Consider the following 904,647-nt stretch of genomic DNA (forward strand, 5'->3'; position numbering starts at 1 on the left):
GGCCGTGCTGTCCGCCGAGGACCGCACGTTCTTCTCCAACCCCGGCTTCGACATCACCGGCATCGCGCGGGCGGTGATCAACCAGCTCTCCGGCGGGATCGGCGGCGGCTCGACGATCACCCAGCAGTACATCAAGGTGACCACCGGCAACGACCAGTACTCGCTGTTCCGCAAGTTCCGCGAGGTCGTGCTGGCCGCGAAGATGTCCAAGGAGATGACCAAGGAGCAGATCCTCGGCAACTACCTGAACGCGATCTACCTGGGTCGCGGCGCCTACGGCATCCAGGCTGCCAGCCAGGCGTACTTCGGGAAGAACGTCCAGGACCTGAACGCCTCCGAGGGCGCGATGATCGCCGGCCTGATCCAGTCGCCGTCGCGCTGGGACCCGGCGAAGAACCTCGAGATGTCCCAGCAGCGGTGGAACTTCGTGCTCGACGGCATGGTCGCCCAGGGCTGGATGACGCAGGCCGACCGGGCGCAGCAGAGGTTCCCGCAGTGGCGCGAGGCCTCCGCGGCCGAGGGGGGTGGCATCCCCGGCGACGACAAGGGCCACATCTACAACGCGGCCCGCGCCGAGCTGGAGAAGCTCGGGATCTCCGAGACCGAGATCAACACCCAGGGTCTGACGGTCACCACGACGATCGACCCGAAGGCCCAGGAGGACGCGGCGACGGCCGTCAAGAAGGTCATGGACGGCCAGCCCGGCAACCTGCGGTCCTCGCTGGTGTCGGTGAACCCGAAGACCGGGGCGGTCATCGCCTACTTCGGCGGTGAGAACGGTGTCGGCCTCGACTACGCCTCGGTGCTCAAGCAGCCCGGCTCGTCGTTCAAGCCGTTCGTGCTCGCGGCGGCGCTGCAGGCGAACCCGCCGGTCGGTCTCGGCACGATCTACGACGGTTCCTCCCCCCAGGAGCTCGCCGGCACCACGGTCACCAACTCCGAGGGCGTCAGCTGCGGCCAGTGCTCGGTGAAGGAGGCCATGACCAAGTCGATCAACACGGTCTTCTACCGGATGGGCCTCGACGTCGGCCCGCAGCGGGTCGCCGACGCCGCGCACCAGGCCGGTATCCCCGCCGACCTGCTGCCGAACCCCACCGGCGGCATCTCGCTGGGTGACCGCGAGGTCCACCCCGAGGACATGGCCGCCGCCTACGGCACGTTCGCGGCCGACGGCATGAAGCGCGACCCGTTCCTGATCGCGAAGGTCACCGCCAGCGACGGCCGGGTCATCTACGACCGCGGCAGTACCGACAACGGCCAGCAGGTCATGCCGGCCGAGGTGGCCCGCAACGTCACCGAGTCCATGACCGACGTCGCGAGCTCGTCGCGGATCGGGCTGGACGGGCGTCCGGTCGCCGCGAAGACCGGCACCGTGCAGAGCAGCGTCCAGGGCCAGAACAACGACGCCTGGACCGTCGGCTACACCCCGTCGGTGTCCACCGCGGTGTGGGTCGGCACCGACGACAACACCCCGATCAAGAACTCCGCGGGCCGCCCGATCTACGGGCGGATGCTGCCCGGCTCGATCTGGCAGTCGTTCATGAACGACGTGCTGCAGGGGACGCCGGTGGAGCAGTTCTCCGACTTCGAGCCGATCGGCCAGGCCCCGGCCCGGGCCGTCTCGAACGACTCCGGGCAGGGCGACGACCAGCAGGCGACCACCACCCAGGAGCCCGGCGACAGTCGCGACAACCGCGACAACGCCGACAACGGCGACCGGGGTGACCGCGGGAACCGCGGCGACCGGGGTGACTCCTCGGGCGACGGCGCCGGTGACGGGTCCGGCGACGGCAGCAGCGGCGACCCCGGCAGCGACGGCAACAGCGACGGCCCGCCCGGCTCCGACGCGGGCCGGGACCGTCCGGGCCGCGGGGGCGACAACTGACCGCAGGCGGCCGGCCCGGAGCCGCACCACCCGCCCCCCGCGACGCGCCGGGGGCGGGCGTCCGGGACCGGGAGATCCCGACCTGGACCGAGCCGCTGGCGCGCGCCGCGAGCCGGGTCGTCGGAGGCCCGATGGGCCGGCACGCACTCGTCGGACGGTCGCGCTGGTGGACCCCGCTGCGGGTGGTGCTGCTGCTCGCGGTCGTCGTGCTGGCGCTGGGCTGGCTGGGCAAGGCGGCCTGTCTGCAGCAGTACCGCACCCCCGACGGTGCGCTCGCGCTGGACTGGCGCAACGACCGTCAGTACGTCGCGATGTGCTACTCCGACACCGTCCCGCTCTACGGGCTGGAAGGTCTCGCCGACGACGCCGTCCCCTACCGCGACGCCTGGCTCGAGACCGCCGCCGACGGCTCCCGCACCGCCCGGTACATGGAGTACCCGGTCGTCACCGGGATGTTCCAGTACCTCAATGCGCAGCTGACCGACGGCTGGCAGTGGCTGGCCGAGCGGCTGCCGCTGCCGACGGCGCTCGACGTCGTCGTCTACTTCGACGTCACCGCGATCTGGCTGGCCATGGCCTGGCTGGTGGTGGTGTGGGCGGTGCTGATGCTCCGCCCGGAACGTCCGTGGGACGCCGCGTTGGTCGCGCTGTCCCCGCTGGTGGCGGTGCACGCGTTCACCAACTTCGACACGCTCACCGTCGCGCTCGCGACCGGGGCACTGCTCGCGCTGCGCCGGGACCGGCCGGTCTGGGCCGGGGTGCTGCTCGGGATCGGCGGCGCGGCCAAGCTCTACCCGCTGCTGTTCCTGCTACCGGTGCTGCTCGTCGGCTGGCGACGCCGCGCCGACGGCGGCCTCCCGCGTGCCGCGTGGACGATCGGTGCCGCGGTCCTCGCCTGGGTGGCGGTGAACCTCCCGGTCGCGCTGGCCTGGCCGCGCGGCTGGGTCGAGTTCTTCCTGCTCAACCGCACGCGCCCGGCCGACCCGGACTCGATCTGGTACTCGCTGTACTGGTTCACCGGCTGGTCCGGCTTCGACGGCCCGCTCGGCGACGGGCAGTCCCCCACCGTGCTCAACACCGTCACCGCGGTGCTCATGGTGCTGGCGTTCGCCGCGATCGCCTGGCTCGCGCTGCGCGCGCCGCGCCCGCCCGCGGTCGCCGAGCTGGCGTTCCTGACGGTCTCGGCGTTCCTGCTGGTCAACAAGGTGTGGAGCCCGCAGTACTCGCTGTGGCTGGTCCCGCTCGCGGTGCTCGCCCTGCCCCGCTGGCGGCTGCTGCTGGCGTGGATGGTCGTCGACGCGCTGGTCTGGGTGCCACGGATGTTCCAGTACCTCGGCGTCGCGAACAAGGGGCTGCCGCCGGAGCCGTTCCTGGTGACCGTGCTGGTCCGCGACGCCGTGGTGGTCGCGCTGTGCGTGCTCGTCGTCCGGCAGATCCTGCGGCCCGGCACCGACCCCGCCCGGGAACCGGAGCCCGTGTGGCCGGTCGGCCCGCGGGTCTCCCGGTCCGGCGTGCCCGCCGTGACCGCCTCCGCGTCGGCCGTGCCCGCACGGGGCGGGCGACGGCGGAGGGACGGCGATGGCCCCGGCCCCACCGGTTCCGTCGGGACGTCCCGGTCCGGGGGCGCGGCCGGTTCCGCGGGTTCCGGTCGCGCCGATCGCGCGGCCGCACCCGAACCGTGGCCGTCCCGGGCGGCCCGCCCCCGGCGCGACCCCGCGGACTGAACTGCGGCCGCCCCTCGCGTCGTCGCACGTGCCCTGCCGTTCGCTGCGCTCCCGGACGGCTGCCGTCCCCCGGCGGTCGTCGCACCCCTGGTGACGTCGTTGCACCCCCCCGTGCACCCGCCGCCCGCGGTGCCCGCCGACGGTCGCGCCCGGGCGCCGCCGCCCGCAGGGCCGGACGCCGACAGCCTGGCGCCGGTCACCGGTCGCCCTGCGCCACGAGCCGGGCGCCGCACAGGGGGTGTGGTGGCGCCGCACAGGATGTGACGTGTGCGGCGGCGACGGAGCCTGTGCGGCGCCCGGGCGGGTGCGACGATCAGGGCATGGCCGACGACGTGGTGGTCCCGGAACCGGTGCAGCGCCAGCTGCGGGAGCGTGTCGAGGCGGCGCTGACGACGCTCCCCCCGGCCGAGCGACGGGCCGCGTCGGAGGCGGACCGGGCGGGGAGGCGGGCCGCCGCCGTCACCCTGACGCTGCTGCCGGTCCCCGGTGCCACCGGCGACGGCCGTCTCGCCGACGAGGTCGCGTTCGTCCTGACCCGGCGCACCCGGTCGCTGCGGGCGCACTCCGGGCAGTGGGCCCTTCCGGGCGGGCGGCTCGACCCGGGTGAGACCGCCGAGCAGGCGGGACGCCGCGAGGTGTCCGAGGAGATCGGGCTCGAGCTCGGCCCGGACCGCGTGCTCGGTCTGCTCGACGACTACCCGACCCGTTCCGGCTACGTCATCACCCCGGTCGTGCTGTGGGCCGGCGGCGCGGGCGAGCCGACGCCCAACCCGGACGAGGTCGCCGAGCTGCACCGCCCGCCGCTGGCCGAGATCGACCACGAGCCCCGGTTCCTCACCATCCCCGAGTCCGACGCCCCGGTGATCCAGGTGCCGCTGTTCGACCGCTACGTCCACGCCCCCACCGGCGCGGTGCTCCACCAGTTCCGCGAGGTCGTCCTGCACGGGCGCGCGACCCGGGTCGCGCACCTGGAGCAGCCGGTCTTCGCCTGGCGCTGAGGAATCCCGGGACCGGGTCTCAGGCGCGGACGGGCCCGCCGAACACGCCCTCCGGGTCGACGCGGCGCTTCAGCGCGGCCAGCCGGAGCCGGGTGTCGTCGTCCCAGTACCCGGCGACGGTGTCCGGCGCCGCCTGACCGGCCAGGTTGACCAGACCGCCGCGGGTCCACGGGGCGACGGCGTCGAGCAGTGCGGCGGCCCGGGCCGGGACCTGCACGGCGGCCTCCGGACCCGCGGGCACGCCGAGGCAGTACAGGGAGACGGCGCCGTGCCGCCCGGCGACCGCGTTCGGCACCGCCGCCGGCCGGGAGAGCGCCCCGCCGAGCAGCCGCAGCTCCACCAGGACCAGCGGCGACGAGCTGTCCGGTCCCGCCTCGGCGAGGACAGCGTCGACCGCGTCCGCGGGCAGCGATCCCAGGACGGCTCCGCGGTCCCAGACCGGCATCGGGTCGGTCGGGTCGGAGTGGACGGCGTCGACGGCCGCATACGGCAGCTCCCCGACGCCGTCGAGCAGCGGGGCGGCGACCGCCCGCATCGGCGCGAGCAGCGCCTCGCCCTCGTCGACCGAGCCGAGGTGGGTGAACCGCAGGTGCACGACGAACCGGCCCCGCAGCTCCGTCGGCAACGCCGGGTCCGGCGGGAGCGCGAGCAGCGCGACCGAGGTCGACGTGTCCTCCCCCAGCCCCGGCGCCCACTTCCGCCAGGCGTGCAGCAGCCGGGGTGCGTCGTCGCCGTCGAAGAAGATCCCGCCGCCGTGGAACCGCGGCTGCTCGACCAGCTCGAACTCCATCCACGTGACGACGCCGAAGCTCTCCCGGCCGCCGCGGACCGCCCAGAACAGGTCGGGGCCCGATCCGGCGTCGACGGTCCGGGCGACGCCGTCGGCGGTCACGATGCCGAACCGGGTCACGTGGTCGGCGGCGAACCCGTGCCGACGGCCGAGCGGCCCGAGGCCCCCGCCGGTGGTGTAGCCGACGACCCCGACGCCCGAGCTCGACCCGCAGAGCGGGGCGAGGCCGTGCGGGGCGGCGGCGTCGAGCACCGCGCGCCAGCGCACGCCGGCGCCCACCCGGGCCCGCCGGGCGACCGGGTCGACGGCGAGTTCGGTCATGCGGCGGGTGGAGACCAGCACGACGTCGTCGAGGTCGCCGGTCAGCCCGTGCCCGGTGGCCTGCACGGCCACCCGCATCCCCTGCGCGGCGGCCCACCGGACGGCGGCCGCGACGTCGTGCTCCCCGGTGGCGCCGACCACGACCGCCGGTGTCGGGACGTGCGCGAGGTTGAACCCGCCGACCTCCTGCGCCCAGCCGGGGTCGGACGGGCCGAGCACCGGCCCGGCGACGGCGGCCGCGAGCTCGGCGAGGGGACGGGCGAGGGAGGAGGAGGTCATGACCGGGGCTCCGTTCATCAGGGTCGTTCGGTACGACCGACCCTCCGCCCCACGGCGCCGCCGGCCCATCCCCCGGGGCTGGGCGACCGACACCCCAGAAACCTGGGACACCCGTTCCGAGCAGCACGGATGTCGCCACCTCCCCAGTTCTGACGATGGAGATCATCGACGGGGCTCCGGACACTCGGGAGGTGCCCGCTGCCGCCCCGGCGCGCGTCCGTGAACGCCTCACCGCCCTCGCGGCGGCCGGCCTGGACGCGCCCACCTTCGGACTGACCGCACTGGACCTGCTGCGGTCCTCGCTGCCGTTCTCGGCGGCCTGTCTGGCCACCGTCGACCCGGCGACCGAGCTCGTCACCGGCGTGGTCAAGGCCGACCTCACCGACGAGCACGACGACCTCTGGGCCCGCCACGAGTACGAGGTCGTCGACCTCTACAACTCCTTCGACGTGTTCCGCAGGCCCGGCGGAGTGACCACGGCGCTCGCCGAGACCGACGGGGACCTGAGCCGGCTGCGTCGCTTCGACGAGTTCTTCTCCCCCGTCTACGGCTTCGGTGACGAGCTGCGCTTCACCGCGGCCGCCGACGGCGCACACTGGGGCTTCGTCGCCCTGTTCCGCGACGACGGGCGCGGCTTCAGCCCCGCCGAGCAGGAGTACGCCGCCGACGTCGGACGGCTGTTCGGCCGCGGGATGCGGGCCGGGCTCGTCGCGGGTGCGGTCGCCGACGGCCCCGGCGGCGCGGACGGCCCGGCGGTGCTCGTCGTCGGGCGGGACGGCGCGGTCACCCACGGCGGAGCCGGCGTCGCCGAGCGGCTGGCCGACCTCGGCGGGGACACCGACGGGGCGCTCCCGTTCCCGCTGCTCGGGCTGATCCGGGCGGCCCGCCGCTACGCCGCCGGGCACCTGGTGCAGCTGCCGCGGACCCGGCTGCGAACACGCTCCGGGCACTGGGTGGTGGCGCACGCGTCGCCGCTGGCCGGGCCGGACGGGGCCTCGGGGCAGGTCGTCGTGACGATCGAGGAGGCCCGCCCGCCGGAGATCGTCCCGCTGGTCACCGCGGCGTTCGGGCTGACCCCGCGTGAGCGCGACGTCGTCGGCCTGGTGCTGCGCGGCGCGGACACCGCGGAGATCGCCCGCGTCCTGCACCTGTCCGCGTGGACCGTGCAGGACCACCTCAAGTCGGTGTTCGCGAAGGTCGGGGTCCGCAGCAGGCGCGAGCTCACCGCCCGGGTCTACTTCGACCAGTACGCCCCGCGGCTGCAGGTCGGGGCGGGGCTCACGCCCTCCGGCTGGTTCGCCGGTACCGCCTGAGGCCGCCTCAGGTGTGCTCGCGCAGGAACGCGATGTCGCGGGCCTGTCCCTCGGCCGGGGTCTCGACAACGACCGGTGCCCCCGCCGCCGCGACGACGGCGGCCAGCTCGTCCGGCGGGATCGTCCCGTCGTCGATGTTGGCGTGCCGGTCGCGGGCGGAGTCGAACGCGTCGCGCGAGTTGTTCAGGTGGATCAGGTCGATCCGCCCGGTGATCCCCCGGACCCGCTCGACGATCCCGGCCAGCTCCTCGCCGCCGGCGAAGGCGTGGCAGGTGTCCAGGCAGAACCCGACGCCGAACTCGCCCACCGCGTCCCACAGCCGGCCCAGCGCGTCGAAGCGGCGGGCCATGGCGTTGTCCCCGCCCGCGGTGTTCTCGATCAGGACGGGCACGTCGAAGCCGTGCTCCCCGGCCTGGCGCTCGACGAACTTGCGCCAGTTGTCGATCCCGACGGCCGGGTCGTCGTCCTTCGTGACGTGGCCGCCGTGCACGACCAGGCCGAACGCGCCGACCTCGGCGGCCCCGGCCAGGTGCTGCTGCACGATCTTGCGGCTCGGGATGCGGATCCGGTTGTTCGTGGACGCGACGTTCGCGGTGTAGGGCGCGTGCACCACCACCGCGACGTCCGACGCGGCCAGCTCCGCCGCCCGTGGGTGCGGCGGCGGCTTCTTCCAGCCCTGCGGGTCGGACAGGAACAGCTGGATCACCTCGGCGCCGACCTCGGCGGCCGCGGCCAGAGGGTCCTCGGCGTCGCGGACGTGTGCTCCGATCTGCATACGGGCACGGTAGCGAGGACCCCCGACAGCCGTGGGCCGCCGGTCGGCCGTCGGTGACGGCGTCGAGCGGCTCGCCGAGGACGGGGCCGGTGTCGGCGACGAACGACAGCCGTCCGTCGGCCGGCGTCTCCGCGGGCACGGCCCGAACCCGTCCCGGCGATCCGGGGAACCGCGTACCCGCAGGTCGGGGCCGGAACGGCCGTTGCTAGCCTGTACCGGCATCCCCGCAGCTCCCGCGCATCCGCCGGAAACTGTCGGGGTGCACTGAGAACCTCCTGTCACGGCCGTCCGGGCCGTGACCGTTTCGAGTCCATAGGAGGTGAGTGGTTCTCATGCGTCATTACGAGGTCATGGTCATCCTCGACGGCGGCCTGGACGAGCGCACTGTGCAGCCGTCCCTGGAGCAGTTCCTCACCGTCGTGAAGAACGACGGCGGATCGGTCGAGAAGATCGAGGTCTGGGGCAAGCGCCGCCTGGCCTACGAGATCAAGAAGCAGGGCGAGGCCATCTACGCGGTCCTCGACATCACCGCTGAGCCGGCCACCGTCACCGAGCTGGACCGCCAGCTGGGTCTGAACGAGTCCGTGCTGCGCACCAAGGTCCTGCGCAAGGACGTCACCCGCACGCCGGCGCCCGCCGCCGGCTGATTGGAGCCGTCATGGCCGGCGAGACCGTCATCACCGTCGTGGGCAACCTGACGGCGGATCCCGAGCTGCGGTTCACCCCGTCCGGCGCCGCGGTCGCCAACTTCACCGTGGCGTCCACCCCGCGCACCTTCGACCGCCAGTCCGGCGAGTGGAAGGACGGCGAGGCGCTCTTCCTGCGCTGCAACATCTGGCGCCAGGCGGCGGAGAACGTCGCCGAGTCCCTGACCCGCGGCGCGCGCGTCGTGGTCCAGGGTCGCCTGCGCCAGCGGTCGTTCGAGACCAAGGAAGGCGAGAAGCGCACCGTCGTGGAGATGGAGGTCGACGAGGTCGGCCCGTCCCTGCGCTACGCGACCGCCAAGGTCAACAAGGTCAACCGGGGCGGAGGTTCCGGTGGCTTCGGTGGCGGCGGCGGTGGCTACGACGGCGGCGGTGGCGGTGGCGCCCGACAGGGCGGCGGTTCCGGCGGTGGAGGCAACTCCGGCGGCGGCTATGACGACCCCTGGGGTTCGGCCCCGCCCGCGGGCAGTGGCGCCGCGTCCGACGACGAGCCCCCCTTCTGATCCACGTACCTCTCCGCCCGTGACGGGCGGAGGACGATCTCCAGGAGCACCACCATGGCCAAGGCCATCGTGCGCAAGCCGAAGAAGAAGGTCTGCGCTTTCTGCAAGGACAAGGCCCAGCTGATCGACTACAAGGACACCGGTCTGCTGCGGAAGTTCATCTCCGACCGCGGCAAGATCCGTGCCCGTCGGGTCTCCGGCAACTGCCGGCAGCACCAGCGGGACGTCGCCGTCGCGGTGAAGAACTCCCGTGAGGTCGCCCTGCTGCCGTACACCTCGACCGCTCGCTGAGGAAGGGGAGACACATGAAGCTCATCCTCAACGCCGACGTCCCGAACCTGGGTGCCCCGGGTGACATCGTCGAGGTCAAGGACGGCTACGGCCGCAACTACCTGCTGCCGCGCAAGCTCGCGGTCGTCGCCACCCGTGGCGCGGAGAAGCAGGTCGAGCAGATCCGCCGGGCCCAGAAGTCCCGCGAGATCCGCGACCTGGGCCACGCCCAGCAGGTCGACTCGCAGCTGCGCAACATCAACGTGACCGTCCCGGCCAAGGCCGGCGACACCGGCCGTCTGTTCGGCTCGATCACGCCGGCCCAGGTCGTCGACGCCGTCAAGGCGGCCGGCGGCCCGCTGCTGGACAAGCGCAGCATCGACGTCCCGGGTCACCTCAAGACCCTGGGCAAGCACCAGGTGCAGGTCCGCCTGCACCCGGAGGTCACCACCGAGCTGCCGATCGCGGTCGTCGCGAGCTGAGCGGCCCGGTGGTCGTTCGACCACCGAGCGTGAACAGGGCGGTGTCCGGAGCCATGTGCTCCGGACACCGCCCTTTCGCGTGTCCGGGCCGGGCCGGCCGGGCGTCGTGCACACGGTGCGCAGTCCCGGATGGACGATCGACACCGATCGGACGACCCCGCACCGGATGTCTTGTCACGCAGCCGACACGCCGTGCGGTGACGATCCACTCGTCGGGCGGGCCTGTGGACGCGCCGGGCGGCGAGCGGTCCGCCGGGCGCTCCGACACGCCCGTACGCGGTGTGCGACGACACGCCAGAGCAAAGTTGTCCACAGCTGTGAGTATGGCTCTGACCTGCGCAGACGGTCCGTTCCGCTCCCTTGTCCCCAGGTTGTCCCCAGCACGGTCCCGGGACGGGCGGCATCCGTGCACAGTTCATCCCCAGTTCGATCACCAGGCCGGTTCGCCACGGGCCCGCGGCCGACCTACTGTCGGCCGTACCGGTACGCGAGCGCCTTGCTCCCCGGGCCGCGCCCGCCGCGGTCCGTCGGGCACCGCGCCGGCCGGCAGATCACCGACGACGGTCGCGGGTGGCAGCACGTACCACTCGCGCGTCGAACGTGCGTTCGGTACTGTGTCCACCGGGGGTGACGCTGCGTATGGCTCTGACGGACGATCGTCCCGGCAACAAGCCCCGTGCGGTCCGTGACGGCGAGAAGGCCTCCGGACCCGGTGAGGGCGCCACGTTCGACCGTCAGCCCCCGCAGGACCTCACGGCCGAGCAGTCGGTGCTCGGCGGCATGCTGCTGAGCAAGGACGCGATCGCCGACGTCGTGGAGGTCCTGCAGCCGGAGGACTTCTACCGGCCCGCCCACCAGACCGTCTACGAGACGATCCTGGACCTCTACAGCCGTGGCGAGCCCGCGGACGCGGTGACCGTCTCGGCGGAGCTGCAGCGGCGCGGTGAGCTCGTCCGCCTCGGCGGCGCGCCCTACCTGCACACCCTCATCGCGACCGTGCCCACCGCGGCGAACGCGGCGTACTACGCCGAGATCGTCGGCGAGAAGGCGGTCCTGCGGCGGCTGGTCGAGGCCGGCACCCGGATCGTGCAGCTCGGCTACCACGGTGCCGACGGCGGCGACGTCGACGACGCGGTGGACCGGGCCCAGGCCGCGGTCTACGAGGTCACCGAGCGCACCACCACCGAGGACTACACGGTGCTGGAGGAGCTCCTCCAGCCCACGATGGACGAGATCGACGCGATCGCCTCCCGGGGCGGCCAGTCCACGGGTGTGCCGACCGGCTTCGCCGACCTCGACCAGGTCACCAACGGTCTGCACCCGGGCCAGATGGTCGTCGTCGCGGCCCGGCCGGGTCTGGGCAAGTCGACCCTGGGTCTGGACTTCGCCCGCTCCTGCTCCATCAAGAACGGCATGACCAGCGCGTTCTTCTCGCTGGAGATGAGCAAGTCCGAGATCGTCATGCGTCTGCTGTCCGCGGAGGCCCGGATCCGGCTGGCCGACATGCGCGCCGGCCGGATGTCGGACGAGGACTGGACGCGGATGGCGCGGCGGATGTCGGAGATCTCCGAGGCGCCGCTCTACATCGACGACTCGCCGAACCTGACGCTGATGGAGATCCGGGCCAAGGCGCGCCGGATGAAGCAGCGCTACGACCTGAAGCTGATCATCCTGGACTACCTGCAGCTGATGACCTCGGGCCGCAAGGTCGAGTCCCGTCAGCAGGAGGTCTCGGAGTTCTCCCGGCAGATCAAGCTGCTGGCCAAGGAACTCGAGGTCCCTGTGGTGGCGATGAGCCAGCTGAACCGTGGTCCCGAGCAGCGCACCGACAAGCGGCCGATGCTGTCCGACCTGCGTGAGTCCGGCTCGATCGAGCAGGACGCGGACATGGTGGTGCTGCTGCACCGCCCCGACGCGTTCGAGCAGGACGACCCGCGCGCTGGTGAGGCCGACCTGATCCTGGCCAAGCACCGTAACGGCCCGACCACGACGATCACCGTCGCCCACCAGCTGCACTACAGCCGGTTCTCCGACCTCGCCCACGGCTGAGGCCGCCGGTCGCGCGCCACGGCCACGCCGTCCGTCCGGGGCGGCACCGGTCGCTGTGCGGCGCCGGTCCGGGGCGGCACCGCGCGGTGCGGGGTGCCGGGTCAGGCGATTCCGGGGTGCGCCTGCGGTCCGGTGGTGGCCGCGACGGCCAGGGCGAGTCCGGCGACGAGGATCCCCGCGACGACGATCGGCACGCTCACCAGTACGGCACCGAGCAGCAGCACGACCAGTGCGGTCCCCAGCAGTACCGTCGGGAACGGGCCGGAGCCGTGCACGGTGCGCCGGTCGCGGGCGAACCCGGCGAGCAGCCGTCCGCCGTGGCGGGCCGGGGCGTGCAGTGCGGCGTTCAGTGCGGAGAACCGGCGGACCAGTCGCGGGTCGGTCAGCCGCAGCTGCACCTCGATCTCGTGCAGTCGACGGTTCTCGCGCTCGCTCAGCACCTCGGCAACCCCTCGTGTCCACGTCCCGGCGGACACGGTCGTGCCGCCGTCCGGCGCGGGGCGTCGTCGGTCCGGCCTGGTACCGACGTTACGTGACCGATTCGTGATCTGGCCGACCGGGCCGACCGGCTCACATGCGCCCGTCCTCACACCGGGGACGGCGCCCGGGGTCACCAGAGGGAGACGCGGTCCCGGCGGGGGCCCGCGGGGGCCCCGAGGCGGGCGGTCAGCGCGGCCCAGGAGCGTGCCGTGCCCGGTGTCCGGGCCGGCCGGGGGCGGAGCCAGCGGACCGCGAGGTCCGGGTCGTCCGGGTGGACGTCGAAGCGTTCCCGGCGCGGGAGCCGGGTGGCGCTGCGCAGCTCGACGACGGTCCCGCTCGCGACGGACTGGACGCCGTAGAGGCAGCCCGGCGGGACGAGCAGTCGCTGCGGGCCCTCGAGCAGCGCGACGGCGAGCCGGCCGAAGGTGTCGGCGTCCGGCCGGGCGTCGATGACGACGGCGTAACCGCTGCCGCGGGGGACGCCGAGCAGCACCGCGTCGCCGGGATGGCCGAACAGGCCGAGCACGGCGTCGCGGGCCGGGCGGCGCCGTCGTCGCACGGTGAAGGCGGTGAGGTCCGGGCCGGACGTGTCGGCGACGGTCGGGTCGAGCAGCAGCGCGCCGGGCACCACGGTCCGTACGACGTCCACTCGACCTCCCTCGGGTCCGGTCACCGCGTGCGACGGGCGCGCGGTGGGCTGCGGTTGGGGTACCGGAGACGACAACGAGCGGCCCCGGTCCTGGTGACGCTGCGCGAGCCCACGTTGCTCCGATCGGGCTCACAGCGGGCTTTCAGCCCCCGTATCTACTATCCGACCTAGTACTGATGCGACGAAGGGGTGGCGCATGACCGACGACCCGACGCCGGGTACCCGGTGCCGTTCCTGTGGCGGTGCCGCGGGCACGGTCGTGCTCGACCTGGGCGAGCAGCCGCCGTGGGACCGGATGCCCGCGCGGGACGCCCCGCTGCCCGACGCGGCGGCCCCGCTGCGCATGTGGTTGTGCGCCGGCTGCGGTCTCGCCCAGCTGCAGACCGATGCCGCGGTGGCCGAGGAGCTGCACGGTGTCGAACCGCGGGCGATGGCCGACCAGAGCGACCGCTCGGTCGGCCGGCTCGCCCGCGCCGGGCTGGTCCGCCCGGGCGGCCGGGTCGCGGAGTTCGGCAGCCCGCACGGCGGCTCGTGGCTCCCGCGGCTGACCGGGCGCGGCATGACCGCGCTCGACACGGACACGGTGTCCGCGGCCGGGCGGGCCGACCTCGTCGTCGACTTCTACGGGCTGCTGCACGAGCCCGACCAGGCCGATGCGCTCGCCCGGCGGGTCGCGCTGCTCGCACCCGGCGGCACGCTCGCGCTCCAGCTGCTGTCGCTGGGCACCGTGCTGCGTGACGGCCAGTGGTTCGACCTGCGCCACGGCCACTACGGCTACTGGTCGCTGCCCGCCCTGGACACCGCACTGCGCCGGCACGGACTGGGCGTGCACCGGGCGTGGTGGTACCCGCTGTCCGGCGGGACCGTGCTGGTCACCGCCCGGGCCGGCGCCGAGCCCGACGCCGGGACCCGCCGCCTCGTCGACGAGGAACGCGCCCTCGCCGTCACCGAGCCGTCCGGGTTCGCCCGGCTGCAGGCGGCCGCCGACGACACCCACCTGCTGCGCGACTGGCTGGTCGCCGAGCGGGCGGCGGGACGCACCGTCGCCGCCTACGGCGCGGCATCCCGCGCGGTGCCCCTGGTGTGCCGCGCCGGGCTGGACGCGTCGCTGCTGGCCGCCGTCGGGGACGCCTCGCCGGCCAAGCAGGGCCACCGGATGCCGGGCAGCGACGTGCCCGTCGTGTCCCCCGACGAGCTCGTCGGCCTGCGCCCGGACCGTGTCCTGCTGTTCCTTCCCGAGCTCCTCGACGAGGTCCGCGCCGCGCTGCCCCGGGTGGAGGCCGCGGGTGGGCGCTGGGTGGTGCTCGGCCCGGGACCGCGTGCGGTGGAGCCCGTGCACGCACTGTCCGGCTGCTGATCCGACGGCCCACCGACCGGGGGAGCATGGGGGGTTGCGGTTACCCTCGGGTCCGGGAGGCAACATGCGTGGTCGACTCGGCGAGCTCGAGGCCGCCGTGATGGACGTGCTGTGGGGCGACGCGGGTCCGTGCCGGGTGCGTGACGTCCGCGCCCGCCTGGCCCCGGCCCGTCCGCTGGCGTACACGACCGTCATGACGGTGCTCGACAACCTGCACCGCAAGGGCTGGGTGCAGCGCGAGCTGGACGGTCGCGCCTACCTCTACACGCCGGCCGCGAGCCGCGAGGAGGAGACCGCGCGCGCCCTGCGCGACCTGCTCGACGGCCCCGGCGACACCGAGGCCGTGCTCCTGCACTTCGCGCGCTCGGTGTCCGAGCGCGAGTCCGCCGTGCTGCTCGCCGCCCTCTCGGGCCCCGACCGCGGCTGACGCCGCCGCCCGGGCCACCGTGGTCGGGGAGCGCCGACCCGGAGGCGGTCAGGCCGCCCGGTCGCGGTGCGACCGGGACCGCAGCCATGCCGGACGCCGGCTCGCCGGGGCGGGGACGTCGCCGTCGCGCTCGGCGGTGCGGGTGATGTTGCGGACCATCCCGCCGAAGACGATCCCGTGGAACGGCGCGACCGACCACCAGTACAGGTAGCCGGGGAGGCCGTGCGGGATGAACACCGCCCGCTGGTGGTAGGTCGACCCGCCCGGACGCGGGCGCACCGACATCTCCAGCCAGGCCCGGCCGGGCACCTTCATCTCCGCGCGCAGCCGCAGCAGCCCCTCCTCGGGGTCGCGGTCGCTGCCGGCCGGGCGGGCCCCGCCGGGCTCGACCATCCGCTCCACCCGCCACCAGTCCAGCGCGTCGCCGGTGCGCAGGTCGTGCGGGTCGCGACGGCCGCGGGACAGCCCGACGCCGCCGACCGCGCGGTCCATCCAGCCGCGCACCGACCAGGCCAGCGGGAACGAGTACCAGCCACGCTCCCCGCCGATGCCCTCGACGACCGTCCACAGCCGTTCGGGGGTGGCGGCGCAGGCCTGCTCGCGCTCGTCGAGGTAGACGTCGCCGCCGGCCCACTCCGGATCGCTGGGCAGCGGGTCGGACGGCACGTTCGCCACGGTCGCGCCCGACCAGCGGGTCTCGACCTCGCCGTCGGTGATGCGGGACAGGGCCAGCTCGACGGCGCGGTCGTAGCCGATCAGCCCGCCCGGCGGGTCGGGGATGCGGTCCTTGATGTCGTCCTCGGAGCAGACGACCTCGTGCACCAGGGACTCGATCAGCGGCTTCGCGATCGACTTCGGGACGGGCGTGACGACATTGATCCAGTGCGCGGACAGCGACGGCGACAGCACCGGCACCGGCAGCACCCGGCGCCGGGACAGGCCGGCGACGCGGGCGTAGCGCTGCATCATCTCGTAGTAGGTGAGGACCTCGGGGCCGCCGATGTCGAAGGTCCGGTTCAGCTCGGCGGCCGGCGCGTCGATCTCCGCGACCCGGATCAGGTAGCGCAGCACGTCGCGCACCGCGATCGGCTGGATCCGGTTGTGCACCCAGCGCGGGGTGACCATCAGCGGGAGCCGCTGGGTCAGGTAGCGCAGCATCTCGAAGCTGGCCGAGCCGGAGCCGAGGATCACCGCGGCCTGCAGCACGACCGTCGGCACCCCGGAGCGCAGCAGGGTCTCCCCCACCTCCACCCGCGACGCCAGGTGGGCCGAGAGCTTCCCCGCTCCGGTGTCCGGGTGCAGACCACCCAGGTAGACGATCCGCTTCACCCCGGCCGCGCGCGCCGCCTCCCCGAGGATCAGCGCGGCCCGCCGGTCGGTGGCGGCGAAGTCGGAGTCCGACAGCGAGTGCACGAGGAAGTAGACGACGTCGACGTCCTCGCAGGCCGCGCGGACGCTGTCCGGGTCCAGCAGGTCGCCCTGCACGATCTCGGCGTCGGCGGCCCACGGCACGTCGGCGAGCTTGTCCGGGTTGCGGACCAGGCAGCGCACGTGGACCGGGCCCGTGGACGGGTCCGGGACGAGGTCGGGCTCGGGACCGTGGCCCAGCAGCCGGGGCGCGAGCCGCCCACCGATGTAGCCGGTCGCACCCGTCACGAGATAACGCACGGCGCGATCGTCCCACCGCAGGCACCGCGCGGCAGGGCGTGCGCTCAGCCCGGCAGGGCGGGCGGCGGGTTCGCCTCGCGCGGGCGCAGCGGGTCCACCGCCCGCGGCGCGACCTCGCGCGACGCGACCAGGGACCGCACCGCGGCGGTCAGTACGGCCAGCAGCGGGACGGCGAGCAGCGCGCCGGCGATCCCGGCGAGGACCACCCCGACCGCGACGCCGAGCGCGACCGCCAGCGGGTGCAGCCGGACGGCCCGGCCCATCAGCACCGGCTGGAGCACGTGGCTCTCCAGCTGCTGCACCGCCAGGACGACCCCGAGCACGATCAGCGCGGTCACCGGTCCCTCGGTGGCCAGCGCGACCAGCACCGCGACGGCGCCGGTCAGCACCGCCCCGATGATCGGCACGAACGCACCGAGGAACACCAGCGCGGCCAGCGGCAGCACGAACGGCACCCCTGTCGCCCACAGGCCCAGGCCGATCCCGAGGGCGTCGACGATCGCGACCAGCACCGTCGCCCGTACGTAGCCGACGAGCGAGGCGAACGCCCGGCGGGCGGCGACGTCGACCCGCGAGCGCCGGGCCCGCGGGGCGAGCAGCCGGACGAACCCCCAGATGCGGCGGCCGTCGTGGAGCATGAAGATCAACGCGAACAGGCAGAGCGCGAACCCGGCGAGGATCTCCCCGACGGTCGCGGCGGTCGTCACCGCGCCGGAGGTCAGCGTCTGCTGGTTGTCGCGCACCGCCTGCAGCACCTGGTCGCCGAGCACGCCGACGTCGATCCGGAACGGCGTCGCGTCGGCGAGCCCCTGCAGCGAGCCGACGTTGTCGGTGACCTCCGCGACCACCTGGGACGTGCCGTCGACCAGGGTGCCGACGACGGCGGTCAGCAGCCCCCCGAGCGCGGCCAGACCGCCGACCATCACCAGCGCCGTCGCGATGCCGCGGGGCACCCGCCGCTCGTGCAGCCACCGGACCAGCGGGGCGAGCAGCGCGGACAGCAGCACCGCGATCGCCACCGGAACGACCACGACCCGCAGCTCGATCACGAGGAAGACGAGCAGCGCGAACCCGGCGGCGAGGACGAGCATCCGGGCGCAGGCCTCGGAGGCGATCCGCAGCGGGCGCGGGATCTCCGCCCGCGGCGACGGACGGGGACGCGCCCCGGCGGCCCGCGCCACGGGGTCCGCGACGTGCGGCCCGGTCCGCCCGCCGGAGGTGGCGGCGCGGTGGTGGGGGTCGGCGGTGTCGTCGAGGGCCGTGGCGTCGTCGTGCGGGGCGGGAACGGCCCGGTGGGCGCCGGCCGCGGGATCGGCGTGCCGTGGCGCGACCACACCTGCGTGCCCGGCGCCGTCGTCCTCGTCCGCGGCGTGCGCCGGTCCGGCCCGGTGTCCGTCCGCGGGTGCGCGCCCGCGAGGAGCAGGGTCGTCGTCGTGCCGTGGGCGCGGGATGCCGCTCCCGGCAGGAGCGGCGGGCCGCCCGGTCCGCTCCGTCATGAGACGACGGTACGGCGGATCGGTCGGGGTGGCGCGGTGCACGCGACGGTGACGGCCCGGCCCCGAGCACTGCACCCCGGACGGCCCAGCGCCGGAACGGACGGAGCAGTCCCGACGGGTGTTCGTGACGCTCCGTCGAACTACACCCGTGTAGTGGACACCCCGCGGGCCGGACCGGCACGAAGGGGTGGCGATGCGATCACGCACCGCCGCATGATGGCCGCGACGTGCCGGATCGTGATCGCCGGAGCCGATGCGAGGGCCTGACACCGAGGGTCCCCGAGGGGTCGGACTCCGGACCGACGTCACCGACTGCTCCAGGAGGAGTCCGGATGACGACTCTCCGTAGACAACACGGAGAGTCCCGGACCGGTCACGCCACTCGTACGAGGGGACCTCGGAACCAGAACTGTCACCCCCGTTTCCCCTCTCGGGTGTCACCCGTTGACCGGGTGAGTGGGCCGAACGGCGGTACGAGATGTACGCGATACGGACCAGGCCGTGGGTCCCCACATGTCAGGCGAGCAGGAGGTACGGCGGGTGTACGAGTTCGACAGCGCTGCGGGTGGCCTCGAGTCGTCGATCCGGGCGCGACGCGCCGCGCAGGAGAGCTGGCCGTTCCCCGGCCGGCACGAGTCGCACGACGAGATCCAGGAGGAGACCCCGATCTTCCACGCCCTCACCGTCGGGGGCTGGCGGGACGGCCGGCGGAGCGGGAGCGCCGGCAACGCCGTGCGCCGCGTCCACCGCGGCACCGTCCGCACGACCCGCCGTGGTGGCGGGGTTCGGCCGACCGGGGACACGGTCGCCGCGTTCCACGCCGAGGCCGCGCCGGTCCCGGCGCAGCCGCTCGGCCACACGCCGCAGGAGCAGGACGACGGCGCCTGGAACGCACCGGGCGACGCCGCCATGGTGATGCTGCGCCGCCGTCGCGACGCCGAGCGCGCCGCGGACCGGGCCGCGATCGCCCACCTGCTGGGCGGTGCCGGGCGGCACCGGCTGACCCGCACGGCCTGATCGGCGTCCGGGCGATCGGACGGGCATCCGGCCCGGTCATTCCGCCGGCACGGGCAGCGCCGGTACGGCCGTTCGGCACCCTTTCGGGACCGGATCGGTACGCGAGGCAACCACGACACCCCCGGAGCGTCCCGGGGAGTAGCCGCACGCCACGGGCGTTCGGCCGCACGGCAGGACCGGTGGGGACCGGGAGCGCCGAGGACGCACCAGGACATCCCGCGGACACACCTTGGGACCGCGGGATGAGGTGACGACCGGCTGGGGAGCTGGGTCGTCAGCACGCAAGGCGAGGGCCGGGGCGATGGTCGGAGGGAGCCGACCACCGCACCCGGCCCTCGCGCGTGCGGAGGCCACCGGCGTGGCGCGCGCGACGCCGGTGACGTCGTCGGAGCCGACCGGAGCCGTGGGGAGCGCGGTTCCGGGCAGTACGACGGGGCCGAGTACGGGACACCCTCGTCCCGGACTCGCGTGGCGACATGATCGCCACGGAGTGTGACCGTATCGGGCGGCCGTCCGGGTCACAAGAGGGCATTCGCCGCAGCTTCTGCCGTCCCGTCCGGCACACCCGTCACCACGTTCACCGCCGTCCCACCGGACGGCCGTACGACGCGCCGCGACGCGTGCTCGAATCGTTCCGCACGGTGACCCCCGGCGTTCTACCCTGCGAGGGATGAGCACCGATCCCGCCGCGACCGGCCCCCGGCGCACCGACCGCCCGCTCGACGAGGCCGGCGTCGTGACGGCCGTGCGACGGGCCGCGGAACGGGGCGCCACCGTCCGCCCCACCGGCGCCGGTGGCCGCGCCCCGGGACCCCTCGCCCGGACCGAGGACGTGCTGCTCGACGTGTCCGCGCTGACCGGCGTCGTCGAGATCGGCGAGGACACCGTGCGGGTGCGGGCCGGAGAGACGGTCGCCGACCTCTGCGTCGCCCTCGCCGCCGCCGGCCGGGCGCTGGCCACCGTGCCCGACGCGCCCCGCGCCACCATCGGCGGCGCCACCGGGCTGGGCATGTACGGCGGCGCCCCCGCGGAGGGCTCGCTGTCCGACCAGGTCCGTGCCGTCCGGCTGGTCGACGGTCGCGGCACCGTCCGCGACGTCACCGGACCCGACCTCGACGCCGCGCGCTGCGGGCTCGGCGCACTGGGCATCGCGACCGCGCTGGAGCTCCGCACCGTCCCGCTCACGCGGCTACGGGTGCACGAGCGCGCCGTCGGCATCGACGAGGTGCTCGGCGAGGACCTGCTCGGCGAGCACGCCTGGACCGAGTGCGACGTCGCGATCAGCCCGTCGGTGCACGCCGGGTCCGCGGTGCTGCGCTGGGCCGAGCCGGAGCCCGAGGCGACCGGTCCGGTCGAGCGCGCCGGCTGGGGGCAGGCGGTGTCGCGGCTGGCGTCGTCGTGGTGGTCCTCCGGGGTGGGACTGCGGTCCGGCTGGCCGCCGCCACAGCGCTGGGCGCCCGGCACGGCCGGGCCGCCGCACGAGGTCCTGCCGGACCCGCAGCCGTGGGACCCGGACCTGTCCGAGTGGGCCGTGCCGCGTGCCGCGCTCGGGACGGTCCTGCGCGAGCTGGGGGCCGCCGTCGCCGCGCGGGGGCGGGAGCTGCGTCCCGTGCGGGTGCGCACCGGACGGGCCGAGACCGGTCTGCTGCACCCGGCGTCCGGCCGCGACACCGCCTACCTGCGGCTGCGGACCCGCGGACCGGCGGAGGAGCCGGTCCGCCGGCTCGCGGGCGCGGTCTGCGAGGACGCCGACGGGCGGCCCTGCTGGACCACCCGGCACGCCTGGGGGCCGGACGAGCTCGCCGTCGCCTACCCGGGGTGGGAGGCGTTCCGCGCCGTCCGCGACCGGTTCGACCCCGACCGCCGCTTCACCGACCCGCACCTCGCGGCCGTACTCGGCCGCTGACGGGCGCGGGACCGCTCAGACCTGCCCGCGCAGCCGCGCCGAGATCGACCGCACCGCGGCGAGCGACGCCCGGCGGTCGGCCCGGGTCGGCTCACCGGCGTCGATGACCTGCTCGCCGCCCACCCACACGTCGTGGACCAGGCGGGAGCCGCCCGCCCACACCAGGTTCGACACGAGCTGCGCGTCGTCCGACGGTGCGACGAACGCGGAGTCGTCGGTGTCGACGTGCACCACGTCCGCCCGCCGCCCGGCCTCCAGCGCGCCGAGGTCGTCGCGGCCGATCGCGTGCGCGGCGTCCGCGGTGCCCATGAGCAGCACGTCGGCGGCGGTGAGGGCGGCGGCGTCGTCGGCCCCGACCCGCGCCATCAGCCCGGCGAGCCGCGCCTGGTGCCAGAGGTCCAGGTCGTCGCAGGAGGCGGGACCGTCGGTGCCCAGCCCCACCCGGACCCCGGCCCGGCGCAGATCCAGCAGCCGGGCGGTGCCCGCCGCGAGCTTCGCGTTCGAGCCGGGACAGTGCGCGACGGCGACGCCGTGCCGGGCGTAGACGGCGATGTCGTCGTCGGACAGGTGCACCGAGTGCGCGGCCAGCACCCGCCCGCCGAGCGCGCCGCCGGCGTCGAGCATCGCCGGGACCGAGCCGTGGGCCTCGCGCACGTGGGCGTCCTCGCCGCGGGACTCCGCGACGTGGGTGTGCACCAGCGCGCCGCGCTCGCGGGCGGCCGCGGCGACCGACTCCAGGGCGCCGGGCGGCAGCGTGTAGGCCGAGTGCGGGCCGTAGCCGAGCTCGATCCGGCCGTCGTCGTCGGGGATCACGCCGCGGGCGTCGATCCGGGCGGAGACGTCGTCGCGCATCTGCTCCCAGGTCCCGAGCCGGTCCCAGCCGGGCGCGGCGATGATCCCCGGGGTGAGCACGGCCCGCGAGCCCGCGGTGCGGACGGCGTCGGTCAGGGCGTCGGTGAAGAAGTACATCTCGACGCTGGTGGTGCAGCCGGTCCGCAGCAGGTCCAGGCAGCCGGCGATCATCCCGGCGTGCACGTCCTGTTCGGTCAGCAGGCCCTCCGCGGGCCACATGACCTCGGTCAGCCACGGCATCAGCGGCAGGTCGCCGCCCATCCCGCGCAGCAGCGACATGGGGGTGTGGCAGTGCGTGTTGACCATGCCGGGCATGAGCAGCCCGGGCAGCGGTCGCACCACGGCGTCGGTCGCCGGCGCGTCGGAGGCAGTGCCGAAGAACGCGATCCGGCCGGTGTCGTCGACGTCGAGGACCGCGTCGCGCACGACCGGGAAGCCGGGCGTGCAGGGCAGTGCGACCGGGGCGGTGAGCCGCTGGAGGACCGCCATGTCAGCGGCGGTCGAGCAGCGAGCGCAGCGACCGGAACGGCGGCAGCCAGGCGCCCTCGTCGGGCAGGGTCTCCAGCGAGACGCGCGGCAGCGGCTCGCGGAACACCCCGTCGATGTCCTCGAGGTCGAGGAACGACAGCGTCTCCGAGGCCAGCGCGAACCCGGCGTACTCGCGGAAGCCGATCACCGTGACGTCGGTGCCGACCTCGATGAGCTTCTCCAGCGGCTCCCGGAACGCCCGCCCGTCCCCCGAGGCGACGACGACGTGGCGCAGCCTGCCCTCGGCCGAGCGCATGCCGATGTGGGCGAGCATGTCGTCGTCGACGTCGGAGTCGTCGCTGGTCTTCGGCTTGGCGAAGACGGCGAAACCCACGTTGCGCAGGGCCTCGACCCAGGGCCGGACGATGTCGATGCTGCCCGGGGCGACGTTGGTGAACACGCACGCCTCGGCCTCGGCCTCGGGGCCGGCGAGGTCGAGCAGCCAGCGGCCGACGGCGTCGAACCGCGGACGGTAGGCCGAGGTGGGGCGGGCGCCGAGCAGCGAACCGAGGCTCATGTCCATGTTGGGCGCGTCCCACACCAGCAGCACGCGCTCCTGCGGGCCCGTCGGAACGCCGCGTCCGTGTTGCCCCGTCCCGCTGCTCATGCCGGGGAGCCTAGCCGCCGTCGCCCCGCCCGCCCGGCCCGGCGCCCACGCGGGTGAGACTGTCCCCATGGAGAACCCACCGACCGGGCCGGAGCAGCTCGCCACCCGGACCGCCGCGATCATGCGCGACGGCGACCGGGCGAGCCGTGCAGCCGGCGTCGACGTCGTCGCGGTCACCCCCGGACGGGCGACGGCGACCATGACCGTCCGTCCCGACCAGGTCAACGGGCACGGGGTCTGCCACGGCGGCTACCTGTTCCTGTTCGCCGACACCGCAATGGCCTACGCCAGCAACTCCCACGGCGTCTCCGCCCTGGCCAGCGGCGCGGACATCGCGTTCCTGCGCCCGGCCCGCGAGGGCGACGTCCTCACCGCCGAGGCGGTCGAACGGGCCGCGAGCGGCCGGTCCGGGCTCTACGACGTGACCGTCCGCGCCGCCGACGGGACGGTCGTCGCCGAGTTCCGGGGCCGTACCCGGCAGGTGCCGGGCCTGAGCCCGGTCACCGCCCGGCCCTGACCGGCCCTCAGCCCTGGTCGTCGCGGGGCCGCAGCCCGTGCGGCTCCAGGAACGCCGGCCGCAGACCAGGGTCGGGCTCGTCGTAGTAGCGGTGGAAGACCGGGGTCTGCGAGCCCGACATCGGGGGCACGATCCAGCTCCAGTCGGCCGGGCAGCGCCGTCCCGCGGCCTCCTCCTTCGCCAGGAAGGTCATGAACCGCTCGGCCTCGCTGTGGTGGTCGGCCATGGTGACGCCGTCGGCGTCGAAGGAGTAGGTGACCGCGCGGACCAGCTCGACCATCGCCCGGTCCCGCCACATCGTGCGCACCGACCGGGTGTCGAGCCCGAGCCGCTTCGCGATCTCCGGCAGCAGGTCGTAGCGGTCGGTGTCGGCGAGGTTGCGGGCGCCGACCTCGGTGTCGAGGTACCAGCCGTTGAACGGGGCGGCCGGGTACACGACCCCGCCGATCTCCAGCGGCATGTTGCTGATGGCGGGCACCGAGTGCCAGCGCAGCCCGAGCCGGGCGAACCAGGGGTGCTCGGGGTGGCGCAGCGGGACCTCGTGCACGGCGTCCGGCGGGACGTCGAACAGCCGGGACCGCCCGTCCGGGCCGGTGATCAGCAGCGGCAGCACGTCGAACCGGCCCGCCGGCTGCGGTCGCGGCCACCCCATCCCGACGACGTGGTCGGTGAAGTCGGCCTGACCCGGGTCCCCGGTGACGGTGCCGTCGGGGTTGCGGTGCCCGGCGTAGCGGACGAGCTGGTCGTTGCGGATCCGCGGACCGGGCCGCCCCGGGGCGTCCGGCGCGAACACCGTCATCGTCGAACGGATCTTCCCGCCGCGGGTGGCGGCGCGCAGGTGCCCGACGCTCTCCTGCGCGACGTCGGCCGGGTCGTGCAGGTGGCGCAGGTCGCGGACCTGCAGCGACTGCCAGTACAGGCGCCCGATGCAGCGCGCGGAGTTCCGCCAGGCCACCCGGGTGCCGAAGACCAGCTCGTGCGTGGTGTGGGTGTAGGTGCCGACCCGGTCGATCTCGGCGCGGACCTGGCGCAGCCGCTCCGGCAGCGGGACGCCCGGCTCGGTCTCGGCGTACACCTGGCGCAGGAACTCCTCGGCCACGGCCGGGTCGACCGGGGCGGGGTCCCGCTCGTCGGCGACGCCGGGCGGCGGCGGGTGTCCGCCGGAGCGTCCGTGCCCGGTGACCGGGCAGCCACCGGTGGCCTGGGTCGGGGGCGCGACACGGCTCCCGACCGACGGCGCGCCACGGCCCTCCACCGGCGGTGCGGTGCGGTTCTCCACCGGTGGTGCGGTGCGGTTCTCCGCCGGGGGTGCGACGCGGACGACCGCGGTCGCGGCGCCCGGGCCGTCGACCCGGTTGAGGACGTGCTCGCGGCTGCCCGCAGCCGGGCGCTGCGATCCCGGGGCCGGGGTGGTGCCGGAGCCGGGGGTGCTCCCGGGGGCCTGGGCCGTTCCCGGGACCGGGGTCGCGACGGTCGCGCGCTCCGGCAGCGGCGTCGCGACCGTGGCCCGCTCGGCCGGGGCCTGCTGGTCCCGCAGCGGCCCGGACCCGCCCGGTCCCTGCTCCCGTGGCGGAGCCTGCCGCACCCGCGACCGGTCGACGACGGTCGTCGTCTCCACCCCGGGCCGCGCCACGGCGGTGGTGGCCTGCACGGGGCCCTCGACCGGACCGACCAGCGGGACCATCGACACCGACCGGCCGGACCGCTCCGCGCCGGACTCCCCGGACACCGGGCCGGGCCCCTGACCCGGACCCGGCGGGGCGCCCGGCGGCGGGCCCGTCATCGGGCGGGGCGTCGGGCTCGGCCGGAAGCCGGGCGGTCGGTCGACCGTCCGCTTCGGTGCCGCGGGAGCGGGGTGCGAGTTCTTGCCGTGCTCCACCGTCGTCACGGGCGTCCTTCGGGGGTCACTCGGGTGGGGATCCGGGTCGGGGGTGCTCCCGACCGTAGTCGGTCACTCTCCGTGTGTCACCGGTGCCGGGTGCGTGGTCGGCGACGTACAGCAGGTCACGAACCGGTCGTCCCTCGAGCCGGGCCCGGTCCTCGAACTTGGTGACCGGACGCCACGACGGACGGTCCTGCCAGCCGTCCGGACGGAGCGGGAAGCGGTCGTCCGGGCGCAGCGACGGCTCCGCGGAGACCACCCGGCGCATCTGCTCGGCGTAGTGCGGCCAGTCGGTGGCCAGGTGCAGCAGCCCGCCCGGACGCAGCCGTGACGCCGCCAGCGCGGCGAACTCCGGCTGGATCAACCGGCGCTTGTGGTGGCGCCGCTTGGGCCACGGGTCGGGGAAGAAGATCCGCAGCCCGTCCAGCGACGCCGGCGGGACGACCCGGGTCAGGAGCTCCACGGCGTCGCCGCGCAGCAGCCGCTGGTTGGTCAGGCCGCCCTGCTCGATCCGCATGAGCAGCTGGGCCAGTCCGGGCTCGAAGACCTCCACGGCCACGTGGTCGATCCCCGGCTCGGCCGTCGCGAGCGCCGCCGTCGTCTCGCCCATGCCGGAGCCGATCTCCAGCACGAGCGGCGCGGTCCGGCCGAACGTCGCCGCCGGGTCCCACACCCCGGACGCCACGACGTCGTCGACCTCGGAACCCCACGTCGACCACAGCCGGTCCCAGGCGGACTGCTGGCCCTCGGAGAGCCGGACGCGCTGGTGGACGTAGGAGCGGATCCGGGTGTCGTGCGGGTGCGGGGCCTCCGGGGCGGTGGCCCGGTCAGGCACCGGTGTTCCGGCCCGCGGGCAGCCGCACGTGGGCGGTCGCGCCGGGCAGCCGGCCGCGGACGTAGCCGGCAGCGGTGACGCCGAAGCAGGCGACGATCGCGGCGGCGGAGGCGGCGTTGCGCTCCTTCGCCTCGCGGATCACGCCCGCGGGCAGCACCTTCATCGTGTAGCTGCTCTCGGTGGACAGCGAGTCCCCGGTCCCGACGACCTTGGACACGGCGGCCTTGGAGATGCCCTCGGCCCAGCCGCGGCGCAGCAGGTAGCGCCAGGAGACGCGGTCGTCGGACACCCGGTGGTCGACGGCGGCGCGCGGCTCGAACAGGATGCGCGGGTTCCGGCCGTCGGCGACGTAGGCCTGCCGGGCCCGGATGCAGAGCTCGGTCTCCTCGCAGCCCAGCGGGTTCTTGCCGATCCGGCCCATGTCCTCGGCGAACCCGCCGACGCGGGTGAACACCTCGGCGCGCAGGGACATGTTGCAGCCCATGAGGTTGCGCATCTCGGCGCGCTCGGTGGGCTGGCCGGTGTAGGTGCAGCCGACGACCCAGTCGAGCTCACCGGTGGCGTTCGGGTCCCCGGGGGCGGCACCGGGCAGCGTCCGCGGACGCCCGTCGGGCCACTTCGGGTGCGCGACCCCGCCGACGCCGATGACGTCCGGGTCCTCGTACGGGGCGAGGAGTGCGTGCAGCCAGCCGGGGCGGGCCGCGGCGTCGTCGTCGAGGAAGACGACGACCTCACCGGAGGCCAGCTCGACCGCGGTGTTGCGGGCGCCCGACAGGCCCTGCTTCTTGTCGTTCGCGACGACGACCACCCCGAGCGGCCCGAACTCGCGTTCGGCCCGCTCGCGCAGGCGCTCGTTGTGGTCGACGACGACGATCGTCTCCAGCGGGGTCACGTCCTGGTCGAGGACCGAGTCGACGGCGGCCTTGATGTCGAACCAGCGCTTCTCGGTGTAGACGCAGACGACCACGGTGGCGGTCGGCAGGGCGCTCACGGCGTTCGGGCTCCTCATGCTGCGGGATCCGGCGGGGGCGGCCGGAGCGGGCGGCGCCGTGGGGCCTAGCGGGCGTATCCCGAGGCCTTGCGACGCTGCTCCATGCGACGGTGCTCGGCCATCAGGGTACGCAGCACGCGCGTGCCGTCGGCGAAGGTCCGCAGGTTGGTCTCGCCGAACATGCGCTCGCGCTCGACCGACGGCACCTCGGTGATCGTCAGGTCGGCGGCCGCGACGCGGCAGTTGAGCACGGTCTCGATCTCGAAACCGTCGCCCCAGAGCATCGAGCCGTCCTCGGGCTGCGGCGCGGCCGGGTCCGGGAGCTCGAGCTGCGGGAGCAGGTCGGCCCAGAAGGCGTTGTAGCCGTAGCAGAGGTCGGAGTACCGCGTGCCGAACAGCCGGTTCGCGACGGTGTTCAGGCCGGCGTTGCCGGACTTGCGCAGCAGCGTGATGTCGTCCGAGCCGCCGCCCTTGCAGAACCGGCTGCCCTTGGCGAAGTCGGCGCCCTTGACCAGCGCGTTCACGAAGGCCGGGATCTCGTTCGGGTCGGCCGAGCCGTCGGCGTCGAACATGACGATGACGTCGCCGGTCGCGGCGGTGAAGCCGCAGGCCATCGCGTTGCCCTTGCCCTTGCGGGTCTGGGTGATGACGCGCGCCCAGGGCAGCGTGCGCCGCGCGACGGCGACCGTGTTGTCGGTCGAGTTGCCGTCGACGACGATGACCTCGTGCACGGCCGGCCGCACCGCGGCGATGGCCGGCAGCACGATCTCCAGGTTCCGGGCCTCGTTGCGGGTCGGCACGATCACCGACACCGCCGGGTTCGCGCTGCGGCGCGGAGCCGGGCGGGGCCGCGGGCGACGGAAGCCCTCGGGTCCCTCCGGCTGCGGCGCCAGCGGAGCGCGCCCGCCGGGTCGGGCAGGGCTCGCCGGGAACGGCGACTGTCCGGCACCGGCACCGTTCTGACGCCCGGGACGCGCGGGGGCGCTCGCATCGGGCGTGACGGTCGGGCGGGCGGGCGTAACGGCGCTCACACTTCCTCCATACAGGTCCGCTTACTCGTCCAACGACGCGATCACGGTCCGGTTGCGGTTCTGGTGTCGGGCGTCTTCGGTATTGCCCGATCAGTGGACGTCCCTGGAGCCCGTGGGGTTGCCCCGGTCGGCTGATTCGTCCGTGTCCACGCTGCGGTTCAGCCTTGCCCATGAGAGGGGACGAGGATCACCCGGGTCTGCTGCGCAGTCCTACGGATCCACCCGGGAACGGTCCCCCCGACACTGTCCGGCATGGACCGGGAACCGCTGTCGGGCAGCATCGGACCGCCGCTGCGCACCGCGCTCGACCAGGCCCGCGCCGATCTTCTCGCGACGTTGTCGGTGCAGGTCGACGGCCTGGCGGCGGACGCGGCCCGGCGCCCGGGGCGGGCCGGCGACGTCCGGTGGTGGACGGCCGCGCTCGACGGTCCCGCCCGCACCCTCGACGACGCCTGGGCGCGCCGCAGCGGACCGGTCCTGCGCCGCCGTGCGGCCGCAGTCGCACTGCGACATCAGGGCGCCCACGTGACGCATGTCACTCACGTTCCGTCACCATCGTGTGGCGGGGCTCTCGTCGCCGCGGCGGGCCGGGCGCTCGCCGTCGCACCGGGCCGGGAACGCGGGGCGTGGTCCGGGGCGGTCCTGTCCGGATCGGTGGTGTGGGTGGCGTCGGTCCTCGCGGCCGGCGCGCGGGTGCTCCCGGCCGGGGGGCCCGGGGTGCTGCCCGCCCTCGCCGGGCTCGTCCTGCTGGTGGGTGCGCTCGTCGCGGCCCGGGTGCGGGCGGTCCGCTCCGCCCGGGACCGTGCGCTGGCCCGGCGGGTGCGCGACGCGGTGCTGCTCGCCGCGGACCACGAGTTGCTGCGCCGGATCTCCGTCGCCGACCGTGGGCTGCCGGAGCCGTCCCGTGCGTGCTGAGCCGCCGGTGCCGGCCGGGAGCACGGTCCTGGCGGGCGCGGTGGTCGCGGCGGCGCTGCCCGTCCCCTGGTGGGTGCGGGTGCCGCGGGCCCGGTCCGGCGTCGCTGGATCGGTCCCGGTGTCCGGGCCCGCCGCCCGCGACGCCGACGGCGACGGCGTCGCGGAGACGCTCGTCGTCGACACGGGACGGGGTCCGGAGTTCTGGACCGACCTCGACGGCGACGGTCTCGCCGACGCGGTGACCGGCCTGCCCGGAGACCCCGGCTGAGCCCGGGGTCAGTCCTCCGGCTGGTCGGCGGGGGTGCGGCCCTCGCTGTCGGTGTTCGCTCCGCGCCGGAACCGGCCGACGCCGCGGCGCTGCTCGGCGATGGAGCGGTCGATGTCCGCGGACACCTTCTGCTGGCGGCGCCGCTCGCGGATGCGCAGCAGCACGAGCATCGAGACGCCGTAGGCGATCCCGACGATCAGCAGCACGGCGCCGATCTTGAACACGATCTGCTGCACGCCGGTGATGCTGTCGATGTCGATCACCGAGATCATGCCGAGGACGCCGAGGGTCAGCAGGTGGAACAGCACCACCAGTAGCCGGTTGATGGAGTGCGACGTCTCCTTGTTCTGGAAGACGTCCTCCAGGAACGGCTGTCCGGTGCGCAGCAGGATCTGGCCCACGACGACCGTGATCGCCACTCCGACCACGACCAGTGCGAGATAGCCGCCGGTTCCCTCCACAGTGGGCCCCTCCCCGTGCGTGTGCAGGGTTGGAGACTACCCCGCGCGACCGGTTCGACGCGCTCTGCGCGCAAGGTGTTCATCCGTTTCAGGAACGGGCGGCGAGCAGCTCCCGCAGTGTGTCGAGCAGCTCGTCGGTCGACACCCCGCCGGTGAGCGGCGCGCCGGTCAGGGTGCGCAGGTAGAGGCCGTCCCCGACGAGCTGCACCAGCCAGGCCACGACCGGGTCGTGGATCTCCTCGCCGAGTGCGGCGAGCCCGTCGGCGTCGACGTCGGCCAGCGCGCTCCGGGCGGCCTCCCCGGAGGTGGTGCCGTCGGCGATGCGCAGGGTGGCGAGGTAGGTGCGGGTCAGCCCGACCGGCGAGGTGTTGCCCGGCATCGAGGTGCGCAGGTAGTAGGCCACGGTGCCCGCCGTGTCCGAGCGCATCAGCTCGGCGTCCCGGGCGCTGCGTTCGCGCAGCCGCTCCAGCAGGCCGCCGACCAGCGACTCCTTGGAGTTGAAGTGGTAGAGCAGCCCGCCCTTGGACACCTCGGCGGCCGCCGCCACCGCGTCGAGGGTGGCGCCACCGGGCCCCTGCTCGATCAGCAGCGTCTCGTACGCGTCGAGGACCCGGTCGCGGGCCGAGCCCGGTCCCCGTGTCCCCGCGTTCCGTCGTTCGGAGTGGGACGCCATGGGCGAAGCCTAGTGCCCGTGCCCCGCCTCACAGTCCCGGCCGGGAATGGACTGTACCGTCTGGACGGTATAAAGATGTACCGTCCGGACGGTAAAGCTGCGTCCGGATACGGGCACCACGGGACGACGAGCACGAGGGAGAACGGCGATGTCACGGCCGGAGGTCGGCGCAGGGGGCGCGGCGATGGACAGGGGCGGGCCGGACGTGGCGCCGCGGCCCGGGCCGCGCGCCTGGCTCGCGCTCGCGGTGCTCGCCATCCCCACGCTGCTGGTGTCGATCGACAACACGGTGCTCGGCGTGGCGCTGCCGGAGCTCTCGGCCGCGCTCCGCCCGGACGCGGCGACGTTGCTGTGGGTCGTCGACATCTACCCGCTGGTGCTCGCCGGGCTGCTGGTCACCATGGGCACCCTCGGCGACCGGATCGGCCGCCGCAGACTGCTGATGATCGGTGTCGCCGGCTTCGGTGCGGTCTCGCTGCTCGCCGCGTTCGCCACCTCGGCCGCCCAGCTCGTCGCGGCGCGCGCCCTGCTCGGCGTGTTCGGCGCGATGCTGATGCCCTCCACGCTGGCCCTGCTGCGATCGGTGTTCCTCGACCGGACCCACCGCCGGCTCGCGCTGGCGATCTGGGCGACCGGGTTCGCCGCGGGCGCGGCGCTCGGCCCGATCGTCGGCGGGCTGCTGCTCGAGCACTTCTGGTGGGGCTCGATCTTCGTGATGAGCGTGCCGCCGATGGCGCTGCTGCTCGTCGTCGCGCCGCTGGTGGTGCCCGAGTCGCGGGAGACCGAGCCGGGCCGGCTCGACCTGGTCGGCGTGGTGCTGTCGCTGCTGACGATGGGACCGCTGGTCCTGGCCCTCAAGCTGGCCGGGTCCGCGGGCGGGGTGACCCCCGCCGTCGTCGCGTCGGTGCTGGTGGGTGTCGGCTCCGGGGCCGCGTTCGTCGCCCACTACCGGCGACGCGTGCGGCGCGGCCTGGACCCGCTGATCGACCTGGAGCTGTTCGCCCGCCCCGTGCTCCGGCACAGCGCGCTGGCCAACGCCACCACCATGTTCGGGCTCACCGGGCTGCTGTTCTTCTCCGCGCAGTACCTCCAGCTGGTCGTCGGGTACTCGCCGCTGCAGGCGGGCCTGCTCCTGCTGCCGGGCTTCGTCGTGACGGTCGTGGCCGGTCTCGCCGCCGCGCGGCTGGCCCGCCGGTTCGCGCTGCACCAGCTCGTCGCGACCGGGCTCGCGCTCGTCCTGACCGGCTACGTGGTCTGCCTGTTCCTGCAGGTGGACTCGGCCGTCGTGCTGCTGATGACGGCCGCGGTGCTGATCGGCGCGGGTATCGGGCTGTCCGAGACCGTCACCAACGACGCGATCCTCGCCGCCGCCCCGCCGGAGAAGGCCGGCGCCGCGGCCGCGGTCTCCGAGACCGCCTACGAGGTCGGTGCGGTGCTCGGCACCGCGCTGGTCGGCGGGGTGCTGTCCGCGGTGTACCGGGCGGGTGTCGTGCTCCCCGACGGGACGCCGTCCTCGGCCGGGGAGACCCTCGGCGGGGCGGCGGACGTCGCGACGACGATGCCCGCCGACACCGCGGCGGCCCTGCTGGCCTCCGCGCGGGCCGCGTTCGTGCACGGGGTGGACGTCGCGTCCGGGGTGGCGGCGGTCGCCGTCGCGATGGTGCTGGTGGCCGCCGGGCTCGGCCTGCGCCGCGCGCACCGGGACGTCCTGGCGGCCGGCGCCTCCGCAGTGGACGCCGACGCCGGACACGCGGTCGCCCGCCGCTGACCGCTCGTCGCGGGGTGTGAGCACCGAGTGACCACCCGTGACGGTCACGGGTGACCGTCCGGCCGCCCGGACGGGTGGTTCCGGCGACGCGCGGCCCCGTCGGACGCTCGTTCGGCGGATCCGGTGTGCCCCGGCTGGTTCACTACGGCTCGTCCGCGGCGACCGGTGCCGGTCGCCGGTGCCGACTCCACACGGGAGACAGCCGTGCCGTACGAGGTGGTCAGCGCCTACACCCTGGTGCTCGGGGAGCACCCCGGTGACTCCGTGGACCGCGCCGGGGATCCCGGCACCGAGGACCACGACGTCGTCCCGGGCCGCCCGGAGGTCTCGGTCCACACCACCGCCGAGGACGCCTGGCGCGCGCTCGACGCCGGCGTCCGTGAGCGCTGCGGGATGCGACCCCGGCCGCGCCGGCGGATCGACCCGGACGCCGTCGTCCGGCTCGCCGACGCCTGGCGGGCCGGTGACCCCGGCACGCGCTACTGGCAGGTGACCGCGCACCGGCTGCCGATCATGGTTCCGGAGCTGGCGCGCGCCGTCGCCGCCGTGCGCTGACCGCTTCCGTTCCTGAAAGCCCTAAGTGGGCTCCGAGAATGCGTTGAAACGGTCGCTTCCGGCCTGCGGGTGAATTTCCGCGACGCTTCTCCCGGAATGTGCGTGCCGATGTCACGGATCGTCGCCGAATCGGTCACCGGGAACAGGTTGCGTTCGTGTGACATGCCTGTCACCTGGGCGGACATCGCCGTCGTCCGTCGGCTACTGGATCGATTTACATGATCGGTGCTGTGCCTGACCTCTCAACTCCACCCATGGGTGGCGCACTATTTCGCAGGTAGCCTCGGAAACCACCTTTTCCCGTCTGGGCCCGTCACCGACTCCGGTCGCGGGCCCGTCGTAGTTCCCCCGGTGACGGGCCGGGGCCGGCGAGGAGAACAGGACGACATGACTGCAGCGACCGTTCCGGGCACCGACAAGGCACCGACCACCAACCAGGGCGTCGCGGCCTGGGTCCAGGAGATCGCCGAGCTGACCGCCCCGGACCGCGTCGTGTGGTGCGACGGTTCGGACGAGGAGTGGACCCGGCTCACCGACCAGCTGGTCGAGCAGGGCACCATCGTGCGGCTCGACCCGGAGAAGAAGCCGAACTCCTTCTACGCCGCCTCCGACGCCGGCGACGTCGCCCGCGTCGAGGAGCGGACCTTCATCTGTACCGAGACCGAGCGCGGTGCCGGGCCGACCAACAACTGGGTCGCGCCCGCCGAGATGAAGCGGACGATGACCGAGCTGTACCGCGGCAGCATGAAGGGCCGGACCCTCTACGTGGTCCCGTTCTGCATGGGCCCGACCGACGCCGAGGACCCGAAGCTGGGCGTCGAGATCACCGACTCCGAGTACGTCGTGATCTCCATGAAGATCATGACCCGGATGGGTGCGCACATCCTGCCGCTGCTCGACGAGGCCGGTGACCGCTGGGTCAAGGCCCTGCACTCGATCGGCGCCCCCCTGGCCGAGGGGCAGGCGGACGTCCCGTGGCCGCACAACGAGGACAAGTACATCAGCCACTTCCCGGAGACCCGGGAGATCTGGAGCTACGGCTCCGGCTACGGCGGCAACGCCCTGCTGGGCAAGAAGTGCTACGCGCTGCGCATCGCCTCGGCCATGGCGCACGACGAGGGCTGGCTCGCCGAGCACATGCTGATCCTCAAGCTGATCAGCCCGGAGGAGAAGGCCTACTACGTCGCCGCCGCCTTCCCGAGCGCCTGCGGCAAGACGAACCTCGCGATGCTGCAGCCGACCGTGCCCGGCTGGCGCGCCGAGACCGTCGGCGACGACATCGCCTGGATGAAGTTCGGCGAGGACGGCCGGCTCTACGCCACCAACCCCGAGTTCGGGTTCTTCGGCGTCGCGCCGGGCACCAACTGGAAGACCAACCCGAACGCCATGCGCACCATCGAGGCCGGGAACGCGCTGTTCACCAACGTCGCGCTGACCGACGACGGCGACGTGTGGTGGGAGGACCTCGAGGGCGACCCCCAGCACCTGACGGACTGGAAGGGCAACGACTGGACGCCCGACTCGGGCGTCAAGGCCGCACACCCCAACTCCCGTTACACCGTGCCGATCGACCAGTGCCCGGTCGTCGCGCCGGAGTGGAACGACCCCAAGGGCGTGCCGATCTCGGCGATCCTGTTCGGTGGCCGTCGCAAGACCACCGTCCCGCTGGTCACCGAGGCCCGCAGCTGGCAGCACGGCACCTTCATGGGCGCGACCATGTCCTCGGAGAAGACCGCGGCCGCGGCCGGCACGGTCGGTGAGGTCCGCCGCGACCCGATGGCGATGCTGCCGTTCCTCGGCTACAACGTCGGCGACTACTTCGCCCACTGGGTCGCCACCGGCAAGGGCGCGGACGCGGACAAGCTGCCGAAGATCTTCTACGTCAACTGGTTCCGCCGCGGCGAGGACGGTCGCTTCCTGTGGCCCGGATTCGGCGAGAACAGCCGCGTCCTGAAGTGGTGCATCGAGCGCCTGGAGGGCAAGGCCGCCGCCGTCGACACCCCCATCGGGTTCGTGCCGACCGCCGACCAGCTCGACCTCGACGGCGTCGACGCCGAGCGCTCCGACGTCGAGGCCTCGCTGGCCGTCGACGTCGAGGAGTGGAAGGCCGAGATCCCGCTGATCGAGGAGTGGTTCGCCACGATCGGCGAGGACAACCTCCCGACCTCGATCCGCGACGAGTTCGAGGCCCTGAAGCAGCGCCTCGGCGCCTGACCCACCGCGGCCCCGGCCGCGCGGGACCCACGGAGCCCCCGCACACCGCCCGGTGTGCGGGGGCTCCGTGCTGCGTGCCGACCACACCGGAGTCGTCCCGTCCGCCGCCCCCGCGGACGGGACCCGGGTCGAGACTCGGTAACGGCGGTCCCACGACCGGTGACAGCGAACGTTGCTCGACGTAACGTGCCCGACCGGGTCGACTCCACGACGGCGTCGGTCGCGCACGGTGCACGAGCAGGGGGCGGCATGGTCACGACGGAGCGACCGGGAGATCCACGGGGCGGGGGGACGGGCACGGCCCGTCGTCGTGACCCGAAGCAGATCGCGATCTGGGTCGCGGTGGCGGTGGTGGGGGCGATCGCCTGGTCGATCGTCGCGTTCACCCGCGGCGAGGAGATCTCCGCGGCCTGGCTGGTGTTCGCCGCGGTCGCCTCCTACGCGATCGCCTACCGCTTCTACTCCCGCTTCATCGCCCACCGCGCGCTGCGCGTGGACGACACCCGTGCCACCCCGGCCGAGCGCCTCGACGACGGGCAGGACTTCCAGCCCACCGACCGCCGGGTGCTGTTCGGCCACCACTTCGCGGCCATCGCCGGTGCGGGCCCGCTGGTCGGTCCGGTGCTCGCGGCGCAGATGGGCTACCTGCCCGGCACGATCTGGATCATCGTCGGCGTCGTGTTCGCGGGCGCGGTCCAGGACATGGTCACGCTGTTCTTCTCCACCCGTCGCAGCGGGCGCAGCCTCGGCCAGATGGCCCGCGAGGAGATCGGGCCGGTCGGCGGGACGGCGGCCATCGTCGCCGTCCTCGCGATCATGGTGATCCTGCTGGCGGTGCTGGCGCTGGTCGTCGTGCAGGCCCTGGCCGACTCGCCGTGGGGCACGTTCTCGCTCGCGATGACGATCCCGATCGCCCTGTTCATGGGCTTCTACCTGCGCTACCTGCGACCGGGAAAGATCATCGAGGTCTCGGTGGTCGGCGTCGCGCTGATGCTGCTGGCCATCGTCGGCGGCGGCTGGGTGCAGAACTCGTCCTGGGGCGAGGTCTTCCACCTGACCGCGAACCAGCTGACCCTCGCGCTGGTGGTCTACGGCTTCGCCGCCTCGGTGCTGCCGGTCTGGATGCTGCTCGCGCCGCGCGACTACCTGTCGTCGTTCATGAAGGTCGGCGTGGTCGTCCTGCTCGCGGCCTCGATCCTGCTGGCCTGGCCGTCGCTGCAGATGGACGCGCTGACCCGGTTCGCCTCCGACGGGCAGGGCCCGGTCGCGGCGGGCTCGCTGTTCCCGTTCGTCTTCATCACCATCGCCTGCGGTGCGCTGTCCGGGTTCCACGCCCTGGTCGCCTCGGGCACGACGCCGAAGCTGATCCAGAAGGAGTCCCAGATCCGGGTCATCGGCTACGGCGCGATGCTCACCGAGTCCTTCGTCGCGATCATGGCGCTGGCCGCGGCCTGCATCCTCGACCCCGGCCTCTACTTCGCGATGAACATGCCCGCGACGGTGCTCGGGCCGACCGTCGAGACCGCCTCCGCCGCGGTGCAGCAGATCGGGTTCACCATCTCCCCCGCCGACCTGACCGCGGCCGCGCAGGCCGTGGAGGAACAGACCCTGGTCGGTCGCTCCGGCGGGGCGCCGACGCTGGCCGTCGGGCTGTCGACGGTCTTCTCCCAGGTCTTCGGCGGCGACGCGATGCGGGCCTTCTGGTACCACTTCGCGATCATGTTCGAGGCGCTGTTCATCCTCACCACGGTGGACGCCGGCACCCGCGTCGGGCGCTTCATCCTGCAGGACACGGTCGGCAACGTCTGGCCGCGCTTCCGCGACACGGGCTGGCGCCCGGGGGCCTGGATCTGCAGCGCGGTCATCGTCGGGGCCTGGGGCTACCTGCTCTACGCCGGCGTCAACGACCCGCTGGGCGGGATCTACCAGCTCTTCCCGCTGTTCGGCATCGCGAACCAGCTGCTCGCGGCGGTCGCGCTGGCCGTCTGCACGACGCTGCTGATCCGCACCGGCCGGGCCCGCTACGCACCGATCACGCTCGTGCCGCTGGTGTTCGACGCCGTCGTCACGCTGACCGCGAGCTACCAGAAGATCTTCTCCGACAACCCCAAGCTCGGGTTCTGGGCCCAGCGTGACCAGTACCAGGCCGCGCTCGACGCCGGGAAGACCGGCCTGGGCACCGCCAAGACCGTCGAGGCGATGCAGAAGGTCGTCGTGAACACGACCGTCGACACCGTGCTCACCGCCCTGTTCGCGGTGCTCATCGTGATCGTGCTGGCCGACTCGGTCCGGGTGTGGGTCGCCGCGCTGCGCGGACGCCCGCTGCCCGGCGGCTCCGAGGACCCGTACGTCGAGTCCCGGATCCAGGCGCCGGCCGGACTCGTCGCCACCCGCGAGGAGCGCGAGCTCGCGCGGGCCGGGGGCTCCGGATGAGCCGGGTCCGGGCGTTCTGGACGTTCCTGCGCGAGCTCGCCGGGGAGCGCGACTACGAGCGGTACCTCGCCCATCGGGCGGCCCACCATCCGGGTGCCCCGGTGCTGGGCGAGCGCGAGTTCTGGCGGGAGCGGACCGACCGTCAGGACCGCGTCCCGTCCGCCCGCTGCTGCTGACCGGGTATTTCACTCCGATGGAGCAGTGCCCGGACGGGCTCGGTCACCCACTGTGGACGGCGGAGGGTGCTGAAGGGGGCGTCGTTGCACGGTATCGACGAGATCGGCCCAGCGTGGCGCCCCAGCAGGTAGCCTCGCGCGGGGAACCGGGGACGTCCGAGTGGACGAACCCGCACCCGCCGTGTGCCCCGAAAGGGACCCGGCTCCGTCGCTTGTCGTGACGGTGGCCGACCGGTCCCGGCCGGAAAGTCGCGGCGGAGGCGGAACACCGGGCCGTCCACGGCGATACACACCGTGAACGTCGTCCCCGGGGCGACGACACAGGTACGGCGGAGGTGTGAGGCGAGATGCTGGACGTCCGGGTGTCCGAGGACACGGACATCGACGCGCTCGTCGCGTTCGTCGAACGGCTGGCGTCGGCCGGCCGCGGCGGAGCGGCACCGCGGACGGCGGCGGCGCGGATCACCGGCGACGTGCGCGCCGGCCGGGTGCCCGCCGGTCTGCGGACCCTGTCGACCGCGCTGGGGGCCGCGGCCCCGCCGCGCCCCGAGGAGGACCCCGCCCACCCGTCGACGTTGCTCGGCGTGGTGGCCGAGGAGCCGCTCGTCGTGCTCTCCGACACCAGCCCCGGCGAGCTCGCCAGGGCGCTGGCCGAGCTGACCGGCTACGGCATGCGCGTCCTGCTGACCGGTGCGCCCGCCGAGCGCGTCGCCGCGGTGCACGACGCGCTGCCGGCGAGCGTCGCGGGCCGCGTCGCCACGTCGTTCCCGGAGCTGCCGGTCCCCGAGCTGCAGCGGCTGCGCCGCCTGCTCGCCCGGGTCGGCGCCGACCGCACCGCCCGGCGCGGCCAGCAGCTCCCCGACGCCGACGGCATGCCCGACCCGGCCGACGTCGCGGGCTGCTGCGAGCGGGCCGGACGGGTCGTGGCCGGGGCCGAGACCGGTGAGGCCCGGATCGTCCCCGGCCTGCTGCGCGACCTCGACGCCGACCGGCGCGGGGCCGTCACCCAGGTCGCCCGCTGCGTGCTGCGCTCGCTGGAGACCATCGCCGCGGCCCCGGACGCCGACCGGTTGCGCGAGGTCGTCGGCCGCCTGGTCCACCAGGGCCTGCGCGCCGAGTTCGAGGCGCTCCAGGGCCACTCCGCCCGCCAGCGCGACGACCGCGCCCGCTACGCCGCCGGCCCCGCGATCGAGATCGTGGAGCCGCTGCCCCAGGGCGGCGCCGACGTGATCCGCCGCTACCTGGACTTCCTCGACTCCGGCGGCCGGACCCGGTCCTACTTCCGCCCGCAGGAGCAGAAGGACGCCGAACCGTACCTGCGCCGCTTCCGTGTCGCCGGTGAGGCCCCGCAGAACCACGACCACGTGGTCGCGATCGTCCACCACCTCGACCTGACCCGCCGCGACGACGAGATCGCGCGGCTGTGCTCGGTGCTGGGGCTGCCGATCCCGCGGGACCCCTCCGAGCTGCCCGCGCTCACCGACACCCTGGACCGGGTGGCGGCGACCGCACGGTCGGTCGGCGCGCTCCGCCACGACGTGCTGTTCCTGCAGCAGGACTCCCCGGTCTCGGTGCCGGACCTGGCCGCCGCGGAGCGGGTCGCCCGCGCGATCGTCGACTACGACGAGCACGGCGACCCCGCCGAGGCGGCCGACGAGCTGGAGCGCCTGGCCGCCGCGTGCGCCGACCGGGTGCCCGACGGGGCACGCGCCCCGGAGCACGAGGCCGTCGTCGCGGCGCTGCGGGCGCACGACCCGCAGGCCTACACCGAGGCGTGCGAGGAGCTCGACCGCGCCCGGCGCGAGGTCGCCGACCGGGACGAGCTGGACCGGCTGCTCGGCGAGCTCGCCGGGACCCACCCGCAGCTCGCCGAGACCTGGGCGGCCGACGCCGGCCGCGGGGTCCCGGGCTTCGGCCTGGTCGTCTCCGAACCCGTCGACGACGTCCTCGGCACGCTGCCCCCGGCGGACACCGCCGACCTGGTGGTCGTGCTGGGAGCGGGTGCGATGCAGGCCGACGGGCTGCTGCTGAGCGCGGCGGCGCCGCGGATGCTCGCCGTCGTCGGGGACGAGCCGCGGGCCGCCTCGTCCGGGACGACCCTGCTCGAGGTGCTGAACCAGGCCTCGGCGCGGTTCCTGCGCGGCACCGGGGACCGCACCGCCGCCGTGCGGCCGGCCCCCGTGGTCCCGGTCGTCCCGCCGCTGTCGTCGGTGCCCGCCGCCCGTACGGCCGCGGAGGCACCGGAGGTCCCGGTCGCCGTCCCGGCGCAGGCCGGACCGGTCACCGCCCACGAGGCGGTCGAGACGCCGGTGCCCGCACCGCGCCCGGCCCCGCGCGGGTCGGACACGGCACCGCGCGACGACGAGCCGTCCCGCCCGTCGACGCCGTCGGCGATGGCCCCGGGCCCGCGCCCGGCCGTCACGGGCGGCCGGGAGGACTGAGCGTCAGCTGCTCGCGCGGATCCCGTCGGCGACCTGCGCGAGCAGCACGAACGGGTCGGTGTCCGGCGGCCCCGCCGGCTGCCAGCGCTGCCCCGAGCCGGGGTCGGCGACGCGGTACAGCGTCCAGCTGCCCGGCCCGGGGTCGTCGGCCCGCAGCTGCGCCAGCGCCGTCGACGACCACGCCGCACCCAGTTCCGGGAACGCGGGCGGCCGCCGGTCGAGGATCGTGACGGTGCTGCCGGCCGTGGTGTAGGCGATCCGGCGCCGGTCGCTCTCACCGTCGGGTACCTGCTCGGTGCACCAGGTCGCGAGCTGCGTGCGGACCTGCTCCGGGACTCCCATGGCGCGACATGGTCCCCGATCGGACCTCGCGCGGGGAAGGGCGGTCTCCGTCGGAGGTCGTAGGCCGCGGTGCCGACCTGTGCCCGATGTGCCGGGGGCCCGTCCCGGCGAGGCTCGACGGCATGATCACCGCACGCCGGACCGGCGGCCCGCCCCGCCGCGGCCCCGCCGCCATCGCCCTGCTCGTCGTGCTGGTCGCGGCCCTGGTCGGCGGCTGCGCGGCCCCGGCCGCGCCGGCCCCCGACCCGGCCCCGCGGGCGGCCGTCCCGACCGCCCCGCTCGGCCCGGCCGACGTCGGCGCCTGGCTGGACGGCCTCGTCCCCGCCGCACTCGACCGGACCGGCATCGCCGGGGCCGCGGTCACCGTCGTCCGCGACGGGCAGGTCCTCGCCACCCGCGGCTACGGCTCGGCCGGGCCGGGCAGGCCGGTCGACCCCGATCGGACGCTGTTCCGGGTCGGGTCGGTGTCGAAGGTGGCCACCGCGGTCGCCGTACTGCAGCTCGCCGACCGCGGCCTGGTCGACCTCGACGCCGACGTCCGCCGCTACCTCGACATCGACGTGCCGATGCCCCGGGGCCCGGTGACCCTGCGGAACCTGCTGAGCCACACCGCGGGCTTCGAGGAGCAGATCCGCGGCCTCATCCGCACCGCGCCGGGCGGCCCGTCGCTGCGGGAGTTTCTCGCCACCGACCCACCCGAGCAGGTCGGCACCCCCGGCACCGTGCCGTCGTACTCCAACTACGGCTACGGCCTGGCCGGGTACGTCGTCGAGCGGGTCACCGGGGAGCCCTTCGAGCGCTACGTGCAGCGCGAGGTGCTCGACCGTGCCGGCATGACGACCGCGACCTTCGACCAGCCGCTGCCCGCGGCCGCCGCCGGGGCGATGTCGGAGGGCTACACCAGCGTCGACGCCCCGCCGGCACCGTTCGAGTTCGTCAGCCCGGCCCCGGCCGGGTCGCTCAGCGCGTCGGCCACCGACATGGGCCGGTTCGCCTCGGCCCTGCTCGGCGCGCCCGGTTCGACCCCACTGCTCTCCCCCGCCGCGTGGGCGCTGATGCAGCGCCCGGCGCTGGGCCCGGACACCCTCGGCGCGCTCGCCGACGGCCCGCGGATGGCACCCGGCCTGTTCGACGAGAGCCGCAACGGCCACCTGATCCTCGGCCACGGCGGCGACACCCAGTGGTTCCACTCGCACCTGCAGCTGTACCCGGCCGAGCGGATCGGCGTGTTCGTCACGACGAACAGCAGCGGCCGCGGCGGCGCGGACACCCTGGAGCTGCGGCGCGCGGTGACCGAGGGGTTCACCGACCGCTACCTGCCCGGCACGGCGGGCCCGGCACCCGCCCCGGACGCCGGCACCCCGGCCCGGGCCGCCGCGATCGCGGGGACCTACGAGTCGGCGCGTCGGTCGGCGAGCACCTTCATGGGCGCGATGAACCTGATGGGGCAGATGCGGGTTGCGGCCCGCCCGGACGGCACGCTGCTGGTCTCCCCCGCCCCGAACGACGTCCGCCCGGCCGCCTACGCCGAGGTCCGGCCCGGTCTGTGGCGCGAGGTCGGCGGGCAGCGGCTGCTGACCGTGCGCACCGACGCCGACGGCCGGGTCACCGCGCTGGGCCACGACGCGGCGTTCACCGAGCTGCCGGTCGGCCCGCTGCGCGACGCGGCGCTGCTCGGCACGGTGCTGGCCGGCTCGGTCGTGGTGCTGCTCGGCGCGCTGGTCGCCCGGCCCGCGGGGGCGCTGTGGCGGCGCCGGTACGGCGTGGTCGTCGCGGCCCGGCCGCGGACCGACCGGGTCCTGCACGGCCTCACCCGGGCGGCGGCGGTGGCCGCGCTCGTCGCGCTCACGGGCTGGGTGGTCTCGGTGCTCACGATCGCGTCGCTGGTCGACGTGCCGCTCCCGGTGCTGCGCGGGCTCCAGGTGCTCCAGTGGATCGGGCTGGCGGGCGTGCCCGTGGCGGCGGCCGGGGTGGTCACCGCGCTGCGCTCCCGGGCCGGCGGGTGGCCGGTGATTGGCCGGGTGCTGCTGCTGGTCGCGCTGGCCGGCGTCGCGGTGGTGGCGGTCGTGGCGGGCCTGCTGCTGCCGAGCCTCACCTACTGAGCCCTACGATCACCCCACCCGAGGCCGGAGACCCCATGCACCCGCATCCCGAACCGCCGCCCCGCACGGGCGCGGACCGGCTCGACGCCCGGCTCACCGCGCTCGGCCTGGCCGGACCTCGACGCCGCGACGCCGCGCTGGCGGTGCTCGTCGCGGCCGGGACGCTCGCGGTGGTCACCCCGGTGGTGCTGGCACCGGGTCCGGCCGCGGAGCTGGGCCTGGCGCCGGGCACGGCGGCGCTGGCCCTGGGGGTGGTGACCGCGGCGAACCTGCTGCTGGCGCTGCGCCGCACCGCCCCGGCCGTCTGCCTGGCGCTGACGGTCGGGCTGGAGCTGGTGAACGTCGTCCTGCTGCCGGTGGGCGCGGCCCTGCGCGGCCCGGCGACGGCGGTCGCGGCCGGCACCTGCGGGTCCCGGCTCCCGACGCGACGGGCCGGTGGCCTGGTCGGCGCGGCGGCGGTCGTCGAGACCACCGTGGTGCTCACCGGGATCGCGGTGCGACCGGCCGACGGTGCGCTGCTCGGCGCGGCCGGGCTGGTCGTCGCCCAGGTGCTGTCGGCGGTCCTGGTCTACGGCGGCCCGCTGCTGCTGGGCGTGTACCTGCGGACCCGGCGTCGCTACGCCGAGCTCGACCGGGTGCACACCGCCGGTGTCGTCGCGGCGTACCGGGAACGGGCGGACGCCGCCGTCGCCCGGGAGCGGGCGCGGATGGCCCGCGAGCTGCACGACGTCGCCGCGCACCACCTGTCGGCGATGGTGGTGCAGGCCGCGGTGGTCGAGCGGCTGGTGGACCGGGACCCGGACGAGGCGCGCCGGACGGCGTCCCGGCTGCGGGAACAGGGTCGCCGAACCCTGCACGACCTGCGTCTGGTCGTCGGGGCGCTGCGGGAGCCGGGTGCGGGCGGTGCCGAGGCCGACGCCCCGGTCCCCGGCCTCGCCGAGCTCGACGGGCTCGTGGAACAGGCCCGGGAGCTGGGCGGGCGGGTCGAGCTGGTCCGGCGCGGGGACCCGGACGAGCCGTCCCCGGTCGCCGACGTCACCTGCTACCGGGTGGTGCAGGAGGCACTGGCCAACGCCCGTGAGCACGCCGCCGGCGCCCCGGTCCGGGTGACCGTGACCCACGCCGACGGCCGGGTCGCCGTCGAGGTGGTGAACGGGCCCGCGCGCGGCACCCCGCCGGAGTCCGGCAGCGCGCCGGGCACCCGTGGGTTCGGGCTGGCCGGGATGCGCGAGCGGGCGCAGCTGGTCGGGGGTGAGTTCGAGGCGGGCCGGACCGGGGACGACGGCTGGCGGGTCCGCCTGGTCGTCCCGCACGATCCCGGCCCCGAGACCGGAGGGGGACGCGCGTGATCAGGGTGGTGCTGGCCGACGACCAGGCCGTGGTCCGGGCCGGGTTCCGGATGTTCCTGGAGCTGGCCGGTGACGTCGAGGTCGTCGGCGAGGCGTCGAGCGGGCCGGAGGCCGTCGCGCTGGTGCGCGCACACCGGCCCGACGTCGTCTGCATGGATGTCCGGATGCCCGGCGGCAACGGCCTCGTCGCGACCCGGGAGATCACCGGCCTCGACGACCCGGTCCCGGCGGTCCTCGTCGTCACCACCTTCGACCTCGACGACTACGTGTTCGGCGCGCTGGAGGCGGGTGCGAGCGGGTTCGTCCTGAAGGACACCCACCCCGACGAGCTCGTCGACGCCGTCCGCCGCCTCGCCCGCGGTGACGGGCTGATCGACCAGACCGTCACCCGCCGGGTGATCGCCGAGTTCGCACGTCGCCGCCCGGCCCCGGACGCCGCGCCCGACGGCGGGGTCGCCCCGCTGACCCCGCGCGAGACCGAGATCGTGCGGATGCTGGCCCGCGGGCTGTCCAACGCCGAGATCGCCGACGAGCTGGTCGTCGAGACGTCCACGGTGAAGTCGCACCTGGGGCGGGCGATGGCGAAGATCGGGACCCGGGACCGGCTGCAGACCGTGGTGTGGGCCTACCGGACCGGCGTCGCCGCTCCCGGCTGACGGCCCGGACGGCTAGCGTCCGCGTCATGGCACAGCACGAGGTGAGCAGGTTCGGGCACGTCGATCCCGACGGGCTCCCGCCGGACCTGGCGGAGCGGATCGGCGCGATCGCGGAGCGGTCGGGGTTCGTCCCGAACGTGTTCCGCGCACTGGGGCGGCGCCCGCGGGAGCTGCGGGCGTTCCTGGACTACCACGACGCGCTGATGGACTCCGACGACGGACTGTCCAAGGCCGAGCGCGAGCTGGTCGTCGTCGCCACCTCGGGGGCGAACAACTGCACCTACTGCGTCGTCGCGCACGGCGCGATCCTCCGGGTCCGCTACAAGGACCCGGAGATCGCCGACCGCGTCGCGACCAACCCCTACGCCGTCGAGCTGTCGGAGCGCGAGCGCGCGATCGTCGACCTGGCGCTCCTGGTCGCCCGGAACTCCGAGGCTCTCACCGAGGCCGACCTCGACGACGCCCGCGCCGCGGGGCTGTCCGAGGACGAGATCTGGGACGTCGGCGCGATCACCGCACTGTTCGCGATGTCGAACCGGCTCGCGCACCTGACCGCGCTGCGCCCCAACCCGGAGTTCTTCCTGATGGGGCGCATCCCCCGCGGTTAGAGCACCTTCGACAGGAACGCCCGGGTGCGTTCCTCCTGCGGGTCGGAGAGCACCGCGCGCGGGTCGCCCGACTCGACGATCCGGCCGTCGTCCATGAACACCAGCGCGTCGCCGACCTCGCGGGCGAAACCCATCTCGTGGGTCACGACGATCATCGTCATGCCCTCGCGGGCCAGCTCGCGCATCACGTCGAGCACCTCGCCGACCAGCTCCGGGTCGAGCGCCGAGGTCGGCTCGTCGAACAGCATCAGCTTCGGCTGCATGGCCAGCGCCCTGGCGATCGCCACGCGCTGCTGCTGTCCGCCGGACAGCTGCGCCGGGTAGGCGTCGGCCCGGTCGGCGAGCCCGACCCGGCCGAGCAGCTCCACGGCCCGCTTCCGTGCGGTCGCGCGGGACTCCCGGCGGACGACGACCGGCGCCTCCATCACGTTCTCCGCCGCGGTGCGGTGCGGGAACAGGTTGAAGCGCTGGAACACCATGCCGATCTCGCGGCGCTGCCTGCCGAGCGCGGAGTCGCGCAGCCGGTACAACCTCCCGTTCTCCTCGCGCAGCCCCATGAGCTCGCCGCCCACCCACAGCCGCCCGGTGTCGATCGTCTCGAGGTGGTTGATGCAGCGCAGCAGCGTGGACTTGCCCGAGCCGGACGGCCCGATCACGCAGCAGACCTGCCCGGGCTCGACGACGAGATCGACGCCGCGGAGCACCTCGACGTCGCCGAAGCTCTTGCCGACCGTCTCGGCGCGGACCATCGGGGTCACGAGGTCTTCCCTCCCGTCCGGAACGAGAACAGCCGCACCAGCGGGGTCGCCTCGGTGACGGCACCGGCGACTCCGCGGCCGTAGCGGCGTTCGACGACCCGCTGGCCTGCGGTGAGCAGCGAGGTCAGCAGCAGGTACCAGGCCGCGGCCACGATCAGCAGCGGGATGGTCTGGAAGTTCGTCGAGTAGATCCGCTGCACCGAGGTGAGCAGCTCGGTGTAGCCGATCACGACGACCAGCGACGTCGTCTTCAGCATGCCGATGGTCTCGTTGCCGGTCGGCGGGATGATCACCCGCATCGCCTGCGGGAGCACCACCCGGCGCAGCGTCTGGGCGCGGGTCATGCCGAGCGCCCCGGCGGCCTCGCTCTGGCCCTGGTCGACCGACTGGATGCCGCCGCGCACGATCTCGGCCATGTAGGCGGCCTCGTTCAGCCCGAGGCCCAGCAGGCACGCCAGGAACGGTGTGATCAGCGAGTTCGTGTCGAACACGACGAACTCCGGGCCGAACGGGATGCCCAGCGACAGGTTCGGGTAGAGCGCCGACAGGAAGCTCCAGAACAGCAGCTGTGCGATCAGCGGGGTGCCGCGGAACAGCCACAGGTACACCCCGGCCACCCCGGACAGCACCGGGTTCGGCGACAGCCGCATGACGGCCAGCCCGACGCCGCCGACGATGCCGATCAGCATCGACAGCACGGTGAGCACGAGGGTGTTCGCCAAGCCGTTCAGCACCGGCGCGGAGAACAGGTACTGGGCGACGATCGGCCACCCGAAGTTCTCGTTGGTCAGCAGGGTGTTGACCAGCATCGCGCCCAGGACCGCGAGCACCGCGATCGCGACCCACCGTCCGGGGTGCCGGACGGCGACCGCGTCGCGGGGCTCGGGGCGGGCGCCGGTGGTCGCCGGCTCAGCCACCGTTGATCGAGGACGTGGCGATGGCGCCGTTGGCGACGTTCCACTTGTCGAGGATCTTCGTGTAGGTGCCGTCGTCGATCAGCGACTGGACGGCGCCCTGCACGGCCTGGGCGTACTGGCCGTCGTTCTTCTTCAGCGCGACGCCGTACGGGGCGGTGTCATAGGGCTGCCCGACGACCTCGACGGCGCCGTTCGTGGTGGTCTGCGCGTAGGCCGCGACCGGGGAGTCGGCGAGCATCGCGACGATCCGGTTCGAGTTCAGCGCGAGCGTCACGTCGGTCTGGGCCTGCAGCTCGGTGACCTGGATGGCCGGTCTGCCCTCGTCGGTGCACTTCGTGGTGCGGGCCTGCACGTCCTCGACCTGCACTGTGCCCTGCTGGACGCCGACGGCCTTGCCGCAGAGGTCGTTCGGGTCGATCCCGTCCGGGTTGCCCTTGCGGGTGGCGAGGCTGGTGCCCGCGGAGAAGTAGCCGACCATGTCGAGCACCGTGGTGCGCTCGTCGTTGATGGTGAACGACGAGATGCCGGCCTCGTAGCGGCCGCCGGTGATGCCCGGGATGATCCCGGAGAACTGGCTCTGCTCGAACTTCGCGGTCAGACCCAGCTTCTGGGCGATGGCGTTGCCGAGGTCGACCTCCATCCCGATGATCGTGGTGCCGTCGGGCGCGGTGAACTCGTTCGGCGGGTAGGTCGGGTCGGTGCCGACGACCCACGTGCCGTCCTGCCGCACCTCGGCAGGCACCATCGCCGCGAGCCGGTCGTCCTCGGCGACGGCCGGGATCGGCGCATCGGTGCCGGTGGCCTCGGCGGAGCCACCTCCCCCGCTGCCGTCGCCGCCGGCACCACAGCCGGTCAGGACCAGTGCGGTCAGTGCGGACAGCGCGATCCCGGTCAGGGAACGGACACTGCGGGTCCTCGCAGTCGTCATGCGGTTGCCTTCCAGGTGAGGCGGGGTCGAACGGCGGGGATCCTGCCACTTGCCGACGGGTCACCGCCGCCCGCACGGTCGATCCGTTACGTGCTCGTCGTACGCCGGTGGAACGCCGCGCCGGTCCGTGCCCGTTCGCCTACTGTTGGTGCGACGACCGAGCGCCGCGGGATCGACGCGGTGCCGCACCGTCACGGAGGTCCTCCACGATGTCGCTGTTCCGCAGACTCACCGTTCTGGCAGGAGCGGTCGAGGCCGCCCGCCGCTACGCCCGGTCCAACCCGGACAAGGCGGGCAAGGCCCTCGACTCCGCCGCCCAGTTCGTCGACAAGCAGACCAAGGGCAAGTACACGAACCAGATCGCCGGGGCCGCGCGCAAGGCGAAGGACGCGGCGGGCATCCCGCAGCCCGGCTACGGCTACGGCGCGCCGGGCACCACCCCGCCCGCCCCGGGCCGCCCGGCCGCCGGGAACCCGCCGTACCCGGCGGGCGGTGCGGACGCGCCGACGCAGCGCACCCCGCAGCAGCCCCCGGCGTTCCCGCCGCCGGACCCGGAGCGCCCGCACGGCGCCTGACCCGCTCCCGCGACGGTCCCGGCCGGGTGCCGGGACCGTCGTCTGTGGACGTCCGACGATCCGTCGTCCACCCGTCGACCTGCGCGGCACCGGTTCTCCTCGGGGCCGGTGACGTGCCAGGATCGGCGGTGACGCCCCTGCGCGTCCCGGGGCCCGCACCACCCGCACGGGCCCGGAGCCGACGCTCCCGGGCGTGATCCCGCCCGGTGCGACCGAGGAGGTCTGCCGTGGACGTACCCCAGGCGTGGATACCGACCGATCCGCGATCCCGGCCCAGCCACGACCAGGTCGTCGCCGGGCTGAAGGGCGTCGACGAGGGCGGGCCGGAGCTCGTCCAGCTGCTCACCCCCGAGGGCGAGCGGGTGCCCGACGAGCGCTTCGACCGCTACGCCGCCGACATCACCGCCGGGGACCTGCAGTCGCTCTACCGCGACCTCGTCCTGGTCCGGCGGGCCGACCGCGAGGGCAACTCCCTGCAGCGCCAGGGCGAGCTCGGCCTCTGGGTGCCGCTGCTCGGCCAGGAGGCCGCGCAGGTCGGCTCCGGCCGCGCGCTCGCACCCGAGGACATGTGCTTCCCCAGCTACCGCGAGCACGGCGTCGCCTGGTGCCGCGGGGTCGACCCGACCGAGCTGCTCGGCATCTTCCGCGGCACCGACCACGGCACCTGGGACCCGGTCGCGACCCGGTTCCACCCGTACACGATCGTCATCGGCAACCAGTGCCTCAACGCCGCCGGCTACGCGATGGGCCAGCGCTTCGAGTCGAAGGTCGGCGACCGGGACACCGGAGAGGCCACCATCTGCTACTTCGGCGACGGCGCCACCAGCCAGGGCGACGTCCACGAGGGCTTCGTCTGGGCCGCCGCTTACGACGCGCCGCTGGTCTTCTTCTGCCAGAACAACCAGTGGGCGATCTCGGTGCCGGCCGAGCGTCAGACCCGGGTGCCGCTCTACCAGCGCGCCCGCGGCTACGGCTTCCCCGGCGTCCGGGTGGACGGCAACGACGTCCTCGCCTGCCTCGCCGTCACCCGCTGGGCGCTCGACGAGTGCCGCACCGGCAACGGCCCGGTGCTGATCGAGGCGTTCACCTACCGGATGGACTCCCACACCACCTCCGACGACGCGACCCGCTACCGGCTCGCCGACGAGGTCGAGCTGTGGAAGCTCAAGGACCCGATCGAGCGGGTCCGGGTGCACCTGACCCGCCGGCACGGCGTCGGCGCCGACTTCTTCGACGCCGTCGAGGCCGAGGCCGACGAGCTCGGCGAGCGGATGCGGGCGTTCTGCCGGGCGATGGCCCAGCCCGGTCCGGAGCGGATGTTCTCCCAGGTCTACGCCGAGGCGTCGCCGACGGTGGAGCGCCAGCGCGAGGAGTTCCTGGCCTACCACGCGTCGTTCGCGGACCAGGAGGACTGAGCCGTGCCGACCACGATGGCGAAGGCGCTCAACGACGGCCTGCGTGCCGCGATGGAGCGCGACCCCAAGGTGCTGGTCATGGGTGAGGACGTCGGCCGGCTCGGCGGCGTCTTCCGCATCACCGACGGGCTGCAGAAGGACTTCGGCGAGCAGCGCGTGCTCGACACCCCGCTGTCGGAGTCCGGGATCATCGGCGCCGCGATCGGGCTCGCGGTGCGCGGCTTCCGGCCGGTCTGCGAGATCCAGTTCGACGGGTTCGTCTTCCCCGGCTACGACCAGATCGTGTCCCAGCTGGCGAAGCTGCGGTACCGGACCCAGGGCCGGGTGCCGGTGCCGGTCGTCGTCCGGATCCCCTACGGCGGCGGGATCGGTGCCGTCGAGCACCACTCCGAGTCGCCCGAGTCGCTGTTCGCACACGTCGCGGGCCTGAAAGTGGTCACGTGCTCGACCCCGTCGGACGCGCACTGGATGATCCAGCAGGCCATCCTCTCGGACGACCCGGTGATCTTCTTCGAGCCGAAGCGCCGGTACTGGGAGAAGGGCGGGCTCGACGGCGCCGACCTGGCGTCGGCGTACCCGCTGCACGCGTCGCGGGTGGTGCGGCCGGGCTCGACGCTGACCGTCGCCACCTACGGGCCGATGGTGAGGACCTGCCTCGACGCGGCCGCCGCGGCCGCCGAGGAGGGCCGCGAGCTCGAGGTGGTCGACCTGCGGTCGCTGTCCCCGCTCGACCTCGGGCCGGTCGCGGACTCGGTGCGCCGCACCGGACGGCTGGTCGTGGTGTCCGAGGCGCCCGCGGAGTCGTCGGTGACCTCCGAGGTCGCCGCCCGGATCCAGCAGGAGTGCTTCTTCTCGCTGGAGGCACCGGTGCTCCGCGTGACCGGTTTCGACACGCCCTACCCGCCGTCGCGGCTGGAGGACGAGTACCTGCCGGACCTGGACCGGGTGCTCGATGCCGTCGACCGTTCCCTGGCCTGGTGAGGAGGAGCACATGCGTGAGCACTTCAAACTGCCCGACGTCGGCGAGGGCCTGACCGAGGCCGAGATCGTCGCCTGGCGGGTGGCGCCCGGGGACACGGTCGCGGTGAACGACGTGATCGTGGAGATCGAGACGGCGAAGGCGGCCGTGGAGCTTCCCTCGCCGTGGGCCGGGACGGTCGGGGAACTGCTGGCCGAGCCGGGCGCGACCGTCGCGGTGGGGACGCCGATCATCGCGATCGAGACCGGTGGGTCCGCGCCCGACGCCGGCGCCGACACCGGTGCGAAGATCGGTGAGGCGGGCAGGGACGGACGGATCGCGACGCTCGTCGGGTACGGGCCGCGGCAGGGCTCCGCCCGGCGACGGCCCCGGCGCGAGCCCACCGCCTCCGCTGCGCCGGCCGGGTCCGTCGCCGCGGGGGCCCCCGTCGCCGCCGGGGTCCCGGACGCCCCGGGGCCGGGCGCGGCCCCCGTCCCGTCGCCCCAGCAGTCGCTCGGGTCGCCCGAGCAGGCCGCTCCCGGGACGTCCACCGGAGCCGACCCGGGAGCCGGGGGCTCCGACGGACGGGCCGGGGGCTCCGACGGCCGGGCCGGGGGCGACGCGGTCGGACCGCGTGCCGCCCGGGTCCCGCTCGCTCCGCCGCCGGTCCGGCTGCTCGCACGGGAGCTCGGCGTCGACCTGCGGGCGGTGACGGGGACCGGGCGGGACGGCCGGGTCACCCGGGAGGACGTGCACGCCGCCGCGTCGGGGGCCGGGCTCACGGGTGCCGGGAACGGCGCTGCGGGCGACGACCGGGGCGCCGGAGCGGGCGCTGCCGGCACGTCCGCCGGGTCGCCGGTCGCCGGGGGCCTCGCCGCGGCAGGTGCCGCTGCCGGTGGTCCCGCCGCGGGGGGCGCCGCTGCCGGGTATCTCGCCGGCGCCGCGACCTCCGGTGCCGCGCCGGACGGCTCGGGCCCCGGCGACCCGGGACTCGCCGCCGGGCCGGGCACCGCCGCCGGGCCGGGCACCGCCGCCGGGCCGGGCACGACCATCGCCCGGCCCACCGAGGACCGGCGTGAGCCCATCCGCGGCGTCCGGAAGGCCACCGCCGCGGCGATGGTCGCGAGCGCGTTCACCGCGCCGCACGTCACCGAGTTCCTCGACGTCGACGTCACCGAGATGATGGCCCTGCGCGACCGGCTGCGGGCCTCGCGCGAGTTCGCCGGGGTCAAGCTGACCCCGCTGGCGTTCGTCGCGAAGGCGGCCTGCCTCGCCGCCGCGCGGACCCCGGCGGTCAACGCCGGCTGGGACGAGCGCGCCGGCGAGATCGTCTACTACGCCCGCGTCCAGCTCGGCATCGCCGCCGCGACGCCGCGTGGGCTCGTCGTCCCCAAGATCCGCGACGCGGACACGCTCACCCTGCGCGGCATGGCCGACGCGCTCACGACGCTCACCGACACCGCCCGTGCGGGCCGGACCGCCCCGGCCGACCTGGTCGGGGGCACGTTCACGATCACCAACGTCGGCGTGCTCGGCGTCGACACCGGGACGCCGATCATCAACCCCGGCGAGGCCGCGATCCTCGCGGTGGGGTCGATCAAGCCCGCCCCCTGGGTCGTCGACGGCGAGCTGGCCGTGCGCACCGTGTGCCGGCTGGCGCTCTCGTTCGACCACCGCCTCGTCGACGGGGCCGAGGGCTCGCGGTTCCTCGCCGACGTCGGCGCGCTGCTGCACGACCCCGGGGTCGCCTTCACCTGGTGACCTGGGGAGATCATCCGAGGATCCCGGGGGACCGATCCGGGGAATTCGGGCGATCCGGGAGCAGAACGGCATGCCCGTGCGTTGTACGGGCATGCCGTTCGTGCTGCTCTACGTCGTGCTCGAGATCGTCGCGCTCGCCGGGCTGATCGCGTGGATCGGACTGGGCTGGACCCTGCTGGTCCTGCTCGCCGGGTCCGTGATCGGGCTCCTGCTCGCCCGCCGGGAGGGCGTCCGCGCCGCCCGCGCGCTCGCCACCGCTGTGCAGCGCGGGAAGCTGGCGCACGAGGAGGCGACCGACGGGCTGCTCGTCGCCGCCGGTGGCATCCTCATCTTCCTGCCGGGCCTGATCACCGACGTGCTCGGTCTCGCCCTGGTGTTCCCCCCGACGCGGGCCCTGGTCCGGCGTCGCATGGTGAACGCCGCCGAGCGGGCCGCACCGAGTCTGCGCACCGCGCGGATCCGCTACGGCGCGACCGTGGTCGAGGGGGAGACCGTCACCGAGCCGCGCTCGGCGCGCGCGTACCCGCGCATCACCGGCCCCGCCGCGGGCACCGGACCGGTCGTCGACGGCGAGGTCGTGGACGGTCCCGGCCGCACCTGACCCGTCACGGGGACTCGCGACGCGTGGTCGCCCGGCGCACCCCGCACGCGGTCTCCGCACCCCGTGCGGAGGGTGTGACGGCGGCACCGGGGGTGCGACGGCCGGGCGCGGCAGGTCCGGGTCGGGGTGGTGGACGGCGGGGGCGTTCGGGGGTCGCCCCCGCCGTCCTTCTCACCAGCCGGGGCGCGCTCCTGCGAGCAGGCTGCGCAGGCTCTCCAGCCGTCGGCGACGCAGCGTGATCGGCTTCATCCGCAGCGTCGAGTGATGCATCCGGTCGGCGCGGTGCCGTCCGCGGTGTCGGCCCACAGCGCTCTCCTCCCGGGCGTAGTCACGTGCGACAGGGTGGTGCACGCCTCAGAGTGTTGCTGGTCAACCGCGGTCGCGGAAGGTCGCCGGGCGCGGGCCACCGGATCGTGAGGACAACGTCGGCATTCATCGGCCCCGCTCGCACGGTGCGTTCGCGGCGGACCGCACGGGCGATGCCGGAGCCGGCCCGGACGGGCATCGTGACCACGCTGTGTGACCGAGGTCGTCGCTGGGCCGCCCGGGTGGCGGGGCCGCGACACGCCGTCGTCGTCTACGGAATTCCGAAGAGCGACGGATACCGTCCTCGCATGGACCCGGTGCGCAACCCGTTCGCCCCCGGCGCCGGGCAGCGCCCGCCGGAGCTGGCCGGCCGGGACCGAGAGGTGGACGCCTTCGAGATCGTCCTGGAGCGGGTCGCCCGCGGTCGCCCGGAGCGGAGCCTGGTGCTCACCGGGCTGCGCGGCGTCGGCAAGACGGTGCTGCTCGGCGAGCTGCGCTCGATGGCGATGCACGCCGGCTGGGGCGCCGGGAAGATCGAGGCCCGCCCGGACGCCGACCTGCGCCGTCCGCTGTCCGCGGCGCTGCACCGCGCGATCCGCGACCTCGCCGTCCGGCACCGGGCCCCCGAGCGCATCGACGAGGTACTGGGCGTGCTCAAGGCGTTCGCGCTGCGGTCGTCGCCCGAGGGCACGAAGCTGCGGGAGCGCTGGCAGCCCGGCATCGACGTCCCGGTGAAGAACGGGCGCGCGGACTCCGGGGACATCGAGATCGACCTCGTCGAGCTGTTCACCGAGGTCGCGGAGCTGGCCCAGGACGTCGGCTCCGGCATCGCGCTGCTGATCGACGAGATGCAGGACCTGCGGCCCGAGGACGTCTCCGCGCTCTGCGCCGCCTGCCACGAGCTGTCCCAGGCCCGGGTGCCGCTCGTCGTCGTCGGGGCGGGGCTGCCGCACCTGCCCGCGGTGCTGTCGGCGTCGAAGTCCTACTCGGAGCGGCTGTTCAAGTACTCGCGGATCGACCGGCTGGACCGCTCCGACGCCGACTTCGCGCTGATCGCCCCGGCCGAGCGCGAGGAGGCGACCTTCGACCAGGAGGCCCTCGACGACCTCTACGTCCGCTCGGGCGGCTACCCCTACTTCGTGCAGGCCTACGGCAAGGCCGCCTGGGACGCCGCACCGACCAGCCCGATCGGCGTGAAGGACGTCGAGATGGCCGCCCCCGAGGCCGAGGCCGAGCTCGCGGTCGGCTTCTTCGGCTCGCGCTTCGAGCGGGCGACGCCCGCGGAGCGCGAGTACCTGCGGGCGATGGCCGAGCTGACCGACGGGGAGGACCACCCCGTCGAGACGTCGCTGGTGGCCAAGCACCTGGACCGGCGCGCGTCGTCGCTGTCCCCGGCGCGCGACAGCCTGCTCAAGAAGGGTCTGGTGTTCTCCGCCCAGCGCGGCCAGATCGCCTTCACCGTGCCGCACTTCGGGCGGTACCTGCTCGCCAACACCTGAGCCCCGCTGCTCCGGACGAGTGAAAACTGTTTGCGGTGTAACAGATCGTCGTATCGGTGCGAAACCCCTGCTGAGCCCCGCGGCGCCACCCGACCCCCGACTCGGTAGCGCCGCGGGGCGTTCCACGTTCGGGGCATGCTCTCGCTTGTGCCGGGCGCCGCCGGGGGCGTCAGGGGTCACCCGTAGCATCGGCCCGGTGGCCGAGCCCAAACTCGAGATCCAGATGCTCCATGACCGGGTCATGATCAAGAGGGTCGAGGGTTCCGGCGAGCGACGGAGCTCGGCCGGAATCGTGATCCCGGCAACCGCACAGGTCGCCAAGCGTCTGGTCTGGGGAGAGGTGGTCGGGGTGGGACAGCACGTGCGCACGGTGAAGGCCGGCGACCGCGTCCTGCTCGCCCCGGAGGACCAGTACGAAGTCGAGATCGCCGGCGTCGGGCACCTGGTCATGCGCGAGCGGGACCTGCACGCGGTGGCCTCCGAGGCCACCCAGCACGGGACCGGTCTCTACCTCTGACCCCCCGGGTCGCGCCGGTCCGCACGGACCCGCGGCCCACCCGGTTCGACAGCGGTGTCGACGCAGTCGACGACGCCGGTCGCGATGACAGAGTCGATGGCAGTGCGGAAAGGAAGTCCCACGTCATGCCCGAGCGCCCTCCCTCGTCCGACGACGCGGACGAGCGGCCGGTGACGTCCGCGCCGGAGCCGGGAGACCCGCAGAGCGGTGACGCCGCCGGTGCCGGTCGCCCCGTGATGCCCGCCCGCCGTCCCGCGCCAGGTCCCGCTGCCCCCGCCTCGCCGCAGGCGCCGCAGGGCGCCCCCGCGCCGCAGGGCGCCACCGAGGTCCCGGCCGCCGACGTGTCCGGTCCCGCCGACCCGGCCGAGGCCGCTGAGCAGGCGCCGCCGGAGTCCCCCGCGGCCCGCACCGTCGTCGGGCAGGCGACCACCGCGGACGGCCCGGCCGCCCCGTCGCCCGCTCCGCACCAGCAGGCCCCCGCGCCGCAGCGCCCGGAGTCCGGCCCGGTCGCCCCGCAGCCGTCCGGCGGCGCCCCGGCCCCCGCGGGCTCCGCCGCGCCGCAGCCCGGCCCCCGGGCGGCCGGTGCGCCGGACGCGACCCGCCCGGTCCCCCCCACCCCCGAGGGGCAGGACCAGGACACCGTCCGCGTCGCTCCGCTCAGCGAGCAGCGCACCCAGGTCCTGCCCCGGGTCACCCCGGCCGCGGCCGCGATGCCGCCCGCGGGCGACGCCGCGGAGCAGACCGCCCGCATCCACACCGGCGGCCCGGGCGCGGGCACCGCGGTCGTCGGTGCCGGCGCGACCGGCCCCGCGGGCGCGACCGGTCCGGGTGGGCCGGGAGGCCCCGGTGGTCCCGGCGGCCCCGGTGGTGGCGACGGGCACGGCGACGGCGAGGGCGGTGACGGCCCGCAGCGCAAGCGCCCGGTCGGCCTGATCGTCGCGGCCGCCGCGCTCGGCGTGCTCGTCCTCGGCTACGTCGGCGACCTCGCGCTGAGCTCCGGCAGCGTGCCGCGTGGCGTCGTCGTCGCCGGTCAGCAGATCGGCGGCATGTCGCGCGCCCAGGCCACGGAGACGCTGCAGGCCGCGATCGAGCCCCGCTCCTCCGCGCCGGTGCCGGTCCAGGCCGGTGAGGTCCGCTCCGAGATCGACCCGAAGGCAGCGGGCCTGCAGGTCGACTACGCGCGCACCCTCGACGAGGCGGGCGAGCAGCCGCTGAACCCGATCACCCGGATCTCCTCGTTCTTCACCACCCGTGAGGTCGGGGTGGTCAACTCCGCCGACGACCGCGCCGTGCGCACCGCGCTGGAGCAGATGGCCCCGCTGGTCATGAAGGAGCCCAAGGAGGGCTCGGTCCAGTGGCAGGGCGTCACCCCGACCCCGGTCGCGCCGGAGCCCGGCCAGCAGCTCGACGTCGACGCGGCCGTCGGCGTCGTCGAGGAGCAGTGGGCCTCCGGCGAGCCGGTGCAGCTCCCGCTGATCGTCGAGCAGGCCGTCACGACCCCGGCCGACGTGCAGAAGGCGATCGACGAGGTCGCCAAGCCCGCCGTCGCCGGCCCGCTGACGATCACCGGTGAGGGCGCGAACGCGACCATCACCCCGGAGGACATCACGACCGCGCTCAGCTTCACCGCGGACCCGGAGGGGCCCGTGAAGCTGAAGCCGGTGATCGCGAACAAGACCCTCGAGGACATCGCGCAGCCGCAGCTGGCGAGCACCGAGAAGCCCGGCGTCGACGCCCAGCTCGACTTCGCCGCGACCCCGCCGCGGGTCGTCCCGTCGCAGGACGGGCGCGGCGTCGACTACGACGCCACCTTCGCGAACGTGCTGCCGATCCTCACCGGCCAGGGCGAGCGCACCGTCGCGGCGGTCTACGCGAACAAGCCGGCCGAGATCACCACGGCCGACCTGGAGTCGCTGGGCAACGCCACCGAGATCTCGACGTTCACCACCGGCGGGTTCGCCGCCGACTCGGGGCAGAACATCAAGCGCGCGGCCGAGGCCATCAACGGCCAGATCGTGCAGCCCGGCGAGACGTTCAGCCTCAACGGCGTCAGCAACCCCCGCAACGCCGCCAACGGCTACGTCGAGGCCGGCATCATCGAGGACGGCCACCCGGCGCGCGGCGTCGGTGGTGGTGTCTCCCAGCTCGCGACGACGCTGTACAACGCGTCGTACTTCGCCGGTATGACCGACGTCGAGCACAAGGAGCACAGCTACTACATCAGTCGTTACCCGGTGGCCCGCGAGGCGACGGTCTTCAACGACCTCATCGACGTCAAGTTCCGCAACGACGGCCCGACCCCGGTGCTGATCCGCACGGCGTGGACGCCCAGCAACGTCACCGTCTCGTTCATCGGGCAGAAGATGTACGAGGTCACCTCGGCGACCGGGCCGCGGACGAACCCGACCCAGCCGCAGGTCGTCAACATCCCGGCCGGTCAGCCGTGCAGCGCCAGCAAGGGCTCGCCCGGCTTCACCGCGACCGACACCCGGACCATGCGCAATGTGCAGACCGGGGAGACGACCAGCAAGACGCGGACGGTCAAGTACAACCCTCAGCCGATCGTGCAGTGCGGCGGCTGATCCGGTGATCGTCCCCGTCAGGGGATGACGAGACCCAGGTCACATTCGTACCCTGATCCCTCCAGTCGTCGGACAGCGAGGGATCGGGGTACCCCATGCGCATCGCGGACGTTCTGAGGAACAAGGGCAGCGCGGTCAGCACCGTGGCGCCGGAGGACTCGATGGGCGAGGTGCTGCGCGCGATCGCCGAGCGGAACCTCGGCGCACTGCCCGTCGTCGACGGGGACCGTCTGGTCGGCATCGTCTCCGAGCGGGACGTGGTGCGTCGGCTGCACAGCCACGGTGCCGCGCTGCTCGACGCGCGGGTGGCCGAGGTGATGACCACCGAGGTGGTCACCTGCTCGCCCGACGACGGCGTCGGCGACCTCGCCCGGATCATGACCGACCGCCGGGTGCGGCACCTGCCGGTGATCGTCGACGGGGCGCTGGCCGGGATCGTGTCCATCGGCGACCTGGTCAAGGCCCGGATGGACATGCTGGAGCAGGAGCGCGAGCAGCTGGAGAGCTACATCGCGCAGTAGGGGCACGACGAGGAAGGGCCCCGGGCGGGGAGTCCGCGCCCGGGGCCCTTCGTCATCGGGGCCGGATCAGAACGAGGCCTCGTCGAGCTCCATGAGCTCGTTGTCGGCGTTCGCGATGATCGCCTTGTCCGAGGTCAGGCGGGGCAGCACGGACTTCGCGAAGAAGGTCGCGACGCCGACCTTGCCCTCGTAGAAGGCCCGGTCCTTCGCGGAGACGCCGTCGGTGCCCAGCGCGGCGAGCGCGACGGTGGCCTGGCGCAGCAGCAGCCAGCCGACGAGCAGGTCGCCGACCGCCATCAGCAGCCGCACGGTGTGCTGGCCGACCTTGTACAGCTCGGTGACGTCCTTGGTGGAGCCGTAGAGGTAGCCGGTCAGCGTGCCGAGCATCCCCTGCACGTCGGTCAGCGCGGTACGCAGGAGCTCGCGCTCCTCCTTGAGCCGGCCGTTGCCCGCGTCGGAGTCGATGAACGCCTGGACCTCGCCCGCGACGTGCGCGAGCGCCTGGCCGTTGTCCCGGACGATCTTGCGGAACAGGAAGTCCTGGGACTGGATCGCGGTGGTGCCCTCGTAGAGGGAGTCGATCTTGGCGTCCCGGATGTACTGCTCGATCGGGTAGTCCTGCAGGAAGCCCGACCCGCCCAGGGTCTGCAGCGACTGCACGAGCTGCTCGGTGGCGCGCTCGGAGCCGACGCCCTTGACGATCGGCAGGAGCAGGTCGTTGACCTTCTCCGCGAGCGCGGCGTCCTCGCCACCGAGGCGCACCGTGTCCTGGAACGTCGCGGTGTAGATGTAGACGGCCCGCATGCCCTCGGCGTAGGCCTTCTGCAGCATCAGGCTGCGACGGACGTCCGGGTGGTGGGTGATCGTGACCCGCGGCGCGGTCTTGTCGGTCATCGTCGTCAGGTCCGCGCCCTGGACGCGCTCCTTGGCGAACTCGAGCGCGTTGAGGTAGCCGGTCGACAGGGTGCCGATGGCCTTGGTGCCGACCATCATCCGGGCGTACTCGATGACCTGGAACATCTGGGCGATGCCGTCGTGCACGTCGCCCAGCAGCCAGCCGACGGCCGGGGTGCCGTGGGCACCGAAGGTCAGCTCGCAGGTCGTGGAGGCCTTGAGGCCCATCTTGTGCTCGACGTTGGTCACGAAGGCGCCGTTGCGCTCGCCCGGCTCGCCGGTCTCGGTGTCGAAGTGGAACTTCGGCACCAGGAACAGCGACAGGCCCTTGGTGCCCGGCTTTCCGCCCTCGGGGCGGGCCAGCACCAGGTGCATGATGTTCTCGGTGAAGTCCTGCTCGGCCGAGGTGATGAAGCGCTTCACGCCCTCGATGTGCCAGGTGCCGTCGTCCTGCTGGATCGCCTTGGTGCGGCCGGCGCCGACGTCGGAGCCCGCGTCCGGCTCGGTCAGCACCATGGTGGCGCCCCAGCCGCGGTCGATCATCAGCTGGGCCCAGCGCTTCTGCTCCTCGTTGCCGTTCTTGTAGAGGATCGAGGCGAAGTTCGGGCCGGCCATGTACATGAAGATGGCCGGGTTGGAGCCGCACATCAGCTCGGCGGCGGCCCACTGCACGGACGGCGGGATGCCCATGCCGCCCAGCTCGTTCGGCAGGCCGAGGCGCCACCACTCGCCGTCCCAGAGGACCTTGTAGGCGTCCTTGAGCTCCTGCGGGGTGGTGACCGTGTGGTCCTCGGGGTGGAAGACCGGCGGGTTGCGGTCGATCGTGGCGTAGTGCTCGGCGAGCGGGCCGGTGCAGACGGTCGACAGCTCCGACAGCACGCCCTTGGCGGTGTCGACGTCGACGTCCTCGAAGGGTCCCGTCCCGAGGTGGTCCTGTACCTCGAACACCTCGAAGAGGTTGAACTCGAGGTCGCGCACGTTGCTCTTGTAGTGGCCCATCCGTCCTTCACCGCCGTTCGTGCCAGGGCCGATCGACTTACCGGCCGGTAACTGACTCCAGAGTATTACTGACCGGTAACAAGAGCAAGGTGCAGCTGCGTCGTCAGGGACCGCCCACCCGTGTGACGCGCTCGACCGGCGCGCCCGCGCCGTCCTTTTCGCGTGAACCGAGAGAATGCGGAGTCGCACGGGACGTATGTGGCGTGTGTGACGGAGGCGGTGCCGGCGGCGCCGCCGAAGGGGGCAGCAGCGATGGGCGAGCCGGGACAGAGCTGGAGCCGCCGCGGGCTGCTGGTCGGGGGTGCGGTCGCCGGCGCGGGCCTGGTCCTGCCCGGCCGGGCGTTCGCCGGGCCACCGCCGACCACCGACCCCGCTCCGCCCGCCACGGGTCCGGTGCCCGGCCCGTCGGCCGTCCCGGGGCCGGACGGCATGCCCGGCCCGGCCGGTGCCGGTCCGCTCGCCGAGGGCGTGCCGGTCCCCTACATCGCGCGCTGCCTCGAGTGGGGCGCGCGCAAGCCGAAGTTCCCGCCGAAGATCTGGGACCGGCGCCCGATCCGGATCCTGGTTCACCACACGGCCGGGGCGAACACGAACGACTACAGCGTCGGCGCCGCGCACCGGATGGCCAGGGCGATCCAGAACCACCACATGGACCGCAACGGCTGGCTCGACTCGGGGCAGCACTTCACCATCTCGCGCGGCGGGCACGTGATGGAGGGCAGGCTCTGGAGCCTCGGCGAGCTGAACGGGGGCCGCCGCGTCGTCGAGGGGGCGCACTCGCCCGGCCAGAACGTCATCGCGATCGGCATCGAGAACGAGGGCACCTACATGGGGGTCGACCCGACCCCGGCGCTGTGGAACTCGCTGCGCGTCACCTGCGCCTACATCTGCCTGCGCTACGGCATCGCCCCGACCGAGCTCTACGGCCACCGCGACTACCGCAACACCCTCTGCCCGGGTGACCGTCTCTACGCCGCGCTGCCCCGGCTGCGCCGCGAGGTGGCGGGGCTGCTGGGCAGGCGGCTCTCGCGCACCCAGTCGACCAAGGCGAGCTGGCCGCTGCTGCGCACCGGCGATCGCGGCCCGATGGTCGAGGCGGCCCAGTACCTGCTGCGCGACGCCGGGTCGCTGACCGGGAAGCCCGACGGCCGGTTCGACGACCGCACCGCGGCCGCGGTGAGTGAGTTCCAGCGCGCGCACCGCGCCGACGACGTCAACGGCCTGCTCGGCGGGGAGACCTGGCCGGAGCTGGCCCGCACGGTGCGCGCGGGCACCGAGGACGACGCCGCCCGTGCCGTCGAGGTGCTCGCGGCGGCACGACGGGTGGAGAGCGTGCCCGACGTCGTCGACCACCCGCAGTGGCAGAAGCTGCTCGGGACCTCCGGCAGCGCCGTCCCGGACGCGCAGGACCCGCAGGGCGTGTTGAACCGCTGAGGGCCCGGCCCCGGGCGGAGCGCGCGCACGGACGGGTGACGGCCTGCCGCTAGTCTCGCCCGGTGCTGAACCGCTGCCCCGCGTGCGACGCGCCCGCGAGCGACCCGTTCTTCTCCGCGACCGGGCTGCCGGTGCACGGCACCGCGGTGCTTCCCGACCCGGTCTCGGCGCGTTCCGTGGCCACCGGTGACCAGGTGCTCGTGCTGTGCGAGCGCTGCGGGCTGGTGTTCAACCGCGACTTCGACCCGGGGTTGCTCGACTACACCGGCGACCACGAGGAGTCCCAGCACCACTCACCCCGCTTCGCCGCCTACGCCGCGGAGGTCACCGCGGACTGGGTGGCGCGGTTCGGGCTGGCCGGGCGGCACGTCGTCGAGGTGGGGTGCGGATCCGGTGACTTCGCCGCCGAGCTGCTCGGCGCCGGCGTCGGCCGGGTGACCGGGATCGACCCGCACTTCGTGCCGCAGCGGGTCCGCCCGGAGCTGGCGGACCGGCTCACCGCCGTCCCCGCGGAGTTCGCCCGTGACCAGGTCGAGCCGGACACCGCCGCACTGGTCTGCCGGCACACCCTGGAGCACATCCCCGACCTCGCCGTCTTCGGCGCGGAGCTGTACGCCGGGCTGCGTCGCGGCGGCGGCCGGGCGCTGCTCGCCGAGGTGCCCGACCTGGGCCGGATCCTCGACGAGGGTGCCTTCTGGGATCTGCAGTACGAGCACTGCTCCTACTTCACCCCGGCGACGATGCGGACGTTCCTGACCGGGGTCGGCTTCTCCGACCCGCAGGTGCGGCTGACCTACGCCGACCAGTACGTCGTGGCCGAGGCGGGGCCGGAGGGGACGCCGGGCGCGCCCGAGCTGGAGCCGCACCTGCGCGAGGCGCTGCGCGGCGCCTGCCGGGACTTCGCGACCCGGGTGTCGGACCAGGTCGGACGGTGGCGGGAGTGGCTCGGCGACCGGGCCGCGACCGGCGACGAGGTGGTCGTCTGGGGTGGCGGGGCGAAGGGGCTGACCTTCCTCAACGTCGTCGAGGGCGGGGCGGAGGGGACCGGCGCGGTCGGCGCGGTCGTCGACATCAACCCCGGCCTGCAGGGGCGGTTCATGGGCGGGCTCGGGCTGCCGATCCGCGCCCCGAAGGACCTGCTGGACTCGCCCCCGCGGTCGGTACTGCTGATGAACCCGGTCTACACCGGCGAGGTGCGTGCCACGCTCGACGAGCTGGGGCTCACCTCGACCGAGCTGCTGGCGGTGTAGCCAGGCGTCGCACGACGGCCAGGTCCTCCGGGCTTGCGACGTGCAGGTTCGCCGGGTCCCCCGGCACCGTCACCACGCGGTGGCCGAGCGCGGCGAGCATCCCGGAGTTCTCCACCGGCCGGGGCGCGTCGGCGTGCGCGGCACGCAGCACGTCCGCGCGGAACGCCTGCGGCGACTGCGTGACCACCGCGTCCTGCTTGGGGAGGGTGTCGACGACGACGCCGTCGCGCACCCGCTGCACCACCTCCAGCAGCGGGACGACCGGCACCGCCCCGTCGGCGCCCGCCCGCACGGCCTCGACCACCTCGGTGAAGATCCGGTCGGCGGCGAGCGGGTGCGCCGGGTCGGCGAGAACCAGGACCCCCGCCTCGACGGGCACGACGGCCAGCCCGGCCCGCAGGGACTCCGACTGGTGGTCCCCGCCGACGGCGAGCGCGTCGACCGGCTCGCCGTCCCAGTCCACCCCGGACGGCAGCACCAGCGCGACCCGGTCACAGGTGCGCCGGGCGGCGGCGACGGTGTGGTCGACCAGCCGGGACCCGGCCAGCTCGTCGAGCTGCTTCAGCCGGCCGTAACGGAGCCCCCGGCCGCCCGCCAGCACGATCGCCCACACGTGGTCACGCACTCCGGTGATCCTGCCGGGTCCGGCGGAGGAACCGGACACCGCACCCGATAGCCTCGGCCGTCCCCGATCGGGCGACCCGATCGGGCGGCGGGAGGGGCGGACGAGGATGGCGGCACCGACGACGTCCCCCACGCCCGCCGCGTCGACCGGCCCGCTCGCCGGGGCCCCCGCCGCGGTCGCGCTGGTCCGGGCCGTCGCCGAGGACCCGGACGCACCGCGCCTGGTGGCCGTCACCGGCCCCGCCGGTGCGGGCAAGTCGACCGTGCTGCGCGAGCTGGTCCGGGTGTGGACCGAGGCCGGCGCCGGGCAGGACGTCACGGTCGTCGACGACGCCCACGAGCTCGGCGACGACGAGCTCGCCGACCTGCGCGGGCGTGCGGGCCGTCCGGGCGCCCGGCTGGTCGTCGCGTTCCGTCCGTGGCCGCGCAGCCGCGCGCTGGCCCGGCTCGGCGCGACGCTGGCCGCCGCCGCGCCGCCGCTGGTCCTGGGCGCGCTCGACGCCGCCGGGATCGCCGCCCGGGCCGCCCGCGTCGCCGGGGTCCGGATCTCCGACGAGGCCGTCCGGGTCGTCGCCGAGCGCACCGCCGGGGCTCCAGTGCTGGTCGACCGGCTGCTCGCCCACGGACGGGTCGGCGGTCCGGTGCCGCCGCAGCTCGCCGAGCAGATCGGCTACGCCGTCGACGCCGAGGACCCGCGGGTGGTCGAGCTGGTCACCGCGCTCGCGCTCGGCGCCCCCGTCGACGGCGAGGTGCTCGTCCCGCTGCTCGGGATCTCCGACGCGGCCGGCATCGGCGTCGGCGCCGAGATCGCCGAGCTCGACGAGCTGTCCGGCCGGGCCGTCGCCGCCGGGCTCTGCACCCCCGACGGGCGGGTCGTGCCGCTGGTCGCCGAGGCGATCCGCACCCGGGTCGCGCCGGCCCGGCGGGCCGAGCTGCGCCGCCACCTCGCCGAGATCGAGCTCGACCGTGGCGGGAGCGTGCTCGCCGTCGCCCGCACCCTGCGCGGGTCCGGGGCCACCGGGGAGCGCGCGGCCGCGGTGTTCCGGGCCGCCGCGGCCGAGGCGGCCCGCGCGGAGAGCCCGGACGCGGCCCGGTTCTACGCCGAGGCCGTCGCCGCGGGGGCGCCCCCGCTGACCGTCGCCGCGCACCGCGCGCAGGCCCACCTGGTCGCGGGGGACCTCGACGGCGCGCTCGGGCACGCGGACTCGGTGCTGTCCGCGACCGACGCCGTCGAGGCCGAGGACGCCGTCCGCGCCGGGTCGGTCGCGGCCGCCGTCCTCGCCCGGCGGGGCCTGCTGGCACGCAGCGCCGAGCTGTACCGGTGGACCGCGGCGGTGTCCGGGGAGCGCCCGCCCGCGGCGGCCGTGCCCGTGCTGATCGGGACCGGGGCGCTGGAGGAGGCCCGCGCCGTCGTCGGGGTCGACGGCTCCGGGTTCGTCGCCGGACGCGCGCCCACCCTCGTCGACGGCGCCGACGCCCTCACCGCCCGCGGCATGCTCGACTCGGTCGAGGGCTCCCCGACCGCCGCGCTGTCCGGCCTGGCCCGCGCCGCCGGTCTGCTGGAGACCGCGCACGGCGCCGCCCTGCTGCCCGACACCCCGGCCGCGCTGGCCGCGCTGGTGGCGGTGCACACCGGGGAGTTCGACGTCGCCGCGTCCGTGCTGGACCGCGCCCTGCGGACCGGGCTCGGCGGGGCACCCGCCCGGGCCCGGCACCGGCTGCTGCTCGGCTGGATCGCGCTGCTGCGCGGCGCGACCGGGCCGGCGTCGGAGCGGCTCGCCGCCGTCGACGCGGGCGACGACCCTCTCGAGCCGCGTGACGAGTTCCTCGCCGCCGCGCTGCAGGTCGCGATCGCCCGTCGCCAGTCCGACCTCGGTGCGCTGATGCGGTCCTGGACCCGGGCCCGGCAGGCGATCGTCCGCCACCCGGTCGACCTCTACGTGCTGCAGCCGCTCGGGGAGCTGGTGACCGCGGCGTCGCGGCTGCGGGAGGAGAGCTGGGTGGCCCCGCACCTCGCCGAGGCCGACGCGCTGCTCGACCGGCTCGGCCGCCCCGCGCTGTGGGCCGCCCCGCTGCACTGGGCGCGGCTGCAGGCCGCGGTGCTCACCGACGACGTCGAGACCGCCCGCGCCCGCTCCGACGAGCTGCAGAGCGCCGCCTGCGGCAGCCGCTTCGCCCACGCCATGGCGACGGCGGCCCCGCACTGGGTGGGCGTGCTGGAGGACCGGGTCGACGCGGCCGAGGTCGAGGCCGCCGCCCGCGGGCTGCACGCCGTCGGCCTGTCCTTCGACGGCGGCCGCCTCGCCGGGCAGGCGGCACTGCGCACCGGGGACCGGCGTGCGGTGTCGGCCCTGCTGGCCTGCGCGCGGGCGCTGCAGGCGGCGGGGACGGACCTGCGCCAGGGGACCGTCCCGCCGCCGGCGGAGGAGCCCGGCCCGGTCGCGGAGGGACCCGCCGTCGCGACCCCGGCGCCCGTCGAGGCCGCCCCGGAACCGTCCGGGTCGGGTCTGCTGTCCGAGCGCGAGCTGGAGGTCGCCGAGCTCGTCGTGCAGGGGCGCACCCAGCGCGAGATCGGTGAGGCGCTGTTCATCTCGGCGAAGACCGTCGAGCACCACGTGGCCCGGATGCGTCAGCGTCTCGGCGTGGGCGGCCGCAGCGAGCTGCTCGACGAGCTCCGCCGGATCCTGGGCGACCGCGGCTGACCCCGCCCGGTCAGGGCAGGATCGAGTCGACGTAGCCGCCGTCCACGCGGACCGCGGCCCCGGTCGTGGCCGAGGCCAGCGGCGACGCCAGGTAGGTCACCATGTGGGCGATCTCCTCGGGCTCGATCAGCCGCTGGATCAGCGACTGGGGCCGGTGGGCGCGCATGAACTCGCGCTGCGCCTCGTCCCAGGGCAGGGCCGGGTCCACCAGCTGGTACACGAAGTCCTCGACGCCCGCGGTGTGCGTCGGCCCGGCGATCACCGAGTTGACGGTGACCCCGCTGCTGGCCGCCTCCTTGGCGAACCCGCGGGACAGCGCGAGCAGCGCCGTCTTGGACACGCCGTAGTGGATCATCTCGGCCGGGATGACGACCGCGGAGTCGCTGGCGATGTTCTGGATGCGGCCCCAGCCGCGGTCGCGCATGCCGGGCAGGTAGGTCCGGATGAGGCGGGCCGCGGTGAGGACGTTGACCTCGAAGTAGCGGCGCCAGTCGTCGTCGGTGATGGTGAGGGCTTCCTGGGCACCGAAGACGCCCAGGTTGTTGACCAGGACGTCGACCTCGGGCAGCTCCGTCGCCAGGGTCGCGGTGCCGTCGTCGGTGGTGACGTCGGCCGCCACGCCGACGACCTCTCCGCCGGACTCGTCGCGCACCCGGGCGACGGCCGCGTCGACCCGTTTCGCGGTCCGGCCGTTGACCGCGACCCGGGCGCCCGTGCGGGCGAGGTCGACGGCGATGGCGAGTCCGATGCCCTGGGTGGAGCCGGTGACGAGGGCGGTCCGGCCGGTGAGGTCGAGGTGCATGGCTGTCTCTTTCCAGGAGTCGGGGTGGCCGTCTCGTATCGTGGTGTCGGCACGTGCAACAGTCGGCGCACGCCGGTAGTTGCACACGCTGGTTATTGCCGACGCCGACAACGTAGCACCGTGACCCGGGCCGAAGGGGAGGCACACCATGTCGCTCGACGACGACGCGGTCGAGACGCGGGCGCGGGGGTGGCGCACCCTGGCCGCCCTGCACGCCCGGCTGGAGGACGACCTGGGGCGGGCGTTGCAGCGCTCCTACGGGCTGTCGGTGGTGGAGTACACCGTGCTCGACGCGCTGGCCCGCCAGGACGGCTTCCACCTGCGGATGGCCCAGCTCTCGTCGGTGGTCGTCCTCAGCCAGTCGGCGACGACCCGGCTGGTCGGCAGGCTGGAGGACCGGGGGCTGCTGCAGCGGTACCTGTGCCCCACCGACCGCCGCGGGATCTACACCGAGCTCACCGAGCAGGGGCGCCGGCTCCTGGAGAGCGCCCGTCCGGGCCACGACCGGGCGTTGGAGCAGGCGCTGGCCGATGCGGCGACGCGCCCCGAGCTGGCCCTGCTGGTCGCGGCGCTGCACGCCCTCGACGCGACGCCCTGATCCCTCGGCCCTGATCCCTCAGTGGTGCGCGTGCGGGCGGGACGCCTCGGCGAGCAGCCCCTCGCAGGACCGCACCACGATCCGCGCGGCCTCCGCCGACGCCCGCCCGGTCAGCGGACTCTCCGCCCGCCGCCTCCAGCGGCGCAGCGCCTCGGAGGCGGCGTCGTGGACCTCGCGCGGACCCGCGGCACCGTCGAGCCCGAGCCGGGCCGCCGCCGAGCCGCCCTCGCCGCCGAGCAGCCGTTCGGCGTCGGCGAGCGCCTCGGGCGGGAACACGATCTTGCCGGCGCGCAGGTCGGCCAGCGCCCGCAGCTCGACGAACTCGTGCGCCCCGGCCAGGATCCGCTCCACCTCGGCACGCAGGGCGGCCGTCGCCGGGCGGGGTTCGCGGGTCAGCACGAGGTCGACGGCGAGCAGCGCGGAGCGGGCCTTGAGCAGGTCGCGGCGCTCGGAGAACTGGGTGTCGAGCACCGAGCGCAGCTCGTCGAGACCGGAGCGGCGCACCAGGTCGTCGGCCAGCGCGGTCGGGTCCTTCACGCCCTGCCGGATCAGCGTCGTCCCGAGCCGGACCCCGAAGAGGCCGAACCGCTCCAGCAGCGCGATCCGGGTGGCGGCGTCGGGCCGGTCGAGATCGGTGCGCCCGAACCGGTCGGCCGACAGCAGCAGCGCCTCGACATCGGCCCGCGGCAGCGCCGCCAGCTCGGTCAGCGCGACGTACTCGTCCTGGCGCATCGTGCGGGCGGTCTCGGCGAGCAGCCCGGCGACGGCGACGACGGTCTGGCACAGCCCGCGCAGCTTGTCGTCGCCGCGGTAGCGTCGCGCGATCCGGCGGGCCGACACGAGCGCGTCGAGCCGGCCGACGCCGATCTCGTCGGCGCGGGAGAGCACCGCGATGGTGTTCACCGGGGTCGCGCGGGCGACGCCGCGGTCGTGGAAGGCCTCCAGGAACCGCACGTCACCGGCGTGCAGGTGACGCATCAGGTAGACGACGGCGTCGGCGGGCGACGGCGTGTCCTCCGGCGTCAGGAACTCCCCGGCCCGGCCGGCCGCATCGGCGGTCAGCGACCCGATGCCGGGGGTGTCGATGAGATTGGTGCGCCGCAGGTGCTGCGACGGCCAGTCGACGTGCAGCCGGTCGACGTCCTCCACCCGGGCGCCCTGCAGGTCGATCTGCAGCGCGCCGTCGCGCCGGGCCAGGGTGAGGGGGTGGTCCGCGCCGGAGCGCAGGTGCATCCGTACGCCCGGGGCGGGCGCGTCGGCGTACCAGGTGACGATCCGGGTGCACTCGCCCGCGTCGGTGGGGGCGATCCGCTCCCCCACCAGTGCGTTGAGCAGCGTGGACTTGCCTGCCTTGACCTTGCCCGCGATCGCGACGCGCAGCGGCTCGTCGAACCGCTCCAGGTGGTGGCGCAGCCACCCGGCGGCCTGCGGCGAGTCCCCGTAGGCGTCCAGGGTGCGGCGCAGCAGCGCGCGGGTCTGGTCGGTCAGCGCGCTCACGCGGACGCCTCCGCCCCGGCCGCCGCGGCCAGCGCGCGGGCCCGCTCGGCGAGGCCGGAGACCCGCTTCAGCTCGGCCTCCAGGTCCGCGACGCGCTTCTGCCGCGAGGCGTCGTCCTTCAGGGCGGTCTGGGCGGCCGAGACCGACTCCTTCAGCGCGTCGGACAGCTCGTCGGCGACGGTGGTGAAGTGGTCGCGCAGGTCGCGCTGGATCCGGCGCAGGTTGTCCCGCGAGTCCTTGCCGACCTGGAAGGTGACCTCGTCGATGTGGCGGCGCACCGCGTTCTTCGACTCGGCCTGGCGGCGCTGCTTCATGCGCTTCTTCTCGTCGCGCACGGTCTTGGCACCGAACAGCAGTCCCGCGCCGACCGAGACCGGATTGAGCAGAGCGAACCCGGCGACGGTCGAGGCCAGGCCGAGCATCAGCATGCCGCCGTAGCCACCGCGGGCGCCGACGAAGAGCTTCTGGCCGACGCCGAACTTCTCGTCCGCGGGCATGTCCAGCGGGTCCACCAGACCGGCCACCGACCCGCCGGCCACGCGGAGTTCGGGCAGCGTGACGTCGACGGCCTCCGCGAAGTGGTCGGCGACCTGCTCGGCGAGCCAGCGGGCCCGCTCGGTGGTCCACACGAAGTTCTGCGCGACGGCGTGGGCGACCTGCTTGTGGAACCACTCGGCGAACTGTTCCCAGATGTCGGCCGGGTCGGCGTCCTCGAGCAGCTGCTCCGCGTCGCGCGAGACGGCCCGCAGCCGGTCGCGCAGGTCGTAGTCGATGTCGGCGATGAGGTCGGCGACGCCGTCGTTCAGCGTGGTCTGCCAGCGCGCGGACCGCTGTCGCAGGCCGTCGACGCGCGACCGGGCCGACTCCAGCTCACGGGCGAGCTGCCCGGCCTTCTCGGGGTCGTTCTGCGACATGAGTTCGGCACGCATCGTCGACTCCAGCGCCTGGCAGGTGACCAGTACGTCCTGGCTGGTCGAGCGGCGGTCCAGGTCGTCGGCGGCGGAGACGACCTTGCGCAGCAGGAAGCTGGTGAGCGCCTGGAAGCCGGACTCCGCGATGAGGTCGAGGTCCTGGGTACGGGCCGCGTGCAGCCGCAGTGCGGAGGAGACCGGCAGCAGCCGGGCGTCGATCCCGGCGGTCCGCAGGTGACCCTCGTCCAGCTCCACGATGCGGCGCCAGTGCGGGTAGAGGTCGGTCTTGGTGACGACGCAGGCGACGTTGGGGCACAGCTTGCGCGCCGCCTGCAGGAACTCCAACTCCGGAGCGGTGTACTCCTGGCTGGCGTCGGAGACCAGCAGCACGGCGTCCGCCGTGGGCAGGGCCGACATCGTGGCCGCACCGTGGGCCGACCCGAGCCCACCGACCCCGGGGGTGTCCACGAGTGCGAGCCCGCTCTGCAGGAGCTTGCGGGGTAGCGTCACCTCGGCGCGGGTCAGGCCGGCGCGGTTGCCCGGGTTGCCGCCCTCGGACACGTGGTCCGCGAGTTCGTCCAACCCGACGACCGTCCGCTCGGCCTTCTCGGCCACGGCCCCGTCGGTACCGGCGATCTCACGGACCAGCGTCACCGACGTCTCCTCGCCGAAGCGGACGAGGGTCGGCACGGCGGTGGCGATGTCGTCGTCGACGGGACAGACGGCGGCGTTCACGAGGGCGTTCACCAGCTGGCTCTTGCCCTGCTTGAACTCGCCCACCACGAGGACCCGGACCACCGGGTCCGACAGCCTGGTCCTGGTCTGGCGCAGCCGGGGAGCGAGGTCGGGACGGTCGTAGGCCGTGACCGCCTTGAGGGCGAGGTCGACCAGCGCGACCGCCTCCGGTACCGCCACGTGCGTTGCGCCCCCCATCGCTCCGGAGCGGTGCGGTCACCGCTCGTCGCGTCGCTGTCATGGATACACCAACGTCATCGGCCCCGGTCACCCACGTGAGGGTGGCCGGGGCCGATGGGCCGTGCAGTCGATCCTACTGCTCGCGGACGGAGCAGGGACGATTTCTCGTCAGGGTGTCGAGGATCAGAGCAGCGAGGCGTTGACGTCGAGGTCGGCGTCGTTGAGCACGTTGACGTTGCCGCTGTCCTCGGTGACGGTCGAGGTCGAGCTGTCGACGTCGGTGTTGAACGAGTCCTCGAACGACGTGGTGGTCTCGTCGGTGGTGGTGGTCTCCGACGAGTTGTAGGAGTCGTTCACCGAGTCGTCACCGTCGGCGTCGCCGCCGCCGATGGCGACGGCGCCGCCGTCGTCGGCGGTGATGTCGCCGTAGGAGTCGGCCGAGGAGCCGTCGCCGAAGGCGAGCTGGTTGTCGTCGCCGTTGACGACGGCGTTGCCGTCGCCGACCGCGTTGCCGTCACCGGTGGTGATGGTCGAGTCGCGGATGTCGTCGCCGGCGGCCACCGCACCGTCGCCGGACGCGACGACGGAGTTGGTGTCGATGTCCTGGCGGAAGTCGCCGCCGCCGGTGTCGATGTTCTGGTTGATCGAGTTGTCGACGATGGTGTCGCGGTCGTCGACGTTGTAGGTGTAGTGGTTGTTGGTCACGTACTTGTCGATGTACTTGACCGGGTCCTCGCCGTGGTGCACGGGCGGCGGCGGCGGGGTGTGGTGGTGGCCGCCGCCGTGGCCGCCGTGGCCGCCGCCGGTGTTGTAGTCGCGGTCGAAGGAGACCTCGTCGTTGTCCTGGGCCAGGACGATCGCGTCGCGGACGTCCTCGGCGGAGACGTCGGACAGGCCGCACTGGGCGAGCAGGCCCTGGGGGTCGTCCTTGAACTCGGCCAGGAGCTTCGGGTCCTTCAGCAGGTCCAGGATGAACTGGATCAGGGTCTTCTCGGCGGACATGGCGTTCTCCTCAGGGGGTGCCGTCGCGCTCGGGCGGGCGACGGAAGACGGTGGTGGCGGGGTGAGCGGGCCGGAGCCGGTGTCCGGCCCGCTCGGTCACTACGGGAGTCGGATCAGGCGATGTCGAGGTCGACGTTCGCCTCGAGGCCGTTGCCGATGTTGATGTTGCCGCTGTCGGTGGTGGTGTTCTCCACCGAGTCGTCGATGGTGGTGTTGAACGAGTCCTCGAAGCTGGTCTCGTTCGTCGTCGTGGTCGTGGTGGTCTCCTCGTTGAAGGAGTCGTTCACCGAGTTGTCGCCGTCGGCGTCGCCGCCGCCGATGGCGACGGCGCCGCCGTCGTCGGCGGTGATGTCGCCGTAGGAGTCGGCCGAGGAGCCGTCGCCGAAGGCGACCTGGTTGTCGTCGCCGTTGACGACGGCGTTGCCGTTGCCGACCGCGTTGCCGTCACCGGTGGTGATGGTCGAGTCCTCGATGTCGCGGCCGGCGGCCACGGCGCCGTCGCCGGAGGCGGTCACCGAGTTGGTCTCGATCGTCTGGCGGAAGTCGCCGCCGTCGGTGTCGACGTTCTGGTTGATCGAGTTGTCGACGACGGTGTCCCGGTCGTCGACGTCGTAGGAGTAGAAGTTGTCCTTGACGTGGACCTTCTCGTGCTCCGCGCCGTGCTTGTGGCCGCCCTCGTGGTGGCCCTCCGAGCCGGCCTTCCAGGCCCAGCCGGCGTTGCCGTGGTCCCAGTCGAAGCCGGTGTCGTAGCTGCGGTCGAACGACACGGTGTCGTTGTCCTGGAGGAGGACAGCGGCGTCACGGACGTCCTCGGCGGTCAGGTTGCCGAGACCGTGGTACTCGAGCGCGGCGTCGGGGTCCTTCAGGAACCAGTCGCGCAGCTCGATGTTCTCGTCCTTGTCCGGGCCGAGCCCGAGGATGATCTTGACGAACTCGACGAGCGAGAGATCGCGGCCGGCCATGGTTGCCTCCGGGGCTGTCAGGTGGGTACCGGTCGCGGTGTCGGCCGGTGATGACGAGAAAGCTAGGGGCGCCGCCGGATCCGGCCATCGGGGATCGCTCCGGGTCCGTGGGGGGGCCGTTAGGGGATCGGTCCCCAACCTCGAACTGCTGCGCCGCACGGGCTAACACCGGGGCGGCCCCCGTCGATGGGTCTGGCGAGAGGACCACGCCGGCGTGCCGGTTCGACGAGGGGGGAGCAGTGATGTCGTACCTGCTCGGGATCGACCTGGGGGCGACCTCGGTGACCGCTGCCGTGCTGCGCACCGGCGGCGCCGCGGAGCCCGTGCGGCTGGGGGGCCGCGACGGGGCCGACGTGCTCCCCGCGGTGCTCGTCGCGACGCCCGGTGGCGACCTGCTGTGCGGCGAGCCCGCGCGGCGGCGTGCCCCGACCGAGCCGGACCGCGTCGCGCGCGGCTTCCTCGACCGGGTCGGCGACCCGACCCCGCTGTCCCTGGGCGGCTTCGCCTACGCCGCCGAGGACCTGTGCGCCCGGCTGGTGCGTGTCCTGGTCGACGAGGTGTCCACCCGGCACGGCGGCCCGCCGTCGCGGATCGGGGTCACCTGCCCGGTGGGCTGGGGCCGCCACAAGCGCGACCTGCTGGCCGCCGCACTGCGCCGCCGCGGGCTGACCGTCTCCCTGGTGACCGCGCCGCAGGCCGTCGCGCTCGCCCACCGCGCCGTCGTGCCGGCCGGGGGGCCGCTCGCCGTCGTCGACCTGGGGGGCAACGGGACCACCGCGACCGTGCTGGCCGCGGCCGCACCCGGGGTGCTGCCCGACGCCGTCGGCCGCACGCTGGGCTGCCGGACCGGTGGCGCCGACGTCGACGACGCGGTGTTCGCCTTCGTCCGGTCCTCCTCCCCGGCCACGGCCGCCGCGTTCGACGCGCTCGACCCCGACGACCCTCGGACCGTCGCCGCTCTGACCGCCCTGCGCGACGAGTGCCGCGCCGCCAAGCAGCTGCTGTCCCGGGACACCGTCGCGACCGTCCGGGTGGAGATGCCCGGCCTGCGGACCGCGGTGAGGATCCACCGCTCCGACCTCGACGAGCTCACCCGCCCGCTGCTCGAGCCGGTCGCCGACCTGGTGCAGGACGTCGTCGCCGCCGCCCCCGACGCCGAGGTGCTGCTCGCCGGCGGTGCCGCGCGGATGCCGGTCGTGGTGCAGGCGGTCTCGGTGGCACTGGGCCGACCGGTCGCCGTCGTCGCGGACCCGGTGGCCGACGCCGCCCGCGGTGCCGCACTGGCCGTCGCACCGGGGGCCGGGACCTCCTGGCCCGGTGTGCGGATGGCACCGCTGACCGGTGTCCCCGCGCCCCGCGAGCCCGTCGACCCGGCCGGGCGCAGCCCCTGGGACCGGCCCGGGCCGGAGGCCACCGAGCGCACCGACCGCACCGGCACGACCGATCGCACCGCGCCGGCGTGGCCGACCCGCGGCGAGCGGGAGCGGACCGAGCGGACCGAGCGGCCCGGCGCGGCCGCCACGGCCGTCGCCCTGCTCGACCCGGAGCCGCCGACCGGCCCGCTGACCGCGGTCCCCCGCCCCCGTACGGCGCAGCCCCCCGCCCCCGCACGGACCTCGGTCCTGGGGGCCGGACAGCCGTCCGCGCCGTCCGCCGTCCGCCCGGAGCGGCCCGCCCCGGACACCCTCGTCACCCGGGACGCCCCGGCCACCGCCCGTCGCGCCACGGTCACCCGGCAGCGCCTGGTGGTCGGAGCCGGTGGTCTCGCCGGTGCCGCCGCCATCGCGGGTGCGCTGCTGTTCTGGCCCACGACGAGCCCCGGGATCGGTGAGCTGAGCGCGGCCCCCGTTCTGAGCTCACCGGCCGTCGCGCCGACCCCGGTCGCGCCGGGGGCCGCCCCGGCCGCCGACGTCGTCGCCGGTCCGGCCGCGGGTGCCCCCGTGGGCGGGGGGGACGCCGCCGCCGGTGGTGCCGGTGCCCCGGGTGGCGCGGCCACCGGGGGTGCGGCGGCCCGCCCCGCCGCCGGTGCCGCCGCTCCGGTCGCGGCCGTCGCCCCGGCTCCCGCTCCGGTGGCTCCGGGCCCGGCCGCGCCCCCCGCCCCCGTGGTGTCGACCCCTCCGGTCACGACGCCGCCGGCGACGAGCCAGGGTCCGAGCACCCCGACGGAGGGCACGACCGACCCGACCACGCCGCCGGTCACCACCCCGCCCGCCACCGACCCGACCACCCCGGTCCCGGATCCGACGACCACGGCCCCCGCGCCGACGTCGACCACCCCGGCCGCGGGTGCGGCTGCGTGATCATCCTGTCGGACAGGGAATCCACCGCCGATCACCCTCTGCGCTGCGACGACAGCGCCGAGTGACCCCCACCCCGTCCCGCCCGGACCCCGGGGCGGGATGATTCGGACCGCCGGGCCGGCGTGGACACGGGAGCCCCCACGCCGGCCCGGCCCCACACACCATGCGATGGGGCCGTGCTCGAAGGTGTGACCGCCACCGCGTCGCGTTGCCGGTGTACACCCCCTCCCAGGTGGTAAAACACTGCTCGTCACGGTTGGGGCACGGTGTGAGAGGGGCGCGTGGTGACGCGGTTGGCGGGGGCGGTCATCGGCATGGCGGCGGGTGCGTTGGTGCTCGCGTATGTCGTGGTGGGCTGGCCCATCCTGGTGGTCGGAGGGCCGCTGCTGGTGGGGGTGGCCCTGACGGTCGGCATCCTGGTCCTCACCGAGCGCCCGCGGGCCCTGCTGGCGCAGCGCCGGGCGGCACAGGGCGGCACGTCCCCCTGGCAGGCCGCCGCCGGTACACGTGACGAGCAGCCCGGCAGCGGGCTGATGAGCGGCTTCTTCGAGATGCCCGCGGCGCTGCCCGAGCAGCGGCCCGCCCCGTCGGACGCCCGCCCGGCCGGCACCCGGTAGCGGTACGTCACAATCGGCCGGTGCCGATCATTCCGCGTGCCGCCTATGCACTGACCCGGGCCCGCCCGTGCTGATCGGCATGCTCTTCGCGGTGTTCGCGATGCTCTGCAGCACCGTCGCCGCCATCCTCCAGGCCGACGCGGCCAACCAGGGCGGGCGCACCAGCGCCGTCCTGGCCCGACCCCGGTTCCTCGGCGGGATCGCGATGGACATCGTCACCTGGCTCTGCATGGTCGTCGCGCTGCAGTTCATCCCCATCTTCGCGGTGCAGGCGACGCTCGCCGGGGCCATCGCGATGACCGCCCTGTACGCCCGCTACTTCCGCGGCGAGTGGTTGCGGCCGGTGCACCGGCTCGCCATCGGCGCCAGCATGCTCGGGCTCGCGTTCGTCGCCGGCAGCGCGGGGACGGAGCGCAAGCAGGCCCTGACCGGCCACGGCACGACCGTCGCCGTCCTGATCGCGGCGCTCGTCGTGATCATGGGGGTGACGCTGGCGATCACGAACTCGACCAAGCCGTGGCCGTCTGCGGTGCTCGCCGGGCTCGGGCTGGGCGGCGGTTCGGTCTGCATCCGCGCGATGCACGTGTCCGAGGGCGTCGACCTGACCGGCCTGCTGCGCGAGCCGCTGGTCTACATCCTGGTCGGCATGGCACTGGCCGGCCTGTACAACTACGCCCGCGCGCTGCAGCTCGGCGACGTCTCCACGGTGACCGCGCTCTACATGGTCACCCAGGTCGTCGTGCCCGGTCTGGTCGGCATCACCCTGCTCGACGACACCGTCCGCCCCGGGCTGTGGTGGCTGCTGCTGCTCGGGCTGGCGCTCGTCGTCTACGGCACCTCGATCCTGGCGCGGCGCCGTCCGGAGAAGCGGACCCCCCCGCGGGTGGCCTAGCTTCGGGCCATGCCCTCCTTCGAGCGCCCCGGTGTGACCCTGCACTACGAGGAGCACGGCACGGGGTTCCCGGTCCTGCTGCTGGCCCCGGGCGGCATGAACTCGACGATCGCGGCCTGGGGCAACGCCCCCTGGGACCCGGTCACCCACCTCGCGCAGCGGTACCGCGTCATCGCGATGGACCAGCGCAACGCCGGGTCCTCGGTCGCCGAGGTCCACGGCGGCGACGGCTGGGACACCTACACCGCCGACCAGCTCGCCCTGCTCGACCACCTCGGCGTCGACGAGTGCGCGGTGCTCGGCATGTGCATCGGTGGCGCCTTCATCGCGAACCTGCTGGCCACCGCGCCGCAACGCGTCCGGGCCGCGGTCGCGCTGCAGCCCATCGGCCGCGCCGACAACCAGCACCTGTTCGAGGAGAAGTTCGACGAGTGGCGCGCCGGGATCGAGGCCGACCATCCCGGGGTCCCCGACGACGACTGGGCCGCGTTCCGCACGAACATGTGGGGCGGCGGCGGGATGCTGTACTCCGTCCCCGACGAGGCGCTCGCCCACGTCGCGACGCCGTGGCTGGTGCTGATGGGGATCGACGCCTTCCACCCGGAGCCCGTGTCGCGCCGCCTCGCCGGGCTCGCGCCGGGCGCGGAGCTGGTCGAGCAGTGGAAGAGCGAGCCGCACGTGTCCGACGGCCGCGCCGCCGTCGACCGGTTCCTCGCGGCCCACCTGGTCTGATTCCTCCACGACGGGGAGCGCCCGCCGCGGGCACCATGGCCCCATGCCGAGCTGGGGCGACGTGGTGCGGATCGGGTCCGGGCTGCCGGGGGTCGAGGAGTCGACCTGGTACCGGACGCCGTCGCTGAAGGTCCGTGGAAAGGGCTTCGCCCGGCTGCGCACCGAGGCCGAGGGCGCGCTGGTGCTGATGTGCTCGCTCGAGGAGAAGGAGGCGCTGCTCGCGTCGGGCGACCCGGCGTACTTCACGACCCCGCACTACGACGGCCACGGCGTGATCCTCGTCGACCTCGACCGGGTCGACGCGGGGCAGCTCGCGGAGCTCGTCGAGGAGGCCTGGCGGCGGAAGGCCCCGGCGACGGTCGTGCGCCGTCGCGACGGCTGAGCCACCATCGTCGTCGTGCGCCATGTGGTGATCGGGGCAGGGGCCGTCGGCGGGACGATCGCGGCGCGGCTGCACGCGGCCGGGCGGGAGGTCGTGGTCGTCGCCCGGGGCGCGCACCTCGGCGCGATCCGCGAACGCGGGCTGCGCCTCGACACCCCGGACGGGTCGACCACCCACTCGGTCGAGGCCGTCGGCACGGTCGGCGAGGCCCGGCCCACCCCCGACGACGTCGCGATCCTCGCCGTCAAGTCGCAGGACACCCCGCCGCCGCTGGCCGCGCTGCTCACGGCGGCCCCCGGGATCACCGTGGCGTGCGCGCAGAACGGCGTCGCCAACGAGCGGCTCGCCGCGCGCCGCACCGACCGGGTGCAGGCGATGCTGGTGATCCTGCCCGCCGAGCACTACGAGCCGGGAGTGGTCGTCGCGTCGTCGTCGCCGGTCCCGGGCGTGCTCGACGTCGGCCGCTTCCCCTCCGGTGTCGACGCCACCACCGAGGCGGTCGTCGCCGACCTCACCGCGGCCGGGTTCTCCTCCCGCGCCGACCCGGACGTGATGGCCGCGAAGTACGGCAAGCTGCTCACCAACCTGGCCAACGCCGTCGACGCGATCTGCGGGCTCGACGACCCGGACGCTCCCCGCCTCGTCGAGGCCGTGACCGCGGAGGGGCGCGCCGTCCTGGACGCGGCCGGGATCACCGCCCGGACCGGCGACGACGACCGCGTCCGCCGGGAGGGCATCATCACCGAGCGGCCGGTCGCGGGCGCGACGCGGCGCGGCTCCTCGTCGTGGCAGAGCCTGCAGCGCGGCACCGGCTCCATCGAGGCCCGCTACCTCAACGGCGAGATCGTGGCCCTGGGCGCGGCGCACCGGATCGCGACCCCGGTCAACACCGAGCTGATGCGGGTGGCCGAGGAGATGGCCGCGGCCGGGGACCAACCGGCGTCGCGGTCGGGTGCGGACATGCTGTGACGGCCTACCCGCTCGACGTGGCGCGCCCGGCGTTCCTCGACGCGCTCGACGGGCTGTCCGCGTTGCTCGACACGTCGACGACACCGACCTGCACGCCCGCAGCCGCTGTCACGGCTGGATCGCCGCGGACGTCCTCGCACACCTGCACCTGGGCCTGGTCGAGATGCTCGCCGGGTTCCCCGCCCGCACCCCCGGCTGGCCGGCCCCGACGTCGTCGTGGGGTGGGGGGACGACACCGCCCTCGCGCTCGCCGCCACCGGGCGGGAGCCGGGGACGGCGGGCACCCGGTGCGCCCGCGACGCCCTCCTGTCGGGCCGGTGGGCTGCTCCGTTTCGCCCCGTCATCACAAGAGATGAAGTGCGCCGTCCGGACCAAGATCATCGATAACGACAGGGTGTCGCGTGCGATGAGCAGGCAACACGGTCGGACGGATCCGGCCGTCGTCGTCGGGGAGGGTCGTCATGGTGGAGCGGTGCCGGTGCGGGGCGGAGCTGCTGGGCTCGCTGCACTTCTGCGTGGGGTGCGGACGGCCGCGGGCGCAGGCCGTCGTCCCCCGGCCGCGGACCGGGGCGGTGCAGGTCGGCGCCGGGGCCCCGGCGCCGCAGGGGCGTACCGCCGTGCAGCACCCGTCGGCCGCGCAGTACCGCCCCGCCGACCGGTACCGCCCCGCCGCGCCGGCGTCGGCCCCGTCGGCCTGGGCCGGCCCGCAGCCGACCGGCTACGCGCCGGGCTGGGACGCCCCGGCCGGGTGGGGTCCGGTGGCGCCCGCCCCGTCGCGGACGCCGTGGGTCGTCGCCTCGCTGGTGCTGGTGACGCTGCTGCTGGCGGGGGCGGCACTCCTCGTCCTGCGCCCCGACCTGCTCCCCGGCACCGCGCCCACCGTGACCCCGGCGGCCGCGCCGGTGCCGGTGGTGGTCGCCCCGGCCGCGGCGCCGGTCGTGATCCCGCCGACCACCTACGTGCCGGGCTACACCCCGTCGCCGACGACGTCGCTCACCGAGCAGGCCGCCGCCGACAGCCCGCGCGTCGCCGCGACGGCCGGCTACTGGGTCCCGCAGCTGTCCTCCAAGCGCGCCGGCACCAGCGACGGCGGCATCACCTACGACGAGCAGGGCATCCTCGACCACTACCGCGGCCTCGCCGCGCAGTACCCGGGCGCCGCGCTGGTCTGGTCCGGCGACTGGCCGGTCTTCCGCAACAGCGACTACTGGGTCGTGGTCGTCGCCCAGCCCTTCACCACAGCGGCCGGCGCGAACGCCTGGTGCGACGCCCAGGGCTTCGGCTCCGACGACTGCTTCGCCAAGAAGATCTCCTGGAGCGACGGCCCGCAGGGATCGACGGTGCACCGGTGAGCGCGCCGTACGGGCCGTGTCCGCGGACGCCGCTGCCGGACGTGTCCGTGCTGTTCCCGTGGCGGGGGTGGACGCCGCCCGTCCTCGGACGCCCGTGACCGGAATCCACTCGGCCCCGCCCGCGTCCGCGCCTACCGTTGGCCCATGACCTCCGACGCGCACGGCACCGAGATCCGTACCCTCGCCGAGCTGCAGGGGATCACCGGGCAGCCCATCGCGCCCGCGCTGGCGAAGGAGCGCGACCACCTCGTGGACGTGCACCGCGCCTGGCTGGCGGCGTCCCGGTTCCTGCTGCTGGCGACGTCGGGCCGCGACGGCACCTGCGACGTCTCGCCGAAGGGTGACCCGGCCGGTTTCGTGCACGTCGTCGACGACCGCACGGTCGCGATCCCCGAGCGTCCCGGCAACGGCCGCGTCGACGGCTGGCGCAACGTCCTGGAGAACCCGCACGTCGGCGTGATCCTGCTGGTACCGGGCCGCAACGACACGCTGCGCATCAACGGCCGGGCCCGGCTCGTCCGGGACGCGCCGTACTTCGACGAGCTCGCCGTGAAGGGCCGCCGGCCGCTGCTCGCCTGCGAGGTCGCGATCGACCAGATCTACTTCCACTGCCCCAAGGCGTTCCTGCGCTCCGAGCTGTGGGCGACGACGAGCTGGCCCGCGCCGGACGCGCTGCCCTCCACCGCGCAGCTCGCCAAGCGGCTCGCCCGTCCCGACGAGCCACTGGAGAGGATCGAGGAGTACTACGGTGCCGGCTACGCGGCCCGGCTCTACTGAGGGTCGCGCAGGTTACATCGAAACCGCAGGTCAGACCCTGCACAATGGGGAGACGTGACACCCCCCGTCCCGCCGCTTCGGCGGTCCCTGCGCGCCCTGCTGTCCGCCGTCCTCACCGCGCTCGCGATCCCGGTCGTGCTCGCGGCGGGTGCCGCGCTGCCGCCGGCCGCGGTGGTCGTGGGGATCGTGCTGGCGGTGGTCGTCGCCGGGGTGGCCCGCACCCTGTCCTGGGTGGCCGGGGAACCGGTCGGCGAGCGGGCGACGGCGCTGGCCGTGGCCAGCGGCCTCGGCGCGGGGACCGCGGCGATCGCGCTGGGCGTGGTCGCGGTGTTCGCCGGCCCCGCGGTGCTGGTGCTCGTCCCGTTGTTCACCGGGGCCGGGGTCGCGACCTGGTGGGTCGGCCGCCGGGACGTACCGCCCGCGCTCTGACTCCGTGATCACCGTTTGTGGAGTCCGGAGTGCACCCCACGACCCTCTGCGCTCCACAACCGGTGATCATGAGGCCGCACGGCGAGCGCCACACGCCACCGGTCGCGGGGCGTCGTCGCACGGGAATGGCGCGAGGGACCGTTCCCCGGAGACGACGAAGGCCCAGGCGCAGCGGTGAACCTGCCGCTGACCTGGGCCTTCGTGCTCTGAGCGGATGACGGGAATCGAACCCGCGTATTCAGCTTGGGAAGCTGATGTTCTACCATTGAACTACATCCGCACGGCGTGAGATCACCCTAGCACCACGGTCCGCGTACCTGTCACGGACCTCCCCTGCCCGGTCGTCGCACGATCCGACCACCGGGCGCGCGTGTCTCGACCCGGCCGCCCGCTCCGCGCACACTCGTCACCGTCGGTCAGACCTCGGCCGGAAGGCGACTGCGATGACGGTGTTCGACCCGACGTCGGGCGACGTGTCCGGGTTCCCCCCGGACCACGAGCACGACGTCCTGCTCATCGCCGGCAGCCGTCCCGAGGTCGCCCGGCTCGCTCCGGTCGCCGGTGCCGTCGCGGCGGCGGACCGCATCCGCGGGATCACCGTCGCCACCGGGCCGGACCCGATGTCCGTCCACGAGGCGTTCGAGGCCCTCGGTGTCCCCACCGACATCACGATCCTGCTGCCGCTGGAGACCGGGCCCGGCATGGCCGACGTCGCCGCGGCGCTGTTCACCCGGCTCGACCAGCTGCTCGTCGACCAGGACCCGTCCGCGGTGCTGGTGCACGGTGGTGGGCTGGCGGCCGAGGTCGCGGCGACGGTCGCGTTCTGGCGGCGGATCCCGATCGTGCACATGCAGGCCGGCATGGGTACCGACGACCTGCTGTGCCCGTTCCCGCAGGAGGCGCACCGGCGGGTCATCGGCCAGCTCGCGTCGCTGTTCCTCACCACCAGCGGCTCCGCGCTGGGCAGTCCGCTCGGCCCGAACGTGCTGACGATCGGCGACACGATCAACTCGCTGCCCGGCCCGCAGCACCAGGGCTGTGTCGACGCGCTGGAGCGGGTGCACGACCAGCACCGCAGGCTGATCGTCGTCGACCTGGCGAGGTCCTCGTCGTCGCCGGTGCTGCGCGGGATCGCGGACCTGCTGGAGCGGTATCCGCGGATCGAGATCGTGCTGTTCGGTGCGCTCGCCGCCGGGGAGACGGCGCAGTCGCTCGGGACCCACCCGCGGGTGACGGTCGTGGCCGAGCCGGCGCTGCCCGACCAGCTGGCCGTGCTCACCGCGGCGACCGTCCTGGTCAGCGACGACCACGAGCTCGTCGTCGACGCACCCGGTCTCGGCACCCTCGCGGTCCTGGTCGACGGGCCGAACGTGCCGCAGCCCGGTGACTCGATCCGCAGCATCGCCGCGCACGACGCGGCCGCCGCCGTCGCGCAGGTGCTCGACGGCGACCACGGGCGCCGCGCCGCCGCGTCGGACGGCTTCGAGGCCGCCCGCGCCGAGCAGGCCGTCGCCTGGATGTTCGGGCTGACCCGCTCGCCGCAGCTGCCCGACGACCTCGGCGGCGGCGGCCGGCACAGCCCCGGCGGGGTGGAGTCGGACTCCGAGGAGTCCTCCGAGGCGTGACCGCGGGCCCTGGATAGGGTGTCGGCGTGCTGCTCTCCGACGGTGACCTGCGCAAGGACATCGAGTCCGGCCGGCTCGTGCTCGACCCGTGGGACGTCGAGATGCTCCAGCCGTCCAGTGTCGACGTCCGGCTGGACCGGTACTTCCGCGTCTTCCAGAACTCGCGCTACACCCACATCGACCCCGCCCAGCAGCAGGACGAGCTGACGATCCCGGTGGAGACGCCGGACGGCGAGTCGTTCGTGCTGCACCCCGGCGAGTTCGTGCTGGGCTCCACGTTCGAGCGGGTCGGGCTGCCCGACGACCTGGCCGGTCGCCTGGAGGGCAAGAGCTCGCTCGGCCGTCTGGGTCTGCTGACCCACTCCACGGCCGGGTTCATCGACCCGGGCTTCACCGGGCACATCACGCTCGAGCTGTCCAACGTGGCGAACCTGCCGATCACGCTGTGGCCGGGGATGAAGATCGGGCAGCTGTGCCTGTTCCGGCTGTCCAGCCCGGCCGAACGGCCCTACGGCACCGAGGGCGTCGGGTCGCGCTACCAGGGGCAGCGGGGCCCGACGCCGTCGCGCGCGTTCCGCAACTTCCACCGCACCGACACCCGGCGGGCCTGAACTCACCCGGCGACAACGGCCGCCACGAGCCCGGGGAACCTCGCGTCGAGGTCGACGCGCCGCAGCCGGGTGCGCAGCACCCTGCCGTCGCGGCGCTGCTCGATCACGCCCGATTCCCGCAGCGTCCGCCAGTGGTGACTCGCGCTGCTCTTGGTCATGTCCGGCAGGATCTCCTGGCAGGTGAGCGTCTCGTCCTCGCCGAGTGCGGCGAGTGTGCGGACGACGCGCATCCGCACGGGGTGGTCGAGTGCTGCGATCACGGTCTCGATGCGCAGCTCGTCGGTGGCCGGGGGCGGGTTCTCCTGCACGGCCCCATAGTACGACTACAGTCGAACTGATGTGGCGGCCGTCATCTGGTGGCGGCCGCTCGACTCTCTTACAGTTCGAATAGAGTCGAACTATTGGAGGAGTCATGGACATCCGTCGGCGCATCGCGACCGAGTTCCACACCGCCCTCACCACCGGGGACCGCGACCGGCTGCGGGCGATCCTCGATCCGGAGGTCTCCTGGACCCTGCCGGGCGACAACGCGGTCTCGGGTCGGGTCGACGGCGCCGACGCGGTGCTCGAACGTGCGGCGCTGATCGCGTCCTACGGGGTGGACTTCGCGCTCGAGCACATCCTGGTGAGCGCCGAACACGTCGCGCTCGGGCTGCACAACACGGCCCGCCGCGGGGACCGGGTGCTCGACGAGCACCTCGCCACCGTGTGCCGGATCGGGGGCGACCGGATCGTCGAGATCGAGACCTTCCTGTCCGACGAGCCGGGGATGAACGCGTTCTTCGCCGCCTGAGCGTGCCCGCGGGGGCGTGCACCGCCGCTACGCTGGGCGGTGATGGACGCCGACCGCAGCTCCCCGGACCCGTGGGCCACCGGCCGCCGTCGGAGTGGTCGCCCCGACCGCGGCGTCCGCCGCGCCACCCCGCCCCGGTACGACGCCGGTCCCGGCCCGACCGGGCGTGGCGCCCCCGCCTCCGGCACACCCGCGCCCGGCGGCGCCGGGGAGAACGCGGCCGGTGAGGGCACGGCCCGTTCCGAGCCCGCCACCCCGCCGGACCCCGGCACCGAGCTCGTCGTGTCCCCCGTGGTCCCCCCGGAGCCCGACCCCGGCTCACGCGCCCTCACCGGCCGGGCCGCACCCGCCCCCGCGGACCCGCCACGGGCGGACCGCGGGACGGAGGACCGGGACCCCTGGGCCCCGTGGCGCCGCCTGCGCCCCCGCACCGTCCGCGGTGCCACCGCGCTCGGTCTCGCGGGTGCCGCGGTCCTGCTCCTGCCCTTCCTCGACGACCCGGGCCGCTGGTGGGTCCCGGTCGGCCTCGGGTTCGGCACCCTGGTCCTGCTGGCCCTGCTGCGGCTGGACCGGCTGCTCCAGGGGTGGGCACCGCACGTCGCCGGGGTCGTGCTCGTCGCGGCCCTGGTGAACGGGACGCGGGAGAACCCGTGGGCGTGGGCACTGGCCCTGTCGGTGGGGGTGATCGTCGCCGGGGCGCTGCTGCTGCCGCGCTGGACGGTGCTCGCCGCCGGCGTGGTGCTGCTGGTGGTGTCCGGGGTCGGCTACTCGTTCCGCTCGGCCGAGATCCGGCAGGACCAGGCCCGCGTCGACGCGCAGGCCGGCGCACAGTTCCGCAGCGACCTCGGCGTCGCCCGTCCGCAGCTCGCGCTCGTCTCGCTGGACACCGGGGTCGCCTCGCCGAACCCGGCCCGGGTCTGCCGGCTCGTCCAGCCCGCCGCGCTCGACCAGCTCCGTGCCGCGACCGGCGCGGCGGCCTGCGAGGACGCCGTGGCCGTCCTGCACGGGCGGATGCCCGCCGGGGCACAGGTCACCGTCCCGGACCGGCGTCCGGACCCGGAGGTGGCGGTCGGCGCCACCACCGCCGTCGACGCCTGCGGCTCGGCGTGGGGCGCGGCCGCACCGCAGCTCGGCCGCGTCGTCCTCACCCGCACCACCCCGGCGACGTTCCAGGTCAGCTCCTTCACCCCCTGCTGACCCGCACACGACGACGGCCGGGCACCCCCTGCGGGGTACCCGGCCGTCGTCGGTGGTGGGTCAGTTCTCGTTCGAGCGCTCCGGCGTCGCCTCCTCCGGCGACGACCCGTTGCTCGACCCGTTCGTCGTGCCGTTCCCCGACGACGCCGGGGTGCCGGTGCTCGAGGCGCCGTCCGAACCGGCCGGGGTCGGGTCCTGCTTCGCGGCCTCGTCGGCCACCTCGGCGGCCGGGGTGGCGGTCCCCGGGGCGTCGGTGGTCGGCGCGCTCTGGCCCTCGGTCTCCGGCTGCGGCTCCGGCGCGGTGTCGGCAGGGGCGTCGCCCCGCTTCACCGCGGCGAGCAGCATCTGCGAGACGTCCTGGACCTGCACGGCCTCACCGGCGGTCTGGTTCACGCCGTCGGTCATCATCGTGCGGCAGAACGGGCAGCCGACCGCGAGCGTGCCGGACGGCTCCGAGCCGCCACCGGCCTTCGTGAGGGTCTCGGCGGCCTCCTCGGCGCGGGTGAAGTTGATGCGCTTGCCGATGCGCTCCTCCATCCACATCCGGGCGCCACCGGCACCGCAGCACATCGACCGGTCGCCGTGCCGCGGCATCTCGGTCAGCGTGGTCGTCCCGGCCGCTCCGGTCGCGTTGATCAGCGCGCGGGGCTCCTCGTAGACCTCGTTGTGCCGCCCGAGGTAGCAGGGGTCGTGGTAGGTGACCGGGCCGGTCTCCTCGCCCGCCGGGGCCGACACCGGGACCAGCTTCTTGTCCCGCACCAGCTTGTTGAGCAGCTGGGTGTGGTGCACGACCTCGTAGTGCCCGTCGAGCTGGGGGTACTCCCGGCCCAGGGTGTTGAGGCAGTGCGGGCAGGTCGTGACGATCTTGCGGGTGCCGGCCTCGCGGCCCTCGAACACGGTGTTGAGGGTCTCGACGTTCTGCTGGGCGAGCATCTGGAACACGAACTCGTTGCCCGAGCGGCGCGCCGGGTCACCGGTGCAGGTCTCCCCCGAGCCCAGTACGGCGAAGTTCACCCCGGCGCGGTGCAGCAGCTCCGCGGTGGCCCGGATGGTCTTCTTCTGGCCGTCGTCGAACGCGCCGGCGCAGCCGACCCAGAACAGGTACTCGGTCTCGGCGTCGAGCTCGCTCTCGACGACCGGGACCTCGAAGTCGAGGCCCTTGGTCCACTCGAGGCGGTCCTTGGCGTTCTGGCCCCAGGGGTTGCCCTTGTTCTCCAGGTTCTTGAACAGCGAGTTGAGCTCGGTGGGGAACTCGGTCTCGATGAGGACCTGGTAGCGGCGCATGTCGATGATGTGGTCGACGTGCTCGATGTCGACCGGGCACTGCTCGACGCACGCGCCGCAGGTGGTGCAGGACCACAGGATGTCGGGGTCGATGACGCCGAGGACGTCCTCACCGCCGACCAGCGGGCGGCCCGCGGCCTCCAGGGCGTCGACCGGGATGGCCTTGAGCCGCTCCTCGGCGCCCTCGCCGGTGATGCCGACCTCGTCGCCCGCCATGTCGCGGCTGCCGCCGGCGAGCAGGTAGGGGGCCTTCTCGTAGGCGTGGTCGCGCAGGGCGTTGACCAGCAGCTTCGGCGACAGCGGCTTCTCGGTGTTCCACGCGGGGCACTGCGACTGGCAGCGGCCGCACTCGGTGCAGGTGGTGAAGTCGAGCAGGCCCTTCCAGGTGAAGTCCTCGACCTTGCCGACGCCGAAGGTGTCGGTGTCGGGGTCGGCCTCCTCCAGGTCCAGCGGCTTGCCGTTCGACATCATCGGCCGGGTCGCGCCGAGGGCCTTGTAGCCGTCGTCGTTGCGCTTGAAGTAGATGTTCGGGAACGCGGTGAACCGGTGCCAGGCCACACCCATCGTCGGGGTGAGCGCGATGACGATCAGCCAGACCGTCGCGGACAGCACCTTCACCGCGGCGAAGACGGTGACCAGCGTGGTCGAGGCGGGCAGGACCGCGGACAGCGCGTAGGAGACCGGGGCGGACCAGACCGGCACGTCGAACGCGCCCAGGGAGATCTTCGCCCCGCGCACCACCAGGATGCCCAGGCCCTCGAGGAACACGATCGCCTCGACGAAGTAGGCGCGGCCCATGTTCGAGCCGTAGAACCGCGACATCCGGCCCTGCCGGTTCGGGTTGTTCGCCTGGCGGATGACGATCAGCGCGGCGATGCCGACGACCGTGCCGACGCCGAGGATCTCGACGAACAGCGAGTACACCGACCACTGCCCGATCAGCGGCAGGTGGAAGGTCGGGTTCCAGACCTCGACGAAGGCCTCGACCAGCGCCAGGAACAGGCCGCCGAATCCGACCATGACCAGCCAGTGGACGATGCCCACCTTGGTCCACTTGAGCATCCTGGTGTGACCCAGGGTCTCCTTGAGCATCGTCGCGAACCGCGGCCCGAACGGGCCGGTGCGCGTCGGGTCGGACTCACCGAGCCGGATGATCTTCACCATCCGGGTCACGGTCATCGCGACGAGGGCCACGGCGACGATCGCCGACAGCACGGTGACGATGCCGAGCGTGTACTGCACCCAGGTCATCTGGAGGAACCTCCCTGTTGAACACCCAGCGGTCCCTGCCGGAGCGTGGTGCTGCCGTGACGGATCGGGACGGGAAACGATGAACCGGTCCGGTGGCGCGCGTCGGCGAGGGCGCGGTCGGGGGCGCACGGAGTACCGTGCCGCCGGGACCGGGCGGGCCTCTCCATCGCAGTGCCTCCTCGGACCTCGTCGCCGCACTGGTGTGGTGGGGTGCGACGACGGTCGGGCGAAGGGTAGTGCGCCCGGCCTGGGGTCGCCCGACCCCGTCATGGTCGGGTCGTGCTTGTTACCGAACAGTAGCCAAGGACGACCATGACATCTCGGACCGGGGCCGGTCCCGCGGGGAGACACGAGTCACGCCCGATCGGCGCTGGTCCGACCGTGTCGACCCGATCGCGCAGCGTGGCGCACCGGTGGGCCGGGTGGCTCAGCCCCTAGGATCCCGTACAGGTCTCGTGGTCTACTCGCCTGCGGGAGCGACCGGGACAAGTGGACTGCCGCAAGGAGGAGCTGTGAAGACCTCGTACGAGGCGATCCAGCTGGTACTCGCCCAGGGCGGACAGCTGACCACGGTCAACCTCCGCGACTGGATCACGAACAACATCGTGCCGCTGATCCTGCTCGCGATCGCCGTCATCCTGCTGTGGATCGGTGGTCGTGGCGACAACGCCGGCGTGGCCCGGCGCAGCATCGGACTGCTGGTGGGTCTGATCGCACTGGGCATCGCCGTGACCGGCAGCGGTCCGGCCATCGGACAGGCGCTGGCCAACCTGCTCGTGACCCCGGGCTGATCCGTGCTCGTTCGCACGGACGACGAGGTCTACCGCGTCGACGCCGTCTGGCTCGGGCCGCCACGGGCCACCTTCCCCTGGCGCGCCCGCTACGTCAGCTACGGCGTCGGACTCCTCGTCATGATGCTGATCATGTTCGTCCAGCGCCGGCTCGGTATCGGCCTGGACTTCTTCTCCGTGGCCTGGGCGCTCGTCGGCACCGTCGCGATCACCCGCCTGCTCGGCAAGAAGATCGACTACGAGCGGCCGCTGGGCCAGGTCCTCGGCCAGTTCTGGGCCGAGGTGACCGGGCCGCGGGCCGGTCGGAAGGCCGCGGGCGGCTCGGTCCGCGCGGGGCACGTCCGCGTCCACACCACCCGTGCCCACCCCGGCGTCCCGTCGGCCGGTGGCCGGACCCCCGAGCTGTCCACCGCGCAGCGCACCCGGATCGACGCCGCGGGGACGCGGCCGCCGGTCACCGTGGACGCCGTCGTGGACACGCCCGCCACCACCGCTCCGGTGGCCCCGGGGCTCGAGGCGCCGGTGGCCGCACCCGCGCGCGTGGTCCCGCCACTGCCGGAGCCGGGCAGCGCGCCGCGCCGGAGCCGTTTCCGCCGGGCCCGCGGCGGTGGCAGCGGTCGCGGCGCGAGCGTGCCCGCGCGCACCCCCCGTCCCGACCCGTGGCGCCGGAGTGGCCACCGTGGCCGCACCTGAGCGGACCCCCCGGCCGAAGGCCCGGCGCGGCCGGGCCCGTGCCGGCGAGGGCGGTTCGGACTACACCCCGTCGATCGCGCTGCGCTCGATCGACGGGCACATCACGCGTACCAACGGGCAGGTCATGGCCTGGTACCGGCTCGCGGCGCAGGCGTGGAGCTTCCGCAGCGACAACCAGCGCGAGGTCCTGATCCGCCAGATCGCCGCGCAGCTCGGCGAGCTCCAGGGGCGCTGGCTGCACCTGCGCGTCACGACCCGGCCCTACCCGGTGCACATGTGGGCGGAGTCGTTCGACCAGAACGCGATCGGCCGTATGCCCGACGTGCCCGGCGCCCTGGGCTGGGACGGGTTCCTGGAGGGCGAGCAGCGCCACCTGATGGGGCTGTCGATGGCGGACAAGGAGGTCTTCCTCGGCATCGAGGTCTCCGGCCGCGGGCTGATCGACCGCTGGGTGGAGCGCGCCGCGCCCGTCCTGGACCGGCTCGTGCCGTCCGCGGTCAAGGCCGAGCTCGCCGCGCTGGAGACCGAGATCAACCACCTGGACGTGCTCGTCGCCGGGTCCGGTCTCGACGCCGTCCCCGCGAGCGCGGAGGACATGGCCTGGCTGATGCACCGCTCGGTCGCCCTCGGGCTGCCCGCCCCGCGCGGGCTGTCCTCGGTGCCGCGCGGGGTGTCGACCTGGGAGCCGGAGGACCTCGCAGCGTTCACCGAGGGCGTCGACCTGCACCAGGAGCCCTACGCGCCGACGGTGCAGGTCGTCGGGCGGATGCGCAGCCAGACCGTCACCCGCAACGTCGCGGTGCTGAGCGTCGGGCTGATGGAGGGTCTGCGGATCCCCGAGATCGACGACCCGTGGATGCAGCACTCCGACCGGCTGCCGTTCCCGGTGGAGTGGTCCGCGCGCATCTACGTGCGCCGCCCGGAGGACGTCACCGGCGAGCTGCAGCGCCAGATGGGCAAGGTGCGCAGCCAGATCCGGCACTACACCCACGACCACGACCTCGACCCGCCCATGTCGCTCGCGCGGCAGGCCGACCGGGTCCTGGAGGTCGAGGACGAGCTCACCACCGGGCTCACCCAGCTCAACACCCGTCTCTACGGCTGGTGGCGGATCGCCGTCTCGGGCCGCGACGAGGCCGAGGCGACCACCCGCGCCCAGCAGGTCGTCGACCTGTACCGGCCCAAGGTGCAGATCGAGCACCCCGAGGCGCAGTACCGCTACGCCCGCGAGTTCATCCCCGGCGAGCCGCTGGCCGCGACGGCCTACCGGCGACGCGGGTCGGTCACCTGGGCGGCCGCCGCGGTCCCGGCCGCGACGGCCAGTGTCGGCGACCGCCGCGGGATCATGCTCGGCGAGACCTGCACCGCGACCCGCCGCCCGGTCGCCTGGGACCCGTGGCTGGCCCAGGAGGTCCGACGCGCGTCCGGCCTCACCGCGATCGTCGGCGGCCTGGGCTCGGGCAAGTCGTTCCTCACCGGGCTGGTCGTCTACAAGACGCTGCGCGCCGGGGCCCGCTGGACGGTGCTCGACCCGTCCGGCCCGCTGGCCGAGCTGACCCGGCTGCCCGAGCTGGCGCCGTTCTCCCGGCACATCAACCTGCTCCGCGCCGACCCCGGCATCCTCAACCCGTACCGGGTGGTCGCCGAGCCGCGGCCGGACCACTTCCTCGACGACGAGGACCCGGAGCGCGCCTGGAAGCGGGAGCGCTCGCTGGCCGCGGCCACCCGCCGCCGGCTGGTGCTCGACGTGCTGTCCGGGCTGCTGCCCTACGAGATCGCCCGCCAGCCACACACCCGGATCGTGCTGCTCCGCGCGGTCCGCGAGGTCGGCGGCTCGCCCGACCGGCACCCGGGCATGGTCATCGACGCGCTGCGCCGGCACGCCGGTGAGGGCGAGGACCACGCCGGCGTCGTCGCGGACTTCCTCGACGAGCGGCGCGAGCTTCCGCAGGCCGCGCTGCTGTTCCCCGACGAGACCCGGGCCGACCCCTGGCAGGCCGACCGCGACTACCGGCTCACCGTGCTGACGATGCAGGGACTGTCGCTGCCGCGCCCGGGCAGCCCGCGCGAGGAGTGGACCGACAACGAGTCGCTCGGCGTCGAGCTGCTGAACCTGGCGTCCTGGCTGACCCAGCGCACGATCTACGACGCCGACCGCAACCTGCGCAAGGGCGTCGCGCTCGACGAGACGCACTTCCTGTCCCAGGTGCCCACCGGCAAGGTGCTCATCGACCGCCTCGCCCGCGACTCCCGCAAGTTCAACGTGCGCGCCCTGTTCGCCTCCCAGCTGGCCGGTGACCTGCTGCGGGTCTCGGGCTTCGCGTCGCTGGTCAACGCCGTGTTCGTCGGCCGGACCGACGACGAGGAGGCCCAGTCCGAGGCACTGCGGCTGCTGCGCGTGCCCACCGACGTCGGCTACGAGGAGATGCTCGGGACGCTGTCCCCGCGCCCCCGCCACGACGACCGGCCCGACGACGCGCCCCGCCAGTTCGTCTTCGCCGACGGCCACGGCGGCGTGGAGAAGGTCCGCATCGACCTGGAGGCGCCGCACCTGGAGCACGTCCGCGAGGCGCTCGACACCAACCCCGACGCCGCCCGCGTCGTCGCCCCGCGCCCGCCGGGTGGCCCGGCGATCACCGCGCCGGGGCATCCCGAGATGACCGCACCCGACGAGCCGAGCCCGCTGCCCGCCCGGCGCGCCCCGGCCCCCGTGGTGCTGCCCGACCTCGACGGCGACGAGATCGACCTGCGTACCGACACCCGGATCGGCCCCGGTGACGACGACCCGGTCCTGGCCGGCGGGATCCGTGCCGGTGGGGTGCAGGTCGTGTCGGTCGCCGCGACCGACGCCGCCGTCGGCCGCGCGGAGCTCTACGACGACGAGCAGCTCGACCTGCTCGACGAGCTCGACGACGACTGGGTGGTCGACGAGCCCGCCCCCGCGGACGGCACTGCCCCCACGGACGGCACCGCCCCCACGAACGGCACCGGCCCGTCGAACGGGACGGCGGCCACGAACGGCCACCCCGCGGCCGCTCCCCCCGACGGGGACGGACGGTGACGGCGGGCCTCGACCCGTCCGGCGGCGCAGGCGTCTGGGTCGTCCTGGGCGTGCTGCTCGCGGCCGTCGTCGTGTCGGTGCGGAGGACCCGCCGCCGTACGCCGCAGACGCCCGGGGTGACCCGCCGTCGTCGTCGCCGGACGGCGGTCCTGGTGGTCACCGCGATCGCCGGCGGCACGCTGCTGCTCGGCTCGCCGGCCATGGCGCAGGCGCTGGACTGCAAGTCCCCGCCGGAACCGGACCGCCCCGGCACCGGGCTGGTCGGTTCGCTGGACCGGCCCTCGGCGCTGCACGGGGAGGCCGGCAGCGTCTACGAGGAGGTCGGCTACGCCGGTCTCGTCTGGCACAACTACGACCTGGGCTGCGCCACGTCGGGGGTGCTGAACCCGTCGGTCACCACCGACACGTGGCTGGGCAACCAGGTCTTCAACCTGGCGAAGCTGACCGTCGGTGGGGTGAACTGGGCGCACTACCTCATCGCCGACGGCGGGTCGCTGTTCGCGCCGCTCGACCAGGTCATCACCACCGCGACCCGGGCGATGTACGAGACCGTGTTCACCACCTGGGTGGGCCTCGGCCTGCTCGGCTTCGCGATCATCGTGCTGCTGCTGGCGATGCGCGGGGAGCTCGCGCGGCAGGCCCAGCGCACCGGCATCGCCGTACTCGCGCTGATGCTCGGCTCCGCCGCCTACCTCGCACCGGTCGACTGGTCCCGCGCCGCGGACAACCTACTGCTCGACGGCGTCACGCAGATGCAGGAGGGCTTCCTCGGCCAGGTCGGGCTCGGCACCCGCGACACCCTCCCGACGGTGCTCGTCGACCAGGTCGCCTACCAGAACTGGCTGCGCGGGACGTTCGGCGCGCCGGACGTCCCGCAGGCCCAGGAGCTGGGCCGGGACCTGCTGCGGGCGCAGGCGTTCACCATCGACGAGATCGACCAGGGCCAGGACACGTCCGAGACGGCGGAGCGCAAGAAGGGCGAGTACGCCGCGCTCGCCGACCGCATGGGGGACCGCTACCCGTACTTCACCGGGGCCTCCGGCAGCCGGATCGGGGCCGGGACGCTCGCGCTGATCCAGGCCGCGTGCATCGCGCTGTTCCAGCTGCTGTCCAAGGTCCTGGTGCTGGTCGCACTGCTGATCATCCGGCTGATGGTGGTGACGGCGCCGGCGATCGCCGTCGTCGCGCTGCTGAAACCGGACGTCATCCCGGCGATCCTGCGCATCGGCGGCGCCGCGATCGTGAACACGCTCGTCGTCGGGGCGCTGGCCGGGCTGCACGCGCTGCTGGTCGTGTCGCTGTTCGCCCCCGGGTCCGGGGTCGACCTGTGGCTCGCGCTGCTGGTCACCGGCGTGGTCACGCTCGTGCTGTGGGCGGTCGCGCGGCCGTTCCGGCGGCTGGTGTCGATGGTGACACTGACCCGCGAGCAGTTCGGCGGGATCGTCCCCGGCATCAACGGCGGCCCGGTGTCGCGGGTGTGGAACCGGGTGCGCGGCCCGAACGACGCCGACGAGCGCCAGTCCCGCTGGTGGTCCGAGCGCGGCGGCCCCGGCGGGTCCGGCGACCCGGGTGCGGCGCGACCGGAGGCCGAGACCGCGGCCGGGCCGGGGGCCCGGGTCCGTCGTCGCGCGGCACCGGACATGTCCTCGCCCCAGGCGGCCCGGATCGCCGAGCCGCGCCGCGGGGCGCTGCCGGTCGGGGCGTCCGGGCGGCCCGACACCGGGTTCGCCACGCGGGTCGACCCCGGCGAGGTCGACGACCGCTCCATCTACCGCCGGGACGACGCGGGGCCCCGCCGCCCCGGCGACCCGACCCCGGTGAGCCCGGAGCTCGTCGACGGCGTGCCCGTCTACAAGATCTACCGCCCGCGGGCGGCCCGCACCGGCGGCGACCGTGCCGATTAGGTCCTCCCGCGGCCGCGCCGGCGCCTACCGCGCGGTGTGGCAGTGGCCGCTGCGCTCCCCCGCCCGGCTCGCCGTGACGGTGGTGGTCCTGGGCGGGCTCGTGTTCGGGCTGGTCTCGCTCGGCGGGTCCGGCGGGGCGGCGTCCGGCGGCCTGATCGCCGGGGGCGGGTCCGGCGGCAACCGGTGGGACAGCGGATCGTCCGGCGTCTCCGCGACGCCCACCCCGACGCTGCTGCCGCCGGTGCCCGAGCTGACTCCCGAGGCTCTGCCGGTGTCGCAGGCCCCGCGGCAGGCGCTGGAGACGGCGCGGGTGTGGGCGGCGGCCTGGGTGAACCATCCCGACGGGATGACCTCCCAGCAGTGGGTCGCCGGGCTGCGGCCGTACACGACCGACGAGTTCCTCGGCGTGCTCGCGGGCGTCGACCCGTCGAACGTGCCCGCCTCCCGGGTCACCGGGCCCGCGACCCCGACCCGGGTCGCGCCGAGGAGCATCGAGGTCACCGTGCCGACCGACACGCTGACCCTGCGGATCCTGGTCGTCGACACCGAGGCGGGCTGGAAGGTGTCCCGCTACGACCGGGCATGAGCACCCCGCTGACGCGTGCGCTGCGGCCGCTGCGGCTGCTGCTGCCGTTCCTCGCGATCGGGATGGCGCTGGTGCTGTTCCTGACCGTCGGCTTCCTCGCGTTCAGCCCCAACCTCGGCGGTGGCCGGTCGAACGCGGCCTGGTGCGACACCGGGATCTCGACCGCGACGGTCGGCCGTGGCGGCGGCGGAGCCACCTTCGAGACGCTGTCCGACGAGCAGAGGCAGAACGCCGCCGCGATCATCTCGGTCGCCAAGGACATGCAGCTCCCGCCGAAGGCGTGGCTGATCGCGCTGGCCACGGCGATGCAGGAGTCGACGCTCCGCAACATCGACTACGGCGACCGGGACTCGCTCGGGCTGTTCCAGCAGCGGCCGTCGCAGGGGTGGGGCACCCCCGCGCAGGTCACCGACCCCGCCTACAGCAGCCGGATCTTCTACGAACGGCTGATGGAGGTGCCGGGCTGGGACTCGATGCCGGTCACCAAGGCCGCGCAGACCGTGCAGCGCTCGGCCTTCCCCGACGCCTACGCCAAGTGGGAGGGCCTGGCCGCGTCGCTGGTCGAGAACATCGGCGACGTCGCCAACCCGACGGGCTGCGCCCCCGGTACGACCGGCGCGCTGCCCCCGGGTGTCGCCGGGGCCGCGATCGGCTTCGCGCTCGGCGAGCTCGGCAAGCCCTACGTGTGGGGCGCGACCGGACCGGACTCCTGGGACTGCTCCAGCCTGCTGCAGGCGTCGTACCGGGCGGCCGGCGTCACGATCCCGCGGGTGTCGCGCGACCAGTACAACTCCGGCGGCCACCTGCCGGTCCGGGACATGCAGCCGGGCGACTTCCTCTTCTACGCCCACGACACCTCGGACCCGACCACGATCTACCACGTGATGATGTACCTGGGCGACGGCAAGATGGTCGAGGCACCGAACCGCAACTTCCCCGTCCGCGTGCAGCCGGTGTCGTGGGAGTTCTCCGACCTCGTCCCGCTCGCCACCCGGCCGGGGACCACGCCGAACCCCGCCTGAGCGGGCTCGAGGCGCCATCATGGGCGGCATGCGCTCCCCGCCCTCGGACTATCTCGACTCCGCGGCGCCCGGTGCCTGCACGGACCACCTCGTCGTGCCGCGGTCACTGGCCCAGTCGATGCCGCTGCGCTGGCAGCAGGTCTTCGTCGGTCTCCTCACCGACCTGCACGACGCCTACCCCGGCGTCGACTGGCCGGAGTACGCCGTGTCCGCGGTGCGGGCCGAACCGTTGACCGAGCTCGACGACGCCCAGCTCGCCACACACGGCTACGTCACCGAGCTGGGGCCCGACGGCGACCTCGAGTACCGCGACGCCGACGACCGCGTCGTCCCGGGGTCGCTCCCCGTCCGGGTGGAGGTGCCGGACACGGTGCCGCCGGCGTCGGCGGGGCAGGTGCCGCGGGGGACCGTCGTCCTGCGCTGACCGCGCCCGCGCCCCGCGCGCGGGGGCGTCGCCGAGATGCACCTCAGCGGGAATCGTCGATCTCCACGGCCCGCTGGACTGCATCCCGGCGTGCGGCAGGGACACCTCCCCTGCGGAATCCGCTTACCCGGTAAGCGAGTTCCCGGCCCCTCACCAGGCCCGGTGCGTCCCGACCGGCGCGCGACGGCGCTGCGCCGCGTCGGCGAGCCGGTCCAGCTCACGGACCAGGCACGCGGCGTCGGCCGGACCGGCGTGCACGACGGCGTCGTCGGGGAGCGGGCCGCCGACGACGTCCGGGGTCGGGCGCCGCTGGACGTAGCAGCCGTCCGTGGTGGCGTGCACCAGCAGGACGCCCGGCGCGCGGCACGGGTCGGGTCCCTTCCGGCCGGCGCCGAGCTGGGCGACGCCCTCGACCTCCCCCATCCGTCGCAGCATCTCGGCCTCGGCCCCGCTGCAGCCCCGCCGCAGGAGCTCGTGGACGAGGCGGTCGGCATCGCCGTCGGCGCGCTCGGCGGCCTCGCCCAGCACCGCGACGGGGATCCGCACCCCGGCCCCGGGGCCGGGCACGACCTCGCCGAGCAGCTCGACCAGGAGGGCCGACGCGTCGTCGGGCGGGACGCGGACCAGCGCGACGTCGTCGCCGATCCGGGTGGCCAGCACCGCGTGCCCGGCCCGCCGCGCGACCAGCGCCCGCTGCCACGACGGCGGTGCGACCACGAGGTCGTGCTGGAACTCCGGTGCGACGACCGTGTGCAGGTCGCCGACCAGGTGCGGCTCGAACGTGGTGCCGGTGAACAGGCCGCGCGCGGCGAGGGTGTCGAGACACCCCCGCACGACACGGGCCCGCTCGACGTCGGTGAACCCGGGGCTGAGCAGCTCCAGGACCGCGGGGTTGCGACCGAGGTCGAGCAGGTCCCGGGCGACGTCGAACTCGGCGGCGGTGAGGACGGTGGCGCGGTTCCATTCGATCATCGGTGGGGCTCCTCGGGGGCCAGGACGGCGTCGGTCGCGGCGATCTCGATGTCGAACACCTCGTCGGTGGGGACGACGTAGCGGTTGCGGTGGTCCCGGGTGTCGCGGCTGCCCGCGCCGCCGGCCATCGGGCCGTAGCCGCCGGGGGCGCCGCCGCGTCCGGTGGTCTCGCCGGGGCGGGCGGACCAGGCCGGCTCGGCGGTCCGGGCGCCGGGACCGAACTGCTCGTGCGGCCGCCCGCCACCGGGTCCCGTGCCGCCGGGGAGACGGTCGCCGTACCCGGGACCACGGGCCGACGGCGGGAGGAGCGGTAGGGCCCGGGTCCGTTCGCCGAACCGGTGTCCGAGTTCGACGCGGGTGGCGAGCGGGTCGGGGCCCGGTGTCGTCGTGGGGTACGGGCCCGGGGGTGCCGCCGGTCGGTACGGGTCCGGGGCGGGCGTGGCCGTCGGGTCGAGGTGCTGGGGTGCGACGACGTCGACCGGCCCGGGGAGCCCGGTGCCCCGGTCCCGGTCGGCCACGCCGCCGCCGGTGGTCCCGGCGGCACCGGGCCCCGCGGTTCTCCCGACGTCCGGCGTGCCGGGGCCCGATCCGACCAACCCCGATCCCTCGGTCCCCGGCCCGTCGGTCCCCGGCCTGTCGGGAGCTCCGACGCCGTCCGGTCCGGGGCGGGACCCGCCGCCCGGCTGCCCCGGGACGCCGGTCGCCGGACCGCCTCCGCCGGGAGGGGTGGCTCCGCCGCCGGCCCCGACACCGGCCGGGCCGGGACCGCCGGCCCCGGCCGAGCCGGGTGCCGGACCTCCCGCACCGGTGGGCGTCGCGGCCGACCCCGGGTCGACGGTGCGGAAGCGGTCGTCGATCGCCGACGCCGTGTCGAGATGCTCCTGGAGGGCGCGGTCGGCCTCCTCGCTGTGCCGCTGGTCGCGTTCGAGCGAGGTGACGTAGTCGGCGACGGTGGCGCTCAGCCCGGTCAACGGGGTGCTCGCCAGCAGGTGGAGGCTGCGGACGCCGCTGGTGAAGATGCCCGGCGGGGTGGGGTCCAGGGCGGCGATGGCGGCCTGGGTGCGGTCGAAGGACTGCCCGTAGGCGTCCAGCTGGGTCGCGCCGTTCGCGGTGACGGGGGCGGTGCACATCATCGAGGTGGTGATGCCGTCGAGGGACTGCTGGGCGGCGGCCGCGGCGGGGCCCTGCCAGGAGATGCCCAGCTCGGCCATGCGTTTCCGGGCCTCGTCCGATGCGGAGCGCAGCTCGGCGTCCGCGGTGCGGAGTGCGGCTGCGGCGTCGGCGACCGCTGTCGAGCCGGGTTTCCCGACCACCCAGGCGTACTTCTCCTGGAGGGTCCTGGCAGCGAAGTTGAAGCCCTGTGAGAACGCCATCGTCCGTCCCGGAGTGCCGCGGGTCTCAGATCGTGAACGAACGAGCGATGGCGTCCTCGCCGAGCTCGAAGACGACCGCCGTCGCTCGGAGTCGTCGGACCGTTTCCTCCAACTCGGTCTGATGCTGCGCGTGCGTCGCGATCGTCCGCTCGAACCTGTCCTGGAACGCCGGTGTCGCGACTCCCGAGATCGGATCGTCTCCGCAGGGACCGACCCGCGTCCTCTGCGCGCTGCGGAGAGATTCGCGAATGGCGACGATCTGGGCGGACAGGACGCGACCGACCTCGAGCACGTTGTCCGGCGAGATCTGGCTCATCAAGGCGTCCGACGAGCCGCCCACGGTTCCTCGCTGGGTCTGTTCCACGGCCGGAACGTAGGCGCGCCAGCGCCCGGAGACGGCGGTTTCCGCAGCTCCCGTCGCGATTGCGAAGTCGCGGAGTCGGATCAGCGACGCAGGAGCGAGGGCAGAGCGGCAGCGGCCACGGCCCGGGCCCTCGTGCACAGGTCGCGGTCGGTGGTTCCGGAACGCTGGAGGTTCGACGACGTCGCCATGGCCTGCGCTCGCAACGACGTCGCATCGTCGATGTCGACACCCACCTCGCACGAGGGGTACGAGTTGGACGGATACACGGTCTCGGCGGCGCGGTATCCCGACACATCGACCGGTGCCGTTCCCGGAACGGACAGGAGCTGAGACGTCGGAACCGGGATGAACTGCAGGTTGACGTCGACCGCCGCCGGGCCTGTGCCCAGATAGCCGCAGGTCGGGGCAGGACGACCTCCGATCGTCGCGTCGTCGACCTTGCCGGCCCCCAGATCGAGTCCTGAGCGCTGTTCGGGGTCGAGCAGCTCGCACGGATGGCGTCCGCTCACATCGATGGCGGCCGGGCGCGCGAGCGCGGTGGGGTCCGCTGCGAGACCTGGCGGCTGTGGCATGCAGGAGGTGAGCCCGACGATCACAGCGGCGCCCACGACGCCGAGGGCCGTGCGACGCGCAGCCGGTACGAGCACGGTGATCCTCCGTCGACGATCGAGCGGCCCACAGGCTAGCCCGCCCCACCCCCGTCGACGGCCGTTCGGACCACCCGCGAACGTCGTGGATAAAAGTTGAGTCCCCCGGGAACAAGTCTTCCGGGTCGCCCGTTGACCCCCATGAGAGCAAGTTGAGCAGGACCCACTCAAGGGCGATGCACGAGGCGCTCCCCGGCCTGGTACAACTTGAGCCGGACGCACTCACACCCCACACATCTCGGAGGCAGTCACCATGGCTCGTACGGTCGGTATCGACCTCGGGACCACCAACTCCGTCGTCGCCGTCCTCGAGGGTGGCGAGCCGACGGTGATCGCGAACTCGGAGGGTGCCCGCACCACTCCGTCGATCGTCGCGTTCGCGCGCAACGGCGAGGTCCTCACCGGTCAGTCGGCGAAGAACCAGGCGGTCACCAACTCCGACCGCACGTTCCGCTCGGTCAAGCGTCACATCGGCACCGACTGGAAGACGCCGGAGATCGACGGGAAGACCTTCGCGGCGCAGGAGATCAGTGCCCGCGTCCTGCAGAAGCTGAAGCGGGACGCCGAGGCCTACCTGGGCGACGAGGTCACCGACGCCGTCATCACGGTGCCCGCGTACTTCGAGGACGCGCAGCGCCAGGCGACGAAAGAGGCCGGCCAGATCGCCGGTCTGAACGTGCTCCGCATCGTCAACGAGCCGACCGCGGCCGCGCTGGCCTACGGGCTCGACAAGGGCGACAAGGAGCAGACCATCCTGGTCTTCGACCTGGGTGGCGGCACGTTCGACGTGTCCCTGCTGGAGATCGCCGAGGGCGTCGTCGAGGTCAAGGCGACCAACGGGGACAACCACCTCGGTGGTGACGACTGGGACGAGCGGATCGTCACCTGGCTCGTCGACAAGTTCAAGTCCTCCCAGGGCATCGACCTGACCAAGGACAAGATGGCGATGCAGCGGCTCCGCGAGGCCGCGGAGAAGGCGAAGATCGAGCTGTCGAGCTCGTCGTCGACCAGCATCAACCTGCCCTACATCACGGTCGACTCGGACAAGAACCCGCTGTTCCTCGACGAGACGCTGTCCCGTGCGGAGTTCCAGCGGATCACCCAGGACCTCCTGGACCGCACCCGTAACCCGTTCAACCAGGTCATCAAGGACGCCGGCATCTCGGTGAACCAGATCGACCACGTCGTGCTCGTCGGTGGCTCCACCCGGATGCCCGCCGTCACCGAGCTCGTCAAGGAGCTGACCGGCGGCAAGGAGCCCAACAAGGGCGTCAACCCGGACGAGGTCGTCGCCGCGGGCGCCGCCCTGCAGGCCGGTGTGCTGCGCGGTGAGGTCAAGGACGTCCTGCTGCTCGACGTCACCCCGCTGTCCCTGGGCATCGAGACCAAGGGCGGCGTCATGACCAAGCTGATCGAGAAGAACACCACGATCCCGACCAAGCGCTCGGAGATCTTCTCCACCGCGGACGACAACCAGCCGTCGGTGCAGATCCAGGTCTTCCAGGGCGAGCGCGAGATCGCCGCGTACAACAAGAAGCTCGGCATGTTCGAGCTGACCGGCATCGCGCCGGCCCCGCGCGGCGTCCCGCAGATCGAGGTCTCCTTCGACATCGACGCCAACGGCATCGTCAACGTGTCCGCCAAGGACATGGGCACCGGCAAGAGCCAGGAGATGACGATCACCGGCGGCTCGGCGCTGTCCAAGGACGACATCGACCGCATGGTCAAGGAGGCCGAGGCGCACGCCGAGGAGGACGCCAAGCGTCGCGAGGAGGCCGAGACCCGCAACCAGGCGGAGACCCTCGTCTACCAGACGGAGAAGTTCGTCAAGGAGAACGACGAGAAGCTGCCGTCCGAGGTCAAGGACTCGGTGAACGCCGCGCTGGGTGAGACCCAGGAGGCGCTGAAGGGCACCGACCACGAGGCGATCAAGTCCTCGATGGAGAAGCTCGCCACCGAGTCCCAGAAGATGGGGTCCGCCCTCTACTCGCAGCCCGGTGCCGAGGGTGCCGCGGGTGCGGGTGCCGCGGGTGGTGCCGGTGAGGCCGGTGGCTCCGACGCGCAGGACGACGTCGTCGACGCCGAGATCGTGGACGACGACAAGGACGCCAAGGGCGACAAGTGACGGCCGGCGGCCATCCACGGGACGACAGGACGGTCGACATGGCAGACGAACAGAAGCAGGAGGAGCCGGTGACGTTCCGGGACCGCCGCAAGGTGGACCCGGAGACCGGCGAGGTCCGTCCCGACGCCGACACGACCGGGGCCGCCGACACGGCGGCCCCGGCCGGGGACGACGAGCAGGTCGCGGGCCCGGCCGACGGGGAGGACCCGGAGGTCGAGAAGCTGCGGGCCGAGGTCGCCGAGCGCACCGCGGACCTGCAGCGGGTCAGCGCCGAGTACGCCAACTACCGGCGTCGGGCCGACCGGGACCGCGAGCAGACCAAGGTGGACGCGAAGGTCTCCTTCGCGAGCGACCTGCTGGTCGTGCTCGACGACTTCGAGCGCGCCGCGCAGCACGGCGACCTCACGGGCCCGTTCAAGGCTGCGGCCGACAAGGTCACCGCCGTGCTGACGAAGATCGGCCTCGAGCCCTTCGGGACGGAGGGCGAGTCCTTCGACCCGCAGCTCCACGAGGCCGTGCAGCACGAGCCGGCCGAGGGCTCCGGCCCCACGGTCACCGTGTTGTCGGCGGTGCTGCGCCGCGGCTACCGCATCTCCGACCGGGTCCTCCGGCCGGCGATGGTGACCGTGCAGGACCGCCCCGAGGCCGAGGTGCCGGCCGAGGCACGGGCGGAGGCCGCCGAAGGCGGTGCGGACGCCGGCGACGGCGAACCGCAGAACCCGGCCTGACCGGGACGGGAAGGGACGTGACCGCGCGGTGCGGTGGGAGGCGACCGGCCTCCCGCCGCACCGCCGGTCTGATCGGGAAGGAGGCGGAGTGACCCAGCGCGACTGGATCGAGAAGGACTTCTACCGCGAGCTGGGCGTCTCCTCGACGGCGTCCCAGGACGAGATCAAGAAGGCGTACCGCAAGCTCGCCCGCGAGCTCCACCCGGACGCGAACCCCGGCGACGAGAAGGCCGAGGCCCGCTTCAAGTCGGTCTCCGAGGCCTACGGCGTCCTGGGCGACGAGTCCAAGCGCAAGGAGTACGACGAGACCCGCGCGATGTTCGCGGGCGGCGGCGGCTTCGGCGGGTTCGGCGGCGGCGGGGGCTTCCCCGGCGGTGCACGCCCCGGCGGCGCCGGCCAGGGCGGCTTCGACATCAACGACCTGTTCGGCCAGGCCGGTCGCTCCGGCGGCGCCGGGAGCGGCGACTTCAGCGACATCCTCGGCGACATCTTCGGCCGGACCGCGCGCAACAACGCGGGCGGCGCGGGCGGGTTCGGCACGGCCGGAGCCCGCCGCGGCCAGGACGTCGAGAGCAGCCTGACGATCTCCTTCGACGACGCCGTGCGCGGCGCGACGGTGCCGATCAAGCTGTCCTCGCCCGGGCGGTGCGAGCGCTGCGGCGGCACCGGGTCCCGGCCCGGCAGCACCCCGCGCACCTGCCCGACCTGTTCCGGTCAGGGCCTGGTGAACCGCAGCCAGGGCGCGTTCTCGTTCTCCGAGCCGTGCCGCGACTGCCGCGGGACCGGCCGCATCATCGACGACCCGTGCCCCGAGTGCCACGGCGACGGCGTGTCCACCCGGACCCGGTCGCTGTCCATCCGGGTGCCCGCGGGCGTCGACGACGGACAGAAGATCCGTCTCGCCGGACAGGGTGAGCCCGGGCGTGGTGGCGCCCCGGCCGGGGACCTGTACGTGACCGTCAGCGTGACCCCGCACCGGATCTTCGGTCGGTCGTCGAAGAACGCCGACGATCTCACCCTCACCGTGCCGGTGACCTTCCCCGAGCTGGTCCTGGGTGCGACCCTGACGGTGCCGACGCTCGACAGCACCGTCTCGCTGCGGATCCCGCCGGGGACCGCCAGCGGCCGGACGTTCCGGGTGTCGGGGCGTGGGGTCGAGCGCAAGAACGGGAAGAAGGGCAATCTGCTGGTCACCGTCGAGGTGGCGGTGCCGCAGAAGCTGGACGAGGCGGCCACCAGTGCGCTGGAGGCCTACGCCGAGGCGACGTCGTCGTTCGACCCGCGGGCCGATCTGCTCGGTAGCACCAGGAGGTGATGGCGGTGGCCGGACGACGCACCCCCCGGGACGGGGAGGAACCGCTGACCGTCGACGTGGCACACGACAGCCCGGTCTTCGTCATCTCGGTCGCTGCGCAGCTGTCCGGTCTGCACGCCCAGACCCTGCGCAGCTACGACCGGATCGGCCTGGTCAGTCCGGGCCGGTCCGCGGGCGGCGGGCGTCGCTACTCCCAGCGCGACATCGCGCTGCTGCGCGAGGTACAGCGGCTCTCCCAGGAGGAGGGCGTGAACCTCGCGGGCGTCAAGCGGATCATCGAGCTGGAGCAGATGGTCGACGAGCTCTCGGCACGCCTCGAGGAGGCCACCGCCGAGCTCGACGCGGTCCGTGCCGCCGCCGCGCAGGCCACGGCGGCGGTGCACCGCTCCTACCGGCGCGACCTCGTGCCGGTGGACCGTCGCCAGGCCGTCGTACGCTGGCGCCCCGCAGACGACGGCTGAGCCCCCCGGCCGGGCGGCTCAGGCCGCCGTCAGGACCCCGCGGCGGGCCAGCAGCCCGAGCACCACGGCGCCCAGCAGCGGGACCGCGGCCAGCACCGCGAACGGCAGCGCCGGCGGGAACGCCGGGTCCAGCAGCGCGCCGACGCCCGTCGAGCCGACGAGCACCATCAGGCCGCCGAACGAGGCCAGCACCCCGAAGTGGGCGCCCAGCCTGCGCTCCCCGGCGAGCCGGGGCACCAGGTCCTGCGCGACCGGCACGGCGAACATCTCGCCGAAGGTCAGCAGCAGCACCATCAGCACCGCGGGCGCGAGTGCCCACCACCCCGGCAGGCCCGGCAGCAGCCGCGCCACCGCGACGACGGTGAACGACGCGGCCATCAGGCAGAACCCGAGCACCACCGAGCGGCCGGCCCCGATCCGGCGGCCCCACGTCGTCACCCTCATCTGCAGGGTGATCACCAGCACCGACATCAGCACGAACAGGAAGCCCAGTGCCGCCGTGCGGCCGATGCGCTCCAGCTCGTCGGGCAGCGCCAGGTACAGCTGGTTGTAGGACAGCAGCCAGCCCGAGTAGCCGGCCGCGAACAGCATGAAGCGACGGTTGCCCAGCACCTCGCCCCAGCCCGCGAGCATCGGCCGTCCGGCCTGCTCGGCCTCCCGCCACGGCAGCCACCGCCAGTGCGCCAGCCCCACCAGCACGAAGCCGGCGGCGGCGACCAGGCAGGCCAGCTGGAAGTCGACCAGCATGAGCGCGGTGCCGACCAGCGGCCCGGTGACCGTCCCGACCTGGCCGGCGACGGCGAACATCGCGAACACCTCGGTCCGCGGCGGGCCCTCCCCGGCGCGTTCCCGTTCCCCGGCCTCCCGCGCCAGTGACGACTCGACGGCGGGCGAGAACAGGGCGGCCGCGAACCCGGTCAGCAGTGCCCCGCCGATGACCGCGGGCAGCGTGCCGGCGGCTCCGAGGAGGATGAATCCGGTCACGCGCAGCGCACACCCGGCGAGCACGACCGGCTTCGCACCGAACCGATCGGTCAGGGTCCCGCCGATCACGAACAGCCCCTGCTGGCTGAACGTCCGCAGCCCCAGCACGAGCCCGACGGCCGCCGCGGCGAGCCCGAGGTCCTCGGCCAGGTGCGTGGCCAGGTAGGGCAGCACCATGTAGAAGCCCACGTTGAAGGCCAGCTGGGTGCTGATCAGCAGTTTCATGACCGGCGGGAGCCCGCTGAAGTGCGCCCATCGACCGCCGCGGAGCGGAGCCGCGGGACGCGGGTCCGACTCGGGATCGGCGGGGCGGCGGAGCAGACTACGGAGCACCACGAAGTGGTACCAGGTCGCCCTCTGCAGTCGCGACTCGATGGCAGTAACGACATATGCGCATGCATGAAGATACTTGACCGTGTGTACAGGCTTACCGAAGATCTTCCGGGCGCCGGGTGACACACGGTCGAGGGGCGCCGGAGAGGACAGGTCGCAATGCCCGCCGCGCGCGCCGTCGTAGCACCCCGTCGTTCCCGGTTACGGGTCGCCGTCGCCGTGGCGCTGAGCGCCGCGGTCCTCACCGCCTGCGGTGGCAGCGGCGGCGGGAGCGGCCGGGTCGTCCCGGACGGGCAGGCCACGATCGCGATGGCCTTCGGCCCGTCGGCCGGCTACGGGGTGGACACCGACGACGCGTTCGTCGTCTCCCAGCTGGGTGTGACCGAGTCCCTGGTGGCGTCCGGGCCGGACGGCCGGCCGCGACCCGCACTGGCGACGGCGTGGGCCCAGCAGTCCGACCCACGGACCTGGCGGTTCGAGCTGCGCCCCGGCGTGACCTTCCAGAACGGCGAGCCGCTCACCGGGCAGGCCGCCGCGACCGCCCTGAACTGGGTGGCCGGCGTCGCCGCGCCGCCGCGCGCGGTGCGCGGGATCGGCATGCAGGCCGCCGCGGACGGCGCGGACGCCGTGCGCGTCACGACGACGAAGCCCGACCCGATCCTGCCGCTGCGGCTGTCCAGCGCGAACACCGCGATCCTGGCGCCGTCGGCGTACCGGGCCACCCCGCCGTCGGTCCAGCAGACCGGCACCGGCCCGATGACGATCACCCAGGCGAACGGCACCCAGTCGGTGACCCTCGTCCGCAACGACCGCTACTGGGGCGAGCGCCCGCAGCTGGCCGGTGTCACCGCGAACTTCGTGCCCGACCCGGCCGCCCGCGCCCTGGCGCTGCGGGCCGGCGACGCCGACATCGCCCAGGAGCTCCCCGAGGCCAGCGCCCTGGAGTTCACCGGTGACGAGTACGTGAACCAGACCGTCGCCGCGCCCCGGACGGCGTCGCTGATCCTCAACCAGTCCCGCAAGCCCTTCGCCGACATCCGGGTGCGTCAGGCCGTCGCCGCCGCGGTGGACCGCACCGCGCTCGGTGAGCAGGCCCTCGCCGGGTCGGCGGTCCCGGCCTCGGAGCTGTTCGGCCCGGCGGTGGCATGGGGCTCGCAGGACGCCCCGCCGCCCGCCGACCCCGCGCGCGCCCGGCAGCTGCTGACCGAGGCCGGCTACGGCCCGGACAATCCGCTGCGGATCGAGCTGGGTGCCTACGGCGCCCGCCCCGAGCTCCCGACCCTGGCCACCGCCGTCCAGGAGATGCTCCGCGGGGCCGGCATCGAGGCCACGGTCCGCATCGGCGACTACGACGCCCGCGAGCCGCAGCTGCTCGCCGGTGACTTCGACATGTACCTGCTCTCGCGCAGCTACCTGCTCGACGTGCCGGACGCCGGCGCCACGCTGACCACCGACTACACCTGCCAGGGCTCCTACAACCTCAATCACTACTGCTCGCCGGAGTTCGACGCTCTGCTCGCCCCGCTGGCCACCGAGACCGACCCGGCCGCACGGCAGAAGGTCTTCACCGAGGCCGCGGCGAAGCTGAACGCCGACGTCGTCGGGGTCCCGCTGGTGCACACCAACGCGAACGGCGTCGGGCACCGGGTCACCGGATACACCGTCGACCCGCTGGCCAGGTCGCTCGTCGTCCCCGGGCTGGCGACGACGGAGTGACCGCACTCGTCGCGCGCAGGCTGCTGGCGCTACCGCTGGTCGCCGTGGCCGCGGCGGTGCTGGTGTTCCTGCTCCCGCGGTTCTCCGGCCAGGACACCGCGCTCGCGATCCTGCGCAGCCGGACCGGGGAGTCCGACCCGGACCCGGCGGTGCTGGCCGCGCTGCGGGAGCAGTACGGCCTCGACGGCTCCTGGTGGGACCAGTTCACCGGCTGGGCCGGTGCGCTGCTGCGCGGCGACCTCGGGATCTCCTGGACCAGCCGTACTCCCGTCTCGGGCCTGCTCTGGCCCGCGCTCGGGGTGTCGCTGACCCTCGCCCTCGCCGCGCTGGTGCTGGCGGCCCTGGTGGGCATCCCGCTCGGGGTGCGCGCCGCGCGCCGTCCCGGCGGCCGGCTCGACCGGGTCCTGACCACCGGCTCGGTGCTGGGTGTCGCGATCCCCGAGTTCGTGCTCGGGACGGCGCTGGTGCTCGCCTTCGCCGTCACCGTGCCGGTGCTGCCCGCGACCGGCTGGGGCGGGGTCGACCAGGCCGTGCTGCCGGTGGTCACGCTCGCCGCGTTCCCGGCTGCGCTCGCCGCCCAGCTCGTGCGCGCCGAGACCGTCGACGCACTGGCCCGCCCGCACGTCGCCGTCGCCCGGTCCAAGGGCATCAGCGACGGACGGGTGCTGTGGCGCCACGGCGGCCGCTTGGCCCTGACCTCGGTGACCTCGCTGTCCGGGCTGTTCCTCGGCGGGTTGCTCGGCGGCTCGGTCGTGGTCGAGGTGCTGTTCGCGATCCCCGGCCTGGGCCGCCTGCTCTACGACGCCGTGCTGGGCCAGGACCTGCCGGTCGTGCAGGCCGGGCTGCTCGCGATCGTGCTGGTCGCCGCCGTCGCCGGGATCCTCGCCGAGCTGCTCGCGCTCGCGCTGGACCCGGTCGCCCGGAGCGCCGTCCGGTGACCGCCTCGGCACTGGCCCGCCCGGCGGGCGCACGCGCGCGCGTCGCGCGGCACTCGACGTGGTGGCAGGCGGGGGCGCTGGTCCTGCTCGGGGTGCTCGTCGTGGTCGCCCTGCTGCCGCTCGACCCGGTCGCCAACGACCTGTCCCACCGCTTCGCCGGGCCGTCGGCCGCGCACCCGCTCGGCACCGACCAGCTCGGCCGCGACGTGCTCGCCCGGCTCGCCGTCGGCGCCCGGCTCTCGGTCGGGTTCACCCTGGTCGCACTCGCGCTGTGCGCGGGGATCGGGACGGTGCTGGGCGTGCTCGCGGCCTGGTGCGGACGGGCGGTCGGGCAGCTGTTCCAGCGCACCATCGACGTGCTCGTCGCGATCCCGGCGGTGCTGATCGGACTCGTGGTGGTCGCCGCGTCCGGTGGGGCGCCGGGCGTGTGGTCGCTGCTGGTGGCGATCGTCGTCGCCGGGTGGACGCCGTTCGCCCGGCTCACCTACCAGCTCGTGGTCCGCGAACGCGCCCGCGAGTACGTCGAGGGCGCCGTCGCCGTCGGCGCCGGGCCGCTGCGGATCGCGTTCCGGCACGTCCTGCCGAACCTCGCCCGGCCGCTGCTGTCGCACCTGTGCCTGCGGTTCGCGAACGTCCTGCTGACCGTGGCCGGGCTGTCGTTCCTCGGGCTCGGTCCGCAGCCGCCCACCCCGGAGTGGGGGGCGATGCTCGCCGACGGGCGGCAGTTCCTGTTCAACGCCCCGCAGCTCGTCCTGCTGCCCGCGCTGGCCGTCGTCGGGACGGCGCTGCTCGTCACCTCGCTGGGCCGCGGGCTGGAACGCCGGTGGACGACCGGTCCGACCGGACAGTTCTGACATCGCTTCGTTCCTGCCAGACTGCTGCGAGTACGGATGAACGGCAGGAGGTACGTCGTGGCGATGACCGGAACCGACGGACGGCGCAGGGGCGAGGCGCGACCGGAGCTCAAGAGCCTGGTGGACGAGACCGGGGTCGTGCCCCGCGCGGCAGCGCTCGGCGAGGCCCGGGAGGTGCTGGCCCGCGACGGCGTCGTCCGGATCCCCGGCGCGGGCCCGGACCCGGAGGCGATGGTCGTCGCCGCAGCCACCCTGCTCGGCGGGCGGCTGCGCGAGCTGTTCGGCATCCGGCCACAGGGCGGGACCGACTCGCCGGTCCTCGGCCTGCACAACGACGGCGCGTTCCTCGAGGCCGACGTGCACGGCCGCACCGTACGGCTGCGCGACCCCGACGAGGACTTCCTGTTCATGCACTGCACCTCCCCGGCGCCGTCCGGGGGCGACTCGGTGCTCGTCGACGGCTATGCGCTCGCCGAGCGGATCGCCGCGGAGCACCCGTCGCTGCACGGGTTCCTGACCGGCTGCGACGTGGACTTCTTCGGCAGTCGGACGAACCCGCCGCGCGGTGTGCCGTCGACCCCGCTGCTGCGCCGGATGATCGAGCACACCCGTGGTGGCCGGCGTGCGGTCCGAGCGAGCGACTACGCGCTGCCGGTGCCGCGCGAGCCGTACTGGGACACCCACCTCGCGCACATCGAGTCCTACGCCGACGTGCTCGCCACCGCGTTCGAGGCCGCACCACGGTTCCGGCTGGAGAGCGGGGACCTGCTGGTCCTCGACAACTACCGCTTCCTGCACGGGCGCGACGCGTTCACCGGCAGCCGGGAGCTGCACGTGCTGTCGGTGCGTACCACCGAGGCCTTCTGACCGGGCCCCGCGACGACGACGGCCGCCCTCCCGGCGCGGGAGGGCGGCCGTCGTGGCGTACGGGCCTGCTCAGTCCATCGTGAACGGGTCGTAGGTGATGCGGTCGAGCGGCGTGCCCGCGACCAGCATCCGCGACACCGTGGAGCGGATCATCGACGGCGACCCGCAGACCAGGACGTCGTGGTCGCTCCAGGCGCCGAACCGGGTCACGACGTCGGCCAGGGTGCCGGTCTCGGCCCCGGACGGCTCGTCCTCGTACTCGACGACCGGGATGACGTCGAGCCACGGGTAGTTGTAGGACAGCTTGCGCAGCGAGGTGAAGTCGTACAGGTCGTCCCATGTGCGGCCGCCGACGAACACCTGGGTGCGCGGCGGCTGGGGGCGCCGGCCGACCTCGTCGAGCAGCGCCTTCATCGGGGCGACGCCGGTGCCGCCGGCCACCATCAGCAGCTCGCGACGGGTGTTCTGCGGGACGGCCATCCGGCCCATGGGCGGGCCGATCCGCCAGGTCTCGCCGACCCGGCTGTGCGCGACGATCGCGCGGCTGACCCAGCCGCCCTCGACCGCGCGGACGTGGAACTGGATCGTCCCGTCGCGACGCGGCGCGTTGGCCGGGGACAGGTAGCGCCACAGCCGCGGTCGGTGCGGTGTCTCCACCGAGACGTACTGGCCGGCCTGGTAGGGCACCGGCTGGTCGGTCGCGACGGTGACCACGGCCAGGTCCCAGCCGATCCGGCGGTGCTCCACGACCCGGCCCAGCCAGGACGCGGGCCCGCGCTCGGCCGCGGCGGCCTGCTGCATCGCGTCCGCGACGATCCCGTACGCGCCGGTCCAGGCCTTCTCGATCTCCGGGGTCCAGTTCTCGCCCGCGAACGTGGCGATCGCCGAGAGCAGGGCGGCGCCGACCGCGTCGTAGTGCTGGGACAGCACGCCGAACTTGCGGTGGTCGCGACCGAGCTGCTGCAGGAACGGGACGAGGTCGTCGGGCTGGTCGACCATCTGCACCACGTGCACGAGGGCGCGCAGCAGCCGGCTGCGCTGCACCTCCATGTTCACGGGGAACAGGTCACGCGTCTCGGGCGCATGGCTGAACAGCGTGGCGTAGAAGTGCTTGCCGATGTCCTCGGCCTGCGGCTCGACGAGGGCGAAGCTGGTCCGGATGAGCTCGACGGTGCGCTCCGCCTCCGAGGCGGGGCGTCGCGGCGGGGCGACGTCGCCGGCGATCAGCTGGTCAGCAGTCATGCCTGGCGGACACTCTCCTCGGTCGTGCTCCGTGCCGCGGTGACACCGGGCGTTGCCGCCCGCGTTCCGCCGGTTAGGGTACGCGAGAGACTCCATCCGCCGGAACGGCGTACGCCGACCGACTCACCAGTGTGTGGTGAGCGGGTACGCATTGTCACTCATCATCCGTTCGGGGACGGCGGTCACTCGTCATGGCGTGGGTGGCGCCGTGGTCAGGATAGCGCCCATCGCGCGGAATGCCGACGTGGCGGTGTCCCGGGCCGGTCGGAGCCGTGATCGTTTGGTCCTGGCCGCGCCGGATGGCACGGTTGTCCTGTGCCGTTGCGAATCCCCGCCGTCGTCCTGCCCGGACGGGACCGTCCGGCCACGCCGCCGGAGGTCGTCCCCGCGACCCCGGAGCGCGGCGTGCCCGACGCCCCGGAGGTCACCGACGGTCCGCACCGGCCCGGCTCCGCGGGTGAGCACGCGTTGCAGGCCGAGGTGGGGAGCTCCGCCCGCGCCGGCCGGTTCTACGACGACCAGCTCCGCGACCGGCTGCTGCCGCGGATGATCGAGTTCGTCGGTCGGATGGAGATGGCCTTCGTCGCGACCTCCGACGCGCACGGCGAGTGCGACAGCTCGCTGCGGGCCGGTCCGCCCGGGTTCCTGCACGTGCTGGACCCGCACACGCTGGCCTACCCCGAGTACCGGGGCAACGGCGTGTACGCCAGCCTCGGCAACCTGGTGGAGAACCCGCACGTCGGGATGCTGATGGTCGACTTCACCGACTCGCTGATCGGCCTGCACGTCAACGGCCGCGCCCGGATCATGGACGACGACGCCTTCCGCACCGTCTACCCCGGGCACGCGCGCGACCACGCCGCGGGCCGCCGCGCCGAGCGCTGGGTGGTGGTGGACGTGGAGGAGGCCTACATCCACTGCCGCAAGCACATCCCGCGGATGGAGCGGGTGACGCAGCGGCGCGCCTGGGGGACCGACGACCCGGCCCGCAAGGGCGGCGACTTCTTCGGCGCCAAGGGGACCGAGCCGCGGGTGCCGCGGCCCTCGCGTCGCCGGTTCCCGAGCACGACGCACCTCGGCGCGGGGGCCTCGCGGACGCTCCGGCGCCGCCCGCACGGCCGCTGACCTGGGGCGACGGTTGCGCACCAGAGGATACTCCGATCGAGTGAACCGAGCGCCGTGACCCCGGTCGATGCCGGTCGTTGACAGCAGCAGACCGTCACCGACCGAGCACGCTCGGTCGAACCCCCGGGCGGTCGGACGGCAGGCGACACCCACGGGCTCCGGGTGCCGTTCGCGTCGTCCTGTATCGGATACACCACAGGAGAAGTCAGACATGCTGTCGAAGAAGAAGCTCGGCCTCGTCGTCGCCGGTACCGCCGCCACGCTGGCCGCGGCCGCGCCGTTCGCCTTCGCGGGCGACTACGGCCACGACAAGGGCGAGCACCACGGCGCCCCGACGAAGGCCTGCGCCTTCGAGGGTGGCGACGCCGACGCCAAGGGCAAGATCGTCACCGAGGGCTCGCTCAACGCCCTGGCGCAGGCCCCGGTCGCCGGCTCGAACATCGGCCAGGCCGGCAACTGCAGCGACTTCCTGAACGACAACGTCCGGGACAACGCGAACGACAACTTCAGCGACAACGACAACCGCGTCACGGTGATCGACAACAGCGAGCGCTGATCGTCGCACCCGTTCCACCCGCGGCCCGTCCGGAACCCTCCGGGCGGGCCGCGGTCGTTCCCGGAACTTCTCGGTGTTGAGCGGAATGGACTCAACTTTTCTGCGGTTGACCCTGTCGAGAGGTGCACCGGCCGGGCAGACTGTGGAGCAGCGGCCCGGGGTGCCGCTCCCCATCCACAGACCATCGACCTCAGAAGGACCGGGAGGAACGCGGAGCATGGACTCCTTCAACCCCACCACCCGTACCCAGCAGGCCATCTCCGCCGCCGTCCAGGCCGCGACGCTGGCCGGGAACCCCGATGTCGGGCCCACCCACCTGCTGGGCGCCCTGCTGGCCCAGGGCGACGGCATCGCCGCGCCGCTGCTGGCCGCCGTCGGGGCGGACGCGGCCGCCGTCCGATCCGAGCTGACCGCGCTGGGCAACCGGCTGCCGTCGGCGTCGGGGTCGTCGGTGAGCGCGCCGCAGCTGTCCCGGGACGCACTGGCCGCGATCACCGCGGCGCAGCAGCTCGCCACCGAGATGGGCGACGAGTACGTCTCCACCGAGCACCTGCTCGTCGGCCTCGCGCGCTCCGGGGGCCCGGTCGCCCAGCTGCTGGGGCGTCACGGCGCCACGCCGGACGCGCTGCGCGAGGCGTTCGGCAAGGTCCGCGGCTCGGCCCGGGTGACCAGCCCGGACCCCGAGGGCAGCTACCAGGCCCTGGAGAAGTACGGCCAGGACCTGACCGCCCGGGCGCGCGAGGGCGAGCTCGACCCGGTCATCGGCCGGGACACCGAGATCCGCCGCGTCGTCCAGGTGCTGTCGCGGCGCACCAAGAACAACCCGGTGCTGATCGGGGAGCCGGGCGTCGGCAAGACCGCGATCGTCGAGGGCCTGGCCCAGCGCATCGTGGCCGGTGACGTCCCCGAGTCGCTGCGCGGCAAGCGCGTCGTCTCCCTCGACCTGGGGTCGATGGTGGCCGGTGCGAAGTACCGCGGCGAGTTCGAGGAGCGTCTGAAGGCCGTCCTGAAGGAGATCACCGACTCCGCGGGCGAGGTCGTCACCTTCATCGACGAGCTGCACACGATCGTCGGTGCGGGCGCGTCCGGCGAGGGCGCGATGGACGCCGGCAACATGATCAAGCCGATGCTCGCCCGCGGTGAGCTGCGGATGGTCGGCGCGACCACGCTCGACGAGTACCGCCAGCACATCGAGAAGGACCCGGCGCTGGAGCGTCGCTTCCAGCAGGTGCTGGTCGGCGAGCCGTCCGTCGAGGACACCGTCGGCATCCTGCGCGGGCTCAAGGAGCGCTACGAGGTGCACCACGGCGTCCGCATCACCGACGCCGCCCTGGTCGCCGCGGCCGCCCTGTCGGACCGCTACATCACCGCCCGGTTCCTCCCGGACAAGGCCATCGACCTCGTCGACGAGGCCGCCTCCCGGCTCCGGATGGAGATCGACTCGCGCCCGGTGGAGATCGACACCGTGGAGCGGGCCGTCCGCCGCCTGGAGATCGAGGAGATGGCGCTCGACAAGGAGGTCGACGCGGCGTCGAAGGACCGGCTGGTGGCCCTGCGCGCCGAGCTGGCCGAGAAGCGCGAGGAGCTGGCCGCGCTGACCGCGCGCTGGCAGAACGAGAAGAGCGCCATCGACGTCACCCGCGAGCTCAAGGAGCAGCTGGAGCAGCTGCGCGGCGAGTCCGAGCGGGCCGAGCGCGACGGCGACCTGGGCCGGGCCGCGGAGCTGCGCTACGGGCGCATCCCGCAGCTGGAGAAGGAGCTCGCCGCCGCCACCGAGACGGTCGAGCGCGCCGAGGACGTGATGCTCAAGGAGGAGGTCGGCCCGGACGACGTCGCCGACGTCGTCAGCTCGTGGACCGGCGTGCCCGCCGGCCGGATGCTGGAGGGTGAGACCGCCAAGCTCCTGCGCATGGAGGACGAGCTCGGCCATCGGGTCGTCGGCCAGTCCGAGGCCGTGCGCGTGGTGTCCGACGCGGTGCGCCGGACGCGTGCCGGCGTCGCGGACGAGAACCGGCCGACCGGCTCGTTCCTGTTCCTCGGGCCCACCGGCGTCGGCAAGACCGAGCTGGCCAAGGCGCTCGCGGAGTTCCTGTTCGACGACGAGCGGGCGATGATCCGCATCGACATGAGCGAGTACTCCGAGAAGCACTCGGTGGCCCGCCTCGTCGGTGCCCCTCCCGGCTACGTCGGCTACGACCAGGGTGGTCAGCTCACCGAGGCGGTGCGGCGGCGGCCCTACAGCGTCGTGCTGCTCGACGAGGTCGAGAAGGCCCACCCGGACGTCTTCGACACACTCCTGCAGGTGCTCGACGACGGCCGTCTCACCGACGGCCAGGGCCGCACGGTGGACTTCCGCAGCACGATCCTGGTGCTGACGTCCAACCTGGGCAGCCAGGCCATCGCCGACCCGTCCCTGGACGAGAAGGGGCGCACGGACGCCGTCATGGCGGTCGTCCGGTCGCACTTCAAGCCGGAGTTCCTCAACCGGCTCGACGACGTCGTGGTGTTCCACGCGCTGTCGACCGAGGAGCTGACCCACATCGTCGACATCCAGGTCGGGGTGCTGGGGCGCCGGCTGGCCAAGCGGCGGCTGTCGCTGGAGGTCTCCGACGCGGCCCGCGAGTGGCTCGCCATGAACGGGTTCGACCCGGTCTACGGCGCGCGTCCGCTGCGCAGGCTGGTGCAGTCCGCGATCGGCGACCAGCTCGCCCGCGAGCTGCTGTCCGGCGGCGTCCGCGAGGGCGACACGGTCCGGGTCGACCTGGACCCGTCGGCCGACGGCGGGACCGGCGGCCTGGTCGTGGGCAAGGCGGTCGGGGCGGCCGACCCGGCGGTCGCGATCGCGAACTGATCCACCGGTTCGCCCGTGGGCCCCGGCGGTGCACGTCATCGTCGGGGCCCATGGAGCACTTCACCGCCGAGCAGCCGCACGCCGGACGGACCTGGCTGGACGAGTACCGCACCCGCATCGAGTCGATCCGGGTCCGGGCCGAGCAGGCCCGGGACCGGGTCGCGACGGTGACCGCGACCGCACGCACCCGCGACGGTGCGGTCGTGGTCACCGTCGACCCGTCGGGGAGCCTCACGGACCTGCAGCTCGGCGTGCGCGCCGAGGAGATGCCGCGGGCCCGGCTCGCCGAGACGGTGCTGCGGCTGAGCCGGGAGGCCGCGGCGGACGCGGCGGCGCAGGTGGAGGCGATCATGGCACCGCTGACGGGGGCCGGGCGGTGACGGACACCGGCGGTTTCTCCGTCGACCCGACGAGACTGTCCGACCACTCGCGCCGGGTGTCCGCGCTGGCCGAGGCGACGGCGGCCGCGGTGCCACGCTGGACGGACCTCTCCCCGGACGCCTACGGCGTGCTCGGCACGGTCCTGACGGGTGCGCTGCTGGCGCCGACCACGATCGGTGCACGGCAGGTGGCCCGAGGGGCCGAGGCACTCGCGACGGTGGCGGGCGACCTCGCCGAGTCCGCCGCGTCGTACCGGACCTTCGACGCCGACCTGACCGCCGAGGTCTGCGCAGTCGACGTCGGTCCGTCACCCGCCCGGAGCTGATCGTGAGCGCGCCGACCCCGCACCTGTTCGACGCGCCGCCGCCCACCGCCGGGGACCTCGTCGACGACCGGTTCGAGGGCGCGGGCATCGCCTCGTCCTTCCACGACACGGGCAAGGCCGTCGACGGGCAGGACGGCCTCGGCGTCGTCTCGGCCGGAGCCGCGCTGGCACTGGACTACGTCAGCGTCGTCCAGGACCCGGTAGCCACCCTGGGCTCGGCGGTCGCCGGCTGGGCGATGGAGCACATCGAGGTCCTGCGTGAGGTGCTCGACGTCCTGTGCGGCGACGGGAAGCAGATCGGGGAACGGGCCGACGGCTGGGCCCGGTTGTCCCGCCACCTCGAGGGCCGGGCCGAGGAGCTGGACCGGGCGATCACCGACGTCCCGGCCGTCTGGACCGGTGCCGCGGCCGGGGCCTATCTCGCCGCCGCCACCCGGCAGGTGACGACCCTGCGGGAGCTGGCCGGTGACACCCGGGAGCTGGCCGGGCTGGTCCTGGACTCGGGGGTCCTCGTCGGGACCGAGCGGGCACTGATCCGCGACGCCATCGCGGACTTCCTGGGTTCCATCCTGTCCAGGATCGTCCTGGCCACCGCGGTCACCGTCGCCACGGCCGGCGCCGGGGCGGTGACGGTCCCCGCCGTCGTCCTCGAGATCGTGCAGTTCGCCCGCACGCTGGTCGCCCGGCTCGAGGAGATCCTCCGGATGCTGGAGGACGCCGCGGGCACCGCCACCCGGATCGGACAGAGCCTGCAGACGCGTTCGCCGTCGAACGCGGCCCGTGCCTCGCGTGCGGAGTCCGCAGGCGCCGTCGCCCTCGACGCCGTCGTCGAGAGCCAGAAACAGCAGGCGTCCGCCCGCGAGACCGTTGCGGAGTGGGACGGGCCCGTCCCGACGGCGCCGGCCGGCTGATCCACGACGAACGTGCACGTCCGGAGCCGTGGCGCTACCACTCCACGGGGCCCGTCGGGACTACGCTGCCCGGCATGTCGGTCTGGTTCGTCATCGCCCTCGTCGCGATCGTCGTCGGTGTCGGTCTGCTGCTGTTCGACCGGTTCCGCGGGGGCGCGACGCGGGACCGCCGCCGCTGGGCGTCGATGCGGGAGTGGGAGTACCTCGAGTCCGATCCCGTCCTGCCCAGCCGCTGGCGCTACGGGACGATCCACCAGGGCGGCCCCGGTGTGGCCCGCAACCTGGTCTCGGGCGACGTCCCCACCCCGGACGGCCCGCGCAAGGCCTACGCGTTCGACCACGAGCAGGCCGGCCGCATCAGCTCGGTGCTCTGCGCGGTGCAGGTGCACGAGTCGCTGCCCGCCGCCGTCGAGCTGCGGCTTCCCTCGGCCCCGCTGCCCGACGACGCCGGTCTGGACCTGCTCGAGCCGGTCGGTGAGCGCTACGCCTTCGTCAGCGACGCCGACGCCGTCCGCCCACTGCTGACCCCGCGCGTCGCCGACGCCAGCGACGCGGTCGGCGAGGACGTCGAGCTCCTCTGGGCCGAGGACGCCTGGGTGCTGGCCGCCGCGCCCGTCGGCATCTCCGCCGATCGGATGCAGGACCTGCTCGCCGATCTGGCCGAGGTCGCCACCGCTCTGGAGGAGGGGCTGCACGCCCGTCGTCCCGCGATCGAGTCCTGATCTGCAGCTATCTACGCAGCGTTGATCCACCGCAACGCCATGTGACCACCCGAACGCGTTAAGCCGAACGGGTACCGCTAGCCTGATCGTGTGGCTATGGCTCTCATCACCGGCGGCGGTACGGGTCTCGGCGCGGCTCTGGCCGACCGACTGGCCGCGCGCGGACACGACCTCCTGCTCGTCACCCGCGACCCCGAGCGGGTCGCCCCCACCGCCCGGGAGCTCGCCGCCCGGTACGGGATCCGCGCCGACGTCCTCCTCGCGGACCTCGGCACCCGGCACGGCCTGTTCCGGCTCGAGGCCTTCCTCGCCGGACCGGAGGCCCCGGCCGTCGACGTCCTCGTGCACGACGCGCTCGCCGACGCGGCCGGCGCCGCACCGGACGCCGGGCGGGCGAGCGTCGACCTCGGCATGACGGCGACGATGCGCCTCACCCACGCCGCGCTGCCCGGCATGCTGCGTCGCGGCACCGGTGGGATCGTCGCGATCGGCGGGGACGAGCGGTCGGCCGCGTGGGCGGTCTCGTTCGTGACCTCGCTCGCCCCGACCCTGACCGGCGACGTGCACGTCGTCGCCGTTCGCGGCGACGACCGGCCGGACTGGACCGCCGACGCCGCCGACGCGGTGCTCGACGACCTCGACGCCGGCCTCGTCGTGAGCGCTCCGCAGAGCGGCCCGGCCCGCCCGGGCCCGGCCCGGCGCGCCGTCGCCGCGGGCGTCCGTGCGGCCCGGCGCGGCGCCGAGCTGTTCGCCGACGCGACCTGGGAGCCCACCGGCGCTGCGGCCGTCGCCACCCCGGCCGCGGCGGCCCCGGCCGCCCCGTCCGCCACGCCCGAGGAGCTGCTCGGCGGTGCCGGGCACCGGGAGCCGTCCCGGCTGCCGGACCTGCCCTCCCGCCCGGGCGCGGGACGCGCCGTCGTCGCCGCCGGGGACTGCGGGCGGCACTGGGCCGCCGGTCCGGTGCGCACCGCCGCGCAGCGCGCCCGCGCGAGCGCCGCGGCCCGCGACCGCTCCCGTGGCCACCAGGTCTCGGCCTACATGACGTCGACGGTCACCAGCTCCTGACCGCGCGGGGCGGCACGGGATGATGTCCCGGTGACGACCACCGGGACCCCGCCGCTGCCGAAGGCCGAGCTGCACCTGCACATCGAGGGCACGCTCGAACCCGAGACCGTGTTCGAGCTGGCCCGGCGGCACGACGTCGCGCTGCCGCACGCCTCGGTGGAGGAGCTGCGGGCGGTCTACGACTTCACCGACCTGCAGTCGTTCCTGGACGTCTACTACGCCAACATGGCCGTCCTGCGGACCCGCGACGACTTCGCCGCGCTCGCGTCGGCGTACCTGCGGACCTGCCCGGAGCAGGGGGTCCGGCACGTCGAGATGTTCTTCGACCCGCAGGCGCACACCGCCCGCGGCGTCGCGATCGGCGACGTGATCGGCGGGCTCACCGACGCGATCGAGCACCACGCCGACGACGTCTCCGCCGGGCTGATCCTCTGTTTCCTGCGCGACCGGTCGGCCGCCGAGGCGGAGGAGACCCTGCGGGCGGCGGAGCCGTACCTGGACCGGATCGTCGGGGTCGGGCTCGACTCGGCCGAGGTCGGGCACCCGCCGTCGAAGTTCACCTCGGTGTTCGAGCGGGCCCGCGGGCTGGGGCTCAAGCCGGTCGCGCACGCGGGGGAGGAGGGCCCGGCGGGCTACGTGACCGAGGCCCTCGACGAGCTGGGCGTGCTGCGCGTCGACCACGGCATCCGCGCGATCGAGGACGACGCCCTCGTCGCCCGCCTGGTCCGTGACCGCACCCCGCTGACGGTCTGCCCGCTGTCCAACGTCCGGCTCGCCTGCGTCCCGGGCATCGGGCTGCACCCGCTGCCGGAGATGCTGGCGGCGGGGCTGAACGTGTCGGTGCACTCCGACGACCCCGCCTACTTCGGCGGCTACGCCGACGCGAACTACGCCGCGGTCCGCGAGGGCCTCGGCTTCACCGACGACCAGCTCCGCACACTGGCCGCCAACTCGTTCACCTCGTCGTTCCTCGACGACGAGGCCGTGCAGCGCCTGCTCGGCGAGGTCGCCGACTGGGGGGCCGCGGCCGGCGGGTGAGTCAGGCCGTCGCGGCGAGCCGGACCGGGCGCAACGGGTGCAGCGGGCGCCCGGCACCGGTCCGGCCCCGCTCGACGTCGAACGGCGACAGCCGGAACCGGCGGGTCCGCAGCTGGTACTCCGCGGTGTTGGCCGGCCACATGACGACGTTGACGCCCTCGTCGTTCTGGTAGTAGCTCGCGCAGCCGCCGGTCTCGTACACGGTGCGGGCCGAGCGGCGCCGGATCCGCCGCGTCCAGCGCTCCTCGACGGCGGGCTTCACGTCGAGCGCGCGGATGCCCTCGGCCGCCATCCGGCACACGGCGTCGGCGACGTAGCGGGCCTGGGCCTCGGAGAACAGCAGCGTCGAGCTGGCCCCGCTGGTCGCGTTCGGACCCTGCATGAGGAACAGGTTCGGGAAGCCGGGGTAGCTCATCCCCAGGTAGGCGCGCGGGTAGGCGCCCCAGTGGTCGTGCAGCGTCCTGCCGTGGGCGTCGTGGATGCGGCGCGCGATCGGGGCGGTCGCGCCGACCTCGAACCCGGTGGTCAGCACGATCGCGTCGACCTCCGCGCGGCTTCCGTCGCCGGAGACGACGGTCCGCCCCTCGACCCGGGCGAGCCCACCGGTGTGCAGCGTCGTGTTCGGCGCGCTCATCGCGGGCAGGTAGTCGTTCGAGACCAGCGGCCGCTTGCAGGCGTAGTCGAAGTCGGGGGTCAGCCGCGCGCGCAGACGCGGGTCGGGCGTCTGGGCGGCGAGATGCCTGCGGCCGACCCGGGTGAGTGCCTCGCGCAGCAGCCGCGAGCGACGGGTCGCGGCGAGCAGCTCGGCGCCGACGTAGATGACGTCGAACTGCATCCGGCACAGCAGCGGGTTCGCCGCCAGCGCGCGACGGGTGCGCTCGCCGACGGGCCGCTCGGGCTTGGGCAGGATCCAGGCCGGGGTGCGCTGCAGGACGTGCAGCTCGGTGACGCGCGGCTGCAGCTCGGGGACGAGCTGGATCGCCGTCGCCCCCGTCCCGACGACCGCGACGCGCGAGCCGGTGAGGTCGGTCCCGTGGTCCCAGCGGGCCGAGTGGAACACCGGGCCCGGGAAGTCGGCGAGGCCCTCGACGTCGGGCAGCTTCGGGTCCGCGACCAGACCGGCCGCGCTGACCAGCACGTTCGCGGTGAACTCCCCGGACGGCGTCGCGATCCGCCAGCGGGCGTCCGCGGGGTCCCAGCGGGCGGAGAGCACGTCGGCGTCGAAGCGGACGTGGTCGAGCAGGCCGGTCGAGCGGGCCAGGCGCCGGGCGTAGTCCTGCACCTCGTGGCCGGGCGCGTAGAGGTCGCTCCAGTCCGGGTTGGTCATGGCGCGCAGCTGGTACAGCGGCGACGGCGTGTCGACGCCGACACCGGGGTAGGTGTTGTCGCGCCACACCCCGCCGACGTCGTCCGCCCGCTCCAGCAGGACGAAGTCGTGCACACCCCGCCGTAGCAGGGCCAGGCCCACGGCGAGTCCGGTGAACCCCGCCCCCACGACGGCGACCCTCGAATGACGGGGCGACGGGCCGCTCGGCACGTCGGTGGTGCCGGGGGAAGCGGGATCGACCGGCCGCTGGATCGGCAGCGCCTCGGACGTCATGGTCTCGACGGTAAAGGCTTCATGGTGCACCGGCACGCGAGAGCGGCCCGTCTCACGAGGTCGTCGCACACCCCTGTCGCACGGGTCACACCCGACCCGTCGGTAACCGTCGCGCCTGCGCCGGTCGGGTGCGGACGCACTACGCTCCCCGCGTGCCCTCCGTCATGATCACGGGCGCGTCGTCGGGGATCGGGGCCGCGTTCGCCGATCGGCTCGCCGCCGACGGCCGCGACCTCGTGCTCGTGGCGCGCGACGCCGACCGCCTCCGGACCGCCGCGCAGCGCTACCGCGACCTCGGTGTCGCCGTCGAGGTGCTGCCCGCCGACCTGTCGGACCCGGACCAGCGGGCCCGGGTCGTGCGCCGCCTCGCCGACCCCGACGTCGCGCCGGTCGACCTGCTCGTCAACAACGCCGGGCTCGCGCTGGGCGCCTCCTTCCTGGAGAACGACGCCGCCGACCTGGCCCGCCAGCTGCAGGTGAACGTGGCCGCCGTGCTGGAGCTGACCCGGGCCGCGCTGCCCGGGATGGTCGACCGCGGCACCGGCGCGGTGCTGAACGTCGCGAGCGTCGCGGGCTTCCTGGCCGGGCGCGGCTCCACCTACCCGGCCGACAAGGCGTGGGTCATCTCCTTCACCGAGGGTGTCGCGGCGTCGCTGCAGGGCACCGGGGTGCGCGCGATGGTGCTGTGCCCCGGCTACGTGCGCACCGAGTTCCACGAGCGGGCCGGCATCGACGTCGGCGCCCGCCGCGGCCCGCTGTGGCTGGAGGCCTCCCGGGTCGTCGACGAGGCCCTCACCGACCTCGACCGGGGCCGGGTCGTCTCCGTGCCCTCCAGGCAGTACAAGGCGATCGTGGGGGTGACCGGGGTGCTGCCCCGGGGCCTGCTGCGACGCATCACGGCGACGTTCGACAGGGACCGCACATGAGCTCCGCACACACCGACCGCTCCCGCCTCGCCGCGCTGGTCCGGGAGATCGCCGTCGTCCACGAGCGGGTCACGCTCTCCTCCGGCGCGGAGGCCGACTACTACATCGACCTGCGCCGCGTCACACTGCACCACGAGGCGTCCCCGCTGATCGGACGGCTGCTGCGCGAGCTCACCGCGGACTGGACCTACCGGTCGGTCGGCGGGCTGACGCTCGGCGCGGACCCGATCGCGACGGCGGTGCTGCACGCGGCGGCGGCCGAGCCGGACACCGACCCGGTCGACGCCTTCGTCGTCCGCAAGGAGACCAAGAAGCACGGCATGCAGCGGCTCATCGAGGGCCCGGACATCACCGGCCGTCCGGTGCTGGTCGTCGAGGACACCTCCACCACCGGCGGCTCGGTCCTGACCGCGGTCCGGTCGGTGCTCCAGGCCGGCGCCGACGTCGTCGGGGTGTGCACGGTCGTCGACCGCGACACCGGCGCCCGGCAGGCCGTCGAGGCCGAGGGCGTGCCGTACCGCGCGCTGCTGGGGCTGGCGGACCTGCAGCTGGGATGAGCGAGCCCGGGCCCAGCGAGTGGTCGGTCCCCGGCCAGGTCGGGGTCGGCCCGTGGGCCGGGCCGTGGCCGCAGGGCGACCGGTGGGACCCGGAACTGCTGGAGCAGGGGGACCGGCGCAACGTCGTCGACCGCTACCGCTACTGGCGCCGCGAGGCCGTCGCGGCGGATCTCGCGCGGCGGGCGCACCCGTTCCACGTGGCGATCGAGAACCTCGGCCACGACCACAACATCGGCACGGTGGTGCGCACGGCGAACGCCTTCGGCGTCGCCGGCGTGCACATCGTCGGGCGACGCCGGTGGAACCGTCGCGGGGCGATGGTCACCGACCGGTACCTGCGGCTGCACCACCACGCCGAGGCCGGCGGGCTCGTCGCCTTCGCCCGGGAGCACGGCCTGGCCGTGGTCGCGGTGGACAACGTCGCGGGCGCGGCCCGGCTGGAGGCCACGTCGCTGCCGCGGGACTGTGTGCTCGTGTTCGGCGCCGAGGGCCCCGGGCTGTCACCGGAGCTGTGCGACGCCGCGGACCTGGTCGTGTCGATCGCCCAGTTCGGCTCGACGCGCTCGGTCAACGCCGGCGTCGCGTCCGGCATCGTGATGCACAGCTGGATCCGCGAGCACGCGGACCTGTCCGACGCCTGGTGATCAGTTGCCGTGCCGGGGCGGCATGGCGGGGCGGCCGGTGGTGTGGCGGTACGGCGGCTCCACGGCGCCGGGCTGCGGGCGCCCGGGTACGGCGCCGTCGGGGCCGTACCCGCCCGGCTGCGGGCCGGGACCGGCGTAGGGCGACCGCGGGGCGCGACCCGGCTGCGGGCCGGGCTGCGCGGAGGGCGGACCCTGCGGGACCGGGCCGCCACCGACGGCGGGCATCCGCATGGTGACGGCGGCCGGGTCGTCCTCGCGCTCCGGTGCGGTCCCACCGACGGTCGCCACGGCCGCACCGGTCGCGGCGCCCGCGACGCCGTCGACCGGGCCGGCGGGGCCCCCGCGCCTGGACGCGGCCCGCGCCCGCAGCGCCTCGAACACGATCGGCAGCACGGAGATCAGCACGATCGCGATGAGGATCAGGTCGATGTGCTCGCGGACGAACGCGAACTGGCCGAGGAAGTAGCCCAGCACCGTCACGCCGGCCGCCCACGCGACGCCGCCGATCAGCGAGTACGTCAGGTAGCGCTTCGGGTCCATCCGCGCGACGCCGGCGCTCACGGTGATGAAGGTCCGCACGATCGGCACGAAGCGGCCGAGGACGATGGCCCGGTTGCCGTACTTCTCGAAGAACTCGTGGGTCTTCTCGACGTGCTCGGGGTTGAACAGCTTCGACTTCGGCTTGTCGAAGATCGCCGGGCCGGCGCGGTAGCCGATGCCGTAGCCGACGGCGTTGCCGGCGAAGGCGGACACCACCAGCACCAGGCAGACCAGCCACAGCGGCACGTCGATCGCGCCCTGCGCGACGAACAGGCCCGCGGTGAACAGCAGCGAGTCGCCCGGGAGGAAGAACCCGAGCAGCAGCCCGCACTCCGCGAAGATGATCGCAGCGACGCCCACCAGGGCCCACGGGCCCAGGGACTCGATGATCACCGCCGGGTCGAGCCAGTCGGGACCGAGGGCGAGCGTCTGCGTCGCGGCGAGAACCGTCACGTCGGGAAACGGTACCGGCCGGGTGATGTGGATCGACGTGGCCGTCGCTGTGGGGGTGCTGTGAGCGGCTCAGCCGAGGGCGGGCAGCGCACCCGGCAGGAGCACCGACACCAGCGCGAGACCCCCGCCGAGCAGGGCACCGAGGAGCAGCGCGATCACCGCGGCCCAGACGATCTGGCCGGTCGCCGAACGGGCGGGCTCCGGCGCCGGGGCCTGCTGCGGCCGGCGCTGCGGGGGCGGACCGGGACGCGGGACCGGCGGCGGGAGCCGGCCGGGGACGCGCGGCGGCACGGGGGCCGGGCCCGCCGCGGGGCGCTGCGGCATCGGGCGCCCGCGGGCCTGCGCCTGCAGCGCCTCGCCGATCCGGCGGGCGGCGTCGTCGCGGCCGGGCTGCGGCGGCTGGGGGCCGGTCATCGCAGCTCTCCCGGACGCCGGACGGCCTCGGTCCCGGCCCGCTCGGCCATGATCCGGGCGACGGCGTCGAGCGCGCGGCTGGCGGTCGACTTCACCGTGCCCCGGCTCATCCCGGCGGCCTCGGAGATCTCGGACTCGGTGAGCCCGCCGTAGTAGCGCAGGACGAGGACCTCGCGCTGGCGCGGCGGGAGCTGGCCCAGCGCGTCGACGACCGACTGGTGCTCGGCCGACAGCATGGCCAGCGACTCCGCGGAGCGGGCGTTCGCCGCGTGCGGCGGCACGTACTCGCGTGCCGTGCGACGGCGCCGCAGCACCGACCGGGACCCGTTCACCACGGCCGCACGCAGGTAGGCGACGGCGGCCGTCTCGTCCCGCAGGCCGGTCCAGTGCCGGTGCAGGCCGGTGAACGCCTCCTGCACCACGTCCTCCGCGGTGGCCGGGATGTCCACCAGCAGCATCGCGAGGCGCATGAGCCGCAGGCGGTGGTCGCGGTAGAGGTCGGCCAGCGTCAGGGGCGTCTCCGGGCCCTGCCGGGCCCCGGAACCACCCGGCCCGTCGACCGGGGCCGCCGCCGTGCCCGGGGCGAACGGGTGCGGCCCGGTGCCCGCGGGCGCCGGTCGGCTGTCGATGGCGCGCAACCGGCCCAGCGTCCGGTCGACGGCGTTCTCGGCGCGCTCCTCCTCCACGCCCACCACACTAGCGACCACCACCGACAGGCTCCGCAGCATTACCCGGTGCAGCGGTCGACGGCGTCGCCCGTGGTGAGACCAGGCCCATGGCAGACGATGGCTCCCCCTTCCCCGCGGGTACGTGATACTCACCCGGAGACAAGGAGCGCTGCGCGGAGCAGCGACCGCCGACGACGAGGAGGCAGGCCCCGTGCCCATCGCCACGCCCGAGATCTACAACCAGATGCTGGACAACGCCAAGAGCGGCGAGTTCGCCTACCCGGCGATCAACGTGACCAGCACCGAGACCCTCAACGCGGCGCTGCGCGGGTTCGCGGAGGCAGGCTCCGACGGCATCGTGCAGGTCTCGACCGGTGGCGCGGAGTTCCTGTCCGGCACCCGGGTGAAGGACATGGTCACCGGCTCGGTCGGCCTCGCCGAGTTCGCGCACGTCGTCGCGGACAAGTACCCGGTCAACATCGCGCTGCACACCGACCACTGCCCCAAGGACAAGCTGGACTCGTTCGTGCGTCCGCTGATCGCGATCAGCCAGGAGCGCGTGGACAAGGGGCAGAACCCGCTGTTCCAGTCGCACATGTGGGACGGCTCCGCGGTCGAGCTCGAGGAGAACCTGAAGATCGCGGCCGAGCTGCTGGAGCAGGCGGCCAAGGCGAAGATCATCCTCGAGGTCGAGATCGGCGTCGTCGGCGGCGAGGAGGACGGTGTCGCGAACGACATCAACGACAAGCTCTACACCGCCCCCGGCGACTACGAGCGCACCGTCGAGGTCCTCGGCTCCGGCGACAAGGGCCGCTACCTGCTGGCCGCGACCTTCGGCAACGTGCACGGCGTCTACAAGCCGGGCAACGTCAAGCTCCGCCCGGAGATCCTCAAGCAGGGCCAGGAGGTGGCCGTGCAGAAGCTGGGGCTCGACGCCGGCGCCAAGCCGTTCGACCTGGTCTTCCACGGCGGGTCCGGCTCGCTGCTCGAGGAGATCCACGAGGCGCTGGGCTACGGCGTCGTGAAGATGAACGTCGACACCGACACCCAGTACGCCTTCACCCGGCCGATCGTGTCGCACATGTTCGCCAACTACGACGGCGTGCTCAAGATCGACGGCGAGGTCGGCAACAAGAAGGTCTACGACCCGCGCTCGTACCTGAAGAAGGCCGAGGTCGGGATGAGCGAGCGCGTCATCGAGGCGTGCGAGTCGCTGAAGTCCGCCGGCAAGGCCCTCTGAGTCCTCCTCCGGATCCTCGTCGTGTGCCCACCGGTTGGCGACGACCGGTGGGCGCGCGCCAGGATGGCGGCATGAGTCTGCACGGCAACCTGCTCGAGCCCGACGACACGCGCCTCCCGGTCGACCCCGCTGCGGCGGACCTGACCGCGGGCAAGGACCCGTCGGAGGTGGCGGCGGGGTCGCCGTCGTCGTCGATCGCCTGGGCGGTGCTCGCCGAGCGTGCCCTCGACGCCGGGGAGGCCGTCGCCGCCTACGCCTACGCCCGCACCGGCTACCACCGCGGCCTGGACCAGCTGCGCCGCAACGGCTGGAAGGGCTTCGGTCCGGTGCCGTGGTCGCACGAGCCGAACCAGGGCTTCCTGCGGTCGTGCGGCGCTCTGCTGCGCGCCGCCACGGCGATCGGGGAGGCCCCCGAGGTCGAGCGCCTGCGCACCCTGATCAACGACTCGGACCCGGAGGCGCTCGCCGCCCTCGGCGTGTCCTGACGCCGGTGGCCGCGTGGGACCGGGTCCGCTCACGCGGCCGGGCCGGTGCCCGGCGCGTCCGCGCGTCGTGGCTGCCGATCCTGCAGTGCTCCATGGCCGCCGGCCTCGCCCTCTGGGTGGCCGGTGACCTGGTCGGTCACACGCGGCCGTTCTTCGCGCCGATCGCGGCGGTGCTCAGCCTGGGCATGTCGCTGAACTCGCGGCTGCGCCGCACGGCCGAGCTCGTCGTCGGGGTGAGCATCGGCGTCCTGGTCGGCGACCTGCTGATCGCGCAGATCGGCGGCGGACTCTGGCAGCTGGTGCTCGTCGTCGCGCTCGCGCTGGTCATCGCGGTGTTCACCGACGGCGGGACCCTGTTCGTCAACCAGGCCGCGGTGTCCGCGGTGCTGGTGACGACGCTGCTCCCGCCCACCGAGACCGGTGGGATCGACCGCTGCATCGACGCCCTGATCGGCGGACTCGCCGGGATCCTGGTCGCCGCGGTCATCCCCGCGCATCCGGTGCGGATCGTGCGCCGGGTCGCCCGCCGGGTGCTCGACGACCTCGTCACCGTGCTCACCGAGATCGCGACGGCGCTGCGCGAGGGCGACCGGGAGAGCGCGTCGCGGGCGCTGGCCCGGGCCCGCGACACCCAGGCCGTCATCGACGAGCTGCGCACGGCGGTCAGCTCCGCGGGCGAGGTCGTGACGGTCTCACCGATGCACCGGCCGCGCCGGGCCATGCTGCGCCGCTACCGGACGCTCGCCGAGCGGGCCGACTACGCCCACCGCAACGCCCGGGTGCTCGCCCGGCGCGCGATGACCGCGATCGAGGACGGCGAACCGGTCCCGCCCGGTCTGCCGGACGCGATCACCGAGCTCGCCGCCTCCGTCGAGGCGCTGATCGGGGAGCTCGGGCAGGACGGCGACCGCGAGAAGGCGCGCGGCCCGATCCTGGAGGCCGTGCAGCACGCACCGGTCCTCGCCGACCCCGGTGCGGTCGTCGCCCGGCCGGCGGAGGGGCAGCCCGCCGCGGCGCCCGCGGTCTCGGCGCCCGTGCTGGTCGCCCAGGTCCGCTCGATCGCCGTCGACCTGCTGCAGGCGACCGGGATGACCCGCAGCGAGGCGCTGCGTGCGTTGCGCGGGCAGCTCACCGATCCTCACGGGGACTGAACGGGCGGAAGGGCTTCCGTCACGGGCCGGTCACGGAGCAGAATCGGGCCTCGTTCGGCGCCGGGACGTCGGTCCCCCCTGCACGGAGTTGTGGACGTCGCTCACTGATCGGGGTTCACGGTGCAGCTGTTCATCCGCTACGTCCTCGCGCCACTCGTCCGGCTCGTCTGGCGGCCCCGCGTGCGCGGCGCGGACCGCATCCCGGCCACCGGACCGGTGATCCTCGCGGCGAACCACCGCGCGGCCGTCGACACGGCGTTCATCCCGCTCGTCGCCCCGCGCAAGGTCGCCTTCCTCGGCAAGGCCGAGTACTTCACCGGCCGCGGTCTGCGCGGACGCCTGATGGCCGCCTTCCTCGGCGCCCTCGGCTACATCCCGGTCGACCGGTCCAACGCCCGCGCCGGCCTCGCCGCGCTCGCCGCGGGACGCAAGGTCCTGGATCGCGGCGGTGCGTTCGGCATCTACCCGGAGGGCACCCGCTCCCTCGACGGCAAGCTTCACCGCGGCCACACCGGCGTCGCCTCGCTGGCGCTGTCGACGGGGGCGGTCGTCGTGCCGGTCGGCCTGATCGGGACCGAGCGCGTGCAGCCGATCGGACGGCTGTTCCCGCGCCTGGCCCGGGTCGAGATCCGCTTCGGGCGGCCGCTGGAGTTCAGCCGCTACGAGGGACTGGAGGGCGCTCCGGCGATCCGGCGCGCGGTCACCGACGAGATCATGGACGCCATCGCGGACCTGTCCGGGCAGACCTATGTGGACAGCTATCACCGGCGCCCGGACGACTCGGCCGCCGCGGCCTGACCGGAACGGGCCCGGTGGCGACGGTGGCGGGCTAGCCTGCTGCGGTCCTGTTCCTGTCCGGGGGAGCGTCGCCGGTGGTCCGACTCGTTGTCGTCCTGCTGTTCGTGTGCGGGGTGGTCGTGGGGTGTGGGGCTGCGGAGCCGGAGGGGCCGTTTCCGCCGCGGCCGGCGGAGATCGACGTGGCGAACGTCGACCCGTGTGTGGCGATGACCCCTGAGCTGCGCCAGCAATGGGAGGTCGAAGGGGACGAGCCCTCGGTCGTCACGCTCGCTGACGGTCCTAGTCGTGTGTGCGGGTGGGGCAACAACGACACCGTCGAGAACTACTCCGTGCAGACGATCCAGACGCCTGCTGTAAGAGTCGCGACCGCGCGAGGCGCCACAGTCACCGTCATCGATGGGTTCGGAGCTGTCCGGATGGTCGAGAGCGAGAATTCGGCGCCGTTGTGCACGTTGTATCTCGACGCAGCCGAGGTTGCCAGCGTGCGGGTTCAGGTCCAGGACTTCGGATATGACGAGTTGACGCGCGGATCGCCGGATGAGGTGTGTGGACGGGCCGAGCTGCTCGCGCGGAGCTACCTGACGAAGGCTCGTCCGCAGTGATCGTGTTCGCAGCCGCGAACACGAGCAGTCAATCTGGCGTCGTAGTCCGCCGATCGACATAGCCTCGTCGAGATGCGGATGCTTGCCCACGAGCCACGAGGCTCGGCCAGCGATTCACTCATGACCCAGGTGGATGTCGGAAACGTGATGGCCGTCTACCAGCGACTTGACGAGCAGGTTCAAGCAGTGAGAACGAGGCGACATGGGGCGCTGAATCTGAAGAACGTTCCTCCTTGCGGAGACGATCCGGTGTCGATAGACGCGGTCACCGTCTTCCAGCCGAAGATCGATTCTATTACGAAGACACACGATGACTATGTCGCCGAGGTGGCAGAGGCGCGTGACCGATTGAAACAAGCGGCGCAGGAGTACGGGCTGATCGAGGACGAGAACGCGGCAACCCTGACGCCCACGACTCCGCCGTACAACGGCCCGCTGCTCGAGCGTTAGGGATCCGAGCATGCCCCTCCCCCGCTGCTACAACTACGAAGCGTTCGACATCGCGACCAAGGCTGCTTGGATCCTCGGCAAACCCGGCGCCGAGGCCACCCGGCAGACCTCCGACGGTCTCCGCAGGCTCGTCGACGACATGGCGACCACCAAGCAGACCCTCGACCGCGGCATGGCCGATCTCGGCATCTCGTGGCAGGGCCCCGCGGCCCGGGCCGCCCAGGAGTCCCTGGACCGCACCGCCACCGGCGTCGACGGCACCGCGAACGTCGCCCGGAACGGCGCCGACCGCATGCTCGACCACGGCAGCGCGTTCGAGCGCATGCGCGGTCAGGTCCGCTTCATGGACCCGGCCGAGTTCTCCTGGATCCAGCGCGCGGGCGACAACATCAGCGAGGCCTGGCAGTCCCTCCGGGGCAGGGGCGCCGACCACGTCACCATCGCCGAGCACAACCAGATCAACGACGAGGTCGCGAACCGCGCGCTCCAGAGGTACGAGTCCGAGACCTCCGCGATCGACGACCGCTTCACCATCGAGGCGGCCGCCGCGCCCCCGCCCGCGACCTCTCCGGGCGTGACGCCGGGGCCCGGCGGTCCGCCGGGACCGCAGCCCGGCGTCTCCGTCGCTCCGGGTGGAGGCGGACTCCCCGGCCCGACACCGGGGCCGGCCGGCGTCGGGCTCCCCCCGGTCGGGTCGGCCTCGCAGCCGGTGCCGGCGCCCCCCGGCCCGTCGGGCGGCGTCGGTGCGGGCGGCGGCCCCGGTGGTGGCGCGGGTGCCGGTGCCGGAGGCGGTGGCGGGCCCTCGCCCGTCGTCCCGCTGCCGAGCGGACCGGCATCCTCGGGCGCCGGTGGAGGCGGTGCCGGGGCGCCGGGCTCCCGCATCCCGCCCGCTCCGGACCGCATTCGGACCCCGATCCCGGCCCCGACGCCGGACGCCGCCCGTACCCGCGAGGACCTCGCACGCCGCTTCGGCGACCAGGCACGTCGGCAGCAGCTCGTCCGCCCCGTCACGGAGACCGGCCCCGCCCCGCAGACCCGCTCCGGCAGCGGGACCGGGCCGTACGGAGCCGGTTCCGCAGCGGGCCGCGGCGCCCTCGGCTCCCCGTTCGCCGAGTCCCGCGGCACCGCGCGGCTGCCGGGCGCGGCGACCGAACCGTACGGACCCGGCGGTCGCGGCGGGGCCGGGACGGCGTGGGGCACCGAGCCCCGCACACCCGGGCCACGGAGCGGCGGCGCGCCCGAGCCGTGGACCGGCGCCAAGGCGGCGGAGGCTCGCGGCGGGGCCGGCTACGGCCCGATGGCCGGCGGCGTCCCGGGCGGTCGCGGCGAGGGCCGGGACCACCGCAACCGCTACGTCGTCCCCACCGACGAGGTGTTCGACGTCGGGATCACCGCGACCGACGCCGTGCTCGCCCCCGAGGACCCCGGGCGCTGATCAGCCCGGCAGCACCGGCCGCCACGGCTCGGTGTGCCGGTACCAGGCCCACCGCTTGATCTCCCGCGGGTGCGCGACGCCGTCGCGGACGGGCGTCGCACCGGTCGTCCCGATCTGGATCGCCCGCCCGGTCGTGCCGGTCACCCCGCGGCCCGCCCGCACGTGCACGCCCTCGGGCCCCGCGTCGACGACGAGCATCCTCACGCGGCCGTGCAGCACGCGCGTCGCGTCGCAGTAGGCCTCGCCGTAGAGGTCGGGGATCTCCCCGCGGCCGGCGAGGACGCCGCCGTTGTCGTCGCGCACCAGCGGCATCTCGCGCGCGGTACCGGACCGGGCGAGGGCGACGGCGTCGTCGAACCGGGTCGGGACGCCCCAGTTCGCGGCGGCCCGCGACCGTCGGGACACCGGCAGGTAGGCGACCTCGGTCGCCAGCGCGTCCCGCCGGAGCAGCCGGAGGAGCACGGCGGCGAGGTCGGCGTCGTCGCCGTGCACGATCAGGCGCGGGACGGGGAGCAGACCGTCGATCTCGGCCTTGCCGGGGCGCGGACCCACGGTGACCGAACGCACCGCGGGATCGGACACCAGCGACGACGGTGGGCGTTCCCGCCGCGCGCCGGGCCGGATACCGTGGAAGGGAAGCCGGTGACGCCGCTGCGGCAGGCAGTCGAGGAGAACCGCTTCGGGATCGGTCGGAACCACTGATCGAGTACCCTCCTCGCCGCGGAAACCGGAAATCACGCCCGGTCCCGCGACCGTGACGAGCGTGTGTGAACTGGAGTCTCTTACATGCCCGCAATCGTGTTGATCGGCGCCCAGTGGGGCGACGAGGGCAAGGGCAAGGCGACCGACCTGCTGGGCGGGCAGTTCGGCTGGGTCGTCCGCTACCAGGGCGGCAACAACGCCGGGCACACCGTCGTCACGCCGGACGGTCGCGACTTCGCGCTGAAGCTCATCCCGTCCGGGATCCTGTCCCCGGGCGTGAAGAACGTGATCGGCAACGGGGTCGTCGTGAACCCCGAGGCGCTGATCGAGGAGAAGGCCGGGCTGGAGCGGCGCGGCGTCGACACCTCCGGCCTGCTGATCTCGGCCGACTCACACCTGATCATGCCGTACCACGTGGCGATCGACCGGGTCACCGAGCGCTACCTGGGCAAGGCCAAGATCGGCACGACCGGTCGCGGCATCGGCCCGGCCTACCAGGACAAGGTCGCCCGCGTCGGCGTCCGCGCCGCGGACCTGCTCGACGAGAAGATCCTGCACCAGAAGGTGGAGGCGGCCCTCGAGCTGAAGAACCAGATCCTGGTCAAGGTCTACAACCGGCGCGCGCTGGACTTCAACGAGGTCGTCGACACCGTGCTGGAGCAGTCGAGGGAGTTCGCCGACAAGATCGTCGACACCCGGCTGCTGCTGAACGAGGCCCTGGAGCGCGGTGAGACGCTGCTGCTGGAGGGCTCGCAGGGCACCCTGCTCGACGTCGACCACGGAACCTATCCCTTCGTGACCAGCTCGAACCCGACCGCGGGCGGCGCGTCGGTCGGTTCCGGCATCGGCCCGAACAAGATCACCCGCGTGATCGGGATCCTGAAGGCCTACACGACCCGCGTCGGCTCCGGTCCGTTCCCGACCGAGCTGCACGACGAGATGGGCGAGTTCCTGCGCAAGACCGGCGGCGAGGTCGGTGTGAACACCGGCCGTGCGCGGCGCTGCGGCTGGTTCGACGCCGTCATCGGGCGTTACGCGGTGCGGGTCAACGGCATCACCGACCTCTTCCTGACCAAGCTGGACGTGCTGTCCGGGCTGGAGTCGGTGCCGATCTGCGTCGGCTACGAGGTCGACGGCCACCGCGTCGACGAGATGCCGATGACCCAGACCGGCTTCCACCACGCCGTCCCGGTCTACGAGGAGATGCCCGGCTGGGTCGAGGACCTCTCCGGTGCCCGCACCTGGGAGGACCTGCCTCCCGCCGCGCAGGCCTACGTGCAGCGGATCGAGGAGCTCACCGGCGCGCCGGTGTCCGCGATCGGCGTCGGCCCCGGGCGGGACCAGACGATCACCCGCTGACCTGCCGCGCCAGCAGCCCGAGCGCGTCGCGGTCCGGGCTGCCGGCCGGTGCGGTCAGCACCAGCACCGTGCGGTCGGGCGAGCGGCCGACGTCGAGCACCTGGTGGTCGAGGGTCAGCTCGCCGACCAGCGGGTGGCGCAGCGTGTGCCGTTCCTGCGCGCACGGGTGCGCGCGGTGGTCGGCCCACAGCCGGGCGAACTCGTCGCTGCGCACGGACAGGTCGCCGACCAGCGCGGACAGCCGGGTGTCGTCGGGAAGGCGCCCGGCCGCCAGGCGCAGGGCGGCCACCAGGGCGCGGGTGCGGGCGGCCGGGTCGGCGTAGAGCGCCCGCACGTGCGGGTCCAGCACCGCCATCGCGACCAGGTTCGGGCGGTGCCGCGGGCAGGCGGGCGAGAGCGGGTCCAGGTGCGCCGCGAGCAGCGCGTGCCCGATCGGGTTCCAGGCCAGGACGTCCGCGGACCGGCCGAGGACGAGCGCCGGCGCGTCCGGCATCGCGGCCAGCAGGTCGGCGGTACCTGCGTCGATGAGCTCGGGCGGCGCGCTGCGCAGCGGCACGGGGCGGGCCGCCGTCGCCGCGATCCGGTGCAGGTGGGCCCGCTCGCCCTCGTCGAGGGCCAGCACCCGGGCGATGGCGTCGAGCACCGCGGGGGAGGCTCCGCGGGAGTGCCCCTGTTCGAGCCGCGTGTAGTACGACGGGCTGACCCCCGCGAGACCCGCCAGCTCCTCCCGGCGGAGCCCGGGGACCCGCCGCGCGCCGGTCGTCGGCAGCCCGAACGCGCCGGGGTCGAGCCGGGCCCGTCGCGCCGCCAGGAACTCGCCGAGAGCCGTCACGACCCCCATTGTCCGCACCGGACGGTCCCGAGCCATCCCCTGCGCGGGACACCCCGGGCCGGGGACTCCCGCGTCGCGCCGGAGGCACCGACGACCACGGCGTGACCATCCAGCTGCGCGGACCGGTGACGGTCGAGCGGATCACCGAGCTCGACGACTGGCCCTTCGACGTCCGCGAGATGTTCCCGGCCCACCCCTCGGACGGGCCGATCTCCCTGGAGATCGCCACCCACCTGGTCCGCACCCCGGACCTGACCGTCCTGGTCGACGCCGGCAACGGCGACGGGAGGCAGCGCCCCGGCCTACCTGCACACCACCTGCTCGACGCCGGGTACGCGGCGCGGCTCGCCACCCGGGTCGCGCCCGCGGAGATCGACGTCGTCGTCTGCTCGCACCTGCACCCGGACCACTGCGGTGGGCTGACCACCGCCGACGGCCGCCCGGCCTTCCCGGGGGCGCGGCACCTGGTGTCCCGGGCCGAGCTGGCGTGGCTGGGTGCGGTGCACCGCTCGGCGCCCCGCTCCGGCGTCGCCGAGGGACTGGCCCGGACCTGGGAGGACAGCGTCGCGCCGGTCCTGGACGCAGGTCTGGTCGACCCGGTCGACGACGGCGTCGACGTCGACCTCGGTCACGGGGTGCGGCTGCGTGCCGCGCCCGGGCACACCCTCGGCCACCTGGTCGTCGAGATCGGGCCGCCTGACGCGCCGGACGCGGTGATCAGCGGTGACGTCCTGCACCACCCGCTGCAGTTCGGCGATCTCACGCTCGCCCAGGCGGGCGACGCCGACCCGACCCGCGCCGCCCGTACCCGTGCCGACCTGTGCGACCGGCTCGCGCGCTCCGGTGGCCTGCTGCTGCCGTCGCACTTCGCCCCGGGACGCGTCCGGCGGATCGGCCGGGGGTTCGCTCACGAGCCGTCCGGCTGACGCGCACGCTCGGCGCGCACCGGGGTCACGAGGATCGCGGCCAGCGGTGCCGCGGCGGCGATCGCGAACGCCGCCGCGTAGCCGGTCGCGCCGACCAGGGCGCCGAGCGCGGCCGGGACCACCGATGCGACGGCGTTCTGGCCGGTGTTCTGCACCCCCAGCGCCCGCCCGGACCAGGCGGGACCGGCGATCTCGGCGGTGCTGGTGAACGCCAGCCCGTTCGGGGCGACCGTCACCACCGCCCCGACGGCGAGCATCGTGACCGCCAGCCATCCGGCGACGGCGTCGCCGAGCGCGAACAGCAGCAGCACCGCGGCCGCGGCGGCCGCGACCTGGCGCATCGGGCGCAGCCGGGACCCGACCCGGTCCGACCAGACCCCGGTCGCGATCCGGCCGACCGCCCCGGCGATCTGCCCACCGGCGACGAACGCGCCCGCCGCCGCCACGTGCCACCCCTGCTCGCGGACCAGGTACTCGGTCGCGAACGACGCCACCGCGAACTGCGAGACCACCAGCAGGGCGCTCGCGCCGTGCACCCGCCACAGCACCGACGTCCCGTAGGGGGAGCGCTCCGGCGCGGCCCCCGCGGGCCGCGGCGCCCGGGGCGGGTCCGGCGCCAGCGTCGCGACCAGCACCGACGCGACGACGCACAGCACCGCGGGCAGCAGCAGCGCCCGGAACGGCCCGGCGGCTGCGGCCAGGGTCGGCAGCGTCAGCCCGGCCACGGCGACGCCCAGCGGCTGGGACGTCTGCCGGATCCCCATCGCGGTGCCGCGCTCGTGCGCGGCGAACCAGCCCATCACCATCCGGCCGCTGGCGGCGAACACCGACGCCGCGCCCGCGCCGCCCAGGCCGAGCAGCACCAGCAGCAGCGGGCCGGGCCCGATCGGCAGCAGCGCCGCACCCGCGACGGCCGCCGCGCACAGCGCGAGCCCGACCGTCATCACCCCGCGTTCGCCGGACCGGTCGGCGGCGGCGCCCCACAGCACCAGCGTGCACAGCAGACCGACCGTCGGAGCGCCGACGTAGGCGCCGACCTGGGCCAGCGAGAGCCCCTCCGTGTCACGCAGCAGCGGCACCACGAACGGCAGCCCGTAGACGAACGAGCAGGCCGCGGTCTGGGCGAACACCCCGACGGCCAGCACCAGCCAGCGACGGCGGGTACGGGTCACGTCGACGGAGGTCATGTACCCACGCTAAGCATCTGTCCCACGATCCGGCCATTCGTTCCCGGATCGTGGGACAGGATGCGGTGGGTCAGGAGGCGCAGTTCCCGGTGTCGGCGGGTGACGACGCGCCGCTCGCGGCCACGTTCAGCGCCTGCCCGACCTGCTCGGCCGTCAGCACGAAACCGGTCTCGGTGTCGTCCAGCGCGGCGCCGAAGACGACGCCGACCACCCGCCCGTCGGGGGCGATCATCGGGCCGCCGGAGTTGCCGGAGCGCACCACCGCGCGGACGGTGTAGACGTCGCGCAGCACGCTGCCCTGCTCGTAGATGTCCGGGCCGCGCAGCCGGATCCGCTCGCGGACCTTGCCCGGGGTGACCGTGTACGGGCCGTCCAGCGGGTAGCCCAGGATGATCACGTCGTCGCCGACGCGGGCCGGGTCCGGGCTGAACTGCAGCGGCTGCTCCTCGAGGTCGGGCACGTCGAGCACGGCCACGTCGACCTCGGGGTCGTAGTAGACGACCTGGGCGTCGAGCTGGCGGGCCCGGCCGCTGGACGTCGTCACCTCGACGGTGGTGCTCGACGTCCCGGCGACGACGTGGGCGTTGGTCATCACCCGCTGCGGGGCGACGACGAACCCGGTCCCCTCCAGGGCGCGACGGCAGGACGGGGCGCGCCCGCGGACCTTCAGCACCCGGTCGCGGACCTCGGTGACCACCGGGGACTGCGCGAGCGCGGAGTCCGGCGGGCCGACCGCGGCGACCGGCGTCCGCGAGAACGGGCTGACGACGTCGGGGAAGCCGGAGTCGTCGAGGAGCTGGCGCAGCTCGGCGGGGAGCTTGCGCGCCGCGTCCGGCATCACGTCGTCCACGCCGGCGAGCACCCGCGAGTCGCGCAGGCCGCTGGTCAGGGTGGAGAAGCTCGTCGAGGACAGCGGCAGCGCGATCAGCCAGGCCGCCACCACCACCGCGACCGCCTGCACGCCGGCACCCAGCGTCGAGTCGACCTTGAGGGTGCCCTCGCCGCGGATCCGGTCGCGGATGAACCGTCCGAGGTAGACGCCCGTCGCCTCACCGAGCGCGACGAGCAGCACCACCACGCCGATCCCGAGCAGCACCTTCCCCTGTTGGGACTCCACCTGCCCGGCCAGCAACGGGGCGAGCCGCAGCCCGAGCACCGCGCCGGTCAGTACGCCGGCGAACGACAGCAGCGCCACCGCGACCCCGTGCCGCCAGCCGGACGCCGCGGCCAGCAGGGCGAGGATCACGACGACGACGTCGACCCAGCTGATGCTCACCGGTCCACCACGCCGTGGTCGTCCACCCGGTCTCCTTCCGGTTCGTTCCGCCGGGCGCGGGCCCAGGCGTCGTCGAGATCGAGGACCCGGCCGGCGTCCCAGGGACGCTCCCAGCCGGAACGCTGCAGCAGTGCGGACAGCAGGCCCGCGGTGAAACCCCAGACCATCAGGCCCGCGGCGTCGAAGGCGGGGCCGGTGTGGCCACTGGGGCCACGCACGGTGAACCGGTTCGCCGGGTCGGTCAGGACCGCCACCGGGACCCGGACGACCCGGGCGACCTCGGCGGTGTCGACCACCCGTACCGGCGACGGCGACGCCCAGTGCGCCAGCACCGGGGTCACCAGGAACCCGGTGGGCGGGATGAACAGGTCCGGCAGGAGGGCCAGCGGTACCACCCCGGACGGGTCGAGCCCGGTCTCCTCCCGGGCCTCCCGCAGCGCGGCGTGCACCGGGCCGGTGTCGGTCGGGTCGAGCCGCCCACCGGGGAAGGCGACCTGCCCGGCGTGCGAGCGCAGCGTCGCCGCGCGCTCGGTGAGCAGCACGTCCGGCCCGCCGGATTCCCCGTCGGTGAACAGCATCAGCACCGAGGCCCGGCGCGGCTCGCCGTTGTCGGGCTGCAGGCGTCGCCAGCCGAACCAGGCCGGGTCCAGGCCCAGCGCCCCGTCGACGAGCGGGCGCAGCGACGCCGGCGCCGCCGCGGGGTCGGGGTCGGGCACCTGCGGCACGCCGGCCTGCGCGGTCACCGGAACCGCTCCACGGCGGCCGCGACGTCGTCGGCGGTACGGAACGGGACGGGCGGGTCCACCATCGCGACGCCACCGTCCGCGCGGGTCACGTAGCTGACCGGGAGCAGCGGCGGGGTGTCCAGCGCGCGGCGCACGGCCCGCTGCGGGTCGGTCACGGCCGGCAGGGTGACCCCCAGCTGCGCGGACAGGGCCAGCGCGGCCACCGGGTCGTCCTGCACGTCGACGGTGAGCACCGGCAGTGCGCCGGGGCGCTGTGCGTAGGCCTGCAGCGCGGGCAGCTCGTCGCGGCACGGCACGCACCACGACGCCCAGAAGTTGACCAGCGTCGGACGCCCGGTCAGGGCCGCTCCCAGGTCGGTACGGCCGTCGGCGCCCAGGCACGGCACGGTGATCCCGGCGAGCGGACCGGCCGGGGTGCTGCCGGACGGGGCGGGGCACGGTGCCAGCCGGGCCGAGGCCCGTGCGGCGGCCAGTGCCTGCGGGTCCGCGGCGGCGAGGTCGGTCTCGGGCCGGTCGGCCGGGGCGGCGCTCGCCGCGGGACCGGCGCCGCCGCTCCCGCCGGAGGTGGGGCCCGAGGGCCACAGCGCCCAGACCGCGATCGCGACCAGGACGACGACGACCACGGTCGAGACGATCTCGGAGCGGGAGGCGCCTGTCCGGGTCACCGGCCGTCCCCGGGCGGCCCCGCGATCCCCGCGAGGGCGAGCAGGTGGTCCCGCTCCGGGCCCTTGACCAGCGCCGCGGCCTCGCCCGGGTCGGTGGGGCCGAGCCCGAAGCCGGGACAGTCCGCCGCGAGCGTGCAGGCGCCGCACGCCGGCTTGCGCGCATGGCAGACCCGGCGCCCGTGGAAGATCACATGGTGGGACACGATCGTCCAGTCCCGCCGCGGGACGAGCTCGCCGATCGCGTGCTCGACCTTGACCGGGTCCTCCTCGGTCGTCCAGCCCCAGCGGCGCACCAGACGTCCGAAGTGGGTGTCGACGGTGATCCCGGGGACGCCGAACGCGTTGCCGAGGATGACGTTCGCGGTCTTGCGGCCGATGCCGGGCAGCTTCACCAGCTCGTCCAGCGTCGACGGCAGCTCCCCGCCGTGCCGCTCGACGACGGCGGCGCCCAGCCCGGTCAGCGACGTCGCCTTGTTCCGGTAGAAGCCGGTGGAGCGGATCAGCTCCTCGAGCTCGGTCCGGTCGGCGCCCGCGTAGTCCGCGGCGGTGGGGTACCGGGCGAACAGCGCGGGAGTGACCTGGTTGACCCGCTCGTCGGTGCACTGCGCGGACAGGATCGTCGCGACGGCGAGGTCCAGCGGGGTGGTGAAGTCCAGCTCGCAGTGCGCGTGCGGATAGGCCTCCGCCAGCGACCGGAGGATGCGGTTGACCCGGCGCGCTCGCCCGATCGGGCTCTCCCCGGCCGCGACGCGCGCGGCCAGACCGGTGGCGGCGCGGGGGGTGGGCCGCGACGCCCGCGACGGCCGTCCGGCGGAGGTGCTCACGTGACCGAGCGTACGGGTGGGCACCGACAGTCGTGTCACGGTGTCGCGCCGTGCACCGCTCGTCGCCGGGCGCGGTCCCGTCCGCGCCGGGGGGCGTTCGACCGGCCGGCGCGGCGACGCGTCCGACGAGCGGTGCGCGCACCCGTCCGGGCGTGCGCCGAACGGGCTACGAGGTCACGGTCGCGTCACGAAGACGCCGACGCGGCCACCCCCGACCGGCCGGGCTGCGAACCCGTACGGGAGGATCGGAGTTGCCATGACTGCCTGGTTGAGCGTTCTCGTCCCGCTGCTCGTGATGTTCTTCGCGCTCGGTATGGAGCGTGTGGAGTCCCGCATGCGGGAGTCCACCGTGCGCCAGGACGAGCTGGACGAGATGCTCGAACAGCCGCGTCCGGACGAGGTCCGTGCCCTGTTCCGGTCCGGCACGGGCCGCGCGCTGGAGCTGTTCCGGCTGCGCAACCGGCGCCGCCGGGGGGCTCGTCGGAGCCAGGTCCCGTCGGCCTGACAAGATCGCGTACGGGTGCCTGACAGCGCCCCGCGACGAATCGGACCCGATCGGATGTCAATCCGATCGGGCCAGTGGTGCGCACGTGTGTGGCGAAGACCTCTACACTGACGCGCCGACGACCCGCCGTGACGACACGGCCGGTGAACGAGGAGCATTGCAGTGGACGAGGTTCTGATCCGGGCAGGGATCTTCCAAGGTGTGGAGCCCCAGGCCGCCGAGGCGCTGGCCGAAGCTCTGGAGACTGCCGAGTTCTCCCGCGGGCAGGTCATCTTCTCCGAAGGTGAGCCCGGTGACCGCCTCTACATCGTGTCGGGCGGGAAGGTGAAGCTCGGCCGGAAGTCCCCCGACGGCCGGGAGAACCTACTCATGGTGGCCGGCCCGTCGGACATGTTCGGCGAGCTGTCGATCTTCGATCCGGGCCCGCGCACGTCGTCGGCGACCGCGGTCACCGAGGTGCGCTGCTACACCATGGACCGCAGTGCGCTGCGGGAGTGGATCGGCAAGCGTCCGGAGATCGCCGAGCAGCTGCTGCGCGTGCTGGCCCGCCGCCTGCGCCGCACCAACAACATGCTCGCCGACCTGATCTTCACCGACGTGCCGGGCCGGGTGGCGAAGTCGCTCCTGCAGCTCGCGCGCCAGTTCGGCTCCCAGGAGTCGGGTCTGCTGCGGGTCACCCACGACCTCACGCAGGAGGAGATCGCCCAGCTCGTCGGCGCGTCCCGCGAGACCGTGAACAAGGCGCTCGCCGACTTCGCGCACCGGGGCTGGCTGCGTCTGGAGGGCAAGAGCGTGCTGATCCTGGAGCCGGAGCGGCTCGCGCGACGCGCGCGCTGAATTCTCTGGTACGGGCGTCCCAGATCATGTGATGCTGGGGTGTGCCCGCCGCTCTCTCCGACTACCGCGCCGCCCTGGGCACCCCCGGGGCGGCCGCGCCGGTCTGTGCCTCCGTCCTCGGGCGGTTCCCGATCGCGATGCACAGTCTCGCCACGCTGCTCTACGTCCGTGAGGTCCACGGCTCCTACGCCGTCGCCGGATCGCTCTCCGCGGCGCTGCTGGTCGGGACCGCGGTCGGCACGGTCGTCCAGGGGCGGGTGCTGGACCGGCTGGGCCCGACCCGGCCGATGCTGGTGCTCGTCGCGGTCTACCTGCTGTGCGTCACCGGGCTGGTGCTGAGCATCGAGTACCGGGCGGCGCTGCCGCTCACCGTCGCGGTCGCAGTCGTCACCGGGCTCGCGACGCCGGCGTTCGAGGGGTCGTCGCGGGCGCTGTGGTCGGACCTGACCCCGCCCGGGCCGCGCCGCGAGGCCGCCTACACCTACGAGGCGATCAGCCTCGAGATCTTCTTCATCATGGGTCCCGCGCTGGCCGCGGTGCTGGTGGTGGCGACGCCGTGGCCGGGCACCGCGCTCGTCGTCGCGGCGACCGCGGAGGTCGTCGGCACCACCTGGTTCGCGCTGACCGCCGCCGTACGACGCCGCTCGGCCCGCATCCGCGCCGAGCGCGCCGACGGGTCGCTGCCGGTCGAGGCCGGGCTGCTCGGGGTGTTCCGGCGCCCCGGGCTGCGGACGGTGGCGCTGGCGTCGCTCGGGTTCGGGCTGGTGGCGGGGACCGCCGAGGTCGGCGTGATCGCCGCGACCGCGTTCGCCGGCTCGCCCGCCGCCGGCGGGGTCCTGCTCTCGCTCTGGTCGGTGGTCTCGGTGCTGACCGGGGTGCTCTACGGGATGCGGCCCTGGCCGCGGCCGTTGCATCTGCGGCTGCCGGTCCTGCTCGCCGGCTTCGCCGTCCTGGTGACGGCGATGGGGCTCGTCTCCCCGCTCGGCTCGCTGGTGCTGCTGGCCGTGGTGATGATGGCCGCCGGCGCGCTGATCACCCCGCAGGTCACCGGGCACTCCCTCGGCGTCGAGCAGACCGCTCCGGCGGGGTCGGCGACCGAGGCGTTCAACTGGATGGTGATGGCCGCGGTGCTCGGGGTCTCGGTCGGGCAGGCCCTGTCCGGCGTCATGATCGACCTCGTCGGGCCGGGCGGGTACGCGGCGGGCGGCGCCCTGGGGCTGCTGGTCGCGGGGCTGCTGTGGCTGCGCCGGGGCTCGGTCGCCGACACCGAGCCCCGTGTCGTCGCGGCCGGGAGCCCGGCGTGAGCGGCGCCGGGGAGCTGCGGCGGCTGCGCGACGTCGTCGCCGGTGACATGGCCGGCGCGGACGTCGCGCACGACCTCGGGCACCTCGACCGGGTCGCCGGGCTGTCGGCCCGGCTCGCGGTGCGGGAGGGTCTGGACGGGTTCGTCGCCGCCGTCGCCGCCTATGTGCACGACCACCACCGGGCCGCCGAGGCCCGGCTCGGCCGCGTCGTCGCCCCCGCGGAGGTCCGCGACGACGCCCGGGACGCACTGCGTCGCGGCGGGGTCGCCGAGCAGCTGTGGGACCCGGTGCTCGACGCCGTCGAGGCCACCGGCCGGTACTCGTTCTCCGAGGCGGCGTCGGCGCCCACGGCGGACCGGATCGCGGCCTGCCTGCACGACGCCGACATGCTCGACGCGATGGGCGCCACCGGCATCGCCCGCGCGTTCGCCTACGGCGGCGCGATCGGCGAGCCCCTGTGGGACCCGGCCGCAGGCGTCGCGACCGGCCGCTACCGGTCCGGGCCGACCGGCTCGGTCGTCGCCCACTTCCACGAGAAGCTGCTGCGGCTGCGCGGCGAGCTGCGCACCGCCGCCGGCCGCGAGATGGGCGAGCGGCGGCACGCGGCCCTGGAGGAGTTCCTGCGCCGGTTCCGCGAGGAGTGGGTCGATGCCCACGGCGACTCCGCCGGCGCCCCGCCCGGGGTCTAGATCGGGTCGAGGATCCGCTTCAGGAACTGCCGGGTGCGGGGCTGTTCCGGCTCGACCAGCACCCGCGACGGCGGACCGGACTCGGCGACCACCCCGCCGTCGACGAAGAGGACCTGGTCGGCGACCTGCTGGGCGAAGCGGATCTCGTGGGTGACGATGACCATCGTCCGGCCCGCCGTCGCCAGGTCCTTGATGACCCGCAGGACGTCGCCGACGAGCTCGGGGTCCAGCGCCGATGTGGGCTCGTCGAACAGCATCAGCTGCGGGTCGAGGGCCAGCGCGCGGGCGATCCCGACGCGCTGCTGCTGGCCGCCGGAGAGCTGGTACGGGTACTGGTCGGCCTTCTCGGCCAGCCCCACCTGGTCCAGCAGCCGCCGGGCGTCGGCGGTCGCGTCGGCCCGGGGGCGCCGCTGCACGATCACCGGGCCCTCGATGACGTTCTCCAGCACGGTGCGGTGCGGGAACAGGTTGTGCGACTGGAACACCATCGCGGTCCGGGACCGGAACCGGGCCAGCGTGGACCGGTCGACGGGGGCGCCGAAGTCGACGGCCAGGTCGCCGATGGTGATCACCCCGGCGTCGGCCCGGTCCAGCGCGTTCAGGGCACGCAGCACCGTCGTCTTGCCCGACCCGGACGGCCCGATCACCGCGGTGACGGTCCCGGCCGGGACGTCGAACCCGATGTCGCGCAGGACCTCCAGCGTCCCGAAGGATTTCCGCAGGCCCCGGACGGTCAGCAGGTCGCTCATCGCGCCACGTACCTCTCCAGCCGCGTCTCCACCCGTACCTGCACGGACGAGAGGATCAGGCAGACGATCCAGTAGTACACCGCGGCCACGCCGTAGAGGGCGAAGAAGTCGAACGTCGGCGCCGCGGCCAGCTGGGCGACCCGCAGCAGCTCGGTCACCAGGATGGTCGAGGCCAGCGAGGTGTCCTTGACCAGCGAGATCAGCGTGTTCGACAGCGGGGGGACGGCGGTGCGCGCGGCCTGCGGGAGGATGACCCGGCGCAGGGTGGTCGGGTACCCCATGCCGATGGTCTGCGCGGCCTCCCACTGGCCCTTCGGGATGGACAGGATCGCCGCCCGGATGACCTCGGCCGCGTAGCCGCCGACGTTGAGGCTGAACGCGATCACCGCGGACGGGAACGGGTCGATCACCAGCCCGAGCTGCGGGAGCGCGTAGAACACGATGAACAGCTGGACCAGCAGCGGCGTGCCGCGGACCACCGAGATGTAGGCGCGGGCCAGCCAGGACAGCGGTCTGATCGAGGAGATCCGGGCCAGCGCCAGCAGCAGGGCCAGGACCAGCCCGATGACGAAGCTGATCGCCGTCAGCGGGATGGTCATCGTGACCGTCGCCCTCAGCATCGGCCACAGGTTGCGGCCGATCAGCTCCCAGGTGGCGGGATCCATCTACTTCCCGCTGACGTCGCTGCCGAAGTACTTCTCGGACAGCTGCCGCAGCGTGCCGTCGGCCCGCAGCTCGGCCAGCGCCCGGTCCACGTCGGGCATCAGGCCGCTGTCCTTGCGGGCGGCGAAGGCCTGCTCGCTGGTGTCCCCGGTGGTGCCGGCGACCTTGACGCCCTTGTCCCCGGTCGACTTCTCGTACTCGCCGACGGCGAGGGTGTCGTTGACGGTCGCGTCGATCCGGCCGTCCTTGAGCAGCTGGACGGCCTGGACGAAGCCCTCGACGGCCTCGACGTTCGCGCCGGCGCCGCGGGCGACCTCGGCCCAGTTGCTGGTCGCGGACTGGGCGGTGGTGCGGCCCCGCAGGTCGGCCAGGCTCCGGATCGTGGTGTCGTCGGCGCGGGTGACGATCACGCCCTCGGACACGGTGTAGGGCGTGGAGAGGTCGTACCTGGCCTTCCGCTCGTCGTTGACCGTGACCTGGTTGGCGACCAGGTCGATCCGCTTCGACTCGAGCGCGGCGAAGATCGAGTCCCACGGGGTCTGGACGAACTCGACCTCCCTGCCCAGCTTGGCGCCGACCGCACGGGCGACCTCGACGTCGTAGCCGGTCAGCTGCCCGTCGGGGCCCTGGAAGCTGAAGGGGCTGTAGGTCCCCTCGGTGCCGACGCGCAGCGTGTCGGATCCGCCGCTGCTGCAGCCGACGAGGGTGGTGAGGGCCAGCAGCGCGGCGGCCAGGGCCAGGATCGTGCGACGCACGGGGTCTCCTTCGAGCGGAACGGGGCCGACGGATGGCGATGCCCCGTCGAGATGCGGGGACCCTAGGCCGGTCGGTCGTCTCGGTTCAACGCTCCGTGCGGTCCCGTTCATCCACGCAGGTGATCCAGCTGTGCGCGCACGGACAGCTCGGCGGCGTCCCACAGCGAGGTGTCGACGTCGGCGTAGACGATCTCGACGACGTCGCGTGCCGAGGCGTCGGGCCCGAGCCGCTCCAGCGCGGCCCGCACCTGCTCCAGCCGCTGCTCGCGGTGGGCGAGGTAGTGCCGCGCGGTCTCGGCGGCGTCCGGGAGCTCCGGACCGTGCCCGGGGAGGACCGGGGTGCCCGCGGGCAGCTCCGCGATCCGGCGCAGCGAGTCCAGGTAGGGCCCGAGGGTGCCGTCGGGGTGGGCGATGACGGTGGTGCCGCGGCCGAGCACGGTGTCGCCGGAGAGCAGCGCGACGCCGTCGGAGCCGGGGCCGCGCAGCAGCAGCGACACCGAGTCCGAGGTGTGGCCGGGTGTGGTCAGCACCTCCAGCTCGACCCCGCCACCGGCGACGACGGCAGCGTCGACCAGCGGGGTGGTCCCCGACGCCAGCGACGGGTCCGCGGCGAACACGGGTGCCCCGGTCAGCTCGACGAACCGGCCGATCCCGCCGGCGTGGTCGTGGTGGCGGTGGGTCAGGACGACCGCGGTCACCGGCGGGCCGTCGGCCAGCGCCTCCAGGTGCGTGCCGTCGTCCTCACCCGGGTCGACGACGATCCGGTCCCGGGCGTCCGGCGCGGCCAGCACCCAGGTGTTGGTGCCCTCCAGCGTCATCGGGCCGGGGTTGTCCTGCAGCAGCACCGACGCCAGCGGGTGCGCGGCGCGCAGGGCGCCGTAGAGCGGGTGGCTCACCGGGTGGCCTCCTCGTAGATCCAGTCGGGGTCGCCGGGCAGGGTGATCGTGACGACCCTGCCCTCGCGCCGCACCTCGGGCGTGATCGGCTCGATGTCGCGCGCCGCCGCCGCGGTCAGGACCTCGGCCGCGGTGGCGTGGCGGCCCAGCTCCTGCAGGGTCCGCAGGGTGGGCGGCATCAGCTGGAGGTCGCCGTCGTCGTAGCCGGCCAGCGCCTCGGCCGGGGTCCACCAGCGCGCCTCGACGGCCTCGGTGGTGGCGTCGTCGGCGACCTGGCCGTCCGGCACGCGGGCGACGAGGAACGCGGTGTCGTAGCGCTTCGGGTTGCGCGGCGGGGTGATCCAGCGGGCCCAGGGGACGAGCAGGTCCGCGCGCAGCTCCAGGTCGTGGGCCGCCAGGATCGCGGGCAGCGTGGTGCGGTGCGCGACGAGGTCGTCCCGCCAGGCCGCGGCGGCGTCGAGCGGGCCGGGGTCGGTGCCGGCGGGGGCGGCCAGCAGCACGCCGCACTCCTCGAACGTCTCGCGGACGGCGGCGGTCACCAGCGCGGCCGCGAGGTCCGCGGGCTGGGCCAGCCGGGTGCCGAACCGCTCGGGCTCCGGGCCGCGCCAGCGGGCGGGGTCCGGTTCGTCGCCGGCGGAGACGCCGCCGCCGGGGAACACGGTCATGCCGCCGGCGAACGCCATCCCGGCCACCCGGCGCTGCAGGAAGACCTGCAGGCCGCCACCGCCCGGCTCGTCGCGCACCAGCAGGACGGTCGCGGCGGCCTTCGGCTCGACCGGCTGCGTCGCCGGATCATCGCTCATGGCCGCCGACCCTAGGTCATGATCGGGGCCGGTCGGCGGTGAGAATGCCCGCATGCGTATCGGACTGCTCGGCGCCGGACCGTGGGCGCGCCAGGTACACGCCCCCGCCATCGCGGCGCATCCGCGCTGGTCGGCGGCCGGGGTGTGGGCACGACGGCCGGAGGCGGCCGCCGAGGTCGCCGCCGTCTCCGGCGGCCCGGTCCACGCCTCCGTCGACGAGCTGCTCGACGCGTGCGACGCCGTCGCGTTCGCCGTCCCGCCCGCGGTGCAGGCCGAGCTGCTGGAGCGGGTGGTGGGCGCCGGGAAGCACGTCGTGCTGGAGAAGCCGCTGGCAGCGGACCTGCCCGCCGCGGAACGGGCCGCCGCCGCGGTCGCGGCCTCCGGCGTCCGGTCGGCGACGATGCTGACCCTGCGGTTCGACCCGGCGATCCGGGCCTGGCTCGACGCGGTCCCGGCCGGCGCCGGCGGACCGGGGACGGCCGCGACCGCCCGCTGGCTGTCCGGGGCGCTGCTCGGCGGGCCGTTCGCGGCGTCGTCGTGGCGGGCGGAGCACGGGGCGCTGCTCGACGTCGGCCCGCACGTCGTCGACCTGCTGGACGCGGCCCTGGGGCCGGTCGTCGACGTCGACCACGCCCACCGCGACGAGCCCGACCTGTGGCGGATCGGCCTCGTCCACGACGGCGGCGCCCGCAGCTCGGTCGTGCTGTCGCTGCGTGTCCCGGTGGACCCGACCGAGTTCGAGGTGGCGCTGGTCGGCGGGCTCGGGGAGGACGGCCGCGGCCGGTACGTGCTCGACCGTCGCCCGGCCGACGCGGTCGCCTGCTTCGGCGCGCTGCTCGACGACCTCGCCGACGCGATCGGCTCCGGCGCCGACCTCCCGGTGGACGCCGCACGGGCGCTGCACCTGCAGCGGGTGATCGACCGGATCGTGCGCGCGGTCGGCTGATCCCCCGCACCGGCCGCCGGCCCGGCCGGGCTCAGCCCCGGTCGGTGCGGGCGGTGCCGTTGCGCGGGGTCGGTTCGCCGCCGTTCTCGCGGGCCGCGAGCTCTTCGTGGAGGCGCTGCAGCAGGTCCTGTTCGGTGGGGGTGAGCCGGTCGGCCAGGCCCCCGGCGGGGCGCGGTCGCGGCCGCGGCCTCGGCGCGGGTTCGTCCGCGGGCCCCGTCGTGGGTTCCTCCGCCGGACCCGGTGCGGGGTGCTCCGTCGCCCGTGCGGGGCGCTCCGTTGCGGGGGCGACGACGTCGGCCGGTTCCGTGGGGTCCTCCACGGTGCCGTCCCACCCGGTGCCGTCCCGCTCTGTGGCATCCCGCTCGTCCGGCTCGTCGTCGGTGAGCAGGAGGTGCCGGGGGCGGCGCTCCCCGTCGGCCGGGGCCGGGGGTGTCGGGGCGCGCAGGATCGGGACGCCCGGAGGTGGGGTGGGCGCCTCGTCGACGGGGTCGGCCTCGTCGGTCGGGGGCCGGGGGCCGGTCGTCCCGGTTCCGACCGGTCCGGTGCCCGCGGGGCGGTCGAGTCCGGCCCGGACGTCCGGAGCCGGTCCGGCGTGGGCCGGGTCCGCCGGGGCGTCCTCCGGGGCCGGTGCGGCTCCGTTCGCCGCGGCTCCGGCGGGGGACGTGCCGACGTGTATCCGGTCGGGTCCGGGACCCGGGTGCGCCGGCCCGGAGGTGGGGCGGGCCGGGTCGTCGCCGGTGGTCACACGGTGGGCGGGATGCGCCGGTCCGGCGCGGCGGTCGTCGTCGACGCCGGCGGTCGCGGCGGGGACGACGTGCGGCGTGCCCGGGACGGTCTCCTCGACGCCGCTCCGGTCGGTCCGCGCCGCGGTCTCCGGCGGCGGGATCTCCCCGGCCCAGGCACCGGAGGCCCAGTCCGCGAGCCAGGACGCCTCGTCGGGCCCCGGTGCCGCGGGCGGCCCGACGGGCGGACGCCCGGCGACCGGACCGGGCCCGCCGCCCGCGGGCGCGCGGCCCTCCCCGGCCCGCCTGCGGAGCGGCACGCCGAGGTCGCGCGGGGCCGCCCGGGGGCCGGTCGCGGCCGGGTCCGCGGGGACGACCGGGGGGACGGACGCGACCGGGGACCCCGCGGCCGCGGGCGGTGAGGAGGCGGCCGGGGGTGCCGGGAGCCCGGGAGGTGCGGGGGTGACCGGCGGTGGGGGCGGTTCGTCGGAAGGGGCCGACGGCCGCCCGGCCGGCGTCGCGGCGGGCCCGACCGGACGCCGCTCCGGCGGGCCCGCCACCGGCCCGCGGCCCGCGGTCGTGGGGTACGCGCCGTTCGCGTCGGGGAGGTGGCCGTTGCCGGCGGTTCCGGGGTCGGCGACGAACCGGTGCCGGGGGACCTCGCCGACCCCGCGCGGCGGGGTCGGGTCCGGGCCGTCGCCCTCCGGGGGAGAGTCGAACCAGTCGCCCGCGGAGGCCTCCCGCAGCGCCCGGATCGGCGGCGACGGCCGCGGCGCCGGTTGCGCCGTGTCCTCCCCCTCGGCGGGTGCCGCGGCGCGTCGGGCCGCGGAGTCGCGTGGCCCGGCCGGGCCGGGACGGGCCCCGTCGGGCGTGCCGGTCCCCGGGACCGGAGCGGCCCTGCCGGACGTGTCGGTGCCCGGACGGGACGTGGTCGGATCGGAGGTTCCGGTCCCCCGGGCGGGAGTGGCCCGGTCGGGGGTGCCGGTCTCCGGGGTGGGAGTGGCCGGATCGGCGGTTCCGGTCCACGCGCCGGGAGCGGCGTCGTCGGACATGCCGGTCTCGGGCGACGACGCGGTCGCGTCGGACGCGCTCGCCGGGGAGCCGGACCCGGTGGCGTCCTCGCCCGGGGCGTGGCCGGTTCCGGTGGACGAGGCCTCCGCGGCCGGGACCGGGTCCGCCCCGGCGCCGGACGTGGCTGCGTCCGGGGCCCGGTCCGGCCCGGTGTCGGGTCCGGCTGCTCCCGGCGACGGGGCTGCCGCGGCGAACCCCTCCGTCGTCGGCTCCGGGTCGGCCCGGCCGAGCCGGTCCTCCGGGTCCGGGGGCGTCGCCGAGGACAGGAGCCCGACCCGGTCGGAGGGCCGGTCGTCGGGAACCCGGTGGGCCGGCGGGCCGGACGTGTCGCCGTCCGCGACCCCGCCCCCGTCCCCGTCCCCGGGTTCCGCCAGGGGGGATCGGGAGGTGTGGGGGGTGGGCCGTGGTGCGTCGCCGGGGAGGGGCGCCGACACGTCCTGCAGGGACGGAGCGGCGGCGTCGTCGCGGGACGGAGCGGCGGCGTCGGAAACCGGAGTGGCGGGGAGCGGACGCGCGGCCTCCCGGGCGGCGCGGTGATAGCCGGGGTCCGGGCCGTCGTCGCCGACCTCGACCGACACGACCAGTCCGGCCCGGGCCAGCGCCGACTGGGCCTGGTAGGTCAGGACCTCGGGTGCGCCGTGCGACCCGGTGCGGGCCAGCAGCACCGGCTGCGGCAGCGGGCCGGGGGCGGCACCGGCGGGCGTCGTGCGCCAGGCCAGCGTCCAGCCCGACTCCGGGACCGGGACGCCGGCCAGCGCGGCCGCGACCGCCTCCGCGGCACCGGGCGGGCCGTCGCCGTCGAACCGGTGCGGACCGGCGGCGACGTCCGCGGCGGGCGGCAGGCAGGCGTCGGCGTCGGGCTGCACCCGGCGGGCTGCGGCCTCGGCGACCAGCTCGGAGCGCACCGCGTGCGGCAGCACCGCCCGTCCCGCGACGAGCTCGGCGACCAGCAGCTCCAGCGCGTGCCCCTCCTCGCCGACGGCGACGAGCTCGCGTCCGGTGGCGAGCAGGTCGTCGTCCACCCGGCCGGCCAGTTCCCGCAGCAGCCGGTACGTGGGGTCGGACATGGGGCCTCCTTCGCGGTCCCGCGTCAGCCGGTGGGGACCGGCTCGCGGCTCCACAACGACGCCGCCGCGGTGCACGCGGCCTCGTGGTACTCGGTCGGGGCGTCGCCGGTGAGGGCCTCGACGCGCGGGACACGGTCACCGTGGACGCGCAGCAGCCGCGCGACCGCGGCGGCGAGCAGGTGCGGCCGCTGCGCGTCACGCACGAGCAGCACGCGCGCGCCGTCGTCGCGCACGGCCAGCAGCAGCGCGGACGCCTCGTCGCGCACGACCGACAGCGCCGACCACGCGGCCAGGTCCGGCTCGCCCGCCGTGAACGCGGGCGGAGCGGGCGGCGTGCCGGGCAGCACCGCCTCGACCAGGCGCCGCGACGGCGCGTCCGGCCCGACGATCTCGGCGAGCAGCGTGCGCTCGTGCCCGGTCAGCCCGATCCGGTGCCGCAGCAGCGTGCGCGGCAGGACCGCGCCCAGCGCCGCGGTGTCCCCGGCGGCCAGCCAGTCGCGCAGCCGCCAGAGCAGCTCGTCGGGGAACCGGCCGGCCAGCCGCAGCAGCAGCTCGTGACCGGCCGGGACCCCGGCGAGCCGATCCATGTCAGCTGCCGACCTCGACCGTCAGCTCCACCTCGACCGGCACGTCCAGCGGCAGCACCGCGACGCCGACGGCCGACCGGGCGTGCGCCCCTGCCTCGCCGAACACCTCGCCGAGCAGGTCCGACGCGCCGTTGATCACGCCGGGCTGGCCGGAGAACGACGGGTCCGACGCGACGAACCCGACGACCTTCACGACGCCGGTGACGCTGTCGAGGCCGACCAGACCGTCGATCGCGGCGAGCGCGTTCAGCGTGCAGATCCGGGCCAGGTCGTACGCCTGCTCGGCGGTGACCGTGGCCCCGACCTTGCCGGTCGCGGCGACCTTCCCGTCCACGAACGGGACCTGCCCGGCGGTGAACACGAGGTTCCCGCTGCGCCGGGCCGGGATGTAGGCGCCCGCCGGCGCGGCCACCGCGGGCAGGGCCAGCCCCAGCTCCGTCAGCCGGGCGAGTGCGCTCACTGCTGCACCGGCCGCTTGAAGAACGCCACCAGCTGCTCGGCGTTCGCGCCGCTCGTCACCGTGACCAGTTCCCAGCCGTCCTGGCCGAAGTTGTCCAGGATCGCCTTGGTGTTGTGGATCAGCAGGGGGGCGGTCAGGTATTCCCACTTCACGACCGGGGAGCTCATGGGCGGGACTGTAACCCGGGCACCCGACACCGAACCGCCGTGGCGCGACGGGTGGCCGTCCCCCTGCGACGGACGCCCACCGCAGGAGCGCGGGACGCGCCCCGTCCGTTGTGGGACGCACCTCGCCGACGGGCCGCTGTCGGTGGGCGCTCGTACGCTGGATCCGTGACCACGACCGTCCGGCCCGAGCCCGGAACCCGCCCCGACCCGTGGCCCGACGCGCTCTCCCGCGCGCGGTTCCACGTGGTGTCCGGCAAGGGGGGCACCGGCAAGACCACCGTGGCCGCCGCCCTCGCGCTGGCCCTCGCCGGCGGCGGGAAGCGGGTGCTGCTCGTCGAGGTGGAGGGCCGCCAGGGCATCGCCCAGGTCTTCGACACCGCCCCGCTGCCGTACGAGGAGCGCCGGATCGCGGTCGCGCCCGGTGGGGGCGAGGTGCGGGCGCTGGCCGTCGACGCCGAGGCCGCCCTGCTGGAGTACTTCGAGATGTTCTACCGGCTGGGCGTGGCCGGGCGGACGCTGCGCCGGATGGGCGCGATCGAGTTCGCGACGACGCTCGCCCCCGGCCTGCGCGACGTGCTGCTCACCGGCAAGGCCAAGGAGTGCGTCACCCGCACGGAGTCCGACGGTCTCCCCGCCTACGACGCGGTGGTCCTCGACGCGCCGCCCACCGGCCGTCTCGTGTCGTTCCTCGACGTCACCAGGGCGATGGCCGACCTGGCCAAGGTCGGGCCCATCCACGGGCAGGCCAAGGGCGTCGAGGCGCTGATCCACTCCCCGCTCACCGCGGTGCACCTGGTCACACTTCTGTCGGACCTGCCGGTCACCGAGACGCTCGACGCTGCCGCCGAGCTCGACGCCGCCGGGATCCCGCTGGGCTCGGTCGTGGTGAACCGGATGCGCGAGCAGTGGCTGCCCGACCGCTCGGTCACCGCCGCCGCGGGCGGGCGGGTCGACGCGACCCGGATCCGCAACGGCCTGCAGAGCGCCGGGATCGAGCTGGCCCCCACCGAGATCGACGGCCTGGTCGCCGAGACCGTGGAGCACGCCGTCGCCGTCGAGGGGGAGACCGCCGCGCTGCGCCGCCTGGAGACCGAGCCGACCCCGCCGCTGCCGCGGCTCACGCTGCCCGCCCTGCTCGGCGGGGTGGACCTCGGCTCGCTCTACGAGCTGGCCGAGTCGATGACCGCGCAGGGTGTGCACCTGGAGGCCCGCCGATGACCGCCCCGCTGGACGTGGACGCCCTGATCGACGACCCGGGCACCCGGGTCATCGTGTGCTGCGGCTCGGGCGGCGTCGGCAAGACGACCACCTCCGCCGCGCTCGCGGTGCGCGCCGCCGAGCGCGGGCGTCAGGTCGTCGTGCTCACCATCGACCCGGCGCGCCGCCTGGCCCAGGCCCTTGGGGTGAGCGAGCTGTCCAACGACCCCGCCCCGGTCGGGACCGTCGACGGCGAGCTCGCCGCGATGATGCTGGACATGCGTCGCACCTTCGACGAGATGGTGGAGTCGCACGCCCCGCCCGAGCGGGCGCAGAAGATCATCGAGAACCCCTTCTACCAGACGATCTCCTCCTCGTTCTCCGGGACGCAGGAGTACATGGCGATGGAGAAGCTGGGCCAGCTGGCCGGTGCCGGGACGTGGGACCTCGTCGTCGTCGACACGCCGCCGTCGCGCTCGGCGCTGGACTTCCTCGACGCCCCGCAGCGCATGTCCCGCTTCCTCGACGGCCGCATGATCCGGCTGCTCGCCGCGCCCGCCCGGGCCGGTGGCCGCGGGCTGCGCCGGATCGTCGAAGCCGGGTTCGGGCTGTTCGCCAAGGCCGTCGGGTCGATCATCGGCGGGCAGATGCTGCAGGACGCGTCGGCGTTCGTGCAGGCCTTCGACACCCTGTTCGGCGGGTTCGCCGAGCGGGCCGAGAAGACCTACGCGCTGCTGCGCTCGGAGGGGACGGCGTTCCTCGTCGTCGCCGCGCCGGAGCCGGACGCGCTGCGCGAGGCGGCGTACTTCACCGAGCGGCTGTCGTCGGAGCACATGCCGCTGGCCGGGCTCGTGCTGAACCGGACCCACCCGGTGCTCGCGCCGGTCTCCGCGGCGCGTGCGCGGGCCGTGGCCGAGCAGGTCGGCGGGCCGGGGTCGCAGATCGCGGCCGCGGTGCTGCGGCTGCACGCCGACCGCGTCGACCTGCACGAACGGGAGGAGCACCTGCTCACCCGGTTCTCAGCCGCGCACCCCGGCGTGTCGGTGACGCGGGTCCCCGCGCTGGCCGGCGACATCGCCGACCTCGACGGGCTGCGCCGGGTCGGCGGGCTGCTGGCCGGCGAGTCCGAGACCGGCGCCGCGGCGACGGCGGGCTGAGGCTCAGGACACGCCGAGCGCCGCCCGCAGCCGGGCCGGGCCGCGGTCGCGCGTGCCCGCGGGCGGCTCGACGCACGCCTGGCCACCTCCTGTCCGCTGGACCGTAGGGAGGCAGACCGGTTCGCCATCGTCCCCGACGGTCTCGTCGAGGGCCTGCGCGATCCCGGGCGCTGATCTCAGGGCATCGAGAAGAAGATCATGGGGTTGCGTGAGGTCCCGCGTACGCCGGTGATCCCCAGCTCGGCCCGGACGGCGTCGAGCGCGCGCAGGTTCCGCGGCGCCGCCGCGCGCGAGGAGGTGAACCAGCCGGTGCCGCTGCGCTCCAGGTGCCGCAGCACCTCGGACCCCTCGGTGAACGGGCGTGCCCGGGGCAGGTGGAACACGTCGTGCACGCTGGTCGGGGTGCCCGTCGCGATCCGCCCGAACAGGTGCTCCAGGTACCAGCGGGCGAAGCGGCGCCCGTGGTCGGCGTCGACGAACAGGTAGCCCGTGTCGGCCGGGACCTTCTCGACGGTCTCGCGCAGGTCCCCGCGGTGGAATGTCCAGCGCCCGGTCGACAGCTCCTCGGGCACGGTGCCGCACACGTGGTCGACCAGGTCGAACGACTGCAGGTGACCGGATCCGTTGTCGCGCAGCGCGGACAGGATCCAGGTGGTGGACCAGCCGTAGTAGGTGCCGACCTCCACCACCTGCGACGGCCGGTGATGGCGCAGCAGCAGGTAGGTCAGCTCGGCCTCGACGTCGTCGAGCTGCGGGGTGATCGTGCCGTCGGCGAGGAGCTCCCGCTGCCCGTCGATCACCGTGGCGAGGTCGTCGGCGTGCGTCCGGTAGAGGCCGGCCAGGAAATCGAGCACGCGCCTGACGCTATCGGGTCAGGCGCTCCTGCTGCGTCCGGAGTAGTGGTCGGAGCGCGCACGTCCGAGCAGCGCGGCCCAGTCGCGCACGTCCGGGCGCCGGCGCAGGAGCGCGCGGCGCTCCCGCTCGGTCATCCCGCCCCACACACCGAACTCGACCCGGTGGTCCAGGGCGTGTGCCAGGCACTCGGTGCGGACCGGGCAGGACAGGCAGAAGTCGCGGGCCTCGCGCTGGTCGGCACCGGTGACGAACAGGTTCTCGGCGTCGGAGGTGCGGCAGCGTGCGGCCGAACGCCAGTTCCATACCGCGGTGCAGGTGCGGACGACGACGGCGGGGCGCAGGCGGGGCCTGCCGGTGACGGGACGCAGGGTGTCGAGCATCGGGTCGCCTCTCGGGCCGGGGCGGGCCCGGTGGCCCGCGACGTGATGCCTCGATCCTGGGACGCGGAGGGGCCCCGGGTCAGCGCGCAAAACTACGCAACCGGGGACACGAGCCTGACCGTGTCCTGACCTCCCGGCCCGTAGGCTTGTCCCTGTGAGGTTCCCCCGGCGTCTGCTCCGCCCGCTCGGCGTCCTCGCCGGCCTGTGCATCCTGCTCGGTGTGGTCACGGCGGGCATGGCCTTCCCGCTGGTCGGCGGCCTCGGCGTGCTGTCCAACGAGGCGGGTGACAGCGTCACGTCGAGCTCGGCGGACCTGGTCGGCACCCGCCCGCCGCTGACGACGACGCTCACCGACTCCGACGGCCGCCCGATCGCCTACCTGTTCGATCAGAACCGCACCGAGGTCACGAACGACCAGATCTCGACCGCGATGAAGGGCGCGATGCTGGCGATCGAGGACCGCCGGTTCTACGAGCACGACGGCGTCGACTGGCAGGGCACGCTGCGCGCGGTCGTCGCGAACTCGGCGTCCGGGGACGTCGTCCAGGGGGCGTCGACGATCACCCAGCAGTACGTCAAGAACTACATGCTCTACGTCGACGCGACGAGCGAGGCCGAGCGGCTCAAGGCCACCGAGCAGACCCCGGCCCGCAAGCTCAAGGAGGCGCGGATCGCCCTGCAGCTGGAGCGCCAGCTGTCCAAGGACGAGATCCTCAACCGCTACCTCAACATCGTCTTCCTGGGCAACGGGTCCTACGGCGTCGCTGCGGGGGCGCGCACCTACTTCAACACCACGCCGGACAAGCTGACCGTCCCGCAGGCCGCGATGCTGGCCGGGATGGTCCGCTCGACCACCCAGTTCGACCCGGTGCAGAACCCGCAGACCGCGCTGCAGCGGCGCAACGTCGTCATCGACCAGATGCGCCAGCAGCAGATGATCGACGACGCCCAGGCGAAGCAGGCCATGGCCGCTCCGCTCGGCGTCGCGAACCCGCTGGTCCGCGTGCCGAACGGGTGTATCGGCGCCGGCGACATGGGCTTCTTCTGCAAGTACGTGACGCAGTACCTCACCGAGGCCGGCTTCACCGAGGAGCAGATCCAGCGCGGCGGCTACACCATCCGCACCACCCTGGACCGCCGCGCGATGACCGAGGTCAAGCGCTCCCTCGACAAGGAGGTGCCGCCGGACACCCCCAACGTCGCGAACGTGATGTCGCTGGTCCAGCCCGGCCAGGACAAGCACCGTGTGCTCGCGATGGGGTCGAGCCGCACGTTCGGACTGAACGCCGACGCCGAGGAGACCAGCTACGGCCTGCCGTACCAGCCGGTCAACCTCGGTGCCGGGTCCACGTACAAGATCTTCACCGCGGCCACCGCGCTGGAGAAGGGCCTCGGCATCAACTACTCGATGCAGGTGCCGCCCTCGGGCTACGCCTCCCCGATCTACGTCGACGGCAGCGGCCGCCCGATCCCGGTCGGGAACGCGAGCGAGGGCCTGCCGGCGCGGATGAGCATGACCGACGCGCTGGCCCAGTCGCCGAACACCGCGTTCATCAAGCTCGAGGAGTTCACCGGGGTGCCGGACGTGGTCGACATGGCCGTCCGCCTCGGCATGAAGTCCCTGGCCACGACGCCGTTCGTCGACCCGGGCACCGGTAAGCGCACCGACCGCTCGATCGCCGAGGTGATCAAGGACCAGCGGCTCGCGTCGTTCACGCTCGGCGTCACCCCGACCTCGGTGCTGGAGTTGGCCAACGTCGGCGCCACCCTGTTCTCCCAGGGCAGATGGTGCCCGCCGACGCCGATCGACTCGATCACCGATGCCGAGGGCGAGCCCGTCCCGATCACCGAGGAGCCCTGCCAGCAGGCCGTCGAGCCCGCCCTGGCGAACACCCTGGTCACCGGCCTGAGCAAGGACGACATCGCCGGCACCTCCGCAGCCGCCGCGAAGGCCGCCGGCTGGACCCGGCCGATGGCCGGCAAGACCGGGACGACCCAGCAGCACAAGTCGGCCGCGTTCATGGGCGCGATCCCGGAGATGGCCGGAGCGGTCATCACCTTCGACAACTCCAACCGCCCGCGACCCCTCTGCGACGGCGGCGGCGCCCCCTTCGCCTGTGGGAACGGCAACATCTTCGGCGGCAAGACCCCGGCCCGGACGTGGTACGGCGCGGTGACCCCGCTGGTGGCGAACACCCCGCCGACGCCGCTGCCCGCGACCGACCCCCGCTACCTCGACGGCGGGGCCGAGTCCCGCATCCCGGACGTGGTCGGCCGGTCGGCCGGCGCCGCCCGCGGCGAGCTGGAGGGTGCCGGATGGCAGGTCACCACCCGCACCGTCGACAACAACGCTCCGGAGGGGACGGTCGTCGGGCAGGAGCCCCGGGGCGCCGCGCTCCCGGGTGAGCAGGTGACCCTGCAGGTCAGCAGCGGGTCGGTGCCGGCCCCGCCGCCGCCCCCGGGCACCCCGACGCCCGGCCCGGCCCCGGGGCAGGACGGCGGCCCGCCGGCGGACCGTCCCGACGGGAACCGGCCGCCCGACGGCGGGTGACGCTCCGTCCGGCCGGGTCACCCGGCCGGGCGGCACCGCGCGCCATACCCCGTCGGAACGAGGCATCACCGCTGGTCGCGGCCTAGCATGCCGTCATGGCCGTGCGGTGGAGGAGCAGGCGTCCCGCGCCGGCGCCCGCCGACGACGGGCGCTGGGGCGTGGCGCGGCTGGTCGCCGAGCGCGAGGCGGACCGGCTCGCCCGGGAGCGGGGTGACCGCCCCGCGGGTTCCGCCGTGTCACGACCCGTGTCCGACGGGATCCGGCCCGCGTCCGGCGTGGAGCGGGGGTCCGGTGCTCCGGCTGCCCGACCGGCCGCTGTGGACGGCACCGGCGTCCCCGAGCGGGTCGCCCCCGTGGAGGCCCCCGATCCCGACCCGTCGGCGGAGGAGGAGCACGCTGCGCGCGAGCCCGACATCGACGGCCCCACCCAGCGGACCCTGACCGCGGTCCGGCGCCGCAGGCCCGGCCCCGCCGCCGTCCCCACCCCGGACGACGGCGCGGGCGACCCGGTCCCCGGCCCCCGCCGCCCGGTGACGCCCACCCCGTCGTCGCCGGTCCCGGCCCCGCCCCGGCGGTCGCCGACCGGCCCGGTTCCCCGGCTGCCCGCCCCGCGTCGCCCCCGCGCGGACGGCGACGAGCCCGTCGGCACGGTCTACCGGCCGCCCGCGGTGTCCGCCCGGCCCCCGGTCGACCTCGACAACGGCCTGCTCGGCTTCTCCCGGCTGACCCGCGGCCGGGTCGGGGCCCGGGTGTTCACGATCGCCTTCGTCCTGATCTACCTGGTGATCCTCGTCCAGACGCTGTCCACCATCGTCTGAGGCAGCGCGTCCGCTGTCGGTGGCCCGGTCTAGCCTGAAGATCCGCACGCCGTGCCGGGTGAGGAGGAGGTGAGCCGCGATCACGACCTCGTCGTCGACGTCGCACCGCCTGACGTCGGTCCTCGCGATCCCCGCCTTCCGCAGGCTCTGGTCGGTCACCGCGGTCACCGCGACCGGCGAGTGGCTGGCGCTGCTGGCGCTCACGTCGCTGGCCACCCACCTCACCGCGGGCGCCGGGTTCACCGCGCAGAGCTTCGCGCTCGGGGGCGTCGTCGCGACCAAGCTCGTGCCGTCGCTGCTGTTCGGGCCGCTCGCCGGGGTGCTCGCCGACCGCTTCGACCGGCGCAAGGTCATGGTGACCTGCGACCTCACGAAGTTCGTGCTGCTGCTGTCGATCCCGTTCGTCGGGCAGCTGTGGTGGCTGCTTGTCGTGACCCTGCTCCTCGAGCTGTGCACCATGTTCTGGATCCCGGCGAAGGACGCGGCGGTCCCGAACCTGCTGCGCAGCCCGGCCCAGATGGAGAGCGCGGCGCAGCTGAGCCTGCTGGTGACCTACGGCGTCGCCGTGGTCGGGGGCGCCGGGCTCTTCGCGCTGGTCAGCAAGGTCGGTCCGCTGTTCGGCGCGGACCAGGCGGCCACCGTCCACGCGGCGCTGTGCGTCAACGCGTTCGCCTTCCTGGGCTCGGCGCTGGTCGTGTACCTCGCGATCCCGGAGATCTCCGGCCGGGCCACCGAGGCCGAGCGGCGGCACGCCCCGCCGTCGATGCTGTTCCTGCTGCGCGACGGCTACACCTTCGTCGTCCGCACCCCGCTCGTGCGCGGGCTGGTCGTCGGGATCGTCGGCGCATTCACCGCGGGCGGCGCCGTGATCGCGACGGCCAAGCTCTACGCGTCGAGCCTCGGCGGCGGGGACGCGGCGTACTCGATCCTGTTCGCGTCGGTGTTCGCCGGTCTCGCGGCGGGCATGGCCGCCGGTCCGGTGCTGGCCCGGCAGGTGCCGCACCGGCGCCTGTTCGGCAGCGCGATCGTCGGGGCCGGGGTGTCGCTCGTCGTCGTGGCGGTGGCGGTGCACCTGTTCATGGCGATCGCCGCGGTGCTGTTCGTCGGCGCGTTCGCCGGGGTCGCGTTCCTGACCGGGCTCACGATCATCGGCACCGAGGTCGCCGACGGGATCCGCGGCCGGGTCAACGCGTTCGTCCAGTCCCTGGTGCGGCTGGTGCTGCTGGGGGCGATGTCGGTGGTGCCGATCGTCGTCGGCGTCGTGGCGACGCGGACGGTGACCGTGGGCGACACCGCGCTGCTGGTCGACGGCACACGGTTCGTCCTCGCCGGCGGGGGCGTCCTGGCGGCAGTGGTCGGCGTCGTCGCACGCCGGCAGATGACGGAGGAGGGATCGTCGTGAGCGTGTGGGACGACGTGGTGGGCCAGCCCGCCGCCGTCGCCGAGCTGGACGGGGCGGCGTCGGACCCGACGGCGATGACCCACGCCTGGCTGTTCACCGGCCCGCCCGGCTCCGGCCGGTCGAACGCCGCACGCGCCTTCGCGGCCGCCCTGCAGTGCCGCTACCACGGCTGCGGCGAGTGCGCGGCCTGCCGGACCGTCATGGCGGGCACCCACTCCGACGTCCGGGAGATCGTCCCGGAGGGACTGTCCATCTCGGTCGCCGAGATGCGCTCGCTCGTCCAGCTCGCCGCCCGGAGGCCCGCCACCGGGACCTGGCAGATCGTGATCATCGCCGACGCCGACCGGCTCACCGAGGGCGCGTCGAACGCGCTGCTCAAGGCGGTCGAGGAGCCCGCACCGGAGACGGTGTTCCTGCTCTGCGCGCCGTCGGACCACCCCGACGACGTGCCCGTCACCATCCGTTCGCGCTGCCGGATGGTGCACCTGCGCAGTCCGTCGCCCGAGGCCGTCGCCGGGGTGCTGCGCGACCGCGACGGGATCGACCCCGACCAGGCGCAGTGGGCCGCATCGGTGTGCGGCGGCCACGTCGGCCGTGCGCGGCGCCTCGCCCGCGACCCGCAGGCCCGTGCCCGGCGCGAGGAGATCCTCGGCGTGCCGACGAAGCTCCGTCGCCTCGGCGACGCGTTCTTCCACGCCGACGTGCTGATCCGCGCGGCCGAGGCGGAGGCCGACGAGCTGCGGTCCTCCCGCGACGAGTCCGAGCGTGAGGAGCTCGCCGTCGCGATGGGCGCCGGCGGCACGGGCAAGGGCGCCGCGTCGGCGGCCCGCTCGGCGAAGGCGGCCGAGCGGGACCTGGAGAAGCGGCAGAAGAGCCGCGCCACCCGGACCCAGCGGGACGCGCTCGACCGCGCCCTGGTCGACCTCGCCGGCTTCTACCGGGACACGATCGTCGCCGCGACCGGCGCGACGGTGCCGCTGACCAACCCGGACCGCGACCGCGAGATCCGGGTGGCTGCCGCCGAGTGGGGCCCGGAGTCGAGCCTGCGTCGCCTGGAGGCGGTGCTCGCCTGCCGCGACGCGCTGGAGCAGAACGTGAAGCCGCGGATCGCCGTCGAGGCCATGATGACGGCCCTGCACCGTGGATGACCGGCCGCTGATCCTCACGGCCCGGCTCGACGACGCCACGCAGGCCCGGTTCGACGACCTGCGCGAGCGGCACTTCCCGGCAGGGCGCAACCACCTCGCCGCGCACCTGACCCTGTTCCACGCCCTGCCCGGCGACGCCGCCGCCGAGCTCGCCGCCGACCTGACCACCGCGACCGACCGTGTCCCGATGACCGCCCGCGTCACCGGCCTGCGGCTGCTCGGCCGCGGGGTCGCCTTCACCCTCGACTGCCCCGGGCTGACGGCCCTGCGCCGCGGCGTCGCCGACCGGTGGCGGTCCCGCCTCACCCGGCAGGACGCCGGGAGGACCGACCTGCACGTGACCGTCCAGAACAAGGTCACCCCGGCCGTGGCCCGGGCGCTGCACGACGACCTGGCCGCCGGGTTCGCCCCGTGGGACGCCGGCGTCCCCGGCCTGGCGTTGTGGCGCTACGACGGTGGGCCGTGGGAGCCGGGACCGCGGTTCCCGTTCACCGGATGACGGGTGGGGGCTTGTGAAGGCGGCGGAGCCCGGTCGCTACACTGGTTTCGCACCACGCCGCCTTAGCTCAGTCGGTTAGAGCGACGCACTCGTAATGCGTAGGTCTGGGGTTCGACTCCCCAAGGCGGCTCCGCAGTTCAGAGGCCCTGGCCGGGCCTCTGACACCCCGTCTGAATCCGTCCCGTGGCCTCCCGGTCGTTCTAGCTTCGGGGAGTGCCTCCCTCGAAGCGCCCACGCCCACGCCGGGTCACCGCCGAGACTCTGGACATCCTCTACGCCCGGATGCGCCGTCGCCGGGATCATTGGGTCGGTACGTCGTAACGCCCAGCACCGGACGACGCGCGAGCACGCCTGCGACGAGCACTCCCCTCGCCGGCAGTGCCGGAAGGAGGGCTGCACACCATGGAACCGGCGTCTGCGCGAACCGGGAGCTCAGTGCGCGATGTGACGGTCAGGGCCAGACCGGCATACCCGTAGGTCATCGGTTCGACCCCCGAAGGGTCGAGGCGAGCGTGGTAGTACCGAGGAACCCGGCCGGCGTGCACTGCGCGACGGCGCTCACCTGTCCTTTGTGGCGGATTTCCGTCTGGTTTTCCGTCACCCGCGACGACGCGTCGTGCGGTCGCACGTCCTTAGTCTTCCCTGATGGCTCGGGAGACGGACGACCTCGCCCACCAACAGACCTCGCGGTACGCCAATCGCCCCAAACCGAAGACACCCTGGCAGATACCGGTCTCGGTCGGCTCCTGGGTGCTCTACGCCCTGCTGCTCCTCAGCGCGGTCGGCTCCCGGTCGGAGGAATCCCCGGATGACGCCACCGTCTCGCAGATCCAAAGCCAGCTCGGTGACTCCGCCGTCGCCCAGCACGAGTCGACAGGGATCCCGGGACTGGTCTTCGTCCTGCTCGCCGGGACGCTGCTGGTGGGGGCACTCGCGGTCGTGGGGCGTCAGGCGAAGCTGATCATCCCGCTCGTCGCCCTGGGCGCCCTCGGAGTCGTGCTGTTGGCGTCGAACGGGGAGTGGACCACTGTGCCGGCCATCGTCCTCCTGATCGTCGGCTCGTCGCTGCTCCTCTTCGGCCGAGCCCACGCCTGGCTCGCCGGTACGAGCCGGTAGACAGCGCCGGTCGGCGGGAGCTGCACCCTCCCGTCGGCCCGCGTCCCCGTGTCATCTGGTCATCAGCAGGAAGACGCAGAACGAGGTGACGAAGGCGATCGCGAGCAGCGCGACGATCATCTGCTGAGGCTCCAGCTGGATCATGCGACCGCCCTCGCGCCGTTCCAGCTCGGCCAGCGTCGAGTCCGTGTCGGGTGGCCCCAGGAAGTCCGACGTCCGGAACCGGTGCTCGAAGGTCTCGGAGTCGGTGATCCCGTTCAGCAGCTGGGCCGGAGTGCCGGTAGCGGCGATGTGTCCGTTGCAGAGGATCGCGACGGTGTCGCCCAGCTCGCGGGCCAGATCGATGTCGTGCGTCGTGATCAGGACCGTCGCGCCGGTGCGCTCGTGCTGCTCGCGCACCGCGCCGATGACGGCAGACGCGTGAACCGAGTCCAGTCCGACCTCGAGCTCGTCGAGCACGAGAAGCGGGGCCTCGACCGCCAGGGTGCGGGCGATCGCGAGTCTCTTGCGGCCGTGCGCGGCGAGCTCGGACGGCATCGCCGACGCCCGGTCGTGCAGGCGCATCTCGCGGAGCCGGTACCTCGTGATGCGGGCGACGCTGTCGTCGTCCATCCCACGGCTCTGTAGCGCGAACGCGATGTTGTCGTACACGCTCAACGAGCCGAACAGCCCGGCCTCGAACACGGAAGGCCCGCCGAAGAGCACGCTCAAGTCCTGCCGGATGCTGCGGAGCCCGGCCTCGTCCGCAGTCCAGACGTCACGGCCGTCGACGGTGACGGACCCTCGTCCCGGCCGGGTCAGGCCGGCGAGGTGCCGTACGAGTGTGGTCTTTCCGGCTCCGGACGGGCCCATCACGACGGTGACGTGCCCCGGTTCGAGCCGGAGCCCCAGCCGGTAGAGCACAGGGGACTCGTCGAGCATCGTCGTGATGCCCGTGAACTCCACGGCAGGGCCGGGCGCCCCCGTTGTCCGGGAGCGGCTTCGTTCCGGCTGCTTCGACATCACGTCAGTGGAACAGGTGCGGGTCAGAGGGCAAGTCGCTCGATCGGGTGCGTTCCCGCGCAGGTCGAGCCGGGTACGTGACCATTGCGGCGCCCGTTCGCGTCATCGAGCGATAGTGACCGCGAACACGATCTCGGTGCGCCGAGGACGTCGTCGCATCCGGACGAATGTCCGCCTCCGTTTGGTCTGCTGATGCGGACCTCACCGCCGCTCCCGGCTGCGACTCTCCCTACATCCGGGAACCCCGGATGCGTTCTGATCGGGTCCCGCCGCCGTGACACCGACGCTGGCAGGCCACCGACAGCCACACGCTCGATCAGCACGACCGTCGAGCAGCACGCGGACATGCAGACGGACTTCCCCACTGTCTGTGGAGATCACAGCCCCCGACGTGATCTCCGTGTCCCCACTTCCGGAGCCCGGGCTCCGGACGTGTGACCCGTGCCCCGCGGGGGCCTGTCAGCTTGGAGTATCAGTGATGTCAACACGTGCGGTCAGCACGCGGCGGAGCTCCCCACCGCCGCGCGGGGCCGGCCAGGTAGCCGCTGGGAGTGCGGGCTCGCCGTCTGTCCTCCGGGCCGGTTCGGCCGGCTTCACCGTCTTCGTCCTCGGGATGCTGGCCACGCCGGTCGTCGGGATGGTCGTCCCGGCCATCGCCTCCGCGTGGCCGTGGGCCGTCTCCGTCGGAGCCTTCGCCCTTGCCGGCCTGCGTGCGCGACCCGCGGGCCCGGCATATCGGGCAGGCGCGGCCGCCGCGCTGGTCACGCTGGCCCTCGGGCTCCCGCTGCTGCTCCTCTTCCCGATCGTCCCGGTCCGGTGGACGGATCTGATCGGTCTCGCTGTGTCCGCCGTACTCGTCGGCGCCATCTCGGGCGTCGTCGGTCGGAAATCGTCGAGGACGGGGAGCAACTCATGACGACGACCACCGAAGGAACGCCCAGCACCGCGGTCGGGAGGAAGCCCGGGTTCGGTGGCAAGTACCTGGACGGCATCACGAAGCCGCTGGTCACGGCCGGCGAGATCATCGCCTATATGGGGCACGTGCTCTGGAGCGCGATCAGCAGGCCCGTCGGCTATTGGGCCGACACGCGGGACCAGATGTACGACACTCTCCGGCTCTGCTGGATCCCGGTGGTCGTGTCCTGCGTGGCGTTCGGTTTCGGTGCCCCCGGTCTGCAGGGCGGCAACATCTACCTGCTGTTCGGCATCCCCGACCGGCTCGGGTCCTTCTTCCTCATGGCATCGGTCCGTGAGTTCGCGCCCTGGATCAACGCCATGATCGTGGCCGGCGTGATGGGGACGGCCATGACCGCCGACCTCGGGGCCCGGCGCATCCGTGAAGAGATCGACGCGATGGAGGTCCTCGGCGTCGATCCGATCCGGACACTCATCATCCCGCGTGTCATCGCGGTGACCGTCATGACGGCGCTGCTCGACATCCTGGCGCTGCTCTGCGGCGTGATCGGCGGTTTCATCGCCTCGGTGTACCTCGGGGCGAACCCGGCCGCGTACGTGAGCAACTTCTTCGCCAACGCGACCACGCCCGACATCTGGGGCAGCGTCCTCAAGTCGGTCTTCTTCGGACTGATCATCGGAATCGTCTGCAGCTTCATGGGTCTGCGCGCCAAGGGCGGCCCCGCCGGCGTGGGCAAGGCGGTGAACGTGTCCGTCGTCACGGCGTTCGCCTGCATCTGGGTCTTCAACTACGTCTACACGGCGCTGCTTCTCGGTCTGAACCCCGAGATGCAGGTCTTCAAGTAAAGAGGCGGAGCTCATGAGCGTCGACGTTTCCAAGAAGCCGGCCGATGACGAGCCGGACAGCCGTGACTCCGTCGAAGTGTCTCCGCGGGTCGCGGTCGACAAGTTCCGCGAGAGCGTGTCGACCTTCGGGCTGATCGCGAAGTTCTCCACCCGGACGATCAGGAACTTCCCCGATCTCCGGCACTACGTCGGTGAGGTGTTCCATCAGGCAGGTGTGTTGATCCTGTCGAGCGGGCTCATCGTCTGGTTCATGCAGTTCATGGTCGGGACGATGTGCGCGACCGAGGCCAGCTACACCCTGAAGCAGGTCGGTGCGCCGCTGTACTCGGCGATCTTCACCGACTACTGCGGCCTGCGGGAGATGTCGCCGTACATGTGGGCGTACATCTTCGCGGCCAAGGTCGGATGCGGCCTCGTCGCAGAGATCGGGTCCATGCGGATCGCCGACGAGATCGACGCCATGGAGGTCATGGGGGTCAAGTCCCTCAGCTACCTGGTCGGCACCCGGATCCTGGCGGCCTGGTTGGCCATGCCCTTCCTTTTCATCGTCGGGCTCGGAATGAGCTACATCGCCATGTATCTCGTGGTGGTGGTGCAGCTCGGCGAGGTCTCGTCCGGTGGTTATCTCTACATCTTCTGGCTGTACCAGAACCCGCTCGACATCATCTACGCCACGTTGAAGGTCATCGCGATGGGCACGTGCGTGATCTTCGTCGGATGCTATTACGGATACAACGCTTCGGGCGGTCCTGTCGGCGTCGGTCAGGCGACGGCCAAATCCATGATGGTGAACATGGTGCTCGTGCACATCATCAGCACGCTCGGGACTCAGCTGTTCTGGGGGCTCGCCCCGAACGCCCCCATTGCCAACTAGCGATTCCCGAATTCATCGAGGAGCTCCCCACTCATGCGATACGACGACGACATGGACATGACGCGTCCCATCCCCATCCCGGCCGGCGTCGGCGCCCCCCACGGTCAGGGGCACCGGGCCCCCGAGGTCGGGCAGCAGAGAGGTGCGGCACCCGGTACGAACCAGCCGCACTCGATGCAGGTCCGCGGTGTCTACAAGTCCTTCGGCAGCAGCCACATCCTCCAGGGCATGAACCTGGACTTCGCCGACAACGCGATCACGACGATTCTCGGGCCGTCAGGTACCGGTAAGAGCGTTCTGATCAAGCACCTCGTGGGCTTGCTCGCTCCCGACGCCGGTGACGTCCTGATCTTCGGGCAGGACATCTGGAAGATCAGCGAGGCCGAGCGGTACGAGCTGCGGAAGCGGTTCGGCGTCCTCTTCCAGGACGGTGCCCTCTTCGGATCCATGAACATCTTCGACAACACCGCCTTTCCGCTGAGGAAGCACAGCAACCTCTCGGAGAAGGAGGTGAAGGAGATCGTGATGGAGCGGCTCAAGGAGGTCGGCCTCGAGCGCGCCGTCAAGAAGCGTCCGAATGAGGTTTCCGGTGGCATGCGCAAGCGCGCGGGATTCGCCCGCGCGCTCGTGCTGAATCCCGACATCGTCATGTTCGACGAGCCCGACTCCGGTCTCGATCCGGTGCGGACGAGCCTGCTGAACGACCTCATCCTGCAGATGCATGCGGAGCACAAGGGGACCTACATGCTGGTCACCCACGACATCCGTACAGCCCGCAAGGTCAGCGACTACGTCGGGCTGATCTGGAAGGGCAAGGTCGTGCACTACGGCGAGGCCGATGCGGCCTTCGCGTCGCAGGACCCCTTCGTCCGCCAGTTCCTGAGCGGCGAGTCCGCCGGGCCGCTGGGAATGGACTGACGGCGATGACGAACAAGTTCCTCGGGCTGTGGGCCGTTCCGATCGTGTGCCTGATGGTGCTCGCGACCGGAGGCTGGGCCCTCATCGACAGCATCCCCTACCGGGTCAGTGTCGTGCTCCCCACCGCGCCGAACGTCATCGAGGGCGGCAAGGTCCTGATCAATGGCTTCGAGGCAGGCCAGGTCGACAAGGTCCGGTCGGAGGACGGCAAGGCCGTCCTCGAGATGAACCTCGAGAAGGACTTCGCGCCGCTGCACGACGGCGCGGAGGTCAGCGTCGCCTGGCGGGCCGTGCTCGGCGAGCGACAGGTCGTCGTCAAGGACGGGCCGGCGACCGCGCCCGAGATCCCGGACGGCGGCCGGATCTCCGGCGCCATGCCGGAGCCGATCGAGGTCGACCGCGTGCTCTCCGCACTGGACCCGGAGACCCGCACGCGGCTGGCCGGCACGCTGCAGGGCCTCGACCGGACACTCACCGGGAGTGAGCAGGACGTCAACGCGACCATCCGGTCGGCCGGTCCTGCGCTCGGTGCGCTCGGTGACGTCCTGCGCGGGCTCGGCAACGACGGTCCGGCGATCAAGGAGCTGATCGGGCACACCTCGACCGTGGTCGACACCCTGGTCAAGCGGGACGGCGACATCCGCTCGATCGTCGGTGACCTCAGCACCAGCGCCGCGGCCACCGCCCGGCAGCGCCAGCAGCTCGACGCGGCGCTGACGAAGCTCCCCGGGACCCTGAACACGGCGAGGACCACCCTCGACCAGGTCCCCGAGACGGTCGACAAGACCCTTCCCCTGCTGGAGAAGCTCCAGCCGGTCGCCGCGAAGCTGCCGGAGTTCTCCCGCAACCTGAGCCCGGTGCTGCAGGAACTACGCCCCACGGTCGGCGAGCTGCGTCCGACGCTCGACTCGGCGTCGACGCTCCTCAACCACACGCCCGCGCTGCTCGACAGCGCACACGCCACGGTCCCCGGGGTCGACTCGCTCGTCCGGGACGTCACGCCTGCTCTGACCTACCTGCGCCCGTACACCCCGGAGCTCCTCGGGTGGATGTCGAACTGGGGGTCCGCAACAGCCAACTACGACGCGAACGGCCACTACATGCGCTCGACCATCAACGAGGGGGCGAGCTCCCTGAACGTCAACCCGGGCGTCATGCCCCCCGGGATCGAGAAGGACCCGCACCCGGTTCCCGGCGCCATCGAGGGCCAGCCGTGGACCGACGCGTACGGGGGAGGTGCGCGATGACCACGTCGCCTCGACGCACCGCGACCACGGTCGCGAGGGTCGCCGTACTCGCCGTCGCCGCAGCTGCTGTCGTCGGTGCCGCAGCGACGCCCAGCGCCTTCCTCGACGACGAGCCGCAGCGGGTGACCGCGATGTTCGCCGACGCCAGCCCGATCCTGGAGGGCAACGACGTCCTGATGGACGGCGTGCCGGTCGGCAAGGTCGAGTCGATGCGGGTGGTCGGCGACCAGTCCGCCGTGACCGTCACTCTCGACCCCGAGGCGATGCCGGTGCATCGCGATGCGCGGATGACGATCAAGCCGGTCAGCCTCCTCGGTGAGCGGTTCATCGAGTACGACCGTGGCAGCCCGGAGTCGCCACTCCTGGGGCCGAACGAGCCGCTCCCGGTCGAGCAGACCGGGCGGCCGTCCGATCTCGACCAGCTGCTGAACGCGATCGACGACCCGACGGGCAAGGCGCTCGCCGGGCTGGTGACCACCCTCGGCGACGGCATGCGGGACAACGGCCCGAACGCCGACGCGGCGGTGAAGGCCCTCGCCCCGGCGATGGTCGACACCGAGAACCTGGTGCGTGTCCTCGATGAGCAGAGCGCGACGCTGCAGCAGCTCGTCGACAACACCGAGCCGGTCGCCGGCGCCCTGGCTGCCGACGACGGCAAGCGGCTCGACGGACTCGTGAACGCCGCGAACCAGCTGCTCGGTACGACCGCTGACCGGCAGCAGGCGCTGAACGAGACGCTGCTGCGTGCGCCGGACACCCTCGCCCAGACCCGCGGAGCGCTCGAAGACCTCGCCGGTGTCACCCGCAGCGCGACGCCGACGCTGCAGTCCATGCGGCCGACCACGGACAACCTCGTCGCGATCAGCGAGGAGCTCCAGCGCTTCGCCGACTCGGCGGACCCGGCCCTGGCCAGCTCGAAGCCGGTCCTCGACCGGGCCCGCGAGCTGCTCGTCGAGGCGCGGCCGGTGGTCGCCGACCTCAAGCCGGCAGGTGCGGACCTGCGCGGTACCGCGGCGGGGCTCGACCCGCTGGCGAACGAGTTCACCAACCGCCTCCCGGGCTTCTGGAACTTCATCCAGGGCTGGGCCCTGACCACCAACGGGTACGACGGTCTCTCGCACTACTTCCGCGCGATGGTCACGGTCAACACCGACCAGATCACGCACGCCCTGCCTCCGGCGGCACCGCTGCTCGACGGCAACCCACCGCCCGACGCCGCCCTCCCCGCCCCCGAGCACGCTCCGGTCCCGCAGATTCCGGGTGTGTCGCCCGACGGTGCGCCGCTCCCGGGGCTCCTCGAGCCCGGCCCCTCGCCCGACGGCGGTGCGACCGGCCTCGCGGAGGAGCAGGAGTCCGGCGCTCTCGACTACCTGCTCGGAGGCAGCTGATGGCCGGCCCCAAGTCCACGAAGGGACGCTCCCTCCTGATCGGGACCGTCGCACTGGTCTGCTTCGTCGCCGCGGTCTACGTCGGTGTGAACGCCCACAAGGGCCTTCCCGGTGCTCAGCTGACGACGTTCGCCGCCGCGTTCGAGGACACCGGTGGCCTGCGGGCGGGTGACGACGTCCGTATCGCCCGGGTCCGAGCCGGCCGGGTCGACAAGGTCGAGATCAAGGACGGCACCGCCGTCGCGACCCTGTCGCTCGACGGCGACCGCGACCTCTACAAGAACGCCACGGCGTCGATCGACAGCCGATCCGGCCTCGGCCAGAAGATCGTGAACGTCGACCCGGGCACCCCGGACGCCGGCGAGCTCCCCGAGAACTCGACGCTGCCGAAGGAGCAGACCGTCGAGTCGGAGAACCTCTCGGACCTGCTCGGGGTGTTCGACGAGCCGACCCGCGCCTCGCTGACCAGCACGCTCACCCAGACCGGGCAGGGCATCGGCGGACACGGCCAGGACATCCAGGACGTCGTCCGCAACGCGCCGCAGATCCTGCCGGACCTCGGCACGGTGTCCCGCTCGCTGACCGAGGACAACGGCCAGGACCTCAGTGAGCTCCTGCAGGCCGCGAACTCGCTGTCCGGCCGGTTCGCCGGCAGGCAGGACCAGATCGCCGCCCTGACCGGTGATCTCGGGACCACGCTGAACGCGATCGCCGCGGACCGATCGGTGCCGCTGCGGGACACGCTCGACAAGGCTCCGGACACGCTGTCGGCGGCGCGCGAGGCGATGACGGCGCTGCAGCCGCCGCTGTCCGACCTGGACAGCGCAACGGCTCGGCTCCAGCCCGGCGCCCGTGGCCTGGGCGACGCCACCCCCGACCTTCGTGGTGTGCTCCGCGAGGCGGTCCCGCCGCTGGACGGCGTCCCGAACGTGTCCGAGCAGGCGCAGCCGGCTCTGGGCGAGCTGACGGAGACGATGACCGACGCGCGGCCCTTCGCCCCGCGGGCGGCCGCCGCACTCTCCGACACCAACCCGGTGCTCACGACCCTCTCGCCGTACGCCCCCGAGGTCATGTTGTTCTTCGAGAACTTCGCGGATGCCCTCTCCAACGGGCAGGCGGGCAAGGGCGACCCGAACAACCGGCACCTGCGGGTGACGCTGATGCTCCACACCCAGTCGGTCGACGGCCAGCTCGGGATCAAGGACCCGTTCGTCGCCCGCAACCCCTACCCCGCCCCCGGTGCAGCCGGGCAGGACAGCACGGGCTCGCTGCCCCTGCCGACCACCGGAGGTGAGTGATGAACGTGCTGTCGCATGAACCGCCGGCGGAAGCAGCGGAGAAGCCCAGGAAGCGTACCTTCGGGTGGCTGAAGTCCCCCTTCGCCATCGGCGTGGTCGCGATCGTGCTGACCTCGCTCGTCGGATACGCCATGTTCCAGAAGGACATGCTGCTGACGACTCTCGTCCCGGGTGACGAGGTGAAGATCAATTTTGCGCAGGACTACCGCCTCCGCGAGTACGTCACGCCGGTCAAGATCGGTGGCGTGAAGGTCGGGAAGGTCTCCGACGTCGAGCGCCTCGACAACGGAACCGCCCTGGTCACGGTGAAGCTGGACAACGGCACCGCCAAGAAGATCGGCTCCGAGCCGGGCGCCGCCATCCGGCCGACGATCCTGCTCGGGGGCAACTACTACCTCGAGCTGATCCCGGGTGGGGCGCACGACGACCAGGAGTACAGCGAGGTCATCCCGCCGGAGCGCACCTCGGTCCCGGTCGAGCTGGACCAGATCGCCTCGGTGCTCCAGCCCGACGCGATCACCGGCGCCCGCAGCGCCTCGCGGCAGCTGGACGCCACGCTGGCCGGCGACGGCCGCAGCGCGATCCAGGACATCGCCCGCACGGCGCCGGCGGCGCTGGCGCCCGGTGCGGAGGTGCTGCGGGGTCTGTCGGGGACGCGGGCGGACGACCTGACCAAGGTCGTCGCCGGGCTGGACGCCACCTCCCGGACGCTGACCGCCCAGGACGGGCAGCTCGACAGCATCGTCGCGAACCTGGCGACCACCAGCCGGGTGTTCGGTGCACGAAGCCAGGACACGGCAGATCTCCTCGCCGACCTGCCGGAGACCCTCGACACCGCCGACGCCGGTCTCCGGCGCCTGGACACGACGCTGGCCAAGCTGCGGGAGACCGCGGGCCCGGCCGAACCGATCGTGGAGGAGCTCGGTCCTCTGGTCGACCGTGCCACTCCCGTCCTGTCCCGTGCACTTCCTGTCGTGCGTGACCTTCGCGGTGTCCTGAGCGACACCCGCCCGATCGTCGACGACCTGGTCCCGGCCAGCCAGACCGGCACGGCGGCGCTCGACGACCTGAAGGGTCCGGTCCTGGACCGGCTCAACGGCCCGGTGCTCGACACGGTGATGAACCCGTACCTCGGCGCGGGGACCTACGCCGGCACCGGCGACGGGGAGACGCCCTTCTACGAGGAGCTCGGCTACATGGTCTCCAACATCGACCGTGCGTCGAAGCTGACGGACGCGAACGGTGCCAACGTGGGCTTCCAGCCCGGGTTCGGGGCGGGCTCGGTCGAGGGCGTGCCGATCAACATCGAGTCGCTCTGGAAGAACCTCGCCAATCTCGAGAACCCGGACGGCCCGGGCACCGGGGGGAACTGATGAGTCCGCGTGCGAATGCGATCAAGCGCACCTACGAACAGGCGCGCAACGAGCCCGGCCTGATCCGCAACATCCTGGTCGTGGCCGGACTCGTCGGCCTCGCCGTCGTGGTCGGCGGCTACATCTTCAGCCAGGCCCGTGCCAACTGGCCGTGGGAGCAGGAGTTCCGTTTCACGGCGACCTTCGACACGGCCCCCGCCGTGAGCCCCGGTAACGGGCAGGAGGTCCGCATCGCCGGCGTCAAGGTCGGCGAGATCCGGGACGCCGACGTGAACGAGCGGGGCCAGTCCGAGCTGGCGATCACGATCGACCCGAACTACAAGGTCTACGAGGACGCGAAACTGGTCCTCCGCCCGAAGAGCCCGCTGAACGAGATGTACATCGAGTTCTCCCCGGGTACGCCGCAGGCGCGTGAGCTGCAGGAGGGTGACATCCTCCCCGCCACCGCCTCGGTGGCACCGGTCCAGGTGGACGAGGTCTTCGGCAACCTCGACGCGAACACACAGGACGCGCTCGGCACCCTGCTCGCTCAGTCCGACGCGGCGATGGCGAGCTTCCCGGAGGCGCTTCCCCCGGGGGTCCGGGCGACCGACGCCATGCTGCAGCGGATGCAGCCGCTGGCGGAGGCGCTCCAGACCCGCCGGGACCTGATCGCGCGTTTGGTGACCTCGCTCGGGACGATCTCGGAGACCGTCGGCGAGAACGACAAGCGGTTGGCGGATCTGGCGACGTCGATGCAGAAGACGCTGCAGACCACCGGCGACAACAGCGAGGCCGTCGACGCCATCCTCCGCGAGCTGCCGCAGGTCACCGATCGCCTCCGTGAGGCGACCGGGGGCGTCCAGGGACTGTCCGACCAGCTCGACCCGACGCTGGACAACCTGCGCGAGGCCAGTGCCACGCTCCCGGGGGCGCTGGACCGCATGACCACCACCGTGGACACCGCGGGCGAGGTCGTCGACAAGGCTGCCCCGGTCCTGGCCGAGGCACGACCGGTCGTCGCCGACCTCCGGCCGCTCGTCAGCGATCTGAACGCATCGCTGCCGAACCTCAAGTCCGCCTCCGGCCGGCTCGACGAGTTGACGGGGAACTCTCTTCCGTACCTCGACGACCTGCAGGCCTTCGTGTTCAACACGAACTCGGCGTACAGCCTGAAGGACGCCAACGGGGGGATCCTGCGCGGGATGCAGCAGTACGCCCCCGAGTCGGTGACGGGTCTGCTCGGGCTGACCCAGAGCCACCCGCAGCTCTTCCAGGATCCGTCCGGCGCCGGCGTCCCGCCGGGGGCCGATCCCCGGCCGCTCCTGCCCGAACTGCCCCTCGGATCCGAGAACTAGGCGGACGACATGCGTGTTCCAACCACCGTACTGCCGCACGCGCGGCTACTGGTCCTGGCCGGTTTCGCTGCCGCCTGCGCTGCACTCTTCGGCTACCTCTGGGTGAACTCGGGCGGGCGCATCCCGCTGGTGTCCCAGGTCGGCTACCGGGTGAGTCTCGAGGTGCCGGCCGTGTCGAACCTGGTCTACGACTCCGACGTCATGGTCGCCGGCGTCAACGTCGGCAAGATCGTCGACATCGAGGCCGTCGGAGACATGGCGTCGGTCGAGGTCGAGATGCACGACAACTTCCCGCTGCACGAAGGCGTCAGCGCGGAGATCCGGAACAAGACCCTGATCCAGGAGTCGTACCTCGACTTCACCGACGGCACGGGAGGCGAGATCCCGGACGGGACGAAGCTCCCTCCGGGGACCGGCAAGCCGGGTGTCGAGCTCGACGACGTCTACCGGTCTCTCGACCAGCCGACGCGTGACTCGATCGGCCAGATCGTCCGGTCGTCGGGTCTGGCCACGAACGACAGTGCCGCGGCACTGACCGATGCGGTCGCCGGACTCGGGAAGGTCGGCCGGGAGGGCGGCACGGTCACGGATGCACTCGCCGCCCAGTCCGAGGACCTGAAGACCCTGACGGGGCAGACCGCGACCCTGCTGGCCGCGCTCGACACCAGGGACGGGCAGATCGCCCAGCTGGTCAGCGACTCCCAGGCGGTCTTCTCCGCCACGGCGGAGAACGACAAGAAGCTGACCGAGACCATGCAGACGCTTCCCCCGCTGCTGGACTCCGTGCGCGGGGCGAGCGACGACCTGACCACGCTGTCCGGGGCGCTGGCCCCGGTCGCGCGGGATCTCGACACGGCCGCACCGGATCTGTCGGCGGCGCTCACCCAGCTCCCGGGCACGTCCACGGACCTGCGTGGAATGCTCCCCTCCCTCCAGGGAGTGGTCGACCGTGCCCCCGACACCCTGACCCGGGTCCCGGCGGTCGCGGACGATGCGAGCTCGCTGGTCGGAACGCTGAACGTGGCGATGTCCGACGTCAACCCGATGCTCGCCTACCTGCAGCCCTATGACCGTGATGTGGCCGCCTTCTTCACGAACTTCGGCCAGGCCCTGAACCGGGGTGACATCAACGGGAAGACCCTGCGGATCTTCATGGTCTACAACGAGCAGACCGTCAAGGGTGTCCCGGTCGACTTCAACCAGTCGCCGCTGCTGGCGAAGTCGAACGCCTACCCGGCGGCGGGTGGATCCGCCAACCCGGGACCGTTCACGGGTCAGTACCCGCGGATCCAGCAGGACCCGCCGCGATGACCCGCCGCGACCACGCCCTCGCCCGGGCCGTCCGCCGACCGTTCGCGGCGGCGGCGGCCCTGGGCCGGAACGGAATGACCAGGGCGGCGACGAGCTGCTCCCGTTCCACCGAACGGGAGGGCAGCCGCGACCCGGCCGCCCCCGGTGCGCCGCTCCGGCGCCGGCTCGGCGCGGTCGTGGGTGTGGTCGTGGCCCTCGCCCTCCTCGTCGGAGGGATGGTGCGGGTCGAGGTCGCCACGGGTGTGGACTCGTTCCTGCCGGCGAACGACCCCGCGGTCGATGCACTGCACGACTACGCAGGGACGTTCGGTTCGGATGCCACGGTCGTCCTCCTGGAATCCGCGGAACCGACGTCGCTTCTCGCGGAGGAACAGCTCCAGTCCCTGCTCCGCCTCGAGGGAGAGCTGGCGAGGTTGCCGGACGTGTCGGCGGTGTACGGACCGGCGACCGTCCTGAACCAGGTCGCCGGCCGGGCACAGGACCTGCTCGCCGAGCTCGTCGGCCGGCGGGACGGCGTGCGCGGAACCGCCGAGGCACAGGCCGCGGCGAGCGGTGCCTCCCCGGAGGAGGCCGCGAGAGAAGCGGACCGTGCCAGCGCGGAGTTCGACCGCCGCTACGGGACCCTGCTCGCGCGTGGGCTTCCTTCCGGCCTGCCGACGATCCGCAACCAGGCGTTCGTCGAGAACGCGATCTACGACGACCAGGGTAGGCCGCGGCCGCAATGGCGCTTCGTCGCTCCGTCCGACCGGTCGGTCGCGTTGCTCGTCCGCCCTCGCCAGGAACTCGATCAGGGTAGTACCGAGGTACTGGTCGACCGCGTCCGCGAAGCGGTCGCCGGAGCAGGGCTGAACACGACCCGGACGACGGTGTCGGGTGTCCCCGCCGTGGTCGCCGGTCTCGGCCACCAGGTCAGGCAGGAGATCCCGCTGCTGGGTGGGCTGGCGATCATCGGCGTCGCCGTCTGCCTCCTCGCCACACCGTGGGCGTCGGGCCGCCGACGGCGGCTCATGCCGCTGGCGGTCACGTTGCTGGCGACGGCGACGACGATGGCCGTGTACGGATGGGTGGGTCGTCCCCTCTCCTTGGGGGTGGTGGCCTTCCTGCCCGTCCTGCTCGGTGTCGGGAGCTATTACCCGATCTACTGGGCGCAACGCGCCGAGCGCCGGGTGGTGGTGACCGTCGCGGTCGCCACCGCCGTCAGCTTCGGCGCACTCGCCTTGTCGCCGATGCCGTTCGTCCGCGACCTCGGCCTGTCTCTGGCGCTGGGGGTTCTGGCCTCCTGCGGCATCGCAGCGGTGATGACGAGGAAGTGGCGCGCGGCGGAGCCGTCGGCGGAGGAAGCCCCCGGCACGCCGGAGACACGGCCCGAGCCGGCCTCTCCCACCCCCCACTCCGTCGACAGCGCGGTCTCGGGACGGCCGATCTCCACGCGGATCGCGGCGGTGGTCGTGGCAGGTCTGATCGCTGTCGCCGGGTGGGTGTCCTTGCCGTCCATCCCGCTGACGGCCGACTTCACCAGCTTCACCCAGGGCCTGGCCGTCGGCGACGACGTCGAGCACCTCCAGCGTTCGCTGGGCACCTCCGGCGAGGTGGACGTGGTGCTGCGCGGGCCGGACGTCACCTCGCCCGAGGCACTGGCGTGGATGAGCACCGCCGAGCAGACCATCGTGAGCGGGCACGGCGACGTGTTGCGACCGGTGACCTCGGTGCCGCAGATGACGCGCTTCCTGGGGAACGAGCCGACCCCGGAACAGATCTCCGCGGCGCTCCGGCTGCTACCTCCGTACCTGCTGGGCGCGGTCGTCGGTCCGGACCATGACGTCGCGAGCCTCGCCTTCGGCAGCACCCAGCAGGACGTCGTCGAGCTCACGAAGCTCCGCGACACCGTCCTCGGCGACCTGCCGGCGCCCCCGCCGGGCTACGAGGTCGAGGTGACAGGGCTGCCGATGCTGGCTGCACACGGCTACGACCTGATCGATGGCGAGCGCTACCTCGCGAACGGTGTGGGCGTGCTCGCGGCCGGCGCGGTCCTCCTCATCGGCCTCGGCCGCCGTCGGATGGATGCCGTTCGCGCCGTGCTCGCAGCCACGATCGCGACCGGTCTCGGACTGTCGCTCATGTGGCTGTTCGGCATCGCGCTGAACCCGGTCACGGTCGCGCTCGGCGCGCTGACCGCGGCGGTCGGCTGTGAGTTCAGCGTGATGATCTCCGAGGCCGCTCGCAGCGGCCGGATCCGGCTCCGGCGCTCGGTCGCCCTCGCGGCGGCCACCTCGGGCGTCGGATACCTCGTTCTCGCGGTCTCCGGCCTGCAGGCGATCCGCGAGTTCGGACTGTTGCTCGCGGTGTCGGTGCTCCTCGCCCTGGGGACCGCGCGGCTCGTGGTCTGGGCATGGCCGCCCGGGCCTGCGACCCGTCCGTCGGTCACCTCGCCGGAGCACGACCCGCGGTCCCACGAGTTGACGGGAGTATCGGCATGAAGTTCAGCCTGCCGAAGGAGCGGCTGGGTGGAGCGCTCGGCGCGCTGGCCAGGCTGCCCGGCACGGTCAGGGACGGGTTCGTCGCCAGTGGACGACGGACGAAGGTCCTGATCTCGGCCGGCCTGGTGGTCGTGCTCGCCCTGGCGGTCGGAGGGGTCACCTGGTGGCGTATCGAGGCGCTGCCGGGCGACGCCGCCTTCCGCCTCGCGGGCCGGGTCGTCACGACCGACGAACTCGACCGCCAGGTGGACACGCTGCGCGCCCTCTACGGCGTCACCCCGCCGACCGAGCCGGCCGAGCTCGATGCGTTCCGGCGTGACGCGGCCAAGTCCTACGCGGTGGCGATCGTCCTGGACGACGCAGCGGTGGAGGAGGGGGTCGTCGTCGCGGACAAGGCCGCGAACGACTCCCTGTCCCGGTTCGTCGCTCAGCAGCTCGGTGAGGGACCGCGGGCCCGTCAGCAGTTCGTCGAGGCCCTCGGCAACTCGGGAACGTCCGAGCAGGCGGTACTGGACGAGGTCAAGCGGCAGATGACCGTCTCGCAGCTCATGGACAAGGTCACCGGCTCGATCACGGTCACCGACGACGAGGTGCAGCAGGCGTTCGACGAGCGGCACGACCAGCTCGGCACGCCCGAGAAGCGACAGCTCTCCAACATCGTCGTCGCGGATCGGGCGGCCGCCGAACAGGCAGCAGGCCGGATCCGTGGCGGCGAGCCGTTCGCGGAGGTGGCCCGGGCGGTGAGCCAGGACCAGTCGACCCGTGACAAGGGCGGGGACCTCGGTCAGGTCGCTGCCGCGCAGCTCGAACCCGCCTACGGGCAGGCCGCGTTCGCCGCCGGTCCCGGATCGGTCTTCGGTCCGGTCCAGACCCAGCACGGATGGAACGTGGGTCAGGTCGGGCAGACCACCGCACCGGTGCCGGCGACGTTCGAGGGCATCAAGGACGCCCTCAAGGCGAAGCTCGAACTGGAGAAGGCGACCACGGCGTGGCGGGACTGGATCGCCGCCCGTATCGCGAACGCCGACGTCGAGTACGCCGACGAGTACCGGCCGGCCGATCCTGACGCCCCGCCCGGTGTCGCCGAGCCGGCTCCCGCTCCTGCACCGGAAGCCGAGGGGGCCGAACCCGCAGCTCCCGGAGCTGCGACACCGGGGGAACCCGCGCAGCAGCCGTCGGCTCCGGAGCCTCCCCGATGACCTCCGAGGGCCTCGCCACCGCCGGGATCCTGCTCGCCATGGCGGTCGCGCTGGCGACCCTGGGGTTGTGGGCCCGCGGGAACGTCCAGGACCTCGTGCCCTCACAGATGTCCGGTGAGCAGCGGGACCAGCGGATCCGGGTCCTCCGCCGCGGCGGGGCGACCTGCCTGGTGGTCGCGGCCGTGTTCGTCGTGGTGGCGGTCGCAATCGCGATCTGAGCTGAAAACGAGGCTCGGCGCCGACCGTGTCGGTCAACGACTGAGCAGTTGACGAGTAAGTAGCTTAGAACTATTCTAATCCGGCAGATGCACCGTTCTCCACCGCCCGAGCCCACGCTCGGGCCGGACAGTGCCCGAGCCGGCCCGCGGGCCCGGAGCGCCGGGTTCCGCATTACCTGTCCACGGAAAGTCTCCCGAGAGCGACGTCGACGTCGCCCGACCACTGGAGAGTCAGAATGAGCAAGCGGATCGGCATCATCGGCGCCGGAACGGCGGGTCTGCAGCTGGGCCTCTTCCTGCGCCAGCACGACATCGAGGTCACGATCTACACCGACCGCCGTCCCGAGGAGTACGCGGCCGGTCGACTCCCGAACACCGTCGCGCACCACGCGGTGACGATCGAGCGGGAGCGCGCGCTCGGGATCGACCACTGGGACGTGAACGAGGTCGGCTACTTCGGACATCACTACTTCCTCGGTGGCCCCAACCCGCTCCGGTTCTACGGCGACTACCACGCCCCGAGCCGCGGCATCGACTACCGGATCTACCACCCGCAGCTGATGGAGGACTTCACCGCCCGTGGCGGGAAGATGGAGTACCGCACCCTCGGCGAGGAGGACGTGTCGGCCCTGGAGGCGCAGCACGATCTTCTCGTGGTGTGCACCGGTAAGGGCACCTTCGGCAAGCTGTTCCCGCGCGACCCGGAGCACTCGCCGCACGAGACGCCGCAGCGGGCTCTCTGCGTCGGTGTCTTCAAGGGCATCGACCAGCTGGACCAGCGCTCCGTCGTGTGGGGCGCGTCCCCGGGGCACGGCGAGATGATCGAGATCCCGTACCTGACCTTCGGTGGGATGGCGTCCGCCCTGGTGTGGGAGAACCACATCGGTGGTGACCTCGAGATCCTCCGTCACACCAAGTACGAGGACGACCCCGCGGCATTCCGGAAGCTGATGCTGGAGAAGCTCCGCACGCACTACCCGATGACCTACGAGCGCGTCGACGAGAAGGAGTTCGACGTCGCCAACAGCCCGCTGGACCTCCTGCAGGGCGGCGTCGTCCCGATCGTCCGGAAGACCTCGACCGTGCTGCCCGACGGGACGACCGCGCTGGCGCTCGGCGACGTCAACGCGACGGTCGACCCGGTCCTGGGTCAGGGTGGCAACATGGCGTCGCATGCCGCGTGGGTGCTCGGTGAGGAGATCGTCGCGCAGGACGTCTTCGACGCCCGCTTCGTCGAGGTCGTCGACGCGCGCCGCCGTGACCGCGTCCTCGCCGCGACCCGGTGGACGAACTTCATGCTGGGTGCCCTCGACACCCTGCCGCCTGAGTTCCAGGCGTTCATCGGTGCGCTGGCCGGGGATCGTCGTCTGGCCGACGAGTTCACCGACAACTTCAACTTCCCCGAGCGGCAGTGGGACGTCTTCGCACACCCGGACCGGATCGGTGCGTGGCTGACGAAGGACCGCTCGGCCATGGAGCTGGTCGGCGCCGGAGCCTGATCCATCCTTGCCGGCCGGCGGACACGCCGGCCGGCCCTCGGGAGCCGAGTGCTCCACGGAGCCGGGTGGGCAGCCAGAGGGAGCGGCTGTCCACCCGGCTCTTGGCGCGTCCTGCCACGGATCGCCGATCTCGATCATCTAACGAGAGGATCCCCATGTCCCGTAGTTCGATCGGGAGCGGCTTGTCCGGTCCGGAGCCGTCGGTCACTGCGGATCCGTCAGGACCGGGTACGGGTCACGGCGAACGGTTCCCGCATCCGAGGGTGGAGTTGCAGGTCGTCGACGGCGGCGAGGAGGTCGAGTACGACCGGGTCGACCTCGTCGAGCAGAGCTGGCGCCATGAGCGGCCGGACATCGACGTCAGCTCGTTCGGCATCGTGACGCGGATCTGGCGGATCGGCCGGCATCTCGACGACAAGCGCAAGCAGCTGCTCACGGCGATGTCGACCGATCGCGGCTCGATGGACGTCCTCGCGATGCTCCGGCGTTCCGGTCGTCCCTACCGGCAGAGCGCCGGGCAGCTGACGCGCTCCGCGCTCATCACCTCGGGCGGGGTCTCCCAGCGCCTGGACAAGCTGGAACGCGCCGGGCTGGTGATGCGCAGTGTCGACCCCGACGACCGGCGCCGGGTCGACGTCCAGCTCACCGACGAGGGGGTCGAGCTCGTCGATGCCGTACTGGCCGAGCTGACCGCTCAGGACCACCACACTCTCGCGGCGGCATTGGAGCCACACGAGCAGGAGATGCTGCGGTCGCTGCTGCGCAAGCTCCTGATGTCTCTCGAGCCCGAGCACGACGACTGAGGACGGCCCCGGCCGGCCGATCGGACCGCGCCCGGCCGGGCCGGTCAGGCGTGACGCGAGCCCAGCTTCTGCTGGAGCGAGTTCAGCTTCATGGCCAGCCGCAGGTTGAACGTGACCTCGGGGTCCCGGAGGTCGACCCCGAGCACCTCCTCGATGCGCTTGCACCGGTACTTCAGCGTCGAGATGTGGATGAACAGGGCGTTCGCCGCGGCGTTGAGTGTCGAGTGTCCGAGGACGGCTTCCGCGGTGCGGAGGAACTCGGAGTTCGCGTTGCCGTCGTGCTCGTACAGCGGTCCCAGCCAGCGCGAGACGAAGCTGTCGAGGCGCTTGCGGTCGCAGTCGGAGTAGAGGAACCCGAGCAGACCGAGGTCCTCGTAGAAGGTGACAGCATCGCGGCGATCGTGGTCCCGGAGGATGTCGGCCGCCCGGACCGCCTGATGCTGACCCTCGGCGAGTTCCTCCGGGCCGGAACCGCAGGGCCCGATTCCGCAGACGAACTGCAGCCCCTCCCGCCGCAGAGAGGTGAGGCAGAGTCGCGCGTCCGTCTCGGAGTCCCGACTCCCCGCATCGGGGATCAGTGCGATGACGTGGCGCCCCATCGTCGTGACCAGAGGGTCCGAGCCGGCGCCGTTGCGTCCCCCGCGGAACCGCTCCGTGAGGATCTGCTCCGCTCGGCGGAGGTCCGGATCGGACGAGCCTCGTGCGGCTGTGAATGCGAGTGCCCGGTGCGGCGCGTTGATGTCGTGTCCGAGGACGGCAGCACGAGCGGGAATGCTGGAGAGGTCGTCGGCGCGCATCAGGTCGGCCACGATGGCCGAGCGCCGGAGCGCGATGTCGTCGGTGGCGTCCTGCTGCATCCTGAGGAGCCAGGACAGGATGCCCGCCGCTTGACGGAGGACGGCGATGCCCCATGCGCTTCGCCGATCGACCTCGGCGACCAGAAGGTGCGGTTGTCCGCCGCCGACGCCGACCCTGGTCACCGCCCGCGTGAGACCGCCAGATCGTCCTGCCGTGAACACCGGCGTGTTCGACCGGGCCGCTCGGGCGACGGCGTCGCTGTCGCGGTGGCTCGCCATGTTCAGGGCGACGTGGTCCGCCTGTCCGGCAGCTGCGATGACCACGCCCCTCGTGGTCTGCACGGCGACCGCGCTGCCGAGCGCTCGGGCCACGCGCTGGAGCAGGCAGCCGACCGTGGGCTGACCACCCGATCCGGCATCGAAGAGCTCGATGAGCGTCTCCTGCGCTGCCGGATCGAGCCGTAGCCCGGTCTCGGCGGTGGCCGAGGTGTCGCTCGACTCCGCATCGACGTCGAGTGCGGCCTCCTGGACTGCCACCGCGACGATGCGGGACAACGCCGCCACGTCCGGAGCGCAACTCGCGACGAACTGGACCCTGCCCATCGTGCGCGTGCCGCGCGAGATCACGGCCGTGGCGACGAAGTGGGTGGTCCCGGACGAGTCGGCGTGTGCCTCGACGCTGAAACCGCCGTGATGACCGGACGTGCTCAGCCGTCCGAAGATCGCCGGAAGCTCCTGGTCGTGCAGCGCGCACAGTCGTGCGGGAGGACACCCGATCGACGCGTAGCAGCAGCCGAGCACGCCCGGGAACCGGAGGTGGATGGCTTCGTGGACACGCTCGATGGTGCGCAGCTCCCACGGCGTCAGCTGCGTGGCCGACGGCTCGTGGTCGGGATCGGTCGAGACGATCGGGGCATCGTCGACAGCGACAGCGTTCATCGGTCGCTTCTCCTTCGCGCGGCGGGACTCACTGCTCTCGCGGCGTGCAGCCCGAGGGGAGTGCCGGAGTTGGCCGGCCGGGGGCGTCGGCGGCAGCGCCTCCGGCCGGACGGGGAACGGAGGTCTGCACTGTGGGGTGCAGGGCTGCCGTTCGGGATCGTGTCGTCGAGTTGTCGGGTCGACCAGCTCCTCGGAGAGACGGCGACGACGCGACCGGCGACCGAGGTGCGGCTGCACCGTGGCACGTCGTCGTGTCTGAAAGTGCGACGTGAATCACGATAGCAGTCGGTTACCTAGTGGTCCAAAACTTACTACTGAGAGATTCGGTCAGGGGGTGATCACGTGGAGCACTCCCGCGCCGATCGCGACGCCGGCCAGGAGCCACAGGAGCGCGACGCCGGAGTGGAACCTGAAGCGCGTCTCCACGGGTGGGGGGACACGGAGCGGACAGCTCACGCCATGGGTGTTCCCGCGGCCCCGGCGTGGTCGTCGGTGTGCGGGGGTGGGGCGGGCGTGCAGCATCGGACACCTCGCGAAGGTCGGACAGGACTTCAGGCGGACTGAAGCGTCGGCACGGGAAGGTCGAAGGGACGGAGACGCGGCGCGAACCCTGTCCGCAGGACGTCGGACGCGATGCTCTGCGCAGGGGAGGCCCCGGCGGCGACGAACCGATCGGCGAAGCGTCGTACGGCGGCTCGTCGCTCCGGGACGGCGGTCGTCACGGAGAGGTGCCCCTCGACCTCGTCGAACAGGAGGGTCGCCGCCTGTCGGAGAGTCGGGTGGGCGAGACCTGAACGGGCTGCGTCGAGCCACAGGTGCTCGGTGCGGGGGAGGCCTGCGAGCAGCGAGTCCATGACGGCGTCGACGGTCAGTGCGGTCGCAGTCACCAGGGTCGCCACTTCGAGCAGCGCCGAGGGGAGTGCGTCGATCATCCGGAGCTCGAGCCAGCCTCGGGCGCGGATCGGGGGGAAGAGCGTCGTGAGGTGATAGGTGAAGTCGTCCGCTGTGGGCCATCCCGCCTCGTGGCCGTGGTCCATCCACTGCTCGAAGCTGAAGCCCGGGAGCTGGGAGTGCGCCGTGTCGCCGTCGCCGCGCACCAGCATGACGTCGGCGGCCAACGCGTACTCGAGCCAGGCCTCCGCCGCCGGCCGGACCGTGCACGGCGGCCGGGTGCGTGTCGGGGCGATCGACCACCAGATCGCCTGGCGGAGTGACTCCCAGCGCGTCCCGTCGGAGTCGAGTCCGGGCGAGTTGGCGAACGCTGCGACGAGAACCGGGCCGAGCTGGTGGGCCAGGCGCCAGCGATCGGCGGGCCGGTCCGGGTGGTGGCTGATGTTGAGCTGGGTCGATGCCGTGTTGCACATCATCCAGGTCCCTGCCTCGCCATGAGCGGCGAAGTACTCTTCCATCGCTGCGTATCGCCCGGCCGTCAGGATGCGGTGGGGGTGGCGCGAGACGTCGACTGCGACATCGTGCACGGTCAGTCCGCTGCGCCTGAGTCGGTCACCGAGCTCCGCGGTGTCGAGGTGGAGGGCGTCCAACGCCCGGTCGACCGACGACGCCGGCTGGGTGGAGAGCTCGATCTGGCCGCCCGGCTCGATCGTCGGGCGACCCGCCGCAGGGAGCGGGGTGTCGCAGATGCGCTGGAGCGTAGGGAGGTCCGCCCGGTCCGCCGGGGACGACACCGGGCGTAGCGGCCACTCGCGTTCGATGCCGATCAGCTCTCGGCCGTCTCCCCGTGTCGTCACCTCGGTCAGTGACGCGGCGAGTGCGCGGGTGAGGGTGCGGCTGGGGGAGGGCACGGGTCTACCACCTCGATGGCGTTCGACGGTGAACGACTGGAAGGTAGCAGCAGAGCTTCTTGGTGAGAAGTAATTGACCGCTAAGAAGTTTGCTACTACGGTTCCGCCCCGAACCCCATCACACAACGACGAGGTGAGCGATGAGTGGTCCTCTCGACGGGATCCGGGTCGTCGATCTGTCAGCGATGCTGTCCGGCCCGTGGGCCGCGGACATCCTGGGCGACCAGGGGGCCGACGTCATCAAGGTCGAAGCCCCCGGCACCGGCGATCACGTCCGGGCACTGCGTAATCAGGTCGAAGGTCTGGCCTCGATGTTCGTCAACGTCAATCGCTCGAAGCGATCGCTGACGCTGAACCTGAAGGATGCCGAGGGCGTCCGCGTCCTGAAGCAGCTGGTTGCCGAGGCTGACGTTCTCGTTCAGAACTTCCGGCCCGGTGTCGTGGAACGGCTCGGGATCGGCTACGACGACCTGGCCGAGGTCAACCCCGGTCTCGTCTACCTGTCGATCAGTGGTTTCGGAGAGCACGGCCCGTACGCGAAGAAGCGGGTGTACGACCCGATCGTCCAGGCGCTGTCGGGTCTCACCACGATCCAGGCCGGGTCGGACGAGGAGCGGCCGAGGCTGATCCGGACCGTCCTCCCCGACAAGCTGACCGCCGTCACCGGAGCGCAGGCGATCTGCGCGGCGTTGGTCGCCCGCGGTCGCACCGGCAAGGGTCAGCACATCCGGTTGTCGATGCTCGACACGGTGATGGCCTTCCTCTGGGCGAGCGACATGAACGCCTACACGTTCGTGAACCAGCCCGTCGCTCCCGAGAAGGCGGCCAGCTTCATCGACCTCATCTACGAGACCGCCGACGGCTACATCACGGTGTCGACGATGAGCAACCGGGAGTGGGAAGCCTTCTGCCGGGCTGCCGACCGCGAGGACCTGCTCGTGGACGAACGCTTCGACACTCCGTCCAAGCGTGAGGAGAACGTCGACGAGCGGCTCTCCGAGATCCAGAAGGTCCTGCTGCAGAAGCCCGGATCCGAGTGGATCGAGATCCTCGAGCGGCACGACGTTCCGTGCGCACCTGCTCTGCGGCGGTTCGAGCTTCTGGAGAACCCGCAGGTGATCGCCTCCGGGAGCATCATCGAGACCGAGCACCCGGTCGCCGGGCCGATCCGTCAGGCGCGGGTCGCGGCGCGCTTCGAGGGCACGGCCACCGAACCCCCGCGTGGTGCGCCCCGGCTCGGCGAACACAGCCGGGAGGTGCTCGGCCAGCTCGGGCTGAGCGCTCACGAGATCGAGCGGCTCGTCGAAGCCGGCGTCGTGGGCGCCGAGCACGGCGAGCCGACCCCCGAACCGGACGACGCCGACGTCGTCCAGACACGAGGAGCCTGACATGGCGACCAAGCTGATCATCGGAGCGGACCGGGGTATCGCCAATGCGATGTCGCGCCTTCTGCACGACCGTGGCGACGACGTCGTCGCCGCCTGCTTCGGTGACGGGGCCGATCTGGCCGGCCTCGGCATCGCCGTGGAGCAGGGTGTCGACGTCACCAGCGACGAGGCGGTCAGCGGTCTCGCGAAGCGCCTCGAGCAGCAGGGCAGGCGCCTCGAGTGGCTGGTGAACGTCGCCGGCATCATGCATCTCGACACCCTCGAGACGGTCGACTACGACGACGTCCGGAAGCAGTTCGAGATCAACACGCTGGGCCCCCTCCGCGTGGTCCGTGAGCTCCGCGGCCTGATCGACGACGGCGCCAAGGTGGGCGTCCTGACCAGCCGTATCGGGTCCCTCGAGGAGAACGGCAGCGGTGGGGACTACGCCTACCGCATCTCCAAGGCCGCCGCGAACATGGTCACCCTCAACCTGCACCACGACCTGAAGCAGCGCGGTATCGCGGTACAGGCCCTGCACCCGGGCATGGTGCTCACCAACCTGCTGGACGTCGTCGATCCCGAGCTGATGTCCAAGTACGCCTCCGCGTACTCCCCGCCGGACAAGGCCGCCCAGCAGCTCGTCGACGTGCTCGACGCACTCACGGTCGAGACCGCCGGCAAGTTCCAGCACGCCAACGGGGAGATCCTCCCCTGGTGATCGACGGGTCCCCGTCACCCCCTTCATCGACATCCGAGCCAAAGGAGTCTGGAATGATCGAGATCTACGGGTTCGTCCCCTCCTGGGGACTGCCTGACATCAGCCCGTTCGTCACCAAGGTCGTCAACTACGCGACGATGGCGGACATCCCGTTCGAGTACAAGATCCAGCCGCTGGACAGCCTCGCGAGCAAGTCGCCGACGGCGAAGCTCCCCTACATCCTCGACGAGGGCAGCCAGGTCAACGACTCGACGGCGATCGTCCACCACCTCAAGAAGCGGTTCGGCGACAAGCTGGACTCCCACCTGAGTGCGAGTGACCACGCGGTGGGCCTGGCGTTCCAGCGACTGGTCGAGGAGAACCTGTACTGGTCGGGCGTCATCTACGCCCGGTGGCGCAACGACGAGGTGTTCTCCGTCTACCTGCCGTCGTTCGTGCCGCCCGGCGAGGAGCCGGCGCCCGAGCTCGTCGAGGCGATGGGTGCCTACCGCCAGAAGATCTGGGGTGCCGCGTCCGGTCACGGCATGGGTCTCCGTGCCGACGACGACGTGCTGACGAACTTCGAGGCCGACATCGACGCGCTGTCCGACTTCCTCGCCGACAAGCCCTTCCTGCTCGGGTCGGAGCCGACGTCCTACGACGCGACGGTCTACTCGACCTACCGCCACATCGCGGACGTGCCGTGGGACTGGGCCGGTCGCGACTACGCCCGTTCGAAGTCCAACCTCGCCGGGTACGCGACGCGGATGCAGGACCGCTTCGGCGTCTGATCGCACGGCGGCCACCGGAGACATCATGATCGACCTCTTCTACTTCGTCAGCCCGAACGCCCGGAAGATCCACATGGCGCTCGAGGAACTCGGCCTCCCCTACGAAGTCCGCTGGACGGACATCTCCCAGGGTGACCAGTTCGACCCGGGCTACCTCCGGGTCAATCCGAACGGGAAGATCCCCGCGATCGTCGATCACGACGGCCCCGGTGGCCGCCCGATCGCGTTGTTCGAATCCGCCGCGATCCTCATGTACCTCGCGGAGAAGACCGGGCGTCTGCTGCCTGCCGACCCCGTGGCTCGCTGGGACGCCATCTGCTGGACCGTGTGGCAGGTGGCGAACCAGGGGCCCGGCCTCGGACAGGCCACGCACTTCACGACCTACGCCCCCCAGAACGGCCATGTCGTGGAGTACGCGCAGGAGCGTTTCGGGAACGAGGCCAAGCGGGTGTACGCGATCCTCGAGGAGCGTCTCGCCGACCGCGAGTACATCGTCGGCGAGTTCTCGATCGCCGACATCGCGAGCTTCCCGTGGACCCGGCTGGGCAAGGGGCACGGGATCGACCTGGACGAGTACCCGGCCGTTCGGGCCTGGTCCGACCGGATCTCCGAGCGGCCGTCGGCGAAGGCGAAGCTCGAGGACCAGCGTTCCGAGGATGCGAAGAACTTCCGCTACACCCCCGAGCAGTACCGACAGCTGTTCGGCGTCGACCCGCGCCCGACGAACTCGGCCGACGGCGCTCCGGCCGAGCAGCCGGCGTCCACCCACTGAGAGATAGGTAGCGCACGCTCATGGTGACTCCCACACTCACGATCCCCCAGCTGACGATCGGTGGCCGCGCGGTCGCCGGCGCCGGCACCCTGCCGGTGATCGACCCCTCGACCGGCGAGCCGTTCATCGAGGTCCCGGCAGCCTCCACCGCTCAGCTCGACGAGGCTGTCGAGGCGGCCAACCGCGCGCTTCCGGCCTGGAAGGCGACCCCCCTCGAGAAGCGCCAGCAGGTCGTCCGCGACATCGCCGAGGTCATCAAGGCGAACATCGACGAGCTCGCCCTCCTCGTGACGATGGAGCAGGGGAAGCCGCTCGCGAACGCTCGTGGGGAGATCGGCGCGAGTCTCAGGCAGGTGGACTTCTTCGGCTCGATCTCGCTCGACCCGGAGATCATCAAGGACGATGAGACCGGCCGGGTGGAGGTCCGGCGGGACCCGATCGGCGTCGTCGGCGCGATCACCGTCTGGAACTACCCGATCCTCGCCGCCATGTTCAAGCTGATCCCCGGGCTGGTCGCCGGCAACGTGGTGATCGTCAAGCCGTCGCCGTACACCCCGGTTGCCACGCTGCGCCTCGGCGAGCTCATCCAGGACGTGGTGCCCGCCGGCGTGGTGCAGGTCGTCGCAGGGACCGACGAGCTGGGTCCAGCACTGACCGGCCACCCCGGGGTCCACAAGATCTCTTTCACCGGATCCGTTCCCACGGGCAAGCACGTCATGAGCGCCTCGGCGAGCTCGCTCAAGCGGGTCACGCTGGAGCTGGGCGGGAACGACGCCGGCATCGTGCTCGACGACGTCGACCCGGCCGCCTTCGGCAAGGACCTGTTCTGGGCCGCCTTCTCGAACTCCGGCCAGGTCTGCGCGGCACTCAAGCGGCTCTACGTCCCCGAGTCGAAGCTCGACGCGATCTCGGAGGCCCTGGCGGCCGAGGCGGCGACCGTCGTCGTCGGTCCGGGGCTGCAGGAAGGGGTCAACGCAGGCCCCGTCCAGAACAAGCCCCAGCTGGACCGTGTCCGGCAGTTGACCGAGAGCGCTCTGGCCGCCGGCGGCGAGGCGTTCTTCACCGGCGAGGTTCCCGACGGTCCCGGTTACTGGTTCCCCACGACGATCGTCCGAGGCGTGGAGGAGGGCAACCCGCTGGTCGACGAGGAGCCGTTCGGTCCCGTCCTGCCGATCCTCACCTACACCGACCTGGACGACGCGGTCGCGCGGGCCAACAACACCGACTACGGCCTGGGCGCCTCGGTCTGGTCCCCTGACCTCGACCGCGCCACGGCTGTGGCCGAGCGTCTCGAGGCCGGCTCGGTGTGGGTGAACCAGCACCCTGTGGTCACCGCGACCGTCCCGTTCGGCGGTGCCAAGCAGTCCGGGATCGGCGTCGAGGGCTCCCTCAACGGCCTGCTCGCCTACACCAACATCAAGGTCCTCAGCGTCAAGCGCTGATCGACGATGATCGCGTCACCGGACCGCAGCACGCTCGCCGGCAGCCTCGGCGAGCCAGCCGAAGGCTGGCTGCGGTCCGGTGAGCTGTTCCGGGTGCCACTGCACTCCGAGGAGATCGCGCCCCGGGTGCTCCACGGCTTCCACCACCCCGTCGAGAGCCCTCGCCGAGACCACGAGCCCCTCTCCGACGCGGTCCACGGACTGGTGGTGGAGGCTGTTGACCGTGGTCGTCGGGCCGTAGAGCCTGCCGAGCAGGCTCGCCGGCTCGATCAGGATCTCGTGATCGTCCCCGACCCTGTGGTCGGGCAGGTCGTCGTGCAACGTGCCGCCGAGGAAGACGTTGACGAGCTGCAGGCCACGGCAGATGGCCAGGAGCGGTATCCCGAGCTCGAGCGCCTCCTCCAGGAGCCCCAGCTCCGTGGCGTCGCGGCGCCGGTCGACCGGCTGGGTCGTGGGCCCGGCTGTCCGGCCGTACATCTGCGGGTCGATGTCCACGCCTCCGGTGAGCACGAGGCCGTCGAGACGCCCCAGAGCGGGGCGCACCGACGGGTCCGTCGGCAGGTGCAGTGCGATGCCGCCGGCGTCCTGGACGTGGTTCGCGTAGCCGGTGAAGTAGAAGTCGACGTCCAGGACGTCGAGCTGGGCCGGCCCGGTGTGGACACCACCGGCAGGCCGCCGTCGACCCGTGACCGCGATCAGCGGCGTCGTCCTGGCTGCGTTCGACATTCCGGCTCCTCGACCCGTTCTCCCACGATCCTGTCAGAAGTAAGGTTTTCACGACTGAGCTTTCAGGTGGAGCTCGTGGAGATCTCGACCACCCGTCGTCAGTGAGCGAAGGAGACACCGATGTCCGTCGCACAGTCCCGCCCTCGCCTGGACCTGCTGTTCATCATCGATCCGGTCGAGACGCTGACAGCGGGTCACGACACGAGCGTCGCGATGATGGAGTCCGCGCAGGCCCGTGGGCACCGCATTCTGATCACGACGATGCGTGACCTCCGGATCTCCGGCGGTCGCGCGGTCGCCGAGTGCATCCCGCTCTCGCTGCGCCCGGCCGAGCTCAGGGACGGTCGGTGGTACGCCCCGGACGACTGGTACTCCGCGGGCCCGGTCGAGCGGTGGGACCTGAGCGAGATGGACGCCGTCTTCGTGCGGACCGATCCGCCCGTGGACGCCGCGTACATGCGCGGTACCTACATCCTCGACTACGTGGACGAGCGCCGGACGCTCGTCGTGAACCGGCCTGCCGGTCTGCGCAACGCCAACGAGAAGTTCTTCCCGTTGCGCTGGCCGGATCTCTGCCCCGACACCGTCTTCACCTCGTCGGCCGATGAGGTGCTCGAACTGGCACGTAGCTGGGGGACGGCCGTCATCAAGCCGACCGACGGCATGGCGGGCCGGGGCGTGATGCTGCTCCGTGACGGCGACCCCAACCTCCGGTCGATCGTGGAGGCCGTCTCGAGCCGGGGCAGGGACCAGGTCGTGGTCCAGCGCTACATCGATCGGTGCGACGAGGGTGACCGCCGGGTGATCGTCCTCGACGGCGCGCCCATCGGCGTGGTCCGCCGTATCGCCTCCGGGGCCGAGTTCCGCTGCAACATGGCGGCAGGCGCCAGCGTCGTGGCGGACACGATCACGCCGAGGGACAAGGAGATCTGTCACCGCATCGCGCCGACGCTCGCCGAGCACGGCCTCTACTTCGTCGGCATCGACGTCATCGGAGACCAGCTGACCGAGATCAACGTGACGAGCCCGACCGGCGTTCGCGAGATCGACGCCTTCGCCGGCACCAGGCTGTCCGAGAACGTCCTCTGTTGGGTCGAGAACCGCGTGCGCCGCCTTCACACGCCTGCCTGACATGCAGCCCAGCCGCTTGCGACGACCGTCGCGGCCACGACCTCCACCGCGCATGCCGGTGCCGGTGAAACCGAGGAGACCGATGCACGTCCTCACCGTCGCCTACGGGCGACCGACGGATCCCCACGCCTTCGACACCTACTACGCGGAGTCCCACCTCCCGCTGGCCCGCAGGATCCCCGGGCTGGTGGAGATCACCGCGCGGCACTGCGCCTCGCTCGACGGCAGCGAGCCGCCGTACTACCTCCTGGCGCAGCTCGCGTTCGCGTCGGAGGCCGACCTGCAGGCCGGAATGGGGTCGGACGAGGGCAAGGCGGCCGCCGCCGATCTGGAGAACTTCGCCGACGGCGGCGCCGGCCTCTTCGTCCAGCACGAACGTGAGCCCATTGCTTCTAAGTAGTTTAGTGCTGTGTTAAAGTCGTCTCACCTGTAACGCGAATCACGGGCCTGTCGCCGACGTCGGGCCCGTCGGCGGTCGCCCGACGCGCACGGACCGCCCGGAACTGAGCGGCGCACCGCGTCGCGGGTCATGGGAGTGCTCAACGTGGAGAAACGAATCGGCATCATCGGCGCCGGGACGGCGGGCCTGCAGCTCGGCCTCTACCTGCAGCGTCACGATGTGGACGTCACGATCATCGCCGACCGCGGACCGGACGAGATCCGGTCCACCGGCCTCACCAACACGGTGGCGCACCACGCGGTGACCCTCGAGCGCGAGCGTGAGCTGGGAGTCGACCACTGGTCGACCGACGACTACGGCTACTTCGGCCACGAGTACCACGTGGGTGGGGACGATCCGCTCAGGTTCCGGGGCGGCTACCACGCTCCGAGTCGCGCCGTCGACTACCGGATCTATCACGCTCAGCTCCTCGAGGACTACCTCGAGCGAGGTGGCCGTGTCGAGCAGCGCCAGGTCCGGCACGACGACATCGCGGAGATCTCCTCGCGTTTCGACCTGGTCGTGGTCAGTACCGGCAAGGGGCCCTTCGGCCAGATGTTCGGCCGGGTGGCCGCGGAGTGCCCCTACGACACCCCTCAGCGAGCGCTGTGCGTCGGCGTGTTCAACGGCGTCGACCAGCAGGACGTCCGGTCGGTCGTCTGGTCGGCCGCACCCGGTGCCGGTGAGCTGATCGAGATCCCGTTCCTGTCGTTCGACGGCCTGCAGACCGCACTGGTCTTCGAGAACCACATCGGTGGGGAGCTCGAGAGCCTGTCCCGGCTGTCCTACGACGACGACCCGAAGGCTTTCCGGTCGCAGGTGCTCGACGCGTTGCGCGCGCACCACCCGGCGACCGCTGAGCGCGTCGACCCGCGCAGCTTCGATCTGGCCCGCGGCAGCATCGACCTCCTGCAGGGTGCTGTCACGCCGGCCGTGCGCCGGTCGTCGGTCCTCCTGGACGACGGGACCCTGGCGCTGTCGCTCGGCGACGTGAAGTCGACGGTCGACCCGGTCCTGGGACAGGGCGGCAACATGGCGTCCCACGCCGCATGGGTCCTCGGCGCGGAGATCGTCGAGCAGGACATCTTCGACCACCGGTTCGTCGAGCAGCTCGAGCGCAAGCGGGACGATCGGGTGCTCGCCGCCAGTCGCTGGACCAACTTCATGCTCGAGGCGCTCCGGACCCGGCCCGACGAGTTCGGACAAGTACTGCAGGCGCTGCACGACAGCCCGTCGATGGCCGACGAGTTCACCGACGGCTTCAACTTCCCGGAGCGACAGTGGGACCGGTTCGCCACTCCCGAGCGCATCGCCGCGTGGGTCGGGCGTCATGTCGACTCCGCCTCGCTCCCCGAGCCTGCGCTCGTCGGCTGAGACCTACAGACCGTTCGAACCCCGAGGACGTGAAACGATCATGCTGACCACCGACATCCAGCAGGAGTTCCGCCGGACCGTCGGCCTTTTCGCGACCGGCGTCGCCGTCATCAGCTGCACCGATCCGGACGTGGACTGCACCGACGTCGGGTTCGCCGTGCACGGCGCGACGGTGAACAGCTTCACCTCGGTCAGTCTGAAGCCTCCGACGGTGATGGTGTCGCTCATGAAGGGCCGGGCCCACCAGTTCATCACCGGGAACGGCCATTTCGGAGCCAGCGTCCTCAACGAGGAGCAGCAGCACGCTTCGAACCACTTCGCCGGCAAGCCGTCCGACGAGCCGCCCCGGTTCACGATCCGGGACCGGGTCCCCACCCTGGCGGACTGCCTGGCCTGGTTCGAGTGCGAGGTGATCCAGCGATTCGACGTGCACGATCACACGGTGTTCGTCGCTCGTGTCCTGTCCTGCGGGTCGAACGGCGGAGCCCCGCTCATGTTCTTCGGCAGCCGCTACCACACGCCTGGTCTCGCCCTTCCCCGCTGACCAGCGCATTCGGAACGTGTTGCGACACGGTGTCTTCTTCTCGCTGCTAAGACGTTCAGCGCTGCGATAGTGTGGAAGCATGGACAGCAGTGTTCGGCTCCGGGCGAGGAGGTCACCCTAGGTGTCCGCAGCCATGGACGGTGGGACGGCCGAGGTTCAGCCGGAGTCGACCGATGGGTTCGATGCCATCGATCGGGTCGAGCAGGACTGGCGGCGAGAACGCCCTGACATCGATGTCAGCCCGATGGGCATCGTCAGTCGTATCTGGCGTATCGGCCGGCACCTCGAGCAGCATCGCAAGAGCCAACTCCTCGCGTTCGGGAGCGACCGTGGCACGATCGACGTGCTCGGCATGCTCCGGCGCTCCGGCCCGCCCTACCGGCGATCGGCCGGTGAACTGACACGTTCCTCGTTGATCACGTCCGGCGGCGTCTCGCAGCGGCTCGACAAGCTCGAGAAGGCCGGGTTCGTGACCCGGCACGTCGATGTCAACGACCGGCGGCGCGTCGATGTCGAGCTGACACCGGTAGGGGTCGAGCTGGTCGACGGGCTTCTCTCCGGCCTGATGGATCGGGATGCGCAGGTGCTCGCCCAGGGCCTGACTCCGGCAGAACAGCGGCGGCTGCGGGCCCTGCTCCGGAAGCTGCTGCTCTCGCTCGAACCGCACGACAGCGAAGGCTGACGGGGGAGAGATCTCGTGGAACGACCCGGTCGGGAGCGTGGCGGTCGCTCCCGACCGGGTCGGTCAACGACGCGGGACGTGTTCCGTCCGGGCGGTCACAGCCGCCGTCCGCCGTCCGCGTAGATCGTCTGACCGGTGACGAACGCGGCGTCGTCGCCGGCGAGGAAGGCGATCACGGCGGCGATGTCCTCGGGCGCTCCGGCCCGGCGGACCGGGGTGATCGCGGCGCGTTCCTCGGTGAACGCCTCCAGGCTGGTGCCCAGTCGCTCGGCGAGCTGCGCCGTCATCTCCGTGACGACGAACCCTGGAGCGACGGCGTTCGCGGTGATGCCGAACGGACCGAGCTCGATGGCGAGTGTGCGCGTGGCGCCCTGGATCCCGGCCTTCACCGCCGAGTAGTTCACCTGCCCGCGTGTCCCGAGCGCGGAGACGCTGGACAAGCTGACGATGCGCCCCCACTTCGCGGGCACCATGTGCCGCTGTGCCGCACGGCTCGCGAGGAAGAAGCCGCGGAGGTGGACCGCGACGACGGTGTCCCAGTCGTCGTCGCTCATCCTGAAGAGCAGGTTGTCCCGGGTCACCCCCGCGTTGTTGATCAGGATCCCGAGCGAGCCGAGTTCCTCGGCGACGCGGTCGACGGACGCGTCGATCTGGTCGGCGTCGGTCACGTTCGCGGCGAGGCCGATCGCGCGCCGTCCGGTGGCGGCGGCGATGTCGTCAGCCGTGGCACGCGCCGCCGATTCGTCGAGGTCGAGGATCGCGACGTCGGCACCGTCGTGCGCCAATCGGCGAGCCGTTGCTGCACCGATACCGCGCGCGCCGCCGGTGATCAGCGCGACCCGCCCCTGCAACCTGCTCACGACTCCTCCTTCTTCGCGACGAGGGTGAGCACGTCGTAGCGGGCGACGGACTCGCCGTCCTGCCGCGTGACGTCGGCGTCCCAGCGGACCTCGCCGTAGCCGGTGGACTCGCGCGGGGTGAGCTGCTTGCAGGTCAGGGTCACGGTGAGCTCGTCGTCGAAGCGGACCGGGGTGAGGAACCGCAGCCCGTCGACGCCGAAGTTGGCGAGCACCGGACCGGGGTCGGGGTCGACGAACAGGCCCGCGGCCAGCGAGACGACCAGGTAGCCGTGGGCGACGCGCTGCCCGAACAGCGGGTTCGCCGCCGCCGCGGCCTCGTCCATGTGTGCGTAGAAGGTGTCGCCGGTGAACTCGGCGAAGTGCTCCACGTCGGCCTGGGTGACCCGGCGCGGGCCGGCGACCAGGCAGTCGCCGGGCCGGAGTTCCTCGAGGTGCTTGCGGAACGGGTGCACATCGCAGGTGTGGCGCTGCGCGCCGGTGACCCAGCGGCCGGTGATCGCGGCGAGCGAGTCGGGGTCGGCCTGCACGGCGGTGCGCTGCATGTGGTGGAACACCCCGCGCACGCCGCCCATCTCCTCACCGCCGCCGGCGCGGCCGGGGCCGCCGTGGACGAGCTGGGGCAGCGGGGAGCCGTGCCCGGTGGACTCGCCGGCGTCGCGGGCGTTGAGCACGTGCACGCGGCCGTGGAACGGCGCGACACCGAGCACGACCTCGCGGACGAACCCGGGGTCGGCGGAGACGACCGAGCCGGCGAGCGAGCCCTGACCGCGGGCGGCGTAGTCGATCAGCTGCGCAGGAGTGTCGTAGGGCAGCACGGTCGACACCGGGCCGAACGCCTCGACCTCGTGCGGCTCGGCGCGGTCGGGGTCACCGACGAGCAGCAGCGGGGACACGAACGCGCCACGGTCGGCGTCGGCGCCGGTCACCTCGACGTGGTCGGGGTCGCCGAACACGATCCGGCCGGCGTCGCGCAAGGCCTTGACGCTGCGGCGGACCTCCTCGCGCTGGTCGAGGCTGGCGAGTGCGCCCATCCGGACGCCGTCGGCGTCCGGGGCCCCGACGACGACCTTCGCCAGCCGCGCGGTGACGGCCTCGACGACGGCGTCGACGTGTGCACGGGGGACGAACGCGCGCCGGATCGCGGTGCACTTCTGCCCGGCCTTGACCGTCATCTCGGTGGTCAGGGCCTTCACGAACAGGTCGAACTCCTCGGTGCCGGGGCCCGCGTCGGGGCCGAGCGCGGCCAGGTTCAGCGAGTCGGCCTCGGCGGAGAACCGCACGGAGTTCCGGACGATCCCGGGGTGGCTGCGCAGGGTCTGCGCGGTCGACGCCGAGCCGGTGAAGCTCACCAGGTCCTGCCCGGTGAGGTGGTCGAAGGTGTCGCCCAGCGAGCCGGCGACGAACTGCACCGACCCCTCGGGCAGCAGGCCGGAGCCGATGATCAGCTCGGCGAGCTCCGCGGTGAGGAACGCCGTCGGCGATGCGGGCTTGATCAGCGTCGGGACGCCCGCGAGGAAGGCCGGGGCGAGCTTCTCCAGCGGGCCCCAGACGGGGAAGTTGAAGGCGTTGACCTGCACCGCGACCCCGTGCAACGGGGTGAGCACGTGCTGGCCGAGGAACGTCCCGCCCCGGCCGAGCGGCTCGAGGCCGCCCTCGACGTGGATCGTGTCGTTGGGCAGTTCGCGCTTCGCCTTCGAGGCGTAGGCGAGCAGGACGCCGATGCCGCCGTCGACGTCGAACCTCGAGTCGCCGAGGGTGGCACCGGTCCGCGCGGAGACCGCGTAGAGCTGCTCGCGGTGCTCGCGCAGGTGCTGCCCGAGCGCCTTGAGCAGGGCGGCACGCTGGTGGAAGGTCAGCTCGCGCAGCGCCGGCCCGCCGGTCCGGCGGCCGAAGTCGAGTGCGGCACCGAAGTCGAGGCCGCTGGAGGAGATGCGTGCGACCTCCTCGCCGGTCACCGCGTCGTACAGCGGGCGGCCCTCGTCCTGTGCGGTGTACCAGTCGCCGGATACATGGCTGCGCAGTAGTGCAGTGGTCATCGGTGTCGTGTCTCCGTGGTCGTACGGTCAGACGGTCTCGATCAACAGCGCGGCGCCCTGGCCGACGCCGACACACATCGACGCGAGGCCGCGCCGGCCGCCCTCTCGGCGGAGGCGATGGGCCAGGGTGACGGTGATCCGAGCGCCGGAGCACCCGAGCGGATGGCCGAGCGCGATCGCGCCGCCGTCGGCGTTCACGGTGTCGGGGTCGAGTCCGAGCCTGCGCACGGAGGCGAGTGACTGGGTTGCGAACGCTTCGTTGAGCTCGACGGCGTCGAGATCGGCGGCAGTCCATCCGGCCCGGTCGAGAGCCTTCGCAGTCGCGGGCACCGGGCCCAGTCCCATCACGTGCGGCGCGACACCGGCGCTCGTGCCGGTCACGATGCGGGCTATCGGCAGGAGCCCCTGCTCGCGCACAGCCCGACCGCTGGCGATCACGACAGCAGCGGCACCGTCGGAGAGAGGGGAGGAGTTTCCCGCTGTCACCACCCCGTCCTTGCGGAACACCGGCCTGAGCCGGCCGAGCGACTCGGCCGACGCGTCCGGGCGAGGGCCCTCGTCGGCTGTGACCACGACGGGGTCACCCTTACGCTGGGGGACGGGTACGGGGACGATCTCGTCGTCGAACCTGCCGTCCTTGGACGCTGCGACGGCGCGCTCGTGGCTCCGCAATGCGAACGCGTCGCACTCCTCCCGCGTGATGCCGTCCAGGAGGGCGACCTCCTCGGCGGTCTCGCCCATCGACAACGTCGCCGGGCCGTCGTGCTCGGTGTGCACCGCCGGAGCGCTCTCGTCCATCGACCGGAAGCGCGGGTTGGTGAACCGCCAGCCGAGCGCGGTGTCCGCGACCTCGCCGGGCTTGGCCCACGGAGTCCCCGGCTTGGCCATCACCCACGGCGCACGGGTCATCGACTCCACGCCGCCTGCGACGACCAGGTCCGCTTCACCGGAGGCGATCGACTGTGCCGCGGAGGTGATGGCGGTCAGGCCGCTGGCACACAGCCTGTTCACGGTGTAGCCCGGGACGGAGTGGGGCAGTCCGGCGAGCAGCGCCGCCATGCGTGCGACGTTGCGGTTGTCCTCGCCGGCCTGGTTCGCGGCACCGAGGACGACCTCGTCGATCCGGTCCGGAGCTGCGCCGGCGCGTCTCACCACCTCGCCCACGACGAGAGCGGCGAGGTCGTCAGGACGTACCGCGGCCAGCGCACCGCCGTACTTCCCCTGGGGCGTGCGAGCACCCGCGACGAGATAGACGTCATCCATGGGCCGCAGCCCTCCTCCGGCATCGTCGACGAACGACCATTCGGTCGCCGAGGGAAAGCTAGCATTGGACGGCTGGCTCCAGAAGGACTACTCCGCCTCGGCAGAACATCTGCGTGACGCGACGGCGGTCGACGATCGCCACCGACGTGCTCGCCGGCGGACGGCTTTCGGCGATTCTGACCAGCTGAAACTGCAGTTCGAGTCGAGGAGGGGGCGGTTGCGACAGCCACCCGGCCGTGTGATCCCCGACGCGTCGGGTCGTCTCCAGGGCCTGTCGCACGTCCTCGGTCGCGGCTGCGCGAGCCGGTACGGAGAGAAGCGAGAGCCCTCCATGAACGATCATTCGGTAACCTTGACGCGCCGGAATGGGAGTTGCTGATGGAGCCGACCGAGACCGCTCCGCCACGTCGGCAGGGTCGTGGCTCCCCCGGAGGACGACGGCCCACCTACGACTTCGAGTCCCTGCTGCCGATCGCGGTGGCGGAGTTCAACACGCGTGGCTACGACGCGACCAGCATGGATCATCTGGCGCGGACCGCGGGTATCACGAAGTCCTCCTTCTACAACCACGTGGAGGGCAAGGAAGGGCTGCTCCGTGCGGCGCTGGAGCGCGCCCTGGATCAGTTGTTCGGCATTCTGGAGGAACCCACGGCGCAGGAGGGGAGTGCTCTCGAGCGCTTGCGGCACATCATCAAGCGGCAGGTCGAGGTGCTCATGGCCGAGCTCCCGTACGTGACGCTGCTCCTCCGGGTGCGTGGCAACACCGACGTCGAGCGCTGGGCGCTCGCCCGGCGGAAGGCGTTCGACGCCACCATCGCCTCGCTCGTCGCCGACGCCGTCGCCGACGGCGAGATGGGCGACGACGTCGACCCCTGGCTGGCGGCGCGCGTCCTCTCGGGGACGGTCAACTCGCTCATCGAGTGGTACCGGCCGGGACGGGCCGACGCGCTACAACTCCCCGACCGGATCGTCGATCTCGTTTCCAGCGGAATCATCCGCCCCGCCTGATCCGATGATGCGCTTGCGCGCGGAGGGGCGCTGCGCCATCATTGGCCGAACGAACATTCGGTAGTAGAGGCGAGGCTGATGACGGCGACCGACGAACGCACTCCTACAGATCTCGAGCAGCGGTTCGACGCGACGATCGCGGCGGACCAGCGGATCGAGCCGCGGGACTGGATGCCCGAGGCCTATCGCAGGACGTTGGTCCGCCAGATCGCCCAGCACGCGCACTCGGAGATCATCGGGATGCAGCCGGAGGGCAACTGGCTGTTGCGTGCGCCGTCGCTGCGGCGACGGGCGATCCTGCTGGCCAAGGTGCAGGACGAGGCCGGCCACGGTATGTACCTTTATGCGGCCGCGGAGACTCTCGGTGTCGACCGCGAGGAGCTCACCGAGAAGCTGATCGACTCCAAGCAGAAGTACAGCTCGATCTTCAACTATCCGACGTTGTCCTGGGCCGACATCGGCGTCATCGGGTGGCTGGTCGACGGCGCGGCGATCGCGAACCAGGTCCCGCTGTGCCGCTGTTCCTACGGGCCCTACGCCCGGGCGATGATCCGCATCTGCAAGGAGGAGTCGTTCCACCAGCGTCAGGGCTATGAGTCGCTGCTCGCGCTGACCGCGGGGACCGAGGCGCAGAAGCGCATGGTGCAGGAGTCGGTGGACCGCTGGTGGTGGCCGTCGCTGATGATGTTCGGCCCGGCCGACGGCGACTCGCCCAACACCCACCAGTCGATGGCGTGGGGTATCAAGCGCCACACCAACGACGAGCTGCGCCAGCGGTTCGTGGACATGACCGTCCCGCAGGCGGCGGTGCTGGGTGTCACGTTGCCCGACCCGGACCTGCGCTGGAACTCCGAGCGGCAGGCGCACGACTTCGGTGAGCCGGACTGGTCGGAGTTCACCGCCGTGGTCTCCGGGGCGGGGCCGGCGAACCGGCAGCGGCTGGACCACCGGCGCCGTGCCCACGAGGGCGGCGCGTGGGTGCGTGAGGCGGCCCGCGCCTACGCCGACAAGGAGGCTGCGCGGGCGATGAGCACCCGGCCGGGCGCGGGAGCGAGTGCAGGCACGAGCACCGAGGGGGGCCGGGCGTGATCCCGAGCGAGGACAGCACCGACATCACCGAGGTGACCGCGGAGGGCGGCCACGGCGCCGTGCCGACGACGGGTGTCGAGACCGGGCAGGGCGAGCGGCCGAGCCGTCGCGCGTGGCCGCTCTACGAGGTGTTCGTGCGCGGCAAGCGCGGGCTCAACCACGTCCACGTCGGGTCGCTGCACGCCGCGGACGACGAGATGGCCCTGCACAACGCCCGCGACGTCTACACCCGCCGCAACGAGGGCGTGAGCATCTGGGTGGTGCGCGCCGAGGCGATCACCGCGTCCAGCCCGGACGAGAAGGACCCGTTCTTCGCCCCGAGCGGGGACAAGGTCTACCGGCACCCGACGTTCTACGCGATCCCCGAGGAGGTGCCGCACCTGTGAGCGGTTCGGTCTATGACGGCCTCACCACCGACGGCGACGACCCGCGGTGGGCGTTCGGGTCGGGGTTCGAGGACAGCGAGGCGGACATCGTCGCGCCGGTTCCCACGGGCACCGATCCGGCGGACCTCGCGCAGTACTGCCTGATGCTCGGTGACGACGCTCTGGTCCTGTCCCACCGGCTGACCGAGTGGGTCTCCAACGCCCCGGAGCTGGAGGAGGAGGTCGCGCTCGCCAACACCGCGCTCGACCTGCTCGGCCAGGCCCGGGTGCTGCTGTCGCGCGCCGGGCACCTGACCGGCCGCGACGAGGACGCGCTGGCCTACTGGCGCGAGGTGTCGGAGTTCCGCTGCGTCGGGCTCGTCGAGCCGTCCGACGACCTGGACTTCGCCCGCGCGATCGCCCGGCTGCTGGTGTTCTCCACCTGGCGCCTGGCACTGCTGTACCGGCTGCAGGGCTCGGCCGACCCGGTGGTCGCCGCCGTCGCCGCGAAGGGGGTCAAGGAGGTCACCTACCACCGCGACCACGCCGCGCGGTGGACGCTGCGCCTCGGCGACGGCACGCCGGAGTCGCACGAGCGGATGCAGGAGGCGCTGGAGTGGGTGTGGCCGCACCTCGGCGAGCTGTTCCGCACCACCGACACCGAGCGACGCCTGGTCGACGCCGGTGTCGCCGTCGACCCGGCGGACACCCGTGAGGAGGTCGACGCCGTCCTCGCGCAGGTGATCGGGCGCGCCACGCTGACCGTGCCGCAAATCCCGCCCACCGGCACGATCGGGGGCCGCGGCGGCCGCCAGGGCGTGCACACCGAGGCCCTCGAGCACGTTCTTGCGGTCCTGCAGAGCCTCGCTCGCAAGCACCCTGCGGCAACGTGGTGACGGTCATGACCCTCCCGGATCTGGGTGCCCGCGACGTCGTCGCCGGAGTGCTCGACCCCGAGATGCCGATGCTGACACTCGACGACCTCGGGGTGATCCGGTCGGTGTCCGAGCGTGACGGCCATGTCGTGGTCACCATCACCCCGACCTACTCCGGCTGTCCGGCGATCGAGGAGATGCGGGCGGACATCGCGCGTGCCCTCACCGACGCCGGCTACAGCGGTGTCGAGGTGCGTACGGTCCTCGCGCCCGCCTGGAGCACCGACTGGATCAGCGAGACAGGGCGGCGCAAGCTCGCCGAGGCCGGCGTCGCACCGCCCGGCCGGGCCACACCGCACGCTCCGGGGCCGGTCCCGCTGACGCTGGACCCGCCGTCGGCCGTCGTGTGCTGCCCGCAGTGCGGGTCACCGGCCACCGAGGAGTTCTCCCGTTTCGGACCGACCGCGTGCACCGCCCTGCGCCGGTGCACCGCCTGCCGGGAGCCGTTCGAGCACATGAAGGAGATCTGAGGTGCGGCCCCATCCGATCGACTCGACGATGCCGCTGCGCCGGAGGACGCCATGACTGTCACCGATCTTTCCCACTCGGAACCCGGAACCGGATTGCCCGAGGGCTTCCACCACCTGGCCGTGAGCAGCGTCGAGCGGCTGTGCGACGACGCGGTCGCGGTCAGCTTCGAGGTGCCGGAGGAGTTGCGGACCCACTACGACTTTCGCCCGGGCCAGTACCTCACCCTGCGGAAGAGCGTCGACGGCAGTGAGGAGCGCCGGTCCTACTCGATCTGTTCGTCGGCCGGAACCGCACCGCGGGTCGGTGTCCGCAGGGTCGACGGCGGCCTGTTCTCCGAGTGGCTCGTGGACGCGGTGGCCGCCGGGGACCAGATCGAGGTCGGGCCGCCGAGCGGATCGTTCACGCCTGAGCTGCGGGCCGGTGCCCACTACGGGCTCGTCGCCGCAGGATCCGGCATCACCCCGATGCTGTCGATCGCGGGATCCGTGCTGGCGGCACACGCCGACACCCGGGTCACCCTCGTCTACGGCAACAGGCGCACCGACACGGTGATGTTCACCGAGGAGCTCGCCGACCTCAAGAACGCCTACGGTCCGCGTCTTCACCTGCTCACCGTGCTCTCGCGGGAACCCACCGAGGCCGAGATCCTCAACGGGCGTCTCGACGCCGAGCGGTTGCGCATCCTGCTGACCGCCCTCGTCGATGTCGACGGCGTGGACGAGTGGTGGCTGTGCGGCCCGCTGGGGATGACCGACGACGCCGGCACGGTTCTGGGGGAACTCGGAGTAGACGGGAAGAGGATCCACCGCGAGCTCTTCTACGTCGGTGAGCCGCCGCCGGAACTGCGCCGCGACGACGAGGAGGAACCGGCCGACGGCACCGGTAGTGACGTCACCGTCGTCCTCAACGGACGGTCGACCACGCTGTCGCTGCCGCGCAACGAGTTCGTCCTCGATGCCGCGCAGAAGGTCCGCGGGGACCTCCCGTTCGCGTGCAAGGGTGGGGTCTGCGGCACATGCCGGGCGAGGGTCGTCGACGGTGAGATCGAGATGCGCCGAAACTTCGCTCTCGAGGACGACGAGGTGGCCGCGGGGTTCGTGCTCACCTGCCAGACGCGGCCGGTGTCGGACACCGTGACGATCGACTTCGATGCCTGAACTCGTCCGGGTCGCGGACCTCGCCGGTGTCCGCACGCTCACACTCGACGATCCTCGTCGGCGCAACGCCCTCTCGGCCGCACTCCGCCGTGAGCTGCGGGATGCGGTCGTCGACGCGATGGCCGACGACGAGGTCCGTGTCATCGTGCTCGCCGGTGCCGGAGGGTTCTTCTGCTCGGGCGGCGACATCTCGGCCATGCTGGACGACGAGCAGCCCACGGTGCACCGGCTGCAGGTGCTGGCCGATCTCGTCGAGGCCGTCGTCGCCGGACCGCTTCCCGTGGTGGCCGCCGTCGAGGGCGGGGCCTACGGGGCCGGCCTCTCCCTGGCAGCTGCGTGCGACCACGTCGTCGCGGCCCGGGACGCCCGGCTGTGTGCTTCCTTCGGCGCTGTCGGCCTCGCGGGTGACGGCGGCATCTTCTGGAGCCTTCCGCAGCGTGTCGGTAGCGGCCGCGCCAGGGAGATGCTGCTGTTCGGCAACGTGGTCGGGGCCGAGCGCGCGGAAGACATCGGCCTCGTCGACCACGTCGTCGACCCGGGCACCGCGCTGGAGATCGCGCAGGGCCGGGCCGCCGCACTCGCGGCACGCTCGCGGCCGGCCCTGTCCACGGTCAAGTCGGCGTTCGTCGAGACCGGCGAGTCCCTTCACGGAGCGCTGGCCCGGGAGTCGAGGGGCCAGCGCTCGTTGTTCGACGGGCCGGACCTCCGTGAAGGTGTCGCTGCGTTCCAGGAGAAGCGCACGCCGACCTTCCGCGCCTGACCGGGTCGAATACCATAGAACTAAGTAGTTAATAACTAAGTAGTCTCTGGTAGTGTGAGCGCGTGCGTCACCACGATTTGGCCGTCATCGGGGCCGGTTCCGGAAGCTCGATCATCGACAGCAGGTTCGACCATCTCGACGTAGCCGTCGTCGAGCACGGGCGCTTCGGCGGGACCTGTCTGAACGTCGGTTGCATCCCCACCAAGATGTACGTGCACGCTGCGCACGTCGCGGACACCGTCCGCGAGGCGCACCGGTACGGCATCGACGCCACCGTGGACAAGGTGCGGTGGGCAGACATCCGGGAGCGGATCTTCGGTCGGATCGACCCCATCTCCGAGGGGGTCCGTGAGTACCGGAACGATCCGGTCCGGACGCCCAACGTCACCACCTACGAGGGCAGCGCGCACTTCACCGGCCCGCATGCGGTCCGGGTCGACCTGCCCGGGGGAGCCACCGACGAGTTCACGGCGGACCGGATCCTCATCGCCGCGGGCGCCAGGCCCGACGTGCCGGAGGTCGTCGCGGAGTCCGGCGTGCCGTTCGAGACCTCCGACACCGTCATGCGCCTGTCCGAGGTACCAGGGCGGCTCGTCGTTCTCGGTGGGGGCTTCATCGGTGCGGAGTTCGCACACGTCTTCTCCGCACTCGGCTCGGCCGTGACCGTTGTCAGCCAGGGCCCCGCGCTGCTGCGCCGCGAGGACGAGGACGTGTCCGCAGCCTTCACGCGGATGGCCCAGGAACGGTGGGACGTCAGGCTCGGCGCCCGGGTCACCGCGCTGACCGGTACGCCCGGCGACATCCGGGTCGAGCTGTCCGACGGCTCGGTGGTGGAGGCGGACACCTTGCTCGTCGCGACCGGCCGGCGTCCGAACGGCGATCTGCTCGAGGTCGAGAACGCCGGGATCCCACTGCATCCGGACGGCCGCGTCGTGGTCGACGAGTACCAGCGGACCCCGGTCGACGGGATCTTCGCGATCGGCGATGTCAGCTCGCCGTTCCAGCTCAAGCACGTCGCCAACCACGAGAAGAGGGTCGTCGCCCACAACCTGCTCCACCCCGACGACCTGCGCCGTACCGATCACCGGTTCGTGCCGTCGGCGGTGTTCACCACCCCTCCGATCGCGAGCGTCGGAATGACCGAGCGCCAGTGCAAGGACCTGGGCCTGGACCACGCCGTCGCGATCCAGCGCTTCGCCGATGTCGCGTACGGCTGGGCGCTGGAGGACACGACGGGCTTCGTCAAGCTCATTGCCGACCGCACCAGCGGACTGTTGCTGGGGGCCCACATCATCGGTCCCGAGGCATCGACGCTGATCCAGCTGCTGATCCAGGCCATGGCCTACGAGCAGGACGTTCGCGAGCTCGTCCGTCGGCAGTACTGGATCCACCCGGCCCTGCCCGAGGTCGTCGAGAACGCCCTCCTGGGACTCGAGTTCTGAACAGATGACGGACAGGGAGAGTGGGATGTCCGCAGACATCGCTGTGAACAGGAACGGCGCCGAAGACCGCTTCGAGATCACCGTCGACGGGCACTCGGCGGGTCGGCTCCTGTACATCGACCGCGGAGGACGGCGAATCCTGCACCACACCGAGATCGACAGTGCCTACGGGGGGCGCGGCCTGGCGGGGACGCTCGTCGCCTCGGCGGTCGAGGAGTCACGGCGAGACGGATGGCGCATCGTTCCCGTGTGTGAGTACGTCCAGCGTTGGCTCGGCAGGCACCGGGAGTTCGAGGACGTCGTCGATCCCGTGACCACGGACGCGATCCAGGCGGCCGAGGGCGCTCAGGGCTGAGGCCGCGCGGCGGGCCGGACGGCAGCGTCGAGCAGCCACCCGGATCTCCCGGGACGAGACGCCAGGTGCGACACCGACAGCGCGCCGCCTCGCCGGTATCGACCGATCACAGGTAGGCCCCGGTTCCGACGGAACCGGGGCCTACCTGTGATCCGGGGTGCTCCGACCGGCGCTCTCAGTCGGCGACGGAGAGCAGAGCGATGGTGCGAAGCGACGCCACGGTGTGCGTGAGCAGACCCTTGACGACGAGCTCTCCGCCGAGGATCTGCCCCAGGACCTTCGCCCCACGCCTGGTGAAGAACCCGACGGGTGCGAGGCCGCCTGCCTTCATCCTGAGCTGGGACACGTCGAGGATCTGGTCGACGGTGGCGTGCACAGCCACGCTGGGATCGCCGTGGACACCGTTCCGGAGGGTCACGCCGTGGTGCGAGAACTCGACGGTCGCCTGGGTCCCGGTGTCCGTGCTGATCACGGCCACCGGCCGGGACATGCTTCGGGCGACGCGGACCAGTTCGGGCTTGGCGGCGAAGTTCTGTGCGAGCAGCATGCTCAGGATGTTGGCGACGCCATTGGCCTCGTCGCCGTCGTGGCACGTGACGGTGTACGTCTGCGTGTCATCGGCCATGTCTGGATCCGATCTAGGAGACGACGCGGTGCGCCGTCCGGGCAACAGCGGGACTGCCGAGGCGGGCGGGCGTGGTGATCGTGAGCCGTCGCCCGCGATCGACGTGTCACGCCAGGGGAATCAGACGTCCCAGTCGGTGTCGATCTGACCGAACGTCCGCAGGAAGTGGTTGAAGGCCTCGGCGTTGCGGATGGCGAGCTGAACGTTGCCCTCCACCAGCTTCAGCTGGCCGCCCATGAGTAGCTTCCCCGCCTCCGACCTCCCCTCGGCGGCCTCGCGGTAGTACTCGACCTTCGACACCAGGCCGAAGTCGACCGTGCCGGTGGACGGCGTGTTGCTCCACTCGGTGAGCTTGCCGCCCTTGAAGGTGAAGTACGTCGTGACGTCCTTGTCCTGCAGCCCGAGGAACATCGGGTGATCGAAACTTTCGGGGTCCTGGAACCCGTCGTACACGGCCTGGTTGGCGTTGATGGCCTCCATAGCGGCGGCGCACCACTCGTCGGACAGGAACGTGAGTGCCATGCGGTTTGCTCCTCTTGACATCGTCGTACCGAGGTTGCCGGTGTGATCCCGCGATGGGAGCGGGGAGAGCCGCCGGCTACGTCGCATTCTGGGGACTCCGGCAGATGCAACCTCCGTCGACAACGGCTCAAACCGGTCGGTCCTCTCCTCGTTCGGAGTGGTTGACGTGATCGACCACTGGTCGGTGCTCTCCTGTCGCGGGGTCTGACTCGGGCGGTGGGCGCGTGTGTCGACCCGACGGCGGAGGATCAGGCTTTCGTCGGTGTGGGCCGAGACGGACCGTGCGCGGACACACGATGCACCGGGGACCGCCAGGGCGGTGCTGACGGTCGTGGAGGAGGACACGGCGAGGGACCGGGAGACGGCGGGCCCGGCACAATCGGGCCCGGGGTGCCCGGGCCTCCGGGCGTGCGATCTATCGTCGAGATGGTGAGCATCGACGGCAACTCCCCCCGGCCCCGCCGGGGCCGGCCCCGCGACCGCTCCAAGGATGTCGCGGTGCTCGACGCGACGGTTCGGCTGCTCGCCGTCGCCGGCATCGCCGGCACCTCCATGGACCGGGTCGCGGCCGATGCGGGCGTGTCCAAGGTGACCGTCTACACCAGGTGGGCGAGCAAGTCCGAGCTGATCGGCGCAGCGCTCAACCGGCTGCAGGTCGAGCACGTCCCCGACCCGATCGGTGTCGTGCGCGACGACCTCGTCGCCCACCTCGACGCGATGTGCCGCCAGTACGACGAGGTCGGCGGAATGGCGATCATCGGCAACTGTCTGGCCGAGGAACCCCGTTCCGGGGAGCTGCTCGCCACGATCCGGGCCAGTACCCTGCTGCCTCGCCGGTCGCTGCTGGCCGCGGTGCTGCGCGCCGGTGTCGAGCGGGGCGAGCTCGACGCCGGCCTCGACGTCGAGCGCGTCGTGAGCATGCTGCTCGGGAGCCTCTACGCCGACCACCTCGCGGGGCGCCCGGTGGGGCCCGGGTGGGCGGCCGGCGTCATCGACGAGTTCTTGCGCCCGCACCGCGCCGCGCCGCCGGGCTGACCCGGACGATTCGGACCGATCGCCTCTGTATCGGCCCGTCCGAACCTCTCATCGCAGGTCACGACACGGCCCGGATCGCACCGGCGGCGGCCGGGCGTTGACGCGCACGCATCCGGGGTGCATTCCTGTACTACGCAGTTCAGCTATTGCGTGGACGAGGAGGTCCGTGGCGTCATGCAGTTCCTGCGCAACACCTGGTACCTGGTGGCCTGGTCGGGCGACCTGAAGCCGGGCGACATGCTCGCCCGCACGGTCCTCGAACGGCCGTTGCTGCTGATCCGCGATGCCGAGGGGGCGGTGAGTGCCCTGGACGACCGGTGCCCGCACCGGTTCGCCCCGCTGTCGCGGGGCCGGTTCGACGGTTCGACGATCGCGTGCGGCTACCACGGTCTGGAGTTCGACACCGGCGGGGCGTGCGTGCGCAACCCGCACGGCGACGGCAGCGTCCCGGCCGCCGCGGCGGTCCGGGCGCACACCGTCGTCGAGCGGCACGGGGGAATCTGGTGGTGGGCCGGGGACCGCGCGCCGGACGAGCGGCTGCTGCCCGACTTCGGCAATCTGGACGCCGAGGACGCGAACACCCGCCGCGACCACCTGGTGATGGACGCGCCGTTCGACCTGATCATCGACAACCTGCTCGACTGCAGCCACACGAGCTTCCTGCACGACGGCATCCTGGGGAACGCCGAGATGCTGGGCGTGCAGACCACCGTCCGCCAGGACGGGGACACGATCAACGTCGTGCGGGAGGCGGGTCCGGTACCACCGCCGGGGATGTTCGACATGCTGTTCCGCGCCGACGGCGAGCCCGTCGACACCTGGACCGACTTCCGCTGGAATCCGCCGTCGCACCTGCTGCTCGACGTCGGTGTCACCGCGCCGGGACGTCCGCGGGACGAGGGTGCGGGCTACCTGGGGACCCACATCCTGACCCCGGAGACGGCGACGAGCACGCACTACTTCACGACGGCGTCGCGCTGGGGCATCCGGCCCGGGACCGAGACCGAGCAGATGCGGCTGCAGATCTCGGACATGCGCCGGTTCGCCTTCGAGGAGCAGGACGAACCGATGGTGCGGGCCCAGCACGCGACGATCGAGGCGTTCACCCGGGCCGACGGCGACCTGCCGAGGCCCCTGATGCTGGAGACCGACGCCGGCGTGGTGCGCTGGCACCGGATCATGGACCGGCTGCTGGACGCCGACACCGCACCGCAGGATCGCGTCGACGCCACGCCCGCGACCGTCGGGCGCGGGTTCGTCGCCGCCGAGGTCGTCGAGATCACCGACGAGGCCGTCGGCGTCCGGGGTCTGCGCCTGCGCCGCCGCGACGGCGGGTCGTGGCCCGCCGTGGAGCCCGGCAGCCATGTCGACCTCCGCCTCCCCGGCGGTCTCGTACGCCAGTACTCGCTGACCGACGACGCCGCCACCGGTACCTACGCCCTCGCCGTCCAGCGCGAACCGCACTCGCGCGGCGGTTCCGCGGCGGTCCACGCCCTCGCCGTCGGTGACACCGTGGAGGTCGCGGGCCCGCGCAACGACTTCCCACTACGGCCTGCGTCGCGCCACCTTCTCGTCGCCGGCGGAATCGGCATCACCCCGATCCTGGCGATGCTGCGCCGCCTGCACGCGACCGGTGCCGACGTCGAGCTGCACTACTTCGCCCGCTCCGTCGAGCGTGCCGCCTTCCACGGCCTTCTCATGACCGGACCGTTCGCCGCGCACACCCGGACCCACCTCGGACTGGATCCGGCCGGGACGACGGCCGTCCTCGACGACCTGCTGGGCCGCCCCGGTGACGACGAGCGGGTCCACGTGTGCGGCCCGGCCGGGCTGATCGACGCCGTGCACGCGGCGGCGCGCCGCCACGGCCGGCCTCCCGGGTCCGTCCACGACGAGCGCTTCGTCGCCGAGCCGGCCGTGCCCGCGGGCGCCACCGGGTTCGACGTCGTGCTCGCCCGCTCCGGCGCCACCGTCGCGGTCGGGACGGACGAGTCGGTGCTCGACGCCCTGGACCGGGCGGGGATCGATGCGGACCGTTCCTGCGAGCAGGGCGTCTGCGGCACCTGTGTGACCGGGGTCCTCGGCGGCGACATCGAGCACCGCGACTCGTACCTGACCCCCGAGGAGCGGCGGGCCGGCGACCGGATGGCGCTGTGCGTGTCGCGCTGCGCCGGTCCGGAACTGCACCTCGACCTCTGAGCTCCGCCCGCCGACGAGGCGGCCCCCTGAACCATCCCCGGCCGGGACGTCCCCGGCCGGGCGATCCCCCGCCCTCATGGAGGACACCGATGTCCGACTCCCTGCTGCCCCACGACCCCACCACCGCCGAGTCTGCCGTCGCGTCGGCACCGACCGCGCCGCCCCCGACGGACCGGGCGCGCCGTCGCGCCGTCACGGCGGTCGCGATCGGCAACCTGCTCGAGTGGTACGACTTCGCCGTCTACGCCGGGCTCGCTGCGGTGCTCGCGACGCTGTTCTTCCCCGCCGGCGACCCGCTGGTCTCGTTGCTCGCGTCGTTCTCCGTGTTCGCGGTCGGGTTCGCCTCCCGCCCGGTCGGCGCGATCGTGTTCGGCCGCATGGCGGACCGGCACGGGCGCCGCCCGACCCTGCTGGTCGTCATCACGCTCATGGGCGTGGCGACCGTCCTCATCGGCGTCATGCCCACCTACGCGACCGCGGGGATCTGGGCGGCGCTGCTGCTGACCCTCGCCCGCACTGCGCAGGGTCTTTCCGTCGGCGGGGAGTTCAGCTCCTCGACCGCGTTCCTCGTCGAGTTCGCCCCCGCCGGGCGACGCGGCCTCTACGGCTCGATCGCCTACCTCACTGCGTGCCTCGGGTCCTTCGTCGGTCTCGCCGTCGTCTTCGTCGTCCGGATGTTGTCGACCCCGGAGTTCCTCGCGACCTGGGGCTGGCGGATCCCGTTCCTGCTGAGCTTCCCGCTGCTGGCGATCGGTCTCTACATCCGGCTGCGGGTCCACGAGTCGCCCGCGTTCACCGGCACGGCGGCCGCGCCGGACGCCGGTCCGCTCACGACGAGCCTGCGTACCCAGCGTCGCGGCCTGCTGTCGCTGTTCGGGATCACGATCGGTTTCGCGGTCTGCTCGTACACCGTCCTGGCGTTCGTGGTCAGCTACCTGACCACCGTCCTGGCTCTCCCGGCGTCGACCGCGTTCCCCGCGATCCTCCTCGCGACGTTCGTGGGCTCGCTGGCCATCCCGCTGTTCGGGGCGCTGTCCGACCGCGTCGGTCGCCGGCCGGTGATCGTCGCGGGCTCGATCGGCACCGCGTGCGCCGCCGTCCCCGCCTATCTGCTGCTGGGCACCGGGACCTTCGGCGGGATCGTCGCCGGACAGCTGCTGGTCTGGCTGTTCGTGGCGATGCTGTGCGGGGCGTGCCCGGCCGCGTTCGCCGAGATGTTCCCGACCCGCCTGCGGACGACGGCCGTCGGGGTGTCCTACTCGCTGGCTCTCGCCCTGTTCGGCGGGACCACCCCGTTCGTCTCGGCCTGGCTGATCGGGGCGACCGGTTCGCCGATCGCCCCGGCCGCCTTCGTCGTGGTGACCGCGTTGATCAGCACGGTCGCTGCACTGCGGATGCGGGAGACCGTCGGCCGCGGGCTGCCGACCTGACCCCGCGGACGCGCGGAGCTGGAGCGCACTGTGACCACGGAGCAGCTGCCGTTCTGGCCGCGGCGGAACCACGGTGATCGCCGTGCGAGCCCGCCTCGTGCTTCCCACGGTCCGCGGTCCATCACTCGATAGGGTGACGGACGGCGTGGGTGGTGTGTCGTTGGTGGTTCAGGTGCGCCGGTACGACGCCCGTTCCGAGCCCGATCTCGGTGGCACGGCCCCGGACCCGGTCGTCCCGTCGGGCCGACACGAGGAGTTCTCGTGTTCCACGGATTCAGCAAGAAGTTCCTGAACGACTCCATCGAGCGCAGCACCGACAACGCGATGGACCGCCGGCGGTTCCTGCGCGTGGCGGGTCCGACCGGAGCGGGGTGGCCGGCCTCGTGCTGAACTTCGCCCTCAACCTCGAGTACCTGGAGGCCGAGTTCTACCTGCGCGCCCTCACGGGAAACGGTCTGAAGGACTCCCAGATCGACGGGAAGGGCGACCTGGGCGGCGTCACCGGGGGCTACATGGTCTCGTTCGAGACCAAGCTCGGCCGCCAGCACGCCGAGGAGATCGCCCGGGAGGACGGCTGCGGCGGCATTCCCGACGCCGAGCTCCTGCGGATCTTCGAGGTCGGGTTCCGCGGAACCGGCGCCCGCACGCCCACCGACCGGGCCTGGGCGGGACTGGGTCTCGCCGTCGCCCGTGGTCTCGTGCACGCCCAGGGCGGCACGCTCTCGATCGTCGACCACGGACCCGGCTGCCGGGCCGAGATCCGGCTGCCCCCACCCGACGCACACCCCGGTCCGCGGCCGGCGACCCCGGGGCACACCGGCGACCCCACCTGGGCGCACCGTCGGCGACGGGCCCCGGACGGATCGGGCGGGACCGCTCCGCCCACGGACCTTCCGCCCCTCGGAGCGGTCGACGGGGAGGTCCGTTCGCCCGTACCGGCGGTCCGCGAGCGCAGGTCGACGACCCACTGACCGGCCGTGATGCGCCGGCGCAGCTCGGCCGGGTCGTCCGGCTCCGGCGCGGAGAGGTCGACCGGGGCCGGACCGGCGACGGTGGCCGGACCCCTGTGGACGTAGTACGCCGGGTAGGCGCCCGGGCCGACGGTCGAGGCGTCGCCGGAGGTCGGGGTGGCCGAGCAGAAGCTGCCGAAGCCGTGGGTCGGCAGGACGGAGGCGTCGGCGGGCAGTTCGGCGACCAGGTGCCGGACCGGGTGGTACCGCGCGTGGGTCAGGTCGACCGTGTCCTCGGCGGAGGTCGGGCCGGTCCGGCCGGTGGACCCGTGGAGCGTCGAGCCGCCGGTGAACACCGCGCCCGTGGCGCCGGTGGCGCCGGCCGGCGCGTAGGACAGGTGGTGGTGGGCCCGGCCGGGGTCAGGCGAGCGACAGGAACAGGCGCTCCATCTCGGCCATGTCGACCGACTGCTCGCCCTCGGCGCTCTCGGTCACGCACTGCCGGAGCCCGGTGGCGATGATCTTGAAGCCTGCCTTGTCGAGGGCGCGGGACGCCGCCGCCAGCTGGGTCACGACGTCCTTGCAGTCGCGGCCGTCCTCGATCATGCGGATCACGCCGGCGATCTGACCCTCCACGCGACGCAGGCGGCTGACCACGTCGGTGAGTTCTGTGGCTTCGACCTGCATGGAGGCTCCCTCGTCTCGTACCGGCCCGCGGGCGGCGCGGTCCCTGTGTGGCAAGGTACCCCCCGGGGTACCCTGCGGGTGCGACGTCGGCACAGGTGCTCAGTGCAGCAGCGTGAGCAGCCCTTCGAGTCCGCGGTGGAACGCGTCGCCGACGTGGGCCGCCCCGTCGATGTCGGCGCCGGACATCGCCCCGTCGCGCATCATCAGGAAGTGCTGGGCGGCGTGGTCCGGCCGCCCGCGTCGCGGCGAGGAGCCGAAGACCTGCGCGAACAGGTCGGTGAGGGTGGCGACGTACCAGGCGCGGTGCTCGGCGACGACCCGGCGGACGGGGTCCTCGGGATCGGGGAACTCGGCGGCGGCCTTCAGGAACGCGCATCCCCGGAACTCCGGCCGGGACAGGTCGTCGACCAGGGCGGTGCCGATCGCGCGGACGGCGCCGTCCGGGGTGGCCGCGGACCCGGCGGTCTCCTGCAGGGCGGCGCGGGTGTGGGCGTCGACGCCGCGCAGGTAGGCGACGACGAGCGACTCCTTCGACGGGAAGTGCCGGTAGAACGTGGCGCGTGTCGTCGGGGTCTCGGCGACGATCCGCTCGACCCCGACCGCCCGGATGCCCTCGCGGTAGAACAGCCCGCCGGCCGTCGCGAGCAGCCGCTCGCGCGCCTCGGAGCGTCCCGGCCCGGTCGACGCCGGGGTGGTGCCGGTGCTGTCCGCGGTGGCGTCGGACGTCGTGCGGATCACCCGAGCAGGCTAGCAGAAAGAACGATCGGTCTTGCGCATCGTGACGGCCGCTGCCATGCTCGCCGCAGCAAGGAAGAACGGTCTTTCTACCTGGAGGCGTCATGGCGAGCACCCACACCACCGACCGGACGGCGAACGGCCCGTCCTCCGCGCAGGGCGACGCGCCCGCCCTGCGGCGGCTCTACCTGGTGCGTTCCGGGTTCGCGGTGGTCTGGGCGGTCCTGCTGTTCCTGAACGCGTCGGACATCGGCCCGTCGACCGCGGCGCTGCTCGTGCTCTACCCGCTGTTCGACGTGGCCGCCGCCGTGGTCGACGCCCGCTCGTCACGGGCGACCGGAGCGGCCCCGGGCCTGTACGTCAACGTCGTCCTGAGTGCGCTCGCCGCGGTCGGGCTCGCCGTCGCCCTCGCCTCGGGCGTGCCGGCGGTGCTGCGGGTGTGGGGCGCCTGGGCGGTCGTCGCGGGGATCGTGCAGCTCGTCGTCGCGCTGCGGCGCCGGCGGCTGGGCGGGCAGGGCGCGATGATCGCCAGCGGGTCCCTGTCGGTGGTCGCGGGCACCTCGTTCGTCGTCATGGCGTCGGGTGCGGGGGCGTCGCTGTCGGGCGTCGCCGGCTACGCCCTGCTCGGCGGCGTCTTCTTCCTCGCCTCGGCGCTCCGGCTCGGCCGCGTGGTGGGAAGCCGCTGACCGGGTCCCCGGCGACCACGACGTCGAGCGGGCCGGAGCCGACGAGGAGAACCGTCGGTGCGTCCTCGGTATCGCGCCGGCGGTGCAGATGGGTGTGCCGACCGGTCCGTGGCTGGTGGTCTCGCTGTTCCTGACCGTCGCCGCCCTGGTGCCGACGATCGTCCGCTCCGGCTCGACGACGGGGGTCTGAGGGTGTCCGGCCCCGCGGACCGCCGTCGGCTCGCCCTGGCGTCGACGTCATCGCGCTGCTGCGCACCCTGTTCCAGTCCTCCCTCGGCGAGGTGGGCTCCGCCGTGGAGATCCGTCCCGCGACGGACCGGGAGGGCGCGACCGGATGACCGGCCCCTCCGTGCGGGGAGACTGACCCCCATGGGGACGGTCGCGCTGGCGGTGGAGGAGTTCGTCGCCGCCGAGGAGACCAACGCGGCGGGCGGGGCCGGCGGCAGGCCGGTGGACCTTCGTGCACACCGACAGGAACGAGGGCGGCGGCGAGTCCCGGCCGCGGATCCGGCTGGGCGAGCGGCCCGCGACCCGGCTCGCCACGGCCGCGGGACCGGTCATGCGGGCGGCCGACGCTGGTTCCTGGCGCGGCGCGAGCTTCGGCTCGATGGACGACAGCGAGGGACGGTCGTGGATACGCGCATGTGACACGGGGTGGAACGGAGGCGTCAGGCCTCGTGTCACTGCGTCTGCATTGAGTGACATGTGCAGACATGAACCCTGGCTTCCTCGCATACCCCGCTGTGAGGAGTACCGCTCGATGGCGATTCCACCTCCCGACGCCGTGCCGACTGGGAGAAGCGCGCCTTCTCCGGGTTCGCGCAGAGCGCCCGCGCCGGGCTGTTCAACGTGGACCAGTTCCGGCACGGCATCGAGAAGATGGACCCTGCCGAGTACCTGATCTCGAACTACTACGAGCACGGGGTCCACACGGTCGAGCACTACGCCGAGGCCGCGGGCGTGCCGGACCCGGCCGAGCTGGAGGCGCGGACCTGGCACTACCTGGAGAACCCCGACGCCCCGAGCGCGCGGGTGTGGACCCACGGGGTCCGGGTAGGCCGGGGTCCGACGGCTTCAACCCCGCAGGCCGTGTCCACGATCCCCGGAGGGGGTCGCACCCCACAGCCCACGAGGTGGCACCCGTGTTCCTGCACGTCCAGCGACTGTTGAACGAGATCGTCCCCGACGAGCCCGACCCCGCCGCGGCGAACGCGCTGCAGGAGGGGCTGGGCGGCCAGTTCGGCGAGATGCGCACGATGATGCAGTACCTGTTCCAGAGCTTCAACTTCCGCGGTCCGGACGGGAAGCCCTTCCGTGACCTGCTCTACGGCGTCGGCACCGAGGAGATCGGGCACGTCGAGCTGATCGCCACCACGATCGCCCGGCTCACCGACGGCTCGCCCCGCTACCAGGGCAGCGCGACCGACGACCTGGACACGCCCGGCGCAGGCGGGGCGACCCCGCTGAGCGCGGCCCTGACCGAGGGCAACATCCACCACTACCTGGTGGGGGCCCAGGGGGCACTGCCGGTCGACGCGCAGGGTGACCCGTGGACGGGCAAGTACGTCTACGACAGCGGCAACCTGCCGCTCAACCTGCTCTACAACCTCATGCTCGAGTCGACCGGCCGGCTGCAGAAGTGCCGGCTCTACGAGATGACGGCGAACAAGACGGCGCGCTCGACGATCGCGTACCTGATCGTGCGCGACCAGGCCCATGAGAACGCCTACGCCAAGGCGCTCGAGGCGCTCGGGGTCAACTGGAACACGTTGCTGCCGATCCCGAAGACGAACGCCGAGAAGTTCCCCGAGGTGGCGACGCTGCTGGAGCAGGGTCTGCAGAGCAAGCAGTACACGTTCAGCCTCGACCAGCTCTCCGAGGCCGGGAAGCTCTACCGCGGTCCGTCGCCGTCGAACGACGGGACGACGCTGTCGACCGCACAGGCGCCCGACGGCGTCCCGATGGACATCGCCGTCGAACGGCCCGAGGAGTTCGGACCGGGACTCGACCCGGAGCTGCTGGCGATGGTCCAGGCCGTCGCCGAGATGGAGGCCGACGAGCCCGCAGGACAGTGGGGTCGCGTCGGCTGACGCACGTCCGGGCGGACGGGGCGGGACCGGGCGCGGTTCCGCCCCGTCGTCGTGCAGAACCGCCGACTCGGCGACGACACCATATCGTGTGAATATCTGACGCTCGGTGATTGTTCCCCACGATGGTGTTCTGAGCTTGATGGGCACCTTTCCCGCCATTACGGTTCTTCTCAGCCGGTCCGGGCTCCCCCCTTTGTCGTCGGGCCGGCACGTGCCCGGATCCGAATGGATCCGTGACTCACCAGGAGAAGACTGTGCAGAAGAAGAAGGCCGGTTTCGTCGCCGCCGTGTCCGCCGTCGCCCTGATCGGCCTGTCGCCGCTGGCGTTCGCCGGCTCGGACAGCGTCATCGACAAGGACGCCAAGGGCCTCGTCGCGGGTGCCAACGGCAACAACGCCCAGGTCCCGGTCCAGGCGTGCAACAACAACGTGCCGGTCAACGTCCTGGGTGTCCAGGTTCCGGTCGAGGACGCCGCTGCGGGCAACGGCCTGACCGGTGCCGCCGGCATCGCGGGCAAGGGCAAGGCCGTGTCGGGCGACTCCGCCACCGACCAGTCCGACACCTGCGGCCAGGAGGCCGGCGCGGGCGACTCGGTCAACTGACCGACTCCTCGTCGCTGACGTGCCCCGGGACCCTCGCGGTCCCGGGGCACGTCCGTGTCCGGGGCAGGGTTGCGTGACCACCCGCCGTGGTCGTCGTCGCCGGTCCCGGTGCCGATGCGGGCAGTTCGCCCGATCGCATTCGACCCGATCGTGGGAGTATCCGAACGGAAAGTAATTCGACCACCCGATGGTGGTAGAAGAATTGTTCGGGCTCTCCCGCGCAGCTAGATTCGCAGCCAGTCGGCACGGGCTCCCCCTTTTTTGTCAGCGTGCCGTCATGGAACGGGGCCTTCACCACGGCCCTGAGACCTCATCAGGAGAAGAACTGTGCTGAAGAAGGCCGGAATCATCGTCGCGGCGTCCGCCGCGTCCCTGCTCGCCGTCTCCCCGCTGGCCTTCGCCGGCGACTACGCGGGCGACTCCGCCAAGGACGGCAAGCACCACGGCTCGCACGAGTCGGGCCACATCGACAAGGACGCCAAGGGCCTCGTCTCCGGCCTGAACGGCAACAACGTCAACGTGCCGATCCAGGTCTGCAACAACAACATCCCGGTCAACGTGCTGGGCGTGCAGGTCCCGGTCGAGGACGCGAACCTGCTGAGCGGCGTCACCGGCGCCCTCGGCCTCGGTGGCAAGGCCAAGGCGGTCTCCGGCGACTCGGTCACCGACCAGTCCGACAGCTGCGGCCAGACCTCCGGCGCGGGCGACTCGGTCAACTGACCTTCCCGTACCCCGACGTGCCCCGGGACCGTGTGGTCCCGGGGCACCGTCGTGTCCGGGGTCAGCCGCCGGCCCGGCGTGCCTCGCGACGCCGGCGCGCCCCGTCCCGGCGGCAGCGCTCGATGTCGGTCGACGGGACCGGGACCGGACACCGGTGCTCGTCCATCGCGACCTGGTCGAGCAGCTTCAGGATCGCACCGCCGTGGACGTTGCCGGAGAAGTTCGCCATGTCCGGCGTCATCAGCACGGTCATCGTGAGCTGATGGCGGGGCAGGCCGCCGGGCGCGGTCACGTCGCCACCGCCAGGATCTCCCGGGTCACCGTCTCCCAGGCCGCCGACAGCGGGTCCACCACCGCGAAGTGGTCGCAGCCGGGCAGCTCGACCAGCCGCACCGACGGGTGCCGGCCGGCGTAGGAGCGGGAGACGGCCGGCGGGACGCGGTCGTCGGCGTCGCCGTGCACGATCGTCACCGGCCCCGGCGGGGGCGGGCCCGCCGCCGGGTCCAGGTCGGTGCGCCCGGCCGCCGGGCCACCGAGGTAGGCGCGGACCGCGCCGTCGCCGAGGTCCTCCGCGTCGGCCAGCGCCAGGTCCGCGACCGGGGCGAGCGGCACCGTCGCCCGCACCAGCGACGGCTCGACGGCCGCGGCGTGCAGCACCAGGTGCCCGCCCGCGGAGTGTCCCACCGCGACGACCGGTCCCGCGACGGCGCGGGCGGCCCGCAGACCGGCGAGCACGTCGGCGACCGTCGCGTCCGGGTCGCCGGGCACCCGGCGGTACTCCAGCGAGGCCACCGGCAGCCCCAGCGCGTTCAGGGCGGCCGCCATGGGTCGCAGGTGCACCCGGTCGAACCGGGGCCGCCAGAACCCGCCGTGCACCAGCACGACCAGCGGACGCCCGGGCGCGCCGTCCGGCCACAGCTCCATGACCTGGTCGGGATCGTCGCCGACGGCGACGGTGCGGGGCGGCTCGGGGGCCGGGCGGGACAGGACCGATCCGTTCACGACCGGTGGTCTAGCACGGATCACGCCGCCGGGCGTGCCGTGGCGGCCCGCCGCCGGCCGGCCTTGCGCAGCTCGAGCACCGCGACCGCGGCCACCGGCACCAGCACCGCCGCCGCCCACTGCGGACCGGTCAGCAGGGTCAGCCGCAGCGTCTCCCGCAGCACCGGCACCGTCATGACCACCCACACCGCCACGGCGGTCACCACCGTCCACCAGGGCAGGAACCGGTTCGCGAACAGCCCCGCCCGCAGCACCGGTGTCCGCTCGGTGCGCATCACCCAGGCCAGCGCCAGGTGCCCGGACAGCCAGGCCACGAACGCGACCGTCTGCGAGGCGGTCAGCAGGTACAGCCCGCCGACGGCGACGAACAGCGCCGCCGCCCCCGCGGCGAGGTCGCCGAGCAGGGCCCGGTCCAGGAAGCGTGCACCCGGGTCGCGTGGTGGGCGGGTCATGGCGTCGCGCTCGGCGGGTTCCGCGGCGAAGGTCGCGCTCCCCGCGATGTCCATGAACATCTCCAGCACCACGATCTGGATCGGGGTGAACGGTACGGCCATCCCGCTGAGCACCCCTGCGGCGACGGTCGCGACCAGCGCGGCCTTGCAGGCCAGGTAGTAGGCGACGCCCTTGCGCAGGTTCCCGTGCAGCGTGCGGCCCTCGTGCAGGGCCCGGGTGAGGGTGGAGACGTCGTCGTCGGCCAGGACCAGCCCGGCCGCCTCGCGCGCCACGTCGGTGCCCGACGAGCCCATGGCCACGCCGACGTCGGCCCGGGCGAGCGCGGGGGCGTCGTTCACGCCGTCCCCGGTCACCGCCACCACCTCCCCGCCGGCCTGCAGCGCCGTGACCAGGCGCAGCTTGTGCGCGGGCGAGACCCGGGCGAACACCGGCGTCGACGCGGCGGCGGCGGCCAGCGTCGCGTCGTCGAGACCGTCGAGGTCGCGGCCGGTCAGCACCGGGTCCGGGTCGATCCCGACCTCCGCGGCGACGGCCCGGGCGCAGGCGGGGTGGTCGCCGGTCACCATCACCACCCGCACCCCGGCCCGCCGCGCGGCGGCGACGGCCTCGGCGGCGCCCGGGCGCGGCGGGTCGGACAGCGCCACGAGCCCGGCGAGGACGAGGTCGCGCTCGGCGTCGCCGACCGTCGCCGGGACCTGCGCCGCCGGCCTGCTCGCCACCGCGATCACCCGCAGGCCGCGGGCGGCGAGCGCTGCCACCCGGCCCGCGGTCCCCGGCGACGGCGCCGCGCAGCGGGCCAGCACCGACTCCGGCGAGCCGGTGGTCACCACCGTGGCGGTGCCGGACGCGCCGGCGGGCAGGACGACCGTCATCGTCTCCCGGCCGGGGTCGAACGGGAACCGGGCGACGGGTTCGGCGGGTGTCGGCAGGCCCCGGTCGCGGGCCGCGACGAGGAACGCGACGTCGGTCGGGTCACCGGACCAGCCGCCGTCGGGCTCGGGGGCGGTCTCGGTGCAGGCCGCGCCGAGGCCGAGCAGGGTGTCCTCGTCGACGCCCGGGGCCGGTTCGACCCGCGTGACGGCCATCCGGTTGCGGGTGAGCGTGCCGGTCTTGTCGGTGGCGAGCACCGTCACCAGCCCGAGGGCCTCCGCCGCGCGCAGCCGCCGGACCAGCCCGCGCCGCCGCGACAGCCGGTGCGCGCCGAGCCCGAGCACCAGGCTGACGATGATCGGCAGCTCCTCCGGGACCGTTGCGAAGGCCAGGGTGAGCCCGGTCAGCACCATCTCCCGCCACGGCCGCCCGCTCAGCACGCCGATCAGCGGGACGAGCACGCTGAACGCGATCGCCAGTGTCGCGAGGCTGCCGGCGAGCTCGCGCATGGCCTGCTGCAGCGCGGTCCGGGGCGGCCGCGCGGCGACGACGAGCCCGGTCAGCGTGCCCAGCTCGGTGGCCGTCCCCGTCGCGACGACGACGCCGCGGGCCCGCCCGGCGACGACCGTCGTCCCGGCGAACACCAGGTTCGCCCGCTCGGCCAGCGCGGTCTCGCCGGAGAGCACCCGGGCGGCGTCCTTGGGGGCGGCGACGGGCTCCCCGGTGAGGGTCGACTCGTCGACGCGCAGCCCCCAGGTCTCGACCAGACGCAGGTCGGCGGGCACCCGCGAGCCCGCGGCCAGCGGCACGAGGTCGCCGGGGACGATGTCGTCGACCCCGACCGAGAGGGTGCTGCCGTCACGCACCACCGGCGTCGTCGGGGCGGTGAGCTCGCCGAGCGAGGCGATGACCGACTTCGCGCGGAACTCGGCGAACACCTCGACCCCGACGACCGCCGCGATGATCACGACGACGGCGACGGTGTCGTCGAACCGCCCCCAGACGCCGTAGAGCACCGCGATCGCCGCGAGCAGCAGCATCATCGGCTCGGTGACCTCGTCGGCGAGCACCCGCAGGAAGGTGACCCGACGCGGGACGACCCACCGGTTGGGGCCGTGCCGCCCCCTCCGCGCCGCGGCCTCGGCGCCGGTGAGGCCCCGCAGCGCGTCCGTACCGAGGTCGTCGACCACGGCCGCACCGGTCGCGGCGTGCGCCCCGCTGCTCACGGGCTCAGTCCGTACGCGGTGGCAGGTCGGGGGCCACGCCCTCGGCGCGGTAGACGGCGGCGGTGAACGCGTCGAGCGCGCGCCGGCAGCGGTCCAGGAGGGCCTCGGCGTCCTTGCCGCGCTCGTCGGGGAAGAAGTCCCGGGACGAGATCGTGGCCAGCCAGCGGGTGAGCCGCTCCAGGTCCTGCTCGTTCTCCTCCAGCTCGGCGAAGGAGTAGTTGTCCCGGGAGGACTCCTTCTCCAGCTCCGCCAGCAGTGCGTCGCCGCGCTCGGTGAACTCGGCGAACTCCTTGCCGCGCTCGGCGCGGATCCGGGCGACGATGCCGTCGTCGCTGCTTCCGGCGGCGACGTCGAGCGCGTATGCGGTCCCGCCGGACTCGCGGACGTAGGCCGCGAGCCCCTCCAGGAACGTGCGGTGCTCGCCGGTCGCCGGCAGCACCCAGGCGCCGTTCTGCAGGCCGACCGCGCCCGCGGCGCGGGCCCGGCGCCACAGTGTGACCCGGGGGCTCGAGGGGGAGGCGGGCAGTTGCGCGAGCAGCAGGACCCAGCCACCGGGCGGCGCATCGGTCATGCCCGGGGACGGTACCGGCCGGCACCGGTGTGCAACAGGTGTTTCGTCGGGTGCGGCGCCGCCGTCGGGTGCGGCAGGCTGGGGCCATGCCCGCCCCCGCCCACCGTCTCGGCCTCGGCCTGGCCGCGATCGCCCGCCCCGCCTACATCACCTCCGGCCGCGCCGACGAGCTCGGCGACGACCGCGACGTCGCCACCCTGCGCGACCGCTCCCGCGCCCTGCTCGACGCCGCGTACGCCGCGGGCGTCCGCTACCTCGACGTCGCCCGCTCCTACGGCCGCGCCGAGGAGTTCCTCGCCGGCTGGCTCGCCGACCGGCCCGAGGCCACCGGCGGTGGGGACCCCGTCGAGATCGGCTCGAAGTGGGGCTACCGCTACGTGGGCGGGTGGCGGACCGACGCCGACACCCACGAGGTCAAGGACCACTCGCTCGACGCCTTCACCGAGCAGTACGCGCTGAGCCACGAGCTGCTCGGCGACCACCTCGGGACCTACCACGTGCACTCCGCGACGCTCGACACCGGCGTCCTCGACGACGGGCGCGTCCACCGCGCGATGGCCCACCTGCGCGACCGGGGGATCCGGGTCGGCATCTCCACCTCCGGCCCCGCCCAGGGCGACGCGGTGCGCCGGGCGCTGGACGTCCGGGTGGACGGCGAGCCGCTGTTCACCTCGTTCCAGAGCACCTGGAACCCGCTCGAACCCTCGGTGGGCCCGGCGCTGGCCGAGGCCGCCGACGCCGGGGCCCGGGTGATCGTGAAGGAGGTCTTCGCGAACGGCAGGCTCGCCCCGGGCGGTGAGGACGGCACCGAGGGCGCCCGCGCGGCCGCGGCGCTCGCCGCGCGGACCGGGATCGGGCTGGACCGGATCGCCGTCGCCGCGGCGCTGGCGAACCCGTGGGCGTGGCGGGTGCTGCTCGGCCCGGTCGGGACCGACCAGCTCGCCTCGAACCTCGCGGGCGCGGAGCTCACGCTGCCCGCGGACGCGGCCGAGGAGCTCGCCGCGCTGGCCGAACCGGCCGAGCACTACTGGGCCACCCGCTCCGCGCGCCCCTGGAGCTGACCCCGCGTTTCCCGGCGGACATACGCTCGTTTACCTTCCAGCCACCTTGCGGTCGGAGTCGGCGTCGTCCGCCGATGCCGCCCGGCCGCGTGGTGAGGAGGAGGGGACATGACCGCCCAGGACCATCTCGCACGGGGCCGCGGCGCCCAGGGACGCGGCGCGCACAGCGCCGACGACGACCCGGCCACGGTCGTCATCCCGCGCTGCACCGAGGACGCCGGGACCGGTCCGCGGCCCGCGGCGGCGCCCGGGGCCGCGAGCCCGGCCCGCGCGGAGCCGTCGCCCGAGGCCCAGGCCGCCGCGCCGGGCGCACCACACCTGGCGCTGCTGCGTCGCGGGCCGGTCGTCGGCACCGCCGCCGCGATCGTCGCCGTGCTGGCGCTGGCCCACTACGGCGCCGCCGTCTACGGCATCGGGCGGCCCGGCTTCGAGATCCCCGCCCCGATCCGGCTGGGCACCGAGCTGAACATCTCGACCTGGTTCAGCTCGGCGATGCACCTGACCAACGCGGCGCTGCTCGCGCTGATCGCGGCGAACTCGGTGCGTCGCGAGCGGTGGCGCTGGATCCTGCTCAGCCTGTCCTGCGCGGTCGTCGCGATGGACGAGACCGCGGCCAACCACGAACAGGTCGGCTGGATCATCCACACCACGCTCGGCACGAGCGGCTTCCTGACCTACGCCTGGATCATCCCGGCCGCGGTGCTCGTCGCCGTCGTCGCGGCGCTGTGCCTGCCGATGGTGCTGCGCCGGCCGGGGGCCTGGCTCGTCGTCGCCGGGGCGGCGGTGTTCCTGCTCGGCGCGGTCGGGCTGGAGTCGGCCGGTGGGGCCCTGTTCGAGCAGACCGGTGACGTTCAGTCCTTCACCTACAACGTCCTGGCCGGCACCGAGGAGACCTTCGAGATGGCCGGTCTGGTCATCGCGATGGCGGGGCTGCTCCGCATGGCGGGCGGCAGCGGCCTGCGGATCGCCGGCGCCGGGTTCGTCGACCGGTCCCGCTGACCCACCCGCACACGACGACGGGCCCCGGTGATCCGGGGCCCCGTCGGCGTGTGTGCGTGCGGTGCTCAGCCCACCCGCGAGTGCTCCTTCGCCTCGGCCAGGCGCAGCACCAGGTCGGCGCGTCCGGACTCGATGTCCAGTGCGGACCGCAACCGCGGCAGCGCGTGGTCGGTGATCCGGGTGCGCAGCGCAGCGAGGTCGGCACCGTCGTCCGCGGTCACCTCCAGGTGGATCTCCGGACGGCGGCGGTCGCCGACGAGCGCGGCGGCGGCCCGCTGGACGCCGTCGTAGTTCTCGATGTCGGCGGCCAGTGCATCCGCGGCGTGGTCGGAGTGGATCCGGGTCGTCCCGGCGTCGCGGCCCGCCACCTGTGCGGACGGCAGTGTCCACGCCGAGGTGCGCGGCCTGCGCCGGGCCTGGGCGAGCAGCCAGCGCAGCGCCAGCAGCCCGACCACGACGGCGACGGCGAGCGTCACCCACGGCGCCCACTCGGGCAGCGTGAGATCGGCGGGCAGCAGCGGGACCGACGGGTCGATCCCGGGGAGCACCTGGCGCAGGACGCCGGTGCCGAACAGCAGCCCGAACACGCCCGCGGCGAGCAGGACGAGGCCGATCAGGAACAGCAGGGTCCGGTTGAGCCGGGCCGGTGGGGTCGCGCTGGCCATCACGCCTCCTTCTGCTTCGTGCCGGTCACGGACACCGTGACCCTGGGGCTGCGTGCCGGTCCGACGGCGTCGAGCCGCTGCGCGACCGCACTGCGGACCCGGTCACGCAGGTCCGCACGCTCGCCGAACGCGGCGTGCGCGGTGACGGCGGCGCGGCGCCCGGTGCTCTTCACCGACGCCTTGGTGACGCCGTCGACGCCGGTGGCGGCGTCGGCCAGCGCCCGGTTGAGGCTGCGCCGGGTGATCCCGGAGTCGAGGTGCTCGGCTCCGCCCGCCGAGGTCAGCGGGAACACGGTCGGGGTGCCCGGCCGCAGTGCGACCACGACGAGCACCAGCCCGACCAGCGCCACCAGACCGGACACGACGAGCACGGGCACGTCGGCTCCGGTGAACCCGGCGACGGTGGACCCCAGCACGCCGAAGTCGACGATCGGCTGCTGCCCGAGGAGCAGCTGTACGACCGCGACGGCGACGACGACGCAGAGCGCGAGCAGGACCAGCGCCACGATGCCCGCGGCGAGGGACTTGCGGGGGCGGCGGATCATTCGAGCTCCCTCGCGGCCGGCCGGGCGGCGCCCGGGACGGTGAGCGCGGTGACGACGATGTCGACCCGCGCGACGGACAACCCGGTCAGCGCCTCGACCTGCCGCACGACGTGCGCGCGGGCGCGGTCGCAGACCGCGGCCACCGGGGACGGGTAGGCGACCGAGATCCGCGCGTCGATCCGGGTCGACTGCCCGGAGACGGTCGCCTCGACGCGGGGGTGGCCGCCGGAGTCGTCACGGCCGAGCATCCGCCCGACCGTGCCGGTGGTGCCACCGACCCCCTCGGTCTCCTCCAGGGCCCCGAGCGCGATCTTCTGCACGACCTGGTCGGCGACGTCGATCCGGCCGCGCTCCTCCGGGGCCGTGCCGCCGGAGCCGTCGGCACCCGCGGAGCCGGTGCCGGTGTCGATCGTGCGGGTCGGGGTGTCGTCCGGCGGGGGAGGAGCGAGGCGGGTGGCCCGGATCGTGTCCGGGTCCCCGGTCGCCGTCCCCGTCGGCTCGACGGTGCTCACCGGCTTCACCGGACCTTGTCGCGGCCGCGCCCGGACAGCCCCGACCGCTCGGAGAGCTCGGACAGGTCGAGGTCGCCGTCGAGCCAGCGGCCGACGGCGAGGCCGATCGCGCCGAGGATCAGGGCGAGGACGAACCCGCCGAAGCCGCCGACGATGCCGGCGATGGCCAGGAGGAGACCGGCGATCAGGCCGATCTGCGTGTTGGTGGACAGGGACATCACAGTCACGTCCTTCGAGACGAGGAGGTACCGGACGTCCGGGGATGTGGGCGGGCGTCCGGGCGGGTCAGGAGGTGGCCGCGGGAGGGACCGGGAGCTCGCCGGTGGCGGGTGCCGAGTCCGACGGCCGGATCGGCGTCGACTCGGTGGGGCCGGCGTAGTCGCCGACCACCACGTCCACCCGCGCGCCCCCGACGACCGGGAGCAGCGCGGTGCGGACCTGGCGGTCGATCTCGGCCACGGAGGCCGGGTAGCGGCCGACCACGTGCACCTCGACGGCCGGGGCCGTGGGGTCCACGCGGATGCCGCTCACCCGGCGTCCGGGCAGGTAGGTGGCGATCTCACCGAACCGGCCGCCGTGCAGCTGTGCGACGCCGGGGCAACCCAGCACCGCGTCGGCGATCCGGTCGGTGTCGACCGCACCCGTGGCGACGATCCCGTCGCCGTCCGCGGCGACGCGGGCGCTCACGCCACCCGCGAGGTGGACTCGATCTTCTTCGGCTCCTCGTCCTTGCCGTCGTCCTCGGACGGCAGGTGGACGTCGTCGACCGAGATGTTGACCTCGACGACCTCGAGCCCGGTCATCCGCTCCAGGGCGGAGATGACGTTGCGGCGCACGGCCTTCGCCAGGTCGGCGATGGAGACGCCGTACTCGACGACGACGTTGATGTCGACGGCGGCCTGCTTCTCGCCGACCTCGACCGACACACCCTGCGAGGCGTTGGTGGTGCCACCCGGGATGCGCTCGCGCAGCGCGCCGAACGCGCGGGCCGCGCCGCCGCCGAGGGCGTAGATGCCGCTGACCTCGCGGGCCGCCAGACCGGCGATCTTCGAGACGACCGTCTCGGCGATGCGGGTGCTGCCGTGCTCGGACTGCAGGGCGGACGGGGTGCCGGTGACGGCGGGGGCCTTGGTCTCGGTGGTGCTCATGTGCGCCTCCAGGTCGTGGCCCGGTATCGGGCCTCACAGTGGTCCGGATCGGGGGGCCGGTTCGTTCCGGTTGTGCCCCGTCGATCCGCTCGACACACATAGGAGGTCCGGGGGTGGCGCATCCTCACGCACGACTTCGCGTGGTCGTCGTCACACTGCGGTCGGAGCTGCGAGCCGCTGACCTGCGCAGAAACCCTGTGACCTGCGACGGGAGGTCCGCGCAGGGGGTCCCGGCCCGCTGGTTTGCGATCACCCGATCAGATGATCATCGGACGTGGCACTCAGCCGGGCGGGAGGCCGATCGTCCAGCCGGTGACGTCGCGCAGTGCCACCTGCCAGCAGGCCGGCTCGACGTAGTTCGGCCCGCCGGCGGCGGTCGGGACCACGAGTGCGTCGGTGAAGTAGATCCAGTGGATGTCCTTCACCGGGATGTCCCGGCCGGGGCGCTCGTCGCCGCGGCCGTCGGCCATGTCGTCGAACATGTCGGCCATCGACGCCGCGGACTCGTTGCCCGGGTCGCCCGCGGTGAGCCGGCGCAGCTGGTCCCCGAGTCCGCGCAGCCAGGCCGAGGGGTGCACGGCGTTGCCGAACACGAGCCCGGCCGGTGTGGCGACGGTGAGCGGGACGCTGTTGCGCTCGTCGCGGTAGGCGATCGACAGCACCGCCTGCAGGTAGCTCGGTGCGCTCAGCTCGGGGATCGTGACCACGCGCTGCGCGTCGGCCATTCCGGCGGGTCCGTCGGCTTCGACCGTCATGGCTCCGGACGGTAACCAGGAACCGCCCGATCACGACAGGTCCACGTCGACCTGACGAGAACGGCTGGACGGTCCAGCGGGCGCACCGCCACCCGGCCCAGTCGACCCCTCAGGAACGGCGTGCGCGCGCTGCGACCCCCGGCTCCGGGCGGCGCGGGGACGGCACCGCGACCTCGGGGCGGACCACGACGTCGAACCGGGCCCCGGCGCCGTCGGGGCCGACGCCGTCGACGGTCTCGTGCGCCCGGACCGTCAGCTCGCGGGCGGCCGCCGCGGCGGCGAGCGCCTCGTGCACCCGGTCGGCCGTCCCGGCCTGCCCGAACGCCCCGCGGTAGTGGTAGGCGAGCAGCATCCCGCCCGGCCGCAGGCGGTCCAGCAGGGCGGCCAGGCCGACCTGCAGCGTGACCGTCTCCCAGTAGTAGAGGACGTCGGAGCAGACGATCAGGTCGAAGTCGCCCTCGGGCATCTCGTGCGGGAGCGTGCGGCGGACGAAGGTCCCCGACGGCACCCGGGCGGCGGCCCGCTGGACCGCGGCGGAGCAGATGTCGACCCCGAGCAGCGCCGCGGTGTGCCCGGCGAGGCGGACCGACAGGTCACCCTCGCCGCAGCCGACCTCCAGCACCCGGTCGAAGCGGCGTCCGGCGAGCGCATCCATGACGGTGCCGTACTTCTGCTGCTCGTAGGCCGACAGCCCGATCGAGTACGGGTCCGGGCTGCGGTAGAGCCGGTCGTGCGTGCGCCGGCCCCAGCCCGGCTGCCACAGCCAGGTCTGGCCGGTCCAGCGCGGGTCGTGCTCGGCGCGGCCGAGCCGGGCCAGGCCGCGCACCGGGACCGCGGCGGCACGCGCGCCGCCGCTCAGGGAGAGCCGCGCGATCCGCCGGGCGTGGTCGATCGGCGTGCGACGGGCGGGTCGGCTCTCGGCCATCGGGCGCTCCCGGGGACGGACGGGTGAGTCGTCCGGTGTGTCGCCGGACGACCACCTCCGCGTTACGCCGGACGCCCGAGCAACCCCCGATGCGGTGACGCTGTGATCACTTCCCGTTGCGCGCCGCAGTCTCCTCGGAGGCCTTCACGACCTGCACCTGGTCGCCGATCTGCAGGTAGTCGAAGTACGCCTTGGCCTCGTCCGGCGGGACGTGGATGCAGCCGGCCGAGGAGCGGTTCGGGTCGCCGTTCGGCAGCCGCGACTCCTCGCTCTTGTGGGTCGCGTCCTTGCGGTAGACGCGCAGCGAGTGGCCGACCGGGGTCTCCTGGCCGTTGCCGCCCGAGGAGATGCCGATCGGGCCCCGGATGACCTTGCCGTCCTGGATGAGCCAGGACCTCTGCGAGTCCAGGTCGACGCAGGCCTTGGCGGTGATCGAGCACGGGGTGCCCGGGACGAGCGGCTGTGCGCGGGCCTGCTCGGCGGCGGGGGATCCGGCCAGTGCCGTCCCGGCGACGGCGACACCCGCGATGGTGGCCAGTCCGAGGCCCAGTGCGACGAGGCGGCGGGGCCGCTGCCGGACGGTGTCCATGGGGTGCTCCTGTTCGTCCGCGTCGCCCGGGGCGGCGACGCCACGTGATCGTTCCGTCACCGTGGGAGACGCGCGGGGAGCGCCCAGGTTGCGTGACGAAAAGATCTGCCGTGCGCAGCCAGTCTGCACCCCGGCCCGGACCGGCCCGGACGCGGTGCGCTCCCGTCCCGATCACCCGGAAGGACCGTCTCGGTTCCGATGTCCGGTCCGCCCGGCTCCGTCCGTCCGGCGCAGCCGGGACACCTGCTCACGGCACCGGTGGACGCGACGATGCCGGCGACCCGTGGGGTCGCCGGCATCGTCGGGAGGGAGGGGGATCAGTGCGGGGTGACCTCGCCCATCTCGACCCAGGCGTCCTTGCCGTCCTCGCTCTGGAAGTTGATGAGCGGCTTCTCCGGCACGACCGAGCCCATGAAGTCGAAGAACTTCTGCGCGTGGTCGGTCTTGACGTGCGCGTCGCCGGCCGCGCTGTCCTTGAAGACCTCCACGATCACGAACTCGTTCTGCTTCTCGTAGTTCTCGTGGTAGTCGAAGGAGATGTTGCCCGGCTCCGAGTTCACGTCCTTCTTGTACTGCGAGATGCCGGACAGCCACTCCTCGCGCTTGTCCGGGCGGATCTGGGCCTTGAGCACGATGAGGATCACGTGAGCCTCCGGTTCACTTCTGGTCGGCAACGTCGCCGGGGATCGTTCCACGGATCGCCGCACCGCGGGCGTCTCGAAGTGCGACGCCGAGGGGCTTGACGAACCCTCAGGCGAAGGTCGCGGTGTCGATCACGAAGCGGTAGCGCACGTCGCCCCGCACGACCCGCTCCCAGGCCTCGTCGACCTGGTCGCAGGAGATCGTCTCGATGTCGGCGCCGAGGCCGTGCTCGGCGCAGAAGTCCAGCATCTCCTGGGTCTCGCGGATGCCACCGATCTTCGAGCCGGACAGGCTCTTGCGGCCTGCGACCAGCGAGAACCCGTGGTAGGACAGCTTCTCCTCGGGCACGCCGACGTTGACCATCGAGCCGTCGAGCTTCAGCAGCCCGAGGTAGTCGTCGACCGGGATCACCGCGGCGACGGTGTTGACGATCAGGTCGAAGGATCCGGCCAGCTCGGTGAAGGTGGACTCGTCCTCGGTCGCGTAGTAGTGCGCGGCCCCGAGCCGCTTGCCGTCCTGCTCCTTGGACAGCGTGCGGGAGAGCACCGTGACCTCGGCGCCCATCGCCGCGGCGATCTTCACGCCCATGTGGCCGAGACCGCCCATGCCGACGATCGCCACCTTCTTCCCGGGGCCCGCGCCCCAGTGGTGGAGCGGGGAGTAGAGCGTGATGCCGGCACAGAGCAGCGGCGCGGCGACGTCGAGCTCGACGCCGTCCGGGATGCGCAGCACGTAGTTCTCGTCGACGACGATCTGCGTGGAGTAGCCGCCGTAGGTGGGCTCGCCGTCGTACTCCTTCGCGTTGTAGGTCTGCACCTCGCCCTTGAGGCAGTACTGCTCCTCGCCGGCCCTGCAGTTCTCGCACTCGCGGCAGGAGTCGACGAAGCAGCCGACGCCGACGGTGTCGCCCACGGCGTAGCGGGTCACGTCGTCGCCGACCGCGGAGACGACGCCGGCGATCTCGTGGCCGGGGACCATCGGGTAGATGCCCTCGCCCCACTCGTCGCGGGCCTGGTGGATGTCGGAGTGGCAGATCCCGGCGTACCGGATGTCGATGACGACGTCGTGCGGCTTCGGGTCGCGGCGGGTCACGGTCCCGCGCTCGAACGGCTTGTTCGGGCCGGCGGTGGTCATGGCGGGCACGGTCGTGGGCACGTTTCCTCCTGGTCGGCGTCGCGTGTGGACGTCGTGTCTGGGGTGGCCGGGCTCCGGTGCCGCGGCGGGGGCGGGCGGCCGTCGTACTGCCGCATCGCCATGTGGCTACCCGTCGATGGTTGTGCACAATGCATCGGCGGGCTGTGGTTCACGTCTCCCACCCGCGGAGGAGCGCAGGATCCGTCGGAGGAGGGATCCGCGACCGCGCCACCGTCCCTACCGTCGTGTCATGACCGGGACGAGGGGGGACGCCGCGATGCGGCGGGAGGACGATGTGGACGGTGCCGCCGCGGCGACGGCGGTGCCGACGACGCCGCGGCCGTGGTGGAGCCGGGTGGGCTGGGTGCTGCACGCGCTGCTGCGGTTCGTCCTGATCCTGCTCATGCAGGCCTACGTCTGGTCCAAGCTGAACCTGTCCCAGATGGGCCGGGCCGACTACTCCGACGCGCTGACCATGACCGGTGAGAAGAGTCCGATGGGCCTGCTGTGGGGGCTCATGGCCTACTCCCCGGTGATCCAGTTCCTCGCCGGGTTCGCCGAGCTCGTCGTCGTGCTGCTGCTGGTGTTCCGGCGTACGGCGTGGATCGGCGGCCTGCTCGGGACCGTCGCGCTCGGCACCGTCTTCCTGCTGAACATGACCTACGACGTGCCGGTCAAGCAGTTCGCCCTCGCCCTGACGGTCGGGTTCGCGCTCGTCGCGGTCCCCGAGCTGCCGCGCGTGGTCCGGTTCCTGGCCGGGCGTCCGACGGCGGCGACCGAGGGGTCCCCGCGGCTGCTGCCGTGGCCGCGGGTCCGCCGGGTCACCCGGTGGCTCGTCCCGGTGCTCGGGCTGGCCCTGGTCGCCGCGCAGGGCGTGCTGTTCCAGCAGTTCCAGCCCGCACTCCAGCGCAGTGACCTCGCGCTCGCCGGGGTGTACCGGGTGGTGGAGGACCCGACGCCCCCGGCCGCGCGGCTCGCCGACGACCGGCGCTGGCAGCACGTCGCCGTCGGGCAGTGGACCTACGTCGGCCCGTCGATCCCGATCCCCGGCTACCCGCAGTCCGGGTCCGCCGGGATCTCGCTCCGGCTCGCCGACAGCACCTTCGTCCGGGGGACGTGGCGGCCCGTGGGGGACCGGACGATCCGGGTCGAGTGGAACCCGCCGCAGTCCGGGGCCGCCCCGATGTTCGAGCCCGCCGCCCGGACTGTCGAACTCACCTGGGCGGTCCGGCCCGACGGCCGGGTCGAGCTGGCCGGGGACGGGCAGCGGCTCGTGCTGGAGAGCGATCCGGAGCTGCGCTTCCTCTACGACCGCGGCTTCTCCTGGGCGGAGGGCAACGGGGCGGCCGTCAACCGCTGAGGCCCTACGCTGGCCCGATGCTTCCGCGGCTGGGACTCGCCGAATGGGTGGTGCTGGCCGTGGCCGGCGAGCGTCCGGTGCACGGTTTCGCCGTCGCCGCGCTCACCGCCGCCGACGGCGAGCTGGGCCGGGTGTGGCAGATCCCGCGCCCGGTCGTGTACCGGGCCATCGGCAGGCTGGTCGACGCCGGCCTGATCACCGCCGAGGCCGTCGAGACGAAGGGCGGTCCGCCCCGCACCCTCTACGCCGCGACCCCCACCGGCCGCGGCCACGTCGACGCCTGGCTGGGCACCCCGGTCCCGCACGTGCGGGACCTGCGCTCGGAGTTCCTGTTGAAGCTGGCGGTGCTGCACCGGCACGGCCGGGATGCGACCGCGCTGGTCGACGCCCAGCGTCGCGAGCTGGCCCCGATCGTCGCGGCGCTGCGGGCCGAGCAGGACCGGGCCGGACGGGCGGGGGACGGCGGCGCCGACGAGTTCGACCGGATGCTGGCCGCCTGGCGGCGCACCTCGGCGGAGGCGGCGCTCGCCTTCCTCGACGAGCTCTGACTTGTGCTCCCGGCACGGATAGCGGATAGTCTCGATATCCGATCAGGAGGTGGTCATGATGGACGTACGCATCGGTGACGCCGAGCGGGAGCGCGCACTGGAACGGCTCGGCAGGCACGTGGGGGACGGGCGGCTCGACCTCGCCGAGTTCTCCACCCGCAGCGAGCAGGTGACCGCGGCGCGCACGGCGTCGGAGCTCGCCGCGGTCGAGGCGGACCTGCCCCGGCTGCCGCGACCCGCCGACCCGGAGCGTGAGCGCCGGGTCCGCCGGACCGTCCTGGCTGCGACCTGGGGGCCGTGGGCACTGACCGCGGTGGTCGTCCTGACGGTCTGGGCCGCCGTCGCGCTCGGCGGGGGCGGGGGCTACTTCTGGCCGATCTGGGTGATCGGGCCGTGGGGTGCGGTGCTCACGCTCGGCACGCTCACCGGTCGCTCGGTCGCCGGTCCGTGCGGGCGGGCGAGAACCGGCGCGGAACGGGTACACCGGGTACATGCCCCGTCGTGACCTGACCTGGATCCCCCGCCTGCTGGGCGCCGCCACCGCCGCCTACGGCGCGGCCGTCGCCGCGAAGCCGGACGTGCTGCTGTCGCCGACGAAGCTGTCCGGTGGCGGCCGGACCCCGTCCGCGGGGACCACGCTGCTCGCGCGGGCGGTCGGCGGACGGGACCTCGCGTCCGGCCTGGCCATGGCGCTGGCTCCGGCCGGCCCCCCGCTCAAGGCCGCCATCGCGGTGCGGGTCGGCGCCGACATCGTCGACCTCGTGGTGCTGGGCTCGCAGCTCCCCGACCGCGACGCCCGGGAGAAGGCGACCATGGTCGCCGCCGGCTGGGGCGCGCTGTGCGCGCTCTCGCTGCTCGCCGCCGACCCGCCGCGCCGGGGGTTGCTCGGGCGCGCATGACAGCCCGCGGGCCGTCCACCATGATCGGGCGATGGCCACGAGCACCGGGGGCGACCCCCACCTGGAACGCGCCTACTCACTGAGCGGCCCGGCCGACGCCCGGGCCCTCTACGACGAGTGGGCCCCCACCTACGACGCCGACCTCACCGGCGAGGCCCAGGGCTACGTCGCGCCCGCGGTCACCGCGGACGCCGTCGTCGCGGCCGCGGGCCCCGGCGGGGAGATCCTCGACGCCGGGTGCGGCACCGGGCTGGTCGGCGTCGCGCTCCGCGAGCGCGGCGCGACCACCGTCGACGGGATCGACCTGTCGGCCGGGATGCTGGAGCGGGCCCGCGCCACCGGCGCCTACCGGGACCTGCGCGAGGCCGACCTCACCGCCGCGCTGGAGTTGCCCGACGACTCCTACGACGTCGTCGTCTGCGTCGGGACGCTCACCCACGCCCACGTCGGGCCCTCGGCGCTGGCGGAGTTCACGCGGGTCGTGCGGCCGGGCGGCTACCTGGTCGCGACCGTCCTCGACGACGTGTGGGAGTCCGGTGGCTACCGTGCCGAGGTCGACCGGCTCGCCGCCGCCGACGTGTTCGAGGCCGTCTCGATCGAGGTCGCGCCCTACCGGTCCGGGCAGCAGGTCGACTGCCGCCTCCTGGTGCTGCGGGTGCGGTAGGCGAGGATGGACCCATGAGCGACGACCGCGGCCCGGTGACCGGGCGCCGGATCCTGACCGTGCTGCTGGTGCTCTCGGCCGCCGTGCACGTCCGGCTCGCGTTCGGCGCCACGGGGCCGGTCCTGGCCGGGCTGGACGGGCTCGTCGCCGCGGCCGCCGTCGTGTCGCTGCTCCTGCTGCTGCGCCGGGCCGACGGCGCGGCGCTGCTCGCCTGTGCCGTCGCCGGCGGGCTCGGTGTCGCGCTGTTCCTCGTGCCCGGGCTCCTCGCCGTCGCGCAGGGGAGGAACTGGACCGCCTGGCTCGATGCGTGGGCGTTCGGCGGTCTGCTGCTCGACGCGATGGTCGTGCGGATCGCGGTGTTCACCCTGCGCCGGGCCGAGGGCGCGCCGCGCCGCTGATGCCGGTGGAACATCTCCGGATCGAAAGCATCGGCCTGCTCGCTGTCGGTTCCGTGATCGTGAGAATGCGCTTCTGAGCTGCGACGACGTATCCCGTCGTTATCTCCGTGTGATACGTCACCGGTCGTCCGCTTGACCTGATCTCGGCCGGTCGGCGACCTTCGTGGTCGCTCCGGTCCACACGGGCCGGGGCATGCACCGAAGTGCCGGAACCGCCACGCCACCACGGCCCCGTCCCGCGGTCCCCGGCCAGTCGACCTGCACGGACCGAGACGGGGCCGCGGGCCGCGAGTCCCCTCGCGACGACACCGGCACAGCGCTCCCCGCGCGACCGGCCCGCCCGGAAAGCCGTGGGTCCGGACCTCAGGTGATCACACAATGAGCAGCACGCGCATGTCCATCCGTGGGCGTTTCGTCGGAACTCTCGTCGCCGGTGTCCTGGCGTTCGGCGCTCCGCTCGCCCTCGCCGGGCCCGCGACGGCCGCCCCCGAGACCTCCGCCGCGGTCGCCCCCGCCGCCGTCGCGGTCCCCACGCAGTCCGTCGCGACCTCGACGTGGGACAAGCTCGCCCAGTGCGAGTCCAGCGGGAACTGGAACACCAACACCGGCAACGGCTTCTCCGGCGGCCTGCAGTTCACGCCGTCCACCTGGAAGGCCTTCGGTGGGTCGGGCAAGGCGCACAAGGCCAGCAAGTCCGAGCAGATCCGCGTCGCCGAGAACGTCCTGGACGCCCAGGGCTGGAAGGCGTGGCCGGCCTGCTCCAAGAAGCTGGGTCTGCGGTAGTCCGCGGCACGTACGGCGGCCGGTGACCCGGGCGGGTCACCGGCCGCCGTCGTGTGTCAGTAGCTGCGGGGCAGCCCGAGCACGTGCTCGGCGACGTGGTTGAGCACCATCTCCTGCGGCAGCGGTGCCAGGCGCATCAGGCGGGCCTCGGTGAAGTAGCGGCTCACGTCGTACTCGGTGGCGTAGCCGAACCCGCCGAGGGTCTGCACCGCCCGGTCCGCGGCGAAGAACGCGGCCTCGGCGGCCAGGAACTTCGCGGTGTTGGCCTGCTCGCCGCACGGCTCGCCCGCGTCGTAGCGGGCCGCGGCGTCGGCGATCACCAGCGACGCCGCCCGGAGCCGCATGTGCGCCTCGGCCAGCGGGAACGCGATGCCCTGGTTCTGGCCGATCGGCCGCCCGAACACGGTGCGCTCCTTCGCGTAGGCGACGGCGGCGGCCAGCGCGGCCCGCCCGGTGCCCAGCGCCTCGGCGGCGATCAGGATCCGTTCCGGGTTGAGCCCGTCGAGGACCAGCCGGAAGCCGCGGCCCTCCTCGCCGACCAGGTCGGCGGCGTCGACGGGCAGGTCGTCGTAGACGACCTCGCAGGACACCACCGCGTTGCGGCCCAGCTTGTCGATCGGGGTGATCGTGACCTCGGGGCGCTGCAGGTCGGCGAGCAGCAGCGACAGCCCGTCGGTCCGCTTCGTCACCTCGGCGCGCGGGGTGGTGCGCACCAGCAGCAGGACCTTGTCGCAGAACGGCGCCTTCGACGTCCACACCTTGCGCCCGCGGACCAGGTACCGGTCGCCGTCGCGGCGGGCGGTCGTGGTGATCGCGGTGGTGTCGAGTCCCGCGTCGGGCTCGGTGACGCCGAACGCGACCTGCAGCGACCCGTCGGCGACCCGGGGCAGGTAGCGCCGCCGCATCTCCTCCGAGCCGTGCCGGACGACCGGGTTCATCCCGAAGACCGACAGGTGGATCGCCGACGCCCCGTTCATCGCCGCCCCGGACGCGGCGACCTCCTCCATCACCGCGGCGGCCTCGGAGATCCCGGCGCCCCCGCCGCCGTAGGCCTCGGGGACGGCGATGCCGATCCAGCCGCCGGCGGCCATCGCGTCGTGGAACTCCTGCGGGAACCGGTGCTCGCGGTCGCAGGTGCGCCAGTACTCCGCCCCGAAGCCGGAGCAGACCGCGCGGACCCCCTCCCGGATCTCCGGATGCGTGCTCACGCCGCGCGCAGCCGGGTGGCGACGTCGAGCACCAGGGCGGGGTCGGCGTCGTAGGGGGTGTTGAGCGAGACCCGGTCGACGAGGCCGCGGTAGCGGTCCGCGATCCCGGACGCCACCCCGGCCGGGTCGCCCGCGACGGCGAACAGGGCCAGCAGGTCGTCGTCGACCAGGCCGGTCATCTCGTCCCAGGCCTGCCGGCGCGACAGTCCGTTGAGCTCGTCGGCGAGCGCGCCACGGCCGTGGTGCTCCAGCACCGGCCTGTACGGCGGGGTGGAGGCGTAGAAGGCGATCTGGCGTCGCACCCCGGCCTCGGCGACGGCCCGGGCCCCGGCGTCGGCGCCCAGGACCGCGAAGACCGGCAGGCACACGTCGAAGCCGGTGAGGTCGTCGCGGCCGCGTCCCCGGCGCAGCGCGGGCAGCGTCACCTCCGCCAGGTACGACGGCGAGGTCAGCGAGTGCGCCAGCAGGCCGTCGGTGACCCGGCCCGCGACCTCGGTCATCCGCTCGCCGACCGCGGCCAGCATCACCGGCGGGATCCCGTGCGGGTTCGGCCCCGGTGAGAAGAACTCGGTCATCAGGGTGTGGGAGTAGAACTCGCCGCGGTGATGCAGCCGGTCCCCGGTGGCCCAGGCGTCGAAGATCGCCCGCAGGGCGGAGACGAAGTCCTCCATCCGGGCCGCGGGGCGGCTCCACGGCATCCCGAACCGGCGCTCGATGTGCGGGCGGACCTGCGAGCCGAGCCCCAGGTCGAACCGGCCGCCGGAGAGCAGCTGCACGTCGTTGGCCTGGTAGGCCAGCGTCATCGGGTTGCGGGCGAAGGCGACCGCGATCGCCGACTGCAGCCGGATCCGGCTGGTCGCCCGGGCGGCCAGCGCCAACGACACGAACGCGTCGTGCGAGGTCTCGGGGACCGACAGGGCGTCGTAGCCCTCGGCCTCCGCGGCGACGGCCGCCGCCTCGGTCTCGAGCGGGGAGGCGGAGAAGCCGCCGGTGGTGTCGACGCGCACCTCAGGCGCCCCGCTGCTCGGGGACGACACGGTCGAGCCAGGACAGCAGGTCCGCGACGATCTCCTCGCGGTTGGTCTCGTTGAACACCTCGTGCCGGGCACCCGGCCAGACCTTCAGCGTGACGTCGTGCAGCCCGGCCTCGGCGTAGCGCTCGGTCAGCGGCCGCACCAGGGCCAGCCCGGCGTTGACCGGGTCCTCGTCCCCGACGACGACGTACACCGGCAGTCCGCCCGCGATCCGCTTCAGCGTGGCGACCTCGCCGAGCGGCCGGGCGGCGGCGAACATCGCCTGCGTGCCGGGCAGGTCCAGGCCGAAGCCGCAGCGGGCGTCGGCGACGTAGGCGTCGACCTGCGCGGGGTCGCGGCTGAGCCACTCGAAACCGGTGCGCTGCTCGAACGGCGCATTGAACGACGACAGGTCCAGCGGCGCGGACAGGTCCAGGCCCTGCTCCATCAGATCGAGCAATGCGGTGCCGGACAGCACGACCGCGTCCGGCGGCGTCCCGTCGGCGACGAGGGACTGCTGCACGGCGAACGAGCCCATGCTGTGACCGAGCAGCACCAGCGGGGCGCCCGGGTGCTCGGCGCGGGCGTGCGCGGACAGCAGCCCGATGTCGCCGACCAGCTGCTCCCAGCCGTCGTCGCCGAGGACGCCGAAGTTCTCGGGCCCGCCCGCGGTGGCGCCGTGACCGCGGTGGTCCTGGGCGTAGACGGCGAAGCCGCGGGCGGTCAGCGCGTCGGCGAGGGCGACGTAGCGCAGGGCGTGCTCGCCCATGCCGTGGGTGATCTGGACGATCCCGCGCACCGGGTCGCCCGCGGCGGCGGGGAGCCAGCGGTAGGCGGTGACGGCGGCGCCGTCGCGGCCGGAGAAGGTGAACGTGTCGGACATGCGTGGGCACCGCCAGTGGTGGGGGGTCGATCTCGGTCGGATCGTGCGCCACCGGGCCGAGGGGGTCAATGCCCGGGTTCGATCTCCGGTTCGATCTCGGTCAGGTCGGCGACCATCGCGGCGAGTACCCGCAGCGTCGCGTCGACGTCGGCGGGGTCGAGCTGTCCGGCGACCGCGCGCAGCCGCGCGTGCTCCCGCCCGACGACCTCGTCGATCACCGCGCGCCCGGCCGGCGTCGGCACGATCAGGGGGGACCGCCGGTGCCGCGGGTTGTCCGCCCGCTCGACGAGCCCGGCGGCCAGCGCGTCGTCGACCATCCGCTGCACGAACTGCCGGCTGAGCGACTGCGACCGCCCGATCCCGGGCACGGTCATCGGGCCGTGCCGTCGGAGCTGGTCGAGCACCGCGCGCACGCCCGCCGAGACCCGGTTGTCCGGCGCGGACTCCTCGACCTCGCGCAGCACCCGCCGGTAGAGGGGGCCCACGAGTACGTAGACCTCGGCCAGCTTCTCGGCGGTGTCGTCGATGTCGGGCACGATCCGAGTATGACACCTGGGTTGTCATGGTGCACGAATGATGACACCTTGGTTGTCATGACACTCGCCCTCGCCCAGGTCACCGTCCCGACGTTCCTGCCCGTGGAGGACGGCCGGATCGCCTACCGCGACACCGGCCCGCACCCGGACGGGCGCCCGCCGCTGGTGCTGCTGCACGGGGGCGCCGTCGACGGACGGATGTGGTCGCGTCAGATCGGTCCGCTGTCCGCCCGGCACCGGGTCGTGGTGCCGGACGCCCGCGGGCACGGCGCGTCGTCGACGCCCGGCCCGCAGGGCTACCGGCCGCACGCCGACCTCGCCGCGCTGCTGGAGCACCTCGACGCCGGGCCGGTCGCGCTCGTCGGACTGTCGATGGGGGCGCGGGTCGCGTTCGACACCGCGCTGGAACGCCCGGACCTCGTCGACCGGGTCGTGCTGTGCGGCGCCGGCGCGGGCGAGCCGGTGTGGACCGACCCGTGGACGGTCGACACCATGGCGCGCTGGGAGCAGGCGCGCCTGGACCTCGACGCCGAGCGCTGGGTCCGGGTGTTCCTGGAGTTCGTGCCCGGCCCGTTCCGCACGGAGGCCGACGTGGACCCGGCCGTCCTCGCCGAGATCCGGCTGATGGCGGTCGACCTGCTGTCCCACCACCTGCCCGCGGACCCGGCCGCGCCCCCGGGCCCGATCGGCTTCCTCGACGACGCCGCCGAGCGCGCCGGCGCGTTCCCGGTGCCGCTGCTCGGTCTCGTCGGCGCCCTCGATTCCGACGACCACCGGCGGATCGTCGCCGACGCGGTCGCCGCCGTCCCGGACGGCCGCTCCGGCGAGATCGGTGGGACCGCGCACTACCCGAACATGGAGCGTCCGCGGGAGTTCGACCGGGCGGTGCTGGACTTCGTCAGCCGGTAGGGGTGCGGGCCCACACCGCGTACAGCGGATCCCCGGGCGCGCCGCAGTCACGGGCCACCGGGGTGTCGAATGCGCCGCTGCGCCGGAAGTACTCCCCGACGATCGCGACCCGCGTCCTGTCGTCGGAGGCGAGCCACCCGCGGACCGCCTTGGTCGGGAAGCAGCGGTTCGAGAACGTGGCGGCGAACACCCCGCCCGGCACCAGTACCCGTCCCACCTCGGCGAACACCGCGACCGGGTCGGTCAGGTAGTCGACCGAGACGGTGCAGACGCAGGCGTCGAACGCGGCGTCGGCGAAGGGGAGCACCGGGTCGGCGTTGAGGTCGTGGCGGACGGCCTCGTGGGCCATCTCGTTGGCGGCGAGCTCGGCCCGGTTCATGCCCAGCACGGTCAGGTGCTCCGGGCGGTGCGGCAGGTGCGACACCCACGACGACATCAGGTCCAGCACCCGGCCGGTGGTGCCGATCTCGCCGTAGAACGCCGACGCGGCGGCGATGGCGCCCTCGTCGATGTGCTGGACGAAGCGCGGGGGCAGATAGAACTCGCGGTCGTCGGCCGGGTCGGCGCGGTCGAAGAAGCCGTCGGGGAAATCGCTCATCGTCGTGGGAGTCTGCCGTCATGACGACGTTCGTGCTGGTCCACGGCGCCTGGGGCGGCGCCCACTCCTTCCACCTGGTGCGCCCGCTGCTGCGCGCGGCCGGGCACGAGGTGGTGACGCCCGCGCTCACCGGCATCGGGGAGCGCTCGCACCTGGCCGGGCCGTGGATCGACCTGTCCGTCCACGTGCGCGACGTGGTCGCCGCCGTGCTCTACGAGGACCTGCGCGACATCGTGCTGCTCGGGTTCTCCTACGGCGGCATGGTCGTCACCGGGGCGCTCGACGAGATCGGCGACCGGGTCCGCGAGCTGGTCTACCTCGACGCGTTCGTCCCCGCCGACGGCGAGTCCGCGCTGGACCTGGCGCCCGGCCTCGCCGGTGCGGTGCCGGCGCCGGGCGCACCGGGACTGGGGTCGTCGTGGCTGGTCCCGGGCCCGGAGCGGCACTACGACGACCCGGCCGAGGCCGCGTGGTCGGCGCCGCGGCGCTCCCCGCAGCCGGTCCGCACGCTCACCGAGCCGGTGCGGCTGTCCCGGCCGCTGGAGCAGTGGCCGTGCGGCCGGACGTTCGTGCGGGCCACCCGGGAGGACGTCGCGGGCGGGGCGTTCACCGCGGCCGCCGACCGCGCCCGGACCTCCGACGCCTGGCGCCACGCCGAGATCGACACCCACCACCTGGTGCCGCAGAACCGGCCCCGCGAGCTGGCCGCGCTGCTGCTGGACCTGGCCGGGTGATCAGCTACCGAGCGCGCCGCGCAGCCAGGCGACCGAGCGCCCGGTGAAGTCGTCGGCGATCGCGACGCCCTTGCCCCAGCCGTCGAAGCCGTGCGGGGCGCCGGGGACGACGTCGAGCTCGACCGGCACCCCGGCCTCGCGCAGCCGCCGCGCGTAGGTGATGTCCTCGTCGTGGAACAGGTCGACGTCGCCGACGCCGATCCACGCGGGCGGCAGCCCGGACAGGTCGGCGCGACGGGCGGGCACCGCGTACGGGGCGGGCTCGCCGGTCCCGGGCGGGCGCCCCAGGTAGGCGCGCCAGCCGACCTCGTTGTTGCGGTTGTTCCACACCCGGTGCGGGGGCCGGTCGAGCTCGCGACGGGCGGCGGTGCGGTCGTCGAGCATCGGGTAGACCAGCCACTGCGCGACCGGCTGCGGTCCGCCCTCGTCGTGCAGGCGCTGGACCAGCGCGGCGGCCAGGCAGCCCCCGGCGCTCGCCCCGCCGACGGCGATCCGCGCCGGGTCGACCTCCAGCCGGCCGGCGGCGTCCCGCAGCCAGGTCCAGCCGGCGTGGCAGTCGTCGAGCGCGGCCGGGAACGGGTCACCGGGCGCGAGCCGGTAGTCCACCGAGACGACGACGATCCCCAGGTCCGCGGCGAGCTCGCCGCACCGCACGTCGTCGATCATGGGGGAGCCCAGGACGAGTCCGCCGCCGTGGAACCACAGCAGCGCCGCGGGGGTCGTGCGGTGGTCGGGGACGTGCACGCGCAGCAGCGGCGGGCCCGGGTGGGTGGTGGACCGGACCCCGTCCACGGCGGCGGGCCTGCCGCGCCGGGACAGCCGCTGCAGCAGGCGCAGCAGCCGGGGGCGGTGCAGCGGGATCGGTGGGACCCACCGCAGGGGGCGACGCAGCTCGGCGGCGATCCGGTCGGTGCTCACGACCCGATCCTGCCGGTGCGGGCCGGCCTCGCACACCTCGAGGACCTCGCACCGTCTGCAGGGGCGGCGAGGTGCGAGGTCGTGCGGTCCGTGGCGGACGGGGCACCGCCGGTCGCGCCGCCGGTCGCGGTGCCGCGGCCCGGTGCCGGGTGGGGACCGCGGGGCGGCACCGGCGGTCGCCCGGGCGGTGTGGTGGCGCGACGCCCGGTCAGCGCGACAGCGCCGCGGCGAGGCGGCGGGTCAGCGGGTCCGGAGCCACCCACGCGGCGACGGTGTGGCCGCCGTCGTCGACCCGGCGCACCCACTGCACCCCGCGTAGCGCGTTGACCAGCAGGAACCCGTCGGCCCCGGTGAGCGCGGCCAGGGGCAGCGGGGCGATCCGCACGGTGCCGGGGCCCAGCAGGTCGAGCAGCGCGCGGCGGCCGGTGCCGGGCAGGATGCGGCCGTCGAGCGGGGGGACCCACAGCCGCCCCCGGTGCACGGCGGCGACGGCGGAACGCGTCGTCTCCAGCACCAGGCCCGCCGGGTCGCACAGCAGCGGCGAACCGTCCCCGACGTCGGCCTCGTGGGCGTCGAGCCAGCGGCGGTCGACGAACTTGTGGGACTCGCCGTCGGTGCCGCGCCGGACGACGGCGACCACCCCGCCCTGTGCGTCGAGCGGGACCGGTCCGGGCCAGGGGACCGCGCGCACGGTGACCCGCGACGGGTCGTCCGGCGTCGCCTCGACCCGGACCCGGTGGTGCCCGGCCGCCCCCGCGACGGCCGCGGCGACCTCGGCCTCGACCCGCGCGTCGAGGGCGCGGCCGGTGACCGCGAGGTAGGAGCGGCGCAGCCGGGCGGCGTGCTCGCCGACCCGGCGGGCCCGCCCGTCGACGCAGGCGAGCGTCTCGAACAGGCCCGCGGCCCGGTCGGCGGGCCGGGCGACGGGCGGCCGGGCCGGCCGGGGCGGGCCGTCCAGCGCGGCCAGGACCGGGGCGGCCTTGGTCAGGACCTCGCCGAACTCCTCCGCCGGGTCGGAGTCGACCGTGATGCCCCCGCCGACGCCGAGCCGGCCGCTGCGGCTGCCGTCGGGCCCGGCGGGGCCGAGGTCGAGGGTGCGGATCGCGACGTTCAGCTCCAGTCCGGCCAGCGGGCTCACCCCGCCGACGGCGCCGGTGAACAGCCCGCGGTCCCCGTCCTCGCAGTCGGCGATCACCTCGCAGGCCCGGATCTTCGGCGCGCCGGTGACCGAGCCCGGCGGGAACGTGGCGATGAGCAGGTCGGCGTCGGTGACGTCGTCGCGCAGCGTCGCGTGCACCCGCGACACCAGGTGCCACACCCCCGGATGCGGTTCGACGGCGAGCAGCCGCCCCGGCCGCACCCCGCCGGGCCGTGCGACCCGGGCCAGGTCGTTGCGCATCAGGTCGACGATCATCACGTTCTCGGCCGCGTCCTTCACCGAGGCGCCGAGCCGCGCGCATTCGACGTCGTCGGCGGCGCCACCGGTGCGCGGCCGGGTGCCCTTGATCGGCGCGGTGGTGACCCGGTCCCCGGCACGGTGCAGGAACAGCTCCGGGCTCGCGCCCACCGCGGCCCGCTCCGGCGTCACGACGAGTGCGGCGCGAGCCGGCGCGACCGGCTCGACCAGCCGGGCCCACGCCTCGTGCGGGTCGCCGTCGAGCCGCACCTCCAGCCGCGTGGCGATGTTGGCCTGGAAGATCTCGCCGCGGCGGATCTCGGTGACGCACCGCTCGACCGCGGCCAGGTGCGCGTCGCGGTCGGGCCACCGGGTGACCGCGATCCGGGCCGTCCGGTCCGGCGCCGGGCGGGCGAGGTCGGCGCACAGCTGCGTGTACCGGCGCTCGGCCGAGCCGGTGTCGGGGTGCACCGCACCGGGGTGGTCCGGCAGGCCCGGCAGCGGGGCGCCGCCGTCGACCAGCGCCTCGAACCACCAGCGCTCGCCGTCGTGCCGCAGCACGTCGCGGTACCAGGACAGCGCCGCCGTCGGCCGCACACCGGGCGGGGCGTGGTCCAGGAGCCCGAACCAGCCGCCTCCGACGGCCCCGACGGCCCCGGCGCCCGGGCTCGCCGCCGGGCCCGCGGACCGTGGCGGCGCGTCCAGCACGGCGAACGGGTCGGCCCCGTCCGGTGCGGTGAGCACCGGGTCGGTGGCGACCAGTGCCCCCCACGACCAGCTCCCGGCGAAGGCGACCAGCCGCGGCCGGTGGGCGAGCAGGCGCACCGCCGCCGCCACCCCGGACGGTGCGACACCGTCCGGGACCGGGACACGGTGCAGTCCGGTCCGGGCCGGGGCGGTCGAGGTCACCGGGAGAGCATGCTGATCCGGCCCCGCGCGGGGAAGGCGCCGTGACCCGGCGCACGCCTCACTCCCAGCTCTCCGGGCGCCGGGCGACGGCGTGGATCCGCTCCACCTCCCGCGGGCCGAGCACCGGGGTCAGCCCGCGCAGGGCGTACACCAGCGCGCCCTCGGTGGCGACCACGACGTCGTCGGGCCAGCGGCGTACCCGGAGCGGGGCCCCGACCAGCGCGATCACCGGGCGGACCGGCGTCGACGCGGCGGCGGCCCCGAGCCGGGGGAGCAGCAGCTCGCGGACCCGCTGCGCCTCGGCCCGGGCCCGCGGCACCGCGTCCGTGGCCGTCCCCGCGACGACCAGCCGATCGCCGTCGAGGAGCAGGGAGCGGCCGCGGTGGTGGCGGGTGTCGACGACGCAGATGCCGGGTGGCCCGATCAGGACGTGGTCGAGGTCGGCGGCGCCGCCGTCGAGCGGGACCGAGTGCAGGACCTGCCATGCCGGGGGCCTGCCGAGCAGCCGGTCCCGGCGGGTCCGCCCGGTGAGCGCGGTCAGCAGGTGCGCGGTGCGCTGCTCGCCGTCGGCGCCGAGGCGCCAGTTGCGGTCGGGGAACCCCGCCCTCCGCTGCTGCGCGGCGACGTGCCCCACGCGCCGGCCGGGGTAGTGGCGCGCCAGGTCCAGTGCGCGGGAACGGTCGGTGGTGGGGGTCGCGGGTGTCGTCGTCATGGCGCGGAGTGTGCACCCGACCACCGACAGGAAACGGTGCTCGCCGGTAACCTCGCGACGGGGTGGTGCAGCCATGAACGGTGTGGACCCGCGGTTCGAGTCACCGGTCGACCGGACGATCCGGGAGGCCGTCGAGCGGGGCGACTTCGACGACCTGCCCGGCAAGGGCAAGCCGTTGCCCGGGGCGGGACGGATCGGCCCGGTCGAGGAGAACTGGTGGATCCGCGGCTACCTGGAGCGGGAGGGCGTCCCGGGCGACGCGATGCTGCCGCCGTCGATCCAGCTGCGCAAGGAGCTGGACCGGATCGACGAGACCGTCACCCGCTTCGTCGACGAGCGCCGCGTGCGTGAGCACGTCGAGGAGGTCAACTCCCGGGTCGTCGACCACATGCGCCACCCGATGGGCCCGCGCGTGCCGATCCGCAGGCTCGACGCCGACGAGGTCGTCGCGCGCTGGCACGCGGCCCGGGAGCGGCGGCGGGCCGCCGCCCGGCCCGCCGCGCCGCCGCCCGCCACCGCGGAGACCGCGCCGGGGTCCCGCCGTGGCTGGTGGGCACGCCTGTTCGGCCGCTGAGAGCCGTCGGGCCCCTCGGCCCGGAGGCCACCGGGGCGACAGGTCCGCGCGGACTCACCGGGCGGGCGTCGCCGGTGTCCGTGGCGCGAAGTGACCGGGGGAGGCCAGCGGCCGGTCGGTCTCCAGCAGTGTCTTGAGCGCGGACAGGATCGCGGGCCAGCCCTCGCCCACGTCGCGGGCGTCCTGCGCGCCCTGCTCGTCGTCGGTGAAACCGGTGTGGACGACCTGCAGCTCCACCGCCTCCTCGCCGAACGGGGAGAGCGTGAACTCGACGACGGTCGGCGGCCGTCCCGCGGCCTGTTCCGCCTGCCCGGTGAAGGTGTAGGACAACCGGTGCGGCGGCTCGACGGCGAGGATCTCGCCGATGAAGTCGTCGCGGTCGGGGTGGACCGCCTCCAGCGGGCTGCCCACCCGCCAGTCCGAGGTCAGCTCCGCGCCGCCCCAGTACTGCATGGTGAACTCCGGCGTGGTCAGCGCCCGGAACACCTGCTCGGCGGTGCTGCGGATGTAGGTCGTGTAGACGAACCTGCGCTCACTGCTCATCGTGCTCCTCCAGTGCCGCGCGCAGGGCGGTGACCGCCTGCACCCGGCTGCGCTCGAACTTCCCGATCCACCGGTCGTGGATCTGCTGGATGGGGACCGGGTCGAGGTGGTGGAGCTTCTCCCGGCCGCGACGCAGCGTGGTCACCAGCCCGGCGGACTCCAGCTGCGCGAGGTGCTTGGAGACGGCCTGCCGGCTCATGTCCAGCCCCTCGCACAGTGCGCCGAGCGTCGACTCGCCCTGCTCGTGCAACCGGTCGAGGATGCGCCGCCGCGTCGGGTCCGCGAGTGCGCGGAAGACGGCGTCCACGTCGGTCACGCCGCCAATTATGCAACCATTCGGTTGCCTGTCAACCGCTGCCGGGACAGCCGTCCGCCGGGCTTCTCCACCGACAGCACCGTCGCGCCCAGCAGCATCACCTGGTGCAGCACCGACGCCGCGACCAGCAGCGGCAGGACCGACCGGTCCCCGGCCGCGGCGGCGTCGACCCACCCGGTGGTGAGCGCGACCGACGAGACGATCACCGCCAGCGCCAGCACGGTCTTCGCGACGACCCAGCGGTACCGGAACAGCCCCCACGCCGTTCCGAGGCCGAGGGCCGCCCCGCTGAGGACGGTGCCGACGGCGAGGAACGGGATCATCCCGTTCCCGACGGTGCCCATCACCGCGACGGCGAACCCGGCGTCGCCACCCCGCAGCAGCACCGCCACGGGCAGCACCAGCATCACCAGCGACGCGCCGGTCCAGGCCACCGCGAGCAGCACGTGCACCGTCCGCAGCGCCCGCGGGCGGCGGGCGAGCCGCCGCGGTGCGGTCCGTCCGGCCCGCTCGGCGACGGCGGTCACCGCAGCTCCTCGGGCAGCTCCTCGTCCGGCGACGCCTCGCGCTCGGCCCGCCGGGAGTGCACGAACAGGATCAGGCCCAGCCAGAACGCCGGCCCGATCGGGACGAACAGCGGCGCCGGGCCGAGCACGGCGCCCAGGACCAGCAGGAGCAGCACGGCGACGGTCACCCCGGCGTGGATCCGCAGGTTGCGCTGCGCGCGGGGGGTGAGCGGACCGCGCCGGGCGCGACGCGGCCGCGGCGGGCGGGGCAGCCCGACGAGCAGCGGGACGAGCTCGTCGCGGGTGCGGGCGGCGTAGGCGGCGGCCTGCCGCTCGTCGGACTCGGCGAGGGTCAGGCGCCCCTCGGCGGCGGCCGTCCGCAGCCGGGCGGTGACGTGCTCGCGCTCGGCGTCCGAGGCGAGCACGGCGTCGGACCGGGGCGGGAGACCGCCCGCGGTCGTCGCCGTGGGCGCGGTCGCGGCCGGGACCGCGTCGGCCGGGGGCGGGGTGACGGGGGACGGTGCGGCCGGTGCCGGGGCGGTGGCCGGTCCGGGTGCGGGACGGGTGTCCGGAGTCGCTGTCATGACGGCCAGCGTCGCGGTGCCGGGGGGTCGCGCGCGTCCGTCCGCGGTCGCCGATCCCGCTGCCGCCCCCGGGGAAGGAGCGGCCGCCCGTGTACTCCCGCGGGTGTACGGCACCGGTCACCGTCCGGACGACGACCGCTGTCGGTGCCCCGGTCTACGGTGTCCCGCGTGCCCGCCGACCGACGTCCGAGGTGGGGCGGGATCGCGCGGATCCTCGTCCCCGCGCTGGTCGTCGGCCTGTTCACCGTGGGCGGGACGGCGTTCCACGCCGTCCGCAGCGCGCAGTACCCGGACCCGGACGCGACGGCACTCCCGCTCGACGGGCTCGCCGTCGCACTGCTCGCGGTGGGGCCGGTCGCGCTGTTGTTCCGGCACCTGAACCGGGTCGTGGCGCTCGCGGTGTGCGCAGCCGCGGTCGTCGTCTACCTGGGCCTGGGGTACCCGCCGATCGGGCCGCTCGGGTTCGCGTTCGCCGTGGCGCTGGTGTCGGCGGTCGCCGCGGGGCGCCACCACCGCGCGCTCGCGGTGGTGGCCGTCGCGCCGGCCGTGCTGAGCGGGTGGCTGCTCGTGACCGGGCGGCCGATCCCGTGGCCGGCGACCGCGCCGGTCCTGGCCTGGCTGGCGGCGCTCGTCGCGGGCGGCGCCCTCTGGCGGGTCCGGCGCGAGCGCACGGCGCAGGCCCGGCGGGCCGCCGAGGCCGAGCGTCGGCGCAGCGCCGACGCCGAGCGGCTGCGCATCGCCCAGGAGCTGCACGACGTGCTGGGCCACCACGTCTCCCTGATCAACGTGCAGGCCGGGGTCGCGCTCTACCTGATGGACGACGACCCGGAGCAGGCCCGCACCGCGCTCACCGAGATCAAGCGGGCCAGCCGCGACCTGCTGCGCGAGATGCGCTCCACCCTCGGCGTGCTGCGTGGGGTCGACGAGCAGGCCCCGCGTGCGCCCACCCCCGGCCTGGACCGGCTCGACGCGCTGCTCGACGAGGTGCGCGCCGCGGGGCTGCCGGTGCGCCGCGGCACCGGGGGGACCCCGCGACCGCTGCCGACCGGGGTCGACCTGGCGGCGTACCGGATCGTGCAGGAGTCGCTGACCAACACGCGTCGGCACGCCGGGGCCGGTGGCGCGGTGGTCACCCTGCGGTTCGGCGACGACGCGCTGGACCTGACCGTCGACGACGACGGTGCCGGCCCGGCGCCCGGCGCGGTGGACGGCACGGGGCTGACCGGCATGCGTGAGCGTGCGCGCTCGGTCGGCGGGACCCTGGAGGCGGGGCCGGGCCCGGAGCGCGGCTTCCGGGTGCGCGCCCACCTGCCCGCGCCCCCGGCCGACCCCGCCGCCCCGGGCTCCGCCCCGGCCGGGCGTTCCCCCGCGGAACCCGCTCCGGCCGACCCGACCGGACGGGCCGGGGCCGCCGGGGCGACCGACCGCCCCGGGCGGGCCCACGTCCCCGACCGCCCCGCGACCCCGGGAGCCGACAGGTGATCCGCGTCCTGCTCGCCGACGACCAGGCGCTCGTCCGCTCCGGGTTCCGCGCCCTGCTCGGCTCCCAGCCCGACCTGGACGTGGTCGCCGAGGCCGCCGACGGCGCACAGGCCGTCACCGCGGCCCGCGAGCACCACCCGGACGTCGTCCTCATGGACATCCGCATGCCCGGCACCGACGGCATCACCGCGACCCGGGAGATCACCGGCGACCCGGAGCTCGCCGGCACCCGGGTGGTCGTCCTGACCACCTTCACCGACGACTCCTACGTCTTCGACGCGATCCGCGGCGGCGCCAGCGGGTTCCTGGTCAAGGACTCCGAACCGGCTGACCTCATCCACGCCATCCGCGTCGTCCACGGCGGGGAGGCCCTGCTCGCCCCGGCGGTCACCCGCACCCTGATCGCCGAGTTCGCGGCGCGCTCCCGGGGCTGCCCCGACGGCGCGGTCCGGCTCGGCGAGCTCACCGACCGCGAGCGGGAGGTCCTCGCCGAGGTCGCGGCCGGGCTGTCCAACGACGAGATCGCCGCCCGCCTGCACATGAGCCCGACGACGGCGAAGACCCACGTCAGCCGCACGATGACCAAGCTCGGTGCCCGGGACCGCGCGCAGCTGGTCGTGCTGGCCTACGAGTCGGGCCTGGTCCGCCCCGGCTGGCGCGGCTGAGAGGATCGCGGGCGTGACCACCGTCTTCGTGTTCAACGGCCCGAACCTCAACCTGCTCGGGACCCGCAAGCCGGAGGTGTACGGGACCACCGTGCTCACCGACGTCGAGGCGCTGTGCCGGGAGTCGGCCGCCGCGCACCACCTCGAGCTGGACTTCCGTCAGACCAGCCACGAGGGCGTCCTCGTCGACTGGATCCACGAGGCCGGCGCCGCCGTGAAGCGTGGCGACGCGGTCGGCCTGGTCCTCAACGCCGCCGCCTACACCCACACCTCGGTCGCGCTGCACGACGCGATCGAGGGCGCCGAGCTCCCCACGGTCGAGGTGCACATCTCCAACGTGCACGGCCGCGAGACCTTCCGGCACCACTCGTTCGTCTCGCCGGTGGCGGCCGGGATCGTCGTCGGGTTCGGCGTCGACGGCTACGCGCTCGCCATCGACGGGCTGGTCCGCAAGGTGCGCCCGCTGCGCGCCGTCTGAACCCGCGCCGCCCGTCGCGGCTGCGCTGCCCGGCCGGTGGGCCGCCGGATCCTGCGCCGTCCGACGGGCGCCGACCGGGCCGGCGCCGATCGGCCCGGTCCGTCGCCGCACCCCTCGGACGGCGGCGACGGACCGGGCGGGGATCACTCCCCGGCGACGGCCGACGGGTCCATCCACACGAACTCGAGGTGGTGGCCGTCCGGGTCGTCGATGCCGCGGCCGTACATGAAGCCGTGGTCCTCGGTCTTGCCGGACAGCGCCCCGCCCGCGGCCAGGCCGGCGTCGATCAGCCGGTCGACGTCGTCGCGGCTCTCGACGCCGAAGGCGTTGATGACCTCGCGGGCGGTCCGCGGGTCGGCGACACCGGGCTGCTCGGTGAACTCCCGGAACCGGTCCTGCGCCATCACCATGACCACGATGGCGTCGCTGACGACGAACGAGGCGGTGCGCTCGTCGGAGAACTGCTCGTTCAGGGTGAAGCCGACCGCGGAGTAGAACGCCTTCGCGGCGTCCAGGTCGCTGACCGGCAGATTCACGAAGATCATGTTCGGCATCGGGGGCTCCTGTGGACGGTGGCGCCGGGGTCCCGGTGCCGTTCGAAGGGGTGGACCGTGGGCGGTGACCGGACTCATCGGTCGTGCGCCGGGAACTTCGACCGGGCTCCGGGCAGGATCGGGGCATGACCGTGAAGTGGGGAATCATCGGGCCCGGCCGCATCGCCGACGCCGTCGCACCGGACTTCGCGCACGTGCCCGGCGCCGAGCTCGTCGCCGTCGCGTCGCGTTCCGCGGAACGCGGTGCCGACTTCGCCCGCCGGCACGGCGTCGACCGGGTGCACACCGGCTACCGCGCGATCCTCGACGACCCGGACGTCGACGTCCTCTACGTCGCCACCCCGCACCCGCAGCACCGCGCGATCGCGCTGGCCGCGATCGAGGCGGGCAAGGCCCTGATGATCGAGAAGGCGTTCACGGTCAGCTCCGTCGCGACCCGCGAGATCGCCGCCGCCGCCCGCAACCGCGGCGTGTTCGTGATGGAGGCGATGTGGACGCGGTTCTTCCCGGCCGTCGTCCGGCTGCGCGAGCTCGTCGCCGAGGGCGCGATCGGGGAGGTCCGCTCGGTGCAGGCCGACCTCGGCGTGCGCAACCGCACCGCGGACGACGACCGCTTCTTCTCCCCGGAGCTCGGCGGCGGCGCCCTGTTCGACCTCGGCGTCTACGTGGTCTCGTTCGCCCAGATGCTGCTCGGCAGCCCGGGCACGGTCGCCGCGAGCGGTGCGCTGACGCCGTCCGGTGTGGACCTGGAGGAGTCGATCCTGCTCGGTTGGCCCGACGGCCGCAGCGCCGCACTGCAGGTCAGCCTGCAGTGCGCGATGCCCGGCTCGGCCCGGGTGATCGGCACCGAGGGCTGGATCGAGGTGCCGCCGCGCTTCCACCACCCGGACCGGATCGTGGTGCACCGGCACGGCGCCGACCCGGAGGAGATCGTGCTGCCGGCCACCGGGCGCGGTTACAGCCACGAGATCGAGGAGGTGACCCGCCGGGTCGCGGCCGGGGAGACCGAGAGCCCGGTCATGCCGCTCGCGGACACCGTCGCCGTCCAGGACGTCATGGCCGCCGTCGCCGACCGGGTCGGGATGGTCCCGGAGGAGGGACCGGCGGAGCTCGGATGATCCGCTGACCAGCATGCGGACGGGATCCTGTCGGTCCATTCACGGTGACATCGATGTCATTCAATAGAAAGACACAGATTCATTCGATGGCGTCCCAGCGGGTCTCGTGATTGCGGGTCGACATGGTGGGCCCCTAGCGTCGGGGGCGAGTCGTCGTCGAGGTGAAAGTGGTTGCCATGGCTCCCGTCCATTTCTTCCTTGCATTTGACTCGTCGTGCGGTCGCTGCGCCAGTATCAGTGAAGTAGTCTCGAACGAGATTGCGTCAGAGATCGAAGTCGTGCCGCTCGCGGATCCGATGGTCAAGGACCTGCGAAGCGCGTTCTACGGCAAGAATCCCCCATGGAGACCGACTCTCATCCAGGTCGATGAAGAAGGGGTTCGGTGTCATATCGGCGCCGGGATGGTGGCGACTCTGACTCGTCTTCTTGGATTTCGTCGTGCCGGGCGAGTTGTTCTTGCCCTCGGTGAGCGAACGAGTCGCCGCTCTGATCAGGCCGGCCTGTCCAGAGCAGGCTTCCTCAGGGCCGCCTGTGTAGGCGGAGCGGTAGCGGTGACGGCCGTGGCCTCGCCGAGACTGATCAACTCGACGGCGGGTGCTCCTGTTCGCCGACTTGCAGCCGGAACCACCGCTCTGCACTCCGCCGGATACCACGATCTCCCGTCCGGCTACCTCTCCGGTGCAATGGATCGCCTCGCGGTCGATTCCGACTTCCGACTGCTGATGACGCGCGCTGGAATGGACTCGTTCACCTTTCAGCCCGTGGCGGTGCAGGGAGCACGTCATAGGCTCCGAGGCGGTGGAGAGATGACGGTGACTGCGCTCGCGGCGGACGACGCCCGTGTGCTAGTGGCGCGAGAATTCTCAGGAGTTCAGGGTGCGGGGCATCGAGATTATGCGATGTGGCAGAAGCAGGGCAATGACGTCCTCGTGATGAAAGCGATGGCGGTGAGCGGGGCTGGGCTCGTTGAACTGCATCCGGCAGAAGTGCAGGGAAAGTGTGGAACGTGTAGTACGACAACGATGTACGACGGGCCCGGGTGTGGTGCGATCGACCTCAAGGTGTGTGCGGGGTGCGCCAGCTGTGCCTCGTGCAAGAATGCAAAAGGAAAAGCAGGCTATATCGCCTGTGCGGCGTGCATCGCGGGCTGCGCCGCAACAGTCGACGGCTGTTGCACGAAGCCGATCACGGTCTGCATGCCGTGCAAGGCTGTGCCATGACCGGGTAGTCCGCCGGCGGCGTACCGCGGCGGTGGTAGGGGACCCCGGGTCGCTGTGAGGCATCAGTCGGGTGTTCGATCTTTACCTGATGAAACTCCGAGGGTAGACCGGGCGGGTGTCCGACACCACGACCAACCCTCAGCGCCGGGAGAGGACCTTTCTCGGTCACCCCGTTCAGCTCGCGACGCTCTTCGGCGTCGAGATGTTCGAGCGGTTCTCCTTCTACGGCATGCAGGCGATCCTGCTGTACTACATGTATTACGAGGTCACCGCCGGTGGCCTCGGCTACGACCAGGGAGTCGCGGCCGGAGTCGTCGGAGCCTACGGCGGAACCGTCTACCTCTCGACGATCCTCGCCGCGTGGCTCGGCGATCGGCTGTTCGGTCCGGAGCATGTCCTCTTCGGCAGCGCGGTGGCGGTCATGGCCGGGCACATCGCGCTGGCGCTCCTGCCGGGCGGAGCAGGGCTGGCCTGTGGTCTCGTCCTCGTCGCGCTCGGCAGCGGCGGGATCAAGGCGAACGCGTCGACGATCGTCGCGATGCTCTACGGCGAGGGTGACGACCGCCGCGACGCCGGGTTCTCGATCTTCTATCTGGGCGTCAACATCGGCGCTCTGCTCGGACAGATCCTCACCCCGGTCGTGCAGACCCGGGCGGAGAGCTTCCACATCGGGTTCGGTCTCGCCGCGCTCGGCATGGCGATCGGTCTGGCCCAGTACGCGTTCTTCCGCCGGAGCCTTCCGGCGGAGGGCAAGCTCCCGCCCAACCCGCTCCCGGCCTCGCAGCGGACCCGCGCCGGGCTGATCGGCGCGGCCGTCGTCGTCGTGCTGCTGGTCCTCACGGTCACCGGGGTGATCACGGCGGGTCGCCTGGACTACATCGTCACCGGGGTCGTCGCGGTCGCCACGATCGCCTACTTCTCCGTGATGCTGACCAGCTCCAGGGTGAACCGGGTCGAGCGCCGCCGTGTGCTGGCCTTCCTGCCGATGTGGATCGCCAGCGCTGTCTTCTGGGCGATCTTCCAGCAGATCTTCACCGTACTGACGATCTACGCGGACGAACGACTGAACCGCTCGGTATTCGGTCTGTTCGAGATCCCGGCCGGCTCCGTCCAGGCGATCGAACCACTGTTCGTCGTGCTGCTGGCCGGAGTGTTCGCCGCGGTGTGGACCAAGCTCGGCCCGCGTCAGCCGGCGTCGCCGGCGAAGATGGCGCTCGGCACGATCATCATCGGTGTCGGCTTCCTGTTGTTCGTGCCACTGGCCGGTACCGGGGCCAACGGCACCCCGATGCTGGCCGTCGCCGGGATCCTGCTGGTGTTCTGCATCGGAGAGCTCTTCACCTCTCCAGTCGGTCAATCGCTGTCGACGAAGCTGGCTCCGGCCGCGTTCCGCACCCAGATGGTGGCCCTGTTCTTCCTGTCGGTCTCGATGGGATCGGTGCTCGCCGGAGTCCTGGCCGACTTCTACAGCGAGGAGAACGAAGCCGCGTACTTCGGCATCACCGGGGCCGCTGCGATCGTCGTCGGCATCGTGGTGCTCGTGCTCGTGCCGAAGCTGAAGGTCCTGATGGAGGGCGTCCGCTAGGCCCTGGTCGAACACCGGTTCGATCCGTCCCCAGCTGTGCACACACCTGTGGACAACTCCGGTGGATCACCGACGACGGGTGCGCCGGATCGTCGGTGAGTCCATCGTGTCGCCGGCCATCTCCCGGGCGATCCGCACCACGTGTGCGCGGACGTCCGGGGGCTGGTCGGCGATCCGCATCGCCAGCATCTCCAGCACCGAGGCCAGCCCGAACGCGATCTCGGGGCGGCTGAGCCCGGCGTAGCGCGCCTGCACGGCCTCGTGCCGCAGCGCGGCCGCGGCGGCGAGCACCGTCTCGCGGTCGGTGCGCAGGGCGGCCAGTCGCCGTCGTTCGTGGGTGTTCATGCTCCCCCGGTCGTCGCTGCGGAGCCGTCGCGGGCGACGGCCGGTCCGCACCCGGGGGAGCGGGCGCGGCGACCAGCGTGCCCCGCCCGCCCAGGCAGGCGCCAGGCGGGTCCCCGAGATGTCGCACACACGTTCGACTCAGAGCAGCAGCAGGACCACGCCGAGTGCCGAGAACGCCCCCCGGAGGTGGTTCGCGACGCTCCACCGCGAAGCGAACGCGGCCCAGTCGCCGTCGCGCTCCAGGGCGTTGTTGAGCGGGATGTTCACCGCGGCGGTCACGGCGAAGCCGGCCAGCACCGCGACCCCGCCCGCGATCCGCAGCGGCTGCCCGCCGAGCGCCCCGGCCACCGTCACCGCGCCGGCGAGCAGTGCGGTGCCGGCGAACAGTGTCCCGAACACCGGGTTCACGATCACCCGGTTCACCCCGCGCATCACCGCGACCGCCTCCGCGGCGGGGCGACGACGCAGGGCGGGGAGCACCGCGACCGAGAACGCCAGGTAGACCCCGCCGAGCAGGCCCGCCCCGGTGAGAGCGGCTCCGTCGAGGACGCCGGTCATCCCGCCACCCCCGCCGCCCACTCCTCGACGGTCAGCACGCCGTCGGCGGCGCCCCGCGGGCCGTGCGCCCGGACCCGGCCCTCGTTGAACGCCCGGTTCATCGCGACGTGCAGCCGAGCCCCGTCGGCGGACAGTCCGGCCCCGCGCAGCAGCCGCTCCATCTCCCCGTCCGGGACGCGCACGTAGGCCAGGTCCGGCAGGCCCAGCGCGGGCCCGAGCGCGGCGACGACGTCGGGCACCGTCCGGTCCGCCGCGCCCTGAACCTCCACGACGTCCGGTGCGTCCGGGTCGAGCAGGGCCGCGGCGGCGGCCCGGCCGACGTCGCGGGTGGCGACCATCGGCAGCGCGACGTCCGGGTCGACCGAGTCGGCGTGCACCCCGTACGCCCGCATGGCGTCGGCCGACCACAGGAACGACTCCAGGAACAGGCCCGGCCGGACCCGGGTGACGTGCGCGTCGAGCGTCGCCAGCCGGGCCTCCTGGTCGTGCAGGCTGCCCAGGTACCCGGTCGCGGCGAGTCCGGGGCCGCCCGGGACCTCCGCCCCGAGCGAGCTCAGCGCGACGACCCGGGACACGGCCGCGTCCCGCAGCGCGGCGACGACCGACTCCCCGAGCCGGGCCTGGTGGGCGGCGTGGTCGGGCCCGGTGACGTCGAACGGCAGCAGGACGAACGCGGCGGTCGCGCCGTCGAACGCCCGGCGCAGGAACGCCCGGTCGCCCAGGTCGCCGGGCCACGGCCGCACCCCCGGCGCGGCGACGGCCGGGCGGCGCGCGACGGCGCGGACGTCCACCCCGGCCGCGGTCAGCTCCCGGACGACCTGCGATCCCACGTTCCCGGTCGCACCCAGCACGGTGATCATGTCGAACCCCTCTCGTCGGTGTCCGTCCACGATCACCGCCATCGGCCGGACGCAGAATGGCTGTGGATCCACAACTGATGCTCATCCGTCCACAGGTGGGGATGAGCTGTGGACGGACTGTCATGCTGTGCACCGTGTCCACCGCCCCGCCGTTCCCGGCCGCCGACCCGCTCGGGGAGGCGCTGCACGTGCTGCGGATGGACGGCCTCTTCTACTGCCGCTCCGAGCTCGGCGAGCCGTGGGGGATGACGTTGCCGCCGACGCCGGGCTGCCTCTGGTTCCACGTCGTCACCTCCGGCGGGTGCCGGCTCACCGTCGACGGCGCCGGCGGCCGGGACGGGGCCGACCGCGAGCTGCGCCCCGGCGAGCTCGTCGTCGTGCCGCGGGGGACCGGGCACGTGCTGCGCAGTGCGCCCGGTGTGTCCGCCCCGGACATCCGGTCGATCCCGCACCCGATGCTCGACGGGCGCTACGCCCTGCTCCGGCACGGCGGCGACGGTCCGGTGACCCGGATGGTGTGCGGCGCGGTCCGGTTCTCCCACCCCGCCGCGGGCGACCTCGTCACGAGCCTGCCCGACCTCGTCCGGGTCGAGCCGTCGCCGATCGGGGACCGGGTGCAGGACACGCTGCGGCTGCTGGCCGCGGAGGTCGAGCACGGCGGCGCCGGCAGCGACGCGGTGATCACCCGGCTGGCCGACGTGCTGGTCCTGCAGGCGGTGCGCGGCCGGCTGCAGGCCGACGCGGCCACCCGTACCGGCTGGCTCGGGGCGCTCGCCGACGACCGGATCGGCCGCGCGCTCGCCGCGGTGCACCGTGAGCCGGAGCGGGACTGGACCGTCGCCGCGCTCGCCGCGACGGCGGCCATGTCGCGGTCGGCGTTCTCCGCCCGGTTCACCGAGCTCGTCGGCGAGTCCGCGATGGGCTACGTGACCCGGTGGCGGATGCACGCCGCCGCCGAGTTCCTGTCAGGGGGGAGTGGGACGGTGGCGCAGGCGGCCCACCGGTTCGGTTACCGGTCCGAGGCGGCGTTCGCACGGGCCTTCTCGCGGGTCGTCGGGGAGCCCGCCGGACGGGTGCGCCGGCACGGACTCGCGGGCACGGCCGACGCCCTCGCCGCCTTCCGGAGCTGACTCCGGGCCCTCGCACACACGTTCGACACAGGGCTGCTACGCTGCGACGACGCCACCGGGAGAGGAGCAGCGCATCAGGTCGATCGTCCCGTATCCGGATCTCTCGCGACCGCTCTAGACGGCGGTAGACGACGGCATGCTCGTGTGTCGATGCCGTCGTATGACGCTGTCTAGCGCTCGTGCGAGGAAGCGGTACAGAACCGGATCGACGATCGATGTAGTCGTCTGCGCTTCTCTCGGCGGAAGTCGAGACAGGGCTAGAGATCGCTACGTCCCGCCCGGTGCTCGGGTCTTCTGTTGCTTTCTAGCGTGTCCGCGAGACGGTCGGAGAAAGCCCGAGGTGCAGCGGCCCGTCCCGGGCGGGGGCTACCGGCCCGAGGCCGTGCGGTCGGCGTCCACGGCCTGCCGGAGCGCCTCGACCGCCGGTGAGGTGTCGTCGAGGCGGCTGCACAGGGAGATGGGGCACGGATGTGCGTCCACGACCGGCAGGAACACGATCCCCGGATGGCGGTGGCTGCCGCCCACGTAGCCGCCGGTGATGGCGATCGCCACGCCCGAGGCCACGACCTCCAGCATCTCGTCGACCGTGTGCGCGGACGCGCCGTAGCGGACGGGACGACCGCTGGGCCGTGGGTCGTGCGCCCACCAGCGGACCCACCGCGGGTCGGCCCGGTCGTCGGTGATGTGGACCTCGTCGTCGAGATCGGCGAGTCCGACCGAGGAACGGTGGGCGAGGCGGTGACCGGCCGACAGCGCCACCACCAGCGTCTCGTGTCGCACGAGATCGAGCCGCACACCGGCGGCGTCCAGTATCGGGGGACCGACGAGACAGGCGTCGACCGTCCGGTCGCGGACCGCGTCGGCCTGGGCCGACCAGGGCAGGTGGACGAGCTGGACCGAGACGTCGGGGACCTCCTGCCGCATCCGCTCCAGGATCCTGCGGGTGTGTGCGCCGGTCGTCGCGGTCATGAACCCCAGGCGCAGCACCCCGGCGCCGGCGCGGCGGTGGGCCGCGACCGCGGCGAGGGCGCGGTCGGCCGCCGCCAGTGCCTCGCGGGCCTCGGCCAGGAAGAGCCGGCCCGCCTCGGTGGGGACCACGGGATGCGCGCTGCGGTCGACGAGCTCGACCCCCAGCTTGTCCTCGAGCGTGCGGACCTGCTTGCTCAGCGCCGACCCGGACACGTGCAGCCTCCGCGCCGCCCGACCGAAGTGACCCTCGTCGACGACGGTGGCCAGGTAGTGCGCGAGGTGCAGGTTCAACGTCGCGCCCACCGGTTCCTCCTGCCTCTGAACTGCGGTGACAACCATACGGTTCACGGAGCGGGGAAAGATGCCCTGGACGGTGGGTGCCCCGTCGTCGGAGGGTCGGCGCAGAGCCCGACCGACGGAGGAGGCGCGATGAGCGTGGAACTGGTGCATCCCGAGGGGGTCCACCGGGTCGATGTCCACCACCAGGTGGCCGACACCCGGGGGACACGCACGGTGTACCTGGCGGGACAGGTGTCCTGGGATCTCGAGGGGAACCTGGTCGGCCGCGGCGACGTCGCCGCGCAGGCCGAGCGGTGCTACCTCAACGTCGTCGCCGCGCTCGACGCCGTCGGTGCCACGGCGGCCGACCTGGCCAAGGTGGTCGTGTACATCGTCGACCTCGACGAGACCCGGGCGGAGCAGTTCGTCGCCGGGCGCACCCGTGCGGCGGCGGCGCTCGGGGTGGAGTTCCGGCAGCCGAGCACCTGGATCGGGGTCACCGCGCTGGCCGCGCCCGGCTACCTCGTCGAGGTCGACGCCGTGGCGGTGCTGTCCTGATGCGGATCGCGTCGTGACCCCGCGAGCCGGGTCCGGATCGCAGACGTCCGCGGCCGACCTGCGACGCAACACGGACACCGTCCGGGCGTTCTACGACCTGATGTTCAACGGGTGCCGCCCGGCCGAGGCCCTCGAGCGCTACGCCGGGGACACCTACACCCAGCACAACGTGCACGTCGCCGACGGCAAGGAGGCCTTCGTCGCGTACTTCGAGCGGATGGCCGCCGAGTACCCGGGCAAGCACGTGCGGTTCGTCCGGACGATCGCCGAGGGCGACCTGGTCGTCCTGCACTGCCACCAGACCTGGCCGGGCGGCGACGACTACGCCGGCATCGACATCTTCCGGGTCGACGACCACGGCCGGGTCGTCGAGCACTGGGACGTCCTGCAGGTCGTGCCCGCGACCTCGGCCAACGACAACGGCATGTTCTGACCGCACGGTCGTGTCGTCCCGCCCGTCGCCCGCGCCGGTCGGACGCTCACAGGTGGGCGAGCTTCTCCGGGTTGCGCACCGCGTAGACCGCTGTCGGGATACCGACACCGCACGGGGCCGCCCGCGTGACGATCTGTGTCCGGGGTCACGGACGGCGCGTGGCAGGGTGGGCCCATGAGCGGTGTGGCGGTGGTGACCGGGGCGGGGTCGGGCATCGGCGAGGCGGTGACCCGCGGCCTGCTCGACGCCGGCTGGCGGGTCGCACTGGCCGGGCGCCGGCGCGAGCCCCTGACCGGGGCCGCGGCGGGCCGCGACGGGACGCTCGCCGTCCCCACCGACGTCACCGACCCCAGGTCGGTCGACGCCCTGTTCGCCGCGGTGCACGAGCGCTGGGGCCGGGTCGACCTGCTGGTCAACAACGCCGGCACGTTCGGCGCGGGCGGCACCGTCGACGAGATCTCCGTCGAGGACTGGAACGCGGCCGTCGCGGTCAACCTCACCGGCTCGTTCCTCTGCGCCCGCGCCGCGTTCGCGGCGATGCGCCACCAGGACCCGCAGGGCGGGCGGATCATCAACAACGGCTCGATCTCCGCGCACGTCCCGCGGCCGGGCAGCGCGCCCTACACCGCCACCAAGCACGCGATCACCGGGCTGACCAAGTCGCTCTCGCTCGACGGCCGCGGGTTCGGCATCGCCTGCGGCCAGATCGACATCGGCAACGCCGCCACCGAGATGACCGCGGGCATCGCGACCGGCGCGAGGCAGGCCGACGGGTCGGTGCGCCCGGAGGCCACCTTCGACGTCCGGCACGTCGCCGACGCCGTCGTCTACATGGCCGGGCTGCCGCCGGAGGCGAACGTGCAGTTCCTGACCGTCGCGGCGACGACGATGCCCTGGCTCGCCCGGGGCTGAGGGCCGTCTCTTTCTGAGACTTCCGTCACCTGCCGTCGCGGGGGACACTGGGCCGATGACTCGGAGGATGCACGTCCTTCGCCTGATCGTGCATGCCCGGTCACGCCAGCCGGTGCTGCTGCTCGGCGAGGCCGACGGCGACCGCTGCGTGCCGGTGTTCCTGCGGCCGCCGCAGGCCGAGGTCATCGCCGTGGGCCCGCGCGACGACGAGGGCACCCCGCTCACCCAGGACGTGCTGCTCCCGGTGGTGGAGGCGCTGGGCCGGACCCTGGAGCAGGTCGAGATCTCCGACCTCGTCGACGGCGTCTACACCGCCGAGCTGGTCTTCGACGGCGGCACCCGGCTGGCCGTACGCCCGTCGGACGCGTTGTCGCTGGCCGTCCGGGAGGGGCTGCCGATCGGGATGGCCGAGCACGTGCTCGACGAGGTCGGCCAGGCCGTCGACGACGTCCTGCCCCCCGACGGCGACGACACCACCGGCGCCGCCGCGCAGGCCCGCGCGGCCACCGCCGGCCCGGCGGACGTCCCGCCGGAGCAGCAGATGCAGGAGTTCCGCGAGTTCATCGACGAGGTGTCGCCGGAGGACTTCCGCTAGGCCGCGGCCGGCGCCCCGGCCCACAGCTCGGCGTAGCGCCCGCCCCGGGCCAGCAGCCCGGCGTGGTCCCCGCGCTCGACGATCCGGCCCTGTTCGAGCACGAGGATCTCGTCGGCGTGGCGGACGGTGGACAGCCGGTGCGCGATGACGAGCGCGGTCCGCCCGTCCAGCGCCTCGGCCAGCGCCGCCTGCACCGCGGCCTCCGAGGTGGTGTCCAGGCTGGCCGTGGCCTCGTCCAGGACCACGACCCGCGGCCGGGCCAGCAGTACCCGCGCGATCGTCATCCGCTGGCGCTCCCCGCCGGACAGCCGGTACCCCCGCTCCCCGACGACGGTCGCGAGCCCGTCCGGCAGTGCCGCCACCAGGCCGTCGAGCCGGGCCCGGCGCAGCGCCGCCCACAGCTCGGCGTCCGTGGCCTCCGGTGCCCCGATCCGCAGGTTCGCCGCCACCGTGTCGTGCAGCAGGTGCCCGTCCTGGGTCACGAACCCGACCGCGCGGTGCACCGAGGCGGTCGTCAGCTCGCGTACGTCCACCCCGCCGATCCGGACCGCGCCGTCTCCGACGTCGTAGAGCCGGGCGAGCAGCTGCGCGACCGTGGACTTCCCGGCCCCCGACGACCCGACGACCGCCACCACGGCGCCGGGCGGGGCGCTGAACGACACGTCGTGCAGAACCTGCTCCCCGCCGCGGGTGTCGAGCGTCGCCACCTCCTCCAGCGACGCCAGCGACACCTGCTCGGCGGTGGGGTAGGCGAACGAGACCCGGTCGAACTCGACGCCGACCGGCCCGTCGGGCACCGGGCGCGCCCCCGGGGCATCGGTGATCATCGGCTCCAGGTCGAGGACCTCGAGCACCCGCTCGAAGCTGACCAGCACGGTCATGATCTCCATCCGGGCGCCGGCCAACGCGGTCAGCGGCTGGTAGAGCCGGGTGAGCAGCAGCGCGAGCGCCACGACGTTCCCCGCCGACAGCGCCCCGGCCAGCGCGAAGCCGCCCCCGACCCCGTAGACGACGGCGACGGCCAGCGACGACGCGAGCGTCAGCGCCGTCACGAACGTCCACTGCAGCATCGCCGATCGCACCCCGATCGCGCGGACCCGGTCGGCCCGCTCGGCGAACTCCGCGGACTCGCGCTCCGGGCGGCCGAACAGCGTGATCAGGGTGGCGCCGGGCGCGGAGAACCGTTCGGTCATCCGGGTGCTCATCGCCGCGTTGTGGTCCGCGGCCGCCCGCTCCAGCGCGGCCAGCCGCCGCCCCATCAGCCGGGCCGGGACCAGGAACGCCGGCAGCAGCAGCGTCACCAGCAGGGTCACCGGCCAGGAGATCACCAGCATCGCGGCGAGGGTCAGCACCAGTACGACGACGTTGGACACCACTCCGGCGAGGGTGTCGGAGAACGCCCGCTGTGCCCCGAGCACGTCGGAGTTCAGCCGCGACACCAGGGCGCCGGTGCGGGTGCGGGTGAAGAACGCGACCGGCATCCGCTGCACGTGGTCGAACACGGTGGTCCGGAGCTGGTGGATCAGGCTCTCGCCGAGGTTCGCCGAGTACCAGCGGGTCAGCATCGACAGCGCCGCCTCGACCAGCGCGACGGCGGCCATCAGCCCGGCGAGCACCGCGAGAACCGACAGCCGCTCGCCGCGGGTCACCGCGTCGGTGGCCCGCCCGGCCAGCAGCGGCACCGCCACCGTCAGCACGGCGGCGGCGGTGCTCACGGCGAGGAACGCCGCGATCCGCCGCCGGTGCGGCCGGGCGAAGGCCAGGATCCGGCGGGCCGTCTCCCCGGCCGGGCGGGTGCGCCTGCCGGGCTCGGTGCTCGCGTTGCGCAGTGCCGTCCAGGTGCTCGCGTCCATGGTGGGTGACGCTAGGACGTGAAGCTGACTTCAGGTCAAACGCGCGCCCTCACGCAGTCGCGAGCTCGGGCTCCTCGTTCAGGTCCGGCAGCGTCCACGGCCGCGCGACGGCGACCAGCGCGATCCCGGCGAGCGCGATCGCGCCGAACATGGCGGTGCCCATCGCGGCCGCGTCGTTGCCGAGCAGTCCGACCACGGGCGAGGTCGCGGCGCCGATCCCGAACTGCAGCGACCCCAGCAGCGCCGACGCCGTCCCGGCGGACTCGCCGTGCCGGGCCAGGGCCAGCGCGGGCGCGTTCGGCAGGACGAAGCCACAGGCCAGCAGCAGTGCCCACACCCCGGCGAGCACGGCGGGCAGGCCGCCGGTGCCGGTCGCGGTGAGCACGGCCAGCACGAGCCCGACGAGCACCCCGGCGGCGACGGCGGTCGACATCACCTGGCGGGGCTCGAAGCGGCGCAGCACCACCGGGTTGAGCTGGGTGCCGACGACCAGCCAGATCGCGCCGGCGCCGAAGGCGATGCCGAACGTCTGCTGGTCCATCCCGAACTGCTGCTGGTAGACGTACGCGGCGCCGGAGACGTAGCTGAACAGCGCGCCCATCGCGAGCCCGGCGACGAGCACCAGGCCGACGAAGGTCCGGTCGCGCAGCAGTCCGCCGTAGGTCCGCAGGGTGGGGCCGAACCGGGCCGACCGGCGTCGGGAGACGGGGAGGGTCTCGGGCAGCCCCGAGGTGACCACGGCCAGCATGACGAGGCCGTAGCCGGCCAGGAACAGGAAGACCCCGCGCCAGGAGACCCAGTTGAGCAGGGCGGCGCCGAGGGTCGGGGCGAGCACCGGGAAGGCGCCCATCACCAGGATCAGCCGCGAGAGCATGGTCGCCGCGGCCCGGCCGGTGAACAGGTCGCGGACCACGGCGAGGCCGATCACCGCGCCCGCCGCGGCGCCGACGCCCTGCAGCACCCGCAGCACCGCCAGCACCTCGATGCTCGGGGCGACCGCGACCAGCGCGGAGGCCAGCACGTGCACGGCGGTGCCGGCGAGCAGGAGCCTGCGACGGCCGTAGGCGTCGGACAGCGGGCCGATCACCAGCTGGCCGAGCGCGAGACCGGCGAGTGTGCCGGTCAGCGTCAGCTGCACGACCGGTTCGGACGCGACGAGGTCGCGCCCGACGTCCGGCAGCGCGGGCAGGTAGGTGTCGATCGTCAGTGGACCGAGCGCGATCAGCGCGCCCAGGATCAGCGCGATCCGTAGCCGGCTCGGCGCGGTGACTGCAGTGGTGGTCACTCGGACGTCCCCCCTCGTGTGGCCGAACGGTGCAACCTCACGAGGGGTGACGCCGATTCCGCCCGGACATCACCGGACGGGTGAGCGCGCTCACACGTCGATCACCGGGTGGCGGGCTCCAGCCGGACCTGCACCCACTTCGAGGTCGGGCAGCGCGAGGACTCCGCGTACGACTCGAGCGGGATCAGCGGGTTCGTCTCCGGGTAGTACGCGGCGATGCAGCCCTTCGGCGTCGAGTACGACACCAGCCGGAAGTCGTCCGCGCGCCGCTCGCTGCCGTCGGTCCACTCGCTGACCAGGTTCACCCGGTCGCCGTCGGCGAAGCCCAGTTCGCGCAGGTCGGCGTCGGAGATGAACACGACCCGGCGGCCGGAGTGGATGCCGCGGTAGCGGTCGTCCAGGCCGTAGATCGTGGTGTTGAACTGGTCGTGGCTGCGCAGGCTCTGCAGGACCAGCCGGCCCTCCGGGAGCGTCAGCACCTCCAGCGGGCTGACGGTGAACTCCGCCTTGCCCGACGCCGTCGGGAAGGTGCGGCTGTCCCTCGGCGGGTGGGCGAGGGTGAAGCCGCCGGAGCGGGCGACCTTCTCGGTGTAGGCCTCGCAGCCCGGGACGACCCGGCCGATCCGGTCGCGGATGCGGTCGTAGTCGGCCGCGAACTCGGCCCACGGGACGAGGTGGTCCGCGCCGAGGGTGGCCCGCGCGATCCCGCACAGGATGTCGACCTCGGAACGCAGCAGCTCACCGGCCGGCTCGGAGCGGCCGTGCGAGGCGTGCACCGCCGACATCGAGTCCTCGACGGTGACCCGCTGCGCCCGGCCGCCGGTCAGGTCCTTCTCGGTGCGGCCCAGCGCGGGCAGGATCAGCGCGTCGGTCCCGGCGACGACGTGCGACCGGTTCAGCTTGGTCGAGATCTGCACGGTCAGCGCGCAGCGCTCCAGCGCCTGCTCGGTGACACCGGTGTCCGACATCGCCTGGGAGAAGTTGCCGCCCAGGCCGACGAACACGCTCGCCCGCCCGTCGGCCATCGCCTGCACGGCCGCGACCGAGTCGTGGCCGTGCTCGCGGGGCGGCTCGAAGCCGAACTCGTCGCGGATCGCGTCGAGGAAGCTGTCCGCGACCCGCTCCCAGATGCCCATCGTGCGGTCGCCCTGCACGTTCGAGTGGCCCCGGACCGGGCACAGGCCCGCGCCCGGCTTGCCGATCATGCCCTGGAGCAGGGCGACGTTCACCATCTCCTTGATGGTGGCGACGGCGTTGCGGTGCTGGGTGATGCCCATCGCCCAGCAGTTCACGATCCGCTTCGAGGTCGCGAGCATCTCCGCGGCCTTCTCGATCTCGCCCCAGGTGAGCCCGGTCGCGGCGACGACGGCGTCGCGGTCCAGGTCCTTCACGTGCGCGGCGTAGGCCTCGAAGCCGTTCGTGTGCCGCTCGATGAAGTCGCGGTCCAGGACGCTGCCCGGGTTGCGGTCCTCGGCGGCGAGCAGCAGGTGCCCGAACGCCTGCCACAGCGCGAGGTCGCCGCCCGAGCGGATCTGCAGGAACTCGTCGGCCAGATGGGTGCCGATGCCGGACATGCCGCGCGGGGTCTGCGGGTTGTCGAACTTGAACAGCCCGGCCTCGGGCAGCGGGTTGACCGCGAGGATCCGCGCGCCGTTCTTCTTGGCCGTCTCCAGCGCCGACAGCATGCGCGGGTGGTTGGTGCCCGGGTTCTGTCCGGAGATGACGATCAGGTCGGCGTCGTGCAGGTCCTGCAGCGAGACCGAGCCCTTGCCGACGCCGATCGCCTCGGCCAGGCCGACCGAGGTCGACTCGTGGCACATGTTGGAGCAGTCGGGCAGGTTGTTCGTGCCGTAGGCGCGGGCGAACAGCTGGTAGACGAACGCGGCCTCGTTCGAGGCCCGGCCGGAGGTGTAGAACAGCGCCTCGTCCGGGCTCGACAGGGCGCGCAGGTGGGTCCCGACCAGGTCGAACGCGTCGTCCCACGAGATGGGCTCGTAGTGCGTGCCGCCGGCCCGGCGGACCATCGGGTGGGTGAGCCTGCCCTGGCTCTCCAGCCAGTGCGCGCTGCGGCCCCGCAGGTCGGCGATGGAGTGCTCGGCGAAGAACTCCGGGGTGACCCGGCGGCGGTCGCCCTCCCAGGACACGGCCTTCGCGCCGTTCTCGCAGAACTCGGCGGTGTGCCGCTCGCCCGGGGCCGGGTCCGGCCAGGCACAGCTCATGCAGTCGAAGCCGTCGACCTGGTTCATCGTGAGCAGGTTCTTGGCGGTCTTCACCACGCCCTGTTCGGCGAGGGAGCGCTTCATGGAGATCGCAACGGCCTTCGCCCCGGCGGCGGAGGTCTTCCGCTCCGAGACGCGCAGATCGGACTCCTCGGTGTCGACCGGGGGGTGGATCGGAGCGCTGTTGACCGGGGTGGGGGACACGGGCACCTCATCTGGAACACGACGACGGCGGAACGGGGCGGATTACCCACGCGGGCGGGGCACGGAAACGATGTTGCCCCAGCGTGGGACGCCGTGCCCAGCCGGTCCGCGGATGCGCGGGGAAGGTCACGGACGTCCCGCGGCCGCGGCGCGCCGGTGGCTCCCCGCGACCTGCCGGGTGGCGACGCTGACCCGGTTCCAGGCGTTGATGGTCGCGACGGTGAGGACGAGCTGCATCAGCGCCTTCTCGTCGAAGACGGCGGCGGCCTCCTCCCACACCGGGTCCGGCACCGCGTCGGTCCGGTCGGCGAGCCGGGTGAGCTCCTCGGTCAACGCGAGCGCGGCGCGCTCGGAGCGGGTGAACCACGGGGCCTCCCGCCAGGCGGACACGGCGAGCAGGCGCTCGATGCTCTCCCCGGCCTCCAGCGCGTCGTGGGAGTGCATGTCCACGCAGAACCCGCAGCCGTTGACCTGCGAGGCGCGCAGTCGTACGAGCTCCTGCACGGCGCGGGGGAGGACGGCGTCGTCGCGGGTGGAGGCCTCCAGCGCGAGCAGCGCGCGGTAGCCGTCCGGGACGTGGCGGTAGGGCCGGGTGATGCGCGGTTCCATGACGGTCCCCTTCGGGTCGGTGGCGTTCGTGGACGGTGTCGTGGGTGGTGCGATCACGGTGCGAGTGCGGCCCGGACGCGCTGCGGTGCGTCCGGGGCGGTGCGGACGACGTCCGCGGCGACCTCGGCGAGCGAGCGGCCGGCCAGCTCGCGTCGCCAGGCGAGCTCGGCCGAGCGCATGGACAGCGAGATCGCGCAGTGGCCGGAGTAGTCGAGCGACGGGTCCCCGCCCGGCGCCGCACCGAGGATCGAGGTGCAGCGGAACGCGTCCTCCGGTCCCTCGACCGCGACGACGACGTCGAGCAGGGACACCTCGTCCGCGGGCCGGGCGAGCCGGAACCCGCCCCGTGGGCCGGGCACGGACTCGCACACCCCGGCCCGGACCAGGGCCTGGAGCTGCTTGTTGAGGTACGCGGGCGGGAGGTCGTAGAACCCGGCGAGCCGGGCGCCTGGGACGGCGTCGCCGACCCAGGCCAGGTTCAGGCAGCAGTGCAGCGCCCACTCGACGCCCTGTCCCATCCGCATGAAGTGGACACTACATATCCAGGATATTCGTTGTCCAGGTTTCGCGGGTGACCACCGTCTCCGTCGATGTGTCCGACAGGTGACGGCACACGCATCGATGTAAGCGGTCGGTTACAGGTACTGCCGGAACCTGGAAATCGGACGCTCCGGTCTTCCACCCTCGGGGCGTACGAAAGCTCCCCCGAAGGAAGGAACCGTCATGGACAAGCGCCGTATCGCCGGTCTGGCCGCTGCCGCCGTCGCCGCACCGCTCGTGATGCTGGGTGCCACCGGCACCGCCAACGCCGCGGAGATCACGCCGATCGCCGAGTACGTGGACGACACCGTCGCCGACCTCTCGTCGACGATCGGCGCCGTGGTCGACGCGCTGGGGTTCGAGGCCTGACCCGCCTCTGAGACAGACGACCGACGGCCGGCCCCGGGAGCTCCGGGGCCGGCCGTCGGTCGTGCGGGGTGGTCGCGGCTCAGCCGGTCTCGACCTGGTCGGTGAGCGGCTCGGCCGGACGGCCGGGGGCCGGGGCCCACGCCTCGTCGTCGAGCATCGGGCAGGCCAGCCACTCGTCCGGGACGCCGAAGCCGTCGACCAGGGTCCGGGCGTGCGGACGCAGCTCGGCGCACAGCCCGTTGACCAGCGGCCGGATCGAGCGGGACTCGGCCGCGGTGAGCCGGCCGGTCTCCAGGTACCAGGCCCGCTCGCGGTCGATCACGGTGAGCACGTGCAGGTCGTAGACGCGCTCCAGCAGCGCGCGCACCGCCGGGTCGTCGACGGTCACGAGCTTGTCCGCGAACGACGCCTCCACCAGCGTGTCCACGTGCGCGCGGGCCGCGGTGAGCAGCAGGTCCTGGGCGGAGTTGAAGACGGCGAACTCGTCGTTGCCCTTGCGCATGGCCGGAGCCAGGTTGCGGATCGCGGCGGCCAGGGTGTCCTCGCGACGGACGGCCAGCAGCTCCCGGCGGCGCGTGCGGTCGGTCAGGTCGATCCCGCGGAACGGGAGTCGCCGGGTCAGCGACGCGGCCCCGGTCCGCTCGGCCAGCACCCCGGCGAGCTGACGGCCGAGCAGCGGCGCGATCTCGAGCGGGTTGCCCTTCTTGATCGTGCGGCCGTAGTCCGACAGCAGCTCCTTGGCCAGCAGCTGGAGCAGGACCGTGTTGTCGCCCTCGAACGTGGTGAACACGTCGGTGTCCGCCTTGAGGGCGGGCAGCAGGTTCTCCTCCAGGTAGCCCGCGCCGCCGCAGGCCTCCCGGCAGGTCTGGATGGTGTGCGTGGCGTGCCAGGTCGCGATCGCCTTGATCCCGGCGGCGGACTGCTCCAGCGTGCGCTGCTCGCGTGCGCCGACCGGTCCGGCGCCCGGGGCCTGGATGTCGTGCATCCGCTGGACCAGGTCGTCCTGGGTGAAGTGCAGGGCGAACGTCGTCGCCAGCGCGGGCAGCAGCTTCTGCTGGTGGGCGAGGTAGTCGAGGACCGCGATCTCCTCGCCGGTCGCCGGGTTGGCGAACTGGCGACGGCGCTCGCCGAAGCGCACGGCCAGGGTGAGCGCCTTCTCGGTCGCCGCGCCGGCACCGCCCGCCACCGAGATGCGGCCGCGGACCAGCGTGCCGAGCATGGAGAAGAACCGCGCCGTCTCGTTCTCGATCGACGACGAGTACGTCCCGTCCGGGGCGACGTCGGCGAAGCGGTTGAGGAGGTTCTCGCGCGGGATGCGGACGTGGTCGAAGGCCAGCCGTCCGTTGTCGACGCCGTTGAGGCCGGCCTTGCGGCCGTCGTCGCCGATCTGCACGCCGGGCAGGGTCCTGCCGTCGCTGTCGCGCAGCGGCACGAGGAAGGCGTGCACGCCGGGCTTCTCGTCGCCGGTGATCAGCTGGGCGAACACGACCGCCATCCGGCCGTCCCGCGCGGCGTTGCCGATGTACTCCTTGCGGGCCTGCGGGTACGGGGTGTGGACGACGAACTCGCCCGCCTCCCGGTCGTAGGTCGCCGTGGTGTGCAGGTGCTGCACGTCGGAGCCGTGCCCGGTCTCGGTCATCGCGAAGCAGCCGAGCAGCTCGCCGTCGATGATCTTGCGGAGGTACTGCTCGTGGTGCCGCTCGGTGCCGAGTACCTGGACCGCGCCGCCGAACAGGCCCCACTGCACGCCGGCCTTGACCAGCAGCGACAGGTCTCCGTAGGCCAGCATCGCGAACGCGGCGACGACCCCGCCGACGTCGCCCTGGCCGCCGACCGACGGATCGAACCCGGTGTGCGGGCGGCCCGAGGAGGTCAGGAACTTCAGCGAGTCGGTGATCCACTCGCGGTACTGCGCCGAGCTCAGGTCGGGGTCCGCGCGCATCTCGGCGTTGGCCGCCAGCTGTTCGCGGGTCTCCTGCCGGGCCCGGGCCCAGCGCCCGTCGACGACGGTGCGGAGCGCCTCGGCGGGGACGGCGTCGGGGCTCGGAAGGGTGCTGCGGGTCATGACTGAACCTCCTGCTGCACGTGCGATGCCAGGCCGGACAGTCCGGACCAGGCCAGGTCGGTGAGATGGGCGGCGATCCGCTCGCGGGGGGTGCCGTCGGGGCGGGCGAGCCAGTCGTCGGCCGCCCCCCGGACGAGGCCGACGATCGCGTGGCCCCAGATGCGGGCGGCGGCCCGCGGGTCGGTGCCGGTCCCCGTCGCGGTGCCGAGGTTGCCGGCGATGACCACGGCCACCTCGTCGCCGATCACGGTCACGAGGTCGTTGACCGGGTCGCTCGTCTCGGTGCGGCCGGTGTCGGCGGTGGGGGCGCGCCGGGTGGTGCCCTGGGTGAGCAGCGGTCGCTGTACCACGAACCGGTACAGCTCCGGGTCGATCTCGATCAGCCTGAGGTAGGCGTCGATGCCGGCCGCGACGGCCGCCCGCGGCCCGCGGCCCGCGTCGGACAGGGCCTCGGCGGTGGCTCGCCGGACCTCGGCCAGCAGGACGCCGGCCACCGACTCGCAGATCGCGGTGTAGAGGCCGGCCCGGTCGCCGAAGTGCCGGTAGATCACGGTCTTGCTGGTTCCGGCGGACGCGGCGATCTCGTCCATCCCGATGCCGGCGCCGTGCCGGCGGATGGCCCCGATCGCGGACCCGACGAGCGCCGCCCGCCGCTGCTCGCGGTGGGCGTCCCATCGGCTGTCGCGTCTGTCCCGTCCGGCCTTCACGAAACCCATAGTACCGTGTACCTTGAGTACCGGCTACCCCGTGGTAACGACGAACCACGAGCTGATGCTCCGCCCGCCCGGAGCCGCGTGCAGCGCGGTGACCCGATCGGGTGGGGCGGGACCCGATCCAGGAGGGACGACCCCCATGCCAGCCAGCACCCGGCGCGCCGCCGTCATCGGCGGCAACCGCATCCCGTTCGCGCGGGCCAACGGTGCCTACGCCTCCGCCTCGAACCTCGACATGCTCACCACGACGCTCGACGGTCTGGTGGCCCGCTTCGGGCTGGCCGGCGAGCGCCTGGGTGAGGTCGTGGCCGGCGCCGTGCTCAAGCACTCCCGCGACTTCAACCTGACCCGCGAGGCGGTCCTCGGCTCCCGGCTGAACCCCGCCACCGCGGCCTACGACGTGCAGCAGGCCTGCGGCACCGGCCTGGAGGCGACGATCGCCGTCGCCAACAAGATCGCGCTCGGCCAGATCGAGTCCGGCGTCGCCGGCGGTGTGGACACCGCGTCCGACGCCCCGATCGCGCTGAACGACGACCTGCGTCGCGTGCTGGTCAGGCTCAACGCCGCGAAGACGGCGGTGGACCGGCTCAAGCTGGTCGGGCAGCTGCGGCCGGGCCAGATCGTCCCGGACATCCCGGAGAACTCCGAGCCGCGCACCGGCCTGTCGATGGGCGAGCACGCGGCGCGCACCGCGCTGGAGTGGGGCATCGGCCGCACCGAGCAGGACGAGCTGACCGCGCGCAGCCACCACAACCTGGCCGCCGCCTACGACCGCGGCTTCTTCGACGACCTCGTCACGCCCTACCTGAAGCTGACCCGCGACAACAACCTGCGCGCGGACTCCTCGGTGGAGAAGCTCGCGAAGCTCAAGCCGGTCTTCGGGAAGGGCCCGGACGCCACGATGACGGCGGGCAACTCGACCCCGCTGACCGACGGCGCCGCGCTCGTCCTGCTCGGCTCCGACGAGTGGGCCGCCGAGCACAAGCTGCCGGTGCTGGCCCACGTCGTCGACGCCGAGACCTCGGCCGTGGACTACGTGCACGGCCCGGACGGGCTGCTCACCGCGCCGGTGTTCGCCGTCCCGCGGATGCTCGAGCGCAACGGTCTCTCCCTGCAGGACTTCGACCTGTACGAGATCCACGAGGCGTTCGCCTCGGTCGTGCTCGTGCAGCGCAAGGCCTGGGAGGACCCGCGCTTCTGCAAGGAGCGCCTGGGCCTCGACGCGCCACTGGGCACCGTCGACGACGCGAAGCTCAACGTCGCGGGCTCCTCGCTCGCCGCGGGGCACCCGTTCGCCGCGACCGGCGGGCGGATCGTCGCCACCCTGGCCAAGCTCCTGCGGGAGAAGGCCGACACGGAGAAGAAGGACCAGCGCGGCCTGATCTCGATCTGCGCCGCGGGCGGCCAGGGCGTCGTCGCGATCCTGGAGGCGAAGAAGGCATGAGCGACCTGCTCGCGACCCTGTCCAACACCGGCATCGCCAAGCAGCTGGGGCTGCCCACGGTGCCGACGCTGCGCCGGCACCGCCCCGGGGACCCGCTGCTGGCCGGCCCGGTGCTCGTCGCGTCGGTCGGCGGGTCGCGCTTCGCCGAGGCCGTCACCGCGTTCGTCGAGGAGCAGGGTGTCCCCGCGCTCACGGCGGTCGGTGATGACCGGCTGCACGGCGTCGTCGTCGACCTGTCGGGAGCGCGGACCCTGGCCGACCTCGCCGCCGCCCAGCAGATCCTCACCCCCGCGGTGAAGCGGCTCGGGCCCTCGGGCCGGGTGCTGCTGATCGGCGCCGAGCCCGCCGAGGCGTCCGGGGCCGAGGCGGCCGCCGTCGCCCAGTCGCTCGACGGCCTGGTCCGCTCGATCGGCAAGGAGCTGCGGTTCGGCGCGACGGCGAACCTGCTCGTGGTGACCTCCGACGTGACCCCCGCGGCGATCGACTCGTCGGTCCGGTTCTTCCTGTCGGCCCGCTCCGCCTACGTCGACGGCCAGGTCGCGCACGTCGCCGCACCGGTCGGGAACCCGCGGGAGCCGGCCGAGGTCGACGACCCGCGCGCCGAGGAGCAGCCGCTCGCCGGGCGCATCGCGGTGGTCACCGGGGCGGCCCGGGGCATCGGCGCAGCCATCGCCGACACCCTGGCCCGCGACGGCGCGACGATCGTCGCCGTCGACATCCCGGCGGCCGGCGAGGGCCTGGCCCGCACCGCGAACCGCACCGGCGGCACCGCGCTGCAGCTGGACATCACCGCGTCGGACGCGGCGGACCGGCTGCTCTCGCACCTCGCCGACCGGCACGACGGCGTCGACATCGTGGTGCACAACGCGGGCATCACCCGCGACAAGCTGCTCGCGAACATGACCGAGGACCGGTGGAACTCGGTGCTCGCGGTCAACCTGGGCGCCCAGCTGACGATCAACGAGGCGCTGCTGGCGAAGGGCTCCCCGCTGCACGAGGCGGGCCGCGTGGTCTGCGTGTCGTCGCAGTCGGGCATCGCGGGCAACCGCGGCCAGACCAACTACGCCGCCTCGAAGGCCGGTGTGATCGGGATGGTCCGGGCGCTCGCCCCGCGGTTCGCCGAGCGCGGTGCGACGATCAACGCCGTCGCGCCCGGGTTCATCGAGACCGACATGACCGCGACGATGCCCGTCGCCACCCGCGAGGGCGGCCGCCGGATCAACTCGCTCAAGCAGGGCGGGCTGCCGGTCGACGTCGCCGAGGCCATCGGCTGGTTCGGCCGCGCCGAGTCCGGCGGGCTCAACGGGCAGGTCGTGCGGGTCTGCGGCCAGTCGATGCTGGGGGCCTGATGACCGTGGCCGAGGACCGGAAGGTCACCGAGCTGCCCGGCCCGCCGTCGCTGGGGCAGTACTACGCATCCGCGGCCGCCCGGGCGGCGCTGCCCGGCGGCTCCGGCCGGTCGCTCCCCGCGACCGAGCTGGTCCGCCGCGGCGTCACCGTCGAGCAGGGGCACCTCGCCGACTACGCCCGGGTCTGCGGGTTCCGGGTCGGCAACGCCCTGCCGGTGACCTACCCGCACATGCTCACCTTCGGGCTGCAGGTCGTGCTGATGGCCGGCCGGTCGTTCCCGCTGCCGCTGCCCGGACTGGTGCACATCGCCAACCGGATCACCGTGCACCGGGCGATCACCCCGACCGAGACGCTCGACGTCCGGGTGTGGGCCGAGCGGTTCACCCGCCACCCCAAGGGGGCGCAGGTGGATCTGATCGGCGAGGTCTCCGCGGGCGGGGAGACCGTCTGGGAGGGGCGCAGCACCTACCTGGCCCGCGGGGCGACGGCCCCGGACGGCCCGGTGGGCGGCGACGGCACGGCCGACATCGCCGAGCCGCCGGTGCCCACCGGGCCGGCGAACGCGCTGTGGCGGGTCCCGGGCGACATCGGGCGCCGCTACGCGGCCGTCTCCGGTGACGTGAACCCGATCCACCTGCACCCGCTCACCGCGAAGGCGATGGGCTTCCCGCGGGCGATCGCGCACGGCATGTGGACCGCGGCGCACGCCGCCGCGGCGCTGGAGGGCCGGGTCCCCGACGCCTGCACCTACGAGGTCGTGTTCCGCAGGCCGGTGCTGCTCCCGGCGAAGGCCGAGCTCGTGACCGAGCAGGCCGCAGGCGGGGCGTGGGGACTGGCCCTGCGCAGCGCCAAGGACGCGCAAAAGCTCCACCTGGTCGGCCGCATCGGCGGGTAGACCCGACGCATGGACGAGGAACGACCCCGACCGGGTGGGCAGGTCTGCTCACCCGGTCGGGTGATTCTGGATCGGTCCACAGGCCGGTACAGCAACGTTTTCCCGATGACGGACGTCTTCCTCTGTGTCCATCATTCGTCATCCGACATCCGTGAGGAGGCCATGCGATGAACGAGGACATCTCGATCGAGACCGACGAGCAGCACGACGACGAGTCCCACATCGTCCGCGGACTCGACTAGGTCGGGCGGAGGAGCTCGTCCCGGCGCGGTGGAACCCACCGGCGTCCGCGGACCGGCACGGGTTCGCGCAGAACCTCGATCAGGAGCTGCGCCACCCGCCCACCCGGATAGTGTCGGGCCCATGCTGGTCGAGCGCATGCGCCCGTTCACCTCGACGATCTTCACCGAGATCTCCCGCCTCGCGGTCGAGACCGGTGCGATCAACCTCGGCCAGGGCTTCCCGGACACCGACGGTCCGGCCTCCCTGCTCGCCGACGCCGCCGCCAACATCACCGAGCGCGGCCTGAACCAGTACCCGCCCGGCCCGGGCGTACCCGCGCTGCGCGAGGCCGTCGCCGCGCACCAGCAGCGCTGGTACGGCCTCGACGTCGACCCGGCCGACGTCGTCGTCACCACGGGGGCGACCGAGGCGATCGCCGCGTCCCTGCTCGGGCTCTGCGGCCCCGGCGACGAGGTCGTCGCCTTCGAGCCCGCCTACGACTCCTACGCCGCCGCCGTCGCGCTGGCCGGCGCCACGCTGCGGACCGTGCCGCTGCTCCCGCCCGACTTCGGCTTCGACGACGTCGCGCTGGCCGGCGCGTTCTCCGACCGCACCCGGGTGGTGCTGGTCAACACCCCGCACAACCCGACCGGCGCCGTGCTCACCCGCGACCAGCTGACCCGGGTCGGGGAGCTCGCCGTCGCGCACGACGCGGTCGTCGTCACCGACGAGGTGTACGAGCACATGGTCTTCGACGACGCCCGGCACGTGCCGATGGCGTCGCTTCCCGGACTCGCCGACCGCACCCTCACGATCTCCTCGGCGGGCAAGACGTTCTCGGTGACCGGCTGGAAGGTCGGCTGGGTGCACGGCCCGCCGGAGCTCGTCGCCGCGCCGCGGGCGGTCAAGCAGTTCCTCACCTTCCACGGCGGCGCCCCGCTGCAGCCCGCCGTCGCGCACGCGCTGGCCCTGGGCGACGACTTCTACACCGGCCTCACCGCGGACCTGGCCCGCAAGCGGGACCTGCTGTCCGCCGGGCTGCGGGCGGCCGGGTTCGACGTGCTCACCCCGCGCGGGACGTACTTCGTGGTCGCCGACCCGCGCCCCCTCGGGTTCGACGACGGCGTCGACCTGGCCTGGAAGCTGCCCGGGCTGTGCGGGGTCGCCGCCGTCCCCGTGTCGGTGTTCTGCCCGTCGCCCGACGCGGCGCGGGCGTACCGGCCGTTCGTGCGGTTCGCGTTCTGCAAGCGCGACGACGTGCTGGAGAAGGCGGCCGGGCGGCTCGCGGGGCTGCGGGCGTGACCGCGGTGCCGGGTCCGGGAGCGAGCCGGGTGCCGGTCGTCGTCGGCGCCGACCGGGAGCGGCTGCGAGACCCGCTGGAGGTCACCGGCCCGCCCGCGCCGCCCGCTTGACGCTGACGACCAGCAGCGCCGACATCGCCGCCCACACCACGATCGACTGCACCGACAGGATCGGCAGCGCCACCACCGGGGCCAGCGTGTAGGCCAGGGTGATCCGCAGCGCCGCCTCCAGCGCCATCACCAGCGCCGCGACGCCCGTCGCGCGGCGCAGCGTCCGCCGGAACACCGGGTTGGCCGCCCACTGGCGCTCCATCAGCTCCGGCAGGTCGGGGCGCCGGGCACTGCCGAAGAACCGGCACACGTGGAACACCAGCGGTCGGCGCCCGACCACCAGCGACCCGGCGAGCAGCAGCCCGAACGCGACGCTCTGGATCGCGTCGCGGGCCACGGCGAAGCGGGCGTCGCCGCTGAGCAGCGACGTCGCCAGCCCGGCGGCGAGGGTGACCAGCACGATCATCCCGACCGGGTTGAGCCTGCGGTGCCGCACCGCCTGCACCAGCACGTTCAGCGCGGGCGGCAGCGCGGACCAGGCCAGCGCCGCGACGTCGGACATGCCCTGCCCGGTCAGCACGACGTAGACGAGGTAGGGCAGCGCCGCGTCCACCAGCAGCGAGCCCACGGTCTGCCGCAGCACGGCGCCGCGGCCCGCGGGGGCGGTGGCCGACGGTGTGGCCCTCGGGGTGGTGGTCGGGGTCATCGGTGCCTCCGGAGCACGGCGGATCGGTCCCGACGACGGTCCCGCGCGCGGACCCCCTCCCGGATCCACCCGGGGGCCGACCCCGGGTGGAGATCGGTTCTCCACCCACCGGTCCCGATCTCCGGCGGCCCAGCTCACTCGATCGGCCTAGACTCCGGCCCATGGATGCGCAGCGACCCGCGACGCGGCCGGGCCGCCAGGTCGTCGGGCTGCCGGTACGGGCCCTGCTCGCCCTCGTCGTGGCGTCGGCGAACGTCATCGGCGGCGGTGTGGTGCTGGTCATCGCGGCCTTCGTGCTGCCCCGCGAGCAGCTGCTCGACGCCGTCGAGATCCGGCTGGTCAACCTCGTCGTGTTCGGGATCTACCTGCTCGTCGCGGTCCCGGTCGGGATCTGGTTCGGCCGCCGGAAGCTGACCCTGCGCCGCTCCTCACGCGACCCGCAGGCCGACGAGCGGGCGCTGGTCCTGCGGGCGCCCGCCCGCATCTCGTCGATGGTCGCGCTGCTGTGGATGGTGGCCGCGGTCCTGTTCTGCTTCCTGAACCTGCGCTACTCCGGCCGGCTGGGTTTCTCGGTCACCGCCACCGTGCTGATCGGCGGCGTGACCACGTCGTCGCTGTCCTACCTGCTGGTCGAGCGGATGCTGCGCCGTGCCGCGGCCCGGGTGCTGTCCGGACGGCCGCCGAAGCGGCGTCGCCTGGTCACCGGGGTGATGCTGCGCTCGGTCGGGTTCTGGGCGCTCGGCACCGCGGTCCCGATCTCCGGGATCATGCTGGCCGGGCTCGTCGCGCTGGTGTTCGGCGACTCCTCGCCCACCCAGCTCGCGGTCACCATGCTCGCGCTGGGCGGCACGGCGATCGGGGTCGGGCTGATCACGACGCTCGGGGCCGCCCGCGCCATCGCCGACCCCGTGCTGGCCGTGCGCCGTGCGCTGGCCCGGGTGCAGGACGGCGACCTCGACGTGAGCCTGCCCGTCTACGACAACACCGAGCTCGGCCAGCTCCAGGCCGGGACGAACAGCATGGTCGAGGGCCTGCGCGAGCGGGAGCGGATCCGCGACCTGTTCGGCCGCCACGTCGGTCGCGACGTCGCCGAGGCGGCCTCGGCGCGCGGCGACGGCATCCGGCTCGGCGGCGAGGTGCGCCCGGTCGCCGTGCTGTTCGTCGACCTCGTCGGCTCGACGGCGATGGCCGCCCGCCGCCCGCCCGAGGAGGTCGTGGCGGTGCTGAACCGCTTCTTCGGGGTGGTCGTCGAGTGCGTGGAGCAGGCCGGCGGGTGGATCAACAAGTTCGAGGGCGACGCCGCGCTCGCGGTCTTCGGTGCCCCGCTCGACCTCGACGACGCCCCCGGCGCCGCGCTGAGCGCCGCCCGCTGCCTGGGCGCCCGCCTGGCCGAGGAGATGCCCGAGGTCGAGGCCGGGATCGGCGTGTCCGCGGGCGACGCCGTGGCCGGCAACATCGGGGACCCGCGCCGCTACGAGTACACCGTGATCGGCGACCCGGTGAACGAGGCCGCCCGGCTCACCGAGCTGGCGAAGTCCGTGCCGGGGATGGTCGTCGCGTCCGCGCGGGCCGTCGACGCCGCCGGTGCGGAGGCCGCGCGGTGGCGGGCCGGGGAGTCGGTGACGCTGCGCGGACGGGACGAGCCGACCGGGGTCTGCGTGCCGGCCGAGGACGCCCAGGACACCGCCGCGCCCGTCGGGTCCGGGGAGAACAGTCGTACGTGACTGTCGGGGTGTCCTCGGGCAGGATGCCGCCATGGGCAACGGCGCTACCGGGTTCAGTGAGCAGACCGCCGCGGCGATCCGGCGGGTGCGACGGCACTCGCTCGGTGACCTCCTGCACCGCACGGCCGTCCGGTACCCGGGCAAGACCGCGGTCGTCGACGGCGACACCCGCTGGACGTTCGCCGAGTTCGACGCGGCGGTGAACCGGTGCGCCGCCGCCCTGGCGGAGCAGGGGCTGGCCAAGGGCGACCGGCTCGCGCTGCTGTCGCACAACTGCCGCCAGTTCGCGGTGCTCGTCTACGCCACCGCGCGGCTCGGCGTCGTGCTCGTGCCGATCAACTTCATGCTGAACGCCGAGGAGATCGCGTTCATCCTCGACCACTCCGGGGCGACGGCGTTCGTCGTCGAGGACGCGCTGGCCGCCACCGGGGAGAAGGCGCTCGCGCAGTCGTCGGAGCCGGCGTCGGTCCGGGCCTGGATCGGGCTGTCCGGGCAGGCGCCGACCGGCGACTGGGCCGACCTGGACGCCTGGATCGACGGCGACGGCGACCCCGGTGAGCCCGACGTGCACATCGCCGACGACGACCCGCTGCGCCTCATGTACACCTCCGGCACCGAGTCGCGGCCCAAGGGCGTCATGCTGGCGAGCCGGTCGCTGATCACCCAGTACGTGTCGTGCGTCGTCGACGGCGGGATGGAGCACGACGACGTCGAGCTGCACTCGCTGCCGCTCTACCACTGCGCGCAGCTGGACTGCTTCCTGTCCGTCGACGTCTACCTGGGCGCGACCAGTATCATCCTCCCGGCGCCGGACCCGGCCCGGCTGCTGGAGACCATCGAACGGGAGAGGGTCACCAAGCTCTTCTGCCCGCCGACGGTGTGGATCTCGCTGCTGCGCCACCCGGACTTCGACACCCGGGACCTGTCGAGCCTGCGCAAGGGCTACTACGGCGCCGCGGCCATGCCGGTCGAGGTGCTGCAGGAGCTGTCCCGGCGGTTGCCCGACGTGCGGCTGTGGAACTTCTACGGCCAGACCGAGACCTCGCCGCTGGCGACCCTGCTGGGCCCGGACGAGCAGCTCAGCCACGCCGGGTCGGCCGGGCGGGCGTCGCTGAACGTCGAGACGCGCGTCGTCGACGACGCCGGGAACGAGGTCCCGCCGGGTGAGGTCGGTGAGATCGTGCACCGCAGCCCGCACGTGACGCTGGGGTACTACGAGAACGAGGAGAAGACCGCCGAGGCGTTCGCCGGCGGCTGGTTCCACTCCGGCGACCTGGGTGTGATGACGGCCGACGGGTACCTGTCCGTCGTCGACCGCAAGAAGGACATGATCAAGACCGGTGGGGAGAACGTGGCCTCCCGCGAGGTGGAGGAGGCGCTCTACCTGCTCGACGGCGTCGCCGAGGTCGCCGTGTTCGGCGTCAGCCACCCGCACTGGATCGAGGCCGTCACCGCGGTCGTCGTCCCGAAGCAGGGGGTGACGCTGACCCGCGAGCAGGTCGACGCGCACGCGAAGGACAAGCTCGCCGGCTACAAGCGGCCCAAGTACGTCGTGTTCGCCGACGCCCTCCCCAAGAACCCCAGCGGCAAGATCCTCAAGCGGGAGCTGCGCACCGAGCACGGCGGGATCGCCGCCCGGGAGGGCTGAGCCCGCCCCGGGTGTCAGCAGCCCGGCCGGACCACGAACTCGGCCTCCACCTCGGCCCGGACGGTGATGTCGTCCGGGGCGAGCAGCGTCCCGAGCCCGCCGTCGGCGGACTCGGCGCCCCGACCGCCGGGCGCGCTGACGGCCCGGGCGCTCATCGCGACCGCCCGGCCGCCGAGCATCCCGGTGTCGGCGACCGAGCGCGGGGCGACGGTGCCCAGGTCCAGGGCGTCGGCGTAGTCCTGGGCGCGTTCGACGGCCTGGCGCAGCGCGTCCTGCCGGGCCGCGCGCTCGACCTCGCGGCGGTGGTCGCGGGCCAGGTCCCAGGTGATCCCCTGGACCTGCGCACCGGTGAACCGGTCCACACCGGACAGCCACGCGCCGAGCCGGGCGACGTCGTCGAACTCCACCGACACCGACACCGACGCGTGGTGCACCGGCGGCTGCGGGCGCCCCTCGAAGGAGGGCTGCTCGACCCAGCTGCGGGCCTGGTCGACGACGTAGCGCCGGACCGGCCCGGCGTCGGGGTCGTGCAGGCCGCGCACGTCGGCGACGAGCGCCGCGGTGCCGCGCTCGACCTCCGCCCGCACCGGGGCGGCCTCGGGGCCCTGCGCCCGGACGACGACGAGCGCGGTGCCGCGCTCGGCCGGCACCTGCCGCTCGTGCTCGCCCCGCACCCTGATCACGACGTCGCTCATGCCAGCTTCTCCCACAGGAATCCGTAGGCCAGTGCGGCCATCCTGGCGGCCTGCGCGTTGTCCGCGGCGCCGCCGTGCCCGCCCTCGATGTTCTCGTAGTAGGTCACGTCGTGGCCGGCGGCCTCCAGCGCGGCGGTGAACTTGCGGGCGTGGCCGGGGTGCACCCGGTCGTCGCGGGTGGAGGTCAGCAGGATCGTCGGCGGGTAGTCGGCCGCGTCGTCGATCAGGTGGTACGGCGAGAAGGTCCGGATGAACTCCCAGTCGTCGGTGTCCGGGTCGCCGTACTCGGCCATCCAGGAGGCACCGGCGAGCAGGTGGCTGTAGCGCTTCATGTCCAGCAGCGGCACCTGGATGACCACCGCGCCGAACAGCTCCGGGTAGCGGACCAGCATGTTCCCGGCCATCAGGCCGCCGTTGCTGCCGCCCTGCACGGCGAGGTGAGCCCGCGAGGTGACGCCGCGGTCGATCAGGTCCCGGGCGACGGCGGCCATGTCCTCGTAGGCCCGCGGCCGCTTCTCGCGCAGCGCCGCCCGGTGCCAGCGCGGTCCGTACTCGCCGCCGCCGCGCAGGTTCGCGACCGCGTACACCCCGCCGCGCTCCAGCCAGGACCGGCCCGTGCCACCGGAGTAGCCGGGGGTCATGGGGATCTCGAAGCCGCCGTAGCCGTAGAGCAGGGTGGGAGCGGAGCCGTCGAAGGGCAGGTCGTTGCGCCGGACCAGGAAGTACGGGACCCGGGTGCCGTCGTCGCTGGTCACGAAGTGCTGCTCGATGACGTGGCGGGACGCGTCGAAGAACGCGGGCGCGCTGCGCAGCGGACGGGGCTGCTCGCCGACCGTCGCGATCGACAGCGTCGACGGGGTCAGGTAGTCGGTGACGATCAGCCAGACGTCGTCGCTCTCGTCGGCGTCGACCGCGGCGACGGTGACGCTGCCGAACTCCGGTGCCCCGGTGAACGGCGCGCGGGTCCAGCCCTGCTCGCCCGGGGTGAGCACGACGAGCCGGTCGACGACGTGTTCCAGCACGTCGAGCACGAGGTGGTGGCGGGTCCAGGCGTACCCGGCGAGCGAGGAGGAGTCGGTGGGCTCGAACAGCACCTCCCACGAGGGGGCGCCGGCCAGGACGTCGTCGAAACGGGCGGCGAGCAGGGAGCCCGCGGTGAACGAGCCCCAGTCCTCGCGCAGCTCGACGGTGCACCACTCGCGGTGCACGTCGGTCATCGCGGAGTCCGGGACGTCGATCTTGGTGAGGGTTCCGTCCGCGCCGATGAGGTACAGCTCGTCGGCGTAGAAGGCCAGCGCCCGGCGCAGGAAGTCCCGCTCGAAGCCCGGGGTGTGGTCGCGGAACGCCGAGATGCTGAGGTCGGTCTCCTCGCCGGCGTAGACCAGCTCGGCGGACTCCAGGGCCTCGCCGCGGCGCAGCCGCCGCACCGTGCGGGGGTAGCCCGATGTCGTCATGGTGCCCGGGCCGAGGTCGGTGGACAGGTAGACGGTGTCGCGGTCGATCCAGCTCATCCCGCCCTTCGCCTCGGGCCGGGAGAACCCGCCGTCGACGAAGCTGCGGCTCGGGAGGTCGAACTCGCGCGTGACGTCGGCGTCGGCGCCGCCGCGGGACAGGTCGACCAGCGCGCGGTCGAGGTCCGGGCGCAGGAACCGGGCACCGTGCCAGACCCAGTTCTCGCCCTCGGCCGCGTTGAGCGCGTCGACGTCGAGCAGCACCTCCCACTCGGTGTCGGCGCTCCGGTAGGACTCCGGGGTGGTGCGCCGCCACAGGCCGCGCGGGTGCTGCTCGTCGGTCCAGAAGTTGTAGTAGTGCCCGCCGCGGGCGGTGACGAACGGGATCCGGTCGCGGGAGTCGAGGACCTCGCGGATCCCCGACTCCAGCTCGGCGAACAGCGGGGTGCCGGTCAGCCGCGCCTCGGTGCGGGCGTTGCGCTGCGACACCCATTCCAGGGCCTCGGTGCCGGTGACGTCCTCGAGCCAGGCGTGCGGGTCGTTCGTCATGACCCGATCATCGCTCACACGAACGGCGCGACGGTGATCCCGGCCCGGGCGAGCTCGTCACGGACCCGTCGGGCGGTCGCGACGGCGCCGGGGGAGTCGCCGTGCAGGCAGGCGGACTCGGCACGGACCGCGACGTCGCTGCCGTCGACCGCGCGCACCGTCCCCGTCCCGACCACGCGGACCAGCCGTTCGGCCGCCTCCGCGGGGTCGTCGAGCAGTGCACCCGGTTCGCCGCGCGGCACGAGCCCGCCCTCACCGGTGTAGCCGCGGTCGACGAAGAACTCGCCCACCGCGCGCAGCCCGGCCCGCTCGGCCTCCGCGAGCAGCTCGGACCCGGGCAGCCCGAGCACCGGCAGCGACGGGTCGTACGCCCGCACCGCCCGGACCACCGCGCGCGCCTGCGCGGTGTGCGTCCGTGTGGCGTTGTAGAGCGCGCCGTGCGGCTTGACGTAGCGGACCCGGGTACCCGCGGCCCGGCACAGGGCCTCGAGGCCGCCGATCTGGTAGAGCACGTCGTCGGTCAGCGCGTCGGGCTCGATGTCGAGGAACCGGCGCCCGAACCCGCGCAGGTCCGGGTACGACACCTGCGCCCCGACGACGACCTCCGCCCCGGCCGCCCCGGTGGTCGTGACCCGCAGCGTCGAGGGGTCCCCGGCGTGGAACCCGCACGCGACGTTCGCCGAGGTGACGAGCCCGAGCATCGCCTCGTCGTCGCCGAGGGTCCAGCGGCCCCAGGACTCACCGAGGTCGGCGTTCAGGTCGATCGTGCTCACGGGCGTGTCCTCGGGGTCGGAGTCGCGGTCCAGGGGGCGGTCCGGGGGCCAGTGTGACCGGTACCCGCTCGCCCGGATCCCCGGAGGTCGCCATCCGACGATCCGCCCGGGATCGGGCCGTTGCGTCCGGACGGGCCTTCGGCATGGGTGCTTGTCCTCTGAATCCGCTTACCCGGTAAGCGGATTCACAGAAGAGGGGTGTCCGGAGACCGGCCCGTGCCGGCGTGGAGGTGCGTCGGCCCGCCGGCACACCCCTGTTCTGCGAGACACAGTTCTTCCCGTGAACGGTTCTGCGGGGATCGGGTCTCTCCGGAACCGAGGGGCCCGGCCTGGCCCGGCTCGGCGCGAGGGTGGAGGACAGCCCTGCCCCGGTCAGCCCTCCTGCAACGCGCCCGCCCGCACCAGGACGGCGGCCCGGTGCCCCGCGCGGACCCGTTCGAGGGGCCGGGCCCCGCCCGGCAGCGGCACCGTCCGCCCGCGCCCGACGGCCACGACCACGGCGTCCGGGCGGAGCGCGGTCGCGACCGCGCGCAGGAACTCGACCCCGGGGTCCTCGTCGTCGGCGGCGGCGGCCCAGGTCGTCCGGTGCCCGTGCGGCAGGTCGGCCAGGACGAGGTCCGGGCCGGTCCCGTACGGACCCGCCCCGGCCAGTGCGCTGCGGACGGCGGCGGTGTCGCGGGCGTCGGCGGGGGTGACCGACCAGGCCGGGGCACTCGCCGGGACCAGGGTCCGGACGGCGGTCGCGGCCTCGGCGTAGGACGGCTTGTCGTGCCGGGCCGCGAGGGCCTCGAGGTCCGCGGCGCGGGCGGTGAGGCCGCCCGGGTCGAGCAGGGCGAGGTTGCGCCGGGCCAGGTCGAGCGGCCCGGGGTCGGCGTCGGTGCCCACCAACCGTGCGAGGCCGGGCACGAGCAGGCCCAGCACGGTGAGCGTCGCCCCGGCGCCGCAGCACGGGTCCCACACGGTGAGCGGGGCGTCGGCGGGCAGGTGGACGCGGGCGCGGCCGGCGAGCTCGACGGTCAGTCGTACCGGGAGGGTCGGGCGGCCCGGCGCCGACGCCAGCACCGCGTCGAGCGCCGCGTGGTTCGCGGCCGGGGCGTGGCGGTACTGCACCCGGGCAGTCCAGCAGCCCACGCCCGCACCGGTTCCGGCGGGTGGCCGGTCAGCGGGTGCGGCGGTGCAGCCAGAACGCCACGCCGCCGACCAGCAGCGCGACGACCACCAGCGCGCCGACGATCTGCGGGCCCGCGGTCCCGGCCAGGTAGCTGAGCGGGAGCCCGGCCAGCGCGATGATCAGCACCCAGGCGACCACCCGGCGGGTCGCGGGGCCCTCCGGGCCGGGTGTGTTCCGATCGTGCTCCATGTCCGGAACGTACCGGTCGGGCGCCGCGGTGGTGCCGCCCCGGGTCCGGTCCCGCGTCCGGCCCGGCCCGGGTGCCGGTGCTCAGCCGGTGTTCTTCATCCCGGCAGCGATCCCGTTGATCGTCAGCAGCAGGGCGCGCTCCAGGTCGGGATCCGGGTCGTCGCCCGCGGCCCGGCGCTGGGCGAGCAGCTCGACCTGCAGGTGGTGCAGCGGCTCGAGGTAGGTGTCGCGCACCGACAGCGTGCCCCGCAGCACCGGGTGCCGGGCGAGCAGCTGGTCCTCCCCGGTCACCGCGAGCAGCTCGCGGCGGGTCAGCTCGTGCTCGGCCCGGATCTGCGCGAACAGTCCCTGCTGCTCCGGCTGCACCAGGGTCGCGACGTAGTTCGACGCGATCCGCAGGTCGGTCTTCGCCAGCGTCATCTCGACGTTGCCGATCAGGTTCCGGAAGAACGCCCACTCCCGCATCTCGGCGAGCTCGTCGGCGTAGCCGGCCTCGCGGGCGGCCTTCAGCCCCGAGCCCAGGCCGTACCAGCCGGGCACGACCATCCGGGTCTGCGTCCAGCCGAACACCCACGGGATCGCCCGCAGGTCGTCGAGCGTCGGCTCGCCCTGCCCCGGTCGCTTCGACGGCCGCGACCCGACGTTGAGCCGCCCCAGCTCCTCCACCGGCGTCGCCGCGGTGAAGAACAGCGGCAGGCCCGGGTCGTCGACGAGCGTCCGGTAGGTCGCGGTGGCCGCCTCGGACACACAGTCCATGACCTCGTCCCACCGCGTCAGGGTCTCGGCCGGCCAGCGCGACGCCTGGTGCAGCAGCGACGCGTCCAGCATCGACGCCAGCAGGATCTCCAGGTTGTCGTGCGCCAGGCTGGGCAGCGAGTACTTGTCGGAGATGACCTCGCCCTGCTCGGTGAGCTTCATCGTGGCGTCGACCGACCCGAACGGGGCCGACGCGATGGCCTCACCGGCCGGACCGCCACCGCGCCCGACCGACCCGCCGCGACCGTGGAACAGTCGCAGCCGCACCCCGTGCTCGGCGGCCACGTCGCGCAGCTGGCGCTGCGCCCGGTGGATCTGCCACTGCGACGCGGTGATCCCTGCGCCCTTGTTGGAGTCGGAGTACCCCAGCATGATCTCCTGCAGGTCACCGCGGTTGCGGACCTGCTGCCGGTACCCCGGGTCCGACAACAGCCCCTCCAGCAGCTCCCCCGCCCGGGACAGCTCCTCCACGGTCTCGAACAGCGGCACGAGGTCGATCGAGGAGCGCGGGTCGTCGCCGATCTCGACCATGTACGCCTCGCGGGCCAGCACGGCGACGGCGAGCAGGTCGTCGACGTCGCGGGCCATCGAGACGATGTAGGTCCGCACGACCTCGTCGCCGAACTCGTGCTGCAGCGCGTGCACCGTGTCGAACAGGTCCAGCACCGGCGCGGCGGCCTCCGGCACGCCGTAGTGGCGGCGGAACAGCGGCCGCTTGCTGCGCAGCTCCGCCGACAGCAGCTCCCGGCGCTCGTCGCGGGTCAGTTCGGCGTAGGGCTTCTCCAGCTCGCCGAGCCCGTCGAACACCGCGCCGAGCGCGTCGTGGTGCTTCTGCGAGTGCTCGCGCACGTCCATCTCGACCAGGTGCAGGCCCAGCGCGCGGGCCGAGCGGATCGCCCGGGCCAGGGTGCCGCCGGCGATCCGGGCGCCGTGGTGGCCGCGCAGCGACCGGTCGACGACCAGCAGGTCCTCCAGGTAGCCGGCCGACCCCAGGTAGTCGACGCCCGGTTCGTGCGCGGCGCCGGCCGCGATCCGCCGGCGGGTGTTCTCCAGCCGGGCCGCGACGTAGGACAGCTTGAGCCGGTACGGCTCGTGCGCGTTGAGCCGGATGTAGCGGTCGTGCACCGCGGGCAGTGCGCGGCGGTCCCGGGCCAGCGAGCCGCGCAGCTCCTCCGACACCCCCATCACCCGCGTCGACACCGACAGCTCGAAGACCAGCTTCTCCACCAGCGCGGTGTGGATCCGGATCGCCCGGTCGGCGTTGAGCTCCAGCACCTCGCGGGTCACCGCGGGGGTGACGTTGGGGTTGCCGTCGCGGTCGCCGCCGACCCACGACCCCAGTACGAGCGGACGCGCGTCGTCGGGGATCTCCAGTCCGGCCTCGGCGGCCTCCCGGGCGAACTCGCCCAGCAGGTCGGGGACGGTCCGTTCGCCGAGCCGGGCCGCGAACCAGGCGACGTTGCGGGCCTCGTCGATCACCATCGGCTTGCCGGGGCGGATGTCGTCGGTCTGCCAGAGCAGGTCGACCAGCGCGGCGAGCTCCTCGTCGGGCGCCCGGGCGTCGAGGGCGTCGACGATCCGGCGCAGGATGCCCAGCACCGACTGCCGGGTCGACTCGGTCGGGTGCGCGGTGAACACCGGGCGCAGCTCGGCCCGGGCCAGCACGTCGGCGACCTCGTCCGGGTCGGCCTCGGTGGCCAGGCGGCGCAGCACCGTCCGCAGCGGTCGTGCGTCGACCGGGCGTAGTTCCCGCAGCTCACGGGACCGGTGCAGCTGCTCGGCGACGTTGGCCAGCTGGAAGTACTGGGAGAACGCCCGCGCCAGCAGTACCGCGGTGCCGGTGTCGATCCCGTCGAGCAGGGCCGCGACGACGTCCGGCCCGGCCTCGCCGCGTGCCGAGTCCCGGGCCGCCCGGCGCACCTGCTCGACCAGCTCCAGGACCTCGGGGCCGGACTCGTCGGACAGCGTCCGACCGAGCATCGTCGACAACCGCCGGATGTCGGCGCGCAGCGCCTTCTGCTCGCTCTCGCTGACGACGCCCGAGTGCGCGGTCAGCGAGTCGGGGGCGAGTGCGGTGGTCTCCGAGGGGCTCACGCAGGCTCTCCGGTTCTCCGCGCGGTGGCGCGGGTCGGGACGGGCCGCTCGCGTCGTCGGGAACGGGGTTCGGGCAGCGGCATCGTCCCCCGCCGGCGCGGGGCGGGGCCATCGCTGGCGCCGCCCGTAACCCCGGGGAAACCTCATCCGCACGAACTCGGACACATCCGCACGACATCGCACATCATCGCGGGCCACACTGGGCGCATGACCCGCTGGCTGCGTCGCACCCCCGGTGCCTCCCGTCCCCGCATCGAGTTCGGGGCCGACTACAACCCCGAGCAGTGGCCGCGCGCGGTGTGGGAGTCCGACGTCGCGCTCATGCGCGAGGCAGGCGTGACGGTCGCGACCGTCGGCGTCTTCTCCTGGGCGCTGCTCCAGCCCGCGCCGGACCGCTGGGACCTCGGGTGGCTCGACGACGTGCTGGACCTGCTGCACGCGGGCGGGATCGCCGTCGACCTCGCGACGGGCACGGCGTCACCCCCGCCGTGGCTGCATCACCGGCACCCGGAGATCCTCGCCGTCGACGCCGACGGCCGGACCCTGGCGCCGGGCGGGCGCCAGCACCACCGCCCGACCTCCCCGGTGTTCCGCCGCCACGCCCTCGCCCTGGTCGAGCGGCTCGCCCGCCGCTACGGCGACCACCCCGCGCTCGCCGCCTGGCACGTGTCCAACGAGCTGGGCTGCCACGACGTCCACGACCACTCCGACGACGCCCGGGTCGCGTTCCGGGCCTGGCTGCAGCGCCGCTACGGCGACCTCGACCGGCTCAACCACGCCTGGGGCACCGCGTTCTGGTCCCAGCACTACGGCGACTGGGACGAGATCGGCACCCCGCGCCGCACCGGCCCGGGCACCCACCCGAACCCGACCCAGCAGCTCGACTTCGCCCGCTTCTCCTCCGACGCCCTGCTCGACCACCTGCGCGCGGAGCGGGACCTGCTGCGCGCGCTCACCCCGGACGTGCCCGTGACCACCAACTTCATGGTGATGGGCGAGACCAGCGGCATGGACTACGCGACCTGGGCGCCCGAGGTCGACGTCGTCGCCAACGACCACTACGTGTTCCCCGGCCCGGACGCCCGCGACGAGCTGTCGTTCTCGGCCAACCTCACCGGCAACCTCGCCGGCGGGCACCCGTGGTGGCTGATGGAACACTCGACGTCGGCGGTGAACTGGCAGCCGGTCAACCGCGCCAAGCGCCCCGGGGAGCTCGCCCGCGACGCGCTCACCCACCTCGCGCACGGCGCCGACGCGCTCTGCTTCTTCCAGTGGCGCCAGTCCGCGGCGGGCGCGGAGAAGTTCCACTCGGCGATGGTGCCGCACGCCGGGCCGGCCTCGGCGCTGTTCCGCGACGTCACCGCGCTCGGGGCGACTCTGCGCGACCTGGCCCCGGTCGCCGGGGCGCGACGGGTCCCCGCGCCGGCCGCGGTGCTGTGGGACTGGCCGTCGTGGTGGGCGGCCGAGCAGCCGTTCACCCCGACCACCGAGCTGCGCTACAAGGCCGAGGCACTCGGCTGGTACCGGGCGTTCCTCGACGCCGGGGTGCGGGCCGACGTCACGTCCGCCGACGCGGACCTGTCCGGCTACGGGCTGGTCGTCGCCCCGGTGCTGCACGTGGTCGGCCCGGACCGGGCGGCCGCGCTGACCGCCTACGTCGGGGCCGGTGGGCACCTGGTCACCACCTACTTCTCCGGCACCGTCGACGACGACGCGCACGCCGTCCTCGGCGGCTACCCGGGCGCGCTGCGCGACCTGCTGGGCATCCGGGTCGAGGAGTTCGCGCCGCTCGACCCGGGCGCCGTCGTCGAGCTCGACGACGGCTCCACCGGTGACCTGTGGAGCGAGGCCGTGCAGGTGGTGGACCCGGCCGTCGAGGTGCTCGCCCGCTGGACCGGCGGCGGTACCGACCCGGCCGCGGGAGACCTCGCCGGGCTGCCCGCGGTGACCCGCCGCCCGGTCGGGGACGGGTCGGCGACCTACGTCCCGACCCGCCTCGCCGACCGCGCCCCGCTGCTGCGACGCCTGCTGGCCGCCGCCGGGATCGCCCCCGAGCTGCCCGGCGAGCTGGTGGGCCGGGTGGAGCTGGTCCGCCGCGACGGCTTCCGGTTCGTCGTCAACCGGACCGACGCCCCCGTCGACCTGGGGCCGCTCGGCGCGACGGAGGTGCTCGCCGGCCCGGCAGGCACCCTGCCCCCGCGCGGGGTGGCCGTCCTGCGGGACTGAGCTGCGGGATCTCGGCAGCGGCGGCGGGACCGGGGTGCGGACGGCCGGACGCCCCGCCGCGCGGGAGGCGCGGCGGGGCGTCGGGGTCGTACCGGGTGACGCGGGGTCAGCTCGCGTCGAGGTCCTGCTCCAGCAGCTCGGCCAGGGCCGCGACGGCGGCCTCGCCCTGCTCGTCGTCGGAGGAGGTCAGCACGACCTCCTCGCCGGACTTCACTCCCAGGCCCATCACCGACAGGATCGAGGCGGCGTCGACCGGACCACGCTCGCCGTCGGCGGTCCCGATCCTCACCTTGACCCCCTGCTCCTTGGCAGCGGTCACGAACAGGTTGGCGGGGCGGGCGTGCAGCCCGACCGACGAACCGACCTTCACACGGCGCTCGGCCATGGTGGGTGCTCCTTCTCTCGGGTGGGTCAGCCCGCGACCGGCGCGGCGGCCGGGGCGGTGGCGGTCTGCTCGGCGGCGGCCGGGGCCGGGGTGCGGCGGGCCGACTTCAGGCCGACGACCAGGGCGGCGGAGACCAGGGTGCCCGCGATGATCGCCAGCAGGTAGGCGAACGGGTTGCCGATCAGCGGGACCACGAAGATGCCGCCGTGCGGGGCCCGCAGGGTCGCGCCGAAGGCCATCGACAGCGAGCCGGCGACCGCGGACCCGGCCATCAGCGACGGGATGACCCGCAGCGGGTCGGCCGCGGCGAACGGGATCGCGCCCTCGGTGATGAAGGAGGCACCCAGCAGCCAGGCGGCGCGCCCGTTCTCCTGCTCGGCCTTGGTGAACAGGTTCTTGCGGACGGCGGTGGCCAGTGCCAGCGCCAGCGGCGGGGTCATGCCGGCGGCCATGACCGCGGCCATGATCATCAGCGCGGTCTCGGAGCCGGTGGACAGCCCGGCGACGGCGAAGGCGTAGGCGGCCTTGTTGACCGGGCCGCCCATGTCGAAGGCCATCATCAGGCCGAGCAGGGCGCCGAGCAGGATCGCGTTGGTGCCCGAGAGGCCGTTGAGCCAGTTGGTCAGGCCGGTCGTGGCGGCCGCGAGCGGTGTGCCGACGACCAGGAACATGATCGCCCCGACGACGGCGGTACCGATCAGCGGCAGCACCAGCACCGGCATGATCCCGGCCAGGGCGCGGGGCGGCTGCCACAGCTTGAGGCCGTAGACGACCGCACCGGCGAGCAGACCGGCGACCAGGCCGCCGAGGAACCCGGCGTGGGTCTGGACGGCGATCATGCCGCCGACGAATCCGGGCACCAGGGCCGGGCGGTCGGCGATGGCGTAGGCGATGAAGCCGGCCAGGACCGGGACCAGGAAGCCGAACGCGAGGCCACCGACCTGGAAGAACAGCGCGGCCCAGGACTGCATGGCACCCGGGTCGAACACGACCGAGGCGACGCCGTCGTCACCGAAGGAGACGACGTCGGGCGCCTCGGTGATCTGGTAGCCGCCCAGGGCGAAGCCCAGCGCGATCAGCAGACCGCCGGCGGCGACGAACGGGATGACGTAGGAGACGCCGGTCATCAGCCAGCCGCGCAGCTTCGAGCCGAAGCCGGCTCCGAAGTTCTTGGTGTCCAGGTCGGACCCGTCGCGCTGGGCCGGGACGGCGGCCGCGGCGGAGCCCTTCGGCTGGGCGGTGGCCTTCGCGACGGCCTGCTCGATCAGGCCCGGCGCGCCGCCGATGGCCTTCTTGACCGGGGAGGTGACGGTCGGCAGGTGCGCGAAGCGCTCCTTGTCCCGCACCTCGACGTCGGCGGCGAGGATGATCGCCTCGGCCTCGTCGAGCTGGGTCTGGGTGAAGGGCGTCGAGCCCGCGGAGCCCTGGGTCTCGACGACGATCTCGTGACCCGCCTCCTCGGCGGCGACCTCGAGGGCCTCGGCGGCCATGTAGGTGTGGGCGATGCCCGTCGGGCATGCGGTGACGGCGAGGAGCTTCACGCTCCCACCTCCTGCTGGATGAAGGTCGCGACGGCGGCCGGGTCGGTGGCGTTGCGGAGCTCGTTCTTGAACGAGGCACGGACCAGGCGACGGGCCAGCGCAGCGAGCACCGTCATGTGGTCGGTGTTCCCGCCCTCGGGGGCGGCGATCATGAAGATGAGGTCGGCGGGGCCGTCCTCGGCGCCGAAGTCGACACCCGACGGCGCCCGGCCGAAGGCCAGGGTCGGCTCGGTGACGGCCGCGGAACGGCAGTGCGGGATGCCGATGCCGCCCTCCAGGCCGGTCGGCATCTGGGCCTCGCGGGCCTCGATGTCGGCGAGGAACCGGTCGAGATCGGTGACCCGGCCGGCCTTCACCAGGCGCTCGGCGAGCGCGGTGACGGCGGTCTTCCGGTCGGCCGACGGCACGTCGAGGTCGACCAGATCAGCGGTGATCAGGGCAGTCATGCGGCATCTCCGGTGAGGGCGAGGGTGACGTCCGGCGTGGGGGCCAGTTCGACGTCGTCGATTCGGATGTCGGCCGGACCCGGCGTGGCGGAGCCGGGCAGCCGGCAGGCGGCGGCGCCGTAGGCCACGGCCTGCCGCAGGGCGTCGGGTCCCTCCCCACCCGCGGCCAGGAACCCGGCCAGGGTGGAGTCACCGGCGCCCACCGTGCTGAGCACGGTGATCGGAGGGGTCCGGGCGTGGTACTCGCCGGACCGGTCGACCAGCAGGGCGCCACCGGCACCCAGGCTGACCAGGACCGCGCCGATCCCGCGGGCACGCAGCTCGCGGGCGGCCAGCAGCACGTCGCCGAGGCTGCCCAGGGGGCGCCCGACGAGCTCGGCCAGCTCGGCGTGGTTGGGCTTCACGAGGTCGGGGGCCGCCGCGACGGCGTGGTGCAGCGGCGCGTCCGAGGTGTCGATCGCGACCTTCAGGCCGGGACGGCGGCAGCGCCGGGTCAGCTCGGCGTGGAAGTCGTCGCCGACCCCCGGGGGGAGCGACCCGCAGCTGACCAGCCAGGTGGCGCCCGCGCCGAGGGCGCAGGCGCGCTGGAACAACGCCTCGACCTCGTCGGCGGACAGCCGCGGGCCCGGCTCGTTGATCTTGGTGGTGACGCCGTCCGGCTCGACCAGGGTGATGTTGACCCGGGTGGCCTCGGCGACGGGGACGGCGACGGTCGTGACGTCGGTCGGCTCCAGCAGCGCCGCGAGGCGCTCACCGGGGGTGGCGCCCGACGGCATCAGGGCCACCGCCCGGTGCCCGGCCGAGGCCAGCGCACGGGCGACGTTGACGCCCTTGCCGCCGGGGTCGACCCGGACGGACCCGGCGCGGTGCACCTCGCCGCGCACCAGGTGCGGCAGCGCGATCGTCCGGTCCAGGCTCGGGTTCGGGGTGACCGTCACGAACATGGGCGGGGTCGGGAGCGTGCGGGGGGTCATGCGCGTACCACCTTCGGGCCGGCGGCCTCCAACTCGGCGGCGTCCGCCGGGTCGAGGCCGGTGTCGGTGATCAGCGTGTCGACCTCGGCCAGCGTGCCGAAGCGGACGAACTGGTCGGAGCCGAACTTGCTGGCGTCGGCGAGGACGACGGTGCGGCGGGCGGCGCGCAGCATCGCCCGCTTGGTCGCGCCCTCGCCGGTGTCCGGTGTGGTGAGGCCGCGCGCCACGGAGAAGCCGTTGGTCCCGATGAAGGCGACGTCGATCGTGAGACCGGCCAGCACCTCGGTGCCCCAGTCGTCGACGGTGGCCAGCGTCGTCCCGCGGACCCGGCCGCCGAGCAGCCGCAGGTCCACGTTCGGGCGCCCGGCCAGCGAGGACGCGATCGGCAGCGAGTTGGTGACGACGGTGACGTCGCGCTCGCGGGGCAGGGTGCTCGCGAGCCGGGAGGTCGTGGTCCCGGCGTCGAGCAGGACGGTCGCGGCGGTGCCCAGCTCGGCGAGGGCGGCCTTGGCGATCCGCTCCTTCTCCGCGCCGAACTGGCTGTCGCGCTGGCCGACCCCGGGCTCGAAGTTCAGCAGGTCCGACGGGATCGCCCCGCCGTGCACCCGCCGGACGAGGGCCTGGCGCTCCAGGGCCCCGAGGTCCCGTCGGATGGTCTCGGGGGTGACATCGAGCTCCTCGGCGACAGCGGCCACGTCGACCCGGCCCCGGTCCCGGGTCCGGTCGAGCAGCCACTGCTGACGCTCCGCTGCGTACATCTTTGTTCGCTCCCGCTTCGATGCTTGCTTGTGTCTGAGTATGTGGGTTTTACTGTGTTTGTCAACGGGTCACGTCGAAGTAACCCCGGGAGCCACTCATGCCGAGCACGACCGCCCTCACCGGAATCCCCGCCAGCCCCGGCCGCGCCGGCGGCCGCGTCGTCCGCGTCGCCGAGCCGCCGGGCGAGCCGGCCGCCGGCCCCGCCCCGGCCGACGCCGCCGCCGAGGCCGCGCGGATCGCGCCGGCCGTCGAGCTGGTGTCGCAGCGCCTGACCGCGCGCGCCGCGACCGTCACCGGCGACGCGCGCGAGGTGCTGGAGGCGACCGTGACGATGGTCGGCGACCCGGCGCTGCTGGAGAGCGCGCAGGCGCTGGTCACCGAGCAGGGGCGGCCCGCCGCGCGCGCGGTGTGGGAGGCCGCGAACTCGTTCGCCGAGATGCTGTCGTCGATGGGCGGCTACATGGCCGAGCGCGCCCGCGACATCCACGACGTGCGCGACCGGATCGTCGCGGAGCTGCTGGGGCTGCCCGCGCCGGGCGTCGCCGACCTGGACGCGCCCGCCGTGCTCGTCGCGACCGACCTGGCCCCGGCCGACACCGCCGGGCTGAAGCCGGGCGTCGCGCTCGCCCTGGTCACCGAGCAGGGCGGCCCGACCAGCCACACCGCGATCCTCGCGCGTTCGCTGGGGATCCCCGCGGTCGTCGGCTGCGCGGGCGCGACCCGGATCGCCGAGGGCGCCGCGCTGACCGTCGACGGCGGCACCGGTGAGGTCGTCGAGGTCGCCACCCTCGACGAGGCCACCGCGTTCGCCGCCGCCGCCTCGGTCACCGCCGAGTGGGACGGTGCCGGCCGCACCGCCGACGGCCGTGTCGTGCCGGTCCTGGCCAATGTCGGCGACGGCCCCGGCGCGGCGAAGGCCGCGGAGGCCCGGGCCGAGGGCGTCGGCCTGTTCCGCACCGAGCTCGCGTTCCTCTCCGCGGCCGAGGAGCCGTCCGAGGCCACCCAGCGCGAGGTCTACACCGCGGTGCTGTCCGCGTTCGCCGGCAAGCCGGTCACCGCCCGCACCCTCGACGCCGGCGCGGACAAGCCGCTGCCGTTCCTGTCGCTCGACGGCGAGCCCAACCCGGCGCTGGGCGTGCGCGGCCTGCGGATCGCCCGCGTCCCCGGCAACGGCGACGGCGTGCTGGAGCGCCAGCTCGCCGCGCTCGCCGCCGCGGCGAAGGAGACCGGCGTCGCGCTCAAGGTGATGGCGCCGATGGTCGCCACCGCCGAGGAGGCGCGCTGGTTCGTGCAGCGCTGCCGGGCGCACGGCATCTCCCAGGCCGGCGTGATGATCGAGATCCCGGCCGCGGTGCTCACCGCCGACGAGATCATGGCCGAGGTCGACTTCGTCTCGGTCGGCACCAACGACCTGGCCCAGTACCTGTTCGCCGCGGACCGCCAGTCCGGGCCGGTGGCCGCGCTCAACGACCCGTGGCAGCCGGCGCTGCTGCGGCTGATCGGGCTGCTCGGCGAGGCGTCGGCGCGCACCGGCACCCCGGTCGGGGTCTGCGGTGAGGCCGCGGCCGACCCGGGGCTCGCCGCGGTGCTGGTGGGGCTCGGCGTCGCGAGCCTGTCGATGGGCTCGGGTGCGCTCGCCGCGGTCGGGGCGAACCTGGCCGGGCTGACGGTGGAGCAGTGCCGGGAGCGGGCCCGCGCGGCCTGCGCCGCGGCCGACCCGATCGCGGCCCGCCGCGCCGTCGCCGCTCTCGACGGCTGAGCGCCGTTCGTCGCGTTCGTCCTCCCGCTCGGCTGCGCGATGGACGGACCGGCGGTCGTCACACCGCTGGTCGCAGTGACCTGTGGTCCCACCGGACGTACCCGGCCACCGGTTGCCCCCGGCGACCCGCGGTTGTTGGGTCGACACACGGCGTGATCCCGTGTCGCGAACCGGGCGCCGTCCGACGACCGGAGGTCACCCATGTCCGAGGGACCGCTTGCCCACGCCGTCCGGGTGGCCTCGGAGCAGGCCTACGTCGACGGGTTGTCCGAGGGCCGCCGCGAGGCCTGGGAGCGGGCCTCGGGCGCGCGCCCGGAGCCGGCGTCGAAGCGGCTGCTCGTGCACCTGTCGCACTCCATCGAGCGCGCGGTGATGTCCGGGCCGCGGGAGGACCCGACGGTCGTCGTCGCGCTGTTCCAGCAGCTGCGCTTCTTCGACCGCGAGCGCGAGGTCTACGCGCGGATGGCCCAGGCCGGGATGCACGTCGTCGTCGCGTTCGCCGACGGCGGGGTGCACGACGTGCCGGACGGCGTCCACCTCGTGGTGCTGGACCCGGACGAGCCGCTGGCGTCGGAGTGGAGCGTGGTCGCGCTCGGGCCCGGGGCGGGTGCGTTCCTGGTCGCGACCGACCAGTACACCCGCGACCCGCGCGAGCAGGGCGAGGCCGGGCGGGTGTTCCTCGGCCGCTGGGGCTACGCCCGCGCCCAGGCCGGGACCGAGCTCGCGCGGCTGCGGTTCGCGCTGGGGGACCGGCTGCCGGCCTCGGTACGGCGCACGGTCGACGAGCTGCTCGGCTCCTCGATGCCGACCGGCGGCGACCCGGCGGCCTCGGCGGGTACCACCGGCGAGGCCTGGGCGACGACCTCGCTCAACCACATGATCGACCGGCTGCTGTCGGCCCGGGCCGGCACGCGTGAGCTGCGGTCCCAGCTGGCCGACGCCCAGCGCGCCGCGGCCGCTCGTGCCGCCGCCGCGGTCGACCCGGCGAGCGGTCTGCCCACCGCCGAGGCCCTGGACCGCTTCGCCGGTCCGGCGGGGCCGGAGACCCTGCCCGTCGGCGTCGCGTTGTTCGACCTGCCCGGCCTCGACGGCTCCCTCGTGCACGACGACGACCGCGCCGCCTGGTTCGCCGCCCACCAGGTCGCGGCGGCGATGACCCAGCCGCTCGGCCCGGTCGACGCGGCCCTGCGGCTGTCCGAGCGCGAGTTCGCGCTGGTCGTGCCCGGTGCCTCGGACCGGCATCTGGCCGGGCTCTGCGACCGGGTCGGCGAGCGCCTGGCGCTGGCCTCGCAGGGCTGGCCGGGCATCGCGCTGGCCGGGCGGGTCGCGTTCGCGGTCACGAGGACCCGGCCGCTGCCGCTGGCGGATCTGCGCGCGGCGCTGGCCCACCTGCCCGAGGAGCCGGGCGACGCCGGCCCGGTCGACGCCGGCCGGAACCCGGCCGGGGACCGCATCGTCGTCGCCGCGACCGGGCGGGAGGGCGTCGGGCCGCGGCCGTCCCCGGAGCCGTCGGCCGCGGCCCGGCACCGCGGTCCCGACGAGGTGACGCCGCGCCCGCGCCCGGCCGGGAACGGTGGCGGGATCGACGACCCGGTCGCGCCCCCGCCCGACGCGCACGCCCCGCCGCCGCGGCCCGCGCCGGCCCCGCCGCCGTCGCGGCCCCGGCCCTACCTCGACGCGTCCTCGACCGGCCCGCAGCCGGTCACCGGCGAGGCGGCCGCCGACCCGCGGGCCGCGGCGCAGGAGGCGCTGCGCCGCCTGGTCCAGGGAGACCAGGGTGCCGGCTACGACGTGTTCGCCGACCGACACCCGGGCGGCGGTCGCCCCGGCTGACCGGCGCGTTCGCCCTGGGCGGAGCTGCCCAGGGCAGAACCGGGCGCGGACCGGGCCGTCCCCCGGCCACGGTGGCGTCATGAGCGACTCACCGCGCACCCCGCGCTTCGACGACCGCGCCCGCCGCGACCTCTACGACCAGCGCGTCGTGGTGCTCGACGGCCCCCTCGACGACGACAACGGCACCCTGCTCGCCACCCAGGTCGTGGCACTGGCCGCCCGTGACCCGGACGCCGACATCGCCTTCTGGATCCACTCGCCCGGCGGGTCGGTGCCGGCGATGCTGGCGCTGCGGGACCTGTTCCGGCTGGTGCCCTGCGACGTCTCGACGCTCGTGCTCGGCATCGCCTACAGCGCCGGGCAGTTCCTGCTCTCGGCGGGCACCCCGGGCAAGCGCCGCGCGCTTCCGCACTCGCGGGTGCTGATGCACCAGGGCTCGTCGGGGATCGGCGGGACGGCCGTCGACATCGAGCTGCAGGCCGACGACCTGCGTCACACCCGCGACACCGTGCTCGGCCTGATCGCCCGGGACACCGGGCAGCCGGTGGACCGGATCTTCACCGACTCGCTGCACGACCGCTGGTACTCCGCGGCCGAGGCGCTCGACTACGGCTTCGTCGACGCCGTCGTCGACTCCTTCGACCAGGTGGTGCCGCGCCGCGGTGCCGTCCCGACCGGCTTCGGCGTGGGTCGGTGACGGCGGTGAGCACCTACACGATCCCGAACGTCATCGCCCGCACCCCGGGCGGCGAGCGGGTCCTCGACGTCTACTCCCACCTGCTCACCGAGCGGGTCGTCTACCTGGGCACCGAGATCGACGCGGGCGTGGCGAACGCGTTGATCGCCCAGCTGCTGTTCCTGGAGGCCGACGACCCCGACCGCGAGGTGCAGCTCTACGTCAACTGCGGGGGCGGCGACCCCAGCGCGATGCTCGGCATCTACGACACGCTGCGCCACGTCCGCTGCCCGGTCGCGACGACGTGTGTCGGCCAGGCCGTCTCGGTGGGTGCGGTGCTGCTCGCCGCCGGGACCGAGGGCCGTCGCGGCGCGCTGCCGCACGCCCGGGTCGTGCTGCACCAGCCGGCGGCGCAGGGCCGCGGGTCCATCCCGGACCTGATCCTGCAGGCCGACGAGCTGGTCCGGATCCGCGCCGACATCGAGGAGATCCTGGCCCGGCACACCGGGCAGACGGTCGAGCGGTTGCGCGCCGACACCGACCACGACCGTGTGTTCACCGCGTCCGCGGCCCGGGACTACGGCCTGCTCGACACCGTGCTCGAACCGCAGCCGCCGCGCACCCGCGAGCGTCGCTGAGCGGCGCCGGGTCAGGCCGCCAGCGCGTAGGCGCACTGCGGCCCGCGTGCCCGCGGCGCCGTCGCGAGACCGTCGGCGACGCCACGGGTCAGCGCGGCCAGGTCGGTCCCGAGCGCCCCGGCGACGGCGGCGATCATCTCGCTGGAGGGCTCCTTGCGGCCCCGCTCCACCTCCGAGAGGTACTGCGGGGACACCCCGGCGCGCCCGGCCGTCGCGTGCAGGGTCTCACCGCGGGCGTGCCGGCGTCGTCGCAGCTCACGACCGAGTGCGTGCCGCCAGAGGGGTTCGCTCATGGGGGCACGGTAGGGCCGGACGGCGGCCGCGGTCCCCGGGTTCCGCCCACAGCGGAACCCGGGGTGGGCGCTCAGGCCTTCAGGAAGTCGAGCAGCGCGGCGTTGAACTCGTCGGGGTGGGTCGCGTTGAGACCGTGCGGGCCTCCCTCGACGAGCACGAGCTGCGCGCCCTCGATCGCCTCGTGCGAGCGCTTGCCGGAGACCTCGAATGGGACGATCGCGTCGGCGTCGCCGTGGATGACCAGGGTCGGGACGCCGGCGTCGGAGACCTTCTGCACGTCGTCGCGGAAGTCGGTGCGTCCGAACGCGGTGATGCAGTCCAGGGTGCCCTTCGGCGACGCGAACTCGGCGATCGCGCGGTGGTAGGCGCGGTTCGGCTCGCTGATCAGGTCGGTCCGGTCGCCCGCGGCGAAGAAGTTCGACGTGAACTCCTCCAGGAAGGCGATCCGGTCACCGGTGACGCCGCCCTGGAACTGCTCGATGGTGGCGTCGTCGAGACCGCCGTCGGGGTTGTCGTCGGACCGGTAGAGGTACGGCGGCACGGCGGCGGCCAGCACGGCGCGGGCGACCCGGTCGGTGCCGTGCTTCGCGATGTAGCGGACGACCTCGCCGCCGCCCATCGAGAACCCGACGAGGGTGGCCTCGCGCAGGTCGAGGTGCACGAGCAGGGCGTGCAGGTCGTCCGCGAAGGTGTCGTAGTCGTAGCCGTCCCAGGGCTGGGACGACTGGCCGAAGCCGCGACGGTCGTAGGTCACGACCCGGTGGCCGGCGTCGACCAGCGCGGGGACCTGCTTCTCCCAGGACCTCCCCGACAGCGGCCAGCCGTGGATCAGCACGACGGGGGCGCCGGAGCCCTGGTCGGTGTAGTGCAGCTCGACCGGGCTGCCGTTCTCGGTACCGATGCTGAGCTGGGGCATGGGGGTGCACTCCTCCGGGAAGATCGGTTGTGTCCTCCCGATCCGCGTACCCGCCCCGCCGCGGACCTACCCGTCGACGACCGTGCCCTGCCCGAGCATCCGCTCCAGCACGGCGCGGACGGTCGCGTCCTCCACGGTGTAGTACACGTAGGTCCCCTCGCGCCGGTTCTCGACCAGACCGGACAGCCGCAGCTTCGACAGGTGCTGGCTCACCGCGGTGGGGGCGGCGCCGACCAGGTCGGCGAGGCACGCCACCGAGGACTCGCCCTGCATCAGCGCCCAGAGGATCTTGACCCGGGTCGGGTCGGAGAGCATGCGCATCGCGTCCGCCACCCGGCGGACCTCGTCCTCGGGCGGCATCGCGAAGCCGTGGATGGACTCGTGCACGACGCCGAGGATACCTGCGTGACTGCGCGGATGGTCCCCCGTCTCACCATGTGGATGACTGACTGCGTATCTTCGTGCATGCGCAGGTACGGTCCCACGCATGCGATCCGCTCTGACCCTGCCCGAGGTCCGCTGGGCCGGGGCCTCCCTGCTGGCCTTCCTGGCGGCCCTCGGGGCCGACCTGCTCGGCGCGCCGTCCGCGGTGGTCGTCGGCCTGTACCTGGCCTGCTACGTCCTCGGCGGCTGGGAACCCGCGCTCGAGGGCCTGCGTGCGCTCGGGGAGAAGCGGCTCGACGTCGACCTGCTGATGATCGTCGCCGCGGTGGCCGCGGCCGCGATCGGGCAGTGGTTCGACGGCGGCCTGCTCATCGTCATCTTCGCGACCTCCGGGGCGTTGGAATCGGTCATGACCGCCCGCACCCGGGCCAGCATCGACGCCCTGCTGGACCTCGCCCCGGAGACCGCCACCGTCGTGGACGAGGACGGCACCGAGCGTGTCGTCCCCGCCGCCGGGCTCGTCGCGGGACAGGCGGTGCTGGTGCGTCCGGGTGAGCGGGTCCCCGGCGACGGCACCGTGCTCGGCGGGGTCTCGGAGGTCGACACCTCCGCGCTGACCGGTGAGCCGGTCCCGGCCCGTACCGGACCGGGCGACCCGGTCCTCGCGGGCACCGTCAACGGCACCGGGGTGCTGCGGGTCCGGGTCTCGCGCGACGCCGCGGACACCGTCGTCGCGGGGGTCGCCGCGCAGGTCGAGCGGGCCGCCGAGACCAAGGCGGGCCGCCAGCTGTTCATCGAGCGCGTCGAGCAGCGCTACTCGGTGCTGGTCGTCGCGGGGACGGTGCTGCTGCTCGCGGTACCGCTGCTGCTCGGTGCCCCGTTCACCGAGACGCTGCTGCGCGCGATCGTCTTCATGATCGTGGCCTCGCCGTGCGCGATCGTGCTCGCGACGATGCCGCCGCTGCTCGCCGCGGTCGCGGTGTCCGGCCGGCGCGGGACGCTGGTCAAGGACGTCACCGTGCTGGAGGCGCTCGCCGAGGTCGACACCGTGGTCCTGGACAAGACCGGCACGCTGACCTCCGGTCGCCCGCAGGTGGTGTCGGTGACCCCGCTCGGGTCCCGTCGCGCCGACGAGCTGCTCGCCCTGGCCGGGGCCGCCGAGGCCGGCAGCGAGCACGTACTGGGCCGGGCGGTGCGCGCGCACGCCCTGGAGCGCGGCCTGCACCTGCCCCACGCCGAGGGGTTCACCGCCGTCCCGGGCGAGGGTGTGCGGGCGGTCGTCGGCGGGCGGACCGTCGCCGTCGGGCGCCCGGAGCTCGCCGGTGACGTGGAGGTCCCCGGGGTCGCCGCGCTGCAGGAGGCGGGGCGCACCGCCGTCGTCGTGCTGGTGGACGGCGAGCCCGCCGGGGTGGTCGGGCTGTCCGACGAGCCGCGTCCGGGTGCCGCGACCGCGCTGGCCGCGCTGCGCCGCGAGGTCGGCGGCGACCCGCAGGTCCTCACCGGCGACGCCGAGCGCCCGGCCCGGGTGCTCGCCGACCGGCTCGGCCTGACCCGGGTGCGGGCCGGGCTGCTGCCCGACGGCAAGGTCGAGGTCGTCCGCGCCGAGCAGGCCCGGGGCCGCCGGGTGCTCGCCGCGGGCGACGGCATCAACGACGCGCCGCTGCTCGCGTCGGCCGACGTCGGCCTCGTGGTCTCCGAGGGGGCGGGGGCGCTGTCCCTGGAGGCCGCCGACGGCGTGCTCACCCGTGACCCGCTCGGCTCGCTGGCCCCGCTGGTCGTGCTGGCCCGGCGGGCTCGGCGGATCGCGCGGGCGAACCTGGCCTTCGCCGCCACGGTGATCGTGGTCCTGGTCGGGTGGGACCTGATCGGGACGTTGCCGCTGGTCGTCGGCGTCGCCGGGCACGAGCTGTCCACGGTGCTGGTGTGCCTGAACGGGCTGCGGCTGCTCGTCGTCGCGCGCCGGGAGGACCGGCGGGCCCGGGCCGCCGTCGCGCCGGTCGCCGTGGATCCCGAACGGGAGCCCGTCGGGGCCTGACGGGTGCTCCGGCCGGTGCTGCTCAGGCCGGGGCGACCGCCAGCGCGGCCAGCGCCATCCGGCGCAGCACCGCGGCCCTGGCGTCCGCCCCGCGCGGGGACGGCTGCTCGGCCCGCGGTGCGTACGGCGTGGAGTTGAGCAGGCCGAACACCCCGTGGGCGACGGTGCGGGCCTCGGCCGGGGCGACGTCGGGGTGTGCCCGGCGCAGCGTGTCCACCCACAGCTCGACGTAGGTGCGCTGCAGCCGCCGCACGGTGCGGCGCGGCTCCTCGGGCAGGTTCGCCAGGTCCCGGTCCTGCACGACGATCAGCTCCGGCTCGCGGGTCGCGAACGCGACGTGGAAGTCGACGAGGTCGGCCAGCGCGGCACGGGGGTCGTCGTGGTGCACGCGGGCGCGGCCGCCGTCGAGCAGGCGCTCGGAGATGTCGATGAGCAGCTCGGCGAGCAGCGCCTCCTTGCCGGGGAAGTGCCGGTAGAGGGCGGGGCCGCTGACGCCGACCGCAGCGCCCAGGTCGGCGATGCTCACCCCGTGGAAGCCGTGCCGGGCGAACAGCCGGGCCGCCTCGGTGAGGATCTGCTCGCGCCGCGACGGGGCCTCCGTGCGCGCGCCCGCGCCGTCCGCGGGGGAGGGTCCTGCTGCGACCATCGGTCGATCGTAGCGTCGCCGGTTAACGGTTGTTAACGCGCCGTGCGGTCCGTCTCAGGCTCCGCACAGGTCGGCGGCGATACCCTCGTGAGCGTGATGAGGACCCTGCGCCGGATGCGCGAGCGTCTCGGCGTGCGCGCCGCGTCCGCCCTCGCGGCGGCGACGGCGGTCGCGATGGTGCTCGTCGTCGCCGGTGTGTCGCTGGTGCTGGTCCTCGAGAGCCAGCTGAAGCGCAACACCGAGGAGGCGCTCCTGGCCAACGCCCAGCAGGTGGCCGAGCGTATCCAGGCCAACTTCGCCGACTACCGCCCCGGCGACCCGGCCAAGGAGAACGCGGTGGTGACCACCGCCCGCCGCACCGACCTGGTGCAGGTCGTCACGGCCTGGAGCGACCGGACGGGGGCGCCGGACGACCGGGTCGGGTCGAACGGCGAGGGCCGCAACATCGAGGTGTTCGCCTCGTCCGAGCCGCTGGACGGGCAGCCGAAGCTGGTGGACTGGGTCCTCGCCCCGCACGAGACGCGCTCCCAGATGGACGTGCCGGTCACCTTCCACGACGCGGGCGGCCCGGAACCGGAGCCCGGCCCGCTCGAGACCGAGAACATGATGGTCGTCGGGCTCGGTGTGCGGGCCTTCGACCGGCCGATCACCATCTACTCCGCGCAGCCGACCGACCAGATGCACCGCGCCGTCGACCTCGTCACCTGGCTCGTCACGGGCGGGGTCCCGCTGCTGGTACTGGTCGCGGGCGGCTTCACCTACCTGTTCGCCGGCCGCGCGCTGCGCCCGGTGGAGGACATGCGGTCCCGGGTCGCCGGGATGGGGGACAAGGACCTCTCCCAGCGCGTCGACGAGCCGGTCGCCCGCGACGAGGTCGGCCGTCTCGCTCGCACCATGAACCAGATGCTCGGGCGGATCGAGTCCTCCCAGGCGACCCAGCGCCGCTTCGTCGCCGACGCCAGTCACGAGCTGCGCAGCCCGCTCGCGACCGTGTCGACCGGTCTGGAGCTGCTCGGCTCGGGCATGCCGGAGGCGTCCGCGGACCGGGCCACCGTCGACGTCCTGCGCGGGGAGGCCTCCCGGCTGACCGGCCTGGTCGAGAACCTGCTGTTCCTCGCCCGCGCCGACGAGCGCGGCATCGCGCCGCGCCGCGAGGAGGTCGACCTCGACGAGATCGCCGACGCCGAGCGGGAGCGTCCGTCGGCCGAGACCGCCGTCGCGGTCCGGGTGACGAGTGAGCCCGTCCGGGTGGTCGGCGACCGCGGGCAGCTGGTCCGGGTGCTGCGCAACCTGGTCGACAACGCCAAGCGGCACGCGTCGTCGACGGTCGCGGTGTCGGTCCGGGCCGAGGGCGACCTCGCGGTGATCGAGGTCGACGACGACGGCAACGGTGTCCCCGAGGCCGACCGCGCCCGGGTCTTCGAGCGCTTCGTGCGGCTCGACGAGGCCCGCTCCCGCGGTGACGGTGGCTCCGGGCTCGGCCTGGCGATCGTCGCCGAGCTGGTCGCGGCGCACGGCGGGGCCGTCGAGGCGACCTCGTCGCCCGAGCTGGGCGGGGCCCGGTTCCGGGTCACCGTGCCCGCCGTGACGGCGCCGCTGCCCGAGGAGGAGACCTCCGGACCGGTGGACGCCGGTGCCGGGCTCGACGGCGAGCCGGCCGCGGAGCTGTGCGACGACCGGCCCTCCGGTCCGATCCGGCGGGTGACGACGCGGTCGCCGTGGACACGGGCCGAGGAGCCTGCCGGCTTCGGCCCGGACGCGTGGCTGGGACAGAACGGCACGGCGCAGAACGGCACGGCGCAGAACGGCACGGCGCAGAACGGCACGGCGCAGGACGGCACGGCGCAGGACGGCACGGCGCAGGACGGCACGGCGCAGAACGGCGCGTCCTCGGGCGGCACCGCTCCGGTCCGCCCGGTCATGGGCTCCGCGGTTGCTCCGGAGGCCCCGGCCCGCCCGGTGTCCCCGGGCCCCGCGGGGGCGGGCGCGTCGGCGCGCAGGACCGCCGCTCCGGATGGCATGATGCGCACGCCCGGTGACCCGGCCGTCACCCACGGCGCGGGCACGGACGGTCGGACCCCGGACAGCGGTCCGGAGACGACCCCGCCCGACCCGGAGGACGACGTGTCCGCACCACCCGCCCACAGTCGCCTCGACCCGCCGACCGGCCCGCTGCCGATCCGGCCGAACACCGTCGGCAGCCCGTTCGACGAGAACGCCACCCGGCCGTTGCCGGTCGTCACGCCGCGCGGGCAGCGGGACGTGGCGGCACCGCCGTCGCCAGCCGGGAGACGTCCCGCGACACCCGGGACGCCGGGCGCGAGCCCGCCCGGGCCGAGCGGGAGCCGGTCGGGGCGCCGTCCCCGCGGCGGCCGTTCGACCGTCGTCGCTGAGCAGGTCCCCGCGGGTCAGCGGGGCGGCGCGGGCGCGGGCTCGGACATCCGGTAGCCGACGCCGCGCAGCGTCTCGATGCTGTGCGTCCCGAACGGTGCGTCGATCTTGCGGCGGAGGTAGCCGACGTAGACCTCGACGACGTTGACCTCGCCGTCGTAGTGGGCGTCCCAGACCGAGCGCAGGATGTCGGTCTTGGTCACGACCTGCCCGGTGTTCTGCATCAGGTGCTCGAGCACGCCGAACTCGCGCGGGGTCAGCGGGATCTCGGTCTCGCCGCGGTGCACCCGGTGCGTGCCCGGGTCGAGGCTGAGGTCCCCGACCCGCAGCACGGTCGGTGCGGCCTCCCCGGCCCGGCGCAGCAGCGCACGCAGCCGCGCCTGCAGCACGACGAACGAGAACGGCTTGGTCAGGTAGTCGTCCGCGCCGAGGTCGAAGGCGTCGGCCTCGTCGTACTCGCCGTCCTTGGCGGTCAGCATGAGCACCGGCGTCCACACGCCGCGGTCGCGCAGGTGCTGCAGGATCCGGTAGCCCGACAGGCCCGGCAGCATGATGTCGAGGATGACCACGTCGTGCCGGCCGGTCAGTGCGAGCTGCAGCCCGGTGGGGCCGTCGTGTGCGACCTCCACCTCGTGCCCCTCCCCGGCGAGGCCGCGGCGGACCAACTCGGCGAGCGGCTTCTCGTCCTCGACCAGCAGCAGGCGCACGCACCCCAGCGTAGTCCGCGGGATGCCCGCTCTGGACGCCACGTGTTAACAACCGCTAACCTGTTAACGGTCATTAACAGGCAGCGTTCCCCGGGAGGACCGATGACGGCACCGCAGGCCCCACCCGCGCCGGCCCCGGAGGCCCCGCGGCTCGGCACCGCGGTGGACCCGGCCGAGCCGCGCGCCGCGGAGAACGACGCCGCGCACCGCGCCCTGGTCGCCGACCTGCGCGACCGGCTGGAGCGGACCCGGCTCGGCGGGCCGGAGCGTTCGCGGGCCCGGCACGTCGAGCGCGGGAAGCTGCTGCCGCGCGACCGGGTGGATGCGCTGGTGGACCCGTCGTCGCCGTTCCTGGAGCTGTCCCCGCTGGCCGCGAACGGCATGTACGACGACCAGGCCCCCGGCGCCGGGATGATCACCGGGGTCGGGCGGGTCGCCGGCCGGGAGGTCGTGGTCGTGGCCAACGACGCGACCGTCAAGGGCGGCACCTACTACCCGATGACGGTCAAGAAGCACCTGCGCGCGCAGGAGGTGGCGCTGCACAACCGGCTGCCGTGTGTGTACCTGGTGGACTCCGGGGGCGCGTACCTGCCCGAGCAGGACGACGTGTTCCCCGACCGCGAGCACTTCGGCCGGATCTTCTACAACCAGGCGCAGATGTCCGGGCAGGGCATCCCGCAGATCGCCGCCGTCCTCGGCTCCTGCACCGCGGGTGGCGCCTACGTCCCCGCGATGAGCGACGAGGCCGTCATCGTCCGCAACCAGGGCACGATCTTCCTGGGCGGCCCGCCGTTGGTGAAGGCCGCGACCGGCGAGGTCGTCACCGCCGAGGAGCTGGGCGGCGGGGACCTGCACGCGAAGGTCTCCGGCGTCACCGACCACCTCGCCGTCGACGACGCCGATGCGCTCGCCCGGGTCCGCGCGATCGTCGCGACGCTCGGCCCGCGTGCCCCGCGGCCGTGGGAGGTGCGCCCCACCGAGGAGCCCGCCGTCGACCCCGCCGGGCTCTACGCCGCGGTGCCCACCGACACCCGCACCCCCTACGACGTGCGTGAGGTCATCGCCCGCGTCGTCGACGGCTCGCGGTTCGCCGAGTTCAAGTCCGAGTACGGCACCACCCTGGTCACCGGGTTCGCCCGGATCCACGGCCACCCCGTCGGGATCGTCGCCAACAACGGGATCCTGTTCTCCGAGTCCGCGACCAAGGGCGCACACTTCGTCGAGCTGTGCGACCAGCGCGGCATCCCGCTGGTGTTCCTGCAGAACATCTCCGGGTTCATGGTCGGTCGCGAGTACGAGGCGGGCGGCATCGCCCGCAACGGCGCGAAGATGGTCACCGCCGTCGCCTCCACCCGGGTGCCGAAGCTGACCGTCGTCATCGGCGGGTCCTTCGGCGCCGGCAACTACGCCATGTGCGGGCGGGCGTACTCGCCCCGGTTCCTGTTCATGTGGCCCAATGCCCGCATCTCGGTCATGGGCGGCGAGCAGGCGGCCACCGTGCTCGGCACCGTCGGCAACGCCGACCCGGACGCGATCCGCGCCCAGTACGAGGAGCAGGGACACCCCTACTACTCCACCGCCCGGCTGTGGGACGACGGCGTCATCGACCCCGCCGACACCCGCACCGTCCTCGGGCTGTCCCTGTCCGTCGCCGCCAACGCGCCCCTGGCCGACCCGGCCTTCGGCGTCTTCCGGATGTGAGGGCCCCCATGGGATCGGCACTGTTCGACACCGTCCTGGTCGCGAACCGCGGCGAGATCGCGGTCCGCGTCATCCGCACCCTGCGCTCGCTGGGCGTCCGGTCGGTCGCCGTGTACTCCGACGCCGACGCCGCGGCCCCGCACGTCCGCGCCGCCGACGAGGCCGTCCGGATCGGCCCGGCCGCCGCCGGCGAGTCCTACCTGTCGGTGGAGAACGTGATCGCCGCCGCCCGGGCGACCGGTGCGCGGGCGATCCACCCCGGCTACGGCTTCCTGTCCGAGAACACCGCGTTCGCCGCCGCCTGCGAACAGGCGGGGATCGCCTTCGTCGGGCCGCCGTCGTCGGCGATCGAGGCGATGGGAGACAAGATCCGCGCCAAGCAGACCGTCGCCAAGGCCGGGGTCCCGGTCGTGCCCGGCTCCGACGGCTCCGGCCTCACCGACGGCGACCTGGCCTCCGTCGTCGCCGACATCGGCTACCCGGTGCTGCTCAAGCCGTCCGCGGGCGGCGGGGGCAAGGGCATGCGCGAGGTGCACTCCCCGGAGCAGCTGGCCGACGCGATCGCCGGTGCGCGCCGCGAGGCCCGGGGCTCCTTCGGCGACGACACCCTGCTCGTCGAGCGGCTGGTCACCACGCCGCGGCACATCGAGATCCAGGTGATGGCCGACGCGCACGGCGCCGTCGTGCACCTCGGCGAGCGCGAGTGCTCGCTGCAGCGCCGCCACCAGAAGATCATCGAGGAGGCGCCGTCGGCTCTGCTCACCCCCGCGCAGCGCGACGAGATGGGCCGCGCCGCCTGCGAGGCCGCCCGCAGCGTCGGTTACACCGGCGCCGGGACCGTCGAGTTCATCGTGAGCTCGGACCGTCCCGACGAGTTCTTCTTCCTCGAGATGAACACCCGCCTGCAGGTCGAGCACCCGGTCACCGAGGAGGTCACCGGTCTGGACCTGGTCGAGCTGCAGCTGCGCGTCGCCGCGGGGGAGCCGCTGCCGATCACCCAGGACGACGTGGTGCTCACCGGGCACGCGATGGAGGCCCGGGTGTACGCCGAGGCCGCCGCGGTGTCCGGCGACGCGCTCACCTTCCTCCCCTCCGGCGGGCCGGTGCTGGACTGGACGCCGCCGCCCGGGGTGCGGGTCGACGCCGGGATCGAGACCGGCACCGTCGTCGGGTCCGACTACGACCCGATGCTGGCCAAGGTCATCGCCCACGGCGCCACCCGCGACGAGGCGCTGCGCCGGCTCGACGCCGCGCTGCGCGACACGGTGCTGCTCGGGCTCGACTCCAACATCGGGTTCCTCCGGGCCCTGCTCGCCGACGACGACGTCCGCACCGGTGACCTCGACACCGGGCTGATCGCCCGGCGCGGTGCCGCGCTCGTCGACGACGCCGTGCCCGCCGACGTCCTCGGTGCGGTCGCGGGTCTCGGGCTGCTGCGCCGGGAGCCGGCCGGTCCCGTGGTGGACCCCTTCGACGTCCCCGGTGGGTGGCGGGTCGGGGAGCCCGCCTGGACGGTGAGCCGCCTGGTCACCGGGGGCGTCGACGGCGCCGTGGAGGTTCGCGCCCGCGGCCGGGCCGCCGGGTTCGACCTGGCGCTGCCCGCCGCCGGTGGAGCGGCGGACGGGGACGCGGGGGACACCGCCGTCCCGGCGTCGGCGACACCCGCCGCGGCCACCGTCCGGTGCCGCACCGCCGCCGTCGCACCGGGGGTCGTGGAGCACACCCAGGACGGCCGCACCCGCCGGTTCGCCGTCGCCGAGGGAGCCGACGGGGTCGTCTGGATCGGCCGTGACGGGCGGGCCTGGGGCGTGCGCGAGCAGGCGCCGACGGAGGCCGCCGCGGCCGCCGGCGGTGCGGGCGGGCCGGTCGTCTCGCCGATGCCGGGGACGGTGACGGTCGTCGAGGTCGCCGACGGGGACGCCGTCGTCGCAGGTCAGAAGCTTGTCGTCGTCGAGGCCATGAAGATGGAACACGTGCTCACCGCCCCCGTCGACGGGACGGTGCGCGAGCTGAGGGCCCGGGCCGGAGCCACCGTCGCGAAGGACGCGGTGCTGCTCGTGGTCGAGCCCGCCACGCAGGAGGAGCAGGCATGACCACCGCCCAGGACGTCACCACCGCCGAGGAGTACGAGGCGCTGCGCGCCTCGGTCGAGGAGTTCGCGCGCAAGGAGGTCGCGCCCGTCATCGGCGACCTCTACATCCGCGAGGAGTTCCCCTACGACATCACCGCCAAGATGGGCGAGATGGGGTTGTTCGGCCTGCCCGTCCCCGAGTCCTACGGCGGCATGGGCGGCGACTACCACGCCCTCTGCCTGGCCCTGGAGGAGCTCGCCCGGGTCGACTCCTCGGTCGCGATCACCGTGGAGGCCGGCGTCGGGCTCGGTGCCATGCCGATCCTGCGCTTCGGCACCGACGAGCAGAAGGCGCGCTGGCTGCCCGACCTGGCCGCGGGCCGCACGCTCGGCGCGTTCGGCCTCACCGAGCCCGGCGGCGGCTCCGACGCCGGCGCCACCCGCACCACCGCCCGGCTCGACGGGGACGAGTGGGTGATCAACGGGTCGAAGTGCTTCATCACCAACTCCGGCACCGACATCACCTCGGTCGTCACCGTCACCGCCGTCACCGGCGAGAAGCCGGACGGCCGCAAGGAGATCTCGGCGATCCTCGTCCCGGCGGGCACGCCCGGGTTCACGGTGAGCGAGAAGTACTCCAAGGTCGGCTGGAACTGTTCCGACACCCGCGAGCTCTTCTTCGACGACGTCCGCGTCCCCGAGGCGAACCTGCTCGGCGAGCGCGGCCGCGGCTACGCCCAGTTCCTGTCCATCCTCGACGAGGGCCGGGTCGCGATCGCGGCGCTGGCGACCGGGCTGGCCCAGGGCTGCGTCGACGAGTCCGTCCGCTACGCCGGTGAGCGCGAGGCGTTCGGGAACACCATCGGCAGCTACCAGGCGATCCAGTTCAAGATCGCCGACATGGAGGCCCGCGCGCACACCGCGCGGCTGGCCTGGCAGCACGCCGCGCGGCTGCTCGTCGCGGGGGAGCCGTTCAAGAAGGAGGCGGCGATCGCCAAGCTCGTCTCGTCGAACGCCGCGATGGACAACGCGCGCGACGCCACCCAGATCTTCGGCGGCTACGGCTTCATGAACGAGTACCCGGTCGGGCGGTTCTACCGCGACGCCAAGATCCTCGAGGTCGGCGAGGGCACCTCCGAGGTGCAGAAGATGCTGATCGCGCGGCACCTGGGCCTGTAGCGACGATCCGTTCGGTCCCCGAACGACATTCCCGTCACGCGCGTGACGACCGTGATGCGGTGCCGCGCGCGTGACGGGGGTAGACCGGTGTCATGAGCAACGAGGTCAACCACCAGGTACGGCTCGCCGCACGCCCGCAGGGCACCCCCGGCCCGGAGGTGTGGGAGCACACCACCGAGCCGGTGCCCGAGCCCGGCGAGGGCCGCATCGTCGTCCGGGTCAGCCACATCTCGCTGGACCCGGCGATGCGCGGCTGGATGAACGAGGGGCGTTCGTACGCGCCCCCGGTCGGGATCGGCGAGGTGATGCGCGCGCTCGGCCTCGGTGAGGTCGTCGCCTCCAGGAACACGGACTTCGCCGTCGGCGACACCGTCACCGGTGTGCTCGGCGTGCAGGAGTACGTGGAGAGCGACGGCCGCGGCCTCCAGAAGGTCTCCCCGACCGCGGACGTGCCGCCGGAACGCTACCTCGCGCTGCTCGGCATGACCGGCATGACCGCCTACTTCGGGCTGTTCGACGTCGGTGCGCTGAAGGAGGGCGACACGGTCGTCGTCTCCGGTGCGGCCGGGGCCGTCGGGTCGGTGGTCGGGCAGCTCGCGAAGGTCAAGGGCGCCCGGGTCGTCGGCATCGCGGGCGGCCCCGAGAAGTGCGCGTGGATCACCGGCGAACTCGGGTTCGACGCCGCGATCGACTACCGCTCCGAGAACGTGTCGCAGCGCCTGAAGGAGCTCGCCCCCGAGGGCGTGGACGTGTACTTCGACAACGTCGGCGGGGACATCCTCGACGCCGTGCTCGGCAGGCTCGCGATGCACGCCCGCGTCGTCATCTGCGGTGCGATCAGCCAGTACAACGCCGAGGGCGGCATGACCGGCCCGAAGAACTACATGAACCTGCTGGTCAACCGGGCCCGCATGGAGGGTTTCCTGGTCGGCGACTACCTCCCCCGCTGGGGCGAGGCGGGCACGGAGCTCGCCGGCTGGCTCGCCGAGGGCCGCCTGCGCAGCCGTGAGGACGTCGTCGACGGCACCGTCGCGGACTTCCCGGAGGTCTTCCTCAAGCTCTTCCGCGGCGAGAACACCGGCAAGCTCGTGCTCCGGCTGAACCGGGCCTGACCCCGGCGGGCACCATGGCGGGGTGCGCCCCGCCATGGCCCGGACCGCCGTCGTCGTCTCGGGGGCGGCGATCCTCGTCGTCGAGACCCTCGCGACCCGGCTCGTCGCGCCCTACGTCGGACTGACGCTCGAGTCGACCACCGCCGTGATCGGGGTGGCCCTCGCCGGGATCGCGGCGGGCGCCTCGCTGGGTGGGCGGTGGGCCGACGAACGCGACCCGGTGGCGGTCGCCGCGTTGATGATGGTCGTCGGCGGGCTGGGCACGCTGGCCGTGCGGCCGGTGGTCCGGCTGCTCGGGCCGCTGCTCGGGGCCGGGCCGTACGCCGCCGTGGTGCTCGTCGCCGCGTCCACACTGGTCTCGGTGACGGCGCTCGCCGCGGTCACCCCGGCCGTCACCAAGGCCCGGCTGACCGGGCTGGACCGCTCCGGCGAGGTCGTCGGCGGGCTGTCCGCGGCGGGCACCCTCGGGTCGCTCGCCGGGACCTTCCTCACCGGGTTCGTGCTGGTCGCGCTGCTGCCGGTGAGCGCGATCCTGCTGGTCACCGCGGCCGCCTGCCTCGTACTCGGGCTCGTCCTGGCGCCCCGGCGCCGGCGCTCGGACATCGCGAAGGGTGGTGCCGCGGCACTGCTGCTGGCCGTCGCGCTCGTCGCGCTGCCGGGGCGCTGCGACGCCGACACCACCTACTACTGCGCCGCCGTCCGGACCGACCCCGCGGACCCGGCCGGTCGTTACCTGGTGCTCGACGACCTGCGCCACTCCTACGTCCGCCTCGGCGACCCCGCGCACCTGGAGTTCGCCTACACCACGCGGTTCGCCGCGGCCGTCGACACCGCGTTCGGGCAGGGGCGCCCGGTCGACGCGGTGCACATCGGCGGCGGCGCGCTGACCATGCCGCGCTGGCTCGCCGCGACCCGCCCCGGCAGCACCTCGACCGTGCTGGAGCTGGACCCGGGCGTGATCGACCTCGGCGTCCGCTCCCTGGACGCGGGCGGGATCCCCGGCACCACCGTGCGCACCGGCGACGCCCGGGTGAACCTCGCCGCGCTGCCCGACGACTCCGCCGACCTCGTCGTCGGCGACGCCTTCGGTGCCCGCTCGGTGCCCTGGCACCTGTCCACCGCGGAGTTCCTCGACGAGGTGGCGCGGGTGCTGCGCCCGGGCGGGCTCTACGTCCTCAACGTGATCGACCGGTACCCGCTCGACCTGGTGAAGGCCGCCACCGCGACCGTCGACTCCCGGTTCGCGACGACGATGCTCCTCGCCCTCCCCGACGAGTTCGCCCCCGGCGGGGGCGGGAACGTCGTGGTCGTCGCCTCGGACCGGCCGCTCGACCCGGCCGCCCTCGGCGCCGCCGTCGCCCGTTCCGAGCCGGCCGGCACGGTCCTCGACCCGGCCCGCACCGCCGCGTTCACCGCGGGGACGCCGGTCCTGACCGACGACCGCGCCCCGGTGGACCAGCTGATCACCACCGGTCCGGCGGGGTAGGGCGCCGCCCCCTCCGCGCCCCGGGGTGCCGTGCCCGGCTCGCCCTGCCCTCGCCTCGCTCGTCCCGTCCCGCTGCGTCGAGATGCAGCTCAGCGGGAATTGTGGATCTCCGGCGCCCGCTGAGCTGCATCTCGGCGATTCCGGTCCGGGCGCGGACGGCTCGGGACGTCGCCTCGCGGGAGGCGGGCGCACCGGGAGGCGAGGCCCGGCCGCGCGGGGTCCGGACCACGCTAGGGTCGGTGACGGGGTCCGGTGGGCCCCGTCGGACGATCGAGGGGGAGACGGGCGTGGCGACCTGGGAGGACCTGAAGGCCTACGTCGTGGTCCGGTACGAGATCGTCCGCCAGGGTGCGGACGAGCTGCGGTTCCGGCTGCCGACGACCGAGGACCGGGACCAGCTCGTCGTCGTGAAGCGGGTGCGGGAGGGTGCGGGCCGCCCCGGCGTCGAGGTCACCGACGCGGCGGCCGCGGTCGCCGACCCGGACCAGGAGTGGGTGCAGATCGAGTCCCCGGTCGCGCGGCTCGGCGAGGTCGACCTCGGCCGCGCCCTGGAGCTCGCGGGGCCGTCGGTGGTCGGTGGGCTGGCCGCGGAGGAGGGCGTCGTGGTGTTCCGGCACTCGATCCCGCTCGGGCCGGCCGCGCTGGACGGGTTCGAGTTCCCGTTCCGCCAGGTCGTCCACCTCGCCGACGAGCTGGAGCACGCGCTCACCGGGCGCGACGACCACTGAGGTCGGCCGTGCGGCCGCCGTCACACTTGACCTGAAGTCCGGTTCAGCTATCAGGCTGCGGGCATGGCCGAGTACACGCTTCCGGATCTGCCCTACGACTACTCCGCGCTCGCCCCGCACATCGCGCCCGAGATCATGGAGCTGCACCACTCCCAGCACCACAACACCTACGTCCAGGGCCTCAACACCACCCTCGACAAGCTCGCCGACGCCCGCGAGCGCGACGACTTCGGCGCGATCGTCGGCCTGGAGAAGACCCTCGCGTTCAACCTCGGCGGCCACGTCAACCACTCCGCCTTCTGGAACAACCTCTCCCCCGACGGCGGCGACAAGCCCACCGGCGACCTGGCCGCCGCGATCGAGAAGGACTTCGGCTCCTTCGACGCGTTCCGGGCCCACTTCACCGCCGCCGCCACCACCATCCAGGGCTCCGGCTGGGCCATCCTCGGCCACGACCGGCTCGGCGACCGCCTGCTCATCCACCAGCTCTACGACCAGCAGTCCCAGCTCCCCGCCGGCCAGACCCCCATCGTCCTGCTCGACATGTGGGAGCACGCCTTCTACCTGCAGTACAAGAACGTCAAGCCCGACTACGTCAAGGCCTGGTGGAACGTCGTCGACTGGGCCGACGCCGCCGAGCGGTTCGCCCGGGCGCGGGCGTGACGGTCGCCGATCCGGCCGGGGGCCTGCGGACGGCGTTCCGCGGGCACCCCGCCGGGGTCGCCGTGCTCACCGCGACCGGGCCCGACGGGCCGGTCGGGATGACGGCGTCGTCGGTCGCCTCGGTCGGGGTGGACCCGCCCGCGGTGTCGTTCTCGACCGCCCGTGACTCTCGGCTGGCCGGTGCGCTCGCCGGGGGCGGGACGGTCGTCGTGCACCTGCTCGACGACACCGACACCGGTCTCGCGACGGCGTTCGCGGTCCCGGGCGCGGAACGGTTCGGAGCCGGTGTCCGGTGGATGGCCCTGCCGACCGGGGAGCCGTGGCTGGTCGACGTGGGCACCGCGCTGCGCTGCCGGGTCCTGTCGGTCACCGAGGTCGGCGCGTCGCTGCTGATCGCGGCCGAGGTCGTCGAGTTGCTCGGGCTGCGCCGTCGCGGCCGACCCCTGGTGTGGGTCGGACGGGCCTACCGCGGCGTCCCCGTCGAGGACGAGGACGCGGTCACAGCGGCTGCGGATGCACGTCCAGCGCCTGGTCGATCACCGTACGCAGACGGTTGAGCAGCTCGTCGGCCTCGCTCCAGGTGACCGCGCCGGTCGCGACGCCGTGGCGCAGCTCCTCGGCGATGGTGCGGGCGAATCCGGTGGACCAGGTGTGACGGGGGTCGATGCTCCGCATGGACGAATATTGCCCTACGCGACCTGCGGTGTTCACCCCGGGTGCTCGTTTCGTTCACAGCGCGTGTGCGACAGGGTGGGCGAAACCGGTGACGTCCGGCGATGCACACCGCGGGGACGCGGGGCGGTCCGCGGGCCGGCCGGTGACGCACCGGCGACGACGATGGTCCGATCGGCGGGACCCGGCGCACCCGCGGGTGGTCCCGCGGCGTCGTCCCCGGGGGGTCGGATCGACGATTCGCCCGGTGTGCGTCACGATGATCGCCCGGCCCCCGGGCGAATCGATCCAGACGGAGTGTGCGCGTGACCACCTCGGAGTACAGCAGCATCACGCCCGGGGACCTGGCCATCGACACGCTCGGCCCGGCCCGCATCACCTCGCCGCTGGCGCCGCTGCTCGACGCCCGCCGCACCACCGAGCACTACGTCGACGCCGGTGACCGGGTCCTGCTCGACGACACCGCCGCCGGGATCCGCGCCCGCGGCGTCGAACCGGAGGAGCTGCCGGGCCTGGAGCCGTGCGGGCCGCGCCGGCAGATCTACTTCGACCCGTCGAAGACCCGCGCCGGGATCGTCACCTGCGGCGGACTGTGCCCGGGGCTCAACGACGTCATCTCCGGCCTGGTCCGCACCCTGACCTACCACTACGGCGTGCGCCGGGTCGTCGGGTTCCGCAACGGCTACCGCGGCTTCGTCTCCTCCTACGGCCACGACGTCGTCGAGCTGAGCCCGGAGTCGGTGCGCGACATCCCGGTCGACGGCGGCACCTTCCTCGGCACCTCGCGCGGCCCGCAGGACCCCGAGGAGATCGTCGACTGCCTCGAGCAGATGCACCTCAACGTGCTGTTCGTGATCGGCGGCGACGGCACCATGCGCGGCGCGATGGAGATCGCCAGGGTGGTGGGGGAGCGGGGGCTGCGGATCGCCGTCGTCGGGATCCCGAAGACGATCGACAACGACATCCCGTTCATCGACCAGTCCTTCGGCTTCCAGACGGCGTTCTCCCAGGCCAGCGAGGCCATCCGGTCGGTCACGGTGGAGGCCAAGTCCACCCCCGGCGGCGTCGGCCTGGTCAAGCTGATGGGCCGGCACTCCGGCTTCATCGCCTGCTACGCCTCGCTCGTGCGGTCCGACGCCGACGCCGTCCTGATCCCCGAGGTGCCCTTCGAGCTGGACGGCGAGACCGGTCTGCTGAACCACCTGCGACGACGGGTGTCCCAGCGCGGGCACGCGGTCGTCGTCGTCGCGGAGGGGGCGGGGCAGGAGATGCTGCCGCCGGTCGGGCGCACCGACGCCTCCGGCAACGCGAAGCTCTCCGACGTCGGCCCCTGGCTCAAGGAGCGCATCGCCGACTCCTTCGCCGACGCCGGGATGGAGACCACCGTCCGCTACGTCGACCCGAGCTACATCATCCGCAGCGTCCCCGCGAACCCCTACGACAGCGTCTACACCGTCCGGCTGTCCCAGGCCGCGGTGCACGCCGCCATGTCCGGGCGCACCGCGATGGTGGTCGGACGGGTGCGGCGCCGGTTCGTGCACATCCCGATGAGCCTGGCGGTCAGCCGTCGCAACCAGGTCGACCCGCACGGCGACCTGTGGATGGCCGTGCTGGAGTCGACCGGGCAGCCGTGGCGCTTCGGCGAGGACTCCGGAGCACCGACCCGGGCCCCGCACACCTGACCGGCGTCCTAGTTGAGGTGGGCCCGGTGCTTCATCGCCTCGGTGCGCACCTGGTCCAGCACGTCGGCGCCCGAGCGCGATCCGCGCCCCGGACCGTCCACCCAGGACTCCATCAGCCGGGCCGCCTCGTCCCAGCGGGCCTGCGCGGCGAGCACCTCGCCGAGCTCGCGGATGAGCTCCGGGCCCTGGTGACGCAGGCCCAGCCGCATCCGGAGCACCCACTCCAGGCCGTCGTGGTCGCGGGAGCGGCCGTAGGTCGCACGCAGGTTCTCCAGCATCCGGGCGAGGATCTGGCGGGTCGAGGTCCGCGGCAGCATGCCCGGGTCGAAGGGCACCTCCGGGCCGGCGCCCGTCGTCGCGCGGAAGAGCTCCTCGCAGCCCGCCGGGTCGAGCCGCCTGCCGCCGTCGAAGGCGTCGACGAGGCGCTGGGTGCCGGGCACCCGCACCAGGAAGTGCCCGGGCATGCCGACGCCCTCCAGCGGCACCCCGGCCCGGCGGCCCACCTCGATCGCGACGACCGACAGGGTGATCGGGATGCCGGTGCGGCGTTCGAGGACGTCGGGCAGGAAGGAGTTGCGCGGGTCGGCGTAGTCGGCGGAGTTGCCGCGGAACCCGGCCTCGGTGAACAACCGGTGCAGCAGCGACTCGAAGCCGGTGACACCGTCGGCGAGCTCGTCGAGCGTGGCGCGGGCCCGTGCGGTGGACACCGCCGCGACCTCCGGGTCCGGGGCGGCGCCGGCGGCGATCGCCAGTGCGGCCTCGTCGAGCGGCGGTTCGGGCCCGGTCACCATCCGCAGGAAGCGGGTCACCGGGTCGGCGCGGTCGTGCCGGGTCACCCCGGGACCGTACCGGGATTCACGGGGGCGACATCGTGACGCGCACGACCGTGCCCGTCACCTGACCGGGGTCGTCCTCCGCGGTCCACACCTGCAGCACGTCCGACAGCTCCGAGGCCAGCCACATCCCCCGGCCGCGGTTCCCGGCGACCGGTGGCGCGGCGAGCCCGGGGAACGCGAGCCGGCACGTCGCGGCGTCGCTCATCTCCGAGACCAGCCCCGCCTCGGTGCGCCACATCCGCAGGACCGGGTGACCCGACCCGTGCTCGACGCCGTTGCTGATCAGCTCGTTGACCGCCAGCACGAGGTCGGAGATCCGGCTGGGCCCCAGCCCGGACAGCTCGGCCTGCCGCTCGACGACGCGCCGCATCGACCCGAGGTCGTCCAGGGTCACCGGCAGCGTCACGATCGCCGGCCCCAGCTCGTCCGGCGGGCACTGCGGGTTCTCGGCCAGCAGCTCGTGGTCGTCGCGCCGGCAGCCGCTCGGGACCGGGGCGCCGTCCACGAGGAACTCGTCGTGCAGGGCCCCGGCGTGCGCGCGGTCGGCCTCGACGTCGGGGAAGCAGCACAGCAGCTCGACGGGCAGCGCGCGCAGGGCGTGCGAGAGGGCGAGGTCGAGGCGGGTCCAGTAGGCGGCGTCCGCGCCGGGCAGCTCGACCGGCTGGCCGACCGTGCACACCCCGGACGCGCCGTCGGCCAGCACTTCGCGCACCGCGCGGCTCCAGCGCCCCGCGACCGTGAACGGCGGGGCCGAGTGCATCCGGTCCGGCGTGCGGAACTCCACCCCGGCGTCGTGGCCGAGGGAGCGACGCAGCACCGCGGCACACCGCGGGTCGACGACCACGAGCGCGCGACGGCCCGACTCCAGCGCCTCGGTCACCGGTGCGGTGAGGGCGGTGGCCTGGTGCTCGGGATCCCGGTACGGCACGGCCCGGTGGACGAGGCCGTCCGGGTCGGGACGCGGGGTGGTGGTGGTCATCGGCGGTCGGGGGCGGTCGGGGTCATGGGGCGTAGGCCTTCCACGTCGAAGCTGTGCCCATCTGCTCAAGGCGGCTCCTGACGGGGTGACCATAACGAAGCCGCACCGGTCGTGTGGTGCGGGGCGTGTGTGTTCGACGACGTCGCACCCCCCGGCGGCCCGCGGTGCGGTAGGGAAGGCTGGAAACGGATCACCCATCACGCACCACGAACGGAGTGACAGATGCGCGTCTTCGACGGAGTGGACGAGCTGCGGGCGGCCAAGGGGACCGAGATCGGGACCTCGCCCTGGCTGACCGTCACGCAGGAGCGGATCGACGGTTTCGCCGACGCCACCGACGACCACCAGTGGATCCACGTCGACGCCGAGCGGGCCGCGTCCGGACCGTTCGGCGCCACGATCGCCCACGGCTTCCTGTCGCTGTCGCTGCTGCCCAAGCTGGTCCAGTCCGTCTACAAGGTGGACGGGGTCAAGATGGGCGTGAACTACGGCCTCAACAAGGTCCGGTTCACCAGCCCGCTGCCGGTGGGCAGCCGGATCCGCGGCCGGGTCGAGCTGACCGACGTCAGCGACGTCTCCGGCGGCGTCCAGCTCACCATCGGCGTGACCGTCGAGATCGAGGGATCCGAGAAGCCCGCCCTGGTCGCCGAATGGCTGACCCGGCAGTTCGTCTAGGAGGAGAGAACCCATGCGTGATGCGGTGATCTGCGAGCCGCTGCGGACCCCGGTCGGCGGGTTCGGGGGGTCGCTGCGCGACGTCCCTGCCCACACCCTCGCCGCGACCGTGATCCGCGCCCTGATGGAGCGGACCGGGCTGGACCCCGACGTCGTCGAGGATGTCGTGCTGGGCCACTGCTACCCGACGATGGACGCTCCGGCGATCGGCCGGGTCGCCGCGCTCGACGCCGGCCTGCCGGTGACCGCGGGCGGCATCCAGATCGACCGCCGCTGCGGCTCGGGCCTGCAGGCCGTGCTCTACGCGGCCGGCCAGGTCCGGACGGGCGCGGCGGAGGTCGTGCTGGCCGGCGGCGCCGAGTCGATGTCGGGCGCGTCGTTCTACTCCACCGGGATGCGCTGGGGGGTCAAGGGCGGCCCCGGCGTGATGCTGAACGACTCGCTGGCCCGCGGCCGCGTCACCGCTGGCGGGAAGAACTTCCCGGTGCCGGGCGGGATGCTGGAGACCGCGGAGAACCTGCGCCGCGACTACGCCATTCCGCGCGCCGAGCAGGACGAGTACGCCGTCCGCTCGCACCACCGGGCGGCGGCCGCGCAGGAGTCCGGGGTGTTCGCCGAGGAGATCGTCCCGGTGACCGTGCCCGGCCGGAAGGGCGACACCGTCGTCGAGCGCGACGAGCACGTCCGCCCCGACTCGACGGTCGAGAAGCTGGCGACGCTGCGCCCGATCCTGGGCAAGGACGACCCGGACGCCACCGTGACCGCGGGCAACGCGTCGGGCCAGAACGACGGCGCCGCGATCTGCGTGGTGACCAGCCCGGAGTCCGCCGCCGAGCTCGGACTGCGCCCGCTGGCGAAGGTCGTGTCCTGGGGCCTGGGCGGGGTCCCGCCCAAGACGATGGGCATCGGCCCGGTCCCGGCGACGGCCAAGGCACTGGACGCGGCCGGGCTGACCCTGGCCGACATCGACCTGATCGAGCTGAACGAGGCGTTCGCGGCGCAGGTCCTGGCCTGCACGCGGGAGTGGAAGTTCACCGACGCCGACTTCGAGCGCACCAACGTGCACGGCTCGGGGATCTCGATGGGGCACCCGGTCGGCGCCACCGGCGGCCGCATCCTGGCCACGCTCACCCGGGAGATGGTGCGTCGCGACGCCCGCTACGGGTTGGAGACGATGTGCATCGGCGGCGGCCAGGGGCTCGCCGCGGTGTTCGAGAAGGTGTGACCCGTACCCGGGGCGGCCGTGTACGGCCGCCCCGGCGACCGGTCAGTGCCCGGCGTTCTTCGCGCGCTCGTAGGACGCCTTGATCTCGCGCTCGGCGTCGGCCCGGCCGACCCAGGACGCGCCCTCGACGCTCTTGCCCGGCTCGAGGGTCTTGTAGATCTCGAAGAAGTGCTGGATCTCCGCCCGGTCGAACTCGGCCAGGTGGTGGATGTCGCGCAGGTGCTCCTGGCGGGGGTCGTCCGAGGGGACGCAGAGGACCTTGTCGTCGCCGCCCTTCTCGTCCTTCATCCGGAACATGCCGATCGCGCGGGAGCGGATGACGCACCCGGGGAAGGTCGGCTCCTGCACCAGGACCAGGGCGTCCAGCGGGTCCCCGTCCTCGCCCAGGGTGTCGTCGATGAACCCGTAGTCGGCGGGGTACTGGGTGGCGGTGAACAGGGTGCGGTCGAGCCGGATACGTCCGGTCTCGTGATCGACCTCGTACTTGTTCCGGCCGCCCTTGGGGATTTCGATGGTGACGTCGAAGTCCACGGTTCGTTGCTCCTTGAAGAGGGTCAGCGGTCTTGTGTCACGGCTCCACCGGATCCGGGGCGGGGCCGCTGGCCCGCCCGCTCCGGCGGTGTCGGTGCTGCCCCCTAGTGTGAGGGACCGGGTGGGCACGGGTGCACGCCGGTGAGGGCGGATCGGGCCGATGTGGCCCGCGTCGCACCACCGTGCGGGCAGGTCGGCCGCCGGACGAGCAGGTACAGGAGGGTCCGTGGGACGCAGGCATCGCCGGCCGGAGCGCAGCTACCGGCGGTTCGCCGTGGTCGCGGTCGCGGTGATGGCACTGGCCTCGCTGTTCGGCGCCGTCGCCCTGGCCGGGCCGGACGCCCGCAGCTCGTTCGGGCTCGGCACCACCGCCACCCAGTACCCGCCGGTCCCGATGCCCGCGCTGCGCCCGCTCACACCGACGGCGCCGGTGCCGAGCGCCGCCGGGATCACCCAGGCCCTGTCCTCCCAGCTCGACGCGCCCGAGCTCGGCGAGGTCACCGGGGTCGTCATGGACTCCGCGGCCCCGCGCGGGGTCAAGCCGATCTGGGAGCGCGACGGCGACCGCGGCATGGTCCCCGGCTCCACGACGAAGCTGCTCACCGCCGCGGCCGCGCTGCTGTCGCTGAACCCGACCGACCGGCTCGCGACCCGGGTCGTGCCCGGTCCGTCCCCGGACTCGGTCGTCCTCGTCGGGTCCGGCGACCCGTCGCTGACCGCGCTGCCCGACGGGCAGGACGGGCTCTACCCGGAGCCCGCGCGGATCGCCGACCTCGCCGAGCAGGTGAAGAAGGCCGTCGGCCGCCCGATCACGACGGTCTACACCGACGCGAGCCTCTGGAAGGGCCCGGCCGAGTCCCCGGGCTGGGGGCCCACCGACGTCGCGGACGGCTACGTCGCCCCGATGTCGGCGCTGATGCTCGACGGCGGGCGCACCGACCCGCTGCAGCAGGACGGCCCGCGCAGCACCGACCCCGCCGCGGCCGCCGGGAAGGCGCTGGCCCGCGCGCTCGGCGCCTCCGACGTCCGCGAGGGCGTCGCCGCCGCGAACGCGCCGGTACTGGGCAGCGTGTCCTCCCCGCCGATCGCGAGCCTCATCGAGTACATGCTCACCGCCTCGGACAACGTCACGGCCGAGGCGATGGCCCGCCAGGTCGCGGTCTCCAAGGACGGCGAGGCCTCGTTCGACGGCGCCTCGAAGGCCGTCACCGAGGCGCTGGTCCAGGCCGGCTACGACGTGTCCGGGCTGCAGCTCGCCGACGGCAGCGGCCTGTCCCGGGACAACCTGATCCCGGCCCGGCTGCTCGGCGCGGTGCTGTCCTCGGCCGCCGCCCAGTCCGACAGCCCGACCGACGTGCAGTTCCTGCGCCCGATCCTCACCGGGCTCCCGGTCGCCGGCGGTGGCGGGACGCTCGCCGACCGGTTCGGCGACCCGCGGTCGGTCGCCGGGCGCGGTGTCGTGCGCGCCAAGACCGGCACGCTGTCCGGCGCCTCCAGCCTCGCCGGGGTCGTCACCGACGTCGACGGCAGGCTGCTGGTGTTCGCGCTGCTGTCCAACGGCACCTCGCCCGCCGACGCCCGGCCCGCGCTGGACCGCATCGCGGCGACGCTGTCGCGCTGCGGCTGCCGCGGCTGACCCGGACTCGCGCCCCCGTCGTCGCGGGTAGCGTGGGACGCATGGAGACCGACACGACCGGCCCGGTCACCGGCCGCCCCCGGCCCGACCGCACCGCCGCCGGACTGCCGGTGAACTGGTCCCTGGCCGCGTCGACGGCGGCATCGTTGATGCCCGCCGGGCCCCGCACCACCCCCGCGGTGGCGGGCGCGCTGGTGGAGCGCCTGCGCACCGACTCCGCCCGCGCCGAGGGACACGTCCGCGAGGTCACCGGCCTCGGGGCGGACCTGCCGCTGCTGCCCGCCGACGTACTGGACCGGCCCGCCTGGGCGCGTGCCGCCGTCGGGGGGATGGAGGCGCTGACCTCCGGCGCCCGGCTGCCCGACTCGCCGTGGCCGCTGCGCACGGTCACCGCGGCCGGCTCGGGGGTGCAGCTCGGCGCGCTGCTCGCCTACATGGGTGCCCGCGTGCTCGGCCAGTACGACCCGTTCGGCGGGCCCGGCGGGGCGGGGCGGCTCATCGTCGTCGCCCCGAACGTCTACGCCGCCTCGCGCTCGCTGGACGTCGACGGCGACCAGTTCGGCCTCTGGGTCTGCCTGCACGAGGCCACCCACCGGCTCCAGTTCACCGCGGTGTCGTGGCTGCGCGACCACTTCTCCGGGCTGGTCACCGAGCTGCTGTCGCTGCAGGAACCGGACACCGCGCGGCTCGCCCGGCTGCCCGACGCGATCCGCGCGCTGCGCGGCGAGGACGGCCGCAAGGCCGACGTGCTCGCGCTCGTCGAGCTGCTGCAGGGCCCCGAGCAGCGGGCCGTGCTCGACCGGCTGCTCGCCCTGTCGACCCTGCTGGAGGGGCACGCCGACCACGTCATGGACGCCGTCGGGCCGGACGTGGTCCCCGACGTCGCGCTCATCCGGCGCCGGTTCACCGAGCGCCGCCGCGGCGGCGGGCTGATCGACCGGATCCTGCGCGCGCTCCTCGGGGTCGAGGCGAAGATGCGCCAGTACGCCGTCGGCGCCGCGTTCTGCCGGGCCGTCGAGCGCGAGGCCGGGATGGCCGGGATCAACCGGGTCTGGGAGTCGCCGGAGACGCTGCCGACCCGCGCCGAGCTGGACGACCCCGCCGCGTGGCTGCGCCGCGTCGCCTGACGGTTCACGGGCCCACCGCGGCGGGCCGGGTCCGGCGCGCCGTGCGGGCCGCACTGGACCGGTTGCCCGCCGGCGCGGCCGCCGCCCCGCCGCTGGTCGCCTGCTCGGGCGGGGCCGACTCCACCGCGCTGGTGCTCGCCGTCCGGGAGGCGGTCGAGGGGCCGGTGCACGCCGCCGTCGTCGACCACGGGCTGCAGGACGGGTCCGCGGAGCGCTCGGCGGAGCTCGCCACGGTGCTGCGCGGGCTCGGGGTGACGGCGACGGTGCACCCGGTCGTCGTCGGCGCCGCGGGCGGCCCCGAGGGCGCGGCCCGGGCCGCCCGGTACGGGGCGCTGCGGGCGGCGCGGCCGACGCCGTCGTCGCCGGTGCTGCTCGGGCACACCCTCGACGACCAGGCCGAGACCGTCCTGCTGGGCCTCGGCCGGGGCTCCGGGGCCCGCTCGCTGTCCGGGATGCGTGAGTGGACCGAGCCGTGGCTGCGCCCGTTACTCGGGGTGCGCCGGGCCGACACCGTCGCCGCCTGCGCGGCCGCCGGCGTCGCGGTCTGGGCCGACCCGCACAACGCCGACCCCCGCTTCGCCCGCTCCCGGCTGCGCCACGAGGTGCTGCCGCTGCTGGAGGACGTCCTGGGCGGCGGGGTCGCGGCCGCGCTCGCCCGCACCGCGGACCAGCTCCACGACGACGACGCCGCCCTCTCCGTCGCCGCGGCCCGGCTGCTGTCCGCGGCCCGCGTGGCCACGGACGGTGAGCGGGACGCACCGGCGGGGGAGACCGGGCCGGGTGATTCCGGCGACAACGGCTCACCACCGGGTACCGCCGTGAACGACCCGGCCGGGGGTGCGGCGGGGGTCGCGGAGGCCGTCGGTGCCGCGCTCGACACCGGGGTCCTGGCGGCTGCCGAGCCCGCCGTACGACGCCGGGTCCTGCGGGAATGGCTCGCCGGAGCGGGCGCGCGGGCCCTCACCGATGCGCAGCTGCGGGCCGCCGACGACCTCGTCGGGGCCTGGCGCGGGCAGGGCGGACCGGCGCTGGGCGGCGGCTTGGTGCTGACCCGCGCCCGTGGCAGGCTCGTGCTGCGCCGCCGCAGCCGGCCGCGTGACCGGGCGTGACCGCGGGTCCGGTGGAGGCGTCGACCGGGCCGTCACACGGTCCGTGCGAGGGGGGTCGGGTGTACGACGGGGACATCTCCTCGGTGCTGGTCACCGAGGAGCAGGTGCGCGAGAAGACCGCGGAGCTGGCGCAGCAGGTCGCCGGTGACTACACCGGCCTCGTGCGCGACGGCCGCGAGTCCGACCTCGTGCTGATCGGCGTCCTCAAGGGCGCCGTCATGTTCATGACCGACTTCGCCCGCGCGCTGCCCATCCCGGCCCAGCTGGAGTTCATGGCGGTCAGCTCCTACGGCTCGTCGACCTCGTCGTCGGGCGTCGTGCGGATCCTCAAGGACCTCGACCGCGACATCGCCGGGCGGCACGTGCTGATCGTCGAGGACATCATCGACTCGGGGCTCACCCTGAACTGGCTGCTGGGCAACCTGCAGACCCGCTCGCCCGCGTCGCTGGAGGTCGTGACGCTGCTCCGCAAGCCGGACGCGGTGAAGGTCGACGTCCCGGTCCGCTACGTCGGCTTCGACATCCCGAACGAGTTCGTCGTCGGCTACGGCCTCGACTACGCCGAGCGCTACCGCGACCTGCCCTACATCGGCACGCTCGACCCGTCGGTCTACGCCTGAGCGCGGCTCAGCCGAGCCCGGGCCCGGCGGGTGTGGCCAGCGCGCGCGGGTCCACCCCGGCCGGGGCCGCGGTGAACGCGGGCCCGCCGGCGAGTGCCAGACCGGCCGGACCGTCGGTGCGGGCGGCGTAGTCCAACGCCCTCGCCAGGTCGGTGTACTCGATGCTGGGCAGGTCGTCGGTGGTGGTGAGGCTCGACAGCACGCCGATCGCGCGGCCCTGTGCGTCGAGCAGCGGGCTGCCCGACTCCCCGGCGACGCCGTCCTGCACGGCGAACACCGCGTGTCCCCAGCCGCCACCGACCTCGGCGGCGGCCGCACCGGCGCGCACCCCGACCGTGCGGACGCCGCCGGCGCCCGGCGGGTTGGTCAGGCCGTAGACCGGGGTGCCGGCGGGCAGCGGCGCGGTGCGGACCGCGCCGGGACCGCCGAAGAACGGCACCGCGGCGCCCACCGAGGGGCGGGCGCCCGCGGGCAGCTCGACGAGCGCGAGGTCGTTGTAGGCGCAGACGTCGGGGTCGCGCTCCCCGCGGGCCTGCATGGTGTTCCACGAGCTCCACGCCAGCGTCCCGGTGACCGTGCCGTCGCGGCCGTGCACCAGCACCGGGGTGCCCAGCGGCACCGCGTCGGAGGTGCAGCCGTCGGTCTCGGTCTCGTCGCCGGTGCCGCCGCAGTGCGCGGCCTGCCCGAGGAAGGTGCGCTCGCCCGCGGTGAACACGAACCCGGCCGTGCACAGGCCCGCGCCGGTGGTCTCGGTGACGGTCCCCGGGCCGATCGACCCCGGCCCCGCGACGACGGCCGGGTGCGGCACGAGGTCGCTCGCCTCGGCCCGGGCGGTGGTCGCCGGCGGCGCGGTCACGACCGGCGGCGTCGGTGCGGCGGCCGCGGGCGGCGGGATCACGGGCACGGCGGCGGCCGTCCCCACCGGCACGGTGAACACCGCCAGTGCCGCCGCGGCGGCGAGACCGGCGGCGAGCACCGACACCGTCCGCCGGGGTCCGGCCACCGCGTGCAGCGCCATCCGATCGTCCCTCCCGACCCGCAGACCATCGCCGCTGGACCGGACGGAGCAGGGCGCCGCTGCCCTCCGCCGCCGTCCCGGTACCGAGCGTGCTGCACAGTTGTCCCACACCACGGTGTCGACGTGTGCGTCGGGACACCCCTGTGGGGGAACCGGGCAGGTCGCCGGTTCGTTCACCGATCGGCCGCCCGCTCACCGGGCGGTCCGGCCAGGTCCGTCCGGAGCACGCCACCCACCGTGGGGCTATCCTGGCGGGTCAGGGCCCTCCGGCGGGGCGGTACACCGTCCGCCGCCGCTGCCGAGAACCACTCCCGGGAAGGTGAAGGCCACCCAGGCCGACGTTGCATGGACCGCAAGCGCCTGCTCCGCAACCCGCTGATCTGGATCCTCGTCGCACTCCTGATCTATCTCGGGTTCAGCCAGCTGTTCGACGACACCCGCGGATACACCGAGGTCACGACGTCGGTCGCGCTCTCCCAGGTGCAGTCGGGGAACGTCAAGGACGCCCTCGTCGAGGACCGTGAGCAGCAACTCCGCCTCACGCTGGACCGCCCGATCGAGGTCAACGGCAACGAGACGACCCAGATCCTCACCCAGTACCCGGCGCAGATCTCCGGTCAGATCTTCGACCAGGTCCGCCAGGTCCCCGGGATCGCCGAGTACGACACCGTCGTCCGCCAGGACTCCTTCCTCTCCACGCTGCTGATCACGATGATCCCGCTGGCGCTGGTCCTGATCCTGCTGTTCTGGTTCCTGAACAACGCCCAGGGCGGCGGGAACCGGGTCATGAGCTTCGGCAAGTCCAAGGCCAAGCAGTTGAACAAGGACATGCCGAAGAACACGTTCGCGGACGTGGCGGGCGCCGACGAGGCGGTCGAGGAGCTCTACGAGATCAAGGACTTCCTGCAGAACCCTGGCCGCTACCAGGCCCTGGGCGCGAAGATCCCCAAGGGCGTGCTGCTCTACGGCCCGCCCGGCACCGGCAAGACGCTGCTGGCCCGTGCGGTCGCCGGTGAGGCGGGCGTGCCGTTCTACACGATCTCCGGGTCCGACTTCGTCGAGATGTTCGTCGGTGTCGGTGCCTCCCGGGTGCGCGACCTGTTCGAGCAGGCCAAGCAGAACGCGCCCTGCATCATCTTCGTCGACGAGATCGACGCGGTCGGCCGCCAGCGCGGAGCCGGCCTCGGCGGCGGGCACGACGAGCGCGAGCAGACCCTGAACCAGCTGCTCGTCGAGATGGACGGCTTCGACGCCCGCGGCGGCATCATCCTGATCGCCGCGACGAACCGGCCGGACATCCTGGACCCGGCGCTGCTGCGCCCGGGCCGGTTCGACCGGCAGATCCCGGTCGGCGCCCCCGACCTGGCGGGCCGTCGCGCGATCCTGAAGGTGCACTCCAAGGGCAAGCCCTTCGCCGACGACGTCGACCTCGAGTCGCTGGCCAAGCGCACCGTGGGCATGTCCGGTGCCGACCTGGCCAACGTGATCAACGAGGCCGCGCTGCTGACCGCCCGCGAGCACGGGACTCTCATCAACGGCGCCGCGCTGGAGGAGTCGGTCGACCGGGTCGTCGGTGGTCCGAAGCGCAAGTCGAAGATCGTTTCCGAGCGCGAGAGGAAGATCACCGCCTACCACGAGGGCGGGCACGCGCTGGCCGCGTGGGCGATGCCGGACCTGGAGCCGGTCTACAAGCTCACGATCCTGCCGCGCGGGCGCACCGGCGGGCACGCGCTCGTCGTCCCGGAGGACGACAAGGGCCTCATGACCCGCGCCGAGATGATCGCGCGGCTGGTGTTCGCGATGGGTGGGCGCTCGGCCGAGGAGCTCGTCTTCCACGAGCCCACGACCGGCGCGTCCTCCGACATCGACCAGGCCACCAAGATCGCCCGCGCGATGGTCACCGAGTACGGCATGAGCGCCAAGCTCGGCGCCGTCCGCTACGGCCGCGAGCAGGGCGACCCGTTCCTCGGCCGCTCGATGGGCAACCAGGCGGACTACTCGCTCGAGGTCGCCCACGAGATCGACGAGGAGGTGCGCAAGCTCATCGAGGCCGCGCACACCGAGGCGTGGGAGATCCTCAACACCTACCGCGACGTGCTCGACGACCTGGTGCTGGAGCTCCTGGACAAGGAGACCCTGAACCGCAAGGACCTCGAGCGGATCTTCGGGTCGGTGGAGAAGCGGCCGCGGATCACCGCGTTCGACGACTTCGGCGTGCGCACGCCGTCGGAGAAGCCGCCGATCAAGACCCGGCGCGAGCTGGCGCACGAGCGCGGTGAGGTCCTGCCGCCCGAGGAGGACGAGCGCACCCCGGTCGAGGTCGGCTCGGGCTCCGCCAACGGCTACGGCGACGCGCCCGGCACCCCCGGCGCCTCCCCGTTCCCGGCGGGCGGCTCGGCCCCGAGCCGCCCGGACGCCCCGAACGACGGCGGCTACGGCCCCGGCGACGGCGGCCAGGGGCACGGCGGCGGCAACGGGAACGGGAACGGCTACGGCGCGCCCGGCAACGGGCACGGCGCCCCGGCCCACGGCTACGGCCGGGCCGGGTCCTACGGCGGACCGGGACAGCCCCCGGCGCCCGCCGTCGCCCCGAACTACGGCGCCCCGCCGGACTGGCGGCCCGCGACCACCCCGCAGGGGCAGAGCTGGCCGCCGCCGAACTGGGCGCAGCCGCAGCCGCAGCAGCAGGGCGGGCCGCAGGGCCCCGCCCAAGGCGGTCCCTGGTCCGGTCCCGGAGCGGGCGACGGCGGCAACGGCAACGGCGCGCACGGCAACGGCGCGCCGGGTGGTGCGAACGATCCCGGCGCCGGCGAGCAGCGACGCGGACACGACCCGGAGGCAGGACACTGAGCACGTCGACGACGGACGGACGCTCCGGACCGGTGGAGTCCGCCGCGGTGGCGCCCGGGGTGACCCGGGCCGTACCCGGCGGGGTCGACCTGGACCGTGCGGAGCGCGCCGTCCGCGAGCTGCTGATCGCGGTCGGGGAGAACCCGGACCGCGAGGGCCTCAAGGAGACCCCGGCCCGGGTCGCGCGCGCCTACGGCGAGATCTTCGCCGGCCTGTTCGTCGACCCGGACACGGTGCTGGAGAAGACCTTCGACGAGGGCCACGGCGAGCTCGTGCTGGTCAAGGACATCCCGATGTTCTCCACCTGCGAGCACCACCTCGTGCCCTTCCACGGGGTGGCCCACGTCGGCTACATCCCGGCCGTCGACGGCCAGGTCACCGGCCTGTCCAAGCTGGCCCGGGTGGTCGACCTGTACGCCAAGCGCCCGCAGGTCCAGGAGCGGCTGACTGCGCAGATCGCCGACGCCCTGGTGCGCAAGCTGAACCCGCGCGCGGTGATCGTCGTACTGGAGGCCGAGCACCTGTGCATGGCCATGCGCGGCATCCGCAAGCCGGGGTCGCGCACCACCACCTCGGCGGTGCGCGGGCTGTTCAAGAGCTCGGCGACCTCCCGCGCGGAGGCGCTCTCGCTGATCAGGGGGCGCTGACATGGTCGCCCCCGGCGGGGCGTTGCCGGAGCTCGGCCGCTGCGCGGTCATGGGGATCCTGAACGTCACCCCCGACTCGTTCTCCGACGGCGGCCGCTACGTCGACCGGTCGCACGCCGTCGCACACGGCGTCGCGATGCGCGACGCCGGGGCCGACCTCGTCGACGTCGGCGGGGAGTCGACCCGGCCCGGGGCGCAGCGGATCGACGCCGCGACCGAGCGGGACCGCGTCCTGCCGGTCGTGCGCGAGCTCGTCGCCGCGGGCGTGCGGGTCAGCGTCGACACGACCCGGTCCGAGGTCGCGCAGGCCTGCGTCGAGGCCGGTGCGGCGATGGTCAACGACGTCTCCGGCGGCCTGGCCGACCCGCGGATGGCCGCGGTCGTCGCCGAGTCGCGGACGCCCTGGGTGATCATGCACTGGCGCGGGCACAGCGCCGGCATGCAGCAGCTCGCGGGCTACGAGGACGTGATCGGCGAGGTCCGGTCCGAGCTCGTCGCCCGGGTCGACCACGCCGTGATGGCCGGGGTCGACCCCGGCCGCATCGTGCTCGACCCCGGTCTCGGGTTCGCCAAGAACGCCGCGCACAACTGGGCGCTGCTGCGCCGGCTCGACGTGTTCGTCGACCTGGGCTTCCCGGTGCTGGTCGGGGCCTCGCGCAAGCGGTTCCTCGGCGAGCTCCTGGCCTCGGCCGAGGGCGAGCCGCGCACCCCGCCGGGCCGCGACATCGCGACCGCCGCGGTCAGCGCGCTCGCCGCCAACGCGGGCGCCTGGGGCGTGCGGGTGCACGATGTCGAGTCCACGATGGACGCCATCGCGGTCGCCGCCGCCTGCCGGCTCGGCGCCTCGCGCGCCCGCACCCCGCGGGAGACCGGGCGGTGAGCGACCGGATCGAGCTCCGGGGGCTGCGGGTCCGCGGGAACCACGGCGTGTTCGACCACGAGCGTCGCGACGGCCAGGAGTTCGTCGTCGACCTGGTGGTGCACGCCGACCTCGCGCCCGCCGCCGCCTCGGACGACCTGGCCGACACGCTGCACTACGGCGAGCTCGCCGAGCTGGCCGCGGGCATCGTCGGCGGTCCGGCCCGGGACCTCGTCGAGGCCGTCGCCGGGGAGATCGCGCAGGCCGTACTGGACCACGACGCCCGGGTCGCCGCCGTCGAGGTGACGCTGCACAAGCCGTCGGCGCCGATCCCCCTGACCTTCGACGACGTCGCGGTCGTCCTGACCCGGAGCCGGGCGTGACCCGCGCGGTCCTGTCCCTCGGCTCCAACCTGGGCGACCGGGCCGCGCACCTGCGCACGGTCGTCGCGGACCTGGGGACGGCCGTCGTGGCGGTGTCGCCGGTGTTCGAGACGGCGCCGTGGGGCGTGACCGACCAGCCGGACTTCCTCAACGCGGTGCTGGTCGCGGACGACCCGGGACTCGATGCGTGGGGCTGGCTGCGCCGTGGACAGGCACTCGAGGACGCCTCGGGCCGGGTCCGCGAGCAGCGGTGGGGGCCGCGCACCCTCGACGTCGACGTCGTCCAGGTGACCGACGACGGCGCCCCGGTCACCTCGGACGACCCGGAGCTGCTCCTGCCGCACCCGGGCACCCCCGACCGGGCCACCGTGCTGCTGCCCTGGCTGCTCGCCGAGCCCGGCGCCGTCCTGCACGGGCACGGGCCGGTCGCCGACCTGCTGGACCGGCTCGGCCCGGACGGCCGTGCCGGTGTGCACCGCCGCGACGACGTCGTCCTGCGGGACCCGGCATGACCGCGCCCGGACCGGGCGGACGGCGCCCCGGCCGCGGCCCGGACGGCGACCCGCGCCCGACCGTGCGCCCGACCCGGGTCCGCGACGTCGCCGCGATCACCGTGGTCGCGGCCCTGCTCGGCAACATTCTCGTCCAGCTGACCTACGGGTCGCTGCCGACGCTGCCGGTCGCCGCGGCGGTCGTCGTCACGGTCCTCGCCGCCGCCGAGGCCGCGGGCGGGGTCGTGCTGCGGCGCCGGATCGAGCGGCGGAACGGGGCCGTCCCGGTACCGCCGCTCGTCGCGGCCCGGGCGGTGCTGCTCGCCAAGGCCTCCGCGGTCGGCGGCGCGGTGGTCGCCGGGCTGTGGGTGGGCGTGCTGATGCACACGCTGCCGCGGGCCGCGGTCGTGGTGGCCGCGTTCCGGGACAGCGTCGTCGCCGGGATCGGCGTGGTCAGCGCGCTGCTGCTGATCGGCGCCGCGTTCTGGCTGGAGTACTGCTGCCGTGCCCCCGACGACCCGGACGACACCGACGGTGGGATCCGCTCGACCTGAGGCGCGTCCCCCCGCGCGGGCGGGGCCGGTTCTCTACGCTGGACGGTCATGACGTCCCCGACGCTCGGCCGCCCGTACACACCGGTGCCGGCGCCGTCGGCCAAGCGACGGGGCGTGCTGCTGCCGGTCGTCGGCCTGGTGGTGCTGGCCCTGCTCGCGGTGATCACGATCGGGGTGCTGCAACGCGCGATCGGGACACCGGGGGTGATCGTCGGGACCCTGGCCGCGCTGCTGCCGGTCGTGCCGGTGGTGGCGGCGTTCCTCTGGGTGGACCGCTGGGAGCCCGAGCCGCCGCGGATGCTGATGGGCGCGTTCCTCTGGGGCGCCGGGTTCGCCGCGCTGGTCGCCCTGCTGATCAACACGAGTGCCTCGGCGGTGCTCGACGCGGCCGCCGGGCGCGGCGCGGGCGACCTGTTCGGCCCGGTCGTGGTCGCCCCGGTCGTCGAGGAGTTCACCAAGGGCATGTTCCTGGTCGGGCTGCTGCTGTTCCGGCGCCGCGAGTTCGACGGGATCGTCGACGGCGTCGTCTACGCCGGGATCGTCGCCGCCGGGTTCGCGTTCAGCGAGAACATCCTCTACCTCGGCCGCGCGGTGTCCGAGCCGGAGTCGGCCGGCGTGCTCGCGACGCTGTTCGTCCGCGGTGTCGCCTCGCCGTTCGCGCACCCGCTGTTCACCTGCATGATCGGCATCGCCGCCGGGATCGCGGTGGCCAGCCGCAGCATCGGGGTGCGGGTGCTGGCGATGATCGCCGGCTACGTCGCCGCGGTGGTGCTGCACGCGCTGTGGAACGGCGCGTCGGTGCTGGCCGCGACGCCCGGCGGCTTCTTCCAGATCTACCTGTTCGTGATGGTCCCGATCTTCGTCGGGCTGATCCTGCTCGTGGTGTTCGCCCGTCGCCGCGAGGCGCGGATCGTCGCCGCGCAGCTGCCCGGCTTCGCCGCCGCGGGCTGGATCGCGCCGAGCGAGGTGACCCTGCTGGCCCGGCTGTCCCGGCGGAAGGGCTGGCGCACGCTGGTGCGGCGCCGCTCCGGCCCGGCCGCGGCGAAGGCCGTCGCCGAGTACCAGTCCGCGGTCACCGAGCTGGCGTTCATGCGGAACCGGATCGCGCGCGGCGCGGTGAAGGAGAGCGCCCACGCCCTGCACGACGAGAAGCTGGCCGCGGTGCTGCGGGCCCGCGCCGTCGCCGTCGGGGTGCCGGAGGCGCTGGTCGCGGCCTGGGCGCGGAAGCGTCCGTCGGACTGGGAGCCGCCGCCCCCGGCCGCGCCGGACGGCAGCTTCTCCGGCCAGTTCCGGATCCCGACCTTCCCCGACGGCGGCGGCGCGTCCGCCTCCGCGGGGCCCGCCGTGCCGCCGCTCCCGCCCGGCCCGGACACGCTCATGACCGCCGCGCCCTGGGGGCGACCCGAGGGACCGCGGGTCGCTCCGTGGTCGGGCGCGCCGCGGACACCGGCCCCGTACACCCCGGGACCGCCCGGCGGCGCCCGTCCGGCCGGCCCGCGCGGTCCGGGGTCGGCCGATCCCGAGGCCCGCTCCGACGGCCCGGGCGTGCCCGGCCGTCCGCAGGAGCCGGCCCGACGTCCGGGCCAGCCGGGTGCCGGGCCCGGTCCGGTCCCCGGCGGCCGGGGAGCGGGCTCGCCGTCACCCGGACACCAGCCGCCCGGTTCCCCGGTGTCCGGTCCGGCACCGTCCGCCTCGCCGGCGCCGGGCCCCGCGGTCCCCGGCGCCGCCGGACCCGCCCCGGGGGGAGGCGACGAGCACCTCACCCGGGCCGTCCGCCGTCCGGAACCACCCGCCGCCGAGCCCCGGGGCCGCCACCACGACAACCCGTCCGACCCCGGCCCCACCCGCCCGATGCTCCGCCCCGACGACGACCCGGACCGTCCCGCCGCCCGTTGACCCGGGCCGATCGGGGCCGATCGGGGCCGATCCGGGGCGCCGGGGACCGCCCGCCCGCCCCCACCCCGTTCCATGATCACCGGTTGTGGAGCGGAGCGTTCGCGAGGCGGGCGCTGATCTCCACAACCGTCGATCACCGGCGGGGCCGGGGGTGAGGCCGGTCTCAGGAGCACGCCCCGCCACCCGGCGCCCGTCTACCCTCGCGTCCGGCGCGCGGCCACCGGAGGTCGCGCCACCCGCGGATTGCCCGACCGGTACCCCACCAGGACCGGAACGGGAGGAAACGGATTCTCGTGATGGACTCTGCGATCGACGGCGGTCGCCCCGCGCGGCTCGCGGTCGGGGTGGTCTCGGCCGGTCGGGTCGGTGCGGTGCTGGGCGCCGCGCTCGCCCGCGCGGGCCACCACGTCGTCGCCGCCTCCGGGGTCTCGCAGGCCTCGGTGCGCCGGGCGGAGACCCTGCTGCCCGACGTCCCCCTGCTCCCGCCGGACGAGGTCTGCTCGCGCGCCGACCTGGTCCTGCTCGCCGTCCCCGACGACGTGCTGCCCGGCCTGGTCCGTGGCCTCGCCGCCGCCGGATGTTTCCGGCCGGGCCAGATCGCCGTCCACACGGCGGGGTCGCGCGGCGTCGCGGTGCTGGACCCGGCGACGGAGCGGGGTGTGCTGCCGCTCGCGCTGCACCCGGCGATGACGGTGACCGGCCGCTCCGAGGACGTCGACCGGCTCGCCGCCTGCTGCATCGGCGTCACCGCCCCCGGCGACCCGGAGCACGGCGACCCGCGCGACGCCGTCGGCTGGAGCGTCGCCGAGGCACTCGTGCTGGAGATGTCGGCCGAGCCCGTCCGCATCCCCGAGGCGATGCGCCCGCTCTACCACGCCGCGCTCGCCCACGGCGCCAACCACCTCACCACCCTGGTCGGGGACTGCGTGCAGCTGCTGGAGACCGCCGGCATCCGGCCCGCGGAGCGGCTCGTCGCGCCGCTGCTGTCGGCCGCGCTGGACAACGCGCTGCGCCACGGCGACCGCGCGCTGACCGGACCGGTCGCCCGCGGCGACGCCGGCACCGTCCGGACCCACCTGGAGCACATCGGCGACGCCGACGCCGACCTGGCCGCCGTCTACCGGGCGCTGGCCGGGCGCACCGCCCACCGGGCCGCCGCCGCCGGGCTCCTCGGCCCCGACGGCGTCCGCGACATCGAGACCGCACTGGAGGAGAAGTGAGCACCCCCGGCTCCACCCGGAACGGCTACGGCACCGGCCGGCTGACCGTGCACGCCGATCCGGCGAAGCTCGCCGCGGTCACCCGCGCGCTGCGCGGTGCGGGCCGCAAGGTCGTCCTCATCCCCACGATGGGTGCCCTGCACGAGGGCCACCGCGAGCTGATCCGGCACGCGAAGCGGATCCCCGGCGCCGTCGTCCCGGTCGTGTCGATCTTCGTGAACCCGCTGCAGTTCGGCGCGGGCGAGGACCTCGACCGCTATCCGCGCCCGATCGAGGCCGACCTGGACGCCTGCCGCGACGAGGGCGTCGAGCTGGTGTTCACCCCGCAGGTCGAGCACATGTACCCGCCGGGCTCGCAGACCCGCGTCACCGCCGGGCCGCTCGGCGACGAGCTGGAGGGTGCCTCCCGGAAGGGCCACTTCGACGGCGTCCTGACCGTCGTGTCCAAGCTGTTCCACATCGTCGGCCCGGACGTCGCGCTGTTCGGCGAGAAGGACTACCAGCAGCTGACACTGATCCGCCGGATGGTGCGCGACCTGGACTTCCCGACCCGGGTCGTGGGCGTCCCGACCGTCCGCGAGGACGACGGCCTGGCCCTGTCCTCGCGCAACGTCTACCTCGACCCCGGGCAGCGCCGCGCCGCCGCCGTGCTGTCGCGCGCGCTCGCGGCCGGGGCCGCGGTGTCGGTCCGCGGGCACGACGCCGTGCTGGACGCCGCCCGCGCCGAGCTGGCGACCGAGCCGGAGGTCGACGTCGACTACCTCGAGCTGCGCGACACCGACCTCGGACCGGCCCCCGCCCCGGGCGCCGGGGACGGCCGCCTGCTCGTCGCCGCCCGGGTCGGCGCCACCCGCCTGATCGACAACGCCCCCATCGCGTTCTGACCGCGTCCCGAGGAGAACCGCCGTGAACCGCACGATGATGAAGTCCAAGATCCACCGCGCCACCGTGACGCAGGCCGACCTGCACTACGTCGGCTCGGTCACCGTCGACGCCGACCTCATGGCGGCCGCCGACCTGCTCGAGGGCGAGCAGGTCAGCATCGTCGACATCACCAACGGTGCCCGCCTGGAGACCTACGTGATCACCGGCGAGCCCGGCTCCGGGGTGATCGGCATCAACGGCGCCGCCGCGCACCTGGTGCACCCCGGTGACCTGGTCATCCTGATCTCCTACGGCTCCTACGACGAGGCCGAGCTGCGCGGCTACAGCCCGCGCGTCGTCTTCGTCGACGCCGACAACCGGATCGCCGACCTGGGCGCCGACCCGGGACACGCCCCGGAGGGCTCGGGCCTGCTGACCAGCGCGGCCCGCTGAGGACGACACGGTGCTGCTCTGCATCGACGTCGGGAACACCCACGTCTCGCTGGGGCTCTACCCCGACACCGGGACGGGTGCGGAGGCGCTCGACCCGGAGCCGGAGCGGCGCTGGCGGCTGCGCACCGACACGAGTGCCACCGCCGACGAGCTGGACCTGACCGTCACCGGGATGCTCGGCGCGCACTTCCCCGAGGTCACCGCGGTCGCCGCGCTGTCCACGGTGCCCGGGCCGTCGCGGGAGCTGCGCACGCTGCTCTCGCGCTGGTCGGACCGGATGCGCACGCTCGTCGTCGGGCCGGGGGTGCGGACGGGCGTGCCGCTGCTGGTGGACCACCCGCGCGAGGTGGGCGCGGACCGGGTCGTGAACTCGCTCGCCGCGCACCACCTGTTCGGCACCACCTGCATCTGCGTCGACCTCGGGACCTGCACGAACATCGACGTGGTCACCGCGAAGGGCGAGTTCCTCGGCGGGGCGCTGGCCCCGGGCATCGACATCGCGATGCAGGCGCTGGCCGAGCGGGCGTCGTCGCTGCGGCCGGTGGACCTGGTCGAGCCGCGCTCGGTGATCGGCCGGACGACGGTCGAGGCCGTCCAGGCCGGGGTGCTCTACGGCGCCGCCGGGCAGGTCGACGGGCTGGTCCGCCGCATCCTCGCCGAGCTGGGCCCGGACGCGCTGCCGGTCACCGTGATCGTCACCGGCGGGCTCGCGGAGCTCGTCCACGGCCGTGCCGACACCGTCACCCACCACGTCCCGGACCTGACGCTGCACGGGCTGCGGCTGACCCACCTGCGCCACCACCGGCCCCGCTGACCGGCCCCGTGACCGCGCCCGCCGGCCGGGCTCAGAGCCTGCGGGACCGCCGCACGATCGTGCGCATCGGCATGGTGAAGCGGCCGTCGGGGCCGGCGACCCGCCCGGTCAGGAACTCCCGGGCGGCGGCGAACACCGCGTCCCGGTCCTGCGGGGTGCTCAGCAGCGCCCAGGAGTGCGTGGCGATGTCGGCGAGGTGCTCGTCGACGGTGGTCGGGCGGCCCCAGGTGACGCGCTCCTCCCCGTCGTCGACGAACCAGGGGGAGCCCGGGTGCGGCGTCGCGTCGCCGCCACCGGCCGGGTCGCCGGGCACACGCCGCCCGCGCACGGTGAGCTCGCCGAACTCGCGGATCCAGGCGACGTCGTCGTCCCCGCCGTTCCACAGCCCGGCCAGCACCCCGCCGGGCCGCAGCACCCGCGCCATCTCCGGGGCGGCCCGGCCGAGGTCGAACCAGTGCAGCGCCTGGCCCACCAGCACGGCGTCGACGTGGCCGTCGGGCAGCGGGATGCCCTCCGCGGACCCGGTCCGGGCCTCGACGCCGGGGGAGCGCTCCCGCAGGACGGCGAGCATCGCCGGGTCCGGCTCCACCGCGACGACGTCGAGCCCGCGCGCGGTCAGGACGCGGGTCAGCGTGCCGGTCCCCGCTCCCAGGTCGAGCACGCGGGGCCGCTCCGCGGTCCCGGCCAGCGCCGCGTCGACGGCGGCGCCGGGGTAGGCGGGGCGGTGGTCGTCGTAGGCGCGGGCGACGGCACCGAACGTGCGGCCGCGGTCCACCTCGTCGTCGGGCACCTCCGCACGGTAGGCCGGTGGCCGACCACCGCGCGATGCCTCGGCGCGGAGGTGGGGGGTGACGACGGGCGCTCCCGGGTACCGCCGATAGCCTGACCTGCCGTGAACACTCCCGGCACACCGTCCGACCCGGCGACCGAGGCCGACCTCCCCGAGCAGATGCGGGTGCGCCGGGCCAAGCGCGCGGAGCTGATCGCCGCGGGCACCGACCCGTACCCCGTCGAGGTCCCCCGCACGCACTCGCTGCGCCAGGTCCGCGACGCCCATCCGGACCTGCCCGCGGACACCGCGACGGGCGAGACCGTCGCCGTCGCCGGCCGGGTGATCTTCGTGCGGAACACCGGCAAGCTGTGCTTCGCGACGCTGCGCGAGGGCGACGGCACCGAGCTGCAGGCCATGCTCTCGCTCGACCGGGTCGGGGCCGAGGCGCTGGCGGGCTGGAAGGCCGTCGTCGACATGGGTGACTTCGTCGCGGTGCGCGGTGAGGTCATCACCTCGCGACGGGGGGAGCTCTCGGTGATGGTCGACGAGTGGTCGGTCGCCGCGAAGTCGGTCCGGCCGCTGCCGACCGCGCACAAGGAGCTCTCCGAGGAGAACCGGGTCCGGCAGCGCTACGTCGACCTCATCCTGCGCCCGCAGGCCCGCGAGACCGTGCGCGCGCGGTCCACCGTGCTGCGGACCGTCCGCGAGTCGCTCACCGGCCGCGACTTCATCGAGGTCGAGACGCCGATGCTGCAGAACCTGCACGGCGGTGCCACCGCACGTCCGTTCGTGACGCACGCGAACGCACTCGACTCCGATCTGTATCTGCGGATCGCGCCGGAGCTGTTCCTGAAGCGTTGCGTGGTCGGTGGTATCGAGCGCGTCTTCGAGCTGAACCGGGTGTTCCGGAACGAGGGCATCGACTCCACGCATTCCCCGGAGTTCGCGATGCTGGAGGCCTACCAGGCCTACGCGACCTACGACGACATGGCGGTCCTGACCCGGGAGCTGATCCAGTCCTCGGCGCAGGCGCTGTTCGGTTCCACCACGGTGCGCCACCACGACGGCACCGAGCACGATCTCGGTGGCGAGTGGCGATCGGTGACCATCTACGGATCGGTGTCCGAGGCCGTCGGGCGGGACGTGACGCCGGACACGGAACTGTCGGAACTGCAGCGCATCGCGCACGCCCACGACGTCGACATCACCGATTATCCGACGGCCGCACAGATCGTGCTCGAGTTGTTCGAGAAGCTGGTCGAGCACACCCTGCACGAGCCGACCTTCGTGCGCGACTTCCCGGTCGAGGTGCGGCCGCTGACCCGTGCGCACCGCGACGACCCACGGCTGTCGGAGTCCTGGGACCTCATCGTCTTCGGCGTGGAGCTGGCCACGGCCTACTCCGAGCTGGTGGACCCGGTGGAGCAGCGGGAACGCCTGCACGCCCAGTCGCTCAAGGCCGCGGCGGGCGACCCGGAGGCCATGCAGCTCGACGAGGACTTCCTGCGCGCCATGGAGTACGGCATGCCGCCCACCGGTGGGATGGGAATGGGTATCGACCGCCTCCTGATGACGCTGACCGGCCTCGGAATCCGCGAGACGATCCTGTTCCCGCTGGTCCGCGGCGAGTCCTGAACCGGTTCCGAACGCACATCCGACGACGTCCCCGGCCGCGAGGAGCGACCGGGGACGCCGTGTTTGTCGGACCCGTACGAGTGGTGTCGAACGCGTTTCGCCGCATTCTCCGTACCCAGGTCGACGACACGAACATTTCTCGGATACTCTCTGATTCGAGTCGGAACCGGTACCCGGTGGCCTCATATTGCGTCCTGCTATTGCATCGCGCAGTCGCCGATGTCCGCCCCGGTCCCTCATCATGAACGTGTTCGGCCATTCAGGGAGGCTGCGGAGATGGCGCAGATCAAGGAAGTCCGGCTCGTCGACGATCTGACCGGCGACGCGGCGGACGAGACGATCGAGTTCGGTCTCGACGGACGCAACTACGAGATCGACCTGTCCGACGGGAATGCGAAGAAGCTGCGCGACGTGCTCGCCGACTACGTCGCGGCCGCCCGTCGTGCCGGTGGCGCGGCCCGCCGGCGCAGCGGCGGCTCGTCGGGCGGGGCGGCCCGCCGCCCGTCGGTCGACCGCGAGCAGAACCAGGCGATCCGCGAGTGGGCCCGCAACCGCGGGATGAAGGTCTCGGACCGCGGCCGCATCCCGGCCGAGGTTCTCGAGGCCTACCACCAGGAGAACTAAGGTCTGCCTTACCCAGCGGGGCGGGGGAGGGGTACCGTCGCGACGGCCCCTTCCCCTCTCGTCGTTGGGAGGCAGCCTGATGGCCCGCCCCGTCACCGATCTCCGGGTGCTCCGCACCGAACGCCTGAGCCCGCACATGGTGCGCGTCGTCGCCGGTGGCGACGGCCTGGCCGCGTTCCCCGTCACGGAGTACACCGACCGCTACGTCAAGATCCTCTTCCCGCTCCCCGGCGTCGAGTACCCCGAGCCGCTCGACATGGACCGGGTGCACGCCGAGCTGCCGCGCGACCGGTGGCCCGCCCAGCGGACCTACACCGTCCGCTCGCTCGACCACGCCGCGGGCGAGCTCGTCATCGACTTCGTCCACCACGGCGACACCGGCCTCGCCGGCCCGTGGGCGGCCGCCGCCCGCCCGGGCGACCGGCTGCGGATGCTCGGCCCGGGCGGCGCCTACGCACCGGACCCGGACGCCGACTGGCACCTGCTCGTCGGCGACGAGGCCGCGCTGCCCGCGATCTGCGCCGCGCTCGAGCGGATCCCGGCCGGGCGGCCGGTCGTCGCCGTCCTGCAGGTGGACGCTCCCGGCGACGAGATCGACGTGCCCACGGGCCCCGGGGTGGACGTGCGGTGGCTGTACCGCACCGACGCCGGGGGCGACCCGGACTCGGAGCAGCTGCCCGCCGTCGTCGCGGATCTGGAGTTCCTCCCCGGGCGCGTGCACGCCTTCGTGCACGGTGAGGCGATCGCCGTGCGCGAACTCCGCAGGCACCTCACCCGCGAGCGCGGCGTCGCCAAGGACGACCTGTCGATCTCCGGGTACTGGCGCCGCGGGCGCGACGAGGAGGGGTTCCGGCAGTTCAAGGCGGCCGAGCGGGAGCGCGAGGAGGCCGCCGCCACGACCGGCTGACGGCCGCCGGGAACACGGCAGGTGTCACCCGTGTTACTGCGGGCACGTACCCCGGTGCACGTCAGGTGGAGGCGCCGGGGCCCCTTCGACCGATACAGTGGTATGAGGTCTCCCGCGAGGGTGGCCTGGCGCGGTGTCACGCGAGGGCGCAGTGTCGGTTCGGGCGAGCCCGGACCGTACGGAGATGCTGGTCGCGCCGTCAGTGAGGCGCAGCAGGCAAGGAGTGCGAATTGTTCGAGAGGTTCACCGACCGAGCGCGACGTGTTGTCGTCCTGGCCCAGGAAGAGGCCCGGATGCTCAACCACAACTACATCGGGACCGAGCACATCCTCCTTGGCCTGATCCACGAGGGAGAGGGCGTCGCCGCGAAGGCGCTCGAGTCCCTCGGTATCGCTCTGGAGGGCGTGCGACAGCAGGTCGAGGAGATCATCGGCCAGGGGCAGCAGGCCCCGTCCGGGCACATCCCCTTCACCCCCCGGGCGAAGAAGGTGCTGGAGCTGTCGCTGCGCGAGGCGCTGCAGCTCGGCCACAACTACATCGGGACCGAGCACATCCTGCTCGGTCTCATCCGCGAGGGCGAGGGCGTCGCGGCCCAGGTGCTGGTCAAGCTGGGCGCCGACCTCAACCGTGTCCGTCAGCAGGTGCTCCAGCTGCTGTCCGGCTACCAGGGCAAGGAGCCGCAGGAGAGCGGCACCGGTGGCCGTGGCGAGGGCACCCCGTCCTCGTCGCTGGTGCTCGACCAGTTCGGTCGCAACCTCACCCAGCAGGCCCGTGAGGGCAAGCTGGACCCGGTCATCGGCCGGGAGAAGGAGATCGAGCGGATCATGCAGGTCCTCTCGCGGAGGACCAAGAACAACCCGGTGCTGATCGGTGAGGCCGGCGTCGGCAAGACCGCCGCCGTCGAGGGCCTCGGCCAGGCGATCGTCAAGGGCGAGGTCCCGGAGACGCTGAAGGACAAGCAGCTCTACACCCTCGACCTGGGCTCGCTGGTCGCCGGTTCCCGCTACCGCGGTGACTTCGAGGAGCGCCTCAAGAAGGTGCTCAAGGAGATCCGCACCCGCGGCGACATCATCCTGTTCATCGACGAGATCCACACCCTGGTGGGTGCGGGTGCCGCCGAGGGCGCGATCGACGCCGCCTCGATCCTCAAGCCGATGCTGGCCCGCGGCGAGCTGCAGACCATCGGTGCGACGACGCTCGACGAGTACCGCAAGTACGTCGAGAAGGACCCCGCGCTGGAGCGCCGCTTCCAGCCGATCCAGGTGTCCGAGCCGTCGGTCGAGCACACGATCGAGATCCTTCGTGGTCTGCGTGACCGGTACGAGGCGCACCACCGCGTCACGATCACCGACGACGCACTGGCCTCGGCCGCGACGCTGGCCGACCGCTACATCAACGACCGCTTCCTGCCGGACAAGGCGATCGACCTGATCGACGAGGCCGGCGCCCGGATGCGCATCCGCCGGATGACGGCTCCGCCGGACCTGCGGGAGTTCGACGAGAAGATCGCGAACGTCCGCCGGGACAAGGAGTCGGCGATCGACGCGCAGGACTTCGAGCGGGCCGCGCACCTGCGCGACCAGGAGAAGACCCTGCTCGGCGAGAAGGCCGAGCGCGAGAAGCAGTGGAAGTCGGGCGACCTCGACGTCGTCGCGGAGGTCGACGGCGAGCAGATCGCCGAGGTGCTGGGGAACTGGACCGGCATCCCGGTGTTCAAGCTGACCGAGGAGGAGACGACCCGTCTGCTCAAGATGGAGGACGAGGTCCACAAGCGGATCATCGGCCAGGAGGACGCCGTCCGCTCCGTCTCGCAGGCGATCCGTCGTACCCGCGCCGGTCTGAAGGACCCGAAGCGCCCGTCCGGCTCGTTCATCTTCGCCGGCCCGTCCGGTGTCGGTAAGACCGAGCTGTCCAAGGCGCTCGCGAACTTCCTGTTCGGCGAGGACGACGCCCTCATCCAGATCGACATGGGTGAGTTCCACGACCGCTACACCGCCTCGCGGCTGTTCGGTGCCCCTCCCGGGTACGTCGGCTACGAGGAGGGCGGCCAGCTCACCGAGAAGGTGCGGCGCAAGCCGTTCTCGGTGGTGCTGTTCGACGAGATCGAGAAGGCGCACCAGGAGATCTACAACACGCTCCTGCAGGTGCTCGAGGACGGCCGTCTCACCGACGGTCAGGGCCGCACGGTCGACTTCAAGAACACCGTGCTGATCTTCACCTCGAACCTGGGAACCCAGGACATCTCGAAGGCCGTGGGACTGGGCTTCTCCTCCGGTGGCGACGAGAAGTCGAACTACGAGCGGATGAAGACGAAGGTCAACGACGAGCTGAAGAAGCACTTCAGGCCGGAGTTCCTCAACCGCATCGACGACATCATCGTCTTCCACCAGCTCAACCAGGAACAGATCATCCAGATGGTCGACCTGATGATCGGGCGGGTGGAGAAGCAGCTGGCGAACAAGGACATGGGCATCGAGCTCACCGACAACGCCAAGAAGCTGCTGGCCCACCGCGGGTTCGACCCGGTCCTGGGCGCCCGGCCGCTGCGCCGGACGATCCAGCGGGAGATCGAGGACCAGCTGTCGGAGAAGATCCTGTTCGGCGAGATCGAGGCCGGGCAGATCGTCATCGTCGACGTCGAGGGCCTCGACACCTCCGCGGAGGAGGGCTCCAACGCCTGGTCGGACAAGGCCAAGTTCACCTTCCGTGGTGAGCGCAAGCCGTCCGAGCCGGTGCCGGACTCCCCGCCCACCGCGCTGGCCGGCGAGGAGTGAGACAGACCCACGCATGACGACGGCGGGCCGTCCCGGGAGTTCCCGGGGCGGCCCGCCGTCGTGTGCGGGTCCTACGCCGGGGGCAGCGCGACGACCAGGTCGGCCCGGTCCCGCGAGGCCTCGACGAGCCGGGCGTTCGGCTCGTCGGTCCGTTCCACCCAGGCCCGGGCGGCCTCGGGCGTCTTGCCGAAATGCACGTGCCGCGCGACGAGGCGCTCCAGCCGGAGCGCCTCGTCGGTCTCGTGGAACCACACGGCGTCGAACCCGGCCCGCACCGCCCGCCAGCGGGGGGTGCCGAGGAGCAGGTAGTTGCCCTCGCTGACCACGAGCCGGCACTCCGGGTGCACCGGGACCGACCCGGCGACGGGCTGCTCGAGCTCCCGGTCGAACGCCGGGGCGTACACCGGGCCCGCACCGTCGTCGGGGGTGAGCCGCAGCCGGGCGAGCAGCGCGGCGTAGCCGTCGGCGTCGAAGGTGTCCGGGGCGCCCTTGCGATGACGGCGGCCCAGCCGTTCCAGCTCGACGTCGGCGAGGTGGAAGCCGTCCATCGGGACGTGGGCGACCCAGCCCGGGCCGAGCCCGTCCGGGGGCGTGGCGGCGAGCGCCCGGACCAGGGCCAGCGCGACGGTCGTCTTCCCGGCCCCGGGGGCGCCCGCGATGCCGAGCACCGCCCGTCGCCGTCCGGTCGCGAGCGCCCGCGCGCGCTCCACCAGCTCGTCGAAGCGGTCGGTCCGTGCCGGGGTGTCCACGAGCGTCATTCTCGCCCGCCTGCGGCTAGGTTCTGCGCATGAGCTCGGTGCGCCCGGTCCCCGAGACCCGGCTGATGACCGGTGAGGAGCTCTCCGCCGACGACGCCGCCCACACGCTGCGCCGCTACGGCCTCGGGCACCTGCTGTCCGCGGGTTTCCTGCGCTTCCGCTACGGCGACGGCTTCTCCCACGCCCGCGCGTTCGGCCTGCAGCTGGCGCTCGCCGCCGTCCCGCTGATCATCGCCGGGGTCGGGCTGTCCGCCGCGGCGGGCGCCGAGGGTGCCTCGGAGGTCGTCGCCCGCACGGTGCTGGCGCTGTCCCCCGGGACCAGCGACGAGCTGGTCGCCGAGGCCGTCCGCGGTGCCGGGGCGGGGGAGGCCGACCCGGACGACCCCGGTGAGCCCGCCGAGCGGGACGACACCCCCACCGGGGAACGCGGTGAGCTGGTCCTCGCGCTCGGCCTGCTCACCGCGTTCGCCGCGGCGACCTCGGCGTTCGCGCAGCTGGAGCGGGGCGCGAACCGGATCTACGGCACCGAGCGGGACCGGCCCGCGCTCGCCAAGTACGCGCGTGCCGCGGCGCTCACCGCCACCGCGGGCGTCGCGATGGCGACCGGGCTGCTGCTGATCGTGGCGGGGGAGCCGTTCGGGGACGCGGTGCGCGAGGTGTACCGGTGGGGCGCGGTCGCCGAGACGGTGTGGGACGTCGTGCGCTGGCCGGTCGGGCTGGCGCTGCTCGTCGTCGCGGTGACGGTGCTGCTGCGGTTCGCGCCGCGTCGTCGCCAGCCGGGGCTGTCCTGGCTGGGGGCCGGCGCCGCGGTCACGGTGCTGCTGTGGCTGGTCGCGTCCGGGCTGCTGGGTCTCTACGTCGCCGTCGCGGACACCTTCGGTGAGACCTACGGTCCGCTGACGGCGGTGATGGCCCTGCTGATCTGGGCGAACATCACCGGGGTCGCGTTGCTGGCCGGGGTGGCGCTGTCCGCACAGCTGGAGGCGGTGCGGGCCGGTGAGGAGGACCCGCGGCTGCCCGACTCCGACGACGACGGCATCCCCGACCACACCGACCCGGACTGAGCGCTCAGCCGAGCTCGTCGCGCCGCGGGTCCGACGACGGCAGCAGCGCCCGCAGCCGGTGGCGCAGCTCCTCGTCGTCGGTGCCGTCGCCCCGGCCGGCCCGGACCAGGGTCCACAGCGCGTCCGGGTCGTCGGCCCGCAGCAGCGCCGACCGGACGGCGACGGCGAGCTGCTCGCGGGCCCGGCGGACCTCCGGTGCGTCGGAGGTCGGCAGCAGCGGCCCTCGGGCGGCCTCGGCCGCGGCGTCGCGGATCCGGCCCTCCCGCAGCGCCGCGCGCAGCCGCAGGAAGTCGGCGTCGACGTCGGCGACGAGCCGGTAGGGCTGGGTCCGCACGGTGTCCTCGCCGACGGCGCGGCGCAGCCGGTGCACCTCGGCGCGCACGGTGATGGCGCGGCCGCCGTCGCCGTAGAGGGCGGCGGCGAGCTGGTCGGCGGTCAGCCCCTCCGGGTGCAGCGCCAGCAGTGCGAGGACCTCGGCGTGCCGCAGGCCCAGGCGCACCGGGCGCCCGTCCCGGCGGGCGACGACGGGGGTACGCGCCCCGAGCAGCGGCAGCGTCAGGACCGTCCGGACGGGACCGCCCGCGGGCAGCCGCAGCAGCCAGCCCTCGCCCAGAGGCTCCAGCACGCCCGCGACGGGCCCGCCGCCCAGCGGCACGCCGCCGACCGCGACGCCGTCGACGACGACCCGGTCCCCGCCCTCGGGCAGGGCGATCCGCTCCGGGAACTCGCTGCCCGGCGACGCGGCCAGCACCCGCCCGTGCGCGGACAACAGCGCGCCCGGGGTGCCGCCGAGCCGGGTCAGGTGCGGCCAGTACTCCTCGCGCAGCCGCCGGTCGTGGGCCTCGGCGATGGCCAGCAGCCGGTGCTCGGCCAGCCGCGCGGCCGCGGTGACCAGCGCCAGCGTCGTCGGGTGGAATCCCTCCTCCGGCCCGGTGACGTCGACGGTGCCCACCACCCGTCCGGTCGCCGGGTCGCGCACCGGGGCGGCCGCGCAGGTCCACGGGTGGTAGGCGCTGACCAGGTGCTCGGCGGAGTGGATGCGGACCGGCGCGGCGCCGGCCAGCGCGGTGCCCATCGCGTTGGTCCCGACGGCGTCCTCGCTCCACCGGGTGCCCTCCACCAGGTCGACCCGCTCGGCCCGGGTCAGCACCGCGCGGGCGCCCTCGCGCCAGAGGATCCGCCCCTGCCCGTCGGTCACGATCATCATGTGCCGCGCCTGTTCGGCGGCGTCGGTGAGCGTGTCGCGCAGCACCGGCAGCACGGACGCGAGGGGGTGCGCCGCCCGCCGGTCGGTGAGCTCGGCGCGGTCGTAGTCGTGCGGGGGACGGGAGCGTTCCGGGTCGACCGCCGCGGCCAGCGAGCGGGCCCAGGAGGCGCGGACCTCCGGCCGGACCCCGGCGCCGCGCGCACCGGGGGAGCCGCCGAGCACGGCGTCGCGCGCCCGCTCGTACACCCGGCGATCCGCGTGCTGCGCTGCCACGTCCTCACCTTACGGTCAGCTTTGCCTTACCTGAATCGAATCCGCGTCGTCGGTACTCACCGGAGGGTCAGGTTCCGCATCTGCGTGCAACTTCCGTGCAACCCCCACCTTCCTAGTGTCGGCGGTCACGCGCAACGTGCGTTCCGCACCGCGCCCTCGGTTCGACGAAGCACCTCAGGGAAGGAACATTCATGGCCGTCTACGCCAACCCCGGTCAGCCGGGCAGCGTCGTCTCCTTCAAGCCGCGCTACGAGCACTTCATCGGCGGCGAGTACGTCGCTCCGGTGAAGGGCCAGTACTTCGAGAACCCGACCCCGATCACCGGTGAGAACTTCACCGAGGTCGCCCGGGGCACCGCGGAGGACGTCGAGAAGGCGCTCGACGCCGCGCACGCCGCCGCCCCGGCGTGGGGGAAGACCTCCGCCGGCGAGCGCGCGAACATCCTGAACAAGATCGCCGACCGGGTCGAGGCCAACCTCGAGCTGATCGCCATCGCCGAGTCCTGGGACAACGGCAAGGCCTGCCGCGAGACCCTCGCCGCCGACATCCCGCTCGCCGTCGACCACCTGCGCTACTTCGCCGGTGCGATCCGGGCGCAGGAGGGCACGTCGTCGGAGATCGACGCCGACACCATCGCCTACCACTTCCACGAGCCGCTGGGCGTCGTCGGCCAGATCATCCCGTGGAACTTCCCGATCCTGATGGCGATCTGGAAGCTGGCCCCGGCCCTGGCCGCCGGCAACGCGATCGTCCTCAAGCCGGCCGAGCAGACCCCGGTCTCGATCCACGTGCTGCTCGAGCTGGTCGCCGACCTGCTCCCGCCGGGCGTGCTGAACGTCGTCAACGGCTTCGGCGTCGAGGCCGGCAAGCCGCTGGCGTCGAACAAGCGCATCCGCAAGATCGCCTTCACCGGTGAGACCACCACCGGCCGGCTGATCATGCAGTACGCCTCGGAGAACCTGATCCCGGTCACCCTGGAGCTGGGCGGCAAGAGCCCGAACATCTTCTTCGACGACGTCGCCTCGCAGCAGGACGCCTTCTACGACAAGGCGCTCGAGGGCTTCGCGATGTTCGCCCTCAACCAGGGCGAGGTCTGCACCTGCCCGTCGCGCGCGCTCATCCAGGGCGGCATCTACGACGAGTTCATCGAGCAGGCCGTCAAGCGCGTCGAGCAGATCAAGCAGGGCAACCCGCTCGACACCGACGTCATGATGGGTGCGCAGGCCTCGAACGACCAGTTCGAGAAGATCCTCTCCTACATCGACATCGGCCGGCAGGAGGGCGCCAAGGTCCTCGCCGGTGGCGAGAAGGCCGAGCTGGGCGGCGACCTCGCGGGCGGCTACTACATCAAGCCGACCGTGTTCGAGGGCAACAACCAGATGCGGATCTTCCAGGAGGAGATCTTCGGCCCGGTCGTGTCGGTCGCGCGCTTCAGCGACTACGACGACGCCATGAAGATCGCCAACGACACGCTCTACGGTCTCGGCGCCGGCGTGTGGAGCCGCGACGCGAACACCACCTACCGCGCGGGCCGCGAGATCCAGGCCGGCCGGGTGTGGGTGAACAACTACCACGCCTACCCGGCGCACGCGGCCTTCGGTGGCTACAAGCAGTCCGGTATCGGGCGCGAGAACCACAAGATGATGCTGGACCACTACCAGCAGACGAAGAACATCCTGCAGAGCTACTCGCCGAACGCGCTGGGCTTCTTCTGATGGGTGAGCCGGACGTCGGCGTCACCCCGACCGAGCGGGTGACGCTGACGCCGGCCGCCGCCGATCTGCTCGTGAAACTCACCGACCTGCACGGCCCGCTGATGTTCCACCAGTCCGGTGGGTGCTGCGACGGCAGCGCCCCCATGTGCTACCCGGACGGGGACTTCCGGACGGGTGGGTCGGACGTCCACCTCGGCGACCTGGTCGTCGAGGGTGTGGACCGGCCGATCGGTTTCTGGATGTCGGCGTCGCAGTACGAGTACTGGAAGCACACGCATCTCACGGTCGATGTCGTCAAGGGGCGCGGCAGCGGGTTCTCGGTCGAGGCGCCGGAGGGCGTCCGGTTCCTGATCCGCTCGCGGCTGTTCACCGACGACGAGTACCGGGCGATGCAGGACTGACCACCCCCACCACGGCCCGGGACGACCGTCCCGGGCCGTGGTGGTCCCCGGCCGAGGAGCACCGATGACGCACACCCTGCGCGGACTGATGGGCCTGCCGGCGGAACCGGCCCCGCTGTCCCGCTCCGCACTCATCATGATCGACCTGCAGAACACCTACACCGAGGGCGTGATGCGGCTGGAGAACGTCGAGCCGGCCCTCGGCGAGGCGGCCGAGCTGCTCGACCGCGCCCGCTCCGCCGGGTCCCGGATCATCCACATCCGGCACGACGCGGGCGAGGGCAGCCCGTACGACGTCACCGCGCCGATCGGCGCCATCCACGACTCGGTCGCCCCGCGTGACGGCGAGGCCGTGGTGACCAAGAACTTCCCCAGCGCGTTCGTCCACACCGGACTCGCGGAGCTGCTGGAGGGCTACCAGGACCTGGTGCTCGCCGGGTTCATGACGCACATGTGCGTGAACTCCACCGCGCGCAGCGCGTTCTCCGGCGGCTACGTGCCGACCGTCGTCGCGGCGGCCACGGCCACCCGGGCCCTGCCCGGCGTGCACGGCACCGTCCCGGCGTCCGAGGTCCACGACGCGGCGCTGGCCGGCCTCGCCGACCTGCCCGCGATCGTCGTCCCGGACCAGAAGGCCGTCCCCTCCTGAGCCCTGCCCCCGCCCCGCGGCACGCAGGTGCGCGGGGCGGGTGGGTCAGAGGGCGGCGTCGATCGCGGCGAGGGTCGCGGCCGCGGGGGCCGCGATGCCGACGCCGCGGCCGTGGCGCACCTGCGGCTCGCGGACGTTGATCCGCACCAGCGCGCCGGTCGCGGCCGAGGCGAGCTCCGAGCGGCGACGCACCGTGGGCAGCGCACCGCCCGCCCCCAGCTCGACGACGACCACCCCGGTCCGGTGCGCCGCCAGCCAGTCCACGTGCCGCTGCAGCGCCGTCGCGGCGTGCGCGTCGTCCCAGCCGCCGTCGCCGAACATCAGGATCGCCGGACGGGCGATGCCGCCGCAGCCCGGGCAGCGGGGCAGCTCGCCGACGGCACGCATGGTGACCTCGTCGACCGGCACCTCGACGCCGTCGGCGGGCCACACGCCGTGACCGCAGAGCCGCAGGCACTGCAGGTGGTGGATGGAGCCGTGCACCTCGGCGACGTCGTCCGGGGCGAAGCCGGCCCGCTGGAACTGGCCGTCGACGTTCGAGGTGAACACGTTCGAGGGCACCCGGCCGGCCCAGCGGCGCAGCACCGCGAACCCCGGGTGCGGCACGGTGTCCCGGTAGAGGTGCAGGCGGTGGCCGTAGAAGCCCCAGGCCAGCGCCGGGTCGTCGGCGAAGTGCGCGGGATCGGCCAGCTCCTCGAAGCGCAGGCCGAGGCGGGCGTAGGGCGGGTAGGCCCGCCAGAAGCCCTCGCCGCCGCGGAAGTCCGGCAGCCCGGAGTCGACGCCCATCCCGGCGCCCGCGGTGACCAGCAGGGCGTCCGCGTCGCGGACCAGGCGGGCCGCCGCGGCGATCTCGTCGGAGAAGGCCGCGGCGACCTCGCGGGCGTCGATCAGGACCCCGCCGCGATCTGCTGCAGGTCGACGACCTCGAACTCCAGCAGCGACGCGCCCTTGGCGACCGGCTGCGGCGAGCGCTGGCCGGCGTGCGCCTCGGCGGCCGGGCCCTCGCGCCACGCCTGGAAGTCGGCCTCGGTCTCCCAGCGGGTCACGACGAAGTACCGGTCGTCGCCGGAGACGGGGCGCAGCAGCTCGAACCCGAGGAAGCCGGGCTGCCCGTCGACGGCGTGCAGGCGGTTCGCGAACCGCTTCTCCAGCTCGGGGCCCGCGTTCTCCGGGACCTCGATCGCGTTGATCTTCACAATGGCCATGTCCGCCACGTTATCCCCGCCCGGCCTCGTCGACGCGCATGTGCCACGCGTCACCGACCAGCTCGGCCAGCCGGTCGTCGTCCACCTGGTCCAGGCGGACGAGCACCAGGGGCCACGGCGCGTGCCCGGCGTCGGTGAAGAACAGGTCGGGCTCGCCGAGCAGCAGGGCCTGCTTCTCCGCCTCGTCGCCGACGTACAGCACGGCGACGTCGGTCCTGATCACCCGTCGTCTCCCGGGCACCCGCTCCGGCCAGGACCACACGAAGCCCTTGCCGCGCACCCGGAAGTCGAACCCCTCACTCGGGTTCTCGACGACGCCGTCGAGGGCGAGCGCGATCCGCCGCACGTCCTGTTCGTCCGCCACGGGGCGAGCCTAGGGGCGGCGAGCACCACAGGGGACGGTGCGCCGTCCGCGGCGACGACGGCGGGAGCGGCGACACCTCGTCGAGCTGCAGGAAGTTGTGGATCATCCCCGCCTCGCGGCGCAGGGTCGTGGGCACGCCCGCCGCGGCGAGCCGCCGGGCGTAGGTCTCGGCGGTCCCGCAGGGTCGCGACGGTCCCTGGCCCGCGCCGGTCGACGCCGCCTCCGCGACCTTCTTGCTCCGGCCCCGGCCGGTACAGTGTGCGATCCCGGCCGACCGCCGCGGGCCGCTCACCCCCATGGTGGAGGCGCTGGTCGAGCAGGCCCTCGCGGGGCTCAGCCCGCGCTGAGGGCCACCGTCTCCCCGGTGCGCGAGTCGTGCAGCTCGACGGCGGTGATCCGCGCCCGCACCGGCTCGACCGGGTGCAGCAGCGCGAACGCCTCGGCGGGTCGCCCGGTGGCGAGCACCACGTGCGGCAGCCAGGAACCCGGCAGGTGCGCGGCGTGCGCGCCCCGCACCCGCCCGGCCAGCGCGTCGTGCACCGCCGTGTGCACGGCCAGCACCTCGGGGTCGGTGACGGCGGTCAGCGCCAGCGCGTCCGGCGCGTCCGGGCCGACCGAGCCGAGACCGGCCAGCCACAGCACCGGCAGCGCGACCACGCGCAGCTGGGCGGTCAGCCCCCGCACGGCGGGCGGCGGGACCGTGCCCGCCGCGGCGACGGTGACGTGCGGCGTGCCGGCCGCGACCGGGATCCCGGCCGCGGCGAGCCGGTCGCGCAGCGCGGTGAGCGCGGCGGCGCCGTCGTCGTCGAGCCGGAAGCGGACGGTGCTGGGCATCGGTCCCCCGCTCAGACGGGGAGGGCGAAGCGGCCGTCGTCGGTCTGCTCGGCCAGGCCGTCGACCAGCAGCGAGTGCAGGCACCGGTCGCGCTGGCCCGCGTCGGACCAGACGGCGTCCAGCGCGGCCCGCTCGACCGGCCCGTGCGCGGTGCGCAGCACGTCCATGAGCTTGCCGCGCACCTGCCGGTCGGTGCCGGCGAAGCCCTGGACCGGCTTGCGCGGGCCGTCGTAGGCGGGCCTGCCGGCCGCCACCCAGGCGCAGCGGGCCGCGACCGGGCAGTCCGCGCAGCGCGGCGAGCGGGCGGTGCAGACGACCGCGCCCAGCTCCATCAGCCCGGCCGAGACGACGGCGGCCTCGGCGTCGTCGTCGGGCAGCAGTGCGTCCACGTCGGCCAGGTCGGCCCGGGTGCGGGCCGGTCCGGCGTCGCCCTGACCGTGCACCGCGCGGGCCACGACCCGGCGGACGTTGGTGTCGACGACGGCGGCGCGCAGCCCGAAGCCGAACGCCGCCACCGCCCGCGCCGTGTAGGAGCCGACACCGGGCAGGGCCTCGAGCGCCTCGACGTCGGAGGGGACGGCGTCGCCGTGCTGGGCGGCGATCGCCGCGGCCGCGTCGTGCAGCCGGATCGCGCGGCGCGGGTAGCCGAGCTTGCCCCAGGCCCGCAGCACGTCCGCGCGCGGCGCGGCGGCCAGCGACGACGGCGCCGGCCAACGCTCCATCCAGTCCCGCCAGACCGGTTCGACCCGGGCGACCGGGGTCTGCTGGAGCATGAACTCGCTGACCAGCACTCCCCACGGCGTGGTCTCCGGGCGCCGCCACGGCAGGTCGCGGGCGTGCGCCCGGAACCACGGGGAGATCAGATCGGCCACCACCGTCCCAGTGTCGCGCGCCCCGGGCCGGGCCCCGGCGACGGCCCCGCCGTGATCGCGGACCGGGCGCCGTCGGCGTCGCCCGGCGACCGTCCCGGGTGCCGGCGCGTGGATCACGGTCCCTACCGCGCCCGCCACCGGGGCGCGCGCCACGACCGGGGCGGTTCCCGTCCGCGGGTGCCGGGCGGGGCCCCGTCGTCGGACGGCGCCGGTCACCCCGGGTCGGTGCGCCACCCGCACGGGGGTCGGGCGATCCGGGGCGCGGACCCCGTCCGGGCCGGTCCGGGGGGCACGCGGGCGGCCGTTCCGCCACCGCGCTCACCCGGTCGGGAGGCGAGGGTCGCCCCGCCGGGTGGACCTCGCCGGACATGTCCGGTCCCGGCGCGGCGGCGGCGACTTCGTGTAACCGGAGATCTACCGTCGGTGACATGCACCCGGTGGGTCCCCTGCCGGCGTCGGTCTACTGGCGCCGGCGCGCGTGCGCGGTCGGCGTCGCGCTGCTCGCGCTCTTCGCGCTGCTGTGGCTCACCACCTGGCTGCTGATCCCGCGGGGCTCCGACGAGCCCGCCGGGACGGCCGCACGGACGACCCCCCAGTCGTCGCAGACCACACCGGACACGGGGACGGCCGCACCCGCGTCGCCCCCGGGGTCCCCGTCCCCGGCATCCCCAGCCCCGGGGACGGGGGCACCCACGTCCGTTCCGCTCCCCGACCCCGCCGCGCCCGGACCCCCACCGGCCGCCGCGGCGGGGACGTCCGCCGGGCCCGCGACCCCGAACGCGGGCCCGGCGGACGAGACGGTCCGCCCCGACGACACACCACGCCCGTCCGTGCAGGTGCCGCAGGCCGCACCCTCCCCGCCGACCGGTCCGGTGCCCTGCACCGACGCGATGATCGAGGTGCGTGCCGAGACCGGGCAGCCGACCTACCCCTCCGGCGCGCGGCCCGAGCTGCGGCTGGTCGTCACCAACGTCTCCGGCCAGCCCTGCGTGCGCGACCTCGACGGCGCCCAGCAGGAGATCGCCGTCTGGAGCGGCGACGGGGCGACCAAGCTCTGGTCGTCCAACGACTGCTCCAACCCGTCGTCGGACGACCTGCGCACCCTGGTGCCCGGCCAGCCGGTGGCCTTCGCCGTGACGTGGACCGGGCTCGCCTCCGAGCCCGGCTGTGCGGGCGAGCGCACCCGGGTGGGCCCGGGCGGCTACCGGGTGCTGGCCCGGCTCGACCGGGTCGTGAGCGAGCCCGCCCCGCTGCTCATGAGCTGAGGCTCAGCGGATGCGGGCCATGATCTCGCGCAGCGACGACGCCTCGGTGATCTGCATCCCGGTCCGCCCGACCTCGGCCCCGGTGGGGACGATCGCCCGGGTGAAGCCCAGCCGTGCGGCCTCCGCGAGGCGCCGGTCCACCCCGTGCACCCGGCGCAGCTCGCCGGCCAGCCCGAGCTCGCCCAGCACGACGAGGTCCGCGGGCAGCGCCGCGTCCCGCTTCGCCGAGACGACCGCCAACGCGATCGCGAGGTCGGCCGCCGGCTCGGTGATCCGCATCCCGCCGACGGTGGCGGTGTAGACCTCGGCGTCGTGCAGCTTGAGCCCGCCCCGCCGTTCGACGACGGCGAGCAGCATCGGCACCCGCGACGAGTCCAGCCCGGTCACCGCCCGGCGCGGGCTCGGGATGTTCGCCCCCGCAACGAGCGCCTGCACCTCGGCCAGCAGCGGCCGTCGCCCGTCCATCACGACGGTCACCGCGGTCCCCGGCTGCACCGCGTCGGCGCCCTGGCCGAACCGGCCGAGGAACAGCCCCGAGGGGTCGGCGAGACCGACGATGCCGGAGTCGCGCAGCTCGAAGCAGCCGACCTCGTCGGCCGGACCGAACCGGTTCTTCACGCCGCGGACCATCCGCAGCGCCGAGTGCTTGTCGCCCTCGAAGTGCAGCACCACGTCGACCAGGTGCTCCAGCACCCGCGGACCCGCGATGCCGCCGTCCTTGGTGACGTGGCCGACGAGCAGCACGGCCAGGCCGCGTTCCTTCGCCAGCGCGGTCAGCCCCACGGTGACGGCGCGGGTCTGGGTCACCCCGCCGGGGCTGCCGTCGACCGAGGCGGTGGACATGGTCTGGATGGAGTCCACCACCAGCAGCGACGGCCGCAGCGCGTCGACGTGGCCGAGCACCGACTCGAGGTCGGACTCGGCGGCGAGGTAGAGCTCGTCGTGGACGCCGCCGGTGCGCTCGGCGCGCAACCGGACCTGGCCCGCGGACTCCTCACCGGAGACGTAGAGGACCCGGGACCGGGCCGCGGCCTGTGCGGCGACCTCCAGGAGCAGCGTGGACTTCCCGACGCCCGGCTCGCCGGCCAGCAGCACCACGGCGCCCGGGACGAGCCCGCCACCGAGGACCCGGTCCAGTTCGTCGACCCCGGTCGGCCGGGCCCGGGCGGAGTCCAGCTCCACCTCGGCGATCCGCCGGGCCGGGGTGCTGGGCGCCCCCGCGACGACGGTCCGGCCGCCCCCGCCGGTGCGCACCGGCTCGACCTGCTCGAGCGACCCCCAGGCCTGGCAGCCCGGACAGCGCCCCACCCACTGCGCCGTGCGGTGGTCGCACTCCGTGCAGCGGTAGCCGCCCGAGCGGGCGGCGCGGGACCGGGGGGTCAGTTGCCGGCGGCGCCGCCGGCGCCGCTGCCCTCGTTGCCGGGCGCGACGGGGGCGCCCTCACCGGCCGGGACCGGGTTCGGCTGGTCCACCGACGGGGCCTCGGCCTGGCCACCGGTCTCGGAGTTGACGCCGGTCTCGGCGCCGTTGGCGCCCTCCTCGCCGTCGGCGAACGACGCGCGCTCCGGGGCGTGGCCGGGGGAACCCTCGACGGTCGGCACGCCGGTCGGGACGGTGAGGGTCACCGAGCCGGCCTTCTCGAACACGAACGTCATCGGGAGCTGCGCGCCGGAGGGGACCGGACGGGTCAGACCCTCGGCGACGAGCTGCACGCGCTTGGCGTTGGTGGGGGCCAGCTGCAGGTTGCCCGGCGAGACCAGCGCGATGTCCTGCGGCATGGTCGCGTCGCCCTGGATCTGCACCGACGCGGCGGCGGGCGAGGTGACCGAGACCAGGCGGTCGGCGACCGATCCGGTGTTGACCAGGGTGGCGACGAGCGGTGCGGCGCCGCCCTGGCGGTAGAGCGCGTCCGGGCCCGCGGGCGTGGTCGGGTAGGCGACCTGGACGTCACGCAGGTCGACCGAGCCGACCGAGGCGTTGGCGCCGTTGACGGCGGCGACCTGCTCTGCGGTCTGCGCGATCTGCCCGGCTCCACAGCCGCTGATCAGCAGGCCGGTCAGGGCGACGGCGCCGGCGACCCCGGCCAGGGTCCGGGCGGAACGGCGGGTGCGGCTCACGGTCGTCGTGTCCTTCCTTGCCGGTGCCCCGAAGTGCCCCCGGCGCACATGCTGGGTCTGTCGGGAGGCAGCCTAGTCGCGCGCTCCGGCGCGTTGCGCGGTCGGGCACCCGGGTGTGACGACCGCGTCCCCGCCGGACGGCGGGGCGGCAGACCCGGTGGTCCGGGACGTGCCGCGGCGGCGACCGGCACGCGGCCGGGCCGGTCCGGATGGGCGCCACGCCCGCGGGGAACACGTTCCTCCGCCGTTGTCAACCCCCTGACCTGCGACGACGGTGAAAGCCGGTCACCGTCCCGCCCGGGCGACGTGTTAATCTGGACCCAGCGAAAGGGGCCAGAGGACACATGGTTTTCAAGGTCGGAGAGACCGTCGTCTACCCGCACCACGGTGCCGCGCTCATCGAGGCGATCGAGACCCGGACGATCAAGGGCGAGGAAGTGCAGTACCTCGTCCTGAAGGTCCAGCAGGGCGATCTGACGGTGCGCATCCCCGCCGACAACGTCGAGGTGGTCGGTGTTCGTGACGTCGTGGGCCAGGAGGGGCTGGATCGGGTCTTCGAGGTGTTGCGCGCGCCGCACACCGAGGAGCCCACGAACTGGTCGCGCCGGTACAAGGCGAACTGGGAGAAGCTCACGTCCGGTGACGTGAACAAGGTCGCCGAGGTCGTCCGCGACCTCTGGCGGCGGGAGAAGGACCGGGGCCTGTCCGCCGGTGAGAAGCGGATGCTGGCCAAGGCGAGGCAGATACTGGTCAGTGAGCTCGCGCTGGCCGAGGGCACCGACGAGGAGCGGGCCGAGGTCCTGCTCGACGAGGTGCTCGCCACCGCGAACGCCTGACCGGCGTGCACGGACCGTCCTCCGGGGCGGGTGTCGTCGTGGTGCTTCCCGCGGCCGGTTCCGGGGTGCGTCTGGGCGCAGGTGTGCCCAAGGCGTTCGTCGGACTGGCCGGGGTTCCCATGCTGGTGCGCGCGGTCGACGGCCTTCTCGCGTCCGACGTCGTCGGGCACGTGGTGGTCGTCGTCCCCGCGGACCAGGTGGACGCCGCCGCCGCGATGCTGCCCGGACGCCCGGCGACCGTCGTCGCCGGCGGTGCCGACCGCACCGCCTCCGTCGCGGCGGGTCTCGCTGCGACCGGGACGGACGCCGAGGTCGTGCTGGTGCACGACGCCGCGCGCCCGCTCACACCACCCGACGTCGTCCGCCGGGTGGTCGACGCCGTGCGCGCGGGCGCGCCCGCGGTCATCCCGGTGCTCCCCGTGGCCGACACGGTCAAGCGGGTCGACGGCGCCGGGACCGTCGTGTCCACCGTGGACCGCTCCGAGCTGCGTGCGGTGCAGACACCGCAGGGGTTCCGCGCGGCCGACCTGCGTCGCGCCCACGCGGGCACACCCGACCCCCGCACCGACGACGCCGGGCTGGTCGAGGCGCTCGGCGACCCGGTCACCACCGTCGCCGGGGACCCGCTCGCGTTCAAGGTCACCACCGCGTGGGACCTGCGCATCGCCGAACTGCTGCTCGCCGGGGCGGGCCGCGTCACCGAGCACGAGGAACACACATGAGGGTCGGGATCGGTACCGACGTGCACCCGGTCGAGCCGGGCCGCGACTGCTGGGTCGCGGGTCTGCTGTGGCCCGGGACCGACGGCTGCGCCGGGCACTCCGACGGCGACGTCGCCGCACACGCCCTGTGCGACGCCCTGCTGTCCGCGGCGGGGCTGGGCGACCTGGGCGCGGTGTTCGGCACCGGCCGTCCGGAGTGGACGGGTGCGAGCGGGGCGACCCTGCTCGCCGAGGTCCGTCGCCTGCTCGCCCGCGACGGCTGGACCGTCGGCAACGCCGCCGTCCAGGTGGTCGGGAACGACCCCAAGATCGGGAAGCGTCGGGCCGAGGCCGAACGGGTGCTCTCGGAGGTGGTCGGCGGCCCGGTGTCGGTGTCCGGCACGACGACCGACGGGCTGGGGCTGACCGGGCGCGGCGAGGGCCGCGCCGCCGTCGCGACGGCGCTGCTGCTGCCCGCGGGCTAGAGACGCCCGGTCCGCTCCTGGATCTGTTCCGGGGTGAGGTCGTCGGCGTGGGCCGCCACCATCCAGGCGTGGCCGAACGGGTCGGCGAGCCGGCCGCCGCGCTGCCCGTAGTCGTGGTCGGTCACCGGGAACAGCACCCGGCCGCCGTGGTCCACCATCGCCGCGGCGACCGCATCCGGGTCGTCGACCTCCAGCGCCAGGATCACCGCGCCGGGGCCGTCCGGGGCCGGGTCGGTGGCGTCGCCGTCCTTGACGGCCCACTCCGCGCCGCCGGCCCGCAGCAGGGCGTGCACCACGGCGCCGGAGCCGTCGGTGTAGCGCTCCACGAGCTGCGCGCCGAACGCGGCGCGGTAGAAGTCGATCGCGGCGTCGGCGTCGTGCACGACCAGCCGCGGGTACATCCGCTGAACAGCCATGGCCGACACCTTGCCCCGTCCGCACCGCCCGTGTAGTGGACGAATCGGAGGCCCGTACCCTGGTGACGTGAGCCTCAGACTTCTCGACTCAGCGACCAGGGAGCAGCGCGCGTTCACGCCGCTGCGGACCGGAGCCGTGTCGATGTACGTCTGTGGGGCGACGGTGCAGGGCCTCCCGCACATCGGTCACGTGCGCTCGGGCCTGAACTACGACGTGCTGCGCCGCTGGCTGGCCCGGTCCGGGTACGACGTCACGCTGGTGCGCAACGTCACCGACATCGACGACAAGATCCTGCGCAAGGCCCAGGCCGCGGGCCGTCCGTGGTGGGAGTGGGCGGCCACGCACGAGCGGGCCTTCACCGCCGCCTACGACGCGCTGGGCTGCCTGCCGCCGTCGGTGGAGCCCCGGGCGACCGGGCACATCACGCAGATGGTCGAGCTGATCGAGCGCCTGATCGAGCGCGGCCACGCCTACGCCGCCGGCGGCGACGTCTACTTCGCGGTGCGCACGATGCCCGACTACGGGTCGCTGTCCGGCCAGCGCGTCGACGACGTGCACCAGGGCGAGGGCGACAGCGGGCACAAGCGCGACGCGCTGGACTTCACGCTGTGGAAGGCCGCCAAGCCCGGCGAGCCGAGCTGGCCCACCCCCTGGGGGAACGGGCGGCCCGGCTGGCACCTGGAGTGCTCGGCGATGGCGACCGCCTACCTCGGCCCGGAGTTCGACATCCACGGCGGCGGCCTGGACCTGGTGTTCCCGCACCACGAGAACGAGCGCGCCCAGAGCCACGCGGCCGGGGACGGGTTCGCCCGGTTCTGGCTGCACAACGCCTGGGTGACCATGGGCGGGGAGAAGATGTCGAAGTCGCTGGGGAACACCCTGGCGATCGAGAACCTGCTCGAGCGGGTCCGCCCGGCCGAGCTGCGCTACTACCTGGTCGGCCCGCACTACCGGTCGGCGATCGAGTACTCCGACGCCGCGCTGGACGAGGCCGTCGCCGCGTACCGGCGGATCGAGTCGTTCGTGCACCGCGTGGGCGAGCGGCACGGCCTGCCCGAGGTCGCCGCCGAGCTGCCCGGCGCGTTCACCGCCGCACTCGACGACGACCTGGGCACCCCGCTCGCGCTCGGCACCGTGCACACCCTGGTGCGCGAGGGCAACACCGCCCTCGACGCCGGGGACGTCACCGGCGCGCTGCGGGCCGCGTCCGCGGTCCGCGCGACGACCGAGGTGCTCGGCCTGGACCCGCTGGCAGCCGGCGGCGTGGCCGAGGAGTCGGGCGACGCCGCCCGTCAGGCACTGGGCACCCTGGTGGAGACGATGCTCGAGCGCCGCCGGGCCGCGCGCGCCGAGCGCGACTTCGCCACCGCGGACCGGCTCCGCGACGAGCTGCTCGCCGCCGGGATCGCCGTCGAGGACGGCGCCGACGGCTCCACCTGGACTCTCAAAGACAACTAGGACTCGTAGAACTCATGGCAGGCAATTCCAAGCGCCGCGGTGCGATCCGTAAGGAAGGCACCAAGAAGGGCATGGTCGTCGGATCCGGCGGCCAGCCCCGGCGCGCACTGAAGGGCAAGGGCCCGACCCCGCCCGGCGAGATGCGACCCGGCCACCCGAAGGCGAGGGCGGCCGCGCGCCGCGCAGCCCAGGACCAGCAGCAGCGCCGACGCCCGGTCGCGGGCCGTCGCGGTGACGGGGAGACCCCGGAGACCGTGCTCGGCCGCAACCCGGTCGTCGAGTGCCTGCGGGCCGGCGTCCCGGCGACGGCGCTGCAGGTGGCCACCGGCATGTCCGCCGACGACCGCGTCACCGAGGCCGTCGCGCTGGCTGCGGAGCGGGGCATCTCCATCCTGGAGGTGCCGCGCAACGACCTCGACCGGATCAGCGGGGGAGCGCTGCACCAGGGCCTCGCCCTGCAGGTGCCGCCGTACGCCTACGCCCACCCCGACGAGGTGCTGGAGGCCGCGTCGCACTCCGGGCGCCCGGCACTGGCCGTCGCCCTGGACGGGGTGACCGACCCGCGCAACCTGGGTGCGGTCGTCCGGTCGGTGGGTGCGTTCGGCGGCCACGGCGTCGTCGTGCCGCAGCGGCGCGCCGCGGGCATGACCGCGGTGGCCTGGCGGACCTCGGCGGGCACCGCGGCCCGGGTCCCGGTCGCGCGCGCGACGAACCTGACCCGCACGCTGCAGGAGTACGCCTCCGCCGGGCTGATGGTCGCCGGTCTGGCCGCCGACGGCGACGTCTCCCTCGACGACTTCGACCTGGCCTCCGGGCCGCTGGTGATCGTCACCGGGTCGGAGGGCAAGGGCCTGTCCCGGCTGGTCCGCGAGACCTGCGACGTGACCGTCTCGATCCCCCTGGCCGGCCGCGTGGAGTCCTTGAACGCCTCGGTCGCCACCGGCGTCGTTCTGGCCGAGGTGGCCCGCCGCCGTCGCGTCGGCCGCTGAGCGGACCCCCTCCCTGCACGAACCGGCCCCTCGTACGAACCTTTCGTACGAGGGGCCCGTTCGTGCGACCGGGGGGTCAGGCGCGGACCGGTCCGCGGCCGCGGAGGCGGCCCACCAGCCGGCACAGCAGGTAGGCGACGAACCCGATGGTCGCCACGTAGGCCGAGATCGGCAGCCCCGGCGCCAGCGACAGGATCGTCCCGCCGACCAGCGCGACCTCCGCGATGACGATCGCGAGGACGGTCGCCAGCAACGGGTTCGCGGTGACCCGGTTCGCCGCGGCGCCGGGCACGATCAGCACCGACAGCACCAGGATCGCCCCGACGATCGGCACGGCCAGTGCCGTCACCAGGCCGATCAGCACGCCGAACACCAGGGTCAGCGCGCGGACGGGCACGCCGCGCGCCAGCGCGACGTCGGGGTCGGTGCTGGCGAACAGCAGCGGCCGGTAGAGCAGCGCCAGGGTCGCGAGAACGACGACGGCGACGACCCCCAGCACCCACAGGTTCTGCTGGTCGACCGACACGATGGAGCCGGTCAGCAGGCCGAACCGGTTGGAGGAGCGGCCGTCGTAGAGGGCCAGGAACAGCACGCCCAGGCCGAGCCCGAACGCCATCACCACGCCGATCGCGGAGTCCCGCTCGCGTTGGCGCAGGCCCAGCACACCGAAGATCACCGCGGCGACGACGGCGCCCACCACCGCCCCCACCCCGACGGCGACGCCGAGCAGCAGCCCGGCCGCGGCCCCGGTGAAGGCCAGCTCGGCGGTGCCGTGCACGGCGAAGGCCATCCCGCGGCTGACGATCAGCGGGGCGAGCAGCCCGGCGACCAGCCCGAGCACCGCGCAGGCGATGAGCGCGTTGCGGACGAACGGGTAGCCCAGCAGCGTGCCGGTGCCGGACAGGTCGAGGATCCGGGCCAGGAACTCGGTCACGCGCCACCCCCGACCGCGACGCCGTGCTCGGCGTGCTCGTCCCGGGTGACCGGGGAGTCCTCGGCCCCGACGACGACCAGCCGGTCGCGGACCCGCAGCACGTCGACGTCGGTGCGGTAGAGCCGCGACAGCGTCTCCGAGGTCATGACCTCGTCGGTGGTGCCGATCGAGAACCGGCCGTCGACGAGGTAGAGGACCCGGTCCACCAGCGGCAGCACCGGGTTGATCTCGTGGGTCACGAACAGCACCGCGGTACCCGCGGCGCGGCGGCGCTCGTCGATCAGCCGGGTCACGATCCGCTGGTGGGACAGGTCCAGGCTGAGCAGGGGCTCGTCGCACAGCAGCACCGCCGGGTCCCCGACGAGTGCCTGCGCGACCCGCAGCCGCTGCTGCTCGCCGCCGGACAGCCGCCCGACGGGGGCGTCGGCGTGCCCGGTGCCGCCGACCTGGGCCAGCGCGCGGTCGACGCGCTCGCGCCGCTCGCGTCGCCGGCCCAGGCCGGGACCGAAGCGGTGCCCGTCGAGCCCGAGGCCGACGAGGTCGCGCCCGCGCAGCGGCAGGTCCGGGTCGAGCGGCTGCTGCTGCGGGACGTAGCCGATCTCGGGGCTGCCGCGCCGCGGAGTGTGTCCGCCGACGGTCACGGTGCCGTCGGAGAGCGGGAGCAGCCCCAGCAGGACGCGCATCAGCGTCGTCTTGCCGGAGCCGTTCGGGCCGAGGACGGCGACGAACTCGCCGGGTGCGACGTCCAGGTCGAGGCCGGACCACAGGGTCCGGTCCCCGAACCGGAGGCCCGCCCCGCGCAGCGACAGCGCGGACTGTTGCGAGGAACCCATGTCAGCGGTTCAGCGCCGCGGAGAGCTCGTCCAGGTTGGCGTTCATCCACTGCACCCAGTCGGTGGTGCCCGCGGGCAGCGTCTCCGACATCTGGACCACCGGGACGCCTGCCTTCTGGGCGGCGTCGCGGACCTGGTCGGTGGTCGGCGAGGTCGTCTGGCTGTTGAGGACCAGCGCGTCGACCGGCGGCTGCGCGGTGAACAGCCCCAGCATCTGCGCGACGACGGCGGCCGGCGGGTCGGTGCCCTCCTCGACGGCCGAGGAGAACTCCTGCGGGGTCGCGTTCGCGATTCCGGCGGCCTGCAGCAGGTAGGCGGGCACCGGCTCGGTGACGGCGACCCGGGCCCCCGGGTGCGCGCGGCCGATCTCGGTGGCCTTCGACGTCAGCTGGGCGACGCCGCCCTCGAGGGTCTGGGCGTTGGTGCGGAAGTACTCCGCGGCGCTCGGGTCGATGCGGCCGAGCTGGTCGGCGAGCTGCTCGGCGACGCGGCCGACCGCGGCCGGGTTGTACCAGACGTGCTCGTTGAACGAGCCGTGCTCGTGCTCGTGCTCGTGGTCCGCCTCGCCCGCGGGCTCGGGGGTGGCCCCGGCGGCGTGGTCGTGGCCGTGGTCGTCGGCGGCGGCCTCCTGGGCCCCCTCGATGCCGGAGACCTCGACGGCGTCCACCAGCGGGGCCTTGTTGCCGGACGCGGCGACGAGGTCGGTCATGAACGCGTCGTAGCCGCCGCCGTTCATGATCAGCAGCTGGGCCTCGCCGACGGTCGCCGCGTTCTGCGGGGTCGGCTCGTAGCCGTGCGGGTCGACGTCGGGGGAGCTGATGACCGACTCGACCCTGGCGTAGTTGCCGCCCACGGCGCGGGCGACCGCGCCCCAGGCGTCGGTGGAGGCGACGATCTTCACCTGCGGGGTGTCGGCGCTGGTGGGGGCGTCGACCTGGCCGGAGCCGCAGGCGGTCAGACCCAGGGCGAGTGCGGCCAGCCCGGCCACGAGCGCGGCCGGGCGGAGCGGGGATCGGGACACGGACGGAACTCCCATCAACATATCGGCATAGATTTATTGGAAATCGTTCTCAGATTCACTCTACCGCTGTACGGGGAGCCGGGAACGCGCGTGGCGTGTGATCCCGTCGTGGCCGGTCGGGGCGGACTTTCACGTGCGTGACCGCGCCGCTACCGTTCGGGGAATGACCGGCCCCCAGCACCCGCGGCGCCCGGCGACGCTCGCGTCGCTGGCCGCCGAGCTCGGGGTCTCCCGGACGACCGTGTCGAATGCCTACAACCGCCCCGACCAGCTGTCCGCGCCGCTGCGCGAGCGCGTCCTGGAGGCGGCCCGGCGGCTCGGCTACCCGGGCCCGGACCCGGTCGCCCGCTCGCTGCGCACCCGGCGTGCCGGAGCGGTGGGCCTGCTGCTGACCGAGGCGCTCAGCTACGCCTTCCGCGACCCGGGCGCCACCGGCTTCCTGGAGGGGCTCGCGCTGGCCTGCGAGAAGGCGGGCACCGGCCTGCTGCTGATCCCGGTCAGCCCCGAGCACTCCGACGTCGACTCCGTCTACCAGGCCGGGGTCGACGGCTTCGTCGTCTACTCGGTCAGCGAGGACGACCCGCACTTCCGGGCCGTCCTGCAGCGCCCGGTGCCGACGGTCGTCTGCGACCAGCCCACCGGGATCACCGGGGTGGACCGCGTCGGCGTCGACGACCGCGCCGGGACCCTCGCGCTCGGGCGGCACCTCGTCGAGCTCGGCCACCGCCGCGTCGGTGTGCTCTGCATGCGCCTGTCCTCGCACCGGCACGACGGCCGGGCCGACGTCGCCCGGCAGGAGGGCAGCTCCTACGCCGTGCAGCGCGAGCGCCTCGCCGGGCTGCGCGCGGCGCTCGCCGAGGCCGGTGTCGACTGGGCCGACGTCCCGGTCATCGAGCGGTTCGAGCACTCCCTCGACGCCGGCGCGGACGGCGCCGCCACCCTGCTGGACTCCCATCCCGGGATCACCGCGCTGGTGTGCACCTCCGACATCCTCGCCCTCGGCGCGCTGCGCGAGGCCCGCGACCGCGGCCTGCGGGTGCCCGAGGACCTCTCGGTCGCCGGGTTCGACGGCGTTCCTGAGGCCGAGCGCGTCGGCCTGACCACGGTCCGCCAGCCGTTCCGGGAGAAGGGCCTCGAGGCCGGACGGCTGCTGCTCGAACGCGGCGACCGCCACGTCCCCGAGCACGTCACGCTCCCGACCGAGCTGATCGTCGGTACGACCACCCGCGGGCTGCGCCAGTCCGGGGAGTTCTTCTCCGGATGGTGAGCCTGACGGGGCTGCGCCGCTACCCGGTCAAGTCCTGCCGGGGCGCGGACGTCGCCCGCGCCGTCGTCGAACGGGCCGGTCTCGCCGGGGACCGGCGCTGGATGCTGGTCCGCGACGACGGCGCCGTGGTCACCGCGCGCACCCACCCGCGGCTCGTGCTCGTCGCGCCCACCCCCGCCGCCGACGGGCTCCGCCTGACCGGACCGGGGCTGCCGCCGCTCACCGTCCCCGTGCCCGACGGCGAGCCGGTGCCGGCCCGCGTGCACCGCTGGGACACCGCGGGCGTCCCGGCCGGCCCGGCGGCCGACGCGTGGTTCTCCGAGCTGCTCGGCGACCCGGTGCGGCTGATCCACCTCGACGACCCGGCCCGGCGCCGTCCCGACCCCGGCTTCTCCCACGACGACGACCGCGTCTCCTACGCCGACGGCTACCCGCTGCTGCTCGCCTCCACCGCCTCGCTGCACGCGCTGGACGCGCTGGTCGCCGACGGCCCGAACGCGGCCGAGGCGCCGCTGCCGATGACCCGGTTCCGGCCGAACGCCGTCGTCGACGGCGCACCGGCCTGGGCCGAGGACGGCTGGCGGCGCATCCGGATCGGCGCCGCGGAGTTCCGGGTGGCCAAGGGCTGCGCGCGCTGCGTGCTCACCACCGTCGACCCGGACACGGCCGTCAAGGGCCGCGAGCCGATGGCGACCCTGGCCCGGCACCGGCGGTTCGACGGCAAGGTGTGGTTCGGGGTCAACCTGATCCCGGACGACCCGGGCGCCGAGATCGCCGTCGGCGACGCGGTCGAGGTGCTCGACGCCGTCGACCCGGCCTGCGGCCCGCCGCGCTGACCCGGACCGGCCACGGTTCCTCCCGCCCCGTCGGTATCGTCGGGTTCGGGTCGCCCGTCCGGGTGGCCGGACCGGGGCGAGGGGGAGGTTGCGCTGAACGACGAGCGCGACCCACGTCGCCGTCCGCCACCACCGCCCCCGGGCCCCGCCGGGCGGCGCCCCCCGATGCCGCCTCCCGCGTCGCGTCCCGGGGCCGGGCCGCCACGTGTCGTGCCGCCCCCGCCTCCCGGACGTCCGCCGGCGGGCGGGCGGCCGGCCCGCGCCGTGCCACCCCCGCCGGCCCCGCGGCCCTCCGCGCCGCCCGACCGCCCCGACGGCCTGCGTCGAGCCCCGCGCCCCGCACCGTCCGACTCCCCGGACGCCCGGCGCCCGATCCCGCGCCCCGTGGCGTCCGACCGCCCGGACGTGCTCCACCCGGCCCAGCGGCCACTGCCCACGCGTCGCGGCGCCCGCCGGACCGGCCCGCCCCCACGCCGAGGTGCGGGCGCGGTACCCCGCCCGGAGTCCGGGCCCGCTCCGCGCCGCCCGATCGGGCCGCAGCTCGCGGCGCTGCGGGACCGGCTGCGCCGGCTGCGGCCGCAGCGGCCCCCGGGGACCCCGCCGCCGTCGACCCGGGCCCGGCTGCGCAGGCTGCTGCGCTGGGCCCTGGTCGCCCAGGCCGTCCCGCTGGTCCTGGTGCTGCTGTTCACCCTGGTCAACCCGCCGTACACGATGTTCCGGCTGTGGAACTTCGGGCCGACCGTGGCGCAGTGGACCGACGCCGAGCACGTGTCGCGCAACTTCCTGATCGTGGTGATGGGGCAGGAGGACCAGCAGTTCCCGGAGCGCACCCTCGCCGTCGACTACGGGATGCAGTGGGCGCGCGTGCAGGCGTACATGGACGGCACCGACGACCCGTCCGGGTCGACGATCACCCAGCAGACGTCGAAGAACCTGTTCCTGTGGGCCGGGCGCTACCCGCCGCTGGAACCGGTGCGCAAGGCTCTGGAGATCCCGCCGGCGGAGACGATGGAGCTCGTCATGTCGAAGCGCCGGATCCTGGAGATCTACGTCAACGTCGCGCAGTTCGCGCCGCGCGTCTACGGCGTCTGCGCCGCCTCCTGGTACTACTTCGGCAAGTCCAGCCGCTCGCTCAGCGTGGACGAGTCCGCCCAGCTCATCGGACTGCTGCCGTCCCCGCTGCACGTCGAACGCGCCCCCGGCGGCGGCATGCGCTTCCTCGGCGACGCCAACGGCAACGGCGTCGCCGACCCCGGCGAACGCGGCTGGATCAGCGCGAAGGGCTACTGGCACGCCCGCGAGCGCGCCCCGCGCTGGTACACCCAGATGGGCGGGCTCGCCGCCACCGAGGGCCTCGGGATCCCCGGCAACGCCTCCGACCTGCCCGCCGCCGACGACCCGTGCCGCGAGCCCCCGGCCGCGCTGGCCGACCTCGACTGAGCTGCCGCGACCCGGTCAGGACCCGGTCAGGACCCACAGCGCAGCGCGGCCAGCCGTTCCAGGACCCCGGCCATCTCCTGCGGGTCGGCGACCCGGAAGCGGGCCGCGGTGGCGCCGTCGCCGACCTTGATGCCGACGTCGCCGTCGCCCAGCACCCGGAACGCGGTCTCGTCGGTGACGTCGTCCCCGGCGAACAGCACCGCGTCCGCGTGCAGGGCCGACCGCAGCGCCTCCACCGCGGAGCCCTTGGTGGTCTCGACGACGGCCAGGTCCAGCACGTCCTTGCCCGCGACGGCGTCGACGCCGTCACCGGCCCACTCGGCGCGGACCCGCTCCAGCAGCGCCGCCCCGGCGGCCGGGTCCATGCCGCGCACGTGCACCGCTCCGCCCGCGGGCTTGGTCTCCAGCCGCGCCCCGGGGGCCCCGTCGACCAGGGTGCGCAGGCCGTCGAGCAGCGCGGTCCGCCTGCGCTCCTGCTCAGGCGTCAGCAGGCCGCCGCGCCCGAGCAGGGCGGCGAGCCCGTCGTCGTACTCGGCGCCGTGGCTGCCCACCAGCCCGACCGGCGGGACGAACCCGGAGACGGTCGCGAGGTCGTCGCGGCCCCGGCCGGACAGCATCACGACGGTCGTCGCGTCGTGCGCCGCGAGGCGCCGGACGGCGTCGGCGGAGGCGGGCAGCGGCCGCGACGCCGACGGGTCGTCGACCAGCGGGGCCAGCACGCCGTCGAAGTCGAGGGCGACGAGCAGCCGCCCCACGCCGGCGAGCTGCTCCAGGGCGGCGTCGGGGCTCACTGCTCGACCCGGATGCCGAGCGCCTCCAGGAACCCGGTGGCCCAGCGGTCGACGTCGTGGTCGAGGACCTGGCGGCGCAGCGTGCGCATCCGCTTGCGCCCCTCCTCGGCGTTCATGGTCAGCGCCGCGTAGAGCGCCTCCTTCACGCCGTCGGTGTCGTGCGGGTTGACCAGCAGGGCGCTGGTCAGCTCGATCGCGGCACCGGCGAACTCGGACAGCACGAGACAGCCGCCGTCGTCGGGGCGGCAGGCGACGTACTCCTTGGCGACGAGGTTCATGCCGTCGCGCAGCGGGGTCACGAGCATGACGTCGGCGGCGAGGAAGAACGCGGCGAGCTCCTCGCGCGGCAGCGACCGGTGCAGGTAGTGCACCGCCGGGTGCCCGACGCGGGCGAACTCGCCGTTGATCCGGCCGACGGCCTGCTCGATGTCGGCGCGCATCTGCTGGTAGTGCTCGACCCGCTCCCGCGACGGCGTCGCCAGCTGGATCATCACCGCGTCGTCGACGGACACCCGCTCCTCCTCGAGGAGCTCGTGGAACGCGCGGAGCCGGACGTCGATGCCCTTGGTGTAGTCGAGCCGGTCGACCCCCAGCACGATCTTCTCCGGGCTCCCGAGCTCCGTCCGGATCTCGGCGGCGCGCTTCTCGACCTCGGGGGTGCGGGCCAGCTCGTCGAGCCGGTGCGAGTCGATCGAGATCGGGAAAGCGCCGAGCCGGATCCGCCGTCCGCCGTGGTGGAGCACCTCGGGGTCGCGGTCGGGGGAGGCCCCGGCGAGCTCCTGGGCGAGCCAGTGGAAGTTGCGGACGCCGCCGTCGGTGTGGAAGCCGACGAGGTCCGCGCCGAGCAGGCCCTCCATGATCCGGGTCCGCCACGGGAGCTGGCGGAACAGCTCCACCGGCGGGAACGGGATGTGCAGGAAGAAGCCGATCCGCAGGTCCGGGCGCAGCTCGCGCAGCTTCCCCGGGACGAGCTGGAGCTGGTAGTCCTGCACCCAGACCGTCGCGCCCTGGGCGGCGACCTTCGCGACCTCCTCGGCGAAGCGCTGGTTCACCGCGGTGTAGGCGCGCCACCAGTGCCGGTGGAACTGCGGCGGCGCGACGACGTCGTGGTAGAGCGGCCAGAGCGTGCCGTTGGAGAAGCCCTCGTAGTAGTCGGTGACCTCCTGCGCGGTCAGCGTCACCGGGAACAGCGACAGGCCGTCCTCGGCGAAGGGCTCGACCTCGGCGTCGGGGACGCCGGGCCAGCCGACCCAGGCACCCTCCCGGGCCCGCAGGGTCGGCTCCAGCGCCGTGACCAGGCCGCCCGGGCTGCGACGCCAGGTGGTGCTGCCGTCCGGATGCCGCTCCAGGTCCACGGGGAGCCTGTTGGCCACCACCACCAGATCCGCTGCGGTCACCGGTTCCCCTGTGGACACATGCCCTCCTCGACGCTCGCCCCGCGGCCGACCCTACTTCGGATCGGCCCCGTCGGCCGTGGTGTCCGACACCGGGGAACCGACGGCCGCGCCGCCGGTGGGCGAGTTCTCCGCTCCGCCCGGCCGGTCCTCCGGCCGGCGCCGGGGGCTGGCCACGAACTGCCCGAGGGCGACACCCGCCGCCAGCGCGAGCCCGACGGCCAGCGCGATCGTGATCGTCACGAGCCCTTCGGAGGGGCCCTCGATCGCCAGCTGGTAGAAGCCGCGGTAGGCGGCGAGACCGGGCAGCAGCGGGGTGACCCCGGCCAGCGTGACGACCATCGGCGGGGTCTGGGTGCCCCGGCGCAGCAGGCCCGCCGCCAGGCCGACGACGAGTGCCGCGGCTCCGGTCGCGGGCACCTGTCCGAGCCCGGCGTTCTGCGTGAGCAGGCCGTAGACCAGCCAGCTCGACGCGCCGACCGCACCCGCGATCGGCAGTGACCGCAGTGGCGCGTACCCGGCGAGCGCGTAGAACGCGGCCGCCAGCGCACCCGAGACCAGCGACAGCCCGAACTGGCCCGGCCCGGACGGCAGGTCCCCGGACACCTCGATCTGGGTGCCCATCGCGAGCCCGAGCTGCAGCCCGAGCACGACGCCGGTCAGCAGCCCCGCCGACAGCAGCGAGATCTCGACCATGCGGGCGGCCGCGGTCAGGTAGTAGCCGGTCAGGGCGTCCTGCACGGTGGAGACCACGCTCAGCCCGGACAGCAGCACCGTGATGCCCGCCGCGACGACGTAGGACGCCCGGGTGCCCGGCGGGAACACCTCCAGCTGCACCAGCGCGACCGTCGAGGCGGTGACGAGGAAGCCGCCGACCACCTGCTGGAAGAACGCCGCGACCCCGCGCCGGGCCAGCAGCCGGCCGATCCGGTCGATGATCGCGGTCGTGACGAACGCCGTCGTCGCCGTCAGCGGACCGCCACCGAGCAGCAGGGCGATCGACGCGGCCAGCGCGGCCCAGCCGAACGTCGCCACCCAGCGGGGGTAGGGGTGCGGGTGCCGCACGACCTCCGACACCTTCGACGACGCCGCCCGCACGTCGAGCCGGCCCGCCTCGACGTCGCGGATGATCTCCTCGGTCTCGGCCAGCCGGGACAGGTCGAGCGTGCGGTAGCGGACCAGTCGCATCGTCGTCACCGGCTGCGCGGCGTTGCCCCGGTGGCAGCACATGGTGATCGAGGTGAACGTGATGTCCACGTCGACGGCGGGCAGACCCGCCAGGTTGGCCAGCCGCAGCATCGTCGCCGTGACCTCGTCGACCGACTCGCCGGAGGACAGCTCGATCTCACCGATCCGCATGCAGAGGTCCAGGACCTCCTGCACACGGGCGTCGTCGGGGACCTGCGGGCCGAGCATGAGCATCGGCACCGTCGACGGACCCGGGGTGAGCAGCCGTTTCGCGTCACGCCGCAGCGCGCCGCGCAGTCGCCGTGCGAACCGGTCGGCCGTCGGCGTCTCCTCGGCCACGATCCCTCCATTCCGTCGTGCGGGTCCGGTGTCGCCCACCAGGCTAGGGGCGGGCCGCCGGCCGGCGTCGGGGCGTCGGCCGACCTCACACCGTCCGACGGCCGGGCGGGGTGAGCGGTTGCGACGGAGGGGCGGGTTAGGCTGGGGACGCCCGCCGGTGTAGCTCAGTGGTAGAGCAACCGCCTTGTAAGCGGTAGGTCGTCGGTTCGATCCCGACCTCCGGCTCCACGCTCGACCTGCGGTTACTCCCGGACCGTCTCCGGTGGGACCGCTCGCATGACCCCTTTTGTGACCCACGTGAGCACCTACCGTGACCACATGGCCCCTCGTGACCAGCGCAGACGGAGCCCACGGGGCGCGATCGACGTCCTTCCCAGCGGCGCCCGCCGGGTGCGCGTGCACGCCGGGACCGATCCGGTCACGAAGAAGAAGCACCGGCTGGTCGAGGTCGTGCCGGCGGGGCCGGACGTCGAGGCCAGGGCCGAGGCGGTCCGCGCCCGACTGGTCCAGGAGGTCGCGGAGCGCCGGAACCCGCGGACAGCGGCGACGATCGAGCAACTCCTCGACCGCTACCTCGAGCAGTTCGGCGGCGCGGCGAGCACCCGGACGCTCTACCGCGGTTACGTGCGCAACCACGTCCTGCCGCTGCTGGGGACGGTCAAGGTGGCGCAGCTCGACCCCGAGACCCTGGACTCCTACTACGCCGAACTCCGCCGGTGTCGGGACCACTGTGACGGGTCCCGTCGGACCGACCACCGGACGAGGGGTCCGCACGACTGCGACGACCGGTGCGGACCGCACCGGTGCTGCCCGCTGTCCGCGTCGACGGTCCGGCACATCCACTTCATCCTGTCCGGCGCGTTCCGCAAGGCCGTCCGGTGGCGCTGGATCGCGACGAGCCCGATCGGCCAGGCGGAGCCACCGCCCGCGTCCAAGCCGAACCCGCAGCCACCCACCGCGGCCCAGGCCGCCGCGATCGTCTCCGCGGCCTGGGAGGACCCGGACTGGGGCGCGCTGGTCTGGACGGCGATGACGACAGGCGCCCGGCGTGGGGAGCTGTGCGCCGTGCGGTGGTCCACGGTCGTGCTCGACGAGGGGCGGGAGACCCTGTGGCTCCGCCGAGCGATCGCAAAAGGCGAGCACGGCCGGCCCGTCGAGGGCGCTCTCAAGACGCAGCAGCAGCGCCGAATCGCGCTCGACCAGGAGACCGCGACGGTCCTCCGGGAGCACCGCCGCCGCTACGAACGCCAGGCCGAGTCACTAGGGCTGGCCCCGAACCCCGATGGCTTCGTGTTCGGCCGTTCGCCGGACGGCGCGGACTTCGTCCTGCCAGACAGCGTGACGCAACGCTACGAGCGCCTGGCGAAGCGGCTGGGCATCGGGACGACGTTCCACAAGCTCCGGCACTACTCCGCGACCGAGCTGATTGTCGCGGGCGTCGACCTGCGGACGGTCGCCGGACGCCTCGGCCACGGCAGCGGCGGAGTGACGACGCTCCGGACGTACACGGCGTGGGTCTCCGAGGCCGACCAGCGGGCGGCCGTCGGAATCGGGGCCGGGATGCCGGCGCGACCGGTCGAGGGCGAGCCGGTAGTGCGTGCGCCGCGGCATCCCTACAAGCTCGTCGCCGCTGCGGTAGCGCGGCGGATCGAGGCTGGCGAGCTGGCCGCGAGAGAGCCGATCCCGACCGCCGAGGCGCTCGCGGCGGAACACGCGGTGTCGCTCTCGACCGCGCGGCGCGCGGTGGGCGTGCTGCGGGCCACCGGGTACATCGTCGAGGGGGCCGGCCGACCCCTGGTCGCAGCTCGCGCGCCGCACGCGCCACAGCAGCCGGAACTTGAGCCGTCGCCTGCTGTCTCTCCTGCACCGCTGGCGACCGCGTACTGGACGCTCACGGCCCGCGGGCCGGACGGTGTCCGATACCCGCCGCGAGTCGTGGCGGGCAGCCTGGCCGACCTCGACGGGTTCCGCGGCCACCTGCTCGGCATCGCCAGGATCGAGGACCCCGGCAACACCGACACCGGGGAGTCCTGGATCGGGCGCTACGAGCTGGAAGTCGCACCGGTGGACCCGGCGTCGCCGCTCGCTCCCATGACGCTGCGGTGGTAGCTGCTCACTACGGTTGGGCCGTGGCCGGTGCACCCAGCTCCCCGACCTTCGGGCGCGACTCGACGCTGCCTGTCCTGCGCGAGGCGTGTTGTCGGGCCGGCCTGCAGTCAGACGGGGCCGAGCTGCTCCGGCTCGGTGAGAACGCGATCTACCGCCTCGCCGGTGTGCCCGTAGTCGTCCGGCTCGCGCGGTCGGCGCAGCGGTGGCCCGATGCGGTGAAGGAAGTCCGGATGTCACGGTGGCTCTCAGAGCAGGGCGTCCGCGTCGTCCGGCTCGCGGGCGTTGAGGACCAGCCGTTCGACGTCGGTGAACACCCGGTGACGTTCTGGGAGCACATCGACGGTCGGCGGGGGCGGCCGAGCGACGTCGGGGACCTCGCCCGCATCCTGCGGTCCATCCACCAGTTGCCTGTCGACCAAGCGCCGGAGCTGCCGACGTTCGACCCGTTCGCCCGGGTCGTGCACCGCATCGAGCAGTCACCCATCCCGGACGACGACCGGGCGGTCCTCGCACAGATCCTGGACGAGGTTCGGGTTCAGCTCGGTGACTTGGAGTTCCCGCTTGCCCCTGCAGTGCTGCACGGAGACGCACACGTGCAGAACCTGATGGTTCCGGCTGATGGCCGGCCGGTTGTCATCGACCTGGAGAACATGGCGCTCGGGCAGCCGGAGTGGGATCTGAACGTCACGGCTGCCGAGTACCTGACAGCAGGCTTCTGGACCGCCAAGCAGTACAGGGAGTTCGTGGATGCCTACGGGTTCGATGTCACCAGCTGGTCGGGCTTCAAGATCCTTCGGCCAGTGCAGGCGATCGAGATGACGACGTGGCTGATGCAGAACATCGATGAAGCACCGAAGATCAGGGCCGAGTACGAGCGGAGAATCCGGACTATTCGGACTGGGAGAGACGAGCGAGACTGGAGTCCGTTCTAGACGTTCATCCAGGTCAGGGGTGGTACGGAACGAGCTGACGCGGTGGCGTCCCTCAAGGTTGAGGTCTGAGGGGCGCCACCCGGGTCACCGGAGGCGACGGCTCGTAGCCTCGGCTTCTGTGCAGCTCGGCGAGGAACCGGCCATGGAGGCCGGGGGCGACGAAGTACGGGAGACCTCGGTCGTCGAAGGCGGCGAGCACCGCGACCGGGCCCTGGACGCCGGGCGGTCCGAGGATGACCTCGCGGCCACGGTGGCCCGGGCGCAGGCGGCGCTCGCAGAGATCGCCGCACGAGAGGTCGAGGACGCCAGAGCGGAGCAGGACCCGGATCACGCGCAGCGGCGCGAGCAGCTCGCCCAGTGGGCCGCGGCCGACGAGGTTGAGCGAGCCGCCATCGACGGGCGGGCCTGCGGGGACGAGCCTTTCATCGCATAACCCTGTCCGGGGGACTGGTGATCACCGGCTGTATCGCGCTGGGATATCTCAAACACGCTCCCGCCACACGAGGTGCTCCATGGACCAGGATGACCCGGACGCCACCGAGCGCTTCCGTCCCATCCCGAGGCATCAGCCGCCGCCGGGCGCTCCTGGGCGCGTCCACGCGGCAGGACGGGACCTGTGGGCCCGTTCCGTGCGCTGCCCTGGGTACGGCAGAAGCAGATCGCGGCGATCGCCGTGGTTGCGGCTCTCGCGCTCGTCGGCTCGGTCCACACCGTCGCGAAGGGCGTGGGCGACGGACCCGGGAGCTCCGGCTCGGTGTCATCGGGCACGACCCCGCTGGGATGCACGGCCCAGCCCGGCACCATCGTCTACGAGGACACGTGTGCCGGGCGGCAGGTGATGCGCCGGCTCTGTGGCTTCACCACCGACGATGTATCTCAGACCGGCATCCGCAGCGCCACGACGACGCTCGTGGCCCGGGACTTCGGGTCCGGCGGGACGCCGCTCGGGTCGTTGCAGTTCAACTTCAGCGAGTCCGGCGTGTTCGATCACGTCAAGGCGTACTGCCTGATCACCCGAAGGCCGGGCGTTGTCAACGCCCACATCTCCGCAGCGATGTGGATGACCATGACGAGCCCTGGCTCGTCTGACCTTCTTCCCGTCGAGCTCCGCTGACGAGAAGCGGCGCCTCGGTGCAGGCCAGACGAATCTCAGCTACGCCCGGTTCGGTGGGCGTCCACGTCATGTCGCCGAGTACGAGCCTGGACCGCGGGGAGGTCCACGGCCTGCCTCCGGCAGGACCTCCGGTCGGGGCCTCGGTTCTGGACAGAAGGGGCGCCCCTGACCATCACGACGGCATCCGGAGGACAGCACGCCCACCGCGGGACCCGCAAGCCTGGGCAGGTCGGCGGCGGCTGCACGGGGTGGTTGCGGGCCCCACGGCGGCCATGCTCGCGCTGCGCGTGCCGACGTGACGGACAGGGGCTCAGCAGGGTTCACACCGCGGGCCGCGGACGGTCACTGCAGCTTCGTCCAGGTGCAGCCGCCGTTGAACTTGATGAACTCACCGTCCGCGACGGTCACCGAGGACGGACCGTCGGTCAGGTCGTTCGAGAGGATCGACGATGAGTCACCCGAGTCGTCGCTGAGCCGCGCCTGGTAGCAGCTCCGGACGCCCGGAACCGGGCCCGTCGTCTTGTACCGGCCAGCCTCGAGGTCGACTCCCACCTCGTAGGTGCCGTCCGACGCGGAGGTCGCCGGACCGGCCGGCACGGACGCGGACGAGCTGCCTGCCTGGACCGGTGCGGCAGACGAGACCAGCGGGAACGTGTACTGCGGGCACAGGTTCTGGTGGGCGGCGTCGATCATTACGCCCGCGACCTGGGGGCCGAACTTCGTCGCTCCGAACTCCGCGACCAGGTCGTCGCGGCTGTACGACTGGTACGCCATCACCTCGCAGGCGCCCCGCCCGATCGCGATGGTGTCCTGGTCGCTCATGGAGCTGGTCAGGCCCGGGGTGTCGAGGATGTCTGCGAGGTAGGCCTGCTCCGGCGTCGCCGCAGGGGCGGCCGCCGCGGGCTCGGCGACCGCGGTGTCGCTCGGAGCGCTGGTGGCGGACAGGGCGACACCAGTGATCGCAGCGAGGGCGAGCACCGAGGTCACAGCGACCCACGGCCAGATGCGGCGGTTCTTCGACCGGGCGGGGGCCGCACCGGCCGGGGCCGGGGTCCTCGGCGCGGGGATATGGGCTGGCGTGGTGGCGCGCTGCTGCTGCGACTGCCACTGCTGGAAGCGGGCCCACTCCGCCTGCTGCTCCGGCGTCATCGTCGCCCACGTCTGCCGATCCATGTCCCCGACCTCCGCTAACCGGACGAGCCGTTGTTGACCCGTTCAGCCGCTGCTTCGAAAGCGATCATGAGGGCGTTTCGACGCCTCATCACTCTTGATGACCGCCCCTCACCAACGAGCTGACGCACGGGGCACGGGCCAGACCGACCATGACGCGACGGCCCTCGCCGGCCGGTAGAGTCCCCACCTGGTCGCGCTTCCCCCGCAGCCGTCATCGATCCACGACGTGCACGGGGGGAGTCCATGACCGACACACGCGAGCCGATGCCGCTGCACCGCGCCCAAGCAATCCTGCGAGGCAACGCGGGAGTGACGACCCCCGAAGACCGGCGGACCGCCGCGCTCGTCGTCCTGCGGGCGATGGAGCAGCTCCAGCTGGTGGAGGTACTTGCCCGGCGGTTCGTCGACGCCACCGACGGCGACACCCGCGACCGCGCCCTACGGCGACTCCGCGAGACCTTCGAGCGGCGCTGAGTTCGGAGCTTCGCTCGTCGTGGACGCAGGTCACGCCACTGAGACGGGCGGCTCTGCGTCCCACGGCGCAGGTATGTTTTCCAGCTCCTCGCTGAGAGCCAGGATCCGAGCGCGCTTCGCGGACCACGCCCACACCGCCGCGGCGGCCAGGACAACGAAGACGCGGCTCAGCGAGATTGGGGACCGGCGTCAGTAGCTCCAGCGCTTCGTGGTGACGGAGTAGGCTGACTGGCCGAGCACCTTCGCGTAGCAGGTGTCCGGTGTGAATCCCCTCTGTCGGCACCATCTGTTTACCCTGTCAGGTGAGGAAGTCGCTTGGGACGGGACGACCGTCACCCAGAACGTGCCCGGCGCGGTGAAGGTGGCGTAGTCGTCGCTGTTGAGAAGTACCGCGTCGTACCGGCTCCGTAAGCCGCTGTGATCGCGCCAGATGTCGGTTTCCCCGTAAACGATCCCGTCGGCGTACATGCCGACGCTCTTGGAGCTGATCTGTGGCACCCACGAACCTTCAGGCACGGAGCTGCGAATCGTCGCCTCGTCGCTCGCAGCCTGTTGAGCGAGCTGGGTACCGGGATCTGCAAGCGTCGTGGAGGGCGAGTTTGGCGGGTAGTGGGGTGACACGTTGCCCTGCTGCGGGACGGCTGGACTGACTTGGCCCTGGGGACCGGCTTCCGACACACCGGATCCGGGTAGGACAACCAGGAGCACGGTTCCGACACTAAGGATCAGCACTAGTGCGATGGCACCGACGACGAGCAGCGCTAAGCCCATTGACGAACGGGTGGTCGGCGGAGCTGGTGGTGGCATCCACTGCTCCGGCTCGGCGGTCGGCTGCGGTCGGTCTTCCGGTGGCAGGGCGAAGCCAGCCCAAGACGTCGACCCGGCAGATGCGGCGGTAACCGAGCCGTACGTTGAGGTGTGGGGTCCTGAGTGAGCAGCCCCGAACACTGTCTCGGGTAATGGCGGCACAGGCGGTCTGTAGAGCTCCGGGGGACGGAACTCGGTGGGTGGCGGGACATCAGCCCCTGCATAGCCCGGCATAGGGGGCGGCTCCGGGAACATCGACCCGTTGTAGTCCGACACTGACTCCCCTTCTGCTCGGCTCGGGCGAAGCGCCCGGTTCCGATTGTCGAGTCGTCCGTGCGGCAAGCGACGCTACGGGTCCAAGCGTTCTGGATGTCACAGACGTAGCGAGATCCCCAGAATTGGGGATCCTCCGTGCAGGGACAGGCTGTAGGCCGAATGGGCGGGTACGGGTTCGTAACACCGGGCGACCAGCTGCCGACCACTGCAGTCAGATGCGCCGTCGGTTTCGCCAGCGGCTAGAGTCGTGCAAGGGAGTGTGCGTGACTGTCCCGAGGTTGAACCCGCCGGACCTGCCCGACGAACGAGCCAGCCAGATGGACCGCCTTCGCGAGACGACGCGTGCGCGGACCACGATGCCCGCAGACGACCCGAAGGGTGATCTGGCGGTGCGCCTGTTCCGGGCGCCGGAACGGTGGGGCTGGGAGTACGTGGAGCCGGCGGCGATCACGCCTTACCCATATCTCGACCAGGTCCCGGAATGGGCCGAGCCGCTGCCGCCAGATCTCAGCGCAGAACACTATGCTCTCGCCCACGCTCGCGCCCAGCTCCGCAGGCGGCTCGGCATTGCTGGGGGGCTCGCGCTGGTTGGTCTTCTGATCATCGATGCCTCGACGGTGCCGGTGGCGCGGATGTTCGGGGTGCTCCTGTTGTCTGGCGGCATCGGGATAGGGGCGTGGGCGGGATGGGCCGTCGTGGCCCCGAAGCGGCGAATGCGGAAGCTAGAGCAGCAGGCGTATGCCTACCGGGAGGCCGTGGTCCAGAACTACCGGGAGGTGCGGGCGCGGTGGGGCGAGCAGATTGCGCGGCACGACGCGAGTGAGCGGGAGCGGGTCGCCACCGCCCCGTTGCTGTTCCCGATCGTCCCTCAGGCGGCCGCCCGGGTCGACGTAGTCGGCGGCACCGCCAAGGGTTGGGCTGCGCTGCTATCGACGATGGGAAGCTCAGTGCTCGCGCAGGGCAGCACCGTGCTCGTGCTCGACCTCAGCGGGCAGGATGTCGCTGCGCCGCTGGTCGATCTCGCTGCACAGATCGGCGGGGCGACTCAGACGGCGCTCGTTCCAGCAGACTTGGACCGGCCGTGGCTGCTCGGCGGCCTGGAGGCGCGTGAGTTCGCGGACGTCCTCGCCGGGGCCATGGACTCCCAGCGTGGCCGAGGTGGTGCCGTCGATCTCAAGGCGATGGACGTCGAGCTGATCCAGACAGTCGTCCGCTGCCTGTGCGGTCCAATCACGTTCGAGAGGCTCGCCGCCGGCCTGCGAGTGCTGCGTACGACCGCAGAGGACGGCGAGACGGCCCTGACCAGGACCGAGGTTGCCGCGCTTACCGAGCGGATCGACTTGATCGACCGCAGCGAGCGGATGCGCGACGAGATGAGGTTCGTCGAGTCCCAGCTCAAGGTTCTGGCCGACAGCGAGCAGAACGCCGAGAGCAAGGGCGGCTCGGCGACGGCACTGTGGCCGGACAGCGGGCTCGCCCTAGTACGCAGCGACGAGCACGACACTTCGCGGAAGACATTCGTGGACCGCGTGCTGTTCGGCGCAGTCGCCCACCACCTCGCGACGACGCGGCCTTCCTGTAACGACCCGATGCTGGTCGTCGCCGGTGCCGACGAGATTGGCCGGGACGGCCTGGAGAATATGGCGCGCAAGGCATCGCGGGTCGGGGTGCGGCTGGTCTACCTGTTCGAGCACCTGCGCGACGACGCCGAACAGCTACTCGGTGGCGGCGACAGCGTCGCGGTCCTGATGCGATTGGGCAACGGACGGGAGGCTGCCACGGCAGCCGAGTTCGTCGGGCGCGGCTTCTCGTTCCAGCTCAGCCAGCTCTCGCGCCAGCACGGACGCAACGAGACGACCGGCACGAACAGCAGCACCACACACACGACGGGTGGATCGGAGTCGGTCACCGAGGGCGGCTCGCAGACGGCCGGACGGTCTGGCCGCAACTGGTCGGAAAGCGCGTCCGAGTCCTGGAGCAAGACAGTGACTGACACCTGGAGCGCTGCGCAGAGCACCGGGAAGAGCTTCTCACAGGGTTGGTCGGAGACTGATGGATCGGTAGTGCAACGGTCCTACGAGTTCCGGGTGGAGCCCACCCAGATCCAGACGCTGGAACCGACTACGTTCCTCGTCGTCGACTCGGGGCCGGAGGGCAGGCGAGTGAGGATGGCGGACTGCTTCCCCGGCGCGGTGTTCGTGCCCCGGATCAGCTCGTGGTCGCGGTGACCGTGCAGGACATCGACCTTTTCCGCCTCCTCGTTACGCCGCGCCCACCGCGCCCCGGGGACGGCGACGATCCGACGCCCGTGCACCTGTCGGCCGCAATGACGGCGACACATGCTGCGTTCGGCTCAACACAGGACGCGCTCGTCGTCGCCGGTCGTCTGCGTGCGCCAGGGCAGCCGGACGTTCAGATTGTTCTGGGCGGGCGGCCATGGTTCCCACCCGCCGTGGGGACGGACGCGGCTAGGGACACCAGCGACGTTCCGGTGCTCTGCCCGCCCGGCGCGCGCGGGGTTCCGCTCGCGTCGGGTGCACTTGAGGAGATGACCAGCCTGCTCGGTTGCTGGGTCGCGTGCACTGGGCAGGACGACCCGCTCTGGCTCCCAAACGATGCCGGCCCGCCGGCGTCCGACACGCGAGGGTCGTTCGACGACTACGTCGCACACCTGCACGGCGGGTTCGGCTGGATCGTGCTGGCCGAGCCGGTCCCGGCGACCGAGCTGGAGGACGAGCTGACGGTCCTCGCGGCCGAGGTGCCGCAGATGCGAAAACGGGAGAACTCGGAGCGGCATCGCGTCGAACTCGCCAGGGCCGAGTCGCGCTACCGCGAGCTGTCCCGCGCGCGGGTGACCGGGATGTGGCGGGTCCGTGTGCTAGTCGGCGGGGAGACAACTGCAGAGGCCCGTACGGCCGCAGCGCTCCTGTGCAGCGCGGGGGAGCTGGAGCGGCTGCCTTACGTTCTGGTGCCCGGCACCGACGTGCTGGGTTTCAGCGACGCCGCGGGGAAGTCCGTCGAGTCCGGCGCGGCGCGGTCGCCGTTCCTCGCCTCGTCGGAGCTCGTCGCGGCACTCGCCCGACCACCCGCGCGCGAGCTGCCGGGAATCCGGCTGGCCGACCGGCCGACGTTTGACGTGACCCCGGAGCTGCCAGGCAGCGGCGTGCCGCTGGGACGCGTACTTGATGGGGCAGGACGGCCCGCGGGCGAGTTCACGGTGCCGACAGACACGCTGAACCGGCACGCGTTCGTCTGCGGCGCGACCGGGTCAGGCAAGTCGCAGACGATGCGCGCGCTGCTCGAAGGCCTGACCCGACAGGCGAGCATCCCGTGGCTAGTTATCGAGCCAGCCAAGGCGGAGTACGCACGGATGGCCGGGCGGATCGCCGGCGTCAACACGGTCACGGTGATCCGTCCCGGGGCACCGGACGTCCCACCCGCGTCGCTGAACCCGCTCGAACCGGAACCCGGGTTCCCGCTGCAAAGCCACGCCGATCTTGTCCGCGCACTGTTCCTTGCGTCATTCGACGCGCACGAGCCGTTCCCACAAGTGCTGTCACGGGCACTGTCCGAAGTTTACGCCGAGTCCGGTTGGAACCTCGTCACGGATGAGCCGCGTCCGCGGTACAAGCCTAAGCTTCGTCGTTCCGATCCAGATGTGGAAGCGACTCCCCGCTACCCGACGCTTGGCATGCTCCAGACTGCCGCGTCCCGGGTTGTAGCTGGGATCGGCTACGGCAAAGAGATCACCGCCGATGTTCGTGGCTTTGTCGACGTTCGGATGGGAAGCCTTCGTGAGGGGCGACCCGGCCGGTTCTTCGAGGGTGGTCATCCGCTCGATGTCGAGAAACTGTTGGACGGCAATGTCGTGCTCGAACTCGAAGACATCACAAACGACCAGGACAAGGCCTTCCTGATCGGTGCGGTCCTGATCCGCGTCGTCGAGCATCTCCGTGTACGCGGCCCGCGCACCGGTCTGCAGCACGTGACAGTAGTCGAAGAAGCACACCGGCTACTGCGCAACGCGTCCGACGGTCCTGCAGCGGCCGCCGTCGAGCTGTTCGCCTCCTTACTGGCCGAGATCAGGGCGTATGGCGAGGGTGTCGTCGTGGTGGAGCAGATCCCGTCGAAGATCGTTCCCGATGTCGTCAAGAACTCCGCGCTCAAGGTCCTGCACCGATTGCCATCAGCCGACGACCGCGACGTTGTCGGGTCCACGATGAACCTCCAGCCTGAGCAGTCCGAGCAGGTCGTGGCCTTCGCCCCGGGCGTCGCCGCAGTCACCGTTGACGGGATGGACAGGCCGGTGATGCTGCGCGTGCCGCCTGGCGAGGGCGTGGAGAGTGCCGACGGAGCGGTGCGTGTCGCGCCGCTGGCTGGCACGCGCAGCCCGCTGTGCGGTGACGCGTGCCGTTCCTCACCATGCACCCTTCGCGCCATATCCGACGACGCCGACGTGGCGGCGGCGCCTGGTCCTGTCATGTGGGTCGAGCTGGTGACGCTGTCGGTGCTGACTGGCGAACCCCCTCCGCGCCCGGCGCCGTCCGTGCGCGCCGCGCTCGTCGACGACGGAGAGCGCCGGCGACGCTGCCGACTCGTGGGCGCTGTAGAACGCAGCATCGGGTCCCGCAGTCCCGAACTCCGCGACTGGGTCGACCTCGATGATCTCCGTGAGTATCTCTTGTCCACGATGGACGCGCTGCTGGATGGTGCGACGCTGCCCGGCGACTGGCTGCGGTTTACAGCAGGCTTCTTTCGATGGGACGTCGTCCGCGAGGCTCTGCGTTCGAATGGTGACTGGCCTGTGCATCCGCACACCGAGGCGTGGGCGGACCTCGGAATCGTTCTTCCCGGCCCGACCCGCGCGGAGCAGCTCGCCCAGCTCAAGGCGCATCCGAGCTATCGCGACGGCGCGGAGCAGGTCGTACTCGGTGACCCGGCACGCTCGGGTCTGACTGAGGCTCTGCGGGTGTCGTCCGGCGGCGACGATGAGAACGCGGTTCGTCGCGCGGTGTGGTTGTGGTGCGGGTCTGCTGTCTCGGCGACGTTTCCTCGGCTGGTGGCCGATCTGCTCGACGAGCGACGGAAGGTGAACTGACATGCCCACAGATGCTCAGACGGCGGCGGCGAAACCACCGGACCCGCCTCCACCATCGCCTCCACCGGAAGAGTCGCGCAACCAGGGCCGGGCTGACCGGGACAGCCTGCAACCAACGCCGGAGCTCCAGAAGGGCCTCGACGACTTCTCAGCTCGTAAAGAGGTCGGCCAAGCATCGGGGGAGCTGGTGAACCCGGCGAACCGGCCGACGGACAGGGGTCATGAACCGAAGGAGGGCTTCCAGAGGGGTCTGGAAGATTTCCGCGCGCGTAAGCAGGAGGGGCAGGAGTCCGGGCACCTGGTCGACTTCTCGAAGCCGCAGCAGGCGGAACAGCAACCACAGCAGCGGGACCAGCAGCCTGATCAGCCGTCGCAGCAGGCGTCCGCTGGGCAGGAACCGGTAGGACCGTCGGACGAACGCGACATCCGACCGGAGACCGACCGCTTCGTTCCGGATCGGCCCAGCCCGAATGATCTCGTCGAAGATGAAGGTCAGGACCACCTCCTGACCACCGATCCTGATGAGTCCGACGGATCGTCCTTGGCCGACCGCCTCGAGGTGCCTGACGTTCCTGAGCCACCTGACCGGCCAGACGCCCCCGACGCCGCTAGGACGATGGATGTCTCCGAACCGCCGCACGAGTCGTTCCCGCCCGAGCAACGGAGCCAACCGGACTCGCCTGAGCTGCCGGACGGCACCGAGCACCTCGTGACCCGTGATGGGGCGGAGAGCCCGGCCGGCGAGCCCCCGAACGTTGGTCCGGACGCGGCGGATCTAGGCAACTCGGTCCCGCCGGAGCAGCTCGACGCCCCCAACGAGCCAAGTGTCCTGGAAGTGGTGGACGGCCACGGTCCTCCGGGGACCGAGGACGATCACGACGTTCCGGCCACGGAGGAGATGCCATCGGCTGAGATGGTCGAGAAGTACGTTGACCCACTGGGGGACCGGCCCGAGCCCGACCCTGACCGACAGGCGGCTGCCCGCGAGGCTGACCCGTTCTACCGCGAGGTCATGTTGACGAAGAGCGATGTCAGAGAAATTGAGGAGGACGTCGACGACCGCATCACGGCAGGAGAGGCCCGTCCGGAGGATCGGGACCGCCTCGTCATGGAGGGTCGTAATGCGCGGTTCGAAGAGAAAGCACGGTATGGCGAGTTCTTCTCGCCGGACATCCAGGGACGTCGGGAAGCGACAGACCGCAACGCCACGTCCCCTCAGTGGTACGAGGACTTCGCGGAGAGTCAACTGTTCGAGGTGCGACCGACACCGGGAACGACATACTACGGCGGCCGGGCTGCGCCGCAGGGACCTGCACAGGGGGTCGGAGCGGATCTTATGGGCGGCGGCGACCAAGTCTTCATCCCGCGGGGCGGAGACCGAGAGAACTGGAGCGTTCGCCCGGTAGCGCGCGACGCCGCCGAGGCTGAGCGTCTGGGTGACGACTGCGTAATCGGATACGACGAGAGCGGTGAGCTGCGCGAACCCTCGCCTAACGCGCACCAGGATGATGATCACGTCCGAGACCACCACGCTTGGGAGGGTGACCCGTTCGGTGAGGACGGTCCGGACCAGGAAGGACAGCGTACGGTCGAGAAATTCGCAGGCTCGCTGTACGAGCGGAGGACGGCCTCCGACGACGCGCCGACGTCATTGCAGCCCGGGTCGGGCAACGGCGGCGGCTCGGATCAGGACAGGGGGTCGCACCGTGCCGGCGACGGCTCCGCAAAAGCTGGCCCCCCGGGTGACGACGCCGACTCGTCGCGGGACGGGACGAAAGAGAAGCTGAGCCCGACCGACAACGGACGGACGGTCGAACGCGGTAGCAAGTCGCCGTCCGAATCCACCGACAGCACTGACTCCGGCGATGGGCTGCAAGACAGATTGGGCGGCCTACGGAGGGCCGTTGACAGGGCTAAGGCCTATGCCAAGGAAGGATCCAAGGAGGTCTTGCCCGAAGTGATCAGCGATGCTCTCAATCTTGGCCTACCCCCCGGTCCCGGCCGCGACGCTGCCGTCGCGACGGTGCAGGACATCAGCTACCTCCGTTACTGGATTCCCAACAACGCCCGTCGTATCCGTGGGCACTTCGATGACTGACCTCGACCAAATGTCCCGAATGCGTGTCCCCTAACCCGCCTGAACGGGGCTATGTGATGATCAGTAGGTGTGGCGCCGTACGGTTCTGACCGATGACAGCTAGGCCCGAATCGAGCTGTTGCAGCCCTCGTCGGGCGGAAAGCCGAGGCGGCCGCTCGCCGAGCACCTCAAGGTGTCATCGCTCAGGCGACCCACCCTGACCTCCCACTCCTCTAGATTCGTCACAACCGTATGACGCTCTTAGTGCTGGGCGCGATGTCCGAGTGAATGCTGGAAAAGACATCCTCCACACTGAGACCCGGATCAAGGGCGGCGCTCTTGGCGGACTGGCCAAGCTTCTTGATTTCGAGTGGATCTACCACACGAAAACTGAGCCAGTTCCGCATCCGGCCAGTAGCCCGCCTGAGGACAAGTCGAACACTGATCAAAGCGAGCAGGGCGGAGCCCATAGCGAGAAGCCTAACGACGGTCAGTAGCGGCCCTCAGACCTAGTCAAGTTTAGGTACGGGGCTTCCCGCTCCAACCCCGGTCTCTCTACGCTGCACGAGCATGACAGCGGTGTCGTCCTTTGGTTCTGGTTCCGAGTACCTGGTGCTTATCATCAACAGTCGAGAGAGCGCTGCGGCAATCTCTATCGGGGGCTCTGCTGGTGCTGTGATCCAGCGGCGACAACTGGAGAAGATCGGCCTAGAGGTGAAGGGCCACTGGCTCGTTCTCGGTCGCTACGACATTGCAATGCATGTCGCTGGCTCCGAGCACGCAGTACTGGCGTTCCAACTATCGGCTCAGACATCCGGGCAGCGAGTTGACATTCTGCCGCTCCTGCAAACCAGCGCTAGTGACGGCGCCAATGCACTCATCGACGCAGCAGGGGTTGACGTCGAATGACATCGCCCGAACGTCTGGCAATGGTTGACGCACTGGCATGGCTTGCCCAGCAGCGGGCGGATCGTGCGGCCGCCCAAGCAGCACAGATCCAACCCAAACCGGTCGTCGACGTAACAGATCTTCTCGCTGCGAAGCAAGGTGCGACCCCCAGCTGGACGCCGCCGCCACCGCCATCTCCGCCGACCGTGTACGGAGGAGGCCCTACTGGGAAGGACGCTTCTGGCAGCAAGGGCTATGGCGTCTACGACGGCGGCCTATGGGCTGATGTCTTAGGAAGTGCATTTAGCGCTGAGTCCGCTCGCCAGTACGTGGAGAGCTGGGAGTTCCCTGACATCATCAGAACGTACGATGCGGCGCTGCACTACGCAAAGCAGCGTCAAAACTCGACGTTTCTGGCGTTGGAGAAAAAGTTCTGGGGCATTGTTTGGGCGGGAGTTCTATCCCGCAAAACCAAGGCGCAGACTGGGATTTCGTTCGACTAGCTAAAACAACGTCAACGTTTCGCCCACATCGACCTCTCGAGTCTGCTCGGCCCCTGCCTCAACGATGGCCCCGGGTGGTGCGGATCAGGTCGTTGCGGACCTCGACCGGCTTATCGGTTGGTGCGGCCTGCCATGCGGCGTGAGCCTGCTCGTAGCGCTCTCGCCGTCCGTGGCTACAACCTCGCTCGATCAGCTCGAAGTACCGATCCCACGGCAACATCGCTCGATCGCCACGGTGGAGCCCCTTCGCCCCAGCTTGGCCCCACGATCCGGGACGGACTTCCAAGAGCTTCTTCGCTGCCTGCTGGTCGCAACCGGGCAGGAAGTCTCGTAGATGCAGGCCTTGGAGCGCTCCGAGCACCAGGGCGGCATCGTCGACCGACACACAGATGTCATAGCCACCTCCCGGGACTGCTGCGGGAACGTGTCGAGTGCCGGCGAGGTAGCCGGGACGATGCGTGAGGACTGGCCCTCCACGCTCGAGCCAGCCGTCGGGATACATGCTGTTGACGATCGTCAACCACTTCGCCAGCGCTCCCTTGGCCGCCTTGCTGGTCCCCCCACCGCCCAGATTCGGCTTACGTGAGACGGTCGGGAGCAAGCGCCAGCCGGGGAACGAGTGATCGTGTGCTAGCTCGACGGCGAGGCTTTCGGAGTCGACGACATCGCCCCGGTGGTCGCAGCAGAGGCAAGCGGCTCGCCATGCTGGCCCCGGACCGCACTGCGCCGTTGGCCGGCAAGTCTCGGTGGGCTCGGCGAGGTGGGTCGTTCCTCCTGCAAAGCCTCGACCGTGGTGAAAGAAGCCCCCGGAGGTCGAGCACTCGTCGCCAGGCGCGGCGTCGCATCGCTGGCACGGCCAGACAGAACGATCCCCGGGTAGCTCCTCGACGGTGCCGAGCCAATCGGCCATGCGTTGAAGGCGGCGAGCGTCCTCCTGGAGGTCGCGGCGCCTATCGATGCTGAGCAGCTCCGTTGCGTGGTCTCGGAGGATGCCGGCTAGGCGAACGAAGGCGATGTTGTGTTCGGAGCGGAACTGGGGACCCGGGGCGTCCCTCGGTCTGCTGTCAGGCCTGGGGGACCCAGGCGCCCTCGACGTCCCAGATGCCGAACCGGTTGTCGCCGTTGCTGTAGCCGGGGTGGAACCGCAGGCTCGCTGTCCAGTGGCCGTCGTCGTAGACGCAGTGCGCGGCGGTGGCGAGGACGCTGCCCGAGGTCGAGGAGACGAGGGTGGCCGTGCAGGCCTTCTCGTCGTTCATGAGGATCCCGACGGTCGATGGGGCGGGGCCAGCACCGTCGGAGTAGCGGGCGCGTTCAGCGGGATCGAGGCGGACCGCAGCCGACGGTGTCGCGCCGGAGCCGCGGGAGTCCGCGGCGAGCGACCAGCCCGCCAGGCCTGCCGTCCAGCCCAACAGCAGTACGACGCTCGCGATGACGACGATCTTGCGTCTCGTCATCGGTGAACCGGTGATCTGCAACGCTTCGCCCTCCGGTACCGCCCACACTCGTGCGCGGGACGGATCACGGATCCCAGCAGATCGGCTCGATCGGGGAGACCGATCGAGCGAGTTCGTTCCCGCCCGTGAACGGCAGGCCTCCCGAGTGGCGTCGTTAGATAGTTCCGGCCAGGGGCCTTCAACAGCGTCTGCCCACACTCACGAGGCCGGTGGCTCCGGCATCTGGTTCGACGTCGTCGACGAGGGCGGGCTCGACGGCGGGCTGGACGGAGGCGTGGACGGCCAGGGGGGCATCGGTTCCGACGACGGTGCCGGCGGCGGGGTGGTCGGTACCGGCGTTGGGGCAGTCCCGGTCCGCTCACACAGGTACTTCGAGGTCGTCCCGATCTGCGTGCAGGTGAGCACGACCCCGCCGGTGGGAGGTGCCCCCGGCGCCGTCGGAAACGTCGGGACGCTGGGTGGAGCCGGAATCGTGATGGAGGGCAGGGGCGGGACCGTCGGCCGGGGCGGACTCGCCGAAGCCTCCTGACAGCCGGTGGCGACAGCAAAGACGGCCATGACGGCGGCGGCGACGCCACCGGCTCGACCGATGCGAGCGGAGAGCGGGGACTGCATGCACCGTGGACGCTCCGCGCCCGGTCGGGTTCCTGGCGGATCGGAGTAATCCGGACGAACGGTCCGTTGCGGCGTCTGGCGACGCTAACGCCGGCAGACCGTTTCGGCGGCGTCGTCGAGGAGCTGTCCGGCCTGCTCGGCGGTCACCGGGTAGCTGCCGGTCCCGAACGCTGGACCGCGGTGTCGATCAGCTGCCCGCGAGGGAGGCCGTCGTGGATGCCGTTGCAGGAGTTGACGGCGTCGTCGGCGAGGTCGTCCGGGTCGTCGGGGTGGCCGGGGACGATGTCGGCGGCCGCGCGAAGAAGGCGGACTCCGCGGCGTCAAGGCCGTCACCGGCCGCGCCGGTAGCGGCCGTCGGCGCACCTCCTCCGCATCAGGCGAGTGAGCGCGCCGAGCAGGAGGAGGACAGCGAGGCGGGGAGCGGTCACACCCGGGACAACGACCGCCGGCCGATACGGTGGCTGCTCCGGTCGGCGACTCGTCGGGTCGGTTGATGGATCGCGTGACCCCCCGCGTGACCCGCGGACGCTGCGTACGGTGGTCCGTGATGTGGACCGTGGTACGACACGTGAGGATGAATCGCCAGGTCAGAGCACAGTGTGACCGATGCCCACGGACTTGTAAGCGGTAGGTCGTCGGTTCGATCCCGACCTCCGGCTCCACGTCCGACCAGCGGTCCTCTCCGGAACGTCTCCGGCGGGACCGCACGCACGACTCCCCGTGGTCGAGGCCGGGCCGCCCGGCCGACGGCGTGACGCAGGGCCTCGGACGATTCGCGAGACGCCGGATGGCGGGACGACCCTCCACACCCGCCGGCACCGATCTCCCCCGGTCCCGAGGACCGACCGCTCGGCGATGGTCCACATCACAGCACCGCCGCGTGAGGATCCTGCCCCGATCGTGTCCCACGGCTGTGGAGCGGAACGAGGCCTTCCGGGAACGGTGGCCTCGTCCGCCGCAGAGGTCCCGGCACACCAGGCGGCCGGGCCCGCAGCACGAAGGGAGACAGGACATGACCATCCCGAACACCCCCACGGCGACGACCCCGAGCCCGGCCGCGTCGGGCGCGCTGTCCTCCGGCCGGGACAGCCCCCGGATCGCCGAGGCCGTCGTCGCCGGGATCGCAGGTCCGGCCGCCCGCGAGGTCCGCGGCGGGTACGCCCTCGGCGGCGGAGCGGCCCGCATCGCGTGAGGTCCACACCGGGCCGGCCCTCGCTCCGACCGCGCCCCGGGCGCTGAGCTGCGCAGCCGGAGGGAATCCGCACCCGGGCCCTGCGGCGGGGTCGACGGCCACCTTCCCCGGCCGTCGGACGGGCGGCCTGCGCGCCCGACGGGATCGCCGCCCTGGTCCGTGCATCCGTTGCCTCCGCCGGACGGGCGGCCGAGATCGTCGTCGTGATCGAGGGCTGCAGGTGCTCGCCGCGGCGCCGCACCGACCGGCACCGCTCGTCCGCGTCGAGCTCGTGGTGGATCTGCGGGCGATGCGCCCGGCCGCGGTCGGCCCACCCCGACGGACCCGGCATCACCCGATCACCGACGACGAGGTCGAGGAGGACCGAATGAACGGGCATCATGCCGCCGACGTGCTGGTGGACAGGCCGGGCCCGGGCATCGTGGTGCTGCGGATCGTCGGCGAGGTCGACGCCGCACGCGTACCGGAGCTGCGGCGCACGGTCATCGCGCTCGTACCGGACCCGGCACTGACCCGGTTGTGCGTGGACCTGACCGCGGTGGGCTACCTGGACTCCCATGGTGTGGACCTGCTGGTGCGGACCCACCGGCTCGCTCGTGCCCACGGGATCGACATGCGCGTGGTCGTGTCCGGGAACCGTGCACTCGAACGTCTCGTCGTGGTCAGCGGCGTCGAGCGCGTGCTGCATCTCGCCGACGACGTCACGCAGGCGATCGCACCCGGCACGGAGCCGGACGCGCCCGACCGGGCGCCCACCCCCCACACCACCTGGACGGCTCGCGACGACGAGAGAGGAGAGGGCACATGACCGACCCCCGACCAGAACATCCCGACCACCTCAGCGTCCCACTCGCCGACGCGGTACGGAGCTGTCCGGGCGTCGTCGATCTCCACGGCGGGCCCTTCGGCACCGTGGCCACCCATCTGCCGGGACGGCGAGTCGTGGGTGTCCGCCTCGGCGTCGACCCGGGGAGCGCCGGGCGGACGGGCGGGGAGGCTCGACGCTCCACGCATGTCGACGTCCACGTCGTCGGTCGCCACCCCCATCCGATCGCCGAGATCGCCGACCAGGTCAGGGCCGCCGTCCGCGGGGTCGTCCCCGACGCGGGGATCACCGTGACCGTCGAGGACTACCGGTGACCCGGCCGGTGCGCGCCTGAGCGCACCGCTCCGCCGGGCGGGTTGTCCGTGTGTACGCAACGATCGTCCCCATGTCCGTCGCCCCTGTCGCCGGCTCGGGGGCGTCGGCGCTCTCGGCACCGCAACAACGAGTTCCCGAGCCCGACAGGTCGACGTCGACCGTCCAGCCGGAGGTACGGACCCACGTGGCGCACGACGACAGCCGGCCCGGCCCCGTCCCGGCGCGGCGCGGGCACCGTCCCGAGCGGCTCGACCACCAGGCCGACGACTGGCTCGTCGGCAAGGCCCAGGAGGGTTCGCTCGACGCCTACGAGGCGCTCGTGCGGCGCCACCGCGACCGCATCTACCGGATCGCCCTGCGCATGCTCGGCAACCCCGACGACGCCGAGGACTTGGCCCAGGAGGTCGTCATCCAGCTGTGGACGGCGCTGGCCGGGTTCGCGGGCAAGAGCCTGTTCACCACGTGGCTCTACCGCATCGTGGTGAACCGTTGTCTGGGCACGATCAGGCGTCGCCGTGACGACACACCCCTGACCGACCCCGACATCGTCAGTTCGCCGGGTGCCGATGTCCAGGTGATGGCCCGGAACAGGCTCTCGGCGATGCTGGCGGCGGTCACCGACCTGCCACCCGAGCAGCGGGCCCCCGTCGTGCTGGTGGACATCGAGCAGCTGGGCTACGACGAGGCCGCCGCCATCCTCGGCGTCTCCGAACCGACCTTGCGCGGCCGTCTGTACCGAGCCCGCCGCCGGCTCGCCGACACCATGCGGGAGTGGGCATGACCGAGCACGACCAGCCCGACCACACCGACCGTCGGGACCGGGACACCCTCCCCTGCGGCAGGGCGGTCGACGTGCTGCTCACCCAGGTCGCCGACGGTCGCGGTGCCGACCGTGACGTGCACCAGCAGGGATGCGTGCACTGCCAGGCGGCCCTCGCGGAGTACGACAGGCTCCTGTCACCCCTGCGGGACCTGGCCGCCGAGCAGGTGATCGCGCCCGAGGGGCCGATGGAGGAGGCGCTCGCGCGCATCCGCAGCGCGATCGACGACAGCGACTACGCCACCGTCCGTACCGCCGACGGGGTCACCCGCGTCGCCGCGCGGGTGGTCGTCGCCGCCGCGCGGCACTCCGCCGAAGGTGTTCCCGGTGTCCGCGTCGCACTGAGCCGTGACCTGTCCGGCCACCGCGACTCGGACTCCGAGATCACCGCAGGCGTCGCCGGGGCGAGCACGGCCCTGGAGATCACCCTCGCCGCGGACTTCGGGCGCCCGCTGCACCAGCTCGCCGACGACGTCCGCCGCGCCGTGGTCGCCACGGTCCGTCACCTCACGGACCTCGAACCCGTCCAGGTCACCGTGCTCATCGACGACGTCTTCACCGAACCCTGAGGATCGCGGTGACGTACGCCTCCCGGCGAGCGGGTGAGGACGGCGCGTCCGGGACGTCACACGGGACGACAGGTGACGCGGAAGTGCGGACACCCTGACGATCGGAGTTCCCCATGTGGGTCTTCCTGTCCCGCCGGATCCGGATCTGGCTGCTGTTCGCCGTGGGGGTCCCGCTCCTGAGCCGGCTGCTCGGCGCGCTCGGTGCCGCCGTCGAACGCCGCCGTGGACCGTCGACGGTCACCCGGCTCCTGACCGCGGCCCGGCGGTGGTTGGACAGGCGTGCCCGCGGGCCGTGGGGCCGGGACCGGCGAGCCGGGACCGACCACCGCCACAGCGCGTCGATGCACACGTCCTGACACGCCGCTGTCCCCGGGCGGCACGCGCCGCCCGCCCGATCGCGAGATCCCCGGTGAGCTGTCGACCGGGAGCGGACGGTCGTGTCGTCGTCGCAGGTTCTGTTCACGGGGGTACGGGTTCGAGCGAACGGCCCAGCCGAGGAGATACCCCCTCCCACACAGGGGGGCCAGCCGGACTGTGCCGACGCCGGTCACTCGATGTAGTGGACCCATGACAACAGTCGACGCGGCCCCCGCCCCCACGAGGAGCGGGCCCCTACCCGTCCTGGACGGGAAGCGCCCGCCGGGAGAGATGTTCCTGGTGGGGCTGTTCGTCGTCCTGCCGACCCTGGCGCTGCTCGCGGCCGTCCCCCTCGCCTGGAGCGTGGGCTTCCTCGGCTGGACCGACGTCGTGCTGGCGTTCGTCCTCTACTACGTGAGCTGCCTCGGCGTCACGGTCGGGTTCCACCGGTACTTCACCCACGGCGCGTTCAAGGCGAAACGCCCGCTGCGGATCGCGCTGGCGATCGCGGGCAGCCTGTCGCTGCAGGGCAGCGTGCTCGACTGGGTCGGTGACCACCGCCGGCACCACGCGTTCTCTGACAAGGAGGGCGACCCGCACTCGCCGTGGCTCTACGGCACCGGCCCGATGGCGCTGGTCAAGGGCTTCTGGCACGCCCACCTGGGCTGGCTGTTCCAGCGCGACCTGACCAACATGAAGCGGTTCGCCCCGGACCTGCTGGAGGACCGCGACATCGCCCGCGTCGACAAGGCGTTCCCGCTGATCGTCGTCGCGAGCCTGCTCGGCCCGGCACTGCTCGGCGGTCTGATCACGATGTCCTGGTGGGGTGCGCTGACCGCGCTGTTCTGGGCGGGCTTCGTCCGCGTCGCGGTGCTGCACCACGTCACCTGGTCGATCAACTCGATCTGTCACATCTGGGGCGAGCGCCCGTTCGCGGCGCGTGACCGGTCCGCCAACGTCTGGTGGCTGGCCCTGCTGTCCTGTGGCGAGTCCTGGCACAACCTGCACCACGCCGACCCGACCTGCGCCCGGCACGGCGTGAAGAAGGGGCAGATCGACATCTCCGCCGTGGTCATCCGCGGTTTCGAGAAGGCGGGCTGGGCGACGAACGTCCGCTGGCCCACCACCCGTCGCCTGGAGCGCCTCGCGGCGAAGTGACGACCGGCGGTGACGCCGACGGTGGTCCCGTCGGCGTCGTCGCGTGCGAGGATCGCGGTGTGGCCACGACCTTCGCACTGATCTACACCTACACCGACGACACGGAGCTCCGGGACGCCACGCGTCCGGCCCACCGTGACTACCTGCGCCCCTTCGCCGAGGACGGGACGATGCTCGTCGCCGGCGCCTGGGCCCCGGGTGAGGCCCCGGGCGGCCTGCTGATCTTCCGCGTCGAGGACCGGGCCGCGGTGCAGGCGATCGTCGACGCGGACCCGTTCTCCACGGCCGGCGTCGTCGCCCGCGCCGAGATCCGCGAGTGGGCGCCGCCGCTGGGCCCGCTGGCCGGGGCGCTGACCGGGCAGGCGTAGGCGCCCTTTCCCCGCACCACGACGGCGGACGGCCCGGGACCACCCTCCCGGGCCGTCCGCCGTCGGCGTTCCCCACCCCGGTCGGGCAGCAAATCTTGACAACTGTCCAGATTCCCGCCACGGTCGTCGCTGTCCGCAACGGTGCAGATCCGGGGAGCCGCGATGTCGCTGACCTTCTACCTCGACAAGGGCGCCTCCCTCGATCCCGCGGCCCCCTGCCTGACCCTCGACGGCACGACGCTGTCCTACGGCGACGTCGTCGATCTCTCGCACGCCGTCGCGCGGGCGCTGCGACGCTCCGGCGTCGCGCCGGGGGACAAGGTCGGCATCCTCTCGGCGAACGACCCGACGGCGTTCTCCTGCGTGTTCGGCATCGCCCGCGCCGGCGCGGTGTGGTGCCCGATCAACCCGCGGAACGCGGCGGGCGAGACCGCCGAGCTGCTCGACCTGTTCGACTGCACCACGCTGATCTACCAGCCCTCCTTCGACGGCCTGGTCGCCGAGATCGCCCCGGACCTCCCGCAGCTGACCACCCTGGTGCGCCTCGGTGACTCCGGCCCGGACGGCCGGGCCGAGGCCTTCGACGCCTGGCTCGACGCCGCCCGCGACGACCCCTCCGCCGAGGCGGCACCGCCCGACGAGATCGTGGCGCTGGTCGGCACCGGCGGCACCACCGGGCGTCCCAAGGGCGTGCTGCTGACCGACCGCAACGTCGAGACGATGTCGGCGATCACGCTGATGAGCTACCCGTTCGACGAGCGGCCGGTCTATCTGGCGCTGGCGCCGCTGACCCACGCCGCGGGCGTCCTGTGCTTCCCGGTGATGGCCCGCGGCGGCGAGGTCGTGATCATGGCGAAGCCCGACGTCGGCCGGTTCCTGGAGCTGATCGAGGCGCACCGGGTGACGCACACGTTCCTGCCGCCGACGCTGATCTACATGGTCCTCGGCCACGAGGCGCTCGACGCGACGGACCTGTCGTCGCTGCAGTGCTTCTGGTACGGCGCGGCCCCGATGTCGGTGGCCCGGCTGACCGAGGCGCTGGACCGGATCGGGCCGATGGCGCAGCTGTTCGGCCAGTCCGAGGCCCCCATGATGATCTCGACGATGTCGCCCGCCGAGCACCGTCGCGCCGACGGGAGCGTCGCCACCGAACGGCTGGCCTCGGCCGGGCGGCCGTCGCCGCTGGTCACCGTCGCGATCCTGGACCAGCAGGGGAGCCCGGTCCCGCGGGGTGGGCGCGGCGAGATCTGCGTCCGCGGCTCGCTGGTGATGGCCGGCTACCACCGCAACCCCGAGGCCACCGCGGAGGTGTCCGCGCACGGCTGGCATCACACCGGCGACATCGGCCTGCTCGACGACGACGGCTTCCTGCACATCGTCGACCGCGCCAAGGACATGGTCATCTCCGGCGGCTTCAACGTGTACTCCGCCGAGGTGGAGCAGGCCCTGATGGCGCACGACGCCGTCCGGGACTGCGCGGTGGTCGGCCTGCCCGACGAGAAGTGGGGCGAACGGGTGACCGCGGTGGTCCAGCCCCAGCCCGGTGCCGAGATCGACACCGAGGAACTGGTCGCGTTCGTCAAGGCGCGCATCGGTTCCGTGAAGGCCCCCAAGCAGGTCGAGCTCTGGGCCGATCTTCCGCGCTCGACTGTGGGTAAAGTTCTGAAGAACGAGATCAGGGTCACACTCTCCCGTTAGCGACACTGTCATGCCGCAAGGAGGCAGCATCACATGAAGCTCGCTCTGTACCTCCCCAACTTCCGCGACCTCGTCACGGTCAAGGAGCTGGAGGACCTCACCGCGCTCGCCGAGGACCTCGACTTCGACTCGGTCTGGACGCTCGACCGGATCGTCGTCCCGGAGAAGTCCGACCGCCAGGAGCTGCAGTACTCCTTCGGCATGATGGACGGTCTGCCGAACGCCCTGCCGGTGTCCTCGCGCGGCAAGTGGTTCCAGGGCTACCCGCTGATCCCGTGGCTCGCCGCCAAGACCACCAAGGTCCGCATCGGGATGAGCATCATCGACACGCCGTTCCGCTCGCCCGGCGTCCTCGCCGCGGAGCTGGCGACCATCGACCACCTCTCCGGTGGCCGGCTCAACGTCGGCGTCGGCTCCGGCTGGATGCCCGAGGAGTTCGCCGCGGCGAGCGCCGCGCACATCTTCCCGAAGCGCCACAAGCACGTGCGCGAGTCGATCGAGATCATGCAGGGCGTCTGGGACAAGGGCGCCGACCACTACGAGTTCCACGGCGAGTTCGCCGACTTCGAGGCGTGCGGCTTCGGGCACAAGCCGCTGCAGGACCCGCGCCCGCCGATCTTCATGAGCGGCCTCAAGGACCCGCTGCGCTCGGCGCGCCGGATCACCAAGTACGACCTCGACGGCTGGATCGGCATCCAGGACTCGCCCGAGGGCCTCGCCAAGTGGATCACCGCCATCGACGAGCAGTTCGAGGAGATCGGCAGCCCGAAGCGGGCCAAGGACCTCGAGATCTGCTCGATGATCTGGACGGTCATCACCGACGAGGAGGTCGACCAGACCGTCAACGGCGTCGCGTCGAACCTGCTGGTGGGCACCGAGAAGCAGCTCACCGACCGGCTCAAGGCGTACAAGGAGGCGGGCATGACCATGCCGCTGATCTGGCCGCCGTTCGCCGACGTCCCGGTGTCGAAGACGCTCGACGACCTCAAGCGGATCAAGAACGACATCATGCCGAAGGTGCTCGCCTCCTGACACGGACGAGCCGGTGGCGGGCCCGGCCCCCGGTGGGCGGGCCCGCCACCGCACGGCACGAGAGGTGACCGGCATGGCCGACGACGTCCTCTGGACCCCGCCCGCGGAACGCGTCGAGCGGTCCGCGCTGCGCGCCTACCTCGACTGGCTGGCCGAGCGGGAGGGCCGTCCGTTCGAGGACCACGACGCCCTGCACGCGTGGTCGGTCGCCGACGTCGACCGGTTCTGGCGCTCGGTCGTCGACCACTACGACGTCGCGTTCTCGACGCCGTGGGAGCAGGTCCGCACCGCGGACGCCATGCCGCACACCCGGTGGTTCACCGGGGCCCGGCTGAACTGGGCCGAGCACGCGCTGCGCCGCGGCGCCGACGACGATCCCGCCCTGGTGTGCGTGCGGGAGGGCGGTGCGCCCGCCCGGGAGATCACCCGCGGCGGGCTCCGCCGGTCGGTCGCGGCCGCCGCCGGCTGGCTCCGCCGGGCCGGGGTGCGCCCCGGGGACCGGGTCTGCGCCTACCTGCCCAATACCGAGCACGCCGTGATCGGGCTGCTGGCCGCGGCCGCGGTCGGCGCGGTCTGGTCGTGCTGCTCACCGGACTTCGGCGCCGAGGGCACCATCGGCCGGCTCGCCCAGCTCGAACCGACCGTGCTCGTCGTCGCCGACGGCTACCACTGGAACGGCCGCGAGGTCGACCGCGCCGACGTCGTCGCGCGGCTGCGGGCCGAGCTGCCGACCGTGCGCCACGTCGTGCACGTCCCCTACGTGTTCGACCGGCCCGCCCCCGAGGGCACGACGCCGTGGGACGAGCTGCTCGCCGTCGACGCCGAGCCGGAGTTCGCGCAGGTCGAGTTCTCGCACCCGCTGTGGGTGCTGTTCACCTCCGGCACCACCGGCCTGCCCAAGGGTCTCGTGCACGGCCACGGCGGCATCACCCTCGAGGGCCTGAAGTGGTCCGGGCTGTACTGCGGCCTGCGGCCCGGCGAGCGCATGTTCACCTACACCTCCACCGGCTGGGCGCTGTGGAACATGCAGCTCGGGGCGCTCACCCAGGGCGCGAGCATCGTGCTCTACGAGGGCAGCCCCGGCCACCCGCCGGGCGCGGTCTGGGAGGTCGCCGCCCGGACCGGCGCCGACGTCGTCCTGATGGGGGCGGCGGTCGTCACCGCGACGGCGAACACCGGGGTGTCCCCGCGCGCCGAGCACGACCTGTCCCGGCTGCGGCACGTCATGGTCAGCGGCTCGGCGCTGCCGCCCGCCGGCTACGACTGGCTGTACTCCCACGTCAGCCCGGACATGCGGATCGACTCGACTAGCGGCGGCACCGACGTCTCCGGCTCGTTCGTCGGGGCGAACGAGTACTCCCCGGTCCGGGCCGGGCGGATCGGCGGCCGGCTCGCGGGCGTGGACTGTGCCGCCTGGGACTCCGACGGCAACCCCGTCGTCGACGAGGTCGGCGACCTGGTGGTCCTCCAGCCGATGCCGTCGATGCCGGTGCACCTGTGGAACGACCCGGACGCCGAGCGCTACACCGACTCCTACTTCGACACCTGGCCCGGCGTGTGGCGGCACGGGGACTGGGTGACCCTGCACGCCGACGGCAGCGTCTCCATCCACGGCCGCTCGGACTCCACGCTCAACCGGCAGGGCGTCCGGCTGGGCAGCGGCGACTTCTACGACGTCCTCGAGACGATGGAGGAGATCGACGAGGCGCTGGTCGTCGGCGTCGACCTCCCCGACGACGAGTACTGGCTGGGCCTGTTCGTCGTCCCCGCGCAGGGTCACACCCTCGACGACGGCCTGCGGGCCACGATCGTGTCCACCCTGCGGTCCCGGCTGACGCCGCGGCACGTCCCGGACGAGATCGTCGAGGCGCCCGCGGTGCCGCACACGCTGAGCGGGAAGCGGCTGGAGGTCCCGATCAAGAAGCTGATGGCGGGCCGTCCGCTGGAGAAGGCTGCGAACATCGCCTCGGTCGACGACCCGGACGCGCTGCGCTGGTACGCCCGGTTCGCCGCGGACCGGCGGGCGTAGCGGTGCGGCTGGGCGCGACGCTCGCGCACCTGTCCGACGCGCCGCCGTACCCGGTCGCCGGGTGGGCCCGGCGACTCGCCGGTGCCGGTTTCGCGCACCTGTGGGCGCCGGAGATCATCGGCCGTGGACGGCTGGTGCCCGACCCGTTCGTCGCACTGGCCGTCGCGGCCGGGGCCACCGACGGCGTCGGCCTGTCGACGGGCACGGTGCAGGTCCCGCTGCACCACCCGGCCGAACTGGCCCACCGGATGCTGTCGCTGCAGGCGGTCTGCGGGGACCGGCTCGCGCTCGGGGTGAGCCCCGGCTCGACCCGCGACGACTACGCCGCCCTCGACCGGGACCACCGAACCCGTTTCCGGACCTTCGACGAGAACGTGGTCCGGCTGCGTGAGCTGCTGGAACGCGGCGGCGACGCCGACGCCCGGCTCGCGGACACCCCCACCGCCCGGCCGCCGCTGCTGCTGGGGTCGTGGGGCGCGAACGTCGAGAAGGCCGCCCGGTCCTTCGACGGCTGGCTCGCCTCCGGCTACCGCACCACGCCGGACGAGATGGTGGACGCGCTCGGCCGCTACCGGGCGGCCGGGGGTGGGGGCGGTCGCGCGGTCGCCTACGCCCTCCCGGTGCCCGCGGGCGCCGACCTCGGCCGCCTGCGGGACGACCTGGCCCGCTACGCCGACGCGGGCTTCGACGACGCCGTCGTGGTCATCGGGCCGGGCGGCCCGGACCCCGACAGGGTCCGGGCGCTGCTGCCGTAGCCCGGTCTCAGCCGCGCTCGACGTGGGCGCGCACCGAGCCGCCGTCGTCGGAGAGCCAGCCCCTGCCGCGGGCGTAGCGGAGCATGCCCGCGAGGTCGTCCTCCCAGCCGGGGCCGACCCGGCCCGCCGCCAGCCTGCGGACCGCGTCGACGCGCACCAGCACGTGTCCGCCGCCGTCGGCGACCTCGCCGAGCCCGGTGCTGCGCACGGTGTCGGCGAGCGTGTCCTCGGTCAGGTCCGCGGGGGCGAGGACGTGGAAGGCCCGCACGTCCTCCGGGTCGACGAGCTCGACGTCGCCGGGGGTGATCCGGAAGTACATGCGCCGAGGCTAGCCCGCGGTGTGGCGCGGTGGACGGTGTCGCGTCGCCGGATCCGGCTCAGCCCGCGAGCTTCCCTGCGACCGTCACCACGCGGGTGGCGAGGTGGTCCAGTGCCGCGTTGTCGGCCTCACCGAGCGGGGCGTCGTTGTCCGCCCCGGTCACGTGCGAGGCGCCGTAGGGGTTGCCGTCGACGAACTTGGTCGGGTCGGTGTACCCGGGCGCGACGACGATCCCGCCGAAGTGGTGGATCGTGTTGTACAGCGCGAGCAGCGTGGACTCCTGGCCGCCGTGCAGGGTCTGGCTGGCGGTGAACCCGGCGTAGACCTTGTCGGCGAGCAGGCCCTGGCCCCACTGCGGGCCGAGCGAGTCGATGAAGGTCTTCAGCTGCCCGGCGATGTTGCCGTAGCGGGTGGGCGAGCCGAACAGGACCGCGTCGGCCCACACGATGTCGTCGGCGGTCGCGGCGGTGACCTCCGGGGCGGCCTCGGCGTGCGCGGCCTGCGCGTCGGTGGCCTCGCGCTCGCCGGTGGTCGCCTCGCGGGCGACGCGGCGCAGGCGCACCTCGGCGCCGGCCTTCTCGCCGGCCTGCGCGGCCCGGTGGGCCATCGCGTCGACGGTGCCGGTGGCGGAGTAGTAGACGATCGCGAGCTTGACGGTGCTCATGGTTCCTCCGGTGGACGTGCGGGGAGGAGCCCGGTACGGCGCTGGACCCGGCTCGGTACCTCCGTCGCGTTCCCGGTGGGGGCGACCGGCATGCGTCCCGGTCGCCCCCGTCACTCCGTCGCCGGACTCAGCCCTTGGAGCCGCCGAACGCGTCCTTCACGTTGCCCGCGGCGTCCTTCAGCTTCTCGCCGGCGTCCTTCAGCGACGCCTTCGACTGCTCGGCCTTGCCCTCGGCCTGGAGCTCCCGGTCGCCGGTGGCCGCGCCGGCCTTCTCCTTGGCGACGCCCACGGCGTTCTCGGCCTTGTTCTTGACCTTGTCGGTGAACGACACGACTGCCTCCTCGATCGACTGGTCGTTGGAGGATGCGTGCCCCGCCGTCCTCACGCGGACGTGACACACGTCACTCAGGACGCGATGCGGTCCACCCGGCCGGGCACCGGGCCGATCCGGCCCCGTCCGTCGGTCCGGTGCAGCGCGGCGACGGCGGAGAGGTCGGCCTCGTCGAGGGTGAACCCGGCGAGATCGCGGTTGGCGGCGATGCGCCCCGCGTCGTCGGACTTCGGGACGGCGACGGTGCCCTGCTGCAGGTGCCAGCGCAGGACCACCTGAGCGGGGGTGACGCCGTGCCGGTCGGCGATCCGGGCCAGGACCGGCTCGCCGAGGACCGCGCCGCGGCCCAGCGGGCTCCAGGCGCCGGTGACGATGCCCAGCGAGGCGTGCACCGCGCGCAGCTCAGGCTGCTGGTGGTGCGGGTGCAGCTCGACCTGGTTGAGCGCCGGGAGCCGACCGCCGAGCGAGCGGAGCCTGCGCAGGTGCGACGGCCGGAAGTTCGACACCCCGACCGCGCGGGTGCGGCCGTCGGCGAGCAGCTGCTCCATCGCCTCCCAGGTCGACAGGCAGTGCCCGAGGTCGTCGTTGGGCCAGTGCACGAGCAGGAGGTCGACGTGGTCGAGCCCCAGCCGGTCCAGGCTGCGCCGTGCCGCGCCCAGCGCGTCGGGGCGGCCGCCGTCGACGTTCCAGACCTTGGTGGTCACGAACAGCTCGGAGCGGGGCAGGCCGGACCCGGCCAGCGCGGCGCCGACGCCGGTCTCGTTCTCGTAGACGGCGGCGGTGTCGATGCTGCGGTAGCCCTGCGCGAGCGCCTCGGCGACGGCGGCCCGGGCGTCGCGGGACTCGGACACGCCGAACCCGAGACGGGGCATGGCGACGCCCCCGTCCAGGAGCACGGTGTCGTCGGGGTGGGTCACCGGGAGGGTCCTCTCGACTGCGGGTGGCGACGGCGGCGTCGGAGGTGGTCACCCCGTCCAGCGTCCGGCCCGGCGCCGGTGTTCCCCGCGGTGGGCGGCCTCACGGCCCGTCCGGGGCCGCCACGCGCTCGTCGATCCGGGCCTGGATGCCCGCGTCGGAGCAGAACCCGCGACCGTGCCGCTTGAGGCAGAGCAGCCCGAGCAGCCGGCCGGCGTCGTCGACGACGGCGACCCGCCGCCGCCCGGCGTCGGCCATCGCCGCCCAGGTCGACGCCAGTTCGTCGCCGGCGTGGGCCACCCGCCCGACGAGCGTCCCCAGGGGCGCGGCGGGCTCGTCCGGTCCGGCCCCGGTCAGGTCGGCCCGGTCGACCACGGCGAGCAGCCGCCCCGCGTCGAGGACCAGCAGTGAGTGCACCTTGGGCCGCTCGAACGCCGCCCACGCCTGCGCGACGGTCGTCGCCGGTCCACAGGTCTTGGGGAAGGTGTGCATGGCCGTGGCCACGCGCACCCCGTCCGGTGCGGTGCTCGGTGCGGTGCTCATCGCGTCCCTCCCCTCTCCATGCGGGTTACCCGGCCTCACTCCGGTCGGAACACGGCGAGTGCCGTGGCCAGCATCGAGTAGTACCCGGTCAGCCACACCAGCGCCGCGAGGGTGTCCCGGCCCAGCGCCCGCAGCGCGGTGGCGTAGGCGCCGTCGCCCAGGTCGTGCCGGGTGAGCAGGGCCCGCACGGTGGTCAGCGCGACCCGCTCGGCCTCGTCGAGGCCGTCGGGGACGCCGCCGTCGAGCAGGGCCTGCAGCTGCGCCCCGGACAGCCCGGTGTCGCGGGCGAGGCCCTCGTGCGCGGACCACTCGAAGGCCGACCCGTGGTGCACGGCGACGGCGAGAACGGCCAGCTCGCGCAGCCGGGGCGGGAGGTCGTCGTCGGTGCGCAGGGCCGCGCCGACCTGCTGCACGGCGTCGCCGATGCGCGGGGAGAACAGCATCGTCGCGAACGGGCCGAGCAGGCGGCCGGCGTCGTCGACCAGCGGGACCCGGGCCTGCGCTCCGCGCGGGCCGGTCGCGATGCGGGCGTGCAGCGCGGCGCGCACGGGGTCCAGCCCGGCCGGGTCCGACGGCGCGGTCCGCGGGTGGACCGGCGGTCGGGGCCTGCCGCGCAGGTCGGCGTGCGTCGTGGCGTCGCTGGTCGTCACCGGTCCAGGTTACGGACGCGCGCCGCGGGCCCCGGGAGTGACGCCGATCTCCTGGACGATCCGTCCAGGTGGACCGGCACCACGGCCGGGTGATCTGCCGCCGGTGTGCAGCTCCTGATGGGCCGGTTGCGCAGATGCCGGGATCGACGGTGTCCTCGCTGCACACCAGCGAGGCGATGGAGGCGCGGGATGGCTCTGCCCGAGTGGGACGGCGAACTGACCTCGGTCCGGTACGACCGGGGGACGGGCGCGTGGTTCGTGATCGGGGTGCACTCGACCCGTCTCGGCCCGGCGTCGGGCGGGACCCGCGCGATGGTCTACCCCTCGCCCGACGACGCCGTCGCCGACGCCCGCCGCCTCGCCGGGGCGATGACGCTGAAGATGGCCGTCGCGGGCCTGCCGATGGGCGGCGGCAAGTCGGTGATCGCGCTCCCGGCGCCGCGCGCCGAGCTCGGCGAGGCGACCTGGCGCCGCATCCTCGAGATCCACGCGGCCAACCTGGAGCTGCTCGGCGGGAACTACACCACCGGCCCGGATGTCGGGACCTGCTCGGCCGACATGGACGTGCTCGCCGCCCTGACCCCGCACGTGTTCGGCCGCTCGGTCGCGGCGGGCGGGCCCGGCTCGTCCGGCCCGATGACCGCCCTCGGGGTGTTCGCCGCGATCCGCGCGGGAGTCGCGGAGGCCGGGTTCGACGGCGTCGACGGGCTGCGGGTGCTGGTCCAGGGGCTCGGCGCGGTCGGCGCCGACGTCGCCCGGCTCGCCGCCGACGCCGGGGCCAAGCTGATCGTCACCGACGTCGACCCGGCCCGCTGCGCCGCGGTCGCCGACGAGCTGGGCGCCGAGGTGGTCGACACCGGCGCGGTGACCACCCGCGAGTGCGACGTGCTGGTCCCGTGCGCCACCGGTGGTCTGATCACCGCCGAGGTCGCCGAGACCCTCCCCACCGCGGTCGTCGCGGGTGCGGCGAACAACCTGCTCGCCGACCCGTACGCGGCCGAGGTCCTGCGCCGGCGCGGCATCGTCCACGCCCCGGACTTCGTCGCCAACGCCGGCGGCGCCATCCACCTGGTCGGCCGCGAGGTCCTCGGCTGGAGCGCCGACGCCGTCGCCGACCGGACCCGCGCGATCGGCGACACCCTGACCGGCGTCTTCGCCGCCGCCCGCACGCACGGCACCACCACGGTCACCGCGGCGCAGGACCTGGCCGCCCGCACGCTGACGGGAGAGCACTGATGGACATCCTCACCGACTCCGAGAAGCTCGCCGACCTCGACGCCGCCGCCCTGCGACGCCTGGTCGGCCTCGTCGACCACGACGACTCCGCCGACCCGTTCCCGGTCACCGGCTGGGACGCCGTGGTGTGGGCGGTCGGCAACGCCACCCAGGCCGCGCAGCTCTACCAGGTCGTCTACGGCATGGAGCTCGTCGCGTACTCCGGGCCGGAGACCGGCAACCGCGACCACCACTCCTACGTGCTGCGCTCGGGCGCGGTCCGGTTCGAGCTGCGTGGCGCCGTCGACCCGGACAGCCCGGTCGCCGACCACCACCGCCGGCACGGCGACGGCATCGTCGACATCGCCCTCGAGGTCCCCGACGTCGACCGCTGCATCGCCCACGCCCGCGCCCAGGGGGCCACCGTGCTGGTCGAGCCGCACGACACGACCGACGAGCACGGCACGGTGCGCTCCGCCGCGATCGCCACCTACGGCGACACCCGGCACACCCTGGTCGACCGGTCCCGCTACACCGGCCCGTACCTGCCCGGCCACGTCGCCCGCAGCTCCTCGGTGGACCGGCCCGCGGACGCGCCGCGCCGGCTGTTCCAGGCGCTCGACCACGTCGTCGGCAACGTCGAGTACGGGCGCATGGACTCCTGGGTGGACTTCTACCACCGGATCATGGGCTTCACGAACATGGCCGAGTTCATCGGCGACGACATCGCCACCGACTACTCGGCGCTGATGAGCAAGGTCGTCGCGTCGGGCAACCACCGGGTGAAGTTCCCGCTGAACGAGCCCAGCCCCGGCCGTCGGAAGTCCCAGATCGACGAGTACCTGGACTTCCACCGCGGCCCCGGTGCCCAGCACCTCGCGCTGGCGACGAACGACATCCTCACCACCGTCGACGTGCTGCGTTCGCGCGGCGTGGAGTTCCTCGACACCCCGGACGCCTACTACTCCGACCCGGAGCTGCGGGCCCGGATCGGGTCGGTGCGGGTGCCGATCGCCGAGCTGGCGTCCCGCGGGATCCTCGTCGACCGCGACGAGGACGGCTACCTGCTGCAGATCTTCACCAAGCCGGTCGGGGACCGGCCCACGGTGTTCTTCGAGCTCATCGAGCGGCACGGCTCGCTCGGCTTCGGCAAGGGCAACTTCAAGGCGCTGTTCGAGGCGATCGAGCGGGAGCAGGAGCGCCGCGGCAACGCCTGAGCGGTGCGTGTCCGGGCCGGGTCAGTCCCGGATCCGCCGCCAGGGGCGGTCGGCCTCGATCGCGTACGCCAGCTCCAGCAGCGTCCGTTCGTCGCCGACCGTGCCCTCCAGGTGCACCCCCACCGGCAGCCCGCCGGTCGTCGCCCCGGCGGGCAGCGCGACGGCGGGCGCCCCGGCGACGTTGGCCAGCGGGGTGAACGCCACGTAGTCGAGCAGCCGGGCGGTGAGCTGCTCGATCGGCACCGTCGGCGCGAGCCACCCGATCTCCGGCGGGGTGTGCGCGAGCACGGGGGAGAGCAGCACGTCGTGCCGGGTGAACAGCTCGGCGTGGGTGGCCGCGACCCGGCGCAGGCGGTGCAGGAACACCGGGGTGCGGGCCAGCGCGCGACGGTAGTGGTCGGCCAGGCCGTGGGTCAGGCCGTCGAGGCGGTGCGGGTCGAAGGTGCGCCCGTGCAGCAGCCGGCCGCCGGTGACCACGGAGAACGCCAGCAGCCCCCAGTAGTCGAGGAAGTCGTCGACGAACCGGGTCCCCACCCCGGTGACGGCCTCGGACACCTCGTGGCCCTGCTTGGCGAGCAGCTCCGCGAGGGCGGTGACGGTCTCGCGGGTGTCGGCGTCGACGGCGGCGCCGGTGGGGGACTCCAGCAGCAGCCCGACCCGCAGACGTCGCCGGGCGGGGCCCTCGACCAGGCCCAGCGGTGGCAGCGCCGGGTTGCGGCGCCCGCGGTCGGCGGCGCCGAGGAACACCGCGGTGTCGCGGACCGAGCGGGACACCACGCCGTCGGCGACGAGGTCGATCGGCATCCGGGCGCCGGTCGCGTTCGGCGCGAGCCGCCCGCGCGACGGCTTGAGCCCGACCAGACCGCAGGCCGCGGCCGGGATGCGGATCGAGCCGCCGCCGTCGTTGGCGTGGGCCAGCGGCACCACGCCGGCGGCCACGAGCGCGGCCGCCCCACCCGACGACGCGCCGGCGGAGAAGCGCGGGTCCCACGGGTTGCGGGTCGGCTCGGCGTCGGCGAACTCGGTGGAGGCGTTCAGCCCGTACTCCGGCATCCGGGTCGTGCCCACCAGGTCCAGCCCGGCCGCGAGCAGCTGCCGGGTCACCTCGGCGTGCTCGCGTGACGGGGCGGGGACGAACGCCCGGGTGCCGTGGCCCGCGGGCCAGCCCCGCACCTCGACGTTGTCCTTGACCAGCGTCGGCACCCCGGCGAGCGGGCCGCCGGCGTCCCCGGTGACGGGGTCGGCGGTGCGGTCCAGGGCGAGGCCGTGCAGGTGCGGCTCGACCCGGGCGGCGCGCGCGGCGACGGCGGCGCGCAGCTCGGCGGGCGCGACCTCACGGCGGCGCAGCCGCTCGGCGAGGGCGACGGCGTCGTCGTCGCCCAGGGCGTCGTCGGTGAACGCGTGTACGCGTCGGTCCATGTCGGACGATCCTGCACCCCGCCCGCCCGCGCACGACCGGGGACCCGGCCGGGCGCGGGTAGTGTCGCCTCCGTCACCACGGTCACGGAAGGTGTGCGCCATGGGTTTCGACGGAGCCGTCGGCCGATCCGACCCGGGGGGCGTGCGCGAGCACATCGCCTCGTCCTGGCGGCGTGCGCGGCTGGCGGGCATCGACCCCGACGGCGTCGACCGGCCGGAGATCGCGGAGGTCGACCGGGTCGGCCGGCTCGCAGTCGCCGCGGAGCCGGTGCTGCGGGCGCTGGCTGCCGAGCTCGCCGGTGAGCCGTTCTCGGTGCAGCTCGCCGACCGGGACTGCCGGATCCTCGACATCTGGTGCGACGACCGCACCCTCGACTCGGCCTTCGACGACATCGGCCTGGTGGTCGGGGCGGCCGCCGACGAGCAGGTGCTGGGGACCAACGGGATCGGCACGGCCGCCGAGACCGGCCGCGGCATCGCGGTCCACGGCGAGGAGCACTTCCTGGCCGGGCTCAAGGGCGTCAGCTGCTTCGGCCACCCGATCCGGCACCCGCTGCGCGGCCGTACCGAGGGCGTCCTCGACATCACGGTCGCCGGTGGGCGCGCCCACCCGCTGTTCGCGCCGCTGCTGTCGCGTGCCGCCCGGGACATCGAGGAGCGGATCGTCGAGACCGCCCGCGACGGCGACCGCAGGCTGTTCCTCGCCTTCCAGGAGGCCACCCGGCGGCGCTCGTCGCCGATCGCGGTCCTCGGTTCGGACGTGGTGCTGACCAACCGCAGCGCCGTCACCGTGCTGGGCGAGGGCGGGATGGACCTGCTCGCGACGCTGCGGACCGAGGTCGTCGAGAACGGCCCGCTGACCCGGGTGCTGGAGGCGCCCGACGGCGCCGGGATCCGGGTGCGGGCCGAGACCGTCGCGGACACGGCGGACGGGGTGCTGTTCCACCTCGTCCCGGTCCGTGCGGCGCCGCGCGAGCCGGTCCGCCGCACCGCGCGGCGGGTTCCCTCCGGGCGCTCGGTGCTGGTCGCGGGTGAGCCCGGGACCGGGCGCAGCACCGAGGCGGCCCGGCTGCTCGGCACCGCCGACCCGGTCGTGCTGGCGGCCACCGACGCCCTCACCGGACCGTCCCGGGACTGGGCGGCCCGGCTGTCCGCGCTGGTCGGGGAGGGGGTGCCCGCGGTCGTCGTCGACGACGTGGACGTCCTGCCCGAGGAGCTCTGCACCGTGCTCCGCCCGCTGCTCGACGCCGGCCCGACCCGTCTCGTGCTCACCTGCGGCCCGGTCGAGGAGCTGTCCGTCCCGGCGGCGCGGCTGGTCGCCCGGTGCGCGAGCCGCGTCGAGCTCGCGCCGCTGCGCGAACGCCGCGACGAGCTGCCCGGGCTGGTCGCCGACATCGCCGCACGGGTCCGGCCGGGCCGGGAGCTGATCCTGACCCGGTCCGCGATCGCGGCGCTGTCCGCGTACGCCTGGCCGGGCAACCTGACCGAGCTGACCCGGGTCGTGACCGAACTGGCGCACCTGCCCGGGACCCGCCGGATCGACGTCGAGGACCTGCCGGAGCACCTGCGGCCCGGCCCGCGGATCACCCGGCTCGGCGGCCGGGAGCGCGCCGAACGGGTCGCGATCCAGCACGCCCTGACGGTCGCGGGCGGCAACAAGCGCGAGGCCGCACGGGCGCTCGGGATCAGCCGCACCACCCTGTACCGCCGGATGCGCGCGCTCGACGTGGCGGAGACGTAGCCCGCCCGGTATGAGGCAGTGCGCACGTGTCCACATGTGGAACACGCCACACCCCCGGGGTGGGACAGGATCCGGGTCGACACCGACGTCCCCAGCGCAGAGGAGCGTGCCCGTGAAGACCAAGGCAGCAGTCGTCTACGAGGCCGGCAAGCCGATCGAGATCGAGGAGCTCGAGCTCGACGGGCCGCAGCAGGGTGAGGTCCTCATCCGCTACACCCACGCCGGGCTGTGCCACTCCGACGTCCACATCGCGCACGGCGACCTCGAGGCACGCCTGCCGATGGTCCTCGGGCACGAGGGCGCCGGGATCATCGAGGACGTCGGCCCGGGTGTCACCCGGGTGAAGCCGGGCGACCACGTCGTCTGCTCGTTCATCCCCAACTGCGGGGTCTGCCGCTGGTGCGCGACCGGGCAGCAGGCCATCTGCGACATGGGCGCGACGATCCTCGAGGGCTACCTGCCGGGCGAGCGCTTCCCCTTCACCGGGCCGAAGGGCCAGTACGGCGCGATGTGCATGCTGGGCACGTTCTCCCAGTACTCCACGATCCACCAGAACTCGGTGGTCAAGGTCGACGACGACCTCCCGCTGGACAAGGCCGTGCTCGTCGGCTGCGGCGTGCCCACCGGGTGGGGCTCCGCGGTCAACGCGGCGAAGGTCGAGCCGGGCGACACGGTGATCGTCGCCGGCGTCGGCGGCATCGGCATCAACGCCGTCCAGGGCGCCCGCTACGCCGGCGCGAAGAACCTCATCGCCGTCGACCCGCTGGCCAACAAGCGCGAGAAGGCGATGGAGCTCGGCGCCACGCACGCCGTCGCCACCGCCGCCGAGGCCGGTGACCTGGCCCGCGCCATGACCAACGGCAACGGCGCGGACAAGACGATCGTCACCGCGGGCATCGTGACCGAGGAGATCGTCACCGGCGCGTTCGAGAACACCGGCAAGGGCGGCACCGTCGTGCTGACCGGCCTGAACAAGCTCTCGACGACCAACGTCGCGCTGCCGGGCTCGATCCTCACCCTGTTCAAGAAGACGGTGAAGGGCTCGCTGTTCGGCGACTGCAACCCGACCGTCGACATCCCCAAGATCCTCGGCCTCTACCAGAGCGGGGACCTGAAGCTCGACGAGATCATCACGCGGACCTACACCCTCGAGCAGGTCAACGAGGGCTACGACGACCTGCTCGCGGGCAAGAACGTCCGCGGCGTCCTCGTCCACGAGCACTGATGGGGTCTGTCACGAACCCCGCGGGAAAGGCTGCGGCCGGTCCCGCGGGGACCCCCGTCGTCGGCCGCGGCCGGGAGGTCGAACTCCTCGTCGCGGCGCTGGAGGCCGGCGCCCACGTCGTCCTGGAGGGCCCGCCGGGCACCGGGAAGACGACGCTGCTGCGGTCGGTGGCCGAGGAGGCCGAGCTCCCGTTCGTGTTCGTCGAGGGCAACGCCGAGCTCACCCCGGCCCGGCTGGTCGGGCACTTCGACCCGGCCCAGGTCCTGGAGCGGGGCTACAACCCCGAGACCTTCGTCGACGGCCCGCTGGCCGAGGCGCTGCGCTCCGGGGCGCTGCTCTACGTCGAGGAGATCAACCGGATCCCGGAGGAGACCCTCAACGTCCTCATCACCGTGATGAGCGAGGGCGAGCTGCACGTGCCCCGGCTGGGCCGGATCACCGCGCACGAGGGATTCCGGCTGGTCGCCGCGATGAACCCGTTCGACGCCGTCGGCACCGCCCGGATCTCCTCCGCCGTCTACGACCGGGTCTGCCGGATCGCGATGGGCTACCAGACCGCCGGGGACGAGACCGCGGTCGTCGCGCTGCGCGGCCCCGAGGTCGACGAGCAGTGGCGGGCCAAGGTCGTCTCCCTGGTCCGCCGGACCCGGGAGCACCCGGACGTGCACGTGGGCTCGTCGGTGCGCGGGGCGATCGACATCGTCCGTATCGCCGCGGCGCTGGCGGCCCGGCGCGGCCGGGAGACCACCGACTGGCGGGCCGGGCTGGACGCGGCGCTGGTCGCGCTGTCCGGCCGCATCCGGCTCGCCGAGTCCGGCTCCCGCAGCGCCGAGGACATCGTCCGCGAGCTGTACACGGCCGAGTTCGGCCGGGAACCCGCCGACGACGCCGACGGGGCCGCGGACGGCGGTGATGCGTCGGGGGGAGCCTGAGCCCGCCACCGGCGGGCGGTCCCCGGCCCGCGGACGGCTCCACCCGTCCGTCCCGGCCGCGTGCGCGCCCGGAGGACCGCACGGTGGCCCGCAGCTCCCTGGCGGGCCACCCCGGGTTCACCGAGATCTCGCCCGAGGTCGGGGTGCTCGACCCCGACGCGTTCGACGCCGCGCTCGCCGAGCGTCCCGACGAGACGCTGACGCTGCTCGTCGACATGGGCAAGGCCACCGACGAGAAGCTGCGGGCGGCGGCCCGCAGGCTCGCCGGCCGGGTCGTGCTGGAGATCGGCCGGTCCGGCCGGGTCACCCGGCGCGGGATCGGCAGGCTGCGTACGGTCCCGGCCGACCGCGGCGGTGACCTGGACCTGGACGCCTCGCTGGGCGCGGTCGCCGAGGCCCGCGCGGCGCGGCGCCCGGTCGGGCTCGACGAGCTGACCGCGCGCACCTGGGCGCGGCCCGCGCTCGCGTTGTGCCTGGTGGTGGACGCGTCCGGGTCGATGGGCGGGGACCGGCTCGCCGCGGCGGCGCTGACCGCCGCGGCCTGCGCGTTCCGGGCACCCGGTGACCACGCGGTGCTGTCGTTCGCCGCCGAGACCCGGGTCCTGCGCGACATCGGGTCCACCCGTCCGCCGTCGGCGGTCGTCGACCGGGTGCTGGGCCTGCGCGGGCACGGGGTGACCGCGCTGTCGGGTGCGTTGCGGGCGGCCACCGCGCAGCTGGAACGGACGCGCGCGGAGCGGCGGATCGTCGTGCTGCTCTCGGACTGCCGGGCCACCGACGACCACGACCCGGTCCCGGCGGCGCGGCAGGTCCCGGAGCTGCTGATCCTGGCCCCGGAGTCCGACCACGAGCAGGCGGCCGAGCTGGCCGCGCGCAGCAACGCGCGGTGGGCGCCGGTCGCCGGCCCGTCGGACGCACCGGGGGTGCTGCGGTCCCTCCTGGGTGGCTGAGCCCCGCCCGGGACTCAGCCGCCCGGCACGTTCCCGGCCCGGGAGACGACGAGCGCGGTCGTCACCAGCGACACCAGCGCCTGGACGAGCATCAGCATCGTCGCCCACCGGCTCAGCGGCATCACGTCGGTGGGGTTGAACGCGGTGGCGTCGGTGAACGACAGGTACAGGTAGCCGGCGGAGCGGGGCTCCCCGCCGGCGTCGTGCGGGTCGGTGCTCTGCATCTGCACGAACAGGAGGTCCGCGGTGGGACGGCGGCCGTGCGCCCGTGCCGCCGTCCCGCCGCGGTCGAGCTGCCGGTACCAGACCGCGAACGCGATGATGTCGGTCAGCCAGATCGCCGCCCCGCCGGCCGGCAGGGGGGCGGCCGAACCGCCGGAGGAGCCGTCGAGGATCGCGGTGACCAGCAGTCCCGCGGACACCGCGTTCGCGAGGCTCAGCAGCCCGACCAGGGTCGGGAACCGCACCGACAGGCCCGGGCCGTCGGGGACGTTCGGCGCGAGGGGATCGACCCGGTCAGGACCGGGCGTCGGCGCGACGTCGCGAGCCGGTGGCCCGCACGATCGCGGTGCGCCCGAGGACCAGGGTCAGCCCGACGGCGATCCCGCCGACGACGAGCAGCCAGGGCCGCGACTCCAGGTCGGTGGCGAGCCGGTCACCGGCCGCGTAGCCGATCCCGACGAGCACCGCGGCGCGCACCGCGGTGGTGGGGATGATCCAGGCCAGGAAGCGGCGGTAGCCGACCTTGGACAGCCCGGCGGCCAGGTAGGCCGGGATCGCGCCGATGTCGACGAGCTTGGCGCCGATGACGATCCGCGGCAGGTGCGTGTGGACCTCGCGGGTCAGCACCTCGCGGCGCTCCTCGGTCAGGCCCAGCCGGTTCAGCACGCGGGCGACGGCCGGCCGGTCGCCGTTGCGGCCCAGCGCGTAGAGCGCGGTGTCCCCGACGACGTCGGCGACCAGCGCGGCCAGCCACACCCCCCACCAGGGGAGCTGCCCGGCCCCGGCGAGCGCGGCGGCGGCGACCGTGACGATCGGACCCTCGAGGAACGCCCCGACCCCGATCACGAGGAGCGACCGGACGGGCGCAGCAGGGATCGCGGCCAGCAGTGCGGCCACGGTGTCCGCGAGTCCGAACACGAACGCCTCCCATCAGCTCCTACACCGAATGGTGCCCTGTGTGCCGCACCGGGCGGCGGGCGGCCCGTCGTCGTCGCACGACGCGGGGTCCTCGTCACCGGGTGTGACGGCGTCGTCGGGTGGCGGTGTCGAGTCCCGTGGCCGGGCCGGCCGCCGGGTCTCCCGGGGCGTCGTCGCCCGGCACATCGATCGTCCCACCGTCGACCGGGATCGGCAGGTCCGGAGGTCCCGCCACGGCCGTGAGCACGGCCACCGGTAGCACCGGTCCGGTGAGCGCGTCCCCCGTCCGGGTGGGCAGGTCGGGGCGGACGGCGGGTGGGCATCCGCTCGTCCGGCCGGGGGTCAGGTACCTCCGGGGCCCGTCGGATCCGGTGTGCTGTCGGTGAGACCGGTGCCGGGACCCGGGAGGAGCCGCTGCGGGCCGACGGAGAAGCCGACCGCGGCGCCGCCGCCGGGGCCGCGGTCGGCGACCGTCACGGTCCCGCCCCGCCCCGCCACCTCGACGACGTGGTCGGGGTCGGCGTCGAACGTCGCCGCGTTCTCCGGTCGTCGGCGTCCGCGTCGTGGCCCGTGACCCGGTCGGGGGTCTCGACGCGGGCGGTCGGCATGAGAACCGGTGCGCGGTCGCCGTCGGCGCGCAGCACGCGGCACACGCCGAGGCCGTCGAGGGCGGGCATCATCACGTCCAGGACGAGGGCGTCGACCGGACCGCGGCGCACCCGGGTGAGCACCTCGACGCCGTCGGCGACGAGGACCGTCTGCGGCACGGAACCGATGATGCCGCAACGGTCTCACCGGGAGGTCGTGATCCCGTAGCGCTGCACCCGCCGGTACGCCGTCGCGCGGCTGATGCCGAGCGTCTCCGCGGCCCGGGTGACGCTCATGCCGTGCTCGGTGAGGCAGCGGACCAGCTCGTCGCGCTCCAGCGACTCGATCCGGGTCAGCGCTCCGGATCGGGTGGCGAGCAGCTCCGGGGGCAGGTGCCGCACGTCGACGAGGCTGCTGCGGGCGGCGGCGTCGCGCACGGTGCGGCGCAGCTGCTCGACGTTTCCCGGCCAGGAGTAGGTGCGCAGCGCGCGGGCGGCGGTGTCGGTGAAGGTGACGCCGTCGCGGGCGAAGTGCGCGGCGAGCACCGGCACGTCCTCGGGACGGTGGCGCAGCGCCGGCACCTCGACGACGACGTCGAGCAGCCGTGACAGCGCGTCCGGTATCCCGTCGACATCGCCCGCGGTGACGCTCAGCGACGCCCGCGGCAGCGACCGGACCAGCGCCGCCAGCCGGGTCGCGACGGGCGCGGGCAGCTCGTGCACCCGTCCCGCGATGACCGCGGTGTCGTCCTTGCCCAGCTCCGGGGACCACAGCGACAGCCAGGACACCGCGTCCTCGGCGGCCGGCGGGCGGGCGTGCAGCACCCGGTGCCGCGGGCGGACGGTGCGCAGGGCCGCGGCGAGCAGCGCGGACTTGCCGGCGCCGGGCTCGCCGACCACCCCGACCCGGGCGCCGTCGCGCAGCGCGTCGCGGACCTCGTCGAGCGCGGCGGCCCAGGCCGGGCCGAGCGCCGCGGTCCCGCCGACGGGCTGCGGGGCGACCCGGAAGACCTCGCCGCGCGGCGCGCGCCGGGGACTCGCGCCGCGTCCGTGCGCGAGCATCAGCGCCGAGGTCTGCCCGGCGGCGGTGCGCGCCAGCGCGAGCAGCAGACCGTCGGAGCGCTGCGACCAGGTGGTGAGGTTGATGCTGCCGAGCAGCGACCCGTCGACGGGGTCGAGCACGGGGGCCGCCGCGCAGGTGTAGCCCCACAACCCGGTGCAGTAGTGCTCGTCGCCGCGGACCAGCGACGGGACCCGGTCGGCCAGGGCCAGGCCGAGCCCGGTGGTCCCCGCCTCCCGCTCGCCGAAGGCGAACCCGGGCGCGAGGTAGGTGCGGTCCAGCGCGTCGAGCAGGGCGCGCTCGTCGCAGAGCCGGGAGACGACGATGCCGTCGGCGTCGGTCAGCATCAGTGAGATCGGCTCGCCCGGCAGGCCCTCGTGCAGCCCGGCGAGCACCTCGCCGCCGCACCGGGCGAACAACGAGCCGTCGTCGACGGCGCCGGTGAACGCCGGGTCGACGGCCTCGGTGGGGGCGCCGTAGGTCTCGCTGCGCGCCCAGGACGCCGAGATCCGGGCCGGAGCCAGTGACTGCCCCATCGCGCGTACCTCCTCGTACCTGCTACCCACGACCGTGTCACATCGGCGACGCCGTCGCGACGCCGTCTCGTCTCAGGTTGAGACGGTGATCACGACCGCCGGGGTGCCGCCGTTCCTACCTTCGGCCCTCGACGCGGGATCCCCCACCGGCCCGCGCAGTCGCGGGGTGCCCACCACCTCGCCGCGACCTGAGAGGGACGACGATGTACTCGAAGAACGGTGAGTCCTACTTCATCGTGGACGCCCACGTGGCGCTCTGGGACGCACGCCCGGAGAACCAGCGCAACATCCACGGCAAGCAGTTCATCGACTGCTTCTACGACTACCACCGCAACCTGAGCCCCGAGTCCGAGGTCTGGTCCTACGAGGACTACCTCTACCAGGGCGGCGAGCGGCTGATGAAGGACCTGTTCACCGACGGCCACGTCGACCACGCGGTGTTCCAGCCCGCCTACCTGGGCGAGTTCTACGACAACGGGTTCGGCCAGACCGAGGAGGCCTTCGCCCTCGCCCAGGCCCACCCGGACAAGCTGACCTACAACCACCACTGGGACCCGCGCAACGGCGAGCAGGGCCTGCGGCAGCTGCGCGAGGACGCGAAGCGCTTCGGCCTGAAGGGCGCGAAGCTCTACACCGCGGAGTGGCACGGCGAGTCCCGCGGCTGGAAGCTCGACGACCACTGGTCCTACAAGTACCTCGAGGCGGCCCAGGAGCTGGGCATCCGCAACATCCACATCCACAAGGGCCCCACCATCCGCCCGCTGGACCGCGACGCGTTCGACGTCGCCGACGTGGACAAGGTCGCCACCGACTTCACCGACCTGAACTTCGTCGTCGAGCACTGCGGCCTGCCCCGCCTCGAGGACTTCTGCTGGATCGCCACCCAGGAGCCGAACGTGCACGCCGGCCTGGCCGTCGCGATGCCGTTCATCCACACCCGGCCCAAGTACTTCGGCCAGATCATCGGCGAGCTCCTGTACTGGCTGGGCGAGGACCGCATCCAGTTCTCCAGCGACTACGCGATCTGGACCCCGCGCTGGCTGGTCGAGCGCTTCGTCGACTTCGAGATCCCGGACGAGCTGTCCGAGTACGCGCCGCTGACCACCGCCCAGAAGAAGAAGATCCTGGGTCTCAACGCCGCGGCGATGTACGACATCGAGGTCCCCGCCGAGCTGCAGCTGCGCGACGAGACGCCGACCGAGGTCCCGGTGGCGTCGTGAGCGCCCCCGCCCTCGCCCGCACCTCGCGCACGGACCAGGCGTTCCGGGCGCTCGACGCCGTCGTCGACCCCGAGCTGGACGAGCCGATCACCGACCTGGAGTTCGTCCGTTCCCTCGACGTCGACGGCGACCGGGTCACCCTGCACCTGCGCCTGCCCACCGCGTTCTGCGCGCCGAACTTCGCCTACCTGATGTGCTCGGACGCGAAGGACGTGCTCACCGCACTGGACTGGACCGGCGAGGTCGTGGTGGAGCTCGACGACCACCACGACTCCGACCTCATCAACGCCGGGCTGGCCGCCGACGCCGGCTACAAGGGCACCTTCCGGCACGAGGCCGAGTCCGACCTCGACGAGCTGCGCGAGACCTTCCGGCGCAAGGCGCACACCGCCGCGATGGAGCGCTCGCTGACCGGGCTGCTGCGGGTCGACCCGGACCGGACGCCCGAGTCGCTGCACGGCGTCACGCTGGCCGACCTGCCCGCGGGCCCGGCCACCGACGCCCTGCTGCGCCGCCGCGCGGCGATCGGCCTGCCCACCGGCGGCGACCGGCCGGTCCTGGTCGGCCACGACGGCGTCCCGTACCCGGCCGAGCAGGTTCCGCTGAAGCTGCGGATGGCCCGCTCGGTGCGGATCTCCATCGAGGGCAACGCCCACTTCTGCCGCGGGCTCCTGAAGACCCGCTACCCCGAGTCCGTGAAGGGATCCGTGTCGTGAGAGCAGTACAGGTGGTCGGCTACCACCGGCCGATGGAGCTGACCGAGGTCCCGAAGCCGGAGGTCGTCGACCCGTTCGACGTCGTCGTCCGGATCGGCGGGGCCGGGGTCTGCCGCACCGACCTGCACGTCCTCGAGGGGCAGTGGGCGGAGAAGTCGCAGGTCGCGCTGCCCTACACGATCGGCCACGAGAACGCGGGCTGGGTCGAGTCCGTGGGGTCGGCCGTGACCCACGTCCGTGAGGGCGACGGCGTCATCCTGCATCCGCTCGCCACCTGCGGCCTGTGCCGCGCCTGCCGCTCCGGCGACGACGTGCACTGCACCGCCTCGGCGTTCCCGGGCATCGACACCCACGGCGGCTACGCCGAGTACCTGCGCACCTCGGCGCGCAGCGTGGTCAAGCTGGACCCGTCGCTGCAGCCCGCCGACGTCGCCGCCCTCGCCGACGCCGGCCTCACCGCCTACCACGCCGCGGCCAAGGCCGCACGCCGGCTGGGACCGCGCGACACCTGCGTCGTCATCGGGGCGGGCGGGCTCGGCCACATCGGCATCCAGGTGCTGAAGGCGCTGACCCCGGCCCGGCTGGTCGTGCTCGACCGCAACCCGGACGCGGTGAAGCTGGCGCTGGAGATCGGCGCCGACGACGGGATCGTCGCCGACGGCGGGCAGGTCGACGAGGTCCTGTCGCTCACCGGCGGGAACGGCGCCGAGGCCGTGATCGACTTCGTCGGCGAGGGCGGCTCCACCGCCCAGGGCCTGGCGATGACCCGGCGTGCGGGGGACTACCACGTGGTCGGCTACGGGGAGAACGTCGACGTCCCGACGATCGACCTGATCTCGGCCGAGGTGAACGTGGTCGGCAACCTGGTCGGGTCCTACAACGATCTCTGCGACCTGATGGAGCTGGCCGCCCGCGGCCGGGTCACCCTGCACACCAGCACCTACGCCCTGGACGACTTCCAGTCCGCGCTCGACGACCTCGACGCCGGGAAGGTCAGGGGCCGCGCCATCCTGGTGCCCTGACCTGCTGTTCCGATCGCGGTCCCGCTCACGACGGCCCGTACCGGCGACGCCCGGTGCGGGCCGTCGCGCGTTCCGCGGAACGCGGTCAGCGGGGGGCGCGGCCGTCGAGCCGGGCCTGCACGGCGGCGGTGATCCGGGTCAGCGCGGCCACGTCGTCGTCGGAGAGGGCGTCGAAGACCAGCTCCCGCACGGTCTCCACGTGCCCCGGCGCCGCGGCCTCGATCGCCGCCCGGCCCGCCGCGGTGAGCACGACGTAGTTGCCGCGGCCGTCGTCGTCGCACTCCTCGCGGGCGACCAGGCCGCGCTTCTGCATCCGGGCCAGGTGGTGGGAGAGCCTGCTCTTCTCCCACTCCAGCAGCGTCGCCAGCTCCAGCACCCGGCACCGCCCGTCGGGCCGGTCGGTCAGGGCCACCAGCACGTCGAAGTCGGTGAGCGAGAGCCCCGACCCGGTCTGCAGCCGCCGGTGCAGCTCGCCCTGCAGGCGGGCCTGCATCCGGAGCAGCCCTCGCCAGGCCACCTGCTCGCGCTCGTCCAGCCACCGTGTCACGGCACCATCGTAGCGGAATAGTTGACGCATCACCTATGTTGCTGCAGGATGTAGATGACGGATCAACCAACGGTCCGTCGACGAGCAGAGGAGGAAGCCGTGCAGTTCGGAGTCTTCACGGTCAGCGACGTCACGCCGGACCCGACGACCGGCCGCACGCCGACCGAGGCCCAGCGGATCCAGGACGTCCTGACCATCGCGAAGCACGCGGAGCAGGTCGGGCTCGACGTCTTCGCGATCGGCGAGCACCACAACCCGCCGTTCTTCTCCTCGTCGCCGACCACCACGCTCGGCTACCTCGCCGGCGTCACCGAGACCCTGCAGCTGTCCACCTCGACCACGCTGATCACCACGAACGACCCGGTGAAGATCGCCGAGGACTTCGCGATGCTGCAGCACGTGGCGGGCGGCCGCGTCGACCTCATGCTCGGCCGCGGCAACACCGGCCCGGTCTACCCGTGGTTCGGCCAGGACATCCGCCAGGGCCTGAACCTGGCGGTCGAGAACTACGCGCTGCTGCGCAAGCTGTGGGACACCGAGGTCGTCGACTGGGAGGGGCACTTCCGCACCCCGCTGCAGGGCTTCACCTCGACCCCGCGCCCGCTCGACGGCGTCGCGCCGTTCGTGTGGCACGGCTCGATCCGCAGCCCCGAGATCGCCGAGCAGGCCGCCTACTACGGCGACGGCTTCTTCCACAACCACATCTTCTGGCCGGCGTCGCACACGAAGCGGATGGTCGAGTTCTACCGCACGCGCTGGGAGCACCACGGTCACGGACCGGCCGACCGCGCGATCGTCGGCCTCGGTGGCCAGGTGTTCATGCGCCGCAACAGCCAGGACGCGGTGCGCGAGTTCCGGCCGTACTTCGACAACGCCCCGGTCTACGGGCACGGGCCCTCGCTGGAGGACTTCACCCGCGAGACCCCGCTGACCGTCGGCAGCCCGCAGCAGGTCATCGAGCGGACGCTCGGCTTCCGCGACTACGTCGGCGACTACCAGCGTCAGCTGTTCCTCATCGACCACGCGGGCCTGCCGCTGAAGACCGTGCTGGAGCAGCTCGACCTGCTGGGCGAGGAGGTCGTGCCGGTGCTGCGCCGCGAGTTCGCCGCGCTGCGCGCGCCGGGCGTCCCGGACGCGCCGACCCACGCCTCGCTGGTCGCCGCCCGCGACGCCGCGGGCACCGGCAGCACCGACAGCACCGGGACGCAGGAGAAGGAGGTCGCGTGATGACCACCCGCAGGATCGTCGTGCTCAGCGCCGGGCTGTCGACGCCGTCGTCGACCCGGCTGCTGGCCGACCGTCTCGCCGCCGCGGTCACGGCCGCACTGGCCGACCGGGGTGAGCGGGCCGAGGTGCAGGTCGTGGAGCTGCGCGAGCACGCCCGCGACCTGGCCGACCACCTGGTCGCCGGCTTCCCGAACACCGCGCTGGCGCCGGTGCTGGAGTCGGTGGCCGCCGCGGACGCCGTCGTCGCCGTGACGCCGATCTTCTCGGCGTCCTACAGCGGGCTGTTCAAGACCTTCGTCGACGTCCTGGACCGCGACGCGCTCACCGGCACCCCGGTGCTGCTCGCCGCGACCGGCGGCACGGCGCGGCACTCGCTGGCCCTGGAGCACGCGATGCGCCCGCTGTTCGCGTACCTGCGGGCCGCGACGGTCCCGACCGCGGTGTTCGCCGCGCCCGAGGACTGGGGCGCGACCGAGGTGGGCACCACACTGGAGGGCCGTGTCGGGCGCGCCGCGGGCGAGCTGGCCGACGCCGTCGCCGCCCGGCCGCCGGCCACCCGCACCGACCTGTTCGCCGACGTCCCCGACTTCACCGCACTGCTGAAGGGCTGACCACCATGACCGACACCGGCACCCCCACCGACACCGCCGCCCTCGACGCCGCCCGCGACCGGATCCGTTCCGCCCACCTGAAGCCGGCGGGGGAGCGGCCGGCCTCGACCGCCCGCGGCCTGCACCACACCGCCCTGGTGAGCTCGGACGTCGAGCGGACCGTGCGCTTCTACCAGGACGTGCTGGGCTTCCCGCTCACCGAGCTGATCGAGAACCGGGACTACCCGGGGTCCTCGCACTTCTTCTTCGACATCGGCAACGGGAACCTGCTCGCGTTCTTCGACTTCCCGGGCCTCGACGTCGGCCCCTACGCCGAGGTCCTCGGCGGGCTGCACCACATGGCGATCAGCGTCGAGCCGCAGCGGTGGGACGAGCTCGTCGCGCGGCTCACCGAGGCCGGGGTGGAGCACGAGGTGCACTCCGGTGTCTCGGTCTACTTCCGCGACCCCGACGGCGCCCGCATCGAGCTCATCGCCGACCCGCTGGGGGAGATGTACGGCCAGCACGTGCTGTGAGCGGGGTGTTCACCGGCGGACGCTGACGTGGACGTGGTCGAAGTGCCCGCCGGTGGCGTCCTCGGGGTCGTAGACGCCGCCGCCGTCGTAGGGCCGGCCCCAGTTCTCCCGGCCCTCCCCGGAGTCCCCGGTGCCGCGGTACCAGATCCGGCCCTGCCAGATCACGTAGCGGACCCGCAGCTCGGAGGCGTTGTCGCGCGCCCAGTTCGCGACCGCCCAGCCGTCCTCCAGGTCCTGCCCGGCGGGGAACTCGCCGTAGCGGGCGGGGAACGCGTCGCACGCCCGGCCCGCGGGGTGGTCGCTCGACGGGTTCCACGCGTGCTCCGACCAGCACGTGATCGCCCGCACCGGCGCCCCCGGGCCCGGCTCGCCGAACCGCCCGACGAGGGCGTCGTGCAGGCGCAGCGCGGACGGGGTGAGGCAGCCCGACGTCGTCGGGTCCGGCTGGTCGCACTGCTCCGGCGGGGGTGGGTCGACCAGGTCGCGCAGGTCGTCGGGGGTGAACCCGCGGCTTCCGGCGAACCAGGCCAGACCACCGACGAGCAGGGCCAGCACGAGGAGCACGCCCAGCACCGGGGCGACGCGGGTCTTCACGGGGTCTTCGTCCGTTCTGTCGGAGTGCCTCCCACGGTACGGCGATGAGTCCGGTGCCCGCCGACGGTCGACACCACGACACCGTTCGCGAGGAGGCACCCATGACCGTCGTGACCACGGATCTGCTCGACCGCCCGGACGCCCGCATCACCTTCGACGTCCGCGGCACCGGCCCGCTGCTGGTGCTCGTCGGCTCGCCGATGGGTGCCGAGGGCTTCGGCCCGCTCGCCGACGCGATGGCCGCCGACCACACCGTCGTCACGTTCGACCCGCGCGGCACCGGCCGCAGCCCCGCCGCCGACCCGGACGCCGACTCCACCGTCGCGGTGCGGGCGGCCGACCTCGCCGCGCTGCTCGAGCGCGTCGGCGGCGCCCCGGCCACCCTGTTCGGCTCCAGCGGCGGGGCGGTGGTGTCGCTGGCGCTGGCACAGGCGCGCCCCGAGCTGGTGGGGGTCGTCGTCGCACACGAACCGCCGCTGGAGGAGTTGCTGCCCGACGCGGCGGAGCACCGCGCGGCGACCGAGCAGATCATCGGCACCTACCGGGAGCAGGGCGCCGCCGCGGCCTGGGCGCTGTTCCTGGCGTCGGCCGGGCTGCCGGGCGCGGCACCCGGCGACGCCGCGCAGAACGCGGCCGACGGTGCCGGGCTCCCCGCGACCGACGGCGCCGCGACCGCGCAGCAGGCCGCCGACGAACGGCACTTCTTCCTGCACGAGATGCGCGAGACGGTCCGGTGGCGTCCGGACCCGCAGCGGCTGCGCGGGCGGCGGGTCGTCGTCGGCATCGGGTCCGCCTCGGCCGGGCAGATCTGCGACCGGACCTCCCGGGCGCTGGCCGCGGAGCTGGACCGGGACCCGGAGCCGTTCCCCGGCGGGCACGTCGGGTGGCTGGAGGACCCGGCCAGTTTCGTCGCCCGGCTGCGGGAGGTGCTGGCGCGCACCTGACAGCGGCCGCGCGGTTCGGCAGGATGGCGCGGTGATCAGCACGACCGCTGCGGGCGACGCCGTCCGCGCCCGGCCCGACACCGAGCGTCGCCGCCGGGCCCGGGCCGCCCTGCACGACCTGCTCCCGCAGCTGTCCCGGGAGGCGGTCGCCGCGCTCGGCGCGGTCGAGGCGGCGGGGTTCCTCGCCCGCACCGAGCGCTGGTACGCCGACGCGCACCTGCCGCTGGACGCCCTCTACGGCGCCGTCGCCGACCCGGGCGGGCTGACCGCCCGGCTGGTGCGCGCCGCGCTGGCCGCCGCGGCCGCCCGCCCGCAGGCGCTGCGCGAGCTCGACCGCCGCCGCGAGGTCGACGGCGACTGGTTCCAGGACCCCCGCACCGTCGGCTACGTCGCCTACACCGACCGCTTCGCGGGCACCCTGCGCGGCATCCGCACCCGCCTGGACCACCTGTCCGACCTGGGCGTGCGGTACCTGCACCTGATGCCACTGCTCAAGCCGCGCGACGGCGAGAACGACGGCGGCTACGCCGTCGCCGACTACACCGCCGTCGACCCGCGGCTGGGCACGATGGACGACCTGGAGTCCCTCGCCGGGGCGCTGCGCGAGCGCGGGATGAGCCTGTGCGTGGACCTCGTCCTCAACCACACCGCCGCCGAGCACCCGTGGGCGCGCGGCTGGCTCGCCGGCGACCCGCGCTACGCCGGCTTCTACACCGCCTACCCGGACCGGGAGATGCCCGACGCCTGGGAGGCGACGATCCCCGACGTCTTCCCCGACCGCGCGCCCGGATCGTTCAGCTGGGTGCCCGGGGCGGGCGGCGGCGACGGCGGCTGGGTGTGGACGACGTTCTGGGACTACCAGTGGGACCTCGACTGGACCTGCCCCGAGGTGTTCGCCGCGATGCTCGGCACCGTGTTCACCCTGGCCGGGCGCGGGGTCGAGGTCCTGCGGATGGACGCGGCGCCGTTCCTCGGCAAGCGGCTCGGCACGAACTGCCAGAACCAGCCCGAGGCCCACGACGTGCTGCAGGCGCTGCACGCGCTCACCCGGATCGCGGCCCCGGCGGTGGTCTTCAAGGCGGAGGCGATCGTCGCGCCCGACGACCTCGTCGGCTACCTCGGCGCGCACGACCGCTACCGCCCCGAGTGCGAGCTGGCCTACCACAACCAGCTCATGGTGATGCTGTGGTCGAGCCTGGCCACCCGCGACGCCCGCCTCGCCGCGCACGCGCTGCGGCGCATGACCCCCGCCCCGTCGACGACGGCGTGGGCGACCTACGTCCGCTGCCACGACGACATCGGCTGGGCCGTCTCCGACGTCGACGCCGCCGCCGTCGGCTGGGACGGCCCGTCGCACCGGCGGTTCCTCAACGACTTCTTCGCCGGACGCTTCCCGGGCAGCTTCGCCCGCGGCGCACTGTTCCAGGAGGACCCGGACACCGGGGACGCCCGCATCTCCGGCAGCGCCGCCGCGCTCTGCGGCATCGACGACGCCCGCGCCCGCCACGACCCCGCCGCCCTCGACGCGGGTGTGCGACGCCTGCTGCTCGCGCACGCCGTCGTCTACGGCTGGGGCGGCATCCCCCTGCTCTACATGGGCGACGAGCTGGCCCTGGCCAACGACACCGGCTACCGCGCCGACCCCGAGCGCGCCGCGGACAACCGCTGGATGCACCGGCCCCCGATGGACGAGGCCGCGTTCGCCCGCCGCTACGACCCGGACACCGTCGAGGGGCGGGTGTTCGGGGCGCTGGCCGGGTTCGCCGCGGTGCGGGCCGAGCTGCCCGCGCTGCACGCGTCGGCGCCGGTGGAGGTGCCCGTGCTCGACGACCCGGCGGTGCTCGGGTGGACGCGGCGGCACCCGCGCGGCGGCCGCTTCGTCGGGCTGGTCAACGTGTCCGACCGGCCCGCCTCGGTCGACGCCGCCCTGGTCACCGGCCTGGACACGGTGCTGTCCTCCGACGGCCCGGTCCGCACCGAGGGCGGGCGGGCCCACCTCCCGCCGCTGTCCTGGGCGTGGCTCGCGGAGCCGTGAGCCACGCCCGGCGCCCTCAGTAGCTCCCGAACGGCGTGCCGCCCCCGAACAGCGGTGACGTGCCCAGCGCCGAGCGGAACTCCAGGTACACCACGAGCCCGTAGACCACCCCGGCCAGGAAGACCAGGCAGGACAGCGACACCAGCACGTAGGTGAGGACCCGCAGCACGGTCAGCGCGGTCGGGTCCTTCGCGACCCGCACCGGCGCGGCGGCCGTGGCGGGGGCGGCCGGGGCCGCCGCGGCCGCGCGTGGCGTCGTGGTCACCGGCCCGGTCGCCTCGACGGCCGGTGCGGCCGCCGCCGTGTCGGCGGACCGTCCGGTCGCGCCGAACCGGGCCGCGGCGGCCTCGGCCACCGTCGCCGGGCGACGGCCGCCGGACTCCGACGGCGGACGCGGCGCGGGCACCGCCCCGGCGCCGGTCCCGACGGCGGAGCGCTCGGCGACCGCGGTCCCGCCGCTCTCGCCGTGCCCGGGCCGTCCGTGCCCGGCGCGGTCGTACCCGGCCCGGTCGTCGCCGGAGTCGCGGCCGGACGTGGCGGCGGCGATCGGCCCGTCCCCGACGACCTCGTCCCGGGGCAGGTCCTCGTGGTCCGCGACGCGGTCCGGGTCGTCGTACTGCACGGCCGGGCGGACCGGCTCGTCCTCCTCCGGGGTCCGCGCGCGCCCGTACCCGGATCCGGTGGGGCCGGGGTAGGGCGGCCCGCCGTCGATCGCGGTCCCGCCACGGGACCCGGGGTCGCCGTACTCGCCGTAGGCGGCCCGGGTCGGGGTGACCGGCTCCTCGGGCTGGCGGTGCGCGGCCCGGCCGTACGGGCCGTACCCGCCGTCGTCGGGGTCGTCGCCGCCCGGCTGCGACCCGCCCGCCGGCACGGGGGCGCCGTAGCCCTCGTAGCGCATCGGTGCGGCGTACCCGCCCCGCCCGACGGTCGGCTGCGGACCGGTCCCGCCGTACAGCTCGCCGAAGCCCTCCGGGTCGGTGGGCGTCGCCCGCTCCACCGGCCGCGAGGACCGCAGGTCCGGGTAGCCGCCCTGGTAGGAGTCCTCGGGGAACTCGTGGTCGTCGAACCCGTGCCGCGGTCGCGGCGACGGCCGTGCGCGGTCGGCGTCGGCACCGCGCGGGCCGGGGCTGGGTCGGTGCTGCGGGCCGGTCATGGCAGGACCTCCGGGGTACGGCGTCACGGTCGGCGACACGTGCTGTGTCACCTCTACCGCCGGTCGTACCCACGGCGTTAGCCCTGACGACCTACAGTCACCCGGTCCGGCGAGGTGAAATCACCGGGTGTACACCCCGGTCGGGGAATCGTGGTACCCCTTCGCCCCGACGGCGTCGGCCAGCGGGCTGCGCGGCGGCCCGCCGTCACGCACCCGCGCGACGACGGCGTCGACGTCCCAGACCGGGGTCCAGCCGAGCTCGGCGACCGCCCGGTCCGGGCAGTACACCCGGTCCACCGGCGGGACCGGCCCGCCGCGCCCGGCCAGCAGCGCGGCCAGCGCCGGGGCCCGCCGCTCCAGCACCGCGCCCGGGTCGCGGCCCAGCTCGGCGAGGTCGGACCGGTGGAACGGAGGCGGTGCGCTGACCACGTAGCGGGCGAACCCGAGCTCGGGCGCCCGCCGGGCCGCGGCCAGGTGCGCGGACACGACGTCGGCGACGTCGACCCGCCGGTGGCAGAACTCCACCAGTTTGAGCGTGGTGTCGTCGTGGACGGCGCGGACCTCGTCGCGGTCGTCGGCCTCGGGGAAGAACCGCGAGGTCCGCAGCACCACCACCGGCAGCCCCGGGTCCAGCGCGGCCAGCTCGCACAGGTCCTCGGCGGCGGTCTTCGTGGCGCCGTAGACGTTGCGCACCCGCGGCACCACGGTCTCGTCGATCCAGGTCGCGGGCCCGCCCGGCGCCGGGGTCAGCGCGCGGCCGAACGCGCTGGTCGAGGACGTGAACACCACGCCCCGCACCCCCGCGGCGGCGGACTCCTCCAGCACCGCGAGGGTGCCCGACACGTTCGTGTCCACGAAGTCCTGCCTGCTGTGCGAGCCGACGTGCGGCTTGTGCAGCGTCGCGGTGTGCAGCACGTGGCTGACCCCGCGCAGCGCCGACCGCAGGGCGTCGCGGTCGGTCAGCGACGCGACGACCGCCGTCCACGGCGAGGGCCGCCGGTCCAGGCCGACGACGGGCACCCCGTCGCCGGCCAGTGTGCGGACCAGCGCCTCACCGAGGTGGCCGGAACTGCCGGTGACGAGGAAGCGCTCCACCCCACCAGTGAACCCGCTCAGGCAAGCAGGTTCCGCAGCTCGGTCACCGCCGTCCGCAGCTCCCGGGCGAAGGCGTGCATCCCCTCGGCCTGGTCGGCCGGGGTGGACAGGTGCACGTGGAAGCGGTCGGGCAGCAGCACGCAGGCCACCCCGATGCAGCGCGAGCTGGTCGAGCCGAACCCGAAGTACCGGATGTTGTCCGACGGCGCGGAGCTGGTCGACAGCCAGTCGTCGCGCATGATCGTCCAGCCGGGGGAGTCGAACACCGCGAGCGGCTCGGTGACGCCCAGCTCCGCCCCGCGACGGCGCCGGATCCAGTCCAGCTCCCACAGGTGCTGCTCGGGCGCGTCGCCCTGCTGGCACTGCTTCGCGCGGGCGCCGTGCGCCGCGGCGGCGGCCCGGAAGGTGTCGACCCTGTCGGCGTCGGAGGCCTGCGGGTCCCCCATGGTGTCGACGAAGGTCACCATCTCCGGTGTGATCACCCGCATCGCCTCGGTGCGGCCGCGCCGGAACTGCCGGGTCGCGATCGACTCGTAGGTGGCCCCGGTGACGCCCTTGGCCCGCCGGTGCGCGACCTGGTAGCAGGCCTGCACGAAGGCGTCCGGGGAGCACTTCAGGGCCTTGGCGTCGCGCGCGCCGAAGTCGTCGAAGGCGACGAGCTCGGTGGCGGTGGCGTCGAGGAACGCGGCGAACTCGTCGTGTGCGCGCGCGACGGTGGCGCGCAGGTCGTCGTCGAGGACGAACCGCAGCTCGCCGTGCGGCGGGGTGCCCTGGGGGCGGGTCCCGATGCGCTCGGCGTGGGTCTCGACCGGGTCGGCGAACATGGCGTCGACCAGGGTGAGGACGGTGGTGCCGTCGAGCTCGCAGTGCTCGATGTTGACCCCGGCGGTGCCGTCGGCGAGCACGACGATCGACAGCGCCTTGTCGAACCAGCGGTCACCGGCGTCCCCGGCGAGCAGGGTCCGCGCGGCGGACTCCTCGTCGGCGGGGTCGGTCTCGTCGAGACAGATCGCGAGCAGCGCCCGTTCCACGAGGTCGACGGCCTCGGCGTTGGCCGGGTCGAGCCCGGTCAGCCGGTCCCGCACCGTGGCCCACTCGGCGCGGGCCAGGGTGGTCAGCGCGCCGACCGCGTCACCGGTGGCGGCCCGCTCGGGGTGTGCGTCCCGGATCTCCCGCAGGGCGCCGGCGATCTCCTCGGCGGTGTGCGCGGCGCCGTCGGCGCCGACCACGTCGAGGCGGTGGATCCGGCCGCGGTGCAGTACCACGACGTGCCGCTCGGTGGACGGGCCCGGCCAGTCGTCGCTGTAGGGGGTGCGGACGGTGTCCTGGGGGTCACCCGGGATGCGGGTGGTGGAGAAGATGTGGCGGCTCTGGTCCATCGACTGCGGCACGTCGCGGTTGACCAGCGGCGGGAACGTCCCGGCGTCGAGATCGGCCTTGTGCCCGAGGGCGGCGACGGTGAGCTGCGCGGCCCGCTCGCACGGGTCCGTGGTCGATCCCGGCCCGAACAGGAAGAAGAAGTTCGCGTTCAGCGCGATCCGGTCGCGCCGGCCCAGGTAGCGCGACGGCCAGAACGCGTCCAGCCAGCTGTGGGCGCCGGCGTCGAAGCGCTCGAGGTCGGCCTGGAGCACCGACGCGGGGCCGCCCTCGGCGAGCAGCTCGCGCGCGGCGGACTCGGTGCGGGCGTACTCGTCGGGGGTGAGCAGCGGGGCGCACCACTCGAGGAAGCGGTCGACCGAGGCGGACAGGGTCGGGAGCGGCACCTTCGGCAGGTCGTCGTCGGCCGCGAACGTGGTGGTCACGGGCATCAGTCCAGCAGCCCGTCGACGCGCACGGCGCGCGACCCCCCGTGTTCGGACAGTGTCCGCCCGAACAGCTGGCGGGTGCGGACCGCGCTGCCGACCACCCCGGGTCGGGTGCTGTAGGAGAAGATCGCCGTGTGTCGGGCGACGTCGCCGCGCACCTCGGTCACCCGGTGCAGCGAGTACCGGCCGCGGAACAGCTGCAGATCACCGGGACGCAGCACCAGCCGCCGGACGCGGTCGCCGCCCCTGCCGTGCAGGACCTCGGCGACGTCGGCGGTGTTCTCCGAGGAGGTGCTGCGGATGTCCGGGCAGTACTCGAAGACCCCGCCGGCCTCCGGCGCGCGGGTGAGCAGGCTGATCGCGATCTCGTTGGTGTCGAAGTGCCAGGGGTGCGACCGGCCGTCGCCGACGACGTTCAGGCACAGCCCGGCCAGCGGGTCGGCCAGCTCGTGCAGCTCGGGCACGCCGGTGCAGGCGGCGAGGAAGGCGCGGAAGGCGGGCTGCGGGTACAGGCGGTGGACCACCGCTGCGGCCGGGATCCGGTCGCGGGCGACGAAGGCGTTGCCCCGCTCCATCGGCACCCCCGCCGGGTGGTCGGCGGGCAGCGAGGGGTCGGGGTCGGTGTTGTAGACGTTGACCACGGCGGTCTCGTAGTGCGCCAGCGGGGCGACCGCCTCGCCCTCGGTCCGCAGCCGGTCCCGCCACGACGCCCGGACGAACCCGGGGAGCACCGCGCAGCCGTCGGCGGCGAGCTGGGCGCGGGCCCGGCGGACCGCGTCCTCCCACCCGGACGAGCCCGGTTCGTGCACCGGGTAGCGGGCCAGGTCGACCGGGTCGAGCTCCTGCGGGGCCGCGAGTGCGGTCGGCTGCACGGATCAGCTCCTTCGTCCCCGGGCAGCGCCGGTGCCGCCCACGGTGTCACCGTCATCCAAACCCGTCCGACGTCGCCGGATCAACGGTGAGTGACCGAGCGATCAGTTTCCGTGCGCCATGGGAGGCTGTTCTTGCGGGAGAGAACCCCGGCGGAGGATGGTTCGTTGATCCCGTCGGCGAGCGAGGAGGCTGTCATGGGAGCTATGAGCCCCACCCACTGGTTGATCGTGCTGGTCGTGCTGGTCCTGCTGTTCGGCGCGAAGAAGCTGCCGGAGATGGCGCGGTCGGTCGGTCGGTCCAGCCGCATCCTGAAGAGCGAGATGCGCGGCCTGCGCGACGACGAACGCCCCGGCGAGATCGGACCCGGCGGCGCGCCCCGTGCCGACACCGAGGTCCGTGACCCCGGTACCCGGCAGCCGGGGACGCCGGAGGGCACCGCCCGTCCGGAGCCCGGTCCCGAGGCCCACCGGGCCTGACACCGCAGGACGGACGACGCATGACGGTGCTCGTGACGGGGGCCAGCCGCGGGGTCGGCGCGGCCACCGCCCGGCTGCTGGCCGCCCGCGGCCAGGACGTCCTCGTCGGGCACCGGGCCTCACCGGAGGACGCCGCGGCCGTCGTCGCGGAGTGCCGGGCGGCCGGGGTGCACGCCGACGCCGTCGCAGCGGACGTCACCCGCACCGAGGGTGTCGAGCGCCTGTTCGACGCCGCGTCGGCCATGCCCTCACCGCTGACCGGCGTGGTCGCGAACGCCGGCGGAGCTCCCTCGCGGCAGCGTCTCGAGGACATGAGCGACGCCCGGATCGACGAGGTCGTCGCGCTCAACCTGCGCGCGGCCCTGCTCTGCTCACGCGAGGCGGTACACCGCATGTCGACCCGCTACGGCGGGGCGGGTGGTGTGCTCGTGCACGTCAGCTCCCGCGCGGCGGTGCTCGGCTCGCCCGACGAGTGGAACGACTACGCGGCCGCGAAGGCCGGGGTCGAGGCGCTCGTCGTCGGGCTCGCGAAGGAGGTCGCCGCGGACGGGATCCGGGTGGCGGCCGTACGACCGGGCCTGCTCGACACCGACTTCCACGCCCGGGCCGGTGAGCCGGGGCGGATCGAGCGGATGGCGCCGTCGATCCCGATGGGCCGTGCCGGCCACCCCGACGAGGTGGCGACGGCGATCGCCTGGCTCCTGTCGGACGAGGCCAGCTACGTCACCGGCGCCGTGCTGGACGTGTCCGGCGGGCGCTGATCCGTCGGCGGGACCGGACCGGTGGCGGGTGAGGGAGCCACCGGCACGGGTCGGGGCCCGGCCGGCGGTGGGGAACGGACCGGCTGTGTGGTCGGCGGTCGGCGGCGACGCTCAGGAGGCGGCGCGGGCCGAACGCCCGAAACCGATCCGTCCGCGGCGGCGGGCGCGGCGCCCGGCCCCGGAGGTCTCGGCGCACAGCAGGCAGCCGTCCCCGGGCGGGGAGGCCAGCGACGCCGGCAGCACCACGTGCCCGCAGAGCGCGGTGCAGTGTCCGGTTCCGGCGGCGAGCGAGTCGGCCAGCACCGCCTGCGCCACGACGTGGCTGCGGCTGTCGCGGGCGCAGGTGACCGTGACGGTCTGCTCCTCGTCCGGCGCGGTCACCACGGCCACGGGGCGCGTACTGGCGGGTGTCACCGACACGGCAGCTCCTCCGGGCACGATTCGACGGAGTATCCATCGTCACCCCGCAGCGGTGCAGATGCAAGTGCATCCGCACGATTGGCCGAACGTGCGGCCGGGTGGTCGCGGAGCGTGGCGAGGGCCACGTCCGGGTCCGTGGCTGCGCCGGACAGGCCCCGTCGGGGTCACCGAGCTGTTCGGCGATCACGGTGTCTTCCTGGGCGGACACCCGGTCGCTATGTCACGGGCCGCTCTGTGTCGCCGGTCACGTCGATCAGGGCGCACGGGGTCGGTGCCGGTCGTCAGCGGCTGCGACCTGCGCCGGACGGCACTAACCTCACCCGTCATGACCGCTCCCGAACAGGCTCCTCCTCGGGCGTCCACGGCTCCGGACGGGGACGCCGCGACCGGCGCACCCGCCCCGGCGGCCGACGCCGACGGCGACCATTCGTACGAGATCGGTTCCCCGGTCCCGGCCGACGGGGTGGACATGTGGCGGCTGGCGGTGGAGGCGCGGACGCTGGACGCGAACTCCCGCTACGCCTACGTCCTGTGGTGCCGCGACTTCGCGCGCACCTCGGTCGTCGCCCGGCGCGACGACGGCCGCGCCGTCGGCTACGTGACCGGCTACCTGCGCCCCGAGAACGGCGCCCTGCTCATCTGGCAGGTGTGCGTCGATCCGGTGGCACGCGGTGCGGGCCTCGCCGGCCGGATGCTGGACGCCGTCTGGGACCAGGCGGGCGCCGAGCGGATGGAGACCACCATCACGCCGGACAACGCCTCCTCGATCCGTCTGTTCACGAAGTTCGCGGAGCGCCACGACACGACGATCGAGCGGGAGGACCTGTTCGGTCCAGACCTGCTCGGTGACGAGCACGAGCCGGAGAACCTCTATCTCATCGGCCCGATCGCAGCAGACAAGGGTGGGAACACATGACCGTTTTCGAGGATCTCGAGTCCCAGGTCCGGAGCTACTGCCGTAACTGGCCCGTCGTCTTCGACACGGCGAAGGGCAGCCGTCTGACCGACGTCGACGGCCACTCCTACCTCGACTTCTTCGGGGGTGCGGGCGCCCTGAACTACGGGCACAACCCCGAGGTGCTCAAGAAGCCGCTGATCGAGTACCTGACCCGTGACGGCATCACCCACGGGCTGGACATGTACACCTCGGCCAAGGGCGAGTTCCTCCAGACCTTCGAGGACGTCATCCTCAAGCCGCGCGACCTGCAGTACAAGGTGCAGTTCCCCGGCCCGACCGGCGCCAACGCCGTCGAGTCCGCGCTGAAGCTCGCGCGCAAGATCAGCGGCCGGGAGGCGCTGATCAACTTCACGAACGCCTTCCACGGGATGACGCTGGGCGCGCTGTCGGTGACCGGCAACTCGATGAAGCGCGGTGGCGCCGGTATCCCGCTGGTCCACTCGACGCCGATGCCGTTCGACAACTACTTCGACGGCAAGATGCCCGACTTCCTGTGGTTCGAGAAGGTTCTCGACGACACCGGGTCCAGCCTCAACGAGCCGGCCGCGGTCATCGTCGAGACCGTGCAGGGCGAGGGCGGGCTCAACCCGGCGCGCATCGAGTGGCTGCAGGGTCTGCGGGACCTGTGCACCCGCAAGGGCATCCTCATGATCGTCGACGACGTCCAGATGGGCTGCGGCCGTACCGGCCCGTTCTTCTCCTTCGAGATCGCGGGCATCCAGCCCGACATCGTCACGATCTCGAAGTCCATCTCCGGCTACGGCCTCCCGATGGCGCTCGTGCTGATCAAGCCCGAGTACGACCAGTGGGGCCCGGGCGAGCACAACGGCACCTTCCGCGGCAACAACCCCGCATTCGTCACCGCCACGCACACGCTGCGCAACTGGTGGACCGACGACACGCTGGAGAAGGAGACGCTGCGCAAGGGTGAGAAGGTCGAGGAGGCCTTCAACAAGATCATCGGTGACAACCAGGGCACCGAGATGTTCACCAAGGGCCGTGGGATGGCGCGGGGTATCCAGTTCGAGGGCGAGGGGCTCGCCGAGAAGGTGGCCTCGAAGGCCTTCGAGCACCGCCTGCTGCTGGAGACCGCCGGTCCGAACGACGAGGTCCTCAAGCTGCTGGCGCCCCTCACGACCACCGACGACGAGCTCGACGAGGGTCTTGGGATCATCGCCGAGTCCGTCCGCACCGTCATCGGGAGCTGATACCCACATGATCGTCCGCACCATCGACGAGATCACCGGAACCGAGCGGGACGTCGAGTCCGAGAACGGCCAGTGGCGCAGCAAGCGGATCGTGCTCGCCAACGACAAGGTCGGCTTCTCGGTCCACGAGACCACCCTGCAGGCCGGGACGATCAACGACTTCTGGTACGCGAACCACATCGAGGCCGTCTTCATCACCGAGGGCGAGGGCGAGCTCTACGACAAGGACAACGACGTCACGTACCAGCTCAAGCCGGGCTCGATCTACGTGCTGAGCGGCAACGAGAAGCACCAGCTCCGCCCGAAGACAACCATCAAGTGCGTGTGTGTCTTCAACCCGCCGGTCACCGGCCGGGAGGTGCACGACGAGAACGGCGTGTACCCGCTGATCACGGAGGACTGAACCTCCGTCCCGAGATCGACATCGCGAGGGGTGTTTCCGCTGCGTGACAGCGGGAACGCCCCTCGCGGTCGTTCACACGACGTCCATCCGAAGGGACACCGAACCCACAGCGACTCACAGGAGGGTCCATGACCGCACTGGTCGGCAACGACGAACCGCGTCTCGTGCGTGGAGCCGGGGACCGCTACCCCACGCGCGTCTCGAACACCCCCGCCTTCATCGACCGCGCCGAGCCCACCGTGTGGGGCGACCGGGCGAGCGCCGGCATGTTCGGCGCCCAGGAGCTCGAGGCGCACGAGCGCGACGGCTTCGTGCAGGTGCCGGGCCTGCTGACGGCCGACGAGATCGTGGAGTACCAGGCCGAGCTGGACCGGCTCGCCCACGACCCCGAGGTCCGCGCCGACGAGCGCTGCATCGTCGAGAAGTCCTCCGACGAGGTCCGCTCGATCTTCGAGGTCCATCGGATCTCCGAGGCGATCGGCCGGCTGGTGCGCGACGAGCGGGTGCTGTCGCGGGCCCGTCAGATCCTCGGCTCCGACGTGTACGTCCACCAGAGCCGCATCAACTACAAGCCCGGGCTCGGCGGCGGGGGCTTCTTCTGGCACTCCGACTTCGAGACCTGGCACGCCGAGGACGGCATGCCCGGCCCGCGCGCGGTGAGCTGCTCGATCTCGCTGACCGACAACCACGCGTTCAACGGCTGCCTGATGATCATGCCGGGGTCGCACCGGACCTTCGTGTCCTGCGTCGGTGAGACGCCGGAGGACTACCACCTGACGTCGCTGACGGAGCAGGAGATCGGCACCCCCGACCCGGAGTCCATCTCGAAGCTGGCCCAGCGGCACGGCATCGCGATGATGACCGGCGACGCGGGCTGCGCCACGTTCTTCGACTCCAACTGCATGCACGGGTCGGGGGACAACATCACCCCGTACCCGCGCTCGAACATCTTCCTGGTGTTCAACAGCGTCGAGAACGCCTGCGTGGCGCCGTTCTCCGCGCCGCGGCCGCGGCCGTCGCACATCGCCGCCCGGGACCACTCACCGGTCCGCTGAGCGGCTCGCGCTCAGGCGTCCTGAAGGGGTGAGAGTTCCGGACGCTTGGGCCGGTACCCGTCCCACGTGTGCCCTCCGCGCAGCCGCTTGCGCAGGTACGGCATCACGTGGTGGGTGACCCACCGCAGGTCCTCGGCCTGGCGCGCGGTCCAGGGGGTCGGTCCGCCCTCGGGCTCCGGCCACGGCCCGCGCCAGTCCGGGGCCTGCTCACCGAGGGTCTCCAGCACCCGCCAGGCGACCCGCTCGTGCGCGTGCGGGACCAGGTGCAGCCGGTCCGGCCCCCAGGCCCGCGGGTCGGCGAGGCAGTCCATCGCCCACAGGTCGACGACGCGGCAGCCGTGCCGTTCGGCGGCGGCCCGCATGTCCTCGTTGTAGCAGGCGATCCGGCCGCGCAGCCTGCGGATGAACGGGTGCATCCGGCGCAGGTCGAAGCCGGTGAAGATCAGCACCTCGGCGCCGGTCGCGACCAGCCGGCCGAGCGCGGCGTCGAAGCGGGCGGCGAGGTCGTCGACGTCGCAGGACCAGCCGATGATGTCGTTGCCGCCCGCGCAGAAGGTGATCAGGTCGGGGCGCATCCGTTCGGCGACGGGGAGCTGCTCGGCGACGATCTCGTCGAGGACCTTCCCGCGCACGGCGAGGTTGGCGTAGCCGAAGCCCGGGCGGCGGTGGGCGAGGGTCTCGGCGACGCGGTCGGCCCAGCCGCGGGCCCGGCCGTCGGGGGTGAGATCGTCGAGCCCCTCGGTGAAACTGTCGCCGATCGCGACATAGCTCCGGTGCTGTGCGTGCGTCTGCCGGTGCATCGGCACGGCCCCCTCTCGTCCCCGGTCCTCCGCGTGCCTTGTCTGTTGTTCACCGCAACGATGTCCGGTGTTACGCCGATGATCACCCTGTTCCGCGCTGTCCGCCAATCCGATCCCGTCGACCCGGCGCGCGGGATAGGGCACCCTTAGCGGGGTGACGTCCGATCGCGCTCCGCACACCGCATCCCGGGAGGACCCGAGGCTCGCCGAACTGCTCGGTGGCCGGGCCGGTGCCGTGGACGCCTCGATCCCGGTGGTCGCGTTCGTGCTCGCCTGGGTGGTGGCGGGGGCGGCGGGGTCGGCGTTCCCGATCAACTGGGGGGCCGGTGCGGCGATCGTCGCGGGGGCCGCGGTGGCAGGGTGGCGGCTGTACCGCGGCCGGCGGCCGCGGGCGGTGCTGTTCGGGCTGGCCGGGGTCGTCGTCGCGGCCGGGATCGCGCTGGTGACCGGGCGGGCGTCGGACTTCTTCCTGGTCCAGATCGTGTCCAACGTCGGCAGCGCGCTGGCCTGGGCGATCTCGGTCGTCGTGCGGTGGCCGCTGCTGGGGGTCGTCGTCGGCGGGCTGCTGGGACAGCGCACGAGGTGGCGGCGCGACCCGGACCTGCTCCGCGGGTACCAGCGGGCGTCCTGGGCGTGGGTGGCGCAGTACGTCCTGCGGCTGTCGGTGTTCCTCCCGTTGTGGGCGGCCGACCAGGTCGTGCTCCTGGGTGTCGCGCGGACCGTGCTGAGCCCGGTGCTGGTGGGGCTGAGCGTGCTCGTGTCGTGGCCGTTGCTGCGTACGGCGCTGCCGGCCGATCACCCGGGCATTCGTCACCCCCGGTGACAGGCGCTGACACCTCGTAGCGCTAGAATCGTGATCTTCCCGTGACCTTCGGCGGGTCGTGTGAAGGTCACCACTTCGGGTGATCGTCCGGCGCAATCGTGGCCGCCCGGACGTTCCCCCGGGGCGAGCCGCCGCACCGACGATCACTGCAAGGAGCCATGCCACACCAGCGCCCCCCGGAGCCCGGCTTCGGCGACGCCCCCCGTGGCGTCCCCGGCCCGGCCCGTCCCCCCGCCCAGCCGTCCGCTCCCCGACCAGGCACCGGTCGCCCGGTGGCCGCCCCCGACGCCCCGCGGCTGCCCCGTCAGCGCACCGCACATCCGCCCCGCACGCACGGCGGCCGGGTCCCGCAGCAGCCGTCGGGCACCGTCCGCGGCCGGACGACGCAGACCCCGCCCGGTGGCCGTCCGGTGAGCCCCGTCGTGCCCGGTCCGGGCGTGCCGGACGGGACCCCGCCCGGCGGGCGTCCGCGCACCCGGGTGCTGCCGCCCGCGTCGGACACGACCCGCGCGGCCGGTCCCGGCGGTCCGGTGGGCCCGGTCGGCGGTGGACCGAAGGGACCCGGCGGGTCCGGGGGCTCGGGCGGGTCCGGTGACAGCTCCGGCGACGCCTCGTCGGACACCACGAAGGCGAGCGGCCTCAAGGCCGACCTCAGCCCGACGAAGATCGCAGCCGGCGCCGGCGCGGCGATCGTCACGGCGGTGCTCGGCTCGTTCCTCGGCGCGGTCGGCACGGTGATCGGCGCGGCGCTCGGCTCGATCATCTCGACGCTGGCCACCACGCTGTTCACCCGCTCGCTCGAGGTCAGCAAGGACAAGGCACTCGAGCTGAAGGACAGGGCGACCCGGCGCGGCAAGGGCGTCGCCGAGGGCACCGCGGTCGCCGCGCAGAACGGTGCCGGCCACGGTCTCGCCGGGCCCACCGGCGAGGAGACGGTGCTGCTGGACCCGTGGCAGACACCCGGCGGCACCACCCGCGCCGCCGGAGCGGGCCACAGCCGGTTCCGCCGGGTCCGGGTCACCCGCAAGACGGTCATCGTGTCCGCGGTGCTCGGCGTCGTCACCTTCGCGGTGTCGATGTTCCTGATCTCGGGCATCGAGTTCGTGAAGGGCTCGTCGCTGTCCGGCTCGTCCGGGACCTCGGTGAGCAACGTCGTCCGCGGCGGTGCTCCCCCCACCCAGCAGGAGAACGACCGGGGCGAGGGCTCCGGGGGCGACTCGTCGACGTCGTCGTCGAGCTCGACCTCCACCGAGGAGTCGGGCACCAGCACGTCGGAGTCGTCGACCGGCACCCGTGACCGGGACTCCGGTCAGGACGGCTCGGACTCGTCGAACCCGCTGCAGGACGGGCTGAACCGGGTCCTGCCGACCCAGCAGCCGGGCTCCGGCCAGTCGGGTCAGGACTCGGGCGGGCAGAGCTCCGGCGGCCAGGGCTCGGGCAACCAGGGTTCCGGCACGCAGAACTGATCCGCGGCGCCGGATCCCGGCGCCGCGGGGCCGGTTCGAGCGCGGCCGGGCCCGGCGCAGGCGGGCTCAGTGCAGGCGGGCCCGCAGCGCCGCCGCGGCCGCGCGCGGGTCCTCGGCCTCGGTGATCGCCCGGACGACGACGATCCGGTCCGCACCGGCGTCGAGGACCTCGTCCAGGCGGTCGCCGTCGATGCCCCCGATCGCGAACCACGGCCGCGCCGGGGCCCGTCCGGCGACCGTGCGCACCAGGTCCAGGCCGGGTGCCGGACGTCCCGGCTTGGTCGGGGTCGGCCAGCACGGGCCGACGCAGAAGTAGTCCACGCCGTCCTCGTCGGCGGCGGTCAGGGTCTCGGCGGGGCTGTGCGAGGACCGGCCGATGAGCACGTCGTCGCCGACGACCCGGCGCGCCCACGCCACCGGCAGGTCGTCCTGGCCGAGGTGCAGCACGTCGGCGCCCGCGGCGAGCGCGACGTCGGCGCGGTCGTTCACCGCGAGCAGCGCGCCGTGCCGGCGGCAGGCGTCGGCGAGCACCTCCAGTGCGGCGAGCTCCGCGCTCGCCTCCAGCGGCCCGCCGGGCCCGCCCTTGTCCCGCAGCTGGACGATGTCGACCCCGCCGGCGAGCGCGGCGTCGGCGAACTCCGCCAGGTCACCGCGCGCGGTGCGGGCGTCGGTGCACAGGTAGAGACGGGCGTCGGTGAGGCCGTCGAGCCGGGCGCGACGGGTGTCGCCGGTGCCGGGACGGGTATCGGTGTCGGACACGGCTCGCAGGCTACGGCGTAGCCTGGGCCCCGGACGACGACGAACCACGGGAGCCCGGGCAGCGGGCTGAGAGGGGACCCGCGACGCGGTCCCGACCGTCGAACCTGATCCGGGTCATGCCGGCGCAGGGAGTGAGGTGGATCCGATGAGCGCGAGTGCCGGACGGCTGGTCGTCGCGGGTGCGGGGGCCGTCGGCCTGTCCGTCGCCCGCGCGGCGGCCCGCGACGGCTGGTCGGTGACGGTGTTCGACCCGGCCCCCGGCCGCGGCGCGTCCTGGGTGGCCGGCGGGATGCTCGCCCCGGTCACCGAGGCCTGGCCCGGCGAGGAGGACCTCCTCGCCCTCGGGCTGGACTCGGTCGCGCGCTGGCCGGAGTTCGCCGCGGCCCTGTCCGCCGACGCCGGCACCGACGCCGGGCTGCACCCGGAGGGCACCGTCGTCGCCGCGACCGGGTCCGGGGACCGCGCCGAGCTGACCGCACTCGCGGACTACCTGGAGTCCCTCGGCCGCGACGTGCACCGGCTGACCGGTCGCGAGCTGCGCCGGCTCGAACCCGCGCTGGGCCCGGAGGTCCGTGGCGGCCTCTCGGTGCCCGACGACCCGTCGGTGGACAACCGGCGGCTGCTCGCCGCCCTGGCGACCGCAGCCGGGCGGGCCGGGGTCGTCGTCTCCGACCGCGGGGTCGCGCGCGTCCTCGACGACGGCGCCCGTGTCACCGGCGTGCGGCTCGCGGACGGGACCGAGGTCGCGGCGGACGCGGTCGTCGTCGCGGCGGGGGCGCACTCGTCGTCGCTGCACCCGGTGCTCGACGGGCTGGTCCGCCCGGTGAAGGGCGAGATCCTGCGGCTGACCCGCCGCGCCGGTGCCCTGCCGCCGCCGTCGCGGACGGTGCGGGCGCTCGTCGACGGGCGCCCGGTCTACGCCGTGCCGCGGACGCTGCCCGGGTACGGCGACCTCGTGATCGGCGCGACGACGGCGGAGAACGGCTTCGACACCGACGTCACCGTCGGTGGGGTGCGCGACCTGCTGCGCGACGCGGAGCGGATCCTGCCCGGCATCGCCGAGTACGCCCTGACCGAGACCGCCGCCGGACTGCGGCCGGGCAGCCGGGACAACCTGCCGCTGATCGGGCGCACCGGGCCCGACGGGCTGGTCGCGGCCACCGGGCACGGCCGCAACGGGATGCTGCTGGTACCGGTGACCGCGGCGGCCGTCGCGGCGGTGCTGCGCGGCGACGACGTACCGGAACCGGTCCGCGCGGCGGATCCGCGACGGTTCGCCCCGGCCGCCGCCGGGGCACGCGAGGAGGGGAACCATTGATGCGGATCGTGCTGAACGGCGAGCACCGCGACGTCGACGACGGCGCCGACCTCGCCCGGATCCTGGCCGAGGCCGGGCTGCCGGAGCGGGGGATCGCCGTCGCCGTGGACGGGGAGGTCGTACCGCGCACCTCGTGGGCCGGGCACCGCCCCGCCGACGGCGCGCGGGTCGAGGTCCTGACCGCGGTACAGGGAGGATGAGCATGGCTGTGCAGACCGACAAGCTCGCGTTCGGCGACCACCTGTTCGACTCGCGGCTGGTGATGGGCACCGGTGGTGCCGCGAACCTGGAGATCCTGGAGCGGGCGCTGGTCGCGTCCGGCACCGAGCTGACGACGGTGGCGCTGCGCCGTGTCGACGTCGCGGGCGGGACCGGGCTGCTGGACCTGCTGCGCCGCCTCGGGATCGCCGTGCTGCCCAACACCGCGGGCTGCCGGACCGCCGCCGAGGCGGTGCTCACGGCGCGGATGGCGCGCGAGGCGATGGAGACCGACCTGGTGAAGCTGGAGGTCGTCGCCGACGAGACGACGCTGCTGCCCGACCCGGTCGAGCTCCTCGACGCCGCCGAGCAGCTCGTCGACGACGGCTTCACCGTGCTGCCCTACACCAACGACGACCCGATCCTCGCCCGTCGCCTGGAGCAGGTCGGATGCGCCGCGGTCATGCCGCTCGGCTCGCCGATCGGTACCGGGCTGGGCATCCGCAACCCGCACAACATCGAGATGATCGTGGCCGCAGCGGGCGTGCCGGTCGTGCTCGACGCCGGGATCGGCACCGCCTCGGAGGCGGCGCTGGCGATGGAGCTGGGCTGCGACGCGGTCCTGCTCGCCACCGCCGTGACCCGTGCCGCCGACCCGGAGCGGATGGCCCGCGCGATGCGTCGCGGGGTGGAGGCGGGCTGGGACGCCCGGCACGCCGGTCGGATCCCGCGCCGCTACCGGGCACAGGCGAGCTCGCCCGACCGCGAGGACTGAGGACCGATGTCCCGGTGCGTCCCGCGGAACGCACCGGACCGTATCGGGAGGGCTCAGGCGGGGGCGACGCCGTCGGCGTGCCGCCGGGCCAGGGCGCGGTAGAAGTCCGGGTTGGTCCGCACCCACCAGCGGGCCTGCTCGGTCAGCTCGCCGCGTTCCTTCGCCGCGGAGCCGAGCATCAGCCGGTCGGCAGCCAGCTCGGAGTTCGGCGCGACCGTCGACCCGGCGGCGACCATCGCGCCCTCGCCGATCCGGGCACCGTCCTGCACGGTGCTGCCGTTCCCGACGACCGCGCGCGCCCCGATCACGGCGCCGTGCACCACGCACAGGTGCCCGATCGTGGCGCCCTCGCCGATCTCGGTGACCGGGTCGTCGCCGCCGTGCAGCACCGACCCGTCCTGCACGTTGGCGCCGGCACGTACGACGATCGGCCCCAGGTCGGCGCGGAGCACGGCGTTGTACCAGATCGAGGCGCCCTCCTCGACGCGTACGTCCCCGACGAGGGTCGCGGTCGGAGCGACGAAGGCGTCCGGGTGCACGGTGGGGGAGAGGCCCTCCAGGGCGAACAGCGGCATGGCCGACAGCTTCGCACCCGCCGCGGTGCCCGTCGGCGACGAGACCGCGTCGTCGCCCGCTCGCCCCCGTGCCGCCCGGTCGTCGCTCAGTCGTGCGGGTGTGCGTGCAGACCCAGGTCGGACAGCTCCAGCGCGGCCAGCGCCGCGACGACGGCGGGGTCCCCGGACCGCCACGCCGCCGCCGGGTCCGGCGCGACCCGGACCAGCCGCGACACCGGCACCCGGGACAGCGCCCGCACGGCCAGCAGGTCCGGCGCGGCGGTCCGCGCCGCGACGGCGGCACCGGCCCGCCGGGCGTAGCGCAGCCGCAGCGGCAGCCAGCCGAGCAGCACCGGCAGCAGCATCACCAGCGGGACGACGACCAGCGCCCCCGTCGCGAGGGTGCCGACGGCGTCGCCGAACTCCCGCCCCGCCGCGACGAGCTCGGTGCCCGCCCCCGTGGCCGGATCCAGCGCGCGGGCCAGGTCGGACCCGATGAACGGGATCGAACCGACCGCCCCGGCGACCCCGGTGAAGGTGTCGGAGACCCGTCCGCCCGCGGCGACCAGCGAGTCTCCGGGCCCGCGCAGGGCGGCCAGCCCGTCGTGCACGGTGACCCCGGCGGCGACGGCGACGACCGTCCACAGCACCGCGACGACGTCGGCGACGACCTGGCGGGCGATCCGGTCGGGGCGTTCGGCGTACCAGCGCATCGGTCCTGTCTACCGGGACCGGAAACCGGTCGTCCCCGCGGCCCGCCCGTGCTCTGCTGGGCGGGTGGACCGCTCGCTCTCCCTCCACCGCGCCTCCTGGGACGACCGCGCCCCACTGCACGCGCAGAGCCCCGACCACGGCGTGGACGCGCTCGTCGCCGATCCCGCGCGGCTGTCCGGGGTGGTCCGCTTCGACGCCGACCGGCTCGGCCCGGTCGCCGGTCTGCGCGTCGTACACCTGCAGTGCCACATCGGCACCGACACGCTGTCGCTGCACCGGCTCGGCGCCCGGGTCACCGGCCTGGACTTCTCCCCGGCCTCGCTGGAGCAGGCCCGCGCCCTCGCGGCCCGTGCCGGAGCAGACATCGACTACGTCGAGTCCGACGTCCTGCGCGCCGACGAGGTCCTGCCGCACCACGGCTTCGACGTGGTCTACACCGGCATCGGCGCACTCTGCCGGCTGGCTGACCGGCCCGGCCACGGATGCGCCGACCCGGTCCGGGCGTCGAGGATCGGCTCGGGGTCGAGCCGGTCGCCGTACCAGTCCGGGGTGAGGGTGCTGCGATCGATCCGCAGCCGGGCCCGCGTGCTCCGTTCGACGAGGGACTCGGCGCTGCCGTCCAGCGGTCTGCCCGTGGCCTCGACGGGAGTGCCGTCGGGCCGGTGGAACAGCCAGTCCTCGCCGGGTGGGCGCAGGACCGGACCCCGACGCCGCACCAGCCGCCGCGGTCGTCGAACTCGGCGAGCAGGCGCAGGAGGCGGCACTCGGCGGCGGCGATGTCGCCGGCGAGACCGAGGAGCCCGGACTCGAGATCCGGCAGGCTCAGCTCACCGGCGGGCGTGTTCGTGGGGGTGGAGGTCGGCACGGCGCTCTCCTTCGTCGAACGTGTGTTCGACAGAAGGGTGCCGGGCGGGTCCGACAGTTCCGGTCCACGACGACGGTGGGGACCGGTGCGGACCGGGGCGATCGCGTTCCGCGGAACGCGGCCGCCCGGTTGCGCGGTCGCCGACGTCCGCAGGTCGGAGAGACGGACGGGGGGTCCGCCGGACCCCTCCGACCCGCCGCCCGGTGGGCATCCGGGCCCGGGGTCGCGTTCCGGAACGCGATCCGGAATCAGCGACGACGCTCCTCGGCTCGCGCGCACGCCCTCACGCCGTGCCGCCGTGCCGGGCGGAGAGGCGTGGCCGGGGACGTCGAGGTCAGAGGAGGCCGAGCTTGGTGGCCGCGTAGACCGCCTCGGCACGACGCGACACCATCAGCTTGCGCATCAGGTTGCCGACGTGGAACTTGACCGTCGTCTCGGAGATGAACAGCTCGGCGCCGATCGCGCGGTTGGACAGCCCCCGGGCCAGCAGGCGGAGCACGTCCAGCTCACGGTCGGTCAGCCGTTCCCGGTCGGGCATCCCGCCGGACAGCGACCGCACCATCGCCGACGCCGACCGGGCGTCGAACGCGCTCTCCCCGCGGGACACCGCGCGGATGGCACGGACGAGCTCGGTGGTGTCGACGTCCTTCACCACGTAGCCGCGGGCGCCGGCCTGCACCGACTCGACGACGAGGCGGTCCTCGGCGAAGGTCGTCAGGACCAGCACCCCGATGCCGGGGTGGTCGGCGCACAGCTTCCGGCAGACCTCGAGACCGTCGGTCTGCGGGCCGGACGCCAGCTTGAGGTCGAGCAGCACCACCTGCGGCCGGCCGGTCGCGACGGCGGCGAACGCCTCCGGTGCGCTGCCCGCCTCGCCCACGATGCGCAGGTCGTCCTCGCGCTCCAGTACCGCGCGCAGCCCCTGGCGCATGATCGAGTGGTCGTCGACCAGCACGATCCGGATCGGCCGCGCCGCGACGCCCGCGGGACCGGGACCGCTGCGGGTCGCGGCGGTCCCGCCGGACCCGTGCATCCCGCCGCCCGGCGCGTTCCCGCCGCCCTGCCCGGGGCCCGCCTGACCGGGGATGCCGTGACCACCGCCGTGACCGCCGCCGTGGCCGGGGCCGCGCGCGCCGACACCGGCTCCGCCGCGGGCATCCGGTCCGCCGCCGCTGCGGGCGTCCGTGACGGCGCGGCCCCGGGCGGGGCCGCCGGTGACGTGCCCGGGACCGCCCGGGGCGGTCCGTGTGCCGCTGCTCATCCGAGCTCCTTCCCCGGCGTCCCGATCGGGACGTCCACCTGCACCTGCAGCCCACCGATCCGCGAGCGGCGGAACCGCAGGGCCCCGCCCATCTCGCGGGCGCGGGCGTCCATGTTCACGAGGCCGCGGTGCTCCCCGGAGGGGCCGCGGACCGACGCCGCACGCAGCGTGCGGCGGATCTGCTCGGGGGAGGCGCCGCCGTCGTCGGAGATCGACAGGCGGACGCGGCCGTCGGCGTAGGCCAGTCGCACCACCGCCCGCGAGGCCGACGCGTGCATCGCCGTGTTGAACAACGCCTCGCCGGCGATCCGGAACAGCGACTGCTCGTGCTCGTGCGGCAGTGGCACCGGGGCCCCGCCGATCGTCACCTCGACCCGCAGCTCGTCGGGCATGTGCACGGTGGACAGCTGCCGCAGCATCGAGGGCAGGTCCTTGTCGGCGTGGTCGTCGTCGTTGAGCGCGTAGATCGCCGACCGCAGCTGCTCGACGGCCCGCCGGGTCAGGTCCTTGGCCGTGTCGAGGTGCTGGAGCAGGACCGGCTCGGTGATCTCCGACCGGCACAGCTCGATGTGCATCCCGGCCGACAGGGCGTACTGGGTGACGCTGTCGTGCAGCTCGCGGGCGATGCGGTGCCGCTCGTTGTCGAGGACCTCCCGCTGGCGGGCCGCCCCGAGTGCCTGCTGGGTGAGCATCAGCTCGTCGTTGCGGACGCGCAGGTCCTCGGCCTGGGCCGCGGTGCGCGCGTGCAGCCGCTCGGCGCGCTCGAGCAGCGCGCAGTTCTGCAGTGCCGACGCCGTCTGACCGGCCAGGATGCGCAGCACCGAGTGGTCGGTGTCGTCGATGTGCCGTTCCGGCGGCGTCCACGCGACGAACCCGCCGACGGTGCGTCCGTCGAGCCGGATCGGGACGTGCAGGTGCCGGGGGCGCGGGTCGTCCTCGTGGTGGTGGTGATGGCCGTCGCCGGCGTGCAGCCGTTCCACGTGCCGGCGCACGCGCTCGGGCACCGACCCCAGGTCGGCCCACTCGACTCCGTCCGGGCCGAGGACCACGTGCCGCGGCGCGGCGTCGGGCAGCTCGCCGTCGACGAGCCCGAGCACCACCCAGTCCGCCGACAGGTGGTCGGCGGCCGCGTCGGCGACGGCGCGGACCAGCGCCTCGGAGCCCTCCATCGTGCGGACCAGCGCGGCCGAGATCCGGTCCAGCGCGAGGATGACCCGGCGCAGTCGTTCGGCCCCCTCGCGGTACTCCGGGTAGAACGACGGCTTGCCCGTCCGCAGGCCGGTGAGCTGGTCGAGGTCGGGGCGGGCCCGGCCCCCGGCGGCCGGCGACGAGGGCGGTGCGGGAGTGCGGCGGCGCGGGAAGCGGGCTGCGGCGGTCACCGCGAGGGCCTCCGTGCGGGCGTCACAGCGCTTCCCGGAACAGGTTCTCGATCTGCTCCACGCTCGCCGTGCGCGGGTTGGTGGTCAGGCAGGCGTCGCCGAGGGTGAGCCGGGACAGCCGCGGGACGTCGGCCTCGCGCACCCCGATCGCGGCGAGCCCGGTCGGGACGCCGACCTCGTCGGCCAGCTTGCGGACCTCGGTCGCGACCATGTCCACGGCCTCGTCGCCGGGCATCCCCGGCCGGGCGGGCAGCCCCATGGCCTGGGCGATCGGGACGAAGCGCGCCGCGTCGGCGTCGGAGGCCGAACCGTTGAACCGGATCACGTGCGGCAGCAGCACCCCGTTGATCAGGCCGTGCGGCAGGTCGAGCATGCCGCCGACCTGGTGGCTCATGGCGTGGGTGGCGCCGAGGATCGCGTTCGTGAACGCCAGGCCCGCCTCGAGCGCGGCCTGCGCCATCGCGGTGCGGGGGCCGTCGTCGTGGCGGCGGATCATCGTGGTCGGCAGGTTGGCGTGGACGAGTGCGACCGCGTGCAGCGCATGGGTGTCGGTCAGCGGGCCGTGGGCCAGCGACACGAACGCCTCGATGCCGTGGGTGAGCGCGTCCAGGCCGGTCGCGGCATTGAGCCAGTCCGGCATGGTGACGAGCAGCCGCGGGTCGATCACCGAGACGTCCGGGACCAGGGCCCGGCCCATGATGGTGATCTTGGTGAGGCGGGCCGTGTCGGTGATGATGCAGAACTGGGAGACGTCGGCGCCGGTGCCCGAGGTCGACGGCACCATCACCAGCGGCGGGATCGGGTTGGCGATGCGGTCGATGCCCTCGTAGTCGAGGATCGTGCCGCCGTTGGCCGCGAGCAGGGCGACGCCCTTCGCGGCGTCGATCACCGACCCGCCGCCGACGCCGATCACCACGTCGCAGCCGGAGCTCTCGTAGCGCTCGAACCCGGCCTGGATCTCGTGGTCCTTCGGGTTCGGGGTGATCTCGTTCCACAGCTGCGGGCGCAGGCCCGCGGCGCGCAGGTGGCGCAGCAGCTCGGCGGGCCATCCGGCCTCGGTCACCCCCGGGTCGGTGACGACGAACGGCCGGCGCGCACCGAGCCGCAGTGCGGCGTGCGCGGTCTCCGGCAGCGAGTCCGGCCCGAAGACGATCTCCGGGGCGTGGAACTTGGACAGCCGCGGCCGCTCCCGTGGGCGGTGCGCCGCGCGGACGGTGTAACCCTCGTCGGCGCCGGACGTGCCGGTCTCCCCGTCGAGCACGAGAACGGTCTCCCGTCGCACGGTCCCGCGATGCCCGTGGTCAGGGGCGACGGGACCGGCCGAACCGGTGAGGACCACGTTGCCCTCCTCCTGCTGCTGCGCGTTGTCGACTCACCACTCGACGACGGCGAGCGGATCTGTCACGAGCGTGTGGCCCACGGTACAGGGACACCCTGTCCCTCGACCCCCTCGATCGGCGGACGGCACGCCGATCAGCAGGTCGGAGCCGGATCGTCGACCGGCTCCGGCCTGGCCGAAAGCGGAGGAGGTCAGGACGCGTGGATGGGCCCCTCGCGTTCGGCCAGCCGGACGCCCTCGCCGCCCCAGTGCTGGGCGATCATCTCCGCGGCGATTGACACCGCGGTCTCCTCCGGGGTGCGGGCGCCCAGGTCCAGCCCGATCGGCGACGACATCTTCGCGATCTCGGCCTCGGTCACGCCCCGCTCGCGCAGACGCTCGAGCCGGTCGTCGTGGGTGCGTCGCGAGCCCATCGCCCCGATGTAGCCGACCTCGGGCAGCCGCAGCGCGACCTCCAGCAGCGGCACGTCGAACTTCGGGTCGTGGGTGAGCACGCACAGCGCGGTGCGCTGGTCGATTCGGCCCGCGTCGGCCTCGGCCTGCAGGTACCGGTGCGGCCACTCGACCACGACCTCGTTGGCCCCGGGGAAGCGGCTCGCGGTCGCGAACACCGGACGGGCGTCGCAGACGGTCACCCGGAAGCCGAGGAAGGTGCCCATCCGGGCCACCGCGGCGGCGAAGTCGATCGCCCCGAACACGATCATGCGGGGCGGCGGCGCGAACGACTCGACGAAGATCTGCAGGCCCTCCCCGCGTCGCTCGCCGTGGACGCCGTAGGTCAGCGTCGCGTTGCGGCCGGAGTCGAGCAGACCGCGGACGTCGTCGCGCACGGCGTCGTCGATCCGGTCCAAACCGGTGCCGCCCTCGGTCCGGTCCGGCCAGACGATCAGGCGCCTGCCGAGCAGCTCCGAGGGGCCCGCGACGACCGTGGCCACCGCGACCGGGTCCTCGTCGCGGATCGCCTCGGCGATCCGGCCGAGCTGTAAGTAGGTCTCCGGGGTCACCTTCTCCACGAAGATGTCGAGGATGCCGCCGCAGGTCAGGCCGACGGCGAACGCGTCGTCGTCGGACACCCCGTAGCGCTGCAGCACCGGCCGTTCCTCGGACAGCACCTGCTGTCCGAGCTCGTAGACCGCGCCCTCGACGCAGCCGCCCGAGACCGAGCCGACGGCCTCGCCCGCCGGGCCGACGAGCATCGATGCCCCCGGCTGGCGCGGTGCGGACCGGAAGGTCCCGACCACCGTCGCGAGCGCGGCCGGCTCACCGTTCTTCCACCAGCCTTCGAGCTGGTCGATCACGTCACGCATTGCGCACCACCTCGAGCAGTTTCTCCAGCGTGTCCAGGCTGTGCCCGGCCAGCAGGTCGTCCAAGTGCGGAAGGGCCGCGACTATTCCCCCCTGGACCGGGGCGTAGCCGTCCTTGCCCGCGTGCGGGTTGACCCAGATCAGCCGGTGGGCCAGCCGGGACAGCTGCTCGGCCTGGGAACCGAGCAGCTCGGTGCCGCCGCGCTCCCAGCCGTCGGAGAAGACGACCACGACCGCCCGCCGGGCCGCACCGCGGCGTCCCCAGCGGTCGACGAAGGCCTGCAGCACCTCGCCCAGCCGGGTGCCGCCCGACCAGTCCGGGATCGCCCTGCCCGCGGCGCGCAGCGCGTGCTCGGGGTCGCGCAGCCGCAGCTCACGGGTGATGCGGGTGAGCCGGGTGCCCAGGGTGAACGCCTCGACCGAACGCGGCGAGCGACGGACGACGACGTGGGCGAAGCGCATCAGCGCGTCCGCGTAGGGCTCCATCGACCCCGAGACGTCGATCAGCAGCACGACCTTGCGCGGCCGGCGCGAGGTGTCGCGCCGGGCCAGCCGGAAGATCTCGCCCTGGTTGCGCAGCGCCGCGCGCAACGTGCGCTGCGGGTCGGCCTCGCCGTGCCGGTTGCGCCTGCGACGCCGCGACGCCCGGGTCGGTGGCTCCGGCTTCAGCAGGGTCATCAGCCGGCGCAGGTGCTCGCGCTCGGCGGGGGAGAGCTCCCCGAGGTCGCGGTTGCGCAGGATCTCCGCGCCGGTCGCGGCGGCCTTGATCTGCGGGCCGTCGGTGTCGTCGGAGTCGTCCTCCCCGCCCTCGCTTCCGGGCAGCAGCGCGGCCAGCTTCGGTGGTGCGGGCGGGCGGTCGTCACGGTTGCTCGACGGGCGGTTGCTGGTCGGCTCGAACCAGGACGGGAACGCCAGGTCGTACCGGACGATGTCGTCGGGGTCGGTGCACAGCGTCAGCCGGCCGGCCCAGTACGCCTGGTCCCGGTCGGTGACCTCCAGGGTGTCGAGCGCCTGCAGGTAGGCGGTCACCCGGTCCTGGGTGACCGGGACCCCTGCCGCGCGCAGGACCTCGGTGAACCCGACGAATCCGGTGAGCAGCTCGTCGGTGGTGCCGGTGGGCTCCGCCGCGGGCGGCCGTGGCGGGGCCGCCGGGGACGGGCTCGGGGGGACGGTCATCGCGGCCGGGTCAGGACGCCAGCAGGGTGTCGAGCTGCTTGTGGACCCGGTCGGCGTCCTCCCGGTACTTGAGGACGGCCCCGAGGGTGCGCGCCGCCGACTCCGGATCCAGGTGCCGGGCACCGATCAGCTGCAACGCCCGGGCCCAGTCCAGGGTCTCCGCGACGCCCGGGGGCTTGATCAGGTCGGCGTGGCGCAGCTTCTGCACGGCCCGCGCGACCGACGCGGCGAGGCGCTCGGGCACCTCGGGCAGCCTGCTGTGCAGGATCTCGATCTCGCGCTCGATGTTCGGGTGCTCCAGCCAGAGATAGAGGCAGCGCCGCTTGAGCGCGTCGTGGACCTCGCGCGTCCGGTTCGAGGTGAGGACGACGACCGGCGGCGTCGCGGCGCGCACCTCCCCGAGCTCGGGGATGGTCACCGCGTGCTCGGTGAGGACCTCCAGCAGGAAGGCCTCGAACTCGTCGTCGGCACGGTCGATCTCGTCGATGAGCAGCACCGACGGGCTGGTGCGCAGCGCCTGCAGGATCGGGCGGGCCAGCAGGAAGCGCTCGTCGTAGAGGCCGGCCTCGACGCTGTCCGGGTCGAACCCGTCGCGCCCGCTCGCGGCCTCCAGGGTGCGCAGGTGCAGCAGCTGGCGGGGGAAGTCCCAGTCGTAGAGGGCCTGACCGGCGTCGATGCCGTCGTGACACTGCAGGCGGATGAGCGGTGCGTCCAGTGTGGCGGCCAGTGCCTGGGCCAGTGCGGTCTTGCCGGTCCCCGGCTCGCCCTCGCAGAAGAGCGGACGGTTCATGCGCAGGGCGAGGAAGGCCGCCGTCGCGAGACCGTCGTCGGCGAGGTAGCCGGTCGCGCGCAGCGCGTCGGCGAGCTCGGCCGGGCTCCCGGGGCCGGGTGCGGGTTCGTTCACCGAACCAGCATGCAGGACGAGCGGTGAACGCGGCCACAGCAGGAGGGTCCCTCCTCACCGCGCGGGCGGGTCCGGGACCTCCCCGTGAGGACGAACGAGGCCCTCGGAAGGTTCGACTTGCTTCCGGATCAAAAATGTTCACGACCGCGTGATAGGTCCGTGATGTGACGTCGTTGACCAGTGCGTTTAGGGAGAATCTGATAATTACATCGTTGTTACAGTGATTCCGCTCACGGGCCCCTTCATTGACGAATTCTTTCCGTGCATTCACCTTTCTCGTCGGCCGGTCCACCGGAGCGGCCGCCTGAACGAGTCACACATCCGGACCCGCCGCGCCGAACCACCCCCGTCCCGCGGCTGTCCGGTCCGTCGAGGAAACGGAACGGGACGGGGACGAGAGAGACCACCTCCGCGGGCGTCATGGACGTCGCTCCCCGGTCCCGATCGACGCACCCGCGACGACACGGTGGGCACACCTGTGCCCTGGGGACCTCCTGCGCGGAGTGTGCGTGTCCTCGGGACGGCGCGGTGGGAGCGAAACGATGACCAAGGGACCCAAGGGCCGAAGTCTCCTGCGCATGGCTGCGGCGGGTGTCGTCGCGGTCGGCGCGACGGCTGCGATCGCCGGTACCGCCAACGCCGCCCCGGACGAGGTCTGGGACCAGCTCGCCCAGTGCGAGAGCGGCGGCAACTGGTCGATCAACACGGGTAACGGGTTCTCGGGTGGGCTGCAGTTCACGCCGTCCACCTGGAAGGCCTTCGGTGGCACCGGCTCGGCGCAGAACGCGAGCCGCGCCGAGCAGATCGCCGTCGCCGAGAGGGTGCTGGCCGCCCAGGGCTGGGGCGCCTGGCCGTCCTGCTCGAAGAAGCTGGGCATCACCGGCCACTCGGCCGACACCGGCAAGCGTGTGAAGGCGTCGGCCCCGGCCGCCTCCGCGCCGAAGAAGAAGGCGGCCGCCCCGGCCGCCGGCGGCTACACGGTGAAGTCGGGCGACACCCTCGGGAAGATCGCCGCCGCGCACGGCACCTCCGTCGCCGCGCTGGCCGCCGCGAACGGCATCGGCAACGTGAACGTGATCAGCGTCGGCCAGGTCCTGAACCTCGGCTGATCCCGCCGACCGTTCCCGGACCGCCATCCGGGACGGGCGGCACGGGGTGCGCGGTGTCCCCAGCACCCGCCCCGGCGGACGACGGCCCGGGTCCGCCTTCCCTCGCGGGGAGGCGGACCCGGGCCGTTCCGTCGTTCCGGGGCGCGCGGCCGGGCTCAGGTCGAGTTGACCCACTCGTCGGAGCCGTCGGCGAACCGCTGGTGCTTCCAGACCGGCAGCAGCCGCTTCACCTCGTCGACGAGCTCGGCGCAGGCGGTGAACGCCTCCCGGCGGTGCTCGGCGGCGACGGCGCAGGCGAGGGCGACCTCGCCGATGTCGAGCGGGCCGACCCGGTGGCTGACCGCGAGCGCCCGGACGCCGGGGGAGCGTGCGGCCACCTGCTCGGCGACCTCGGCGACGATCCGGGCGGCCGTCGGGTGCGCGCTGTACTCCAGCCCGTGCACCGACTTCCCGCCGTCGTGGTCGCGCACGACGCCGGCGAAGGTGACGACCGCGCCGGCCGCGGCGTGCTCGACCAGACGGGCGTGCTCGTCGACGTCGAGCGGCTCCTCGCCGACGGCCGCACGCAGGACCGTCGCGGTCCGCGTGGTCGCGGGATCGGTCATCGGTGGTCTCCTCCGTGCAGCTGGTCGACCGCGTGGTCGAGGACCCCGGCGAGCACGCCGAGGCCGTCCTTCACCCCGCCCGGGGAGCCGGGCAGGTTGACGATCAGGGTGCGGCCCGCGACCCCGGCCAGACCGCGGGAGAGCACCGCGGTGGGCACCTTCTCCTCCCCGGCGCGGCGGATCGCGTCGGCCAGGCCCGGGATCTCGTGGTCGAGCACGGCCCGGGTGACCTCGGGGGTGGCGTCGGTGGGGGAGATGCCGGTGCCCCCGGTGGTGACGACGACCGCCACCCCGTCGGCGACGGCCGCCCGCAGCGCCTGCCCGACCGGCTCGCCGTCCGGCACGACGACCGGGTCCGGGGTGTCGTAGCCGCGCTCGCGCAGCCAGGCGACGATCGGCGGCCCGCCGCGGTCGGTGTAGACGCCCGCCGCGGCGCGGTTGGAGGCGGTGACGACCCGGGCGGTGCGCGCGGCGGTCATGCCCCGCGCTCCCACAGCCCGGTCTTGCCGCCCTCCTTGCGCTCGACGCGCACGGCGTCGAGCACGGCGGCCGGGTCCACGGCCTTGATCATGTCGTGCAGGGTGAGCCCGGCGACGGCGACCGCGGTCAGCGCCTCCATCTCCACCCCGGTGCGGTCGGTGGTGCGGACCTCGGCGCGGATGGCGACCCGGCCGGCGTCGCCGTCGGTGGCCGGGGTCAGGTCCAGCGTCACCCCGCTGATCGCGATCGGGTGGCAGAGCGGGACGAGGTCCGGGGTGCGCTTGGCGCCCATGATCCCGGCGATGCGGGCGGTGGCGAGCGCGTCGCCCTTGGGGAGGCCGTCGGTCTCCAGCAGGTGCACGACCTCGGCCGTGGTGTGCACGGTCCCGGTCGCGACGGCGGCGCGACGGCCGGGCTGCTTGTCGGAGACGTCGACCATCCGGGCCGCCCCGGCGTCGTCGACGTGGCTGAGCGCGGGGCCGGGCCGGTTGTGCTCGGTGGTCACGACCCCGACAGTACGGGGGGCGTCGGAAGGGTGGTCCCTGCCACTCCGTGTGCACGGGCCGGGCCCCCCGGATGGCCCAGTGACTGTGATCTGTATCACGTTTGTGGAACCGATCGCACTGTTTGCACGAACGTTTCTCGTTCGTGATCGGGGCTCGTCACCTGCGCAAACGCAAGCCCCGAACATCATGTGTCCGGTACGTCCGACGCCACGCCGTGTCGCCGTCGACTTTCGCGTCGTCCTGACGTGACCTACCTTCGGTCCCGGCTCGGCCGACTCCCCCATGCGGCCGGGCTCCGGTGCCGCAACGCTCCCTGTCCGGCGGTCCACCGGCCCCCGAGGTATCGGTGTGGGACAGGGCCGATCGTCAGACGGATCGGTGGCCGCTCCCCCGGCCGCCGGACCGGGCACCCACTCCCCGGGTGCGGTTCGGGTCGCGTCACGCGGGAGACCTGCCATGCCTCGTTACCGTGGGAAACACCGTAAACCGAGCACCGCCGGCCGCACGATCGTCCGGACCGCCGTCGCCGGTGCCGTCCTCGGCGCCCCGATGCTGGCCGTCGTGGGTACCGCGAACGCCGCCACCGACTCCACCTGGGACTCGCTCGCGCACTGCGAGAGCACCGGGAACTGGGCCGCGAACACCGGCAACGGCTACTACGGCGGCCTGCAGTTCAGCCCGAGCACCTGGAAGGCCTACGGCGGCGGCGAGTACGCCACGTCGGCGCACCAGGCCACCCGGGCCCAGCAGATCGCCGTCGCCGAGAAGGTCCTGGCCGCACAGGGCTGGAACGCCTGGCCGTCGTGCTCGTCCAAGACCGGCGCGTCCGGGTCCGCCACGCCGCGGACCCTGGAGACCGACTCCGGCACCCGGGCCCCGGAGCGCGTGAAGGCCAGCGCCCCCGCGGCGTCGTCCGGCGGCACCTACACGGTGAAGTCCGGCGACACCCTGGGACAGATCGCGGCCGCGCACGGCATCGCGAACTGGAAGGACCTGCTGTCCAAGAACCCGGGCCTCGGCGCCGGGCACCTGATCACCCCCGGCCAGGTCATCAACACCTGATCCCGGCACGACGGCGCCCCGGTCCCTCGGCGAGGGACCGGGGCGCGCGTGTGTCGGGACCGTTGCGGTGGTTCAGGTACCGGCGAGGCGGCGCAGCTGCCCTGGGGTGTCGACGTCGTCCGGGACGGCGACGTCGCCGCACTCGACCAGCTCCACGTCGGAGCGGCCGGCCAGATAGTCACGGGCGCCGGAGTCCCCGGAGGACAGCGCGACGACCCCGGACCAGTGGTCCCGGCCGAGCAGGACCGGGTGCCCGGGGACGCCGTCGAACGCGGCGCGCCGCAGCGACGACGGCCCGGCGCCGTCGACGACCCGGCGGATCGCCTCCGGTCCGATGCCCGGCAGGTCGACCAGGTGCACCAGCGCCGCGCCGGTGCCGGGCAGGTGGGTCAGCGATCCGAGCCCGCGCCGCAGCGACGCGCCCATGCCCTCGTCCCAGTCCTCGGCGACCACGACACCGACGTCACTGCCGTCGGTGCCGAGGCCGGCGCCGCGCAGCACGTCGGCGACGTCGTCGGCGCGGGCGCCGAGCACGACGGTGACCGGGCCGCACCCACCCGCCTGCAGTGCCTTCACCGCCCGCACCGCGAGCGGCTCACCGTGCAGTCGGACCAGCGCCTTCGGGGTGCCCATGCGGCGCCCGGCGCCGCCCGCGAGCAACAGGCCGGCGACCACGGTCAGCGGTTGATCTCGGTGACCGGGTGCTCGTAGGGCACGCTGGCGACCGGGAACTCGATGTCGCCGAACGGCGACATGTTTCCCTGGACGCTGCCCAGGAGCTCGGTGACCGGGTGGTCGCCGTCGTCGGAGTGCGGCCACTCCGGGTGGATCCGGTCCTGCTTCGCGGGCTTGGCGGCCATCGCGTCCTCCAGCGTCGTCGTCCGGTCCCGGGCGGGACCGCGGCAGTCTCCTGTGCCCAGTATCGCGGACGCGGGCGCGGCTGTCCGCTCCGGTGCGCCCGCGATCGTCCGACTACCCTGGCGATGATGCAGACGTCCCTGGTCGAGTGGTTGCGCGGGCAGGACGACGGGTTCCTCGCCGCGCTGCTGCGCGCGCGTCCGGACCTCGCCGTCCCGCCCCCCGGCGACCTCACCGTGCTCGCGACCCGCGCCTCGATCCGGGCCTCGGTGCAGCGCGCCTGTGAGGACCTGGGCACCGTCGCGCTGACCGTCCTGGACGCGCTGGTGCTGGCGACGGCGTGGCGGACCCCGGCCGACGCGACGACGCCCGGCGCGGGACTGCGCGGCTGGCTCGGCGCCGACGTCGACGCGGCCACCGTCGCCGAGGGACTCGCCGCGCTGCGCGACCGCGCGCTGGCCTGGGGCCCGGACGAGGCGGTGTCGCTGGTCCCCGCGGCCGCCGACGTCGTCGGGCCGTGGCCCGCCGGGCTCGGTGCCCCCGCCACCGGTGCGGCGGCGGGCCCCGAGCTCGACACGCTGCTCGCCGGGGTGGGCGACGACGAGCGCAAGGTCCTCGACGTGCTCGCCCAGGGCCCGCCGGTCGGCCGCTCCCGCAACGCGACCGGGTCGACCGGGCCGGTCGGGTCCCTCGTCGACAAGGGACTGCTCGTGCGCCGCGACGCCGACACCGTCGAGCTGCCCCGCCAGGTCGCGCTCGCCCTGCGCGGCGACCGTCCGATGGGGTCGCTGGACCTGTCCCGGCCGGACGTCCCGCTGCGCGTGCGGGAGACCCCGCTGGTCGACGGCACCGGCGCGGGGGCCGCGCTGGAGTTCCTGCGTCGCACCGACCTGCTCCTGGAGTGGTTGGCGCGGGAGTCCGTGCCGGTGCTGCGCTCGGGCGGGTTCGGCGTCCGCGAGCTCAAGCGTGCGGCGAAGGCGGCCGACACCGACGAGCCGACCGCCGCGCTGGTCCTGGAGATCCTGCACGCCGCGGACCTGGTCGGGGCGACCGAGTCGGTGACACCGGAGTGGCTGCCGACCACCACGTGGGACGTGTGGGGGACCGGTCCCGAGGAGTCCCGCTGGGCGGTGCTGGCCCAGGCCTGGCTGGAGCTGCCGCGGCTGCCCGGGCTCGTGGGGCGCCGCGACGAGACCGGCAAGCCGATCACTGCGCTGTCCGACGGGCCGCGTCGTCCGCCGGCCGCGCGGGACCGCCGCAGAGTCCTGGATGCACTCGCCGACCTCGCGCCCGGGACCTCGGTGGGGTCGCCGGAGGACCTGGCGCGGCTGCTGGCCTGGCACGCCCCGCGCCGCGGCGGGCGGCTGCGCGACGAGACGGTCGGCTGGACCGTCGCCGAGGCCACCGCGATCGGCGTGGTCGCCCTCGACGCGCTCACCACGGCCGGGCGGGTGCTGCTCGACCCGGCCCTGCGCCCGGACCCGGCGCACCCCACCCGGCACCCCACCGAGCTGGCCGCGGCGCTGCACGCGGCGCTGCCCGCCCCGGTGGAGGAGATCCTGCTCCAGGCCGACCTGACCGCCGTCGCACCCGGGCGGCTGTCGGCGGACCTCGCGCACGAGCTCGCGATCCTGGCCGAGGTCGAGTCCGCGGGCGGAGCCACGGTCTACCGCTTCACCGAGCGCAGCCTGCGCCGGGCGCTGGACACCGGCCGCACCGCCGACGACGTCCGCGCGATCCTCGAGGCCCGTTCCCGCACCCCGGTCCCGCAGACCCTGACCTACCTCGTGGACGACGTCGCCCGCCGGCACGGCAGGCTGCGCGGCGGTGCGGTCAGCTGCTTCCTGCGCTCCGACGACGAGGTGCTCCTGTCCGAGGTGCTCGCGCACTCCGCGGCCGAGGAGCTGGGGCTGCGCCGGATCGCCCCGACCGTCGTGGTCAGCTCGCTGCCGCTGGCCGAGGTGCTCGACGGGCTGCGGGCGGCCGGCTTCAGCCCGGCCGCGGAGGACGCGGTCGGCGCCGTCGTCGACCTCGGGCCGAGGGGGCGGCGCACCGAGCCGCGGCTGCGGCGCGGCACCCGGGACGCCGGCCGGGTCGTCGACCGGTCCCCGACGAACCGGGCCGAGGAACTCGTCGAGCGGCTGCGGGCGGGGGACCGCCTGGCCGGGGTACGCGACAGCGTCGCCGGGCGGCGTGAACTCACCGGCGCGACCGGGAACCTGGCCTCGTTGCAGGAGGCGGTGCGCGAGGGCCGGACCGTGTGGATCGGCTACGTCGACGCGCACGGCGTCGCCGGGGACCGGGTGCTCGCGCCGGTCTCGGTGGGCGGCGGGTACGTCGAGGGCCGTGACGCGCTCGACGGCGAGCTGCGCCGCATCCAGCTGCACCGCATCACCTCGATCGCGCCGGTGGACGCCGGATCGGAGCAACCGGCCGGACGCGACTAGCCCCGGACGCGGTACCGCGGCGGCGCCGGCACACGATGTGCCTGCGCCGCCGCGGTGTCCGGGTCGGCCGGGTACGGGTCAGCGCGCGCCGGCGGCCATCCGCTGGTGCATCGCGTGCTGCACCAGCGCGATCAGGGTCTCCTTGGTCGACTGCCGGTGCCGGGCGTCGCACACGACCATCGGGACGGCCGGGTCGATCGACATCGCCTCGCGCACGTCGTCGAGGGTGTGCTGCAGCTGCCCGTCGAAGGCGTTGACCCCGACGACGTAGGGCAGGCCACGGTCCTCGAAGAAGTCGATCGCGGCGAAGGAGTCGGCCAGGCGCCGGGTGTCGACGAGGACGACGGCGCCGATCGCGCCGCGGACCAGGTCGTCCCACATGAACCAGAACCGCTGCTGGCCCGGCGTCCCGAACAGGTAGAGCACCAGGTCGGCGTCCAGGGAGACGCGACCGAAGTCCATCGCGACGGTCGTGGACCGCTTGTTGGGGGTGGCGGAGAGGTCGTCGTGCGACGCGCTCGCCTCGGTCATCACCGCCTCGGTGGTCAGCGGCATGATCTCCGAGACCGATCCGACGAAGGTGGTCTTCCCGACGCCGAACCCACCGGCCACCACGATCTTGGCCGACATCGTCGCGGCACGGGCCATCCCGGCCGCGGGCTGGGGCGGCTGTGGCCTAGAGCCGACGGAGTCCACTCAACACCCTTTCCATCAGCGCGAGGTCCGGCGCGTTGCCGGGGGTGCTCGCGGTCTGGTGAACGGTCACCGTGCCGTTCGAGGCCATGTCCCCGAGCAGCACCCGGGCCACGCCCAGGGGGAGCGACAGCAGCGCCGCGACCTCGGCCACCGAGCGGGTCTGCTCGAGCAGCAGGTCGGCGACGGAGCGGTGCTCCATCGGCAGCCGTTCCAGCTGGCTGCGGGCCCGGTTGCTGACCGAGACCAGGGTCTCGACGGCCAGCTCGTAGCCCGACTTGGTCCGTCCCCGCGTCCAGGCGTAAGGCCGGACGAAGGCGGCGCCACCCGCGGACGGGGGCACCGGCGGCGGCGCTGCCACTGGGTCGTGCGCGGGGCCGGGCCCCGTGTTCTGTGCCGGGTACGGCGACGGCGACGGCCGGTCCGGCCGGTCACCGGTCCGCTGGGCCTCCAGCTCGGCCGGGGTGGGCGGCAGCCCGTAGGCCGCCGACCCGCCGATGGGGCCGGTCACCTCGGCCGGGTCCGGCGCCGGGACCGGGCGCCCGGGGGCGGCGACCTCCGGCTCGACGTCGTCCTCCGGACGGTTGCGCCCCCATCGGCGCTTCTTCGGCTTGCGCTTGGAGTCCAGGCTGAACCCGTTCATGACGTCGGCGAACGTCGGCTCGGGGCCGTGTCCGCCCGGGTCCTGGGTCATCGGATCTCACCCGCTCTGGTCGATCCTGGGATGGGGTGCATGACGGTAACGCGTCCTGGGGGTCCGGAGTCGCGGCCTCAGGGCCCGAACGAACCCTGCAGCTCCGCGCGCAGCTCCGGGGTGAGCAGCTGGCCGACCCGGTCGACCAGCAGCGTCATCTCGTAGCCGACGAGGCCGATGTCGCAGCTCGGCGAGGCGAGCACGGCCAGGCAGGAGCCGTCGCTGATCGACATCAGCAGCACGATCCCGCGGTCCATCTCGACGACGGTCTGCACGACGCCACCGGCGTCGAAGCAGCGCGCGGCGCCCTGGGTCAGGCTGACCAGACCGGATGCGACGGCGGCGAGCTGGTCGGCCCGGTCGCGCGGCAGCCGGTCGGACGCGGTCAGCAGCAGCCCGTCGGTCGACACCACGATGGCGTGCGCGACACCCGGGACGCGCTCCGCGAAGTTGGTGACCAGCCAGCCGAAACGGCTCTGGCTCGGCTGTGCCTGCGGTGCCCTCACTGGTTCTCCTCGGGGTCGGACGAGTTCGGTCGGTCCGCGGCGGGCTCGGGGGTGCCGGTCGCGGTGGTGTCCTGCGGGGCACGGGTGCCCTGCCGGTCGTGCTGGTCCTGCGGGTCGTGCTGCTCGGAGTCGCCGTCGACCGTGTCCGTCGTGCCGGCCAGTGCGTTGCGACGGACACCGGAGGCGCTCTCCCGGCCCTGACGCACGCCCTGCTGGTAGCTGGCGAGACGGCCACGGACGCTCTCGGCGTCCCTCGGCTCCGCCGGAGCGGGGCTGAGCACGGTCGATCCTGCCGCACTGCCCGGGAGCAGTCGCGCCCGCGGGCGTCGCTTGGGCAGTCCGGCGGTCGTCAGGTCGTCACCGGCGGTCTCCGACTCGTCGCCGTCGGTGGCCTCGCGGGCCTGCCGCCAGACGTCGTCGGCGGGGGAGGCGAAGCCCGACGGGGGCGCCGGGGCGTCGGACGCGGCGGGGGCCGGGGCTCCGCCGTCCGGGCCGGCTCCGTCCTGCCAGCGGACCGGCACCGAGCGGTTCGAGCGGAACCAGGCCGAGGCGATGTTGTCGAAGATCGGGGTGGTCTGACCCATGTCGAACCCGGTCTGGGCCCGGGCCGACTCGACCGCCCCGGGGCGCCGGAGCTGACCCCGGTCGCCCTCGACGGGCACCTTCGGTGCGAACAGCTCGTCCTGCGAGGCACCGGCGGCGTTCGCGGTCAGGCCCGCCGGGCCCGCGGCCCGGCCGCCCTCCCGCTTCGGCAGCGGTGCGGGCGCCTGCCGGCCCGGCGCCTGCTGCACCGGACGCTCCTGCGGTGCCTCCGGGTGCTGCGCCTGCTGGACCTGCTGCGCCTGCTGGGGGGCGGGCTGCTGCGGTCCGCGGGCCGGTGCCGGGGACGGGACCTGGCGGCCGGGCCCACGGGTCGGCAGCGCCGGTCCGGCGCCGCGGGCCGGCATGACCGGGCGTCGCGAGGGGGAGGGACGGGACCCGTTGGCGCGGGCCGGGAGCGGCCCGCCCATCGGCGTACGGCCGGACGGGCGGATCGTCGGGAGTGCCGCGGTCTCGGGGTCGGTACCGGCGGAGCGGCCGTCCCCGGATCCGGTCTCCCGGGAACCGCCGTCCACGGACGCGCCGTCCCCGGATGCGGTGTCCGCGGGACGGTCGCCGTCGGCGCCGGTCCCGGGGCCGTCCGTGGACGCGGCCGCGCCGGTGGTGTCGTCCTCGTCGGGATCGGGCCCGGTGTGGCCGGCGCCGGTGGTGCCGGCCCCGGTGGTGCCGGCCCCGGTGGTGTCGGCGGTGTCGTCGACATCGGTGTCGTCGGACGGGGTCCTCACATCGGTGCCGGCCGCGTCCGCGGCCCCGGTCCCGTCGTGCGCGTGACCGGCGGTCGTGCGGGCGTCGGTGCGGTCCCCGGGGGCCGGAGGGAACGGCGCGATGCCGTTCGTCCGGGTCGCGAGCGGTGTCTCCTCCGGTGCGGTGCCCTCGGTGTCCCGGTCGGTGTCCCCGTCGGTGGCGCGGGAGTCCACGGAGCCGTCGGTGTCCGGGTCGGTCCCGTCCGGACCGGCGTCGGTGACGGCGTCGGTCTCCCCGGCGTCCTCGTCGTCGGCCGGGGTCCGCCCGTGGTCCTCGGGACCGTCACCGATCGCCCGGTCCAGGACGACGGTGTCGTCCATGTCGCGGTCGGCGCGGGCCCGGGCCGCGGCGGCCGCCGCAGCGGCACCCGCCAGCCCGAGCGCGGCGGCGGCCGACGGTGCCGCGGTGCCACCGGAGCGGTCCGCATCGCCGTCGGTGTCGGTGTGGTCGGTGCCGTCGCCGGGGACCGCGGCCTCGGTGTCCTCGGTGTCGGTGACGGACCCGGCGCCGGTGCCCGCGTCGCCGGACGGACCGTCACCGTCGCCGGACGGGGCCGGGCCGGTGCCCCGGAACGCCTCGGCGCCGCGCGGGGCGTCGCCGTCGGCGGGACCGGAGCCGGCCTCGTCGGCCGGGGTGAAGACGTCGGCCGGGGTCCGCCCGTCGCGTGCGCCGTCCTGCGACGGCGCGAAGGCCGACAGACCCTGCGGGGCGGACCCGTTCAGCGTCGGGGCCGACCCGTCGGCGGTCTGCCCGCCGGCGTCGCCGGGGGCCGCGTTCTTCGTCAGCGACGACCCCGGACGGCGTGTCGGCAGGCTCGAGCCCGAGCCGTTGCGCGCCGTCGTGGACGAGGGCGTGCCGGTCTCGAAGGTCGGGGTCATCGGGCCGTCGGAGCCCGCGACCATCGACGGCAGCGACCCACCGCGACCGTTCCCGTTCACCGCGACCGGGGAGTCCGGCCGGGGTCCGTCGGGTGCTCCGCCGCCGGTCAGCGCCGGGGCCGGCAGCTGCGGGGCCTGCTGCTCGCCACCCGGCGGCACGCCGCCCCAGCCTCCCGGGTCGCCGTCGCGGCGCTGCTCGGGCAGCTGCGCGGAGGGCACCAGCTGCGGCGGGACGGTCACCGAGGCGCTCAGCCCACCCGAGCCGCCGCCGACGGCGGCCGAGGCGAGCCGGACGCCGACGCGGTGCCGTGCGGCCAGCCGGCCGACCACGAACAGGCCCATCCGCCGCGAGGCCGACACGTCGACCTCGGCCGGGCCGGACAGCCGCTGGTTGGCGTCGACCAGCTCGGAGTCGGTCATGCCGACACCGCGGTCGGAGATCTCGACCAGCAGCGACTCGTCGGCGGTGCGGGTCGTCGACATGACGACCTGCGAGTCCGGCGGCGAGAAGTTCGTCGCGTTGTCCAGCAGCTCGGCGAGCAGGTGGACGAGGTCGTTCGCGGCGCGACCGGCGATCGTCGCGTTCGGCGGGGTCTGCACGACGACCCGCTGGTACTGCTCGACCTCCGACACCGCGGCCCGCAGGACGTCGACGACCTGCACCGGCGCCACGTTCCGCTTCGCCAGGTCGGTGCCCGCGAGGACCAGCAGGTTCTCGCTGTTGCGGCGCATACGGGTCGCGAGGTGGTCCAGCTGGAACAGGTTCGACAGCTGGTCCGGGTCCTGCTCGTTGCTCTCCAGCTGCTCGATCAGCTGCAGCTGGCGCTCGACGAGCGCCTGCGAACGGCGGGAGAGGTTGACGAACATCGAGTTGACGTTCTGCTGCAGCGCGGCCTGGTCGGCGGCGAGGCGGATCGCCTGGCCGTGCACGGCGTCGAAGGCCCGCGCCACCTGGCCGATCTCGTCGCGGCTGTCCAGCGGGACCGGCTCGACGAGTGCGTTCGGTGCCTGCCCGGACCGCATGCTCTGCACCGCCGCGGGCAGCTTCTGCTCCGCGACCTCGAGCGCCGAGCTGCGCAGCAGGCGCAGCGAACGGACCATCTGACGGCCCAGCAGCAGGATGATGCCCGCGGTCAGCAGGATCGTGAGCATCAGCAGCACGGAGTTGAGGCCCGCGGTGTTGCCCGCCTGCTCGGCGGCCGCGGCCCGGCCGTCGACGAAGGCCTGCTCGGCGGCGGCGGTGGACTGGTCCACCGCGGCGACGGACCGGTCGACGGCGGCGTTCCACGCGTTCGGGTCGACCGGCGGTGCGACCCCCGGTGGGACCGAGAGTGCCTGGTCACGCAGCGCGTTGCGCTCGCCGTTCGCCTGGCCCGCACCGAAGTTCCCGAAGGACTCGGCCTGCTCCGGCGTCAGCGACGACTGGAAGTCACCGGCCGCGGCCTGGAACGAGGCCTCGGCCCCGGTGGCCTGTGCGCGCTGCTGCTCCTCCAGCGTCCCCGCGGCGAGCGCGGCACCGATCACGGTGCGCTCGAGCTGCAGGGCCTCGCGGGCGCTCGACCCGGCGGCGATCGCCGTGGTCAGGCCGGCGGTGTCGGCGGTCTGCAGCCGCCCCACCAGCGCCCGGTCCAGCCCCAGCGTGCGCTGGACGACCGCGGTGTAGCGGCCGGTGAGGTCGGCGGCCGCGGTCGGCCCCTCGGCGACCTGCGACCGGATGACCGGCAGCTGGCCCAGCGTGGTGTCCGCCTGCCGGCGGGCCGTGGCCAGGTCGGGGGCCTGCTGCTCGGCGGTGTCGAGCCCCGCCGTGGTGGCCTGCATCGCCTGGTCGGTCGCGGCCTGCGCCCGGTCGACGGCGGCCCGGTCGCCGAGCCGGTTGCCCGCCACGAAGCGGACCGCGGCGTCGCGCTCGGTCTGCAGTGCGCCGGTCAGCGTCTCGATCTGGCGGTGCACGTCGACCAGGCCGCTGCCGCGGCCGAGCTCCTCGGCCACGTTGGCCTGGTCGACGACGCGGACGGCGCCGATGGACAGGGCGAGGACCGTGGGCACCAGACCGACGACCGCCAGCTTGGCGACCAGGCTCCAGTTCCGCGGGTCGAGTCGCTCCGACCACGTGCTCGGGCGTTCCGTGCTGGTCACGGTGGTCACGGCGAGATCTCCCTGTCGGTCTCCGGTCCGGGGACGGGCGGCGCGGCGGGCACGAGGTCGGGGAGCATCAGCTGGTCCGGTGCGCCTTTCGGGGTCACGACGGGAACCGCTCGACCACACCACGACCGACACGGGGCGGCGGTTGCCGCGTCCCGGGGGAGTCGGACGGATATGATCGTGCCGGGTCCCGTCTGTGCGTGACGGACGGCTGCCGAGTCTAGCCCCCGGAACCCTCGTCTCCCGAGTGGCGTAGGGCCGGTTGCCTCATGGTCACGTGACGTGACACACGCCGACCGCTCGTCTCCGCTCGGCGTCCGGCGGACCCGTACAGCTCCGTTCCCCGGCCTCGAGAGGATTCGTTCCGTGACCGACGGCCCCCTGATCGTCCAGTCCGACAAGACGCTGCTGCTCGAGGTGGACCACCCCGACTCCGCGGCGGCCCGTGCGGCCATCGCGCCCTTCGCCGAGCTGGAGCGGGCACCCGAGCACGTCCACACCTACCGGGTCACGCCGCTGGCTCTCTGGAACGCGCGCGCGGCCGGGCACGACGCCGAGCAGGTCGTCGACGCGCTGGTCCGCTGGGCCCGCTACCCGGTCCCGCAGCCGCTCCTGGTCGACGTCGTCGACACGATGGGCCGCTACGGCCGGCTGCAGCTGTCCAACCACCCCGCGCACGGCCTCGTCCTCACCGCGCTGGACCGGGCCGTGCTGGAGGAGATCCTCCGGCAGAAGAAGATCAGCCCGATGCTGGGCGCGCGGCTCGACGACGACACCGTCGTCGTGCACCCGTCCGAGCGCGGGCACCTCAAGCAGGCGCTGCTGAAGGTCGGCTGGCCCGCCGAGGACCTCGCGGGCTACGTCGACGGCGAGGCCCACCCCATCGAGCTGGAGCAGGACGGCTGGACGCTGCGGGACTACCAGCAGCAGGCAGTCGACGGGTTCTGGGAGGGCGGTTCCGGGGTGGTCGTGCTGCCCTGCGGCGCGGGCAAGACCCTGGTCGGTGCGGCCGCGATGGCCAAGGCGGGCGCGACGACCCTGATCCTGGTGACCAACACCGTCTCCGGGCGGCAGTGGAAGCGCGAGCTGATCGCGCGGACGTCGCTGACCGAGGAGGAGATCGGCGAGTACTCGGGCGAGAAGAAGGAGATCCGCCCGGTCACCATCGCCACGTACCAGGTCGTCACCCGCAAGACCAAGGGCGAGTACAAGCACCTGGAGCTGTTCGACTCCCGCGACTGGGGCCTGGTCGTCTACGACGAGGTGCACCTCCTCCCGGCGCCGGTCTTCCGGATGACGGCGGACCTGCAGTCCCGCCGCAGGCTCGGCCTCACCGCGACCCTGGTCCGCGAGGACGGCCGCGAGGGCGACGTGTTCTCCCTGATCGGCCCGAAGCGTTACGACGCCCCGTGGCGCGACATCGAGGCGCAGGGCTGGATCGCGCCCGCGGAGTGCATCGAGGTGCGGGTCACGCTGACCGACGCCGAGCGCATGTCCTACGCGACGGCGGACTCCGAGGAGCGCTACCGGACGGCGTCGACGGCGGACACCAAGCTCAACGTCGTGCAGGCGATCCTGGACCGGCACAAGGGCGAGCAGACGCTGGTCATCGGGGCCTACCTGGAGCAGCTCGACGCGCTGGGGGAGAAGCTCGGTGCCCCGGTGATCCAGGGCTCGACCCGGAACAAGGAGCGGGAGAAGCTGTTCGACGCGTTCCGCCGCGGCGAGATCGACACCCTCGTGGTCTCCAAGGTCGCGAACTTCTCCATCGACCTGCCCGAGGCGACGATCGCGGTGCAGGTCAGCGGCACGTTCGGGTCCCGGCAGGAGGAGGCCCAGCGGCTCGGGCGCCTGCTGCGCCCGAAGAACGACGGCCGCCAGGCGCACTTCTACTCGGTGGTGTCCCGCGACACCGTGGACACCGACTACGCCGCGCACCGGCAGCGCTTCCTCGCCGAGCAGGGCTACGCCTACCGGATCGTCGACGCCGACGACCTCCTCGGCCCGGCCCTGCCCGACGCAGGCTGAGCCCGCTGCCCCCGGATCGGGGGCCTCCGTACGGCGCCGATCACGGGCACACTGGTGCGGTCCGCGACGGCCGGGGAGGGCACATGTCGACCGCCCTGTGGATCCTCGTCGGGATCGGGGCGTGGCTGGTCCTGTCGGTCGTCGTCGCGCTGGTGCTCGGCCGGGTGGTGCGCATGCGGGACCGGCAGGTGCCCGACCCGCCGCACCGGCCGGGCCCGCCGTCCGCGGCCCCGCCGGAGCAGCGCGGCCCGGTCGAGCCGCCGCCCGGCCACCCCCCGCCCGGTTCCCGCCCGCCGGGCTGAGCGGCACCGCGACCCCGGGGCGCGCGGGGCCGTGCCCCTGAGACGGGGCGGTCCCGGTTCCGGGTCGGTCTCCGGGCTCGTCCCGAGTCCCGGCGCGCGCCGGGGCGACAGCCTGGAGCCATGGAGAACAACGCGAGCACGACCGGTACGGCACCCACCGGGACCGACGTCCACGACGCCTCGACCGGGGCCGGCGACGCCGCGGTGACCGACCGGGTGCCGGTCGCCGCGGCGGCCACCGGCTCCGACGTGACCGACCCCGGACCGCTCGGCGCCGGCACCCCCGGCATGCCGGAGGGCGCCGGTACCGCGGGTGCCGGCACCCCGGGACCCGAGGTCCCGCCCACCGGCACCGGTCCCTCCGACGCGGGCCCGGCCGCCGCTGCGGACCCCGGGGCAGCCCACCCCGGTCCGGGCACCGGGGCGCCCTACCCGACGGGGGCGCCGTACACCGCGGGCACGCCGTACGGCGGCGCCGGGACCCGGACGACGGCGCAGGGGATCGGCGACCGCGTCGCCGCGTTCCGGCTCCGGCGCAGCAGCACCGACCGGATGCTCGGCGGTGTCTGCGGCGGTCTCGCCGCCGACCTGGGTGCGGACGCCGCGCTGCTGCGCATCGCGGTCCTCGTCCTGACCCTGGTCACCGGTGGCGCGGCGGCACTGGTCTACCTCGCCGCCTGGCTGATCGCGCCGGCCGCCTGAGCCGGTGGGGTGGGCGGGGGCTCCGGCGTCGCGGCTCACGAGGGGGAGCCACGACACCGGAGCCCGTCGGTCCGCCCGGCCCGTCAGCCCACCCAGCCCGTCGACACCCGGCCCGACCAGTTCGCCAGCCGCTCGGTCGGCCCCGCCTCCGGGCGGTGCTCCACGACCGGGCCGAACGGCACCGGGCCGCCACGCCGCTCGGCGGGCAGGTACGCGTGGGCGGTGGCGAGCGCCGTCGTCGCCAGCTCCCGGTCGGCCTCCGGGTCCTGCCCGGTGGCGACGGCCAGGTCCCAGCCGTGCACCAGCGTCTCGTTCAGGTACACGGCCAGCGCGGCCCGCGCCGGGACCTCGCCGAACGGCAGCCGCGCGACCCGGTCGAGCAGCGCCTCGCCGTCCGGGCCGGACCAGACGGCCTGCAGCGCCGCCGCCTCCTCGACGTAGGCCGACACCGGGTCGTCGAGGACGTCGTCGCTGACCAGCGGGGCGGCCATCGGATCGGTCCCGGCGGCGAGCGCCGCCGGTCTGCGCAGTGTCGTGACCAGGTGCGCGAGCAGGGTGCGGACGTCGAAGTCGTCGCAGGGCGTGGGGTCGGCCATCCGGTCGGCGGGCACGGCCCGGGCGAGGCCGGCGACCCAGTCGAGGGCGGCCAGGTAGGCGGGGCGGGGATCGGTGGCGAGCGTCGGGTTCGTCATGGGCGCCAGCGTGCCCGCGATACCCGACACCTCCTGTCGTGATTCCGTGCCATTCTCCGGGACGTGCGCGCCGACCGGCTCCTGTCCCTCGTGCTCCTGCTGCGCCACCGCGGCCGGACCACCGCCGCCGTGCTCGCGCGTGAGCTGGAGGTCTCCGAGCGCACCGTGCTGCGCGACGTCGAGGCGCTGTCGGCCGCGGGCATCCCGGTCTACGCCGAACGCGGCAGGCACGGCGGCTTCGCACTGCTGCCGGGCTTCACCACCGACCTCACCGGCCTGACCCCGGGGGAGGCGGTCGCGCTGCTCGGCTCCGGCGCGACGTCGACGCCCGGCGCGCTCGGGCTGGGGCCGGAGTTCGCCTCGGCCATGCGCAAGATCGTCGCCGCGCTGCCGGACGCCGCCCGGGAACAGGCCACCGACGCCGCCGGACGGGTGCTGGTCCGGCGCGGTGGCTGGCTGCGCGACACCGACGACGGCGCGACCACCGACGTGCTCACCGCCGTCCAGCGCGCGGTGTTCGGCGGGGTCCGGCTCCGCATCCGCTACCGGACCGGGACCCGGCCGGGCGCGGAGCCCGGGCCCGCCGCCGAACGCGTCGTCGACCCGGTCGGGCTGGTCCAGGCGTCGGGGCGCTGGTACCTGCTGGCGCTGCGCGACGGGGAGGACCGCACCTACCGGGTGTCGCGTATCGAGGAGGCCGAGCCGCTGGCCGAGCCCGCGCACCGGCCCGAGGGCGTCGACCTGGAGGAGCTGTGGCTGCGCCGCCGTGAGGACTTCCGGGCGCGGCGGCCCGGGGTCCGGGTCCGCCTCGCGCTGCCCGCCGACCGCCGCGACGCGCTGTCGGTCGTCACCGTGGACGAGGAGCGGACGCGGGACGGGACGACCGAGGTCGTCGCCGCGTTCGGGGACCTCGTCCACGCCGGGCGGGCGCTGTGGCCGCTGCTGCCGGACGTGCGGGTGCTGGACCCGCCGGAGCTGGTGACCGCGCTGCGGGAGCGGGCCCGCGCGGCCGTCGTCGCCCTGGGGTGACCGCGGCCCCCCGGACGCGCCGCGGGGGCGGCACCGGCGAACCGGTACCGCCCCCGCGGGGTGGTGCTGTGTGCCTGGTGAGGCAGGACCGATCAGAAGTCCATGCCGCCCATGCCACCGGTCGGGTCGGCGGGGGCGCCGCCGCCCTTCTCCGGCTTGTCGGCGATGACCGCCTCGGTGGTGAGGAACAGGGCCGCGATCGAGGCCGCGTTCTGCAGCGCCGAGCGGGTCACCTTGGCGGGGTCGATGATCCCGGCCTTGATGAGGTCCTTGTACTCGCCGGTGGCGGCGTCGAGGCCCTCACCGGTGGGCAGGTTGCGGACCTTCTCCGCGACGACGCCGCCCTCGAGGCCGGCGTTGACCGCGATCTGCTTGAGCGGGGCCTCCAGCGCGACCTTGACGATGTTCGCGCCGGTGGCCTCGTCACCGTCCAGGCCGAGGCCCTCGAACAGGCCGGCACCGGCCTGGATGAGCGCCACGCCGCCGCCGGCGACGATGCCCTCCTCGACGGCCGCCTTCGCGTTGCGGACGGCGTCCTCGATGCGGTGCTTGCGCTCCTTGAGCTCGACCTCGGTCGCCGCGCCGGCCTTGATGACGGCGACGCCGCCGGCCAGCTTGGCGAGGCGCTCCTGGAGCTTCTCGCGGTCGTAGTCGGAGTCGGTGCGGTCGATCTCGGCGCGGATCTGGTTGACCCGGCCGGCGATCTGGTCGGCGTCACCGGCGCCGTCGACGATGGTGGTCTCGTCCTTGGTCACGACGACCTTGCGGGCGGTGCCCAGCAGGGACAGGTCGGCGGTGTCGAGCTTGAGGCCGACCTTCTCCGAGATGACCTCGCCACCGGTCAGGATGGCCATGTCGGCCAGCATCGCCTCGCGGCGGTCACCGAAGCCCGGGGCCTTGACGGCGACGGACTTGAAGGTGCCGCGGATCTTGTTGACGACCAGGGTGGCCAGGGCCTCGCCCTCGACGTCCTCGGCGATGATCGCCAGCGGCTTGCCCGACTGCATGACCTTCTCCAGCAGCGGGAGCAGGTCCTTGACGGTCGAGATCTTGGAGGAGACGAGGAGGACGTACGGGTCCTCGAGCTCGACCTCCATGCGCTCGGCGTCGGTCACGAAGTAGGGCGAGATGTAGCCCTTGTCGAAGCGCATGCCCTCGGTGAGCTCGAGCTCGAGCCCGAAGGTCTGCGACTCCTCGACCGTGATGACGCCTTCCTTGCCGACCTTGTCCATCGCCTCGGCGATGAGCTCGCCGATCTGCGGGTCGGCGGCGGAGATGGAGGCCGTGGCAGCGATCTGCTCCTTGGTCTCGATCTCCTTGGCGGACTTCAGCAGCGCCTGGGAGACGGCCTCGGTGGCCTTCTCGATTCCGCGCTTGAGCGACATCGGGTTCGCACCGGCGGCCACGTTGCGCAGGCCCTCGCGGACCAGCGCCTGCGCCAGCACGGTGGCGGTGGTGGTGCCGTCACCGGCGATGTCGTCGGTCTTCTTGGCGACCTCCTTCACCAGCTCGGCGCCGATCTTCTCCCAGGAGTCCTCGAGCTCGATCTCCTTGGCGATCGACACACCATCGTTGGTGATGGTCGGCGCGCCCCACTTCTTCTCGAGCACGACGTTGCGGCCCTTGGGGCCCAGCGTCACCTTGACGGCGTCGGCGAGGGTGTTCATTCCCCGCTCGAGGCCCCGACGGGCCTCCTCGTCGAACGCGATCTGCTTCGCCATGGGGGTGTTGCCCTCCGATAGAGGTGAGTCGAGTGATCGGATGCGGTGCCCGCGACGGACGCCCGGCAACCCTGCGCCGGACTCACCGACCCGACCTTGGCACTCCACGGACACGAGTGCCAGTGGATGCTGAGCCCGTTTCTAGCACTCGCCCGTGGTGAGTGCAAGCGGACCCCGCCGGGCTGCGGGCCGTCCGCGACGGCGGGCAGGATGGGGCCATGAGCACCTGGTCGCAGGCTGGTCCGCGCACCGTCTCCGAGCACGCCGCGGCGGTCGCGGCCCTGCTGTCGCCGACCGGGACCGAGCCGGTCGCGCTGGCCGCCGCGAGCGGCCGGGTGCTGGCCGAGGACCTGACGGCGGGCGTCGCGCTGCCGCCCTTCGACAACTCCGCGATGGACGGTTACGCGGTCCGTGCGGCCGACCTCGCCGGCGCCTCGGCTGCCTCGCCGGTGGAGCTCCCGGTCGCGGCCGACATCCCGGCCGGGCGCACCGACGTCCCCGCGCTGGCGCCGGGCACGGTGGCCAGGATCATGACGGGCGCCCCCGTGCCCGAGGGCGCGGACGCGATCGTGCCGGTCGAGCAGACCGACGCCGGTCCCGGTGGCGGGCTCGACCGCGTCCGGATCCACGAGGCCCCGCAGCCGGGCGCGTTCGTCCGCCGGGCCGGTGAGGACGCCGCGTCGGGCGCCGTCGTGCTGCGGGCCGGGACGGTGCTGGCCGCGCCCCAGATCGGGCTCGCCGCCGCCGTGGGCCGGGCGGAGCTGCCGGTCCGCCGTCGCCCGCACGTGCTCGTGCTGTCCACCGGCTCGGAGCTCGTCGCCCCGGGCGGCACGCTGGAGCCCGGGCAGATCTACGAGTCCAACGGCACGATGCTCGCCGTCGCGGTCCGGGAGGCCGGGGCGACGGCCGAGCAGCTGTCCTTCGTCCCCGACGACGTCGAGCGGTTCCGCGCGGTGCTCGCGGAGAAGGTCGGCGACGGCGTGGACCTCGTCCTCACCTCCGGCGGCGTGAGCGCCGGCGCCTACGAGGTCGTCAAGGACGCCATGACCGGCCACGGCGTGGAGTTCGGCAAGGTCGCGATGCAGCCCGGCGGTCCGCAGGGCTGCGGCCGGCTCGAGCTGGGCGGGACCGAGGTCGCCACCGTCACCCTGCCCGGGAACCCGGTGAGCTCCCAGGTCTCGTTCGAGGTGTTCGTCCGGCCCGCGCTCCGGGCGGCGGCCGGGCACCCCGCGCCGGCGCGGCCGGTGGTGACCGCCCGGCTGTCCGGGGCGCTGGCCTCGCCCGCGGGGCGCCGCCAGTTCCGGCGCGGCCTGCTCGACGCCGCCGCCGGGACGGTGTCCGAGGTGGGGTCCACCGGGTCGCACCTGATCGCGGCGCTCGCCCGGGCCGACTGCCTGATCGACCTGCCCGCCGACACCACCTCCGTCGCCGACGGCGAGCAGGTCGCGGTCTGGTTGCTCGACGCCCCGTGATCCGGCGTCCGGTGGCCGCGGCCCGGCGCGCCGGGCGGCGACACGCGGAGCCGGGCGGACCGGAACGGGCGTCCGGGTGCCGCGGGCAGGATCGCGCTCTGCGACCGGCCCACCACTCGCGCGGACGTGGGGCTGCGCCGAAAGTGTGAGCTGTGTCATCGGCCGTCGGGGCAACGATCTCACCGCGGGCGACGTCCTAGGGGGTGTCCGTTCGGCCGAAAGAGGTAGATCACGGCGGACATCCGTCGTGATCTGGACTGCCGGTCGTCGGAGAGGAATACTTTCTGGTGTGAAGGGGTAGACCCTTTACAGCACAAGACCCACCGCCCGTCGCTGGGGAGCGGACGAGCGGTTCCAAGGCCGGGGTCGTCGTCTCGGGGGACGACGGCCCCGGCCCTTTTACTGCCCCCGACCGGCCCGCGGGGTCGCGCACCGCGTGCGGACGGCGCCGGGCACGAACCGACGATCCTGCCACCGGTTCCGTCCCGGCGCGGGGACCCCCGGATCCTCGGCGTGTCCCGGTCGTCCCGCCGGACAGCCGTCCGCGGCGCCCGCGTAGCGTTGGTGATCCCCCACCGGAGCATCAGGAGCCGACGACCCACCATGGCCGAAGGAACCGGGACCTCCCCGACCCACATCGCCCGACTGGTCCGGGACGCGATCCCCCCGATGCACCCGGGCGGGCGTCCGATCGTCGCCGGTGTGGCGCTCGCCGCGGCGGGGGTGCGCGCCCTCACCGGCCGCGGCACCCTGCCGGGCCTGCTCGCCACCGCGGCCACCGCGCTGTTCTTCCGCGACCCCGTCCGGACCCCGCCGCTGCGCACCGACGCGGTGCTGGCCCCCGCCGACGGCGCGGTCGCCACCGTGACCGAGACGGTCCCGCCTGCCGAGCTCGACCTGCCGCGCGTCCCGCACACCCGGGTCTCGATCTTCCTGACCGTGCTGGACGTGCACGTCCAGTGGGTCCCGGTGCACGGCCGCGTCGCGCGGGTCCGGTACTCGCCCGGCACGTTCCTGTCCGCGGACCTGGACAAGGCGAGCGAGGACAACGAGCGCAACGCGATCACCGTGGTCCACGCCGACGGCGTCGGCGTCGGCGTCGTGCAGATCGCCGGCCTTCTGGCCCGCCGGATCGTCTGCGCCCTGCGCGACGGCGACGAGGTCGCCGCGGGCGAGCGGTTCGGCCTCATCCGGTTCGGCTCACGCGTGGACACCTACCTCCCGCCCGGGACGACCGCGCTGGTCCGACCCGGCCAGCGGACCGTGGGCGGGGAGACCGTGCTCGGCCTGGTGGCCGGGCCGGCGGAGCGCTGAGGTCGTGGGGATGTCCCGCCCCGCCGGCGGTTATCCCGCCGGCGTGCGGCTGCTGCCGAACGCGGTCACCGTCCTCAACCTCTGCGCGGGCCTGACCGCGGTCTACTTCGCGCTCCAGTCGCGCTTCGACTTCGCGATCATCGCCGTCCTGGTGGCCGCGCTCTGCGACGCCCTCGACGGGGGCCTGGCCCGGCTGCTCGACGCCTCCAGCCGGATCGGCGCCGAGCTCGACTCGCTGGCCGACCTGGTGTCCTTCGGTGTCGCCCCCGCCCTGGTCATCTACATCTGGGCTTTCGAGGGCACCCGGGCCGGCTGGATGGTGGCCCTGGTGTTCGCGGTGTGCATGGCGCTGCGCCTGGCACGCTTCAACACCCTGATCGACGACGACAGCGCCCCGCCGTTCGCCCGGGAGTTCTTCGTCGGCGTCCCGGCACCCGCGGCCGCGCTGACCGCGGGCATCCCGATCTACCTGTGGCTGCACTTAGGTCAGGGCTGGTGGTCGGAGCGGCCGCTGGTCGCGGTGTGGGCGCTGGTCACGGCCGGGCTCATGGTCAGCCGCATCCCGACGCTGTCGCTCAAGACGGTCCGGGTCTCCCCGCGCACCACCCGGTGGCTGCTCGTCGGGGTGGCGGCGGTCGTCGCGATCCTGATCACGATCCCGTTCCTCGGGATCGCCGTCGCCGGGCTCGTCTACCTGCTGCTCCTGCCCTGGACGGCCTACCGCTACCGCTGGCTGGCGCGCCATCCCGAGGCGTGGGACGTGCCGACCCGCCAGCGCCGCGCCGTCGCCCGCGCGGCCCGGTCCGCCCGTCGGCTGGGTCTGCGCCCGCCGCTGCGCCGCCGGGTCGCCGGCCGTGCCGGTGCGGTGGCCCGCGGTGTCCGGCGCCGGCTCGACCCGGAGGGCGAGGCCCGCCGGGACGGCATGCGCGAGACCGGTGCGATCCGCGACCCGCGCGGTCCGGGCGTCGCCGCCGCGCCCCGCGGTTCCGGCCGCCGCCTCGGCCTGCGCCGTCGCTGACCCGATCCCCCGGAGGACCGCCCGTGCTGGAGCTCGTCGCCCGACTGGCCCCCGCGGCCGCCGACGCCCGCCGCGGCGTCGTCCGGCTGCACCCCGAGGTGCTCGCCGCGCTCGGCCTGCGCTCCTGGGACGCGGTGACGCTCACCGGGGCCCGGGTCACCGCGGCGCTCGCCGTCGCCGGTGAGCCGGGCGACCCGCACGGTCAGGCCCGCTTCGACGACGTCACCCTGTCCAACGCCGGGCTGACCGACGGCGCGACCGTCGTCGTCGCGCCGGCGTCGGTCACCGCGGCCCGCGAGGTGCGCCTGGTCGGGTCCGCGCTGACCACCGCGACGGTCGCCCCGGCGACACTGCGGCTCGCCCTGACGGGCAAGGTCCTGGTCCGCGGCGACGCCGTGTCCCTGCTCCCGCAGGACATCGCCCCGGCGGCCGGGGCCGACGTCCGCTCGGTGCGCCGCGCGCTGGCCGCGGCCGTCGGCGGGACGTGGACCTCGGAGCTGCTGACCGTCGCGGTCGCCGACCCGGCGGGGCCGGTCGTGGTGACGCCGTCGACGGTCGTGGGCTGGCAGGGCGGCCGCGACACCGGCGACCCCGCCCCGGCCACAGCCGGCGCGCTCCGCATCCCCGGTTCCGGCGTCCCCGGGAACGGCGGCCCGGCCCCCGCGGGACCGGCGGCTCCCGGGCCCGGTGTCCCCGGCCCGGGCGGGGCCGGGCGCGGCTCCACCGCCCCCTCCGCCGTGCGGGCCACGGGAGCCGCGGCCGGGGCCGACGCGCCGGCCGGACCCGCCGAGCCCGTGCTGCCGCTGGAGGACCTCGCCGCGAACGAGGCCGTCGCCCGCCGCCTGCTGGACTGGTTCGAGCTGATGTTCCGCCGCCCGGAGCTGCTGACCCGGCTCGGCGGCGACGCCCGGCTCGGCGTGCTCGTCTCCGGGCCGGAGGGCGCGGGCAAGGCGACACTGGTCCGCAGCGCGGCCGCGGCGGCGGGCGCCCGGTGCGTCGAGCTCGTGGCCCCGGCGGTCGCCGCCGTCGAGCCGGCCGCCGCGGTCGAGCGGGTCCGGGCGGCGATCGCGCAGGCCCGCACCGGCGCACCCGCGGTGCTGCTCGTGCACGACGCGCACGCCCTGCTCCCCGCCGCCGCCCCGCCGCCGCTGGCCGCCCTGGTGCTCGACGAGCTGCGCGCGGCGACCGCGCCGGGCGGGCCCGCGCTCGTCGTCACCAGTGCCGAGCCGGAGTCCCTGGACCCGCGGCTGCGGGCGCCGGACCTGGTGGACCGCGAGCTGTCGGTCGGTCTGCCCGACGCCGCGACCCGGCGTGCGCTGCTGGAGCGGCTGCTGGCCGACGTACCCCGGGCCGACGACGTCGACCTGGGCGCGGTCGCCGCCCGCACACCGGGGTTCGTCGTCGCCGACCTCGCGGCTGTCCGCCGGGAGGCCGCGGTGGGCGCTGCGCTGCGCGGTACCGGCTCCGACCCCACCGAGCAGGTCCGTCAGTCCGACCTGCTCGACGCCGTCGGCTCGGTCCGCCCGATCTCGCTGTCCGGTGGCGGCACGCTGGGCAGCGGCGGCCTCACCCTCGACGACGTCGGTGACATGACCGAGGTCAAGGCGGCCCTCACCGAGGCCGTGCTGTGGCCGCTGCGCCACCCGGACTCCTTCGCCCGGCTCGGGGTCGACGCCCCGCGCGGGGTGCTGCTCTACGGCCCGCCGGGTGGTGGCAAGACCTTCCTGCTGCGTGCGCTCGCCGGCTCCGGTGACCTCAACGTGTTCGCGGTGAAGGGCGCCGAGCTGCTCGACAAGTACGTCGGCGAGTCCGAGCGCGCGGTCCGCGAGCTGTTCCGCCGGGCGGCCGAGGCCGCCCCCGCACTGATCTTCCTCGACGAGGTCGACGCGCTCGCCCCGCGTCGCGGCGGCTCCACCGACGCCGGGGTGGCCGACCGCGTCGTCGCCGCGCTGCTGACCGAGCTGGACGGCGCGACACCGCTGCGCGAGGTCGTCGTGGTCGGGGCGACGAACCGGCCCGAGCTGATCGACCCGGCGATGCTGCGGCCGGGCCGGCTGGAGCGGCTGGTGTTCGTGCCGCCGCCGGACGCCGACGCGCGGGCGGACATCCTGCGCGCGGCGGGCCGCGACGTGCCGCTGGCCGACGACGTGGACCTCGACGCACTCGCGTCCGAACTGGACGGTTACTCGGCCGCGGACTGCGCGGCGCTGCTGCGCGAGTCCGCGCTGACCGCGATGCGCGAGTCCCTCGACGCGGGCGAGGTGACCGCCGCGCACCTGGCGACGGCGCGCCGCACGGTCCGGGCGTCGCTGGACCCGGCGCAGGTCGCCGAGCTGGAGGCCTACGCCCGCCGCCGCAGCGACGGCTGAGTCCCGGCACACGGACGGGCCCGGAACGCCGACGGCCCCGGACGCGGAGGCGTCCGGGGCCGTCGTGCGTGTGGAGCGTCAGGCGGCGGAGAAGTCCCGCGTCACGATGACGATGACGCCGGGCGTCGCGTCCTGGATGCCGTCGAAGCGGGGCTCGGAACGGATGCCGAACTTCTTCGCGATCTCCTCGGCGGCGGCCTTCTCGCCGGTGCCCTGCCGGTAGTAGACGGTCGTGGTCGGGATGACGCCCTGGGAGTAGTTCTGCACCTGGGACACGGTCCAGCCGTTGGTACGGAACTCCCCGGCCGCCTTCTCGGCGAGACCGCGGATGGTCGAGTTGTTGTAGATCCGCACGACCGGGCGGGCCGCGACGGCGGAGCCCTCACCGGCGGCGGAGCCGGAGCCGCCCTGGCCCGCGGAGCCGGAGCCCGCGGCGGGCGGCGCGGCGACGGCCGGGCCCGCGCCGTCGTACCCCGGGGAGCCCGGCGTGCCGGGCGCTCCGGGGGTGAACGGCGAGGTCTCCCCGGGGGTGCCCGGGGCGGGGGTGCCACCGGTGCCGGGCGCGGCGCCGTCGCCGGTGCCGTCCCCCGGAGCGGGGGCCGGGGCCGGGGCGGGCTCGGCCGACGCCGACGGGGGCGCGGCCTGGTTGCCGCCGTCCTCACCGCCGCCGGTGAGGCCGATCAGGCCGACGACAGCGGCGACCACACCGACGCCGATCAGCGCGATACCGGCGATCTTCAGCGGTGACTGCCCGCCGGACGCGGGTGCGGTCATCGTGACCTCCTGGCTGTCAGGGCTCGAGGCCGAGGCGACGGGCGGCGCGGGTGCGCTGCCTGCTGGAACGCAGCCGGCGCAGACGCTTGACCAGCAGCGGGTCCACCGCCAGCGCCTCGGGCTTGTCGACCAGGGCGTTCAGCACCTGGTAGTAGCGGGTGGCCGACATGTCGAACAGCTCGCGGATCGCCTGTTCCTTGGCACCCGCGTACTTCCACCACTGGGCCTCGAACGCGAGGATCTCGCGTTCGCGACGGTCGAGCTCGCGGGGGGACGCGGCAGCGGTGCGCCGGTGCGCTCCGCGGCGTTCCGGCAGGGACCCGGCGGACTCCATCACGCTCCTCGAGCGGACGACGATCTCGTGCTGCGGCGGCCCCGCCCGGGCGCCGCGACGACGAACGACACGTCTGTCATTCGCGGTGCGGATTCAACCACAGGGGACCGACGGTCCCGGGCTGCGACGCGCCTGGAGGGCGGGTCGGACGACACCGAAACCGCCCGGCCGGGTCACGCCCGGCGGCGACCGTAGGCTGCTCCGGTGACGGTTCTGCGCATCCGCATGGTCGGCGACCCCGTGCTCCACACCCCCACCCGCCCCGTCGGCACGGTCGACGACACGGTTCGGACGCTGGTCGAGGACATGTTCGAGACGATGGCCGCGGCGAACGGCGTCGGGCTCGCGGCCAACCAGGTGGGAGTGGACCTGCGGCTGTTCGTCTTCGACTGCCCCGACGAGGAGACGCGCACGATGCGGCGCGGTGTCGTGGTCGACCCGGTGCTGGAGACCGACGGGATCCCGGAGGTCATGCCCGACCCGGACGACGACCAGGAGGGCTGCCTGTCGGTGCCCGGCGAGAACTTCGCGACCGGCCGGGCGGAGTGGGCCCGGGTCACCGGCACCGACCTCGACGGTGAGCCGGTCTCCTACGAGGGGCGCGGGTTCTTCGCCCGGTGCCTGCAGCACGAGACCGACCACCTCGACGGTCACCTGTACCTGGACCGGCTGATGGGCCGCCACCGGCGCGCGGCGAAGAAGATGCTCAAGCGCAACGGCTGGGGCTCGCCGTCGGACTCGTGGGACCCGTCGGCCGTCGAGGCCGAGGACGTCCCCCGGGGATGACCCCGGGTCCGACCCCGGGAGTCATACCCCGGTACTAGGGGTCGGCCCGGGAGACCGGCCCCGCGGCCGATGTGGCGGGGTGCCCCCGGCGGGCACCGTGGTCCCCATGCTGCTCTCGATCCTCGCCGTCGCCCCCGTCCTCGCGGTGCTGCTGGTCATGGCCGCGCAGCCGCTGTTCGAGCTGTGGGACGCCCGTTCCTCCGACCACGACCGCGCCCGCTCCGCCGGTGCCGTGCTCGACTCCGACGTCCCCGCGCTGCCGGTCGCGCCGGTCGCCTACCCGGAGGCGCTCGGCGACGTCGCCGCATCGCTGCGGATCCCCGCGCCGCGTGGCCCGCTCGCCCCGGTCGGCCGGAGCGCGGCCCGGGCCTGAGGGGTCCGGCCCTACTCGACGAGCCGGTTCTCCCAGGCCCACGCCGCGATCTCCACCCGGTTGCGGGCGTCCAGCTTGGACCCGATGTTGGCGATGTGGGTCTTCACCGTGGACAGCGAGACGAACAGGTCCCCGGCGATCTCGGAGTTCGTCCGGCCCCGGGCGACCGCCTTCACCACCTCCAGCTCGCGCGGGGACAGCGTGGCCCGGACCTCGGCACGGGCCGGCTCCGGCTCGGTCAGCCGCTCCAGCAGCCGCACGGTGACCGACGGCGACACGAGAGCGTCGCCCGCCGCGGCGGCCCGGACCGCCTCGACGAGCAGCCGCGGGCCCGCCGTCTTCAGCAGGAACCCGCAGGCCCCCGAGCGCAGCGCGCCGTAGACGTACTCGTCGAGATCGAAGGTCGTCACCACGACGATCCGCGGGGGGAACGGGTCCGCGCTCAGCGCGCGGGTCGCGGTGATCCCGTCCATCCCCGGCATCCGAACGTCCATGAGCACGACGTCCGGGCGCAGCTCGCGGGCCATGGCGACGGCGTCGGTGCCGGTCGCGGCCTCGCCGACGACCTCGATGCCGTCCTCGGCGGACAGGATCAGCCCGAAGCCGGTGCGCACCATCTCCTGGTCGTCGGCGAGCAGGACGCGGACGGCGGTCACCGGCCCGCCCCGGCGGGCACCTCGGCGACGACGATCCACCGGCCGGGCCCGTCCGGCCCGGCGTGCAGCGAGCCGTCGAGGGCCTCCACCCGCTCACGCATCCCGGCCAGCCCGAACCCGCCCGGGTCGCGCAGCGGGTTCTCGGTCCCGGTCCCGTCGTTGTGCACCACGGTCACCAGTCTCCCGGCCTGCAGGTGCACGCCGACCGACACCGTCGTCGCGCCGGGGGCGTGCCGGTGCACGTTGGTCAGGGCCTCGCGCACCACCCGGAACGCGGTCGCCGCGACCGCGGGCCCGAGCACGGCGGTCCGCACCTCGGGGGCGATCTCCAGCCGGGTGCGGGTGCGGTCGGGGTCGAACCGCGCGACGACGTCCTCGACGTCGGCGATGTCGTGGCCGGGGGCGCGGTCGGCTCCGCCGTCGGCACCGGCGCGCAGCACCCCGACCATGCGGCGCATCCCGTCGAGGGCCTCGGCGCCGGCCCGCTCGATGGACTCCAGCGCCCGGCCGGCTTCCTCCGGGCGGCTCCCCGCGACGACGACCCCGGCCTGCGCGGCCACCACGATCGCGGTCACGTGGTGGGCGACGGTGTCGTGCAGCTCGCGGGCCAGCTCCAGGCGCTCGTCGTTGCGGGCCTGGGCGAGCCGGGCCGAGCGGCGCTGCCACAGCTCGCGCGCCGCGGTCGCGACGACCATCGTCCCGGCCCAGCCGACCACGGTCAGGCTGGCGAACACCTCGCGGTCGATGTCCGGCACGCGCAGCAGCGGCATGCCCACGATGAGGCACAGCGACACCACCGCCGTCGCGAGCACGACCCGGACCGGTGCGGTCCGCACGACCGACACCGTGACCACGGCCAGCGCGAACAGCTCGGTCAGCGACACGAACGGGATCCCGCCGGTCACCACCCCCGCGACCGAGCCGGCTGCGGACAGTCCGTAGGCGACCACCGCCACGGGGAGCGCCGTGCTGCCCGTCCGGTACCGGAGGAGCACCACGCCTGCCACGAGCAGGCCGTACACCGCTCCGCTCGGCACCCAGAAGCCCACGTAGTTCATCGCCAGGACGGCGTCGCACCCCGCCCAGAACAGGTAGGCGAGCAGCTCGAGCCCGGCCAGGAACGGGCGGCCGCGGCGTGGTGCGGTGCTCATGGGACACACCGTAGGGCGGGCGGCGACCCTCCGACCTCGGTCGGAAGTACGACGACCCGGCCGGGCAACGCCCTACCACGGGCCGATGCCCCGGACCCCCGTCGAGCGGCAGCCTCGTCGTCATGATCGAGGGGTTGAGGAATCCGGCCGACGTGCCGTCGCAGGTCGCCGCGGCGACGGTGAACCTGGTGCGCACCTACGGGCGGGGGCGCGCCACGGTCCGCGCCCTCGACGGCGTCACCCTGTGGCTGCCCGCGGGGCGGTTCACCGCGGTGATGGGCCCGAGCGGATCGGGCAAGTCGACACTGCTGCACTGCCTGGCCGGGCTGGACCGGCCCACGTCCGGGCAGGTGCTGCTGGGCGGGACCGACCTCGGGAGCCTCGACGACACCGCGCTGACCCGCGTCCGGCGCGACCGGATGGGCTTCGTCTTCCAGGACGGCAACCTGCTGCCGAACCTCACCGCGGGCGAGAACATCGACCTGGCCGCCTCCCTGGCCGGGCGCAGGCCGAACCACGCCTGGCGGGCCGAGCTCGTCGAACGGCTCGGCATCGCCGACCGGCTCACCCACCTGCCCTCGGAGCTGTCCGGCGGGCAGCGTCAGCGCGTCGCGGTGGCCAGGGCGCTGCTCGGCCGCCCGGAGATCGTCGTCGCCGACGAGCCGACCGGCGCGCTCGACACGCGTTCCGGGCGCGAACTGCTGGGTCTGCTGCGGGCCTGCGTCGACGACTACGGCCAGACCGTCGTCATGGTCACCCACGACCCGATCGCCGCCTCCGCGTCGGACCAGGTCCTGCTGCTGCGCGACGGCCGTGCCGCCGGCCGGTTGGGCCGGCCCACCCCGGACCGGGTGCTGTCCGCGATGGGCGCGCTGACCGGCGCCGACGACCCCGCCCTGTCCGACGTGACGGCCACCGGGCCGGTGACCCGGTGAACCCCGCGACCCGCGCCGCGGTCGCCGGTGCCCGGCGCAGCCCGCGCCGGCTGCTGCTGACCGGACTGGCCGTGCTGGTGGCGACGGTGTTCGCCGCCGGTGCGGTGCTGCTGACCGCGAGCCTGCGCGCCGACCTCGTCGGGAGCACGTCCTCGGTGCCCGCGGGCGCGACGTTCGCCGTGGAGACCGACACCTCCGACGGGGCCGCCACCACGGAGCTGGAGGACCGGCTGCGCGCGGTGCCCGGGGTGACCGGGGTGTCGACCGCCCGGTCGGGGCCGGCCGCCGTCGTCGCGGGTGGTGCGAGCGGCAGCTGGCTGCTGAGCACCGATCCGATGACCGGGCCGCTGCAGGGGCTGGAGCCGGTGACGGCCGGTCGCCTGCCGTCCGGGCCGGGGGAGGCGCTGATCGGGGCGGTCACCGCGGAGCGCACCGGGCTCGCCCCCGGCGCCACCGTCGGCCTCGGCGACCGCACGCTGACCGTCACCGGCGTGGTGCCGGTCCGTTCCGGGTACGGCGACGTGCTCGTCGTGCGCGACGACGACCCGGCCGCCGCCGGTCTGTCCGGCCACCGGACCGCCGTCGCGGGTGACCCGGACCCGGCCGCGCTCGCCGCCGTCCCGGGCGTCACCGGTGTCCGGACCGCCGACGACCAGCGCACCGAGGACCTGGCGTCGGCCTCGGCGTCGGCGGACGCGCTGCTCGCCGGGCTGTCGGTGTTCGTCGGGCTGGCGCTGGTCGCCGCGGCCGTGGTGGTCGCCTCGACGTTCCGGATCGTCCTGGCCCGCCGTACCCGTGAGCTGGCGCTGCTGCGCTGCGTCGGCGCGGGCCGCGGGCAGGTGACGCGGTCGGTGCTGGTCGAGGCGGCGCTCACCGGGCTGGTCGCGGGGGTCGCCGGGGCGCTCGTGGCCGTCGCGGGCGGGTGGGCCGCTCTCGCGGCGGCGGGCGCGGCCGGGCTGGACGCCCCGGCGCTCGTGGTGCCGTGGGGGCGGCTCGCGGGGTGCGTACTGCTGGCGGTCCTCGTGACGGTGGCGGCCGCGCTGGCCCCGGCGCTCGCCGCCGGGCGGACCCCGCCGGTGGTGGCGCTCGGCGCGGCGGACGCGAGCGGGGCCCGTGCACCGCGGGCCCGGGTACGGCTGCCGCTCGCCGCGGTCGCGCTCGTCCCGGCCGTGGTCCTCGCCGTCGCCGGGGTGGGCATGGGGAGCCCGCTGGCGGGGACGGCGCTGGCCGCGCTGTCCGGGATGCTGGTGTTCGCGGCGCTCGTGGTGACCGGGCCGTTCGTGGTGTCCGGGGCGGCGGCGCTGGTGGCGCCGGTCGTCGCACGCTGGGCACCGGGCCGGATCGCGGTGGGCAACGCGCGGCGGATGTCGCGGCGCACCGCGGCGATGACGACGGTGCTGTCACTGGGCGTGGGCCTGACCGCGGCGCTGCTGGTGGCCGTGGCCGGCGCCTCGGCCGACGCGACGGCGTCGATCGAACGGAACTACCCGGCCGACATCGTCGTGTTCGCCGGCGACGACGCCGAGGCCGCGACGCTCGTGGCCCGCCTCGACGCCGAGCCCGCGCTGACCGCCAGGGTGTCCGACGGCACGGTGCTCGTCGACCCGGCGCCGGGGGCCGACCCGGTCGCGGTGCGTACGGCGGTGGTGCGGGCCGCGGGCGAGGCGCCCGTCACGTTCACCGCGGAGCTGCGGGAGCAGACCGAGTCCGCGGTCGGGGCGGTCCGCGGGATCGGGCTGGGGCTGGTCGGGATCACGCTGCTCGTCGCCGTCGTGGGGGTCGGGGTGACCCTCGCGCTGTCGGTCAGCGAGCGGACCCGGGAGATCGCACTGCTGCGCACGCTCGGTCTGTCGCGGGCCGCGGCCCGGCGGGCGGTGGCGTTCGAGGCGGCACTCGCCGGTGCGGTCGCGGCGGTGCTCGGCGTCGTGCTGGGCGGTGTCTACGGCCTGCTGGCGCTGCGGGCGACCGGCATCGGCTCGGTCACGGCGCTGCCGCTGGGCCAGCTCGGCGGGCTGGCCGCGGTGGTGGTCGCCGTCGCCGTGGTCGCCTCGGTGGGGCCGATGCGCCGCGCCGGACGGGTCGAGCCCGCGCACGGCGTCGCCGCGGCCTGAGGGACCGCCCGCGCGCCCGGTGCGGACCGGGAGCGCGGGCGCCGGGCTCAGCTCGCGGGCTCCAGCACGAACACCGGGATGACCCGGGAGGTCTTCTCCTGGTACTCGGCGTAGGGCGGGTAGGCGTCGACGGAGCGGTCCCACCACTCCTGGCGCTCGTCCCCGGTGACCTCGCGGGCGACGAAGGTGCCGGTCTGCGTGCCGTCCTGCACCTGGACCTGCGGGTTCGCGACGACGTTGTGGTACCAGGCCGGGTGCTCCGGGGTGCCGCCCTTGGACGCGATCATCGCGTAGGAGCCGCCGTGCTCGACGCGCATCACCGGCACGTAGCGCTGCTTGCCGGACTTCGCGCCGGTCGTCGTGACCAGGATGATCGGACGGTCCATGACCGTGACGCCCTCGGTGGTGCCGTTCTCGAGGATCTTCTCGGTCTGCTCGCGGACCCAGTCGGTCGGGGAGAGCTCAGCGTTCTGCGTCATAACGGTGGAGAACCCGATACCTCCTGTGATCATTCCTCGCAGCCGGGTGAGGGGCTGGTGCGCGTCGCCGGACGGTGCCTACGGTGCGGGTGCACGACCAACTGAACACGCGGGAGCTCCGTCGCGCGGGGCTGAGAGGGCGACTCGCCGGTCGCCGACCGCAGAACCGGCCGGGTAATGCCGGCCAGGGAGGACTGTCATGACAACGGCACCAGTGCGCCCGCAGCAGGTCACCACCGGCCCGATCCAGGGGTCGGCCAAGGCCTGGATCCCCGGACCCGACGGCATCACCGTCCCGGTCCGGCGGATCTCGCTCTCCAACGGCGAGCACCACGACGTCTACGACACCTCCGGCCCGTACACCGACTCCGACGCGACCGTCGACCTGCACGCCGGGCTGCCCCGGCTGCGGGAGCCGTGGGTCGGGTCGCGGGAGCCGGGGACCCAGATGTCCTGGGCGCGGGCCGGGATCGTCACCCCCGAGATGGCCTACATCGCCGTCCGCGAGCGGTGCGACGCGGAGCTCGTCCGCGCCGAGGTCGCCCGCGGCCGGGCCGTGATCCCGGCCAACCGCAACCACCCCGAGTGCGAGCCGATGATCATCGGCAAGCGGTTCCTCACCAAGGTCAACGCCAACATCGGCAACTCCGCGGTGACCTCCTCGATCGCCGAGGAGGTGGAGAAGATGGTGTGGGCGACGCGGTGGGGTGCCGACACCGTGATGGACCTGTCGACGGGCCGGGACATCCACGAGACCCGCGAATGGATCCTGCGCAACTCGCCGGTCCCCATCGGCACCGTCCCGATCTACCAGGCCCTCGAGAAGGTGAACGGTGACCCGGCCGCCCTGAGCTGGGAGGTCTACCGCGACACCGTGCTCGAGCAGTGCGAGCAGGGCGTGGACTACATGACCGTGCACGCCGGCGTGCTGCTGCGCCACGTGCCGCTCACCGCGAAGCGGGTCACCGGGATCGTCTCCCGCGGCGGGTCGATCATGGCCGCGTGGTGCCTGGCGCACCACGCCGAGTCGTTCCTCTACACCCACTTCGACGAGCTGTGCGAGATCCTGCGCCGCTACGACGTCACGTTCTCCCTCGGCGACGGCCTGCGCCCCGGCTCGATCGCCGACGCGAACGACGAGGCCCAGCTCGCCGAGCTCGCCACCCTCGGCGAGCTGACGAGGATCGCCCGCGGCCACGACGTGCAGGTCATGATCGAGGGCCCCGGCCACGTCCCGATGGACAAGATCGTCGAGAACGTGCGGCTGGAGGAGGAGTGGTGCGACGAGGCGCCGTTCTACACCCTCGGCCCGCTGGCCACCGACATCGCGCCCGGCTACGACCACATCACCTCCGCGATCGGCGCAGCCCGCATCGCCGAGGCCGGGACCGCGATGCTCTGCTACGTCACCCCGAAGGAGCACCTGGGCCTGCCGAACCGCGACGACGTCAAGGTCGGGGTGATCAGCTACAAGATCGCCGCGCACGCCGCGGACCTGGCCAAGGGCCACCCGCACGCCCAGGCCCGCGACGACGCGCTCTCGCAGGCCCGGTTCGAGTTCCGCTGGCGTGACCAGTTCGCGCTCTCGCTCGACCCGGACACCGCGACCGCCTACCACGACGAGACGTTGCCGGCCGAGCCCGCGAAGACGGCGCACTTCTGCTCGATGTGCGGGCCGAAGTTCTGCTCGATGAAGATCACCCAGGACGTCCGGGACTACGCCGAGGCGCACGGGCTGACCAGCGTGGAGGCGATCGAGGCCGGGATGGCGGAGAAGTCCGGGGAGTTCCGGGACGAGGGCGGCCGGGTCTACCTGCCGATCTCCGCCACGGACTGAGGCCCGGACCGGGACGTGCACCGCCGGGGCCGCGGGGATCCCCCCCCCGCGGCCCCGGCACCGTCTACCGTCGTCGGCGACCACGCACGACGCGGGAGCTCGCGGAGCAGGCGGGCTGAGAGGGCGGCCGGGTCCCACCGGACCGGCGTCGCCGACCGCGTACCGGCCGGGTAATGCCGGCCAGGGAGGACACGTCCATGGAACCCACCGTCGGCACCACACCCCCGCGGGTCATGACGATCGCCGGGACCGACTCCGGCGGCGGCGCGGGCATCGCCGCGGACCTGCGCACCTTCGCCGCCTGCGGGGTGCACGGCTGCCTCGCCGTCTGCGCGGTGACCGTGCAGAACTCGGTGGGCGTCACCGGCGTGCACACGATCCCGGTCGACACGATCGCCGAGCAGATCTCCACGGTCGCCTCCGACATCGGGCTGCAGGCCGCGAAGACCGGGATGCTCGCGAACGCCGAGATCATCGAGGCCGTCGCGCGGGCCTGCGACGGATGCGGCATCGGCGCCGGTCTGGCCACGCCGTTCGTCGTCGACCCGGTCGCGGCCTCGATGCACGGGGACCCGCTGCTGGCCGCCGAGGCGCTGGACGCCTACCGGCACACGCTGTTCCCGCGGGCCACGCTGGTCACCCCGAACCTCGACGAGATCCGGCTGCTCGTCGAGCACGACGTCCACGACCGCGCGGGCCAGTACGCCGCGGCGAAGGCGCTGCACGCGCTCGGCCCGCGCGCGGTCCTGGTGAAGGGCGGCCACCTCGCCGAGGACACCGACGGCTGCCTGGACCTGCTCTACGACGGCGAGACCGCCGTCGAGCTGCCCGGCCCGCGCTTCGACACCGGCCACACCCACGGCGGCGGGGACTCCCTGGCCGCCGCGATCGCGTCCGGGCTCGCCCGCGGGATGGAGCTGGAGGCGGCGGTCCGGTTCGGGAAGCGCTACATCGTCGAGGCGGTCCGCCACGCCTACCCACTGGGCGCCGGGCACGGCCCGGTCTCGGCGCTGTGGGCCGTACGGCCGTGGTGGGACGAACGCGACTGACCCTCGCCGGTCCTTGGATACGAGATGGATGCGATCTCAACAGATCCGAGGTCGGGGCCGACCGGCCCCCGGCGTGCCGCAGATGCGGTGATCCGCCCGCGCGTCGCTCCGCGAAGGGTGCCCTGACCTGGGGATCGGGCGCTGTGGTCTGCATCGCACAGGCCCGTCGAGATGTATACGCTCGCGTCCGATGAGCATCTTGGGCACCCGCGTCGTCCGCACCGAGGATCCGGTCTTCCTCACGCGCGGCGCGACCTACACCGACGACCTGACCGAGGAGCGGCTGACCGGGGCGTTGCACCTGACGCTCGTCCGCTCCCCGCTCGCCCACGCGACGATCACGTCGATCGACACCTCGGCGGCGCTCGCGTCGCCCGGCGTCGTCGCCGTCGTCACCGGGGCCGACCTCGACATCACACCGGCACTGCTGTTCCCGGGCGCGAACAAGGCCATGACCCGACCGTTCCTCGCGACCGACCGCGTGCGGTTCGTCGGCGAGCCGGTCGCCGCGGTCCTCACCGAGGAGTTCTACCAGGGTGAGGACGCGGCCGAGCTGGTCGACGTCGAGTACGAGCCCCTGGACGTGGTGATCGACCCGCTGGCCGCCGCCCGCGACGAGACGCTGCTGTTCCCGGAGGCCGGGACCAACACCGCGGCCGCCTACGGGCACGACGAGGAGCAGGACGCCTCGTTCTTCGACGGCTGCGAGGTCGTCGTCACCCGGGACCTGGTGAACCAGCGCCTGGCCGCGGCCCCGCTGGAGACCCGCGCCGCGAGCGCCTTCTGGGAGGGCGACCGCGTCACCGTCTACATGTCCAACCAGAACGCCCAGGGCGGCCGCGACGAGATCGCCGGCTGGCTGGGCCTGGACAAGGAGAAGGTGCGGGTCGTCCTGCCGGACGTCGGCGGCGGCTTCGGCGCGAAGATCGGGTCCGACCCCGAGTTCGCCCTCGTCGCGTGGCTCGCCCGGCAGCAGGGCCGTCCGGTCCGCTGGAACGAGTCCCGCTCCGAGAACATGACCGGAATGGTGCAGGGCCGCGCCCAGCGCCAGACCGTCACGATCGGCGGCACTCGCGCGGGCAAGGTCACCCACTACCGGCTCGACGTCGTGCAGGACCTCGGCGCCTACCCGCGCCTGGGCACCTTCCTGCCGATGTTCACGCGGATGATGGCGCCCGGCACCTACGACATCGAGCACGTCGACTCCCGCGCGAAGGCCGTCGTCACCAACACGACCTCGGTCGCCGCCTACCGCGGCGCCGGCCGCCCCGAGGCGACCGCCGCGATCGAGCGTGCGATGGACCTGTTCGCGGCCGAGATCGGCAAGGACCCGGCCGAGGTCCGCAAGCTCAACGTCGTCGCCCCGGACCGGTTCCCGTTCCAGACCAAGGGCGGGGTGGAGTACGACTCCGGCGAGTACGCCAAGGCGATCGACCTCGCCCTGGAGAACGCCGGCTACGACCGGCTGCGCGCCGAGCAGAAGGCCCGCCGCGAGTCCGGCGACGCCCGCCAGATCGGCATCGGCGTGTCCTCCTACGTCGAGATCACCGGCGGTGGCGCGTTCGCCGAGGACGCCTCGGTCGAGGTCCACCCCGACGGCTCGGTGACGGTGCTGACCGGCACCTCCCCGCACGGCCAGGGGCACGCGACGGCGTGGGCGATGCTCGCGTCCGACCAGCTCGGCGTCCCGATCGAGAAGATCACCGTCAAGCACGGCGACACCGACCTCGTCCCGCGCGGCGGCGGCACCATGGGGTCGCGGTCGCTGCAGACCGGCGGCGTCGCGGTGCACCAGGCCTCGGCCGAGCTGATCGACCTGGCCAAGCAGCGCGCGGCCGACCTGCTCGAGGCGAGCGTCGAGGACCTGGAGCTCGACCCGGCGAACGCCGCGATCACCGTCAAGGGCGTCCCCGGCGCGAAGTCGGTGACGCTGGCGGAGCTGGCCGCCGCCGAGCAGCTCAAGGTCGACACCACCTGGGACGGCAAGAAGCCGACCTTCCCGTTCGGTGCGCACGTCTGCGTCGTCGAGGTCGACACCGAGTCCGGCAAGGTGACGGTCGAGAAGATCATCGCCGTCGACGACGCGGGTCCCATCCTCAACCCGCTGCTCTGCGACGGGCAGCGGCACGGCGGGATCGCCCAGGGCATCGCGCAGGCGCTGCTCGAGGAGGTCATGTACGACGAGGAGGGCCAGCCGCTCACCGGGACCTTCGCCGACTACGGCATCCCGTCGGCGGCCGAGCTGCCCAGCTTCGACCTGGTCGAGATGACGACCCCGACGCCGGTCAACCCGATGGGCTACAAGGGCATCGGCGAGGCCGGGACGATCGGCTCCACCCCCGCCACCCAGAGCGCGGTCATCGACGCCCTGTCCCACCTCGGCGTCACGCACATCGACATGCCCCTGACCCCGATGCGGGTCTGGGAAGCCATCAACGCTGCCCAGGAGGCGTCCGAGTGAAGGTCGAGATCACCGTCAACGGTGAGCCCACCAGCGCCGACGTGGAGCCCCGCCAGCTGCTCGCGCACTACCTGCGGGAGACCGTCGGGCTGAAGGCCACCAACATCGGCTGCGACACCACGTCCTGCGGTGCGTGCACCGTGCTGCTCGACGGCGACGCGGTCAAGTCGTGCACCGTGCTGTCGGTGCAGGCCGACCAGCAGTCGGTCACCACCATGGAGGGGCTCGACGGCGCGTCCGAGGGCCGCCCCGAGCACCCGGTCACCGCGGCGTTCCGGTCCGAGCACGGGCTGCAGTGCGGCTTCTGCACCCCGGGCATGGTCATGTCCGCGGTGTCGTTGATCAGCCACGACGACGACCTGGACGAGCGGAAGGTCCGTGAGGGCCTGGAGGGCAACCTCTGCCGCTGCACCGGTTACCACAACATCGTGCGCGCCGTGCTCGTCGCCGCGGGCAAGGACCCGGACGCCGCGCAGAAGGCCGAGGCCGAGTCCGACGCGCTGCGCACCGCGCCCGCCTTCTCCCGTGGGGAGGCCGGCGCATGATCCCCCTCGCGTTCGACTACGCCCGCCCCGACACCCTCGACGACGCCATCGCGCTGCTCGCCGAGAAGGGCGAGGACGCCAGCGTCCTGGCCGGCGGCCACTCCCTGATCCCGGTCATGAAGGTGCGCCTCGGCGCGCCGGAGTTCCTGATCGACATCGGCCGGCTGCCGGAGCTGAGCTACATCCGCGTCGAGGGCGACGAGCTCGCCGTCGGTGCGGCGACCAAGCACCGCGACGTGGTCGACTCGGCCGAGGTCGCGAAGGAGGTCCCGCTGCTCGGGGCCGTCGCCCGCACCGTCGGCGACCCGCAGATCCGGGCCCGGGGCACGCTGGGCGGCACCGTCGCCCACGCCGACCCGGCCGCGGACCTGCCCGCCGCGCTGCTCGCGCTGGACGCCACCGTCGTCCTGCAGGGGCCGCGCGGGAAGCGGACCGTGCCGATCGGCGAGTTCTACACCGGCGTGTTCACCACGGTCCGCGAGCCCGACGAGCTGATCGTCGAGATCCGGATCCCGCGCTGCGGGGACAAGGGCTGGGCGTACGAGAAGTTCACCCGTCGCAGCAACGACTGGGCGATCGTCGCCGTCGCCGTGTCCGACGACCGCATCGGCCTGGTCAACATGGGCTCGACCGCGCTGCGGGCGTCCGCCACCGAGCGGGCGCTGGCGGAGGGGAAGAGCATCGCCGAGGCGGCCGCGCTGGCCGCCGAGGGTGCCGAGCCGCCCGCCGACACCCACGGGTCGGTCGCCTACCGCACCCACCTGGTGCAGGTGCTGACCCGCCGCGCCCTGGAGACCGCGCACGGCGCGCGCTGACCCGCGCACCCACGGCCCGCGTCCCTCCCCGGGGCGCGGGCCGTGGTCGTGTCAGGGCCCGGGACGGACCAGCCCCGCCTCCTGCGCGGCGATCGCGGCCTGGGTGCGGGAGCGCAGGCCCAGCTTCGCCAGGACGCGCGAGACGTGCGTCTTCGTCGTCCCCTCCGAGATCATCAGCTCCGCGGACAGCTCCGCGTTCGACAGCCCGCGGCCCAGCCCGGCGAGCACGTCGGTCTCGCGTGCGGTGAGCCTCTCCAGCCCCGGCACCGACGACGGCCGCGGCGCCCCCGCGTAGCGGCGGATCACCCGCCGGGTCACCTCCGGCGCCAGCACGCCCTCGCCGCGGGCGACGGCCCGGACCCCGTCGGTGAGCCGGGCCGCGTCGACCGACTTGAGCAGGAACCCGCCGGCACCCGCCGCGAGCGCGCCGTCGACGAGCTCGTCGAGGTCGAACGTGGTCAGGACCAGGACCTGCGTGGACCCCGCCGCGGTGCCGGCGCCCGTTCCGGTGGGCCTGCTCCCGGTGATCCGCCGGGTGGCCTCGATGCCGTCGATGCCGGGCATCCGGATGTCCATCAGCACCACGTCGGGCCGGTGCTCGGCGGCGGCCCGCACCGCGGCGAGCCCGTCGGCGACCTCGGCGACGACGTCGATGTCCGGTGCCGAGCCGAGGATCAGCACCAGCCCGGTGCGGACGGCCTCCTGGTCGTCGGCGACGACCACCCGGATGGTCACCGCCCCACCTCCGCCGGGCCCAGGGGCAGGTCGGCCCGGACGAGCCAGCCGTCGTCGTCGGGGCCCGCGTCCAGGGTGCCTCCGACGGCCCGGGCGCGCTCGCGCAGGCCGTCGAGCCCGGTGCCGCCGTGCAGCCCGGGGCCCGCCGCAGGGCGCCGGCCGGGGCCGTTGCGCACCTCGACGAGCAGTCGGCTCGTCGAGTGCGGGGTGTCGGGGGTGTCGGTGAGGCGCACCGTCACGTCCGAGCCGGGCGCGTGCTTCGCCGCGTTGGTCAGCGACTCCTGCACGATCCGGTACCCGGCGAGGTCGACCGGGGCGGGCAGCGGGGCCGCACCGCGCCCGTCGCACAGGACGGGGGACAGACCGGCGGCGCGGGCCTCGCCGAGCAGGGTGTCGACCTCGGACAGCCGGGCGGGAGCCCCGGGCGGGTCGGCGGTGTCGCCGTCGCGCAGCAGCCCGATCATCGTGCGCATCTCCCCGAGCGCGGCGACGCCGGAGGACCGCACCGTCCCCAGCACCCGCCGGACCAGCGCGGGGTCGGCGCCGGGCTGCAGCGCCGCCTCGGACTGCAGCGCGATCGCCGACAGCCGTCCGGCCACGACGTCGTGCAGGTCGCGGGCCATCCGGGCACGTTCCGCGGCGACGGCGGCGTCCCGCTCCCGGGCCGCCGTCCGCTCCGCCGCGACGGCCCGTTCCCGCTCGACGGCCGCCAGGTCCCGGAACCGGCGCACCTCCAGCCCCCAGACCAGCGGGAGCCCGACCACCAGCGTCAGGTTGAGCACGGCGTAGGTGCCGGTGCGGGTGCCCGCCACGAGCAGCGCGGCGACACCGAGGACGGTGGCGACCCCACCGGCGGCGACGGCCACCGCACGCGCGGTGCGCCGTGGCGGGAACACCACGGCGCAGTAGAGCAGGTCGGTGAACACGAGCACCGTCCCGATCTCGGTGCGGCCGCCCAGTACGGGACCCGCGACCAGGGCCGCCGTGCCGACCAGCAGGCCGGCGGGCACCCCGATCCGGCGCACCGCCGACGCGGCGCAGCCCAGCCCCATGACCAGCAGCGACGTCGTCGTCGCCCCGGTGTCCGCGCCCCACCAGGCGATCCCCGCGTCGGGCAGTGCCCAGATCAGCAGCAGCCCGACCACGAACCACACCACGCCGGTACCGGCGTCCCGCAGCACCGAGGGTGCGCCGCCGTCGCGGTTCACCAGGTACGTGATCACACCCCATCCCAGCACGCCCGGCGCCCGCGCGGCGTCCGTCGAAGGTGGTACGCGCGGATCGGTCGCACGCCGGACGCGTCGCCGCGGCCGGGTCGGCACGATCACCGGCCATGGGGGAGTCCTTGTTCGCCGAGCCGCTGCTGTGGCTGATCGTCGGTGCCGAGATCGGGTTCTGGGTGTTCCTGCTGGCCGGGCTGGGCGCGCGCTACGTGCTGCGCCGCCGGAGCCTGGGGGCGGTGCTGCTGCTGGGGGTGCCGCTGATGGACCTCGTGCTGGTCACCGCCTCGACGGTGGACCTGGCGACCGGCGGCGCGCCGTCGCGGGTGCACGGGCTGGCCGCGCTCTACCTCGGGGTCACCGTCGCGTTCGGGCACTCTCTGGTGCGGTGGGCCGACGTCCGGGTCGCCCACCGCTTCGCGGGCGGCCCGGCACCGGTGCGACCGCCCCGGGGCGGGGTCGCCCGGACGCGGTACGAGTGGCGCGAGTACGGCAAGGTCGTCGCCGCCTGGGTCGTCACGGCGGCGGTGCTGGTCCTGCTGTCGGTGGCCGGCGGCCGCGCGTTCCCGGCGCCGGGCGCCTGGCCGGAGGACCCGATGTGGTCCTGGCTCGCGACGGCGTCGCTGGTCGCCGGGATCTGGTTCGTCGTGGGGCCGCTGTGGGCGACCGTCTTCCCCGGCAGCGGGGACCGGGAGCGCACCGGTGTCCGGTGACCGCCTCACCGCCCCGGACGTGCTCCGTGGCCTCGCGATCGCCGGGACCTTCGCGACGAACGTCTGGGTGTTCGCCGACCCGCGCGGGCCGGGCGCGGTGTTCGCCGGCTTCGCCGGGGGCTGGTGGCTCGACACCGTGCTCCGCGCCGTCGCGAACGGGAAGTTCCTCGCGCTGCTCACTCTGCTGTTCGGGATCGGGATGGAGCTGCAGTACCGCTCCGCGGTGCGTCGCGGCCTGCGGTGGCCGGGCCGCCACCTCGTCCGCGCCGCGATCCTGTTCACCGAGGGACTGCTGCACTACGTGCTGGTCTTCGAGTTCGACGTGCTGATGGGCTACGCGATCGCCTCGGTGCTCGTCGCGTGGCTGGTGGGGCGGTCGGCGCGGGTGCGGGTGGCGGCCGCCTGCGTCGCCGGGGCGGTCACGGTGCTGCTGGTGGGTGGTGCGACCGCCGCGACGGCCGAGAGCACCGGCGCCGACGTGCCGCTCCCGCCGTACCCGGCGACCTGGACCGGGCAGGTGGCCGCACGGCTGGCCGACCCGCTGCTGTACCGGGTCGAGCTCGTGCTGATCGTCCCGTCGGCGGTGGTGCTGTTCCTGACCGGGTCCGCGCTGCTGCGCGCCGGGCTGTTCGACGCCGGTGCGACCACCCTGCGCCGACGGCTGATCGGCACCGGCGTCGCCGGGGCGCTGCTCACGGTGTTCACCACGCTCGGCGGTGACCCGTGGTTCCTCGTCGAGCGCTACCTGGTCGCCCCGCTGGTCGCGCTGGGGCTGCTCGGCCTGGTCCCGGAGGTCCTGGCCCGGCTGCGCGGCCCGGCCGGTCCGGTGCGGCGCGGGCTCATCGCGCTCGGCCGGACCGCGATGAGCTGCTACGTCGGCCAGAACGTCGTATCCGCGGTGCTGTTCGGCGCCTGGGGGCTCGGCGTGGCCGGGGCGCTCGCCGGTGTCGCGGCGCCGCTGCGGACCGGGGCGGTGGTCGGGGTGTGGGTCCTCGTCGTCGCCGGGTCGGCCGCGACGGCGGGGTGGTGGCTGCGCCGCCACGACCGCGGGCCGCTGGAGGCGCTCACCCACGCCCTGCTCAGAGGTCGATCACCAGCCAGCCGCCGTGGTGCTCGGACACCGTGAACGGATGGCCGGTGCGCTCCCCGATCCGGGTCAGGACGCGCTCGTCGAAGACCCGGACGTGACCCCAGGCGGGGTTCGGCTCGTCCTCGAACGGGACGGCGACGACCACCCGTCGCCGGGCCAGGCGCAGCATCTCGCCGACGACCTCGTCGCCGTCGGACTCGGACAGGTGCTCGACGAGGTGCACGGCGAACACGGTGTCCGCGCAGCCGTCGGGCAGGGCGACGGCACGCGCGTCGGCGACGTGGGTGTCGACGTCGGCGCCGAGCTGCGGCGCCATCCGGGTCAGCAGGTCGACGGTGCCGCCGGTCAGGTCGGTGGCGGTGACGCGGTGGCCGTCGCGGGCCAGCTGCAGCGACAGGAAGCCGAAGCAGCAGCCGAGCTCCAGCACCTCCTCGCCCAGCACGAGGGAGCGGGCGCGGGCGTGCACCGGGGCCATCTCGGCGTTGGTGCCGCCGGGCTCGGGCTCACCGGCCAGCGCGTCGAGGGTGTTGCGGTAGAAGGCGAGCCACGCGTCGTCCGGGAGGTCGGGGTCCTTCGCGGCGCTCGCGACGCAGGCGACGAACGCCTCCTCGAAACGCTCGGCCGGCAGGATCCCGGGCTGCACCAGGGTGCGGTCCAGCCAGCCGGCGAGGTCGTTGGAGAGCCGGTCGGTTCCGATCATGGATCGCTCCTGTGCGTGCGGGGGCCCGCTCCACGCTAGGCGGTCGCGGGCACGCCGCACCACGTCCGACGGCCGGGTCCCTCCCCGTCCGGACGGTGGGGGTGCGCCCCGGTGCCGGTCGGGATGCTCAGGCGCCCTGGGCGGCGAGCAGCCGGGCCTTCAGCGCGGCGTCCTTGTTGACCGGGTCGTGGGCGCCGTCCGGGACGGTCCCCGCGGCGACGGCGATCGCGTTCATGGTGCCGACCATCCGGCACAGGTGGGCGATGCGGCGCTCGTCGGCGTCGACGGGCGGGGCGCCGTCGAGCAGGGCCAGGGTGCGGTCCACCCAGATCACCTCGGCGTGCATCCCGGCCTCCTCGAGCACACCGCGCAGCCGTAGCCCGATCTCGCGGCGGGACAGCCCGCTCCAGCTCTCGAGGGTGCGGGCGTCGAGCGGGAACAGCAGGTCCCGGTCGCGCAGGTGGATCAGTTCCAGGGCGTGCGCACGACCGTAGGCGCAGTACGTGCACCCGTTCACCAGGGAGATCGTGAGCCCGGCGAGGTGGGTGCGCACGGGGCCCAGCACGCGCAGGGTGACCAGGAAGCGCGGGAAGTTGGCCGCGAACCAGCGCAGCGCGGGCCCGCTGCCCATCGTGGCGACCATCGCCGGGATCACGCCCGGCGTGTAGCCCCACAGCGCGGTGCACACGCGACCGACGATCCGGAGGACCGCTCCGCCACTGTCCGACATCCGGCCCTCCTTCCCGAAGGGGACGCCCGATCGTACTCCGGGCGGCCCCTGCGGCGGCACGAAATCGGCCGATCGGCCCAGCCGGGGTCATCGGTGCGGCGGGCGGCGGCCCGGTGGGGCGGATAGCGTCCGGTCATGGCTTCCGCACCCGCCGTCGTGGCGCCCCGACCGCTGCCCGTCGACGACCCCGAGTGCCTCGTCGACGCCGAGATCGAGGTCGGTACGCCCGGCCCGCACGACCTGCTCGTCGACGTCCGCGCCGTCTCGGTGAACCCGGTGGACGGCAAGGTCCGCTCGTCGTTCGACGCGGCCGACGGGCCGAAGGTCCTCGGCTTCGACGCCGCGGGCGTCGTCGTCGGGGTGGGCGAGCGGGTGCAGGGGTACGTCCCCGGCGACGAGGTCTACTACGCCGGCGCCATCGACCGGCCCGGCAGCAACGCCCACCGCCAGCTCGTCGACTCCCGCATCGTCGGGCGCAAGCCGTCGACCCTGGACTTCGCCGCCGCGGCCGCGCTGCCGCTGACCTCGATCACCGCGTGGGAGTGCCTGCACGACCACCTGCGCGTCACCGCCGACACCACCGGGACACTGCTCGTCGTGTCCGCCGCGGGCGGGGTCGGGTCGATGGTCCTGCAGCTCGGCCGGCGCACCGGGCTGACGCTGGTCGGCACCGCCTCCCGCACGGAGTCCGCGGACTGGGCGCGGCAGATGGGTGCGCACGCGGTCGCCGACCACCACGACCTCGTCGGCACGGTGCGCGAGGTCGCCCCGGACGGCGTGCAGTACGTGTTCTCGCCGGTGTCGGCGGGCAACGTCGAGGCCTACGCGGAGCTGATGACCCCGCGCGGGATCGTCGTCGCCATCGACGAGCCGGAGGGCCTGGACACCCTCCCTCTGAAGACGAAGTCGCAGGCCTGGCACTGGGAACTGATGTTCACCCGGCCGCTGTCGGAACCGGGCTCGACGGTGCAGCGGGAGATCCTGGACGAGGTGTCCCGGCTCGTGGACGCCGGGGAGCTGCGGACCACCGAGACGCGGCGCCTGCAGGGGCTGACCGCGGCGTCGCTGCGGGAGGCGCACCGGCTCATCGAGTCCGGCGGCACCGTCGGCAAGATCGTGGTCGAACGCTGAGGGGTGGGAGGGGTCAGATACCGGGCGTTGCCAGCGCGACCGCCAGCTCACCGGCCCGGACGATCGCGTCCGTGCTGCGCTCGGCCTTGGAGCCGGCCAGGCCGCCGTCGTAGACGAGCTGGATCCGCGCGGCGGTCTCGTCGGGATCGGTGTGGCCGAGCTGGGTCAGCGCGGCGCGGAAGGCCGCCCGCTGACGGAACCGGTGCTCCTCGACGACGGCGGTGACGGGGGAGTCCCGGCCCGGGAACTCGGTGGCCGCGTTGAGGTAGCGGCAGCCGCGGTACCCGCGGCGCCGCGCGCCGGCCGCGGCCAGGTCGAACGCGGCCCGGATGCGACCCAGCGGGTCCTCGGCCAGCCCGCGTACGGCGCGGCCGTAGCGGTCGCGGTCCTGGGCGTCGGCCCGCACCAGATAGGCCGTGACGAGTGCGTCCTTGGAGCCGTAGTGGGTGTACAGGCTGGCCCGCGCGACTCCGGCCTCGGCGATGACCCGGTCGATGCCGACGGCCCGGATGCCCTCCCGGTCGAACAGACGCGCGGCCGCGTCGAGCAGGCGCTCCGCGGGACCGGCGGCGGTGGTGATCGGCACGGAGACCATCGTAACGCGGATCTATACAGATAGACCGATCTGTCTGCTACGGTCGCTGTCGTGAGGACGTTCCGGCTGGTGAAGCGCCGCCACGTCGACCTGCTCCGGGTCGTCGCCGCGGCCTGTCCGGCGTCCTCCCCGCGGGTCTGACCCCGCCCTCGTACAGCGCCGTCGCGCCGGTCGCGGCCCCGCTCACATCCTTCAGCGCCACCCGTCCCCGTCGTGCCCCCGCGCACGCGGCCCAGGGGTGGCGCCCCCTACCGGAGGTGCCGACGTGCCCCTGTTCCTCTTCGAATTCCTGCCCGCCACCGCCGACCGGGATGCGGTCACCGCGCTGCTCGGTGATGTCGACCGGATCGCCGCCGGATCCGGCGCCACACTGGTGGAGTCCCAGGTCACCGGGGCCCTGGACCACGTGTTCACGGTCGTCGAGGCCCCGTCCGCGGACGCCCTCGACACCTGCTTCGACGGGCTGGCCGGGATCACCTCGGCCACCGGCCCCGATGAGGTGCGCCTGGTCGGGGCCGATCTGGAGACGCTGAAGGCGGCCCGCCCGTCGGCCGGGTTCCTCGTCGAGTGGGACCTCCCCGACGGCTTGGACATGGACACCTACCTGGCCCGGAAGAAGGCGAAGGCACCGCGCTACGCCGACGTCCCCGAGGTCGCGTTCCTGCGGACCTACGTCCGCGAGGACATGGCCAAGTGCCTGTGCTTCTACGACGCGCAGGGGGGCGAGGAGGACGTGGTCCGTGGCCGCAAGGCCGTCGACACCCCCATCGACCGTCTGCACACCCTGGCCGGGGACGGCCGGTGACCGCGACGACCACCGCAGCCGACGTCGCCGGCTTCTTCGCCGACGCCGCCGGCCCGGTGGACCGCGGCGAGGACGACGTCCGCACCGGACTGCGGCACCTCGGTGCGCTGGACCTGGTCGCCCCGCCCGGCTCCGGCGCCGCGCACGCCGTGACGCTCGTGGAGCGGATCGCCGGGGAGTGCCTGAGCTCGGCGTTCGCGACCTGGGCGCAACGCATGACGTTCGAGTACCTGACCCGGGCCGGGCATCCTGACGAGGCACTGACCGACCGGGTACGTCGGGTCGGCGTCGTCGGCGCCACCGCGATGGCCCCCGCCCTGCGCGACCTCGCCGGCCTCGAACCGGTGCCGGTCGTCGCCGTCCCGGCTCCGGACGGCGGGCTGGTGCTGGACGGGCCGATCCGCTGGGCGTCCAACCTGTTCGACGGTGCCGTCGTCGTGCTGCCGGTCCGGCTCGGCGACGACGAGGGGGACCGGGCCGTCGTACGCATCACCACCGACGATCCGGGTGTGCACCGAGCTCCGTCGCCCGGCCTGCTCGCCCTCAACGGCACGGGGTCGACCTCGGTGCACCTGGACGGCGTCCGGGTGCCGCCGCAGGCCGTGCTGTCGCGCGACCTGCGCGGATTCGTCGGCCGGATCCGGCCCACGTTCCTCCTGGTCCAGAGCGCGTTCTGCAGCGGACTCGCCCGGCGCTCCGCGGCGGAGTCACTCGCCGGGGCGACCGGCGTCGCCGCTCCGCTGGGCCCGGACGCCCGCGCCGTCGCCGCCCGCGCCGCCGACGTCCACGACCGGCTGCACACCCTCGCCGCCGACCCCGCCGCGGCCCGCCCGGCCGACCTGCTCCGGCTCCGCCTGGACGCGGCCGGGGTGGCGACCGACGCCACCCGCGTCGAGTCCGCCGTCCGCGGCGGCGCCGGGTACGTCGCGGGAAGCGACGTCGCCCGACGCCTGCGCGAGGGCGCGTTCCTGCCCGTCCAGGCGCCCACGGAAGGACATCTGCGGTGGGAACTGTCGCGATCGAGCTGACCGGTGGTGCCCGCCGCTACGGCACACATACCGTCCTGGACGGGGTCGACCTGCGCGTCGCGCGGGGCGACCGGCACGTCGTCCTCGGCCCGACCGGCAGCGGCAAGTCCACGCTGCTGCGCGTGCTCGCGGGCCTCGAACCGCTCGACGGGGGTGTGGTGACGCGTGACGGCGTCGCGGCCACGGTGTTCCAGGAACCGCTGCTGCTGCCGTGGCTGACCGTGCGCGAGAACGTCCGCCTCGCCGGGCGTTACCGCGCCAACGCCGGCCGCTTCGACGCCGCGCACGCCGAGGCGCTGCTGGAGCGGTTCGGGATGTCCGGGCACGCCGACGCCCGGCCCGCGACCTTGTCCGGCGGGCAGGCCCAGCGGGTCGCGATCGCCCGCGGGATGGCGGTGCGTCCCGACGTGCTGCTGCTCGACGAGCCGTTCGGCGCGCTGGACCCGGCGACCCGCGCCGGGCTGCAGAGCTGGCTGCGCGACCTCGCCGAGACGGAGCGGATCACCCTGGTGCTCGTCACCCACGACGTGGACGAGGCCCTCTACCTGGGCACCCACGTCACAGCGCTGGACGGTGCGGGTGGGGTGGGCGGGCGCTGGACGCCCGACCGCACCGATGCCCCCGGCGGGCACCCGCTGCGCGACGAGGTCCTGGCCGGGTACCGGTCGCAGGTGGCGGGGGCCCGGTGAGCCGCCTCGACCGCCGCACGCTCCTGCGGGCGGCCGCAGGAGCCGGTGCGCTGGCCGCGGTCGGCGGTGGGATCGCCGGAGCCGCGGACCTCGCGACGGCCGGGCGCAGCACCGCGCGCTCAGGCCGGGGTCTGCGCGTCGGCTACCTGCCGATCACCGACGCGTCGCCACTGCTGGTCGCGCACGCGCAGGGCCGCTTCGAGGCGGCCGGCGTCGCGGTGCAGCGCCCGGTGCTGTTCCGCGGCTGGGAGTCGCTCGCGCAGGCGTTCCTGGCCGACGAGGTCGACGTCGTCCACCTGCTCATGCCGTTCGCGGTGCAGCTGCGTCACGCCCTCGGTGCGCGGATCCGGATGATCGCGTGGAGCCATACCAACGGCTCCGCGCTGACCGTCGCCCCGGGCGTCCGGGACCTCGCCGGGCTCGCGGGCCGGCAGGTCGCGATCCCGTTCTGGTGGTCGATCCACAACGTGATGCTGCAGCGGATGCTGCGCGGGGCGGGGTTGCGCCCTGTCGTGCGTGAGCAGCCGTCGCGACGGGACGGGACGGTCGGGCTGGTGGTGCTCAGCCCGGCCGACATGCTCCCCGCCCTCGACACCGGCCGGGTCGGCGGCTACATCGTCGCCGACCCGTTCAACGCGGCCGCGGAGATCAGGAAGGTGGGCCGGATCGCCCGTTTCGTCGGCGACGCGTGGCGCCAGCACGCCTGCTGCGTGGTCGTCGTCCGGCAGGAGCTCGTCGACACCGACCCGGCCGCGGTGCAGGCCGTCACCGACGCCGTCACCGGTGCCCAGCAGTGGATCTCCGCGAGCCGCGCCGACGCCGCCGCGGTGCTGTCGACGGGTCGCTACCTGCCGCAGCCGCTGCCCGCGATCACCCGCGCCCTGAATCAGCCGCCCCGCGACCCGCAGCGGCCCGGCTGGTACGGGGAGCGGATCGGGTTCGCGCCGTTCCCGTTCCCCGGCTACACCCGCACCCTGGTCGAGGCGATGCGCGACACCGTCGTCGACGGCGACACGTCGTTCCTCGACGGCCTCGACCCGGCCGCGGTGCATGCCGATCTCACGGACGACCGCTTCGTCCGCCGCAGCATCGCCCTGCACGGCGGCCCGGCCGCGTTCGGCCTGCCCGACTCGCTCACCCGCACCGAGGACGTGACCGTATGAGCACCCTCGCCCCTTCTCCGCGCTCGACCCGCTCAGCCCCGGCCGCCCGCACCGCATCCCTGCTCGCCCCCGTCATCGGGACGCTCCTCGCGGCCGCGCTGTGGTGGCTGGTCACGACGGTCCTCGCCGGCCCGGAGAGCATGGTGCGCGCGTTCGCGCCGCAGCACGCGGTCCCGGCGATCGGTGCGCTCGCCGCCGACGGTGTCCTGCTCGACGACGTCGTCACCAGCCTGTGGCGGCTGCTGCTCGGGTTGCTCGTCGCGGGCGTGCTCGGTGTCGCGACGGGGCTGGCCGTCGGCGCGTCGTCGCTGCTGGAGCAGAGCACCCGTCCGGTGTTCCAGTTCCTGCGGATGGTGTCCCCGCTGGCGTGGGCCCCGGTCGCGATCGGGGTGTTCGGCATCGGCCACCGGCCCGTCGTGTTCCTGGTCGCGGCGGCCGCGGTCTGGCCGATCGTGCTGAACGTCGTCGCCGGGGTGCGGGCCGTCGACCCGAAGCTGACCCTGGTCGCCCGCTCGCTCGGCGCGACCCGGACCGAGGTGCTGACCTCGGTGGTGTTGCCGACCGTCCGCCCGCACCTGCTCACCGGGATCCGGCTGGCGCTGGGGATCGGCTGGGTGGTGCTGGTACCCGCGGAGATGCTCGGGGTGACCTCGGGGCTGGGCTACGAGATCCTCAACTCCCGCGACCAGCTCGCCTACGACAAGGTCATGGCCGTGATCCTGGTGATCGGCGCGCTGGGACATGCCCTCGACGCACTCGCCCGTCGGGTCCTGGGCGCCCCCGCGGCCGCCTGACCCCGCCCCCGTCGCGCGGACGGCCCGTTCGTGCGACGGGGGCGGGAGGCGGTCAGCGGCCGATCAGCTCGCCCGCCATCTCGTTGGTCGTCGCCTCGAAACCGGACAGGTCCCGCACGACACGGACCCGGTCGCAGTACTCGGCGTAGGCGGGCAGGTCGCAGCGACCCAGCCCCCACGAGTACCGCGGCTCCGGGGTCAGCCAGATCGTCTCCCGGGCCCGCCGGGTGATCTCGACGAACGCCTCCATGTTGGGGTCGTTGCCGTTCCCGCGGCCGTCGCCGAGCACCAGCACCGTCGTCCGGCGGGTGACCGCCGAGCCGTGGTCCTCCAGGAACTGGCCGAAGGCCAGGCCGTAGTTGGAGTTGGCGTCGACGTCGAGCTGGTCGCCCCCGAAGATCAGCCCGAGGGCGTGCTCGACGGGGTGGTCGGCGAACAGGTCGGTCACCTCGACCAGGTCGGCCACGAACGCGAACGAGCGCACCTGGCCGAACAGGTCCTGCAGACCGTGCACCAGGTGCAGGGTGAACCGCGCGGTGGCCCGGACCGACAGCGACACGTCGGCCAGCACCACCAGACGCGGCTTGTCCTCCTGGCGCTGCACGGTGACCGGGGAGAAGGGGACACCGTCGTAGCGCATGTTCTTGCGCATGGTGCGGGCCGAGTCGATCCGGCCCCGCGGCGAGACCCGTCTGCGGTGGGTCAGCGCGCCGTGCAGCGACTTCGCGAGCCGCCGCAACGAGTCCTCCAGCTGCATGCGCTCGGTCTCGCTGGCCCGGTCGACCTCGGCGACCCGTTCCGCGTCGTCGTGGCCCTCGACGATGCGCTGTTCGATCGCGAGCAGCTTCTCCAGGTGCGCCTTGAGCAGCTCCGGGAGGTTGTCGAGCACCCCGGCCAGGCGCCGGCGCAGCGCGGCGGCGTCGTCCTCGGTGCCCTGCTCCTCGTCGGAGAGCCGGTCCTCCTCGGAGTTCAGCCAGCCCAGCAGCGCGTCCTGCTGGGCGACCGAGAGGTCGGCGTCGACCTTGGTGCCCTGCTGCTGGGAGATGTCACCGGGTTGACCGCCGCCGGAGAACCGGTCGGTCTCGATCTGGACGCGCTGGCCGTCGGTGATGTCGTTGGCCTGCTCCTTGGACAGCACGATCTCGTCCGTCATCGAGGCCATGTCGATCTTGTTGGCCTCCTGGTGCAGGTTGTACTGCTCGGCCAGGTCCTCCGGGTCGAAGAACTCCTTGATGTCGACCGGGGCGCCGTGGTCGTGACCCTCCTGAGGGGTCTCCGACGGCTCCTCGGACAGCGTGAAGTTCTCCAGCGGGGTGTCGTCGGACAGATCGCCGTGGCCGTGGCCGTGCCCGTGGCCGGTGTCCGCCTCGCCCACCCTGACCAGGGCGAAGAACAGGTCGAAGACCTCGTCGAAGGTCGCCTCGTCACGCCGGTCCTTGATCAGCGCGATGCGCAGCGCCTCCTTGAGCACCGCCTTGTCGGACAGCACCCCGGGCTGGGCGGCGCAGGCCATCGCGTCGAGCGCCTCGGACACCGAGATGCGCACCGACCGGATCCGCAGCAGCCGGACGAAACGGTGGATGCTCGCTTCCACTCCGGGCCCCGATCAGACCGGGCGCTTGCGGGAGCCGCCGAAGGAACGGGTGCCCTGGCCGGGCGAGACCTTCCGGATCGCCGACGGCGGCGGCGCGACCCCGCCGGGCAGGCCGCCGTAGATGCCGCCGTGCCGTCCCGCCTGGTCCTTCGCGGCCCGCTTGGCGCGGCCGTCGACGTCGCCGTCGTCGTGGTCGTCGTCCACGCGGGCGGCCGGAGCACTCGGGGTCCGGGCCGAGGGCTCGCCGTGGTCGTGGTCCCCGTCGTGGCCGTGCCCGTGTCCGTGCCCGTGTCCGTGGCCGTGCTCGGGGACCACGGCGTTCGGGTCGACCAGCCGCGGCAGCGCGTCCAGGGCCTTCTTGACGTCCTTGTCGTACTTGACGACGACCGAGACGGTGTCGGACAGGATCTGTGAGCTGAGCTCGTCGACGCCGAGGACGGCCAGCGTGCGCGCCCAGTCGATGGTCTCCGAGATCGACGGCGACTTGCGCAGCTCCAGCTCGCGCAGCCCGCGCACGACGTTGACGAGCTCCTCGGCCAGCTGGTCCGACAGCCCGGTCTTCTTCGACTTGACGATCTCCAGCTCGCGGGAGGCCGACGGGTAGTCGAGGAACAGGTGCAGGCAGCGGCGCTTGAGCGCGGCGGCGAGGTCGCGGGTGTTGTTCGAGGTCAGCAGCACGTACGGGCGCTGCTCGGCGACGAAGGTGCCGATCTCGGGCACGGAGATCTGGAACTCGCCCAGGGTCTCCAGCAGGACGGCCTCCAGGGCCTCGTCGGCGCGGTCGACCTCGTCGATCAGCAGCACGACGGGCTGTTCGGAGCGGATGGCCTCCAGCAGCGGGCGCGGCGCGAGGAAGCGCTCGGAGAAGAACACGCTCTCCTGGGACCCGATGCGGTCGACCGCGGAGGCGAGGTCGGGGGCGTCCTCGACGAGCTGCCCGATCTTCTCGCGGAGGATCTGGGTGTACATGAGCTGCTTGCCGTAGTCCCACTCGTACAGGGCCTTGGTCTCGTCCTGGCCCTCGTAGCACTGCAGGCGCAGCAGCCGGCGCCCGGTGGCGACGGCGAGCATCTTCGCCAGCTCGGTCTTGCCGACCCCGGCGGGCCCCTCCAGCAGCAGCGGCTTGTCCAGCCGGGTCAGCAGGAACACCGTCGTGGCCAGGCGGGTGTCGGCGATGTAGCCCTGCTCCCGCAGGGTCTCGATCACCTGGTCGACGGACTCGAACGGACCGGTCGAGGCGACGGCGTCCGCCGCCTCGGTCACAGTGGGGACGACAGCCTCGGACACGCGGATATCTCCTTCGCGGGCCGCACCGGCTCTGGTGCGGAGAAGAGCGGGGCGCAGCCAGCGGGCCCACCCACCCGAGTATCACCTCGGATGGCTGGGCCCGCTGGTGCGACGGTGGACGTACTGACCTGCGGATCAGGTCAGCAGGTCGTCCAGGTCACCGTTGATGGAGTGGTCGACGACCGGGCGGACGGTCTCGAACGTGCACTCCTTCGGGTTGCCCGGGGTGCAGGCGTCGCCGAGGACGTGGTTGGTGATCCGGTCGACGTCGGCCGCGTCACCGACGATGGTCGGCGCGTTCTCGTAGAACTTGGTCGGGCCGATGCCCAGCCGGTTCTTCGAGTAGGTGTCCTGCTTGACGTCGGCGAACTTCTCCGGGATGCCCACGTCGCGCAGCAGCCGGATGGAGGCGGCGAGCGCGGCGTCGGCGGCCTGCGGCTTGGTCATGCCGCGGGTGTCGACCCCCATCGCCTCGGCGATGTCGGCGAAGCGCTCGTACACGACGGGCATGTTGAACGCCCACACGCGGGGCAGCGCGATGGCGTTGTTCAGGCCGTGGTGGGTGTCGTAGAACGCCGACACCGCGTGGCTGATCGAGTGGATGATGCCGAGACCACCGGAGTTGAACGCCTGGGCGGCGATGTACTGCGCGTACATCATGCCCTCGCGGCCGGAGAGCTCCTGGCCGTTCCAGACGGCCTTGCGCAGGTTCTGCGAGGTCAGCTTGATCGCGTGCAGCGCGTTGCCCAGCGACGGCTGGAAGTCCAGCCGCGAGACGTAGGGCTCCGAGGCGTGCGCGAGCACGTCGAACCCGCACTGCGCGGTGTAGTCGATCGGGCAGTCGTAGTAGAGCACCGGGTCGTCGATCGCCAGGGTGGTGACCGAGGCGTCGTCGAACGCGACGTACTTGTGCGGGTTGTCGGGGTCGGTCGTGGTGTCGGTGATGACGTAGGCCCACGAGGTCTCCGAGCCGGTGCCGGCCGTGGTGGAGACCGCGATGTGCGGCGGGTTGGCCGGGTTCTCGGACTTGTTGAAGCCCTCGAACTCGTTGACGTTGCGGCCGTCGTGCGCGACCGAGATGCGCGCGCCCTTGCAGGCGTCGTGCGAGGAGCCGCCGCCGATGGAGACGAACGAGTCGCAGTTGTTCTGCTGGTAGAGGCCCACAGCGTCCATGACGTTGTAGTCCTTGGGGTTCGACTCGACCTTGTCGTACAGCACGACCTCGAGGCCGTGGTACTTCATCGACTCGACGATCTTGTGGACGATGTCGGTGCCCCGCAGGCCCGACGTCATGACCAGGGTCTTCTTGAAGCCCAGCTTCAGGGCCTCCGGGCCGATGAGCTCGTGCGACCCCGGACCCATGAGCGCACGGGGGAACGGGTGGAACTCCTTGATGGGGAACGGCTTGAGCAGCTCGTCTACCTGCATGTCAGCCCTTTCTGAGGCAGGTGGATGGGTCGAGACCGCACGCTATGACCCCTGTGGCCGCGGGCACAGGGGTGATCGCCATTACCCCTCGGGAGACCGGGCAGGTTCCCCCTCCGAACGGAGGGGCGCAGGGTGAGGTCGCCCTCGACCCGGCCGCCGGGGAGGGTGTGACAGTAATGCCAATGTATGGCAACAGGGATCGCTCGGCAACAGTCTGTCCGGCCGGTCCGGGGTACTGTCGGCTCGCCGACGGTTCGTGCCGGCCCGACGACGGGGCGTCACGAGGCAAGAGGGAACCCGGTGGGAATCCGGGACTGCCCCGCAGCGGTGAACGGGAACGACCGCCGTCAACAGCACTGGGAGTGATCCCGGGAAGCGACGGCCAGTAGGTGTGCGCAGTGCGCCCGTGAGTCCGAAGACCTGCCGCCGGTGCGTGCGCCGTCCGGCGTGCGCGGATCCGTGGCCTCGCGGGAGGGCCGGGCGGACGACCGGGCACCGTCGTGCCCGGCGGTCGCAGGCGCCCCGTGCCGGCGACGGGTCCTCCACCGCACTCGCGAGGAGAGAGGGCCGTGAGCATTCCTTCCAGCAGCACCATCGGCAGCACCGTCCTGGGGTACCCCCGGATCGGACCGGACCGGGAGCTCAAGCGGGCGACCGAGGCGTACTGGGCCGGGCGGACCGACGCGTCCGCACTGCACGACGTCGCCGCCGGGCTGCGCCGCGACACCTGGACCGGGCTGCGTGACGCCGGGCTCGGCTCGGTGCCGGGCAACACGTTCTCGTTCTACGACCACGTCGGAGACACCGCGCTGGCGGTCGGGGCGGTGCCGGAGCGCTTCGCCGGCGTCACCGACCCGCTGGAGCGGCTGTTCGCGATGGCCCGCGGCCGCACCGGCGCCCCGGCCTGCGAGATGACCAAGTGGTTCGACACGAACTACCACTACCTGGTCCCCGAGGTCGGCCCGGACACCCGGCTCGCGCCGGGCAGCCGCAAGGCCCTCGACGAGTTCCGCGAGGCCCTGCGCAGCGGCGTCACCACCCGTCCGGTGCTGGTCGGGCCGGTGACCTTCCTGCTGCTGTCCAAGCCGACCGACGGCGCCCCGGCGGGCTTCCGCCCGCTGGACCTGCTCGGACCGCTGGTCGAGGTCTACCGCGACCTGCTCGCCGAGCTCGCCGAGGCGGGTGCGGAGTGGGTGCAGCTCGACGAGCCCGCCTTCGCCGCCGACCGGACGCCGGAGGAGGTCGCGGCGCTGCGCCGGGCCTACGACCGGCTCGCCTCGGCGACCCGGCGGCCCAAGATCCTCGTCGCGTCGTACTTCGGTGAGCTGGGACCCGCCCTGCCCGCGCTCGCCGCCACGGCCGTCGAGGGGCTGGCGCTCGACCTCGTCGCGGGGGCCGCCGACCTCGCCGCCCTCGACTCCGGAGGCCCGGCGGTCCCGGGGCTGGACCGGAAGGTGGTGCTGGCCGGCGTCGTCGACGGGCGCAACGTGTGGCGCACCGACCTGGACCGGGCGCTGGCGACGGCGCAGCGGCTGGTCGGCGTCGCGGGGCGGGTCGAGGTCTCGACCTCGTGCTCGCTGCTGCACGTCCCCTACGACCTGACCGCCGAGACGGCCCTGCCCGGCGACGTCGTCGACATGCTGGCGTTCGCCCGGCAGAAGGTCACCGAGGTCGTGCTGCTCGGGCGCGCCCTGCACGAGGGGCCCGACGCGGTCGCGGCGGAGCTCGACGCCGCACGGGCCACCCGGGAGCGGGTCGCCGCCACCGCGCGCCGCGACGAGCGGGTGCGGTCCCGGCTCGACGCGCTCGGCCCCGACCACTACCGGCGCAGTCACGGCGACGTCCGGGCGACGGTCCAGCGCGCGGCGCTCGGCCTGCCCGTCGTTCCCACGACGACGATCGGTTCTTTCCCGCAGACCGCGCAGATCCGGCGCGACCGGGCCGCGCACCGCTCCGGTGTGATCGACACCGGCACCTACGCCGAGCGGATGCGCCAGGAGATCGTCCGCGTGGTGCGGCTGCAGGAGGACATCGGGCTCGACGTCCTGGTGCACGGTGAGCCCGAGCGCAACGACATGGTCCAGTACTTCGCCGAGCACCTCGACGGCTTCGCCACCACCGAGCACGGCTGGGTGCAGTCCTACGGCTCGCGGTGCGTACGCCCGCCGATCCTGCACTCGGACGTGTCCCGGCCCCGGCCGATCACGGTGGAGTGGGCGCGGTTCGCCCAGTCGCTGTCCGACGCGCCGGTCAAGGGGATGCTGACCGGCCCGGTGACGATCCTGGCCTGGTCGTTCGTGCGTGACGACCAGCCGCTGGGTGACACCGCCCGGCAGGTGGGGCTGGCCCTGCGCGACGAGGTAGGAGACCTGGAGGCCGCCGGGATCCGGATCATCCAGGTCGACGAGCCCGCGCTGCGCGAGCTGCTGCCCCTGCACGAGCGGGACCGGCCCGGGTACCTGGACTGGGCGGTGGACGCGTTCCGGCTGGCCGGCGGGGCCGTCGCCGACGCCACCCAGATCCACACCCACCTCTGCTACTCCGAGTTCGGCGAGGTGGTGGGGGCGATCGACGGGCTCGACGCCGACGTCACCACCGTCGAGGCGGCCCGGTCGCGGATGGAGGTGCTGGCCGACCTCGGACCGGGGGTCCCGCGCGGGCTCGGCCCGGGCGTCTACGACGTCCACTCGCCCGAGGTGCCCGGCACCGACGAGCTGGTCGACCAGCTCGGTGCGGCGCTGCGCCACATCGGACCGGACCGGCTGTGGGCCAACCCGGACTGTGGGCTGAAGACCCGCGGTGAGGCGGAGACGGTGGCGGCCCTGACCAACCTGGTCGCCGCGGCCCGCCGGGTCCGGGACTCGGCGACGACCGGCTGACCCCGTGTCGCGACGCCCCGCGGCTCCCCGGCCGCGGGGCGTTGCTCACGCCGCCATTGATTGAACAGATGGTCAGATGTAGTCATATGGGGTGATCGCACGAAAGATGGCCGCGCTGCTCGCGGCCGCCGCCCTGGTGCTGACCGGCTGTGGCGCCGGCACCGGCGCCGGCGGCACCGGGACCCCCGACCCGGCCGGTGAGCTGACCGTGGCCCTGCAGTTCCCGCCGCGCGCCGACTACGCCTTCGACGCCGACGACGGCGCCCGGCTGCAGTCCCTCGGCGTCGCCGAGACCCTGACCACGGTCGACGCCGACGCCCGCCCGGCGCCGATGCTCGCGACGGCCTGGGAGCAGCAGGGCAACGCCTGGCGGGTCACCCTGCGCCAGGACGTGCGGTTCCACGACGGCACCCCGCTCACCCCGGACGCCGTCGTCACGGCGCTGCGCTACGTCGCGGGCGTCGAGGCCCCGCCGCGGGCGATCCGGGGCATCGGCTTCGCCGTCACCCCCGACGGCGCCGACGCCGTGCGGATCACCACCACCGAGTTCGACCCGGTGATGCCGCTGCGCCTGTCCAGCGGCAACCTCGGCATCCTCGCGCCCGCCGCCTACGCCGGCGGCGGGGCGCCGGCCTACCTGCGCACCGCGACCGGCCCGTTCGTGCTGGACTCGGTCAGCGGCGCCGACTCCGCGCAGCTGGTCCGCAACGACGACTACTGGGGCGAGCCGGCGGGTGCCGCCCGGGTCACCGTCCGCTACGTCGAGGACCCGCAGGCCCGCGCGCTGGCGATCCAGGCCGGCGACGTCCAGTTCGCCGAGGGGCTGCCGCAGGCCCAGCTGGCGCAGGTCCGCGCCGCCGGCGCCGAGGTCGTCGAGTACCCCAACGCGCGCACCGTGCCGCTGCAGCTCAACCAGTCCGCGACGCCGTTCTCGGACCTGCGGGTCCGCCGGGCCGTCACCGCGGCGCTCGACCGCCCGGTGCTGGCCCAGCAGGTCCTCGCCGGTGGGGCCGCACCCGCGGCCGACCTGTTCGGCGCGGCCGTGCCCTGGGGCGAGACCGCGCCGCCGCCCGGGGCCGACGTCGCCCGCGCCCGGCAGCTGCTCGCCGAGGCCGGCTACACCGAGCAGAACCCGCTGACGGTGCGGCTGTGGACCTTCCCGAACCGGCCCGAGCTGCCCGCGCTGGCGAACGCGATCCAGGCGATGCTCGGTGCCGCCGGGGTGAAGGTCGACATCACCGTCGGGAACTACGAGGCCCAGGAGCCGAAGGTCCTCGCCGGTGACTACGACATGTTCCTCAACTCGCGCAGCTACCTGTCCGACTTCCCGGACGCGGCGAGCACGCTGACCTCGGACTACACCTGCGACGGCAGCTACGCCATCGACCAGTACTGCAACCCCGCCTACGACGCGCTGGTCGACCGGCTCAACTCCACCGAGGACCCGGCGGCCCGCCAGCAGCTGTTCGGAGAGGCCGCCGCGATGCTGACCCGCGACGCCGTCGGCGTCATGGTCGTGCACCCGCGCAACACCGCCGTGCTGCGCGGCGCCACGGGCTTCGTCCCCGACCCGCTGCAGATCCGCCCGGTGCTGCCGCAGCTCTCCCCGACCACGGGGTGATCGGGCTCCTGCTGCGCCGGCTCGCCGTCGTCGGGCCGGTGCTGCTGGCCGCGTCGGTGCTGGTGTTCGCGCTGCCGCGGCTGGTCGGCGTCGACCCGGCGCGGGCGGTCCTGCGGGCCCGCAGCGCCGAGGCGGTGCCGGACCCGGCGACCGAGGCGCGGCTGCGGTCCTCGCTGGGACTGGACGCGCCGGTCACCGAGCAGTACCTGCGCTGGCTGGGCGGGGTCCTGCGCGGCGACCTCGGCCACGGCTACGTCGCCCGGACCCCGGTCGCCGGGCAGATCGCCGACGCCGCGGCGGTCTCCGGGCTGCTCGCGGTGCTCGCGCTCGCCCTCGCGGCGGTCGTCGGCATCCCCGCCGGGGCCTACGCGGCACGCCGGCCCGGCGGACTGCTCGACCGGTTCCTCGGGCTGGGCACGGTCGCCGGGGTCGCGGTGCCGGAGTTCGTGCTCGCCCCCTGGCTGGTGCTGGTGTTCGCGGTGTGGGCCGGGGCGCTGCCCGCGCTCGGCTGGGGCGACCCCGCCCACCTGGTCCTGCCGGTGCTGACCCTCGCCGCCTACCCGGGGGCGCTCGCCGCCCAGCTCGTCCGGGCCGAGACCGCCGGGGTGCTGACCCGCCCGCACGTGCTCGTCGCCCGGGCCAAGGGCCTCGGTGCGCACCGGGTCCTGTGGCGGCACGGCGCCCGGCTCGCGACGACGTCGGTGACCGCACTGGCCGGGATGTTCGTCGCCGGGCTGCTGGGCGGCTCGGTCGTGGTCGAGGTCGTGTTCGGCATCCCCGGGCTGGGTCGGCTCCTGCACCGGGCCGTCGTCGCGCAGGACCTGCCGGTGGTGCAGGCGGGCACGCTGCTCGTCGTCGCGGTCGCGGTGGTCGCGGGGGGGCTGGTGGAGGTGCTGGCGACGGCGCTGGACCCGGTACTGCGCTCGGCGGGGTCACGGTGAGGCCCCGGGTGCGGACGGGGTGGTGGGTCGCGGCCGGGGTGGCCGCCCTGGCCCTGGCCGCGCCGGCATTCCTGCCCCACCCCGACGCCGTCGACTTCGCCGGGATGCTCGCCGGGCCGTCCGCGGCGCACCCGCTGGGCACCGACCAGCTGGGCCGCGACCTGCTCGCCCGCACCGTCCACGGCGGACGCCTGACGGTCGGGCTGGCGCTGTCCGCGGTGCTGGTCACCGGGGTGGTCGGGGTGGCCGTCGGGTCGCTCGCCGCCGTCGCGGGCCCGTTCGGACGGGCGGTCATGCGGGTCGTCGACGTGCTGGCGGCGATCCCGGTGGTGCTGTTCGGGCTGCTCGCCGCGGTCGCGCTGGGTCCCGGTGTCGGGTCGCTGCTGGTGGCGGTCACGGTGATCGCCTGGACCCCGTTCGCCCGGCAGGCCTACCTGCTCGCGCTCGCCGAGCGGCAGCGGGAGTACGTGACGGCGGCGGTCGCCCTCGGCGCGGGGCCCGGGCGGGTCCTGACCCGCCACATCGCGCGAAACCTCGTCCCGCCGCTGGCCGCGCACGCCTGCGTCCGGTTCGCGAGCACGCTGCTCACCGTCTCCGGGCTGTCCTTCCTCGGGCTCGGCGTCCAGCCGCCGACCGCGGAGTGGGGCGCGATGGTGGCCGAGGGCCGCGAGTACCTGTTCGGCGCGCCGCAGGTGGTGCTCGTGCCCTCGCTGGCGGTCGTGCTGACGGCCGGGACGGCCCTGTGGTGGGGACGCCGGTGGGAACGGGTGGGTGCCCGGTGAGCTCAGGCCGCGTGGACCTGCCCGCCCGCGGGGTCGAGGGGCCTGCCCAGCTCGGGGAACCAGCGGAACGCCTCCGGCCTGCCCTCCCAGTCGCAGCCGGCGCACTCCGGGCCGTCGTGCGGGTGCTCGTCCACGATGCCTCCCGATCGTTGTTGCCATCATTGTGCAACAGGGCGTGTCGGGGTGTGAACCCTCCGGTCGGAGGGGCAGGGTGAGGGACGTGGGCGACGGGGACGACGTGGACGACGTGGCCGGGCTGCTGAGCGCGTACCTGGCCGACCCGTACGCGGGCTGGAGCATGGGTGCGCCCGGCGCGATCGCGGAGTTCGTGCGGACCCCCGACGAGCCGGTCGGGTCGTCCGGGCGGGGCACGGTCGTCACCGCGCGCGGCGGGATCCGGATCGAGCCGCACCCGTCGACCCGGCCGCTGGCCTACCGGACGCCCGTCGGCCCGCACGAGCACTGGAACCACGCGGTCGCGCTCTGCCTGCCCGCGACCGCGGCCCGCGGGGCCGCGCGGACCGCCGTCACCGTGCTCGGGCCCGACCACTCCGCGCTGCGGCGGGCCGACCGCGACGCCGTGCTCGTCGACCTCGGGCTGGGCACGACCACGGTGGACGCCTGCGTGCGCACGGCCGACCCCGACCTGCTCGGGCTGCTGCACCGTGCCGCGGGCGGCCCGCTCGACGGCGCGCTGACCGCCGCGCTGGTCGCGGCGGGCCCGCACCGCGTGTTCACCACCGCGCTCGGCCGGGTCGAGGTGTACGCCGCGATCCCGCCGCCGGAGGGGCGCTCCCCGGACGGGCCGCACACCCACCTGCTCCCGCACGTGCTGCGCGAGGGCCGCACGCACGCGGCGACCGTGCCCGTTCCCGCCGGTCACCTGCCCTGCGCGCACCTCTACCCGGCACACCCGCTGACCGACCTCACCGGGCGTCCGATCCCGTTCGACCCGACCCGGGCGGCCGCCTTCGACGGCCTGCTGGAGCGGTTCGGCGACCCGGACCAGTGGGCGGTGACCGCCGGGGTGGTCCGGGCGGTTGCGGCGGGGGAGGCGCCCGGGCCGCGTCCGGCGACGGCGCCCGGCCGGGCCGCGCAGGCGGTCGCGCTGCGGGTACTCGCCGTCGCCGGTGGGGCGGACCCGGCCGTGCTCGACGCCTGGCGCGGCCGGACCGGCGTGGACGGGCTCCTCGACCCGAGCGGCGACCGCAACGCCGGCTGACGGCCCTCAGGCCTCCGCGGCCGGTTCGGGCGCACCGGTGGCGGACCACCGCTGCTCGACCCGTCCCCGGGAGGTCAGGTCCGCGGGCCGGGCCGGTCACCCGGCCCGGCCCACCCCCTCAGTCCCAGTCCAGCGACCCACCCGTCCGGTACTCGGTCACCCGCGTCTCGAAGAAGTTCTTCTCCTTGCGCAGGTCCATGGCCTCGCTCATCCACGGGAACGGGTTCTCCGGCTCCCCGAACAGCGGGGCGAGCCCGATCTGCTCGGCCCGCCGGTCGGTGATGAACCGCAGGTAGCGCTCACAGGACTCGGCGGTCAGGCCGAGCATCCCGCGGGGCATGGTGTCGCGGGCGTAGGCGACCTCCAGCTCGCACGCCTCGTGCAGCATCGCCCGGATCTCGGCGGCGAAGTCGGCCGTCCAGAGGTGCGGGTTCTCGATCTTGATCTGGTTGATGCAGTCGATGCCGAAGTTCAGGTGGATCGACTCGTCCCGCAGGATGTACTGGTACTGCTCGGCGATGCCCACCATCTTGTTGCGCCGGCCGAGCGAGAGGATCTGCGCGAACCCGGTGTAGAACCACATGCCCTCGAACACCACGTAGAACGCGACGAGGTCACGCAGGAACGCGCGGTCGTTCTCCGGGGTGCCGGTCCGGAAGTCCGGGTCGGACAGGGCCCGGGTCCAGCGCAGCGCCCAGGCGTCCTTCTCGGTGATCGAGGGGACCTCGCGGTACGCGTTGAACAGCGCGCCCTCGTCGAGCCCGAGCGACTCGCACACGTACTGGAACGTGTGGGTGTGCACGGCCTCCTCGAACGACTGCCGCAGCAGGTACTGGCGGCACTCGGGGTTGGTGAGGTGGCGGTACACCGCGAGCACGATGTTGTTCGCGACCAGCGACTCCGCGGTGGCGAAGAACCCGAGGTTGCGGGTGAGCATGAGGCGCTCGTCGTCGGTGAGCCCGCCGGGGGAGCGCCACAGCGCGATGTCGGCCTGCATGGCGACCTCGGTCGGCATCCAGTGGTTGGCGCAGCCGGCCAGGTACTTCTCCCAGGCCCAGGTGTACTTCAGCGGCAGGAGTTGGTTGACGTCGGCGCGCGCGTTGATCATGCGCTTGTCGTCGGCGTCGATCGGGGCGGCGCCGCGGGCGATCTCGCCCAGGCCGCTGGCGTTCTCGGTGCTTCCGGTGGGCTGCAGAGTGGTCACTGGCAGGCCTCGCAGTCGGGGTCGTCGACCGAGCAGGCACGGCCCGGATCGAGGTCGGGGGCGGTGGCGGGCACGGCGGTGGCCGGGACCGCGGGCACCCCGGCCGTGGGCGACGCGGCGGGGGCGGCGGCCGGGGTGCTCGGCACGCCGGTCAGCCGGCCGTCGGTGCCGGCGAGGGTGGACTTCTCCACCGACGTCGCCGCGCGGGTGCGCAGGTAGTAGGTGGTCTTGAGCCCGGAGCGCCAGGCGAGGCGGTAGAGCTCGTCGAGCGCCCGGCCGCTGGGGGCGGCGAGGTAGAGGTTCAGCGACTGCGCCTGGTCCAGCCACTTCTGCCGGCGCGAGGCGGCGGCCACGAGCCAGCGCGGCTCGATCTCGAACGCGGTCGCGTAGAGCTCCTTCAGGTCGGCGGGGACCCGGTCGATCTCGGCCAGCGACCCGTCGAAGTACTTGAGGTCGGCGACCATCACCTCGTCCCACAGCCCGCGGTCCTTGAGGTCGCGGACCAGGTGCGGGTTGATCACCGTGAAGTCGCCGGACATGTTGGACTTCACGTACAGGTTGAGGTGGATCGGCTCGATCGACTGCCCGACCCCGCAGATGTTCGAGATCGTCGCAGTGGGTGCGATCGCGAGGACGTTGGAGTTGCGCATCCCCTGTGCGACGACCTTCTCCCGCAGCGACGCCCAGTCCAGCGTGGACGACCGGTCGACGTCGAGCTCGCCGTCGCCGCGGGCCGCGGCCAGCAGCTCGAGCGAGTCCAGCGGCAGGATCCCGCGGCTCCACAGCGACCCGTCGAAGCTGGCGTAGCGGCCGCGCTCGACCGCCAGGTCCGACGAGGCGGTGATCGCGTGGAACGACAGCGCCTCCGCGCTGCGGTCGGCGAACTGCACCGCCGCGTCGCTGCCGGGCGCGATGCGCTGGGTGAACAGCGCGTCGGAGAAGCCCATGAGGCCCAGGCCGACCGGGCGGTGACGCAGGTTGGACCGGCGGGCCTCGGGAATCGTGTAGAAGTTGATGTCCACGACGTTGTCGAGCATCCGCACCGCGGTGGTCACCGTGCGGCGCAGCCTGTCGGCGTCGAGCCCGTCCGCGGTGACGTGCGCGGCGAGGTTCACCGAGCCCAGGTTGCAGACCGCGACCTCGCCCTCGTCGCCGGCGCGGGTGTTGAGGGTGATCTCGGTGCACAGGTTCGACGAGTGCACCACCCCGGCGTGCTGCTGCGGGCTGCGCAGGTTGCACGGGTCCTTGAACGTGATCCACGGGTGCCCGGTCTCGAACAGCATGGTCAGCATCCGGCGCCACAGCTCGACCGCGCGCACCGTGCGGTGCACCCGGATCTCCCCGCGCGCCGCGGCCGCCTCGTACTCGCGGTACCGCTGCGCGAACGCGGTGCCGTAGAGGTCGTGCAGGTCGGGCACCTCGTCCGGGGAGAACAGCGTCCACTGCGCGTCGGCCTGCACCCGGCGCAGGAACTCGTCGGGCACCCAGTTCGCGGTGTTCATGTCGTGGGTGCGGCGGCGGTCGTCGCCGGTGTTCTTGCGCAGGTCGAGGAACTCCTCGATGTCGACGTGCCAGGTCTCCAGGTAGGCGCACGCCGCGCCCTTGCGCTTGCCGCCCTGGTTCACCGCGACGGCGGTGTCCCCCGCGATCTTGAGGAACGGCACCACGCCCTGGGAGACGCCGTTCGTGCCCCGGATGTGCGCGCCGAGCCCCCGGACCGGGGTCCAGTCGTTGCCCAGCCCGCCGGAGTACTTCGCCAGCAGCGCGTTGTTGCGGTAGCCGCCGAAGATCGACTCCAGGTCGTCGTCGACGGTGGTGAGGAAGCACGACGACAGCTGGGGGCGGGTGGTGCCCGAGTTGAACAGCGTCGGGGTCGAGGCCATGAAGTCGAAGCTCGACAGGAGCTCGTAGAACTCGACCGCCCGCGCCTCGCGGTCGACCTCGCGGACCGCCAGCCCCATCGCGACCCGCAGGAAGAACGCCTGCGGCAGCTCGAAGCGCACGCCGCGCTCGTGCAGGAAGTAGCGGTCGTAGAGGGTCTGCAGGCCGAGGAAGCCGATCTGCAGGTCGCGCTCGGGGCGGATCGCGGCGGTGACCCGGTCCAGGTCGAAGGTCGCGAGCTCGGGGTCGACCAGACCGATCGCGATGGCGTGGCGCAGGTAGTCCTTCGTGTAGGCCGCGTACCGCTCGGCCATCGTCGCGTGGTCCGGGGTCTCCCGGGTGTCCGACAGGTGCGACACGGCCTCGGCGCGCAGCCGGTCCAGCAGCAGTCGCGAGGCCACCAGGGAGTACGCGGGCTCGCGCTCGACCAGGGTGCGGGCGGCCAGGACCAGTGCCTGGGCCAGCTCGTCGGCGGTGATGCCGTCGTAGATCGTGCGGTCCAGCTCGGCGAGCACCCTGTCCGGGGTCACGTCCTCGATGCCGGCGCAGGCCTCGTCGAGCACCGCGGCGACGCGGACCCGGTCCAGCGGGGCCCGGCTGCCGTCGGGATGGGTGACGTGCACGACCGGGGCGTCCGCGGCGGCGGTGTCCCCGCCGTCGTGCGCCCGGGCCCTGGCCTGCTGCTCGCGGTAGAGCACGTAGGAGCGGGCGACCTTGTGGTGGCCTCCGCGCATCAGGGCGAGCTCGACCTGGTCCTGGATCTGCTCGACGTGCACGGCGCGCGCCGGGTGCCGGGTCAGCGCCGCGACGACCTGGTCGGTCAGTCCGGCGACGAGGTGGTGCAGCCGCGACGACGCCGCGCCCGAGTCCCCCTCGACCGCCAGGAACGCCTTGGTCGTCGCCACCGAGATCTTCGTGGCGTCGAATCCGGTCTCGGACCCGTCGCGCCGGATGACGCGCAGGGCCGGTGGTGCTGCTGCCGGTGCAGCGGTGGAAGCCGTCACGGGCTCTCTCCTCGCGAGTCGCCGTCCCTCCGGGGGCGGGCGCGGTACGAGGAGGCGGTGGGTCGGCGTGTCGTCGGCGGCCCACCGCACCCTGGCGCCGTCCCACGAGGCCCCGGAGCAGCGCGCACCGGTCGGCACGCGCACCGGTGGCAGGTCTTCGGACTCACGGGCGCACTGCGCACACCTACTGGCCGTCGCTTCCCGGGATCACTCCCAGTGCTGTTGACGGCGGTCGTTCCCGTTCACCGCTGCGGGGCAGTCCCGGATTCCCACCGGGTTCCCTCTTGCCTCACCGGCCCGTGCGGACCGGTGAACCACCAGCGCCCCGGACACTACATCTGGGGTCTGGACACGATCGACCCCCCTATCGGTTCCGGTTTCGACGACCATCGAGTCACGCACGGTGAACGTCGCCGGTCACGGGCCCGGCGGTCCCTTCCGTTCGACGGGTCCGCGCGGATACCGTCGGCCGCACTGTTGCCACCGTTGTGCAGGAGAGTGCGATGACCACCGGAACGGACCTCGACGCCGAGCACTGGCTGCGCCGGTGGGACGCCCAGCAGGAGCGCTACATCCCCGACCGGGAAGAACTGTTCGCGCTGGCGCTCGACGTCGTCGACCGGCTCGCCGGCACCCCCGCCCGGCTGCTCGACCTCGCCTGTGGGCCCGGGTCGTTCGCGGCCCGCGCGGCGGCGCGCTGGACCGGGGCCGAGGTGGTCGGCGTCGACGTCGACCCGGTCATGCTGGAGCTGGCCCGGCGGACCACCGGCGAGCGCGTCCACTGGGTCGACGCCGACCTCTCGCGTCCCGGGTGGACCGACGCCGTCGGCGGCGGGCCGTTCGACGCGGCCGTCTCGGCCACCGCCCTGCACTGGCTGCCCGAGCACGCGCTGCCCGGGCTCGCGCAGCGCCTCGCGTCCGTGCTGCGCCCCGGCGGGGTGTTCGTGGACGTCGACACCCTGCTCGCCGACCCCGCCCGGCCACGCCTGGCCGAGCTGACCCGCACCCTGCGGGTCGAGCGCACCGACCGGGGACTGGCGACCGGCGAGGACTTCCGGGCCTGGTGGGACGCGCTCGCCGACGAGCCCGCCCTGGCCGACGGGTTCGCCGAGCGGGAGCGCCGCTTCGCCGGCCGGGTCACCGGCGGGTCGTCGCTACCGGCCTGGGAGCAGGCGCTGTCCGGCGCCGGGTTCACCGAGGTCGGGACGCTCACCCAGACCTTCGACCGGCGGACCCTGGTCGCGATCCGCTGATCACCCGAGCCGGGCGCGCGCGAAGTTCGCCCAGGCGAACGTGTTCGGCCGGGCCGCCTCCAGCCCGGTGAGCCCGGCCGCCACGCCGACGTTCCAGTCCCGCACACCCCACACCAGGGCGCCCGACTCGGTGCGCAGCAGACCGAGGATCCGGGCGAACGCGTCGGTGCGCGCGGCGTCGTCGGTGGTGGCGACGGCGGCGTAGTAGAGGCGGTCGATCTCCGGGCTGCGGTAGCCGGTGAAGTCGTAGGTCGGGGTGCTGGTCAGCATCCGGCGTCCGATGTAGTCCGGGATCGGCAGCGAGCCGGTGCTGTTCTGGGAGAACACGCCCTGCTGCCGGATGGCCCGGAAGTAGCCCGACGACGGCAGCGGCCGCGCGGTGACCCGCAACCCGACCTCGCCGAGCTGGCGCGCGACGAGTGCGGTGGCGGCGTCGAAGGTCGGGTCGGCGCCGCTGGTCTGCAGCTCGATCGCCGCCCCCTGCGCCCCGGCCTCGGTGACGAGCGCGCGGGCCCGCGCGACGTCCCGTGCCACCGGGCCCACCCCCGCCGGGTGGTAGCGCAGTCCCTGGCCGAACATGTCGTCGCCGACCCGGCCGCGCCCGAGCAGCACGACCCGCACGAGCTCCTCGCGGTCGATGCCCAGCCGCACCGCCTCGCGCAGCCGCGGGTCGGAGAACGGTGCCCGGTTCACCCGCATCACCAGGAACTGGCTCGCCGAGGCCGGCGCGGACAGCGCCGAGGCGCGCTGCTCGCCCCCCAGCCGGGCGGCGCCGGTGGGGGTGAGGTCGTGGGCGTAGTGCACCTGGCCGGACAGCAGGGCGCCGATCCGGGCGGCCTCGTCGTCGACGGGCAGGAACTCCAGCTCACGTACGCCGGGCGCGCCGTCCCAGTGATCCTCCGACGCGGTGTAGACGGTGGACCCGCCCGGGGTGAACGACGCGAGCCGGAACGGCCCGGTCCCGTTCGGACGGTCGAACGACGTCGTCCCGGCCTTGACGATCTCGGTACCGGGCGCGCCCCAGGCCAGCGGGAACAGCGTGTTCGGCCGGGTCAGCACCAGCTCGACCTCGCTCGGCGACACCGCCCGCGAGGCGGCCGCGTCGAGGTCGCGGAACAGGGTCGCGGCGATCGCGGTGGTCGCCGGGTCGGTGATGCGGGCCAGGGTGGCGAGCACGTCGTCGGCGGTGAGCGGGGAGCCGTCGTGGAAGCGGGCCGCGCGCAGCCGGATCCGCCACCGCCGCCCGGTCGCGTCGCTCTCCCAGGACTCGGCCAGCCGCGGCTCGGGGGTCATGTCCTGCGACCACCCGGTGAGGGTGTCGAAGCACGCCTTGGCCCGGGCCTGGTCGACGTAGAGCGGCAGGACGTGCGGGTCCAGCGACTCGCGCGAGCCGCCGGTCGCGAAGGCGACCCGCAGCCGCTCCTCGCCTGTCCCGCCGCCGGAGCAGCCGGTGAGGGCGAGCGCGGCGACGCCGAGCGCGCCGGTCAGCACCCGGCGCCGGGACAGCTCGGGCGGGGTCATCCGGCGGCCCGCCCGGTGTCCGAGGCGCGCAGGCCGGGGGTGAACACGTGCCCGTCGAGGACGGCCGGGCGGGGCGCCGTACCCGGTCCGCCCGCGCGGATCCAGTCGGCGACGGCGTCGGTCGTCGCAGCGTCCAGGACCGCACGCAGCCACACGGGCCGCGCACCGGCCCGTCGCGCGGCCGGGGTGGGTCCGACCACGACGACGTCGGAGTCGGCGCACGGGCCGAGGCACTCGCTGGTCCGCAGCCGCGCGTGGCCCTCGATGCCCCGGGTGAGCCGGTCGAGCAGCCCGTCGTGGTGGGGCCGGTCCAGGCCCGGGTGCTTGCGACCGGAGCCGCAGCAGCATCCCCGGCAGACGGTGACGGCGGACAGCGCAGACATGGTCCGACCCTACGTGACATATGACGGATTGTTCAGACGTCGAGGGTGACAATCCGGTGAGTGCGGCCACCGCCACGCGGGAACCCTCCGGTCCCACACCCCGGACACCAGGAGATCCCCATGAGCCACCACGTCCTCGAGGCCGCCGGCGTCAGCACCCCGGCCACCGTCGTCGAGAAGCTGCACGACGCCGCCCGCGCGAGCACCGCCTGCGCCTCGGCCATGGTCGCCTCCGGCGGCATGGAGACCGAGGTGCTCCTCGCCCTCGACGCCGCCGACCTCTGTACCGCGGCCGCGAGCGTGCTCGGCCGCCGGACCGGGGACAAGGCGGTCGGCGAGGCCGCCGCGTCGGCGGCCGCGCTCGCCTGCGAGGCCAGCTCGGCCGCCTGCGGCGCGCACGCCGACCACCACGAGCACTGCCGGCTGCACGCCGAGGTCACCCGGGAGACCGCGCAGCTGCTGCGCGAGCACGCGGGCGCCTGAACGCTCCGGCTCAGCCGGCCGGGACCGGCTGCGGTGCCGCGGCCACCCGGCCGTCGACGAGGGTCACGACCCGGTCCGCCGACGCGACGGCGACCGGGTCGTGGCTGATCAGCAGCACCGCGGTGCCGTCCTCCCGGCAGACGCGCCGCAGCTCGGCGAGCAGCAGCGCGCGGTGCCCGCCGTCCAGCGCCGAGGTGGCCTCGTCGGCCACCAGTACCGCGGGCCCGGCGAGCAGGGCCCTCGCCACCGAGGCGCGCTGGAGCTGACCGCCGGACAGCCCGCCCGGGCGGCGCGCGGCCGTCGCGGCGGGGACCCCGAGCCGCTCCAGCAGCGCGACGGCGGCGGCGCGGGCGTCGGCCGGGGACCGCCCGCGCAGCAGCACGGCCGGCCGGGCGACCTGGTCGAGGACCGGGCGGTGGTCGAGGAACGCGGACCGGCAGTCCTGGTGGACGTACTGCACGGCGCGCCGGTCGCCCGCCGGGTCCCGGCCGCCGACGCGGACGGTCCCCGAGCAGGGGGTCAGCCCGGCCAGGGCCCGGCCGAGCGTCGTCTTGCCCGCCCCCGAGGGCCCGGTCAGCGCGACGAACCCGCCCCGCCCGACGGCGAGGTCCACCCCGGACAGCAGCTGCGCCCCGCCCGCGGCCCGGACCCCCAGATCCGTCACCTCGAGCATCGCCCCGACCGCCGCCGGTGGTGGCCGGGACGCGGTCGGGGCGGGTGCACCGAGCAGCGCGGCGGCCGGGCCGGTGCGCACGACCCGGCCCGCGGCGAGCTCCAGCAGCGTCACCGGGACGGCGGCGGCGAGCCTGCGGACGGCGTCGAGGTCGTGGGTGAGCAGCACGAGCGCCGTGGAGCCGGCGGCCAGCACGGCGAGCCGGTCGAGCACCGCGTCGGTGGTGACCGGGTCCAGTCCGGTGGTCGGCTCGTCGAGGACGACGACGGCCGGCCCGGGCACCAGCGTCTGGGCCAGCGCGACCCGCTGCTGCTGTCCGCCGGAGAGCCGGTGCGGGTGGCGGCGGAGCAGGTGCGGCTCGGCTCCGAGGCCGGCCCGCTCGCAGGCCTCGGTGACCGCCCGGGCCCGGGCGGTCCGGTGCCGTCGACCGCGACCGTGCACGGTCGCGGCGAGCTCGTCGAGGACCGGCCCGACCCGACGCACCGGGTCCAGGACCCGGCCCGGGTGCTGCGGGAGGTGCCCGACCCGCCCGGCGCGGCGCGTCCGCAGCTCCCGCGGGGCGACGCCGAGCAGCTCGGCGGGCCCGATCCGCACCGACCCGTCGAGCGCCACCCCGGTGGCGGCCTCGCCGAGTAACGCCAGCCCGAGCGTCGACTTCCCCGCCCCGGACGGCCCGATGACGGCGAGCACCGCACCGGGCGCGAGATCGAGGTCGACGCCGTCGAGGAGCACCGTCCCGTCGACGGTGCGTGCGGTCAGCCCGCGGACCGACAGCGCGCTCACACGACCGCCCCCGTCCGGTCCGCGAGCCGGTCCACCAGCACGTTCGTCCCCGCGGCGAGCGCGACGAGCAGACCCGCCGGCACCAGCAGCGCGTACGGGGCGAGGAACAGCGACGCCGCGTTCTGCTCGATCACCACCGCCCAGTCGACGGTGTCCGGTGGCAGCCCGACCCCGAGGAAGCTCGCGCTGGTCAGCACGGTCAGCACGAGCACGCCGCGCGTCCCGGCGTCGACGAGCACCGGCCCGGCGACGAACCGCCCGGTCTCGACGACGTGGATCCGCCACCACCGCTCGCCGTTCTGCGTCATCGTCTCCAGCGCCACCCGCCGCGCGGGGGCCCCGGCGGCCCCCCGGACCACCCGGACGACCGCGGGCAGCTGCAGCAGCGCGGTGGCGACCAGCAGCCAGCCGACACCGCGCCGTCCGGTGCCGGCGAGCACCAGCAGCACCAGCAACGACGGCAGGACCAGCAGTACGTCCAGCGTCCGCTGGGTGAGCAGCACCGCCCACCGGCGCCCGGCCGCGGCGAGCACCAGTCCCAGCGGGACCCCGGCCGCGTAGGCCAGCACCAGTGTGCCGACGACGAGCGTGACGACGGTGGTGCCACCGGTGAGCGCCAACGTCAGCACGTCGCGGCCCAGCGCGTCGGTGCCCAGCGGGTGCCCCGGCCCGGGCGGGAGCAGCGCGCCGGACCCGCCCGGGACCGGGAGCAGCGGCGCGAGGACGGGCCCGGCGACGGCGCACAGCAGCGGCACCCCGGCGAGCAGCGCGGCGACCGCGGTCGTCACCGGCACCCGGCTCACGGCTCGTCCTCCCGTACCGGGCTCAGCCGTGCGGTCGCCGCGTCGGCCACCAGGTTGACCGTGATGGTGACGAGGGCGGCGAGCAGCGCGTAGCCCTGGATCAGCGGGATGTCGCGGTTCTGCACCGCGTCGACCACCCCGGCCCCCACCCCGGGCAGCGCGAACAGCGCCTCGACGACGACGACCCCGCCGAGCGTGCCCTCGACGATCCGGGCGAGCTGCTGCACCGACGGCGCGAGCCCGCCGGGGAGCACGTGGCGCAGCAGCACGTCGCGCTCGGGCAGGCCCAGCCGGCGCAGGTGGGTGACGTGCGGTGCCCGATCGGTCTGCAGCACGCCCTGGCGGATCTGGCGTGACAGCCACCCCAGCTGCGCCGCGACCAGCACGACGACCGGCAGCACCAGCACCGCCGGGCCGAGCAGGGACCCGCCACCGGCGGTCGCGGGGAGCCAGCCGAGCTGCAGCGAGAAGAGCCCGACCAGCAGCAGCCCGGTCGCGAACTGCGGAGCGGCCTGCAGCGCCGACACCGTCGCCGTGGAGACCCGGTCCACGACGCTGCCCGGCCTGCGTCCCGCCGCGGTGCCGACGGCGACCCCGAGCGGGACCATGACGGCGAGCCCCAGCGCGGCGAGCAGCACGGTGCTCCCGAGGCGGTCCGCCACCTCGTCGACGACGGGCCGCCCGGTCACCAGCGAGTTCTTCAGGTCGCCCGTGACGAGTCCGCCGAGCCAGTCGCCGAGCCGCTCCGCGGCCGGGAGGCCGGTACCCAGCTCGGTGCGCAGCCGTTCCACCTGCTCGTCGGTCGCGTCGGGCCCCAGGACGACCTCGGCCGCGTCGCCGGGCAGCAGCGTCGTCAGCGCGAAGATCGCCACGACGGCGGCGAGCAGCTGGGCGGCCGCGACCGCCACCCGTCCGGCGGGGGAACGTCCGCCCCGTGCGTCGACGACGGGCGGGGCCGCGCCGGTGCTCATCCGGCGGCGGCCTTGTCGAAGCGGCCCCACAGGTGGCTGTTGGGCTTGGCGGCCTCGATCCCGGTGACCCCCGCGGCGACACCGACGTTCCAGTCCGACAGCGCCCACACCAGTGCCCCCGACTCGTCGCGCAGCAGGGTCTGGATGCGGGTGAGGTCCGCCCCGCGGGCGCTCTCGTCGGGGTTCGCGACGGCCTGGGCGTAGAGCCGGTCGACCTCGGCGCTCCGGTAGCCGGTGTAGTTCGAGTTGTCGGCGGACGACAGCCGGCGACGCCCGATGAAGTCGGGGATCGGCAGCGCCCCGGTGCGGGTGAACGACGCGACCCCGGAGGTGCGGACGGTGGTGAAGTAGGTCGGGGCGTCGAGCACCCGCGGGGTCGGGGCCAGGCCGATCTCGCGCAGCTGCTCGGCGACGAGTGTGGCCGCGGGCTGGAAGTTCGGGTCGCTGCCCGAGGTCTGCAGCTCGAACGCCAGCCCCTCGGCGCCGGCCTCGCGCAGCAGTGCCCGGGCGCGCCCGACGTCGCGCGGGGCCGCCGTCGCACCGGCCGGGTAGTACTCCAGGTCCGGCCCGCCGAACAGATCGGCACCGGCCTGCCCGGTGTCGAGCAGGACCACCCGGACCAGCGCCTCGCGGTCGATGCCGAGCCGCACGGCCTCCCGCACCCGTGGGTCGGCGAACGGTGGCCGGTCGACACGCAGGTTGAGGAACTGGGTGGTCGACTGCGGTGCGGCGAGCAGGGTGGCCCGGCCGCCCTGGGCCTCCACCTGGCGGGCACTCGCCGGACGCAGGTCGTGGGCGTAGGCGACCTGGCCGGACAGCAGCGCCCCGAGACGGGCCTGCTCCTCGTCGACGGGGGTGAGCTCCAGTCCCGGGGCGGGCGGGGCGCCGTCCCAGTAGGCGTCGTTGCGGGTGTAGACGGTGGGGCCGCCGGGGGTGAAGGACACGAACCGGAACGGCCCGGTCCCGACCGGTGTGGCGAACCCGGTGGTGCCCGCCGCGACGATCTCGCTGCCGGGCGCGCCCAGCCAGAGCGGGAAGGTGAAGTCCGGCGCGGTGAGGACGACCTCGACCTCGCGCGGTCCGGCGGCCCGGCTCGCGGTGAGGTCGACCCGGGCGAACAGCGACGCTGCCGAGGCGGTCGTGGCGGGGTCGGCGATGCGCCGGAAGGTGAACAGGACGTCGTCGGCGGTCAGCGGGCGGCCGTCGTGCCAGCGGGTGTCACGCAGCCGGATCCGCCAGCGCGTGCCGGTGGCGTCCGGCTCGACGGACTCGGCCAGCCGGGGCTCGGCGGTCATGTCCTGCGACCACCCGGTGAGCGTGTCGAAGGTGGCCCTGGCCCGGACCTGGTCGACGAACTGCGGGACGACGTGCGGGTCGAGCGACTCGCGGGAGCCGCCGCCGGGGAAGGCGGCGCGCAGCCGCTCGGAACCCCCGCCGGTGCCGCCGCCGCAGGCGGCGAGGGCGGGGACCGCGGCGAGCGCGGCGGCGCCGCCCAGGAAGGTGCGTCGGGTCAGCTCCACGGGTGCTCCTCAGGCGGTGGTGGCGGTGCTGGTCGTGACGGCGCGCGGTTCGAGCCTGCCGGTGCGCTGCATCCAGGCGATGACGGCGGCGCCGACGAGCCCGATCGCGAGCAGGACGGCGAACGGGATCCAGCGGCCGGCGCCGTCGGGATGGCGGTCGAGCAGGTTCCCGACGGCGGTGTTGCTCACCGCCACGACGGCGGCGGAGACGAGGTAGTACCAGCCGTAGTAGGTGCCGGCGAGCTGCTCGCTGCCGACCCGGGGCAGCAGCGCGAGCGAGAACGGGTTGGTCATCGCCATGCCGACGGTGAACACGACCGTGCCCGCGAGGACCGGTGTGACCGCGAGCAGCCCGGCCGCGGTCCACTCCCCGGCGGGCGCGGTCGGCACGAACGGCGCCGCGACACCCAGCGGGACGAACCCGGCGCCCATCAGCACGAGCCCGGCGGCCATCGTGCGCCCGTCGGTCCAGCGGGCGCGGCACCACGCGGTGATGCGGACCTGGCCGAGGATGCCGACGAGGGTCGACACGACGAACACCGCGCTGACCGCACCGGCGACGCCGGACACGCGCTGCGCCTCGACCGGCAGCACCAGGTACAGCTGGTTGAACAGGGCGAAGTAGCCGGCCCCGCCGAGCGCGAACAGCAGGAACCGGCCGTTGCCGACGACCTCGCCCCAGCTGCCGAGCAGCCCACGGTCCTGCGGCGGCGCCGGACGGGCGGGCAGGACGAACAGCTGCGCGACGGTCAGGACCGTGAACACGGCGCACGCCACGGCCGCGACGAGGCGGAAGTCCACCGCGAGCAGCGCGGCGCCGAGCAGCGGCCCGAGCAGGGCCCCCGCATGGCCGAACACGTTGAACACGGAGAAGACCTCGGCGCGGCGATCGCCGGCCTCGGCCATCAGGTAGGCGCGCACCGCGGGGTTGAACAGCGCCCCGGCCAGCCCGGTCAGCACGCCGGCGGCGATCAGGCCGGGCAGGGAGTCGGCGACGACGAACAGCCCGAACGCCACGATCCGCAGCGCGCACCCGACGATGATCACCGGACGGCAGCCGATCCGGTCCGCCGCCGAGCCGCCGACCAGGAACATCCCCTGCTGCGACAGGTTGCGCAGGGCGAGGACGAGTCCGATCGTCGCCGCCGCGTAGCCCAGGCTCCCCATGTGGGTGGCCAGGAACGGCAGCACGAGGTAGAAGCCCAGGTTGATGCCGAACTGGTTCACCACGAGCATCCGGCTCGGCGCGGTCAGCTCGCCGAAGGAGCGCAGCACGACGTCCCCCCGTCGGTTGATCACCTGAACGGGATCACATACGTCCCCCGGACACAAGTGCCACTGATGCGCACCTGCCGATCGGATGCAGCGCGGTCAGCCGAGGCGGGCGCGGTGGAACCGGGCCCAGGTCCCGGTGTCCGGGCGGGCCGGTCCGACGCCGGACAGGTCCGCGGTGACGCCGACGTGCTCGTCCCCGACCGACCAGGCGGTGGCGTCGGTGCGCAGCAGGAGCTGGGCGCGGCGCAGGGCGTCGGAACGGCGGGCCTCGTCCGGCGCCCGGGCGGCGACGGCGAGCAGCGCCCGCACGTCGGGGCGGCCCCCCGCGGCGTCCCCGCTCCCGGTGGCCCCGCCGGTCCCGGTACCGGTCGCGGTGTCGTCGCCGGTGTCGCCCGCGGTGTCGTCCCCGGGCACCCGGGGTGCCGCGGCCACGGCCTGCAGGTAGAGCGGGATCGGCTGCGCCGCGGCACGGCGGAACCGGATGCCCGGGGTCGGCTCGACGTCCGGCGGCTCCGGCTCACGCGGCTCGCACCGCAGCCCGACCGCCGCCAGCTGCTCCACGACGAGGTCGGCGGTCGGCCGCGACATCGGGTCGAACGGGTCGAAGAACAGTGGCACCCGCGCCCCGTCCGCCCCCGCCGCGACGACCAGCTCCCGGGCCCGCGCGACGTCGCGCACCACCGGCGCGAGCCCGTCCGGGTGGTGGGCCAGCCCGGCCCCGAACAGGTCGTCGCCCGGTTGCGCGAGGTCCAGCAGGATCTGGCGCACCAGCTCCACCCGGTCGATCCCGAGCCGCACCGCCTCGCGCAGCCGCGGGTCGGCGAGCGGGCCGGGCCCGGTGTCGAGGAAGCGGGTCACCGAGCCCGGTGCGGCCAGCACGGTCGTCCCGGTCCGCCCGAGCAGCCGTCGTGCGCTGTGCGGGAACAGGTCGTGTGCCCAGTGCACGTAGCCGTCCACCAGGGACTGGTAGCGGTTCTCCTCGTCGTCGTCGACCAGGAACTCCACCGCGGGCGCGGGCGGGCGGCCCGCCCAGTGGCCGTCGTGCCGGTAGAGGGCGTCCGGCGAGCCGGGCAGGAAGCGGAACGCGCCGGTCCCGACGGGCACGTCCCCCCGCCCGCCGCGCACGATGCCGGTTCCCGGTGCGGCCAGGGCCAGGGCGAACAAGAAGTCGGGCCGGCCCAGCACGAGCTCCACCTCGGTCGCCGACACCGCGCGGCTGGCGGTCAGGTCCAGGTGCGCGAGCAGCGGCGCGGCCGTCGCCCCGGTCGCGGGGTCGAGCACCCGGCGCAGCGACGCGAGCACGTCGGCCGGGGCCAGCGGCCGCCCGTCGTGGGCGACGGCGTCGCGCAGCCGGATCCGCCAGCGCGTCCCCGTCCGGTCGGGTGCCGCGGATGCCGCCAGGTGCGGGCGCGGGGTCATGTCCTGGTCCCACACCAGCAGCGTGTCGGCGACGGCGGCGGCCCGCGCCCGGTCCACCGGCCGCCACACCCGGTGCGGGTCGGGTGCCCCGAGCGGGCCGGTCCCGGCGAACGAGGTGACCAGCCGCGGCGACGCGGCGTCGGCCGGCGCGCCGCACGCCGCGAGAGCCGGGATCCCCGCGAGCGCCGCGGACGCACCGGCGGCCCGCAGGAACGAACGACGGCTCAGCTGCACGGCACCAGGGTGCCGGGTCGGGTGACGGTTAGGGTCGCCGGGATGGACCTCCTCGCGATCTCCGGCAGCCCGTCCGACCCGTCGAAGACCGCGCTGCTGCTGGAACGGGCGGTGGCCAGGGCGGCCGCGCACGACGGTGTGTCGGCGGAGCTGCTCGCGCTGCGCGACCACGACGTCGCCCTCTCCGACGGCCGCGACCCCGCCGACTACACCGGCGACACCCGCGCGGTGATCGACCGGGTCGTCGCGGCGGACGCGCTCGTCGTCGGCACCCCGATGTACCGCGGCAGCTACACCGGCCGGCTGAAGAACCTGTTCGACGTGCTCCCCAACGACGCACTGGCGGGCAAGCCCGTCGGGCTCGTCGCGACCGGGGGCACCGACCACCACTTCCTCGCGGTCGAGCACGAGCTCAAGCCGCTCGTCGGGTTCTTCCGGGCCTGGGCGGTCCCCGGCGCGGTGTACGCGAACAACACCCACTTCGACGGCGGCGCACTCGTCGACGACGGCGTCCGCGACCGGCTCGACGCGCTGACCGACGCCGTCGTCACGTTCGCACGGCGGATGCCCCGCGACGCCGCGGGCGCGGCCGCCCCGGACATCCCGCGCCGGGCGCTGCGCGAGGGCTGAGCACCGCTCAGGACAGGGCGTGCCCCAGCTCGCCCGCTCCGGCGAGCAGCTCGTCGGCGTCGCGGGCGACCAGCACGTGGTCGAGGACCTCCTCGTACTCGCCCATGGCGCAGGACGCCTGGTCCCAGTAGCGGCGCTGCTCCGGGGTGATCCACCCGACCCGGTACGCGCGCCGGGCGAGGCGGCGCAGCTCGTCGGTCCCGGGCGGGAGGCCGTTGGACCGGCCGTCCCCGACGAACAGGACGGCGGTCCGGGAGTCGACGGCGTCGGCGAAGTCCTCGTTCAGGGTCCGGAGCACCCGCCCGTAGTCGCTGGTGGCGTCCAGGTCGATGCCGGGCGCCGCGAGCACGGCGGCCAGTGCGTGGTCGTCGTGCGCGGCCATCAGCAGGTCGGTGACCTCGACCGGGGTGTCGACGTAGGCGAGCACCCGGCAGCGGAACGCCTGCCGGTGCAGGGTGCGGGCGAGCCGGAGCACGAACGCGGTGATCGACCGCACCGACAGCGACACGTCCGCGACGACCAGCAGCCGCACCCGGTCGGGGACCTTCGCGCGGTGGTGCAGGTGGAACGGGACGCCGTCGCTGCGCATGCTGCGCCGGACCGTGTGCCGCACGTCGAGCGGACCGTGCGCGTGCTCGCGGGGCACCCGGCGCGGCGCGCCGCGCATCCGGTGCAGCAGCTCGTGGCAGGCCCGCGCCATGTCCGCGGAGTCCAGCGTGTTCCCGCCGGCCCCGGTCTCCGGACGCTCGGCCCCGGTGGTCGCGACCCGCTCGGCCAGCTGGGCGACGAAGTCGGTGATCGCGTCGACCAGCCGGTCGAGCTGGATCTCCGAGAGGTCCTCGCCGTCGGGACCGTCGGCGTAGACGGCGTGCGGGTCGTACTCCGCGAGCCAGGCCAGGATCGCCTCCGGGTCGTCGAAGGCGATCTCGCCCGACGCCTGCGTGGTGGCCCCCGAGGTGAGCTCCCGGCCGACCGAGGCCCCGGCGCGTTCGAGGTCGACGGTGTAGGTCGTGCCGCGCCGGCCCCGGTCCTCGCCGGAGGAGACCGACAGGTCCTTGTCCGAGCCGCCCAGCGAGGCGTCGTCGTCGTCGCGGTGGGGGTCGAACCCCTTCTCCTGCTCCGGCGCGTCGAGCAGGTCGCCCACCTCGGCGGCGCCCGGGTCGTAGCCGGCGTAGCGGCCCAGCGGGTCGTCGTCCTCGGTGAGGTCCAGGTCCCCGGGCAGGCCGTCGCCGCCGGGCTCGCGGAGGGCGGGCCCCGAGCCGCCGGCCGCGCCGGGACCGTCCCCGGCGACGAGGCCGAAGAACGCGTCGAAGGCACGCTCGAACCCGGGCCGCTCGTGGGCGTACTTCACCGTCACGGCGCGCAGCCCTGCGCGCAGCCGCCCGGTGTCCGCCGCGCCGAGCAGCGCCAGCACCCGGCGGACCTCGATCGCCTCCGCGGGGGACACCGCCACCCGCTGCGACCGCAGCACCCGGGTGAACGCGGCGGCCAGCACCGACAGCAGCCGCGTGCCGGGGTCGCCGGACGCGGACGCGGTCATCGCCGCATCCGCCGGGCCCGGTCGGCCTCGGCGCGCGTCGCACCGGAGCTCGCCCGGCCCTTCCCGAAGGCGCCGGAGGTGGTGTCGGCGGGCCGGGAGGACCGGCGGACCCGGCCCTCGTCGGTCGCGACGTCCACCTCGGCCTCCGGCTCGCCCCCGTCGAGACGGCGCACGGCGAGCTCGCGGTCCGAGCCGTACTTGAGCAGTGCGGACAGCAGCGCCGAGCGCACCTTCTCGACCTCGCCGGTCGTGGCGAGCCCGAGCACGGCCGCGGCGCGGGCGGCGTCGATGACCTCCGAGATCGACGGGGACTTGCGCAGCGGGAACCCCCGCAGCCTGCGGGCCAGCTCCACGACGTCGGCGACGACGTCGGCGGCCACCTCGGGTGCCCGCCGGGACACGATCTCGGTCTCGCGCTCGGGGGTCGGGAAGTCGACCTGGTAGTGCAGGCATCGGCGCTTGAGGGCGGGGGAGAGCTCCCGGGTGTCGTTGGAGGTCAGCACCACCCACGGGGTGGAGCGCGCGGTGAAGGTGCCGATCTCGGGCACGGTGACCTGCCGCTCGGCCAGCACCTCGAGCAGCAGGGCCTCCATCGACTCCTCGGTGCGGTCGACCTCGTCGACGAGCAGTACCACCGGGTCGTCGGACAGGACCGCCTCGAGCAGCGGGCGGGCGGAGAGGAAGTACTCGGTGTAGAGCCCGGTGTCCTGCTCCTGGAGCCGGGCGGTGGCCTCGGCCATCGTCGTGGTCCCCGACAGCAGCTCCCCGATCCGGTCGCGGAGCATCTGGACGTGCATCAGCTGCTTGCCGTAGTCCCACTCGTAGAGGGCGCGGCCGTCGTCGAGGCCCTCGTAGCACTGGAGCCGGATCAGCCGGCGCCCGCTCGCCGCGGCCAGGGACTTCGCCAGCTCGGTCTTGCCGACGCCGGCGGGGCCCTCCAGCAGCAGCGGGCGTTCGAGTGCCGTGGCGAGGTGCACCACCACGGCGAACCCGGGGTCGATGACGTAGTCCTGACTGGACAGCGCCTCGGTGAGCGCCTCCGCGCTCTCGAAGGCCGGCGGGCCGGACGCCGCGCCGCCGGATGGTGCCTTGCCGAACTCCGTGCTGTCGGACACCGTTCTCCTCGACTGCTGAGCCGCACGCAGCCGTGCGGCGGACGGACGGCCGCCGCCGCGCCCGGGGGCTGATCCGGGCGCGACGGCGGTGGGGCGGTACGTCCTAGTAGGACTTGCCGAACGCGTGGTCCACCATCGGGACCAGCGCCTCGACCGTGCACTCGCGGGGGTTGCCCGGGGTGCAGTAGTCGCCCATCATGTGCTCCGCGATCCGGCGGACGGTGTCGCCGTCGGTGGGGATCGTGTCGCCGACACCGGAGTACTTGCCGGTGTTCATCCGGTTCTTGTCGTAGCTGTCGGACCGCAGCGCGCCGAAGTTGTCGGGGATCCCGACGTCCTTGGACAGCCGGATGGCCTCCTCGACCGCGGCGTCCGCGGCCTGCACGGTCGTCATGTTTCGGGTGTCCACACCGAGCGCGGTGGCGATCTTCGCGTAGCGCTCGTAGCGCGACGGCAGGTTGTACTCCCACACGCGCGGCAGGGCGATGGCGTTGTTCAGGCCGTGGTGGGTGTCGAAGAACGCCGAGACCGCGTGCGACGCGGAGTGCACCAGGCCGAGGCCGCCGGAGTTGAACGCCTGGGCCGCGATGTACTGCGCGTGCATCATCTTCGACCGCGCCTCGAGGTTGCGCGGCTCGTACACCGCCTCGCGCAGGTAGCGCCCGACGAGCTCGATCGAGTAGATCGCGTTGCCCAGCGAGGGCTCGAAGTCCAGCCGCGAGACGTACGGCTCGGACCCGTGGGCGAGGACGTCGAACCCGCAGAAGGCGGTGAAGTGCTGCGGGCAGCTGTAGTAGAGCAGCGGGTCGTCCAGCGCCAGGGTGGCGACGACGGCGTCGTCGAACCCGACCCACTTCTTGGGGTTGTCCATGTCGCTGGTGTTGGTGATGACGTACGCCCACGAGGTCTCGGACCCGGTACCGGCGGTGGTGGAGACCGCGATGTGCTTCGGGTTCTCCATGTTCGTGGACTTCGAGAAGCCCTCGAACTCGTTGATGTTGCGGCCGTCGTGGGCGATGACGACGCGGGCGCCCTTGGCGGCGTCGTGCGAGGAGCCGCCGCCGATCGAGATGATGCCGTCGCAGCGCTCGCTCGTGTAGAGCGCGGCGGCGTCCATGCAGTTGTAGTCCTTGGGGTTGGACTCGACCTGGTCGTAGACGACCACGTCGACGCCCTGGTACTCGACCTTGCCCTTGAGCTCCTCCACGATCCCGGAGCCGCGCAGGCCCGAGGTGACGAACAGGGCGCGGGTCATCCCCATGTTCTTCGCCTCGACGCCGAGGATGTCGTGGGCGCCGACGCCCAGCAGGGCTCGCGGGAACGGGTGGAACTCCTTGATCGGGAAGTCCCAGATCTGGTTGAGCTCGATGGCCATGACTCTCCTCGACGGCTTCGTCGGCTGGCGGACGAGCACAACCCTGGTTGTTGCGAGCTACTGGCAACAGCTACAGATGGGTACCTGACCACCCGGTCGTTCGCCGGGGCAGGTCCACCCTCCGTCCGGAGGGGTCACCGGCGTGGGGCGGAGGCCTCGAGGTGGGTGCCGACCGTGGTGAACCCGCTGCGCCGGTACCAGTCCCGCGGCCAGTCGGCGGCGTCCGCGCCCAGCGCGAGCAGGTCGCAGCCGTGCTCGGCGGCGAGCTCGCGGGAGCGGGCCAGCAGTGCCCGGCCGTGCCCGCGGCCGCGGTGGGCCGGGTCGGTCTCCAGGGCGTCGAGCCAGGCCGTGGCCCCGTCGCGGCGCAGCGTCGCGGCCGCCACCACCCGGTCGTCGGCGACGACGGCGAGGCGGTGCAGGGCCAGCACCCGGTCGTCGCCGGTGTCGCGGTCGACCAGCTGGTCGAGGTCGCCGGGTCCGGCGCCGGGGAGGTCCCGGGCCCAGGAGGCGCGCCGGAACCCGCGGAGCTCGTCGTGGTCCAGCTCGGTGATCGTCGACGCGCCGGCACCCGTGGCCGCGCCGGTCGCGGTGGGGGCGGTCATGGCCTCGTTCGCCGAGACCGACCACCCGGCGGCGCGGAGGCCGTCGGCGAGCTCGTCCGCGCCCGGGCCCCACAGCAGCGCCCCCGGGTGCAGGCCGTGCGCGGCGAGCGCCCGGTCGGCCTCGGCGAGCACGGTGGCCGGGTCGGTGCGGTCCGGTCGGCCGAGCAGCAGCTGGTTGTGCATCCGCGACACCGGCCAGGCGTCGGTCCGGACGGCGACGCCGCCGGTCACCGGCTCCTCGGCGGTCGCGCCGCGCCGCAGCATCGACGGCTCGAACCCCATCGCCCGCGCCGCCGCGCCGGGCTCGGGAACCTCCGGTGCGGCGAAGCCGTCCGGGCCGGGGCGGTAGGGCAGCACCATCAGCACCGCCGACGCCGGCACCGCCCCGTAGGCGTGCGGGAACCGCATCGACGCCGGGTCGGTCGGCACCCCCGGCTCCCACCGGACGTCGACCCCGGCGACGTCGATCCGGGCCGGGTCGAGGACGAGCAGGACCAGGTCGGTCCGGCCCGCGAACAGGCGTTGCGCGGGCAGGGCGACCTGGTCGGGCGTCGACAGGTGCACGAACCCGACCTCGTCGAGGGAGGGGGGTGCCACGGCTCCGGTGCCGAGCCACCTCCGCCACTCACGAGGGGTGCACAGGTGCAGCAGGACCGTCCCGACCGTCATGGGAGACAGCCTGCACGCCCGTCCGATCGGACGGGCGTGGACGTCGAGTATTGATTTCCGGCACCGGGTGCCAATAGCGTCCGATCCGCTGCCACCGCCGGCCGGCGGGGCGGTTCACCACCTCTCTCGCCGAGAGTCGGATCCAGCGGAGGTTGCGCATGAGCGAGCACCAGAACGAGGACGCCCTGACCGAGGAGACCCTCGTCGAGGAGGTCTCCATCGACGGCATGTGCGGTGTCTACTAAGCCCCTCGACACCACGGTTCCGGACGGCGCCGCGGGGGCCTTCGACCCCGCGGCGCCGTACCGGCTCAGCGAGAGCGTCTCGCTGCGTCCGGAGCCCTTCGGCGCCCTGGTGTACGACTTCGTGACCCGCAAGCTCTCCTTCCTCAAGACGCCCCAGCTGGTCTCGGTCGTGCGCGACCTGGAGAACCAGCCGGACGCCCGCTCGGCGGTCCGTGCCGCCGGCGTCGAGGAGCCCCAGCACGACGCCTACCTGCGTGCTCTCGCCGGACTGCTGAAGTCCCGCACGATCGTCGCCCGTTAGTCCCGCCCGCCCCGCCGACCACCACAGTGAGGTGCCCGTGAAGCTGGTCGACCACTTCCAGTACGGCCTGAACTCGCCCATCTGCCTGACCTGGGAGCTCACCTACGCGTGCAACCTCGCGTGCGTGCACTGCCTGTCCAGCTCCGGGCGGCGTGACCCGCGCGAGCTGAGCACCGCCGAGGCCAAGGCCGTCATCGACGAGCTGCAGCGCATGCAGGTCTTCTACATCAACATCGGTGGTGGCGAGCCGACCGTGCGCCCGGACTTCTGGGAGCTGCTGGACTACGCCATCGCCCACGACGTCGGCGTCAAGTTCTCCACCAACGGCGTCAAGCTCGACAAGCAGCGGGCCGCGCAGCTCGCCGCGACCGACTACGTCGACATCCAGATCTCGATGGACGGCGCGACGGCCGAGGTCAACGACTACGTCCGTGGCCCGGGCTCGTTCGACACCGCGATCACCGCGCTGGAGAACCTCGCCGAGGCCGGGTTCAAGCACCCCAAGATCTCGGTCGTGATGACCCGGGAGAACGTCGACCAGCTCGACGAGTTCAAGGCCATCGCCGACAAGTACGGCGCCCAGCTGCGCATCACCCGGCTGCGCCCGTCCGGCCGCGGCGCCGACGTCTGGGACGAGCTGCACCCGACCCAGGCCCAGCAGAAGCAGCTCTACGACTGGCTGGTCGCGCACGGCGACCAGGTCCTGACCGGTGACTCGTTCTTCCACCTGTCCGCCTACGGCGAGGCCCTGCCCGGGCTGAACCTGTGCGGCGCGGGCCGCGTGGTCTGCCTGATCGACCCGGTGGGCGACGTCTACGCCTGCCCGTTCGCCATCCACGAGAACTTCCTGGCCGGCAACGTCCGCGACGAGGGCGGCTTCAAGGAGGTGTGGGAGCACTCCGAGCTGTTCACCGAGCTGCGCCAGCCGCAGACCGGCGGGGCGTGCGCGTCGTGCCCGCACTACGACACCTGCCAGGGCGGGTGCATGGCCGCGAAGTTCTTCACCGGCCTGCCGCTCGACGGCCCGGACCCGGAGTGCGTGCAGGGCTACGGCGAGGCGATGCTGGCCGCGCGCGACGGCGGGACGGTCATCCCGAAGTCCGACGTCGACCACTCGCGCTCCGCGCCGCGCAACACCCGTGCGCCGAAGCAGCCGACGATGCTCTCGCTCACCCCGCCGCCGCGCCGGCCGGACCGGGCCTGCGACGAGAACCCGCTCGCCGGGTTCGCGCCGGACGCCGTGCCCGTGGCACAGCCGGTCGCCGGGAGCTGACCACGGACCTGTTGCTGACGGGGCCCGTCGACCTGCGTGGTCGGCGGGCCCCGTCGCGTGTGCTGTTCGGGCCGCACGAGACCAACCTCGGCGACGCCGCACGCGGGATCACGGCCGACCACGTCGCCTACTACGCGGCGCGGGCCGCCGGGGGCGCGGGGATCGTCGTGGTCGAGCCGGCGTCGGTGCACCCCTCGGACCACCCCTACGCCTACGCCCCCGCCGCGTCGCACGCCGCCCCCGGGTGGGCGGCGGTCGTCGCGGCGTGCCGGCCGCACGGGACGCTCGTGCTGGCCGGGCTCGCGCACGCCGGTGGGCAGGGCAGCTCCGCGCACTCCGGGCACCCGCTGTGGGCGCCGTCGCCGGTTCCGGACGTCGTGTCCCGCGAGGTCCCGGTCGCGATGGGGGCCGCGGAGATCGGCGCCGTGGTCCGCGGCTTCGCCGACGCCGCCCGCGCGGCTGTGGACAGCGGTGTGGACGGTGTGGAGATCTCCGCCGGGCAGCACTCGGTGCTGCGCCAGTTCTGCTCCGGCCTGACCAACCACCGCGACGACGCGTACGGACGCGACCGCACCCTGCTGCTGCGCGAGGTCCTCGACGCCGTGCGGGCGGCGATCGGGCCGGACCCCCTGCTGGCGCTGCGCCTGTGCGTCGACGAGCTCGCCCCCTGGGCCGGCATCACCCCCGGTGACGGCCTCGCCCTCGCCCGGGCCGTCGCCGACCGGGTGGACCTGCTCGTCCCCGTCGTCGGGAGCGCGCTGTCGGTCGCCGCGACCCGGCCGGACCTGCACACGCCCGAGGCGTTCCTGCGGGCCCGGTGCGGCGGGCTGCGGCGTGCCCTCGGCGGTGCGACGACGGTCGTCCTGGCCGGCAGCGTCGTCACCCCGGCCCTCGCCGAGGAGGCCCTGAGCAGCGGCGACGCGGATATCGTCGAGATGACGAGAGCGCAGATCGCGGACCCGCGGCTCGTCGCGCTGACCCGGGCCGGGACGCCGGAGCGCATCCGGCCGTGCCTGCTGACGAACGCCCTCGCCGCGGCCCGGGACCCGCGCAACCCCGTGGTCGGGGACGAGCTGGAACCGCGGTCGGGACACGAACGGACCGATCCGGACCCGGATCCGGATCCGTCGCGTTCCGCGGAACGCGGTCCGGACACTGGGGCGGGCCCCGGACACCTCGATGCGGAACGAGCGCTGCGTTCCGCGGAACGCGCCGCAGGGGCGCGACGGCCGGTGCTCGTCGTCGGCGGCGGACCCGCGGGGCTGGAGGCGGCCCGGACGCTGGCGCTGCGCGGGCACCCGGTGACGCTGCACGAGCGCACCGACCGGCTCGGCGGCCTACTGCCCGCGGCCGCGGTGCTGCCCGGCCGGGACCGGCTCGCGCTGCCGGTGCCCTGGTGGGCCGCGGAGCTCGACCGGCTCGGCGTCGACGTGCGGCTGGGGTCGCGGGTGGACCCCGCGGTGCTCGGCGCCGCCCGGGCACGGGGGGAGGCGGTGGTGCTCGCGACCGGGTCCCGGCCGTCGCCGCCGGTGGTCGACGCGGACGTCCCGGTGCTCACCGCGGCGGAACTCTGCGCGGGGGTGGCGCGGTCAGCCCGTGTTGTCGTCCCGGCCGCTGCCGGGCGCGGTGTCGGTGCGGCTGAGGGCGTCGGCGATCCCGGCGCGGACCGCGCGACGCACCACGTGGTGGAGGACGTAGAAGAACGCGAACGCCATGACCAGCCAGAACAGGACGACGACAACCTCCATGGCGGGCACCGTAACGCAGTCGTCGCGGTGCTCGCCGCCGCGCGCGTTCCGCGGAACGCGCCGGTGCTCGTCGTCGACCCGCTCGGGGACTGGACCGGACCGGGGGTCGCGGAGCTGCTCGCCGCTGCCGGGCATCCCGTGGTCCTGGCCACGCCGGACGCCGTCGCCGGGCACCAGCTCGGCCGCTGCGGCGACATGGCCCCGGCGAACGCGCGGCTGGAACGGGCCGGTGTCCGCCGGGCGTTGTTCACCCGGCCGGGGGTCGTCCGCGGCGGCGTCGCCGAGCTGGTGGACGTCCACACCGGAGCGGTGACGACCGTGCCGTGCGCGGCCGTCGTCGACTGTGGACCGCGGCTGCCGCAGGACGCGCTGCCGGCGCTGCCCGGCTGCGCGGTCGCGGGGGACCGGGTGGCGCCGCGCACGCTCGCCGAAGCGGTGCGGGAGGGGCGGCGGGCCGCCTTCGCCGTGACGGGCGTCGGCGCCTCGGCGGGCATCACGGCCGGGTCCGCGACCGGAGCTGCGCTCGGAGTCCGAACCGCGGCCGGGACCGTGGCCCCGGCCGGAGTCGGGCCGTGCGCCGTGACCGGAGCCGGTGCGGCTCTGCCGCTGCCCCCGGCCATCGCGCCCGCGGTGCTCCCGGAGTCCGAGCTCCTGAGGTCCGTGCTCCCGGGGTCCGCGCCCGCCGGGCCCCGCGGACGCGTGACACCTCGTCCGGGGCCCACCGCGGTCGCGACGCCGGAGACAGCGGACCCCGCCCCCCCGCGGCCCCGGCTCGGCGACCCCCTGCGCCTCGGCCGCGCCACGTTGCGCAACCGGATCGTCTTCACCGCCCACCTCACCGGCTTCGCCGAGGGCGGCATGCCGACCGACCGGCACACCGCCTACTACGCGGCCCGTGCCGCGGGCGGCGCCGCACTGGTGATCACCGAGGAGCACGCGGTCCACCCCGGCGACCGGCCCTACGAGCGGCTGATCCGTGGCCACGACCCGGCCGTGCTGCCCGGCTACCGCGCCCTCACCGACGCGGTGCACGCCCACGGCGCCCTCGTCCTCGCCCAGCTCAACCACAACGGCGCGCAGGGGTCGGGGATGTACTCGCGCACGGCCGTCGTCGGGCCCTCACCGGTGCCCGACCCGATGTTCCGCGAGGTCCCCGCCGAGCTCGACGCGGCCGGGATCGGCGCGGTCGTCGACGCCTTCGCCGACGTCGCCGCGCGCTGCGTCGAGGGCGGGTTCGACGGCGTCGAGCTGCAGTGCTCGCACGCCTCGCTGCTGCGGCTGTTCCTGTCCCCGGCCACCAACTGTCGCACCGACGCCTGGGGGAGCGACCGGGCGAAGCTGGTGCTCGACGTCGTCGCCGCCGTCCGCGCGGCCATCGGCCCGGACCCGGTGCTGGGCCTGCGGATCGGCGTCGACGAGCGCATCGAGGGCGGCATCACCCCCGCTGACGGCGCCGACCTCGCCCGCCGTCTCGCTGCGACCGGGCAGGTGGACCACCTCAACACCTCGATCGGCGTCGCCACCTCGACGCTGCACCTGATCGAGCCGTCCATGCACACCCCGCCGGGCTACGCCGGGCACCTCGCCGCGACCCTGCGCCGCGCCGTCCGTGCCGCCGGGGCGGACCTCCCGGTGATCGGGGTCGGCCGGTTCACCACCCCCGCCCAGGCCGCCGCGGCGCTGGACCGCGAGGAGTGCGACCTGGTCGGCGTCGCCCGCGGGCAGATCGCCGACCCCGGCTTCGCGAACAAGGCCCTCACCGGACGCCCGGTACGCCGGTGCGTCGGGTGCAACCAGGACTGCATCGGCCGGGTCGGGCTGAACCTGCCGCTGGGCTGCGCGGTCGACCCGGCCGCCGGGCGCGAACGGCTCGTCCCGCCCGCCCGGGCCGCCGATCCCGGCGCGGGCCGGGTGCTCGTCGTCGGGGCCGGGCCGGCCGGGCTCGCTGCGGCCGCCGCGCTCGCCGGGCGCGGGCACCGGGTGCTGCTCGCCGAACGGGCCGGCACCCCCGGTGGACGGCTCGCCCTCGCGGCGACCGCGCCCGGGCGGGCCGAGCTCGGCCACGTCGTCGCCGACCTGCTTCGCGAGGCGCACGCGGCCGGGGTCGAGATCCGGTACGGCACGACCGTCGACCGCGGGTTCGTCGAGGAGCTGGAGCCCGCGGCGGTCGTCGTCGCCACCGGGTCGGTGCCCGCCGCCCCGTCGTGGGACCCGGAGCGGCTGACCGTCCCCGTCGACGACGTGCTGGCCGGGGTGCGCCTGCCCGCGGGCCCGGTGCTCGTCGTCGACGAGCTCGGGTTCCACCAGGCCACCTCGGTCGCCGAGCTGCTCGCCGCCCGCGGGCACGCCGTCGAGGTCGTCACCCCGGCGCTGGTCGTCGGGCAGGACCTCGGGCTCACCCTGGACCGCGAGGGGTTCCGCCGCCGCGCGCACGCAGCCGGGATCCGCTGCAGCACCGACCGGGCCGTCCTCGGGGTGCTGCGCAGGGGTGAGCAGAGCGCAGGGGGACCGGGCTGCACCGTGGAGCTGCTGCACCACTCGACCGGTCGGGCGGAGCGTCGCGAGGTCGGCGCCGTCGTCGCCGCGACGGCCACCGTCCCCGCCACCCGCCTCTGGAACGCACTGGCCGACGGCCGGTGGCCGGTGCACCGCATCGGCGACGCCCTGGCTCCGCGGCGGTTCGATGCCGCGATCCGCGAGGGGACGCTGCTCGACCTGCGGCCGGCCCCGCTTCCGGCCGTCGTGCCGTGACCACCGCCCCGGCGCGGTGGCCGACCGGCCTCGTCGCTGCCGGGGGCGCCGTCGTCCCCGCGGTGACCGCGCCGCACCGGACCGGGACCCGACCGGGCAGGCTGGGACCGTGCTCCTCGCGGATCTGACCTGGCCCGACCTCGACCCGGCCGCGGCGTACACGCTGCTCGTGCCGGTCGGCTCCACCGAGCAGCACGGCCCGCACCTGCCGCTGGGCACCGACACCGCCGTGGCGTCGGCGGTCGCGTCGGCGCTGCACGACGCCGACCCGGGGCTCGTCCTCGCCCCCGCCCTGCCCTACGGCGCCGCCGGTGAGCACGAGGGCTTCCCCGGCACCGTGTCGATCGGGGAGGACGCGCTGCGCACCGTCCTCGTCGAGTACGGCCGCTCGGCGTGCCGGTGGGCGTCGCGGCTGGTGCTGCTCAACGGGCACGGCGGCAACGTCGCCGCGCTCCGCTCGGCCGTGACCCTGCTGCGCCACGAGGGCCGCGACGCCGGCTGGCTGTCCTGCGTCGCCGACGTCCCCGGGGTGCCGCTGGACGCCCACGCCGGGCGCTACGAGACCTCGCTGCTCGCCCACCTGCATCCCGGCCTGGTCCGCACCGACCGCGCCGAGGCGGGCGACACCCGGCCGCTGCGCGAGGTCATCGGGGAGCTGCGGGCCGGGGGGATCGCCGCGGTCAGCCCGAACGGCGTGCTCGGTGACCCGGCCGGCGCGTCGGCCGGGGAGGGGCTGCGGCTGCTCGCGGCGATCACGGCGACGGCGTCCGCGGCGGTCACCGCATGGGACCCCGACCCCGGAACCGGACGCCTCCGCCCGCCGCCGGCGTAGCACGGGGTCACGCCGCGGGGTGCACCAGCAGGGGCACGAGCTGCTCGGCCGTGGTGAACGAGCCGTGCTGGCCGGGCAGCGTGGACAGGAACGGCTCCGCCTCGCTCCGGACCACCGCCGCCGTCCCGTGCAGCGCGGCGACGACGTCGCCGACCCGGTCGAGCACCCGGTCGGTGACCGGCCCGAACCAGCCCCGGGCCACCGCCTCCTCCCGGCTGACGACGGCGGCGTCGTCGCCGAGCACCGCCTGCCAGGCGGCCAGCGCCTCGGCCGCGGCCCCGGGCTCGGTGTAGACGTGCCGGGCGCGCGGGTCCCCGCCGAGCAGCGCCACGCCGTCGGACAGCGCCGGGGTGGTGTCGGCGTCGACGGTCCGGTCGACGGTGACCATGCCGTGGTCGCCGGTGACCGCCAGCAGGGTCCCCGCGGGCAGTGCCTCCAGCAGCATCGCGAGCAGCGCGTCGACCTGGCGCAGCTGCCAGCGCCACGCCGGGCTCCCGGGGCCGTACAGGTGACCGACCTTGTCCAGGTCGGCGTGGTAGCCGTAGACCAGCCGCGGGCCGGGGCCCTCCACCCCGGCGAGGATCTCCACGGCCAGGTCGCCCAGCGCGGCGACCCCGCGGTACTCGCCGCCGCGCAGCCCCGACCGGGTCAGCCCGGACGTCCGGAACTCCAGCGGTGACACCGACCGGACCGCGACACCCGCCGCCGCGGCCCGCTCCAGCACGGTCGGCTCCGGCTGCACCCGCTCCGGGACGAGCCGCTCCCGCAGGTCCCGGCGGCCCGAGGACCAGCCCAGCGCGTCGAGCAGCTCGCCGTCGACGCGGAACCGCAGCCCGAGCGTGCCGTGCGCGCCCGGCGGCAGCCCGGTGCCGAGCGAGGTCAGGCTGATCGGGGTGGTCGAGGGGAACCCGACGGTGAGCGGTCCGGCGTCGGCGAGCCCGGCCAGCACCGGCGCGTCGGCGGCGTGGGCGTGCAGCAGCTCGTGGCCCAGCCCGTCGACGAGCAGCAGCACCGCCGCCCCTGCCCGCGGGAGCCCGAACGCGGCCGGCCGGTCGTCGAGCGGGGCGCCGATCGCGTGCAGCAGCGCGGGGAGGACGTCGGCCAGCGTCGCCGAGCCGTAGCGGGGGAGGACCTCGGGCATGCCCCGGAGTCTGCCCGGCGGGACCCGTGCGGACCACGCCGATCGGGCAGGTGCGGGTGTCGACCCGCGACGGCCGGGGATGGAAGGCTCCCGCAGGTGACCGCCGCCCGGACCGACCCCGACCGTCCCTCCGCCACGACCCCCTCGGGCCCGGCGGACCGGCGGCTCCCGGACGGCTTCCGGGTGGTGCTCGACCGTCGCACCCGGCGGCTCGACGGCGGCGCGGCGCTGCTCGGCGGCGCCCCGCCCCGGCTGGTGCACCTGTCCGCGCGGGCCCGCGCGCTGCTGCCCGCCCCCGGGCGGCCGCTGGTCGTCACCGGTCCCACCGAGCGGTCCCTGGCCCGCACCCTGCTCGACGCCGGGCTCGCCCACCCCGTCCCCGACGCCCCGGCCGGGATCACCCCGGCCGAGGTCACCGTCGTCGTCCCGGTGAAGGACCGGCCGCTGGACCGGCTCCTCGCCGCGCTGGCCGGGACCGGGGTGGCCGGCCCGGTCGTCGTCGACGACGGGTCCGCCGACCCGGCACCACTGCGCCGCGCCGTCGAGCGGGCCGGGGGGACGGTCCTGCGGCACGCCACCCCGCGCGGCCCGGCGGCCGCCCGCAACGCCGGCCTCGCCGCCGCGACCACACCGTTCGTGGTGTTCCTCGACTCCGACGTCGTCCCCGAACCCGGTTGGCTGCCCCCGCTGCTCGCCCACCTCGCCGACCCGGCGGTCGGTCTCGTCGCGCCGCGGATCGTGGCGTCGGACCCGGAGCGGGGCGGCGGGCTGCGCGGGGCGGTCGGGCGCTACGAGGCGGTGCGGTCGTCGCTGGACCTGGGGCCCGACCCGGCGCTGATCGTGCCGCGGTCCCGTGTCGCCTACGTGCCGAGCGCGGCGATGCTCGTCCGGGTGTCGGCGGTCGGGCCGGTCGCGTTCGACCCGCGGATGCACGTCGCCGAGGACGTCGACCTCGTCCTGCGCCTGCACGCGGCCGGCTGGGCGATGCGCTTCGAACCCGTCGCGCGGGTCGCGCACGACCACCGCACCCACCCGGGGGAGTGGCTGCGGCGCAAGGCGTTCTACGGCACCGGGGCGGCGCCGCTGGCGCGTAGGCACCCCGGCGCGGTGCCGCCGGTGATCCTCTCCCCCTGGACGGCGGCGGTCTGCCTGCTCCTGCTCGCCCAGCGGCGGGGGGCGACGGCGCTCGCCGCCGTCGTCACCGGGGTCGCGACCGAGCGGCTGTCCCGGAAGCTGCCCCGGCTCGACCACCCGCGGCGCGGGGCGGCCCTGCTCACCGCGCTCGGCCTGTCCGGGGCGCTGTGGCAGACGGCGTCGGCGCTGACCCGGCACTTCTGGCCGGTCGCCGCGCTCGCCTGCCTGGTGTCGCGCCGGGCCCGCCGCGCGGTCGTCGCGGCGGCGCTGGCGGAGGGGCTGACCGACTGGTGGCGCCACCGCGACCGCGACCCGCGGGTCCGGACCGGGCCGCTGCTGCACCTGCTCGCGCACCGGCTCGACGACCTCGCCTACGGGGCCGGTCTGTGGTGGGGGGCCGTCGAGCAGCGGACCTCCGCCCCGCTGCGGCCGACCGGTCCTGGCGCGCGACGCTGACACAGGTTAGGCTTCCCTGACCTCCGGTGTCGTACCACTCCGTCAGGACTGGTCTGAACGGGTGATTCGTGTTGCGTCGCGGATCCGATTCTGAGGGCACCTCTCGCCCACCTTCTCCGCGCCTGCGGTTGCGCACGACAGGCTGTCGCCGTGACGTCGGCAACACACCACCCGACCTCCGGTCGCCCCGCTCCCGGCTCCTTGCACCCCAGGAAGATCGGGAGTGTGATGTGGGCGCTGCCACACGAGACGTGCGGCAACTTTTCCGGGCGCGCCGGCGTGGTCGCGAGACAGGCGACGGCGATCGGCGTTCCTCGGACGAAGTCCCCGGTCAGACCCCGCGCTTCGGAGCGTGCGTGGTCGCGTACGAGGAGTGAGAGTTCATGACAGAGGTCCGGGTCACCGTCGACGGCGTGAACTACGCCGACGACGTCGAGCCCCGCATGTTGCTCGCGCAGTACCTGAGGGAGACGCTGGGCAAGACGGGGACGCTGATCGGCTGCGACACCAGCAACTGTGGTGCCTGCACGGTTCATCTCAACGGGCAGAGCGTGAAGTCCTGCTCGGTGCTCGCGGTCCAGGCGGACGGCGCCGAGGTCACCACCATCGAGGGTCTCGCCCGCGACGGTCAGCTGCACCCGGTGCAGGAGGCCTTCCGCGAGTGCCACGGTCTGCAGTGCGGGTACTGCACGCCGGGAATGATCATGGCTGCGGTGGACCTGCTGGGGGACAACCCCGACCCGTCCGAGCAGGAGGTCCGTGAGGGCATCGAGGGCAACCTCTGCCGCTGCACGGGCTACCAGAACATCGTGCGCGCCGTGCAGACCGCGGCGAAGAACATGAAGCCGGGAGCCGCCGCTCAGCCCTCCGGCCAGGCCGCCCCGGTTGCGGGAGGTAACTGACGTGACGACGACCGCCGAACCCACCACGACCGGCGAGATCGGCAAGGCCCGGGTCCGCAAGGAGGACCAGCGCCTCATCACCGGCCGGTCCCGCTACACCGACTCCATCACCCCTCCGGGAACCGTCCACATCGCCGTCGTCCGGTCGACGATCGCGCGGGCGACCATCACCTCGATCGACAAGTCCGAGGCCGAGAAGGCCCCGGGTGTGTTCGGCGTCTACACCGCGGCCGACCTCGGTGCGGAGGAGGTCGGCATGCCCTGCGCGTGGCCGATCACCCCGGACCAGAAGGCCCCGCAGCGCCCGGTGCTCGCCGTCGGCCGCGTCAACTTCTCCGGTGAGGGCGTCGCCGTCGTCGTCGCCCGGTCGGCTGCCGCCGCGCGCGACGCCGCCGAGCTCGTCGAGGTCGACTACGAGCCGCTCGACCCGGTCCTCGACATGGAGGCCGCCGCGCAGGACGGTGCCGAGCTGGTCCACCCGGACCTCGGCACCAACGTCTCCGCGACCTGGGTGTTCGACTCCGCCGCCGCCGGCACCGGTGCCGACGTGGCCGAGGCCATCAAGGCCGCTGAGGCCGACAGCGACTCCGTCGTCGTCCGCCGCCGCTTCCGCCAGCAGCGCCTGATCCCCGCGTTCATGGAGCCCCGCTCCTGCGTGGTGGACCCGACCGGCGAGCAGCTGACCATCTGGGCCGCGACCCAGGTGCCGCACATCCTGCGCACCATGACCACGGTGACCCTCGGGGTGCCGGAGTCCAAGCTGCGCGTCATCGCCCCCGACGTGGGCGGCGGCTTCGGCGGCAAGATCGGCGTGCTGCCCGAGGAGATGCTCTGCGTGCTGCTCGCGCAGAAGCTGGGCAAGCCGGTCAAGTGGACCGAGACCCGCAGCGAGTGCATGCTCACCGCGCACCACGCCCGGGACCAGATCCAGGACCTCGTGATGACCGCCAAGAAGGACGGCACCATCACCGGGTTCGACGTCCACCTCTACGCCGACATGGGCGCCTACCTCGGCCTCGTCGGGCCGGGTGTGCCGATCCTCGGCGCGTTCATGTTCAACGCGATCTACAAGATCCCCGCGCTGAAGTTCACCTGCTCCAACGTCTTCACCAACAAGACGCTGACCGACGCCTACCGCGGCGCCGGCCGCCCCGAGGCGACCTTCGCCGTCGAGCGCATGCTCGACGAGCTGGCCGTCGAGCTCGGCCGCGACCCGATGGAGCTGCGCGAGCAGAACTGGATCAAGCACGAGGAGTTCCCCTTCACGACCGTCGTGGGCCTGACCTACGACACCGGCAACTACGAGCAGGCCACGCAGCGCGCGATGGAGCTGTTCGACTACGCCGGTCTGCGCCGTGAGCAGGAGGAGCGCCGCCGCTCCGGTGATCCGGTCCAGCTGGGCATCGGCATCTCGACCTTCACCGAGATGTGCGGCCTCGCCCCGTCCCGTGTGCTCGGCTCGCTGGACTACGGCGCCGGCGGCTGGGAGGCCGCCAGCATCCGGATGCTGGCCACCGGCAAGGTCGAGGTCACCACCGGTGCCTCCGCCCACGGCCAGGGCCACGAGACGGCGTTCTCGCAGATCGTCGCGGACAAGCTGGGCGTCGCGTTCGAGGACGTCGAGATCCTGCACGGCGACACCCAGGTGGCGCCGAAGGGCCTCGACACCTACGGCTCGCGCTCGCTGGTCGTCGGCGGTGTGGCCATCGTCAACGCCGCGGACAAGGTGATCGAGAAGGCGACGAAGATCGCCGCGCACCTGCTCGAGGCCTCCGAGGACGACATCGAGTTCGCGAACGGCCAGTTCACCGTCCGCGGCACCGACAAGGGCAAGGCCATCCAGGAGATCGCGTTCGCCGCGTTCATGGCGCACGACTACCCGGAGGGCATGGAGCCGTCGCTGGACTCCGACGCCGTCTTCGACCCGGAGAACTTCTCCTACCCGCACGGCACCCACCTGGCCGCGATCGAGGTCGACACCGACACCGGCCGGGTGAACCTGCGCAAGTACGTCTGCGTCGACGACATCGGGAACGTCATCAACCCGCTGATCGTCGAGGGCCAGGTGCACGGCGGTCTCGCCCAGGGCATCGCGCAGGCCCTGTTCGAGGAGGCGAACTACGACGACCAGGGCACCCTGGTCAACGCCACCTTCGTCGACTACACGATCCCGTCCGCGGCGGACCTGCCGAGCTTCACCACCGAGACGGTCTCCACCCCGGCGACGAGCAACCCGCTCGGGGTCAAGGGCGTCGGCGAGGCGGGCACCATCGCCTCGACCCCGGCGATCCTCAACGGCGTGCTGGACGCGGTGCGGCACCTCGGCGTCGACGAGATCGAGATGCCGACCACCTCGCAGCGCGTGTGGCGTGCGCTCCAGGTCGCGAAGGGCAGGAGCCCGCAGGAGACCCCGAGCGACACCCACTCGCCCGGCGCCGGCCTCGGCTCCATCGACCCGAACAACCCCAAGGGAGAGGTCCAGTGATCCCGGCCAAGTTCGACTACGTCCGGCCCTCCTCGGTCGAGGAGGCCGTGACGGCCCTGCAGTCGGCCGGGGAGGACGCCAAGATCCTCGCGGGCGGCCAGAGCCTGCTGCCGGTGCTGCGTCTGCGGATGGCCGCGCCGAGCACGATCATCGACCTCGGGGGCATCCCCGAGCTCAAGCGGATCGGCGAGGACGACCAGTACGTCATGGTCGGCGCGATGGCCACCCACCACGAGGTCATGCGCAACGACCTGGTGAACTCCCACGTGGAGCTGATCGCCCGGGCGACCGAGACCGTCGCGGACCCGCAGGTCCGCCACCGCGGCACCCTGGGCGGCGCGCTCGCGCACGCCGACCCGGCCGGTGACCTGGGCGCGGCCGCCCTGGCGATGGACGCCGAGTTCGTCATCCTGGGTGCCGGTGGCACCCGTCTGGTGACCGCGGCGGACTTCTTCCAGGACTACTTCACGACCGCGATCGGCGAGGGCGAGATCCTCACCATGGTCCGGTTCCCGAAGCGGACCGGCTGGAAGAGCCACTACGAGAAGTTCAACCGGGTCGCCCAGGCGTGGTCGATGGTGGCCGTCGCCGTGGCGCTGAAGGTGGACGGCGGGACCATCACCGAGGCCCGCGTCGGCCTGACCAATATGGGCAACGTGCCGATCCGGGCGACCGGCGTCGAGGCGGCCCTGGTGGGCAAGGCGGCGGGTCCGGACGTCGCGAAGGCGGCCGCCGAGCACGCGCTCGAGGGCACGTCCGCTCCGAGTGACGCGGACGCCGCCGCCGACTACCGTGAGCACCTGGCGAAGGTTCTCACCGGTCGTGCGGTGCTGGCCGCGGCCGGCTGACGTACCCGAGGAACACACCGACGCCGGCGCCGGCCCCGGAACCCCCGGGACCGGCGCCGGCGTTCGTTCGAGGAGGCTGGGCAGAGAAGATGCAACTGGAGAACAAGTTCACGATCGCGGCGCCGATCGAGGACGCGTGGAAGGCCCTCAACGACCCGGAGCTCATCGCTCCGTGCTTCCCCGGGGCGACCCTGACCGAGTACGAGGGCGACTCGTTCCAGGGCACCGTCAAGGTCAAGCTCGGCCCGATCTCGCTCACCTACAAGGGCAAGGGCACCTACATCGAGCGTGACGACGCGAACCACAAGGTGGTCATCGACGCGTCCGGCCGCGACGCCCGCGGCAACGGCACCGCCAAGGCCATCGTGACCGGCACGATGGTCGCCGACGGTGCGGACAAGACCTCGGTCACGATGGTCACCGACATGACCGTCACCGGCCGTCCGGCGCAGTTCGGCCGGGGCGTCATCTCCGACGTCGCCGACAAGATCATCGGACAGTTCTCGAGCTGCGTCGCGGACAAGCTGACCGGCCCCGGTGCGGCGACCTCCAACGGCGCGGGCCCGAAGCACGCGGCCGACCAGACCAGCCCGATCCCGGCCGTCCCGCCGGGCCCGGGTGAGGAGGCCGCGCCCGCCCCGGTGAAGCGGACCTACCAGCCGCAGAGCAGCCCGGTCGAGGCCATCGACCTGCTCGACTCGGCGGGTGCCCCGGTGCTCAAGCGCCTCGCGCCGGTGCTGGGCGGCGTGGGCGCGCTCGTGCTGCTGGTCGTGCTGATCCGGCGTCTGCGCGGCGCGAAGGGCTGAGTCCCCCGCACGTCCCTCCGGGCCGGTACCGCGTTCCGCGGTGCCGGCCCGTGGCGTTGCGGGGCAGGATGGAGCGGTGCGAGCGGGCGAGCGGAACGGACTGACCGACGTCGAGGGCCTGCGGGTCGGGCACGCGGCGGTGAGCGGGCCGGGTGCCCGCAGCGGGACGACGGTCGTGCTGGCCCCGCCGGGCGGCGCGGTCGCCGGCGTGGACGTGCGCGGCGCCGCGCCCGGCACCCGGGAGACCGACCTGCTCGACCCGGTCGCGACGGTCCAGCGCGTGCACGCCGTCACCCTGTCCGGGGGCAGTGCCTTCGGACTCGACGCCGCGTCCGGCGTGATGGCCCGGCTGGAGCGCGACGGCGAGGGCTTCCCGGTGCCCGGCGCCGTCGTGCCGATCGTGCCGGCCGCCGTGGTGTTCGACCTCGGCCGCGGCGGTGACCCCCGGGTCCGCCCGACCGCGGCGACCGGCACGGCCGCCTACGACGACGCACACGCCGGTCCGGTCGTCCAGGGCTCGGTCGGGGCGGGGACCGGCGCGGTGTCCGGCGGGCTGCGCGGCGGGATCGGGTCGGCGTCCGCGGTGCTCACCGAGGGCTCTGCCGCCGGGACGACGATCGCGGCCCTGGTCGTACTCAACTCCGCCGGTGCGGCCGCGGACCCGGCCACCGGTGAGGTGTACGGCGCCCGGCACGGTCTGCCGGGCGAGTTCGCCGCCGGGGTGGCCCCGGCCCTCGCCCCGCCGGAGCGGCTCTCCGAGCTGTACGCGGGGCACGTGAACCCGCTGGGGACGGCGACGACGCTGGTGGTCGTCGGCACCGACGCGGCCCTGGACAAGGTCGGCTGCACCCGGCTGGCGACGATGGCGCACGACGGCCTGGCCCGGTCGATCTCGCCGGTGCACACGATCCGCGACGGCGACTGCGCGTTCGCGCTGGCCACGGGCACCCGGGCCGCACCGGACGTCGCCGGGGTGTTCGCGCTGCAGGCGGCCGCGGCGGAGGTGACGGCGCGGGCGGTGGCGCACGCGCTGCTCGCGGCGGAACCGGCGCCGGACCGGCCGTCGTACACGTCGCTCCTGGTGGGCCCGTGAGCGCGCCGAACCCGTGGCTGGGGCGCCCGCGTGCCCCGCGCCCGCCGTCGGCACCGGACCCGGACGCGGTGCGTCTGGTGGGGCTGCCCCGGCGGCGGGCCGCGGCCCGGGCGGTGAACGACGTGGTACGGGGCGTGGACGTGCGCGCGTTCGACGACGGGTGGACCGTGTCGTTCCTCAGCGGCTACTACACGCTGTGCCACACCCTCGACCAGCTGCTCGACGCCGTGGCCCCGCCCGGGGAGCGGGAGCTGCTGCGGGCGACGGTGCTGGCCGCGGCCGACGGGACCGCGGGCCGGGGCTGACCGCCCGATCGGCGGGGCCCCGTGACCCGGGCCCCGCCGACCCCCGGTCCCGGCGCCGGCTCAGTCGTCGTCGCGGTCGTGCCGGTCGTCGTGCCGGTCGTCGTCGCCGTCGTGCCGGTCGACGTCGTGGTCGAGGACCTGGCCGGTGGCGGCGTCGATGTCGAGGTCGTGCTCGGTGGTGCCGTTCACGACCTCGACCTCCCAGTGGTCCCGGCCGTGGCTGCGGTCGTCGTCGCGGTCGTCGTCGTGCCGGTCGTCGTCGCTGTCGGCCCGGTCGAACTCGACCTCGGTGACCCGCCCGCCGCCCGCGGCGGCGAGGGCGGCGCGCTCGGCGGCGGCGCGATCGACCGCCGGCGGGGTGGGGGGCGCGGTCGCGGCCGCGGGTGCCGTGGGCGCGGCGGTGCGGGGCAGCTCCGGGGGCAGCAGGTCGGCGGTGCGCGCGATCGCGGCGCCGGTCGGGACGACGGTGAGCTCGTCCGGGGCGCCGCCCGCGCCGAGTGCGAGGGCGGTGCCCCCGCCGACGAGCAGGAGACCGGTGGCGGCGACGGCGGCGACGGTGAGCGGGGTACGCACGGTGATCTTCCTCCGAGAGGTTCCGGCTGGTCCGGGTCGGTGCGACCCGGATGCTGGTGGGAACTGTGCCGCCGCCCGCCCCAAGGTCGCGCTGCGTGAGCCCTAAGGCGGCGTTAGGGCCCGGAGCGGCCGAACTACAGTCGTCGGGGTGTCGACCATCAGCCCGGACGAGGGAGTGGCGCGCCGGTTGAAGGCCCTGGCCTGCACGGCGCCGCTGCACGACCTCGACGCCCGCAAGGGGCGGCTCGACTGGGACGCGACCGGCTACCAGATGGCCGAGATCGGCCTGCAGGCGATCGACCAGGTCACCCTGGCCATGGACTTCGACCACGGTGCCGACCATGCGGAGGTCGTCCGGCGGCTGCTGCCGTTCGTGGGCGCGCAGGTGCCGGGGGCGCCGCGGTCGGAGTACGTCCGCGTCGCGCAGTGGGTGATCGACAACCTGATCAACGTGGGGTCGATCGACCGCGGGTTCGCCGTGGAGTACGGCACGACCGACGACGACGGGCGCTACGTGCGTCGCCGGTTCGACTTCAAGCTGCTCGTCGAGGTGGCCGCCCCGGACGGCGGGATCTACCTGCGCGCCTCGGACGAGGCGATCAACGTGCTGGTCGGGGCGTTGGACACCGACGTCGAGTCGGCCCAGGAGGCCGCCGAGACGAAGCTGGAGACGCTGATCGTCCGCGGTCGTCTCGGCGACGCCCGGCTGGCGGCCGAGCAGGCCCGCTACCGGACCGTGCAGTACGCGGAGTCGTTGCGGCGCAAGCTCGAGGCGACCCGGCGCGACGTCCGCTCGGTGGACTGGCTCGACGCGGTCCCGCAGCTGCTCGACGAGGCGCTCACCCACATCGAGTCCCGCTACCGCGCCGAGACGATGATCAAGGCGAACATCGCCGACGCCCGTGACGAGGCCACCGAGCCCGGGCGCCGCAGGCAGGCCGCGGAGCTGGTGACCGTCGTCGACGACTGCATCCAGCGACACACCCAGCTGCAGGCACGGTTGCAGGAGGCGGGCGCGTCGTTCCGCGCCGAGCAGGACCGCCAGCAGTTCTCCGGGAGGCCGAAGCGGGCCGCCGTCGACGTGTTCGGGCAGCTGCTGCGGCCGTCGCTGGCGCTGACCGTCGAGGCGGCGCACGACCCGGTGACCGGCTACTTCGGTGCCGGGGCCGGCGTGCGGAACCCGTCGGTGCCGAGCCTGGGCGGGCTGGTCGAGACGTTGCTGACACCGCCGAGCGACCGTGACCCCTTCGGCGCCGAGGTGCCCGAGCCGGAGCTGGCGCCGCAGCCGCGCGAGCGGTTCGGGGTGGAGACGTGGGCGGCCGCCGACGCGGTGCTGCCCGCCGACGTCGAGCACCCGGTGCGGCTGTCCGCGGCGCTCGCGGCGGCCCGCGCGGCCGGGGCGGAGCTGCCGCAGCTGGTCGCGCTGCGGGCGATGCACGCCGTCGGGACGGCGGTGGCCACGGCACGGACCCAGGGCGACCCGTCGGTGCTGGTCGCCGTCGACGACGGGACGGTCCTCGACGACCCCGAGTTCGGCGGCGCCGACCTGCTGCTGGCGCGGGCCGGGGTGCAGGGCGGACAGACGAACCGACGGACGGCGCAGACATGAGTGACACCGAGACCGCGGCCCGCCTGGTCGGCTACGGCATGCGCCCCAAGGCGCTGCCCGGCCGCGACCCCGACTACGCCGACCTGGTCCGGCGCTACCGCGAGGACGACGAGTTCCGCACGACCGTGCAGCGCGTCGCGTCCGGTCTGGGCCTGGTGGTGCTGGCCGTCGACACCGGCCCGGGCATCGTGCTCGCCGCGACCGAGGGCTCGGTGTTCGAGATCCGGATGGACGAGTACGCCCGCCGCACCGCCCTGGCCAACCGGGGCGCCGACAAGGTCCTGCACGGGATCGCGCACCTCGCCGTCGCCGCGCTGGCCTTCCCGCGCCCCGACGACCTCGGCGACGACTCCTACGTCGGCCGGGTCTCGGTGGAGCTCGTCGACGGCGCCGTCCGCGAGGCCTGCCGGGTGCTGGCCGAGCGTGCCGCGGGGCCCGCCGACCCCGAGTCCGACGCCCCGCAGCTCGAGGAGGTCTGGCGGGTCTGGCAGCGTCGCCCGGAGGCCACCGCGACCAAGGACGGCCGCGTCGGGGAGTCCACCACCCGCGGGATCGTCGGCAAGGCGCTGCGGTTCCTCGCCGACCAGGGCTTCCTCGTCCCGGTCGGCGCGGAGGGCGCCTACCGGACGACGCCGCGCTACCAGGTTCAGGTGCGCGAGCTTGCGGCCCAGCGGGCCTTCGACGAACTGCTGGCCCTGAACGTCCTGCCCGCCGCGACCGCCGCCGGGACCCTGGTGACCGAGCACGACGGCGTGTTCGACGCGCCCGGGTCCGGTGCTCAGGGCGCGGCCGGGACGGGAAGCGCGCCCGACCTCGACGATCCGCCGGGGTCGGGGGAGAGGGCCGGGCCGTCGTCGGCACTCGATCCGGCACCCGCGGCGAGGCAGCCTGTGGGGGAGACCTCCTCGGACATCGTTCATCCAGTGAACGGGGCGAACGGTGCCGGGACCGACGGCTCGGTCGGCTCGGTCGAGGGCCCCGTGTCCGTGGAACTCGCTTACCCGGTAAGCGAGTTCGTGCAGAGCGGTGTCGGGGGTGACGGCGTGGCCGGTGACCCGATGGGCGTTGTCGATCCCGTCGGCGGGGCTGTGTCGGGGGAACCCGCTGACCCGGTAAGCGAGTTCGCACAGGACGGTGCCGGGGGTGGCGACACGGCCGGGGACCGACACCCTGCCGATACGGGTACGGAGCGTGCGGATCCGGCCGGCCCGTCGGACACCTCGCCGACCGACCACCCCACGGAGGACCGCGATGTATGAGCTGACCCGCGTCCGCCTGTTCTCCGTCGGTCCGACCGCCGCCCGCTACCAGGACGTCGCACTCGACCTGCGGGGCGTCGGGGCCCCGGTGAAGGTCGCCGTGCAGGAGGACCTGTTCGCCCCGGACGCGCTCGACCGCACGACGCCGCGTCGGCCGTCGCCGGCCTCGGTGCTGTTCCTCGAGAACGGCGGCGGCAAGTCCGTCCTGCTCAAGCTGATCTTCTCGGTCCTGCTGCCCGGGCGGCGCCAGGTGGTCGGGACCACCAGCACCACGGTGCTGGAGAACTTCGTGCTGGCCGAGGACGTGGCGCACGTCGTCTGCGAGTGGATGCACGTCGGCACCGGACGGCTGCTGGTCACCGGGAAGGTGTCGGAGTGGCGCGGGCACGTCGCCTCCAGCGACCCGGAGAAGCTGGCCGACGCCTGGTTCTCCTTCCGGCCGGTCCCCGGGATGGGCCTCGACGACCTGCCGTTCACCCACGACGGGCGCCGGGTCACCCTGGCCGCCTTCCGGGAGCGCCTGCAGACCGCGCACCGCGAGCACCCCGACGCCGAGCTCGCCTGGGAGACCGGGCACCGGGACTGGACCCGCCACCTCGTCGAGGTCGGCCTGGACCCGGAGCTGTTCCGCTACCAGCGCGCGATGAACGCCGGCGAGGGCGAGGCCGCCGAGGCGTTCTCGTTCTCCTCCGACGAGGCGTTCGTCGACTTCCTGCTGCGCGCGGTGCTCGACCCGGCGGAGCCGCAGAACGTCGCCGAGCTCGTCGCCGGCTACGCCGACCGGCTCGCCCAGCGCGAGGAGCTGGAGACCGAGCGGGAGTTCGTCGACGGCACGCTGTCCCGGCTCGAGCCGATGGTCGACGCCGAGGCCACCGCGACCGCCGCCCGTGACACCGAGACGGCCGCGCGCACCGAGCTGGTGGCGACCGCGTCGCGGATCGCGGCCCGCCGGATCGCCGAGGAGGCCCGCTCGGTGGCCGCCGCCGAGGAGGCCACCGGCGCGGTCGAGGCCGAGCAGTCCGCGGCCCGGGCGGCGGAGCGGCTGCAGGACACCGTCGGTGAGCTGCGCAGACTCACCGCGGGGCTCGCCGTCGAGGCCGCCGAGCGGGCCGCGGCCGAGGCGACCCGCGAGCGCGACGCCGCGTCGGCCGTCTCGATGGCCCGCGACGCCGTCGAACCGGTCCTGGCGCACCGCGTCGCCGCCGCCGAGGCCGCGCGGCTGCGCGCCCGCGTCGAGGAGGAGGAGCAGAAGGCCCGGCCCGCGCTCGCCGCCCGGCAGGATGCCGCCCGCGCGCTCGCGGTCGCGCTGGCCCGGGTCGCCGCGGAGGCCGACGCCGCCGCCGACGCGGCGGAGGAACACCGTGCCGACGCCGAGGAGCGCGCGGCGGCCGCCCGTCGCGAGCAGGTCACCCGCACCGCCGACGCCGCCCGCGCCGAGAGCGCCGCCGCCACCGCCCGCGAGGCCCTCGACGACCTCGACACCCGGGTCGCCGCCGCCGTCTCCGCCGGGCACCTGAAGGCGGGCTCGACCGCCGCCGACGTCGAGGACTCCGCGGCCGCGGCCCGGACCGAGGCGGAGCGGTGCGCCACCGCGCTCGCCGACGCCGACAGCGCGGCCGCCACGATCCGCGAGGAGCGCCGGGCCGCCGAGGCCCGCCGCACCGCCGCCCAGGACGCGGCGGCCGCCGCCCGCGCCGACGCCGCGGCCGCCGAGGCCGCGCGCTCCGCCGCGGAGGCCGACGCCGTCGCGCTCGCCGGGGAGGCCCGGCCCGCGGAGCTGCTCGGACTCGACGAGATCCGCCCGGACACCGACGCGGGCCTCGTCGTCGACACCCTGACCACCGCGATCCGCGGCGCCGAGCGGGAGCGGACGACCCTGCACGGCGACCAGCGCCGCGACGAACGCGCCCTCGCCGCGCTCGGCGACGGCGGCCTGCTGCCCGACCCGACGGAGATCGAGGACGTCCTCGCGGTGCTGGAGGCCGCCGGGATCACCGCCTGGTCCGGCCGTCGCTACCTGGCGAAGCTGCCCGCCCCCGACCGGGAGGCCGTGCTGGCGCGGCTGCCGCACCTGGCGGGCGGGGTGCTGCTCAACGACGCGCGCGACGCCGAGCGGGCCCGCGCCGAGCTGGACGCGGCGCGGCTGCTGCCGGCCTGCCTGGTCGCGGTCGGCACCACCGCCGCGCTGCGCGCCGACGCCGACGCGGCGCCCGGGATCGACTTCGTCGTGCCGCCCAACCCGGCCCTGCACGACGAGGAGGCCGCCGAGCAGGTCCGGGTCCGGCTCGTCGCCGAGACCACCGAGCGCGCCGCCCGGCTCGCCGAGCTGGAGACCGTCCTCGACGACGACCGCAGGCTGCGGGACCGGTTCGCCGCGCTGCGCGACCGACGTCCCACCCTCGCCGACCTGACCGCCGCCGCCGAGGCCGCGGAGACCACGCGGGCCGCCGCCGTCGCCGAGCACGAGGCGACCCGCGCCGAGGTCGAGGACCTCGACGAGCGCGCCGACCGGCTCACCGTCGACCGGCCCGGCCTGGAGCGCACCGCCGGGGACACCCGTCGCCGGGCGGACGCGCTCGCCGCGCTGCGCACCGAGCTCGCCCGCCGGGCGACGCACGAGGAGCGGATGCGCACCGGGGAGGCCGACGCCGCGCGGGCCCGCGAGGACGCCGACGCCGCCGGGACCACCGCCGACCGCGCCGGTCGCGAGGCCGCCGCCGCCCAGCAGACGCGCGACCGGCAGCGCGGCATCGGCACGACCCTGCGCGACGAGGCCGCGGCGCTCCCGGTCTCCGCCGACGAGGTCGGCGGCCGGGACGGGGAGCCGGAGGGGACCCCCGGGACGTCGCTGGCCGAGCTGCGCGAGGAGTTCCAGCGGGCCCGCGACGCCTACGCCTCGGCCTCCGTCGACACCGACCTGCACGGTGCGCTGGAGCGGGCCGAGGCCGACGCGCGGGAGCGGCGGGTCGCCGTCGACGGGCTGCCGCGCACCGTCGTCGAGGCCGCGACGGCGTTCCTGCACACCCCCGACGGCGCCGACGCCGCCAGCCGTCGCGCCGCCGCCGAGCAGGCCCGGACCGCCTACGACGAGGCCGAGAGCCGCCGCGCCGACGCCGCGACCGAGCTGGCCGTCGCCCGCCGCGAGCTGGAGCGGTTCACCGGCGGCGAGCGGCCGATCGACCCCTACGACCCGCCCCGCGACGCCGACCACGGCCGCGAGCTGGTCGCCCGCGCCACGGCCGACCTGGACGCGGCGGGCAAGGACCTGGAACGCCGTCGTCGGGCCCGGACCGACGCCGAGGACGCCCACCGCACCGCCACCGACCTCGCCCGCGGGTTCGGGCTGGTCGTGTCCTCGCTGGACGAGACGCCCGAGCCGTCCGGGGTGCCGTTCGACGGTGACGTCGAGGCCGCCCAGGCCGCGCTCAAGCGCCACCAGAACGCCGTCCGCGACGCGGCGGGGGAGCGGACGCGGGCCGAGAAGAAGGTCCGCGAGGGGGTCGACGCCGTCGCCCGCTTCGCGCAGGACCCGCGGTTCGCGACCCTGACCTCGCCGGTGCACCGCCACATCGGCGGCGTCGACCGGTCGGAGATGCCCGGCCTCGCCGCCGAGTGGATCGCCGCGCTGCGCCCGCGGCTGCGCTCCCTCGACGACGACCTCGGCAACATCGAGCGGCACCGCTCCGGGATCGTCACCCGGCTGTCCGGGATGGTCGGCGAGGCGCTGCGCATGGTGCGTCTCGCGCAGCGGCTGTCCCAGCTGCCCGAGGGCCTCGGCGACTGGTCGGGCCAGCAGTTCCTGCGGATCCGGTTCGAGGAGCTGCCCGACGCGGCGCTGCGCCACGAGCTCGGCGCCGTCGTCGACCGCACCGCCACCGGCATGGCGGGCGGGAAGGCGAAGGACCGGCGCGACGGCATGTCCATGCTGCTGCGCGGGGTCCGGGCGGCGATGCCGAAGGGCGTCCGGGTCGAGATGCTCAAGCCCGACGCCGTGCTGCGCACCGAGCGGCTGCGCGTCTCCGCGATCAAGGACGTGTTCTCCGGCGGGCAGCAGCTGACCGCGGCGATCGTCCTGTACTGCACGATGGCGGCGCTGCGGGCGCACCAGCGCGGGCAGGGCAGGCGGGCGCACGCGGGCGTGCTGTTCCTCGACAACCCGATCGGGCGGGCGTCGGCGGGATACCTGCTGGAGCTGCAGTTCGGCGTCGCGCAGGCCCTGGGGGTGCAGCTGGTCTACACGACCGGGCTGTTCGACGCGGGCGCGCTGTCGTCGTTCCCGCTGCTCGTGCGGCTGCGCAACGACGCCGACCTGCGGGCCGGACGCAAGTACCTGTCCGTCGACGAGCGGGTCACCCGGTCGGTGCCCGACGCCGACGCCCCCGGCGGCCGGATCACCGCCGCCCGCGTCTACCGGCGCCCCGAGGCCGCGGTGGCCGCCGGCACCGGCGACGACGGCGCGGGGTCGGCCGGATGACCCCGCCCGGGCCGGTCGCGGAGCGGCTCGCGGAGCTGCTGGCGGCCTCCGGGCGCACCCGGATTCCGCGCTCGGCGGTGCGCGCGGCGTTCCTGCAGGCGGACCCCACGATGGTCGGCAGCGTCGACGCCCGGCGGAACCTTGCCGGGGTCCTGGCCGAGCTGGCCGCCGCGGGCGTGCTGGAGCCGACCGGCCGGACCGACGACGGGGTGCCGCCGCTCCCGAACTCGGTACGGCTGGTCCGGCCGCGCACCGACGCCGCCCCGGCCGCGGACCGGGGCCCGTGGCATCCCGCGCTGGCGGGGGCCGCGGATCTGCGGCGGCCGTCGCGGGTGCTGTTGCAGGTCAACGACTGGCTGTTCGCCCACGCGTCCCGCGCGGTGGAGGTCCCGCTGCGCGAGCGCGCGCTGGAGATCACCGGCGATGAGAAGGCCTTCGACGGCCCGCTGCCCGGCGGGCTGACCCCGGAGGTCCTGCGGGCCCGCCGGGTCGTCCCGCCGTTGCACCGCGAGCGCCTGCCCGGCGGCGGGCCGGTGCTGCTCGTCGTCGAGAACGCCGACACCCTGGACTCGCTGCGCCGCGCCCTGGCGCCCGACCCCGGCCCGGTCGGTGGTCTCGCCTGGGGCGCGGGGAACGCGTTCACCGCGTCGGTGCTCGCCCTGCGCGACGACCCGCCCGCGGCGGTCCGCTACTTCGGCGACGTCGACGCCGCCGGGCTGCGGATCCCGCGGGCCGCCTCCGACCTCGCCGCGGCGCACGGCCTGCCGCCGGTGCGGCCCGCGACCGGGCTGTACCGGGCGCTGCTGCGGCACGGGCGTCCGGCCTCGGCGCGGACGGTGGACCACAGCGACGTCGAGTGGCTCGACGCCGGACTGCGCGGCCCCGTCCGCGACCTCTTCGCGGCCGGGGCGCGCCTGGCGCAGGAGGCCGTCGGGGTCACGGTCCTGGCCGGCGACCCGGACTGGCGCGCCGGGCTCGCCCCGGCCTGAGGGCTCACCCGGCCCGGATCAGCTGTCGTCACTGTCGTCGTCGGTGCGGTCGTCGTCGGTGCGGTCGTCGTCGGTGCGGTCGTTCCGGTCGATGTCGTGGTCGAGGACCTCACCGGTCGCGGCGTCGACGTCGACGTCGTGCCCGGCGTCGGCGGTGCGGACCTCGACCTCCCAGTGGTCGCGGCCGTCGGAGCGGGAGTCGTCGTCGCGGTCGTCGTCGCGGTCGTCGTCGGCGCGGTCGAACTCGACCTCCACGACCTGCCCGCCCCCGGCCCGCTCGACGGCGATCCGCTCGGCCGCGGCACGGTCCACCGCGGCACCAGCACCAGCGCCTGCGCCCGGTGCGGGGGCGGTGTCGGCGGTGCTCTGCGCGGCGGGGGTCACGGCGACCTCGGCCGGCGAGGCGCACGCGGCGCCGCCGCCGACGAGCAGCAGGCCGGTGGCGGCGAGGGCGGCGACGGAGATCTTCGAGGGCATCGGGATGTCCTTCCGGGAGGGGTCGTGCTGACACCGGTGACGATGCCGCGCTGTCGATCAACGGCGCGCTGCACGACCCCTAACGGCACCCCAAGATCGGTGCCCGCTCAGCCCGCGGGCGGCCCCAGCTCCAGCTCCACCCGCAGCCCGCCGCCGGCCGGGGAGAGCACCGTCAGCGCCCCGCCGCCCTGGTCGGCGGTGCGCCGGGCGATGTCGAGGCCCAGCCCCGTCGAGCCGCCGCCGCTGACCCCGCGGGAGGTCGGGTCGGTCCCGGGCGGCAGCCCCGGACCGTCGTCGTGCACGACGATCCGGGCGCCCCCGCCGGTCCGGGCCGACAGCTCGACGTCGAAGGCCGTGCCGTCGGGGGTGTGCGCGAAGACGTTGCCCAGCAGCGCGTCCACACACGCCTCCAGGTCGCCGGGTGCGCAGGCCACGGGCAGCGGGCCGTCGGCCAGGTGCAGGGTCACCGAGCGGTCGGTGTCCTCGGCCAGCACCCGCCAGAACTCCACCCGCTCCCGGACGACGGCCGCCGCGTCCGCGCTGCGGGTCGTGCCGCCGCGTCGCCGGGCCTGCTCGATCGCGCCCGTGACCGCGCGCCGGACACCGTCGACCCCGGCCGACAGCCGTGCGGACTCGTCCGGGTCGCGCAGGGCCTCGGCGTCGAGCTGCAGGGCGGTCAGCGGGGTGCGGACCCGGTGTGCCAGGTCCGCGACGTTCTCCCGCTCCTCGCGCAGCAGCTCCGAGATCCGCCCGGCCAGCCCGTTCAGCGCGCTCGCGACGACACCGAGCTCGGCCGGGGCGCCGGGGTCGGCGCGCGCGGACAGGTCCCCGGCCGCGAGCCGCTCCGACACCCCGGACAGGTCGGTGGTGGCGTCGACGAGGGTGCGGGCCAGCCGGTCCGCGAGCAGCAGCCCTCCGGCGAGCAGCACCAGCGACAACCCGCCCAGCAGCAGCCAGGAGCGGGTCACCCCGCGGGTGAGCTCGGCGTCGGGGACGAACACGCGGATCGCGGCGTTGCCGCCCGCGGCGCCGGTCACCGCGAACACCAGCTCGCGCCCGCCGGCCGCCTCGGTCGACGCGCTCGTGCCGAGCAGTCCCAGGCGGACGACCGGGCTGCGTGGTGCGGGCGCGCCGAGCACGGTGCCGTCGGGCAGGAACACCGAGACGTCGGAGGCGTCGCGGCCGTCGGCGTTCTGGACGGCGGGGACCAGCACCGACCGGTCCCCGCCCGCGACGGCCGGGGTCAGCACCTGGGCCTGGACGGTCGCCGCGGACACCGCCGAGCTCTCCGCGACCGAGCGGATCAGCGTCGCGAGCGGGACCGCGAACGCGACCAGCACCAGCAGCACGGTCGCCCCGACGAGGACGAGGATGCGCCGTCGCATCAGGCGGTGCCCTCCCCGGCCCCCGACGGCGCCGGCGGCGCGGACAGCCGGACCCCGACGCCGCGCACCGAGTGCAGGTAGCGCGGGGCCTGCGCGGTCTCGCCGAGCTTGCGGCGCAGCCACGACAGGTGCACGTCGACGGTCTTGTCGGCGCCGCCGTAGGGCTGCTGCCAGACCTCGGTCACCAGCTCCCGCTTGCTGACGACCTGGTCGGCGCGGGCGGCGAGGTGGTGCAGCAGGTCGAACTCGCGCGGGGTCAGCTCCAGCTCGGTGCCGTCGAGCACCGCGCGCCGCGAACGGGGGTCCACCGACAGCCCGCCGACGACGACGGAGGGGTCGCCCGCCCCGTCGCCGAGCCGGCGCAGCACCGCCCGGATCCGGGCGTCGAGCTGGGCGGCGGCGAACGGTTTGACCAGGTAGTCGTCGGCGCCCGCGTCGAGCACGGAGACGATCTCGGTCTCGTCGTCGCGGGCGGTCGCGACGATCACCGGCACCGTGCTGGCGCCCCGCAGCATCCGCAGCATGGTGGTGCCGTCCATGTCGGGCAGGCCGAGGTCGAGCACCACGAGGTCGGGCCGCTTCCCGACGGCGTGCTCCAGCCCGGCCATCGCGGTCGGTGCGGAGTCGACGGCGTGCCCCCGCTCGGTCAGCCCGCGGATGAGCGCTCCGCGGATGCCGGGGTCGTCCTCGACGATCAGGATCTGGGCCACGGAGGGAGAACCTATCCGCCGCGACCCGCCCGCGGCGGACACAGCCGTCGCTTGTGTCCCGTTTAGGGATCCGTTAACCGGGGTCCGGGGCATGCTGTGCGCGTGGAACGACCGACGCGCCCCGTCCTGCAGATCGCGCTCTGGACCGCCGCGGCCGCGGGTGCCCTGCTCCTGGGCCTGACGGCCGTCGGGAGCATCGGCAGCGACCTCGCGGGCACACAGACGCAGCCGCTCAGTGCCGAGCAGGTGGACGCCCGCCTGGCCCAGCAGGCCGCCACGGCCGCGCCACCGGCACCCGCGCCCGTCCCGACGACGGCACCCGCCTCCGCCCCGCCCGCGGTGGTGCAGGCCGGGACGGCGGGCAACGTCCTGGTCCGGTGCGACGGCACGACCCCGCGGATCGTGTCGGTCAACCCCGCGCAGGGCTGGGAGCGCGAGGACGACAAGGACATCGGCCCGGCCGAGGTCGTCTTCGACGGCGACGACGTCCCGGACGTCCGGGTCACGCTGAGCTGCACCGGTGGGGTGCCGACCGGCCGGGTCGCGACCGTCCCCGAGGACTGACCGACCGTCCCCGTGGACCGAGCGACCGCCCCCGAGGACCGAGCCGCCCGGACGGACCGGGCTCCCCGCCGGAGGCGCCGGGTCTCAGCCGCCGGCGAACGGCGGGAGCACGTCGAGCGTGGCCGCCCCGCCGACCGCGGTGGAGCGGTCGCGCACCGCCACCTCGTCGAGCAGGAAGCTGCAGCGCAGCAGCACCTGCCCCAGCTCCGGGCCGTGCGCGGTGCCGAGAGCGGCGACGGCGTCGGCCACCGTCGCGTCGCCGGGGAGCTCGACGGTCTCCTCACCGGTTCCGGCGGCCGCCTTGGCGGCGGCGAAGTAGCGGACGGTCAGCGTGCGGGTCACCAGGGGCGTGCTGAGCGAGGGGGTCATGCTCATCCTCCGATCGCGCTCATGGGGCGCGCGGGCTGCAGGAATCCGGGGTCGTCGATGCCGTGGCCCGCCTTCTTGCCCCACATCGCGTCGCGCCAGACGTCGGCGATCTCGGCGTCGGTCGCGCCGCCGCGGAGCATGGCGCGCAGGTCGGTCTCGCCGGTGGCGAACAGGCAGGTGCGGACCTGGCCGTCGGCGGTGAGGCGGGTCCGGTCGCAGGCCCCGCAGAACGGACGGGTCACCGAGGCGATCACCCCGACGGTGGCGGGGCCCCCGTTCACCACGAACCGCTCGGCCGGCGCACCGCCGCGGTCCTCGTCGGACGGGGTGAGCACGAAGCGCTCCTCGAGCCGCGCGAGGATCTCGTCGGCGGTGATCATCTCGGTGCGGCGCCAGCCGTGCTGGGCGTCGAGCGGCATCTGCTCGATGAAACGCAGCTGGTAGCCGTGGGTCAGCGCGAACTCCAGCAGGTCCGCGGCCTCGTCGTCGTTCACGCCGCGCAGCAGCACCGCGTTGATCTTCACCGGGGACAGGCCCGCGGCGTGCGCGGCGGCCATCCCGTCGATGACGTCCGACAGCCGGTCGCGCCGGGTGATCTGCGCGAACCGCTCCGGACGCAGGGTGTCCATCGAGACGTTGAGCCGGTTCACCCCGGAGGCCGCGAGGGCCTCGGCGCGGCGGGCGAGCCCGATGCCGTTGGTGGTCAGCGAGATGTCCGGACGGGGCTCCAGCGCCGACGCCGCGGAGAAGATCTCCTCCAGGCCCTTGCGCAGCAGCGGCTCCCCGCCGGTGAAGCGCAGCTCCTCGATCCCGAGGTCGCGCACCGCCAGCGCGATCAGCCGGTTGAGCTCCGCGTCGGTCAGCTGCTCCTCGCGTGGCATCCAGTCCAGGCCCTCGGCGGGCATGCAGTAGGTGCAGCGCAGGTTGCAGCGGTCGGTGAGCGAGATCCGCAGGTCGGTCGCGACCCGTCCGAACCCGTCGACGAGACGGGGGTCGGCCGGTCGGGCCGGGTCGCGGGACGTGCCGCCCCGCAGCGACGGCAGGCCGAGCTCGGTGGTCATGGGCCCGAGGCTAACCCCCGCCGTGCGGGCCCGCCCAGGGCGGGTTTTCGCAGCTCAGAACCGTGATCCGCACCCGCGGACGTGGTCGGGCCCACGCCGTCGCAGGTGCGGAACTAGTCATCGTGTACCTAGTCGAAAGGACAGGGACACGATTACTTCCGGTGGGCCTTCAGCTCCTGCCGGGCCACCGAGCGGATGTGCACCTCGTCCGGCCCGTCGGCGAAGCGCAGGGCGCGCGCCCAGGCGTAGAAATAGGCCAGCGGGGTGTCGTCGCTCATCGCGGCCCCGCCGTGCACCTGCATCGCCCGGTCGATCACGGTGCACGCCATCCGCGGCACGACGACCTTGATCGCGGCGATCTCGGTGGCCGCGCCCTTCGCGCCGTGGTTGTCGATCAGCCACGCCGTCTTGAGCGTCAGCAGCCGGGCCTGCTCGATCTCCATCCGGCACAGCGCGATCTGCTCGCGCACCACGCCCTGCTCGGCCAGCGGCTTGCCGAACGCGACCCGCGCCTGGGCGCGCTCGGTCATCAGGTGCAGCGCGCGCTCGGCCATGCCGATCAGCCGCATGCAGTGGTGGATGCGGCCGGGGCCGAGCCGGGCCTGGGCGATGGCGAACCCGCCGCCCTCCTCGCCGAGCAGGTTCGACGCCGGCACCCGCACGCCCTCGAGGCGCAGCTCGGAGTGCCCGTGCTGGTCCTGGAAGCCGAACGTCGGCAGGTGCCGCTCGATCGTCAGTCCGGGGGTGTCGCGCGGGACGAGGATCATCGACTGCCGGCGGTGCGTCGACACGGTGTCGTCGCTGTCGTCGGCGGTCTTGCCCATGACGATGAAGATCCGGCAGCGCTCGTCCGCGGCACCGGAGATCCACCACTTGCGGCCGTCGATGACGTAGTCGTCGCCGTCGCGCCGGATCCGGGTCTCGATGTTCGTGGCGTCCGACGACGCGACGTCCGGCTCGGTCATCGCGAACGCCGAGCGGATCTCGCCGTCGAGCAGCGGCTCCAGCCACTGCTGCTTCTGCTCGTCGGTGCCGAACAGGTGGAGCGTCTCCATGTTCCCGGTGTCCGGGGCCTGGCAGTTGATCGCCTCCGGCGCGATGACCGGGGACCAGCCGGAGACCTCCGCGACCGGCGCGTACTCCAGGTTCGACAGCCCCGAGAGGTCCGGCAGGAACAGGTTCCACAGGCCGCGCCCGCGGGCCTTCGCCTTCAGCTCCTCGACCACCGGGGGCAGGGCCCACTCCTCCGGGGTGCCGCGCCGCTCGGCCCGGAACGCGTCGTAGGAGGCCTCGGCCGGGAGGACCTCCTCGTCGAGGAAGGCGCGCATGCGCGCGGTGTAGTCGGCCGCCACGGCGCTGGGTGCGAAGTCCACGGCACCGATCAGACCATAGGTCCGCAGGCCCCGGCAGCGCGCGATCCCGACATCGTGCGGGGTATCCACCGTGGCACCCCCGCAGGCGCGACCATAGTATCCGGGTCGTGCCGCACTTCAGGATCTCCGAGGCCGCCCGACTGCTCGGCGTCAGCGACGACACCGTCCGCCGCTGGGTGGACGCGGGGACGCTGCCGGTGCAGGCGGACGCCTCGAACCGCAAGGTCATCGACGGAGCCGCGCTCGCCGCGTTCGCCCGCGATCACGCGTCCGCCCCGCCGGACCCCTCGGTGGTGCAGCGCTCGGCCCGCAACCGCATGGTCGGCCTGGTCACCTCGGTGCTGGCCGACACGGTGATGGCCCAGGTCGAGATGCAGTGCGGCCCGCACCGCGTGGTGTCGCTGATGAGCAGCGAGGCCGTGCGCGACCTCGGTCTCGAGCCCGGGGCGCTCGCGGTGGCGGTGATCAAGTCGACGAACGTGGTGGTGGAGACGCCGGGCGGGCACCTGTGACCCCCGGGGCCGGCACCGCCCCCGCGCCGGCCCCGACCCGGCGCCGCGAGGGCGCCGCCGACCGCCACGGCACGGGCGTCGGACTGCCGGTCTGGATGTGGGTCCCGGCCGGCATCGGCTTCCTGGTCATCGCGCTGCCCGTGCTCGGGCTGCTGTGGGAGGCCGACTGGGCGGAGACCCCCCGCCTGCTCACCAGCGATGCCGCGCTGTCGGCGCTGCGCCTGTCGCTGCTCACCGCGGCGATCTCCACGACGCTGTGCCTGCTGCTCGGCGGGCCGCTCGCGGTGGTCCTGGCCCGCGGCCGGATCAACCGGCTGCCCCGCCTGATGCGCGCGGTCCGCTCGGTCGTCCTGCTCCCGCTGGTGCTGCCGCCGGTCGTCGGCGGGCTCTCGCTGCTGTTCCTGCTCGGTGCGAACGGCCTGGTCGGGCAGGGCCTGGACACCGCGTTCGGGATCTTCATCCCGTTCTCGACGGCCGCGGTGGTCCTGGCGCAGACCTTCGTCGCCATGCCGTTCCTCATCGTGTCGCTGGAGGGCGCCCTGCGGACCGCGGGAGAGCGCTACGAGGCGACCGCGGCCACCCTCGGCGCGTCGCCGGGGCTGGCCTTCCGCCGGGTCACCGTGCCGCTGGTGCTGCCCGGACTGGCGTCCGGGCTGGTGCTGGCCTTCGCCCGCTGCATGGGCGAGTTCGGGGCGACGATCGCGTTCGCCGGCAGCCTGGAGGGCACCACCCGGACCCTGCCGCTGCTGGTCTACCTGCAGGGCGAGACCGACGTCGCGGGAGCGGTCGCGCTGTCGCTGCTGCTGGTCGTCGTGTCGCTGGTCGTGATCGTCGTCGGGCGTCCGCGCGGGCTGGACGGCCGCGGATGAGCAGCGGCGGCGACACGGTCGAGCCCGGTGTGGACATGAGGGCGCGGCTGGACCGGGACGGGTTCGCCCTGGACATGGAGCTGTCGGTCGCCGCGGGCGAGGTGCTCGCGGTGCTCGGCCCGAACGGGGCGGGCAAGTCCACGATGCTCGGCATCCTGTCCGGGCTGCTGCGCCCGGACTCCGGGCACCTGCGCGTCGACGGCCGGACCCTGCTCGACACCGCCGACGGGACCTTCGTCCCGCCGCACCGGCGCGGTGTCGGGCTGCTCGCCCAGGAGCCGCTGCTGTTCCCGCACCTGTCGGCGCTGGCGAACGTCGCGTTCGGGCCGCGTGCGCAGGGCACGCCCCGCGCCGCGGCCGACTCCCGGGCCCGCGAGCTGCTCGACGCCGTCGGTGTCGGCGGGCTCGCCGCCCGCCGCCCCGCGCAGCTGTCCGGCGGGCAGCAGCAGCGGGTCGCGCTGGCCCGCGCGCTGGCGCCCGGGCCGGGGCTGCTGCTGCTCGACGAGCCGCTCGCCGCCCTCGACGTCGACGCCACCCCCGCGATGCGCACCCTGCTGCGCCGGGTCATCGCCGACGGCAAGCAGACCGCCCTGCTGGTCACCCACGACGCGCTCGACGCGCTCGTGCTCGCCGACCGCGTCGTCGTGCTGGACCGGGGCCGGATCGTCGAGTCCGGCCCCGCCCGGGACGTCCTGGCCCGGCCGCGGAGCGCGTTCTCCGCCCGCATCGCCGGCCTGGACCTGGTGCCGGGCGTGGCCGAGGGCTCCGGGGTGCGTACCGCGGACGGGACCGAGATCCGGGGCCGGGTCGTCGAGGTGGCCGAGGGGGAGCCCGCCGTCGCGGTGTTCCCGCCGTCCGCGGTCGCGGTGCACGCGATCAGGCCCGAGGGCAGCCCGCGCAACGTCGTCCCGGTCCGGATCGCCGCGCTGGAGCCGCGCGGGGACACCGTGCGGCTGCGGGCCGCACCCGTCGCCGGAGGGCCGGACTGGGTGTCCGGACTGGCCGCCGACGTCACCCCGGCCGCCGTCGCCGAACTGGGTGTCGAACCCGGTCACGAGGTGTGGTTCGCGGTGAAGGCGACCGAGGTCGCCGTGCACGGCCGGCACGCCTGAGGGCCGCGGCCGATCCGCTGATCGTGCAGCTCGGAGCCCTGCCGGGCCCCGGTCGGCAGGCCTCCCCGGCACCGCCGGTACCGAAACGCTCCGTCACCCGGGTGGTCCCAGGTGTCACCCGGGCCACCATCGTGTCTCTCGCACCAGGCGTCACAGGCGCATAGCGTCGCTGTCCGTGAGCCCCATGCGTCCCCGCGCCGCCCGTCTGGTCACTGCCGGTGTCCTGGCGATCGCGCTCGGTGTTCCTCTCGCACCGACGGCGTCCGCCGCCGGGACGGCGCCGTCGGCACCCGCCGGGTACCTGGTGCAGACGGCGACCGACGGGCAGACGCGGGCCGCCGCGGAGTCCGTCGGCGTCGAGCCGAAGGTCACCTTCGACAGCGTGGTGCACGGCTTCGCCGCGGACCTCACCCCCGCCCAGGCGACCGAGCTGCGCGACCGGCCCGGCGTCGTCGGGGTGGAGGAGGACCGCACGATCTCTCCGCTCGACCCGCAGGCCGTCCACCAGGACGCGCCGGTCGGCCCGCCCGCGGGTGCCGAGCAGGCGCCGGGCAACTGGGGGCTCGACCGCATCGACCAGCCGAACCTGCCGCTGGACGGGCAGTACCGGCACACCGCGACCGGAGCCGGCGTGGACGTGTTCGTCCTCGACACCGGCGTCGACGCGAGCCACCCGCAGTTCGGCGGCCGGGCGAGGCTCGAGCTCAACACGATCGACCGGACCGACACCGACTGCGACGGGCACGGCACCGTCGTCGCCGGGATCGCCGCGTCGACGGACTACGGCGTGGCCCCGGGCGCGACCGTGCGCGCGGTGAAGGTGCTCGACTGCAACGGCACCGGGACGCTGTCGTCGCTGATCTCCGGTCTGGACTGGGTGTCGAAGAACAAGCGCGGCCCCGCGGTCGCGGTGATGTCGTGGAGCTACGGCGGCTCGCCGATGCTCCAGCAGGCCGTGCAGCGCATGATCGACTCCGGGGTGTTCGCGGCCTCCTCGGCCGGCAACACCGGCGGCGACGACTGCACCGCGCTGCCCCGTGCGATCGGTGACGTGCTGGTCGTCGCGAACTCGACGATCGACGACAAGCGCTCGTCGAACTCCTCGACCGGCCGTTGCGTCTCGCTCTACGCACCGGGCACCCGGATCGTCGCGCCGGTCCCCGGGGGCGGCACCGCCTCCTACAGCGGGACCTCGATGGCCGCGCCCTTCGCGGCCGGGGTGGCGGCGCTGTACAAGCAGGCCCGCGGCGACGCGCCGGCCACCACCGTCAAGAAGTGGATCGTCGACAACGCGGTGCCGGGGAAGATCGACGGCGGCGGCACCGGCGGTACCCCGAACCGGCTGCTGCAGACCGGCGGGCTCTAGGCCCGGGTCTCGTCGGCCCACTCCCACAGCTCGTACACGGGCTGGTCGAGCAGGTCGTTCAGCTCGGCGGGCGACACCGACGGCGTCGCGAGCCACAGCAGCTGGTCGGTCCACAGCCAGGCGATCCGAGGCGCGCCGCGGTCGCGCAGGGCACGGGCGGCGGCGACGAGCGGGCCGGGGTCGAGGGCCTTCGGGTGGCCGGCGGTCACGGCCGCGACGGCCGTGCCGTCCACCTCGACCGACGCTCCGGCGACGGCGACCCGGTGGTCCGGACCGGCGAGCCGGTCGAGCGCGGCGGCGTGCTCGGCGGGGTCCTGCTCGGCCCAGGTCGGGAGGAGGGCCAGCAAGGCGTCCCAGCCGTCCGGCCCGGCCTCGCCCAGCGCGCCCAGCACGGCCCCGGTCGTGACCGGCTCGCCGTGGTCGGCGACCCCGCCGGCCAGCGCATCGGGCTCGACGACGCCGGACGGCAGCACCCCCGCACGCTCGAGTACCGCGACCGTGTGCGCCAGCCGTTCCCGGCCCTCGGCCGACAGGTCCGGGGCGACCCGTGCCGCGACGGGCGGCGCCGGGGTCGTCGGCGACCCGGGCAGCGGCGTCGGCAGCACCACGGGCACCGGGACCGGGGGTGCTGCCGCGTCCGCGCGGTCCGCCGCCCGCCACGAGCGCCACGCCATCAGCCCGAACACCGCGACCGCGGCCGCGGCCAGCAGGAACGGGAACGCACGGTCGAGCGATCCCCGGCCCGGCGCCCCCACCATCTCGATCTGCACCCCGGTCACGACGAACCAGCCGCCGACCACCACCGCGCCCGTCGCCGCGACGGCCGCGGAGACCCGGTCCACCGTTCCCGGACGTGCCATGCCCGCAGAGTAGGCGCGACCCCCGGCGCGCCGGATAGCGTCCGGGCATGCCCGGCTCCCCGCCCGCCGACCTGGCGTCGCTGACCCGTCGCTACCTGGCCCCCGCCACCCCGGACTGCCCCACCTTCGTCGAGGACACCGAGTGGGAGCCGATCGTCGACGGCGTCGACTACTTCGCCCGACTGCGGGCGCTGTTCGACCGGGCCGGACCGGGGGACACGGTGCTGGTCACCGGTCTGAACCTGGAACCGGACATGGACCTGAACGGTCTCGACCCGGACGAGGACGGCTACGAGGCCCTCGCCGACCGCTTCGCCCGTCTGGTCGACGCCGGCGTGGACGTGCGGGTGCTGCTCACCGCGGCGCTGTTCTCCGGATCGGTGCCCGGCGTGGCGATCGGCCCGTTCCGGGCGAACGCGTTCGCCGCGCTGGAGCTGCGCCGCCGCCCGCAGCTCGCCGGGCGGGTGCTGCTGGACTGGTCCGGCTCCGGGATCGGCTGTCACCACCAGAAGGTGGTGCTCGCCCACGTCCGCGGGGAGCTGACCGCGTTCGTCGGCGGGCTGGACCTGTCGGCCAACCGGTTCGACGCCGAGCCGCACGACCGGCTCTCGATCGGTGAGGAACGCTGGGGCTGGCACGACGGCGCCGCCGCGCTGCACGGGCCCGGCGCGGCCCGGGTGTGGGAGGTGTACCGGGGCCGGTGGACCGAGGCGGCGACGCTGCCGCCGCGCCGGTTCATGGTCACCCCCACCGACTGGGAGCCGATGAACCCCGAGCCGTTCCGGCGCGACCTGCCGCCGTCGCCGCCCGCCCCGCCGCGCTCCGCGCCCGGCACCGCGGTGCAGGTGCTGCGCTCGCTGCGGCCGTGGAAGATCGACCACTTCGGGATGCTCTACCGGCGGCACTGGACGGTGCTGCCCCGCAACGGCGCCCAGGAGGTCTTCCACACCCTGTCCACCGCGATCCGCGGTGCGCGCCGCTACGTCTACCTGGAGGACCAGTACTTCTTCGAGGTCCCGGGCGGGCGCCGGGCGTTCCGGCTCTACGGGCTGCTGCGCGACGCCGCCGCCCGCGGGGTGAAGGTCGTGCTCGTGTGCTCCGGGCGCAAGGATCCGGTCGACGCCGGGGTGAACAAGTTCCGCCGCCGCGTCACCGGCGACGTCCAGCGTGGGGTGATCGACCAGCTCGATCCGGGCGACCGCGGCAACGTGATCATGCACCGGATCGAGGACCTCACCGTCCACACCAAGCTGGCGCTGGTCGACGACGTCTTCGCCTCCGTCGGGTCGGCCAACTTCTTCTCCCGCTCGATGCGCGGCACCGACACCGAGCTCTCGACGGCGTTCGTCACCACCGGCGACCAGGTGCGCGACCTGCGGGTACGGCTGTGGGCCGAGCACCTGCGCACCGAGCTGACCGACGAGCTCGCGCCCCGGCTGGCCGACCTGGACCTCGCGCTGGGCATGTGGCGCCCGGAGTGGCTGCCGCCGGACGCGCCGGCCGGCACCTGGCGGGTGCCCGGCTACCCCGCCGGGTTCGCCCCGGCCGAACGGGTGCTGGTGCCGGTCGGTCCGTGGCCGGAGCCGTCGCCGCGGCCGCTGCGCCGCGCGGCCCACGGGGCGCGGCGCGGGGCGGCGAAGGTCGCCGAGTCGGGGAGGCGGCGCCTGTCCTCGTCCTGACCGACGGGTGTTGGCAACCGCGTCGTCCGGGGCGAGGATGTGACGACCCGCACCGAACCGCCCGAGGAGTACGACGTCGTGACCTCAGCCGCCGCAACCCCCGCCGTCCCGTCCTACGCGTCCGGGACCTCGGACACGCCGTTGCTCGGCGACACCATCGGTGACGACCTCGACCGCACCGTCGCCCGCGTCCCCGACAACGACGCGCTCGTCGAGGTGCAGACCGGGCGCCGCTGGACCTACCGCGAGCTGCGGACCGCCGTCGACGACCTGGCCACCGGGCTGCTCGCCGCCGGTCTCACCGTGGGGGACCGGGTCGGGATCTGGTCGCCGAACACCGCGGAGTGGACGCTGACCCAGTTCGCGACGGCCAAGATCGGCGTCGTCCTGGTCAACATCAACCCGTCCTACCGGACCCACGAGCTGGAGTTCGTGCTCAAGCAGGCCGGGATCTCGACGCTGGTGTCGGCGTCGTCGTTCAAGACCTCCGACTACGAGAAGATGATCGCCGAGGTCCGGGCGGACTGTCCCGACCTGCAGCGCGTCGTGATCACCGGCTCCCCCGAGTGGGACGCGCTGGCCGCGGGCGACGCCTCCCGCCGCGACGAGCTGGCGCAGGTGCAGGCGTCGCTGACGGCCGACGACCCGATCAACATCCAGTACACGTCCGGGACGACCGGGTTCCCGAAGGGCGCGACGCTGTCGCACCACAACATCCTGAACAACGGCTACTACGTCGGCCGGACCTGTGGGTACACCGAGGCCGACCGGGTCTGCATCCCGGTGCCCTTCTACCACTGCTTCGGCATGGTCATGGGCAACCTCGCCTGCTCCAGCAGCGGCGCGACGATGGTCATCCCGGCGCCGGGCTTCGACCCGAAGGCGACCCTGCACGCCGTGCAGCAGGAGCGCTGCACCTCGCTCTACGGGGTGCCGACGATGTTCATCGCCGAGCTCAACGACCCCGGCTTCGGCGACTACGACCTGTCCAGCCTGCGTACCGGGATCATGGCCGGCTCGCCGTGCCCGGTCGAGGTGATGAAGCAGGTCGTCGACCGGATGGGCATGACCGAGGTGACCATCGCCTACGGCATGACCGAGACCAGCCCGGTGTCCACCCAGACCCGCGCCGACGACTCCCTCGAGCGCCGGGTGTCCACGGTCGGGCGGGTGCACCCGCACCTGGAGGTCAAGGTCGTCGACCCGGAGACCGGCCGGACGCTGCCGCGCGGCGAGCCGGGCGAGCTGTGCACCCGTGGCTACTCGGTGATGCTGGGCTACTGGGAGCAGCCGGAGAAGACCGCCGAGGTCATCGACCGCGCACGCTGGATGCACACCGGCGACCTCGCCGTGATGGACGACGAGGGCTACCTCAACATCACCGGCCGGATCAAGGACATGGTCATCCGCGGCGGCGAGAACGTGTACCCGCGCGAGATCGAGGAGTTCCTCTACACCCACCCCGACGTCGTCGACGCCCAGGTGATCGGTGTCCCCGACGAGCGCTACGGCGAGGAGCTCTGCGCCTGGGTGGTGCTGCGCGAGGGCGCCGCGCCCATGACCGCCGACACGCTGCGCGAGTTCGCCACCGGGAAGCTGGCGCACTACAAGATCCCGCGCTACGTGCTCGTCGTCGACGAGTTCCCGATGACGGTCACCGGCAAGGTCCGCAAGGTCGAGATGCGGGAGAAGTCGGTCGGGCTGCTGGAGCTGGAGGACGCGGCGAACGTCCGAAACGCCTGACCCGGACGGGTCCCCAGGCGTACCATCGGTGACGGCGCGTCCGGCGAGCCCGGGCGCGTTTGTCGTGCACGCAGCAACACAGCAAGCAGGAATCGAGGACGACGGTGCCCACCGGCAGGGTGAAGTGGTACGACGCGGAGAAGGGCTTCGGCTTCCTCTCCCAGGACGGCGGTGAGGACGTCTACGTGCGCAAGGCGGCGCTGCCGTCCGGCGTGGAGGCGCTCAAGTCCGGCCAGCGGGTCGAGTTCGGGATGGCCGAGGGCCGCCGCGGGCCGCAGGCGCTCTCCGTGCGCATCGTCGAGAAGCAGGCGTCCGCGGTGGAGAACGCGCGCCGCCCCGCCGAGGAGCTGCACGGTCTGATCGAGGACATGATGGGTCTGCTGGAGAACAAGATCCAGCCGGCGTTGCGGCACGGGCGCTACCCGGACCGCAAGACCTGCAAGCTGGCCGCCGAGGTCGTGCGGGCCGTCGCCCGCGACCTGGACGGCTGACCGGGGCGCTGCCGGGCGCGGCGGAATGGCGGCGGGTGCGGGCGGCGTTGGGGCGACTGTGCGCCTGTCGATGTTGGACCGCTCGCGGACGCGGGCCGGGGAGCCCGACGCCGCCGCGGTCCGCGGCACGGTGGCGCGGGCCGTCCGCGCCGAGCAGCTCGGCTACCACCGGTTCTGGGTGGCCGAGCACCACGCCGTGCCCGGGATCGCGTCGGGCAGCCCGCCGGTCCTGATGGCCGCGGTGGGCGCGGCGACCTCGCGGATCCGGGTCGGCTCGGGCGGGATCATGCTGCCCAACCACCAGCCGCTCGTCGTCGCGGAGCAGGTGGCGTTGCTGGAGGCGCTGCATCCCGGGCGGATCGACCTGGGCATCGGCCGCTCGCCCGGGTTCACCGAGCCGGTCCGCCGCGCCCTGCGCGCCGGCGGGGCCGACGACGCGGAGTTCCGCGCCGCCCTCGACGAGCTCCGCTCCTTCCTCGACGGCAGCGGCCCGGTGACGGCCCGGCCGCGGCTGGAGCACGCCGTACCGCTGTTCCTGCTCGCCACCGGCGCGGGGCTGCCGCTGGCCGGGGACCTGGGGCTGCCTGCCGTCGTCGGCGGACCGGTGCTCGACGATCCGGCGGCGCTGGCGGACTACCGCGAGCGGGCCGGGGACGCGGCGCACCTGGTGGTGTCCGCCGACGTGCTCGTCGGGGACCCGCAGCTGGCGCTGTCCGAGGCGTGGGCGCACGCCGCGGCCCGCACCACCGGGGAGTTCCCGCCGCTGGAGCCGCCGGACCCGCACCGCGCGACGACCCGGCGCCAGCGCGAGACCGTGGACCGGGCGCTGGCGAACGCGATCGTCGGCGACCCCGACACCGTCGCCGAGCGGCTCGACGACCTCGTGGCCCGCACCGGCGCCGACGAGCTGCTGGTGTTCTCCTCGACCCACGACCGCGACGCGCAGGCCGACTCCGACGCCGCGCTGGCCCGGCTGCTCGGCGCGGTCCGCTGAGCCCCGGGTCGCGCCCGCTCAGCCCTGCTCGCCGACCAGCACCCAGGTCGCCCGGACCGGGAACTGGATGTCGGTGCTCTCCGGGTCGATCGACGGCGGCGCCCCGAACACCTGCACCTGTGCGGTGACGAGCCGGTCGCCCGGCTCGGGCAGGGACAGCGTGAAGTCGGTGCGGGTGTCCGGCGCGGCGATCGCGCTGCGCTGCTGGACCGGGGTCGGGTCGGTGCCGCGGGTGAACGCGTAGGCGACCTGCCAGGGCGCGGAGGAGACCTCCTCGGGCACCGTGATGCGGACCTCCGTCCCGGGCGGGACCTGTGCGGTCACCCGGGCGTTCGGGGCGTCCTGGCAGTTCTGCAGGCTGGTGTCGCAGAACTGGGTGGGCGCGGCGGTCAGCGAGGTGCCACCGACGTCGAACGTCACCGTCGGGGCCTCGCCGCCGCACCCGGCGAGGACGAGGGCGGCCGCGGCCAGGGTCCCGGCCAGCACGCCGGCGGACCGGCGGGGGCGCGGTCGGGGGCGGGTGATCACGCCGACCAGCGTACGGATCCGGGCCCGGCGCGCGGGCGGGCCCTCAGCGGGCGACGGCCGGGCGCGGCCCCAGACCGGGCACCAGCGAGGTGCCGCGGCGCACCAGCGCGGCCTGCAGCGCGAACACCGCCACCACCCCGGTCACGATCACGAACCCGGTCCGGAACGTGTCGTGCGGGGCGAGCACCCCGATCGCCCCGCCCAGCACCCAGGCCAGCTGCAGGACCGTCTCCGACCGCCCGAACGCCGACGCCCGCGCGTCCTCGGGCAGGTCGCGCTGCACCACCGCGTCGAGGCAGACCTTCGCCAGCGCGCTCGCCGTCGACGCGACCAGGGCCGCGACCACCGCCGTCGGGACCCCCGGCAGCAGTGCCACCGCCGCCGCGGCCAGCACCGCCGCCGCGGCCGCCGCGAGCACCACCGGCTCGACCCGGGAGAAGCGGCTGCGCGCCCCCACCGCGTTGCCGGCGAACAGCCCGACGCCGGCGGCCGCGCCGACCATCCCGATCACCACCAGCTGGCCCGTGGGATCGCCGTCGGGGGACTGCTCGGCCCCCGCCTTCACCACGAACGCGACGAACAGCGTGAGGAACCCGGTCAGCACCCGCACCGTGCTCGTGCCCCACAGCGCGACGAGCACCGCCCGCGTCGCGGGGGCGCGGGACCGGCGCTTGCCCGGCCGGGTGGCGGGCACCGCCGCGGTCACCTCGCCCGCGGTGGACTCGACCCGGCGGGGGATCCGCAGGCAGAGCACGGCACCGGCGACGCCGAGCACCGCCGTCCACCACAGCGGCCCGGCCCCGCCGACGGCCAGCGCCGCCCCGCCCGCGACGGCCCCGGCGATCCCGCCCGCGGCCATCCCGAACGTGGTGAGCCGGGAGTTCGTCGTCGCCAGGGTGATCGTCGACGGCAGCACCCGCGGGGTCACGGCCGCCTTGAGCACCAGGAACGACTTGGACAGCACCATGATCCCCAGCGCGGCCGGGTAGAGCAGCCAGTCGTCGAGGTGGAACACGAGCACCACGGCGAGCACCGCGCGGCCGGCACAGGACACCGCCATCGCGATCCGCCTGCCCCGCTGCAACCGGTCCAGTGCGGGACCGATCACCGGCGCCACCAGCGCGAACGGCGCGACGGTGATCGCCAGGTAGAGCGCCACGTTCGCGGTGGACTCCGCCGTCGCCGCCGCGAAGAACAGCGTGTTCGCCAGCGCGACGGCGACCGCCGCGTCGAGCGCGTAGGTCAGCATCGTGGCGTAGGTGAGCGCCGTCAGCCCGGACCGGTCGGCACCGTCGGCGGTCGCGGCGCGCCGGAACAGCGCGACCGCGCGCCCGCCCAGCTCGCGGGTGCGGTGCACGGCGACCCGGGTGACCGTCAACCTGCGGGGGACCGTGGCCGGGCCGGGGCGGGGCAGCTCGTCGGTGGCGGCACCGGCGGAGCGCGCACGGCGCAGCGCCGGGTCCGAGGCGATCGGGGTGGTGGTCGGGGAGGAGCGCGGGTCCGGGCCACGTCTCGACCCGGCCGCCCGGCGGCGGCTGCGGAACGGGTTCGGTGCCACGCGGTCATTGTGCAGGCGGGCACCGACGGTTCCGGCGATCCCGCCGGGTGGTGTCACCCGCCCGGCGCAGCGCGGGTCAGGCCGGGGGCACCGGGAGCCGCACCCGGAACGTCGTCGGCCACAGCTTCCCGGTGAGCAGGTACTCGTCGCCGTCGACGTGGGCGATGCCGTTGAGCACGTCGGCCCCGGCCCGCTGCCCGGCCGGCAGCAGCCCGGTCGCGTCGACGACGGCGTCGACCACCCCGGTCGACGGGTCGATCCGCACCAGGTCGTCGGTCTGCCAGACGTTGGCCCACACCCGGTCGCCGACGCACTCCAGCTCGTTGAGCCGGGTCACCGGGGCGCCGTCCAGGGTGACGGCCACCGAGCCGGTCCCCGCCAGGTCGGCCGGGTCGTGGAAGAACAGCCGGTCGGTGCCGTCCGAGCGCACCACGCGGTCGCCCAGCAGGCACAGCCCCCAGCCCTCGCCGTCGACGGGCACCTCGCGCAGCGGCCGCAGCGCCGCCCGGTCCCACTCGACCGCCACCCCGTCCTGCCAGGTCAGCTGCCAGATCCGGTCCCCGACGACGGTGATGCCCTCCCCGAAGTACGCCGGCGGCAGCGGGCTCGCCGCCCGCACCGCGCCCGTCGCCGGGTCCAGCGCGCGCAGCTGCGAGCGCCCCACCCGGCCGGTCCCCTCGTAGAGGGTCCCGTCGCGCAGCTCCAGGCCCTGGGTGAACGCCTGCGGGTCGTGCGGGATCTCGGCGAGGACCTGCGGACGGACCACCGGAACGGGGCCCGGGTCGGGCAGCCCCGGCGCCGGGGCCGCGGCCCCGCAGGCCGCCAGGGCGAGCAGGAGGGGGAGCAGCCCCGTCACGGAGGGGCGGCGGAGCAGCGCTCGGGCGGGCACCCGCCCAGGATGCCCGGGCACGGGTGGCACACTGGTGAGGTGAGCACTGGTGAGGTGGGTGTCGAGGTCGGCGACTCCGGTGACGAGCGGGCGGAGACGCCGCAGTCCCGGGTGACACCCGCGCCGTCGCACCTGTTCGACGCGGTGGACGAGGCGCGGGCCGCGGCCGTCGAGGAGGCGGCCGACGAGCTGGGTGACGAGGCGGCCGTGGCCGCCGTCGGCGCGCACCTGGGCACGACCGTCGAGGACGACGGCTCGGTCACCCATTCCTTCGCCGCGCACCTGCCCGGCTACCGCGGCTGGCGGTGGGCGGTCACCGTCGCCGCCGCGGCCGGTGACGGGCCGGTGACGGTCTCGGAGTCGGTGCTGCTGCCCGGCTCGACCGCGCTCGTCGCGCCGGACTGGGTGCCGTGGGACCAGCGTGTGCGCCCCGGTGACCTCAAGCCCGGCGACCTGCTGCCCACCCCGGCCGACGACCCCCGGCTGGTACCGGGCTACGTCGACTCCGGGGACCCGGCCGTCGACGCGCTGGCCCGCGAGGTCGGCCTCGGCCGCGAGCGGGTGCTGTCGTTCGAGGGCCGCATCGCCGCCGCCGAGCGCTGGCAGGACGGGGAGCGCGGCCCGGCCGCCGACCTCGCCCGGTCCGCCCCCGCGTCCTGCGGGACCTGCGGGTTCCTGGTGCCGCTCGCCGGGTCGCTGCAGGGCGTGTTCGGGGTCTGCGCGAACGGCTCCTCCCCGGCCGACGCCCAGGTCGTCGCCGTCGGCTTCGGCTGCGGCGCGCACTCCTCGGTCGCCGAGCCGTCCGGCTCCCCGGTCCACGTCTCGGCCCTGGTCTACGACGACGGCGTCGACCTCGAGCCGGTCGGGTCCTGAGCCCTCCCGGCGTCGCGGACGGCACCGACCCGTTCGGCACGGCGGCGCTGCGGGACGGGGTCCTGGCGGCCTGGTCGTCGTCGCCGACCCGGTTCCGTGAGGACGTCAACGCCGAGGACGACCTGCGCCGCGGCGGGTACGCCGACACCTGGGTCGCCGAGCTGCTCCAGAACGCCGCCGACGCCGCGCTCGCCGCGGACCTGCCCGGCCGGGTCCGGGCCGTCGTGGTGGACGGTGAGCTGCGCGTCGCCAACACCGGTGCCCCGCTCGACGCCGCCGGGGTCGCCGCGCTCGCCGCGCTGCGGGCCTCGGCCAAGCGGGACGCGGCCGGCGCGACCGGCCGGTTCGGCGTCGGGTTCGCCGCGGTGCTCGCCGTCTGTACCGACCCCCGGCTGGTGACGGCGGCCGGGGCCGTTGCGTTCTCGGCCGCGCGGACCGCGGTCGAGGTGGCCCGGCTGGGCGGTGCCGCGGCCGCCGAGCTGGCCCGCGACGCCCGGGTGCCGGTGCTGCGGCTGGCCTGGCCCGCGCCGGAGGAGGAACCGCCGCCGCCCGGGTTCGCCACCGAGGTCCGGCTGCGCCCGGCGCCCGGCACCGACCCGCACGACCTGCTCGACGAGCTCGCGCGCACCGCCGGGGACCTGCTGCTGGCCCTGCCGGGGCTGGAGTCGGTCACGGCGGGCCCGGTGACCGTCGCCCGCACCGACCTCGGCGACGGCCGGGTGCGCGTCGGCGACGCCGGGTACCTGCTGGTCACCGGGGACGCGGGCGTCCGCTGGGCGCTGCCGCGCCGCGGCGACCGGCCCGCCCCGTACGGACCCGACGACGGCGAGGTCCTGCACGCCCCCACCCGCAGCGCCGAGCAGCTGTCGCTGCCCGCCCGGCTGGTCGCACCGTTCCCGCTCGACCCGGACCGCCGCCGGATCCGTGCCGACGACCCGGCGGTCGACGTGCTGGTCGACGCCGCGGCGGCCGCCTACGCCGACCTCGTCCGGCGAGTCGGCCCCGCGGACCGCACCGCCCTGGTGCCGGAGCCGGGGTTCCCGCGCTCACCGCTCGACGGCCGGCTGCGCGAGGCGGTCACCGCCGCGCTGACCCGCACCCCGTGGCTCCCCGCCGCCACGGGCGACGCGGACGTGCTCGCACCGGAGCGGGCCGAGTGGCTCGACGTGCCCGCCGACGGGCTGCCCGAGCTGCTCGCCGCGACCGGTCCGGCGTTCGCCCGCCTCGTCGCGTCCGGGGTCGTCCCGCCCGCCGGGCTCGGCGTGGACCGGGTCGGCCCGGCCGCGCTGGCGGAGCGGCTCACCGGCCTCGAGGCGGATCCGGGCCGGTGGCGGGAGCTGTACGCGGCGCTCGCCCCGGCCGCCGACACCGTCCCGGGGCTGGCCGCCGAGCTGGGCGCGCTGCCCGTCCCGCTCGTCGACGGCCGCCTGGTGCCCGGGCCCGCCTCGGTGCTGCTCCCCGTCGGGGGCGACCCGGCCGGGGCGGCGGCGCTCCCCGAGCTGCGGATCGCCCACCCCGACGCCGTCCACCCGCTGCTGCGCCGTCTCGGGGCCGCCGACGCCGACCGCGACACCCTGCTCGACGCGCCCGCGCTGCACGCCGCCGTGGAGCGGTCCGTCGACGACGCCGAGGCGGGCCTGGACACCACCCCGGCGGCCCGCGCCGTCCTCGCCCTGCTCGACACCCCCGGCGCGACGCCGGACCCGCGGTTCGGGGCCCTCGCCCTCACCGACGAGGACGGCCGCCCCGCCCGCGCCGACGAGCTCGTCCTGCCCGACGCCGCCGTCCGGGACCTGCTCGACCCGGACGCCCCGGTCGGCGTGCTGGGGCCGGAGTGGGCCGACGTGCCCCGCGACGCCCTGGTCGCCGCCGGCGTGCTGGACCGGTTCACGGTCGTCGCGTTCGACCCCGACGTGCTGCACGACGCCGAGCACTACCCCGGCGACGGCGACCCCCCGCCCGCCGTACGCGATCTCGACCTCGTCGCCGACGACCGCTGGCCCGCGGCGCTGGCCCTGCTCGCCGGCGACCGCGACACCCGGGCCGCGCTGCTCACCGGCTACACCGCCTGGTGGCTGTCGCGCCACGTCCGCCTCGGCGGCCGGCTGGCCGGCACGTGGCGGCTGCGCTCGGCGACCGGGCTGGCCGGGCTCTACGAGGAGGTCGGGGCCCTGCCCGGCGTCGACGACGCGGTGCTCGCCGCCGTCGGCGTCCGGGACCGGGTCGTCGTCGACGGGCCGGACGAGGTCACCGCGCTGCTCGACCGGCTGGCCGACCCGGCGCGCACGGTGACCGGGGAGGTGGCCGCGGCCGCCTACTCCGCGCTCGCCGCGGCCGTCGCGGACGGCCGGGTGGACCTCGACGACGTCGACCCGCCGGACCGGGTCCGCACGGTGACCGGGTCGGTCGCGCCGACCGACCACGCCGTCGTCCTCGACGCGCCGTGGGTGCTGCCCGCGCTGGACGCGCTGCCCGCCGTCCCCGGCGGGCCCGACCCCGCCGCCCTCGCGGAGCTGCTCGATGTGCCACTGGCCTCGGAGCGGGTCGCCGGGACCGCCCGCGGCACCGGCACCCCCGGCCCGTGGACGGCCGACCCCGAGGTCGTCCTGGCACTGGCCGCGCTGGGGGAGACCGCGCCCCCGGGGCGGCTGCACCGGCACGACGAGCTGGTCGTCGACCTCGACGACGGCGCGACGGTGACCGTCCCGGCCTGGCCCGGCCGCGGCGACGACTGGCACGCCGCGGACCCGCTGCGGGCGCTGGTGGCTGCGCTGGCGCTCCGGCGCCGTGTCAGGATGCTCGGGTGAGTGAGCGACTGCCCCGACGGGTCGCGGTGCTGTCGGTGCACACCTCCCCGACCGAGCAGCCCGGCACCGGCGACGCCGGTGGGATGAACGTCTACGTCGCGCAGACGGCGATCCGGATGGCCCGCCGCGGCGTCGAGGCGGAGATCTTCACCCGCGCCACGTCGTCGGAGCAGCCACCGACGGTCGAGCTGGAGCCCGGCGCGACGGTCCGGTTCGTCGCCGCGGGCCCCTTCGAGGGTCTCGGCAAGGACGACCTGCCGAGCCAGCTGTGCGCCTTCACCGCCGGGGTGCTGCGGGCCGAGGCCCGCCACGACCCGGGCTGGTACGACGTCGTGCACTCCCACTACTGGCTGTCCGGCCAGGTCGGCTGGCTGGCCCGGGACCGCTGGGGGGTGCCGCTGGTGCACTCCGCACACACCCTGGCCAAGGTCAAGAACGCCGCGCTCGCCGCCGGGGACACCCCCGAGCCGCGGGTGCGGGTGATCGGCGAGGACCAGGTCGTCGCCGAGGCCGACCGGCTGGTGGCGAACACCGAGATCGAGTCCAAGCAGCTGCTGGACCTCTACGACGCCGACCCGCGCCGCACCGTCACCATCCCGCCCGGGGTGGACACCGACCGCTTCCGGCCCGGGGACCGCGCCGCGGCCCGCGCCGAGCTGGGCCTGCCCGCCGGGGCGGTGGTGCTGGCGTTCGTCGGACGCATCCAGCGGCTCAAGGCCCCCGACGTGCTGCTGCGCGCCGCGGCCGAGCTGGCCGCCCGCGCACCGGGGCTGCGGGAGCGCCTCGTCGTGCTCGTCGCGGGCGGGCCGTCCGGGTCGGGGCTGGCCGAGCCGACGTCGCTGCACGAGCTGGCGGCCGAGCTGGGGATCACCGACCTCGTCCGGTTCCTGCCGCCCCGGGCCGGCGACGAGCTGGTGACGGTCTACCGGGCGGCCGACGTCGTCGCCGTCCCGAGCCACAACGAGTCCTTCGGGCTGGTCGCGCTGGAGGCCCAGGCGTGCGGGACGCCGGTGGTGGCGACCCGGGTGGGCGGGCTGCCGGTCGCCGTCGCCGAGGGCCGGTCCGGGCTGCTCGTCACCGGGCACGACATCTCCGACTGGGCCGACGCGCTGGGCGAGCTCGCGCTCGACCCGGGCCGTCGCGAGCAGATGGGGCGGACCGCGGCGACGCACGCGCACCGCTTCTCCTGGGACCGCACGACCGACGCCCTGCTGGGCGCCTACGACGAGGCCCGCACCGAGTTCGCGGCGCGGCGACGGAGGGACGTATGAGCGACCTGGAGCAGCGGATCGGGGCCGCGCTGGCCGACTCCGGCGCCGAGCACGTCCACCGCGGGCCCGGGCAGTGGCTGGTCACCCTCCCCGGTGAGGCCCGGCTCCAGACCCAGACCTGGCTGATCCTGCGCGAGCAGACCCTCGCGGTGCAGGCGTTCGTGTGCCGCAGGCCCGACGAGAACCACGAGGGCGTCTACCGGTTCATGCTGCTGCGCAACGCCAGGCTCTACGGCGTGCACTACTGCCTGGACCGTGTCGGGGACATCCACCTCGTCGGGCGGCTGGCGCGCCACGCCGTCACCGCGGACGAGCTCGACCGTGTCCTCGGCTCGGTGCTGGAGGCCGCCGACGGCGATTTCAACACCTTCCTGGAGCTGGGCTTCGCGTCCTCCATCCGCCGCGAGTACGCCTGGCGCAGCGAGAACGGCGAGTCGACCGCGAACCTGGCGGCGTTCGAGCACCTGTTCCAGTGACCCACGGGTAACTTTTCGCGGCGCCACGACGACGGCACGTGTGCGGTGCGCTTAGCATGGCGCCGAACCCGGCCGGATCTCCGCGCCGCCCGTCCCGCAGGTCATCGCGAAGGAGCGAACCTTGTCGTTGCGCAGCCCGTACCCGGACGTCGAGATCCCCGACGTCTCGCTCACCGAGTTCCTGTTCGCCGACGGGTTCGGCGACCGGGCGGACGCGCCGGCGATCGTCGACGGCACCACCGGTGACCAGCTGACCTACACCGAGTTCCACGGCCTGGTCGAGAAGATCGCCGGCGGGCTCGCCGCCCGCGGCATCGGCACCGGCGACGTCGTCGCGCTGTTCGCGCCGAACCTGCCGCAGTGGGCGGCGCTGTTCCACGGCATCCTGCGCGCCAACGGCATCGTGACCAGCGCGAACTCGATGTACACCGGCGGCGAGCTGGCCCACCAGCTCAAGGACTCCGGCGCGAAGATGGTCATCACCGTCTCGCCGTTCCTCGACCGCGCCGTGGCCGGGGCGAAGGAGGCCGGGCTGTCGGAGGACGTCGTGCTCACCATCGACGCCACCGAGGGCCACGACTCGCTGCGCGACCTCGTCTCCTCGGGCGCGCCTGCCCCGGAGCTCACCACCTCCGCGGACGACACCGCGGTGCTGCCCTACTCCTCCGGCACCACCGGCCTGGCCAAGGGCGTGGTGCTGACCCACCGCAACCTGGTGGCGAACCTGCTCCAGATCCAGGTCATGGGTGACGTGACCAGCGAGACCAAGATCATGGCGTTCCTGCCGTTCTTCCACATCTACGGCATGACCGTGATGATGAACCAGGGTCTGCACGCGCGCGCCACCGTCGTCACCATGCCGAAGTTCGACCTCGAGCAGTTCCTGACCATCACCCAGGACCTGCAGGTCGACCGGCTCTACATCGCCCCGCCGGTCGCCGTCGCGCTGGCCAAGCACCCGATCATCGACAAGTTCGACCTGTCCTGCGTGAAGACGATCTTCTCCGGTGCCGCCCCGCTGGACGGCGAGCTCGGCCGCGCCGTCGCCAAGCGGCTGGACTGCACCGTGCTGCAGGGCTACGGCATGACCGAGCTGTCCCCGGTCAGCCACTGCATGCCCGACGACCGCGGCGACCTCGACCTGAACTCGTCGGGCTTCGCGCTGCCGAACATCGAGTGCAAGCTGGTCGACCCGGAGTCCGGCGAGGAGGTCGGCGTCGGCGAGCGCGGCGAGCTGTGGGTCAAGGGCCCGAACGTGATGGTCGGGTACCTCAACAACTCCGAGGCGACCGACGCCACCAAGGACGCCGACGGCTTCCTGCACACCGGTGACATCGCCGTCGTCGACGACGAGGGCGTCTACTCGATCGTCGACCGGGTCAAGGAGCTCATCAAGTACAAGGGCTACCAGGTGCCGCCCGCCGAGCTGGAGGCGCTGCTGCTGACCCACGACAAGATCGCCGACACCGCGGTCATCGGGGTCAAGGACGCCGACGGCGAGGAGGTCCCCAAGGCGTTCGTGGTGAAGCAGGCCTCGGGTGAGGACCTGACCGAGGACGACGTCATGGGCTTCGTCGCCGAGAAGGTCGCGCCGCACAAGAAGGTGCGCGTGGTCGAGTTCATCGACCAGATCCCGAAGTCGGCCTCGGGCAAGATCCTGCGCAAGGACCTGCGGGCCCGGGAGAACGAGAGGGCCTGACCCTTCTGAACGGCCGGGACGGCGCCGTGACCTGCAGCGATGCAGGGGCGGCGCCGTCTCGTCGTCTGTGGGGGTGCGGGGTCGTGCCGGGCGATCCGGGGGTGTCCACGGAACAGGTACGAACGATCATGAAGTCCGAAGTCCGATGGGGACGGACGGGACACCTCGCGAAGGTCCGCGACGGCAGGGGCCCGTCGGGAAGTACCCGAGCGCTCCTCCGACGTCCGGCGGCAGCGCTCACGTACTTCTCACCGAGACAACGGAGCGGTGACCGGGCGGCGGGCGCGGACGGCGCGGGCGAGCACCCCGTGTCGCGGGCCGAAGAGGTACGCCGATGCGAACGCGACCCCGAGCCCCAGGACCACCGAGCCGCCGGTGGACACATCGGCCCAGTAGCTCACGTACACCCCGGCGACCCCCGCGCCGACCGCGACGAGCACCGCGACCACCAGCATCGTCTCCATCCGGTCGGTGAGCAGGTACGCCGTCGCGCCCGGCACGATCAGCACCGCGACCACCAGGACGATCCCCACCGCCTGCAGCGCCACGACGACGGCCAGCGCCAGCAGCCCGAGCAGCAGGGCCTCCACCCGCCGCGGGTCGATCCCGATGGCGTGCGCGTGCACCCGGTCGAACGCGACGAGCGTCAGGTCGCGGTGTCGCAGCAGCACGACGACGACGGTGACCGCCCCGAGCACGGCGATCTGGGCGAGGTCGCCGGGGGACAGGCCGAGCAGGTTGCCGAACAGGATGTGCATGAGGTCGGTGTCGCTGGGCGTGCGTGACAGCAGGACCAGCCCGAACGCGAACAGCACCGTGAACACCACGCCGATGGCCGCGTCCTCCTTCACCCGCGACGTGCGTCGCACCAGCCCGATCAGCCCGACCGCGCCCGCGCCGAAGACGAACGCGCCGACCCCGAACGGGATGCCGACGATGTAGGCGAGCACCACCCCGGGCAGCACCGCGTGCGACACGGCGTCGCCCATCAGCGACCAGCCGACCAGGGTCAGCCAGCAGGACAGCAGCGCGCCGACGGTCCCGGCGATCACCGCGGCGAGCAGCGCGCGCTGCATGAACCCGAACTGCAGCGGCTCCAGCAGGAACGCGGTCACGACGCCCCGCTCTCCGCCGTGCCGAACCCGAACACCCGGCCGAGGACCTGCGGGGTGAGGACCTCGGCGGGCGGCCCGTCGGCGAGCAGCCGGGTCGCCAGCAGCACCGCGCGGTCGCAGAGCCGGTCGACGCCGCCGATGTCGTGGGTCGAGATGAGCACCGTGCGGCCGTCGTCGCGCAGGGCGTGCAGCACCCGGATCATGGCCTCGCTCGTGGCGTGGTCGACCCCGGCGAAGGGCTCGTCGAGCAGCAGCAGCGGCGCGTCCTGGGCGATCGCGCGGGCGAGGAACACCCGCTTGCGCTGTCCCCCGGACAGCCGGCCGATCTGGCGGCCGGCGAGGTCGGTCATCCCGACCCGGTCCAGCGCGGCGTCGACGGCGTCGCGGTCGCGGCGGCGCGCCCGGCGCAGGAGCCCCATGCCGGCGTAGCGCCCGGTCAGGACGACCTCGCGGGCCAGGATCGGGAAGTCCGGGTCGATCGCCTCGGCCTGCGGCATGTAGGCGACGGTCGCGGACCGGCGGGCGACGGCCGGGTCGCGGCCGTGCAGCCGCACCGTCCCCGTGGCCGGGCGGACCAGCCCGATCACGCTGCGGAACAGCGACGACTTGCCCGATCCGTTGGTGCCGAGCAGCCCGCAGACGGTGCCGTCGCCCAGCACCAGGTCGACGCCGTCGAGGGCGGTGACCTCGCCGTAGCGCACGGACAGCCCCCGCACCTCCAGCACGGCGCTCACGACCGGTCCCCGGTCAGGCCCTCGACGATCACCCGCGCGTCGTGGCGGAGCAGGTCCAGGTAGGTCGGGACCGGGCCGCCCTCCTCCGACAGCGAGTCCACGAACAACGGCCCGGTGAACCGGGCGCCGGTCTCGGCGGCGACCTGGCGCTGCGCGGAGTCGTTCACGGTGCTCTCGCAGAACACCGCGGGCACCGCGTTGTCGCGGACGAAGCCGACGGTCGCGGCGATCTGCTGCGGGGTGCCCTCGGCGTCGCTGTTCACCGGCCACAGCCACGCCTCGCGCAGCCCGGCGTCGCGGGCCAGGTAGGAGAACGCGCCCTCGCAGGTCACCAGTGCCCGCTGGGCCTCGGGCAGGCTGCCGAGGCGTGCGCGCAGGTCGTCCCCGACGGCGCGGACGCGGTCGGCGTAGGCCGCGGCGTTCGCGGCGTAGACCTCGCGCCCGGCCGGGTCGAGGTCGGTCAGCGCGTCCCGGATGTTCTCGACGTAGCGCACCCCGGCCTGCGGTGACATCCACGCGTGCGGGTTGGGCCGGTCCCGGTACCGGCCCTCGGTGATCGGGAGGACGGCGACGCCGTCGCTCAGCGTCGCCGACCGGGCCCCGGTCCGGTCGAGGAACCGCTCGAACCAGCGCTCGAGGCCGAGGCCGTTGTCCAGCACGAGGTCGGCGCCCTCGCCGCGCACGAGGTCGCCGGGTACCGGCTCGTAGTCGTGGATCTCGGCTCCGGGGCGGGTCACCGACTCGACCCGGACGCGGTCGCCGCCGACCTGGCGGGTCATGTCGGCGAGGACGGTGAACGTCGTCAGGACCAGGGGGCGCGGGTCGTCGTCCGGGTCGGTGCCGGGGTCGGCGACGGCACACCCACCGGTCAGCAGCGCCACGGCCAGCAGCACGACGCCAAGTGTTCGCCATGGCATCGACCGAGAGTTAGGCATGACGAACATGATGCGGTACGAATCGGACATCCGGCAACAGTCCGGTCGGACCCGGGTGGTCGTGCCGGCCCCGGCCGGGTCAGCGGCCCGCGGTCTGCTCGGGGGTCTCGCCGAAGGCGCGCGTGTAGGCCACGCGGAACCCGCCCGGGCGCAGGAAGCCCCACCGGCCCGCGATGCGGCCGACCGACGTCGCGTCGCCGGAGGCGCGGAGGTCGGCGCGCACGCCGTCGAGCCGGGCCCGCCACAGCACGGCGCCCGGGTCGGTCCCGGCCCGGCGCAGCCCGGCGACCGCGGCGCGGGCCGGGCCCCCGGTCAGCCGGGCCAGCTCCGCGGGGTCGACGGGGCGGTGGGCGTGGGCGCGCAGGTGCTCGGTGACGCGGCGGACCAGCCGGGCGGGCAGGGCCGGGGTGCGGGTCCGACCGCGCCGGGTGACCTCGTCGAGCACGGTGTTCGGGAACGTCTCCAGGAACCGCGACGCCAGCAGCCCGAACGCCTCGTCGACGGCGACGGACCCGTCCAGCAGCATCGGGTTGCCGAGCACCCGGTCGCGCACGTGCACCACGGTCGCGGCCCAGCGCTGCGCGTGCGCGTCGCTGCGCGGGGTGATCGCGGACAGCCGCACCCGGTCGACCGCGACACCGTGCACCTGTCCGGCCCAGCGGGTCAGGGCCGCCGTGTCGAGGGCGACGACGTCGAGGTCGATGTCCTCGGCGAGGTCCCGGAAGCGGCCCTCGGGCGGGAGCACGCCGACGTCGCCGGACTGCAGCAGCACGGTGCCGTACGCCTCGGTGTCCAGGCGCATGCGTCCGCCCTGCACGAGGTCGATCATGAAGTCGTTCTCGACCGGGTCGACCGTGGCGTCCATCTCGGCGGTGACCCACAGGTCGCTCAGCGAGAACCCCGGGGCGGCGACGGTCTCGTTCCCCACCTCGAAGTCGCGGCCGTCGCCCATCGGCCGTATGACCGCGCCCGCGTAGAACTCCGCGGCGAACCGTTCGACGTCGGCCGCCGACCTCATGCGGAGGCTCAGCCGTCGCACTCCGTTGCCGGGCGGTTGTCCGTTCACTCGCCCTCCACCGGTGCGCCGGGTGATCGGATGCGGAAAGCTACCCCGTGACCGGGCGTCGGCGCGACCCGCGCCACCGCGGAACGGTCGGGGCCCGGCCGTAGCCTCCACCCATGGCGACCCCCTGGACGATCACCGTCGACTGTGCCGACGCACGCCTGCTCGCGGAGTTCTGGAGTGCCGCGCTCGGCTACGCCCCCGCCCCTCCGCCGACCGGGTTCGAGACCTGGGAGGCGTGGATGGTCCACCACGAGGTGCCCGCCGACGAGTGGGGCGACGTCGCCGCGATCAGCGACCCGGACGGCGCGGGCCCGCGGATCTCGTTCCTGCGGGTCGACGAGCCGCGCACGGTGAAGAACCGGTTGCACCTGGACCTGCAGGTCTCCGGCGGCCGGCACCTGCCCGCCGAGCTGCGCGGCGAGCGCCTGGCGGCGGAGGCACGACGGCTGTGCGCGCTCGGCGCCCGGGTCGTCGAGGAGCACCTGTCCCCGGGTTCTCCACATGTGGACCACCTGTGGATGGCCGACCCGGAGGGCAACGACTTCTGCATCGTGTGAGCCCACCGCGGGTATCCGCCGATCATGGGAACGAAGGACGGCACGGTCGCGATCGTCACCGGAGCGGGCTCGGGCATCGGCGCCGCCACCGCGCGGCGGTTCGCGGCGGACGGGGCCACGGTCGTGCTGACCGGGCGGACGAAGGAGAAGCTCGACGACGTGGTGGCCGTCGCCGACCCGGCGGTCGCCGACCGGATGCACGTGCTGGTCGCCGACTCGTCCGACGAGGAGGCGATCACCCACCTCGTCGACGAGGTCGCGTCCGGCTTCGGGCGGCTGGACACGCTGGTCAACAACGCGGCGGTGGCCCGGCCGGGCACCGCGGAGCAGACCTCGACCGAGCAGTGGCGGTTCGTGCACGCCGTCGACGTCGACGGGGTCTTCTTCGCCTCCCGCGCCGCGGTGCCGCACCTGCGCGCGACCCGGGGCTCGATCGTGAACGTGACCTCGGTGTCCGGGCTGGGCGGGGACTGGGCGAACGTCGCCTACAACTCGGCGAAGGGCGCCGTCGTCAACCTCACCCGGGCGATGGCGCTCGACCACGGCGGCGAGGGGATCCGGGTCAACGCGGTCAGCCCGTCGCTGACCCACACGGAGATGACCGAGGGCATGACCGGCGACGAGGACCTGATGGCCCGCTTCGCCGACCGCATCCCGATGGGCCGCGGCGGCGACCCCGCCGAGGTCGCCGACGTGATCGCCTTCCTCGCCGGGCCCGACGCGCGGTTCGTCACCGGGGTCAACCTGCCCGTCGACGGCGGGCTGTCCGCGTCGAACGGGCAGCCGCGGATGTCCTGACCGGGTCAGGGGGTGTCGGCGAGGTCCGCGACGTCGTCGGCGCAGCCCCAGGACAGGGTGATGCCGGAACCGCCGTGCCCGTAGTCGTGGATCACCCGCGGCCGGGTCGCGGTGGCGGGCTCGGCCTCCAGCCGCACCTCCGGGCGGGCCGGGCGCAGGCCCGCGAGGTGCTCCAGGACCTCGGCGTCGCGCAGGGCGGGGACGATGTCGCGGCAGCGTCGCAGGATCGCCTCGCCGGCGGCGGGGTCCGGTGTCGCGTCCCAGACGCCGTCGTCGAGGGTGCCGCCGAGGACGCAGTCGTGCGCGCGGGGGTGCACGTACGCGCGTCCGCCGGGGTGCGCCTCGTCGCGGACCGACATCGTCAGGCCGGGGTTGGTGACACGCACGATCCGTCCCCGCACCGGGGTCACCGTGGTGTCACCGACCAGGGTGCGCGCGCCCATCCCGGAGCAGTGCACGACGAGGTCGGCGTCCCGCCCGGCCTCGTCGAGCGAGGTGACGCGGCGGCGTTCCAGGACGATCCCGAGGCGCCCGGCCTCGGCGGCCAGCCAGGGCAGGTGCACCGGCATCTCGACCAGCGGCACCGCGAAACGCAGGCCGTGGGCGTAGCCGGGCGGCAGCTCGCCGGGCCGGGCCGGGCGGACCTCGCCGACGGCGTCGGCCCACCACTGCGGCTCCGGCTCGGTTCGGTAGAGGGTCAGCGACTCCCGCATCACGACGCCGGGGACGCCGTCGGCGGCCTGCCGGGCCAGCTCGGTGAAGGTGCGCCGGCCCCAGTCGAGGACCTTGTCCCGTGGCCCGGCGCGGGTCGGGAACCACACGGCCGCGGCCAGGTGCGACGTCGACGCCTCCACCGGTGCGTCGGCCAGCACCCGCACCGACCAGCCCCGCTCCCGCAGCCGGACCGCGCAGCTCAGGCCCGCGATCCCGGCGCCGACCACCACCGCCCGCCGGTTGCCTCCCATGCCGGCGATCCTCGCAGCCACCGGTCCCGGATCGTCATCCGGACGTCGACGCCCGGCCACCCGCGGGGCGCACACTCGGCCCGTGACCGCACCGCTGCTGACCGGCCCGGCGCTGGCCCGCCGGGCCGCGCTCGTCCTCGCCGTCCCGCTGCAGGCCGCGCTGGGCGCCCGGCTGCTCGACGACGCCGACCCGGCCGCCGGGGTCGCGCTCACCGTCGACGAGCTCGCCGACGGCGGCGCGGGCGGTGCGCACGCCGGTGCGCTGGCCGTCGGGCTGGAGGTGGCCGCGCTGCTCGCGGTCCTGCCGCACCTCACCGAGGCCGAGCACGCGGTGTCGGTGTCCACCGCGGTCACGCTGCCCGCGCAGGCCCCGCGGGGCCGGGAGGTCGCGTTCCGCGGAACGCTCGACCGGCGCACCGGCCGCTCCGCGTTCACCGCGGTGACGGCCGTCTGCGACGGCGTCGTGGTCGCCCGGGCCCAGGTCGTGAAGGCCGTCGTCGGCCTTCAGCCGGGGTAGGCGGCGTCGAAGAACGCCAGCTCCAGGTCCACCGCGCGCACGAACAGCGCCGCGACCCGCTCCCGGTGGGTGGGGTCGAGCCGGTCGGCGGCGCGGTCGAGCTCGTCGCGCAGGAACGCGACCCACTCCTCGAACTCGACGCCGCGGTGCAGCTCGATCCACTCACGGGAGATCCGGTCGTCGGGGGTGGTGGCGCCCGGCCGGGTCGCCCAGTCCAGGTACAGCCACTCGGCGACGACCAGCACGGCCAGCGTCTCGGCGTAACCGGCGTCGCGGGCGGAGTCCATCAGGTCGACGAACCCGACGGTCGGGGCGGTCCGCTCCGGCTCTGTGTTCCCGTCCAGCTCACCGAGCGAGCGCTCGAAGTAGTCGTTCTCCGGGCCCGCGACCAGCCCCAGCTGACGGGCCAGCCGGACCCGCGGACCGGGCCGGTCGGCCGTCGCGACGGCGGCGCCGAGCAGCGCGAGGAACGAGTCGACGAACTGCAGGTCCTGCTCCAGGTAGTGCCGCAGCACGTCGCGGTCCAGGGTGCCGGACCACAGCTCGTCGACGAACCGGTGTCCGACCGCCGCGTCCCAGGTCGCGGCCGTCGACTCGCGCAGCTGCACGCTGAATCCCATGCCGCCCAGGCTAGGCGCACCCCCCGGACGGGACCCGGGGTGTGACAACGGGCGACACCCGGGTGACCATTGCGCAACGCACCGGCCACCGCCGGCTGTGGCACCGAGGAGGGGAGGCGCCATGACGGAGACCGTGAACCGGCCGGAGGCCGGTGGCGAGCTGAAGGCGGGGCTGCGCGACCGGCACGTCACGATGATCAGCATCGCCGGGGTGATCGGCGCCGGGCTGTTCATCGGCTCCGGCAGCGCGATCGCCACCGCGGGCCCCGCGGTGCTGCTGGCCTACCTCTTCGCCGGGACGCTGGTCGTGCTGGTGATGCGGATGCTCGGCGAGATGGCGGCCGCGCAGCCGGACTCCGGCTCGTTCTCCACCTACGCCGACCGGGCGATCGGGCCGTGGGCCGGGTTCACCGTCGGCTGGCTGTACTGGTGGTTCTGGGTCCTCGTGATCCCGGTGGAGGCGACGGCGGCCGCGGTCATCCTCAACTCGTGGCTGCCGGGGGTGCCGCAGTGGGGCTGGGCGCTGGCCGTCACCGTGCTGCTGACGGTGACCAACCTGTTCTCCGTCGCCAACTACGGCGAGTTCGAGTTCTGGTTCGCCCTCCTCAAGGTGGTCGCGATCATCGCGTTCATCGTCGTCGGGGTGCTCGCGGTGCTGGGCCTGCTGCCCGGCTTCGTCGGCGACGACTCGTCGGTGTCGGGGCTGTCCCGGCTGGTGTCCGAGGGCGGGTTCCTGCCGAACGGGCCGGGCGCGGTGGTCGCCGCGGTGCTGGTGACGATGTTCAGCTTCATGGGCACCGAGATCGTCACGATCGCGGCCGCGGAGTCCGGCGACCCGGCCCGCGGGATCGGCCGGGCCACCCGCTCGGTGATCTGGCGGATCGCGGTGTTCTACCTGGCCTCGATCCTGCTCGTCGTCGCGATCGTGCCGTGGAACGACCCGCGGCTGCCCGAGGTCGGCTCCTACCAGGCGGCCCTGGAGGCGCTGGGCGTCCCGTCGGCCAAGCTGATCGTCGACGTCGTGGTGCTCGTCGCCGTCGCCAGCTGCCTGAACTCGGCGCTGTACACGGCGTCGCGGATGCTGTTCTCCCTCGGTCGCCGCGGGCAGGCCCCGGACCTGGTCAACCGGACCACCGGGCAGGGCGTGCCGCGGTTCGCGGTGCTCGGGTCGACGCTGGTCGGGTTCGTCGCGGTGATCGCGAACTACGCCTTCCCGGAGGAGGTCTTCGCCGCGCTGCTCGCGACCTCCGGCGCGATCGCACTGCTGGTCTACCTGGTCATCGCGGTGTCCCAGCTGCGGATGCGCCGGGTGCTGGAGCGCGACGGCGTCGCGATGCCGGTGCGGATGTGGGGCTACCCGGTGCTCACCTGGGCGGTGATCGTCGTGATCCCGGTGGTGCTCGTCTACATGGCCACCCGCGAGGGGTCGCGCTTCGAGCTGGGCATGACCGCGCTCATCGCGGCCGGCGTCGTGGGTGTCGGCGTGCTGCTCACCCGGCGTCGCGCGCGGGCCGCCGTGCGGTGACCCCGCGGCGCTCGCCTACGGTGATCACGCGCGAGGGGGTGGGGCGATGACGGCGCGAGCACTGGTCCGCAACGGGGCCATGCCGCTGTGGCAGCAGCTGTTGGCGGACCTGCGCCGCCGGCTGTCCGACGGCGAGTTCGACGAGGCGCTGCCCGGCGAGTTCGCGCTGGCCGCCGACTACGGGGTCAGCAGGCACACCGTGCGCGAGGCGCTGCGCCGGCTGCGGGAGGACGGCGCCGTCGTCGCCGGGCGGGGGCGGGTCGCCCGCCCGACCGTGCGCTCGGAGATCGAGCAGCCGCTCGACGAGCCGTACTCGCTCTACGTGGCGGTCGAGTCCGCCGGGCGCACCCAGCGCAGCGTGGTGCGGACCTTCGAGGTCCGCGCCGACGGCGTGGTCGCGGCCCGGATGGGGCTGGAGGAGTCCACGCCGCTGGTGCACCTGGAGCGGCTGCGTCTCGCCGACGCCGAGCCGCTCGCCGTCGACCGGGTGTGGCTGCCCGAGGAGCTGGCGGCGCCGCTGCTCGACGTCGACTTCACCCACACCGGCATCTACCCCGAGTACCGGCGCCGCTGCGGGATCCGCGTCGACGGCGGGATGGAGAACATCCGGGCCGTGCTGCCCGGGCGCGGCGAGCGGGAGCTGCTCGGCATCGACGAGGGCGTCGCCGCCCTGTCGATCGAGCGGCTCGGCCTGTCCGCCGGGCGCCCCGTGGAGTGGCGACACACCCTGGTCCGCGGCGACCGGTTCTCGGTCACCGCCCAGTTCTCGTCCCGCTCGGGTTACCGGGTGGACCTCAACGAGCCCGGCTGAGACGGGCTCAGGCCGGGACCGAGACGCCGATCCCGCCGCGGGTGTCCGCGCCGTAGCGGGCGATCTCGGCCGCGATGTCGAGCGGCTCGATGCGCATGTCGTGGTCGTCGCCGTCGATCAGGGCAGCCGGGACCAGCCAGCACACCTCGAACTCCAGACCGTCGGGGTCCTTCGCGTAGAGCGCCTTGGTCGTGCCGTGGTCGGAGGCGCCGACCAGCGCCCCGGCCGCCTGCAGCCGCTCGCCGATCCGGGCGAGCTCGCCGAGCGTGTCGACCTCCCACGCCAGGTGGTAGAGCCCCACGGTCCCGCGGCCCGCCTGCGAGGCCCCGGCCTGCGCGCCGATCCCGAACAGGGCGAGGTCGTGGTCGTTGGTCGAGCCCTCGGCCTGCAGGAACGCGCCGCGCCCGCCCGGGAGCTCGACGACCGGGCGGAAGCCGAGGGTGTCGCGGTAGAAGCCGACGCTGCGCGGGACGTCGCGGACGTAGAGGACGGCGTGGTTGAGACGCTGGACGGGCACGGCTGCTCCTTTGGTTGAACTCTCAACCGACTACGGTACGCGGTGTCCCGTGAGAGTTCAACGAGTCACCAGCCAGGTCAGGACCACGGCCGAGCGGGTGTGGTCGACGTCGGCCGCGAGCCGCAGCCGCTCCAGAGCGTCTTCCAGGGACCGCACGTCGCGCGAGCGCAGCAGGACCAGTGCGTCGGCCTCCCCGGTGACCGTCCCCGCCGTGACGACCTCCGGCACCGCCGACAGCATCCGCTGCAGCTCGGCCGGGGCCACCGTGCCGCGGCAGAACAGCTCGACGTAGGCCTCCACGCCCGGCCCCTGCTCGACGTCGGGGTCCACCTGCACGGTGAAGCCCCGCACCACGCCGCGGGCGGTCAGCCGGTCCACCCGGCGTCGCACCGCCGACGCCGACAGGCCCACCCGCTCGCCCAGCTCGGCCCAGCCGGCCCGCCCGTCGACCCGGAGGAGGTCCAGCAGCCTGCGGTCGATCGCGTCGATCCCGTCCACGATGCCGGATGCTAGACCGGAGCGCGCGGAACCAGCGCCGAACCGGGACAGCACGCGCAGATCGTGCGTCCGAAGCCGGGAAACGCACGGGGTGGGCGCGCCATGCTGTGTCCATGACCTCTGTGCTGATGTGCCGCCCCGAGCACTTCACGGTGAGCTACCGGATCAACCCCTGGATGCGTCCGGAGCAGGCGACCGACACCCGGCTCGCGCTGGCGCAGTGGGAGACCCTGCACGCGGTCTACCGCGACCTCGGGTTCGACGTCCGGCTCGTCGACCCGCTGCCCGGGTACCCGGACATGGTCTACGCCGCCAACGGCGGCACCGTGATCGACGGGACCGCGCTCACCGCCCGGTTCCGGCACACCGAGCGCGCCGCCGAGGGGCCCGCGTACGGCGCGTGGTTCCGGGCCGCCGGGTTCGCCGTGCACGAGGCCCGCCACGTCAACGAGGGCGAGGGCGACCTGCTGCTCGTCGGCGACACCGTCTACGCCGGCACCGGGTTCCGCACCGACCCGCGCGCGCACGCCGAGGCCGCGGAGGTGTTCGGCCGCGAGGTCGTGTCCCTGCAGCTGGTCGACCCGCGCTACTACCACCTCGACACCGCGTTCGCGGTGCTCGACCCGGCCGGCGGGCCGGGCGCGGTCGCCTACCTGCCCGGCGCGTTCGACGACGCCTCCCAGGAGGTGCTGCGGTTCCGCTTCCCCGACGCGGTGGTCGTCTCCGACGACGACGCGGCGGTGCTGGGCCTGAACTGCTTCTCCGACGGGCGCACCGTCGTCCACGCCCCCCAGGCCGAGAAGTTCGCCGCCGACCTGGCCGAGCGCGGGTTCGGCACCGTCGGCGTCGACACCTCGGAGCTGCGCCGGGGCGGCGGCGGGATCAAGTGCGCCACGCTGGAGCTGCGGTCGTGACCGCCGTGGTCCCGGGCACCGACCCGCAGATCGCCCTCGCCGAGGAGTTCGGCGTACGGAACTACGCGCCGTTGCCGGTCGTGCTGTCCCACGGCGACGGCGCCTGGGTCACCGACGTCGACGGCGTCCGCTACCTCGACGCGCTGGCGGGCTACTCCGCACTCAACTTCGGGCACCGCCACCCCGCGCTCACCGCGGCCGCGCACGCCCAGCTCGACACGCTCACCCTGACCGCGCGGGCGTTCCACAACGACCGGCTGCCGGCGTTCCAGCGCGACCTCGCCGCGCTGACCGGCACCGAGGCCGTCCTGCCGATGAACACCGGCGCGGAGGCCGTCGAGTCCGCGGTGAAGGTCGCCCGCGCCTGGGGGTACCGGGTGAAGGGCGTGCGGCCGGGGGCGGCGCGGATCGTCGTCGCCGGGGGGAACTTCCACGGCCGCACGACGACGGTGGTCTCCTTCTCCGACGACCCGGTCGCCCGCGACGACTTCGGCCCGTTCACCCCCGGCTTCGACCGCGTCCCCTACGGCGACGCCGACACGCTGGCCGCCGCGCTCACCGACGACACCGTCGCGGTGCTGCTCGAACCGGTCCAGGGCGAGGCCGGGGTGCTCGTGCCGCCACCCGGTTACCTGCGCGCGGTCCGCGAGCTCACCGAGCGGCGGGGCGTGCTGCTGGTCTGCGACGAGATCCAGTCCGGGCTCGGCCGGGCCGGGGCCACGCTGTGCACCGACCTGTCGGGGGTGCGCGCCGACCTCTACACCCTCGGCAAGGCGCTCGGCGGTGGGATCGTGCCGGTCAGCGCCGTCGTCGGGCGGCGCGACGTGCTCGGGGTGCTGCGCCCCGGTGAGCACGGCTCCACCTTCGGCGGCAACCCGCTCGCCGCCGCCGTCGGGTCCGCGGTGTGCGCGCTGCTGGCGACGGGGGAGTTCCAGGCCCGGGCCCGCGAGCTCGGTGCGCACCTGGGTACGCGGCTGCGCGAACTGACCGGGGTCACCGCCGTGCGCGGGGTGGGGCTGTGGTTCGGCGTCGACGTCGACCCGCGGATCGGTACCGGCCGCGACGTGTGCGTCGCTCTCGCCCGGCGGGGGGTGCTGGCCAAGGAGACCCACGGCGTGACCGTGCGGCTGTCCCCGCCGCTGGTGGTCACCCACGACGAGGTGGACGTGCTGGTGGACACGTTCGGCTCGGTGCTCGCCGACCTTTCCCGCGGGTAGGTGGCAGGCTGTCCGCCATGCCGACCCTCGTACTGCTGCGTCACGGTCAGAGCGACTGGAACGCGAAGAACCTGTTCACCGGCTGGGTGGACGTGCCGCTCTCCTCCCAGGGCGAGGCGGAGGCCCGCCGGGGCGGCGAGCTGCTGGCCGAGGCGGGCGTCGCGCCCGACGTGGTGCACACCTCGCTGCTGCGCCGGGCCATCTCCACCGCGAACATCGCCCTCGACGCCGCCGACCGGCACTGGATCCCGGTCAAGCGCGACTGGCGCCTCAACGAGCGCCACTACGGCGCGCTGCAGGGCAAGGACAAGAAGCAGACCCTGGAGCAGTACGGCGAGGAGCAGTTCATGCTCTGGCGCCGCTCCTACGACACCCCGCCGCCCGCGATCGAGAAGGGCTCGGAGTTCTCCCAGGACGCCGACCCGCGCTACGCCGGCGTCGACGCCCCGCTGACCGAGTGCCTGGCCGACGTCGTCGACCGGTTCCTGCCCTACTGGACCGAGGCCGTGGTGCCGGACCTGCGCGAGGGGAAGGTCGTGCTGCTCGCCGCGCACGGCAACTCGCTGCGCGCGCTGGTGAAGTACCTCGACGGCATCTCCGACGCCGACATCGCCGGCCTGAACATCCCCACCGGCATCCCGCTGGTCTACGACCTCGACGACGACCTGACGCCGACGAACCCGGGCGGGCGCTACCTCGACCCGGCCGCGGCGCAGGAGGCCATCGCCGGGGTGGCGAACCAGGGTCGCTGACCCCACCGCCCCCGCCCGCTGCACCCCGGGGATGTCCCCAGGGTCACTTTCGTGGCTTAGAGCGCTACGAGAGTGACCCTGGGAGCACCCCGGGCCGGGTGGACGGGGTTCGCTGAACCAACGGTGAACGGGGACCGAACAGTGTCGCGCGAAGGGGTCGCGGGCGTCACCATCCGGTGTCCTGCGCTGGTCAGGGGGTACCCCCGGCTGCCTACCATGCACCCGTGACCACGCTCGCGTGGCTGATCACGGCCCTCGCCCTGCTCCTCGGTCTCACCGCCGGGGCCGCACTGGCGCGACGGCCGTCGCACGGCCGACCCAGCCCCGGCACCGGCCGCCCCCCGGCGGACCCCGTGGCCGCCGACGGACCCACCCTCGGCGAGCTGCTGCACCGCACGTTCCGCCAGTCGAGCTCCGGGCTCGCCGTGGTCGGGGCCGGCGGTGAGGTGCTCCTGCACAACCCGCGGGCCGCCGCGCTCGGCGCCGTCACCGGTGACCGGCTCGACCCGCGCGCGCTCGCCGCCTGCCGGCGGGTGCAGGGCAGGGACCGGCTGCTCGTCTCCGGTGACTACACCGTCGACCTCTCGCCGCTGGACCGCACGCCCCGCGGCCCGGTCGCGGTGCAGGCCAGGGTCCGCTCCCTCGGCGACGGCTTCGCGCTGGTCGAGGCCGTCGACACCTCCGAGGTGGCCCGGCTCGAGGCGACCCGGCGCGACTTCGTCGCCAACGTCTCGCACGAGCTCAAGACCCCGGTCGGAGCGGTCGCGCTGCTGGCCGAGGCCCTGCTCGACAGCCTCGACGGCCTGGAGCCCGCCGACGGCGGCGAGCCCGACCCCGACGCCGTCTGCGAGGTCCGCCGGTTCGGCGACAAACTGCTGCGCGAGGCGACCCGGATGGGGAACCTGGTGTCGGAGCTGATCGCGCTGTCCCGGCTGACCGGCGCCGAACGGCTGCCCGCGCTGGCCGCCGTCGACGTCGACGAGATCGTCTCCGAGGCGCTGGCCCGCAGCCGCACCTCGGCCGAGTCGCACGCCGTCGAGATCACCGCCGACGAGACCTCGGGGCTGGTCGTCGACGGTGATCGCACGCTGCTCGTCACCGCGCTGACGAACCTGCTGGAGAACGCGATCGCCTACTCCGCGGCGGACTCGTCGGTGTCGGTGAGCCGGCGCTCGGTCGACGGCTCGATCGAGATCGCGGTGACCGACCGCGGCATCGGCATCGCCCCCGAGCACCAGCAGCGGGTCTTCGAGCGCTTCTTCCGGGTCGACCCGGCCCGCTCGCGGGCCACCGGCGGCACCGGTCTCGGCCTGGCGATCGTCAAGCACGTCTGCGCCAACCACGGTGGCGAGGTGCGGCTGTGGAGCCGTCCCGGCACCGGATCGACCTTCACCATGCGCCTGCCCGCCCGGATGGGCATCGGCGGCGCCCCCCACGGTGAGGCTGCCGCCGGCAGCTCCCCCCAGACCGCCGGAACCGGAGGATGAGATGACCAGGGTGCTGATCGTCGAGGACGAGGAGTCCTTCGCCGACCCGCTCGCGTTCATGCTGCGCAAGGAGGGGTTCACCACCGCCGTCGCGGCCAACGGCAACGACGCGCTGAGCGAGTTCGACCGCAACGGCGCCGACATCGTGCTGCTGGACCTGATGCTGCCCGGCATGAGCGGTACCGACGTCTGCAAGGCGCTGCGTTCCCGCTCCGCCGTGCCGGTGATCATGGTGACCGCCCGCGACAGCGAGATCGACAAGGTCGTCGGGCTGGAACTCGGCGCCGACGACTACGTCACCAAGCCCTACTCGGCGCGCGAGCTCATCGCCCGCGTCCGCGCGGTGCTGCGCCGCGGGGGCGAGACCGGCGGCGAGACCGAGGGCGGCACCGGTGTGCTGGAGGCCGGGCCGGTGCGGATGGACGTCGAGCGGCACGTCGTGTCGGTCAACGGCGACGAGGTCGCGCTCCCGCTCAAGGAGTTCGACCTGCTGGAGTACCTGCTGCGCAACGTCGGGCGGGTGCTCACCCGCGCCCAGCTGATCGACCGGGTGTGGGGCGCGGACTACGTCGGCGACACCAAGACCCTCGACGTGCACGTCAAGCGGCTGCGGTCCAAGGTCGAGGGCGACCCCTCGACGCCCAAGCACCTGGTCACGGTGCGCGGGCTCGGCTACAAGTTCGACGTGTGAGCCAGGGGTTGCCCGACCGTCGATAACGGCTCGGTAACCTGATCGGGTGCGCCTGGCCGTTCTCGACGTGGGGTCCAACACCGTTCACCTGCTGGTGGTGGACGCCCACCGGGGTGCTCACCCGCGGCCCATGTCCTCGGAGAAGGACCAGCTGCGCCTGGCCGAGCACCTCGACCGCAAGGGTGCGCTGGGCCGCGACGGCGTGAAGGTGCTGCTGGAGAGCGTGCACCGCGCCCGGGACACCGCCCGGGCCGCCGGCTGCGACGACCTCCTGGCGTTCGCCACGTCCGCGCTGCGCGACGCGACGAACTCCGCCGAGGTCCTCGCCCGGGTGCAGCGCGAGACCGGGGTGGCGCTGGAGGTCCTGCCCGGCGAGGACGAGGCCCGCTGGACCTTCCTCGCCGTCCGCCGCTGGTGCGGCTGGTCGGCCGGGCGGCTGCTCGTGCTCGACATCGGCGGCGGCTCGCTGGAGCTGGCCGTCGGACGTGACGAGACCCCCGACGTCGCCGCGTCGGTGCCGCTGGGTGCGGGCCGGCTGACCCGCGAGGCGTTCACCTCCGACCCGCCGTCGCGGGCGGAGGTCGCCGCGCTGACCGAGCGCGTCCGCGACGAGATCGCCCCCGTCGCCGGACGGCTGCGTGCCGCGGGGCGCCCGGACCGGGCCGTCGGCACCTCCAAGACCTTCCGGACGCTGGCCCGGCTCGCCGGTGCCGCGCCGTCCAGCGCCGGGCCGGGCGCCCGCCGCACGCTGACCGCGCAGGGCCTGCGCCAGCTGTCGGCGTTCATCACCCGGATGTCGGGTCCCGACCTCGCCGAACTCGACGGTGTGAGCGCCAGCCGGGCGCACCAGCTCGTCGCCGGGGCGGTCGTCGCGCAGGCCGCGATGGACGCCCTCGGCGTGACCGAACTCGAGATCTGTCCGTGGGCGTTGCGCGAGGGAGTGATCCTCCGGCGCTTCGACATGCTCGATGGGACGAACGGGGACGACCGCTCGGCGCAGACATCCCCGGGCGGGCTTGGACCCTTGACAACACACAGGGCACGGTGGTCGTGATGAGTGTGGACAGCGGAGAGCCTCGCCAGCGGACGGTCGCGGAGCTCCTGGCCGCCAACGGCGGCCAGCAGCCCGGACGACGCCGCCGTCGTCGCGCCGCGGAGGACGACGAGGGGCCCGGCGCCCCGTCGCCCGCGGCACCCGCGCGGACCGACGTGGCGGCCCCGCCGCGACGCCCCGCGGCCGCCGACCGTGTCCGCCCGCCCGAGGGCGCGGGCGGGTTCGCCCCGCGCGGCGGCGACGGCCCGCCCCCCGTCGAGCACCCCTCGTTCCCGCCCGCGCGCCGCCCCGACCCCTCCGAGGGGCCGGCCGGGCGCGCACCGGAGCCGTTCGTGCCGAACGGCAACGCCCCGAACGGTGGTGCTCCCTACAGCGGCGCCCCGAACGGCGGCGGCCCGAACGGTGCTGCGCCCCACGGGGCCACGGCCTTCGGCGGCGCCCCGAACGGTGCCCCGCCCCGCAGGCCGCAGGGCCCGCCCCCCGGTCAGTGGTCCGCGGGTCCCGGCCCGGCCCCGCAGGCCCGTCCGCTCCCGCCCGAGCCGCAGGGCCCGCCGAACGGCCGCCCCCACGGTCACGACGACGGCCCCGCCGCCCAGGCCTGGGGCCCCCGCGACGCCCCGCGCCCGGCCGGTCCGTACGGCCCCCCGCCCGGCGCGGCCGACGACGTCCCCGACGAGATCCCCACCAGCCGGCTCGGCGCCCGCCGCCCGGCCCCCACGGCCGACGACGACGGCGGCCCGCCCACCCAGTTCGGCGCCCCACCGCTGGACGTCGAGCACGACGGCCCCCGTCCGCATCCGGCCGACGCGGGCCCGCCGACCGGCGCCTACGACCCGTACACCGACGACTACGACGACCGGCAGGGTTACGACGACCGGGGCTACGAGGACCGGGGCTTCGACGACCGGGGCTACGACGCCGACCCCCGCTACGACGACCGCCACGGCCCCGCCGGGTACGACGACGGCCCCGGCTCCGCCGACGGCGGCCGCACCGGCGTGCTCGCCCCCGAGCGCCCGCAGGACGACGACTACGACGACTACGAGGACCACGGCGAGCTCGCCGCCGGCGCCGTCGAGGAGGACGAGCCCCCGCGTCGCCGCTTCGGACGCCGCGGCGCCGTCACCGACAGCGGTGCGCAGCCGCCCGCGGGCCTCGACGGCGACACCCCGTCCGGTGCGGCCGGGACCGGCCAGGCCTGGGCGGTCGTCATCGCCCAGTGGATCGGCGGCGCCGTCGCCGGTGCGGCGATCTGGGTGCTGTTCCGCTACCTGTGGACCTCGCTGCCGATCGTGGCGCTGTCGCTCGCGGTCGTGCTGACCGTCGGGCTCGTGCTCGGCGTGCGGGCCCTGCTGCGCAACGACGACCTGAGGACCACGCTGTTCGCGGTGCTCGTCGGACTGCTGCTGACCGTGTCCCCGGCGATCCTGGTGTTGTTGGACCGGTAACGATGAGCGACGGTGTGACGACTCCACGATTCGTGACATCGTCGCGCCTGCCCACCGCCGACCTGCCCGGGTCGGCGCCCGTCGCGCTGTCCACGGCCTCGGTCTACCCGGAGGGTGTCGCCGCCGGGTTCGAGATCGCCGGTGAGCTGGGCTACGACGGCGTCGAGCTCATGATCTGGACCGACCCGGTCAGCCAGGACCCGCGTGCGGTCGAGCGCCTCGCGCACCGCCACGGGGTGCCGATCCTCGCCGTGCACGCCCCCTGCCTGGCCGTCACCCAGCGCGTCTGGGGGGCCGATCCGGTGCACCGGTTGCGCCGTACCGTCGAGGTCGCGGCCCGGCTCGGCGCGCGCACCGTGGTGGTGCACCCGCCGTTCCGCTGGCAGCGCCGCTACGCCGGGGTCTTCGCCGACGAGGTCGCCCGCGCCCGCGAGTTCCACGACGTCACTCTCCCGGTCGAGAACATGTTCCCGGTGACCCGGGGCGCGATCAGCACCGTGCCCTACGCGCTCGGCCACGACCCGACCGAGGTCGGGTTCGGCGCCTACACCCTGGACCTGTCGCACACCGCCGCGGCCGGCGTCGACGCCCTCGACCTCGCCGGGCGGATGGGGGACCGGCTCACCCACCTGCACCTCACCGACGGCTCCGGTGCCCCGCGCGACGAGCACCTGGTCCCCGGCCGCGGGGCGCAGCCGTGCGCCGAGGTGTGCCAGCGCCTGGCCGACTCCCGGTTCGCCGCGGACGGCGGCACCGTCGTCCTGGAGGTGTCGACCCGGCGCTGCAGGACCCGGCAGGAACGCACGGCGCTGCTCGCCGAGTCGCTGCTGTTCGCCCGGCTGCACCTCACACCGACGATGTCCGCCGTCGCTCCTACCCGTGGGTAACATGCCCGCATGAGCAGTACGACGGTCCGGCCCTTCGCCGACTCGCACGTGATCGAGCACCTCGGGGACGGCCGGTTCCGCGCCCGGCTCGACGAGACCTGGGCGATCGGGGACAAGGCGTTCGGCGGCCTGCTGATGGTGCTCATGGCCAAGTCCGGGCTGGCCCGCCTCGCGGCCGACGACGCCCCCGCGCCCGACCCGCTGGCCGTCGCCGTGGACTTCCTGCGCGCGCCCGACCTGGGCCCGGTCGAGATCACGACCGACCCGCTCAAGGTCGGGCGGACGGTGTCCACGGTCGCCGTGCGGCTGCACCAGGAGGGCAGGCTCATGCTGCACTCCACCGTCACCGCCGGCGTGCTGCCGAGCGAGGCCCCACGCCTGGACGACGGCTCCGCGCTCGCCGTCGAACCGGACCCGGACGCGCTCGACCCGGCGTCGGCCGAGGGCGGCGCGCGCGGCCTGGCCGCCGCCTGCGAGCTGCGCTACCCGCGCGGCGCGCTGCCGTTCCTGCGCGGCGAGACCGGGCCGCCGGAGATGGCCGGCTGGGTCCGTCCGCGCGGCGAGGAGCCGGACGTGTTGTTCGCGCTGATGGCCGGCGACATCCTGCCCCCGACCGTGTTCAACCTCGGCGGGACGTTCGGCTGGGCGCCGACGGTGCAGCTCACCGCGCTGCTGCGGGCCCGACCCGCCCCGGGCTGGCTGCGGGTCGGGTCCCGCTCGCGTGCGGTGTCGAGCCCGCCCGCCGGCGCCGGGGTGTCGAGCGCGCAGTTCGACGAGGACGTCACCGTCGTCGACGCGCGCGGCCGCACCGTCTGCCAGGCCCGCCAGCTCGCCCTGGCCCCGCTGGCCCGCTGAGGGGTTCCTACGCTGCCCCCATGACGAGGATCGCGGTACTGGGCGGGGGACGGATCGGCGAGGCGCTGCTCGGCGGGCTGCTGGCGGCCGGACGGGACGCCGGTGACCTGGTGGTCGCCGAGCGGTACCCGGCGCGGGCGCAGGAGCTGACCGCGTCGCTGGGGGTCACCGCGGCCCCGGTCGACGAGGCGGTGCGCGGGGCCGGGACGGTCGTCGTCGCCGTCAAGCCGCAGGACGTCGTCACGCTGCTCGGCGAGGTCGCCGGGGCGCTGGAGCCGGGCGCGCTCGTCGTGTCGCTGTGCGCGGGCCTGCCGACCTCGCTGTTCGAGGGTGCGCTGCCCGACGGCACGCCGGTCGTGCGGGTCATGCCGAACACCCCGATGCTGCTCGGCGCGGCGATGTGCGCGATCTCCCCGGGTGCGCACGCGACCCCCGCGCACCTCGACGAGACCGAGGCGCTGCTGTCCACCGTCGGCGCGGTGCTGCGCCTGGACGAGGCGAAGCAGGACGCCGCGACCGCGCTGTCCGGCTCCGGGCCCGCGTACTTCTTCCTCGTCGCCGAGGCGATGATCGAGGCGGGCGTCGGGCTGGGGCTGACCCGCCCCGACGCGACCGAGCTGACCGTGCAGACCGCGCTCGGTGCCGCCCGGATGCTGCGCGAGACCGGCGAGCACCCCGCGGTGCTGCGGGAGAACGTCACCTCGCCGGCCGGGACGACGGCGGCCGCCCTGCGCGAGCTGGAGCGGCACGGGCTGCGTGCGGCCCTGGCCGACGCGGTCGCCGCGGCGCACGACCGCTCGGTGGCGCTCGGTCGCGGCTGACCCGGGCCGCCGGTACCTCGTTCAGCTCATCGTATGACGCAAAGTCACACGGACGCGCCGTGCTGTAGCACGATCGGGCCCCCCTCTGGCGGACCGATCGTCACATCCGCCCCGGTAGACTGCACCTGCATCCCCCACCACCGGGCGAACCGGGGAACCCGTCTCGGGGGAGGAAGGCGGTGCCCCATGGCGGCGGAACGTCCCGAGCCCCTACGGCCGTCCCAGGTCCAGTTCCTGACGGTGGCCGAGGTCGCGTCGATGATGCGCGTCTCGAAGATGACCGTGTACCGGCTCGTCCACTCCGGCGAGCTGCCCGCCGCGCGGGTCGGTCGTTCGTTCCGCGTGCCGCAGCGCGCGGTCGAGGACTACCTGCGCAACGCCTACTTCGACGCGGGCTGATCCCCGGTGGGGTGAAGGCCGGTACGCCCGGGTAGACTGGTGAACCGGCTGCCGACCCCCACCGGTCGCATCGCGTCGTCGCCCCGCTCCGGCGGGCGTCGCCCGGCCCGCGCCTCGTGTCCACGTGCACGGATCGTGCGGGCGGCCCACTCCGAGGTCACCCGGTGGAGCGGTCGCTGACGATCTGCGTCGACACAGGAGGAGCACCCACATGGGCTCGGTCATCAAGAAGCGCCGCAAGCGGATGTCGAAGAAGAAGCACCGCAAGCTGCTGCGCAAGACCCGGGTGCAGCGCCGCAAGCTCGGCAAGTGACTCGCGCACCGGCCGCGCCCCCGCCTCCCCGCGGGTGCGCGGCCGGTGTCGTTGTGACGGTCCGTCCTCCGGACGGACGCGTCGCGCACCTCACGTGTCCGCGTACCTGCCCGGTGTGACGGGGCGGGACTACGATCGGCACGATCTCGCGTCAGCACCCGGTGAACGGAGCTCCCATGGACCGGCCGACCCCGAACGTCGTGCTGGTCACCGGGGTCAGCGGTTTCCTCGGCGGGCACCTCGCGGCCCGGCTGGCGGCCGACCCGGCCATCGACCGGGTGCTGGGCGTGGACACCGTTCCTCCGCCCCGGGACCTGCTGAAGCGGATGGGCCGCGCCGAGTTCGTGCGCGCCGACATCCGCAACCCGCTCATCGCGAAGGTCATCTCCTCGGCGAACGTCGACACCGTCGTGCACGCGTCGCTCTCGGCCAGCCCCGCCTCGGCGGGCGGCCGCGCGACGATGAAGGAGATGAACGTCATCGGCACGATGCAGCTGCTCGCCGCGTGCCAGAAGGCGACCAGCGTGCGCCGGGTCGTGCTCAAGTCGACGACCGCGGTCTACGGCTCCAGCTCCCGCGACCCCGCCGTGTTCGACGAGGCCATCGGGGCCAAGGACCTGCCCTCGGGCGGGTACGCCAAGGACGCCGCGGAGATCGAGGGCTACCTGCGCGGGTTCAGCCGTCGCCGCCCGGACGTCACCACCACGGTCCTGCGGTTCGCCAACTTCATCGGCCCGCGGATGGACACCGTGCTGTCGCGCTACTTCGCGCTTCCGGTCGTCCCCACCGTGCTGGGCTACGACGCCCGGATCCAGCTGCTGCACGAGGAGGACGGCCTCGCCGTGCTCGAGCGTGCCGCCACCCACGAGCTGCCGGGCGTGTTCAACGTCGCCGCGCACGGGGTGCTGATGCTGTCCCAGGCCATCCGGCGCGCGGGCAAGATCGCCGTCCCGGTGCCGAGCGGCGCGGTCGGCCCGGTCAGCCGGGTGCTGCGCGGCGCGCGTGTCGTCGACTTCTCCCCGGAGCAGATGCGCTTCCTCAACTTCGGCCGGGTCGTGGACCTCACCCGGCTGATCGACGACTTCGGCTTCGAGCCGCGGTGGACGACCACCCAGGCGTTCGACGACTTCGTGCGCGGCAAGGCGCTGGCGCCGGTGCTCGGCCCGGAGCGGATCGCCTCGCTCGAACGGGGCGTGCTCGGTCTGGCCCGGTCGCTGCGGTGACGGGTCGGGACGGCGGCGTGCGGGCACGCGAGCAGCGACGGCCGGACGGCCGCGGTGGTACGACGAAGGGCGACGGCATGGCCGAGGCGCGGGTGATCCCGATCCGGGGCAACCGGGGGCCTGCCCGGCCCGCGCGGGCGGAGGAGCCGTCGCGGCCCGCGCCGGTCGCCTCCGCACCCGAGCCCGAGGACGACGAGGGCCCGGCCTGGGAGGCCGCGCTGGAGCAGGTCCTGGAGTTCCTGCGCCGCCGGCTCGCGGGCGACTACCCGATCGACGAGTTCGGGTTCGACCGCGAGCTCACCGACGCGATGGTGCTGCCCGCATTGCGCCCGCTCTACAAGCGCTGGTTCCGCGTCGAGACCATCGGCACCCACCACATCCCCGAGACCGGTGGCGCGCTGATCGTCGCCAACCACTCCGGGACGCTGCCGCTCGACGCGGTGATGACGACCGTCGCGGTGCACGACGACCACCCGTCGCACCGGCACCTGCGGCTGCTCGGCGCCGACCTCATGTTCACCATGCCGGTCTCCGGCTCGCTGGCCCGCAAGGCCGGCGCGACGCTGGCCTGCAACCCCGACGCCGAGCGGCTCATGACCTCCGGCGAGCTCGTCGGGGTGTTCCCCGAGGGGTTCAAGGGCATCGGCAAGCCGTTCCGGGACCGCTACAAGCTGCAGCGGTTCGGCCGCGGCGGGTTCGTCTCCGCCGCGCTGCGCACCGGGGTCCCGATCATCCCGTGCTCGATCGTCGGCGCCGAGGAGATCTACCCCAAGATCGGCGACCTCGCGCCGCTGGCCCGGCTGTTCGGGGCGCCGTACTTCCCGGTCACGCCGACCTTCCCGCTGCTCGGCCCGGCGGGGCTGATCCCGCTGCCGTCGAAGTGGTACATCGAGTTCGGCGAGCCGATCCGCACCGACGACCACACCCCGGCCGACGCCGACGACCCGATGCTCGTGTTCAACCTGACCGACCAGGTCCGGGAGACCATCCAGCACACGCTGTACCGGCTGCTGTCCCAGCGGCGCAACGTGTTCCTGGGATGATCCGGCGGCCGGACCCGCTGCGGTGGCTCTGGTACGCCGCCGGCGGAGGGCTGCCCGCGCGGTACCGCGGGGCCACGCCGCCCTGAGCCGCCGGGCGGGTCAGCGCTTGCGGTAGGCCATGCCGGCGGCCACCGCCCCGGCGACGGCGCCCGCGCCGAGCACCGAGGGCACCCCGATCCGGGCGGCCTTGCGCCCGGTCCGGAAGTCGCGGATCTGCCAGTTGCGGGCCTTCGCGACGTCGCGCAGCTCGGAGTCCGGGTTCACCGCGACCGCGGTGCCGACCGCCGAGAGCATCGGGACGTCGTTCACCGAGTCCGAGTACGCGGTGCAGCGACGCAGGTCCAACCCCTCCGACGCGGCCAGTGCGCGGACAGCGTGCGCCTTGGCCGGGCCGTGCAGGATCTCGCCGACCAGCCGTCCTGTGTAGAGCCCGTCGACGGACTCCGCGACGGTGCCCAGCGCCCCGGTCAGCCCGAGCCGCCGCGCGATGATGCGGGCCAGCTCGATCGGCGTCGCGGTGACCAGCCAGACCCGCTGGCCGGCGTCGAGGTGCATCTGGGCCAGCGCCCGGGTCCCCGCCCAGATCCGGTCCGACATCAGCTCGTCGTAGATCTCCTCGCCGAGCGCGACGACCTCGTCGACCGGACGGCCCGCGACGAACGACAGCGCGGTGTCGCGGTGTCCCGCGATGCCGCCCTTGTCCTCCCGGCCGCCGACCCGGAACTTGATCTGCTGCCAGGCGAAGCCGGCCATGTCGGAGGTGGTGAAGAACTTGCGCGCGGCCAGGCCGCGGGCGAAGTGGAAGATCGACGCGCCGACCATCATCGTGTTGTCGCAGTCGAAGAACGCGGCGGCGGTGAGGTCGGGCGGCGCGCCGTCCCCGCCCTCCGGGCCGTCGGGGTGGTCGTCGGCCTCGGCGGCGACGGCCGCGGCGGCGGAGGCCTGACCGGCCCGCTGCGCGGAGTCGAGGGCGGTCGCCCGCTCCAGCACCCCCGGCTCCTCGGAGAGCCCGGTGTGGGTGGGCGGGTGAGACTCGCGGGTCCCGCTCTGGTCGAGAGGGGGGACGGACCCGGGATCACTCACCACGGCGGCCTTCCTGGTGCGACGGCGTCTCGCGTCCCGAGGGGATCGGGGCGCGGCCCCAGCCTACTGCCGGAACGCGGGAGCGGGCCCGGCCTCCGGTACGTGACACATGTCGACGCACCGGGGACCGGGCCCGTACCCGTGGTGTCCGGAGCGGATCAGCCGAGGGTGACCGGGCCGAGGCCCGGCAGCAGCGGCGGGATCGTGATCGGCGGCAGCAGGCGGTCCTGCTCCGACGACGACTCCGACGAGCTGCCGGACCCGCTGTCGGAGGTGGTCGACCCACCACCGTTCAGCAGCGGCAGCCCGCCGCCCTGCTGCGAGGACCCCGAGGTGGTCGGGGCCTGCGAGGTCGAGGTCGCCGGACCGGAGGTGGGCGACGGCGACGGCGTGCCGGTCGCGGTCTCCGACGGCGTCACCGGCGCGGACTGCTCGACGGCCTGCGCCGAGGACGGCCCGCCCGCGGTGCGGCACTCGCCGGGCACCGGGCCGAGGTCGTCGACGGTGCCGCCGCTGTCCGCGGCGCAGCCGGTCCCGGCCCGCAGCGCCTCGGCCCGGGACAGCACCCGGTCCAGCAGGCGGATCGCCTCCGAGGTCTCCCCGCGGCTCTCGGCGGGCAGGTCGGACTGCAGACGGGTGATGCGCCCGGACTGGGCGGCCGCCCAGGTCCGCAGCTCGGCCAGGCGGGAGGTGTCCGCGCCGTCGGTCCCGGCGCCGGTCAGCATCAGCCTGCTGCCGGTGCTGGTGGCCCGGTCGAAGTCGCCCATCGCGGACGCGACCGCGTCCGGCGACGGCGGTGTGGACCGAGCGACCAGGCTCTCCAGCTCGTCGACCCGGGAGCGGGCCAGGTCGAGCTGGCGGGCGGCCTCGGCCTGCTGGCCGACGGTGAACACCCCGCCGACGCTCTCGCTGGCGCGCTTCATGCCGTACATCGCGTCGCCGGGCAGGGCGTCGCGGCTGGCGGTCGAGGTCACGCCGGCGATCACCGCGAGCGCGGCGAACCCGCCGACGACGACGCCGAAGCGCTTGCGCACGCTCGGACGGCGGCGGTCCAGCATCCGGGCGCCGGACTGCGCCGGGCGGGCGGAGTCGTCGCGGCCGGGGCCGGCCTCGGCGTCGCGGGCCGGTCCGGCCGGGGCACCCACCTGCTCCGGGTGGTCCGGGTGGTCCGACGGCAGCACGTGGCGGCCGCGGCGCGGACGGCTGCTGCGACCGGTCGGGTCGTCCGCGGCCGGGGCGTGCTCGCCGGCGGCGCGGCGGTTGGACACCGCGTCCCAGTCGAGGTCGTCGGCGATCGGAGGGCCGATCGGCGCGGTGAGGTCGGCCTGGTCGACGCGGTCGAACCGGTCGCCGAACGGGGACCCGCCGGACTGCTGTCCGACGCCCTCCTGGGCCAGCACCTCGAACAGCCGCGCCCGCATCCGGGCCGAGGCGTGCGGATCGGGCGAGAGATCACGCCGCGAACGGTCCAGCGCGGCGGCCAGCGCGATCTCGTGCGCCAGCTCCTCCGATGCAGGGGCACCCGCCGGCGCACGGTCGAAACCGTCGTCGCCGGGGTACCCGTCGTCCCATGCCCTGGGCATGCCGTCCGTCCTCACTGCAGTCTCGCGCTGCTCGTCGGCGCGTGTGGCGCCGTCAGTGCGCGCCGGTCTGTACAACGACCGACCGCGGACGAGGTTACGGCCTTCCAACCGTTCACCGCATCGAGTAGTGCGTTCGGCGCAGTGATCGACACACCCTCTCGCGTTCCGGCTGATCCGGCGGCAGGCCCGCTCACCGCAGACCGTCCGGGAGGAGCTGCGCGAGACGACGCACCGCGCGGTGCTGCAGCGCCTTGACCGCACCCTCGTTGCGGTCCATCAGCTCGGCGGTCTCGGCGACCGACAGGCCCTTGAGGAACCGGTACTGGATGCATTCGCGCTGGTCGGAGTTGAGCTTGGCGATCGAGGCCAGCAGCTCGTCGTTGGTCGCCATGTCGAGCACCTGCTGCTCGGGGCCACCGGTGCTGGGCGACAGCTCGACGATCTCCGAGGTCGTCTGCTCCAGCCGGAACCGGCTGGACTTGACGTAGTCGAAGATCAGGTTCCGGGCGATCGTGACGAACCAGGCCCCGATGTCGCGGCCCTGATAGCTGACCGAGGAGATCCGGCGCAGTGCCCGGACGAAGGTCTCCTGCGTCACGTCCTCGGCGAAGGACCGGTCACCCATCCGGAACAGCACGTACCGGTAGACCACGTCGTGGTAGCGCTCGTAGAGCTCGCCGAACGCGGCCGCGTCGCCGGCCTGGCAGGCCTCGACCAGGGCCCAGGAGCTGTTCGCGTCCTCGACGGCGCGGGCGGCCTCGTCGGCCGGGTCGGCCTCCGGGCGCTGCAGCTCCTGCGAGATCTGCGGTGCCTGTCGTGGCATCGGCATGTCCTGCTCGGTACGGCCGGGCGGACCCGACCGGGTGGTCCGGCCGTCCGGGCGGTGTAGGGCGGGGCCTGCGGGGTACGTGGGGGGAGCGTCGACCAGGGGAGCGGACGCGATCGGCCCCGTCGGCTGGGACGGTGCAGAGGTCGCTGAAGTCACGGACACCTCCCCGTCCGGCTGGGGGCGGACGGTGTCGGGTCTGTCCTGGCCGGGTTCGGGGGCCCGGGTCGGACGGACGGTCTCGGGGATGGTCTCGGAGCGCTGCTGTCGGAGCAGGCGGTGCGGTCGCATCGGCCGGGTCATGGATCCCGGGGGGTCGGACGGGGTACGGCTCGGCGGGCGACCCGGCCGGCGGGGACCGCCGGCGCGTCCCGCGCGGCGCGGCGCGGTGTGCGCCGTGGCGCGCTGGCGTCGAGCTGCATGCCACTCCCTCGGGTGAGTCGCGCGACGAACCGGCGGTTCACGCGTTGAACTTCATGTAGCGGCGGAGCATAGACGTCTGTCGAGTGGCGCAACGCACTCGCCGCCTCTCGTCGCGTGCCGTTCCGGCGAGCGGCCCGATACGCGCGGTGGACGAACCGTGCGCGAAGCGTGTCCGAATCGACACGTGGCGTGCACAGCGGTGAGCGGTCCCTCGGGACACGACGGTCGTGGCCGGGTTTGGAACACTGGCGGCGACGCGTGCCGACGAGCCGACCCCGCCCCGGCGGGTCCGAGGATGGAGACCGCCGTGCCGAGTTCCGACCCCGTGCCGGGCCACCGTCCCGACCGTCCCACCCACCTCGCCGACCTGGTGGCGCGCAACGCCTCCGAGCGTCCGGGCCACGACGCCGTCCGTGACCTGTCCGGCCCGGCGCCGCTCACGCTGACCTGGTCGGCGTTCGACGCCGCGGTCTCCGCCGAGGCCGCCCGGCTGCGTGCGGCGGGCGTCCGCCACGGCGACCGGGTCGCGATCGGCCTGCCCGACGGCGCCGACTACTGCGTGGCGCTGTTCGGCGCGCTGCGGGCCGACGCGGTCGTCGTACCGTTCGGCGCGGGCTCGGTGACCCGCGAGCTCGAGGTGGTGCTCGACCAGGCCCGGCCGGTCGCGGTCGTCGCCCGGCCCGACGACGCCGTCGCGGCCGGCTGCGCCGAGGGCGTCGGCGCGACGCTGCTGGGCCCGCCGGACCTGGCCGCCCCGGTCCCGGACGCCCCGGTCGACCGGGCTCCCGCCGACCCCGAGCGCATCGCGCTGGTCGTGTTCACCTCCGGCACCACCGGGCGCCCGCGCGGGGTGCAGCTGTCGCACCGCGCGCTGCTGGCCAACCGCGAGCAGGCGGGTGCGCTCCGCCCGGCACCGGTCAACGGGGTCGACCGGGTCCTGCTGGCGCTGCCCCTGTTCCACGTCTACGGCCTCGCCGCCGGGCTGCTGCAGGTCTGCTGGACCGGAGCGACCGTCGTGCTGCCCGGCCGGTTCTCCCCGGACCGGCTGGTCGAGACGGTCGTCGAGGAGCGGGTCAGCGTCGTCGCCGGGGTGCCGTCGATGTTCCGGATGCTGCTCGACCTCGGGCCCGAGCGGCTGCGCGCCGCGATGGCCGGGGTGCGGCTGTGCACCTCCGGCGGGGCGCCGCTGCCCGCGGGCTGGCTCGCGGACTTCCGCGCGGCGAGCGGGCTGGACCTGCACGAGGGCTACGGCCTCACGGAGGGCGGGCCCGTCGTCACCAGCAACGACCTGGGCCGACCGGCCAAGCCCGGCTCGGTCGGGCAGGTGCTGCCCGGCGTCGAGCTGCGCCTGGTCGATGCCGACGGGCAGCCGATGGAGCGCAGACCCGCGCCGGAGCCCGAGCCGCGCGGGGAGGACCCGCTGGACGACCTGGACTACGACGACGGCTCCGACCCGTCCGACGACACCGGGTTGATCGCGGTGCGCGGGCCGAACCTGTTCTCCGGCTACTGGCCCGACGGCTCCGGCGGCCCGGGTGAGGACGGCTGGTTCGTCACCGCCGACGTCGGCTACCTGGACACCGACGGCGACCTGCACCTCGTCGACCGTTCCTCGGACCTGGTCATCGTCAACGGCTTCAACGTCTACCCGCGCGAGGTGGAGCAGGTCGTCGCCGAGCTGGACGCGGTGGCCGAGGTCGCCGTCGTCGGGGTGCCCGACGACCGGACCGGCGCCGCGGTCAAGGCGGTGATCGTGCCGGTCGCGGGCGCCGAGCTCACCGAGGAGACGGTCGCCGCGCACTGCGCGGCCCGGCTCGCCCGGTTCAAGCGGCCCGCGGTCGTCGCCTTCGCCGACGAGCTGCCCCGCACCCCGACGGGCAAGATCGCCCGAAGGACACTGGCGAGGATGTGAGATGCGGGTACGACTGCTGACCCGGGTGGGCTGCCACCTGTGCGACGACGCCGCCGAGATGCTGGCCCGGGTGTGCGCCGAGACCGGCACCGGCTGGGACACCGTCGACGTCGACTCCGACGACGAGCTGCGCGCCGAGTACGGCGACCAGGTGCCGGTGGTGCTGCTCGACGGTCGTGAGCACGACTCGTTCCGGGTGGACGAGGAGCGCCTGCGCGCGGACCTGGCCCGGCCGTGAGCCCGGCCCCCGACGGTCCGGTCGCGACCTCGGACGGTCCGGCCGGCGGGGCCCCGGGTGCCGACAGCCCGCCGGTCCGCACCGCACCGGCGGCCCGCACCGCCCTGGCCGGGCTCGCCGCGGCCGCCCTGGGCGTCGGCGCGGGGCAGGCGCTCGCGCTGCTGGTCGCCCCGGCCGCCGGGCCGGTGAACGCCGTCGCCGAGCAGGTCGTGGCGCTCACCCCGCCCGCGCTGGCCGGCGCGGCGACCGTCGGGGCCGGGATCGGCAGCCGCCACACCGTCGTCGCCGGGGTGCTGGTGGTCCTGGCCCTGGCCGCGGCCGGGCTCGGCGCGCTGTCGCGCCGCTCGCCGTGGCCGGGGGCGTGGGGGCTCGCGGCGCTCGGGCTGCTGGGTGTCGTCGCCGCGGCGACGGCGTCGGGCGCCGGTCAGCTCGACATGGTGCCGGCGGGTGCCGCGGCCGTCGTCGCGGTGACGGTCTTCCGGAGGCTGCACGCGCTGGCGGCCCGGATCCCCGCCCCGACCGCGGCCGGGACGCTGCCCGACGGGCGGCCCGTCCGGTCGTCGCTGACCCGGCGGCGGTTCCTGCGCACCACCGCGCTGGCGGGGGCGGGCGGGGTCGTGCTGGGCGCCGGGGCCGCGGTCGCCGCGCCCCTGCTGCCCTCGGGCCGGATCGGGCCCGAACGCGACGCGCTCACCGCCCGGATCCGGACGCTCGCCGCGCAGGGCCGCATCGCGCCCGCCCCGGCGCTGCCCGCCGGGGCGCAGGTGCCGGGCGCGGCCGCGTTCACCACCGCCGTCGACGACTTCTACCGGATCGACACCGCGCTGCGGGTCCCGTCGGTCGACCCGGCGTCGTGGAGCCTGCGGGTGCACGGACGGGTCGGGCGCGAGCTCACCCTCACCCTCGACGACCTGCTGGCCCGCCCGCTCGTCGAGCGCTGGGTGACGATGGCGTGCGTCTCCAACGACGTCGGCGGCGACCTCGTGTCCACCACCCGGTTCACCGGGGTGGAGCTCGCGCCGCTGCTCGCGGCCGCCGCGCCCGACCCGGCGGCGGACCAGGCGCTGTCCACCTCCACCGACGGCTGGACGGCGGGCAGCCCGTCGTCGCTGCTGCTCGACCCCACCCGCGGCGCGCTGCTCGCGGTCGCGATGGCCGGACCGGACGGCCCGGTCGCGCTGCCGCCCGAGCACGGCTTCCCGGTGCGGATCGTCGTCCCCGGGCTCTACGGCTACGTCTCGGCCACCAAGTGGGTCACCGACATCGAGTTCACCACGTTCGCCGCCCGCGCCGACTACTGGCGCGACCGCGGGTGGGCGCCGCCCGGGCCGATGGAGACCGCCGCGCGGATCGAGTCGCCCGCCTCGTACGCGAGCGTGCCCGCCGGCCGGGTCGTGGTCACCGGCTCCGCCTGGGCGGTGCCCCGGGGGATCCGCCGGGTCGAGGTCGGGGTGCAGGACGGGGGCGCGGCCGGGTCCTGGGTCACCGCGGAGCTCGCGCCGGTGCCGTCCGGCGGGGCCACCTGGCGGCAGTGGCGCGCCGAGCTGGACCTGCCGCCGGGCGGGTACACCCTGGTGTGCCGCGCCACCGACGGCGACGGCGTCGTCCAGACCGCCGAGCGCCGCTCCCCGCTGCCGGGCGCGGCGACCGGCCGGCCGACCCGCACCGTCACGGTGACCTGAGCGACCGTGACCTGAGCGACGGTGACCTGGGCCTCGTCGCGCCGTCCCGGGCGGAGAGGTGTGTCACGGGTGGTCGCACGGTATGCGTGACGGTGGTGTCGTGGAGACCGACGTGGCGCTCGTCGCACGATGAGCGGTTCCTGCCCGTCGATCACCGGTAGCTCCAGGTCAGGGGCCCGGGCCGAGCACGGAGAGGACCAAGATCGCAACTTTGTGCGTGCCTTCACAAGCGGCTACCGTGGGTCCCCGTCGCCGGACCCGGTGGCACGGTGCCTCCGCGGCGCCGAGAACGCCGGGCCTCGTCCGTCCGCAGCCCGACCGGCCCGTCCGGCCGGTTCGCGGGCGTGCCGCGAGCGCGCCGGCGACCGGCACCTGCACACCCCCGACCGGAGCACGCCCAGTCTCGATGACCGACCGCCCGCGGATCAAGCCCCCGCGGGCGGGAGCGGGCACCGGGACCCGGCCGCCCGCGACCGACACCCGAGGAGGACGGCCCGTGACCCTGCCGCCCGAGTCCGGTGCCGCCGCGCCCGACGGCACCGGCGAGCGTCCCGCGCGCCCGGTGCCGGAGGCCACCGTGTCCCGGCTCGCTGTGTACCTGCGGGTGCTCGGCGAGCTGCGCGAGGCCGGGGTCGAGACGGTGTCGTCCGAGGAGCTCGCCGGTGCCTCCGGGGTCAACTCGGCCAAGCTCCGCAAGGACCTGTCCTACCTGGGTTCCTACGGCGTGCGCGGCGTCGGCTACGACGTCACCTCGCTGCAGGGACGGCTGCAGGGCGAGCTGGGCATGGACCACCGGCAGTCGGTCGCGCTGGTCGGCGTCGGCAACCTGGGTCACGCCCTGGCCGGCTACACCGGCTTCGCCGGCCGCGGCTTCCCGGTCAGCACCCTGTTCGACGTCGACGACGACCTCGTCGGCAGCGAGATCAACGGCATCCGGGTGCGGCACGTGCGCGAGATCCCCGAGGTGTGCGCCGGTGGCGGCGTCACCATCGGGATGATCGCGACGCCGGGCCCGGCGGCCCAGAAGGTCTGCGACCTGCTCGTGGCGGCCGGTGTGCAGTCCATCCTCAACTTCGCTCCGGTGCTGCTGACGGTCCCGGACGACGTCGAGGTCCGCAAGGTGGACCTGTCGGTCGAGCTGCAGGTCCTCGCGTTCCACGTGGCGCGACGGCACACCGGTGCCGCCGCGGTGACGGACAAGACGAACGAATCGGTGGTGTCGTAGAGCCATGAGCGTCCTCGTGGTCGGCCTGTCGCACCGCAGCGCGCCGGTCGAGGTGCTGGAGCGCCTCGCGGTCGCTCCGGGTGAGGTGCCCAAGCTTCTCGAGGAGATGCTCGACCGCACGCACGTCGAGGAGGCGGTCGTCCTCTCCACGTGCAACCGGATCGAGATCTGCGCGGTCGTGGACGCGTTCCACGGCGGCCTCGGCGACGTCACCGACGTCCTCGGCACCCACGCCGGGTTCCCCATCGGCGAGCTGTCCGAGCACCTGTTCGTGCACTACGCGGGCTCCGCGGTCCAGCACCTGTTCGCGCTGGCGGCGGGCCTGGACTCGATGGTGGTCGGCGAGTCGCAGATCCTCGGCCAGCTGCGCGGCGCCTACGCGGCCGCCGACGCCGCGGGCGCCGTCGGCAAGGTCCTGCACGAGCTGGTGCAGCAGGCACTGCGCGTCGGCAAGCGGGTGCACGCCGGGACCGGCATCGACGAGGCGGGCGCCTCGGTGGTGTCGGAAGCCCTGCGCGACGCCGACCGCGAGCTCGGCGGCGACGGCCTGGCCGGGCGCCGCGCCGTCATCGTCGGGGCGGGGGCGATGGGCGCACTGGCCGCGGCCCACCTGCGCCGGGCCGGGGCGGGCGAGATCGTCGTGCTGAACCGCTCCGCCGAGCGCGGCGAGCGGCTCGTCGAGAAGATCCTGGAGCACGCCGACCCGGGCACCACCGCCCGCTACGCGGCGATGGACGACCTGGCCACCGAGCTGCGCGACGCGGACCTGATGCTGGCCTGCACCGGGGCGATCGGCCACGTCGTGGAGGTCGGGCCGGTCGCCGAGGCGCTGGCCGGGCGGACCGCGCCCCTGGTCGTGTGCGACCTGGGCCTGCCGCGTGACGTCGACCCGGCGGTCGCCGAGCTGACCGGTGTCCGCATGGTCGACCTGATCACCCTGCAGCGCCGGCTGCTCGACGTCGCCGACGGCGGTTCCGTCGCCGCGGCGCAGACGATGGTCGACGCCGAGGCCCAGCAGTACCTGGCCGGGCAGCGTTCGGCCGAGGTCACCCCGACGGTCACCGCGCTGCGCCGGCGCGCCTCGGAGGTCGTCGACGCCGAGCTGCTTCGCCTCGACTCGCGGCTGCCCGACCTCGACACCCGGGTCCGCGAGGAGCTCTCGCGGACCGTGCGCCGGGTCGTCGACAAGCTGCTGCACACCCCCACGGTCCAGGTGAAGCGCCTGGCCGAGGGGCCGGACGGGGACAGCTACGCCGCGGCGCTGCGCACCCTGTTCGAGCTCGACCCGCAGGCCGCCGCCGCGGTCGCCGCCCCGGTCCGGGGCGCCGACGCGAGCGTCGACGGCGGCGATGTGACCGCAGCCCTGAACGCCCCGCTCGGCCCCACGCCGTCGATCGGGTCCCGTCCCCCGGAGCAGATCCCGTGAGCGTCCTGAAGATCGGCACCCGGCCGTCGAAGCTGGCGGTCGCCCAGTCCACCACCGTCGCCGACCGGCTGATCGCCGCCGGGCACCCGTGCGAGCTGGTCACCATCTCGACCAGCGGTGACCGCTCGGCCGCGCCGATCCCGCAGCTCGGGGTGGGGGTGTTCGTCTCGCAGCTGCGCGACGCGCTCTACGCCGGCGAGATCGACGTCGCGGTGCACTCGTACAAGGACCTGCCGAGCGCACAGCCCGACGGGCTCACGATCGCGGCGGTCCCGGAGCGCGAAGACGTCCGCGACGCGCTGGTCACCGGCGGTCGCGTGCTCGGCGAGCTGGGTCGTGGTGCCCGGGTCGGGACGGGCTCCCCGCGCCGGACCGTGCAGCTGCACGCGCTCGGCCAGGGCCTGGAGGTGCTGCCGATCCGCGGCAACGTGGACACCCGGATCGGGAAGGTGCGGTCGGGCGAGCTGGACGCGGTGGTCGTGGCCGCCGCCGGGCTGCGCAGGCTGGGCCGCGTCGACGAGGCGGACGAGCTGATCGACCCCCTGCAGATGCTGCCCGCGCCCGCCCAGGGTGCGCTGGCGATCGAGTGCCGCTCCGCCGACACCGACCTCGTCGCGGCGCTGCACGCGGTGCTCGACGACGCGGGCGTCCACCTCGCCGTCACCGCCGAGCGCGCGGTGCTGGCCGGGCTGGACGCCCGGTGCGACACCCCCGTCGGGGCGCTCGCCGAGGTCGTCTCCGACCTCGACGACGACGGCCGGGCGGTCGACCGCCTGTCGCTGCGCGGCGCGCTGGGGATCGGGGACATCGCGGGGGGCGACGTGGTGCGCGCCTCCGCCACCGGAGACATGGACGACGCAGAGAAGATCGGGGCCGCGGTCGCCCTCGAGCTTCTCGACCTGGGAGCCGAGGACCTGCCCCCCGCAGGTCCCGGTGGTCCCGCCAACCGCTGATTCGGGAGTTTCTTCAATGACAGGACCTGCCAACCCCTCAGGGCGGATCGCCTTCGTGGGCAGCGGACCGGGGGACCCGGCGCTGCTCACCGTGCGCGCCCGGGACGTGCTCGCCGGCTCGCCGCTGGTCATCACCGACCCGGACGTGCCGGAGGGCATCCTCGCCCTGGCCGCCGACGGCGCCGAGGTGCGCCCGGCCGTCGGCCAGCCCGCCGACATCGCGAGCGACCTGCTCACCGAGGCGGGCCAGGGCCGCTCGGTGGCCCGGCTGGTCTCCGGTGACCCGCTGACCAACGACGCCGTCGTCGCCGAGGCGATGGCCGTGTCCGCCTCGGGCACGCCGTTCGACGTCGTCCCCGGCGTCCCGTCCTCGACCGCGGTCCCGGCCTACGCCGGTGTCGCGCTCGGGTCGGCGCACGTCGAGGCCGACGTCCGCGCGGGCGTCGACTGGGCCGCGCTGGCCGCGAGCCCGGGCCCGGTCGTGCTGCACGCGACGAGCGCGCTGCTCGGCGACGTCGCCGCCGGGCTGACCGCCCAGGGCGTCCCGGACGAGACGCCGGTCGCGATCACCGCGGGTGGCACCACCTCCACCCAGCGGACCATCTCGTCGTCGGTCGGGCGGATCGCCGCCGACGGCGGTGACCTCGAGGGCGCGCTCGTCCTGACCGTCGGCGAGGCCGCCGGTCGTCGCGGCGAGCTGTCCTGGTGGGAGTCGCGCGCGCTCTACGGCTGGCGGGTCCTGGTGCCGCGCACCAAGGACCAGGCCGGCGTGATGAGCGAGCGGCTGCGGATGCACGGCGCCATCCCGGAGGAGGTGCCGACGATCGCCGTCGAGCCGCCCCGGTCGCCCGCGCAGATGGAGCGCTCGGTCAAGGGTCTCGTCGACGGCCGCTACCAGTGGGTCGTGTTCACCTCGACCAACGCGGTCAAGGCCGTCTGGGAGAAGTTCGGTGAGTTCGGCCTCGACGCCCGCGCCTTCTCCGGTGTGAAGATCGCCTGCGTCGGCCGCTCGACCGCGGAGAAGGTCCGCGAGTTCGGTATCGAGCCCGAGCTCGTCCCGGACATCGACGAGGCCCAGTCCTCGACGTCCGAGGGCCTGCTGGACATCTTCCCGCCGCACGACGACGTGCTCGACCCGGTCGACCGGGTGCTGCTCCCGCGCGCCGACATCGCCACGGAGACGCTGTCGGCCGGGCTGCAGGAGCGCGGCTGGGAGGTCGACGACGTGACGGCGTACCGGACCGTCCGGGCCGCCCCGCCGCCCGCGCCGATCCGTGAGGCGATCAAGACCGGCGGCTTCGACGCGGTGTGCTTCACCTCGTCGTCGACGGTGCGGAACCTGGTCGGCATCGCCGGTAAGCCGCACGCCCGAACCCTGGTCGCCTGCATCGGTCCGGCCACCGCGGAGACCGCGCGCGAGTTCGGCCTGCGGGTCGACGTGCAGCCGGAGGAGGCCCGCGTCCCGACCCTGGTCGACGCGCTGGCCAGCCACACCGCGAAGCTGCGCGCCGAGGGCAACCTGCCGCCGCCGAAGAAGGTGAAGGCGCGCCGCCGCTGAGCGGAGCGAAGGGCGCACCGGCACCGCCGCCGAGCGGAGCCGCCGAGCTGCTCCCGTCGGGCCCCGTCCCGCCTTCCGAGGTGGTGCGGGGCCGACGTGTGTCCGGGGCGGTCGTAGCCTGGTCCGCATGGGTTTCCCGGCGCAGCGTCCCCGACGGTTGCGGACCACCCCCGCGATGCGGCGGCTGGTCTCCGAGACCGAGGTCCGTCCGCGGCAGCTGGTGCTGCCGATGTTCGTCCGTGAGGGCGCGACGGAGCCGGTCCCGATCGGGTCGATGCCGGGGGTCGTCCAGCACACCCGCGACTCGCTGCGCAAGGCGGTCGCGGAGGCGGCGGCCGCGGGCGTCGGCGGCGTGATGCTGTTCGGGGTCCCCGAGCACCACGACGCGACCGGCTCCGGCGCCGTCGACCCGGACGGGATCCTCAACGTCGGCCTGCGCGACGTGCGCTCGGAGGTCGGTGACGAGCTGGTCGTCATGTCCGACCTGTGCCTCGACGAGTTCACCGACCACGGGCACTGCGGCGTGCTGGACGCCGACGGCGGCGTCGACAACGACGCGACGCTGGAGATCTACGCCCGGATGGGCGTGGAGCAGGCCCGCGCGGGCGCCCACCTGGTCGGCCCCAGCGGGATGATGGACGGCCAGGTCGGCGTCATCCGCACCGCGCTCGACGAGGCCGGGTTCACCGACACCGGCATCCTCGCCTACACCGTCAAGTACGCCTCGGCGTTCTACGGCCCGTTCCGCGAGGCGGTGAACTCGCAGCTCAGGGGCGACCGCAAGACCTACCAGCAGGACGGCGGCAACGCCCGCGAGGCGCTGCGCGAGCTGGCGCTCGACCTCGACGAGGGCGCCGACATGGTGATGGTCAAGCCCGCCCTGGCCTACCTGGACGTCCTGGCCCGGGTGGCCGACGTCGCCGACGTGCCCGTCGCGGCGTACCAGATCTCCGGTGAGTACGCGATGGTCGAGGCCGCCGTCGCCCGGGGCTGGCTCGAGCGAGAGCGGACCATCATGGAGACGCTGACCTCGATCCGCCGCGCCGGTGCGGACGTGATCCTGACCTACTGGGCCACCGAGGCCGCGACCTGGCTCGACCGGGGCTGACCCCGCTCACCCGGGCGCGTCGCCGGCCGGACTCACCCGGCGCTGCTCGGCTGCCCGGCGCTGCTCGGCCGGTCGGCCCTCCACCCCGACGGTACGCAGCGCGGACGCTGGGCGGGTCGGCGGCACACCCATCGGAGACGGCGTCCACGGAGACCGTTCGCACGGTGACGGGTTTCCGCGGGGAAGAGGGGCGCCGGGTGCCGACCCCCGGGTCACCTGTCTGCGAATTCGCTTACCGGGTAAGCGAATTCGCCGCACTCCCTGTGCCTCGACGAGACCCGGGCCCGACGCCGCGTCCCGGTTCCGGAAGAACGGCAACGCAGGGCCCGGCGGGAGCCGGCCGGGTGCCGGATCCCGCCGGGCGGTGCCGGGCGGTCGCTCCGTGAGGGGTGAATCGCGGCGCCGGGTACCGCCGAACGTGGCAAACCGGACACCGGCCCGGCTACGGTGGAGGTCGTGAGCAGCAACCCGGGACAGCACGACGCCCCGCAGTACTACCGGCCCGGGCCGTCGACGGGGCGCTACCCGCAGTACCCGCAGAACCCGTACCCCCACGGCTGGCACGGCGGCGCCACACCGCCGCCCGCCCCGCAGCAGGCACCCGCCGCGCCTGCGCCGCAGCCGGGCACCACCGCACAGCCGGGCACCACCGCACAGCCGGGCACCACCGCACAGCCGGGCACCACCGCACAGCCGGGCGCCGTGCCGCAGCCGGGGTCCGTGCAGCAGGCCGGGCAGGGCCCGCAGTGGAACGCCTCGTCGGGCTGGGGGCCGCCCCCGGCGGGGCTCGGCAGCGGGCCGCAGGGACGTCCGGCCCGGCCGCGTCAGGTGGTCACCGCGCTGGTCGCACTGGTCGCGGCGGCGCTGCCGTTCGTCGTCATGGGGATCGGCGCGATGTTCGCGACGATCAACGACGCGGTCCTCAACGACACCGGACTCCCGCGTGCCGACATCGACGCCGCGCTGGCCCAGACCGGTCTGACGATGGACCAGCTCACCCAGTTCGTGCGGGTGATGGGCGGGGTCTTCCTCGTCCTGGCGCTGGTGTGGATCGCGCTCGCCGTCGTCGCGTTCCTCGGGGCCGGTGGCGCCCGGATCGCGCTGGCCGTGCTGGCCGGCGTCTACGGGATCCCGCTCCTGCTGCTCATGGCGCCGACGATCCCGCTGTTCGCGGTGCTCGTCGTGGCGCTGTCCGTCGCCGGGGTCGCGCTGCTGTTCGGGCGCCCGGCGAAGGAGTGGTACGCCACCCGCAAGCTCGGGGCCGCGAGCCGGTCCTGACACCGGCTGCGAGACTGGGGACGTGAGCACCGGAAGCGCAGGGACCGCCGTGAGCAACCCGGAACCCAAGGAGTCCGCCCGCCTGTTCGAGCGGGCGACCGAGCTGATCCCGGGCGGGGTGAACTCCCCGGTGCGGGCGTTCAACTCGGTCGGCGGCACCCCGCGGTTCATGGTCTCGGGTGAGGGCTGCCGCCTCACCGACGCCGACGGCGCCACCTACGTCGACCTCGTCTCCTCCTGGGGGCCGATGATCCTGGGGCACGCGCACCCGGCCGTCGTCGAGGCGGTGCGGTCCGCGGCGTCGCAGGGTCTGTCGTTCGGCACCCCCACCCCGGGCGAGATCGACCTCGCCGCCGAGATCGTCGACCGGACCCCGGTCGAGCAGGTCCGCCTGGTCAACTCGGGCACCGAGGCGACGATGAGCGCCATCCGGCTCGCCCGCGGGATCACCGGCCGCACGGTGATCGTGAAGTTCTCCGGCTGCTACCACGGCCACGTCGACGCGCTGCTCGCCGACGCCGGCTCCGGGATCGCCACCCTCGGCCTGCCGACGAGCCCGGGCGTCACCGGCGCCCAGGCCGCCGACACCGTGGTGCTGCCCTACAACGACCTCGACGCCGTCCACCAGGTCTTCGAGCAGCGCGGCGCCGACATCGCCTGCGTGATCACCGAGGCCGCCGCGGGCAACATGGGCGTGGTCCCGCCGGTCGAGGGCTTCAACGCCGGGCTGCGCGACCTGTGCCACGCGCACGGCGCGCTGCTGGTGATCGACGAGGTGATGACCGGGTTCCGCGCGTCGCGGCAGGGCTGGTTCGGCTGCGACGGCGTCGCGGGCGACCTCTACACCTTCGGCAAGGTCATGTCCGGCGGGCTGCCCGCGGCCGCGTTCGGCGGGTCGGCGCAGCACATGTCGTACCTGGCCCCGGCCGGGCCGGTCTACCAGGCGGGCACGCTGGCCGGGAACCCCGTCGCCGTCGCCGCCGGGCTCACCACGCTGCGCCACGCCGACGACGCCGCCTACGCCACCCTGCAGTCCCACGCCGACCGGGTCGGCGCGCTGGTCACCGCGGCGCTGGAGCGGGAGGGCGTCGCACACACCCTGCAGTACGCGGGCACGATGTTCTCGCCGTTCTTCACCGACACCCCGGTCACCGGCTACGCCGGGGCCAAGGCCGCCGAGACCTGGCGCTACCCGGCGTTCTTCCACGCGATGCTCGACCACGGTGTCTACCTGCCCCCGAGCGCCTTCGAGGGCTGGTTCGTCTCCACCGCGCTGGACGACGAGGCGTTCGAGCGGATCGAGACCGGCCTGGCCGCCGCCGCGCGGGCCGCGGCCGCCGCCACCCGTCCGGACGGGGCCTGAGCATGGGTGACCGGACCAGCCCGCCCGCGTCGGGACCGGTGACCGTGGTGCACGTGCTGCGCCACGGCGAGGTGCACAACCCCGAGGGCGTCCTCTACGGCCGCATCCCCGGCTACCACCTGTCCGACCACGGCCGGGCCCAGGCCAAGACCGTCGCCGCGTACCTCGACGGCAACGACGTCGCCGCCGTCGTCGCGTCGCCGCTGCAGCGCGCCCAGGAGACCGCCCGCCCGATCGCGGACGCCCACGGCGTCGACATCTACACCGAGGAGGGCCTGATCGAGTCCGGCAACCTCTTCGAGGGCAAGCGGTTCGGAGTCGGCGACGGCGCGCTCAAGCGCCCGCAGGTGTGGCGGCTGCTGCGCGACCCGTTCACCCCGTCCTGGGGCGAGCCGTACCTCGCGATCGCGCACCGGATGCTCGGCGCCGTGCACGCCGCGCGGGCGCTCGCACCCGGCCGCGAGGTCGTGTGCGTGTCCCACCAGCTGCCGATCTGGACGCTGCGCCGCTACCTCACGGGGCAGCGGCTCTGGCACGACCCGCGCCGCCGCCAGTGCGCGCTCGCCTCGCTGACCAGCATCGAGTTCACCGGAACCCGGATGACCGGGCTGCGCTACGCCGAGCCGGCCGGCCCGAGCGGCGCGATGGTGACCGGGGCATGAGACGCCTGCTGCCCGCCCTGCTCGGGCTGCTGCTGCTCGTCGCCGGGTGCGGCGTCGGCCGCGACGCCGCGGGCGGGGGACCCGGCCAGGACTTCCAGTTCGTCGCCCCGGGCGGCCAGGTGCGCATCACCTACGACCCGCCGGAGAGCCGTCAGCCGATCACCGACCTGCGCGGCGAGAGCCTGCTGCGCGAGGGCACCCAGGTCGGCATCGGCGACTTCCCCGACACCGTGCGGGTCATCAACATCTGGGGCTCCTGGTGCGGCCCGTGCCGGACCGAGGCCCCCGAGCTGCAGGCCGTGGCCGAGGCGGCCCGGGGCAAGGCCGTCGTCCTCGGGATCGACGTCCGCGACGACCGGCAGGCCGCCCTGGACTTCGTGACCGACCGCGGCATCACCTACGACTCGATCTACGACGCGCCCGGCCGCACCCTGGCCCGGCTCGACGGCTACCCGCGCAACGTCGTGCCCTCGACGATCGTGCTCGACCGCGACGCCCGGGTGGCCGCGGTGTTCCTGGTCCCGGTCGGCAGCTCGGACCTGCTGCCGCTCATCACCCGGCTCGCCGCCGAGCCGAGGTCCGGTTCGTCCCGCTGACCCCGGGTGACCGCGCGGTCGCGCCCCGCCGGGTGAACTACACGCTGTAGAACCCGCCGCGCGGCACCCCGAGCAGGGCTTCTACCCTGGGATGCGATGGACGCGACGACGACGCTGGCGATCTCGGGGCCGCTGCTGCTCGCAGTGCTGGTCTCGGTCGCCGCGGGGCTGGTGAGCTTCGCGTCGCCGTGCGTCGTCCCGCTGGTCCCCGGCTACCTCGCCTACCTCGCCGGGCTCGTCGGCGCGCAGTCCCCGCCGGTCACCCCGGCCGAGGCCACCGAGCGCGCCGCCGCCCGCCGGGGCGGGACCGCGACCGCCCCCGAGGACGGCGTGCAGGACGGCGTCGCGGGTGCCGCCGCCGTGACCGCCGCGCCGGTCCGGGACGACGGCCGCTGGCGGGTCGCCGGGGCCGCGCTGCTGTTCGTCGGCGGGTTCACCGTCGTGTTCGGCGCGGTCATGGTCGGCGTCGTGTGGCTGTCCGACGTCCTCATCGACAACGAGGCGCTGCTCCAGCGCATCGGCGGCGTCGTGATGATCGTGATGGGGCTGGCGTTCGCCGGTGCCATCCCCGCGCTGCAGCGGGAGTACCGCTCGCACTGGACGCCGCGGGCCGGTCTCGCCGGCGCCCCGCTGCTGGGTGCGGTCTTCGGCCTGGGCTGGGTGCCCTGCATCGGTCCGACGCTGGCCGGGGTCGTCGCCGTCGCCGCCGGTACCGGGGGCGGCTCGGTGCGCGGGATCGTGCTGATCCTGGCCTACTGCGCCGGGCTCGGGATCCCGTTCGTGCTGATCGCGCTGGGCGCGACCCGGGCCGTGCGCGCGCTGGGCTGGCTGCGCCGCCACACCCGGGCGGTGCAGATCGCCGGGGGAGTGCTGCTGGTCGGGGTCGGAGCGCTGCTGGTCTCCGGTCTGTGGTCCCAGTGGCTGGTCAAGCTGCAGGTGTCGATCGCCGGATTCACCCCGCCGATCTGATGAGCTCCCCGCCCGACGCCCCGCCGCAGCCGTCCGTGTCGACACCGGACGGCGTGCCCCCGTCGTCGCCGCGGCCCGGGCCGTTCGCCCGCGCGCTGGCGTTCCTGCGCAACACCTGGCGCGGGCTGACCAGCATGCGCACCGCGCTGGTCCTGCTGTTCCTCCTCGCGCTGGCCGCGATGCCCGGGGCGCTGCTGCCGCAGCGGTCGCTGAACGCGTTCCTCGTCGAGGACTTCTACCGCGACAACCCCGCCGTCGCGCCGGTGATCGAGGCGGTCGGCGGGTTCGAGGTGTTCGCGAGCCCGTGGTTCGCCGCCATCTACCTGCTGCTGATGATCTCGCTGGTCGGCTGCGTGTTCCCGCGCACCGGCGAGTACCTGCGCTCGATCCGCCAGCCCCCGGTCATGACCCCGCGCAACCTGGCACGGCTGCCGCACCACGCCGAGGGCGACACGACCGCGGGCGTCGACGACGAGCTGGCCAGGGCGCGGCGGCTGCTGCGCGGCTGGCGCACCGTGGAGCGCAGCGAGGACGACGGCTCCCGCACGATCTCGGCGGAGAAGGGGTTCCTGCGCGAGACCGGCAACCTCGTCTTCCACCTCAGCCTGATCGGCATCCTGCTCGGCCTGGCCGGCGGCAAGATGTACGGCTACGAGGGCGACGTCATCGTCCGCGCCGACGGCAGCGAGTTCTGCAACAGCTCCATCCTCGGCTACGACAGCTTCCGCGCCGGGCTGCGCGTCGACGGCACCGACCTCAACGACTTCTGCGTGAAGGTCGACCGGTTCGACGGCACCTGGCTGCCGAACGGCCAGCCGTCGACCTTCGGCGCCTCGGTCGGGTTCCAGACCGGGCAGGACGTCCGCGACGGCGTCAGCACCTGGCGCCCCGACGAGATCGCGGTCAACCACCCGCTGCGCACCGACGGCGACCGCGTCTACCTGACCGGCTACGGCTACGCACCGGAGTTCACGGTGACCTGGCCGGACGGGCAGAGCCGCACCGGTGAGGTGCAGTGGCGCCCGGTCGACCAGTCCGGCACTCAGCTGTCGGAGGGGGCGACGAAGTTCGAGCGCCCCGGCATCACCGACCCGGAGCAGCGGCGCACCACGCAGCTCGCCGTCACCGGGACGTTCGCACCGACCGGCGCGGTCGACCCCGAGGGCAAGCTGGTGTCGGTGCACCCGGACCTGCGCTCGCCGACCGCCGACGTCGACGTGCTCCTCGGTGACCTCGGCATCGACGACGGCCGCGGCCAGTCGATCTTCAGCGTCGACCAGGGCAAGATCGACGACGGCGAGCTGCGCTCCGTCGCGACGGCGCGGCTCGGGATCGGCGACACCACCCGGCTGCCGGACGGCACGGTCGTCCGGTTCGACGGCGTCACCCCGTGGGTGAACCTGCAGGTGGGCCACGACCCCGGCCAGTCCTGGGTGCTGGCCGCGGCGGTGCTGATGGTCGGCGGCCTCGCGCTGTCGCTGTCGGTCACGCGTCGCCGGTTCTGGGTGCGGGTGTCCCCGCGCGACGGCGGGGGCGGTCACATCGCCCTCGGTGGTCTGGCCCGGACCGACCGGGCAGGCTACGGCGAGGAGTTCGACCGGCTCGCGACCGAGCTGCTCGACCCGACGGACAAGAAGGACGGTTAACCCCAGATGCTCGTCGACCCGACCACCGCGATGTGGAGCGACCGCCTGTTCCAGGCGACGCTCGTCGTGCTGCTGCTGGCCCTGGTGTTCGCGTCGCTGGAGTACGCGGCCCGGCGCGTCGCGCGGGCCGCGGTCCGGCACGAGGAGCCCGCCCCGGTGGGGGCCGGGTCCACGGCGGTCACGGCGCCCGAGGAGCCCCCGTCCGACGACGGCCGCCGCTCCCGTGCCGACCGCTACGGCCGGATCGGCATCTCGCTGATGGTGCTGGCGGCCCTGACCCACCTCGGGTCGATCGTGCTGCGCGGCTTCGCCGCCTACCGGTGGCCGCTGGGCAACATGTACGAGTTCACCTCGGCGCTGTGCCTGATGGCCGTCGGGGCGTGGCTGGTGCTCGTGCGCCGGCACCCGGGTCTGCGCCCGGCCGGGGTGTTCGTGCTGACGCCGGTCGTGCTGCTCATGTTCGTCACCGGCACCGTGCTCTACCTCGACGCGGCGCCGGTCGTCCCGGCCCTGCAGTCGTACTGGATCATCATCCACGTCACGACGATCACGCTGGCGTCGGGCCTGCTGCTCGTGCCCGGTGTGGCGAGCCTGCTGTTCCTGGTCAAGCGGAACGGGAAGCCGGCGTCGTGGGCCGCGAAGCTGCCGTCGGCGGAGTCGCTCGACCGGCTGGCGTACCGCGTGACGGTGCTCGCGTTCCCGCTCTACACCTTCGGCATCATCACCGGCGCGGTGTGGGCCGAGGCGGCCTGGGGCCGGTTCTGGGGCTGGGACCCGAAGGAGACCGTGGCCTTCGTCGCGTGGGTGCTCTACGCCGCCTACCTGCACGCCCGGGCCACCGCGGGGTGGAAGAACTCCGGCGCCGCGGCCTGGATCAACACGGCCGGCTTCGCCACGATCGTGTTCAACCTGTTCTTCATCAACATGGTGGTGGCCGGACTGCACTCGTACGCGGGGGTGTGAGGCGCCTCGACCACCGGGTTCCGCGCGGCTACCGTCGTTTCCCGTGAGTGAGAACGGTTCCGGCGAGCAGCCCGACGGTTCGGTGGGCCGCTACGTGCGGGAGCGCTGGGCCACGACGGAGTCCCCCGGCCGGTCCTTCGGACGGCGCAGGCGGGCCGGCGGTGACGACGCTGCGGAGCCGGTCCCCGACGCCGGTGCCACGCCGCCGCGGACCCCGTCGGCCGCCGAACGCGCCGCGTCGGCGCCCGCCCCGGGCCGCGCGGCCATCGGGACGCAGACCCCGCCGGCGGGCTCGGCGTGGGGCAGCGAGCTGCCCGAGATCGACGACGACCTGGTCGACGAGATCGACCCGTCCACCCCGCCGCACGGGATGGACCTGTCCGCCCTGCGCGAGACCCCGCGCCCGGCCTCCTCCGGCGCCGCGACCGTCGCCGACCCCGACGACGAGCCCGCCCCGGCCTCCGCGGGCGACCCCCGGCACCGCCGCGACGACGCCGCCCCGGACCCGGCCGTGCAGGACCACGGCCCCGACGACACCGGTCTCTACCGCGCCGCGGGTGCCGACCCCGAGCCGTGGTGGGCCGTGCCCGCCTCCGCGGTGCCCGACGACGACCCCGACGCGGACCTCATCTGGCGCGCCGACCGGTCCGCGGGCCGCGCGGCGGACGACACCGGCGACCGCGACACGACTCCCGGGTACCCCGCGGACCGCGACACGCCCGCCGGGTACCCCCCGGACGGCGATGCGGCCCCCGGGCACTCCGCGGACGGTGACACCACGGCCCCCGGGCACCCGCCGGACGGCGGCGCCGCGGGCCCGGACCTCCCGGACCGCGCCACGGCCTCCCGGGACGACTCCCCGGGCCGCACCGCGGCCGCCGGGTACGACGACGCGCCCGTGTCCGCCGATCCGCCGCACTCCGACCCCGCCGCTCCGGCGCCCACGGATCCTGCGGGTCCGGCGCCCGCGGGGCACGGCGGCCGCGCGGTGCGGGACGGGTACCCGCCCTCCGCCGGTCCGGCCCCGGAACCGGCGCCGGGCGAGGGCTCCGGGAACACGGGGCCGGCACGGCCCGCCGAGACCGCACGGCGCCCGGTGACCGCGCGGGAGGACGGGGCCGCCGTCGCCGGGCCCGCCACAGCCGGCAGCGACCCCGGCCGGGGGGCCCGGACCGGCACCCCCCGGACGGAGCGCTCCCGCGACGACCGGCGCCCCCGCCAGGGGGACCGTCCCTGGCGCGCCGCCTGGGACGACGAGTCCGCGGAGACCGGGCCCCAGCGCACCCTCACCCCGCCGCGCGGCCGCCCGCAGACGGGGGTGAAGCGGCCCCGCTGGACGGCCCCCGAGGCGATCGAGGCCCGGGCCGCGCAGCACCGCCGCGGCGACGAGCCGCACGGCGGGCTGGACCTCGCACCCTCACGCACGGGGCACGGCAGCGCGGGCCGTCCGCCGACGAGCGGGTGGCGTCGCTGGGTCTACGTGCTCACCGGCGGCCTGGTGAACCCGGGGGAGAGCCCCGCGGAGCTGCACCGGCGCGACCTGGTGGCCCGCGCGAACCGGCCGCTGATCAGCTCGCACAAGATCGCGATGCTGAGCCTCAAGGGCGGGGTCGGGAAGACGACGGTCACCGCGACCCTCGGGGCGACGTTCGCGTCGCACCGCGGCGACCGGGTCGTGGCCGTCGACGCCAACCCCGACCGCGGCACGCTGAGCCAGAAGATCCCGCTGGAGACCACCGCGACCGTCCGCCACCTGCTGCGCGACGCCGACCGGGTCCGCCGCTACAGCGACGTCCGCGCCTACACCTCGCAGGGCGTGTCCCGGCTCGAGGTGCTCGCCAGCGAGCAGGACCCTGCGGTGTCGGAGGCGTTCAGCGAGGACGACTACCGGCGCGCGGTCGACCTGCTGGAGCACTTCTACAACCTGGTCCTGACCGACTGCGGTACCGGCCTGATGCACTCCGCGATGTACGGCGTGCTGGGGATGGCCGACCAGATCGTCGTCGTGTCGTCGGGCTCGATCGACGGCGCCCGCAGCGCCTCGGCGACCCTGGACTGGCTCGACGCCCACGGCTACGGGGCGCTGGTCCGCAACGCCGTCGTCGTCATCAACACCGTCTACCGGCGTGCCGGTGGCGGGGTGGACCTCGACCGCGTCGCCGAGCACTTCTCGGGACGGTGCCGGGCCGTGGTCAAGGTGCCGTTCGACCCGCACCTGGAGGAGGGCGCGGAGATCGACCTGGAGCGCCTGGAGGAGACGACCCGGACGGCGTTGCTGGAGCTGGCGGCGGCCGTCGCCGACGGCTTCCCGGTCTGATCCCGGGCCGCGACGGCACCCGTCGCCGACCCGGACGTGACCGGAGACACCGAAGGGCGGTCCGCCCGGTGGGTGGACCGCCCTTCGGTAAAGGCGTGTTGGGGGAGGTGCCGGCCGGCGCGACCCGCTCAGGGGCGCTCGGGCGGGTCCTCCTGGTTGCGCACCTTCTCGTCGAGCTCGCGCAGGAAGTCGGGGTCGTCGTCGGGGCCGGTCGCGCGCGGCTTCTCGGCCCGCTGGCCCGACGACCAGGGGAACTCCGCGCGTGGGATGCGGTCGGAGACCACCTGTTCGGACCGCAGGGTCCGCACGAGCAGCACCGCGACCACGGCCGCGCCGACGAGAAGGATCAGGAAGAACAACATCAGGCCACCTCCGCTGTCCAGCGTAGCGAAGGTGGCCTGACGTACGGGTGAAGTCGAGACCCTCACCCCATGTGTGCGCTCCGGGTCAGCGGAGACCGGTGTTGGCCTCGCTGGTCAGGTCGGCGAGCAGGCCACGGACCTCGGACTCGCGGAACCGGCGGTGGCCGCCCGGCGTACGGATCGAGCCGATCCGGCCCGCCGAGGCCCAGCGGGTCACGGTCTTGGGGTCGACGCGGAACAGCGTGGCCACCTCACCCGGGGTGAGGAGACGCTCGGGTGCCTGAGTCGGAGCTGCCATGGGGATCCTCCCGAAGTGCACGTGGAGTATGTGTCACGGTGCTCGCCGGAGGCATCCGGCCGGGTACCGCTCTCGGTTTCCGGGCCATCGTGACACCTCAGACCCCGGGTACTCGAACGGTGTTGTGTGAGTAAAGGGTTCTTAAAGGGCAAAGCCGGTGAACGACTCGAACCGGACAGGCGGGGACGCCCGGGGAGGGGCTGCCGCCCGGGCGGCTGCCCGCGATCCGGACGTCCGGGGCGAGGCCGGGTGGAACCGGGCAGCCGCGGTCCGGCCGGTCCGGCCCGTACCCTGGAGACCATGACGTCTCCGACCCCGCCGCAGGCCGCGGCGCGGGAGCGCGCAGGTGAGCCCGGGCTGGCCACCACGGTGGCGCTCTACACGCTCGCGCGGCTCGGTCTGCTCGCCGTGATGACGGTCGTCCTCGCGCTGATCGGCGTGCCGTGGCTCGTCGCGCTGCTCGTGGCGCTCGTCGTCGCACTGCCGCTGTCGATGGTGCTGTTCCGCGGGCTGCGGGAGCGGCTGGACCGGGCGATCGCCGCGTCGACGGCCCGCCGGTCCTCCGAGCGGGCGTCGCTGCGGGCCCAGCTGCGCGGCGACGTCGGCCCGCCGCCGTCCCCGGACACGCCCGTCGCGCCCGCGTCCCCGGAGGCCCCCGTCGCGCCGTCCGCGTCGTCGACCGTCGCGTCCCCGCCTGCCGCGGCCGGTGCGGACGGGGCCGAGGTGCCGGCCGGGTCCGACCCGGCCCCGTCGGAGGGCGACGGCCCGACCCGCTGACGGTCCGGGCCCGGTCCGACGTCGGCCGGAGGTGCGCGGTGCCGGGAGCGCTCAGCCGAACGCGAGCCCGACCGCCGCCGCGAGGCCCCACGCCAGCAGCAGCAGGCCGGTGTCCTTGAGGACCGGGATGAGCGCGGGGCCCTGTGCCCCGCCGAGCACGATCCGCACCGGCCGCACCGCGGCGGGCAGCGCGAGCAGCGCCACCAGCAGCCCCGGCCGGTCGAACGCGGCGCCGACCGCGACGACGAACGGCACCAGCACCAGCGCGAGGTAGAGCATCCGGGTGCCGTGGTCCCCGAGCCGCACCGCGAGGGTCCGCTTGCCGACGACCCGGTCGCCCGGGATGTCCCGCAGGTTGTTCGCGACCAGCACCGCGCACGTCAGCAGCCCGACAGCGGCCGCGGCCCCGACGGCGGCGGCGTCGACGCGGCCGGCCTGGGTCAGCATGGTGCCCAGCACCGCGACCGGGCCGAAGAACACGAACACCGCGACCTCGCCGAGCCCGGCGTAGCCGTAGGGCCGCGAGCCGCCGGTGTAGTACCAGGCGCCGACGATGCACAGCGCCCCGACGAGCAGCAGCCACCACTGGCCGGAGACCGCCGTGAGCACCAGCCCGGCGACGGCGGCGACCCCGAAGCAGGCGAACGCCGCGGCCTTCACCGTGGCCGGTTCGGCGGCCCGGGAGCCGACCAGACGCTGGGGGCCGACACGGTCGTCGTCGGTGCCGCGGATGCCGTCGGAGTAGTCGTTGGCGAAGTTCACCCCGATCACCAGCGCGACCGCCACCAGGAGGGCGAGCAGCGCGGAACCGGGGGCGAGGGCGCCCACGCCGAGCGCGGCGCCGGTCCCGACGAGGACGGGGGAGATCGCGGTGGGGAGGGTGCGCGGCCGCGCACCCTCGACCCACTCTGCCGTGGTGGCCACCCCGGCAACCTATCCCGCCGCGCCGCCGTCCGACGGAGCCGTCCCACGGCACGGCCACACCCCTGCGCCGGTCGCCACACCCGCGGCAACGGGTGTGCGGACCGGCGCAGGGGTGTGGTTGCCGGGCAGGACGGTCAGGAGGTGCCGGAGGGCGCCCGCTGGGCCGAGCCGGGGGTCACGCGGGCGGCCTGGTTGTCGCCGGTGGGGACACCGGTCGCGGGTGTGGTCGCGGTGGTGGGCCCGGGTGAGGGGGTGCCCGCCGTGGCCCCGCCGGCGGCCGGTGCTCCGGCTCCCGGCCCCGTCGCTGCGGACGGCGCGGACGGCGCGGACGGCGCGGACGGCGCGGACGGCGCGGACGGCGCCGGGGAGGACGGGGTGGCACCGGACGGTGCGGTGGGGACGGCCGGGACCTGGGCCGGCGAGCCGCCGGCCGCGGCGGAGGCGTCGGGCACCGCGGGAGCCGCGGAGGTGTCGGGCGCCGGGGGAGCCGCGGGAGTGCCGGGGGCCGACGGAGCGGCGGAGGCGTCGGGCGCGGTGGGTGCAGCGGGTGAGGGTTCGGACGGTGCCGCCGCGTCGCAGGCCGGGACGTCGCCCGGCAGCCCGGTGAACGCCGTCGCCGGGAGGTACTGGCCGTCGCCGATCCGGACGAACGCGCCGGAGGTGCACTGCACCGGCACCTCGGTGGCGTCGACGGCGATCCCGACCGACTCCGCGCCCGCCTCGGGCCGGGCGAGGATCTGGATGTCCGGGGTGCCCTCGGTGCGGATCGCGGACAGCCGCTGCGACCCGGTCCACAGGTAGTCGACCCGGACCTGCGAGTTGTCCTTCAGGCCGAGGACGTCCCAGAAGATGCCGTCGCCCAGGTCGATGCCCGCCGGGTTGGCGACCCGGCGCCCGAACTGGTCCTTGCCGCCGTTGTGCCCGTTGCGCGCGGCCGCGGCCTGCGGCACGCCCTGGGGCAGGTCCTTCCACATCTCCCGCTGGCTCGACGGGTTCCAGTAGTCGTCCTTGGTGTTCCACGGGCCGATGTCCCAGACCGGGGCGATCGCGCAGCGTCCGTTGGGGGCGCAGACCTTGACCGAGTAGTCGGTCTTGCCGTTGGCCGAGAGCGCCCGGCGTGAGGGCAGCGCGACGAAGCGGTCCCGGTTGACGATCTTGTGGCCGTTCGCGGTGGTGCCGCCGACGAGCCCCTCGCGGGTGGCGAACACCGAGTAGCTGCGCGGAGCGGCCTCGGTGACCGGCTCGCTCTCGGCGCCGGAGCCGGGCGTCGCGGTGAGGGTGAGCTCCCGGACGGTCGGGTCGGCCGCGCCGGTGGCGGTGAGGACCAGGCGTCCCTGCACCTCGGTGACGGCCTCCGGCAGCTCGGTGCGGGAGTCCTGGGCGGGGATCCACTCGGTCCAGCCGCCGCCCGCCCGCTTCCCGCGGACGTCGACCGACGCCGTCGAGCCGGGCGGGGTGTCGGCGACGAGCCGGGAGTCGACCTCCCGGGTCGGGGTGTCCAGGGTGCGCGGCGCGAGGGTCAGCAGCCCGGTCGGGACCACCTCGGCCGGGTCCGCGGAGGACTCCGTGTCCCCCTCGTCGGCCGGGGCCCCGAAGGCCGTCGACCGGTCGAACCGGGCCCCGTCGGGCGAGACGACGACACCGTTGCCGGTGCCCTCGCTCAGCTCCGGCTGCCACGTCGTGCCCGGCTCGTCGGCCATCGCCGGGACCGTGGCGGCGGCACAGAGCGCGCCGGTCGCGGCGAGCAGACCGATGGCCCGCAGCCCGGCCCGCGTGATGCTGCGCATGGACAACCCCCGCTGATCGCTGTGACTCGTGTGACGACGGGGAGCCCTGTGATGGATGAGGGCTCTGTGTCGCCAGTGGTCGAAGCACACTCGATCTCAGGGGTGCGCGCAACGCACGCTGCGTGAACCAACTCCAAGGTGTGTACACGGATCGGGTGGTGGAGACCGTGACGCAACGCCGTGATCCGACTGCCCACCGTGACCGACAACTCCGCTGGGTGAGCGGTCAGGTGCGGCGTGCCCCCGCCAGGATCTCCGCGACGGCGGTGCGGTCGGGCTTGCCGATCCCGCGCTCGGGCACGGTGTCGGCCCGCAGCAGCAGCCGCGGCACGGCGGCCCGGCCGCACGCCGCGCGGACCGCGGCACACAGAGCGTGATCGTCCGGTGCGGCCCCGGAGGACACCACGAGCGCGGCCACGATCTGGCCCCACTCGTCGTCGGGGAGGCCGACGACGCACGCCGCGCGGACGCCGTCGACCGCCAGGAGCGCCCGCTCCACCGCGGCCGGTGCGACCTTCTCGCCCCCGGTGTTGACGACGTCGTCGACCCGGCCCAGGACGGTCAGCGTCCCGTCCGGTGCGAGCGCGCCGAGGTCCCCGGTCCGGAACCGGCGGACACCCCCGTCGGACACGAAGGCCTCCGCGGTCGCCTCCGGCGCCCCCAGGTACCCGCCGGCGACGACCGGCCCGCCGAGCACCACCCGTCCGTCGGCCGGGTCGAGGGTGACCTCGACGCCGTCGAGCGGGACACCGTCGTAGACGCAGCCGCCGCAGGTCTCGCTCATCCCGTAGGTGGTGACCACCCGGATCCCCTCGGCGAGCGCGCGCCCGCGCAGCCGCGGGTCCAGTGCGGCCCCGCCGACGAGCACGGCGTCGTACCCGGCCAGGGCGTACAGCGGGGCACCGCCGTGGTCCAGGATCCGCGCCAGCTGGGTCGGGACGAGGCTGGTGTAGCGACGGGTGCCGTGCGCCATCCGCCCGGTGGCGCGGGCCAGACCGTCGGGCCGGAAGCCGTCGCGGACGTCCTGGACCACGCAGGCCGTGTCCGCGAGCAGGGCGCGCAGCACCACCTGGCCCCCGGCGACGTGCTCGGCGGGCAGCGTGAGCAGCCACGACCCCGGGCCGCCGAGGCGGGCGTGCGTCGCCGCGGCCGACGCCCGCAGCGCGTCCGCGGTGAGCGCGACGTACTTGGGCTCCCCGGTCGACCCCGAGGTGGCGACGACGGCGGCGAGCCCGTCGGGCAGCTCCCCGGCCGCGGCGGCCCGTGCCACCGGCCCGGGCAGCGCACCCGGTCCGGCGGTGACCGGTCCGGCGGTGTCCGGTCCGGCGGTGTCCGGCCCGGCGTCGCCCGGCGCCGCGGCACCCGGGCCCGGGCCCGGCTCGGCCCGGACGGGCAGCACCGCGGGACCCGTGCCGTCCACGGCGGCCCGCAGCGCGGCCGCCAGCCGGGTCACCGACTCCGCGGAGCCGTCCACCGGAAGTGCACGCACAGTCATGCTGTCAACCCTGTCTGTCGTGACGCACGCAACCGGGAGCGGCGTCCGAACGGCGTCTTTCATCAGATTCGGGGAACGGTGTAGGGCAGGTGCAACGCGGGGGGCCTTCCACCCGACTCAGGGGATGAGAGCGGCGGCGCACCCGCCCGCCGGTCACGGGTTCGAAGGAGCTCACCATGCCGTACACCGCCACCGCCGACGCGTCCCCGACCGGCAGCCCGCGCTCGTTGCGCTGCCGCCGGCCCGCCGGCTCCGGGCACCGTGCGGTCGCCGGCGAGCTCGCGGCCCTGGCCTTCGACGTGCCGTCCGGCCGGGTGAGCCCGGCCCCGGCCCCGGCGCCGCAGCGCCCGGCGGTCGCCGTCCCGCAGCAGAGCGGCCCGCGGGCCGTCGTCGCGGCGCGGCCGGTCCCCGTGCCCCGGCCGCGCCCCGCCGCGGAGTGACGACCTAGTAGTGCCAGGGGAACGGCGACCAGTCCGGGTCCCGCTTCTCCAGGAACGAGTCCCGGCCCTCCACCGCCTCGTCGGTCATGTAGGCCAGCCGGGTCGCCTCACCGGCGAAGAGCTGCTGGCCGACCAGGCCGTCGTCGGCGAGGTTGAAGGCGTACTTCAGCATCCGCTGGGCCTGCGGTGACTTGCCGTTGATCTCCGTCGCCCACTGCAGGGCCTCGGCCTCCAGGTCCGCGTGGTCGACCACGGCGTTGACCGCGCCCATGTGGTGCATCTGCTCGGCCCTGTAGGTCCGGCCGAGGAAGAAGATCTCCCGGGCGAACTTCTGGCCCACCTGGCGGGCCAGGTAGGCCGAGCCGTAGCCGCCGTCGAACGAGCCGACGTCGGCGTCGGTCTGCTTGAAGCGGGCGTGCTCGCGGGAGGCGATCGTGAGGTCGGCGACGGCGTGCAGCGAGTGCCCGCCACCGGCGGCCCAGCCGTTCACCACGGCGATGACGACCTTCGGCATGAACCGGATCAGCCGCTGGCACTCCAGGATGTGCAGTCGCCCGGCCCGGCCCTGCTCGACGGTCTCCGCGGTGTCCCCGGAGGCGTACTGGTAGCCGGTGCGGCCACGGATGCGCTGGTCGCCGCCGGAGCAGAAGGCGCGCTTGCCGTCCTTCGGGGAGGGGCCGTTCCCGGTCAGCAGCACCGCGCCCACGTCGGCGCTGGTCCGGGCGTGCTCCAGGGCGCGGTAGAGCTCGTCGACGGTGCCCGGCCGGAACGCGTTGAGGACCTCGGGACGGTCGAACGCGATCCGCACGGCCCCGGTGGCGCGGGCGCGGTGGTAGGTGATGTCGCGGAAGTCGAACCCGTCGACCGGCGTCCAGGCGTCCGGGTCGAAGGTCTCGGAGACGGTCATGGCCGAACCCTAAGGAGTCACTCCGCGACGAGCGGCGCCAGCCGCCGGGCCACGGCCGGTGCGGGGCCCGGGCCGGGCCACCCGGTGTCGCCGCCGGCGTCCCACGCGGCCGGCCGGCCCCGGCCGCGCCCCAGGTGCGCGCCACGGTGTCGGCGAGCTCGTCACGGGGCATCCACGCAGCGTGCCGAGGCGATCCGGATCACCGCAACCGCGTTCCCGTCGACGGGAGGGGCCCGGGGACCGCGGGGTAGCGTCATCTCCCAGCCCCGGGCCGTCGCAGGTGCCGGAGTCTGCGCCGAGAGGAGCCCCGTGACCACCGACAGCGCCGCGCGTCCCACCACCGCGAGGAGCGAAGGCGGATCGCGTTCGACCACCGCGTACCGCGCCCTGGAGAACGATCTGCGTGCCGCCATCGGCGGTGAGGTCCGGTTCGACGCGGGCAGCCGCGCGATGTGGTCGGCGGACGCCTCGAACTACCGGGGCGTCCCGATCGGCGTGATCTGCCCGCGCGACGCCGCCGACGTCGAGGCCGCCGTCGCCGTGTGCCGCGCCCACGACGTGCCGGTGCTGCCGGTCGGGTCGCGCACCTCCATCGCGGGCCAGGCCGTCAACACCGCGGTCGCGATGGACTTCCGCACGCACATGGACGCGATCCTGTCCGTGGACCCCGACGCCCGGACCGCGACCGTGCAGCCCGGCGCCGTCTGCGACGCCGTGCGCGACGCCGGCAAGCCGCACAGCCTGACGTTCGGCCCGGACCCGTCGACGCACAACCGCTGCTCGATCGGCGGGATGATCGGCAACAACGCCTGCGGCTCGCACTCGGTGGCCTGGGGCAAGACCGTCGACAACGTCGCATCGCTGGAGGTCCTCACCTACCGCGGCGAGCGGCTCGTGCTGGGCGGCGACGGCACCGAGACCGGCGCGATCCCGGACGCGCTGCGTGCGCTGGGCGCGCGGGTCGCCGACGACGTCGAGAAGCACGTGCCCGAGCTGACCCGGCGGGTGTCGGGCTACAACCTCGACCAGCTCGTCCCGGGCAACGTGAACCTGGCGAAGGCGCTGGTCGGCACCGAGGGCACCTGCGCGACGATCCTGTCCGCGACCGTCGACCTCGTCGAGTCCCCGCCCGCACGGGCGCTGGCCGTGCTCGGCTTCCCCGACGCCTACCACGCCGCGGACAACGTGATGATCGTCCGCGAGCACTCGCCGCTGACGATCGAGGGCATGGACGCCGGGCTGATCGCCTCGCTGCGCGCCCTGCGCCCGAACGAGACGACGAGCCGGATGCTCCCCGAGGGCAAGGGCTGGCTCTACGTCGAGACCGGCGGGGCCACCCGCGCCGAGGCCGAGGCGGCCGCGCAGGCCGTCGCCGACGCCATGAAGGCCTACACGACCGGTGCGGTCGTCGTCGGCGAGCCGGCCCGGATGGCCGCGCTGTGGAAGATCCGCGAGGAGGGCGCGGGCCTGCTGACCCGCTCGCCCGAGGGCGGCGAGGCCTGGCCCGGCTGGGAGGACGCCGCCGTCCCGCCCGAGCGCTTCGGCGCCTACCTGCGCGAGTTCGACAAGGTCCTGGAGGACCACGGCCGCAAGGGCATCTACTACGGCCACTTCGGCGACGGCTGCCTGCACGTCCGGATCGACTTCGACCTGCTCACCAAGCCCGGCGTGCAGAACTTCCGGGACTTCATGACCGCGGCCGCGGACCTCGTCGTCGCGCACGGCGGGTCGCTGTCCGGTGAGCACGGCGACGGCCAGGCCCGCGCCGAGCTGCTCCCGCGGATGTACCCGCCGCAGATCATCTCCGCGTTCGAGGACTTCAAGGGGATCTGGGACCCGGACGACCGGATGAACCCGGGCCGCGTCGTGCGCCCGGCGACGATGGACGAGAACCTGCGCGTCCAGCTCGGCATGCCGACCATGCCCGACGAGCCGAAGCTGGCCTTCGGCCACGACCGCGGCTCCTTCCACCGGGCCACCCGCCGCTGCCTGGGCGTCGGCAAGTGCGCCGTCGACACCGGATCGGGCGTCATGTGCCCCAGCTGGAACGTGACCAAGGAGGAGAAGCACTCCACCCGCGGACGCGCCCGGCTGCTGTTCGAGATGGCGAACGGCGAGATCATCACCGACGGCTGGCAGTCCGACGAGGTCGCCGAGTCCCTCGACCTGTGCCTGTCCTGCAAGGGCTGCAAGTCCGACTGCCCGGTCGGGGTGGACATGGCCTCGTACAAGACCGAGTTCCTCGCGAACCGCTACCACCGGAAGCTGCGCCCGCGCGCGCACTACTCGATGGGCGCGCTCCCGCGCTGGCTGCGCGCGGTCGGGGTGCTGCCGGCCGCCGCCGTCGACGGGCTGAACCGGCTCGCGCAGGTGCCGCTGCTGGCGAAGGTCGCGAAGAAGGCGGGCGGTATCGACGCCCGTCGCGCCATCCCGCCGATCGCCCGGGAGACCTACACCGCCCGTGCCGCCCGCGGGCTGCCGATGTCGACGGTGCCGGACCTCGGCGTCGCACCCGGCAGCCGCGGCCCGCTGCTGCTGTGGACCGACACCTTCACCGACCACTTCGACCCGGAGATCGCCGCCGACGCCGTGGCGGTCCTCACCGGACTCGGGTACCGGGTCGAGCTGCCCCCGAAGAACGTGTGCTGCGGCCTGACCTGGACCTCCACCGGCCAGGTCACCGCGGCCCGCCGGGTGCTGGCGCGCAGCCTGCGCGCGATCGGCCCGGCGCTCGACGCCGGCATCCCGGTCGTCGGGCTGGAGCCGTCCTGCACCGCCGCGCTGCGCAGCGACGCCGCGGAGCTGCTGCCCGACGACCCGCGGGTGCCGCTGCTGGCGCGGCAGGTGTCGACCTTCGCCGAGCTGCTGGCCCGGCACGCCGACGAGCTGTCGGCCGTCGCGGGGACCGGGAACGGCGCCGCGCTGGTGCAGATCCACTGCCACCAGCACGCCGAACTGGGCTCCGAGCCCGACCGCGCGGTGCTCGCCGCGCTCGGCGTCGACGCCACCGTGCTCGACTCCGGCTGCTGCGGCCTGGCCGGCAACTTCGGGTTCGAGGACGGCCACTACGACGTGTCGATGGCGTGCGCCGAGCGGGCCCTGCTGCCCGCGCTGCGCGCCGCCGACGAGTCCGTGGACCTGCTCGCCGACGGGTACTCCTGCCGCACCCAGGTTCGCCAGGCCGGGGAACGGGAACCGGTGCACCTGGCCCAGATCGCCTACCGCGCCCTGCGAGGGTGATCGCCGGCGGCGAGGGTTCCGGTGCCGGATCCGGCACCGGACCCCTCGCCCGTGGTGATCATGCAGGGCGCCGACGAGGAGGACCCATGGCCGACGACCGACGGGCGCTGGTGCTGGGCGGCGGCGGGCTGACCGGCATCGCCTGGATGTACGGACTGCTGGCCGGGCTCCTCGCCGACGGCGTCGACCTGCGCGACGCCGACCTCGTCGTCGGGACCTCGGCGGGGTCGGTGGTGGGCACCAACCTGGCCGTCGGGCGTGACCCGGCCGCCCTCGCCGCGACCCAGCTCACCCCGCCGTCCGGGGAGATCGCCGCGACCCTCGGGCTGCGGCTCGCGGTCCGCTACGGCGTCGCCGCGCTCTCCGGACCGCGCGACGCGACCCGGGTCCGGGCCCGGATCGGCCGCCTCGCCCTCGACACCGACACGGTCGACGAGGCCGAGCGGATCGCGGTGATCCGCTCGCGGCTCGACGGCGCGGACTGGCCCGCCGACCGCGACCTTCGGGTCACCGCCGTCGACGCGCACACCGGCGGGTTCCGGGTCTTCGGCCGCGACGACGGCGTCGAGCTCGCCACCGCGGTCGCCGCCAGCTGCGCGGTGCCCGGTGTGTGGCCGCCGGTCACGGCCGCGGGCACCCGGTGGATCGACGGCGGGGTCCGCTCGATGGCCAACGCCGACCTCGCCGCCGGCTACGGCCGTGTCGTCGTCCTCGCGCCGCTGTCCGGCGGGCTCGGCGGTGCCGCGGCGCCGCGGGTGCAGGCCGAGGCGCTCGGCGCGCTGGCCCGGGTCGCGGTCGTCGAACCGGACCGGCGGTCGCGCCGGGCGTTCGGGCGCAACATGCTCGACCCGGCGCGGCGCCCCGCGTCGGCGCGGGCCGGCCGGGCGCAGGCGGCGGACGTCGCCGCCGAGATCGCACGGGTCTGGGGCTGAGCCCGCGGGGTATTCCCGCCGGAGACCGACCCCACGGGGTCGCATGAGCGCGCAACGGCCCGGGTAGCCGAGGGCCATGACTGTTCCCACGATCAAGCTGAACGACGGCCGCGAGATCCCCCAGCTCGGCTTCGGCGTCTTCCAGATCGAGCCCGGTGACACCGCGGAGAAGGTCAGGGCGGCCCTCGACGTCGGCTACCGCCACATCGACACCGCGCAGATGTACGGCAACGAGGAGGGCGTCGGCAAGGCCATCGCCGACTCCGGCATCCCGCGCGACGAACTGTGGATCACCACCAAGCTGAACAACGACGGGCACGGCCGGGAGTCGGCGGTGAGCAGGCTCGACGAGAGCCTCACCAAGCTCGGCCTCGACCACGTGGACCTGTACCTCATCCACTGGCCGCGTCCGAAGGAGAACCGCTACGTCGAGACCTGGCAGGGCCTCGAGGACGCGCAGAAGGCGGGCAAGGCGCTGTCGATCGGCGTCTCGAACTTCCAGCCCGGCCACCTCGACCGGCTCGCGGCGGAGACCTCGACGGTCCCCGCGATCAACCAGATCGAGTTCCACCCGCACCTGGTGCAGCGCGAGCTCCGCGAGTACCTCCAGCAGCACGACATCGCGCTGGAGGCGTGGAGCCCGATCGGCCAGGGCAAGGGCCTGCTCGACGCGCCCGAGCTGAAGGAGATCGCCGAGCGGGTCGGCAAGTCCGCCGCGCAGGTCGTGCTCCGCTGGCACATCCAGCTCGGGAACATCGTGTTCCCCAAGTCGAACAACCCGGAGCGGATCAAGGAGAACTCCGAGATCTTCGACTTCGCCCTGAGCGAGGACGACATCGCCGCCGTCGAGAAGCTCCACACCGGCGAGCGCATCGGCCCGGACCCCGACGACTTCGGCTGATCCGCACCCCGCGCGCCACGGCCCGGCGCCCCTCTCCGTGAGGGGCACCGGGCCGTCGTCGTCGGTGAGGGTGACGGGAGTCACCGTGCGGCATGTGCGGAGGGCACGGCGCCACGGATCACCCGACAGGGGACGCGGACGGGCCGGCGCGGTGGACGTGTGCGTGTGCGTCCGTACGGTGGGGACGATGTTGGCGATCACCGAGAACGCCGCCGAGGCGATCAAGACCCTGAGCACCGACGCGGAACTGCCCGACGACGGCGGCCTGCGCATCTCCGCGACCGACCCGGCGCAGGGCCTCGAACTGGCCCTCGCGCAGGAGGCCGACGCGCAGGACACCGTGCTGCGCGGGGAGGGCATCACCGTCTTCCTCGAGCCGGCCGCGGCGGAACTCCTGGACGACAAGGTCCTCGACGTCCAGCCCGTGGCGACCGAGCAGGGCGAGCAGGAGCTGCGCTTCGCGATCGTCGAGCAGCCCGAGGCCCCGGACACCGTCCAGGCCTGATCCACCCGACGCACTGCGTGGCCCCGCCGGACGCCCGGTGGGGCCACGCCCGTCTCACAGCTCGGTGACGGTCCCGTCGCGGACGTCCCAGCGGCGGGTGGCGCGCACCGTGTCGAGCATCCGCCGGTCGTGGGTCACCAGCAGGACGGTCCCGTCGAAGTCCTCGACCGCCTGCTCCAGCTGCTCGATGGCGGGCAGGTCGAGGTGGTTGGTCGGCTCGTCGAGCACCAGCAGGTTCACCCCGCGCGCCTGCAGCAGCGCCAGCGCGGCGCGGGTCCGCTCGCCCGGCGAGAGCGACGACGCCGTCCGCAGCACCTGGTCCGCGCCGAGGGAGAACTTCGCGAGCAGCGTCCGCACCTCGGACTCGGGCCAGTCGGGCACCTGCTCGCCGAACGCGCGCAGCAGCGTCGCGTCCCCGAGGAAGGCGCCGCGGGCCTGGTCGATCTCGCCGACCAGCACCCCCGACCCGAGCCCCGCCGAGCCCGAGTCCGGGGTGATCCGGCCGAGCAGCAGCCCGAGCAGCGTCGACTTGCCCGCCCCGTTCGCGCCGGTGACGACGACCCGGTCCGCCCAGCCCACCTGCACCGTGGCCGGGCCGAACGCGAAGTCCCCGCGCCGCACGGCGGCGGCGTCGGCCCGCGCGACGACCGACCCGGACCGGGGTGCGGAGGCGATCTCCATCCGCAGCTCCCACTCCTTGCGGGGCTCCTCCACGACCTCCAGCCGCTCGATCGCGCGCTCGGTCTGCCGGGCCTTCGCGGCCTGCTTCTCGCTGGACTCCTGGCGCTGCGCGCGGACGTTCTTGTCCGGGTCCTTGGTCTTGCGCCGGGCGTTGCGCACGCCCTGGGCCATCCAGTTGCGCTGCATGACCGCGCGCTGCTTGAGGCCACCCAGCTTGTCGGCGTACTCCTCGTAGTCCTCGCGGGCGTGCCGGCGGGCGACCTCGCGCTCGGCGAGGTAGGACTCGTAGCCGCCGTCGTAGACGTCGATCCGCTGCTGGACCAGGTCCAGCTCGACGATCCGGTTCACCGTGCGCGCCAGGAACTCCCGGTCGTGGCTGACCAGCACCGTCGGCGTGCCCTGCCGGGCGAGGCCGCCCACGAACCGTTCCAGCCGCTCCAGGCCGTCGAGGTCGAGGTCGTTGGTGGGCTCGTCGAGCAGCAGCAGGTCGTAGCGGGACAGCAGCAGCGCCGCGAGGTTCGCCCGCGCCGCCTGCCCGCCGGACAGCCCGGTCATCGGGGCGTCCGGGCCGACCGCGAGCCCGACCTCGCGCAGCACCTCGCCGGAGCGCTCGTCGAGGTCGGCGCCGCCGAGGGCCAGCCAGCGGTCCAGCGCGGCGGCGTAGCGGTCGTCGGCGCCGGGGGTGCCCGACGCCAGCCCCTCCGCCTCGGCGTCCATCGTCGCCTGTGCGTCGGCGACGCCGGTCCGGCGCGCCAGGAACCCGGCGACCGTCTCCCCGGGACGCCGGTCGGGCTCCTGCGGGAGGTGCCCGACGGTCGCGTCGGGCGGGGCGAGGGTCAGCGACCCGTCGTCCGGGGGCCGCGAGCCGGCCAGCACCGTCAGCAGGGTGGACTTGCCGGCGCCGTTGGCACCGACCAGCCCGATGACGTCGCCGGGCGCGACGACGAGGTCCAGCCCGGAGAACAGGGGTCGGTCGCCGTGGCCGGCGGCCAGGCCCGTCACGTGAAGGGTCGCGCTCATCTCGAGCGCAGACGCTACCCCTACAGGTTCGCCCCGAAGAGCCGGTGCAGGGCGTCCCAGTGCCGCTGCTCGGCGTCGTCGTCGTGGGTGGGGGCGTCCGGCACCGCGAAACCGTGCGCCGCCGGGTAGGTCTCCAGGGTCGCCGACACCCCGGCCGCGGACAGCGCGTCGCCGAGGCGCTGCTTCTGCTCGTCGGGGAAGGAGTCGTCGTCGGTGGCGCCGGCCACGTACACCTCGGCCCGGATGCGGTCGGCGAGCCGGTGCACGCTGGCCGGGTCGTCGGTGGCGAGGTCGCCCCCGTGGAACGACGCCGCGGCCGCGACCCGCTCCGGCTGCGTCGCGGCGGTGCGCAGGCTCATCACCCCGCCCATGCAGTAGCCGGTGGTGCCGACCGCCCTGCCGCCGACCTCGGGCCGCTCCAGCAGCGCGGTCACCCACGCCTCGGCGTCGACGGCGACGAACTCGGGCGTCAGCGACCTCACCATCCCCATCAGCCGGGCCCGCTCGGGCTGGTCGGAGAACACGGTGGCGAAGTCGAACGGGGCCCAGTCGCCGTGCCGGTGGTAGACGTCGGGCAGCAGCACCGCGTAGCCGAGCGACGCCAGGTGCGCGGCCATGTCGTGGATGGCCGTCCGGACACCGCCGGCGTCGGGGTAGAGGAGCACGCCCGGCCACGGGCCGTCCCCGTCGGGGGTGTGCAGGGTGGCGGCGGCGTCGCCGTCGGGGGTGCTGATCGTGAAGTCGGTGCGCGGCACGGGTCCGGCCTCCCGGGGGTGATCGACGGGTCGCACCCGTTCTACGCCCCCGGGAGGCGTTCCGCCGGACCGCGGCGCGGTTCGGGTGGTACATACCGGATCAGGTCCTGGTCAGCGCGTCGTCCTCGTCGAGGCGCCGGGTACGGGTCTCCGAGTAGCTCGCCACGGCGATGATCGTGACCACCGACGCGACCGCGATGTACACGGCGATCGAGTAGCCGGTACCCGTCGCGACCAGCAGCGACGCCGCGATCAGCGGGGCCAGGCCGCCCGCGAACACCGACGCCAGCTGGTAGCCGATCGAGATGCCCGAGTAGCGCACCCTGGTGCCGAACAGCTCGGACAGGAACGCCGCCTGCGGGCCGTACATCGCGCCGTGCAACACCAGCCCGACCGTCACCGCGACGGCGGTGAGGGCGAAGCTCTGCGTGTCCACCAGGAAGAAGAACACGAACGCCCAGACACCGACGCCGGCGGCGCCGAACAGGTAGACCGGCTTGCGGCCGACCCGGTCGGAGACCGCACCCCACATGGGGGTGGTCACCAGGTGCACCGCGGCACCGATCAGCACCGCGCCCAGCACGAACGACGACGGCAGCCCGAACTGCTCCTTCACGTACGTCGAGATGACGATCGTGAAGATGTAGTACGAGACGTTCTCCGCGAACCGGGCGCCCATCGCGGTGAGGACCTCGCGCGGGTAGAGCCGCAGGACGTCCAGGATCGGCATGGTGTCCTTCTCGCCGGCCGCGGCCCGCGCGGCGGCCCTGGCCTGCGCCTCCCGGAAGACCGGGGACTCCTCGACGGCGAGGCGGACGTAGAGGCCGATCAGGACCAGCACCGCGGACAGCAGGAACGGGATCCGCCAGCCCCAGGCCAGGAACGCCTCCTCGGACTGCACCAGCGCCATGATCGCGAGCAGGCCGTTGGCCAGCAGCTGACCGGCCGGGGCACCGGCCTGCGGCCAGCTCGCCCAGAACCCACGGTGCTCGGGCTTCCCGTGCTCGGAGACGATGAGGACCGCGCCGCCCCACTCACCGCCCAGCGCGAAGCCCTGGATCAGCCGCAGCACGACGAGCAGCAGCGGCGCGGCGATCCCGATCGTGGCGTAGGCCGGCAGCAGGCCGATCGCGAACGTCGAGGCGCCCATCATCATCAGCGACAGGACCAGCAGCTTCTTGCGGCCGATCTTGTCGCCGTAGTGGCCGAAGACCAGGCCGCCCACCGGGCGCGCGATGAACCCGACCGCGAACGTGCCGAGCGAGAGCAGGGTCCCGGTCGCGCCGTCGGACTCGGGGAAGAACACCGCCGGGAACACCAGGGCGGCGGCGACGCCGTAGAGGAAGTAGTCGTACCACTCGACGGTCGTGCCCAGCATGCTCCCCGCGACGACCTTCGCGATCGGCGTGTGCGGCTGGTCGGACGCCGGTGGCGTCGGTGATCCCGGCGCGGTGGCGCCGGCGTGCGTGTCGGACACGGTCCCTCCCCATCGACGGACATCTGCGGTGGCGTCACGGTAGGGCCGCGGTGCGCCGTTTTCACCGGTTCCGGCCACATCGGTACCCCGACCGTGACGTGGCCCGGCCACACCCGGTCGCGGCTGCGCGGCGGACTGGGCCACATGGCCGACCTGTTGCCCCTGCCGGAGGACTTCGACCGGGCGCTGGTGGTCGTCGCCCATCCCGACGACATGGAGTACGGCGGCTCCGTCGCCGTCGCGTCGCCGTCCGCGCACCGCGCCTGCCTCGACGGGCTGGGCGGCGGCCCGATGACCGATCCCGGCACGTTCCTGCGCGCGGCCGCCGAGCGGACGGCGGAGCAGCTGCCCGGGGCCACCGTGGCCACCCCGTTCGAGTACCTGCGGCCCTGAACCGGCCGGTACGACGATGATCCGTGCCTCAGCCGACCGGCCTCGGTGGGGATCGCGGGCGGTACGCCGGTACCGTCGTCGTGAGGGGTGATGGGGTGAACGGCTCGACCGCGCAGGCGCGCGTACTCGTCGACGAGCTGGCGCGGGCCGGTGTCACCGACGCGGTCCTGTGCCCCGGCTCCCGCAACGCGCCACCCGCGTTCGCGCTGGCCCGGGCCGACGAGCGGGGCACGGTCCGCCTGCACGTGCGCATCGACGAACGTGCCGCGGGCTTCCTCGCGCTCGGCCTGTCGCTGGCGTCGGGCCGCCCGGTCCCGGTCGTCGTCACGTCCGGGACGGCCGCGGCGAACCTGCACCCCGCGGTGCTGGAGGCGTCGCACTCGGGGGTCCCGCTGCTGGTCCTGACCGCGGACCGGCCGCCGGAGCTCGTCGGCACCGGCGCCAGCCAGACCGTCGACCAGGCCGGTCTGTACGGCGGCGCCGTGCGCTGGGCGGGCGCGCTGCCGGTGCCGGTGGGCACCACCGAGCCGGAGGCGCGGCGCTGGCGGGCGGTCGTCGCGCGGATGCTCGCCGCGGCCGTCGGTGCCGGCGCGGGCGCGCCCGGCCCGGTGCACCTGGACCTGCCCTACACCGACCCGCTCGTGCCCGACGACGACCCGCCCGGGCCGGACACCGGGCACCACGACGCCGGTCTGCCGGGCGCGGACCTCCCCGCCGGACGGCCCGGCGGTGCGCCGTGGACCGCCGTGTCCCGCCCGGTCCGCGCGCTGCCCCCGCTGGAGCTCGACCCGGGGGCGCGCACGCTCGTCGTCGCCGGGGCGGGCGGGCCCGCCGCGGACCCCGGCCTGCTCGGCGGGGCCCCTCTGGTCGCGGAGCCGTCGTCGTGCTGGTGGGCGCACGCGCTGCGCACCGGGCCGTGGCTGCTCGACCGGCCGGAGCTGCGCCCCACCCAGGTCGTCGTGCTCGGCAGGCCCACCCTGCACCGGGGCGTCGCCGCGCTGCTCGCCGACCCGTCGGTGGCGGTGTTCGCCGATCCCGGTCCGGACGGCGCCCCGTGGACCGACGTCGCCGGCACGGTCCGGGCCGTCGGTGCGCTGCCCGCGCTGTCCCCGCCCGAGGACTGGGTGCGGTCCTGGCGCGACGCGGACCGGGCCGCGGCCAAGTCCCTCGACACCGCGCTCGACGACGGCACCGCCGCCGGCGCACCCGGCCTGCGGCTGGCCCGCGACCTCGTCGCGGCCCAGCCCGACGGCGGCCAGCTCGTCCTCGGCTCGTCGAACCCGGTGCGCGACGTCGCGCTGGCCGCCGTGCCCCGCCCCGGGCTCACCGTGCGGTCGAACCGCGGGGTCGCGGGCATCGACGGGACGGTGTCGACCGCCCTCGGCGCCGCGCTCGCCCACCCGGGCCCGACGGCGCTGCTGCTCGGCGATCTCACGCTGCTGCACGACTCCACCGGACTGGTCGTGGGCCCGGGGGAGCCGTCCCCGGACCTGACCGTCACCGTCCTCGACGACGACGGCGGCGGCATCTTCCACCTGCTCGAACAGGGCGGCCCGTCGCACGCCCACGCCTTCGAGCGCGTCTTCGGCACGCCGACCGGCGTCGACCTCGTGGCCCTGGCCCGGGCGGCGGGCTGGCGGGCGGCTGACTGGGGCGGCGACGCGGGCGAGCTCGCGGCCCGCCCCGGCTCGGGACGGCGGCTGGTCCGGGTCGCGGCGCACCGCGCCGGGCTGCGCGACGCGCACGCCGAGCTCCGCCGGGTGGTCGCCGCGGCGCTGGACTGAGCCGGTCCCGCCCGCGTCCGCGCCGCAGCACGTGCTGCCACGCCCCGGCGGACACGGCGTCCGCCCGGCCCGGGCCGGGCTCAGCCCTCCAGGGACTCGCGGACCGCGCGCATCTTGGCGGCGGCCTCGCGCACCTCGCCGTCGGGCTCGGAGTCGGCGACGATCCCGCACCCGGCGAACAGCCGCGCCGTGCGTCCCTGCAGCTCGGCACAGCGCAGCGCGATGCCCATCTCGCCCGCGCCCTCGGCGTCGACCCAGCCGACCGGGCCCGCGTAGCGGCCGCGGTCGAGACCCTCGATGTCGGAGATCAGCGCCGTCGCGTCCGGGGTCGGGGTGCCGCCGACGGCGGCCGTCGGGTGCACCGCTCCGATCAGCGTCAGCAGCGACGCGGGCCGGGCCGGATCGAGGCGGGCGTGCACGTCGCTGGACAGGTGCGACACGTTCGGCAGGGTCAGCACCGACGGCGCATCCGGTACGTGCAGCTCGGCCACCAGGGGGCGCAGCGACGCGGCGAGGGAATCCACGGCGTAGGCGTGCTCGCGGCGGTCCTTCGACGAGCCGATCAGCGCGCCCGCGGTGTCGCCGTCCGACCCGGAGCCGGGCCACATCGTGCCCGCCAGCACCCGCGACTCCACGGTCCGCCCGCGCAGCCGCAACAGCAGCTCGGGGGTGGCGCCGACCAGGCCGTCGACGGCGTAGCTCCAGCACGTCGGGTAGCGCCGGGCGAGGCCGCGGAGCAGGAACCGGGGGTCCAGCGGGCGGTCGGCGACGGCGAGCAGGTCGTGCGCGAGCACCACCTTCTCCAGCTCCCCGTCGCGCATCCGCCCGACCGCCGCGGCGACGGCGGCCCGGTACCGGTGCGCGGACACCTGGCCGTCGGCGTAGCGCAGCCGTCCACTCGGGCGCACCGGCGACGGGACCGGCAGCCTGCCCGGGGTCTCCGGGGCGTCGGCGGGGGTGATCTCGGTGATCCAGGCGCGGTGCCCGCGCCGCCCGACGATCACCCGCGGTACGACGAGCACCGAGCCCGGGCAGCCGTCGGCGAAGGTGAACGACGCGAACGCGAGGGCGCCGGTGCCGGGGAGGCGGACGTCGTCGTAGCCGGCGCCGGCGTCGAGCCGGTCGACCACGCGGCGCCACCAACGGTCGGCCTCGGCGAAGCGCTCGGGCCCCGACGCGGTGAACCGCGCGACCTCGCCCCAGCCGACCACGCCCTCGCCCTGGCGCACCCAGGACAGCGCCCCGGCGTCGGCGGGCAGCACGTCCAGCAGCCGCCCGTCGAGCCGCAGCGGGCGTGTCCGGACGCGCAACGCGGTGCTGGCCGGTGCGACGGTCACCCTTCGAGAGTAGGCAACTTCCTCGGCCGGGGCGGGCGCCAGGGTGGGAGGCACCGGACACACCCGGGTGCCGGAGCGCTCCTAGAATCGGGTCCCGTGACCAGTCCGAGCGGCCGTCCCACCGGCGATGTGCTGACCGAGACCTCGGCCGTGGCGGCCCGTCTCATCGGCCGGACGCGGTACCACCTGCCCGAGATCGTCCTGGCCGTCGCACTGGCGTGGACGCTGGTCGCGCTGGTGGCCCTGGGTGGTGCGTTCCTGGAGGACGCGGCGATCGACGGCAACCGCGGCACCACCGCCGCGACCGTCCTCGACGGCTCGGACTACTGGCGCACCCTGGTCAGCTTCGTCGACGACGAGGGCCGGCTGCAGACCCCGGCCGCGGGCATCTCCTACCCGGTCGGGCTCACCCCGGGCGAGAACATCTACGTCGAGTACGACACCGCCGACCCGACGCACGTGCGCGTCGCGGGCCGCACCGCCGTCGACGGGATCCTCCCGGTCGCCGGGCTGATCGCGGGCGGCTGGGTGCTCCTCGGGCCGCTGTACGTGTGGCTGCGCCGCCGCCGGGCCCGCACCGGCACCGTCTGACGGCGCCCGGACCGCACCGGACCGGACCGCACCGGGCCGCCCCGCACCGGGCTCAGCCCCGCCAGAGCGCCCCGACCTCGGCGGCGACCTGCGGTGCGGCGACGAGCAGCCCGCCCTCGGGCAGCGGCGTCGACCGGCCGTCGCGGCCCAGCACCAGCGCGCCGGCCTCGGTGGCCAGGCAGAGCGCCCCGGCGACGTCCCACTCGTGGTAGCGGGTCAGCACCGCGGCGACGGCGTTGCCCAGCGCGACCTGGGTGATCGCCAGCGCGGCCGAGCCGAGCACCCGCACGCCGACGTGCGCGGCGCGGGCGCGCTCGACGAACCCGGGGTCGGGGTCCTCGGCGCAGATCAGCGACCCGGCGACCCGGGCGGTGCGCCGCGACGGCACCGGCACGCCGTTGGCCCGGAAGCCGCGCCCGCGGGCGGCGGCGTAGATCTGGCCGCGGCCCGGGTCGGCGACGACGCCCACGGCCGGGCCGTCACCGTCGACCAGGGCCAGGCTGTAGGCGCACCAGGGCAGGCCCGCCACGTAGTTCGCGGTGCCGTCGACCGGGTCGACGACCCAGCGCAGCGGTGCGGTGTCGGCACCGGCGTCGGCGCCGAACTCCTCGCCGACGACCGGCCAGCCGGGGAACTCCGCGGCCAGCACCCGGCGGGTGTGCCGCTCCAGGGTGCGGTCGGTGTCGGTGACCCAGTCGAACGGGTTGGCCTTGGCCGACGCGTCGAGCGATCCGGTGTGCTCGCGACCCAGCGTCGCGGTGATCACCTCGGCGGCGTCGTTGGCCAGCCGGCCCGCGGTCTCGAGCGCGCGGGAGAGCAGTGCCGGGTCCACCGGCCGGGGGGACGGCACCGGTGGTGGCGCCGGGTGTGGCGGGGTGTGGGGCACGGCCGTCATGCGACCCGAGTGTCCGGGCGGGTGATGTCCCGGCGACGACGTGCGGGTGTCCACCTTGTGCCGGACGTGCCAACTCGTGACCCGCCCACCCGATGTTCGCCCAGGGTTGGGTGGTTGATCACGCCAGGGACCCGGCCCGCTGTCCCGCCCCCGTCACCGTTCCGGCCGTGCGCGTCGCAATCGTCTCGGAATGCTTCCTGCCGGTGGTCAACGGCGTCACCAACTCGGTGCTGCGGGTGTGCGAGCACCTGCGGGCAGGGGGGCACGACGTCGTGGTGATCGCGCCGGGCACCGGGGAGCCGGACTCCCACGAGGGGATCCCGGTCGTGCGGATCCCGGCCGTCGAGCTGCCGGTGGTGAACTCGATGCCGGTCGGGGTGCCCAGCAGGCGGATCCTGACCGCGCTGCGCCGGTTCCGGCCGGACGTGGTGCACCTGGCGGCGCCGTTCGTCGTCGGGGCGCGGGGGCTGGCGGCGGCGCGGCGCCTCGGCGTGCCGACGGTCGCGATCTACCAGACCGACGTCGCCGGGTTCGCCTCCGCGTACGGGCTCGGGCTGACCGCGCGGGCCGCGTGGCGCTGGACCTGCCGGCTGCACGGCATGGCCGACCGGACCCTCGCGCCGTCGAGCTGGGCGACCGGGGCCCTGCGCGAGCGCGGCGTCCCGCGGGTGCACCAGTGGGCGCGCGGCGTCGACACCCGCCGGTTCACCCCGTCGCGGCGCAGCGACGCACTGCGCGGCCGGCTCGCCCCGAACGGCGAGCGGCTCGTCGGCTTCGTCGGCCGCCTCGCCCCGGAGAAGCAGGTCGAGCGGCTCGCCGTGCTGGGGGAGCTGCCCGGGACGCGGCTGGTCGTCGTCGGCGACGGCCCCAGCGCCGACGGTCTGCGCGAGCGGCTGCCCTCGGCGGCGTTCCTCGGGCACCGCGGCGGCGACGAGCTCGCGCAGATCTACGCCAGCCTCGACGTGTTCGTCCACACCGGCCAGGCCGAGACGTTCTGCCAGGCCGTGCAGGAGGCACTCGCCTCGGGCGTCCCGGTGGTCGCGCCCGACGCGGGCGGCCCGCGCGACCTCGTGCTGCCCGACCGCACCGGTTACCTCGTGGCACCCCGCCCCGACGGCGGGGAGCCCGGCGACCCGGCCACCGACGCCGCCGACCGCGAGCTGGTCGGGGCGGTCGCCGCGCTGTGCGAGCCGCAGCGCAACCGGGAGTTCGGCCTGGCCGCCCGCCAGTCGGTGCTGCGCCGCACCTGGACCGCGGTCGGCGACGAGCTGCTCGCCCACTACGGCGACGTGCTCCGCGCCGCGGCCCCGGAGCGCCTCGCGGCCTGACCGGCACGCCGCCGCCCGGCCGGGTCGACGCGGTCGGGGAGGTGCCTGCGTAGTCGTGCGGATCCGTGGCCGCGGCCCGGCGGCGACGGTGGTCCCATGAGCCGCACCGTCGTCGTCGCGCCCCGTGGTGAGCTCGCCACGGTCGACACCTCCGCCACCGTCCGCCTGATGTCCCGGCTGCTCGACCCCGCGCCCGCGGTCCGTGCCGCCGCCCGTGCCGAGGTCCTCGACGCACCGCACCGGCAGATGCCGCCGGTGCTGTTCGCGCTGTCGGAGAACCTCGTCGCCGACGGCGCGATGCCCGAGGCCGCCCGCTGGTTCTACGCGGGCCAGCTGCGGGCCCGCTACGACGCCTGCCGCTGCACCGACACCACCGCCGCCCAGGCGCTGGCCGTGCTGCGCGACCGCTTCGGCGAGCCGGTGAACCGCTGGGCCTTCGCCGACCCGGCCCGGGTCCGCCGGGCCGCGGTCCGCGCCGTCGCCTGGGACCGGGCGGCGCCGCACGACTACGACCACCGCTGGATCGCCCTGCACGGCATGGGCGCCTTCACCGGCGACGGCAACGGTGTCAGCACGCCGTCGGCCGAGTGGGAGGGCGTCGCCGTCCGGGTGCGCGCCGAGTACCTGAGCGGCCTGCGTGAGGTGCTGCGCGAGCAGTTCGGGCAGCAGTTCGGACGGCGGTTCGGACAGCGGTGAGCCGGCGGCTGCGTCGCCTAAGCTGTGCCCGTGTCCCGCGCCGAGCTCGACAAGAACCCGACCGACGTCGCCCGCATGTTCGACGGCGTCGCCCGGCGCTACGACCTGACCAACACCGCGCTGTCGGGCGGCCAGGACCGCTACTGGCGGATCCAGACCCGCCGGGCCCTCGGCCTGCGCCCGGGCGAGAAGGTCCTCGACCTCGCCGCGGGGACCGCGGTCTCGACCGTCGAGCTGGCGAAGGACGGCGCCTGGTGCGTCGCTGCGGACTTCTCCCTCGGCATGCTGCGTGCGGGCGCCCGCCGTGACGTCCCGAAGGCCGCCGCCGACGCGCTGCACCTGCCCTTCGCCGACGGCAGCTTCGACGCCGTCACCATCTCCTTCGGCCTGCGCAACGTGAACGACACCGTCGCCGGCCTGCGTGAGATGGCCCGCGTGACCCGCCCCGGCGGCCGCCTGGTCGTCTGCGAGTTCTCGACGCCGACCTGGGCCCCCTTCCGCGTGCTCTACCAGAACGCGGTGCTCGGCCACGCCCTCCCGGCGATCGCCCGCACGGTCTCCTCGAACCCCGAGGCCTACCTGTACCTGGCCGAGTCGATCCGGGACTGGCCCGACCAGCCCGCACTCGCCGGGAAGATCGCCGACGCCGGCTGGGAGCGCCCGGCCTGGCGGAACCTGACCTTCGGCGCCGTCGCGCTGCACCGGGCGTACAAGCCGGCCTGAGCCCCCGCCGCCCCGTCCCGCCACGGTCCTCGTGGACGGGCCCTGCCGAGGCGGCCTGCGACACAGGGGCCGACGCCGTGGCGGAGCCGGGCGCTGCACGCGGGCGGTCGCGACGGCGGCCGGGCGGTCGTCCGTGCACCGGCTCGCGCCCCTGCAGGAGCCCGCTCCGCCGCGCAACAGTGCACACGGTGACGGGTTTCCGCGGGTCAGCGCCCGGGGTCGGGCGAATCCGCTCACCGGGTAAGCGAGTTGGCAAGGGAATGCACGGCCCCGGGGATCGCGCTCGATCCGCTGCGCCGGGCCCGGCAGCACCACGCGACGACGTGCTCCCTTCTCGGAATTCGCTTACCGGGTAAGCGGATTCGGAGAAGGGAGGGTCCGGAGTCGCGTCTCTCATGGCACGCGGCGGTCCGCGGTGCAGCGGTGGGCGCTGTGGCGGCCGGTCACCCTGCGCCCGGTGGTCGGCGGTCGGTGGTCGGCTGCGTGGGAGGTCGACCGCGGGAGGGCCGACTGTGCGAGGGGACGCCGCGATGCGCAGCCCGGCACCGGCCGTCACCGCCCACTGACCCTGCGTCGAAGCGCGTTGCGCCGCAAGGAGTCCCGCGTCGTCGCCCGATCCGCCCACGCGATCACGGCGACGTCGTCCTACACTGCTCGCGCAGTTCGTGAACTTTTTCACAAGGGTGGTGGGAGACACGCGACCCGGAGCGCGCCGACCTGCACGGATGCGGATCACATGTGACCCGCGCCCCGTCACAGGTAAGGCTCGCCTGGGTTCTTGGTCACAGGGGACCGGACATAGGGTCGCCGCGACCGGCTCGTCGATCACCACCAACGACGGTGGCGCCGCGACAACGAAGGTGTAGGAATGCTCGATCCCTATCTCCCGCTCGTCCTGCTGTTCGTGTTGGCGGCGGGCTTCGCGGTGTTCTCGGTCGCCTCCGCGCCGTTGATCGGTCCGCGCCGGTTCAACCGGGCCAAGCTGGACTCCTACGAGTGCGGTATCGAGCCCTCCCCGCAGCCGGTCGTCGGCGGCGGTCGTGTGCCGGTCGCCTACTACCTCACGGCGATGCTGTTCATCCTGTTCGACATCGAGCTGGTGTTCATGTACCCGTACGCCGTCGTCGCCGATGCGGTCGGCGTCTTCGGGTTCGTGGCCATCACGCTCTACATCGCCACGATCGCCTTCGCGTACGCCTACGAATGGCGTCGCGGCGGGCTCGAGTGGAGCTGAGGCCGTCATGGGACTCGAGGAGAACCTGCCCAGCGGCGTCCTGCTGACCAACGTCGAGAAACTGGTCAACTGGACCCGGAAGTCGTCGCTCTGGCCTGCCACGTTCGGCCTGGCCTGCTGCGCCATCGAGATGATGACCACCGGCGCCCCGCGCTACGACCTCGCCCGGTTCGGCATGGAGGTCTTCCGGGCCTCGCCGCGCCAGGCGGACCTGATGATCGTCGCGGGCCGCGTGAGCAACAAGATGGCGCCGGTCCTGCGCCAGATCTACGACCAGATGCCCGAGCCGCGCTGGGTGCTCGCCATGGGCGTGTGCGCCAGCTCCGGCGGCATGTTCAACAACTACGCGATCGTCCAGGGCGTGGACCACGTCGTCCCGGTCGACATGTACCTGCCCGGCTGCCCGCCGCGGCCGGAGATGCTGATCGACGCGATCCTCAAGATCCACGCCAAGATCATGGACGAGCCGCTCGGCCCGAAGCGGGCCGCCGAGCTCGCCGAGTCCGGGTACCGCACGCCGATGGTGCCGTCGTCGGTCAAGTACGCGCCGAAGCACAAGCAGCTCGGTGCGCTGAAGACCACGCACACCCCCGACGTCCCGAACTACCTGGAGCCGGGCTCGCAGCCCAAACCGGCCCCGAACGCGCTCGCGCCGGGGGAGACCCTGGAGCTGCCGTCGCTGGCCGACGCGGCCCGCGGAGGTGACGCGACGTGACCGAGCCGACCGGCACCTCCAAGGACGGGGCCGAGCCCACCGGCGGCGCGCACTCGTCGTCGCAGGAGAGCGGCGCCGCGGCCGAGGAGCAGCGGATGGCGGGCGGCGAGGCCCCCGGCGACCTGGCCGCTCCCGGGGACGCGGCCACCCCCTCCGACGCGCTGGGCGGCGCCCGCCCCGCGCAGAGGATGACCGAGACCCGTACCCGCTCGGGCATGTTCGGCGTCCGCGGCTCCGGCGACACCTCCGGCTACGGCGGCCTGCGTCTGCAGGGCTGGGCCCCGGCCCCGGCCGAGCGGCCCTTCGGCGGCTGGTTCGACGAGTTCGCCGACGAGCTCGGCGCGGCCCTCGACGAGCGCCGCATCCCGCGCGCCGCGATCGAGCAGGTCACGATCGACCGCGACGAGATGACCCTCTACGTCGAGCCCGCCCGGCTGCACGAGGTCGCCCGCACCCTGCGCGACGACCCGGGCCTGCGCTTCGAGTTCTGCTCCGGCGTGTCCGGTGTGGACTACTCGGCGCCGGACGGCGCCCCGGTCGACCGGCCGCTGCACGTCGTCTACCACCTGCTGTCGATGACCTACCGGCGCCGGGTGCGCCTGGAGGTCGCGCTCGACATGGGAGACGCCGCGAACCCGCCCACCGTGCCGAGCGTCGTCGACGTCTACCCGACGGCCGACTGGCACGAGCGCGAGACCTGGGACATGTACGGCGTCGTCTTCGACGGCCACCCGGCGCTGACCCGGATCCTCATGCCGGACGACTGGGACGGCCACCCCCAGCGCAAGAGCTACCCGCTGGGCGGCATCCCCGTGGAGTACAAGGGCGCGGAGATCCCCCCGCCCGATGAGCGGAGGGCCTACTCGTGACGACTGACGCCGACCCCACCACCGCCGACGCCACCACCGACCCGTACGCCGCGCCCGGCCGGGAGACCACCGAGGGCACGGTCTACACCGTCACCGGCGGCGACTGGGACGACCTGCTCGAGGCCGAGCACGACGACCGCATCGTCATCAACATGGGCCCGCAGCACCCGTCGACGCACGGGGTGCTGCGCCTGGTCCTGGAGCTGGAGGGCGAGACCGTCACCCAGGGCCGCGCGGTCATCGGCTACCTGCACACCGGTATCGAGAAGAACTGCGAGTACCGGACCTGGACCCAGGGCGTGACCTTCGTGACCCGGGCGGACTACCTGGCCCCGCTGTTCAACGAGGGCGCCTACTGCATGGCCGTCGAGAAGCTGCTGGGCGTCGAGGTCCCGCAGCGGGCCGAGCACCTGCGGGTGCTGCTCTGGGAGCTGAACCGGATCGGCTCGCACCTGGTCGCGCTGGCCACCGGCGGCATGGAGCTGGGCGCACTGACCGGCATGACCTCCGGCTTCCGCGAGCGCGAGGAGGTGCTCCACCTGCTGGAGTTCCTCACCGGCCTGCGGATGAACCACGCGTTCATCCGCCCCGGCGGCCTCGCCCAGGACATGCCCGAGGGCTGGCAGGAGAAGGTCCGTGACTTCCTGAAGGTCATGAACTCCCGGCTGCCCGACTACGACCGGCTGCTCACCGGGCAGCCGATCTGGCGCCAGCGCCTGGAGGGCGTCGGCTACCTGCCCGTCGACGGCTGCCTGGCCCTCGGCGCGTCCGGTCCGATCCTGCGCTCGGCCGGTCTGGCCTGGGACCTGCGCAAGCACATGCCGTACTCGGTCTACGACCAGTACGACTTCGAGGTCCCGACGGCCACCGAGGCCGACTGCTTCGCCCGCTACCGGATGCGCGTCGCCGAGATCCACGAGTCGCTCAAGATCATGGAGCAGGCGGTGACGAAGCTCGACGAGCTCGGCCCGGGCCGCGTCATGGTCGACGACCCGAAGGTCGCCTGGCCGGCGCAGCTGTCGGTCGGCAGCGACGGCATGGGCAACACCCTCGAGCACGTCCGCAAGATCATGGGTCAGTCGATGGAGTCGCTGATCCACCACTTCAAGCTGGTCACCGAGGGCTTCGGAGTCCCGCCGGGGCAGGCCTACGCGGCCGTCGAGTCCCCGCGCGGCGAGCTCGCGGTGCACGCCGTGTCCGACGGCGGCACCCGCCCGGTCCGCATCCACGTCCGGGACCCCAGCTTCGTGAACCTGCAGACGATGCCCGCGATGAGCGAGGGCGGCCAGGTCGCCGACGTCATCGCGGCCGTCGCCTCGATCGATCCCGTGATGGGAGGTTGCGACCGATGACGGTCCCCCCGCAGGAGAAGAGCCCCGTCTCGCCGGTGTTCGACGAGCTGACCCGGCAGCGCACCACGGAGATCATCTCCCTCTACCCGGAGTCCCGGTCGGCCCTGCTGCCGCTGCTGCACCTGGTCCAGTCGGTCGAGGGGTACGTCAGCCCCGACGGCATCCGCTACTGCGCGGAGGCGCTGGAGCTGACCACCGCCGAGGTGTCGGCGGTGGCGACGTTCTACACGATGTACAAGCGCACCCCGTGCGGCGAGCACCTGGTCAGTGTGTGCACCAACACGCTGTGCGCGGCGCTGGGCGGCGACGACATCTACGCCCGCCTGCGCACGCAGCTGGGTACCGAGGACCGTCCGCTGGGCCACGAGGAGACGGCGGGGGAGCCCGGCAGCACCGGCTCGGTCACCCTCGAGCACGCCGAGTGCCTCGCGGCCTGCGACCTCGCCCCGGTGCTGCAGGTCAACTACGAGTACTTCGACAACCAGACCGTCGAGTCCGCGGTGGAGCTCGTCGACGCCCTGCGTCGCGGCGAGCGCCCGCAGCCGACCCGCGGGGCGCCGCTGACCGATCTGCGGACCGTCGAGCTGGAGCTGGCCGGGTTCACCGACGACGCCGGAGGCGTCGACACGACGGCCCGCGTCGAGGGCCCGTCCGGTGCGATCGAGTCGGTGCGCGGGGCCCGGATGGCCGAGGAGAACGGCTGGACCGCCCCGGCGCTGCCCGACGAGCCGCCGGCGATGCCCGCGCTACCGGAGAAGAAGTGATCGCATGAGCACCACAGAGCCTGTGCGCAAGCCGGACCCGATCACGCCCGTCCTGACCAGGCGCTGGCTGTCGCCGCGGTCCTGGTCGATCGACACCTACGAGCAGCTCGAGGGCTACACCTCCCTGCGTACCGCGTTCGCCGCCCACCCCGACCAGCTCATCCAGCTGGTGAAGGACTCCGGGCTGCGCGGCCGCGGTGGTGCCGGGTTCCCCACCGGCATGAAGTGGGGGTTCATCCCGCAGGACGACGGCAGCGGCACGGGGCCCGGTGCGAAGCCGAAGTACCTGGTCATCAACGCCGACGAGGGCGAGCCGGGTACCTGCAAGGACATCCCGACGATGATGGCCGACCCGCACGCGCTCATCGAGGGCTGCATCGTCACCAGCTACGCGATCCGCGCCAACTTCTGCGCGATCTACGTCCGCGGCGAGGCGCTGCACTGCATCCGCAGGCTGCGCGCCGCCGTCCGCGAGGCGAAGGCGAAGGGCTACCTCGGCCGCGACATCCTCGGCTCCGGGTTCGACCTGGAGATCGTGGTGCACGCCGGTGCGGGTGCCTACATCTGCGGGGAGGAGACGGCGCTGCTCGACTCGCTCGAGGGCCGTCGCGGTCAGCCCCGGCTCAAGCCGCCGTTCCCGGCGACCGCCGGGCTCTACGCCTGCCCGACCGTCGTCAACAACGTCGAGACCATCGCCAGCGTCCCCGCCATCGTCAACGGCGGGGCGGCCTGGTTCCGCTCGATGGGGCGCGAGAAGTCGCCCGGCCCGAAGATCTACTCGGTCTCCGGGCACGTCGAGCGTCCCGGCCAGTACGAGGCGCCGCTGGGCATCACGATGCGGGAGCTCCTGGAGCTCGCCGGCGGGATGAAGGACGGGATCCCGCTGAAGTTCTGGACCCCGGGCGGCTCGTCGACACCGCTGTTCACCGCCGAGCACCTCGACGTCCCCCTGGACTTCGAGGGCGCGGCCGAGGCCGGCTCCATGCTGGGGACGACCGCGGTGCAGGTCTTCAACGAGACCGTCTCGGTGCCGTGGGCGGTCATGAAGTGGACCGAGTTCTACAAGCACGAGAGCTGCGGCAAGTGCACCCCGTGCCGGGAGGGCACGTACTGGCTGGTCCAGGTGCTGCAGCGGATGGTGCGCGGCGAGGGCACCTCGACCGACATCGACACCCTGCTCGACGTCTGCGACAACATCCTCGGCCGCTCCTTCTGCGCCCTCGGCGACGGTGCGACGAGCCCCATCACCAGCGCCATCAAGTACTTCCGCCAGGAGTTCCTGGACCTCATCGCGGAGCAGCCCGATGTGGACCGCCCGGAGCAGCTGGCCGCACTGACCGGAGCGAGCGCATGACCCTCACACCGGAGCGGAACGCCACCGAGGAGACACCCGTCCCCGAGGGCCACGTCCGTCTCACCATCGACGGCCAGGTCGTCGACGCCCCCAAGGGCGAGCTGCTGATCCGCACCTGCGAGCGCCTCGGCATCGTGATCCCGCGGTTCTGCGACCACCCGCTCCTCGACCCGGCCGGCGCCTGCCGCCAGTGCCTGGTCGAGGTGGAGATGGGCGGCCGGCCGATGCCGAAGCCGCAGGCCAGCTGCACCATGACCGTCGCCGACGGGATGGTGGTGAAGACCCAGCACACCTCCGAGCGGGCCGACAAGGCGCAGCAGGGTGTGATGGAGCTGCTGCTCATCAACCACCCGCTGGACTGCCCGATCTGCGACAAGGGCGGCGAGTGCCCGCTGCAGAACCAGGCGATGGCGCACGGCCGGTCGGACTCCCGCTTCGTCGAGACCAAGCGGACCTTCCCGAAGCCGCTGCCGATCTCCAGCCAGGTGCTGCTCGACCGCGAGCGCTGCGTGCTCTGCCAGCGCTGCACCCGGTTCTCCGAGGAGATCGCGGGCGACCCGTTCATCGACCTGCTCGAGCGCGGGGCGAAGCAGCAGATCGGCATCGCCGAGGACCAGCCGTTCCAGTCCTACTTCTCCGGCAACACGATCCAGATCTGCCCGGTCGGGGCGCTCACCAGCGCCGCGTACCGGTTCCGGTCGCGCCCGTTCGACCTGCGCTCGACCCCGGGCGTGTGCGAGCACTGCAGCTCCGGCTGCGCCTCGCGCACCGACTCCCGTCGCGGGACCGTGCTGCGCCGGCTGGCGGGCAACGACCCGGAGGTCAACGAGGAGTGGCTCTGCGACAAGGGCCGGTTCGCCTTCCGCTACACCGGTAGCCAGGGCCGCATCACCCGGCCGCTGGTCCGGCGCGCGGACGGCGCGCTGGAGGAGGCCTCCTGGACCGAGGCGCTCGCCGTCGCCGCGGAGGGGCTGCTCGCGGCCCGCGCGGCCGGCGGCATCGGCGTGCTGCCCGGGGGACGGCTGACCGTCGAGGACGCCTACGCCTACGCCAAGTTCGCCCGCGTCGTCGCCGGCACCAACGACATCGACTTCCGCGCCCGCCCGCACTCGGGCGAGGAGCTGGAGTTCCTCGCCGCGCACGTCGCCGGGGGGACTCCTCAGGACTCGGTGACCTTCACGGCGGTCGAGAACGCCCCCGCGGTGCTCACCGTCGGCACCGACCCCGAGGAGGAGTCGGGCATCGTCTTCCTGCGCCTGCGCAAGGCGTACCGGAAGCGCGGGCTGCGCCACTTCCAGGTCGGCCCGTTCACCAGCTACGGCGCCGAGAAGACCGGCGCCACCGTGCTGCACGCGGTGCCCGGCGCGGAGGCCGCGGTCGTCGCCGACCCGGGCGCCGACGTCGTCGCCGCGCTGGAGCAGCCGGGCGCGGTGATCCTCGTCGGGGACCGGGCCGCGGAGTCGCCGGGCCTGTACTCGGCGGTGTCCGCGCTCGCCGCCCGCACCGGTGCGGCGATCGGCTGGCTGCCGCGCCGGGCCGGGGACCGCGGTGCGGTCGAGGCGGGCGCGCTGCCCACCCTGCTGCCCGGCGGCCGGCTCGTCACCGACGCCGCCGCCCGCGCCGAGCTGGAGCAGGTCTGGGGCGCCCCCGTCCCGTCCGCCCCGGGCCGCGACGGCGACGCGATCCTCGCCGCCGCCGCGTCCGGTGAGCTGGCCGCGCTCGTCGTCGGCGGCGTCGACCCGCAGGACATGGCCGACCCGACGGCCGCGATCACCGCGCTGCGCGAGGTCGGGTTCCTGGTCAGCCTGGAGATCCACACCTCGGCGGTCACCGAGCTCGCCGACGTCGTCCTCCCGGTCGCCCCGGACGCCCAGCGCTCCGGCGCCTACGTCAACTGGGAGGGCCGCCGCCGCGAGTTCGGAGTCGCGCTCGACGCGACCGGCGTGCTCCCGGACTGCCGGGTCCTCGACACCCTCGGTGTAGAGATGGACGCCGACCTGTTCACCCAGACCCCGGCCGCCGCGGCCGGGGAGCTGGAGCGGCTCGGCTCGCGCCGCGCCGGCGGCGTCGCACCGGACCACACGGCGGGCCAGGCCCGGCGTCCCGGCTACGGCCAGGCGGTCCTCGCCACCTCGCGCCAGATGATCGACGACGGCAGCCTCCAGATCGACGAGCCCGCGCTCGCCGGCACGGCGCGGCGGCCCTACGTCAAGGTCAACGCGGCCACCGCGGAGCGGCTCGCGCTGGTCGAGGGCGCCGAGGCGACGGTCCGCACCGACCGCGGGGCGATCACCCTGCCGGTCGCACTGACCGACCTGCCCGACGGCGTCGTCTGGCTGCCGACCTGCTCGCCCGGCTCGCACGTCCGCCCCACGCTCGGGGTGGGCCACGGTGACCTCGTGACGGTCGGTCCGGCCGGGAACGGAAGCGCGTCGTGAACCTGTCCCAGGTCCCGCCCGCCCCGGTGGACCAGTTGACGCACACCCAGGCGCTGCTCGCCGACGACCCGATCTGGCTGATCCTGATCAAGGTCGTCGGGCTGTTCGCGCTCGGCGTCGTGCTGACCCTGTTCATGATCAACTGGGAGCGCAAGGTCGTCGGCCGGATGCAGCACCGTCCGGGCCCGAACCGGACCGGCCCCGGCGGCTGGCTGCAGAGCCTCGCCGACGGTCTGAAGCTGGCGTTCAAGGAAGACATCATGCCGGCGATGGCCGACAAGAAGGTCTACTTCATCGCCCCGGTCATCTCGACGATCCCGGCGTTCGTCGCCTTCTCCGTCATCCCGTTCGGCGGCGAGGTCACGATCTTCGGCGAGCAGACGGTGCTCCAGCTCGTCGACGTCCCGGTCGGCGTGCTCGTCGTGCTGGCCTGCTCCTCGATCGGCGTCTACGGCATCGTGCTCGGCGGCTGGGCCTCGGGCTCGCCGTACTCGCTGCTCGGGGCGCTGCGCTCGGCCGCCCAGGTCATCTCCTACGAGATCGCGCTGGGCCTGGCCGTCGTCGGCGTCGTCCTCTACTCCGGCTCGCTGTCCACCGCGACGATCGTCGGGGCGCAGGCGTCGGGCTGGTACTTCTGGCTCCTGCTGCCGAGCTTCGTGGTCTTCGTGATCGCGATGGTCGGCGAGACCAACCGGGCGCCGTTCGACCTCCCCGAGGCCGAGTCGGAGCTGGTCGGCGGGTTCCACACCGAGTACTCGTCGCTGAAGTTCGCGCTGTTCTTCCTCGCCGAGTACGTGAACATGGTGACCGTCTCGGCGATGGCGGTGACGCTGTTCCTCGGCGGCGGCATGTGGCCGTGGCCGCTGAGCTTCCTCAACGAGTACGGCTGGATGCAGTTCGTCGCCTTCATCATCAAGGTGCTGCTGTTCCTGTTCGTGTTCATCTGGCTGCGCGGGACGCTGCCGCGGTTCCGCTACGACCAGTTCATGAAGCTGGGCTGGAAGGTCCTGGTCCCGGTCATGCTGGTCTGGATCGTCGCGATCTTCGGCATCCGGGCGTTCGTCAACACCGGCTCGGACAACTACGTGCTGCTGCTGTCGCTGATCGGCTTCGCGCTCGCCGTCGTGCTCGCGGTGGCGTTCCTGCTGCCCGACCGGCAGACCGAGGCACCACCGGTCGAACCGGCGTCGGACTATCCGGTGCCGCCGCTGGACCTGGTGGTCCCCGACTCACCCCCGAAGCGTCGGAAGGCCGTCACGGCCGGAAAGGACGCGCGCTAGATGTTCGACTTCTTCAAGGGATTCGGCGTCACCTTCTCGACGATGTTCAAGAAGGTCGTCACCGAGGAGTACCCCGAGGACTTCCCGCCCGCCGCGCCGCGCTACCACGGGCGCCACCAGCTCAACCGGCACCCGGACGGGCTGGAGAAGTGCGTCGGCTGCGAGCTGTGCGCCTGGGCCTGCCCGGCCGATGCCATCTACGTCGAGGGCGGGGACAACACCGAGGAGGCGCGGTACTCGCCCGGTGAGCGCTACGGCGCGATCTACCAGATCAACTACCTGCGGTGCATCGGCTGCGGCCTGTGCATCGAGGCCTGCCCGACGCGCTCGCTCACGATGACGAACTTCTACGAGCTGGCCGACGACAACCGGCAGGACCTCATCTACACCAAGGAGCAGCTGATGGCCCCGCTGCTGCCGGGCATGGAGCAGCCGCCGCACCCGATGCGCCTGGGCTCCGACGAGCAGGACTACTACGTCTCCGGCCCGACGCTCGCGAAGGTGTCCGCCCAGGACCAGACCAAGGAGCAGGCCCGATGACCACGGCCGCGGTCCTGGCCCAGGCGGCCGGGGAGGTGAGCACCGGCGAGGCGGTCGCGTTCTGGATCCTCGGACCGGTGGCGCTGGCCGGTGCGCTCGGCCTGGTCTTCGCCCGGCACGCGGTGCACGCCGCGCTGCTGCTGGTCCTGACGATGTTCTCGATCGCGGTGCTGTACCTGGTGCAGTCCGCCCCGTTCCTCGGGTTCGTGCAGATCATCGTCTACACCGGCGCCGTGATGATGCTGTTCCTGTTCGTCCTCATGCTGGTCGGACGGGACTCCAAGGACTCGGTGATCGAGGTCCTGCGCGGGCAGCGGGCCGCGGCGCTGGTGTTCGGCGTGGCGCTGGCCGCGCTGCTGGTCGGCGGGCTGGCCCGCGGCCTGACCAGCGTCACCCCCGCGGGGCTGGCGCAGGGCGGGCTCGGGTGGAACGGCAACGTCCCCGGCCTCGGCCGGCTGATCTTCACCGACTACCTGCTGGCGTTCGAGCTGACCGCGGCCCTGCTGATGGTCGCCGCGCTCGGCGCGATGGTGCTGTCCGGCTCGCAGAGCAGCCAGCACACCAAGATCGGCCAGCGTGCGACGGTGCTGAAGCGGCTGCGCGGCGAGCACGCCCGCATCTCCCCGCTGCCCGGCCCCGGCGTCTACGCGACGGCGAACTCGGTCGCGGTCCCGGCGATCCTGCCCGACGGCTCGATCGCCCCGGAGTCGCTGTCGGAGATCATCGAGTCGGTCGCGGTCGACGTGCCGGACACGACGACCCCGGACGCGCACGCGCTGACCGGCCGCCCCGCACCCGACCGGACCGCCGCCTCCGGTGAGGCCGCCGACACCGGGGAGCACCGATGAGGCCCGAGTACTACCTGCTGCTCTCGGCGCTGCTGTTCACCATCGGCGCCGTCGGCGTCCTGGTGCGGCGCAACGCCGTGGTCGTGTTCATGTGCATCGAGCTCATGCTGAACGCGGTGAACCTGACCCTGGTCACGTTCTCGCGCATCAACGGCAACCTCGACGGCCAGGTGATGGCCCTGTTCGTGATGGTCGTCGCGGCCTGTGAGGTCGTCGTCGGGCTCGCGATCATCACGGCCATCTTCCGCACCCGCCAGTCGTCGTCGGTGGACGACGCGAACCTCTTGAAGTACTAGGAGCGCGCTGGTGACCGTCCTTCTCGCACAGGCCGCCCCGCAGGCGACCGGCGCCGCCTCGCTGGCCTGGTTGCTGATCGCGCTCCCCGCGGCCGGTGCACTCGTGCTCTTCCTCGCCGGACGGCGGGCCGACGCCTGGGGCCACTGGCTCGGCGTCGCGACCGTCGTCGGTGCGTTCGTCGTCGGTGTGACGATATTCCTGCAGACCCTCGGTCTTCCCGCCGACGAGCGGCTGCGCGAGCAGTCGCTGTGGTCCTGGATGTCCTCCGGCGCGCTGGAGGTCGACTTCGGGCTCCGGATCGACACGCTGTCGCTGACGTTCGTACTGCTGATCACCGGGGTCGGGGCGCTCATCCACCTCTACTCGGTCGGCTACATGAGCCACGACCCGAACCGGCGGCGGTTCTTCGCGCAGCTGAACCTGTTCGTCGCCGCGATGCTGGTGCTGGTCCTCGGCAACAACTTCGTGATGCTCTACCTCGGCTGGGAGGGCGTCGGTCTGGCGTCGTACCTGCTGATCGGCTTCTACCAGGACCGGCCCTCCGCGGCGACGGCGGCGAAGAAGGCGTTCCTGATGAACCGGGTCGGCGACGTCGGCCTGGCGATCGCGATCTTCCTGCTCTGGCTGGAGCTCGGGACCCTGCAGTACACCGAGGTCTTCGCCCGCATCGGCGAGGTCGGCGGCGGCACGGTCCTCGCGATCACGCTGCTGCTCCTGCTCGGCGCCTGCGGCAAGTCCGGCCAGTTCCCGCTGCAGTCCTGGCTCCCGGACGCGATGGAGGGCCCGACCCCGGTCTCGGCCCTGATCCACGCGGCCACGATGGTCACCGCGGGCGTCTACCTCATCGCCCGGGCCTCGCCGATCTACAACCTGTCCGAGACCGGACGCCTGGTCGTCGCGCTCATCGGTGTCGTCACGCTGATGCTCGGCGCGATCATCGGCTGCGCCTACGACGACATCAAGAAGGTCCTGGCCTACTCCACGGTCAGCCAGATCGGCTACATGATCCTCGCCGTCGGGCTCGGGCCGGCCGGCTACGCGCTGGGCATCCTGCACCTGCTGACGCACGGCTTCTTCAAGGCCGGGCTCTTCCTCGGCGCCGGTTCGGTCATGCACGCCATGAACGACGACGTCGACATGCGCCGCTTCGGCGGCCTGTGGCGGAAGATGCCGGTCACCTTCGTGACCTTCGGCCTCGGCTACCTCGCGCTGATCGGCTTCCCGTTCCTGTCCGGCTACTTCTCCAAGGACGCGATCATCGAGGCCGCGTTCGCCCAGGAGGGCTGGCAGGGCTGGGTGTTCGGCGGGCTCGCGACGCTCGCGGCCGGTCTGACCGCCTTCTACATGACCCGTCTGATGATCATGACGTTCTTCGGTGCGGAGCGGTGGCGCACGGTGCAGTCCACCGACGGCCGCGACTACCACCCGCACGAGTCCCCGGCGACGATGACCGTCCCGATGATCGTGCTGGCCGTCGGCTCCGTCTTCGGCGGCGGCGTGCTCTACGGGATGATCCCGGAGTGGCTCGCCCCGGTCGTGGGGGAGCGCCTCGAGCTCGAGGGCGGAGCCCTGCCGCACGCGGTGATCCCGTGGCTGGTCGTCGGCGTCTCGCTGCTCGGTGTGCTGGCGGGCTACCTGTTCGTCGGCCGCTCCCCGGTGCCGGTGGAGCGCCCGCAGCGGGTGTCGCCGGTCGTCGCCGCGGCCCGTGCCGACCTCGGCGCGAACGCCTTCAACGAGGCGTTCATCGAGCGGCCCGGCATCGTCCTCACCCGGGCGCTCGCCTGGTTCGACGACCGCGGGATCGACGGGGCCGTCAACGGCACCGCGTCGGCGTTCGGCGGCGGTTCCAGCCGCCTGCGCCGGCTCCAGACCGGCTTCGTCCGGTCCTACGCACTCTCGATGCTCGGCGGGGCGGTCATCGTCGTCGCCGCGATGCTGGCGGTGAGGTTCGTCTCATGACCCCCCTGGACACGGCTCCCATCGTCCCCGGCTCCGGGGGCAACCCGTTCCTGATCGTCCTGCTGCTGGTGCCGGTCGTCGGCGCGCTGGTCATGTACCCGCTGCGCGCCAACACCGGGCTCGCGAAGGCGGTCGCGATGGCGACGGCCCTGCTGGAGCTGGTACTCGTCGTCGTCGCGTGGGCGCTCTACTCCATCCCCGCGGCGCAGGCCGGCGCCCGGTTCCAGCTCGAGTTCTCGATGTCCTGGATCCCCGCGTTCGGTACGCACATCGCGTTCGGCGTCGACGGCATCGCGCTGGCGCTGATCGGGCTCACCGCCTTCCTGGTGCCCGGCCTGATGCTGTTCGCGTGGGCGGAGAAGCTGCCCGAGGGCCGCTCGGCCGCCGGGTACTTCGCGCTGCTGCTGGCGACCCAGGCGACGCTGGTCGGCGTCTTCGCCGCCACCGACGTCTTCCTGTTCTACGTGTTCTTCGAGGCCATGCTGGTCCCGATGTACTTCCTGATCGGCCGCTTCGGCGGGCCGCGCCGGCAGTACGCGGCGGTCAAGTTCTTCCTGTACTCGCTGCTCGGCGGCCTCATCATGCTGGCGTCGCTGATCGGGCTGTTCGTGGTCAGCGAGCAGCAGCTGGGCCAGGGCACGTTCACCTGGGCCGACCTGCAGGCGATGGCGTCGAGCGTGCCGGAGTCGACCCAGATCTGGCTGTTCCTCGGCTTCTTCGTCGCGTTCGCGATCAAGGCGCCGCTCGTGCCGTTCCACACCTGGCTGCCCGACGCCGGTGCCGAGGCCCCGATCGTCGGCGCGGTGCTGCTGGTCGGCGTGCTGGACAAGGTCGGTACCTACGGCTTCCTGCGCTACCTGCTGCCGCTGTTCCCGCAGGCGTCGCAGACCCTGGCGCCGCTGGTGCTGGTGCTCGCCGTCGCCGGGATCGTCTACGCCGCACTGCTCGCGGTCGCCCAGACCGACATGGGCCGGTTCGTCGCCTACACCTCGGTGGCGCACTTCGGCTTCATCGCGCTCGGGGTGTTCGCGTTCTCCTCGCAGGCCTTCGCCGGCGCGACGCTCTACATGGTCAACCACGGTCTCTCGACCGGCATGCTGTTCGTCATGGTCGGCGTGCTGATCAGCCGCGGCGGCTCGCGCCTGATCGCCGACTACGGCGGCGTCGCGAAGCTCGCCCCGGTGATGGCGGGGTGCCTGCTGCTGGCCGGGATGAGCTCGCTGGCGCTGCCCGGCACGAACTCGTTCGTCTCGGAGTTCCTGGTGCTGGTCGGCTCGTTCCCGAACCGGCCGGTGTTCACCGTGATCGCGACGATCGGCATCATCTTCGCCGCGCTCTACGTGCTGTGGTTCTACCAGCGCACGATGCAGGGCCCGGTGCGCGGCACCGCGGTCATGGCGGCGCTGGAGCGCGGCGGCGCGGGCGGCCCGGGGTCGATGATCGACCCGGCGGTCGCCGCCCAGCGCAAGGGCACCGGCTTCCCCGACCTCACGGGTCGCGAGATCGGCGTGCTCGTGCCGCTGATCGTCGCGATCGTGGTGCTCGGCTTCTACCCGGGCCCGGTGCTCGACCTGATCAACCCGTCGGTGACGGCGACGATGACCGAGCTCGGCCTGCCCGACCCGGTCGTCGCTGGAGGGATCGCTCGATGAGCTCGTTGGTTCTCCCCGCCCAGGTGGCTCCGATCGAGATGCCCGCGATCGACTGGGCGGCCACCGCGCCGCTGTGGATCGTGTTCGCGGGTGCCTGCGTGTCGGTGCTGCTGGAGGCGTTCCTCCCGCGGCACCAGCGCTGGCCCGTCCAGGTCGTGCTGACCGGGCTGACCCTGGTCGCGGCGCTCGTCGCGCTGGCCGGGTACGCGCTCGGGTCCCCGGCGGCGGTGCTGACCTTCGGCACCGCGCTGTCGGTGGACGCGCCGTCGCTGTTCCTGTGGGGCACCCTGATCGTCCTCTCGATCCCCAGCCTGCTGCTGATCGCGGACCGGTCGGTGGAGCCGGGCGGGGTGTTCGTCGCCTCGGCCGCCGAGCGGGCCGCGGCCCGAGCCGGCGGCGGCCCGGCCACCCCGGCCGGCGGCGAGCACGTCGACCGCTCCTACGGGGCGCCCGACGAGACACCGACGATGCAGACCGAGCCGTTCCCGTTCGTGCTGTTCGCGCTCGGCGGCATGATGGCGTTCGTCGCGGCGAACGACCTGCTGACGATGTTCATCGCGCTCGAGGTCCTCTCGCTGCCGCTGTACCTGATGTGCGGGCTGGCGCGGCGCCGTCGGCTGCTGTCGCAGGAGTCCGCGGTCAAGTACTTCCTGCTCGGCGCGTTCGGCTCGGCGTTCTTCCTCTACGGCATCGCGCTGCTCTACGGCTACGCGGGCTCGGTGCGGCTCTCGGCCATCTCCCAGGCCGCCGCGGGCACCCTGGCGTCGGACACGCTGCTGTTCGCGGGCCTGGCGCTGCTGCTGGTGGGGCTGCTGTTCAAGGGTTCGGTCGCCCCGTTCCACACCTGGACCCCGGACGTCTACCAGGGCGCCCCGACGCCGGTCACGGCGTTCATGGCGGCCTGCACGAAGGTCGCCGCGTTCGGCGCGATCGCCCGGGTGCTCTACGTCGGCTTCGGCAGCACCGTCTGGGAGTGGCGCGGCGTGCTGTGGGTGGTCGCGGTCGTCTCGATGGTCGTCGGCGCGGTGCTGGGGCTCACCCAGACCGACGTGAAGCGCATGATCGCCTACTCCTCGATCGCACACGCCGGGTTCATCCTGCTCGGCGCCATGGCGCTGACCCCGCAGGGCACGTCCGGGCTGATGTTCTACCTGCTGGCCTACGGCTTCACGACGGTCGCGGTCTTCGGGATCATCTCGCTGGTCCGCACCGGTGACGGCGAGGCCTCGGACCTGGCGGCCTGGGCGGGCCTGGCGAAGCGGTCGCCGCTCGTCGCCGGGATCATGACGTTCCTGCTGCTCGCGCTCGCCGGCATCCCGCTGACCAGCGGGTTCACCGCCAAGTTCGCAGTGTTCTCGGCGGCGTCGGCGGACGGCATGGTGCCGCTGGTGGTGATCGCGCTGGTCGCGTCCGCGGTGGCCGCGTTCTTCTACCTGCGCATCGTGGTGCTCATGTACTTCTCCGAGCCCGCCGAGGACGGTCCGGCCGTCGTCGTGCCCGGGGCGTTCACCACCGTGGCCATCACCCTGGGCACGCTGGCGACCCTCGTTCTCGGGATTCTTCCCACACCCGTCCTCGAATGGGCCGCCAGCGGCGCGTTCTCGGGCTGACGTTCGTAGGCTGTGGGGGTGGAGACACAGAGTGTGGCCGGGATCCGGATGGCCGATCCGGTCCTGGCCGAGGCCACCGCTGACGGGCTCAAGCGGGTCGAGGACCTGCTGCACCGCGAGGTGCACAGCGACTACGAGTTCGTCACCGAGACCTCGTTGCACCTGATCGACGCGGGGGGCAAGCGGTTCCGTCCGCTGTTCACGCTGCTCGCGGCGCAGGTGGGACCGCATCCCGAACGCGACGAGGTGATCACGGCGGCCGCCGTGGTGGAGCTGATCCACCTGGCGACGCTGTACCACGACGACGTGATGGACGAGGCGTCCATGCGGCGGGGTGCGGAGTCCGCGAACTCGCGCTGGGACAACTCGATCGCGATCCTGACCGGGGACTTCCTGTTCGCGCACGCGTCGCGGCTGGTCGCCGACCTGGGGCCGGACGCGGTGCGGATCATCGCCGAGACGTTCGCGCTGCTCGTGACCGGTCAGATGCGCGAGACCCGCGGCCCCAAGGCGTCCGACGACCCGGTGCAGCACTACCTGCGGGTGGTCGCGGAGAAGACCGGGTCGCTCATCGCGACCTCGGGCCGCTACGGCGGCATGTTCTCCGGCGCACCCGCCGAGCACGTCGAGGCGCTGCGGACCTTCGGCGAGGTCATCGGGGCGGCGTTCCAGATCTCCGACGACATCATCGACATCGCGTCGCCGTCGGACGACTCGGGCAAGACGCCCGGCACCGACCTGCGCGAGGGCGTGCACACCCTGCCGATGCTCTACGCCCTGCGCGACGGCGACGACTCCGCCGACGCGCGCAGGCTGCGTCAGCTGCTGGCCGCCCCGATCAGCGACGACGACGAGGTGGCCGAGGCGCTGGAGCTGCTCCGCTCCGGTGACGCGCTGGTCAAGGCCCGCGCGACCGTCGCCGGGTACGCGGACCGGGCCCGCGCCGAGTTGGCGGTGCTGCCGCCGTGCCCGGCGATCGAGGCGCTGCGGACGCTGACCGACTACACGGTGGAGCGGGTGGGCTGAGGGGCCGGTGGGCGTCGCCGTCGCAGCAGGTCGACGGTGAACACCACCAGCGCCAGCCAGACGAGGGCGAACCCGGCCCAGCGGGCCGGGGCCATCGTCTGCCCGACCACCAGCACGCCCCACAGGAACTGCAGCGTGGGGTTGATGTAGAGCAGCACCCCGAGGGTCGTGAGCGGCAGCCGGCGCGCCGCGGAGCCGTAGAGCAGCAGCGGCAGCGCCGTCGCCGGGCCCGCGGACAGCATCAGCAGCAGGTGCCACGGGCCGTGCCCGGTGAACGTGCCGCCGCCGGAGAGTTCCACGACGACCAGGAACACCGCGGCCGGCACGACGAGAACGAGGCCCTCCGCGGTCAGCCCGGCCGCGGCGGGCAGCGGCGCGGTCGCCTTGAACAGTCCGTAGATCCCGAACGAGCAGGCCAGTGCCATCGACAGCCACGGCACCGTGCCGTTCCCGACGGCGATGACGACGACGGCCGTCGCCGCCAGACCCAGCGCCACCCACTGCGCGGGCCGCAGCCGCTCCCGCAGGACGAGGACGCCGAACAGCACCCCGACCAGCGGGGTCATGTAGTAGCCGAGCGCGGACTCGACGACCAGCCCCACCGACACGCCCCAGATGAACAGGCCCCAGTTCACCGCGATGAACACCGCGGCGGCGGCCGTCGCGAGCCAACCCCGGACACCGAGCCCGCGCACGTCGCCCCAGCCGCGCAGCACGGTCAGCACCAGCGACATCAGCACCGCGGTCCACAGCACGCGGTGGGCGAGCACCTCCAGCGGCGCCGCGGGGTCCAGCAGCGGCCAGAACGCCGGGAACAGGCCCCACAGGACGTACGCGCCGACGCCCGCGGTGAGCCCGGCGGGGTTCCGCTCGCTCCGTTCGGGTGTGGTTCGTTCGGGGGAACGAGCGGTGGTCATGGTCGCTTCGGGTGGTCGGTCACGGGCACGATGATCCGGTACGGGTGTGCTCCCGCGCGAGACGACGGCGGGGCGGGCACGATCCGTGATACCAAGCACGGCGACAGCGGTCCGGGACGGTCCCGGGCGGACGGAGGTCCGGCATGGGCTGGATGTGGGTACTGCCGGCGGTGCTCGTGGTCCTGGTGGTGGCAGGGGTACTGGTGTCCCGTCGCCGCGGAGGGACCGCCGAGGGCGGTCCGGAGGCCACGGGGACACCCGACCCGGCGGAGGTGCCCGACGGGCCGGGCCCGGGGCGCGACCCCGGGACCGTGGGGCTGTTCGACACCGCGGGGGCGGTCGACCCGTCCGCCGCGGCGGCCGGGGCGCACACGCCGTCGCCGGACGTCGCACCGCCGCCCTCCTCGGCGGACGGTGCTGGGGAGTGGTCCGGCCCCGGGGCGACGGCGGGCGGGCCCACCGGGACCAGCGATGCGCCGGCCGGGGACGGGCTGTCCGGCGGGACGGAGGCCGGCCCGGCGCCCGGGACCCGGCCGGCGGACGTCGCGCCCGGAGCCACGGCGACGGCCCCGGACCCGTCCGGTCCGGAGGTGTCGGATCGCGGTGCCGCCGGAGACGGAGCCGACGGGGACGTCGTCACCGCGGGCGGGACCAGCCCGGGTGGCGACGACAGACCCACGTCCGACGGCGTCGCTGCCCTGTCCCCGGACGGTGCGGACCACGACGGCACAGCCCCGGACGGTGAGTCCCACGACGGCACAGCCCCGGACGGTGCGGTCCACGACGGTCCGACGGATGACGGCACGGCCGGCTCCGTCCCGGTCCCGGGCGAGCCGGGCAGCGCCGCCACGACCGCGAACGCCGCGACGACTGCGGACGCCGCGACGACCGCGGACGCCGCCACGGCCCCCGCGGTTCCCCTCCCGCGCCCCGAGAGCGACCCGGCGTCGCCGGAGGGATCGGTCGAGGACGACGAACCGGCCGGCCGCCACGCCCTGCGCGACGACGTCGAACCGGCCCCGCTGCCCGAGCCGGGACCCGCGCCGGCCGACGACGGCCCGCCCGCACCGCTGCCGATCCCGTCGCGGCCGCGACAGGGTGCCGGCGGCTCGGCGCTGGCGGCGCTCGACGCCATGATCATCGGCCCGTCCGCGGCGTCCGCGCCGCTGCCCCCGGGTGTGCGTCCCGGCCCGTACCCGGACTCGGTGCTCGCCCCCACCGACGGCGGCGACCCGCCCGAGACGCACCGGGTGAAGGTGCACAGCGGTTCGCGGCGGTTCCACCCGCCCGAGTCGCCGTACTATGTCCGCACCCGCGCGGACCTGTACTTCACCGCGGAGGGCGCCGCACGGGCGGCCGGGTTCATCGCCTGGCACGAACGCCCCGGGGCCCGCTGAGACCCACCGCCTCGGACACACGACGGCCCCGGTACTCCGAGGAGTACCGGGGTCGCGGTGTGTCGCCGGCCGGGACCTAGACGATGGTCCAGGTGTCGCGGCCGTTGAGCAGGGCCTGCAGGTCCGCGTCGGGCTTGGCGTCGCGCGCCGCCTGCACCTGGGCGCGGGCGGCGTCGTCGTAGGTGGTGCGGTCGGTGTTGCGGAAGATCCCGGTGACGGTGTGGGTGAGGTCCTGGTCCGAGAGCCGGGACAGGGCGAAGGCCAGCTCGTGGTCGGCGGCGTCGTGCACGACGATCCGGTCGGCGTCCACCGAGGCGGTCTCGACGACCTTGAGCTTGAACCCGTCCTGCACGACGGCGTGCGAGCCCTCGGCGCCGAAGACGATCGGCTCACCGTGGACGACGGGGATGAGCCGGTTGTCGGTGTCGCCCTTGCGGAGCACGTCGAAGCTGCCGTCGTTGAAGATGGGGCAGTCCTGGAAGATCTCGACCAGGGCGGAGCCGCGGTGCTCGGCGGCGGCCTGGAGCACGGCGGTGAGGCTCTTGCGGTCGGAGTCCAGGGCCCGTCCGACGAAGCTCGCCTCGGCCCCGAGGGCCAGCGAGATCGGGTTGAACGGGTGGTCCAGCGATCCCATCGGGGTGGACTTGGTGACCTTCCCGACCTCGGAGGTCGGGGAGTACTGGCCCTTGGTCAGCCCGTAGATCCGGTTGTTGAACAGCAGGATCTTGATGTTGACGTTCCGGCGCAGCGCGTGGATCAGGTGGTTGCCGCCGATGGAGAGCGCGTCGCCGTCGCCGGTCACGACCCAGACGCTGAGGTCCTCGCGGCTGGTCGCGAGACCGGTCGCGATGGTCGGGGCGCGGCCGTGGATGGAGTGCATCCCGTAGGTGTTGAGGTAGTACGGGAACCGCGAGCTGCAGCCGATGCCGGAGACGAAGACGGTGTTCTCGCGCTTGATGCCCAGGGTGGGGAGGAACTGGCGGACGGCGGCGAGGACGGCGTAGTCGCCGCAGCCGGGGCACCAGCGGACCTCCTGGTCGGAGGTGTAGTCCTTCGCGGTCTGCTTCGCGTCCGTGGTCGGGACGCCGTCGAGGCCGCCGATGGACGGCAGGCCCAGGTCGGTGGCGGTCATGCCTGCGCTCCAGTGGTCTCGTTGGCGATGTCGGACGCCGACTCCGGGTGCTTGCCGGTGAGGTAGTCCAGGAACACGTCCTGGAGCTCCTCGGCGCCGAACGGGAGCCCGGCGACCTTGGTGTAGCTCTTGACGTCGACCAGGTGCTCGGCGCGCAGCAGCATGGCGAGCTGACCGAGGTTCATCTCGGGGCAGAGCACCGTGCGGTAGCCGCCCAGGATCTCGCCGAGGTTGGCCGGCATCGGGTTGAGGTTGCGCAGGTGCACCGTGGCGACCGAGTGGCCCAGCTTGCGCACGCGCCGCGCCGCGGCGTTGATCGGGCCGTAGGTCGAGCCCCAACCGATGACGAGGAAGTCCGCGTCGCCGTCGGGGTCGTCGACCACGAGGTCGGGGACGTCGATGCCGTCGATCTTGGCCTGGCGCAGCCGGACCATGCGGTCGTGGTTGTCGGGGTCGTAGGAGATCGAGCCGCGCCCGTCGGCCTTCTCCAGCCCACCGACCCGGTGCTCCAGCCCGGCGGTGCCCGGGATCGCCCACGGCCGGGCCAGGGTCTCGGGGTCACGCAGGTACGGCCAGAACTCCCCGGACCCGTCGGGGGCGTTGGGTTCGGTCGCGAACCCCGGGTCCACCGTCGGCAACGACTCGACGTCGGGGATCTTCCACGGCTCGGAACCGTTGGCCAGGGCCCCGTCCGACAGCAGCATGACCGGGGTGCGGTACTTCACCGCGATCGCGGCGGCCTCGACCGCGGCGATGAAGCAGTCCCCCGGCGTGCAGGGGGCGATCACCGGCAGCGGCGCCTCCCCGTTGCGCCCGTGCAGGGCCTGGAGCAGGTCGGCCTGCTCGGTCTTGGTCGGCAACCCCGTCGAGGGCCCACCCCGCTGCACGTCGATGACCAGCAGTGGCAGTTCCAGGGCGACGGCCAGGCCGACGGTCTCGGCCTTGAGCGCGATCCCCGGCCCCGACGTGGTGGTCACGCCGAGTGCCCCGCCGAAGGCTGCGCCGAGGGCGGCGCCGACACCGGAGATCTCGTCCTCGGCCTGGAACGTGGTCACGCCGAAGGCCTTGTGCTTGGACAGCTCGTGGAGGATGTCCGAGGCCGGGGTGATCGGGTAGGTCCCCAGGAACACCGGCAGGCTCGTCGTCCGACCCGCGGCGATGAGCCCGTAGGCCAGGGCGACGTTCCCGGTGATCTGCCGGTAGGTCCCCGGCGCCAGGCGGGCCGGCGCGACCTCGTAGGTCACCGCGAACGCCTCGGTCGTCTCCCCGTAGGCGTGCCCCGCGCGGAACGCCAGGATGTTGGCCTCGGCGATGTCGGGCTTCTTCGCGAACTTCTCCCGCAGGAACCGCTCGGTCGACTCCGAGGGGCGGTGGTACATCCAGGACAGCAGACCCAGGGCGAACATGTTCTTCGCCCGCTCGGCGTCCTTCTTCGACAGCCCCGTCTCCTCCAGGGCGCCACGGGTGAGCGTCGCCATCGCGACCCCGTGCACCGCGTAGGGCTCGAGCGAGCCGTCCTCCAGCGGGTTCGCCGCGTAGCCGACCTTGGTCAGGTTCCGCTTCGTGAACTCGTCGGTGTTGACGATCAGCACCCCGCCCTGGGGCAGGTCGCCGATGTTGGCCTTCAGCGCCGCCGGGTTCATCGCGACCAGCACGTCCGGACGGTCACCGGGGGTCAGGATGTCGTAGTTCGCGAAGTGCAGCTGGAACGACGACACCCCCGGCAGGGTCCCGGCAGGCGCCCGGATCTCCGCGGGGAAGTTCGGCAGCGTCGACAGGTCGTTGCCGAAGTTCGCGGTCTCGGAGGTGAAACGGTCACCCGTCAGCTGCATGCCGTCACCGGAGTCGCCGGCGAACCGGATGACCACCCGGTCGCGCTGCACGACCTCGGAGTCGCGTGCCTCGACGGGAGTGTCGCTGGTCGTCATGGGCTGATGGTCCCCAGTTCGGCGTCGAATTGTCCCTCGATACATCGAGGTTAACTCCCGGTTCGGCCCCCTGTCCGGAGACCCGGGATCACGTCACATAACCCGGATTACGTTCGTGTCGCGTGTCACTTCTTGCTGATCTTCTTCTGCAGCGCCGCGACGCGCTCCGCGAACGCCTCGGAGTGCACCGTCTCGGCCTGCGCGCGGACCTCGACGTCGGTCGCGTCGGCGTGCGCGGTGAGCCGGGAGGTGATCCGCATCGTCGCCTTGGTGGTGACGATCAGGTCCCGCGGGGCGGCGGCCGCCCGGCCCGCGAGCTCGTGGGCGCCTGCCATCAGGTCCTCGTCGCTGTCGTAGGCGCGCCAGGCAAGGCCGACGCGCTCGGCCTCGCGGGCGTCGAGGACGTCGCCGAACAGGGTCATCGCCGCGGTGCCCTGGGCGCCGAGGGCGCGCTGGGCCATCCACGTGTAGCCGCCGCCGGGGTGCAGGCCCAGCTGCATGAAGCGGACGTCGAACCTCGCGGTCGGGCCGGCCAGCCGGACGTCGCAGGCCAGGGCCAGGTTGATCCCGGCGCCGACGGCGGCGCCGTTGACCGCGGCCAGGGTCGGCAGCGGGGACGAGGCGATGGCGAGGAATCCGGAGTAGACGCGCTTGAGCGTGGCCGGGTCGGCCTCCTGCAGCTCCGCGAGGTCACCGCCCGCGCAGAAGGCGGGTGCCTGCCCGGTGACGACGATCGCACCGACCGAGTCGTCGTCGTTCGCGGCCTCGACGGCGGCGACGAGCTTCTGCGAGAGGTCCAGGTTCAGCGCGTTGCGTCGTGCCGGGTTGGACACGGTGAGCACCGCGACACCGTCGGTGACCTCGGTGCGGACCTCTGTCGTGACATCGCCGTCGCTCATGGGCCCGACTCTTCCACGCCGGGTTAGCCTCCCGCACGTGACGGGTGCACAGGTGACCGGGCGGGCCGAGCTGCCCCGCCACCACGCCGGCTGCTTCGCCTGCGGCGACGGCCCCGGCGGGCTGCGGATGCGCTTCGCCGATCCCGGCCCCGACTCCGACGGGCGGGCCCGGGTGACGGGGGCGGTCGTCGTCGCCGATGCGCACGAGGGCGCGCCCGGGCTGGTGCACGGCGGGGTGCTGGCCGCGGCGATGGACGAGCTGTTCGGCGCGCTCCAGCACCACCTCGACGGCCACTACGTGACCGCGGAGCTGACCACCCGCTACCGGGGACGGTGCCGCTCGGCACGACGCTGCACCTCGACGCGGTGATCGAGTCGGTCGACGGGCGCAAGCTGTGGGTCCGCGGCACGGGCAGGCTCGACGCCCCGGACGGCACCGTCGCGGTGTCGGCGACGGCGCTCTTCCTCGGCGTCACGCTCGACCACTTCCGCCGCCACGCCCCCGAGGGCACCCGCTTCCGGGAGCGGCACGCGCGCTGAGCCGCGGCCGGGGCGGGTCACACCCGGGAACGCGGCGCCCGGTTCGTCCGTTGACCCGGGTGACCCCCGCAGGACCGCACGGAAAGGCGACCCCGGCGTGCACAGCCACATGAACGGTCTGAAGACGGCCGTCCTCCTCGGCGCGATGAGCGCCCTGATCCTCGCGATCGGCGGGGTCCTGGGCGGGCGCGGCGGACTGGTCATCGCGCTCGTCATCGCGTTCGCGGTGAACGGGTGGGCCTACTTCAACTCGGCGAAGACGGCGCTGCGGTCCATGCACGCCCAGCCGATCACCGAGGCCGAGTACCCGCAGCTGTTCCGGATCGTCCGCGAGCTGAGCCAGGGGGCCCGCCAGCCCATGCCGTCGCTGCACATCAGCCCGACCGATGCGCCGAACGCGTTCGCCACGGGCCGCAACCCGCGGCACGCCGCGGTCTGCGTGACCACCGGTCTGCTGCACCTGCTCGACGAGCGCGAGCTGCGCGCCGTCATCGGCCACGAGCTCAGCCACGTCTACAACCGCGACATCCTGATCTCCTCGATCGCCGGTGCGCTCGCCTCGGCGGTGTCGTTCCTCGCGAACTTCGCGATGTTCGCCTCGATCTTCGGCGGCGGCGACGAGGACCGCCCGAACCCGATCGCGATCATCCTGATCGCGATGCTGGGGCCGATCGCGGCCGGCGTCGTGCAGATGGCCGTCAGCCGGTCCCGGGAGTACCAGGCCGACGCGTCGGGCGCCGAGCTCACCGGGGACCCGCTGGGTCTGGCCTCGGCGCTGCACAAGCTCAAGTACGGCACCGCGGCCGCTCCGCTGCCCCCGGACCCGCGGCTCACCGCGCAGTCGCACCTGATGATCGCCAACCCGTTCCGGCCCGGCGAGAAGATGGCGAGGTGGTTCTCCACCCATCCGCCGATCGAGGACCGGATCACGCGGCTCCAGCAGATGGCCCGCCGCTGAGCGGACCGTCCCGGGGGTGGTTGCGTGTCCCCGGGTCGCTGTTCCGTAACGGTTCGGGGTACCGCGAGCGATGGAACGTCCAGAGCAGAGCTCCCCCTGCGGAAGAGGACCCATGAGCGAGACCCCGTCCCAGAAGCCCCGCCACGCGCTCACCGACACCGGTGGGACGCCGTCGGTGCCGCTCCGGGGTGGCCCGGTAGAGGTGCCGTCACCGGCGCGCCCGGGGGACGACGTGGTCACCGGGACCGGCCCGGGGGAGCAGGTCGCGCTGCCGGCGGCCCGGTCGTCCTCGGACGACGACGCACCGGTCGCGCCGACCGCCGCCGATGCGGACGTCCCGGCCCCCTCCGCCCCGGACGCCGACACGGACGCACCGGTCGCGCCCGGCCCGGACGCGGAGCCGGAGCCCCGTGCCCCTCGTGCGGCCGCGCCGGACACGGCGCCCGGCGGCGGGTCCTCCGACGACGCGCCCACCACCGCGCTGCCCGTCGTCCCGCGTCCCCGCGACGCGGCCGGTCCCGGCCGGGAGCGGCCGCTGGGCGTCCCGTCCCGGCAGGACCCGGGCGCCTACGTCCCCGGGCAGTACGCCGCGGCGGCCCCGCGACTCCCGTCCCGACCGACGGCGCCCCGGCACCCCGTGGCGGGCCGGCCCCCGGCGGTGCAGCGCCCGCCCGCGCGATTCCCGTCGGGGCCCGCAGCACAGGCCCCGGCCGTCCAGCGGCTCCCCGAGCCGTTCCGCGCGGCGCCGCTGCCCGAGGGCGGCGGGGCCCGGACCTCCGGTGGCTTCCGGCTGCCCGACTTCCCGGCCCGCACCCGACCGGTACTGCCCGCCGTCCTGGGCGCGGCGGCCGCGGTCGTCCTGGCCCTCGGTGTCGTCGCCGGGGTCACCGGCACGTCGGACGCGGCGCCGGCGCCTGCGCCCGCCCCGGTGTCCACTCCCTGACCGATCTGCTTGTATCCCCGCCGTGGGGATCTCCTGGGACGACTACCGCAGCCACGACGCCGTCGGGCTGGCCGCACTCGTCGCCGCGGGTGAGGTGAGCGCGGCCGACCTGCTGGAAGCCGCCGTCGCCCGCGCCGACGCCGTCGAGCCGGGCCTCAACGCCATCCGGCTGCGCCTCGACGACGCCGCCCGCTCCCGCGCACGCGGCCCGCTGACCGGGCCGTTCGCGGGCGTCCCGTTCCTGGTGAAGGACCTCGCCCAGCACATCGCCGGGGTCCCGACGGCGTCCGGCTCCCGTCCGCTCGCCGACCACCCGCGCCCCGAGACGTCGACGGTGGTCCGGCGCTGGACCGAGGCCGGTCTCGTCGTGTTCGGACGGACCGCCACGCCCGAGTTCGGTGCCCGCGCCGTCACCGAACCCGCGCTCGGCGGCCCGACCCGCAACCCGTGGGACCCCGGCCGCACCCCCGGCGGCAGCTCCGGCGGGTCCGCCGCGGCCGTCGCCGCCGGGATCGTCCCCGCGGCCGGCGCGAGCGACGGCGGCGGCTCCATCCGCATCCCGGCCGCCGCCTGCGGGCTGTTCGGGCTCAAGCCCGGCCGCGGCGTGACGCCCTCGGGACCGGACGTCGCCGAGGGCTTCCACGGCGCGGCGGTGCAGGGCGTGCTGTCGCGGACCGTGCGGGACTCCGCGGCCCTGCTCGACGTGACGGCCGGGCCGGAACCGGAGGGCCCCTACGTCGTGCGTCCGCCGGAGCGCCCGTACGTCGACGCCGTCCGGGACGACCCGGCGCCGCTGCGGATCGGGCTGGCCACCGCCTCGCCGCTGGGCACCGACGTGGACCCCGAAGCGGTCGCCGCGGCCACCGACGCCGCCGAGCTGCTGACCTCGCTCGGGCACGTCGTGGAGGAGTCCGCCCCCGCCCTCGACGGCCGGGCGCTGGCCACCGACTTCCTCACCACCTGGTTCTCCACGATCTCGGCGCAGGTGGCGTCGGCGCGGGCGCTGACCGGCTGCGGCGACGACGCCTTCGAGACCGAGACCCGGGTCATGGCCGCGATCGGCCGCGCCACCCCCGCGCCGGACTACCTCGCCGCGCTCGCCCGCCGCCAGGACCACACCCGCGCGCTGGCCGTGTTCCACGAGCGCTACGACCTGCTCCTCACCCCGACCCTGGCCCGGCCGCCGTGGCCGATCGGGGAGCTGGCGCTGCCCGCCCCGGCCCGGATCGGCGCGCAGGCGCTGCTGCGGGCCGGCGCGTCCGGCCTGTTCGGACGGCTCGGCCTGGTCGAGAGCCTGGTCGACGCCAACTTCGCCCCGGTGCCCTACACCCAGCTGGCGAACCTGACCGGGCGGCCCGCGTCGTCGGTGCCGCTGTACCGGACGGCGTCCGGGCTGCCGCTGGGCGTGCAGTTCGTCGGGCGGCCGGGGTCCGAGCCGCTGCTGCTCGCCCTGGCGGCGCAGCTGGAGCGGGCGCGGCCGTGGGCGCACCTGCGGCCCGCGGTCTAGGGGTCGACGAGCCGCGCGAGCTCCCGCACCCGTTCCCGCTGCACCCCGGCCGCGGCCGGGGCGTGGTGCAGCAGACCGTCGACGGCGTGCACCAGGGTGCGCGCGAGCCCGTCCGGGTCCGTCGCGCCGGGCCGCCGTGACAGGTGGGACGCGACCTCCCGGGCGCAGTCCGCCCGCAGCGCCTCGGCGGCCGCGACGCCGTGCGGGGTGCGGGTCGCGAACGCGGCGAACAGCGCCGGCGTTCGGCGCCGTGCGCGCGGTCGTCGCGTCGGGCCTGCTCTTCGCGGTGGGGCACGTCGTTCTCGCCACGACCGTGACCGATCTCGGATGGCCGCTCGTCGTGTCCACCGCCGCGGAGGGACCGGTGTGCGCGTGGGTGCGGCACGGGCACGGCGTGCTGGCCGCGACCCTCACGCACGGGACGGTGATCCTGGGTCTCACCTCGGTGCTGTGGACGGCCCCCGGTGACAGCGGGACACATCGGGCGTCGCGGATCACGCACCAGGACCGTTCCCGACCGCGTCACCGTCCGGGGTCGGTGTGCCCGAGAGGCCGCGGCGGGACGCATCGAGGGATGTGCGTCCGGCCGGGAGCCGGCCCGCCCGCCCGCGACGCGACCACCACGATCGGCGACAGCCTGTCGATCGTGGGCGTGTGGCGTGGCGGGCGGGAGGTGTCCGGCCGTGCCGGGGCCGGCCCGGCTACCGGTAGTTGGTGAACTGCAGCGCGATGCCGAAGTCCTTGGACTTGAGCAGCGCGATGACGGCCTGCAGGTCGTCCTTCTTCTTGCCCGAGACGCGCAGCTGGTCGCCCTGGATCTGGGCCTGGACGCCCTTGAGCTTCTCGTCGCGGATGGCCTTGCTGATCTCCTTGGCCTTGTCCTGCGCGATGCCCTGCAGGATCTTGCCGCCGGCCTTGTAGGCCTTGCCCGACAGCTGTGGCTCGTCCACCTCGAGGGCCTTCAGGCTGATCGAGCGCTTGATCAGCTTCTCCTTGAACACCTCGATCCCGGCGAGCAGCCGCTCCTCGGTGTCGGACTCGAAGGTCACGGCCTCCTCGCCGGCCCATGCGACCGTCGTGTTGGTGCCGCGGAAGTCGAAGCGCTGCGACAGCTCCTTCGCGGCCTGGTTCAGGGCGTTGTCCACCTCCTGGCGCTCCACCTTGCTCACGACGTCGAACGACGGGTCGGCCATCGGTCACTCCCTCGGGGTCGGTCGGGGCCCCCTCGTCGGGGGCCGTCGGTCGTGTCGTATCCTCGTTCACGCACTCAGCGAGAGCGACGTGCACCCCGGCTGGTTGCCCGAGCGGCCAAAGGGAGCGGACTGTAAATCCGTCGGCGTAGCCTTCCCAGGTTCGAATCCTGGACCAGCCACAGCAGGTGAAAGAGACCCCCGACCAGCGGAAACGCCGGAACCGGGGGTCTCTTTCGTTGTCCGGGTCCGTCCGGCTGTGACCGGGCTTCTACGGGTGTTCACGGACGCATCACGGACGCGATCATGAACGGCCGTCGCGGAGAGCCTGCTCGACCCGGCGGCGCAGGGCGTCGTCCTGACCGGCGATGCACTTGGCGTAGACCCGCAGCAGGACGTTGACGCTGTGCCCGGCCCACTGGGCGACCTGGGTGGCAGGGACGCCCCCGTTGAGCCACGTCGACACCGCGGCGTGCCGGAGGTCGTAGGGGCGGCGGGCGAGCGGCGAAGTGGCCTCCTCCGGCGAGAGCGCGGCCAGCCGGGCAGCGGCCCACAGACGCCCGTAGTGGCTCTCGGAGAGAGCACCGCCACGGGCCCCGCGGAACAGGCGACCGTCCGAAGTGGTGCTGCGCCCGTCCTCGCTACCGTGCCAAGTCGGGGCCAGATCCCGATCGCGCCTGCGGCACCGTCATCGCCCGTGCTTCCGCCTCACGACAGAGAACCTCGGCCACGTCGCAGAGCTTCATGTTGACGTCCTGCGAGGACCGCACCAGCAATCGGAAAGCGCTGTCATCGGTCAAGCGAAATCGCTCGATCAGGATTCCCTTGGCCCGCCCGATGACGTCGCGGCTCGTCAAAGCCTTCAGGAGGTGCTCGGCGCGCTGCGCGCCGTACACCGCTATCGCGGCTTGTGTGACGAACGCGGCCATGATGCTGCGCGAGCGGTCGTCGCTGAACGCCCCGACCTCGTCCGACCACACCGTCATCGCACCGATCGGATGTTCCTCAGGGGCCATGGCGTGGCACAGGACGCTGCGCATCCCCGCACTGGCGGCGGCTGGGGCGAAGACCGGCCACCGATCGCCGGCCTCGGTGAAGTCGTCGATGACGACCTCACTTAGGGAACCGGCCGCGATGGCATCGATGCACGGCCCGTGTCCGCAGTCCACCATGACCCGGGCCAACTCCGGGATGCGCTTGTCGGTGGCTGCGAGGCAGTGCAACCCCGACCGGTCCTGAGTGGTCAGCGCAGCCCATTTGGCGTGGGGTACCGCTCGCACCAGGTCATCGCAGATCCGGGTGTACTGCTGGTCTGTGTCCTGGTCAGCCCCCGGCTCGCTGAGGAGCCGCTCCGCTTGCGCCTGAAGGACCGAGTGCAGTTCTTGTGTCTCCACGAAGATCAGTGCCTCCTCGCTGCTCGCGAACCGTCGGACTCACTCTGGCCTGATGAACCGTGCCATAACGCAGCTTGGAGAGTCAGTCTCCCGGCGCTGGTCAAACACCTTTGAGGGCTTGTACGACAAGGCCCCGGGCTCCGCGCGGACCCGACACCGCTCGGAGATCAGGGGACGTGCGGCGGGGCCGGTGATCGCCTCACGGCGCGCCGAGACGGCAGCCAGACCGGGGAGATCACCAGCAGGCCGGGCATGTGGGGGAGAAGCCCCCGTCGGTGCCGCTCACGGACGATACGCGGACGCGGGCGGGTGGTCCGTACTTAAGCCGCAGGTCAGGGCCGGTTTGGCAGCTCTCTGTAAATCCGTCGGCGTAGCCTTCCCAGGTTCGAATCCTGGACCAGCCACAGCAGGTGAAAGAGACCCCCGACCAGCGGAAACGCCGGCACCGGGGGTCTCTTTCGTCGTCCGGGCCCGTCCGGCTGTGACCGGGGTGTCCCGTTGAGCCGCGTCGACACCGCGGCGTGCCGGAGGTCGTGGGGCCGGTGGCCCGACGTCTGTCGAGGGCTCCGCGTCCGGCGGTGCGGAGCCGACCACGCCGCCGCCGTCGGCTCGCGCCCTCCACCTCCGGCCCGGTCGCGGCCGCCGGAACCGGCCACCCGGCCCCGGCCGCCGAGCGAGCCCGGATCTCCGGCATCGGTGTCCACATGCGATCCGCTGCGTGCCCATCGAGCCACCGCGCGATCACGTCCCGCGGGCTACTCGTCCCAGACGATCCCGACCGAGTCCAGACGCGGGCGGTCGAAGCCCCACAGGAACTCGAGCGTCTCCCGCGGACGGTCGTTGTGGATCCGGTGCGGTACCCCCGTGGGGATCCACAGAGCCGAACCGGGCTCACCACGGATGACCTCGTCGCCGATGGTGAACTGCGCCGACCCCCGGATGACGTAGTACCACTCGTCAGCGTGCGGGTGATGGTGGAGCAGGTGCACCTCGCCGGGACTCAGCCAGGCCAGGCCGACCATCAGGCGCTCGGACCCGACGAGCTGCTCCGACACGAGTTCGATCAGCCGTCCCCGATCGCGCGGGTCACCGCCGGCGCTCATCCACGACTCGTTCCCGGCGTCGCTCTGGTCGACGACGGGTTGGTCCTGCGCCCTGACGTGGAACCTGCTCGACGTGCCGTCGCTCATCGACACTCCTCACGACATGATCCGGTCGCCGAATGCCGGCCGCATCCCCGCTCGATCGGGCCTTGCGGGCGGACGGCGCAGGTACTGGCCGGCGCGGTGACCCGGAGCGGCCACCCCGGGCAGTCTCCGAGACGAGGAGTCCTGACGTCCATCTCGGGATATCGGCCCCGATCGTGTTCGTGAGGTACACGATCCATCGCCAGGAGGATGTCCAGGCGCGGGATCCGGCCGCACCCCTCGCCCGAGGGGTGTCCGCGTCGTGGTGACGGCCAGGACGAATGGTCACGGAGTGCCCGTCCGACCCGGCGGCGTCCGTCCAGGGCCGGGCATCCGTCCCGCACCGTGGAGAGCACCCGCCCGGAGGACGTCTCCACCGGCGTCGCGATCACGTCGCCCGCAGCAGCCCGGTCCGGTCCTGTTCGGCGGCATGGAGGACGTCCCGCATCGCCGGTCCGGGCCGGGGCGCGACCGGCGAACTGCCACGCCACGCCTGTTCCCCGGTGTGTCCCGGGCGGGCCCCGGTGTCCGGTCCGTCGTCCGTCACCGGCGGTGTGCCGCCACCGCCCGGGCGCCCGCGTGGTCCCCGGCGGCCTCGAGCCCGCCCACCACGCCGTCGACGTCGGCGGCCGGCCGGTTCTGGCTCAGCTTGAGTTTCGCCTCGATGCTCTCGATCCGCAGCTCGACGCCCACGATCGCGCGCAGCTGCCCCCGCACGAACGCCTCCGGGGCATCGTCGACGCTCCAGGGCGCGGGCCGGCCGGCCTCGTACAGGTCGGTCAGGCGCCGCACGACGGCGTCGAGCCAGTCGACGTCGTCGTGGACGACCACGGTGCCGCGGACGTGGGCGGTCACGTAGTTCCAGGTGGGCACGACCCGGCCGTGCTCGGCCTTCGACGCGTACCAGGTCGGGCTGACGTAGGAGTCCGGCCCGCGGACGATGACGAGCCCCTGCCTGCCGTCGGCGCGGGTCCAGTGGTCGTTGTCCCGGGCGAGGTGACCGAGCAGCGCGCCGCGGTCGGGATCGTGGACGAACGGCAGCAGCGTCGCGTCGAGCCCCTCCGGGCCGGCTGTGACGAGGTCCGCGGCACCGGGGCGGGCGAGGAGCTGCCGGACGTCCTCGTCGGCGGGGGCGAAGTGGGCGGGGACGTACACGGCGGGTCCTCTCCTCCGGGCGCGGTCGGGCTCCCTCCAGGGTGCCCGGCGCGACGGCGATTCCGGACGGCCGTTCCCGGGCCGTTCTCGGGGGCCACTCGTCGTGGCCGGCCGCAGCGTCGACCAGGTGCGGGGCCCGCCGCGCGGCCGGTCGACCTCGGCGGTGACCCGGGAGCCGGGGCGGGTGCGGAGCCGCACGTCCGACGCGAGCGAGGGCCGGAAGTCCGTCGCGGTCCACCCGGCCCAGCCCGTGCGGGACGCCGGCCTCGCGCGGCAGCAGCTCCTGGCCCGCGCCCGGGCGTCGCGGGTGCTCGACCGCATCGATCGTGTGACGGGTGAACGGGTGGTCGAGGAGCGCCGCGGTGAGCGGTTCCGCGGCGGCGGGGACGTCGGAGGTCGTGGCGATCCGGGCGGTGCGTGTCGTCGGCGGCGGACGTCGACGGCGGCACGCCGCGCTCGAGCCGGTTCCGGCCCACTCTTCCGGGGCGGATCCGTCCGTCGGAGGGTGCGATCCGGTGTCGGGAGGCCCCCCGGGTCAATACGACAGGGTGACGCGGTGACACGGCCGTGCGGAGGGTGCATCACGGAGCGTGTTCCGGAAAAAAGGTACGCGTCCGTTCGGGTCCACTGTGGTGACGATCCGTCGCGGACAGCGTCCGGAAGCGACGTCCACGCGGATTCCCGGGTGCCGGAAGAGAGCAATAACCTCGCGGTCAGTAATGCCCATCGTCCGATAGTGGTAGAAAGTTCGTTGGATCGGGGATGGACCGGATAGCGTTCTGTGCATCGGCGGGGCTCCCGAACCCACGCCGAACACGCCGGTCCGACATCGGACCCCGTACACAACGGAGAAGTAACTGTGCTGAAGAAGGCTGGAATCCTGACCGCCGGCGTCACCGCTGGTCTGCTCGCCATCTCCCCGCTCGCCTTCGCGGGTGACGGCGGCTGGGACAAGGGCCACCACGGGCACGGCCACGGCGGCGACCGCATCAACGCCGACCAGATCAACAACCTGGAGAAGGACCGCAACAGCGTCCAGTCCGGCCTGGTCAACGTCGGCGACGTCAACGCCCTCAACAACGCCAACGTGCTCAGCTGCTCGCTGAACAGCGCCGACGTCGCCGCCAGCGTCCTCGGCATCCTGGGTGGCCAGGCCACCAACGGTGAGGACGCCCCGAGCTTCAGCGACTGCTCGCAGGGCGAGTCCCAGACCAACGTCCAGGACTGAGCGCACCTGCACCACCGGGCACGATGACGGGACCGTCTTCCCGTCATCCGTGACCCTGCACTTCCGGAGATCCCCCGCTCTTCCGACCGGAGCGGGGGATACCCGCATTTCCGGGGACGGCCGGAAAGGCGAATGGTGGACCCGGAAATTCAGGGGTGGTGCGGCAGGACCACGTGCGAGGGGTGCTCGGAATCGTGCAGGATCTCGTAGGAGATCCGTTCTCCGCCGACCGCGGTCGCCGTCCGCTCACCGGTTCCCGGGTTGCGGGCGAAGCGCGGGAACGCCGCGCCGGCGACCTGCACCCGGAGCCGGTGCCCGGCCCGCACGCGGTATCCGGTCGGGCTCAGCGTCATCCGGACGACCGTCGTGCCGTCCGGGGCGGTGGCCTCGCGGTCGGGCACCAGCCGGTGCATCGCGTCGGTGATGTTCATCGAGGTCCCGTCGGGGCCGACGTCGCACAGGCGTACGAACACGTCGCCGATCCCCGTCCCGGTCCGCACGTAGACCACGGCCGACACCGGACCGAGCAGGTCCAGGTCGGACTCCAGCGGCGGGCCGGTCCAGACGCGCACGTCGTCGCGGGCCTCGACGGCGCGGTTGTCCAGCTGCTTGGACGGCGGCTGGAGCATCGGGCCCCCGACCGTCGGTGTCGGGTCGGCGGGGTCGTAGACGAACCGTGACGGCGGGGGTGTCCCGGCCGGCCGGTCCGGGCCCAGCCCGCCGTCGGCGTCGAGGTACCACTCGGTCGGGCGGGCCTCCGGCGGCGGCCAGCACGGCAGGTCGGTCCAGCGGTCGGCGTGCTGCACGTACACCCGGACCGGCGCGCGCTCGTCGTGCTCGCCGCCGTGCAGGTGCACGCCCAGCCAGTGGACCATCTCGTGGGCGATGGTCGACAGTGAGCCGCGGTCGCCGTGGGTCCACGGGCCGATCGTGATCCGCGCCGTCGCCCCGCCCCGCTGCAGCGCGGTGAAGTCCACCAGCTGACGGTCCAGGAACAGGTCCCACCAGCCGGTCACCATGCAGACCGGCGGCATCGCGGCGGCGTCGAAACCGTCGTGCTCGGCGGGCGCCCAGAACTCGCGCGGCTGCTCGGCGTGCTCGACGAAGTCCCGCCAGAACACCACCGGCGCCCCGGTTAGGGCGACGTCCGCGGCCTGCAGCGGCTGGGAGGTCACCGCGCGGCGCTTGCGACGGCTGAACACCGGCGTCGCGAGGAAGCCGGTGACCGCGCCGATGCGCTCCTGGCGGCCGATCTGGTTCACCCAGGTCGCGAGGTTGAGCAGGCCGGGCGCGCCGCCCGGGTAGAAGGTGCTGGTGAACTCCGACGCGGTGATGTCGGCGTTCATCGAGCACAGACCCGGGTCGGCGTAGGGGGCGACCGCCCACTGGGTGTGCCCGACGTAGCTGGGGCCGACCATCGAGACGCGGCCGTCGCACCAGCTCTGCCCGCGCACCCAGGCGAGCGTGTCCAGACCGTCGGAGCTCTCGTGCAGGAACGGGCGGAACTGCCCGCCCGAGCCGAAGGTGCCCCGGGTGGACTGCACCAGCACCTGGAACCCGCGGCGCGCCAGCAGCGAACCGATGATCGACCCGAGGCCGTCGCGGCCGTAGGGGGTGCGCATCAGCACCGTCGGACGCGGCCGGAGCGGGCCGGGGGCCCGGTAGAGGTCGGCGAGCAGGACGACACCGTCGGAGAGCGGGACCCGCAGGTCGCGCTCGCGCACGTACGGCTCGTCGGCACCGAAGCCCAGCCTGCGGTCGACCAGTCGCTCCGTGAGCGCGGCCATGACACCTCCCCCTCGCCCGCCCCCTGCGGACAGGTCCGATCGTAGGAGAACCCGGTTGCCCCGACCGGGCGTGGCCGGTGACGGTGTCGCCGTGACCGTCCCTCCCGTACTCACCGACGGGGTCGTGACCCTGCGCGCGCACACCGATGCCGACGTCCCCGGGATGCTCGAGGTGTACCGCGACCCCGTCGTGCACCGCTGGACCTCGCTCGGCCCGGCCTCCGGGGAACCCCGGGCCCGGGCCTGGATCGACCTCACCCGACGGCAGTGGGTCACCGGCCGGCAGTACGTGTGGGCGGTGGAGGCGGACTGCGACGGCCGCCCCCGGTACGCGGGCTCGATCGACCTGCGTCGCGACCCGCTGCCGTCGGTCGGCTACCTGCTCGCGCCGTGGGCGCGCGGACGGGGGCTCGCGAGCCGTGCGCTGCGGCTGGCCGCCGACTGGGGCTTCGACGTCGCCGGGTTCGCCGCGCTGCACTGGGACTGCCGTGCCGGGCACGTCGCGTCCTGGCGCGTGGCACACGCCTGCGGGTTCCGCTTCGAGGGTGTCCGCACCCGGGCGCTGCGGGCCGGCGACGACCTCGTCGACGCCTGGACCGCCGTGCTGCTGCCCGGCACACCCGTCGCCGACCGGGCCCCGGCGACGACGTGGTGGCCGCACCCGGTGCTCGACGGCGACGGCGTCCGGCTCCGCCCGCCCACCGGGGCCGACCTCACCCGGCACGTCGAGGCGTGCAACGACCCCCTCGCCCGCTGGTGGAGCGCGACCGTCCCGGTGCCCTACACCGACGACGACGCCCGACGCTGGCTGCGCGACCACCCGCTGGAACGCTCCCTGGGCTCCGGTGTCGGCTGGGTGATCGCCGACCCGGACGACGACCGCTACCTCGGCACCGTCTCGGTGTTCGGCACCGACCGGGCCTACACCCCGACCGGCGGTGAGGTCGGCTACCGCGCCCACCCCGACGCCCGCGGCCGCGGCGCGGTGTCCGCCGCGGTCCGCCGGGTCGTGCGGCACGCGTTCACCCCGGTCGCCGACGGCGGGATGGGCCGGCACCGGCTGCAGCTCGGCGCCGCGGCGGACAACACCGCCAGCCGCCGCGTCGCCGAGCGCGCCGGGTTCCGGCTGTGGGGCCGCCCGCGGGCCGACGGTGTGCACGGCACGGAGAACGAGATCGTCGACGACGGGGTCTGGTACGACCTGCTCGCCACCGACCCGCTCCCGGCTCCCACCGGAACTGTCGGGGGTGCCCCGTAGCCTGCCCGCCGTGCGGATCATGCGGATGTCCTGTTGCGGTACCGAGTGGGTGGGACCGGACCGGGCGCACTGCTGCCGCCGGTTCGGGGGCTGCGGGGCCGTCTTCGACGACGCGCAGCTGTGGGACACCCACCGCCCCCGTGGGGTGTGCGTGACCGACCCGCGCGAGCTCGGCCTCGTCGCCACGCGCAACGGGATCTGGCAGCGGGCGCTCGACGCGGCGGGCTGACCCGACGCAGCGGGCGCTCGACACGGCGGGTGGCTCGACACGGCGGGCCGGTCGACACGGCGGCCGAGGAGGACCGGGGTCAGGGCGGCTCGCGGGTGATGCCGCGGAACACCGCCTCGTCCCGGCCGGGGTTGCGGACCCGGACCAGGTTCAGCCCGGTGAACCACAGCACCGACCCGGTACCGAAGGTCCGGCTCCCGCCCGCGGCGCAGCACAGCTCGATCTGCCCGGCGTCGACCACGACGACGGCGCCCCGCCACTCGTCCTCGACGTGCGGGCGGACCTCGCCGGGGGCGAGCACGACGGTGCGGGTCCGCACCCGCGACGGCGCGTCGTCGCGCATGGGCCACCCCCCCGGGTCCGGTACGGGGCACGGTGCCCACACCGGTTCCGACCGCCCGGCCGCGCCGAAGTCATCGGCGCACGGGTGGGAGGGGCTCAGGCCGCGGCGGCCGGGGCCGTCGCGGACAGCACCGTCTCGTAGCCGATCCGGGCCGCGGCGGCGACCCGCCCGGGATCGGTGGACAAGCCGTGGACGCCGGCGGGGGAGTGCGGACTCAGCGTCAGCAGGTGCGCCCCGGCCCGGTCCGGGTGCGCGGCGTCGGCGAGCAGGGGCAGGCACTCGCCGTGCCGGGCGGCGTCCTGCGCCATCCGGCCCAGGCCCGGTGCGAGCCGGTCCAGCGAGCGGGCCCACAGCGGGGTGCGGGCGTCCGGCGGGGTGCCGGTGAGGTCGTCGGCGGTGCGCGTGAGCAGGGCCAGGACGTGCGTGGCGCCGTCGCGCAGGGCTCGTGCGACCGGGAGCGGGTCGCCGACCGAGCCGTCGATGAAGTCCTCGGCGTCCTCGCCCGAGCCGACACGTACCGGGGGGCCCGCCAGCAGCGGGATCGCCGCCGTCGCCCGCATCGCGGCCCTCCACGTGGCCCCGTCGGGCAGCGCGGTCAGCACCCGCGGACGCAGGTCCACCGCACCGGTGACCACGACGTTCAGCGGGACCGGCGGGTCCACCAGCCGCGACCAGTCGGTGGGGAGGGAGTCGACGAGGATCCGGTCGAACAGGTGGTCCAGCGACACCATCGGGCGACGGGTGCCGAACCGGCGCGGGTCGATGAACTCGCGGCAGGCCATGTCCCGTTCGAACACCCGGGACACCTCGCCCCCGTGCCCCATGACCAGCGCCGTCCCGACGAACGCCCCGGCCGAGCTGCCCCACACCTCGTCGACGCCGGCGGCGAGCCCGAGATCGGACAGCGCGTGCACCATCCCGGCCGCGTAGGAGCCGCGCATCCCGCCTCCGCCGACGACCAGCGCGATCCGTGCCCCGTCGGCGTGCCGGCCGGGGCGGCGCCCGGTGTCGCGGCGGCGCTCGAGCAGGCGCAGGACCTCGGCGTCGCCGTGCGCGGCGGAGGTGAGGAGGGCGGGGGGCACGCCCCCATCATGGAGGTCCGCGGCCCCGCGGTGGCGTCGCCCCGGTGTCCGGGGACCGCTCACGAGCCACCGACCGCGGGCCCTCCACCGCCCGGCGCCTCCCGGGTCGGGTGCCTCGCCTGCCAACTAGTACGTTCGCGCGACCAGCGCCGACGCCCTCGCGGAGGCCCGCTGGAGGGGGGAAGGACACCGTGACGCAACGACGCCGTCCGCGGTTGCAGGCGCTCGAGGCGACGTCACTGCCCGCGGCACACGCCAGGGCCCGCGACGCCCGTCGCCGCCATCCGGTGGTCGGGGACCACGCCGCCGCCGTCGTCGCGGACGACCTCGACCTGGGCTCGGCGCCCGGGCGGGCCGACACGCTCTCCACGCTGCTGCGGGTGGCCGTCCTCGACGAGTGGGTGCGCGGGTTCGCACGACGGCACCCGGGCGGGACCGTCGTCGAGCTGGGACCGGGGCTGGGTGACCGCGCGGGACGGCTCGGCGACGACGGCCCGGCGCACTGGGTCGACGTCGAGCTGCCCGGGGTGGCCGAGCTGCGCCGCGAGTTGCTGGCGGGCCCGGCGCACCTGGTGGCCGGGTCCGCGCTCGACGAGGACTGGCTGGAGCTGGCCCGCGACCTGCCCGGCCCGCACCTGGTCGTCTCCGACCGGGTGCTGACGCTGCTGCCCGAGCAGGGCGTGCAGCGGATCGTGTTCACCGCCGCGCGGATGCTCCCGGGCGCCGAGCTCGTCACCGACCTGCTGTCCCGGGGCGCGGCCGGGCGGCTCGCCGCGGGCCCGCTGCGCGAGCTGGAGGTCGACTGGACCTGCGAGGACCCGCGCGAGCTGGAGCCGTGGGGCCTGCGCCTGGCCGCCACCTGCGACGCCGCGTCCCCACCCGCCGAGGTCGCGGCCCGGCTGCCGCGGGCGTCGCGGGCACTGGCGGCGGCGCTGCGGGCGACCGCGCTGCGCGGCGAGCGCCTGGCCCGCTACGAGATCGTGCCGGTCTGAACCGATCGGGTCCGCGTCGCTGCGGCCCGGCCGCGCCGTGGCCCGCCCGGGCTCCCCGTTCGGACCGGCCACGACGCGCGGGCGGGCACCGGCCCCCGCCGGCGTCCGCGTGCCCCGCAGGGCACTCCCGGTAGTACGAGCGGGCGTCCGCGGGGTGACGCGCGCGACCGCAGGATCGTCAGAACTGTGGACGCGGCCCGCGGGTAGGGTCGTGATCGTGACCTCCCCGACCTTCGGCACGCTCGAGGCGGACCCGGCGGAGGTCGGCCTCGACCCCGCCCGGCTGGCCCGGATCGACAGCCACTTCCGCCGCTACGTCGACGACGGCCGCCTCGCCGGCGCGACGATCGCCGTCGCCCGGCACGACCGGCTCGCGCACCTGACCCACCTCGGCGTCCGCGACCTCGACTCCGCCGCCCCGGTGACCGACGACACGCTCTGGCGCATCTACTCGATGACCAAGCCGATCACCTCGGTCGCGGTCCTGATGCTCGCCGAGCGGGGCGCACTGGAGCTCACCGACCCGGTGTCGCGCTACATCCCGGCGTTCGCCGAGCAGCGCGTCTACCGCGGCGGCTCGGCGCTCAACCCGGGGACCGACGCGGCCGTCGAGCCGATGCGGGTGCACCACCTGCTGACCCACACCGCGGGCCTGACCTACGGCTTCCACCACGCCCACCCCGTCGACGAGATGTACCGCTCCAAGGGCTTCGAGTTCGGCGCCCCGTCCGGGATGGACCTCGCGACCGCGAGCGAGCACTTCGCGTCGTTCCCGCTGCTGTTCCAGCCGGGCACGGAGTGGAACTACTCGGTGGCCACCGACGTGCTCGGCCGGGTCGTCGAGGTCGCGTCCGGGCGCCGGCTCGACGAGTTCCTCCGCGAGGAGATCACCGGCCCGCTCGGGATGACCGACACCGCGTTCTGGGTGCCGGAGGGGTCCGCGCAGGCCGGCAGGCTCGCGACGCTCTACAACGCCCGACCCGGCGGCGGTCTGGTCGAGAACAAGGCGCTCGCCCGGTCCGCGACCCGCGAGCCCACCTTCCTCTCCGGCGGCGGCGGACTGCTGTCCACCACCGGCGACTACCTGCGGTTCGCCCGGATGCTCGCCCGCGGCGGCGAACTCGACGGCGCCCGCATCCTCGGCCCGCGCACCCTGGCCCGGGCCACCCGCAACCACCTGCCCGGCGGCGCCGACCTCGACACCGTCGGGCGGCCCATCTTCTCCGAGTCGGCGTTCGCCGGTGTCGGCTTCGGGCTCGGCTTCTCCGTCGTCGTCGACGGGGCGGCGACGAAGGGCTTCGCCAACGAGGGCACCTTCGCCTGGGGCGGGCTGGCCTCCACCGCGTTCTGGGTGGACCCCGTCGACGACCTGGTGGTCGTCTTCATGACCCAGCTCGTCCCCTCCAGCACCTACCCGATCCGATCCCAGCTCCAGACGCTGGTCCAGCAGGCGGTGACCGACCGATGACCCCACCGAGCCCCGTGCTCACCTTCACCATCCGCACGCTCGTCGTCGCCGCCTCGTTGTGGGTGGCGACGGTGCTGGTCGGCGGCATCCGGCTGGAGGCCGCCGGCACCTCCACCTCGATCCTCACGCTGATCGGGGTGGCCCTGGTGTTCGGTTTGGTCAACGCCGTGGTCAAGCCGATCGTGGCGACGCTGGGCTGCCCGCTCTACATCCTCACGCTGGGCCTGTTCGCGCTCGTGGTGAACGCGCTCATGTTCCTGCTGACGGGCTGGCTGTCCTCGGTGCTGAACCTGCCGTTCACCGTCGACGGGTTCTGGGCGGCGTTCTGGGGCGCGATCGTCGTCGGGATCGTGTCGTTCTTCCTGCACCTGGTGATCCCGGACCGGCTCGACAACCGCTGAGGCGCCCCGGCCGGGCTCAGACCGGCCAGGTCTCCCGGCGGTACGCGCCGTCCCAGAACATCCACTCGTAGCGCGAGGTCGTCGTGAAGTGCTCGCGCATGCGGGCGAGTTCGGCCGTCGACGCGGCGGCGCCGACCCGGTCGGTCGCGTCCAGCACGGCCTCGACGACGGCGTGGTACTCCTCGCCCGCGTACATGTCGATCCAGCGCTGGTAGACCGGGTCGGGGGAGCCTGCGCCGACCAGGTGCTCGCCGACCCGGCCGTAGATCCAGTAGCAGGGCAGCACCGCGGCGACGCCCTCGGCGTAGGACCCGCCGTACGCGGCCGCCAGCAGGTAGCTGACGTAGGCGCGGGTGGCCGGGGCGACCGGCAGCTCGCGGGCCTGCTCCGAGGTGAGGCCGAGTGCGCCGAGCAGGTCGGCGTGCAGCTCCCGCTCGGCGGCGATCGCGCCGGCGGCGTGCTCGGCGAACATGAGGGTGTCGTCGTCGGTCGGGGCCTTCGCCGCGCACACGGCGAGCGCGGTGGCGTAGCCGCGCAGGTAGTGCGCGTCCTGGACGATGTAGTGCCGGAACGTCTCGTGCGGCAACGAGCCGTCGGTCAGCCCGGTGACGAACGGGTGGGCGAGGATCGCCCCGTACAGGGTGTCGACGTCGGACCAGAGCAGGTCCCGGGTGCGGTCGGCCATGCGGCCACGGTATCCACCGGGGCCCGGGCGGTCGTGTGATCGACCCCGCAACGCCGGCGTGACCGGTGGGGAACACCCCGGTGACACGGCGCCTGAGATCCTGCGCACGTCGCCTGGTACTGCGGCGTGGGGGTGTCACGATGGAACGCAGGCGAGCCACTCAGTGTGGAGGACGCGCCACGTCCAGTCCCCCTGACGTGGAGGTGAGGGTATGAGCGACCCGCAACCCATGGATCACCACGAGAAGATGCGGATCCGCGCGGCCGCGTTCCGTGCGACCCGGATCTACCCCGGCCCGGTCGGCGAGCTGATCTCGCGCGAGCTGCTCGGCTGGGAGGACTTCGGGTACCGCCTCGGCGGGAACCGCATGGTCCTGGACCTGGTCGACCACGTCATGAAGGCGGTGCCGCCGGACCGGGCGGCGCGCTCCGACGCGGCCTGACCCCGCTCAGCGCAGGGTCGTCACGGCCACCTCGGCGGCCGCACCGCTCGGCGGGGTGCCGTCGGCGAGCCCGGCCAGCGCGGCGGACAGGACCAGCATCGCCGCGATCGTGGTGATGCTTCCGACCCGGCCCAGGACGTCCAGGGTGCGTGCGACGGTCGACGGCCCGCCGGTGCGTCCGGCGCCGTCCCGGTCCGGGACGACGGGGCCCCGCGCCGGGGTGCCGCCGAGCGGCCGGGCCGGGGTGCCGGTGCGGCGGGGCTCCTGACCGGAGCCGCCGGCCGGACGCGGTGCGGGGACGGTGGGGCGCTGCGCCGCCGGGCCCGGACGCGACGCCGACGACCCCGGCGACGCCGGTCGCGGTGCGGGGATGCCCGGCGCCAGCGGCGAGGTCGACCGCGGACGCTCCCGGCGGGGCGCCGGCAGGTCGACGTGGTCCTCGCGACGGCGGTGCCGCCCCTCGACCCGGTCCGCACGACCGGTCCCACCGGCCCGCGGTGCGGGCACCGACGGGGAGACGGGGACGGCGCCCAGGGGGCGGCGCGGGCTGGGGATGTGGACGGCGGGCGCGGACATGACGATCACCACGATCTCGGGGGAGTCGATACGGGGTTCTTCGGGATCCGGTGCGCGCCGCCGGCTCCTGCTTCCACCCGTCTGTCGTGTCGTACGACCAGCCTGTTATCCGGTCATCCCCTACGCCAACCGTCGGAGTGACTACTCCACCCATCGGATGTACTCGTCCACCCGTGCAGCGCCCAATCCCTCACGAAGAGTGGTTGATCGTCACTCCTTCGCCACGGCCGGGGACAGGGCCGGCAGCTGCTCGCGGAGGTCCCGCTTGAGCACCTTCCCCGCAGCCGAGACCGGGATCGCCCCGACGAGGTGCACCTCCCGCAGCCGTTGGTAGGGCAGCAGGCGCTCGTTCAGCCCGTTGACGGCGGCGCGGACCGCGGCCCCGTCGGCGCCGGGCACGGTGGTCAGGAACGCGACCGGGTGCTCGCCGTCGACCCCCACCGGGCGCCCGACGACGGCCGCACCCGTCACGCCCGGCAGCGCCAGCAGCCGCTCCTCCAGGTCGCGCGGGTACACGTTGTAGCCCTTGTGGAGCAGCATGTCCTTGAGCCGGTCCACGATGCGCAGGTAGCCGTCGTCGTCGAGGACGCCGACGTCGCCGGTGTGCAGCCACCCGTCGCCGTCGAAGGCGGCCGCCGTCTCGGCCGGGCGCCGGTGGTAGCCGCCGGTGACCTGCGGCCCGCGGATCCACACCTCGCCCTCGACGCCGGCGTCGAGCTCCTCGCCGTCCGGTCCGGAGATGCGGATCTCGGTACCCGCGATCGGCAGCCCGACGGTGCCCGGGCGCCGGTCCGCGGACCGGGCGGCGGGGCCGAGGGTGGCGGCCATCGTGACCTCGGTCAGGCCGTAGCCCTCGGAGATGACCAGGTCCTCGCCGAACCAGTCGCGCAGCGCCCGGATGATCTCGACCGGCAGCGGTGCCGCGCCCGAGGTCAGCGACCGCACCGAGGACAGGTCCCCGGCGGCCTCGCGGTGGGCGAGCAGCGCCGCGTACACCGGTGGCGCGCCGGACAGCGAGGTGACGGCGAACCGGGTGGCGTCGGCCAGGTAGGCGCGCGGGTCGAAGCGGGCGTGCACGATCGTCGTCGTCCCGGTGAGCAGCGGGACGTTGAGCCCGCCGATCGTGCCCATGGCGTGGAACCAGGGGGCGATGCCGATCGCCCGCCCGGTGCCGATCGGGGTCGGGAACTCCGACGCCGGACCGGGATCGGCCAGGACGACGCCGGGCCCGTGCACGGTGGCGGTCACGTCCGGCCGGGCGCCGGTGCCCCAGCAGGCGGCCTGCAGCGCGTTGGTGAGCACGTGCCGGTGGGTGACCCGCACACCCTTGGACCGGCCGGTGGTGCCGCCGGTGTAGGCCAGGTGGGCGAGGTCGCGGTCCGGGTCCACCTCCAGGTCGGTGCCCGGCGGGGTGGCCGGCCTGCCGTCGAGGTGCGCGGAGAACCCGGTCACCTCCGGGGGCAGCTGCTCCGGGTCGCCCTGGGCGCCGGTGACGAGCACGCGCTTCAGCGACGTCGCCGGCCGCGCGGCGAGCACCGCGGGCAGCGCCGCCTCCCAGCTGACGACGACGGCCGCCCCCGCGTCCGCGAGCTGCGCGCCCAGGTCGTCCGGGGCGAGCAGCGGGTTCGCCGGGGTGACGGTCGCCCCGGCGAGCAGCGTCCCCCAGTAGGCGATCGCGTACTGCGGGCAGTTCGGCAGGTGCAGCGCGACGACGTCGCCGCGGCCGACCCCGTCGGCGTGCAGCGCATGCGCGAACGCCGAGGCGCGGGCCAGCAGTCCGCGGAAGGTGACCTCGTGCCCGGCCTGGTGCAGGACCGTCGCGTCGCCGAACCGGTCGGCCGCGCCGCGGAGCGTCGCGGACGCGGGCAGGGCGGGCACGACCAGGTCCGGGGCGGGCGAACGGGCGATCATGCGGTCACCCCCGCCCCGCTACCGGTCCGGGACGACGGGACGACCCCGTGGACGACCATGCGACCTCCATCGGTCTGCCGGTGACGTGCGGCACCACCGACCCTAGGCACGGCGGGTGGCACACGTCACGGCCCGCACGGGCCCGGTCCGGTCCGGAGGGGACAGACCGGTGGGTCCCGGCCCTCAGTCGCGGGGGCTGAGCAGACCCCGGGAGTGCGCGAGGGCGACCGCCTCGGCGCGGCCGGAGGCGCCGAGCTTCGCCATCGCCCGGGACAGGTGCACGCTCACGGTCTTCTCGGAGATGAACAGCCGCTCGCCGACGGCCCGGTTGGTCAGCCCGTGCGCGACCAGCTCCAGCACCGCGTGCTCGCGGGGGGTGAGCGGGGAACCACCGGCGCCCGACGGCGGTGCGGGCCGGGGACCGCCGTCGCCGGCCCGCAGCCGCAGCGCGGCGACGGCCTCGGCGAGCGGGCGCGCCCCGAGCCGATCGGCCCCGGTCGCGGCGACGGCCAGGTCCTCGGCGGCGGCGCGGCGGTCGGCCTCGCCGTCGGTGCCGGGGCCACCGCGGTGCGCCCGTCCGAGCAGGGCCTCGGCCCGCCGCCACCGGGCCTCCGCGGCGCGGTAGCCGTCGCCGTACCCGGCGAAGGTCTCCACGACGGCGTCCCAGACCCGTGGTGCCGCCTCGCCGTGGGCCCGGGCGGCCTCGGCGCGGGCCCGGGCCAGCCACGCCCGGCCCTCCGGCCCGACGGCGGTCCCGCGGGGCAGGCCGCGCTCGGCGGTGAGCGCGGCCTCGTCGGCGAGGCCGGCCGCCGCCCCGGCGTGCGCCTCGGCCCCCGCCGGGTCGCCCGCGGTGCGGGCGGCCTCCGCGAGGTCGGCACGGGCCGCGGCGCCCAGTGCGCACAGCGCCAGCTCGCCGAGGTGGTGCGGGTACTCCGCCCGCAGCACCCCGAGCGCGGTGGCGACGCGGTCCACGGCCAGGGCCGGGTCGCCCCGCCAGCGCGCCGACTCGGCCCCGACGACGCCCTGCAGCAGCGCGGCCTGGTCGTGCACCGGTGGCTCGGTGGCCAGCAGGGAGAGCAGCTCCTCGACGCCGTCGAGGTCGCCGCGGGCCACGCCGACCAGCGCCCCCGCCACCGCCAGCTGCCCGGTGACGCGCAGCGGCAGCGTGGGGTCGACGTCCGCGGCGGTCCGGACGGCGGCGTCCCACTCCCCGCGCTGGACGTCCACGCGGACCTGCGCGATCCGGAACTCCAGGCCGTACCCGCCCCAGAGCAGGCCGTACGCGGCGGCCCGCCGGGCCCCCTCGGCGAGCTCGTCCGCGGCGGCGTCGAGCAGGCCGTCCTCGATGAACGACACCCCGCGGTTCCACACCGTCCGCAGCTCGACGACCCGGTTCCCGGACGCGGCGGCCAGCGAGGACGCCCCGGCGAGCCGGTCCCGGGCCGCCTGCGGGTCCCCCTCCATCCGGGCGCAGAAGGCCAGGGTGATCAGCGCGTCCGCGCAGACCGCGCTGAGGTCGCGGTAGGCGGCCGACCCCTCCGCCGGTGGCGCGGTGTCGTGGACGGCACGGGCCACCGCCAGCGACGCGCGGGCGTGCGACCAGGCGGGCTCGGCGTGGTCGGCGTTGAGGTGCGCCCGCGCGAGCACGGCGTGCGCCCAGGCCGGCTCCGTGCCGGGTGGGTCCCCGGCCAGCAGCTCGACGGCCTCGGTGGCCGCTGCCACCGCCGCGTCCACCCGGGCCCCGCTGTCGAGCAGCCGCATCGCGTAGTGCCGCCGCGCCCCGGCCCTGGCGTGCGGATCCTCGCCGAGGTCGGCGACCCGGACCGCCCGGGCCCCGAGGGCGATGCCCCGTTCCGGGTCGCCCGAGGCGCTCGCCGCCCAGGCCGCCTCCCGGGTCAGCGCGCTCTCGGTGACCCCGGTGAGCCGCTCGGGGTCATCGACGGCGGACCAGAGCTCCAGGGCCCGCTCGGCGTGGGCCAGCATCTCGGCCGGGCCGTGCCGCCGGTGGGCCTCCTCGGCGGCGCGCACCGACGCCGCGAGCGCCTGCGGCAGGTCGTGGGCGGCCAGAGCGTGCCGGGCGAGCGCGGCGGCCACACCGGGGTCGTCCGCCCGGCGGGCGAGCAGCGCGGCGAGCCGGGCGTGCAGCCGGACCCGTTCGCCCGGGAGCAGGTCGTCGTGCACGGCCTCGCGGAGCAGGGCGTGCCGGAAGGCGTAGGACTCCGCGCCGGGCGCCGGGTCCGGGACGAGCAGGTGGTGCGACACCGCCTCCCGCAGCCCCGCCTCCAGGTCGGCCGCGGACAGCTCGGCCGCGTCGCGCAGCAGGTCGTGGGGGATGCTCCGCTCGGCCAGCGAGGCCACCCGCAGCACCTCGCGCGCCGGTCCGCCGAGCCGGTCGAGCCGGGTGAGCAGTACGTCGGCCAGGCCGCCCGGCAGGCCGTCGGACCCCGCCGCGACCAGCTCCTCGGCGTAGAAGGCGTTGCCCTCGCTGCGGGCGGCGATCCGGCGCAGGGTGGCCTCGTCGACACCCCCGGTGGCCGCCCGGGCCCGGACCAGGGCCAGTACGGCGTCGGGCGTGAGCGGGCCCAGCTCGACCCGGCGGACGGCGGGCAGCCGGATGAGCTCGGCCAGCGACGCGCGCAGCGGGTGCCTGCGGTGCAGGTCGTCGGAACGGTAGGTGCCCAGCACCAGCAGCTGCTGCGAGCCCAGCCGGGCGAGCAGGAACGCGAGCAGCTCGCGGGTGGAGCGGTCCGCCCAGTGCAGGTCCTCCAGCACGACCAGCAGCGGCGCCGTCGCGGCCGCGTCGCGCACGGCGCCGGCCACCGCGTCGAACACCTGCAGGCGCCCGGAGTCCCCGTCGCCCGCCGCGGGACAGGGTGCCTCCGCCGCGCCGGGCAGCAGCCCGTGCAGCACCGGCCGCAGCGCGGTGCCCGCCCGGGCCAGCGCGTCGAGCACCTCGGAGAAGGGAAGGTAGGGGAGTGCGGCGCCGCCCGCGTCGAGACACCGCCCGACGACGACCTGCGCGCCCGCCCCCGCGGCGGCCCGGCCGAGTGCGGTGGCGAGCCGGGACTTGCCGATCCCCGCCTCACCGGCGAGCAGCACGGCGCGGGCCCGCCCGGCCCGGGCGGCGTCGAGGTCGCGGAGCAGGCCGGCGAGCTCGTCCGCGCGGCCCACCAGCTCGTCCGGGTCCGGGCCGGTCGCGCCGTCCCCGTGGGTCGCTCCCGCCGTCATGGAGCGCATCGTGGCACGGGCCACCGACACCCCCGGGGGCGCGACGGCGGCACCGGACCGTCCGCGCGGTTCAGGCACGCGGCCCGGCCGGGACCCGCCCGTCCGGTGCCGCCGGGTCCCGCCCGGTCCGTACCGGGCGGACCGCGCCGCCGGGGCCCGCCGGGCGGGGTGCCCGGTGCGGTGCCGGTCCGGCGACGGCGGTCCCGCGGGGGCCCGGCCGCCGGGTGGCGGTGAGCCGGGCCCGCAGCCGCAGCCACATCCGTCCCACCGGCGACGGGCCGGCAGCGCCGCGCGCCAGCCGCTCCGTGCGGTACCGGTCCGCCTCCTCCCGCAGCCGGGCCTGCCGCTGCTCGGCGAGGGCGACGAGATGGTCCATCGGGATGTGCGTCATCAGCATGACGACGACACTGCGGCTGAGGGGCCGGCCGCGGCATCGGGCGATCACGCCGTCCCGCGGGCCGCCCGGGGCCCGCGGGTAAGGGGTGCCCTCAGCCCCGTCCGGCGGGCGGGGGCAGCAGGCCCCGGCGGTAGGCCGGGACGAGGGCGCGCGGCACCAGGTGACGGCGTCCCTCCAGGGTGAGCGGCACCAGGTCGGGTGTGGTCGCCTTCCACTGCGACCGGCGGTGCCGGGTGTTCGATCGCGACGTCCGTCGCTTGGGAACGGCCATCAGAGGTCTCCTTCTCGGTCGGAACGGACGGTGGGGTCGTCCAGGGCGGCGGGCCCCACGGGCTCGGACTCGGCGCAGGGCTCGTCGTGGGCCCAGCCGAACGGGTCGGGCAGGGCGGCCCAGGCGTCCTCGCCCGCGGCGATCTCGGCGTCGGTGAGCAGCGCGGAGCGCAGGGCGGCGTCGATCTCGTCGGGGTCGGCGTCGTGGCAGATCGCGACGATGTCCTGGGCGCGGTCACCCCAGCGCGGGTGCCAGGCCAGGGCGGCCAGCGCCCGGCGCTGGTCGCCGGCCTCGGTCCACGCCTGCTCGTCGGCGCCGGCCAGCCAGTCGCCGGCGTGGCCGATCCGCATGCCGCCGCCCGCGCTCTCCACCCACAGCACCGCGTCGGGACGGGTGGCGAGCCAGACCCGGCCGCGGGCCCGCACGACGCCGTCGAGCAGGCTGTCGATCGCGTCGTGCAGCCGGTCCGGGTGGAACGGGCGTCGGGCGGAGAACAGCAGGGTGCGGACGCCGCTGTCGGCCTCCAGCGGGGGTGTCCCGCGCAGCAGCGGGTCGTGCACCCCGCCCGGGACACCGCGGCGGGACGCGGGGTCGAGCCCGTCGCAGAAGACCCGGTGGTCGGCCCGCCCGGCGAGCAGCCGGGGTGCGGTCGGGCACAGCCGGTCCAGGACGGCGGCGGTCCGGTCCGCGCCCCCGGGACCGACCGCGCGGGTCAGCACCAGGACGTCGGCGAACTCGGCCTGCCCGACGGCGAGCTGGGCGACGGTCCGCTCGTCGTCGGGCAGCGTGGACAGCCCGCGCTCGGGCAGGGTCGCGTCCCCGGTGGCGTCGTCCAGCCAGTGGTCCGGGTCGAGCACGGCCACCACCCCGCGCAGGTCGACGAGGTCGGTCGCGGTGCAGGCCTCGCCGCCACCCGGCGGCTCGAACACCACCGCCCCCAGCGCCCAGCACACCGGCTCCGGCTCCAGGCGCGGGTCCAGGTGCAGCACCACCCGGTCCACCGTCCCGGCCAGCGCGGCCAGGGTCGGCAGCACGTCCTCGCGGATGGTGCAGCTCACACAGCCGTGGGCGAGCTCCAGCACGGTGCGCTCGTCGCGGCCCGCGTCCCGCAGCCGCCGGTGCACCACACCGCGGCCGAGGTCACGCAGGTCGTGGTGGAGCACGACGACACCCGGGTCCAGCTCGCGCATCCGCGTGATCGTCCGCTCCACCCCGTCGGGCTCGGTCCCGCACAGGACCACCAGCTCGGTCATGTCTTCCTCCCGGAGTCGGACGTGGTCACGGTCCGGTGTAGCGTAAACGAAAACGATTCCCATGTTGAGAGGAGGGGCGCGATGGCCAAGTCGACCGACGTCCGGCCGATCGTGAAGCTGCGCTCGACGGCGGGGACGGGCACGACCTACGTGACCCGCAAGAACCGCCGCAACGACCCGGACCGCCTGGTCCTGCGCAAGTACGACCCGAAGGTGCGCAGGCACGTCGAGTTCAAGGAGGAGCGCTGATGCCCGCACGTCCCAAGCCGGTGCGCGCGCCGCGACGCAAGGCCAACCCGCTGAAGCAGCGGGGGATCGAGTACGTGGACTGGAAGGACGCGGCGCTGCTGCGCACGTTCATCTCCGACCGCGGCAAGATCCGCGCCCGCCGGGTGACCGGACTCACCGGCCAGCAGCAGCGGCAGGTGGCCACCGCGATCCGCAACGCGCGGGAGATGGCCCTGCTGCCCTACCCGCACGCGGGACGGTGAGCGATGGCCAAGCGCTGTGACCTGACCGGCCGCGAGCCGGGCTTCGGCAAGTCGGTCTCGCACTCCCACCGGCGCACCAGCCGGCGCTGGGACCCCAACGTGCAGACCCGCCGCTACTGGCTGGCCGAGGAGAACCGCTGGGTGCGGCTCACGCTCTCGGTGAAGGGGATCAGGACGGTGGACCGGATCGGCGTCTCCGCCGCGGTGGCGAAGATCCGGGCGAACGGGGTGAAGGTCTGATGGCCACGACCGGACAGATCGCGAAGAACGAGCGGCGCAAGGAGATCGTCGCCCGCTACGCCGAGCGGCGGGCCGAGCTCAAGGCGCTCATCGCCCGCCCGTCGACGCCGGAGCCGGAGCGGGCCGCCGCGGTCGCCGAGCTGCGCCGCCAGCCACGCGACGCCAGCGCGACCCGGGTCCGCAACCGCGACTCGGTCGACGGACGCCCCCGCGGGCACCTCCGCAAGTTCGGGGTGTCCCGGGTCCGGCTGCGCGAGCTCGCACACGACGGCGCACTGCCGGGTGTCCGCAAGTCGAGCTGGTGACGAACAGCGGTTGACCTGCAGGAACCGGGTTCCGGGACCCCCCGTTCGGGGGCCCGGGACCCCGGTGTAAAGTTCTTCCCGTCGGTGAGAGCGAGGCCCTCGGGCCCGCGTGACACCGGTGCTGCCGCCCCCTTAGCTCAGTCGGCAGAGCGTCTCCATGGTAAGGAGAAGGTCTACGGTTCGATTCCGTAAGGGGGCTCTACAAGGGGCCTCGCCGCATGCGGCGGGGCTTCTTGCATGACGGTGTAGCTCAGTTGGTAGAGCAAGCGGCTCATAATCGCTGTGTCGCCGGTTCAAGTCCGGCCATCGTCACCACGTTGGCGCATCATTCACGAGACATGCTGGGAGGCACCCGCGATGGCCAAGGCCACGGACGTGCGGCCGAAGATCACTCTGGCCTGCGAGGAGTGCAAGCACCGCAACTACATCACCAAGAAGAACCGGCGGAACGACCCCGACCGGCTCGAGATCAAGAAGTTCTGCCCGAACTGCGGCACCCACCGGGCGCACCGCGAGACCCGCTGAGTGCGTAGCGACTCCCGGAGCTGACAGTGGTCGACCAGTCCTGGGTCGGGCACAGCTCGGACCCGGTCGGGCCGTACCAGGTCGGTCGCGAGAAGATCCGCGAGTTCGCCGTCGCCATCGGTGACGGCGATCCGCTCTTCCGCGACGTGGACGCGGCACGTGCCGCGGGCCACGCGGACCTGGTGGCCCCGCCGACGTTCCCGACCTGCTTCACGATGCCGGTCATCGAAGGCTTCCTCCGGGAGCCCGCCTTCGGGTGGGACTACACCCGCATGGTCCACGGGGACCAGCGGATCACGTTCCGCAGGCCGGTCGTCGCCGGCGACGAGCTCACCACGGTGCTGCACGTCGACGAGCTGCGCACCCGGGCCGGCAACCACATGCTGACGCTGCGCTGCGAGGTCACCGACGCGGCGGGCGAGCCGGTGGCGACCACGCACTCGATGCTGGTCAGCCCCGCCGGTGAGGACGCGGGCGGCGAGGGGGACGCGTGAGTGCACCGCTGACCCCGCAGACCGCCGCCGCCTGCGCCAAGGGCGACGCGCTGCCGTCGCTGACCGTGCAGGTCACCCGCGCCGACCTGGTGCGCTACGCCGGTGCCTCCGGCGACCTCAACCCGATCCACTGGAGCGACCGCGTCGCGGCGGTCGCCGGGCTGCCCGGTGTGATCGCGCACGGGATGCTCTCGATGGCCCTCGCCGGCCGCGTGCTGACCGCGTGGACCGGGGACCCGGCCGCGATCCGCAGCTACGGCACCCGCTTCACGCGGCCCGTCGTCGTCCCGGACGACGACGCCGGCGCCACCGTCGAGCTCTCCGGCACCGTCGCCGAGGTGCGCGAGGAGGGCGGGGAGCGGATCGCCGTCGTCGATCTCAAGGCGGCCTTCGAGGGGAAGACGGTGCTCGGCCGCGCCCGCGCCGAGGTCGTCCTCCCGGGGTGAGGCGACCCGGGGTACGGGCCCGCGGAAGCGGGTGCGTACACTCGTTCCAGCCGGACGCACCGGACGATCCGTTGCGTCCGCCCCGCCGCCACGTGGCGGATCGGGGCAAAGGGGTGTAGCTCAATTGGCAGAGCAGCGGTCTCCAAAACCGCAGGTTGCAGGTTCAAGTCCTGTCACCCCTGCCACGACGCCGCAGGCCGCCGGAGATCACGGCGGTGCGGCCGACGGCACGGACGGCGAAGCGACGAGGGTTCTCCCGAAGCGGAGGACGTGACCGAGGGCGGGCGGACGCCCGCCACGTGCGGAGGGCGACACGCGTGAGCGACGAGCACGAGTCGGAGCGGCCCGGGCGGGAGCGCCCGAGCAACGCCGCCGACCGTCGTGGGCGGCGGGCCTCCGGCTCCGCGAGCACCCCCGGCAAGGGCCGTGCCACCCCGACCCGCGCCACCGCGGCGACGAAGGAGAAGAAGCCGTCGCTCTTCGCCCGGCTCGCCCGGTTCCTGCGGGAGGTCGTCGCCGAGCTCCGCAAGGTCATCTGGCCCGACCGCGGTCAGATGGTGAAGTACACCATCGCGGTCCTGATCTTCGTGTCGATCATGGTGGCGCTGGTGTTCGTGCTGGACTCGGCGTTCGCCGAGGGCGTCGCCCTGCTGTTCGGCAACTGACGCGAGTACGAACGCCGACCGGCTCCGACCGACACCGAACAATGGAAGCGAGTAGGACGTGACCTCCGACAGCAAGGCGTACGACGAGGCGGCCGACGAGGCCGCGATCGACGCCGTCGCCGAGAACGCGGCCGACGAGACGCTGCCCGAGCAGTCCGTCCAGGACGCCGACGTCGAGGCGGCGCACGGTGAGGACGCCGTCTCCGGCGACTACACCGAGGCCGACGACGACAGCACCCCCGGCGCCGAGGCGGAGACGCTGGACGGCGAGGGCGAGACGGTCCCGACCGCCGAGGACGCGGACGACGCCGACTCCGACGCCGACTCCGGGGACGCCGACACCGACGGTGCCGACGCCGTCGCGGAGGAGCCGGCCGAGGACGTGGACCCGGAGGAGGAGCTGCGCGCCGCACTGCGTCGCGCGCCCGGCGACTGGTACGTCGTCCACTCCTACGCGGGCTACGAGAACAAGGTGAAGTCGAACCTCGAGACCCGGGCGCAGACCCTGGACGTCGAGGACTACATCTTCCAGGTCGAGGTGCCCACCGAGGAGGTCACCGAGATCAAGAACGGGCAGCGCAAGAAGGTCCAGCGCAAGGTGCTGCCCGGCTACATCCTGGTGCGGATGGAGCTCAACGACCAGTCCTGGGGCGCGGTGCGGAACACGCCGGGCGTCACCGGTTTCGTCGGCGCGACGTCCAAGCCGTCGCCGCTGACGATCAACGAGGTCGTGAAGTTCCTGCTGCCGAAGGTCGAGGCCCCCAAGAAGGAGGCCGAGGCCGGCAGGACCGCGTCCGGCGGCGGCTCCGGCTCGTCCGGCGGCGCCCCCACCATCGAGGTCGACTTCGAGGTCGGCGAGTCGGTCACCGTCATGGACGGCCCGTTCGCCACGCTCCCCGCGAGCATCTCCGAGGTCAACGTCGACGCCCAGAAGCTCAAGGTGCTGGTCTCGATCTTCGGCCGGGAGACCCCGGTCGAGCTCGGGTTCAACCAGGTCTCCAAGATCTGATCGCACCCGTGAGGAACGTCCGCGGCATGGCAGGGCCGCGCGGCGTGCACATCGATCACTGAGGAACGGACATGCCCCCCAAGAAGCGGAAGCTCTCCGCGATCATCAAGCTCCAGATCCAGGCAGGCGCAGCGACGCCGGCCCCGCCGGTCGGCCCCGCACTGGGCCAGCACGGCGTCAACATCATGGAGTTCTGCAAGGCCTACAACGCGGCGACCGAGGCCCAGCGCGGCAACATCGTGCCGGTCGAGATCTCGGTCTTCGAGGACCGGTCGTTCTCCTTCGAGCTGAAGACCCCGCCCGCGGCGCGGCTCCTGCTCAAGGCGGCCGGTGTCGAGAAGGGCTCCGGCGAGCCGCACAAGACCAAGGTCGCCAGCGTGACCATGGCCCAGGTCCGGGAGATCGCCCAGGTCAAGATGAACGACCTGAACGCGAACGACCTCGACCAGGCCGCCAAGATCATCGCCGGCACCGCCCGGTCGATGGGCATCACGGTCGACGGCTGAGCGAGCCCCCCACACCACCCGTACGCGTGGGAGAGCCGGGCGCGGCTCCGACCACGACCTGACCTCTCTAAGGAGACGAGGACAGATGGCACAGCGCAGCAAGGCCTACCGAGAGGCCGCCGCGAAGATCGACGCGGACCGCCTCTACTCGCCGCTCTCGGCGGCGAAGCTGGCCCAGGAGACGTCCAGCAAGAACACCGACGCGACCGTCGAGGTCGCGATGCGGCTGGGCGTCGACCCCCGCAAGGCGGACCAGATGGTCCGCGGCACCGTGAACCTGCCGCACGGTACCGGCAAGACCGCCCGGGTGATCGTGTTCGCCACCGGTGACAAGGCCGCCGAGGCCGAGGCCGCCGGCGCCGACGCCGTGGGCGCCGAGGACCTCATCGAGCGGATCCAGGGCGGGTGGCTCGACTTCGACGCCGCCATCGCGACCCCGGACCAGATGGCCAAGGTCGGCCGCATCGCCCGCATCCTCGGCCCGCGTGGCCTGATGCCGAACCCGAAGACGGGCACCGTGACGCCGGACGTCACGAAGGCCATCAACGAGATCAAGGGCGGCAAGGTCAACTTCCGGGTCGACAAGCAGGCCAACCTGCACCTCGTCATCGGCAAGGCCTCGTTCGACACCGAGAAGCTGGTGGAGAACTACGGCGCCGCCTACGACGAGATCCTGCGGCTCAAGCCGTCGGCCGCCAAGGGCCGCTACGTCAAGAAGATCACCGTCTCCACCACCACCGGGCCGGGCATCCCGGTGGACCCGAACCGCACCCGCAACCTGCTGGTCGCGGACGAGGAGACCGACTGATCGACTGATCAGCGCCTGACCCGACGACGCCCCCGGTTCCCTGCGGAACCGGGGGCGTCGTCGTGTGCGGGGTCAGGCCCAGTCGCGCAGGACGTCCTCGACGCTCTCCGGGCCGGTGCCGCGACCGGCGGTCTCGGTGAGCGTGCGGGAGAAGCGCGGTGCCGGGGCGGCCTGGGGCACGCCGTCGGAGGTGACGATGGTGCCGCGCGCGGTCAGGTGCGCGTTCTCGCGGGCCTCGGCGAACGACAGCACCGGGGTGGTGCAGGCGTCGGTGCCCTCGAAGACCGCGGCCCACTCGTCGCGGGGCTTGGAGGCGAACACCTCGGTGAACCGGGCCCGCATGGCCGGCCAGCCGCCGCGGTCGTACTGCGGGCCGAGCTCGTCCTCGGTGAGCCCCAGGCCGGCGACGAGCTGGGCGTAGAACTGCGGCTCCAGCGCCCCGACGGCCATGTGCCCGCCATCGGCGCAGGTGTAGGTGTCGTAGAACGGGGCGTGCCCGTCGAGCAGGTTCGAGTCGCGCTCGTCGACCCAGGCGTCCTGGGCCAGGAAGCCCCAGAACATCTGGTTCAGCACGCTGACGCCGTCGACCATGGCGGCGTCGACGACCTGGCCCTGCCCGGAGGCCTTCGCCTCCCAGATCGCGGCCAGCACGCCGACGACGAGCAGCATCGACCCGCCGCCGAAGTCCCCGACCAGGTTCAGCGGCGGGACCGGGCGCTCCCCGGCGCGGCCGATCGCGTGCAGCGCACCGGTCAGCGAGATGTAGTTCAGGTCGTGCCCGGCGCGCGGCGCCATCGGGCCGTCCTGGCCCCAGCCGGTCATCCGCCCGTAGACCAGGCGCGGGTTGCGGGCGTGGCAGTCCTCGGGGCCGACGCCGAGGCGCTCGGTGACGCCCGGCCGGTAGCCCTCCAGGAGGACGTCGGCGGACTCGGCCAGCCGCAGCACGGTCTCCCGGCCCGCCGGGTCCTTCAGGTCCGCGGTGACCGAGCGCCGGCCGCGCGCCGTCGGGTCGGGCACCGCGTCGGACCCGAGCTTCAGCCCGCCCGAGGGCCGGTCGATGCGCACGACGTCCGCCCCGAGATCGCCCAGGATCATCGCCGCGTGCGGCCCCGGCCCGATCCCGGCCAGCTCGATCACCTTCAGTCCGGCCAGCGGACCCTTGCCCCGTGTCACCGTGGACCTCCCCGTCGCGCGAATGGTTCCCGGCGACGGTAGCGACCCGGCGCCGGTGCTCAGCCGGTCGACTCGCGAGCCGGCTCCTCGTAGTCCCAGATGTCCTTGCCGATCTCACGGACGGGATGGTCGGTCGTGTCCCGTTCCTGGATCGTGTAGGCGTAGCGGCCGTGCTGCCAGCCGTCGCGCGTCGCGACCTCCAGCAGGCAGGCCTCGGCCCAGCCGTGCCACTCGTCGAAGTCGCGGGGCAGCGGGTCGGGTGCGTCGCACTCGATCTCGGTCATCCGGTGCAGCACGCCCCGCAGGGGCTGCCAGGCGTGCACGTCCAGCCAGATGTTGTCCATCGCCGGCGCCTCCGTCGGGTGGGGTCGACCCCCAGTCTCGCCGGGCGCCGTCGTGGCGGGCCCGACGGCCGGGGGTCTTCACCCGATCGTGGTCAGGCCTTCAGCAGGTCCTCGCGGCCCTCGGCCTCGAGCTTCGCCTTGTACGGGCCGAAGAGCTGCTTGGCGATCGGCAGCAGCTTGAGGACCTTCGAGACCGGGCCCTTGGCGCGGACGTCGCCCTTGGCCATCGCGACCGGGAGGATGACCTTGCCCAGCCAGAACCGGTTGCCGGTGTCGGCGGACATGAACAGCTCGATGTTCGGGTCGGGGCCCTGACCGGCGCCGGTGTGGATCTCGGAGTTCGGCATGTCCACGGTCAGGACGGCGTCCGGGTTCGTGTACGTGATCCGCAGGACGACCCCGGACGGCTGCAGCTTCGCCACCAGGTCCGGGTCGGCCATCCCGATCCGGAACACCCCGCCCAGGTACTCGTAGACCTCGGCCTCGTCGGCGAACACGGCCATCAGCGCCTCCTTGCGAGATGTGGCCGGGCAGGATGCCGCCCGGCACGTCGCGGCGAGTCTGTCCCGCGCCGTCCGGGGCGCGCAGCCGATCACCGGGCCAGGCTTGGCCCGTCCGGGCCGTGCGGCGTGCCGGCGCGGACCTCAGCGACCGGCCGGGTGCTCGTCGAGCAGGCCGCAGCGCCCCGCCAGCGCGGCCGCCTCGATCCGGTTCGCCGCGCCCAGCTTGTGCAGCAGCGAGGCGATCATGCGCTTGGCGGTGCGCTCGCTGACCAGCATCGGGCGGGCGATGTCGGCGGTCTCCAGGCCCCGTGCCAGCAGCGTCCACAGCTCGATGTCGCGCTCACCGAGCCGGTCGAGCAGGCCGTCGGCGGTGCGGTCGGCCGCGACGAGCAGCGCGTCGAGCAGCTCCGCACGCAGTACCCGCACCCCGGCCGCGATCGACAGCAGCGGCGCGACCAGCACCTCCGGGTCGGCGGACTTGCCCAGGTAGCCGTCGGCGCCGGCGCGCATCGCGGCGGCGGCGAGGTCGAGGTCCTCGGTGCCCGACAGGGCCAGCACCCGGGTGGCGGGGTAGGCGGCCTTGACCCGGCGGATCGTCTCCACCCCGCCCAGCGGGGGGAGCGCGAGGTCGACGATCGCGATCCCGGCCCGGTGCCTCCCGACCAGCGCGACGGCGTCCTCCCCGGCGGTGGTCGAGCCCGCGACCCGGAAGGTGTCCCCGGCGCGGGACTCCAGCAGCAGGGCGAGGCCCTGTGCGAACAGGGCGTGATCGTCGACGATGACGACCACGTGCGGCGCTGTCGGCACGGGCGGCGGCATGGTCGGTGAGCCTAGTGTGGCCGCCGACCCCGCCCGCTCCCGAGAGGCCCCGACCGTGACCGCGCCCGCCGGTGAACTGCCCGAACGCACCCGGGAGGAGCGCCAGGCCGTCGTCCTGAGGATCTGCGTCGTGCTCGGCGCGGTCGGCCTGCTGGTGGCCCGGCCGGACCTCGCCGGGGGCCGGCCGGTCGTGGCCGCCGTCCTGATCGGCCTGAGCGCGGTCTACGCTGCCGCGCTCGGCGTCGTCTCCGTGCTCCGCGGGCGGCTGCCCGTCCCGCCGGCCGTGCTGACCGGGATCGACGGTCTGCTCGCCTTGCTCGCCTGCGGACTCACCGGCGGGGTGGCGAGCCCGATGGTGGCCGCGCTGCCGCTGGTCGTCATCGCGATCGCGCTGCGCGGCGGGCACCGGCTCGGGCAGCTCGTCGCGCTCGGTCTCGGCGTCGGCTACACCGCGGCGGCGCTGCTCGGCTCCGCCCCGGGGGTCACGCTCGGCGCCGCGGTCGTCGCGGGACTGTGGTGGACCGGTTTCCTGTTCGCGACGGCGGTGCTCACCGGGGTGCTCGTGCGCCTGCTGGAACGCCAGCTCGCCGACATCGCCACCACCCGGGCCCGGGCCGAGAGCGAGCACGAGCGTTACCTGTCCGAGCGCGCGCTGCGGGACCGGATCGTGTCCCAGAGCCGGGCCCGGCTCGACGGGGCCCGCGTCGTGCTGCACGAGTTCCGGACCCCGGTCGCCTCGCTGACCGCGCTGTCGGCCGACCTCGCCGCGGGCAGGCTGGGCGGGGACGCCGCCCGGCGGGCGTCGCGGCTGCTCGCCGACCACGCCGCCCACCTCCAGGACATGCTCGACGGGCTGGCCGACCTGGCCGTCGCCGACGGCAGCCCGCTCGGGCGCGACCGGCCCCGCCGCGTCGCGCTCGCCGAGCTGGCCGACGCCGTGCTCGACGCCGCCGGGATCGCCGCGCACCGGCGGCACCCGGTCGTCGAACCGGCCGGGGCCGCGGTCCACTGCGACCCGCAGCGGCTGCGCCGGATGCTCACCAACCTGGCCGAGAACGCCGCCCGGCACTCCGGCGACGAGGTCGTGGAACTGCACCTGGCCCACGACGGCGCCGTGCTCACCGCCGAGGTCCGCGACCGCGGGCCCGGGCTGCCCGCGGGTCAGGAGGGCGTCGTGACGGCCAAGGGCGTCGCGCTGGGAGAGCGCCGCGGCACCGCCGGGCTGGGCCTGTGGATCGCCGAGGCGCTCGCGTCCGCGATGGACGGTGAGCTGAGCCTGCTCCCGCGTGAGGGCGGCGGACTGGTCGCCCGGCTCACCCTGCCGCTCGCCGGCGCCTGAGGACCTGCCCTGGCACCCGGGGGCCAGCGCTGGCGCGGGCGACGGCTGTGCCGGAGGTCTCCGCACGGCCAGGATCGACCGCCATGCGTACGACGGCAGCGGTGCTGTGGGAACCCGGTGGCAAGTGGGAGATCGAGGAGGTCGAGCTCGACTCCCCGAACGCCGGGGAGGTGATGGTCGAGCTGACCGCATCGGGGCTGTGCCACTCCGACGAGCACCTCGTCACCGGTGACCTGCCCGCGGTCCTGCCGATGGTCGGCGGCCACGAGGGCGCGGGCCGGGTCATCGAGGTCGGCCCGGGTGTCACCGAGCTCGAGGTCGGCGACCCGGTCGTCATGACCTTCCTGCCCTCCTGCGGGCGCTGCCCGTACTGCTCCAAGGGCCAGCCGAACCTCTGCAACGACGGCGCCGGCGCCACCCTCGGCCCGCAGCTCGACGGCACCTACCGGTTCCACGCCCGTGGCGAGGACCTGGGCCAGATGTGCCTGCTCGGCACGTTCGCCCGGCACACCGTGGTCCCGGTGAAGTCCGCCGTGAAGATCGACGAGGGCTTCCCGCTGGACCTGGCCGCGCTGGTCGGCTGCGGCGTCACCACCGGCTTCGGCTCGTCGGTGCGCACCGCGGACCTGCGGGCCGGGGACACCGCCGTGGTCATCGGCATCGGCGGCATCGGCGCGAACGCGGTGCAGGGCGCCCGGGCGGCGGGCTGCCGGTACGTCGTCGCCGTCGACCCGGTCGAGCACAAGCGGGAGCGCTCCCGGGAGCTGGGCGCCACGCACGTCGCCGCGAGCATCGACGAGGCCTGGGAGATCGTCAGCGAGGTGACCCGCGGGCAGATGGCCGAGGCGGCGGTCCTGTGCACGGGCGTCGCGATGGGCGAGGACCTGCAGCCCGCGCTGCAGCTGGTCGGCAAGCGCGGCCGGGTCGTCGTCACCGCGCTGGCCCGGGCCGAGGAGGAGACGGCGTCGCTGTCGCTGCTCGACCTCACGCTCTACGAGAAGCAGATCCGCGGCGCGCTGTTCGGCAGCTCCGCGGCCCAGTTCGACATCCCGCGGCTGCTGGAGATGCACAACCTCGGCCACCTCAAGCTCCGTGAGCTGATCACCAAGGAGTACACCCTCGACCAGGTCAACGAGGGCTACGAGGACATGCGCTCCGGACGCAACATCCGCGGACTGATCCGCTACTGACCGCCCCCGGCGCGCACCGACGGCCCCGGGCCTGCACGAGCGGGACCGGGGCCGTCGGCGTGGGGGAGCGGGTCAGCCGTCGACGAGCTCGCGCACGGTGCGCAGCTGCTCCGGGCTGCCGTCGACGACCATCGTCGTGACCAGCGAGTCGCGGAACACCGGCAGCTCCTCGGCGATCTTCGCCTTCGGGCCGATCAGGGCCACCTGCTCGACCATCGAGGTCGGGACGGCCTTCGCGGCCGCGTCCTTGTCCCCGCCCAGGTAGAGCTCCTGGATGCGGGCGCACTCGTCGTCGTAGCCCATGCGGGCGAAGACCTCGTAGTGGAAGTTCGCGCCCTTGGCGCCCATCCCGCCGATGTAGAGCGCGAGGAACGGGCGGATCCGGTCCGCGGCGGCCTCGACGACGTCGTCGACGACGACCTGCACCATGCAGACGACCTCGAAGCCGTCCGGGCGCCCGCCGCGGGCGGCGAACCCGGCGTCGAGGGACTCACGGTAGTGCGCGTCGTGCCGGGGCGCGTAGAACAGCGGCTGCCAGCCGTCGGCGATCTCGGCGGCCAGAGCGACGTTCTTCGGGCCCTCCGCGGCGAGCAGGATCGGCAGGTCGGTGCGGTACGGGTGCAGGGTCGAGCGCAGCGGCTTGCCCAGCCCGGTGCCGCCCGGGTGCGGGATCGGGTAGTGCGGGCCGTCGGAGAGCACCTTCTCCCGCGCGATCGTGTCCCGCAGGATCCGGACGTACTCCCGGGTGCGGGCCAGCGGCCTCGGGTACGGCTGCCCGTACCACCCCTCGACGACCTGCGGCCCGGACGTGCCGATGCCCAGCACCATCCGGCCGCCGGACAGGTGGTCCAGGGTCATGGCGGCCATCGCCGTCGCGGTCGGGGTGCGCGCGGACATCTGCACGACCGAGGTGCCCAGGCGCATCCGCGAGGTCCGCGAGCCGAGCCAGGACAGCGGGGTGAACGCGTCCGAGCCGTAGGCCTCGGCCGTCCACATCGAGTCGAAGCCGAGGTCCTCGGCGGCGTCGACCTTCTCCACGGCCCCCGGCGGCGGTCCGGCACCCCAGTAGCCCAGTGCCAGACCGAGCTTCACGAGCCCGTCCCGAAGGTCACCGGTAGCCGCTTGATGCCGTTGATGAAGTTGCCGGTCAGCCACTCCGGCTCGCCGACCGACAGGTCCGGGACGCGGGCGAGCAGCTGGTGGAACAGCGCCCGCAGCTGGGTCTTGGCCAGGTGATGGCCCAGGCAGAAGTGCGGGCCGCCGCCGCCGAAGCCGACGTGCGGGTTCTCGGCGCGGGTGATGTCGAAGACGTGCGGGTCGGCGAACACGGCGGCGTCGCGGTTGCCGGAGTGGTAGAACATCACGACCCGCTCGCCCTCGGCGATCCTCTGCCCGCGGATCTCGGTGTCGCGGGTCGCGGTCCGCCGGAAGGTCAGCACGGGGCTGGCCCAGCGGACGAACTCCTCGACGGCCGGCGTGATCCGGTCGTCGAACTCCTCGGTCAGCAGCTGCTTCTGCCCGGGGTTGCGGTCCAGCGCGAGGATCGCGTGGCTGGAGGTCTGCCGGGTGGTGTCGTTGCCCGCGACGCACAGCAGGACGAAGAACGCCGCGATCTCCTCGTCGGTCAGCGCGTCACCGTCGACCTCGGCCTGCACCAGGGCGGTCATGAGGTCGTCCGCGGGGGACTCGCGGCGCAGCGCGGACAGCTCGAACGACGCCGTGTGCAGCGTCATCAGCCCGTTGAGCAGCACCGCCATCGGGTCGCCCTCGCCGATGTAGTCCGGGTCGTTCCAGCCGACCATGGCGTTGGCGGCGTCGGCGACCTCCTGCCGCTTCTCCGGCGGGATGCCGATCATCTGCGAGATCGTCCACATCGGCAGCCGCGCCGCGACCGCGGTCACGAAGTCCGCCGAGCCGTCGCCGGCGAGCAGGTCGTCGACGATGAGCCGGGCCTGCTCGGCGATCTGCTCCTCGATCTGCCGGACCCGGCGCGGGGTGAACACCGAGCTGATGACCTTGCGCTGGCGGTGGTGGCGCGGTGCGTCCATCGCGAGGATGGAGTGCGCGGCCTCCAGCATGTCCTCGGGCACGTCCTCCAGCATCACGCCGCCGTACTGCTGGCCGGACGCGAAGGTCTCGGCGTCGCGGCTGACGGCCTGGATGTCGGCGTGGGTGACCAGCGCCCAGAACCCGGGGGCGTCCGGGTCGGGCAGCAGATCGGTCTCGGCCGGCGGGTGCCAGGACAGCGGACGCTCGCGGCGCAGCTCGGCGAACCGCTCCTCGCGGGCGTCCGGGGTCTGTGCCCAGAACGCCTGGGTGGAGATGTCGAGCGGGTCGTACGGGCGCTTCTCCGTCGTGGTCACGGGGTTGCCTCCTCGCGGTTGCGTCGTCGGAACCGGATCAGATCTGGGGTGGGGGGACCATGCCCGTCAGCACGGCACCGCTGATGCCGCCGTCGGCGACGAGCGCGTGCCCGTTGATCCAGGCGGACTCCGGACCGGCCAGGAACAGCACCGGACCGGCGATGTCGGCGGGGGTGGCGTGCCTGCCGAGGAACGCGGCGAGCGCGTCGAGGTTCTCCTTGCCCATCGACTCCTCGAAGTCGCCGAGGATGGGCGTCTCGACCGGTCCGGGGCAGACGGCGTTCATCCGCACCCCGTTCTCGCCGAACACGGGGGCCATGAGCATCGTGTAGACGATCAGGGCCTCCTTCGAGAAGTTGTAGGTGTTGCCCGCCTGCGGGTGCTCGGCGAACCAGGTGAGTCCCTCGTCGACGGTGTCGGTGGCGAGCAGCTCGCGCAGCGCCGCCAGCCGGTCGGCCCAGCCGTAGCCGGCGATGGAGGCGACGTTCACGATCGCCCCTCCGGGGCGGATCCGTTCGACGACCGACTCGGTCAGGTGACGGAGCCCGAGCAGGTTCACCCGCAGCACGAGCTCCGCGGGTGCGGTGCCGGGCACCCCGGCCACGTTGCAGAGGGCGTCGAACTCCCCGTCCAGGGCGGCGACGGCGGCGTCGATCGACGTGACGTCGGACAGGTCGCAGTACACGTGCCGCGCGACGCCGACGGGGGCGTCCTCCAGGTCCAGCGAGACGACCTCGTCGCCGGCGTCGACGAACCGGCGCGCGACCTCGGCGCCGATCCCGGACGCGGCACCGGTCACCAGTACCCGGCGGCTCACGTGGTGACCAGGAGGTCCTGGCGGCCGTCGGCCTCGAGGCGCTCGACGTAGGTCGGGAACAGTCGCTTGGACAGCGGGGCGAGCTGCAGGAGCTTGGTGACGGTGCCGTCGACCTTCACCTTGCCCTTGGCCATGGCGAAGGTCAGGTTGACCGTGCCCTGCCAGTAGGCGTTCGCGGTCTCGGTGGACATGGTCATCGTGGCCTGCGGCTCGGGGGCGCCCGCGTCGGAGCCCTTCCAGACCTTCGCCCCGGGCAGGTCGATGATCAGCGCGGAGTCGGGGTCGGTGCACTGCTGGCGCAGGACCAGCCCGGTGCCGCGGAGCTTGGGCTCCAGTTCGGGGTCGGCCAGTGCGGCCTCGAAGATGCCACCGATGTAGCGGTACAGCTCGTCCTCGTCGGCGAATCCGGGCACGGTTCCTCCACGTCGTCGTGAGTGTGTGACCTTGTACCCGGAACGTAACGTAGATTACGTTACTGAGGAAGTACCCGACCCCGACGACGTGGAGAGCCACCGATGAGCGTGACCGAGACCGGTGGACCCACCGGGGCCGTAGGAGCGGACGCCGGCGGACCGTCCGTCGCCGAGCAGGTGGCCCGGCTGCGCGCCACGTTCCGTGGTGGCCGGACCCGTGACCGGAGCTGGCGGCTGAGCCAGCTGGGCGGTCTGGAGCGGATGCTGGCCGAGGCCGAGGCCGAGTTCGTCGCGGCCCTGGCCGCGGACCTCGGCCGGCCCCGCGTCGACGCCTGGATGGCCGACCTGGCCCCGACCGTCGCGGAGTCCCGCCACGCCCGGAGGCACCTGCGCCGCTGGATGCGCCCGCACCGGGTCGGTCTGCCGCTGTCGGTGCAGCCGGGGTCGGCGCGTTGGGTGCACGAGCCGCTCGGGGTCGTGCTGGTCATCGGGCCGTGGAACTACCCGGCGTACCTCACGCTCGCGCCGCTGGTGGCCGCGTTCGCGGCCGGGAACTGCGCCGTGGTGAAGCCGTCGGAGTACGCGCCCGCGACCGCCGAGGTGCTCGCCCGGCTGCTGCCGCGCTACACCGACCCGGACGCCGTCGCCGTCGTCACCGGGGGGCCGGGGGAGACCCAGGAGCTGCTCGCGCAGGGCCTGGACCACGCGTTCTTCACCGGCAGCCCGGAGGTCGGGGCGAAGGTGATGGCCGCCGCGGCGCCGCACCTGACCCCGGTCACGCTCGAGCTGGGCGGGAAGAGCCCGGTGATCGTCGCCGCGGACGCCGACGTCGAGGTCGCCGCGCGCCGGATCGCCTGGATCAAGCTCATGAACTCCGGCCAGACCTGTGTCGCCCCGGACTACCTGCTCGTCGACTCCGCCGTCCGCGACGAGCTGGTCGAGCGGCTCGTCGCCGAGACCGCGCGGATGCGCGGCGGCGCGGGCGGGGGCGTGCGGATCGTCGACGCCCGGCAGGCGGCGCGACTCGCGGGCCTGCTCGCCGACGACCACGGGGGCACCGTGGTGGCCGGCGGGACGATCGACCCGGAGACCCGCACCGGGGAGCCGACGGTCGTGCTCGACCCGCGGCCGGGGTCACGGCTGATGACAGAGGAGATCTTCGGCCCGATCCTGCCGGTGCTGACCGTCGACGGTGTCGACGCCGCGATCGCGCACGTCAACGCCGGTCCGAAGCCCCTGGCCGCCTACGTGTTCACCGGCTCGTCGCGCACCGCGGAGCGGGTCACCCGCGAGGTCCCCGCCGGGGCGACCGTCGTCAACCACCTGATGTTCCACGTGCTGGTGCCCCGGCTGCCCTTCGGGGGAGTGGGGCGCAGCGGTTCCGGCGCCTACCACGGGCGGTTCGGGTTCGAGACCTTTTCTCACCGGCGGGCGGTGCTGCGCAAGCCGGCCCGGCCCGATCCCGGCATCGTCTACCCGCCCTACGACGGGCGGACCGAACGCCTGCTGCGCAGGATCTTCTGATCGGACACGCGTCCGGCGTGGCACCCTGGTGGGTCGGCACGGGTCGTGGAGAGGGGGCGGGCGGGTGGCCAGGAGAGCGGGGCGGCAGATCGCTGCCGAGCAGTACTACGACGCCGCGATGTCGATCCTCGCGCGCGAGGGCGCGGCCGGGCTCAAGATCGGTCCGTTGTGCCGGTCGCTCGGCGTGACCAGCGGGTCGTTCTACCACCACTTCGGCGGCTGGGCGGGCTTCGTCCGTGGCCTGCTGCGCTACTGGGAGGCCGAGCAGACCGACCGGATCGTCGAGCTGGCCCGGGCGACCGCGGACCCGGTCGAGCGGATCGACGTGGTCAAGCAGCTCACGGTGGCCCTGCGGCACGACGCCGAGGCCGCGATCCGGGCGTGGGCGCAGATCGACCCCGAGGTCGGCCGCGCCCAGGCGCGGGTGGACGTGCAGCGCCGGATCGCGCTGGAGCAGGTGGTGGCCGACGTCGTGCCCGACCCGGACGACGCCCGCAGGCTCGCCGTCTTCGGCATCTCGCTGATGGCCGGCTACCAGCAGACCTGCGACCCCCGCGACCGGGATCTCCTGCGTGCCCTGTTCGACGACTACCAGCGCCTCATCCTGTCGCACGCCCCGCACGTGACGCCGCCGATCGGGTGATCCACCGTGCGGGTGGGGGCGTGGTTGCCGACTCGGTCGTACCGCGGCAATCGGGCCGTTCGGACCAGCCCTGCTGCCCGGCCGGGAGCACTGTTACCCACGGTCCGCAACATCGCACGGTAATCTGTAACCCACGGTAATCATAATGTAGATTACGGAATGGTCACCGATCGGGGACCCCGCTGACCCGCCAGTAACTTCCGACGCGCAGACTCGTTGTGCCGTTCAGCACCGACGACTGGCCCCCGCTCCCCAGCGTTCCCGGGCCCCGGTGCGGTTCGTCGGTCTATTGCGCGAGGAGGCGACACGTGACCGGTGTCGAGGTGAAGGTCGAGGGGCTGACGAAGTCCTTCGGTCGGGCCAACATCTGGTCGGACGTGACCCTGACGCTGCCCGCGGGCGAGGTGTCGGTGCTGCTCGGACCGTCGGGTACCGGTAAGTCGGTGTTCCTGAAGTCCCTGATCGGGCTGCTGAAGCCGGAGCGGGGGTCGATCGTGATCGAGGGCGTGGATCTGTGCAAGTGCTCGGAGTCCGAGCTGTACGAGATCCGGAAGCTGTTCGGGGTGCTGTTCCAGGACGGTGCGTTGTTCGGGTCGATGAACCTGTTCGACAACATCGCGTTCCCGTTGCGGGAGCACACGCGCAAGTCGGAGTCGGCGATCCGCGACATCGTGATGGAGAAGATCGACATGGTCGGTCTGGTCGGTGCCGAGGGCAAGCTGCCGGGTGAGATCTCGGGGGGTATGCGTAAGCGGGCGGGGCTGGCGCGGGCGTTGGTGCTGGATCCGAAGATCATTCTGTTCGACGAGCCGGACTCGGGTCTGGATCCGGTGCGTACGGCGTATCTGAACCAGTTGATCATCGATCTGAACGCGATGACGGACTCGACGTTCCTGATCGTGACCCACGACATCAACTCGGCGCAGACGGTGCCGGACAACATCGGGCTGCTCTACCGCAAGCACCTGGCGATGTTCGGTCCGCGGGAGGTGTTGCTGACCTCCGACGAGCCGGTGGTGGCGCAGTTCCTGAACGGGCGTCGTGAGGGGCCGATCGGGATGTCGGAGGAGAAGGACGCCGCGCAGGCCGCCCGTGAGATGGAGGAGGCCGGTGAACTGGAGGGCCGTCCGCCGATGAAGCCGCAGCTGGTGGCGTCGACGGGGATGCCGGACCGGCAGGCGGTGCACCGTCGTCGGGAGCGGGTGGAGGCGATGATGCACGAGCTGCCGTCCTCGGCGCAGGAGGCGATCCGGGAGCAGCACGCCGACAGCGACGCGCAGGCCGGCGGCGGTCCGTCGCAGGACGGCACCACCCGCCAGATGGACCGCAGCGGCGCGACGGTGAGCGACGACCGTCCCACCGACATCCACCCGCGCATCACCGACGACACCCCCGACCCGGGCGGTCGTCACCAGCTCTCCGGCGGTGACCGGTGAGCATCCCCAGCCCCGTCACGCGGGCGCTCACCCCGGTCGGCAGGTTCTTCGGCCTGTTCGCCGAGATCGGCCGCCAGGGACTGCGCCGGCCGTTCCAGTGGCGCGAGCTCGTCGAGCAGACCTGGTTCGTCACCAAGGTCTCGGCGCTGCCGACCGCCCTGTTCACCATCCCCTTCGGCGCGACGATCGCGCTGCTGCTCGGTGAGCTGACCCGCCAGTTCGGCGCCCAGTCCCAGACCGGCGCCGGCGCGGTCCTCGCGATCGTGCAGCAGGCCGCCCCCATCGTCACCGCACTGCTGATCTCCGGCGCCGGTGGCTCCGCGGTCTGCGCGGACCTCGGAGCCCGGACCATCCGTGAGGAGATCGCGGCGATGGAGGTGCTCGGCATCTCGCCGATCCAGCGCCTGGTCGTGCCGCGGGTGCTCGCCATGGGCATCACCGCGCTGGTCCTGAACGGGCTCGCGACCTGCGTCGGCGTCGCGGGCGGCTACTTCTTCAACGTGATCATCCAGGGCGGGTCGCCCGGTGCGTACATCAACAGCTTCTCGGCGATCGCGCAGGTCAGCGACATCGTCGTGTCGGAGCTGAAGGCGTTCCTGTTCGGCATCGTCGCCGGTGTCGTCGCCGCTTTCCGCGGCCTCAACCCGCCGCCCGGCGCGAAGGGTGTCGGTGACGCGGTGAACCAGGCCGTCGTCATCTCCTTCGTGCTCGTCTTCCTGATCAACCTCGTGCTCACCGCCCTGTACCTCGAGCTCGTCCCGCCGAAGGGCTTCTGATCCATGGCCACCCCACTCGGAACGCGGGCCCGACGGGCCGCCCAGGCGCCGCTGAACCAGCTCGAGGAGCTCGGCGACCAGCTGTCGCTCTACGTCCGGTCGATCCTCTGGATCCCGAAGACGCTGACCCGGTACAAGAAGGAGGTCGCCCGGCTGCTCGCCGAGGTCTCCTTCGGCTCCGGCGCGCTGATCGTCATCCTCGGGACCGTCGGCGTGATGGCGTCGTTGTCGCTGTTCGTCGGCTCGCTGGTCGGCCTGCAGGGCTTCCGCGCCCTGGACGCCCTGGGCGTCGAGGCGCTGACCGGCTTCATCACCGCCTACTTCAACACCCGCTCGATCGCCCCGCTGGTCGCCGCCTCGGCGCTGACCGCGACGCTCGGCGCGGGCTTCACCGCCCAGCTGGGCGCCATGCGGATCTCCGAGGAGATCGACGCGCTGGAGGTCATGGCGGTGCCCTCGGTGCCCTACCTGGTGACCACCCGGGTGGTCGCCGGCATCGTCGCGATCATCCCGATCTACACGCTCGGCCTGCTCGCCAGCTACGCCGCCTCGCGGATCAACGTCACGCTGATCAACGGTCTGCCCGGTGGTACCTACGACCACTACTTCGACCTGTTCCTGCCGGTCAGTGACGTACTGCTGTCCTACCTCAAGGTGATCGTGTTCGCGACGGTGATCATCCTGATCCACTGCCACTACGGCTACTCCGCCAAGGGCGGACCGGCCGGCGTCGGCGTCGCGGTCGGTCGCGCGGTGCGGCTGTCGATCGTGAGCACCGCCATCCTGGACTTCTTCCTGACTCTGGTCATGTTCGGCACCTCGACCTCGGTGCGGGTGGCCGGATGAGGTCCCCGAAGCGTGTGCTGCAGGGCCTGGCCTTCGTCACGGTCATCGTCGTCCTGCTCGGGCTGGCCGTCGCCCAGTACGTCGGCGCCTTCTCCTCCGGTGTCCCGGTGACCCTGAACGTCGCCCGGGTCGGCACCCAGATGCAGGAGCGTTCCGACGTCAAGGTCAACGGCTTGATCGTCGGGCAGGTCGACCAGGTCGTCTCGAACGGCACGAACACCAGCATCGAGATGTCGATGGATCCGCAGTTCCTCGACCAGATCCCGGAGAACGTCACCGCTCAGCTGCTGCCCAAGACGCTGTTCGGCGAGAAGTTCGTGTCGCTGGTCCCGCCGGCCGCGCCGTCGACGGCCCGGCTGGCCGCGGGCGACGTCATCCCCGAGGACCGCAGCCAGGCCGCGCTGGAGGTCGAGCGGGTGCTCGACGAGCTGCTGCCGCTGCTGCAGACCGTCCGCCCGCAGGACCTGGCGACCACGCTCGGCTCGCTCTCCCAGGCACTGCAGGGCCGGGGCGACCAGCTCGGCGAGACCCTGACCCAGCTGAACACGCTGGTCGAGGGCCTGAACCCGGCCGTGCCGGACCTGCAGGAGGACATCCGCCAGCTGGCGACCTTCTCCGACAACCTGAACCAGGCCGCGCCCGACCTGCTCGACGCGCTCGACAACCTCACGGTCACCAGCCGTACCATCGTCGAGAAGCGCGAGGGTCTGCGGAACCTCTACCGCTCCATCACCGGTGCCTCGGACGACCTGCGGGCCTTCCTCGACGCGAACGGCGAGAACATCATCGGGCTCTCCGCCGCGAGCCGGCCGACGCTGGAGACCCTGGCCCGGTACTCGCCGGAGTTCCCCTGTCTGACCCGCCAGCTCGTCGAGCTGATCCCGAAGATCAACGACGCGCTCCGGCCGGGCACCGACCGGGTCGGCTTCAACTTCACCCTCGAGATCGTGGCCAGCAAGGGCAAGTACCTGCCGAACCAGGACGAGCCCGAGTACGGCGACGACCGCGGTCCGCGCTGCTACCCGATCCCGGTCCCGACCGGCACCCAGTACCCGCCGGACGGCCCGTTCCGGGACGGCTCCGTCCCGGGCCCGGCCCCGGCCGGGCAGCCGATGGGCAACCCCGAGGACTTCGGGGTCGACACCTTCGGCACCTACGACGGCACCGACAGCTTCGGTCTCATCCAGGACCAGAGCGCGCAGAACGGCGCGGGCGTGCTCCCCCCGCTGACCACCACGCTCGGCCAGGCAGGCATCCAGCCGTCGTCCTACGACGGGACGCACCAGAGCGGCTCGATCGACATGGGCGTCGCGAACTCCGCCGGCGAGCAGGACGTCGTCGCGCAGCTGCTGGCAGCCCACCAGGGCGGCTCCCCGCAGGCCGTGCCGGCCTGGAGCAGCACGATGGTCGGCCCGCTCCTGCGCGGCACGGAGGTGACGCTGACGTGAGCAGGCTCCCGATCTCGGCGCTGGTCAAGTTCCTGGTCTTCGCGCTGGTCACAGTGCTGGGCACCACGCTGCTCGGCCTGACCATCGCGAACGCCCGGGGCGGCCAGGTCACCGAGTACACCGCCCGGTTCAGCGACGCGACCGGCCTGCTGGCCGGCGACGACGTCCGCATCGCCGGCGTCGTCGTCGGATCGATCAAGGACGTCCGCATCGTCGACCAGCGGGTCGCCGAGGTGGCGTTCGACGTCGACTCGTCCACCCCGCTGCCGTCGACGGTCAGCGCGACCCTGAAGTACAAGAACCTCATCGGCCAGCGGTACATGGCGCTGGACCAGGGCGCGGGCCCGACCGGTGAGGACCTCCCCGCCGGCGGCCAGATCCCGATCGACCGGACCCGCCCCGCGGTCAACCTGACCGTGCTGTTCAACGGCTTCCAGCCGCTGTTCCAGGGCCTGGACCCGGACCAGATCAACAAGCTGTCGATGGAGATCGTCCAGGTCCTGCAGGGCGAGGGCGGCACGGTGCAGAGCCTGCTGGCTTCGACGTCGTCGCTGACCAACTCGATCGCCGACCGCGACCAGGTCATCGGCCAGGTCATCGACAACCTGAACCTGACCCTCGACACCGTCAACCGCAACGACGAGGGCCTCAACGAGCTGATCAGCTCGCTGCAGGCGCTGGTGTCCGGGCTGGCCCAGGATCGCGAGCCCATCGGCAACGCGATCCAGTCCATCGGCGAGCTGACCCAGGTCACGGGGTCGTTCCTGGAGGACGCCCGACCGCCGCTGCGCGACGACATCCGCAACCTCGGCGACCTCGCGACCCAGCTCGACCAGGGCCGCCCCGCGATCGAGCGGTTCCTGCAGTACACGCCGTTCAAGCTGAACCGGATCGCCCGCGTCGGCTCGCACGGCAGCTGGTTCAACTTCTACCTCTGCGGCCTCGACGGCCAGATCGGCATCTCGCCGATCCTGCAGCCGACCTCGCTGGAGGACCTGGGCATCGGCCCGATCCGCAACCCCGAGCGGCGCTGCGGCCCGGACCCGTCCGGGATCGGGGCCGGCAACACCGTCCCGACCGACGGCTCGCAGCCCGGCGACCCCGCGGACAACCGCGCCGAGGACAACCCGTTGATGCGTGAGCCGACCACCGAGTCGGTCGGCGGCCTGCTGGACCAGGCGGCCGGCCGTGGCCCGGTCGACTCCAGCAGCGACCCGACCGCAGCGCTGCAGCCGGGAGGCAACTGATGGCACAGGCAGGGCAGAAGCGCCCCGTCCTGACGGCGGTGATCGGACTCGTGCTGATCGCGGCGCTGACACTGGCCGCGTTCAACTACGAGGCGATCTTCTCCGGGGCCACCCGCTACACCGCGGAGTTCCCCGAGGCGGCGGGCCTGCAGGCCAACGACCGCGTCACCGTGGCCGGGGTCGAGGCGGGCCGGGTGCAGGACGTCTCCCTCGACGGCGACCACGTGAAGGTCGAGTTCACCGTCGAGGACGCCTGGGTCGGCAACCGGACCACGGCCTCGATCGAGATCGCCACGCTGCTCGGCTCCAAGTTCCTCGCCCTCGACCCGCGCGGCGACGCCGAGCAGGACCCCGACCAGCCGATCGGCCGGGACCGGACCAAGTCCCCGTTCGACGTCGTCGACGCCTTCAACGGCCTCTCCGGCACGATCGACCAGCTCGACACCACGCAGCTCGCGTCGAGCCTGACCACGCTCTCGGACACCTTCCGCGACACCCCGCCGGAGATCCGCGGGGCCCTCGATGGGCTGTCCCGCCTGTCGAACACGATCTCCAGCCGGGACGCCGAGCTGAAGAAGCTGCTCGCCAACACCCGGCAGCTGTCGACCACGCTGGCCGACCGCCGCGGCGACGTCGTGAAGCTGGTGAACGACGGCAACCTGCTGCTCGGCGAGCTGCAGCGCCGCAAGGACGCGATCGCGAACCTGCTTGACGGCGTGCAGCGCCTGTCGATCCAGCTGCGCGGCCTCGTCGCCGACAACCAGGCGCAGCTGCGCCCGGCCCTGGAGACCCTCGACCGCGTGCTGGCGGTGCTCGAGGAGAACCGCGACAACCTCGGCGAGATCCTCGACAAGGAGGCGGTGTTCGTCCGCGTGTTCGGCAACGCCCTCGGCAACGGCCGCTGGTTCGACAACTACGTCTGCGGGCTGGTCCCGCCGGCCATCCCGTTGGGCGGTGACTGCTGATGGGATCCTGGGCCAACGACCGGCGCCAGATCCAGTTCGGTGCTCTGATCGCCGTCGTCGCCGTCCTGGTGGCGAGCGCGATCTGGCTGATCACCTCCGGCGGCGGCCGTCCGGTCACCGCCTACTTCACCAGCTCCGCCGCGCTGTTCCAGGACAACGACGTGCGGGTGCTCGGCGTCCCGGTCGGCAAGATCGACCGGATCACGCCCGAGGGCGACCGGGTGCGGGTCGACATGACCATCACCGACGACGAGGTGCGCCTGCCCGCCGACGTCAAGGCCGCCGTCGTCTCGCCGAGCCTGGTCACCGGCCGCTACGTGCAGCTGACCCCGGTGTGGACCGGCGGCCCGGAGTGGAACGGCGAGCCGATCCCGCTGGAGCGCACCGCGTTCCCGCTCGGCGTCGACGACCTCACCCGGACCGCGACCGAGCTCTCCCGGGCGCTCGGCCCGCAGGGGGCGAACAAGGACGGCGCGCTCAACGACGTCCTGGACGTCACCGCGAGGAACCTCGACGGCAACGGCCGCGCGCTCAACGACACCATCCGCAACCTGGGTGGGCTCTCGGCGACGCTGAACGGTTCCAGCGGTGACCTGTTCGGCACCATCACCGAGCTGCAGAAGTTCGTCGGGACGCTGCGGGAGAACGACCCCGGCATCCGCGAGCTCAACGGGAAGCTGGCCGACGTGACCGGCTTCCTCGCGAGCCAGCGCGGCGAGCTCGGCGGAGCGCTGAACCAGCTGTCCTACGCGCTCGGGGAGGTCGCCGACTTCGTGCAGGACAACCGGTCGACGCTGCGGTCGAACGTGGACAAGCTCGCGAGCGTCTCGCAGGAGGTCGTCGACCACCAGCGGGCGCTGTCCGAGATCGCCGACGTGGCCCCGGCCGCGCTGGGCAACCTCGCCAACATCTACAACGGCTCCTCGGAGACCCTCGACACCCGGGCCAACATCAACGAGCTGGCCTACCCGCTGCCGGTGGCGATCTGCGAGATCCTCCGCCGCGGCGCGGGCCAGATCCCGGGTGGCCTGGACCAGCCCACCGCCGCCCTGTGCGACGGCCTGGCCCCGATCCTCGACGGCGCCGTGCCGCTGCCGACCCCGCAGCAGGTGCTCGAGCAGCTCCAGGCCGGCGGCTCCGGGGTCAACCCGGCGGTGCCCCAGCTGATGCCGGGCTCGCCGTTGTCGCTGACCGACCCGGGCTCGCAGCTGCGCGCCCCGGCCGACCCGCAGGCTCCCGCCCCCGGTGGGCAGCCCGCACCGGGTGCCACCGGCGCCCCGGCCACCCCGGCGCCGTCGACGACGACGGCCCCGCAGGCCACTCCCACCCCGGTCCCCGAGACCGAGGGGCGCGGGGACGGCGGACTGTTCGGCCTGTTCGGAGGTGGATCGTGATCGGCTCCAGCGGCCGTGTCGGCCGGGTGTCGGCGCTGCTGACCGCCGTGGCCCTGTTCGCGGGCGGCTGCGGCGCGGTGGACGGCGGCCTGCGGGGCATCCCGCTGCCCGGTGGCGCGAACCTGGGCGACGACCCGTACTCGGTGCAGATCGAGTTCGCCGACGTCGTCGACCTCGTCCCGCAGTCGATCGTGCGCGTCGGTGACGTGCCGGTCGGCGCGGTCGAGACCGTCGCCGTCGAGCCGGGGTCGTGGAACGCGCTGGTCACCGTCGCGGTGAACCGCGACGTCACGCTCCCGGCCAACGCCACCGCGCGGGTCCGCACGACCTCGCTGCTCGGTGAGAAGTTCGTCGAGCTGTCCCGGCCGACCGTTCCCGCCGAGGGCGACCTCGCCCGGAGCGGGAAGATCGGGCTGCAGGCCAGCGGGCGCGCGGCCGAGGTCGAGGAGGTCCTCGGCGCCCTGTCGCTGCTGCTCAACGGCGGCGGCGTGGCCCAGATCCGGACCATCTCCACCGAGCTGAACAACGCGCTGTCCGGGCGCGAGCCGCAGGTGCGGGCGCTGCTGGACAACCTCGACCGGCTCGTCGGCTCGCTCGACAGCTCCAAGGACGACATCAACCGGGCGCTCGACGGGCTCAACCGCCTGTCGGCCACCCTCGCCGAGCGTCGTCCGCAGATCGAGAACGCCCTGCAGAACATCAGCCCCGGACTGCGCGAGCTCGAGTCCCAGCGCAACCAGCTGGTCGGCATGCTGCAGGCACTCGACCGGCTGTCCGGTGTCGCGACGAACGTCGTCAACCGGTCCCGCGACGACCTGCTGGTCGACCTGGAGGCGCTGCGCCCGGTGCTGCGGAACCTGGCCGACTCCGGCCAGAACCTGCCGGACTCGCTGCAGCTGCTGCTGTCGATCCCGTTCACCGACACGGCCACCGACGCCGTCGCCGGCGACTACGCCAACCTCTACGTGAAGCTGGACCTGGACCTCGGTTCGATCCTGCGCAACATCCTCAACTCCAACCAGCTCGGGCTGCCGCTCGACCCGACGCAGCTGGCCCAGCTGCCGCCCACCGCGCAGCTCCTGACGCCGCTGCTCGGCGCGACACCGCGGCAGCCGGCCCCGGCGGTCCCGGGTGCACCCGCGCTGCCGCTGCTCGGGACCGAGCAGCCCACCACCGCGCCGGCGCCGCCCGCCTCGGGCACCGCGCCGGCCACCCCGGCACCGTCGGCGACGCCGGCACCGAGCCCGACGCCGGAGCAGGGCTCCGGTGGCGGCGGCCTGCTCGGCGGACTCTTCGGAGGCGGATCGTGATCACCAAGACCGTCCGCTGGCAGCTGACCGCGCTGGTGCTCGTCACCGTCGTGGCGGTCGGCTACGCGGGCTTCCGCTACGCCGGTCTCGACCGCATCTTCGGGGCGACGACGTACCCGGTCACGGTGGAGCTCGCCGACTCCGGCGGGATCTTCAGCGGCGCCGACGTCACCTACCGCGGCGTGAGCGTCGGCCGGGTCGGGCAGCTGTCGCTGACCGCCCGCGGCGTCGACGTCCAGCTCGACATCGAGAACTCCGCGCCGGCCATCCCGGCCGACGCACGGGCCGTCGTCGGGAACCTCTCGCCGATCGGTGAGCAGTACGTCGACCTCCAGCCGGTGGCCGACGGCGGCGAGGCGCTCGCCTCCGGCTCGGTCATCCCGCAGGACCGCACCCGGACCCCGGTCCAGATCAACACCTTCCTCACCGAGCTGGACCAGCTCGTGTCGACGGTGCCGAAGGACTCGCTGCAGACGGTCGTCCGCGAGCTCGGCCAGGGCTTCGAGGGCACCGCGCAGCCGCTGCAGCAGCTGCTCGACACCACCGGGGAGTTCACCCGGGCCGCCACCGACGCGCTGCCGCAGACGACCGCGCTGATCCGCGACGCCCGCCCGGTGCTCACCACGCAGAACGAGGTGGCCCCGCAGTTCCAGGAGTTCAGCCGCGGCCTGCGCGAGGTCACCGAGCAGCTGAAGCAGTCCGATCCGGACCTGCGCCGGATCATCGACGACGGCCCGCGCCTGGGCGACCAGGTCAGCGGCCTGATCCGGGAGAGCGGTCCCGGGCTCGGCGAGTCGATCGCGAACCTGCGGACGGTGACCGAGCTGCTGGCCCCGCGCCAGGCGGGCCTGCGCCAGCTGCTCGTGACCTACCCCGGCCTGGTGGCCGTCGCGCCGAAGGTCGTGCCCGGCGACGGGACGGCACACCTCGGCCTGGTCGTCAACATCGCCGACCCGCCGGTCTGCACCCGTGGCTACGAGGGCACGCCCAACCGCGGTGGCCTCGACGTCTCCGAGCGACCGGTGAACGAGGACGCCCGGTGCACCGAGCCCCCCGGAAGCCCGACCAACGTGCGCGGAATGCAGAATGTCCAGAGGCCCCAGCCGCTCGAGGTGCCGGACTACTCCGGCAACTCGGGGTTCGGCGGCCACGGTGACGGTCACTACGGCGGCGACACCGCCGACGGGCCGGCCCCGCGGCCGAACGCCGGGTCGCTCGGCGACGACCGTGCCGAGCGGGTCGCGACGCCGGGCCTGGTGACGAGCTTCGCCCAGATCCTGGGCGGTTGAGCACGACGGTCGCGCCCCGTCCGGGGCGTGACCGGCACGACGGCCGGTCCACACCCGGGCCCGGCCGGCACGACGACCGCGGGGGACCGCCGTCCGCCGGACGGCGCGGACCCCCACGGCCGGCCCACGGCCGCCCGGTGCGGTCGCCGAGCGGCTGTGCCCCCGCAGCCGGGAGGAGGAACGCTCCCCGATGAACACCGACGTTGCCGGCTCCGACGCCGACACGAAGGCCGACCCGACGGCCGACACCCCCGACGGTGCCGCGCCCGTGGAGCCTGCCACCGGTCCGGACGGCGGCCAGGCCCCGCCCGGACCTCTCGCCAGGGCCCTGCCCGTGGCCGCCGTCGTCGCGGCGGTGCTCGCGCTCGTGCTGGGCGGCCTGTGGCTGTTCGCGCTGAACAGCGACGCCACCCAGGTCGCCCAGGCCCGCGACGAGGCGCTCCGTGACGCCCGCCAGGCCGTGATCAACCTGAACACCCTGGACCACAAGGACGCCCAGAAGGGCCTGGACCTGTGGATCCAGTCCTCGGCCGGGTCGGTCCGCGACGAGTTCGTGTCCAACCGCGACGCCTACGCCAAGCTGGTCACCGACCAGAAGCGCACCACCGCCGCGACCGTCACCGACGCCGCGGTGACCGAGGTCGACCCGCGCGCCGGGACCGCCCGGGTGCTCGCCGGCGTCGACGTGACCGTCACACCCGAGGGCGGTCAGCCCGCCGTGACCCGTCAGCGCATCGAGCTCGGCATGGTCCGCACCGACGACGGCTGGAAGGTCGACGCACTGGAGCCGCTGGTCACCCCGGGTACGGGCTGACCCTCCGGCCCGACCCCCGGCCCCCCGGCGGTGCCCCGCACCGCCCCGCTCCCAGGTCGACCACCCCAGGAGGTCACCGCATGTCCACCCCCCGCCGCCGCCCTGCGGGCGGCATCCGCAGGCCCCAGGTCGCGGGCCGCCCGCGCACCCGCGCCGACGAGCCCGACGAGGAGGAGACCGGCACCGGTGGTGTCGCCCTCGACGAGCGCTCCGGTGACGCGGTCCCGTCCGCCGCACCGGTCCGCTCCGGCGACGCCGGGCGCACCGACGCCCCCGGCACCGACGCCCCCGGTACCGACGCCGCCGACGCCCCGGCCGACGCCGACGGCACCCCGCGTCGCCGGTCGCTGCTGTCCGCCCCGACGACCCGGCGCGCGACCGGCCTGCTGCTCGCCGTCACGGTGCTGCTCGTCGCGGCCGCCGCGTTCTTCGGTGCCGAGTGGTACCGCACGACCTTCACCGGGTCGGCGTCCAACACCGCGCTCACCGACGTCGGCACCACCGCGCAGGTCAGCGAGCAGGTCGGTGAGGCGATCACGAAGGTCTACTCCTTCGACTACGCCCGCCTCCAGCAGGCCGAGGACGACGCCCGCGGCGTCATCACCCCGGGCTTCCAACCGGAGTTCGACAAGATCTTCGGCAGCGTGAAGGACCTCGCCCCGCAGCAGAAGGCCGTGGTCACCGCGACGATCCCGAAGCTCGCCGTGGCGAGCATCGACGGCGACCGCGCGACGGTCTACGCCTTCGTCAACCAGGTCATCCGCCGTCAGGCCGACGGCGGCGCCCCGCAGGAGGGCTCCGCGGCGGCGCGGCTGCGGGTCGACGCCCAGTTCGTCGACGGCCGCTGGAAGATCTCCGCGATGACGCCGGCCTGAGCAGGCCCACCCCGCCGTACCCCCGGGTGAACCGGGGGTACGGCGAGGGGCTACAGTTGCTCCCGATCCACCGAAGACCGCAGGTCCGCGTCCTTCCCGAAGGGCGTACGAAGGTTCCGGGAACGTCCGGACGGCCCGCGCAGGAGGACGAGGCGACACCGGGCGCGCGAGTGCCCCACGAACTTCCGACGCCCCGTGCTGCTGCGCACGGGGCGTTCGTCGTCTCCGGGGTCGGAGTGGGAACTGCGTCGGTGGCACCCCCAAGCACGTCCCACGTGCACGAGACCGACCCCCGAGAGGAGGGCAGCGATGGCAGCACCTGAGAAGGTCGCAGCGGTCGAGGAGATCACCAACCGCTTCCGCGAGTCGGACGCCTCGGTCGTGACCGAGTACCGCGGGCTCAGCGTCGCCAAGCTGACCCAGCTGCGCCGGGACCTGGGTTCGGACGCGAACTTCCGCGTCGCGAAGAACACCCTGGTCAAGCGCGCGGCGGCGGAGGCCGGGGTCCAGGGCCTGGACGACCTGCTCGCCGGCCCGACGGCCATCACCTTCATCAAGGGTGAGCCCGTCGAGGCCGCGAAGGCGATCAAGCAGTTCGCGAAGGACAACCCCGGTCTGACGATCAAGGGCGGGTACATGGACGGGCGCGCCCTGTCCACCGCCGAGGTCGAGCAGCTGGCGGACCTCGAGACCCGCGAGGTCCTGCTGGCCAAGCTGGCCGGCGCGATGAAGGCCAACCTGTCCAAGGCCGCCGGGCTGTTCAACGCCCCGGCCTCGCAGGTCGCCCGCCTCGCGCAGGCGCTGGCCGACAAGAAGGCCGAGTCCGGCGAGTCCGCCGCCCCGGCCGAGGCCGACGGCGACTCCGCCGAGAGCTGATCACCACCCCCATCTGTCTTTCGTAGAGAAAGGACCGCCACCATGGCGAAGCTGTCCACCGACGAGCTGCTCGACGCCTTCAAGGAGCTCACCCTGCTCGAGCTCTCGGACTTCGTGAAGAAGTTCGAGGAGACCTTCGAGGTCACCGCGGCCGCCCCGGTCGCCGTCGCCGCCGCGGGCGCCCCCGCCGCCGGTGCCGCCCCCGCCGAGGAGGAGAAGGACGAGTTCGACGTCGTCCTCGAGGCCGCCGGTGACAAGAAGATCCAGGTCATCAAGGTCGTCCGTGAGGTCGTCTCGGGCCTGGGCCTGAAGGAGGCGAAGGACCTCGTCGAGTCCGCGCCGAAGCCGCTGCTCGAGGGTGTCGCCAAGGAGGCCGCCGAGGCCGCCAAGACGAAGCTCGAGGAGGCCGGCGCCAAGGTCTCGCTCAAGTGACCTGAGCACCGCTCGCACGACGGGGCGCCGACCCACCGGGTCGGCGCCCCGTCGTCGTCTCCACCGGTCAGGTCTGCTCGCGGGCCCGCAGCTCGCGGCGCAGCACCTTGCCCGTGACGGTCTTGGGCACCTCGTCGAGCAGCTCCACCTGCCGCGGGTACTTGTAGGCCGCCATCCGCTCCCTGGTGAACGCGATCAGCTCCTCCGGGGTGGCCGAGGCACCGGCCCGCAGTGACACGAACGCCTTGACCGTCTCGCCCCGGTACTCGTCGGCGACGCCGACCACCGCGGCCTCCCGCACCGCGGGGTGCTCGTAGAGCACGTCCTCCACCTCACGCGGCCACACCTTGTAGCCACCCGCGTTGATCTGGTCCTTCTTGCGGTCGACGATGTAGAACCAGCCGTCGGCGTCCATGTAGCCGACGTCCCCCGTTCTGAGTTCGGGCTGCGCGAGTTCTCCGGTGGGGAACGCGTGGGCCGTCTCCTCGGGCTTGCCCCAGTAGCCCGCGACGACCTGCGGCCCGGACGTGCAGATCTCCCCGATCTCGCCGGGCGGGAGCTCCGCGCCGTCGTCGTCGAGGATGCGCACGACGGTGCCGTAGATCGGGACGCCCACCGACAGTGCCCCGGACGCGGAGTCCACCGGCCCCTGGGTGCCGATCGGCGTCGCGTGCGACGGCGAGGTGGTCTCGGTCAACCCGTAGATGTTGTGGATCCACAGCCCGAACGCCTCGTGGAACGCGGTGACCGTCGACGGCGGGATCGGCGCCCCGCCCGAGCAGATCGTGCGCAGCGACGCGAGCGCCTCCCGGTCGGCGTTCGGGGCGTTCATCAGCGCGATGAACACGGTGATCGCCCCGACGGTCAGGGTCGGCCGGTGTTCCCGGATGACGTCGACGCCCAGCGACGGCTCGAACCGGTGGAACAGCACCAGCGGCGCGGCCAGGTACTGGGCGAGGGTCACGTGCGCGATCAGCCCGGTGATGTGGAACAGCGGGGCGATGCCGAGGACGACCTCGTCGTCGCCGAGGCCGCACCAGGTGGCGTAGGCCTGGCTGGTGAAGACGACGTTGCCGTGGGTGTTCATCGCGCCCTTGGGCGGCCCGGTGGTCCCCGAGGTGTAGGTGAGGAACGCCGTGTCGCCGGCGGCGAACGACACCGGCGGGGGAGTGCTGCCCCGGTGCGTCCCCAGGAACGCGCCGAGGTCGGTGACGTCGTCGCCGGACAGGTCCGGCCGCGCGGTCCCGGGGAGGGCACGCGGGTCGTCACGGGTCTGGAACTCGCGCTCGGAGGTGGTGAGCACGGTGCGCACACCCGGCTGCCCGGCCAGCACGGTCCGCGCGACGCCGTCGTAGAGCGACTCCAGGCACACCAGCACCGACGACCCGGAATCGCGCAGCAACAGCTCCAGCTCCCGCTCCCGGTTCATCGGGTTGACCGACACCGCGACGCCGCCGGCCTTCCAGGTGCCGACCAGGCCGAGGACGAACTGCGGCACGTTCTGCAGGTACATCGCGACCCGCTCGCCCGCGGTGAACCCGCCGGCGAGCAGCCCGGCGGCGAAGGCGTCGGTGAGCTCGTCGAGCTCGCGGTAGGTCAGCGCGCCGTCGAAGTAGCGGATCGCGTCGCCGTCGGGGTTCCGCGCCACCGCGGCGCGGAACATCGACAGCGCGTCCGGGAAGTCCGGGGTGATGTCGTGCGGCTGGCCCTCGGCGTAGCGGGCCAGCCAGGGGCGGTCGGCGTAGGACATCAGCGGATCACGATCGGGTTCACCGGTGCCCCCGTGCCGTTGACGACCTTGAGCGGGGCCGCGGCGTAGAGGAAGCTCCACCGTCCGTCGGCGGCGCAGGCGTCGGCGAGGTCGTCGAGCCACGCGATCTCGGTGAGGGCGACGCCGAGGTTGCGCATCAGCGCGCAGTGCAGCGGGAGCGCGACGCCGGTGTGCGGCTCGCTGGTCACCTCGTTGGCGATCGTGTCGGTGACGAGGTTCGGGATCTCCTTGCGCTGGAACCACTCCACGAGCTCGCGTGAGTAGGTGAGCCCGGGCTCGGTGAAGTCGGTGTAGAAGGTGGCCGGGTCGTTGAGCTCGTACCAGTACTTCATCCATCCGGTGCGGATGACGAGCACGTCGTGCGGCTCGATCGTGACGCCCTGTGCCTGCGCGGCGGCCTCGAGGTCGGTGTGGTCGAAGGTCTCGCCCTTGTCCAGCCACTCCTTGCCGCGGTGCCGGGCCATGTCGACGAGCACGCCCCGCCCGACGACGCCCTTCTCGGCGATCGGCAGCACCGAGGCCCGGTCCATCGCGTCGACGGTGGAGCGCGCGTCGTAGCCGTTCCAGAGCTTGCCGTCGTACCAGACGTGGCCGAGCGCGTCGTACTGCGTGGAGCCCTGCAGGAAGATGAGGGCGGTGTCGTCGGCGTAGTGCAGACCGCCGGGGAACTGCGGTGCGTCGGCCGAGTCCCAGGTGCCCTCGTCCATGACGTTCTGGCGCTTGATGCCCTCGCGGCCCGGCCACAGCGGGTCGCCCGGCGCCTCGGTGCGTCCCATGTGGATCTGCAGGGTGAACACCTCGCCGGAACGGACGTGCTGCACGCCCCGCAGGACCTCGCCCGCGTCCAGGTAGTTCAGGCAGCCCAGCTCGTCGTCGGGACCCCACTTGCCCCAGTTGCTGGGGGCGTCGTCACCGAGGAGCTCGCGCATGGGAGGAGTGCTGTCGGACATCGTCGTCCTTTCGTCGCCGCCGGCCGTCACCGACCTGTGACCGATCGTTGGCGCCCCGACGACACCGTGTCAACCGTCACGCGGAGCGACCTGGACGGGCGTCGGTGGACCGGTCGTCCCGGCAGGATGACCGCTCGTCGACGAAGTGGGACTTGACTCGGTGCGGCGTGCAGGTCACTCTTGGGCAACGGTGGTTGCCTGGATGCTGGAATCGGCGACCTGTCTCGACAGCTGCGCTCGCAGCGTCTATAGTCATTCTTTGCGCTGTCTGCGTCCAGGCTCACGCGCTCATGACCGGGGAAGACTTCCGGACCGATCCGTCGGCCGCCGGAGAGGGTTCGGCGGATGTGGGTGCGGGGGTTCGTTCGTCCGTCAGCGCCCGACAACAGACGGCGTGCGACGTGGCCGGCTACCGGCTTCTCGATCCGGGGGGACCCCGATCGGATCGAGGGAGACGGTAGCGCCCGCCACCGGCGCACGCCAGACGAGAAGCGCAGTTCTCGGAAGGACGCATCTTGGCTGTCTCCCGCGCCGCCGCGACCACCTCGACCCTCTCCGCTTCGGCGAACCCGAACTACCCCGGCGCACCCACCCGGGTCACCTTCGCGAAGATCGCCCAGCCGTTGGAGGTCCCCGACCTTCTCGACCTGCAGATCCAGTCCTACGAGTGGCTGGTCGGCAGCGAGGCCTGGTTCCAGCGCCGGATCGAGGCCGGTGACGATCTCCCGGTGAGCGGTCTGGAGGAGATCCTCACCGAGATCTCGCCGATCGAGGACTTCTCGGGCTCGATGTCGCTGTCCTTCTCCGACCCCCGCTTCGACGAGGTCAAGGCCTCCGTCGAGGAGTGCCGGGACAAGGACATGACCTACGGTGCCCCGCTGTTCGTGACGGCGGAGTTCACGAACAACACCACCGGTGAGATCAAGTCCCAGACGGTCTTCATGGGTGAGTTCCCCGTGATGACCGACAAGGGCACCTTCATCATCAACGGCACCGAGCGCGTCGTCGTGTCGCAGCTCGTCCGTTCGCCGGGTGTCTACTTCGACCACGCGATCGACAAGACGACCGAGAAGGACGTCTACTCGGTCAAGATCATCCCGAGCCGGGGTGCGTGGCTGGAGTTCGACGTCGACAAGCGCGACACCGTCGGTGTCCGCATCGACCGCAAGCGCCGTCAGCCGGTCACCGTGCTGCTGAAGGCCCTGGGGTGGACCGCCGAGCAGATCGGTGAGCGTTTCGGGTTCTCCGAGACGATCATGACGACGCTCGAGAAGGACAACACCGCGGGCCAGGACGAGGCGCTGCTCGACATCTACCGCAAGCTGCGCCCCGGCGAGCCGCCGACGCGCGAGTCGGCCCAGGCGCTCCTGGAGAACCTGTTCTTCAAGGACAAGCGCTACGACATGGCCAAGGTCGGTCGCTACAAGGCCAACAAGAAGCTCGGCCTCGACATCGACAACTCGGTCGGCACGCTGACCGAGGAGGACGTCGCCACCACCATCGAGTACCTCGTCCGGCTGCACGCCGGCGAGACCACGATGGCCGTGGGCTCCGGTGACTCCGCGCGGGAGATCCCGGTCGAGACCGACGACATCGACCACTTCGGCAACCGGCGCCTGCGCACCGTCGGCGAGCTGATCCAGAACCAGGTCCGGGTCGGTCTGTCCCGCACCGAGCGGGTCGTCCGCGAGCGGATGACCACCCAGGACGTCGAGGCCATCACGCCGCAGACCCTGATCAACACCCGGCCGATCACGGCCGCGATCCGGGAGTTCTTCGGCACCTCGCAGCTGTCGCAGTTCATGGACCAGCACAACCCGCTGGCCGGACTGACCCACAAGCGCCGCCTGTCGGCGCTCGGCCCGGGCGGTCTGTCCCGTGAGCGTGCCGGCATGGAGGTCCGCGACGTCCACCCGTCGCACTACGGCCGCATGTGCCCGATCGAGACCCCCGAGGGTCCGAACATCGGTCTGATCGGCTCGCTGGCGTCCTTCGCGCGGGTCAACCCGTTCGGCTTCATCGAGACGCCGTACCGCAAGGTCGTCGACGGTGTGGTCACCTCCCAGATCGACTACCTGACCGCCGACGAGGAGGACCGCTTCGTCGTCGCGCAGGCCAACGCGCGCCTCAACGAGGACGGCTCGTTCGCCGAGGACCGGATCCTGGTCCGCCGCAAGGGCGGCGAGGTCGACCTGATCTCGCCCTCGGGCGTGGAGTACATCGACGTCTCGCCGCGCCAGATGGTGTCGGTCGCGACCGCGATGATCCCGTTCCTCGAGCACGACGACGCGAACCGCGCGCTGATGGGCGCGAACATGCAGCGCCAGTCCGTGCCGCTGCTGCGCTCGGAGTCGCCGCTGGTCGGTACCGGTATGGAGCTGCGTGCCGCCGTCGACGCCGGTGACGTCGTCACCGCCGAGTCCGCCGGTGTCGTCGAGGAGCTGTGTGCCGACTACATCACCGTCATGGACGACGAGGGGCAGCGTCAGACCTACCGTCTGAACAAGTTCCGCCGCTCGAACCAGGGCACCTGCAACAACCAGAAGCCCATCGTCGACGAGGGGCAGCGGGTCGAGGTGGGCCAGGTGCTCGCCGACGGTCCCTGCACCGAGAACGGCGAGATGGCGCTGGGCAAGAACCTGCTCGTGGCGATCATGCCGTGGGAGGGCCACAACTACGAGGACGCGATCATCCTGTCGCAGCGCCTCGTGCAGGACGACGTGCTCACCTCGATCCACATCGAGGAGCACGAGATCGACGCGCGCGACACGAAGCTGGGCGCCGAGGAGATCACCCGGGACATCCCGAACGTCTCCGAGGACGTGCTGGCCGACCTCGACGAGCGCGGCATCATCCGGATCGGCGCCGAGGTCCAGCCCGGCGACATCCTGGTCGGCAAGGTCACGCCCAAGGGCGAGACCGAGCTGACCCCGGAGGAGCGCCTGCTCCGCGCGATCTTCGGTGAGAAGGCGCGCGAGGTCCGCGACACCTCGCTGAAGGTCCCGCACGGCGAGAACGGCAAGGTCATCGGCATCCGGGTCTTCTCCCGCGACGACGACGACGAGCTGGCCCCGGGCGTCAACGAGCTGGTCCGCGTCTACGTGGCCCAGAAGCGCAAGATCTCCGACGGCGACAAGCTCGCCGGCCGGCACGGCAACAAGGGCGTCATCGGCAAGATCCTCCCGCAGGAGGACATGCCGTTCCTCCCGGACGGCACGCCGGTCGACATCATTCTGAACACCCACGGTGTGCCGCGTCGTATGAACATCGGCCAGATCCTGGAGACCCACCTCGGGTGGATCGCCAAGTCCGGCTGGGAGATCGAGGGCACGCCCGAGTGGGCGGCGCAGATGCCCGAGGAGCTCTACTCGGTGCCCGCCGACACGAACACCGCGACGCCGGTGTTCGACGGTGCGCGCGAGCACGAGATCACGGGGCTGCTGGGCTCGACCCGTCCCAACCGGGACGGCGAGCGGATGGTCGGTCCGGACGGCAAGGCGCAGCTGCTCGACGGCCGCTCCGGTGAGCCGTACCCGTTCCCGGTCGCGGTCGGCTACATGTACATCCTGAAGCTGGCCCACCTGGTGGACGACAAGATCCACGCCCGGTCGACCGGCCCCTACTCGATGATCACCCAGCAGCCGCTGGGCGGTAAGGCGCAGTTCGGTGGCCAGCGCTTCGGTGAGATGGAGTGCTGGGCGATGCAGGCGTACGGCGCCGCCTACACCCTGCAGGAGCTGCTGACGATCAAGTCCGACGACGTCGTGGGCCGCGTGAAGGTCTACGAGGCGATCGTCAAGGGCGAGAACATCCCGGAGCCGGGGATCCCCGAGTCGTTCAAGGTGCTCCTCAAGGAGCTGCAGTCGCTCTGCCTGAACGTCGAGGTGCTCTCCAGCGACGGTGCGGCGATCGAGATGCGGGACGCCGACGACGAGGACCTCGAGCGTGCCGCGGCGAACCTGGGCATCAACCTGTCCAGCCGCCCGGGCTCGGAGTCGATGACCGTCGACGACGTCGTCAACTGACCCCCGTCCGACCAGCCGCCCTTTAAACGAAGAAACAGAGGACATACGTGCTCGACGTCAACTTCTTCGACGAACTGCGCATCGGCCTGGCCACCGCCGAGGGCATCCGCCAGTGGTCGCACGGTGAGGTCAAGAAGCCCGAGACCATCAACTACCGCACCCTGAAGCCGGAGAAGGACGGGCTCTTCTGCGAGAAGATCTTCGGTCCGACCCGGGACTGGGAGTGCTACTGCGGCAAGTACAAGCGTGTCCGGTTCAAGGGCATCATCTGCGAGCGCTGCGGCGTGGAGGTCACGCGCGCCAAGGTGCGTCGTGAGCGGATGGGCCACATCGAGCTGGCCGCCCCGGTCACGCACATCTGGTACTTCAAGGGCGTCCCGAGCCGGCTGGGCTACCTGCTCGACCTGGCCCCCAAGGACCTCGAGAAGATCATCTACTTCGCGGCGTACGTGATCACCTCGGTGAACACCGAGCTGCGGCACAACGACATGTCCACGCTCGAGAACGAGATGAGCGTGGAGCGCCGCCGGGTCGAGCAGACCCGCGACGCCGACCTCGAGGCCCGCGCCCAGAAGCTCGAGGCCGACATCGCCGAGCTCGAGGCCGAGGGCGCCAAGGGCGACGTCCGCCGCAAGGTCAAGGACGGCGGCGAGCGCGAGATGCGTCAGCTGCGCGACCGTGCCCAGCGCGAGCTGGACCGGCTCGACGAGATCTGGACGACGTTCACCAAGCTCGACGTCCAGCAGCTCATCGCGGACGAGTCCATCTACCGCGAGCTCTACGACCGCTACGGCGACTACTTCACCGGTGCCATGGGTGCCGAGGCGATCCAGAAGCTCCTGGAGAACTTCGACATCCCGGCCGAGGCCGAGAAGCTGCGCGAGATCATCCGGTCCGGCAAGGGCCAGAAGAAGCTGCGCGCGCTCAAGCGCCTGAAGGTCGTCGCGGCGTTCCAGACCACCGGCAACTCGCCGATGGGCATGGTGCTCGACTGCGTCCCGGTCATCCCGCCGGACCTGCGCCCGATGGTGCAGCTCGACGGTGGCCGCTTCGCGACCTCGGACCTGAACGACCTGTACCGCCGGGTCATCAACCGGAACAACCGCCTCAAGCGACTGATCGACCTCGGCGCGCCCGAGATCATCGTCAACAACGAGAAGCGGATGCTCCAGGAGTCCGTCGACGCGCTGTTCGACAACGGCCGTCGTGGCCGGCCGGTGACCGGTCCGGGCAACCGCCCGCTCAAGTCGCTGTCCGACCTGCTGAAGGGCAAGCAGGGCCGGTTCCGCCAGAACCTGCTCGGCAAGCGCGTCGACTACTCGGGCCGTTCGGTCATCGTCGTCGGCCCGCAGCTGAAGCTGCACCAGTGCGGTCTGCCCAAGCAGATGGCGCTGGAGCTGTTCAAGCCGTTCGTGATGAAGCGCCTGGTGGACCTCAACCACGCGCAGAACATCAAGTCCGCCAAGCGGATGGTCGAGCGCGGCCGCTCGCAGGTGTGGGACGTGCTCGAGGAGGTCATCTCCGAGCACCCCGTGCTGCTGAACCGTGCGCCCACGCTGCACCGTCTCGGCATCCAGGCCTTCGAGCCGCAGCTGGTGGAGGGCAAGGCCATCCAGCTGCACCCGCTGGTCTGCGAGGCGTTCAACGCGGACTTCGACGGTGACCAGATGGCGGTGCACCTGCCGCTGTCGGCCGAGGCTCAGTCCGAGGCCCGCGTGCTGATGCTGTCGTCGAACAACATCCTGTCCCCGGCGTCGGGTCGCCCGCTGGCGATGCCGCGTCTGGACATGGTCACGGGTCTGTACCACCTGACCCGTCTCCGCGAGGATGCCCACGGCGCCGGGAACCACTACGGCTCCGCGGCCGAGGCGATCATGGCCTACGACCGCAAGGTCCTCCACCTGCAGGCGCCGATCAAGATCCGGCTCCCGCAGGTCACCCCGACCCCGGGCACGGACGCCGAGACCGTGACCGAGGACGGCGTCTGGACCGCGGAGACCACGCTCGGGCGGGTGCTGTTCAACGAGCTCCTGCCGGCGGACTACCCGTTCGTCAACGAGCCGCTGCCGAAGAAGCGCCAGGCCACGATCGTCAACGAGCTGGCCGAGCGCTACTCGATGACCGAGGTCGCGCAGGTCCTGGACCGGCTGAAGGACGCGGGCTTCTACTGGGCCACGCGCTCCGGCGTCACGATCTCGATCGCGGACGTGCTGGTCCCGCCGGCCAAGGCGGGCATCCTCGAGGAGTACGAGGCGAAGGCCGACCAGATCAACAAGCGCTACCAGCGTGGTGCCCTGTCGCACCAGGAGCGCAACGACGAGATGGTCAAGATCTGGAGCCGGGCGACCGAGGAGGTCGCCAAGGCGATGGAGCAGAACTTCCCCGAGGACAACCCGATCCCGACGATCGTGCAGTCCGGGGCCGCGGGCAACATGACCCAGATCCGCCAGCTGGCGGGTATGAAGGGTCTGGTCGCGAACCCCAAGGGCGAGTTCATCCCGCGTCCGATCAAGGCCTCGTACCGCGAGGGCCTGTCGGTGCTGGAGTACTTCATCTCCACGCACGGCACCCGTAAGGGTCTGGCGGACACCGCGCTGCGGACCGCGGACTCCGGGTACCTGACCCGTCGTCTGGTCGACGTGTCGCAGGACGTCATCGTCCGCGAGGTCGACTGCGGCACCGAGCGCGCCATCCCGATGGCGGTCACCGAGGAGACGAGCGACGGTCGGTTCATCCCGCACCGTTACCTGCGCACCTCGGTGTACGCCCGGACCTCCGGCGAGGAGATCACCGCGGCGGACGGCACCGTGCTGGTCCGCAAGGGCGACGACCTCGGCGACGCCGTGCTCGATGCGCTCGTCGCGGCCGGCGTCAAGACGGTCCGGGTCCGCTCCGCGCTGACCTGCGCCTCGGCCACCGGCATCTGCGGCATGTGCTACGGCCGCTCGATGGCCACCGGCAAGCTGGTGGACGTCGGCGAGGCCGTCGGCATCGTCGCCGCACAGTCCATCGGTGAGCCCGGCACCCAGCTGACGATGCGTACGTTCAAGCAGGGTGGCGTCGCGGGTGACGACATCACGACCGGTCTGCCGCGTGTCACCGAGCTGTTCGAGGCCCGGGTCCCGCGCGGTAAGGCGCCGATCGCCGACGTCGACGGCCGCATCCGCATCGAGGACGGCGACCGGTTCTGGAAGATCACGCTGATCCCGGACGACGGCGGCGAGGAGATCGTCTACGAGAAGCTGTCCAAGCGGCAGTGGCTCGGGATGACCACCGTCGACGGCACCGAGCGTCCGCTCGCGGACGGCGACCACGTGACGGTCGGCCAGCTGCTCCTCGAGGGCATGGCGGACCCGCACGAGGTGCTGCGTGTCATGGGCCCGCGTGAGGTGCAGCTGCACCTCGTGCGTGAGGTGCAGAAGGTGTACCGCACGCAGAGCGTGGACATCCACGACAAGCACATCGAGGTCATCGTCCGGCAGATGCTGCGCCGGGTCACGATCATCGACTCGGGTGCGACCGAGTTCCTGCCCGGTGCACTGGCCGAGCGGGGCGAGTTCGAGTCCGAGAACCGCCGGGTCGTCGCCGAGGGTCTGGAGCCGGCCTCCGGCCGTCCGGTCCTGATGGGGATCACCAAGGCCTCGCTGGCGACGGAGTCGTGGCTGTCCGCGGCCTCGTTCCAGGAGACCACCCGCATCCTCACCGATGCCGCGATCAACGGGAAGCGCGACAAGCTCGTCGGGCTCAAGGAGAACGTGATCATCGGTAAGCTGATCCCGGCCGGTACCGGCATCAACCGGTACCGCAACATCCAGGTCCAGCCGACCGAGGAGGCCCGCGCGGCCGCCTACGCGCTGCCGAGCTACGACGACGGCTACTACAGCCCGGACGTCTTCGGCACGGGCACCGGTGCCGCGGTGCCGCTGGACGACTACGACTTCGGTCGCGACTACCGCTGAGGTAGCCGTCCGGTCGGACCCACGACGGTGGGTCCGGACCGTGACCGGACAGGTCCCGGACGGGGCCGGACACCGCGCTCCCGTGGCGGTGCCCGGCCCCGTCCGTGCGTTCCGGGGCTGTCCCGTGGGCAGCGGGCCTCAGCGCAGGCAGTCCGCCCGCAGGGCCAGGCCCAGGGTGCGCAGCGAGGCGTCGGCCTCCGCCAGCAGCCCGGCCAGCGTCGGGAAGGCGTGCCACATGCCGGGCGCACGCTCGTAGGTGACCGGTGTCCCGGCCGCGCGGGCGCGCTCGACGAGGGTGTCGGCGTCGTCGACGAGGATCTCGTCGGCACCGGCGACGACGTGCAGCGGCGGCAGCCCGGCCAGGTCCGCCTCGAGGGGCAGGAGCTCGGGGGCGCCGGTGTGCGGGCCCGCGTAGTCGGCGACGGCGTCGGGCAGCCATGACGGGTCCAGCATGGCGTCGGAGGCGACGTTGCGGGTGAGCGCGTCCGCGGTGCAGGACAGGTCCAGCCAGGGCGAGATCAGCCCGATCGAGCCCGGGAGGTCCTCGCCGGCCGCGCGCAGGCGCAGCAGCAGCGACATGGTCAGCCCGCCGCCCGCGGAGTCGCCGGCCACCGCGATGTGCCGGGCCGGGATCCCCGCGGCCCGCAGGGCGGTCCAGGCGGCGTACGCGTCGTCGAGGGCGGCCGGGAACGGGTGCTCCGGGGCGAGCCGGTAGTGCGGCGCGAGGACCGCGCCGCCGGTGGCGTGCGCGAGCCCGGCGAGCAGCGGCCGGTGCGACGCCGAGGAGCCCACGAGGTATCCGCCGCCGTGCAGGTAGAGCACCCGGTGCGGGGACAGCGGCCCGGGCGGTGCGACGACCGCGGTGGGCACGCCGCCGAGCGTCCCGAGGTCCCGGCGGGTGCCGCGGGGGAGCGGGAGCGACGCGCCGACGAGGTCGAGTCCACGCCGTCGCAGGGCGACGGGTAGTGTCGGGGCGAGCAAGGGCGCGATGAGTGCGCGCGTGGCGAGGCGGTTGACGGCCGTCGGCAGGTGCATACCGGACCGTAACCGTCCCTCCGTCGCCACCGTCCACAGGGTGATCCACACCGTGATCGACACGGCGGGATCCCGCTGGGGCACAGTCATCGCCCACCACCGATCCGACCGCGACGAGCGGCCGTCGATCTGCGACGAGCGGGTGAGTCCGCTTGCCAGTGACGGCGTCGTGCGGCATCGTCGGGTCATCACAGGTCTCCTCCGGGGCGTCGTCCCGGGGGATCCGAGGACCATCGAAGCCCCCGATGGTCCCGAAGGCAGGTCCGAGGCGAACGCCCGGAACGGACCCGCTTTGACCGTGTCGAAGAGGGCCGGGTATTCTCATGTCTTGTGCTCGGCTCCGGTCGGGCAGGTCCGCGTGTCCCGTGGTGTGCACCGATCCGTTGGTTCCGACCCTCAGATCTGTGGTTGCGCCCCGGAGCAGGGCACGCCGGACGTCCCGACAGCCTCCGCGGGGCCCTTCCGGCCCCGAGCGTGCCCGGGACGACACGCCCGACCTCGGGGTCCGGCGCGACGGTGGCGGAGTCCGGCGAGAGCCGGCAGCCACGCCGGCGCCCGGAGCCCGGGACACCGAACCACGATCACCAGTGTCACGGCGAGCGAGACAGTCGAGCCACGTCGACGGGAAGAAGTAGACGGTTCATGCCCACGATCCAGCAGCTGGTCCGCAAGGGCCGCGAGGACAAGGTCTCCAAGACCAAGACCGCCGCGCTGAAGGGAAGCCCCCAGCGCCGCGGGGTCTGCACCCGCGTGTACACCACCACGCCCAAGAAGCCGAACTCGGCGCTGCGCAAGGTCGCCCGTGTGCGCCTGTCCAGCGGCATCGAGGTCACCGCGTACATCCCCGGTGAGGGCCACAACCTGCAGGAGCACAGCATCGTGCTCGTGCGCGGTGGTCGTGTGAAGGACCTCCCCGGCGTGCGCTACAAGGTCATCCGTGGGTCGCTGGACACCCAGGGCGTGAAGAACCGCAAGCAGTCCCGCAGCCGCTACGGCGCGAAGAAGGAGAAGAGCTGATGCCCCGCAAGGGCCCCGCCCCGAAGCGTCCGCTGGTCTCGGACCCGGTCTACGGCTCGCCGCTGGTCACCCAGCTGGTGAACAAGGTCCTCAAGGACGGGAAGCGGTCGCTCGCCGAGCGCATCGTCTACGCCGCCCTCGAGGGCACCCGTGACAAGACCGGCACCGACCCGGTCGTCACGCTGAAGCGCGCTCTCGACAACGTGAAGCCGGCCCTCGAGGTCCGCAGCCGCCGCGTCGGTGGCGCGACCTACCAGGTCCCCGTCGAGGTCCGTGCCGTCCGGCAGACCACCCTGGGGCTGCGTTGGCTGGTCACCTACTCCGGCCAGCGCCGTGAGAAGACCATGGTCGAGCGCCTCATGAACGAGCTGCTCGACGCCAGCAACGGCCTCGGCGCCAGCGTCAAGCGGCGCGAGGACATGCACAAGATGGCGGAGTCGAACCGCGCCTTCGCCCACTACCGCTGGTGACCGGCCGACCGTCGGGCGCCAACTCGCGATCCAGGGAGAGCTGAGCAGTGGCAGCACAGGACGTGCTGACGGACCTCACCAAGGTCCGCAACATCGGCATCATGGCCCACATCGACGCCGGTAAGACGACCACGACCGAGCGGATCCTGTACTACACGGGGATCAACTACAAGCTCGGCGAGGTGCACGACGGCGCCGCCACCATGGACTGGATGGAGGAGGAGCAGAAGCGCGGCATCACGATCACGTCGGCCGCGACGACCTGCTTCTGGAAGAACCACCAGATCAACATCATCGACACCCCCGGGCACGTCGACTTCACCGTCGAGGTGGAGCGGTCCCTGCGGGTTCTCGACGGCGCGGTCGCGGTCTTCGACGGCAAGGAGGGGGTCGAGCCGCAGTCCGAGCAGGTCTGGCGGCAGGCCACCAAGTACGACGTCCCCCGCATCTGCTTCGTCAACAAGATGGACAAGCTGGGCGCGGACTTCTACTTCACCGTTCAGACGATCAAGGACCGCCTGAACGCGACCCCGCTGCCGCTGCAGATCCCGATCGGCTCCGAGAACGACTTCATCGGTGTCGTCGACCTGGTCGAGATGCGCGCGCTCACGTGGCGCGGCGAGGTGGCCAAGGGCGAGGACTACACCGTCGAGGAGATCCCGGCGGACCTCCAGGCCAAGGCCGAGGAGTACCGCACGGCGCTCGTCGAGGCCGTCGCCGAGACCGACGACGAGCTCATGGAGCTCTACCTCGGTGGCGAGGACCTGACGACCGAGCAGATCAAGACCGGTGTCCGCGCGCTGGTGACCAACCGCGCCGCCTACCCGGTCCTCTGCGGCTCGGCCTTCAAGAACAAGGGTGTCCAGCCGATGCTGGACGCGGTGATCGACTACCTGCCGTCGCCGTACGACGTGCCGCCGGTCGAGGGTTTCCTCACCGACGGCGAGACGCCGGCGAGCCGCAAGCCGTCGAAGGACGAGCCGTTCTCGGCCCTCGCCTTCAAGATCGCCGCGCACCCGTTCTTCGGCAAGCTGACCTACATCCGGGTGTACTCGGGTCAGGTCGCCGCCGGCGCCCAGGTCATCAACTCGACCAAGGACCGGAAGGAGCGCATCGGGAAGCTCTTCCAGATGCACTCCAACAAGGAGAACCCGGTCGACGAGGCCGTGGCCGGCCACATCTACGCGGTCATCGGCCTGAAGGACACGACCACCGGCGACACGCTCTGCGACCCGCAGAACCCGATCGTCCTCGAGTCGATGACCTTCCCGGACCCGGTCATCCAGGTCGCCGTCGAGCCCAAGTCGAAGGCGGACCAGGAGAAGCTCTCGCTGGCGATCCAGAAGCTGGCGGAGGAGGACCCGACGTTCCAGGTCTCCCTGGACGACGAGACCGGCCAGACCATCATCGCCGGCATGGGCGAGCTGCACCTCGAGGTGCTGGTCAACCGGATGAAGTCCGACTACAAGGTCGAGGCCAACATCGGTAAGCCGCAGGTGGCCTACCGGGAGACCATCAAGAAGGCCGTCGAGAAGTTCGAGTACACGCACAAGAAGCAGACCGGTGGCTCGGGCCAGTTCGCCCGCGTCATCATCAAGCTCGAGCCGCTCACCAGCGGTGACGGTGCGCTGTACGAGTTCGAGAACAAGGTCACCGGTGGCCGTGTCCCGCGGGAGTACATCCCGTCGGTCGACGCCGGTGCCCAGGACGCCATGCAGTACGGCATCCAGGCCGGCTACCCCGTCGTCGGTGTGAAGCTCACGCTGCTGGACGGTCAGTACCACGAGGTCGACTCCTCGGAGATGGCCTTCAAGGTCGCCGGTTCGATGGCGTTCAAGGAGGCGGCCCGCAAGGCGAGCCCCGCCATCCTCGAGCCGATGATGGCCGTCGAGGTGATGACGCCCGAGGACTACATGGGTGACGTCATCGGCGACCTGAACTCCCGCCGCGGCCAGATCCAGGCCATGGAGGAGCGGGCCGGTGCCCGTGTCGTGAAGGCGACCGTGCCGCTGTCCGAGATGTTCGGCTACGTCGGCGACCTGCGGTCGCGGACCCAGGGCCGGGCGAACTACACGATGGTCTTCGACTCCTACGCCGAGGTTCCGGCGAACGTGGCGAAGGAGATCATCGCGAAGGCCACGGGCGAGTAAGAGCTCCCCGGGGCGGGCCCCAGTGCCCGACCTGCTCGGAGGGTGCGGTCCGCGGATCGGTAAGGTCCGCGGCCCGCACCACCCGACACCCACAGACCTGCCGTCAGCACGGCGGAGTACAGACACGAGTCCAGGAGGACCCAGCAGTGGCGAAGGCGAAGTTCGAGCGGACCAAGCCGCACGTCAACATCGGCACCATCGGTCACATCGACCACGGCAAGACCACGCTGACGGCGGCCATCACCAAGGTTCTGCACGACAAGTTCCCGAACCTCAACGAGGCTTCGGCGTTCGACATGATCGACAAGGCGCCGGAGGAGCGCCAGCGCGGTATCACGATCTCGATCGCGCACGTCGAGTACCAGACCGAGAAGCGGCACTACGCGCACGTCGACTGCCCCGGGCACGCCGACTACGTGAAGAACATGATCACCGGTGCCGCCCAGATGGACGGCGCGATCCTGGTGGTCGCCGCGACCGACGGCCCGATGCCCCAGACCCGTGAGCACGTGCTGCTCGCGCGTCAGGTCGGCGTGCCGTACATCGTCGTCGCCCTGAACAAGGCGGACATGGTCGACGACGAGGAGATCATGGAGCTCGTCGAGATGGAGGTCCGCGAGCTGCTGTCGGCTCAGGACTACCCGGGCGACGACCTCCCGATCGTGCGCGTCTCGGCGCTGAAGGCGCTCGAGGGCGACGACAAGTGGGCCGAGGCCATCGTCGAGCTCATGGACGCGGTCGACGAGGCCATCCCGGAGCCCGAGCGCGACATCGAGAAGCCGTTCCTCATGCCCGTCGAGGACGTCTTCACGATCACCGGTCGCGGCACGGTCGTCACCGGTCGTATCGAGCGCGGCATCGTCAAGGTCAACGAGACCGTCGACATCGTCGGCATCCGGCCGAACAAGACCTCGACCACCGTCACCGGTGTCGAGATGTTCCGCAAGATCCTCGACGAGGGTCGCGCCGGCGAGAACGTCGGTCTGCTCCTGCGCGGTATCAAGCGTGAGGACGTGGAGCGCGGCCAGGTCGTCGTGAAGCCGGGTTCGATCACCCCGCACACCGAGTTCGAGGGCCAGGTGTACATCCTGGGCAAGGACGAGGGCGGCCGTCACACCCCGTTCTTCAACAACTACCGTCCGCAGTTCTACTTCCGGACGACCGACGTGACCGGCGTCGTGACCCTCCCGCAGGGCACCGAGATGGTCATGCCGGGTGACAACACCACCATGAGCGTCCAGCTGATCCAGCCGATCGCCATGGAGGAGGGCCTGCAGTTCGCCATCCGTGAGGGTGGCCGCACCGTGGGCGCCGGCCAGGTCACCAAGATCAACGCGTGACGTGACGGGGCCGTCCCCCTGGGGCGGCCCCGTTACCCACCCCCCGGTCGAGGGTGCCGCACAGCGGTGTGTCATCCTTGACGGGTTGCACGATGAGCATGGCGCGTGGAAGCGCCGCCTCTGTTCCCGGTCTCCGGTAGTCCAGGGGTCGCGGACCACGCGCCATGTTCGTTGTCAGCCCCGGTTCCGCGGTCCGCCGCGTGAACCAGGGAGATTCCGAGCGACATGCCCGCCCCAGATGGGGGTGGGACGCGGTGACCCGGGCACAACCATGCGGGTAGGGCGCGACACGCCCGACCTCGTGGACCGGAGAGCCCCGGCAGGACGAGTGCTCCAGGGGACTGGACGCGCGACTCCGGGCCGACAGAGACCTGAACAGAGCACGGGCCGCAGCCGGCCCGCCGGACATCCGGTGGCAGCACGGCGCGAGTTCTTACGGGGCCGAACCGCGACACCCCCGCGGCAGGAAGAAGAGGACGACCGACGACCATGGCGGGACAGAAGATCCGCATCAGGCTCAAGGCCTATGACCACGAGGCAATCGACGCGTCTGCTCGCAAGATCGTGGAGACCGTGACGCGTACCGGTGCCCGGGTCGTCGGCCCCGTGCCGCTGCCTACCGAGAAGAACGTGTACTGCGTCATCCGCTCGCCGCACAAGTACAAGGACTCGCGCGAGCACTTCGAGATGCGCACGCACAAGCGACTCATCGACATCCTCGACCCGACGCCCAAGACGGTCGACGCGCTCATGCGCATCGACCTGCCGGCGAGCGTCGACGTCAACATTCAGTGACGGCGGGGTGGAGACGATGACTGCTGCATTCAAGAAGACGACTGCCACCAAGCAGACGAAGAAGGTCACCGGCCTCCTGGGCACCAAGCTCGGGATGACCCAGTTGTTCGACGAGAACAACCGCATCGTGCCGGTCACCGTGGTCCAGCTCGGGCCGAACGTCGTGACGCAGGTGCGCTCGCAGGAGACCGACGGCTACACCGCCGTCCAGCTGGCCTACGGGGCCATCGACCCGCGCAAGGTGAACAAGCCGGAGTCCGGCCACTTCGCCAAGGCCGGCGTCACCCCCCGTCGCCACGTCCTGGAGCTCCGCACCTCCGACGCCGCCGAGTACACCACCGGCCAGGAGGTCACCGTCGAGGCGTTCGCCGAGGTGGCCGAGGTCGACGTGGTGGGCGTGACCAAGGGCAAGGGCTTCGCCGGTGTCATGAAGCGCCACGGGTTCAAGGGCCTGGGCGCCTCGCACGGCACGCAGCGCAAGCACCGTTCGCCGGGCTCCATCGGAGGCTGCGCCACCCCGGGCCGCGTGTTCAAGGGTGTGCGGATGGCCGGCCGGATGGGTTCCGACCGCCAGACCACGCAGAACCTGAAGGTCCACCGGGTGGACGCCGAGCGCGGGCTGCTGCTCGTCAAGGGCGCCGTCCCCGGTCCGCGCGGTGGCCTCGTCGTGGTGAAGACCCCCGCGAAGGGTGATGGCAAGTGAGCACCGTGCAGATCAAGACCCCCGAGGGTTCCGCCTCCGGCAGCGTCGAGCTCCCGGACCACGTCTTCGACGTGACGGCGAACATCGCCCTCATGCACCAGGTGGTGACCGCGCAGCTCAACGCCGCGCGTCAGGGCACGCACGACGTGAAGGGTCGCGGCGAGGTCCGCGGCGGTGGCAAGAAGCCGTACCGGCAGAAGGGCACCGGTCGCGCCCGTCAGGGCTCGATCCGCGCGCCGCAGTTCGCCGGTGGTGGCATCGTCCACGGCCCGACGCCCCGCGACTACTCGCAGCGGACCCCGAAGAAGATGAAGGCCGCCGCCCTGCGTGGCGCCCTCTCCGACCGGGCCCGCGCCGGCGCCGTGCACGTCGTGTCCGCCTTCTCCGAGGGCGACGCGCCGTCGACCAAGGCAGCCCGCAAGGCGATCGAGGCCGTCGTGCCCGACGCCCGCCGGGTGCTCGCGGTCGTCGAGCGTTCCGCGGAGAACGCCCTGCTGAGCCTGCGCAACCTGCCGCAGGTCCACCTGATCGCGCCCGACCAGCTGAACACCCACGACGTGCTCGTCAACGACGTCGTGCTGTTCACGCAGGCGGCGCTGGACGAGTTCCTGGCCGGCCCGATCGCGAAGCCGAAGGCTGCCGGCCGCCGCGCTGAGGAGGCCGACAAGTGATCACGGACCCGCGGGACGTGCTGCTCGCGCCGGTCGTCTCGGAGAAGAGCTACGGGCTGCTCGACGAGCGCCAGTACACCTTCGTCGTGGCACCGGACGCGAACAAGACCCAGATCAAGATCGCCGTGGAGAAGGTGTTCGGGGTCAAGGTGACCAGCGTGAACACGCTGAACCGCCCGGGCAAGCGCAAGCGCTCCCGCACCGGCTACGGCAAGCGCAAGGACACCAAGCGCGCGATCGTCACGCTCTCCGAGGAGAGCAAGTCGATCGACGTCTTCGGTGGCCCGGCGAGCTGAGGGAGCGAGCTGACCCATGGCCATTCGTAAGTACAAGCCGACCACCCCGGGCCGTCGTGGCTCGAGCGTGTCGGACTTCGCCGAGATCACCCGGGACACCCCCGAGAAGTCGCTGCTGCGCCCGCTGCACAACAAGGGCGGCCGCAACGCGCACGGGCGGATCACCACCCGTCACCAGGGTGGCGGACACAAGCGCGCCTACCGTCTGATCGACTTCCGTCGTAACGACAAGGACGGCGTGCCGGCGAAGGTCGCGCACATCGAGTACGACCCGAACCGCACCTCGCGGATCGCACTGCTGCACTACGCCGACGGCGAGAAGCGCTACATCATCGCGCCGGCGAAGCTCAAGCAGGGCGACAAGATCGAGAACGGTCCCCGGGCCGACATCAAGGTGGGTAACAACCTGCCGCTGCGCAACATCCCGACGGGCACCGTGGTGCACGCGATCGAGCTCCGCCCCGGTGGCGGCGCCAAGATCGCGCGCTCGGCCGGTGTCGGCGTCCAGCTGGTCGCCAAGGACGGGCCCTACGCGCAGCTGCGGATGCCCTCCGGCGAGATCCGCTACGTCGACGTGCGCTGCCGCGCCACCGTCGGCGAGGTGGGCAACTCGGAGCACGCCAACATCAACTGGGGTAAGGCCGGCCGTATGCGGTGGAAGGGCAAGCGCCCGACCGTCCGTGGTGTCGTCATGAACCCGGTGGACCACCCGCACGGTGGTGGTGAGGGCAAGACCTCCGGTGGCCGCCACCCGGTGAACCCGGCGGGCAAGCCCGAGGGCCGCACCCGCAAGAGCAAGCCGTCCGACAAGTTGATCGTCCGCCGGCGTCGTACCGGCAAGAAGCGCTGAGCAGGGAGGTAAGACATGCCGCGCAGCCTGAAGAAGGGCCCCTTCGTGGACGACCACCTGCTCAAGAAGGTGGACGTCCTCAACGAGTCCGGCAAGAAGACCGTCATCCGCACGTGGTCCCGTCGGTCCACGATCATCCCGGACATGATCGGTCACACCATCGCCGTGCACGACGGCCGCAAGCACGTCCCGGTGTTCGTGTCCGACTCGATGGTCGGTCACAAGCTGGGCGAGTTCGCCCCGACCCGGACCTTCCGGGGCCACATCAAGGACGACCGCAAGGCGCGTCGGCGCTAGCAGCCGGCCCGAGTAGCGACTAGGAGAGGTGGAGAAAATGGCAGAGACCACTGCCGAGACCACCGGCGCTGCGCTCGAGCCGACTCGTGCGCGCGCCGTGGCGCGGTTCGTCCGCAGCTCGCCGACGAAGACCCGTCGTGTCGTGGACCTGGTCCGCGGCCTGCCGGTCGACGAGGCGCTGGCGATCCTGCGGTTCTCGCCGCAGGCCGCGGCGGAGCCCGTCGCGAAGGTCGTGGCGAGCGCCGCGGCCAACGCCGAGAACAACCTGGACCTGGACCCGGAGACCCTCGTGGTCGCCGTGGCGATGGTCGACGAGGGCCCGACGCTGAAGCGGATCCGGCCGCGCGCCCAGGGGCGTGCGTACCGCATCCGCAAGCGGACGAGCCACATCACCATCGAGGTCGAGTCGGTTCCGCAGAAGGCCGGCCGTCGTGGTGCGAAGGGGAGGGCCCGCTGATGGGGCAGAAGATCAACCCGCACGGCTTCCGCCTGGGCATCACCACGGACTGGAAGTCGCGCTGGTACGCCGACAAGCAGTACTCCGAGTACGTCAAGGAGGACGTCGAGATCCGCCGCATGCTCTCCAAGGGCATGGAGCGGGCCGGCATCTCCAAGGTCGAGATCGAGCGCACCCGGGACCGCGTGCGGGTGGACATCCACACCGCGCGTCCGGGCATCGTGATCGGCCGTCGTGGCGCGGAGGCCGACCGGATCCGGGGCAACCTCGAGAAGCTGACCAAGAAGCAGGTCCAGCTGAACATCCTCGAGGTCAAGAACTCCGAGTCCGACGCGCAGCTCGTCGCCCAGGGCGTCGCCGAGCAGCTGTCGAACCGGGTCGCCTTCCGGCGTGCGATGCGCAAGGCCATCCAGTCGGCCATGCGCAGCCCGCAGGTCAAGGGCATCCGGGTCCAGTGCTCGGGCCGCCTCGGCGGTGCCGAGATGTCGCGGTCGGAGTTCTACCGCGAGGGTCGGGTCCCGCTGCACACGCTGCGTGCCGACATCGACTACGGCCTGTTCGAGGCCCGGACCTCCTTCGGCCGCATCGGCGTGAAGGTCTGGATCTACAAGGGCGACGTCGTCGGTGGCCGCCGCGAGGGCGTCCCGGCCGCCGCCGAGGCCCCGGGCCGCGGCCCGCGCCGCGAGCGCCCGGCCCGGCGCCGTTCCGGTGCCTCGGGCACCACTGCGACCAGCACCGAGGCCGGGCGTGCCGCGCAGAGCGCGGGCCAGGCCGGCGGCGCCGCGACGGCGACCGCCGAGGCCCCGGCCTCCGGTGAGAACCAGAGCAACGGTGGGGAGAGCTGACCGATGCTGATCCCACGCAAGGTCAAGCACCGCAAGCAGCACCGTCCCAAGCGCAAGGGCATGGCCAGCGGTGGTACCGCGGTCACCTTCGGCGACTGGGGCATCCAGGCGCTGGAGCCGGCCTACGTGTCCAACCGGCAGATCGAGTCGGCGCGTATCGCGATCAACCGGCACATCCGTCGTGGCGGGAAGATCTGGATCAACGTCTTCCCGGACATCCCGATGACCAAGAAGCCGGCCGAGGTCCGCATGGGTTCCGGTAAGGGTTCGCCCGAGAAGTGGGTCACGAACGTCAAGCCGGGCCGGGTGCTGTTCGAGATGAGCTTCCCGAACCGCGAGGTGGCGCACGAGGCCCTGACCCGTGCGATCCACAAGCTGCCCATGAAGTGCCGGATCGTGTCCCGTGAGGGTGGTGACATCTGATGGCGAGCAGTGGCAACACCAAGGCCGCCGAGCTGCGCGAGCTCTCCGACGAGGAGCTGGTCGTGCGTGTCCGGGAGGCCAAGGAGGAGCTGTTCAACCTCCGCTTCCAGATGGCCACCGGGCAGCTGGACAACAACCGGCGGCTGCGGGCCGTCCGTCACGACATCGCGCGGTGCTACACCGTGATGCGCGAGCGTGAGCTCGGCCTTTCCGCCGCACCGACCGAGAGCGAGGGCGCGGCGTGAGCGACGAGCAGAAGAACGACGAGCGCGGGGAGCGCAAGGTCCGCGAGGGCCTGGTCGTGTCCGACAAGATGGAGAAGACGATCGTCGTCTCCCTCGAGGACCGGGTGAAGCACCCCCTGTACGGCAAGGTCATCCGCCGGACCAGCAAGGTCAAGGCGCACGACGAGGGGAACACCGCCGGTATCGGCGACCGTGTCCGCCTCATGGAGACCCGTCCGCTGTCGGCGACCAAGCGCTGGCGGCTGGTGGAGATCCTCGAGAAGGCCAAGTAGGAGTCGAAGTGATCCAGCAGGAGTCGCGGCTGCGCGTCGCCGACAACACCGGTGCCAAGGAGATCCTGTGCATCCGGGTGCTGGGCGGCTCCGCGCGGCGCTACGCCGGGATCGGCGACGTCATCGTCGCCACGGTCAAGGAGGCCATCCCCGGCGCCGGCGTGAAGCGTGGTGACGTCGTCAAGGCGGTCATCGTGCGCACCAAGAAGGAGAAGCGCCGTCCCGACGGCAGCTACATCCGTTTCGACGAGAACGCCGCCGTGCTGATCAAGGCGGACAACGGACCTCGGGGGACCCGTATCTTCGGCCCGGTCGGGCGCGAGCTGCGCGACCGCAAGTTCATGAGGATCATCTCCCTGGCCCCGGAGGTGCTCTGACATGAAGGCGAAGATGAAGGTCAAGAAGGGCGACACCGTTCTGGTGATCGCCGGCAAGGACAAGGGTGCACGGGGCAAGGTCATCGCGGCCTACCCGGAGCGCCAGCGCGTGCTGGTCGAGGGCGTGAACCGGATCAAGAAGCACACCCGGATCAGCCAGAACCAGCGCGGGGCCGAGAGCGGCGGGATCGTCACCCAGGAGGCCGCCATCCACGTCTCGAACGTGATGGTGTGCGACTCCGACGGCAAGCCGACCCGTATCGGCAAGAAGGCCGTCGAGGGCGAGGACGGCACCACCCGCCGCGTCCGGATCTCCAGGCGCAACGGGAAGGAGATCTGAGATGACCACGGCTGAGAAGACCGTGCCGAGGCTCAAGCAGCGGTACCGCGACGAGATGCTCGACAAGCTCCGCGAGGAGTTCGGCTACACCAACGTCATGCAGATCCCCGGCCTGACCAAGGTCGTGGTGAACATGGGTGTCGGTGACGCCGCCCGCGACTCGAAGCTGATCGACGGTGCGCTGCGGGACCTGGCCACCATCACCGGCCAGAAGCCGCAGCTGCGTCGCGCCACCAAGTCCATCGCGCAGTTCAAGCTGCGCGAGGGCATGCCGATCGGTGCGAAGGTGACCCTCCGCAACGACCGGATGTGGGAGTTCCTCGACCGTCTCCTGACCATCGCGCTGCCCCGTATCCGCGACTTCCGTGGCCTCGAGGGCAACCAGTTCGACGGGCGTGGCAACTACACGTTCGGCCTGAACGAGCAGTCGATGTTCCACGAGATCGACCCGGACTCCATCGACCGGCCGCGGGGCATGGACATCACGGTCGTGACCACCGCGACCACGAACGCCGAGGGCCGGGCGCTGCTGCGCCACCTGGGCTTCCCGTTCAAGGAGAGCTGAGCGAATGGCGAAGAAGGCGCTCATCAACAAGGCGAACGCGAAGCCGAAGTTCGCCGTGCGGGGTTACACCCGCTGCAACAAGTGCGGCCGGCCGCGTGCCGTGTTCCGCAAGTTCGGCCTCTGCCGCGTGTGCCTGCGAGACATGGCGCACGCCGGCGAGCTGCCGGGTGTGAGCAAGTCCAGCTGGTGATCCGACCGCCCCGCGTCCGCGGGGCAGCGGATCCGATCGCCGCAGGCCCGCACCGGTGCGGTGCCCCGCACAGGGGCACCGCGCCGGTACGAGGAACCACGGCGGGAAAGAGACAGACACCATGACGATGACCGATCCGATCGCAGACATGTTGACCCGTCTGCGGAACGCGAACTCGGCCTACCACGACCGCGTCGTGATGCCCCACTCGAAGCTGAAGGTCGCCATTGCGGAGATCCTTCAGAAGGAGGGCTACATCGCGGCACACCACACCGAGGACGCCGAGGTCGGCAAGTCCCTGGTCGTCGAGCTGAAGTACGGCCGCAACCGTGAGCGCAGCGTCGCCGGTCTGCGCCGGGTGTCCAAGCCCGGTCTGCGTGTGTACGCGAAGTCGACGAACCTGCCGCGGGTCCTGGGTGGCCTCGGCATCGCGATCATCTCGACCTCTCAGGGTCTGATGACCGACCAGCAGGCCTACCGGAGCGGCGTGGGCGGGGAAGTCCTCGCCTACGTCTGGTGAGAGAGGGGTAACGAACGATGTCACGCATCGGAAAGCTGCCCATCACCGTCCCGTCCGGCGTGGAGATCACCATCGACGGCCGCACGGTCACCGCGAAGGGCCCCAAGGGCACCCTGTCGCACACCGCCGTCGAGCCGATCACGATCGAGCGCGATGACGACGGCACGGTGCTGGTGAAGCGGCCGAACGAGGAGCGCGAGACCCGGGCCTACCACGGCCTGACCCGCTCCCTCGTCAACAACATCGTGGTCGGCGTCAGCGCCGGCTACGAGAAGAAGCTGGAGATCCACGGCGTGGGTTACCGCGTGCAGCTGAAGGGGCAGAACCTCGAGTTCGCCCTGGGCTACTCGCACCCGGTCGTCATCGAGCCGGCGGAGGGCATCACCTTCGCGGTCGAGTCGCCGACCCGGTTCTCGGTCTCCGGCATCGACAAGCAGCTGGTCGGCGAGACCGCTGCCAACATCCGGAAGCTGCGCCGCCCCGACCCGTACAAGGGCAAGGGTGTGCGGTACGCCGGCGAGCAGGTCCGCCGCAAGGTCGGAAAGACGGGTAAGTGATGGCCGAGACGAACGAGACGGTGTCGGGTTCCGCCCGCCGCCGGATGGCGTCCCAGGTGGCGCGCAAGCGCCGCGACTCGCGCATCCGCCGGCACGCCCGGCTCCGGAAGAAGATCTCCGGGACGCCGGTGCGTCCGCGGCTGGCGGTCAACCGCTCCTCGCGGCACATCACCGTCCAGCTGATCGACGACCTGGCGGGCCACACGCTGGCCTTCGCGTCCTCGCTGGACGCCGAGGTGCGTGGCGTCGAGGGCGACAAGAAGGCCAAGGCGGCCAAGGTCGGCGAGCTCATCGCCGCCCGGGCCAAGGAGGCGGGCATCTCCACGGTCGTGTTCGACCGCGGCGGGCTGGCCTACCACGGCCGCATCGCGGCCCTGGCCGACGCCGCCCGCGAGGGAGGCCTGGAGTTCTGATGAACCAGACCGAGAAGATCGAAGGGACTGTCTGATGCCGGGACGTACGCGGCGTGACGGCGGAGCCCCGGGCGGCAGCGGTGGGAACGACAACCGCAACAACCGGGACCGCCGGGACGGTGGCCGTGGCGGGGCGGCCCAGGACAAGACCCCGTACATCGAGCGGCTGGTCACGATCAACCGCGTGGCCAAGGTCGTCAAGGGCGGCCGCCGGTTCAGCTTCACCGCGCTGATGATCGTCGGCGACGGTGACGGCCTGGTGGGCGTCGGCTACGGCAAGGCCAAGGAGGTGCCGGCCGCGATCGCCAAGGGCGTGGAGGAGGCGAAGAAGAACTTCTTCCGCGTCCCCCGCATCGGCGGCACGATCGTGCACCGCGTGCAGGGTGAGGCCGCCGCCGGCGTCGTCATGCTGCGCCCGGCCTCCCCGGGTACCGGTGTCATCGCCGGTGGCCCGGTCCGCGCGGTGCTGGAGTGCGCGGGGATCTCGGACATCCTGTCCAAGTCCCTCGGCTCCGACAACGCCATCAACATCGTGCACGCCACGGTGGCGGCGCTGAAGTCGGTGCAGCGTCCGGAGGAGGTCGCGGCCCGCCGCGGCCTGCCGCTGGAGGACGTCGCCCCGGCGAGCATGATGCGCCAGCGCGCCGAGGCCGACGCGGCGAAGGTGTGAGCGACATGGCCACGTGGAAGATCACCCAGGTGAAGAGCCGGATCGGCTGCAAGCAGAACCAGCGCGACACGCTGCGCTCGCTCGGCCTGCGCAAGATCCGGCAGTCGGTGGTGCGTGAGGCGGACCCGCAGACCCGCGGTTACGTCCACACCGTGCGCCACCTCGTGACCGTGGAGGAGGTGCAGTCGTGAGCGAGAACGAGAACTCCGTCATCAAGCTCCACGACCTGCGGCCGGCCCCGGGCTCGAAGAAGGCGCGGACCCGTGTGGGTCGCGGTGAGGGCTCCAAGGGCAAGACCGCCGGTCGCGGTACCAAGGGCACCAAGGCCCGCAAGACGGTGTCCCCGCGCTTCGAGGGCGGGCAGATGCCGCTGCACATGCGGCTCCCGAAGCTCAAGGGCTTCAAGAACCGCTTCAAGGTCGAGTACCAGGTCGTGAACGTCGGCGAGCTGGCCACCCTGTTCCCGAAGGGTGGCGAGATCGGTCCGGCCGAGCTGGTCGAGGCGGGCGCGGTTCGCAAGAACCAGCTCGTGAAGGTCCTCGGCGAGGGCGAGCTCTCGGGCGTCGCCCTGACCGTGAAGGCCCACAAGTTCTCCGCGTCCGCGCGCGAGAAGATCTCGGCGGCCGGCGGCTCGGTCTCCGAGCTGTAGGCCCCACCGCACGTCCCCCGGCGCCGTCCGTGGCGCCCGGTCCACCCCAGGTGGACCGGGCCCGTGGGCGGCGCCGAGGCGTTTCCCGGCCGCTGTTACAGTCACTTCCGGACCGAGTGTCCACCGATTACCTGGCGCGCCTCGAGGCGCGCAGCCCCCGCCGGTACACACCGGCCCGGGTGTCCCGCGAGGCGCGGAACGCGCGTCGACCAACCCGGCCGACCCCTCAGGGGCCGGCGCAGGCGGTGTCGGGCCGCCGACGTCGTAGGAGGATCACCGAGTGCTCAGCGCAGTCCGGGCGGCCCTGACCACGCCGGATCTCCGCAAGAAGATCCTCTTCACGCTGGCGATCGTGGCGGTGTACCGGCTCGGGGCGAACATCCCCTCGCCGGGGGTGTCGTACCCCAACATCCAGGAATGTGTCCGTCAGGTCGAGGGCGGCGACAACGCCAGCGTCTACTCCCTGATCAACCTGTTCTCCGGCGGGGCACTGCTCCAGCTGTCGATCTTCGCGCTGGGCATCATGCCCTACATCACCGCGAGCATCATCGTGCAGCTGCTGCAGGTCGTCATCCCGCGGTTCGAGCAGCTGAAGAAGGAAGGCCAGTCCGGCCAGGCCAAGCTCACGCAGTACACGCGGTACCTGACGATCGGCATCGCGGTGCTGCAGGCCACCGGCTTCGTGGCGCTGGCCGAGCGCGGTCAGCTGTTCCAGGGCTGCGCGCTGCCGATCATCCCGGACTCGTCGGTCTTCACGCTGATCGTCATCGTGATCGTCATGGTCGCCGGGACCACGCTGGTGATGTGGCTGGGCGAGCAGGTCACCGAGCGCGGCATCGGCAACGGCATGTCACTGCTGATCTTCGCCTCCATCGCGCACCGCATCCCCGCCGAGGGCCGGCTGATCCTGGAGAACTCCGGCGGCCTGGTCTTCGCCGGCGTCTGCGTCTTCGGTCTCGCGATCATCGCCAGCGTCGTGTTCGTGGAGAACGGCCAGCGCCGGATCCCGGTGCAGTACGCCAAGCGCATGGTCGGCCGCCGGATGTACGGCGGCACCTCGACCTACCTTCCGCTCAAGGTCAACCAGGCCGGTGTCGTGCCGGTGATCTTCGGTAGCTCGCTGCTCTACCTGCCCGACCTGGTCGCCCGGCTCGCCGGGAACGACGGCGGCTGGTTCCAGCAGTTCGTGCAGACCTATCTCGTCGATCAGTCCAATCCCGTGCACATCGTGTTGTACGTAGCACTGATCATCTTCTTCACGTACTTCTACGTCGGCATCACGTTCAACCCCGACGAGCGCGCCGAGGACATGAAGAAGTACGGCGGATTCATCCCGGGCATCCGCCCGGGCCGGCCCACCGCGGAGTACCTGAACTTCGTGCTCAGCCGCATCACGCTGCCGGGATCGCTCTACCTGGGCCTCATCGCGGTGCTCCCGAACTTCTTCCTCGGGATCACCGGCAGCGGCCAGAACCAGAACTTCCCGTTCGGCGGCACGGCCGTGCTGATCATGGTCACCGTGGGCCTCGACACCCTGAAGCAGATCGAGAGCCAGCTCATGCAGCGGAACTACGAGGGTTTCCTGCGTTAGGCTCGCCGGAACGTGGCCGGGCGGGAACCCCGGTGCGGGGCCCCGGCCCCGATCGTGGTGCCTCGGGCATCGTGTGCCGGCGAGGACGCCGGCGCCATGGACGACAAGACTTCAGGAGGTCGGGTCTCGTGCGACTCGTTCTGGTGGGACCGCCCGGTGCCGGCAAGGGGACCCAGGCTGAGCAGATGGCCAAGCGGCTCGACGTCCCGCACATCTCGACCGGGGACCTGTTCCGGGCGAACCTGCGTGACGAGACCGAACTCGGTCGCGAGGCGAAGCGCTACATGGACGCCGGGGACCTCGTCCCCGACGAGGTGACCGTCGCGATGGTGCGCGACCGGCTCGGCGACGCCGACACGGCGAGCGGTTTCATCCTCGACGGCTTCCCGCGCAACGTGGCCCAGGCGGGCTCCCTGTCCGAGATCCTGGCCGACAAGGGCCTGGAGCTCGACGCCGTCGTCCAGTTCGACGTCGACGACGAGGTCGTCGTGCAGCGGCTGCTCGGCCGCGGCCGCAGCGACGACAACGAGGACACCATCCGCAACCGGCAGCGGGTCTACCGCGAGGAGACCGCTCCGCTGCTGGACCACTACCGTGACCGGCTGGTCACGATCGACGCCGTCGGCGAGATCGACGAGATCACCGACCGGGTCTTCTCGGCGCTGCACAACCGCAACGGCTGAGACCCGGTCGGCGCCGGCACCACCGGCGCCACGGCGGGGAACCGAGGGACGGACACATGAACGGTCGCGGCGGTATCCGCGGGGCCATCGCCCGCTACCGGGGTCGGGACATCGAGCTCAAGACCCACGGTCAGCTCGAGGCGATGCGGGTGGCGGGCGCGCTGGTCGCGGCCACGCTGGCCGCGGTCACCGAGCACGCGAAGCCCGGTGTCAGCACGGCGGAGCTCGACGCGCTCGCCGAGCAGACGATCCGCGACGGCGACGGTGTCCCCTCGTTCCTCGGCTACCACGGTTTCCCGGCGAGCATCTGCGCCTCGGTGAACGAGCAGATCGTGCACGGCATCCCGTCGCCGAAGCAGGTGCTCGCCGAGGGAGACCTGATCTCGGTGGACTGCGGCGCGATCGTCGACGGCTGGCACGGCGACTCCGCGGTGACCATCGCCGTCGGGGACGTGTCTCCGGAGGACCTCGCCCTGTCCGCGGCCTGCCGTGGCGCGATGGAGGCGGGGATCCTCGCCGTCCGCGACGGGGCCCGGCTGACCGACGTCTCGTACGCCATCCAGGAGGCGTGCCGGTCCGCGGCGCTGGCCGACCGCGCCGACTACGGGATCGTCGCCGAGTACGGCGGCCACGGCATCGGCACGTCGATGCACATGGACCCGTTCCTGCCCAACCACGGCGAGCCGGGCAAGGGGCCGCGGCTGCGCCCGGGGATGGCCCTGGCCGTCGAGCCGATGCTCGTCGCGGGGGACCCGGACACCCTGGAGCTCGAGGACGGCTGGACGGTCGTCACCGCGGCGGGCGGCCGGGCCGTGCACTGGGAGCACACCGTCGCCGTCACCGAGGACGGGCCGTGGCTGCTGACCGCGCCCGCCGGCGCACCGGACCGCCCCGGAGCCTGAGCCCCGCGCCACCGGTACCCGACGCGCTCCGCGCGGGTACTGGTCCGTGACCGGGTCGGTCCGTTACCGTCGGTCTACCGGGCGTCTACCACGCCCGTCACCCCCGCCTGCACCGGCCTCGCACGGCCTCCGTACACTGGACCATCGGCGCGTCCTGTGACGTCCGCTCCGTGTGCTCCGTGTATCCCACAGTGTTCCCGGTCCGGCTCCGTCCGCGCGCGCCGAACCGGTCGTCGGCACCGCTGTCGACCGGGGCAACCGACACCTGTCACGGATAGCGGAGGACATGGCCAAGAAGGACGGGGCGATCGAGGTCGAGGGCCGGGTCGTCGAACCCCTGCCGAACGCGATGTTCCGGGTGGAGCTGGAGAACGGCCACCGGGTACTCGCGCACATCAGCGGGAAGATGCGCCAGCACTACATCCGGATCCTTCCGGAGGACCGGGTGGTCGTCGAGCTGTCGCCCTACGACCTCAGCCGCGGCCGCATCGTCTACCGCTACAAGTGACGACCAGCTCCACCACGGTCGGTCGCGAGACCCACAAGAACGACACACAGAGGCAGACGACGTGAAGGTCAAGCCGAGCGTCAAGAAGATCTGCGACAAGTGCCAGGTGATCCGCCGTCACGGCCGGATCATCGTGATCTGCTCGAACCTGCGCCACAAGCAGCGCCAGGGCTGAGCAGAGCGGTACCGGTCGCGATCCTCTGATCGCGCAGCAGAAGCCCCCGATGCACCTGCCGGGCCACACGGGCCCGGTAGTACCCCCGGAACCAGGCCGGGGCCCGTTCAGCTCAGCGGCGGAACGGGACGGGCATCGGGAAGACCTGGGACGACAACAAGGAGACCACGCCGCATGGCACGTGTTGCCGGCGTCGACCTCCCCCGCGAAAAGCGGTTGGAGATCGCGCTCACCTACATCTTCGGGGTCGGACGTACCCGGTCCAAGGAGATCCTCGAGGCCACCGCGCTGAGCCCCGACCTCCGGTCGAAGGACCTGACCGACGAGGACGTCAGCAAGCTCCGCGAGTACATCGAGGCGAACCTGCAGGTCGAGGGTGACCTGCGCCGTGAGATCCAGGCGGACATCCGCCGGAAGATCGAGATCGGTTCGTACCAGGGCATCCGTCACCGTCGCGGCCTTCCGGTCCGCGGCCAGCGCACGAAGACCAACGCGCGCGGCCGCAAGGGTCCGAAGAAGACCGTCGCCGGTAAGAAGAAGGCAGGTAAGAAGTAATGCCGCCCCGCGCACGTCAGGGTGCCGGACCCAAGAAGGTCCGCCGTCGCGAGAAGAAGAACGTCGCGCACGGTCACGCCCACATCAAGTCCACGTTCAACAACACGATCGTGTCGATCACCGACCCGACCGGTGCCGTCATCGCCTGGGCCTCGTCCGGGCACGTCGGCCTGAAGGGCTCCCGGAAGTCGACGCCGTTCGCCGCGCAGCTCGCCGCCGAGAACGCCGCCCGCAAGGCGATGGACCACGGCATGAAGAAGTGCGACGTCTTCGTCAAGGGCCCCGGCTCCGGACGTGAGACGGCGATCCGTTCGCTGCAGGCGGCCGGCCTCGAGGTCGGCACGATCTCCGACGTGACCCCGCAGCCGCACAACGGCTGCCGTCCGCCCAAGCGGCGCCGGGTCTAGGGGAAGGGAGAACCACCATGGCTCGCTACACCGGCCCCATGACCCGCAAGTCCCGCCGACTGAAGACCGACCTCGTCGGCGGCGACCAGGCGTTCGAGCGTCGTCCCTACCCGCCCGGCCAGCACGGCCGGATCCGGATCAAGGAGACCGAGTACCTCCTGCAGCTGCAGGAGAAGCAGAAGGCCCGCTTCGGCTACGGCCTGCAGGAGAAGCAGCTCCGCGCCTACTACGAGGAGGCGCACCGTCGCGAGGGCAAGACCGGCGACGAGCTGCTGCAGATCCTCGAGTCGCGCCTCGACAACGTCGTGTACCGCGCGGGCCTCGCCCGCACCCGGCGCATGGCCCGTCAGCTGGTGAACCACGGCCACTTCCTGGTCAACGGGAAGAAGGTCGACATCCCCAGCTACCGGGTGTCGCGCTACGACATCATCGACGTCAAGGACAAGTCGCGGAACACCGACCCGTTCGTCATCGCCAAGGAGACCCAGGGCGACCGCCCGGTCCCGGCGTGGCTGCAGGTCGTCCCGTCGACCCTGCGGATCCTGGTCCACCAGCTGCCCGAGCGCGCTCAGATCGACACCCAGGTCACCGAGCAGCTCATCGTCGAGTTCTACTCGAAGTAGCTCGACACGCCGTCGCCCCGCAGGGAGGGGCGGCGGTTCCCACTGCGACATCAAATAGCGGTTGTCGCAGGTGCGAAGGAGGCACACACCCATGCTGATCTCTCAGCGACCCTCACTGGCCGAGGACGTCGTCACCGAGACCCGGTCGCGGTTCGTCATCGAGCCGCTGGAGCCGGGCTTCGGCTACACCCTCGGTAACTCCCTGCGCCGGACGCTGCTGTCGTCGATCCCCGGTGCCGCCGTCACGTCCATCCGGATCGACGGCGTCCTGCACGAGTTCACCACCGTGCCGGGGGTCAAGGAGGACGTCACCGACATCATCCTCAACCTCAAGGAGCTCGTCGTGAGCTCCGAGGAGGACGAGCCGGTGACGATGTACCTGCGCAAGCAGGGCCCGGGTGCGGTCACCGCGGGGGACATCGTCCCGCCCGCCGGTGTCACCGTGCACAACCCGGACCTGCACATCGCCTCGCTCAACGACAAGGGCCGGCTCGAGGTCGAGCTCGTCGTCGAGCGCGGTCGCGGGTACGTCCCGGCGATGCAGAACAAGGCCACCGGTGCCGAGATCGGCCGTATCCCGGTCGACTCGATCTACTCGCCGGTGCTGAAGGTGACCTACAAGGTCGAGGCCACGCGAGTCGAGCAGCGCACCGACTTCGACAAGCTCATCCTCGACGTCGAGTCGAAGCCGTCCATCACCCCGCGGGACGCGCTGGCCTCGGCCGGCAAGACCCTGGTCGAGCTGTTCGGCCTGGCCCGCGAGCTGAACGTGGACGCCGAGGGCATCGAGATCGGCCCCTCCCCGCAGGAGGCGGACACCATCGCGGCGTTCGCGATGCCGATCGAGGAGCTGGACCTCACCGTCCGGTCCTACAACTGCCTCAAGCGCGAGGGCATCCACACGGTCGGCGAGCTCGTCGGCCGCAGCGAGGCGGACCTGCTCGACATCCGCAACTTCGGCGCCAAGTCGATCGACGAGGTCAAGATGAAGCTCGTCGGTCTCGGCCTGGCCCTCAAGGACAGCCCGCCCGGGTTCGACCCGTCGGCGGCGGCGAGCGACTACGGCGTCGACGGTGGGAGCGGGTTCGACCCGGACACCTTCGGTGACGACGGTCAGGACTACGCAGAAACGGAGCAGTTGTAGCCATGCCCCAGCCCACCAAGGGTGCCCGCCTCGGCGGGTCGCCCGCGCACCAGCGGCTGATCCTGGCCAACCTGGCGACCTCGCTGTTCGAACACGGCCGGATCACCACCACCGAGGCCAAGGCCCGGCGGCTGCGTCCGTACGCGGAGCGGCTGATCACCAAGGCCAAGGCCGGCGACCTGCACAACCGGCGCGAGATCATGAAGGTGATCCGCGACAAGTCGGTCGTGCACCGCCTCGTCACCGAGATCGGCCCGTTCTTCGCGGACCGCAACGGTGGCTACACCCGGATCACCAAGACGATGCCGCGCAAGGGCGACAACGCCCCGATGGCGGTCATCGAGCTGGTCCAGCAGAAGACGGTGACCGACGAGGCCAACCGTGCTCGTCGTTCGGCCGCGTCGCAGGCCGCGGCCTCCGCCCCGGCCGCCGCGTCCTCGGACGAGGAGACCACGGTCGAGTCGACCGAGGCCACCGAGGCCGAGGTCACCGCCGCCGACGAGGCGCAGGAGGCCGCCGAGAAGGCGGTCGACGCCGCGGTCGAGGCCGAGGAGGTGGCCCCGGGTTCCGAGGCCGCCGACAAGGCCGTCGACGCCGCTGCCGCCGCGGAGGAGGCCGCCGAGGAGGCTGCCGACGCCGCCGAGGACTCGAAGAAGGAGTCCGGCTCCTGAGCCGAGCGCACCACACCGACGAGCCCGCCGTCACCGACGGCGGGCTCGTCGGCGTTTCCGGTGCCCCCGACCCGGGGGCCGGGACCGTCCGGCTGCGGCTCGACGTCGCCTACGACGGCACGGACTTCTCGGGATGGGCCCAGCAGCCGACCCGGCGCACCGTTCAGGGCGTGCTCACCGAGGCCCTGTCGACCGTGCTGCGCACCCCGCTGCGGCTCACCGTCGCCGGGCGCACCGACGCCGGGGTGCACGCGTCCGGCCAGGTCTGCCACGTCGACCTCCCGGAGACGCTCGCACCGCAGATCGACGGCCTGCTGAGGCGGTTGAACCGGCTGCTCCCACCCGACGTGCGGGTGCACGGCCTCGGGCGGGTACCCGACGCCTTCGACGCCCGCTTCTCCGCGCTGCGCAGGCACTACCGCTACCGGGTCACCACGGCCCCGTTCGGGGCCGAGCCGCTGCGGGCGCGGGAGACCGTCGCCTGGCCGTACCCGCTGGACCCGGAGCCGATGAACGCCGCCTCGGCACTGCTGCTGGGCGAGCACGACTTCGCCGCGTTCTGCAAGCGCCGCGAGGGCGCGACGACCGTACGCGCGCTGCAGCGCTTCGACTGGTCGCCCGCGCCGGGCGAGCCGGACGTGCTGGTCGCGGCGGTCTCCGCGGACGCGTTCTGCCACTCGATGGTCCGCAGCCTGGTCGGCGCGGTGTTCGAGGTCGGCCGTGGGCGCAGGCCCGCCGACTGGCCCGCGGGGTTGCTGCGCCGCGAGCTGCGCGCCTCCGAGGTGACCGTCGCGCCGCCGCACGGCCTGTCGCTGACGGGCGTCGACTACCCCGCCGACGGCGAGCTCGCCGCCCGCGCCGAGCGGACCCGGCGGATCCGGGTACCGGGCGGGGGCTGAGCAGACCCGCCGGGACCGGCCCGGACACGGCCGGGTGGGGCCGGACCGGCCCCGGTGTGACCGGTCCGGACGGCGCGGACGGGGACCTCGCGGACGGGGACCTCGCGCCCGGCGCGAGCGGCCTCAGGAGACCGGCCGCACCCAGGCCGGGTGCGGCGGCCCGGGGACGCGGTGTGTCCGGCGGGCGTCGAGCGCCAGGGCCACGCCCAGCCAGACCAGCGACACCGACCAGCCGGCCAGGGCCAGCGAGCCGAGGACGTACAGCGACCCGGTCGGCCCGGCGGGCAGCCCGGCCGACTCCAGCAGCACCGTCAGCGGGGCGCGCACCGAGTCCGCGGTGTCGCCGAAGTCGGGCATCAGCAGCCCGCCGGCGAGCAGGAACCCGGCGCAGGCGACGAACGGGGCGGTCACCGCCGGGCCGAGCACCCGGCGTCGCAGCACGGTCAGCGACAGGACCGTCGGGACCGTCAGGAGGGCCGGGCCGACCAGGGTCATGATCAGGATGATCAGGAACCACCCCGGCGCGGTGAACCGCAGGGCCGCGAAGGCCAGGAGGGCGCCGGCCTGCAGGGCCACGTTCAGGTTCGTCCGCATGCCGACGATCGTGGCGGACCGGGCCCGGCCGCGGAATCCGCAGGACTACGGGCCGGACGGAGCAACCCGTGTCAACAGTCGGTTACCGAGGTTCCGTCCCGCCCGGTCCGCGGGTCACAGTGGCGCGGTGACCACCGAGAACACCGTCGGCGCGCCCGCGGACCGCGGGTACGGTGACCGCATCGTCGCCGTCGAGCCCGGCTCCACCGAGCCCGTGCCGGACTCCGAGCGGCACGGCAGACCCCGCCAGCTGTTCTGGACGTGGACCTCGCCGAACCTGGAGTTCGCGACGATCTTCGTCGGCGTGCTGTCGGTGACGGCGTTCGGGCAGTCGGTGCCCGCGGCGGTCGCGGCGATCGTCGTCGGGAACCTGCTCGCCGCGCTCGCCCACGGGATCCTGTCCGCCCGCGGACCGGCCGCCGGGGTACCGCAGATGGTGCTGGGGCGGCTCGCGTTCGGCCACCGCGGCAACGCACTGCCCGCCGCGTTGATGACGATCACCTCGGGCTTCGGCTGGTTCGCGGTGAACAGCGTCAGCGCCGCCTTCGCCCTGTCGGCGATCACCGGCGGCGGGACGGTCGCGTGGCTGGTGGCGGTGGTCGTCGTCCAGGTCGCCGTCGCGTTCTTCGGGCACAACCTGGTGCAGGCGTTCGAGCGGCTCGCCTTCCCGCTGCTCGCGGTCGTGCTCGGGGCCGGGGCGGTGCTGGTGCTCGCCGCGTCGGACCCGGGGGCGGCCGCGTCGCCGGACGGGGTGGGCGGGGTCGGGGGGTTCCTGCTGACCGTCGGCGCCGTCGTCGGGTACTCGGCGGGCTGGAGTCCCTACGCCGCGGACTACTCCCGCTACCTGCCCCGCTCGGTGTCGGCGCGGGCCACCGGCCTCGCCGCGGGCGGCGGCCTGTTCCTGTCCACCACGGTGCTCATGACGGTCGGTGCGGCGTCGGTCGGTGCGGCGACGGCGGCCGGGCTCGATTCGGACAACCCGGTCGCGAACTACACCGGCCTGCTGCCCGGGTGGCTGGCCGTGCTGACCCTGGTCGCCATCGCGGTGGGGGCGGTCGCGGCGAACGTCCTCAACGTGTACTCCGGGGCGATGGCGTTCCTCGCGCTCGGTGTCGACGTGCCGCTGGCGCGGGCACGGGCCGTCGTCGCGGTGGCGTTCGGGGCGGTCGGGTTCGTGATCGCGCTGGTCGCCCTCGGCGACGCCGCGGCCGGGTACGAGGCGTTCCTGCTCGTCGTCGTGTACTGGGTCGGGCCGTGGCTCGGGGTGGTGCTCACCGACCAGTGGCTGCGCCCGACCGACCCCGGTCTGCTCTACGACCGCACCCACCGCAACCACGCGGGCCCGGTCGCCCTCGTCGCCGGCATCGTCGTGTCGGTGCTGCTGTTCGCCAACCAGGAGCTGTTCACCGGGCTGGTGCCACGGCTGCTGCCCGGGATCGGTGACGTGACCTTCCTGGTCGGGCTGCTGCTCTCGGCCGGGCTCTACGCGCTGTTGGTGCGCCGCACCGCCGTCGGAACGCCCGGGGGTACCCGGTGAACGCGCTCATCCCGACCGTGGACCTGGCCGCGCCGGACCCGGCGGCGGTGGACACCGCGTTGCAGCGGGCCGGGTTCCTGCAGGTCGTCGGGCACGGAGTGCCGGACGACGCGGCGTGGGCGGTGCGGGCCGCCGCACGGGACTTCTTCGCGCTGCCCGAGGCGGTCAAGCGCGGCTACGCGGTCGGCGTCGGCGGGCGGGGGTGGCTGCCGCCCGGCGTCGAGGCCAACGACCGTGTGGAGGGCGGTGACTCCCCGCCGGACCTCAAGGAGTCCTTCGCGGTGGGACCGTTCGTGCCGACCGGTGACGCGGAGACCGACGCGGTGTGGTTCCCGCCGAACGTCTGGCCGGCGCAGGTCCCGGCGCTGCGGGAGGCGGTGACCGCCTACTGCACGGCGATGACCCGTGTCGCGGGCGCGCTGCTGGAGCTGTGCGCGGGGGCGCTCGGGCAGGAGCCGTCGACGCTGCGCGACCTCGCGACGCACCCGACGTGGACGTTCAACATCAACCGCTACCCGCCGATGACCGAGACCGGGACCCCGCTGCCCGGGCAGTTCCGGATCGGCCCGCACACCGACTTCGGCACCGTCACCCTGCTCGACCGCGAGCCGGGGGCGGGCGGGCTGCAGGTCGACGTCGAGGGGCACGGCTGGACCGACGCGCCGTACACACCGGGTGCGCTGACGGTGAACGTCGGCGACCTGCTCGCGCACTGGACCGGGCACCGCTGGCGGGCCGGGCGGCACCGGGTGCTGCCGCCGCAGGCCCACGCCCCGGCCGAGGACCTGGTGTCGCTGGTGTTCTTCTTCGAGCTGGACCACGACGCCGTCGTCACGCCGCTGGCCCCGCCGCTCGGCCGGACGGCGCTGGAGCCGGTGGTGTCCGCGCCGTTCCTGCGCGAACGCCTGGACGCGATCTCGGTATAGGTTCGCGCGCATGGATCCGAGCTGGCTGGACGTCGCGGTGGAGCAGGCCCGGGCCGGGCTGGCCTCGGGCGGCATCCCGATCGGCGCCGCACTCGTCGGACCGGACGGGGAGGTCCTCGGGCGCGGCCACAACCGTCGGGTGCAGGACGGCGACCCGACGGTGCACGGCGAGACCGCGGCGTTCCGCGACGCGGGCCGCCGCCGCGACTACCGGTCCACGACGATGGTCACCACGCTCTCGCCCTGCTGGTACTGCTCGGGGCTGATCCGTCAGTTCGGGATCGGCGCGGTGCTCGTGGGGGAGGCCCGGACCTTCCACGGCGGGCACGACTGGCTGGCCGAGCACGGGGTGCGCGTGCAGGTGCTCGACGACGCGCGCTGCGTGGACATGATGACCGCTTTCGTCGCCGAGCGCCCCGACCTGTGGAACGAGGACATCGGCGTCGCGGAGTAGCGCTCAGCCCGCCGTGAGCGGGACGTCCGGGTCGAGCTCGATCGCGACCTCGCGCAGCGCCACGTCGAGCACCGACCAGACCCACCGGGCCAGGTGCTCGGCGAGCTCGTCGAGCGGGAGCGGGTCCGCCGAGGAGAGCCAGCGCTCGGTCGCGCCGTCGACCAGCCCGACCGCGCCGGCGGCCAGCGGCGCCGCGACGGTTGCGGGCAGCCCGGGGTAGCCACCGGTCAGCAGGCCGGTCATCCGGTCGGCGATGCGGTGCCGGATGTCGGTGACGGCCGTCGTGACCCCGGCGGCGCGCAGCACGTACCGGTAGAGCTCGGTGTGCGCGGCGAGCCACCGCACGTGCGCGGCGATGGCGGCGACGAGCATCTCCCGCGGCGTCCCGCGCGGGCTCCACACCGGCGCGAGCGCCTCGGAGTAGAGCCCCAGCGCGGCCTCGGCGATCGCGCCCTGCAGGTCCTCCAGGCCGTCGAAGTGCCGGTACAGCGCGGGCCGGGGCACCCCGGCGCGACCGGCGATCTGCTCGGTCGTGGCCTCCGGTCCGTGCTCGGCGATCGCGGCCATCGCGGCCTCGACGACCTCGGCCCGCCGGGCCGCCCGCTGTCCGGCCCAGCGGCGGGCGCGGCCGTCGCCGGGGGTCGCCGATCCGTTCACCCGGCCATCATCCCGCGCCCGGTTGACACCGCGCCCGGTGCCACCGATGATTCGGCGATAAGGGGTACGCACTGTACGGGATACTTTCTGTCACGGATGCGGCCCGACCGTCGACGACGACCGGAGGACCGACCGTGACCGAGACGGCGACCGACAACGGGTCCGGCCCGCGCCCCCGCAGGCTGACCGGCGGAGACGTCGGCATCCCGCCGCGGCACCTGGACTTCCGGCTGCCCGAGCAGATGGTCCGCTGGGCCTACGCCGACAACGCGACCGCGACGCTGTTCCTCGCGATGCTCTCGGCGATCTTCCCGCCGGGGGAGGACTTCTTCGTCCGCTCGGTGATCCACTTCCGGGACCGGGTGACCGACCCGGAGCTGCGCGCCCGGGTCGCCGGGTTCACCGCGCAGGAGGTCATCCACAGCCGCGAGCACGACCGGCTCAACGAGGCGTTCCGCTCCCGCGGCTTCCCGGTGCACGTACCGGAGTCCGCGGTCGCGCTCGCGCTGAAGGTCCTCGACCGCACCTCGCCGCGGCAGCAGCTCGCCTGCACCGCGCTGATGGAGCACTTCACCGCGGTGATGGCCGAGGACATCCTCGGCAGCGACGAGTTCGCCGAGCGGGTGCACGCCGACATCCGCGAGCTGTGGCACTGGCACGCGCTCGAGGAGCTCGAGCACAAGTCCGTGACCTGGGACGTCTACGAGCTCATCGGCACCGACGGCCCCGAGCGCGGCCGCGCCGCACCGCTGGTGGTCGCCACCGTGCTGCCCGCGGTCGTGTTCGGGTGGGCGTACCTGCTCGTGCAGCAGGGCGTCTGGCGGCGGCCGCGGGACCTGCGCGAGGGCTACCGGCTCCTGTTCGGGCGCGGCCAGTTCCTGCGCCGCGTGCTGGGCCGGATGCCCGTCTTCGGGCACCCGCGCTTCCACCCCGACCGGCACGACACCCGGGCGCTGGAGCAGCGCTGGCGCGACACCCTCTTCGGCGACGACGGCGCCCTGGCCGAGCAGCTGCGCCGTCCGGTCCGCGAGGCCTGACTCAGCTCCACGGCCGCAGCACCCGCCCGGCCCACGCCGCGAGCAGCGCCTCGTCGTGGCTGACGGCGAGGACGCCGAGCCCGCGGCCGTCGACCTCGGCGGCGACGACCGAGACCAGGGCCGCGGTGCTCGACGCGTCGAGCATCGCGGTCATCTCGTCGCACAGCAGGTAGTCCGGCCGGGGCGCGAGCGCACGGGCCAGACAGGCGCGCTGGAGCTGGCCGTCGGACACCTCGTGCGGCCGGCGTCCGCGCAGCTCGGCGGTCAGACCGACCTGCGCGCACACCTCGTCGACGCGTGCGTTGACCCCGGGCGCCCGGGCGGCGCGCAGCGGCTCGGCCACGATCTCCTCGCAGGTCAGCCGCGGGTCGGTCGAGGCCCGCGGGGACTGGAACACCACTCCGATCCGGCGGCGCAGCGGCGCGGGCGCGTCGAAGCGGAACCGGCGGACCGGCTCGTCGTCGACGGTCACCCGGCCCGACCACGGTGCGTGCAGCAGCGCCAGCACCCGGGTCAGCGTCGACTTCCCGCACCCCGACGGCCCGGCCAGCCCGAGCACCGACCCCCGTTCCACGGCCAGGTCCACGCCGTCGACGACGGCGTGCCCGGCCCGCCACCCGGCCCGCACCCCCTCCGCGCGCAGGCTCACCGCGACCCCGCCCCGGACCGGGCCGCCGCGGGGAGCGCGGGGGCGGTCGGCGGATGGCAGGACACGCTCCGCCCATCCCGGCGGACCGGGACGGGGTCGCCGGAGCAGTCGCCGGCGACCGGGCAGCGTGGGGCGAACGCGCAGCCGTCGGGCAGCGCGGACAGCTCGGGCGGGTGCCCGGGCACCGGGGTGAACCCGGCGTCGGGCAGCGCACCGAGCAGGCCGGCGGTGTAGGGGTGCCAGGGGGTCGCGAACACGTCGTCGGCGGGGCCGGTCTCGACCAGCCGCGAGGCGTACATGACGGCGACGTCGTCGGCGACGGCGCGGGCGGCGCGCAGGTCGTGGGTGATCAGCAGGACGGCGCGGCCCTCCGCGGCCAGCCCGGCCAGCAGCGTCGTGACGTGGTCGACCAGCGGCCGGTCGAGCCCGGCGGTCGGCTCGTCGGCGAGCAGCACCGGTGGGTCCCCGGCGAGCGCGGCGGCGAGCCCGGCGCGCTGGGCCTGCCCGCCGGACAGCTCGTGCGGGTGCAGCGCGGCGACGTGGCGGGGCAGCGCGGCGCGGTCGAGCAGGTCGGCGACGGTGGCCGTCGCGCCGAGCCGGGCCAGGGTCTCGCGCAGCTGGGCGCCGACGGTGCGGGTGGGGGTGAAGTGGGTGGCGGCGGACTGGGGGACCAGCCCGACCAGCCGTCCGCGGACCCGGTCGCGCAGCACGGACTCGGGTGCGGTGAGGAGCTCCACCGGATCGGATCGCTCCGGCGGGGTCAGGAGTGCCGCCCCGCGGATCGACGCGGTGCCCGGCAGCAGCCCGGTCAGGGCCTCGGTGAGCACCGACTTGCCACAGCCGGACTCCCCGACGAGCGCGGTGAGCCGCCCGGCACGCAGGTCCAGGTCGGCGTCGGTGACCGCGCGGACCGTGCGGGCGCGACGCCCGCGCCCGACCCGGAAGGCGACGTCGAGGCCGCGCACCGCGAGCACCGTGCCGGGTGCGGCGCCACCGGGCCCGGTCACAGCGCCTGCTCCGACCGCCGGCGCGGGAGTGTGCGGTCCCGCCACCAGGCCGCGATGCCGGCGACGCACAGCGTCGTCGCGGCCAGCAGCACGCTCGGGAACACCACGATCCACCAGGAGCCGAGCAGCACGGCCTGTCTCCCCTCGCCGAGGATGGTGCCCAGGCTCGCCAGGTGTGGTGGCAGGCCGAGGCCGAGGAAGCTCAGTGCGGTCTCGTGCCACACCGCGTGCGGCAGGATCAGCACCGCCGAGAGCACCGCCTGCGGGGCGACCGCGGGCAGCAGGTGCCGGCGCAGGACCCGGCGCCGGGACGCGCCGCCGGAGATCGCGGCGTCGACGAACGGGCGGGTGCGCAGGGTCAGGATCTCCGCGCGCACGACGCGGGCCACCGTCGTCCAGTGGGTCAGCCCGATCGAGGCGATCACCGCGAGCACGCTGCCCCGGTAGAGCGCGACGATCACGATGCCGAGCAGCAGGTGCGGGACGGCGTTGACGGCGTCGACCAGGCGCATCGCGATCCGGTCCCACCAGCCGCCGAGCAGCCCGGACAGCGCCCCGAACAGGGTGCCGATCACCGTCGAGAGTACGGCGCAGGCCGCGGCGACCTGCAGCGACACCCCCAGCCCGGCGAAGCTGCGCAGCAGCACGTCACGGCCCACGGAGTCGGTGCCGAACGGGTGCGCGGGCGAGGGCGGCAGCCGGACCGCGGTGTAGTCCACGGCGCCCTCGTCGAGCCCGCCGAGCCACGGCACGAGTACTGCGGCCGCGACGAGCAGGACCAGCCCGCCGGCGCCGGCGACCAGCCGGGCCCGCCCGGACCGGCGACGGCCGCGGGGCGAGCCGGGGCGCGGCCGGCCGGCCGGGAGCCACGGGCGGGGGGCGACGGCGGTCTCAGACATCGGCGTCCACCCGCGGGTCCAGCAGCAGCACGGTCAGGTCGGCGACGAGCGACCCGGCCAGCACCGCCACCGCCGAGAGGAGGGTCAGCGCGGCGAGCAGCGGGAAGTCCACGGCCAGCGCCGCGGTGACCACGGCCGCCGCGATCCCCGGCCAGGAGAACACCGTCTCCACCAGCACGGCGCCGGTGACGAGCTCCGGCAGCCGGTTGCCCAGCACCGTCACGAACGGCAGCAGCGCGGTCGGCAGGGCGTGGCGCAGCACGACGAGACGCTCGGGCAGGCCGCGGGCCCGGGCGCCGGCGACGTGGTCGTCGTCGAGGGAGGCCAGCAGCGAGGCCCGCACGTGCAGCACCAGCCACGGCGTCTGGGAGACCCCCAGCACCAGCGCCGGCAGCACCAGGTGCCTGCTCACCTGGCCGAACGTGGGTGCGGCGCCGGCATCGGTGAGCCCGGCGACCGGCAGCACGGGCCAGGCCACGGCGAACACCGCGATCGCACCCAGGGCCAGCACGAACGGCGGCAGCCCCTCCAGGGTGTGCCCGACCGCGGTGACGGCCCGGTCGAACCAGCCGCCCTGCCGCCACGCCGCGACGGTCCCGGCGGCCAGGGCCAGCACCAGCGACACGAGCAGGGCCAGGGTGACCAGCAGCAACGTCCACGGGAGCCGCTCGGCGACCACCTGGGCCACCGGCTGCCGCATCGACAGGCTCTGCCCGAGGTCGCCGGTCAGCAGCCTGCCCAGCCACCGGAGGAGCTGTTCGCCCACGCTCGCGTCCAGCCCGAGCGAACGTTCGGCGGCGGCGATGTCGGCGTCGCTCGCGGAGAAGATCCCGACCCCGAAGTACTGATAAACCGGCCGGAACGGCGACGCCGCCGCCAGCAGGAACACCCCGACCGCGACCAGCAGCACCGTCGGGACGCCGAGCAGCAGCCGCAGCCCGGCCAGCCGGGCCACCGCGCGGCCGCGGTGCCGGCCCGGGAGCACGGCCGTCACGAGCGGGGCGTCCAGTCCTGCAGGTTCCACCACGGGCCCCAGGTGGTGCCGTGGGTGTGCGGCTCGACGACGGGGGTGTAGCCGTCCCAGGCGTCGCGGGTGACGTAGCTGTGGCCGAGGAAGGCCAGGAAGACCATGCCGGGGTCGGCGACGTAGGCCCGCTGGAACTCCTTCACCGCCGCGGTGCGGGCGGCCTCGTCGGGCGCCCGCAGCGCGGTGTCCAGCGCCGCGTCGACGGCGGCGTTGCGGTAGGAGCCGGGGTTGTTGAACCCGTCGGCGGCGTTCGACGAGTGCAGCAGCTGCCACGCCTTGAACCCCGGGTCGAACGGGTCGCCGCCGCCGAGCACGAGCGCGTCGGCGCCCATCCGCGGCTCGATCGCCTCCCAGCCGAGTCCCTCCAGCCGGACGTCGATCCCGGCCGCGCGCACGTCGGAGGCGAACGCCTGGGCCAGGTCGCGGCGCACGGTGTCGGTGGCCGGGTACATCAGCGTGAAGCGCGCGGCCTGCCCGCCGCGGACGCGCACCCCGTCGGGCCCGGGGACCCAGCCGGCCCGCTCCAGGATCCGGCCGGCCTCCGCGGGGTCGAAGGTGAACGTCGCCGAGGGCTCGACCTGCTCGGGCAGCACGCCCGGGATCGGGTGGTGGGCCGGTTCGCCCTGCCCCGCGAGGAACGCGTCGATCATGCCCTGGCGGTTCACCGAGCGGTTGAGCGCCGCGCGGATCGCCGGGTCCGCGGTGACCGGGTTCGCGAACGGTAGCGCGACGGTGCGGTAGTCGGCGCTGGCGTGCTCGCGCAGCGCCAGCCCGCTCTGCTGCGCGACCGCGCGGGCCAGCGCCGGCGGCAGCACGGTCCCGTCGAACTCACCGGCGGCGGTGCGCTGGGCACGGGTGTTGTCGTCGGTGGCGAACACGACGGTCACCCGGGTCACCGAGGGTGCACCGCCCCAGTAGCCGGGGTTCGACTCCATGACCATCGCGTCGCCGCGCCGCCACTCGGCGAGCCGGTACGGGCCGGTGCCGACGGCCCGGGTGTTCACCGGCAGGTCGGAGACGGGGCCGCCGCCCTCGAGGACCTCCGACGGCAGGATCCCGGAGGTGAGCCGGGCCGGGAACGCGCCGTAGGGGTAGGACAGCCGGAACCGCACGGCGTCGTCGCCGACGGCCTCGACCCCGGCGAGCATCGGCACGCTCGACCGGATCGTCGCGGCGCGGGCCGGGTCGAGGATCGCCGCGTAGGTGGCGACGACGTCCTCGGGCCCGAGGGCCGACCCGTCGTGGAAGGTGACGCCGGGGCGCAGCGGCACCGTCCAGGACAGGCGGTCCGGTGACGACGTCGCCGGGCCGGAGGCGAGCGCGGGCTGCAGGGTGCGCTGCGCGTCGCGGGCGTAGAGACCGTCGTAGAACTTGCTCGCGCCCTCCGCCCCGTAGCCGAGCAGCGGGTTGAGGTCGTCGGGCTCGTAGCCGTCGGCGAGGGTCATGGTGGTGCCGTCCCCGGCCGGGCCCGCCTCGCCCGGGGCGGCGGTGGGCGCGGAGCAGCCGGCCACGAGGGCGGCGGCCACCAACGGGACGACGATGTTCCGGAGGGTGATCACGCAACGGCACATTATGGGCAACAGAGTGAGGGTGGCAACGAACTGGACCGATCGGTCAGGTGGCGTACTTCTACGCAGTGACCGCGGACCGGCTCCGCCGGGGTCGTGGCCGTCCTACCGTCCGGGCGGTGCGCACCGATCCCGCCCCCGCGCGCGTGCAGCGCGCCCCGGCGACCCGTGACCAGGTCGACGCCCACCGGTTCGGTGTGCGCCGGATGGAGGCCGCGCTGGTGCGGGGGGACCCGGTGCCGCTGCACGAGCAGATCCGCTCGCAGCGGCGCGCCGTGTTCGCCGGAGTGCTGGTCGGGCTGCTCGCGCTCGGGGTGGCGGCGCTGCTGGCCCGGGTCGACCCGGCCACCGACTGGCGCTCCCGGGCGCTGGTGCAGGGGCAGCGCAGCGGCGTGCTCTACGCCGTGGTCCGCGACCCCGACCGGTCCGCGCTGCTCGTGCCGGTGCCCGACCCGGTCGCGGGACGGCTGGTCCTCGCCGCGCACGGTCGCGACGACGGTGCCACCGCCGTGCCCGTCCCGGTGCCCGACGACGCACTGGCCGCCGCGCCGCGCACCGCGCCGGCGGCCGTCCCCGGCACCGTCGGCGTCCCGCTCGACGGGGTCCCGGTCCCACCCGCGTGGGCGGTCTGCGACACCCGCGGCGAGGGCTCCGGCGCCGGGACCACGACGGTGCTCGCGGGGTCGCTCGGACCCGTCCCGGCCGGACCGGAACCGGTGGCCCTGCTGACCGCCGAGGGCGGCGCGACCTACCTGGTCCACGACGGCGCCCGGCATCGGATCGACCCGTCCGACCGGAACGCCCTCGACGGGCTCGGCCTGCTCGGCGCGCCCGTCCGCCGGGTCGGCGACGGTCTGCTCTCCGCGATCCCGGAGGGCGCGCCGCTGCGGGTACCCGCCCCCGGACCGACTCCCGTCGCGGGGCTGGGGCGGAACGGGGACGTCGTGCGCAGCCAGTCGCTCGGGGCAGGGTCGACCTACTTCCTGGTGGTCGACGACGGGCTCGCCCGGATCCCGGTCACCCTCGCCGACGCCGTCCGCTCCCGGACCGGGCAGGCCGAACCGGCGACGCTGCCGCCCGGCCTGGTCGACGACGTCGGGCAGACGCGGGTGCCCGGCGCCGAGGCCTGGCCCGCCGCCCGGGCCGAGGTCACCGAGGTGCCCCCGGTGCTGTGCGGGACCTGGCGCGAGGGACGGCGCGCACTCGTCGCGGGCACCGGGGAGCCGGTCGCGCCCGGCGCGGTGCGGGTGCGCCTCGCCGGTGCCGACGACGCCGGACCGGGTCTCGACACCGTGGTGCTGCCGGGGGGCGGCCCGGGGCCGCTGCGGACCGGGCCGGCCGACACCGGCGGCGGTGACGGCGGGACGCGGCTGCTGCTCGCCGCGTCCGGTGCGGTGCACGGCGTCGCGGACGCCGGGACCGGGCGGGCGCTGGGGATCGGGGAGGCGGGGGACGCACCGGCGGAGATGGTGCGCCTGCTGCCGCGGGCGGGGGTGCTGAGCGTCGCGGCGGCGCGGGAGGTGACGGACCTGCCGGGCTGAGCCGCGGTTCAGGGCCGGCGCCGCAGCCCCGCCAGCGCCGCGACGAGCGCCCCGCCGACCGCCGCTACCGCGCCGACCCCGGCCACCACGGGCAGGTCCGGTGGCGGGGCCGACGCGAGCGGCAGCGGAGCCCGGCCCGCCCCGGGTGGGCCGGCGCGGCCGCCGGGACCGGCGGGGTCGTCCGGGGTCAGGAGCAGCGGTTCCGCGGTCAGCGCGGCCCCCGGGTCGAGCACCCCGTGGCCGGTGCGGCCGTCGCCCGCGGTGGGGCGGGCCGTGGCGCGCAGCCGGTCTCCGACCTGGCGCGGGGTGAGCATCGGGAACCGCTCGCGCAGCAGCGCCGCGGTCCCCGCGACCAGCGGCGCCGAGTACGACGTGCCGCGGACCACCGCACCGTCCGGTCCGGACGGACGGGGCAGGTCCGCCCCCGGTGCGGCGAGGTCCACCCAGGGGCCCGGCACGGAGAAGTCGCCGGGGACGTCGTCTCCGTCGACCGCGCCGACGGCGAGGACCGTGTCGTAGGACGCGGGTAGCGGCCGCAGGTCCGGGTCACCGGTGCAGGTGCCGCTCCCGTCGATGTTCCCGGCCGCGGCGACGACCAGCACCCCGGCCCGCTCGGCGCCCTCGACGGCCTCGCGCAGCGCGGCCCCCGCGGAGTCGACCTGCGCGGACGGCACGCACACCACCTCGGACACGTTGACGACGCTCGCGCCGAGTGCGACGGCCCGGTCGATCGCCGCGGCCAGGGTGCGGATCTCCCCGGCGGGTCGCTCGGTGCCGTCGGTGCCGCGGACGGCGAAGCGCCCCGAGGACTGGCGCAGCGACAGGATCCGCGCGCCCGGCGCCATGCCCGCGCCGAGCCCGGTGACGGGGTCGGCGGCTCCGGCGAGGAGCAGCGCGACATCGGAGCCGTGGCCGTCGCAGTCGGTGAGGCCGTCGCCGCCGGTGAGGTAGTCCCCGCCGCCGCTGAGCCGTCCGGCCAGCCGGGGCAGCGGCGCCACCCCGGTGTCGACGACGGCGACGAGCTGCCCCGCACCGGTCGCGAGATCCGGGGGTGGCTGCGGGACCGCACCGCGGGCGGCGCCCGGGCCGTCGTCGCCGGGCGGGGTGCAGGCGCGCGTCTGCCGCAACCCGTCGGCCGGCCCCGGCGGTCCGGGCTCGGCCGCCGCGGCGACCGGCCGCCTCCACACCCCGTCGCCCGCCCCCACACCCGGTGCGGGGGGTGTGGCGACCCCACAGGGGGTGTGGACGGCGCACGACGCGGCGGGGGTGACGGAGGGGGCGGCAGCGGGCGGGGTGGGCAGGGGGAGAGCGAGCAGGGATGCCGCCAGCAGCGGCACGGCCCGCCGGGCCGGGCCGGTCACAGGGTGCGGACCAGGGCGAACAGCCCCATCGCGGCCAGTGCGGCGGGCACGGCGGCGGCGGTGAGGACGAGCTCGCACACGTCGAGCGCCCGGCGGGCCGGCGGCGACGGGTTCGTCCGCGCGGCCGCGGCACCCGCGCCGACGGCGAGCAGCAGCCCGGCCGCGACGGCGAGCCGCGGCGCGGGGTCCAGCGTGAGCGCGGCCGGGACGGCGGCGGTGGCGACCGCGACCACCGCGGCCCCGGTCAGGACGCGGGCCGCCGCGGGCTCGACGAGCGCACGGGCCCGCAGGAGCAGCACCGCCGCCGTCACCACCAGCAGCAGGCCACCGGTCCAGCCCCCGGTCGCGGCGACGGCGGCGGCCCCGGCGGCCGCGACCGCGGTGCCGGCCAGCGTCCCGGTGTGCAGGCCGCGGGCCAGCCCGGCCCGGGCGGTCAGCTCCGCACCGGGCAGCACCCGCTCGGCGCCCGCGACGGACTCGGCGTCGGTCGGGACGGCCGGGGCCGGGATCCCGGCCAGGCGCAGCGCCAGCCGGGGCAGCAGGGGCCCGGCGGCCAGGGCGGGCGCCGCGAGCCCGGCCGCGACGGCCGTCACCGGGGCCTCCAGCAGCAGCCGGGCCAGCGCCGCGGCGGCGGTCCCGGAGGCGGCCAGGGCGACCGCGAGCAGGACCGGGGACACCGCCCGCGCGATCGCCTGACCCGCGGCGGCGGCCAGACCGGTCCCGGCGGCGGCGAGCAGCAGCGCCCCCGCTCCGGCAGGTGCGGGCAGCGCGGTGAGCCCGGCCGTCGCCGCGGCGGGGACGGCGCAGAGTGCGGCGGCGGTCGTGAGCCAGTCGTCGTCGCGGGCGCGGTGGGCGACCAGCAGCGCCCCGACGGCGCCGGCGGCGGCGAGCGCGCACGCCCACGGCCGCCACGAACCGTCCACGGTGGACAGCACGGCGCCCGCGGCGGCCGTCGCCAGCACGGCCGCGGCCGTCCCGGACCAGCGCGCCGTCCCGGCGGCGTCGGCCGCACCGCGCACCGCACCGGCGACGGTCTCGGCGGCGTCGTCGAGCACCGGCGGCGCGGGCGCCGGGCGCGGCGGGCCCAGGTGCAGCAGCTCGCCCTCGTGGACACCGAGCTCGTCGAGGGTGGCGTCGGCGGGCAGCGGGCCGCCCGCCGGGCCGGTGAACCGCCAGGCCTGCGGGGAGTCGGTGGCTGCGCGGCCCAGCAGTTCGCGCACCATCGGGACCAGCTCGGCGACGGCGACGTCGGCCGGCAGCGCCACGTCGAGGCGCCCGCGCGGGGTGTGCACCCCGACCCGGGTCCAGCGGCCGGGCACCGGCCCGTGCGCGGTGGCGGGCACCGCGTCGCCGGGGCCGGTCGCGGCCGGTGCGGGCAGGACGGAGGTCACGGGCGGCTCCTGAGGCAGATCTCCCCGAACGGCCCCGGCGGGCCCGGGGCGGCTGCGAGTATCCGACGGCCCCGGCGCCGCCGTGGGCGTTCGGGAGAACCGTGAACAGGAGGCGCGTGGCGATGGCGGGGACCGTCGGGATGCGACGTCCGCGGCGCTCGGTGCCCGAGCTGCCCGGCGGCGAGCTGGTGCTCGAGCCGCCGCCCGAGCCGGAACGCCCGGTCCCCGGCGGCCTCGCGGCGCGGCTGCTCCCGCTGGCGATGGTCGGCGGGGCGCTGCTGTTCGTCGTGCTGGGCCGCGGGGACACGAGCACCTGGCTGTTCGGCGGGATGTTCGCGCTGTCCGCGCTGGGCATGCTCGCCGGCGGCGGCCGCGGCGCCGGCGCGCGCACCGCGACGATGGACGAGGACCGCCGCGACTACCTGCGCTACCTCGACGTCCTGGGCGGGCGGGCCCGCGCGATCGCCGCCGAGCAGCGGCACGCGCTGGAGGCCGTGCACCCCGACCCGGCCGCCTGGCCGGACGTGCTCGCCGCGGACCGGCTGTGGGAGCGCCGCCCCGGCGACGACGACTTCGGCCGCCTGCGCGCTGGGCGCGGCACCCAGCGCCTCGCCACCCGGCTCACCGCCCCGCACACCGGTCCGATGGAGACACTCGAACCGCTGTCCGCGCTGGCGCTGCGCCGCTTCCTCCGTCGTTGGTCCACTGTGGATGATCTGCCGGTCGCCGTCGACACCCGCGCGTCGGCGACGATCTGGCTCGAACCGGACCCGGACGCCACCCCGGTACTCGACCTCGCCCGGGCACTGGTCGCCCAGTACGTCACCTGGCACGGTCCCGACGACGCGCGGCTCGCCGTCGTCGCGCCGGGGGGTGCGGCCGCGCGCTGGGAGTGGGCGAAGTGGCTGCCGCACGTCGCCCACCCGCGGCTCTCCGACGCCGTCGGGCCGGTCCGGATGATCACCGACGACCCGGACCGGGTGCGGCGCTGGTGGGTCGACGAGCCGTCCGCGGCCCAGCAGCACCTGCTCGTCGTGCTCGACGGGGCCGCCGACACCCCCGGCGCGTGGGCCGGGTTGCCCGGCGTCACCGTGCTGCGGCTGGGGCCCGCGGGCGGGCGCAGGCCCGCGGCGTCGGTGCTGCGCCTCGCCGCCGGGACCGGGCCCGACGGCGTGCGCACGCTGCGCCGGGGCGGGCCCGGCGGCCGGGAGGTCGGCGTCCCGGACGGGCTCGTCGTCGCCGAGGCGCTGGCACTCGCGCGCCGGCTCGCGCGCTACCGCCCGGACGGCGACGCCGACGTCGTCGCGTCCGGTGTGGACAGTGGGGCGACCGGGTTGCCGTCGCTGCTCGGACTGTCCACGACGGATCCGGCCGGGGTCGCCGCGCTGCGCGGCCGGCGGGGGCCGGGGGAGCGGCTGCGGGTCCCGCTGGGCACCGACGACGGCGGCCGGCCGGTGCTGCTCGACCTCAAGGAGTCCGCGCAGGGCGGTGCGGGTCCGCACGGGCTGTGCATCGGCGCGACCGGCTCCGGCAAGAGCGAGCTGCTGCGCACCCTCGTCCTCGGGCTGGTCGCGACGCACACCGCCGAGGAGCTCAACCTGGTGCTCGTCGACTTCAAGGGCGGCGCGACGTTCCTCGGGCTCGCCGGGCTGCCGCACACCTCCGCGGTGATCACCAACCTGGCCGAGGAGCTGACCCTGGTCGACCGGATGGCCGACGCGCTCGCCGGGGAGATCACCCGCCGCCAGGAGGTGCTGCGCGCCGCGGGGAACCTGTCGTCGCTGGCCGAGCACGACGCGCTGCGCCGGGACGGGGCACCGCTGGCGGCGCTGCCGTCGCTGCTGGTCGTCGTCGACGAGTTCTCCGAGCTGCTCGCCCAGCGGCCGGAGATGATCGACCTGATGGTGACCGTCGGGCGGCTCGGCCGCTCGCTCGGCATCCACCTGCTGCTGGCCTCGCAGCGACTGGAGGAGGGACGGCTGCGCGGTCTCGAGTCGCACCTGTCCTACCGGGTCGCGCTGCGCACCTTCTCCGCAGCGGAGTCCCGCGCGGTGCTGGGCGTGCCCGACGCGCACCTGCTCCCGCCGACGCCCGGCGCCGCGTACCTGTCCGCGGGCACCGACGAGCTGGTGCGCTTCCGGGCCGCCTACGTCTCCGGCCCGGACACCCCGCGGGCCGAGCGCCGCCGCGCACCCGGGGCGCCGCGGCTCGCGCTGCCGTTCCGCGCGGGCCCGGTCGCGCTGCCCGCCTCGGCGCAGCTCCCGGCGCCGGACCACGGGCCCGCGCCCACCGGCACCGTTCTCGACCGCATCGCCGGAGCGGTGTCCGGGCCCGGTCCGCGCGCGCACCGGGTGTGGCTGCCGCCGCTGGCGGAGCCGCCGCCGCTGCCGGTGGTGCTCGGCGACCCGCTGGTCCGGGCCGGGCGCGGGCTGTGTGCACCGGGACCGGTCGGACGGCTCGCCGCGCCGGTCGGGCTCGTCGACCGGCCCTACGCCCAGCGGCGCGACCCGCTGGTGCTGGACCTGTCCGGCGCGGCCGGGCACCTCGCCGTCGTCGGGGGGCCGCGGTCGGGGAAGTCGACCGCGCTGCGCACCGTCGTCACCGCGCTCGCGCTCACCCACACCCCGGCCGAGCTGGGCGTGCACGTGCTCGACCTCGGCGGCGGCACGCTCGCCCCGCTGGCCGGGCTGCCGCACGTCGGAACCGTCGCCGACCGCCGCGCCGGCGACCTGGTGCGACGGGTGGTGGCCGAGACCGTCGCCGCCGTCGACGAGCGCGAGCAGCTGTTCGCAGCGCACGGCGTCGCCGGGATCGAGGAGTTCCGGGCCCGGCGCGCCGCGGGCGGGTTCGCCGGGGTGACCGCCACCGACCTGCTGCTCGTCGTCGACGGCTACGCGGCGCTGCGCGCCGGGTTCGAGGACCTGGACGAGAAGCTGACCGCCCTCGCCGCCCGCGGGCTCGCCTACGGCGTGCACCTCGCGCTGTCCGCCGCCCGCTGGGCCGAGATCCGCCCCGCGCTCAAGGACCAGCTCGGCAGCCGGGTCGAGCTGCGGCTGGGCGACCCGTCGGACTCCGAGGTGGACCGCCGTCGTGCCGCCGCGGTGCCCGCACTGCCCGGGCACGGCCTGTCCGCCGACGGCGAGGCCACCGTCGTCGCCGCGCCCTGCCTGGTCCCCGGCACCGACCCGGCCCGGGAGATCGACGACGCCTGGGACGGCCCGTCGGTCGGCCCGGTGCGGCTGCTGCCCACCCGGATCGAGGTCACCGAGCTCCCGAGCGGCCCGGGCCGCGGGCCCGCGCTCGGCGTCGACGAGGACCGGCTCGCCACCGTCGAGCTCGACCCGGACGAGCCTCACCTGCTCTGCTTCGCCGACTCCGGCGGCGGCAAGACGACCCTGCTGCGGACCCTCGCCCACGGCATCGCCGCGCGATGGACGCCCGAGCAGGCGCGGATCGTCGTCGTCGACCACCGGCGGACGCTGCTCGGCGGGGTCCCGCAGAGCCACCTGCTCGCCCACACCTCGACCGCGCAGGCCACCACCGACGCCTGCGCCGAGATCGCGGGCTCGCTCGGACGGCGGCTGCCCGGCCCGGACGTCACCCCGGCCCAGCTGCGGGAACGGTCCTGGTGGAGCGGGCCGGACGTGTGGCTGCTCGTCGACGACTACGACCTCGTCGTCCCCGCGGCGGGGTCGGCCGGCACGCACCCGCTGCTCGCGCTCGCCGACTACCTGCCGCAGGCCCGCGACGTCGGGCTGCACGTCGTCCTCGCGCGACGCACCGGCGGGGCCGGGCGGGCGCTGTTCGACCCGGTCCTCGGGCGGCTGCGCGAGCTGGGCGCCCCCGGCCTGGTCGGCTCCGGCAGCCCCGACGAGGGCGCGCTGCTGGAGAAGGTCCGCCCCGGGCCGATGCCACCCGGCCGCGGCGTGCTCGTCGACCGGCGGGCCGGGGCGCGACGGGTGCAGCTGGCGTGGACCGAGCCGGGGTGAGCGGCGTCGCGGTCGCCGTGCACGACCGCCGCGACGCGGTGCTCCTCGCCGCCGCGGACGCCACCGGGCTGCGCCTGGTCGCCGCGGCCCCGCCCGGCACACCCCCGGCGACGGCCGTCGCGGACTTCTTCGGCGACGAGCCGCCACGGGTCGTCGTCCGGGTCGGGACGACGGCGGGCGGGGCCTTCCCCGGAGGCCCGCGGGTGCTGGTGGTCCCGGCCGCGGTCGCGGTGCTCGCGGCGGAACCGGAGCTGCCGGACGGGCCGGTCCTGGTCGTCGACGACGACGTGGTGCTGGTCCGCGACGGGGTGCCGGAGCGGGTGGGGGAGCGGGGCTCCGACCTCGCCTCGCTCGTGCTCGCGACCGGTGCGGAGCTGGTCGTGGTCGCCGGGACGGTCGGCCCGCTCCCCGGGGAGCACACTGCGGCCGACCCCCGGACCGCGGACTCCCGGACCGCGGGTACTCGGGCCGCGGGCAGCCGGGCCGCGGGCACCCGGGCTACGGACACTCGGGCCGCGGGGCGGCCCGGCGGCCCGGCCGGGTACCGGCTCCCGTGCCCGGTGCGCGTCGCCGGGTGCCGGCCCGACGGCGGCGAGCCCTGGGGTCCGGAGGCGGCGGCGGTGGTCGGGGCCGCGGTGCTGGGCGCCTCCGTGCTCGCCGGCCCCGGCCCCGGCACGGTCGTCCCGCCGCCCGGCGCGGGCGAGGCGCCGGAGGAACCGGACTGGCCCGGTGCGCCCGACCCCGCCACCCCGCCTGCCGAGGGCCCGGACCGCGCCGGGGCGGCGATCGTCGTCGCGGGGGTGCTGGGAGCGGTCCTCCTCGGCGCCGGGCTGCTGCTCGGTGGTCCGCGCCCGGTGAGCCCGGCCGGGGCCACGGTCGCCCAGTACGGCTACGCCGCCGCGCTGCCCACCGGCTGGGAGCACACCGGCGGCGACCCGCAGCGCCGACGCGTGCTGCTCACCCCCGCCGGCGGCCCGGACGGGGCCGACCTCCTCGTGCTGGAGCGCAGCCCGCTCGGCTACGACGCCGGACGCGAGCCCGACCGCGCCCGCCGCGAGCTCGCCGCGCTGGTCGGCGCCCCCGGGCCGGTGCCCGCGACGGTCGGCGGCCGCGCGGTCCTGCGCTGGACCGAGACACCGGGCGACGGGACCGTCGTCGACTGGCACGTCGTGTTCTCCGGCACCGACGAGCTCGTCGCCGGGTGCCGGCGGCCGGTGGGCGCCCCGGTCGCCGCGGCCTGCGCCGAGGTCGTCGCGACGCTGCACCGGGTGCCCTGAGGCCCCGGCGTTCCCGGTCGCGAACGGTCCGCCCGGAACGGCCACGGCCACCGGCGCGCCCTGCCACTGTGCGCGGGCCGGGGGCACCGCGCCCCCGGGCCCGGGAGCCGTCGACACGGCCGCGCCGGGGTCCGATCAGGGGACGAGGTGGGACGTATGGCCGACGGGTTCGGCACGACGACCGAGGAGATGGTCCGCGCGGCGGGCCAGGTGCGGGCGGTGAGCGACGCCGTCAACGGCGAGCTCGGCCGCCTGCGCAGCCGGCTGGGACCGCTGCAGGGCCAGTGGTCCGGCACCGCGGCGACGGCGTTCGCCCAGCTGATGGCCAAGTGGGACACCGAGGCGCGGCGGCTGAACGAGGCGCTGGGTGCGATCGGTGAGCAGCTCGGCGGCACGGCGACGACGTACCAGCAGCAGGAGGACCAGAACCGCACCGCCATCACGTCGGTGCTCGGGTGAGGGGGAGCCACACCATGGGATCCGAGATCAAGGTCACCTTCGGCGCGCTCGAGACGGCGTCGGCCGACACCGTCGCGACGACCGCACGCATCAACTCCCAGCTCGAGGACCTCCGGCGGCAACTGGCGCCGATGGTCGCGACCTGGACCGGCGACGCGGCGGCCACCTACCGGGCGTCGCAGCAGAAGTGGGACACCTCGGCGGCCGAGCTGACCACCACCCTGGGCACCATCGGGAAGCTCGTCGGCCAGGCCGGTCAGAACTACCGGGCCACCGAGCAGGCGAACCGGGCCCGGTTCGCCTGACACCCGGTCCGGGGGCCCGGACGACCCCCTTGCGTCCGCCCCCGGAACCGGCGGGTACGCTTGGCTCTCGTTGTGCAGCGGTGGAGACCCGCGGGCGCCGTCCTCCGGCGACAGCGGCGGGATCGAGCGTCCCTCCGGCGTCCACCAGCAGCACGCTGAGGAACCAGAGACTAGAGAGTGGGCCGGAACCCGTGCGGACGGCCCACCAGCCGAGAACGACGACGAGGTAGATCCGTGCCCACGTACAGCCCCAAGCCCGGCGACATCCAGCACGCCTGGCACGTGATCGACGCCGAGGACGTGCGCCTCGGTCGGCTCGCCACCCACGCTGCCACGCTGCTGCGCGGGAAGCACAAGCCGACCTACGCCCCGCACGTCGACAACGGCGACTTCGTGGTCATCGTGAACGCGGAGAAGATCTCGGTGTCCGGCAACAAGCGTGCCGACAAGTTCATCTACCGCCACTCCGGCTTCCCGGGTGGCCTCCGCCAGCGCTCCGTCGGCGAGATGATCGACAGCCAGCCCGACCGCCTCGTCGAGAAGGCGATCAAGGGCATGCTGCCGAAGAACCGTCTCGGCCGCGCCATGGCCAAGAAGCTGAAGGTCTACGCCGGCCCGGCGCACCCGCACGAGGCCCAGAAGCCGCAGCCGTTCGAGATCAAGCAGGTCAGCCAGTGACCACCCCGAGCAACGAAGAGGGACAGCCCGTGACCAGCCCCGAGAACGGACCCGACGAGGTCGTCGACGCGGTCGAGACCGAGGGTGCGGCCGCCGAGGCGACCGAGACCGAGGCCACCGAGACCGAGGTCGCCGACGTCGACTACACCATCGGTGACGCCGCCGACTTCGACGCCGACGAGTTCGCCGCCGAGGCACCCGTGCTGGGCGACCGCCCGGTCCAGACCGTCGGCCGCCGCAAGGAGGCCGTCGTCCGCGTCCGGCTGCTGCCGGGCACCGGTGGGTTCACCCTCAACGGCAAGCCGCTCGAGGTGTACTTCCCGAACAAGCTGCACCAGCAGATCGTGAAGGAGCCGCTGGTCCTCCTCGAGAAGACCGAGCGCTTCGACATCTTCGCCAACCTCAAGGGTGGCGGCACCGCGGGTCAGGCCGGCGCGCTGCGCCTGGCCATCGCCCGTGCGCTGGTCGAGCTGGACTCCGAGGACCGCCCGCCGCTGAAGAAGGCCGGCTGGCTGACCCGTGACGCCCGCGCCGTCGAGCGCAAGAAGTACGGCCTCAAGAAGGCCCGCAAGGCGCCCCAGTACTCCAAGCGCTGATCGCACACCGGATGCCTCGTCTCTTCGGAACCGACGGCGTCCGGGGCCTGGCCAACGGCGAACTCCTCACACCGGAGTTCGCCGTTGGCGTCTGTGCCTCGGCCGCCCGCACGCTCTCGAACGGCTCCGGCCGCCGGCCCCTCGCGGTCGTCGGACGCGATCCCCGCGCGAGCGGCGAGATGCTCGAGGCCGCGGTCGTCGCCGGGCTCACCTCGGCCGGTGCGGACGCGATCCGGGTCGGTGTGCTGCCGACCCCGGGCGTCGCGCACCTGGTCGCCGAGACCGGCGCCGACCTCGGCGTGATGATCTCCGCGTCGCACAACCCGATGCCCGACAACGGCATCAAGCTCTTCGCCGCGGGCGGCCACAAGCTGCCCGACGACGTCGAGGACGCGATCGAGCAGCAGCTGGCCGCCGGGCTCGGCGCCCGCCCCACCGGGGAGGACATCGGCCGCGTCTGGGACGCCCCGGACGCCACCGACGTCTACGTCGCGCACCTGCTCTCCGCCGCGCCCGGCTCGCTGTCCGGGCTGCGCGTGGTCGTGGACTGCGCGCACGGCGCCGCGGCGCTGGCCGCGCCGGAGGCCTACCGCCAGGCGGGCGCGGACGTGATCGCGCTGCACGCCGAGCCGGACGGGCTCAACATCAACGACGGCGTCGGGTCCACCCACCTGGAGCCGCTGCGGTCCGCGGTGCTCGAGCACGGTGCCGACCTCGGCATCGCCCACGACGGCGACGCCGACCGCTGCCTGGCCGTGGACGGGACGGGCGCCGTCGTCGACGGTGACCGGATCATGGCCGTGCTGGCGCTCGCCATGCGCGACGCCGGCGAGCTCGCCCACGACACGCTCGTCGCCACGGTGATGAGCAACCTGGGTCTGCACATCGCCATGCGCGAGGCCGGGATCACGCTGGACACGACCAGGGTCGGCGACCGCTACGTGCTGGAGCGGCTGCGCGAGGGCGGTTTCACCCTCGGCGGCGAGCAGTCCGGGCACGTGGTGCTGCCGGGCCATGCCACCACCGGCGACGGTCTGCTCACCGCCCTGCGGCTCATGTCGCGGGTCGCGCAGACCGGCACGTCGCTGGCCGAGCTCGCCTCGGTGGTCACCGTGCTGCCGCAGGTGCTGCGCAACGTGGCCGTCGCGGACAAGGACGCGGTCGCCGGGTCGGCGGACGTGGCCGAGGCCGTCGCCAAGGCCGAGGCCGAGCTGGGGGACACCGGCCGGGTGCTGCTGCGCCCGTCGGGCACCGAGCAGCTCGTCCGCGTGATGGTCGAGGCGCCCAGTGAGGGCGAGGCCGACGCCGTCGCGGGCCGGCTGGCCGAGGTCGTCGCCGCCGCGCGCTGAGCAGGACACCGCCCGACACCGGGGCCGTCACCCACACCGGGTGGCGGCCCCCACGTCGTGGCGGGTTCGCGATCGCGACCGGGATCCCGGCGACCCGGCCCGGCCGGCCGGACCGGCCGGGATGCTGGCGCGATGAGACCGGAGCTGCTGCGTGACCCCGCCGCGCTGGACCGTGCCGCCCGCGGGCTGGACGACCTCGCCGACGGGCTCCCCGGCACCGTCGACGGGCCCGCGGGGGACCGGGCGGTCCGGCTGCGCCGCGTCGCCGACGAGCTGAACTCGCTCGCCGCCGCGGCCCGGCGTGCCGCGGCCACCGCCCGCACCGCCGACGACGACACCGTCGCCGTCCTGCGCGCCGCCGACCGGCACGTTCCCGCCCCGCCCGGGGCGGGAACGTGCTGATCGACGGGCCGCCCGGGACAGCGGAGCAGGCCGCGGCGCTGCGGGAGCTGGTGGGCAGGCTCGACGACGTCGCGGGGGTGCTCGCGGGGATCCGCACCGCCGTCGCCGACGCCTGGGACGACCCCGCGGGCCGGGAGTGGCTCGGCCGGCTCGACCTCGTCGGGCGGGAGGTGCGCCGGCTCGCCGACGAGACCGCCCACGACGCCGCGCAGCCCCACGACACGCGGCGCCACGATCCGGATTCCCACGACCTGCGGCCCCACGGCGGCGCGCAGCCCGACGGCACCGCGGACCCGGACGTCCCGGGGATGCGGCTGCCCGGGCTCACCGGCATCCGCGTGCCCGACCGTCGCGGCCCGGTGGCGCCGTCGCTCACCCCGTCGTCGGTTCCGGACGGTCCCGCCGGGCGCTGACGGGACCGCCCACCGGATCGCGCGGGCCCGGGGTCACAGGTCCGAGGCCACCAGGTCCGCCTCGATCCCCGCGGCGGCCCGCAGCAGCCGCGGCAGGTGCCGCCCGGTCAGCTCCTCCCGCGACGCCACGCCGACGTGCGTCGACACGTTCACCGCCGCGATCACCCGCCCGGCCCGGTTGCGCACCGGCGCCGCGACGCCGCGCAGGCCGTCCTCCAGCTCGCCCTCGACCAGCGCCCAGCCCTGCTCCCGGGCCCGCACGACGGCCTCGCGCAGCGCGGCCACGTCGCGCACCGTCTGGTCGGTCCGCCGCTGCACGGTCACCGAGGCCAGATGGGCGTCGAGCTCGTCGTCGGGCAGGCCCGCGAGCAGGACCCGGCCCATCGACGTCGCCCACGCCGCGTAGCGGGTGCCGACAGTGATCCGCAGGCCGCTCAGCCGCGAGCTCTGCGCCAGCGCGAGGTACACCACGTCCGGCCCGTCGAGCTCGGTCAGCGACGCCGTCTCCCGCAGCTCGTAGGACATGGACTGCAGGTGCGGCAGCGCGACGTCGACGAGTGAGAGCCCCGACAGGTAGGCGTAGCCGAGCTCCAGCACCCGCGGCGTCAGCTCGAAGCGGTCCCGGCCCGATCGGCGCGCGTAGCCGAGGTCGACGAGGGTGAGCAGCAGCCGTCGGGCGGTGGCCCGGTCCAGGTCGGTGCGGGCGGCGACCTCGCTGAGCGTCATCGACGGCGTGTCCGGCCCGAACGCGCGGACCACCCGGAACGCCCGCTCCACGGCCCGCACGAAGTGGCGCTCCTGCCCTGCCTCGGCCGGCTCTGCCGTCATCGGACCCCTCTCCGGTCGACACCGGGCCCGACACTACCGGCGCGCGTCCCGGCGACCCGGTCTTGCGATCACGCGTCGCCGGCCCGTACGGTTCGTGCGCACAGCACACAGATGTGCGCACAGCGCACAGCTCGTCGTCGCAAGGACGCGCACAGGAGAAGGTCATGACACAGCCGTCATCAGCCCCGGCCGGAGCGCGGCGAGCCGCCGCCGGCTCGTTCGTGGGCGCCGTCGTCGAGTGGTACGACTTCCTGCTCTACGGGGTCGTCGCCGCACTCGTCTTCGGCCCCCTGTTCTTCCCGAGCGAGAGCCCCACCGCCGGCGCGCTGGCCGCGTTCGCCACCTTCGGCATCGGCTTCCTGTTCCGCCCGCTCGGCGGGATCGTCTTCGGCCACCTCGGCGACCGGATCGGCCGCAAGCGCACCCTGGTCTGGACCATTGCGATCATGGGCCTGACGACGGCGGCGATCGGCCTGCTGCCGACGTTCGACCAGGTCGGCTACCTGGCCCCGGTCCTGCTGGTCGCGCTGCGCTGCGTGCAGGGCCTCGCCGTCGGCGGGGAGTGGGCGAGCGCCGCGCTGCTCGCCGTCGAGCACGCCCCGAAGCGGTGGCGGGCGCTGTACTCCAGCGGCGTGCAGGTCGGCTACTCGGTCGCGCTGCTGATGGTGAACGGCGTCGTCGCGATCCTGGTCGCGACGATGGACGAGGGCCCGTTCGAGGCCTGGGGCTGGCGGATCCCGTTCTTCTTCGGCCTGCTGCTGACCCTGGTCGGGCTGTGGATCCGGTCCGGCGTCGACGAGTCCGAGACGTTCAGGAAGGCCGCCGCCGCGCAGGCCGCCGAGCCGGCGGAGAAGCAGAAGCTGCCGGTGCTCGAGGCCCTGCGCCGCCACCCCGGCGCGTTCGCGAAGATCGTCGCGCTGCGCCTGGCCGAGCTGCTGACCATGTACATCGTCGTCACGTTCGCGCTGGCCTACGCCACCGGCCAGTACGGCTTCACCCGCGGGTTCATGCTCGGCGTCGGCCTGCTCGTCGGTGGGCTCGGGATCATCACCATCCCGCTGTTCGGCTGGCTGTCCGACCGCTACGGCCGCCGGCCCGTCTACCTGGTCGGTGCCGTCGTCGCGGTCCTCGCGTCGGTGCCGTTCTTCGTCGCGATGGAGCAGGGCTCGGCCGTGCTGCTGGTGCTGTGCGCGGTGCTGCTGGTCAACATCGGCCACGACGCGATCGTCAGCGTGCAGCAGCCGCTGTTCACCGAGATGTTCGGCGCGCGGCACCGCAACAGCGGCGCGGGCCTGGGCTACCAGCTCGCCAGCGTCGTCGGCGGCGGGTTCACCCCGTTCATCGCCACCGCGCTCGTCGCGCTCGGCGGCGGCAGCTGGTACCTCGTCGCCGCCTACCTGTGCGGCGGCTGCCTGATCTCGCTGCTCGTCGCGGCGTTCATGAGCTACGCCCCGCACAGCGAGGACGAGGACGCGCCGGCCACCCCGGCGGCCTCGCACGCCTGACCGCACCCGACGACCCGGGAGACCCCATGACGACCGCACCGGCCGTGCCCGCCACCACCGTGGCCGTACGGCTCACCGCCCCCGGGCGCCTCGACCCCACCCGGGTCGCGACGCCCGCTCCCGGACCCGGCGAGGTCCTCGTCCGGGTCACCGCCGTCGGCCTGTGCGGCACCGACCTGGCCGTGCGCAGCGGCGCCCGGCCGGTCCCGGCGCTGCCGTGGACGGTCGGGCACGAGGGCGGCGGCCGGGTCGTCGCCGTCGGGGACGGTGTGGACCCGGGCCGGGTCGGCGAGGTCGTCGCGGTGGAGCCGAACATCGCGTGCGGGCGATGCCGGTTCTGCGCCGCGGGCCGCACCTCGGCCTGCCCGGACCGGCGCAGCCTCGGGGTGAACGCGCCCGGGCTGCTCGCCGGGCTCGTCGCCGTCCCCGCCGGGTACGCGCACCCGCTCCCCGCCGGGCTCGACCCGGACCTCGCCGAGCGGGTCGTCGCCTGCGTGGAGCCGTGGGTGGTCACCCGGGCCGCGCTGCGCCGGGCCGCCCCGGAGCCCGGGTCCCGCTGCCTGGTCGTCGGAGCGGGCAGCCAGGGCACCCTGCTGTGCGCGACCCTGCTGGCGGCCGGGCACGTCCCGGTCGTCGCCGAGCCGCACGACGGCCGTCGCCGCCGCGCCCTGGACCTGGGCGCCGAGGAGCTCGTCCCCGGCGAGGTGTTCGCGACGGTGTTCGAGACCTCCGGCGCGCCCGCCGCCTGGTCGACGGCCACCGCGGCCGTCGACCGGGCCGGGACGCTGCTGCTCATCGGCCAGCACGACGGCCCGTCGACGGTCAACACCCACGACCTCGTCCAGCGGCAGGTCACCGTCACCGGGTCGCTGATCTACGACCACCCGCACGACTTCGCCGCCGCGCTCGCGGACCTGCCCGCGGTCGCGGACACCCTCGCCGGGCTGATGGAGCCCGAGCCGTTCGGGCCCGGGCGGGCCGGCGCGGCGTTCGACGCCGTCGCCGGGGCCGACCGGAAGGTGTGGCTGGCGCCCTGAGCGCCCCGTCCGCGCGCTGATCCGCGGCCCCCCGGCGCTGATCCGCGCCGCGCGCGGTGATCCGTTCCGCGCGCGGGTCCGGACGCGCGCGAACGACGGATCACCGCGCGCCGGGTGGATCGTCACGTGGTCCGGGGGGGGGGCGAGCGGGCGGCGGAGGACCGGGGTCAGCCGCCGATGCCGAGCAGGCCCGAGGAGCGCTCCCCGGGCTCCTCCTGGGGCTCGGGGGTGAGGTCCACCACCGGCGCCCCGGGGACGTTCCCCGAGGTCAGCGAGGACACCCGCTTCTCGTTCTGCAGCTCCTGCATGAGGAACGCCGTCACCAGCGCCCGGGTGATCTTCCGGGTCCGGTGCTGCGGGCGGTTCTGCAGCAGGAAGCTCGTCCAGTGCCTGCCCTCGCAGAACCCGAGGTGCCCGGCCTTCTCGATCTCGCGGAGCGTCACGTCGGTGCCGGCCTCGTGCTGGGCGGCGGCGATCCGCTGCGCGTGTCCCTCCATGGGGGCCAGCGAGTCGACGGCGGCGGCGAGGTGCAGCGTCGGGACGGTCACCGCGGCGGCCGCCTCGATCGCGGACGGCTTCACCTCCGACGCGGCGAGGGTCACCAGCGCGCCGAGGCGCTCACGCCGGGCCGCGGCGAGGACGGCGGCGCCGCCCCCGGTGCCGTGCCCGACCAGCGCGGTCTTGCGGGCGTCGACGCTGACGTGGCCGTCGCCGAGCCGGACGCCGACGCACACGTCGAGGACGGTGTTCAGGTCCGTGGCGAACCGGGCGACGCTCGGGACCGGGCCGCGCTGGGTGTTCGGCGCGGCGGCGACGAAACCCCAGGTCGCGAGGTGGCGCAGCAGCTCGTGGTAGCGGTGCGCGGGCTGCAGCCACGCGTGCCCGATCACCACGGCGGGCAGCTGGTAGCCCTCCGCGGGGGTGTAGACGATGCCCGGCAGACCGATCAGGCCCAGGTCGCCGTGCTTCACCGGGTTCGGCCCCGGACGCGACAGCACACCGAGGGCGTCCTTGGCCCCCTTCATCGACGGGGGTCGGGTCACGCTGGTCCGGGCCACGGTCGGCACCGTACCGGTGCAGGTCACCGCGTGCCCGACTCGCACGGACGTCCGGCGTGGCGCCGGACCGACCCCGTCGCCGGAAGATCGGCAACCGGGCGTCGATACGCTCATCCGTATGTGTGGCATCGTCGGTTACGTCGGTCATCGGTCCGCACTCGACGTCGTCCTCGGCGGCCTGCGACGACTGGAGTACCGCGGTTACGACTCCGCCGGCGTCGCGCTGCCGGACGGCGGTGAGCTGCTGGTCGAGCGCAAGGCCGGAGCCCTGGCCAACCTGGAGGCACGCCTCGAGGAGATCGGTCGCGACCGGTTCACCGGGACGTCGGGCATCGGGCACACGCGGTGGGCCACGCACGGCCCGCCCACCGACCGCAACGCCCACCCGCACCGCAGCAGCGACGGCAAGGTCGCGGTCGTCCACAACGGCATCATCGAGAACTTCCTGGAGCTGCGCGCCGAGCTGGAGGCCCGTGGCATCTGGGCGGAGTCCGACACCGACACCGAGACCGCCGCGCACCTGGTGGCGCTGGCCCACGCCGACGGCCCGACGAAGGGCGATCTGCCCGCGTCGGTCCGCGCCGTCGCCCGCCGGCTGGAGGGCGCGTTCACCCTGGTCGTGACGCACGCCGACGAGCCGGAGCGGATCGTCGCCGCCCGCCGCAACTCGCCGCTGGTGCTCGGCATCGGCGAGGGGGAGACGTTCCTGGCCTCCGACGTCGCGGCGTTCATCGAGTTCACCCGCGACGCCGTCGAGCTCGGCCAGGACCAGGTCGTGACGATCACCCGCGACGGCTACGACGTCACCGACTTCCACGGGGAGCCGGTCGGGGTCAACCCGTTCGAGGTGACCTGGGACCTCGCCGCCGCCGAGAAGGGCGGCCACGACTACTTCATGCTCAAGGAGATCGAGGAGCAGCCGACCGCGATCGCCGACACCCTGCGCGGGCACCTCGTCGAGGGCCGGATCGTCCTCGACGAGCAGCGTCTGACCGACCAGGACCTGCGCGACGTCGACAAGGTCTTCGTCGTCGCCTGCGGCACCGCCTACCACTCCGGGCTGCTCGCGAAGTACGCGATCGAGCACTGGACCCGGATCCCGGTCGAGATCGAGCTGGCCAGCGAGTTCCGCTACCGCGACCCGGTGCTGGACCGCTCGACGCTGGTCGTCGCGATCTCCCAGTCCGGCGAGACCGCCGACACCCTGGAGGCGCTGCGCCACGCGAAGGAGCAGAAGGCGCGCGTGCTGGCCATCTGCAACACCAACGGGGCGCAGATCCCGCGCGAGTCCGACGCGGTGATCTACACCCACGCGGGTCCGGAGATCGGCGTCGCCGCGACCAAGACGTTCACCGCCCAGGTCGCGGCGAACTACCTCGTCGGCCTGGCCCTGGCCCAGGCCCGCGGGACCAAGTACCCCGACGAGGTCGTCCGCGAGTACGAGGCGCTGGAGGCGATCCCGGCGGCCGTCGCCGAGGTGCTGGAGTCGCTCGGCGAGGCCCGTGCGCTCGGGCAGGAGCTGGCGCCGTCGAAGGCGGTGCTGTTCCTCGGCCGCCACGTCGGCTACCCGGTGGCGCTGGAGGGCGCGCTCAAGCTCAAGGAGCTCGCCTACATGCACGCCGAGGCCTTCGCGGCGGGCGAGCTCAAGCACGGCCCGATCGCGCTGATCGAGGACGGGCTGCCGGTCGTGGTGGTGATGCCGTCGCCGAAGGGGCGCGCGGTCCTGCACTCCAAGCTGCTGTCCAACATCCAGGAGATCAAGGCGCGCGGGGCGCGGACCGTGGTCCTCGCCGAGACCGGCGACGAGACCGTGCGCCCGTTCGCCGACCACCTCTTCGAGCTGCCCGCGGTGCCGACGCTGCTGCAGCCGCTGGTCGCGACGATCCCGCTGCAGGTCATCGCGGCCGAGATCGCCCGGGCCCGCGGCTACGACGTCGACAAGCCCCGCAACCTGGCGAAGTCGGTCACCGTCGAGTGATCACCGGTCGTGGAGCGGAGCGTCCGCGACGCGGGCGTCCCGCTCCACAACCGTCGATCATGGTCGCCCGGCGCTAGCCTCGCGGCCATGCACGGGCTCCACACCGCGGACCAGGTACGGGCGGCCGAGGCGGCCATGATGCGCACCGTCGGCGACGGGGTGCTGATGCGCCGGGCCGCGGCGGGGCTCGCGCACCACGTGCGGGAGTTCCTCGGCGCGACCTACGGCCGCCGGGTGGTGCTGCTCGTCGGGGCGGGCGACAACGGCGGCGACGCCCTGTGGGCCGGTGCCGAGCTGCGCCGCCGGGGCGCGCACGTCACCGCGGTGCTGCTGGCGCCGGACCGCGCGCACCCGGCGGGCCTCGCCGCGCTGCGCGCCGCCCGCGGGCGGGTGCTGGCCCTGCGCCCGCCCGGCCCGGCCGCAGGCTCCGGCCCCGCGGCAGGCGGCGGCACCGGCAGCGACCCCGGGACCGGCACCGGCGAGACGGCCGGCACCGGCACCCCGGCCGCCGGCGCGCTCGACTCGGCGCGGGCGCTGGTGGCGGGGGCGGACGTCGTCGTCGACGGGATCGTCGGCATCTCCGGGCGCGGTGCGCTGCGCGACCCGGCCCCGGAGCTGGTCGCCGCCGCCGACGGGGCGGGTGTGCCGATCGTGGCCTGCGACCTGCCCTCGGGTGTCGACTGCGACACCGGGGCGACCGACGGGTCGCACGTCCGCGCCGCGCTGACGGTCACCTTCGGCTGCCGCAAGCCGGTGCACGCCCTCGCCGCCCCGCTCTGCGGCCCGGTGCGGCTGGTGGACTTCGGGCTCGGGCCGTTCCTCGAGGGGATCGAGCCGCACGCACGGGTGCTGTCCGACGGCGACGTCGGCGCCCGCTGGCCGGTCCCGGGACCCGACGACGACAAGTACAGCCAGGGCGTCGTCGGGATCGCCGCGGGGTCGGCCACCTACCCCGGCGCCGCCGTCCTCGCCGCGGGGGCCGCGGCCCTGGCCACCTCCGGGATGGTCCGCTTCGCCGGGTCCGCCGCCGACGAGGTCCGCAGGCACTGGCCGGAGATCGTCGCCACCGGCGACATCACCGACGCGGGCCGCACCCAGGCCTGGGCGGTCGGGCCGGGGCTGGGCACCGGCGGACAGGGCCGGGCGGTGCTGGAGGAGGCGCTGGACCGCGACGTGCCGCTCTGCCTCGACGCCGACGCGATCACCCTGCTCGCCCAGCACGCCCACCTGCGGATGCGCATCCACGGCGAGCCCGTCGTGCTCACCCCGCACGCGGGGGAGTTCGCCCGGATCGCGGGCGAGGTCGGGCCCGACCGGATCGGCGCCGCCCGCCGCGCCGCCGCCGACCTCGGGGTGACGGTGCTGCTGAAGGGGAACGCGACCGTCGTCGCCGCACCGGACGGACGGGTGCTGGTCGACCCGGCCGCGGACTCCTGGGCCGCCACCGCGGGCTCCGGCGACGTGCTCACCGGCATGATCGGCGCGCTGCTGGCCGCCGGGCTGGACCCGTGGTGGGCGGCGGGCTGCGCGACGCTGGTGCACGCCCGCGCCGCGACGGCGGCCGCCCGCGAGCACGGGCTGCCGCCGGTCCCGGCGCCGGCGTCGGCGATGCAGGCGGCGATCCCGGTCGCGCTGCGGTCGGTCCGGTCGGCGGCGTCGGGGCGCTGAAGCGGCACACCGGCGGACCTGCGCCGGGAGCGGGTTGTTAGCGTTCCGCGCGTGCCGAAGATCCTGACCAGCCTCCCCGTCGGCGAGCGCGTCGGCATCGCCTTCTCCGGTGGCCTCGACACCTCCGTCGCCGTCGCCTGGATGCGCGAGAACGGCGCGGTCCCCTACGCCTACACCGCCGACCTCGGACAGCCCGACGAGCCCGACCTCGTCGCCGTCCGCGAGCGCGCGCTGGAGTACGGCGCCGAGGCCGCCCGCGTCGTCGACTGCCGTCGTGCACTGGTCGACGAGGGCATCGCCGCGATCGCCTGCGGTGCCTTCCACATCCGCGCCGGCGGGATGCCCTACTTCAACACCACCCCGATCGGCCGCGCCGTCACCGGCACCCTGCTGGTCCGCGCCATGGCCGACGACGGCGTCTCCATCTGGGGCGACGGCTCGACCTTCAAGGGCAACGACATCGAGCGGTTCTACCGCTACGGCCTGCTCGCCAACCCCGCCCTGCGGATCTACAAGCCGTGGCTGGACGAGGCGTTCGTCGACCAGCTCGGCGGCCGCGCGGAGATGAGCGCCTGGCTGGGCGAGCGGGAGCTGCCCTACCGGGACTCCGCGGAGAAGGCGTACTCGACCGACGCCAACATCTGGGGCGCCACCCACGAGGCCAAGAGGCTCGAGCACCTCGACACCTCGATCGAGATCGTCGAGCCGATCATGGGCGTGCGGTTCTGGGACCCGGCCGTCGCGGTCGAGACCGAGGACGTCACCGTCGAGTGGGAGTCCGGTCGCCCCGTCGCGATCAACGGCACCCGCTACGACGACCCGGTCGCCCTGGTCACCGAGGCCAACCGGATCGGTGGCCGGCACGGCCTGGGCATGACCGACCAGATCGAGAACCGGATCATCGAGGCCAAGAGCCGCGGCATCTACGAGGCCCCGGCGATGGCACTGCTGTTCGTCACCTACGAGCGGCTCGTGTCGGCGATCCACAACCACGACTCGCTGTCGGCCTACGAGGAGCAGGGCCGCCGGCTCGGCAGGCTCCTCTACGAGGGGCGCTGGCTGGAGCCGCAGTCGCTGATGCTGCGCGAGTCCCTGACCCGCTGGGTCGGCAACGCCGTCACCGGGTCGGTCACGCTGCGGCTGCGCCGCGGCAACGACTGGTCGGTGCTCGACACCCGCGGCCCCGCCCTGGCCTACGCCGAGGACCGGCTCTCGATGGAGCGCGTCGAGGACGCCCCGTTCACCCCGGGCGACCGCATCGGCCAGCTCACCCTGCGCAACCTGGACCTGGCCGACTCCCGCGCCAAGCTGGAGCAGTACTCGGCCACCGGGATGCTCGGCGGCGAGTTCGGCACCTTCGTCGGCGAGATCGAGGCCGGGCGTGCGGCGGAGATCACCGCGACGCCGTCGGACCCCGACGCCGAGCAGGCCGAGGAGTCCCTCGACCGCGCCGCGATGGAGGCCGGGACCGACTGAGCCGGGCTCGGGACCGGGCCGCGACGGACCGGGATGCGATGATCGGGGCCGTGCTACCCACGACCGACCACGCACCCGGTCCGCGGCCCCGGCCCGGACCGGGCGCACCGGCGGCCGAGGCGGTGGTCGACCTCGACGCCGTCCGGCACAACACCCGGTACCTGTCGGGTCTCGCGTCCGGCGCCGAGACCATGGTCGTGGTCAAGGCAGACGGCTACGGCCACGGCGCCGCCGCCGTCGCGCGGGCGGTGCTGTCGGCCGGGGCGACCCGGCTCGGCGTCGCCACCCTGGAGGAGGCGCTCGCGCTACGGGCCGACGGCGTCGACGCGCCGCTGCTGTCCTGGCTGCACCTGCCCGACGCCGACTTCGCCGCCGCCGTCGCCGCGGGGGTGGAGCTGTCGGTGTCCGGCCGCGTTCACCTCGCCGCGGTGCTGGCCGGTGCCCGCGCCGCGGGCCGCCCGGTCCGGCTGCACCTCAAGGCCGACACCGGGCTGTCGCGCAACGGCTGCCCGCCCGGCGAGTGGCCCGCCCTGCTCGACGACGTCGCCGACGGCGTCGCCGACGGCACCTGCGAGGTCGCGGCGGTGTGGTCGCACCTGGCCGCCGCCGACGAGCCGGGCCAGCCCGCCGTCGACAGCCAGGCCGCGCGGCTGCACGCCGCCGCCGCGCTCGCCCGGGACCGCGGGTTCGCCCCGCAGCTGCACCTGTGCAACTCGGCGGGCCTGATGACCCGCCCCGACCTGCACCTCGACGTCGTCCGGCCGGGGATCGCCGTCTACGGGCTCGACCCGATCGCCCGCCCCGCCGACAGCCCGCTGCGCCCGGCGATGACGCTCCGCGGGCGGGTCGCGCTCACCAAGACCGTCGAGGCGGGCGAGGGCGTGTCCTACGGCCACGAGTGGGTCGCCCGCGAACCGCGCACCCTGGCGCTGGTGCCGCTGGGCTATGCCGACGGCGTCCCGCGCCGGCTCAACGACGGCGGCCGGATGCGCGTGCGGATCGGCGGCTCCGTCCGGCCGGTCGCCGGGCGGGTCTGCATGGACCAGTTCGTCGTCGACTGCGGGCGGCCGGGGGTGCTGCCGGTCGCGATCGGCGACCCGGTCGAGCTGTTCGGCACCGGCGCCGACGGCGGACCGACGGCCCGCGAGTGGGCCGACGAGCTGGGCACCATCCACTACGAGATCGTCACGGGCGTCCGGGGGCGGGTGCGCCGCACGGTGACCGACGGGCGCGGGGGAGTCGCATGAGCCGCAGGGGATGGACCGTCGCCGGGATCGCGGGCGGTGTGGTCGGCGCGGCGGGCGCCGCGGCCGGGGTCGGCGTCGCCGCGCAGCGACGCAAGATCGCCGCCACCCGTCGCAGCCTGGCCACCGAGATGTCCGCGCACGCCGGGACGCCGCCGCCGGGCACCGTCGGTGAGGAGATGTCGGTGATGGCCGACGACGGCGTCCGCATCGCCTGCGAGGTGGTCGCGCCGGCCGACGGCTCGGAGCCCGCGCTGACGGTGGTGCTGGTGCACGGCTTCGCCCTGGACCGGCGCACCTGGTCCGAGCAGCGGCCGCACCTGGCCGGGCTGACCGGCCCGTCGGTGCGGATGGTGCTCTACGACCAGCGCAGCCACGGCCGCTCCGAGCGGGCACCCGCGGACTCCTGCACGATCGACCAGCTCGGCCGCGACCTCGACGCCGTCATCCGCGCGCTGGCTCCCGAGGGGCCGCTGGTGCTGGTGTCGCACTCGATGGGCGGCATGACCGTGATGGCGCTGGCCGAGCAGCACCCGGAGCTGTTCCACGAGCGCGTCGCCGGGGTGGCGCTGGTGTCGACCTCGGCGGGGGAGATGGCGTCCTCGGGGCTGCCGGGCACGTTCCTGTCCCGGCGCAACCCGGTCATCCGGGCCCTCGGCGGGCTCGCCGCGTGGCAGCCCGGCCTGGTCGAGACGGGCCGGCGCGCGCTGGGCGACATCATCTGGGTGTTCACCAAGCGCTTCGCCTACGGCGACCGCCAGGTCGACCCGCGGATGGTCGACCTCGTCGACACGATGATCGACTCGAACGCCGTCGGCGCGCTCACCGACTTCGTCGACACCCTCGGCACCCACGACCGGCTCGCGGCGCTGCCCGGCCTGTCCGGCTGCGAGGTGCTCGTCCTGGCCGGTGACGGCGACCGGATCATCCCGTGGCGGCACAGCGAGGTCATCGCCGAGGCGATCCCGACCGCCCGGCTGGTGCGCCTGCCCGGGGTCGGGCACATGCCGATGCTGGAGCAGCCCGAGGTCGTCGACGCCGAGCTCGACGCGCTGATCGCCCGCACCACCGAGCGCACCGCGGGCGGCGGGCTGCGGGCCAAGCGCCCGCCGCAGCTCACCGACACGACCGACGACGAGCAGGCCGAGGCGGGCGGCGCGCTGCAGGGCCTGCTGCGCAGCGCGGGCCGGGTCCGCCGGGGCAGCCGCACCCCGGCCCGGGCCGGCCGGTCCCGGAAGAAGGACCGGCCGTGATCCCCGCCCCCGGCGCGGACGCCGTCGTCACCGAGCTGCCGACCGTCGCCGACACCGAGGCCTTCGGTGAGACGGTCGGGCGCGAGCTGGTCGCCGGTGACGTCGTGCTCCTGGCGGGCCCGCTCGGCGCGGGCAAGACCGCCCTGGTCCGCGGCCTGGCCCGCGGGCTCGGGGTGACCGGCACGGTGGCCTCGCCGACCTTCGTGATCGCCCGCGAGCACCCCTCCGCGGGCGACGGCCCGGCCCTGGTGCACGTCGACGCCTACCGGCTGGGCGGCCCCGACGGGAACGTGGACGTCGCGGCCGAGCTGGACGACCTCGACCTCGACACCGAGCTGGACCGGGCGGTCGTCGCCGTCGAGTGGGGGGTCGGGGTCGCGGAGCGGCTCGCCGGGTCCGCGGTGACGATCACGCTGGAGCGCCGCGACGACGACACCCGGGTCGCGAGGCTGCGCCGCACCGCGCGTCCGTAGGCTCGCGGGCGTGCTGGTACTGGCCCTCGACACCGCGACGACCGTCGTCACCGCCGGTCTCGTCGACCTCGGCCCCGACGGCGGGCCGCGGACCCTCGCCGCCCGCGCGCACGACGGCCGCCGCCACGGCGAGCTGCTGATGCCCGCGGTCCGTGCGCTGTGCGCCGAGGCGGGCCACGCGCTCGCCGAGGTCGGGGCGGTGGTCGTCGGTGCCGGTCCGGGCCCGTTCACCGGGCTGCGGGTCGGGATCGCCTCGGCCACAGCACTCGGCCACGCCCTCGACGTGCCGGTGCACGGCGTCGTCACCCACGACGCCCTCGCCTGGGGGCTGCACACCGGCGGGAACCTGCTGGTCGTCACCGACGCCCGGCGCACGGAGGCCTACTGGGCCGCCTACGACGCGTCCGACCCCGCCGACGCCCGCTCGGTCCGCAGGCTGACCGGCCCGGCCGTCGAGGCCCCGGAGGCGCTGGCCGCGCGCCTGGACGAGCTGGCGATCGGCACCGTGGTCGGCGATCCGGCGTTCGCCCGGCGGCTCGGCCGCGAGATCGACGGCCCCGGCGCACCGACCGTCGACGGGCTGGTCGGCGTCGCCGCGGCGGACCTGCTCGCCGGCCGGGCCCCCGCCCCGGTCGAGCCGCTCTACCTGCGCCGCCCCGACGCCGCCCCGCCGACCGGCCGCAAGCGCGTCACCGCGTGAACGCCACCGTCTCGCTGGGCCCGCTGTACCGGGCCGACGCGGTGCGCTGCGCGGAGCTGGAGGAGATCCTGTTCCCCGGGGACGACCCGTGGAGCGCGCAGGCCTTCCGCGACGCCGTGTCCTCCGGCCAGCTCTACCTCGCCGCCCGCGCCGGTGACGAGCTGGTCGGCTACGCCGGGCTCGCCGTCGTCGCCGGGCCGCCGATGGCCGAGGCGGAGGTGCACACGATCGGCGTCGACCCGGCCTGGCAGGGCCACGGCATCGGCCGCGCGCTGCTGCGGGGGCTGCTCGCCGTCGCCGACGAGCTGGCGGCCACGGTGTTCCTGGAGGTGCGCACCGACAACGTCCCGGCCCGCACGCTGTACGAGAGCCACGGGTTCACCGTGGTCGGGCTGCGCAGGCGCTACTACCGGCCGTCGATGGCCGACGCCCACACGATGCGCCGCGACCGCGTGCGGAAGGCCGCTCAGGACGTCGCGGACAGGTAGGACAGCAGGCGCAGCTCGTCGTCGGTCAGCTCCAGGGTGAGCATCGGCAGCAGCTGTTCCAGCTGTTCGACGGTGCGTGCGCTCGCGATCGGCGCGGTCACCGCGGGCTGCGCGGCCAGCCAGGTCAGGGCGACCGCCGGGACCGGGACGCCGTAGCCGGCGGAGATCTCGTCGAGCCCGGCCAGCACGGCGCGGCCGCGGGAGTCCAGGTACGCCGCCGCGCCCTCGGCGCGCGGGCCCTCCGGGGCAGGGGAGTCGGGCCGGTACTTGCCGGTCAGGAAGCCCTTGGCCAGCCCGTAGTACGGGTGGACGGCCAGCTTCTCCGACTCCGCGAGCGGGGCCAGACCCGCCTCGAAGGCGTCGCGCTCCATGAGGTTGTAGTGCGGCTGGATGGTGCTGAACGCGGTCAGCCCGTCGCGCGCGGAGATCTCCAGCGCCGACCGCAGCCGCTCCGGGGAGAAGTTCGACGCGCCGACCTCGCGGACCAGTCCCTCGCGGACCAGGGCGTCGAACGCGTCGAGGGTCTCCTCCTGCGCGGTCGCCTCGTCGTCGCGGTGGGCGTAGTAGAGGTCGATCCGGTCGGTGCCCAGGCGGCGCAACGAGTCCCGCGCCGCGGCCGCGACGTTCTCCGCCGACAGGCCCTCGCGGCCGGGCAGCGCGCCGACCTTCGTCGCGAGGTGCAGCGCGTCGCGGTTGCCGCGGGCGGCCATCCACTCGCCGAGGATCGTCTCGGACTCGCCGCCGGAGTTCCCCGGTGCGCGCCACATGTAGGAGTCCGCGGTGTCGATCATCCGTCCGCCGGCGGCGACGAACGCGTCGAGGACGGCGAACGAGGTCTCCCTGTCCGCCGTCCAGCCGAAGACGTTCGCGCCGAGAACCAGGTCAGCCACGCGTCCGAACCTACTCCGCTACAGCGGTCGCAGGCCCGGCCGCCGGTCCTCGGTCACGAACCGTCCGCGGGTCTGCACCGGGGCGCCCGGCCGGCTCACGAACGGCACCACCTTGAACCCGGCCTCCATGCGGTCCGCGGTGAACCGGGTGCTGACGTAGCCGCGGCGGTTGTTGTGGAACCGGATGTGCGGGTTCTCGGCGAGGACGGCGTCGGAGCCGTTCTGCTTCTCCGAGCCGTCGCCGCCCGAGGTGATCGAGCTGGACACCAGCTCGGTCCCGACCACCGGCGAGGCGGGGTCGTCGAAGCGGCGCTTCACGTCGGCGCCCCAGTGCGCGTGCACATCGCCGGTGAGCACGACGAGGTTGCGCGCGCGGCCGCGCTGCGTGGCCGCGGTCCAGGAGTCGACGACGCGGTCCCGGGAGCCGGGGTAGCCGTCCCACGCGTCGGGGTTGAAGCCGCGCCCGGCGCCCGGGGTGAAGTCGACCTGGGAGAAGAACACCTGCTGGCCCAGCACGTCCCAGCGGGCGCGGGAGCGGGCGAAACCGTCGGCGATCCAGCGTTCCTGCGCCGACCCGGGCAGCGAGCGGGCCGGGTCGGTGCGTTCCGCGCAGTCGCTGCGGAAGGTGTCCCCGCAGGGCTGGTCGCCGCGGTACTGGCGGGTGTCGAGCATGTGGAAGGTGACCAGACCGCCCCAGCCGACGCGGCGGTAGAGCCGCATGGACGCACCGCGGGGGCGCTGGGCGGCGCGCAGCGGCATGTTCTCCCAGTAGGCGCGGAACGCGGCGGTCCTGCGGGCGGTGAAGTCCCCGGGCGGGTCGAGCGGGAGCTCCCGCACGTCGCCGGCCCAGTTGTTCTCGACCTCGTGGTCGTCGAACACGACGAGCCAGGGCGCGGCCGCGTGCGCGGCCTGCAGGTCGGGGTCGGCGTGGTACTGGGCCAGTCGCTGCCGGTAGCCGGCCAGCGTCGTCGTCTCCGGGCCGGCGTGGTCGCGCACGTTCCCGCCGGGCGCGACGTAGTCCTCCGCCGGGTACTCGTAGATGTAGTCGCCCAGGTGCAGCAGCACGTCCGGGCGCTCCTCGGCCATCCGCCGGTACGCGGTGAACCACCCGTGCTCGAACTGGGAGCAGGAGGTGAAGGCCATGTGCACCGGCGCCATCGACGCCGGCGGGGGCGCGGTCCGGGTGCGGCCGGCGTCGGAGACGGTGCGGCCCACGCGGAAGCGGTAGTGGTAGTCCCGGCCGGGGCGCAGGCCCGGCACCTCGACGTGCACGCTGTGGCCCGCGTCCGGCCCGGTGCGGACCCGGCCGCGACGCACGACCCGCGTGAAGCGCTCGTCGTCGGCGACCTCCCACTCGACGTCGGTGGCGCGGTTCCCGAGCCCGCCCAGGCCGTCCTCGGCGACGGGGTCGGTGGCGAGCCGGGTCCACAGCACGACCGAGGTCGGATCGGGTTCCCCGGAGGCGACGCCGAGCCCGAACGGGTCGCCCGGCGGCCGGGCCGGGGCGGGTCCGGGCGCCGCGGCGGCGGCGCCGGGCAGCAGGGGTGCGGCGGCGGTGACGGCGGCGGCGGTGAGTCCGGCGCGCAGCAGCGAACGGCGGGAGGTGACCACGATGTGCAGTGCAACGCTCCCGATCGAGTGACACCGGGCCGCCGGCCGACGAGCACGTGAACAACGGGCGACGACCGGGAACTCCCGACACGCCCGAACGGCGCGGTTGAGCCCCCGCTCGGCTTCTGGCACTCTCATGGATAGAGTGCCAACGCGCGCGGCGGACGACCTCCGCCCCGGCACCCGCGACGGCGGGGCGGGAGTCGCCACGTGCGCGCTGCTGACACCGCTAGAGAACCCGTGACACCGGATTCACCCCAGGAAGGGGAGGTCATCGTCGTGGCGAACATCAAGCCGCTCGAGGACAAGCTCGTCGTCCAGGCCAGCGAGGCGGAGACCACCACCGCCTCCGGCATCGTCATCCCGGACACCGCCAAGGAGAAGCCCCAGGAGGGCAAGGTCCTGGCCGTCGGCCCGGGCCGGGTGGACGACAACGGCAACCGCGTCCCGCTCGACGTGGCCGTCGGCGACGTCGTCATCTACTCGAAGTACGGCGGCACCGAGGTCAAGTACAACGGCGAGGAGTACCTGATCCTCTCCGCGCGCGACGTGCTGGCCGTCGTCAACTGACGCGAGGCACCGCCTGACGTACCGCCCCGGGTGGTCCACCCTCACGGGTGGCCCGCACCGGGGCGGTCGCGTCTCTCCCCCGAGAACCCGAGTATCCCGAGAGGCAGCGAGAACAAGACATGGCGAAGCAGATCAGCTTCGACGAGGAGACCCGTCGCGCGCTCGAGCGTGGCGTGAACCAGCTCGCCGACGCGGTGAAGGTGACGCTCGGCCCGCGCGGCCGGCACGTCGTCATCGACAAGAAGTTCGGCGGCCCGACCGTCACCAACGACGGCGTCACCATCGCCCGTGAGGTCGACCTCGAGGACCCGTACGAGAACCTCGGCGCGCAGCTGGCGAAGACCGTCGCCACCAAGACCAACGACGTCGCGGGTGACGGCACCACCACCGCCACCGTGCTGGCGCAGGCGCTGGTCAAGGAGGGCCTGCGCAACGTGGCCGCCGGTGCGGCGCCGTTCGCGCTGGGCCAGGGCATCGCCGCGGCCTCGGCCAAGGTCTCCGAGGTGCTGCTGGCGAAGGCCACCCCGGTCGACGCCAAGAGCCACATCGCGCAGGTCGGCGCCATCGCCTCGCGCGAGCAGGAGATCGGCGACCTGATCGCCCAGGCGATCAACACCGTCGGCAAGGACGGCGTGATCACCGTCGAGGAGGGCTCCACCCTCTCGACCGAGCTGGAGATCACCGAGGGTCTGCAGTTCGACAAGGGCTACCTGTCGCCGTACTTCGTCACCGACTCCGAGTCCATGGAGGCGGCGCTCGACGACCCGTACATCCTGCTGCACCGCGACAAGATCGGGTCCATCCAGGACCTGCTGCCGCTGCTGGAGAAGGTGCTCGGCGAGGGCAAGCCGCTCCTGATCATCGCCGAGGACGTCGAGGGCGAGGCGCTGTCCACCCTGGTCGTCAACTCGATCCGCAAGACCGTCAAGGTCGCCGCGGTCAAGTCGCCGTTCTTCGGTGACCGCCGCAAGGCGTTCATGGACGATCTCGCGGTCGCCACCGGCGGTCAGGTCATCAACCCCGAGGTCGGCCTGAAGCTGAACGAGGCCGGGCTCGAGCTGCTGGGCCGCGCGCGTCGCGTCGTCGTCACCAAGGACGCCACCACGATCGTCGAGGGCGCCGGCTCCAAGGCCGACGTCGAGGGTCGTGTCGCGCAGCTCAAGCGCGAGATCGAGGAGTCCGACTCCGACTGGGACAAGGAGAAGCTCCAGGAGCGCCTGGCCAAGCTCTCCGGCGGCGTCGCGGTCATCAAGGCAGGTGCCGCCACCGAGACCGCGCTCAAGGAGCGCAAGCACCGCATCGAGGACGCCGTCGCGGCGACCCGTGCGGCGGTCGAGGAGGGCATCGTCCCCGGCGGCGGTTCCGCGCTGGTGCACGCCGCGGCCGAGCTCGAGGGCGGGCTGGGTCTGACCGGTGACGCCGCGACCGGTGTCGCGATCGTCCGCAGGGCACTGTCGGCGCCGCTGTTCTGGATCGCCGAGAACGGTGGCGACGAGGGCGCGATCGTCGTGTCCCGCGTCGCCGAGGGCGGCTGGGGGACCGGGTACAACTCGGCCACCCGCTCCTACGGCGACCTGCTGGCCGACGGCGTCATCGACCCGGTCAAGGTGACCCGGTCGGCGGTGGAGAACGCCGCGTCCATCGCGCGCATGGTGCTGACCACCGAGAGCGCCGTGGTGGACAAGCCGGAGAAGGCCGACCCGGCCCCGGCCGGTGGCCACGGGCACGGTCACGGTCACTGATCCGGTCCGAGCACGACGACGGCGGGCGACCCTCGGGTCGCCCGCCGTTGTGCGTTGCGGGGCAGGAAGTGTGTGCCGTCCGGCGGGAGATGGGAGCCCCCGCGGGTCGGGGCCCTCTCAGGCGGTGTGAACGGGAATTTCCACCGGCTGGACGGTCGCCTCGGCGGCGACCTTGAGCGTGCGGCGCGGACCGCGGATGATCGCGTCCCGCTCGGACTCGGACAGGCCGCCCCAGATGCCGTAGGGCTCGTGCACCTTCAGTGCGTGCTCGCGGCACTGCTGCACCACGGGGCACTCCGAACAGACCTGCTTCGCTCGGGTCTCACGACGGGCCCGGGCGGGACCTCGCTCACCCTCGGGATGGAAGAAGAACGCGCTGTCCATCCCCCGGCAGGCTCCCTCCATCTGCCAGTCGTAGATGTCGGCGACCGGGCCGGGAAGCCTCCGGATGTCCGCCATGTTCGTCACCTGCCTTCGCTATCGAACCTGACGACGCTCAGATTCCCTGGCCATGGCGGCCGCAAACCTGATTCGAGGTGAACGATGGTGCACGTCCGACAGGGTGGTGCACGGCGGGCGCCGTCGGCGGAGGTCCGGGCCCTGCTCGCCGGGGCGGCGACGGACCGGGAGGTGGCCGCGGCGGCGCGCCCGGACGGGCCGGCGGAGCTGCGGTGGGCGGCCGCCGTCGCCCGGGGCGGCTCCGGGCACTACGCGGCCGCGGCCGCGCTCCTCGACGGGGTGCGCCGCGACCCGGCGACCGGGGTCGTGCCGCGGGCGCACGCGACCGTCACCCGGGCCTCGCACCTGCGCCAGCTCGGCGGGCACCGCGCCGCGGCCGCACTCGACGGCGCCGCGCTCCGGCTGGTGCTGCCGGGCGCGGTGACCCCGGGCGACCCCGGGCCGTGGGGCCTCGGCCGCGCCGCGGCCGTCGCCGACGCGCTGACCGGGCTCGCCGCCGACGCGCTCGGCCGCCTCGACGCCGCGACCGCCGCCGTGCTGCTGCGCCGGGCCGGGCCGTGGTGCGGCCCGCACGGCCACCGCACCCGGGTCCGCCACGGCTGGGTGACCGCGGAGACCGCACTGGTCGCGGGCGACCCGGCCGCGGCGCTCGCCGCCGCCGACGAGGCGCTGGCCGGGGCGCGGGCGCTCGGGTCCGCGCGGCACGTGCTCAAGAGCCGCCTGGTCCGGGCGGTCGCCGCCGGGGTGGCGGGGCACGACCCGGCGGACGTCGTCGCCGAGCTGGACGCGGTGGCCGCGGACGCGCTCGTGCACGGACTGCTACCGCTGCACCGCCCCGCGCTGCTCGCCCGGGCCGACCTCACCGGGCCGGGACCGGGGCCGGACGGAGCACCGGACCCCGCAGGAGGTGGTCCGGATGCCGTACCCGCTCGGCCGTACCGCGGGCGCCGCGGGGCCGATCGGGCGACGCCGGAGGCCGGTTCCGGACCGGTCGCCGGAGCGCGACACGCCGGAGCGTCACCATTCGATACGCGCAGTCGCCGAGCGGATGCGGAGGGTCGCCGACATGCGGTGTTGCACACGGTGAGCGTCCTCTATACGCGAAGTGACCGTAGCGGGCGAGAGCTGCTGCGGGAGTAGTGCCCGGAGCCGGGCCCGGACGATGTACCGTACGGACTACTCCATTCGGCGACGCTTCACCCACATGACGCTGATGCACGTGGGTCAGAGCGCCGAACGGAGGGCACAAAATCGCCCCGACCGTGTCAAGGTGAGAGTGTCACCCGCCGATTCGGAGGGTGAAGAATCACCCGGCTGCAGGAAGCTGCAGGAAGGAATCGTCGTGACGACGGTACTCATCTGCGACGATCGTCGCAGCGTCCGCGAGGGACTGACTCGCGTCATGTCCGCGGTCCCGGGGGTCCAGCGCATCGACTGCGTCGCCCACGGGGACGAGCTCCTCGCCCGCTACGCCCGCCAGTCCGTCGACGTCGTCCTGGTCGGGACGCAGCGTGCTGTGCCCACCGGGGTGGAGGCCACCCGGCGACTGGTGGCCGCCCACCCGCAGGCCAACGTCATCGTCTTCGGAGCCCCGGACGACGCCGGCAGCATCGCCGCCGCCATCGCCGGTGGGGCACGCGGTTACCTGCGCTGGGACGCCTCGCGTCCCGAGCTGGTCGCCGCGCTGGCGCACACCCTGGCCAGCACCTCGGTGCCGACCCCGCGCGTGCCCACCGACCCGGGGGTCCAGCTCACCGAGCGCGAGCTCCAGGTGCTGCGCGGGATGAGCCAGGGCAAGAGCAACGGCCAGATCGGCCGCGAGCTTTACCTCTCCGAGGACACCGTGAAGACCCACGCCCGCCGGCTGTTCCGCAAGCTCGGCGTCCGTGACCGCGCACAGGCCGTGGCCCACGGCTTCCGGCGCGGCCTGGTGTCCTGACCGGGTCCCCACCCGGAACGGCACGAGAACGCACCACCGAGCGACCGACCCCGAACCGGCCGCTCCACCCACCCATCCGCGGGTGGGCATCGTGAGCCGGACCGACCCCCGCGGTCCGGCTCCACGCCCGGACATCCCCGTGTCCGGCCCGCGCACCCGGGCCGCTGCAGACCCCGCGGCCCGCACCCGGGACACCACGCCCGGGACCCCCACCCCGACCGGCTCCGGCCGGTCCCGCGCCCCGGTGACGGGACGCCGGTCGTGCTCCCCGCGGCCGGACCCCGCCGGGGCGGACGACGGATCCGCCGGACGCCGTAACCGTCCGCCCCCGATCGGCCCTCGTCCGACGAGCGGTCGGAGGGACGCCGGGAATCGTCATCCGGCGTCCCTCTCGTCCCTGGTGTCACATCCGTCGCCGCAGCCCCGCGGTCCCGGCGGCGACCCGTCCGGACTCCGCGCCGAACCGGGCGCGACCCGCGCCGGGCGGTCCACCGCCGGTGATCGGGCACGGACGATCTTCACTGCGTCCGGTGACCGCAAATCTGCGGTGGGTGACGAACCGCTCGCCGACCGTGGCCGCCCCGTGGACGTGTTCCGGTGCGGCCCCGCGCAACCCGGAACAGTGCACGATCGTCTGATCTGGCATGGAGCGACTCCCGTCGGCGAGCCCCGCTCGGATACGGTGGATCCGAGCCGATCCCACCTGCGCGGACGCGGGTTGCCTCCACGATCGGATGACACTGCTGGAAGCTCGTAACGCCTGGGCGGTTCCCCACGATGAGTGAATCAAGAGACGTTCCCGACGAGTGGATCGAAGCGGCCATGGCCGGCGATCGGTCCGCGGTCGAGCGCGTTCTCGCCATGATTCGGCCCCTCGTCGTGCGTTACTGCCGCGCCCGTCTGGGGACCGACCGAGGGTCCGTCTCGGCGGACGATGTCGCCCAGGAGGTCTGCGTGGCCGTGCTCACGGCGTTGCCGGGGTATCGGGTGCAGGGTCGCCCGTTCCTCGCCTTCGTCTACGGCATCGCGTCCCACAAGGTCATCGACGCGCACCGGGCTGCGTCCCGGAACCGCTCGGAACCGATGGCCGACGTGCCGGACCGCATGGAGTCGTCCGACGGTCCGGAGTCCCGGGCCCTGCAGGTGGAACTGTCGGAGGAGATGTCCAAGCTCCTGGAGATCCTTCCGGACAAGCATCGGGAGATCATCGTGTTGCGCGTGGTCGTGGGCCTGTCCGCGGAGGAGACCGCGGCGGCCGTCGGCTCCACCCCGGGCGCCGTCCGCGTCGCCCAGCACCGGGCGCTGGCCCGGCTGAGGAAGATGATGAGTGAGGAGGTGGTCCGGGATGCGTGACCAGGGTCCGCACGGTCCGGGCTTCCCCCCGCCGTCCGGTGAGGGCTGGGAGCGCCCGCCCGCGCCGGTGACGCGTGGCCGCTTCGGCGAGCCCCGCCCTCCCCGTACCAACGGCCACACCAACGGCCACTCGCAGCCGCTCGGTCACCGGGGTCACCCGGTGCCGTTCGACGGGCGCACCGTCCCGCAGCCGGTCGTGCCGCGGCACGCCGCCCGCGCCGACGAGTGGGACGACCTCGACGGCGTCGAGGACGACGGCCCGATCGACCTCGTCGAGCTCCAGGCCGACGACGAGCTGATCAACGCCCTGTCCTCCGGGCTCGGCGTGTCCGGCCCCGGCCGGCGCGGCTACGACGTCGACGACCACCTGGCCGCGATGCTCTCGTCCTGGAAGGACGAGGTCGAGCGCGACCCGATCCCGCAGCTCCTCGACACCGACGAGGCCGTGCAGATCCTGCAGCCGGCGAAGCCGTCGCGGAAGGTCTCCTTCCTGCGTCCGCTTGTCGCCGCCGCGGCGGTCGCGGCGTGTGCGCTGGCCGTCGTCTCGATCAGCGCGCACGAGGCCGAGCCGGGCGACGCCCTGTGGGGTGTCTCCCGGGTGCTCTACAGCGAGCGCGCCGAACAGGTGCAGGCCGCGACCACGCTGCGCGAGGGCATCGAGCGGGTCAACGCCAAGCTCGCCGCCGGGGACACCGTCGGTGCGCAGCAGGAACTCGCCGCGCTCGGACCGCTGGTGGACCGCACCGCGCCCGACCTGCGCAACGACTTCGAGCAGCAGAACCGCTTCCTGAGCCAGAAGGTCGCCGAGACCCCGCCGGGCACGCCGACCGACCCGCGGTCGCCGCTGCGCGACGGGACCCCGGCCCCGCCGCCCCCGGTCTCCGAGGGCGACGAGGACGCCCCGGCGCCGGACCCGCGTCCGACGCAGGGCGAGACCACCCCGGGCGGCCCGACCTCCCCGGAGGGCACCACCGACCCGTCCGTGCTGACCGGGCCGGGTGAGACCTCGCCCACGACGTCGCCGTCGCCGTCGGAGACCTCGCCGACGACGGAGGGCCAGGCGGACCCGACGACCCCGACGACGGCGCCCACGACCCGGCCCACCGCGGCCGGGGAGGGGCAGGCCGACCCGTCGGACGACACCACGGCCACGCCGTCGTCGACGACGACCGGTGCGGTGAGCAGCACGCCGAACTGACGCGGTCCGGCACGCAGCACGGCGACGGGCCCCGGAGGATCTCCTCCGGGGCCCGTCGTGTGTCTCGGGGGTGCCGCGCTCAGTCGGCGAGGGTCGCGTCGGCGTACCCGCGGCAGTACTCCCACGTGACGTAGTGCGCCGGGTCCGGGTCGTAGGCCGGCTCGTGCGGCCGCATCCGGCCCTCGTCGAGCAGCTGCTGCAGGCTCGCGCGCAGCAGGTTCCACTCGTGGAAGTGCTGTTCGCCGCAGTCCGCGCAGTCGACGACGATCCCGCGGACGCCACGGCCCGCCAGCAGCGCCTGGTACACGGCGAGGTCCGCCAGGTCGGCCAGGATCTCGCCGCGGTCGGTCTCGTTCAACGGGGGGACATCGGAGTCACCGGAACCCGGCCACGCGCCGTCACCACGGTCGTCATAGGCCTGCATGGAGAGCGCAGGGTCATCCGGGTCTCCGGCGAACGGGTCCGGTGGCAGCGCCTCTGGTGACACGGCGTACACGGTACCGGTGCAGGAGGGTCGGGCCCCGGCCCACCCCGGGGTGGTGGACGTACGATGGCGGCCTGCGGCGGGAGCCCGCCGTCAGCGTCGACCGCACCGCCTCGACAACACTGCTTCGACCGCAAGAGGAGCCCCGGAGAGATGACGAGCGAGATGGGCGGCCTGCCGGACAAGTTCGCGATGCTCGGCCTGACCTTCGACGACGTGCTGCTGCTGCCCGCCGAGTCGGACGTGATCCCCAGCTCGGCCGACACGTCGAGCCAGGTGACCCGCCGGGTGCGGGTCCAGGTGCCGCTGGTGTCGTCCCCGATGGACACCGTCACCGAGTCCCGGATGGCCATCGCGATGGCCCGCGCCGGCGGTCTCGGCGTGCTGCACCGCAACCTCTCCCCGGACGCCCAGGCGGCCCAGGCCGAGGTCGTGAAGCGGTCCGAGGCCGGCATGGTGACCGACCCGGTGACCTGCAGCCCCGACGCGACGCTGGCCGACGTCGACGCCCTGTGCGCCAAGTTCCGGATCTCCGGTGTGCCGGTGACCGACGAGACCGGCCGGCTGGTGGGGATCATCACCAACCGCGACATGCGCTACGAGGTCGACACCGACCGGCCCGTGTCGGAGGTCATGACCCGCGCGCCCCTGGTGACGGCCAAGGTCGGCGTCACCGCGGAGGCCGCGCTGGGCCTGCTGCGCCGGCACAAGCTGGAGAAGCTGCCCATCGTCGACGGCGACGACATGCTGCGCGGCCTCATCACGATCAAGGACTTCAACAAGACCGAGCAGTACCCGCTGGCGACCAAGGACCCGGACGGGCGGCTCGTCGTCGCCGCCGCGGTCGGGGTCGGCGACGACGCCTACGCCCGCTCGATGCAGCTCGTCGAGGCCGGTGTGGACGTCCTGATGGTCGACACCGCGCACGGCCACTCCCGCCGGGTGCTGGAGACCGTCGCGAAGCTGCGCGCCGAGGTCGGCGACCACGTCGACGTCGTCGGCGGCAACGTCGCCACCTACGAGGGCGCCAAGGCGCTCGTCGAGGCGGGCGCGGACGCGGTCAAGGTCGGCGTCGGGCCGGGCTCGATCTGCACCACCCGCGTCGTCGCCGGGGTCGGCGCCCCGCAGATCACCGCGATCTACGAGGCCACCCGGGCGTGCGCCCCGGCCGGCGTCCCGGTCATCGGCGACGGCGGCATCCAGTACTCCGGTGACGTCGCCAAGGCCATCGCGGCCGGCGCGTCGACGGTCATGCTGGGCTCGCTGCTGGCCGGCACCGCGGAGTCGCCGGGTGAGGTGGTCCTCGTCGGGGGCAAGCAGTTCAAGACCTACCGCGGGATGGGCTCGCTCGGCGCCATGCAGGGCCGTGCCGGTGCCGCGGGCCGGTCCTACTCCAAGGACCGCTACGCCCAGGACGACGTGCTCAGCGAGGACAAGCTCGTCCCCGAGGGCATCGAGGGCCGGATCCCGTTCCGCGGGCCGCTGTCCTCGGTGGTGCACCAGCTCGGCGGCGGGCTGCGCTCGGGCATGGGCTACGTCGGCGCGCAGACCATTCCGGACCTGCAGCAGGCGCGCCTGGTGCGGATCACCGCGGCCGGTCTCAAGGAGAGCCACCCGCACGACATCACGATGACCGTCGAGGCCCCGAACTACGCCGCCCGGTAGTCACGGGGGCCCCAGCACCATCCTGAGCAGCGCCGCTTAGGGTGGTGCCCGTGCGTGACCTCGTGGAGATCGGGATGGGCCGGGAGGCCCGTCGTGCCTACGACCTCGACCAGATCGAGATCGTCCCGTCGCGGCGGACCCGCAGCTCGAAGGCCGTCTCGACGGCCTGGCAGCTCGACGCCTACCGCTTCGACATCCCGCTGATGACCCACCCCACCGACGCGGTGGTGTCGCCGGACTCGGCGGTGCGGATCAGCGAGCTCGGCGGGCTGGGGGTGCTGAACGCCGAGGGCCTGTGGGCCCGGCACGCCGACCCGAAGGGCGCGCTGGAGCGTGTCGTCGCGGCGGCGACCGGCGATGAGCCGGACTCCGCGGTGGCGCTGCTGCAGGAGCTGCACCAGGCCCCCATCCAGCAGGACCTGATCACCGAGGCGCTGCGCCCGCTGCGCGACGGCTCGCACACGGTGGCGGCGCGGGTCAGCCCGCAGCGCGCCCGTGAGCTCACCCCGGCGCTGCTCGCCGCGGGCGTCGAGATCCTCATCGTGCAGGGCACGATCATCTCCGCCGAGCACGTCTCGGACGACGAGCCGCTCAACCTCAAGGACTTCATCGCCGAGCTGGACGTCCCGGTCGTCGCCGGCGGGGTGGGGGACTACCGCACCGCGCTGCACCTGATGCGCACCGGCGCCGCCGGCGTCATCGTCGGGTACGGGCAGTCCACCTCCACCACCACCGACGAGGTGCTGGGGGTCGGGGTCCCGATGGCGACCGCGATCGTCGACGCCGCGGCGGCCCGCCGTGACTACCTCGACGAGACCGGCGGCCGGTACGTGCACGTGATCGCCGACGGCGGCATCGGCACCTCCGGTGACATCGCCCGCGCCGTGGCCTGCGGCGCGGACGCGGTCATGCTCGGCGAGCAGCTGGCCGAGGCCGCGGAGGCCCCCGCGGGCGGGCTGTACTGGACCTCGTCGGCGGCGCACCCGTCGCTGCCGCGCTCGGAGGTCACCGGCCTCGCGCGGTCCGGGCGGACCCTGGAGCAGGTGCTGTTCGGGCCGACCGACAGCCCGTACGGCACGACGAACCTGTTCGGCGCGCTGCGGCGGGCGATGGCGAAGACCGGCTACTCCGACCTCAAGGAGTTCCAGCGGGTCGGGCTGAACCTGCGTACCTGAGTCACCCCTCGGCGGTCACGGCCGCCACGAACTCCGCGGCCCGCTCCCGCAGCCCGGCCCGTCGCTCGTCGACGGTCGTGCCGGGGGCGGGCTTGAGCGCCGCCGTCGCCGTCTCGACGCGGACGTGCTCGGCGCAGGCCAGGTCGGCGCAGATGTAGGTGCCGACGGTGTCGCCCTGGCGCCCCTTCGCACCGCGGCGCGGGGCGGCGAACAGCGCGACGCCGCCGACGGTGTGGGTGGTCCGGCACAGCGCGCACATCGCCGCCGCGCGGGTGGCGCCGGTGGCGGCGCGCAGCACGACGCCGGCCGGGCCGTCGTCGGTGGGGACCAGCAGCACCCCGCGGTCGGGGGCCTTCGGGTCACGCCAGCCGCGGACGTCGTCGAGCCGGTCGGGGTCCAGGTCGCGGACCCACGCGGGCAGGACCATCCGCGTCGCCTCCCCCTTGGAGCAGTTGGTGAGGGCGCGGCGGATCCGGGTCTCGGTCGGGCTGGTCACGGCGGGCCACGCTAGGCGCCCGTCGCCGCGGGGGTCGAGCGGGTTTCGCGCGGTAGGTTCGACGGCGACGCCGTCGTCAGCCAGGAGGAGCCCGCCGATGAGCCGCCCCACCGCCGGAGCCGCCATGGGCGGTGGACGAGCCTTCGTCGACGCGACCGGGACCCCGGTGCCGCTGCGCGGACCGGTCGTGCGGGTGGTGGCGACCGACCCCCGGGTGGGGGAGCTGCTGCTGGAGCTGGGCGCCCAGCTGGTCGGCTGCGCGGGGACGCTCGACGGCGTCGACGCGGTCGGCGACGACCGCAGCCCGGACCCGCAGGCGGTGCGGGCGCTGCGCCCGGACGCGATCGTCACCGGGACCGCCGACGGCCGGTACGACCTGGCCGACCCGGCCCTGCTCGGACGGCTGCGCGACATCGCACCGACGGTCGCCGTCGACCTGGGGCGCCGCGCCGCGAGCGCCGCGGACCTGCGGGCGCTGCTCGGGTCGGTGCAGCCGCCGCCGCTGCGCTCGCGCGGGCGGCACGAGGACTGAGGCTCAGCCCGCCAGGACGGCGCGGACGCGGTCGGCGACGGTCGTCAGGTCGTCGCGCACCAGGTTCGCCTGCGCGGTGAAGACCGACAGCTGCGACGGGTCCAGCGCGAGCGCCCCGGAGGTCCCCGCGGTCGCGGCGGCGGTGCCGTGGTCGAGCAGCGCGGTCCAGGACGTCTGCGCGACGGCGTCGGGCACGGCGTCGTAGGCCCGTGCGGCGTCGATGGCGGCCTGCAGCCGCCCGCAGGCGACGGCGAGCGCCACCGCGTCCTGACGGCCCGCGGCGTCGGCGACGCGGGTGAAGCCGTCGCCGATCGCGGTGAGGTGGGTGAGCCCGCCGTTGTCGCGCCAGGCGGTCATCGCGACGACCGGGTCCCCGGCCCACAGCCCGGTCCCGGCGGCGGACCCGACCAGCGACGCCGCGACGGCCTGCGGCAGCGGCGGGCCCTGCGGCACCGTCGGGCCGGAGGCGGTCACGGTCCGCGGGGTGGGCAGCGGCGAGGTCGCCGACGGGGTCATGATCAGGCCCGCGGCGGCGATCGCCGCGGTGCCGGTCGCGGCGGCGCACAGGAACACCGGCAGGATGCGGGCCCGGAACGCGCGGGCCCGGGGGACGACCGGGGCCCCGGGAACCGGCTGTGCGGACTCCCGGACCGGCTCCGCGACCGCGGGCTCGTCGACGGGGGTTGCGACGGGTGCCTGTGCGGGGGTGACCGGGGCCGGGGTCCCGCCGAGCAGCCCGGTGGTGCCGAGCGCCCCGAGGCCCAGCGCGTCCACCCCGAGCGCGCCGGTGCCGAGCGTGCCGGCGGCCGGGCGGGTCTCCTGCTCCGGCGCGGGGCGCTGGGCGGGGACGAGCGGCGCGGCGGTCGTGGTGGTGGCGCCGTCGACGGCCGGGTCGGCGGGGGTGTCGCCGGTGCCGGTGGTGCGGCCGGTCGGGGTGGTGGCCATCGGGGTGCCTCCAGGTCGTACGGTGCCGTCCTCCCCCCATCGGAGCAACCGGGCCTCGCCGTTACGCCGTACCGCCCGCGGCCGGCGGGGATCATCAGGATCGAGGAGACGGTACGGACGACGGGTGACCTGGATCGCCCGTTTACCCTGGTCGTGTGCAGACCCCGACCGTCCTCGTCGTGGACTACGGCGCCCAGTACGCGCAGCTCATCGCCCGTCGCGTGCGCGAGGCGGACGTCTACTCCGAGATCGTGCCCGCGTCCCTGCCCGTCACCGAGATCGTGGCCCGCGAGCCCGCCGCGGTGATCCTCTCCGGCGGCCCGGCGAGCGTGTACGCCGACGGGGCCCCCGCGGTCGACCCGGCGCTGTTCGAGGCCGGCATCCCGGTGTTCGGCATGTGCTACGGCTTCCAGGCGATGGCCCGGGCGCTGGGCGGCGAGGTCGCCCACGACGGCACCCGCGAGTACGGCCGCACCGAGGTCGCGCTGACCGGTACCCCCGGCACGCTGCACGAGGGCCTGCCCCGCACGCACCCGGTGTGGATGAGCCACGGCGACTCGGTGACCGCCGCCCCGGCGGGATTCACCGTCACCGCGTCGACCGACCGGGTCGCGGTCGCCGCGTTCGAGGACACCGACCGGCGTCTGGCCGGCGTGCAGTACCACCCCGAGGTCGGGCACTCGCCGCACGGCCAGGAGGTGCTGCGCCGGTTCCTGCACGACATCGCGGGCATCCGCCCGTCCTGGACCACGGCCTCGATCATCGACGAGACCGTCGAGGCGATCCGTGCCCAGGTCGGTGACGGCCGCGCGATCTGCGGGCTGTCCGGCGGGGTCGACTCCGCCGTAGCCGCCGCGCTCGTCCAGCGCGCCATCGGTGACCGGCTGACCTGCGTGTTCGTCGACCACGGGCTGATGCGGTCCGGGGAGCGCGAGCAGGTCGAGAAGGACTTCGTCGCCGCCACCGGCGCGACCCTGCACGTCGCCGAGGCCGCCGACCGGTTCCTCGACGCGCTCGCCGGGGTCACCGAGCCCGAGCAGAAGCGCAAGATCATCGGCCGGGAGTTCATCCGGGTCTTCGAGACGGCCACGGCGGAGGTGGTCGCCGACCACCACGTCGGGTTCCTGGTCCAGGGGACGCTCTACCCCGACGTCGTCGAGTCCGGTGGCGGCGACGGCACCGCGGTGATCAAGAGCCACCACAACGTCGGCGGTCTGCCCGACGACATCGAGTTCGACCTGGTCGAGCCGCTGCGCGCGCTGTTCAAGGACGAGGTCCGGATGGTCGGTGCCGAGCTGGGGCTGCCCGAGGTCATCGTCGCCCGCCAGCCGTTCCCCGGCCCCGGCCTGGGCATCCGGATCATCGGCGAGGTCACCCGGGACCGGCTGGAGACGCTGCGGGCCGCGGACGCGATCGCCCGCGAGGAGCTGACCGCGGCCGGGCTGGACCGGGAGATCTGGCAGTGCCCGGTGGTGCTGCTGGCCGACGTCCGCAGTGTCGGTGTGCAGGGCGACGGCCGCACCTACGGCCACCCGATCGTCCTGCGCCCGGTGTCCAGCGAGGACGCGATGACCGCGGACTGGACCCGGCTGCCCTACGACGTCGTCGAGCGGATCTCCACCCGGATCACCAACGAGGTGTCCGAGGTCAACCGGGTCGTCATCGACGTGACGAGCAAGCCCCCGGGCACCATCGAGTGGGAGTGACCGGGGCCTGACGTAACAGGGGCGGGGCCGATGTCTCGGCCCCGCCCCGGCCAGCCCGGGCCTCGCGGTGTCCGACCCCCGTCGGACACCGCTGCCACGCGGGCGGCGGCGGGTCCGGCGGCGCTCCCCAGCCCGCCGGCTCCCGTGATGACCCTTTAGTCGTCCGATGTGGCCCGGGAGTTACGCACGCTCGCCATCAGGAATGCGATCCCGGCCACAACGGCGGTCCCGGCGAGCACCCAGCGCAGGTCGACGACCTGCCACGGGGCGATCCCGAGGACCCCGCACACCGCGACCAGCAGCGACAGGACCCCGGCGACGAGGGCGAACGGGTCGGCGCGACGGGCGAGCGAGCTATCCACGGGTGACCTCCACGGTTCCCAGCTCGGCCCGCAGGTCGAGCTCCAGCACCCGGCCACCGGGTCCGTCCGGGCCGGGGTCGTTCACGGTCAGGTCCACGTCCTGCCCGCTGCGGGTCTGCCCGTCGACGGTCAGGTCGCCGGTGCCCACCGAGCTGCGGACGAGCAGGTCGGCGTCGCGCGGGACGCGGATCTCCACCGCGCCCGCGCCGACCTCGGCCCGGGTGCGGACCGGTCCGGTCGCGCCGGGCGTCGCGGTGAGGTCGAGGCGGGTCAGGTCGAGCTGGACCGAACCGGTGCCGCGCCGGTACTCCGGGGCGAGCTGCGCGACGGTCGCGGGGGCCTCGACGGTCTCCCCGACGCCGCCGCGCACGGCCCAGCCGTCGGGTCCGACGGCGTCGTTGAGCGGGATGGTGGCCGCCGTGACCAGTGCGAGCAGCACCGCGAACGGCACCAGCCAGCGTCCGGCGCGCCGCAGCGCACCGACGACCAGCCCGATCCCGACGACGGCGAGCGCGGCCCCCGGGACGGCCGAGGCCGGCACCGCACCCGGTGCGGCCAGGGCGAGCACCCCCACCATCCCGGCGACGACGAGCGACACGGCCAGCGTGATCGGTGTGAGCGTCGAGCGGGGCGCCGGGGGCGGACCCGGCTCCGGGCCCGGTTCGGGCAGGTCCCAGGCGAACGGTGCGGCGCCGAGCGGGTCCCAGGCCGGTGGCGTCACCTGCGCCACGGTGGGGGCGTGCGGGTCCGCGACCCACGGCACCACGGGTGTCGGCGACGCGGCGGCCTCCCGGGCCCCGGGCCGGTTCCCCCGGGTCACGTGCAGCGCGACGAGCAGCGCGACCGTGACGACGGCGGGGATGACGCGGTCGGCGGACAGCACCAGCGGGACGGCCAGCAGCGCGGCCAGGACCAGCAGCGTCACCGACAGCGCCGAGGACGGTCCGCTGCGTGTCGGGACCGGGCTGCCGGGCGGGCCGGCGTCCGGCAGGACCGCGCAGCCCGCCAGATAGAGCGGGATGCCGGGGCCCACGATCGCGGCGACGACGAACCCGACCCGGACCAGCGTCGGGTCGATCTCGTAGCGGCGCGCGATCGCGGCGGAGACGCCGGCGAGCTTGCGGTCGTCGCGCGGACGCAGGGGCCGGGAGTCCCACATGTCGCGCATGGTGTTCCGGGCCGTCGACGACGCCGACGGTGGTCGGCCGCTCCCGGGCAGCTGCGTCTGGTTCATGGCGTCGAGCCTGCCGTCCGGGCGGGCCCCGGCGTCTCGGGGACAACCCCGAGAGGACCCCGGTCCCGATCCGGAGGGGATCCGGCGCGGGTCGTGTGACGATGGGGTCGTGAACAGCTCGGACCCCTCGACCGGTACCGCACCGGGGTCGGCGGACGCGCCGACGCGGCCCACCGCCGCTCCGTGGGCGGCCCCGTCGCCCGGTGTCGCGTCGCCCGGTGCCGCCCGGCCCGGTGCCGCCGCACCCGGGGCGACCGAGTCCGGAGCCGACGGGCCCGGGGCCGACGGGGGACCGGGGCCGACGGTGCCCGTGCCCGCCGGCCCGGTGCCCCCGCCGCCCGGAGACGCCGTCTCCCCGCGGCCGGGCGGCCCGGTACCGCCGCGCCCCGGTGCACGCGTCCCGCTGACCCGGCGCCGCTCCGGCCGGATGGTCGGCGGCGTCGCGGGCGGGGTGGCCGACCACCTCGGCGTCGACGTCCGCTGGATCCGGGCGGCCTTCGTCGCGCTGACCTTGCTCGGCTGGGCGGGGGTCCTGGCCTACGGCCTGCTGTGGGTGTTCCTGCGGCAGGAGGCCGCCGTCGTCGAGCGGACCGTCACCCGGTCCGAACGCCTGCAGGCCGCCGGGCTGCTGACGCTGGGGCTGGGGTTGTCGCTGGTCGCGGCGACCTCGGGTTCGGCCGTGCTCGGCTGGATCGCCGGCCCGCTGGGGCTGGCGACGGTCGGTGCGGCCGTCGTGTGGCGGGAGGCCGACGAGGCGCAACGACGGCGGTGGGCGCGCGACGCCCGCAGCCGCGTCACGGGCGGTCGTGCGGCACTGGCCCGCACCGTGCTCGGCGCCGCGCTCGTCCTGACCGGGCTGGCGGTGTTCCTGCTCGGCAACCTGGACCTGAGCCAGGTGCGGTTCGGGATCCTCGCGGCGCTGGCGACGCTGCTGGGCGTCGCGGTCCTCACCGTCCCCTGGTGGGTACGGCTGGTGCGCGACCTCGGCGAGGAGCGCCGGGCCCGCGCGGTCGCCGCCGAGCGCGCCGAGATCGCCGCGCACCTGCACGACTCGGTGCTGCAGACCCTCGCGCTGATCCAGCGCCAGTCCGGCGACCCGCGCGAGGTGCAGCGGCTGGCCCGCGGCCAGGAGCGGGAGCTGCGTGCCTGGCTCTACGGGCCGGGCGGGCGCGCCCGGGGCGGCGGCGGCAGCCCGGACGCGGTGGGGACGCTGCTCTCGGCGGCGATCACGCGCGTCGCGGGCGAGGTGGAGGACACCTACGCGGTGGCCGTCGGCCCGGTGCTGGTCGGTGACGCCGAGCTCGACGACGACCTGCGCGCCCTGGTCCTGGCGGCACGCGAGGCGATGGTGAACGCGGCGAAGCACTCGGGGACGTCCGAGGTCGACGTCTACGTGGAGGTGGAGCCCGCCTCGGACGAGGGTCCGGGCGCGGCCGAGGTGTTCGTGCGGGACCGCGGCACCGGTTTCGACCCGGATGCGGTGTCCGACGACCGGCACGGCCTCGCGGACTCGGTGCACGCCCGGATGCGCCGCCACGGCGGCACGGTCCGGATCCGCACCGGGGCCGGGGAGGGTACGGAGGTGCGGCTGTCGATGCCGCTGACGGAGAAGGAGACGGCATGACCACCGCCGACGCGCCGGGGACACCGGCCGGTCCGGACGACACCGGTATCCGGGTCTACCTGGTCGACGACCACGCGTTGTTCCGGTCCGGCGTGCGCGCCGAGCTGGACCGTGGCGACGGGCGCAGCCCCGTCCTGGAGGTCGTCGGTGAGGCGGGCTCCGTCGACGAGGCGGTGGCCGGCGTCGGGCACCTCGCGCCGGACGTGGTGCTGCTCGACGTGCACATGCCCGGCGGCGGGGGCGCGGAGATCCTGCGCCGGGCGCGCGCGGCGGGCACCGAGTCGGTGTTCCTGGCCCTGTCGGTGTCCGACGCCGCGGAGGACGTCATCTCGGTGATCCGGTCCGGCGCCCGCGGCTACGTCACGAAGACGATCTCGGGCCGGGACCTCGCCGACGCCGTGCGACGCGTACGGGCCGGTGACGCGGTCTTCTCACCACGCCTGGCCGGGTTCGTGCTGGACGCGTTCTCCGACCGGCCGGGTGCGGCACCGCCGGTGGACCCGGAGATCGACCAGCTGACCAAGCGGGAGCGGGACGTGCTGCGGCTGCTGGCCCGCGGCTACGCCTACAAGGAGATCGCGAAGGAGCTGTTCATCTCGGTGAAGACGGTGGAGACCCACGTGTCGAGCGTGCTGCGCAAGACGCAGACGTCGAACCGGCACGAGCTGTCCCGCTGGGCTTCCGACAGGAGGCTCGTGTAAGCGGCGTCGTCGTGGGTGGGGCGTCAGCCGCCCAGCAGCCCGCCCGCGCCCTTCGTGACGCCGCCGAGCACCCCGCCGACCGGCTCGGTCACGCCGGACAGGGCGCCCCCGACCGGCTCGGTCACCGTGCCGGCCACCTGCCCCACGGGCTTCGTGACGGCCTGCAGCGGCTGGGTGGCGTCCGAGGACGAGGAACCGGTGTCCGCGGTGGCCTTCTTCGCGGAGGTGTCGAGGAGCCCGGTGACCGGCTCGGCCGCCTTCAGGACCGGGCCGGTGAGCGGCTCCGTGCTCCTGAGGACGGGCTCGGTGACCGGCGACAGCGCGCCGAGCACCGGCGTCGTCACCGGCTCGAGGGTGTCGGTGAGGGGCCGGGTGACGGGCTTGACCGCGTTCGTCACCGGGCGGACGGCCTCGGTCACGGGGGACACGGCACCGCCGAGGGTCTTCCCGACCGGTGCCGCGGCCTGCGCGACCGGGGCGACGACGCCACCGACGGCGTCCCCGACCGGGCGGACGTTCTCGGTGACGTCCTGGATCGGGCCGGTGCTGGTCCCGCCGCGCGACGGCGAGGTGCCGGTCACGGGCTCGAGGATGTTGCCCGCGGACGGCCGGTCCGGGTTGTTGATCGGGGCGACGATCGGGGCGAGCGGCGAGCCCGTCCCACCGGAGCCGCGCGGAGCCGGGACCGCCGGCGACGACGGGGACCCGGTGCCCGGGTTCCCGGTCGAGGGCGAGGTGGGCGTGCGGGGCGCGGGGACCGCGACGGCGGGCCCGCCGGCGGTGCCCGGGGTGCGGCCCGCCGCGACGGCCTGCGCCGGCTGCTGCGGACCGAAGGCGACGGCCATCCAGTCGGTGGCGCCGGGGGCGGTCGCGGGCGCGTCCGGCAGCGGCGAGCTCAGCGCCACGTTCGCCGGGAGGTACTGGGCGGGCAGCGTGTCCGGGGTGTCGCCCGCGGTGGGCAGGCCGAAGCCGGGGAACAGGCCGTCGGCGGCGGCGCGCGCGTCGGAGTTCTCGGTGCCGACGCCGTTGTAGAGCGCCGCGCCGAGCACGGAGCCCGCGGCGAGCAGCGCGCCGGCGACCACACCGGCACGACGGCGACCCGACACCTGACGGCCGGTCCAGCCGTCGGCGCCGGCCGCGGCGCGGGGCTGCGGGAGGTCGATGTCCCCCCAGCCGCCCGGGGCACCCGCGGCGGCGATGTCACCGGCCGACGCGGCGTCGGCGGCCGCGCCGTCGGCCACCGGGGGACGCCCCTCACGGCGCAGCAGGTCACCGACGGACAGGACGGGCCCGGTGAGCGGACCCGCGCCGTCGGAGGACGCGTGGGATGCACGCGAGTGACGCGCCAGCAGTTCGGCGACGCTCACCACGTCGCGGGGCCCGGTGGCGCCGGGGGCGCCGGGGAGCGGGGCTCCGGCAGGTGTGTCGGTCACGGCCGCACGTCCTCCTTCGGGTCATTTCGACCTGGGAAGATGTACCGGAAAGAGTCCTTGATCCCCAAGTGATCACACTCCGCTCGTCGCAGGTCACCCGATCGGGTGGTTCCCGTTCATCGGCCGTATCCGACCGCTCGACCTGCTCGTTGCCTCGCAAGGCAACCACTGCGCAAGCCTGCCCCGGCCTGAACCCCAGGTGGGGCCCGTGTGGGCGTGTCGCCCTGTGTACTGCGCGTGAATCGCCGAGCGGTCGCCGCTCCGGCCCCCGTCGCCGGGCGCGACAGGGTGTCACACGGTCGTCAACGGCCGCCGAGACGTCCGCGGCCCAGCCGCAGCAGCATCATCGCCAGCTCGCGGCCCTCGGGGCCGAGGTCGGCGAACCGGTCCAGCACCGCCATCTCGCGGCTGTAGACGATGCGCGGTCCGCCCGCGGCCATGCGGGCGGCACCGATGCGCTTCGAGACCTCGGTGCGGCGGAGGATCGCGTCGAGGATCTCGGCGTCGAGCCGGTCGATCTCCCGGCGCAGCTGCTCGATCTCGGGGTCGGCTCCGGTGCGCACCTCGGTGCTCGTGCCGGAGCTCGGCTGCGGGGCGGCGGGGTCGGTCACGGTCATGGTCTCCTCGTCTCGGTCACGGGCCGTCGGGACCGAGGACATGCGAACGCCCCGGGTCCGTCGGACTCCGGGGCGTGCGGGTGGCGTCTGGGCTCAGACGGTCGGCGCAGCGGGAACCGGGGTCCGGTACCCGTAGCGAAATCGCCTGTCGTGAGCCACGCGGCGAGTGTAGACCACCCGGCGCACCGGGCCGCCGTGGTTTCCGGGACCGGCGACGCCGGAGCGGGGTCGTCGGACCCCCGGCGTACCGTGTTCGACACGATGAGTGCGCTGTTCGAACTCCCCGGGACGGGCCCCGCCGCCGCTGCCGAGCCGACGACGGCCCAGGGCCGCCGCCTGCTGGACGGCCTGAACGACCGCCAGCGGGAGGCCGTGACGCATGCGGGTTCACCGCTGCTGATCGTCGCCGGAGCGGGGTCGGGGAAGACCCGCGTGCTCACCCACCGGATCGGCTGGCTGCTCGCCGAGCGCGGGGTGCACCCCGGCGAGGTCATGGCGATCACCTTCACCAACAAGGCCGCGGCCGAGATGAAGGAGCGCGTCGACGCCCTCGTCGGGCGACGCTCCGGGCCGATGTGGGTGTCCACCTTCCACTCCATGTGCGTGCGGATCCTCCGGCGCGAGGCCAAGCACCTCGGCGTGCGCAGCGCCTTCTCCGTCTACGACGCCGACGACACCCGCCGCCTCGTCGGCATCGTCGGGCGCGACCTGGAGCTGGACCCGAAGAAGTTCGCCCCGCGCGCACTGGCCGCCCAGATCTCCAACCTGAAGAACGAGCTCGTCTCGCCGGACGAGGCCGCCGAGCGCGCCGCCACCGACCACGAGCGGCGCATCGCCGAGGTCTACGGCGTCTACCAGTCGCGGCTGCGCCAGGCGAACGCCTTCGACTTCGACGACCTGATCATGGAGACGGTCTCGCTGCTGGACCGGCTGCCGGCCGTCGCCGAGTACTACCGGCGCCGCTTCCGGCACGTCATGGTCGACGAGTACCAGGACACCAACCACGCCCAGTACGAGCTGGTCCGCCAGCTCGTCGCGCCGGCCACGGCGAACGGGCGTCCCGGCGAGCTGTGCGTCGTCGGCGACTCCGACCAGTCGATCTACGCCTTCCGCGGCGCGAACATCCGCAACATCATCGAGTTCGAGCAGGACTTCCCGGACGCGCGGACCATCCTGCTGGAGCAGAACTACCGCTCGACCCAGACGATCCTGTCCGCGGCGAACGCGGTGATCGCCCGCAACCCGGAGCGGCGGGACAAGCGGCTGTGGTCCGACTCGGGCGACGGCGAGCGCGTCGTCGGCTACGTCGCGGACAACGAGCACGACGAGGCGTCGTTCGTCGCCCGTGAGATCGACCGGCTCGTCGACACCGGCGAGTACCGCAACTCCGACATCGCGGTGTTCTACCGGACCAACAACCAGTCCCGCGTCTTCGAGGACGTGTTCCTGCGGGTCGGGCTGCCCTACAAGGTCGTCGGCGGGGTGCGGTTCTACGAGCGCCGCGAGATCCGCGACGCGCTGGCCTACCTGCGGGTGCTGTCCAACCCGGAGGACACGGTCAGCCTGCGCCGGATCCTCAACGTGCCCAAGCGCGGCATCGGGGACCGGGCCGAGGCCGTCGTCGCCGAGTACGCCGAGCGCGAGCGCACCTCGTTCGCCCGCGCGCTGCGCGCCGCCGCCGAGGAGCCGCAGCGGCTCCCCGCCCTGGCGACCCGCTCGCAGAAGAACATCGCCGGGTTCGTGCGGATGCTCGACGAGCTGCGCGAGCTCGTCGAGCGCGGCGACGACACCGCCGAGGTCCTCGAGGCCGTCTACGCGCGCACCGGCTACCTGGAGGAGCTGCAGGCGTCGGAGGACCCGCAGGACGGCACCCGGATGGACAACCTCGCCGAGCTCGTCACGGTGGCGCGGGAGTTCGCGGGGGACGCCGCCGTCGCGGACCTGGCGCCGGACGGCGGGGCCGCGATCGGGTCCGGTGCCAGGTCCGCCGACGGGGCATCCGACGGCGCGGCCCCCGAGGGCGAGGCCGACACCTACGACGACACCCCCGACGGTGTCCCGGAGCCCGGCTCGCTGGCCGCGTTCCTAGAGCGCGTCGCGCTCGTCGCGGACGCGGACTCCATCCCCGACGACGATTCCGGCGTGGTCACGATGATGACCCTGCACACGGCGAAGGGCCTCGAGTTCCCGGTGGTCTTCCTGACGGGCTGGGAGGACGGGATCTTCCCCCACCTGCGCACCCTCGGGGACCCGAAGGAGCTCGCCGAGGAGCGCCGCCTGGCCTACGTCGGGATCACCCGCGCGGAGAAGCGGCTCTACCTGTCCCGGGCGATCGTCCGGTCCGCGTTCGGGCAGCCCAGCACCAACCCGGCGTCGCGCTTCCTCGACGAGGTGCCCCCGTCACTGCTCGACTGGCGGCGCACCGAGGAGCAGCTCGCCGCACAGCGGCCGTCGGCGCCGGTGGGGCGGTTCGGGTTCGGGAAGCGGCCGCAGGCGACCGATCGCGGGAGCTGGAAGGTCCCGGAGAGGTCGCTGAACAACCAGTCGCTGCACCTCGACGTCGGGGACCGGGTCAACCACGACAAGTACGGCCTGGGCACCGTCGTCGCGGCGGACGGCATCGGCCCGCGCGCGACGGTGACGATCGACTTCGGCTCGGGCGGGACGGTCCGGCTGATGCTGATCGGCGGCGTCCCGATGCAGAAGCTGTAGACCTCAGTCGTCGTCGCGGTCCTGCGTCGCCGCCTCGGCCGGGGTCAGCACCTTCACCGACCCGAACGCCCCGACGACGTGCACGTCCACCGTCCGGTCGCCCGGCGCGGCGCACGCCGTCGGGCAGTCGGTCGAGCCGAACACGGTGAACCCGGAGACGTCCGCCCGGGTCCCCTCGGGCACCACGACCTCGACCGAGCCGAACAGCAGCACCCCGCCCACCCGCGGGGTATCGGCCTGGACCCCGATGGTGCGGGACCCGAACACCGTCACGCCGTCGGTCAGCGGCAGCACCTGCGACCCGCCCCAGACGGCGGCGACGACCAGCGCGGCCGTGGCGAGGATCCCGCCGGCGCGCCGCCCGGCGGCCGCCGCGAACTCGCCGGTCCGTGCCCGAGCCGGGAGGGCCGTGGTCGGCGCCTGCTCGACGGCCGCGGTGGGCGCCCCGGCGGTGTCGGCCGGGAGGTCGCGGGTCAACGGCTCCAGGTCGGCGCGGGTGCGGGCCGCCCACGCCTTCGCCGAGCGTTCCTCGTACTCGGGCAGGGACAGCCGTCCCTCGCCGTGCGCGCGCTGCAGCCGGGCGTCGACCGCCCGTCGCTCGCCGTCCCCCACCCGGTACGCCGACTCGTCCGCCACCCGGCCATTCTGGACCGTCCGGGCGGGCCGGGGAGCGGCGACCGCCGGTCAGGCGTCGCGGGAGCCCGTCGCGGCGGTGACGTCGAGGCCGCGCGCGGCCAGCCACGGCAGCGGGTCGATCTTGGTGCCGTCCGGCTCCCACACCTCGAGATGCAGGTGCGGGCCGGTGGACTGGCCGCGGTTGCCGACCTCGGCGATCTCGTCGCCGGCCCTGACCTGCTGGCCCTCCTGCACGAACGACCGGTTGATGTGGCCGTAGACGGTGCTGGTCCCGTCGGGGTGCTTGAGCACCACCCACATCCCGAAGCCGCTGGCCGGGCCGGACTTCTCCACGACGCCGTCGGTCAGGGCGAAGATCGGGGTGCCGATCGGGGCGGCGAGGTCGATGCCCTTGTGCTGCACGCCCCAGCGGGCGCCGAAGCCGGAGGTGAATCGGCCGGCCGTCGGCATGACCAGGGCCTCGCCGTTGTACATGACGGCCTTCGGGGCGCCGTGCGACATCGCGGTCGTCACGGCCCGCTCCAGCTTGGCGGCCTCGCGGCCCATCCGGGCGGCCTTCGTCAGGTTGGCGACGTCGACCTTCGAGGTGGAGTCCAGGTCGGGCAGCGACGCGGCCTGCGCGGAGAGCTGCTCGCCGCCGATCGCGGAGGTGTCCATCGGGGCGGTCGTGTCGGCCGGGCGGGTGTCGCTGGACACCGGCAGCATCGCCGAGGCGGCGAGCCGGGCGTAGGCCTCCTCGACCGCGGCCTCACCGCCCCAGCCGGGCACCCCGAGGGCACCGGCGACCGTCTGACCGGCCGCGACCAGGGCGCCACCGGCCGCCGCGGCGACGGTCACACGGGTACGCGAGACCACCGGCGGGGGAGCCGGGAGCGCCGGGAGCCGGTGACCGGCCGGCGGCACAGGGGGGAGCGTGCCGGGCCGGGCCTCCGGTCGCGTGGCGCCGCTGGGGAAGCGGTGGCGCGACAAGACTGCCCTTCTGGTGTTCAGGGCGCCGCGGGCCGTTCGGCGGTGATCGTCGGAGTGGGGGCTCCGTCGGGGGATGGCGTCGTTCGGGGCGACACCGATCACCGTGACCGGTCCGTGACGTGGACGACGCGACGGTAACCCGGGCCCCGCCGGGCGGCAACGGCGGCCCGCCGCGCGGTTGCGGACGGTCGCGGATCATCGACGACCGGTCGGGCGGTCGGCGACGCGACGGCGAACGGAGGATCCCGTTCCCCCACCCGGACCGGACGCTCAGGCGCCTTCGGCGGCGTGCCGGCCGACCAGCCGCAGCGACCCGCGCAGCCGCCGGTCGCGCACCCGGTCGTGCTCGCGCCGCTCCGCCTCCCCGCGGGCCAGCGTGCTCGCCACGAAGTGCACCGTGCGCCGGTCCACCGGCAGCGCGAGATGGCCCACGTCGTCGAGCTCCAGCTCGGTGACGTCGAGGTCCGGGTGACGCAGCCGGGAGTTCCGCTGCGGGACGATGATCTCGTCCATCCGCGACCAGACCACCAGGAACCGGGTCCGGCAGCCGGGGGCCGGTTCGTCCAGCTCGCGCAGGATCGCCGAGCCGGGGCGGAGCTGGCGGCACAGCGGCAGCGGCGCGATCCGGGCCAGGTTGCTGCCCGAGTGCGGGCTGCCGAGCGTCGCCAGGGTGTCGACGACGGCGTCGCCCCCCATCCGCTGCACGTAGTAGCGGGCAATCACCCCGCCGAGGGAGTGCCCGACGATGTGCACCCGGTCCGACCCGGTGGCCTCGCGCAGCCGTTCGACGTGGCCGCGCAGCTCGTGCGCCGCGGTGCGGACGTCGTCGGTGAACAGGCTGTAGTTGATGGCGTGCACCACCCCGAAGCCGCGCCGGCGCAGCTCGTGGGCGAACACGGTGAACACCGAGCGGTTGTCCATGATGCCGTGGACCAGCAGGATCGGCGTCCCGGCGGCGGTGGGGTCGGCGACGACCAGGCTGCGCTTGACCGGCGGCAGGCTGTCGGTGCGCCAGTGGCCGTGCGGGCGGACGGTCTCCTCGGCCAGTCCGATCGGGTACAGCGCGAGGTGCGCGGCCAGCCAGGCGCCCTCCAGTGCCAGTCCGCGCAGTCCCGCCCGCGAGGTGAAGGTCCGCGCGGCGTATCCCGCCGCCTGCCCGAGATCGGACGTCGCGGCCGTCACTGTCGACAGCGCCCCGTCGGCGATCGCGCGCAGGCGAGCGCCTCCGGGTAGCGACGTCGCCATGTCCGAAAGGTAAGGCAGGTCACAGGATTCCGCTGTGTCGCGGGACGGTCGGTGGCCCCGATCACTCGGTCGGCCGATCTGAATCGAGCACTGCGCCGACGGGGTGACAGCGGTCACCGGCCCAGGTCAGGACCGGTGCGCGCGGCGTGGCTAGGCTCCCCGTCGCAGCATCACCGACGTCCGCGACCGCTGCCGCCCGCCACCTGTGCGGGGCGCGCCCGGAGAACGAGCCGGGGTCGCGCCGGTCGCGGCGAGAGCGAAGTGGAGCGGGAGAGCCGAGTGGACCTCTACGAGTACCAGGCGAAGGACCTCTTCGCCGCGCACGGAGTCCCGGTGCTGCCGGGCCGGACCGTGGACAACGCCGCCGACGCGGCGGCCGCGGCGGCCGAGCTGGGCACCGCCGTCGTGGTCAAGGCACAGGTCAAGACCGGTGGTCGGGGCAAGGCCGGCGGCGTGAAGCTGGCCGAGAACGCCGACGAGGCCAAGGAGAAGGCCGAGGCCATCCTGGGCCTCGACATCAAGGGTCACACCGTGCACCAGGTCCTGGTCACCGAGGCCAGCGACATCGCCGAGGAGTACTACTTCTCCTTCCTGCTGGACCGGTCCAACCGCACCTTCCTGGCCATGTGCTCGGCCGAGGGCGGCATGGAGATCGAGCAGCTGGCCGTCGAGCGCCCGGACGCGCTGGCCCGGATCGCCATCGACCCGATCGCCGGTGTCGACAAGGCCAAGGCCGACGAGATCGTCGCCGCGGGCAAGATCCCGGCCGCCGTCGCCGACGAGGCCGCGAACGTGATCGTGAAGCTCTGGGAGACCTTCGTCTCCGAGGACGCGACGCTGGTCGAGGTCAACCCGCTGGTCCGCGACCCGCAGGACAAGGTGATCGCCCTCGACGGCAAGGTCACCCTCGACGCCAACGCCGACTTCCGGCACCCGGCGCACGCCGAGCTGGTCGACGAGCGCACCGAGAACCCGCTCGAGGCCAAGGCCAAGGCCAAGGGCCTGAACTACGTCAAGCTCGACGGCGGCCAGGTCGGCATCATCGGCAACGGCGCGGGCCTCGTCATGAGCACCCTCGACGTCGTCGCCTACGCCGGCGAGGCGCACGGCGGGGTCAAGCCCGCCAACTTCCTCGACATCGGCGGCGGCGCCTCGGCGCAGGTCATGGCCGACGGCCTGGACGTCATCCTGGGTGACGACGAGGTCAAGAGCGTCTTCGTCAACGTCTTCGGCGGCATCACCGCGTGCGACGCGGTCGCCAACGGCATCGTCGAGGCCCTCAAGATCCTGGGCGACGACGCGACCAAGCCGCTGGTCGTCCGCCTGGACGGCAACAACGTCGAGGAGGGTCGTCAGATCCTCGCCGACGCGAACCACCCGCTCGTCACCGTGGTGGGCACGATGGACGACGCGGCCGCCAAGGCCGCCGAGCTCGCGAACGCTGGAGCCTGAGACATGTCGATCTTCCTCAACGAGAACAGCAAGGTCATCGTCCAGGGCATCACGGGCGGCGAGGGCACCAAGCACGCCACCAAGATGCTCGCCGCCGGGACGAACATCGTGGGTGGTGTGAACGCCCGCAAGGCCGGGACCACGCACACCATCGGCGACAAGGACGTCACCGTCTACGGCACGGTCGAGGAGGCGATCAAGGAGACCGGCGCCGACGTGTCGGTCATCTTCGTCCCGCCGAAGTTCGCCAAGGACGCCGTGATCGAGGCCATCGACGCCGAGATCCCGCTGGCCGTGGTCATCACCGAGGGCATCCCGGTGCACGACTCGGCGTACTTCTGGGCGCACGCGGTCGCCACCGGCAACAAGACCCGGATCATCGGCCCGAACTGCCCCGGCATCATCTCGCCCGGCAAGTCCAACGCGGGCATCATCCCGGCGAACATCGCCGGCGCGGGCAGGATCGGCCTGGTGTCGAAGTCCGGCACGCTGACCTACCAGATGATGTACGAGCTGCGTGAGTTCGGTTTCTCCACCGCCATCGGCATCGGCGGCGACCCGGTCATCGGCACCACCCACATCGACGCCCTCGAGGCGTTCGAGGCGGACCCGGAGACCGAGGCCATCGTGATGATCGGTGAGATCGGTGGCGACGCCGAGGAGCGCGCCGCGGACTTCATCAAGGCCAACGTCACCAAGCCGGTCGTCGGCTACGTCGCGGGCTTCACCGCCCCCGAGGGCAAGACGATGGGCCACGCCGGCGCGATCGTGTCCGGCTCGGCCGGCACCGCGCAGGCCAAGAAGGAGGCCCTCGAGGCCGCCGGTGTCAAGGTCGGCAAGACGCCGTCCGAGACCGCCGCGCTGATGAAGGAGATCCTCTCCGCCTGATCGGAGTTCGGGTCGCACGTCCGACGCGCGGGCACCCGGGAACTTCTCCCGGGTGCCCGCGCGTCGTGCTGTGTGCACCCCGAGCGCCTCACCCGGCCGTGTCGGGGGCATCGGCTAGCGTGCGGTGCAGCGAGTCCGTCCGTCACACGGGAGTGGTCGTCATGTCGAGCAACGAGCCCGGGGCCGTCCCGGCTCCGGAGCAGGCCGCGCCCGCTCCGACGGTGCGGGTCGCCGTCCTGGCGGGGGCCGTGCTGGCCCTGCTGGCGCTGGTCCTGACCTTCTTCGACGTCGCGACCGGGCTGTTCCCGGTCGCGATGGTCGTCGCCGGTGGCGTCGCGGGAGCCCTCACCCTGCTGCCCGGCACCGGGCGCACCCTGGTCGCGGGCGTGGTCCTGTCGACGACGGGGGCGCTGACGATGCTGCTGCTCCTGGCCGGCAGCGGCACCGGGGCGGTCGGCGGCACGCTCGGGTGGGTCGTGTTCGTGGTCGCGCTGCTCGCCGCCGCCGCGCTGCTCTACGCCCAGCTCCTCCTGTCCGGCGTCGTCTCCGCCCCCGCGCCGCGGGCGCAGCGCCCGTCGCACGTCGGGCAGCCCGGCTGGGGCCCCGGCCCCGGCCAGGTCCCGCCGGGCCAGCAGCCGCCCTGGATGCCGCAGCAGCCCTACGGCGCGGGCCAGCCGGGTGCCGCGGCCCCGTACGGTGCGGCCTCCGGTGCGACGCCCTACGGCGCGGACCCCTACGCCTCGGGCCAGTACGGCGCGAGCCCCTACGCCGCCCAGCCCGGCGCGGCCCCGTACGCCCCCGGCCAGCCCGGTGCGGGCCAGTACGGCGCGGGACAGCACGTCGCGGGGCCGCCCGGTGCGGGACAGCACGGTGTCGCCCAGCCGGGCGCCGGCCAGTACGGCGCCGGTCAGTACGGAGCGGGCCAGTACGGCGCCGCCCACGGTGCGGCGCAGTCCGGTGCGGATCACGCCGGTGCCGCCGCGTACGGCGCCCCCGGTGCGGTGCCCGCCGTGCCGCAGCCCGCCGCCGGGCAGTACCCGGGGCAGTCCGGGGCCCACGGCGCGCCCGAGGTGCCCGGGGCGCAGGACCGGACCGGCGACGACGCGGGCCGTCACGCGGTCGGCGGCCGCACCCCGCAGGCGGACGCGGCACCGCACACGCCGTCCGGCGCGGGCGGCGCCTTCTCCGGGGTGTCCTACGGTGACCGCGCCGCCGCGGTGACCGGCGCGCCGGGGGGCGAGCAGGCCCCGCCCCCGACCACCCCCCACACGGCGGGCCCGAGCGGTACCGGGGACGACGCGGGCGTCACCCGCCCCTCCGCGATCCCCGGCTCCGGCTCCGCCCCGGCGCCCGGCGAGCAGACCGAGCGCCCCGCGGCCCCGGCGTCCGTTGACGACGAGGCCACCCGCACCTTCCGGCCCGGCGGTGACGGCTCCGCCTGAGCGGAGGGAACCGTGGGTCCCGGCACGTCGCGGCGTGCCTGCCCCTCCCGGGCCGCGTTCGCTGCGACGCTGACCGGGTGAGCACCACCCCGCCCCGTCCCGCCCGCGGCCGCCCGGGCTCCCGGGCCCGGTCCACCGGGCCCGCACCGGAGCGCTCCCGCGGTGGGCGCGCGACCGCCGTCGCGGACCGGGAGCGGGGGCGCCGCCGCCCCGCCCGGACCCCGACGCGCGGTACCGGGACCGGCACCGGGCTGGACCGGCTGCGGATCCTGCTCGTGGCCACGATGGGCGCCGTCCTCGCCGGGTACACGATGCTCGTCCCGGTGGCGGCGCTGCTGACCGGCACCGGCGGCGTCGCGGTCACCGCGGACGGGGCACTCGCCACAGCCGTCCCGCTGTGGCTGGCCGCGCACCTCATCCCGGTCGCGGTGGACGGGCGCCCGTTCGGGGTGCTGCCGCTGCTGCCGACGCTGGTGGTCGTCGCGCTGGTCGCCTTCTGCTCGCGCTGGGCGGTGCTCCGCCTGGGCGGGCGGGTCCGGCACGACGCGGGCGCCGTCGTCGCGTCCCAGGCCGGGGCCGCCGCCGCGCTCGCCGTGCTCGCCGGCGCACTGCTGCCGCGGGACATGGCCGTCACCGCCCCCTGGGCGTCGATGATCGGGGCCGGGCTGGTGGCCGGGGCGGCCGCCGGGATCGGCGTCGTCCACGCCTGCGGGGCGCCGGCGGCCTGGAAGCGGGTGCTGGCGGGTTGGCCCGGCGCGGCGCTCGCCGGGGCCCGGGTCGCGGCCGCCGCGCTGCTGCTGGTCGCCGCCCTCGTCCTGACCGTGGCGCTGGTCGCGAGCGCCTCGGACGTCGCCGACACCGCCGAGCGCATCGCCCCCGGCGCCTGGGCGGGCGTCGGGGTGCTGGTGCTGAGCATCGGGTACCTGCCGAACGCCCTGGTCGGGGCGCTGTCCTGGGCGCTGGGCGCGGGGGTGTCGGTCGGTATCGCCCGCTCCGGTCCGTTCGGCGTCGAGCCGGGTCCGCTGCCGCCGTTCCCGCCCGCGGTGGTCCTGCCCGTCGCCACCGTCCCGACGGCCGCGGTGCTGGTCGTGCTGCTGCCCGTCGTCGCGGGGGTGCTCGGCGGGATCGCCTGCCGGCGGGCGCTGGCCGACGACGCGCCGGTCGTGGACCGGGTGGTGGCACCGGCGCTGGCGGCCGTGGTCGTCGCGGTCGGGGCGGCCGTCCCGGCGGCGCTCGCCGGGGGTGCGCTCGCGGGCGGGCCCTACGACCCGGTGTCGTTCCACCCGTGGGCGGTCCTCGGCTGCGCGCTGCTGCTGGTCGGGATCCCGGCCGTGCTGACCTGTGCCGGGACCGAGCTCGCCCGGCACGTCCCGATGGGCGGCACCGACGGGTCGCGGACCGCGGTCGACCGGGCCCGGGCCGCCCGGGACCGCCGTCGCGCGTCGACGGTGGGCGATCTGGTCGAACGCCGTCGCACCGCCGGGGCGCCCGCCCGTCGTGCCGATGCCGCGTGGGACGACGACGGGGGCCACGACGACCTCCGCCCCTACTCCGATGCCGACACCGACGAGGAGGAGCTCGGCGGAGCCGGTCGCACGGCCACCCGTCGCCTCGACGGTTCCGCCGGCCGTGACCCCGCCGGCGACGACGAGGACCCCGACCACGGCGACGACGCGGGGGACCACGGCCCCGACGGTCGCCGCGCAGCCGGGCGCCGCGCGGACCGGGACACCGACGACGGGGACCCGTCCGACCGGCGCACCGACGGCCGGACCGACCGCATCACCCGCCCCCGCGACCGCTCACGGGACGACTGACCCGCCCGGCCGGGCCGGGTGACCCGGGCCACCGCACCGGGCGCCGTCGTCGTCGGAGGGCGCGTCTACCCTGGCCAGGGGCCGTGGAGCGGCCCGGACCGGCGAGGAAGGGACACGGTGGGCGCGCAGGAGCGGCACGGGGCGCTGCGGGTCGTCGTCCTCGTCTCCGGGAGCGGCACCCTGCTGCAGGCACTGCTCGACACCGCGGGCGCCGGGTTCGCCGTCGTCGCCGTGGGGGCCGACCGCGCGGGTGCTACCGGGCTCGACCGGGCCCGCACCGCGGGTGTCCCCACCTTCGTCGAGCGGGTCGCCGACCACCCCGACCGCGACGCCTGGAACACCGCGCTCGCCGCGGCCGTCCTCTCGCACCGGCCGGGCCTCGTCGTCGGGGCGGGGTTCATGAAGCTCGTCTCCCCGGCCTTCCTGGACGCGCTCGGATGCCCGATGCTGAACACGCACCCGGCGCTGCTGCCGGCGTTCCCCGGCGCGCACGCCGTCCGGGACGCGCTGGCCGCCCGGGTGCCCGTCACCGGCGCGACCGTGCACGAGGTCGACGCCGGGCTCGACACCGGACCGGTGCTCGCGCAGGCGGAGGTCCCCGTGCTCCCGGGCGACGACGAGACCTCCCTGCACGAGCGCATCAAGACCGAGGAACGACGGCTGCTGGTCGCGACCGTGCGACGGTTCGCCGCCGCCGCCCAACCCCATGAGGTGAACAGTGAGTGAGCGCAGGCCGGTACGCCGGGCCCTGATCAGCGTCTACGACAAGGCCGGTCTCCTCGACCTGGCCACCGGGCTGCACGCCGCCGGGGTGGAGATCGTCTCGACCGGCTCCACCGCACAGCGGATCGCCGACGCCGGCGTCCCGGTCACCCCCGTCGAGGAGGTCACCGGGTTCCCCGAGTGCTTCGACGGCCGGGTCAAGACCCTGCACCCGCGGGTGCACGCCGGGCTGCTCGCCGACACCCGCAAGCCCGAGCACCTCGCGCAGCTCGAGCAGCTGAACATCGCGCCGTTCGACCTGCTGGTGTCCAACCTCTACCCGTTCCGCGAGACCGTCGCGTCCGGCGCGAGCCGCGACGAGGCCGTCGAGCAGATCGACATCGGCGGCCCGGCGATGGTGCGGGCCTCGGCGAAGAACCACGAGAGCGTCGCGGTCGTCGTCGACCCGTCGCGCTACGCCTGGGTGCTCGAGCAGGTCGGTGCGGGCGGGTTCGTCGTGGAGGACCGCCGCAGGCTGGCCGCCGACGCCTACCGGCACACCGCCGCCTACGACGTGTCGGTCGCGACCTGGATGGGCGAGCAGTTCCCCGCGGGCGACGACGCCTCCGCCGAGTGGGTGGGCGCCACCTGGACCCGCGAGCGCCCGCTGCGCTACGGCGAGAACCCGCACCAGTCCGCCGCGCTCTACACCGACGGCACCGGCTCCGGCCTCGCCGGCGCCGAGCAGCTGCACGGCAAGGAGATGTCCTACAACAACTACGTCGACGCCGACGCCGCCTGGCGTGCCGCGCACGACCACGGCGACCGCCCCACGGTCGCGGTGATCAAGCACGCCAACCCGTGCGGGATCGCGGTCGGCGCCGACGTCGCCGAGGCCCACCGCAAGGCGCACGCCACCGACCCGGTGTCGGCGTTCGGCGGGGTCATCGCGGTCAACGGCGAGGTCTCGGTCGCGATGGCCGAGCAGGTCGCCGAGATCTTCACCGAGGTCGTCGTGGCCCCCGGCTACGCCGACGGCGCCCTCGAGGTGCTCCAGCGCAAGAAGAACGTCCGTGTCCTCCGCATCCCCGACGGCGCCGCCCGCACCGGCACCGAGCTCCGCCCGATCTCCGGCGGGCTGCTGGTGCAGCAGCGCGACCTCGTCGACGCCGACGGCGACGACCCGGCCGCCTGGAAGCTCGTCACCGGCGACGCCGTCGCCCCCGAGGTGCTCGACGACCTCGCGTTCGCCTGGCGTGCCTGCCGCGCGGTGAAGTCCAACGCGATCCTGCTCGCCCACGACGGCGCCGCGGTCGGCGTCGGCATGGGCCAGGTCAACCGGGTCGACGCGGCGAAGCTCGCCGTGACCCGGGCCGGGGACCGGGCCCGCGGCTCGGTCGCCGCCTCCGACGCGTTCTTCCCCTTCCCCGACGGGCTGGAGGTGCTGCTCGACGCCGGGGTCGCCGCCGTCGTGCAGCCCGGCGGCTCGGTCCGCGACGACGAGGTCGTCGCGGCCTGCGCGAAGGCGGGCGTGCCGATGTACCTGACCGGGACGCGGCACTTCGCCCACTGACCCACCGCCCACCCCGACGGCCCGGGACCGCCTCGCGCGGCCCGGGCCGTCGGCGTTCGGAGCAGTTCGGAGGGTGTCCCGGCCGAGAATGTCGGGGGTGCGTGCGACGGTCCTCCCGTCGTCGTCGCCACCCCCACCCGGGGGATGCGAAGAGACGGCACAGGCCCTATGCTTCGAACGTCAGTTCGAGCACGCGTCGCCTTCCCCGCGGCGCGCCGGGCGAGGTCGCGACCGTTCGGTCGTGGCGCGGTGTGTGGCGGGGAGGTACTGCGGTGCGCGTCGGTGCGGGCGAGGGGCCGGTCGTCGTCGGAGGAGCGGCGGCGGTCGGCCGGGTGGTCGGCGGTGCCGGTGGGGGAGCCGGCGTCGACGCCGGGGACGACACCGGTCCGGAGGGGTCCGGGCCGGTGGTCGGGGCCGGGTCACGTGTCCCCGGGGGCGGGCGGGAGCCGCTGCCCGGGGCACGGGGCCCGGCCGGGGGGCCGGGGGCCGCGGCCGGCTCGGCCGCCGAGCGGCTCGCCCGGGCCCGGCACGTCCTGCGCCGCACGGAGACCCGGGCGGGCCTGGAGCGGTCCCGGCCGGGGCCCGTGGGGCCCTGCCCGGAGCCGGAGCCCCCGGCCCGCAGCGCCGGGACGGTCGAGGCGCGTCCGGTGACCGAGGCCGACCTGCTGCCGGTGCCGGGGCCGCTGGCCGGTCTGCTGCCCGGCGGGGGCCTGCGGCGGGGGTCCACCGTGGCGGTGGGTGTGGGGTCCGGCGCGGGGTCGCTGCTGTTCGCGCTGCTGGCCGCCGCGTCCGCGGAGGGCGCGTGGGCGGGCGTGGTCGGCCGTCCCGGCCTCGGCGCGACGGCCGCGGCCGAGGCGGGCGTGCGGCTGGACCGGCTGGCGCTGGTCCCCGACCCCGGCGCGGACCTGGTCGGGGTGACCGCGGCACTGCTGGACGGGCTGGACCTCGTGGTGGTGGCCGGGCCGGAGCGGGCCGGGCTGCGGGCCGGGGACCGGCAGCGGCTCGCCGCACGGGCCCGGCAGCGGGGTGCGGTGCTGCTCGCGCTCGGCGGGTGGCCGGGCGCGGACCTGCGGCTGCACTGCACCCGTCCGCGCTGGGAGGGCGTCGGCCGCGGGACGGGGCGGCTGCGGTCCCGGCGGGTCGAGGTCCGGGCGGAGGGGCGCGGGATCGGCCCGGCCGGGTGGGGGGTGGAGGTGCTCCTCCCGGGCCCCGGCGGGACGGTCGTCCCCGCCCCGGCGACACCCCCGGTCCCCGCGGTGCCGTCGGTGCCCGCGATCACCTCGGTGCCGTCGGTGCCCGCGGTCTCCGCGGCCGGGGTGGGCGAGGTCGCGGTCGCGCGGCCCGTGGCCCGGGCGGCGGGATGAGCACGCCCGGTACGGCGGAGGCGGGCGGCGCGACGGGCACGGGCGGCGGTGGACGGGCGGAGCCCGACCCGCGGGTGCTGGCGGTCTGGTCCCCGGACTGGCCGGTCACCGCGGCCGCCCGCGCCGCGCACGTCCCGGCGGACCGGCCGGCCGCGGTCCTGCACGCCAACCGGGTCCTGGCCTGCTCGGCGACGGCCCGCCGGCACGGGGTCCGCCGGGGGCTGCGGCGCCGGGAGGCGCAGGCCCGGTGCCCGGAGCTCGTGGTGCTCGCCCCCGACCCGGGGCGCGACGCCCGGCTGTTCGAGCCGGTCGCCGCCGCGGTGGAGGCGCTCGCCCCCGGCGTCGAGGTGGTGCGGCCGGGGCTGCTGGTGCTGCCCGCGCGCGGTCCGGTCGGCTGGTTCGGTGGGGAGCGCGCCGCGGTGGAGCGGCTGATCGACCAGGTCGCCCTGCACGCGGGGACCGAGTGCCAGATCGGCGTCGCGGACGGGATGTTCGCCGCCGCGCTCGCCGCCCGCCGGGGGCGCGGGGTGCCGCCGGGACGGTCGGCGGAGTTCCTCGCACCGCTGGAGGTCGCCGAGCTGGACCGGGACCCCGACGTCGACCGGGCCGCGCTGGTGGACCTGCTGCGCCGGCTGGGGCTGCGGTCGCTGGGGGCGTTCGCGTCGCTGTCGGAGTCCGACGTGGCCTCGCGCTTCGGCGCCGACGCGGTGGCCGCGCACCGGCTCGCCCGTGGGCTCGACCCCCGCCCGCCCGCGCGCCGGCTCCCGCCGGAGGAGCTGTCCGCGGCGGTCGAGCTGGACCCGCCGGTGGACCGGGTCGACGCGGCCGCCTTCGCCGCGCGGGCACTCGCGACCCGGCTGCACACCGCGCTCGCCGGGCACGGCCTGGCCTGCACCCGGCTGGGGGTGCACGCACGCACGGAGAGCGGGGAGGAGCTGCTGCGGGTCTGGCGGTGCGCCGAGCCGCTGACGCCGTCCGGGACGGTGGACCGGGTGCGCTGGCAGCTCGACTCGTGGCTCGGGCGCGGCGGCTCCGGGACGCTGGTCGCGCTGCGGCTCACCCCGGAGGACACCGTGGTCGCCGGGGCGCTGCAGCGCGGGCTGTGGGGCGACGTCGGCGAGGGCGACGAGCGGGCCGGGCGGGCCCTGGTCCGGGTGCAGGCGCTGCTCGGGCCGGAGGCGGTGCTCACCGCGGTCCCGGCGGGCGGCCGGGACCCGGGCGAGCGGGTGCGGCTGGTGCCGTGGGGTGACGAGCGGGTCGTCGAGGACACGGCGATCCCCGCCCGGCCGGGGCCCGTGGCTCCCGCGCGGGACGGCGCCACCGGTGCCCCCGGGCATGCGGAGCAGGTGACCCCGGAGCCTCCCGGTCGTCGTCCACCCGCCGACCCCCCGGCGACCTGGCCCGGCCGGCTCCCGGCACCGTCCCCGGCGACGGTGCCCCCGGACCCGGTCCCGGTCCGGTTGCTCGCCGCGGACGGCGCCGAGGTGTGCCCGGCCGCGCCGGACCTGCTCGACGGCGTCCCGCGCCGGGTCGCGGGCGGCGGCCCGGACCGGGAGGTCACCGGCTGGGCCGGACCCTGGCCGGTGCACACCCGCTGGTGGGCCCCCGACGGCCCCGGGCCCGCGGTCCGGCTGCAGGTCGTGCTCGCCGACGGCACGGCCCTGCTGCTCGTGCACCGCGGCGGCCGCTGGGAGGTGACGGGTGTCTACGACTGAGCCACCGGCCGCCGCGGGCGGGTCAGCGCTGCGGGACCCCGGTGAGGTCGACGGCGAACCGGCCGATCGCCGAGGCCATCGCCGTCACGTTCCGGTCCAGTGCGGTCCGGTCGATGTTGGTCAGCCGGTCGCAGGCCGTGTGGTAGCAGGGGTCGTAGGACTGTCCCGCCGTGCCGCCCCACTTCTGCGCCTGCTCCGGGGTCTTCTGCTCCTCGGCGCCGGTGAACAGGCCACCGGCCGGGATGCCGGCCTCGATGAACGGGCCGTAGTCCGAGCGCCCGTCGAACGCGGTGCCCTCGGGGCCGTTCACGCCGGCCCCGACCAGCGCCTCGGTCAGGACGCGCTCCGCGGTGTCGGAGCCGGGCGGGCCCGCCTCGCCGCCGAGGCCGTCGGAGTTGTCGCCGTCGTAGACGAGGTAACCGGGGTTCGGCGAGCCGACCATGTCGAAGTTGAGGTACAGCGCGATCCGCGCGCGGTCGGCCTCGGACAGGCCCTCGACGTACTTCGTCGAGCCGACCAGGCCGATCTCCTCGGCGCCCCACCACGCGAAGCGCACCTTCTGGCCGACCGGCGGGGAGCCGCCGAGCTTCTGCGCGATCTCGAGCAGGGCGGCGCTGCCGCTGCCGTTGTCGTTGATGCCGGCGCCCTCGGGCACGCTGTCGAGGTGGGCCCCGGCGACCACGACCCGGCCCGGGTCGCCGGTGGTGGTCTCGGCGATCACGTTCCGCGAGGTCTGCTGCCGGATCGTGGTGTCGAGCACCAGCGACGCCTGCTGGCCGTCGCGCAGGGCGGCTCCGGCGGTCTTCGTCACGACCGCCGTCGGGACGACCCCCGGGGTGTCGCCGAGGGTGGCGGGCAGGGCCGCGTCCTCGGTGTTGACCACGATCACCGCCGCCGCGCCCGCCGCCCCCGCGAGCCGGGACTTCTGGCCGAACTCGCAGGTCCCGCGCTCGACGACGGCGATGGCCCCGGCCGGCATCCCGGTGTAGTCGGCGGCGTCGCAGCCCGGTGTCGGGTCCTGCGGGGTGCGCGGGCGCAGCGACAGCGGAGCGGTCAGCCCGCCGGGCGGGGTGGCGGGGGAGAAGCCGAGCACCTCGGTCGTCACCGGTGCGCCGGCCACGGTCAGCCGTGCGTCGCCCGCGGAGAAGGTGCGCACCTCGAACGACGGGGTCGACACCTCGAACCCGCTCGCACGCAGCGTCCCGACGACGTGGTCGACGGCCGCGTCGTACCCGGGGGTGCCCACCGCGCGGTTGCCGTCGTTCGCGTCGGCGAGCTTCTCGAACTGCTGCAGGTGGGCGTAGGCGCCGTCGCCGCCCACCGCGGCCGCGAGCCGCTGCGGCAGGCCGGGGTCGCCCTGCGCGGCCCCCTGACTCCCGCCGCCGGTGGTGCCGATCGTCGCGGCGCCCGGCGCCGCGGGGACGTCCGCGCAGGCCGCGAGCGCGACGACGGCCACCCCGGCCGCCGCGACCCTGACCAGCCGGTTCCCGAGACGTGGCCGGTGCCGGCCACCCGTCGTGCTCGCCCGTCCCATGGAGCCACCTCTGCCGTCCGGCCCGGTACCGGGCCTCGTCCGCGCCGGGTGTCCGGCGCTCCTCGTGCGTGCGCGGTACCGGTCGGGCGCCGCGGCGTCGGACCAGCATCCGCCATCGGGCGTGGCCGTGCGGTGAACCGACGATCACGACACGGCGTCACGAACACGACGCTACGACCCGGCGCGACCCGGGGCCGCGGTGATCCTCGGTCGATCCACACCGGGGTCTCAGTCGTTCCACAGGTTCGGCTGGTGAACTCGGAGATGTCGGCGGGGAGGTCCACGAACCACCTGCCGGCACCGGATGGGTACGTCCGGGTGGCCCGCGGGCCGGCGCTGGGGAGCGGCCGGTGTGCCGCGCCGGAGCCCGGACCCGCCGTGCGGGGCCGACCGGCGCTGGGGAGCAGCCGGCCGGCCCGCACGGCGACGCCCGTCCGCGGAACCCGGCACTCGACGTTCGAACTTGTGTTCGAGTACGCTGCACGGGTGGGCTGGCAGAATCCGGACGTCCCCTGGGCGGAGCTGGAGAGTGCGCTGTCGGGTCGTTCCGTGCGCGACGGCGCGAGCCTGCGCGGCGGCCCGGAGGCCGACGGCGGGGACGCACCGGCCTGGTCCGTCCATCGCGGCCCCTACGAGCCGCCCGAGGGCCTGCACCCGGCGGGGCCCGGCGTCGTGCCGTACGCGGAGCTGCACTGCCACTCGCACTTCAGCTTCCTCGACGGCGCGAGCGCCCCGGAGGAGCTGGTCGAGCGCGCTGCCGAGCTGGGGCTGGAGGCCGTCGCGCTCACCGACCACGACGGCATGTACGGGGTCGTGCGGTTCGCCGAGGCGGCCCACGCGCTCGGGGTGCGCACGGTGTTCGGCGCCGAGCTGAGCACCGGGCTGACCGCCCCGCAGAACGGCGTCGCCGACCCCGAGGGCGAGCACCTGCTGCTGCTGGCCCGCGGCCCCGACGGGTACCGCGCGCTGTGCCGCACCATCTCCACCGCGCAGATGCGGGGCGGGGAGAAGGGGCGGCCGGTCTACGACCCGGACGAGGTCGTCGCCGACACGGCGGGGAAGGTCGTCGTGCTCACCGGCTGCCGCAAGGGCGCGGTGCGCCGCGCCCTGGACCGCTCGGGCCCGGCGGCCGCCGCGGCGGAGCTGGACCGGCTGGTCGCGCGCTTCGGCGCGGAGAACGTGCGGGTCGAGCTGACCGTGTACGGCGAGCCCGGCGACACCGAGCGCAACGACGCACTGGCCGCGCTGGCCGAGCGGGCCGGCGTCGCGACGGTGGCGACGACCGGAGCGCACTACGCCACCCCCGACCGGGCCCCGCTGGCCGCGACCGTCGCCGCGGTCCGGGCCCGGCGCAGCCTCGACGAGATCGACCCCTGGCTGCCCGCGGCGGGCACCGCGCACCTGCGGTCCGGGCGGGAGATGGCCCTGCGGTTCGACGAGCGCCACCCCGGTGCGGTGGAGCGCGCGGCGGAGCTGGGCCGGGAGCTGGCGTTCGAGCTGCACCTGGTGGCGCCGGACCTGCCGCCGTTCGACGTCCCGCCCGGGCACACCGAGACGACCTGGCTGCGGGTGCTGACCGAACGCGGCCGGATGGAGCGTTATGGCAGCTGTGACGAGAACCCGTTCGCGGCGCACACCGTGCAGCGCGAGCTGGAGATCATCGAGGCGAAGAACTTCCCCGGCTACTTCCTGATCGTCCAGGACATCGTCGACTTCTGCCGCCGGTCGAACATCTTCTGTCAGGGCCGGGGATCGGCTGCGAACTCGGCGGTCTGCTACGCGCTGGGCATCACCAACGTCGACGCCGTCCGGCACGGGCTGCTGTTCGAACGGTTCCTGTCCCCGGACCGCGACGGCTACCCCGACATCGACCTCGACATCGAGTCCGGCCGCCGCGAGGAGGCGATCCAGTACGTCTACCGCCGCTACGGCAGGCTGTTCGCCGCGCAGGTCGCGAACGTCATCACCTACCGGCCGCGGTCGGCGATCCGCGACACCGCCCGCGCGCTCGGGTTCTCACCCGGCCAGCAGGACGCCTGGAGCAGGCGCGTCGAACGCTGGCACGCCCTGGAGGCGAGCGAGCTCCCGCAGGAGATGCCGCCGCTGCTGCTGGACCTCGCGGGGCAGCTGATGGGTGCGCCCCGGCATCTGGGCATCCACTCCGGCGGCATGGTCATCTGCGATCGGCCGGTGTCCGAGGTCGTGCCGGTCGAGTGGGCGCGGATGGCCGACCGGACCGTCGTGCAGTGGGACAAGGAGGACTGCGCCGCGGCCGGACTGGTGAAGTTCGACCTGCTCGGGCTGGGCATGCTCACCGCGCTGCACCTGATGGTGGACCTGGTCACGGCCGCCACCGGTGAGCGGATCGAGCTGCACGCGATCGGCGAGTCCGACCCGGAGGTCTACGCGATGCTGTCGCGCGCGGACTCGGTCGGGGTGTTCCAGGTGGAGTCCCGCGCCCAGATGGCCACCCTGCCGCGGCTGCGCCCGCGCGAGTTCTACGACCTCGTCGTCGAGGTCGCGCTGATCCGGCCCGGCCCGATCCAGGGCGGCTCGGTGCACCCCTACATCCGGCGGCGCAACGAGCTCGAGACCTGGGACCACGACCATCCGCTGCTCAAGCCCGCGTTGCACAAGACGCTGGGCATCCCGCTGTTCCAGGAACAGATGATGCAGATCGCCGTCGACGTCGCGGGGTTCACCGCGGCCGAGGCCGACGAGCTGCGCCGGGCGATGGGCTCCAAGCGGTCCACCGAGCGGATGGAACGGCTGCGCGGGCGGTTCTACGACGGGATGGCCGCGAACGGGATCACCGGCGAGCTCGCCGAACGGATCTTCGCCAAGATGCTGGCCTTCGCGAACTTCGGGTTCCCGGAGAGCCACTCGATCAGCTTCGCCGCGCTCGTCTACTACTCGGCGTGGTTCAAGCTCTACCACCCGGCGGCGTTCTGTGCGGGCCTGCTCAACGCCCAGCCGATGGGCTTCTACTCCCCGCAGTCGCTGGTGGCCGACGCCCGCAGGCACGGTGTGCGGGTGCACCGGCCGGACGTCAACGCCGGGCGGGCCGACGCCGTCCTCGAACCCGACGACGACAGCACCGGCGGCCGGGCGGTCCGGCTCGGCCTGGCGGGTGTCCGCACCGTCGGCGCGGACCTCGCCGCGGCCGTCGACGCCGAGCGCGACGCGGGCGGGCCGTTCGCGGACCTGCCCGACCTGGCACGCCGGGTCCGGCTGACCGGCCCGCAGGCCGAGGCGCTGGCGACGGCCGGGGCGTTCGGCTGCTTCGGGGTGGAGCGGCGGGAGGCGCTGTGGGCGGCGGGCGTCGTCGCGGGGGTGCGCCCCGAGCACCTGCCGGGCACCGCCGTCGGGTTCGACGCGCCTGCCCTGCCGGGGATGACCGAGGCGGAGCTGACCGTCTCCGACGTCTGGGCCACCGGCGTCTCCCCGGACGGTCACCCGGTGCAGCACCTGCGCGCGGACCTCGACGCGCTCGGCGCGGTCCGGATCGACCGGCTCGACGAGGTGGGCCGCCGCGCCGGCCCGGACACCCCGGCCCGGGTGCTGGTCGGGGGACTGGTCACCCACCGCCAGCGCCCGGCGACCGCGCGCGGGGTGACGTTCGTGAACCTCGAGGACGAGTCCGGGATGCTGAACGTGACCTGCTCCGAGGGCTTGTGGGCGCGCTACCGGTCGGTGGCGCTGGGGAGCGCGGGGCTGCTGGTCCGGGGCCGGCTCGAACGCAGCCCGGAGGGCGTGCTGAACCTGCTGGCCGACCGGCTGCAGCGGATGCCGCTGGCGGTGAAGGTGGCGTCCCGGGACTTCCGCTGACCGTCCCGCCTGCGCCCGGCGCCGGGTCCTCGCGACCTCCGCGTCCCGCGGTCCCCGACCACGCGGACCACCGGGGACACGCGGACCACCGGGACCGGGCACACCACAGGCCCCGCCGGAGGAACCGGCGGGGCCTGTGCGTGGTCGCGACGGGGTCAGGACTTGACGAGCGGCCCGCCCATCGACATCGCGCGTCCGCCCAGCGTCTGGCCGAACGCGTCGAACAGGATGTAGGCGAACACGACGCAGAACGCGAACGTCGTGATCCCGGCGATCGGGAACAGGCCCGCGTTGCCCGCGGTCACACCGATGTAGGCCAGCACGAAGGTGATGTCGACGAGCACGAAACCGATCGTGAACATCAGCGGCAGGCGCAGCGTCGCCAGCGTCAGCAGGACGAACACCAGGGTGAACGAGAGCAGATAGGTCGACTGGATCGACCCGATCTGCTCGGTGGACAGGGCCTGCCCGGTACCGGCGTCGATGATCCAGCCGTTGTTCAGCGCCATGAGCAGCACGCCGAAGCTGGTCCAGAACGCGGAGAAGACCCCGAAGATCGCGGCGGTGACGCTGTCCCCGACGCGCAGCGCGACCATGGCCGACAGCAGCAGGAACAGGCCCGCCGAGAAGGTCACGATCGGGATCATGCCGCCGGGCAGTGCGGTGGTGTCCAGGTAACCCACGAACCACAGGCCCAGCGTGATGCCGGACGGCAGGAAGCAGATGAGGCCCATCAGGGCCGGATTGGCAGCCGGGGCGGCTGCTGCCGGGGCGGGCGGGGCGGCAGCGGCGTGCGCCCCCGCGGTGTCGCTCTCCACGCTCATGGAAAACTCCTCGTCGAGTTCGTGACCGGTCGAGCACCGGCGGTGTGATTCTGCTCTCGCGGAGATCGTTTTTCGCCCCTCCGTACGACCAGACCCCGACCTGTACCCCGGTCGCACGGAACCGGACCGTCGTCCCAGCTCGCAGGGGCGGCGCCCCCTACCTGCGCGGCACGTACGCGTCCTTCGGTCAGGTTCGACCGGCCCGGGCGTCACCTGAGAGGATGCCCGGGTGAGCGCGCGCGTGATGGACGGCAAGGCGACGTTGGCGGAGCTGCTCGACGACCTGCGGGGCCGTGTCGAGAAGCTGACCGCCGCCGGGGTGACTCCCGGGCTGGGCACGGTGCTGGTCGGTGACGACCCCGGATCGCACGCCTACGTGCGCGGCAAGCACCGCGACTGCGCCAAGGTCGGTATGACCTCGCTGCAGCGCGAACTCCCCGCCGACGCGAGCCAGGCCCAGGTCGAGGACACGATCGACGAGCTGAACGCCGACCCGACCTGCACGGGCTTCATCGTGCAGCTCCCGCTGCCGGACGGTCTCGACGCCGGCGCCGCGCTGGAGCGGGTCGACCCGGGCAAGGACGCCGACGGTCTGCACCCGACCAACCTGGGTCGCCTGGTCCTCGGCGAGCCGGGACCGCTGCCGTGCACCCCGCGCGGCATCGTCGAGCTGTGCCGCCGGTTCGGTGTCGAGCTGAACGGGGCGCGGGTCGTCGTCGTGGGTCGTGGCGTGACGGTCGGCCGCCCGCTGGGGCTGCTGCTGACCCGCCGCTCGGAGAACGCCACCGTCACCCTGTGCCACACCGGCACCCGGGACCTGACGGCGCACCTGCGGGAGGCGGACGTCGTCGTCGCCGCGGCGGGCCGGGCCGGGCTCATCACCGCCGACCAGATCAAGCCGGGCGCCGCGGTGCTCGACGTCGGCGTCACCCGTACCGACCTGGGCCTGGTCGGCGACGTGGCGCCCGAGGTCGCCGAGGTCGCCGGGCTGCTGGCGCCGATGCCGGGCGGCGTGGGGCCGATGACCCGCGGGATGCTGCTGACGAACGTCGTCGAGGCAGCCGAACGCAGCCTGTCGGAGTGAGAATCGATACCGAACGCAGCCTGTCGTCGTGACGGGCGGCGGGGGGCGGTGATGGTGGCGACCCGGTCCGGTCACGGCCTGCGGGCCCGGCTGCGGGCGCACTGGCCGCTGCTCGTCGTCCTCGGTGTGTCGCTGGTCGGGCTGCAGCGGGTGGTCACCGAGCACTGGCGCGAGGGGTCCGCGGCGCTGGCGGTGGCGATGCTGGTCGCCGCGGGCCTGCGCGTCGCGCTGCCGCCGGACCGGGTCGGGCTGCTCGCGATCCGTGGCCGCTACGCCGACGCGCTGGTGTACGGCGGGTTCGGCGTCGTCGTCCTGCTGCTGGCTCTGACGATCACCCAGGGGTCGCTGACCATCAACTGAGCGGGACCGCCGGCGGCGCCCCCCGTGCACCGCCGGCGGCTGCGCCGGGCGGGTCAGGACCGCCCGGTCAGCTCGGGGCGCCGCGCCAGCAGCAGCCCCAGCACGCCGTAGCCGAGCAGGGCGTGCACCGTCCCGACGACGCCCCCGGCCACCGGCCCGGCGAGCGCGACGGTCGGTACGGTCACCAGCGCCCAGCTCTCGGCGACCATCGGCCACCAGCGCAGCGCGCCCCGGTAGCGCCCGACGACGGCGACCGTCACCCCGATCACGGCCATGCCGAGCATGGACAGCGGCCAGCACACGTCCAGCAGCAGGTACCAGGTCGCGCCCGTCGCGGACGGCGGCGCGACCAGGGAGACGGCCGACGACACCGTCGCCGGCACCAGCAGTGCGGCCACCGTCCACAGCAGACCGCGCCCGAAGCGGCCGTCGCCGGTGGCCCGGGTGCGGTGCAGCACCACGAGCAGGCCCCAGAGCCCGCCCTGGAACAGCAGCCCGCCGACGTGGCTCCACAGCGAGGCCGGGTCCTGCACGGCGGTGCTCGCAGCGAGGCCTGCGGCGAAGGCGACCGCACCGGCGCAGAGGCCGACCCCGGCCCGGCGCACCGTCGCGGCGGCCGGGCCCGCCGGTGGGCAGGCCGGGGCGGGCACGGCCGGACCGGACGCGGCGGGGTCCCGGGTCAGCGCGGTCGGCGGAGTCGTGGTGGAGATCGGCTCGGTGGCCATGGCGGGCTCCTCGGTCGGTGTCGCCGGTCGGTCCGGCGACGGGGTGAACCGTCCGGCACCGGCGTCCCGGGCGGGCAGGGGCGCCGCACCCGTCCGCGGTCCCGCCCCGATGTCCCGCGGATGCGGGACCGTCGTCCCGGGACGCGGGACACCCGGTGTTGCGACGATGCCCGTTCCGGCGAGTACCCGGGCAGGACGTCACGAGGGGGCCGCGGATGACGATCGGGACCGGCGCACGGGCCGCGGACGCCCGGCCGGACGGTGGCGACGACCCGCAGGACGCCGGCGTCCCGCCTGCGGCAGGCGACCCGGCCCGGGGCGGGAGGTCCGCCCGGGCGCCGGTCCTGCTCGCCGGTGTCCCGGCCGCCGCCGCGCTGGTGGTCGCCGCCGTCGTCGAGCTGCGGGTCCCGACCGAGTCGCTCCCGCCGGAGGAGGGCGCCGAGCTGGTCTGGGCGAGCGGCGCGATCGCGCTCGTGCTGCTGGTGGCCGGGCTGCTGCTGGTGGCGCGGGTCCCGCGGCATCCGGTGGCCTGGGTGCTCGCCGGGTCGGGCCTGGTCTGGGCGGTGGACACCGCGGCCGCCGCCTGGACCCGCTACGGCCTGTACGTCGTCGCCGATCCGGGCCTGCCGCTGCTGTCCCCGGCGTGGTGGTTCTTCACCCGGTTCGGGGCGGTGCTGTTGTTGGGGCCGCCGCTGCTGTTGCTGCTCTTCCCGGACGGCCGGCTGCCGGACGGTCGGGTGTGGCGGCCGCTGTCGATCGCGAGCCTGGCCTCGACGGCGTTGCTCCCGCTGACCCTGGTCCTGGTCCCGGCGGCCGAGGTCGAGCGGTACCACGTCGCGGCGGCGCCGCCGTCGCAGGCGCTGGTGGAGCCGGACCTGCTCAGCGTGCCGATGCCGTTCTGGCCGCAGGTGCTGGCGGTCGCCTACCCGATGATCCCGCTGAGCCTGCTGGTCCCCGCGGCGGCGGTCGTCGCCCGGTACCGGGCCGCGCGGGGGGAACGGCGCCTGCAGCTGCGCTGGCTGGTGTGGGCCGGGCTGGTGAGCGCGCTGCTCGTGGTCCCGACGTGGGTGCTGCCCGCCCCGTGGCCGACGGTGCTGCTGGGTCTCGCGATCGCGGCGACGTCGGGGGCGGTCGTCGTCGCGGTCACCCGGCACCGGCTCTACGACGTCGACCGGCTGCTCTCCGGCACCGTGGTGTCGGTCCTGCTGCTGGCCGCGACGGTCGCGGTCGACGTCCTGCTGCTGGCACTGGCCGGGAACCTGCTGGGCGGGCAGGACGCCGCGTTCCTGGCCGTCGCCGTCGTCGCGGTGCTGTACACGCCGTTGCGGACCCGGCTGTGGTCCGCGGCGCGGCGGCTCGCGCGCGGCGGCCGGGACGACCCCTACGGCGCGCTGTCGACCCTCGCGGCCCGGCTGGAGGACGCCCGCGGTGACCGGCTGCTCGCCGCGCTGGCCGGATCGGTCGCGGAGGCGTTCCGGCTGCCCTACGTCCGAGTCGTCACGACCCGGCCGGACGGTGGCACCGCCGTCGTCGAGCACGGCCGCCCGAGCGGGCCGGTCACCGAGCTACCGGTGACCTGGCGCGGCGCGCGGATCGGCCGGGTCGACCTGTGCTCGGCCGGTGCCGCGCTGTCCGACCGCGACCAGCGGCTGCTCGGGGACCTGGTCCGGCAGGCCGCGTCGGCGGCCCGGGCCGACGAGCTCTCGACCCGCCTGCAGGTGCACCGGACGGCACTGGTGACCGCCCGCGAGGAGGAGCGCCGCCGGCTGCGTCGCGACCTGCACGACGGTCTCGGTCCGGCGCTCGGGGCGGTCACCCTGCGGATCGAGACCGCCCGCAACCTGGCTGCGTCGGACCCGGTGGCCGCGGACCGGATGCTGGAGGCGGCGACCGTTGATGTCGCCGCGGTGCTGGCGGACATGCGCCGCCTGGTGCACGACTTGCGACCACCCGCGCTCGACGAGCTCGGCCCGGCGGGTGCGCTGCGCGAGCTGGCGCGCCGCACGGCGCCGCCCGGTCTGGCCGTGACCGTGGTCGAGGAGGGCGAGGGGCCGGCCCTGCCCGCCGCGGTGGAGGTGGCCGCGTACCGGATCGCGGCCGAGGCCCTGACGAACGTGGTGCGGCACGCCGCCGCCCGCACCGCCCGCATCCGGCTGGTCCGCGGGTCCGGCTTCCTGGTGGTGGAGGTCGTCGACGACGGTCGCGGGATCGCGCCCGACGTCGTCGCCGGGGTGGGGACGCTGTCGGTGCGCGAACGGGCCGCGGAGCTCGGCGGGACGTGCGCGGTGCTGGCCCCCGACGGTGGCGGCACCGTCGTGCGGGCCCGGCTGCCGCTGGGGGAGGGATGACCGTGGACACGACCGACGAGGGCCCGGTCCGGGTGCTGCTGGCCGACGACCACCCGGTGTACCGGGAGGGGCTGGCCGCGCTGCTGGCCTCGGTGCCGGGGATCGAGGTCGTCGGCACCGCCGCGGACGGAGCCCGGGCCGTCGCGATGGCCGCGGACACGGCGCCCGACGTCGTCGTGATGGACGTGCGGATGCCGGATCTGGACGGTATCGCCGCGACCCGCGAGATCACCACGGCCGCGCCCTCGACCGGGGTGGTGGTGCTGACGATGAGCGAGGAGGACGAGACCGTGTTCGCGGCGATGCGGGCCGGTGCGCGGGGCTACCTGCTGAAAGGGGCCAACCAGGCCGAGATCGTCCGTGCGGTCACCGGCGTCGCCCGGGGAGACGTGGTGTTCGGTCCGGCGATGGCCCGCCGGATCGTGGACTTCCTCGCGGCCCCGCCGGAGCCCGGGACGGCCCCGCCGACGGTGTTCCCGGAGCTGACCGCGCGGGAGCGGGAGGTCCTCGACCTGCTGGCGGCCGGCCGGTCGAACGACCGGATCGCGGCCGCGCTGTTCCTGTCGCCGAAGACGGTGCGCAACAACGTGTCGAACATCTTCGCGAAGCTGCAGGTGGCGGACCGGGCGGAGGCGATCGTGCGGGCGCGCGACGCCGGTCTGGGCCGGTCCTGACCGGGTCAGCTGCGGCTGCCGCCGGTCGTCTCCGGGCCCGCCGGGCGCCGGGTCGGGGGCCTGCGGGGGCCTGCGGGACGCTTGCTCCCGGGACGCCCGGGGCCGGTGCTGGTCGCGCGCACGACCCGGCCCGGCCGGGCGGGGAGATCCCCGGTCGGTGTGCTGCGGGACGGCCTGATAATGATCATCGCTAACGAGATTCTACCGGTGGGTACACCCGCTCCGGGACGGGGGTTGCTCCGGACGGGTTGCGTGACGTCGCCCACGGTGGCCCCGCTGATCACCCGTTGATCGCAACGAAGATCCATCCGCCACCCGGTCGGCGGCGCACGGTCCGGCGGGGCCCCACGGACGGAGGTGGTCCCCGCCACCGTCCGCGAGCATGATCGCGCCATGACCGACCGCAGCGGCCACATCGTCGACACCCTCGTGACCGCCTTCGACGACCTGATGGCCGCCGACCCCGCGGCGTTCCGGACCAAGTTCCGGAAGATGGCCGCCGACCCGTTCGCGTTCTACCGGGGCAGCGCCTGCCTGTTCTACGACGACGTCGCCCGCCGCGAGGACCCCTGGGTCGACGAGCGGACCGCCCGGGTCTGGATCCAGGGCGACCTGCACGCGGAGAACTTCGGCACCTACATGGACGGCGACGGCGTGCTCGTCTTCGACGTCAACGACTTCGACGAGGCCTACCTCGGCCACTGGACCTGGGACGTCACCCGGTTCGCGGCCAGCCTGTGCCTGCTCGGCTGGCGCAAGGCGCTGTCGGACCGGTCGCTGTCCGAGCTCGTCGAGCGCTACTGCCGCAGCTACCTGGCCCAGGTGCGGCACTTCGCCGACCGCGACGACGACGCGTTCTCGCTGCGCCTGGACACCACCGAGGGCCCGGTGCACCAGGTCCTGCAGACCGCGCGCACCCGGACCCGGGTCGGGCTGCTCGACGCGGTCACCGAGACCGAGGGCTTCGACCGCATCCTGCGCGCCGGCCCCGGCGTCCGCACCCTCGACGGCGACGAGAAGGCCGCGGTCACCGCGGCGTTCGAGGCCTACGTGGCCACGATCCCGGAGTCCCGGCGCCACCGCGGCGTCGCCTACACCGTCAAGGACGTCGCCGGGCGGTCCGGCGTGGGCATCGGCAGCGCCGGGCTGCCCACCTACACGGTGCTGGTCGAGGGGCTGAACCAGGCGCTGGACAACGACATCGTCGTCTCGATGAAGCAGGGCAACGTGGCCGCGCCCTCGCGGGTGGTCACCGACGAGCGGGTGGCGGCGGCGTTCCGCCACCACGGGCACCGGACGGCGGTCTCGCAGCGCGCGCTGCAGGCGCACGCCGACCCGATGCTGGGCTGGACCGAGCTCGGCGGCGTCGGGTTCGTCGTCGCCGAGGTCTCGCCCTACGAGGCGGATCTGGACTGGTCGGAGCTCACCGAGCCCGACGAGATCGCGCCGGTCGTCGCGGACCTGGGCCGGGCCACCGCGAAGATCCACTGTGTGGCCGACGCCGACGCCGACCACGCGCTCGTCGACTTCCGGGTCGAGGAGGCGGTCGCGGCGCGCACCGCCGGTGCGGAGGACGCGTTCGTGGAGTGGGTCGTGGAGTTCGCCCACGACTACGCGCGGACCGTGCGCGCCGACCACGCGCTGTTCGTGGAGGCGTTCCGCTCCGGGCTCGTCCCCGGCGTCAGCTCGGCCTGACACGACGACGGCCCGCCCTCCCGGCAACGGGGGGGACGGGCCGTCGCGGTGGGGCTACTTGCCGGCGAAGGCGTCGATCGCCGCGTTGAACGTGGCGCTCGGCCGCATGACCGCGTCGGTCTTCGCACGGTCGACGTAGTAGTAGCCGCCCAGGTCGACCGGGTCGCCCTGGACCGCGTTCAGCTCACCGACGACCGTGTCCTCGGCGGCGGCGAGCTTCTCGGCGAGCGGGGCGAAGATCGCGGCCAGCTCGGTGTCCTCGGTCTGCGCGGCGAGGGCCTGCGCCCAGTACAGCGCGATGTAGAAGTGGCTGCCGCGGTTGTCGAGCTCCCCGACCTTGCGCGACGGCGACTTCCCGTTCTCCAGCAGCTTGCCGGTGGCCTCGTCGAGGGTCTGGCCGAGCAGCTTGGCCCGCAGCGGCTCCTCGGTCTTCGACGCCAGCATCTCCAGCGAGACGGCCAGCGCGAGGAACTCGCCGAGGGAGTCCCACCGCAGGTGGTTCTCCTTCTGCAGCTGCTGCACGTGCTTCGGCGCGGACCCGCCGGCGCCGGTCTCGAACAGGCCGCCGCCGTTCATCAGCGGGACGATCGACAGCATCTTCGCCGACGTGCCCAGCTCCATGATCGGGAACAGGTCCGTGAGGTAGTCGCGCAGCACGTTGCCGGTCACCGAGATGGTGTCCTCGCCCTTGCGGGCCCGCTCCAGGGTGTAGCGGGTGGCCTCGGCGACCGGGAGGATCTCGATGGTCAGGCCGTCGGTGTCGTGCTCGCCCAGGTACGTCTCGACCTTCGCGATCAGCTGCGCGTCGTGGGCGCGCGCCGAGTCCAGCCAGAAGACGGCGGGGGAGCCGGTGGCCCGGGCCCGCTCGACGGCCAGACCGACCCAGTTGCGGATCGGGGCGTCCTTGGTCTGGCAGCCGCGCCAGATGTCGCCCTCGCCGACCTCGTGCGAGAGCTTCTCCTCGCCCGACGCCGCGTCGACGACGCGCACGGTGCCCGCGGAGGCGATCTCGAAGGTCTTGTCGTGGCTGCCGTACTCCTCGGCCTTCTGGGCCATCAGCCCGACGTTCGGGACGGTGCCCATCGTCGTCGGGTCGAAGGCGCCGTTGGCCTGGCAGTGCTTGACGGTCTCGTCGTAGAGCGGGGCGTAGGACGAGTCCGGGATGACGAACTTCGTGTCCTGCAGCGCGTCGTCGGCGTTCCACATCCGGCCCGACGAGCGGATCGCGGCCGGCATCGAGGCGTCGATGATGACGTCGCTCGGCACGTGCAGGTTGGTGATGCCGCGCGCCGAGTCGACCTGGGCCAGCGCCGGGCCGGTCTCGTAGGCGGCGGTGATGGCCTTCTCGACGGCGTCGCGCTTGTCGGCGGGCAGCTTCTGCAGCGCGGTCAGGATCGAGGCGAGGCCGTCGTCGGGGTCGGCGCCCACGGAGGCGAGGTCGTCGGCGAAGGAGGCGAACACGTCGGCGAAGTAGGCGCGGACGGCGTGGCCGAAGATGATCGGGTCGGAGACCTTCATCATCGTGGCCTTGAGGTGCACCGAGAACAGCACGCCCTTGGCCTTGGCGTCGGCGACCTGCTCGGCGAGGAAGGCCTGCAGCGGCTCGCGACGCATGACGGCGCCGTCGAACACCTCGCCGTCCAGCAGCGCGACCTTCTCCTTCAGCACCGTGACGGTGCCGTCGGCGGCGACGTGCTCGATGCGGACCGCGCCGTCACCGGCGGCGGTGAACGAGGTCTCGGAGTGGCGGAAGTCGCCGTCGTCCATGGTGGCGACGTGGCTGGTGGAGTCGGAGCTCCAGGCGCCCATCGAGTGCGGGTGCTTGCGGGCGAAGTTCTTCACCGACAGCGGGGCACGGCGGTCGGAGTTGCCCTCGCGCAGCACCGGGTTGACCGCGGAGCCCTTGACCGAGTCGTAGGCGGCGCGGGCGGCCTTCTCCTGCTCGGTCTGCGGGTTCTCCGGGTAGTCCGGCACGTCGTAGCCGGCGCCCTGGAGCTCGGTGATCGCCGCCTTGAGCTGCGGGATCGACGCCGAGATGTTCGGCAGCTTGATGATGTTGGCGTCCGGGGTCTTCGCCAGCTCGCCCAGCTCGGACAGCGAGTCCGGGACGCGCTGGGCGTCGGTGAGCCGGTCCGGGAACTTCGCCAGGATGCGGGCGGCCAGGGAGATGTCGCGGGTCTCCACGTCGACCCCGGCCTGGCCGGCGAAGGCCTCGATGACCGGCAGGAAGGAGTGGGTCGCCAGTGCCGGCGCCTCGTCGGTGTACGTGTAGATGAGCTTCATCGCGTCCTCAGGCCTGCCTCGGCTCGTCGTGTGTGCTGCCGTGTCCAGCGAGCGGGCCGCGACGGCGCCGGCGGACGGGCCCGGGACGACCGGGCGGGTCCCCGGCGCGGCGACCCGCTGACTGGGCCACACGCTATCTGTTCACCGGCCCCGCCCGCCCGCAGGAGTAACCGGCCCGACACCCCCGTGGTGGTCGAGCCCACGGCCGCGGACCGGCTACCGTGGTCGCGGCAGCGCTCGGCGGGAGGGGAACCACGGTGGCGAAGGTCTTCGGGCTCACCCGGAAGTCGCTCCTGAGGGGCTGGCCGCTGGTCGGGCTCATCGGAGTCGGCCTCACGGTCGTCGCCCTCGCCTACGGCGGTGTCACCGGGAACCTGGAGACCACCGGGTGCCGTGTCGTCGTGCAGGGCGAGCAGGTGACGGTGCGCTCGGCGCCCGGCGACTCGGCGGCGCCGGTCCGCACGCTCCCGGTCGGGACCGAGGTCGCGGCCGAGACGATCGTCGACGGCGGCTTCCGCAAGCTCACCGAGCAGAACCAGTGGGTCCCGGTGGACTCCGTCGCCGCGACCTCGGGCAGCCGGTGCTGAACCCGTCGCGCAGCGTGATCAGGGGTGCGGCACAGTAGACGGTGTGAACGCGCTCGCCACGGTCAACGTCAACGGGGTCCGTGCCGCCGCCACCAAGGGGCTGCTGGAGTGGCTGGCCGCGACCGACGCGCGGGCGGTCTGCCTGCAGGAGGTCCGGGCCCGGCCCGACGAGCTGCCGGCCGCCTTCCTGGCCGCGCTCGACGAGGGCGGCTGGCACCTGCGCCTGGCCCCGTCGCTGACGGCGAAGGGCCGCAACGGCGTCGCGGTGCTGAGCCGGGACGAGCCCGAGGCGGTACGGATCGGCTTCCCGAGCGGAGCCCGCGGAGCGAGCAACGGCACCGACCCCACCACCGACCTCGACGGCCGCTACCTCGAGGTGGACCTGCCCGGCGGGCTCACCGTCGCCTCGCTGTACCTGCCCAAGGGCGAGGCGGGCACCGAGCGGCAGGACCACAAGGACGCGTTCTGCGCGGCCTTCGGTGACCATCTGCGCACCGCGTTCGACCGGTGCGCCGCGACCGGGCGGCAGATGGTCGTCGGCGGGGACTGGAACATCGCGCCCACCGAGCTGGACCTGCGCAACTGGCGCGGGAACCGGCGCAACTCCGGGTTCCTGCCGCACGAGCGGGAGTGGTTCGCGAAGCTGCTCGAGCACGGCTGGCGCGACGTGGTGCGCGAGCGCCACCCGGGCGTCGACGGGCCGTACTCGTGGTGGAGCTACCGCGGGCGGGCCTTCGACAACGACACCGGGTGGCGGATCGATCACATCGTCACCACGCCCGGGCTCGCGGACGCCGCGCACGAGGCCGTCGTGGACCGGGCGCCCGCGCACGACCGGCGCTTCTCCGACCACGCCCCCGTCGTCGTCCGGCTGGGGGCCGTGTGATCGCCGGCCGGATGGTCGGCGGCCGCTACCTGCTGCTCGACGAGCTGGGCCGGCGCGGTTTCGGGCCCACCCACCGAGCCGAGGACCGCATCACCGGCCGCACCGTCGCCGTCACCGAGATCGCGCTGCCCGCGGTCGCAGGGGTCCGGGAGCGGCTGCTCACCGAGGTCCGGGCGGCCGGACGGCTGCGCCACCCGTCGGTCGTCGGGGTGCTGGACCTGGTCACCGACCGGTCCTCGGCCGGGGACATGCGCGAGTACCTGGTCACCGAGCACCCGGAGGCGCGACCGCTGGGTGCGGTCGTCGGGACGGCGCCGCCCTCTCCCCGGCAGGTCGCGCTCGTGGGCCGGGACGTGCTGGCCGCACTGCGTGCGGTGCACGCCGACGGCGGCACCCACGGCGGCCTCGACGCCGACGCGGTGCTGGTCGCCGCCGACGGCCGCGCCCTGCTCACCGACGTCGGCCTCGCCCGCGCGGTCGGTCCGCGCCCCGGCGGGAACGGTGCGCCCGCCGCCCCCGAGGGCGCCGACACCCCGGCCGCGGACCTGTGGTGCCTGGGTGTCGTCCTGCGCGAGGCGGCGGGCCCGCGCCCGTCGGCGGGCAGCGCGCTCGCGACGGTCCTGGACGGCCTCACCGCCGACGACCCGGCCGAGCGCCCGACCCACGACCGGGCCGCCGAGCTGTTCGAACGCGGCGCGCGGCCCCGGTCCCCGGGCGGGGACCTCGGCCGCAACCGCTGGATCCTGCTGGGCGTGGCCGGGGTGCTGGCCGTGGTCGTCGTCGTGCTGCTGGTCCTCGCCGTCCTCTGAACACACCCGGCGGCGGGAACCCGGCGGCGCCCGCGGACGCGGCGGGGGCAGGATGGGCCGGGTGAGCCGGAGCGTCGAACACCCCGCCGACCACCCCCGCGTCGCCGCCGTGAAGGAGGCGTTGCGCCGGGCCGGTGCCGATCCCGCGTCGATCGCGGGCCTGGTGCTGCTGCCCGACGCGGTGACCACCGCGGCCGCGGCGGCCGCCGCGCTGGAGGTGGAGGTCGGCCAGATCGCGAACTCGCTGGTCTTCGACGCCGACGGCGCCCCGCTGCTCGTGCTCACCTCCGGCGCGCACCGGGTCGACACCGACAGGGTCGCCGCCCTGGTCGGCGCGCAGCGGGTCGGCCGGGCGTCCAAGGAGTTCGTGCGCGAGGCGACCGGGCAGGTCATCGGCGGGGTCGCCCCGGTCGGGCACCCGGCGCCGGTACGCACCCTGGTCGACGTCGCACTGGGGGACTTCGACCGGGTCTGGGCGGCCGGCGGGGTGGCCCGCTCGGTGTTCCCGACGACCTTCGACGAGCTCGTCGCGGTCACCGGCGGGACGCCCGCCGAGGTCGCCTGAGCCGTATTCCCGCATCGGCCGTGATCCATCGCCGGGAAACGGACGGTCGCTGCGATGATCCGCGAAACCTAGTGTGGGTGGCATGGCCGATACTCCTGCCGCACCCGTCCCGGCCGAGGCCGAACCGCCGGTCGGACTCCCGACCCCCGCACCCGCCGAACCGGTGCCCTCGGACTCGGCGTTCCGCCGGGCCCTGCGCCGGGTCCGGGACGGGTCCACCCTCGACGTCACCGAGGCCGCCGTCCTGCTCGCCGCCCGCGGTGAGCACCTCGACGAGCTGCTCGGGCACGCCGGCCGGGTCCGCGACGCCGGACTGGTCGAGGAGGGCCGCCCGGGCGTGGTCACCTACTCCCGCAACGTCTTCATCCCGCTGACCCGGCTCTGCCGCGACCGCTGCCACTACTGCACGTTCGCGACCGTCCCGCACAGGCTCGACGACATGTACCTGGAGCGCGACGAGGTCGTCGAGATCGCCCGCCAGGGCGCCGCGCAGGGCTGCAAGGAGGCCCTGTTCACCCTCGGCGACCGCCCCGAGGACCGCTGGCCGCAGGCCCGCGAGTGGCTCGAGGCGCGCGGCTACGACTCCACCCTCGACTACGTCCGGGCCTGCGCGATCGCCGTCCTGGAGGAGACCGGGCTGCTGCCGCACCTCAACCCGGGCGTCATGAGCTGGGAGGAGCTGACCCGGCTCAAGCCGGTCGCGGCCAGCATGGGGATGATGCTGGAGACGACGTCGCAGCGGCTGTTCGAGAGGGGCGGCCCGCACTTCGGCAGCCCCGACAAGGAGCCCGCGGTCCGGCTGCGCGCCCTCACCGACGCCGGCCGCGTCGGCGTCCCGTTCACCACCGGCATCCTGATCGGCATCGGCGAGAACCGCACCGAGCGGGCCGAGTCGCTGTTCGCGATCCGCTCCGCCGCCCGCGCGCACGGGCACGTGCAGGAGGTGATCGTCCAGAACTTCCGCGCCAAGCCCGACACCGCGATGGCGAACGACCCGGACGCCGACCTGGAGGACCTGGCCGCCACCATCGCCGTCGCCCGGCTGGTGCTGGGCCCGAAGGTCCGGCTGCAGGCGCCGCCGAACCTCGTCGGCGACGAGCAGGCGCTGATGCTGCGTGCCGGGATCGACGACTGGGGTGGTGTCTCCCCGGTGACGGTGGACCACGTGTCCCCGGAGATGCCGTGGCCCGCCGTCGACGAGCTGGCCGCGATCACCGAGGCCGAGGGCTTCTCGTTGCAGGAGCGGCTCACCGCCTACCCGAAGTACGTGCGGGCCGGGTCGCCGTGGATCGACGCGCGGCTGCACGGCCACGTCGCCGCGCTGGCCGGGCCGGACGGGCTCGCCCGGCCCGACGCCGTCGTGGAGGGGCGGGCATGGCAGGAACCCGACGGCGGGTTCGCCTCGACCGGGCGCACCGACCTGAACGCCACGATCGACACGACCGGGCGCACCGAGGACCGGCGCAGCGACTTCGGCGACGTCTACGGCGACTGGGACGAGGTGGCCGCCGAGCTGGAGCACCAGCGCGCCGGCCACGGGGCGGCCCCCGAGCGGCTCGACTCCGACGTCCGGGCCGGGCTGGACCTGGCCGCGTCCGACCCGGCAGCGCTGCTCGACCCGGCGCACGCCGACGCCGCGATGGCCGTGCTGACCGCCGACGGGCCCGCGCTGCGCACGCTGCTCGACCTCGCCGACGACGTGCGCAGGCAGGTCACCGGGGACGACGTCACCTACGTGGTCAACCGGAACATCAACTTCTCGAACGTCTGCTACGTCGGCTGCCGGTTCTGCGCGTTCGCCCAGCGCGAGCGCGACGCCGACGCCTTCCGGCTCTCGCTCGACGAGGTCGCCCAGCGCGCCGCGGAGGCCGCCCGTGACGGCGCCACCGAGGTCTGCGTGCAGGGCGGCATCGACCCGCAGCTGCCGGTGTCGTTCTACGCCGACCTGGTCCGCGCGGTCACCGCGGCCGTGCCGGGGATGCACGTGCACGCGTTCTCCCCGATGGAGATCGTCTCCGCGGCGGCCAAGGCCGGGGTGTCGATCCGGGAGTGGCTGACCGAGCTGAAGGCCGCCGGGCTCGGCTCGATCCCGGGCACCGCCGCCGAGATCCTCGACGACGAGGTCCGGTGGGTGCTGACCAAGGGCAAGCTGCCGGCGTCGCAGTGGATCGAGGTCGTCTCGACCGCGCACGAGCTGGGGATCCCCAGCAGCTCGACGATGATGTACGGCCACGTCGACGAGCCCCGGCACTGGCTCGGGCACCTGCGCACACTGGCGTCGATCCAGGACCGCACCGGCGGGTTCACCGAGTTCGTGCCGCTGCCGTTCGTGCACCACAACGCCCCGATCTACCTGGCCGGGATCGCCCGGCCGGGTCCGACGGAGCGCGACAACCGGGCGGTGCACGCGTTCGCCCGGCTCGCACTGCACGGGCGGATCGACCACGTCCAGTGCTCCTGGGTGAAGCTCGGCGACGACCTCGCCGCGGACATCCTGGCCGGGGGCGCCGACGACATGGGCGGCACCCTGATGGAGGAGACGATCTCCCGGATGGCCGGCTCGGAGAACGGCTCCGAGCGCTCCGTCGCCGAGCTCACCGCGATCGCGGCGGCCGCCGGTCGCCCGGTCCGGCAGCGGACGACGACCTACCGCGGCGAGCCCCGCGTGCTCACCCCGGCGTCGGGTACCGGGCCGCGGATGCTGCCGCTGACCCCGGCCTGATCCCGGCCGGTCCCGCGCCGCCCCCGGGCCGCGCGGGACCGGCTCGGCCGCCGATCGGCCTACGGTGGCGGTATGGGTGTACTCGGAGAGATGTTCCCGCGGAAGCGGATGCACGAGGACTCGGACGCCGCGCAGGGCGGGCAGCAGTGGCGGCTCGGCCCGATCGACCTCGACAAGGGCGTGGTGACGGTCGAGCCGGCCTCGCGACCCGAGGACCCGGAGCAGGAGAAGGACCGGGAGAACGGATGACGTGCTGACCGGGACGACGCCCCGCGGCTGCCGCAGCCCCCTCACCGCGCTGTCGCAGGACGTCCGCCCCGGCCGGTGGACCGACCCCCCGACCCGGTCCACCCCGCCGCCGGCCGTGCCCGGAGGCGCGGCTTCGATCGGCAGAGTGAGGCCAACGGTACGATCTTGAGCAGTCCGGGGTCAAGGGAGGCGAGCGGGTGCGGCCGCAGGAGCTGGGCGCCGTGGGGCGCGGTCTCGGCCTGCTCGCCGACACCTGGACGCTGTTGATCCTGCAGCGCGCCTTTCTCGGCGTCAGCCGGTACGCGGGGTGGCGGGAGACCCTCAACATCTCCGACGCGACGTTGTCGGCGCGGCTGCGCGGTCTCGTCGACGCGGGTCTGCTCGAGCCCCGCAGCTACGCCGACGGTGGCCGCGAGCGCCGCGGCTACGTCCTCACCGAGCGCGGCGGCGACATCTGGAAGCTGCTGATCTGCACCTGGGACTGGGAGAAGACCTGGGTCCCGCGGGAGGTCCCGCTCCCCGAGATCGTGCACCGCGACTGCGGCCGCCCCACCCGGGTGCGGGTGTGCTGCGCGGCCTGCGGCGGCGCGGTCGGGCCGCGGGACACCGACGTCGAGCGCGAGCCGTGGGCGCCGGGGCTGGACCTGCTGGCCCGCAGGCACCCGCGGCGCACCCGCGGCACGCTGCCCGTCGACCCGCTCTCGTTCCTGCCCGGTGCGATGGAGATCATCGGCGACCGGTGGGGTGCCGCCGTCCTCGGCGCCGCGCTCACCGGGATCCGGGCGTTCACCTGCTTCGCCCACGAGCTGGCGATCTCCCCGGAGGTGCTGTCGGACCGGCTGCGCCGCTTCGTCGCGCTCGGGGTGCTCAGCCGCAGCGGCGACGGCGAGTACCGCCTCACCGACAAGGGGCGGGCCAGCTTCCCGATCCACGCCTGCCTGGTCGAGTGGTCGCACCGCTGGTGCGGCGGGGACGGCGCCCCGATCGACCTCACGATCCGCCACCGGGCCTGCGGGCAGCCGCTCTGCGTGCGGCTGGACTGCGAGCAGTGCGGGCGGGCGTTCGCCCGGGACTCGGTGTCCCCGGTGCGCCCGAGATGACGGACGGTAGGGAACGATGGCGGGCATGAACGACGCCCACCGTCCCCGCGTGCTGTCCGGGATCCAGCCCACGGCCGACTCGTTCCACCTCGGCAACTACCTGGGTGCGCTGCGGCAGTGGGTGGCCCTGCAGGACGACCACGAGGCGTTCTACTGCGTCGTGGACCTGCACGCGATCACGGTGGAGCACGACCCGGCCGAGCTGGCCCGGCGTACCCGGGTCGCGGCCGCGCAGCTGCTCGGGCTGGGGCTCGACCCGGACCGCTGCACGCTGTTCGTGCAGTCGCACGTCCCGGAGCACGCGCGGCTGTCCTGGATCCTGGAGTGCATCACCGGTTTCGGCGAGGCCGGCCGGATGACCCAGTTCAAGGACAAGTCCGCCAAGCAGGGCACCGACCGGGCGACGGTCGGCCTGTTCACGTACCCGATCCTGCAGGCCGCGGACATCCTGCTCTACCAGGCCGACCGCGTCCCGGTCGGCGAGGACCAGCGCCAGCACCTGGAGCTGACCCGCAATCTCGCGCAGCGGTTCAACCACCGCTTCGGCAAGACGTTCCGGGTGCCCGAGCCGCACATCCCGCAGGCCACGGCGAAGATCTACGACCTGCAGGATCCGACGGCGAAGATGAGCAAGTCGGCGTCGTCGCCCAGCGGGATCGTGGAGCTCCTCGACCCGCCGCGGACCTCGGCCAAGAAGATCCGGTCCGCGGTGACCGACAACGAGCGCGAGATCCGCTTCGACCCGGAGAACAAGCCGGGCATCGCGAACCTGCTCACCATCAACGCGGCGATGACCGACCGGAAGGTCGCCGAGGTCGAGGCCGAGTACGTCGGCCGCGGCTACGGCGACCTGAAGAAGGACCTGGGCGAGATCGTCGCCGCGTTCGCGGAGCCGTTCGCGGAGAAGGTGAACGGCTACCTGGCCGATCCGGCCGAGCTCGACCGGGTGCTCGCGCGCGGTGCCACCCGTGCGCGTGAGGTCTCCGGCGCGACACTGGCCGCGGTTCACGAGAGGATCGGGTTCCTCCCGCCCGCCTGAGCGACGCTCCCGGGGCGGGGAGAACCACCGAACCGGGGGAATGATGGCCGAGAACCGCGCTGCCACGATCGCGCACCGGCTGGAGACCGACGAGGAGGAGACCGAGACCTTCCTCGACCGCCAGCGGGAGAAGCATCCGTGGCTCGACCACCTGGTCCGGGCGGGGGAGCGCTACACCGAGAACCACGGCGACCACTACGCCGCGGCGATCACCTACTTCTCGATCCTGGCGCTGGTACCGCTGCTGATGGTCGGGTTCGCGGCGGCCGGGTTCGTGCTGCGCGGCAACCCTGAGCTCCTCGACTCCCTGCGCCAGGCGATCCAGTCGGCCGCGCCGGGCCAGATCGGCGAGCTGCTCGGCGGGATCGTGCAGACCGCGATCGACCGGGCCGGGGCGATCGGTCTGATCGGTCTGGTCGGCGCGCTGTACTCGGGCATCGGCTGGATGAGCAACCTGCGCGAGGCGCTGACCGAGCAGTGGGGCCAGCGGGACGATGCCCCGCCGATGATCAAGAGGCTGGCGTTCGACCTGCTCGCCCTGGTCGGGCTCGGGCTGGCCCTGGTGCTGTCGTTCGCGATCTCCTCGATCGGTGGCGCGGCGGGGAGGTTCCTGCTCGACCTGGTCGGCCTCGGCGAGGCGACGTGGGCACGCGTGCTGCTGAGCATCGCCTCGTTCCTGCTCGTGCTCGCCGGTAACTGGTTGGTGTTCCTCTGGGTGATCGCCCGCCTGCCGCGCGAACCCGTGTCCCTGCGCAGCGCGGCCAGGGCCGCGCTGATCGGCGCGATCGGGTTCGCGATCCTGCAGCGGGTGATGGTGATCTATCTCGGCTCGGTCACGAACTCCGCGGCCGGTGCGGCTTTCGGCTCGATCCTCGGTCTGCTGGTCTTCATCTTCTTCACCTCGCGGTTCCTGCTGTTCGTGACGGCCTGGGCCGCCAGCGCCGAGGAGAACGACCTGGGCTACCGCGACCTGCCCGCCCCGGCGATCATCCGGCCGCAGTACGTCGTCCGGGACGGGCCCGGCGCGCTCGCGTCGGCGGGCCTGCTCACCGCGGGTCTGATCGGCGGGGCACTCGGCCTGCGGGCCCTGGGGCGCCGGCGGCGCTGACCCGGATCGCCGTCCCGCCCCGATCTCGAAGCCCCGATCTCGAAGGACGTGATCCCGACGAATTCGCTTACCCGGTAAGCGAGTTCGCAGGAGGGTGGGGCCCGGCCCTCGGGCGCCGGAGTGAGCCCGTGCCGTCTCGGCCGATTCTCCCGGTGCGGGCCCCGACGAACTCCTTCGCCCGGTGAACGGTCCCGCGGACCCGAGCTCCGGGGACGCCGTCCGACGAATCCGCTTACCCGGTAAGCGGATTCGCAGAAGGGTGCACCCCGGCCCTCGGGCACCGGGCGGGCGTCCGCCGCAGGTCAACGGCGCCGGCGCAGCCGCGCGGCCACCAGCGCCCCGACACCGGCGAGCGCGGCGACCCCGCCGACCAGCACCGCGGCGGGGATCGGCGCAGCACCCGCGGGATCGGGGGCGCCGGTCGACGTCGCCCCGTCGGCGCTCCGCGTCGCCCCGTCCGCGCCCCCGGATCCCGTTGCGCCGTCCGCGCCGCCTGCCCCGCCCGCGGGGGCCGCGGCGCCCGGGGGCGTGTCCGAGCCGTCGGCGGAGCCCGTGGTGCCCGGCTCGACCAGCGTCCCGATCCCGGTGGCCGGGGCGCCGAAGCCCCAGTCCAGCAGGGCGCGGGCCTGGTCGACCATCAGCACCGGCCGGGGCTCGCCGCGCACGACGGCGACGACCAGCCGTCGCCCGTCGCGCTCCATCGCGCCGACGAAGGTGTGCCGGGCGGCGTCGGTGAACCCGTTCTTGCCGCCGAGGAAGCCGGGGGCACCGAGGAGCCGGTCATCGTTGCCGAGCAGGAAGCCGGGCTTGTCGGCGAACCCGGGGAACGGGATGCTCCGGGTGGTCAGCGCGGCCGCGATCCGCGGGCGCTCCAGTGCGGCGCGCAGCAGCAGGCCCAGGTCGTAGGCCGAGGCGGACATCCCCGGGCCGTCGAGGCCGGAGGGCGTCGCGGGACGGGTGTCCAGGGCACCGAGGCGGCGGGCCTCGTCGCGCATGGCGGCCAGCGTCGCGGGGACCCCGCCGAGTTCGCGGGCCAGGGCGTTCGCGGCGTCGTTGCCCGAGGACAGCAGCAGCCCGTGCAGCAGCTGGTCGACCGTGTAGCGCCCGCCGGGACCGATCCCGGCCCGGCTGCCGTCGACATCTCCGTCCTCGGCGGTGCCCACGACCACCCGGTCCATCGGCAGCCGCTCGTCGACGACCAGCGCGAGCAACAGCTTGATCGTCGACGCCGGACGCTGCCGCGCGTGCGGGGCCCGGGCGGCGAGCACCGCACCCGAGTCGAGGTCGGCGACGACGTACGACGCGACCCCGACCGGCGGGGGCGGCACCGGCCCGGCGTGGGTGTCACCGCAGCCGCCGAGCCCGCCGACCGGTGGCGACGGCACCGGCAGCGGGGGGACGGGCACCGTCTCCTCCCGCGCGGGCGGGCCGGGCGGGACCTCCTGCCCCGGGCACCCCGCGGCGACCGCGACCGGAGCGGCGGAGGCGACCGGTGCGGTGCCCGCCGCCCCGGCCAGCGCGAGCGCCACGACGACGGGAACGAGCAGCCGGGCGGCGGGTCGGCGCGGGGAGCCCGGGCCGGCGGGGGTCGTCACCGTTGCAGCATGACCCACGGCCCGGCGGAACGGGCCGCCCGCTGCGGGCCCGGCACCACGGACCGCGCTCCGCGGCACGGTCAGCGCTCGACGATCTCCTTGACCCGGTCCAGGCTGCGCTCCAGCCCGTCGCGCATCAGGGTCTCGCGGTCCCGGCCCAGGATCCCGCTGCGCTGCAGCAGCCGTACCGGCAGCGCCGCCTCGCCGGTCTTCTCCCGCCAGGCGACGACGGTCGTCGCCCCGTCGCCGGCCGGCTCCAGGATCCAGCCCCAGGCCGTGCGCGACTCGGTCACGACGAAGGTGAACCGGCGGGCCGGCTCGCACTCGGTGACGCGGCAGTGCGTGGACCAGCGGATCCGTCCGTGCCGGTTGCCCCCGGTGAACCTCGCGCCCACGGCGGGCCCGGTCGCGTCGCCGCGCCACCGTCCCCCGGTGGCCTCCGGGCTCCACTCACCGGCCCGGGTGATGTCCGAGACCAGCTCCCACACCCGCTCCGGTGGGGCCTGCACCGTACGTTCCGCGCGATCCATCGATCCTCCTCCGAGACTGCGTCACCTCCCGGGTACAAGATCGTCCGGGTGCGCGGACGGTACCGTCCGTCAACCGCTCGACGATTCCGCGTCACGGCCGTGTTTCGAGTTCTGCCGAAACCGTTGTCCAGCGGTTACCGTCCCGTCCGGACATGCGCCGCCGAGCGGTGGCGCCGGAGGGGGAGGTCACCTCGTGCGGATCAACCAGCGCATCGGAGGCAGGAGCCGGTACGCGACCGCGATCGCGCTCGTGGCCGCGGCGGCACTCACGCTCGCGGGCTGTGCCCGCGACACCGGCGGGGGCGGCGGCGCCCAGGCCGGGGAGTGCGAGCGCGTCGCGCCGCCGTCGGTGCCGGCCGCGTCGGCCCAGCCGGCGCCGGAGGCCCCGAAGGCGGACGCGAGCCGGCTCAAGGTCGGGCTGGCCTACGACATCGGCGGGCGTGGCGACGCCTCGTTCAACGACGCGGCGGCCGCCGGCCTCGACCGCGCCGTCGCCGAGCTGGGGCTCCAGAAGGCCAACACGCGTGAGGCGACCGCCCAGGCGGGGGAGAGCGAGGACGCGGGCACCAACCGCCTCCGCCAGCTCGCACAGGGCGGGTTCAACCCGATCGTCGCGGTCGGCTTCAACTACGCCACCGGCGTGAAGACCGTCGCGACCGAGTTCCCGAACATCCAGTTCGCCATCGTCGACGACGACACGGTCGACCTGCCCAACGTCAAGCCGCTGGTCTTCGCCGAGGAGCAGGGCTCGTTCCTGGTCGGCGCCGCGGCCGCGCTGAAGACCTCGGCCTGCAAGGTCGGGTTCATCGGCGGCGTCGACAACCCGCTGATCCAGAAGTTCGACGCCGGCTACGAGCAGGGCGCCAAGGCCGTCGCGCCGCAGATCGACGTCGAGTCGGCCTACATCTCCCCGGCCGGCGACTTCACCGGCTTCAACGACGCCACCCGCGCCACCGAGATCGCGTCCGGCCAGTACGACGGCGGCGCCGACATCGCCTTCGCCGCCGCGGGCCAGTCGAACCAGGGTGTCTTCGCGGCCGCGCAGACCGCGCAGAAGAAGGCCATCGGCGTCGACTCCGACCAGTACAACTCGCCGCAGCTGACGCAGGTCCGCGACACGATCATGACGTCGATGATCAAGCGGGTCGACGTGGCGGTCTACGACTACATCAACGCGGTCGCGGGCAACACCGTCGCGCAGCTCCCGGCGCGGTTCGACCTCGCCAACAACGGTGTCGGCTACTCCACCTCCGGTGGTCAGGTCGACGACATCGTCCCGCAGCTCGAGGCGTACAAGGCCGCGATCATCGCCGGACAGATCCAGGTCAAGTCCACCAAGTGACCGACCAGCCCGACGCGGTCGCACTCCGCGGGATCACGAAGCGCTTCCCCGGCGTCGTCGCGAACGACGGCGTGGACCTCACCGTCACCCACGGTGAGGTCCACGCCCTCTGCGGCGAGAACGGCGCCGGCAAGTCGACCCTGATGAAGATCCTCTACGGGATGCAGACGCCCGACGAGGGCACGATCGTCGTCGACGGGGCGGAGACGCACTTCCGCAGCCCCGCCGACGCCATCGCCGCGGGGATCGGGATGGTCCACCAGCACTTCATGCTGGCCGACAACCTGACCGTCGCCGAGAACGTGCTGCTCGGCGCCGAGCGCCTGCACGGCATCGGGAAGGCGGCCCGGGCGCGGATCACCGAGCTGTCCGCGACCGTCGGGCTCGCCGCCCGGCAGGACGCGCTCGTCGAGCACCTCGGCGTCGCCGACCGGCAGCGCATCGAGATCCTCAAGGTGCTCTACCGCGGCGCCCGCACGGTGATCCTCGACGAGCCGACCGCGGTGCTGGTCCCGCAGGAGGTCGACGAGCTGTTCGCGACCGTGCGCACGATGCAGGGCGACGGCTACACGTTCCTGTTCATCTCGCACAAGCTCGACGAGGTCCGCGCCGTCGCCGACCGGATCACCGTGATCCGCCGCGGCCGCACGGTCGGCACCGCGGACCCGCGGACCGTCACCAACCGCGAGCTGGCGGAGATGATGGTCGGCTCGGAGCTGCCCTCGCCGGAGACCCGCGAGTCGACCGTGACCGACCGCGAGGTGCTGCGCGTCGAGGGCCTCGGGCTGGCGAGCCCGGACGGCGGCCGCGACCTGCTCGACGGGGTCGACCTCGTCGTGCACGCCGGTGAGGTGCTGGGCATCGCAGGCGTCGAGGGCAACGGCCAGACCGAGCTCGTCGAGACGGTCATGGGGATGCGCAGGCACGCCCGTGGCCGGGTGCTGCTGAACGGCACCGACATCTCGGCGACGTCGACGATGGCCCGCCGCGAGGCCGGCATCGGCTACGTCCCCGAGGACCGGTCCCGCCACGCCCTGCTCGGCGAGCAGCCGCTGTGGGCGAACCGGATCCTCGGGTTCCAGTCCCGGCCGCCGATCGCCCGGCGCGGGCTGCTGGACACCGCCGCCGCGCGCACCGACACCGAGCGGATCGTGCGCGACTTCGACGTCCGCACCCCCGGGATCGACGTCATGGCGGCCGCGCTGTCCGGTGGCAACCAGCAGAAGCTCGTCGTCGGACGGGAGCTGTCCGGCGACCCGGTGCTGCTCATCGCGGCCCACCCGACCCGCGGCGTCGACGTCGGCGCACAGGCAGGCATCTGGGCCGAGCTGCGCCGCGCCCGCGCGGCCGGGCTCGCGGTGCTGCTGGTCTCGGCCGACCTCGACGAGCTGATCGGCCTGTCCGACACTCTCGCCGTCATCTCCGGCGGGCGGCTGGTCGGCACCGCCGATCCCGCGACCGTGACCCCCGAGGAGCTGGGTACCAAGATGACCGGAGCCGCCACGTGAGCCGGCTGCGGGGCGCCGTCGTCGCGCCCGTCCTGGCGATCGCGGTCGCCGCCCTGCTCTGCGGGGTCGCCCTGGTGATCAGCGGGGCGTCGCCGTGGACGGCGGTCACCACCATCCTCGCGCAGGTCGGCTCGGGCACGGTCGTCGTGGACACCGTGAACTCCGCCGCCGTCTACTACCTCGCCGCCCTGGCCGTCGCGATCGGCTTCCAGATGCGGTTGTTCAACATCGGCGTCGAGGGCCAGTTCCGGGTCGCCGCCTGCGTCGCCGCGATCGTCGGCGGGACGGTGGCGCTCCCGCCGGTCCTGCACACCGTGCTGATCATGGTGGTGGCGCTGCTGACCGGCGCCGCCTGGGTCGCGATCCCGGCGCTGCTCAAGGCCTACCGCGGCGTCTCCGAGGTCATCTCGACGATCATGCTGAACGCGATCGCCACCGGGCTGATCGCCTACCTGATCCGCGCCGAGACCTTCGGCGAGCTGCGCGGCAACAACATCACCACCCCGCCGATCCCCGAGTCGGGCTGGTTCCCCGGGATCCCGATCGGCAACGGCGCGATCTTCGGGATGGTGTTCGTCGCGGCCGCGCTGGGCATCGGCTACTGGTTCCTCCTCGGACGGACCCGGTTCGGCTTCGAGCTGCGCGCCTCCGGCGAGTCGGCGACGGCCGCCGCGACCGGCGGGGTGAACGCCCGCCGCACGATCGTCGTCGCGCTGCTGCTCTCCGGCGCGGTCGCCGGGCTGGTCGGGTTGCCCGAGCTGCTCGGGCGCGACCACGCCTACACGCTGTCCTCGCCGCAGGGCTACGGCTTCACCGGCATCGCGATCGCGCTGCTGGGCCGCAACCACCCCGTCGGCATCGCGCTGGGCGCGCTGCTGTGGGCGTTCCTGGACAAGTCCGCGGTGGCGCTCGACGTCGTCGGCATCCCGCGGGAGATCGTGCTGATCATGCAGGGCCTGATCGTGCTGTCGGTGGTCGTCGCCTACGAGGTCGTCCGCCGGGTCGAGCGCCGGGCCGAGCAGCGGCGGGTCGCCGCGGCGGCCCCCGCACCGCAACCCGCGGAGGTGTCGTCGTGACCGCGGTGCTGGATCGTGCGCGGTCCCTGCCCGGCTGGGCCCGGTCGGCGCTGATCGCGGCCGCGCTGGTCGCGATCCTGTCGGTCACGGTGACGCTGACCGGCCAGACCCAGCTGACCTCCGGCGGCACCGCGTCCGCCGCGGTGCGGCTGGGGCTGCCGATCCTGCTCGCCGGCCTGGGCGGCCTCTGGGCCGAACGCGCCGGGATCATCAACATCGGCCTCGAGGGCATGATGGTGCTCGGCACCTGGGGCGCGGCCTGGGCCGGCTACCAGTGGGGGCCGTGGGCGGCGATGCTCGGCGGGCTGGTGTTCGGCGCGCTCGGCGGGCTGCTGCACGCCGTCGCGACGGTGACGTTCAACGTCAACCACATCGTCTCCGGCGTCGCGATCACCCTGCTCGGGACGGGACTGACGAAGTACCTGGCGACCCTGGTCTTCACCCCGGTCTCGCAGAACCCGCGCCAGTCCCCGCGGCTGGAGGGCTTCACCGAGTTCTCGATCCCCGGGGTCTCCGAGGGCCTCGCGGCACTGGAGGCCCAGCAACGGGTGTTCGTCTCCGACCTCGCCGGGTTGCTGTCCGGGCTGGTCACCGGCCTGACGCCGATCCTGGTCATCGGGGTCGCGCTGGTCCCGGTGAGCTACCTCGTGCTGTGGCGGACGGCGTTCGGGCTGCGGCTGCGCAGCGCGGGCGAGTCGCCGGTCGCGGCGGAGTCGCTCGGCGTGAACGTGGTGCTGCACAAGTACGTCGCGGTCACGATCTCCGGCGCGCTCGCCGGTCTCGGCGGAGCGGCGCTGGTGCTCAACCCCGGCCAGCTCGGCTACCTGGAGAACCAGGTCGGTGGCCGCGGGTACATCGGCCTCGCCGCGATGATCTTCGGCAACTGGCGGCCCGCCGGGCTGCTCGTCGGCTCGGCGCTGTTCGGTTACGTCGACGGCCTGCAGCTGCGTGCCGGCGGTGAGGCGGTGCACGCGCTGCTCTACGGCGCGACGCTGGTCGCGGTCGTCGTCGCGGTGCTGTGGGCGATCCGCCGGATGTGGACCGCCGCCGCCGTCGCGCTCGTCGCGGGGCTGCTGGTCTACGCGGTCTACTGGTCGGTCGACACCGTGCCCAGCGAGTTCGCCTCCTACGCCCCGCAGCTGGTCACGCTGATCGTGCTCGCGGCGGCCTCGCAACGACTACGACCACCGGCCCGGCTCGGCGAGCCGTACCGGCGCGGGGAGGGCCGCTAGATGGCAGGCGGGGGACCGTCCGGAGCGGGTGCGGACATGGTGCGGCCCGACGCACCGGTCCCGGACTGGGACGCCCTGCGGGCCGCCGCGGTGCAGGCCGCGGCCTGGGCGTACGCGCCGTACTCCCGGCTGCACGTCGGCGCGGCCGCACTCGTCGACGACGGGCGGGTGGTCACCGGCTGCAACGTCGAGAACGCCTCCTACGGCCTCGGCGTCTGCGCCGAGGTGACCCTCGCCGGGCAGCTGCGTCTCTCCGGCGGCGGACGGCTGCTCGCGGTCGCCTGCCGCTCCGGCGACGGCGACCTGCTCATGCCGTGCGGACGCTGCCGCCAGGTGCTCCACGAGTTCGGCGGCGCCGCCCTGCTCTGCGACACCCCGCGCGGGGTGCTGCCGTTCACCGAGGTGCTGCCCGACGCGTTCGGCCCGGAGGACCTCCCGTGAGCTTCTCCGCGGTCGAGGTCATCGCGGCCAAACGCGACTGCCGCACGCTGTCGAAGGCCCAGATCGACTGGGTGGTCGACGCCTACACCCGCGGCGAGGTCGCCGACGAGCAGATGGCCGCGCTGGCCATGGCGATCCTGCTCAACGGCATGGAGCCCGGCGAGATCGCGCACTGGACCCAGGCGATGATCGACTCCGGCGAGGTCCTCGACTTCGGCGACGTCGGACGCCCGCTGGTCGACAAGCACTCCACCGGCGGCGTCGGGGACAAGATCACGCTGCCGCTGGCGCCGCTCGTCGCGGCCTGCGGGGCGGCGGTGCCGCAGCTGTCCGGCCGCGGGCTCGGCCACACCGGCGGCACCCTGGACAAGCTGGAGGCCATCCCCGGCTGGCGCGCCTCGCTGACCACCGACGAGATCACCGCGCAGCTGCGGGAGGTCGGCGCGGTCGTCTGCGCGACGACGCCCACGCTCGCCCCCGCCGACAAGCGGCTCTACGCACTGCGCGACGTCACCGGCACCGTCGAGTCCGTCCCGCTGATCGCCAGCTCGATCATGAGCAAGAAGCTCGCCGAGGGCACCGGCGGGCTGGTCCTCGACGTGAAGGTGGGGTCCGGCGCGTTCATGAAGACCCTGCCGCGCGCCGGGGAGCTCGCCGACGCGATGACCGCGATCGGGGCCGCCCACGGCCTCCCGACCACCGCGCTGCTCACCGACATGTCCCGCCCGCTGGGCCGCTGCGTCGGCAACGCCCTGGAGGTCGCCGAGTCGGTCGAGGTGCTGCGTGGCGGGGGACCGGCCGACCTGGTGTCGCTCACCGTCGCGCTGGCCACGGAGATGCTCGCCCTCGCCGGTCTGCCCGACGCCGACCCGGCCGCCGTGCTCGCCTCCGGTGCCGCGTACGACGTGTGGGAACGGATGATCGCCGCGCAGGGCGGGGACCCGTCCGCGCCGCTGCCGGTGGCCACGCACGTCGAGACGGTCGTCGCCGAGCGGTCCGGGATCTTCGCCGGGGCCGACGCGCTCGCCGTCGGCACCGCGGCCTGGAAGCTCGGCGCCGGGCGCGCCCGCAAGGAGGACCCGGTGCAGGCCGGGGCCGGGGTCCGGCTGCTGGTGGACCCGGGCGACGAGGTCCGTCCCGGCACCCCGCTCGCCGAGCTGCACACCGACGACGACGCCCGGCTCCCCGCGGCCCGCCGGCTGCTCGCCGGCGCGGCGCTGATGATCACCACGGACCCGCCGCCCGAGCGGGACCTCGTCCTCGACGTGCGCCGGGGCGGCTGACCCGGCCCGTTCGGGGTCGCACGCGACCCCGAACGGCGGCAGGTGCCTGACGGGACGTGACAGATCTTCCTGCGTCCGCGCGTCGCATTCGTGACAGAACGTAACTCTAGGGGCATCCGTCCGTTACGTACAGTGTGAACCGTTCGCCGGCGACGATGCCGTCCCCCAGCCACGCCCCCGTGTCACCGGACCGCGCGGGGGTGACGGCGGGCCCCGACGTCTGGACCGCGGCCGAGGCGAGCGAGGACTTCCGCGAGCTCCGCGCGCGCCTGCTGCGCTTCGTGCTGCCGGCGACCGCGGGCTTCCTGGGCTGGCTGTTCCTGTTCGTGGGGCTCAGCGCCTGGGCGCCCGGTCTGCTCGGCACCCGGGTGCTCGGCGACCTCACGCTGGTGCTGGTGCTGGCCATCGGGCAGTTCGTCACGACGTTCGCGATCACCGCGCTGTACGTCCGGTACGCCGGCCGCCGGCTCGACCCGCTCGCCGACGAGATCCGTGAGCGTCTCGAGCGGGGCCACCGGTGACCGCCGTCGTCGCGGCCGCGTCCCCGGCCCCCGGGGACCCGCTGCTCAACATCCTGGTCTTCTCGTCGTTCATCCTCCTGGCCTTCGTCCTGGTGCTGCGGGTGCGGCGGCGCTCGTCGGCGGCCCGGGACTACTACACCGCGGGCAGCGGCTTCACCGGTCCGGAGAACGGCCTGGCCCTGTCCGGGGACTTCCTGTCGGCCGCGACGTTCCTCGGCATCGTCGGCGCGGTCGCCGTCGCCGGTCCCGACGGGTTCCTCTACGCCGTCGTCGCCTTCGTCGCCTGGCTGGTGGCGCTGTTCTTCGTCGCCGAGATGCTGCGCAACACCGGTCGCTACACGATGGCCGACGTCCTCAGCTACCGGTTGCGGCAGCGCCCGGTGCGCGCGGCCGCCGCGACCTCGGCGGTGGTGATCTCCACGCTGTACCTGCTCGGCCAGCTCGCGGGCGCGGGCGGCCTGCTCGCGCTGCTGCTGAACATCACCGACCGCGCCGGGCAGTCCGCGATGATCGCCGGAGTCGGGGCCGTGGTCATCGGGTACGTGCTGATCGGCGGGATGAGCGGCGCGACCTGGATCCAGATCGTGAAGGCGGTCCTGCTGCTGGCGACCGGGATGATCATGGCCGCGTTCGTGCTCGGCACGACCGGTCTGAGCCTGCCCGCGCTGCTGACCGCGGCCGTCGCGAACCACCCGCGCGGCGAGGCGGTGCTGTCCCCGGGGCTGCTGTACGGCGGTGGCCTGACAGCCAACCTCGACCTGCTGTCACTGGCCGTCGGTGGCGTCCTCGGTGTGGCCGGGCTCCCGCACATCCTCATGCGCTTCTACACCGTCCCCGACGCCCGGCAGGCCCGGAAGTCGGTCGTGTGGGCGATCTGGCTGATCGGCGCGTTCTTCCTGCTGGTGCTGGCGCTCGGCTACGGCGCCACGGCGCTGGTCGGGCCGGAGGCGATCCTCGCCGCCCCCGGCGGGGTGAACTCGGCGGCGCCGCTGCTGGCACTGCAGATCGGCGGGCCGGTGATGCTGGCGATGGTCTCGGCGGTCGCCTTCGCGACGATCCTCGCGGTCGTGGCCGGTCTGATGATCACCGCCGCGGCCGCGTTCGCCCACGACGTGTACGCCCAGCTGCTGCGCCGCGGCCAGGCCACCGCGGCCGAGGAGGTCCGCGTCGCCCGGTTGACCACCGTCGTCATCGGGCTCGTCGGCATCGCCGGGGGCATCCTGGCCAACGGCCAGAACATCGCGTTCCTGGCGGCCCTGACCTTCGCGATGGCCGCCTCGGCGAACCTGCCGACGCTGCTGTACTCGCTGTTCTGGAAGGGGTTCACCACGACCGGCGCCCTGTGGAGCATGTACGGCGGCCTCACCGTCACGCTGACACTCATCGTGTTCTCGCCCGCGGTGTCCGGGTCGCCGACGGCGATGCTGCCCGACCTCGACTTCGCGTGGTTCCCGCTGGCGAACCCGGGCCTGGTGTCGGTCCCGGCGGGCTTCCTGCTCGGCTACCTCGGCTCGGTGCTGGGCCGCGAACGCCCCGACGCCGCCGGGCACGCGCAGATGTCGGTCCGGGCGCTGACCGGGGCTGGACTGCAGCGTGCGGTTCCCGAGGACCCGCCGGCGCCGCTCCCGACCGGCCACGGTGCCCGCCCGGCACCTGCCGGTCACGGCGTGACCCCGGTCTCCCCCGGTCACGGAGTCCACCCGGCTCCCGCCGGTCACGGTGCCCACCGGCGCCCCGACGGTCCTGCGGGCCACCGGGACCCGCAGTTGCGCCCGGGGCGGGAGCGGCCCGGGCCCGGCACGCCGTCCCGCTGAGCCGCGTCCCCGGTCCCCGGTCGGCGCCCGCCGGCCGGAGCCGGGCCGTGGCCAGCGGGGGCCGCCGGGACGGGCGGATCCGTGACACGCCCGCCGCTGCGCCGTGACGCCGGGCCGGTGCGCCCACCGGTGGGTGACGGCGCGGTGCCGGGCGGGCGTCGGCACGACGATTCCGATCCGGCACGATGGACCACGATGCGTGAGGACCGACGAGCGGCGGAGCGGGCGCCCCACCCCGCGGTGGTGCGGCACCAGCCGCTGCCCCGACCGGTGATGGGCACCGACCCCCGGCGGACCCCGCGGACGCCCCCGGAGGGGGCCGCCGAGGTGACCCGTCCGCTCGGGTCCGGCCGGATCCCCGACCCGGGGGAGCCGACCACCCCGCTGGGACCGGTGGCCGACCCGTCACCCGGCCGTCCCACACCCCCGGCGTGCCCGGACGGCGCCGCCGCGGGCCCGGGGACGCCGTCGCACGGCACCGCTCCGGCGGGCGAGGCGCCCGGGGACGGCGGAGCACCGGCCCCGGGGACGTCCGGGGACGACCCCGCCGGGACCACACCGTCCGGCGGCACGGAGCGCACCGGCTCGCTCGTCCGCTCCTCCGGCATGATCGCGATCGCCAGCCTGGTCAGCAGGCTCACCGGCTTCGTCCGGAACCTCGCGCTGGTCGCGGTGCTCGGCTTCGCGGTCGTCAACGACTCCTACACGATCTCGAACACGCTGCCGAACATCGTCTACGAGCTGCTGCTCGGCGGGGTCCTGACCAGCGTGATGATCCCGGTGCTGGTCCGCGCCCAGGCCGAGGACGCCGACGGCGGCGAACGCTTCACCCGGCGTCTGCTCACCGTCGTCGGGGCCGCGTTGCTGGTCGCGACCCTGATCGCGATGGCCGCCGCCCCGCTGCTGACCAGGCTCTACCTCGGCTCGGGCGACACCGGGCAGGCCAACCCGGCCCTGGCCACGGCGTTCGCCTGGCTGCTGCTGCCGCAGATCTTCTTCTACGGCATCGGCGCGCTGCTCGGCGCGGTCCTGAACTCGAAACAGGTGTTCGGGCCGTTCGCCTGGGCGCCGGTGCTCAACAACGTCGTGCTGCTCGGCGTGCTCGTCGTCTACGTGCTCGTGCCGGGGGAGATCTCGGTCGACCCGGTCCGGATGGGCGACCCGAAACTGCTGGTGCTGGGGGTCGGGACGACGCTCGGCATCGTCGTCCAGGCACTGGTGCTGATCCCGTTCATGCGCCGGATCGGGTTCCGCTACCGCCCGGTGTGGGGCTGGGACCCGCGGCTGTCGCTGGCCGGCGGGATGGCGCTGTGGATCGTCGCCTACGTGTTGGTCGGGCAGGCCGGCTACATCGTCACCACCCGGGTCGCCGCGTCGGCGTCCGAGGGGTCGGTCGCGACCTACATGAACGCGTGGCTGCTGCTGCAGGTCCCGTACGGGGTGCTCGGGGTGTCGCTGCTGACCGCGCTGATGCCGCGGATGAGCCGGGCCGCGGCGAAGGGCGACGTCGACCAGGTCGTCACCGACCTCTCGCTCGGCGCGCGCCTGTCCACCGTAGGGCTCGTGCCGATCGCGGCCGTGATGACGGCGTTCGGCCCGTCCCTGGGTACTGCGCTGTTCTCCGTCGGCGCCGGCAGCGGTACCGGTGCCGAGCGGCTCGGCCAGGCCGTGGCCTGGTCGGCGTTCGGGCTGCTGCCCTACGCGGTGACGATGCTGCAGATGCGCGTGTTCTACGCGATGACCGACTCCCGCACACCGACGCTCATCCAGGTCGGCATGGTCGGGGTCAAGATCCCGCTGCTGCTCGCCTGCCCGCTGCTGCTCCCGCCGGAGCAGGTCGTGCTCGGTCTGGCCGCGGCCAACGGGCTCTCGTTCGTCGGGGGCGCGGTGCTCGGGCAGTGGTTGCTGCGCCGCCGCCTCGGGCGGGCCCGCTCCGGCGAGGTCCTGGTGTGCCTGGCCAAGGTCGCGTCCGCCTCCGCGGTCGCCGCCGCCGTCGCCTGGGGTCTCACCCGGCTGCTGGGCCCGGTGCTGGCGGACTGGCCGGACGTGGCCCGCGCCTGGACCCTGCTGGTCGGGGGCGCGCTGATCGCGCTGCCGCTGGCCGTCGCCGGGATGCGGGTGCTGAAGGTGTCCGAGCTCGACGCCGTCTTCCGCCGCCTCGCCCGCCGCTGACCACGGGCCGAGCAGCGTGAAGCTGATCGAGCTGGGGCTCCGGTAGAAGCTGAGGGCAGGATCCACGACGACCTCCGTCCACCGGCAGCGGTGCGGAGATGGTGGGGCCGTCGCGGCCGGGTGTCACCGGCCGATCGGCCCACCCGGTGTGCCGGGCCCGGACGCACGCACGCCGCGCCCCGGGGTGCGGGACGCGGCGTGCGCGGTGTCGTGGCGGGCCGGCGGCTCAGTCGTCCGGGTCGTCGCCGACCAGGTCGGCGGCGGAGGCACCGTTCTGGCTCTTCACCGCGACCTTGGCCCGGCCGCGGCGCTGGGCCGGGCGGGGCGGGGGCGGCGGGGCCTGCTGGGCGTACTGCCCACCCCGGCCCATGATCAGCTCCGCGAACGTCGCCATGGCCTCGTCGAGCTGGCTGGCGTTGCGGCGCTCGGACTCGGCGTTGGCCTTGGTGACCAGGTCGGTGACCGAGCCGGTGTCCGGACGGTCGCGCAGCACGGTGTCGAGGCCGGCGAGCCGGTCGTCGACGCCCGCGGAGAGCGTCGAGACGTCGCCGGACAGCTTCTCCAGGCGGCTGTCGACCTCCCCGGTCAGCTTGTCGAGGCGGCCGTCGACGTCGCCGGTCAGCTTGTCGAGCTTCCCGTCGACGCTCTCGCCGAGCGCGTCGAACCGGCCGTCCACGGCCTCCGACAGCGACGACAGCCGCTCGGTGACCGAGCCGTCGAGCTCGCCCAGGCGGTCCTTCAGGGACCCGCCGAGCTTGCCGACCCGCTCCTTGACCGACCCGTCCAGGTCGGTCAGCTTGCCGTCGAGACCGGACTCGACCGAGTCGAGCCGGGTGCCGACCTCCTCCAGACGGGCGGAGAGGGCCTCCAGCCGCTCGGTGAGGGCGTCGAACGCCGGGGCCGGGTCGACGGCGGGGCGCTGGGCCAGATCCTCCAGGCGGCGGTGCAGGCCCACCGAGGTGTCGCCCAGCAGGTTGCGCAGGCCCTCGCCGGTCTCCTCGAAGGAGTGCACGGCCGCGTCGAGCTGTTCGCGCACCTGACGCTCGACGCCGTCGACACGCTCCTTGATCGGGGAGGCGACGGCGTTCGGCATCGCGTCGAGCCGCATCTCGTGCCGGTCGAGGCGGTTGTCGAGGTCGTCGAGGCGCTTGTGCAGGCCGCCCAGGCGGTCGTCCAGGCCGTCCATCCGGCCCGAGACGCCCTCGAGGCGCCCGCCCATGCCGTCGAGCCGCCCGTCGAGCTGGGCGATCGGCTTGGCCAGCTTGTCCGGCAGGGACTCGATGGCCCGGGTGATCGCGCCGAGCACGATCTCGGTGTTGTCCAGCTTGGACACGGTCTCGTCGAGGCGCTCGGCCAGGACGTTCAGCTCGGTCCGGTCGGGGAGTTCGGTGAGCTTCTTGCGCACGGTGCCGATGGCGTCCAGGGCCGCCAGCCGGGCGTGGATCTCGTCGAGGGAGTCGAAGATCTGCTGCTGTTCGCTGTCACGGATCTCGGCCGCTCGCATGAGCATGCCGCGCATCCGGTCGAACGAGAGGTTCGAAGTGTCGCTCATGGCACCTGCTGCGCTTCCTCTGAGCCAAGTGGGGAGTGCCCAGAGGGTAGCGACCGCCGTACGAGGGTCGACGGACGGTGTTGCGTTGGGCCGTCCGGGGCATGTCTCCGCACCCGGATCGGGTCGATCATGGCAGGTCCGGGCGCCGGTCGTCGCGCGCCACGCCGCTCGGTACCGTGCCCGAGTGGCAGATCCCACCGCTCCCGTCCCGGTCACCCGCGAGGCCGTCCGCCGTGCCCCCAAGGTGCTCCTGCACGACCACCTCGACGGCGGCCTGCGGGTCGGGACCGTCGTCGACCTGGCCCGCGAGTACGGCTACGACAAGCTCCCCACCACCGACCCCGGCGAGCTCGCGGCCTGGTTCCTCGGTGCCGCCCACTCCGGCTCGCTGGTCCGCTACCTCGAGACCTTCGGGCACACCGTCGCCGTGCTGCAGACCCGCGAGGCGCTGACCCGGGTCGCGGCCGAGGCCGCCGAGGACCTGGCCGCCGACGGTGTCGTCTACGCCGAGGTGCGTTTCGCCCCCGAGCTGCACGTCGAGGGCGGTCTGGACCTCGACGCCGTCATCGCGGCCGTCCTCGACGGGTTCCGGATCGGCACCGCCCGCGCCGCGGCGGCCGGGAACACCATCCGGGTCGGCACCCTGCTCACCGCGATGCGGCACGCCGCCCGGTCCCGGGAGATCGCCGAGCTGGCCGTGCGCCACCGCGACTCCGGCGTGGTCGGGTTCGACATCGCCGGCGCCGAGAAGGGGTTCCCGCCCACCCGCCACCTCGACGCGTTCGAGTACGTCCGTCAGCAGAACGCCCACGTCACCATCCACGCCGGTGAGGCGTTCGGGCTGCCGTCGATCTGGGAGGCCGTGCAGTGGTGCGGCGCCGACCGGCTCGGACACGGCGTCCGGATCGTCGACGACATCACCGTCACCGACGACGGCCCGCACCTGGGCCGCCTCGCCGCCTGGGTCCGCGACAGCCGCATCCCGCTGGAGATGTGCCCGACCTCGAACGTGCACACCGGCGCCGCGTCGTCGCTGGCCGAGCATCCCATCGGGCTGCTCACCGACCTGCGGTTCCGCGTCACGGTCAACACCGACAACCGGCTGATGTCCGGCTGCACGATGACCAGCGAGATGTACGACCTGGCCGAGACCTTCGGCTACGGCTGGGACACCCTGCGCTGGTTCACCGTCAACGCGATGAAGTCCGCGTTCATCGGGTTCGACGAGCGTCTGGCCCTGATCGAGGACGTCATCAAGCCCGGCTACGAGGTCTTGTCGCGCTAGTCGTGCCGGCCCGGCCGACGCTGCTCGTCCCGATGGACATGATCGTGGTGGCCCGGCGGTCCCTGCATCGAGTGCGGATCTGCAGCCCTCGGGTGCGAGCTGCGACGGACCACCGACGGCCGTGGACCCGTGAGCGGGCACGCCGCCACCGGGTCCCACGGGCTGCACGGCGGCGTCGCAGCTCAGGTGGTGGTCGGGCGCCGCCGGGCGGCCGTCCTCCGGTGTCCGGGCCTGCCCGAGGGTGCGGCGTCGCGCGTCACCGCTGTCCTACGCTCGTCGCATGAGTGCTCCTGCCTTCTACGCCGAACTGCGCGCGTTGCGGCTCGAGAGGGTGCTGGACGCCTCGGTCGAGCTGATCACCGAGGAGGGCTGGGACCGGCTCAGCATCACCAAGGTCGCCCAGCGCTCCGGAGTGCCGCGGCAGAGCCTGCACAAGGAGGTCGGTACCAAGGCCGAACTCGGCCGCGCCGTGGTGGACCGTGAGGTGGAACGGTTCCTGGCGCGGGTGCAGGAGGGACTGGCAGCCCATCCCGACTCGCTGGAGGACGCGATCGCCGCGGCGGCGCGCCACGCGCTCGACCACGGTCGGGAGAACGCGGTCCTCGCCGCGGTCCTGCGTCCCGGCCACGACCACGGTCTTCTGGAGCTGGTCGCCGTGCATCCGGACGCCGTGCTCGGCAACGCCGTGCAGGCCCTCGGCTCCCAGCTCGGTGCGGCCGCCCCCGAGGCCATGGTCGACACCGTGGTCCGGCTCGTCCTCAGCCATCTGCTGCAACCGACCGTGGAGGTCGACCAGGCCGTGGACCGGATCAGGCACGTGGTGCGCGGGTTCGCCTGAATCCCGGCCTTTCCGGGCGGCAGCCGTCTCAGAGGTCCAGGACCAGGCGCTGGGTCAGCGCACGTGACACGCACGTCATCATGACCTCGCCCCGCTCCCGCTCGGCCCGCGAGAGCACCGCGTCGCGGTGATCGGGGGTGCCCTCGACGACGTCGGCCTCGCAGGTGCCGCAGATGCCCTCCATGCAGGAGCCCATCACGGCCACACCGGCCTGCTCCAGCGCGTCGAAGACCGACGTGCCTCGAGCGACGTCCACGGTGACCCCCGAGGCGGCGCATTCGACCTCGAACGTGTCCAGCCCTCCCGTGGTCGGGTCGACCACCGCGGCCACGAACCGTTCCAGATGCAGGCTGTCCCGGGGCCAGGTGCCGCACATGTCCTCCACCGCGTCGAGGAGTGCGCCCGGACCGCAGCAGTAGACGAGGGTGTCGGCCCGCGGGGTGCCCAGGACCGAGTCGAGGTCGAGCAACCCGCGCTCGTCCTGGGGCCACACGGTCACCCGATCGTCGTCCTCGAGCTCGTCGAGGAAGGCCATCGACGCCCGGGACCGGCCGCCGTACAGCAGGTGCCAGTCGGCGCCGTCGGAGCGGGCGGACTCGACCATGGCACGGATGGGGGTGATGCCGATGCCGCCGGCGATGAACTGGTAGCGAGGCGACGGTTCGAGGGCGAAGTGGTTGCGGGGACCCCGGACACGCAGCGTGTGCCCCACATCCAGCGTGTCGTGCACGTACGCCGACCCTCCGCGACTCTGCGGTTCGCGCAGCACCGCCACCCTCCAGGGGGAGCCCGGCGCAGGGTCGCCGCACAAGGAGTACTGCCGTGTCAGCCCGCGGTCCAGGACCACGTCGATGTGGGCACCGGGTGCCCAGGCCGGCAGTGCGGCGCCGGTGGGGTCGGTGAGGGTCAGCTCGACAACCCCTTCGGCCACCTCGCGGCGGGTCGTGACCTGCAGATCCAGGAGGCCGGCGCCGCCCGATGTGGCCCGCCCGACCCGGGACGACGACGTGGGCGTCGAGGTGGGGGTGGGCTCGGAGACGGACGGGCCGGACGACACCGCAGCCGGGGCGGTCGTCCGCTCGGCGGCCAGGGCGGAGCGGTAGGGACCGTCGCCGCGCCGCTCTCCGCCCGTGGGCGTCAGCCGCACCATCATCGAGCTGTAGCCGCGTACGAAGTTCGACTGCACCCGGGTCGGCTCGGCGAGGACCTCGATGTCGTCGAAGCGTGCGAGCAACTCCTCCCAGAGGATGCGCAACTGCAACTCGGCGAGCCGGCTGCCCATGCAGCGGTGCGGACCGATACCGAACGCAAGGTGGTGCCGTGCGTTCCGCCTGTCGATGATGAACGAGTCCGGGTCCTCGAACGTCCGCTCGTCCCGGTTCGCCGAGGCGTACCACATCACGACCTTGTCGCCCTTGCGGATGAACTGGCCGTTGAGGACGGTGTCGCGCGTGGCGACCCGGCGCATGTAGGCCAGCGGTGTCTGCCACCGCAGGATCTCGTGGACCAGCTTCGGCACGAGCGTCGGCTCGGCACGCAGCCGGTCGAACTGCTCGGGGAACTGGTTGAGGGCCAGCACGCCACCGGTCATCGAGTTCCGGGTGGTGTCGTTGCCGCCCACGACGAGCAGTACCAGGTTGCCCAGGAACTCCATCGGACGGTGGATCAGGTCCTTGGTGTCCTCGGAGAGCTGCATGAGCGTGATGAGGTCGTAACCCGGCTTGTCGCCGTCGGCGAGACGAGCCGCCTTCTCGTGCCACAACTCGCTGAAGGCGCGTGCCATCTCGGCGGCGCCGCGGTAGATCTCGTCGGTGTCGTTGGCGCCGCCGGTCGCCGACGCGCTCGTCGCCACCAGGTCGGTCCACTGCACCAGCTTGCGGCGCTGGTCGTACGGGAAGTCGAGCAGGGTGGCCAGCATCCGCGCGGTCAGCTCCACGCTGACCCGGTCGACCCAGTCGAACGGCTCTCCCACCGGCAACCCGTCGAGGACCTCCCGCACACGCGAACGGATCAGGCCCTCCATCTCCTCGAGGTTCTGGGGCGCCACGACACCCTGCACGGCTGCGCGCTGCTGGTCGTGGCGCGGCGGGTCCATCGCGATGAACATCTCGATGTCGAGACCCTCCGGCGGCGAACCGAGGACGATCTGCGGTTCCGCGGAGAAGGTCTCGAAGTCCTTGTCGACCCGCACGATGTCGTCGTACCGGGTGACCGACCAGAACGGCCCGAACGCGCTGTCGGCCCGGAAGTGCACGGGCGCCTCGTCGCGCAGCCGACGGAAGTAGGGCAGCCACTGCTGCTGACGCCACAGGAACGGGTTGCTCACGTCGATCTCGGTCAGATCGAGGTCGGACACCTCCGCGATGTCGGACTCGGTGAAACGTGGTTGCCCGTCACCGACCACCAGCCTCCTGGCCCGCTGCATCAGATGCAGCGCCTGGATCTGGCGGCGCATCGGGATCGCCGCCTGGGCTCGGGTGCGGACCTGATCGGGAACGCGCATGCCGTCGACCACCTTGTCGAGATGACTGCTGACGACATAAGCGAATCACAGGTCTCTGGCGCTGACAATACCTGGCCGTATGTCAGACCCTGGGGCGCCCCGGGACGCCCGGGGTCTCCGAGGTCGTCGCGACCCGGGACCGTCCGTGCCGGTAGTCACGGGGTGCTCCCGCGCCCAGCCGCGGGCTCCGAAGCCGTGGGAGCCGGCGACATCGGCGGGCGCCTCGTCGCGCAGGGCGGGCTCTGCCGACCCCTGGGCAGGCCCCTCGCGGACCGACCGGGCTAGTGCTCCCGCAGCCGGGCCTCGAGCCCGGCGACGAGCTCGCCCCAGGACTGCGCCTCCTGGGTGAACGGCGGGCTGGGCGCCATCCGCGTCGGGTCCGGCCGCACGACGAACGACACGAGCCAGCCGAGGCTGTTGGACTCGGCGAGGACCTCGGCGGGCTCGGGGTCCCCGGCCCACTCGCCGACGTCGGTCAGCAGCTCCGAGGCCAGGTCGAGCTGGACCGGGTCCAGGTCGAGCACGCCCTCGGCGAGGTCGGGTCCGATCCCGGTCAGCACGTAGGTGTTCATGTCCTCGACGCCGCCGTCCAGCTCGCCGACGGCGGCCGCGTCGAGCACCTCGGCGAAGGTGACGGCCGCGGTCAGGTCGGTCCCGGCGACGGCGGGGTGCTCCCGGTCGGCCAGCGCCCGGAACAGCGCACGCTCGGAGCCGAACACGTCGATCCGGCCGTCGGAACCGAGGAAGACCGGCTTGTCGTCGAGGTAGCAGCGCAGGCTGACCACGGAGCGGTCGCCGACCTCGATGCGGATCGGGTCGATGCCGACCTCGGCCCAGAAGCCGGTCGGCTCCGCCTCGGCGGTGTCGGCCTCCTCGGTGCCCGCGGCGAGCGCGGCGGCCTCGAGGGCCTCGTCGTCGTCGAGGGGCTGCTCGGCGACACGGTCGCGGAGCTCCTGCTCCTCGGCGCGCGCCTTGTCCAGCGCCCCGGCGTCGACGTCCGGGGTGGCGACGAGGTCGTCGACGGTGTCGACGATCCCGTCCCAGTGCGTCGCGATCGCCTCGGACAGCGCGGTCCAGCGCTTGGCGCCGTCACGTCCGGCGAAGGCCTGCTCGCCCTCGCGCAGCAGCGCGAACGTGGGCTCGCCGTCGAGCGCGGCGATCACGTCGGAGAGGTCGCAGACGTCGGCCAGCGACCGGACGATCGAGACGGTCTCGTGCAGCTCCTGCACGGTCAGCGCGTCCGGGTCGGCGGCGGCGAGCTCCGGCAGGCCGACCAGGTCGTACCGGTGGACGGCGTCGGGGGTCAGCTCGCCGACCGCGAGCCCGGGGACCGCCGACCACGCGGGGTGGTCGGTCAGGTCGTGCTCGGGTGCGGTCCGCACGAACGCGGCGAGACCGGCCACCTCGTCGAAGACGAACACGTGCTCGTCGTCGCCGAGGAAGGCTTCCCACTCCTCGCCGTCCTCGCGCCACGGGGGAGCCCACAGGGTGACCACGTCGCCCCGGGTGAGAGCGAGCCGGATCGGGACGATGTCGCTTGCCACGGGGCGAGCCTATCGTCGCGTCCTTCCGCCGGCCGGTCCCACCACCTCGGGTGTCGCCGGCCCGGCGGATCACGGTCGTGCGGGGTCAGGCCTGGGAGTGCAGTCGGACCACTCCGATGGACACGTCCTCGAGACCGCCCCGGTCGAAGTCGCGTCGCAGCTGGTCGGCCTTGATGGTCGCCGTCATCCCGTCGAACGGGCCGTGCGCGTCCACCTCCCCGGTCTGCGGGTCCACCGCCAGAACAACGTATCCGTCGCACTGCGTGAGCTTTTCCGCAGCAGCGATCAACGTCTGCTCCTCGGAAGTCGTGTTCTCCGGCATCGGATCACCTCCTTGTCGTCTAGTACAGCGTCGGCGGTGCCCTCGATGTGACACCGTTTCGGCCATACCACCCGTTCGGGTCAGGTGAATCGCGAGATCGGCGACCGCGCGTGCTGATCGTGGCACTCCACGCGGTCGATCACGCGATCCGGGGAACCGGACGTGTCCGACCGGCCACCGTTGGTGATCACGGTTCCGCTCGGGGATCGGCTGTCACGCAAGGTCTGCGCGGGTGTCCGCGGCCTCACCCGGGAGGGCGAGGAGGTGCGTCCGGCCGGTCCCGGTGTCACTCGTCGGTGAGCGCGTGCTTCTCACGCTTCGTGAACCGTGACACGCATCCGTGTCAACGTCCGGGGATGACGTCCCGGTGTCCGGCCGGTCACGGGACGGCATCGTCGCAGGACACGGAGCGCGTCCGGCCGTCGGGTCCCACGGCCCGGCGGGGCGACGGCACCGGATCGGTGGGCCGGGCGCCTCCTCACGGGGGATCTCCTCGCGGCCCGGCCGCCGTAGGCTGTGCGCCCGTGGACACGATCGTCGTCGACCACCCGCTCGCGCGGGCCCGGCTCAGCACCATGCGGGACGCCCGCACCGACAACGCCACCTTCCGGGCGGCGCTGCGCGAGCTCACCCTGATGCTGGTCTACGAGGCCACCCGCTCGGCGCCGCTGGCCGAGGACCGGATCCACACCCCGGTCTCGCGCACGGTCGGCCACCGGCTCGCCGTCCCGCCGGTGCTCGTCCCCGTGCTGCGGGCCGGGCTGGGGATGGCCGAGGCCGCGCTGAACCTGATCCCGGACTCGCAGATGGGCTTCGTCGGCATGGCCCGCGACGAGACGACCCACCAGCCGGTGCCCTACATGGAGTCGCTGCCCGACAGCCTCGTCGGGCGGCCGGTGTTCGTGCTCGACCCGATGCTGGCCACCGGCGGCTCGATGGTGCACACCGTGGAGCTGCTGACCCGCCGCGGCGCCGACGACGTGACGGTCCTCTGCGCGCTGTCCGCGCCGGAGGGCGTGGAGCGGCTGCGCGCGTCCGGGCTGCCGGTCCGGATGGTGACCGCCAGCATCGACGAGCGGCTCAACGACTCCGCGTTCATCGTCCCCGGCCTCGGCGACGCCGGGGACCGCCAGTTCGGCGCGGTCTGAGTCGGCTGTGAGGCCCTCCCGCCGCATCCTCACCGGGGTCGTGGCGACGGTGGCCGCGGTCGCGCTGTCGGCGCTGCCCGCGGCGGACCGGCCGGAGGACGCCGAGGTGCCCGCCGCCGTCGACGAGCCCGGGGTGGTGCGGGTGATGCCGCTGGGCGCGTCGTCGACGGTCGGGGTGGGGAGCCCGGCGACGGCCGGCTACCGCCTCCCGCTGTGGCAGCGCCTGGCCGCCGACGGCGTCCGCATCGACTACGTCGGCTCCCGCAGCTCCGGGCCGGACGCGCTGCCCGACACCGACCACGAGGGCCGCTCCGGCTGGACGGCGGCCCGGATGGTGCCGATGACGGGCGGCTGGGTGCTGGCCGCGCAGCCGGACGTCGTGCTGCTGCACGCCGGGACCAACGACCTGCTGCAGGGCGCGAGCGCGCGGGCGACGGCGGCGAGCCTGGACCGGCTGCTGGACCGCGTGTTCGCGGCCGCACCGCACACCCACGTGATCATGGCCGGGGTGTGGGCGCCGCTGCCGAAACAGCGGGCCGAGCGGGCGCGGCTGGCCGAGTACCTGCCCCGGGTCGCCGCCGCGCACCGGGCGGCCGGGCACTCGGTGGAGTTCGTCGACACCGCCACCCTGTTCCCCGCCGGGCGGACCGCGGACGGCCTGCACGCCGGACCGGGCGCCTACCGCACGATCGCGTCGGTGTGGGCCGACCGGATCGAGGCGCACCTCGGGATCGGGTCCGCCACCGGGCGCCGGTAGCTCAGCCCTCCGGCATGACGGTCGCGGCCACGACCGCGCCCAGCTCGCGGCACGCGGCCCGGGCGGCGGCGTCCGGGGGACCCGCGACCTCGACCGGCGCGGCCGCCGCGGTCCAGCCCATCGCCCCGGCCACCGTCGTCACCGAGCGGGTCGCGCCGGAGGTGTCCGAGCCGCCGTGCACCCACAGCCCGTAGGGCAGGCCGCGGGTGTCGTCGGCGCAGACGTAGAAGACCTGGTCGAGGAAGTGCTTGAGCGCGCCG

The 904,647-nt window shown here is 74.0% G+C and carries 862 protein-coding genes, 7 tRNA genes, 10 pseudogenes and 3 riboswitches (2 of these 882 cut by a window edge); of the genes and pseudogenes, 561 read left to right on the top strand and 318 right to left on the bottom strand.

Annotated features, from left to right (window positions below):
• The 3 genes from KPF22_RS02090 to KPF22_RS02100 form a co-directional block, all read left to right on the top strand.
• A protein-coding gene (locus KPF22_RS02090) for a transglycosylase domain-containing protein (RefSeq protein ID WP_224401056.1) crosses the window boundary here: on the top strand, positions 1-1,885 show its 3' portion. 545 nt of this gene lie to the left of the window's left edge; 1,885 of the gene's 2,430 nt are visible here — the last part of the coding sequence; its start codon lies off the left edge, out of view; it ends in the stop codon at positions 1,883-1,885.
• Between the two features lie 131 nt (positions 1,886-2,016).
• Positions 2,017-3,609, top strand: coding sequence for a glycosyltransferase 87 family protein (locus tag KPF22_RS02095; RefSeq protein ID WP_308010353.1), 1,593 nt, complete (start codon positions 2,017-2,019; stop codon positions 3,607-3,609).
• Positions 3,610-3,929: 320 nt separating this feature from the next.
• Positions 3,930-4,607: a CoA pyrophosphatase gene (locus KPF22_RS02100; protein WP_224401057.1), complete on the top strand. Its 678-nt coding sequence runs from the start codon at positions 3,930-3,932 to the stop codon at positions 4,605-4,607.
• A gap of 19 nt (positions 4,608-4,626) precedes the next feature.
• Here the strand turns inward: KPF22_RS02100 and KPF22_RS02105 are convergent, their stop codons facing one another.
• The gene (locus tag KPF22_RS02105; RefSeq protein WP_224401058.1) at positions 4,627-5,997 is read right to left on the bottom strand and encodes an FAD-binding oxidoreductase; all 1,371 of its coding nucleotides are present in this window, start codon (positions 5,995-5,997) and stop codon (positions 4,627-4,629) included.
• Between the two features lie 191 nt (positions 5,998-6,188).
• Here KPF22_RS02105 and KPF22_RS02110 point away from each other — a divergent pair, with 191 nt between their 5' ends.
• Positions 6,189-7,310 carry a helix-turn-helix transcriptional regulator gene (locus tag KPF22_RS02110; protein WP_224401059.1) on the top strand — a complete coding sequence of 374 codons (1,122 nt, stop codon included), beginning with the start codon at positions 6,189-6,191 and terminating at the stop codon, positions 7,308-7,310.
• A 7-nt stretch (positions 7,311-7,317) separates the two neighbouring features.
• On the opposite strand, the gene KPF22_RS02115 is transcribed toward KPF22_RS02110, so the two are convergent.
• Positions 7,318-8,085: a deoxyribonuclease IV gene (locus tag KPF22_RS02115; protein ID WP_062398963.1), complete on the bottom strand. Its 768-nt coding sequence runs from the start codon at positions 8,083-8,085 to the stop codon at positions 7,318-7,320.
• Between the two features lie 332 nt (positions 8,086-8,417).
• Between KPF22_RS02115 and rpsF the strand changes: the two genes are divergently transcribed.
• The 5 genes from rpsF to dnaB all read left to right on the top strand — a co-directional run bounded on the left by rpsF (position 8,418) and on the right by dnaB (position 12,093).
• On the top strand, positions 8,418-8,732 hold the full coding sequence (rpsF, locus tag KPF22_RS02120) for a 30S ribosomal protein S6 (protein WP_062398960.1): 315 nt from the start codon (positions 8,418-8,420) through the stop codon (positions 8,730-8,732).
• An 11-nt stretch (positions 8,733-8,743) separates the two neighbouring features.
• Positions 8,744-9,292 carry a single-stranded DNA-binding protein gene (locus tag KPF22_RS02125; RefSeq protein WP_208822721.1) on the top strand — a complete coding sequence of 183 codons (549 nt, stop codon included), beginning with the start codon at positions 8,744-8,746 and terminating at the stop codon, positions 9,290-9,292.
• 54 nt (positions 9,293-9,346) lie between these two features.
• Positions 9,347-9,583 (top strand): 30S ribosomal protein S18, encoded by a 237-nt coding sequence (gene rpsR / locus KPF22_RS02130; RefSeq protein WP_020623471.1) that lies wholly within the window; start codon positions 9,347-9,349, stop codon positions 9,581-9,583.
• 14 nt (positions 9,584-9,597) lie between these two features.
• Positions 9,598-10,044, top strand: coding sequence for a 50S ribosomal protein L9 (gene rplI / locus KPF22_RS02135; RefSeq protein WP_208822723.1), 447 nt, complete (start codon positions 9,598-9,600; stop codon positions 10,042-10,044).
• Between the two features lie 639 nt (positions 10,045-10,683).
• Positions 10,684-12,093, top strand: a complete 1,410-nt coding sequence (gene dnaB, locus KPF22_RS02140; RefSeq protein ID WP_062403954.1) for a replicative DNA helicase — start codon at positions 10,684-10,686, stop codon at positions 12,091-12,093.
• A 101-nt stretch (positions 12,094-12,194) separates the two neighbouring features.
• Here the strand turns inward: dnaB and KPF22_RS02145 are convergent, their stop codons facing one another.
• Positions 12,195-12,533, bottom strand: a complete 339-nt coding sequence (locus KPF22_RS02145; RefSeq protein ID WP_208822725.1) for a DUF3040 domain-containing protein — start codon at positions 12,531-12,533, stop codon at positions 12,195-12,197.
• 170 nt (positions 12,534-12,703) lie between these two features.
• Positions 12,704-13,222 (bottom strand): dTDP-4-dehydrorhamnose 3,5-epimerase family protein, encoded by a 519-nt coding sequence (locus tag KPF22_RS02150; protein ID WP_224401060.1) that lies wholly within the window; start codon positions 13,220-13,222, stop codon positions 12,704-12,706.
• Between the two features lie 196 nt (positions 13,223-13,418).
• Between KPF22_RS02150 and KPF22_RS02155 the strand changes: the two genes are divergently transcribed.
• Together KPF22_RS02155 and KPF22_RS02160 are read left to right on the top strand one after the other, a co-directional pair.
• Complete coding sequence (locus KPF22_RS02155; protein ID WP_224401061.1) at positions 13,419-14,579, top strand: class I SAM-dependent methyltransferase; 1,161 nt, start codon at positions 13,419-13,421, stop codon at positions 14,577-14,579.
• A 64-nt stretch (positions 14,580-14,643) separates the two neighbouring features.
• Positions 14,644-15,006, top strand: coding sequence for a BlaI/MecI/CopY family transcriptional regulator (locus tag KPF22_RS02160; RefSeq protein ID WP_062398947.1), 363 nt, complete (start codon positions 14,644-14,646; stop codon positions 15,004-15,006).
• Positions 15,007-15,054: 48 nt separating this feature from the next.
• Here the strand turns inward: KPF22_RS02160 and KPF22_RS02165 are convergent, their stop codons facing one another.
• Entirely contained in the window at positions 15,055-16,674 is a 1,620-nt protein-coding gene (locus KPF22_RS02165; protein ID WP_208822731.1) for an SDR family oxidoreductase, read from the bottom strand.
• A gap of 44 nt (positions 16,675-16,718) precedes the next feature.
• Complete coding sequence (locus KPF22_RS02170; RefSeq protein WP_224401062.1) at positions 16,719-18,170, bottom strand: AI-2E family transporter; 1,452 nt, start codon at positions 18,168-18,170, stop codon at positions 16,719-16,721.
• A 540-nt stretch (positions 18,171-18,710) separates the two neighbouring features.
• On the opposite strand from KPF22_RS02170, the gene KPF22_RS02175 reads away from it, so the two are divergent.
• Complete coding sequence (locus KPF22_RS02175) at positions 18,711-19,187, top strand: hypothetical protein (protein ID WP_224401063.1); 477 nt, start codon at positions 18,711-18,713, stop codon at positions 19,185-19,187.
• Positions 19,188-19,857: 670 nt separating this feature from the next.
• On the top strand, positions 19,858-21,093 hold the full coding sequence (locus KPF22_RS02180; protein WP_224400917.1) for a D-arabinono-1,4-lactone oxidase: 1,236 nt from the start codon (positions 19,858-19,860) through the stop codon (positions 21,091-21,093).
• Positions 21,094-21,108: 15 nt separating this feature from the next.
• Here KPF22_RS02180 and KPF22_RS02185 read toward each other — a convergent pair whose 3' ends face one another.
• Positions 21,109-22,434, bottom strand: coding sequence for an amidohydrolase family protein (locus KPF22_RS02185; RefSeq protein ID WP_224400916.1), 1,326 nt, complete (start codon positions 22,432-22,434; stop codon positions 21,109-21,111).
• Between the two features lies 1 nt (position 22,435).
• A complete protein-coding gene (locus tag KPF22_RS02190) occupies positions 22,436-23,080 on the bottom strand; it encodes an NYN domain-containing protein (protein ID WP_208822739.1) in 645 nt (214 codons plus the stop codon).
• Positions 23,081-23,147: 67 nt separating this feature from the next.
• Between KPF22_RS02190 and paaI the strand changes: the two genes are divergently transcribed.
• Positions 23,148-23,597: a hydroxyphenylacetyl-CoA thioesterase PaaI gene (gene paaI / locus KPF22_RS02195; RefSeq protein WP_179761504.1), complete on the top strand. Its 450-nt coding sequence runs from the start codon at positions 23,148-23,150 to the stop codon at positions 23,595-23,597.
• 7 nt (positions 23,598-23,604) lie between these two features.
• Here the strand turns inward: paaI and KPF22_RS02200 are convergent, their stop codons facing one another.
• From KPF22_RS02200 to KPF22_RS02215, 4 genes are all read right to left on the bottom strand, one after another.
• Entirely contained in the window at positions 23,605-24,696 is a 1,092-nt protein-coding gene (locus tag KPF22_RS02200; protein ID WP_307799468.1) for a nitric oxide synthase oxygenase, read from the bottom strand.
• A gap of 805 nt (positions 24,697-25,501) precedes the next feature.
• Positions 25,502-26,314, bottom strand: a complete 813-nt coding sequence (gene trmB / locus KPF22_RS02205) for a tRNA (guanosine(46)-N7)-methyltransferase TrmB (protein WP_208822741.1) — start codon at positions 26,312-26,314, stop codon at positions 25,502-25,504.
• Complete coding sequence (locus tag KPF22_RS02210; RefSeq protein ID WP_202417942.1) at positions 26,307-27,305, bottom strand: glycosyltransferase family 2 protein; 999 nt, start codon at positions 27,303-27,305, stop codon at positions 26,307-26,309. The genes trmB and KPF22_RS02210 overlap by 8 nt, the downstream gene beginning before the upstream one ends.
• A 65-nt stretch (positions 27,306-27,370) precedes the next feature.
• Complete coding sequence (locus KPF22_RS02215) at positions 27,371-28,111, bottom strand: glycosyltransferase family 2 protein (RefSeq protein ID WP_062403950.1); 741 nt, start codon at positions 28,109-28,111, stop codon at positions 27,371-27,373.
• A gap of 477 nt (positions 28,112-28,588) precedes the next feature.
• Here KPF22_RS02215 and KPF22_RS02220 point away from each other — a divergent pair, with 477 nt between their 5' ends.
• The gene (locus KPF22_RS02220) at positions 28,589-29,251 is read left to right on the top strand and encodes a hypothetical protein (protein WP_208822743.1); all 663 of its coding nucleotides are present in this window, start codon (positions 28,589-28,591) and stop codon (positions 29,249-29,251) included.
• Positions 29,241-29,519 (top strand): DUF6802 family protein, encoded by a 279-nt coding sequence (locus KPF22_RS02225; RefSeq protein ID WP_208822745.1) that lies wholly within the window; start codon positions 29,241-29,243, stop codon positions 29,517-29,519. Before KPF22_RS02220 ends, KPF22_RS02225 begins: the two co-directional genes overlap by 11 nt.
• An 8-nt stretch (positions 29,520-29,527) precedes the next feature.
• Here KPF22_RS02225 and KPF22_RS02230 read toward each other — a convergent pair whose 3' ends face one another.
• Entirely contained in the window at positions 29,528-29,980 is a 453-nt protein-coding gene (locus KPF22_RS02230) for a hypothetical protein (protein ID WP_208822747.1), read from the bottom strand.
• Positions 29,981-30,068: 88 nt separating this feature from the next.
• On the bottom strand, positions 30,069-30,653 hold the full coding sequence (locus KPF22_RS02235) for a TetR/AcrR family transcriptional regulator (protein WP_073576103.1): 585 nt from the start codon (positions 30,651-30,653) through the stop codon (positions 30,069-30,071).
• Between the two features lie 148 nt (positions 30,654-30,801).
• Between KPF22_RS02235 and KPF22_RS02240 the strand changes: the two genes are divergently transcribed.
• The 6 genes from KPF22_RS02240 (at position 30,802) to KPF22_RS02265 (ending at position 40,240) form a co-directional block, all read left to right on the top strand.
• Positions 30,802-32,421, top strand: a complete 1,620-nt coding sequence (locus KPF22_RS02240; protein ID WP_224401064.1) for an MFS transporter — start codon at positions 30,802-30,804, stop codon at positions 32,419-32,421.
• Between the two features lie 204 nt (positions 32,422-32,625).
• A complete protein-coding gene (locus tag KPF22_RS02245; protein WP_208822749.1) occupies positions 32,626-32,976 on the top strand; it encodes a hypothetical protein in 351 nt (116 codons plus the stop codon).
• Between the two features lie 387 nt (positions 32,977-33,363).
• On the top strand, positions 33,364-35,190 hold the full coding sequence (locus KPF22_RS02250) for a phosphoenolpyruvate carboxykinase (GTP) (RefSeq protein ID WP_208822751.1): 1,827 nt from the start codon (positions 33,364-33,366) through the stop codon (positions 35,188-35,190).
• 249 nt (positions 35,191-35,439) lie between these two features.
• Positions 35,440-37,623, top strand: coding sequence for a carbon starvation CstA family protein (locus tag KPF22_RS02255; protein WP_224401065.1), 2,184 nt, complete (start codon positions 35,440-35,442; stop codon positions 37,621-37,623).
• On the top strand, positions 37,620-37,799 hold the full coding sequence (locus KPF22_RS02260; RefSeq protein ID WP_073576102.1) for a YbdD/YjiX family protein: 180 nt from the start codon (positions 37,620-37,622) through the stop codon (positions 37,797-37,799). The genes KPF22_RS02255 and KPF22_RS02260 overlap by 4 nt, the downstream gene beginning before the upstream one ends.
• A 347-nt stretch (positions 37,800-38,146) precedes the next feature.
• Entirely contained in the window at positions 38,147-40,240 is a 2,094-nt protein-coding gene (locus KPF22_RS02265; protein WP_208822753.1) for a hypothetical protein, read from the top strand.
• 3 nt (positions 40,241-40,243) lie between these two features.
• Here the strand turns inward: KPF22_RS02265 and KPF22_RS02270 are convergent, their stop codons facing one another.
• Positions 40,244-40,582 carry a hypothetical protein gene (locus KPF22_RS02270; protein ID WP_208822755.1) on the bottom strand — a complete coding sequence of 113 codons (339 nt, stop codon included), beginning with the start codon at positions 40,580-40,582 and terminating at the stop codon, positions 40,244-40,246.
• Between the two features lie 122 nt (positions 40,583-40,704).
• On the opposite strand from KPF22_RS02270, the gene KPF22_RS02275 reads away from it, so the two are divergent.
• The 4 genes from KPF22_RS02275 to KPF22_RS02290 are packed head-to-tail and all read left to right on the top strand — an operon-like array spanning position 40,705 to position 45,297.
• Positions 40,705-42,684 carry a serine hydrolase domain-containing protein gene (locus KPF22_RS02275; protein WP_208822757.1) on the top strand — a complete coding sequence of 660 codons (1,980 nt, stop codon included), beginning with the start codon at positions 40,705-40,707 and terminating at the stop codon, positions 42,682-42,684.
• 35 nt (positions 42,685-42,719) lie between these two features.
• The gene (locus KPF22_RS02280; RefSeq protein ID WP_208822759.1) at positions 42,720-44,033 is read left to right on the top strand and encodes a sensor histidine kinase; all 1,314 of its coding nucleotides are present in this window, start codon (positions 42,720-42,722) and stop codon (positions 44,031-44,033) included.
• A complete protein-coding gene (locus tag KPF22_RS02285) occupies positions 44,030-44,689 on the top strand; it encodes a response regulator transcription factor (RefSeq protein ID WP_224401066.1) in 660 nt (219 codons plus the stop codon). The genes KPF22_RS02280 and KPF22_RS02285 overlap by 4 nt, the downstream gene beginning before the upstream one ends.
• 26 nt (positions 44,690-44,715) lie before the next feature.
• The gene (locus KPF22_RS02290) at positions 44,716-45,297 is read left to right on the top strand and encodes a peroxidase-related enzyme (protein ID WP_073576096.1); all 582 of its coding nucleotides are present in this window, start codon (positions 44,716-44,718) and stop codon (positions 45,295-45,297) included.
• Here the strand turns inward: KPF22_RS02290 and KPF22_RS02295 are convergent.
• The 3 genes from KPF22_RS02295 to KPF22_RS02305 are packed head-to-tail and all read right to left on the bottom strand — an operon-like array spanning position 45,294 to position 47,900.
• Positions 45,294-46,055, bottom strand: coding sequence for an amino acid ABC transporter ATP-binding protein (locus KPF22_RS02295; protein ID WP_307799466.1), 762 nt, complete (start codon positions 46,053-46,055; stop codon positions 45,294-45,296). The genes KPF22_RS02290 and KPF22_RS02295 overlap by 4 nt on opposite strands.
• Positions 46,052-46,972: an amino acid ABC transporter permease gene (locus KPF22_RS02300; protein ID WP_224401067.1), complete on the bottom strand. Its 921-nt coding sequence runs from the start codon at positions 46,970-46,972 to the stop codon at positions 46,052-46,054. The genes KPF22_RS02295 and KPF22_RS02300 overlap by 4 nt, the downstream gene beginning before the upstream one ends.
• The gene (locus tag KPF22_RS02305) at positions 46,965-47,900 is read right to left on the bottom strand and encodes an ABC transporter substrate-binding protein (RefSeq protein ID WP_224401068.1); all 936 of its coding nucleotides are present in this window, start codon (positions 47,898-47,900) and stop codon (positions 46,965-46,967) included. The genes KPF22_RS02300 and KPF22_RS02305 overlap by 8 nt, the downstream gene beginning before the upstream one ends.
• A 209-nt stretch (positions 47,901-48,109) precedes the next feature.
• Between KPF22_RS02305 and KPF22_RS32920 the strand changes: the two genes are divergently transcribed.
• The 5 genes from KPF22_RS32920 (at position 48,110) to KPF22_RS02330 (ending at position 53,210) form a co-directional block, all read left to right on the top strand.
• Positions 48,110-48,475 carry an antitoxin gene (locus tag KPF22_RS32920; RefSeq protein ID WP_073576094.1) on the top strand — a complete coding sequence of 122 codons (366 nt, stop codon included), beginning with the start codon at positions 48,110-48,112 and terminating at the stop codon, positions 48,473-48,475.
• A gap of 227 nt (positions 48,476-48,702) precedes the next feature.
• The gene (gene pdhA / locus KPF22_RS02315; RefSeq protein WP_224401069.1) at positions 48,703-49,890 is read left to right on the top strand and encodes a pyruvate dehydrogenase (acetyl-transferring) E1 component subunit alpha; all 1,188 of its coding nucleotides are present in this window, start codon (positions 48,703-48,705) and stop codon (positions 49,888-49,890) included.
• Between the two features lie 15 nt (positions 49,891-49,905).
• Entirely contained in the window at positions 49,906-50,871 is a 966-nt protein-coding gene (locus KPF22_RS02320) for an alpha-ketoacid dehydrogenase subunit beta (RefSeq protein ID WP_224402361.1), read from the top strand.
• Between the two features lie 10 nt (positions 50,872-50,881).
• The gene (locus tag KPF22_RS02325) at positions 50,882-52,609 is read left to right on the top strand and encodes a dihydrolipoamide acetyltransferase family protein (protein WP_224401070.1); all 1,728 of its coding nucleotides are present in this window, start codon (positions 50,882-50,884) and stop codon (positions 52,607-52,609) included.
• A 70-nt stretch (positions 52,610-52,679) separates the two neighbouring features.
• Positions 52,680-53,210, top strand: coding sequence for an FxsA family protein (locus KPF22_RS02330; protein WP_224401071.1), 531 nt, complete (start codon positions 52,680-52,682; stop codon positions 53,208-53,210).
• A 171-nt stretch (positions 53,211-53,381) separates the two neighbouring features.
• On the opposite strand, the gene KPF22_RS31790 is transcribed toward KPF22_RS02330, so the two are convergent.
• Complete coding sequence (locus tag KPF22_RS31790; RefSeq protein WP_255497807.1) at positions 53,382-53,516, bottom strand: hypothetical protein; 135 nt, start codon at positions 53,514-53,516, stop codon at positions 53,382-53,384.
• Between the two features lie 308 nt (positions 53,517-53,824).
• Here KPF22_RS31790 and KPF22_RS02335 point away from each other — a divergent pair, with 308 nt between their 5' ends.
• The 4 genes from KPF22_RS02335 (at position 53,825) to KPF22_RS02350 (ending at position 58,635) form a co-directional block, all read left to right on the top strand.
• Entirely contained in the window at positions 53,825-55,015 is a 1,191-nt protein-coding gene (locus KPF22_RS02335) for an ATP-binding protein (protein ID WP_224401072.1), read from the top strand.
• Between the two features lie 196 nt (positions 55,016-55,211).
• The gene (locus KPF22_RS02340; RefSeq protein ID WP_043276256.1) at positions 55,212-55,532 is read left to right on the top strand and encodes a co-chaperone GroES; all 321 of its coding nucleotides are present in this window, start codon (positions 55,212-55,214) and stop codon (positions 55,530-55,532) included.
• Positions 55,533-55,657: 125 nt separating this feature from the next.
• Entirely contained in the window at positions 55,658-58,114 is a 2,457-nt protein-coding gene (locus KPF22_RS02345; protein WP_224401073.1) for a VanW family protein, read from the top strand.
• 95 nt (positions 58,115-58,209) lie between these two features.
• Positions 58,210-58,635, top strand: a complete 426-nt coding sequence (locus KPF22_RS02350) for a CBS domain-containing protein (protein WP_224401074.1) — start codon at positions 58,210-58,212, stop codon at positions 58,633-58,635.
• A gap of 66 nt (positions 58,636-58,701) precedes the next feature.
• Here KPF22_RS02350 and KPF22_RS02355 read toward each other — a convergent pair whose 3' ends face one another.
• A complete protein-coding gene (locus tag KPF22_RS02355) occupies positions 58,702-60,528 on the bottom strand; it encodes an acyl-CoA dehydrogenase (protein ID WP_224401075.1) in 1,827 nt (608 codons plus the stop codon).
• 207 nt (positions 60,529-60,735) lie between these two features.
• Here KPF22_RS02355 and KPF22_RS02360 point away from each other — a divergent pair, with 207 nt between their 5' ends.
• Entirely contained in the window at positions 60,736-61,962 is a 1,227-nt protein-coding gene (locus tag KPF22_RS02360) for an N-acetylmuramoyl-L-alanine amidase (protein ID WP_224401076.1), read from the top strand.
• Positions 61,963-62,024: 62 nt separating this feature from the next.
• Positions 62,025-63,212 (top strand): class I SAM-dependent methyltransferase, encoded by a 1,188-nt coding sequence (locus tag KPF22_RS02365; protein ID WP_224401077.1) that lies wholly within the window; start codon positions 62,025-62,027, stop codon positions 63,210-63,212.
• On the opposite strand, the gene KPF22_RS02370 is transcribed toward KPF22_RS02365, so the two are convergent.
• Entirely contained in the window at positions 63,184-63,837 is a 654-nt protein-coding gene (locus KPF22_RS02370; RefSeq protein ID WP_224401078.1) for a 2-C-methyl-D-erythritol 4-phosphate cytidylyltransferase, read from the bottom strand. The two genes, KPF22_RS02365 and KPF22_RS02370, sit on opposite strands and share 29 nt — an antisense overlap.
• Positions 63,838-63,943: 106 nt before the next feature.
• Between KPF22_RS02370 and KPF22_RS02375 the strand changes: the two genes are divergently transcribed.
• Entirely contained in the window at positions 63,944-66,538 is a 2,595-nt protein-coding gene (locus tag KPF22_RS02375) for a helix-turn-helix transcriptional regulator (RefSeq protein WP_224401079.1), read from the top strand.
• 10 nt (positions 66,539-66,548) lie between these two features.
• Here KPF22_RS02375 and KPF22_RS02380 read toward each other — a convergent pair whose 3' ends face one another.
• The gene (locus KPF22_RS02380) at positions 66,549-67,340 is read right to left on the bottom strand and encodes an SDR family NAD(P)-dependent oxidoreductase (protein ID WP_224401080.1); all 792 of its coding nucleotides are present in this window, start codon (positions 67,338-67,340) and stop codon (positions 66,549-66,551) included.
• A 148-nt stretch (positions 67,341-67,488) separates the two neighbouring features.
• Here KPF22_RS02380 and KPF22_RS02385 point away from each other — a divergent pair, with 148 nt between their 5' ends.
• On the top strand, positions 67,489-67,938 hold the full coding sequence (locus tag KPF22_RS02385) for a MarR family winged helix-turn-helix transcriptional regulator (protein WP_224401081.1): 450 nt from the start codon (positions 67,489-67,491) through the stop codon (positions 67,936-67,938).
• Between the two features lie 18 nt (positions 67,939-67,956).
• Here KPF22_RS02385 and KPF22_RS02390 read toward each other — a convergent pair whose 3' ends face one another.
• The 4 genes from KPF22_RS02390 to KPF22_RS02405 form a co-directional block, all read right to left on the bottom strand.
• Positions 67,957-69,435, bottom strand: coding sequence for a dynamin family protein (locus tag KPF22_RS02390; protein WP_224401082.1), 1,479 nt, complete (start codon positions 69,433-69,435; stop codon positions 67,957-67,959).
• A complete protein-coding gene (locus KPF22_RS02395) occupies positions 69,432-71,261 on the bottom strand; it encodes a dynamin family protein (protein WP_083658704.1) in 1,830 nt (609 codons plus the stop codon). The genes KPF22_RS02390 and KPF22_RS02395 overlap by 4 nt, the downstream gene beginning before the upstream one ends.
• 183 nt (positions 71,262-71,444) lie before the next feature.
• A complete protein-coding gene (locus KPF22_RS02400; RefSeq protein ID WP_224401083.1) occupies positions 71,445-72,263 on the bottom strand; it encodes an IniB N-terminal domain-containing protein in 819 nt (272 codons plus the stop codon).
• A 113-nt stretch (positions 72,264-72,376) separates the two neighbouring features.
• On the bottom strand, positions 72,377-73,225 hold the full coding sequence (locus KPF22_RS02405; protein ID WP_224401084.1) for a hypothetical protein: 849 nt from the start codon (positions 73,223-73,225) through the stop codon (positions 72,377-72,379).
• Positions 73,226-73,467: 242 nt separating this feature from the next.
• On the opposite strand from KPF22_RS02405, the gene KPF22_RS02410 reads away from it, so the two are divergent.
• The 9 genes from KPF22_RS02410 to KPF22_RS02450 all read left to right on the top strand — a co-directional run bounded on the left by KPF22_RS02410 (position 73,468) and on the right by KPF22_RS02450 (position 81,675).
• Positions 73,468-75,525: an Hsp70 family protein gene (locus KPF22_RS02410; protein ID WP_224401085.1), complete on the top strand. Its 2,058-nt coding sequence runs from the start codon at positions 73,468-73,470 to the stop codon at positions 75,523-75,525.
• A gap of 284 nt (positions 75,526-75,809) precedes the next feature.
• The gene (locus tag KPF22_RS02415) at positions 75,810-76,142 is read left to right on the top strand and encodes a hypothetical protein (protein ID WP_224401086.1); all 333 of its coding nucleotides are present in this window, start codon (positions 75,810-75,812) and stop codon (positions 76,140-76,142) included.
• A 79-nt stretch (positions 76,143-76,221) separates the two neighbouring features.
• Entirely contained in the window at positions 76,222-77,034 is an 813-nt protein-coding gene (locus KPF22_RS02420) for a DMT family transporter (RefSeq protein WP_224401087.1), read from the top strand.
• Between the two features lie 9 nt (positions 77,035-77,043).
• Positions 77,044-77,766 carry an alpha/beta fold hydrolase gene (locus tag KPF22_RS02425; protein WP_224401088.1) on the top strand — a complete coding sequence of 241 codons (723 nt, stop codon included), beginning with the start codon at positions 77,044-77,046 and terminating at the stop codon, positions 77,764-77,766.
• A gap of 43 nt (positions 77,767-77,809) precedes the next feature.
• On the top strand, positions 77,810-78,148 hold the full coding sequence (locus tag KPF22_RS02430) for an MmcQ/YjbR family DNA-binding protein (RefSeq protein WP_224401089.1): 339 nt from the start codon (positions 77,810-77,812) through the stop codon (positions 78,146-78,148).
• A gap of 15 nt (positions 78,149-78,163) precedes the next feature.
• Positions 78,164-79,117: a ketopantoate reductase family protein gene (locus KPF22_RS02435; RefSeq protein ID WP_224401090.1), complete on the top strand. Its 954-nt coding sequence runs from the start codon at positions 78,164-78,166 to the stop codon at positions 79,115-79,117.
• Positions 79,118-79,578: 461 nt separating this feature from the next.
• Positions 79,579-80,469 (top strand): hypothetical protein, encoded by an 891-nt coding sequence (locus tag KPF22_RS02440; protein ID WP_224401091.1) that lies wholly within the window; start codon positions 79,579-79,581, stop codon positions 80,467-80,469.
• Between the two features lie 144 nt (positions 80,470-80,613).
• The gene (locus tag KPF22_RS02445) at positions 80,614-81,246 is read left to right on the top strand and encodes a pyridoxamine 5'-phosphate oxidase family protein (protein WP_062398847.1); all 633 of its coding nucleotides are present in this window, start codon (positions 80,614-80,616) and stop codon (positions 81,244-81,246) included.
• A gap of 54 nt (positions 81,247-81,300) precedes the next feature.
• Complete coding sequence (locus KPF22_RS02450; protein ID WP_208826839.1) at positions 81,301-81,675, top strand: hypothetical protein; 375 nt, start codon at positions 81,301-81,303, stop codon at positions 81,673-81,675.
• Positions 81,676-81,884: 209 nt separating this feature from the next.
• Here the strand turns inward: KPF22_RS02450 and KPF22_RS02455 are convergent.
• Positions 81,885-81,955, bottom strand: a tRNA-Gly gene (locus tag KPF22_RS02455).
• A gap of 163 nt (positions 81,956-82,118) precedes the next feature.
• Between KPF22_RS02455 and KPF22_RS02460 the strand changes: the two genes are divergently transcribed.
• On the top strand, positions 82,119-83,300 hold the full coding sequence (locus tag KPF22_RS02460) for a UDP-N-acetylglucosamine 2-epimerase (protein WP_224401092.1): 1,182 nt from the start codon (positions 82,119-82,121) through the stop codon (positions 83,298-83,300).
• A gap of 26 nt (positions 83,301-83,326) precedes the next feature.
• Entirely contained in the window at positions 83,327-83,911 is a 585-nt protein-coding gene (dcd, locus tag KPF22_RS02465) for a dCTP deaminase (RefSeq protein WP_224401093.1), read from the top strand.
• Between the two features lie 2 nt (positions 83,912-83,913).
• Here dcd and KPF22_RS02470 read toward each other — a convergent pair whose 3' ends face one another.
• On the bottom strand, positions 83,914-84,219 hold the full coding sequence (locus tag KPF22_RS02470) for a helix-turn-helix transcriptional regulator (protein WP_224401094.1): 306 nt from the start codon (positions 84,217-84,219) through the stop codon (positions 83,914-83,916).
• A gap of 104 nt (positions 84,220-84,323) precedes the next feature.
• On the opposite strand from KPF22_RS02470, the gene KPF22_RS02475 reads away from it, so the two are divergent.
• Together KPF22_RS02475 and KPF22_RS02480 are read left to right on the top strand one after the other, a co-directional pair.
• Positions 84,324-84,704 (top strand): nuclear transport factor 2 family protein, encoded by a 381-nt coding sequence (locus KPF22_RS02475; RefSeq protein ID WP_208826844.1) that lies wholly within the window; start codon positions 84,324-84,326, stop codon positions 84,702-84,704.
• Positions 84,705-84,746: 42 nt separating this feature from the next.
• Entirely contained in the window at positions 84,747-85,901 is a 1,155-nt protein-coding gene (locus KPF22_RS02480) for a hypothetical protein (protein ID WP_224401095.1), read from the top strand.
• A gap of 60 nt (positions 85,902-85,961) precedes the next feature.
• On the opposite strand, the gene KPF22_RS02485 is transcribed toward KPF22_RS02480, so the two are convergent.
• Entirely contained in the window at positions 85,962-88,436 is a 2,475-nt protein-coding gene (locus KPF22_RS02485; RefSeq protein WP_208822306.1) for a heterodisulfide reductase-related iron-sulfur binding cluster, read from the bottom strand.
• Between the two features lie 512 nt (positions 88,437-88,948).
• Between KPF22_RS02485 and KPF22_RS02490 the strand changes: the two genes are divergently transcribed.
• From KPF22_RS02490 to KPF22_RS02520, 7 genes are all read left to right on the top strand, one after another.
• Positions 88,949-89,227 (top strand): hypothetical protein, encoded by a 279-nt coding sequence (locus KPF22_RS02490; RefSeq protein ID WP_020622502.1) that lies wholly within the window; start codon positions 88,949-88,951, stop codon positions 89,225-89,227.
• Between the two features lie 3 nt (positions 89,228-89,230).
• Entirely contained in the window at positions 89,231-89,920 is a 690-nt protein-coding gene (locus KPF22_RS31795; RefSeq protein WP_208822304.1) for a hypothetical protein, read from the top strand.
• A gap of 124 nt (positions 89,921-90,044) precedes the next feature.
• A complete protein-coding gene (locus KPF22_RS02500; protein ID WP_224402362.1) occupies positions 90,045-92,981 on the top strand; it encodes an ATP-binding protein in 2,937 nt (978 codons plus the stop codon).
• Entirely contained in the window at positions 92,978-94,885 is a 1,908-nt protein-coding gene (locus tag KPF22_RS02505; RefSeq protein WP_208822301.1) for a hypothetical protein, read from the top strand. The genes KPF22_RS02500 and KPF22_RS02505 overlap by 4 nt, the downstream gene beginning before the upstream one ends.
• On the top strand, positions 94,875-95,471 hold the full coding sequence (locus tag KPF22_RS02510) for a hypothetical protein (RefSeq protein WP_208822300.1): 597 nt from the start codon (positions 94,875-94,877) through the stop codon (positions 95,469-95,471). Before KPF22_RS02505 ends, KPF22_RS02510 begins: the two co-directional genes overlap by 11 nt.
• Complete coding sequence (locus tag KPF22_RS02515; protein WP_062398829.1) at positions 95,468-96,493, top strand: C40 family peptidase; 1,026 nt, start codon at positions 95,468-95,470, stop codon at positions 96,491-96,493. The genes KPF22_RS02510 and KPF22_RS02515 overlap by 4 nt, the downstream gene beginning before the upstream one ends.
• A gap of 28 nt (positions 96,494-96,521) precedes the next feature.
• The gene (locus KPF22_RS02520) at positions 96,522-96,917 is read left to right on the top strand and encodes a hypothetical protein (RefSeq protein ID WP_224401096.1); all 396 of its coding nucleotides are present in this window, start codon (positions 96,522-96,524) and stop codon (positions 96,915-96,917) included.
• Positions 96,918-97,067: 150 nt separating this feature from the next.
• Here KPF22_RS02520 and KPF22_RS02525 read toward each other — a convergent pair whose 3' ends face one another.
• The 4 genes from KPF22_RS02525 to KPF22_RS02540 all read right to left on the bottom strand — a co-directional run bounded on the left by KPF22_RS02525 (position 97,068) and on the right by KPF22_RS02540 (position 100,273).
• Complete coding sequence (locus KPF22_RS02525) at positions 97,068-97,889, bottom strand: ESX secretion-associated protein EspG (protein ID WP_224401097.1); 822 nt, start codon at positions 97,887-97,889, stop codon at positions 97,068-97,070.
• Positions 97,886-99,262, bottom strand: a complete 1,377-nt coding sequence (locus tag KPF22_RS02530; RefSeq protein WP_224401098.1) for a PPE domain-containing protein — start codon at positions 99,260-99,262, stop codon at positions 97,886-97,888. Before KPF22_RS02530 ends, KPF22_RS02525 begins: the two co-directional genes overlap by 4 nt.
• A gap of 25 nt (positions 99,263-99,287) precedes the next feature.
• Entirely contained in the window at positions 99,288-99,626 is a 339-nt protein-coding gene (locus tag KPF22_RS02535) for a hypothetical protein (protein WP_224401099.1), read from the bottom strand.
• An 80-nt stretch (positions 99,627-99,706) separates the two neighbouring features.
• A complete protein-coding gene (locus KPF22_RS02540; protein ID WP_224401100.1) occupies positions 99,707-100,273 on the bottom strand; it encodes a DUF3558 family protein in 567 nt (188 codons plus the stop codon).
• Positions 100,274-100,526: 253 nt separating this feature from the next.
• Between KPF22_RS02540 and dnaK the strand changes: the two genes are divergently transcribed.
• The 4 genes from dnaK (at position 100,527) to KPF22_RS02560 (ending at position 104,902) form a co-directional block, all read left to right on the top strand.
• Positions 100,527-102,398 carry a molecular chaperone DnaK gene (gene dnaK / locus KPF22_RS02545; RefSeq protein ID WP_208822294.1) on the top strand — a complete coding sequence of 624 codons (1,872 nt, stop codon included), beginning with the start codon at positions 100,527-100,529 and terminating at the stop codon, positions 102,396-102,398.
• Between the two features lie 38 nt (positions 102,399-102,436).
• Positions 102,437-103,126: a nucleotide exchange factor GrpE gene (gene grpE / locus KPF22_RS02550; RefSeq protein ID WP_208822292.1), complete on the top strand. Its 690-nt coding sequence runs from the start codon at positions 102,437-102,439 to the stop codon at positions 103,124-103,126.
• A gap of 88 nt (positions 103,127-103,214) precedes the next feature.
• The gene (gene dnaJ / locus KPF22_RS02555) at positions 103,215-104,441 is read left to right on the top strand and encodes a molecular chaperone DnaJ (protein ID WP_224401101.1); all 1,227 of its coding nucleotides are present in this window, start codon (positions 103,215-103,217) and stop codon (positions 104,439-104,441) included.
• 5 nt (positions 104,442-104,446) lie between these two features.
• The gene (locus KPF22_RS02560; RefSeq protein WP_301549047.1) at positions 104,447-104,902 is read left to right on the top strand and encodes a heat shock protein transcriptional repressor HspR; all 456 of its coding nucleotides are present in this window, start codon (positions 104,447-104,449) and stop codon (positions 104,900-104,902) included.
• 18 nt (positions 104,903-104,920) lie between these two features.
• On the opposite strand, the gene KPF22_RS02565 is transcribed toward KPF22_RS02560, so the two are convergent.
• Complete coding sequence (locus tag KPF22_RS02565; protein ID WP_224401102.1) at positions 104,921-106,111, bottom strand: MFS transporter; 1,191 nt, start codon at positions 106,109-106,111, stop codon at positions 104,921-104,923.
• Between the two features lie 267 nt (positions 106,112-106,378).
• On the opposite strand from KPF22_RS02565, the gene KPF22_RS02570 reads away from it, so the two are divergent.
• The 4 genes from KPF22_RS02570 (at position 106,379) to KPF22_RS02585 (ending at position 110,594) form a co-directional block, all read left to right on the top strand.
• Complete coding sequence (locus KPF22_RS02570) at positions 106,379-107,935, top strand: ABC transporter substrate-binding protein (RefSeq protein ID WP_224401103.1); 1,557 nt, start codon at positions 106,379-106,381, stop codon at positions 107,933-107,935.
• Positions 107,932-108,873: an ABC transporter permease gene (locus KPF22_RS02575; RefSeq protein ID WP_178375629.1), complete on the top strand. Its 942-nt coding sequence runs from the start codon at positions 107,932-107,934 to the stop codon at positions 108,871-108,873. The genes KPF22_RS02570 and KPF22_RS02575 overlap by 4 nt, the downstream gene beginning before the upstream one ends.
• The gene (locus tag KPF22_RS02580) at positions 108,870-109,727 is read left to right on the top strand and encodes an ABC transporter permease (RefSeq protein ID WP_224401104.1); all 858 of its coding nucleotides are present in this window, start codon (positions 108,870-108,872) and stop codon (positions 109,725-109,727) included. The genes KPF22_RS02575 and KPF22_RS02580 overlap by 4 nt, the downstream gene beginning before the upstream one ends.
• Positions 109,728-109,790: 63 nt before the next feature.
• Complete coding sequence (locus KPF22_RS02585) at positions 109,791-110,594, top strand: TauD/TfdA family dioxygenase (protein WP_208822281.1); 804 nt, start codon at positions 109,791-109,793, stop codon at positions 110,592-110,594.
• Positions 110,595-110,663: 69 nt separating this feature from the next.
• On the opposite strand, the gene KPF22_RS02590 is transcribed toward KPF22_RS02585, so the two are convergent.
• Entirely contained in the window at positions 110,664-111,836 is a 1,173-nt protein-coding gene (locus KPF22_RS02590; RefSeq protein WP_208822279.1) for a globin domain-containing protein, read from the bottom strand.
• A 315-nt stretch (positions 111,837-112,151) separates the two neighbouring features.
• On the opposite strand from KPF22_RS02590, the gene KPF22_RS02595 reads away from it, so the two are divergent.
• The 9 genes from KPF22_RS02595 to KPF22_RS02635 all read left to right on the top strand — a co-directional run bounded on the left by KPF22_RS02595 (position 112,152) and on the right by KPF22_RS02635 (position 120,810).
• A complete protein-coding gene (locus KPF22_RS02595) occupies positions 112,152-112,961 on the top strand; it encodes a pyridoxamine 5'-phosphate oxidase family protein (protein ID WP_208822276.1) in 810 nt (269 codons plus the stop codon).
• 211 nt (positions 112,962-113,172) lie between these two features.
• The gene (locus KPF22_RS02600; RefSeq protein ID WP_224401105.1) at positions 113,173-113,517 is read left to right on the top strand and encodes a hypothetical protein; all 345 of its coding nucleotides are present in this window, start codon (positions 113,173-113,175) and stop codon (positions 113,515-113,517) included.
• Between the two features lie 217 nt (positions 113,518-113,734).
• Positions 113,735-116,368, top strand: coding sequence for an ATP-dependent chaperone ClpB (gene clpB, locus KPF22_RS02605; RefSeq protein WP_224401106.1), 2,634 nt, complete (start codon positions 113,735-113,737; stop codon positions 116,366-116,368).
• Between the two features lie 50 nt (positions 116,369-116,418).
• Positions 116,419-116,748, top strand: coding sequence for a YbaB/EbfC family nucleoid-associated protein (locus KPF22_RS02610; RefSeq protein ID WP_062398799.1), 330 nt, complete (start codon positions 116,419-116,421; stop codon positions 116,746-116,748).
• Positions 116,745-117,074 (top strand): hypothetical protein, encoded by a 330-nt coding sequence (locus tag KPF22_RS02615; protein WP_224401107.1) that lies wholly within the window; start codon positions 116,745-116,747, stop codon positions 117,072-117,074. Before KPF22_RS02610 ends, KPF22_RS02615 begins: the two co-directional genes overlap by 4 nt.
• 2 nt (positions 117,075-117,076) lie before the next feature.
• A complete protein-coding gene (locus tag KPF22_RS02620; protein ID WP_224401108.1) occupies positions 117,077-117,985 on the top strand; it encodes a hypothetical protein in 909 nt (302 codons plus the stop codon).
• A gap of 74 nt (positions 117,986-118,059) precedes the next feature.
• Positions 118,060-118,707 carry a hypothetical protein gene (locus tag KPF22_RS02625; protein WP_062403935.1) on the top strand — a complete coding sequence of 216 codons (648 nt, stop codon included), beginning with the start codon at positions 118,060-118,062 and terminating at the stop codon, positions 118,705-118,707.
• 96 nt (positions 118,708-118,803) lie between these two features.
• Positions 118,804-119,772: an SDR family NAD(P)-dependent oxidoreductase gene (locus KPF22_RS02630; RefSeq protein ID WP_208822267.1), complete on the top strand. Its 969-nt coding sequence runs from the start codon at positions 118,804-118,806 to the stop codon at positions 119,770-119,772.
• Positions 119,773-119,802: 30 nt separating this feature from the next.
• The gene (locus KPF22_RS02635) at positions 119,803-120,810 is read left to right on the top strand and encodes an adenosine deaminase (protein ID WP_224401109.1); all 1,008 of its coding nucleotides are present in this window, start codon (positions 119,803-119,805) and stop codon (positions 120,808-120,810) included.
• A gap of 1 nt (position 120,811) precedes the next feature.
• Here the strand turns inward: KPF22_RS02635 and KPF22_RS02640 are convergent, their stop codons facing one another.
• A complete protein-coding gene (locus KPF22_RS02640) occupies positions 120,812-122,410 on the bottom strand; it encodes an NAD(P)/FAD-dependent oxidoreductase (protein ID WP_224401110.1) in 1,599 nt (532 codons plus the stop codon).
• 152 nt (positions 122,411-122,562) lie between these two features.
• Here KPF22_RS02640 and KPF22_RS02645 point away from each other — a divergent pair, with 152 nt between their 5' ends.
• From KPF22_RS02645 to KPF22_RS02655, 3 genes are read left to right on the top strand one after another with little or no spacing between them, the layout of a single operon-like run.
• Positions 122,563-123,336 (top strand): SDR family oxidoreductase, encoded by a 774-nt coding sequence (locus KPF22_RS02645; protein WP_062398787.1) that lies wholly within the window; start codon positions 122,563-122,565, stop codon positions 123,334-123,336.
• A complete protein-coding gene (gene pyrE, locus KPF22_RS02650) occupies positions 123,333-123,893 on the top strand; it encodes an orotate phosphoribosyltransferase (protein WP_224401111.1) in 561 nt (186 codons plus the stop codon). Before KPF22_RS02645 ends, pyrE begins: the two co-directional genes overlap by 4 nt.
• Entirely contained in the window at positions 123,890-124,537 is a 648-nt protein-coding gene (locus tag KPF22_RS02655; RefSeq protein ID WP_062398783.1) for an RNA methyltransferase, read from the top strand. The genes pyrE and KPF22_RS02655 overlap by 4 nt, the downstream gene beginning before the upstream one ends.
• Before the next feature lie 342 nt (positions 124,538-124,879).
• Here the strand turns inward: KPF22_RS02655 and KPF22_RS32925 are convergent.
• The 3 genes and pseudogenes from KPF22_RS32925 to KPF22_RS02670 all read right to left on the bottom strand — a co-directional run.
• Positions 124,880-125,530 (bottom strand): annotated as a pseudogene (locus tag KPF22_RS32925) (DedA family protein); the annotation flags it as partial.
• A 69-nt stretch (positions 125,531-125,599) separates the two neighbouring features.
• Positions 125,600-125,944 carry a hypothetical protein gene (locus tag KPF22_RS02665; RefSeq protein WP_208822261.1) on the bottom strand — a complete coding sequence of 115 codons (345 nt, stop codon included), beginning with the start codon at positions 125,942-125,944 and terminating at the stop codon, positions 125,600-125,602.
• Entirely contained in the window at positions 125,941-126,672 is a 732-nt protein-coding gene (locus KPF22_RS02670; RefSeq protein ID WP_083474417.1) for an RNA polymerase sigma factor, read from the bottom strand. Before KPF22_RS02670 ends, KPF22_RS02665 begins: the two co-directional genes overlap by 4 nt.
• Before the next feature lie 151 nt (positions 126,673-126,823).
• Between KPF22_RS02670 and fbaA the strand changes: the two genes are divergently transcribed.
• From fbaA to KPF22_RS02705, 7 genes are all read left to right on the top strand, one after another.
• Positions 126,824-127,852 carry a class II fructose-bisphosphate aldolase gene (fbaA, locus tag KPF22_RS02675; RefSeq protein ID WP_062398779.1) on the top strand — a complete coding sequence of 343 codons (1,029 nt, stop codon included), beginning with the start codon at positions 126,824-126,826 and terminating at the stop codon, positions 127,850-127,852.
• A 71-nt stretch (positions 127,853-127,923) separates the two neighbouring features.
• Positions 127,924-128,337, top strand: a complete 414-nt coding sequence (locus KPF22_RS02680) for a DUF3151 domain-containing protein (protein WP_208822260.1) — start codon at positions 127,924-127,926, stop codon at positions 128,335-128,337.
• Positions 128,338-128,342: 5 nt separating this feature from the next.
• Positions 128,343-129,488 carry an aromatic acid exporter family protein gene (locus tag KPF22_RS02685; protein ID WP_224401112.1) on the top strand — a complete coding sequence of 382 codons (1,146 nt, stop codon included), beginning with the start codon at positions 128,343-128,345 and terminating at the stop codon, positions 129,486-129,488.
• A gap of 120 nt (positions 129,489-129,608) precedes the next feature.
• The gene (locus tag KPF22_RS02690) at positions 129,609-130,286 is read left to right on the top strand and encodes a 1-acyl-sn-glycerol-3-phosphate acyltransferase (protein WP_062398772.1); all 678 of its coding nucleotides are present in this window, start codon (positions 129,609-129,611) and stop codon (positions 130,284-130,286) included.
• Positions 130,287-130,405: 119 nt separating this feature from the next.
• Positions 130,406-130,888: a DUF3558 family protein gene (locus tag KPF22_RS02695; RefSeq protein WP_224402363.1), complete on the top strand. Its 483-nt coding sequence runs from the start codon at positions 130,406-130,408 to the stop codon at positions 130,886-130,888.
• A 72-nt stretch (positions 130,889-130,960) separates the two neighbouring features.
• Positions 130,961-131,338 (top strand): hypothetical protein, encoded by a 378-nt coding sequence (locus KPF22_RS02700; RefSeq protein ID WP_224401113.1) that lies wholly within the window; start codon positions 130,961-130,963, stop codon positions 131,336-131,338.
• 10 nt (positions 131,339-131,348) lie between these two features.
• On the top strand, positions 131,349-132,773 hold the full coding sequence (locus KPF22_RS02705; RefSeq protein WP_224401114.1) for a WXG100 family type VII secretion target: 1,425 nt from the start codon (positions 131,349-131,351) through the stop codon (positions 132,771-132,773).
• Here KPF22_RS02705 and KPF22_RS02710 read toward each other — a convergent pair whose 3' ends face one another.
• Positions 132,774-133,355: a hypothetical protein gene (locus KPF22_RS02710; protein ID WP_224401115.1), complete on the bottom strand. Its 582-nt coding sequence runs from the start codon at positions 133,353-133,355 to the stop codon at positions 132,774-132,776. It abuts the gene before it with no gap.
• 204 nt (positions 133,356-133,559) lie between these two features.
• On the opposite strand from KPF22_RS02710, the gene KPF22_RS02715 reads away from it, so the two are divergent.
• Entirely contained in the window at positions 133,560-134,834 is a 1,275-nt protein-coding gene (locus tag KPF22_RS02715; RefSeq protein WP_208822255.1) for an adenylosuccinate synthase, read from the top strand.
• Here KPF22_RS02715 and KPF22_RS02720 read toward each other — a convergent pair.
• The gene (locus KPF22_RS02720; protein ID WP_224401116.1) at positions 134,824-135,666 is read right to left on the bottom strand and encodes a helix-turn-helix domain-containing protein; all 843 of its coding nucleotides are present in this window, start codon (positions 135,664-135,666) and stop codon (positions 134,824-134,826) included. The genes KPF22_RS02715 and KPF22_RS02720 overlap by 11 nt on opposite strands.
• A 101-nt stretch (positions 135,667-135,767) precedes the next feature.
• Here KPF22_RS02720 and KPF22_RS02725 point away from each other — a divergent pair, with 101 nt between their 5' ends.
• Positions 135,768-136,592: an MBL fold metallo-hydrolase gene (locus tag KPF22_RS02725; protein ID WP_208822253.1), complete on the top strand. Its 825-nt coding sequence runs from the start codon at positions 135,768-135,770 to the stop codon at positions 136,590-136,592.
• Here the strand turns inward: KPF22_RS02725 and KPF22_RS02730 are convergent.
• From KPF22_RS02730 to nth, 5 genes are all read right to left on the bottom strand, one after another.
• Complete coding sequence (locus tag KPF22_RS02730; RefSeq protein ID WP_208822252.1) at positions 136,574-137,779, bottom strand: MFS transporter; 1,206 nt, start codon at positions 137,777-137,779, stop codon at positions 136,574-136,576. The genes KPF22_RS02725 and KPF22_RS02730 overlap by 19 nt on opposite strands.
• Positions 137,780-137,849: 70 nt before the next feature.
• Complete coding sequence (locus KPF22_RS02735) at positions 137,850-139,049, bottom strand: MarP family serine protease (protein ID WP_224402364.1); 1,200 nt, start codon at positions 139,047-139,049, stop codon at positions 137,850-137,852.
• Positions 139,050-139,051: 2 nt separating this feature from the next.
• Complete coding sequence (locus KPF22_RS02740) at positions 139,052-139,798, bottom strand: CoA pyrophosphatase (RefSeq protein ID WP_224401117.1); 747 nt, start codon at positions 139,796-139,798, stop codon at positions 139,052-139,054.
• Positions 139,795-140,466 (bottom strand): TlpA disulfide reductase family protein, encoded by a 672-nt coding sequence (locus tag KPF22_RS02745; RefSeq protein WP_224401118.1) that lies wholly within the window; start codon positions 140,464-140,466, stop codon positions 139,795-139,797. Before KPF22_RS02745 ends, KPF22_RS02740 begins: the two co-directional genes overlap by 4 nt.
• The gene (nth, locus tag KPF22_RS02750; RefSeq protein WP_374107480.1) at positions 140,463-141,194 is read right to left on the bottom strand and encodes an endonuclease III; all 732 of its coding nucleotides are present in this window, start codon (positions 141,192-141,194) and stop codon (positions 140,463-140,465) included. The genes KPF22_RS02745 and nth overlap by 4 nt, the downstream gene beginning before the upstream one ends.
• A gap of 352 nt (positions 141,195-141,546) precedes the next feature.
• Between nth and KPF22_RS02755 the strand changes: the two genes are divergently transcribed.
• The 4 genes from KPF22_RS02755 (at position 141,547) to KPF22_RS02770 (ending at position 144,625) form a co-directional block, all read left to right on the top strand.
• Positions 141,547-141,795 carry a hypothetical protein gene (locus tag KPF22_RS02755; protein ID WP_043282623.1) on the top strand — a complete coding sequence of 83 codons (249 nt, stop codon included), beginning with the start codon at positions 141,547-141,549 and terminating at the stop codon, positions 141,793-141,795.
• A 162-nt stretch (positions 141,796-141,957) separates the two neighbouring features.
• A complete protein-coding gene (locus KPF22_RS02760) occupies positions 141,958-142,632 on the top strand; it encodes a Crp/Fnr family transcriptional regulator (RefSeq protein WP_020628211.1) in 675 nt (224 codons plus the stop codon).
• Positions 142,633-142,673: 41 nt separating this feature from the next.
• Positions 142,674-143,936 (top strand): MFS transporter, encoded by a 1,263-nt coding sequence (locus KPF22_RS02765; RefSeq protein ID WP_224401120.1) that lies wholly within the window; start codon positions 142,674-142,676, stop codon positions 143,934-143,936.
• Positions 143,933-144,625, top strand: coding sequence for an HD domain-containing protein (locus tag KPF22_RS02770; RefSeq protein WP_224401121.1), 693 nt, complete (start codon positions 143,933-143,935; stop codon positions 144,623-144,625). The genes KPF22_RS02765 and KPF22_RS02770 overlap by 4 nt, the downstream gene beginning before the upstream one ends.
• Here the strand turns inward: KPF22_RS02770 and KPF22_RS02775 are convergent.
• The 5 genes from KPF22_RS02775 to KPF22_RS02795 all read right to left on the bottom strand — a co-directional run bounded on the left by KPF22_RS02775 (position 144,622) and on the right by KPF22_RS02795 (position 148,491).
• Positions 144,622-145,374, bottom strand: a complete 753-nt coding sequence (locus KPF22_RS02775; protein WP_062398752.1) for an amino acid ABC transporter ATP-binding protein — start codon at positions 145,372-145,374, stop codon at positions 144,622-144,624. The two genes, KPF22_RS02770 and KPF22_RS02775, sit on opposite strands and share 4 nt — an antisense overlap.
• A complete protein-coding gene (locus KPF22_RS02780) occupies positions 145,371-146,039 on the bottom strand; it encodes an amino acid ABC transporter permease (RefSeq protein WP_062398750.1) in 669 nt (222 codons plus the stop codon). The genes KPF22_RS02775 and KPF22_RS02780 overlap by 4 nt, the downstream gene beginning before the upstream one ends.
• Entirely contained in the window at positions 146,040-146,792 is a 753-nt protein-coding gene (locus KPF22_RS02785; RefSeq protein ID WP_224401122.1) for an amino acid ABC transporter substrate-binding protein, read from the bottom strand.
• 107 nt (positions 146,793-146,899) lie between these two features.
• Positions 146,900-147,688 carry an MBL fold metallo-hydrolase gene (locus KPF22_RS02790; protein ID WP_224401123.1) on the bottom strand — a complete coding sequence of 263 codons (789 nt, stop codon included), beginning with the start codon at positions 147,686-147,688 and terminating at the stop codon, positions 146,900-146,902.
• Positions 147,685-148,491: an NUDIX hydrolase gene (locus KPF22_RS02795; RefSeq protein ID WP_224401124.1), complete on the bottom strand. Its 807-nt coding sequence runs from the start codon at positions 148,489-148,491 to the stop codon at positions 147,685-147,687. The genes KPF22_RS02790 and KPF22_RS02795 overlap by 4 nt, the downstream gene beginning before the upstream one ends.
• Positions 148,492-148,543: 52 nt before the next feature.
• On the opposite strand from KPF22_RS02795, the gene KPF22_RS02800 reads away from it, so the two are divergent.
• Positions 148,544-149,437 (top strand): Gfo/Idh/MocA family protein, encoded by an 894-nt coding sequence (locus tag KPF22_RS02800; RefSeq protein ID WP_224401125.1) that lies wholly within the window; start codon positions 148,544-148,546, stop codon positions 149,435-149,437.
• A gap of 31 nt (positions 149,438-149,468) precedes the next feature.
• Here the strand turns inward: KPF22_RS02800 and KPF22_RS02805 are convergent, their stop codons facing one another.
• From KPF22_RS02805 to KPF22_RS02820, 4 genes are read right to left on the bottom strand one after another with little or no spacing between them, the layout of a single operon-like run.
• Positions 149,469-152,297 (bottom strand): hypothetical protein, encoded by a 2,829-nt coding sequence (locus tag KPF22_RS02805; protein ID WP_224401126.1) that lies wholly within the window; start codon positions 152,295-152,297, stop codon positions 149,469-149,471.
• Positions 152,298-152,320: 23 nt separating this feature from the next.
• Entirely contained in the window at positions 152,321-152,884 is a 564-nt protein-coding gene (locus tag KPF22_RS02810) for a hypothetical protein (RefSeq protein ID WP_224401127.1), read from the bottom strand.
• A gap of 1 nt (position 152,885) precedes the next feature.
• On the bottom strand, positions 152,886-153,344 hold the full coding sequence (locus KPF22_RS02815; RefSeq protein WP_224401128.1) for a RidA family protein: 459 nt from the start codon (positions 153,342-153,344) through the stop codon (positions 152,886-152,888).
• Positions 153,341-153,511: a DUF4177 domain-containing protein gene (locus tag KPF22_RS02820; protein ID WP_139282840.1), complete on the bottom strand. Its 171-nt coding sequence runs from the start codon at positions 153,509-153,511 to the stop codon at positions 153,341-153,343. Before KPF22_RS02820 ends, KPF22_RS02815 begins: the two co-directional genes overlap by 4 nt.
• A gap of 165 nt (positions 153,512-153,676) precedes the next feature.
• On the opposite strand from KPF22_RS02820, the gene KPF22_RS02825 reads away from it, so the two are divergent.
• Positions 153,677-154,729, top strand: a complete 1,053-nt coding sequence (locus KPF22_RS02825) for an ArsA-related P-loop ATPase (protein WP_208826818.1) — start codon at positions 153,677-153,679, stop codon at positions 154,727-154,729.
• Positions 154,726-155,865, top strand: coding sequence for an ArsA family ATPase (locus KPF22_RS02830; protein ID WP_224401129.1), 1,140 nt, complete (start codon positions 154,726-154,728; stop codon positions 155,863-155,865). The genes KPF22_RS02825 and KPF22_RS02830 overlap by 4 nt, the downstream gene beginning before the upstream one ends.
• Positions 155,866-156,041: 176 nt before the next feature.
• Here the strand turns inward: KPF22_RS02830 and KPF22_RS02835 are convergent, their stop codons facing one another.
• Positions 156,042-156,719 carry a class I SAM-dependent methyltransferase gene (locus tag KPF22_RS02835; protein WP_224401130.1) on the bottom strand — a complete coding sequence of 226 codons (678 nt, stop codon included), beginning with the start codon at positions 156,717-156,719 and terminating at the stop codon, positions 156,042-156,044.
• 18 nt (positions 156,720-156,737) lie between these two features.
• The gene (locus KPF22_RS02840) at positions 156,738-157,100 is read right to left on the bottom strand and encodes a WhiB family transcriptional regulator (RefSeq protein ID WP_224401131.1); all 363 of its coding nucleotides are present in this window, start codon (positions 157,098-157,100) and stop codon (positions 156,738-156,740) included.
• Positions 157,101-157,254: 154 nt separating this feature from the next.
• Here KPF22_RS02840 and KPF22_RS02845 point away from each other — a divergent pair, with 154 nt between their 5' ends.
• From KPF22_RS02845 to KPF22_RS02875, 7 genes are all read left to right on the top strand, one after another.
• Complete coding sequence (locus KPF22_RS02845) at positions 157,255-159,651, top strand: penicillin-binding protein (RefSeq protein ID WP_224401132.1); 2,397 nt, start codon at positions 157,255-157,257, stop codon at positions 159,649-159,651.
• 95 nt (positions 159,652-159,746) lie between these two features.
• Complete coding sequence (locus KPF22_RS02850) at positions 159,747-160,469, top strand: hypothetical protein (protein ID WP_224401133.1); 723 nt, start codon at positions 159,747-159,749, stop codon at positions 160,467-160,469.
• Between the two features lie 127 nt (positions 160,470-160,596).
• Positions 160,597-161,871 carry an MFS transporter gene (locus tag KPF22_RS02855; RefSeq protein WP_224402365.1) on the top strand — a complete coding sequence of 425 codons (1,275 nt, stop codon included), beginning with the start codon at positions 160,597-160,599 and terminating at the stop codon, positions 161,869-161,871.
• Positions 161,868-163,019: a DNA polymerase III subunit delta' gene (locus KPF22_RS02860; protein WP_224401134.1), complete on the top strand. Its 1,152-nt coding sequence runs from the start codon at positions 161,868-161,870 to the stop codon at positions 163,017-163,019. The genes KPF22_RS02855 and KPF22_RS02860 overlap by 4 nt, the downstream gene beginning before the upstream one ends.
• Positions 163,012-163,518, top strand: a complete 507-nt coding sequence (locus KPF22_RS02865) for a 2'-5' RNA ligase family protein (RefSeq protein ID WP_224401135.1) — start codon at positions 163,012-163,014, stop codon at positions 163,516-163,518. The genes KPF22_RS02860 and KPF22_RS02865 overlap by 8 nt, the downstream gene beginning before the upstream one ends.
• Before the next feature lie 56 nt (positions 163,519-163,574).
• Positions 163,575-163,648, top strand: a tRNA-Thr gene (locus KPF22_RS02870).
• Positions 163,649-164,163: 515 nt separating this feature from the next.
• The gene (locus KPF22_RS02875) at positions 164,164-164,634 is read left to right on the top strand and encodes a hypothetical protein (RefSeq protein WP_224401136.1); all 471 of its coding nucleotides are present in this window, start codon (positions 164,164-164,166) and stop codon (positions 164,632-164,634) included.
• A gap of 51 nt (positions 164,635-164,685) precedes the next feature.
• Here the strand turns inward: KPF22_RS02875 and KPF22_RS02880 are convergent, their stop codons facing one another.
• A complete protein-coding gene (locus KPF22_RS02880) occupies positions 164,686-165,579 on the bottom strand; it encodes an ABC transporter ATP-binding protein (protein WP_224401137.1) in 894 nt (297 codons plus the stop codon).
• Positions 165,580-166,249: 670 nt separating this feature from the next.
• On the opposite strand from KPF22_RS02880, the gene KPF22_RS02885 reads away from it, so the two are divergent.
• From KPF22_RS02885 to KPF22_RS02955, 15 genes are all read left to right on the top strand, one after another.
• Positions 166,250-166,552: a hypothetical protein gene (locus KPF22_RS02885; protein ID WP_224401138.1), complete on the top strand. Its 303-nt coding sequence runs from the start codon at positions 166,250-166,252 to the stop codon at positions 166,550-166,552.
• The gene (locus tag KPF22_RS02890; RefSeq protein WP_224401139.1) at positions 166,549-167,397 is read left to right on the top strand and encodes an ABC transporter permease; all 849 of its coding nucleotides are present in this window, start codon (positions 166,549-166,551) and stop codon (positions 167,395-167,397) included. The genes KPF22_RS02885 and KPF22_RS02890 overlap by 4 nt, the downstream gene beginning before the upstream one ends.
• Positions 167,398-167,410: 13 nt before the next feature.
• Complete coding sequence (locus KPF22_RS02895) at positions 167,411-168,271, top strand: ABC transporter permease (RefSeq protein ID WP_224401140.1); 861 nt, start codon at positions 167,411-167,413, stop codon at positions 168,269-168,271.
• A gap of 33 nt (positions 168,272-168,304) precedes the next feature.
• Positions 168,305-169,189 carry an ABC transporter ATP-binding protein gene (locus tag KPF22_RS02900; RefSeq protein ID WP_224401141.1) on the top strand — a complete coding sequence of 295 codons (885 nt, stop codon included), beginning with the start codon at positions 168,305-168,307 and terminating at the stop codon, positions 169,187-169,189.
• Positions 169,190-169,194: 5 nt separating this feature from the next.
• Positions 169,195-170,436: an MlaD family protein gene (locus KPF22_RS02905; protein ID WP_224401142.1), complete on the top strand. Its 1,242-nt coding sequence runs from the start codon at positions 169,195-169,197 to the stop codon at positions 170,434-170,436.
• Entirely contained in the window at positions 170,433-171,824 is a 1,392-nt protein-coding gene (locus tag KPF22_RS02910; protein ID WP_224401143.1) for an MlaD family protein, read from the top strand. The genes KPF22_RS02905 and KPF22_RS02910 overlap by 4 nt, the downstream gene beginning before the upstream one ends.
• Positions 171,824-173,122 (top strand): MlaD family protein, encoded by a 1,299-nt coding sequence (locus tag KPF22_RS02915; protein WP_224401144.1) that lies wholly within the window; start codon positions 171,824-171,826, stop codon positions 173,120-173,122. Before KPF22_RS02910 ends, KPF22_RS02915 begins: the two co-directional genes overlap by 1 nt.
• Complete coding sequence (locus KPF22_RS32645) at positions 173,122-174,495, top strand: MlaD family protein (protein ID WP_305080310.1); 1,374 nt, start codon at positions 173,122-173,124, stop codon at positions 174,493-174,495. The genes KPF22_RS02915 and KPF22_RS32645 overlap by 1 nt, the downstream gene beginning before the upstream one ends.
• The gene (locus KPF22_RS02925; protein WP_224401145.1) at positions 174,495-175,832 is read left to right on the top strand and encodes an MlaD family protein; all 1,338 of its coding nucleotides are present in this window, start codon (positions 174,495-174,497) and stop codon (positions 175,830-175,832) included. The genes KPF22_RS32645 and KPF22_RS02925 overlap by 1 nt, the downstream gene beginning before the upstream one ends.
• 9 nt (positions 175,833-175,841) lie before the next feature.
• Positions 175,842-177,143: an MlaD family protein gene (locus KPF22_RS02930; RefSeq protein ID WP_224401146.1), complete on the top strand. Its 1,302-nt coding sequence runs from the start codon at positions 175,842-175,844 to the stop codon at positions 177,141-177,143.
• On the top strand, positions 177,140-179,620 hold the full coding sequence (locus tag KPF22_RS02935) for an RND transporter (protein ID WP_224401147.1): 2,481 nt from the start codon (positions 177,140-177,142) through the stop codon (positions 179,618-179,620). Before KPF22_RS02930 ends, KPF22_RS02935 begins: the two co-directional genes overlap by 4 nt.
• A complete protein-coding gene (locus KPF22_RS02940; protein ID WP_224401148.1) occupies positions 179,617-180,819 on the top strand; it encodes a peptidyl-prolyl cis-trans isomerase in 1,203 nt (400 codons plus the stop codon). The genes KPF22_RS02935 and KPF22_RS02940 overlap by 4 nt, the downstream gene beginning before the upstream one ends.
• Positions 180,816-181,037 carry a hypothetical protein gene (locus KPF22_RS02945; protein WP_224401149.1) on the top strand — a complete coding sequence of 74 codons (222 nt, stop codon included), beginning with the start codon at positions 180,816-180,818 and terminating at the stop codon, positions 181,035-181,037. The genes KPF22_RS02940 and KPF22_RS02945 overlap by 4 nt, the downstream gene beginning before the upstream one ends.
• 236 nt (positions 181,038-181,273) lie before the next feature.
• On the top strand, positions 181,274-182,536 hold the full coding sequence (styA, locus tag KPF22_RS02950; RefSeq protein WP_224401150.1) for a styrene monooxygenase subunit StyA: 1,263 nt from the start codon (positions 181,274-181,276) through the stop codon (positions 182,534-182,536).
• A gap of 263 nt (positions 182,537-182,799) precedes the next feature.
• Positions 182,800-183,339 (top strand): MarR family winged helix-turn-helix transcriptional regulator, encoded by a 540-nt coding sequence (locus KPF22_RS02955; RefSeq protein WP_224401151.1) that lies wholly within the window; start codon positions 182,800-182,802, stop codon positions 183,337-183,339.
• Positions 183,340-183,383: 44 nt separating this feature from the next.
• Here the strand turns inward: KPF22_RS02955 and KPF22_RS02960 are convergent, their stop codons facing one another.
• Both KPF22_RS02960 and KPF22_RS02965 read right to left on the bottom strand, forming a co-directional pair.
• Positions 183,384-185,075 carry a CdaR family transcriptional regulator gene (locus tag KPF22_RS02960; RefSeq protein WP_224401152.1) on the bottom strand — a complete coding sequence of 564 codons (1,692 nt, stop codon included), beginning with the start codon at positions 185,073-185,075 and terminating at the stop codon, positions 183,384-183,386.
• Between the two features lie 551 nt (positions 185,076-185,626).
• On the bottom strand, positions 185,627-186,877 hold the full coding sequence (locus KPF22_RS02965) for a glutamate-cysteine ligase family protein (RefSeq protein WP_224401153.1): 1,251 nt from the start codon (positions 186,875-186,877) through the stop codon (positions 185,627-185,629).
• Between the two features lie 140 nt (positions 186,878-187,017).
• Here KPF22_RS02965 and KPF22_RS02970 point away from each other — a divergent pair, with 140 nt between their 5' ends.
• The 5 genes from KPF22_RS02970 to KPF22_RS02990 are packed head-to-tail and all read left to right on the top strand — an operon-like array spanning position 187,018 to position 191,949.
• Positions 187,018-188,265: a CaiB/BaiF CoA-transferase family protein gene (locus KPF22_RS02970; RefSeq protein ID WP_224401154.1), complete on the top strand. Its 1,248-nt coding sequence runs from the start codon at positions 187,018-187,020 to the stop codon at positions 188,263-188,265.
• A 1-nt stretch (position 188,266) separates the two neighbouring features.
• Positions 188,267-188,965, top strand: coding sequence for an SDR family oxidoreductase (locus KPF22_RS02975; protein ID WP_161151639.1), 699 nt, complete (start codon positions 188,267-188,269; stop codon positions 188,963-188,965).
• A 53-nt stretch (positions 188,966-189,018) separates the two neighbouring features.
• Positions 189,019-189,735 carry a glutathione S-transferase family protein gene (locus tag KPF22_RS02980; protein ID WP_224401155.1) on the top strand — a complete coding sequence of 239 codons (717 nt, stop codon included), beginning with the start codon at positions 189,019-189,021 and terminating at the stop codon, positions 189,733-189,735.
• Positions 189,736-189,760: 25 nt separating this feature from the next.
• Positions 189,761-190,507 carry a glutathione S-transferase family protein gene (locus KPF22_RS02985; RefSeq protein WP_224401156.1) on the top strand — a complete coding sequence of 249 codons (747 nt, stop codon included), beginning with the start codon at positions 189,761-189,763 and terminating at the stop codon, positions 190,505-190,507.
• Positions 190,508-190,527: 20 nt separating this feature from the next.
• Entirely contained in the window at positions 190,528-191,949 is a 1,422-nt protein-coding gene (locus tag KPF22_RS02990; RefSeq protein ID WP_224401157.1) for an aldehyde dehydrogenase family protein, read from the top strand.
• Between the two features lie 15 nt (positions 191,950-191,964).
• On the opposite strand, the gene KPF22_RS02995 is transcribed toward KPF22_RS02990, so the two are convergent.
• Positions 191,965-192,675, bottom strand: a complete 711-nt coding sequence (locus KPF22_RS02995) for a gamma-glutamyl-gamma-aminobutyrate hydrolase family protein (protein WP_224401158.1) — start codon at positions 192,673-192,675, stop codon at positions 191,965-191,967.
• 120 nt (positions 192,676-192,795) lie between these two features.
• Between KPF22_RS02995 and gshB the strand changes: the two genes are divergently transcribed.
• The 5 genes from gshB (at position 192,796) to KPF22_RS03020 (ending at position 196,845) form a co-directional block, all read left to right on the top strand.
• Complete coding sequence (gene gshB, locus KPF22_RS03000; RefSeq protein ID WP_224401159.1) at positions 192,796-193,806, top strand: glutathione synthase; 1,011 nt, start codon at positions 192,796-192,798, stop codon at positions 193,804-193,806.
• A gap of 82 nt (positions 193,807-193,888) precedes the next feature.
• Positions 193,889-194,206 (top strand): EthD family reductase, encoded by a 318-nt coding sequence (locus KPF22_RS03005; RefSeq protein WP_224401160.1) that lies wholly within the window; start codon positions 193,889-193,891, stop codon positions 194,204-194,206.
• A 144-nt stretch (positions 194,207-194,350) separates the two neighbouring features.
• On the top strand, positions 194,351-195,619 hold the full coding sequence (gene styA, locus KPF22_RS03010) for a styrene monooxygenase subunit StyA (RefSeq protein WP_224401161.1): 1,269 nt from the start codon (positions 194,351-194,353) through the stop codon (positions 195,617-195,619).
• 40 nt (positions 195,620-195,659) lie between these two features.
• Entirely contained in the window at positions 195,660-196,163 is a 504-nt protein-coding gene (styB, locus tag KPF22_RS03015) for a styrene monooxygenase NADH-dependent flavin reductase subunit StyB (protein WP_161151647.1), read from the top strand.
• A gap of 121 nt (positions 196,164-196,284) precedes the next feature.
• Positions 196,285-196,845, top strand: a complete 561-nt coding sequence (locus tag KPF22_RS03020; protein WP_224401162.1) for a MarR family winged helix-turn-helix transcriptional regulator — start codon at positions 196,285-196,287, stop codon at positions 196,843-196,845.
• Between the two features lie 95 nt (positions 196,846-196,940).
• On the opposite strand, the gene fabG is transcribed toward KPF22_RS03020, so the two are convergent.
• Genes fabG through KPF22_RS03035 form a run of 3 tightly spaced genes read right to left on the bottom strand, consistent with a single transcriptional unit; the run spans position 196,941 to position 201,004 of the window.
• Complete coding sequence (gene fabG, locus KPF22_RS03025; RefSeq protein WP_224401163.1) at positions 196,941-197,705, bottom strand: 3-oxoacyl-ACP reductase FabG; 765 nt, start codon at positions 197,703-197,705, stop codon at positions 196,941-196,943.
• Positions 197,702-199,741, bottom strand: a complete 2,040-nt coding sequence (paaZ, locus tag KPF22_RS03030; RefSeq protein ID WP_224401164.1) for a phenylacetic acid degradation bifunctional protein PaaZ — start codon at positions 199,739-199,741, stop codon at positions 197,702-197,704. The genes fabG and paaZ overlap by 4 nt, the downstream gene beginning before the upstream one ends.
• A gap of 27 nt (positions 199,742-199,768) precedes the next feature.
• Positions 199,769-201,004: a thiolase family protein gene (locus tag KPF22_RS03035; protein WP_224401165.1), complete on the bottom strand. Its 1,236-nt coding sequence runs from the start codon at positions 201,002-201,004 to the stop codon at positions 199,769-199,771.
• Positions 201,005-201,382: 378 nt separating this feature from the next.
• On the opposite strand from KPF22_RS03035, the gene KPF22_RS03040 reads away from it, so the two are divergent.
• The 9 genes from KPF22_RS03040 to KPF22_RS03080 all read left to right on the top strand — a co-directional run bounded on the left by KPF22_RS03040 (position 201,383) and on the right by KPF22_RS03080 (position 208,586).
• Positions 201,383-202,012 carry a TetR/AcrR family transcriptional regulator gene (locus tag KPF22_RS03040; RefSeq protein WP_224401166.1) on the top strand — a complete coding sequence of 210 codons (630 nt, stop codon included), beginning with the start codon at positions 201,383-201,385 and terminating at the stop codon, positions 202,010-202,012.
• A gap of 78 nt (positions 202,013-202,090) precedes the next feature.
• Entirely contained in the window at positions 202,091-203,101 is a 1,011-nt protein-coding gene (paaA, locus tag KPF22_RS03045) for a 1,2-phenylacetyl-CoA epoxidase subunit PaaA (protein WP_224401167.1), read from the top strand.
• Between the two features lie 23 nt (positions 203,102-203,124).
• Positions 203,125-203,487: a 1,2-phenylacetyl-CoA epoxidase subunit PaaB gene (gene paaB, locus KPF22_RS03050; RefSeq protein WP_224402366.1), complete on the top strand. Its 363-nt coding sequence runs from the start codon at positions 203,125-203,127 to the stop codon at positions 203,485-203,487.
• A complete protein-coding gene (paaC, locus tag KPF22_RS03055) occupies positions 203,484-204,362 on the top strand; it encodes a 1,2-phenylacetyl-CoA epoxidase subunit PaaC (RefSeq protein WP_224401168.1) in 879 nt (292 codons plus the stop codon). Before paaB ends, paaC begins: the two co-directional genes overlap by 4 nt.
• Positions 204,363-204,367: 5 nt before the next feature.
• Positions 204,368-204,871 carry a 1,2-phenylacetyl-CoA epoxidase subunit PaaD gene (gene paaD, locus KPF22_RS03060; protein WP_224401169.1) on the top strand — a complete coding sequence of 168 codons (504 nt, stop codon included), beginning with the start codon at positions 204,368-204,370 and terminating at the stop codon, positions 204,869-204,871.
• Between the two features lie 51 nt (positions 204,872-204,922).
• Positions 204,923-206,029: a 1,2-phenylacetyl-CoA epoxidase subunit PaaE gene (gene paaE / locus KPF22_RS03065; protein WP_224401170.1), complete on the top strand. Its 1,107-nt coding sequence runs from the start codon at positions 204,923-204,925 to the stop codon at positions 206,027-206,029.
• Positions 206,022-206,789: an enoyl-CoA hydratase/isomerase family protein gene (locus tag KPF22_RS03070; RefSeq protein WP_224401171.1), complete on the top strand. Its 768-nt coding sequence runs from the start codon at positions 206,022-206,024 to the stop codon at positions 206,787-206,789. Before paaE ends, KPF22_RS03070 begins: the two co-directional genes overlap by 8 nt.
• A gap of 62 nt (positions 206,790-206,851) precedes the next feature.
• The gene (locus tag KPF22_RS03075) at positions 206,852-208,231 is read left to right on the top strand and encodes a mycothione reductase (RefSeq protein WP_224401172.1); all 1,380 of its coding nucleotides are present in this window, start codon (positions 206,852-206,854) and stop codon (positions 208,229-208,231) included.
• A 25-nt stretch (positions 208,232-208,256) separates the two neighbouring features.
• Positions 208,257-208,586, top strand: a complete 330-nt coding sequence (locus KPF22_RS03080) for a GNAT family N-acetyltransferase (protein WP_224401173.1) — start codon at positions 208,257-208,259, stop codon at positions 208,584-208,586.
• Between the two features lie 175 nt (positions 208,587-208,761).
• Here KPF22_RS03080 and KPF22_RS03085 read toward each other — a convergent pair whose 3' ends face one another.
• Positions 208,762-209,211 carry a hypothetical protein gene (locus KPF22_RS03085; protein WP_224401174.1) on the bottom strand — a complete coding sequence of 150 codons (450 nt, stop codon included), beginning with the start codon at positions 209,209-209,211 and terminating at the stop codon, positions 208,762-208,764.
• Positions 209,212-209,331: 120 nt separating this feature from the next.
• Complete coding sequence (locus KPF22_RS03090; protein WP_224401175.1) at positions 209,332-209,733, bottom strand: SCP2 sterol-binding domain-containing protein; 402 nt, start codon at positions 209,731-209,733, stop codon at positions 209,332-209,334.
• Between the two features lie 426 nt (positions 209,734-210,159).
• Between KPF22_RS03090 and KPF22_RS03095 the strand changes: the two genes are divergently transcribed.
• The 5 genes from KPF22_RS03095 (at position 210,160) to KPF22_RS03110 (ending at position 215,368) form a co-directional block, all read left to right on the top strand.
• Positions 210,160-210,768: a TetR/AcrR family transcriptional regulator gene (locus tag KPF22_RS03095; protein WP_224401176.1), complete on the top strand. Its 609-nt coding sequence runs from the start codon at positions 210,160-210,162 to the stop codon at positions 210,766-210,768.
• Positions 210,769-210,918: 150 nt separating this feature from the next.
• On the top strand, positions 210,919-212,967 hold the full coding sequence (locus tag KPF22_RS03100; RefSeq protein ID WP_224401177.1) for a Rieske 2Fe-2S domain-containing protein: 2,049 nt from the start codon (positions 210,919-210,921) through the stop codon (positions 212,965-212,967).
• 89 nt (positions 212,968-213,056) lie between these two features.
• Positions 213,057-214,397 carry an MFS transporter gene (locus KPF22_RS03105; RefSeq protein ID WP_224401178.1) on the top strand — a complete coding sequence of 447 codons (1,341 nt, stop codon included), beginning with the start codon at positions 213,057-213,059 and terminating at the stop codon, positions 214,395-214,397.
• Positions 214,398-214,658: 261 nt separating this feature from the next.
• Complete coding sequence (locus KPF22_RS31800; RefSeq protein ID WP_255624143.1) at positions 214,659-214,787, top strand: hypothetical protein; 129 nt, start codon at positions 214,659-214,661, stop codon at positions 214,785-214,787.
• Complete coding sequence (locus KPF22_RS03110; protein ID WP_224401179.1) at positions 214,769-215,368, top strand: ferritin-like domain-containing protein; 600 nt, start codon at positions 214,769-214,771, stop codon at positions 215,366-215,368. Before KPF22_RS31800 ends, KPF22_RS03110 begins: the two co-directional genes overlap by 19 nt.
• A gap of 399 nt (positions 215,369-215,767) precedes the next feature.
• Here KPF22_RS03110 and KPF22_RS03115 read toward each other — a convergent pair whose 3' ends face one another.
• Positions 215,768-216,034, bottom strand: a complete 267-nt coding sequence (locus KPF22_RS03115) for a metal-sensitive transcriptional regulator (protein ID WP_224401180.1) — start codon at positions 216,032-216,034, stop codon at positions 215,768-215,770.
• A 99-nt stretch (positions 216,035-216,133) separates the two neighbouring features.
• Positions 216,134-216,772, bottom strand: a complete 639-nt coding sequence (locus tag KPF22_RS03120) for a TetR/AcrR family transcriptional regulator (RefSeq protein WP_224401181.1) — start codon at positions 216,770-216,772, stop codon at positions 216,134-216,136.
• Between the two features lie 101 nt (positions 216,773-216,873).
• Between KPF22_RS03120 and KPF22_RS03125 the strand changes: the two genes are divergently transcribed.
• The 5 genes and pseudogenes from KPF22_RS03125 (at position 216,874) to KPF22_RS03145 (ending at position 220,867) form a co-directional block, all read left to right on the top strand.
• Positions 216,874-217,455: a hypothetical protein gene (locus KPF22_RS03125; RefSeq protein ID WP_224401182.1), complete on the top strand. Its 582-nt coding sequence runs from the start codon at positions 216,874-216,876 to the stop codon at positions 217,453-217,455.
• A 789-nt stretch (positions 217,456-218,244) separates the two neighbouring features.
• Positions 218,245-218,625, top strand: a pseudogene (locus tag KPF22_RS03130) (hypothetical protein); the annotation flags it as partial.
• The gene (locus KPF22_RS03135; protein WP_224401183.1) at positions 218,598-219,545 is read left to right on the top strand and encodes a manganese catalase family protein; all 948 of its coding nucleotides are present in this window, start codon (positions 218,598-218,600) and stop codon (positions 219,543-219,545) included. The pseudogene KPF22_RS03130 and the gene KPF22_RS03135, both read left to right, overlap by 28 nt.
• 254 nt (positions 219,546-219,799) lie before the next feature.
• Positions 219,800-220,147, top strand: a complete 348-nt coding sequence (locus KPF22_RS03140) for a hypothetical protein (RefSeq protein WP_062398646.1) — start codon at positions 219,800-219,802, stop codon at positions 220,145-220,147.
• Positions 220,148-220,474: 327 nt separating this feature from the next.
• On the top strand, positions 220,475-220,867 hold the full coding sequence (locus KPF22_RS03145; RefSeq protein ID WP_224401184.1) for a hypothetical protein: 393 nt from the start codon (positions 220,475-220,477) through the stop codon (positions 220,865-220,867).
• 166 nt (positions 220,868-221,033) lie between these two features.
• Here the strand turns inward: KPF22_RS03145 and KPF22_RS33550 are convergent.
• The 4 genes and pseudogenes from KPF22_RS33550 to KPF22_RS03165 form a co-directional block, all read right to left on the bottom strand.
• Positions 221,034-221,120 (bottom strand): annotated as a pseudogene (locus tag KPF22_RS33550) (acyl-CoA thioesterase); the annotation flags it as partial.
• Between the two features lie 35 nt (positions 221,121-221,155).
• On the bottom strand, positions 221,156-221,869 hold the full coding sequence (locus tag KPF22_RS03155; RefSeq protein ID WP_224401186.1) for a S9 family peptidase: 714 nt from the start codon (positions 221,867-221,869) through the stop codon (positions 221,156-221,158).
• Between the two features lie 20 nt (positions 221,870-221,889).
• Positions 221,890-224,418: a cation-transporting P-type ATPase gene (locus tag KPF22_RS03160; RefSeq protein ID WP_224401187.1), complete on the bottom strand. Its 2,529-nt coding sequence runs from the start codon at positions 224,416-224,418 to the stop codon at positions 221,890-221,892.
• A gap of 4 nt (positions 224,419-224,422) precedes the next feature.
• Positions 224,423-224,989 carry a Chromate resistance protein ChrB gene (locus tag KPF22_RS03165; RefSeq protein ID WP_224401188.1) on the bottom strand — a complete coding sequence of 189 codons (567 nt, stop codon included), beginning with the start codon at positions 224,987-224,989 and terminating at the stop codon, positions 224,423-224,425.
• 86 nt (positions 224,990-225,075) lie between these two features.
• Between KPF22_RS03165 and KPF22_RS03170 the strand changes: the two genes are divergently transcribed.
• Together KPF22_RS03170 and KPF22_RS03175 are read left to right on the top strand one after the other, a co-directional pair.
• Positions 225,076-226,050, top strand: coding sequence for an aldo/keto reductase (locus KPF22_RS03170; protein ID WP_208822842.1), 975 nt, complete (start codon positions 225,076-225,078; stop codon positions 226,048-226,050).
• A gap of 108 nt (positions 226,051-226,158) precedes the next feature.
• Entirely contained in the window at positions 226,159-227,049 is an 891-nt protein-coding gene (locus KPF22_RS03175; RefSeq protein ID WP_224401189.1) for a hypothetical protein, read from the top strand.
• A gap of 65 nt (positions 227,050-227,114) precedes the next feature.
• Here KPF22_RS03175 and KPF22_RS03180 read toward each other — a convergent pair whose 3' ends face one another.
• From KPF22_RS03180 to KPF22_RS03230, 11 genes are all read right to left on the bottom strand, one after another.
• On the bottom strand, positions 227,115-227,714 hold the full coding sequence (locus tag KPF22_RS03180; RefSeq protein ID WP_208822847.1) for an alkaline shock response membrane anchor protein AmaP: 600 nt from the start codon (positions 227,712-227,714) through the stop codon (positions 227,115-227,117).
• The gene (locus KPF22_RS03185) at positions 227,714-228,259 is read right to left on the bottom strand and encodes a DUF6286 domain-containing protein (RefSeq protein ID WP_208822849.1); all 546 of its coding nucleotides are present in this window, start codon (positions 228,257-228,259) and stop codon (positions 227,714-227,716) included. Before KPF22_RS03185 ends, KPF22_RS03180 begins: the two co-directional genes overlap by 1 nt.
• Positions 228,256-228,771, bottom strand: coding sequence for an Asp23/Gls24 family envelope stress response protein (locus KPF22_RS03190; protein ID WP_224401190.1), 516 nt, complete (start codon positions 228,769-228,771; stop codon positions 228,256-228,258). The genes KPF22_RS03185 and KPF22_RS03190 overlap by 4 nt, the downstream gene beginning before the upstream one ends.
• A 5-nt stretch (positions 228,772-228,776) precedes the next feature.
• The gene (locus KPF22_RS03195; protein ID WP_062398628.1) at positions 228,777-228,989 is read right to left on the bottom strand and encodes a hypothetical protein; all 213 of its coding nucleotides are present in this window, start codon (positions 228,987-228,989) and stop codon (positions 228,777-228,779) included.
• A gap of 67 nt (positions 228,990-229,056) precedes the next feature.
• Positions 229,057-229,458: a hypothetical protein gene (locus KPF22_RS03200; protein ID WP_202968050.1), complete on the bottom strand. Its 402-nt coding sequence runs from the start codon at positions 229,456-229,458 to the stop codon at positions 229,057-229,059.
• Positions 229,455-229,919, bottom strand: a complete 465-nt coding sequence (locus KPF22_RS03205; RefSeq protein ID WP_208822851.1) for an Asp23/Gls24 family envelope stress response protein — start codon at positions 229,917-229,919, stop codon at positions 229,455-229,457. Before KPF22_RS03205 ends, KPF22_RS03200 begins: the two co-directional genes overlap by 4 nt.
• Before the next feature lie 281 nt (positions 229,920-230,200).
• Positions 230,201-230,674 carry a hypothetical protein gene (locus tag KPF22_RS03210; protein ID WP_224401191.1) on the bottom strand — a complete coding sequence of 158 codons (474 nt, stop codon included), beginning with the start codon at positions 230,672-230,674 and terminating at the stop codon, positions 230,201-230,203.
• A gap of 109 nt (positions 230,675-230,783) precedes the next feature.
• A complete protein-coding gene (locus KPF22_RS03215) occupies positions 230,784-231,599 on the bottom strand; it encodes a trans-aconitate 2-methyltransferase (RefSeq protein WP_224401192.1) in 816 nt (271 codons plus the stop codon).
• A 106-nt stretch (positions 231,600-231,705) separates the two neighbouring features.
• A complete protein-coding gene (locus KPF22_RS03220; RefSeq protein WP_224401193.1) occupies positions 231,706-232,188 on the bottom strand; it encodes a L,D-transpeptidase in 483 nt (160 codons plus the stop codon).
• Positions 232,189-232,505: 317 nt separating this feature from the next.
• Positions 232,506-232,832 (bottom strand): putative quinol monooxygenase, encoded by a 327-nt coding sequence (locus KPF22_RS03225; protein WP_062398617.1) that lies wholly within the window; start codon positions 232,830-232,832, stop codon positions 232,506-232,508.
• A 106-nt stretch (positions 232,833-232,938) separates the two neighbouring features.
• Positions 232,939-233,964: an NAD(P)-dependent alcohol dehydrogenase gene (locus KPF22_RS03230; protein WP_062398615.1), complete on the bottom strand. Its 1,026-nt coding sequence runs from the start codon at positions 233,962-233,964 to the stop codon at positions 232,939-232,941.
• 250 nt (positions 233,965-234,214) lie between these two features.
• On the opposite strand from KPF22_RS03230, the gene KPF22_RS03235 reads away from it, so the two are divergent.
• From KPF22_RS03235 to KPF22_RS31810, 7 genes are all read left to right on the top strand, one after another.
• On the top strand, positions 234,215-235,324 hold the full coding sequence (locus KPF22_RS03235) for a hypothetical protein (protein WP_224401194.1): 1,110 nt from the start codon (positions 234,215-234,217) through the stop codon (positions 235,322-235,324).
• Between the two features lie 17 nt (positions 235,325-235,341).
• Positions 235,342-235,872 carry a PadR family transcriptional regulator gene (locus KPF22_RS03240; RefSeq protein WP_100878974.1) on the top strand — a complete coding sequence of 177 codons (531 nt, stop codon included), beginning with the start codon at positions 235,342-235,344 and terminating at the stop codon, positions 235,870-235,872.
• Between the two features lie 55 nt (positions 235,873-235,927).
• On the top strand, positions 235,928-236,377 hold the full coding sequence (locus tag KPF22_RS03245; RefSeq protein WP_224400927.1) for a DUF1707 domain-containing protein: 450 nt from the start codon (positions 235,928-235,930) through the stop codon (positions 236,375-236,377).
• Positions 236,364-236,771 (top strand): hypothetical protein, encoded by a 408-nt coding sequence (locus KPF22_RS03250; protein ID WP_224400926.1) that lies wholly within the window; start codon positions 236,364-236,366, stop codon positions 236,769-236,771. Before KPF22_RS03245 ends, KPF22_RS03250 begins: the two co-directional genes overlap by 14 nt.
• A 31-nt stretch (positions 236,772-236,802) precedes the next feature.
• Positions 236,803-237,435 (top strand): class I SAM-dependent methyltransferase, encoded by a 633-nt coding sequence (locus tag KPF22_RS03255; protein ID WP_062398605.1) that lies wholly within the window; start codon positions 236,803-236,805, stop codon positions 237,433-237,435.
• Positions 237,436-237,449: 14 nt separating this feature from the next.
• Positions 237,450-237,833 (top strand): hypothetical protein, encoded by a 384-nt coding sequence (locus tag KPF22_RS03260; protein ID WP_224400925.1) that lies wholly within the window; start codon positions 237,450-237,452, stop codon positions 237,831-237,833.
• A 378-nt stretch (positions 237,834-238,211) separates the two neighbouring features.
• Complete coding sequence (locus KPF22_RS31810) at positions 238,212-238,616, top strand: transglycosylase family protein (RefSeq protein ID WP_307799481.1); 405 nt, start codon at positions 238,212-238,214, stop codon at positions 238,614-238,616.
• A gap of 56 nt (positions 238,617-238,672) precedes the next feature.
• On the opposite strand, the gene KPF22_RS03270 is transcribed toward KPF22_RS31810, so the two are convergent.
• From KPF22_RS03270 to KPF22_RS03285, 4 genes are all read right to left on the bottom strand, one after another.
• Complete coding sequence (locus KPF22_RS03270; RefSeq protein ID WP_224400924.1) at positions 238,673-239,824, bottom strand: acyl-CoA dehydrogenase family protein; 1,152 nt, start codon at positions 239,822-239,824, stop codon at positions 238,673-238,675.
• Positions 239,821-240,831: a TIGR03617 family F420-dependent LLM class oxidoreductase gene (locus KPF22_RS03275; RefSeq protein WP_224400923.1), complete on the bottom strand. Its 1,011-nt coding sequence runs from the start codon at positions 240,829-240,831 to the stop codon at positions 239,821-239,823. Before KPF22_RS03275 ends, KPF22_RS03270 begins: the two co-directional genes overlap by 4 nt.
• A 1-nt stretch (position 240,832) precedes the next feature.
• Positions 240,833-241,720 (bottom strand): alpha/beta fold hydrolase, encoded by an 888-nt coding sequence (locus tag KPF22_RS03280; RefSeq protein ID WP_224400922.1) that lies wholly within the window; start codon positions 241,718-241,720, stop codon positions 240,833-240,835.
• Positions 241,721-241,785: 65 nt separating this feature from the next.
• Entirely contained in the window at positions 241,786-242,256 is a 471-nt protein-coding gene (locus KPF22_RS03285) for a MarR family winged helix-turn-helix transcriptional regulator (protein WP_224400921.1), read from the bottom strand.
• 57 nt (positions 242,257-242,313) lie between these two features.
• Here KPF22_RS03285 and KPF22_RS03290 point away from each other — a divergent pair, with 57 nt between their 5' ends.
• Positions 242,314-243,165 (top strand): alpha/beta fold hydrolase, encoded by an 852-nt coding sequence (locus KPF22_RS03290; protein WP_224400920.1) that lies wholly within the window; start codon positions 242,314-242,316, stop codon positions 243,163-243,165.
• On the opposite strand, the gene KPF22_RS03295 is transcribed toward KPF22_RS03290, so the two are convergent.
• Positions 243,155-243,763 carry a class I SAM-dependent methyltransferase gene (locus KPF22_RS03295; RefSeq protein ID WP_208822870.1) on the bottom strand — a complete coding sequence of 203 codons (609 nt, stop codon included), beginning with the start codon at positions 243,761-243,763 and terminating at the stop codon, positions 243,155-243,157. The genes KPF22_RS03290 and KPF22_RS03295 overlap by 11 nt on opposite strands.
• A gap of 20 nt (positions 243,764-243,783) precedes the next feature.
• Between KPF22_RS03295 and KPF22_RS03300 the strand changes: the two genes are divergently transcribed.
• A complete protein-coding gene (locus KPF22_RS03300; protein WP_224401195.1) occupies positions 243,784-244,497 on the top strand; it encodes an alpha/beta hydrolase in 714 nt (237 codons plus the stop codon).
• Here the strand turns inward: KPF22_RS03300 and KPF22_RS03305 are convergent, their stop codons facing one another.
• The 3 genes from KPF22_RS03305 to KPF22_RS03315 all read right to left on the bottom strand — a co-directional run bounded on the left by KPF22_RS03305 (position 244,498) and on the right by KPF22_RS03315 (position 248,432).
• Positions 244,498-245,415, bottom strand: coding sequence for an alpha/beta hydrolase (locus KPF22_RS03305; protein ID WP_224401196.1), 918 nt, complete (start codon positions 245,413-245,415; stop codon positions 244,498-244,500).
• Positions 245,416-245,623: 208 nt separating this feature from the next.
• The gene (locus KPF22_RS03310; protein ID WP_224401197.1) at positions 245,624-247,720 is read right to left on the bottom strand and encodes a chorismate-binding protein; all 2,097 of its coding nucleotides are present in this window, start codon (positions 247,718-247,720) and stop codon (positions 245,624-245,626) included.
• Between the two features lie 58 nt (positions 247,721-247,778).
• A complete protein-coding gene (locus KPF22_RS03315) occupies positions 247,779-248,432 on the bottom strand; it encodes a nuclease-related domain-containing protein (protein WP_224401198.1) in 654 nt (217 codons plus the stop codon).
• Positions 248,433-248,505: 73 nt separating this feature from the next.
• On the opposite strand from KPF22_RS03315, the gene KPF22_RS03320 reads away from it, so the two are divergent.
• Positions 248,506-249,006, top strand: a complete 501-nt coding sequence (locus KPF22_RS03320; RefSeq protein ID WP_208822881.1) for a DUF1992 domain-containing protein — start codon at positions 248,506-248,508, stop codon at positions 249,004-249,006.
• 54 nt (positions 249,007-249,060) lie between these two features.
• Here KPF22_RS03320 and KPF22_RS03325 read toward each other — a convergent pair whose 3' ends face one another.
• The 4 genes from KPF22_RS03325 to KPF22_RS03340 are packed head-to-tail and all read right to left on the bottom strand — an operon-like array spanning position 249,061 to position 250,955.
• Complete coding sequence (locus tag KPF22_RS03325; RefSeq protein ID WP_224401199.1) at positions 249,061-249,549, bottom strand: SRPBCC family protein; 489 nt, start codon at positions 249,547-249,549, stop codon at positions 249,061-249,063.
• Positions 249,539-249,865, bottom strand: a complete 327-nt coding sequence (locus KPF22_RS32930; protein ID WP_224401200.1) for a helix-turn-helix transcriptional regulator — start codon at positions 249,863-249,865, stop codon at positions 249,539-249,541. Before KPF22_RS32930 ends, KPF22_RS03325 begins: the two co-directional genes overlap by 11 nt.
• Before the next feature lie 8 nt (positions 249,866-249,873).
• Positions 249,874-250,392 (bottom strand): hypothetical protein, encoded by a 519-nt coding sequence (locus KPF22_RS03335; protein WP_224401201.1) that lies wholly within the window; start codon positions 250,390-250,392, stop codon positions 249,874-249,876.
• Entirely contained in the window at positions 250,389-250,955 is a 567-nt protein-coding gene (locus KPF22_RS03340) for a DUF1707 domain-containing protein (protein ID WP_224401202.1), read from the bottom strand. Before KPF22_RS03340 ends, KPF22_RS03335 begins: the two co-directional genes overlap by 4 nt.
• Before the next feature lie 168 nt (positions 250,956-251,123).
• Between KPF22_RS03340 and KPF22_RS32650 the strand changes: the two genes are divergently transcribed.
• From KPF22_RS32650 to aroQ, 3 genes are read left to right on the top strand one after another with little or no spacing between them, the layout of a single operon-like run.
• Positions 251,124-252,437 carry a sensor histidine kinase gene (locus KPF22_RS32650; RefSeq protein ID WP_308010357.1) on the top strand — a complete coding sequence of 438 codons (1,314 nt, stop codon included), beginning with the start codon at positions 251,124-251,126 and terminating at the stop codon, positions 252,435-252,437.
• On the top strand, positions 252,434-253,102 hold the full coding sequence (locus tag KPF22_RS03355) for a response regulator transcription factor (protein WP_224402367.1): 669 nt from the start codon (positions 252,434-252,436) through the stop codon (positions 253,100-253,102). Before KPF22_RS32650 ends, KPF22_RS03355 begins: the two co-directional genes overlap by 4 nt.
• A gap of 4 nt (positions 253,103-253,106) precedes the next feature.
• Positions 253,107-253,580 (top strand): type II 3-dehydroquinate dehydratase, encoded by a 474-nt coding sequence (gene aroQ / locus KPF22_RS03360; protein ID WP_208821639.1) that lies wholly within the window; start codon positions 253,107-253,109, stop codon positions 253,578-253,580.
• Positions 253,581-253,723: 143 nt separating this feature from the next.
• On the opposite strand, the gene KPF22_RS03365 is transcribed toward aroQ, so the two are convergent.
• Positions 253,724-254,134 carry a VOC family protein gene (locus KPF22_RS03365; protein WP_208821514.1) on the bottom strand — a complete coding sequence of 137 codons (411 nt, stop codon included), beginning with the start codon at positions 254,132-254,134 and terminating at the stop codon, positions 253,724-253,726.
• 125 nt (positions 254,135-254,259) lie between these two features.
• Here KPF22_RS03365 and KPF22_RS03370 point away from each other — a divergent pair, with 125 nt between their 5' ends.
• From KPF22_RS03370 to KPF22_RS03380, 3 genes are all read left to right on the top strand, one after another.
• On the top strand, positions 254,260-255,252 hold the full coding sequence (locus tag KPF22_RS03370; protein ID WP_224401203.1) for a Gfo/Idh/MocA family protein: 993 nt from the start codon (positions 254,260-254,262) through the stop codon (positions 255,250-255,252).
• Positions 255,253-255,428: 176 nt separating this feature from the next.
• Positions 255,429-256,472 (top strand): hypothetical protein, encoded by a 1,044-nt coding sequence (locus tag KPF22_RS03375; protein ID WP_224401204.1) that lies wholly within the window; start codon positions 255,429-255,431, stop codon positions 256,470-256,472.
• A gap of 115 nt (positions 256,473-256,587) precedes the next feature.
• Positions 256,588-258,057: a peptide MFS transporter gene (locus KPF22_RS03380; protein WP_073575957.1), complete on the top strand. Its 1,470-nt coding sequence runs from the start codon at positions 256,588-256,590 to the stop codon at positions 258,055-258,057.
• A 66-nt stretch (positions 258,058-258,123) separates the two neighbouring features.
• Here the strand turns inward: KPF22_RS03380 and KPF22_RS03385 are convergent, their stop codons facing one another.
• The 3 genes from KPF22_RS03385 to KPF22_RS03395 form a co-directional block, all read right to left on the bottom strand.
• Positions 258,124-258,402: a hypothetical protein gene (locus KPF22_RS03385; protein WP_062398562.1), complete on the bottom strand. Its 279-nt coding sequence runs from the start codon at positions 258,400-258,402 to the stop codon at positions 258,124-258,126.
• A gap of 138 nt (positions 258,403-258,540) precedes the next feature.
• Positions 258,541-258,960, bottom strand: coding sequence for an anthrone oxygenase family protein (locus KPF22_RS03390; protein ID WP_208821522.1), 420 nt, complete (start codon positions 258,958-258,960; stop codon positions 258,541-258,543).
• Positions 258,957-259,820 carry an NAD(P)H-binding protein gene (locus tag KPF22_RS03395; protein WP_224401205.1) on the bottom strand — a complete coding sequence of 288 codons (864 nt, stop codon included), beginning with the start codon at positions 259,818-259,820 and terminating at the stop codon, positions 258,957-258,959. The genes KPF22_RS03390 and KPF22_RS03395 overlap by 4 nt, the downstream gene beginning before the upstream one ends.
• 134 nt (positions 259,821-259,954) lie before the next feature.
• On the opposite strand from KPF22_RS03395, the gene KPF22_RS03400 reads away from it, so the two are divergent.
• A complete protein-coding gene (locus KPF22_RS03400) occupies positions 259,955-260,950 on the top strand; it encodes an AraC family transcriptional regulator (protein WP_208821526.1) in 996 nt (331 codons plus the stop codon).
• A 366-nt stretch (positions 260,951-261,316) separates the two neighbouring features.
• On the opposite strand, the gene KPF22_RS03405 is transcribed toward KPF22_RS03400, so the two are convergent.
• Positions 261,317-262,222, bottom strand: coding sequence for a LysR family transcriptional regulator (locus KPF22_RS03405; RefSeq protein WP_224401206.1), 906 nt, complete (start codon positions 262,220-262,222; stop codon positions 261,317-261,319).
• Positions 262,223-262,348: 126 nt separating this feature from the next.
• Between KPF22_RS03405 and KPF22_RS03410 the strand changes: the two genes are divergently transcribed.
• From KPF22_RS03410 to KPF22_RS03425, 4 genes are all read left to right on the top strand, one after another.
• Complete coding sequence (locus tag KPF22_RS03410; protein ID WP_208821528.1) at positions 262,349-262,756, top strand: RidA family protein; 408 nt, start codon at positions 262,349-262,351, stop codon at positions 262,754-262,756.
• Between the two features lie 13 nt (positions 262,757-262,769).
• Positions 262,770-263,189 carry a nuclear transport factor 2 family protein gene (locus KPF22_RS03415; protein ID WP_224401207.1) on the top strand — a complete coding sequence of 140 codons (420 nt, stop codon included), beginning with the start codon at positions 262,770-262,772 and terminating at the stop codon, positions 263,187-263,189.
• Positions 263,190-263,363: 174 nt separating this feature from the next.
• On the top strand, positions 263,364-264,101 hold the full coding sequence (locus KPF22_RS03420; RefSeq protein WP_208821530.1) for an SDR family oxidoreductase: 738 nt from the start codon (positions 263,364-263,366) through the stop codon (positions 264,099-264,101).
• Between the two features lie 67 nt (positions 264,102-264,168).
• Positions 264,169-264,696 carry a bifunctional nuclease family protein gene (locus KPF22_RS03425; RefSeq protein ID WP_224401208.1) on the top strand — a complete coding sequence of 176 codons (528 nt, stop codon included), beginning with the start codon at positions 264,169-264,171 and terminating at the stop codon, positions 264,694-264,696.
• On the opposite strand, the gene KPF22_RS03430 is transcribed toward KPF22_RS03425, so the two are convergent.
• The 5 genes from KPF22_RS03430 to KPF22_RS03450 form a co-directional block, all read right to left on the bottom strand.
• On the bottom strand, positions 264,693-266,549 hold the full coding sequence (locus KPF22_RS03430; protein WP_208821532.1) for an ABC transporter ATP-binding protein: 1,857 nt from the start codon (positions 266,547-266,549) through the stop codon (positions 264,693-264,695). The two genes, KPF22_RS03425 and KPF22_RS03430, sit on opposite strands and share 4 nt — an antisense overlap.
• A gap of 49 nt (positions 266,550-266,598) precedes the next feature.
• Complete coding sequence (locus KPF22_RS03435; protein WP_224401209.1) at positions 266,599-267,834, bottom strand: multidrug effflux MFS transporter; 1,236 nt, start codon at positions 267,832-267,834, stop codon at positions 266,599-266,601.
• Positions 267,835-267,935: 101 nt separating this feature from the next.
• Positions 267,936-270,257 carry an FdhF/YdeP family oxidoreductase gene (locus KPF22_RS03440; RefSeq protein ID WP_224401210.1) on the bottom strand — a complete coding sequence of 774 codons (2,322 nt, stop codon included), beginning with the start codon at positions 270,255-270,257 and terminating at the stop codon, positions 267,936-267,938.
• A gap of 126 nt (positions 270,258-270,383) precedes the next feature.
• Positions 270,384-270,866, bottom strand: coding sequence for a carboxymuconolactone decarboxylase family protein (locus KPF22_RS03445; RefSeq protein WP_208821537.1), 483 nt, complete (start codon positions 270,864-270,866; stop codon positions 270,384-270,386).
• Positions 270,867-270,919: 53 nt separating this feature from the next.
• On the bottom strand, positions 270,920-271,390 hold the full coding sequence (locus tag KPF22_RS03450) for an Rrf2 family transcriptional regulator (protein WP_208821539.1): 471 nt from the start codon (positions 271,388-271,390) through the stop codon (positions 270,920-270,922).
• 199 nt (positions 271,391-271,589) lie between these two features.
• Here KPF22_RS03450 and KPF22_RS03455 point away from each other — a divergent pair, with 199 nt between their 5' ends.
• The gene (locus KPF22_RS03455; protein ID WP_208821541.1) at positions 271,590-271,775 is read left to right on the top strand and encodes a hypothetical protein; all 186 of its coding nucleotides are present in this window, start codon (positions 271,590-271,592) and stop codon (positions 271,773-271,775) included.
• A gap of 79 nt (positions 271,776-271,854) precedes the next feature.
• On the opposite strand, the gene KPF22_RS03460 is transcribed toward KPF22_RS03455, so the two are convergent.
• Both KPF22_RS03460 and KPF22_RS03465 read right to left on the bottom strand, forming a co-directional pair.
• The gene (locus KPF22_RS03460) at positions 271,855-273,840 is read right to left on the bottom strand and encodes an acyl-CoA dehydrogenase (RefSeq protein WP_224401211.1); all 1,986 of its coding nucleotides are present in this window, start codon (positions 273,838-273,840) and stop codon (positions 271,855-271,857) included.
• The gene (locus KPF22_RS03465; RefSeq protein WP_224401212.1) at positions 273,837-274,556 is read right to left on the bottom strand and encodes a TetR family transcriptional regulator; all 720 of its coding nucleotides are present in this window, start codon (positions 274,554-274,556) and stop codon (positions 273,837-273,839) included. Before KPF22_RS03465 ends, KPF22_RS03460 begins: the two co-directional genes overlap by 4 nt.
• A 136-nt stretch (positions 274,557-274,692) precedes the next feature.
• On the opposite strand from KPF22_RS03465, the gene KPF22_RS03470 reads away from it, so the two are divergent.
• The 4 genes from KPF22_RS03470 to KPF22_RS03485 all read left to right on the top strand — a co-directional run bounded on the left by KPF22_RS03470 (position 274,693) and on the right by KPF22_RS03485 (position 279,766).
• A complete protein-coding gene (locus tag KPF22_RS03470) occupies positions 274,693-275,997 on the top strand; it encodes an acetyl-CoA C-acetyltransferase (protein ID WP_208821547.1) in 1,305 nt (434 codons plus the stop codon).
• The gene (locus tag KPF22_RS03475) at positions 275,994-277,346 is read left to right on the top strand and encodes a 3-oxoacyl-ACP reductase (protein ID WP_224401213.1); all 1,353 of its coding nucleotides are present in this window, start codon (positions 275,994-275,996) and stop codon (positions 277,344-277,346) included. Before KPF22_RS03470 ends, KPF22_RS03475 begins: the two co-directional genes overlap by 4 nt.
• Positions 277,346-278,242: a MaoC family dehydratase gene (locus tag KPF22_RS03480; RefSeq protein ID WP_224401214.1), complete on the top strand. Its 897-nt coding sequence runs from the start codon at positions 277,346-277,348 to the stop codon at positions 278,240-278,242. Before KPF22_RS03475 ends, KPF22_RS03480 begins: the two co-directional genes overlap by 1 nt.
• 363 nt (positions 278,243-278,605) lie before the next feature.
• On the top strand, positions 278,606-279,766 hold the full coding sequence (locus tag KPF22_RS03485; protein ID WP_208821556.1) for a pyridoxal phosphate-dependent aminotransferase: 1,161 nt from the start codon (positions 278,606-278,608) through the stop codon (positions 279,764-279,766).
• An 81-nt stretch (positions 279,767-279,847) separates the two neighbouring features.
• Here the strand turns inward: KPF22_RS03485 and KPF22_RS03490 are convergent, their stop codons facing one another.
• Positions 279,848-280,522: a VC0807 family protein gene (locus KPF22_RS03490; protein WP_224401215.1), complete on the bottom strand. Its 675-nt coding sequence runs from the start codon at positions 280,520-280,522 to the stop codon at positions 279,848-279,850.
• Positions 280,523-280,683: 161 nt separating this feature from the next.
• Between KPF22_RS03490 and KPF22_RS03495 the strand changes: the two genes are divergently transcribed.
• Together KPF22_RS03495 and KPF22_RS03500 are read left to right on the top strand one after the other, a co-directional pair.
• The gene (locus KPF22_RS03495) at positions 280,684-282,246 is read left to right on the top strand and encodes a mononucleotidyl cyclase (protein ID WP_208821562.1); all 1,563 of its coding nucleotides are present in this window, start codon (positions 280,684-280,686) and stop codon (positions 282,244-282,246) included.
• A 31-nt stretch (positions 282,247-282,277) separates the two neighbouring features.
• On the top strand, positions 282,278-283,894 hold the full coding sequence (locus KPF22_RS03500) for an acyl-CoA synthetase (protein WP_224401216.1): 1,617 nt from the start codon (positions 282,278-282,280) through the stop codon (positions 283,892-283,894).
• 14 nt (positions 283,895-283,908) lie between these two features.
• Here KPF22_RS03500 and KPF22_RS03505 read toward each other — a convergent pair whose 3' ends face one another.
• From KPF22_RS03505 to ppc, 6 genes are all read right to left on the bottom strand, one after another.
• Complete coding sequence (locus tag KPF22_RS03505; protein ID WP_224401217.1) at positions 283,909-284,589, bottom strand: SIMPL domain-containing protein; 681 nt, start codon at positions 284,587-284,589, stop codon at positions 283,909-283,911.
• Positions 284,586-286,589 carry a prolyl oligopeptidase family protein gene (locus KPF22_RS03510; RefSeq protein WP_224401218.1) on the bottom strand — a complete coding sequence of 668 codons (2,004 nt, stop codon included), beginning with the start codon at positions 286,587-286,589 and terminating at the stop codon, positions 284,586-284,588. Before KPF22_RS03510 ends, KPF22_RS03505 begins: the two co-directional genes overlap by 4 nt.
• Positions 286,590-286,603: 14 nt before the next feature.
• Positions 286,604-287,362, bottom strand: coding sequence for a LamB/YcsF family protein (locus KPF22_RS03515; RefSeq protein ID WP_208821575.1), 759 nt, complete (start codon positions 287,360-287,362; stop codon positions 286,604-286,606).
• 372 nt (positions 287,363-287,734) lie between these two features.
• A complete protein-coding gene (locus KPF22_RS03520) occupies positions 287,735-288,493 on the bottom strand; it encodes an rRNA methyltransferase (RefSeq protein ID WP_224401219.1) in 759 nt (252 codons plus the stop codon).
• Positions 288,494-288,521: 28 nt separating this feature from the next.
• Positions 288,522-288,722: a hypothetical protein gene (locus KPF22_RS03525; RefSeq protein WP_062398523.1), complete on the bottom strand. Its 201-nt coding sequence runs from the start codon at positions 288,720-288,722 to the stop codon at positions 288,522-288,524.
• Between the two features lie 81 nt (positions 288,723-288,803).
• Complete coding sequence (gene ppc, locus KPF22_RS03530) at positions 288,804-291,572, bottom strand: phosphoenolpyruvate carboxylase (RefSeq protein ID WP_224401220.1); 2,769 nt, start codon at positions 291,570-291,572, stop codon at positions 288,804-288,806.
• 207 nt (positions 291,573-291,779) lie between these two features.
• Between ppc and KPF22_RS03535 the strand changes: the two genes are divergently transcribed.
• Entirely contained in the window at positions 291,780-293,798 is a 2,019-nt protein-coding gene (locus tag KPF22_RS03535; protein WP_224401221.1) for a beta-galactosidase, read from the top strand.
• 106 nt (positions 293,799-293,904) lie between these two features.
• Here KPF22_RS03535 and KPF22_RS03540 read toward each other — a convergent pair whose 3' ends face one another.
• The 5 genes from KPF22_RS03540 to KPF22_RS03560 are packed head-to-tail and all read right to left on the bottom strand — an operon-like array spanning position 293,905 to position 297,902.
• Positions 293,905-294,183, bottom strand: coding sequence for an HPr family phosphocarrier protein (locus KPF22_RS03540; protein WP_062398519.1), 279 nt, complete (start codon positions 294,181-294,183; stop codon positions 293,905-293,907).
• Positions 294,184-294,209: 26 nt separating this feature from the next.
• Positions 294,210-295,724 carry a PTS fructose transporter subunit IIC gene (locus tag KPF22_RS03545; protein WP_208821590.1) on the bottom strand — a complete coding sequence of 505 codons (1,515 nt, stop codon included), beginning with the start codon at positions 295,722-295,724 and terminating at the stop codon, positions 294,210-294,212.
• Entirely contained in the window at positions 295,721-296,170 is a 450-nt protein-coding gene (locus tag KPF22_RS03550) for a PTS sugar transporter subunit IIA (RefSeq protein ID WP_062398515.1), read from the bottom strand. The genes KPF22_RS03545 and KPF22_RS03550 overlap by 4 nt, the downstream gene beginning before the upstream one ends.
• Complete coding sequence (gene pfkB, locus KPF22_RS03555) at positions 296,167-297,114, bottom strand: 1-phosphofructokinase (RefSeq protein WP_073576934.1); 948 nt, start codon at positions 297,112-297,114, stop codon at positions 296,167-296,169. Before pfkB ends, KPF22_RS03550 begins: the two co-directional genes overlap by 4 nt.
• Before the next feature lie 26 nt (positions 297,115-297,140).
• The gene (locus tag KPF22_RS03560) at positions 297,141-297,902 is read right to left on the bottom strand and encodes a DeoR/GlpR family DNA-binding transcription regulator (protein WP_100878937.1); all 762 of its coding nucleotides are present in this window, start codon (positions 297,900-297,902) and stop codon (positions 297,141-297,143) included.
• A gap of 98 nt (positions 297,903-298,000) precedes the next feature.
• Between KPF22_RS03560 and ptsP the strand changes: the two genes are divergently transcribed.
• The 4 genes from ptsP (at position 298,001) to KPF22_RS03580 (ending at position 302,809) form a co-directional block, all read left to right on the top strand.
• Positions 298,001-299,662, top strand: a complete 1,662-nt coding sequence (gene ptsP, locus KPF22_RS03565; protein ID WP_208821593.1) for a phosphoenolpyruvate--protein phosphotransferase — start codon at positions 298,001-298,003, stop codon at positions 299,660-299,662.
• 201 nt (positions 299,663-299,863) lie between these two features.
• Entirely contained in the window at positions 299,864-301,495 is a 1,632-nt protein-coding gene (locus KPF22_RS32655; RefSeq protein WP_208821596.1) for a DICT sensory domain-containing protein, read from the top strand.
• Positions 301,496-301,574: 79 nt separating this feature from the next.
• Positions 301,575-302,192, top strand: coding sequence for a ClpP family protease (locus tag KPF22_RS03575; RefSeq protein ID WP_224401222.1), 618 nt, complete (start codon positions 301,575-301,577; stop codon positions 302,190-302,192).
• 5 nt (positions 302,193-302,197) lie between these two features.
• A complete protein-coding gene (locus KPF22_RS03580) occupies positions 302,198-302,809 on the top strand; it encodes a ClpP family protease (RefSeq protein ID WP_062403890.1) in 612 nt (203 codons plus the stop codon).
• A gap of 11 nt (positions 302,810-302,820) precedes the next feature.
• Here KPF22_RS03580 and KPF22_RS03585 read toward each other — a convergent pair whose 3' ends face one another.
• The 3 genes from KPF22_RS03585 to KPF22_RS03595 form a co-directional block, all read right to left on the bottom strand.
• Positions 302,821-303,102 carry a helix-turn-helix domain-containing protein gene (locus KPF22_RS03585; protein ID WP_100878933.1) on the bottom strand — a complete coding sequence of 94 codons (282 nt, stop codon included), beginning with the start codon at positions 303,100-303,102 and terminating at the stop codon, positions 302,821-302,823.
• A gap of 71 nt (positions 303,103-303,173) precedes the next feature.
• A complete protein-coding gene (locus KPF22_RS03590; protein ID WP_224401223.1) occupies positions 303,174-304,019 on the bottom strand; it encodes an alpha/beta fold hydrolase in 846 nt (281 codons plus the stop codon).
• Positions 304,020-304,085: 66 nt separating this feature from the next.
• Positions 304,086-304,406: a metalloregulator ArsR/SmtB family transcription factor gene (locus KPF22_RS03595; RefSeq protein ID WP_208821605.1), complete on the bottom strand. Its 321-nt coding sequence runs from the start codon at positions 304,404-304,406 to the stop codon at positions 304,086-304,088.
• Between the two features lie 100 nt (positions 304,407-304,506).
• Between KPF22_RS03595 and KPF22_RS03600 the strand changes: the two genes are divergently transcribed.
• Positions 304,507-306,438 carry a heavy metal translocating P-type ATPase gene (locus KPF22_RS03600; RefSeq protein WP_224401224.1) on the top strand — a complete coding sequence of 644 codons (1,932 nt, stop codon included), beginning with the start codon at positions 304,507-304,509 and terminating at the stop codon, positions 306,436-306,438.
• Positions 306,439-306,460: 22 nt separating this feature from the next.
• Here KPF22_RS03600 and KPF22_RS03605 read toward each other — a convergent pair whose 3' ends face one another.
• A complete protein-coding gene (locus KPF22_RS03605; RefSeq protein WP_208821612.1) occupies positions 306,461-307,084 on the bottom strand; it encodes a TetR/AcrR family transcriptional regulator in 624 nt (207 codons plus the stop codon).
• A 678-nt stretch (positions 307,085-307,762) separates the two neighbouring features.
• Here KPF22_RS03605 and KPF22_RS33555 point away from each other — a divergent pair.
• Positions 307,763-308,656 (top strand): annotated as a pseudogene (locus KPF22_RS33555) (ATP-binding protein); the annotation flags it as partial.
• 246 nt (positions 308,657-308,902) lie between these two features.
• On the opposite strand, the pseudogene KPF22_RS33560 reads toward KPF22_RS33555, so the two are convergent.
• Positions 308,903-309,229, bottom strand: a pseudogene (locus tag KPF22_RS33560) (hypothetical protein); the annotation flags it as partial.
• 263 nt (positions 309,230-309,492) lie between these two features.
• Positions 309,493-310,182 (bottom strand): response regulator transcription factor, encoded by a 690-nt coding sequence (locus tag KPF22_RS03620; RefSeq protein WP_073576792.1) that lies wholly within the window; start codon positions 310,180-310,182, stop codon positions 309,493-309,495.
• Between the two features lie 102 nt (positions 310,183-310,284).
• On the opposite strand from KPF22_RS03620, the gene KPF22_RS03625 reads away from it, so the two are divergent.
• The 8 genes from KPF22_RS03625 (at position 310,285) to KPF22_RS03660 (ending at position 319,679) form a co-directional block, all read left to right on the top strand.
• Positions 310,285-311,883, top strand: a complete 1,599-nt coding sequence (locus KPF22_RS03625; protein WP_208821618.1) for a carboxyl transferase domain-containing protein — start codon at positions 310,285-310,287, stop codon at positions 311,881-311,883.
• Between the two features lie 8 nt (positions 311,884-311,891).
• Positions 311,892-313,976, top strand: a complete 2,085-nt coding sequence (locus KPF22_RS03630; protein WP_224401225.1) for a biotin carboxylase N-terminal domain-containing protein — start codon at positions 311,892-311,894, stop codon at positions 313,974-313,976.
• Positions 313,973-315,133: an acyl-CoA dehydrogenase family protein gene (locus tag KPF22_RS03635; RefSeq protein WP_208821621.1), complete on the top strand. Its 1,161-nt coding sequence runs from the start codon at positions 313,973-313,975 to the stop codon at positions 315,131-315,133. Before KPF22_RS03630 ends, KPF22_RS03635 begins: the two co-directional genes overlap by 4 nt.
• 92 nt (positions 315,134-315,225) lie before the next feature.
• Positions 315,226-316,245, top strand: a complete 1,020-nt coding sequence (locus KPF22_RS03640; RefSeq protein WP_208821624.1) for an NADP-dependent oxidoreductase — start codon at positions 315,226-315,228, stop codon at positions 316,243-316,245.
• Between the two features lie 22 nt (positions 316,246-316,267).
• Complete coding sequence (locus KPF22_RS03645) at positions 316,268-317,731, top strand: fused MFS/spermidine synthase (RefSeq protein WP_224401226.1); 1,464 nt, start codon at positions 316,268-316,270, stop codon at positions 317,729-317,731.
• A gap of 287 nt (positions 317,732-318,018) precedes the next feature.
• Entirely contained in the window at positions 318,019-318,459 is a 441-nt protein-coding gene (locus KPF22_RS03650; protein ID WP_020627019.1) for a hypothetical protein, read from the top strand.
• A 63-nt stretch (positions 318,460-318,522) separates the two neighbouring features.
• Complete coding sequence (locus KPF22_RS03655) at positions 318,523-319,122, top strand: superoxide dismutase (protein WP_224401227.1); 600 nt, start codon at positions 318,523-318,525, stop codon at positions 319,120-319,122.
• Positions 319,119-319,679 (top strand): flavin reductase family protein, encoded by a 561-nt coding sequence (locus KPF22_RS03660; protein ID WP_208821634.1) that lies wholly within the window; start codon positions 319,119-319,121, stop codon positions 319,677-319,679. The genes KPF22_RS03655 and KPF22_RS03660 overlap by 4 nt, the downstream gene beginning before the upstream one ends.
• Here KPF22_RS03660 and KPF22_RS03665 read toward each other — a convergent pair.
• Positions 319,621-319,797 carry a hypothetical protein gene (locus KPF22_RS03665; RefSeq protein WP_168172146.1) on the bottom strand — a complete coding sequence of 59 codons (177 nt, stop codon included), beginning with the start codon at positions 319,795-319,797 and terminating at the stop codon, positions 319,621-319,623. The two genes, KPF22_RS03660 and KPF22_RS03665, sit on opposite strands and share 59 nt — an antisense overlap.
• Before the next feature lie 302 nt (positions 319,798-320,099).
• On the opposite strand from KPF22_RS03665, the gene KPF22_RS03670 reads away from it, so the two are divergent.
• Positions 320,100-321,476 (top strand): ATP-dependent 6-phosphofructokinase, encoded by a 1,377-nt coding sequence (locus tag KPF22_RS03670; protein WP_224401228.1) that lies wholly within the window; start codon positions 320,100-320,102, stop codon positions 321,474-321,476.
• An 8-nt stretch (positions 321,477-321,484) separates the two neighbouring features.
• On the opposite strand, the gene KPF22_RS03675 is transcribed toward KPF22_RS03670, so the two are convergent.
• Both KPF22_RS03675 and KPF22_RS03680 read right to left on the bottom strand, forming a co-directional pair.
• Positions 321,485-322,312 carry a transglutaminase-like domain-containing protein gene (locus KPF22_RS03675; RefSeq protein WP_224401229.1) on the bottom strand — a complete coding sequence of 276 codons (828 nt, stop codon included), beginning with the start codon at positions 322,310-322,312 and terminating at the stop codon, positions 321,485-321,487.
• Between the two features lie 19 nt (positions 322,313-322,331).
• Positions 322,332-323,291: an ATP-binding protein gene (locus KPF22_RS03680; protein ID WP_224401230.1), complete on the bottom strand. Its 960-nt coding sequence runs from the start codon at positions 323,289-323,291 to the stop codon at positions 322,332-322,334.
• Between the two features lie 222 nt (positions 323,292-323,513).
• Here KPF22_RS03680 and KPF22_RS03685 point away from each other — a divergent pair, with 222 nt between their 5' ends.
• Both KPF22_RS03685 and KPF22_RS03690 read left to right on the top strand, forming a co-directional pair.
• The gene (locus tag KPF22_RS03685; protein WP_208826381.1) at positions 323,514-323,966 is read left to right on the top strand and encodes a MaoC family dehydratase; all 453 of its coding nucleotides are present in this window, start codon (positions 323,514-323,516) and stop codon (positions 323,964-323,966) included.
• Positions 323,967-323,979: 13 nt separating this feature from the next.
• On the top strand, positions 323,980-325,191 hold the full coding sequence (locus KPF22_RS03690) for an acetyl-CoA C-acetyltransferase (protein WP_224401231.1): 1,212 nt from the start codon (positions 323,980-323,982) through the stop codon (positions 325,189-325,191).
• A gap of 42 nt (positions 325,192-325,233) precedes the next feature.
• Here KPF22_RS03690 and KPF22_RS03695 read toward each other — a convergent pair whose 3' ends face one another.
• Positions 325,234-325,722 (bottom strand): inorganic diphosphatase, encoded by a 489-nt coding sequence (locus KPF22_RS03695; protein ID WP_073576771.1) that lies wholly within the window; start codon positions 325,720-325,722, stop codon positions 325,234-325,236.
• Between the two features lie 226 nt (positions 325,723-325,948).
• Between KPF22_RS03695 and dacB the strand changes: the two genes are divergently transcribed.
• The 4 genes from dacB to hpt are packed head-to-tail and all read left to right on the top strand — an operon-like array spanning position 325,949 to position 330,214.
• Entirely contained in the window at positions 325,949-327,358 is a 1,410-nt protein-coding gene (dacB, locus tag KPF22_RS03700) for a D-alanyl-D-alanine carboxypeptidase/D-alanyl-D-alanine-endopeptidase (RefSeq protein WP_062398478.1), read from the top strand.
• A gap of 41 nt (positions 327,359-327,399) precedes the next feature.
• Positions 327,400-328,485 carry a zinc-dependent metalloprotease gene (locus KPF22_RS03705; RefSeq protein ID WP_224401232.1) on the top strand — a complete coding sequence of 362 codons (1,086 nt, stop codon included), beginning with the start codon at positions 327,400-327,402 and terminating at the stop codon, positions 328,483-328,485.
• Entirely contained in the window at positions 328,464-329,594 is a 1,131-nt protein-coding gene (gene tilS / locus KPF22_RS03710; protein ID WP_374107448.1) for a tRNA lysidine(34) synthetase TilS, read from the top strand. Before KPF22_RS03705 ends, tilS begins: the two co-directional genes overlap by 22 nt.
• A gap of 59 nt (positions 329,595-329,653) precedes the next feature.
• Complete coding sequence (hpt, locus tag KPF22_RS03715) at positions 329,654-330,214, top strand: hypoxanthine phosphoribosyltransferase (RefSeq protein ID WP_062398476.1); 561 nt, start codon at positions 329,654-329,656, stop codon at positions 330,212-330,214.
• Between the two features lie 7 nt (positions 330,215-330,221).
• Here hpt and KPF22_RS03720 read toward each other — a convergent pair whose 3' ends face one another.
• A complete protein-coding gene (locus KPF22_RS03720; RefSeq protein ID WP_208826375.1) occupies positions 330,222-331,232 on the bottom strand; it encodes a serine protease in 1,011 nt (336 codons plus the stop codon).
• Between the two features lie 345 nt (positions 331,233-331,577).
• Between KPF22_RS03720 and ftsH the strand changes: the two genes are divergently transcribed.
• From ftsH to KPF22_RS03775, 11 genes are all read left to right on the top strand, one after another.
• Complete coding sequence (gene ftsH, locus KPF22_RS03725; protein WP_224401233.1) at positions 331,578-334,082, top strand: ATP-dependent zinc metalloprotease FtsH; 2,505 nt, start codon at positions 331,578-331,580, stop codon at positions 334,080-334,082.
• A gap of 32 nt (positions 334,083-334,114) precedes the next feature.
• The gene (gene folE / locus KPF22_RS03730; RefSeq protein ID WP_374107449.1) at positions 334,115-334,729 is read left to right on the top strand and encodes a GTP cyclohydrolase I FolE; all 615 of its coding nucleotides are present in this window, start codon (positions 334,115-334,117) and stop codon (positions 334,727-334,729) included.
• A 1-nt stretch (position 334,730) separates the two neighbouring features.
• Positions 334,731-335,609: a dihydropteroate synthase gene (gene folP, locus KPF22_RS03735; RefSeq protein ID WP_224401234.1), complete on the top strand. Its 879-nt coding sequence runs from the start codon at positions 334,731-334,733 to the stop codon at positions 335,607-335,609.
• The gene (gene folB / locus KPF22_RS03740) at positions 335,606-335,971 is read left to right on the top strand and encodes a dihydroneopterin aldolase (protein ID WP_178375735.1); all 366 of its coding nucleotides are present in this window, start codon (positions 335,606-335,608) and stop codon (positions 335,969-335,971) included. Before folP ends, folB begins: the two co-directional genes overlap by 4 nt.
• Positions 335,968-336,483: a 2-amino-4-hydroxy-6-hydroxymethyldihydropteridine diphosphokinase gene (gene folK / locus KPF22_RS03745; RefSeq protein WP_208826373.1), complete on the top strand. Its 516-nt coding sequence runs from the start codon at positions 335,968-335,970 to the stop codon at positions 336,481-336,483. The genes folB and folK overlap by 4 nt, the downstream gene beginning before the upstream one ends.
• A complete protein-coding gene (locus KPF22_RS03750; protein WP_224401235.1) occupies positions 336,480-337,016 on the top strand; it encodes a DUF3180 domain-containing protein in 537 nt (178 codons plus the stop codon). The genes folK and KPF22_RS03750 overlap by 4 nt, the downstream gene beginning before the upstream one ends.
• A gap of 48 nt (positions 337,017-337,064) precedes the next feature.
• Positions 337,065-338,912 (top strand): PrsW family glutamic-type intramembrane protease, encoded by a 1,848-nt coding sequence (locus KPF22_RS03755; RefSeq protein WP_224401236.1) that lies wholly within the window; start codon positions 337,065-337,067, stop codon positions 338,910-338,912.
• A 296-nt stretch (positions 338,913-339,208) separates the two neighbouring features.
• The gene (locus KPF22_RS03760) at positions 339,209-340,132 is read left to right on the top strand and encodes a Rossmann-like and DUF2520 domain-containing protein (protein ID WP_224401237.1); all 924 of its coding nucleotides are present in this window, start codon (positions 339,209-339,211) and stop codon (positions 340,130-340,132) included.
• On the top strand, positions 340,129-341,016 hold the full coding sequence (panC, locus tag KPF22_RS03765) for a pantoate--beta-alanine ligase (RefSeq protein WP_208826237.1): 888 nt from the start codon (positions 340,129-340,131) through the stop codon (positions 341,014-341,016). Before KPF22_RS03760 ends, panC begins: the two co-directional genes overlap by 4 nt.
• A gap of 22 nt (positions 341,017-341,038) precedes the next feature.
• Positions 341,039-341,449 (top strand): aspartate 1-decarboxylase, encoded by a 411-nt coding sequence (gene panD / locus KPF22_RS03770; RefSeq protein WP_208826235.1) that lies wholly within the window; start codon positions 341,039-341,041, stop codon positions 341,447-341,449.
• Positions 341,450-341,459: 10 nt separating this feature from the next.
• Entirely contained in the window at positions 341,460-342,263 is an 804-nt protein-coding gene (locus KPF22_RS03775) for a type III pantothenate kinase (protein WP_062398459.1), read from the top strand.
• A 31-nt stretch (positions 342,264-342,294) separates the two neighbouring features.
• On the opposite strand, the gene KPF22_RS03780 is transcribed toward KPF22_RS03775, so the two are convergent.
• Positions 342,295-343,053 (bottom strand): class I SAM-dependent methyltransferase, encoded by a 759-nt coding sequence (locus KPF22_RS03780; RefSeq protein WP_224401238.1) that lies wholly within the window; start codon positions 343,051-343,053, stop codon positions 342,295-342,297.
• A gap of 159 nt (positions 343,054-343,212) precedes the next feature.
• On the opposite strand from KPF22_RS03780, the gene lysS reads away from it, so the two are divergent.
• The 4 genes from lysS (at position 343,213) to KPF22_RS03800 (ending at position 348,975) form a co-directional block, all read left to right on the top strand.
• A complete protein-coding gene (lysS, locus tag KPF22_RS03785) occupies positions 343,213-344,670 on the top strand; it encodes a lysine--tRNA ligase (protein WP_208826244.1) in 1,458 nt (485 codons plus the stop codon).
• Positions 344,671-344,946: 276 nt separating this feature from the next.
• Complete coding sequence (locus KPF22_RS03790; protein ID WP_208826231.1) at positions 344,947-345,294, top strand: Lsr2 family protein; 348 nt, start codon at positions 344,947-344,949, stop codon at positions 345,292-345,294.
• Positions 345,295-345,373: 79 nt separating this feature from the next.
• Entirely contained in the window at positions 345,374-346,201 is an 828-nt protein-coding gene (locus KPF22_RS03795) for a siderophore-interacting protein (protein ID WP_224401239.1), read from the top strand.
• Between the two features lie 230 nt (positions 346,202-346,431).
• Entirely contained in the window at positions 346,432-348,975 is a 2,544-nt protein-coding gene (locus KPF22_RS03800; protein WP_062398450.1) for an ATP-dependent Clp protease ATP-binding subunit, read from the top strand.
• A 71-nt stretch (positions 348,976-349,046) separates the two neighbouring features.
• Here the strand turns inward: KPF22_RS03800 and KPF22_RS03805 are convergent, their stop codons facing one another.
• Complete coding sequence (locus tag KPF22_RS03805; protein WP_224401240.1) at positions 349,047-349,733, bottom strand: nucleoside/nucleotide kinase family protein; 687 nt, start codon at positions 349,731-349,733, stop codon at positions 349,047-349,049.
• Between the two features lie 29 nt (positions 349,734-349,762).
• On the opposite strand from KPF22_RS03805, the gene KPF22_RS03810 reads away from it, so the two are divergent.
• Positions 349,763-350,797, top strand: coding sequence for a YihY/virulence factor BrkB family protein (locus tag KPF22_RS03810; protein WP_208826225.1), 1,035 nt, complete (start codon positions 349,763-349,765; stop codon positions 350,795-350,797).
• Between the two features lie 4 nt (positions 350,798-350,801).
• Here KPF22_RS03810 and KPF22_RS03815 read toward each other — a convergent pair whose 3' ends face one another.
• Entirely contained in the window at positions 350,802-352,277 is a 1,476-nt protein-coding gene (locus KPF22_RS03815; RefSeq protein ID WP_224401241.1) for a helix-turn-helix domain-containing protein, read from the bottom strand.
• Between the two features lie 191 nt (positions 352,278-352,468).
• Between KPF22_RS03815 and KPF22_RS03820 the strand changes: the two genes are divergently transcribed.
• The 3 genes from KPF22_RS03820 to KPF22_RS03830 all read left to right on the top strand — a co-directional run bounded on the left by KPF22_RS03820 (position 352,469) and on the right by KPF22_RS03830 (position 355,042).
• Positions 352,469-353,992 (top strand): aldehyde dehydrogenase family protein, encoded by a 1,524-nt coding sequence (locus KPF22_RS03820; RefSeq protein WP_208826223.1) that lies wholly within the window; start codon positions 352,469-352,471, stop codon positions 353,990-353,992.
• Positions 353,992-354,393 (top strand): DUF779 domain-containing protein, encoded by a 402-nt coding sequence (locus tag KPF22_RS03825; protein ID WP_179761640.1) that lies wholly within the window; start codon positions 353,992-353,994, stop codon positions 354,391-354,393. Before KPF22_RS03820 ends, KPF22_RS03825 begins: the two co-directional genes overlap by 1 nt.
• Before the next feature lie 64 nt (positions 354,394-354,457).
• On the top strand, positions 354,458-355,042 hold the full coding sequence (locus tag KPF22_RS03830) for a cysteine hydrolase family protein (protein ID WP_179761641.1): 585 nt from the start codon (positions 354,458-354,460) through the stop codon (positions 355,040-355,042).
• 45 nt (positions 355,043-355,087) lie between these two features.
• Here KPF22_RS03830 and KPF22_RS03835 read toward each other — a convergent pair whose 3' ends face one another.
• From KPF22_RS03835 to KPF22_RS03855, 5 genes are all read right to left on the bottom strand, one after another.
• Positions 355,088-355,828, bottom strand: a complete 741-nt coding sequence (locus KPF22_RS03835) for a Sir2 family NAD-dependent protein deacetylase (protein WP_224402370.1) — start codon at positions 355,826-355,828, stop codon at positions 355,088-355,090.
• A gap of 101 nt (positions 355,829-355,929) precedes the next feature.
• Positions 355,930-356,247 carry an antibiotic biosynthesis monooxygenase gene (locus KPF22_RS03840; protein ID WP_073576923.1) on the bottom strand — a complete coding sequence of 106 codons (318 nt, stop codon included), beginning with the start codon at positions 356,245-356,247 and terminating at the stop codon, positions 355,930-355,932.
• Between the two features lie 10 nt (positions 356,248-356,257).
• On the bottom strand, positions 356,258-356,611 hold the full coding sequence (locus tag KPF22_RS03845; RefSeq protein WP_208826218.1) for an MmcQ/YjbR family DNA-binding protein: 354 nt from the start codon (positions 356,609-356,611) through the stop codon (positions 356,258-356,260).
• A gap of 333 nt (positions 356,612-356,944) precedes the next feature.
• A complete protein-coding gene (locus tag KPF22_RS03850; protein ID WP_224401242.1) occupies positions 356,945-357,445 on the bottom strand; it encodes a 2'-5' RNA ligase family protein in 501 nt (166 codons plus the stop codon).
• 11 nt (positions 357,446-357,456) lie between these two features.
• Positions 357,457-358,320 carry an A/G-specific adenine glycosylase gene (locus KPF22_RS03855; protein ID WP_208826213.1) on the bottom strand — a complete coding sequence of 288 codons (864 nt, stop codon included), beginning with the start codon at positions 358,318-358,320 and terminating at the stop codon, positions 357,457-357,459.
• A 425-nt stretch (positions 358,321-358,745) separates the two neighbouring features.
• On the opposite strand from KPF22_RS03855, the gene KPF22_RS03860 reads away from it, so the two are divergent.
• Positions 358,746-359,582, top strand: coding sequence for a hypothetical protein (locus tag KPF22_RS03860; RefSeq protein ID WP_224402438.1), 837 nt, complete (start codon positions 358,746-358,748; stop codon positions 359,580-359,582).
• 3 nt (positions 359,583-359,585) lie between these two features.
• Here KPF22_RS03860 and radA read toward each other — a convergent pair whose 3' ends face one another.
• Both radA and KPF22_RS03870 read right to left on the bottom strand, forming a co-directional pair.
• On the bottom strand, positions 359,586-360,965 hold the full coding sequence (gene radA, locus KPF22_RS03865; RefSeq protein ID WP_075309695.1) for a DNA repair protein RadA: 1,380 nt from the start codon (positions 360,963-360,965) through the stop codon (positions 359,586-359,588).
• Positions 360,962-361,699 carry a copper chaperone PCu(A)C gene (locus KPF22_RS03870; RefSeq protein WP_224401243.1) on the bottom strand — a complete coding sequence of 246 codons (738 nt, stop codon included), beginning with the start codon at positions 361,697-361,699 and terminating at the stop codon, positions 360,962-360,964. The genes radA and KPF22_RS03870 overlap by 4 nt, the downstream gene beginning before the upstream one ends.
• A 344-nt stretch (positions 361,700-362,043) precedes the next feature.
• On the opposite strand from KPF22_RS03870, the gene KPF22_RS03875 reads away from it, so the two are divergent.
• The 3 genes from KPF22_RS03875 to ispF are packed head-to-tail and all read left to right on the top strand — an operon-like array spanning position 362,044 to position 363,721.
• Positions 362,044-362,535 (top strand): CarD family transcriptional regulator, encoded by a 492-nt coding sequence (locus KPF22_RS03875; RefSeq protein WP_020625956.1) that lies wholly within the window; start codon positions 362,044-362,046, stop codon positions 362,533-362,535.
• Between the two features lie 5 nt (positions 362,536-362,540).
• On the top strand, positions 362,541-363,257 hold the full coding sequence (gene ispD, locus KPF22_RS03880) for a 2-C-methyl-D-erythritol 4-phosphate cytidylyltransferase (RefSeq protein WP_224401244.1): 717 nt from the start codon (positions 362,541-362,543) through the stop codon (positions 363,255-363,257).
• A complete protein-coding gene (gene ispF / locus KPF22_RS03885; RefSeq protein WP_178375749.1) occupies positions 363,254-363,721 on the top strand; it encodes a 2-C-methyl-D-erythritol 2,4-cyclodiphosphate synthase in 468 nt (155 codons plus the stop codon). The genes ispD and ispF overlap by 4 nt, the downstream gene beginning before the upstream one ends.
• Here ispF and KPF22_RS03890 read toward each other — a convergent pair.
• Positions 363,718-364,137: a glyoxalase/bleomycin resistance/extradiol dioxygenase family protein gene (locus KPF22_RS03890; protein ID WP_224401245.1), complete on the bottom strand. Its 420-nt coding sequence runs from the start codon at positions 364,135-364,137 to the stop codon at positions 363,718-363,720. The two genes, ispF and KPF22_RS03890, sit on opposite strands and share 4 nt — an antisense overlap.
• A 67-nt stretch (positions 364,138-364,204) precedes the next feature.
• Here KPF22_RS03890 and cysS point away from each other — a divergent pair, with 67 nt between their 5' ends.
• Together cysS and rlmB are read left to right on the top strand one after the other, a co-directional pair.
• Entirely contained in the window at positions 364,205-365,596 is a 1,392-nt protein-coding gene (cysS, locus tag KPF22_RS03895) for a cysteine--tRNA ligase (RefSeq protein WP_224401246.1), read from the top strand.
• 14 nt (positions 365,597-365,610) lie between these two features.
• Complete coding sequence (gene rlmB / locus KPF22_RS03900) at positions 365,611-366,585, top strand: 23S rRNA (guanosine(2251)-2'-O)-methyltransferase RlmB (protein ID WP_062398410.1); 975 nt, start codon at positions 365,611-365,613, stop codon at positions 366,583-366,585.
• A 76-nt stretch (positions 366,586-366,661) separates the two neighbouring features.
• Here rlmB and KPF22_RS03905 read toward each other — a convergent pair whose 3' ends face one another.
• Genes KPF22_RS03905 through KPF22_RS03915 form a run of 3 tightly spaced genes read right to left on the bottom strand, consistent with a single transcriptional unit; the run spans position 366,662 to position 369,373 of the window.
• Positions 366,662-367,507, bottom strand: coding sequence for a metal ABC transporter permease (locus KPF22_RS03905; protein WP_178375804.1), 846 nt, complete (start codon positions 367,505-367,507; stop codon positions 366,662-366,664).
• Positions 367,508-367,515: 8 nt separating this feature from the next.
• The gene (locus KPF22_RS03910; RefSeq protein WP_208826658.1) at positions 367,516-368,352 is read right to left on the bottom strand and encodes a metal ABC transporter ATP-binding protein; all 837 of its coding nucleotides are present in this window, start codon (positions 368,350-368,352) and stop codon (positions 367,516-367,518) included.
• 1 nt (position 368,353) lies between these two features.
• The gene (locus tag KPF22_RS03915; protein ID WP_224401247.1) at positions 368,354-369,373 is read right to left on the bottom strand and encodes a metal ABC transporter solute-binding protein, Zn/Mn family; all 1,020 of its coding nucleotides are present in this window, start codon (positions 369,371-369,373) and stop codon (positions 368,354-368,356) included.
• A 163-nt stretch (positions 369,374-369,536) separates the two neighbouring features.
• Between KPF22_RS03915 and KPF22_RS03920 the strand changes: the two genes are divergently transcribed.
• From KPF22_RS03920 to KPF22_RS03930, 3 genes are all read left to right on the top strand, one after another.
• Positions 369,537-370,640: a LacI family DNA-binding transcriptional regulator gene (locus KPF22_RS03920; protein ID WP_208826660.1), complete on the top strand. Its 1,104-nt coding sequence runs from the start codon at positions 369,537-369,539 to the stop codon at positions 370,638-370,640.
• Complete coding sequence (locus tag KPF22_RS03925; protein ID WP_224401248.1) at positions 370,634-371,476, top strand: MOSC domain-containing protein; 843 nt, start codon at positions 370,634-370,636, stop codon at positions 371,474-371,476. Before KPF22_RS03920 ends, KPF22_RS03925 begins: the two co-directional genes overlap by 7 nt.
• Positions 371,477-371,860: 384 nt before the next feature.
• A complete protein-coding gene (locus KPF22_RS03930) occupies positions 371,861-372,916 on the top strand; it encodes a transglycosylase domain-containing protein (RefSeq protein ID WP_224401249.1) in 1,056 nt (351 codons plus the stop codon).
• A gap of 26 nt (positions 372,917-372,942) precedes the next feature.
• Here KPF22_RS03930 and otsB read toward each other — a convergent pair whose 3' ends face one another.
• The 3 genes from otsB to KPF22_RS03945 are packed head-to-tail and all read right to left on the bottom strand — an operon-like array spanning position 372,943 to position 376,628.
• Entirely contained in the window at positions 372,943-373,707 is a 765-nt protein-coding gene (gene otsB / locus KPF22_RS03935; protein WP_224401250.1) for a trehalose-phosphatase, read from the bottom strand.
• Positions 373,704-375,122, bottom strand: coding sequence for a trehalose-6-phosphate synthase (locus KPF22_RS03940; RefSeq protein ID WP_208822997.1), 1,419 nt, complete (start codon positions 375,120-375,122; stop codon positions 373,704-373,706). Before KPF22_RS03940 ends, otsB begins: the two co-directional genes overlap by 4 nt.
• A gap of 33 nt (positions 375,123-375,155) precedes the next feature.
• Entirely contained in the window at positions 375,156-376,628 is a 1,473-nt protein-coding gene (locus KPF22_RS03945; RefSeq protein ID WP_208822995.1) for a threonine/serine exporter ThrE family protein, read from the bottom strand.
• A gap of 153 nt (positions 376,629-376,781) precedes the next feature.
• Between KPF22_RS03945 and KPF22_RS03950 the strand changes: the two genes are divergently transcribed.
• The 5 genes from KPF22_RS03950 to KPF22_RS03970 all read left to right on the top strand — a co-directional run bounded on the left by KPF22_RS03950 (position 376,782) and on the right by KPF22_RS03970 (position 380,783).
• Positions 376,782-376,856: transfer RNA gene (locus KPF22_RS03950), tRNA-Thr, on the top strand.
• A gap of 90 nt (positions 376,857-376,946) precedes the next feature.
• Positions 376,947-378,737, top strand: coding sequence for a tyrosine-type recombinase/integrase (locus tag KPF22_RS03955; RefSeq protein WP_224401251.1), 1,791 nt, complete (start codon positions 376,947-376,949; stop codon positions 378,735-378,737).
• A 20-nt stretch (positions 378,738-378,757) separates the two neighbouring features.
• Complete coding sequence (locus KPF22_RS03960; protein ID WP_224401252.1) at positions 378,758-379,669, top strand: phosphotransferase enzyme family protein; 912 nt, start codon at positions 378,758-378,760, stop codon at positions 379,667-379,669.
• A gap of 118 nt (positions 379,670-379,787) precedes the next feature.
• On the top strand, positions 379,788-380,102 hold the full coding sequence (locus KPF22_RS03965) for a hypothetical protein (protein WP_224401253.1): 315 nt from the start codon (positions 379,788-379,790) through the stop codon (positions 380,100-380,102).
• Positions 380,103-380,285: 183 nt separating this feature from the next.
• On the top strand, positions 380,286-380,783 hold the full coding sequence (locus tag KPF22_RS03970) for a hypothetical protein (RefSeq protein WP_224401254.1): 498 nt from the start codon (positions 380,286-380,288) through the stop codon (positions 380,781-380,783).
• Positions 380,784-381,125: 342 nt separating this feature from the next.
• Here the strand turns inward: KPF22_RS03970 and KPF22_RS03975 are convergent, their stop codons facing one another.
• Entirely contained in the window at positions 381,126-381,956 is an 831-nt protein-coding gene (locus KPF22_RS03975) for a DUF732 domain-containing protein (RefSeq protein WP_224401255.1), read from the bottom strand.
• 243 nt (positions 381,957-382,199) lie between these two features.
• Between KPF22_RS03975 and KPF22_RS03980 the strand changes: the two genes are divergently transcribed.
• Entirely contained in the window at positions 382,200-382,430 is a 231-nt protein-coding gene (locus KPF22_RS03980; protein ID WP_224401256.1) for a hypothetical protein, read from the top strand.
• Positions 382,431-382,619: 189 nt separating this feature from the next.
• Here the strand turns inward: KPF22_RS03980 and KPF22_RS03985 are convergent, their stop codons facing one another.
• On the bottom strand, positions 382,620-382,928 hold the full coding sequence (locus tag KPF22_RS03985; RefSeq protein ID WP_224401257.1) for a hypothetical protein: 309 nt from the start codon (positions 382,926-382,928) through the stop codon (positions 382,620-382,622).
• 863 nt (positions 382,929-383,791) lie between these two features.
• On the opposite strand from KPF22_RS03985, the gene KPF22_RS03990 reads away from it, so the two are divergent.
• The 5 genes from KPF22_RS03990 to KPF22_RS04010 all read left to right on the top strand — a co-directional run bounded on the left by KPF22_RS03990 (position 383,792) and on the right by KPF22_RS04010 (position 392,079).
• On the top strand, positions 383,792-385,741 hold the full coding sequence (locus KPF22_RS03990; RefSeq protein ID WP_224401258.1) for a hypothetical protein: 1,950 nt from the start codon (positions 383,792-383,794) through the stop codon (positions 385,739-385,741).
• Positions 385,729-388,611 (top strand): ATP-binding protein, encoded by a 2,883-nt coding sequence (locus KPF22_RS03995; RefSeq protein ID WP_224401259.1) that lies wholly within the window; start codon positions 385,729-385,731, stop codon positions 388,609-388,611. The genes KPF22_RS03990 and KPF22_RS03995 overlap by 13 nt, the downstream gene beginning before the upstream one ends.
• Position 388,612: 1 nt before the next feature.
• Positions 388,613-390,709, top strand: a complete 2,097-nt coding sequence (locus KPF22_RS04000; protein WP_224401260.1) for a hypothetical protein — start codon at positions 388,613-388,615, stop codon at positions 390,707-390,709.
• 549 nt (positions 390,710-391,258) lie between these two features.
• Entirely contained in the window at positions 391,259-391,597 is a 339-nt protein-coding gene (locus tag KPF22_RS04005; protein WP_224401261.1) for a hypothetical protein, read from the top strand.
• A 20-nt stretch (positions 391,598-391,617) separates the two neighbouring features.
• Entirely contained in the window at positions 391,618-392,079 is a 462-nt protein-coding gene (locus KPF22_RS04010; protein ID WP_224401262.1) for a hypothetical protein, read from the top strand.
• 58 nt (positions 392,080-392,137) lie between these two features.
• Here KPF22_RS04010 and KPF22_RS04015 read toward each other — a convergent pair whose 3' ends face one another.
• Both KPF22_RS04015 and KPF22_RS04020 read right to left on the bottom strand, forming a co-directional pair.
• Positions 392,138-392,989, bottom strand: a complete 852-nt coding sequence (locus KPF22_RS04015; protein ID WP_224401263.1) for a DUF6349 family protein — start codon at positions 392,987-392,989, stop codon at positions 392,138-392,140.
• Between the two features lie 154 nt (positions 392,990-393,143).
• The gene (locus KPF22_RS04020; protein ID WP_224401264.1) at positions 393,144-393,533 is read right to left on the bottom strand and encodes a hypothetical protein; all 390 of its coding nucleotides are present in this window, start codon (positions 393,531-393,533) and stop codon (positions 393,144-393,146) included.
• A gap of 1,627 nt (positions 393,534-395,160) precedes the next feature.
• On the opposite strand from KPF22_RS04020, the gene KPF22_RS04025 reads away from it, so the two are divergent.
• The 12 genes from KPF22_RS04025 to KPF22_RS04080 all read left to right on the top strand — a co-directional run bounded on the left by KPF22_RS04025 (position 395,161) and on the right by KPF22_RS04080 (position 405,267).
• Complete coding sequence (locus KPF22_RS04025) at positions 395,161-395,340, top strand: hypothetical protein (RefSeq protein ID WP_224401265.1); 180 nt, start codon at positions 395,161-395,163, stop codon at positions 395,338-395,340.
• A 367-nt stretch (positions 395,341-395,707) separates the two neighbouring features.
• Positions 395,708-396,148: an STAS domain-containing protein gene (locus KPF22_RS04030; protein ID WP_224401266.1), complete on the top strand. Its 441-nt coding sequence runs from the start codon at positions 395,708-395,710 to the stop codon at positions 396,146-396,148.
• Positions 396,145-396,480 (top strand): Asp23/Gls24 family envelope stress response protein, encoded by a 336-nt coding sequence (locus tag KPF22_RS04035; RefSeq protein ID WP_224401267.1) that lies wholly within the window; start codon positions 396,145-396,147, stop codon positions 396,478-396,480. Before KPF22_RS04030 ends, KPF22_RS04035 begins: the two co-directional genes overlap by 4 nt.
• Positions 396,481-396,551: 71 nt before the next feature.
• Positions 396,552-397,262, top strand: a complete 711-nt coding sequence (locus KPF22_RS04040; RefSeq protein WP_224401268.1) for an RNA polymerase sigma factor — start codon at positions 396,552-396,554, stop codon at positions 397,260-397,262.
• On the top strand, positions 397,259-397,870 hold the full coding sequence (locus KPF22_RS04045; RefSeq protein WP_224401269.1) for an Asp23/Gls24 family envelope stress response protein: 612 nt from the start codon (positions 397,259-397,261) through the stop codon (positions 397,868-397,870). Before KPF22_RS04040 ends, KPF22_RS04045 begins: the two co-directional genes overlap by 4 nt.
• A 113-nt stretch (positions 397,871-397,983) precedes the next feature.
• Entirely contained in the window at positions 397,984-398,226 is a 243-nt protein-coding gene (locus KPF22_RS04050; RefSeq protein WP_208822974.1) for a hypothetical protein, read from the top strand.
• Positions 398,227-398,437: 211 nt separating this feature from the next.
• Positions 398,438-399,385 (top strand): acyl-CoA desaturase, encoded by a 948-nt coding sequence (locus KPF22_RS04055; protein WP_224401270.1) that lies wholly within the window; start codon positions 398,438-398,440, stop codon positions 399,383-399,385.
• A 59-nt stretch (positions 399,386-399,444) separates the two neighbouring features.
• Positions 399,445-399,753: a YciI family protein gene (locus KPF22_RS04060; protein WP_062403870.1), complete on the top strand. Its 309-nt coding sequence runs from the start codon at positions 399,445-399,447 to the stop codon at positions 399,751-399,753.
• A gap of 162 nt (positions 399,754-399,915) precedes the next feature.
• Positions 399,916-401,451: a long-chain fatty acid--CoA ligase gene (locus tag KPF22_RS04065; RefSeq protein ID WP_224401271.1), complete on the top strand. Its 1,536-nt coding sequence runs from the start codon at positions 399,916-399,918 to the stop codon at positions 401,449-401,451.
• Between the two features lie 33 nt (positions 401,452-401,484).
• Positions 401,485-402,483, top strand: a complete 999-nt coding sequence (locus KPF22_RS04070) for an LLM class flavin-dependent oxidoreductase (RefSeq protein ID WP_224401272.1) — start codon at positions 401,485-401,487, stop codon at positions 402,481-402,483.
• Positions 402,484-402,556: 73 nt separating this feature from the next.
• Complete coding sequence (locus KPF22_RS04075; protein WP_224401273.1) at positions 402,557-404,512, top strand: acetoacetate--CoA ligase; 1,956 nt, start codon at positions 402,557-402,559, stop codon at positions 404,510-404,512.
• A gap of 2 nt (positions 404,513-404,514) precedes the next feature.
• A complete protein-coding gene (locus KPF22_RS04080) occupies positions 404,515-405,267 on the top strand; it encodes an LLM class flavin-dependent oxidoreductase (RefSeq protein WP_224401274.1) in 753 nt (250 codons plus the stop codon).
• Between the two features lie 7 nt (positions 405,268-405,274).
• Here KPF22_RS04080 and KPF22_RS04085 read toward each other — a convergent pair whose 3' ends face one another.
• The 6 genes from KPF22_RS04085 to KPF22_RS04110 all read right to left on the bottom strand — a co-directional run bounded on the left by KPF22_RS04085 (position 405,275) and on the right by KPF22_RS04110 (position 408,689).
• Positions 405,275-405,586 carry a hypothetical protein gene (locus KPF22_RS04085; protein ID WP_224401275.1) on the bottom strand — a complete coding sequence of 104 codons (312 nt, stop codon included), beginning with the start codon at positions 405,584-405,586 and terminating at the stop codon, positions 405,275-405,277.
• Between the two features lie 58 nt (positions 405,587-405,644).
• On the bottom strand, positions 405,645-406,250 hold the full coding sequence (locus KPF22_RS04090) for an NAD(P)H-dependent oxidoreductase (protein ID WP_062398374.1): 606 nt from the start codon (positions 406,248-406,250) through the stop codon (positions 405,645-405,647).
• Between the two features lie 127 nt (positions 406,251-406,377).
• The gene (locus tag KPF22_RS04095) at positions 406,378-406,581 is read right to left on the bottom strand and encodes a CsbD family protein (RefSeq protein WP_208822960.1); all 204 of its coding nucleotides are present in this window, start codon (positions 406,579-406,581) and stop codon (positions 406,378-406,380) included.
• A 74-nt stretch (positions 406,582-406,655) separates the two neighbouring features.
• Complete coding sequence (locus KPF22_RS04100) at positions 406,656-407,498, bottom strand: aldo/keto reductase (RefSeq protein ID WP_374107450.1); 843 nt, start codon at positions 407,496-407,498, stop codon at positions 406,656-406,658.
• A 100-nt stretch (positions 407,499-407,598) separates the two neighbouring features.
• Positions 407,599-408,039 (bottom strand): CBS domain-containing protein, encoded by a 441-nt coding sequence (locus KPF22_RS04105; RefSeq protein ID WP_208822958.1) that lies wholly within the window; start codon positions 408,037-408,039, stop codon positions 407,599-407,601.
• A 35-nt stretch (positions 408,040-408,074) separates the two neighbouring features.
• Entirely contained in the window at positions 408,075-408,689 is a 615-nt protein-coding gene (locus KPF22_RS04110) for a carboxymuconolactone decarboxylase family protein (protein WP_224401276.1), read from the bottom strand.
• A gap of 189 nt (positions 408,690-408,878) precedes the next feature.
• Here KPF22_RS04110 and KPF22_RS04115 point away from each other — a divergent pair, with 189 nt between their 5' ends.
• Positions 408,879-409,925, top strand: a complete 1,047-nt coding sequence (locus KPF22_RS04115; RefSeq protein ID WP_224401277.1) for a Glu/Leu/Phe/Val dehydrogenase dimerization domain-containing protein — start codon at positions 408,879-408,881, stop codon at positions 409,923-409,925.
• Positions 409,925-411,121 carry a 4-hydroxyphenylpyruvate dioxygenase gene (gene hppD / locus KPF22_RS04120; protein WP_224401278.1) on the top strand — a complete coding sequence of 399 codons (1,197 nt, stop codon included), beginning with the start codon at positions 409,925-409,927 and terminating at the stop codon, positions 411,119-411,121. Before KPF22_RS04115 ends, hppD begins: the two co-directional genes overlap by 1 nt.
• A gap of 21 nt (positions 411,122-411,142) precedes the next feature.
• Here the strand turns inward: hppD and KPF22_RS04125 are convergent, their stop codons facing one another.
• Positions 411,143-412,540 (bottom strand): amidase, encoded by a 1,398-nt coding sequence (locus KPF22_RS04125; protein ID WP_224401279.1) that lies wholly within the window; start codon positions 412,538-412,540, stop codon positions 411,143-411,145.
• Positions 412,541-412,640: 100 nt separating this feature from the next.
• On the opposite strand from KPF22_RS04125, the gene KPF22_RS04130 reads away from it, so the two are divergent.
• The 4 genes from KPF22_RS04130 (at position 412,641) to KPF22_RS04145 (ending at position 417,388) form a co-directional block, all read left to right on the top strand.
• Positions 412,641-414,281: a sigma-54-dependent Fis family transcriptional regulator gene (locus tag KPF22_RS04130; RefSeq protein ID WP_224401280.1), complete on the top strand. Its 1,641-nt coding sequence runs from the start codon at positions 412,641-412,643 to the stop codon at positions 414,279-414,281.
• A gap of 112 nt (positions 414,282-414,393) precedes the next feature.
• Positions 414,394-415,506: an NDMA-dependent alcohol dehydrogenase gene (locus KPF22_RS04135; protein ID WP_208822948.1), complete on the top strand. Its 1,113-nt coding sequence runs from the start codon at positions 414,394-414,396 to the stop codon at positions 415,504-415,506.
• Complete coding sequence (locus KPF22_RS04140) at positions 415,506-416,438, top strand: MoxR family ATPase (protein WP_208822940.1); 933 nt, start codon at positions 415,506-415,508, stop codon at positions 416,436-416,438. The genes KPF22_RS04135 and KPF22_RS04140 overlap by 1 nt, the downstream gene beginning before the upstream one ends.
• 83 nt (positions 416,439-416,521) lie before the next feature.
• Positions 416,522-417,388, top strand: a complete 867-nt coding sequence (locus KPF22_RS04145; RefSeq protein ID WP_224401281.1) for a VWA domain-containing protein — start codon at positions 416,522-416,524, stop codon at positions 417,386-417,388.
• Positions 417,389-417,402: 14 nt separating this feature from the next.
• On the opposite strand, the gene KPF22_RS04150 is transcribed toward KPF22_RS04145, so the two are convergent.
• The 4 genes from KPF22_RS04150 to KPF22_RS04165 all read right to left on the bottom strand — a co-directional run bounded on the left by KPF22_RS04150 (position 417,403) and on the right by KPF22_RS04165 (position 420,711).
• Positions 417,403-417,855: a hypothetical protein gene (locus KPF22_RS04150; RefSeq protein WP_224401282.1), complete on the bottom strand. Its 453-nt coding sequence runs from the start codon at positions 417,853-417,855 to the stop codon at positions 417,403-417,405.
• 49 nt (positions 417,856-417,904) lie between these two features.
• The gene (locus KPF22_RS04155) at positions 417,905-418,528 is read right to left on the bottom strand and encodes a DedA family protein (RefSeq protein WP_208822936.1); all 624 of its coding nucleotides are present in this window, start codon (positions 418,526-418,528) and stop codon (positions 417,905-417,907) included.
• Between the two features lie 473 nt (positions 418,529-419,001).
• Positions 419,002-419,295, bottom strand: coding sequence for a response regulator (locus tag KPF22_RS04160; RefSeq protein ID WP_374107451.1), 294 nt, complete (start codon positions 419,293-419,295; stop codon positions 419,002-419,004).
• Between the two features lie 24 nt (positions 419,296-419,319).
• Positions 419,320-420,711 (bottom strand): helix-turn-helix domain-containing protein, encoded by a 1,392-nt coding sequence (locus KPF22_RS04165; RefSeq protein ID WP_224401283.1) that lies wholly within the window; start codon positions 420,709-420,711, stop codon positions 419,320-419,322.
• A gap of 203 nt (positions 420,712-420,914) precedes the next feature.
• Here KPF22_RS04165 and KPF22_RS04170 point away from each other — a divergent pair, with 203 nt between their 5' ends.
• From KPF22_RS04170 to KPF22_RS04180, 3 genes are read left to right on the top strand one after another with little or no spacing between them, the layout of a single operon-like run.
• Positions 420,915-421,931, top strand: coding sequence for an amidohydrolase family protein (locus KPF22_RS04170; RefSeq protein WP_178375780.1), 1,017 nt, complete (start codon positions 420,915-420,917; stop codon positions 421,929-421,931).
• A complete protein-coding gene (locus tag KPF22_RS04175; RefSeq protein ID WP_224401284.1) occupies positions 421,928-422,647 on the top strand; it encodes an iron-sulfur cluster assembly protein in 720 nt (239 codons plus the stop codon). The genes KPF22_RS04170 and KPF22_RS04175 overlap by 4 nt, the downstream gene beginning before the upstream one ends.
• Complete coding sequence (locus tag KPF22_RS04180) at positions 422,644-423,669, top strand: NAD(P)-dependent alcohol dehydrogenase (RefSeq protein ID WP_208822929.1); 1,026 nt, start codon at positions 422,644-422,646, stop codon at positions 423,667-423,669. Before KPF22_RS04175 ends, KPF22_RS04180 begins: the two co-directional genes overlap by 4 nt.
• 85 nt (positions 423,670-423,754) lie before the next feature.
• Here the strand turns inward: KPF22_RS04180 and KPF22_RS04185 are convergent, their stop codons facing one another.
• Positions 423,755-424,216, bottom strand: a complete 462-nt coding sequence (locus KPF22_RS04185; RefSeq protein WP_224401285.1) for a MarR family winged helix-turn-helix transcriptional regulator — start codon at positions 424,214-424,216, stop codon at positions 423,755-423,757.
• Between the two features lie 99 nt (positions 424,217-424,315).
• Here KPF22_RS04185 and KPF22_RS04190 point away from each other — a divergent pair, with 99 nt between their 5' ends.
• Genes KPF22_RS04190 through KPF22_RS04200 form a run of 3 tightly spaced genes read left to right on the top strand, consistent with a single transcriptional unit; the run spans position 424,316 to position 426,569 of the window.
• Positions 424,316-425,443, top strand: a complete 1,128-nt coding sequence (locus tag KPF22_RS04190) for an LLM class flavin-dependent oxidoreductase (protein WP_208822925.1) — start codon at positions 424,316-424,318, stop codon at positions 425,441-425,443.
• Entirely contained in the window at positions 425,443-426,054 is a 612-nt protein-coding gene (locus KPF22_RS04195) for a CE1759 family FMN reductase (RefSeq protein ID WP_224401286.1), read from the top strand. The genes KPF22_RS04190 and KPF22_RS04195 overlap by 1 nt, the downstream gene beginning before the upstream one ends.
• Positions 426,055-426,059: 5 nt before the next feature.
• Complete coding sequence (locus KPF22_RS04200; RefSeq protein ID WP_178372930.1) at positions 426,060-426,569, top strand: VOC family protein; 510 nt, start codon at positions 426,060-426,062, stop codon at positions 426,567-426,569.
• A 9-nt stretch (positions 426,570-426,578) separates the two neighbouring features.
• On the opposite strand, the gene KPF22_RS04205 is transcribed toward KPF22_RS04200, so the two are convergent.
• Positions 426,579-427,163, bottom strand: a complete 585-nt coding sequence (locus KPF22_RS04205) for a hypothetical protein (protein WP_224401287.1) — start codon at positions 427,161-427,163, stop codon at positions 426,579-426,581.
• Positions 427,164-427,264: 101 nt separating this feature from the next.
• On the opposite strand from KPF22_RS04205, the gene KPF22_RS04210 reads away from it, so the two are divergent.
• Both KPF22_RS04210 and KPF22_RS04215 read left to right on the top strand, forming a co-directional pair.
• Positions 427,265-428,107 (top strand): alpha/beta fold hydrolase, encoded by an 843-nt coding sequence (locus tag KPF22_RS04210; protein ID WP_224401288.1) that lies wholly within the window; start codon positions 427,265-427,267, stop codon positions 428,105-428,107.
• Positions 428,108-428,138: 31 nt separating this feature from the next.
• Positions 428,139-430,142: an alpha-amylase family protein gene (locus tag KPF22_RS04215; RefSeq protein ID WP_224401289.1), complete on the top strand. Its 2,004-nt coding sequence runs from the start codon at positions 428,139-428,141 to the stop codon at positions 430,140-430,142.
• A gap of 16 nt (positions 430,143-430,158) precedes the next feature.
• On the opposite strand, the gene KPF22_RS04220 is transcribed toward KPF22_RS04215, so the two are convergent.
• The 4 genes from KPF22_RS04220 to KPF22_RS04235 all read right to left on the bottom strand — a co-directional run bounded on the left by KPF22_RS04220 (position 430,159) and on the right by KPF22_RS04235 (position 435,067).
• Complete coding sequence (locus KPF22_RS04220) at positions 430,159-431,295, bottom strand: hypothetical protein (protein ID WP_224401290.1); 1,137 nt, start codon at positions 431,293-431,295, stop codon at positions 430,159-430,161.
• 120 nt (positions 431,296-431,415) lie between these two features.
• Entirely contained in the window at positions 431,416-432,390 is a 975-nt protein-coding gene (locus KPF22_RS04225; RefSeq protein ID WP_224401291.1) for an NAD(P)-dependent oxidoreductase, read from the bottom strand.
• A gap of 17 nt (positions 432,391-432,407) precedes the next feature.
• A complete protein-coding gene (locus KPF22_RS04230; RefSeq protein ID WP_374107452.1) occupies positions 432,408-434,192 on the bottom strand; it encodes a choline/carnitine O-acyltransferase in 1,785 nt (594 codons plus the stop codon).
• 5 nt (positions 434,193-434,197) lie between these two features.
• On the bottom strand, positions 434,198-435,067 hold the full coding sequence (locus tag KPF22_RS04235) for an arpA protein (RefSeq protein WP_208822911.1): 870 nt from the start codon (positions 435,065-435,067) through the stop codon (positions 434,198-434,200).
• Between the two features lie 204 nt (positions 435,068-435,271).
• Between KPF22_RS04235 and tatA the strand changes: the two genes are divergently transcribed.
• Entirely contained in the window at positions 435,272-435,544 is a 273-nt protein-coding gene (tatA, locus tag KPF22_RS04240; RefSeq protein ID WP_224401293.1) for a Sec-independent protein translocase subunit TatA, read from the top strand.
• A gap of 20 nt (positions 435,545-435,564) precedes the next feature.
• Positions 435,565-436,305, top strand: a complete 741-nt coding sequence (locus KPF22_RS04245; RefSeq protein ID WP_208822909.1) for an SDR family oxidoreductase — start codon at positions 435,565-435,567, stop codon at positions 436,303-436,305.
• Positions 436,306-436,416: 111 nt separating this feature from the next.
• On the opposite strand, the gene KPF22_RS04250 is transcribed toward KPF22_RS04245, so the two are convergent.
• Positions 436,417-436,725 (bottom strand): hypothetical protein, encoded by a 309-nt coding sequence (locus tag KPF22_RS04250; protein ID WP_145983127.1) that lies wholly within the window; start codon positions 436,723-436,725, stop codon positions 436,417-436,419.
• A 325-nt stretch (positions 436,726-437,050) separates the two neighbouring features.
• Here KPF22_RS04250 and ectA point away from each other — a divergent pair, with 325 nt between their 5' ends.
• The 4 genes from ectA (at position 437,051) to thpD (ending at position 440,349) form a co-directional block, all read left to right on the top strand.
• Complete coding sequence (gene ectA / locus KPF22_RS04255) at positions 437,051-437,641, top strand: diaminobutyrate acetyltransferase (protein WP_208822907.1); 591 nt, start codon at positions 437,051-437,053, stop codon at positions 437,639-437,641.
• Positions 437,638-438,891: a diaminobutyrate--2-oxoglutarate transaminase gene (ectB, locus tag KPF22_RS04260; protein ID WP_178372922.1), complete on the top strand. Its 1,254-nt coding sequence runs from the start codon at positions 437,638-437,640 to the stop codon at positions 438,889-438,891. Before ectA ends, ectB begins: the two co-directional genes overlap by 4 nt.
• Positions 438,892-438,898: 7 nt before the next feature.
• On the top strand, positions 438,899-439,294 hold the full coding sequence (locus tag KPF22_RS04265) for an ectoine synthase (protein ID WP_178372921.1): 396 nt from the start codon (positions 438,899-438,901) through the stop codon (positions 439,292-439,294).
• A gap of 128 nt (positions 439,295-439,422) precedes the next feature.
• Positions 439,423-440,349, top strand: coding sequence for an ectoine hydroxylase (gene thpD, locus KPF22_RS04270; RefSeq protein ID WP_208822905.1), 927 nt, complete (start codon positions 439,423-439,425; stop codon positions 440,347-440,349).
• Positions 440,350-440,360: 11 nt separating this feature from the next.
• Here the strand turns inward: thpD and KPF22_RS04275 are convergent, their stop codons facing one another.
• Positions 440,361-441,149, bottom strand: coding sequence for an SGNH/GDSL hydrolase family protein (locus KPF22_RS04275; RefSeq protein ID WP_208822903.1), 789 nt, complete (start codon positions 441,147-441,149; stop codon positions 440,361-440,363).
• 154 nt (positions 441,150-441,303) lie between these two features.
• Between KPF22_RS04275 and KPF22_RS04280 the strand changes: the two genes are divergently transcribed.
• Positions 441,304-441,972 (top strand): DUF3159 domain-containing protein, encoded by a 669-nt coding sequence (locus tag KPF22_RS04280; RefSeq protein ID WP_224401294.1) that lies wholly within the window; start codon positions 441,304-441,306, stop codon positions 441,970-441,972.
• A 272-nt stretch (positions 441,973-442,244) separates the two neighbouring features.
• Positions 442,245-443,438 (top strand): hypothetical protein, encoded by a 1,194-nt coding sequence (locus KPF22_RS04285; protein WP_224401295.1) that lies wholly within the window; start codon positions 442,245-442,247, stop codon positions 443,436-443,438.
• 66 nt (positions 443,439-443,504) lie between these two features.
• On the opposite strand, the gene thiE is transcribed toward KPF22_RS04285, so the two are convergent.
• The gene (gene thiE, locus KPF22_RS04290) at positions 443,505-444,206 is read right to left on the bottom strand and encodes a thiamine phosphate synthase (protein WP_374107481.1); all 702 of its coding nucleotides are present in this window, start codon (positions 444,204-444,206) and stop codon (positions 443,505-443,507) included.
• Between the two features lie 30 nt (positions 444,207-444,236).
• Positions 444,237-444,346: riboswitch (TPP riboswitch) on the top strand.
• Between thiE and thiO the strand changes: the two genes are divergently transcribed.
• From thiO to KPF22_RS04305, 3 genes are all read left to right on the top strand, one after another.
• Complete coding sequence (gene thiO / locus KPF22_RS04295) at positions 444,343-445,515, top strand: glycine oxidase ThiO (protein WP_062403851.1); 1,173 nt, start codon at positions 444,343-444,345, stop codon at positions 445,513-445,515. Its footprint overlaps the riboswitch before it by 4 nt.
• Positions 445,515-445,715 (top strand): sulfur carrier protein ThiS, encoded by a 201-nt coding sequence (gene thiS, locus KPF22_RS04300; RefSeq protein ID WP_062398305.1) that lies wholly within the window; start codon positions 445,515-445,517, stop codon positions 445,713-445,715. Before thiO ends, thiS begins: the two co-directional genes overlap by 1 nt.
• A 2-nt stretch (positions 445,716-445,717) precedes the next feature.
• Entirely contained in the window at positions 445,718-446,488 is a 771-nt protein-coding gene (locus KPF22_RS04305) for a thiazole synthase (RefSeq protein ID WP_062398303.1), read from the top strand.
• Positions 446,489-446,541: 53 nt separating this feature from the next.
• Here KPF22_RS04305 and KPF22_RS04310 read toward each other — a convergent pair whose 3' ends face one another.
• Together KPF22_RS04310 and KPF22_RS04315 are read right to left on the bottom strand one after the other, a co-directional pair.
• Positions 446,542-447,063, bottom strand: a complete 522-nt coding sequence (locus KPF22_RS04310; RefSeq protein ID WP_062398301.1) for a gamma carbonic anhydrase family protein — start codon at positions 447,061-447,063, stop codon at positions 446,542-446,544.
• A gap of 86 nt (positions 447,064-447,149) precedes the next feature.
• The gene (locus KPF22_RS04315; RefSeq protein ID WP_224401296.1) at positions 447,150-447,755 is read right to left on the bottom strand and encodes a hypothetical protein; all 606 of its coding nucleotides are present in this window, start codon (positions 447,753-447,755) and stop codon (positions 447,150-447,152) included.
• A gap of 181 nt (positions 447,756-447,936) precedes the next feature.
• On the opposite strand from KPF22_RS04315, the pseudogene KPF22_RS32935 reads away from it, so the two are divergent.
• Positions 447,937-448,134: pseudogene (locus KPF22_RS32935) on the top strand (methyltransferase domain-containing protein); the annotation flags it as partial.
• A 53-nt stretch (positions 448,135-448,187) separates the two neighbouring features.
• Here the strand turns inward: KPF22_RS32935 and KPF22_RS04325 are convergent.
• The 7 genes from KPF22_RS04325 to KPF22_RS04355 all read right to left on the bottom strand — a co-directional run bounded on the left by KPF22_RS04325 (position 448,188) and on the right by KPF22_RS04355 (position 455,985).
• Entirely contained in the window at positions 448,188-448,472 is a 285-nt protein-coding gene (locus KPF22_RS04325) for a hypothetical protein (RefSeq protein ID WP_208825925.1), read from the bottom strand.
• Positions 448,473-448,955: 483 nt separating this feature from the next.
• On the bottom strand, positions 448,956-449,882 hold the full coding sequence (locus tag KPF22_RS04330) for a response regulator transcription factor (protein ID WP_308010358.1): 927 nt from the start codon (positions 449,880-449,882) through the stop codon (positions 448,956-448,958).
• Positions 449,879-451,261, bottom strand: a complete 1,383-nt coding sequence (locus KPF22_RS04335; protein WP_307799856.1) for a GAF domain-containing sensor histidine kinase — start codon at positions 451,259-451,261, stop codon at positions 449,879-449,881. The genes KPF22_RS04330 and KPF22_RS04335 overlap by 4 nt, the downstream gene beginning before the upstream one ends.
• A 22-nt stretch (positions 451,262-451,283) precedes the next feature.
• Positions 451,284-452,543 carry an iron-containing alcohol dehydrogenase gene (locus KPF22_RS04340; RefSeq protein ID WP_224401297.1) on the bottom strand — a complete coding sequence of 420 codons (1,260 nt, stop codon included), beginning with the start codon at positions 452,541-452,543 and terminating at the stop codon, positions 451,284-451,286.
• Positions 452,544-452,791: 248 nt separating this feature from the next.
• On the bottom strand, positions 452,792-453,907 hold the full coding sequence (locus KPF22_RS04345; protein WP_224401298.1) for an XdhC/CoxI family protein: 1,116 nt from the start codon (positions 453,905-453,907) through the stop codon (positions 452,792-452,794).
• On the bottom strand, positions 453,900-455,081 hold the full coding sequence (locus tag KPF22_RS04350) for a VWA domain-containing protein (protein WP_208825900.1): 1,182 nt from the start codon (positions 455,079-455,081) through the stop codon (positions 453,900-453,902). Before KPF22_RS04350 ends, KPF22_RS04345 begins: the two co-directional genes overlap by 8 nt.
• A 10-nt stretch (positions 455,082-455,091) precedes the next feature.
• Positions 455,092-455,985: a MoxR family ATPase gene (locus tag KPF22_RS04355; RefSeq protein ID WP_224401299.1), complete on the bottom strand. Its 894-nt coding sequence runs from the start codon at positions 455,983-455,985 to the stop codon at positions 455,092-455,094.
• A 542-nt stretch (positions 455,986-456,527) separates the two neighbouring features.
• Here KPF22_RS04355 and KPF22_RS04360 point away from each other — a divergent pair.
• Positions 456,528-457,094, top strand: coding sequence for a transglycosylase family protein (locus tag KPF22_RS04360; RefSeq protein ID WP_208825897.1), 567 nt, complete (start codon positions 456,528-456,530; stop codon positions 457,092-457,094).
• Between the two features lie 155 nt (positions 457,095-457,249).
• On the opposite strand, the gene KPF22_RS04365 is transcribed toward KPF22_RS04360, so the two are convergent.
• From KPF22_RS04365 to moaC, 3 genes are read right to left on the bottom strand one after another with little or no spacing between them, the layout of a single operon-like run.
• Entirely contained in the window at positions 457,250-457,699 is a 450-nt protein-coding gene (locus KPF22_RS04365) for a molybdenum cofactor biosynthesis protein MoaE (RefSeq protein ID WP_224387119.1), read from the bottom strand.
• The gene (locus KPF22_RS04370) at positions 457,696-458,178 is read right to left on the bottom strand and encodes a molybdenum cofactor biosynthesis protein B (RefSeq protein ID WP_062403845.1); all 483 of its coding nucleotides are present in this window, start codon (positions 458,176-458,178) and stop codon (positions 457,696-457,698) included. Before KPF22_RS04370 ends, KPF22_RS04365 begins: the two co-directional genes overlap by 4 nt.
• Positions 458,175-458,684 carry a cyclic pyranopterin monophosphate synthase MoaC gene (gene moaC, locus KPF22_RS04375; protein WP_083474373.1) on the bottom strand — a complete coding sequence of 170 codons (510 nt, stop codon included), beginning with the start codon at positions 458,682-458,684 and terminating at the stop codon, positions 458,175-458,177. Before moaC ends, KPF22_RS04370 begins: the two co-directional genes overlap by 4 nt.
• A 457-nt stretch (positions 458,685-459,141) precedes the next feature.
• Between moaC and KPF22_RS04380 the strand changes: the two genes are divergently transcribed.
• Positions 459,142-459,747, top strand: a complete 606-nt coding sequence (locus KPF22_RS04380) for a transglycosylase family protein (RefSeq protein ID WP_224401300.1) — start codon at positions 459,142-459,144, stop codon at positions 459,745-459,747.
• Positions 459,748-459,819: 72 nt separating this feature from the next.
• Here KPF22_RS04380 and KPF22_RS04385 read toward each other — a convergent pair whose 3' ends face one another.
• Entirely contained in the window at positions 459,820-460,422 is a 603-nt protein-coding gene (locus KPF22_RS04385; protein WP_208825891.1) for an NTP transferase domain-containing protein, read from the bottom strand.
• Positions 460,423-460,424: 2 nt separating this feature from the next.
• Positions 460,425-460,607, bottom strand: coding sequence for a hypothetical protein (locus KPF22_RS04390; protein ID WP_062398283.1), 183 nt, complete (start codon positions 460,605-460,607; stop codon positions 460,425-460,427).
• A 123-nt stretch (positions 460,608-460,730) separates the two neighbouring features.
• On the opposite strand from KPF22_RS04390, the gene KPF22_RS04395 reads away from it, so the two are divergent.
• On the top strand, positions 460,731-463,052 hold the full coding sequence (locus KPF22_RS04395) for a helicase-associated domain-containing protein (protein WP_224401301.1): 2,322 nt from the start codon (positions 460,731-460,733) through the stop codon (positions 463,050-463,052).
• Positions 463,053-463,130: 78 nt separating this feature from the next.
• Here the strand turns inward: KPF22_RS04395 and KPF22_RS04400 are convergent, their stop codons facing one another.
• The 4 genes from KPF22_RS04400 to KPF22_RS04415 all read right to left on the bottom strand — a co-directional run bounded on the left by KPF22_RS04400 (position 463,131) and on the right by KPF22_RS04415 (position 469,312).
• Positions 463,131-463,748, bottom strand: coding sequence for an ATP/GTP-binding protein (locus tag KPF22_RS04400; RefSeq protein ID WP_062398279.1), 618 nt, complete (start codon positions 463,746-463,748; stop codon positions 463,131-463,133).
• The gene (locus KPF22_RS04405) at positions 463,729-464,439 is read right to left on the bottom strand and encodes a DUF742 domain-containing protein (protein ID WP_224401302.1); all 711 of its coding nucleotides are present in this window, start codon (positions 464,437-464,439) and stop codon (positions 463,729-463,731) included. Before KPF22_RS04405 ends, KPF22_RS04400 begins: the two co-directional genes overlap by 20 nt.
• Positions 464,440-464,516: 77 nt before the next feature.
• Entirely contained in the window at positions 464,517-464,945 is a 429-nt protein-coding gene (locus KPF22_RS04410) for a roadblock/LC7 domain-containing protein (protein WP_020623626.1), read from the bottom strand.
• Positions 464,942-469,312 (bottom strand): nitrate- and nitrite sensing domain-containing protein, encoded by a 4,371-nt coding sequence (locus KPF22_RS04415; RefSeq protein ID WP_224401303.1) that lies wholly within the window; start codon positions 469,310-469,312, stop codon positions 464,942-464,944. The genes KPF22_RS04410 and KPF22_RS04415 overlap by 4 nt, the downstream gene beginning before the upstream one ends.
• Before the next feature lie 363 nt (positions 469,313-469,675).
• Between KPF22_RS04415 and KPF22_RS04420 the strand changes: the two genes are divergently transcribed.
• The 3 genes from KPF22_RS04420 to KPF22_RS32940 all read left to right on the top strand — a co-directional run bounded on the left by KPF22_RS04420 (position 469,676) and on the right by KPF22_RS32940 (position 472,341).
• The gene (locus KPF22_RS04420; RefSeq protein WP_224401304.1) at positions 469,676-471,337 is read left to right on the top strand and encodes a DNA repair helicase XPB; all 1,662 of its coding nucleotides are present in this window, start codon (positions 469,676-469,678) and stop codon (positions 471,335-471,337) included.
• A gap of 83 nt (positions 471,338-471,420) precedes the next feature.
• The gene (locus KPF22_RS04425) at positions 471,421-471,639 is read left to right on the top strand and encodes a hypothetical protein (protein ID WP_208825882.1); all 219 of its coding nucleotides are present in this window, start codon (positions 471,421-471,423) and stop codon (positions 471,637-471,639) included.
• A 120-nt stretch (positions 471,640-471,759) separates the two neighbouring features.
• Entirely contained in the window at positions 471,760-472,341 is a 582-nt protein-coding gene (locus KPF22_RS32940; protein ID WP_308010359.1) for a PspC domain-containing protein, read from the top strand.
• 83 nt (positions 472,342-472,424) lie between these two features.
• Here the strand turns inward: KPF22_RS32940 and KPF22_RS04435 are convergent, their stop codons facing one another.
• Positions 472,425-473,033: a TIGR03086 family metal-binding protein gene (locus tag KPF22_RS04435; protein WP_224401305.1), complete on the bottom strand. Its 609-nt coding sequence runs from the start codon at positions 473,031-473,033 to the stop codon at positions 472,425-472,427.
• A 63-nt stretch (positions 473,034-473,096) separates the two neighbouring features.
• On the opposite strand from KPF22_RS04435, the gene KPF22_RS04440 reads away from it, so the two are divergent.
• Positions 473,097-474,062, top strand: a complete 966-nt coding sequence (locus tag KPF22_RS04440) for a YafY family protein (protein ID WP_224401306.1) — start codon at positions 473,097-473,099, stop codon at positions 474,060-474,062.
• 92 nt (positions 474,063-474,154) lie between these two features.
• Here KPF22_RS04440 and groL (KPF22_RS04445) read toward each other — a convergent pair whose 3' ends face one another.
• Positions 474,155-475,783, bottom strand: a complete 1,629-nt coding sequence (gene groL, locus KPF22_RS04445; protein WP_020622657.1) for a chaperonin GroEL — start codon at positions 475,781-475,783, stop codon at positions 474,155-474,157.
• Positions 475,784-476,001: 218 nt separating this feature from the next.
• Here groL (KPF22_RS04445) and glp point away from each other — a divergent pair, with 218 nt between their 5' ends.
• The 4 genes from glp (at position 476,002) to KPF22_RS04465 (ending at position 481,956) form a co-directional block, all read left to right on the top strand.
• Positions 476,002-477,255, top strand: coding sequence for a gephyrin-like molybdotransferase Glp (glp, locus tag KPF22_RS04450; protein ID WP_224401307.1), 1,254 nt, complete (start codon positions 476,002-476,004; stop codon positions 477,253-477,255).
• 603 nt (positions 477,256-477,858) lie between these two features.
• On the top strand, positions 477,859-478,569 hold the full coding sequence (locus KPF22_RS04455) for a phosphatidylserine decarboxylase (protein WP_224401308.1): 711 nt from the start codon (positions 477,859-477,861) through the stop codon (positions 478,567-478,569).
• A gap of 10 nt (positions 478,570-478,579) precedes the next feature.
• The gene (gene pssA / locus KPF22_RS04460) at positions 478,580-479,587 is read left to right on the top strand and encodes a CDP-diacylglycerol--serine O-phosphatidyltransferase (RefSeq protein WP_224401309.1); all 1,008 of its coding nucleotides are present in this window, start codon (positions 478,580-478,582) and stop codon (positions 479,585-479,587) included.
• Positions 479,588-479,610: 23 nt separating this feature from the next.
• A complete protein-coding gene (locus KPF22_RS04465; protein ID WP_224401310.1) occupies positions 479,611-481,956 on the top strand; it encodes an AAA family ATPase in 2,346 nt (781 codons plus the stop codon).
• Positions 481,957-482,034: 78 nt separating this feature from the next.
• Here KPF22_RS04465 and KPF22_RS04470 read toward each other — a convergent pair whose 3' ends face one another.
• On the bottom strand, positions 482,035-482,730 hold the full coding sequence (locus tag KPF22_RS04470) for a LytR C-terminal domain-containing protein (protein WP_224401311.1): 696 nt from the start codon (positions 482,728-482,730) through the stop codon (positions 482,035-482,037).
• Between the two features lie 16 nt (positions 482,731-482,746).
• Positions 482,747-483,064 (bottom strand): DUF3263 domain-containing protein, encoded by a 318-nt coding sequence (locus KPF22_RS04475; protein WP_100878847.1) that lies wholly within the window; start codon positions 483,062-483,064, stop codon positions 482,747-482,749.
• A gap of 204 nt (positions 483,065-483,268) precedes the next feature.
• Here KPF22_RS04475 and KPF22_RS04480 point away from each other — a divergent pair, with 204 nt between their 5' ends.
• Both KPF22_RS04480 and KPF22_RS04485 read left to right on the top strand, forming a co-directional pair.
• Positions 483,269-483,850 (top strand): peptide deformylase, encoded by a 582-nt coding sequence (locus tag KPF22_RS04480; protein WP_224401312.1) that lies wholly within the window; start codon positions 483,269-483,271, stop codon positions 483,848-483,850.
• A 106-nt stretch (positions 483,851-483,956) separates the two neighbouring features.
• Positions 483,957-484,223: a hypothetical protein gene (locus KPF22_RS04485; RefSeq protein WP_208818853.1), complete on the top strand. Its 267-nt coding sequence runs from the start codon at positions 483,957-483,959 to the stop codon at positions 484,221-484,223.
• A gap of 11 nt (positions 484,224-484,234) precedes the next feature.
• On the opposite strand, the gene KPF22_RS04490 is transcribed toward KPF22_RS04485, so the two are convergent.
• Together KPF22_RS04490 and KPF22_RS04495 are read right to left on the bottom strand one after the other, a co-directional pair.
• Positions 484,235-484,879, bottom strand: coding sequence for a response regulator transcription factor (locus tag KPF22_RS04490; RefSeq protein WP_224401313.1), 645 nt, complete (start codon positions 484,877-484,879; stop codon positions 484,235-484,237).
• Positions 484,876-486,030: a sensor histidine kinase gene (locus tag KPF22_RS04495; RefSeq protein ID WP_208818854.1), complete on the bottom strand. Its 1,155-nt coding sequence runs from the start codon at positions 486,028-486,030 to the stop codon at positions 484,876-484,878. Before KPF22_RS04495 ends, KPF22_RS04490 begins: the two co-directional genes overlap by 4 nt.
• Positions 486,031-486,152: 122 nt before the next feature.
• Here KPF22_RS04495 and KPF22_RS04500 point away from each other — a divergent pair, with 122 nt between their 5' ends.
• Together KPF22_RS04500 and KPF22_RS04505 are read left to right on the top strand one after the other, a co-directional pair.
• Positions 486,153-486,965: an ABC transporter ATP-binding protein gene (locus tag KPF22_RS04500; protein WP_224401314.1), complete on the top strand. Its 813-nt coding sequence runs from the start codon at positions 486,153-486,155 to the stop codon at positions 486,963-486,965.
• On the top strand, positions 486,962-489,076 hold the full coding sequence (locus KPF22_RS04505; protein WP_224401315.1) for an FtsX-like permease family protein: 2,115 nt from the start codon (positions 486,962-486,964) through the stop codon (positions 489,074-489,076). The genes KPF22_RS04500 and KPF22_RS04505 overlap by 4 nt, the downstream gene beginning before the upstream one ends.
• A 47-nt stretch (positions 489,077-489,123) precedes the next feature.
• Here KPF22_RS04505 and KPF22_RS04510 read toward each other — a convergent pair whose 3' ends face one another.
• A complete protein-coding gene (locus KPF22_RS04510; RefSeq protein ID WP_208818857.1) occupies positions 489,124-489,555 on the bottom strand; it encodes a nitroreductase family deazaflavin-dependent oxidoreductase in 432 nt (143 codons plus the stop codon).
• Positions 489,556-489,754: 199 nt separating this feature from the next.
• On the opposite strand from KPF22_RS04510, the gene thiC reads away from it, so the two are divergent.
• From thiC to KPF22_RS04535, 5 genes are all read left to right on the top strand, one after another.
• Positions 489,755-491,392: a phosphomethylpyrimidine synthase ThiC gene (gene thiC / locus KPF22_RS04515; protein ID WP_208818858.1), complete on the top strand. Its 1,638-nt coding sequence runs from the start codon at positions 489,755-489,757 to the stop codon at positions 491,390-491,392.
• A 197-nt stretch (positions 491,393-491,589) separates the two neighbouring features.
• Complete coding sequence (gene thiD, locus KPF22_RS04520) at positions 491,590-492,441, top strand: bifunctional hydroxymethylpyrimidine kinase/phosphomethylpyrimidine kinase (protein ID WP_224401316.1); 852 nt, start codon at positions 491,590-491,592, stop codon at positions 492,439-492,441.
• 190 nt (positions 492,442-492,631) lie between these two features.
• A complete protein-coding gene (locus KPF22_RS04525) occupies positions 492,632-494,902 on the top strand; it encodes a xanthine dehydrogenase family protein molybdopterin-binding subunit (protein WP_224401317.1) in 2,271 nt (756 codons plus the stop codon).
• Positions 494,899-495,447, top strand: coding sequence for a (2Fe-2S)-binding protein (locus KPF22_RS04530; protein WP_073576649.1), 549 nt, complete (start codon positions 494,899-494,901; stop codon positions 495,445-495,447). Before KPF22_RS04525 ends, KPF22_RS04530 begins: the two co-directional genes overlap by 4 nt.
• Positions 495,444-496,262 (top strand): xanthine dehydrogenase family protein subunit M, encoded by an 819-nt coding sequence (locus KPF22_RS04535; RefSeq protein WP_208818860.1) that lies wholly within the window; start codon positions 495,444-495,446, stop codon positions 496,260-496,262. The genes KPF22_RS04530 and KPF22_RS04535 overlap by 4 nt, the downstream gene beginning before the upstream one ends.
• Positions 496,263-496,313: 51 nt before the next feature.
• On the opposite strand, the gene KPF22_RS04540 is transcribed toward KPF22_RS04535, so the two are convergent.
• Positions 496,314-496,997, bottom strand: a complete 684-nt coding sequence (locus KPF22_RS04540; RefSeq protein WP_178375841.1) for a response regulator transcription factor — start codon at positions 496,995-496,997, stop codon at positions 496,314-496,316.
• Positions 496,994-498,220, bottom strand: a complete 1,227-nt coding sequence (locus tag KPF22_RS32945) for a sensor histidine kinase (RefSeq protein WP_208818861.1) — start codon at positions 498,218-498,220, stop codon at positions 496,994-496,996. Before KPF22_RS32945 ends, KPF22_RS04540 begins: the two co-directional genes overlap by 4 nt.
• 110 nt (positions 498,221-498,330) lie before the next feature.
• On the opposite strand from KPF22_RS32945, the gene KPF22_RS04550 reads away from it, so the two are divergent.
• Both KPF22_RS04550 and KPF22_RS04555 read left to right on the top strand, forming a co-directional pair.
• Positions 498,331-498,930, top strand: a complete 600-nt coding sequence (locus tag KPF22_RS04550; RefSeq protein ID WP_224401318.1) for a hypothetical protein — start codon at positions 498,331-498,333, stop codon at positions 498,928-498,930.
• Positions 498,920-500,056, top strand: a complete 1,137-nt coding sequence (locus KPF22_RS04555; RefSeq protein ID WP_224401319.1) for a DUF418 domain-containing protein — start codon at positions 498,920-498,922, stop codon at positions 500,054-500,056. The genes KPF22_RS04550 and KPF22_RS04555 overlap by 11 nt, the downstream gene beginning before the upstream one ends.
• Here the strand turns inward: KPF22_RS04555 and mftM are convergent.
• Positions 500,010-500,720, bottom strand: coding sequence for a mycofactocin oligosaccharide methyltransferase MftM (gene mftM / locus KPF22_RS04560; RefSeq protein WP_224401320.1), 711 nt, complete (start codon positions 500,718-500,720; stop codon positions 500,010-500,012). The two genes, KPF22_RS04555 and mftM, sit on opposite strands and share 47 nt — an antisense overlap.
• A gap of 127 nt (positions 500,721-500,847) precedes the next feature.
• Entirely contained in the window at positions 500,848-501,450 is a 603-nt protein-coding gene (locus KPF22_RS04565; protein ID WP_224401321.1) for a hypothetical protein, read from the bottom strand.
• Between the two features lie 135 nt (positions 501,451-501,585).
• Here KPF22_RS04565 and KPF22_RS04570 point away from each other — a divergent pair, with 135 nt between their 5' ends.
• Positions 501,586-502,581, top strand: a complete 996-nt coding sequence (locus KPF22_RS04570; RefSeq protein WP_224401322.1) for a zinc-binding alcohol dehydrogenase family protein — start codon at positions 501,586-501,588, stop codon at positions 502,579-502,581.
• A 13-nt stretch (positions 502,582-502,594) separates the two neighbouring features.
• On the opposite strand, the gene KPF22_RS04575 is transcribed toward KPF22_RS04570, so the two are convergent.
• Complete coding sequence (locus KPF22_RS04575) at positions 502,595-503,167, bottom strand: TetR/AcrR family transcriptional regulator (protein WP_224401323.1); 573 nt, start codon at positions 503,165-503,167, stop codon at positions 502,595-502,597.
• A gap of 60 nt (positions 503,168-503,227) precedes the next feature.
• On the opposite strand from KPF22_RS04575, the gene KPF22_RS33565 reads away from it, so the two are divergent.
• The 6 genes from KPF22_RS33565 to KPF22_RS04600 all read left to right on the top strand — a co-directional run bounded on the left by KPF22_RS33565 (position 503,228) and on the right by KPF22_RS04600 (position 507,655).
• The gene (locus KPF22_RS33565) at positions 503,228-503,317 is read left to right on the top strand and encodes a putative leader peptide (protein WP_374107453.1); all 90 of its coding nucleotides are present in this window, start codon (positions 503,228-503,230) and stop codon (positions 503,315-503,317) included.
• A 124-nt stretch (positions 503,318-503,441) separates the two neighbouring features.
• A complete protein-coding gene (locus tag KPF22_RS04580; RefSeq protein ID WP_224401324.1) occupies positions 503,442-503,981 on the top strand; it encodes a DUF4242 domain-containing protein in 540 nt (179 codons plus the stop codon).
• Positions 503,978-505,009, top strand: coding sequence for an acyl-CoA dehydrogenase family protein (locus tag KPF22_RS04585; RefSeq protein WP_224401325.1), 1,032 nt, complete (start codon positions 503,978-503,980; stop codon positions 505,007-505,009). The genes KPF22_RS04580 and KPF22_RS04585 overlap by 4 nt, the downstream gene beginning before the upstream one ends.
• A complete protein-coding gene (locus KPF22_RS04590) occupies positions 504,985-505,698 on the top strand; it encodes an ABC transporter ATP-binding protein (protein WP_224401326.1) in 714 nt (237 codons plus the stop codon). Before KPF22_RS04585 ends, KPF22_RS04590 begins: the two co-directional genes overlap by 25 nt.
• Positions 505,695-506,861 carry an ABC transporter substrate-binding protein gene (locus KPF22_RS04595; RefSeq protein ID WP_224401327.1) on the top strand — a complete coding sequence of 389 codons (1,167 nt, stop codon included), beginning with the start codon at positions 505,695-505,697 and terminating at the stop codon, positions 506,859-506,861. Before KPF22_RS04590 ends, KPF22_RS04595 begins: the two co-directional genes overlap by 4 nt.
• A complete protein-coding gene (locus tag KPF22_RS04600; RefSeq protein WP_224401328.1) occupies positions 506,858-507,655 on the top strand; it encodes an ABC transporter permease in 798 nt (265 codons plus the stop codon). Before KPF22_RS04595 ends, KPF22_RS04600 begins: the two co-directional genes overlap by 4 nt.
• Positions 507,656-507,707: 52 nt before the next feature.
• Here KPF22_RS04600 and KPF22_RS04605 read toward each other — a convergent pair whose 3' ends face one another.
• The 3 genes from KPF22_RS04605 to mdo (KPF22_RS04615) form a co-directional block, all read right to left on the bottom strand.
• Positions 507,708-509,249 (bottom strand): VWA domain-containing protein, encoded by a 1,542-nt coding sequence (locus KPF22_RS04605; protein ID WP_224401329.1) that lies wholly within the window; start codon positions 509,247-509,249, stop codon positions 507,708-507,710.
• 12 nt (positions 509,250-509,261) lie between these two features.
• Positions 509,262-510,536 (bottom strand): MoxR family ATPase, encoded by a 1,275-nt coding sequence (locus tag KPF22_RS04610; RefSeq protein WP_224401330.1) that lies wholly within the window; start codon positions 510,534-510,536, stop codon positions 509,262-509,264.
• Positions 510,537-510,671: 135 nt separating this feature from the next.
• Positions 510,672-511,964: an NDMA-dependent methanol dehydrogenase gene (gene mdo, locus KPF22_RS04615; RefSeq protein WP_062398219.1), complete on the bottom strand. Its 1,293-nt coding sequence runs from the start codon at positions 511,962-511,964 to the stop codon at positions 510,672-510,674.
• A gap of 233 nt (positions 511,965-512,197) precedes the next feature.
• Positions 512,198-512,407: riboswitch (cobalamin riboswitch) on the top strand.
• 126 nt (positions 512,408-512,533) lie between these two features.
• Here mdo (KPF22_RS04615) and metE point away from each other — a divergent pair.
• From metE to KPF22_RS31830, 4 genes are all read left to right on the top strand, one after another.
• The gene (gene metE / locus KPF22_RS04620; protein ID WP_224401331.1) at positions 512,534-514,843 is read left to right on the top strand and encodes a 5-methyltetrahydropteroyltriglutamate--homocysteine S-methyltransferase; all 2,310 of its coding nucleotides are present in this window, start codon (positions 512,534-512,536) and stop codon (positions 514,841-514,843) included.
• Between the two features lie 91 nt (positions 514,844-514,934).
• Positions 514,935-516,464 (top strand): ABC transporter substrate-binding protein, encoded by a 1,530-nt coding sequence (locus KPF22_RS04625; RefSeq protein WP_224401332.1) that lies wholly within the window; start codon positions 514,935-514,937, stop codon positions 516,462-516,464.
• Complete coding sequence (locus KPF22_RS04630; RefSeq protein WP_224401333.1) at positions 516,461-517,405, top strand: ABC transporter permease; 945 nt, start codon at positions 516,461-516,463, stop codon at positions 517,403-517,405. The genes KPF22_RS04625 and KPF22_RS04630 overlap by 4 nt, the downstream gene beginning before the upstream one ends.
• Positions 517,406-517,413: 8 nt before the next feature.
• Positions 517,414-518,187, top strand: a complete 774-nt coding sequence (locus tag KPF22_RS31830; protein ID WP_224401334.1) for an ABC transporter permease — start codon at positions 517,414-517,416, stop codon at positions 518,185-518,187.
• A 2-nt stretch (positions 518,188-518,189) separates the two neighbouring features.
• Here KPF22_RS31830 and KPF22_RS31835 read toward each other — a convergent pair whose 3' ends face one another.
• Positions 518,190-518,321, bottom strand: a complete 132-nt coding sequence (locus tag KPF22_RS31835) for a hypothetical protein (RefSeq protein ID WP_255624188.1) — start codon at positions 518,319-518,321, stop codon at positions 518,190-518,192.
• An 86-nt stretch (positions 518,322-518,407) separates the two neighbouring features.
• Between KPF22_RS31835 and KPF22_RS04640 the strand changes: the two genes are divergently transcribed.
• Complete coding sequence (locus KPF22_RS04640) at positions 518,408-519,409, top strand: hypothetical protein (protein ID WP_224401335.1); 1,002 nt, start codon at positions 518,408-518,410, stop codon at positions 519,407-519,409.
• Between the two features lie 118 nt (positions 519,410-519,527).
• On the opposite strand, the gene KPF22_RS04645 is transcribed toward KPF22_RS04640, so the two are convergent.
• Positions 519,528-520,604: a ribonucleotide-diphosphate reductase subunit beta gene (locus KPF22_RS04645; protein WP_224402374.1), complete on the bottom strand. Its 1,077-nt coding sequence runs from the start codon at positions 520,602-520,604 to the stop codon at positions 519,528-519,530.
• Between the two features lie 5 nt (positions 520,605-520,609).
• Entirely contained in the window at positions 520,610-523,498 is a 2,889-nt protein-coding gene (locus KPF22_RS04650) for a ribonucleoside-diphosphate reductase subunit alpha (RefSeq protein ID WP_224401336.1), read from the bottom strand.
• 130 nt (positions 523,499-523,628) lie between these two features.
• A riboswitch (cobalamin riboswitch) is annotated at positions 523,629-523,832 on the bottom strand.
• Positions 523,833-524,001: 169 nt separating this feature from the next.
• Between KPF22_RS04650 and KPF22_RS04655 the strand changes: the two genes are divergently transcribed.
• Complete coding sequence (locus tag KPF22_RS04655) at positions 524,002-524,751, top strand: trans-aconitate 2-methyltransferase (RefSeq protein WP_224401337.1); 750 nt, start codon at positions 524,002-524,004, stop codon at positions 524,749-524,751.
• Here the strand turns inward: KPF22_RS04655 and KPF22_RS04660 are convergent, their stop codons facing one another.
• Positions 524,752-526,272, bottom strand: coding sequence for an ABC transporter substrate-binding protein (locus KPF22_RS04660; protein WP_224401338.1), 1,521 nt, complete (start codon positions 526,270-526,272; stop codon positions 524,752-524,754). It lies immediately after the preceding gene.
• A complete protein-coding gene (locus KPF22_RS04665; protein ID WP_224401339.1) occupies positions 526,269-526,655 on the bottom strand; it encodes a hypothetical protein in 387 nt (128 codons plus the stop codon). Before KPF22_RS04665 ends, KPF22_RS04660 begins: the two co-directional genes overlap by 4 nt.
• A gap of 120 nt (positions 526,656-526,775) precedes the next feature.
• Between KPF22_RS04665 and KPF22_RS04670 the strand changes: the two genes are divergently transcribed.
• On the top strand, positions 526,776-527,138 hold the full coding sequence (locus tag KPF22_RS04670) for a hypothetical protein (RefSeq protein WP_073576628.1): 363 nt from the start codon (positions 526,776-526,778) through the stop codon (positions 527,136-527,138).
• 10 nt (positions 527,139-527,148) lie between these two features.
• On the opposite strand, the gene KPF22_RS04675 is transcribed toward KPF22_RS04670, so the two are convergent.
• The 6 genes from KPF22_RS04675 to KPF22_RS04700 all read right to left on the bottom strand — a co-directional run bounded on the left by KPF22_RS04675 (position 527,149) and on the right by KPF22_RS04700 (position 534,816).
• Positions 527,149-528,594 carry an ABC transporter ATP-binding protein gene (locus tag KPF22_RS04675; protein ID WP_224401340.1) on the bottom strand — a complete coding sequence of 482 codons (1,446 nt, stop codon included), beginning with the start codon at positions 528,592-528,594 and terminating at the stop codon, positions 527,149-527,151.
• Positions 528,591-529,397, bottom strand: a complete 807-nt coding sequence (locus KPF22_RS04680; protein ID WP_224401341.1) for an ABC transporter permease subunit — start codon at positions 529,395-529,397, stop codon at positions 528,591-528,593. The genes KPF22_RS04675 and KPF22_RS04680 overlap by 4 nt, the downstream gene beginning before the upstream one ends.
• Positions 529,394-530,368: an ABC transporter permease gene (locus KPF22_RS04685; RefSeq protein ID WP_208818877.1), complete on the bottom strand. Its 975-nt coding sequence runs from the start codon at positions 530,366-530,368 to the stop codon at positions 529,394-529,396. The genes KPF22_RS04680 and KPF22_RS04685 overlap by 4 nt, the downstream gene beginning before the upstream one ends.
• A complete protein-coding gene (locus KPF22_RS04690) occupies positions 530,365-531,888 on the bottom strand; it encodes an ABC transporter substrate-binding protein (RefSeq protein WP_224401342.1) in 1,524 nt (507 codons plus the stop codon). The genes KPF22_RS04685 and KPF22_RS04690 overlap by 4 nt, the downstream gene beginning before the upstream one ends.
• 9 nt (positions 531,889-531,897) lie before the next feature.
• Positions 531,898-533,187 (bottom strand): MFS transporter, encoded by a 1,290-nt coding sequence (locus KPF22_RS04695; RefSeq protein WP_224401343.1) that lies wholly within the window; start codon positions 533,185-533,187, stop codon positions 531,898-531,900.
• A gap of 72 nt (positions 533,188-533,259) precedes the next feature.
• A complete protein-coding gene (locus tag KPF22_RS04700; protein WP_224401344.1) occupies positions 533,260-534,816 on the bottom strand; it encodes an ABC transporter substrate-binding protein in 1,557 nt (518 codons plus the stop codon).
• A gap of 42 nt (positions 534,817-534,858) precedes the next feature.
• Between KPF22_RS04700 and KPF22_RS04705 the strand changes: the two genes are divergently transcribed.
• Positions 534,859-535,446, top strand: coding sequence for an NADPH-dependent FMN reductase (locus KPF22_RS04705; RefSeq protein ID WP_208818880.1), 588 nt, complete (start codon positions 534,859-534,861; stop codon positions 535,444-535,446).
• A gap of 7 nt (positions 535,447-535,453) precedes the next feature.
• On the opposite strand, the gene KPF22_RS04710 is transcribed toward KPF22_RS04705, so the two are convergent.
• From KPF22_RS04710 to KPF22_RS32950, 4 genes are all read right to left on the bottom strand, one after another.
• The gene (locus KPF22_RS04710) at positions 535,454-536,986 is read right to left on the bottom strand and encodes a VWA domain-containing protein (RefSeq protein WP_224401345.1); all 1,533 of its coding nucleotides are present in this window, start codon (positions 536,984-536,986) and stop codon (positions 535,454-535,456) included.
• On the bottom strand, positions 536,983-538,101 hold the full coding sequence (locus tag KPF22_RS04715) for a MoxR family ATPase (RefSeq protein WP_224401346.1): 1,119 nt from the start codon (positions 538,099-538,101) through the stop codon (positions 536,983-536,985). Before KPF22_RS04715 ends, KPF22_RS04710 begins: the two co-directional genes overlap by 4 nt.
• A gap of 103 nt (positions 538,102-538,204) precedes the next feature.
• Positions 538,205-539,476: an NDMA-dependent methanol dehydrogenase gene (gene mdo / locus KPF22_RS04720; RefSeq protein WP_224401347.1), complete on the bottom strand. Its 1,272-nt coding sequence runs from the start codon at positions 539,474-539,476 to the stop codon at positions 538,205-538,207.
• Positions 539,477-539,610: 134 nt separating this feature from the next.
• On the bottom strand, positions 539,611-540,747 hold the full coding sequence (locus tag KPF22_RS32950; protein ID WP_374107454.1) for a GNAT family N-acetyltransferase: 1,137 nt from the start codon (positions 540,745-540,747) through the stop codon (positions 539,611-539,613).
• Between the two features lie 158 nt (positions 540,748-540,905).
• Here KPF22_RS32950 and mftA point away from each other — a divergent pair, with 158 nt between their 5' ends.
• The 5 genes from mftA (at position 540,906) to mftE (ending at position 547,897) form a co-directional block, all read left to right on the top strand.
• Positions 540,906-540,992: a mycofactocin precursor MftA gene (gene mftA, locus KPF22_RS04735; RefSeq protein ID WP_060710386.1), complete on the top strand. Its 87-nt coding sequence runs from the start codon at positions 540,906-540,908 to the stop codon at positions 540,990-540,992.
• Positions 540,982-541,293: a mycofactocin biosynthesis chaperone MftB gene (gene mftB / locus KPF22_RS04740; protein ID WP_062398180.1), complete on the top strand. Its 312-nt coding sequence runs from the start codon at positions 540,982-540,984 to the stop codon at positions 541,291-541,293. The genes mftA and mftB overlap by 11 nt, the downstream gene beginning before the upstream one ends.
• Positions 541,294-541,330: 37 nt before the next feature.
• Complete coding sequence (mftC, locus tag KPF22_RS04745) at positions 541,331-542,566, top strand: mycofactocin radical SAM maturase (RefSeq protein WP_100878817.1); 1,236 nt, start codon at positions 541,331-541,333, stop codon at positions 542,564-542,566.
• 11 nt (positions 542,567-542,577) lie between these two features.
• Entirely contained in the window at positions 542,578-547,065 is a 4,488-nt protein-coding gene (locus tag KPF22_RS04750) for an FAD-dependent oxidoreductase (RefSeq protein ID WP_224401348.1), read from the top strand.
• A 109-nt stretch (positions 547,066-547,174) separates the two neighbouring features.
• The gene (gene mftE / locus KPF22_RS04755; RefSeq protein WP_208818885.1) at positions 547,175-547,897 is read left to right on the top strand and encodes a mycofactocin biosynthesis peptidyl-dipeptidase MftE; all 723 of its coding nucleotides are present in this window, start codon (positions 547,175-547,177) and stop codon (positions 547,895-547,897) included.
• A gap of 7 nt (positions 547,898-547,904) precedes the next feature.
• Here the strand turns inward: mftE and KPF22_RS04760 are convergent, their stop codons facing one another.
• Positions 547,905-549,038 (bottom strand): alkaline phosphatase family protein, encoded by a 1,134-nt coding sequence (locus KPF22_RS04760; RefSeq protein ID WP_224401349.1) that lies wholly within the window; start codon positions 549,036-549,038, stop codon positions 547,905-547,907.
• A 96-nt stretch (positions 549,039-549,134) separates the two neighbouring features.
• Here KPF22_RS04760 and mftF point away from each other — a divergent pair, with 96 nt between their 5' ends.
• The 7 genes from mftF to KPF22_RS04795 all read left to right on the top strand — a co-directional run bounded on the left by mftF (position 549,135) and on the right by KPF22_RS04795 (position 557,067).
• A complete protein-coding gene (mftF, locus tag KPF22_RS04765; protein WP_208818887.1) occupies positions 549,135-550,628 on the top strand; it encodes a mycofactocin biosynthesis glycosyltransferase MftF in 1,494 nt (497 codons plus the stop codon).
• Positions 550,629-551,011: 383 nt separating this feature from the next.
• On the top strand, positions 551,012-551,530 hold the full coding sequence (locus KPF22_RS04770; protein ID WP_149663407.1) for a (2Fe-2S)-binding protein: 519 nt from the start codon (positions 551,012-551,014) through the stop codon (positions 551,528-551,530).
• Position 551,531: 1 nt separating this feature from the next.
• Positions 551,532-554,015 carry a xanthine dehydrogenase family protein molybdopterin-binding subunit gene (locus tag KPF22_RS04775; RefSeq protein WP_208818888.1) on the top strand — a complete coding sequence of 828 codons (2,484 nt, stop codon included), beginning with the start codon at positions 551,532-551,534 and terminating at the stop codon, positions 554,013-554,015.
• Positions 554,012-554,863, top strand: a complete 852-nt coding sequence (locus KPF22_RS04780) for a xanthine dehydrogenase family protein subunit M (RefSeq protein ID WP_208818889.1) — start codon at positions 554,012-554,014, stop codon at positions 554,861-554,863. The genes KPF22_RS04775 and KPF22_RS04780 overlap by 4 nt, the downstream gene beginning before the upstream one ends.
• Positions 554,864-554,952: 89 nt before the next feature.
• Entirely contained in the window at positions 554,953-555,669 is a 717-nt protein-coding gene (locus tag KPF22_RS04785) for an SRPBCC family protein (RefSeq protein WP_208818890.1), read from the top strand.
• A gap of 76 nt (positions 555,670-555,745) precedes the next feature.
• Positions 555,746-556,762 (top strand): P1 family peptidase, encoded by a 1,017-nt coding sequence (locus KPF22_RS04790; RefSeq protein WP_208818891.1) that lies wholly within the window; start codon positions 555,746-555,748, stop codon positions 556,760-556,762.
• Positions 556,759-557,067 (top strand): hypothetical protein, encoded by a 309-nt coding sequence (locus tag KPF22_RS04795; RefSeq protein WP_062398168.1) that lies wholly within the window; start codon positions 556,759-556,761, stop codon positions 557,065-557,067. Before KPF22_RS04790 ends, KPF22_RS04795 begins: the two co-directional genes overlap by 4 nt.
• 60 nt (positions 557,068-557,127) lie before the next feature.
• On the opposite strand, the gene KPF22_RS04800 is transcribed toward KPF22_RS04795, so the two are convergent.
• Positions 557,128-557,640, bottom strand: coding sequence for a PepSY domain-containing protein (locus KPF22_RS04800; RefSeq protein WP_224401350.1), 513 nt, complete (start codon positions 557,638-557,640; stop codon positions 557,128-557,130).
• 148 nt (positions 557,641-557,788) lie between these two features.
• On the opposite strand from KPF22_RS04800, the gene KPF22_RS04805 reads away from it, so the two are divergent.
• From KPF22_RS04805 to KPF22_RS04820, 4 genes and pseudogenes are all read left to right on the top strand, one after another.
• A complete protein-coding gene (locus KPF22_RS04805) occupies positions 557,789-559,249 on the top strand; it encodes a hypothetical protein (RefSeq protein ID WP_224401351.1) in 1,461 nt (486 codons plus the stop codon).
• A pseudogene (locus KPF22_RS04810) lies at positions 559,246-559,983 on the top strand (hypothetical protein); the annotation flags it as partial. The gene KPF22_RS04805 and the pseudogene KPF22_RS04810, both read left to right, overlap by 4 nt.
• A 517-nt stretch (positions 559,984-560,500) precedes the next feature.
• Positions 560,501-564,982 carry a hypothetical protein gene (locus tag KPF22_RS04815; RefSeq protein ID WP_224401352.1) on the top strand — a complete coding sequence of 1,494 codons (4,482 nt, stop codon included), beginning with the start codon at positions 560,501-560,503 and terminating at the stop codon, positions 564,980-564,982.
• On the top strand, positions 564,979-565,971 hold the full coding sequence (locus tag KPF22_RS04820) for a DUF2399 domain-containing protein (protein WP_208818894.1): 993 nt from the start codon (positions 564,979-564,981) through the stop codon (positions 565,969-565,971). Before KPF22_RS04815 ends, KPF22_RS04820 begins: the two co-directional genes overlap by 4 nt.
• A gap of 18 nt (positions 565,972-565,989) precedes the next feature.
• On the opposite strand, the gene KPF22_RS04825 is transcribed toward KPF22_RS04820, so the two are convergent.
• The 3 genes from KPF22_RS04825 to KPF22_RS04835 all read right to left on the bottom strand — a co-directional run bounded on the left by KPF22_RS04825 (position 565,990) and on the right by KPF22_RS04835 (position 568,543).
• Entirely contained in the window at positions 565,990-566,448 is a 459-nt protein-coding gene (locus KPF22_RS04825) for a PepSY domain-containing protein (protein ID WP_224401353.1), read from the bottom strand.
• Between the two features lie 107 nt (positions 566,449-566,555).
• Entirely contained in the window at positions 566,556-567,833 is a 1,278-nt protein-coding gene (locus KPF22_RS04830; protein ID WP_224401354.1) for a HAMP domain-containing sensor histidine kinase, read from the bottom strand.
• Positions 567,833-568,543 (bottom strand): response regulator transcription factor, encoded by a 711-nt coding sequence (locus tag KPF22_RS04835; RefSeq protein WP_208818897.1) that lies wholly within the window; start codon positions 568,541-568,543, stop codon positions 567,833-567,835. The genes KPF22_RS04830 and KPF22_RS04835 overlap by 1 nt, the downstream gene beginning before the upstream one ends.
• 102 nt (positions 568,544-568,645) lie before the next feature.
• On the opposite strand from KPF22_RS04835, the gene KPF22_RS04840 reads away from it, so the two are divergent.
• Positions 568,646-569,107, top strand: a complete 462-nt coding sequence (locus KPF22_RS04840; protein ID WP_224401355.1) for a hypothetical protein — start codon at positions 568,646-568,648, stop codon at positions 569,105-569,107.
• Between the two features lie 84 nt (positions 569,108-569,191).
• On the opposite strand, the gene KPF22_RS04845 is transcribed toward KPF22_RS04840, so the two are convergent.
• From KPF22_RS04845 to KPF22_RS04855, 3 genes are all read right to left on the bottom strand, one after another.
• Positions 569,192-569,476 carry a MoaD/ThiS family protein gene (locus KPF22_RS04845; protein WP_208818899.1) on the bottom strand — a complete coding sequence of 95 codons (285 nt, stop codon included), beginning with the start codon at positions 569,474-569,476 and terminating at the stop codon, positions 569,192-569,194.
• 2 nt (positions 569,477-569,478) lie between these two features.
• Positions 569,479-570,537 carry a GTP 3',8-cyclase MoaA gene (moaA, locus tag KPF22_RS04850; RefSeq protein WP_178375880.1) on the bottom strand — a complete coding sequence of 353 codons (1,059 nt, stop codon included), beginning with the start codon at positions 570,535-570,537 and terminating at the stop codon, positions 569,479-569,481.
• Positions 570,538-570,689: 152 nt separating this feature from the next.
• Entirely contained in the window at positions 570,690-571,910 is a 1,221-nt protein-coding gene (locus tag KPF22_RS04855; RefSeq protein WP_374107455.1) for an acyl-CoA dehydrogenase family protein, read from the bottom strand.
• Positions 571,911-572,017: 107 nt separating this feature from the next.
• Between KPF22_RS04855 and KPF22_RS04860 the strand changes: the two genes are divergently transcribed.
• The 4 genes from KPF22_RS04860 (at position 572,018) to KPF22_RS04875 (ending at position 575,769) form a co-directional block, all read left to right on the top strand.
• Positions 572,018-572,422 (top strand): molybdopterin-binding protein, encoded by a 405-nt coding sequence (locus KPF22_RS04860; RefSeq protein WP_062398137.1) that lies wholly within the window; start codon positions 572,018-572,020, stop codon positions 572,420-572,422.
• Between the two features lie 95 nt (positions 572,423-572,517).
• Positions 572,518-573,291: an ABC transporter permease gene (locus KPF22_RS04865; RefSeq protein WP_062403827.1), complete on the top strand. Its 774-nt coding sequence runs from the start codon at positions 572,518-572,520 to the stop codon at positions 573,289-573,291.
• Positions 573,288-574,403, top strand: a complete 1,116-nt coding sequence (locus KPF22_RS04870; RefSeq protein WP_374107456.1) for a sulfate/molybdate ABC transporter ATP-binding protein — start codon at positions 573,288-573,290, stop codon at positions 574,401-574,403. The genes KPF22_RS04865 and KPF22_RS04870 overlap by 4 nt, the downstream gene beginning before the upstream one ends.
• A gap of 184 nt (positions 574,404-574,587) precedes the next feature.
• Positions 574,588-575,769, top strand: a complete 1,182-nt coding sequence (locus KPF22_RS04875; RefSeq protein ID WP_224402376.1) for a S8 family peptidase — start codon at positions 574,588-574,590, stop codon at positions 575,767-575,769.
• Here the strand turns inward: KPF22_RS04875 and KPF22_RS04880 are convergent.
• Entirely contained in the window at positions 575,766-576,629 is an 864-nt protein-coding gene (locus tag KPF22_RS04880) for a hypothetical protein (protein WP_224401356.1), read from the bottom strand. The genes KPF22_RS04875 and KPF22_RS04880 overlap by 4 nt on opposite strands.
• 47 nt (positions 576,630-576,676) lie before the next feature.
• Between KPF22_RS04880 and KPF22_RS04885 the strand changes: the two genes are divergently transcribed.
• The 4 genes from KPF22_RS04885 (at position 576,677) to KPF22_RS04900 (ending at position 581,536) form a co-directional block, all read left to right on the top strand.
• Entirely contained in the window at positions 576,677-578,308 is a 1,632-nt protein-coding gene (locus tag KPF22_RS04885) for a phosphatidylserine/phosphatidylglycerophosphate/cardiolipin synthase family protein (RefSeq protein ID WP_224401357.1), read from the top strand.
• A gap of 78 nt (positions 578,309-578,386) precedes the next feature.
• The gene (locus KPF22_RS04890) at positions 578,387-580,051 is read left to right on the top strand and encodes an AMP-binding protein (RefSeq protein WP_208818903.1); all 1,665 of its coding nucleotides are present in this window, start codon (positions 578,387-578,389) and stop codon (positions 580,049-580,051) included.
• A 104-nt stretch (positions 580,052-580,155) separates the two neighbouring features.
• Positions 580,156-580,542, top strand: coding sequence for a cold-shock protein (locus KPF22_RS04895; protein WP_062398128.1), 387 nt, complete (start codon positions 580,156-580,158; stop codon positions 580,540-580,542).
• A gap of 70 nt (positions 580,543-580,612) precedes the next feature.
• Positions 580,613-581,536: an MsnO8 family LLM class oxidoreductase gene (locus KPF22_RS04900; RefSeq protein WP_244325943.1), complete on the top strand. Its 924-nt coding sequence runs from the start codon at positions 580,613-580,615 to the stop codon at positions 581,534-581,536.
• An 18-nt stretch (positions 581,537-581,554) separates the two neighbouring features.
• Here KPF22_RS04900 and KPF22_RS04905 read toward each other — a convergent pair whose 3' ends face one another.
• From KPF22_RS04905 to KPF22_RS04915, 3 genes are all read right to left on the bottom strand, one after another.
• Positions 581,555-582,064 (bottom strand): DUF2771 family protein, encoded by a 510-nt coding sequence (locus tag KPF22_RS04905; RefSeq protein WP_178375886.1) that lies wholly within the window; start codon positions 582,062-582,064, stop codon positions 581,555-581,557.
• Positions 582,065-582,107: 43 nt separating this feature from the next.
• Positions 582,108-583,622: an MFS transporter gene (locus KPF22_RS04910; RefSeq protein ID WP_224401358.1), complete on the bottom strand. Its 1,515-nt coding sequence runs from the start codon at positions 583,620-583,622 to the stop codon at positions 582,108-582,110.
• A gap of 76 nt (positions 583,623-583,698) precedes the next feature.
• Positions 583,699-584,511: a glutaminyl-peptide cyclotransferase gene (locus KPF22_RS04915; RefSeq protein ID WP_224401359.1), complete on the bottom strand. Its 813-nt coding sequence runs from the start codon at positions 584,509-584,511 to the stop codon at positions 583,699-583,701.
• Positions 584,512-584,550: 39 nt separating this feature from the next.
• Here KPF22_RS04915 and KPF22_RS04920 point away from each other — a divergent pair, with 39 nt between their 5' ends.
• The 5 genes from KPF22_RS04920 to KPF22_RS04940 all read left to right on the top strand — a co-directional run bounded on the left by KPF22_RS04920 (position 584,551) and on the right by KPF22_RS04940 (position 591,637).
• Complete coding sequence (locus tag KPF22_RS04920; protein WP_307799039.1) at positions 584,551-585,384, top strand: DUF3027 domain-containing protein; 834 nt, start codon at positions 584,551-584,553, stop codon at positions 585,382-585,384.
• 200 nt (positions 585,385-585,584) lie between these two features.
• The gene (locus KPF22_RS04925) at positions 585,585-588,191 is read left to right on the top strand and encodes a sacsin N-terminal ATP-binding-like domain-containing protein (protein WP_374107482.1); all 2,607 of its coding nucleotides are present in this window, start codon (positions 585,585-585,587) and stop codon (positions 588,189-588,191) included.
• On the top strand, positions 588,188-589,462 hold the full coding sequence (gene mshA, locus KPF22_RS04930; protein WP_208818906.1) for a D-inositol-3-phosphate glycosyltransferase: 1,275 nt from the start codon (positions 588,188-588,190) through the stop codon (positions 589,460-589,462). Before KPF22_RS04925 ends, mshA begins: the two co-directional genes overlap by 4 nt.
• The gene (locus KPF22_RS04935) at positions 589,459-589,938 is read left to right on the top strand and encodes a YbjN domain-containing protein (RefSeq protein WP_208818907.1); all 480 of its coding nucleotides are present in this window, start codon (positions 589,459-589,461) and stop codon (positions 589,936-589,938) included. The genes mshA and KPF22_RS04935 overlap by 4 nt, the downstream gene beginning before the upstream one ends.
• A gap of 121 nt (positions 589,939-590,059) precedes the next feature.
• Entirely contained in the window at positions 590,060-591,637 is a 1,578-nt protein-coding gene (locus tag KPF22_RS04940) for an AMP-binding protein (protein ID WP_224401361.1), read from the top strand.
• A 248-nt stretch (positions 591,638-591,885) separates the two neighbouring features.
• Here KPF22_RS04940 and KPF22_RS04945 read toward each other — a convergent pair whose 3' ends face one another.
• The 4 genes from KPF22_RS04945 to KPF22_RS04960 form a co-directional block, all read right to left on the bottom strand.
• Positions 591,886-592,713, bottom strand: a complete 828-nt coding sequence (locus KPF22_RS04945) for a metal ABC transporter permease (RefSeq protein WP_208818929.1) — start codon at positions 592,711-592,713, stop codon at positions 591,886-591,888.
• A gap of 35 nt (positions 592,714-592,748) precedes the next feature.
• On the bottom strand, positions 592,749-593,486 hold the full coding sequence (locus tag KPF22_RS04950) for a metal ABC transporter ATP-binding protein (RefSeq protein ID WP_208818909.1): 738 nt from the start codon (positions 593,484-593,486) through the stop codon (positions 592,749-592,751).
• Positions 593,483-594,421, bottom strand: coding sequence for a metal ABC transporter substrate-binding protein (locus KPF22_RS04955; protein ID WP_374107457.1), 939 nt, complete (start codon positions 594,419-594,421; stop codon positions 593,483-593,485). The genes KPF22_RS04950 and KPF22_RS04955 overlap by 4 nt, the downstream gene beginning before the upstream one ends.
• Before the next feature lie 79 nt (positions 594,422-594,500).
• Positions 594,501-595,439 carry an AraC family transcriptional regulator gene (locus KPF22_RS04960; protein ID WP_208818911.1) on the bottom strand — a complete coding sequence of 313 codons (939 nt, stop codon included), beginning with the start codon at positions 595,437-595,439 and terminating at the stop codon, positions 594,501-594,503.
• A 161-nt stretch (positions 595,440-595,600) separates the two neighbouring features.
• Here KPF22_RS04960 and KPF22_RS04965 point away from each other — a divergent pair, with 161 nt between their 5' ends.
• Together KPF22_RS04965 and KPF22_RS04970 are read left to right on the top strand one after the other, a co-directional pair.
• Complete coding sequence (locus tag KPF22_RS04965) at positions 595,601-596,044, top strand: VOC family protein (protein WP_208818912.1); 444 nt, start codon at positions 595,601-595,603, stop codon at positions 596,042-596,044.
• Positions 596,045-596,068: 24 nt separating this feature from the next.
• The gene (locus KPF22_RS04970; protein ID WP_208818913.1) at positions 596,069-596,842 is read left to right on the top strand and encodes an SDR family NAD(P)-dependent oxidoreductase; all 774 of its coding nucleotides are present in this window, start codon (positions 596,069-596,071) and stop codon (positions 596,840-596,842) included.
• A 5-nt stretch (positions 596,843-596,847) separates the two neighbouring features.
• Here the strand turns inward: KPF22_RS04970 and KPF22_RS04975 are convergent, their stop codons facing one another.
• Entirely contained in the window at positions 596,848-597,807 is a 960-nt protein-coding gene (locus KPF22_RS04975) for an FAD-dependent oxidoreductase (RefSeq protein ID WP_224401363.1), read from the bottom strand.
• A gap of 82 nt (positions 597,808-597,889) precedes the next feature.
• Between KPF22_RS04975 and KPF22_RS04980 the strand changes: the two genes are divergently transcribed.
• The gene (locus tag KPF22_RS04980; protein ID WP_224401364.1) at positions 597,890-598,324 is read left to right on the top strand and encodes a hypothetical protein; all 435 of its coding nucleotides are present in this window, start codon (positions 597,890-597,892) and stop codon (positions 598,322-598,324) included.
• On the opposite strand, the gene KPF22_RS04985 is transcribed toward KPF22_RS04980, so the two are convergent.
• Complete coding sequence (locus KPF22_RS04985) at positions 598,312-598,944, bottom strand: TenA family protein (RefSeq protein ID WP_224401365.1); 633 nt, start codon at positions 598,942-598,944, stop codon at positions 598,312-598,314. The genes KPF22_RS04980 and KPF22_RS04985 overlap by 13 nt on opposite strands.
• Positions 598,945-599,065: 121 nt before the next feature.
• Here KPF22_RS04985 and gabP point away from each other — a divergent pair, with 121 nt between their 5' ends.
• Complete coding sequence (gabP, locus tag KPF22_RS04990) at positions 599,066-600,469, top strand: GABA permease (protein ID WP_062398084.1); 1,404 nt, start codon at positions 599,066-599,068, stop codon at positions 600,467-600,469.
• Between the two features lie 46 nt (positions 600,470-600,515).
• Entirely contained in the window at positions 600,516-601,280 is a 765-nt protein-coding gene (locus KPF22_RS04995; RefSeq protein ID WP_208818916.1) for a GntR family transcriptional regulator, read from the top strand.
• Between the two features lie 7 nt (positions 601,281-601,287).
• On the opposite strand, the gene KPF22_RS05000 is transcribed toward KPF22_RS04995, so the two are convergent.
• Together KPF22_RS05000 and KPF22_RS05005 are read right to left on the bottom strand one after the other, a co-directional pair.
• On the bottom strand, positions 601,288-601,797 hold the full coding sequence (locus tag KPF22_RS05000; protein WP_100878790.1) for a VOC family protein: 510 nt from the start codon (positions 601,795-601,797) through the stop codon (positions 601,288-601,290).
• A 57-nt stretch (positions 601,798-601,854) separates the two neighbouring features.
• Complete coding sequence (locus tag KPF22_RS05005) at positions 601,855-602,286, bottom strand: Lrp/AsnC family transcriptional regulator (protein ID WP_208818931.1); 432 nt, start codon at positions 602,284-602,286, stop codon at positions 601,855-601,857.
• 17 nt (positions 602,287-602,303) lie between these two features.
• On the opposite strand from KPF22_RS05005, the gene ddaH reads away from it, so the two are divergent.
• The 14 genes from ddaH to KPF22_RS05075 all read left to right on the top strand — a co-directional run bounded on the left by ddaH (position 602,304) and on the right by KPF22_RS05075 (position 615,399).
• Complete coding sequence (ddaH, locus tag KPF22_RS05010; protein ID WP_374107458.1) at positions 602,304-603,209, top strand: dimethylargininase; 906 nt, start codon at positions 602,304-602,306, stop codon at positions 603,207-603,209.
• Complete coding sequence (gene rocD / locus KPF22_RS05015) at positions 603,206-604,426, top strand: ornithine--oxo-acid transaminase (RefSeq protein ID WP_374107459.1); 1,221 nt, start codon at positions 603,206-603,208, stop codon at positions 604,424-604,426. The genes ddaH and rocD overlap by 4 nt, the downstream gene beginning before the upstream one ends.
• A 17-nt stretch (positions 604,427-604,443) precedes the next feature.
• A complete protein-coding gene (locus tag KPF22_RS05020) occupies positions 604,444-605,178 on the top strand; it encodes a phosphoglyceromutase (RefSeq protein WP_167409998.1) in 735 nt (244 codons plus the stop codon).
• A 224-nt stretch (positions 605,179-605,402) separates the two neighbouring features.
• Positions 605,403-606,665, top strand: a complete 1,263-nt coding sequence (locus KPF22_RS05025) for a cell wall metabolism sensor histidine kinase WalK (RefSeq protein WP_224401366.1) — start codon at positions 605,403-605,405, stop codon at positions 606,663-606,665.
• 1 nt (position 606,666) lies between these two features.
• The gene (locus tag KPF22_RS05030; protein ID WP_062398072.1) at positions 606,667-607,356 is read left to right on the top strand and encodes a response regulator transcription factor; all 690 of its coding nucleotides are present in this window, start codon (positions 606,667-606,669) and stop codon (positions 607,354-607,356) included.
• Between the two features lie 46 nt (positions 607,357-607,402).
• Positions 607,403-608,410, top strand: a complete 1,008-nt coding sequence (locus KPF22_RS05035; protein ID WP_224401367.1) for a Ppx/GppA phosphatase family protein — start codon at positions 607,403-607,405, stop codon at positions 608,408-608,410.
• On the top strand, positions 608,410-609,858 hold the full coding sequence (locus KPF22_RS05040) for a hypothetical protein (protein WP_224401368.1): 1,449 nt from the start codon (positions 608,410-608,412) through the stop codon (positions 609,856-609,858). The genes KPF22_RS05035 and KPF22_RS05040 overlap by 1 nt, the downstream gene beginning before the upstream one ends.
• Positions 609,859-609,890: 32 nt before the next feature.
• Positions 609,891-610,745 (top strand): sugar phosphate isomerase/epimerase, encoded by an 855-nt coding sequence (locus KPF22_RS05045; protein ID WP_307799049.1) that lies wholly within the window; start codon positions 609,891-609,893, stop codon positions 610,743-610,745.
• Positions 610,746-610,754: 9 nt separating this feature from the next.
• Positions 610,755-611,600, top strand: a complete 846-nt coding sequence (locus KPF22_RS05050) for a thioesterase family protein (protein WP_208818934.1) — start codon at positions 610,755-610,757, stop codon at positions 611,598-611,600.
• A gap of 20 nt (positions 611,601-611,620) precedes the next feature.
• Positions 611,621-612,421 (top strand): pyrroline-5-carboxylate reductase, encoded by an 801-nt coding sequence (gene proC, locus KPF22_RS05055; RefSeq protein WP_208818935.1) that lies wholly within the window; start codon positions 611,621-611,623, stop codon positions 612,419-612,421.
• Between the two features lie 186 nt (positions 612,422-612,607).
• Positions 612,608-612,820, top strand: coding sequence for a helix-turn-helix domain-containing protein (locus tag KPF22_RS05060; RefSeq protein WP_062398062.1), 213 nt, complete (start codon positions 612,608-612,610; stop codon positions 612,818-612,820).
• Between the two features lie 211 nt (positions 612,821-613,031).
• Complete coding sequence (locus KPF22_RS05065) at positions 613,032-613,133, top strand: 30S ribosomal protein bS22 (protein ID WP_010241351.1); 102 nt, start codon at positions 613,032-613,034, stop codon at positions 613,131-613,133.
• Positions 613,134-613,309: 176 nt separating this feature from the next.
• A complete protein-coding gene (locus tag KPF22_RS05070) occupies positions 613,310-614,356 on the top strand; it encodes an NAD-dependent epimerase/dehydratase family protein (RefSeq protein ID WP_062398059.1) in 1,047 nt (348 codons plus the stop codon).
• 77 nt (positions 614,357-614,433) lie between these two features.
• Positions 614,434-615,399 (top strand): lysophospholipid acyltransferase family protein, encoded by a 966-nt coding sequence (locus KPF22_RS05075; RefSeq protein WP_062403815.1) that lies wholly within the window; start codon positions 614,434-614,436, stop codon positions 615,397-615,399.
• Between the two features lie 99 nt (positions 615,400-615,498).
• On the opposite strand, the gene KPF22_RS05080 is transcribed toward KPF22_RS05075, so the two are convergent.
• The 3 genes from KPF22_RS05080 to KPF22_RS05090 all read right to left on the bottom strand — a co-directional run bounded on the left by KPF22_RS05080 (position 615,499) and on the right by KPF22_RS05090 (position 618,894).
• Positions 615,499-616,389, bottom strand: coding sequence for an HAD family phosphatase (locus KPF22_RS05080; protein WP_062398055.1), 891 nt, complete (start codon positions 616,387-616,389; stop codon positions 615,499-615,501).
• Between the two features lie 251 nt (positions 616,390-616,640).
• Positions 616,641-618,065: a DUF5667 domain-containing protein gene (locus KPF22_RS05085; RefSeq protein ID WP_208818936.1), complete on the bottom strand. Its 1,425-nt coding sequence runs from the start codon at positions 618,063-618,065 to the stop codon at positions 616,641-616,643.
• 190 nt (positions 618,066-618,255) lie between these two features.
• Positions 618,256-618,894 (bottom strand): sigma-70 family RNA polymerase sigma factor, encoded by a 639-nt coding sequence (locus KPF22_RS05090; protein ID WP_062398051.1) that lies wholly within the window; start codon positions 618,892-618,894, stop codon positions 618,256-618,258.
• Positions 618,895-619,621: 727 nt separating this feature from the next.
• Here KPF22_RS05090 and KPF22_RS05095 point away from each other — a divergent pair.
• The 16 genes from KPF22_RS05095 (at position 619,622) to KPF22_RS33570 (ending at position 639,210) form a co-directional block, all read left to right on the top strand.
• On the top strand, positions 619,622-621,226 hold the full coding sequence (locus KPF22_RS05095) for an AMP-binding protein (protein WP_224401369.1): 1,605 nt from the start codon (positions 619,622-619,624) through the stop codon (positions 621,224-621,226).
• Position 621,227: 1 nt separating this feature from the next.
• A complete protein-coding gene (locus KPF22_RS05100) occupies positions 621,228-621,464 on the top strand; it encodes a glutaredoxin family protein (protein WP_224401370.1) in 237 nt (78 codons plus the stop codon).
• Positions 621,461-623,146: a molybdopterin-dependent oxidoreductase gene (locus KPF22_RS05105; protein WP_224401371.1), complete on the top strand. Its 1,686-nt coding sequence runs from the start codon at positions 621,461-621,463 to the stop codon at positions 623,144-623,146. Before KPF22_RS05100 ends, KPF22_RS05105 begins: the two co-directional genes overlap by 4 nt.
• Positions 623,147-623,642: 496 nt before the next feature.
• A complete protein-coding gene (locus KPF22_RS05110) occupies positions 623,643-624,371 on the top strand; it encodes a redox-sensing transcriptional repressor Rex (RefSeq protein ID WP_208818939.1) in 729 nt (242 codons plus the stop codon).
• A 4-nt stretch (positions 624,372-624,375) separates the two neighbouring features.
• Positions 624,376-625,797 (top strand): glutamyl-tRNA reductase, encoded by a 1,422-nt coding sequence (locus KPF22_RS05115; protein WP_224401372.1) that lies wholly within the window; start codon positions 624,376-624,378, stop codon positions 625,795-625,797.
• The gene (hemC, locus tag KPF22_RS05120; RefSeq protein ID WP_224401373.1) at positions 625,794-626,750 is read left to right on the top strand and encodes a hydroxymethylbilane synthase; all 957 of its coding nucleotides are present in this window, start codon (positions 625,794-625,796) and stop codon (positions 626,748-626,750) included. Before KPF22_RS05115 ends, hemC begins: the two co-directional genes overlap by 4 nt.
• 16 nt (positions 626,751-626,766) lie before the next feature.
• Entirely contained in the window at positions 626,767-628,308 is a 1,542-nt protein-coding gene (locus KPF22_RS05125) for a bifunctional uroporphyrinogen-III C-methyltransferase/uroporphyrinogen-III synthase (protein WP_062398038.1), read from the top strand.
• A 127-nt stretch (positions 628,309-628,435) separates the two neighbouring features.
• Positions 628,436-629,416: a porphobilinogen synthase gene (gene hemB, locus KPF22_RS05130; protein ID WP_208818942.1), complete on the top strand. Its 981-nt coding sequence runs from the start codon at positions 628,436-628,438 to the stop codon at positions 629,414-629,416.
• 456 nt (positions 629,417-629,872) lie between these two features.
• Positions 629,873-630,694 (top strand): hypothetical protein, encoded by an 822-nt coding sequence (locus KPF22_RS05135; protein WP_224401374.1) that lies wholly within the window; start codon positions 629,873-629,875, stop codon positions 630,692-630,694.
• Between the two features lie 22 nt (positions 630,695-630,716).
• Positions 630,717-632,057, top strand: a complete 1,341-nt coding sequence (gene hemL, locus KPF22_RS05140) for a glutamate-1-semialdehyde 2,1-aminomutase (RefSeq protein WP_374107460.1) — start codon at positions 630,717-630,719, stop codon at positions 632,055-632,057.
• Between the two features lie 2 nt (positions 632,058-632,059).
• Positions 632,060-632,719, top strand: a complete 660-nt coding sequence (locus tag KPF22_RS05145) for a histidine phosphatase family protein (protein WP_224401375.1) — start codon at positions 632,060-632,062, stop codon at positions 632,717-632,719.
• Positions 632,716-633,315 (top strand): TlpA disulfide reductase family protein, encoded by a 600-nt coding sequence (locus KPF22_RS05150; protein ID WP_062398027.1) that lies wholly within the window; start codon positions 632,716-632,718, stop codon positions 633,313-633,315. Before KPF22_RS05145 ends, KPF22_RS05150 begins: the two co-directional genes overlap by 4 nt.
• 96 nt (positions 633,316-633,411) lie before the next feature.
• Positions 633,412-634,284: a cytochrome c biogenesis CcdA family protein gene (locus tag KPF22_RS05155; RefSeq protein WP_224401376.1), complete on the top strand. Its 873-nt coding sequence runs from the start codon at positions 633,412-633,414 to the stop codon at positions 634,282-634,284.
• Positions 634,284-635,930 carry a cytochrome c biogenesis protein ResB gene (locus tag KPF22_RS05160; protein WP_224401377.1) on the top strand — a complete coding sequence of 549 codons (1,647 nt, stop codon included), beginning with the start codon at positions 634,284-634,286 and terminating at the stop codon, positions 635,928-635,930. The genes KPF22_RS05155 and KPF22_RS05160 overlap by 1 nt, the downstream gene beginning before the upstream one ends.
• A gap of 6 nt (positions 635,931-635,936) precedes the next feature.
• Entirely contained in the window at positions 635,937-636,893 is a 957-nt protein-coding gene (ccsB, locus tag KPF22_RS05165) for a c-type cytochrome biogenesis protein CcsB (RefSeq protein ID WP_224401378.1), read from the top strand.
• 43 nt (positions 636,894-636,936) lie between these two features.
• Positions 636,937-639,210, top strand: a complete 2,274-nt coding sequence (locus tag KPF22_RS33570; protein WP_374107461.1) for an AAA family ATPase — start codon at positions 636,937-636,939, stop codon at positions 639,208-639,210.
• A 128-nt stretch (positions 639,211-639,338) separates the two neighbouring features.
• Here the strand turns inward: KPF22_RS33570 and KPF22_RS05175 are convergent, their stop codons facing one another.
• Positions 639,339-639,572, bottom strand: coding sequence for a hypothetical protein (locus KPF22_RS05175; protein WP_062398018.1), 234 nt, complete (start codon positions 639,570-639,572; stop codon positions 639,339-639,341).
• A gap of 85 nt (positions 639,573-639,657) precedes the next feature.
• Entirely contained in the window at positions 639,658-639,870 is a 213-nt protein-coding gene (locus KPF22_RS05180) for a BldC family transcriptional regulator (RefSeq protein WP_073576557.1), read from the bottom strand.
• Between the two features lie 300 nt (positions 639,871-640,170).
• On the opposite strand from KPF22_RS05180, the gene KPF22_RS05185 reads away from it, so the two are divergent.
• Positions 640,171-640,647, top strand: a complete 477-nt coding sequence (locus KPF22_RS05185; RefSeq protein ID WP_224401379.1) for a DUF4229 domain-containing protein — start codon at positions 640,171-640,173, stop codon at positions 640,645-640,647.
• Positions 640,648-640,698: 51 nt separating this feature from the next.
• On the opposite strand, the gene KPF22_RS05190 is transcribed toward KPF22_RS05185, so the two are convergent.
• The 3 genes from KPF22_RS05190 to menE all read right to left on the bottom strand — a co-directional run bounded on the left by KPF22_RS05190 (position 640,699) and on the right by menE (position 644,853).
• Positions 640,699-641,571 carry a 1,4-dihydroxy-2-naphthoate polyprenyltransferase gene (locus tag KPF22_RS05190; protein WP_224401380.1) on the bottom strand — a complete coding sequence of 291 codons (873 nt, stop codon included), beginning with the start codon at positions 641,569-641,571 and terminating at the stop codon, positions 640,699-640,701.
• A 134-nt stretch (positions 641,572-641,705) separates the two neighbouring features.
• A complete protein-coding gene (locus tag KPF22_RS05195; RefSeq protein ID WP_224401381.1) occupies positions 641,706-643,358 on the bottom strand; it encodes a hypothetical protein in 1,653 nt (550 codons plus the stop codon).
• Between the two features lie 226 nt (positions 643,359-643,584).
• Positions 643,585-644,853: an o-succinylbenzoate--CoA ligase gene (gene menE, locus KPF22_RS05200; RefSeq protein WP_224401382.1), complete on the bottom strand. Its 1,269-nt coding sequence runs from the start codon at positions 644,851-644,853 to the stop codon at positions 643,585-643,587.
• 176 nt (positions 644,854-645,029) lie between these two features.
• On the opposite strand from menE, the gene KPF22_RS05205 reads away from it, so the two are divergent.
• Positions 645,030-645,293 carry a hypothetical protein gene (locus KPF22_RS05205; protein WP_224401383.1) on the top strand — a complete coding sequence of 88 codons (264 nt, stop codon included), beginning with the start codon at positions 645,030-645,032 and terminating at the stop codon, positions 645,291-645,293.
• 4 nt (positions 645,294-645,297) lie between these two features.
• On the opposite strand, the gene KPF22_RS05210 is transcribed toward KPF22_RS05205, so the two are convergent.
• On the bottom strand, positions 645,298-646,200 hold the full coding sequence (locus tag KPF22_RS05210; RefSeq protein ID WP_224401384.1) for a 1,4-dihydroxy-2-naphthoyl-CoA synthase: 903 nt from the start codon (positions 646,198-646,200) through the stop codon (positions 645,298-645,300).
• Positions 646,201-646,587: 387 nt separating this feature from the next.
• On the opposite strand from KPF22_RS05210, the gene KPF22_RS05215 reads away from it, so the two are divergent.
• The 4 genes from KPF22_RS05215 (at position 646,588) to KPF22_RS05230 (ending at position 651,778) form a co-directional block, all read left to right on the top strand.
• A complete protein-coding gene (locus tag KPF22_RS05215) occupies positions 646,588-649,440 on the top strand; it encodes an FAD-binding and (Fe-S)-binding domain-containing protein (RefSeq protein WP_224402381.1) in 2,853 nt (950 codons plus the stop codon).
• 86 nt (positions 649,441-649,526) lie between these two features.
• Complete coding sequence (locus KPF22_RS05220) at positions 649,527-650,372, top strand: patatin-like phospholipase family protein (RefSeq protein ID WP_208818953.1); 846 nt, start codon at positions 649,527-649,529, stop codon at positions 650,370-650,372.
• Positions 650,373-650,448: 76 nt separating this feature from the next.
• Entirely contained in the window at positions 650,449-651,273 is an 825-nt protein-coding gene (locus KPF22_RS05225) for an aldo/keto reductase (RefSeq protein ID WP_208818954.1), read from the top strand.
• A gap of 187 nt (positions 651,274-651,460) precedes the next feature.
• Positions 651,461-651,778: an adhesin gene (locus KPF22_RS05230; protein WP_073576881.1), complete on the top strand. Its 318-nt coding sequence runs from the start codon at positions 651,461-651,463 to the stop codon at positions 651,776-651,778.
• Between the two features lie 54 nt (positions 651,779-651,832).
• On the opposite strand, the gene KPF22_RS05235 is transcribed toward KPF22_RS05230, so the two are convergent.
• The 3 genes from KPF22_RS05235 to KPF22_RS05245 all read right to left on the bottom strand — a co-directional run bounded on the left by KPF22_RS05235 (position 651,833) and on the right by KPF22_RS05245 (position 655,612).
• Positions 651,833-653,479, bottom strand: a complete 1,647-nt coding sequence (locus KPF22_RS05235; RefSeq protein WP_208818955.1) for an ABC-F family ATP-binding cassette domain-containing protein — start codon at positions 653,477-653,479, stop codon at positions 651,833-651,835.
• Between the two features lie 20 nt (positions 653,480-653,499).
• Positions 653,500-654,234, bottom strand: coding sequence for a dienelactone hydrolase family protein (locus KPF22_RS05240; RefSeq protein WP_224401385.1), 735 nt, complete (start codon positions 654,232-654,234; stop codon positions 653,500-653,502).
• A gap of 100 nt (positions 654,235-654,334) precedes the next feature.
• Positions 654,335-655,612 (bottom strand): MFS transporter, encoded by a 1,278-nt coding sequence (locus KPF22_RS05245; RefSeq protein WP_208819007.1) that lies wholly within the window; start codon positions 655,610-655,612, stop codon positions 654,335-654,337.
• Positions 655,613-655,855: 243 nt separating this feature from the next.
• Between KPF22_RS05245 and KPF22_RS05250 the strand changes: the two are divergent.
• A pseudogene (locus KPF22_RS05250) lies at positions 655,856-655,954 on the top strand (PIG-L family deacetylase); the annotation flags it as partial.
• Positions 655,955-656,199: 245 nt separating this feature from the next.
• Positions 656,200-657,888 (top strand): 2-succinyl-5-enolpyruvyl-6-hydroxy-3-cyclohexene-1-carboxylic-acid synthase, encoded by a 1,689-nt coding sequence (menD, locus tag KPF22_RS05255; RefSeq protein ID WP_208818957.1) that lies wholly within the window; start codon positions 656,200-656,202, stop codon positions 657,886-657,888.
• Between the two features lie 80 nt (positions 657,889-657,968).
• On the opposite strand, the gene KPF22_RS05260 is transcribed toward menD, so the two are convergent.
• Positions 657,969-659,225, bottom strand: coding sequence for an isochorismate synthase MenF (locus tag KPF22_RS05260; RefSeq protein WP_224401386.1), 1,257 nt, complete (start codon positions 659,223-659,225; stop codon positions 657,969-657,971).
• A gap of 96 nt (positions 659,226-659,321) precedes the next feature.
• Between KPF22_RS05260 and KPF22_RS05265 the strand changes: the two genes are divergently transcribed.
• On the top strand, positions 659,322-659,816 hold the full coding sequence (locus KPF22_RS05265; RefSeq protein ID WP_208818959.1) for a DUF3592 domain-containing protein: 495 nt from the start codon (positions 659,322-659,324) through the stop codon (positions 659,814-659,816).
• A gap of 52 nt (positions 659,817-659,868) precedes the next feature.
• On the opposite strand, the gene KPF22_RS05270 is transcribed toward KPF22_RS05265, so the two are convergent.
• Entirely contained in the window at positions 659,869-660,711 is an 843-nt protein-coding gene (locus tag KPF22_RS05270) for an inositol monophosphatase (protein WP_208818960.1), read from the bottom strand.
• 167 nt (positions 660,712-660,878) lie between these two features.
• Between KPF22_RS05270 and KPF22_RS05275 the strand changes: the two genes are divergently transcribed.
• From KPF22_RS05275 to KPF22_RS05360, 18 genes are all read left to right on the top strand, one after another.
• A complete protein-coding gene (locus KPF22_RS05275) occupies positions 660,879-662,039 on the top strand; it encodes a glycosyltransferase family 1 protein (protein ID WP_208818961.1) in 1,161 nt (386 codons plus the stop codon).
• A 96-nt stretch (positions 662,040-662,135) separates the two neighbouring features.
• Positions 662,136-662,735 carry a hypothetical protein gene (locus KPF22_RS05280; protein ID WP_208818962.1) on the top strand — a complete coding sequence of 200 codons (600 nt, stop codon included), beginning with the start codon at positions 662,136-662,138 and terminating at the stop codon, positions 662,733-662,735.
• 30 nt (positions 662,736-662,765) lie between these two features.
• Positions 662,766-663,458, top strand: coding sequence for a demethylmenaquinone methyltransferase (locus KPF22_RS05285; RefSeq protein WP_062403809.1), 693 nt, complete (start codon positions 662,766-662,768; stop codon positions 663,456-663,458).
• A gap of 868 nt (positions 663,459-664,326) precedes the next feature.
• Positions 664,327-664,692 (top strand): NADH-quinone oxidoreductase subunit A, encoded by a 366-nt coding sequence (locus tag KPF22_RS05290; RefSeq protein ID WP_062397987.1) that lies wholly within the window; start codon positions 664,327-664,329, stop codon positions 664,690-664,692.
• Positions 664,693-664,699: 7 nt separating this feature from the next.
• On the top strand, positions 664,700-665,407 hold the full coding sequence (locus KPF22_RS05295; protein ID WP_062397985.1) for an NADH-quinone oxidoreductase subunit B family protein: 708 nt from the start codon (positions 664,700-664,702) through the stop codon (positions 665,405-665,407).
• 95 nt (positions 665,408-665,502) lie between these two features.
• Positions 665,503-666,276 carry an NADH-quinone oxidoreductase subunit C gene (locus KPF22_RS05300; RefSeq protein WP_208819008.1) on the top strand — a complete coding sequence of 258 codons (774 nt, stop codon included), beginning with the start codon at positions 665,503-665,505 and terminating at the stop codon, positions 666,274-666,276.
• Positions 666,273-667,628 carry an NADH-quinone oxidoreductase subunit D gene (locus KPF22_RS05305; protein WP_208818963.1) on the top strand — a complete coding sequence of 452 codons (1,356 nt, stop codon included), beginning with the start codon at positions 666,273-666,275 and terminating at the stop codon, positions 667,626-667,628. Before KPF22_RS05300 ends, KPF22_RS05305 begins: the two co-directional genes overlap by 4 nt.
• The gene (gene nuoE, locus KPF22_RS05310; protein ID WP_208818964.1) at positions 667,625-668,392 is read left to right on the top strand and encodes an NADH-quinone oxidoreductase subunit NuoE; all 768 of its coding nucleotides are present in this window, start codon (positions 667,625-667,627) and stop codon (positions 668,390-668,392) included. Before KPF22_RS05305 ends, nuoE begins: the two co-directional genes overlap by 4 nt.
• 4 nt (positions 668,393-668,396) lie before the next feature.
• Entirely contained in the window at positions 668,397-669,746 is a 1,350-nt protein-coding gene (gene nuoF / locus KPF22_RS05315) for an NADH-quinone oxidoreductase subunit NuoF (RefSeq protein WP_224401387.1), read from the top strand.
• On the top strand, positions 669,743-672,184 hold the full coding sequence (locus KPF22_RS05320; RefSeq protein WP_224401388.1) for an NADH-quinone oxidoreductase subunit G: 2,442 nt from the start codon (positions 669,743-669,745) through the stop codon (positions 672,182-672,184). The genes nuoF and KPF22_RS05320 overlap by 4 nt, the downstream gene beginning before the upstream one ends.
• A gap of 35 nt (positions 672,185-672,219) precedes the next feature.
• The gene (gene nuoH, locus KPF22_RS05325; protein ID WP_062403806.1) at positions 672,220-673,464 is read left to right on the top strand and encodes an NADH-quinone oxidoreductase subunit NuoH; all 1,245 of its coding nucleotides are present in this window, start codon (positions 672,220-672,222) and stop codon (positions 673,462-673,464) included.
• The gene (gene nuoI / locus KPF22_RS05330; protein WP_100878766.1) at positions 673,465-674,004 is read left to right on the top strand and encodes an NADH-quinone oxidoreductase subunit NuoI; all 540 of its coding nucleotides are present in this window, start codon (positions 673,465-673,467) and stop codon (positions 674,002-674,004) included.
• Positions 674,001-674,852 carry an NADH-quinone oxidoreductase subunit J gene (locus KPF22_RS05335; RefSeq protein WP_062397973.1) on the top strand — a complete coding sequence of 284 codons (852 nt, stop codon included), beginning with the start codon at positions 674,001-674,003 and terminating at the stop codon, positions 674,850-674,852. The genes nuoI and KPF22_RS05335 overlap by 4 nt, the downstream gene beginning before the upstream one ends.
• Positions 674,849-675,148: an NADH-quinone oxidoreductase subunit NuoK gene (nuoK, locus tag KPF22_RS05340; protein ID WP_060710483.1), complete on the top strand. Its 300-nt coding sequence runs from the start codon at positions 674,849-674,851 to the stop codon at positions 675,146-675,148. The genes KPF22_RS05335 and nuoK overlap by 4 nt, the downstream gene beginning before the upstream one ends.
• Before the next feature lie 7 nt (positions 675,149-675,155).
• Positions 675,156-677,108 (top strand): NADH-quinone oxidoreductase subunit L, encoded by a 1,953-nt coding sequence (nuoL, locus tag KPF22_RS05345; RefSeq protein ID WP_374107483.1) that lies wholly within the window; start codon positions 675,156-675,158, stop codon positions 677,106-677,108.
• A complete protein-coding gene (locus KPF22_RS05350) occupies positions 677,105-678,760 on the top strand; it encodes an NADH-quinone oxidoreductase subunit M (RefSeq protein WP_208818969.1) in 1,656 nt (551 codons plus the stop codon). Before nuoL ends, KPF22_RS05350 begins: the two co-directional genes overlap by 4 nt.
• Positions 678,757-680,370, top strand: a complete 1,614-nt coding sequence (gene nuoN, locus KPF22_RS05355; protein ID WP_224401389.1) for an NADH-quinone oxidoreductase subunit NuoN — start codon at positions 678,757-678,759, stop codon at positions 680,368-680,370. The genes KPF22_RS05350 and nuoN overlap by 4 nt, the downstream gene beginning before the upstream one ends.
• Positions 680,371-680,418: 48 nt before the next feature.
• Positions 680,419-681,396 carry a polyprenyl synthetase family protein gene (locus KPF22_RS05360; RefSeq protein WP_224402383.1) on the top strand — a complete coding sequence of 326 codons (978 nt, stop codon included), beginning with the start codon at positions 680,419-680,421 and terminating at the stop codon, positions 681,394-681,396.
• Here KPF22_RS05360 and rarD read toward each other — a convergent pair.
• Positions 681,372-682,313 carry an EamA family transporter RarD gene (rarD, locus tag KPF22_RS05365; RefSeq protein WP_208818971.1) on the bottom strand — a complete coding sequence of 314 codons (942 nt, stop codon included), beginning with the start codon at positions 682,311-682,313 and terminating at the stop codon, positions 681,372-681,374. The two genes, KPF22_RS05360 and rarD, sit on opposite strands and share 25 nt — an antisense overlap.
• A 143-nt stretch (positions 682,314-682,456) precedes the next feature.
• Between rarD and KPF22_RS05370 the strand changes: the two genes are divergently transcribed.
• A complete protein-coding gene (locus tag KPF22_RS05370; protein ID WP_224401390.1) occupies positions 682,457-683,710 on the top strand; it encodes a hypothetical protein in 1,254 nt (417 codons plus the stop codon).
• 76 nt (positions 683,711-683,786) lie between these two features.
• Here KPF22_RS05370 and KPF22_RS05375 read toward each other — a convergent pair whose 3' ends face one another.
• From KPF22_RS05375 to KPF22_RS05385, 3 genes are all read right to left on the bottom strand, one after another.
• Positions 683,787-684,842 carry a 2-oxoacid:ferredoxin oxidoreductase subunit beta gene (locus KPF22_RS05375; RefSeq protein WP_224401391.1) on the bottom strand — a complete coding sequence of 352 codons (1,056 nt, stop codon included), beginning with the start codon at positions 684,840-684,842 and terminating at the stop codon, positions 683,787-683,789.
• Positions 684,839-686,770, bottom strand: coding sequence for a 2-oxoacid:acceptor oxidoreductase subunit alpha (locus KPF22_RS05380; protein WP_062397963.1), 1,932 nt, complete (start codon positions 686,768-686,770; stop codon positions 684,839-684,841). The genes KPF22_RS05375 and KPF22_RS05380 overlap by 4 nt, the downstream gene beginning before the upstream one ends.
• 125 nt (positions 686,771-686,895) lie before the next feature.
• Positions 686,896-687,669: an enoyl-CoA hydratase gene (locus tag KPF22_RS05385; protein WP_224401392.1), complete on the bottom strand. Its 774-nt coding sequence runs from the start codon at positions 687,667-687,669 to the stop codon at positions 686,896-686,898.
• Positions 687,670-687,706: 37 nt separating this feature from the next.
• Between KPF22_RS05385 and KPF22_RS05390 the strand changes: the two genes are divergently transcribed.
• The 6 genes from KPF22_RS05390 (at position 687,707) to KPF22_RS05415 (ending at position 691,757) form a co-directional block, all read left to right on the top strand.
• Positions 687,707-688,039 (top strand): hotdog domain-containing protein, encoded by a 333-nt coding sequence (locus tag KPF22_RS05390; protein WP_224401393.1) that lies wholly within the window; start codon positions 687,707-687,709, stop codon positions 688,037-688,039.
• Entirely contained in the window at positions 688,003-688,209 is a 207-nt protein-coding gene (locus KPF22_RS05395; protein WP_224401394.1) for a hypothetical protein, read from the top strand. The genes KPF22_RS05390 and KPF22_RS05395 overlap by 37 nt, the downstream gene beginning before the upstream one ends.
• Positions 688,210-688,306: 97 nt before the next feature.
• Positions 688,307-689,167 (top strand): zinc metalloprotease HtpX, encoded by an 861-nt coding sequence (gene htpX / locus KPF22_RS05400; protein ID WP_224401395.1) that lies wholly within the window; start codon positions 688,307-688,309, stop codon positions 689,165-689,167.
• 112 nt (positions 689,168-689,279) lie between these two features.
• Positions 689,280-690,110, top strand: coding sequence for a hypothetical protein (locus KPF22_RS05405; RefSeq protein WP_208818976.1), 831 nt, complete (start codon positions 689,280-689,282; stop codon positions 690,108-690,110).
• Between the two features lie 28 nt (positions 690,111-690,138).
• Positions 690,139-691,617 (top strand): amidase, encoded by a 1,479-nt coding sequence (locus KPF22_RS05410; RefSeq protein ID WP_208819009.1) that lies wholly within the window; start codon positions 690,139-690,141, stop codon positions 691,615-691,617.
• Positions 691,590-691,757 carry a hypothetical protein gene (locus KPF22_RS05415; RefSeq protein ID WP_224401396.1) on the top strand — a complete coding sequence of 56 codons (168 nt, stop codon included), beginning with the start codon at positions 691,590-691,592 and terminating at the stop codon, positions 691,755-691,757. Before KPF22_RS05410 ends, KPF22_RS05415 begins: the two co-directional genes overlap by 28 nt.
• A gap of 561 nt (positions 691,758-692,318) precedes the next feature.
• Here KPF22_RS05415 and KPF22_RS05420 read toward each other — a convergent pair.
• On the bottom strand, positions 692,319-692,810 hold the full coding sequence (locus KPF22_RS05420) for a YajQ family cyclic di-GMP-binding protein (RefSeq protein ID WP_062397949.1): 492 nt from the start codon (positions 692,808-692,810) through the stop codon (positions 692,319-692,321).
• A gap of 97 nt (positions 692,811-692,907) precedes the next feature.
• Between KPF22_RS05420 and KPF22_RS05425 the strand changes: the two genes are divergently transcribed.
• Positions 692,908-692,989 (top strand) — tRNA-Tyr (locus KPF22_RS05425).
• 122 nt (positions 692,990-693,111) lie between these two features.
• Here the strand turns inward: KPF22_RS05425 and KPF22_RS32955 are convergent.
• From KPF22_RS32955 to KPF22_RS05445, 4 genes are all read right to left on the bottom strand, one after another.
• Positions 693,112-693,273: a hypothetical protein gene (locus KPF22_RS32955; protein WP_208818977.1), complete on the bottom strand. Its 162-nt coding sequence runs from the start codon at positions 693,271-693,273 to the stop codon at positions 693,112-693,114.
• A gap of 175 nt (positions 693,274-693,448) precedes the next feature.
• Positions 693,449-694,201 carry a GAF and ANTAR domain-containing protein gene (locus KPF22_RS05435; protein ID WP_208818978.1) on the bottom strand — a complete coding sequence of 251 codons (753 nt, stop codon included), beginning with the start codon at positions 694,199-694,201 and terminating at the stop codon, positions 693,449-693,451.
• A 755-nt stretch (positions 694,202-694,956) separates the two neighbouring features.
• Entirely contained in the window at positions 694,957-695,391 is a 435-nt protein-coding gene (locus KPF22_RS05440; RefSeq protein WP_224401397.1) for a cupin domain-containing protein, read from the bottom strand.
• A gap of 540 nt (positions 695,392-695,931) precedes the next feature.
• A complete protein-coding gene (locus KPF22_RS05445; protein WP_208818980.1) occupies positions 695,932-696,543 on the bottom strand; it encodes an FMN-binding negative transcriptional regulator in 612 nt (203 codons plus the stop codon).
• Between the two features lie 859 nt (positions 696,544-697,402).
• Here KPF22_RS05445 and KPF22_RS05450 point away from each other — a divergent pair.
• Positions 697,403-697,771, top strand: coding sequence for a hypothetical protein (locus tag KPF22_RS05450; RefSeq protein ID WP_208819011.1), 369 nt, complete (start codon positions 697,403-697,405; stop codon positions 697,769-697,771).
• Between the two features lie 149 nt (positions 697,772-697,920).
• Here KPF22_RS05450 and KPF22_RS05455 read toward each other — a convergent pair whose 3' ends face one another.
• Positions 697,921-699,558 carry a CocE/NonD family hydrolase gene (locus tag KPF22_RS05455; protein WP_208818981.1) on the bottom strand — a complete coding sequence of 546 codons (1,638 nt, stop codon included), beginning with the start codon at positions 699,556-699,558 and terminating at the stop codon, positions 697,921-697,923.
• Positions 699,559-699,649: 91 nt separating this feature from the next.
• Here KPF22_RS05455 and KPF22_RS05460 point away from each other — a divergent pair, with 91 nt between their 5' ends.
• Both KPF22_RS05460 and KPF22_RS05465 read left to right on the top strand, forming a co-directional pair.
• On the top strand, positions 699,650-700,816 hold the full coding sequence (locus KPF22_RS05460; protein WP_224401398.1) for a GNAT family N-acetyltransferase: 1,167 nt from the start codon (positions 699,650-699,652) through the stop codon (positions 700,814-700,816).
• Between the two features lie 19 nt (positions 700,817-700,835).
• Positions 700,836-701,045 carry a hypothetical protein gene (locus KPF22_RS05465; RefSeq protein ID WP_202417011.1) on the top strand — a complete coding sequence of 70 codons (210 nt, stop codon included), beginning with the start codon at positions 700,836-700,838 and terminating at the stop codon, positions 701,043-701,045.
• A 79-nt stretch (positions 701,046-701,124) separates the two neighbouring features.
• On the opposite strand, the gene KPF22_RS05470 is transcribed toward KPF22_RS05465, so the two are convergent.
• Both KPF22_RS05470 and KPF22_RS05475 read right to left on the bottom strand, forming a co-directional pair.
• Positions 701,125-701,388 carry a hypothetical protein gene (locus KPF22_RS05470; RefSeq protein ID WP_208818983.1) on the bottom strand — a complete coding sequence of 88 codons (264 nt, stop codon included), beginning with the start codon at positions 701,386-701,388 and terminating at the stop codon, positions 701,125-701,127.
• 95 nt (positions 701,389-701,483) lie between these two features.
• Positions 701,484-702,470 carry a patatin-like phospholipase family protein gene (locus tag KPF22_RS05475; RefSeq protein WP_208818984.1) on the bottom strand — a complete coding sequence of 329 codons (987 nt, stop codon included), beginning with the start codon at positions 702,468-702,470 and terminating at the stop codon, positions 701,484-701,486.
• Between the two features lie 191 nt (positions 702,471-702,661).
• On the opposite strand from KPF22_RS05475, the gene KPF22_RS05480 reads away from it, so the two are divergent.
• The 3 genes from KPF22_RS05480 (at position 702,662) to KPF22_RS05490 (ending at position 705,331) form a co-directional block, all read left to right on the top strand.
• A complete protein-coding gene (locus KPF22_RS05480) occupies positions 702,662-703,462 on the top strand; it encodes a hypothetical protein (RefSeq protein WP_224401399.1) in 801 nt (266 codons plus the stop codon).
• Positions 703,463-703,679: 217 nt separating this feature from the next.
• Positions 703,680-704,930, top strand: coding sequence for a serine hydrolase (locus KPF22_RS05485; protein ID WP_208818985.1), 1,251 nt, complete (start codon positions 703,680-703,682; stop codon positions 704,928-704,930).
• Complete coding sequence (locus KPF22_RS05490; protein ID WP_224401400.1) at positions 704,927-705,331, top strand: phage holin family protein; 405 nt, start codon at positions 704,927-704,929, stop codon at positions 705,329-705,331. The genes KPF22_RS05485 and KPF22_RS05490 overlap by 4 nt, the downstream gene beginning before the upstream one ends.
• 16 nt (positions 705,332-705,347) lie before the next feature.
• Here the strand turns inward: KPF22_RS05490 and tenA are convergent, their stop codons facing one another.
• On the bottom strand, positions 705,348-706,016 hold the full coding sequence (gene tenA, locus KPF22_RS05495; RefSeq protein WP_208818986.1) for a thiaminase II: 669 nt from the start codon (positions 706,014-706,016) through the stop codon (positions 705,348-705,350).
• Between the two features lie 211 nt (positions 706,017-706,227).
• Between tenA and KPF22_RS05500 the strand changes: the two genes are divergently transcribed.
• On the top strand, positions 706,228-706,458 hold the full coding sequence (locus KPF22_RS05500) for a hypothetical protein (RefSeq protein WP_224401401.1): 231 nt from the start codon (positions 706,228-706,230) through the stop codon (positions 706,456-706,458).
• A 6-nt stretch (positions 706,459-706,464) separates the two neighbouring features.
• On the opposite strand, the gene KPF22_RS05505 is transcribed toward KPF22_RS05500, so the two are convergent.
• The 6 genes from KPF22_RS05505 to mrf all read right to left on the bottom strand — a co-directional run bounded on the left by KPF22_RS05505 (position 706,465) and on the right by mrf (position 714,094).
• Entirely contained in the window at positions 706,465-707,034 is a 570-nt protein-coding gene (locus KPF22_RS05505) for a hypothetical protein (RefSeq protein ID WP_224401402.1), read from the bottom strand.
• A 210-nt stretch (positions 707,035-707,244) separates the two neighbouring features.
• Complete coding sequence (locus tag KPF22_RS05510; protein ID WP_224401403.1) at positions 707,245-708,945, bottom strand: class I adenylate-forming enzyme family protein; 1,701 nt, start codon at positions 708,943-708,945, stop codon at positions 707,245-707,247.
• A gap of 183 nt (positions 708,946-709,128) precedes the next feature.
• Positions 709,129-712,173 carry a LuxR family transcriptional regulator gene (locus KPF22_RS32660; RefSeq protein ID WP_305080311.1) on the bottom strand — a complete coding sequence of 1,015 codons (3,045 nt, stop codon included), beginning with the start codon at positions 712,171-712,173 and terminating at the stop codon, positions 709,129-709,131.
• 70 nt (positions 712,174-712,243) lie between these two features.
• Positions 712,244-712,570 (bottom strand): hypothetical protein, encoded by a 327-nt coding sequence (locus tag KPF22_RS05525; protein ID WP_224402439.1) that lies wholly within the window; start codon positions 712,568-712,570, stop codon positions 712,244-712,246.
• Positions 712,571-712,661: 91 nt separating this feature from the next.
• Positions 712,662-712,841, bottom strand: coding sequence for a 50S ribosomal protein L32 (rpmF, locus tag KPF22_RS05530; RefSeq protein WP_073576503.1), 180 nt, complete (start codon positions 712,839-712,841; stop codon positions 712,662-712,664).
• The gene (mrf, locus tag KPF22_RS05535; protein WP_179761790.1) at positions 712,841-714,094 is read right to left on the bottom strand and encodes a ribosome hibernation factor-recruiting GTPase MRF; all 1,254 of its coding nucleotides are present in this window, start codon (positions 714,092-714,094) and stop codon (positions 712,841-712,843) included. The genes rpmF and mrf overlap by 1 nt, the downstream gene beginning before the upstream one ends.
• A gap of 81 nt (positions 714,095-714,175) precedes the next feature.
• Here mrf and rpmG (KPF22_RS05540) point away from each other — a divergent pair, with 81 nt between their 5' ends.
• The 14 genes from rpmG (KPF22_RS05540) to rplA all read left to right on the top strand — a co-directional run bounded on the left by rpmG (KPF22_RS05540) (position 714,176) and on the right by rplA (position 719,583).
• Positions 714,176-714,343 carry a 50S ribosomal protein L33 gene (rpmG, locus tag KPF22_RS05540; RefSeq protein ID WP_020623297.1) on the top strand — a complete coding sequence of 56 codons (168 nt, stop codon included), beginning with the start codon at positions 714,176-714,178 and terminating at the stop codon, positions 714,341-714,343.
• Positions 714,343-714,585, top strand: a complete 243-nt coding sequence (rpsR, locus tag KPF22_RS05545) for a 30S ribosomal protein S18 (RefSeq protein ID WP_224401404.1) — start codon at positions 714,343-714,345, stop codon at positions 714,583-714,585. The genes rpmG (KPF22_RS05540) and rpsR (KPF22_RS05545) overlap by 1 nt, the downstream gene beginning before the upstream one ends.
• Before the next feature lie 3 nt (positions 714,586-714,588).
• Entirely contained in the window at positions 714,589-714,825 is a 237-nt protein-coding gene (gene rpmB / locus KPF22_RS05550; RefSeq protein ID WP_179761792.1) for a 50S ribosomal protein L28, read from the top strand.
• Complete coding sequence (gene rpsN / locus KPF22_RS05555; RefSeq protein ID WP_073576499.1) at positions 714,825-715,130, top strand: 30S ribosomal protein S14; 306 nt, start codon at positions 714,825-714,827, stop codon at positions 715,128-715,130. Before rpmB ends, rpsN begins: the two co-directional genes overlap by 1 nt.
• Positions 715,131-715,256: 126 nt before the next feature.
• Positions 715,257-715,329: transfer RNA gene (locus tag KPF22_RS05560), tRNA-Thr, on the top strand.
• A 40-nt stretch (positions 715,330-715,369) separates the two neighbouring features.
• A tRNA-Met gene (locus tag KPF22_RS05565) sits at positions 715,370-715,445 on the top strand.
• Between the two features lie 42 nt (positions 715,446-715,487).
• On the top strand, positions 715,488-715,655 hold the full coding sequence (gene rpmG / locus KPF22_RS05570) for a 50S ribosomal protein L33 (RefSeq protein ID WP_020623293.1): 168 nt from the start codon (positions 715,488-715,490) through the stop codon (positions 715,653-715,655).
• A gap of 26 nt (positions 715,656-715,681) precedes the next feature.
• Positions 715,682-716,149 carry a MaoC family dehydratase N-terminal domain-containing protein gene (locus tag KPF22_RS05575; protein ID WP_224401405.1) on the top strand — a complete coding sequence of 156 codons (468 nt, stop codon included), beginning with the start codon at positions 715,682-715,684 and terminating at the stop codon, positions 716,147-716,149.
• Positions 716,146-716,595 (top strand): MaoC family dehydratase, encoded by a 450-nt coding sequence (locus KPF22_RS05580; protein WP_139282878.1) that lies wholly within the window; start codon positions 716,146-716,148, stop codon positions 716,593-716,595. The genes KPF22_RS05575 and KPF22_RS05580 overlap by 4 nt, the downstream gene beginning before the upstream one ends.
• Positions 716,596-716,704: 109 nt before the next feature.
• Positions 716,705-716,780: transfer RNA gene (locus KPF22_RS05585), tRNA-Trp, on the top strand.
• Between the two features lie 132 nt (positions 716,781-716,912).
• Positions 716,913-717,260 carry a preprotein translocase subunit SecE gene (gene secE, locus KPF22_RS05590; RefSeq protein WP_062397901.1) on the top strand — a complete coding sequence of 116 codons (348 nt, stop codon included), beginning with the start codon at positions 716,913-716,915 and terminating at the stop codon, positions 717,258-717,260.
• Positions 717,261-717,318: 58 nt separating this feature from the next.
• Positions 717,319-718,269, top strand: coding sequence for a transcription termination/antitermination protein NusG (nusG, locus tag KPF22_RS05595; RefSeq protein WP_208818992.1), 951 nt, complete (start codon positions 717,319-717,321; stop codon positions 718,267-718,269).
• Between the two features lie 71 nt (positions 718,270-718,340).
• A complete protein-coding gene (rplK, locus tag KPF22_RS05600; protein ID WP_073576496.1) occupies positions 718,341-718,775 on the top strand; it encodes a 50S ribosomal protein L11 in 435 nt (144 codons plus the stop codon).
• Between the two features lie 85 nt (positions 718,776-718,860).
• Complete coding sequence (rplA, locus tag KPF22_RS05605; RefSeq protein WP_149665504.1) at positions 718,861-719,583, top strand: 50S ribosomal protein L1; 723 nt, start codon at positions 718,861-718,863, stop codon at positions 719,581-719,583.
• Positions 719,584-719,655: 72 nt separating this feature from the next.
• Here the strand turns inward: rplA and KPF22_RS05610 are convergent, their stop codons facing one another.
• The 4 genes from KPF22_RS05610 to KPF22_RS05625 form a co-directional block, all read right to left on the bottom strand.
• Entirely contained in the window at positions 719,656-720,756 is a 1,101-nt protein-coding gene (locus tag KPF22_RS05610) for a CaiB/BaiF CoA-transferase family protein (protein WP_208818994.1), read from the bottom strand.
• A 59-nt stretch (positions 720,757-720,815) separates the two neighbouring features.
• Positions 720,816-721,100, bottom strand: a complete 285-nt coding sequence (locus KPF22_RS05615) for a hypothetical protein (protein WP_208818995.1) — start codon at positions 721,098-721,100, stop codon at positions 720,816-720,818.
• A gap of 92 nt (positions 721,101-721,192) precedes the next feature.
• Entirely contained in the window at positions 721,193-721,603 is a 411-nt protein-coding gene (locus tag KPF22_RS05620; protein ID WP_062397890.1) for a sterol carrier protein, read from the bottom strand.
• Positions 721,604-721,744: 141 nt separating this feature from the next.
• Entirely contained in the window at positions 721,745-722,422 is a 678-nt protein-coding gene (locus KPF22_RS05625; RefSeq protein ID WP_208818996.1) for a response regulator transcription factor, read from the bottom strand.
• 55 nt (positions 722,423-722,477) lie between these two features.
• Here KPF22_RS05625 and KPF22_RS05630 point away from each other — a divergent pair, with 55 nt between their 5' ends.
• Entirely contained in the window at positions 722,478-723,761 is a 1,284-nt protein-coding gene (locus KPF22_RS05630) for a sensor histidine kinase KdpD (RefSeq protein ID WP_224401406.1), read from the top strand.
• 83 nt (positions 723,762-723,844) lie between these two features.
• Complete coding sequence (locus KPF22_RS05635; protein ID WP_062397886.1) at positions 723,845-724,951, top strand: NDMA-dependent alcohol dehydrogenase; 1,107 nt, start codon at positions 723,845-723,847, stop codon at positions 724,949-724,951.
• Positions 724,952-725,023: 72 nt separating this feature from the next.
• On the opposite strand, the gene KPF22_RS05640 is transcribed toward KPF22_RS05635, so the two are convergent.
• From KPF22_RS05640 to KPF22_RS05655, 4 genes are read right to left on the bottom strand one after another with little or no spacing between them, the layout of a single operon-like run.
• Positions 725,024-726,043: an LLM class F420-dependent oxidoreductase gene (locus tag KPF22_RS05640; RefSeq protein WP_224401407.1), complete on the bottom strand. Its 1,020-nt coding sequence runs from the start codon at positions 726,041-726,043 to the stop codon at positions 725,024-725,026.
• Complete coding sequence (locus KPF22_RS32960) at positions 726,040-727,314, bottom strand: cytochrome P450 (protein ID WP_224401408.1); 1,275 nt, start codon at positions 727,312-727,314, stop codon at positions 726,040-726,042. The genes KPF22_RS05640 and KPF22_RS32960 overlap by 4 nt, the downstream gene beginning before the upstream one ends.
• Positions 727,315-727,351: 37 nt before the next feature.
• The gene (locus KPF22_RS05650) at positions 727,352-728,131 is read right to left on the bottom strand and encodes a coniferyl-alcohol dehydrogenase (RefSeq protein ID WP_224401409.1); all 780 of its coding nucleotides are present in this window, start codon (positions 728,129-728,131) and stop codon (positions 727,352-727,354) included.
• Positions 728,128-728,544 carry an SCP2 sterol-binding domain-containing protein gene (locus tag KPF22_RS05655; RefSeq protein ID WP_224401410.1) on the bottom strand — a complete coding sequence of 139 codons (417 nt, stop codon included), beginning with the start codon at positions 728,542-728,544 and terminating at the stop codon, positions 728,128-728,130. Before KPF22_RS05655 ends, KPF22_RS05650 begins: the two co-directional genes overlap by 4 nt.
• A 102-nt stretch (positions 728,545-728,646) precedes the next feature.
• Here KPF22_RS05655 and KPF22_RS05660 point away from each other — a divergent pair, with 102 nt between their 5' ends.
• The 15 genes and pseudogenes from KPF22_RS05660 to rplL all read left to right on the top strand — a co-directional run bounded on the left by KPF22_RS05660 (position 728,647) and on the right by rplL (position 744,419).
• Entirely contained in the window at positions 728,647-730,068 is a 1,422-nt protein-coding gene (locus KPF22_RS05660) for an aldehyde dehydrogenase family protein (protein WP_224401411.1), read from the top strand.
• Between the two features lie 64 nt (positions 730,069-730,132).
• Positions 730,133-730,711, top strand: a complete 579-nt coding sequence (locus KPF22_RS05665) for a TetR/AcrR family transcriptional regulator (RefSeq protein ID WP_161152751.1) — start codon at positions 730,133-730,135, stop codon at positions 730,709-730,711.
• 308 nt (positions 730,712-731,019) lie between these two features.
• Positions 731,020-732,147, top strand: a complete 1,128-nt coding sequence (locus KPF22_RS05670; protein WP_224401412.1) for an ABC transporter ATP-binding protein — start codon at positions 731,020-731,022, stop codon at positions 732,145-732,147.
• Complete coding sequence (locus KPF22_RS05675) at positions 732,144-732,923, top strand: ABC transporter permease (protein WP_224401413.1); 780 nt, start codon at positions 732,144-732,146, stop codon at positions 732,921-732,923. Before KPF22_RS05670 ends, KPF22_RS05675 begins: the two co-directional genes overlap by 4 nt.
• Positions 732,924-732,926: 3 nt before the next feature.
• A complete protein-coding gene (locus KPF22_RS05680) occupies positions 732,927-733,769 on the top strand; it encodes an ABC transporter permease (RefSeq protein ID WP_161152754.1) in 843 nt (280 codons plus the stop codon).
• A complete protein-coding gene (locus KPF22_RS05685) occupies positions 733,766-735,217 on the top strand; it encodes an MCE family protein (RefSeq protein ID WP_161152755.1) in 1,452 nt (483 codons plus the stop codon). The genes KPF22_RS05680 and KPF22_RS05685 overlap by 4 nt, the downstream gene beginning before the upstream one ends.
• A gap of 11 nt (positions 735,218-735,228) precedes the next feature.
• A pseudogene (locus KPF22_RS05690) lies at positions 735,229-736,206 on the top strand (MCE family protein); the annotation flags it as partial.
• Positions 736,207-736,463: 257 nt separating this feature from the next.
• Entirely contained in the window at positions 736,464-737,429 is a 966-nt protein-coding gene (locus tag KPF22_RS05695) for an MCE family protein (RefSeq protein WP_161152757.1), read from the top strand.
• Entirely contained in the window at positions 737,429-738,823 is a 1,395-nt protein-coding gene (locus KPF22_RS05700) for an MCE family protein (RefSeq protein WP_224401414.1), read from the top strand. Before KPF22_RS05695 ends, KPF22_RS05700 begins: the two co-directional genes overlap by 1 nt.
• The gene (locus KPF22_RS05705; RefSeq protein WP_224401415.1) at positions 738,820-740,133 is read left to right on the top strand and encodes an MCE family protein; all 1,314 of its coding nucleotides are present in this window, start codon (positions 738,820-738,822) and stop codon (positions 740,131-740,133) included. Before KPF22_RS05700 ends, KPF22_RS05705 begins: the two co-directional genes overlap by 4 nt.
• Entirely contained in the window at positions 740,130-741,422 is a 1,293-nt protein-coding gene (locus KPF22_RS05710; protein WP_161152760.1) for an MCE family protein, read from the top strand. Before KPF22_RS05705 ends, KPF22_RS05710 begins: the two co-directional genes overlap by 4 nt.
• Before the next feature lie 190 nt (positions 741,423-741,612).
• The gene (locus tag KPF22_RS05715; RefSeq protein WP_178375981.1) at positions 741,613-742,236 is read left to right on the top strand and encodes a hypothetical protein; all 624 of its coding nucleotides are present in this window, start codon (positions 741,613-741,615) and stop codon (positions 742,234-742,236) included.
• 80 nt (positions 742,237-742,316) lie between these two features.
• A complete protein-coding gene (locus tag KPF22_RS05720; protein WP_062397858.1) occupies positions 742,317-743,111 on the top strand; it encodes a nuclear transport factor 2 family protein in 795 nt (264 codons plus the stop codon).
• Positions 743,112-743,420: 309 nt separating this feature from the next.
• Positions 743,421-743,987, top strand: coding sequence for a 50S ribosomal protein L10 (rplJ, locus tag KPF22_RS05725; protein WP_020622230.1), 567 nt, complete (start codon positions 743,421-743,423; stop codon positions 743,985-743,987).
• Between the two features lie 42 nt (positions 743,988-744,029).
• Positions 744,030-744,419 (top strand): 50S ribosomal protein L7/L12, encoded by a 390-nt coding sequence (gene rplL / locus KPF22_RS05730; RefSeq protein WP_062397856.1) that lies wholly within the window; start codon positions 744,030-744,032, stop codon positions 744,417-744,419.
• 67 nt (positions 744,420-744,486) lie between these two features.
• Here rplL and KPF22_RS05735 read toward each other — a convergent pair whose 3' ends face one another.
• Complete coding sequence (locus tag KPF22_RS05735) at positions 744,487-746,169, bottom strand: AMP-binding protein (RefSeq protein WP_062397854.1); 1,683 nt, start codon at positions 746,167-746,169, stop codon at positions 744,487-744,489.
• Positions 746,169-747,140, bottom strand: a complete 972-nt coding sequence (locus KPF22_RS05740) for a cyclase family protein (protein WP_208825141.1) — start codon at positions 747,138-747,140, stop codon at positions 746,169-746,171. The genes KPF22_RS05735 and KPF22_RS05740 overlap by 1 nt, the downstream gene beginning before the upstream one ends.
• A 515-nt stretch (positions 747,141-747,655) precedes the next feature.
• Between KPF22_RS05740 and KPF22_RS05745 the strand changes: the two genes are divergently transcribed.
• Positions 747,656-751,165, top strand: a complete 3,510-nt coding sequence (locus tag KPF22_RS05745) for a DNA-directed RNA polymerase subunit beta (RefSeq protein ID WP_208825139.1) — start codon at positions 747,656-747,658, stop codon at positions 751,163-751,165.
• 47 nt (positions 751,166-751,212) lie between these two features.
• Entirely contained in the window at positions 751,213-755,124 is a 3,912-nt protein-coding gene (locus KPF22_RS05750) for a DNA-directed RNA polymerase subunit beta' (RefSeq protein WP_179761813.1), read from the top strand.
• Positions 755,125-755,262: 138 nt separating this feature from the next.
• On the opposite strand, the gene KPF22_RS05755 is transcribed toward KPF22_RS05750, so the two are convergent.
• The gene (locus KPF22_RS05755) at positions 755,263-756,159 is read right to left on the bottom strand and encodes an alpha/beta hydrolase (RefSeq protein WP_224401416.1); all 897 of its coding nucleotides are present in this window, start codon (positions 756,157-756,159) and stop codon (positions 755,263-755,265) included.
• A 642-nt stretch (positions 756,160-756,801) separates the two neighbouring features.
• Between KPF22_RS05755 and rpsL the strand changes: the two genes are divergently transcribed.
• The 36 genes from rpsL to truA all read left to right on the top strand — a co-directional run bounded on the left by rpsL (position 756,802) and on the right by truA (position 779,429).
• The gene (gene rpsL / locus KPF22_RS05760; RefSeq protein ID WP_020622943.1) at positions 756,802-757,176 is read left to right on the top strand and encodes a 30S ribosomal protein S12; all 375 of its coding nucleotides are present in this window, start codon (positions 756,802-756,804) and stop codon (positions 757,174-757,176) included.
• Entirely contained in the window at positions 757,176-757,646 is a 471-nt protein-coding gene (gene rpsG / locus KPF22_RS05765) for a 30S ribosomal protein S7 (RefSeq protein ID WP_020622942.1), read from the top strand. The genes rpsL and rpsG overlap by 1 nt, the downstream gene beginning before the upstream one ends.
• Before the next feature lie 47 nt (positions 757,647-757,693).
• Positions 757,694-759,796, top strand: coding sequence for an elongation factor G (gene fusA, locus KPF22_RS05770; protein ID WP_208825135.1), 2,103 nt, complete (start codon positions 757,694-757,696; stop codon positions 759,794-759,796).
• Positions 759,797-759,942: 146 nt separating this feature from the next.
• Positions 759,943-761,136 carry an elongation factor Tu gene (tuf, locus tag KPF22_RS05775; RefSeq protein WP_062397848.1) on the top strand — a complete coding sequence of 398 codons (1,194 nt, stop codon included), beginning with the start codon at positions 759,943-759,945 and terminating at the stop codon, positions 761,134-761,136.
• A gap of 489 nt (positions 761,137-761,625) precedes the next feature.
• Entirely contained in the window at positions 761,626-761,931 is a 306-nt protein-coding gene (rpsJ, locus tag KPF22_RS05780; RefSeq protein WP_003938093.1) for a 30S ribosomal protein S10, read from the top strand.
• Between the two features lie 16 nt (positions 761,932-761,947).
• Positions 761,948-762,634 (top strand): 50S ribosomal protein L3, encoded by a 687-nt coding sequence (gene rplC, locus KPF22_RS05785; RefSeq protein ID WP_051050086.1) that lies wholly within the window; start codon positions 761,948-761,950, stop codon positions 762,632-762,634.
• Positions 762,631-763,305 (top strand): 50S ribosomal protein L4, encoded by a 675-nt coding sequence (gene rplD / locus KPF22_RS05790; protein WP_073576470.1) that lies wholly within the window; start codon positions 762,631-762,633, stop codon positions 763,303-763,305. The genes rplC and rplD overlap by 4 nt, the downstream gene beginning before the upstream one ends.
• On the top strand, positions 763,302-763,601 hold the full coding sequence (gene rplW, locus KPF22_RS05795) for a 50S ribosomal protein L23 (protein WP_062397845.1): 300 nt from the start codon (positions 763,302-763,304) through the stop codon (positions 763,599-763,601). The genes rplD and rplW overlap by 4 nt, the downstream gene beginning before the upstream one ends.
• A gap of 16 nt (positions 763,602-763,617) precedes the next feature.
• A complete protein-coding gene (gene rplB / locus KPF22_RS05800) occupies positions 763,618-764,451 on the top strand; it encodes a 50S ribosomal protein L2 (RefSeq protein ID WP_062397843.1) in 834 nt (277 codons plus the stop codon).
• Positions 764,452-764,466: 15 nt separating this feature from the next.
• Positions 764,467-764,748 carry a 30S ribosomal protein S19 gene (gene rpsS, locus KPF22_RS05805; protein WP_062397841.1) on the top strand — a complete coding sequence of 94 codons (282 nt, stop codon included), beginning with the start codon at positions 764,467-764,469 and terminating at the stop codon, positions 764,746-764,748.
• Between the two features lie 37 nt (positions 764,749-764,785).
• Positions 764,786-765,205 carry a 50S ribosomal protein L22 gene (gene rplV, locus KPF22_RS05810; protein ID WP_062397838.1) on the top strand — a complete coding sequence of 140 codons (420 nt, stop codon included), beginning with the start codon at positions 764,786-764,788 and terminating at the stop codon, positions 765,203-765,205.
• Positions 765,205-766,050, top strand: a complete 846-nt coding sequence (gene rpsC / locus KPF22_RS05815; RefSeq protein ID WP_020622933.1) for a 30S ribosomal protein S3 — start codon at positions 765,205-765,207, stop codon at positions 766,048-766,050. Before rplV ends, rpsC begins: the two co-directional genes overlap by 1 nt.
• A 3-nt stretch (positions 766,051-766,053) precedes the next feature.
• Positions 766,054-766,473 (top strand): 50S ribosomal protein L16, encoded by a 420-nt coding sequence (gene rplP / locus KPF22_RS05820; RefSeq protein ID WP_020622932.1) that lies wholly within the window; start codon positions 766,054-766,056, stop codon positions 766,471-766,473.
• Positions 766,473-766,718 carry a 50S ribosomal protein L29 gene (gene rpmC, locus KPF22_RS05825; RefSeq protein WP_020622931.1) on the top strand — a complete coding sequence of 82 codons (246 nt, stop codon included), beginning with the start codon at positions 766,473-766,475 and terminating at the stop codon, positions 766,716-766,718. Before rplP ends, rpmC begins: the two co-directional genes overlap by 1 nt.
• Positions 766,715-766,990, top strand: coding sequence for a 30S ribosomal protein S17 (rpsQ, locus tag KPF22_RS05830; protein ID WP_062397834.1), 276 nt, complete (start codon positions 766,715-766,717; stop codon positions 766,988-766,990). Before rpmC ends, rpsQ begins: the two co-directional genes overlap by 4 nt.
• A gap of 8 nt (positions 766,991-766,998) precedes the next feature.
• Positions 766,999-767,367, top strand: a complete 369-nt coding sequence (gene rplN, locus KPF22_RS05835; protein WP_010228481.1) for a 50S ribosomal protein L14 — start codon at positions 766,999-767,001, stop codon at positions 767,365-767,367.
• A gap of 13 nt (positions 767,368-767,380) precedes the next feature.
• A complete protein-coding gene (gene rplX, locus KPF22_RS05840) occupies positions 767,381-767,707 on the top strand; it encodes a 50S ribosomal protein L24 (RefSeq protein WP_062403788.1) in 327 nt (108 codons plus the stop codon).
• A 1-nt stretch (position 767,708) separates the two neighbouring features.
• Positions 767,709-768,272, top strand: a complete 564-nt coding sequence (gene rplE, locus KPF22_RS05845; RefSeq protein WP_062397831.1) for a 50S ribosomal protein L5 — start codon at positions 767,709-767,711, stop codon at positions 768,270-768,272.
• Positions 768,273-768,276: 4 nt separating this feature from the next.
• Entirely contained in the window at positions 768,277-768,462 is a 186-nt protein-coding gene (locus KPF22_RS05850) for a type Z 30S ribosomal protein S14 (protein WP_020622927.1), read from the top strand.
• Positions 768,463-768,583: 121 nt separating this feature from the next.
• On the top strand, positions 768,584-768,982 hold the full coding sequence (gene rpsH / locus KPF22_RS05855) for a 30S ribosomal protein S8 (RefSeq protein WP_062397829.1): 399 nt from the start codon (positions 768,584-768,586) through the stop codon (positions 768,980-768,982).
• A 17-nt stretch (positions 768,983-768,999) separates the two neighbouring features.
• Positions 769,000-769,539, top strand: coding sequence for a 50S ribosomal protein L6 (gene rplF / locus KPF22_RS05860; protein ID WP_062397827.1), 540 nt, complete (start codon positions 769,000-769,002; stop codon positions 769,537-769,539).
• A complete protein-coding gene (gene rplR / locus KPF22_RS05865; protein ID WP_280118285.1) occupies positions 769,539-769,952 on the top strand; it encodes a 50S ribosomal protein L18 in 414 nt (137 codons plus the stop codon). The genes rplF and rplR overlap by 1 nt, the downstream gene beginning before the upstream one ends.
• Positions 769,953-769,986: 34 nt before the next feature.
• Complete coding sequence (gene rpsE / locus KPF22_RS05870) at positions 769,987-770,622, top strand: 30S ribosomal protein S5 (protein WP_062397823.1); 636 nt, start codon at positions 769,987-769,989, stop codon at positions 770,620-770,622.
• 5 nt (positions 770,623-770,627) lie between these two features.
• Positions 770,628-770,813: a 50S ribosomal protein L30 gene (gene rpmD, locus KPF22_RS05875; protein ID WP_062403786.1), complete on the top strand. Its 186-nt coding sequence runs from the start codon at positions 770,628-770,630 to the stop codon at positions 770,811-770,813.
• Positions 770,810-771,271 (top strand): 50S ribosomal protein L15, encoded by a 462-nt coding sequence (gene rplO / locus KPF22_RS05880; protein WP_208622979.1) that lies wholly within the window; start codon positions 770,810-770,812, stop codon positions 771,269-771,271. Before rpmD ends, rplO begins: the two co-directional genes overlap by 4 nt.
• A gap of 280 nt (positions 771,272-771,551) precedes the next feature.
• Positions 771,552-772,862, top strand: coding sequence for a preprotein translocase subunit SecY (gene secY, locus KPF22_RS05885; protein ID WP_073576464.1), 1,311 nt, complete (start codon positions 771,552-771,554; stop codon positions 772,860-772,862).
• A 128-nt stretch (positions 772,863-772,990) separates the two neighbouring features.
• The gene (locus tag KPF22_RS05890) at positions 772,991-773,545 is read left to right on the top strand and encodes an adenylate kinase (protein WP_208825133.1); all 555 of its coding nucleotides are present in this window, start codon (positions 772,991-772,993) and stop codon (positions 773,543-773,545) included.
• A 56-nt stretch (positions 773,546-773,601) separates the two neighbouring features.
• On the top strand, positions 773,602-774,447 hold the full coding sequence (map, locus tag KPF22_RS05895) for a type I methionyl aminopeptidase (protein WP_062397816.1): 846 nt from the start codon (positions 773,602-773,604) through the stop codon (positions 774,445-774,447).
• 286 nt (positions 774,448-774,733) lie between these two features.
• Positions 774,734-774,955 (top strand): translation initiation factor IF-1, encoded by a 222-nt coding sequence (gene infA / locus KPF22_RS05900; protein WP_010228514.1) that lies wholly within the window; start codon positions 774,734-774,736, stop codon positions 774,953-774,955.
• Between the two features lie 61 nt (positions 774,956-775,016).
• Entirely contained in the window at positions 775,017-775,130 is a 114-nt protein-coding gene (rpmJ, locus tag KPF22_RS05905; protein WP_020622917.1) for a 50S ribosomal protein L36, read from the top strand.
• A 174-nt stretch (positions 775,131-775,304) separates the two neighbouring features.
• Positions 775,305-775,685, top strand: coding sequence for a 30S ribosomal protein S13 (rpsM, locus tag KPF22_RS05910; protein ID WP_020622916.1), 381 nt, complete (start codon positions 775,305-775,307; stop codon positions 775,683-775,685).
• The gene (gene rpsK / locus KPF22_RS05915) at positions 775,685-776,092 is read left to right on the top strand and encodes a 30S ribosomal protein S11 (protein WP_020622915.1); all 408 of its coding nucleotides are present in this window, start codon (positions 775,685-775,687) and stop codon (positions 776,090-776,092) included. The genes rpsM and rpsK overlap by 1 nt, the downstream gene beginning before the upstream one ends.
• A gap of 17 nt (positions 776,093-776,109) precedes the next feature.
• Positions 776,110-776,715 carry a 30S ribosomal protein S4 gene (rpsD, locus tag KPF22_RS05920; RefSeq protein ID WP_060710555.1) on the top strand — a complete coding sequence of 202 codons (606 nt, stop codon included), beginning with the start codon at positions 776,110-776,112 and terminating at the stop codon, positions 776,713-776,715.
• Positions 776,716-776,806: 91 nt separating this feature from the next.
• Positions 776,807-777,859, top strand: coding sequence for a DNA-directed RNA polymerase subunit alpha (locus KPF22_RS05925; protein ID WP_062397812.1), 1,053 nt, complete (start codon positions 776,807-776,809; stop codon positions 777,857-777,859).
• Between the two features lie 2 nt (positions 777,860-777,861).
• A complete protein-coding gene (rplQ, locus tag KPF22_RS05930) occupies positions 777,862-778,530 on the top strand; it encodes a 50S ribosomal protein L17 (RefSeq protein ID WP_208825131.1) in 669 nt (222 codons plus the stop codon).
• A 92-nt stretch (positions 778,531-778,622) separates the two neighbouring features.
• Entirely contained in the window at positions 778,623-779,429 is an 807-nt protein-coding gene (truA, locus tag KPF22_RS05935; RefSeq protein WP_224402386.1) for a tRNA pseudouridine(38-40) synthase TruA, read from the top strand.
• 123 nt (positions 779,430-779,552) lie between these two features.
• Here truA and KPF22_RS05940 read toward each other — a convergent pair whose 3' ends face one another.
• Positions 779,553-780,023: a hypothetical protein gene (locus tag KPF22_RS05940; RefSeq protein WP_224401417.1), complete on the bottom strand. Its 471-nt coding sequence runs from the start codon at positions 780,021-780,023 to the stop codon at positions 779,553-779,555.
• A gap of 127 nt (positions 780,024-780,150) precedes the next feature.
• Here KPF22_RS05940 and KPF22_RS05945 point away from each other — a divergent pair, with 127 nt between their 5' ends.
• The 3 genes from KPF22_RS05945 to KPF22_RS05955 are packed head-to-tail and all read left to right on the top strand — an operon-like array spanning position 780,151 to position 782,940.
• A complete protein-coding gene (locus tag KPF22_RS05945; protein ID WP_224401418.1) occupies positions 780,151-781,560 on the top strand; it encodes a cytosine permease in 1,410 nt (469 codons plus the stop codon).
• Positions 781,557-782,486 carry an isopenicillin N synthase family oxygenase gene (locus KPF22_RS32965; protein ID WP_224401419.1) on the top strand — a complete coding sequence of 310 codons (930 nt, stop codon included), beginning with the start codon at positions 781,557-781,559 and terminating at the stop codon, positions 782,484-782,486. Before KPF22_RS05945 ends, KPF22_RS32965 begins: the two co-directional genes overlap by 4 nt.
• Before the next feature lie 10 nt (positions 782,487-782,496).
• Entirely contained in the window at positions 782,497-782,940 is a 444-nt protein-coding gene (locus KPF22_RS05955) for a nucleoside deaminase (RefSeq protein ID WP_060710562.1), read from the top strand.
• Positions 782,941-782,943: 3 nt separating this feature from the next.
• On the opposite strand, the gene KPF22_RS05960 is transcribed toward KPF22_RS05955, so the two are convergent.
• A complete protein-coding gene (locus KPF22_RS05960; RefSeq protein WP_224401420.1) occupies positions 782,944-783,597 on the bottom strand; it encodes a TetR/AcrR family transcriptional regulator in 654 nt (217 codons plus the stop codon).
• 134 nt (positions 783,598-783,731) lie between these two features.
• On the opposite strand from KPF22_RS05960, the gene KPF22_RS05965 reads away from it, so the two are divergent.
• On the top strand, positions 783,732-784,634 hold the full coding sequence (locus KPF22_RS05965) for a metal-dependent hydrolase (RefSeq protein WP_073576455.1): 903 nt from the start codon (positions 783,732-783,734) through the stop codon (positions 784,632-784,634).
• A gap of 1 nt (position 784,635) precedes the next feature.
• On the opposite strand, the gene KPF22_RS05970 is transcribed toward KPF22_RS05965, so the two are convergent.
• Genes KPF22_RS05970 through KPF22_RS05990 form a run of 5 tightly spaced genes read right to left on the bottom strand, consistent with a single transcriptional unit; the run spans position 784,636 to position 789,775 of the window.
• Entirely contained in the window at positions 784,636-785,283 is a 648-nt protein-coding gene (locus KPF22_RS05970; protein ID WP_224401421.1) for an ABC transporter ATP-binding protein, read from the bottom strand.
• Entirely contained in the window at positions 785,280-786,290 is a 1,011-nt protein-coding gene (locus KPF22_RS05975) for an ABC transporter ATP-binding protein (RefSeq protein ID WP_224401422.1), read from the bottom strand. Before KPF22_RS05975 ends, KPF22_RS05970 begins: the two co-directional genes overlap by 4 nt.
• Complete coding sequence (locus KPF22_RS05980; protein WP_208826684.1) at positions 786,287-787,189, bottom strand: ABC transporter permease; 903 nt, start codon at positions 787,187-787,189, stop codon at positions 786,287-786,289. Before KPF22_RS05980 ends, KPF22_RS05975 begins: the two co-directional genes overlap by 4 nt.
• On the bottom strand, positions 787,182-788,183 hold the full coding sequence (locus KPF22_RS05985) for an ABC transporter permease (RefSeq protein WP_224401423.1): 1,002 nt from the start codon (positions 788,181-788,183) through the stop codon (positions 787,182-787,184). Before KPF22_RS05985 ends, KPF22_RS05980 begins: the two co-directional genes overlap by 8 nt.
• Positions 788,180-789,775 carry an ABC transporter substrate-binding protein gene (locus KPF22_RS05990; protein ID WP_224401424.1) on the bottom strand — a complete coding sequence of 532 codons (1,596 nt, stop codon included), beginning with the start codon at positions 789,773-789,775 and terminating at the stop codon, positions 788,180-788,182. The genes KPF22_RS05985 and KPF22_RS05990 overlap by 4 nt, the downstream gene beginning before the upstream one ends.
• 128 nt (positions 789,776-789,903) lie before the next feature.
• On the opposite strand from KPF22_RS05990, the gene eccB reads away from it, so the two are divergent.
• Positions 789,904-791,325, top strand: coding sequence for a type VII secretion protein EccB (gene eccB, locus KPF22_RS05995; RefSeq protein ID WP_224401425.1), 1,422 nt, complete (start codon positions 789,904-789,906; stop codon positions 791,323-791,325).
• Positions 791,326-791,333: 8 nt separating this feature from the next.
• Here eccB and mycP read toward each other — a convergent pair whose 3' ends face one another.
• Both mycP and eccD read right to left on the bottom strand, forming a co-directional pair.
• Positions 791,334-792,512 carry a type VII secretion-associated serine protease mycosin gene (mycP, locus tag KPF22_RS06000; protein WP_224401426.1) on the bottom strand — a complete coding sequence of 393 codons (1,179 nt, stop codon included), beginning with the start codon at positions 792,510-792,512 and terminating at the stop codon, positions 791,334-791,336.
• A gap of 170 nt (positions 792,513-792,682) precedes the next feature.
• On the bottom strand, positions 792,683-794,077 hold the full coding sequence (gene eccD / locus KPF22_RS06010; protein WP_224401427.1) for a type VII secretion integral membrane protein EccD: 1,395 nt from the start codon (positions 794,075-794,077) through the stop codon (positions 792,683-792,685).
• Between the two features lie 122 nt (positions 794,078-794,199).
• Between eccD and eccCa the strand changes: the two genes are divergently transcribed.
• From eccCa to KPF22_RS06055, 9 genes are all read left to right on the top strand, one after another.
• On the top strand, positions 794,200-798,066 hold the full coding sequence (gene eccCa / locus KPF22_RS06015) for a type VII secretion protein EccCa (RefSeq protein WP_224401428.1): 3,867 nt from the start codon (positions 794,200-794,202) through the stop codon (positions 798,064-798,066).
• Positions 798,063-799,343 carry a type VII secretion-associated protein gene (locus KPF22_RS06020; protein WP_224401429.1) on the top strand — a complete coding sequence of 427 codons (1,281 nt, stop codon included), beginning with the start codon at positions 798,063-798,065 and terminating at the stop codon, positions 799,341-799,343. Before eccCa ends, KPF22_RS06020 begins: the two co-directional genes overlap by 4 nt.
• Positions 799,344-799,499: 156 nt before the next feature.
• A complete protein-coding gene (locus KPF22_RS06025; protein WP_073576448.1) occupies positions 799,500-799,802 on the top strand; it encodes a WXG100 family type VII secretion target in 303 nt (100 codons plus the stop codon).
• Between the two features lie 14 nt (positions 799,803-799,816).
• On the top strand, positions 799,817-800,107 hold the full coding sequence (locus KPF22_RS06030) for a WXG100 family type VII secretion target (protein ID WP_224401430.1): 291 nt from the start codon (positions 799,817-799,819) through the stop codon (positions 800,105-800,107).
• 234 nt (positions 800,108-800,341) lie between these two features.
• On the top strand, positions 800,342-800,785 hold the full coding sequence (gene rplM / locus KPF22_RS06035) for a 50S ribosomal protein L13 (RefSeq protein WP_062397782.1): 444 nt from the start codon (positions 800,342-800,344) through the stop codon (positions 800,783-800,785).
• A 29-nt stretch (positions 800,786-800,814) separates the two neighbouring features.
• Positions 800,815-801,381 carry a 30S ribosomal protein S9 gene (gene rpsI / locus KPF22_RS06040; RefSeq protein WP_083474823.1) on the top strand — a complete coding sequence of 189 codons (567 nt, stop codon included), beginning with the start codon at positions 800,815-800,817 and terminating at the stop codon, positions 801,379-801,381.
• A gap of 11 nt (positions 801,382-801,392) precedes the next feature.
• Entirely contained in the window at positions 801,393-802,730 is a 1,338-nt protein-coding gene (glmM, locus tag KPF22_RS06045) for a phosphoglucosamine mutase (RefSeq protein ID WP_224401431.1), read from the top strand.
• Positions 802,731-802,862: 132 nt separating this feature from the next.
• Entirely contained in the window at positions 802,863-803,132 is a 270-nt protein-coding gene (locus KPF22_RS06050; protein WP_208823153.1) for a hypothetical protein, read from the top strand.
• Entirely contained in the window at positions 803,126-803,545 is a 420-nt protein-coding gene (locus KPF22_RS06055) for a hypothetical protein (RefSeq protein ID WP_224401432.1), read from the top strand. The genes KPF22_RS06050 and KPF22_RS06055 overlap by 7 nt, the downstream gene beginning before the upstream one ends.
• A 33-nt stretch (positions 803,546-803,578) precedes the next feature.
• Here KPF22_RS06055 and KPF22_RS06060 read toward each other — a convergent pair whose 3' ends face one another.
• The gene (locus KPF22_RS06060) at positions 803,579-804,373 is read right to left on the bottom strand and encodes an IclR family transcriptional regulator C-terminal domain-containing protein (protein ID WP_208823149.1); all 795 of its coding nucleotides are present in this window, start codon (positions 804,371-804,373) and stop codon (positions 803,579-803,581) included.
• 164 nt (positions 804,374-804,537) lie between these two features.
• On the opposite strand from KPF22_RS06060, the gene shiA reads away from it, so the two are divergent.
• Complete coding sequence (gene shiA, locus KPF22_RS06065; protein WP_224401433.1) at positions 804,538-805,878, top strand: shikimate transporter; 1,341 nt, start codon at positions 804,538-804,540, stop codon at positions 805,876-805,878.
• Positions 805,879-805,904: 26 nt separating this feature from the next.
• Positions 805,905-806,915, top strand: a complete 1,011-nt coding sequence (locus KPF22_RS06070) for a zinc-binding dehydrogenase (RefSeq protein ID WP_224401434.1) — start codon at positions 805,905-805,907, stop codon at positions 806,913-806,915.
• Positions 806,916-807,082: 167 nt separating this feature from the next.
• Here KPF22_RS06070 and KPF22_RS06075 read toward each other — a convergent pair whose 3' ends face one another.
• Positions 807,083-807,973 carry a dienelactone hydrolase family protein gene (locus KPF22_RS06075; RefSeq protein ID WP_224401435.1) on the bottom strand — a complete coding sequence of 297 codons (891 nt, stop codon included), beginning with the start codon at positions 807,971-807,973 and terminating at the stop codon, positions 807,083-807,085.
• Positions 807,974-808,091: 118 nt separating this feature from the next.
• Here KPF22_RS06075 and glmS point away from each other — a divergent pair, with 118 nt between their 5' ends.
• The 8 genes and pseudogenes from glmS (at position 808,092) to rimI (ending at position 817,253) form a co-directional block, all read left to right on the top strand.
• Entirely contained in the window at positions 808,092-809,951 is a 1,860-nt protein-coding gene (gene glmS, locus KPF22_RS06080) for a glutamine--fructose-6-phosphate transaminase (isomerizing) (protein WP_224401436.1), read from the top strand.
• Positions 809,952-810,038: 87 nt separating this feature from the next.
• Entirely contained in the window at positions 810,039-811,619 is a 1,581-nt protein-coding gene (locus KPF22_RS06085; RefSeq protein ID WP_224401437.1) for an NAD(P)H-hydrate dehydratase, read from the top strand.
• Positions 811,620-811,670: 51 nt separating this feature from the next.
• Positions 811,671-812,943: pseudogene (gene argG / locus KPF22_RS06090) on the top strand (argininosuccinate synthase); the annotation flags it as partial.
• 202 nt (positions 812,944-813,145) lie between these two features.
• Positions 813,146-814,342, top strand: coding sequence for an alanine racemase (gene alr / locus KPF22_RS06095; protein WP_224401438.1), 1,197 nt, complete (start codon positions 813,146-813,148; stop codon positions 814,340-814,342).
• Positions 814,339-815,592, top strand: coding sequence for an alpha/beta fold hydrolase (locus KPF22_RS06100; RefSeq protein WP_224401439.1), 1,254 nt, complete (start codon positions 814,339-814,341; stop codon positions 815,590-815,592). The genes alr and KPF22_RS06100 overlap by 4 nt, the downstream gene beginning before the upstream one ends.
• Positions 815,589-816,065: a tRNA (adenosine(37)-N6)-threonylcarbamoyltransferase complex ATPase subunit type 1 TsaE gene (gene tsaE / locus KPF22_RS06105; RefSeq protein WP_224401440.1), complete on the top strand. Its 477-nt coding sequence runs from the start codon at positions 815,589-815,591 to the stop codon at positions 816,063-816,065. Before KPF22_RS06100 ends, tsaE begins: the two co-directional genes overlap by 4 nt.
• Before the next feature lie 10 nt (positions 816,066-816,075).
• The gene (tsaB, locus tag KPF22_RS06110) at positions 816,076-816,765 is read left to right on the top strand and encodes a tRNA (adenosine(37)-N6)-threonylcarbamoyltransferase complex dimerization subunit type 1 TsaB (RefSeq protein WP_208823131.1); all 690 of its coding nucleotides are present in this window, start codon (positions 816,076-816,078) and stop codon (positions 816,763-816,765) included.
• Positions 816,762-817,253 carry a ribosomal protein S18-alanine N-acetyltransferase gene (rimI, locus tag KPF22_RS06115; protein WP_208823129.1) on the top strand — a complete coding sequence of 164 codons (492 nt, stop codon included), beginning with the start codon at positions 816,762-816,764 and terminating at the stop codon, positions 817,251-817,253. Before tsaB ends, rimI begins: the two co-directional genes overlap by 4 nt.
• Here rimI and KPF22_RS06120 read toward each other — a convergent pair.
• Together KPF22_RS06120 and KPF22_RS06125 are read right to left on the bottom strand one after the other, a co-directional pair.
• Positions 817,232-818,143: an aldo/keto reductase gene (locus KPF22_RS06120; protein ID WP_178376002.1), complete on the bottom strand. Its 912-nt coding sequence runs from the start codon at positions 818,141-818,143 to the stop codon at positions 817,232-817,234. The genes rimI and KPF22_RS06120 overlap by 22 nt on opposite strands.
• Before the next feature lie 18 nt (positions 818,144-818,161).
• On the bottom strand, positions 818,162-819,754 hold the full coding sequence (locus tag KPF22_RS06125) for an alkaline phosphatase (RefSeq protein WP_224401441.1): 1,593 nt from the start codon (positions 819,752-819,754) through the stop codon (positions 818,162-818,164).
• A 279-nt stretch (positions 819,755-820,033) separates the two neighbouring features.
• Here KPF22_RS06125 and groES point away from each other — a divergent pair, with 279 nt between their 5' ends.
• Complete coding sequence (gene groES, locus KPF22_RS06130; RefSeq protein ID WP_020623960.1) at positions 820,034-820,324, top strand: co-chaperone GroES; 291 nt, start codon at positions 820,034-820,036, stop codon at positions 820,322-820,324.
• A 119-nt stretch (positions 820,325-820,443) separates the two neighbouring features.
• Entirely contained in the window at positions 820,444-822,066 is a 1,623-nt protein-coding gene (gene groL / locus KPF22_RS06135) for a chaperonin GroEL (RefSeq protein WP_178376004.1), read from the top strand.
• 117 nt (positions 822,067-822,183) lie between these two features.
• On the opposite strand, the gene KPF22_RS06140 is transcribed toward groL (KPF22_RS06135), so the two are convergent.
• Positions 822,184-822,525: a WhiB family transcriptional regulator gene (locus KPF22_RS06140; protein WP_073576856.1), complete on the bottom strand. Its 342-nt coding sequence runs from the start codon at positions 822,523-822,525 to the stop codon at positions 822,184-822,186.
• Between the two features lie 84 nt (positions 822,526-822,609).
• Here KPF22_RS06140 and KPF22_RS06145 point away from each other — a divergent pair, with 84 nt between their 5' ends.
• The 4 genes from KPF22_RS06145 (at position 822,610) to KPF22_RS06160 (ending at position 827,015) form a co-directional block, all read left to right on the top strand.
• Complete coding sequence (locus KPF22_RS06145; protein WP_224401442.1) at positions 822,610-823,665, top strand: hypothetical protein; 1,056 nt, start codon at positions 822,610-822,612, stop codon at positions 823,663-823,665.
• A 202-nt stretch (positions 823,666-823,867) separates the two neighbouring features.
• Positions 823,868-824,464, top strand: coding sequence for a response regulator transcription factor (locus KPF22_RS06150; protein WP_010225624.1), 597 nt, complete (start codon positions 823,868-823,870; stop codon positions 824,462-824,464).
• A gap of 777 nt (positions 824,465-825,241) precedes the next feature.
• Positions 825,242-825,817, top strand: a complete 576-nt coding sequence (locus tag KPF22_RS06155; protein WP_062397752.1) for a sigma-70 family RNA polymerase sigma factor — start codon at positions 825,242-825,244, stop codon at positions 825,815-825,817.
• A complete protein-coding gene (locus KPF22_RS06160; RefSeq protein ID WP_208823121.1) occupies positions 825,810-827,015 on the top strand; it encodes an anti-sigma-D factor RsdA in 1,206 nt (401 codons plus the stop codon). The genes KPF22_RS06155 and KPF22_RS06160 overlap by 8 nt, the downstream gene beginning before the upstream one ends.
• Before the next feature lie 79 nt (positions 827,016-827,094).
• Here the strand turns inward: KPF22_RS06160 and KPF22_RS06165 are convergent, their stop codons facing one another.
• Entirely contained in the window at positions 827,095-827,487 is a 393-nt protein-coding gene (locus KPF22_RS06165) for a DUF5319 domain-containing protein (protein WP_374107484.1), read from the bottom strand.
• Positions 827,488-827,652: 165 nt separating this feature from the next.
• Between KPF22_RS06165 and guaB the strand changes: the two genes are divergently transcribed.
• Positions 827,653-829,164 carry an IMP dehydrogenase gene (guaB, locus tag KPF22_RS06170; protein WP_178376007.1) on the top strand — a complete coding sequence of 504 codons (1,512 nt, stop codon included), beginning with the start codon at positions 827,653-827,655 and terminating at the stop codon, positions 829,162-829,164.
• A gap of 50 nt (positions 829,165-829,214) precedes the next feature.
• The gene (locus tag KPF22_RS06175) at positions 829,215-830,339 is read left to right on the top strand and encodes a GuaB3 family IMP dehydrogenase-related protein (RefSeq protein WP_208823117.1); all 1,125 of its coding nucleotides are present in this window, start codon (positions 829,215-829,217) and stop codon (positions 830,337-830,339) included.
• Between the two features lies 1 nt (position 830,340).
• On the opposite strand, the gene KPF22_RS06180 is transcribed toward KPF22_RS06175, so the two are convergent.
• A complete protein-coding gene (locus tag KPF22_RS06180) occupies positions 830,341-830,835 on the bottom strand; it encodes an FBP domain-containing protein (RefSeq protein WP_073576428.1) in 495 nt (164 codons plus the stop codon).
• Positions 830,836-830,932: 97 nt separating this feature from the next.
• Between KPF22_RS06180 and KPF22_RS06185 the strand changes: the two genes are divergently transcribed.
• The gene (locus tag KPF22_RS06185) at positions 830,933-831,367 is read left to right on the top strand and encodes a hypothetical protein (RefSeq protein ID WP_145983100.1); all 435 of its coding nucleotides are present in this window, start codon (positions 830,933-830,935) and stop codon (positions 831,365-831,367) included.
• A 3-nt stretch (positions 831,368-831,370) separates the two neighbouring features.
• Here KPF22_RS06185 and KPF22_RS06190 read toward each other — a convergent pair whose 3' ends face one another.
• The gene (locus KPF22_RS06190; protein ID WP_208823114.1) at positions 831,371-832,312 is read right to left on the bottom strand and encodes a hypothetical protein; all 942 of its coding nucleotides are present in this window, start codon (positions 832,310-832,312) and stop codon (positions 831,371-831,373) included.
• 155 nt (positions 832,313-832,467) lie between these two features.
• On the opposite strand from KPF22_RS06190, the gene guaA reads away from it, so the two are divergent.
• A complete protein-coding gene (gene guaA, locus KPF22_RS06195; protein ID WP_208823112.1) occupies positions 832,468-834,018 on the top strand; it encodes a glutamine-hydrolyzing GMP synthase in 1,551 nt (516 codons plus the stop codon).
• A 155-nt stretch (positions 834,019-834,173) separates the two neighbouring features.
• Here guaA and KPF22_RS06200 read toward each other — a convergent pair whose 3' ends face one another.
• Positions 834,174-834,380, bottom strand: coding sequence for a hypothetical protein (locus KPF22_RS06200; protein ID WP_208823111.1), 207 nt, complete (start codon positions 834,378-834,380; stop codon positions 834,174-834,176).
• Positions 834,373-835,614 (bottom strand): PspC domain-containing protein, encoded by a 1,242-nt coding sequence (locus tag KPF22_RS06205; protein WP_224401443.1) that lies wholly within the window; start codon positions 835,612-835,614, stop codon positions 834,373-834,375. Before KPF22_RS06205 ends, KPF22_RS06200 begins: the two co-directional genes overlap by 8 nt.
• Positions 835,615-835,918: 304 nt before the next feature.
• Here KPF22_RS06205 and KPF22_RS06210 point away from each other — a divergent pair, with 304 nt between their 5' ends.
• Both KPF22_RS06210 and KPF22_RS06215 read left to right on the top strand, forming a co-directional pair.
• The gene (locus tag KPF22_RS06210; RefSeq protein WP_374107485.1) at positions 835,919-837,238 is read left to right on the top strand and encodes a PspC domain-containing protein; all 1,320 of its coding nucleotides are present in this window, start codon (positions 835,919-835,921) and stop codon (positions 837,236-837,238) included.
• Positions 837,235-837,939 carry a response regulator transcription factor gene (locus KPF22_RS06215; RefSeq protein ID WP_062397730.1) on the top strand — a complete coding sequence of 235 codons (705 nt, stop codon included), beginning with the start codon at positions 837,235-837,237 and terminating at the stop codon, positions 837,937-837,939. Before KPF22_RS06210 ends, KPF22_RS06215 begins: the two co-directional genes overlap by 4 nt.
• A 23-nt stretch (positions 837,940-837,962) precedes the next feature.
• Here KPF22_RS06215 and KPF22_RS06220 read toward each other — a convergent pair whose 3' ends face one another.
• Entirely contained in the window at positions 837,963-839,372 is a 1,410-nt protein-coding gene (locus KPF22_RS06220) for a hypothetical protein (protein ID WP_224401445.1), read from the bottom strand.
• A 302-nt stretch (positions 839,373-839,674) separates the two neighbouring features.
• Positions 839,675-839,989: a chorismate mutase gene (locus KPF22_RS06225; protein WP_062403759.1), complete on the bottom strand. Its 315-nt coding sequence runs from the start codon at positions 839,987-839,989 to the stop codon at positions 839,675-839,677.
• A 261-nt stretch (positions 839,990-840,250) separates the two neighbouring features.
• On the opposite strand from KPF22_RS06225, the gene KPF22_RS06230 reads away from it, so the two are divergent.
• Entirely contained in the window at positions 840,251-842,701 is a 2,451-nt protein-coding gene (locus KPF22_RS06230) for a UvrD-helicase domain-containing protein (protein WP_224401446.1), read from the top strand.
• Between the two features lie 3 nt (positions 842,702-842,704).
• Here KPF22_RS06230 and KPF22_RS06235 read toward each other — a convergent pair whose 3' ends face one another.
• The 3 genes from KPF22_RS06235 to KPF22_RS06245 form a co-directional block, all read right to left on the bottom strand.
• Positions 842,705-843,337 carry a DUF1707 domain-containing protein gene (locus KPF22_RS06235; RefSeq protein ID WP_208823108.1) on the bottom strand — a complete coding sequence of 211 codons (633 nt, stop codon included), beginning with the start codon at positions 843,335-843,337 and terminating at the stop codon, positions 842,705-842,707.
• Positions 843,338-843,385: 48 nt separating this feature from the next.
• Positions 843,386-844,174 carry a M23 family metallopeptidase gene (locus tag KPF22_RS06240; protein ID WP_224401447.1) on the bottom strand — a complete coding sequence of 263 codons (789 nt, stop codon included), beginning with the start codon at positions 844,172-844,174 and terminating at the stop codon, positions 843,386-843,388.
• A 402-nt stretch (positions 844,175-844,576) separates the two neighbouring features.
• Positions 844,577-845,551 carry a triacylglycerol lipase gene (locus tag KPF22_RS06245; RefSeq protein ID WP_208823105.1) on the bottom strand — a complete coding sequence of 325 codons (975 nt, stop codon included), beginning with the start codon at positions 845,549-845,551 and terminating at the stop codon, positions 844,577-844,579.
• A gap of 261 nt (positions 845,552-845,812) precedes the next feature.
• Here KPF22_RS06245 and sucC point away from each other — a divergent pair, with 261 nt between their 5' ends.
• The 8 genes from sucC to KPF22_RS06285 all read left to right on the top strand — a co-directional run bounded on the left by sucC (position 845,813) and on the right by KPF22_RS06285 (position 856,504).
• Complete coding sequence (gene sucC / locus KPF22_RS06250) at positions 845,813-847,003, top strand: ADP-forming succinate--CoA ligase subunit beta (protein ID WP_308010366.1); 1,191 nt, start codon at positions 845,813-845,815, stop codon at positions 847,001-847,003.
• 3 nt (positions 847,004-847,006) lie between these two features.
• Positions 847,007-847,891, top strand: coding sequence for a succinate--CoA ligase subunit alpha (gene sucD / locus KPF22_RS06255; protein ID WP_073576419.1), 885 nt, complete (start codon positions 847,007-847,009; stop codon positions 847,889-847,891).
• A 161-nt stretch (positions 847,892-848,052) separates the two neighbouring features.
• Positions 848,053-849,333 carry a DUF5336 domain-containing protein gene (locus KPF22_RS06260; RefSeq protein WP_224401449.1) on the top strand — a complete coding sequence of 427 codons (1,281 nt, stop codon included), beginning with the start codon at positions 848,053-848,055 and terminating at the stop codon, positions 849,331-849,333.
• A gap of 77 nt (positions 849,334-849,410) precedes the next feature.
• Positions 849,411-851,150: a DUF6350 family protein gene (locus KPF22_RS06265; protein ID WP_224401450.1), complete on the top strand. Its 1,740-nt coding sequence runs from the start codon at positions 849,411-849,413 to the stop codon at positions 851,148-851,150.
• A gap of 117 nt (positions 851,151-851,267) precedes the next feature.
• Positions 851,268-851,876 (top strand): phosphoribosylglycinamide formyltransferase, encoded by a 609-nt coding sequence (gene purN / locus KPF22_RS06270; protein ID WP_224401451.1) that lies wholly within the window; start codon positions 851,268-851,270, stop codon positions 851,874-851,876.
• The gene (gene purH, locus KPF22_RS06275) at positions 851,869-853,425 is read left to right on the top strand and encodes a bifunctional phosphoribosylaminoimidazolecarboxamide formyltransferase/IMP cyclohydrolase (protein ID WP_224401452.1); all 1,557 of its coding nucleotides are present in this window, start codon (positions 851,869-851,871) and stop codon (positions 853,423-853,425) included. The genes purN and purH overlap by 8 nt, the downstream gene beginning before the upstream one ends.
• A gap of 272 nt (positions 853,426-853,697) precedes the next feature.
• Complete coding sequence (locus KPF22_RS32970) at positions 853,698-854,789, top strand: hypothetical protein (RefSeq protein ID WP_308010367.1); 1,092 nt, start codon at positions 853,698-853,700, stop codon at positions 854,787-854,789.
• Positions 854,786-856,504: a DNA polymerase Y family protein gene (locus KPF22_RS06285; RefSeq protein WP_224401454.1), complete on the top strand. Its 1,719-nt coding sequence runs from the start codon at positions 854,786-854,788 to the stop codon at positions 856,502-856,504. Before KPF22_RS32970 ends, KPF22_RS06285 begins: the two co-directional genes overlap by 4 nt.
• Positions 856,505-856,526: 22 nt before the next feature.
• Here KPF22_RS06285 and KPF22_RS06290 read toward each other — a convergent pair whose 3' ends face one another.
• On the bottom strand, positions 856,527-858,038 hold the full coding sequence (locus KPF22_RS06290) for a M28 family metallopeptidase (protein ID WP_224401455.1): 1,512 nt from the start codon (positions 858,036-858,038) through the stop codon (positions 856,527-856,529).
• 486 nt (positions 858,039-858,524) lie between these two features.
• On the opposite strand from KPF22_RS06290, the gene KPF22_RS06295 reads away from it, so the two are divergent.
• Positions 858,525-861,866 carry an error-prone DNA polymerase gene (locus KPF22_RS06295; protein WP_224401456.1) on the top strand — a complete coding sequence of 1,114 codons (3,342 nt, stop codon included), beginning with the start codon at positions 858,525-858,527 and terminating at the stop codon, positions 861,864-861,866.
• Between the two features lie 155 nt (positions 861,867-862,021).
• Here the strand turns inward: KPF22_RS06295 and KPF22_RS06300 are convergent, their stop codons facing one another.
• The gene (locus tag KPF22_RS06300) at positions 862,022-862,690 is read right to left on the bottom strand and encodes a GPR1/FUN34/YaaH family transporter (RefSeq protein WP_224401457.1); all 669 of its coding nucleotides are present in this window, start codon (positions 862,688-862,690) and stop codon (positions 862,022-862,024) included.
• 229 nt (positions 862,691-862,919) lie between these two features.
• Here KPF22_RS06300 and KPF22_RS06305 point away from each other — a divergent pair, with 229 nt between their 5' ends.
• Positions 862,920-863,774 carry a bifunctional methylenetetrahydrofolate dehydrogenase/methenyltetrahydrofolate cyclohydrolase gene (locus KPF22_RS06305; RefSeq protein WP_062397708.1) on the top strand — a complete coding sequence of 285 codons (855 nt, stop codon included), beginning with the start codon at positions 862,920-862,922 and terminating at the stop codon, positions 863,772-863,774.
• A gap of 51 nt (positions 863,775-863,825) precedes the next feature.
• The gene (locus KPF22_RS06310) at positions 863,826-864,134 is read left to right on the top strand and encodes a DUF3017 domain-containing protein (protein ID WP_208826037.1); all 309 of its coding nucleotides are present in this window, start codon (positions 863,826-863,828) and stop codon (positions 864,132-864,134) included.
• A 53-nt stretch (positions 864,135-864,187) separates the two neighbouring features.
• On the opposite strand, the gene KPF22_RS06315 is transcribed toward KPF22_RS06310, so the two are convergent.
• Positions 864,188-864,859: a hypothetical protein gene (locus KPF22_RS06315; RefSeq protein ID WP_224401458.1), complete on the bottom strand. Its 672-nt coding sequence runs from the start codon at positions 864,857-864,859 to the stop codon at positions 864,188-864,190.
• A gap of 215 nt (positions 864,860-865,074) precedes the next feature.
• Between KPF22_RS06315 and KPF22_RS06320 the strand changes: the two genes are divergently transcribed.
• The 3 genes from KPF22_RS06320 to KPF22_RS06330 all read left to right on the top strand — a co-directional run bounded on the left by KPF22_RS06320 (position 865,075) and on the right by KPF22_RS06330 (position 869,576).
• Entirely contained in the window at positions 865,075-867,207 is a 2,133-nt protein-coding gene (locus KPF22_RS06320; RefSeq protein WP_224401459.1) for a sensor histidine kinase, read from the top strand.
• 2 nt (positions 867,208-867,209) lie between these two features.
• Positions 867,210-867,881, top strand: coding sequence for a response regulator transcription factor (locus tag KPF22_RS06325; RefSeq protein WP_224401460.1), 672 nt, complete (start codon positions 867,210-867,212; stop codon positions 867,879-867,881).
• 393 nt (positions 867,882-868,274) lie between these two features.
• Positions 868,275-869,576, top strand: coding sequence for a DUF2252 domain-containing protein (locus KPF22_RS06330; RefSeq protein WP_208826023.1), 1,302 nt, complete (start codon positions 868,275-868,277; stop codon positions 869,574-869,576).
• A gap of 54 nt (positions 869,577-869,630) precedes the next feature.
• Here the strand turns inward: KPF22_RS06330 and KPF22_RS06335 are convergent, their stop codons facing one another.
• Positions 869,631-871,859, bottom strand: coding sequence for an NADP-dependent isocitrate dehydrogenase (locus tag KPF22_RS06335; RefSeq protein WP_224401461.1), 2,229 nt, complete (start codon positions 871,857-871,859; stop codon positions 869,631-869,633).
• 257 nt (positions 871,860-872,116) lie between these two features.
• On the opposite strand from KPF22_RS06335, the gene KPF22_RS06340 reads away from it, so the two are divergent.
• The 9 genes from KPF22_RS06340 (at position 872,117) to yhjD (ending at position 880,924) form a co-directional block, all read left to right on the top strand.
• Positions 872,117-872,446, top strand: coding sequence for a hypothetical protein (locus KPF22_RS06340; protein ID WP_208826020.1), 330 nt, complete (start codon positions 872,117-872,119; stop codon positions 872,444-872,446).
• Positions 872,447-872,489: 43 nt separating this feature from the next.
• Complete coding sequence (locus KPF22_RS06345; protein WP_208826019.1) at positions 872,490-873,332, top strand: exodeoxyribonuclease III; 843 nt, start codon at positions 872,490-872,492, stop codon at positions 873,330-873,332.
• Positions 873,329-874,141 carry a protein kinase gene (locus KPF22_RS06350; protein WP_208826018.1) on the top strand — a complete coding sequence of 271 codons (813 nt, stop codon included), beginning with the start codon at positions 873,329-873,331 and terminating at the stop codon, positions 874,139-874,141. Before KPF22_RS06345 ends, KPF22_RS06350 begins: the two co-directional genes overlap by 4 nt.
• Before the next feature lie 61 nt (positions 874,142-874,202).
• Positions 874,203-874,706 carry a YbaK/EbsC family protein gene (locus KPF22_RS06355; protein ID WP_374107462.1) on the top strand — a complete coding sequence of 168 codons (504 nt, stop codon included), beginning with the start codon at positions 874,203-874,205 and terminating at the stop codon, positions 874,704-874,706.
• An 82-nt stretch (positions 874,707-874,788) separates the two neighbouring features.
• The gene (locus KPF22_RS06360; RefSeq protein ID WP_224401462.1) at positions 874,789-877,428 is read left to right on the top strand and encodes a bifunctional FO biosynthesis protein CofGH; all 2,640 of its coding nucleotides are present in this window, start codon (positions 874,789-874,791) and stop codon (positions 877,426-877,428) included.
• Between the two features lie 72 nt (positions 877,429-877,500).
• Positions 877,501-877,677, top strand: a complete 177-nt coding sequence (locus KPF22_RS06365) for a hypothetical protein (protein WP_224401463.1) — start codon at positions 877,501-877,503, stop codon at positions 877,675-877,677.
• Between the two features lie 197 nt (positions 877,678-877,874).
• Positions 877,875-878,777, top strand: coding sequence for a helix-turn-helix domain-containing protein (locus tag KPF22_RS06370; protein ID WP_208826015.1), 903 nt, complete (start codon positions 877,875-877,877; stop codon positions 878,775-878,777).
• A gap of 25 nt (positions 878,778-878,802) precedes the next feature.
• Positions 878,803-879,816 (top strand): tryptophan--tRNA ligase, encoded by a 1,014-nt coding sequence (gene trpS, locus KPF22_RS06375; RefSeq protein ID WP_224401464.1) that lies wholly within the window; start codon positions 878,803-878,805, stop codon positions 879,814-879,816.
• A 43-nt stretch (positions 879,817-879,859) separates the two neighbouring features.
• Positions 879,860-880,924 carry an inner membrane protein YhjD gene (yhjD, locus tag KPF22_RS06380; RefSeq protein ID WP_208826013.1) on the top strand — a complete coding sequence of 355 codons (1,065 nt, stop codon included), beginning with the start codon at positions 879,860-879,862 and terminating at the stop codon, positions 880,922-880,924.
• Between the two features lie 302 nt (positions 880,925-881,226).
• On the opposite strand, the gene KPF22_RS06385 is transcribed toward yhjD, so the two are convergent.
• A complete protein-coding gene (locus KPF22_RS06385) occupies positions 881,227-882,519 on the bottom strand; it encodes a D-alanyl-D-alanine carboxypeptidase family protein (RefSeq protein WP_224401465.1) in 1,293 nt (430 codons plus the stop codon).
• A gap of 80 nt (positions 882,520-882,599) precedes the next feature.
• The gene (locus KPF22_RS06390; protein ID WP_224401466.1) at positions 882,600-883,049 is read right to left on the bottom strand and encodes an SRPBCC family protein; all 450 of its coding nucleotides are present in this window, start codon (positions 883,047-883,049) and stop codon (positions 882,600-882,602) included.
• Between the two features lie 193 nt (positions 883,050-883,242).
• Between KPF22_RS06390 and KPF22_RS06395 the strand changes: the two genes are divergently transcribed.
• The 9 genes from KPF22_RS06395 to murJ all read left to right on the top strand — a co-directional run bounded on the left by KPF22_RS06395 (position 883,243) and on the right by murJ (position 894,438).
• Positions 883,243-884,391, top strand: coding sequence for a BMP family ABC transporter substrate-binding protein (locus tag KPF22_RS06395; protein WP_224401467.1), 1,149 nt, complete (start codon positions 883,243-883,245; stop codon positions 884,389-884,391).
• Entirely contained in the window at positions 884,388-885,899 is a 1,512-nt protein-coding gene (locus KPF22_RS06400) for an ABC transporter ATP-binding protein (protein WP_224401468.1), read from the top strand. Before KPF22_RS06395 ends, KPF22_RS06400 begins: the two co-directional genes overlap by 4 nt.
• Entirely contained in the window at positions 885,896-886,975 is a 1,080-nt protein-coding gene (locus KPF22_RS06405; RefSeq protein ID WP_208826666.1) for an ABC transporter permease, read from the top strand. The genes KPF22_RS06400 and KPF22_RS06405 overlap by 4 nt, the downstream gene beginning before the upstream one ends.
• Positions 886,972-888,207 carry an ABC transporter permease gene (locus KPF22_RS06410; RefSeq protein ID WP_224401469.1) on the top strand — a complete coding sequence of 412 codons (1,236 nt, stop codon included), beginning with the start codon at positions 886,972-886,974 and terminating at the stop codon, positions 888,205-888,207. Before KPF22_RS06405 ends, KPF22_RS06410 begins: the two co-directional genes overlap by 4 nt.
• Positions 888,208-888,243: 36 nt before the next feature.
• Positions 888,244-888,648 carry a cytidine deaminase gene (locus tag KPF22_RS06415; RefSeq protein WP_224401470.1) on the top strand — a complete coding sequence of 135 codons (405 nt, stop codon included), beginning with the start codon at positions 888,244-888,246 and terminating at the stop codon, positions 888,646-888,648.
• Complete coding sequence (locus tag KPF22_RS06420) at positions 888,645-889,931, top strand: thymidine phosphorylase (protein WP_062397665.1); 1,287 nt, start codon at positions 888,645-888,647, stop codon at positions 889,929-889,931. Before KPF22_RS06415 ends, KPF22_RS06420 begins: the two co-directional genes overlap by 4 nt.
• Positions 889,932-890,086: 155 nt before the next feature.
• The gene (locus tag KPF22_RS06425; RefSeq protein WP_255624230.1) at positions 890,087-890,452 is read left to right on the top strand and encodes a DUF485 domain-containing protein; all 366 of its coding nucleotides are present in this window, start codon (positions 890,087-890,089) and stop codon (positions 890,450-890,452) included.
• Positions 890,449-892,266, top strand: a complete 1,818-nt coding sequence (locus tag KPF22_RS06430) for a cation acetate symporter (RefSeq protein ID WP_224401472.1) — start codon at positions 890,449-890,451, stop codon at positions 892,264-892,266. Before KPF22_RS06425 ends, KPF22_RS06430 begins: the two co-directional genes overlap by 4 nt.
• Before the next feature lie 195 nt (positions 892,267-892,461).
• Positions 892,462-894,438: a murein biosynthesis integral membrane protein MurJ gene (murJ, locus tag KPF22_RS06435; RefSeq protein ID WP_224401473.1), complete on the top strand. Its 1,977-nt coding sequence runs from the start codon at positions 892,462-892,464 to the stop codon at positions 894,436-894,438.
• A 226-nt stretch (positions 894,439-894,664) separates the two neighbouring features.
• Here the strand turns inward: murJ and KPF22_RS06440 are convergent, their stop codons facing one another.
• Complete coding sequence (locus KPF22_RS06440) at positions 894,665-895,990, bottom strand: PA containing protein (RefSeq protein ID WP_224401474.1); 1,326 nt, start codon at positions 895,988-895,990, stop codon at positions 894,665-894,667.
• 184 nt (positions 895,991-896,174) lie between these two features.
• Between KPF22_RS06440 and KPF22_RS06445 the strand changes: the two genes are divergently transcribed.
• Positions 896,175-897,275: an adenosine deaminase gene (locus KPF22_RS06445; protein WP_208826248.1), complete on the top strand. Its 1,101-nt coding sequence runs from the start codon at positions 896,175-896,177 to the stop codon at positions 897,273-897,275.
• 280 nt (positions 897,276-897,555) lie between these two features.
• Positions 897,556-898,113, top strand: a complete 558-nt coding sequence (locus tag KPF22_RS06450; RefSeq protein ID WP_208826251.1) for a TetR/AcrR family transcriptional regulator — start codon at positions 897,556-897,558, stop codon at positions 898,111-898,113.
• A 28-nt stretch (positions 898,114-898,141) separates the two neighbouring features.
• Here the strand turns inward: KPF22_RS06450 and KPF22_RS06455 are convergent, their stop codons facing one another.
• From KPF22_RS06455 to KPF22_RS06465, 3 genes are all read right to left on the bottom strand, one after another.
• Positions 898,142-900,616 carry a cytochrome P450/oxidoreductase gene (locus tag KPF22_RS06455; RefSeq protein WP_208826253.1) on the bottom strand — a complete coding sequence of 825 codons (2,475 nt, stop codon included), beginning with the start codon at positions 900,614-900,616 and terminating at the stop codon, positions 898,142-898,144.
• Positions 900,617-900,897: 281 nt separating this feature from the next.
• On the bottom strand, positions 900,898-902,160 hold the full coding sequence (locus KPF22_RS06460; RefSeq protein ID WP_224401475.1) for a primosomal protein: 1,263 nt from the start codon (positions 902,158-902,160) through the stop codon (positions 900,898-900,900).
• 85 nt (positions 902,161-902,245) lie between these two features.
• Positions 902,246-902,482: a hypothetical protein gene (locus KPF22_RS06465; protein ID WP_010230125.1), complete on the bottom strand. Its 237-nt coding sequence runs from the start codon at positions 902,480-902,482 to the stop codon at positions 902,246-902,248.
• A gap of 524 nt (positions 902,483-903,006) precedes the next feature.
• Here KPF22_RS06465 and upp point away from each other — a divergent pair.
• Both upp and KPF22_RS06475 read left to right on the top strand, forming a co-directional pair.
• Positions 903,007-903,630, top strand: a complete 624-nt coding sequence (gene upp, locus KPF22_RS06470) for a uracil phosphoribosyltransferase (protein WP_062397653.1) — start codon at positions 903,007-903,009, stop codon at positions 903,628-903,630.
• 7 nt (positions 903,631-903,637) lie between these two features.
• The gene (locus tag KPF22_RS06475; protein ID WP_224401476.1) at positions 903,638-904,387 is read left to right on the top strand and encodes a GDSL-type esterase/lipase family protein; all 750 of its coding nucleotides are present in this window, start codon (positions 903,638-903,640) and stop codon (positions 904,385-904,387) included.
• A 1-nt stretch (position 904,388) separates the two neighbouring features.
• Here the strand turns inward: KPF22_RS06475 and KPF22_RS06480 are convergent, their stop codons facing one another.
• Positions 904,389-904,647 carry the 3' portion of a flavodoxin family protein gene (locus tag KPF22_RS06480; RefSeq protein ID WP_208826259.1) on the bottom strand. The gene runs 203 nt beyond the window's last position, so the window shows 259 of its 462 coding nt (coding positions 204-462); its start codon lies beyond the right edge, outside the window — the gene reads right to left on this strand; the stop codon is at positions 904,389-904,391.

Origin of the sequence: Pseudonocardia sp. ICBG1034 (assembly GCF_020131375.1) — a bacterium.
In the GTDB taxonomy this organism is placed as follows: domain Bacteria; phylum Actinomycetota; class Actinomycetes; order Mycobacteriales; family Pseudonocardiaceae; genus Pseudonocardia; species Pseudonocardia alni.

Coding starts and splice junctions, on each gene's coding strand:
- KPF22_RS03920 (WP_208826660.1), top strand. CDS start 369,537: ATGACCGGCCCCCAGCACCCGCGGCGCCCGGCGACGCTCGCGTCGCTG.
- KPF22_RS03835 (WP_224402370.1), bottom strand. CDS start 355,828: ATGGGCGTCGACTCCGGGCTGCCGGACTTCCGCGGCGGCGAGGGCTTC.
- KPF22_RS03070 (WP_224401171.1), top strand. CDS start 206,022: ATGCCTGAACTCGTCCGGGTCGCGGACCTCGCCGGTGTCCGCACGCTC.
- KPF22_RS03465 (WP_224401212.1), bottom strand. CDS start 274,556: ATGGGTTTCGTGAAGGCCGGACGGGACAGACGCGACAGCCGATGGGAC.
- KPF22_RS02275 (WP_208822757.1), top strand. CDS start 40,705: ATGATCACCGCACGCCGGACCGGCGGCCCGCCCCGCCGCGGCCCCGCC.
- KPF22_RS03460 (WP_224401211.1), bottom strand. CDS start 273,840: ATGACCCGCAGCACCCTTCCGAGCCCCGACGCCGTCCCCGCCGAGGCG.
- KPF22_RS05040 (WP_224401368.1), top strand. CDS start 608,410: ATGAGTGTGGACAGCGGAGAGCCTCGCCAGCGGACGGTCGCGGAGCTC.
- KPF22_RS03500 (WP_224401216.1), top strand. CDS start 282,278: ATGGGCAACGGCGCTACCGGGTTCAGTGAGCAGACCGCCGCGGCGATC.
- KPF22_RS05320 (WP_224401388.1), top strand. CDS start 669,743: ATGACCCTCACACCGGAGCGGAACGCCACCGAGGAGACACCCGTCCCC.
- KPF22_RS03665 (WP_168172146.1), bottom strand. CDS start 319,797: ATGCGGAGCATCGACCCCCGTCACACCTGGTCCACCGGATTCGCCCGC.
- KPF22_RS02715 (WP_208822255.1), top strand. CDS start 133,560: ATGCCCGCAATCGTGTTGATCGGCGCCCAGTGGGGCGACGAGGGCAAG.
- KPF22_RS04055 (WP_224401270.1), top strand. CDS start 398,438: ATGACAACAGTCGACGCGGCCCCCGCCCCCACGAGGAGCGGGCCCCTA.
- map (WP_062397816.1), top strand. CDS start 773,602: ATGAACGGTCGCGGCGGTATCCGCGGGGCCATCGCCCGCTACCGGGGT.
- KPF22_RS04865 (WP_062403827.1), top strand. CDS start 572,518: ATGTGGGTCCCGGCCGGCATCGGCTTCCTGGTCATCGCGCTGCCCGTG.
- KPF22_RS05235 (WP_208818955.1), bottom strand. CDS start 653,479: ATGAGCGCGACCCTTCACGTGACGGGCCTGGCCGCCGGCCACGGCGAC.
- rplF (WP_062397827.1), top strand. CDS start 769,000: ATGTCACGCATCGGAAAGCTGCCCATCACCGTCCCGTCCGGCGTGGAG.
- KPF22_RS02220 (WP_208822743.1), top strand. CDS start 28,589: ATGGACCGGGAACCGCTGTCGGGCAGCATCGGACCGCCGCTGCGCACC.
- paaE (WP_224401170.1), top strand. CDS start 204,923: ATGACTGTCACCGATCTTTCCCACTCGGAACCCGGAACCGGATTGCCC.
- KPF22_RS03365 (WP_208821514.1), bottom strand. CDS start 254,134: ATGCCGAACATGATCTTCGTGAATCTGCCGGTCAGCGACCTGGACGCC.
- ectA (WP_208822907.1), top strand. CDS start 437,051: ATGACCGCTCCCGAACAGGCTCCTCCTCGGGCGTCCACGGCTCCGGAC.
- KPF22_RS05615 (WP_208818995.1), bottom strand. CDS start 721,100: ATGGACAACATCTGGCTGGACGTGCACGCCTGGCAGCCCCTGCGGGGC.
- KPF22_RS02265 (WP_208822753.1), top strand. CDS start 38,147: ATGCTGGACGTCCGGGTGTCCGAGGACACGGACATCGACGCGCTCGTC.
- KPF22_RS02180 (WP_224400917.1), top strand. CDS start 19,858: ATGAGCACCGATCCCGCCGCGACCGGCCCCCGGCGCACCGACCGCCCG.
- rplR (WP_280118285.1), top strand. CDS start 769,539: ATGGCCGAGACGAACGAGACGGTGTCGGGTTCCGCCCGCCGCCGGATG.
- KPF22_RS03480 (WP_224401214.1), top strand. CDS start 277,346: ATGACCGTGGCCGAGGACCGGAAGGTCACCGAGCTGCCCGGCCCGCCG.
- KPF22_RS06155 (WP_062397752.1), top strand. CDS start 825,242: ATGAGTGAATCAAGAGACGTTCCCGACGAGTGGATCGAAGCGGCCATG.
- KPF22_RS03090 (WP_224401175.1), bottom strand. CDS start 209,733: ATGGCACTCACGTTCCTGTCCGACGAGTGGTGCGCCGCCGCTATGGAG.
- KPF22_RS04395 (WP_224401301.1), top strand. CDS start 460,731: ATGATGCAGACGTCCCTGGTCGAGTGGTTGCGCGGGCAGGACGACGGG.
- KPF22_RS02290 (WP_073576096.1), top strand. CDS start 44,716: ATGGCACAGCACGAGGTGAGCAGGTTCGGGCACGTCGATCCCGACGGG.
- KPF22_RS04140 (WP_208822940.1), top strand. CDS start 415,506: ATGGGGTCTGTCACGAACCCCGCGGGAAAGGCTGCGGCCGGTCCCGCG.
- KPF22_RS03490 (WP_224401215.1), bottom strand. CDS start 280,522: ATGACCCCGACCACCACCCCGAGGGCCACACCGTCGGCCACCGCCCCC.
- KPF22_RS02095 (WP_308010353.1), top strand. CDS start 2,017: ATGGGCCGGCACGCACTCGTCGGACGGTCGCGCTGGTGGACCCCGCTG.
- KPF22_RS03290 (WP_224400920.1), top strand. CDS start 242,314: ATGACACTCGCCCTCGCCCAGGTCACCGTCCCGACGTTCCTGCCCGTG.
- KPF22_RS02160 (WP_062398947.1), top strand. CDS start 14,644: ATGCGTGGTCGACTCGGCGAGCTCGAGGCCGCCGTGATGGACGTGCTG.
- KPF22_RS04130 (WP_224401280.1), top strand. CDS start 412,641: ATGGGTTTCGACGGAGCCGTCGGCCGATCCGACCCGGGGGGCGTGCGC.
- KPF22_RS06100 (WP_224401439.1), top strand. CDS start 814,339: ATGAGCCGCAGGGGATGGACCGTCGCCGGGATCGCGGGCGGTGTGGTC.
- KPF22_RS04165 (WP_224401283.1), bottom strand. CDS start 420,711: ATGGGGCAGTCACTGGCTCCGGCCCGGATCTCGGCGTCCTGGGCGCGC.
- KPF22_RS04825 (WP_224401353.1), bottom strand. CDS start 566,448: ATGCCCTCGAAGATCTCCGTCGCCGCCCTCGCCGCCACCGGCCTGCTG.
- KPF22_RS05020 (WP_167409998.1), top strand. CDS start 604,444: ATGCCGACCCTCGTACTGCTGCGTCACGGTCAGAGCGACTGGAACGCG.
- KPF22_RS04770 (WP_149663407.1), top strand. CDS start 551,012: ATGACAGAGGTCCGGGTCACCGTCGACGGCGTGAACTACGCCGACGAC.
- KPF22_RS03455 (WP_208821541.1), top strand. CDS start 271,590: ATGGACAAGCGCCGTATCGCCGGTCTGGCCGCTGCCGCCGTCGCCGCA.
- KPF22_RS02350 (WP_224401074.1), top strand. CDS start 58,210: ATGCGCATCGCGGACGTTCTGAGGAACAAGGGCAGCGCGGTCAGCACC.
- KPF22_RS04220 (WP_224401290.1), bottom strand. CDS start 431,295: ATGACCGGCCCGCAGCACCGACCCAGCCCCGGCCCGCGCGGTGCCGAC.
- nuoI (WP_100878766.1), top strand. CDS start 673,465: ATGTTCGACTTCTTCAAGGGATTCGGCGTCACCTTCTCGACGATGTTC.
- KPF22_RS03205 (WP_208822851.1), bottom strand. CDS start 229,919: ATGAGCACCACCGAGACCAAGGCCCCCGCCGTCACCGGCACCCCGTCC.
- KPF22_RS04275 (WP_208822903.1), bottom strand. CDS start 441,149: ATGCACCGGCAGACGCACGCACAGCACCGGAGCTATGTCGCGATCGGC.
- KPF22_RS02705 (WP_224401114.1), top strand. CDS start 131,349: ATGCCCCTCCCCCGCTGCTACAACTACGAAGCGTTCGACATCGCGACC.
- KPF22_RS03115 (WP_224401180.1), bottom strand. CDS start 216,034: ATGCAGGTCGAAGCCACAGAACTCACCGACGTGGTCAGCCGCCTGCGT.
- KPF22_RS06140 (WP_073576856.1), bottom strand. CDS start 822,525: ATGGCGGACATCCGGAGGCTTCCCGGCCCGGTCGCCGACATCTACGAC.
- KPF22_RS03755 (WP_224401236.1), top strand. CDS start 337,065: ATGACGTCCCCGACGCTCGGCCGCCCGTACACACCGGTGCCGGCGCCG.
- KPF22_RS02640 (WP_224401110.1), bottom strand. CDS start 122,410: ATGACGTCCGAGGCGCTGCCGATCCAGCGGCCGGTCGATCCCGCTTCC.
- paaD (WP_224401169.1), top strand. CDS start 204,368: ATGACCCTCCCGGATCTGGGTGCCCGCGACGTCGTCGCCGGAGTGCTC.
- KPF22_RS05385 (WP_224401392.1), bottom strand. CDS start 687,669: ATGAGCGACGGCGATGTCACGACAGAGGTCCGCACCGAGGTCACCGAC.
- KPF22_RS03250 (WP_224400926.1), top strand. CDS start 236,364: ATGCCCCGTCGTGACCTGACCTGGATCCCCCGCCTGCTGGGCGCCGCC.
- KPF22_RS02410 (WP_224401085.1), top strand. CDS start 73,468: ATGTCGTACCTGCTCGGGATCGACCTGGGGGCGACCTCGGTGACCGCT.
- KPF22_RS03450 (WP_208821539.1), bottom strand. CDS start 271,390: ATGCGGATGGGACAGGGCGTCGAGTGGGCGCTGCACTGCTGCCTGAAC.
- KPF22_RS02405 (WP_224401084.1), bottom strand. CDS start 73,225: ATGGCCGGCCGCGATCTCTCGCTCGTCGAGTTCGTCAAGATCATCCTC.
- KPF22_RS02780 (WP_062398750.1), bottom strand. CDS start 146,039: ATGGATCCCGCCACCTGGGAGCTGATCGGCCGCAACCTGTGGCCGATG.
- KPF22_RS06390 (WP_224401466.1), bottom strand. CDS start 883,049: ATGGATCGCGCGGAACGTACGGTGCAGGCCCCACCGGAGCGGGTGTGG.
- KPF22_RS04830 (WP_224401354.1), bottom strand. CDS start 567,833: ATGCGACGGCGCATCCTCGTCCTCGTCGGGGCGACCGTGCTGCTGGTG.
- KPF22_RS03125 (WP_224401182.1), top strand. CDS start 216,874: ATGGCGAGCACCCACACCACCGACCGGACGGCGAACGGCCCGTCCTCC.
- KPF22_RS05350 (WP_208818969.1), top strand. CDS start 677,105: ATGACCCCCCTGGACACGGCTCCCATCGTCCCCGGCTCCGGGGGCAAC.
- tatA (WP_224401293.1), top strand. CDS start 435,272: ATGAGCCCCACCCACTGGTTGATCGTGCTGGTCGTGCTGGTCCTGCTG.
- rpsG (WP_020622942.1), top strand. CDS start 757,176: ATGCCCCGCAAGGGCCCCGCCCCGAAGCGTCCGCTGGTCTCGGACCCG.
- KPF22_RS03640 (WP_208821624.1), top strand. CDS start 315,226: ATGAGCAACGAGGTCAACCACCAGGTACGGCTCGCCGCACGCCCGCAG.
- KPF22_RS03535 (WP_224401221.1), top strand. CDS start 291,780: ATGACCCGCTGGCTGCGTCGCACCCCCGGTGCCTCCCGTCCCCGCATC.
- KPF22_RS02590 (WP_208822279.1), bottom strand. CDS start 111,836: ATGACTGCTGACCAGCTGATCGCCGGCGACGTCGCCCCGCCGCGACGC.
- KPF22_RS03180 (WP_208822847.1), bottom strand. CDS start 227,714: ATGGCCAGCGCGACCCCACCGGCCCGGCTCAACCGGACCCTGCTGTTC.
- KPF22_RS04310 (WP_062398301.1), bottom strand. CDS start 447,063: ATGCCGCTGTTCGCCCTGGAGGGCCTCTCCCCCACCGTGCACCCGGAC.
- lysS (WP_208826244.1), top strand. CDS start 343,213: ATGCGGGTGCGCCGGGCCAAGCGCGCGGAGCTGATCGCCGCGGGCACC.
- KPF22_RS02600 (WP_224401105.1), top strand. CDS start 113,173: ATGCTGTCGAAGAAGAAGCTCGGCCTCGTCGTCGCCGGTACCGCCGCC.
- KPF22_RS04985 (WP_224401365.1), bottom strand. CDS start 598,944: ATGGGATTCAGCGTGCAGCTGCGCGAGTCGACGGCCGCGACCTGGGAC.
- KPF22_RS03240 (WP_100878974.1), top strand. CDS start 235,342: ATGCTTCCGCGGCTGGGACTCGCCGAATGGGTGGTGCTGGCCGTGGCC.
- KPF22_RS03575 (WP_224401222.1), top strand. CDS start 301,575: ATGAGCGACTCACCGCGCACCCCGCGCTTCGACGACCGCGCCCGCCGC.
- KPF22_RS05205 (WP_224401383.1), top strand. CDS start 645,030: ATGCCGTACACCGCCACCGCCGACGCGTCCCCGACCGGCAGCCCGCGC.
- KPF22_RS03280 (WP_224400922.1), bottom strand. CDS start 241,720: ATGTCCGACACGTTCACCTTCTCCGGCCGCGACGGCGCCGCCGTCACC.
- KPF22_RS32660 (WP_305080311.1), bottom strand. CDS start 712,173: ATGACGGCGGGAGCGACCCACGGGGACGGCGCGACCGGCCCGGACCCG.
- KPF22_RS02400 (WP_224401083.1), bottom strand. CDS start 72,263: ATGTCCGCCGAGAAGACCCTGATCCAGTTCATCCTGGACCTGCTGAAG.
- KPF22_RS02425 (WP_224401088.1), top strand. CDS start 77,044: ATGCCCTCCTTCGAGCGCCCCGGTGTGACCCTGCACTACGAGGAGCAC.
- KPF22_RS05370 (WP_224401390.1), top strand. CDS start 682,457: ATGGGCTGGATGTGGGTACTGCCGGCGGTGCTCGTGGTCCTGGTGGTG.
- nuoF (WP_224401387.1), top strand. CDS start 668,397: ATGAGCACCACAGAGCCTGTGCGCAAGCCGGACCCGATCACGCCCGTC.
- KPF22_RS02805 (WP_224401126.1), bottom strand. CDS start 152,297: ATGTCCGACCCCACGTACCGGCTGCTGCGGGAACTGGCCGGCCGGGTG.
- rpmF (WP_073576503.1), bottom strand. CDS start 712,841: ATGGCCGTTCCCAAGCGACGGACGTCGCGATCGAACACCCGGCACCGC.
- KPF22_RS02875 (WP_224401136.1), top strand. CDS start 164,164: ATGGCTCGGGAGACGGACGACCTCGCCCACCAACAGACCTCGCGGTAC.
- KPF22_RS06205 (WP_224401443.1), bottom strand. CDS start 835,614: ATGAACCAGACGCAGCTGCCCGGGAGCGGCCGACCACCGTCGGCGTCG.
- KPF22_RS03820 (WP_208826223.1), top strand. CDS start 352,469: ATGGCCGTCTACGCCAACCCCGGTCAGCCGGGCAGCGTCGTCTCCTTC.
- KPF22_RS04090 (WP_062398374.1), bottom strand. CDS start 406,250: ATGAGCACCGTCAAGCTCGCGATCGTCTACTACTCCGCCACCGGCACC.
- KPF22_RS32645 (WP_305080310.1), top strand. CDS start 173,122: ATGAACGTGCTGTCGCATGAACCGCCGGCGGAAGCAGCGGAGAAGCCC.
- KPF22_RS05660 (WP_224401411.1), top strand. CDS start 728,647: ATGAGCGTGACCGAGACCGGTGGACCCACCGGGGCCGTAGGAGCGGAC.
- KPF22_RS04050 (WP_208822974.1), top strand. CDS start 397,984: ATGTGGGTCTTCCTGTCCCGCCGGATCCGGATCTGGCTGCTGTTCGCC.
- guaB (WP_178376007.1), top strand. CDS start 827,653: ATGACGAGCGAGATGGGCGGCCTGCCGGACAAGTTCGCGATGCTCGGC.
- KPF22_RS02445 (WP_062398847.1), top strand. CDS start 80,614: ATGACCTCCGACGCGCACGGCACCGAGATCCGTACCCTCGCCGAGCTG.
- KPF22_RS02585 (WP_208822281.1), top strand. CDS start 109,791: ATGACCGGAACCGACGGACGGCGCAGGGGCGAGGCGCGACCGGAGCTC.
- KPF22_RS04245 (WP_208822909.1), top strand. CDS start 435,565: ATGACGGTGCTCGTGACGGGGGCCAGCCGCGGGGTCGGCGCGGCCACC.
- KPF22_RS03470 (WP_208821547.1), top strand. CDS start 274,693: ATGCCAGCCAGCACCCGGCGCGCCGCCGTCATCGGCGGCAACCGCATC.
- rpsL (WP_020622943.1), top strand. CDS start 756,802: ATGCCCACGATCCAGCAGCTGGTCCGCAAGGGCCGCGAGGACAAGGTC.
- KPF22_RS03825 (WP_179761640.1), top strand. CDS start 353,992: ATGGGTGAGCCGGACGTCGGCGTCACCCCGACCGAGCGGGTGACGCTG.
- KPF22_RS03170 (WP_208822842.1), top strand. CDS start 225,076: ATGCCCGCCCCCGCCCACCGTCTCGGCCTCGGCCTGGCCGCGATCGCC.
- KPF22_RS03340 (WP_224401202.1), bottom strand. CDS start 250,955: ATGACAGCGACTCCGGACACCCGTCCCGCACCCGGACCGGCCACCGCC.
- KPF22_RS02670 (WP_083474417.1), bottom strand. CDS start 126,672: ATGCTGCGGAGCCTGTCGGTGGTGGTCGCTAGTGTGGTGGGCGTGGAG.
- KPF22_RS04600 (WP_224401328.1), top strand. CDS start 506,858: ATGAGCACCCTCGCCCCTTCTCCGCGCTCGACCCGCTCAGCCCCGGCC.
- KPF22_RS03590 (WP_224401223.1), bottom strand. CDS start 304,019: ATGCCCCAGCTCAGCATCGGTACCGAGAACGGCAGCCCGGTCGAGCTG.
- KPF22_RS02970 (WP_224401154.1), top strand. CDS start 187,018: ATGAGTGGTCCTCTCGACGGGATCCGGGTCGTCGATCTGTCAGCGATG.
- KPF22_RS02440 (WP_224401091.1), top strand. CDS start 79,579: ATGGTGGAGCGGTGCCGGTGCGGGGCGGAGCTGCTGGGCTCGCTGCAC.
- KPF22_RS03260 (WP_224400925.1), top strand. CDS start 237,450: ATGAGCGACGACCGCGGCCCGGTGACCGGGCGCCGGATCCTGACCGTG.
- KPF22_RS32655 (WP_208821596.1), top strand. CDS start 299,864: ATGTCCGAGGGACCGCTTGCCCACGCCGTCCGGGTGGCCTCGGAGCAG.
- KPF22_RS06185 (WP_145983100.1), top strand. CDS start 830,933: ATGAGCCGCCCCACCGCCGGAGCCGCCATGGGCGGTGGACGAGCCTTC.
- KPF22_RS32920 (WP_073576094.1), top strand. CDS start 48,110: ATGTCGCTGTTCCGCAGACTCACCGTTCTGGCAGGAGCGGTCGAGGCC.
- ispF (WP_178375749.1), top strand. CDS start 363,254: ATGAGGGTCGGGATCGGTACCGACGTGCACCCGGTCGAGCCGGGCCGC.
- KPF22_RS04660 (WP_224401338.1), bottom strand. CDS start 526,272: ATGACCCCGCCCGAGCTGTCCCGGCGCCGGGTGCTGACCGGCGCGCTC.
- KPF22_RS03475 (WP_224401213.1), top strand. CDS start 275,994: ATGAGCGACCTGCTCGCGACCCTGTCCAACACCGGCATCGCCAAGCAG.
- KPF22_RS04885 (WP_224401357.1), top strand. CDS start 576,677: ATGCCCGGCTCCCCGCCCGCCGACCTGGCGTCGCTGACCCGTCGCTAC.
- KPF22_RS06025 (WP_073576448.1), top strand. CDS start 799,500: ATGGCCGACGGGTTCGGCACGACGACCGAGGAGATGGTCCGCGCGGCG.
- rpsK (WP_020622915.1), top strand. CDS start 775,685: ATGCCGCCCCGCGCACGTCAGGGTGCCGGACCCAAGAAGGTCCGCCGT.
- KPF22_RS05210 (WP_224401384.1), bottom strand. CDS start 646,200: ATGACCGTCTCCGAGACCTTCGACCCGGACGCCTGGACGCCGGTCGAC.
- KPF22_RS02890 (WP_224401139.1), top strand. CDS start 166,549: ATGACGACGACCACCGAAGGAACGCCCAGCACCGCGGTCGGGAGGAAG.
- KPF22_RS04015 (WP_224401263.1), bottom strand. CDS start 392,989: ATGGCCGATTGGCTCGGCACCGTCGAGGAGCTACCCGGGGATCGTTCT.
- infA (WP_010228514.1), top strand. CDS start 774,734: ATGGCCAAGAAGGACGGGGCGATCGAGGTCGAGGGCCGGGTCGTCGAA.
- thiC (WP_208818858.1), top strand. CDS start 489,755: ATGACAACGGCACCAGTGCGCCCGCAGCAGGTCACCACCGGCCCGATC.
- rpsE (WP_062397823.1), top strand. CDS start 769,987: ATGCCGGGACGTACGCGGCGTGACGGCGGAGCCCCGGGCGGCAGCGGT.
- KPF22_RS03220 (WP_224401193.1), bottom strand. CDS start 232,188: ATGGACACCGTCCGGCAGCGGCCCCGCCGCCTCGTCGCACTGGGCCTC.
- KPF22_RS04685 (WP_208818877.1), bottom strand. CDS start 530,368: ATGAGCACCGGCGCGGCCCCGCCCGTCGTCGACGCACGGGGCGGACGT.
- thiO (WP_062403851.1), top strand. CDS start 444,343: ATGAGCGCGAGTGCCGGACGGCTGGTCGTCGCGGGTGCGGGGGCCGTC.
- KPF22_RS32940 (WP_308010359.1), top strand. CDS start 471,760: ATGGAGAACAACGCGAGCACGACCGGTACGGCACCCACCGGGACCGAC.
- KPF22_RS05070 (WP_062398059.1), top strand. CDS start 613,310: ATGGACCGGCCGACCCCGAACGTCGTGCTGGTCACCGGGGTCAGCGGT.
- KPF22_RS03230 (WP_062398615.1), bottom strand. CDS start 233,964: ATGACCACCGCCGGCCCGAACAAGCCGTTCGAGCGCGGGACCGTGACC.
- KPF22_RS02185 (WP_224400916.1), bottom strand. CDS start 22,434: ATGGCGGTCCTCCAGCGGCTCACCGCCCCGGTCGCACTGCCCTGCACG.
- KPF22_RS06360 (WP_224401462.1), top strand. CDS start 874,789: ATGGCCGATACTCCTGCCGCACCCGTCCCGGCCGAGGCCGAACCGCCG.
- KPF22_RS02170 (WP_224401062.1), bottom strand. CDS start 18,170: ATGACGGAGCGGACCGGGCGGCCCGCCGCTCCTGCCGGGAGCGGCATC.
- KPF22_RS02280 (WP_208822759.1), top strand. CDS start 42,720: ATGCACCCGCATCCCGAACCGCCGCCCCGCACGGGCGCGGACCGGCTC.
- KPF22_RS03805 (WP_224401240.1), bottom strand. CDS start 349,733: ATGACGCTCGTGGACACCCCGGCACGGACCGACCGCTTCGACGAGCTG.
- KPF22_RS05405 (WP_208818976.1), top strand. CDS start 689,280: ATGAGCGAGACCCCGTCCCAGAAGCCCCGCCACGCGCTCACCGACACC.
- KPF22_RS02325 (WP_224401070.1), top strand. CDS start 50,882: ATGCGTGAGCACTTCAAACTGCCCGACGTCGGCGAGGGCCTGACCGAG.
- KPF22_RS03420 (WP_208821530.1), top strand. CDS start 263,364: ATGAGCGGTGTGGCGGTGGTGACCGGGGCGGGGTCGGGCATCGGCGAG.
- mdo (WP_062398219.1), bottom strand. CDS start 511,964: ATGCAGGTAGACGAGCTGCTCAAGCCGTTCCCCATCAAGGAGTTCCAC.
- KPF22_RS06030 (WP_224401430.1), top strand. CDS start 799,817: ATGGGATCCGAGATCAAGGTCACCTTCGGCGCGCTCGAGACGGCGTCG.
- KPF22_RS05525 (WP_224402439.1), bottom strand. CDS start 712,570: ATGCTGATGACGCACATCCCGATGGACCATCTCGTCGCCCTCGCCGAG.
- rpsM (WP_020622916.1), top strand. CDS start 775,305: ATGGCACGTGTTGCCGGCGTCGACCTCCCCCGCGAAAAGCGGTTGGAG.
- KPF22_RS04085 (WP_224401275.1), bottom strand. CDS start 405,586: ATGTACTTCCGGATCACCCCCGGCGACGTCGAGCTCGTCGACCCGGAG.
- KPF22_RS06440 (WP_224401474.1), bottom strand. CDS start 895,990: ATGAGCGACACTTCGAACCTCTCGTTCGACCGGATGCGCGGCATGCTC.
- KPF22_RS05925 (WP_062397812.1), top strand. CDS start 776,807: ATGCTGATCTCTCAGCGACCCTCACTGGCCGAGGACGTCGTCACCGAG.
- KPF22_RS06225 (WP_062403759.1), bottom strand. CDS start 839,989: ATGACCGTGACCGACCCCGCCGCCCCGCAGCCGAGCTCCGGCACGAGC.
- rplL (WP_062397856.1), top strand. CDS start 744,030: ATGGCGAAGCTGTCCACCGACGAGCTGCTCGACGCCTTCAAGGAGCTC.
- KPF22_RS02665 (WP_208822261.1), bottom strand. CDS start 125,944: ATGACCGGCCCCCAGCCGCCGCAGCCCGGCCGCGACGACGCCGCCCGC.
- gshB (WP_224401159.1), top strand. CDS start 192,796: ATGTCCGTCGCACAGTCCCGCCCTCGCCTGGACCTGCTGTTCATCATC.
- KPF22_RS06285 (WP_224401454.1), top strand. CDS start 854,786: ATGAGCACGCCCGGTACGGCGGAGGCGGGCGGCGCGACGGGCACGGGC.
- KPF22_RS03085 (WP_224401174.1), bottom strand. CDS start 209,211: ATGGCCGATGACACGCAGACGTACACCGTCACGTGCCACGACGGCGAC.
- KPF22_RS05335 (WP_062397973.1), top strand. CDS start 674,001: ATGACCACGGCCGCGGTCCTGGCCCAGGCGGCCGGGGAGGTGAGCACC.
- KPF22_RS06260 (WP_224401449.1), top strand. CDS start 848,053: ATGTCGAGCAACGAGCCCGGGGCCGTCCCGGCTCCGGAGCAGGCCGCG.
- KPF22_RS02895 (WP_224401140.1), top strand. CDS start 167,411: ATGAGCGTCGACGTTTCCAAGAAGCCGGCCGATGACGAGCCGGACAGC.
- KPF22_RS04565 (WP_224401321.1), bottom strand. CDS start 501,450: ATGTCGGACAGTGGCGGAGCGGTCCTCCGGATCGTCGGTCGCGTGTGC.
- KPF22_RS04965 (WP_208818912.1), top strand. CDS start 595,601: ATGGCGACCCCCTGGACGATCACCGTCGACTGTGCCGACGCACGCCTG.
- KPF22_RS03655 (WP_224401227.1), top strand. CDS start 318,523: ATGGCCGAGTACACGCTTCCGGATCTGCCCTACGACTACTCCGCGCTC.
- rpsH (WP_062397829.1), top strand. CDS start 768,584: ATGACGATGACCGATCCGATCGCAGACATGTTGACCCGTCTGCGGAAC.
- KPF22_RS04045 (WP_224401269.1), top strand. CDS start 397,259: ATGACCGAGCACGACCAGCCCGACCACACCGACCGTCGGGACCGGGAC.
- KPF22_RS03300 (WP_224401195.1), top strand. CDS start 243,784: ATGACGACGTTCGTGCTGGTCCACGGCGCCTGGGGCGGCGCCCACTCC.
- KPF22_RS03105 (WP_224401178.1), top strand. CDS start 213,057: ATGTCCGACTCCCTGCTGCCCCACGACCCCACCACCGCCGAGTCTGCC.
- KPF22_RS02610 (WP_062398799.1), top strand. CDS start 116,419: ATGGAGCACTTCACCGCCGAGCAGCCGCACGCCGGACGGACCTGGCTG.
- KPF22_RS06310 (WP_208826037.1), top strand. CDS start 863,826: ATGGTGGCGACCCGGTCCGGTCACGGCCTGCGGGCCCGGCTGCGGGCG.
- KPF22_RS03720 (WP_208826375.1), bottom strand. CDS start 331,232: ATGGCGCTGCACGCGGTGGCCGGACCCCGGCGGACGGTGTCGGTGCTC.
- KPF22_RS04470 (WP_224401311.1), bottom strand. CDS start 482,730: ATGACCGCACCCGCGTCCGGCGGGCAGTCACCGCTGAAGATCGCCGGT.
- KPF22_RS02840 (WP_224401131.1), bottom strand. CDS start 157,100: ATGCTCGACACCCTGCGTCCCGTCACCGGCAGGCCCCGCCTGCGCCCC.
- rpsN (WP_073576499.1), top strand. CDS start 714,825: ATGGCCACGACCGGACAGATCGCGAAGAACGAGCGGCGCAAGGAGATC.
- hppD (WP_224401278.1), top strand. CDS start 409,925: ATGGACATCCTCACCGACTCCGAGAAGCTCGCCGACCTCGACGCCGCC.
- KPF22_RS03235 (WP_224401194.1), top strand. CDS start 234,215: ATGACCGGGACGAGGGGGGACGCCGCGATGCGGCGGGAGGACGATGTG.
- KPF22_RS02820 (WP_139282840.1), bottom strand. CDS start 153,511: ATGAGCTCCCCGGTCGTGAAGTGGGAATACCTGACCGCCCCCCTGCTG.
- KPF22_RS04710 (WP_224401345.1), bottom strand. CDS start 536,986: ATGACCGCGTCCGCGTCCGGCGACCCCGGCACGCGGCTGCTGTCGGTG.
- KPF22_RS03605 (WP_208821612.1), bottom strand. CDS start 307,084: ATGGTCGCAGCAGGACCCTCCCCCGCGGACGGCGCGGGCGCGCGCACG.
- KPF22_RS04550 (WP_224401318.1), top strand. CDS start 498,331: ATGGGGGAGTCCTTGTTCGCCGAGCCGCTGCTGTGGCTGATCGTCGGT.
- KPF22_RS02255 (WP_224401065.1), top strand. CDS start 35,440: ATGGTCACGACGGAGCGACCGGGAGATCCACGGGGCGGGGGGACGGGC.
- KPF22_RS02345 (WP_224401073.1), top strand. CDS start 55,658: ATGCCCGAGCGCCCTCCCTCGTCCGACGACGCGGACGAGCGGCCGGTG.
- KPF22_RS06335 (WP_224401461.1), bottom strand. CDS start 871,859: ATGAAGCTCATCTACACGTACACCGACGAGGCGCCGGCACTGGCGACC.
- KPF22_RS05060 (WP_062398062.1), top strand. CDS start 612,608: ATGGCGGCGGAACGTCCCGAGCCCCTACGGCCGTCCCAGGTCCAGTTC.
- rplP (WP_020622932.1), top strand. CDS start 766,054: ATGCTGATCCCACGCAAGGTCAAGCACCGCAAGCAGCACCGTCCCAAG.
- KPF22_RS03840 (WP_073576923.1), bottom strand. CDS start 356,247: ATGGCCATTGTGAAGATCAACGCGATCGAGGTCCCGGAGAACGCGGGC.
- KPF22_RS04495 (WP_208818854.1), bottom strand. CDS start 486,030: ATGAGCACCGCACCACGCCGCGGCCGCCCGTTCCTGGCCGGGCTCGAG.
- groL (WP_178376004.1), top strand. CDS start 820,444: ATGGCGAAGCAGATCAGCTTCGACGAGGAGACCCGTCGCGCGCTCGAG.
- styA (WP_224401150.1), top strand. CDS start 181,274: ATGAGCAAGCGGATCGGCATCATCGGCGCCGGAACGGCGGGTCTGCAG.
- rplC (WP_051050086.1), top strand. CDS start 761,948: ATGACTGCTGCATTCAAGAAGACGACTGCCACCAAGCAGACGAAGAAG.
- KPF22_RS04845 (WP_208818899.1), bottom strand. CDS start 569,476: ATGACCCCCTCGCTCAGCACGCCCCTGGTGACCCGCACGCTGACCGTC.
- ptsP (WP_208821593.1), top strand. CDS start 298,001: ATGCCGAGCACGACCGCCCTCACCGGAATCCCCGCCAGCCCCGGCCGC.
- KPF22_RS04105 (WP_208822958.1), bottom strand. CDS start 408,039: ATGAGCACCGCACCGAGCACCGCACCGGACGGGGTGCGCGTGGCCACG.
- KPF22_RS03165 (WP_224401188.1), bottom strand. CDS start 224,989: ATGACCGATGCGCCGCCCGGTGGCTGGGTCCTGCTGCTCGCGCAACTG.
- rpsJ (WP_003938093.1), top strand. CDS start 761,626: ATGGCGGGACAGAAGATCCGCATCAGGCTCAAGGCCTATGACCACGAG.
- KPF22_RS05470 (WP_208818983.1), bottom strand. CDS start 701,388: ATGCGCGACGACGCGCCGTCGCGGGTGCGGACCCGCACCGTCGTGCTC.
- KPF22_RS02905 (WP_224401142.1), top strand. CDS start 169,195: ATGACGAACAAGTTCCTCGGGCTGTGGGCCGTTCCGATCGTGTGCCTG.
- KPF22_RS04040 (WP_224401268.1), top strand. CDS start 396,552: ATGTCCGTCGCCCCTGTCGCCGGCTCGGGGGCGTCGGCGCTCTCGGCA.
- ftsH (WP_224401233.1), top strand. CDS start 331,578: ATGGACCGCAAGCGCCTGCTCCGCAACCCGCTGATCTGGATCCTCGTC.
- KPF22_RS03875 (WP_020625956.1), top strand. CDS start 362,044: ATGGTTTTCAAGGTCGGAGAGACCGTCGTCTACCCGCACCACGGTGCC.
- KPF22_RS05295 (WP_062397985.1), top strand. CDS start 664,700: ATGGGACTCGAGGAGAACCTGCCCAGCGGCGTCCTGCTGACCAACGTC.
- KPF22_RS05280 (WP_208818962.1), top strand. CDS start 662,136: ATGAGCCGCACCGTCGTCGTCGCGCCCCGTGGTGAGCTCGCCACGGTC.
- KPF22_RS02980 (WP_224401155.1), top strand. CDS start 189,019: ATGATCGAGATCTACGGGTTCGTCCCCTCCTGGGGACTGCCTGACATC.
- nuoN (WP_224401389.1), top strand. CDS start 678,757: ATGAGCTCGTTGGTTCTCCCCGCCCAGGTGGCTCCGATCGAGATGCCC.
- KPF22_RS03630 (WP_224401225.1), top strand. CDS start 311,892: ATGGGATCGGCACTGTTCGACACCGTCCTGGTCGCGAACCGCGGCGAG.
- paaZ (WP_224401164.1), bottom strand. CDS start 199,741: ATGACCACTGCACTACTGCGCAGCCATGTATCCGGCGACTGGTACACC.
- KPF22_RS04330 (WP_308010358.1), bottom strand. CDS start 449,882: ATGAGCAGCGGCACACGGACCGCCCCGGGCGGTCCCGGGCACGTCACC.
- KPF22_RS02935 (WP_224401147.1), top strand. CDS start 177,140: ATGACCCGCCGCGACCACGCCCTCGCCCGGGCCGTCCGCCGACCGTTC.
- KPF22_RS04125 (WP_224401279.1), bottom strand. CDS start 412,540: ATGGACCGACGCGTACACGCGTTCACCGACGACGCCCTGGGCGACGAC.
- KPF22_RS03040 (WP_224401166.1), top strand. CDS start 201,383: ATGGAGCCGACCGAGACCGCTCCGCCACGTCGGCAGGGTCGTGGCTCC.
- KPF22_RS03505 (WP_224401217.1), bottom strand. CDS start 284,589: ATGAGCGACGTCGTGATCAGGGTGCGGGGCGAGCACGAGCGGCAGGTG.
- KPF22_RS03320 (WP_208822881.1), top strand. CDS start 248,506: ATGAACGGTGTGGACCCGCGGTTCGAGTCACCGGTCGACCGGACGATC.
- KPF22_RS02250 (WP_208822751.1), top strand. CDS start 33,364: ATGACTGCAGCGACCGTTCCGGGCACCGACAAGGCACCGACCACCAAC.
- KPF22_RS05490 (WP_224401400.1), top strand. CDS start 704,927: ATGACCCCACCGAGCCCCGTGCTCACCTTCACCATCCGCACGCTCGTC.
- KPF22_RS05440 (WP_224401397.1), bottom strand. CDS start 695,391: ATGAGCGACGGCACGTCGAGCAGGTTCCACGTCAGGGCGCAGGACCAA.
- KPF22_RS02100 (WP_224401057.1), top strand. CDS start 3,930: ATGGCCGACGACGTGGTGGTCCCGGAACCGGTGCAGCGCCAGCTGCGG.
- KPF22_RS05635 (WP_062397886.1), top strand. CDS start 723,845: ATGCGTACGACGGCAGCGGTGCTGTGGGAACCCGGTGGCAAGTGGGAG.
- KPF22_RS05195 (WP_224401381.1), bottom strand. CDS start 643,358: ATGCGCAGCATCACGCGGGCCGGGCTGCGGGCCATCGGTCTGCTCGCC.
- KPF22_RS04200 (WP_178372930.1), top strand. CDS start 426,060: ATGACCGACACCGGCACCCCCACCGACACCGCCGCCCTCGACGCCGCC.
- KPF22_RS03680 (WP_224401230.1), bottom strand. CDS start 323,291: ATGACCACCACCACCCCGCGTCCCGACCCGGACGGCCTCGTCCACCGG.
- rpmG (WP_020623293.1), top strand. CDS start 715,488: ATGGCCAAGGCCACGGACGTGCGGCCGAAGATCACTCTGGCCTGCGAG.
- KPF22_RS05620 (WP_062397890.1), bottom strand. CDS start 721,603: ATGGCCGTGTTCGCCGACGAGGCCGAGGTCTACGAGTACCTGGGCGGG.
- KPF22_RS04995 (WP_208818916.1), top strand. CDS start 600,516: ATGACGGCGCGAGCACTGGTCCGCAACGGGGCCATGCCGCTGTGGCAG.
- thiS (WP_062398305.1), top strand. CDS start 445,515: ATGCGGATCGTGCTGAACGGCGAGCACCGCGACGTCGACGACGGCGCC.
- pyrE (WP_224401111.1), top strand. CDS start 123,333: ATGAGCTCCGCACACACCGACCGCTCCCGCCTCGCCGCGCTGGTCCGG.
- KPF22_RS05160 (WP_224401377.1), top strand. CDS start 634,284: ATGAGCTCCCCGCCCGACGCCCCGCCGCAGCCGTCCGTGTCGACACCG.
- glp (WP_224401307.1), top strand. CDS start 476,002: ATGAGCACCTGGTCGCAGGCTGGTCCGCGCACCGTCTCCGAGCACGCC.
- styB (WP_161151647.1), top strand. CDS start 195,660: ATGCTGACCACCGACATCCAGCAGGAGTTCCGCCGGACCGTCGGCCTT.
- rplV (WP_062397838.1), top strand. CDS start 764,786: ATGGCAGAGACCACTGCCGAGACCACCGGCGCTGCGCTCGAGCCGACT.
- KPF22_RS06230 (WP_224401446.1), top strand. CDS start 840,251: ATGAGTGCGCTGTTCGAACTCCCCGGGACGGGCCCCGCCGCCGCTGCC.
- KPF22_RS05050 (WP_208818934.1), top strand. CDS start 610,755: ATGAGCAGTACGACGGTCCGGCCCTTCGCCGACTCGCACGTGATCGAG.
- KPF22_RS04035 (WP_224401267.1), top strand. CDS start 396,145: ATGACCGACCCCCGACCAGAACATCCCGACCACCTCAGCGTCCCACTC.
- KPF22_RS04070 (WP_224401272.1), top strand. CDS start 401,485: ATGAAGCTCGCTCTGTACCTCCCCAACTTCCGCGACCTCGTCACGGTC.
- KPF22_RS03540 (WP_062398519.1), bottom strand. CDS start 294,183: ATGGCCGAGCGCCGTGTGAAGGTCGGTTCGTCGGTCGGGCTGCACGCC.
- KPF22_RS06215 (WP_062397730.1), top strand. CDS start 837,235: ATGACCACCGCCGACGCGCCGGGGACACCGGCCGGTCCGGACGACACC.
- KPF22_RS02945 (WP_224401149.1), top strand. CDS start 180,816: ATGACCTCCGAGGGCCTCGCCACCGCCGGGATCCTGCTCGCCATGGCG.
- KPF22_RS02235 (WP_073576103.1), bottom strand. CDS start 30,653: ATGGCGTCCCACTCCGAACGACGGAACGCGGGGACACGGGGACCGGGC.
- KPF22_RS03910 (WP_208826658.1), bottom strand. CDS start 368,352: ATGGGTTCCTCGCAACAGTCCGCGCTGTCGCTGCGCGGGGCGGGCCTC.
- KPF22_RS06330 (WP_208826023.1), top strand. CDS start 868,275: ATGACCGACCGCAGCGGCCACATCGTCGACACCCTCGTGACCGCCTTC.
- KPF22_RS04510 (WP_208818857.1), bottom strand. CDS start 489,555: ATGACGCAGAACGCTGAGCTCTCCCCGACCGACTGGGTCCGCGAGCAG.
- KPF22_RS04960 (WP_208818911.1), bottom strand. CDS start 595,439: ATGAGGTCGGCGGCCGACGTCGAACGGTTCGCCGCGGAGTTCTACGCG.
- KPF22_RS03325 (WP_224401199.1), bottom strand. CDS start 249,549: ATGAGCAGTGAGCGCAGGTTCGTCTACACGACCTACATCCGCAGCACC.
- KPF22_RS05270 (WP_208818960.1), bottom strand. CDS start 660,711: ATGACGGCCGTGCCCCACACCCCGCCACACCCGGCGCCACCACCGGTG.
- KPF22_RS02655 (WP_062398783.1), top strand. CDS start 123,890: ATGAGCGAGCCCGGGCCCAGCGAGTGGTCGGTCCCCGGCCAGGTCGGG.
- KPF22_RS02960 (WP_224401152.1), bottom strand. CDS start 185,075: ATGAACGCTGTCGCTGTCGACGATGCCCCGATCGTCTCGACCGATCCC.
- KPF22_RS02570 (WP_224401103.1), top strand. CDS start 106,379: ATGCCCGCCGCGCGCGCCGTCGTAGCACCCCGTCGTTCCCGGTTACGG.
- KPF22_RS03890 (WP_224401245.1), bottom strand. CDS start 364,137: ATGGCTGTTCAGCGGATGTACCCGCGGCTGGTCGTGCACGACGCCGAC.
- KPF22_RS05180 (WP_073576557.1), bottom strand. CDS start 639,870: ATGGCAGCTCCGACTCAGGCACCCGAGCGTCTCCTCACCCCGGGTGAG.
- KPF22_RS02810 (WP_224401127.1), bottom strand. CDS start 152,884: ATGGATCGGCTCGCCGGGGTCCCGGCCGGTCACGAGCTGCTGCTGCGG.
- KPF22_RS02910 (WP_224401143.1), top strand. CDS start 170,433: ATGACCACGTCGCCTCGACGCACCGCGACCACGGTCGCGAGGGTCGCC.
- KPF22_RS03395 (WP_224401205.1), bottom strand. CDS start 259,820: ATGATCACCGTGCTGGGTGCGACCGGGAACGTGGGATCGCAGGTCGTC.
- KPF22_RS04760 (WP_224401349.1), bottom strand. CDS start 549,038: ATGCCCGAGGTCCTCCCCCGCTACGGCTCGGCGACGCTGGCCGACGTC.
- KPF22_RS03810 (WP_208826225.1), top strand. CDS start 349,763: ATGAGCTCGGTGCGCCCGGTCCCCGAGACCCGGCTGATGACCGGTGAG.
- KPF22_RS04210 (WP_224401288.1), top strand. CDS start 427,265: ATGACCGTCGTGACCACGGATCTGCTCGACCGCCCGGACGCCCGCATC.
- KPF22_RS03925 (WP_224401248.1), top strand. CDS start 370,634: ATGGTGAGCCTGACGGGGCTGCGCCGCTACCCGGTCAAGTCCTGCCGG.
- KPF22_RS02515 (WP_062398829.1), top strand. CDS start 95,468: ATGAGCACCCCGCTGACGCGTGCGCTGCGGCCGCTGCGGCTGCTGCTG.
- KPF22_RS02975 (WP_161151639.1), top strand. CDS start 188,267: ATGGCGACCAAGCTGATCATCGGAGCGGACCGGGGTATCGCCAATGCG.
- KPF22_RS05230 (WP_073576881.1), top strand. CDS start 651,461: ATGTTGGCGATCACCGAGAACGCCGCCGAGGCGATCAAGACCCTGAGC.
- KPF22_RS03255 (WP_062398605.1), top strand. CDS start 236,803: ATGGCCACGAGCACCGGGGGCGACCCCCACCTGGAACGCGCCTACTCA.
- KPF22_RS04955 (WP_374107457.1), bottom strand. CDS start 594,421: ATGCCTAACTCTCGGTCGATGCCATGGCGAACACTTGGCGTCGTGCTG.
- KPF22_RS05115 (WP_224401372.1), top strand. CDS start 624,376: ATGAGCGTCCTCGTGGTCGGCCTGTCGCACCGCAGCGCGCCGGTCGAG.
- KPF22_RS05185 (WP_224401379.1), top strand. CDS start 640,171: ATGACGTCTCCGACCCCGCCGCAGGCCGCGGCGCGGGAGCGCGCAGGT.
- KPF22_RS02375 (WP_224401079.1), top strand. CDS start 63,944: ATGGCGGCACCGACGACGTCCCCCACGCCCGCCGCGTCGACCGGCCCG.
- KPF22_RS04820 (WP_208818894.1), top strand. CDS start 564,979: ATGACCCCGCCCGGGCCGGTCGCGGAGCGGCTCGCGGAGCTGCTGGCG.
- KPF22_RS03315 (WP_224401198.1), bottom strand. CDS start 248,432: ATGACGACGACACCCGCGACCCCCACCACCGACCGTTCCCGCGCACTG.
- KPF22_RS03370 (WP_224401203.1), top strand. CDS start 254,260: ATGACCGTGAAGTGGGGAATCATCGGGCCCGGCCGCATCGCCGACGCC.
- KPF22_RS06425 (WP_255624230.1), top strand. CDS start 890,087: ATGCCGTCCCCCAGCCACGCCCCCGTGTCACCGGACCGCGCGGGGGTG.
- KPF22_RS05625 (WP_208818996.1), bottom strand. CDS start 722,422: ATGCCGCCGCCCGTGCCGACAGCGCCGCACGTGGTCGTCATCGTCGAC.
- KPF22_RS05505 (WP_224401402.1), bottom strand. CDS start 707,034: ATGTCCGCGCCCGCCGTCCACATCCCCAGCCCGCGCCGCCCCCTGGGC.
- KPF22_RS05175 (WP_062398018.1), bottom strand. CDS start 639,572: ATGTTGTTCTTCCTGATCCTTCTCGTCGGCGCGGCCGTGGTCGCGGTG.
- KPF22_RS04115 (WP_224401277.1), top strand. CDS start 408,879: ATGGCTCTGCCCGAGTGGGACGGCGAACTGACCTCGGTCCGGTACGAC.
- KPF22_RS02420 (WP_224401087.1), top strand. CDS start 76,222: ATGCTCTTCGCGGTGTTCGCGATGCTCTGCAGCACCGTCGCCGCCATC.
- proC (WP_208818935.1), top strand. CDS start 611,621: ATGACGAGGATCGCGGTACTGGGCGGGGGACGGATCGGCGAGGCGCTG.
- KPF22_RS02995 (WP_224401158.1), bottom strand. CDS start 192,675: ATGTCGAACGCAGCCAGGACGACGCCGCTGATCGCGGTCACGGGTCGA.
- KPF22_RS04075 (WP_224401273.1), top strand. CDS start 402,557: ATGGCCGACGACGTCCTCTGGACCCCGCCCGCGGAACGCGTCGAGCGG.
- KPF22_RS04570 (WP_224401322.1), top strand. CDS start 501,586: ATGGCTTCCGCACCCGCCGTCGTGGCGCCCCGACCGCTGCCCGTCGAC.
- rplJ (WP_020622230.1), top strand. CDS start 743,421: ATGGCAGCACCTGAGAAGGTCGCAGCGGTCGAGGAGATCACCAACCGC.
- KPF22_RS02460 (WP_224401092.1), top strand. CDS start 82,119: ATGACGGTGTTCGACCCGACGTCGGGCGACGTGTCCGGGTTCCCCCCG.
- mftM (WP_224401320.1), bottom strand. CDS start 500,720: ATGATCGGAACCGACCGGCTCTCCAACGACCTCGCCGGCTGGCTGGAC.
- KPF22_RS04315 (WP_224401296.1), bottom strand. CDS start 447,755: ATGCGCTGGTACGCCGAACGCCCCGACCGGATCGCCCGCCAGGTCGTC.
- KPF22_RS04025 (WP_224401265.1), top strand. CDS start 395,161: ATGACCATCCCGAACACCCCCACGGCGACGACCCCGAGCCCGGCCGCG.
- KPF22_RS03705 (WP_224401232.1), top strand. CDS start 327,400: ATGGAGACCGACACGACCGGCCCGGTCACCGGCCGCCCCCGGCCCGAC.
- KPF22_RS05735 (WP_062397854.1), bottom strand. CDS start 746,169: ATGTCCTACGCCGACCGCCCCTGGCTGGCCCGCTACGCCGAGGGCCAG.
- KPF22_RS02775 (WP_062398752.1), bottom strand. CDS start 145,374: ATGAGCGACCTGCTGACCGTCCGGGGCCTGCGGAAATCCTTCGGGACG.
- KPF22_RS03410 (WP_208821528.1), top strand. CDS start 262,349: ATGAGCGTGGAACTGGTGCATCCCGAGGGGGTCCACCGGGTCGATGTC.
- KPF22_RS02900 (WP_224401141.1), top strand. CDS start 168,305: ATGCGATACGACGACGACATGGACATGACGCGTCCCATCCCCATCCCG.
- KPF22_RS02475 (WP_208826844.1), top strand. CDS start 84,324: ATGGACATCCGTCGGCGCATCGCGACCGAGTTCCACACCGCCCTCACC.
- KPF22_RS05085 (WP_208818936.1), bottom strand. CDS start 618,065: ATGCCCAGGGCATGGGACGACGGGTACCCCGGCGACGACGGTTTCGAC.
- KPF22_RS05290 (WP_062397987.1), top strand. CDS start 664,327: ATGCTCGATCCCTATCTCCCGCTCGTCCTGCTGTTCGTGTTGGCGGCG.
- rpsD (WP_060710555.1), top strand. CDS start 776,110: ATGGCTCGCTACACCGGCCCCATGACCCGCAAGTCCCGCCGACTGAAG.
- mdo (WP_224401347.1), bottom strand. CDS start 539,476: ATGGCCATCGAGCTCAACCAGATCTGGGACTTCCCGATCAAGGAGTTC.
- rpmB (WP_179761792.1), top strand. CDS start 714,589: ATGGCCAAGCGCTGTGACCTGACCGGCCGCGAGCCGGGCTTCGGCAAG.
- KPF22_RS02240 (WP_224401064.1), top strand. CDS start 30,802: ATGTCACGGCCGGAGGTCGGCGCAGGGGGCGCGGCGATGGACAGGGGC.
- groL (WP_020622657.1), bottom strand. CDS start 475,783: ATGGCGAAGCAGATCGCGTTCGACGAGGAGGCCCGTCGGGGCCTCGAG.
- folP (WP_224401234.1), top strand. CDS start 334,731: ATGGTCGCCCCCGGCGGGGCGTTGCCGGAGCTCGGCCGCTGCGCGGTC.
- KPF22_RS06160 (WP_208823121.1), top strand. CDS start 825,810: ATGCGTGACCAGGGTCCGCACGGTCCGGGCTTCCCCCCGCCGTCCGGT.
- KPF22_RS02330 (WP_224401071.1), top strand. CDS start 52,680: ATGCCCGTGCGTTGTACGGGCATGCCGTTCGTGCTGCTCTACGTCGTG.
- rplE (WP_062397831.1), top strand. CDS start 767,709: ATGACCACGGCTGAGAAGACCGTGCCGAGGCTCAAGCAGCGGTACCGC.
- KPF22_RS02990 (WP_224401157.1), top strand. CDS start 190,528: ATGGTGACTCCCACACTCACGATCCCCCAGCTGACGATCGGTGGCCGC.
- rplB (WP_062397843.1), top strand. CDS start 763,618: ATGGCCATTCGTAAGTACAAGCCGACCACCCCGGGCCGTCGTGGCTCG.
- KPF22_RS05940 (WP_224401417.1), bottom strand. CDS start 780,023: ATGCGGACGAACCTGAACGTGGCCCTGCAGGCCGGCGCCCTCCTGGCC.
- rarD (WP_208818971.1), bottom strand. CDS start 682,313: ATGACCACCGCTCGTTCCCCCGAACGAACCACACCCGAACGGAGCGAG.
- KPF22_RS05685 (WP_161152755.1), top strand. CDS start 733,766: ATGAGGTCCCCGAAGCGTGTGCTGCAGGGCCTGGCCTTCGTCACGGTC.
- KPF22_RS04005 (WP_224401261.1), top strand. CDS start 391,259: ATGACAGCGGTGTCGTCCTTTGGTTCTGGTTCCGAGTACCTGGTGCTT.
- rpsC (WP_020622933.1), top strand. CDS start 765,205: ATGGGGCAGAAGATCAACCCGCACGGCTTCCGCCTGGGCATCACCACG.
- KPF22_RS32950 (WP_374107454.1), bottom strand. CDS start 540,747: ATGACGGTCGGGACGGTCCTGCTGCACCTGTGCACCCCTCGTGAGTGG.
- KPF22_RS04020 (WP_224401264.1), bottom strand. CDS start 393,533: ATGACGAGACGCAAGATCGTCGTCATCGCGAGCGTCGTACTGCTGTTG.
- KPF22_RS05380 (WP_062397963.1), bottom strand. CDS start 686,770: ATGACGACCAGCGACACTCCCGTCGAGGCACGCGACTCCGAGGTCGTG.
- rplK (WP_073576496.1), top strand. CDS start 718,341: ATGCCCCCCAAGAAGCGGAAGCTCTCCGCGATCATCAAGCTCCAGATC.
- KPF22_RS02335 (WP_224401072.1), top strand. CDS start 53,825: ATGGACCCGGTGCGCAACCCGTTCGCCCCCGGCGCCGGGCAGCGCCCG.
- KPF22_RS03510 (WP_224401218.1), bottom strand. CDS start 286,589: ATGACGAACGACCCGCACGCCTGGCTCGAGGACGTCACCGGCACCGAG.
- KPF22_RS02565 (WP_224401102.1), bottom strand. CDS start 106,111: ATGAAACTGCTGATCAGCACCCAGCTGGCCTTCAACGTGGGCTTCTAC.
- KPF22_RS03485 (WP_208821556.1), top strand. CDS start 278,606: ATGCTGGTCGAGCGCATGCGCCCGTTCACCTCGACGATCTTCACCGAG.
- KPF22_RS03095 (WP_224401176.1), top strand. CDS start 210,160: ATGGTGAGCATCGACGGCAACTCCCCCCGGCCCCGCCGGGGCCGGCCC.
- KPF22_RS04475 (WP_100878847.1), bottom strand. CDS start 483,064: ATGGAGTCCGCCGGGTCCCTGCCGGAACGCCGCGGAGCGCACCGGCGC.
- KPF22_RS05955 (WP_060710562.1), top strand. CDS start 782,497: ATGGATCCGAGCTGGCTGGACGTCGCGGTGGAGCAGGCCCGGGCCGGG.
- KPF22_RS04170 (WP_178375780.1), top strand. CDS start 420,915: ATGTACTCGAAGAACGGTGAGTCCTACTTCATCGTGGACGCCCACGTG.
- KPF22_RS04305 (WP_062398303.1), top strand. CDS start 445,718: ATGGCTGTGCAGACCGACAAGCTCGCGTTCGGCGACCACCTGTTCGAC.
- KPF22_RS06060 (WP_208823149.1), bottom strand. CDS start 804,373: ATGACGGCAGAGCCGGCCGAGGCAGGGCAGGAGCGCCACTTCGTGCGG.
- KPF22_RS02380 (WP_224401080.1), bottom strand. CDS start 67,340: ATGCACCTCGACCTCACCGGCCGGACCGCCCTCGTCACCGGCTCCACC.
- KPF22_RS05510 (WP_224401403.1), bottom strand. CDS start 708,945: ATGATCGCCCGTTCGCCCGCCCCGGACCTGGTCGTGCCCGCCCTGCCC.
- thiD (WP_224401316.1), top strand. CDS start 491,590: ATGGAACCCACCGTCGGCACCACACCCCCGCGGGTCATGACGATCGCC.
- KPF22_RS04425 (WP_208825882.1), top strand. CDS start 471,421: ATGTCGACCGCCCTGTGGATCCTCGTCGGGATCGGGGCGTGGCTGGTC.
- KPF22_RS03625 (WP_208821618.1), top strand. CDS start 310,285: ATGACGGCACCGCAGGCCCCACCCGCGCCGGCCCCGGAGGCCCCGCGG.
- KPF22_RS06290 (WP_224401455.1), bottom strand. CDS start 858,038: ATGGGACGGGCGAGCACGACGGGTGGCCGGCACCGGCCACGTCTCGGG.
- KPF22_RS06320 (WP_224401459.1), top strand. CDS start 865,075: ATGACGATCGGGACCGGCGCACGGGCCGCGGACGCCCGGCCGGACGGT.
- trpS (WP_224401464.1), top strand. CDS start 878,803: ATGAACGACGCCCACCGTCCCCGCGTGCTGTCCGGGATCCAGCCCACG.
- KPF22_RS02915 (WP_224401144.1), top strand. CDS start 171,824: ATGGCCGGCCCCAAGTCCACGAAGGGACGCTCCCTCCTGATCGGGACC.
- KPF22_RS02105 (WP_224401058.1), bottom strand. CDS start 5,997: ATGACCTCCTCCTCCCTCGCCCGTCCCCTCGCCGAGCTCGCGGCCGCC.
- KPF22_RS02800 (WP_224401125.1), top strand. CDS start 148,544: ATGCGTATCGGACTGCTCGGCGCCGGACCGTGGGCGCGCCAGGTACAC.
- mftA (WP_060710386.1), top strand. CDS start 540,906: ATGAGCGAGCACCAGAACGAGGACGCCCTGACCGAGGAGACCCTCGTC.
- KPF22_RS04030 (WP_224401266.1), top strand. CDS start 395,708: ATGAACGGGCATCATGCCGCCGACGTGCTGGTGGACAGGCCGGGCCCG.
- KPF22_RS03635 (WP_208821621.1), top strand. CDS start 313,973: ATGACCACCGCCCAGGACGTCACCACCGCCGAGGAGTACGAGGCGCTG.
- KPF22_RS02500 (WP_224402362.1), top strand. CDS start 90,045: ATGGCCTGGTACCGGCTCGCGGCGCAGGCGTGGAGCTTCCGCAGCGAC.
- KPF22_RS03445 (WP_208821537.1), bottom strand. CDS start 270,866: ATGGAACCGCGCATCACCCGGCCCTACCGCCACGTCCCGGACGGCTAC.
- KPF22_RS05150 (WP_062398027.1), top strand. CDS start 632,716: ATGAGACGCCTGCTGCCCGCCCTGCTCGGGCTGCTGCTGCTCGTCGCC.
- KPF22_RS02320 (WP_224402361.1), top strand. CDS start 49,906: ATGGCGAAGGCGCTCAACGACGGCCTGCGTGCCGCGATGGAGCGCGAC.
- KPF22_RS04785 (WP_208818890.1), top strand. CDS start 554,953: ATGCAACTGGAGAACAAGTTCACGATCGCGGCGCCGATCGAGGACGCG.
- rpmD (WP_062403786.1), top strand. CDS start 770,628: ATGGCCACGTGGAAGATCACCCAGGTGAAGAGCCGGATCGGCTGCAAG.
- dnaB (WP_062403954.1), top strand. CDS start 10,684: ATGGCTCTGACGGACGATCGTCCCGGCAACAAGCCCCGTGCGGTCCGT.
- KPF22_RS04705 (WP_208818880.1), top strand. CDS start 534,859: ATGGACCTCCTCGCGATCTCCGGCAGCCCGTCCGACCCGTCGAAGACC.
- KPF22_RS06190 (WP_208823114.1), bottom strand. CDS start 832,312: ATGGCCACCACCCCGACCGGCCGCACCACCGGCACCGGCGACACCCCC.
- KPF22_RS05755 (WP_224401416.1), bottom strand. CDS start 756,159: ATGCACCTGCCGACGGCCGTCAACCGCCTCGCCACGCGCGCACTCATC.
- KPF22_RS04065 (WP_224401271.1), top strand. CDS start 399,916: ATGTCGCTGACCTTCTACCTCGACAAGGGCGCCTCCCTCGATCCCGCG.
- KPF22_RS02530 (WP_224401098.1), bottom strand. CDS start 99,262: ATGGCGTTCTCACAGGGCTTCAACTTCGCTGCCAGGACCCTCCAGGAG.
- KPF22_RS02190 (WP_208822739.1), bottom strand. CDS start 23,080: ATGAGCAGCGGGACGGGGCAACACGGACGCGGCGTTCCGACGGGCCCG.
- KPF22_RS06245 (WP_208823105.1), bottom strand. CDS start 845,551: ATGGCGACGTCGCTACCCGGAGGCGCTCGCCTGCGCGCGATCGCCGAC.
- rpsR (WP_224401404.1), top strand. CDS start 714,343: ATGCCCGCACGTCCCAAGCCGGTGCGCGCGCCGCGACGCAAGGCCAAC.
- KPF22_RS04975 (WP_224401363.1), bottom strand. CDS start 597,807: ATGGGAGGCAACCGGCGGGCGGTGGTGGTCGGCGCCGGGATCGCGGGC.
- KPF22_RS05465 (WP_202417011.1), top strand. CDS start 700,836: ATGCGGATGTCCTGTTGCGGTACCGAGTGGGTGGGACCGGACCGGGCG.
- KPF22_RS02520 (WP_224401096.1), top strand. CDS start 96,522: ATGCGCTCCCCGCCCTCGGACTATCTCGACTCCGCGGCGCCCGGTGCC.
- KPF22_RS04945 (WP_208818929.1), bottom strand. CDS start 592,713: ATGCAGCGCGCGCTGCTCGCCGCGGTGATCGCCGGGACCGTCGGCGCG.
- KPF22_RS04655 (WP_224401337.1), top strand. CDS start 524,002: ATGACCACCGGAACGGACCTCGACGCCGAGCACTGGCTGCGCCGGTGG.
- KPF22_RS05245 (WP_208819007.1), bottom strand. CDS start 655,612: ATGCTGGGCACGACCGTCGAGTGGTACGACTACTTCCTCTACGGCGTC.
- KPF22_RS04870 (WP_374107456.1), top strand. CDS start 573,288: ATGAGCAGCGGCGGCGACACGGTCGAGCCCGGTGTGGACATGAGGGCG.
- KPF22_RS06450 (WP_208826251.1), top strand. CDS start 897,556: ATGAGTGCTCCTGCCTTCTACGCCGAACTGCGCGCGTTGCGGCTCGAG.
- KPF22_RS03975 (WP_224401255.1), bottom strand. CDS start 381,956: ATGGATCGGCAGACGTGGGCGACGATGACGCCGGAGCAGCAGGCGGAG.
- KPF22_RS02940 (WP_224401148.1), top strand. CDS start 179,617: ATGAAGTTCAGCCTGCCGAAGGAGCGGCTGGGTGGAGCGCTCGGCGCG.
- tenA (WP_208818986.1), bottom strand. CDS start 706,016: ATGGCCGACCGCACCCGGGACCTGCTCTGGTCCGACGTCGACACCCTG.
- shiA (WP_224401433.1), top strand. CDS start 804,538: ATGACACAGCCGTCATCAGCCCCGGCCGGAGCGCGGCGAGCCGCCGCC.
- KPF22_RS04195 (WP_224401286.1), top strand. CDS start 425,443: ATGACCACCCGCAGGATCGTCGTGCTCAGCGCCGGGCTGTCGACGCCG.
- KPF22_RS03685 (WP_208826381.1), top strand. CDS start 323,514: ATGCGCGTCTTCGACGGAGTGGACGAGCTGCGGGCGGCCAAGGGGACC.
- KPF22_RS02125 (WP_208822721.1), top strand. CDS start 8,744: ATGGCCGGCGAGACCGTCATCACCGTCGTGGGCAACCTGACGGCGGAT.
- KPF22_RS02115 (WP_062398963.1), bottom strand. CDS start 8,085: ATGCAGATCGGAGCACACGTCCGCGACGCCGAGGACCCTCTGGCCGCG.
- KPF22_RS06085 (WP_224401437.1), top strand. CDS start 810,039: ATGCACGGGCTCCACACCGCGGACCAGGTACGGGCGGCCGAGGCGGCC.
- KPF22_RS02485 (WP_208822306.1), bottom strand. CDS start 88,436: ATGACCTGGGTGCAGTACACGCTCGGCATCGTCACCGTGCTGTCGGCG.
- KPF22_RS02480 (WP_224401095.1), top strand. CDS start 84,747: ATGGACGCCGACCGCAGCTCCCCGGACCCGTGGGCCACCGGCCGCCGT.
- KPF22_RS02850 (WP_224401133.1), top strand. CDS start 159,747: ATGGCCGTGCGGTGGAGGAGCAGGCGTCCCGCGCCGGCGCCCGCCGAC.
- KPF22_RS04500 (WP_224401314.1), top strand. CDS start 486,153: ATGATCGAGGGGTTGAGGAATCCGGCCGACGTGCCGTCGCAGGTCGCC.
- KPF22_RS04405 (WP_224401302.1), bottom strand. CDS start 464,439: ATGACCCAGGACCCGGGCGGACACGGCCCCGAGCCGACGTTCGCCGAC.
- KPF22_RS03175 (WP_224401189.1), top strand. CDS start 226,159: ATGACCGCCCAGGACCATCTCGCACGGGGCCGCGGCGCCCAGGGACGC.
- KPF22_RS02625 (WP_062403935.1), top strand. CDS start 118,060: ATGTCGGTCTGGTTCGTCATCGCCCTCGTCGCGATCGTCGTCGGTGTC.
- KPF22_RS05125 (WP_062398038.1), top strand. CDS start 626,767: ATGACAGGACCTGCCAACCCCTCAGGGCGGATCGCCTTCGTGGGCAGC.
- KPF22_RS03600 (WP_224401224.1), top strand. CDS start 304,507: ATGCGATCCGCTCTGACCCTGCCCGAGGTCCGCTGGGCCGGGGCCTCC.
- ccsB (WP_224401378.1), top strand. CDS start 635,937: ATGCTCGTCGACCCGACCACCGCGATGTGGAGCGACCGCCTGTTCCAG.
- KPF22_RS04350 (WP_208825900.1), bottom strand. CDS start 455,081: ATGACCGTCCCCCCGAGCCCGTCCCCGGCGGCCCCGCCACGGCCGCCC.
- KPF22_RS02260 (WP_073576102.1), top strand. CDS start 37,620: ATGAGCCGGGTCCGGGCGTTCTGGACGTTCCTGCGCGAGCTCGCCGGG.
- KPF22_RS03525 (WP_062398523.1), bottom strand. CDS start 288,722: ATGGAGCACGATCGGAACACACCCGGCCCGGAGGGCCCCGCGACCCGC.
- rplI (WP_208822723.1), top strand. CDS start 9,598: ATGAAGCTCATCCTCAACGCCGACGTCCCGAACCTGGGTGCCCCGGGT.
- dnaK (WP_208822294.1), top strand. CDS start 100,527: ATGGCTCGTACGGTCGGTATCGACCTCGGGACCACCAACTCCGTCGTC.
- menE (WP_224401382.1), bottom strand. CDS start 644,853: ATGACTGTGCGTGCACTTCCGGTGGACGGCTCCGCGGAGTCGGTGACC.
- KPF22_RS04665 (WP_224401339.1), bottom strand. CDS start 526,655: ATGTCTGCGCTGTCCGCCGTCACCGTCTGCCGGGGATGCTGCTGCGGC.
- KPF22_RS03860 (WP_224402438.1), top strand. CDS start 358,746: ATGCACCCGGTGGGTCCCCTGCCGGCGTCGGTCTACTGGCGCCGGCGC.
- KPF22_RS04380 (WP_224401300.1), top strand. CDS start 459,142: ATGCCTCGTTACCGTGGGAAACACCGTAAACCGAGCACCGCCGGCCGC.
- KPF22_RS02630 (WP_208822267.1), top strand. CDS start 118,804: ATGGCTCTCATCACCGGCGGCGGTACGGGTCTCGGCGCGGCTCTGGCC.
- KPF22_RS02270 (WP_208822755.1), bottom strand. CDS start 40,582: ATGGGAGTCCCGGAGCAGGTCCGCACGCAGCTCGCGACCTGGTGCACC.
- KPF22_RS04455 (WP_224401308.1), top strand. CDS start 477,859: ATGGCCGAAGGAACCGGGACCTCCCCGACCCACATCGCCCGACTGGTC.
- KPF22_RS02795 (WP_224401124.1), bottom strand. CDS start 148,491: ATGAGCGATGATCCGGCGACGCAGCCGGTCGAGCCGAAGGCCGCCGCG.
- KPF22_RS04365 (WP_224387119.1), bottom strand. CDS start 457,699: ATGACCGATCCCGCGACCACGCGGACCGCGACGGTCCTGCGTGCGGCC.
- KPF22_RS04525 (WP_224401317.1), top strand. CDS start 492,632: ATGAGCATCTTGGGCACCCGCGTCGTCCGCACCGAGGATCCGGTCTTC.
- KPF22_RS05720 (WP_062397858.1), top strand. CDS start 742,317: ATGTCCACCCCCCGCCGCCGCCCTGCGGGCGGCATCCGCAGGCCCCAG.
- KPF22_RS05680 (WP_161152754.1), top strand. CDS start 732,927: ATGGCCACCCCACTCGGAACGCGGGCCCGACGGGCCGCCCAGGCGCCG.
- nuoE (WP_208818964.1), top strand. CDS start 667,625: ATGACGGTCCCCCCGCAGGAGAAGAGCCCCGTCTCGCCGGTGTTCGAC.
- KPF22_RS04345 (WP_224401298.1), bottom strand. CDS start 453,907: ATGCGTGACGTGATCGACCAGCTCGAAGGCTGGTGGAAGAACGGTGAG.
- KPF22_RS02830 (WP_224401129.1), top strand. CDS start 154,726: ATGACCGCCCCGCTGGACGTGGACGCCCTGATCGACGACCCGGGCACC.
- KPF22_RS05220 (WP_208818953.1), top strand. CDS start 649,527: ATGGCCGACGACCGACGGGCGCTGGTGCTGGGCGGCGGCGGGCTGACC.
- KPF22_RS04875 (WP_224402376.1), top strand. CDS start 574,588: ATGCGTCCCCGCGCCGCCCGTCTGGTCACTGCCGGTGTCCTGGCGATC.
- KPF22_RS31810 (WP_307799481.1), top strand. CDS start 238,212: ATGAGCAGCACGCGCATGTCCATCCGTGGGCGTTTCGTCGGAACTCTC.
- rplA (WP_149665504.1), top strand. CDS start 718,861: ATGGCACAGCGCAGCAAGGCCTACCGAGAGGCCGCCGCGAAGATCGAC.
- rpsR (WP_020623471.1), top strand. CDS start 9,347: ATGGCCAAGGCCATCGTGCGCAAGCCGAAGAAGAAGGTCTGCGCTTTC.
- KPF22_RS04970 (WP_208818913.1), top strand. CDS start 596,069: ATGGGAACGAAGGACGGCACGGTCGCGATCGTCACCGGAGCGGGCTCG.
- KPF22_RS05420 (WP_062397949.1), bottom strand. CDS start 692,810: ATGGCCGACCCGTCGTTCGACGTCGTGAGCAAGGTGGAGCGCCAGGAG.
- pssA (WP_224401309.1), top strand. CDS start 478,580: ATGTCCCGCCCCGCCGGCGGTTATCCCGCCGGCGTGCGGCTGCTGCCG.
- KPF22_RS04815 (WP_224401352.1), top strand. CDS start 560,501: ATGTATGAGCTGACCCGCGTCCGCCTGTTCTCCGTCGGTCCGACCGCC.
- rpsS (WP_062397841.1), top strand. CDS start 764,467: ATGCCGCGCAGCCTGAAGAAGGGCCCCTTCGTGGACGACCACCTGCTC.
- KPF22_RS06465 (WP_010230125.1), bottom strand. CDS start 902,482: ATGCCGGAGAACACGACTTCCGAGGAGCAGACGTTGATCGCTGCTGCG.
- KPF22_RS05090 (WP_062398051.1), bottom strand. CDS start 618,894: ATGCCGATGCCACGACAGGCACCGCAGATCTCGCAGGAGCTGCAGCGC.
- KPF22_RS03080 (WP_224401173.1), top strand. CDS start 208,257: ATGTCCGCAGACATCGCTGTGAACAGGAACGGCGCCGAAGACCGCTTC.
- KPF22_RS04880 (WP_224401356.1), bottom strand. CDS start 576,629: ATGGCACGTCCGGGAACGGTGGACCGGGTCTCCGCGGCCGTCGCGGCG.
- KPF22_RS05065 (WP_010241351.1), top strand. CDS start 613,032: ATGGGCTCGGTCATCAAGAAGCGCCGCAAGCGGATGTCGAAGAAGAAG.
- KPF22_RS03390 (WP_208821522.1), bottom strand. CDS start 258,960: ATGACCGGCGTCCTCGACGGAGCCGCTCTCACCGGGGCGGGCCTGCTC.
- KPF22_RS03955 (WP_224401251.1), top strand. CDS start 376,947: ATGGCCCCTCGTGACCAGCGCAGACGGAGCCCACGGGGCGCGATCGAC.
- clpB (WP_224401106.1), top strand. CDS start 113,735: ATGGACTCCTTCAACCCCACCACCCGTACCCAGCAGGCCATCTCCGCC.
- KPF22_RS05715 (WP_178375981.1), top strand. CDS start 741,613: ATGAACACCGACGTTGCCGGCTCCGACGCCGACACGAAGGCCGACCCG.
- mrf (WP_179761790.1), bottom strand. CDS start 714,094: ATGACCGAGCTGGTGGTCCTGTGCGGGACCGAGCCCGACGGGGTGGAG.
- KPF22_RS02305 (WP_224401068.1), bottom strand. CDS start 47,900: ATGACGACTGCGAGGACCCGCAGTGTCCGTTCCCTGACCGGGATCGCG.
- KPF22_RS03790 (WP_208826231.1), top strand. CDS start 344,947: ATGGCGCAGATCAAGGAAGTCCGGCTCGTCGACGATCTGACCGGCGAC.
- KPF22_RS02730 (WP_208822252.1), bottom strand. CDS start 137,779: ATGACCTCCGTCGACGTGACCCGTACCCGCCGTCGCTGGCTGGTGCTG.
- paaI (WP_179761504.1), top strand. CDS start 23,148: ATGGAGAACCCACCGACCGGGCCGGAGCAGCTCGCCACCCGGACCGCC.
- KPF22_RS03385 (WP_062398562.1), bottom strand. CDS start 258,402: ATGAACACCCACGAACGACGGCGACTGGCCGCCCTGCGCACCGACCGC.
- KPF22_RS05500 (WP_224401401.1), top strand. CDS start 706,228: ATGAGCGACCCGCAACCCATGGATCACCACGAGAAGATGCGGATCCGC.
- KPF22_RS05695 (WP_161152757.1), top strand. CDS start 736,464: ATGGCACAGGCAGGGCAGAAGCGCCCCGTCCTGACGGCGGTGATCGGA.
- KPF22_RS03005 (WP_224401160.1), top strand. CDS start 193,889: ATGCACGTCCTCACCGTCGCCTACGGGCGACCGACGGATCCCCACGCC.
- KPF22_RS02885 (WP_224401138.1), top strand. CDS start 166,250: ATGCTGGCCACGCCGGTCGTCGGGATGGTCGTCCCGGCCATCGCCTCC.
- KPF22_RS04435 (WP_224401305.1), bottom strand. CDS start 473,033: ATGACGAACCCGACGCTCGCCACCGATCCCCGCCCCGCCTACCTGGCC.
- KPF22_RS03195 (WP_062398628.1), bottom strand. CDS start 228,989: ATGTCCCTGTCCACCAACACGCAGATCGGCCTGATCGCCGGTCTCCTC.
- KPF22_RS05030 (WP_062398072.1), top strand. CDS start 606,667: ATGACCAGGGTGCTGATCGTCGAGGACGAGGAGTCCTTCGCCGACCCG.
- KPF22_RS03760 (WP_224401237.1), top strand. CDS start 339,209: ATGGACTCTGCGATCGACGGCGGTCGCCCCGCGCGGCTCGCGGTCGGG.
- KPF22_RS03980 (WP_224401256.1), top strand. CDS start 382,200: ATGACCGACACACGCGAGCCGATGCCGCTGCACCGCGCCCAAGCAATC.
- KPF22_RS05375 (WP_224401391.1), bottom strand. CDS start 684,842: ATGACCGCCACCGACCTGGGCCTGCCGTCCATCGGCGGCCTCGACGGC.
- rplX (WP_062403788.1), top strand. CDS start 767,381: ATGAAGGTCAAGAAGGGCGACACCGTTCTGGTGATCGCCGGCAAGGAC.
- KPF22_RS04935 (WP_208818907.1), top strand. CDS start 589,459: ATGAGCGACCTGGAGCAGCGGATCGGGGCCGCGCTGGCCGACTCCGGC.
- KPF22_RS03210 (WP_224401191.1), bottom strand. CDS start 230,674: ATGACGGTCGAAGCCGACGGACCCGCCGGAATGGCCGACGCGCAGCGC.
- KPF22_RS02385 (WP_224401081.1), top strand. CDS start 67,489: ATGTCGCTCGACGACGACGCGGTCGAGACGCGGGCGCGGGGGTGGCGC.
- KPF22_RS05980 (WP_208826684.1), bottom strand. CDS start 787,189: ATGTCTGAGACCGCCGTCGCCCCCCGCCCGTGGCTCCCGGCCGGCCGG.
- moaA (WP_178375880.1), bottom strand. CDS start 570,537: ATGACCACCGAGCTCGGCCTGCCGTCGCTGCGGGGCGGCACGTCCCGC.
- KPF22_RS03245 (WP_224400927.1), top strand. CDS start 235,928: ATGATGGACGTACGCATCGGTGACGCCGAGCGGGAGCGCGCACTGGAA.
- murJ (WP_224401473.1), top strand. CDS start 892,462: ATGCGTGAGGACCGACGAGCGGCGGAGCGGGCGCCCCACCCCGCGGTG.
- KPF22_RS04010 (WP_224401262.1), top strand. CDS start 391,618: ATGGTTGACGCACTGGCATGGCTTGCCCAGCAGCGGGCGGATCGTGCG.
- KPF22_RS04265 (WP_178372921.1), top strand. CDS start 438,899: ATGATCGTCCGCACCATCGACGAGATCACCGGAACCGAGCGGGACGTC.
- KPF22_RS02680 (WP_208822260.1), top strand. CDS start 127,924: ATGAGTCTGCACGGCAACCTGCTCGAGCCCGACGACACGCGCCTCCCG.
- KPF22_RS05850 (WP_020622927.1), top strand. CDS start 768,277: ATGGCGAAGAAGGCGCTCATCAACAAGGCGAACGCGAAGCCGAAGTTC.
- rpmC (WP_020622931.1), top strand. CDS start 766,473: ATGGCGAGCAGTGGCAACACCAAGGCCGCCGAGCTGCGCGAGCTCTCC.
- KPF22_RS02155 (WP_224401061.1), top strand. CDS start 13,419: ATGACCGACGACCCGACGCCGGGTACCCGGTGCCGTTCCTGTGGCGGT.
- KPF22_RS06365 (WP_224401463.1), top strand. CDS start 877,501: ATGGGTGTACTCGGAGAGATGTTCCCGCGGAAGCGGATGCACGAGGAC.
- KPF22_RS06070 (WP_224401434.1), top strand. CDS start 805,905: ATGACGACCGCACCGGCCGTGCCCGCCACCACCGTGGCCGTACGGCTC.
- KPF22_RS03295 (WP_208822870.1), bottom strand. CDS start 243,763: ATGAGCGATTTCCCCGACGGCTTCTTCGACCGCGCCGACCCGGCCGAC.
- KPF22_RS03375 (WP_224401204.1), top strand. CDS start 255,429: ATGGCTCCCGTCCATTTCTTCCTTGCATTTGACTCGTCGTGCGGTCGC.
- KPF22_RS03430 (WP_208821532.1), bottom strand. CDS start 266,549: ATGGACGCGAGCACCTGGACGGCACTGCGCAACGCGAGCACCGAGCCC.
- KPF22_RS05100 (WP_224401370.1), top strand. CDS start 621,228: ATGCGGGTACGACTGCTGACCCGGGTGGGCTGCCACCTGTGCGACGAC.
- KPF22_RS05700 (WP_224401414.1), top strand. CDS start 737,429: ATGGGATCCTGGGCCAACGACCGGCGCCAGATCCAGTTCGGTGCTCTG.
- KPF22_RS03425 (WP_224401208.1), top strand. CDS start 264,169: ATGCACGTCCTTCGCCTGATCGTGCATGCCCGGTCACGCCAGCCGGTG.
- KPF22_RS05455 (WP_208818981.1), bottom strand. CDS start 699,558: ATGGCCGCGCTCACGGAGCGACTGGTCGACCGCAGGCTGGGCTTCGGT.
- KPF22_RS03550 (WP_062398515.1), bottom strand. CDS start 296,170: ATGACTGCCCTGATCACCGCTGATCTGGTCGACCTCGACGTGCCGTCG.
- KPF22_RS02355 (WP_224401075.1), bottom strand. CDS start 60,528: ATGGGCCACTACAAGAGCAACGTGCGCGACCTCGAGTTCAACCTCTTC.
- gabP (WP_062398084.1), top strand. CDS start 599,066: ATGACGGAGACCGTGAACCGGCCGGAGGCCGGTGGCGAGCTGAAGGCG.
- grpE (WP_208822292.1), top strand. CDS start 102,437: ATGGCAGACGAACAGAAGCAGGAGGAGCCGGTGACGTTCCGGGACCGC.
- KPF22_RS02430 (WP_224401089.1), top strand. CDS start 77,810: ATGCCGAGCTGGGGCGACGTGGTGCGGATCGGGTCCGGGCTGCCGGGG.
- KPF22_RS06455 (WP_208826253.1), bottom strand. CDS start 900,616: ATGCGCGTTCCCGATCAGGTCCGCACCCGAGCCCAGGCGGCGATCCCG.
- rpsF (WP_062398960.1), top strand. CDS start 8,418: ATGCGTCATTACGAGGTCATGGTCATCCTCGACGGCGGCCTGGACGAG.
- thpD (WP_208822905.1), top strand. CDS start 439,423: ATGACCGCACTGGTCGGCAACGACGAACCGCGTCTCGTGCGTGGAGCC.
- KPF22_RS04360 (WP_208825897.1), top strand. CDS start 456,528: ATGACCAAGGGACCCAAGGGCCGAAGTCTCCTGCGCATGGCTGCGGCG.
- KPF22_RS03690 (WP_224401231.1), top strand. CDS start 323,980: ATGCGTGATGCGGTGATCTGCGAGCCGCTGCGGACCCCGGTCGGCGGG.
- KPF22_RS05300 (WP_208819008.1), top strand. CDS start 665,503: ATGGCGGGCGGCGAGGCCCCCGGCGACCTGGCCGCTCCCGGGGACGCG.
- KPF22_RS03750 (WP_224401235.1), top strand. CDS start 336,480: ATGACCGCGCCCGGACCGGGCGGACGGCGCCCCGGCCGCGGCCCGGAC.
- KPF22_RS04370 (WP_062403845.1), bottom strand. CDS start 458,178: ATGACCGCCGCGCGCACCGCCCGGGTCGTCACCGCCTCCAACCGCGCC.
- KPF22_RS03795 (WP_224401239.1), top strand. CDS start 345,374: ATGGCCCGCCCCGTCACCGATCTCCGGGTGCTCCGCACCGAACGCCTG.
- KPF22_RS03585 (WP_100878933.1), bottom strand. CDS start 303,102: ATGAGCGAACCCCTCTGGCGGCACGCACTCGGTCGTGAGCTGCGACGA.
- KPF22_RS03560 (WP_100878937.1), bottom strand. CDS start 297,902: ATGTACGCAGCGGAGCGTCAGCAGTGGCTGCTCGACCGGACCCGGGAC.
- KPF22_RS05360 (WP_224402383.1), top strand. CDS start 680,419: ATGGCCGATCCGGTCCTGGCCGAGGCCACCGCTGACGGGCTCAAGCGG.
- KPF22_RS05740 (WP_208825141.1), bottom strand. CDS start 747,140: ATGTCCGACAGCACTCCTCCCATGCGCGAGCTCCTCGGTGACGACGCC.
- KPF22_RS04000 (WP_224401260.1), top strand. CDS start 388,613: ATGCCCACAGATGCTCAGACGGCGGCGGCGAAACCACCGGACCCGCCT.
- KPF22_RS04390 (WP_062398283.1), bottom strand. CDS start 460,607: ATGGCCGCCAAGCCCGCGAAGCAGGACCGGATCCACCCGGAGTGGCCG.
- rplQ (WP_208825131.1), top strand. CDS start 777,862: ATGCCCCAGCCCACCAAGGGTGCCCGCCTCGGCGGGTCGCCCGCGCAC.
- KPF22_RS06050 (WP_208823153.1), top strand. CDS start 802,863: ATGAGACCGGAGCTGCTGCGTGACCCCGCCGCGCTGGACCGTGCCGCC.
- KPF22_RS02700 (WP_224401113.1), top strand. CDS start 130,961: ATGCGGATGCTTGCCCACGAGCCACGAGGCTCGGCCAGCGATTCACTC.
- rpmG (WP_020623297.1), top strand. CDS start 714,176: ATGGCCAAGTCGACCGACGTCCGGCCGATCGTGAAGCTGCGCTCGACG.
- KPF22_RS04485 (WP_208818853.1), top strand. CDS start 483,957: ATGCTGCTCTCGATCCTCGCCGTCGCCCCCGTCCTCGCGGTGCTGCTG.
- KPF22_RS06300 (WP_224401457.1), bottom strand. CDS start 862,690: ATGAGCGTGGAGAGCGACACCGCGGGGGCGCACGCCGCTGCCGCCCCG.
- KPF22_RS06315 (WP_224401458.1), bottom strand. CDS start 864,859: ATGGCCACCGAGCCGATCTCCACCACGACTCCGCCGACCGCGCTGACC.
- nuoK (WP_060710483.1), top strand. CDS start 674,849: ATGAGGCCCGAGTACTACCTGCTGCTCTCGGCGCTGCTGTTCACCATC.
- KPF22_RS02985 (WP_224401156.1), top strand. CDS start 189,761: ATGATCGACCTCTTCTACTTCGTCAGCCCGAACGCCCGGAAGATCCAC.
- KPF22_RS03830 (WP_179761641.1), top strand. CDS start 354,458: ATGACGCACACCCTGCGCGGACTGATGGGCCTGCCGGCGGAACCGGCC.
- yhjD (WP_208826013.1), top strand. CDS start 879,860: ATGGCCGAGAACCGCGCTGCCACGATCGCGCACCGGCTGGAGACCGAC.
- KPF22_RS04900 (WP_244325943.1), top strand. CDS start 580,613: ATGTTGGACCGCTCGCGGACGCGGGCCGGGGAGCCCGACGCCGCCGCG.
- hemB (WP_208818942.1), top strand. CDS start 628,436: ATGGGTTTCCCGGCGCAGCGTCCCCGACGGTTGCGGACCACCCCCGCG.
- KPF22_RS02755 (WP_043282623.1), top strand. CDS start 141,547: ATGACTGCCTGGTTGAGCGTTCTCGTCCCGCTGCTCGTGATGTTCTTC.
- KPF22_RS03495 (WP_208821562.1), top strand. CDS start 280,684: ATGGATGCGCAGCGACCCGCGACGCGGCCGGGCCGCCAGGTCGTCGGG.
- KPF22_RS03215 (WP_224401192.1), bottom strand. CDS start 231,599: ATGGCCGAGAGCCGACCCGCCCGTCGCACGCCGATCGACCACGCCCGG.
- KPF22_RS05145 (WP_224401375.1), top strand. CDS start 632,060: ATGGGTGACCGGACCAGCCCGCCCGCGTCGGGACCGGTGACCGTGGTG.
- KPF22_RS02930 (WP_224401146.1), top strand. CDS start 175,842: ATGCGTGTTCCAACCACCGTACTGCCGCACGCGCGGCTACTGGTCCTG.
- KPF22_RS03035 (WP_224401165.1), bottom strand. CDS start 201,004: ATGGATGACGTCTATCTCGTCGCGGGTGCTCGCACGCCCCAGGGGAAG.
- paaA (WP_224401167.1), top strand. CDS start 202,091: ATGACGGCGACCGACGAACGCACTCCTACAGATCTCGAGCAGCGGTTC.
- KPF22_RS06415 (WP_224401470.1), top strand. CDS start 888,244: ATGGTGCGGCCCGACGCACCGGTCCCGGACTGGGACGCCCTGCGGGCC.
- pfkB (WP_073576934.1), bottom strand. CDS start 297,114: ATGTTCGTGACGGTCACCCCGAACCCGAGCCTGGACCGGACGATCGCG.
- KPF22_RS05075 (WP_062403815.1), top strand. CDS start 614,434: ATGGCCGAGGCGCGGGTGATCCCGATCCGGGGCAACCGGGGGCCTGCC.
- KPF22_RS04535 (WP_208818860.1), top strand. CDS start 495,444: ATGATCCCCCTCGCGTTCGACTACGCCCGCCCCGACACCCTCGACGAC.
- sucD (WP_073576419.1), top strand. CDS start 847,007: ATGTCGATCTTCCTCAACGAGAACAGCAAGGTCATCGTCCAGGGCATC.
- KPF22_RS02525 (WP_224401097.1), bottom strand. CDS start 97,889: ATGATCGAATGGAACCGCGCCACCGTCCTCACCGCCGCCGAGTTCGAC.
- eccCa (WP_224401428.1), top strand. CDS start 794,200: ATGGCGGGGACCGTCGGGATGCGACGTCCGCGGCGCTCGGTGCCCGAG.
- KPF22_RS02925 (WP_224401145.1), top strand. CDS start 174,495: ATGAGTCCGCGTGCGAATGCGATCAAGCGCACCTACGAACAGGCGCGC.
- ddaH (WP_374107458.1), top strand. CDS start 602,304: ATGCTAGACCGGAGCGCGCGGAACCAGCGCCGAACCGGGACAGCACGC.
- KPF22_RS06145 (WP_224401442.1), top strand. CDS start 822,610: ATGGTGCACGTCCGACAGGGTGGTGCACGGCGGGCGCCGTCGGCGGAG.
- KPF22_RS03850 (WP_224401242.1), bottom strand. CDS start 357,445: ATGCCCAGCACCGTCCGCTTCCGGCTCGACGACGACGGCGCCGCCGCG.
- ectB (WP_178372922.1), top strand. CDS start 437,638: ATGACCGTTTTCGAGGATCTCGAGTCCCAGGTCCGGAGCTACTGCCGT.
- rlmB (WP_062398410.1), top strand. CDS start 365,611: ATGGCAGGCAATTCCAAGCGCCGCGGTGCGATCCGTAAGGAAGGCACC.
- KPF22_RS05225 (WP_208818954.1), top strand. CDS start 650,449: ATGACTGTTCCCACGATCAAGCTGAACGACGGCCGCGAGATCCCCCAG.
- KPF22_RS03185 (WP_208822849.1), bottom strand. CDS start 228,259: ATGATCCGCCGCCCCCGCAAGTCCCTCGCCGCGGGCATCGTGGCGCTG.
- glmS (WP_224401436.1), top strand. CDS start 808,092: ATGTGTGGCATCGTCGGTTACGTCGGTCATCGGTCCGCACTCGACGTC.
- KPF22_RS04670 (WP_073576628.1), top strand. CDS start 526,776: ATGAGCCACCACGTCCTCGAGGCCGCCGGCGTCAGCACCCCGGCCACC.
- glmM (WP_224401431.1), top strand. CDS start 801,393: ATGCCTCGTCTCTTCGGAACCGACGGCGTCCGGGGCCTGGCCAACGGC.
- KPF22_RS05155 (WP_224401376.1), top strand. CDS start 633,412: ATGGACGCGACGACGACGCTGGCGATCTCGGGGCCGCTGCTGCTCGCA.